Below are 922746 nucleotides of genomic sequence, written 5' to 3'. Positions count from 1 at the left end.
CAGCGGCCGCGAACGTCCATTCGTCGCCGCGGCGAGATCGGTGGCCGTCAGCGTTTCGGGCGCGACGCCGCGCGTGACCCATGCGTCGAGCGCGCCGAGCAGATCGACCGAGGGGATGAACACGCCGCTGCCATGCTGAAACCCCGGCACCATGTAGAGCCGCATGAATCGATCGACCTCTTCCTTGCCGAAACGCGCGATCAGCGCATCGTGATACGCGATCGTCTGGTTCGGGCTGATCACTTCGTCGGCGAGGCCTTGCAGCGTGATCAGCTTGCCGCCGTGCGCGATATAGCGCGACAGGTCCGGGTTCATCGAGCCGATCGTGGCCGACAGCGCGATCAGTTGCGAGCGATATTTACCGGGCCGTTGCGGATCGAACGTCAACGAATCGAACTGCGCGTCGCGCGCGACGAAGTAGCGCAGATAGCCGTCGCCTTGCGCGAACAGATAACCATTCGCACCGAACGTCGGCAGCGACTGACGCCGCGGTTGATGCGCGAGCCCGAGCGCGCCGGTCATTTGCGTGCCCTGGAACACGTTGTAGCCGCGATAGCCGCTCACGCCCCACGCGAGCCGATACGGCAGCGACAGCCCATCGCGCATCACCAGCAAGGTGGCCAATTGCGCGTCGGTCAGACACGCATCGTGCGATGAAGGCCGCAGCGCGCAGCGCAGCGAATCGATAATTTGCGACTGGTGCGCGCGGCAGGCTTCGACGTCACTGACGATGCCATCCGCGGTGCCGTCGAGCCGGTCGCATACCTCGAGCGTGCGTTGATGGACGACTTCGAGCAGCGCCGGCGGCACGAAGCCACCCGGCGTGCCGTATTCGGCCTGGCCGAGTTTCACGCCGATCAGCCGCACGCCAGAAAAATTCAGCGCGGGCGAATTGGCGATCACGCCGTCGTAGTCGTCGGGAAAGCGCTGCATCACCGTGTAGCCTTCGCGGCCACCCGTCGAACCGCCGGCAAAATACATGCGCTGCGGCGGCCTGCCGTACGCGTTCGCGATCAGCGCGAGCGCGACGTCGTGGGTCTTCTTCAGATGCGCGTAGCCGAAGTTCGTCACCGCTTCATCGACGAGACCAAACTGCGCGAGCGACGAATCGCCGACATGCCCCGAGTCGTCGCCGAACGTCGCATAGCCTTGCGCGAGCGGCGCGCGATCCGGCGAGAACGGCATCACGCCAATGCCGCTGACGACCACGCCGTTGTATCCGCCTCCGCCGATCTGCAACGCGCGGCCATTCCAGCGGCGCGGCAGATTCAGATCGAAGCGGATGTCGGGTGTCGTCGGATTCAGTGCCTTGATGCGGCCCGTGATGCGGCAATACTCGCCGCCTTGCTGATTGCCCTGCGCGGTCGCGCCGATCATCGCCGCGCTTTCGATCAGCGCGCCCGCCGTCGGCATCTCGATCAGTTCGGGCGACAGCACCGCGCCCGCGAACTCCGCGCAGTGCATCGCGAACGGTGTTTCTTTGGCCTGCGCGGCCGTGCGAAGTATCGCAAGCCAGGCGAGCACGACGACGCTCATCATGGTTGCGAGTCCAATGAGCTTGCGCGTGGTGCGCATCGTAGTCGTGACGCGCCCACGGCGCTCGCGTCGAGTCATCCGCAACCCGCGCCTTTCGCCTGCGCGCCCGGCTGCTGCGCCTTCCAGCCGCTCCAGCCGCGCGCGATCATCAGCAGCGCGCCGATCGCCGCGAGGTCGCCGCCGAGCCCGACCAGCACCGCGCGAAAACCATGAAAGGTGTGCGGTGTCGCCGTGTCGATGATCAACGACACCAGCGTGCCGGTGACGAAGCACACCAGTCCGGCGCGCCCGACCGTCACCACGGCGGGCAGCCGCCTCGCGAGCCACGCGATGCTGCCCATCCGCACGAACCGGGCGGCGAGCCACGCGATGACGATGAAATTGATCACACGTTCCATTGAAAGATTCTGTTTGTGCGTGCCGGGCAAAGGCTGCGTCAGGACGAAAAGTTTGACGATCGCGAAGGCAAGCACCGCAACGACCGCGACGCGCGTGAACCACTGGGCGGCCGAGCTCGCATGAAAACGTTCGCTGATCGGCTGCACACGACACAGCATGCCGAGTACGAACATCAGCTGCCACGCAAACGGATTAAAAGCCCAGCCGGCGACATCGTCAATGCTGAATAACGCGGCAAGCGGCCGCGCGACGGCCCACACCGCGAGGCTCACCGCAAGCGCGAGGGATACCGAGCGGCGCGCGAGCGGCACCATCACCGGCACACATAGCGCGAACAGCACGTACATCGGCAGCACGCTGGACAGATACGGCTGCCGGCGTAACAGCGCGATATCGAATGCCTCATGCCACGGCTGCAACGCGAACGGCGGCCAGCCGGTCATTTCTACCATCGCCCGATTTAGATCGAGCCGCGCGAGAACCGCGCCGGACACGAGCATCAGCATCGCCGTCAACAGATACGCGCGATAGATTTCCCCGCAGCGTTTGACGAAACGCATCTGCGCCGCGTGTTCGCCGCGATGCGCAAGCACCGCCGTATACGCCGCCGCCGATGCATAGCCGCCCAGAAACACGAACACCTCGGCTGAATCACACAATGCGTACGCGTGCAGCATCAGATGCGATAGCGTGCTGCCGGGAATGTGATCGAGCACGATGACGATCAGCACGATACCGCGAAAGAAATCGACTTCGACCGATCGTCCACGGCCACGGCCAGATGTTTCCATTCGTCTTCTCGAAGAATGCGCGCGCCGAGCGCACGCAAGAACGTGAATGGCCACGCGTCAGCGGCCAATGCCGTGCGAACTGCAAAAGGCTAATTCGTTCCCCCGCATCGCCCTGATTGAAATCGAGTCGTTGGCGACTGGTAATACTCGGTGCGTCTTTAACGAACGCGCGGAAAGTTTTGCGGCTTTCATGCACGAAACAGGGACGCCCTCAATTGATGGGCGAACACAAGCCTCGAAAAAAAACCATCGAACGCGCGCGGCGATTTTTTTCGCATTTTTTCCCCGTACGATGTTTTCGTGCTTTTCAGCCGCTTTGCGAATAGAGGTTTATGAAAAACAGAATTGCCGGATTCGATGGGTTGCGCGCGATCGCCGTGCTGATGGTGTTTTTGCAGCATCGACTATTCGGCGACATCGGCGAGGTCGGGCATCTCGGCGTGTGGATCTTCTTTGCGCTGAGCGGTTTTCTGATCATCGGCATCCTGCCGTCACAACGCGCGCGCATCGAATCGGGCGACAGCCGTTTCGGCGCCGAACTCGCACGCTTTCTGTTTCGTCGTACGGTGCGCATCTTTCCGATCTATTACCTGATGCTCGTCGTGATGTGCGCGCTGATGGCCTTCGGCCTCGCGAATCCGGAACTCGCGAGCGGCATGCCGTTTCACTTCGCGTATCTGTCCAACTTCTGGATCGGCTCGGTGCTGCGCTACTGGCCGGGCCGCTATTCGCACTTGTGGAGCCTCGCGATCGAGGAGCAGTTTTATCTCGTGGTTGCGCCGCTTTTGCTGCTGCTCTCCGCGCGGCGACATCGAACGGCATGTTGCGCGATCGTGGCCCTCGGTCTTGCCGGGTTGTTCGCGATGCGCGCCGCGCATTGGGATGAGATCACCATCTATACGCACCCGTTGAGCAATGTCTGGCTTCTCGCGTTAGGCGGTATCGGTGGCCTGGTGATCGCGGACGATCGCGGCCGCGTGCGTGCCTGGCTCGGTCATGGCCTGACGCTGTTCGCGCTGAGTCTCGTCGTGATCGGTTTGTGCGCGGCCGAGCCGAGATGGAACACGCTCGACGATCCGTTGCTGTTTACCGCGATCAGCGCAATGTACGGAATCGGTATCGCGGCGCTAGTGGCTTCGATTGCGTGTTGCCGCAATGCTGCCGTGATGGGTCTGCTGCAGACGCGTTGGCTGGCCGGTCTTGGGCGCATCAGTTACGGCTTTTATCTGTATCACAACCTGATCCCCGATCTGACGCGCAACCGTCATGCCGAAGCGTTGTTCGGCGGCACCGTGCCGATCTGGGCACATATGCTCGGCGTCGTCGCATCGTTTGCGATTTCGCTAGGCATTGCGTTGCTGTCGTGGCGGCTGATCGAGGCGCCGATTCTGCAGCTACGCGGATCACGCCATCATTCGGCCTCACCCAGCGGCCTCCCCTCACCTGATGCACTCCACGTGACCGAACCGGCCAAACGATAGAAGAACGCCTGTATCAAACATCCGCCACGGGACCGTGGCACGCGCATTGCGACCCGAGGGCTTATCTTCAGCAACTGGAGAGCATTGTGTCGAACACCGCCAATTCCCTGAACGAGCCTGATCGCCCGGCGGACGAGGATCCCGGCAGTCCACCCGCCGAGGTCTCGAAGCCCATCGGCGATGCAATCCCCACTCCGGTCGAACCGGGCCTCGACCAGCCTCTGCCGAAGAAAGGCGAAACCCCCGAACCCGACCCGAGCAAATCCGGCCAAGGGGGCGGCGACCCGTTGGGTGATACCGATGCGCCGCCGGGCGTGCCCGACCCGGGATCGTCCGACTTCGCGTAGCGCTGCGAAGCGACCGTCAGGCCGCCGCGGGCTCATGCACGATCTTCAACGTGCTCTTGTGCTCGGCAATCAGCCGATAGACAGTGTCGCCGGGCACGGTCTCGTGCTCGAGCAACTGCTCTGAAATGTCGCGCAGTACCGGCTCGTACGCGTGCAACAGCCCGTAGCAAAGTTCGTTGAGTTCCTTGAGCAGCACGTTCGCATGCTCGATTGCGCTCTTCATTTGCAGGCCCGCGTACTGCGACGGCAGCGCCGCGAGACTGAACAGATCGCCGTCGCTGTTGAAGCCGAACTTCGACACCATGTCGAGGCTGATGCGCGAGGCCTCCTGCAAGTCCGATGCGGCGCCGCTCGATGCTTCGGAGAACATCAGAATCTCCGCGTTGCGTCCGCCAAGCAGCACCTGGATTTCGTTGCGGATCTCCGTTTCGCGGTACAGGTGCTTGTCCTGCGCCTTCGTGATCAGCGCGACGCCGAGCGCGCCGCCGCGCGGCAGGATCGTCACTTCCTCGAGCACGCCGGTGCCGAGCAGCGCGGCGACCAGACCATGACCCGCCTCATGCACCGCGATGCGCTTGCGCTCGTCCTCGGTGAGCGCGCGCTCGGCGCCGCTCACGTCGCCGATGCGCGCGATCTTGATCGCTTCCATGAAGTGCTTCGCAGCGATTTCATTGTCGCCCGCCTTGCGCGCGATCAGCCCGGCCTGATTCACGACCATCGCGACGGTGGCCGGCGACAGTCCAGTGGTCAAACGCGCGAGCTGGTCGTAGTCGATATCCGCCGCTTTCGACTTCAGCCGCTGCGCGTAGAAACGGAAAATCTTCGCGCGGTCTTCGCGGTCCGGCAGACGCACCTGCACCGTGCGATCGAAACGGCCGGGGCGGCGCAATGCTTCGTCGAGATTGTCGGGATGGTTGGTCGCCGCCACCACGATCACGCCCTCGTTCGATTCGAAGCCGTCCATCTCCGCGAGCAGCTGGTTGATGATCCGGTTGCTTTCGGCTTCGACCGGGCCACCGCCGGTATCGGTGCGTTTCGCGAGACCGTCCGCTTCGTCGATGAAGATGACCGTCGGTGCGTTCTTGCGCGCGAGTTCGAACAGGTGCCGCACCTTCTGGATGCCGACGCCGTAGTACTTCGCGCTGAAATAGCTGCCGGTGATCGAAATGAAGTTCGCACCGCATTCGCCGGCCAGCGCCTGAGCGAGCCGCGTCTTGCCGACGCCGGGCGCGCCCACCATCAGGATCCCGCACGGCGCGCGCACGCCCAGCGACGAGAACTGCTTCGGATCGGACAGGTAACCGCGAATGTCGGCGAGCGCGGCCTTCGCTTCGTTCGCGCCGATCACATCGTCGAAACGCAGCGTCGGCGTTTCGCTGAGCAGCGTCGCGCCGCCCTTCATTTCGCGCCGCATGAACCACGCCATGCCGCCGATCAGCGCGAGCGGCAGCAGCACGCTCAGCACGTCGCGGAACTGCTCGAACAGTTCCGTCCAGCGCGCGCCATCGCTGTGGATATCGACGTCGGGCAGCCACACGAGCTGATACGCGGCGGCGTCGGAGCGCTCGCCCAGCAGCAGCGCGTGCGAGAAGGTGGCGTTGTGATCGGTGACGAAGTACTTCGAGCCGTCGCGCAGCGACACCAGAATTGCGTTGGGACTCACGCCGATCGCCGCGACGTTGGCATCGTGAATGTCGCGCAGCATCGTCGACGCGTCCTTCTCCTGATGCGTCCACGCGGATGCATCGTCACGCATCTGGCTCGCAATGCCGCTCAACGCGGGCGCCTGCGGCTCGGCGCGATGCTGGAAATACCAGACGCCCCAACCGACCAGCACGGCGATCAGCACCGCCACAGCCGCCACCGCAATTTTGCGTGCGCGCTTCTTCCCAAGCGAATTATTTCCCGGCTTCATGAGTCATTTCCAAAATGAGGACTGAACAAGCCCTTACTTAATCAAGCGGTCTGTCAAAATTACCTGTCGAAAGCGGAAGGTGGAGTCTGCGGAAAATCGGCTGAGGCGAAGCGCCACACGGAGGTGGCTTAAAGGACAATCCAGAAGGACGACGAGAAGTGCGTCCCGGTGAGCCGCGGTTGCCGAAGGCAGTATGCCCGGGTTACGCGTCTGTCAAATTCGCGGAAAAGGCCTCTTTGTACCGTCTATCCGGCCGTCGACACGCCGGAAGGGTGACGCGGCGAGCGCGCGAAAGGCGTCGCCGCATTGGCTCCGCCGCACAGTTTATCAGTGTAAAAAGCGGCGCGTGTTTTGAATGTCTATATCTAACCGCACCCCAATTAAAATCAGTCAGAATTACTGAGAAAAGGCGATTTAGAAAGAGTTAATTGATCTGAAAAATAGCGCGCGATTAAGTCAGGATTTTGAATCCGGCGGCCATCTCGGGCGGATGCGCGACGGGCCTCTGCGGGCCCGTTCGCGTCATCGCCGCTTTTCTCTCAGGTTCTGCTTTTTTGACGTCGGCGCCGGGCGGCGTCGACGGTGCTCTCCTCCACTGCACTTCTTTCGGTCCTCGCGGACCACCCCGACATCTCAGACCGCCGTGCGCCGCACGACGCTGGCCTGCGTCTGCGCCCGCAGGCGCAACAAGTCGCGCAGCTTCGCAATGCGCGAGCGCTGGCTATCGACAAGATGATGCGTATCCTCGAGCGCGCGAATGCGCCGCTCCCAATAGACGTGGTCGAGTTCACCGGATTGCGTCGCGCGTTTGCGCGTCGCGTAGCCGAGCACACTCTCGAGATGCTGCAAATGGCTATCCGCGAACTTCGCCGGAAGCCGCCCGCCGCGTTGCGCGGCTGTTTGCCTGCTCGTAAGGCTCATCTTCGCTCCCCCGCGTCCTGCTGTTGGCCCGATGACCTCGCCGCCTCGATCGCTCAAACCGAAAGCAATCCGCAATCTGCGCGTGTGACGTTAGCGCAGTTTTTGGCGCACGGCTTGACCGTGCGTCTCAAATTTGGACGCTTGCGTCAGAAATGCCGACGGGTATGGCCGTCTTTGCATGCTGAAACGGCTCGGCGCGCGGGATTGCCCGGCTGCGCGAAGCAGCGGACGAGCTGGTGCGCTGCCCGCTGCTCAGATCGTGAGACTCGCGGATGGATGGGGATGGGCAGCGCTCAAGCCGCGCGCGGCCGCCCCTTGCGCTTCGGCTCGACCGGCCGCACGACCGCCACTGCCGGCGCGACGCGCGGCGTGCGCTTGAAATACGGCGAGCTGAGGGTGGCCGCGCTCATGTCCGACGCGGCTTCGAGCAGCGCCGGCGCGAGCTCTTTGAGCCGCGCGTCCGGCAGGCGGCTCGTCGGCCCCGCGAGGCTGACGGTGCCGACCACCAGCCCCGTCACCGGATGGCGGATCGCGGCCGCCATCGACGTCATGCCCGCCTCGTAGGTTTCGCTCGCGATGCCGTAGCCGCGCTTGCGCGCGCCGGCCAGGTCCTGCAAAAACTGCTGAATCGTCTTCGGCGCCTTCGGCCCGCGCGGGCCCGCTTTGCCGATGCCGCCCTGGCGCGACACGAGTTCGAGCGCTTCCTCGTCGCTCATGCTCGCGAGCCACGCCTGGCCGCTCGCAGTGCAATGCAGCGGCGGACTGCTGCCCATGTCCGGGTCGTAGCGCAGCCCGGAGCGCGCCCCCTGGGCCTTGCCGACGAACGTGATGTGATCGTCCTCAATCACGCCCAGGCGCGCGAGTTCGCCCGACGCGCTCGCGAGCCGATCCAGCACCGGCTGCGAAATATCGAGCACGCCGGCCGTGGACAGCCACATCAGCCCGAGCGACACCAGCTTCAGCGCAAGCACGTACTCGCCGTGCTCATCCTGACGCACGTAGCCTTCGTCGCTCAGTTCCGCGAGCAGCCGATGCGTGCCGCTGCGCGGGATGTTCAGCGTGTCGGCGATCGCGGCCAGCTGCATGCTGCCGCCCTGCTTCGCCAGCAATTCGATGATGGCCAGCGCCCGCTCGAGATTCCCCGCCATGATCCACTCTCATTCGATTCGAATCCAACATGAGAACATGATTCCACATCGGAATTCAAGGGCACGGCGGGTGCGGGTTCCGGCGCGCTCAATGCCCGATGCCCGCGCTCACGCGCAGCAACGGCCCGCGATGCCGGGCGCCCTTGAGCAGCACCGCCGCCGCGCCGACCGCCGCGGGCAAGGCGAGCGAAGTGAACACTTGGCTGAAGCCCCAGTTCGCGTGCAGCATGCCGGCGCCGAGCATGGCGCCCGCGATCCCGCCGAAGCGGCCGATGCCGAGCATCCAGCTGGTGCCGGTCGCGCGCATTCGCGTCGGATACGAGCTTGCCGCCAGTGCGCAGAACCCGGTGTTGGAGCCGTTCATGCAATAGCCCATCCAGAACGCGAGCACCGCCATCATCGTGATGCCGTGACCCGGCAGCCCCATCGTCGACGCGAGCGCGCCGCCCGCGAACACGGTTGCGCCGAGCGCGCGGTGCGCGTTGAAGCGGTCCATCAGCCAGCCGATCGCGAGGGAGCCGAGCGTGCCGCCCGCCTGAAACAGCGCGCCGACCAGTGCTGCCTCGCCGAGTGTGAAGCCCGCACCGCGAATCAGAGTCGGCAGCCAGCTACCGAGCAGGTACACCGTCAGCAGTCCCGCGAAATAGCAGATCCACAGCATCACGGTGCCGAACGCGTAATCGCGCGACAGGATCAGCCGCACCGGACTGCGCTCGCTGTTCGATGCCTGCTGCGCGACGGCGGGCACCACGAAGCGCGTCGCGTGGTCGGCGATCCCGCGCTCGATGCGGTTCAGCACCGCGACGAGGCGCGCGCGCCGCGCGTCCTTCAGCGCGAGAAAGCGCGCCGATTCCGGCAGCCAGCGAATCATCAACGGCACGTACAACACCGGCAGCACGCCGCCGAGAATCAGCACCGAGCGCCAGCCGTGTGTGGCGATCAGCCATGCGCTGATAAAGCCGCCGCCGGCCGCGCCGAGCGTGAAGCCGCAGAACACGGTCGTCACCATCAACGCGCGGCAGCGCTGCGGCGCGTATTCGGCCATCAGCGTCGCCGCGTTCGGCATCGACGCACCGAGCCCGAGGCCGGTCAGAAAGCGCAGCACGGTCAGCTCGCCGATGTTCGTCGCAAACGCGGAGCCGAAACTCCACACGCCGAAGAACAGCACCGCGCAGGTCATCACGGTCTTGCGGCCGAAGCGGTCCGCGAGCGGCCCCGCGCACAGCGCGCCGAACGCGAGGCCGAGCAGGCCGCCGCTCATCACCGGGCCGAGCGCATCGCGCTGAATCGCCCACGCGCTCGACAACGCCGGCGCGATAAAGCCGACCATCACGGTGTCGAGCCCATCGAGCGTGACGATGAACATGCACATCAGCAATACGAGAATCTGAAAGCGCCCGATACGGCGTTCGTCGAGCCATTGCTGTACGTCGAGTGCGCGCGACGCGGACGTGCCGTGCCGCGGCGCCTTGCTTGAAGGTTCCATGCCTGCTGTCTCCTGACCTTTCATCGTGATCGATTGGGCAAGCCGGTCCCTCGCGCCTCTTTGCCGTGCGCTTTCGTGAAGACCAGCCGGGGGTGAACTGCGGTTTGCGGTTACATCATGACGTGATGGATGACGGCGTCGCCGCGTAAGTCCGTTCGAGCAGAGCGAGCGTCGCCTCGCGCAGCCTGCGTGCGCGTTCGAGCGCGGACGCGGTTTTCGCCCATTGCTGCGTCGGCACTTCGAGGCTGATCGGCAGGTCGTCGGGCAGCGCGCGCAGAATGCCGGCGAGATCGAGGCCGCCCTCGCCCGGAATCATGCGCTCGCAACGCGCTTGGTACAGCAGCGTGTCGAGATCGGCTGGCCGCTCGGCCGGCGCGTCGCAGAACTGCACGTAGCCGAAGTACTCGCGCGGCAACGCGCGCAACCTATCCGTCGACGTCCCGGCGCGATCGAAGTGGATCGGATCGACGATCAGGCCGATGTTGCGCCGCGCGGCCGCCTTCACGATGCGCGCGCCTTGTGTGACGTCCTTCACGTCGGTCCACGGCATTGGTTCGAGCGATGGCGCGAGGCCGCGCGATTCGGCCAGCTCGCACAATTGTGCGAGCCGCTCGGCGGTGCGCGCTTCGTCGGGATCGTTGCCAGCGACCAGCACGTAGCGCGCACCGAGCTCGGCGGCGGTGTCGAGCATCGGCAGAAATGCGTTCACGTCGGTGTCGGGCCTCAGGCGCAGAATTTCGACGTCGAGCACCTTGACGCCGGTATCACGCACACGCGCGAGCGTTTCGTGTTTCAATGCGCCCGGGCTAATGATGTCGTGGCGCACCTCGTGATCGGTGGCGGGCACGAGGCGCAGGCCGACGTAGTCGTAGCCGGCTTGCGCGGCGCACTCGACCATCTGCGGCGGGCTCAGTTCGAGCACGGTCAACGCCGACAGCGACAGCGCGCGCGAGTTGGGCTGAGTCATGTCGTCTCCTCGAGTTCAGCGCAGCGGCGAGAACGGCGCCGGCACACAGATCGTCGACTCCATCGTCGTCAGATGGGCCGGCCCGCCCTTCGGCGGCCAGATGCCGTCCTTCACCGCTTCGGCGCGAATTCGCCAACGCTCGTCGACGCTCGCATACGGCCAGATGTTCAGGAAGCGCGGCACGGCGCCGTCGAGCGCATACATCGCGCCGACGAGCGGCGAGCGCCGCGTGCGCTCGGGCACCGCCTTTTCCCAGGCGTCGATCGTGTGCTGCAGGCTCGCGAGCTTGGTGCCGTACACGCGCATCTCGTAGATGCCGCCATGCACGGCCGGCTCGATCGGCGGCAAAAAGGGGAACAGCGCATAGCTGTCGATCTTCACGTCGGTGACGAATTCGCCGCAGCCGAACGGATTTCCTTCGAGCAGCATACGCTTGCGCTCCGCGATCAGCGACGCTTCGGAATCGAAGCCGCGTAGCACCAGCACCTGCCCGAGCGCGCCGATATCGGAGTACCAGCAGCCGAGCAGCTTCGAGCCCGGTGCGTCGCCATGGGCCTGGATGTTTTCGAACACCTGTGCGTTGGCGCCGATCTTGACGCTGAGCGTAACGAGGTCGTAGAGAGTCATCAGATGCGTCCTTGTAACGGGATGGAGGAATTCGGAGTGGATTCGGTGCGCGCGGCACGGGCCAGACCATCGGCCTGCGCCGCGCCGGCGAGCGACAGCCCAGCCAGGTAGCCGAAAGTCATCGCGGGTCCGAGCGTGATGCCGCCGCTTGGATAGCAGCCGCCCATCATGCTCGCGCTATCGTTGCCGACCGCGTACAGACCCGGCACCGGCCGGCCCGCGTCGTCGAGCACGCGCGCGGCGGCATCGGTGGCGAGGCCAGCGAACGTGCCGAGGCTGCCCGGCAGCAGCTTCACCGCATAGAACGGACCGTGTTCCAGCGGCGCGTTGCAGGGGTTCGGCTTGTGGCGTGCATCGCCCTGCACGCGGTTGTATGGCGTCGAGCCTTTGTGAAACTGCGGATCGAAGCCGTCTTTCGCGTAACTGTTGTAGGCCGCGACCGTCGTTTGAAGTCCTTGGGGATCGATGCCGCACTGGCTTGCGAGTTCGGCGAGGCTGTGCGCGCGCCGCAGGTAACCGGAGCGGCGATATGGCGCGGTGGGAAATGGAAACGGCTTCGAAAAGCCGAGCCCATAACGGCGCTGGAAACGGTGATCGCAGATCAGCCATGCGCAGACTTCGTCGCCCGCCGGCGTCGTGCCGATCAGCGCATTGATGAAGTCGTGATACGACGACGCTTCGTTGACAAAGCGCCGACCCGCGCGCGTGACCGCGATTACGCCCGGCTTCGCGCGCTCGATCAGATGCGGAAAGGCGACCGCGGCCTCGCCGCTCTTGCGCGGCACCAGCGACACCGGCGCCCACGCCGCTGGCGTTTCCAGCGACGCGTCGAAATGCGCGCCGACCGCTTCGCCGAGACGAATGCCGTCGCCGGTATTGGTCAGTGGTGCGGCGGACCAGTGCTCGCGACCCGACGGCGTATAAGCGAAGGTTTGCGCGCGCCGCGCAACGTCATGCGGATAACCGCCGCACGCGAGCACGACGCCGCGCGCTGCGCGCACCTCGTGAGCGACACCGTCGATCTCGACGCGCGCACCCGTGACGCGCGCACTCGCGGCGCCGCCTTCGCGCAGCAAGGCCACCGCTTTCGCGTTGGTACGCAAATCGACCGCGCGGTCATGCGCCGACTTCAGCAGACGCGCGACCAGCGCATTGCCGTTGACCAGATGCATCGAGCGGCCATAGCGGAACTTGTCTGTCGCGAACGCGGCGAGCCAGCGCAGCACATGCACGGCCGAACGCGGCGAGCGCGTCGCGTTGAAGAAATGCGCGAGGTCCTGGCCCGACGCGATCGCCATGCCCTTCAGCGTCACGACGTCGAGCGCGGGACGCAAGCGCTCGATCAGCGCACCGAGCTCGCGGCCATCGAACGGCATCGCGCAGACAGAGCGGCCGCCCGTCATCGCGCCCGGCGTCGTATGAAAGTCGGGAATACGATTGCCGTCAATGAAACGCACCGCCGTCTCGCGCTCGAAAAACTCGATCATCTCCGGACCGTGTTCGAGCAGCGCGTCGACCTTCTCGGGGTCGTAGTGCGCGCCGAGTTCGTTGCGCAGATAGGTGCGCGATGCGTCGGATTCTTCGACGATGCCCGCGCGCGTCGCGAGCGGATTGCGCGGAATCCACATCCAGCCGCCCGACCATGCGCTCGTGCCGCCGAACACGTCGGCCTTCTCGGTCACCATCACGCGCAGCCCTTGCGTGGCTGCCGTCACCGCGGCAGCCAGTCCCGCCGCGCCAGAACCCAGCACCAGTACATCGCATTCGAGAATCGGTTCGCGCTTCATCGCCATTCGCTTCGTCGGTTGGGACAATCCATGTTGCTGCATTTGTTGAATACCTATTCCGCTTTCTAACTTCGTTCGAACCAGGCGTGCCCCTGGTTCGTCAGACGATCTTTTCGTTGGCGGCGGCCTCAGCGGTGCCGCGCGCAACGAACGACGCCGGATCGCTCCGCGCGGCTTTGGCGCGCGCCGCCGCGTCGCGCGCCGCCAGATACGCGAACGCGAGCCCCGGTCCAAGTGTGATGCCGGGCGCCGGGTAGACACCGCCCATCACCGATTGCATGTCGTTGCCGCACGCATACAGGCCGCCGATCGGCTGGTCGTCGCGATTCAGCACGCGGGCCTTGTCGTCGCTGACGAGGCCGGTCGCAGCGCCGATATCGCCGGGGTACAGGCGCACCGCGTAAAACGGCGCACGCACGATCGGGCCGAGGCACGGATTCGGGCCGGGCCAGTTGGCGTCGCCGTTGGCGCGCTGATAGTCGGTCGTGCCGCGCTGGAATTCCGGGTCGACGCCGGTTTTCGCGTAGTCGTTGATCCGCGCCACGCTGTCGGCGAGACCCGCCGCGTCGATGCCGAGCTTGGCGGCGAGTTCGTCGAGCGTCGCGGCTCGCGTCAGATACCCGTCCGCGAGAAACGGCGCGAGACCCTTGCCGCCCGGCCGCACCATGCCGAGCCCGTATTTGCGCAGGCCTTCCGCATCGGTGACGAGATAGGCGGGCACCGATGGGGTGTTGCGATGCGCTTCCTGCATCGCGATGCCGAACAGGTGATACGACGTGTTTTCGTTCAGAAAGCGCCGTCCCTGCTGATTGACGACGATCATGCCGGGCTTGCCGCGATCCATGATGAAGTGCGGGAACACCGCGGTCGTGCCGTCCGCGCGCTGGCGTATCGACACCGGCGCCCAGAACGCGTTGCTGAGCGCGCCCTCGCCGTAACGCGCGCCCGCCGCGAGCGCGAGATCCTGCGCGCTGCCGGTATGGCCCGGCGCGCCCGGACACCACGTCAACTCCGCACCCGGCAGCATCGCGCGGCGCCTTTGCGGATGCCGGTTGAAACCGCCACTCGCGAGAATCACGCCACCCGTGACCGAGATTTGCCGACGCTGCCCGTTCTGGCTCAGCGTGATGCCGTCGATCGCGCCACGCGCGTTCGTGCGCAACGCTTCGAGCGTCGTGCTCACGAGCACCGTGACGTCGCGCGCGAGCAGCGATGAAAGCAGCCGGCCGATCAGTGCATTGCCCATCACCAGACGCGTGCCGCGCGGCCAGCTGATGCGGTCGCGCGCATGCCGTGCAAGCAGTCTCACAGCGTGGCGCAGCGACCGGAACGACTTCGTCATGTTCAGCAGATGCCCGACGTCGTCGCGATCGACCATCATGCCGCCGAGCACCGTGAACTCGGGGATCGGCGGACGGATCAGCGCGAAGTGACGGCCGAGCTTGCGGCCGTCGAACGCGAGCGGTTCGAGCGCGCGGCCGCGCAGCGTCGAGCCTTCGAGCTCCGACAGATAGTCCGGGTGAAATGGCCGCGCCCGATACTTGACGTCCGAATTCGCCTCGATATGCGCGACCGCACGCGGTCCCGCCTGTAGGAACGCCCGACGCAACGCTTCGCTGCTGCGCTCGCCGACCGCGCGGCGTAAAAAGCCCTCGGCGTTGGCGCTGCTGTCGTCGGGATTGATCGACGGGCCGTGCGGCGAGTTCGGTATCCATGTGGTGCCGGCCGAGTACGCGGTCGTGCCGCCCACGTATTCGGTGCTTTCGACCAGCAGCACGCGCGCGCCGTCGATCGCCGCGAACAGCGCCGCCGACATGCCCGCCCCGCCCGCGCCGATTACCACCACGTCGAAGGCTTCGTTCTGCTGCAAATCGCTCAATGTCTCCACCATCTGCTGCTCCTTGTGTGCTCGTGCGTTGCATCCGGCCGCAGCAGCGGTTCCGGATTTTTCGCAATAGCTAGAATTTGCTTTGTTATTGGAATACTATTCCAGTATTGAGAAAAAGCAAAGTTTTCTGAACACACTCGACAACAGGCAACACATGACGTCCGGCATCGGGCACGATGCGAACGGGGCACCCATTTCAGGAGATTCGACTATGCAGCAGGCTGGAAACTCTTCGTTCGCGGCGTCGCTCGACGCGGGTCTGAGCGGCGCGACGCGTGTGTATTTCATCGTCGGCGATCCGATTGCGCAGGTGCGCTCGCCGTCGGGCGTGACCGCCGCGTTGCGTTCGGCCGGCCGCGATGCGCTGGTGGTGCCCGCGCACGTCGCGCCTGCCGATCTGCCCGCGTTTTTCGCGGGCATCGCGCCGATGCGCAACGTCGACGGCGTGATCGTCACGGTGCCGCACAAGTTCAGCGCAGCCAGCTATTGCGCGACGCTCGCCGAAGAAGCCGCGTTCCTCGGCGCGGTCAACACACTGCGCCGCAACGCCGATGGCGGCTGGCATGGCGGCATGTTCGACGGCACCGGCTTCGTCGCGGCGCTCGTCGCCGCGGGCTGCGAGTTGCAGGGCAAACGCGCGCTGCTGGTCGGCGCAGGCGGCGCGGGCTCGGCGATCGGTCATGCGTTGATTCAGAGCGGCGTCGGCTCGCTCGACGTGCGCGACAACGACGCCGAACGCACCAGTTCGCTGACCGCGCGGCTCAATGCGCTCGGCGGCGGCACGGCACGCGGCTCGGCGCCCGAACTGGACTTGACCGGGTACGACGTAGTCGTCAACGCGTCGCCGCTCGGCATGCGGGCGGGCGATCCGTTGCCGATCGACGTCGCGCGCTTGCCGGCCACGACTTTCGTCGGCGACGTCGTAACGAAGCCGCCGCTCACGCCGCTGATCGAAGCGGCTCGCGCGCGCGGCTGCCCGACCGTGACGGGCACGCAGATGTTCGAACGCGTGTGCGATCGGATGGTGGAGTTTCTGCTGGAGACGTCGCCGTCAGCGTGACGGCGCAAAAGAAGCAGGCTTGCGCTGCTACACTGGCGCGAAATTACCCGCACGAAATGCGGCGCAATCCTGCGCCGCGTTCACATCGCCCTTGCGCGCCAACCCATGCTTCGATTCGACAACCTCAGCAAGCGCTATAGCGACCGAATCCTGTTCGAAGGACTGCACTTCGACGCGACGTCCGGCTGCGTCGCGCTAAACGATGAATCCGGCAGCGGCAAATCGACGTTGCTCGCCATCCTCGCTGGCGCGCTCGAAGCCGATAGCGGCGACGTATGGCTCGGCGGCCATTCGCTGCGTACCGCGCCGCATGCCGCGCAAGCGTTGCTCACGTACGTGCCGGAAGACAATATGAGCTGGCCCGATCAGACCCGCCGCGATTATCTGCGGCAGATCGCGTCGGCGCGACGCACCGCGCTGACCGACGACGTGCTCGCGCTCGCCGAACGCTTCGGCCTCGCGCCGCATCTGGACAAACGCTTCGAGCAGATGTCGTATGGCAGCCGCAAAAAGGTGTTTCTGACGGCGGCCGCGCTCGGCGACACCCGCGTGCTGATCGCCGACGAACCTGCCGGCGGACTCGACGCGTCCGCGCGCACGGTGCTCGCGGAGCTGTTCAGAACGCTCGGCACGACGCGCACGGTGTTTTTCACGAGTTACGACGAAGGGTTCACGCAGGCCTGCGAGGCGACGCGTGTCTGTTTCGCGGACCTCGCGAGGCACCCATGAACTGGAACGGTCGCGCGCGCCATGCCTTGGCCGAGCGCGAACATTCAATCCTCAGATCGCCACGCAAATCTTGCCGAAGTGCGCACCCGATGCCTCGTGCCGGAACGCGTCGGCGAGCTTGTCCAGCTCGAACGTGCTGTCGATCACCGGCTTGATGCCGGTTGTCTCCAGCGCGCGCACCATGTCGATCTGATCCTGCCGGCTGCCGACGATCAAACCTTGCAGACGCTGTTGCCGCGCCATCAGATGCGCGGTCGGCACCGGACCCGAGCGGCCGGTCAGCACGCCGATCAATGCGATATGCCCGCCGATGCGGCATGCGGTGATCGACTGCGGCAGCGTGCCGGGACCGCCCACTTCGATCACGTGATCGACGCCGCGCCCGTTGGTGATGTGACGCACTTCTTTGCCCCACTCGGGATTGTCGCGATAGTTGATCGTATGGTCGGCACCGAGTTCGCGCAGCTTCGCGAGCTTCGCATTCGACGACGACGTCGCGATCACCGACGCCCCCATCGCCTTCGCCATCTGCAAGCCGAAGATCGACACGCCGCCGGTGCCGAGCACCAGCACGCTGCTGCCCGCCTTCAACTGACCATCGACGACCAGCGCGCGCCACGCGGTCAGCCCCGCCGTGGTCAGCGTCGCCGCTTCGGCGTGGCTATAGCCGGCCGGCGCGTGCGTGAAGTAGTGGCTCGGCAGCACGACGACTTCGCGCGCGTAGCCGTCGACGCCGTCGCCGGGGGTGGTCGAAAAATCGCCGATTGCGGGCGAGCCGTTTTCCCAGTGCGGGAAGAAGCACGATACGACGTGATCGCCGGGCTTGAACTCGCGCACGCCCGCGCCGACCGCTTCGACGACGCCCGCGCCATCGGCCATCGGAATGCGGCCCGCTTCGGCCGGCAGATTGCCGCTGACGACGCCGTAGTCGTGGTAGTTCAACGAGCTTGCGCGAATGCGCACGCGAATCTGGCCGGCCCCGGGCTGACCGGGATCGGGCAGATCGACGACCTGCAGGCTATCGACGGTGGCGGGTGAACCGATTCTGACGGCTTTCATGTTTTTCATTCCTTGATGAGTAGTGTGTGATAGGTGTCGGGCGCGCATGCGCGATGCCCGCGCGAGCGCTGCGCTATCTGACGGTCTGGATGACCTCGAAGCCTTCGAATTCCGGGTGGCCGAGATACAGCACGCGGCTTTCGTTACCGGCACTGCGATGCGCGGCGCGAAACGCGTCGGACTTGGTCCATGCCTCGAACGATGCCTGGTCGCGCCAGATCGTATGGCTCGAATAGAGCATGTGATCTTCCTTGCGCGGTCCCTTCAGCAAATGAAATTCCACGAAGCCCGGCACCTCTTTCAGATGGGTGTCGCGCGTGGTCCACAGATGTTCGAAGGCGTCTTCCGAGCCGGGCGCCACTTTGAAGCGGTTCATCGCGATGTACATACTGTCAGCCTCGTTGAGTGAGTGATGCTGCCAATGATGCTGGATTGGTCATCCGGTGGCGTTTCATTATAGGCGTGCATTGCTTTGGCTTCGCTTGACCTTGCCACGGTGGGAAGCTCCACGATGTCCGACGTGACCGTTAGAATCGCGCGGATCACTCGCCACTTTCTTCAACAACGGAAATCGAATATGAAAAACCTTCGCGCGGTGCGCGCTCTCTGTCTGTTCGGCGGTTTGGCATTCGCGGCGGCGGCTCTGCCCGCTCACGCGCAACATCAGGGCATGCCCGGCATGAATATGCAGGATTCGGCGCATGCTGACGCGGGCGCTTCGACGCAAGCCTTCAAGGCCGCCGACGAACGCATGATGCATGACATGAGCGCCCCCGAATACACCGGCGACGCCGACCGGGATTTCGTCGCGCACATGATTCCGCATCACCAGGGCGCGATCGACATGGCGCAGGCGGAGTTGAAATATGGCAAGGACCCCGAGATCAAGAAACTCGCGCGCGACATCATCAAGGCGCAGCATGACGAGATCGAGTTCATGCGGCGCTGGCAGGAAAAGCACGGCGGCAAGTAACGCGCCGCGAGCATCACCAGCGTGGGTGCTTGCACAGCAGCGGCGACATCGCGATCAGACCGATGATCGGCCCCGGCAGCAGCAGCCACGCGACGCGCACGTCGAGCGCGTGAAACACGCTGGTCGACCACAGGATCGAGCAGGCGGACAGGAAAAAGCCGAAGCTGTTTTGCAGCGTCAGCGCGCCGCCGATCTTGTCGGCGGGACAGGCCTTCACGGACAGCGCCGAAAACTGAGGCGAATCGGCGATCACGCTGATGCCCCACACGAGTAGCAGCGCAAGCTGCGCGGCAGTGCCGAGCCCGGTGGTCAGCGGATAGATCGCGCACAGCGTGCCCGATATCGACAGCGCAAGCGCGGCGGTGCGCGCGCTGCCGACCGCCTGGCTGAGTCTGCCGCCGAACAGACAGCCGAGCGCGCCGATCGCGATGATCAGGAACGACCACAACGCGACGGTACCCGGCGTCGCCGGCGCACCGCTCGCGAACGCGCGCTGCACGAGCAGCGGCGTCAGCGTCCAGAACGCGTACAACTCCCACATGTGACCGAAATAGCCGAGCGCGGCCGAGCGAAACTCGCTGATGCGCACGACCTGTCCGACGCCCGCCGACAAACCGAAGCGCCGGTTGCCCGAGCGCCGCGCGTGCGGCCCCTCGCCGAGCATGAACACCAGCAGCGCGCCGATCACCGCGAGCCCCGACGAAGTGAGCACCACAGTTTGCCACGGCACACCCGACAGCAACGCACGGATCGCATGCACCGACGCCGTGCCGAGCGTCAGCATGGCCACGAGCAACGCGAGAGTCTGCGCGGCGCGGCGCGGGTCCCATGTCACGAGCAGTTTCATGCCGAGCGGATAGATGCCCGCGAGTGCGACGCCCACGCCGAAGCGAAACACGAGCGCCGACGCGAGCCCGCTGCTGCACAGCGCAAATAGCGCATTCAAGGTCGCGCCGAGCAGGCCGCAGACGGCGAACACCCTGCTCGCCGACAGGCGATCAGCGAGTCCGGTGGTCGCCGACAGCAAGGTCCCGACGATAAAGCCGGCCTGCACCGCATTCGTCAGCCAGCCGATATCGGACTCGCTCAATTGCCATGCGATCTGCAGATCGCGCATCGCACCGTTCGCGCTGAACCACAACGAGGTGCCGAGCAATTGGGCAATCGCGATCACGAGCACGGCGCGTTTGGCACGCGCGTTGTCGCGCGCCGCATCGGCGGAATTCGTTGCGTCGGCGTCCAGCCTGTTCTGCATCGTGCCTCCTATGCGTCGGGCCTGAGTCGGCCGCTGGGAGTAGTTATGGGCGGCGGTCTTGAGCGGCCATTGTAGAGGACGCGTCGGTTCGCAGCGGCCGATGCGGCGGCTGCGGCGCCCCCGGATCGGGGAGTTAGCGGAACACGAGCCGTGTCCACATCACGCCGCTGTCGCGGTTGGCCTGTTGAACGGATGACGTGCGCAACTCGCGCACGAGTGTCAGGCCTCGCTCACTCGCCAACTGGATCGTTTCATCGGCGGTGACGTCGAACATACGGCGGCCGGCGGGAACCGGCCCGTGCCGCAGCGAGATGATCAATACGCCGCCTTCGCGCAGCAACGACGCAACGCGGGGCATCGCGCGTTCGCGCTGCCGCGCATCGAGATGCATCCAGACGGCGGTGAGCATGACCACGTCGAAAACGATGCGCCTGCCTATCAGTAGCGCAAGATCGGGAAGGCTGTCGTCGAGCCATTCGATGCGCTCGCTCGGATGCATCTCGCGCGCCGCGTTGCGCAATGCGTCGACCGGTTCGACCGCGAGCACCGTATGTCCCATCGCCGCGAGCGCAGCCGCATCCGTGCCGATGCCCGCGCCGATATCGACGATCCGCGACGGCGCCTGAGGTATCCAGTCGAGCATCGGCCGATGCCGATCGGCGAACGACAGCGTGCGCCATCGTTCGATCAGCGCTTCGGCCTCCTCCGCGTAGCCTTCCGCGCCACTGACATCAGCCGACATCGCGCCGCCTCAGCCCTGCTGCGGCACCCGAACCCAACCCTCCATCAACACGCGCGCGCTGCGGCTCATCATCGCCTTCGTGACGACCCACTCGCCGTCTTTCAGACTCGCCTGCGCGCCGACGCGCAACGTGCCCGACGGATGCCCGAAGCGCACCGACTCGCGCTCGCCGCCGCCCGCCGCCTGGTTGACGAGCGTGCCCGCGATCGCCGCCGCGGTGCCGATCGCGACCGCCGCCGTGCCCATCATCGCGTGATGCAGCTTGCCCATCGACATCGCGCGCACCAGCAGATCGACGTCGCCCGCGCGCACCGGCTTGCCGCTCGACGCCACGTAATCGACCGGCTTCGCGACGAACGCGATCTTCGGCGTGTGCTGCCGCGTTGCGATCTCGTCGAGATTCTTGATGAGGCCCATGCGCAGCGCGCCATGCGCGCGAATCGTCTCGAACATCGCGAGCGCTTTCGCGTCGCTATTGATCGCGTCCTGCAACTCGGTGCCCTTGTAGCCGATCGCTTCGGCGTCGACGAAAATCGTCGGGATGCCCGCGTTGATCATCGTCGCCTTCAGCGTGCCGACGCCGGGCACTTCGAGGTCGTCGACGAGGTTGCCGGTCGGGAACATCGAGCCGCCCGCGCCTTCTTCGTCGGCGGCCGGGTCCATGAATTCGAGCGGCACTTCGGCAGCCGGGAAGGTCACGCCGTCGAGTTCGAAGTCGCCGGTTTCCTGCACCGCGCCATCGGTCATCGGCACGTGCGCGATGATCGTCTTGCCGATGTTGGCCTGCCAGATGCGCACGATCGCGACGCCGTCACGCGGCACGCGGCTCGCATCGACGAGGCCCGCGCTGATCGCGAACGGTCCCACCGCAGCCGAAAGGTTGCCGCAATTGCCGCTCCAGTCGACGAACGCCTTGTCGATCGACACCTGACCGAACAGATAGTCGACGTCGTGATCGGGCCGGCTGCTGCGCGAAATGATCACGGTCTTGCTGGTGCTCGAGGTCGCGCCGCCCATGCCGTCGATCTGCTTGCCGTACGGATCGGGACTGCCGATCACGCGCATCAGCAGCGCGTCGCGCGCGGCGCCCGGCCGTTGCGCGGCCTCGGGCAGATCCTGCAGACGGAAAAACACGCCCTTGCTGGTGCCGCCGCGCATGTAGGTGGCCGGAATCCTGATCTGGGGTGAGTGCATGAAAGTGTCCTCAGATGACATGTTCTTTGATGAGGAAGGGCGATGCGGCATATCAAGCCGCATCGCCCTCTTCTGCTATGACGTTCAGTGCAAAACGCGCTTCAAGCCATCAAGCCGCCGCTCGGGTCGACTCGAGAAAGTCCTGCGCGAAACGCTGCAGCACGCCGCCCGCTTCGTAGATCGATACTTCTTCGGCCGTGTCGAGCCGGCACGTCACCGGCACCTCGACGCGCTCGCCATTGCGGCGATGAATCACCAGCGTCAGATCGGCGCGCGGCTTGCGCTCGCCGATCACGTCGAAGGTCTCGGTGCCGTCGATGCCGAGCGTCAGGCGATCCACGCCCGGCTTGAATTCGAGCGGCAACACGCCCATGCCGACGAGGTTCGTGCGGTGAATCCGCTCGAAGCCTTCCGCGACGATCGCTTCGGTGCCCGCGAGCCGCACGCCCTTCGCGGCCCAGTCGCGCGACGAACCCTGGCCGTAGTCGGCGCCCGCGATCACGATCAGCGGCTGCTTGCGCTCCATATACGTTTCGATCGCTTCCCACATGCGCGTGACCTTGCCCTCGGGCTCGATGCGCGCGAGCGAACCGGCCTTCACGTGGCCGTTCTCGATCACCATCTCGTTCTTCAGCGTCGGGTTCGCGAAGGTCGCGCGCTGCGCGGTCAGGTGATCGCCGCGGTGCGTCGCGTACGAGTTGAAGTCCTCTTCGGGCAGGCCCATCTTCGTCAGGTACTCGCCGGCCGCGCTGTCGGGCAGAATCGCGTTCGACGGCGACAGGTGGTCCGTCGTGATGTTGTCGCCGAGCACCGCTAACGCGCGCATGCCCTTGAGCGTGCGCTCGCCGGCGAGCGCGCCTTCCCAGTACGGCGGACGGCGAATATAAGTGCTTTGCGCGCGCCAGTCGTACAGCGGGTCGGCCTTCGCGCCGGTGTCGGCGGACAGCGCGAACATCGGTTCATACACCTTGCGGAATTGCTCCGGCTTCACGCTCGCCGCGACGATCGCATCGATCTCCGCGTCCGACGGCCACAGATCTTTCAGCGTGACCGCATGACCGTCGGCATCGACGCCGAGCACGTCCTTTTCGATGTCGAAGCGGATCGTGCCCGCGATCGCATAAGCGACGACCAGCGGCGGCGACGCGAGAAACGCCTGCTTCGCATACGGATGGATGCGGCCGTCGAAGTTGCGGTTGCCCGACAGCACGGCGGTCGCATACAGATCGCGCTCGATCACTTCCTTCTGGATCACCGGATCCAACGCGCCGGACATGCCGTTGCACGACGTGCACGCATACGCGACCACGCCGAAGCCGAGCTGTTCGAGTTCCGGCAGCAGCCCTGCCTCTTCCAGATACAGCGTGACCGCCTTCGAGCCCGGCGCGAGCGAGCTCTTGACCCACGGCTTGCGCACGAGACCGCGCCGGTTCGCATTGCGTGCGACGAGGCCCGCCGCGATCATGTTGCGCGGATTGTTCGTGTTGGTGCAGCTGGTGATCGCGGCGATGATCACCGCGCCGTCCGGCATCAGACCCGGCTCGTTCTCGACCTTGCCGCTGACGCCGCGCGCGGCCAGCTCCGACACCGGCAAGCGGCGATGCGGATTCGACGGCCCCGCGAGCGTGCGCACCACGGTCGACAGATCGAACTTCAGCACGCGCTCGTACTCGGCGTGCTTCAGCGTATCGGCCCACAAGCCAGTGTGTTTCGCATACGTTTCGACGAGCTTGACGAGTTCGTCGTCGCGGCCGGTCAGCTTCAGATAGCGAATGGTCTGCTCGTCGATGTAGAACATCGCGGCGGTCGCGCCGAACTCCGGCGCCATGTTCGCGATCGTCGCGCGATCGCCCAGCGTCAGGTTCGCCGCGCCTTCGCCATAAAACTCCAGGTAGGCGCCGACCACCTTCTGCTTGCGCAAGAACTCGGTCAATGAAAGCACCACGTCGGTCGCGGTGATGCCCTCCCCCGGCTTGCCGCTCAGCTCCACGCCGACGATATCGGGCAGCCGCATGTACGACGCGCGGCCGAGCATCACGCTTTCCGCTTCGAGACCGCCGACGCCGATTGCGATCACGCCGAGCGCATCGACCATCGGCGTGTGCGAGTCGGTGCCGACCAGCGTGTCGGGAAACGCGACGCCGTCCTTCACCTGCACGACCGGGCTCATCCGTTCGAGGTTGATCTGATGCAGGATGCCGTTGCCCGGCGGAATCACATCGACGTTGCGGAACGCGCGCTTGGTCCAGTTGATGAAGTCGAAGCGGTCTTCGTTGCGGCGGTCTTCGATCGCGCGATTCTTCGCGAACGCGTCTGGATCGAAACCGCCGCATTCAACGGCCAGCGAGTGATCGACGACCAGCTGCGTAGGCACCACCGGATTCACCAGCGACGGATCACCGCCTTGCGCGGCGATCGCATCGCGCAAGCCCGCCAGATCGACGAGCGCGGTCTGGCCCAGAATGTCGTGGCACACGACGCGCGCCGGAAACCACGGGAAATCGAGCTCGCGCTTGCGCTCGATGATCTGTTTCAGCGAAGCGGTCAGCGTCACCGGATCGCAGCGGCGCACCAGGTTTTCGGCGAGCACACGCGACGTGTACGGCAGCTTGTCGTAGGCGCCGGGCTCGATCGCGTCGACCGCGGCACGCGTATCGAAGAAGTCGAGTTCGGTGCCCGGAAGGCGTTTGCGGTTGGCAGTATTCATGGCGTAGGGACAGGACGGTTATCAGCCGCCGGACGGTATGCCGGCGGCCTCCGGGAGCGCGCCGCTCGCGCGGCCGGACGGGCAGTGCAGGTAGTTTAGCTCGCTGCTGACGGGTTGCTGATTTGCGATTGTTCGATGCTTCCAGCGGAGCGGCCGCGCGATGCGTGCCGCTCCAGGCTCACGTCAAACGCGCTTCGCCAGCGGCACGAACGGCAGGTCGTCCGGACCGGTGTAGTTCGCGCTCGGACGGATGATCTTGTTGTCGATGCGCTGCTCGATGATGTGCGCGCTCCAGCCGGCCGTGCGCGAGATCACGAACAGCGGCGTGAACATCGCGGTCGGCACGCCCATCATGTGATACGACACCGCGCTGAACCAGTCGAGGTTCGCGAACATCTTCTTGGCGTCCCACATCACCGATTCGAGCCGCTCGGCGATCGAGAACAGCTTCATGTTGCCCGCTTCCTTCGACAGCTTCTTCGCGACGTCCTTGATGATGTTGTTACGCGGGTCCGAGATCGTGTACACCGGATGGCCGAAGCCGATCACCACTTCCTTGTTCTCGACGCGGCGGCGGATGTCGGCTTCGGCTTCGTCGGGCGTCTGGTAGCGCGACTGGATGTCGAACGCGGCTTCGTTGGCGCCGCCGTGCTTGGGGCCGCGCAGCGCGCCGATCGCGCCGGTGATCGCCGAATAGATGTCCGAGCCCGTGCCCGCGATCACGCGGCCCGTGAAGGTCGACGCGTTGAACTCGTGCTCCGCGTACAGGTTCAGCGACACGTGCATCGCATCGACCCACGCCTTCGACGGCTCGACACCATGCAGCAGATGCAGGAAATGGCCGCCGATCGAATCGTCGTCGGTTTCGACCTCGATACGCTTGCCGTTGTGCGCGTAGTGATACCAGTACAGCAGCATCGAGCCGAGCGAGGCCATCAGCTTGTCGGCGATGTCGCGCGCGCCGGACAGGTTGTGATCGTCCTTCTCGGGCAGCACCGTGCCGAGCACCGACACGCCGGTGCGCATCACGTCCATCGGATGCGCGGCGGCCGGAATCCATTCGAGCGCGGCCTTCACGTTGGCGGGCAGGCCGCGCATCGACTTCAGCTTCGTCTTGTAGGCGGTCAGCTCGGACTGGGTCGGCAGCTTGCCGTGAACCAGCAGGTAAGCGATCTCTTCGAATTCGCACGCCTCGGCGATGTCGAGAATGTCGTAGCCGCGATAGTGCAGATCGTTGCCGGTCTTGCCGACCGTGCACAGCGCGGTGTTGCCCGCGGTCACGCCCGACAGCGCGACGGATTTTTTCGGCTTGAAAGCGCCTGTGTTCGGCGTGCTGTTGTCTGCTTCGCTCATTTGGATTGTCTCCGGGAAAGGATTGGAATTTGGGTCATTGCTTCGACTGGGCTGCCTAGAACGCAAGGAACGGGCCAGGCCGCATGCCGCCGCCTAAGTGCCTGATTTCGCACCGCTCCGGTGAACCGATCACACCGGCCCGCCGCACGCTCGATTTCATTAATGAAACTCCGAATTTCAAATTGGGAACGACTGCTCGCATAATGGAGCCTCCGAACCAACCCGCCGTCGCGAGCCGCCCGCCTTGAGCACCTCTCTTTACGAACCGCCGCAGCGTCCGCGCATCTGGGCGCTGAGCATCAGCCGCCTGCGTGATCTGTTCTTCGACATCGCCGGCGAATACGTGGATCGCGCGGATGTCCGCATCGTGTCGCACGCGTTCGAAGACGCGGTGCGCGAAATCGAGGGCGCGGGCGCCGCGCGTCCCGATGTCGTGCTAGCGGGCGGCTCGAATGGCGCGTATCTGAAGACGCGCGTGTCGGTGCCGGTCGTGCGCATCAGCCCTACCGGCTACGACGTGATGCATGCGCTCGCGCGCGCGCGTCGCGAAGGGGCGCGCGTCGCGCTCGTCACGCACGGCGCCACGCCCGACGAAGTGCGCCGTTTCACCGCCGCGTACGCGCTCGACGTCACGTTCGCGTCGTATCAGTCCGCGCAGGACGCCGAGAGCGCCGTGCTCGATCTCAGCGATCGCGGCATCGACGTCGTGGTCGGCCCGGGCCTGGTCACCGATCTCGCCGCCAACGCGGGCATGGACGCGGTGTTTCTGTACTCGCGCGCGTCGGTGCGGGCCGGCTTCGACACCGCGCTCGAAGTCGCGCAGGCGACGCGCCGCGAAACCGTGCGGCGTCAGCGGCTCGACACGTTGCTGCAGCATCTGCGCGACGGCGTGGTCGCACTCGATGCGCAAGGCCGCGTCGAACTGATGAACCAGCGGCTCGCGAGCGTGCTCGGCATCGATGCCGCGAAGGCCGTCGGCCGCGCGCTGCTCGAACTCGCGCCCGACCTCGCGGGCAGTCTGCCCGACGCGGAGGGCGACAGCTTCTGCACGGTGCGCGGCGCGAGCTATGTCGTGCATCGCGGGCCGCTCGCGAGCAGCGGCGCGGCGCCGGGCACCGTGCTGACGTTTCAGGAATCGCGCGCGGTCGAGCGGCTCGATCGCACGTTGCGCGCGCGGCAACGGGTGCAGCAGTTCACCGCGCGCTACCGGCTCGACGATATCGTCGGCGCGTCGGAATCGATCGAACGGGTGCGCGCGCTGGTCGCGCGTTATGCGAGGTCGGACGCGACCGTGCTGATTCTCGGCGAGAGCGGCACCGGCAAGGAGATGGTCGCGCAGAGCATGCATCAGTTGAGCGCGCGGCGCGACTTCGCGTTCGTCGCGATTAATTGCGGCGCATTTCCGGAGGCGCTGCTCGAAAGCGAGCTGTTCGGCTACGAGGAAGGCGCGTTCACCGGTGCCCGCAAGGGCGGCAAAGCGGGGCTGATCGAGGTCGCGCATCGCGGCACGCTGTTTCTCGACGAGATCGGTGAGATGCCGTTGCCGTTGCAGAGCCGCCTGTTGCGCGTGTTGCAGGAGCGCGAGGTGGTGCGACTCGGGTCGACGGAGCCGATGCGCGTCGATATCCGGGTGGTGGCGGCGACGCATCGCGCGCTGACCGACGCCGTCGCGGCCGGCAGTTTCCGCGCCGATCTGTACTACCGGCTCAACATCCTGAGCATCGCGCTACCGCCGCTGCGCGAGCGGCCGAACGACCTGCTGCCGCTCGCCGCCGAACTGTTGCGCCAGGCGGCCGCGCGGGAGCCGAGGCTGGCGGCGCGCGTGCCCGACGCGCAGATTGCCGCGCGCATGCTCGAGGGTTTGGGCGCGGCGTTGCGGCGCTATGCGTGGCCGGGTAATGTGCGCGAGTTGCAGAACGTGATCGAGCGGATCGTGGTTGAACTCGCCGATAGCGACGCGGACACGGATGCCAGCGCGGCGCTCGTCACGCGCGACATGCTGCGCGTGATCGCGCCGGAAGTCGTCGAGCCCATCGCGCGGGCGAAGCCGGCGGCGTTGACGCTGCGCGAGCGCAGCCGTCATGTCGAGGCCGATGAAATCCGCGCGGTGCTCGCGGCTCACGAAGGCGATCGCGATGCGGCTTGCGCCGCGTTGGGCATCAGCAAGACGACGTTGTGGCGCAAGTTGAATGGGGGGCGGTAGGTGTGCAGGGTCCAAAGTGCGCCAGTGTTCCCACGCCCCATGTGCAGTTTCCGTTGATGCGCGCATCGTTGTAATAGCGCATGACCACGCCCTCGTTGGCTCTCGTTGCGACCATAAGCCATCACAATGATTCAATGGTCATGGAGTCAAACTCCACTGCGATTTCAGCCCCTACGCTGGAATGCACGTAGGCCACGTGCCCGGCACGCGTCGGGCCGTGAGCAGATCGCCTCAGCAAAACTTCAGCCCGCTCGTACTGGTCGCTGTCAGGTTTCAATGTCTCGATTGCATTGACAATATTCAGCAAACCGCCGTTCTCAATGCCAATACGCGTTACGCCGCGAAAGGTGATCGTCACCCGGCGCTCACGATCGAAGAGACCGAGAACGAATGTGTCCGGCACCTCGGGATTGACCTCACCATGGATTGCAATTGTGTCGAGATACCAGTCATGGAAGTGGTCAAAACCCTTCAGCGCATCAGAAATAGTGCTCACAAATATCTCACGGAAGAATGGAAACGGGCCAGCCCTGGTCGCGCAAAAGGCCATCCCAGTTATGTGCGTGTGGATTGGGTTGGCCGTGGTGACTATCGAAGTCGATATCTATGACTGGTGTACCGCCTGAGCCATACATTCGCCACTGCTTTTTCATATTCGGCCCGCTTTCGACCCATGAATTCGCGGGGCCGTCGAAAGGTAATCCGGCAACGTCAAATGTTGCGCCGTCGTCCGTTGTGTTCTCGACGTACTCGAACGCCTGAGCATTGCCGAGGTTCTGGGGCACGCGCGGGCTGTTGCCATAGAGTGACCTGAGCATGCCCGCGTCATTCGATTGCTGCTCGCGCACGGAGCCCAATCCGGACGCCATTTCCCGCTGCTCCCGTATCGCCTGCACGCACTTTCGCATCTCGTCCCGCTCAGGGACAAAGATCAGGCTACCGCCCCTCACCTCGTTGTACAGGACTTTGGCAACCTCATCGTCTTTCATCCTGTACATATGAAAGCGGTTGTGACTCCGGCCGAGCATATCGCGCAACTCGTACGACTGGTGCGACAGCAGCACGGACGGGCTATATCGCAGCCACGCTGCGCGCGCTTCCTCCATGCCCTGCACGATGTCATCGTGCGACTCGCGGGGTACGCTCGCCGGCAATGCAAAATGGAACCACCGGTCAACGTCAAACAACCAGTTAGACTCGATGTGAAGGTTGAACGATCTGTAAAGACTGACAGAGAAGAAATGTCCGTGCCGCCTTTCACGGACCTCCCGGTAAGAACCGAGGGAGAGTGAAGTCATCGTGCCTCACAGCCAATGAAGGAGGCCCGATTGTGCAACAAGACACCATCCCAAAAAACCCCTCGTTCAGCCTCGCATGAGATGCGTGCCGCGCCTTCCTCGTCGCGCAGATTCTCAAGTCATCGGATCAATATGCACATCCATCCCCGCTTCCGCCGGAACGACAAACCGCACGAGCGAACGCACCACGAATAAAATAACCGTCACCGAATCCCCAACCCATTCCCCAAGGAGGAGCCCAGCATGTCGAACAAATACCGGATTGCCGTCATCCCCGGCGACGGCATCGGCGTCGAGGTGATGCCCGAAGCGCTGCGCGTACTCGAGGTCGCGACGCAACGCTTCGGCATCGAACTCGAATATCAGCACATCGAGTGGGCGAGCTGCGACTACTACGCGAAGCACGGCAAGATGATGCCGGACGACTGGAAAGCCCAACTGCAATCGGCCGATGCGATCCTGTTCGGCGCGGTCGGTTGGCCCGACACCGTGCCCGATCACATCTCGCTGTGGGGGTCGCTGCTTAAGTTTCGCCGAGAGTTCGACCAGTACGTGAATCTGCGTCCGGCGCGCCTATTTGCAGGCGTGCCGTCACCGCTCGCGGGACGCAAGGCCGGCGACATCGACTTCTGGATCGTGCGCGAGAACACCGAGGGCGAGTATTCGTCGGTGGGCGGCGTGATGTTCGAAGGCACCGAACGCGAGTTCGTGCTGCAGGAGTCGGTGTTCACACGGCACGGCAGCGAGCGCGTGCTGAAGTTCGCGTTCGATCTCGCGCAGCGCCGCGCGCGCAAGAAAATCACCGTCGCGACGAAGAGCAACGGCATCGCGATCAGCATGCCGTGGTGGGACAAATGCGCGGCCGGCATCGCCGCGCAGTATCCGGACGTCACGTGGGACAAGCAGCACATCGACATCCTGTGCGCTCGCTTCGTGCTGAACCCGGACCGTTTCGACGTGGTCGTCGCGACCAATCTGTTCGGCGACATCCTGTCCGATCTCGGCCCAGCGTGCACGGGTACGATCGGCCTCGCGCCGTCAGGCAACCTGAATCCGGACCGCAAGTTTCCGTCGTTGTTCGAACCGGTGCACGGATCGGCGCCCGACATCGCCGGCAAGCACATCGCGAATCCGATCGCGATGATCTGGTCGGCCGCGATGATGCTCGACTTCCTCGGTCATTCGAGCGGCAAGGAACGCGAGGCGCACGACGCGATCCTTAAGGCGATCGAGGCGACGCTGATCGAGGGCCCGCACACCGGCGACCTCGGCGGCAACGCAAGCACGAGCGAAGTCGGCAAGGCGATTGCGGCGAAACTCGCGTGATATGAAGCAAAAACGGCGCAACGCGCAGATGCGCCGTTATCGACAGTTGCGTCGCTCATAGAGCGACCATTCGCCCTCGTGCGTCATCAGGGCGACATCGCATTCGTTATTGGCGAAGAAATCTTTCGGCAAGGGCCCGTCCTTGCGAATGAAGAAGTAGCGGGCTCATCAGGCGAAAATCCGCGTGGCCCGGCAGGATATCGACACCGAACGTCCGGAGCAGCTTGTAGTAGTTGCGCGCGGTGAAGCGCTTGAAGAATGTGTCCGTCGTACGTTTGTGACGCACACCGAAGACGATTTCCGCACCCGACTTGTATTCCTTGAGCATGCATGGGATGGCTTCGATATCGTCCTGAAGATCCGCGTCGAGGCTGACGAGTACATCGCCTTGAGCCGGCATCCGGCCGGCAAGCAGCGCATCCTGATGGCCGCGATTGCGCGAGAGTTTGATGCCGCCGCAGCGGGGATTCTGCGCGTGCAGCACTTCGATGATCGACCAGGTACGGTCGCGGGAACCATCGTCAATGAAAGTGATGCGGCTTTCGTTGCTCACCTTGCCGCTTCGATCAGTCACTCCAGAAGTGCGAGAAGCCGCTTGCTTGTCTCGGTGATAACCTCTTCTTCGTTGTAGCAGGGTACGACGAGATTCATCATCGTGGGTGAAGCGCTATTTGCCGAACGCACAGCTCACGTGTGCGGATGTATCGGAGCGCTCACTGCGAGCAATCGTCGTCGGGCATCGCATACGTCAACACACGTTCGATTCGGGCGTGCCCGGCCCACACGTGATGATCAACGCGCTCACGCATGGCAACGAAGTGTGTGGCGCGATCGTCGTCGATGAGTTGCTGCGTCGCGCGCTGCGGCCGCGACGCGGGCAGCTCACGCTGTCGTTCGCGAACGTCGCCGCGTACCGGCGTTTCGATCCCGCGAATCCGGACGCCGCGCGCTTCGTCGATCAGGACTTCAACCGCGTATGGACGGCGGCGGTGCCCGACGACACCTCTCGCACGTCGAGCGAACTGAAGCGCGCGCGTGCGATGCGCCCGGTGATCGACACGGTCGACGCGCTGCTCGACCTGCATTCGATGCACGAGCGATGCAAGCCGCTGATCGTCGCTGGACCGCTGCAAAAAGGCATCGATCTCGCGGTGCGGCTCGGTACGCCCGCCACGGTGATCTGCGACGAAGGGCATCCCGAAGGCCGCCGCATGCGCGATTACCAAGGGTTCGGCGATGCCGCGAGCCCGAAGAACGCGTTGCTGATCGAATGCGCCCAGCATTGGGAGCGCAGTGCGGTGGCGGTCGCACGCGATACGACCGCGCGTTTCCTGTTGCTGGCCGGCGTGGTCGACGAGACGGATCTGCCGCCGGGGTGGCTCGCACCGTTGCCGCCCGAGCAGAGCATCGTGCGCGTGACACAGCCGGTCGTCGCGACCAGCATGGACTTCAGCTTCGCCGCGGCGTACACCGGCCTCGAGGTTTTCGCCAAGGCAGGCGCCGTGGTCGGCTGGTCCAACGGCGAAGAGGTGCGTACCCCCTGCGACAACTGCATGCTCGTGATGCCGTCGCTGCGGCAGTTGCGCCCCGGGGTGACCGTCGTGCGGCTGGGACGGATCGAGCGGACGGTGGCTCATCCCGGGTGACGAGCTAGCTGACCGGCAGGTGTCTCGAAACCGTTTGCCGCTCGTTTCGGCGCGGTGACCTTCGCGCGCCTATTCCTTTCTCCTGCCCAGTTACAGCGCGCCGCCCTCCCACGCATCGACTGCGTGAAACTCGGGGTATTCCCCCGTTGACCGGATTGATTTCATTCCTTACAGTGGCGCGCGTTCGCGTAAAGAATCACCGTTCCGTATGCGAACAAAATCCCTCGCCCGGCGCGATTCCGTCAAGCCGATCCGTCCGGGTATGATTCATTGCCGATGCATGGCCGGTTTGGGCCGCTGCAGGCTGCGTGCGTCGTTGCCAGACGGCGTACAGTTTGAGAAGAATCGCTCGTCGTGTCGGGCCTTTCGCTGTCAGGAGACCATCATGAACCGCAGCCCCGCTGTGAACGTTCAAACCTTCATTAACGAGCATCCGTTTTCGCCGTTCCAGTGGCTGATCTTTTTCATGTGCTTCATCATCGTCCTGCTGGACGGTTTTGACACTGCTGCGATCGGCTTCATCGCGCCTTCGCTGGTCACCGAATGGGGCATCGCGAAGCCCGCGCTCGCGCCGGTGCTGAGCGCCGCGCTGTTCGGCCTCGCGTGCGGCGCGCTCGGCTCGGGCCCGCTGTCCGACCGCCTCGGGCGTCGCTCGATGCTGGTCGGCTCGGTGCTGCTGTTCGGCCTTGCCTGTCTCGCGTCGGCGTTCTCGACCAGCATCGATCAATTGACCGTGCTGCGCTTCATCACCGGCGTCGGTCTCGGCGCCGCCATGCCGAACGCGGTCACGATGATGGGCGAATACTGCCCGGACAATCGCCGCGCCACCGTGATCAACCTGATGTTCTGCGGCTTCCCGCTCGGCGCCGCGTTTGGCGGTTTCCTCGCCGCGTGGATGATTCCGCATCTGGGATGGCGCAGCGTGCTGATTCTCGGCGGCGTCACGCCGCTGCTGCTGTTGGTGCTGCTGCTCGCCAAGATGCCGGAGTCGGTCCGCTACATGGTCGCGAACAATAAGCCGGCCGACCGGATTCGCGCGGCGCTCGCTCGCATTTCCGGCGACGCTGTGCAGGCCGTCGGCTTCACGATGACCGAAACCGCGCCGCAAACCGGCGGCAAGGGCCTCGGTGTGGTGCTGTCGCGCTCGTACATCGTCGGCTCGGTGATGCTGTGGCTCGCTTACTTCATGGGCCTCGTGATCTTCTACGCGTCGATCAACTGGATGCCGATCCTGCTGAAGGACGCCGGCCTCACACCGCAACGCGCGACGCTGATCTCCGCGCTGTTCCCGCTCGGCGGCGTCGGCGCGGTGCTGGCCGGCGTGCTGATGGACCGCTTCAACGCGAACCGCGTCATCGCGGTCTGCTACGCGCTGACCGCCATTAGCGTGTACTTCATCGGTCAGGCGGCCGGCAACGTCGGCGCGCTCGTGCTGATCGTGTTCATCGCCGGTGTGCTGATGAACACCGCGCAATCGTCGATGCCGGCGCTCGCCGCCGCGTTCTATCCGACCGCGGGCCGTGGCACAGGCGTCGCGTGGATGCTCGGCGTCGGCCGCTTCGGCGGCATCGCGGGCTCGTTCCTCGTGGCCGAGCTGACGCGCCGCCACTTCTCGTTCGGCGGCATCTTCACGACGATCGCGGCCGCAGGTTTGCTGTCGTGCGTCGCGCTGCTGATCAAGCAGGCGGCACGCCCGCAAGCGTCGGAAGCGGGTGCGTCGAAGACGCAATCGTTCGGCCATTGAGCGTGCAATGAAACGTATCCGCTAGCGGACCGGTAACGGTTCGATCGAGTGGTGACCCAGAAGCCGCCCTGCGATTCGCAGGGCGGCTTTTTCTTTGGCTGAACGCGTGGGAATCTCGCGCTTACTTGAACGCGAGGAGTTGCTCGACACACAGCAGCACGGCAATCAGCACCATCGCCGCGCCCGAAACCTGGCTCACCCTGCGCGCGACGCTCGGACGCGTGCGCAAAACCACCTTCGAGCCGAGTCCGACGACCGAATAAACCACCGCGCAATTGACCATGTGCAGCAGGCCCAACGCGCCGATCTGCACCGGGATCGACCACGCGTCGGTGGCACGCGTGAATTGCGGCAGCAACGCGAGAAACAGCAGCAGCGCTTTCGGATTGAGGCCGCTCACCGCGAAGCCGCGGATGGACCAGTTCAACGCCGCGTCGGATGCGCGCTCGGCCGCTACGGTCGGCACCGCCGGGCGAGCAAGAATATTGCCGCCGACCCACAGCAGATAGCCCGCCCCGACGAACGTCAACACGGCCAGTACCGCTGGCGCCTTGGCGACTAGCGCGCCGACACACGCCGCCACCACCACGGTGATCGCCAGATAGCCGGACAACATGCCCGCGATGGCCGGTGCAATCGCCCGCTCGCGCAATCCGGCCGAGATCGCGTACGCCCAGTCGGCGCCGGGTACCAGCACCAACGAAAAGGACACGAGCCAAAAGGCCGTCAACAAGCTCACTTCCACAGCCTTCTTCTCCCCGACCAGCATGATTTGGACGGAGGGAATGTTACGGCTTTGGCTGTCGAAGGTGCTCCCTCTTTCTTGCTGCTGCTACGCGGTCTGCGCTAGAATTTTCCACATGGATGAAATCGACCGCAAGATTCTTGCTGAATTGCAGCAAGATGGACGACTGACCGTCACTGAACTCAGTGAGCGGATCGGTCTTAGCCTTTCGCCTTGCCAGCGGCGTCTGCGGGCTTTAGAGAAAGCAAAGGTCATCAGCGGCTATCGCGCGGTTATCGATCCGGCAACGATCGGTCTGAACTTCTCGGCAATCGTGTTCGCGACGTTACGGGAAGGCAGTAGCCAAAACATCGAATCTTTCGAACGCGCGCTGTCGGACATCCCGGAGATCACGCGGGCGGAGCGCCTGTTTGGCGATCCCGATTACATGCTGCACGTCGTCACTCGCGATCTGAAGGCGTTCCAGGTGCTTTACGACCGCTATCTGTTGACGCTGCCCTGCGTGCTGCGGCTGTCGTCGACGCTGGTCATGAAGAGCATTTTCGAGGATCGGCCGCTGCCGTTGTAGCGCAGCGACGTCACGCCCGTTTGCCTGCGGCATTGTGATCCACCGCGGCAAAAAGCGCCCCGGCCCACTTCCCGATACACTACGCAACAATTTTTCCGCGCGCGACCCGGCGCGGCGACCACCGCCGCTTCCGCGCCGCCGCCGTCTCATCTCAGGATTCCGGTAATGAAACGCGTAGTCGTATCCGCGCTCGTCGCGCTGTGCGTCGCGCAGCCGGCCACTCAGGCCGTCGCGCAGACCGTCAGCAATCAATGTTTCGCGCTCGGCGATATCGCCGGCCAGGTCGCGTCGTGGCGCGCCCACAAGAAGACCAAAGCTCAGGCGCTCGACCAGGCCGCCCGCTACTACAAGGACCCATCCGACCGCGCGGCCGTCAATGCGATCATCGAAAAGATCTACCGCCCCGACGCGCCTCACATGACGCCCGATCAGGCGAGCATGGCGATCACGTCGGAGTGCGTGAACCAGCACAAGGGGCAGGCAGCGCCGGCACAGTAATGCCGGCGTGCCGCCCGCGACGCGTCAGCGCCGCCGGAATGCATCCAGCGACGACAACGCATTGCCGTGGAAATCGAACAGCGTGTTGTTGTCCCACTGATCGCCGGCGCCGACTTTCCAGCCGACGTTCGGCGTCGGAATCCACTCCGGCTCCCACCAGAACACGCCCTTGCCGTGGCCGTCGGGGATCGCCTTCACGATGTCGGTCACCGCGCCGAGGAACTGCGCCTGGCCAGCGGGCGTCTGCGGATACGGCGAGGTGCCGACGTTGGTCATCGAGTCCGGTTCCGAATCGCCGTCGCTGGTCGTCCACGGATACGCGGTCTCGACGACGATCACGTCCTTGTCGTAGCGCGTCGCGAGGTCGTTCACATTGCCCTGCAGGTCGCTGAATGAGCCCTGCCACTGCGGGTAGTACGACAGGCCGATCACGTCGAAGGTGACGCCGCGCTGCGTCATGCTGTCGAACCACCAGCGGCTCGTCGCGTTGTTGCCGCCGCTGTCGATGTGCAGCATCACCTTGATGCGCCCGTCCACCGATTTGACCGCGTCGTGCCCGGCCTTCAGCAGCGCCGCGAGGTTATCGAGCTGATCGTACTTGCCGAGCGGCCACAGCATGCCGCCGGTGATCTCGTTGCCGATCTGCACCCACTCGGGATGCACGCCGTCGCGCTCGAGCATCCGCAATACGTTCGACGTATACGCGGACAGCAGCGCGCAGGTCTCGGTGATGTCCTTGCCGGCCCAATCGTGCGGTGGATACTGCTTGCCCGGATCGGCCCACCAGTCGCTGTAGTGGAAATCGATCAGAATGCGCAGGCCCAGCGCGGCGGCGCGACGCGCGAGGATGCGCACGTGCCCGGCATTATTCCAGCCGGCTGCAGGGCTCTGATTCGCCGGAAAGAAGTCGGGATTGCCAGGATCGTTCCACACCTTGATACGGATCGAATCGACGCCGTGACGCTTCAGAATCTGCAGGCAGTCGTGTGCCTCGCCATGCTCGTAGTACTTCGCGCCGTTAGCTTCGAGTTCGAGCAACGTCGACACGTCCGCGCCTAACGCGAGGCGGTTCGGAAGCGCGGGCGCGCCCGGCGAGGCGGCGCTCTGCTCTCCAGCCGGCCCTGTCTGCCGGCCGAGTTCGGCCGCCATAGCGGGCGCGCCGACACCGGCGCCGACACCCGCCGCCGCAGCGGCGCCCGCGAGCCATCCCAGCATCTCTCTTCGGTTCATCCGTCATCCTCCATCGATTAGTCGCGGCTCCTGGCGGGCCGCCCGGTCCTGGTTTGATGCGTCCGTATTGCAACCTTCGAGTGTTGAACTGCGAGTTTCAAACTGCTGTTACCGCTTCCTCCCCGGTTTAGTTCGTGACTACTGTGACAACCGCACCACGTCACGCGTCTTTCCACACGCAAACGTCGCCGGTATTCAGGCGCGGCTCGCCGAGCACGAACGTCGCATGGCGCGGCGCCGGCACCTGCACCGGTTGCGCGCCGAAATTGAATGCGAAGGTCAGGCCGCCCCGGCGGCGCAGCCGCAGTCCGTCGGCGAGCACCTGCGTATCGAGGCCGGCGTCGTGCGCCGCCTGCCGCAACACCGTGCGATGCAGTTCATGCGACAGCCAGCCGGCCACATAGCGCACGTTGCCGTACGTCAGCAGCGCGGGCCACGCGTCGTCGAAGCGCGCGGCAATGCGTGTCTCGCCATTGGCGCGCACATGCTCGCGCCAGTGCAGCGCGTGACCCGCGGTGCCGTCGAGCGACAGCGCGGGCGCGAGCGTCGAGCGCAGCGTTTCCACTTCGAGCACCTGGATCGGCAGCACACGCTGCAGTGCGCCGGGCGGCAGATTGCCCGGAATCGCGAACGCGTCGGTTTTCGAGCCGCTGCGCGGGCCGAACACCCATTGCGCGTTCGAACGCGTGATCTGCTCGACGAGCGCGGCGTCGATCACCGCGAGACTCGGCACCACGACTAGCTGATAGCCTGAAAGATCTGCCCGGCTCGACACGATATCGACATCGAGCCCGAGCTCGCGCAGCGACTCGTAGTAGTCGAACGCGAGCGTCTGGTAGTCGAAGCCCTTGCCGTGACGCTGGATGTCGAACATCCACTGCGTCTCATAGTCGAATACCAGAGCGGTGGCCGCTTGCGCGGGCGCGGCGAGCGTCGACAGCGCCGTACTGCCCGCGATCTCACGCGCGGCCCGTTGCACTTCCAGCCCCCCCGGCGACAGTTCGTTGTTCGGCAGATTGAGCCCGGAATGCATCTGCTCCTGCGCATACGGGCACTGGCGCCAACGGAAATACGACACCAGCTCCGCACCATGCGCGAACGCCTCGTATGCCCACAGCCGCACCATGCCCGACGCCGGCACCGGATTCCACGGCGCCCAGTTCACCGGACCAGCCTGCTGCTCCATCACCCAGAAGCGCCCGCCGCCAATGCCGCGGTAGCGGTCGTGATCGAACGCGGACACATCGGGATGCCCTGTGCGCGCGAAGCGCGCCTTCTGCTCCTCCGGCAAAGCGATCGATTCGGTGCGCGCGATCGGATAGCTGTCCCATGCGGCGATGTCGATCGCGTTATCGGCGGCGAAGCGATAGTGATCGAAGGTCGTGAAAAAGCCCATGAAGTTGTGCAGCAGATCCGCGTTCGGCGCATGCTCGCGCAACACGTCGATCTGCTCGCGATGGAAGCTCGCGACCTCGTCGGACATGAAGCGGCGGAAGTCGAGCAGATGGATCGGATTGGCGTCGGTAGGCGTCAGCGTCGGCAAGCCGATCGCGTCGAACGACGGGTACTCCATGCTCCAGAACACGTTGCCCCACGCGTCGTTCAACGCGCCGATCGTTGCATAGCGCCGTTGCAGCCAAGCGTGAAAGCGCTGCAAAGTCGCGGCCGAATAGCTCGGCACCGTATCGTGGCAGCCGAGTTCGTTATCGGTCTGCCACGCGACGATCGACGGATGCCGCCCGTAGCGCTGCGCCATCGCGGTGACGATGCGCACGCATTCGCCCCGGTACGTGTCGCTCGAAATATCGTAGTGACGCCGCGAGCCGAAATTCCAGCGCGTGCCGTCCGCGCGCACCGGCAGCACGTCCGGATGCGCGTCGACGAGCCACTTCGGCGGCGAAGCGGTCGGCGTGCCGAGCACGAGTTTCAGGCCCGCTTTGGCCAGCGTGTCGACGGCTTCGTCGAGCCATTGCCAATCGTATTCGCCGGCGCGCGGCTCCATCCGGCTCCACGCGAATTCGGCGATCCGCACATGCGTGATGCCGAGTTCGACCATACGTTGCGCGTCGTCGGCCCATATCGCGCGCGGCCATTGTTCCGGGTAGTAGCAGACACCAAGTTGCATGTGAAAGTCTCGTGGTGAGTTGACGTCGAGCCGTCGTTTCAATCGTGTTTCAAGCGCCCGTTAGCCCTTGCTCGCGCCGAACGTGAGTCCAGCGACGAAGTGCCTTTGCATTCCGAAGAACATCAGCACCGAAGGCAATGCGGCCAGCACCGAGCCAGCCGCGACCAGGTTCCACGCGGTCGTCCATTGCCCTTTCAGCGCGGCGACGCCCACCGTGATCGGCGCGGCGTCGTCGCCTTGCGTGAGACACAGCGCCCAGAAGTAGTCGTTCCATACGAACGTGAACACGAGGATCGCGAGCGCGGCGAGCGCGGGGCGGATCAATGGCAGCACGATGCGCAGATAGATCGTCCATTCGCTCGCCCCTTCGACGCGCGCTGCCTCGATCATCTCGAACGGCAGCTGCTTGATGAAGTTGCGCAGAAACAAGGTGCAAAAGCCGGTCTGGAACGACACATGAAAGATCACCAGCGCCCACACGGTGTTGAACAGACCGAACTTCAGCGCCATGTCGCGCACTGGAATCATCAGAATCTGGATCGGCACGAAATTGCCGGCGACGAACGCTAACAGCACGGCCGTGTTGCCCGGAAAGCGATACGTCGCCAACGCGAAGCCCGCCATCGACGCGAGCACGATCGCGCCGATCACCGACGGCACCGTGATCAGCACGCTATTGGCGAAGTAATGCAGCATCGGCGTTTGCGTCAGCGCGGTGCCGTAGTTCTCCAGCAGCGCGAAATGTTTCGGCCACGTCCAGTAGTCGCCCTGCGACAACTCGTCCGTCGAGCGGATCGAGGTCAGCAGCACGGCGAGCATCGGCAGCAGCCAGATAAACAGCGCAAGCGGCAGCGAGGCCTTGTAAAGCCTGCGATTCAGCGGTTTCCAGCGTTCGACGGGAAGCGGATACATGAGCTGGTACTCCTGACGTTCACAGAATCAGCGTTCCTCGCGCAGCATGCGGCGCAGATGGAACACGATATAGACGAGCATGATTGCGAATAGCACGACCGCGATCGCGGCCGAATAGCCCTCGCGGTAGTACTTGATCGCCTGGTCGTACATGAAATAGGCGAGCACGGTGGAACTGTCGAATGGGCCGCCGCCGCTCATCACCGCGATCAGATCGAAGCTGCGCAGTGCGCCGATCACGGTCAGCACCACCGCCATGAAGGTGGCGGGCCGCAGTTGCGGCAGGATCACGTGCCACAGCAGTCGCAGCCCTTTCGCGCCTTCCATGCGCGCCGCGTCGACCACCTCGGGATTGATGCCGGTGAGTCCGGTCAGATACAGGATCATGCAGAACGGTGCCTGCGGCCACAGCGCGGCGAAGATGATGCCGAACGTGACCGCGTGCGGATCGCCGAGCACCGGAATGCCGCGACCGACGATCAACCGCAGCAGCCCAAACGTCGGATCGTAGAACCAGCTGAACACAAGGCCAACTACGACGCCCGACAGCACGAACGGCGCGAAAAACAGCGACTTCACGACCCGCATCCCGCGCACGTGCTGGTTCAGATACAGCGCGAACAGCAGACCGAGAGGCGGCGCGAGCAGAAACAGCGCAAGCCAGATCAGATTGTTCTTCAGCGCCGTGTAGAACGTATCGGACTGGAACAGCTCGACGTAGTTCGCAAGACCCGCGAAGGTCTTCGGTGTCATGCCATCCCAGTTGTAGAAGCTCAGCGAAATGCTGCTGATGATCGGATAGATCACGCACAGCGTGAACAACGCACAGCCGGGCAGCAGAAAGAAAAACGCGGCGCGATGCTGATGACGACGCGTCGTCGACACGCGACGGTGCCGCGCCGCGGGCAGGCGGCGCGCTGCGGTATGAGACATGGAACGGCCTCGTCGGAAATCGAAGGCGGAATTGACCCGGAAGTGGGACCCAGAAGCGGGACTCGCAATCCGGCCGCGCTCACGCGGCCGGCGCCGTGGGACTTACTTCTGGTAGATGCGCTTGCGGGTCGCTTCGAGATGAGCGAGCACGCTGTCGAGTTGCGACGGATCGCTGTAGAACTGCTGCATGGCCTTCATGCCTTCGTCGGCCATTTCCTTCTGCATGTCGCGATCGTAGAACTGCGCGATGCCGCCCTTCGTGTTCGCGAGCGTCTGGAAGCCGACCTTCGAGATCGCATCTTCAGGCGGAGCGGCCTGGCTGTTCGACGGCAACTGTCCCCAGCCCTTCGCGAGTTCCGCGTTGATCTTCGGCGTCTCCATGAACGCGAGCAGCTTGCGCGCGTCGGCCTTGTTCTTCGCTTTCGCCGGAATCAGCAGCACGTTGACGGGACCGTCCTCGGCCATCGGCACGTTGGCGTCGATCACCGGGAAGCGGAAGAAGCCGATCTGATCCTTGATCGACGGCGGGAAGCTCGCCGAGAAGAACGTGCCCATCAGCATCATCGCGGCCTTGCCGTTGTTCAGGATCGGGCCGATCGAATCGACGTCGTACGACAGCGCGTTGTCGATGAAGTCTTTATTGTCGAGCAGCGTCTTCCACGTCGTGTAGACCTTCTTCACGCGCGGATCGGTGTACGGGATTTCGCCGGCCATCAACTGCTGATGAAACTCGTTGCCGTTGATGCGCAGATCCAGATAGTCGAACCACGCGGCCAGCGTCCAGCTATCGCGCGCGGCCACCGCGATCGGCGCGACGCCGATCGCCTTCAGCTTCCTGTTGGCTTCGAGCAGTTCGTCCCACGTTTTCGGCTCGCTCCTGATGCCGGCCTTCTCGAACAGATCCTTGCGATAGAAGAAGCCGTACGCGTCATAGCCGAGCGGTGCCGCATACTGCTTGCCCTTGTACGTCGATGCGTCCTTGACCGACGCATACTGCTGCGACCAGCCGTTCTTCGCCCAGTCCGAGCTCAGATCTTCGAGCAGACCGCGTTGCGCGTAGTAGGCCATCCGCTCGCCGTCGTGCCACGACACGACATCGGGCGGATCGGTGGCGAGCCAGCCGCCCATCTGCACCTTGTACGCTTCCTCGGTCACGTAGGTGATTTTCAGGTCGATGTCGGGATTGGCTTTCTTGAACTGATCGAATGCGTCCTGCCAGGTCGAGCGCTGATTACCGCGCGCCGATACGTTGACGTTCAGCGTGGCCGCGTCGACCACGGCACTGCCGAGCGCGCCGGCTACCACGGCGGCGGCGATCGACACCTGTGCAAGACGGCGAAGGCGAAGAGCGATCATCTGTGTCTCCTTGTCTACCTTGTTGACCGGCTACGCAGCGTGGCCGGCGATGTAACCCGCTCTATGGCGGAATTCGATCAGGCGGCCGCGCGTTCCGGTTCGAACGTGCTACGCCGCAACGCGAGTCCCTGTTCGTCGAACAGATGGCAAGCAGCGGGCGGCACGTGAACCCGGATGCGTTCGCCCGCGCCGAGCGGCGTATCGCCGGGCGCCTTCGCGATCAGCGTGCCGCCCGCATGGTCCGCGTGGATATAGCTGTGCTCACCGAGCCGTTCCGACAACACGGTCGCGCAGTGAATGAACTGTTCGTCGCCGTCGAGCCGCAGATGCTCCGGGCGCACGCCGAGCGTGACGCGCTGGCCGCGTTGCAGCCGTTCTCCATCGACGTCCGCGACGAGCCTTTGCGCGCCCGCCGCCAGCGCCACTGTCACGCGGCCCGGCTCGATCAATTCGACGATCGCATCGATGAAGTTCATGCGCGGCGAGCCGATGAAGCCCGCGACGAAGCGCGACTTCGGATGGTGATACAGCTCTAGCGGCGCACCGCTCTGCGCGATGCTGCCGAAGCGCTCGGCGTCCGCGCCCGCATGCAGCAGCACGATGCGATCGGCGAGCGTCATCGCTTCGACCTGATCGTGCGTGACGTACACGACGCTCGCGTTCGCGAACCTCTGATGCAGACGCGCGATCTCGACGCGCGTCTGACCGCGCAGCGCGGCATCGAGATTCGACAGCGGCTCGTCGAACAGAAACACGCCCGGCTCGCGCACGATCGCGCGGCCAATCGCGACGCGCTGCCGCTGACCGCCCGACAACGCTTTAGGATGCCGGTCGAGCAGGCTTTCAAGTTGCAGAATCCGCGCGGCTTCGCGCACCTTGCGCTCGATCACGTCCTTCGGCTGCTTCGCGAGCTTCAATCCGAACGCCATGTTGTCGAACACGGTCATGTGCGGAAACAGCGCGTAGCTTTGGAACACCATCGCGACGCCGCGCTCGGCGGCCGGCACGTCGTTGACGAGTCGTCCGCCGATATGCAGCTCGCCTTCGCTGAGGTCTTCGAGACCGGCGATCATCCGTAGCAAGGTCGACTTGCCACAGCCAGACGGACCCAGGAACACGCAGAACTCATGCTGCGCGATCTCCAGATTCACGCGCCGGACCACCGGCGGATGGTCGCCGTAGGCCTTTTGCACATCGCTCAAAAGAATCGTCGCCATGCTGTCTCCGCCTCGATTTAACCGCTTAAATTTTTGCCGAAATAAAACGCCCGGACCTTGTGCGGGCGGCATTTAATCGCTTAAATGCGAGTTCGACGGAAAAAGTCATCGCAGGTGTCTCCGTTACGTTTTTGAGGAAGTTAGCAATGTCGCCGGTCGTTTGCAACATTTGAATTGACCTCCCTACATCTGGGATAACCCAACATGGTCACGTTGTCCGAAGTCGCGAAACGCGCGCAGGTTACCGCCGCCACCGTCTCGAACGTGCTGCGCAATCGCGAGAAAGTCCGACCTGAAACGGCTGAGCGCGTGCTGCAGGCGATAGCCGAGCTCGGCTATCGGCCGAACCTTAATGCGCGCGCGCTCGCCGAAGGCCGCTCGTCGACGCTCGCGCTGATGTTGTCGAACATTTCGAACCCGTTCTATCCGGAGTTCGTGCTCGCCGCCGAGCGCGCGGCGCGCAAGACCGGCCATTTCCTGATGGTTTGCAATACCGACGACGACGCCGAAATCGGCCGCGCGTATCTGAACCAGATCGCCGGCACGCTCGCCGACGGCGTGCTCGTGATGAACACCGACATCACGATCAACGACCTGTGGGCATCGGCGACGCATAGCGCGCCGATTCTGCTCGCGATGTGGGAGCACCCGGAGTCGCCGCCCGCGTTACCGTGCATCGCGGTCGACTTCGCGCGCGCGGGCGAATTGGCCGCGCGGCATCTGCTCGGACTCGGCCATCGCGAGATCGGCTTGCTGATCGGCGACGGTTGCGGCGGTTTGCAGGACGCGCGCTCGAACGGTTTTCGGGCGGCGATGCGCGCGGCCGGCATCGAAGCCGACGCCGCCGCGGTGCTGCAGATCCGCGACTCGATCGACTCCGGCTTCGCCGCCTGCATGGAGCTGATGGCGAACCGCCCACAACTGAGCGCGATCTTCGCGACCAACGACCTGCTCGCGATCGGCGCGATCCAGGCGTTGATCACGCTCGGCCGCTCGGTGCCCGACGACGTGTCGGTGATCGGCATCACCGACATTCAACTCGCGCATCAGGTGCATCCCGCGCTGACCACGGTCGCGATTCAAACCGCGGCAGTCGCGGAGTTGTCGATCCAGAGTCTGATCCGTCTGATCCAGACGCCGGAGCGGCAGCCGTCGATGGTGCTCGGGCCGCCGCCCGAGCTGGTGGTGCGCGCTTCGACCGGGCCGCGCAGGAAACGCTGACGCGCGTTAGCTAACTCGCTCCATCGCCATCAGCGTGACGATACTTTCCTCGCGTCTGTCCATTCATTCGACGATGTTGAAATCGGCAACATACTTGTCGCTCAACTCGATGCCAAGGCCCGGCACGTCGTCCGACAGTTGCAGATAGCCATTTTCCGGTTGCGGCTCGCCTTCGAAGATGTAGTAGAACAATTCGTTGCCCACTTCGACGTCGAACACAGGGAAGAACTCGGACATTGGACTCGCGGTGCTCGACATCGTCAGATGATAGTTGTGCATCTGCCCCGCGTGAGGGATGACGGGCACCGACCACGCTTCGGCCATCGCATTGATCTTGCGCGCCGCCGTGATGCCGCCCACGCGATTCGTGTCGTACTGGATCACGTCGATCGCGCGGCGTTCGAGCAGATCCTTGAAGCCGTAGCTCGTGAACTCGTGCTCGCCGCCCGACACCGGCATCAGGTTCATCTTCTTCAACTCCCGATAGCCTTCCACATCGTCGCCGATCACCGGCTCCTCGATCCAGCGCGGATTGAATTCGGCGAGGCGCGGCAGCATTCTGCGCGCGTATTCGAGCGTCCAGCCCATATAGCATTCGAGCATGATGTCGACTTCGTCGCCGACCAGTTCGCGCAGCAGACGCACCTGTTCGATGTTTTTCGCCATGCCTTTCGGGCCGTCTTTCGGGCCGTAGCCGAAGCGCATCTTCATCGCGGTGAAGCCGCTGTCCAGGTAGCCTTGTGCTTCGCCGAGGAACGCATCGCGGTCGTCGTTGTTATAGAGCTTCGACGCGTAACACCAGATCTTTTCTTTCGTGCGGCCGCCGAGCAGCTTGAACACCGGCTTGTTCACGGCCTTGCCCATGATGTCCCACAGCGCGATATCGATCGCCGAGATCGCCGCCATGCCGATGCCTTTGCGGCCCCAGGCAAGCGTGCGGCGATACATCTTCTGCCAGATGTACTCGTTGTCGAACGGATCTTCGCCGATCGCGATCGGCGCAAGGTATTCGTCGACGATCTGCTTCGCGATGCGCGGCGCGAGCGCGCAATTGCCGATGCCCACCGTGCCGTCGTCGCATTCGATTTCGACGACGAGCCAGCCGTGAAAGCGAAATGAACCCATCGCGTCGCCGCGCTCGTACAGAATATCGACCGCGTTCGTGCAGAAATGCGCTTGCGGCGGGACGACTTTGCCCTTCCACTCGAAAACACGTGTACGGATATGCGTGATCTTCATGTTCGACGATTTCCTTCTGAGAGTCGGTGAGTCAGTGGCCCGTGCGCTCGCCGAGCGGGCCGTTGCGATGAGAGATGGAACTGGAAGCGGCAGCGGACGTGAAGCGAAACGTCAGCAACAGCAATGCGCCGATCAGGCCGACCACCGCGAGCGAGAACATCCCCGCCTGCGACGAGCCGATCGCGCGCTCGGCGAGCCCCTTCAGGTTCGGTGCGACGAAGCCGCCGAGATTGCCGATCGAATTGATCAACGCGATGCCGCCCGCGGCCGCGGCGCCGCCCAGATAACCGGTGGGTAGCGTCCAGAACAGCGGTTGCACGCAGACGAAACCGATCGCGGCGAAACAGAACGCGGCAATCGCCAGCGTCACCGAAGACGTCATCGCCGAAGCGGCAATGCCGAACGCCGCGAGCGCGAGCATCGCCGCGGCCCAGATACGGTGATGACCGTGACGGTCGGCGTAGCGCGTCACGCAGAACGTGCCGATGATCGCGGCGATCCACGGAATCGCGGTCAGCAGACCGACCTCGACGCCGACGTGGCCACCGCTCGCAAGCCCGGCGATGCGCGTCGGCAGATAGAACACGACACCGTACACGCTCATCTGCACCGCGAAGTAGATCAGGCCGCAGAACAGCACGCGCGAATCGCGCAGCGCCGCCAGCACCGAAGCCGGACCGTGCGCGAGCTTCTGGCGGTCTTCCTGGCGCAATGCGTGATCGAGCGCATCACGCTCATCGGCATCGAGCCAGCGCGCCTCGACGGGCCGGTCGGTCAGATAGAAGTAAGCCACGACACCCACCACCGACGCCGCCAGCCCTTCGACGACGAAGAGCCACTGCCACGGATGCATGCCAAACGGATTGCCCGCATCGAGCAGCAGACCCGATATCGGGCTGCCGAGCAACAGCGCGAGCGGGAAGCCGAAATAGAACATCCCCATCGTCTGCGAGCGCGTTTTCGCGGGAAACCAGTTCGACAGGAACAGGATAATGCCGGGGAAGAAACCGGCTTCGGCGATGCCGAGCAGCGTGCGCAGCACATAGAAGCTCGTGGCGCTGTCGACGAAGGCGGTGCACGCGGACACGATGCCCCACGTGACCATGATGCGGCTCATCCAGACGCGCGCGCCGAAGCGGTACATCAGCAGATTGCTCGGCACTTCGAACACCGCATAGCCGACGAAGAAAATGCCGGCGCCGAAGGCGAACGCCGCGTCGCTCAAGCCGGTGTCGGCCTGTAGCACGTTCTTTGCGAAGCCGACGTTCGCGCGGTCGATAAACGCCAGTACGTACATCAGGATCAGAAAAGGCAGCAGCCTCGTGCGCGCTTTGGCAATCGCGCTGTCGAGCGCGGGGCTCGCGGTCATCGTCATGCGTCGTCTCCAGTTTGGTCTTGTTAGCGCGAACGGCGTCGCGATTGCCGTTCTGCGATAACCGCTAGTGTGCGAAACTATCCGATAACTGACCACTGAATAAATCGAATCGGCCGATTCCTTAAAGTTATCGCTCATGATCCCGCCCGCCTCCACCATTCGCAAGCGTCTGCGCCTACGGCATCTGCAACTGATGGTCGCGCTGTCGGAAACCGGATCGCTGCGGCGCGCCGCGGACGATCTCGCGATGACCCAGCCCGCGGCGACCAAGGCCTTGCAGGAACTCGAAGACACGCTCGGCGTATCGCTGTTCGTGCGACATGCGCGCGGCATGGAGCCGACGATCTTCGGCGAGGCCGTGATGCGCTATGCGCGTGTCGTGTTCGAGGATCTCGACGAGTTGCGCGAGGAGTTGGCCGGCATCGAGGCCGGCGACATCGGCAAGGTCCGCATCGGCGCGGTGATGGCGCCGTCGCCCGAACTGCTGACGCACACGATCGTCAAGCTGAAGGAGGCGCATCCGCGCCTGCAGATGGCCGTCACGATCGACACCAGCGACGTGCTGGTGCAGTCGCTGCAACAGGATCAGCTCGACATCGTGATCGGTCGGATTCCAGATGGTTTTCCGGCACTCGATTTGAGCTTCGAGACGTTGGCGGAAGAGGCGCTGTCGATCGTCGTGCGGCCCGATCATCCAGCCGTCAAAACAGGCAAACAAACGGGCACGCGGCCCAAGCTGGCGGACCTTGCACGCTATCCGTGGATCATCCAGCCGCATCCGAGCCCGATGCGCCAGGTGATCGATCAAACGTTTCGCGAGTCGCGGGTCGCGCCGCCGGTTAGCACGGTCGAGACGTCGTCGATCCTGACCACGCTGTCGTTGCTGCGCGATTCGGACATGCTCGCCGTGCTGCCGAGTTCGGTCGCGCAGTACTACGTCGCACTCGATGCAATCGCCGCGATCGCGACGCCGTTGCGCGGCCGGCTCGCACCATATGGGCTGATTCTGCGCAGAAACCGGCGCGTCACGCCGGCGATGCAACTGGTCATCGATTCGATTCGTGCGGGGTGAGGGGTTCTGTGAGGCGCAATTCGCCGCTCGTATTCAGGCTCGCAAGATTCGGGGGAGGGAGCCGGCTTTGATACAGCGAACACTGCGGTTTTCAATTTCATCCTTCGCCCATAGCCAACAGTCAACTGTCACGTTAGCTTCGGGGTTCCCGTTGTGGGGATTCAGGAGCCATATATGCCCAAACACCGTCGGAACAACGCGAACGTAGGCGATGCCTATGTTTCCAACTTCATTCGTGACCACCTTTGCACCGCGCAGAATATACAGCGCATATACGGAATACCAGCAGGTGTGGTCCTTGCACAATCCGCGCTGGAAAGTAACTGGGGGAGGACCGTCAGGGGCAATGCATACTTCGGTATCAAAGGCCGCGCACCAAATGGACAAAGTACAACGTTCGGTACCCATGAAACCGTAAACGGCGTATCCGTCGCAACCACGGGCACCTTCAGGGCCTATAGCAGTTATGACGAGGCCGCGGAGGATTACGCCGCCATGCTCGAACACAACGCCCGCTTCCGCTCCGCTTTCCTCCATGTTGACAGCATTGGATTCGCTACTGAAATAGCCCGCAACCACTACGCGACCGACCCTCAGTACGGCGCTAAATTGATCAGTATCATTCAATCACGCAAACTTGACCAATATGACGTTCGGTGAACCAGCCAAAACCATGCGGGCAAGAATGGTGACCTTCGCCCTGCTGCTCGCCGGCGCGCATGCAGCGGCATCGGCGCAGGCGATCTCCACCGCGGATCAGGCTGCGGAGCGAGCAGCGAAAGTCACCCAATCGCATCACCTCTCCTCCAACCGAACCCAATGCCTGCTATTCGACGTCTCGGATGAGAAGAACTATTTCATCGTCGGGGTTCACGAGAACCATACGCTCGAATGCGGTGGCGATCCGAATACGGCGCCAGTGCTCTTCTTTCTGAAGATACGCAAGCGAGATGGCTATGTCGTCACCAACCGACGTGACGGCGAACATTTCGTACCGCTTCCGCGCAAACCGTAACACCGCTCCCGCCACCACTGCGTTGGTGGGAGCGCACGGTGTCTCCCCTCCCGTGCACAGGTTATGCTCGCCCCTTCCTGATCGCAGCAGTTAGCTGACGAGCATCGAGACCCTGAGAGCGAGCAGGATCAATACCGCATTGACGATCCATACACGCGCCGGCGACAATCCCGCGATTCCTCGCGCGTTCGAATCTTCCGCCCCGGCGTCGTGCTCGTGATCGATGGCACTCGCGACCTCACGCAGCCACTGATGGACGAGATCATGGCGACATACGCGGAAAGCCTCGGCGTACGCGGTCTCGTGACCGACGGTGCGATTCGCGACACAGCGCGACCGGACGATCAACGGCCCATGAACCCCTTGCTACTAGCCACATGGCGCACCACCTGAACACTGCAACCCTTCTCGACCTCGCGCGCGCAGCGCAGCGGCGCCTGGAACAACAACGCGCCGCCGGGCCTTGCGAATGCACGCGCACTGCCCTCGACGGCTGGCAATCGCAACCGCTTTCACTCGACGAGAGCTTGTTGGAGGAGATCGGCACGCTGATGCCGGAAGACGATCCCGAGCCGACCTTCAGCGAATATCTGCCCGATAAAACGAGCTACTGGTCGGCCGATGCGCCGATCGCGCCGCGCTATTTCCCGTACAACCGCTGCGGCGTATGGCAATGCTCGACCTGCGGGCGACTGTATTTGCGCTACGTCGAAGGCGGCGGTTACTTTGTCGATCGCAGGATTCGCGCGGTGAACGCGGATCTGATCGAGGACGTGCCGCTGCCCGCATAACGCGGTTTGTCATCGCCACGGTTCATGCATCGTCCCTGTCCGCGCGCGCGACGCCCAACAGTTCCTTGACGCGCCGCGCGAGATTCGACAGCACGCTGTCGGCGCGCGCCGCAGCCTGCTGTCTGTGCGGCATACGCTGCAGATCGTGCCAGTCGGTATCGAGCGCTCTGGCGTGGCCGTCGGCGCTGAACGGCCATTCGACCACCACCGCGCGCAAACGCGCGGCACGCGAGCTTCTGTCGGCGCGATCGATATACGCATTGATCGCCGACGCCTCGTGCCGCGCCGATTCCTCCGAATCAACGGCAATGAAGTCGTTCAGCCCTTCGATGTGGACGCACCATAACTGTTCGCTCACGTCGCGTCTCCCGCTGCGTTTATTACCCTGCCCGATCAGACCGGCGGCATCCGTCCAACGTCAGGTTCGGCCCTGAGCCGTTCCCAGTTCAGATCCGCGAAGCACGGGCCTTGCGTCGCCTCGCTGAATTTGACGTCGTTGTGCTTGCCGTTCCATTCCATCAACTTGACCTTGTCGTTCGAGTCGACCGTGAGATCCCAACCGATGCAGCGCGCAAACGGAATCTTCCTGTGCAGGCGCAGCACGGTCGCCATGCATTTGTCGAAACACGGAATCTTCACGCCCGCAAAGTGCACGCCCGAGTCCGGATGCGACTCTACCGCGCCCCAGTCGCTCATATACCCCTGGTCGCACAGTTCGCCCGTCTCGAGGTTGACCGATACGCATATTTCGCGATCCGCCAGCACATGCGTATCTTCGGCTCGGCCGAGCCGCAAGTAGCAGGCTCGAACAGAAATGTGGCCGGCGTCGTCCACCACGGTCGTGAAGCGCAGCGTCGCCACCGGTTTCGAAGCAAACGCGGCGAACAGACTGTGCTGGTCGATGAAGGTCTGAATCACGCCATTGCCGAGCGACCTGATGACCGTTGGGTCGAAGCTGGCACGGTCGAAGAAGTAGACACCATTGCCCTGTCCGGAACCGTCGAGCTTGAATGCGACGCGCTCGGTATGCTCGAACACGACGTCCTTCAGGTCGCGCTCGGGTACCACGACGCTTTTGTCCGTAAAGAACAGCCCGTTGGCAAAGTACGCCAGGTCCGGCAATTCGTCGCCGTCGAAGATCAGCCGTGAAATCGGCTTGAGGCTCGAAATCTTGCCGTACCAGCCTTTCAGATGCGGCACGACGACGATGCCGTAGTAGTTGTCCGGAATCCAGCCTTCCTTGAATGTGCCGCAAAACGCGGTATAAACGCGCAGCCAGGGCGCGTAGACCGAGTCGCCGAACACGTCTCGCGCATAGGCGTCCGCGAGCCGCAGGTTGTTCGGGTCGGCCTTGCCATATCTGCTTTCAAGTCGCTCCAATATTCTTCTCGCCTGCAAGCCGTGATCGTGGTGAAAGCGGTAAAGCGAGACCCGCTTTGCTGATCGTCTCACTACGTTTTCAACTCCGGATAGCATCATGCTTAGTACGCGTTTGGATGATGAAGCCCCTTGAAAATCGTGGCCAGAATGATCTTCATGTCGAGCCAGAATGACCAGTTGCGCAGGTAGTACAGATCGTGCGCGACACGGCCTTCCATCTTTTCGAGGCGATCGGTCTCGCCGCGATAACCGTTGATCTGCGCCCAGCCGGTAATGCCGGGTTTGATCCGATAACGATGGATATAGCCCGACACGATGTTCTGATAGAGATCATCGTGTTCGAGCGCATGCGGACGCGGCCCCACCACCGACATATCGCCGCGCAGCACGTTGAAGAACTGCGGCAGTTCGTCGAGACTCGTGCGGCGCAAGAACGCGCCGACGCTGGTGATGCGTGGATCGCCGCGTGTCGCCTGTTCGAGAACGCCCGGCTTCTGCTCGTGCAAGCGCATCGTGCGGAACTTGTAGATCGTGAATACGCGGCCGTCGGCGCCTTTGCGGCGCTGCCTGAAGAACACCGGGCCGCGCGAACTCAGTTTGACGGCTATCGCGCAACCGAGCAGGATCGGCGAGATCGCGATCAATGCGACGAGCGCGAACAGACGGTCGAACAGGTCTTTCTGCACCAACGCCTGCGGCGGCAGCGGCGACGCGGCGAGATTGATCGTCGGCAAGCCGAGCAACTCGGTCATGCTGCCTTCGAATAGCGCCAGCGAGCGCACGTCGGGCATGAATCGCACATTGATCAGGTCGTTGCGAAACTCCGCCACCAGCTTGAGTATTGCGCGCTCCTCGGTGAGCGGCAGCGCCAGCCACACTTCGCCGATCTGTTGCTCGCGCACGTAGCGAGCGAACGCGACCTGTTCTTCGAACACCTGCACCGACGGGTGCGGCAGCACGCAACAGTCGGGGTGCAGGTTATACAACGCGTTCGCGCGAAAGCCGGCAGCGGGCGAGGTTTCGATCTTGCGGATGATCTCGTCGCAATGATCGCCGCACGCCGCCACCGCGACCTGCTGCAAGTTCATCCCCGCATGGCGCATGCGGCCGAGCAGCGCATGCGTGACCAGTCGGCCGGACATCATCGCGGCACCCGAAATGCCGGTCCAGTACACGAACCAGAGCCGCGACACGAAGTCGATCCGGTGCAGCGAGAACATCAGCGCCATCGCGCAAGCCTGCACGACGAGCCAGCCGAGCGCCACCTGACTCGCCAGCACTCTTTTCGAGCGGCCGCGCCAGGACTGGTACACGCCGAGCGCCGGAAAGACCGCGAGAGCAAACGCCGCGGCAAAAGCGACGAACGCGAAATAGAGGCTGCGTTGCGAGCCGCCGTCGAAGCGTACCTGGGAGGCCGCGAAGGCCCCAGCCACGATCATCGCGACGTCGAACGCTCTCGCCAGCAGACCAGTCAGCAATCGCATCACAGCCCCCTCATAGGACGTATCAGGTCGACTTCGTCGCATCAGCCACAACGTCCGTACTTGTCGTCGAAACGCACGATGTCGTCTTCGCCGAGATAAGTGCCGGACTGTACTTCGATGATCTGCAGCGGTACGCGGCCCGGATTTTCGAGCCGATGGCGAACACCGAGCGGGATATACGTCGATTCGTTTTCGCCGAGAAGAAACTGCTCTTCTCCACGCGTGACGAGCGCGGTGCCGCACACCACCACCCAATGCTCGGCGCGATGATGATGCATCTGCAACGACAGACGGCCGCCCGGCATCACGACGATGCGCTTCACCTGAAAGCGCTCGCCATGATCGATCGAGTCATAGAAGCCCCAGGGGCGACGGACTTTTCTGTGCGCATCCGCTTCCGGCGACTTCTCGGCCCTGATCCGCGACACGAGTCCCTTGATGTCCTGCACATGCGAGCGATCCGCGACGAGCACCGCGTCGTCGGTTTCGATCACGATCATGTTGTCGGTGCCGACGCAGGCGAGAAGCCTGCCTCCTTGCGAGCGTGCATAGGTCGCGGTGGCCCCTTCGAACAGCACGCGCCCGCTGGCCGCGTTACCGCACTCGTCCTTCTCCATCGCTTGCCACACGGCATCCCACGAGCCGAGATCGGACCACCCCGCTTCGAGTGGCACCACCACGCCGGAAAACGCCGACTCAGGTTTGCCTAGCTGTTCCATCACCGCATAGTCGATCGAGTCGGACGGCGAACCGAGAAACCCGTCGGCGTCCGGCATGATGCATTCTTCAGTCTTCTTCGCGTCGCGATACGCCTGAACGCAGGCCGTATGCATGTCCGGTTGAAACTGCTGGATGACCGAGAGCCACACCGACGCCCGCACGACGAAGATGCCGCTATTCCACCAGTAATTGCCCGACGCGACGTACTGGGCCGCGAGTTCCGCCGCGGGCTTCTCGACGAAGCGCTCGATGCGACGCGCGCCGTCGGGCAATGCATCTCCGAGCCGGATATAACCGAAGCCCGTATCCGGCCGCTCGGGCGGCACGCCTAGCGTGACGATCGCGCCGTCGCGCGCATGCGTCGCGGCGACGTCGAGCGAGTGATGCAGCGCTTCCAGATTCGCGATCGCATGGTCGGCTGGCATCGCGACGAGGATCGCGTCTTCGTCTTCCGTGCATGCCGTGAGCGCGGCAAGCGTCAGTGCCGGCGCCGTATCGCGACGCGCGGGCTCGACCACGATTCGCGCGTTCACGCCGATCTCGCGCGCCTGTTCGTAAGTGGCGAAATAATGCTCGGTGCCGCAGACGATCACCGGATCGGCCGCGACGTTCCATGCGGCATCGAAGCCCGCCATGCGCCCCATGGTCGCTTGCAGCAAAGTCTGCTTACCGATCACGTCGATCAGCTGCTTTGGAAACTGTTCGCGCGACACCGGCCACAACCGGGTGCCGGAACCACCGGCGAGAATCACCTGTACGAGCGTCGGAAACTCCGACCCGGCGGCATCCTGTCGTATCGTCTCGACATCCGCTGCGGCGGCTGCCGCGGTAACCTTACCCATCGCAAACTCCTTCGCATTGAAACCGGCTCGGGAACGCGTCTTCCGGGACGACACCGCCCAACGCGGTGTGCCGCGATCCACGCAAATACCGTCTGATGTGATTTATCGACAGGGCGTCCGCGTCAAACGGACCAGACCAGTAATTCAGTTCGCAGTGATAGACGCATGCGCCGACGTTGCATCCGGCGCGAGCTGGAAGTACGGAAACTGAATGGTCGAATCGCAGTGGTCTGCTCGACAACGACGACCGGAAAACGATTTGAAAACGAAAGAACGAATGTGGCAACGACGTACATCGGATCTGGTCGACGTCCTGCCCCGATGAATTCATCATAGTGAGAGCGCCTTGCGACACATGGCATCTGGCGCGAAGCGCGGAAGTTTTGGCGGCGCTCGCGGACAGGATTTCGCAAGCTTGCGAACGAGCTTGCACTTCTATTGCAGTGCGCACGATGGAAATAAGCAGCGACACGTGCTACCGTTTAATGAACGTCCCGTGGCATTCCTGTCAAAGATAAACAGCGGTGCGATCCCGCACGGCCACTGTGAGTCTTTCGCTGTTCCCAATCTCGCCATCCATCCAGCGCATGGGCACAACCCCAACCGGCGCGCCATCCGTTTTTCTGGAGCTGCAATGGCCTATATTTCGCTATTCGCACTTTTCATGACGGTCACGAACTTCGTGCCCATCAGTGCGATCGGCTTCGTCCCGCTGCTATTGCTGGCGTGGCGCTTTTACGGCCGCACTTATCCCGCGTTCATCACGCCGCTTACCGCTTTCACGGTGCTCGCGTTCATTTCGACGCTGCTCTACGATCCGCACTCGTTCCTCGAATTCGACTTCTATCGGCGCGACGGCAATTTCTTCATCTCCTATCTGCCCATTTTTGCCGGTTGCGTGTATGCGCACCGCTGGGATCTGAACAAGGTACTGCGTGCGCTGTTCATCTTCGCAGTCGTCGTCAATCTGCCGATGTACGCGTACTACATCGCCCAGAACGGGCTGTTCAGCATCTTTGTTCACCCAAACGACACCTTTGGCAGCTACTTCATTGCCCGTAACGCAGCCGGCGGCTTTCTGGCGATGCTGTTCTGTCTCGGCGTAGCGTGCTACCTGCAAAAACGCAGCAAGCTGGTGATCGGGCTGCTCGTCTGCACCGCGCTAATGCTCTTTTCGACCTATAGCCGTGGCTCGCTGCTCGGCGCGGCGGCCGTTCTGCCCTATCTGTACTTTGGCCGCAAGCGCTGGATTCTCGGTACGCTGATCGCGGTGCTGCTGATCGCCTCGGCCGTCATCGCGATCTACCATACGCAGCCGAACGTCGACTACATGGGCTATACGTTCGCGATTCACGCCAACGACGCCAAGGTCAACAACCTCAACATCCGCTACGAGTGGCTATGGCCACGAGCGCTCGCGTATTTCGTGCAAAGCCCGCTCGTCGGTCTCGGCTTCGGTTCCTTCGACGACCATATCGGCAGCCTTACTTCGTATTTCCATCTGTTCGCGGTACCGTCCGACATCGTGATCGAGCACAGCGACTCGCACGCTCACAACTCGTACCTGAATATCCTCGCCGAGCTCGGCATCGTGGGCTTGACGCTAATCCTCGCGTTCTTCTGGAAGCTGGTTGAATGGAGCAAGCAGGGGGCGGCGTATGCCGCGTTGGTCGAGGGGGGTCGCCACTTCGCGGCGTTCCGCTTCGTCGAGATTTCGTCGGTGTGCCTGCTGGTGATGTCGGCAACCGAGCATCGGCTGGTCACGCCGTCGAATGTGTTGATTCTTTCTCTGGTGATCTCGCTGCTGTTGGCCGCGCGTCCGCTGGCGGCCACTGCATTCAGGCCCGGCCCGCGCGGTGCGCGCAAGGCGGGCGTCGTGGGTGCGCGCGCTCCACAGCCCGTGCCCCGGCGCCCGGCTCAGGGCGCAACGTCGGCAAGATGACGTTCTTCGGCCGGCAGCGACTGACTCGGCGCATACGGAAGAAACTGTTCGACGCACGCATACGGGAGCCGCGCGTCGACGAAGCCCATCAACGCCTTCTTGAAGTTCTCAGACGAAAAACGCTCGGCATTCTTGCGGCACACACGTGGATCGAATAAGGCGGCGTTGCTCTCGAAACGGGTAACGGCTTCGAGCAAGGATGCGGTACTCTGCTCGCCGAAGAAGACCCCGGTCGGCCGATCGAGAGGAAGTCCCACCACCGATTCGAGCGCGCCGCCGCGGCCGAAGGCAATCACTGGCGTGCCGCATGCCTGCGCTTCGACCACGGAAATGCCGAAATCCTCTTCCGCCGCGAACACGAAGGCACGCGCGCGCCGCAAATGATCGACCAGCACGTCGGACGGCTGATGCCCGAGGATCTTGACGTTCTCGCCGGCCACCGCTTTGATCTTCTTCATATCGGGACCGTCGCCGATCACGACAAGCTTGCGCTCAGGCGTTTGCGAAAAAGCCTGAACGATCAGATCAATACGCTTATAAGGCACCATCCGCGACGCCGTCACGTAGAAATCCTCTTTCTCCGTACCAATGGACATATTCGCCAGATCGACAGGCGGATAGATCACGGTCGCTTCGCGCTGATAGGCCTTTCTGATTCGCCGCGCAATGAACTGGGAATTGGCGACCAGATGATCGACGCCGTTCGCAGAGCGCGAATCCCAGCCGCGAATGTAATGAAGCAGCACCCGCGCCAACGCGGAGCGCAGTCCCCTGTCGAGATGGGATTCGCGCAGGTACTGATGTTGCAGATCCCACGCGTAGCGGATCGGCGAATGTATGTAGCTGATATGCACCTGGTTCGGTCCCGTCAACACGCCTTTGGCAACCGCGTGCGAGCTCGAAATGACGAGATCGTAGCCGGACAGATCCACCTGCTCGATAGCAATCGGCATCAACGGCAGATAGGCGCGGTATCGTCTTCGCGCAAATGGCATCTTCTGGATGAAGGACGTGTTGACGGACTTCCCCTTCACGCAATCGCGGTCTTCGAGAAAATCGACAATCGAAAAGACGTCCGCATCCGGGAAGCACTCGATGATGTTCTTCAATACTTTCTCGGCGCCGCCGGACACTACCAGCCAATCGTGAACAATAGCGACTTTCACTTCGACCTCCTGTGACAATCCACCCAAACTCCCGCACACCCACGCGCTACTTCAATCGTCCTTCGCGCCGCCCGCCTGCGTACGAAGCCCACACATCACCCGCACTCGCGCGAGGGCCCGCTCGGCGCCAGGTAATAGCCCGACCAGTTCGAGACGAATCAGCACGCTGAGCAGCGTCACCGACTCCGCCGCTTCGGCGATCACCCGAGCAGAGGCCATGCCAATCGCGCCGAAACGCGGCGCGAGAACGAGCGCCGACGCGAGATTGACCAGCGCCGAGGCGACGCCGGCAATTGCGAGTACCCGGTCTTTCCTGCGCGGTACGAATACATAGAACGCGACGAACTCATTGAATGCCGCGAACGGGAACATCCATGCGAATACCTGCAATACGTGCACACTCGGCTCGAACGCTGCGCCGAGAATCAGCGGCAACACGAAAGGCGAAAGCGTCAACGCGCCGCACAGCACCAGCACGCCATAGCCGAGCAGCAATAGGGCGCCGCGCCGTGTCGTTACATGCGCGCCCACCTTGTCGCCCTGCGCGAGTTGCCGGGTTATCGTCGGAATAAAGACCTGCGCCGCGGGGGCCATCAGGCTCAGACCGATCGTCGCGAAACGCTCGGCCGCGCCGAAATAGCCGACCTCAGCGGGGGTGGAGAACAAGGTCAGCAAATACGTCGACGACGCCGTCAGCACGACGGAGCCAGACGAATAGCAAAACAGCATCGTCGACCTGCGTATGAGCGGCAGGACGCCGGAAAACGCCAGACGCGGCCAACCGAGCTGCCACGTCGTCAAACCGTAGGCAATGGCCAAGGACACGGCGCCCGCAATCAGCAGGCTCGCCACCACCCATACGGCGTCGTTCGGTCCTCTGACGAGCGCCAGCACCAGCACGAGACTCAGCGCAAAGCCGAACACTTCGATCATGATCGGCGTGCGAATCTGCTGCCGCCCCTGAAATAGCCAGCCGAGATTGCACGCCGACACAATGCCTAGCACGGTTGCGAGCATGCCGATCAGAGGCTGCTCCGCCAATAACGGTGAGCAGAACGTCGCAACGATGCCGATGCCCGCGCCAATCACGGCGAGTGCCAGCCGCGCGCTGACATGCAGCGAATAGATCGCATTGCATTCCTGGGTCGACTGCGCTTTCGCCACCTCGCGCATGCCGACGAAGGTGAAGCCGAAGCCGACGAACATCCATATCACGTTCATCAGCGACATCGACGCGAGTACCCGGCCGTATTCGGCCACGCCAAGCACCCTGCCATAGAACGGCACCACGATCATGAGGTACACGTACCTCATGAAATAGCCGGCGTACACAAATACGATTAAGTTGGTGCTCGTTCGTCTATCCATGCCGTCCTCCTTCGCCTAGCGTCCTGCGACGCGACGGCGCGCAAGCGGGTTCGCGATATAACGCACCGCGAAATCCGACAGCGGCGAATAGGGGACGAGACACAGACTCGACAGTACGAGCGTGCCGAGCTTCTTCTTCAGGCTCCAGAACGGATTTGCAATGATCGTGTGCAGATAGCTGCGCGAATCGCGGAGCATCCATTGCCAACGCCGGAAAAACGTCGCGCGATAAACGGAAGAGCAGAATGTCGCTTTCTCGTGCGAGAAGTCGAGAAATGTGGCCGGTAATTCTATGTCGAGCCGGTCTTTTGCAATATTGCGCAGAATGGCCCAACGCATGTTGAATGCGCGCGGCGCTTTCGTCAGTTGTTCCGAGTTTGCGAACGACACCGTTTCACTGCCCGCGTTATGCACCCGGTAGCCGCCTAGCGACTTCGACACGGTCGCGATCGGTCCCGCCAGCGCGACGCCATAGATCGCGTAAAAGTCCGCGCCATAGCGATTCACGCCCTCTTCGGGGACCGGGAAGATCTGCTTGAGCGCACTCACCCGGTAAGCGTTGCCAGACGCGGGCGGCGACGGATAGAGCCAACCGCCGCGCAGCAGACTGCCGCAGTCGGGGGGCGGCTCGCTATTCGGCACGTAGGCACCCGTCAATTTTCCATCGCTGTCCATCACGTCGAGGCGGAATTGCACCTTGACCCACTCGCCGTCCTCGAAAAAGCGCATGACCTCGCTGACTGCCGAGGGGTACAGCACGTCATCCGAATCGAGAAAGATCACGAACTCGGTGGTGAGCGACGCGATTGCATGGTTGTAGGCGGACACCTGTCCGCCATTTTTCTTCCACACCGACACGACGCGATCGCCATAGCTTTCGATGATCGCGCGTGACCCGTCGGTCGATCCATCGTCGACGATCATGACCGTGGTCGCCGGATAGTCCTGCGCGAGCGCCGAGTCGATCGCCGCCGCCAGATAGTGCTCGTAGTTGTAATTGCAAATCGCAATGGTGACCTGTTTCATGATGTGTCAACGCTATCCATCAGGTTCGGTTCGCCGGCTCCCGGCGGCCGTCGAGCTCGCGAAATCTCGCTATGCCACTGGCTGCGCCGCACTACGTACCACGAGATAAGCCAGATGTTTGGGCGGATTATTGCCAGCACCATTCACCTTGTCGGGTACCTTGAATCGCACGTTCATCAGATCGTTGTCCCAACTCAATGCAACATTGCCCGGTGCGCTCGCCTCGCCACTCACCGCGTCGATGAAATCGGCCTTTACCGCACGCGAGCGCAGCGCCTGCAGCCCGCCGATCGAAATGTTCTGCCAGCCCGCGCTGCTGCTCACTTGCATCACGAGGTCGTTGCCGGAAAGCAAAGCATTTGCAGCAACACCGGGACCGCATTGCAGCGGCTTCGAAAAACTCGCCAGATGCCCACCCACTGTTTGTCGCAACACGACCAAGCTTCGACCGGAAACGTTGTAGGTTCGTTCAGGCGGACCGGGGTGCGTGAGACGATAGGGTTCATAGCCCTCCCAGTGATAGATCATCGAGACGTACTTGTTCGGATCGTCCCAATTCCTGCCGAGCGCCCACACCGCGAAGTCGAAAAAATAGCGCGGCAAATAGTGCGGGTCTTTCATGTACTCGTTGCCGATCTCCGTTTGCCAGATGCCGCGCGCCGGACCGTTCTTCACGTACCTCTGGTACAGCGGTTCCATGTCGGCGACCGGCAAATAGTGCGTGTCGATGTAGTCGACCCAATCGAGCATGCGCTCTTTCAATGTCGGACTGCGATATTCGAGCCAGCGGTAGAAGTTGTCGAGCCCGCCCTGGTCGGGCCAGCCGCCATACACCACGTACGCGTGATGACTGCGAATGATGCGGGCCGCCGGAATATGAACCCGCTCGACGTAATCCTGCATCGCGCGCTCATACGGTCTCGAGCGTTTTTCGTCCTTGCTGAACCCCGGGCCGCGCCAGAACACCGACTGCTGCAAGCCGCCGGACAATTTTCCAGCCGCCTCGTTCCAGATCTGGAAATAGCGCAAGTTAAAAGGCGGCGCGGAATACTTGCGGACCACCGCGTCGACGTACTGCTTCCATGCATCCACGTCGACGGGTGCCGAATTGTTTTCGCCCGGCACGCTCGCATTCCATCTCGGCGTAAAGCCGAGCATCAGCAGCGAACCGATTCCATTGTGTTCATTTCGCAAGAGTCTGGACGGCAGGTCGACATCGTACGCCGAGCTGGTTTTGTCGATGCGCATCGGCTCGCCCCGCCGATCAGGTTGGCCCGGGCCGACCGTGTCGCGCCCCCAGCTAATGCCCATCGCTCGCCACACTTCGATGTCGGCAGCCGATCCGGCCCAGCCGTTCACGCCGATCAGATCGCTCATCATGCGGCCGCGCGCGCGCGCGGGCGCAGGGTCCTGTACCAACGCGAGAGCGGGGCTGATATCCGATAACGGCGCTGCCGCGCCCGCCGCCAACGCGGCGAGTGTGCGCAATGCACGTCTTCTGCCAGCACGGGTCTTCATGCGATCCATGTTCGTGGCCATCCATCGCTAGCTCGCTGACGCGCGCGGTGCCAGTTCAGGCAGCCGCTCGCCGGTCTTTACATCGAGGATTTCGAGCACCCGTTGCGCCGCGCGCTCCCAGCGAAACTCGCGTGCATGCAGCACCCCCGCGCTGCGGTATCGCTGGCGAAGATCGGCGTCGCTCATCATCTGCGCGATCTTTGCGGCGATGTCGTCCGCGCAAGCCGCGTCGCAGTACATCGCCGCATCCCCGCACGCTTCCGGTATCGACGTCCGCGTCGACGCGATCACCGGACAGCCGCAATACATCGCTTCCAGAGGCGGCAGGCCGAAGCCTTCGTACAACGACGGAAACACGAGGCATCCAGCGTTCTCGTAGAGCCCCTTCAGCTCCTCGTCGGACACGAATCCGGCCCACACCACTTGTCTGGAATGCAGCGGATTCTCGACGCCCGCACTGCTGAAGATGCGCGGATACTGTTTTCCCACGATGACGAATTTCACGTCGCGCAGATGCCCGAGCCGCGCGATTGCATCGAGCACGCCGCGCAGATTCTTGCGCGGGTCGAGACTGCCGACGATTACGCAATAAGCGTCCTTGTTCAATTCGAGCCGTTGCAGCACCGACGTGTCGGCTACGATCCGATCGAGATGATCCGCGCCGGGCGCCACCACTTTCACACGCGATTCGTCGATCTTCAGGTGATGGCAGATCCGCGTTTTCGAATACGTCGACACCGTCAGAACGATCGGATGCGTGCGCGGCAATAGCGTGAAAACGATTCGATACCAGAGCCGGAATTTCCGCGAAAAGCCTTGCGGCACGTCGAAAACGGCCATGTCGTGAACCATCACGACCTGACTGTGCTTGAACAGCGGATTCGTATTGCACAGACTCAGCAGCGTGATGCCGCGTGCCGCGATCGGCAGCGAGATCTGCTCCCACAACGTGCCGCGCAGCCACGGGATGCGCCGCTGCGGTTTGAGCAGGGCCCCGGGCTCCCGTGCATTTTTTGGCACGAATAATTCCGGCGCGTCACCGGGCGCGGCGCGCATCTGCATGGCCCTCGTCAGCTCATACGCCACGCGTTGAACCCCCGTGATGGATTGCGAAGTAAACTTTCCGTTGATTGCAAAGGCCATCTGCTTCTCCGTTGTACGCCATCGCGAACGCGCTTTACCGCGTTGAGGTCTTCACACGCTCAGGCGCCTCGCGGCGCTTGCTGCCCGGCGTCGTTCTCGCCGAAATCGCTGGCATAGTTCGTTTCGTAGCCGTAATTCTTCGTGCTCCGACGCAGCGGTATGCCGTTGAACACCGCGCCCGCGATGCGCCCTTCCGCGCGCTCCACCTTTCTGATCGTGTCGGCGATCTCCTCCTCGCTCTGCATACCAGAACGCAGCACGAGCAGCGAAGCGCCCGCCTCGTTCGCGATGATCGACGCGTCGGTGACCGCGAGGAAAGGCGGCGTATCGATGATCACCAGGTCGAACTGGCTCGACAGCCGTTCGAGCACATCCTTCAGGCGCGGCTTCATCAGCAGCGCGGCGGGATTCTCCGGGCGCACGCCGCACGACAGGAACGTCAATCCGTCGATGCGGGTCGAGCGCAACGCATTGCGCAGCGGCAAGCGTTCGGACAGCACTTCGGATAGGCCTCCACGATTGCTCTCGTTGAATAGCGAGGCGAGGTGGCCGCGCCGCATATCAGCATCGATCAGCACCACGCGCTGGCCGACCTCCGCGTGCAGGATCGCCAGATTCGCGGCGACGAAGCTCTTGCCAGCGGACGGCGTGGGGCCGATGACCATGACGATGTTGTTGCGTGCATGCGCGAGATCCCGCGTGACGGCGGTCCGTACGCTGCGCAGCGCTTCGACCGATGTGTCGTGCGGAAAGCGCGCGGCGAGAATCCTGTTAGGAATCCCCGTATCGAGCTGAATCTCGTGCAGACTCTTCTGCAGCGGCGGATGGGCACGCCCGGTCGCTGGCGGCAGAGACTTGCGGCCCGCGGTCGCATCGCGATCGAGCAGCAGTTGCTGATGGCTGAACAGAATCTCGCCAAACACCGGCACGCTCATCTGGCGCTCGACGTAGCGCGGGTCGGTCACGCCGACCATCACGTGGCGGCGCATGAAGACCAACACGACGCCAGACACCATACCGAGCACCAATCCGCCGCCGAGCACGAGAATCGGCTGCGGCATGACCGGCATATGCGGTCTCATCGCAGGATCGAGAATGTGCGCGCCGCCCGTCGTGCTGGCGCGGCGCACCTGCAATTGCTCAGCCTTTTGGACCATGCCGAGATACACCGTCTCGGCGACCTTCTGCGCGCGGATCAGATCGACGCTCTCGCGCTCCGACGCCGGCATGCCGTTGAAATGGTCGGAGAATTTCGCTTTCGCTTCTTTCAATTGCGCCAGTTGCTCGTCGATGTTCTGCACCCAGCGGCTCTGCGGCGTATACCGCTCGAGCATTTGCGTGCGCTGCAATTGCAACGTCGCGATCTGCTTGTCGAGATCGAGGCCGCCCTGCAAATAGGCTTGCGCCTCGTTGGTCGGCTGCATCGATTGCGAGTTCGAGCGGAAGTTCTTCAGCGCTTCCTCGGCTTTTCGCAGATCGCCGAGTAGACGCGGGAGTTCGCCGTTAATGAACGCGAGCGTCTGCGTGTCGTTCGACTGCCGGCTCGCCACCGCGGATGCGAGGTATTGCTGTCCCAATGCATTGGCGACGGCAGCGGCTTTGTCCGGACTCTTGTCGCGGTACTGGATTTGCAGCAGCCCCGAGTCTTTCACCTTGTCGCCGATCTTGATCAGGCTCTCGAAGTGCTTGATCGCATCGAGCTCATTCCAGCGGATCACTTCGAATTTCGTGCCGGGCCGCGCAGCGAGCTCCTTCACGAGCATCGACACGCCGTTCTGCTTGACCGGCATGCCGACCGTGCCACTCGCCAGCAATTCGCCGGACGGGCCGTGCAATTCGAAGCCGCCATTGTCCAGTGCGGTCAAGGTCAGCTTCTCTTCCTCGAGTTCGCGCGGCACGTCGAGCGCGGCGATCTGCACGCGCTCACCGCCCCATGCATACGATTTCAGGCCGAGCCACGGCGCCGCAGGCTGTCCCGGTGTAGCAAATTTTTCGGCGATGTCGCCGAGCACCGGAAGCTTGCGCGGCTTTACCGAAATGTCGAAACGGAACTGATCGATCACCGGCTGCAAAACCGATCGGCTTTCCATCACCGCCATTTCCGTTACCGACGACGGCGTCGGCGGCGGCAACAGGTCCTGGTTCTGCAACGCAAGTCCAAGCGCATTTGGCTCGGGCGGGTCCACACGAACGATTACGTCGGCGGAATAGATAGGGGTGGCAATCAGAAGATACGCGACCGCGAGCGTGAGGACGACGACCGTCGTCACCACGATCTCCCAGATGTGGTCACGCATTAGCGTGAGCATCCCGCTGGCACTGAGTTGTCTGCGCTCGGTATCAACAGCGGGATAGAGCGAGTTTTGCGGATAGTAATCCACCGGTCTGATCCTTGCAGGTTGATGAAACAAAACGATCGACGATCGCTTTGCGTCGCCACGTCGCTTTTTATGCCGCCGGCCGGATAGACCCTGGATTGGCTGGCAGCACGGCGAAGCGACGTGCTGTGTCGGGTTAGGTCGGGGAGCCGTGTTCGGGACCTCTCGAACCACGGAAGGCTACACACCTGTTGCTTATCCACCGCGGCATTGCCGATTGTTCTTCTCACGAATCAGCGAATGCGGTGCCCGCCATTCACGTAATTCGCGATTGACAATTTCTCTCTCGATGTTGCGGTGAAGCATAGTCCGCAAAGGATCGAGGCATTCGCCGGCGGCCCAAAGTAGGGTGCTATTGGCCGATAATGCGGAGCCTTTTACAAATGAAACAGAAGCTGGAAAGGCTTGTTGCGATCTGCAATTGCTGTAACAGAGTTATACGATAGGCGCCGTACATCGCGACAGAACGCCAAATCCGCAACGGGAGTGCAAAGAATGCCGTTGATATCCCGCAAATCGTGCCGATTCCAAGCCACTCGGCGCATTCCGCCGATGCCCTGGCTTCTCGCCTGCAAAAATCGCGCTAATTGATCTGGAAAAAAATTCCGTGCAACGTTAATTAGTAGCACGCAATTCGTCGAATGGCGAGGTAAGAATTTCTCGAATCTTGACGATTACGCCAAAACACCCACGCATGCCGGCCAAGCTCGTCTGACCGAAATCGATGCGCTAATCTCAATGCGTAGATTTTCCTGTCTGGAGAAGCTCGCGTGATGAAGCACATTGGTCTATTCGTCTTTCAGGATTGTTCGATGGCAAGTACCGGCGCGATTGGCGACGCGTTTCGGCTTGCCAATGAGTTCAAGAGAACGGCTGGCGAAGAGGCGCCATACCGGTTTACCGTGGTATCCGACGGCGGTGGTCTGGTGACCAGTTCGTCCGGCATATCGATCTGGACGCAAGGCCTCGAACGCTATTGCCTCGCGGATTTCCACGCGTTCTTCGTGGCCTGTCGCGACGTCACAGAAGTGGCCGAATCCAATGACCGGTTTCTGTCGTGGATCTCGCTGCAAGGATCGATCGCATCTTTCGGCATGCAACAGGGTGCGAATCTCGCGGTCGTCTGCAACGATCCGCTGCAATCGATCGTGCCGATTTTTCTGTTCGACGACAGCGGTGACGCCGCGCGCACGCAAAGCAATGTGACGCCGACCGATCTCGCGCTCGCGCAGATCGAACGCGACATCAACACCGACACGGCCCGCAAAATCGGCCGCATCCTGCAAACCGGCTATGCCGAGAAGAGCCGTTCGGAGCTCGACGACGTCAATATCACGACGACGACCGAGAAGATTCGCGAATCGGCGCGCTGGATCAAGGAGAACTACAGCAAGGCTATTTCTGTTGCTCAGGCGGCCGAGTCGGTGGCGATGAGCAAGCGCAATTTTCAGCGCCGTTTCAAATGCGAGTTCGGCATGACGCCACTCGAATATCTGCTGCGCACCCGCTTCGAGATCGTTCGCTCGATGCTGAAAAATACCGATTTGCCGGTCGATAAGATCGCGCGTCGCTGCGGAATGGGCGACGGTAATCGGCTCGGGCGGCTATTCAAGGAGCGCTATGGCATGTCGCCGACGCAATTCCGCGCGCAACAACATGTGGATGCGGAAGAACGCTGGCTGACACCGGAGGAAAGCTGGAGTGCCGCGACCGAGATGTTGCGGCAAGCGCCGCTGACGCTTTGATTTCAATTCCCTGTTACTCCGAGCACGAATAGTCGGCTCGACCGCAAAGGGATAAGAACATGACGATCATCAAAACCGCCGAACTGGCCGCGGAGGACGCGGCCGTCGCGCCGGAAAACATGGCCTCCCTACAATCCGTTGACAGTGCCGTGGCTGCGACCTGCGAGCGGCCGGGCCTGCACGCAGGCGCGCATTTCGCGCAGGAGCAAGCGCCATCTACCGTGAGAAAGATCAAGGAAGCGGCGAAGACCTTATTGCCGGATGCCCTTTTCCTAAGCCTGTTACATCACAAATGCACTGGCCGTTATCCGAATCTGATTCGTCCGGTGACGTTCAATGAGAAGATCCTGCAGCGCAATCTTCACCCGGATCCGCGTTATATCGACCTGACCGACAAGCTGCTGGTGCGGGACTATATTGCGCGGAAAATCGGTGACAAGCATTTGATACCGCTGATCGCAGCGCCCGATGTATTCACACCCGAAGTGTTCGACGCGCTGCCCAATTCTTTCGTGATGAAAGCCAATCACGGCAGCAGTTTCGTGGAAGTGGTGAGAAATAAATCGGAGACCTCGTTCGACAAGCTGAAGGCACTCGCCGATCAGTGGCTGCGCACCGAATTCTATTACGTTGGGCGCGAACGGCACTATCGGTCGATCGAGCCGCGCGTGTTCTTCGAGAAGCTGCTGCTCGATCAGCGCGGTCAGATTCCGGCCGATCTCAAGATGCACTGCTTCGGCGGCCGGCCTGGGGGGCCGATCATCTATATCCTCGTGATCTCCGACCGCTTCGGTACCGCAACGCACGGCGACGTGTACGACGTCGACTGGAATCACCTCGATATCGCCATCGGCGACTACAAGCGCAGCGCGGCGCCTGGTCCGCGCCCGCCGAATCTGGACGCTGTGCTCGATATCGCGGTCCGTCTGTGCGAAGACTTCGACTATGTGCGAGTGGACCTGTACGCGCCGGACGACCGCGTTTACTTCGGCGAACTGACATTTACGCCCGGCGCGGGCGTGCTGCCGTTCACGCCGGACAGTATCGATTACGAGTGGGGCAAGCTGATGGCTTGAATCCGCTTTCTTTCGCTGCGTTTGGATTCCGCCATCGAGCCTGGGCGGCGAACGTCGCCCACCATCAAGCCGGAAACATTCCGTTTTGCAGCTTTGCTCCGTCGGCCTCGCGCGAGGCCAGAAACGCCAGCAACGCTTGCGCCGCTTCACGGTGGCGCGCCGCCGTGCAGATCGCGGCGGTGAAAGTCGTGGTGGACTGGATGGCGGCAGGAAGCTCGCCGAGCACGTCGATACCCGGCACATGAATCAATTCACTCATCTGCTGAAAGCCGAGTGCGGCTTCTCCGCGCGCGACGAGCGTGCCGACCGGCACACCCGGCGGCGCCTTCACGATCCGCGAAGCGATCTGCCCGGCAATGCCCCAGCGTTCGAACAGCTTCAGCAGATGCGTGCCGCTCGGCCCCGTCGAGTAACCGATGCTGCGCGCACTGAGAATCGCGTCGCGCAGCGCCGCTTCGGTCGCGATGTCCGGGTGCGTTGCTCCGGCCGCGACCGCGACCGCGATGCCCGAGCGTGCAAGCCCGACGCGGCTCGCCGCCTCGACGCAACCCATCGCGACGAGCCGCTCGATCGCGTCGGCGGCGAGCACGACGATATCGAAGACTTCGTCAGCCTCGACCCGGCGCGCCGCATCGACGCCACCAACCGATTCGATCGTGACGCCCTGCCCCGTACGCCGCTCGTACGATGCGGCGAGTTCGGCGAGCACCTGGCGTGTCGCCATCGACGAAATGCCGGTGATCGGCGCACGCACGGCGTGACCGTTGATCTCCGCGACCACGCCTGTCAGTCCTTGTAACGCAGTCCGGCCTGCTCGAGCGGCCCGCGCATGTTGTACATGTCGAGACCGAGCACACCGGAGGCGAGTTTCGCGCGCTTCTCGACTTCGTTCGCCTCGCGTGCCGCGGCCTTATCGAGCACCGCTTGCGCGGCGGCCGCCGGCACCACGACCACGCCGTCGTCATCGGCAACGACGACGTCGCCCGGCGTGACCAGTGCGCCCGCGCACACGACCGGTATGTTCACCGAGCCTAGCGTCGCCTTGACCGTGCCCTTCGCGGAAATCGCCTTGCTCCAGACCGGGAAGTTCATTTCGGTCAGCACGCTGACGTCGCGCACACCGGCGTCGATGATCAGCGCATGCGCGCCGCGCGCCTGGAAGCTGGTCGCGAGCAGATCGCCGAAGTAGCCGTCGGTGCTCTCAGCGGTGACAGCCGCGACGACGACGTCGCCCGGGCGGATCTGTTCGGCCGCGACGTGCAGCATCCAGTTGTCGCCCGGTTGCAGCAGCACCGTGACGGCCGTGCCGCTCGCGCGCGCGCCGGTATAGACCGGGCGCATATACGGCTGGAGCAGGCCCGTGCGGCCCATGGCTTCATGCACGGTGGCCGAACCGAGCGCGCCGAGTTGGGCGGCCACGTCCGCATCCGCGCGCTGGATGTTGCGATAGACGACTCCGATTTCATACATGATTACAGCCCCTTCGTTTTCAGCAAGGCATCGAGACGCGGATAGACGCGCCGCGCGTTGCCCTCGTAGATCTTGTAGCGCTGCTGCGGGTTCATATCCGCCGCTTCAACGTAACGCTTCGTGTCATCGAAATAGTGACCGGTTTCCGGATCGATGCCGCGCACCGCGCCGATCATCTCGCTCGCGAACAGGATGTTGTCGACGGGAATCACGTGCGTGAGCAGATCGATACCCGGCTGATGGTAGACACAGGTGTCGAAAAACACGTTGTTCAGCAGATGGTCCTTCAGCAACGGCTTCTTCATTTCCTGCGCGAGGCCGCGGAAACGACCCCAGTGATACGGCACCGCGCCGCCGCCGTGCGGAATCACGAAACGCAGTGTCGGGAAATCGCGGAACAGGTCCGAGGTCAGGCATTGCATGAACGCGGTGGTATCCGCGTTCAGGTAGTGAGAACCGGTGGTGTGGAAGCACGCGTTGCAGCTGGTGCTCACGTGGATCATCGCGGGAATGTCGTACTCGACCATCTTCTCGTAGATCGGGTACCACGAGCGGTCCGACAGCGGCGGGCTGGTCCAGTGGCCGCCGGACGGATCGGGATTCAGATTGATCGCGACATTGCCGTACTGCTCGACGCATTTGACGAGTTCGGGAATACAGGTGGCCGAATCGACACCCGGACTTTGCGGCAGCATCGCGGCCGGCACGAAGTTCTCCGGAAACAGCTGGCTCACGCGATAGCACAGTTCATTGCAGATCGCGGCCCACGTGCTGGAGATTTCGAAGTCACCGATGTGATGCGCCATGAAGCTCGCACGCGGACTGAAGACCGTCAGATCGAGGCCGCGCTCGCGCATCAGTTTCAACTGGTTGTTTTCGATCGACTCGCGCAGCTCCTCGTCGCTGATCTGCAATTCGGACACCGCCGGCATCTCGGACGGACTCTTGATGCCTGCGATCTGGCGGTTACGCCACGTCTCCAGCGCTTTGGGCGCGGTGGTGTAGTGGCCGTGAATGTCGATGATCACCGTGATTCCTCAGTAGATGAATTTGACCAGCGGGCGCGCGCGGACTGCACGCGCGCCACGTTCCTGCGTGCGTCAGTGCGCGTGACGATGGGACCCCTACACGCCCTTCTCAATCAATTGGCGTGACGGTACGTTTCGTCCTTCGCGGGCCAAAGCGCGGGTTAACCATATGGTCGAAGCGAGTATCCGCATTTTCAGCGTTCGGCATAGCGTCGCCGAAGTCCGTCCGACTCGCGCCACGCCGCGCCGGACAGGCGTTCAACCTAGTCCCACCGCCCTTCGAAGCGGCCCTGCCGAAAGCTAGTTTGGACACCAGCTGATAAACAAAACAGATGACGCGGGAACGAACTCGCATAGAACGACAGCGAGACGCCCCGCTTTTGCGATCGACGTGAATGCGCCGCGCTTGCAGCGGATTTGCCCCACGAAAAAAGGGCCCACAAGAGAAAAAGCAGATGACCGGTTCCCCTTCAGATACGTCGGTTAGAAGCTGGCGTCCCGGTAGCCGAAGCCGTCGCGTCACGCTGCATCTGCCAGGGAAAGCACCGAGCCTCAGCTTCACGACTTTGCATACAATGTATCCGTCAATCGGCTGAGTTACCGGCCATCTCGCCGTTAAGGAGAGCAATTTGCATACAATGCAGACCCCGCCGACGCGATCGCCGGACGACGTCTATCTGGCGATCAAGCAGTCGCTTGCCGAGCACCGCTTTGGCGCAGGCCAGTATCTGCGCGAAGAACAGCTCGCCAAAAGCCTCGGTGTGAGCCGCACACCGGTGCGTGAAGCGCTGCGCCGTCTCGGCGCCGAGGGCTGGGTCGAGATCCGCCCGAACTATGGCGTGCGGGTCAAGGCATGGTCGCTGCAGGACGCGCGTGAAATCTTCGAAGCGCGGCTTCTGATCGAACCATTTCTCGCCGGGCGCGCCGCATTGAACATCGGCGCGGCCGAAATCGAACGGCTCCGCACACTCGCGGAACAGATGTCGGCCATCACGCGGCAAGCATCCACGCCTGAAACGACCGAAGCATGGTTCGCCGCCAATGGCGAGTTCCATTCGATCATCACGGCCGCGGCGGGCAATGCGCGTCTCGACCGTTCGTTGACGTCGATGAAGGAAACCCCGCTGATCAAGTGGACCTTCGACTCCTACAACGACGAACACCGCGCCAGCAGCGCACGCCAGCACTTCGAAATCGTGCAGGCGCTCGAGAATCGCAATGCCGCCTGGGCCGAGGCGATCACCCGTTGTCATATCCTCGCCGCCGAGAAAGCGGTGCTCGACCGCTATCAAAGGGAGCACCCTTCGTCGTAGCCGCCGTAGCCCACGCATCGAAGCACCCACGAATACCCGTCCCATAACGACGCAGGAGACGTGAAATGCCGAGCACCGTGAACGCTGGTCCAAGACTGGACAGACTGCCCCTCTCCGGTTTTCACCGGCGCATCCTCTGGCTGATCGGCGGAGGCATGTTTCTCGATTCGTTCGATATCTACCTTGCCGGCGGCGTGCTCGGCGCGCTCGCGAAGAGCGGCTGGTCGACAATGCAATTGAATGCGGCGTTTCTATCGTCGACCTTCGTCGGCATGTTATTGGGCGCATTCACGGCCGGTTTGCTGGGCGATGCAAAAGGCCGCAAGTTCACCTATCAATTCAATCTCGCGATCTTCGGTCTCGCGTCGTTCGCCGGCGCGCTCGCGCCGAACATGACGTGGCTGATCGTCTGCCGTTTCTTCATGGGCCTCGGGCTTGGCGCGGAAATCGTCGTCGGTTATGGATCGGTCGGCGAGTTCATTCCGCCGGCCGTGCGCGGCAAGTGGTCCGCGTACCTGTCGCTGATCACCAACTCCGCGCTGTTCTTCTCGACGTTCATCGGCTATCTGATCATTCCGTCGATCGGCTGGCGCGCGATGTTTGCAATCGTCGGCGTCGGCGCGTTGATCGTCTGGGTGATTCGCAAGAAGATGCCGGAGTCGCCGCGCTGGCTCGAATCGAAGGGCCGCTACGCCGAAGCCGATGCGATTCTTCGCGCGGCGGAAGCCGAATCGGCAAAGGGTGAGCCGCTGCCGCCCTTCAAGCCTTCGTTCGACTCGGCCGCTGCCGCACCGCGCTCCACCACGCTCTTCGAATTATTCAAAGGGCCGCAGATTCGCCGCACGCTGCTGGCGATCTGCGTGCAGATCGCCGTCAACGTCGTGATCTACGGCTTCATTGTCTGGGTGCCGACCTTCCTGATCAAGCAAGGTCTCGGCATGGCGTCGTCGCTCGGTTATACGACGTTGATGTCGCTCGGCGGTCCCGCCGGCGCCTTCCTCGGCGTGCTGATCGCGGACCGGATAGGCCGTAAAAATGGGCTCATTGCGGTCGCGGTGATCGCCGCCGTGGTCGGCTGGCTGTACGGACACTCGACGAACGTCGCGACCGCCACAGTACTCGGCTTCCTGCTATTCACGCTCACCTATCTGATGGTCGCGCTCGGCATCGCCACTTACATCCCCGAGCTGTTCGCCACGGAAATCCGCATGCGCGCGAACGGCATTGCCGGTTGCGCGGGCCGCATCGCCGGGATTCTTGCACCGCAGCTGGTGGTCGTCATGTATGCGACGGGCGGTGTGCGCGACGTGCTGTCGGTGATTGTCGGCGTGCTCGTCGCGATGGCCGCGATTCTCGCGGTGTTCGGCATCGAAACGAATCAGCGCTCGCTCGAAGACATCGCGCCGCCGCCCACAGTCGATATCGACACCGCGCTCGCCGGCGCATCGGTCGCGCGTGAACCGCGTCAATGATCCGCCCTCGAATCGGCGCACATTCATCGTCATCAAACGGAAATAGCATGAACGCACTGCATAAACGTCAGCAATTGAAGGCACGTCTCGCCCAACCGGAAATCGTCACCGCCCCCGGCATCTTCGATCTGATCTCAGCGAAGATGGCCGACTCGATGCAATTCGATTGCCTGTACATGACGGGCTTCGGCACGGTCGCGTCCTACCTCGGCCTGCCCGATGCAGGCCTCGCCACTTATACCGACATGGTCGATCGCGTCACCGCGTTTTGTGGCGCCGCCAACACGCCCTTGATCTGCGACGGCGACACCGGCTACGGCGGTCTCCTGAACGTCGCGCACACGGTACGCGGCTACGAGCGCGCCGGCGCGGCTGGCATCCAGCTCGAAGACCAGGAGTTTCCGAAGAAATGCGGCCACACGCCAGGCCGCAAAGTGATTGCGCTCGACGATATGGTGAAGAAGATCAAGGTCGCGGTCGAGACGCGTGACGACGCAAACTTCCAGATCGTCGCGCGCACCGATGCTCGCACATCGCGCGGACTCGACGAAGCATTGCGGCGGGGCGAAGCGTTCGCCAAGGCGGGCGCCGATGTATTGTTCATCGAATCGCCGGAAACCGTCGAAGAGCTGGAGATGATCGCACGCACGTTCGATACGCCGCTGCTCGTGAACATCGTCGAAGGCGGGCGCACGCCGCAACTGACCCCGGCTGAATTGCAGAAGCTCGGTTTTTCGATTGCGATTTATCCGGCATCGGGCTTTCTCGCGGTCGCGAAAGCACTGCACGATATCTACGGTCAGATCAAGGCGCAGCGTGGCACAACGCACATGGAAAACACCATGTATCCGTTCTCCGAAATGTGCAATCTGATGGGCTTCCCAGCGGTATGGCAGTTCGACCGTGAGCACGCCGAATGACGACGAGCTGACAAAATATTACGTTTTTCAGCGTGCCAGACGCGTAGCATATCGGGGGCATGTCCCGCGAGCGCCCCCACTCGCATTCGTCATTCAACCGCGGAGATTTCGGAAATGAGTATTTTTGGTGACATCGTGCACAAGCTGTTCGGCAAAGCGAAGCCGGACCAACCTCCCCCCGCGACGGAACCCACCCCCGACCCGGCCGCCGCGCAAGCCGCGACGCCCAACGCGCCCGCCGCACCCGCACCGCTGTCCGACGTCGACGTGGCCGCGGTGATGGATCAACTCGTCAGCGAAAGCGGACAGACGTTGAACTGGCGTACGTCGATTGTCGACACGATGAAGGCGCTCGGTGTCGACAGCAGTCTCGAACACCGCAAGCAGCTTGCGCAGGAATTGAAGTACAGCGGGGATATGAACGACTCAGCGAGCATGAACATCTGGCTGCATAAGCAGGTCATGCAGGCACTCGCGGCAAACGGCGGCAAGCTGCCACCCGATCTGGCAAGCTAGGCACGACAAACCAGGCGTTTCGCAGAAAGCGAAACTCAGTGCAGTGAACGTCCCGCAGTAAAAATCAATCGCTCAGACGAAGTTGCCCGGTCGATTCACTGACCGGGCAACTCGAACCTTCTCGGCGCGGCAATCAATGCTCGCGCAATCGGATGGCAAAAACGCGCACTGCACGCGCCCCGGACAGCACGATTGCCGTCAGCCACGTATCGAAACGCGGGTGACCGAACACATTGCGATGGAATACACGCGGCTATTGCGCCGCGGTGAGCTTGAGTCCCGGCCGCAGTGGCTGGGGAGGCTCCAGAGGAGCCTTGCGTTCGTCCGACACCTGTTCGATTCCCTTTCTCGTGACTTCTTCGAGGAAGGTCAGGCGAGCCCGATAGTAATCGGCACGCAGCTGTGCGTCGAGCACCAGCTGTTCGGCCTGAAACAGTTCCATGCGCAAGTTGTTCAGCGCGCGTTCGGCCTGTTTCTCGGGAGTAGGAGCATGTTGTGAAGCCCAGTTAGCAAGCCACCTTATCATGGTGAATCCCTCCTTGAGTTCAATGCTCTGCTGCGACAAAGGCTATCAAATAATGGACGCGGCGTGTGTTAATTCGTTACAGGTGTTGCAAGCTTCACCACTGATACCACAACCCGCGCGACAAGAAAAAAGCCCGCACAGCAAAGGCGGGCAATCCCACTCTCTTTGAAAGCGTGTCACGAGGATGACACGCCACAAGTTTAACCGTCGTGCAACCCGCACCTACGTGTGCTGGCGATCAGTTCCGCGCGAATATATCGATCGCCCTTGAATCTATTGAAGCGCCGCCACGTTTTTCGCAATGGCCCGCGCAAACTGCGCGATCTGCCGCCCCTGCTCGATCAGATCCATCGCGAGCCGGAACGTGACGACGTCCGTCTTGTCGGCCAGCTGAAGCTTCGCGAGCACGACCTGACGCGCGGTCGCGGCGAGTTTCTCGATGCCGGCTTTCGCGTCGATGACTTTCGCCACTTCGTCCGGATCGGGCGCCTCGATCGTGCGAATCGCCTGCTCGAGATTGCGGATCACCGCCTCGGAAAACTGCGTGGTCGCCGCATCGCGCAGGCGCAACAGGTCGATCTGCTGCGTCATTCGCTGCTGCGCGACGCTCAGCAGCGTCGTGCCGACAATGCCGCTGATGCTCTCGAGGTGACTCGTGACCTGCGTATAGCCGACCATCTGCTGACCTTCCTCCTCCGAGTGTTCCCCCTTCGACAGGCGGCCGATATATTGAAGAATCTCGAAGGAAAGCCGGTCGCTTTCCTTGTCCTTATCGAGCATCTGATTGATCTCTTCCATCGTGCCCGTCGACACCATCTGGGAGCCGCGTTGCACGACTTCGAGCACCTGCATGCCGAGCCGGGTCAGCTCGATACGCACGCGCTGCAATCCAAGCGCCGGCACCGTCAACACCGACTCGTCGAGATACTGCGGATCGCCCGCGGGTTTGGCGGGCTTCGCGCGCTGCGGCACGACCAGTTGCGCGAACCGCGCGATCGGACCGGTAAACCAGATCAGCAGCAGCGTGTTCGCTACGCTGAACAGCGTATGCACATTGGCTACCTGGCGCGGCGCCTCGGCCGCGAGGCGCTCGAGGCCCTGCAGGTCTGGATGCGACGGCGATATCCAGCGCACGAATTCCGCCATCTGAGGAATCAGAAAGAGCGCGATCACGACGCCGAGCACATTGAACACCAGATGCACGACGCCCACCTGCACCGCCTCCGGTGGCTTGCCGATCGAGGCGAGCAAGGCCGTGCCGCAGGTGCCGACATTCGCGCCCAGAATCAGCGTAATAGCGGCTTCGAGAGGCATCAGGCCCTGCCCGCTCAGCGCAATGACGACCGCGAGCGTCGCCGCCGAGCTTTGCACGATCGCGGTAAAGACCGCCCCCACGATGACGCCGACGAGCGGATTGCGCATGTCCTGCATCGCGTCGATGAACGGCTGGTACGTGCGCAACGGATGCGTGGACTCGCCCATCAGCTGGATGCCCATGAACAGCAGCCCTAGCCCCAGCACGACGCGGCCGATCTGCCGCAACACCTCGCGCGGGGCAAACGCGTGCAGCACGAAGCCGATCGAGAGCATGTACGGCGTCAGACGCGAAACGTCGAAGGCGATGATCTGCGCGGTGATGGTCGAGCCGATGTTCGCGCCCATGATCATCGGCACCGACTGGGCAAGTGTCATCAGGCCGGCGGACACGAAGCCGACCATCAGCACCGTCGTGATGGTCGACGAGTTCAGCAGCGCGGTCACGATGGCACCCGCCAACACGCCACGAAACCGGTTCGCGGTCAGCACGCCGATCAACGACTGCAGTTTCGATCCCGCGATCGCCTTGAGCCCGCCGGTCAAGAACTCCAGCCCCAGAAGAAACAGTGCGAGGCCGCCGATCAACAGCCCGAAGATCCCAAGGATGTTCAACTTGTCGGGATCGATGTCAGCAAGATAATCAGTCATCCGATGTGCCTCTGATGATCACACGAATAGATGCGAGAGCAAGGGACGGCTTCGCACCCCGGACCGACGACCGTGGCGGCGGTCTGCCGCACTGTGTCCGGGGCAGCTACTTAAGGCTAACGCTAAGGGTATGAGGAAGACGGCGCGCAGGCAAGGACGGGAAAGCGGCCGGCGGCAACGAGACACCGGAGTTCGCAAAGCATTCGACCAGTAGTCAACGCGATTCATTGCCTCGTCAAACAACGATTCCTGCATCCGAATTGACAGTTAACCCGTAGGTGAAAATGCCCATCGTCCGGGCCGATTGCCGCTGCCAATAATAGGTCCATCCTCCAATCAAACTTGCTCAACTCACCCTAAACAAGAAGGAGGACTTATGGCAAATCGTGTTGCATACGTAACCGGCGGCATGGGTGGTATCGGAACCGCCATCTGCCAGCGCTTGCACAAAGAGAACTACACCGTCATTGCGGGCTGCGGACCGAACTCGACCCGCAAAGCCCGATGGCTGGAAGATCAGAAAGCGCTCGGCTTCAACTTCATCGCATCGGAAGGCAACGTCGCGGATTGGGAGTCCACCGCGAAAGCGTTCGAGAAGGTCAGGAAGGAAGTCGGTGAAGTCGACGTGCTCGTCAACAACGCGGGCATTACGCGCGACGGCATGTTCCGCAAGATGACATACGAAGACTGGCAAGCGGTGATCGACACCAATCTCACGAGCCTGTTCAACGTGACCAAACAGGTCATCGAGAGCATGGTCGACCGGGGCTTTGGGCGCATCATCAACATCTCGTCGGTCAACGGCCAGAAAGGCCAGTTCGGGCAGACCAACTACTCCACGGCCAAGGCCGGCATTCACGGCTTCACGATGGCGCTCGCGCAGGAAGTGGCGACCAAGAACGTGACGGTCAACACCGTGTCGCCGGGCTATATCGGCACCGACATGGTCAAGGCCATCCGTCCGGAGGTGCTGGAGAAAATCGTCGCGACGATTCCGGTACGGCGTCTCGGCACGCCGGAAGAGATTGCGTCGATCGTCGCGTGGATCGCGTCGGATCAGGCGGGCTTTGCGACCGGAGCGGATTTTTCGCTGAACGGCGGTCTGCATATGGGCTAACGGGAACGGCGCCGCGTGGGATGCGGCGCAGCCGTCTTCCGTTATCGACGTTGTCAGGTTCCGCGATGGTTTAGCGGCCCGGCGCAAGCCGGCCGCCTCAGTGAGCATATGACCAGAAAAGCGAGCCGTACTCGCGCCGCACCCGCGAAGTCGCCGCGCACCCGCCCGAAGGCGATGCTGCGCCCGATCGTGCCTGCCAAAGCGGGCGAAATCTCGCTCGACTATCACATGACGCTCGAAGCATTACGCAGCGGCGTCGCGAATCAATATCACGTCGGCAGCATGGCGCAGGCCATTTACATGGCGATGCTGCTGAATCAGCGCGGCTATGGTTCGGCCGTACCCGAGTTGTTTCGCGACGCGGAGGGCGTGATTCTGCGCTGCCGCCAGGCGGGACTCGAAACCGGCATCTGCGTGGTCGATCACGACGCCTTCGCGCTGCTCGGCCAGGTCCTCACGCTCTTCGATGAGCAACTCGCGGTGGCGCCAGTGGGAGAGTTGATCGCGGTCAACGCGAAGCTGAAGACCCTGTTCAGCGCCGCCAATGGCCACGGCGACGTCGACGGCGACGAGAACACCGCATAACGACGCGTTGGCATTTACTTGTGCAATGCGCCGCGCACATTCGACACATCGTTTCGCGTGACCGGTCCGGCCGCGTTTCCCCATGTGGTCCGCACGAACGTGAGCACACGGGCCATTTCGGTGTCCGTCAGCTTGCCGGCGAAAGACGGCATCTTGTGCGGCTCCGGTCCCGACTCGGTATGCGGACTGCCGCCGCCCTCGACCAGCAACCGCACCAGTGACGCGCTCGATGCCGATAGCACCGCGGGGTTGCCCGCGAGGCGCGGATACTTATGCGGCACCCCTGCCCCGTCCATCTGATGACAGCGCGCGCAATACGACGCATAGATGCCCGCGCCGGGTCTTTCCACGTCGCCGGTTTTCAGAGCCTGCACGGTTTGCTGCGCGGCGTTGGAGCGTGCGTTGAAATTACCGCTCGGCGCGCGCGGCGGCAGGCTCTTCAGATACGCGGCGATCGCCGCGAGATCGTCGTCGTTCAGGTATTGCGTGCTGTCTTCGACGACCTGCACCATGCTGCCGAACGTGATGAGTCCGCCGCCGTGGCCGTGTCGAAGGAAGTCGACGATGTCGGCCGCGGAACTGCGGCCGAGCCCCGAGCCCGGGTCGGCGCTCAGGTTCGGCGCGAACCAGTGGTCGTTGGTACCTCCCGTCAGATAAGCCGATGCAGACTCGTCATAGCCGCGCTCTTCGTAGGCGGGTCCGCGCGGCGTGTGGCAGGCGCCGCAATGGCCAAGCGATTGCACCAGATACGCTCCACGATTCCACTGCGCGTCATGTTTCGCATCGGCCTTGAACTGGCCTTTCGGTGCGAACGCCCAGTCCCAGAACATCAACGCCCAGCGCTGATTGAATGGAAACGGCAAGCGCGTTTGCGGGGCGGGCACCGCGACCGGTTGCACGCCGTGCATGAAGTAGGCGTAGAGCGCGTGCATGTCGTCATCGGTGATCTTCGCGAACGACGGGTACGGCATCGCCGGATAAAGCCGCTTGCCCCCGGGCGCGATGCCCTCGCGCAACGCGCGGGCGAAGTCGTCATAGCTATAACGGCCGATGCCGTATTGCGGGTCCGGCGTGATGTTCGACGTATAGATCGTGCCGAACGGCGATCCCATGCCGAGCCCGCCGGCAAACGGCGGCGTAGCTTCAGGCGCCGCGCCCGGATGCGGGACGCGCGGCGCGGCGGTGTGGCAACCGGCGCAATCGGCGGCTTTGGCGAGATATGCGCCGCGTGCGATCTGCGCGGCGTCGGTGGATGCGTCCGGTGGGTTCGCGGCGGCATCGGCCGCGCCGGCCGCGTTTGCCGCCGTTGCTATCGTCAGCGCGCATGCGGCCACGATGCCGTATCCAACCGTGTCGAGAACGCCGCGCTTCATCACCACCACCTGCACGGCGACACGATCGCGACCGCGACATCCGTAGCGATCAATGCGAATAGAAATAGCATGCTCGTCATCACCGCGACGTGCGTCAGAAACCAGTCGAGTTCGGCGCGCGTGCGGCGCTCGCCGTTCAGCGCGCCGAGTTTCAGCGGCGCGACGCGGCGCAGATTGCGCCATGCGACCCAGGCGCCGAACGCGCCCGCGACCAGGCACACCGTGCCGAGCGCGACGATCGCCGGACGCATCCACGACACGAGCGGCGCGCCGAGCGGATGATTGTGCGGATAGCAGGCCTGCGCGGCGAGCGTCTCCGCCAGCATCATCTGCAACAGCCACGCGAACGGCGCCGCGAGCAGACCGATCAGCACATAGCGCATCGAGATGTGCGAGTCTCGGGGCAGCGTCGTCATGACCACTCCCGGAACAGATACGGCGTCAGATACAGCGTGCTGAAAATGAACAGCCACACGACATCGACGAAGTGCCAATACAGCCCGCCGATCGACAGCGCCGCGCAGCGCTTGTCGTCGAAATAGCCGAGCGCGGTCCAGATCGCGAGCAAGGTCAGCACGACGATTCCGACCAGCACGTGCGCCATGTGAAAGCCGGTAATCGTGAAGTACAGTGAGCCATACTGATGCGAGGTCAGGCCATAAGGGTGGTTGTGCCACTCGCGCAACTGAATGCCCATGAAGATGCAGCCCAGCACGATGCCCGCCGCCATCGACGCGACACCGAGTCGCAACCGCCGCCGGCGCACACAGCGCTCGCAGAACCAGACGAACACGCTGCTCGACAGCAGAATGACCGTATTCGCGCTGCCGAGCCCGAGCTTCGGCAATCCCTCGGGGGGCCAATGCTGCTGGCTTTGCGACGCCAGATACAGATACGAGAAGATCAGATAGCCGAACAGCGCGCCTTCGGTCGCGATCAACGTGACGCAGCCCCACCAGCCGCTCGATCGCTCGCCCGCGCTGCCAACCGGCAATGCTCGCGCGGTCCGGTCCGGTTCGCTCGACGCGCGATTGAAGTTGAGTGCATCGCTCACGTCAGCCTCCCGCATCTTCGACCGCGACCGGCTCGCGCTGGATCAGCGCGCGCTCGGGCCACAGCCACGTGATGATCGACATCGCGCAACCGGCCAGCATCGCGCCCACGAAAACCCAGGCGGTCAACGCGAGCCCCGCGAACAGCAGCGCGGCAAAGACCGCGAGCCAGAACGGCGCGTACGAGTCTTCGGGCATCTTCAGGATCACGTCGGGACTCGCTTCCAGTGCGGTCGTGCCCAACGCTTCGCGACCCTGCGCGAGCAGATAGCCTTCGTCGAGTTGCGAGCGCGCTTGATCCGCCTCGCCCGGCTCTTCGACGCGCCCTTCCCACAATGGATGCCGGCTCGCGAGCGTCGGCACCACCGCGAAGTTGTACGGCGGCGGCGGCGAGCTGACCGACCATTCGAGCGTCGGCGCATCCCACGGATTGTTGCCGGCGGGCTTGCCGCGCTTCAGGCTCACCGCGATATCGATCAGAATCAGCAGCACGCCGGCCGCAAACAGGAACGAACCGAGCGACGTGACGAGGTTCACGGTGTTCCAGCCCATGTCGGCGGGATACGTGTACATGCGGCGCGGCATGCCGAGCAGTCCCGCGATATGCATCGGAAAGAACGCGACGTTGAAGCCGATGAACAGCACCCAGAACGCGAGCTTGCCGAGACGCTCGTTCGTCATCCTGCCGGTGAACTTCGGAAACCAGAAGTAGATGCCGCCAATCACCGGAAACACATTGATGCCGAGCAGCACGTAGTGCAGATGCGCGACGACGAAGTAGGTGTCGGTGAGTTGCCAGTCGAACGGCACCGCCGCGGTCATCACGCCGGAGACACCGCCGATCACGAACAGCAGCACGAAGCCCGCGAAAAACAGGAACGGCACGCGATACACGGGGCGGCCGGTCCAGATCGTCGCGACCCACGCGAACGTCGCGACCGCGCTCGGCACCGCGATCACCATGCTGGCCGAGCCGAAGAACGACAGCGCGAGCGCGGGGATGCCGGTCGCGAACATATGGTGAATCCACACGGCAAAGCCGAGCACCATCGTTGCGACCGTCGCCAACGCGACCGGCCCATAGCCGACCAGCGGCCGGCGGCAAAAGACCGGCAGCGCATCCGACACGATGCCCATCGCCGGCAGCACGACCACATAGACCCATGGGTGCGCGAAAATCCAGAACAGGTGCTGCCATAACAACGGACGCCCGCCATTGAGCACGTCGAAGAAATGCGTGCCGATGCGGCGGTCCATCCACAGCATCAGAAACGCGAGGCTCACCGAAGGCACCGCCAACAGATTGCCGCCCGACGCGGTCAGCGTGCCCCACACGAGCACCGGCACGCGATCGAGCGACATGCCCGGCGCGCGCATCCTCAGCAGCGTGACGACGAAGTTCATCGAGCCGACCGTCGTCGAAATCCCGAGCAGCACCATGCCGAGCGCATACACGTCGATGTTCGGGCCGTTGCTGTATTCCAGCCCGGACAGTGGCACGTAGTTGAACCAGCCTGCGTCGGGGGCCTGACCGGTCGGAAAACTCGCATACAGGAAGATGCCGGCGAACAGGAACACCCAGTACGACAGCGCGTTCAGGCGCGGAAAAGCCATGTCGCGCGCGCCGAGCACGAGCGGCCAGAGGTAGTTCGAGAAGCCGGACAGGACGGGCAGCGCGTACAGAAAGATCATCGTCAGTCCGTGCATCGTGAACAGCTGGTTGTACTGTTCGGGCGTGAGCACCGTTGCATTGGGGCGCGCCAGTTGAACGCGCATGATCAGCGCTTCGACGCCGCCCATCAGCAGGAAGACGAATGCGGTCACCAGGTAGCGCAGACCGATGGTCTTGTGATCGACCGTCGAGAACCAGCCGCGCCAGCCGGGCCGCGACTCCCAGATTTCGCGCAGCCGCTTTTCCTGCTCGCTGCCGGGCTCGACGCGGCCGCGCCGCGGCGTGCGTGTCAGTGCGGGCACTGAAGCGGAAGCGGGATGTTCGGACATTGAGCGGGCTCCTCGAGTGCGATGCGCTTCAATGCAGCGTCGCCAGATACGCCGACAACGCGGCGGCCTCGCTGGTGGTCAGCGCGATACTGGGCATCAATCCATCGGGTTTGATTCGCTGCGCGTGCTCGATCCAGTCGAGCAGATGGTCGGGCGTGTTGCTAAGCGCGCCTGCCGCGATCATCCGGCGCGAACCGAGATGCGTCAGATCGGGCGCCTGCACGCCGGTGGCCTTGGTGCCGCGAATCGTGTGGCAGCCGGCGCAGCGCTCTTCGAATAGATGCCGGCCGGCCGCGACAGCTGCGTCGCCGGTGGGCACGCTGGCCGCGCGTCCCTGCGCGTCGCGCCACGCGTTGAAGGCGGCGGTGTCCTGCGCGATCACTTCGAACGCCATATGCGCGTGCTGCGCGCCGCAGAACTGCGAGCACTGCCCTCGATAAATGCCGGGACGGTCCGCCTGAATCCACTGCTCGTTGGTTTGCCCCGGAATCGTCTGCGTCTTGCCCGCGAGTTGCGGTACCCAGAACGCGTGCACGACGTCCGCGCTTTTGAGCTGGATCTTCACGGGTTCACCGACCGGAATGTGAATCTCGTTCGCGGTACTGAAGTTGCGGGCCGGGTTCGGATCGTCGCTGTAATCGGCTTTCCACCACCAGTCGTAAGCGGTCACGGTGATCGTCAATTGCGGATACGACGCGGGCGACGCCACCGATTCGAGCGTGACCAGTGCATAGGCCAGCATCCCCAACAGCACGACCGACGACACCGCGGTACCGATGAACACCCAGCGGATGCCGCCGGGCTCGGCGCTCAGCGCATCCTCTTGCGTCGCGGGACGCTTGCGGACCATCGCGCCGATCAGCAGACCGGCGACGATCAGCGTGACCAGCGTCACGATCGCGGTGAAAACCCAGCCGAGGTAAAGCGTCGGACGGGCCGCCGGGCCCGCCGCGTGCAGGAAGTAATTCAGCGGTGCCACCGGGTTTGCGTGCGCGGAGCTTGCGGACGCGAGAGCCAGTGCCGCTAACGACGTGACGCTGCCGCGCCTGATGCGCCGTCCTGGCGTTCCGGATGCTTGCGCTGCTGCCACTGGGGACCCCGCTGGTGATGAGCTTTCAACACGCGTCGTCCCCCTGCGAACGAGACGACGCTTAAGCAGGCCAGCAAAAATCAGGCCGCGCGTGCGGCTGACGGGAGCGGGTCAGTAGAAGGGTGGATTCGCTCGGTCAGGCGAGCTGTCGTGTAAGCGGGAGTTGCTGCCGCGAAGAATTTATTTTAATAGTGGCCTTCTCAAAAAAAATCGCCTCTAGAATTCCGCTCTGCATAACTTAGTTATTTATAAGTTCACTGTTATCGGACAATCTGGAGGACAAGTGATTCAATGCACGTTCGAATTGAATGGTAAGCCAATGAGCGAATTTGGGATTGGCGCTCTATCGTTTCCTGCATACTCCGGGCAGGGGAGTTATATCAACAAAGCGGCTGGAATGTGCACGCGGAAGATCGGCGCCATTCCGGTCGGCCGATATTTTATTTTTGACCGAAGATCCGGCGGCATTCTTGGGCCATGGAAAGATCGGCTTAACCTGAATGGCAATAACAAGAGCGAATGGTTCGCGCTCCACGCGATCGACGCTAATATTGACGACGATAAAGTCTTATGCGACGGCATTATTCGTGGCCAGTTCCGATTGCATCCGAAGGGTCGATTGGGGAGGAGCGAGGGCTGCATAACTATCGACCGACTTGCAGACTGGCGTCATATCCGTTCGATATTTACCAACACGCCGAAAGTATCAGTTCCTGGATCGGAACTTAAAGCGTACGGTGAAGTGACGGTGAAATGAAAAAAATCCTGATCTGCCTCGCAGTCGGTTTCGGCTTACTGCTCGCAATCTTTGCCAATGCGCTGTGGTGGATGATGAATCCAGAAGCGCCCCTGAACTTTTCGAATCCGATATGGAAATTGGCGGTTCGTATGTACGGGGTCAAGACGGCATATCAAGAATCCGACCTGGCGTTTCTCATGTCGTCGGCCGGAATCGTGCTAGGTTTTGCCGCAGCAATTCTGCTTGTCTGGCGAAGCAAGAAACGTGGTCAGCGAAAGCTTGACGACTAGCCATCTTACGGTGGAAATAATCGCTGCCTCCGCATCAAAAATTGCGTCCTAAGCCCGCCGACCAGCGGGCTTTGTCGTTCTCCGAAAAAGCGATTGCACACCACCCGGCGTTGAGTGTGCGCACGGTTAGTTCGTCGGACTCCGAGGGGAAAGGGCAATAAGCGGTATGACGGGCGACCCGCCCCGTCGTCCGCAAAAGATCACAGGTCGAGCACCAGCAGCGGCGATTTCGCGCGCGAGCAGCACGGCAGGAACTGATCGTTCGCCGCGCGTTCCTCGTCGGTCAGATAGGAATCCTGGTGATCCGGCTCCCCAGACAGCACCCGCGTCAAACAGGTACCGCACACCCCCATCTCGCACGACGTGATCACTTCGACGCCATGCGCGGCCAGCGCCTGCACGACCGTGCATTCGGGCGGGACGTCGATCGTCGCGCCGCTGCTCGCGATGCGCACCTGGAAGCTGCCGCCCGTCGCCGGCTGATTCGCGGCCGCGCCGAAAAACTCGTAGTGCAACCTGTTTTCCGGCCAGCCCTTGGCGCGCGCGGTCTCGAGCACGAAATCCATGAAGCCGCGCGGGCCGCAGACATACAGATGCGTGCCGGGCGGCGCATCGCTTAGCGTCTGCTCGATATCGAACGTCGAGCCGCCCGGATGATCATCGTGATGAAGCTGGACTGACTTCGCGAAGCCAGCTTGTGCAAGACGCTCGACGAACGCCGTGCGTTCCTTCGAGCGCGTGCAATAGTGCATGTCGAACGAAGCGCCCGTGGCGGCGAGCCGCTCGGCCATGCAAAGAATCGGCGTGACACCGATGCCGCCCGCGAGCAGCAGATGATGTGCCGCATCGTCAGCGAGCGCGAAATGATTGCGCGGCGCGCTGATCTGCAGGCTATCGCCTTCGCGAAGCAAATCGTGCACCGCTTTCGATCCGCCGCGTCCCGCTTCGTCGCGCAGCACCGCGATCAGATAGCGATGCGTTTCGCGCGGATCGTTGCACAACGAGTACTGACGCACGAGCCCGTTGGGCAAATGCACGTCGACGTGCGAGCCGGCGTCGAAAGCGGGCAACGCCTGACCGTTTTCGCTCGCGAGTTCGAAGCTCGCGATACCGGGCGCTTCGTCGCGCCGGCGCACAACCACCACATTCAGCACGGGATGATTCATGTCGCCGTCCGCACCGGAATCACGCGCGTCACTTCGGCCCGGGGCGCGTCAGCCCGAGCCGCGCCAGCCTGCGGCGCGCCCGTCTCCGCGCGCTCCTGCGCGACGAGCCGATCGATCACGCGACGCGACATCACACCGCCCGCATCGATATTGAGTTTCAGCAGATTGCGCTCGGGCCAGCGCAGCAGGTTCTGCTGCTGACGTTCGAGCATCTCCAGATCTTCACCGAAGATCTTGCCCTGTCCTTCGCGGATGCTTGCGGTCAGCGCGGCATCGTCGGGACGGAAATTGCGCGCCATACCCCAGAAATACCAGATCGATGTTTCGGTTTCCGGCGTGATGAAATCCACCACGATCGACGACGCCTTCTTGTCGGCCGGCGCGTGGTAGCCGCCATGTCCGGCATGCGCGACGCCTACCTCGATCAGCACGTGACTCGGCGGCGTGAAGTGGCAGATCTGCCAACGGTCGACGGGCACGTCGTCGGCGAGACCGTTGCCGCGCAACGCCATCTTCCAGAACGGCGGCGCGGCGACGTTTTCCATGAAACGGCTCGTGCGCACGGTATCGCCTTCGGCCACCGTCTTCGGCGCGGCTTCGTCGATTTCCTTTTGCCCGATGCTGTTCGCGTGCACATAGGTCTCGTGCGTCAAATCCATCAGGTTGTCGATCATCAGCCGGTAATCGCAGCGGATGTGATAGAGCCCACCGCCATACGCCCATTCGGAACTCTCGGCCCATTCCAGATGATGCAGCTTGGCGGCATCGGCCTGCGCCGCATCGCCGGGCCACACCCAGACGAAGCCGTAGCGCTCGATCACCGGATAGCTGCGAATCGATGGAAAGCCATTGACGCGTTGGCCCGGCATGCCGGTCGCCTTGCCCTGACAGCCCATTTCGAGGCCGTGATAGCCACACACGAGCGTGCCGTCGCGCACGAAACCGAGCGACAGCGGCGCGCCGCGATGCGGACAGAAGTCTTCGAGCGCCACCACGGCGCCTTCCGCGTTGCGATAGAAAACCATCGGCTCGCCGCAGATCGGCCGGCCGAGCGGCTTATCCGCGACTTCATCGGGCATGCATGCGACGTACCACGCGTTCTTGGGAAACATGTCAGTGTCACTCCTTGTTGTTAGTTCGCGCACTTCATTCAGTTCACTCATTGAGATTCAGTGTACTCAATGAGCCTTTAATGATTAAATGAAGGTTTTCCCCTAGACCAACTTTCAATCAGGTAACACGAAGACCAGTTTGCCATTCGCTCCGGAAAGGCACGAGGCCTTCAGAACTAATATGGTCACTTCAACCGATACCAGCACTTCCGCGATCAGCATCGATCTGTACGACCAGCCCGGCCATCTGATCCGACGCGCGCATCAGATTTCCGTATCCATGTTTCATGATCTGATCGGGCGCGAGGTGACGCCCGTGCAGTATGCGGTGCTCAGAATGCTGCAGGAATTGCCCGGACTCGATCAGGTCACGCTTGCGCAGCGGGTCGGTCTCGACACGTCGACCACCGCAGACATCGCGGTGCGGCTCGAAGCGAAAGGCTGGATCGTGCGCGAAGTTCTGCCGCGCCGCCAGCGTCGTCTGTTGCTGACGCCGGCTGGAGAGCAGTTGCTCGATGAATTGATCCCCGGCGTCAACGCGCTCAATCACGGCCTGCTCGACGGCATGGGCGACGAGGATGCGCGAGAGCTATTGAGGCTATTGAGAAAGTTCGTGCATCTGAACAACGATCAGAGCCGCGCGCCGCTGCGCAGTGCGAGCGACGACGCGACTCCGAACTAGCCCGCTGGCATCCTCCGCGCTCTCCGTGCTACGGCGCGACCTCCACCACGATCTTGCCGCGCACGTGGCCTTTCGCGAGCCGTTCGAGCGCGTTGGCCGTGGCATCGAACGAAAACCGTTCGGCGACCACGACACGCACGCTGCCGTTATTGATCAACGACGCGATCTCGGTCAATTGCCGCCCATCGGGCCGCGCGGTATAACGCGCGGCCCGCGCGCCATGGCTCGACGCCTCGGTCTGCGACGGCTCGTTGAGCGTCGAGATCAGCGCGCCGCCCGTCGCGACGGCTGACCACGAGCGGCGCTGCGTATCGCCGCCGACCAGATCGAACACGAGGTCCATGTCGCGCGCGACGTCTTCGAAACGCTGCGCGTGATAGTCGATCACGCGATCCGCGCCGAGCGAGCGCACGAACTCGATGCCGTCGCCGGACGCCGTCGCGTACACCTCCGCGCCCTTCTGCTTGGCGAACTGCACGGCGAAATGTCCAACGCCGCCCGCGCCCGCGTGAATCAGCACGCGGCAGCCCGCTTCGAGGCAGCCGTGCTCGAACAGGCCCTGCCACGCGGTCAGCGCGGCGAGCGGCACGGCGCCCGCGGTCCCCGCGTCCAGTTTTTCCGGCGCATGCGCTAGCGCACTCGCGGGCACGACGACGAATTCCGCGTACGCGCCCTGCCCCTGGCCAACGAAGCCATACACCTGCTCGCCCGCGCGCCACTGCGCGGCGCCCTCGCCGACCCGTTCGACCACACCGGAAAAATCGCGCCCCAGCGTATAGGGCAGCTGTTCTTCGCGGATCAACGGGTACTGGCCCGAGCGTGTTTTCAGGTCGACCGGATTGACGCCGGCCGCGCGCACGCGCACCAGCACCTGGCCGGCGCCTGGCTCGGGGATCTCGATCGTCTCGGCCTTGAACACCTCTGGACCGCCGAAGCTGTGAATGCGATAAGCGAGCATCGTGCTCATGATGAGCCTTCTCCTTGAAAGGTCGTGTGTCAGCGGCGCTGCGTTTCCGGCTGACCGCAAGCCGCATTCCTCAACGAGCCCGCGAGCCGCGGCACGACATATGCGACAAGTAACGATAGGCGCACAGTCGTGATGTACTCACTCAAGGAGGAACCATGTCACAGCACCCCGCTCATTCGCAGGATCATCGTCACCCCGGCCAGCCGAATCCCGCTGACATCGAAAAAGCACTCAGTGGCGTGAATTACCCGACCACGCGCGAAAAGCTGGTCGCGCAGGCGCGCAAGAATCACGCGAATACCGACATCGTCGATCTGGTCGACCGGCTGCCCGATCACAATTTCGACAGCCCGGCCTCGGTCGCGAAGGAAATCGCGCGTATTCAATGACGCACGCCACACTCGACGCGCGAATGAAGAAGTCCGGCGTTGCGCGTATCGGCATTTCCGGCTGGCGCTATCAAGGTTGGCGCGGCAGCTTTTACCCCGAGGATCTGAAACATGCAGCGGAATTGCAGTACGCGTCGGCGCTGTTCGGTACGATAGAAATCAACGGCACGCACTACAGCCTTCAATCGCTCGATAGCTGGCGGCGCTGGTATGCGCAAACGCCTGACGGCTTCGTGTTCGGCATCAAAGGCGCGCGTTATCTGACTCATATGCTGCGGTTTCGCGATGCGAGCGCGCGCGTCGGCATCGCGAACTTCTTCGCGCAGGGCCTGCTCGCGTTGAACGAAAAGCTCGGTCCGATCCTGTGGCAATTTCCGCCGTCCTTCCGATTCGAGCCCGGCGCAATGGAGCGCTTTCTGCGCGAGTTGCCGCCCGACACCGCGAGCGCATCGGCGCTCGCCAGTCAACACGATAAGCGCGTCAAGACACCCTACGTCGACATCGATCGCAAGCGGGTGTTGCGTCACGCGGTCGAAGTGCGCCACGCGAGCTTCGTCGATCCGGCGTTCGTGACCTTGCTGCGGCAATACGGCGTCGCGCTCGTCGTTTCCGATTCCACCGAACCGTGGCCCGTCGCCGAAGATCTGACGGCGGACTTCGTCTACATCCGCCTGCACGGCAGCGAAGCCAAATACTCGGGTTCATATGGGGACGAAGCTTTGCAACGATGGGCCGAGCGAATCGATGCATGGCGCGGCGGCTCACAACCGGCCGACGCGCGATTGATCGCGCCGCAACTCGCGCCGCGCCGCCGGGCCGCGCGAGACGTCTACTGCTACTTCGACAATGACGTCAAAGCGCGGGCGCCGTTCGACGCGCAACGATTGATGAAAGACCTCGGAATCCAGGCGACGCAAGCGCCAGCATTACCCTGATCGCTTGCCGCCGTGCGCCAGCTTCTGCGCGGTGCGCAGCGCCGCGACGATGCGCTCGTACACCTCGCGGCGGGTTTCAGGGTCCGGCGCGCGCAGCGCATACGACGGATGGTACGTCGCGACCACACGCTGCTCGCCGCGTTCGAGCGTGTTGTCGAACGCATCCTGCAAACGCGCGTGCGGATCGTCGACAACCGCTTTCAGCGCGGTCGCCCCAAGTGCGACGACCACGCGCACATCCGGCATGTCGAGTTCCTGTTCGAGCCAGTAGCTGCACGCTTCGACTTCGCGCTGAGCGGGCGTTTTGTGCAAGCGGCGCTTGCCGCGCGCAATCCACTTGAAATGCTTGACCGCGTTCGTCACGTATACGTCGTTACGCTTGACGCCGGCTTCTTCGAGCGCTCTATCGAGCAACGCGCCGGCCGGCCCGACGAAGGGCTTGCCCTGCAGATCTTCCATGTCACCGGGCTGCTCGCCGACCAGCACGATCGACGCATGCCGCTGCCCTTCGCCGGGCACGGAATGAGTCGCATTGCGCCAGAGCGCGCAACGGCGGCAATCGCCGAGCTTCGCCGGATGCTGATCGGGTTCGACATCCGCTGGCTCCGATTGCGCGTCGCCATGCGCGCGCTTTTTCTGCGGTTTGTCGGTCATGGGTACGACCGCGCGTGCCGAAGCAGCTTATTTCTCGCTCTTCTTCGGAATCTTCGCGCCCGACTTGCGCGCCTGATTCAATGCGATCGCGACAGCCTGCTTGTGCGGCTTGCCATGCTTCGTCTCGGTCTTGATGTTGTGCGACACGGTCTCTTTCGATGTACCTTTCTTCAGCGGCATGATCTTCTCCGGGTGTAGATGACGAAAGGAAAAATCAGGACCCGCACGCAATGGCGTTCCTGCACCGAAACTGCGCAGCATACGCTGTGCCCGCGTTCGTCGAAATCACCCGGAAACCCCCGATGCCGACGCATTCAACGCCAGCGACACACCCCCTACCAGAATCAGACTCGACGCCCACACCGCATCGAGATTGAACCAGCTGCGCGACACGAACCTGAGCCCGAGGTAGCGATAAACGAGCCACGCGAGCACACCGCCGGCCATCGTCATGGTCGCTGCATGCACCGCGGAGACCGACAGCGCCATGCGCAAACTCGTTTCGATCAGCGCCTGGGCGGCTTTGTGCGCGCTGTCCATGGCGTCGGCGCGGCACAGACCGAGATAGATCGGCACCAGCATCAAGCCGGCCCCGTGCGCGATCGCCACCGCGAACGACCATAGCGCGAGCCGCGACGGCGGAATTCTCGCCAGCACGCGCGGATGGCGGCGGCGCATCAGCAACACCAGACCGAAGCCGATCACCAGCACGCTCGCGCCGATCTGCATCTGACGCTGCCACGCAAGCAAGCTCGCAAGCATCGCGAATGGCAGCATCATCAGCAGTATCGCGAGCGCGTGCCCGGCCGCGAGATAGAGAAGCGCGACGACCAGCGCTTGCGAGCGCCGCTGCATCAGCGCGTTCGACACCGCGAGCGGCCACCCCATTGCCGGATTGACCCCGTGATACACGCCGCTCGCGACGACGGCGAGCCACAGTGCCGCTTGCGGCGACACCGCGCCGCTCAAACGCCCACCGACGGATAGCAGAAAGAATCGGTCGAGCAGTCGCCGCCTTCGAGTCGGATCTGGTGCGCCCGATAGCCGGCGGGAAATTCGACGAAGTAATCTTCGGCGAGTTTGAGACCGCCATTCGGATCGGCATGCGCCATCACTTGCACGCCGGGCACACCATCCGGATAGAACTGGTCGTCCCACGTCGAATAGAGCGAGTTGGTCCAGTAGACGCGCTTGCCATCGCGACTGATCTCGACCATCTGCGGGCCACCGGCGAATGTCTTGCCGTTCGGATGCGGCGTGCAACGTTCGATTCCGCCGATGCGCACGGAGCCCGTCAATTTCGGCTTGCGCGGTTCGGTCACGTCGTACTGGCGCATCTCGCCGGTGCCCCAGCACGAGACGTAGAGGAATTTATCGTCGATCGAAAGATCGATGTCGGTGACGAGCGGCGGCACCGCGCCGAAACCTTGCAGCAACGGCGGCAATTCGTCGGCGTGCGCGGGCTCCGGCGGAATGGTCGCGGTCTTTTCGATGTGGAAGTGGCCGCCTTCGCGCCACCAGGTCCAGATCGACCCCTCCAGATTCGTGGTATCGACCACGACGCCGATAAATCCGTACTCGCGGCTCGGATCGTGCGCGGGCCGCACTTCCAGCGCCATCTGATGGTTCGCGCCGAGATCGAGCGTCTGCACGTTGCGCCTTGCACGCAGATCCCAGAAGTGCACGCGGTGGCCGTATTTGTTCGAAAGCAGGTCTTCAGGCACGATGCCGTTTTCGAATTGCGGCGGCAACGCCCATTCGGTCGACACCATGTAATCGCGCGGCAGATTCCACCAGAAGTCGTAATGCTTCTCTTGTGCGCCGCGCTCGATTTCCCAGCGTCCCAGCACCTCGAACGTTTGGCAATCCATGATGAAGATTCCGGGCGGCCCGTCGGTGCCGTCCTTGCCGCCACCGCCGAGCGTGCTCACATAGATGCCCTCCGGTCCGCAATGCACGGTGTGCGGACGCGAATAACCGGTCTTGCGGAAGATTTCCTCCGGCTCGATGATCTTGTGAATCTTCGCCTGGGTCGGATGCGGTTTCGTATCGACGATATAGATGCGCGACGAGCGCATGCCCGGAATGATCAGATAGCGTCGCTCGAGAAACGCGTGGCCCGTCAATGGCGACAGCGCGGACGAACACGCGTTCCAGCCGAAGTGATGGAATTCGTCGCCCTTGTTCGGCACCGGCACCGTGTGGACCACCTGGCTATAGGTCGGCGAACCGGGCTTCACGTCGATCACGGCGAGCGCGTCGGGCTGCGAGGAATCCGGACTTAGCAGCACCGTGTACGCGTATTCTTCCGCCGGCGCATCCATCGCGAGTTTCGGCGATGCATGAAAAGTAGGATCGGGGCGCATTCCCATGACGGCACTCTCCCTGTCGTTCTGAACGGTTCTGAACGGAAGCCCGGCCCGCCAAAAATCGAGCCAGCGCGTAGCCTTACATTTGTAGTTCACGACAGCGACGGACGCAACCGGATATTTGCACCCGAACGCAGGATGCGATCCGACGGCCAAGCGCACCGCATGGCAAGGGCTCGCGCCGACGCCGCGAAGCGCGAATTGGGGCCGATGCAACCCGTTACTGCTGCACGCCCCAGCGCCGCACGGTCACGCGTTCGAGCGTATCGAACACGAGATGCTCGACCAGCAGGCCGATCACGATCACGGCCGCGAGCCCCGCGAACACGCGATCCGTATACAGCTCATTGCGATTCTGGAAGATGTACCAGCCCAGCCCGCCGCTGCCCGAACTCGCGCCGAACACGAGCTCCGCGGCGATCAGCGTGCGCCATGCAAACGCCCAGCCCACGCGCAGGCCGGCCAGGATCGACGGCAGCGCCGCCGGCACGAGGATCAACAGCACGTGACGCAGGCCCGTCAGACCGTAATTGCGCCCGGTCATCTTCAGCGTCGCGGGCACCGACTGAAAGCCCGAATAGGTATTGAGCGCGAGCGGCCACAGCACCGCATGCACGAGCACGAACAACAGGCTGCCGGTGCCGAGCCCGAACCACAGCAACGCGAGCGGCAGCAACGCGATGGACGGCAGCGGGTTGAACATCGCGGTCAGCATCGACAGCAGATCGCGGCCCACGCGCGTCGATACCGCGAGCGATGTCAGCACGAACGCAAACGCGGCGCCGAGCAGATAGCCGCGCAGCAGCACGGACATTGATACCGCCGTCTTCGTGAGCAGTTCGCCGGACCACACGCCTTGCACGAATGCGGTCAAGGTAGCGCCGAAGGTCGGCAGCAGCAGATCGTTGTTGATCACGCGCGCGGCGATTTCCCACGCGGCGATCAGTACGAGCGCGATCAGCGTCTTACGCAGCCAGCCGTGCGCGAAGATCCGCCTGGCCGCGGGCAACGGCGCTTCGATCGCGAGGTCGCCGGGCGCTTCGAGCGGACGTTCGTATTCGTCGCGCACGGGCGGCAGCAACGTGACAGGTGTACTCATTGCACGGTCTCCGTCTGTTCGAACAGCAGGTGATGAATCCGCGCGACGCTGCGCTGAAAATCGGCGCGGCCGAAGCTGTCCTGCGAATATTGATGGCTGTTCAGTTCCGCGCGCACGCGGCCCGGATGCGGCGACAGCAGCAGAATCCGGTTGCCGACCACTAGCGCCTCTTCGATCGAATGCGTGACGAACAGCAGCGTGAAGTTCACCTCTTCCCATAGCCGCAGCAGTTCTTCCTGCATCTTGCGGCGCGTCAGCGCGTCGAGCGCGGCGAACGGTTCGTCCATCAGCAGCACCCGCGGCTGCATCGCGAGCGCACGCGCGATCGCGACGCGCTGTTTCATGCCGCCCGACAACGTGTGCGGATATGCGTGCGCGAACGCGGCGAGCCCGACCTTATCGAGGTAATGCAGCGCGCGTTCATGAGCTTCGGCCTTCGACAGCTTCTTCGCGACGCGCAGCGGAAACGCGACGTTCTGCACGACCGTCTTCCACGGCGGCAACTGGTCGAACTCCTGAAACACGACGATGCGATCGGCGCCCGGTCCGCGCACGCGCTGACCGTCGAGCGAAATGCTGCCCGCGCTCGGCTCGATGAAACCGGCGACCGCCTTCAGCAGTGTCGACTTGCCGCAACCGGACGGCCCGAGCAGCACGAAGCGGTCGCCGCCGTAGACGTCGAAGCTGACGTCGTGCGTCGCGCGCACGATCCGCTCGCGCGTGCGGTACTCGAGGTTCACGTTCTCGACCGCGAGCAGTTTGCCGCTGGTTGCCGCGGCGTTCCGTGCGGCGTCATCGGGAAAGAGAAGCGTGGGATTGGCCACCATCAAAGCGCTCCCTGCGAGTAAACCGGATCAACCGGCGAATATTGCCGCGTACCGCGCAGCGCCACGACAACGCGCGACGTCATGCTCAGCTCCCCGCCGCCGTCGCCGGATCGTCGAAGAAATAGTCCTTCCACGACGACGGCTCGTTCCTGATCGCGCCGATGCGATACATGAACTGCGCGAGCCCCAAGGTGTTCTGCGGCACGATCTTGAACTGCACCTGCGGGTTCGTGATGACTTTCACGAGCAGGTCGCGATCGATCTTCGACTGATTGGTGCGGATATAGATATCGGCCGCGCCCTGCGGATTCGCATTGATGTACTTCGCCGCATCGGCGAGCGCATCGACGAACGCGCGATAGGTCTTCGGGTTGTCGTGGCGGAATTTTTCGGTGGCATAGAGGACCGTCGCCGAGCTCGGGCCGCCGAGTACATCGTACGAATTGAGCACGATATGCGCCTTCGGATTGCCGGCCAGTTCCTGCTCCTGGAACGGCGGATTGCCGAAATGCCCGGTGATTTCAGTGCCGCCCGCGATGATCGCCGCGGCCGCGTCCGGATGCGGCAACGCCTGCGTGTACTTGTCGAGCCGGTTGTATTCCTTGTCGCCCCAGCGCTTCGCCGCAGCGTATTGCAGCACGCGGGATTGCACCGACACGGTGACCGCCGGCAGCGCGATGCGGTCCTTCTGCGTGAAGTCCGCGATCGTCTTCACGTCGGGATTATTGCTGACCAGGTAGTACGGCAGATTGCCGAGCGACGCGACGCCCTTCACGTTCTGCTTGCCGTGCGTGCGATCCCAGATCGTCAGCAGCGGGCCGACGCCCGCGCCGGCGATATCGACCGCGCCCGACAGCAACGCGTCGTTGACCGCGGCGCCGCCCGACAGCTTGACCCAATCGACCTTGATGTCGAGACCCTGCTTGCGCCCTTCGCTCTCGATGAAATGCTGATCGCGCGCCACGTTCAGCAGCAGATACACGATGCCGAACTGCTCGGCCACGCGAATCTCGCCCTCGGCATGCGCGGGAGCGCTGACGACGGCGCCCATCGACAGACTCAGCAGTACAGCCGTCAAACGGCGGACAAACGACGGCCGTGCGGCGGTCGGGTGAAATCGGCTCAGCATTGAAACTCCAGTCGGCGTGCGGTGTGATGGGTGTCGTTGTGATGGAAAGCGTCGCTCAGCGGGGCACGTCGCCCTCGATCGTCGTGCGATACAGCTTGCGGCGCAGATGGTCGGGCGTGCCGGCGGCGAGATGCATCAACGAGCGGTTGTCCCAGAACACCATGTCGTGCTCGGCCCATCGATGCCGGTACAGATGCTCGGGCCGCACGCTGTGCGCGAACAGCTCGTCGAGCAACGCGCGGCTCTCGTCTTCCGGCACACCGATCACGCGCGTCGTGAAGTGCTCGCTGACGAACAGCGCCTTGCGCCCCGTCTCAGGATGCGTGCGCACGATCGGATGCACGACCGGCTTCACCTGCGCGATCTGCTCGGCCGACAGATTCGGCCGCCACGGGCTGCGCTTCTGCAGCTCCGCGTATTTGGCCAGGTAGGTGTGCTCCGCGCTGCGCCCTTGCACTGCGCTGCGCAGATGCGCGGGCAAGGTATCCCACGCCAGATGCATGTTCGCGAACAGCGTATCGCCGCCTTCGGCCGGCAACTCCTGCGCGTGCAGCAACGAGCCGAGGCTCGGCTTTTCCTTGTACGACAGGTCGGAGTGCCAGTAGTGGCCGGCGTCGCCGAGACCGATCGGCTTGCCGTTCTCGATCACGTTCGATACGACCAGCACCTCGGGATAGCCTGCCAGGCCAAACTGATGCAGCACGTGAATCTGCAGCGGGCCAAAGCGGCGGCTGAACGCGATCTGCTGCTCCGGCGTGATGCGCTGGTCGCGAAACACGAGAACGTGGTGGGCCAGATGCGCACGGTGGATGCGCGCGAAATCGTCGTCGGCGAGCGGCTGGCCGAGGTCGAGGCCGAGCACTTCGGCGCCGAGCGGCGCATCGAACGGGCGAATCTCGAAGGATTGCGCCGGGGCAGCGGGAGCGGTAAAAGCAGCGGCGGTGGTCGTCACAGGCGTCTCTTCGTCGAAACTATTCAGCGGGCGCCTAACGGCGCGGTCAGTGCGACGAATGTACCGGCCCGCGCGCGCGATGCCAACGAAGCAAATCCGATACGGTTATCTGCTGGAGTGATAAACCCGATGCTGCAATGACTTTCGACGCCTCAGAACTTCGGCAGACCCGGTGGATTGCTTTCGGAGCGCGCCAACGCTTCCGACTCGATGCCCCAGTGCGCGAGCGAGCGCTGATAGGCGCCATTCGCGATCAGTCCGTTCGTCGCGACCGTCAGCGCATCCATCAAGCCGCTGCCCTTGCGCGTGGCGATCGCCACGTCCGCGCGCGCCGGCCAGCCGGCGTTCAGGGTACCCACCTCGCGGATCGCGCCGGTCGTGGCCGCATCGTAGGCAAGCGGCGCGTTCGGGTTGAATACGACGTCGGCGCGGCCCGATAGCAACGCGATGCGGCTCGCGGCGTCATCGTCGAAGTACTGGAACTCGACCGGCTTCAAGCCCTTCGCGACGTTCTGCCGGTTCCATTCGAGGATGATCTTTTCCTGGTTCGTGCCCGAGGTCGTAATCAGCCGGAGACCCGCAATATCCTGCGGCTGCGCGATCTTCCTGATCGGACTCGCGGTTTTCACGTAGAAGCCGTGCAGTCCTTGCCGATAGGTCGTGAAATCGAACTTCTCCTTGCGCTGCTCGGTCACGCCGACGTTCGAGATCACCGCGTCGTACTTGCCCGAGGTGAGGCCGAGCGGCCAGTCGGCCCATGCGATCGGCACGAGGTTCAGCTTCAATCCGAGCGAATCGGCGATCAGTTGCGCGTAGTCGGCATCGGAACCGACGACGGTACGCGCATCGGTCGCATAGGTCGCGGTCGGCGGCAGGTGCGGCGAAATCGCGACCGTGAAGTTGCCGTCGTTCGCAAAGCGGTAGTGATTGCCGATAGCCGCGATCGCTGCGGGATTCTTCGGCACGCGAATGCGTCCCGGCTGCTCAGGGCTCAGGTCCACGGTGCCGTGCGGCGCCTGCGCCGCGAGTGCTACGTCGAGCGCATTGCGCACCAGCAGCGCGCCGAGCGCCGTACCGGTGAGAATGAATTGACGTCGATTGGTCATTGATAGGGATCAGTCTGCATTCACAGGACGCGCGACAGAAACTCGCGCGTGCGCGCATGGCGCGGTTCGTTCAATACTTGCGCGGGCGGGCCCGACTCGATCACGCGTCCGCGATCCATGAACACGATCGTGTCCGCCACTTCGCGCGCAAAGCCGATCTCGTGCGTGACGATCACCATCGTCGTGCCGGAACGCGCGAGCGCCTTGATCACGTCGAGCACTTCGTTGACGAGTTCGGGATCGAGCGCCGAGGTCGGCTCGTCGAACAGCAGCACCTTCGGTTTCAGCGCCAGCGCGCGCGCAATCGCCACGCGCTGCTGCTGCCCGCCCGACAACTGACGCGGCCACGCATGCGCCTTCGCTTCGAGACCGACACGCGCGAGCAGACTGAGCGCAAGACTCTCTGCTTCCGCGCGCGACAGACGTCCCAACGCGACCGGCGCCTCGATGATGTTCTCCAGCACGGTCAGATGCGGGAACAGATTGAAGCTCTGAAACACCATGCCGACCTCGACGCGGCGTCGCAGGATCTCTGTCTCTTTCAGCTCGTACAGCGTATCGCCGTCGCGTCGATAGCCGATCAGCTCGCCGTCGATATCGATCAGGCCTCGGTCCACGCGCTCCAGATGATTGATCGTGCGCAGCAGCGTCGATTTGCCGGAGCCCGATTGACCGAGAATCACGGTGACGCTGCCGGGACGCAGCGTCAGCGACACGTTGTCGAGCACCTTCAGCGTGCCAAAGCTCTTCGATACCTGCTGGATCGTGATGCGCGCGCCGTCGCGTTGATCGGCCCAGCGTTGATCCAGGGAAGCGCCTACACGTGCATTGTCTTTTGCTTCCCCAGGCGGCTCGACGTGCGCATCGTCGCCGCCACGCAGAATGCCCGCGCTTTTCAGCAACGCGCCGAAGGGGAAAGCGGACCGCACCGCGCTACGTTTTACGCCGCGTGAGAAATGCCGCTCCACATAAACCTGTATCGCCGACAACACGGTCAGAATGATCAGATACCAGACCGTCGCGACCATCAGCAGCGGAATCACTTCCAGATTGCGTCGATAGATGATCTGCACCGTGTAGAACAACTCCGGCATCGCGAGCACATAGACCATCGACGAGCCCTTAGCGAGCGCGATCAGATCGTTGAACGCGGTGGGCACGATCGCGCGCATCGCCTGCGGCAGCACGATGCGCCGGGCCTGGCGCTCGCGCGGCAAGCCGAGCGCGGCGGCCGCTTCGAGCTGACCGTGGTCGACCGACTGAATGCCGCCGCGAATCACTTCCGCCGAAAACGCCGCGTGATTGAGCGTCAGGCCGAGCACCGCGGCGAGAAACGGGCTGATCAGCTCGGTGGTCGGCACATCGAAAACGACGAGGCTCGTGAACGGCACGCCGAGGTGAACGGTCTCGTACAGATAGCCGAGATTGTTCAGGATCAACAGCAGCACGATCAGCGGGATCGAGCGGAACAGCCACACGAACGCCCACGCGCAGCCCGCGAGCAGCGGCGAACGCGACACGCGCGCGAGCGCGATCGGAATGCCGAGCGCGAAGCCGAACGCCGCGCCGAGCGCGGTCAACAGTAGCGTGCGGCCGAGGCCGGACAATACCGGCTCGGACAGAAACCATTCAGCGAAAACATTCCAGCCCCAGCGCGGATTGCCCAAGACCGATTCGAGCACGATGCCGATCAGCGCCACGGCCGCCACGGTGCCGGCGAGCCGCGCGCGGTTCTTCGCGGGCACGATGCGATAGTCGGCGCGCTCACGCAACGTCTCGGCGTGCGAGGCGGCGAGTTGCGGATTCGCGAGTTCAGCGGTGTCGTTCATCGTCGTCTGCTCCGCGGTCTCAGGCCAGGGCAGCCGCGTTGGCCGTGTCGGCCGGGTCTGCCAACCTTGCTAACGCCTCGTAGCGGCTCGCCTTGCGCGGCAAGCCGAGATGATCGCGCAGCGTCGAGCCCGTCAACGTGCGCTCATAGCGCCCGCGTCGTTCGAGTTCGGGGACCACGTAGCGCACGAAATCGTCGAGACCCTGCGCCTGCACCGCGAAACCGAGGATGAAACCGTCGGCCGCGCCGGCGTCGAGCCAGCGGATCAGCTCGTCCGCGATCTGCGCGGGTGTGCCGAGAAAATGCGTGCGCGGCGTCGCGACTTCGAGCGCGACCTCGCGCAACGTGGAGCCCTTCCTGCGCGCTTCCGCCTTGATGCGGTCGGTGGTCGAACGGAAACTGTTGCGGCCGATCTCCCCTAGCTCGGGGAACGGTTCGTCGAGCGGATACTGCGTGAAGTCGTGGTGATCGAAATAGCGGCCGAGGTACGCGAGCGCTTCGTCGATCGTCAATAGCTCGCGAATCGCGCGGTATTTCGCTTCCGCTTCCTCGGGTGTCGCGCCGACGATCGGGCTGATGCCGGGGAAAATCTTCACGTCCTCGCGGCTTCTGCCATGTTCGACCGCGCTGTCTTTCACACGCTGCGCGAACGCGCGCGTTTCCTCGATCGACACCGAATGCGTGAACACCGCGTCCGCGTATTTGCCGGCGAGCGCGATGCCCGCATCCGATGAACCCGCCTGGAAAATCACCGGCTGACCCTGCGCCGAGCGCTGAATATTGAGCGGCCCGGCCACCTGGAAGAACTTGCCCTCGTGATCGAGCGTGTGCAGTTTGTCGCGCTCGAAAAATACCCCGCGCTCGCGGTCGCGCACGAACGCGTCGTCGTCCCAGCTATCCCACAGGCCTTGTGCGACGCTCAGGTATTCGTCGGCGATCTCGTAGCGCAGCGCATGCTCGGGATGCGAGCCGCCGTAGTTCTTCGCCGTGCCTTCGAGCGGCGTCGTGACGACGTTCCAGCCCGCGCGCCCGGCGCTGATCAGATCGAGCGAGGCGAACTGGCGCGCGACCGTGAACGGATCGCTGTACGACGTCGATACGGTGCCCGCGAGCCCGATCTTCGATGTGACCGTCGCGAGCGCCGACAGGATCGAGATCGGTTCGAAGCGGTTCAGAAAGTGCGGAATCGATTTCTCGTTGATGTACAGACCATCGGCGACGAACGCGAACGCGATGCCGTGTGCCTCGGCCTTGCGCACCGTATCGACGAAGAACTTCAGGTTCACGCTCGCATCGGCGGGCCCGGCCGGATGCTTCCACGAATTCATATGGCTGCCGGCGCCCTGCAGCATGATGCCGAAATTGAGTTTGCGATGGCTCATCGGATAGTCCGCCAATCGTTGAGTGTTCGTTGGAGAGATCACGCGTAGGCCGGCTCGATCGTGCTGCCGAGCAGTTCAACCGAGCGCAGGCGCGCAGGGTAATGTTGCAACGGCGAATCGATGACGAATTCGTCGATGCCGTAGCGGCGGCTCAATGCGTCGAGCTGGTCCCGTACATCGTCGGCCGTGCCCTTGACGACGTGCGGATGGCGCTCTTCGATCGTGTAGCCGCTCGCGCCCGCCTGGCGTGCGTATTCTTCGGCGGCATCAGCCGTCGCCAGATTCAGGCTTTGGCCGCTGGCCAGTTGCAGCCTGTAGATGCGCACCGGCCCGGTGAGCCGCTCGGCTTCGTCGCGCGTCGCCGCGGCGACCGCGTACAGCGCGAGCAGCGGCGCGCGGCCGCTCGCATCGCGGTACGTCTGCACGGTGCGCTCGATGTTCGCCTCATCGCCATTGAAGTGTCCGGCGTAGCAGAACTGCCAGCCCTGCCGGGCCGCGAGCGCCGCGCTATCCGGGCTGCCACCGAGCAGAATGCGCTCAGGCAGCGTCGGCGGAGCCGGAAACGCGAGCGCGCCCGCGAGCGGATGGTCCGGTTCGACGCCCGCGCCGAGAAACGCATCGAGTTGCGCGAGCTGCGTGTTGAAGCCGGGCTTGTTCTTCCTGTCGTGCAGCCATTGCAGCGCGCGGGTGGTCTGCGGCAGTCCGCCGGGCGCCTTACCGATGCCGAGATCGACGCGCCCGGGCGCGAGCGCCGCAAGCAGCCTGAAGGTCTCCGCGACCTTGAACGGGCTGTAGTGCTGCAACATCACACCGCCCGAGCCGACGCGAATCCGCGACGTATGCGCGAGCACATGCGCGACGACGATCTCCGGCGCCGAACTCGCGAGGTTGGGCGCGCCGTGATGCTCGGCGATCCAGAAGCGCTTGAAGCCGAGCGCTTCGGCGCGCTTCGCGAGCGACACCGTGAAGCGCAACGCTTCGGCCGCGCTCGCACCCGCGGCAATCGGACTCTTATCCAGCAGCGATAGCGAAAAGGTCATGGGATGGCAGATCGACGAAGAAAGATAAAAAGCGCTGACGCACTCAGGATTTCGGCAATCCCGGCGGATTGGTCGCGGCCTTGTCGATCGCTTCGGAGCCGAGGTTCCAGCGCTCGAGCACCGCGCGATACTGGCCTTTGCCGATCAGATCGTTCAGCGCGATCGTTACCGGCGCGGCGAGACCGCTGCCGCGGCGCGTCGTCACCGCGACTTCGGCGGTACGCGGCCAACCACCGCTGACGGTGCCCACCTGGCGCGTCTTGCCATGGGTGGCCGAGTCGTACAGCAGCGCCGCGTTGACGCTGAAGATCGCGTCCGCACGCCCCGATTGCAGCGCCACCGATTTGACCGCATCGTCGTCGTAGTACTGCACCTGGATCGGCTTCAATCCATGCGCGACGTTCTGCTTGTCCCATTCGAGCAGGATCTTTTCCTGGTTCGTGCCGGCATCGGTAATCACGCGCAGTCCCGCGACATCCTTGGGTTCGCGAATCGATTTGATCGGGCTGTCGGTCTTCACGAAGAAGCCGACCTCGTCGCGCCGGTAGGTCGAGAAGTCGAACTTCGCCTTGCGCTCCTCGGTCACCGTCACGTTCGAGATCACCGCGTCGACCTTGCCGGAAGCGAGCGCGAGCGGCCAGTCCGGCCACGCGAGGATCACGACATTGAGCTTGCGGCCGAGGCTGTCCGCGACGAGTTGCGCGAGATCGGGATCGAAGCCGACCACGGTCTTCGCATCGGTGGCATAGGTGCTGATCGGCGGATGCGCGACGACGATGCCGACGGTCAGTTCGTCTTTCGCGACGAACGGGAAGTTCGCCGGCACCGCCTTCGTCGCGGCTGCATCCTGTTCGGCGCGAACGCGGCCGTGCTGGTCGGGACTGAGATCGAAACCGGTCGCGGCAAACGCGTTGCCGCTGACATAGAACATGGCCGCCAATACGAGCGACGACAACTGTAGACCTGTCTTCATGTGATATCCGTCGAAGTGTGAGGAGATAGGAGTGCAGCGTTTAGCGGACTGCCAGATCGGCGTCTTTCGCGCGCAGGTCGTCGAGCGTGTCGATGCGTTGCGGCGCGAGCAGGTTCTTGCCGAAGCGAAGATGCACGTGCACTTCGTGAGGTAACGCGGTATCGAACAACTTCGTATAGCCGGTGCGTTCGTAAAGCGCCCATGCTTCCGGCTGCTTGAAACCGGTAGTCAGATAGATGCGCGAGTAGCCCTGCGCGAGCGCGCGCGCTTCCAGTTCCTGCACGACCTGTCGCGCGAGTCCCTGGCGGCGCAGATCGTCGCGCGTCCAGATGCGTTTGAGTTCCGCGGTACGCGCGTCGTAGCGCTTGAACGCGCCGCCGCCGATCGTCTCGCCGTCGCGAATCAGCAGAATGAATGCGCCGTGCGGCGGTGCGAACAGGTCGGCCGGATAGCGCGCCATCTCCTGCGCGGCGGCCGCGCCGCCGTCCTTTCGATAATCTTCGTAGCGGGTCGCGTATTCGTGCAGCAGCGCGTCGAGCAGCGGTTGCGCACGGGGATCGAGTGGCGTGGTATCAACGACGAGAGTGCTCATGAACGATCGACGCGAGGTCGTCGGATAGTCAGGAGCTCATACGATAGCGTGCAGCCGCGTGGCCGCTAACCAAGCAATTTCTCTATCTTTATCTGGTCTCGCGATTGGCTGCGATCGCGACAAACGCGCTGCAATTGCGTAGCGCAACGCCCATGTCACGTCGAGATGCGTGCAAACGTACGCGCCAGCAATTCCGGCGACCTACGTCGGCACGCGGCGCGATCTCCGGTCGACACACCGTGACAGCACTTTGCCGAAAACATTACACGCGGCTGTCAAATACGTTTCATATTCATTCCATAAAGTAACGCGTCAATCCGGCGCGCCATGGTTATCCCGATCCTGAGTCCCCGGTACACCCCACAACAAGGAACCAGGAGAACATGGTGCAATCATTCGACTACTCACGCCGCAGGGCTCTCAGGATCATCGCAGGCGCGCCGATGCTGCCCCTCGGCGCGTGTGCCGCGACGACCCTTCTCACGGGCTGCGGCGGGAGTAACGACCTCGCGGGGAGCAACACGCCCGCCGCCAGGGAAGCGACCTTCACGGCAGCGTCGTTCGCCGGGATGGCAGCGCCTACGCTCGCGAATCCTGCTGCGATGGCGGCGACCACGGTCGGATCGACGCTGACCACGCAGTACAGCGACGGCAGCAGCCGTACCTACAAACTCGCGTATCAGCCGTTCTTCGTGACGGGCGACACGGTAGCGAACACGACGGGCGGCGTGATCGTGGCGGGCGGTTATTTCGACATCAACAACCAGCCGATCATGGACACGTCGGTACCGGCCAAGGAGCGCCAGTTTTTCTCCGACTGCCCGGACGGCACCTCGCTGATCCGGCTCGACAAGCCGGTGGTGAAGGGCATCAAGGGGAACGCGGTGTTCGCTGTGGTGCAGTTCGAATACGCGACGCGCGACCAGACGGAAACAGCCGCGGGCGACATGTACGGCAAGCTGCCGTCGCCGATTGCCGTGCTGACGCTCGATCAGGACCCGACGACCGGCAAGCTCACGCTGGTCAGCTATTCGAACATCGATACGTCGAGCGCGCATGGATTGTGGATCATGTGCGGCGCGAGCCTGTCGCCGTGGAATACGCATTTGTCGAGCGAAGAGTACGAACCGGATGCCGCGACCATCGCGACGAACACGCAGTTCCAGGCGTACAGCCTTAACCTGTACGGCAGCAAATCGGCGGCGCGGCCGTATCACTATGGCCATCTGCCGGAAGTGACCGTGCATCCTGACGGCACGGGTACGGTCAAGAAGCATTACTGCCTCGGCCGCATTTCGCATGAACTGATTCAGGTGATGCCCGACAAGCGCACCGTGCTGATGGGCGATGACGCGACCAACGGCGGCCTGTTCATGTTCATCGCGGACAAAGAAGCCGACCTGTCGGCGGGCACGCTGTATGTCGCGAAGTGGGCGCAACGCTCGTCGGCGGGTGCCGGCGCCGCTACGCTGACGTGGCTCAAAATCGGTCACGCGACCAGCGATGAAATCGAGGCGCTCGCCGATACGCTGACGATCACGGACATCATGGACATCGTCACCGACGAGAAGAACCCGCCTGCCGATCCGACGTTCACCCGGATTCACTTCGGCGGCAAATTCAACTGGGTCCGCCTGAAGCCTGGCATGGAGAAAGCCGCCGCATTTCTGGAGACGCACCGCTACGCCGCACTGCGCGGCGCGAGCATGGGCTTTACGAAACTCGAAGGGACGACGGTCAACGCGAAAGACAAGATCCTGTATTCGGCCATGTCGCAGATCACGGCGTCGATGGTGCGGGGCAATGACCATTCGACCGATATCGCGCTCGACAAGGGCATTTCATCGGGCGCCGTCTACGCGCTGAATATGAAGGGCGGGCAGCGCGATCTCGATGGCGCCGCGATCGACAGCGAATGGGTTCCCATCGATATGAGCGCGCCGGGTGAACTGGTTGGCGAAGATCTGGCGAGTGCGGACAGCCTCGGTAATACCGCGAATCCGGAGAAGATCGCGAATCCGGACAACCTGAAGTTCTCGGAAAAGCTGCGTACTCTGTTCATCGGTGAGGACAGCGGCATGCATGTCAACAATTTCCTGTGGGCATATAACGTCGACACGAAGGCGCTGTCGCGCGTGCTGTCGTGTCCGGCCGGGGCGGAGTCGACAGGATTGCATGCCGTCGATGAAATCAATGGCTGGACCTACATCATGAGCAATTTCCAACATGCGGGCGACTGGACTTCCCTGCATTCGAAAGTCCAGGCCACGCTCGATCCGCTCGTACGCGCGAACTACCGGAACCGCTTCGGCTCGGCGGTCGGTTATCTGACCGCGGACCCGACATCGATCAAACTGGTGTGACGGCAAGGATCACGGGGATACCATCCAGTTTTGTTATGAGGACCATTGATGTCGCTTTGAGCCAGTAGAAAGGCACGCATTGCAAGCGGTTCCGAGGGCTGTTCAAGATCGGGCTGTTCATTTCGTTGTTTCTGCTGTCGGTTCGCTGTGTCCCGCCAAACAATGTGTGGGCAGAAAGCGAGTCGAACGCATATTGGGCGGCTTCCGGTTGTCTCGGCGTGCGGGACCTCACGGACTTCTATTTCGTGGTCTGGGTGACGATCGAACTGATCGTGGCGGCGCTGGCGTATGCGGCGATCATGAAGCTATGGCGGTGGTATCGCACGAGGCAGTAAATGCAAGACCCGTTGCAGCCGTCTCTTTAACGTGCGTGAGCGCCAATGAACGCGGGATACAGACGTTAAACCCGACCTCGACGACGCCCCCTGGTCGTCGTCGATGCCGCGACGACGCAGAGCGCGGAGGGGCCCTGCGAAATCCGAAACCGTGCACACGCGCTCGAGCGCTCAGCACCGTCAAGTTACGGATGGTTGTACATCGCGTCCCAGTCAGCCTTCGACACTGCCGGCCGACCTTGGTCCAACGAACCGCTTGCGGCACCGCCGTAACCACCGTTTGTTGCAACTTGCTGCGCGGCGACCTTCGCTTCCGCGGCCTGGATCGCGTCGGGATAGTGCGCTTGATCCCCATCACCACCGCGATAACCCGCCTTCTGAAGCTGAACAAGTTCCGCGCGCACCTGGGCGCGGGTAATCGGGCCATTCGACTGGGCGAACGAGGCAACCGGCACTACGACTGCAACGGCAACTGCAACGGCTTGGATGAGGGACTTCATGATTCTCCATCGACTTTCGTTAGCGGTGCGACAACGTGTCTGCACCAACACCGAAAGTCTAGGAGCCTTCCGCCCGAGGGTTAACCCCTAGTATTCGAAGGCATTGTTCCAATTAGCAGCAGAATGCTGGCATCTTCGCGCGAATGCCCGCCCGGCGACGCGAAGCGGACTTTACGCGTGCAACTCGCTATCGCACGACCGCCAGGTGCGTGCCGCGCTCGAGACAGCGTCAAGCGATCCGAATGCGCCCCGCCCGCTTCAGCGGACCCATTCCTCCGCGAGATGAAATAGGCAATCCCCTCGCCTGACAAGCGCGGGCACCCGCTTGCATACGACTTCGCCATCGCTCGCGAAATGACAGGTCACCGGCGCTTTCAGCGGTGTGTCCGGGAAATGAATGCGCGCCGCGGGCTGCCCTGCGACCACCCGCTCGCCGAGTTCAACCAGCGGCTCAAAAAGACCGTTGTCGTACGCGTACACGTAGTGACGCGCGCCCGCGACGCGCAGGAAACGCGTGTCGGCAGGCGGCGCCTCCGGCACGAGTGGACCGCTCAATGCGCCGATCGCGCCGAGAAAGTGCAGCAGGCCGTGGCGGGCTTCGCGGAGCAACGCCGCATCGACGGTTCCGCCGCCGCCGAGCTCAGCGGTGATCGACAGCGCCCCTTGCCGGCGCGCAGCCGTCGCCGCATGCACCGGGTTTTCCGCATGCAAAAAGGCGTTCGGCAACCCGAAAGCGCGTAATGCGTGTTGCAGCCGCTCATTCTCCGCGTCGTCGCGCGGATCGATCGCGAGCATGTTGTTGCCACGATAAAGCAGCGAGCTGCCGCCGGAATGAAGATCGATCAGATAGTCCGCGCGCGCGAGCAACACATGCTCGATGTAATGCGCGATCACCTGCGTCGGAGAACCTTGCGGATCGCCCGGAAACGTGCGGTTGAGATTGCCGTCGTCGAGCGGCGACGTGCGAAGGCCCGCCTCGGCCGCCGGCGCATTCGCTTGCGGCAACAGGATCAGTTGACCGGCAACCTCAGCCGCGTCGATTTCGCGGATCAGCGTCGACACAAGGATCTGTCCTTCGTACTCGTCGCCGTGATTGCCCGCCATGATCAGCACGACGGGGCCCGCGCCGTTGCGTATCGAAGCGATCGGAATCGGCAGCCAGCCATACGCGGACCGATGCACGGAATGCGGCAGTCGCAGATAGCCCGCATGCTTGCCCTGAGCGTCCAGATCGATTTCACTGCGAATCGGGTTGCTCGGCGTAAGGGTTGAACTCATTGCTTCGCTCGCGCAAGTAACGGCCTTCTAGCCGTTGCGGCTAGACGCCAAACGGAAACTGCCATTTGATCTTCGTTTCGCCGTTCGCCGCATGACCCGAACGAAAGCGGCGCTTCAGCAACCACGTTGCACCGTACTGCAGCGTCGAACACAGCAGCAGATAAACGATGCCGACGAACACAAAGATCTGCACCGGATACACCATCAGCCGATTATTGACCTGATTGGCGAGAAACGTAAATTCGGGCACGCCGACGATATAAGCGAGCGATGTGTCCTTGATCAGCGTGACCCACTGATTGACGAACGACGGCATCATGATCCGTATCGCCTGCGGCAATTGCACGTATCGCAGCGCTTGCCAGCGCGTCATGCCGAGCGACGCCGCCGCTTGCGCCTGTCCCGCGCCGACCGCCGCGATGCCTGCCTGCACCGAATGCGACAGATACGCGCCACCGATCAGCGCGAGTGCGCAAACCACGGTGGCGAGGCCGGGCACGTCGATGTGCAGCAGTATCGGCATCAGGAAGAAGGTCCAGAAGATCAGCATCAGCACCGGGATCGCGCGAAAGAAGCCGACAAGGGCCGTGAGCGCCAGATGCGCGGCGCCGCGCGTCATCGACAATGCAATGCCGCCGGCGAGACCGACCAGAGCGGACAGCAACGCCGAGACGATCGACATCACGACCGTCAGCGCCGCGCCGCCGAGCGGCCCATCGGGGAACGTGCCGAGCAGCAGATAGCGCAGTGTCGGCAGCCATTCGAGCTCGCTCATCAATGCCCTCCCTGCAAAAGCCGCGCGTTGCCGCGCCGCGCACCGCCGCGTTTCCACACCAGCAACACCACTTCGATAACCGCGATGATCGCGATATAGAGCACCGTCGCCGCGCCGAATGCCTGAAACGTCTTGAAGGTTTCCGTATCGACCTGCCGCGATACATACGACAGTTCCGCGAGCCCGATCGTCATCGCCAGCGACGAGTTCTTCACGAGGTTCATGTATTGCCCGGCAAGAGGCGGTGTCGCGATGCGGATCGCCTGCGGGAGAATCACGTAACGGAACGCCGCGAGCGGCGTGAGCCCCAGCGCCGCGGCGGCCTGATGCTGCGCATCCTTGACGCCGCGCATACCCGCGCGAAATTCCTCGCCGACGAACGCGGTCGTATAGCAGGTAAGCCCGACCCAGCCCGCGACGAATTCGAACGACGGCCACGCAATCGTCCAGCCAAATAGCGACACCGTGTGCGACGCATTGAACCATTCCATCCACGGCTGCGGCAAAAGCGTCGCTGCACCGAAATACCAGAACAGCAATTGCACGAGCAACGGCGAATTGCGAAACGCCAGTATGTATAGCGCGGCCGCACGCGCGAGCATACCGTTGCGCGCATTACGCGCGAGCGCGAGCCCGAAACCGGCGAACGTCGCCGCCGCGCCCGCGCAGGCCGACAACATGAGCGTCATCAGAAAGCCATGCGCGATCCACCCAAGGTACTTCGGTTCCAGCCAACCGTTCATTCTGCCCTTCTACTCGAGCGCTTTCGTTGCGCAATGAAAAGCGGCCCGCCGTTTTCACACGGCAGGCCGGCTCTAAAGTTTCCGTCGGATCAGCTCTTCTGCGGATCGCCGATCTTGAACAGACGCGGCAACGGCGCGCGGCTCTCCGGTCCGAACCAGCGGTCGTAGATCTTCGCGGCGCTGCCGTTCGCTTCGAGGCCCTTCAGCGTATCGTCGACGACGTTCAACAGACGCGTCTCGCCCTTCGGCACGCCGACGCCTTCATAGTCGTTCGAAATCGTGAACGGCGGGATCTCGTAATTCGCCTTGTCGGGCACGTTCGCGAGCAGCGCGACGAGCTTCGGGCCGTCCTGCGTGATCGCCTGCACGTTGCCGGCGCGCAGCGCGGCGAACGCGAACGGCGTGTCGTCGTAGGCGACGATCGTCGCGTTGGGGAATTGCGCGCGCACCTGCTGTTCGTTCGTCGTGCCCTTGTCCGCACCCACGCGCAGGCTGTTCACCTGCTGCGGCGACGTCAGTACGCCCTTCTTTGCGATGAACTGCGTACCTGACGCGAAGTACGGCGTGCTGAAATCGACTTCCTTCTTACGCTCGTCGGTAATCGTGAAGTTCGCGAACACGAGGTCGACCTTGCCCGACTTCAGGAACGCGATGCGGTTCGCCGGATTGGTCGGCTGGATTTCGAGCTTCACGCCGAGCTTGTTTGCGACCGCCCGCGCATAGTCGACGTCGAGTCCGACGATCTGATTGGTCTTCGGATCGACGAAACCGAACGGGGCGTTGCTGTCGAAGGTGGCGACGCGCAGCACGCCCGCCTTCTTGATGTCGTCGAGACGATCGGCATGCGCTGTGCCGGAAATCGCGAGCAGCAACCCCATCACTGCTGCGCCAACGAATCTGATTTTCATGGTTAGGCCTTTGTTTTGGATGTTTTATGTACGACGTGATTCACGACTGCCTCACGACAACGACGCACTGACTGTAACAACGCGCATCGCAATGGCGAACCAACTAATCGTCACGAGCTAAGCGGCGATTCAGATATGCGGCAGGTGCTTACTGCTTGCCTTTCCACGGCACCAGCCTGCGTTCGAGCGCGCGCATGCCGAGATCGAACAGCCACGCGATCAGACCGATCAGCACGATCCCCATCACGACCACATCGGTGCGCAGGAAGCTCGACGCGTTGAGCACCATCTGACCGAGTCCGGCAGTGGCGGCGACCATTTCGGCCGCAACCAGCGTGGTCCAGCCGAAGCCGATCGCGATGCGCAGCCCGGTCAGGATTTCGGGCAACGCGGCGGGCAGCACCACGTGCAATACCACCTGGCGGAAATTCGCGCCGAGCGACCACGCCGCGTTGATTTGCTCGACGCTCGCGCTGCGCACGCCGGCACGCGCGGCCATCGCGATCGGCGCGAAACATGCGAGCCAGATCACGACGATCTTTGCGGTCTCGTCGATGCCGAACCAGATCACGACGAGCGGCAGATACGCGAGCGGCGGCAGCGGCCGGTAGAACTCCAGGGGCGGATCGAGCAGTCCGCGCGCGACGCGGCTCACGCCCATCAGAATGCCGACCGGTATCGCGGTGATGCTCGCGAGCGCGAACGCGCCGAACACGCGGATCGCGCTCCACAGCAGATGCTCCGACAACGGCAAGCCGCCCTGGATGCGACCGTGCCACGCATCGACGAACGCATGCCAGACCGCGTCCGGTGCGGGCAGGAACAGCGGTGGTAGCCAGTGCAGATGAGTCGCGGTCCACCACAGCAGCGCAAACACCGCGACGCAGGTCACACTGAGCCACGCGCTCGGGCCTTCACCCGGCATGCCGCGATAAGGTCTGCGGCCGTGCGCCGCGCCGCGTAGCCGGGTCGAGCGACGCGCTGTGTCAGGACGTGCCGGCGCGTGTTGTTGCGACGATTCGATCATGCTCATCAGGCGGCCTCACGCAATGTATCGTGCAGCCGCCGCGTCAGACGCTCGCGCCACTCGATGAAAGCCGGCGACGACTTGACCGCGCGTGCATCGCGAGTCGCCAGATATTCGCGTGCGAACGGCAGTTCATGGACTTCGGCGATGCGTCCGGGCCCCGGTGTCATCAGTACCAGACGCGTCGCGAGAAACAGCGCTTCCTCGACGCTGTGCGTGATGAAGAACACCGTCTTGTGGGTGCGCGCCCACACGTCGAGCACGAGTTCCTGCACCGTCTCGCGCGTCAGCGCATCGAGCGCGCCCATCGGCTCGTCCATCAGCAATATCTCAGGATCGCTCGCCAACGCGCGCGCAATACCCACGCGCTGCTGCATGCCGCCCGACAGCGCATGGATCTTCGCGTTCGCGTGCCGTTCGAGCCCGACGAGCGCCAGCGTGCGCCGCGCGATCTCGTGTCGCTGCGCACGCGCGATGCCGCGAAACCGCAAGCCGAGCGCGACGTTGTCGAGCACGTCGAGCCACGGCATCAGCGCATGCTTCTGAAACACGACGCCGCGCTCGGCACCGGGTCCGTCGATCGGCGTGCCGTTGAGCCGCACCTCGCCCTCGCTCGGATCGACGAACCCGGCGATGCAGTTGAGCAACGTGGTCTTGCCGCAACCCGACGCCCCGAGCGCGACCACGAACTCGCCGCGCTCGATGCGCAGATCGACACCCGCGAGTGCGGGCTCGCTCGCACCGGCGTAGCTCACGCGCAGTCCGCGGATGTCGAGCATGCTCATCGCGCGGCCTGCTGCGCGAAGCGCGGATTCACGGCCGCCGAGTAATCGGGCAACACGTTCTGGATCGTGCCCTGCGTCTTCAGGAACGCCGCCGTGGCCGCGAGCGATTGCGCCGCACCGGACTGTTTGCCGCCGCCGAGCCAGGTCGGCGACGCCTGCTCCGCGGCGCTCGGGAACGCGTACAGCGCGAGGCTCGCGGGCACGTCGGCCGGTGCCGCGCCCGACTCCTGCGCGACCGCCTGCACCTGCTGCGAAGCCGCGGTCCAGTCGGCCTTGTGATCGCGATACAGCGCGTCCGTATCGGCGAGCACCTTGACGAGACCCGCCATGAACGCCGCGTTGTCGCGCTCGAACTGCCGCGACGCGACAAAGCCGTCGAAGGTTGCCTTGCCGCTTCCCTTCGCGACTTCGCCCGACGTAATCAGCACCTTGCCATTCTGCTTGACCTTCGCGAGCACCGGGTCCCAGATGTAGGTCGCATCGATATTGCCGCGCTGCCAGGCGGCGGCGACTTCAGGCGGACGCAGGTTCAGGATCTTCACCGACGACGGATCGACCCCCGCCTGCTGCAACGCGACCAGCGCATGAAAATGCGACGTCGACACATACGGCACGCCGATCGTCTTGCCCTTCAGGTCGGTGATCTTCGTGACGCCCGAACCGTCGCGCGCGACCAGCGCTTCCGCGTCGTTGATGTTGTCGAGAATCCAGAACAGCGACAGGTCGACGCCTTGCGACAGACCCGCCGCGATCGGGCTCGATCCCGCCTCGCCCAACTGGATCGAGCCTGACGCCAGTGCGCGCACCACATCCGCGCCGCTGCCGAGCTTGCGATACGTGACCTTGTAGCCCGTCGCTTTTTCGACGGCGCCGGTGGCTTGCGCGTAACGCCACGGCACGACCATGTCCTGATAGCCGATCACGACTTCGCGGCTTTGCGCGTGCGCGGATGAAGCGAACGGCGAAAACGCGGCAATGCCGGCCGACGCCGCGACGAAGGCAGCGGCGCGCAGCGCACGCCGCAACTGACGGAGAGAGTGATTCATCGGAAGCCTTCGGGTTGATTTGAGATACGAAGAAGGCTCCGACTATAGGCATTTTCGACCGGCGCGGTTCCAACGAATCATGCATAGCTAATCACTGGAACGCAGCATTGCTTTTGCGTCGTGACTCTCCGCCATAGCGCCAAAACTGCTTTGATTCTGAGCATTTGTTGGTTCGCTCGCGCGACCGTCCTGGTTACATTGAACGACCACCACACGCGACCATAAGGACAATCGATGACACCGACCCGGGGCTTTTCATTCTTCACGACAGCGCGCAATGCAATCGAGCCCGGCGGCGAACGCAACCGCAGCAGACGCGGTTGGCTGAAAACGGCCGCGGCCGCGCTTGCACTCGGCATCTTCGGCGCAGCCCACACCGCCCACGCCGCGCCGCTCGACGAGCTGAAGCTCGACTATGCGTACTATTCGCCGGAAAGCCTCGTGATCAAGCGCAACGGCTGGCTCGAACAAGAGTTCGCCGCCGACCACACGCAAGTGAAGTGGGTGCTCAGCCTCGGCAGCAACCGCGCGCTCGAATACCTGAACAGCGGCGCGGTCGACATCGGCTCGACCGCGGGCCTCGCCGCCGTGCTCGGCAAGGCGAACGGCAATCCGATTCGCGCGGTGTACATCTATTCGCGGCCCGAGTGGACCGCCCTCGTCGTGCGCAAGGACTCGCCGATCAAAACCCTCGCCGATCTGAAGGGCAAGAAGATCGCGGCCACCAAGGGCACCGATCCGTTCCTGTTCACGTTGCGCGCGCTGCATACGGCGGGGCTGTCGCGCGACGATGTCGAGATCGTCAACCTGCAGCATCCCGATGGCCGCACCGCGCTCGCCAACGGCCAGGTGGACGCGTGGGCCGGGCTCGATCCGCACATGGCGGCCGCGCAGGTCGACGATGGCGCGCGGCTGTTGTATCGCAACGTCGACTTCAACACCTGGGGCTTCCTGAATGCGCGCGAGGACTTCATCCGCGACCATCAGGACGCGCTCGCGCGCGTGCTGAAGGTCTATGAAAAGGCCCGCGTCTGGATCGCCGCTCACCCTGACGACACCGCCAGGATCGTCGCGGAGGAATCCAAGGTTTCGCTGCCGGTCGCGAAACTGCAGTTGAGCCGCAACGACTTCAGCCAGCCTCAGCCTGGCGCCCGGCAGATTGCCGCGCTCAAAGCCGCTGCGCCGATCCTGGTCGACGAGCAACTCGTGAAGAGCGGCACCGATCTGAACGCGATCATCGATGCACTGGTCGACGCTAAAGTCGCGCAGCCGGTGATTGCGACGGCGAGCAACGGCACGAAATGAACCGCACGCACCAGACCCGAGCCTGCCGATGAGCACCGCGAAGAACTTCACGCTCGCACGGAGGGATTCGTCCTGCCCGTCGTGTAGCGAACTCGCCCAACCGCCGCGCGCGATCGACCCGTTACGACTGTGGCGCTATGCCGGTCTCGCGCTGCCGGTCGTGTTCCTGGCTGTCATCGAGCTGCTGGTGCGCGCGTCGATCCTGCCGATGCATCTGGTCCCCGCGCCGAGCGCGATCGCGCAGACGCTATGGGATCTCGGCGCGGCGCGGCTCGCGCGCCATATCGGCGCGAGCGTGATCCGCGTGTACGGCGGCTTTGCGATCGGCGCCGTGCTCGCGCTGCTGATCGGCGCGGCAATGGGCCTGAGCCGGCGCGTCGATGCGTTGCTCGACCCCATGTTTCAGGCCTTACGCGCAATTCCGTCGCTTGCGTGGGTGCCGATCCTGCTGCTATGGATGGGCATCGACGAAGCGCCGAAGATCACGCTGATCGCGATCGGCGCGTTTTTCCCCGTGCAGTTGAGCGTGGTGGCCGGCATTCACGGCGTCGACCGCAAGCTGATCGATTTCGGCGAGTTGAACCGGCTGAGCCGGCGCGCGCTGTTCACGCGCATATTGCTGCCCGCGTCGATGCCGCAGATTTTCACCGGGCTGCGCACGGGGCTCAGCCTCGCGTGGATGTTCATGGTGGCCGCTGAACTGATCGCGGCGACGCGCGGGCTCGGTTATCTGCTCAGCGATGGACGTGAAACCGGCCGGCCGGATCTGGTGTTCGGCGCGATCCTGCTGCTCGCGTTGCTCGGCAAACTGAGCGACGGCATGCTGAAAGCGATCGAGCTACGCGCGCTGTCGTGGCGCGATGCGCACCAGACGTCGGAGGCCGCGCGATGAATCGGGCACTTGCTCCGTTACTCGAAGTACGTGGACTGACGCGGCGCTTTGGCGAGCGCAACGTGTTCGACAAGGTATCGTTCGCGCTGTCGCGCGGCGAGATCGTCAGTCTGGTCGGTCCTAGCGGCTGCGGTAAAAGCACACTGCTGCGCGCGGTGGCGGGACTCGATCACGCAACCATGGGTACCGTGCTGATCGACGGCGTGCCTTTGCTCGCGCCGTCGCCGCGGGTCCGCATGATCTTTCAGGAACCGCGCCTGCTGCCATGGCTCAGCGTGGCCGACAACATCGGGCGGATTCAACCGGTCGATGCAATAGTTTGGTTAAACCGCTCGGCTGGCGTTTCGTAATTCAGTGTCTTCCTCGGACGTTCATTGAGCCGTCTCGCCACAGCATTGAGCCTAGTCTGTGAATACACCGACAGGTCGGTACCTTTCGGGAAGTATTGCCTCAACAGTCCATTCGTGTTCTCGTTCGACCCACGCTGCCAGGGATGTTGTGGGTCGCAGAAGTAGACGGCAATGTCCGTGGCAACAGTAAAGCGTTTGTGGCTGGCCATCTCAGTGCCGCGATCCCAGGTTAGCGATTTGTAGAGTTCCTGGGGCAATTTGCAGGCATGTTTGATGAGCGCATCGGCAACCACCTCGCTGTCCTTGCTGGCAATCTTCACCAGCATCACATAGCGTGTCTGGCGCTCGACGAGCGTCGCAATCTGGCTGCTCCCGCTGCCGCAAAGCAGATCACCCTCCCAATGTCCCGGCACTGCGCGGTCCTCGATCGTGGCTGGACGTTCGCTGATCGACACCGTGTCGCGGATCCTGCCGTGGTCGCCCGTCTTCTGCGTGTAATGGCGGGAACGCCGCATGACCCGGGTACGCCGCAAATGTTCGAGCAATTCCTTCTTCAAGACACCACGGGCCTGGATGAAGAGACTGCGGTAGATGGTCTCGTGTGACACGTGGTAATCCTCGTTGTCCGGGTACGCGCGCCTGAGCCATCCCGCGATCTGCTCGGGCGACCACTCCAGTTGAAGTTTGTCTGCCACGATGCGTGCCAACATCCGGTGTTCGACCAGCTTACAGACTTTGGGCCGCTGCGCCCGATCCCAGGCAAGCTGATCGGCGTGACTTGCCCGATAGCCATCCTGCCCACTGTTGCGTTTGATCTCGCGGCAGATGGTAGAGGGAGCCCGCGCAAGCCGACTGGCGATTGACTGGATCGAATCGCCAGCAACAAGCGCGCTCGATATCTCTTCCCGCTCGGCTAATGTTAGCGCCAGCCGCGAACGATGTCGCTTTGCCGGCGGGATTCCACCGGCTTCGCCGATGATCCGCTGCACGGACGAGTGGTGGCGATCGAAGAGCTGGGCGATATGCTCGAGAGACTCACCCTTTCGCCAGCGCTCCCACATCAGCGCTTTCTGCTTCTCGCTGTAGTAAATCCGGTGTCGCTGTTTCATTTGCAACACTCCCGCCGCTCATGCAGCGTTCATTGTGTTGCATCGACCGGTTGAATCCGCCTCGCCTTTGCTGCGGGGCCACACGCGGGAGACGATCCGCAAGTCGATGCGCTGCTTGCCGAGGTGGGCCTCGCTGGCGTGCGCGACGCGCTGCCGAAGCAACTGTCCGGCGGCATGGCGCAGCGCGTCGCGCTCGCGCGCGGTCTGTTCAACGAACCTGAACTGCTGCTGCTCGACGAACCGTTCAGCGCCGTCGATGCGATCACGCGCGCGCGGCTGCAGCAGTTGCTGCTCGCGTTGAAGCATGCGCGCGGCACGACGGTGCTGCTCGTCACGCACGATCTCGACGAAGCGCTGAGTCTGTCCGATCGCGTGCTGCTGTTGTCCCCGGCGGGCGTTGGCAGCCCGAGCCGCATCGCGCGCGAACTGCCGATTGCGTTACAACGGCCGAGGAATCCGCGCGATGCGTCGTTGGATGCGCTGCGCGATGTTTTGCTGGAGATGTAGCGGCCTGCGGAAAGTCGCGCTATCGCGCACGCCGCGCTTCAACGAAAGCCTCGACATAACGCAGCGCCTGTTCGCACTGCTCGGGCGTGAACGCGTGAATGCTCGCCGGAACCGGATCGAAGCCGAGTTCGGTCGCGACCCACCGGATCGCTTTCGCGCGGGCTTCGAATGCGTTCACTCCATCGCGGCGCACCTTCGCGGCGACGAGCGGTTCGAGCGCGTCGTGCAGCTTGCTCTTCGACTCGCGCAACGCCGCGTCGGCGAGGCGGCCGAGCGGCAGGTTGTGCTTGCTGCGCGAATACACGCCGATCCACGCCTGACAGAGGGTGCAGATCCACAGCGGGCCTTGATCGCTGCGATACGGGTAGGACTCGTCGCCGTAACGCGCGAGCAAAGCACGATTGCCGCAGTAGTCGCATGACGGCTGCGGCAGTGCCTTGACGGGCTTGCCTACGCGCATGGGGAGAGCCCCTGGGACAATTTGCAGTACTTCATCGCATCAATCCGACTGGCGGAAACGGGTGGACCCTCACAGTTTAATGGAATGCCCGCACGCGCAAGCAAGGTTTAGCTTCTCTCTGCGATCTCCATCACGACGCGACGCCGCGCCGCCAGACTTTCCGCCGACCTCTGCCGAACCAGCTCCACCACCGCTTGCGGCGCCGACGCCGGATCGCCCGAGTCGAACGGCGGCGCGGGCGCATATTCGAGTTCGAGCTGGATCGCCTGCGCCTCTTCGACGCCCGCCAATTCGGCAGCCACAGTCAACCCGAAATCGATGCCAGCCGTCACGCCGCCGCCGGTAATCAGATTGCCGTCGCGGACTACACGCGCATGCGTCGGAATCGCGCCGAGCGGCTCCAGCAACGAGTGAAACGCCCAGTGAGTCGTCGCGCGCCGCCCGCGCAGCAATCCGGCCGCGCCCAGTAGCAATGCGCCGGTGCAGACCGACGTCACGTAGCGCGCGCTCGCGGCCTGCCGGCGAACGAAGTCGATCGTCTGCTCGTCTTGCAACAGCGCGGTCACGCCGCTCCCGCCTGGCACACAGATCACGTCGAGCGCCGGGCAGCTTTCGTACGTCGCGCTCGGCGTCAGCACGAGGCCGTTGCTCGACACCACCGGCTCCCGCGTCTTCCAGACCAGATGCATCGTGGCTTCCGGCAACGATGCGAGCACGTCATGCGGGCCGGTCAGATCGAGTTGCTGTACTTTCGGAAACACCAGAAAACCGATTTGGAGGCTCATAGGGATACCTTATCGAAGGAGGAATCGAAACACGCCATCTGTCATTTCTTCCAGCTGGACGGATCGATTCTATGCGCGTAGTGTTTGGCAAGACTGCCATCGGTCCCTTGATTTCTGCCACGCGTTGTCGTATGTCCAGCGCTTCCCGCTCAGTCGTGCTGTCCGCCTGACAAAGAACAACTGCGCACGATCTGCTGCACCGACGCGCCGAAGGTAAAAGCCCCGCCGAAGCGGGGCGAATTTCTATTTGACGGCCTTGCTCGTCGGCGTTATGCGGGGATCGTCGCATAGTCGTTCGCAGCCGCCCTTGCAAAGCGGCATGAGACCAACGCTTAGCTGTAGGTATCCCTTGAATCCGCTGTTGTCTTGCGGATAGGGCGACTCTTCCAGATGGGTGTCGACATATATATATTGCGACTTCACTCCAAGTTGAATTAGGAATTCTTTCAACTGTTGACCCCTCGACTTTGCTAATTCTTCTGCATTCTTTTCGCCGACGTAAGCGTTTGTGACGATTTGAGCCTGAATTTCAACGTCGGGCCATCGGCGCGCATTTGATACTAAGTCCACCATTTTAAGACGATAGGAATTAGGAATTCCCTGATAGTTAAGCGGAACACTTTCCGTAAAATCTTCCGAAATAGTACATGCAGCCGCCTGCTGAGAAGCGGCGAACCAAAAAGCCGAAAGGACGGCGAACGCGAATTTCTTCATGGGATCACCAGATCTTCTTTTGGTTGAATTCCGTTTGGGTATCGAAGTGCGCGATGTAGCATGCGATGCTATCTGCGTTCCTGCAAGCCCCCTCAGGATCGTTCTGAGCCCAGTAACCGACGCCCCGACCAAAACCATACATCACATCGTCTGAATTGAATGTATCGACATAGTGCGTGCACTCATGGATGATTACCTTCAATTGGCAATTTGCTGAGACTGCAACGGGTGGCAGCGTGCAAAAATGGGGATAAATTGCAATATATCGCCTTTGCGAATCTGGCTTGCACACAGCAGCATCGTTCGTGCCCCTATCGGGAACTATTGCACAGGAAAGCTGTACAACCTTCTGTTCGTCCCAACGAATTATTTTCTCAGGTTGCAGTTCTCGCATCGCGGCTGCAAGCCTTGGCAGACCGATATTCAATTTATCGCGGATATATTGATCGCTCCTGCCAAACCAGATTCCTGCGCGATCCTGTGCTGACATATCCCAACGTGCAATATCTGCAATGCGCTCCTTTATGAGAGTTAACGCTGCATCTCGTAAACGCATTATTAACCCTCTAAATTCTTTATTGCTCATATTTGGACAGATAGGCGTCGTATTGATTACGACATTGGATATTGACCCGGGAATGGCATTGGTAATGGCTGTGCCGACCTTTGTCCATTCTTCATTCTCGTCGGTCTTAAAGTATTGGCTATTCTTGGTCAGAAAGTCATTTGTCATGTGTTCACCAGAGATAGAAGACTTACCTGGGTCCACTGCTATTGCCCGGCAACTTCGATGGAAACCTCACTTGCTTTATCTGTCGAAACACGCTGGGTCCGCCCTTGGGAATCGGTGACACCTTTCGCGATGACCCTCGAACCGACGCGGATCCTGTAACGCACCCCCGCCTGCCGCTTGCCGGTGGAGTCTCTTAGCTCGAACTGCTCGTTGAACCGTTTAGGGTCGCGTCCGCGACAGTTGCACGCCCATGCATAACCCAACGCTTCGGCCATGGCGTAGCCGGATTTCATCTTGCGAACCCTGTCAAACGGAAAGAACTCGCCGGTTTCGGCGTTCAGGGCCTGTGCGGACGGCATCGGCGGGAAGTTTGAGTAGATCGAATAGGTGATACGGCAAAGGTCGCATTCTTCCTCGACCGTCCAATCCGTCCCACTGCTTTGCTGTTTCAGTTGCTCCATTACTCTCCTCAACAGTTTTCAGGCGATTCCTGGCGAATTAATCATCGAAACGGATCACGGTCAACCGCATTAATTCGGGATAAGCCCGTTTTGACAACTATTTACGATGGTGTCAGTTATCTCGATTTCTATTGCATATTCCTGCTGGCGCGGGACAAAAAAAGGCGGCACTGAGCCGCCTTTATCGTCAGGGATCGAAACTGGTTAGTGTTGCGTCCATGAAGCATCCATAGCCGCCAGTTTCGCGTTTATGCCTTCCGTAGAGTCAGCGAGAAATCGCTGCCGCATCTTCCGGTGACAGTTGGCGCTATGTCGGCGGTAGCCATGTTCGCGAATTGGAACGAATCGAACTGCACGGCGCAGTCCGCCACGTCCTCGCACTTGCCGCGCCCCGATATGGACAGCGTGTGTGTCGTCGCACTCAACGACCCCGCAACGCGGTCAACGTAGCCGGTGACAACGGGGTCCGCGCCGATCTTCACGACGCAGGGGTCGCATTGAAGGAGAAGCCGAACTACGCCATCTGCCATTTCGTCCAGCTGGACGGATCGATTCTATGCGCGTAGTGTTTGGCAAAACTTCGATTGTCCCCTTGATTTCTGCCACCCATTCGCTCACATGTCCAGCGCTCTCCGCTCTATCGTGCTGCTCGCCTTCCCGAACATGCAACTGCTCGACGTGAGCGGTCCGCTGCAGGTATTTGCGTCCGCCAATGAGCTCGTCGCGCAGCGCGGGCTCGGCAAGCTCTACGCACCCCGCGTCGTGGCTGCCTCAGCCGGGCCCGTCATATCGTCGTCGGGACTCATGGTGCTTGCCGCATCACTGCGCTCGGTGAAGACGCCGCCCGATACGCTGATCGTTGCGGGCGGCCGGGGCGTTCGCCAGGCATCGGCCGATCAACGCCTGATCCGCTGGACGCAGCGCCACGCGCCGCATTGCAGACGCGTCGCGTCGGTCTGCTCGGGCGCGTTCCTGCTCGCCGAGGCGGGCTTGCTCGACGGCCGGCGCGTCGCCACGCATTGGGCGCGTTGCGACGAACTCGCGCAGGCCTATCCGCAACTGCAAGTCGAAGCCGATCCGATTTTCATTCGCGATGGCGATATCTGGACATCGGCGGGCGTCACCGCCGGCATCGACCTCGCGCTAGCGATGCTCGAAGAAGATCACGGCCGCGCGTTGGCGCTCGAGGTCGCACGCGAGCTCGTCGTGTTTCTGAAGCGGCCGGGTGGGCAGTCGCAATTCAGCGCGGCGCTGTCGCTGCAACATGCCGACGACCGTTTCGGCGAATTGCATGCATGGATGACGTCGCATCTCGCAGCCGACCTGTCAGTGCCCGCGCTCGCGCAACGGCTGCATATGAGCGAGCGCAGCTTCATGCGCCACTACAAGGCGCAGACGGGCCGCACGCCCGCGCGCGCGGTCGAGCAGCTACGCATCGAAGCGGCACAACGCTTGCTCAGCGAGACATCCTGGTCGATCAAACGGATCGCGGCGCGATGTGGATTCGGCAGCGAGGAAACGATGCGCTGCAGCTTCGTGCGTCAGCTGCGCGTGGCGCCGCAGGTGTATCGCGAGCGCTTTTCGTCGACGTGACGTGCGCGGCCCGGGAACCCGCGCGACATCACTCAGTAACGGCGTTTGACGATCAGCGTCGCGCCCGTATCGTGAGAATGCAGTATCGCGACGCGCGCGGTGCCGGAGAACACCCAGTTGTCGACCGTCAAGGACAAGCGTCGCTGCGGTGACTGGCCAATCGACAACACTGAACCGTTCATCTGAACGATGGATATTTGCGGCGCGGTAGATGGACCCATACGCAGAGAATTCGAAGCACTCTGCGCGGCAGCATTTGCGCCCGGTTCGGACAACGGTGCGAACGCCGGTCCGGACGACACCGGGGCTTTCGCGGTGCCGAGCTGGACATCGCGCGCAAGGTCCACGCTATAGTAATTCTCCATTTGCGCGTAGAACGGCTTGCCCCGATCCCCTTGATACTCCATCGCATAACGCTGCTGCCGCTGCTGCTCGAAGTAGCGCCGTGGCTCGGGAATGGGCGGCACGACTTCGACGGGCGACGCGACGATATTGGCGACAATCATCGCTTGCGGCACATCGCCGAAGGGGCCTCCCGCAAACGCGTAGCCGCTCATCAAGACGAGTACCACTCCGACAATCCTCTCGTTTTGGCACGTCATCGGCATGCCTCCATGAAGGAATTGAAACCTCACATGACACGGCGCGTCACTCGAACCGCGCGCCTGGCAGCGTCGCTTGCATTCAGACATTGTAGTCAGTGATTTGCGTACCGGTAGGTCAATGTGTGAGCTATCTCGCGCGTGTGGCGAAGACCGGCAAAAGCTTCTGGCGCAAGCGTCCCGAGTCGAACAATCCCGGCAACTCTTGCGAGGTTTGGCGAGCAACTAGGTGGTCAGATCGGATACCCGCATCTTCAACCGTTGCAGCGTCAACGGTCGCGCTCGCGGTAGTCAGTCGGCGCGTGTCGGCCGGCCATTGAATGCCGGCGCGATATGCAAAACGATTGTTTGAATGCGCTTTCGCCACGCGCGCGGCCATGCGAGAACGGCGTCGGGCATGAAGCGCGCGACGAGCAGCAGCAACGCGAGCAGCGCGGGACACCAGCGCAGATCGGTCGGCACGGGTTCGCGGCGGGCGAAGCGCGCTTCGACCAGCGCATCGCCGAACGACGTCGCGTTCAGCAGACGCCGGTAGTCGAGGCCCGTCTGCCGAGCCAGCGAAGCGAGGTACTCACCGCGCAATTCGGACAACTCCTCGTGCGATTGCGCCGCCACCCCGGAGCCGGGCGTAGGCGACGCCTGGATCACGTCGTCGGGCTGCCAGACGCCGATCCGGTTGCCGTTGGCATCGGTCTTCGGAATGGCCGCGGGCTGGTCGCCGCCGACGCCGATCAGCCAACCGCTGATCCGCGCCGCATTGATGCCTTCCATCAGCGGGCGCGACGCCAACAGCGGCGGCGCCTCCTGCCCATCGGTGACGAACGCGATGGCCGCGCCGCCGCCGACGTCCTTCGCGACGCGCACGGCCGAATATACACCGCCTTCGGCAATGCGGCTCCAGTTGGTCCAGCGCATGCGCCCGTCGATACCGTCGAGCGACACCAGCAGCGCGTCGTAGTTGCCGCAGACTTCGACCGGCGCCATCAGCAGCAACACCCGCTGCCCGGTGAACACGCTCCAGCCGACCTTCGAGCCGCACGGCAAACGCTCGAGCGCATCGCGCATCGCGGCCTGCGCAAACTTGAGCCGGCTGACCGGGGCGCCGTCGAGCACCACGTCCTCGACATCCATGCTTTGCGTGATGTCGAACGTGACGATGTAGTTAAACGTGTGGCGCGGCAACGTGACGTCCGGCATCGCGACCGCCGCGATCAAAGCGACGAGCGCGAGCGGCGTCAACGCGTGACGCCATTTTGCGAAGCCACGCTCGCGCTGAACGCCGCTCATGGCAGGTCCTGGCTGCGCGCGTCGCGCACTGTGACGTTGTGCTGCTCTTTCACGTCGGGTCCGGCGAGCGCGGACGGCGTTTCCGGCGCGAGCCACAGCGCGCGCTCGAGGTTGTAGCGCGCGTCCCAATCGTCGGGCGCCGCGCGCAGCGCGAGCCGGTAGCGCGCCTTGGCCTCGCCGATCATCGCCAGAGACCTGACCGTCTGCGCGTCGTCACCGCTGCCTTCGCGCAGGTACAGGTTGCCGAGATCGAACAGCGCCGCGCGGCCGACTTCGTCAGGCGGGCTGCCCTCGGGGAGCAGACCGTTATAGAGCCGCGCCGCCGCGTCGTAGGAGCCCGCTTTCGACAGCGCTATCGCACGGGCCAGTTGAACCTCGCGCGCGTCGCCGCCGGCTTGCTGGTCACGCGCGGCGGCGTTCGTCGCGACAATGGCCTGATTGACGCGCTCCGCGTGCTGCAGACGAACGAAGCCATACGCGGCCCACGCGGCGCAACAGATCGCCACGGTGCCGAACAGCGTGTGGATCAGCGTGCGCTTCATGCCCAGCTCCTCACCTGCAACCGGTGCAACAGCACCAGCAGCGCCGCACAGAACAGCGCGAGCGCGAAACAGTACGGACTCAGATCCTGGCGAGGCAGACGCTCGACGAACGTCGTCGTTGCGTTCTGCTGCCGGTTGATCTCCGCGATCGCCGCCATCATCGCCTTCGGGTCTTCGGCCTGAAACAGCCTGTAAGGCGTCTTCAAAGTCAGAAAGAAGCGATGCAGCTGCGCTTCGGCCGAGCTTCCGCTGGCCGGCTGCGCCGCGTTCAGATCGGGACTGAAGACGCTGCTGCGCAGGTAGATGAAGTACAGCGCGATCCGGTTGCGTCGCAGTCCCTCTTCGATGCGCCGTTGCATCGTTTCGTCGAGCAACGCGCCGCCGTCGGAGACGAGCACGATCGCGCGGCGGCCCGACGACAAGCGCCCATCGAACTGCGCGATCGCCGCGAGCATGCCGCGATCGAGCTCGGTGTCCGGCATGCCGCGGCCGATCGCCGTGGCCGCGACCGCGGCCTCGATCACGCGATGGTTGTAGGTGAACGGCATCGCCAGCACGGGGTTGGTGCCGAACATCATGAACGCGAGGCGGTCGTTCGGCCGCTGCTCGACGAAGCGCGTCAGCGCCTCGCGCGCCACGTGGTTCTTGGAGTCGCCGCGCGGCGCCTCGACGCCCTTGCTGCCCATCGGCTCGTCCATGCTCTGGCTGCGGTCCATCAGGATCAGGATCTGTGCGCCGCTGCCGGTGCGCAGCACCTGCAACTGCGAGCGCCCCGGCCCAGCCAGCCCGACGACGATCGCCGCGATCGCCAGCGCCGCGCCACCGCGGACGAGCCAGCCCGCCATGCGCCCGAGGTCGTCAGCGGGCAGCCATGCGACGTTCGAAAACACCAGCGTGTCGCTGCGCCGCCGCAGCAGCGGCAGAGCGGCGAGCGGCAGCAGCACCAGCATCCACGGAAGGGCGAAATCGAGGCTCATGGTCATCGCTGATGGCGCCTCTCCGCTCGATACAGCGCACGGCACAGCGCGTGCAGCGAAAGCTCGCCGGCATTCTCGACGGCATGCGGCGCCGGCGTGAAAAAGCGCTCGGCCGAGGTCCGATAGAAACGTTCGAGCTGCGCGCGCAGCGGTTGCAGATACGGCGCACGCGCGAGCAACGCGGATAGCGAAGCCGCATGCACGACCTGGCCGGCGGTTTCGTTCAGCGCGCGATGCAGGCAGACCCACGCATCGTTCGATGAAGCAGCGGGCGTCTCCGGCAGCCGTTGCATCTGCCGCCACGCCCGCGCGAACGGCAGCCGCGCCGCCTCGCGCCGGTTGCGCGCCCACCACCAGCTCGCCCACACGAGCAGCGTCGCGAGCAGCAGGCCGAGCGCCCACGCGATCTGCCGGCGCCAGCCGGACGTGGCCAGCATCGGCGCCTGCCGGTCGGGCCGCAGCGGCTGCAAGTCCCCCGCGGCGAACACGGTTTGCGGCGTCAGCGGGCCGATGCTCGCCGGCCATTCGGCGACCTGCAGCTGCGTGCCCGCCGCGGACGTCAGCGTCAACGCGGGCAACGTGATCTGCGTGAGCGTCTGCGGCGCATTGACGACCTGATAGCCGATCACCATCCACTTGCGGCCGTTCGCATCGGTTTCGAGCGTCACGGGCCGGCGTTCGAGCCACACGCCCGTGCGTCCGACCGAAGGCGGCGTGACCGCGCCGATGTCGCGACCGTCGGCCTCCAGCAGCACGCGCTGCGTCAGCACATCGCCAAGCACATAGCCGAACGCGCGCGGCTCCTGAACGTGCGCGGCCACCTCGGCGGCGCTGGCCGTCGCGCAAGCGGCGCCGCCGCATAGCGACGCGATCAGCACGCGCAGCGCGGCCCGACGCGCACAGCCACCGCGCAGCCCGCGCGCGCTCATACCGTCAGCTCCAGAAAGTAGCGCGACATCGCTTCCGGATCGAACGCGCCTTCGACAAAGAACGGCCGGATGCCGCGCGCGCCGAACACCGCGGCGAGTTCGTCGCGACGGCGCGCGACGCCTTCGCGCCAGCGCTCGCGCACGCCGCGCGATAGCCACACGCGACGCTCCTCGCCGGACTCCGCATCGTTGACGGCCAGCAGCGACGCGTGCTGCGGCGGCGTGGTCTCGGCCGCGTCCCATACGACCATCGGCACCACGCACGCATGCACCAGCATGTCGAGCACCGGCGACAGTCGCGCGAGCGGCCAGTGGAAATCGGACACCACGAACACGAGCGCCTGGCGTCCGGCGATACGGATCGCGCAACGCCGCAATCCTTCGACGGCTCCGCGTTCAGCGTGACGATCGGCTTGACGTTCAGCCTGATCATTCGCCTGACGAGAAGCCGTATCACTCAGGCCTTCGCGCAGCATGCTCGCGAGCAGCGAACCGGTGCCCCGTCCCGTGCGCGCCGGCATGAACAGATCGTCGCGTTCGCCGCTATCGAAGGCCAGCATGCCGAGCCGGTCGCCGACCCGGAACGCGCTATGGCCGAGCGCTTCGACGAAATCAGCGACGACCTGCAGCTTGGTCTTATGGGTGCCGAATTGCATCGACGCCGACACGTCGACGATCACGAACACCGACACCGCGACGCGCTGCAAATGCACGCGCACGAGCCACTCGTCGCGCGCCGCGCGCAAGCTCGCGCGCAGATCGAGCCGGCGCGGGTCCGGATAGTCGAACAGCCGGCCGTGCATCGCGAACTGCTGGCCCGAGCCGAAGCTCGAGCCCGGATGCGAGCCGGGCCGCGCACCGGCCGCGCGCATCGGCAGACGATAGTGGAATTCAGCGGTGCCGTTCATCGTGTAGGCGCGCCGGCGTTCAGCGAGGCACGGCGACGTTCGCGACGATCCGCGCGATCAGCGCCTCGGCCAGCTCCTGGCGGCGCAGCTCGTAAATCGGCGTGAAGAACACGCGATGACCCAGCGCCGGCAGCAGCACTTCGTGGATGTCCTCCGGAAGCAGATGCGTGCGTCCGGCGAGCCACGCGACCACGCGCGCCGCGCGCAACAGCGCGCTCATGCCGCGCGGACTCGCGCCGGCGAGAATCAGCTGCTCCATGTCGACGCCATCGAGCGCGATGCCGAAGCGCGCCGGCGTTTCCGTCGCCTGCCAGATGTCGTGCACATAGCGCTCGATCGTCTCGCTCGCCTGCACGCCCTGCTGGATCGCCGCGCCGATCCGGTTCAACTGTTCCCACGGCACGATCGACGGTGTCAGTTGCGCGAGCAGGCTGTCGACGTCATGGAACCTCGTGTCGAACACGAGGCTGCGCCGCGCCTCCTCGTCGGTCGGCGTCGGCATGTTCAGCTCGAACAGGAAGCGGTCGCGCGCCGCCGACGCGAGCTCGAAGGTCTCTTCCTTCTCGACCTTGTTGCGGTCGGCGTACACGGTCATGTGCGGAAAGCGATGCTCGCGGCCGAACGCCCACACGGAACGCTCGGCCATCGCGCGCAGCAGCAGCGATTGCACCTGCGGGCGCGCGCGATTGATCTCGTTGAAAAAGAAGGTGGTCAGCTGCTCGCCGTGGCGCAGCAGCGGGCCCGGCTCGATGCGCGGCTTGCCGTCGGCGTCGACATAGGTGTGATAGACGAGGTCGCCCGGCATCAGATCGATCGTGCCTTCGACGCGCTCGAAATCGCCGCCCACCACGCGCGCGAACGCCCGCAACACGGTCGTCTTGCCCACCCCGACGCCGCCTTCGAGCAGCACGTGGCCGCGTGCGAACAGCGCGACGTTGATGAGCCTCAGCGTTTGCTGCTGACCGACGACGACTCGCGCCACTTCGTTTTCGATCTGCTGGGCGTGAGAACGCCAGTCCTGAAGCTGCTCGCCAGAAACCATCGCTGCGATCCCCTTCCGTGGTGGCTGGCGTTTATTTGCGCGACGCCCGAACGTCGACGCGCTTCAAGACTCGCCAGCCTTCAGTTCAAGCACGGTTTATGCCGATCGCGCGCGTGGGACGCAAAAGTTAAATCGAATGCGAAAAGTTGGCAGCCTGTCACGACAGCCGGGTACAGACTGTGCCATCGATGCCGCCTATCACGCACCGTTCATCAGCAAGCCGACGAGCGCGCTCGCGCCGCGCCGCCACGAAAGATCCGTGTTGCCGCGTATGTCGACCGAGCGCTGGAACAGCGTCCTGCCGCTCGCGACGTCTTCGATCCGCAGGTTCAGATTGAGAATCAGGTTGCTGACTTTCTGCACCCAGCAGACGCCCACCTGCTCGACGCCCAGCGCACGTCCGAGCTGGCGGGCGCAACCGTCGCAGCTGGTCAGGTCTTGCGCGGCGCCGAGCCGCGTGATCAGCTCCGACGCGCGGCCGTTGTCGGCGACGCGATAACGCTGGCTCGCATCGAGCTGCGCGCGCACCGCATTGCTGACCATCTCGATGCGCGCCGCTTGCGCGCGGTTGGTATCGGCATCGTTGTAGGCGGCGTTATCGTCGATCAGGCCGCAGTTCAGCACCGCGATCGTCACCGGCTCGGCGCGCGCCGGCACGACGCCGACCACGAAGAAGCCGGCAAAGCCCACGCACAGCACAGCCGCGCAACGCACGAACGCGGCCTGGTGAAACGAACGCCATGCACGCAACTCACGCATCGCGCTAACGCTCCGCCCCGACCGGCCGTTTCGCGAACACCCCTGCAAACTGCGCATATTCCTGCTCCAGATGCACCGCCGCATGTTCGAGCAGGAACTGCCGGAACATCACGCTGGTCGGCGAAAGCTGCTTGGTGCGCAGATGCACGATCTGCCACGTTCGTACGATCGGCGTGCCGTGCACGTCGAGCAGCGCGATCTCGCCGGTGCGCAACTCCAGCTGCAGCGTATGCAGTGAGATCAGGCTCACGCCCATGCCGGCCATCACCGCCTGCTTGATCGTCTCGTTGCTGCCGAGCGTGACGGTTTTCGCGGGAGTGAACAGATGCTGCCGAAACATCGCCTCGGCGGCCATGCGCGTGCCCGAGCCCGGCTCGCGCAGCAGGAAGGTGTCGTTGCGCAACTCCTGCAGATCGAAGCGGCGCGCGCCGCACAGCGGATGATGCACCGGCGCGATCACCACCTGGGGATGGCTCGCGAGCGGCTCGGCCGTCGTATCGAGCTCGGGCGGCGGGCGGCCCATGATCGCGAGATCGATCGCGTTGTCCTGCAACATGCGCAGCAGCGCGTCGCGATTGCCGACCGAGAAATGCACGTCGACTTTCGGGTACAGATGCGAGTACATCGCCAGCAGTTTCGGCGCGAAGTAGGTCGCCGAGCTGACGATGCCGACGTTGATCGAGCCGCTGTCGGCCTGCTTCAGCGACATCATCGCGTCTTCGGTGTCCTTGATTTCGCCGAGAATGCGGCTCGCGTGGTGAGTCAGCACCTCGCCCGCTTCGGTCAGCGTGAGCTTGCGCGCGACGCGCTCGAACAGCCGCAGGCCGACCGCCTCTTCGAGCTGATGAATCTGCATCGACACTGCCGGCTGCGTCAGATGCAGCTCCTCGGCCGCGCGCGCGAAACTCGTATAGCGGCTCGCGACGACGAAGATCTGCAACTGCCGCAGGGTCAGCGTGCGAACGAAATTCAGCTTGACCCGGTTCGTCGCGAAGCTCGCGTTCTGCATCGAAAACTCAACGGCTCGCCCGCGGCGCATTCGACGGCTTCGCCGGCACCTTGCCCGATGGCAACTTGTTCAGTGCGGATTGAAAACTCAACGACTCCGAATGCGCCGGATGCGCGAAGTCGTTGTTGGGGCCCGGCACGTCGGTGCGAATCTGCAGGACCTGGCCCGGCACGCCGTCGGCGAGCAGGAAGGTGTAGCGCTTGCCCGTGTATTGCGCGAAGCGCGCCGCGTTCGGATCGTTCAGATAAGGCTGCACGACGATGCGCCGCGCGCTGACCGGCTTGCCGCCGAGCTCGCCCGGCACGCTCTCGATCTGCGGCCCCGCGGCGAGCGCGAGACGCAGACGCTGCTGGAAATAGCGGCGCTGCCCGCCGGTGAGACCCTGCATCTCCGCGATGTCGCGCTCGAGGAAATAAATGATCGCCGGATTGCATTGCAGTCCGCCGATCGGCAGGTTCACGCTGCCGGTGTGGTCGGTCACCTGTGCGTCGCCCTTCGCGTTGTTCTCGCTGACCACCAGCACCTTGACGACGTCGGTGCTGCGCGAGGGCTGCTCCGAATCGATCAGCGCGTAGTCGAGCTCGGTCTGCGCGGCGACGCCGTGCAGATGATCGGTCAGAAAAATCAGCCGCTCCGCCGGCGTGATGTCGTCGCCGCCCGCCGCCGACGCGGCGCTCGCCGGGCTTGCCGCACGGCTTGCGGCCGGCGCGAGGCACAGCACGCACAGCGTCCCCATCAGCGCGGCGCGTGCCGCGCGCAGCCAGGCGCCGCGCGCGCGCGTCATTGGGATGCGTCGCCGGGTTTGCCCGCCGGCGCGTCGACCGGTTTGAGCATCGGCACCTGGTAGGTCGCGAGGATGCTGTCGATCTTGTCGTGATTCGCGCCGATCCATTGATCCACCTTGTCCTTCCAGTCCTTCTCGCCGTAGCGCACGCCCATCGAGATCGTGTAGTCGAAGCGGATGCCGGGTCCCGGCGGGAACGGCACGAGCCTGACCGAATCACCGGCGCGCTTCGCGAAGTAGCCGGCGATCGGCCCCCACAGGAACACCACGTCGACGTTGCCCTCGTGCAGATCGTGTTCGATCATCTGGCCAGGGTACACGCCCGGATCGCCGCTTTGCACCTGGTACGACACCGCCTGGTCGATCAGGTTGTGGCCGAGCAGCCAGTCCACCGCCGGGGTTTGCGAAAAGATTCCGAAACGCAGCTTGTGCAGCTGATCGGGTGGCAGTTTCAGCAGGTCGTCGGGCGTCTTGATGCTCGCGAATTCGGGGCGGTTCGGCAGCACCATCGCGTAGGTCGAGCGCAGATACGGCTGCGTCGTCGACGTCATGTCATAGCCCTTCGGCACGCCGATGATCAGGTCGCAGCGATAGCGCTCGCTGCCCTCCGCCTTCTCGCGCAACGTGTGGCGCACGAAGCCCATGCGCTGCGGAAAGTACGTGTATTCGAGCTTGTAGCCGAAGTCGCTCGCCATCTGGGCGGCGATGCGGTTCTCATAGCCCTCGCCCTTGTCGTTCGACAACGGCATGTTGTTCGGGTCCGCGCATACCCTGAGCACGCCGTCCGCGCCGTCGTTGTTCGGCAGCGCGGGGCCATCCGCCCGGACCGCGGCGCTCGCGAGCGCCGCCCCACACAACGCGGCCGCGATCACGCTGACATGCACGGACATGCTTCTCTTATCACGCATCGTGAGCCTCCGGAAGAATGACGGCGCGGCCGTTAATTCGAGTCGATGGCATGCAGATCGCCCGGCTTGATCTGCCCATCGGAGCGTCCTTTCAGATACGCATAGAGATTTTCCCAGTTCTTCTGCATCATCTGGCTCGTGCTGAAATCGGGCATACCCTTATCCACCCGGCCGCCGAACACGGTGCGATGAAATTCGTTCTTGTCCAGCGTCTTGAACGCGTCGATCAGCGACGGCCCGACCATGCCCTGCTGCTGCGCGCCGTGACAGCGTTCGCAAGCGAGCGCGCGCCACGTCTTCCAGCCCTGCAGCGTATTACTGTCGACCTTGTTTCCGTCGACTACCTTGTACGCGACCTGCGCAATCGAAGGATTGTTCTGCGCGTATCCGACGGGCAGCATGACGAGCGCTACGGGCAACGCGGTGAGCAACAGGATAGATCTGCCTTTCATGCACATGTCTCCATCTGGGAAAAAGCCGCGCCCCGATGCGTTTCAGCGACGCATCCACCAACGGGCGCGATTTGGGGGTAATTCAATGCTTTGGGCGAGGCTGACGGGGCGGCCGTGCCTGTTCAAGCCGCCCCACTGGTTCAGCCTTTCATTTCAGCCGTTCGTTCAGCTCTTTTCGTTAGGAATAGCGAACACGAACAGCGTGCCGCCGAGCGCGGTGTACTTCGCGAGATCCTTGTAGCCGCCGACTGCGCCCAGGCCTTCGGTCGGCTTCTCGAGACCCGCCGCCATGCCGATGCCGGCCCAGCCGCCGATGCCCGAGTACACGCCGACGTACTGCTTGCCCTGATACTCATACGTGAAGACGTTGCCGATGATTCCCGACGGCGTCTTGAAGCGCCACAGTTCCTTGCCGTCCGAGATGCGAACCGCCTTCAGGTAGCCCTCCAGCGTGCCGTAGAACGCGATGCCGCCGCCCGTCGCCAGCACACCCGACCACACCGAGAACTTCTCAGGCTTCGAGTAGATGATCTTGCCCTTGCTCGCATCCCACGCGATGAAGTTGCCCATCGCGTTGCCCTCGTTCGGGCCCGGATACATCGACAGCGTGGCGCCGACATACGGCTGTCCCGACACGTAGTCGACATCGAACGGCTCGTAGTCCATACAGACGTGGTTGGTCGGCACGAGGAACAAGCTCGTCTTCGGATCGAACGCCGCCGGTTGCTGGTCCTTCGAACCGAGTGCCGCCGGGCAGATGCCCTTCACGTTGTGGTCGGACCCGGCCGCCTGCGTCGAGTACGCGGCGTTGCGAATCGGCAGGCCGCTTTGCAGATCGACGCGATCGGCCCAGTTCACCGCCGGGTCGTACTTCTGCGCGACCAGCAGCTGTCCGGTTTCGCGGTTCAGCGTGTAGCCGAAGCCGTTACGGTCGAAGTGCACGATCGCGGGCACCTTCTTGCCGTTGATCGTCAGGTCGGACAGGATCATTTCGTTGACGCCGTCATAGTCCCATTCGTCGTGGGGCGTCATCTGGTAGACCCATTTGGCCGTGCCGGTATTCAGGTCGCGCGCGAAGATCGACATCGACCATTTGTTGTCACCCGGACGTTGCGTCGGGTTCCATGTGCCCGGATTGCCAGTACCGTAGTAAACAAGGTTGAGTTTCGGGTCCCACGCATACCAGCCCCACGTGGTGCCGCCGCCGAGCTTCCACTGATCGCCCTTCCAGGACTTCACCGACGAATCCGCGCCCACCGGCACCATCTGGCCGTTCGAGTACGTCATCGTCTTTTGCGGGTCGAGCAGCATTTCGTTGTCGGGACCCGTGCTGTACGCAGTCCAGACCGGTTTGCCGGTCTTGATGTCGTACGCGATCAGACGCCCGCGCACGCCGAACTCGCCGCCCGAAATGCCGGTCAGCACCTTGTCGCCGAATACGTGCGGCGCGTTGGTGTTGGTTTCACCGGCTTTCGGATTGCCGTTCTGCGCGGTCCACACGACCTCGCCCGTCTTCGCGTTCAGCGCGACGAGCTTGGTGTCGGCCTGCTGCAGGAAGATCTTGCCGTCGCCGTATGCGAGACCGCGGTTGACGGTGTCGCAGCACATCACGGAGACGACCTGTTCATCCTGCTTCGGCTGATACTGCCAGAGGAACGTCTGATCCTTCAGGTTGACTGCAATGACTTTGTTCGGAAACGGGGAGTGGATATACATCGTGTCGCCGATCACGAGCGGCGCGCCTTCATGGCCGCGTAGCACGCCGGTCGACATGGTCCATGCGACCTGCAATTTGCCGACGTTGTTCTCGTTGATCTGTTTGAGCGGGCTGTAGCGGTGATTTGCATAATCGCCCGCCTGGGCCGCCCAGTTGGCCGGGTTTTTCATCAATCCGTCGAGCTGCGAATCGGCCTGCGCAGCCAGAGAGCTAAAGGCTGCGGATGCGAGGATCGCGAGCCCAAGAACTACAGTGCGTAAGTTCATGTCTCCTCCAGAATTGTCCTGCTGTTCAACTCACGAATGACCCACGCTACCTCATCGCATCGTGCGCGCCTTCTCGATTGCAGGTAACGATTAACGCGCTATCCCGATTCGATGTCAGGCTTCGCGACGCATGAACGGCCAACGCATATTCCATGCCGGAATAGCGGCAATATTGCGGCTCTTGCGTGCGCCGGCCCGCCGACCCGGCACGCGCGACCTGTCGCGGCACTCGGGCGTTGCACGCCGATGCTTGCACGGCGGTAAGCTGAAGGGGTTGCGTCACGCGATGCGGCACATACTGTGTCACTTGCGTGATACGAATCGTGTCCTTTGCGAATCACGCGCCGCAGCGCGGGCCTGTCACCTGCATCGAAGCTTCGTTCGGCGAACGATTCGCGCATTCGAGGAGCTAACCGCCATGGCAAACACCGAGCACGTCTATACCGACGAAGAGATCCAGCAACGCCTCGTCGGTCCGTTGCAGCACTGGTATCTGGAAGATGGCTGGCTGCGGCGCAAATACCGCACCGAGGGCTGGAAGGGAACGCTGATGGTGGTCAACGCCGTCGGGCACCTCGCGGAAGCCGCGTGGCATCACCCCGATCTGACGGTCTCGTATGCGTTCGTGATCGTGAAGCTGAAAACGCACACCGCCAAGGGCATCACCGACAAGGACTTCGCGCTCGCAACCAAGATCGAATCGGTGGTCCACTGGCAGCCCGGCCTCGAGGAAGGCCCGCTGGAAGGCACGCCGGCCGACGATCAGCGCTTCCGCTACATCAAGTACGACGCGCCGAAACCCGCGCAAGGCAGTTGACCCGCGCGCCTGCCGCCGCATGAAACAGCGCGTGACACAGTGCGCCTTCGGCGTCACACAGCGTCCATGCAGCGGCGAAACCGGGCGGCGCGCGGCGCGCCGGTTTAGAGATTCCGGTGGGCCGAATCCGCTGCGGCGGCCGTTGCGCGCGCCTGGTACGGCTTTCGCTTGACGTCGCCGGGCGCACTGTCGCTGGAACCCGCGACGCGACACGACGCGTCGCGCACACCCCGCGGCCGAACCCGGTTTCGCGCACCCGCAAGGACACCTGAGGACACACGAGATGCCGCTTCAGCTCCGCCGCCTGCCGCCACGCGCCCCCATCACGATCGATGCGCCCGCGCGGCTGCATCTGGGCTTTCTCGATCCGAACGCGTCGCTCGGGCGCGCGTTCGGCAGCCTGGGGCTCGTCATCGATACGCACGGCACGCGGATTCAGGCGCGGCTCGCCGAACGCGAGCAGATCGGCGGTGTGGCGAGCGAGGCCGAGCGCGCGCGAATTGCGCTGAGTCTCGCGCGGCTGCAGGCTGCCTACGGACCGGCGAGCCTCGCGATCGACGTGCTTGAGGCGCCGCGCGCCCATACCGGCCTCGGCTCAGGCACACAACTGGCGCTCGCGGTCGGTGCCGCGTTCACGCGCCTCATCGGCCAGCCGGCGACGAGCGCCGAGATCGCCAGCCTGCTCGGGCGCGGCGCGCGCTCCGGCATCGGCATACTCGGCTTCGAGTGCGGCGGCCTGCTGCTCGATGGCGGCCCGCCCGGCGATCTGCGCCAGAGCATGCCGCCGCTACTGTCGCGCCAGCCGTTTCCGCAGCCGTGGCGCGTGCTGCTCGTCAGGGACAACAGCCGCGAGGGCTTGCACGGCGCCGAGGAACGCAGCGCGCTCGCATCGCTCGCGCCGTTTCCGCAGCGGCTCGCCGCGCATCTGTGCCATCTGGTGCTGATGCAGATCCTGCCCGGCGCCGCCGAACATAACTTCGCGCCGTTCGCGCACGGCCTCACCGAACTACAGCAGACCATCGGCGAATACTTTGCGAGCGCGCAAGGCGGCGTGTTCGCGAGTCCCGACGTCGAGCGCGTGCTGCGCGCGGTCGCCGCCGAGCGCACCGCCGGCATCGGCCAGACCTCATGGGGCCCGACGGGCTTCGCGGTGCTCGCGAGTGCGCGCGAGGCCGAGCGCGCACTCGCGACCGCGCGCGCCGTCGCGAGCGCGCTGCCGCATATCGAATGCAGCGTCGTCGCGGGCCGCAATAGCGGCGCGGCGATCAGCGACGCCGAGGCGCGCGCGCCGCACATCGACGCCGCATGATGCGCGGCCGCGCTCAGGTCGCCGCTCCGGCCGCCGCTCATCCAATCCGCTGCCACGCGCGGCGCGGCCTTGCCCTGCGCCTTCCCGAGACTGCCACTAAAACGAGCCCCTGCCATGTCAGAAACCATTGAAAGGCCCCACATCCTGCACATGTTCACGGCCACGCCGCAGATGAGTCCGTTCGACGTCAACATGGCCGCCGACGCCGGCTACCAGGTCATCGTGCCGTATTGCAACGTCGAAGCCGGCATGGTCGCGAACCTCACGCAGGACGCGATCTTCTCGCGCGGCCCAAAAGGGGTGTCGCGCACCGGCATCTTCATCGGCGGACGCGACGTGATGCAGGCCGTCGACATGCTCGACACCGCACGCAAGGCGATGGTCCCGCCGTTCGAAGTCTCCGTGTTCGCCGATCCGAGCGGTTCGTACACGACCGCGGCTGCGCTCGTCGCGCTGGTCGAGCGGCATCTGGGCAAGCAGCACGGCGTGGAACTGGGCGGCAAGCGCGTGCTGATTCTCGGCGGTGCCGGCGCGGTCGGACGCATCGCGGCGGCGATCGCCGCGTCGCGCGGCGCCGACGTGACGATCGCGAGCCACACCGACCGCAGTCGCGCGCTCGGCGCGTCGGCCGAACTGAACGAGCGCTTCGGCATCGTCACCAGCGGCATCGGCACCACGACGCCCGCTGAGCTGCGCGGCGCGCTCGCCGACGCGGAAATCGTGCTCGCCACCGCGGTCGCGGGCGTGCAGGTGGTCGGCCGCGACGACCTCGAGCATGCAAAGCGCCTGCTCGTCGCCGCCGACGTCAACGCGGTGCCGCCCGAAGGTATCGCCGGCGTGAACGTGATGAACGACGGCAAGCCGATCGACGGTGTGCCGAACGCGGGCGCGGTCGGCATCGGCGCGCTCGCGATCGGCAACGTCAAGTATCAGGTCGAGCATCGACTGTTCATGCGCATGCGCACCGGCGGCAAGCCGGTCTATCTGGGCTTCCCGGAAGCCTACGACGAGGCCCGCGCGGTCGCGGCCGGTCTCGGCTGAGAGCGGCCGTCATGAAGCCGCACCGGCCGCTCATGCACGCGCCCATCGTCGCGGTCGTCGGACAGTCCGCGCGCCTGCTCGCGCAGTCCGCGGCGCGCGCCGGCCTGCATGTCGCCGCGCTCGATATCTTCGGCGACTGCGACACGCGCGAGGCCGCCGAACTGTGGTTCGACATCGGCCGCAGTGATGGCGCGCTCGGGATCGACCGGGCGCGGCTCGTCGACGCGCTGGCGCGGGTCGCGCGGTTGCCGGGTCTGCTTGGATGGATCTGCGGCAGCGGGCTCGAAGCTTTGATGCCTGAGCTGTGCCGGGAACCCGGCTTGCCGCGCTTTCTCGGCAACGATACCGACGCGGTCGCGGCCGTCCGCGAGCCCCGGCGTTTCTTCGCGCTACTAGACGCGTTGCGCATCGGGCATCCGGCTGTGTCGTTCGAGCGGCCCGCGACGGCCGAGGGCTGGCTGTTCAAGCAGGCGGATGGCTGTGGCGGTACGCACATCCAGCCCGCCGACTCTCTCGACTTGACGAGCGCTTCCGCGCACGGCTACTTCCAGCGCATTGGCCAAGGCCGCTCGCTGTCGGCGCTGTTCATCGGCTCGCACGGCCGCGCGCATCTGATCGGTTTCGCTGAGCAACTCACCTGCGCAATCGGCGATCTGCGCTTCGTGCATGCGGGCTCGATCGGACCGATCGACTTGCCGCCAGCGTTCGTCGCGCGCGTGCAGCAAGCGCTCGACGCGCTCTGCGCAAGCACCGGCCTCGTCGGCATCAATAGCTGCGATTTTTTGTCGGACGGCGCCTCGTTCGACGTGCTCGAAATCAACCCGCGACCTTCGTCGACGATGGCGCTCTACGAAACCGCGTCGCCCGATGCGTGGCCAGCCGGCCTGCTCGCCTGCCACCTCGACGCCTGCCGCCACGGCCGCGCGCCATCGGCCGCGAGCCTCGCGCTCGCCCGCGCGCCGCGCTGGCGCGCCGGCCAGCGGGTGCTGTTCGCGCAGCGGCCGTTCAACGTCTCCGCGGCGTTCTCCGACGCCTGCCTGCGCGATCCGCAATGCCGCGACGTGCCGATGCCGGGCACCCGCATCGACGTCGGGCAGCCGGTCTGCACGCTGCTCGTGCGAGCGGCGTCGGTGGACGCGGTGCGCACCGCGCTCGATGCGCAGCACGAACGCGTCGTCCAACGAATCGAAACCTGCGATGAACCCGACCATGCCTGCCTCCACGCCCACTGAGACTTCCCCGCCCGCCGCGCCGCCGAGCGTGAATGCGCTTTCAGAGCGCCTCGTCGCGCGGCTCCTCGATCAGGCGGCACATCTCGGCGTTGCGCTCACGCGCACACCCGCCGGCACTGTGATCGCCGACGCCGGCGTCGACGCACGCGGCAGCCTCGACGCCGGCGTGCTGATCGCGCGCATCTGCATGGGCGGACTCGGCCGCGTCGCGGTACGCGCGAACTTCGACGCCGCGCCGCTGTGGCCGACGATGCTCGAGGTCAGCACCTCGGCGCCGGTGCTCGCCTGCCTCGGCAGCCAGTACGCGGGCTGGAGCCTGTCGGCGACCAAGGAGCAGACCGGCGGCAAGAAGTTCTTTTCGCTAGGCTCGGGGCCCGCGCGCGCGCTCGCGGTCAAGGAGCCGCTATTCGATGAGCTCGGCTATCGCGACCGCCACGAACGCGGCGCGCTGGTGCTCGAAGTGGACCGGTTGCCGCCGCAGGTGGTGATCGACAAGGTGCTGCACGACTGCGGCCTCACGCCCGAACATCTGACGCTGATCGTCACGCCGACACACTCTGTCGCGGGAACGGTACAGGTCGTGGCCCGCGTCGTCGAAGTGGCGCTGCACAAGGTGCACGTGCTCGGCGTGCCGCTCGATGAAATCGTCGCCGGCACGGGCTCGGCGCCGCTGCCGCCGCCCGCGCCCGACGGCATTCAGGCGATGGGCCGCACCAACGACGCGATCCTGTACGGCGGCCGCGTGCATCTGACCGTCCTGCACGACGAAATCGCGCGACGCCTCGCCGACACGCTGCCCTCCGCCAATTCGCGCGACTACGGCCGGCCGTTCGCGGACGTCTTCACGGCAGTCAACTTCGACTTCTATCAGATCGACCCGGCGCTGTTCGCGCCCGCCGAGGTGTGGGTCAGCAGCCTCGAAAGCGGCGCGACCTATCATGGCGGCCGGCTCGACGGCGGCCTGCTGCGCAAACAGTGGGGCGGCGAGCCCGTCGCGCGATGATGATCGCAACGGGCCTGCGCATCGCGATCATGAGCGACGAAACCGGCTGGCACACCGGCCGGCTGAAAAAAGCGTTCCGCGCGCGCGGCGCCGAAGCGCGTTGCGTCGATCTCGCGGATTGCCGCATCGACACCACATGGCTGCCGCACGGCCTCGTGATCCCGGGCTTCGGCCGCACGCTGCCGGATGCGGTGTTCGTGCGCGGCATCGCCGGCGGCACCTTCGAGCAGGTGACGCTGCGGCTCGGCATCCTGCACGCGCTGCGCGAGTCGGGCGTGCCGGTCTACAACGACGCCCGCGCGATCGAGCGCAGCGTCGACAAGTCGATGACGAGCTTCCTGCTGCATCGCGCGGGCGTGCCGACACCAGCCACCTGGGCCGGCGAGTCCGCCGCGTTCGCGCAACGCGTACTGATGCGCGAAGCGGCCGCCGGCCGCCAGGTCGTGCTCAAGCCGCTGTTCGGCTCGCAAGGCAACGGGCTCAAACGGCTCGGCGCGCGCGGCGGGCTGCTCGCGCCGTTGCCGTCGCTCGCGCGTTATCGGCAGGTCGCTTATCTGCAGCGCTTCGTTGCCGGAGCCCGGCCCGGTTTCGACTGGCGCGTGCTCGTGATCGGCGGCAAGGCGGTCGCGGCGATGCGGCGCAGCGGCGGCAAGGGCTGGATTCACAACGTCGCGCAAGGCGCGCGCTGCGAGGCCGCCGAGCTGACGGTCCCGCTCGCGCAGACCGCCGTGCGCGCCACCGCCGCGCTCGGGCTCGACTACGCGGGCGTGGACCTGATCCCGAATCCCGACGACGCCGCGCTGCCGCTCGTGCTCGAAGTGAACGGCGTGGCCGCGTGGCGGGGTTTGCAGTCGGTCGTGCCGCTCGATGTCGCCGCGGCGCTGGTCGACGATCTGCTCGATCGCAAGCTCGCAGCGCAGCGGCGCGCGGACGAGCTAGCCGAGCAAGCCGCTAGCGCCGGGTTGCCTGAGCCGTCTCCGCAGCGCCGGGCTTGAGCGTCATGACCGTCCCCTTCGAGCATGCGCGCGCAGCCTTCCTCGCAGCCTGCGCGCTCGACGTCACCACGCCGAAACCCGGCAACGTCAGCACCCAAAGCCCCGGCCACGGCATGAACGCGGCGCAGTTCCTCGCCAGCGCGGACGCATCGCTCGACGCGCTATTCGCGCCCGGCGCCCGTGTCGGACAGCGCATTCTCGACGCGGTCACACGCACGCGCGCGGCCGTCGGCTGCAATACGAATCTCGGCATCGTGCTGCTCGTCGCGCCGCTCGCCGCGGCTCTCGACGAGACCGGCGAACGGCCGCTGACGGCGCCAGCGTGGCGCGCCGCCGTCGGCGACGTGCTGAGCCGGCTCGACGTCGAAGACGCGCGGCTCGCCTATCGCGCGATCGCGCTCGCCAACCCCGGCGGCCTCGGCGACGCGCCCGAGCAATCGGTCCACGCAGCGCCGACGATCGGCCTGCGCGACGCGATGCGGCTCGCCAGCGAGCGCGACAGCATCGCGCGGCAGTACGCGAACGGTTTCGCGGACCTGTTCGAGACCGGCCTCACCGCCTGCTTCGAAGCCTCGACGCCAGCGCCCGAACCCGCGCCCGTCGATCCCGGTGAAATCGCGATGCTCAATGTGTTCCTGGCGTTCCTGGCCGGCTGGCCCGACTCTCACATTGTGCGCAAGCACGGCCTCGCGCTGGCGCAGAGTGTCACGCTCGTGGCACGCGAACAGCACGCGCGCTGGCGTCAAACGCGACCCGCCGCGCGCCGCACGGCAAGCGATCCGCAGCTCGATGCTTGGGATGCCGAATTGAAGGCCCGCGCGATCAATCCCGGCACCAGCGCGGACCTCGCGGTGGCCACGCTGTTCGTTGCGCGCTGCGTCGAATGGCGCGGTTAACCCTGAATCGTCTGCACTGAACACGCCCCAAACGGGCGCGTCAGCATGCCGGGTGCCAGAACTGGCACGGAACCTGTTAGTTAGTACCGCCGTGCAATCCCGCACCGCTCTCGCGATGCTGATCTGGACACGATCGCGGGCGGCGCCTCGTCAGCAGGTCCATACCTACTCATTGGAGGAACAGAATGGCCAAGATCAACCGCGTCATGATCGGTGAGTCGCTAGTCGGCGACGGCAACGAGGTCGCGCATATCGACTTGCTGATCGGACCGCGAGGTTCGGCTGCGGAAACCGCGTTCTGCAACGCGCTCACCAACAACAAGGACGGCTTCACGTCGCTGCTCGCCGTCGTCGCACCGAATCTCATCACGAAGCCCAATACGATCCTGTTCAACAAGGTGACGATCAAAGGCGCCAAGCAGGCCGTGCAGATGTTCGGCCCGGCGCAGCACGCGGTCGCGCTAGCAGTGGCCGACAGCGTCGAGGACGGCACGATCCCGCAGGAAGAAGCCGACGATCTGTTCCTCTGCGTCGGCGTCTTCATCCACTGGCAGGCGGAGGACGACAAGAAGATCCAGCAGTTCAACTATCAGGCGACGCGCGAGGCCATCAAGCGCGCGGTCAGCGGCGAGCCGAGCGCGGCTGAAGTAGTATCGAAGAAGGGCACCGTCGCGCATCCGTTCGCGCCGAACTGACGGTGCATGGCAGCGCAGGAGACGCGGCGCCGTTCGCGGCCCCGCCTCCTCGCGCATCCCGTCGCCTCGCGGCCGCAAGGCAGGGCCCTCGCGCAGCGGTTCGCGAAGCGGGTTCAATGCTCTCGCAGAGGCATTCAATGACTAATAGATGTCGCGCACTTCTCGCCTTTACCTCGCTCATGCTCGCCGCGCCGCTCGCGTGGGCGAGCGGCTATAACTATCCGACCGAGGGCCGCGTCGAATACGTGCTCAGCTGCATGGACGACAACGGCCACGATTTCGCAAACGTCTACAAGTGCTCGTGCGTGATCGACAAAATGGCCGCATCGTTGCCGTACGACGAATTCGTCGACCAGTCGACCTTCTCGAAGTACGCGACGCTCGGCGGCGAAGGCGGCGCGGAATTCCGCGTCGATCACGCCAAGGCTCAAACCAGGAAATTCCGCGCGCTGCAAACGAGCGCGTACCAGGCGTGCGGACTCGGTCCGCAGAAAACGTCGACCGTGGCGAAATGACGACGGTTCGAGACGCGCCGGGCGTCCGGCGTGCCCGCTCTCTCCGTCAATTCGGCACCAGTCCCTTGCCGAGCGACGCGTAACACGGGAGCCCCACGGCGGGCGCCGGGCCATCGCCGCGACGCCGCTCGATCTGCACGCCGACGGCCGCGAGGTCGGCGAACTTGGCCGGCTTCGCGAGCGACACGCGCACCCAGTGCGCGCCGAAGTCAGCGATCAGCAGTTGCGCGATCGTCTCCGCAAGCGCCTCCAGCAGACGCACGCGATGCGACGCGAATAGCTCGAGCAGCGCCTCGCGCACGGCCGCATAGTTGACCGTATCTTCGATCCGGTCCGTCGCGCACGCGCGGATCGCGGGCACGCCGATCGCCAGATTCACGCGCACCGGTTGCGCAACATGCAACTCGCTGCTGTCGATACCGATGACCGTCTGGCCGATGAAGTTCTCGATGAACACGATGTCGAGGCGCTCGGGCAACGCGCCGGCTTGCGAGCCGGGATTGGCGTCGAGGCTGGAAAATGCGGCAAGGCGAACAGTATCGATACGATCCATGATGGTCTCCGCCGCGGCGCGGCCCAAGATTAAACAGCCTGTGATGAACAGCGAACGATGCAACAGTAGAACAGTGGAACTGCGCGACGCGCGGCACACTCTGTGTCGAAGCTGCGACAGGCATGCAACCTGCAAAACGGTATAACGCATCGCGCATCGAGAAAAGCAAATTCCGGGCACGGTGAGGTAAACCCACAGTCACTTTCTGTTGAACCGATCTTGCATCGAGCGTACAGTTTTAAATATCCGCCTCGTAGCAGGGCCGGTCGCGAGGGAGCAGACGGACCGAGAATCCGCCGCACCAAGGGCAGACAGGCTTGATAAAGCGGCATTCGCAGCGTGCAAAGCCGTCACGCTTCCGAAATGTCGCAACGGAGACAAATCCCATGTCGTTGCTCGCTGACAGCAGTACGCACGTCCGGGAAGTTCTGAACGTGGTCAACCACCAGTTGACCACGCGCCCGACAAGCGAACCCGTAGCTCAGTCGTGGACGCGCTGCATCAACGAATTCCAGCTGGACCCCGCGCGTTTCGTGCCGCCGCCGGTGCTCACCGAATACGAACTCAGCGCGCGCCGTGAGGCGCTCGGCGATCTGATCGCGTGTTCGAAGCTCGAGATGACGACGCTCTATCAGCAGCTCGCCGATCCCGAGCTCGCGGTTGTGCTGGTCGATTCGGGCGGCGTGATCGTGCATCAGGTGTCGTCCGTGCCGTTCGCCGAGGCGGTCGCCGCCGACGGCTTTCGCGTCGGCGCGCTGTGGAGCGAACGCGAAGCCGGCACCAACGGCATGGGCACCTGCCTCGCGGAGCGCGACTGCATCGCCGTCTGTCAGCACGAGCATTTCTATCCGCGCTACACGTCGCTCACGTGCTCGGCCGCGCCGATCTTCGACGACGGCGGCGAAATCGCCGGCGTGCTCGACGTCACGAGCCGCTCGAAGCTGCTGCAGCAGCACTCGCTGGTGCTGGTCGGCATGTCGCGGCAGATGATCGAAAACCGTCTGCTCGATGCGCGCTACCGGCACGCCAACATGATCCATTTCCACAGCCGCCCGGAATTCGTCGGCACGCTGCACGGCGGCAAGCTCGCGGTCGGCGACGACAGCACCGTGCGCGCCGCGAATCGCAGCGCGCTGTTCCAGCTTGGCTTCCGCTCGCTGAGCGAGCTACGCGGCCGGCGTATCGAGGAAGCGTTCAACGCGTCGCTCGAAGACATGATCGCGCGCAGCATTCGCGGCTCGTTCCATCCGGTCACCGTCTACAGCGCGAATGCGACGAACCGCTTTTTCCTCGTTGCGCAGACGCCGCAGAACGGCACCGGGCGCGTGACGCGCGTGATCGTCACCGACTCCGCGATCCGCAGCAGCGCCCCCGAAAAGCACGAGAAACACGACAAGCACGCGCCGGTACCGAAGCTCGACGAAATCGCGCACCTCGAATTCGGCGACCCGCGCATGGCCTCGCAGATCCAACTCGCCGCGCGCGTGATCCAGCGCAAGATTCCGATCGTGCTGCGCGGCCAGACCGGCACCGGCAAGGAAGTCTTCGCGCAGGCGCTGCATAGCATCAGCCCGCACGCCGACGGTCCGTTCGTGCCGGTGAACTGCGCGTCGCTGCCGGAGAACCTGATCGAGAGTGAGCTGTTCGGCTATCGCGCCGGTGCGTTTACCGGCGCGCAGCGCGAAGGACGGCGCGGCAAGATCGTGCAGGCCAACGGCGGCACGCTGTTCCTCGACGAGATCGGCGACATGCCGCTCGTGCTGCAGGCGCGCCTGCTGCGCGTGATCGAGGAACACGAGGTCACGCCGCTCGGCGCCGAGACCACCGTCAAGGTCAATTTCCAGCTGATCAGCGCGAGCCACCGCAATCTGCTCGAACTCGTGCAAAGCGGCCAGTTCCGCGAGGACCTGTATTACCGGCTCAAGGGCGTCGAGCTGAATCTGCCGGCGCTGCGCGAGCGCGTCGACAAGCTGCCGCTGATCCATCATCTGCTCGCCAACGAAACCGACGATCCGCCCGAGCTGACGCCGGAAGCCGAACACGCGCTGCTCACTTATGCGTGGCCCGGCAACATCCGTCAGCTGCGTCACGTGTTGCAGATGGCGATTGCGCTGTCAGACGGCGAGCCGATCCGTTGCGAGCATCTGCCGCCCGAGGTCACGCAACGCACCTCGGCGGTCGACCTGCCGACCGCGCTGCGCCTCGCGAACGCGGACATGGACGGGCATCTCGCCGACGAAGCGGACATTTCTTCGCTGAACGCGATCCAGCTGAACGAGCGCGAGACGGTGCTGTCGCTGCTCGACGAGCATCGCTGGAACGTCAGCAACGTCGCGAAGGCGCTCGGCATCAGCCGCAACACGCTGTACCGCAAGATGCGCCGGCTGCACATCCGGCTGTCGCACGAAGGCTCGCCGCCGGACGGTATGCCGCTCGATCTCGACGCATGACCCAGCCGTCCCCTAACGAGTCAGCGCCGAAGGCCGCCCGCGATCTCGCCGACTTCAAGCCGGATGCACGCTTCGCGTGGTGCGTGACCGGCTCCGGTCACATGCTCGAAGAATCGATCGCGCTCGCGCGGCGCTTGCCGCGCGTCGATCTGTTTTTGTCCGCGGCGGCCGAGGAAGTGCTGCCGCTCTATGGCTGGCCGCTCGACAAGCTGCGCGAACAGTTCCGGGTGCTGCGCGACAACAGCGCGAGCGGCGTACCGGTCGGCATGCTGTATCACGGCGTCTATCACACGGTCGTGATCGCGCCAGCCACCAGCAACACGGTCGCCAAATGCGCTTACGGCATCTCCGATACTCTGCCGACCAACATGTACGCGCAGGCCGGCAAACAATGCATCCCCGGCATCGTCTTTGCATGCGACACCGAACCGAGCGTGATCACGCATAGCCCGGACGAATGGGTCGAACTGCGGCCACGGGCGATCGAACTCGACAACGTCGAGCGTCTGGCACGCTTCGAATACACGACGCTCGCGCGCTCGCTCGACGAACTCGAAGCGGCGCTCGCCCAACGCCTCGCGACCCTCGATCTCGCATGGACCACATCCTCTTCCTGACCGGCCGGCTTGCCGAACCGAGCCTGCGGCGCGTGCTCGACGGCATGGCGCCGGCGCCGTTCAGTTGGGAGGTGCGCGAAATCGGCCTGCAGGTCGCCGCGTTGATGACCGCCGACATGATCCAGCGCCGCTTGCCCACCCCGCTCGCCGCGCAGCGCGTGATCGTGCCGGGCCGCTGCCGCGGCGATCTCCACGCGCTGAGCGCGCACTTCGGCGTGCCGTTCGAGCGCGGTCCCGAGGAGGTCAAGGACCTGCCGCAGTTTTTCGGCCACAAGGCGAAGCCGTTCGACCTGAGCCGCTACGACACGGAGATTTTCGCGGAGATCGTCGATGCGCCGCGGCTCGACCTCGACGGCATCGCCGCAAGGGCGCGCGAGTATGCGGCCCAGGGCGCGGACGTGATCGACATCGGCTGTCTGCCGGACACGCCGTTTCCGCATCTCGAAGACGCAGTACGGCGCCTGAAGGCCGAAGGCTATCGCGTCAGCGTCGATTCGATGCGCAACGACGAACTGCTGCGCGGCGGCCGCGCGGGCGCCGACTATCTGATGAGCCTGAACGTCGACACGCTTTGGATCGCCGACGAAGTGCCGTCGACGCCGATCCTAGTCGCGCGCGAACCCGCTGACGCCGCCTCGCTCGACGCCGCGATCGACGCGCTAACCGCGCGCGGCCGCGCGTTTCTCGCCGATCCGATTCTCGATCCGATTCCGTTCGGGCTGGCCACGTCGATTGCGCGCTATGTGCGCTTGCGCGAGCGCTATCCCGACATCGCGATCATGATGGGCATCGGCAATGTGACCGAGTTGACCGAGGCGGACACGAGCGGCATCAACGCGGTGCTGCTCGGCATGGCGGCCGAATTGCGCGTTGGCGCGGTGCTGACGACTTCGGTGAGTCTGCATGCGCGGCGCGCGCTGCGCGAAGCCGATATCGCGCGCCGCGTGATGCATGCCGCACGCGATGCGCAAGTGCTGCCGAAGGGCATCAGCACCGAGCTTGCAACGGTCCACGCGAAACGGCCTTTTCTGTACAGCGCCGAAGAAATCGACGAATTCGCGCGCGCCGTGCGTGATCCGAATTTCCGCGTGCAGATCAGCGCCGACGGCATTCACGTGTACAACCGCGACGGCCATCGACGCGGCGACGATCCGTTCGCGCTGTACCCGCAGCTGAACCTCGAAACCGACGGCGGCCACGCGTTCTACATGGGCGTGCAGCTTGCGCGCGCGGAAATCGCGTGGCGGCTCGGCAAGCGCTTCGATCAGGACCAGCCGCTCGACTGGGGCTGCGCGGTCGACCGGCCTGAGGAAGATCTCAGCGTCTGGTGCGGGCCGGGCGAGACGATGAAGAAGCGCTGAACCTGCCGCGCCGTCACTGCATGGCCGCTACGGCCGCGGGTTCGTCGACGGTAGCCAGTTCGCCGCGCATGCCGCGAATCGCCTGCGCGCGATCGCTCGCGCCGAACACGGCCGATCCCGCAACGAACACATCGGCACCCGCCGTGGCGACACGCGCGATGTTCGACGCCTTCACGCCGCCGTCCACTTCGATCAGCAACGGCCGCCCGGTGCGCTGCATCGTCGTGTCGACGCGCTCGCGCAGCCGCCGCAGCTTATCGAGCGTCTCGGCAATGAACGCCTGGCCGCCGAAGCCCGGATTCACCGACATCACCAGCACGACGTCGAGCATCTCCAGCACATGATCGAGCACCGTGAGCGGCGTCGCCGGATTCAGCGCGAGCCCCGCGCGTGCGCCGTGCGAGCGGATCAGCTCGATGGTCCGATGCACGTGCAGCGTCGCCTCCGGATGAAAACTGATCAGGTTCGCGCCCGCCTCGGCAAACGCCGACACCAGCGGATCGACCGGCGTGGTCATCAGGTGCACGTCGAACGGCAGCGACGTGTACGGCCGGATCGCCGAGCACACGAGTGGCCCTACGGTCAGGTTCGGCACATAGTGGTTGTCCATCACGTCCAGATGAATCCAGTCCGCGCCGGCCGCCGTTACGTCGCGAATCTCGTCGGCGAGGCGGGCAAAATCCGCCGACAGCAGCGACGGAGCAATCAGGAATTCGCGCATTGCGTTCTCCGTACCAGTGGCGTCAGTGATAGCGGCTCGCCATCGTGTCGAGCGGCAGCGGCTTGATGCGCGCCGCCTGCCCCGCGCAACCGAACGCTTCGAAACGCTCGATGCAGATCGCGCTAGCCGCGGCGGTGGCCGCCTTCAGGGCCGCGCGCGGATCGAACTCGGAGCGCGCATTGGCGAGCGATTTGCGCATCGCGCCGCTCATCGCGAGACGGATGTCGGTGTCGATATTGACCTTGCGCACGCCGTGCGCGATGCCGCGGCGGATTTCGTCGACGGGCACGCCGTAGGTGGTCGGAATCTCGCCGCCGTATTCGCGGATCACCGCGAGCCATTCCTGCGGCACCGACGACGAACCGTGCATCACCAGATGCGTGTCGGGAATGCGCGCATGGATATCGGCGATCCGGTCGATCGCGAGGATGTCGCCAGTCGGCTCGCGGCTGAACTTGTACGCGCCGTGCGAAGTGCCGATCGCGATCGCGAGCGCATCGACGCCGGTCGCGTCGACGAAGCGCCGCGCTTCGTCGGGGTCGGTCAGCAGGTGCTCGCGCGTCAGCTTGCCTGCTGCGCCGACGCCATCCTCCTCGCCTGCCGTGCCGGTTTCGAGCGAGCCGAGACAGCCCAGCTCGCCCTCCACCGACACGCCGACCGCATGCGCGGCGTCCACCACGCGCCGGCTCACGTCGACGTTGTAGTCGTACGCGGCGGGCGTTTTCTGGTCGGGCAACAGCGAGCCGTCCATCATCACCGACGTGAAGCCCGAGCGGATCGCCTGCTGGCACACCGCGGGGCTCGCGCCGTGATCCTGATGCAGCACGAGCGGAATGTCCGGGTGCGCTTCGAGCGCGGCGAGCACCAGATGGCGCAGGTACGGCTCGCCCGCATACTTGCGCGCCCCGGCCGACGCCTGCAGGATCACCGGGCTATCGGTGGCCTCGGCCGCGCGCATGATCGCGTGAATCTGCTCCATGTTGTTGACGTTGAACGCGGGCACGCCGTAGTCGTGTTCGGCCGCGTGATCCAGCAGTTGCCGCAGGGTGATGAAGGCCATTGCGTGCTCCTCGATATGAAATGAAATCTTGTCGAGCGGCGTGCTCAACGCGCGCGGTCCGCGACGCGCCGCGCTGCGTCGATCACCGCCTGCGCGTTCAGCCCGAAATGCTCGAACAACGCGGCGGCCGGGGCCGATTCGCCGAACGTATCGATGCCGACCACGCCGCCGTCGAGCCCGACGTATTGCCGCCAGAACGCGCGCACGCCCGCCTCGATTGCGACACGCGGCACGCCCGGCGGCAGCACGGCGTCGCGCCAGGCGCGCGGTTGCCGGTCGAACGCGGTGGTCGATGGCATCGATACGACGCGCGCGGCGATGCCGGCGGTCGCGAGCGGCGCGATCGCGTCGAGCGCGAGCGACACTTCCGAGCCGGTGGCGATCAGCACGACACGCGCCGGTTGCTCTTGCCCTCCGTCATCGAGCCAGTCGCGCAACACATAGCCGCCCCGCGCAATCGCGGCGATCTGCACGGCGGAGCGCGTGACGAAACGCAGGTTTTGCCGGCTCAGCAACAGACACGACGGTCCTTCCCGCTCCACCGCGCTGGCCCACGCCTGCGCGGTCTCGACGGTATCGCACGGACGCCAGACGTCGAGCCCCGGAATCAGCCGGAGGCTCGCCGCGTGTTCGACCGCCTGATGCGTGGGCCCGTCTTCACCGAGGCCGATCGAGTCGTGCGTGAACACGAAGATCGAGCGCGTCTTCATCAGCGCGGCCATGCGCAACGCGTTGCGCGCGTAGTCGGAGAAGGTCAGGAAGGTGCCGCCGAACGGCAGATAGCCGCGATGCAGCGCGATGCCGTTCATCACCGCGCTCATGCCGAACTCGCGCACGCCGTAGTGCACGTAGTTGCCGCCGCGTAAGCCGTTTTCATCGCTGCGCACGTCGATCGCGCCCGGCCAGTCCGTCAGGTTGGAACCGGTCAGGTCGGCGGAGCCGCCCAGCAGCTCCGGCAGGCTGCGCGCGAGTGCGCCGATCGCCTTTTGCGAAGCCTTGCGCGTCGCGATCGATTCCGCCGCGCAATCCGCATCGCGCAGCAGCGCGCGAACCGTGTCGTACCAATGCGCGGGCAAGCGGCCCTGCACACGCCGCTCGAATTCGGCGGCCTCCACCGGATAGTGCTGGCGATACGCATCGAAACGCGCGCGCCACTCGGCTTCCGCGGCGGCACCGCGCGCGCTCGCGTCGAAGTTCGCGCGAATCTCGTCCGGAATCTCGAACGGCGGATGCGGCCAGCCGAGCGCGCGGCGTGTGCGTTCCACCTCGTCGGCGCCGAGCGGCGCGCCGTGCACGTCGTGCGTGCCGGCCTTCGACGGCGCGCCCTGGCCGATCACCGTGCGGCAGCAGATCAGCGTCGGCCGGCCGGTCGCGCGCGCCGCGAGCAACGCGCGATCGACCGCATCGACGTCGTGGCCGTCCACCTCGCGCACCACATGCCAGCCGTAGGACGCGAAACGCGCGGGCGTGTCGTCGGCGAACCATTGCGCGACGTTGCCGTCGATCGAGATGCCGTTGTCGTCGTACAGCACCGTCAGCTTATCGAGCTTCAGCGTGCCCGCGAGCGACGCCGCTTCGTGGGAGATACCCTCCATCAGGCAGCCGTCGCCGGCGAACACATAGGTGCGGTGATCGACGATTCCGTGCCCGGGCCGGTTGAACTCGCGTGCGAGCAACGCCTCGGCGAGCGCCATGCCGACGCCGTTCGCGAGCCCCTGGCCGAGCGGTCCGGTGGTCGTCTCGACGCCGGGTGTGACGCCCACCTCGGGATGCCCCGGGGTTTTGCCGTGCAACTGGCGAAAGCGCTTCAATTCGTCGATCGGCAGGTCATAGCCCGTCAGATGCAGCAGTCCATACAGCAGCATCGAACCATGTCCGTTCGACAACACGAACCGATCGCGGTCTGGCCACGCGGGATTGCGCGGGTTGTGCTTCAGATGCCGGTCCCACAACGCGACCGCGATCTCGGCCATGCCGAGCGGCATGCCGGGGTGTCCCGACTTCGCGGCTTCCACCGCGTCGATTGCGAGCATGCGCAGCGCGTCGGCCATCGGGCGCGCGGCGGGTGCGTCAAGCGGTTGCGCGACTGCGCTCATCGAAATTCTCCTTGCGAAACGAACGTCGGCAGGGCAGCGTTGTGCTCAAGCGCGCGAGCGCCGGTCGATCAGTTGCAGGATCATCGGCGTGAAGATCAGTTGCATCGCGAGCCCCATCTTGCCGCCCGGCACGACGATCACGTTCGGGCGCGACATGAACGAGTCGGGCAGCATCGTCAGCAGATACTGGAAGTCGATGCCCTTCGGCCGCGCGAAGCGGATCACCACGAAACTCTCGTCCGGCTGAGGAATCTCGCGGGCGGTAAACGGATTCGACGTGTCCACGGTCGGCACGCGCTGGAAGTTCACATGCGTGCGCGAGAACTGCGGGCAGATGTAGTTCACGTAGTCGGGCATACGGCGCAGGATCGTGTCGACCACCGCTTCGTGCGTGTAGCCGCGCATCGTCTGGTCGCGGTGCAGCTTCTGGATCCATTCGAGATTGATGATCGGCACGACACCGATCAGCAGATCCGCATGCCGCGCGATGTTGACCTTGTCGGTCACCGCGGCGCCATGCAGCCCTTCGTAGAACATCAGGTCGCTATTGGCCGCGACGTCTTCCCACGGCGTGAAGGTGCCGCTGTCCTGCTTGTACAACTGCGCTTCGGCCGCGTCGTGCACGTAGCGACGAAACTGCCCGCCGCCGTTTTCGCCGTAGCGCGTGAACAGGGTTTCGAGTTCTTCGAGCAGGTTTGCTTCCGGCCCGAAGTGACTGAAATTCGGCACGCCGTCGCGTTCGCGCTCCTGCATCGCCGCGCGCATGCCGTTGCGGTCGTAGCGATGGAACGCGTCGCCTTCGACGATCTGCGCATTGATGTGCTCGCGTCTGAAGATATGCATGAAACTCTTCATGACGGTGGTGGTGCCCGCGCCGCTCGAGCCGGTCACCGCGATGATCGGATGTTTGACTGACATACGTTTGTCTCCGGATGACTGGTTCTTCGTCTCGTGAGCCGCTGATCACGCCGTGAAATCCGGCAGGAACAGCGAGCGCGTGCCGAACAGCGGCGACGAGAACGGCTTGTCCTCGCCGCGGTCGTATTCGCCGTGATAGCGCGCAATGCGCTCGACCTCGTTCTTCGAGCCGAGGATCACCGGCACGCGGCCATGCAGCGCGCGCGGCGCGAGCTCGAGAATGCGCTCGCGGCCGGTAATCGCGAGACCGCCCGCCTGCTCGACCAGAAAGCTCATCGGGTTCGCCTCGTAGAGCAGGCGCAGGCGCCCTTCCATGGCCGGCGTTTTCGAGTCGCGCGGATACATGAACACGCCGCCGCGCATCAGGATGCGATGCACTTCCGCGACCATCGACGCGATCCAGCGCATGTTGAAGTCGCGCGCGCGGCAGCCGCTGCGGCCGTCCTTGCACTCCTGCACGTAGCGGCGCACGGGCGGCTCCCAGAAGCGCTCGTTCGATGCGTTGATCGCGAACTCGCCGGTTTCTTCCGGAATCCGGATGTTCGAATGCGTAAGCACGAAGTTGCCGATGTCGCGCTCCAGCGTGAAGCCGTGCGTGCCGTTGCCGACCGACAGCACCAGCATCGTCGAGGGTCCATACACGGCGTAGCCGGCCGCCACCTGTTCGCAGCCCGGCCGCAGGAACGCGGCTTCGCTGCTGGCATCCTCCGCCGGATCGCGGGTGCGCAGTACCGAAAAGATCGAGCCGACCACGCCGTTGATGTCGATATTCGACGAGCCGTCGAGCGGATCGAACGCCAGCAGATACTCGCCACGCGGATACTCGGGCGGAATCGGGTACACGTGCTCCATTTCCTCCGACACCATCGCGGCCAGCAAGCCGTCCCACTCGCATTGCTGAACGAAAATCTCGTTGGTGGAGACGTCGAGCTTCTTCTGCTCCTCGCCGTGCGTGTTGAGCGTTTGCGCGGAACCGTAGTTGCCGCCTAACGCGCCCTTGGTCAGCATCGCCGAGATCGATTTGATGGCGGCCGCGACGTCGATGAGCAGCGCGGAGAGTCCCGCCGTGTCCCGCGTGCTTTCCGTACATGGCGGGCGATCGAGCGTGTCGATCAGGAACTTCGAAAGTGTCGTGCGTCCGTCCTGCATGGCGTTCTCCTTCGATGGTGTCGAGATTCAGCCCGGCGGCACCGTGACGGCGCGCGCGGTGGAAGGCGGTGGCAAGGACGGCTGCATGGGCTCGTCGAATACGCGGCTCGCGCGCACGTCGGCGGCGTCGATCAGCGTCAGCGTGGCGGCGTCGATCGGCTCGCCACCCTGCAACGCGCTCGCGAACAGGCGGTTCGCCTGGCGCAGCCGCGCGCGGTCGAGCGCGTTGCGCACCGAGCGCGCGTTGGCGAAATTCGGTTGACGGATGCGGCGCGCCAGATAGTCGGCGAACGCGCAACGCGACGCGGCATCGAAGCGGTAGTGCATGGTGTCGAGCATCCGCTCGGCGATTTCGAGCAGTTCGGTTTCCTCGTAATCGGGAAACGTGATGTGATGCGCGATGCGCGAGCGGAAACCCGGATTGCTCTCGAAGAACACTTCCATCCGCGACGCGTAGCCGGCCAGAATCACGACCAGGTCGCTGCGCTGGTTTTCCATCGTCTGCAGCAGGATTTCGATCGCTTCCTGCCCGTAATCGCGCTCGTTCTCCGGGCGATACAGGTAATACGCTTCGTCGATGAACAGCACGCCGCCCATCGCGCGCTTCAGCACATCGCGCGTTTTCGGCGCGGTATGGCCGATGTACTGGCCGACCAGATCGTCGCGCGTCACCGACACCAGATGATTGCGGCGAATGTAGCCGAGCCGGTGCAGCACCTCGGACATGCGCAGCGCGACCGTCGTCTTGCCGGTGCCGGGGTTGCCGGAGAAGCACATGTGCAAGGTCGGCGCGCCGCCCGCGAGACCGAGCGAAGCCCGTGCGCGTTCGACCAGCAGATGCGCGGCGACTTCGCGAATGCGCGTCTTCACGGGTGCGAGCCCGACCAGATCGCGATCGAGTTCGCCGAGCACGTCGCCGATGCCCGAGTCGCGGTACAGCGCCGCGAGGTCGATGTGGGGGGTGGCGTCGTCGCGGTGCGCGGTGGACGCGGGCACTGCGTCCACGATGGCGGCGTCAGTCATTGCTCCTCCTTGCTGCGGGTTGTCGTGTGCCTGGCTTGCACCCTCGTGCCCGGTCAGCGGCTCAGCCCGTCGCTCCGTAGCGCTCGCCCGCCGGCCGGTCGATCGCATAGCCCGTCGTGCTGTAGCGCTGCATGCGCCCCTGCGCATCCTGACGCGACAGACGGAAGCCCGGCTCCGCATCCGGCCGGTTGACGATGAACGACAGGCGCATCGTCTCGAAGGTGCGCTCCGAATCGAAGGCGTTGACCTTGATGTAGTGCTGCGGCCGCGCCTCGCGACAGGCCCGGACCTCCTGCAAGACGCCTGCCGCGTCGTGCAGGTCGAACATCGGCAGACCCCACATTTCCCAGTACGTGTTGCGCGGATGCGGGTCGTCGGTGAATTCGACCGAACAGGCCCAGCCCTGGCGCAGCGCATAGTCGATCTGCAGGCCGATTTCCTCGTCGGTCAGCTCGGGCAGAAAAGAAAACGTTCCTTGGGTAATACGCATGACGAACCTCGTTGATGGATGTCGCGTTCAGAACGGTGTCAACGGCGCCCCGCGCGGTGCCGTGGCACCGCGTTGCGGATGCGCTCGTGAAGCGCTGGCGAGTAACGCTCGGCTCTCTTAGGCCGCGGTCGGTGTGGCGGCGAAATCGGGCGTGTCGGTCGACGCGTAGTTGAAAGTCACGTCGCGCCACGTATCGAGCGCCTGCTTGAGCGGCGTGCACCAGCGCGCGGCGGCTTCGAGCACGTCGGGCCCTTCGCGCAGAATGTCGCGGCCCTCGTTGCGCGCCTTGACCATCGCTTCGAGCGCGACGCGGTTCGCAGTCGCGCCGGCCTGGATGCCGGCCGGATGGCCGATCGTGCCGCCGCCGAACTGCAGGATCGCGTCGTCGCCGAACAGGTCGAGCAGTTGATGCATCTGCCCCGCGTGAATCCCCCCCGAGGCGACCGGCATCACCTTGCGCAAGCCGGCCCACGGTTGATCGAAGAATAGGCCGCGCGACAGGTCGACCGCGTTGTGCGCGTCGCGGCACACGTTGTAGTAGCCCTGCACCGACAGCGGATCGCCTTCGAGCTTGCCGACCGCGGTGCCCGCGTGCGCATGATCGACGCCCGCCATGCGCAGCCATTTGGCGATCACGCGAAACGAGATGCCGTGATTGCGTTGCCGTGTGTACGTGCTATGCCCCGCGCGATGCAGATGCAGGATCATGTCGTGCTTGCGGGCCCAGCGCGACATCGACTGGATCGCGGTCCAGCCGATCACCAGATCGATCATCACGATGCACGAGCCGAGCTCCTTCGCGAATTCGGCGCGCTCGTACATGTCCTCCATCGTGCCGGCCGTCACGTTCAGGTAGTGCCCTTTGACCTCGCCGGTTTCGGCCTGCGCGCGGTTCACCGCTTCCATCGCGAACAGGAAGCGGTCGCGCCAATGCATGAAGGCCTGCGAGTTGATGTTCTCGTCGTCCTTCAGGAAATCGAGGCCGCCGCGCAGGCCCTCGTAGACCACCCGTCCATAGTTCTTGCCCGACAGCCCGAGCTTCGGCTTGACCGTCGCGCCGAGCAGCGGCCGTCCATACTTGTCGAGCCTTTCGCGCTCGACGACGATGCCGGTCGGCGGCCCCTGGAAGGTCTTCAGATACGCGACGGGGATGCGCATGTCTTCGAGCCGCAACGCCTTCAGCGGCTTGAAGCCGAACACGTTGCCGATGATCGACGCGGTCAGGTTCGCGACGGAGCCCTCTTCGAACAGATCGAGTTCATACGCGATGTACGCGAAGTACTGCGGCTCGTCGGCGCGCGACACCGGCACCGGTTCGACGCGGTACGCCTTCGCGCGATACATGTCGCAGGCGGTCAGGCGGTCGGTCCACACCACCGTCCACGTCGCGGTCGACGATTCGCCGGCCACCGCGGCCGCCGCTTCCTCTGGTTCGACACCGGGTTGCGGCGTGATGCGAAAGAGCGCGATCACGTCGGTCTCTTTCGGTTCGTAGTCCGGTTGCCAGTAACCCATCTCGCGGTATTTCATCACGCCCGCCGCGTACCGCTCGCGCGGATTGTGCGGATCGCGCGCTTGATGTCCGGGCTGGATCGGCGGTTGACTGAAATCGTTCATGACGTGTCCTCGAAGGTGGCAAGCGCACTGCCGGAAGAACGAAGCGCTTGAGTTGCACTGTAGGCATGGACACGCCCAAGGGGAATTCACGATTTTATTTGGCAGACTTAATGGATCGATTATCGCTATCACATCGTTAGTTTCTTTTTCACGCCATGAAACGGCAATGGGAGCAGAATCGCTTAGTGTGGGGGAGGGGCACGGCGTGACAGCGCAATCGGAATAGCGAATCGCGTGGAACACTTTGCTTCGTTTCCGCCACAACGCGCGGACGGTTGCGTCTGGCAACCCGCGCAAGCGCCAGGGCGTGGCGCAATTCGCCGAGCGCTGTATTAGCGCTCGAATCCGCGCCCGCCTGGCCGGCCGGCACACGCACGGGCATGGAGATTGCGTGATGCCGGCTGCTGTCGACATCTGGCATGAAATTTCGCCGGGCCGGCGGCTCAGAGCAGTTCGAACCGCAGTTCCAACCGCAGTTTCAACCGAAGGAGGAAGCACGTATGCAATGGACGACTCCGAGCTACACCGACGTACGCCTCGGTTTTGAAATCGTGATGTATGTCGCTACGCGTTAAGCCCGCAACCGGGCCGCACGCCGCGGCCCCTTTGCGGTTCCCGTTTGTGTTTGACCTCTGCTGACGGCCGGCCTTCCGGCGCTGTCGGGACAAACGTTCCCAACCATGATCCACGAAACGATCGTCACCACGGCAGCGTGCGATGGCCGTCCTCATATCGCGCCGATGGGCGCGCGCTACGAGGGTGAGCGCATCATCCTTTCGCCTTTCCGACCGTCGGTTACGCTCGACAACATCGTCGCGACGCGCTCGGCCGTGCTCAATTTCACCACCGACGTGCGCATCTTCGCGGGCTGCGTCACGCACTACGCGACCGATTGGCCGACCGTGGCCGCAAGTCGCGTCGCGAGCGTGCGGCTGGCCGAATCGCTGGCCCACGCCGAACTCGAACTCGACGAACTGCAAGACGACAAAGAGCGCCCGGTACTGGCGATGAAATGCGTGCACCGCGAAAACCACGCGCCGTTCGCGGGCTTCAATCGCGCGCAGTCGGCGGTCGTGGAAGGCGCGATTCTGGTAAGCCGGCTTTTCATGCTGCCGGCCGATAAGGTCGATCGAGAAATGGCGTATCTGCAGATCGCGATCGACAAAACCGCCGGCGACAACGAGCGCACCGCATGGGGCTGGCTCGTCGCCGCGGTCGCGCGCTACCGCGCGAATCTGGAAGGGGCGGCCAATCACGCCGCCACGTCCGCCCATCACTGAACCCGTTTGCCGGGAGAACCCTGATGACCGCATTGCTTGCGAGCGTCCGCTCGGATGAGGAAGCATTCGACGCCGCACGCGCCGGCGCCGAGCTGATCGACCTGAAAGAACCGAACGACGGCGCGCTCGGCGGCCTGTCGATCGGCGCCATTACGAACATCGCGCGACAGCTGCGGGCGCGCTATCCGGTCAAGCCGATCAGCGCGGCGATCGGCGACGTGCCGGCCGATGCGTTCGACGAGATCGCCACGCGCGTGATCGACGTCAGCGACGCCGGCGTCGACTATGTGAAGGTCGGGGTCGCGCGCGGTCCGGCCGCGCGGCACTGCATCGAGCAACTCGCGAATCTGCCGGCCACCGTCGTGCCGGTGCTGCTATGCGACGGCGGCATGGACGACGACCTCGTCAGCCACACCGCGGCGCTCGGCTTTGCCGGCCTGATGTTCGATACCGCGAGCAAGGACGGCGGCACGCTGTTCGATCACGTCGATGTCGACTCGCTCGCGCGCTGGTTGCGGCTCGCGCGTCAGCGCGGCGCAATGGTGGGCATCGCCGGTGCGCTCGGCTGGGCGCAGTTGCCGCAGATCCGCGCGCTGGCGCCCGACGTGGCCGGTTTTCGCACCGCGCTGTGCGCCGACGGGCGCCGCTCGCGGCTCGATCCCGAGCGCGTCGCGCAATGGGCAAGCGCGTTGCATCGGCCGGCTGGCGAAATCCGCGTCGATGGCGGCGCACCGCTGCCGGGCTCGACGAGCGCGACGCGGCTCTAAGGTTCAGCCATCCCTCACATCACCGGAATATTCAGCAAACGGTCGCGCATCAGCGCGACGTTGCTCTTGTCGAGCAGTTCGACCACATAGTTCGCATCCGTCACGTAGTCGACGAACTTGCGGTCGACCACCCCCGACGCGGCCAGCATTTCGAGCGGATCGTCGGCGGCGATCGGACAGGATTTGACGACGATCAGCCGCTCCGCGTTGAGCATCGTCGATAGCCAGGCGGCAAGGCTGTCGGAGGTCGTATCCCAGTTGCTCATCGCGTCGGGCGTGTCGCGCATCAGCGCGGTCGGCACCCACACGGCGACGTGGCCGTCGCGCAACGTGCGGCGAATCTTCGCCTCGCTCGACGCGATCACCAGTTCGGGCGACACACCTTGCATCAGCAGCGCATATTGCGTCATCGCGAGCAGACACATGTTGTGCGCGGCCAGATCGTCGAAGTTCCACTCGCCCTGATACTGCCGCACCTTGTCCGCGAAATCGCCGCCGCCGGGCACGATCACCACGCGTCCGCCGCCGACTTCGCATAGCTCGCTGAGCCAGTGGCGCAGTGCCGGGTCGTGACTGAGGCTGCCTCCGATCTTGACCACCCACATGACTGTTGTCCTCGCGTCCAGTTGAGTGCCCGGCCGGGTCGCGTCGATTCGCAACCTCGTTCATCACCGAACTTGTCCCGCTCGCCCAATCGTCCCCACTGTCCCTCTTTGCGCTACTCGTGCGTTGGCGCCGTGTATTCGGGCGGCGCCGCACCGGTCAACTCATGCCGCGCGCGCGGCGACGCCACGCGCGCTTCGCCGCTGCGCTCCCGGTTCGCGCGCCGCGAGCAGCGCGACCGCCACGCTCGGCGCGCAGGTCGCCGCCCACGCCGCGCTGGCATCGGGCACGCCCGCCAACGCGCCGAAGTCGATATAGCCGCGCGCTTCGTCGCGCGCCAAGGCGGCGACGAGGAAGCGGCCGCAGCCCGCGCCCACCAGCGGCGCGGCCGCGAGCGCCGGCTGCGCGGCGACCACGCGCATCAGGTTCGCGCCGATTTCGCGCACCTGCAGCGCGCGCCAGCGCCGCGCAAAGTGCAGCCATTCGAGGTCCGACGCGTCGTGCGCGTCGTGCCCGATCATGCGCGCGAGCCGCGCGCGGCTCGCCGCCGGCGTCTTCGGCCCCTGGTCGGCGCTCGGCTGCACGTCGTGCAGCGGGTCCAGTTCGCCCGTCAGCCGGTAGACGTCGGCGGTGGTCGCAAACCATTCGTTCATCACGTTCAGCGTGGCACCGCCGAATTCGATCCGATGCGCGACGCCGCACAACGGCGTGCGTACGACGCCGTGATACACGAGTTCGCCGCTCGCGAGCCGGCCCGCATCGGTCGCGCCACGCGCGACGACCCGGCCGTCGACGATCGGAATGATGTCGGTGGTGGTGCTGCCGATGTCGATCAGCAGCGCGTTCGGCATGCGGGTAGCGACCCAGCTCGCGGTCGCGAGCCAGTTCGCCGACGCGACCTGGCGCCAGCCGGCCGCGCAGTCGTCGGCGGCGAGCCAGCCGGCGTCGCCGGCGTAGAAACGCAGTGATGAACCGAGCCGCTGCGCGAGCGCGGCCACGATCGCGCGCACGCCTTCGGCGCGATCCGCGAACAGGTCGACCATCTCGCCGGTCATCGTCACCGCATGCTGCGCGGCGCCCGTGCGCGCCTGCGGCCAGCGCTCGAAGACGAGGTCGATCGTGCGGTGCAGATGGTCGAGACCCTGCCACAGCGGACACGGCCATTGCACGACGTCGTGCACGGCATCGCTGCCGTCGATGAGTGACACCTTCACGTGCGCACCGCCGACGTCCCAGCCGAACCGCACCGCCGGGTTCGAACGGGCGGGGCTCAAGGACGCACCTCGAATGTGAGCGGATTGGCGCGCGGCGCACCGCAGCGCTCGAGTCGCACGCCATGCGCGGCCAGCAGCGCGCGCGTCAGGCCGCTGCCGCGCACCGCCGACAGCCCGGCATAAGCGACCGTCAAACGCGGATTCACCTCGATCACGACCGGCCCTCGCTGCGGATGCCAAACGACATCGATGCCGACGAAGCCGCGCAAACCCGGGATCGCCCGCGCGACGCGATGCGCGAGCGTGTCGAGCGCGCGGCCCATGTCGCTGTGCTGGTCGATCTGATCGACCAGCACGCCGTCGAACTCGACGATCCGCGCCACCTCGCCCGGCGCGTCGCCGCCGCTCAGCCCGATCTGCTGACGGTTGATGCTGAGCAGCTTGGTCGCGTCGCCGCGGCAGATCAGCGACAGGCTCAACGGCTCGCCATCGACCCACGCTTGCAGCACCGGATTGCGCCCGGCCGCCGCGCGCGCTTCGTACTCGGCGCAGGCATCGGCGAGGCGTTCGTAGACGATCGTGTCGAGGCCGCCCGCGCCGTCGTCCGGTTTCACGACCCAGCGGCCGCCGTGCTGCGTGGCCGGGTCGCCGGGTTCGAGCGCCGGCGTCGTCGCAATGCCATGCGCGGCAAGACACGCCGCGGTCGCGCTCTTGCTCGACGCGACGCGGATCGCTTCCTTCGCGCAGCCGAGCCAACGGGCGGTGCCGACCGCATCGTGAAAGCGCAGCAGCAGGTCGTCGCATTCCGGCGCGACCACCCACGCGTAGTCGTGCTCGCGCGCCACGCGCGCGACGAACGCCGTCATCGATTCGCCGGGCGCGGCCATACAATGAGCGTCGCCCGCCGCTGGTGTTTCGAAGCGCGAGGTCGCGAAGGTGACGTGCACGCCGTCCAGTTCACGCAAGGCGGCGACCAGTGCGTCGCGCATCACGCGTCCTTCGACGATCAGCGCGCTCAAATCGGCGAGACTGCCTGCGCCGGCGAGTTCGGGGTCGATGCCGCCGCCGGTGAGATACTCATAAACAAAGATCTTGGTCAAAGGAAAGCGCCCCTCTATGCAGGTGATACCTGTTCTCGATCTGCTCGACGGTCAGGTCGTCCGCGCGGTACGCGGCGAGCGGAGCGCCTATCGGCCCATCCGGTCCCGCCTCGTCGCGACGAGCGACCCACTTGCTACCGCCCGCGCGCTACTCGAAGCCAGCGGCGCGCGCACGCTCTATATCGCCGATCTCGGCGCCATCCTGCAGCGCGGCGCGCATGCTTCGACGCTTGCCGCGTTGCGTGCCGCGCTGCCCGGCATCGAACTGTGGCTCGACGCGGGTTTCGCGGACTACGCATCGATGCGCGCGCTGTTCGAGCGCATCGACGCTGCTGTTGATCAACTCGACAGCCCTACTGCCAATTCAATCCCTGCGACCCTCGTGCCGGTCTTCGGCTCGGAGACGCTTCGCGAAATCCGTGCCGTGCATGCGGCGCAGCGCGCCGGCCTCGCGCCGATCCTGTCGCTCGATCATCGCGCCGGCGAACTGCTCGCCGCGACCGCGCTCGATCGCTCGTCGGCATGGTGGCCGTCGCGCGTGATCGCGATGACGCTCGACCAGGTCGGCAGCTACGCCGGCCCCGATCTCGCGACATTCGAGCGCCTGCGCGCGCAAGCCGCCGCTCACACCACGCTGATCGGCGCGGGCGGTATCCGCAATCGCGACGATCTGGCCGCCGCGGCCGCCACCGGCGCAAGCGCCTGGCTGGTGGCGTCCGCGCTGCACGATCGGCAGATCGACTGCGCGCCTTCCGATTCGGCGTAGGCCTTCCATACAATTTCCATGCCACGCGTTCTGACAGCGCTGTCTGTAAACGCAACACAAGCCGGACAGTTTGCGTGTGACACTCTGCTCCAGAACGGCACACATTTTGTATGGCGCAGCGGGCCTGTGAACCCGCGCGCCGACGCGCGATCGGGCACGCTCGTCGCCGGTACGTCGCGCAGGTTGATCGCTGAATGCAAAGCAGCATGACCGTAAGCGCGGCCCGCTTCAGCGCGGTGCTCGCCCGCTGACGATTCGTAGAAAGATCGGCATGGAGCTTGCTAAACCTGGCCCATGCATAGTCCCGCAACCGATCCATCGACCCCTGGCCCGAGCGCAACCCGCGCCGCGACGCTCACACGCGACTGGATCTGTCCGTTCTGCCCTTTGCTGTGCGACGACCTGGTCGCCGCTTCCCACGACGACGGCACGCTCGAAGTGCCCGACACCGAATGCTCGCGGCTCGCTCACGCGCTAGCGCAGTACGGCGCGACGGATGCGCAATGCAGATGCGTGGTCGACGGCAGCGAAGTGGACATGGATACCGCGCTGGCGAGCGCCGCGCAGTTGCTCGCGAACGCGCGCCGCCCGCTGTTCGGCGGCCTCGCGACCGATGTCGACGGCACCCGCGCGTTGTATCCGCTCGCCGCCGCCTGCGGTGCGATACTCGATCATCTGCACGGCGATGCGCTGACGCCCGCGACGCTCGCGTTGCAGGATCGCGGCGCGTTCTTCACGACGCTCTCCGAAGTGCGCGCGCGCGCCGACCTCCTGGTGTTCTTCGGCTGTCAGCCGTCGCTGCGCTACCCGCGCTTCTTCACGCGCGCGCTGGTGGGCACCGAACTCGCGCGCAAACTGGTCTTCGTCGGCTGCGAGGCGGACCCGGGGGCGGCCGGCTTGCCGCAAACGCGTATCGACTCGCTGCTGCACGACACTGATCCGTATGACACGCTCGCGCTGTGGTCGGCGCTCGCCGAAGGACGCGACGCGGCCGCGCTAAGCCACGGCGATGGCAGCCGGAGCCACGTGGCGACTGCGCTCGCGTCATTGCACGCGCGCATCGCCAGCGCACGTTACACGGTAGTCGTCTATGAACCGGCCGCGCTGCCCGCGCCGCACGCGGCGCTGCTGATAGAAGCGCTGAACCGTATCGTCAAGGCCGTGAATCGCACGACGCGCGCGGCATGTGTCGCGCTCGGCGGTGACGATGGCGCGCTGACGGTCAACCAGACCATCACGTGGCTGTCAGGCTTGCCGCTGCGCACGCGCGTGTCGATGCCGGCGCGCGTCACGGGCGCCGCGCCGCTCGATCACGATCCGTACCGCTATCGGACCGCGCGGCTGCTCGCCGAACGCGAAGTCGATGCGCTGCTGTGGATCGCAGGCTTCGAGCCGCATGCATGGCCCGCGTCGCTCGATCCCACGCTGCCACTGATCGTGCTAGGTCATCCTGCGCTCGCGAATGCCGCCAGGGCACGCGGAGCGAACACCGTGTTCGTGCCGGTCGCGACTCCGGGCATCGATAGCGGCGGCCATCTGTTCCGCGTCGACGGTACGGTCGTTATGCCGCTCACTGCCGCGCGTGGTGCTGCGCTGGAATCTGTGGCGTCGATTGCCGCGCAGTTGCACGAACGACTGAGCGAACGATCGAATCCGCGCGAGGATCGGCCATGACTCTCGTTCGGCTCAAGGGCGGCACGCTGTTCGACCCGATCAACAACGTCAACGGCGAGCGCCGCGATCTCACGTTCCGCGACGGCCGCATCGTCGATGTTCCCTCCACCACCCCCGTCGATCGCGAATACGACGCGACCGGCATGATCGTGATGGCGGGCGGCATCGATCTGCATTCGCATATTGGCGGCGGCAAAACCAATCTGTCGCGTCTGTTGCTGCCCGAGGACCATCGCGCCGACGCGCGCCGCGAGGCCGCCTACGAAGCGGCGCGCGACGACAACGGCCGCTATCTGCGTCTGCCTTCGTGCGGCGTCTGCACGCCGGGCACGCTAGCGACCGGCTACCGCTACGCCGAAATGGGGTACACGGCTGCGTTCGAACCAGCGATGATGCCGTCGAACGCGCGCCACACGCACCTCGAAATGGGCGACACGCCGATCATCGATCACGGCGCGTACGTGATGCTCGGCAACGACGAACTGTTCCTGCAAATGCTCGCCGCACGCGACGACTTCGAACGTCTGCGCGACTACGTCGGCTGGACGATCAACGCGAGCAAGGCGCTCGGCGTCAAGGTGGTGAACCCCGGCGGCATCTCCGCGTTCAAGTTCAACCAGCGCTCGCTCGACGTCGACGAACCGCACGCGCACTACGGCATCACGCCGCGCGACGTGCTGCGCACGCTGACGCGCGCGCTGACCGAGCTGCGCGTGCCGCATGCGCTGCACGTGCACACGAGCAACCTCGGCGTGCCCGGCAACCTCGCATCGACGATCGCGACGATGGACGCCGCCGACGGCCTGCCGATCCATCTGACGCATATCCAGTTTCACAGCTACGGCACCGAGGGCTCGCGCAAGTTTTCGTCGGGCGCGCGGCAGATTGCCGAGGCCGTGAACGCGCGGCCGAACGTGTCGATCGACGTCGGCCAGATCATCTTCGGACAGACCGTCACGGCCTCCGGTGACACGATGATGCAGTTCCGCAACGCGCCGCTCGCGCGGCCGCACAAGTGGGTAGTCGGCGATATCGAATGCGACGCGGGCTGCGGCGTGCTGCCGTTCCGCTATCGCGAACAGAGCTATGTGAACGCGCTGCAATGGATCATCGGGCTCGAAATCTTTCTGCTCGTCAACGACCCGTGGCGCGTCGCGATGACCACCGATCATCCGAACGGCGGCCCGTTCACCAGCTATCCGCATTTGATCCGCCTGCTGATGGATAAAGCGTTTCGCGATGAGCAGCTTGCGAAGCTGCATCCCGAAGCGCAGGTTGCCAGCGCGCTGCCGGAACTCAAGCGCGAATTCTCGCTGTACGAGATCGCGATCATCACGCGCGCCGGTCCCGCGCGGCTGCTCGGTCTGCGCGATCGCGGCCATCTCGGCGCGGGCGCGGCGGCGGACATCGCGGTTTATCGCGACGAGCCGGACCGCGAGCGGATGTTCACGTCGCCCGCGTATGTGTTCAAGGACGGCGAACTGGTCGCGCGCGACGGCACGCTGGTCGCGACGCCGACGGGCGGCATCCATTTCGTCGCGCCGGAGTTCGATCGCGGTATCGAGAAAACGCTGCGCGCGTATAGCGACGCTAATCTCGCGAGCAACTTCGCGCACGCCGCGATCAGCGACGACGAAGCCTGCCGCTGCTGCCGCGGCGGGCGGCTGTTGCCCGTCGAATGTCTAACCTGACGCGGCCACGATGAACGCTCCCGCCCCGCTCGAAATCAACGGCACCGCGATCGACGCGACCTTCGCCGAAGCCTTCCCGATGAAAGCGACCCGGCTCGTGATCACCGCGCACACGCCGACGTGGGCGATGCACGCGGCGAACTCGCTGTCGGGCTTCGCGACCTCGGTGATCGGCTGCGGCTGCGAGGCGGGCATCGAGCGCACGCTCGCGCCCGACGCGACGCCCGACGGCCGGCCCGGTGTCGCGGTGCTGCTGTTCGCGGTGTCGACGAAGGAACTGGCGAAGCAGATCGGGCGGCGTGTCGGCCAATGCGTGCTCACCTGCCCGAGCACGGCCGTCTACAGCGGCATCGATCCGGCCACGAGCCGCGCGCCGCTGTCGGACCCAGCGCCGCTCGGCAGCGGGCTGCGCTTTTTCGGCGACGGCTGGCAGATCGCCAAGATGATCGACACAGGGAACGGCCCCACGCGTTACTGGCGCGTGCCGGTGATGGACGGCGAGTTCGTCTGCGAAGACACGGCGGCGACGGTCAAGGCCGTCGGCGGCGGCAACCTGCTGCTGCTCGCGCGCGACCAAGGCGCGGCGCTCGCCGCCGCCGAAGCCGCGGTCGAAGCGATGCGCCGGCTGCCGAACGTGATCATGCCGTTTCCCGGCGGCATCGTGCGGTCGGGCTCGAAGATCGGCTCGAAGTACGCGGGGGCGACTGCGTCGACCAACGACGCGTTCTGTCCGAGCCTGATCGGCCTCACATCGCGCAGCGAGTTGAGCGCGGACGTGGGCTGCGTGCTGGAGATCGTGATCGACGGTCTGACCGACGCCGACGTGGGCGCGGCGATGACGGCCGGTATCGGCGCGGCGACCGGACTCGGACGCGCGGCCGGCGTGCTGCGCATTTCGGCGGGCAACTACGGCGGGAAGCTCGGGCCGTACCACTTTCATCTGCACGAGCTGGCGGCGGGACTCGACGGGGGACGCGCATGAGCACGACCACGTTGCGCGTGAAGACACCGCCCGGCTTTCGCGTCGATGCGGCCGCGCTGTCACCGGCGGCACTGGTCAGCATGAGCGAGGCCGAGATCGAGCGCATCGTGCTGCCGGCCGGCAACGAGCGCTGCGTGGTCGGCGACGTATTCGAGGTTGTGCGCGATGACGCGCCCGCATCCGGCGACGACATGGCCACGCTGCTGATCGACGGCGCCGCTCGGTGGCTCGACCGGCTCGGTGCGCAGATGGACGGGGGGCGGCTCGTCGCGCGCGGCCCGGTCGGCGACTACAGCGGCTTCAGGATGAGCGGTGGCTTGCTTGAAATCGACGGCGACGCGGGGCACTTCACCGGTTGCGAAATGCGCGGCGGACGCGTGACGGTGCGCGGCGACAGCGGCGACTTCGCCGCCGGCGCGGTGACGGGCGACATGGAAGGCATGAGCGGCGGCACGCTGACGATTCACGGCAACGCGGGCGCGCGGCTCGCCGACCGGATGCGCCGCGGCCTCGTGCTCGTCGGCGGCAACGCGGGCGACTTCGCGGCGTCGCGGCTGGTGGCGGGGACCGTCGGCGTGGCGGGGCAACTGGGCGCACACTATGCGTATGCGATGAGGCGCGGCACGCTGCTGCTCGCACAACGACCCGAGGGTTTGCCGCCCCCGACGTTCACCGGCGGCGGGCACGGTTTCGACGTATTCTGGTCATTGCTCATACGCAGCCTCGCGGCCGAAATCGCGCCGTTTTCGCAGTGGCGCGCGGACCGTCTGCCGGTTCGTTTTACGGGCGACCTCGCGGTCGACGGCCGCGGCGAAATCCTGATCGCCGGCTGAGGCAGCTATGTCAGCCAGGACCGAAACGATAGTCGGCAAAAAAGAAAGGTCCCGCCACGATGTTGCATGGAGACAGCGCATGACGACAGCGGATTCACGAAACGCGAAGCCTGATATCAACGTCAACGCAACTGCCCGCGCCGGCGGCCCGCGCTATGCCGCGCTGCTGATCGCGCTGCACTGGCTGATCGCGCTCGGCATCATCGGCCTGCTCGCGCTCGGCCTCTATATGGTCGGATTGCCGAAGGGGTTGCCTGTCAAAGCGACGCTGATCAATCTGCACAAGTCGCTCGGACTGACGGTTTTCCTGCTGGTGCTTTTGCGCATCGTCGCGCGGGCAGTCCTTCACCGGCCTGCCCTGCCGCCGATGCCACCGTGGCAACGCGCCGCCGCGCGCACTACGCAGGGTCTTTTATACGTCTGTATGGTGGCGATGCCGCTCGCCGGGTATCTCGGCTCGTCGTTCAATCGCTACGGCACGCGCTTCTGGGGCATCCTGCTGCCGAAGTGGGGCTGGGACGACGCGCATCTGCGCGACCTGTTCTTCGGCCTTCATCATGCGATCGGCTATGCGCTGATCGCGCTGATCGTGCTGCACGTGGCGGGCGCGTTCAAGCATCAGTGGATCGATCGCGACAACCTGCTCGCGAGGATGCTGCCATGACGATGCGAAGCTCGTCGCGCCCGACGCAGGCAGCCGCAACGCTCGAAGTCCATACGCTGCGCACGCGCGATGGTCATCGGGTGTGGTATGCGCTCGCCGGCGCGCGCGACGGCGTGCCGATCGCGGTGCTGCACGGCGGCCCCGGCAGCGGCAGTCAGCCCGGTGTACTGCGGCTCTTCGATTTGCGGCGTTTTCGCGTCGTGCTGATCGACCAGCGCGGCACCGGTGCGTCGACGCCGCACGGCAGCGTGCGCCACAACCGCACCGACTATCTGATCGCCGATCTGGAAGCGATTCGCGTGCGGCTCGGTTTCGCGCGCTGGGGCGTGCTCGGCGGATCGTGGGGCGCGGCGCTCGCGCTCGCGTATGCGGGACAGTGTCCGCAGTCGGTCACGGGCGTCGTGCTGCGCGGCCTGTTCCTGACTTCCGCGCGCGAAGTTCGCGGTTTGTTCGTCGCGTCGCGCAAGCGCGCGCCGCGTGCGTGGTCGAGACTGCGTGACGCTGCTCGCTGCGACGAGCCCGCAACGCTGGCCGCGCGATGCGGCTCCGGCTTGCAATACGGCGCGAACGAAGCGCGTCAACGTTCGCTCGCGCTGGCCTGGCGCGGTTATGAAAACGCGGTGCTGGCGAGCGCATCGCCGCGAGGCGCCGCGGCGCAACGACGTGGGGTCCTGCGAAACGCACACGATTCCCAACCCCACACCCGCAAGCTGATCGGCAAATACCGGATTCAGGCGCACTACCTCGCGCATCGCTGCTGGCTCGGCGAAACGCGTTTGCTGTCGCTCGCGCGCCGCGCGGCGGCGGCCGGCGTGCCGATCGCCGCCGTGCATGGCACGCGCGATCCGGTGTGTCCGCACGGCAATCTGCGGCGTCTGTCGCGCGCGGTTCCGTCGGCGCGCGTCGAGTCCGTGAGCGCGGCGGGCCATCTGGCGAGCGACCCCGCACTGCATGCACGAGTCGCGCAGGTGCTTGCCGCGATGTTCATTCCCACCATCGACGAGGAGCGCAGCAGCATGCGTCACGCGGCATGAAGATCAAGGTACTCGGCTCGTCGGCGGGCGGCGGTTTTCCGCAGTGGAACTGCAATTGCCGCAATTGCGACGGCGTGCGTCGCGGCACCGTGAAGGCGACGCGCCGCACGCAGTCGTCGATCGCGGTCAGCGCGAACGGCGAGGACTGGCTGCTCGTCAATGCGTCGCCCGATCTGCTCGCGCAGATCGCCGCGCATCCCGAGCTTCAGCCAGCGCGGCGCGCGCGCGACAGCGGCATTGCCGCGGTGCTCGTGATCGACGCGCAGATCGACCACGTGACCGGCCTGCTGATGCTGCGCGAACGCGACACGCCGCTGCCGCTGTACGCGACCGATGCGGTCTGGCAGGACCTGCGCACCGGCTTTCCGGTCGCGCCGATCCTGTCGCACTACTGCGGTGTCGAGCATCGCCGGATCGCGCTAGACGGCGCGCCGCTCGCCGTCGACGCGCTGCCCGGCATCCGCATCGACGCGCTGCCGCTATCGAGCAAGGCGCCGCCGTACTCGCCGCATCGCGAAGCGCCCGAGCGCGGCGACAACATCGGGCTCGTGCTGACGAACCTGCAATCGGGCCAGCGCGTGTTCTACGCGCCGGGGCTCGGCGCGATCGAGCCGCACGTGCTCGCGGCGATGCGCGAGGCCGATCTGCTGCTCGTCGACGGCACGCTGTGGACCGGCGACGAAATGATCCGCCTCGGCCTGTCGAAGAAGACCTCGGCGGATATGGGCCATCTGCCGCAGAGCGGCGCGGGCGGCATGATCGAAACGCTCGATTCGCTCGACGCGAAGCGCAAAGTGCTGATCCATATCAACAACACGAATCCGATCCTGATCGAAGACGGCCCCGAGCGGCGCATGCTAGGCGAGCATGGAATCGAGGTCGCGTACGACGGAATGAGCTTCGAGCTTTGAAGTGCGCAGTAAAGAGTGCGGAGAGATGAGGTAGCCAGGCGCGGCTGTGAACGACGATAAAACGGAGACGGACGGCATGAACGCGAAAGACATTCAGGACACGACACCGACACGCGACGCAAGCGCAGCGGGAACCCAGGTCGTCGACCGACCTGCCTGGAGCCGTGAGGAATTCGAAGCGCAATTGCGCGCGAAGGGCACCGCCTATCACATCCACCATCCGTTCAACGTGAAGATGAATAGCGGCGGCTGCTCGCGCGAGCAGATTCGCGGCTGGGTCGCGAACCGCTTCTACTATCAGATCAACATTCCGCTCAAGGATGCGGCCGTGCTGTCGAACTGTCCGGACCGCGCGACGCGCCGCCGCTGGGTGCTGCGTATTCTCGATCACGACGGCTACGAAGGCGCGGAAGGCGGCATCGAAACCTGGGCGCGTCTCGCCGATGCGGTCGGTCTCACTCGCGACGAATTGTGGTCGCTCGAACACGTGACGCCGGGCGTGCGCTTCGCCGTCGATGCCTATGTGAATTTCGCGCGCCGTGCGCCGTGGCAGGAAGCGGTGTGCTCGTCGCTGACCGAGATGTTCGCGCCGCAGGTGCATCGCGACCGGCTCGCAAGCTGGCCCGAGCACTATCCGTGGATCGAGCCCGAGGGCCTCGCGTACTTCCGCTCGCGCATTTCGCTCGCGCAGCGCGACGTGCAGCACGGACTCGAAGTCACGCTCGCCCATTTCACGCGACGCGATCAGCAGGAACGCGCGCTCGAAATCCTGCAGTTCAAGCTCGACATTCTGTGGACCATGCTCGACGCGATCGAGAAGGCGTTTCCGCAATGAACGACACCACACGCGCCGACCCCGCCACGCCGCTCGCGATCGCGAAGCCGTTCCGCCTGCAATGGGAGCCCGCGCAGAACGCGCACGTGCTGCTGTATCCGGAGGGCATGGTGAAACTCAACCAAAGCGCCGGAGAAATCCTCAAGCGCTGCGACGGCACACGCGACATCGATACGCTGATCGCCGAGCTCGAACAGGCGTTCAACGCGACCGGCATCGGCAACGAGGTGCGGGCTTTCATCGCCGACGCGCATGGGCGCGGCTGGCTGGAGTAGCGCGATGACCGATCTTTCTCAACCCGGTTCTCAACCCGGTTCTCAACCCGGCGCGCAACCGCAAAGCAGCGCGGCCGCCGCGGTACCGCCGCCGCTGTGGCTGCTCGCGGAGCTGACCTATCGCTGTCCGCTGCATTGCGCGTTCTGCTACAACCCGCTCGACTACACCGATCACAACCGCGAACTGACCACCGGCCAATGGCTCGACGTGCTGCGCGAGGCGCGCGCGCTCGGCGCGGTGCAGCTCGGCTTTTCCGGTGGCGAGCCGCTGGTGCGCGACGACGTCGAAGTGCTGGTCAAAGAAGCGCACAGGCTCGGCTTCTACACGAACCTGATCACGTCGGGCGTCGGTCTCACCGATCAGCGCCTCGGCGATCTGAAGGCGGCCGGGCTCGATCACATCCAGTTGTCGTTCCAGGACTCGACGCAGCAACTGAATGACTTCCTCAGCAGCACGCGCACGTTCGAGCTGAAGCAGCGCGTCGCCGCCGCGCTCAAACGGCACGGCTTTCCGATGGTGATGAACTGCGTGCTGCATCGCTACAACCTGCCGCACGTCGACAAGATCATCGAGATGGCGTTGGCTCTCGGCGCCGAATATCTGGAGCTGGCGAACACGCAGTACTACGGCTGGGCGCGCGAGAACCAGGCGCAACTGATGCCGACGCGCGAGCAGCTCGAAGAAGCCGAAGCGGTGGTCGCGCGCTATCGCCAGACTCATGGCGAGCGCTGCAAGATCTTCTTCGTCGTGCCCGACTACTTCGAGCGGCGCCCGAAGCGCTGCATGAACGGCTGGGGCGCGGTGTTCCTCGGCGTCGCGCCCGACGGCGCCGCGCTGCCGTGTCACGCGGCGCGCGGCCTGCCCGGCCTGACGCTGCCGAACGTGAAGGACATGCCGTTGCGCGAGATCTGGTACGAGAGCGACGCGTTCAATCGCTTTCGCGGTTTGCAGTGGATGAAGGAGCCGTGCCGCAGCTGCGACGAAAAGGAACACGACCTCGGCGGCTGCCGCTGCCAGGCATTCCTGCTGACCGGCGACGCGGCCAACGCCGACCCTGTCTGCGACAAATCGCCGTTTCACGAGAACGTGGTCAAGATCGTGCGGCAGGCGGCGTCGGAATCCGCGGCGACAGCAGCCGCCCGCGAACAGCCGATCCTGTTTCGCAACGACGCCAACTCGCGCAAGCTCGCTGCGGCTTCCCGCGAGCCCGACGCCGCCGGCGACAACCGAGCATCACCCGGAGCCCAATCATGAGTGCCGACACCATCTCCGTTCTGCTCGTCGACGATCATGCGGTCGTGCGCGAAGGCTACCGGCGTCTGCTCGAACTGAACGACGACGTCGAGGTGTGCGGCGAAGCGGCCGACGCCGCGCAGGCCTACCAGCGTTTTTGCGCGCTGCGGCCCGATGTGGTCGTGATGGACGTGTCGCTGCCGGGCGCGAGCGGCATCGAAGCGATGCGGCGCATGCTCGCGCGCGAGCCGGATGCGCGCGTGCTGATCTTCAGCGTGCACGAGGAATCGATTTTCGTGCGGCGCGCGCTCGACGCAGGCGCGCTCGGCTACGTGACCAAGGCGAGCGCGCCCGACGTGCTGGTCGAAGCGGTGCGCTCGATCGCCCGGCGCGCCGGCTATCTGAGCCCGGACATCTCGCAGGCGCTCGCGCTGCGCACCGCGTTCAACGAAGGGCCGCCGGGGCGTCAGTTGTCCGCGCGCGAGTTCGAGGTGCTGCGGCTGCTCGTGCAGGGCTATACGCTGCCGAGCATCGCCGAAAAGCTCGGCTTGAGTCAGAAGACGGTGGCCAACCATCAATCGGTGATCCGGCAGAAGTTCGGCGCCGACAACGGCGTGCAGCTCGCGCAGATGGCAAGCCGCCTCGGGCTTCAGTTCACGGGCTCGGCCAGCCCCGCTTGAGCGGATACGCGCGCGCAGAACAGAAAACCGCGCTGCGGCTCGCTGGCGACGTGAAACTCGCCGCCGAGCGCCTCGACGCGCTCGCGCATACCGATCAACCCGAGCCCGCTGCGCGGCTCCGTCAGATCGGTGCCGGGGCCGTCGTCGGCCATCGTGACGACGATCTCGTCGATCTGCGTGCCGTTGTCTTCGCGCGGCGCACGCACCATGAACAGTTCGACGCGCGAGCGGCGCGCGAACTTCGACACGTTCGTGAGTCCTTCCTGCACGAGCCGGTACAGCGTGATCGTCAACGCATCGCTGAGGCCGCTGAAGTCCCCTTCGATCGTCACCGAGAACGACGCCTCGGGCAAACGCTCGCGCCAGCCGTCGACGCAATGTTCGAGCGCGGTCGGCAAGCCGAATTCATCGAGACCGATCGGCCGCAGGCGGCGGATCATGCCGCCGATCTGTCGATACACATGCGTCGCGCTCTGTATCAGCCCGAGCGCGATGCGATGAATCTCCGGCTCGCGCTCGCCCGATAGCTCGCGGATGCGCGCCGCGTCGAGCGACATCGCGTTCAGGTATTGACCCAGCTCGTCGTGCAGCTCGCGCGCCATATGGCGGCGCTCGCGTTCCTGCGCCTGCAGCGCCTGACTGGCGAGGCGCCGGTTGTCGGCGAGCAGTTGTTCGGCCTGTTCCTCGAGCATGCGGCGATGGCGCGCTTCGCGGCGCGCATCGCTATAGCGGCGCCACGCGAACCACGCGAGCGCGATCGACAGCACGAACAGCGTGCCCGGCAACTCGTCGAGCTGGAAGCGCTCCATGCCGCGCGTGAAGCGGTAGATCTTCTCGCTCAGATCGAAGGCGGCGCCGAGCGCCGCAGCCAGCGCGGTCACGGCGACGACCCAGCCGAGGTCGCGCCATATCGGTGACGATGGCGGCGGGCGGCCAGCAGAGGAGGAATGGATCGGTTCGCTTGACATGACGCTTGCATTCTACTCAGCGACGGCACGCGCAGCGGGTTTCGCGCGAGTTTGGGAACGCTTCCCCGGCAGATCGGGAAAAGCTCCCGCGCGGCTTACAGACGCGTATGCGAAGCTTTACACCAACGTCGAACAACGCGCGACACGCGCACATAACAAGCCGGCAGGAGACAACAACGATGAGCATGCGATCTCAAGCACGCCGCAAACGCCGGCTTCAGCGGCGCGCCGGCATCACGTTCTGCGTCGGCGGAGCGCTCGCCGGTTTGTCCACGAGTGTATGGGCGCAAGCGCAAGCCGAGCCGCCGGTCGCGGCGTCGGCGCCGGCTTCGGCGTCTTCCGCTGCCCCTTCCAAGGTGCCCGACGACAACGCCAACAACAACACGACGCCCGCCACGACCCTCGCGCCGATCGTCGTCGTGGGCACCACGCCATTGCTCGGCATCGGCACGCCGCTTACGCAGGTGCCGGCCAACGTGCAGACCGTACACGCGGCCGATATTCAACGGCAGGGACGCCAGACGCTCACCGATTTCCTCGCGGCGAATCTGCCTAGCGTCACGATCTCCGACGCGCAGGGCAATCCGTATCAGATGAACCTGTTCTATCGCGGCTTCACCGCATCGCCGCTGCTGGGCACGCCGCAGGGCTTGTCGGTATTCGTCGACGGCGTGCGCGTGAACGAGCCGTTCGGCGACGTCGTGAACTGGGACCTGATACCGCAACAGGCGATCGACACGATGCAGCTGATCCCCGGCTCCAATCCGACCTTCGGCTTCAACACGCTCGGCGGCGCGCTAGCGATCACGACGAAAAACGGCAAGGACAATCCGGTCGGCGAAGCCGAAATACAGGGCGGCTCGTGGGGACGTAAGGCCGCGCAGATCGAACAGGGCGGCACGATCGGTCAAAACCTCGACTACTACTTCACCGCCAACGCCGCGAACGATAACGGCTGGGCCGAGCAGAACGAAAGCCGCATCCGTCAGGCGTTCGGCAAGCTGCGCTATACCGACGCTGACACCACGCTGTCGTTGTCGGCCGGTGGCGCGGACAACGATCTGCACGGCGTGCAAACCCTTCCGCGCTCGTTCCTCAACAACCCGAAGCAACCGTATACGTATCCCGACCGGAATCAGAATAGCGTCGGCTACCTGACGCTGTCGGGCGATCATTACTTCAACGACAACGTCGAGCTGAGCGGCAACGCGTACTACCGGCACTTTCGCAATGCCAACACCAGCAGTAACGTCAACGAGAACTTCGGCGAGATCGGGGACGACGGCGCTGTCGATACGTTGCAGGCGACCAACCTGCAATCGACCGTGACGACCGACAGCTACGGTGCGAGCTTGCAACTGACGCTGCTCGGCAAACTCGGCGGCATGAAGAACCAGTTCATCGCGGGCATGGCCGTCGATGCCGCCAATTCGCACTTCACGCAGGCGTCGCAGGACGCGATGTTCACCGATTCGCGCGCGACGGTCGGCATCGGCAATTTCGAACCGCAGACCAACGCGAACACGCACAACACGAACTACGGCATCTACCTGACGGACACGCTGTCGCTGACGCCGCAGTGGTCGCTGACGCTGTCGGGCCGCTACAACTGGGCCGATGCGACGATCGGCGACGAATCCGGCACGCAGCCGCAGCTCAACGGCCACCATACGTTCTCGCGCTTCAATCCGGCGGTCGGCATCAATTGGAATCCGACGCCGGCCTTCACCGCCTATGCGACCTACAACGAGGGCATGCGCTCGCCGACCGCGATCGAGCTGGCCTGCGCCGATCCGAACGCGCCATGTTCTCTGCCGAACGACTTCGTCTCCGATCCGCCGTTGCAGCCGGTCATTTCGAAGACCTATGAAGTCGGGGCGCGCGGCAGGATCGGCGGCAACACGACATGGAGCGCCGCCGCTTACAGCACGACGCTCGACAACGACATCCAGTTCATCAGCAGCAACGGCGCGGGCAGTTCGCAGGGCTTCTTTCAGAACGTCGGGCGCACGCGCCGGCAAGGGGTCGAACTGGCCGGGCAGACGAAATACGGACCGCTCACCGTGACCGGCAGCTATAGCTACGTCAACGCGACCTATCAGTCGACATGGGTCGAAAGCAGCCGCAGCAATTCGAGCGCCGACGCGAACGGCAACATCACCGTGCATCCGGGCGACCACATCCCGAGCATTCCGGCGACGACCGTCAAACTGCGGCTCGATTACGCGGCCACCTCGAAATGGCGAATCGGCACGAACCTCACGTGGCGCGGCAGCATCTACGCGCATGGCGACGAAAACAACCAGGATGTGAACGGCAAGATCTCGGGCTATCTGCTGATCGATATGGACACCTCGTATCAGGTGACGAAACAGTTGCAGGTGTTCGCATCGGTGTCGAACCTGCTCGATAAGCGCTATGCGAGCTTCGGCGCGCTGGGGGCGAACTTCTTTACTGGGCCGGGGAATACGTTTAACGGCGCTAATCCGGTCAACGAGCAGTTCGTCGGGCCGGGGGCGCCGAGGGGGTTTTGGGTGGGGATGAGATATGGGTGGAAGTAGTGGTGACTGGCGTGGTGCGAAGGGGTGGCTTCGGTCTTGCGGTCGCTTGACGGTTCTGCACGAGCGCAATGCCGGCAAAGCGGCGCGGACCAGTCGTCTTCGCTATAAAGCAACCAGGTCGCCTGCGACATAATGAAAAGCAGAAAAAACATACTAGTGTCGCGCATCATCGATTCCCATTTCAAATAGCTTCGCCGAAACGGAACTGCTTTTTTAGTGAACACTCCAATCCTTCAGCAATTTAGCTAACTCGTTTGCGCGCGTTTGCGTAATGTCAGTCATACATCCCCAAAAATATATATCGCGCTCTGCCGCCTCGCCCATCATATATGTTTCTGCATAACATTGACTGTCACGAAACTTCGCCCACGAAACTTGCGCCGAAATGAAATATGGCATCGCCAATGGTTTCTCATCATAGGTTTTTAAAAAAATATCGCCCTGCTCAAATCGCGCCGTAACGACTTTAAGCTTCTCATCCAGCCGCACCTTTGCACGCTCAAATTCCCGGTGTTGGCATTGAGCTAAATCATCATTCGTCGCGTGCTCTCCGCTCTTGCACAAACGATCAATTTCCTTTTCCGAGTGGCCGGAGAAATAGGTCGCCGATGATTGGATCTGCCTGTAGTCGAACTCCCCCGAATAAACGGTGGCCGCTATCGAGAAGATCGGCCAGAATGCAATCGCCGCGATAAGTTTAGTGTGATGAGTCATAGATCCCTGCCTCGAACATTTCTGCCTCACGGTGACGACGCCTGAGCAAGCCCTTAACTAAGCGACCCTGATGGTCATGGCTGTAAGTTCTCATCTTGTCGCCAACCTTGTCATAATCACCAGTGTTCACGAAATCGAGGAGGTTGGCGCCATGACCTTGTAGATTGTATATAAAACACACTAGGGCGTCGTACTCGTACTGGTGCAAAGGGACCTTGATCGCGCTATTGACAATGCGTTCGGCCTTTTCGACATCAGCGCGGAGCATTTTATCGGCATCGGCCTCCGCAATTCCATGCAAAAATGGCTTCTCAGATATTGCTCCTGATATCGGCCCCATATGAACAAGGTGTCCATAACCGATAGTCGCATTGCCTTTTCCGCTTCCATCCTTGTCATATATGACCGCACTGAATTTCTCCCAGCCCTTCAGAAATTCAATACCCCCGGCCGATAACTTCCATGGCTTGCAGTAGCGTGTCACATAGACATTCACGTTTGAATTAGCGTTTGTATTGGTCACGCATTCGTGCAGCGGATAAGTCATTTTTACCCCGTTTTATGAGTTACCTTGATAGACAAATTGTTACGCTGACTGGCGATGTCCAAGATAGATTCGCACCGCTTGCGCGCCGTCTGTCTTGTGCCGCTGTGTACGTCCCGCGTGATCGGTAACCCCATGCTTCAACTCGCCCGAGGGAAATCGGACCGTATAGAGAGTATCGGAAAGCGCGCGCCCGTTCGGGTCCCGAAGCGTGAACTGTTCATCGAAACGCTTCTTTGATCGTTCGCGACAATTGCACGCCCATGCAACGCCCAGTGCTTCGGCCATGGCATAACCGGTTTTCAGCTTACGAACTCTCTCAAACGGAAAGAACTCCCCGGTTTCCATGTTCAAGGCCTGGGCGGACGGCATCGGCGGGAACTTGGAATAAATAGAAAAAGATAATGCTGCAAACTCCGCATTCTTCCTCGGCATTCGTCCCACTGCTTTGCTGCATCTGTTGATCCACTGTACTCCTCATGAGTTCTCTAGCGTTGCTACGAGAATTAACCATCGAAACGGACCGCGGTCAACGGTTTTAATTCGGGATAAGCCCGCTTTTACAAGAATTGACGCTATTGGTTTCGGATAACTCATTTCTGTTGCATATTTCTGCTGGTGCGAAATCGGGATTAGGCTAGGCGGAGACTTGCATCCCCGAGCTATTGAGCATGCTCGAACACACATAAAAAAGGCCGCCCTTGTCAGGCGGCCTTTTTGTGCTTCTTCTCGTACAGCGGTACAAGACGGGGAAAAGCTAACACCAACTCAGCAAAGCCAGCATGTCACTCAATGCGATTCGATCGACCCATCGCTATGCGGATACGTGACGATGCCCCACGCGAGCGGCAGTTCACCGATCTGCTTGAGCGGCTGATAGCTCTTCGCGTCGAGCACGTACACCGCGTCGGAGCGCCCACACGCGACCATCAGCTTCGAGCCGTCCGGCGTGAAGCTGAAATGCCAGCAGCGCTGGCCGACCGGCACATCGGCGACATGTTCGAAGGTGTGGCCGTCGAACACCTGCACGACCTTGTCGCGCGCGGCGGCCACGAAAAGCCGCTCACCGTTCGGTCCGAACGCGACGCCATAGGGACCAAGCTTCGTATCGACCGTCTTGACTACCTCGAATGTGTGCGCGTCGATCACGACGAGCTTGCTGAGCGACTCCAGCGTGACCACATAGTGCTTGCCATCGGGCGACAACCGGATGCCGCGCGGCCGGCCGCCCGCCGCGAGCTTCACGGTTCTGATCGGCGCGCCGGTTCGTGCGTGATAGATCGACACGGTATCGTCGCCTTCGTTGGTGACCAGCATCATCTGACCGTCGCGCGAGAATTCGATGCCTTCGGTTTCGTGGCCGCTCGTGACCGAGCGGATCACCTGCCAGTTCTTCATATCGATGATCGCGATTTCAGCGGGCGGCTTGTTCGCGTCGTCGTCGTCCGCGCCGGGTTTGCCGCCCGCGTTCGCTTCGGGCTTGTTGTCCCCTTTCGCATCGGGTTTGCCTTCCGGTTTGGCTCCCGGCGGCCCGCCGTCCTCGCCGGGCTCGTAGGTCACGTACGCGTAGCCGTTGCGCACCCGCACATATTCAGGGTTTTTGCCGATCTTCACGCGCTTGACGACCTTGCCGGTAGCGGTGTCGATCACCGCGAGATCGTTGGTGTTCTTGTTGGCGACCAACAGACGCGTGCCGTCGGCGTTCAGGCTCAGCCCGCGCGGGCCGTCCGCGCCGACCGGAAAGGTCTGCGCAAGCGTCATCTGGTCGAGATCGATCACGCCGACGCCGGCCTTCTCGCTCGTCACGTAGGCGAGCGGCGCGGCCGCGGCATGCGCGGCGCTCGCGGCCAGCACGAGCGCGCAAGCCAGCGCGAGGAAACGGCGTGGCGGTCGGGGGGAAATCCGTGTCTCCAGCATCGTTGTACTCCGGGTTGATATGGCAGCGCCGCGATGGTTCGCGTCATCGTTTCAAGGTAGCCCACCGGGTGATTGTTTGACAACGCGGACCGGCGGGAGATTTTCCCGAATTGCTTCGCGCCTGCCGTCGCGGGTTTGAAAAGCGGGGTCCGCGGAGGACAATGACCGCGGAGGTGACGATGATGCTGCAAGTTGCCGTGGTGCACCCAGCAAGCTCTGCGAATCTCGCGGCCGGCTACCGTCGCGCGGCAATCGTGCTGGGCGCCGTGATCGTCGCGCATCTGCTGCTGCTCGTCATCGCGTTGAGCGCACGCAAGCCGATCGTCGAGCGTCCGGTCGAGCCACGCACGATCACCGCGTTGCTGCTGAGCCCCGAGCCTCCCGCTCCGGTTGTTTCATCACCCGCGCCGCCCCCGCCCGCCGCTGTCGTCCCCCCGGCGCCCACGCCGCCCGTCATGCATCCCGCCGTGCACGCCAAACCAGCGCCGCAGCCGCGCGCGCAGGTGCCGCGCAGTGTGGAAAAGCCTGTGCCGGCACCGTCTCCGACACGCGAAAGCACCACGCAGCCCGTCACGCAAACCGCCGCGCCATCGGCGGCACCGCAGGCCGCCGTGCCCACCACGCCAACGGCCGCCGCGCCGTCGACCGCATCCGCTCCCGCCGCTCATCCGGCGGCGCCCGCGTCGACCGAGCCGCGCAACGTGTCGCATGTCGACTGCTCGATTCCGAAGCCCGACTATCCCGATGTCGCGAAGCGACGCGGCGAGCATGGCACGGCGATCGTGCGCTTCGTCGTCGGGCTGACTGGGCATATCGAAACGGCGCAGCTGCAAACCAGCAGCGGCTCCACCCGGCTCGACGACGCGGCGCTCGCGGCCGTGCATGCGGGCGCCTGCCAGCCGTACACCGAAAACGGCACGCCGGTGCGCGCCGCGTACTCGCAGTCGTTCGTATTCGGACTGACCGAGTGACCGACCCGGCGTAACCGAACCGCCAGACAGACCACCGACACCAACCGAAGGAACTCGCCATGCAACATTACGGACTCGCAAACGTATGGGATTCGGGTGATTTCGTCACGCGCGGCATTCTGTGCGTGCTCGTGATCATGTCGGTGCTGTCGTGGACGGTGATCATCGTGAAGCTGTGGCAGGTGGTCCGCCTCAGGCGCGTGACCAGCCAGAGCGACGCGCGCTTCTGGAGCGCGGACCGCTTCGACGACGGGCTGCACGCGCTCGGCTATCCGGATTCGCACGCGCACGACAACCCGCTGCTCGCGCTCGCGCTGGCGGGCCATGAAGCGGCGACGCATCATCGGCAGACGCAGCAGCAGTTGCACGACCGCATCGACGTGTCGGACTGGATCACCCGGCGTCTGCAGGACACGATGGACGAAACGATCGCACGTCTGCAAAGCGGCCTCGCGATCCTTGCTTCGATCGGCAGCACCGCGCCTTTCGTCGGGCTGTTCGGCACCGTATGGGGCATCTACCATGCGCTGATCGTGATCGGCGAGACCGGTCAGACGTCGATCGATCATGTTGCCGGCCCGGTCGGCGAGTCGCTGATCATGACCGCGTTCGGGCTCTTCGTCGCGATACCGGCCGTGCTCGGCTACAACGGCCTGACGCGCGCGAACCGCTCGATCGTCGCGCGCCTGAAGCGTTTCGCGCACGGCTTGCATGCGTACTTCGTGACCGGTGCGCAATTGCCGTCGAGCGCCGGGCCGCAGATGCGCGTGGTGCCGCGCGGCACCAACGCGACGAACGCAACCCGCGACGGAGACCTCGAATGGCAATGAGCCCTTTCTCCGACGACGACGATCAAGGTCTGATGAACGAGATCAACATGACGCCGCTCGTCGATGTAATGCTGGTCCTGCTGATCATTTTTCTCGTCACCATTCCGGCGCTGCAGCACGCGGTCAGGATCGATCTGCCGCATGCGAGCAGCCAGCCGGAAGCGGTCAAGCCCGCGCATGTGGACGTCGCGGTGCAAGCGGACGGCACGGTTCTGTGGGACGGTCAGCCCGTGACCGACGACGGCCTGCGCGCGCGCATCGCCCAGGCCGCCGTCGCGACGCCGCAGCCGGAGCTGCATTTGCGCGCGGATCGCAAGGTGCCGTACGAGCGGGTAGCGGTCGTGATGTCGGCGGCGCAAAGCGGCGGGTTGACGAAGCTCGGCTTCGTGACCGATCCGCAGTTGGGCAAATGACCTGTTGCTGCGCGCATGTTGCGGCGTGCTTGCCGGCACATAATGCAACGCTTATCGACGGCGAAAGAATCTCTGAATTTGAATCGGCGGATGGCTCGGCTATCGTGGTGCGTGTCTGAACGGCACCCCACCCTCGCGAGGACCGCACGATGCAAGCCCTTATCTTCGACGTCGACGGCACGCTCGCCGACACCGAGACCGCTCATCTGCACGCGTTCAACGCCGCGTTTGCGGAAGCCGGCCTCGACTGGTTCTGGGACGAAGCGCTCTATTCTGGCCTGCTGAAAGTGGCGGGCGGCAAGGAGCGTCTGCTGCATTACTGGCGCACGGTCGAGTGCGAGGAAGCCGCTGGCCCGCTAGCGAGAGAGGCCGTCGACGCGCTGCACGCACTGAAGACGCGCCACTACACCGAGCGCATGCGCGAGCGCGGCCTGCCGCTGCGCCCCGGCATCGCGCGTCTGATCGACGAGGCGAACGAGGCCGGCCTGCGCGTGGCGATCGCGACGACCACGACGCCCGCCAACCTCGACGCGCTATTGCACGCGCATTTCGGCGCCACCTGGCGCCATCGCTTCGCGGCCATTGGCGACGCCGGCACCACGCCGGCGAAAAAGCCCGCCCCCGACGTCTATCGACACGTGCTCGACCAGCTCGGCTTGCAGCCCGCGGCCTGCCTCGCCTTCGAGGACTCGCGCAATGGTCTGCTGGCGGCGCGCGCCGCGCGCGTGCCGGTCGTCGTCACGCCGAGCACTTTTACCGCGCACGAGGACTTCGATGGCGCGCTGGCCGTGCTGCCTCATCTCGGCGATCCGCATGCGCCGATCGTTCCGATGGTGCGCGGCGAATGGCATCGCTGGGTGGATCTGGCGACACTGCGCCGCTGGCATGAAGACGCCACGCGGCGTCCCGATTCGGCCGCGCGCGGCGCACTGAACGCGGACCAGGCGAACGCGAGCGCGAGCGCGTCATGGCGATGAACCGCGGCTACCACGCCGTCCTGATCGATCTGGACGGCACGATGGTCGACACCGCGCCGGACATCGTCGCGGCCGCCGGACGAATGCTGAAGGACTTCGGCGCCACGCCGCTGCCGTACGACATGGTGACCGGCTTCATCGGCAACGGCGTGCGCAAGCTCGTGCAACGCTCGCTGAACGCGGCGGGCCTCGGTCAGCAAGTCGAACTGGAGCATGCGCAGCACATATTCGAGCGGCACTACGCGGTGACCAGCGCGGAGCTGGGCCGGGTTTATCCCGGCGTGATGGCCGGGCTGCACGCGTTGCGGCAGCACGGGTACCGCTGCGCGTGCGTGACCAACAAGCCGCAGGCGCTGGCGGCGGCGCTGCTCGACAAAACGGGGCTCGCCGCTCATCTGGACGGGCTGGTCGCGGGCGACACCGTCGCGAGCATGAAGCCGTCGCCCGAACCGCTTTGGCACGCGTGCCGGCTGCTCGACGTCGAGCCCGAACGTTGCGTGCTGGTCGGCGATTCATCGGTCGATGTCGCGGCGGCGCGCGCGGCCGGTCTGCCGGTCTTTATCGTCAGCTACGGCTATGGCAGCGCGAGCGGCGCCGACATGCCGCGCTGCGACGCGCTGATCGATTCGTTCGAGGCATTGCCGGCGATCCTGGCGCAAGCGCGGCCGGCATTGCGCGCGTGATTCCAGCCGCTAACTCGCCGACAACAACCCCGCGACCCGCGCCGACTTCGTCTGCACCGCGATATCTTTCGCCGTCATCCCCCGGTTGTCCTTCAACGACTGGTTCGCGCCACGCGCGAGCAACAGCTGGGCGGTCTCCGCGCGATCGTAGCCGGCCGCCCACATCAGCGCGGTCAGATCGTTCTTGTAGGTCCGGTTCACGTCGACGCCGGCATCGAGCAATTGACCCACGACCTTCGTTTGCCCCTCGCCCGCCGCGTATTCCATCGCGGTCTTGCCGACGCGATCGGTCGCGAGCGGATCGGCGCCATGCGCGAGCAGCAGCGCGACGATCTCGTCGAAGCCGCCGTAGGCGGCGGCCATCAGCGGCGTATCGCCGGGCGCGTTCGCGTGCTGCACGTTCGCGCCGCGTTCGATCAGCGTGCGCGCCATCGCCGTATCGCCCTTCTTGCACGCGGTGACGAGCGCGGTATCGCCGATCCGGTTCATCGCATCGACCGACGCGCCGCGCTGCAGCGCCGCGACGACCGACTGCTGATCGTCGTCCTTCGCGGCCGCGAGCAGTTGGCGGTTGATTTCCCCCTGGTCCTGCGCGAGCGCCGGCATGCAAGCGCCGGACGCGGCGGCGAATGCGGCGGCGAGCAGAACGGCGACCACAAGTGGCCGATTGAACATATCAGTCATGGTGTCTCCCCCGTGCTACTGCAGATTGTTGATATAGGCGGCCAGATGATGGATGTCGTCGTCGGTCAGATTACGCGTCACGCTCGTCATGTTGCCCGCATCGTTGGTGCGCGTGTGCGAGCGGAAGTCCTGCAACTGCTTGACGATGTACTGATAATGCTGGCCCGCGACGCGCGGAATCTCGTTCTGCCCGGAGAAGCCGCCCAGGTGGCACATCGTGCACAACACCTCGGCGGCCTTCTTGCTGCCCGCTTCGATGCTCGCGCCATCCGATTTGAACGGCACCGATATGGGCTTCTGCGCGGCAAAGTAGTCGGCGAGGTCCTGCATGTCCTCTGCCGACAGGTTCGCCGCCATCGGCGACATGCGCGGATCGCTGCGCCGTCCCTGCTTGAAGTCCTTCAGTTCCAGATATATATAGCGCGCGGTTTGGCCGGCCAGAATCGGATAGTCCGGATTGGTCGAATTGCCCATCGGCCCATGACAGGCCACGCACACCTGCGCTTTCGCCTTGCCCGCCTCGGCGTCGGCGCGCGCGCGCGACGGCAGCCACGCGGCGATCAATCCGCCGCACAGCAGCGCGATCCATGCAGCGCGCGCCCCACCCGGCGCTCCCCGCGGCGCCGGCCCCCTCATGGCACCGCGAACACGATGACGCTATTGCCGCGCTTGTAGTCGAGCTGCGTATTGCCGCCCGCCGCGACCGCCACGTATTGCTTGCCGTCGAGCGTGTACGACACGGCCGGTGCGTTGACGCCCGCGCCGCACTGGAACTCCCATAGCTTCTTGCCGTTCGCGGCATCGAACGCGCGGAACAGGCCGTTGCCCTCGCCGTTGAACACGAGACCGCCCGCCGTCGCGAGCACGCCGCCGATCAGCGGCTGGTCGGTCTTGTAGTCCCACGCGATCTTGCCGGTGTCGACGTTGACGGCCGACAGCTTGCCCCATTGCGCCTCGGACGGGATCACCTTGAACGCGCCGCCGAGCCACAGCTTGCTGCCGCCCGGATAGGCGGCGTCCTCGACCTGGTACGTCATCGGCTGATGCAGGTTGGCCGCGTAGACGAGACGCGTCTGCGGATCGAAGGCGATCGGCGACCATTCGACGCCGCCGTTCGCGCCCGGCAACATGCGCGCGCCGGACGCGGTCGGCAGGGTCCACATGTTTTCCTGCGGAATCATCGCCTGCGAGAAGCGGATCAGACGGCCGGTCGCACGATCATGCACGTACACGTGACCGGTCTTGCCCGCATGCACGATGCCGGGGACCATCTTGCCGTCGTTGTCGCGCACGTCGATCAGCACCGGCGGGCTCACCGCGTCGAGGTCCCAGACGTCGTGCGGCACGTACTGGTAGTGCCATTTGTACTTGCCGGTGTCGAGATCGATCGCGACGAGCGAGTCCGTATAGAGGTTGTCTCCCGGCCGGATCGCGCCGTACAGGTCCGGCGACGGATTGCCGACCATGAAGTACACCGTGTTCGTTTTCCGGTCGATCGCCGGCGTCATCCACACGCCGCCGCCGAGCGTCTTGTAGAAGTCGCCGCCCTTGTCGGCCAGCTGCTTCTTCTCTGCGTCGATGTCGCGCTTCTCGTCGCGGCCGGTCGCGTCTTTGGTCGCCCACACGCCTTCCTGGCCGGTTTCGGGAATCGTGTAGAAAGTCCACAGCAACTGGCCGGAATTCGCGTCGTACGCCTTCACGAAGCCGCGAATGCCGTACTCGCCGCCGTTCGTGCCAATCAGCACCTTGCCGTCGACGACCGCCGGCGCCATCGTTTCCGAGTAGCCCTGGTCGGGATCGGCGATCTGGGTTTGCCACAGCACGTTGCCGGTTTTGGCGTCGAGCGCGACGAGCTTGGAGTCGAGCGTGCCCATATAGAGCCGGTCACCCGAAATCGCGACGCCACGGTTGTTGGGCCCGCAACAGAACGTCGTGACCGGACCCATCTTGTGCTTGTAATGCCAATACTCCTTGCCCGTCTTCGCATCGATCGCGTACACGTGATTGAACGACGTGGTCAGGAACATTACGCCGTCCTTCACGATCGGCGCCGTTTCCATCGATTCGTTGACGGCCGTCTGGAAGATGAACACCGGTTTGAGCTTCGCGACGTTCGTCCTGTTGATCTGCGAGCCCGGGTAATAGCGGGTCTGCGCATACGAGCCGTTCGAATGCAGCCAGACCGCCGTCATGCTGCCGGCGCGATCGAGCTGATCCTGGGTGACGGGCTGAAGCGTCGAGGGCACCGGCGCGGCGGTGGTGGTCGTGCTGTTCTGTACTTCGTCGGCGGCATGAGCCGCGGGCAAGCCGAACGCGATGGCGAGCAGTGGCAGGCCGACAATTCCCTGAATACGGTTGAATGGCATGAGCGTCTCCTAGCTTTTTATATCCCTATGAATTGCAGCGCAGGAGCGCGACATGGATCCACGCGGACGACAGCGTGAAAGAACACGATGGCGCAACCCTCGCAGACAACGAAAGCGTACGGCTTCGAATCGTTGTTTAGCTTTGTCAGGACGGGTCGGCTTCGCAGAGGGGAGAAGTGATGCACGGGTCCGCGGCAAACCGGCTCGATTAAGGGTAGGCGATGTGTTGTGGATTTTCTAGAGTAAAGCGTTAAGGAGTAGCAAGCGATTGACGCGCACCGTTGTCGCCAGTCACTGTCGCGCTGGTCATCGTTTTCACCTACGTTGCGGCGAGTGGACTACGCGTCGAAACCGAACAGCCGGCGTGGCGTTTCCCACTGGATCTGCCGCCGCAGTTTCGCGTCGGGCACGAGCGTCTCGAACATCGTCAGCAGCGGACCGTAGTCGAGCCGTTCCGGCGCGCGTAGAAACGGCCAGTCCGAACCCCACACGCAGTGCTCCGGCCCGAACGCGCGCAACAGCGCCTGAGCGTACGGCCAGATGTCCTCGTAGGGATGCGGGGCGCGCGAATACTTCTGCCAGCCCGACAGCTTCACGCTGGCCCGGCCGCTGTCCGCGAGCCGCAGCAGCGCGTCGAAGCCGGCCTGCGCAATGCCCTCCGCGACGTTCGGGCGCCCGCAGTGATCGACGACGATCGCGGCCGGCTGCCGCGCGAGCCAGGGGCCGAGCGCCGTCATCTGGTCGCCCGCGACCTGGATCTGCGCGACCATGCCGAGGTCGGCCAGCATGCCGAATAGCGCGCCCGCTTCGAGCACCAGGTCGATGCCCTCCATCGCCGGATTGAACGCGACGCCGACCACCCCTGCCCGCCGTAACGCGGCGAGCTCTCCGCGGCCTATGCCGTTATCGACCACCGCAATACCGCGCAAACGTGCGTCGTATGTTTCGAGCGCATCGAGCAGGCAGCGGTTGTCGGTGCGATAGCCGCTCGTCGGGCCGACCAGCAGCGCGTGGCGCACGCCATACGCATCCATTACGCGCACGAACTGCGCGGCGGTGCCGACCTCCTGCTGCGCTGGCCGGTAAGCGGTGTCGTCGCGATACGGAAAGCGCATCGGATCGAACACGTGGCAATGGCAGTCGATCTTCTCTTCGTCGAACACGCTCATGAGTTTTTCCACTGAATAGACCGCTCATGGAGCTGATCAGAACCGCCCGTCGCGCCAATCGGCCCCTTGCAGATAGTTCCGGTTGGTCTGTTCCGGATTGCGGTTTACCAGAGGTCGCGCGTAAAGCGGGTGATGCAGGCTGCGCACTTCGTGCTCGAGCCTGAAGCAACGCTCTCCGGACGCCAGATCGACGAGGTCGGCAAACCGGTATTGATGCGGCTCCTCTCCATATACGAGGCCTTTTTCGGCGAGCCTTCTGAACGGCTCCGAAAAAGCCGCCGTGTAAATGGCGATGTGGTGTCCGTCGTATTCAGGAACGGGCCCGGTCGTTTCCGCATACAGCAGTTGCTGATGCGTGCCGATGTCGATGATCGCGCGGTGCAAGCCATGCTTCTCTTCGATGTCGACGGGCGCATCGAACATATCGCGGTAAAAGCGCGCGATAGGCAACGCGCTGCCGACCGGCACATCCATCTTCACGAACGCGATGCCCAGATCGATTTGCGACCACGGAGCCGACGCGGATCGATTGACGGGATCGAGGCACTCGTAGCGGTTGCCCCATGGACACGTCACTTCGACACTGCCCGCGCGCTCCGTCCAGCCGAACCCGGTGCCGGCGAGCAGCGGCTCGACCGAACGCAAACGCTTCACCAGCGCGTCGAGTTCGCCCACCACGAGTCCGACACTGCCGCGCAAACGTTGCGCCGCCCCGTGCGGCAAGTGAATCTGCGAGCGGCCGATGTTGATCCACATATTCTCGACCCCGGTCATCACGAACGGATCGCGCGTGAGCCCGAGGCCGGTGACGTAGAAGGCGGTCGCGAGAATCTGGTTGGGGATTTTCAGGTTGACGTGTTCGAGCAGGATCAGATCGCCGGTATCGTCGTTAGCGTAAGAGTGTTCCATGTGTCTGCCTTGTGCATGAGCCGCGAAACGCTGGGCAAATTATGCATCAACAGCGCAAATGGTTCGTATCGAGCGACGCGCAGATGCTTATCTCTTCAGTACCTTCCATGGCCCATCGCCGGTCTTGCAGACGATCGGCGTCCAGGTTTGCGTCTGTCCTTTCGCAATCGCGGTCAGCGTCGCGGTCCGGCAGGTTCGATCGCCGTCCTTCGTCGTATCCTGCGGCGTCACCGTGCCCTTGATCGAAACGGAATTGCCGGTGCCCGCATTGCTCCACTCGTACGATTCGCCATCCTTTTTCGTATCGAGCGCCTTTTGCGCCGCATCGTTGAGCGCTTTACGGTCGGCTTCGTGCATGTAGGTGACGGGCGTGTCCTTCAGAAAGTTCAGGTTCGCTGCATGGCACAAGACGGGGCTGGCGAGCAGCGCCGCCGCCGTCAGCCACTGCGTGATCGTGAGGCTGTGGACGGCGTCGTGTGCGAGCGCGCACGCGCCGGGAAGCAATTGACGTGACATTTGGTTTTCTCCTCGAAATCATCCGCGACCCGCTTCGTCCGCGAAATCGCCGTTTTGCTGGAATGCGTCGACGAGGTCGGCCACCGAGCCGCGCCGGCTGATGTGGCCGACACGAACCTCGAGCCCCTCCGCGCGCAACAAGTCGCGCACGTCCGCGTGAGCGCCGACGATCTTCATCTCCGTGCCCGCCGCCTGCAGCGCGACGTGCATCGCCTTGAGCATGCGCGCGCCCGCCAGATCGACGACCGGTGACGCCGACAGATCGCAGATCACGAGCCGCACCGGCTCGGGCGCGGCGCGGATCATGCGCCAGATCGTCTCGCGCACGTGCTCGACGTTGAAGTAGAGCAGCGACGCCTCGACCCGCACCGCCAGCACATGCGCAATCGTCTCGTTTTCGGCATGACGTTCGAGATCGGAGAAATAGCGCGTGCCGGGAATACGCCCGAGCATCGCGACATGCGGATGCGCGGCGCGGCGGATGATCAGCAGCATCGACACCAGCACCGCGACGATCACGCCCTTCAGGATGCCCAACAGCAGCACCGCCGCGAACGCCACCATCGAAATCGCGAATTCGAAGCGGCTCACGCGCCACATATGACGCAATTCGCGGACATCGACGAGGCCTTTCACGGCCACGAGCACGATCGCCGCCAGCACGACGTTGGGCAGATTCGCGAGCAGTCCGGTGAGGAACATCAGACAGAAGCCGATCGCCAGCGACGCGAAGACCAGCGCCAGCGGGCTTTTCGCGCCGGCCTTGTCGTTCACCGACGATTGCGACAGCCCGCCCGCGACCGGAAACGCCTGGAACAATCCCGCCGCCAGATTGGCCGCGCCGAGACCGAGCAATTCCTGGCGGGCGTCGATCTCGTCGCCATGTGCCTGCGCGAGCGCGCGCGCGGCCGAAACGCTCTCGACGTAGGCGAGCAACAGGCACGCAAACGAGAGCGGGATGATGCCGTCGACATCGCTGATCCGCAGCCCCGGCAGACGGAATTCAGGCAAGCCCTGAGGGAGCGCGCCAACCAGCGTAAAGCCGCGGCTGCCCAGCGACGTGACGGACAACGCGACGATCGACGCAGCGACCACGGCGAGCGCCACCGGACGCCCCGGCAGAAACTTCTCGCCGAGCAGCAGCAACGCGATGCAAACGAGGCCGAAGGCGAACACGCTGACGTTGGTCAGCGGAAGCTGCCCCCACAGCACGGCGATCCGTTCGAAGAAAAATTCGCCGCCGCCTTTTACGCCGAACAGCTTCGGCAACTGGGTCATCGCGATCGTCAGCGCGGCGCCCGCCTTGAAGCCGAGCAGGATCGTCTCGCTGATGAAGCTGACGAGCGAACTCAGGCGCAGGAGCCAGCCGATCACGCACATGCACGCGATCAGCACCGACGTGAGCGCCGCGATCGACGCCCAGCGCGCCGGATCGCCGTCGGCCATCGTCGCGACCGTCACGCCGACCAGCATCGAGATCGCCGAGGTCGGGCCGACCGCGAGCTGGCGCGACGAACCGAACAGCGCGTAACAAAGGCCGCCGACCAGATAGCCGTAGATGCCGTATTGCGGCGGCAAGCCGGCGAGCGACGCATACGCGAGCGATACCGGAATGCCATAAGCCGCGAGCGTCACGCCGGCGACCGCGTCTTTCGCGAGCCAGCGCGGCTGATAGCTTCGCAGCCATTGCGCGGGAGGAAACGCGGAGCGCCACCCGCGCGCGGGTGGCGTGGCTGACGCGAGGCCGGTGACGCTGGGTGGGTGGTTCAACGTAGCGCCTCGAGTACGGAAGCGGAGCCGACGGAAGCACGGGTGCGCGGCGCCGGCATGGCCACCGCCGACCCTGAGCGGATCAGAGCGAACCCTTGACGCGCTGCCACGTGTGATCCGGGTTGAATTCGGTCACCGGCGGCGCATGCGGGCCACGGTCCTTCTGGTAGATCACGCCATTGTTGCTGACCACGAAGGTCATCACGCCGCTCTTGCCGTACTGCGCCGGATAAGCGACCATCGCGAACCCCGCGATCATGTGGCCGTTGATCACGTAGCTGAACGCGCCGCCCGGCGCGTTCTTGCCCTGCCGCGTCAGGATGTGGAACTGGTAGCCCCGGTAAGGATCGCCCGCCGCGTGGCCTTTCAGGTATTCGGAGCTGGCCGCGACGAGCGGGCCGAACGGACTCTCCTCTTCGTCGCTGTTTTCGTCGGTATGCCAGTAGAGACCGTCCTGCTTGCCCGGCGTGCTGGCCAGCTTCTGCGCGTATTCGTGCAGGCCGTCGTGGTTCCGGTCGCGCGACGCATATTGGCGCTGCGCGTCGAGATAAGCCTCCAGCACCCTGATCGCTTCGAGTTCGTTGGAGCCGATCCGTCGATTGATCAGTTCTTCTTCGCCCTCTTCGGTCGCGAAGCGCCAGCTGCCGCCCTCCTTGACGATCGGTATCGGCATCGGCCACGCCTCGTCGCCGACCAGCAGAATCCGCCGGTTCGGTCCCCTGTCGTCGAGCACGTGATAGGCGTCGAGCTCCTTGCTCGCCTTGGCCCAGTTCGCCTCGTTCTCTGCCTGATCCGGCGAGACCACGAGGCTCTTGTGCGTTTCGCCGAAGATCGCGACGAGCGACGCTTCGTCGTCGGTCTTCAGTGCGCTGGACAGCGCGGCGACTGCGTCTTCCGGGGTGGCGAAAGTGCGCTGCCCTGCGGCGAACGCCGCGAACGGAACCGACAGCGCGAGCACCATCGCGCACAGCCGCCGCGATGAGGCCACGCGTCGCCGCGAAACGTCGCGTGCGCGCTTTCCGGTGATGCTCTGCCCGCTCATGGCTGCTCCTTATCGCCGTCCGCCGCCGCGGCCGCCACCACCGGCCCGCGGCGAGAATCCGCCACCACCACGCCCGCCGCCCGAAAATCCGCCGCCGCCACCGCCGCCGAATCCACCGCCACCGGCGTATCCGCCTCCGCCGCCACGCGCCGCCGACTGGCGGCTCGCCGCGCCGCGCGCGCTATTGGCTTGCGCGTCGCGCGCCGAGCCGTAGCCGCTGAACGCATCGCCGCCGCGTGCGCCCGTCGACGCGGTCGGACGCTGGGACGGCTGCGGCCGCCCTTGCGCGCCAGCGCCGCCACCGGAGAAGTTGGCTCCGGCACCGCCGCCAGCACCGGCACCGCCGCCGGCAAAGTTCGCACCGGCAACGCCGCCCGCTCCACCGCGGTTGCCGCCTGCCAATCCACCGCCCGCGCCAGCACCCGCGCCGCCGCCGCGCGACGGCGGATCGCCGACCCGCTGCGTGCGCGCCGAGCGATCCGAGATACCGCTGACCTGGCCCGGCTTCTTGTCCGGGGTCCACGCGGAGGTACCGCCTCCCTGCCCGCGACCACCGCCGCGGTTGATGTCGCCGGTGTTGACATTGCCGCTGTTGATATTGCCGCGCTCGACGTTCCTGTCGCCCCGGTTAACAGTTCTATCGCCGCGCTCGACGTTTCTTTCGCGGTTGATGTTGATGTTGTTGTTGCCGCCGCCCCCGTAATGCGTTTCATAGTGCCCGCCGTTCCAGGCGGCGGTAATCGCCGCGCCCCAGATCAGCCCCGTCGCGAGCGCGGCGCCGGGCGCGTACGGATAGTAGTAGGCCGGATATGGCGTGGGCGCATACGCGTAGGTCACGGGTGCACTGGCCACCACGACGGTCTGCGGGTTGTACTGCGGCACGTAGATCACCTGCGGATCGGCCGGCTGGATCTTGATCACTTCCTTCTCGACGACCACGACCTGCTTGTCGTCGGATTTCAGATGCCCCGCCGATTGCGTTTGCCGCCGGAAGCGCTGAATCGCTTCGAGCACCGAGCCCTGATCGGCGACGACGGCTTCGCCGAGATCGATCGTCCAGTCGAGATCGGTGCTCATGTTCTTGACGATGTCGGGGTAATTCAACAGCGCCTTCACCGGATCGTGCCACGCGTCGTTGAGTTTCAGCGACTTGTTGTTCTTGTACTGATCGAGAAACCGGTCGGCCTGCACGATTTCCACCGGATAGGTGGACGCAGGCAGGATGATCGCGATCAGGTCGTCCGGATACAGCGCGATCGGCCCGACGAGCTTGTCGAGCGTCGCCGCGGGAATGGGCGCGTTGACCGCGTTCGCCGGGGCGTTCGCGGCCGGCGCCTGCGCCAGCGATACCGTAGCGGAGAACGCGCCGCAGCACGCCAGAAGCGCGGCGCCCAGCACATGGCTGACGCGTCGCGCGCGCCTCGGCTCTTCGTCGAGCGCCGTTGCAAACGGGATGGTGCGTGCATGCGCACGCGAATCGCGGTCCATCGATGCTTCCCCTTGCGCTTCGTCAGCGGCCTCGGGCTGCATCGCTACGCGGCAGTCCACGGCCATAATCTTTGACAGACAGTTCTCCGAAGCAATGGAAACGACCTGCACCTGTTGCATGAATACAGTTTGGAAATCACAAGCGATCTTGCAAATACGACCTTGGTCCGATTGCGCGCGACAGGCCCGCGACAGCATGATGAAAGCGAACCTGCCATTGCTGCGCATCCATCGCGCGGCAACCGGTCCCATCAGAATTCCCATTCACGGGTGCCGGTTGCGCCCTCACGCCTGAACCAACAGGCAGCCGGCGACTCGCACCCGCGTGTGCCCACGCAAGGAGCTGTCGTGAACAAATCGACGAAATATGCCTTGATTGCCACATTGACGGCGTCGCTATCGCTGGAAGGCATCGCGCAATCGAGGCCGATAGCGTATCCGGCCAGAGGGCAAAGCCCGCAGCAACAACAGCAGGACGAAGGGGCCTGCTATGGGTGGGCAAAGAACAACACCGGCATCGATCCGACCCAGGTCGCCAACGCCCCGCCTCCGCCTTCCGGCCCCGCGGTGGGAGGCGGCGAGCGCGTGCAGGGCGCCGCGCGCGGCGCGGCCGGCGGCGCCATCATCGGCGCGATCGCGGGCGATGCCGGCAAGGGCGCGGCGATCGGCGCCGCGACCGGCACGATGGTCGGCGGATCGCGCGCGCGGCAGAACCGGCGCGCGGCCGCGGCAAATTCGCAGGCGCAAACGCAGGGCGCGATGGACACGTTCAATCGCGCTTTCGCCGCATGCATGTCGGGCCGGGGTTACACCGTCAATTGATCACGCTAGGGGAACAGAATGATTAACCGCAAACTGATGATCGCGGCGGCGCTCGTGTGCGTCGCGAATACGGGGTTCGCTCAGACGGAGACACCGGTCACGGTCAAGAGCGAGCCCGGCAGAGTCACCGTGTCGGGCACGGTCAAAACCACTTCGACGGTCGTCGGCATCGAGCCGGAAACGCGCACCGTCCTGCTCAAGGACCCGAAGGGCAAGGTCGTGCAGGTCGTGGTCGGCGAGGAAGCGCGCAATTTCGATCAGATCAAGGTCGGCGACGTGGTCAAGGCCGAGTATTCGCAGGCACTGACCCTCATGCTGAAAAAAGGCAACGCCCCGCTGACGGCGAACGAAACCCAGACGCTCGATCGCGCACCGGCGGGCGCGAAACCCGGCGGCTCGGCCTCGCGCCAGGTCACGATCATGGCTAACGTGATCGCGGTCGATCGCCAGAGCGGCGTGGTCACGCTGAAAGGCCCGCAAGGAAACATGGTGGATCTGGTCGTGCAGGACCCTGAACAGCTGAAGCGGATCAAGAAAGGCGACCAGATGCAGGCGGTCTATACCGAGGCCGTGGCCATCGCCGTGGAACCGGTCGCCGGCAAATAGCGAGCATCGCTCGCGTCAGATCAGGCGGTGCGCTTGCGCGAGGTCGCTGAGGGGCGGCGAAAAATCAGCGCGTCGGAAACGCACCGTCGAGAACACCCGCATCGCATTGGGACTTGCCGGCAGATGCGCAAGGCGAAACTCGATTTCGTGCGCGGGCCGCGTATCGCCGTCTTCCACGACGACGTTCATCCGGTCGAGCCGGTATTTGCTCTTGCGCACGTAGAAATGCGCATCCGGCGCCTGCAGTACGCCGCACATCACGTCGAGATGCCGCTCCAGCGCCTCGGTCTTCAGGCCCAACTCAGCCAGCGCCTGATCGTTCTCTTCGATCTGTGCCTGTAGCTTCGCCACCTCCGCGTAGTTCGACGACGCGTCGCTGCCCAGCAACGAGCGCACGCCCGCCCCTTGCCGTTCGAGAATCGTCAGACGCGTTTTCAGCAGCGCCTTTTCGCGTTGCAATTCGTCCTGCCGCGAGGTCTCGGCCTCGATCTTGGCGAGGCCCTCGAGCACGAGCTGATCGACGATCCGCAACACGATTTCACGCCGCAACGCGGCTTCGGACTCGCCGCATACGCGCACCTGGTGATCGCTGAAGTTGAGGGTCGTCTGCGCGAGGTCGGTCTGAGTCGTCTCGCCTTGCTGGCCGACGCCGAAAACGCGCCGCTCATCGAAGGCCATGCCGAGCACCGCGAATACCGGGTCGGCAACGGGATGGTCGTTGAAGAACTGATTCAGCTCGTGGGAGCGGTTGAAGACCGGGCAGACGTCGTCGGGTGTGGCGAAAAAGGCGTGGATGTACGGGTCGGTCGCCCACGCCGCCGCGCTCGCTTCGCGCGCGGGCGGCACTTCATCGGCGAGCCGGTCCAGATAGGCGAGCGTGTGTTGCGCGGCGGGCCGCAGGCGCGACGCATAGTTGCGCGCGAGCCGCAACGACGGAGAGAGCCCGACGATCCGCTCGATGATTTCGTTCGCCTGCTGATCGTCGCTCTCCTGGGCAGCGCTGCGCTTCGTCAGCCACGACAACAGACCCATCTCCGGCTCCCGTCGCCCGTTACGACTCGTCGCGCTCCGGCAGCAACTGCGCGACGATCGTGTGGTTCTTCCAGAACAGGTTATGCACGCGGCTTTGCAATATGCGCAGCCCGTCCGTGGGCACGTCGTCGAAGACGACCACCGCACCCGGACGCGAACCCGTGCCGGGCACCCGCTGGATCGAGCTGAAGCGCGGGAATCCGTAGCGAATCAGGAACTCGCCGATCTCTTCGTCGGAGACGCTTTCCTCGACGTTTCCAAGAAACAGTTCAGCCATGATGCTTACTCCTCCAGACCCTAAGCAACGATGTTCAATCCGCCGTCGATATACAAGGTGGAACCGGACACGCGCCGCGCATACGGTGTGGCCAGAAACGCACAGGTATAGCCGACGTCCATGATGTCGACCAGTTCGCCGAGCGGCGCGCGCTGCACCGCTTCGTTGAGCAGCAGCTCGAAATCCTTCAGGCCCGAAGCGGCGCGAGTCTGCAGCGGTCCGGGAGAAATCGCGTGCACGCGGATACCTCTCGGTCCGAGCTCGAACGCCAGATAGCGCGCGCAGGCTTCGAGCGCCGCTTTGACCGGGCCCATCAGGTTGTAGTTCGGCACCACCTTGTTCGCGCCGTAGTAGCTCATCGTCAGCATGGTGCCGCCGTCTTTCATCAGCGGCGCGGCGAGGCGCGCCATCCGCACGAACGAATGGCAGGAGATGTCGATCGCGCTCAGGAAGCCCTCGCGCGACGATTGCAGCAAGCCGCCCTGCAGATCCGCTTTGGGCGCCCATGCAACGGCGTGAACGAGAATGTCGAGCTCCCCCCATGTTTTCTCGATCCGCTCGAATACGGCCTCCATTTCGTTCTCGCCCGTTACGTCGAGCGGCATGAAGATCTCGGCATCGAGCGCTTTGGCGATCGGTTCCACATAAGGGCGCGCCTTGTCGTTCGCATAGGTGAGCGCGACGCTCGCGCCGAGGTCGCGAAACGCCTTCGCGCATCCATAGGCAATCGAATGCTCGTTGGCGACGCCGGTCACGAGGGCCTTCGCTCCTTCGAGAATCAAACGCGGTTGCTCGACAGACATGATGAAACTCCTCTATGGGGCGATAGCGCGCGTATGACGGGCAATCATCAGTTCCTCGTTGGTGGGCACGACCCACACCGCCAGCTTGCTCGAAGGTGTAGTGATCAGCGACCCGTTCGCCCGATTCGCCGCGTCGTCGAGTTCGGCGCCGAGCCACGCGGCGTCGCGCACGATGCGCTCGCGAATCTCGACCGCGTGCTCGCCGATGCCGGCCGTCAGCACCAGCGCGTCGATACCTTGCATCGCCGCGGCTAGACTGCCGAGTTCGCGCCCGATGCGGTAGGTGTAGACGTCGATTGCAAAGCGCGCGCGCGGGTCGTCGCTGTCGAGCAGCACGCGCATGTCGCCCCCGATGCCCGACAGGCCGAGCAGCCCCGAGCCCTTGTAAAGCAGGTCCGCGATCGCCTGCGAATCCATCTTCAGCTCGTCGAGCAGATAGAGAATCACGCCGGGGTCGAGGCTGCCGCACCGCGTGCCCATCGGCAGGCCTTCCACCGCCGTGAAGCCCATCGTGCTGGCCACGCTCTTGCCCGCGACCATCCCGCACATGCTCGCGCCGTTGCCCAGATGCGCGACCACGGTACGCCCCGCCGCCGCGTCCGGTGCGATCTCCGGCAGCACGCTCGCGATGTATTCGTACGAAAGCCCGTGAAAGCCGTAGCGCCGCACGCCGTGGTCGGTAATCGACGGGGGCAGCGCATAGGCCTGCGCGGTCTCGGTCTGCGTGCGATGAAACGTGGTGTCGAAGCACGCGACCTGTGGAAGGTCGGGACGCAGTTGCGCAAGGATGCGGATCGGCGCGAGGTTATGCGGCTGATGCAGCGGCGCGAGCGGGCTCAGGCTGTCCAGCTGGTCGATGACCTCGGGGGTCACGAGGACGGGGCCGGTAAAGCGCTGTCCGCCATGCACGACACGATGCCCGACCGCCTTCAGTTGATTGCCGCTGCCGTGCTCGCGCAAGAAGCCGCCCAGATATTCGATCGCGCCCTGATGGCCGAGGCGATGGCCGTCGCCCCATTCGTGCGAGCTGACGTTGCCGTCGCGATCGGTCGCGCGAAAACGCGGGTTCGTGTAAAGCGCTTCGATCTGGCCGCGCAGAATCAGCTCGAGTTGCGCGTGTTGCGCGTCGAAGGCCCGGAACTTGAGGCTCGACGAGCCTGCGTTCAATACGAGGATCACATCCGACATGGCATCACCCGACCACCTTGGCGGCCTCGCGCCTTGCCTTCGCCACCAGTGCGGCGACCGCGCACGACGCGAGACGCGTCGACAGCGAATCCGCGCGGCTCGTCAGAATGATCGGCACGCGCGCGCCTAGCACGATGCCCGCCGCGTCAGCGCCGGCCAAAAACGACAGGCTTTTCGCCAGCATGTTGCCCGCTTCGAGGTCCGGCACCACCAGTACATTGGCGCGTCCCGCCACCCGCGATTCAATGTTCTTGATGCGCATGGCTTCGAGGCTGATCGCGTTGTCGAGTGCAAGCGGACCGTCGACGAGACCGCCGGTGATCTGCCCGCGGTCCACCATCTTGCACAGCGCCGCCGCTTCCACTGTCGATGGAATCTTCGGATTGACGCTCTCGGTCGCGGACAGGATCGCCACGCGGACTTCTTCAAATTTCAGCGCGTGGCCGAGATCGATCGCGTTCTGCAGGATGTCGACCTTCTCTTCGAGCGTCGGCGCGATGTTGATCGCGGCGTCGGTGATGATCAGCGCGTTCTCGTACGCGGGCACGTCCATCACGAAGCAATGGCTGATGCGCCGCTCGGTGCGCAGGCCGGTGTCACGGCGAATCACCTCGGCCATCAGCTCGTCCGTGTGCAGGCTGCCCTTCATCATGGCCTCGGCCTTGCCTTCGCGCACCAGTTGCACGGCTGCGGCGGCAGCGGCATGGCTATGCGGTGCATCGACGATCGTGAAGTCCGAGATGTCGATGCCGTGCTCGGCGGCGATCGCTTCGATACGGACGCGCGGCCCGACCAGAACCGGCTCGATCAGGCCCATGCTCGCCGCTTCGACCGCGCCCTGCAGCGAACTCTGGTCGCACGGGTGCGCGACCGCTGTCGGCATCGCCGGCAGCGTCTGGCAGAACTCGATCAGGCGCTGATACTTCGCGTGCTTTTCCATCGGCTTATTCCTCGTGTGTACAACGCGTTAGATTCGCGACGCGCGATGCGCCCGGCTTACGGGCACCGTGCTTACCGTTGCGTCACGCTTGCGTCCGGCTGCGCATCGCGCCGCTCGCTCACATGCGCGTGGGGTCAGGCAAACGCGCGTCGCGCTTGCGGTTCACCCGCGAACCCAGCACCGCGCGGATGCGTTCGAACGCGTCCTTTTGCGCGGCGTCGGGCGAGGCGTTCAGCACGCGCTCGTCACTCGCCAGCTTGTCGAGCAGTTGCAGAAAGCGCTCCCGGTCCTCGCTATGGGAAAGCAGCTTCGGCAGCGTCGCAATCGCCTTGTCCGGTTCGAGGCTGACGATGATTTCCTGCTCGCCCCGGATGCGCCGCCAGTGATCGCTGCTGATGTCCGGCAGATACTCCGCGTAGCTTTCGGCGATCTCCTTGCGCAGCTCGTAGCGCGCGAGCGGCAACGACTCGCCCCTTCGCGACAACAGGAAGGCCGCGCGCGCGAGCGCCTCCGTGTAGCCGCCGTCGCCGATCGCCTCCAACGCGGTGCGTACGAACGGCAGCTCGCGCGGATCGATTGCGCCGGCCTGCGCGGGCGCGCCATCGGCGGCCGGCTTGCTCAGGTACGTCGCATACAGATTCGCGTACACGCTGAAGAAGCCGGCCTCGGTCGCCGCGTCGCGCATCGCGCGGTAATAGTCGAGCGACGCGCTGATCATTTGCGAGCCGTTGCGTTCGAGCTTGCTCCATGGGTTATCCGCGCCGGTCCGCTGACGATTCTCACGCACCGACTGCGCCGCCGCCGGCAGCCAGCCGAGCCACGGGTTCATCGCGGAAACGGCCCAGCGCTGCCAGCGCAGCGGATGGAACTGGCGCAGCATGCGGGCGCTCGTTTCGTTCGACATCGCCTGCACGAACGGCTGCGCGAACAGTTCGTACATGCGCTGATTCACATCGGACACCGCGGCGACCGCTTCGAACGGCTTTTCGTCGATGCGGCCGAAGCGGTTGTAGCGCGCGGCAATCTCTTCGAGCCGCCGCTCAAGAAATTCCACTTCGTACTCGATCTCTCCGGCCGCATTGCGGGTCTCGTTGATGGTCATGCCGTAGAGTCCCGGCGGAAACGTTTCGATGGTCTCTAGCACGGAGACGATCTGCTTGTGCTCTTTCTTCGCGACTTTGCCGGACACGAAAATGCCCAGATGCCCGATGTTCTGGTGCGTCAGACCGACGATCACCTGGCCGCGCGCCTTGATCTCCTCGGTGCTGCCGTACAGGTCCGCGACCCAGTTGAACGCCTGTTGAGGTGGCGTGATGTTGTCGCCCATCGACGCGAACAGGACGATCGGCGAGCGGATTTCACGTAGATCAAATGCCTGGCCGCTGCTGTTCGTCACATCGCCCGACCACAGCTTGTTGCCGACGAACAGGTTGCGCGTGATCCATTCGATCTCCTCGCGATTCATCAGGTAGTAGCTGCCCCACCAGCGCTCGAATTCCAGAAAGCGCGGCGGTTCGGTATCGACGTTCGAATACAGGTGGTAGTACTTGTCCCAGAACGTGTTGGCCGGGTTCAGGTTCTCGAAGTTCTGCACCAGATACGCGCCGTCGAACTTGCCGTTGCCGAGATCCGCCGCGTACGACGCGAGCCAGGCGCCGCCCAGCATGCCGCCCGAGTAGCGCATCGGGTTGTCGCCCTCGCCTTCGCTCCAGGCCGCGCTCCAGTACGACATCGGCGCACCGTTGATGACGATCGGGCCGGTCTCCTCGGGGTCGGAGCTGGCGAGCATCATCGCCGCCCAGCCGCCCTGGCAATTGCCGATGATCGCGGGCTTCGGACTGTCCGGATGCAGCGCGCGCACCTTGCGCACGAAGCGCTGCTCGGCGTTGCACACGTCGAGCAGAGTTTGACCGGGTTCGGGGTCGCGAAAGAACACCACGAAGTAGACGGGATAGCCCGCGCGCAGCGCGATGCCCGCCTGCGAATCGTCCTTGAAGCCGCCGATGCCGGGGCCGTGCCCCGCGCGCGGATCGATGATCAGATACGGGCGCTTGCGCACGTCGACGCCCACGCCTTCGAGCGGACGAAGTTGCAGCAGCGCATAGTTGACCGGCCGCTCGAACGTGCGCCCGTCGAGCAGCATGTCGTACTCGAAATGCAGCACCGGCGTCGGACCGCTGACGCTGCGTTCGACGAATTCGTTGCCGCGCCGGTACAGCGTGTCCCAGAACAGCAGCGAACGCTGCGCGGCATCCACCGTGTATTGCCACGCGCTGAGCGGATCGAATGGCGCGGGCATCGCGCTTGCAGTCGGCGCGCCATCGTGATCGAGGCCCAGCGTTTCGGTGACCCGTTGGTTCAGATGCTGCTGGGCGATTTGCGTGCGCTTTTGCAGCACGCGGGTGATTTTCGAGGCAATGTCCTGGCTTTGTGACAACAGCGTTTCAGCGTCCATCGGAAGACTCCTGAAAGGTGCGCGTCACGATCGCTGCGGACGCACGCGCCGTGCATCGATTGAATCGTGGAGTTGGCCCTGACCGGTGGCAATCGGACCAAGGTCTTATTATGCGCGCGACCCGACGCGGCACCCGGGGTCGGGCGCCGTACGCGTCGATGTGACGCGGCGCGACGCGTCATTGAACGGGGTTCGCCTGCACTGCGGCGGCGATATCGCGGCTCACCGAGGCGAGCGCGCGATCATGAGCGGCGATGATCGGCTCGAAGCCGGGACCGGACACGCTCTCGCGAGCGACCGAGCGGCCGGTGACCGCGCGGATCTTGCCGGGCGGGCGCACGGCCCACAGCACGTCGACGGTGACGTCGCGCCCCGGCACGGACTCGAAGCGCATCACGTCGATCCGCACGCGCCAGACGACGGACGGATCGCGTACCGCATCGAACACCGAAATCTGCTGCGAGTTCAGCAGTGCGCCGAGGTCGGCCGCGATCACCCGGCCGATGTCGCCACCGAGCGGCTGCGCCCAGCGGTCGAACTCGTTGACCTCGACCTCGTTGTTGCCGATGCGCGTGACGATCTGCGGCCGGTCCACGATCTCGGGAATCGTGACCGGTCCGACCACGGCCGCGATCGGCCGGCTCGCGCCGGTGCTGCTCAGCGATTCGTCGGGGCTCAGCGTGTAGAAGTTCGTCGCCGGCGACTTGCAGGCGCCGAGCAGAGCAGCGGCGAGCGCGAGCATCACGCAGGTCGTGAGGCGGGCCGAAAAGCGGGGCAATGAGCGGACGGTCGCATCTGTCATGGCTTCTTGTCCTCCGACTTGCCGCGCACGAGCGATTCCGGATGCTGCGCCAGATAGTCGGCCAAGGTGCGTAGCGACGCCGCGGTGCGGGTCAGTTCACGCATTGCGTCCTCCGTCGACTGCTGCAGCGACGAGTCCGGCTGCAGCGCGGCATTCGCCGAATCGAGCGTGGATTGCGCCGACAGCAGCGTGTCGAACGCTTTCGGCACGACCTGGGTGTGGAGCTGCCCGAGCATCGCGTTGGTGGTGCGCAGCGTCGAGCGCGCGTCTTTGCCGATATCCTCGAACGGTATGTTGTTGATCTTGGTCAGCAGTCGCGAGACCGAGTCCTGCAGCGATTGCAGCGTGCGCGGAGTCGCGGGCATTTCGGGCGGCGTCTTGCTCCAGTCGATCGACGCCTTCGGCGCGTCGGGGAAAAAATCCACCGCGAGATAGAGCTGGCCCGTCAGCGGATTGCCGCTTCTCAACTGGAAGCGCAAGCCGCGCTCGACGAGGAAGTTCGCAAGCGCGCGCGGGTTCTCGACTAGCCGTCCGCCGTCGCCGTCGCCGTCGTTCTGATAGCGCGACGTGAACCGCTCCGGATAGAGATTGATCTCGACCGGAATGCTGAACTGGCGCGTCTTAGGATCAAAGCGCGTGTAGATCGCCGTCACTTCGCCGATCACGACGCCACGGAAATCGACTGGCGCGCCGACCGTCAGACCGCGTACCGAATCTGTGAAATTCACCACGTACTTGTCGACGATGCGATCGTGCTTCTCCATCGCGTCGGCGCGCCTGGGGTACAGCTCGAACCGCGTGCCGCTATCGGCGCTCGTCTCTACCTGCGATCCTGGCGGCGATTCGAACGCGATCCCGCCGATGATGATCGAGACGATCGACTGCGTTTCGAGGCGCAAGCCATTGCTGTCGAACGACATGTCGACACCGCTCGCGTGCCAGAAACGCGTGTCGGTTCTCACGAACCGGTCGTAGGGCGCGTTGACGAACACCTTCACCGTGACGCCACGGCCGTCCGGGTCCAGGTGGAACGACGAGACCTGGCCCACCTGGATTCTGCGGAAAAACACCGGCGTGCCCACGTCGAGCGAGCCGAGCCCGACTCCGTGCAACGTGTACTCGCGCCCCGGCACATCGCTCGCGATCGCGGGCGGTTCCTCCAGGCCGACGAAACTGCGGCGCGCTTTCGGCGAATTGCCGACGTCGACGTCGATATACGAGCCCGACAGCAGCGTGCCGAGCCCCGACACCGTGCCGCCCGAAATGCGCGGACGCACGACCCAGAAGCGCGTGTTGTCGACGAGCAGGTCCGACACGTCACGCGTCACCTCGGCCTTGGCCACCACGCGCTTGTGGTCCGGCGTCAGCGATACCGCTTCGACCACGCCGATGTCGACGTCCTTGAACTTGAGTTTCGTCTTGCCTGCTTCGAGACCGTCGCCGGTCTTGAAGCTGATGCTGATCTGCTCGCCGCGCTCCATCACCGCCTTCACCGCGAGCCAACCGCCGATCAGGATCGCGACGATCGGCACGAGCCAGACCAGCTGCATCCGCCAGCGCGAGCGCGGCACCGGCTCAGCGTCGGGCAGCTCGGGCTCTTCAGTCGGAGTGGACACGTTCGGTCTCCATGGCGTCCCACATCAGGCGCGGATCGAACGCCATCGCGGCGAGCAGGGTAAGCACGACGACCGCGCCGAACGCGATCGCCGCGGGCCCGGCCTTGATCGTCGCCAGCGCCTGGAACTGCACCAGCGCGACCAGCATCGTGATCACGTAGATGTCGAGCATCGACCAGCGCCCGATCAGCTCGATCAGCCGATAGATCCGCGTGCGCTGCCCGGGCAGCCATTGCCAACGAAGCTGCGTCGACAACGCGAGATAGCCGATGCCGAGAATCTTCAGCATCGGCACGGCGATGCTCGCGATGAATACGAGCACCGCGAGCGGCCACGAGCCCGATACCCACAGGTAGACCACGCCGCTCAGGATCGTGTCTTTCTGCGAGCCGAACAGCGAACTCGTGTCCATCACGGGCAGCACGTTGGCCGGAATGTAGAGCACCATCGCGGCCAGCAGATACGCCCACGTGCGTGACAGGCTCGCGGGCTTGCGCAGGTGCAACGGCGCCTTGCAGCGCGGACAGACATGCTTGCCGGCACCGCCGGGCTGCTTGAGCAGCAGGCCGCATTCTTCGCACAGCACGAGCCCGTAGGCAGCCGCCGTGATGGCGTTGCGGCGCACGCGGATCGGCGGCAATTGCCATGCTTGCGCGCCGCGCGCCGCCGTGATGCGCGCCCACACCTCGCGAGGATCGAACGTCGCGGCCGCGGCCGCGAGCAGCAGCATCAGCGCGATGAACGACCACAGCGCGGTGCCCGGCACCACCTTGGCGATATGCGCGAGCTTGACCAGCGCGACCAGCAGACCGAGGATCAGCACCTCGGTCATGCCCCACGGCCGCGCGAGCTGAAACAGGCGAAAGAACTCGACCGGGCGCCACGGCGCGCGCCCGAAGTGCAGCGGCACCAGCAGCCACAGCATCGCCGCGGTTTGCAGCACCGGCGTGACGATCGTCGTGAGGCCGACCAGCAACGCGAGCGGCCACGCGCCATGGGTGTACAGCATGCGCACCGACCCCGCGAGCGTCGTCTGTACGATATTGCCGTTCAGCGACAGACCGACGATCGGAAACGCGTTCGAGATCACCAGCAGCACCGCCGACGCGCACGAGAATGCGAGCGCATACTCGGGCCCGTTCGAGCGTCCGCGCCTGAGCTCCGCGCGGCAACGCTGGCAGCGCAACGCATTGCCGGCGGCGGGCGGCGCGCCGAGCTGAAGCAGGTCGCACTCTTCGCACGCGATCAGCTCGTTGCCCGTCATCTCGCCTCCACTGCACCCGACGTTCCACCCGGCGCGGGCAAGTTCTGCGAGACCGGCGCCATCGCCGGCGACGCTTGCGGTGCCACCGGCGGTGCAGTCAGTTTTTCCGCCTCGGCCACCCAGCCGCCGCCCGTCGCCTTGTAGAGCGTGACGTACGAGGTCAGCACCGCGCCTTGAGTCTGCGCATAGCTCAGTTGCGCGTTGAACAGGCTGCGCTCCGCATCGAGCACTTCGATATAGCTCGTATAGCCGCCTTCGTAACGCTGCCGCGCGAGGCGCGCATACGTGACCAGCGCTTCGACCTGGAGGTTTTGCGCATCGAGTGCCTGATGAGTCTTCTGCACGGAGATCAGCGAGTCCTCGACCTCCTGGAACGCCACCTGAATCGCCTTTTCATACGAGTACAGCGCTTCCTGCTGGCGCGCTTCGGCCTGATGCACCTGGCCGGTGATATTGCCCGCCGTGAAGATCGGCTGCGTGACGCTGCCCGCAAACGACCACACGCGCGCCGGTCCGGTGAACAGATTCGAGAACTGCGCGCTGACCGAACCGAACAGCCCGGTCAGCGAAATCGACGGGAAGTACAGCGCGCGCGCCGCGCCGATCAGCGCGTTTTGCGCGACCAGCGTCTGCTCGGCCTCCAGCAGATCCGGACGGCGTTCGAGCAGTTCGGACGGCAGCCCCTCGGGAATCGGCGGCGTGCCCATCTGCGACAGCTCACGGCCGCGCAGAATCGCGCCGGGATTCCTGCCGATCAGCACCGACAACGCGTCTTCCTGCTGGCCGATCTGCGCTTCGAGCTGCGGCACCGTGACCTGCGCGGCTTGATACTCCGACTGGCTTTGCGCGAGTTCCATCTGCGAGACCTCGCCGTAGCGGAAACGCGCCTCGAACACGCGCACCGATTCCGCGCGGCTTTGCACGGTCTCCTTCGCGATCTCGAGCTGCCGGTCCAGACTGCGCAGATTGATATAGGCCGACGCGACCGAGCTGACCAGCGTCAGAATCGTCGCGCGGCGGCCCTCTTCGCTGGCGAGCAGATTCGCGCGCGCTGCCTCCGTTTCGCGGCGCACCTTGCCGAACAGATCGAGCTCCCACGACACCGCCAGGGTCGCGTCGAACTGGTTGTAGACGGGGCTCACGCCCTTCGGCACCGTTACGGCTTCAACCTGCGAGACGCGTTGGCGCGACGCGTCGGCGCCTGCCGAGACTTGCGGGAACAGCCCGGAACGCGTGGTCACGAACATCCCGCGAAACTCGTCGACCCGAGCGGCCGCGACCTTCACGTCGCGGTTGTCCTGCAGCGCGGTGGCGATCAGCTGATTGAGCACCGGGTCCTGAAACTGCTCCCACCATACGGCGTTGGCGATGCCCGCGGCCTCGCCCTGGGTGAACCGATAGGTGGCCGGCACGTCGACCGCCGGGCGTTGGTAATTGGGGCCTAGCAGGCATCCGCTCAGCGCGAGCAGCATGACGGATGCGAGCAGACGCGTCGGTGCCGTGCCGCGCATGTCATTCACCTTCCCGCGGCGCGGACGGCGCCTCGCTCGACGCACCGGGCCCGGCCACCGCCGAGGGCTCCCGTCCCGCGCCGCCACTGTGTTGCGCGTCCGGCTTCGATTTTTTGCCTCCCTTCGAGCGCGACGACATCGATTCGAGCAGGTAATAGAACATCGGAATGAAGAACACCGCGATCGCCGTCGCGCCCAGCATCCCGCCGATCACACCCGTGCCGATCGAATGGCGGCTGTTGGCCGACGCGCCGGTCGCGATCGCGAGCGGCACGCAGCCGAGAATGAACGCGAGCGAGGTCATCACGATCGGGCGGAGCCGTTCTTCCGCCGCGGTCATCGTCGCGTCGAGGACCGATGCGCCGCCCTCGCGGTTGAGCACCGCGAATTCGAAGATCAGGATCGCGTTTTTCGCGGCGAGCGCGACCAGCATCGTCAGGCCGATCTGGAAGTAGACGTCGTTGGACAGCCCGCGCAGCATGATCGCGAGCAGCGCGCCAAACAGCGCGAACGGCACCGCCATCAGCACGCCGAACGGCAGCGTCCATTTCTCGTACTGCGCGGCGAGGATCAGGAACACCATCACGAGACCGAACACGAACACGAGCCCGGAGGTGCCGCCCGACTGCCGCTCTTCGAACGCTTCGCCGCTCCACGCGACGTCGTAACCGTCGGGCATCTGCGCGGCGAGCTCTTCGAGCGTGGAGATCACCTGCCCGGAGCTATAGCCCGGCGCGGCATTCGCCGTGACCTTGACGGCCGGGAAGTTATTGAAGCGGGTGACGAGGTCGGGGCCCGTCACATAGCGGTAGGTCGCCAACGCCTTGATCGGCACCATCGTACCGTTGGTGCTGCGCACGAAGATCTGATCGAGATCGGTCGGCTTCAGGCGATACGACGGCTCAGCCTGCAGGATCACCTGCCACAGCCGGGCCGAACGGTTGAACTGCGACACGTACAGCGAGCCGAACATCGTCTGCATCGCGCTATAGACGTCTTCCACCGGCACGCCGAGCGTCTCCGACTTGTCGCGATCGACGTTGACCATCAGTTGTTGCGACGACGCATTGAACGTCGAGGTCACGCGAGTCAGTTCCTTGCGCGCCCGCGCTCTCTGCAAAAACTGGTCGACCACGCCCGCGAGCTGTGAGATGTTCCCGTCACCCTTGCTCTGGATCCACACCTCCGTGCCGCCCGTCGTGCCGAGCCCAGGAATCGACGGCGGATTGACCGGCAGCACGATCCCCTCCTGCACGTTCGAGAAGTACTTATACGCGTCGAGCAGAAGCGCGCGCGCATTCTGCGTCCTGATGTTGTCCCGCGTGTAGCGTTCGTCGAAGCTCTTCAGACCGACGAAGAATGTGCCGGCATTGTTCTTGTTCTGACTGTCGAGCAGGCTGAACCCATCGATTGTGGTGATGCTGCCGACCCCCTCCCGCTCCTTGAAGTAGTCGGTGATGCGTTGCGATACCTGGCCGGTGCGGTCGAGGCTCGCGGCATCCGGCATGATGACCGCGCCGAGCAGATAGCCCTGGTCCTCGGGCGGCAGGAACGCGGACGGAATCGAGCGCACCATCAGCACCGAGAGCGCGATCAACGCCACGAAGAACACGAGCCCCATGATGCAGCGCTTGATGATAACTTTGACCGCGCGCGTATAGCCCGCCGTCATGCGGGCGAACTGATTGTCGAACCAGCGGAAAAAGCCCTTCTTCTCGTGGTGCGCGCTCTTCAGCAGCAATGCGGCGAGCGCCGGCGACAAGGTCAGCGCGACGATGCCGGACAGCACCACCGAAATCGCGATCGTGATCGCGAACTGCTTGTACAACTGCCCGGTGATGCCACCGAGAAACGCAACGGGCACGAACACCGCGCACAGCACCAGCACGATCGCCACCACCGGCCCGGCGACTTCGTCCATGGCCATTTTCGAGGCTTCTTTCGGCGACAGCTTGTGCACCGTCATGTTGCGCTCGACGTTCTCGATCACCACGATCGCATCGTCGACGACGATACCGATCGCGAGCACCATGCCGAACAGGGTCAGCATGTTGATCGAAAAGCCGACCAGCAGCATGAACATGCAGGTGCCGACGATCGACACCGGCACCGCGACGATCGGAATCAGCGTGGCACGCAGGCTTTGCAGGAACACGAACACGACGATCACGACGAGCACCAGCGCTTCGAAGAACGTGTGGATCACGTCCGAGATCGACGCCCGCGTGAACTCGGTCGTGTCCATCGCGATCTCGTAGGTCATGCCTTCCGGAAACGACTTTTTCAGCTCCGCGAGCGTCTTGCGCACCTGCTTCGACACTTCGAGCGCATTGGCGCCCGGCTGCTGATACACGGCCAGCACCGTGGCCGGCTTGCCCTGGAAGCGGCTGCGAATCGAGTAGTCCTTCTGGCCCAGCTCGGCGCGGCCGATGTCCTTCAGGCGCACGATCGCCGCGCCGCCGCTCGCCGCGCGCACGATGATGTTGTCGAACTGCGACGGCTCCGCGAGGCGCCCCGTGGTCGTGACCGCGAACGACTGCTGCACCGCGGAGCCCGTTGGCGACTGTCCGATGCTGCCGACCGCGAACTGCTGGTTCTGGTTCGAGACGACCTTCTGCACGTCGGCGGCCGTCACGCCCAGTTGCGCCATTCGGTCAGGCTTCAACCATATTCGCATCGCGTAGTCTGGATTACCGAATATGGACGACTGGTTCGCGCCGGGAATCCGCTTGATCGCGTCGAGTACGTAGATGTTCGTGAAGTTCGCGATATAGGTCGCGTCGTAGCGGTCGGTGGGCGAATAGACCGCGATCACCATCATGAACGCCGACGACTTCTTCTGGACCTGAACGCCCTGCGACTGCACCGAGCTCGGCAGTTGAGGCAGCGCGAGATTCACGCGGTTCTGCACGTCGACCTGGGCCAGTTCGGGATTCGTGCCGATGTTGAAGAACACGTTGAGCGTAAAACTGCCGGTCGACGAACTGGACGAGTTCATGTAGATCATGTTGTCCGCGCCGTTGACCTGCTGCTCGATCGGCGCGGCGACGTTGTTCGCGACGACCTCGGCGCTCGCGCCCGGGTAAGTCGCGGACACGGTGATCTGCGGCGGCGTGACATCCGGGTATTGCGCGACCGGCAGCGCGAACATCGCAATCGCGCCGCCGAGCGTGATGACGATCGAGATGACCGACGCGAAAATCGGCCGGTCGATGCAGTAGCGCGAGATATTCATGTGGGCGCCCCGTCACTCGGCGGCGGGCGCCGCTGCCGCGCCGCTCTGCGATGCAGCCGTCGCCACCGCCGCCGAGTCCTTGGCCGCTGGCAGCTCCTTGACGATCTTCAGCTGCGAATCCGCGGTGACGCGCAGCGCGCCATCCACGACGATGCGCTCGCCCGCCTTCAGTCCATCGGACACGAACCAGTTGTCGCCCTGCCACTCGCCGACTTCGATGACCCGCTGATGCGCCTTCGCATCGTTACCCACGACCCACACGAAGTGACTCTTCGCGCCCTGCAACACCGCGCGCTGCGGCACCAGCGTCGCGTTGGGCCGGATCGCACCGCCGACGCGGGCCTTCACGAACTGCCCCGGACGCAAGGTGTATTTCGGGTTGGCGAAGGTCGCGCGCACGAGGAAGGTTCCCGTTTCGGTGTTGAACGCCGGGTTCGCGAAGTCGATCTGGCCTTGCTCGGCATAGAGCGTGCCATCGGCAAGAATCAGATGCACGGAGAAATCGTTGTTCGGCGGAAAGCGCAGCCGTCCGGCCGCGATTTCGTCGCGGTACTTCAGCATCTCGTTCTCGGAGATGCTGAAGTTCACCCACATCGGGTCGAGCTGGTACACATAGGTCAGCAAGCTGCTGTTGCCGGTTGCCGTCACGTAGCTGCCATCCTGCTGACGTGCGAAGCTCGACAGCCCGTTCAGCGGAGACTTGATCGTCGTGTAGCCGAGATTCAGCTGCGCGGTATCGACTTCGCCCTGCGCGGCGAACACCGCCGCGGCGCTTTGCTTCTCGTTGCCGACAGCGTCGTCGAGATCCTTCTTGCTCAACGCGTTCTGCGCCGCCAATGGCTGCACGCGCGCGAGATTGGCCTTGGCGACTTCGAGACGCGCCTGCTGCTGGGCGAGCTGCCCTTTCGCGGTCTGCAGCGCGGCCTCGAACGGCTTGCGGTCCATCTGGAACAGCGTCTGTCCCGTCTTGACCAACGTGCCTTCGGTGTACATGCGCTTGTCGAGGAAGCCGTCCACTCGCGAGCGGATCTCGACTTCGCGCGAACTCTGGGTCTGCGCGGTGAATTCGAAGTCGACCGGCGTGTCCTGCTGGACGACCGTCATCACCGTCACTTCCGGCAAGGCTGCGACCGGCGGTGGCGCTTCCTTCTTGCACGACGCGAGCAGCGTGAGCAGCATCAGTGCCGCGACGACGGCGAGCAACGGGAGAGGGCCGCGAGAATCCGGCCGCGGCGAGGCCAAACACACGGGTACGGTTTTCATCGCGCACTCCGCCTGATTACAAAGGCGTGCAGTTGCCGAACAGCACGAAGGCATCGTTTCTGTTCGCGATCATCAGCGTCATCTCGCCGTCCGTCGAATCGACGGCCAGCGTCCAGCCGAAGCCCATCTCATTGCCAAGCATCACGATCTGATCCGCCTCTTTGGTAACCGAGAGCATCGGCGTCGTGTGCGCGGGGCCGACGACCGCGCGTTTGTCGAAGTCGAGCGTCAGGAATTTCGGCAGACCGAGATCCGCGGGTAGCGCGCGCGTGCAGGCGATCCCCGGATCGCAGGCGTGCGCGTCGATCGTCGCGCACATCAGCCGCTTGCTGCCGTCGAAGTCCGCCGCGCCCACCTGCATCGCAGCGGTACCGAGAAGAATCGCGAGACAAACCGAAATTGATTTCATCACTTGCGCTCCCGCTTTTATCGTTGAACGCTGCCGCGTTACGCGCGGCGCAGCCGGCGTTCGGTTCGACGCTTGGACTGAGTTCAGTTTGGTGGTCCGAAGAAACGGCGGCAATCGGACCTTGGTCTCATATCTTCCGGTGCGAAGGCGCGCGTTCAGGGTGTCGGCGGCGGACCGCCGATGGCCACCTCGACGGCCTTGAACAGAATCGCGCTGGTGAAAGGCTTGCGCAGATATGCGGCCGCGCCGGCCGCGAGCGCGGCCTGGCGGACGGAGAGATCTTCATAGGCGGTAATCATGATCACCGGCACGCCCATTTGCGCGAGCTGACGCTGGACTTCCAGACCGTTGGTTCCCGGCATCTGGACGTCCAGAATCACGCAGGCAGGCCGATACGACGGAATTGCCGCAAGCGCATTCAAGAACTCGTCACCGCTGCAAAACGTCTCCGCCCTGATACCTTCGGAATGCAGCAAACGCTTGATAGCTCGGCACACCGACTCGTCATCGTCGACCACCGCAACGAATTGGTTAGGGTTGACCATATGACAGCGCGAACGCGCGGCCGCTCCGGAAAGGGGACCTCTGATGCCTTAGCGTACTGGTTGAAACCCCGATGAGATATAAGACTTTGGTCCACTAGCGGTGTCGGCCAGCGCCGCTGAAAGTGGCGGCGCAACGCGCGAGCTGGGCGATTATTCTTCGTCGGCCGTACAAAGGCCGCCCTTTCGCACCAGATGAACGAGTTCGACGATCGATCGGGCCTTCATCTTCTCCATCACGCGGGCCCGATGAATCTTGATCGTTTTTTCGGCCGCGCCCAGATCGCTCGCAACCTGCTTGTTCAGACGGCCGGTCACGACGAGCTCCATCACTTCGCGCTCGCGCCGGGTCAGATGCCGCATTCGCTCTTCTATTTCCTCGCGTTCGTGACGCCGCCTGCTTTCCACACATGCGCGCGCGAGCGCGCGATCCACCGCGGCGAGCAACAGCGAGTCGCGCACCGGTTTGGGCAGAAAGTCGACGGCTCCGCCTTTCATCGCGTCGACGCTCGAGCCGATGTCGCCGTGGCCGGTCAGAAAGACGATCGGCAGCAGCTGATCGAGCTTGCGCTGCACTTCGAGTCCCGTCATGCCCGGCATCTGCAGATCGAGAACGAGGCAGGCCGGCATGCTCGTCAAATCGGCCCGTTCGAGAAAGGCCTCGGGACTGTCGAAGCATTCGACCTGGTAGCCGGAGGCGCGCAGCAAGCGGGCGAGCGCGCTGCGCACGCTGCCGTCGTCGTCGACGATGAAGACGCGAGTGTTGGTCTGGTTCATGATGATCAGGGCACGAGTCTCTGTCGGATATCGGTCGCGACGGGAAGCGTGACGTGAAACGATGCCCCTTTGCCCTCGTTGTTTTCCGCCCACAGCCGGCCGCGGTGCGCCGTGACGATCGTGCGGCTGATCGACAGACCGAGCCCGAGCCCCTGCGGTTTGGTGGTGAAAAATGGCCGGAAAATCCTTTCCATGCTGTCGACGTCGAGGCCCTGGCCCCGATCTTTTACCGTTATCCGTATCATCCCGCCCGCTTCCTCGCGCACCGTCGTTTCGACGAGGCGGTCCGCGGCAGGGCAAGCCTTGACCGCGTCGAACGCATTCAGCAGCAGGTTCAGGATCACCTGCTGAAGCTGAACCTTGTCGCCGCAAATCAGCGCCAGATTCTCCGGGATGTCAAAGCTCGTCTGCACGCCGCGTGTCAACGCATCGCTATGCACGAGAATCGCGGTGTCGCGCACGACATTGCCGGCGTCCAGCAACTGCAACTCGACATCGCCTTTGCGCACCAACGCGCGGATCTTCTGCAGCACGTCGTTCGCGCGGCAATTGTCGGCCACGATGTCTTCGAGCGCTTCGCGCAGCTCCACGACGTTGGTCGTCTCCGAATCCAGGAATTTGCGTGCGGCCTGCGCGTTGAAGAGGATCGCGGTAAGCGGCTGCTTCAACTCGTGCGCGAGCGATCCGGCGAGTTCGCCCAATGAAGAAACGCGCGCGAGGTGCGCGAGATCTCTCGTATTTCCATCGACTTCGCCGCACGCACTGCAATCCGATATCGCGGTGATCCGCAATTCCTGATCGTGCACGCGGCATCGGGTGGTTTCCGCTTCCGCATGAAAGCCGCCGCCATCACGCCGCCGTGCGATCAGACTCTGCGTGGTCGTGGCGCCGAGTTGCATCTTCGCGCCACGATTGCCCGGACCCGACCGATCGTCGTTGAACCCGTCGATCGGAAACAGCCTGGCGCTCGGCGCGCCGATCAGCTCTTCCGTCGTGTAGCCGAACAGTTGCGCCGCCCGCGCATTCGCGAAGATGATCTGGTCCCACTGATCGATCGTGACGATCGGGATCGGCAACATTTCGAGCGTCTCGCACAGCGGCACTCTCGCGTTGAGCATGCGCCGCGTGTCGCTATCGCCTGCGCCTCGCAACCACGAAGAGCAAGCGGCGACATAGCGCCGCCATGCCGGCAACCCGTACGGCGGCGCGTGGGTATCGCGGGTACTCTGCCGGCTCGACACGCCGGTGATACCGCGAGCGCGCTGAAACCGGTGATGCCTGGGTGAAGACTGTCTGGAACGGTCTTGCCCGAATAGTGGGGGACCGTCGTTGCGCGCATTGTCGATCTGCGACGGGCTGCTTTGGCCCATGTGGCGCGGTTGCGCGTACAGCGCCGTGAGGATTCCCGCTACCCCGATCGCCAGGTGTCTGCCATGCACGATCAGATTAATCATTGGCACCTCCGGGTCCAGTGCGAACGGATTCCGTACAACTGCGACGTCTTTATCGTTGGGCTTCGAACCAAATAATTGACTTCACAATCGGTACTTCGCACGTCGGGTGGCTGGAAGTCAGTATAGGCCATCCAGAATCAGTTACCGATAGGTGACCGTAATTTATGCCGCTTACTCGGGAAACTACTCAATCCTTTTCTGCGTTGTCCGCCAGCAACCGGCAAATGGCGACTGAGTTTGTTAGGCAGTTAATTATTGCTCGGCGAGGCACTGCCAGTGTCGCGTGTTCGCACGCGCGCAAAAGTTAGCAATCTAGGAACATCGCCTGGTTGGAGCCGCAATGCTCGCTCTGCACGATAGCGCTTTCAAATGGAAACTTCGACGGTTAAGTTTTCATGCATTGCGAATCACAGAGCCAGCGAGTTTGCCCATCTTCAATTTAATTAATTTCCCGGAGAAATGTTTTTGACGCAGGTCAACCTTTTATCGCCGCTATTCCTGCTGCGAATCATTCGCTTTTACCAACCGCGAAATATAAATCTATGCCAGGCAGATGACTAAACGCAGCGCGGCGAGAAGCCGGATTTCGATTTCGTCTCTTCTACCGGTATTGAATAAACAGGATCGTCAGTGCCGATCAGACGCAGCGTCGCCGCGAGGCGAGAGCGCTTCTGGCCCGCAGCGTTTGGTGAGAACAACGGGAGGGATGATAGCGAGACCAGCGAGGTGGCTCCGCCAAAAGCCATGCTCGGCGCGTCGCCATGCCAAAGCATGCGACGCGCCGCCGGGTGACAGCGTCATGACGATCGATCGAATGCCGCTGCTTGCCGCGTCCGGTTACAAATTCAGGCGCGTAACCTTGGTGCCAGCCACCGACACGTCGGCCATCAAACCTGTATTGGTCAAGACCATCGCCACGACCTCGGCGGTCGCCGACGAGGTATCGATCGCGCCGTTCGCCCCGACTTTCAGCAGTGAGACCGACGCATCGGCGCCCGCAGACCAGCCCTTCGAGTTGCGGAATTTGTCGAGCGAAGCCTGCGTCATGAACAGGAAGAACACGGCGGTCGACTGCGCGCCGGCCTGCAATCCGAACGAAGCCGCGGCGGTACTGAAATAGCCGACCGTCGCTCCGCCGACGCGCAATGCGCCTTCACCGTACTCGCCACCGACGATGAACGCCGCCTTCTTCACCGAAGGAAACACCAGCACGCCCTGCGCCTTCGATACGAGCTCGTGCGAGCCTTGCACCGTATCGAACAACTTCGACAGCGCACCGTTCACGGCCGCGTCGATCTCCTGCCGTTTGGCGGCGTCGGTAGTGGCACTTTCGCCACTGCCTCCGGTCGTCGTGCAACCCGCCAAAGCCAGACTCGCGGCCATGGATGTCAGCGCGAGCGTGTGCACAAAGTTCCGTCTGTTCACTTTCGACTCCGTTCTGGTTACGATCCGAGTCGCCAGTCGTGATGTCTGGAAGCCTCGATCTTTTTTCTCTGCCGTGATGCGGCATAGCCGCCCAAGGAACCATCAATGCAACCGCCGCGCGTCGATCTTCCGGCCGCACGTAGCGAGCATTGGAAGCGTCGCTCTCAAGTAACCGGAGCGACGACTACAACGCTTGCAGATACATGATGTCACGCTGGAACCGCTGCGGAATCGGACCTTGGTCTTACAGGTAGCGCAATGTGGATGCTGAGCGAAACGCGAAGCCAGAGCTCACCGATCATCCGCCGAGCGCGATGATCGCCATCGTCAGCAGCACGCCGACCGCCGCCATCGCAAGGCCGGCGTGCCAGCCGCGAAATCCGGCGTAATGGCCGAGCGCCACGCCGCTGCCGAATAACATCACGATGGTCAATACGCGGGAGACGATCAGCGCCGTCGGCACGTGCGTGAACAGCACGAAGGGCAACGCGACCGGGAACGTCGCGGCAACCACGAGAACGAAGATAGCCGCGGCGCCGATGAAATCGTCGCGCACGAATACTGCGCGCTGCGGCAAATCCGGACGCGCGGCAACACGCCTGCGGATCGACTCCAGCTCCGTGTCGCCGATCAACGGCTTGAGCCATGACGACATCGCGTCGCGAAGCGCCCGAACTCCCGCGGCCGCATCCGGCTCGCTTCGCACGGAATGCGCAACCGTCATACGTCTGCCGCGAGACACCAGCGTACGCACGAGGTACATCACAGCGTCCGCGAGACCCCACGCAAGATTGCAGCCGAGCGCGGTGTAGAACATCTTGTGCCCCGCGTCCGCACTCGCGCCGACGGCCGAGACGGTGCCGACGAACGTCAGCGCCATGAAGAGGCCGAAACATAGCTCGCACACTCGATCGACGACATCGAGGACCGGCTCTCTATCGCCGACGTTTTCCCGTTCCGTGTGACCGGCGGCATCCATGAGGCCTCCCGTGGCGATGGCGTCGAACTATCCCGCGCGCTTTGCCGGCATATCGACGAGGTACCGCGAGGACAGTCGGATCGGGCACGCGCGAACAAACGCCCAGAGCATACAGCGCACTCTGTACCGACGATATTGGACCAAGGTCGTATGGCCCTGCTGCGCGCCGCGCTCTACCTTGGGAATGGATCATTGCGCAGTACCCTGGAACAGTCCGCGCTGGGGAGAAAAGAATGGCCAAAACGAAATCGGAAAACGGGCAGCCTGTGCAAGACAGGTCGCTGTCGTACAAGGAGTATCGCAAGGCGTTGTTCGACCTGCATGTCGAGCTCGTCAAGCTACAGGAATGGGTCGTGCAAACGGGAGCGAAGATCTGCATCGTCTTCGAGGGTCGTGACGGCGCGGGTAAAGGCGGCACGATCAAAGCGATGACCGAGCGCGTCAGTCCGCGCGTGTTCCGCGTGGTCGCGCTTCCGGCGCCGAGTGAACGCGAAAAAAGCCAGATGTATATGCAGCGCTACGTGCCGCACTTGCCGGCCGCGGGCGAGGTCGTCATCTTCGACCGTAGCTGGTACAACCGCGCGGGCGTGGAGCGCGTGATGGGCTTTTGCTCCGAGGATGACGTGCAGGGCTTCTTCAAGGCGGTGCCGCTCGTCGAGCGGGCGATCGTTCATTCCGGGATCATCCTGCTCAAATACTGGCTGGAGGTCAGCCCCGAGGAACAGACCCGCCGGCTCGAAGCACGCATCAACGACGGCCGCAAGCTCTGGAAACTGACCGACATGGACCTGAAATCCTATAGCCGCTGGTATGACTACTCGCGCGCCCGCGATGAGATGCTCGCGGCGTCGGACACCGACTTCGCCTCGTGGTACCTGGCGAACTCGAACGACAAGCGGCGCGCGCGGCTGAACATCATCAGCGACATGCTGCAGAGGATTCCGTATAAGCAGCCTGCCCGCAAGAAGGTCACGCTGCCGAAACGGCAAAAGCCGGACGGCTATAAGGAACCAGACTATCCGTTTAAATACGTGGCCGAGCGGTATTGATCAGGCGGATGTTGCTCGCCTCACCTCGCTAGAACGACTCGTTGAACGGGCGCAGGTCGATTTCCTGCGACCACGCGCTGCGTCCCTGCCGATGCAGGTGCCAGTATGCTTCGGCGATGTCGTCGGGGTTCAGCAGGCCGTCCGGGCCGCGTTCGGCCACGTATTGCGGCGCGGACGTGCGCAGACGTTCGCCGTCGATGCCGCCATCCACCACCACGTGCGCCACGTGAATATTGCGCGGCCCGAACTCGCGCGCGAGGCTCTGCGTGAGCGAGCGCAAGCCGGCTTTGGCCGAGGCGAATGCGGCGAACGGCGGCCGCCCGCGCAGCGACGCGGTCGCGCCCGTGAACAGCAGCGAGCCTCGCCCGGCTGCCAGTAACGCCGGCAACGACGCTCGCGCGAACAGAAAACCACCAAGGGTGATCACACGCCATGCCGCCTCGAACTGCTCGGCGCTCAGTTCGAGCGTCGGTCCACGCGTTGCGCCGGCAGCGTTGAAAATCGCGACTTCCAGCGTGCCGTGGCCGGCGAGCTGACGCGCTATGGCGGCGAGTTCGCTTTCGCTCGTCACGTCGCCGGGCAACGCATCGGCTTGCCCTCCGGCACGCCGGATTTCGTCGACGATCGTATCGAGCCGATCGCGCGAGCGGCCCGTCACCGCGACGCGCAGACCCTCGCGAGCAAAACGACGCGCGAGCGCGGCCCCTAGCCCGGCGCTCGCGCCCATTCCGGCAATCCACGCGACACGCGCGTTCGCCGTGTTTCCGACAGCCTCAGTCATCGCACTCTCCTTTTTCGTGGCAGCCGCGGCACGACATGTGTGACGGCGCCAGGTACATGATTGAATGGACGTCATTAGCTTAGGCGAACTTTGCGAGGTCGGCCGGCGAATCGAATCGTCAGAGCTGTCGAGCTGCCGCTGACTCTCAAACGTAGGGCAGCGTTGCCTCGCAACCGGCTTCAACGAGGCTGCGGCGATAATCGAAGGACGCGAGCGGGTAGTCGAAGAAGAAGCGGCCCGTGTCGCGCTTCTCCACGTAGAACGCTTCGGCCTCGCATTGCGGCGTCGCAATTCGCAGCGTGCGCGCCCACGCGAACGCCAGCAGCATCCAGCCAAGCATCGCGAGATAGTCGTCCGCGACACGGTAGGCCGTCTCCGGGTCTTGCGCATGGCGTGCCTTGATCGCCTGCGTCGTGTTCCCGACTATCTCCGCGAGCTCTTCGAGCTTCGCGCCCGCGGAACGAACCAGCGGATCGGACTCCTGGCACAACCGCGCTTCGGCGCGCACGTGACGAAGCAGCACATCGAGGGCCCCCGCCCCGTCCGGCAGCACCTTCCGAACCAGCAGATCGATCGCCTGAATCTCGTTGGTGCCTTCGTACAACATCGACACGCGGCTATCGCGCAACGTCTGTTCGATGCCGTACTCGTGGATGTATCCGTAGCCGCCGAACACCTGCAAGGCCTTCGATGCGGCGTCGAAACCATTGGCCGTAAAGAACGCCTTCGCAACCGGCGTGAGCAGCGATGCGAGCTGTGCCGCCCGTTCCCGCTCGGTCGCATCGGCATGATGCGCGGCGATGTCGAGCCAATGCGCGGTCCAGTAGCCGATCGCGCGCTCGCCTTCGACGATCGCTCGCAGCTCCAGCAGAATCCGCCGCATGGCCGGATGAAACGCAATCGGCGCAGCCTGCCCCGCCGCGACGCTCGCGCCGGGCGGCACGCTGACCGTGCGCATCTGCGCGCGTTCCTGCGCGTAAGCATGCGCGCGTTGCCATGCGGTATGCGCATGCCCGAGGCCTTGCATCGCAACCTGCAGGCGTGCCGCATTCATCATCACGAACAGGCAGGCGAGGCCGCGATGCGGCTCACCGACGAGCCAGCCGAATGCGCGCTCGAAGCGCATCGTGCAAGTCGGGCTGCCCTTCAGGCCCATTTTCTTTTCGATGCCTTCGCAATGGACACCATTGCGCGAGCGCCCACCATCGGCGTCGTCAAGCCATTCCGGCACGACGAACAGCGACAACCCTTTGGTACCGGATGGCGCATCGGGCAAACGGGCGAGCACCAGATGAACGATGTTCTCCGTCAGATCGTGCGCGCCGCCGCTGATGAAGATCTTGCTGCCGTCGATGAAATATCCGTCGGTGCCCGGCGCTTCTGCCGCGCGCGAACGGATCAGGCCGACATCGCAGCCGGCCTGGGGCTCGGTCAGACACATCGTCGATAGCCACTCGCCACTCGCGACTTTCGGCAGCAATTCCGCTTTCACGCGTTCGCTGCCATGCGTCTGCAAGCATGCCGTCGCGCCGTGCGTGAGCCCAGGCGACATCAGCCACGCATGATTGGCGCCCGCGAGCATCTCCTGAAGTGCGACGTCGAGAAGCTGCGGCAGGCCCTGTCCGCCGTGCCCGGTGTCGAGCGACAGCGTCGGCCAACCCGCTTCGACGAACTCCGCGTAGGACTCGCGAAAGCCCGCGGGCATCGTGACCGTGCCTGCGTCGAAACGACATCCTTCAAGATCCGCGCTGGCGTTCAGCGGTGCGATGCGCTCCTCGACGAAGCGCGCCGCTTCTTCCAGCACCTGCTGCGCCGTCTGCGAGTCGAGATCCTGCCAGTCCGGCACATCTCGCCACCAGGACGCGGCATCGAGCCACTCGTCCATTACGAAGCGCATGTCGCGCAGCGGCGCCTGATAAGTCAACGTCATCTCTTCCCGTCCCCGGACTAGCTGCCTTTGCGCGCATGGATCACCGTCGCGTCGGCTGCGTCGGCTTCGTGCATGGCTTCGACGAGCGCCGCGCGGTGCTGGAGCACGGCGCGCTGATTGATCGAGCCTTTGTCGGTGATCTCGCCGAGGTCGAGCGACGGCGGCACGCTCAGCAGGTGCATGCGGGCAATGAACGACGCACTGCCCGTCGCACTACGATTCAGCCGCGCAATGAGTTCGCTGAAGAATTCGCGCACGGCGGCCGTGTTGAGCACCTCCTCCGCGCTCGCATCCGCGGGCGAACCCGCCAATGCGCGACACGCGTCGAGGCGCGGAAAAATCATCACGCCGACTTCGTCACGATTCATCCCCGTGATGACGGCATCCTGAACGTAGGGCGCTCCTTCGCTGATGATGCGCGCGCGCATCGGCCCAACGCTGACGAAGGTTCCCGAGGCCAGCTTGAAGTCTTCCGCGATGCGGCCATCGAACATCAGGCCCAGTTCGGGACGTTGCGGGTCGACGAAACGCACGGCGTCGCCGGTACGGTAGTAGCCTTCGTCATCGAACACGCTGCTTTGCAACGCCGGCGATGCGCGCCAGTAACCGCTCATCACGTGAGGGCCGCGAAAGCGCGCTTCGAACTTGCCATCGACGGGCGCGATCTTGGCCTGGCACCCCGGCGGCGGCAAGCCGATATAGCCGGCGCACGATATCGGTCCCGTCGTGAACAGACACGACGGCGCGGTCTCGGTCATGCCGAGCCCGGCCATGATGCGGATGCGTTCTCCGCAATGTTCGAGCGTCACGCGCTCGAGACGCTCCCACGCCGCCTGCGACAGACCGGCGCCCGCGAAGAAATACATCTTCACGCGCGAGAAAAACCGCTCGCGCAGCACCGCATCCTTTTCCAGCGCGATGGTCAGTTCTTCCCAACCCTTCGGCACGTTGAAGTAGATGGTCGGCGCGATCTCACGCAGATTGCGCAGCGTCTCGTCAAACTTGCCGGCCACGGGTTTGCCGTCGTCGATATAGAGGGTGCCCCCGTTGTACAGAACGATGCCGACGTTGTGGCTGCCGCCGAACGTGTGATTCCACGGCAGCCAGTCGACGAGGACCGGCGGCTCGATGCCGAACTGCGGAAAGGTTTCGAGCAACATCTGCTGGTTTGCGCCCAGCATACGATGCGTGGTCGGCACGGCTTTCGGCAGGTTCGTCGAGCCGGACGTGAACAGGAACTTCGCAATCGTGTCGCCATTCACGCGCGCATTGGCCGCGTCGACGTCGCGCGGGACCGTGTCGAGCAATGCGTCGAAGCGCGTCGCGTTTGGCGCAGGCGCCGCGCTGACACGTTCGACTTCGCTACCCAGCGCGGCATCGAGCGCCGTCGTATATGCGCCGATATCGTCCGCGTACACCAGACCCGGTTTGAGCAGTTCGAGGACATGACGCAGCTTTCCGTAATCGCCCGACATCAGCGAATAGGCCGGCGACACCGGTGCATAAGCGATGCCCGCCCACATCGCGCCGAGTGCGAGCTGCATATGTTCGACGCTGTTGCCCGACAGAATCACCAACGGGCGGTCCGCGCTGAGATCGCGGTCGAGCAGCGCCTGCCCGATCGCACGCGCGCGCTCGAGCATTTGCGCATAGGTGATGCCTTGCCACGCGCCATTGGCATCGCGTCGTGCGACGAGCAGCCGGTCGGGATGCGCGCGTGCGCCGCTCAGCAAGCGGTCGGTAAAACGCTCCGGAAACGGGCCCAGAGGTTCAAGTGACTCGAGGTACCAGCAGTCGCCGCGTTTCTCGATCCGCGAGGAAGGCGCTCCGATGGCGACGCTCCGGTAGCCGGTCGCCAGAGAGCTTGCGTGGCTGTGCTCCGATTCCAAAACCTGTCTCCTATGTCGACCAGAGTTAGCGCTTTAGCGCTTACTCTGGTCCCATGCGATCTATCGCGGTCGACCAGAGTTAGCGCTTTAGCGCTTACTCTGGTCCCATGCGATCTATCGCGGTCGACCAGAGTTAGCGCTTTAACGCTTACTCTGGTCCCATGTTGGTTGTATCGCTTTTCCTATCCGCAGGGCATTGCGGCCGTGATCCGACGCCTAGATCGGATAGTGACGCGGGCTCGTCTGCACCGTGATCCAGCGCAACTCGGTGAACTCCGGGATCGACGCCTTGCTGCCGAAGCGCCCATAACCGCTTGCCTTCACGCCGCCGAACGGCATCTGCGCCTCGTCGTGCACGGTCGGGCCGTTGATGTGGCAGATGCCCGATTCGATGCGTTTCGCGACGTTCATCGCGCGTCCGATATCGCGGCTGAACACGGCCGCCGACAAGCCGTACTCGCTGTCGTTGGCGACCGTCAGCGCCTCTTCGTCGCCGTCCACGCGCTGCACCGTCACCACCGGGCCGAACGATTCGTCGGCATAGAGCTTCATCTCGCGAGTAACGTTCTCGACGATCACCGGCTGCATGATCGCGCCGTTCACCTCGCAACCGAGCGGCAGCTTCGCGCCCTTTTCGCGGGCATCTTCGACGAGCGCGCGAATGCGCCGCGCGGCCGCTTCGCTCTCCAGCGTGCCGAGAATCGAGCCCGGTTGGGTCGGATCGCCTGCCTTCAGCGTGCGCGCTTTCGCGACGAGCTTCTCGACGAACGCATCGGCAACCTTGCGATCGACGATCACGCGTTCCGTCGACATGCAGATCTGCCCTTGATTGAAGAACGCGCCGAACGCGATACCCTCGACGGCAGCGTCGAGGTCCGCGTCGTCTAGCACGAGCACCGGCGCCTTGCCGCCCAGTTCGAGCAGCGCGGGTTTCAGATGGCGCGCCGACAGCTCCGCGACGATGCGCCCGACTCGCGTCGACCCGGTGAAATTCACGCGCTTCACGGCGGGATTCGCGACCAGTCGCTCGACGATCACGGGTGCATCTTCCGGCGCATGCGTGAGCACGTTGACGACGCCTTCGCCGAGACCCGCGTCGTTCAGCACTTCGCCGATCAGCGCATGCACGCCGGGACAGCCTTCCGACGCCTTCAGCACGACCGTATTGCCACACGCGAGCGGCATCGCGAGTGCACGCGTCGCGAGAATCACGGGCGCGTTCCACGGCGCCATGCCGAGCACGACGCCGCACGGCTGACGCACGGCCATCGCGAGGCTGCCCGGCACGTCCGAAGGAATCACCGCGCCGTCGATCTGCGTCGTCATCGCCGCGGCTTCGCGCAGCATGTTGGCCGCGAGCATCACGTTAAAGCCGTACCAGTTCGCCATCGCACCCGTTTCGGCCGCGCCGATCGCGATGAACTCGGGTGTGCGCGCGTCCATGCGGTCGGCGGCGGCGAGCAGGCGTTTGCGCCGCTCCGTAGGCGTGAGCGCCGCCCATGCCGGGAACGCGCGCGCCGCGGCGGCGACGGCCGCATCGGCGTCCTCGACGGTGGCCGCCGCGGCGCGGGTGGCCACTGCGCCCGTCGCGGGATTGATACGCTCGAAAGTCTTGCCGTTCGACGCGGCACGTTTCGCGCCGCCAATCAACAGGTTCGTTTGATGCATATGTTCGTCTCCTCAGTCGTAGCGCTGAAGTGCGCCGCTTAGCGCTTGTAGCTCTGCAAGCCCGGCTTGATGCTCTTGTCGTCGAGGAACTGCTTCAGGCCCTGTTCGCGGCCGCCTTCCGGATCGCGATAATTCGCCTGGTCGAGCTTCGCGTACAGGTAGTCTTCGTTCTGCTCCCACGTGAGTTCGCGCGAGCGCTTGAAGCCATGCTTGGCGTTGCGCAGCACGACCGGGTTCTTGTTCAGCAGTTTCGCCGCGAGCGCGATCGTTTCGTCACGCAGTTGCGCGAGCGGCACGCTCTTGTTGACGAGACCCATCTTCGCGGCTTGCGGACCCGTGAAGGTGTCACCCGTCATGATGTAGTACAGCGCTTCACGATGCCCGACAGTATCGGCCATCGCCTTGCTCACGAGGTTGCCCGGCGGAATGCCCCAGTTGATTTCGGACAGGCCGAACACGGCTTCGTCCGCGGCGATCGCCAGATCGCAGGCGACCAGCGGCGAGAAACCGCCGCCGAAGCACCAGCCGTTGACCATCGCGATGGTCGGCTTCGAGTACATGCGCAGCAATTGCCATTGCCAGCGGCTCGCGTCGCGGCGAATCCGCTCCTGCAGCACGTCCGGACCCGCGTCCACTTCGCGGAAATATTCCTTCAGGTCCATGCCGGCCGTCCACGCGCTGCCTTCGCCCGTCAGCACGAGAACCTGGGCTTCGGCGTCGAGTTCGAGCGTTTCGAGAACGTCGATCATTTCCTTGTTCAGCGTCGGGCTCATCGCGTTGCGCTTTTCCGGACGATTGAACGTGACCCAGGCGATTCCGCCTTCCACCGCGACCTTGACCGTTTTCCAGCGTCCTTCGTAACTCATCTGCATCTCCGTATCAATGCCGCCCTCGCGGCCTGAGTGCAATTTAATATCAGGCGACCTGATAAGTAAAGTACAATGTAGAGGTCTTGGTAAAAACCCCTAACCGCCTATGCCGACGATCAAGAGAAAGCCGTCAGCGTCCGAAATCACGCGAGGCGCCACGGCGCGGCGCAGCGTGCGCGATCGAATACATGCTGCCGCTCCGGTGCGTCTGACCTACCTGGCCGGGCAGCTCGACAAGATCCTCACGCGGCAGCTTTCCGAAGCGCTTGCGTCGCATGGTCTGACGTTGCCGCAATACACGGCGCTGTCGGTGCTGCGGGCGCGCGCGCGTTCATCGAACGCGCAGCTCGCGCAGCGCTCGTTGATCACGCCGCAAGCGGCCAGCGCGGTCGTCAAATCGATGGAAGCGAACGGATTGGTCACGCGTGTCGCCGATCCGTTCAACCGTCGCGTCGGGCTGCTGTCGCTGACGCGGGCCGGCGAAATATTGCTGGCTCAGTGCGACGGTGCCGCCGACAGGATCGAGCAATCGATGCTAGGCGAAATCGATGAACACGGTTCACAGATGCTGAAACACCTGCTGTTGACGTGCGTGCGCAATCTTCGCGCAGCCTGACGCATCAGCCTTGATTACACATAGGAGACGCCATTGAACATCGATCAACTGAAGGCCATCGACACTCACGTGCATGCCGAGGTGTCGTGCTGCCAACCGCCAGACCTGTTTGCAAAAGAATTCGACGAAGCCGCCGACAAGTACTTCGGCACCGTGCTCAAACAAGGGCGCCGCCCGACCATTCCCGAAACGATCGAGCACTATCGGGAGCGCAAGATCGGCTTCGTGATGTTTACCGTCGACTGCGAATCGAACATCGGGCGCCGTCGCATTTCGAACGAAGAGGTCGCGGAGTTCGCGCAGAACAACACCGACATCATGATCGCGTTCGCCAGCATCGATCCGCATAAAGGCAAGTTCGGCGCGCGAGAAGCACGGCGGCTCATCGACGAGCACGGCGTGCGCGGTTTCAAGTTTCACCCTACGATGCAGGGCTTTTTCGCCAACGACCGCATGGCGTACCCGCTATACGAAGTGATCGCCGAGTACGGGCTGCCGGCGGTTTTTCACAGCGGACATTCGGGCATGGGCTCTGGCATGCGCGGCGGTGGCGGCTTGCGTCTCAAGTATTCGGAGCCGATCTACCTCGACGATGTCGCCGCCGACTTTCCCGACATGAAGATCGTGATCGCGCATCCGTCCTGGCCGTGGCAGGAGCAGGCGCTGTCGATCGCGCTGCATAAGCCGAACGTGTATATCGATCTGTCGGGCTGGTCGCCGAAGTACTTTTCGCCCGAGCTGGTCAAGTATGCGAATACGCTGTTGCGCAACAAGGTGCTGTTCGCGTCCGACTTCCCGCTGATCCGCCCCGACCGCTGGCTGGCGGACTTCGACACGCTTGACATCAAGCCCGAAGTGAAGCCGCTCGTTCTGAAAGAGAATGCGGTCAGCTTGCTCGGCTTGCGGGCCGACGCATGACGAATCGCGAATGACGCATGAAAAATGGCCCGGCGCGAAAGCGCCGGGCCATCTCGGTCCATCAACGAATACTTAGCGTTTCGCGGTGTTGGAGCGAATGACGAGCAATGCCGTAATCGCCGCGATGATGGTCACCGGCACGCTCGCGCCGATAACGAGGGCCGAGCTCTTTCCCATCGACAGCAATTGCCCTGCGGCAGCGGGGCCGACGATCGAACCGACGCGTCCCACCGCCACCGCGGCGCCGACGCCCGTACCCCGCACACTCGTCGGATAGCTCGCGGCGGACAGCGCATACAGCATCGACTGCGCGCCGACGACGCCCATGCCGGCAAACAGCACGGCAACGGATAACGTCTCGATGCTGGCGACCTGCGAAAGCGCGATCAATGCACCGACGATGCACGCATAGACTGCCGTGACTGACAGGCCTTGTCTGAACCGGTCCATCAGCACACCGATGCCGAGCACGCCGATCACGCTGCCGACGTTGAAAAAGATCTGCGCGATCCCAGCCTGCGAACGACTCATGCCGCGCCCGACGGTCAACGAAGGCAACCAGTTCAGCAGGAAGTAAAGAACGATCAGCGTGCAGAAGAAGCTGATCCAGATACCGATCGTCGCCGCGGCGCGCCCCTCGCCGAACAGGACTGCGCGCGTCGAGAGCAGCGGTTTGTCCGCTTTGGTCGATTCCCGCGACTCGGCGGCGAATTCGCGCGACTCAGGCAGCAACGCGATCAGCAGCGGAATGATGATCAGCGGTCCGACTCCGCCCACGTAGAAGATATGGCGCCACGCAGTAGCACCCGCGCTCAGCACGGCGATCAATGCCGCAAGCGCGCCGCCGACCGGCATGCCGCAATACATGACGCTGACCGCCGTGTTGCGGTGACGCGGATCGACCGCCTCGGAAGACAACGCGATCAGGTTCGGCATCGCGCCGCCGAGCCCGATACCCGTCAGCAGGCGAGCAATCAGCAGACTTTCGAAGCTCCAGACCTGCGCGGTCGCGATCGAGAAGATGCCGAATACCGCCATCGAGATCATTAGAACGCGCTTGCGGCCGATTCTGTCGGCGAGTCTGCCGCCGATCATCGCGCCCGGCAAAAGCCCCAACATCCCGGCGCTGAAAGCGAGCCCCAACTGGCCGACCGACAAGCCGAACTCGTGCGCCATCCGAGGCGCCGCAACGCCGGTGGACTGTAGGTCGATACCCTCCAGCACCGCGACGAGAAAGCACAATGCCAACGTTAGTGCAGTACTGGAGCCCACGGCACTGGACCGATTAGCAACACTTGACATGAAGTCTCCTTGACCTTTGATTGAATTACCGGTGGCAAGCTACGCTTCGCCGTTCGACGAAGCGGCCATGGGAAGGAGAAGATTTCCGACAATGATCTTTGCGTCACTTATCAGAACCCCTTCCATAGCACCCCCGGAATTGACGATGAGTCTAGTCTCAGGATGCCTGATATTGAAAGTAGAATATGATATGCCTGGTAGAAACACCTAAGGCAACGTGATAATGATCAAGACAATGGAGAAGCGGCGAACGCCCCTTGCCAAACAGGCCGGTTCAACGAAAACCGGTGCCCCACCAGCCCGCGTTTCCTACGTGGTCGGCCAACTGGACCGCCTGCTCAAACGCAGTTTGATCGATGTGCTGGGTGAATTCGGGCTGACCTTGCCTCAATTCACCGCGCTCTCCGTGATCAGCGCCAGCGGCGCGATGACCAACGCAAAACTCGCCGAACGCTCGTTCATCACGCCGCAGTCGGCCAACGAAGTTGTCAAGACCATGGAGGCCAACGGTTGGGTCGGACGCGCTGGACATCCTACGCACGGCCGGCTGATTCATCTGTTTCTGACCGACGAAGGTCGCCGGGTACTGAAGGAATGCGATGCGGCGATCGACACGCTCGAAGCGTCCATGCTGGACGGAGTCACGGAAATCCCGGTCGAAACGCTGCGCAAGGTGCTGCAGCGATGTGTGTCGAATCTGCGTGGTTGAGCAGACCTTTCCAATGACGAAAGAGTCGCGCTCGAATCGAGCGCGACTCTTTTTCTTTCGCCTGAGGGCTGAAGTGCGTTCAGCTCGGTGAAATCCCTGGTCGGCATTTAGCCGCTTATTACCCCGCCCACTGCGTCGATCGCTATATTGCTTGTCAACGGCCGCTTTGCGCATACCGCGATAGCGCGTCCGCCTCGCCTTTCCCAACCCGATTCGAGAGGACACGAAGCATGTCGAAGCGCATTCTTATCATCGCCGGTGATTTCGTCGAAGACTATGAGCTGATGGTGCCGTTTCAGGCACTGGGGGCAGTCGGTCATAAGGTGGACGTCGTTGCGCCCGACAAGCGCGCAGGCGACGCGATTCGCACCGCGATCCACGACTTCGAAGGCGATCAGACGTACACCGAAAAGCGCGGACATAACTTCACGCTGAACACCGATTTCTCATCGGTCGACCCCGCGCAATATGACGCGCTGCTCGTGCCCGGCGGCCGCGCCCCCGAGTATCTGCGGCTCAACGACAAGGTGATCGGCTGGGTGCGCCAATTCGCCGAAGCGAAGAAACCGATCGCCGCGGTCTGCCACGGCGCGCAACTGCTGGCTGCGGCGGGCGTGATCGAAGGCCGGCGCATCTCCGCGTATCCGGCCTGCGCGCCCGAGGTGAAGCTGGCGGGCGCGGAGTACGTGGCGCTCGACTGGCCCGACGCGATCACCGACGAGAACTTCGTCACCGCGCCCGCATGGACTTCGCACGTGAACTGGATCGCGCAATTCCTTGCGCTGCTCGGCACGCGCATCGCGCATTGAAGGAGCGCAGGACCGAAGCGCGGCATCGCGGGCGAGCAGCCGTGTTACGCTCGATCACGACGGCATGAGCGACCGCGCCGCGCGCTTCGCGTCCTGCGACGTCATCACTTGCGAGAAAGGCTGACCGTATGTGCAACGTCTATGTCAACGCTGATCCGATCCACTACGAGTCGCGTACGCGCGCGCTACGCATTCACGGCGTCGTGACCACCGTGAGGCTCGAAAATCTCTTCTGGGACGTGCTCCAGGAAATCGCCAGCCGCGAGGACGTGACGACGACCCAGTTCGTCGTGAAGCTTCACGACGAACTGATCGCATTGCGCGGCGAAGAGCCGTTGAATTTCGCGTCGTTTCTGCGCGTGTGCTGTTTGCGCTATCTGTCGACGAGCGCTGCCCGCAACGAGGCCGCTGGCGACGTGCAGCTCAACGCGCCGTTTCAACCCAGAATCGTGAAGACGGCTGGGTGACGGAGTCGTCGCTCGCCTGGCGAGCCTCGCGCCGTATCTGTTCCGTTGCGTCAGTCAACCGACGCATCGCACGCGCACTCAAGAGAAGACGCAGCGGCCGGTCGCTCCAGCACGGCAAGCCGTTGCAGTGTGACGAGACCGAGTAGCGCGAGTCCAAGTCCCAACGTGAAGTCGGCGTGAATTCCCGCCCGGTCGACAATAGTGCCTCCCACTGCCGAGCCCGCCGCAATCGCCACCTGGATGATGCTCACGAACATAGCCGACCCCGCTTCGGGCAGGTCCGTCGTGCTGCGCTGAATCCATACGCTAAAGCAAAGCGGCAGCGCTCCGAACGCGATTCCCCACAGCAGCATCCCCGCAGTCTCGCCGATCGACGAATGCTCGAGCAGCAACATCGACGACATCGCGCCCAATAGCAGCAGAACCATTGCGGCGACGGATTTCTTCAGATGGTCCGAAATCACCATCGACGCCAACGCATTCGAGAAGAAACCGATCAGACCGAATCCGAACAGCAACAGCGTGATGGCGCTCAACGAGAAGTCGTGTTCGAGCAGCGGAGCGATGTACGTGTAGGTCGAGAAATGCGCGCCGAAGACGAGCGCGACCATCACCATGCTCAACCTCGTATGCGGCCGGCGAAGCAGCGTTTTGAAATCGGCGATCCGCAACGCCGATGCCGACGGCAACGAAGGCACGAGGAACGCCTGCGCCAGCAACGCGAGCGACACGAGCCCCGCGGTCGCGGCGAACGCCATCCGCCACGATGCAAACGACGCGATGAACGTCCCGAGCGGCACGCCGATCACGGTTGCGCAGGTCACGCCGGTCAGAATGGTCGCGGTTGCTTTGGCGGCATCCTTTGCTTGCACGAGTCGAGGAGCCGCCGCCGTCGCCAGAGTCCAGAAGCCACCCAGCGCGCCGCCGAGCAGAGCTCGTCCTACCAGCATGATCGCGAGGTTCGGTGCGATCGCGCACACGACGTTCGCGATCAACAGTACCGCGGTGAGGAGCAGGAAAACGTACCGGCGGTCCATGCGGCCCGCGCTGACGATCAGCGTCGGCGCCAGTATTGCGGCCATTACGCCGGGCGTGGTGACCATCAGACCAGCGACACCAGTCGACACGCCGAGGTCGTGTGCGATCTGTGGCAACAGACCGACGGGCAAAAACTCGGCCGTGACGAACGCGAACGCGCTTACCGCAACGGCGATGACGGATAGCCATTGACCTGCGGACGTTGAATTCCCTTGCAGGGACGCAGAAGTCGTAGGTGTATCGATTTGCATGATGACCCTGATGCCAGATTGAAGCCTGACACTTTAGGCGGGGTCTCACGTTGGAAAAAGAGTCGTCCGATGAAAAGACTAGAAGGTGTGGCTGAACAATGCGCGGGCGGCGATATCCGCTAACGGTCGAAACGACCGCGTAGCCTCTTTCATATGCGCCAGCAGGAAAGCGTTCGTCATCAGCGGCGTGACGCGTTTCGTTGACAGTCTTCCACGAAGTTACAAGATCTCGTAAGTCGCGCCGCAGCGCTTGCATCGGGCTGCCAACGCGGTATCGGTATTTGATGGGCATCTCAACGGACCGTGAGGCAGGCATCGTTGAGCTTGCCCTGATGTTCGACAACAGGAAAGACCGCGTTCGCGTTCGATTCAACGGCGCAACGCGCTGCCTTGCAAACGATTTCCTCATTCAGAACATCATTTATGAAGTAAAGACACTGACGGATTTCCAGTCCCCGGATTATCAACACGCGCTCGATGCGCTCGAAAAATCGTATTTCGGGAAAGAAAACCGCCCCGATATGCCGATTGCATCCGTCAGCGCCTCATTGGGCGCGGAATTGCTTATCGAGTTCGACACGGTGAATGCGGTTGCAGACGAAGCAGACGCCCTGCTTCGCTAAGCGTATAAAACACCGAAGTAAAACTGCGCCACACCCAATCAATAAATTGCAGCGCCCGTGTCCCGCCGCAAATTCGGAAAACACAGGAGATCCATTTCGGAAATCGTCTCGTCTTGCAATCTGCGCTCAGTAACATATGCTCTCTTTCAGAGCGCTTTCCGGGTCCTTTTTCCGGAACCACGGTGCGTGCGGTCGCCCACTGGCGCGAGGCGGCCGACATACGCAAACAGCGCGGCAACCCTCCTGAAAGCCGACAGGTCACACACAAACGAAATCAGACTGCCGAGGCTTTCCGGTGAGAACAATCGCATCGAGGGGTAAGCAGCAGTTTGCGCATACGGGCGACGTGCGCGACCTTGTTGGATTTTTCGAGCTTCTGTCACCGAGCTTTTGCAACGTGCGCCGCTCAAGTGGGTAAGCGGCGTAACCGGCAATGGTGCCGACCGCACGTATCAATGTCGCGCTCACGCGGCTCGAGTCGAACCACCGCAGGCGAGCGTCAATGTACAAGGAGTCTTGGCGATGAAAGCTCCTCAGCGTCCCCAGCGCATCGAGTTGATGGCGCCACTGTCGGGCGTACTGGTTCCTCTCGACAGCGTGCCCGATCCGGTCTTCGCGCAGAAGATGGTCGGCGATGGCATATCGATCGATCCGACCTCGGATGAACTGCTATCGCCGCTTGCCGGCAAGGTCACACAACTCCATAGCTCTTGCCACGCGACAACGATCACCGGCGACAACGGTCTGCAAGTGCTGCTGCATATCGGGCTCGACACCGTGTTGCTGCGCGGCGAGGGCTTCATGCCGTTGGTCCAGGAAGGCGACATCGTCGCGGCGGGCACGCCGCTGATCCGCTTCGACCCGATCGTGGTCGGCGCAAGAGCAACCAGTCTGCTCACGCAAATGGTCATCGCCAACGGCGATCTCGTCACGCGCTACGTTCCCGCGAAAGGGCTCGTCGTCGCCGGGGCCGACGTCGCGCTGTACGTCGAACTGGTCGGCAGCATCGAGAACAAGGATACGGCCAGCGCCACCGGCGCGACCCTCTCCGGCGAGATCACGCTGCCGAATCCGGCGGGCCTGCATGCGCGGCCCGCGGCAGTCGTCGCGGTCGAGGCGAAGAAATTCAAGTCCGAGATCCGACTGCTGCGCGGCGACGCCAGCGTAAATGCCAAGTCCGTCGTCGCGCTCATGGGGCTCGCAACGAAGTTCGGCGACAAGCTGCGCGTCGAGGCCCGCGGTCCCGACGCGGCGGAGGCGGCCAGCGCCGTCGCGCGACTGCTTGCCGAGGGATCGGGCGAAAAGCCCGGCGACGCGCCCGCACCCGCGGCGGCCGCGCCGACCGCACCGGCTGCGCCAGTGCCGGCACCGACCGAGGCGGCCCCCGCCGACGCCAACGAATTCATCGGCGTCTCCGCTTCGCCTGGGCTTTCGGTCGGCAAAATCGTGCAGTTCCGCCAGCAAGTGATCGAGGTGAACGAAGCGGGCGAATCGCCGCAACGCGAACGGGCGCAACTCGAAGCGGCGCAGCATCAGGCACGTCAGCAGATCGAGGGGCTCAAGGCGACGCTCACCGATCCGTCGAAAGCGCAGATTCTCGACGCGCATCTCGAACTGCTGGACGATCCCGACCTGAACGATGCCGCCATCAGCAGCATCAGCACGGGAAAAGGCGCGGGGTTCGCATGGCGCGAAGCGTTCCAGAACCAGGCAAGCATGCTGGAAAAGCTCGACAATCCGCTGCTGCGCGAACGCGCCGGCGATATCCGCGACGTCGGCCGCCGTGTGCTCGCGCTGCTCGCCGGCGTGAAGCAGGCGCAGATCGACGTGCCGGAAGAGTCGATCCTGATCGCCGAGGAACTCTCGCCGTCCGACACCACGTCGCTCGATCGCAGCAAGGTGCTCGGCTTTTGCACGACGACCGGCGGCGCGACGAGTCACGTCGCGATCCTCGCGCGCTCGCTCGGCATCCCGGCGATTTGCGGTATCGACGCGCGCGCACTGCAACTCGCCGACGGCACGCCCGTCGTGCTCGACGGTTCGCGCGGCAGCTTGCGGCGCAATCCGAGCGCCGAGGAACTGGAGAAGGCGCGCGAACGCATCAGGCGTCAGGCCGCCAAGCGCGAAGACGAAAAGCTCGCGGCAACCAAACTCGCAATGACGGCGGATGGCCACCGCGTCGAAGTCGTCGCGAACATCCGCAATGCGCAGGAAGCGCGCGACGCGGTAGCTGGCGGTGCGGAAGGCGTGGGACTGTTGCGCTCCGAGTTCCTGTTCGACGCGCGCGACACCGCGCCAACCGAAGACGAACAGGCCACCGAATATTGCGCGGTCGCGGAAGCGCTCGGCCGCGAGCGCACGCTCGTGGTCCGCACGCTCGACGTCGGCGGCGACAAACCGCTGTCGTATATGCCGCTGCCGAAGGAAGACAATCCGTTTCTCGGCCTGCGCGGTGTGCGCGTGAGCCTCGAGCGTCCCGACATCTTCCGCACCCAACTGCGCGCGATTCTGCGCGCGGCGCCGCTCGGCAATCTGCACGTGATGTTCCCGATGATCACGACGGTTGAGGAAGTGCGTGCGGCGCGCAAGATCCTGCTCGAAGAAGCCGGCGATCGCGCGGCGAGCGTGAAAGTGGGCGTCATGATCGAAGTCCCGGCGGCCGCGCTGATCGCCGAGCCGCTCGCACGCGAAGTCGACTTCTTCTCGATCGGCACGAACGACCTCACGCAATACACGCTCGCGATGGACCGGGGCCATCCGCAACTCGCGAAGCAGGCCGACGCACTGCACCCGGCGGTGTTGCGTCTGATCGGCATGACGGTCGACGGTGCGCATCAGCACGGCAAATGGGTCGGCATTTGCGGCGGCATCGCGTCGGATGCGATGGCGGTGCCGGTGCTCGTCGGACTTGGCATCGACGAGCTATCGGTGAGCATTCCGGCAGTGGGTTCGATCAAGGCCCAGCTTGCACGCATCACGACCGACGAAGCAAAGAAACTCGCCGCCGAGGTGCTGCGTCTGGGCACCGCCGCGGAAGTCCGCGCGCATCTGTCGCGCTTTGCCGACTGAGCCGATCAACAGGAGATCAGCCATGTTCTCGCATGCGTTTGGAGTCTTGCAGAAGATCGGCAAATCGCTGATGCTGCCCGTCGCCGTGCTGCCGGTGGCCGGCCTGCTGCTCGGTCTCGGCGCCACCGACTTCCACGGCTACGTGCCGACCGTCGTGCTCGCGCTGATGAAGAACGCGGGCGACGTGATCTTCGCGAACCTGCCGCTAATCTTCGCGATCGGCGTCGCGCTCGGCTTCACCGAGAACGATGGCGTGTCGGGCATCGCCGCAACGATCGGGTATCTGGTGATGACGGCCACGTTGGGTGTGATCGCGAAGATAGAGGGCATCGAAACCGACACGATCATGGGCATACCGTCGATCCAGACCGGCGTGTTCGGCGGCATCCTCGCCGGTGGTCTTGCGGCCTGGATGTTCAACCGCTACTACCGGATCACGTTGCCGCCGTATCTCGGCTTCTTCGCCGGCAAGCGCTTCGTGCCCATCGTGACCGCGATCGGCTCGATCGTGCTCGGCGCGATCCTGTCCTTCGTGTGGCCGCCAATAGGCAGCGCAATCAAAGCCTTTTCACACTGGGCAGCGGTTTCTGACCCGCGCACCGCCGCGACGGTCTACGGTTTCGTCGAACGTCTGCTGATTCCATTCGGTCTGCATCACATCTGGAACGTGCCATTCTTCTTCGAAATGGGCAGCTTCGTCGACCCGACCACCGGCAAGGAGGTTCACGGCGACATCACCCGCTATTTCGCGGGCGATCCCACCGCCGGGATTCTTGCGGGCGCGTTCCTGTTCAAGATGTTCGGCCTGCCGGCCGCCGCGATCGCGATCTGGCATTGCGCGAAGCCGGAGAAGAAGGTCGCTGTTGGCGGCATGATGGTTTCGGCCGCGCTGACTTCTTTCCTCACCGGCATCACCGAGCCGATCGAATTCGCGTTCCTGTTCGTCGCGCCGGTGCTGTACCTGATTCACGCATGCCTCGCGGCGTCGGCACAGTTCGTGGCGAACACCCTGGGCATGCGCATGGGCTTCACGTTCTCGCAAGGCGGCATCGATTTTCTGATGTTCAACCTGATCGGCGGGAAGGCCACGCACGCCTGGTACGTTTTCATTCTCGGTCCAATTTACGCGGTGATCTATTACGGCGTGTTCCGCTTCGTCATCACGCGCTTCAACCTCAAGACACCTGGCCGCGAGGACGATACGGCAGATACCGTGGCTGTCGCCGCGAGCGGCACGGGCGGACGCTCGCGCGAACTCGTGCTCGCCTTTGGCGGCCGCTCCAATATCACCAGTCTCGACGCTTGCATCACGCGGCTGCGCATCTCCGTGAAGGACCCGGCGCGCGTCGACGAACACAAGCTCAAAGCGCTCGGTGCGGCGGGTGTGGTGCGCGTGGGCAACGGCGTGCAGGCGATCTTCGGGCCGTTGTCGGAGAACATGAAAACCGACATGCAGGACTATCTGAAGACAGCGGGCGCCGAAGCGGATCTGCCAGCGGAAGGCGCGGCCGATGCGCAAGGCGCGGCAGCGGCGACTGCCGCGGCTCCAGCGGCCGTGGCCGCCTCGGCGCAACACTCGCCGCAGGAAACGGAGCGCGCGGAAAAGATTCGTGCGGCGCTGGGCGGCGCGGCCAACATTGTGAAGCTCGATGCGCTGGCGGCCACGCGGTTGCGTGTCGAGCTATCGGATGCGTCGCGCATCGACGCGGCCGGCTTGAAAGCGGCGGGCGTGCTCGCCACGCAAGCGTTGAAGAACGGTGCAGTCGATCTGATCGTAGGTCTCGGCTCGGGCAACCTCGCAGGCGCAATGCGATAGGAGCGACGCGTACATGGGGGACGGCATGGAAGCAGTCAGAACTTTCCTCGAAACTCAGCCGCTGCTCGCGCTTTTTCTGACCATTGCGCTCGGCTACCTGGTCGGAGAAATCACTATCAAGGGCGTGGCTCTGGGCTCGGGGGCCGTGCTGTTCGTCGGATTGGGGCTCGGCGCATTCGCGCCGAAATCCGCGCCGCCAGCGTTGCTGGGCACGCTCGGTCTGCTGCTGTTTCTGTATGGCATCGGCATTCAGTACGGCGCGCAATTCTTTCGCGGACTCACCAGCCGGGACGGCATGAAGGCCAACGCGGCCGCATGTGTGGGCGTGATCGCTTCGGGTCTGGTGGCGTGCGCCCTGATCCACTTCGGCATCACGCTCGCCGATGCGCTCGGCATGTTCGCGGGCAGCGGCACCAGCACGGCGAGCCTGCAGGTTGCCATCGCATCGATGAAAAGCAGCAACGCCGCCGTGGCTTATAGCGTCACCTATCCGTTCGGCGTGGCCGGGCCGATCCTGTTCCTCTATGTGCTGAACGCAGCCCTCAAAGCCAAAATACCGAAGCCGACCGCGAAGGTGCTGGAGACCGCTGAAATCGCGCTGCGCAATGCCAGTCTCTTCGGTCTCACGCTGGCGGAGCTTTCGAGCCGCTTGCCTGCCGGCGTGGTGATCGCGGCCGTGCGGCGAGCGCATCACAATCAGCTGCCCAGCGACGACTTCACGCTGCGCGCCGACGACGTGCTCCTCGCGACCGCCACCGAGCGCCGCCCACTCGACGAAGCCACCGCGCTATGCGGCGAGCTGCAGCCCGGGCGTATCTCGAGTCATCGGGAAGACCTGGACTATCTGCGCGTGTTCGCATCGAGTCCGTCGGTGGTCGGCACGGCGCTCGGCAATTTGCGCTTTCCGGATGGCGTGACCTGCGCGGTCGCGCACGTGCGGCGCGGCGACGCCGATCTGCTGTCGACGCCGGACCTCATCCTCGAAGCGGGCGACCGCGTCGGCCTGCTCGTCAGTAACGCGCATCGCGCGAGGGTCCGCGCGTTCTTCGGCGATTCGATCAAGGGCACGGCCGAGCTGAGTTTCATCTGTCTGGGCATCGGCGCGGCAGCGGGGCTGCTGGTCGGCGCGATCCCGTTGCGCGCGCCCGGTCTCGGCGCGTTCAGCCTGGGTCTCGCGGCGTTGCTACTGGTCGCGCTGTGCCTCGGCAAGGTGCGCCGCAGCGGACCTTTCGTGTGGGTGATGCCGCTCTCCGCCAATCTCGTGCTGCGCAATATCGGGCTGACGATTTTTCTCGCCCAGGTAGGCCTGTCTTGCGGACCGAAGTTCGTTGCGACCGTTGGCACCGCCGGACCGCTGCTGCTGCTTTATGGCGTGATCACGCTGCTGGTGCTCGTCGGCGTCACGGCTGTGTGCTGCCTGTGGATCTTCAGACTGTCTTTCGATACGTCGGTCGGCGTGATCTGCGGCGCGACCGGCAATCCCGCGATTCTCGCCTTCGCCAACCGCATCGCGCCGACGGATCAGCCCGACGTCATGTACGCGATGATTTTTCCGTCGATGACCATCGTCAAGGTGCTGTTCGTGCAGATCGCTATCGCGGTCGCTGCTGGCTAGACGAAGCCGCTATCGCGACCCGCCGCTGTCGGGAACGCCGCTTGCGTGACTCGCAGACGCGCGATGCATTCCGCAACGACGATGCGCGGACGGTTCGGCGATGGAGGCCAGATGAAAGGACGGGTGGCAAGTGCGGGCGTGGCCGTTGTTCTGGTCGCCCTCATGGCCGCGTACGGCCCCACTGCGCATGCGCGGGAGCCCGCGCCCGGCGACGTCACCACGCCCATCGCGGCCGACAGCGATACGGCGGCCGCGGCGCGCGGCGCGAAGCTCGCGGCCATTGGCAATTGCGTCACGTGCCACACCGCGACGGACGGCCAGCCCCTCGCGGGCGGACTGCCGCTGAAAACTCCTTTTGGCATCGTTTACTCGACCAACATCACCCCGGACAACGAAACCGGCATCGGAGGCTGGACGCTCGACGCGTTCGAACGTGCGATGCGGCGCGGCGTGTCCAGCGACGGACATCTGCTCTACCCCGCGTTCCCGTATCCGCACTTCACGCACCTGAGCGATGCCGATATCGGCTCGCTGTATGCATGGCTGATGAGCCGTGCTCCCGTCAAAGCGCCTGCGCCGCATAACGAGCTGATCTTCCCGCTCGGCTTCAGGCCCCTCATAGCCGTGTGGAATCTTTTTTACCTGCATACCGGTAGCGAAGCCGCACCGTCGCCGAGCGAAGCGCCGGACCTCGCACGCGGGCGTTACCTGGTCGAAAGCCTCGGTCATTGCGGTGCATGCCACACGCCGCTCGACCACCTCGGCGCAGAGCGTCGCGACCATGCGCTGCAAGGCGGCACGATCGACGGATGGGACGCGCCCGCGCTGACGGACCTCGCTTCACGCCCGACGCCCTGGACGCAGGCACAACTCGTCGGGTATCTGCGCACGGGCCTCGCCAGCGCCCATGGCGCGGCAGCCGGTCCGATGCGCCCCGTCACGCGCACGCTCGCCGACGCATCCGCCTCCGACGTAGAGGCGATAGCCGCGTATCTGCTGGCGTTGCCATCCGATGGGCGAGGCGTGCCGGAGCATCCGGTCGCCTCCCCCTCCGCTACCTCCATGCCCGTGTCCCCCGCGCCCGGCGGCGGCGCGAATCTGTTCGCCGCGGCCTGCGCATCGTGCCATGCCGAAGGCGCGCCGATGTCGAACGGGGGCGCTCTACCGTCCCTGTCTCTTTCCACGGCCGTCAACGCCGACAGCCCTCGCAACATGGTCCGTTTCATCCTCGATGGCATCGACTGGCACGAAAGCGATAGCGCGCCCTTCATGCCATCATTTGCCAACACCTTCACGGATGAGCAGATAGCGGAGCTCGCCAACTACACGCGCGAACGCTTCACCGCACGCGACGCGTGGCCCACGCTCGACGCCCGCGCAGTCGCGCAATTTCGCAAGGACGGCTTGCCACGATGATCACACTCAACGTCAACGGCGTCAGTCATGCGGTCGATGTCGATCCGTCCACGCCGCTGCTCTACGTGCTGCGCAACGAATTGCAACTCGACGGCGCGAAGTTCGGCTGCGGTCTCGGTCAATGCGGCTCATGCACGGTCAGCGTCGGCGGCGAACCGGTGTTCTCGTGCCTGATGCCGGTCGTGGCCGTGGGTGAGCGGCCAGTGCGAACCGTCGAAGGCCTCGGCAGCGCGCAACATCCGGGACCACTTCAGCAAGCCTTCATCGACGAGCAGGCCGCGCAATGCGGCTATTGCATCGCCGGCATGATCATGCGAGCGCAAACGCTGCTGGACCGGGTCCCGCACCCAACCGATGAACAGATCCGCCGCTACATGCAGCCGAACCTGTGCCGCTGCGGCACGCACATGCGCATTCTCGCGGCGATCCGGCAAGTCGCGAGCGGTTCGCCGCGTACGGGCCAGGGAGCGCAATCGTGAGCGACGGCCGCCCATTCTCCGCCGCCCACGGCAGCGGCCCGGATGACGCTGCGCGGCGCCGCTTCCTCGTTGGCGGCTCGCTGATGGTGAGCTTCGCGATCGCGCCGGCCATGGCCGCGCTCGCGCAAACCACCACCGAAGCGGGCACCTTCAACGCGAGCGACCCGAAGCTGCCGGGCAGTCTCAAGACCACGCCGTTGCTCGATGCGTGGATCAAGGTCGCCCCCGACGGCCACGTGAGCGTATTCACGGGCAAAGCGGAGCTTGGCACGGGCATTCGCACCGCATTGCTGCAGGTCGCCGCGGAAGAGCTGGACCTCGCGCCTCATGCGATCGAACTGATCACCGCCGACACCACCAGAACGCCGAACGAAGGCTACACCGCCGGCAGTCACACGATGGCCGACAGCGGCACCGCGATCCTCAACGCCGCGGCTCAGGTGCGCGCGCTGCTGGTCGCGAGCGCGGCCTCACAGTTGGGCCTTGACGCGGCGACCCTGACAACACGCGACGGCGCCATCATTGCCGCCGACGGAAGACGCGTGAGCTATGGCGAAGCCGTGAAACACGCGGACCTCCATCAGAACGCCCAGGCCGACGCGCCGAGAAAGCCGCCAACGGCCTACGCGCTGATTGGCCATATGCTGCCGCGCGTCGATATCCCGGGCAAGGTGACGGGCGGCGCGAGCTATGTCCAGGACCTGCGGCTGCCCGGCATGCTGCATGCCCGCGTCGTGCGGCCGCCGTCTTATGGCGCGAGCCTCGTTGCATTCGATAGCGGGCGCGTCGAGGCGCTGCCAGGGGTCGTCAAGGTCGTGCGCAACGGCAACTACCTCGCAGTGGCCGCCGACGACGAATGGCGCGCGATCCTCGCGATGCGTGAGCTTGCGCTCGCCGCGCAGTGGCGCTCGGGGCCGCCGCTGCCGGATCCGGCGAACGTCCACGCGTTGCTGATGAGTCTGCCCGCACAGGAAATCGCGGTGGCCGATCACGGCGCGGCGACCGGCGCGGCCGCACCGATGGCGACGCTGCGGGCGCGCTATTCGAGGCCGTATCTGACGCATGGCTCGATTGGGCCATCGTGCGCGGTCGCGCAACTCGACAACGGTGTGATGACCGTTTGGACGCACACGCAAGGCGTCTATCCGCTGCATGCCGGTATCGCCGAAATGCTCGCGATGCCGCCCGGCAAGGTGCGCTGCGTGCATGTGGAAGGTTCGGGCTGCTACGGACACAACGGCGCGGACGATGTCGCGGCCGACGCCGCCCTCATCGCACGCGAGTTGCCTGGCCGCCCGGTGCGCGTGCAATTGATGCGCGAACAGGAACACATGTGGGAACCGTTCGGCCCGGCCATGACAGTCGACGCGAAGGCAACGCTCGATGCGGCAGGCATGATTGCCGACTGGCGTTACGAGCTATGGAGCAATACGCATAACAACCGCATCGAGAATGCCGGCCGCCTGCTGCCCGCGCAGCTCCTTGCGCAGCCGTTCACCCCCGCGCCGCCGAAGCCGATTCCGATGCCGGAAGGCGGAGGCGACCGCAACAGCATTCCGCTTTACCGCGTGCCCAACCTGCACGTGCAGCATCATTTCGTGCCCACGATGCCGATCCGCGTCTCCGCGATGCGTTCGCTCGGCGCGCATATGAACGTGTTCGCGATCGAGAGCTTCATCGACGAGCTCGCCCGAGCCGCGCACGCCGACCCGGTTGCGTTTCGCCTCAAACATCTCGATGATCCGCGCGCCCATGCCGTGATTCGCGCGGTAGCCGATCAATTCGGCTGGCATGCCCGCAGCGCGCTAACGGGCGACGCTAGCCCGCGCTCACACGGCACCGGCTTTGCGTTTGCCCAATACAAGAACCTGATGGCCTACCTTGCCGTCGCGATGGATGTGACGGTGCTGCGCGATACCGGCGAGCTCAGCATCGAGCGCGTCGTCGCGGCCGTCGATTGCGGACAGATCGTGAATCCGGACGGCGTGCGCAATCAGATCGAAGGCGGCATTTTGCAAACCATGAGCTGGACGCTCTATGAAGAAACTCGATTCGATCCGCAACGCATCACGAGCTATGACTGGAGCACTTATCCGATCATGCGCTTCTCGTCCGTACCCAAACGCGTGGACGTGCTGTTGATCGACCGGCCGGGCTTGCCATTCCTGGGTGTCGGAGAAGCGGCGCAAGGCCCGGCCGCCGCGGCGCTCGCGAACGCGATCGACGACGCGACTGGTGTGCGGATTCGCGACTTGCCGTTGCTCGGGGCGAACGGCAAGAAGATGCTCAAGGCATGAGGCTTTCGCGTTAGCAAACGAACGCGCCGCGCGCGAGCTTCGGCGCGGCGCCGGGACCGCGCTTAGTGGCCGCCGGATGGGAACGAGAAAGTGGCGCGCGCGCTGCCATTGCCGCGGACGTTCACCGTCTGCTTCCTGGTCACGCCGCTGTATGTGGCGCTGATCGTATAGCGCCCTTGAGGCAGCCGCACGAGCATGTACGGCCCCTTCGACGTGGCCTCGAACACGGAAGCGCCGCCTTTGGCGATCTGCACCTGGACGTCGGCCACATAGCTCGCACCGGGTCCCGTGAACTGCAGAGACAGCGGCCACTGCCTGCGTGCCTGCCGCAGCGCGGTCGACTCGTCGCGACCAACTCCGCCGGTCACGAACGATATGTCGCCCTGCTGCTGCGTCGGTGGCATGCCGGTCCTGTGGATCTCGCTGGCGCTCTGCGGAGCAGCCGTCTGCGCCACTGCTACGCCTGCCTGCACCAGGGTGAACGCCGCGGCGAGCAGGGTCGACGCGATCCGGGGAGCGTTTCGTTGCATTTTCATCGTGACTGCTCCTTACAGTGTTGCCGACTGCCGGTTAGAGTGCGTGCCCGGTTCGTCGGGTGGAAGAACGCTTGCACCAGGTTGGAAACGCATCGCGCGCCGGGGGCCGGCCACGAGCGAGGGCACCTCACGACCACGGTCAGCAGCGGACTTATCACGAATAATACGACATAGGGCGCGTAGCAGAGTGTCGGCACGCCGATGAGTCACCGCCATGCACACCGCGCAACTGCTCCATGGCGTCGGTCAGCAATGTTTGAGCCAGTCCCCCGGACCAGAACTTATAAGACATTCTTCAGAACGTCGGGGCTAGGTGTCGCCTCGATCTTGAGAAGCCCATTCGATCGTCTATGTTCGAAGAGACGTTATTGGGCCGACGCGCCGTTGCGGACAGGAGGATGTCGCCATGTCATTACTCGCGCAATCCGGTGCTGGACTGCGGCATCTATGTCTAGTCACATCGATAACCGTGGCGGCGGCCTTTTCTACTTCGATCGCTGCGCAGGTAGTGCGGACCGAGGTTCTACCGCTGCAGTCGGTCACGCTCACCGACGAGCAGTTCCTCGGCGGACACGAAGCGGGCAAGCCGGTCACCGTTGCCGGGGTGCTGAGCCTACCCAAGGCGGGTTCGGATCGTCTTCCTGCGATCGTCATGCTTCATCCGTCGGGAGGCATCAACAGCGGTATCACCGACTGGCAGCAGGAGTTCCTGGCGATGGGCGTCGCCACGTTCGTGGTCGACAGTTTCGCGGGGCGCGGTATCGTCAGCACGCTCAACGACCAGGGGCAAGTGGGCCGGCTCGTGCAGCTCGAGGACGCGTATCGCGCACTCGACCTGCTCCAGAAGCATCCAAGAATCGATCCGGAGCGGGTGATACTGATGGGCGAATCACGCGGCGGACAACCAGCGTTATACGCCGACCTCAAACGGTTTCAACAATTGCATGGCCCCACTTCCGGCAAGGGCTTCGCCGGGTACATCGCGTTTTATCCGAACTGCAATACGACCTTCAGAGCCGATGACGATTTCGACGACAAGCCCGTGCTCGTTTTTCATGGCAGTGCAGATGAATTTGCTCCTGTCGCATCATGCCGCGCATACGTCGAAAGACTGCGAGCCAAGGGAAAAGACATCAAGTTCATCGAGTACTCGGGGGCCCAGCATATGTTCGACTGGAAAGCCGCGGCGAAGCCCATCGTTCTCGCCAAGGCGCAGACCATAAGAAGCTGTCAACTGAGCGAAGCACAGAACGGCCAGATCATGGACGCAGCGACGGGCCAGCTTTTTACTTACAGCGATCCCTGCGTCGGGTATGGAGCGACCCTCGCGTACGACGAAAAGGCCGCAGTCGATGCCAGGAAGACCGTGCGCGAATTCGTGACGGGCACGCTCAAACTTGGCGCACCCGCTCCGTGACCCGGAAGGCCGGTTCGTTTGCGAACCTGCTGTCAAAGTCGTGCAGACATCCCCCGAACGCCTGGAGGCCTGACTGCCGGCGCTCTAGCCATTCCATTCGCATCGCTCGTTCTTAGCGGATGCCGCGCTTGATCAGCGGAATCAGCGAGTCGATCGTCGCCGGTGTCTGCACACCTGCGCCGGTGTTGATGGTCAGTCCCGCGAAATGATAAGCAGCCGAGAGCACGCACTGCGTGACTGGCAGGAAGCCCTGCAGATAAAGCTGCTGGTCGAGCGTCGCAGTGAGGTACTTGTTCTGCAACCCGGAAATCGTGGCGGGCGCCAGATCGATGCCGCCCACGATGATTTGCCCCGGCTTCTTGCCAGCCTGCTGGAGCGCCTGCGGAATGAACCCGGTCACACCGCCGTGCTGCGTGCCGATCGCCTTCAGATCAGGGTGCGCCTGGATAAAGGCGACCAGGATCGGCACGGCGAGCGATGAATCGGCATCCACCTGCGGTGAGATGTTGAGCCTCGTCACCTTCACACCGGCCTTTTCCAGCGTCTCGGAAAGGCCACGGTCGGACTGGCTGCGCACACTCTCGTTGAAGACACCGTATTCGAGCGCCTCGTCGCCCTTCTTGAGTCCGGCGTTGAGCATCGCCTGAGCAGTGATCTGCCCGCCGATATAGAGTTCGACGCCGGCGTAGCCAAAGCCCTTCGCGTCGTAGAGCTTCTGGTTTTCGGGCAGCGGCGTATTGCCGACGGTAACGATGATGCCCTGGTCTACCGCTTGTTTGATCAGTGGTGCGAAGGCTGGATCGCCCGGATGGCCCATGATGCCGATACACGTCGGATGCGCCGCCATCGCCTGGCGAAACTGCGCAAGCATCGTCTCCGGACTCCAGGCCGAGAACTGCTCGATCACCTTGATGCCTAGCGCATGTCCCGCGTCCGCAGCGCCGGTCTGACGTGGCAGCGTCGCGCCGTCGCCGGGGTTTCCGCCCATCTGCATATACATCGTCATACCGGCGCCGAGCGGCCCCGTCGTGGTCGGCTCGGTGGCACCGGCGGTTGGCGCGAGGCCGAACGCAACAACGCTCGCGCCCAGTAGCAATCCCGTCATGATCTTGATCATTTCCGCTCCTATCTCCTGATTTAACGGCTTTATCTCCCGCCAAACCTGAGTTTTTCGCGCAACACACGCAGCCTGGCAGGGTTCTCGACCAACAGATGCAGGATCACGGCGACGATGAACACCACTCCTTCGATCGCCTGTACCCAGAAGCCGGCGATACCTGTCGCAACGATTCCCGCCTCCAGCATGCCAATCACGAAAGTGCCGAAGAACGTACCCACGATCGTCGCCGTGCCGCCGAACACCGAGGTTCCGCCGATGAACACGCCGGCCAGCGCCGGCAGCAGGTAGCCTTGCCCCTGGGTCGAGAAGTAGTTCAAGTTCTCGAGCGTGAGCAGCACCGTTGCGAAACCGGCCAGCACACCCATTAGCGTGAACAGTTTCACCGTCTCACGCGGCACATTGATGCCCACGACCTTCGCCACGTTGCGGTTGTCTCCGATGAACAGCACGTGCTCGCCGAAACGGTGGCGATTGAGGATGAACCACATGAATATGGCGAGCCCGAGCGCCCAGAGCGCTTGCATCGGGACCAGATCGAACAGCGTGCCCGCGAATACTGCATAGGCCGAACCGCTGGCGAGTTGCTGTAGCGCATTCGAAAGGCCGCCGGAAAGTATCGAAGCGACCCCGGCCCAGAGGAACTGTGTGCCGATTGTCACGATGATCGACGGCACGCCGACCACCGCGACCAACACCCCGTTCACCACGCCGACCAGCGCGCCGCCAGCCAACGCCGCAATAACGGCAAGCCAGGCCGAACCGGTGGTGTTCACGCACCAGGCGAACAGGAAGCCCGCGAATGCCATCACCGACGGGAACGAAAGATCGATCTCCCCAGCCGCAATCACCAGAGTCAGCCCGATCGCCAACACCACCAGCGGCGGAACGGTGGTCAGGAAGGAGAAGTAGATTGGCCAGCCCAGAAAGACCCGCGGTGCGGTCGCCATGAAAAGGCCGACCACCAACGCAAACACGACCACGCTCGGCAAACCTTCCAGGCGAGCAAAACCGGGCAGGCGAAAAAGCACTAACCGCGCCGGCCGTTTTTCTTTAATCGGATCGCTCACGTCCGTGTCCCCGCAACCGGCCCCGGCCCGTGCCCGCTCTGCTGCAGCGAAATCAGGAACCGGGTGAGTTCCTCGAGGCTCATCTCACCGGACTTGAATTCCGCGACGATCCGGCCACGATCGAGCACGACCAGTCGATCGGCGAGCTCGTGCACATGGGCAAGGTTATGTTCGATGTAGATGCAAGCGCGGCCGGAATCCTTGATCGAGCGCACGAAGTCGAGAACCTTGCGCACCTCGCTGATGGCGAGCGCCACCGTTGGTTCATCGAGAATGATCAGATCGCTTTCGAAATACATTGCGCGTCCGATCGCGATGCCCTGGCGCTCGCCACCGGAGAGTTTCGCAATCAACGAATCCGCGTCGATTCCCACGCCGCGGAAACCGAGCTGGTGCTTCAAGATTTCGTTGGCGATGCGCCGTTGTTCGGCAACGTTGATGAAACCGAACCGGTTGGTGATTTGCCGGCCGACAAAAAAGTTACGCCATAGCGGCTGCTTCTCGCCCAGCGATTTTTCCTGATAGACCGTTTCGAAGCGCAAACGGTGCGCCTCGCGCACGGAAAAGCGGCTCCAGTCGACCTCCTCGTCCCGGATGAAAAGCTTGCCCGTGCTCGGCCGCACGACACCGGTCAGCACCTTGATGAGCGTCGATTTACCCGCGCCGTTGTCACCGATCAGGCCGACGATCTCGTTGCGCCCAATGGCGAGGTCGATGCCGGACAGCGCGCGTATCTTCCCGTAGGACAGGCTGATGCCCTGCGCGCGCACGATATGTCGCCAGGCGCTCGTAGCGCGCGCGGCATCGCTCGCCGTCACGCTACGCCCCAGCTCGAAGAAACCACAGTGATGTTGTGTACGACGATAGCCATAAAACCTTCCTTTTGCTTATCGATCGCCGCATCAACTTACATTGAGACTGTCTATGCAATTCAGCAAGATTTAAAGTCTAGTTCAAGAATCGCCCGACGGTGGCTAGAAAATGCCGGCGGGCGTGACAGCGCGGGCGTCACAGCGTCTATCACTCAAACCGGCCAGGGGACTATCATGAGAGAAGCTGCATTCATCAGCGCAGGAGCACATCATGACCTCCAGTCCATCCGCTGAGCCGACCGGCACCTCTCGCGACCCCGCGCAAACTTCCGCCGGCACGACTGGCCATCCCGATCCGAAGGGCTCGCAAAAACCGGCCCCAGACGACCTTCCTAACGCGGACGCGGCAGAGCCCGAGCCTCACGAGCATCTCCCGTCCAGAAGCGACGACAACTGATTCAACACCACAGGTGCCGACGCCGTCCGCGTGACGATCCGCGCGGCAGGTTCGCGAGTGGATCGCACGTGCTTTCGCGCCGACGCCGCGAAGTCGGGGAGAGCTCGCGGTTCACGCAAACGGCCCGATGGATTTCGTCATACGAAGTCGCGACCCGGTGTGAACCGCACAGGAGCAGATCATGCAGAACGTGCTGGTAGGTTATGACGGGTCGGCATCCGCGCAATATGCCGTGACTTTCGCGGCCGATCTGGCCAAGCGTTTCGACGCGCGCTTGCATGTGCTCGTCGTCGCGCGCACGCCGGACTGGGGTGCGATCGAAGTCGAGCGAAAAAATCTGATCGAGCTGGAAGTGCGCCATGCCAACGAGATCCTCGACGACGTCAAGGCGAAGCTCGCCGCTTCGAACGGAGCCGTGGAGTTCGATCTCGTGGTCGGGCCGCCGGCGAAAGAGATCGTGCTGTACGCGGAGCGGCATGCTATCGACCATCTCGTGGTGGGACATCGCGGACATACGCCGTTCGATCGCTGGCTGATCGGTTCGGTCGCCCGCCAGGTGCTCGCCTACGCGCCGTGCGCGGTCACCATCGTGCGCGATCCGGCGACCATGAAAAAAACGCGGCATGAGAACTGATCGTCCCTGAAATTTGGCCGTCCAGCAGGCCAAATCGGCGGCTACCTCGCAATATGCAAATAAGCGATTGCCATAACTTTCACGACTTCCGTGAACTGGCACGGCTCAGACTGCCGGGCCCGATCTTTAACTACATCGATGGCGCCGCCGACGACGAAGTGACCTATCGCCGGAACACCGCGAGCTTCCAGCAATGTGACCTGGTACCCAATGTGTTGCGGGGAGTCGGTGACGTGGATCTCTCGGTGCACGTGCTCGGCCAGCGGCTGGCGATGCCTGTGTATTGTTCCCCGACCGCACTGCAACGCCTTTTCCACCATGAAGGCGAACGCGCAGTGGCCGCTGCGGCGTCGAAGTACGGAACGATGTTCGGCGTTTCTTCGCTCGGCACGGTCAGCATGGAAGAGTTACGCAAAGCGTTCCCGACACCGCAGGTGTACCAGTTCTACTTCCATAAGGACCGCGGTTTAAACCGTGCAATGATGCAACGCGCCAAAGAGACTGGCATCGATGTGATGATGCTGACGGTCGACAGCATCACTGGCGGAAACCGCGAGCGCGATCTGCGTACAGGCTTCACCATCCCTTTCAGACTCACCTTGGGCGGTATGCTCCAATTCGCTCTGAAGCCGAAATGGGTTCTGAACTACGTCACGCATGAGCGCTTTTCCATGCCGCAATTGGAGACCCACGTCGACTTTGGCGGCGGTGCGATGTCGATTGGCCGCTACTTCACGGAAATGTTGGACCCTTCGATGAATTGGGACGACGTTGCCGAGATGGTCCGTGACTGGGACGGCCAGTTTTGCCTGAAGGGCGTGATGTCTGTCGAGGACGCGAAGCGTGCGGCCGCAATTGGCTGTACCGGCATCGTGCTGTCCAATCATGGCGGCAGGCAGCTAGATGGATCGAGAGCCGCGTTCGATCAGCTTGCGGAGGTTGTGGATGCCGTGGGTGACAAGCTGGACGTCATCATGGATGGAGGAGTGCAACGCGGAACACATGTTCTGAAGGCTCTGGCTCTAGGGGCCAAAGCCGTTGGCGTCGGACGTTACTATTTGTTCCCGCTGGCAGCGGCTGGGCAGGCTGGCGTCGAGCGGGCACTGGCCTTGATGAAAACAGAATTAGAGCGGGGCATGAAATTGATGGGATGTAGCTCGGTCAGCGAGCTCTCTCGCGAAAGTCTTCGCTTTCGATAATTGCGACGGATTAGTCATCTTTCAGAGGACGCTGCCGATACGAGAAGATTGAGTCGAACACGGCATCAACATTGATGAGTTCGCCGATCATGTCACCGGCACGCAATTATTCTTGAAGAAATGGCGCTGCGAGATCCGAAGCCAGGGTTTTCGCCTACACTGCTGTGCCGACGAAAGAGAACGGGGCGCACAATAATTGAAATGGCGCCCGTGAATCGCCCAATCGAGTCACCACCTCCGTTCTGCCGCTTAGAAACCCTGAGCGGTTATCGCAGGGTGTGTGACAAGCAATACGACACCCAGAATGCAGCCGCCGATGAGGGCAGCCAGCCCAATTGCCACGAACGGCAGCCAGCTAAAGTTGACATGGGCGAAGTCGGCTTCGTGGGCGGTTCGATTGCGCACTCCGAAGAAACTCCACAGAACGATGCGCGCCATCCGGATGAGTTCCATCACTTCCTCCTGTTCGTTTGATCGCGTTGACTAATGTTCATGCTTCTCACGGATTCAGAACAGCAGCAGTTGTGATCAATTTGAGGAATGCAGCCGGGGCTGGCCGACTCTGACACTTCAGCACAGGTATTCACGCGCCGGCATCGCCGCAGTTTTACTTCTGGCGATGCGGTGAGCAAATCGCAGCGATATACCTGCTGCGGCCGCGCTCAGGCTTTTTCTTCGTGCGATACCGGCAAAATGGACGCAGCCGACGCGACACCTGTACCTGTCGCGCCATACGGTGCCTCGCGCACAACATCGCCCTGATAAAACCCGGTGAAGCGTTCGAGTTGACGCTGCGCGTCTTGCACGGCGACGGTTTCGTCCAGTACCGCGCTTGAAAAGCCCATGCGCTCCATCTGCATCAGTTGATCGACCAGTACCTCGCCCGTCGCCCGCAAGTCTCCATTGAAGCCGAGCCGGCGGCGCACGAGGTACGCCTGCGAGTACGCGCGTCCATCGGTGAAGGTGGGGAAATGCAACTCGACGCGCGCGGCGGCTGAAATATCGGCCGCATGCGCGAGCGGATCGGCATCGTTAGGCAAAGCGAGTACGGGCGCCGCTGCATCGGCGGCATGGTCGTGCGCGGCGAGCAGGCGAATGCGTGCCGGGGTCTTCATACGCGCTCCTGTGCCGTGGCGCGAACCGCGTCCGCGGCAGCCTTGAATGGATCGAGTCCGACCCGGCGCACGGTTTCGATGAAAGTCTCGCGACGTTCGCCGCGCCGCTCGCGCAACGCCACATAGCGGCCGAGCACCGCGTCGACGACATCGGTCACTTCATGTGACGCGAACGACGGGCCGATGACCTTGCCGGAGCGGGCGTCGCCGCTGCGCGCGGAGCCATCCGCGCCGCCGAGCGTGACCTGATACCACTCCGCGCCATCCTTGTCGACGCCAAGAATGCCGATATGTCCGCTGTGATGATGGCCGCACGAATTGATACAGCCGCTGATATGCAGATCGACCTCGCCAATGTCGTTCAATTCGTCGAGGTCCTGATAGCGCTCCATGATGCTCTGTGCGATCGGCAACGAGCGGGCGTTGGCGAGCGCGCAGAAGTCGCCGCCAGGGCAGGAAATCATATCGGTGAGCAGATGCACGTTGGCGCTTGCGAGCTGCACCGCGACCGCCGCGTGCCAGAGCGCGAGCAGGTCGTCGACGTGGACCCACGGCAGCACGATGTTCTGCGTGTGCGTGACGCGCGCTTCTCCCGACGAAAAGCGGTCCACGAGATCCGCCACGCGTTCGAGCTGCTCGGCCGATGCATCGCCGGGCGCCTGCAATGGTCGCTTGAACGACAGCGTGACGATGCGCATGGACGGGTCCTTGTGCGGCGCGACGTTGCGCTCCAGCCAGCGCTGCAATTGCGGCGTCTGCCGCGCAGCGGCTTGCAGCGCGGCAGCAGCGGCCGGGTCGGCGGCTCGGCGCTCGGCCGCTGCCGGCGGCACGACGAAATACGTGCTGATGCGGTCGAACTCGGCTTGAGGAATCGTGTGCGGACCGCCGTGGTGATCCACGATCTGCCGGAACTCTTCCTCTACTTCGTCGATGAAGCGCTGGCCTTCGGCCTTCACGAGGATCTTGATACGCGCCTTGTATTTGTTGTCGCGCCGTCCGAACTGGTTGTACACGCGGACCACGGCCTCGATGTAATTCATGATGTGCCGCCACGGCAGAAACTCGCGCAACACAGTGCCGATGACCGGTGTGCGGCCCATGCCCCCGCCCACCGATACGCGAAAGCCCAGCTCGCCATTTTGGTCGCGCACGAGGCGCAGTCCCACGTCGTGCCATCCGGTCGCCGCGCGGTCCTCCTTAGCGCCGGTGATCGCGATCTTGAACTTGCGCGGCAGAAACGCGAACTCGGGATGCAGCGTGGTCCACTGGCGCATGATTTCGGCGAAGGGCCGCGGGTCGGCGATCTCGTCCGGTGCCACACCTGCCCGCTCATCGCATGAAATGTTGCGGATGCAGTTGCCGCTGGTCTGAATGCCGTGCATGTTGACCGTGGCGAGGAGGTCCATCACGTCGGCGGCTTTCGACAGCGGTATCCAGTTGAATTGAACATTGGTGCGTGTCGTGAAGTGCGCTTGATTGGTAGGCAAGCGCACGGTGCCGAGCTTGCGCTGAGCCTCCATTGCCTGCCGGTACACCTCTGCTTCGGGCTCGTCGTATTCGCGTGCAATACGCGCGAGCACGCGAAGCTGGGCGCTGGAGAGCTCGCCATACGGAACCGCGACACGCAGCATCGGCGCGTGCCGCTGGACGTACCAGCCGTTTTGCAGGCGCAGCGGGCGAAACGCATCCTCGCTCAGCCTGCCGTCTTGCCAGCGTTCGATCTGATCGCGAAACTGGGCCGCGCGGCTTTGCACGAAGGCTTTGTCGAATTCGTTGTAGCGGTACATAGTGCGGAAATGGCGGACGTGTGGTCCACACGGAACAAGGAAAATATCGCGCCGCAGTAGCCGCCTCAAGCAGCAGATGGCGCTTAATGGAGCGCAGCAGCTCTCGCCCCGCACTGATTCAGCGAGGGTCGGCTGGAGGGCGCTTGCGGGTCGATCGTGCGTCCCGATGGCCTGGGCAAGACGTCGCATTCCTTCTCCGATCTGATCGGCCGTCGCACTCGCGAACGATAGGCGAAGATGCACGCTGCCATATAGCCGCCCCGAGGCTCTCAGGTGATCATCGTGAATACAGCCAAAGCCCGACCTTCCCCGAATCGTCTGCGACTGTCCGCTGCGGTGAGGGGGAGAGTCCAGACTGTGACAACGGCGACGGGCATCAGCATCTGGCAGGCGGCCGCGCCGGTTTCGAGCCATACTGTGCGCCGACAAGCTCGCCGAACGTTCACATCTCCAGACATCACATGACGTCCAACGCCGAGCAACATGCGACAAACATTCCAACAAAGTCCAACATGACCCGCTACGAGGCACTCGCCACCACGATCGCTGAAGAGATCCGAGCCGGCCATATTCCGATCGGCTCTCGCCTTCCATCCCTGCGCTATATCATCGCGCAGCATGGCGTCAGTCAGTCGACCGTTCTGCGTGCGTACTATCTGCTCGAGGAGTGGGGGCTCATTCGTGCCGAGGAGCGTTCCGGTTTTTACGTCACACCGGGTGCGGGAGTCCAGCAAGCGGTTTCCATGCAGGCGGCAACACTCGCGGAGTCCGCGAAGGTAGACATTTCGGATCTCGTCTTTTCAGTGCTCGATGCGGCAAAGCATCCTGGCATCGTGCCGCTTGGCTCCGCTTTTCCTTCCCCTCTGCTGTTTCCGTCCGCCAGGCTCCTCAAGTCGCTGGCACAGGGCACGCGCTCGCTGAGCCCGTGGAGTACCGTCGCGGACCTGCCACCGGGCAATGACCACCTGCGTCGCCAGATCGTGCTGCGCTACGTCGGCACGGGCCTCTCCGTGGCAACCGAGGAAATCGTCGTGACAAACGGCGCTCTGGAAGCGCTCAATCTCTGTCTGATGGCGGTGACGCGCCCGGGCGACGTCATCGCGGTCGAGTCGCCTGGCTTTTACGCCGCATTGCAGGCCATCGAGCGGCTCGACCTGCGCGCGGTCGAGATTCCCGTCGATCCGGTCACCGGACTGGACCTCGACGCACTCGCGGTCGCGCTCGATAAGCATCCGATCCGCGCCTGCTGGTTCATGACGAACTTCCAGAATCCGACCGGCGTTACGCTCTCGGTGGAGAAAAAGAAAGCGCTCGTCGATCTACTGGCCAAGCGCGAAATACCGCTGATCGAAGATGACGTCTATCAGGAGCTTCACTTCAGTCGTGATCGGCCGCTGCCGGCGAAGGCCTTCGACACCAAGGGCCTCGTCATGCACTGCAGTTCTTTCTCGAAGACGCTCGCGCCCGGCTACCGGATCGGCTGGGTAGCGGCTGGCCGATTCGCCGACCGGGTGCAACGGCTCAAGCTGATGACGACGCTGTCGGCCAGCATTCCGGTACAGGCCGGAATTGCCGACTATCTGCAATATGGCGGCTATGACAAGCATTTGCGCAAGCTGCGCAATGCGTTCAAGTCACAGCTAGCGTCAATGGATGCCGCGCTTCGGCGTTCGTTGCCGCGCGACGTGCGATGGACCCTTCCGAACGGGGGCTACTTTCTCTGGCTTCAGTTGCCCAATGCGGTCGATGCGATGGCGCTTCATCGACGCGCCATCGCCCACGGCATCAGTATCGCGCCCGGGCCGATCTTCTCCGCTACCCACTCGTTCGAAAACTGCATCCGTCTGAACTTCGGCCACCCATGGGATACCTCGATCGATGAGGCTGTGCGAGTACTTGCGGACATCCTCAAAAGCTGACCGGCTGTGTGATTCGCGCGCCCCGCTTCAATCCTGGCCCGGCATGCCGCCGACAAACTTCCGCGCCGCGCGCGCGGCGCAGTCCAGTGTAAACCCGAGCGCGCCAATGATCAGAACGACGGCGGTCAAATCGCCGTAGGCGAGGCGGTCCCGTGCATCGAGGACGAGATAACCCAGCCCCGAGCTGACCCCGAGCATTTCGGCCGGCACCAGCACTATCCACAGGATGCCGATTGCGAGCCGCACGCCAGTCAGCACGTGCGAGGCGACACCCGGCACATACACGTGCCACAACATCTCGAGCCTCGTCGCAGCGAGCGACTCGCCTAGCTGCACCCACCGGCGATCGATGTGCGCCACCCCTGCCGCGGTGCTCATCGACAGTGGCCACACGGCCGCGAAGGTCAGCAGGAAATACACAGCGCGATCGCCGATGCCGAGCGACATCACCGCGATGGGCATCCACGACAGCGGCGAGATCATGCGCAGAAACTGCAGCGTCGGTGAGAACGTCGTTTCGAAGCGCTTCGAGCGGCCGAGTGCAAAGCCCAGCGGAACGCCGACGACGAGCGCCCAGCCAAGGCTAACCGCGACGCGGCGCAGACTCGCTGCCACATGCGACAACAGATGCTCGTCGGCGACGAGCCCCGGCAATGCCGCCAGCGCATGCAGCGGTGAAAACTGCGCAACGAAGCCGTCGGCACCGCCAGGCAGTGTCACCGCCGCCCACCAGGCGACGATCGCGATCGCGCCGCCCAGCAGTCCGAGCAGCGCGTTCGGCAGGCGCCGCGAGCGCCGCACTGCCCTGTCCCCGTCGGCGTGACTCGCAGTGCGCGATGAACTCACCGTCCGTGATGAAAGACTACTAGACAATCACAGTCTCCATTCTCTCGAATCCGTCCGGCAAACCGAATGCCTGCATGCCGCCAACCGATGTAATGCTTCGTCTCACGAATCGCTCGTCGACGAGATCCCCCGCGACGAACTTTGGGTCCAGTTGTGCAACGAACGCCTGGTTACCGTCGATCTTTGTCGCCTTGAGCCGCCGCACGAGTTCCTCGGTGTACGACGGATACGGATAGGGCTGAAAATCGATCCGCTTCTGGTGCCAATCGGCGTGAACGATTGCCCGGTCTCCGAGGTAGCGGCCCTCGCCTGCCGCGGACGGCGCCAGCACATCGGTAAGCACCTCCGCCGTATGCGGTGTGTAGTGGTCCGCCCCCGAACGCGAAAGCAGTTGCGCCGCTTCCTGCGGATGCGCGCGCGTCCACAGTTGAGCCTGCACGATCGCATCCACCACCTTCTGCGTCCACTGCGGACGGCCGGTGATATCCCGTTCGTGCATGAACACCACGCAGCAGGCGTGGTTGCGCCACACGTCGCCGGTGAAGCGCAGGACCTTGCCCACCTGCATCTTTTCGGCCGCGGCGTTGAACGGCTCCGCGACGATGAAGCCGCCAATCTGTTTTGCAGCAAGCGCGGGCGGCATATCGGAAGGCGCCATCACGACGAGACGAACTTCATTGCGCTCGAGCGGACCGCTCTTCGTCAGCACGGGCGTCAGGCCATGCGCGCGCAACAGGTCCTGCAACACGATGTTATGAATCGAGTACCAGAACGGCACCGCTACGGTCTTGCCACCAAGATCGTTCACCGTCGAAATGTCCGGCGCGACGGTGAGAGCCGACCCGTTGACGTGATTCCACGCGACGATCTTTGCCGGTGCCTTGGCTCCGTAGCGTGCCCATACCGTCATCGGAGAAAGCAGATGCACCACGTTCACCTGACCTGACAGGAACGCTTCGACGAGCTGAGCCCAACTGCGCAGCAGTACGGGCTTGTCCGCCTGCAAACCGGCAGCGGCGAAATAGCCCTTGTTATGTGCGACGAGCAGCGGCGCGGCATCGGTGATAGGCAGGTTACCGATGCGTACGGGTGCATCGGGTTCGGCGTTCGCACGGGCGTCGAAAGCACTCAGCAACGGTGCCGCGCCAGTCACGGTCAGCATCGCGGCGAGCTTGAGCCAGTCGCGACGGGAAATAGGGTGTTCGCACATTAAACGCATTCCTCAGTCGTTGTGGGAGGAAACGGATGAAGGCACCGAATCGCGTAACGCTTCCAGGATTCGCAGCCGCAACGCGCCGAGCCTCTGCAGATGTTCGACGCGTGGGTAACGGATGTCGATGTCCAGTTCCAGCGCCAGCGTGCCGCGCCGGCCAAGCACCGCCACGCGGTCGGAGACGAGCAGTGCTTCATCGATGTCGTGCGTGACGAGCAGCGTTGCTGCCTGCGTGTCGGCGACAACCTGTTTCAGCAGTTTCTGCATCCCCTCGCGGGTGATTTCATCCAGCGCCCCGAACGGTTCGTCGAGGACCAATACTTTTGGCCGCCGGGCCACGCAGCGCGCCAGAGCCACGCGCTGCGCCATGCCGCCAGACAGCTGTGAAGGCACCAGGTCTCGCGCGTGTGCGAGCCCGACTTCTTCGAGCGCCGCGGCCACACGCGCCCGGCGTTCAGCAGCGGACAACTTCGTCTGTCTCGCGAAGCCCAGTCCGAATGCGACGTTGCGCTCCACCGACAACCAGGGCAGCAGGCAGGGGTCCTGAAAGGCAATGGCCACGTCCGGGCGCGGACCACTGACGGGCTCGCCATCGATCAGGACGGTGCCGCGCGTTGCCGCGGACAGTCCCGCCACGACCCGCAGCAACGACGATTTGCCCGCCCCGCTCGGACCCAGGATCGACACGATCTCGCCGCGTCGCACGCTATACGTCACGCCATCGATAACCCGACGCTGTCCGTAGCTGAGCGCGATGTCGTGGAGTTCCACGTGAGGTGCGACGAACTCGGCCATCATTCGGTCCTGGCATGCAGCGCAAGCTGGTGCTTGAGTTGCACGATGCTCGGCGTGACGATCGGCACGAACGACGCCTCGCGCACGCGACGCGCAACGGCCGACTGCTCGCGCAGATAGCCCTGTCCGCCGCTCGCCTGGACCTCGAGGTTGACGGCCGATGCCACCAGCGACGCCAGCGCAATGCGCAGGCGGAAAAGGTTCGGCGCATCCTCGATATAGGTCTGAGCCGCAATGCCCGTGCATAGCTGGTCCGTCAACCGTGCAAGCTCGTCGGCGAGCTGTTCGGCGTCTGCGGCCAGCGCCAGCCTCGATGCCGGACGGGCCAGCGCCACGGCCGCGAGCGCGCGACGCGCAAGACCAAGCGAAAGACCGCACTGCAATCCAAGGAAGCCGGGACGCACTCGAGTCAGGAACGTACTCGCGTCGGCGGCGATCATCCAGCGTTCGTCGAGCTGTGCGCCCTCGATCTTCAACGCGGCGGTATTGCTCGCGCGCAATGCGATCAGGTCGAGATCGCCGCTTCGCCCAACGCCGGGAAGATCGTGCGGAACCGCGAAAATCGACGGCTTGCCGCTGTCCGCGTGATCGAACGCTGCTGCCACCAGAAATCCCTCGGGACGCAGATTCGTGATCCACGGCAGACTCCCCGACAGCGCCCAGCGACGCGCGCCGGACCCATTGGCTGCAACCGGTTCGGCCCTCATCTGCAACGGCTCCAGCGCGGACAGGTACTTCATTGCGTTCGACAGGCCGGTCGCGCCCGCGACCTCGCCACTCAGCAGTGGCGCGAGCCACGTGTCGCGCAGCCCGGCATTCGGACTGTGCAACAGGTATTCGATAAAGGTCCGATGGCCCCAGAACACGAACGCGGCGCTCAGAGAGTGGGAAGCAACCTGCGCGATCGCTTCGACTGCATCGGTCGCGGCACCACCACGACCGCCGGCATAGGTCGCGGGAACGCCAACGCCGAAAAGTCCGGCAGCGGCAAGCCGCGGCACGATTTCACGTGCGTGCCCCGCGCTCGAGTCGAGCGACTCCGCGTGCGTGTCGAGCCATACGGCAAGATCGGCGGGGACGAAAGAAGCGGTACTCATACTGTTTGCGTCCCGGGTTCCCAACGATAGTCGGCCAACTGCGGATTGAGATCATTGCGAGCGAGGTTGTTCGCGAAGTTGCAGAGCGTCGCAAGACTCACGCCGAGGACCACTTCGAGCGCGTTCGCATTGGTAAAGCCAGCCGCCAGGAACGCCGAGAGTTCCGAGTCGGCGACAGCGCCGCGCGTGGCGATCACCGCGCGCGTGAATACAGCGACCGCGTCGAGCCGCGCGTCGGGCAGCGGCTGCTGCGCACGCAGCGCATCCACCAGCGCCGGGGCAAGTTGTGCTTTCTTCAACGCAACCGCGGTGTGACCCGCCACACAGAAACCGCAACCGTGAATCGCCGCAGCCGTGATCTGAACCGTTTCACGCTCGGCCAACGTCAGTCCGCCGCGCGAGTTGATTTCTCCGACGCTCAGGTACGTTTCCAGCGCCACAGGCGCATTCGCCAGCGCGGCAACGAGGTTTGGCAGGAAACCATTTGCAGCCAGTGAGCGCTGAAGAAACGGGCGGCTCGCCTCGGGCGCGCTCTCGACAGTCTGCAGGGGCAGGCGGCTCATATTGCACTCCTTTCAGTTGGAGACGTATTCTGTGCGCCGTGCCCGATTGCCAACAAGTCGAAACCATCTCTAATTTCTGCCCGATTGTCTTTGACCGCTGCTGCTCAATGAATCGCGCCGCTTTGTATGGAGCTTGTCTGTTGGTCGCGCACTACGGGATGACCGCGCCGCCATGATCCGGGCTGTACTCCGATCACGCGCTGGAACGCACGCGCGAATGCCGACTCGGAATGGTAGCCAACCTGCTCGATCACTTTCGCGGTCGATGCGCCATGCGCAAGCATGGTGGCGGCCAGTTTCATCCTGACGAGGGCGACGAACTGTGCAGGCGGCTGACCGGCAAGCTCGCCGAACAGCCGGCAAAAACGCGAACGGGACATATGGACGAAGGCGGCCATCGTCTGCGTCGTCCAGCACTTCTCGGGAGTCTCGACGATGGCGCCGGCCAGTTGCGCGAACGCGGGGTGCCGCAACAGTCGCCAGAAACTTGGCACCGCATCCTCGTCGCGATCATGTGCGCGCAACGCGTACACAAAAAGCAGACCGGTGAGCCGGGCGAGAACCGGCGACACTGCATCGGCGCCGCCCAACGCTTCGTCCCGGATCAGGCGGAAGATCGTGCGTGCCTTTTCCATCGACGGGTGGTCGTGGCGCGCAATGATCCTTTCCGGCAACAACCCGACCACCAGCCCGTCGAGCGCCGACGCGAATTCGAAGAAACCGCAAGCAATGCCAACGCCCGCCGCGGTGCGCTCGTGAGTCTGCCCGGGTTCGAGTGGCGTCATCACGCCCATGCGCGCGGTCTCGCTGCCGGCCGCCGGCGGCTCGGCTGACGGCGACAGACAATGCGGAACATCTCGCACCAGAAACGCTGCATCACCGGCTTGCAAGCGGATGCTGTGTGCCGCCCGTTCCGGTCCGGCTGCGACATGCAGCCAGCACTCGCCATACAGCACGACATGAAAGCTGGCGAGGTGACGGCCTGCCGTCGATGCTTGCCACGTGCCGCAGTACTGCCCAACGTGAAACACCGTGCTCTTTAGTTCGAGACTGGAAAGCAGCCAGTCGGTCATTTCGTCCGTGGAATCACTCAGCATGCTCAGACACCCGAGAAACAAAATACCTTCCAGAGTGGCGTCTGCGATAAGCGTCGACAACGATTTTTTCGTCAGAACGATATGCGCGTCTGCGGATTCGCGGAACCACAACGGTGCGTACTCGGCAGTTAGCGCCGGCGCGATGGCGAGAACGCTCAGCACACACAGGGAGGCAAGCGTGCCGCGCGCCGCCGCGCTTCCTTTGAGGCTACCGAAACGACGGCCTCTTCTTGTCCCATGTTCACGTCTCCGTAGTGTTGCCTGCACGCGACCCGAGGAGAGCCAACTCGATTCTCGGCAGAGCTTGCCGCATTCGCTTACAAGCGTTTCTCCAATTCCTCTCTAAGGGTCATGGCGTCTGCGTTCACAACGTTGCTATTCGGGCTCTTAGCGTTGCTCATGCTGTCCTCCCATTTCGTCGCGAAGGTGAACAGCAGCATGGGACGCACGATTAACATGCACTAGCCCGACGGGTGTTAGAGTCATTAATCAACAAAAATTTGCTAATGGGGGCGACGATGAACGAGGTCCGCGCTATTTCGGTTTTCGTCCGCACGGCGACACTCGGCAGTTTCCGCCGCGCCGCCGTAGATCTCGGTATCTCGCCTCAGGCGGCGAGCCACGCTGTGATGCAGCTTGAAAAATCCCTTGGCGTCCAGGTTTTCCATCGGACCACACGCAAGCTGAGCCTGACCGACGAGGGACAACGACTGTTGCGCAGCGTCGAGCCGGCGCTCGCCATGCTGTCTTCGGCGATCGACGATGCTCGCCGTTCAAAAGAGGAAGTCGCGGGACCACTGTGTGTGAGCGCCCCGACCGCACTCGGACGGACGGTACTGTTGCCGTTGATCCTGGAGTTCGCGGCGCTATACCCCGATGTGCAGATCGACGTGCGTTTCGACGATCGCTTCACGGATCTCGTCAGCGATCGCGCGGACGTCGGCTTTCGCGGCGGGTCGCCGCCATCTGGGGGCGCCATTGCCCGACGACTTCTGCCAATTCAGTTGATCGTGTGCGCGTCACCGGCCTACCTCGAACGGTACGGCGTGCCGAAGACCGTCAATGACCTCGATGCGCATCGTTGCTCAGCGTATCGGCGGGCGAACACCGGCAAGCACGCGCCATGGGAATTCATGATCGGCGGAGAGATCGTGTACAAGGAGATGGCTGCGTCGGTGTGCTCGAACGATGTCGACGCGGAAGCCGAAGCGGTACTAGCCGGACTGGTGATCGGGCAGCTCGGAAGCTTCTCAGCGGTGTCACACATCCGCGCCGGACGACTGGTGCCTTTGCTCACTCAGCATGTGACCCAGCGCGAGTCGATCTACGTCTACTACCGCCGCCGAACCGAGCAACCGTTGCGCGTGAGAACCTTCATCGATTTTGCGGTTTCGCGGCTGGCGGACAACAGTCAATTTTTCCTGACGGCAGAAGAGCTGAGCGGTTCCGCGCGCAGAGGCGGGCGCGCCGCCCGCAGGCATAGCGCCGCGTAAGTGCCTGCGCCGCGGAGCAGTCGAGTGCGCGTCACCTGCTTAGCCGGCGATACGCACTCAGGTGCCTGACAAGTCCCTGCTTGTCGCCTCGAATCTCGCTCAAGCGTGCAATATTGAAGTGAGCGTCGGCATGCGTGGGATTGAGCTCGATGCATCGTTCATAGGCTTGCATCGCTGCGTCGTAGCGCTCCAGTTCTTCCAGAGCGACTGCGCGATTGAAGTGCAACAGAGCGTCCTGCGGAAAATGCTCGAGCGCCCGGTCAAAGACGGACAATGCCTCGTCGTACTTCATGCCGACTTCGCAAAGCAGGACGCCCAGGTTGTTATAAGCGTCGTAGTGCGGAGTCGGCGACAATTCGAGCACCTTTTTATACGCCTGCTCAGCACCGATGACGTCGGTATCGGCAAGTTCCTCTGCAAGAGCGAACCACTCCTCGGTTTGCTTTTCCCGGCCAACGATGTTGCGGGGGGCAGCGTCGAGGAACGCGACTTCGCCCTTGACAGGCGCCACTTCCAGATCGAGCAGAAGCTGACCCGAGGTCGCATCCCATTGTGATTCACCGGTCTTGACGACCACCGAGTCACCAACTGCCGTAATGCGGATGCCGGTCAGCGGAAGTTCTTCAGGCAATTCCGCTTTGAGCCGCGCAAGCGCTCGCAGAATCTTTCGCGACGCGATTTTGGCCGACTGAAGCTGGAAAGCTGTGCGCAATAACACGACGTCGCGGAACGTGAACCGGAGCTCGTTACGGCGACCGCGCGACGGTTGCACGAATCCAGCGTCTATCAGGCCGGACAGCACTCGTCGTGAGACACCCAGCAGCGACTGGAGACTGCGCAACGAGTAGTCGTGCGAGGCATTGCGCCTTTTCACTTGCGCGCCCGAACCTTGGCAGGAGCCGCTTCTTCGACCTTGGCCGGCGCCCGCTTCGCCGGTCGCCTCGGTTTGGATGCGAGCTCATCGGCTGCCGCTGCGGGCGCCTTTTTTACGGGCGCGGCTTTGGCGGGCGCGGCCTGCTTGGTCTTGTTGCGGCCAAGGCTCGCACGAAGGGCTTCCATCAGGTCAATCACTTCGGCGCCCGACTCCATGCCTGGTTCGGCGGGAGACACGATCTGCTTGCCGGCGATCTTCTGGTCAATCGCTGCCAGAATCCGCTTCTTTTCCTCATCCTCGTACGCCGTTGGGTCATACGAATCTTCCGACACCTGGTCGATTATTTGCAGCGCGAGCTGAAGCTCGGTGCCCGTCACTGCTACATGCTCGATATGCAATTCAGTCTGCGAGCGAACCTCGTCCGCGAACAACAGTTGCTGAAACACCATGCCGTCCTCGGCCGGGCGAATCTGGACGATGCGTGTCTTCCCTTTATATGACCATTTTGCGAGCGCGCACCGTTCGCTTTCGCGCATCGCCTGCTGAAGCAGACTGTACGGTTTGCCGCCGCGCTTGTCTGGCGCGATGAAATAAGCCTTGTCGTAATACAGAGGGTCGACTGATTTCTCCGGCACGAAGGAAACAATCTCAACGACATGCGTTGCGCCTTCCTCGAGCGCTTTCAGTTCGTCTGGCGTGAAAACGACGAACTGGCCTTTTTCAAACTCATAGCCTTTCTTCATGTCGGCTCGCGCCACGACCTCGCCTGTCGCCTCGGAGATGTACTGCTGTTTGACCCGTCCGCCGTCAGGCGTCAGGAGATGGAATCCCACACCTGAAGCGCTGTCGGTCACCGAGTAAAGCTTGACCGGAATCGATACCAGACCGAAGGAAAGCGTCAGAGACGCAATTGAACGCGCAGCCATGACTGTCTCCCGATAAGCGGCGACCGCTGGTCGCACAAACTCGGTTGCATCGCACGAGGGCGAACTGTGCTTGGGGAATTCTACGGCGTTTTCGGGCGCTGGCACTCGATGTGTACAGGAAGCCGATCAGGTTCTCCGGATTCAACCAGACAACTTCTATAGATCGGCGTCAGCGCTCCTCTTTGGAATCGGTTCCAATTGCGGGCACGAGCTGACTAAAACACATGGCCCCGGCGCTGACACTGAGCAATTGACGCAAGGATAGAATTGACTTGCCCGCCAAGGATGCCGTGGTACAGAATGGCGCGCCGCCCTCGGCAAAACGACTAACGCCATTAGAGCGCAGCCAACGGTCTTTAATTGATTTTCTTTTTATCAGCCTGACTCGATTTCGCCGCACCGTGCAAGGAGCGATCAGAACAGATAATCGGGTCTTGCAAAAGGTGATGGAACAGGATCGCCTCGACGGAATCACCACTTTTGTTGCCGTCGCTGAGCAGAAAAGCTTTACCGCCGCAGCGGCAAGATTGGGTGTCACGCCGTCCACTGGCGGCTTTGTAGAGGAACTCGATTGCCTTCCTGAAAGTTGACCAAATAGCTTCCGCTTCCGGCCTCGTTCCGGCCACAAACGTTGAGTCATTTCACCCGTCAGTTGCTGCTCAAACAATTTTCGGCGCGATTCCGATAACTAACGATAATCTCTCGATGCGGACGCGGCACCAGATAAAGAAACAATCACGGAAGCAAGGAATTGGCGCATTGCGCATCAATCTCCGCCGTTTTACATATATCGGCATCGCGACTCGATTGAATTGAACGCCATTTCGTTTATCCTGTTTCCATAGTCGTGCGATGGTCCAAACCAGCAGTGCTCTCGTCGGAGGTCACGGCCAATGAGTCCCGTCATCATCACCCTGCTCGTGCTCCTGGGCATCGGGCTGTTGCTCGCGCTCTGGCTAATGGGCATCTACAACGGGCTGGTGGTTGCCCGGAAGCGCTTCGAGAACGCCTTTGCGCAGATCGATGTGCAGCTCAAGCGGCGCTACGACCTGATTCCGAACCTGGTCGAAGCGGTCAAGGGCTATATGGGCCACGAGCGGGAGACGCTCGACGCCGTCATCAAGGCCCGCAACAGCGCGATGGCTGCCGAGCAGAAAGTCGCGGCCAATCCCAGCGACCCGGCGGCCATCAAAGGGTTTAACCAGGCCGAGGCTCTGCTGGGCGGCACCTTGGGCAGGCTCTTTGCCCTCTCCGAGGCCTACCCGGACCTCAAGGCCAACCAGAACATGCTCGCCTTGCAGGAAGAGCTGACCTCGACCGAGAACAAGGTCGGCTTCGCCCGGCAAGCGTTCAACGACGCCGCCACCGAGTACAACATCCGGCGCGAGGTCTTCCCGGCGGTTACGGTGGCCGGCATGTTCGGCTTCAAGGAGGCGACGCTATTGGAAACCGCAGAGACCGAGCGCGCAGCGCCCAAGGTGTCGTTCCGGTAGGCCGGGACCGCGATCGCTCTGTGCGTCTCATGCTCCCCAAGCCGCTCTGACCGTGACCACCAATTTCTTTCAGCAGCAGGATTCGGCCCGACACAAGACCTTTCAGCTGGTGGTCTATTTCGTCCTGGCGATCCTGATACTGATCGCCTTGGTCTACGGGCTGCTGGTGGCGCTCAGCACCTATGGCGCCCACGCGCCGGTCTCCTGGTGGCACCCGGAGATGCTCCTGCTCGCGGCGCTGGGGGTGGGCCTTGTGGTCGGTGGCGCCAGCGCATTCAAGGTAAGCCAGCTCGCTTCCGGCGGCCAGGCTGTCGCCTTGATGTTGGGCGGTGTGGAGGTACCCCGCACGACCACCGACGCGCGGCAGAAACGGCTGCTCAACGTCGTCGAGGAGATTGCCCTCGCTGCGGGAGTGCCGGTACCCCCCGTTTATATTCTGGATGAGCCCGGAATCAATGCCTTCGCGGCCGGCTACGCTCCGGGCGATGCCGTGGTCGCCGTCTCGCAGGGCTGCCTGAACTACCTGACCCGCGACGAGCTTCAGGGCGTGGTGGCTCACGAGTTCAGCCACATCCTCAACGGCGACATGCGACTCAACATCCGGCTAATCGGCCTGATCTTCGGGATCATGGTGTTGTCCATCATCGGCCGCAGCCTCATGTTCGCTTCCAGAGGACGCTCGTCGGGAAGGCAGAATTCCCAGGGCGGCATGGTGCTGCTGGGCCTGGGCGTGTTCGTGCTCGGTCTCGTGGGAGCGTTCTTCGGTCGGCTGATCATGGCGGCGGTGTCGCGGCAGCGCGAGTACCTGGCCGACGCCAGTGCCGTCCAGTTCACGCGCAACCCCGACGGAATCGGCGGGGCGCTAATGAAGATCGGCGGGCTGGCCGAGGGGTCACGCATCGGCAACCCCCAAGCCGCAGAGGCTGGTCACATGTTTTTCGCCAACGCCTTCGCTGGCGAGGGACTCGCCGGACTGCTGGCTACCCACCCGCCCCTCGTCGAGCGCATTCGCCGGCTCAATCCCCAGTTCGACGGCCGGTTCCCGGAGGTGCGGCCGGTAGGTGTCGATCGGGACGAACCTGAAGGCCCCCGGCGCAGCCATGCCCCGCCGTTCGGCGGGGCTCCCACGCTACCGGGACTTCCGCAGGTGCCGGTGCCGGTCCTGGGGCTCGCCGACGAAACAGCATCCCGGGTCGGCCGCATCGATCCGGAACTGATCAGCTATGCGCAGGGGCTTCACGATGGCATGCCAGACCTGCTCCGGGTCGCCGCCCAGGAACCGTTCAGTGCTCGCGCCCTGGTCTATGCCCTTCTCATGGACCCGGGGTCGGACCTGCGGGAACTCCAGCTGACCCGGCTAAAAGTCGGCGCTGAGCCTCAGGACTTCGCCGAAACCCTGCGGCTGATCGCCCCTGTCCAGGCTCTGCCGGACACGCATCGGCTGCCCCTTCTGGACCTGAGCCTGCCAGCACTGCGGCAGATGTCGCCGCGGCAGCATCATGCATTCCGCGCTCAGGTCGAGATGCTGATGGTCGCCGACCAGCGGCTGAGCTTGTTCGAGTACACGCTTCGCTGTGTGCTGCATCGGCATCTCGACGCCCAATTCCTCCCTCAGCGCCCGGCGCGTGCAGTGCGCGGCTCCCTGCAGAGCCTCGCACACCCGGTGGCAACGGTGTTGGCGCTATTGGCCTGGGAAGGCCAGCCGGAAACCGACCAGGCCGCCCGGGCTTTCGATACGGGCATGCGCGGCTACATCGGCGGCGAGCACGCCCACCGCTTGCCGCCTCGCGAAGAATGCTCGCTCGCCGGATTCGACGCGGCCCTGCAAACGCTCAATCAATCGGTCCCGGCCATCAAGCGCCGGATCGTCGCCGCCTGCGCGGCCTGCATCCTGGCAAATCGGCAGGTCACCGTCCGCGAAGCCGAACTGCTTCGCGCCATCTGCGATACGCTCGACTGCCCGCTACCGCCGCTCGTCGTGCCGGAAGCGGAGGAAGGGTAGCCCTGGCAAGGCACGTGCGAGGCGCTCTTGCCATGACCGCTGGACGCGTGTCGTGCCGCTCACAGTTGCATCGTCACGACACGGGCCGGCGGCAGGTTAGCCCAGATGATCCGGCTCGACAGCATCACAAAGTCGCCCATCCCACCGGCATTCACGATGTTCCGGTCCGGCCGGATATCGTAAGTAAACTGAATCACGACACCGCCAGGACGCAGGACCTGCCGCCACTGGTCAACGATCTCATCCACCTCGCGATGAGGCAACGAGCGCAACGGCAGACACGACACGATCGCGTCGACGCGCAGGTCCAGTGGCAGACACCAGGCCAGGCGGGCAGCGTCGGCGTGCATGACCGACACATTCGGGAATCGCCCGCGCAGATGCCGCACAAAGGTCGGGGAGCGCTCGACGACGATCAGCCGGTCGGTTGGCACGCCGTTTTCGAGCAACGCGTGCGTGACCGCGCCGGTACCGCCACCGAGTTCGATGACCACACCGTTGCCTGCCGGCACCTCCCGCGCAAGACGCGCGGCGAGTCGCCGTGAGCTCGGGCAGATGGCGCCGACCGACCAGGGCGCCGTCGCCCATTCCCGTGCAAACAGCCGGGACGTGTGCAGGGGGCCGGCGACCATTACTGCACCACCTTGATGTCATAGACCTTGACCTGTCCGGCCGGCCAGCGTTCGTGCTCGATCTTGACCGGGATCTCTGCGGTGCCGCCGGCGAACTGGTACTTTCGGTCGCCGATAGATTTCACGATATGGCCGCGCGGCGAGGTGCGCTGGTCTTCCCTGCCTGCGTCGCGGAGCTGTTGGACCGTGGTGGCCGTCGCTTCGGCACCCGGTCCTGTGTATGCCGCGTGGGCCGCTGCGGCGGACATGGCGATCAGGCAGGCAACAATGAGCTTCTTCATTGGTTCTCCTTGAACGGGCGACATCGTGGTCGCGACAGAAAGCAGTCTACGGACCCGAGGCTGAAGCCAGAGTGAAGGCGACGCTGCGCGGTGTCCGCCTCTTAATGCAGTGTTAACCTTCCGGCCGGTAAGCTTGCGACGCCGCGTCAGGGAACCGGCGGGACCAGGATGACGGCGGATGCGAATACTGCTGGCTGAGGACGATCCGCTGATCGGCAATGGACTCAGACCCGGCCTGCGACGCGAAGGTTTCGCCGCAACACCCAAGGGCGCGCTCGCTGCGGTGCTGGTTGCCATGTGTAGCCAGGCGCCGCGGCCGCAGACACACGGCGGCTGGCGCATTCTTCATCTTCAGCACAAAACGACGCAATGAATACCATCGAAGCATTCAACCACGCGCTCTTCCTGATGATCAACGGCACGCCGGCAACGCCAGGATGGCTGGTCAGCGCGGCGCTCGCCTGTGCAAACTATCTGGTCTGGTTAGTCCCGCTCATCCTGGTGATGATGTGGCTTTCCGGGGACCACCAGCGGCGCGAGCTGGCCCTGCGTGCCTGCTGCGTCGCGCTGCTGGCGCTCGGCGTCAACCAGTTGATCGGTCTGGTCTGGCAGCACCCCCGGCCGTTCATGATCGGGCTTGGCCACACGTTCCTCGCGCATGCGCCCGATTCGTCGTTTCCAAGCGATCACGCCACCCTCTTTGCCAGCATCGCGCTGCCGCTGCTTTTCGGGCGGATGTGCTGGCTCGGTGGCGTGACACTCGTCGTGGGTATCATCGTCGCGTGGGCACGGGTGTTTCTCGGCGTGCATTTTCCGCTTGATATGCTCGGGGCAGTGGCCGTCGCGTGCATCGCTTATGCGGCAATCGCGAGGCTGTGGCAAACGGGCGGCACGGCGATGACAGGTCTGGTGGTCACGCTCTATCGTATGCTGCTTGCATGGCCGATAAGTCGTGGCTGGCTGAGGCCATGATTGCCCGTCCCCGAAAACGACCTTAGGGAAGACGCGAAGCCGCCAGGGACATGCAATTCACGTCTCCTTGATATGCGGACGCCTAAAAAGTCGGCGGACCGTCCCCTTTTATTCAACAGCCGAGTCCGCGAAGACCGCCATCAAGCTTCAACTGTGCAGTCGCGATAGGCAGCGAATTTCGAAGTCTTTCCGATGCCTGGATTCAAACAATTGCACGGGTCGAGCTTCTTGTAGAACTCTGCGAGTTGCGGCTTGGCCTCGTACAGATGCCCCACGTTGTGCTCGGCGGGATACTCGGCACCGCGAATGTCGAGCAACTCGAGCATCCCGTGTTCGAGTGCGACACAGTCGTTGCCTTTAGCGACAATGTAGTCCTGGTGGAAGACGTGACACAGGAAGTGCCCGTAATACAGCTTCAGCACGATCGCACGTTCGATTTTATTCGGCAGCCGCTCGAACCAGTCCCGCTCGTTGCGTCGTAGCGCGATATCGAGCGCGACGATATCCTCGACCTCGCGATGATGAACCGCACGGTATCGAACGGCCGCGCTCGCCGCCGCGAAGCGATGCAGAAATGCCTTGCGGCCTTCTTCTTCGGTACATTCGAAATACCCGCCGCCGGATTGCGCGAAGCGTTCCGACAGGAAGGCGCGCGCTTCCTCGATGCCCGCCGCCGGCACCTTCAGCATCAGATGATGCTCGTACTGCTCGCGATAAGCGTTGAGGCGCGCAGGCAGATGATCCGGCAGACGTTTGCTGATCCATTGCAGCACACGATCGGTCAGATGCTTCGGCATGAAGCCGAGGCGCTCGAACAACGCATCGCAGCGTGTTTTCAGATTGAAGAACATCGGCAACCGGTCCGTGCCGAACCTGTCGATGATGACGAACAGATCCTTCCCGTATTTTCGCGCAACATCGAACGCGTCACGATGCAGATATTCGCCGGCAATCGGCAGGTGCGCGAAGTTCGCGAGCGCATGGCGTCGGATCTCGGTCAGCACGCTCGTGTCGTTCGTGCCGATGTACAACACCTTCGCGCCCTGCTCCGCCGCAAATGTGTCGAGACGCACCGCGAATACCATCAGCTTGCCGGCGCAACCGGAAGCTTCGAACAGGCGTCGCGGATCGGCGTTGAAGCGCGCAGGCGTGGGCGCATCGACATTGCGGACATGGGTGGCATATTCATGGTCCGAAGCCGCCGCGTCGTTGCGAATGTCCGCGTCGGTGAACGTGCCGTTCTCGACCCGCGACAGAATCTCTTCGGGCGTGTTGCCGAGTTCGATACCCAGATGGTTGACGAGCCGCAGCGTGCCCGACGCATCGACGGCGGCAAACACTGCCATTTCTGTATAGGCCGGTCCGCGATGCACCAGCGAGCCGCCCGAATTGTTGCTGATGCCGCCGAGCACCGACGCGCCGATGCACGACGAGCCGATCACCGAATGCGGCTCGCGTCCGAGCGGTTTCAGTGTGCGTTCAAGTTGATCGAGCGTCGTGCCGCCGATGCAGACGACCTGACGCCCGCCGGCGATCAGATGCACGCGGCGGATGCGCGTCGTGCTGACGATGACAACGTCGCGGTCGTAGTCGTCGCCGTCAGGCGTCGAACCGCCGGTCAGTCCGGTATTCGACGCCTGCGTGATGACGATCGCCCGCGCCGCGACGCATGCGGCTAGCACCTGCCATTGTTCGACCAGCGTGCCGGGGCGCGCCACCGCCAGCACGCGGCCGTTCCCAAAGCGGTAGCCGGTGCGGTAGCGGCGCGTTTGCGCATCACTGGTGAGCACGTTGCGCGCGCCGACGATATCGCCGAGCGACGCGAGCAATGTTCTACGCGTATCCCCGGGGGAAATCGCGGAATAGGCTGTATCGGACATAACGGCCTTCGATCACATATCAACGCAAGAGTGGCATCAGACCCGGCTCGGCTGCGCCGCCGATGTCGATACGGACGGCGTGCGCTGAGTCAGCGCCAGCACCGCGCCGACGAACAGCGCCGCCGCGACGACCAGCAGACCGGCGTTGGTGCTGTGCGTCACGTCCTTCATCCATCCGATGATCGACGGGCTGACGAATCCGGCGAGATTGCCGACCGAATTGATCATCGCGATTCCCGCGGCGGCGGCCGTGCCGGTCAACACGCTGCTCGGATACGTCCAGAAGACCGGCATCATCGACAACACACCGGCGGTGCCGAGCGACAGCGTGAACAATACGAGCGCGAGATTGCCCGCATGGAGCGTACTTGCGTAAAAGCCCGCTGCGGCGGCAACGGCCGCCATCGCGAGATGCCAGCGGCGTTCGTTGCGACGGTCGGAGCTGCGCGCGACCAGAATCATCGACACGATGGCGACCGCATAGGGCACCGCAGTCAGCATGCCGACATCCAGCGCTTCCTTGACGCCCGCCGCCTTGATCAGCGTGGGCAAATAAAAGCTCACGCCGTAGAGGCCCATCATGCAACAGAAGTAGATTGCCGCGAGCCGCCAGACGCGGCCATTGGACACGACGCTGCTCAGCGACGCCTCAGCGCCTGCATCTGCGTCGCGTGCAATGTTGTCCTCGAGAAGCTGCTTTTGCCGTTCGTCGAGCCAGGACGCGGCGCGGATGCCGTTTGGCAGCACGAACAGCGTGACAATGCCGAGCACCAGGGACGGAAGCGCTTCGATCAGGAATAGCCATTGCCAGTTCGACAAACCCTGCACGCCGTTGAACGCCTGCATGATCCAACCCGACAGCGGGCCGCCGAGCACCCCAGCCACCGGAATGCCGATCATGAAAAGCGCGTTCATGCGGCCACGACGCACCGACGGATACCAGTACGTCAGATAAAGCACGATACCCGGAAAGAACCCTGCCTCGGCGACGCCGAGGAGAAAGCGCATCGTATAGAACATGGCGGGCGTCTTCACGAACAGCGACGCCGCCGACACCAACGCCCATGTCACCATGATCCGGCTGATCCACAAGCGTGCGCCCACGCGATGCAGCAGAATGTTGCTCGGCACTTCGAACACGAAATAGCCGATGAAGAAAATCCCCGCGCCAAGCCCGTACACCGACTCACTGAACTTCAGGTCGCTGAGCATTTGCAGCTTGGCGAATCCCACGTTGACGCGATCCAGATAGGCCGCGACATAGCAGATGAAGAGAAATGGCAGCAGACGCCAGGTCACTTTCGCGTAAGTCGCGTTTTCGAACCCGGTCGTTGCAGTTGAAGCGAGGGTGCGGGATCTATCCGTAGCGGGCCGGGCGGACACGCCTGGCGGGTTGTGCGAGGTCATCGCGAGTCTCCTGATTCCTGTGCGGCTTGCCGCCGCAGCTGAGTTTGCTAGCGCGCATTGTTTCGCGCCAGTACGAGACTGTCGAGACGTTTCAGCAGTGGTCCTACCAGTTATTTTTTGGTGCCAGGACGTGGTTTCGCGCGCGAATCAACGCCGACGCGGGTGCCCCGGCGGACGGCACACTCATGCTCGCTCGCGGCTCGCGTCACGCCCAGCCCTCGAGCCGCAGCGTGGCCCGCACCAGACGCTGCTCCTCCGCTTCGACTTCTCTCAGACAGGTGATCGTGGTGGCGATATGCGTAGCGGCAGCCTTGCGAGCCGGCTCCGGCTGTTTGCCGATGACGGCCTTGTAGAGCCGGGCATGCTGCCTGTCGATCACACGCTTTTCCGCCTCGCGATGGTAGAGGTTGTTGACGGAGGCGAAGACGGAGCTCAGCAACAGATCGGTGAGCGAACTCAGCGTGTGCACGAGCACCGGGTTGTGCGAGGCCTCGCAGATCGCGAGATGAAACGCATAGTCGAGCCGCGCACGTGTCGATTCGTCCACATCGCTCCGGTTCGCGGCGAGCATTTCCTCGTAGCGGCGGGTGATCAGCGCGAAATCCGCCTGCGTTCCCCGAAGCGCGGCAAGCCGCGCCGATTCAGCCTCGAGCATCTCGCGTACGTCGAAAATGTCGTAGAGGGTTCTCGGCTGCGAGCCGAGAAGATGCATCATCGGCGTGAGGGCGGGTTGCGAGGTGAGCGCTGCGACGAACGACCCGCGGCCGTGCGCAGTGTCGATGATTCGGCGCGCCCGCAACACCTTCAACCCTTCTCGCAACGCGGAGCGCGACACACCCAGTTTGACCATCAGACGCCGCTCGGACGGTAAGGCTTGACCTGGTTTCAGGACGCCGTCGACGATCAGGCTTTCTATCCGTTCGGCGACCACATCCGCGATTTGTGACGGGTATTCTGATTTGACATCCTGCATGGCGTATCTCACTGGTCCGACCACTTCGAAGAGACTTTAGCTGATGGCAATCCTAGCACTGTTGCCACAAGACTCTGCGCCAATAGCATCGCTGGATAACCTCCTGGTATTTTGAGAGTATCGGCCTATGCGGACTGCAAGGGCTTACCAACATTCTTCTGAGTTACCGTGGAGTCTGATCTTCTCGGCGGATTCAACCGATGGACGCAACACACTGAAAGCTGCTCAGGCAGTGGGAGTGTTCCAGATGAACAGCGACGCCGGATGGAGGATTTTGTGGAAGAACTCGATTGGCTTCCGAAAATTCAACCAAATAACTTCCGCTTTGGGCGGAGCCTGATGTAGAAACGGGGCCTCGGCCACGGTCTTTTTACTCAAATAACTTCCAGGACCAACAACTTTCAACCATAAATCTTCCATCGCGGCAAAAGCTCGTCAACCATCCTTGCGACTGGCCCCGTAAGCGTCTGTGACCGCTACCAGGCAAAAACGTCCACGCCGAGCTTCTCAGGATTGTAAGCAGCTGGAATGGGTACCTCAGTTGAGGATGCTCGGGGTTCCGGGTGAACGACAGCTTTCGCTGTCATCGAGCGACCATGCACGACCCATTCCCCCGGTCGGGCCGTCGCAGATTAAAGGGCAGGTATCAGAGCGGGAACGGACATTCTGTGCCGTCACTCAAGGGCACCGGCCAAAGCCGACAGTTAGGCAACGGCGTCGATGAGGCCGGTATGAACACCAGGTGTATCCCGATTGAAAGATCCAATGGTTTCTCCGCCAGTGAACGCGAGCAGCCAGTCATCAAGGGCCTCATAGGCTTCCGACGAGTTCGGGCACGACGGTGAACAGGTCACCGACGAGGCTGTAATCCGCGACGCTGAAAATCGGCGCTTCTTTATCCTTGTTGATCGCGACGATCACCTTCGAGTCCTTCATGCCCGCAAGGTGCTGGATCGCACCCGAAATGCCGACCGCGATATACAGTTGCGGCGCGACGATCTTGCCCGTCTGACCGACCTGATAGTCGTTCGGCACGTAGCCCGCATCGACGGCTGCACGCGATGCCCCCATCGCTGCGCCGAGCTTGTCTGCCAAAGGCTCCAGCACCCTCGTGTAGTTCTCGCCGCTGCCGAGACCGCGGCCGCCCGACACGATGATGTTTGCCGACGTCAGTTCCGGACGATCGAGCTTCGTCACTTCGCGGCTCACGAACTGCGAGATGCCTGCGTCGGCTGCGGCTTCGATCTTCTCGACCGAGGCTCTGCCGCCTTCCGCTGCGACGGCATCGAAGCCAGTCGTGCGTACCGTGATGACCTTGATCGGATCTTGAGATTGCACAGTCGCAATTGCGTTGCCCGCGTAGATCGGGCGCTCGAACGTATCGGGTGAATCGACTGCCGTGATGTCGCTGATCTGAGCGACGTCGAGCTTCGCGGCGATACGCGGCACGACGTTCTTGCCGTAGGCGGTGGCCGGCGCGAGGATGTGCGAATAGTTCTTCGCAGCATCTTGCACAAGCGTCAGCACCGTCGCTTCGATGTTTTCCGCGAGGCCCGCTTCGAGTTGCGGCGCATCGGCCAGCAATACTTTGCTAACGCCCACGATGTTCGCTGCCGCGTCGGCTACGGGCTGCGCATTGTGACCCGCGACCAGCACGTGAACTTCACCGCCGATCTTCTTCGCCGCTGCAATGGTAGTCAGTGTCGCTGCCTTGATCGACGCATTATCGTGTTCTGCTATTACGAGGCTAACCAGATTCGTCATTTGCTTTGTCTCCGTGTCGACTGGAGTTAGCGCTTTAGCGCTTACTCCAGTCCCATGCAACATAGTTGCCGTTCTATCTAAAGCACCTTCGCTTCGGTCTTCAGCTTCTCGACCAGCGTCTTTACGTCCGGCACTGTCACCCCGGCGGAACGCGTGGGCGGCTCGGCGACTTTCAGTGTTTTAAGACGCGGCGTGACATCGACGCCGAGGTCTTCGGGCCTGATCGTTTGCAGCGGCTTTTTCTTCGCCTTCATGATGTTCGGCAATGTCACGTAGCGCGGCTCGTTCAGGCGTAGATCAGTTGTGACCACGGCGGGAAGCGTCAGCGACAGCGTTTCAGCTCCGCCGTCCAGTTCGCGCGACACGGTCGCCTTCCCGTCAGCCACAACGACCTTCGAAGCGAACGTCGCTTGCGGAAGGTCAGCCAAAGCGGCGAGCATCTGCCCGGTCTGGTTCGAGTCGTCGTCGATGGCCTGCTTGCCCAGCAATACCAACGAAGGCTGTTCCTTGTCGACCAGCGCCTTGAGCAGTTTGGCAACGGCGAGAGGCTGCAGGTCTTCGGATGACTCGATCAACACAGCACGATCCGCGCCTATCGCCAACGCCGTACGCAGCGTCTCCTGCGCCTGAGCAACACCGCAAGAAACCGCCACCACCTCGCTAACCACGCCGGCTTCCTTTAACCGCACCGCTTCCTCAACCGCGATTTCGTCGAACGGATTCATCGACATCTTCACGTTTGCAATGTCGACACCCGTGCCGTCCGACTTGATCCGGACCTTCACGTTGTAGTCGACCACTCGCTTTACACCTACCAGCACTTTCATACCGTCTCCTTCGAATATGCCGAAGCCGTGCGCGCAGTCATCGGCGAACGGATCATGTCAGCTGCGCGCTCGGCCAGCATGAGCACCGTCGCATTGGTGTTGGTCGAGGTTATCGACGGCATCACCGAGCCGTCGACGATGCGCAGGCCGGTCGTTCCGCGCACCCGCATTTCGGAATCGACGACGCTCATTTCGTCCTCTCCCATCCGGCACGTGCCAACCGCGTGATACACAGTCGAGCCATTGTCACGCACGTATTGCAGTAACGCCTCATCAGTGTCCGCCTGACGGCCTGGTACGGTTTCGTCGACGATATAGCGGGCGACCTCGGGCTGCGCGAAGATCCGGCGGCCGATCTTGAGTCCTTCCACCATCGTGTTGCGGTCCAGTTCGCTGCTCAAGTATGACGGTGCGATCGTCGGCGCTGCCGTGATCTCGCTGCTGGTGATGTGCACGTGCCCACGGCTTTCCGGGCGCATCTGCCAGACCCCGCAGGAGACGCCGGGCTCCGACTCCAGCACTCCGATCCGTCCCTCGACGAAGCTGCCTGGTGCGATCACGAACTGCACGTCGGGCCGCGTTGCGAGCCGCGTCTGCGCAAAGCCGCCGACGATCGCCGCGCTATAGGTCAGTACGCCGGTCCCCGACACGACGTAGCGCATCATCTCGCGCGCGAGCGCGAGTCCGTGCGAGCGCTCGTTCGCGGTACCTGCACCCCGTACCCGATAGCCGAGCCGGACTACATAGTGATCCTGCAAATTGTTGCCGACGCCCGGTAACGCGATGCGTGTTCGAATGCCCGCGTTGTCGAGCACGTCCTTATCGCCGATGCCACTCATTTCGAGCAGCCTGGGCGTGCCGATCACGCCGGCGCTAAGAATGACCTCGCGGGTCGCGCGAAACTGCATCGAAACGCCTGCGGTCGTCGTCGCATTGATGCCGCTCACGTGCTTGCCGTTCATTTCGAGCCCAGACACCTGGACGCCGGTCACCACCGTGAGATTCGGCCGCGCCATTGCGGGCCGCAGATAACCGCGCGCTGCGCTGGAGCGGCGACGTCCGTCGCGCGTTTGCTGGTAGTACCAGATCGACGGACCGCGCGTATCGCTGTTTGGATCATCTACAAACTCGAGACCGGCTTTTTGGGCCGCTTGCACGACCGCACCACAGATCTCCGGCGGATCCTCCACCCGGCTGACCTGGATCGGACCATCCTTGCCGCGTTGAGGACTGTTGCCCTCGGTCCACGTTTCGGAGCGGCGGTAGAACGGCAGACAGTTGCCGAAGGTCCAGCCCTTGGCGCCCGACTGCTCCCAGCTATCGATATCCTCCGCAAACGGGCGCACATAAAGCAGGCCGTTGATCGCGCTGGACCCGCCGAGTCCGCGTCCACGCGGAAACAGGATTGCACGGCCGCTGGTCTCGGCGTCGGCCCGCGTGCGATAGCGCCATGTCACGGTTGGATGATCGAGCAATCGCACGAAGCCGGCCGGTACGTGGATGAACGGGTGACGATCGCGCTCGCCGGCTTCGACAAGAATCACTTTGACGTTCGGGTCTTCGGTTAGACGGTTTGCGAGCACGCAACCCGCCGTCCCCGCGCCGACGATCACGTAGTCCGTTGTGTACGATTTCATGACTTCTCTCCGACAGCGGCCGGTTCACGACCTTCGAGTGCTGCGATCTCCTCCTCGGCGAAACCGAACTCGGCAAGTACTTCAGCCGTATGTTGTCCGAGCGTAGGCGGCGCACGGCGGTAAGCCACCGGGCTGCCGTGAAAATTCACCGGACTCGCGATGTTCGTTACCCTGCCCGCAAGCGGATGTTCGATCTCGACGACCGAGTGGTTATGCGCGATCTGCGGGTCCTGCGTCAACGCGGTGTGATAGTCCTGCACGATCGCGCATGGCACGTCCGCGGCACTCAGATGCGCCACCCAGTATTCGGCGGTGTGCAGCAGAAACTGCTGTTCGAGGATCACGTCGAGCGCATGCCGATTCGCAGTCCGCGCGGTGTTGCCGACAAAGCGTTCATCGCTCAGCAAATCTTCGCGGCCCAACGCCCGGCAAAGGTTCTGCCAGAATTTTTCGGTGAAGCAGGCCGCGAAGAAATAGCGGCCATTGGACCCCTGATAGTTGCGATACGGCACCATCGTCGGATGGCCGCTGCCGAGGCGCTCCGGCGCTTTGCCGCTTCTCAGCGTCTCGCCGTCGCGCGGGATGGTGCTGAAAAGCGCAGCCGACAGCAGCGACGTATCGATGCGCTGACCCTCGCCATGCCGTTCGCGATGCAACAGCGCCGCAGAGATGCCGAACGCGAGCAGCGCAGCCGCGCCAAAGTCCGGCAACGGCGCCCCGAGCCGAACCGGATTGCCGCCGGCTTCGCCCGTCATGTCCATGAGACCCGCCACGGCCTGCACGATCGGATCGTTCGCGGGCCAAGCGGCGTAAGGACCGCTTTGTCCGAACGCCGACACGCTTGCATAGACGATCATCGGATTGCGCGCTTTCACGGCCTCGTAGCCGATGCCGAGCCGATCCACCGTGCCCGGCCGGAAGTTTTCGACGACGACATCCGCCTGCTTCGCCATGCGTAGAAATGCATCGCGTCCTTTCGGCGACTTCAGGTCGAGGCGGATGCTGCGCTTGTTACGGTTCTGCGACAGGAACTGCACGCTTTCGCCTTCGACGAATTGATTACCGAGATTGCGCGAGAGGTCACCGGCCTTCGGTTCCTCAACCTTGATCACGTCCGCGCCGAGGTCGGCAAGCAGCACTGTACCGACCGGACCCGCGGTCATGACGGTGAGATCGAGAATGCGGTAGCCCGACAACGGGCCGACTTGCTTCTTATCCATGATTTGCCACCTGGGAATGCGATGCGTCCGTGAGTTCGGCACGGGGGTAGTCGAGCACGTCGAAGGCGAGGTGGAACGGGTCGGCCTCACCGCGCGTGATGGTCAATGCATGACCGAAACGGGCGTCGTCGCGCTCGGGATAGTCGGTGCGATAGTGGCTGCTGCGCGACTCGCGCCGCTCGATGCACGCCTGCACGATCACGTCGGCAGTCGTCGCCATGTTGTCGATCGTCAACGCATCGATCACCTGCGGCGGCCTGGCCCCGCCCCCTGCGGCAAACTCCGCGCGCGCCTCGCGAGCGGCCGCTAACGCGATGTTCAGACCGCTTTCCGTCTTCTCGACGAGGCAATGCGCCTGCATCGCTGCACGCAGATCGGAGGCGATACGTCGAGCGTCGAACGACGCATTCGGCTTCAGCGCCGTTTCGAGACGCCGTGCAAGCGGCGCCACATCGGACGTGCCGGGCGCCGCGCTGCCGCGTGCGAATGCGGCCGCACCCACGCCTGCGCGATGACCGAAAACCTGACCTTCTGCAAGCGAGTTGCCGCCCGGACGATCCGGACCGCGCACGCCGCCCGCGAGTTCGCCGATAACGAAGAGCCCCTCGATGGTCGACATCGCGTCGGTGTTGGTCATCCGGACACCGCCATTCAGGCATTGAAAAGCAATCCCGACGTCGAGCAGATCACGCTTCGGATCGAGTCCCTTGGCGCGCATCCAGCGCAGGGTGTTCGGAATGGTGGCCGCCAACCGTTCCTCGGCGATGTCGGCGAAAGAGAAATGCACCGCGCCGCGTTCCGTGCCCCTGCCCTGCGCGATTTCCGTTGCGATCGCGATATCGATATAGCGCGACTCGTTCGAGATCGTGAACGGGAACACTTTCTCGTCCATCGCAGCCTCGGGCGTCACGCCCGTCGGCAGATAGTCCGGGAGGAATTCGTGACCGTCGCGATTGAGCATCTTTGGACGCAGGATGAAGCACGACTTGCTGAAGAGTTGCACGTAAGGGTGCACCATCGCCGGCCCGAACTGATGGAACTCCATGTTCACGAGTTCCGCGCCGTGGCGGAAGCAAATCGCCTGGCCGTCGCCAGTCATCTCCGCTGTCGACACCTGCTGCGAGAACAGACCGTGCGCGCCGCCCGTGCCAAGCACGACGGCCCCCGCCGAGACCACCAGCAGCCGCCGCGAATCGAGGTCCATCGCAACCACGCCGCTCACGCGCCCTGTCGAATCGCGCACAAGGTCGATCAACGCCGCCGGCTGACGGGTCTCGACACCGAGCTTTCTGCCTTGCTCGGCAAGCGCGCCCACGAAGGCCTTGCCGGTTTTGCCCTTCACGCCTAGCGCGCGCGCATAGCTGCCGAAGTCGCTGCGGATGAGCTTATAGCCATCAGCGACGCGGTCGAACGGCACGCCGAGTTCGATCAGGTCTGCGATGCGCTTCGGTGCGTCCTCCGCCAGAACGCGCACCAGGTCGCGGTCGATGAAGGCGGCTGCCGGACGCATCGTGTCTTCGTAGTGCACGGTTGCGCTATCGTCGGGACTGCCGTAGCCGGATGCCCCCATGCTCATGATTTCGCTAGCGCCGTGCACCGTGCTGCCACCCTGTCCGACCGGCGCCTTGGCCAGCATGAGGACCTTCGCACCCGCCTGTGCCGCCGACACGGCAGCACGCGACGCCGCGCCGCCACCGCCGACCACCACTACGTCGGCTTGCGCGTAGTCGACGCTAAAGCCGAATTTCTCCAATGTCCGAACTGCCGTCACGTCTGTCTCCGCTTACGATTTGAGCGCGCGCGCCACGATGTTGCGCTGAATTTGATTGGTGCCGCCGAAGATCTGGAACATCTTGGCTTCGCGGTAATGACGCTGCATCGCGTATTCGGCGGAGTAGCCATTGGCACCCATGATCTGGATGCCGTCGGTCGCGACCTGCACGTACGTGTCCGACGCGAAGTACTTCGCCTGCGACGACTCCACGTCGCAGCTGTCGCCTTCGTCGAGCAGCTTCGCCGCCCGAAACGCCATCAGGCGAGCGGCATCCACGCGCGTCTGCATATCGGCGAGCAGATGCGACACGGCCTGGAAATCGATGATCGACTGTCCGAACTGTTTGCGGTCGTTCGCATACCAGCGCGCAAGATCGATCGCCGCCTGTGCGCCGCCCACGCACATCGCCGACAACGCGATGCGCTCCTTCGACAGCACCGTGGTGAGCTTCTTCCAACCCACGTGCAGGCCGCCCACGATCATTTCATTCGGGACACGCACCCCGTCGTACACCACTTCGCAGGTCCGGATAGCGTGGCCGCCGAGCAAATCGATCGGATTTATGGTCAGTCCCCTGGATTCCTTCGGTACGAGGAAGAGGCTGATCCCGTCGTGCTTCTTCGCTTCCGGATTGGTGCGCACCGCGGTCAGAATGTAGTCGGCCTGCAGCGCGCCGGAAATCCACATCTTGGTGCCGTCGAGAATGAAGTCGTTTCCGTCGGCCACGCCGCGCGTCGTCAGTGAGGCGGCATCCGAGCCGGAGCCGTTTTCGCTCAATGCGAAGGCAAGAAAGGCACGCCCTTCGGCTAGCTTCGGCAACACCACGGCCTTGATGTCGTCCGGAGCGAAGCGCGCCAGCGCGCCGCCCACCATGTTCACGTTGGCATTCCAGAAGCGCGCGAGCGCGATGGTGTGATACGCGACGACCTCCAGATAAGCGGCCATGTCGAGATAGCCGCCGACGCCGCCGTACGCTTCGGGCAGCGTGATGCCGAACCAGCCCTGTTCGGCGGCCATCTTCACGAGTTCCTGTGGGAAGCGCTTCTCTTCGTCGCACTGACGAACGTATTCCGGCGATGCATGGCGCGTCAGCACCCGATTCACCGAATCTCGAAATTCGAATTGATCGGCATTCAGATACGGTTTCAGGTCGCGCCGGTTGACCAGATTGCTTGCGTATTCGGGATTCACTCTGTCTCCTCCTCGTCCGATCAGGACGCCTTGCGTTGAGCCATGTCTTGTTCGGCGTGGCCGAGCGGGATTGCACGCAACATCTCCGAACGCGACTTCGCCCCCGTCATCAGGAACGCAAGATCCGAGCCGCTGAGAATGAAACGCGCGCCTTTTTGCACGTAGGCGGTCATCAGTGCCTCGTCGTACACCCCGCCGACGCCCGGCACCTTGCCGTGCCGGTGACATGCGGCGCACACCGCGTCGACGGCGGCCGCTACACGCATATGGCCGAGTTGTCCAGTGATGCCGAGATCCGCCGCAAGATCGGTCGCGCCGACCAGCAGCACGTCGATGCCGGGCACCGCCGCGATCGCGTCGACGTTCTCGAGCCCTTCGCGGGTCTCGATCATCGCCACGACCAGCACCTCTTCGTTGATCGCGCGAACCACATCGGCGATCGGCAGAGCCTGGAAGCCGACCTGCGGCAACATGCCGGGGATCGACCGCCCGCCGGCAGGCGGGAAGCGGCACATATCGGCGATCCGCGCGGCCTGTTCGGGCGTACTCACGTGCGGCACCACGATGCCCATCGCGCCGGTATCGAGCAGTCGAGTGGCGTGGAACGGCTCGTGCCCCGGCACGCGGATGATCGGCGTCACACCGCCCACCAGAGCGGCGGCGCAAATCTGTGCGGCCGTGTCGACGTCCATCGAATTGTGTTCCATATCGATGAACAGCCAGTCGAAGCCCGCCGTCTGCGCGATCTGCGCGATGTCGACGGTGCGGGCCTGGCGCAGCCCCATGCCGAGTGCCAGTTCACCCGCGGCGAGTTGCGCTTTCGCGTGATTCTTGATGGTTCTCATGAGGGATTCCATTCAGGCGGTGCCGTCGAGCGGCTCGTCGTTCGCCAGTTCGAGGTTGATGAATTTGGTGTCCATGTAGTCGCGGATCGCGTTCGGTCCGCCTTCGCGTCCGAACCCGCTGTCCTTGCTGCCGCCGAATGGCGTCTCCGCCGTCGACGCCACGAACGTGTTCACGCCGACCACGCCGGCCTGCAAGCGCTCCGTGGTTTCCAGCGTGTTGCGCATCGAGCGCGTGAAGACATACGCCGCGAGCGCGAACGGCAGCCGGTTCGCCTCGGTGATGACCTCGTCCATCGTCGCGAACGGGGTGAGGGTCCCGACCGGGCCGAACGGCTCGTCGTTCATCAGGCCGATGTGCGAAGCGGGGTTGGCGACGAGCGTCGGCTCGTAGAACCAGCCGCGACCGAATTGCGAGGGGCGCCGGCCACCGCATAGCACGCTGGCGCCTTCACTCACGGCTTCATCGACCAGACGTTCGATCGCGTCGCGACGCTTCGACGTGGTTAGCGGACCGAGATCGGTGTCCTGCTGCAACGGATCGCCGACGCGAAGCGCTTTGGAGCGCTCGACCAGCGCCTTCACGGTCTTGTCGAAGATCGATTCGTGGATGTAAAAACGTGTCGGCGACGCACAGACCTGGCCCGCATTGCGGAACTTGCCGAGTGACGCGAGGTGCGCAAAGGCGCCGATGTCGGCGTCGCGATGCACGATCACGGGCGCATGGCCGCCAAGTTCCATCGTGACCTTTTTGAGGGTCTTCGCGGACATTTCGACGATCTGACGGCCGACAGGCACCGAGCCGGTGAAGCTGATCTTCGCCACGCGCGGGTCGGCCATGATCGTCGGCGTAATTGAGTCGGCTTTGCCGATCACCAGATTGACCGCGCCCTCGGGAAACCCGGCATCGACGAAACAGCGCACCAGTGCCATCGTCGCCCCGGCCGCTTCGTTCGACGGCCGGATCACGACCGCGTTGCCGGCAGCCAGCGCCGGGCCGATCTTGCGGGCCAGCAGTAGCAGCGGAAAATTCCACGGCGTAAAAGCGGCGACCACCCCGAGCGGCTCGTAATGCACCAGATACCGTCCGCCCTTGACGCGACTTTCGTAAGACATACCGAACACCCGGCGCGCTTCATCGGCGAACCAGTCGATCGACTCAGCGGAAGCATTCGCTTCCCCGCTGGCCTGTGCGATCGGCTTGCCTGTTTCGAGCGCGACGATTCGCGCGAGCTGCGGCACGCGTTCGCGGACGATCGCCGCAGCCCGGCGCAGCAGCGCTGAGCGCTCCCACGGCGTGAGCTTGCGCATTGCGGCTGAGGCGTCGGACGCGGCGTCGATGGCCTCGGTGACCTGTGCCTGCGTGGCCAGCGGCAGATAGCCCAGCCGCTGTTCCGTCGCCGGATTGATCGAAAGCTGGCAGTTGTCAGCCGTCGCGGCTTGCCAGCGGCCTCCGAGCAGCAAGCCGTGCTCGCGGTAGTGCGCCTCTAATTCCATTTGCTTCCTCCTGACAGGTATCGCGGATGTTCGCGGCTTTGTAGGTGCTTTCCCGGGGACTCCTTTGCATGCACTCTTTTTCTTATATCAACATCTTGACATCTAAGTGTCAACACTTTTAGAGTTTGTGTCAGCGAAATATGATTCATCGCATGCACTTTCAGTAACCGAGGTTCACAAGAAGAACGCCACCGGCGCCGCCGAATGCGTCATCCACCATTTGCTTTCCATGGAGCGAGACGAAAATGAGTTCGTATTCCCGTCGTACCTTTCTTCAAACGCTCGGGGCCGCCACGGTGGCGGCGATGGGGACTGGCGCCTTGCCGTCGCTCACTCGGGCGCAGAGCGCGCAGTTCAAGCTGAAGTACGCGAACAACCTCGCGCTGTCCCATCCGCTCAACGTTCGCGCGAAAGAAGCCGCGGACGCCATCCAGAAGGAATCTGGCGGCCGTGTCGAGTTGCAGATTTTCCCGAACGGTCAGATGGGCACGGATACCGACATGCTGTCGCAGGTTCGATCGGGCGCCATCGACTTCCTGACCCAAGGTGGCGTGGTGCTGTCGACGCTCGTGCCAGTCTCGGCGATCAACGGCATCGGCTTCGCGTTCAAGGATTACAACCAGGTATGGGCAGCAATGGACGGCGAGCTCGGGAGCCACATCCGCACGGCGATCTCGAAGGTCGGGCTCGTCGCGATGGAGAAACCGTGGGACAACGGCTTTCGCCATCTCACGAGCTCGGTCAAGCCGGTGCAAAGCCCGGCCGACCTTAAAGGCTTAAAGATTCGCGTGCCGGTCAGTCCCCTTTGGACCTCGATGTTCAAGGCGCTCGACGCCTCGCCCACCAGCATCAACTTCAGCGAGGCGTATTCGGCGCTGCAAACCAAGGTCGTTGATGCAGAAGAAAACCCCCTCGCGCTGATCGAAACCGGACGCTTCTATGAAGTCCAGAAGTTCTGCTCGTTGACCGGCCATATCTGGGACGGCTTCTGGTTTCTCGGCAACGCGCGGTCGTGGGGCAAGCTGCCGCCTGACTTGCAGACGATCGTGGCGAAACACCTGAATGCGGCCGCAGTGGCTGAACGCGCGGACGTCGCCGCACTGAGCACATCGCTGATCGGGAAGTTGCAGTCACACGGCATGGCGTTCAACAAGCCCGACATCCAGCCATTCCGCGCCTCGCTGCAAAAGGCCGGTTTCTACGACCAGTGGCGCAAGAAGTACGGCGATGAAGCTTGGGCGTTGCTCGAGAAGTACACGCAGAAGCTCGCATGAGCACGGACCACCGAAGAGTTTCTGGAGAACGAGTCATGACTTCCCGAGTTCATCCCGAGCAGGTGTTCGCCCACGACATGGGCGCGCCGAAGCAACGACATGCGGCATCGAAGGTCGTGCGCGTCGGCAGCGCACTGGAACTGGCCATCAAGTGGATCACCGAAGTGCCCGCTGCGCTGCTGCTAGTGGCCGAAGTGGTGCTGCTGCTCACCAACGTTTTCTGCCGCTACGTGCTGCAGGATCCATTGATCTGGGGAGACGAACTCGCGTCGATCCTGTTCATCTGGCTGTCGATGCTGGGCGCAGTGGTGGCGTTGCGGCGCGGCGAACATCTGCGGCTGACGATGTTGGTTGCCAGAATGTCCCCGCAAAACCGCGCGTTTGCGGAAACGCTTGGAAATTTCATCGTGATGACCTTCGTGCTGCTGCTGGTGCGGCCGGCAACCGACTGGGCGATGAACGAATGGATCATCAGCACGCCGGCGCTCGATCTGCCGAATGCCATCCCCGCAGCCGCGATTCCCGTGGCGGCTGTGCTGATGCTCGTGCTCGCCGTTACGCGGTTGCTCGAGCGCTCGTCACTGCGCGATTGCGTGAAGGCGTTCGCGCTGGTGGCCGGGGTCGCAATTGCGCTCTATTTCGCACGGCAAGCGCTCGCGCCACTGACCGCGGTCAGCCTGATCCTTTTTTTCGCCGTCGGCGTAGTCACGATCATCTGTCTCGGTGTGCCGATCATGGTCGCCTTCGGGGTGTGCACGTTTGCTTATCTCGCAACCGTCACCGGCGCACCGTTGACGATCGTCGTGAGCACCATGAATCAGGGGATGTCCAGCCTGATCCTGCTCGCCGTCCCGCTGTTCATCCTGCTCGGCGCGCTCATGGAAGCGATGGGGCTTGCCGAAGCGATGATCCGTTTCCTCGCTTCGCTGATCGGGCACAAGCGTGGCGGCCTCGCCTATGTGCTGATCGGCGCCATGTACCTCGTCTCCGGCATCTCCGGCTCGAAGGTGGCGGACATGGCTGCGCTCGCGCCGGGCCTGTTCCCGGAAATGAAAAAGCGCGGCGCGAATGAAGGCGACCTCGTCGCAATGCTCAGTTCGGCGGCGGCCATGTCGGAAACCATTCCGCCCAGCCTCGTGCTGATCACGATTGGGTCGGTAACCGGCGTTTCGATTGCCGCGCTGTTCACAGGCGGCTTCATGCCGGCCGTGGTCGGCGCGGTAGCACTCGCGGCAGTCGTCTGGTTCAGAAGCCGCGGGGAAATCCTGCAAGGCGTGCAACGGGCCTCCCGGGCCCAGGTCGGCCGCGCATTCCTGATTTCGCTGCCTGCGCTCGCGCTGCCCTTCGTGATCCGCGCGGCCGTGGTGGAAGGCATCGCGACCGCGACGGAGGTGGCGACAATCGGCGTGGCTTACACCTGTGTGGTGGGTTTGCTACTGTATCGCCGTTTCGACTGGAGCCGGCTCTATCCTATTCTGGTGGAAGCGGCGTCGCTGTCTGGCGCGATTCTGATCATCATCGGGTGTGCAACCGCGATGGGATGGGCGCTCACGCAGTCAGGCTTCTCCGCGCAACTCGCCAAGTTGATGATGGCTGCGCCTGGGGGCAAGCTCGGCTTCCTGGCGATCTCCGCGATTACGTTCGTGATGCTCGGCAGCTTTCTGGAAGGAATTCCGGCAATCGTACTGTTCGGGCCGCTCCTGTTCCCGATCGCGCGTGCGATGGGCATCGCGGACGTGCACTACGCAATGGTCGTGGTGTTCGCGATGGGACTGGGCCTGTTCGCCCCCCCGCTTGGCCTTGGCTTTTATGCGGCGTGCGCGGTCAGCAAGGTCGACCCGTCCACCGCGATGCGCCGCGTTTGGCCGTATCTGGGGGCTTTGGCGGTGGCCCTCATCGTGATAGTGCTGGTTCCGTGGGTATCGACGGGTTTTCTGCAAGCAAAATAATGGTATCGAATGACACAGAAAGGGCAATCAACATGAAAAACGCGTTTAACAGTGAACCGAACGGCAAGGGGAACGCGCGCGCGCCCGAGGTAATCGCGTCGAAGCTCGACGACATTCGCGAACAGGTGCGCGCCATGATCCAGCGGGGGGACTTGCGCCCCGGCGAACGTGTGAATGAGCAGGCGCTCGCAAACCAGATCGGCGTCGGCCGCAATTCGGCGCGCGAGGCCCTGCGCTCGCTCGAACAGGCGGGGCTCGTGCGAATCGTCCCCAATCGGGGCGCCGAAGTACGGCGGCTGTCGCTCGAAGAGGCGATGGATCTCTATGAGATTCGAGCAGGGCTCGCACGCACGGCGGGACGTCTCGCCGCTCTGCGTCTGACCACCGACGAGGAGCAGTCGCTGAGCCTTCTCGTTGACAAGATGGACTCCGCCGTAGCCGAGCGCAACAGCCCTCTGTATCAGACTCTGAACACCGAGTTCCACCGTCAACTCATGGCAGCGACCAAGAATCCGCGGCTGATCACGATCAACCAGGCTGTCGCAGATGAACTGACGCTCTATATTCACAAAGGCGTGTATTCGTTCACGCAGATGCAGCGTTCCGCGAAAGAACACCGCGAGCTTTTCGAGGCGCTGCGCGCGGGCCAAGCCGACGCGGCTGCGGAGGCTTTCGAGAATCACGTGCAGACGGGCAAGAAACGCATGCTCGACACCGTGTCCACGAGCACGTCCGAACGTTAATGAAGTGGAGCAGCCTGTTGAAAACCATCGTCTTTCTGGACCGCGCGACGCTGTCGGCCGATCTACCCGATTTTCCGTTTTCGCATCGCTGGGTCGAATATCCATCTACGGCGCCGGAACATGTGCTGGAGCGTTGCCGCGATGCGCAGATCGTCGTGACCAACAAGGTTCCACTGTCGGGCGAAGTGCTCGAGCAGTTGCCGAAACTGGAACTGATCGGCGTGCCGGCCGCGGGCGTTAATCATCTGGATATGGAAGCATGCCGCCAACGGAGCATCGAAGTAGTCGCATGTCCGGGCTATTCGACGATCTCCGTGCCGGAGCACGCGTTCGCACTAATGCTCGCGCTGCGCCGCAACCTGATTCCTTACTGGAAGGACGTCTATGCTGGAGGCTGGAGCGGGTCACCCACTTTTTACGCTGAACTGCATCCGATCGCGGATCTGCACGGGTCGACGCTCGGCATCGTCGGTGCCGGTCACGGTGGAAAGCGACTCGCCGAACTGGCCGGCGCGTTCGGCATGCGTGTGCTCTTCGCCGAACGCAAGCACGCCAGGGCGGTGCGCGAAGGCTACGCTGCATTCGCCGAGGTGCTGCGCGAGGCGGATGTAATCAGCCTGCACTGCCCGCTTACCGATGAAACGCGACATCTCTTCGGTCTCGCCGAATTCGAGCGAATGAAGCGCAGCGCGTCGCTCGTGAACGCCGCGCGCGGCGGCATCGTCGACGAGGGGGCGCTGATCGAGGCGCTCGACCGCAAGCTGATCGCGAACGCCGCGCTCGACGTCCTCGAGCAGGAGCCGCCAGCGATCGGTCATCCGCTGTTGACCAGCGCGCGCACGGATCTGATTGTGACTCCACATGTCGCATGGCGGACTCAGGTGGCGATGCAGCGACTCGTTACACAGCTCGCGCACGGCATCGAACAGCATTACGCGCGGCGCTGAGAGCGAAATTCGACGAGATAGTGTTGCGCCGTTTCAAGCTCCCTGACAGCAACATTGCAATAAGCAGCTGCGGCAGAACCCGGCGATGAGCCTCTATGGATTTGAGTGCTGCGAATCAGCGGGAACCGGTCGAGTGTTGTGAATCGGCTGCGCGTTAGCCGCATGGTGAGTTCGGAGATGGAGCCGCCAGCCTCCGCCACCGAATTCGTCGCCTTTGGTGTGAATACCATGTCTCTTGCAGGATTGGCGAGCCCTTGAGTAGGGCGCATGCTTTCTCCGCTGAAGCCTGCATGGTCCGAAGGTCAATGCAAGAATCGAAAAACTCATCGGCAGAGAAACTTTATATGTTTTTAACCTAGTGCTTATGTGAAAAACTTGGTTTGAGGCGCGAGATCGAATCAATACACTCCGTCTCCCTGACTATTCCAAATATTATTCGGGGAAACAATGAAGCTACAAGCCACTCGCGCGCTCATTGCTGTCGTCGCGGCAGCACCAACCTTTGCATGGGCCACCAACGGCTATTTTTCCAACGGCTACGGCGTCGCATCACAGGGCATGGCCGGCGTCGGCATCGGCTTTCCGCAGGACGCCCTTGCCGCTGCGGCCAATCCCGCCGGTATTGCCTTCGTTGGTAACCGCATCGATGGCGGCATCAGTCTCTTCCTGCCAGATCGTGGCGCCAACGTGTCCGGCAACCGTTACGGTGCTAACGGCGACTACGACGGCAACAATCGCTCGATCTTCGTGCTGCCCGAATTCGGCGTTACATATCAGTTTCTGCCGAACGTGTATGCGGGCCTTGCACTGTACGCGAACGGGGGGCTCGACACCGGCTACGCCCATAATCCCTATCAAGCGTTCGGTGCCACGGGGTCAGCAGGCGTGGATCTCGAACAGATGTTCCTCTCGCCGACAATTGCTTACAAACTGCTCGACCGGCACGCGTTCGGCATCGGCCTGAACGTCGCGTTTCAACGCTTTACGGCAAGCGGGCTGCAGCCGTTCACTGGCATGTCGGTCGCGCCCGGCAACGTAACCGATCAGGGTGCCGACACTTCGGTCGGGGTTGGCGTGCATCTTGGCTATACCGGGGAGATTACGCCGACACTGACCGTCGGCGTGACGTGGGCATCGAAGATTCATGGCCGTTTCGACAAATACAAAGGTCTCTTCGCGGACGGCGGCTCATTCGACATCCCGGAGAACTACGGTGTCGGGTTTTCCTGGAAGGTTACGCCGGCATGGACGGTGGCGGCCGACTTTCAGCGCATTATGTATGGCAACGTGAATTCGATCGCGAATCCGCTCGCCAACCTGTTTGCAGGCAATGCGTTGGGATCGTCCGACGGCCCAGGCTTTGGCTGGCGCAATACGAACGTGATCAAGATCGGCACGAGCTATGATGTATCGAGCCATCTCACGCTCCGCGCAGGCTACAGTCATTCGAGCCAGCCGGTGGCTAGCACGGAAACATTCCTGAATATCCTCGCACCGGGTGTTGTGCAGGATCAGGCGACCTTGGGCGCCACGTGGAAGCCCGATGCGAAAACATCATTCGGCCTCTTCTATGGACATGCGTTCAAGAACACGGTGAACGGCGACAACTCGATTCCCGCAGCCTTCGGTGGAGGCAATGCGAATGTTCACCTGTCCGAAGACGTGGTGGGCGTCTCGCTCGGCAAGCAATTCTGAGCCTCGCCATTGCGGGCGCCGGCGCGCCCGCGAGCCGGTGCTGGTTTGCGCGGCCGGTTGCAGCCCGCGACTTGCTTCGGCGCGGCTCTCGCTAACGGCGCATGAGCGGCGCCTTGCTGGGGAAATCATGATATCCGCGCCGACAATGAGTTTGCATTCGACGGCAGTCTGTTTCGGCGGCTCAATGACCGAAGTTCATCCAGATCGAGCCGTTTCGACATGAAAGGGCGAATCTCCAAGACGGGTCCGACACCGGCAGTTCGCACCGTGTGACAAACGGAGTTTGACGCGGCCGCTTCTCAGCTCCATCCAGTTGGCACAGGTCGGTCGTCCGCCGCGTTGTGACAAATTTAATGTCGCGACGGTAACGGTGCTCTTGTGCTCGGCGATGAGCCGATAGACTGTATCCCCAAGTACGGTCTCGTGCTCTAGCACCGGGTCTGAAATGTCGCGCAGTACCGGCTCGTACGCTTGCAGCAAGCCGTAGCCAAGCTCGTTGAGTTCCCTGGGCAGCACGTTCGCATGCTCGTTTGCGCTCTTCATTTGCAGGCCCGCGTACTGCGACGGCAGCGCCGCGAGACTGAACAGATCCCCATCGGTGTTGAAGCCGAACTTCGACACCATATCGAGGCCGATACGCGAGGCCTCCTGCAAATCCGACGCAGCGCGGCGGCCAGACCGTGACCCGCCTCATGCACCGCGATGCGCTTGCGCTCGTCTTCGGTAAGCGCGTTCGGCGACCGTCCGGTTTGACGCATTTAACGCGTCAAAAAAGCTTGCATTTCGCGTGTGAAAAACTATCTTTGGTTAACAAAATGATTCTTCGCCTGGCACCGGAGGAGACCCATGCCGGCAACACGTATGATGATTGCGCGTCGTGCTGGCGTGAGCGTCGCCACGGTCGATCGTGTGCTGCGCGACGATCAAGGGGTTCGCCCCGAAACAGCCGAGCGCGTGCATCTCGCACTGGCCACTTTGCGTGACGATCGCGCGAGTCGCGGCCGGCCTGCGAAAGCCACGTCATTCCGGGTCGCCTTCGTCTTGCCGCAAATCAACTCCCGCTTTCTCGATCAGGTCGAGCGCGATATCGCACTGTCGGCCAGCTTTTTTCGCGAGCATCGCCTTGTCCCCTCGTTTTACCGTTGCGACCTGTCCAGCCAGCGCGACGCAATCTCACTCGGGCAGCAACTGATCGACTACGACGCGCTCGTGCTCGTGCCGCTCGATTACCCCTGGGTCGAGCGGATGATTCAGGACTTGACGGATGCCAACGTGCCCGTCGTCACGGTCTTCTCGGATTTGCCGTCGAGTGCGCGCGCGGCGTACGTGGGTGTCGATAACCGCATTGCCGGACGAACGGCGGGGCTGCTGATGGGCCGCTTCGTCGGTTCGCGCATCGGCACGGTCGCCGTGTTGTCGGCGTCGTCGCGTCTGCACGATCAGCTCGAGCGTCGCACGGGTTTTTCCCAGGTGCTTGAAGAGGACTTTCGCAACCTGCGCTGGCTCACGGAGCCCGATTTCGCCGAGGACGACGACAGCGCCGGTCTTGCTGTGCAAGGACTGATGGCGGGACATCCGGATCTGGTCGGCGTGTATGTGACGGGCGGCGGCATTTCCGGCATCGCGTCGACGCTGCAGGAATCGGGTGACAAGACGCGCGTCGTGCTGATCGGCCACGAGTGCACGGCCGACACTCGGGCGCAACTGTCGGAGCGGGCGATCGACGTCATCCTCGATCAGGATGTGCGCGGCATCGTCCATTGCGCGGGGCTCGCCGCCATCAATTTACTGAACGACGTGCGCGGCGTGCTCGCCATTCCGACGCCCGAAACCCGTATTTATCTTCGTGAGAATGCGCATGCCTGAAGCTCGCGACACGCGGACGGCTCGCTGAGTCTGCCAGTGCTCTAAATACAGCGTCCGGCGCATGGGCGCTGTCTGTCATCAGGTTGGAGACCCGACGGAGACAAGGAGAAGAGACATGTTACGTCTTACGACAGCAAGGGTAATCGCGGCGCTGCTGGCGTCACTGGGGCTGAGCTTCGGATCGGCGGCGCACGCGCAGGGCAAGCAGTTGACGTTATGTTGGGCCGCATGGGACCCCGCCAATGCACTCGTCGAATTGTCGAAAGACTTTACGGCGAAAACCGGCATTGCGATGAAATTCGAGTTCGTGCCGTGGACGAGCTACGCGGACCGCTTTATCAATGAACTCAATTCGCACGGAAAACTTTGCGACCTCATCATCGGAGATAGTCAGTGGATTGGCGGTGCCGCGGTCAATGGGCACTACGTGAAGCTTAATGACTTCTTCGACAAGAACAAGATTTCGATGAACGATTTCGTGCCGGCGACCGTCGTCGGCTACTCGGAATGGCCAAAGAACACGCCGAATTATTGGGCGCTGCCCGCAATGGCGGACGCCGTCGGCTGGACGTATCGCAAGGACTGGTTTGCAAGGCCCGAACTGCGCGCGGAGTTCAAACAGAAGTACAAGCGCGAACTCGAACCGCCCACTACGATGGATGAGCTCAAGCAGACAGCCGAGTTCTTTCAGGGCCGAAAGATCGACGGCAAAACCGTGTATGGCGTGTATATCTTCACAGAGCGCGGTTCGGAAGGGATCACGATGGGCGCGACCAACATGCTCTATAACTTTGGCTTTGAATACGAGGACCCGAAGAAGCCTTATCGCCTGGACGGCTTCGTGAATTCACCAGGCGCCATCAAGGGGCTCGAATTCTACAAGGCGCTTTACAAATGTTGCACGGCCCCGGGCATGACGAACGCCTATATGCAGGAAGGGCTCGACGCGTTCAAGTCTGGCCAGGTCGCGATGCAGATGAACTGGTTTGCCTTCTTCCCCGGACTGTACAAGGACCCGAATGTCGGCGGCGACAAGATCGGCTTCTTCGTCAATCCCAAAGAAACGAAACAGTTCACACAGCTCGGCGGGCAAGGCATTTCCGTCGTGTCGTACTCAGACCACAAGGCTGACGCGCTCGAATACATCAAGTGGTTTGCGCAGCCCGATGTGCAGAAGAAGTGGTGGCAACTCGGCGGCTACTCGGCTGCGAAGTCAGTGGTAGATGCGCCGGACTTTCCGAAGAGCGCGCCATTTGCGCCTGCATTCCTGAAGTCGATGGCGATCGTCAAAGACTTCTGGGCCGAGCCCGCGTATGCCGAGCTGCTGCTCGACATGCAAAAGCGCGTGCACGACTATGTGGTTGCCGATAAAGGCACCTCGAAGGAAGCGCTCGATCTGCTCGTCAAGGACTGGAACAAGGTCTTCAAGGCTGAAGGGAAGAACTAGCGTTATTGCACATGAACACGCGGACCGGCAAGCCGATCAATCTTGTCGGTCAGCGACAACAAGGAGTCAGGCATGTTGGCAAACAAGCCTTTTCCTCCGGAAGGGTTGCAGACGAAAGCGCAGACGCGCGCTGCCGCGCGCCTGCGCGGGCTGTCGGACCGGACTATCGCGTGGCTGTTCATTCTTCCGACTATCGTGCTGCTGCTCGCCATCAACATCTTTCCGTTGATCTGGGCATTGCGGTTGTCGTTCACGAACTTCAAGTCGAACATGCCGAGCGTGCCTGCGCGCAATGTCGGCATCGACAATTACACGGACATACTCACCGACGAAGACATCTGGTACGCCATGCAGGTGACGGCGCGCTTCGTGTTCTGGTCGGTCGGGCTCGAAGTGCTCCTCGGTTTCGGGCTCGCGCTGCTGATCAACCGGCAGTTCCGCGGCCATAGCTTCTGGACCACGCTGATTCTGCTGCCGATGATGCTTTCGCCCGCTGTGGTCGGCAACTTCTGGACCTTCCTGCTGCAACCGCAAACGGGACTTTTCAACGACATCGTCAGCTTTTTCACGGGCATTGCGCCAAACTCGTTTCAGATGATCGGCGACGTGCCGCTCGCGCCGTGGACCATCGTGATGGTCGATACGTGGATGTGGACGCCGTACGTGATGCTGATCTGTCTCGCGGGATTGCGTTCGATTCCGGACTACATCTACGAAGCGGCCGAAGTGGACCGTGCTTCGCCGTGGCGGCAATTCTGGTCGATCACCTTGCCGACGACCCTGCCGTTCCTGATGCTTGCGATCCTCTTTCGCGGTATCGAGAACTTCAAGATGTTCGACATGGTGAACCTGCTGACATCAGGCGGCCCGGGCTCCGTAACGGAAACTGTGTCGATCACGCTCAAGCGCGCTGCGTTCGAGAAGTGGCAGACGGGGTACTCGTCCGCACTGGCGATCATCCTGTTCGTGGTGGTCTTCGGCGCGGCGAATATCTATGTGAAGGCACTCAACCGGGTGAAACAGCGATGACAGACCTTGCGCTTCAACAGTCGGTGGTGGCGGCATCGCCGCGCAGCAAGACGTTCGCCGCCTTCATCGTTATCGCCTACGCACTGATTGCGGCCCTGCCGATCGTATGGATCATCCTGACGAGCTTCAAGACGCAGGAAGACGCGGTTGCCTATCCGCCCGTCGTGGTTTTCCACCCGTCGATGGAGGGCTATGTGAATCTGTTCACCATCCGCTCGCGGCAGACGCCCGAGTTCATCGCGAGCTTGCCAGCCGCTCAAACCTGGTATGACCGCGATGTGCGCAAGCGCAATATGGTGATTGCGGGGCCGTCGAAGGTCTTGCCGCGCTTCGTCAATTCGCTCGTGATTGGCTTCGGCTCGACCTTCCTTGCGGTTTTTCTCGGCACGCTCGCAGCCTATGCGTTCTCGCGTTTCAGGATCCCGCTTGCCGACGACTTGCTGTTCTTCATTCTGTCGACGCGGATGATGCCGCCCATCGCCGTCGCGATTCCCATCTTTCTGATGTATCGCGCTCTCGGCCTCTCCGATAGCTACCTCGGCATGATCGTGCTCTATACGGCTGTGAACGTGTCGCTCGCGGTGTGGCTGCTCAAAGGATTCATGGACGAAATCCCGCGCGAATATGAGGAAGCAGCCCTCGTCGACGGATATACGCGGTTGCAGGCTTTCGTCAAGGTCGTGCTGCCCCAGGCGATCACGGGCATTGCCGCGACGGCCATTTTCTGTCTGATCTTTGCATGGAACGAGTACGCGTTCGCATTGCTGCTGACGAGCGGCGATGCACAGACGATGCCGCCGTTCATTCCGTTCATCATCGGCGAAGGCGGACAGGACTGGCCGGCCGTCGCGGCCGCCACGACGCTGTTCGTTCTGCCCATCCTGATCTTTACTGTCGTACTGCGCAAGCATCTGTTGCGCGGGATCACCTTTGGAGCAGTGCGCAAATGAAAGCCCAACCTGCCATGCCGCGCCGCCGCCTGTTCCGACGGCGTTACTGTGAGGGCGCATCGACCGTGCTTATCGGCCTCGGCATTGCGATGCTCGTCCAGCCATTCACGGTCGATCTCTACACCTGGTCGTTTCCCGTGATTCTGGTGGGCGCGCTGGCTTTCGTCGTCACCAGTCACTTCCCGGAGTGAGCCATGTCGACGATCGTTCTCTCCAACCTTCATAAACGCTTCGGCGCCTTCACTGCGGTGCACGATACGAATCTCACCGTGAGCAATGGCCGCTTCGTCGTGCTGCTGGGACCGTCCGGCTGTGGCAAAACGACGACGTTGCGCATGATTGCCGGGCTCGAACTGCCGACCTCAGGCCAGATTTTGATCGACGGCGAAGATGTGACGGGATTGCGGGCGCGTCAACGCGACATTGCGTTTGTGTTCCAGATGTTCGCGCTCTATCCCCATATGACTGTGCGGAACAACATCGCCTTTCCGCTGAAGAACGAAGGCATTTCGCGCCGCGAGATTGCGGCTCGTGTCGATGCGGCCGCGCATATGCTGCGCATCGAAAGTCTGCTGGACCGAAAGACGGGTGGGCTGTCGGGCGGCGATCGTCAACGCGTCGCGTTGGGCCGCGCGATTGTCCGGCACCCGAAGGCTTTTCTGATGGACGAGCCGCTGGGCACGCTCGACGCGGATTTCCGCGAACTGATGTGCCTTGAGTTGCGCAAGCTGCACAATGCGCTCCACGCGACGACGGTCTACGTGACGCACGACCAACGGGAAGCGATGGCGATGGCCGACGACATCGTTGTGATGAGCGGCGGCGAGGTGCTGCAATCCGCGTCGCCGCATGAGGTCTATCACTTCCCAGCGACCGTGTTCGTGGGGAGCTTTATCGGCAGCCCCCCGATGAATTTTCTGGCCGTGGACGGCGGCGTCGAAGCGGGCGTGGAATCGGTCTCGCTCCGCGGTGTGGCCGTGTCGGTGCCGCGCACTGTTGCATCCGCCGCGAAAGCGCTGCTTGGCGTGCGGCCCGAGCACGTCGTGATCGACGAGCACAGTGCGTTGCGTGGACGCGTGATTGCCGACGAGTATCTCGGCTCGCATCAGATTCTGGTCGTCGAAACGGCGCTCGGCGTGGTGCGCGTGCGGGTCGGCAAGAACGAAGGAAGAGCGGCGGGAGCGCAGGTCGGGTTGTCGTTTCACAAGGAGCGCACGCTGATGTACGACGCATCCAGCGGCGTGCTGCTGCCCGGCGCTGTGCGGCAGATGGCCGTCAACGGACGCAGCAACGGAGGCGCTTATGTCTGAGATTCGCCTGCATGGGGTGACGAAGCGATTTGGCGATATCGTCGCGGTGGATGATGTGTCGTTCGACGTGAAAGAGGGCGAGTTCGTCGTGTTGCTCGGGCCGAGCGGCGCGGGCAAGACCACCACGTTGCGGCTCATCGCTGGTCTCGAACGCCCCGACGAAGGCGAGATATTCATCGACGGTGCCGCCGCGAAGGACATGCATCCGGCGGACCGAGACGTCGCCTTCGTCTTTCAGCAGTATTCGCTGTACCCGCATCTGACGGTGTTTGGCAACCTGGCGTTTCCACTGCGCTCCCCGCGGCGGCGCGTGAGCGAGGCGGAAGTCACCGCGCGCGTGCAGATGGTCGCGCAGATGCTGCACATCGAGTCGAAACTTGGCAATCTGGCGACGCATCTATCGGGCGGCGAGATGCAGCGGGTCGCCATCGGACGCGCGCTAGTGCGTCAGCCCAAGGTGTTTCTGATGGATGAGCCGCTGTCGTCGCTCGATGCGAAGTTGCGCGAGGAGATGCGAATCGAACTGAAGCGTCTGCATCGCACGATCGGCGCGACGATCATCTACGTGACGCACGATCAGGTCGAAGCGACCACGCTTGCGGATCGCATCGGCATACTCGAGCACGGACGCATCGTGCAGATTGGTGCGCCGCGCGATGTGTATGGCAATCCCGCTTCACTTGGCGCTGCGCAACGTCTCGGCTCGCCGCCCATCAATCTGCTGCCACCCATGTTGTTCGATCTTTCCACGATGCCGGCCGGCACGTCGACGGTCGCGATCCGGCCTGAAGACATCGTGCTGCACGCGCCTGATACGCGCGACGTGATCAATCTTCGCGTGCTTGAATATTCCCCGCTGCGACATCTGCTGATCATGGAGCGCGACGGCACCGCCATCGTCGCGACGACCATGACCGAGCGCAATTTCACGCCTGGGCAAACAGTCGGCGTGTCGCTGCCTCCGCGCAGCCTTCTCTATTTCCGCTCCGACGGCAGGAGGATTCCGGCATGAACGGGAAAACGGTCATGGCGTGCATCGAGGCCGCGCACGCGACGCTAAAGAAACACACGGATGAGATCGCCGCGCTCGATCAGCAGATTGGCGATGGCGATCATATCTTCAACCTGTTGCGGGGCGTCGATGCGCTGTTTGCGATGCGCGCCGATATCGAGGCCGAGGCGTTTGCGCCCGCGCTGGAACAGGCCGCTTCCAAATTGCTGTCGACCGTGGGCGGTTCGTCGGGACCGCTGTTTTTTTCGTTGCTGCATGGCATGGCAAAGGCCGCGCAGAACGTGGACACAATCAGCGTGGAGGACGCGGCGCGGATCTTCGCCGCCGGTGTCAACGCCGTAGCCCAACGCGGCAAAGCCGGCATCGGCAGCAAGACGATGATGGACGTGCTCATCCCCGTCTCGTCACGCTTCGTGGAACTAGCCGAAGATAGTGCGGCGCCCGAAGCCGTGCTCGACGCGCTGCCGCTGACGGCCGAAGAGGGCATGCGCGCGACGCGCGACATGCTCGCGACCAAGGGGCGCGCGTCGTTTCTCGGCGAGCGTGCGCGCGGGCACATCGATCCCGGCGCACGGTCGAGCCAGTTGATGATCAGTGCGATATGCGCGCGGCTCGCGCAAGACAGAGAGTGAAAGGAGCGCAGACCATGAAAAAATTTATCAACCATGTCGACGACTTTCTAACTGAGAGTCTTACTGGATTCGCCGCCGCGCATGGTGATCTCGTCGTGCTCGACAACGATCCTGTGTTCGTGCGGCGCAATACGCTGAAGCCAGGCAAGGTTGCGCTCGTCTCGGGCGGCGGCTCGGGACACGAGCCTTTGCATATCGGCTTCGTCGGGTACGGGATGCTGGATGCCGCGTGCCCCGGCCAGGTATTCACTTCGCCGACGCCCGATCAGATGATGGCAGCCGCCAAGGCCGTCGATACGGGCGCGGGAACGCTCTTCATCGTGAAGAACTATTCCGGCGATCTGATGAACTTCGAAATGGCGTCCGAGATGTCGGAGTTGCCGAATGCGATGGTGTTGATCAACGACGATGTCGCCGTCGAAAACTCCAGTTATACAACGGGGCGGCGCGGCGTCGCGGGTGCCGTGATCGTCGAGAAACTGGTGGGCAGTCTCGCCGAGAGCGGCGCCAATCTCGAACAATGCAAGGCGTTCGGCGACCGGATCAACAAGCGTACGGCGTCGATGGGCGTCGCGTTTTCCAGTTGCACGGTGCCCGCGGCGGGCACGCTGACGTTCAAGATCGGCGACGATGAAATCGAGGTCGGCGTTGGCATTCATGGCGAGCCAGGGCGGCGCCGCGCGCGCTTTGCCACAGCCGATGCGATCGCGGCAGAGCTGCTGACGGCGATCATCGCCGATTTGAAGCCGGGGAACGGCTCCGAGTTGCTGGTCTTGATCAATGGACTGGGCGGAACGCCGCTCGGGGAACTGTATCTGTTGTTCAATTCAACACGCTCGTGGCTGCACCAGCGCGGTCTCGCGGTCGCGCGCGTGCAGGTCGGATCGCTTACGACGTCGCTGGAAATGGCCGGCGCGTCGATCACCTTGTGCGTGCTGGACGACGAAATGAAGCGGCATTGGGATAGCCCGGTGCATACGCCATCGCTCAGATGGGGAATGTAGCCTGTCGCCACTTGGCCGTCAGATTTGCGCAGGCGGCGGCAGCGGAACCGCGCGCGGGCCGCGAGCAGGGACATCGGTTTGAAATTTCTGTCACGCTAGCGCAACAAGGCGGACCGAGCCGGCTGCAGGTTGCGTTGAAAATCGATGAGCCAGGCAAACTGCTGCGGGCTTTGGAAGAAATGCAGAGCCAGTGCCCGCAATTCCCGGTTTGAGAAAAGCTCGATGAGTTCGGGGACCCTCAAGCCCCCGTGAAAGCCGCCGTCGTACTAGAGCCGCACCCAAAGGCCGATGAGCGTCCCGAATCGGTCTACCAATCGCAGCAGTTCGAGCGGCCGGTTTTCGAATCTCACCGGCCGTGCGGCCAGTTCAGGACTGCAGGCGCGACGAACACCGTGCCGTCCCGCGACGCGGCGTTGATGGTTGGTGGCACGCTCCGCGACGAACAGCTAGCTGCAACGGCGGTTCGGTGATCGTGTGCGGCCGAGGGGCGAGAGCGATCCCGTCGTGCATCAGTGTCCTGAGCAGCGACTTCGCGCCGGGCCTCGAGCTGCGGCGACTAGTGAAGACGAGTCAGATGTGAATGCCACCCGCCACTTCTATGCGCTGCGCGTTTACCCAACCAAAGTCATCCGATAAAAGACCGGCAATCACTGGCCCTACATCCGACGGCAGTCCCGCTCGGCCCAGAGCGGTATGGTCGGCGACGGCCTTGTTGACCTGCGGATTGTCCCGTACGACGCCACCACTGAAGTCCGTCGCGATCGCGCCTGGCGCTACGACGTTGACCGCGATCCGGCGCGGCGCGAGTTCAAGGGCCATATAGCGCGTCAGCGCTTCAACGGCTGCCTTCATCGGCCCGTAGATCGCCCGCCCAGGGAACGCGAAACGTGCCAGCCCCGAGGAAATGTTCACAATCCGTCCGCCGTCGTTAATAAGCGGCAACAGCTTTTGGGTCAACAGGAATGGTCCTTTGAAATGCACCGCGAACTGAGCGTCAAGCTCCGCTTCGGTGCCCGCTGCGAACGTAGCCGCTGAAGACGTCCCTGCATTGTTCACCAGATAATCGAAGCGTTGCGCGCCCAACTTCCCGAGTGCTTCTCGCAGATGTGTGACGAAATCATCAAATGCGCTTCCATCGCCCACGTTCAACTGGAGGGCAAACGCCTGTCCGCCCGCTTCGGCAACCGTCGCACAGACCCTCTCTGCCTCGACGCGATTTGAGTGATAAGTGAACACCGAGCGGACGCCACGACTCGCGAGGCGCAGAACTGTGTCGCGGCCGATCCCGCGACTGCCTCCTGTGACGACCGCGATTTTTGAAGTCGGGTGACGATCCCTGTCTGTTTCCATTTGGCACCTGGCGGTAAGTTGGAAAACCTCAATTCTCCGGGCGGAGCCGCGAGCAGTTAATACCCGAACCTACCAAAATCTTGCCTGATCCTGCTCCGCTCACTAAGCTTGATCGACGCGCATTCTCCATACAGGGCAGCTATGTCGAACGAACTGGCCGTTGCACTGCTTCGTTATATCGAAACGCAAACAGGAACAAGCCCATACCGCACGGCCGTGGACGGGCTTCTGATTCTGCGCTCCGATCACCCCAAACCGCCGACATTTCTCCTGGCGCGCCCAGCACTGTGCATCGTTGCACAGGGTGCCAAATGGGCCAGCTTCGGTGGCGCGAAACTGGAGTACCGGGCCGGACAGGCGCTGGTGGTCGGCGTTGAGACTCCGTCGCAGGGCCGAGTGTTCGAAGCAAGTCCGGACAATCCTTGCCTGGTTCTGGTTCTGGAACTCGACCTGATGATCATGCGCGCCGTTGCAAGGGAGATGTCGTCGCCCCCTGTGGCGGCAGGAGACGCAAGCCGCGGCGTGTTCGTTGCGGACTTCGATGGCCCGCTGGCCGATTGCGCGGTGCGGGTCGTCCGCTTGCTGGATACCCCGGACGCAGTCAGAATTCTGTACCCGCTGCTCATGCGGGAGATTTGTTATTGGTTGCTAAGAGGTCCGAAAGGCGCCGAAATAGCAAAGCTGGCGTCGACCGGGAATGCCTCGCACGGCGTTCTGCGCGCGATGGAAAATATAAGAGCTCAATTTTCGCAGCCAGTGCGAGTGGAAGATCTGGCTGAAATTGCCCAACTAAGTCCGTCGGCATTCCACCGGCAATTCAAGGCGTTGACCGGACTTCCCCCTCTCCAATATCAGAAGCAATTGCGCCTACTGGAGGCTCGCAGGCTGCTGCTCTCACAGTCGATGAGCGTCCAGGCCGCCTCATTTGAGGTGGGATATGAGAGCCCCTCGCAATTCAGTCGGGAATACGCGCGGATGTTTGGCGCACCACCCAAACGAGACAAAGAGGACTCGACCAATGTGAAGACAATGCGCGATGCTGCTTGAGCTACCCCGGGAGTTCGAGGTTCGCACTTTATGGGCCCGCGCATCGCAACGTAGCCGTGGTCACATCGGCTCTACGACATGAACGGCAGTTACAGTCCCGGCAGGATCTCCAGCAATACCGCGTGGACCGCCGCGCCCTACAGAGGTTTGCGGACGCAGGTCACCGCCTACAAGCAGTGCCCGAAACACGCCATCAATTCACCCCATGTGGATTCGAGATTCTGAGCCGCCAGCCACCATCGGGGCCCTTCTCCATGACTTGGGTCGCAGTCCCGTGTTCTACGTGCTTCTGGCCGTCGGGTCGCGGGATGCTGAGGGTCCAGTCCAGCAGAACGAGCGCAATCTCGCCGCTCGACAGTACGAGGCGCACGGTATTTCGAACATGCGGTCGCATCGCTAGCAACTCCGCAAGCGACCGACGTAGGTCGCCTGGGTTTTCCACGAGGTCACCGTTCGTCATTCGCATTGTGGCGTTATTGCTGAATAGGCGGAGCACTGCATCGAGATCGTTGGCGTTCATCGCCGTATCGAAGGCGGCCGGGACGTCCGCAGGCGCGTTGCACACTACAGACTTGTCTTCAATCGCAGCGACAAAATTTGCGATGTGTTGCGCAACCTCCGCTGGTGATTCGAGTGGCGACAGGTGCCCGATGCCGGGAAGGATGTGCATCGCCGCATGCGGAACGCGAGGCAACAGTTCAGCCTGTAACGTGGCGACCCGATCCACCTGATCCCGCTCTCCCGAGATGACGATGGTCGGCACGACGATGGACGTCACCGCTGCGGAGATATCTTCGCGCATCGCGATCTCGGGCCACGCAGCCTTCGCTTGCGGTGCGGCCTTCAGGCTGTCTTCGATGACCTGTTCGCGGCACGCGGCATCGAGCGGTCTCGCGGTGAGGACGTTGTCGATCACGAACTCGACCGATTCGCGTGACTGGTAAGCGCCCGACAATGTCACGCGTTCCTCCTCGGAGAGAAGCATGGGCGAGGGCGGCGACGGCGCGACCAGCACCAGACCTTCGAGTCCCTCAGGCCGACGCGAAGCAATGAGTTGCGCGACCTTGCCGCCCATCGAATGACCGACAAGCACGAAGCGCTTCAAACCCAGCGCCTCGATCACGCCCTCGGCGTCGTTCGCCAGATCCTCGATACGGTAGCCATGCGCGGGTGCATCGGAGTCGCCCCAGCCGCGATGGTCCGTGGCCACGATGCGGTATCGGTCCGGCAGCGCCTGCGCTACCTTGTCCCATGTGCGCGACGATCCGCCATAGTAGTGCAGGAAGACCAGCGCAAGCTCTCCGCTGCCTCGCTGCGTGACGTGAATCCGTGTACCGTTCGTTTCGATGTCCATTTCCTACTCCTCGCTGGTTGGAAGGAGCATCGTAGAGTCGTGCATGTGATTTGATAATTGCTCGAATTTTGGCGACAGTCGATAATCCTGATATCGAATCAGGTGACGATATGGATCGACTGACCAGTCTTGGCGTGTTCGTTGTGGCCGTGGAAGAAGGCAGCTTCGCGGCTGCCGCGCGGCGTTTCGGGCTTTCGCCCGCGATGGCGGGCAAGCATGTAAGTGAGATCGAGGCACGGCTGAATGTGCGACTGCTTCAACGCACGACGCGGCGGCTGAGCCTGACGGACCCGGGCCAGGCTTACTACGAGCGTTGCAAGCAAATTCTCGAGACGTACGCCGAAGCCAATCGGGAGGCTAGCGATTCACACGGCACGGCCAGGGGCGTTCTGCGCGTCGCCGCGCCCGTCACGTTCGGTGCGATGCATCTCGGACAAGTCGTTGCGCGCTACGTCGAGGACCATCCGCAGGCGAATGTCGAGGTCGTGCTCGGGGATCGTTATGTCGATCTGCTCGATGCGGGCATCGACGTCGCTATCCGGATCGGGCGACTGGAGAATCCGGCGCTGGTAACACGCCGGGTCGCCCCTTGCCGGATGGTTATATGCGCATCGCGCGCGTACGTCGATCGGCATGGAACACCGCGCAAGCCGCGGGATCTGCTTCAGGCGCCCAGACTCGCGTTCAGCGAAGCGGTATCCGCCGGGGACTGGACGTTGTTCGATGCGAAGGGGCGTGCACATATTATCGAAGGACCCGTGCGGGTGTCGGCCAACAACATGCAGATGCTGCTGTCGGCCGCGCTCGCGGGCGCCGGTATTGTGTACGGCCCGACATTCGTCTTTGGGGAGCATCTGCGCAATGGGGAACTCGTCGCGCTGCTGCCGGCATACCGCGCCACCGAGCTGGTAGTGCAGACGGTCTATCCGAGCGCTCACCGGATACCGTTCAAAGTGCGGCGGTTCGTCGATTATCTTGCCGAAGCGTTCGGCAATGATCCGCCCTGGGATGATTGGAGCCAGGGAAAGACCGCCAGAAACTGAATTTGAGGTTTGGCGTTTCTCGAACCAGATTTGACCTTTTGAGTCCGGCCAAGAGCTGCTGTCCGCGCTTTCCGGAAAGTCGACACCCCCGCGGCCGCTTCGGTCCTGCCATCTGCCCGTGGACCAGCGAGCGTCGACCGGCTGTAACCGTTAAGCGTTGTTCGACGCCTGCCCATGTCTGCTGCCGCGTGAGTAAGCGACGGCGTATGCGGGCAGGCGTTGGACAACGCTCGAGGGAGGAAACCGCGGGGTGTACCGAGGCGGTTATGGGGATTGAAGTGATCGCGTGGCCCGGCTGATCACGCGTTGATCGGACGAAGCCGAGGCTGGCCTGATGCCGATGAAGTTGCGATGCCGTCGCACAGCGCATTGGTCGCGACTGCCGACAGGCGGCAACTTCTGCCTGGCGAGATGCACACAAACGTCTCCTGCTGGCGCTCGTTGCCGAGGAGCCGACAGTCGGACTGAAGATACCTGGTCATTCTGGTTCACGCATCACCTCTGCAACCAGGTGGCGCGCGAATCGGACCGTTAAGCGTTGTTCGACGCCTGCCCATGTCTGCTGCCGCGTGAGTAAGCGACGGCGTATGCGGGCAGGCGTTGGACAACGCTCGAGGGAGGAAACCGCGGGGTGTACCGAGGCGGTTATGGGGATTGAAGTGATCGCGTGGCCCGGCTGATCACGCGTTGATCGGACGAAGCCGAGGCTGGCCTGATGCCGATGAAGTTGCGATGCCGTCGCACAGCGCATTGGTCGCGACTGCCGACAGGCGGCAACTTCTGCCTGGCGAGATGCACACAAACGTCTCCTGCTGGCGCTCGTTGCCGAGGAGCCGACAGTCGGACTGAAGATACCTGGTCATTCTGGTTCACGCATCACCTCTGCAACCAGGTGGCGCGCGAATCGGGTGGCTACGCGGCAGGATATCGACGATGACCATCGGTGCGCCGCAATGCCGGCAGACAAATGTCGGTGCCGTTGTCTGGGCTGACGCGTCTTTACTGGCGGCAATGGTTGCCGGAGCGTGCAACAGCGCGCGTATCGTCGCCAGGTTCTGCCGGCGCACCGGGTTGGCGAGCAGACCGTAATGGCGGATGCGGTGGAAGCCCCCGGGCAGCACATGCAGCAGGAAGCGTCGCATGAATTCCTGGGGCGCAAGCGTCATCGTCTTGTGGCGTGTGCGGCCGCTGGCCCGATAGTCCTTCCAGCGGAAGGTCACGCCGCGCTCGTCGAACGTGACGAGGCGCTGGTTGGAGATGGCCACGCGATGCGTATAGCGCGACAGATACGCGAGTACTGCCTCAGGACCAGCGAACGGGCGCTTCGCATACACCACCCATTCGCAGGCGCGCAGTGGCGCAAGCCACCGGGTAAAGACCGCGGGATCGGCAAGTGCAGCGTACTCGCCAAAGAAGCGTAGCTGGCCCCGGCGACAGGCATGGGTGAGTTCTTCCAGGAAGCGCCGCCGGAACAGCCTCGAGAGCACACGTACTGGCAGGAAGAAGCCGGGCCGGCATGCGACCCACCGTTCACCGTCAGGCGCGAGGCCTCCTCCGGGAACGATGCCATGTACGTGAGGATGGTGCGTCAGCGCCGAACCCCACGTATGCAGCACCAGCGTGGCGCCAATCCGCGCGCCCAGATGCTTCGGATCGGCGGCGATGGTACGCAGGGTTTCGGCGGCAACGTCGAACAGCAGCCCGTAGATGATCGACTTGTTGTACCAGGCGATCGCGCTGATCGCCGCAGGCAGCGTGAAGACCACGTGGTAATACCCGACCGGTAGCAGATCGGCCTGACGTGCCTCGAGCCACCGGTGCGCGGCGCTCCCTTGGCACTTCGGACAATGGCGGTTACGGCAGGAGTTGTAGGCCACCTCGATCTGTTCGCAGCCACAACAGCGCAACACGTGCCCACCCAGCGCCGCGCTGCGGCACTGTTCGATCGCCGACATGACCTTCAGCTGTCCCAGGCTCAGCTGTACGGTCTGTCGCCACGCGGGCCCATGCGCGCGGAAGACGTCCGCGACTTCGGGCACGGCAGTGCGCCGTGTTTCAGCTGTTGTTGTGCAGCTTCTCCAGCGGACTGATCACTTCGCGCAGCAGGTCCGTCGCGACCTGGGCATAGAGCGCGGTCGTCTCCAGCTTCTTGTGGCCCAGCAGGACCTGGATGACACGGATATCAACCTTCTGCTCCAGCAGGTGGGTCGCAAAGCTGTGTCGCAATGTGTGCATCGAGACACGTTTGTTGATGTCTGCAGCGACGGCGGCGGCGTGGATGGCGCGGTTGAGCTGCCGTGTGCTGAGCGGATCGACCGGGTCGAGGCCTGGAAACAGCCAGCCGCCCTCCAGCATCCGGCCCTGCGCGTGCGCCACGCGCCACCAGACACGCAGGCGTTCAAGCAGTACCGGCGAGAGCATGGCGTAACGGTCCTTGCGGCCCTTGCCCTGCTCGATGCGCAGCGTCATGCGCTGGCCGTCCACGTCGCCGACCTTCAGCGCCACCACTTCACTGGCACGCAGGCCGGCGCCGTAGGCGACTGACAGTGCGGTCTGGTGCTTCAGGTTGCCGGTCGCAGCGATCAGGCGTCCCACTTCGTCCGGACTGAGCACGACCGGGAGCGTGCGGGGCACGCGCACCGGCTGCATCCGGGCCATCCGTTCGGGTTCGTGAAGCGTGATCTCGAAGAAGAACTTCAGTCCGGTGATCGCCGCATTGAGCGACACGGGCGACGTGCCGTGGTCGACCAGATGCAGCTGGTAACGCCGTAGATCCTCGACGGTGGCGGTGTCGGGCGGGCGCCCCAGAAACCGGGTGAACTCGCGTACGATGCGCAGATAACCGGCCTGCGTCTTCGGCGCCAGATGGCGCATACGCATGTCGTCGATCATGCGCTGGCGCAGTGGGCTGACAGTCTGGAGGGTATCAGTCATGACTCTGCTCCCGTTGAACGGCGAGGCGAATTACCTCGCCCATCAACATGAGAACAGAGTCGGTTTCCTCTCCATTGCTACTACCGCCGGCCGCAGCCCCTTACCGCGCGAGCGGTTTAGGCAGTATGACTTTCCGTGATGTGGTGGCTGGCCCGCCGTGAGAAACCAGACGCGGGTTAGCATTGCTGCCAGAGCCGCATGGTGTGCACGAGGGCGACACCCGGCGATTTCCAGCACGGAGGCCAGCATGGGACACGATAGCACTGTGTACGTCGGTCTGGATGTCCACAAGGAATCCATCACGGCAGCCTACGCCGTCGGGATAGGCGAGGTGGAATTGCTGGGCAAGATCGGCACTTCGAAGACAGACATCGATCGCCTGTGCCAGCGCATGCAGTCCAAGGCGACGCACGTTCGCATCGTCTACGAAGCAGGGCCATGCGGCTATGGCCTCTACCGGCAACTGGTGCAGAAGGGATTCGACTGCGTGGTATGTGCCCCGTCGCTGATTCCGAAGAAACCAGGCGAGCGGGTCAAGACTGACCGCCGCGACGCACTCAAACTCGTGCGCTCGTTGCGTGCAGGTGATCTCTCGTCAGTCTACGTGCCAGGCGTCGAAGATGAGGCATTCCGGGACCTGGCCCGCGCGTGGGCCGCCGCCAAAGCGGATCTCAAGCACGCGCGTCAGCGCCTCAAGTCGTTTCTGCTCTCTCATGGTATTCGTTACACCGGCAGCGCGAACTGGGGGCCGGCACATCGACGGTGGATCAGCACCTTCGTATTCCCCAACCACTGGCAACAACTGGCCTTTGACGAGTGCCGCCGCACCATTGAAGACAGACTCGCCCAATGCGACCGCCTCGAGGCGGCACTACGCGAGGCTGTCGTCAACTGGCGCTTCTATCCGGCCGTACTGGGACTGCAGACCATGCGCGGTATCCAGTTCACCACGGCCGTTGGCATGCTCGCCGAACTGGGTGACCTGTCGCGATTCGAGCATCCGCGACAGCTGATGGCCTGGCTCGGGGTGACGCCCTCCGAACACTCGTCAGGCGAGCGGCGCCGTCAAGGCAGCATTACAAAAAACGGGAACAGTTATGCAAGAAAGCTGCTCGTGGAGGCTGCGTGGAGTTACAGATACCCCGCTCGGGTGAGCCCCGACATCCAACGCCGCCATGAAGGAATTCCGAAACCGATCATTGACCGCGCATGGGATGCCCAGCTGCGGCTATGCCGGCGATATCGCAAGCTCGCAGCGCGCGGCAAGAATGTGAACACCGGCGTGGTTGCCGTTGCGCGAGAGCTCTCAGGGTTTATCTGGGACATCGGCAGACTGGCGATGTCTCTCGCCATACCGAAAGATGCCAGGCCGGTCTGACACTATCTCATCTTAACGAGGACACGGAGAGTTTCCTGAAGGCGGCGTAGCCCGGCACCCGAGCAACCCGCGATTGGACTATGCAACACATCTTATGCGACTTGCGACTTTAGGTAGCGGCAGGCTCATAGGGCGGACCACAGTAATGCGGTAACCAACCCGCGGATATCAGTGTGACCCACCGTCGAGACGTACTGCTACGTCGCCCTCAGGAAATTCAGATGTACCCAGACCGAGAACCGATCGCGATTGACACGGAAAGTCATATCAGTCCCTCGGTCGTGAAGACCCATTCGCATTTCGCCGATGTGGACAAGCACCTGCACCTGATCGTCAATGACAGCAAAGGGTCGGCGGATTCAACCGGTCGATGCAATAGTTTGGTTAAACCGCTCGGCTGGCGTTTCGTAATTCAGTGTCTTCCTCGGACGTTCATTGAGCCGTCTCGCCACAGCATTGAGCCTAGTCTGTGAATACACCGACAGGTCGGTACCTTTCGGGAAGTATTGCCTCAACAGTCCATTCGTGTTCTCGTTCGACCCACGCTGCCAGGGATGTTGTGGGTCGCAGAAGTAGACGGCAATGTCCGTGGCAACAGTAAAGCGTTTGTGGCTGGCCATCTCAGTGCCGCGATCCCAGGTTAGCGATTTGTAGAGTTCCTGGGGCAATTTGCAGGCATGTTTGATGAGCGCATCGGCAACCACCTCGCTGTCCTTGCTGGCAATCTTCACCAGCATCACATAGCGTGTCTGGCGCTCGACGAGCGTCGCAATCTGGCTGCTCCCGCTGCCGCAAAGCAGATCACCCTCCCAATGTCCCGGCACTGCGCGGTCCTCGATCGTGGCTGGACGTTCGCTGATCGACACCGTGTCGCGGATCCTGCCGTGGTCGCCCGTCTTCTGCGTGTAATGGCGGGAACGCCGCATGACCCGGGTACGCCGCAAATGTTCGAGCAATTCCTTCTTCAAGACACCACGGGCCTGGATGAAGAGACTGCGGTAGATGGTCTCGTGTGACACGTGGTAATCCTCGTTGTCCGGGTACGCGCGCCTGAGCCATCCCGCGATCTGCTCGGGCGACCACTCCAGTTGAAGTTTGTCTGCCACGATGCGTGCCAACATCCGGTGTTCGACCAGCTTACAGACTTTGGGCCGCTGCGCCCGATCCCAGGCAAGCTGATCGGCGTGACTTGCCCGATAGCCATCCTGCCCACTGTTGCGTTTGATCTCGCGGCAGATGGTAGAGGGAGCCCGCGCAAGCCGACTGGCGATTGACTGGATCGAATCGCCAGCAACAAGCGCGCTCGATATCTCTTCCCGCTCGGCTAATGTTAGCGCCAGCCGCGAACGATGTCGCTTTGCCGGCGGGATTCCACCGGCTTCGCCGATGATCCGCTGCACGGACGAGTGGTGGCGATCGAAGAGCTGGGCGATATGCTCGAGAGACTCACCCTTTCGCCAGCGCTCCCACATCAGCGCTTTCTGCTTCTCGCTGTAGTAAATCCGGTGTCGCTGTTTCATTTGCAACACTCCCGCCGCTCATGCAGCGTTCATTGTGTTGCATCGACCGGTTGAATCCGCCGTCATGCAGCAGCCACAAAGCGTGTGACTGGCGAGCGTCCGCTTTGGCCGAATTGCGTGCAAAGAACGACCGTCAGGTTTCGGATCTGTACGCGACGCGAGCCAGCAGGCACACGTCAAAGCACTCCTCCGGAGCACGACTCTTGGAACCTGTGCCGCATTCACAACCGGAACCCGATCTTCAGCGGCCGGCCAGAATAGCCGGCTCCAACCGAAGAACCGCTGGCCAAATCCGGAAGCTCGCGGTCAGCGGCAACTGACCCGGAACTGCATCCCTACTGCACGCTAATCCAGATGTCCCGGCATCGGTGTGATGTTGCCAGATTAACCGCCCTCCGGCCCAGCGCCAGAATCCGGTGGGTGACCACCATGGCGCGATAGCCGGGCGGACCACCGCGCGCGCCCTTCTCCTTGGGTAGTGCACGATGAGCGGGACACGTGCACCAACCCTAACCAATCGCGACCCACGCTGGATCACAGGTAGGCAAGTACCAGCGTTCAGGCCAATGTGAAAATCGTTGCCCGGCAAGGACTTTCTGGCAAGTTACCCTCCTTGGCACATTTGCTGCAAGCATGAGCCCAAACTTGTATTCAAGATTGAACGCATGCTTCCCGACGCCTTCTTCAAGGTTCGAGCACTGCTCGAATCCTACGCCACCAAAAGCACGACGCCTCGCGACATCGTCGACACGCTGATCGCCCGGATCGAAGCCTCCTGTCGCCCTGAAGTCTGGATATCGCGCGTGAGTGCCGCCGATCTCGCCAGCCGGGCTGCCGCGCTCGAAGATGCGCGCGGGCGCCTGGGCGCCGCGATCTTTGAGCGGATGCCGCTGTTCGGCGTACCGTTCGCGGTGAAGGACAACATCGACGTCGCCGGCATGCCAACCACCGCGGCCTGCGACGCCTTTGCTTACACGCCCGCAGCCTCGGCATTCGCCGTCGATCGTCTGCTCGACGCCGGCGCCATCCTCATCGGCAAGACGAATCTCGACCAGTTCGCCACAGGCCTTGTCGGCACACGCTCGCCCTATGGCGCCGTGCGACAGTTCGAATCCGATGCGCACATCTCCGGCGGATCGAGCTCTGGCTCGGCGATCGTTGTTGCGGCTGGACTCGCTGCGTTCTCGCTCGGCACGGATACCGCTGGCTCGGGGCGTGTTCCGGCGGGCTTCAACGAGCTCGTGGGCCTCAAGCCGACGCCTGGTCTCGTAAGCAAGCGGGGCGTGGTACCGGCGTGCCGGAGCCTGGACTGCGTGTCGATCTTCGCGCATGACGTGGGCGACGCCTGGGAGGTCCTACTGCAGATGGCGAAGTACGATGGAGACGATGGCTATGCGCGCCGAGTGCCGCCACTCGGACTGCCCCATGCACCGCTGCGCCTCGCCGTACCGGAGCAGTTGACCTTCCACGGCGACGGGCAGGCTCGTCAGGCCTTTGCCGCCACGCTCGACACGATTGCTTCGCGGCTTGCGCTTTCGCCAACAAGCGTGCCGTTCGAACCGATGCAGCGAACTGCCGCGCTGCTTTACGACGGCCCATGGGTAGCGGAGCGTCGTGCCGCGCTCGGTTCCTTCTTCGAGACGAATCGCGCCGACATCGATCCGGTTGTCGCCGAGGTGATTGCGAAAGCGGACGGCTACAGCGCCGTCGACGCGTTCAACGGGCAGTACGCACTCGCCGCCCTGCGGCGCGAAGTGGAAACGCTGTTCGAGGCGATCGACGTCCTCATCGTGCCGACCACGCCCACGCATCCAACCTTCGACGAAGTGCGTGCGGACCCGATCGGGTCGAACAGCCAGCTTGGCATCTATACCAATTTCGTGAATCTGCTCGATCTGTGCGCTCTGGCGGTGCCGGGCATTCGCCGGGCGGACGGCCTGCCAGCGGGCGTGACGCTGATCGCCCCAGCGGGCGCCGACCACCGCCTGGCAGTGCTGGGCGCACGCATCCAGGCGCTCTTCATGGCGCATGCCACACCCGACGACGCTGGCAGCATCGCCGCGCGACCGCTGCCCTTCGAAGAGCCGACGGTGAAGCTCGCCGTGGTCGGCGCTCATCTGCGCGGGCAGCCGCTCTGCTGGCAACTGCTCGAGGCTGGCGCGCGTTTCGTCGAGACCACCACCACGTCTTCGCACTACCGCCTTTACGCGCTCGCCGGCACGAAACCGGCCAAGCCCGCTCTGGTGCATACGCCGCACGAGGCCGGCCAGCCCATCGAAATCGAGCTCTGGGAAGTGCCGCTGCGCAGCTTCGGCGCATTCGTTGCCCACGTGCCAGCGCCGCTCGGCATCGGCAGCGTACAGACAGCCGATGGACTCATCGTTAAGGGCTTTATCAGCGAGCCCTCAGCGGTCGCACCAGGCAGCGGCGCACACGACATCACTGCGTTCGGCGGCTGGCGTGCATGGCTCGCAACGGCGGCTGAAACGCAAGCCCAATCCGATCTGCAAACCTGACTTTATGCATTGAACTCACGAGGAGTCCAACCATGACAGACCGTCGCGATTTTCTCAAGGGCGCTGGCGCCCTCGTCCTAAGCAGCACATTCCCGTTCGACCTCGCTTTCGGTGCCGAGCCGCTTACGCTCGGCGTCCTCTACGTCGGTTCACGCGGCGACTACGGTTACAACCAGGCACAAGCGCAGGCTGCGGCTGTCATCAAGAAGCTGCCGAACGTAAAGGTCGTCGAGGAGGAGAACGTGCCCGAGACCGTCGCTGCCCAAAAGACCATGGAGGCGATGATCGAGCAGGACGGTGCGACGCTCATTTTCGCGACCTCGTTCGGCTACTTCGCTCCCCATGTGCTGAAGATGGCCGCCAAATATCCGAAGGTTCGCTTCGCCCACTGCGGCGGTCTCTGGAAGAGCGGCAATCCGGCCAACATCTCCAGCTACTTCGGCTATATCGACGAATGCCAGTATCTGAACGGCGTCGCGGCAGGCCATGCGAGCAAGACGAAGAAGCTGGGCTTCGTCGCGGCCAAGCCTATTCCGCAGGTGCTGCGCAACATCAATTCGTTCACGCTGGGCGCGCAGTCGGTGGATCCGTCGATCACCACGCACGTGATCTTCACGGGCGACTGGTCGATGCCGGTGAAGGAGGCGGAGGCCGCGAACAGCCTCGTCGATCAAGGCTGCGACGTGCTCACGTGTCACGTGGACGGACCCAAGGTCGTGATCGAGACAGCCGAGAAACGCGGCGCGATGAGCTGCGGTTACCACGCAAGCCAGGCGGCGCTGGCTCCGAAGGGCTATCTGACGGGCGCCGAATGGGACTGGGCGACGCCCTACAAACTGCTCGTCACAAACGCGCAGACGGGCAAGCCGCAGCCGAACATTCTTCGCGGCGGCCTGCGCGAAGGCTTCGTGAAGATGTCGCCGTACGGCGCGAAGGTGACTCCCGATGCGCGCACGCAAGCCGACGCCGCGAAGGCGAAGATGGTCGCGGGCGACTACGTCATCTTCAAGGGGCCGATGAAGGACAACAAGGGCGGCAGCGCCATTGCGGCCGGCACGAGCTACGCACAGACCGATATCGCGCTTGAAAGCATGAATTATCTGGTTGCCGGTGTGGTTGGCCAGATCTGAGGACCGCAAGCGCCTTCGTCAGGAGTCGTGATGTCCGCTTCCCTTTCTCCCGCTCACGGGCCGTCGCGAAGACTGCCTGCAAGTCTCGCGCGCCTGCTGCTTGCCCTGTTGCCCGCGTTGCCGACCGTATGTGCAATCGTGGCAACTCTGGCGATCTTCGGCATCTTCCTGCTCGTGCAGGGGCAGCCGGCCATCGAGGCGCTTGGTCTCATTGGCAAAGGCGCGTTCGGCTCGTCGTTCGCATGGCAGAACACCTTGCTGCGTGCCGCACCGCTCATGCTCACGGCTCTGTGCGTCGCGCTGCCTGCCCAGGTTGGCCTGATCGTGATTGGCGGCGAAGGCGCGCTCGCGCTGGGCGGGCTCGCGGCCGCCGTCGTGCCGCAGTGCCTGCCGCATGCTACGCCGTGGATCGTCGCGACGCCGCTGATGGCGATTGCAGGCATGCTGGCGGGCGGCCTGTGGATCAGCGCGGTGGGCGCGATGCGTCAATGGCGTGGTGTCAACGAGACCATCAGCAGCCTGCTGATGTCGTATATCGCCATCGCCGTTTTCAAGTTTTTCGTCGAAGGACCGCTGCGCGATCCCGCGAGTCTCAACAAACCTTCGACGCTGCCCCTCCCCGACGCCATGAGCATCGGCCCGCTGCCGGGACTCGACGTGCACTGGGGCCTCTTCTGGGGCGTGCTCGCGTGTCTCGCTGCCTGGGTGCTCGTGCGTCACAGCACGCTCGGCTTCGCCATGCGCGTAACGGGTGGCAATGTGCGCACGGCGCGCCTTGTCGGCTTGCCTGTGGGCGGGCTCGCGCTCACCGCCTGCGCGCTAGGCGGTGCATCAGCCGGCCTTGCCGGAATGTTCGAAGTCGCGGCCGTGCAAGGCAGCGCGAACGCGTCGCTGCTCTCGGGCTACGGCTATGCGGGCATCCTTGTCGCGTTCGCGGCACGCCAGAATCCGTTCGCCGTGATCGTGTGCGCGCTGATGGTCGGCGGCATCGAGGCGAGCGGCAGTCTGCTGCAACGCCGCCTCGGCCTGCCCGACGCCGCCACGCTCGTGCTGCAAGGCCTGCTTTTCGCAAACCTGCTGGCCTGGGAGGCACTGGCTCCCGGTCTTGCCGGCTTGCGCATGAAACTTCAGGTCGCCGCGCTCGACGCCCCGTCTGCTTCACAGGAGCGTACCCGCCATGTCTGACCTTCATTCGCCCGCTGCGGTGCTGCTGATTTCGCTCTTCGCGGGGGCCATTCGCGTGAGTACGCCGTATCTGTTCGTGAGCCTCGGCGAGTGCCTGACCGAGAAAGGAGGCCGCGTGAATCTCGGTCTCGAAGGCATTCTCGTCTCCGGCGCCATGTGCGGCTATGCGGGCTCGTATCTCTCGGGTTCGCCGTGGATCGGCGTGCTCGCGGCGGCCGCGGCCGGTCTGGTGCTCGGCTGCCTGCATGGGTTGGTGTGCTCGCTGCCGCGTGTTTCCGATATCGCGTTCGGTATCGCGCTCATGCTGTTCGGCACCGGCCTGGCGTTCTATCTCGGCAAGCCGTTCATCGAGCCGCAGGCAGCGATGCTCCCGTCGATCGATCTCGGCGCGTGGGCCGCCTCGCAGCAAGTGCACAACGCGCTGCATATCAATCTGCTCTTCGTGATTGGGGTCGTGCTTGCCGTCGCCTTGCAGTGGGGACTGCGCTCGATGCGCTGGGGCATGACGCTGCGGCTCGTCGGCGAGAACGCCGAGAGCGCGCGTGCAATGGGCTATCCCGTCACGCGGGTACGTGTCATCGCGACGGCGGTTGGCGGGCTCTTCGCGGGCGTGGGTGGTGCCTATCTCTCGCTCGTCTATCCCGGTAGCTGGAACGAGGGGCTTTCGAGCGGCCAAGGCCTGATGGCCGTCGCCCTCGTGATCTTCGCGCGCTGGCAGCCGCTGCGCTGTCTTTGGGCTGCGCTGCTGTTTGGCGCTGCCGGAGCGCTTGGCCCCGCCCTGCAGGCAATCGGCGTGACCAGCGGCTATTACCTGTTCAACGCCGCCCCTTACGTGCTGACGCTCGCGCTCATGATCATCAACTGCCGGCCGGACCGCACGCTGGCGGGCGCCCCCGGCGAGCTGAGCCTGACGCGCTGAGCGCGAACCGCTTCCGACCGACTGAATCCAGAATCGCGTGATCGCGAAGGCGCCCGCCCGGAGAATCGACATGACCCGAACCATCGAAGCCCGCCCCTATTCCTGGCCCTACGACGGGAACCTGCGCCCCGACAACACGGCGCTCGTCATCATCGACATGCAGACCGACTTCTGCGGATACGGCGGCTACGTCGAAAAGATGGGCTACGACCTCTCGCTCACGCGCGCACCGATCGAGCCGATCAAGCGCGTTTTGGGGCTGATGCGCGAACTCGGCTTCACGATCATCCACACCCGTGAAGGGCATCGGCCGGATCTGTCCGATCTGCCCGCAAACAAGCGCTGGCGCAGCCGCCAGGCGGGCACGAACGGTATCGGCATCGGTGACATGGGACCGTGCGGCCGCATACTCGTGCGCGGCGAGCCGGGCTGGGAAATCATCGACGAACTCACGCCACTGCCGGGCGAAATCATCATCGACAAGCCTGGCAAAGGCTCATTCTGCGCGACGGACCTCGAACTGATCCTGCGCACGCGCGGCATTGCGAATCTCGTGCTCACTGGCATCACGACGGATGTGTGCGTCCACACGACGATGCGCGAAGCAAACGACCGCGGCTTCGAATGCACGTTGCTCGCGGACTGCTGCGGCGCGACCGACAAGGGCAACCACGACGCCGCGCTGAACATGGTCCTGATGCAGGGCGGCGTGTTCGGCACGGTGTCCAGTTCGGCGGCGCTTGTCGCTGCCCTGGAGCAGTGACCATGAGCACCGCGACACGCGCGCTCGGCGTCGAGGTGATAGGCGCGAGCAAGTCGTTCGGATCGTTCCGCGCACTCGATGACGTTTCGATCAGGGTCGCTCCCGGAACGGTTCACGCGCTGCTCGGCGAGAACGGAGCAGGCAAGAGCACGCTCGTAAAGGGGCTCGTAGGCTACGGCCTGCTCGATCACGGCACGATCGTGGCCGATGGACGCGAGGTGCACATCGCTTCCCCGCGCGATGCACAAGCGCTCGGCATCGGCATGGTCTATCAGCATTTCACGCTCGCGGCCGGGCTCAGCGTCGCGGAGAACCTGCTCCTCGCGCGCGGCAACCTGTCATGGAAGATCGACTGGGCGGCAGAGCGCAGAGCGCTCGACGCCTTCATGCGCCGGATGCCGTTTCACCTCGAACTCGATGCGCCGGTTTCGTCACTCGCGGCGGGAGAAAAGCAGAAGCTGGAAATTCTCAAGCAGCTGTATCTGGAGCAGCGCTTCCTGATTCTCGACGAGCCCACCTCCGTGCTCACCCCGCAGGAAGCCGACGAAGTGCTGGGCCTCATGCGCACGCTTGCCTCGCGCGGCGACCTCACGGTGCTGATGATCACCCACAAGTTCCGCGAGGTAATGGCCTATTCGGACAACGTCACGGTATTGCGCAAGGGCCGCTTCGTCGGCACCTGCGCGGTGGCCGACACCGACCGCGACCGGTTGGCCGCCTGGATGATGGGCAGCGACGCAAGCGCGCAAACGCGTGAGGGCGCCGCTGAAGTCACCGACGAGTTCAGGCTTGCGCGCCGGCCGCACTCACCCGACGCTCTGGTTCGGCTCTCGCTATCGAGCCTTTCGGTCGTCGACGAGCGTGGGCACGCCGCCGTGCGCGAGGCGTCGCTGAGCGTGCGCGCGGGCGAGATCCTCGGGCTTGCGGGCGTGTCCGGCAACGGTCAGAAGGAACTGATCGAAGCGCTCGTTGGGCAGCGCAAGGTCAAGTCGGGCGCGATGGCCGTAGAAGGTTCGCCCTATGCCGCGACGCGCGTGGAGATGACACGCATGCGCGTGTTCGCCCTTCCCGAGGAACCGCTGCGCAATGCTTGCGTGGCAGGCATGAGCGTGGCCGAGAACATGGCGTTGCGGGATTTCGACCGCGCGCCGCTGCGACGCGGCGGATGGTGGCTCGATCGTCGCGCCATGCGCTCGCGCGCCGAGCGGCTGATTGCAGAATTCAACGTGCGGCCTCCGCTGCCCGAGCGCGCCATCGGCACGCTGTCGGGCGGCAACATACAGCGAGCCGTGCTGGCGCGCGAACTTGGGCACGCAGTGAACGTGCTGATCGTCGCGAATTCTGTGTTCGGACTCGACTTTGCCTCCGTGGCGGACATCCACGCCCGCATTCTCGCGGCGCGCGATGCCGGTGCGGCTGTACTGCTCGTGAGCGAAGATCTCGACGAGCTGCTGGAGCTTGCCGACCGGATCGTGGTGATGGCCGAGGGACGTCTCATCTACGAGACTGCAGCAAGCGAGGCGGATCGAGTGGTGCTTGGGCGTCATATGGCGGGCCACGGCGACGAAGGCAGGCCGCAGACGGCTGAGCCGGCCGAGCTGCACGCAAGCGCCTGAGCGCCACGCGAACGAAGCACAACGCAAACGGAGAAATGTCGCGATGACAACCATCGCCAGCGCAAAGCCCATGCCGTTCACTTTCGACGCGGGTCATACGGCGCTCGTCGTGATCGACATGCAGCGCGACTTCATCGAGCCGGGTGGCTTTGGCGAGGCACTCGGCAACGACGTATCGCTGCTTTCAGGCATCGTGCCGACCGTCGCGCGGCTGCTCGCGCATGCGCGCTCGGCGGGATGGCAGGTCGTGCACACCCGCGAATCGCACGCACCCGACCTGTCCGACTGCCCGCCGGCCAAACGCATGCGCGGCATGCCGAATGCGCGCATTGGCGACGAAGGACCGATGGGCCGCATCCTCGTGCGCGGCGAGCCCGGCAACGCGATCATCGACCCGCTCGCGCCGATCGAAGGCGAACTCGTCATCGACAAGCCCGGCAAAGGCGCTTTCTACGCCACGCGGCTCGGCGAGGAACTGTCGATTCGAGGCATCACGCATCTCGTGTTCGCGGGCGTGACGACCGAGGTCTGCGTGCAGACTTCGATGCGCGAGGCCAACGATCGGGGCTACGAGTGTCTGCTGGTCGAGGACGCGACGGCGAGCTACCTACCGGCGTTTCGCGAAGCGACGATTGCAATGATTCATTCGCAGGGCGGCATCGTCGGCTGGACCGCTCCGCTCGATGCACTGCTGGGGGCAAACTGATGATGGAAGTGAACCGGCCCGAGATCGTCGCGCAGGTCGCGGCAGCTTTCGAGGCTTACGAGCGCGCGCTCGTCGACAACGATGTCGAGACGATGAACGCCTTATTCTGGGACGCACCCGTGACGGTGCGCTATGGCATCGCCGAAATCCAGCATGGTGGCGACGCGATCCGTCGCTGGCGGCAAACCTGCGTGCCGGTGCCCCGCTCGCGCCGGTTGCACCGCACCGTGGTGACGACGTTTGGCGGCGACTACGCGACGGTGAGCACTGAGTTCACGAGCGACACGACGCCTTTGACGGGCCGCCAGATGCAGACCTGGGCACGGCTGAATGAGGCAAACGATAGGTTCGGCGGCTGGATGATTGTGGCGGCGCACGTCAGCCTCATCGAGACCGTTTAAGGGCGGATAATAGGGAGGCGGTCCTGTCGCCCACCACCTCACCGACGCGCCGCACCACTCTCGACGTAATCGATACCTGACTCATGCACGACTTGACCGAAGCCGCCGCCGAATCCTCCGCAGCATCCGGCACGAAGGTGGTCTATAGCGCGAACCCTCTTGCCGAGCAGGTGTACCAGCTGATCAAGCAGGACATCTTCAGCTTTCGGCTGTTTCCCGGCGACCGCTTTTCCGAAAACGATATTGCCCAGCACTACGGCGTGTCGCGCACGCCGATGCGCGATGCGCTCTTCCGTCTCGCACGCGAAGGCTATCTCGTGGTGGGCTTCAGGCGCGGCTGGAAAGTCTGCGATATCGACTTCAATCAACTCGACCAGCTGTATGACCTGCGCATCGTTCTTGAACTGGCGGCGCTCGAGCGGCTCTCGGGTGCCCCACACGATGCCATGGATGCGTTGCGAGCAATATGGTGCGTTGACGAACGGGAACGCGAAAGCCGTCCGGCGACGATGTTCGTGCTCGATGAGGGCTTTCACCGCGGCCTCGTGAGTGCTGCCGGCAACAATGAGATGCTGCGCGTGCACAACGAAGTGACCGAGCGCATCCGCATCGTGCGGCGGCTCGATTTTCTCAAGGCGCATCGCACGAGCGCGACGTATGACGAGCATTCGGCGATGCTCCATCTCATCGATCGTGGCAAGTTTGGCGAGGCTGCCATCCTGCTGCGCGCTCACATTACGCAAAGCAAGCTCGAGGTGAGAAAGATCACGCTGTCGATGCTCGCGACTGCGCGCAACGAGAAGCTGCCCTTCGTCAGCTAGCTGAGTGCACCATTTTCGGTGCTTTGCACACCGAACCCAAATCTTCGGAGCGGGTCGGGCGTGGCTTTTTATCGATTCAGCACGCGGACATTGTCTGCAGGCGCCGAGCGCGCATTGCGACGTACTACGCATGGCGTTCCATATGGCAGAGACGATGTCAGCGGCCGCTGGAACATAGATGACCATTTTGCCTGCGAAACTGCCGTTGGCATGATTAGCCGTCTAACGGCAGAAGTGGGTCGGTTCCGGGCGATCGCGTCGGACAGAGGGCGGCCACTTTCCTCTGCTCGCCTGTGCGCAGCGGTTAGTCGAACGGCTGATCCACTCCGAAACCCGTCCGATGCTCAACGGGCGATTGTCGGCCATTGCCGACGCTCGCCATTCGGCCGCCATGCGTCTGCAGCTCGCCGCTTTGCTGTCGCGATGCGGTGCATTCGAATGTCGGCTTCCCGGAACTGCGAACGAGTCTTGACGACCCTAAACAGCCTGTTGCACCCAGCTTGCCAGTGTCCTTTGACGACCACATATCAGGCACTGGAACATCCCGGTTGACTCGACACTCTGTAACTGGATCGGCTACAAAACGGAAAGCGATACGTGAGGGAGATTTTTCGGCGCCTGTCGACAGCCTTCCTTCTCCCGAAAGTGCGTTGTGAACCCTCGATGCTATGGCACAGACCGTCCTGCGGCATTGGTTTGTGCGGTGAGTATGCGCGCCGAAGTTTTTGGATGGCCTTCGCAAGGTCACTTGAGGATGGCAGACCGAACAGGCGAGCCTAATCTATGCGCTGAAGACAATCGACGTCGCACCGTCGTGACTACGAACCAGCAGCGATCGCGTGCAACAATCGGATTCGCTTCTTATATTGCAACGGGCTCGACGCCTCAAAACGGCGATGGAAACCGACAGCCTTACGACTCGCCCTCGCAGCTTCACTATCGGCAAGCGGAGCGCGCAGGCCCGCGAGGGCCAAAGGCGTCACGGGTCAAGACCGGATGGCAGCGGCTTCCGCGGCGCGGAGCGCACGCCCCAACGCAGCAGCGGTACACCAGGACGCACAGGGTGCCCGGGCGATGAGTGCCGCAGGATCGTATCGGTGTCCCGATGGATCAGTCTTACGCGGTGGGAATCGTTCCGCCGTCGATCACGTACTCTGCCCCGCTGATCGCCGCCGCACGCGGCGAGATCAAAAACGCGATCAGGTTCGCGACTTCCGCCGGCTTACACGGCCGTCCGAGCGGGATGCCACCCAGCGCGTCCATAATGATCTGCTTGCCGCCTTCGTAATCCGTACCGGCCTGGCTGGCAAGCCGCTCTGCCAGCGCAACTGCCGCTTCGGTTTCCACCCATCCCGGCGACACGCGCACGACGCGCACGCCCTTAGGCGTGATTTCCTTCGACAGACTCTTGCTGTACGTGGACAGTGCAGCCTTGGCGGCAGCATAAGCCGTGGTTGATTCCGGCAAGGGCAAACGATTCTGGATGGACGTGACGTGGATGATGACGCCTGCACGTTGCTCAATCATCTTCGGCAACAACGCCCGATCCAGTCGTACGGCTGGAAACAGATTGAGATTCAGTTCTTTCTGCCATTCGGTTTCATCCAGCGCGGCAAAACCGCCTGCCGGGGCTGACGATCCGCCCAGGACATGGATGATGGCGTCCACGCCACCCAGCCGGCTTTCGACGGCCTGTGCTACGGTGGCGCAACCCTCCGGCGTAGTGAGGTCGGCTTCGACGAACATGGCGTCGGGAATGAAGTCCGGCTTGGCACGAGCCGTCGTCAGAATGCGCGCGCCGAGTTCGCCGAGCAGTTCGACGACGGCGCGGCCAACGCCCTTCGTGCCAGCCGTGACCAGCACACGCTTGCCCGTTAGTTCGCGGGTCGTGGTCATCAGTGGATCTCCAGAAATTCAATCTTGTGGTCCGTGAGCCGGAATACATGTTTCAGGTCGGCGAGACCTCCGGGGAAGTTGCCAGCATATTGAGCCACGACAGTGACGCCGGCGTCGTCTTGCACGAACGTCAACGGCTCTACGCTATAGCCATACTTGCGCTGCGCTTCCGCCAGCCAGGTTTCGATTGCTTCGTGTCCCTGATACGTCTGGCCTTCATCGTGGACAACGGCCTTTTCGGAAAAAGCACGTCGCAGCGATGAAGGCGCGGCACCATTGCTCACCTGAAAAAAAGTGGAGACCGCATCGGGTAGTGAAATGTCCATGCCAGTAGCCGCTGAGGGCAAAGTGTCGATACAGGAATTTTCGCTATAAACTTACTATTGAACAAGAACGCACGGAAAAGTAAGTTACCTACCTATGGGAAAGGAATACACCCCCGACACGGCCGCAGTCGGTGTCGAAGCAGTGCTGAAATTGCTGGAAGGGCGCTGGAAGCTGGTCATCCTGTTCCACCTTTTCGATGGCAAGGTGCAGCGCTTCTCTGATCTGGAGAAGCTCGTCCCTGGCATTTCGCAAAAGATGCTCGCGCAGCAGCTACGCCAGTTGGAGGCGGACGGGATCGTGGCAAGAAAGCTCTATGCCCAGGTGCCGCCCAAGGTGGAATACCGGTTGACTGATTGGGGACAAGCACTCTGTCCCGCTCTGGACGCCCTTCTCAAATGGGCGGAGCAGCGCAACGGTTGCCCTAGGTAATCTCCGTTGATTGGCCGAGCAAGCCAAGCCGGATCAGACTCTCCGCGGTCGCAACAATGGCTTCAGCGGCCCAACGGCGCTTCGACCGCTTTGAGCGTCTGTTGATGGAGTCAAAAGAGTCCTGGAACACGACACGATCAATGACCGCAATTGGGCCGGGTTAACGCAGTGTCCTCCGCAATTTGCTCGCCGGATGCCGCCGCAACCGCTCCCCGGTGCCTCATTGATGCAGAATCGGCGCTAAGGCCACAACGACACGACCTGAATACGATGGACGACCCAGAATCGCTTTCCATAGCACTGCCCGACGGCACTAAGGTCTCTGCGCTCCTCCGAGTGCCGGAGGACGCGCGAGCCCTGTATGTCTTCGCGCACGGTGCCGGGGCGGGCATGCAGCACGCCGGCATGTCGACTTTGGCCGACGCGCTTGCGGCGTCCAATGTCGCCACATTGCGCTACCAGTTTCCGTACATGGAGCGGGGCTCCAGGCGGGTGGACTCGCCGGCCGTGGCACATGCTGCCGTGCGGGCAGCCGTCGCAGAGGCCCGCCGGCGGCTGCCAGCCCTGCCGCTCTTCGCCGGCGGCAGGTCGTACGGCGGCCGCATGACGTCCCAGGCCCAGGCCATCTCCCCGCTCGACGGTGTGCGTGGCCTCGCTTTCGTCGCATTCCCGCTGCACCCGGCGGGCGCGCCCGGCGTGGAGCGGGCACGGCACCTGGCGGACGTCACGGTGCCCATGCTTTTCCTGCAGGGTACGCGCGACAAGCTGGCCGAGTTTCACCTCCTGAAGTCGGTCGTCGAGACCCTCGGGTCACGCGCCACCCTGCATGTGGTGGACGACGCAGATCATTCGTTACACGTGCGCGCGTCCTCCGGCCGGACCGACGCGGAGGTCATGCTCGAACTGGCACGGACGATGTCGGCGTGGTTCTTCGCCGAAGGAGAGTTCGTGCCCGTTACCTGAGCGAGCGCAGGAATGCAGGAATGCGTGTAGCAGAGTCGGGACGGCGAGCCGGCGAATTCGCCGTGCTGCACTCGCGCGCTCAATCCCTTCGCTATCCGCAGATGCGCAGGCAGCTGGCCGCCAGTCGGTCCGAGGTCCTGGATGATCATGCCTGTCGCGAACGACTGCGTGATCTTGCCTGTGCCCAGGTTCCAGCCCACCAATGCGCCCGCTCCCGCATCACAGACGTTGCCGCCGAAGTGCCCGCAATAGTTCGGGTTGTAGGTCACAGGGCCCGTCGCATACGACTGTGTGATGGTGCCCGAGTTGACGTTCACGAGGCCGCCCACGTATGAGACGTGAGCAAAACCTTCGACGGCGCCCGTCGCGAACGACTGCCGGATCACTCCCGTTTCGCCATTTCCATTGACAAGGCCTCCGCCCGAGTGCCCGACGCCCGCGCTGCTCGACGACCGGGTGATGAGACCGTCGTTGTACCCCACGAGGCCACCAGCGCCGGGGCCATCGAATGTGCCGGCACTGCCGCTAGAATGTGCATTAGCGATCGTGCCGTGATTGATGGCGGCCAGGATGCCCATGCTGGCATTGAGCAGGGCCTCATCGCCGCCCGCACGGCCGTTCACGGTGACGTTGCGCACGACCGCCGTCGGACCGATCACACCGAAGAGCCCGACGGCGTGAGGCGAAAAATCGAAGATCTCCGACGTAGCACTTACGGTCAGATTCGAGATCGCCCGGCCCATGCCATCGAACTGGCCGGTGAACGGCGTCGGCAGATCGCCGACGAGCACGTTCGGCGGGGCACCGGGGTTCGTTGCATCGACATCTTTGCCGAGCGCGTAGTTGCCTGCCAGATCTCCCGCGATGTTCAGGATGTCGCTGCGTGTATTCACCAGCCAGTAGGCCGTGATCTGGTCAACGAGCCCGCTATCGAAGGGCGCCGTCCACGCCGTGTTTCCGCGCATCGTACCGAGCGTCGCGCTGCCATTCATGTCGTACAGCACGCTGACGATGCCTGTGCTGTTCGACCAGTCGACGGTTCCGCCGCTGCGCACGCTGCCGCCGTTGTCGATACCCGAGGCGTCGGCGCGTAAGATCAGATTTCCCGCACCGTTGTTGGCGATGGTCGTACCCGTCGTCACCGAGACGTCGTGGTTTGCGGCGAGCGTGAGCGAAGCCGGACCAGACCAGCGCAGGCTCGACGCGACGCCCAGGTCGCCCGTCGCGCCGTTGGCGCCCGTCGTGGTGACATCGACCGAGGTGCCGGCGGGAAGGACGCCCGCTGCGAGCGTCGCATGGGCAAAGAACAGCCCGGTGACAGAAATACCGATGGCGAGCCACAGGCGCCCGTCTGACTGCCCACGATGAACTGCGCGTCGCGCGCTCCGAGTTAGCTTTGGACGCGACATACAACCCCCTTTCCGCGTCGGGCGCGGGATGGCCGACGACGATCTGCAGAGCCGACCTTGACTGCGTTAGTCGTAGCGTCTGAAGAATAGCTGCTCGACTTGTGGGCGCATGCCGATACCTCTGCTTTTTGCGCCTACTTTGACTCGGCGGTAGTGGCCGCTTCTCATATGGGCTCCCTGACGCGCCTGAAATCGACGCGAAACTGCTCGACGGGCAGTGTGTTCTCGGCGGCGGTCGATGACCGTTCGCAGTGCGGATGCGACGTCTGAATGTCCGCCCGACGGAGGAGGCGAGTGACGCTTCATGGCGGAGAACCCCTGTTCACCGAAGTTCCGGATGGCTGCTGTGGCGAAGTGGGAGCGGGGCAAGCGGCCGCCGAAGTCGCGGCTGCCGCCGCGTGTCGCATCACCGGGCGAACGGGCCGGTTTGGCTTGCTGAGGCCTCGAAAGCAACGGGTACAGAAGAGAGGCCTGGCTTCCGGCCAACTGCTGACGCCTGTTGTTGTGTCATCCAGTACCGCTGACGCGCCGCATCGTACTGTAGATGACCAAGCGTGACCTGCACCCCCAACCACCCGTGCACTGCCGCCCGATCAGTCCCCGTCCTCTTCGCGAGCTGCCGTGCGGACAGCGGGTTGTTAGCCAGTGCTCCGTACAGCAGGAGCATGTCAAATCCGGCTTGCGTTGCTCCCGACTTCAACCCCCCCGCCCATGCACCAGCAGGCCGAGGTATGCCGACAGCTTGCCTTGGTAGTTAGCCATTTTCGCCTCCAGTGATTCCCGGTAGCAGCGCATTCCGCTCTGATAGTAATCTGCGTGAGAGCGACGATCCGATGATTGCCGTTTCACGAAATCAGCGTGCGCCTCGAAAGTTGTATTGAGCGTTGGAGCCAGCGTGGGAAAACTCGACATTGCTGACGCTTCGTGCGGACCACTGAGCATTCGCCTCTTTGGCGAACTCGAACTGACGCGTGACGGCGCGCGGGTTCCGTTGCCCGCTTCGCGCCGCACTCGCGCGCTGTTGGGCTATCTCGTTCTGGCTGGCGTCGCGGTCTCGAGACCCGCTCTGTGCGACATGCTGTGGGATGGCCCCGACGATCCGCGCGCTGCGCTTCGCTGGAGCCTGTCCAAGCTGCGCCCTTTGCTCGACGACCCGGCGCACGAGCGCATTGTGGCGAGCCGCACGGATGTCGCTTTCGACGCCGCCGGCGCATTTGTCGATGCAACGAGGCTTCAGGCGCTACTCGCGCAAGGAGCCGGGTCCACGTCGATTGCAGCGCTCGAAGAAGCAGCGCGATTGCTGCGTGGTGACTTTCTCGCCGGGCTCGAACTGCCCGGCTGCTACCGCTTCTACAACTGGTGTGTTGGCGAGCGCGAACGTTTTGGCCGGATTCGCGCGACGGTCCTGCGCACTCTTGTCGCGAGGCTTGCGCCAGATATGCCTCGTGCGTTGCAGTACGGCCGCGAGCTGGTCGACGCCGATCCGCTCGATGAATCTGCCCACGCAGCGCTGATTGGACTGCTCGAAACCGCTGACTGTCGTACGGATGCGCAGCAGCATCACCGCTACGCCCGCGATCTGCTGCAACGTGAGGTGGGCGCACGCGCATGTGCGAGCCTCGACGATGCGGTTCGGCGCATGCGCGACGATACTCGCCGCTTGCGCCTGGATCATGCTGCAGATCATCTCCCGGCCGATAGGCATCGCGCGCGTCAATATGGTTCAAAGGAAGCCTTGCCAAGCGCGAGTGGCGACACCAGTAATGAGAGAGACGGTCGCGCCTGTACCGCTCATCGGGCGCGAAGTGGAACGCGCGCGGCTCGACGGCCTTTTAACTTCGTCATCGGTAGCCGGAAAACTGACGCTGTTGACGGGCGAGCCGCGCATTGGCAAGACCCGCCTGCTCGAGTATTTCAGCCAATGCGCGTCGAATGCGTCGTATCGTGTGCTGCACGCTCGCTGCTACGAAGCGGAAAGTATCCGCCCTTACGGCATCTGGATAGACGCTTTGCGCAACGTGCCGAGCGGCGCAGCGCAGACTGTTGACGAAGCGCTCGCGCCGCTCTTGCGTCCGCCTGTCGACGGCGGGTCGAGGCTCCTGGGCGACGAGCGCAGCCGCGAGCGGCTTTTTGAAGCGGTGGTCGCGCTGCTCGACCGCCTCTCGGTCGAACGGAGGCTCGCTTTCGTCTTCGACGATCTGCAGTGGCTAGACGGAGCATCCGCAGCGTTGCTGCACTTCGTGCTGCGACGCTGCAACGTGGGGTCGCCTGTTGTTTTCGTCGGCGCCGCACGTCCTGCCGATATCGACGACAATCGCTTTGCAGCGGCCTTGCTGCAATCGCTTGGGCGTGAAGGCAACGTGACGCGACTCGGGCTTGCGCCACTTTCCGCCAACCAGGTGGCGGCACTTATCGATGCATCGCGAAGCGCCCTCCGGCCCGAACAGACAATGAAAGACAGCGGCGGCAATCCGCTCTACGTGCTCGAACTGGCGCGCGCCAAACAGGCGCCTCCCGAAGCCTCGGCGCTCAGTATCGATGTCCTGATTGCGGATCGGCTCGCACCGCTCGATGCGGGTACACGCGATCTGTTGTCGTTTGCAGCGTCCATCGGGCGAGAGTTCGCTCCCGAGCAGCTCGCGCAACTACTCGACCGGCCGCTCGCCGACGTGCTGTCGAGCCTGACCGGACTGCAGCGTCGGGGCGTCCTTACCGCGGCTTCGCAAACCGGGTTCGATTTCGCGCATGATCTGGTACGGCAGACCGTCTACCGGATGCTCTCGCAGCCGCACCGGCGCGCGATCCACCGACAGATCGCGCGGCAATTTCTGGCCGCGAGCGCGCACGACGCCCGACTGCACGGCGAAGTCGTCTATCACGCGACCTTGGCGGGAGACGCCGAAATCGGCTACATGATGACGCCGATGGCGCGCGGCATTCGTCTCACGACGGGCGCGGAACTGGCTTATCGCGATGCACTTCCCACGCCCGTGCAACTCGACGCGATCGAACCGATCGCGCGGGAAACGTTTCCGCTCGGCAAGCGGCTCGATGAACAACCGTGGCTCGGCCGTCGCCCCTGCACGCCGGACATGATGCCGATCATCGGGGCCCGCGACTCGACACAAAGATCTGTGGTTCGCCTTCGGACACGCGCATCACGGGCTGACGCTCGGTCCTGTCACCGGGCGGTTGCTCGCTGAGATGATGACCGGCTCCAAACCGGTCGCGGACCCTCTTCCGTTCCGCCCTGACCGCTTCAGTCGCTCAGGGGATCGAGCGTTGAAGAACGGCAAACGATGTCACGGACTTGAGACCGTGACCCGATGCCCCTCAACGACCCACAAGAGACACTCGCATCCTTCAGGAGCGGACGTTCAACACGACGAGTCAGCCGTTGAGCTCTTGGTACGAAAAGAGATTTCGGCCGATGAAGTCAAAGGCTTCTGGCCATTCGGGATCGTGGTCCGCCTCTATACGAAACGCCGCGCCGCTAGAAAAGCGAAGGCAAAGTACGTAAGCATCTGTCCGCGTGACGGCAACTACGCGCTGGCCGATCAGTTCGACAAGCTTGTCGCAGAAACCCGTCGTTCCTTGAGGGATTTGATTATCTCCGTCCGAGACCACAGACCGGTTGTAGACGGTGAACCTCTCGTCCTGGAAAACAAGCTGAAAATAGTCGTGAATGAATGCCACCTGCGATAGCGGCTCCAGCGGTATTAGCCTGCTGTCCATGCATCCTGCTCTTTTTGACGGGATAATTGCTGACAATTTACCTCAACCGCCGACTGTCAGCTCCTGGCCGTAGCCCGACCGATTGTGCCGTCCTGACGTTCCGCGACGCTAGGACGGCCCATCACAGCTCCTAGCCTTGAGATTCTTGAATGATTTGGTCGCGATACTTGCGCCATTTCTCTAGGCCGGCGGTAGGGTGCTCGTACTGATCGAGCAAGCTGCTGTCCGAAAGGTCTATAGCCTGACAGCCGAGGCGTTCGCAGAGATGGAGGATTCCGCCCACGATGGCCGCGGTCGCCCGTACGTGAAGTGCCAGACTTCGCACTGAGTCGTCTCTTCCGAGGTTAAATTCGATCGACCCGAACTCGCCATCATAGATGCCCCAGGCAGGATCGTTCCAGTTCGTCCCCGGAAAAGCATCCGACACCGCCGCTTGAACTTCTGTACGAGTTCCTAGTGGATGTGGCTGCTCGTCACCGGGAATGTCTTGGATACGGCGATAGCGTTTAGTGAATTTGTACAGCGAGACGTCCCAGCTCATATTGGGCACTCCGATGAGGCTACCGGTCGATAGGGGAAGGTGGGGCAATTGTCGGCGATCCATGCTCGTCTGTCGAACGGCCGTTCCTGGCCGAGCACAGTCCCGTTGCCGTAAAACAGCCCCTAGCTTGACTATGAAGCGGTATCCCGTTGCACGTAGAAACCCCACACGCCGTTGGAAAGCTCAGTGGCTGCGAAGCAAACTGCCTTTCCAGGAATTGTGATTTCATAGACCCATGCACGATGACGTTCGCTAGGATAAGCAGGGTGCGGAACGACAATGTGTTCCTGAGACACCCGGCGCCAGTTACCGGCATGTAACCACGGATTGATGCCATTGATCGAGAGAGGTGCGCCCTCAAATCCAACATGAATTGGCTTCCAGCCGTCGGTAAATTCTTCAGTTAGCATCTTGGTCTTTTGGATTCTCGATTATCTTGCCGACTATCTCGAACCACCGGTTGCGGCCGACAGTGAGCCGAACAGGGGATCGGTGGTCACTACTTCGCCGGGTCAATCCATCCCGGGCGAAGTCCGCGAACGTGTTCTTCTCGGACCTGCTCGATCGATTCCGCATTGCCTAGGTCGGCCTCAATCTCGCCGACGCAACCCCAGCAGTCACCGCCACAGTTCATCGACAAGGGTGCGTCGGGCTGATCGAGTGCTCGCCCACATATCCGGCATTTCATCGCTCGGCTTCCAAGGTGTGAATCCGCGCCAAATTGTCGGGGATTTACGCCGGTATGTCGAACGGCCGGTTGTGGCCGACTGTACTCATTCACAGGTGCCGGCCGAAAGCGGCCGTCGACGATTTCGACGACCGCTATATGGGACCTTCAGCGAACTGGTGCTCTCGGCCATAAAGCGACCTTTGCGCCTGCGCCGCGGGGACATTCGGCTGCCTGCTTCGCGCGGACAACGGACATTCGCACAAGGATACCTTGAGCCGGGACGTATGTTAAGCCGTGGCGACTTCCGATGTTTGTGTCAGTGCGCATCGTGCAAAGCATACCGGTATTGCGCCAGTGATCGTCTCGCGGCGTATGACTTTGAACCTTGGGTTTCAGCTCGTCGGATCCGCATCCTTTCTGGCGCCGTCGTCTCCGATTGCGCTCCGTTGCACAAGTCGACGCGTCAAATCTATCGCAGTCTGAACGGGCTGCGCCGATCGAAATCCAGCCTGAGACCACAAGAGTCTCCATACCTCTGCTTCCGGTAAGCGGCTGGCCCTTGCGTATAGCTCCACTTCTTTTTGCAACTGCGTTACGGCATCGACGATACTCCTGGTAGTACGCTCGACAGGCGGCGGATCGGGACGGGTCTGCACGTCACTCAACTGAGATGTCAGATACCAAAATGAGTCGTTCATGCGAGCAAAAAACGGGTTACAGCGTTTCCACGCGTTCTGAAGCTTAGTTCCTGGACTCCATGAGACCGTACTTAAGGCGACGTTCGCTTCGTGCGACACTTCCGCTTCGCCTGGGGTTGCCGCCTCGTGCGCACTGACAGTCACCGGCAAGACACAATTGCCTTGCCAGCTGATCGTCTTCAAATACAACGCACTGCCGTTCCAAAAGTCTTGTATTCCGTATTGCAAAACCATGGTATCGCCGACTGACGTTATCGTATTATCTGGATTCTCTTTAGTTACCGGGCGATCAATCTCAACCGTTGTCCATGCTTGTCGGATGGGTACTTCAACGTCAGCAACCACCCATCGAAAAACGGCATTCGCCAATCCGTGAGACCGCGCGTACACTGGCTGTTCAATCAACTGTTGTGTTTCGAAAAAGTCGAATGGCTGCGCAGCACACAATGGGCCAGGCTTGACGGTAAATGATGCTGGTTTTGCGTCGGTCTGTTGAAGTTTGACTATTGGGGCCGCCTCGGTAATCGTAATGCCGCGATAGGGCAAATCAAACAGTGGGAATATGTTGTCCCTCTGTACCGTCGTTGCCGCGTTGACGTGCGCACGCAACAAGTCCCAAAATGCGGAAAATGCTGTTCCCGCTGGTTTTCCAGTCAGACGCGCGTATGTCTCCGACAAGGATGAGCCTCCGGTACGGATTACGTCTTTAAGCGGGTACCCGAGCTGATAAACCAACCAATTGATAAATAGGATGGCGCAACCATATGAAGCCTGGTTCTTGTCCGTGTTGTCCGGGCCTGTCACATAGTCGGTAAACGGAGCGATCTTCGGGGGCCCATCAGTTCCGTTCATCCATGCATTAACTCGCGGACCACCCAGATTTGAATTCGGCAAGTCGTAGTAACCCGAGGGATGCAGCAATGCTCCTAGAACGTTCGACAGCCCTTCGCCCGAACTGTTACCGGGATACCATCCATACCCGGAGTACTCCATCATGATTTCGGCTAGCTCCGCAACAAAAAGGAAGCGCGGGACTTCGGTAACCGCGTAATCTAGATCGACGCCGGTCAGTGGTGGTGGGTCTGGCGGGATTAGCGAAGGTGGACTTGGCGGCGGAGGATAGTATCCGCGCTGGATATATATTGTGCTGCTCTGTTCTGTCTCATATCCTTGGTTCCAGGCGCTGATATTTGACGTCGGATCGTCTTCTAATACGACCACCCAAATCGCGTATGGTGATGTAGTGCCAGCTTCGAAGCGAGTATTGAATAGATCGTTAAGCTGGCTTAAATCGTACTCACAGGTGGCGGCGACGTTGTTCGCACGTTGACGAGCACCTTCGTCATTCACACATGTCACGAGAAAGTTTCGTGTTCTCGCAACGACTTCGTAACCTGCAAAGTATTCTGTCATGAAGTCGCTCCACGAGTGGACGTCAATTCATAGTAGTTGATGTTTGACTATATTCAACTTGTCCCGTTTAATCTTTCGACGTGAATGAAATTTCAAACGTGATGCGGGAGTGTGCACATGTGTCTGTCGGCTACCGCCCCCGCAGATTGGACATTCAACGGTTGCGCATTCTGCGAATGCCTGGATTCTCATTGGTCGCAATCTTGTCGGGGCTGGCGTTCCCAGTAGACGCAGCCGGCATGGAAAACTTGAATTGGAGGCGGAGTGATTGGGGACGTGGGTGGGCCACTGCCGTGAGGCGATAAGCGGCCGTACCACTCCGTTACCTGCCGTCGAACCGCAAGCAACCAGACCGACCGCAATGGGTCGAGGCTGTGTGAAAACATGGGCCATCTCCTCTGGCCGATGCGTTGCGCAAGGGGACGCATAAAGCGCTAGCGGCTCCGCGCGAACTTGAGTTCGATAGTGGGTTCGGCGGAGGCCAAAAGGGTGTCGACCTGTTCGGCAGCGCTCGGATCGAGCCCAGGATGCTCGCCGTCGAGGTACTCGATCATCTCTTCAACCGGCCAAGGTCCCAGCGAGGCCATGTAATCAGCGATCTCGTCTTGAATCTGTCGCCACGATTCATACCGTCGTCGTGACACGAGAATTCGATCACTTCGCGTGTAGATCACATGGAGGTCCACGAGCATTCCTGGCAATGAATTTGAGCCTTCATTCTCTCATGTGATCGCCTAGACTTCGTTGAGCACTTAGAGGTCGGAGGAACAATTGAAGCGATTCATTGAGGGCGACGACCGCAACCAGGTTACGTTGTTGCCGGAATGCCTGGATGACTTTGTTGCCGACGATAACCCGGTACGGATCATTGATGCATTCGTAGAGGGACTTGAGTTAGGGACGCTCGGCTTTGATGGAGCGAGGCCATCTGCAACAGGCCGCCCCTCATACCATCCGGCGGTGCTGTTGAAGATCTACATCTACGGCTATCTCAACAGAGTTCAGTCCAGCCGTCGGCTCGAACGTGAATGTCAGCGCAATGTGGAATTGATGTGGTTGACGCAACGCCTGGCACCGGACTTCAAAACGATTGCGGATTTCCGCCGGGACAACGGCGTCGGCATCCGCAACGTCTGTCGCCGATTTATCGTTCTGTGCCGGGATATCAAGCTGTTCTCTCAGGCGCTGGTTGCCATCGATGGGAGCAAGTTCAAGGCGTCCAACACCCGTGACCGAAACTTCACGTCCGGCAAGATCGACAAACGGCAGCAGCAGATCGAAGAGAGCGTTCAGCGCTATCTGTCGGCACTGGAAACCGCCGACCGTACCCAGCCCGTGGAACTGGAAGCAAAGACAGAGCGGCTGCAGGAGAAAATAGCGCAGTTGCGCGAGCAGATGCACAGGCTCGATCGGATCAAGGAACAGCTCAAGACCCAGCCCGATGGTCAGCTATCTCTTACAGATCCGGACGCGCGCTCCATGGCGACGAGCGGAAAAGGCTCGGGCATGGTGGGGTACAACGTACAGGTGGCAGTGGACGCTAAGCATCATCTCGTTGTGGCCCATGACGTAACGAACGCCGGCCACGATCGTGCTCAGCTCAGTCCGATGACGCAAGCTGCCCGCGATGCAATGGGTAGGCCCCGGCTCAAGGCAATAGCGGACCGAGGCTATTACAGTGCACCGCAGATCAAGGAATGCGCAGACGCAGGTATCGCAGTCATCCTTCCTAAGCCAACAACCTCGGGCGCAAAGGCCAATGGTCGCTTTGACCGGGCGGACTTCATCTACATTGCCCGCGACGATGAATATCAGTGTCCGGCCGGGGAGCGTGCCATTTACCGCTTTACGCGAGAGGAGCATGGCTTGCAGTTGCACCGCTATTGGAGCAGCGCTTGCCCTCGTTGCGATATGAAGTCCCGATGTACGCCGAGCGACTACCGGCGTATTAGCCGATGGGAGCACGAGGCGGTGCTGGAATCAGTGCAGAGACGTCTCGACAGGAAGCCGGACGCGATGACTGTCCGAAGGCGCACCGTCGAGCACGTGTTCGGAACATTCAAGCACTGGATGGGATACACGCACTTCTTAACCCGAACCCTGAAAAACGTAGGTACCGAAATGAGTCTACATGTTCTGGCGTACAACCTGAGACGTGTCCTCGCAATACTGGGATTCGCGAAAATGATGAAGGCTATACGCCTGGCGGACGCTTGAGGTCAACCGCGAACACGGTAGCAATGTAAGACGCAAACAATGCCGTAGCGCTTTGCCCCAGGTCGAGCTTGAAATGGCCGACTAAGGCGTTTACCTGACGCGCCACACTGGCGTGAAGTGAATTCCGTCGAAGTCGTTGCGCTGACGGTGTTTCCACACAGCCTCGGTCGGGAGTGCGCGTTGACGACTGGCCGTATTCTGGCAGCGAAATACCAATGGCTGCTTTCCCGCGATGGGTTCGAAGCGCGCACGGACTCGGCCAACCCGTTGCCGCCATCCGCCGTCCGCAAGATTGTGTGCGCTCTTACTGGGAAACCTGCCAGCCGTTCGATATGGGAAAGCCGTGTCGACGATGACTACGGCGCGTCTGCTATAGGCTGTCTCGGGTGGGTATTCGTTCGTGATGCGCTCACCGCCGCGGCCTCCGAATTGATTTTGTCGATCGCGCGAAGCAGTGCCTTGAGCACGAGTGGCTTGGTAACCACCTCGTCAACTTTGCCGTTGAAATTCGTGCGTCCTGCGGCCATACGAGCGCAATCATGTGTGTTGCCTTTCGATGGTCGTATCAAAGCTCTACACGAACCACGCGGAGGCGCTTTGGTGCACGCTCAGGGGAGAAATGCAGACGTTCTTTCCGTGCAGCAATCCGGCGTGCGACCAGGGATTGGAAACGCGCAAACATGAGTTTGGCACTGCCTGCCAGCAGTGCGCGTGCTGTCGCGGGACGGGTGGCGACTGGCGCGAGAGCGCCGAGGACGACGCCGCCTGTCTTTGGCGGGGGGATCAGCCGTTCAGTTGCGACTCGACGTTGAGCACGATCCGGGCGACCGGGTTATTGTCGGCGGAATCCGGCGCGAACTTGATCTGGGCGAACGTGACAGCAGCGAAAGCGACGACGACGAGGGCAGCAGATGCGGCGATGCGGGGAATGTATTTCACTGGGCCTTCCTTTCGAGGTGTGGGCAGAAACTGACAAGCTGACAGGGGGCCGAATCACTTCCGCGCCGTGACTGTCGACAACCGCAGGCCGCACACGGAGTCCGATGGCGCTTGGCGATCTTGACCGCACTGCAAAAAGAGAGCGACCCAAACCCAGCACTATAAACGTTCGACCCGTGTGTGCAGTGCGACACCGGGTCGCCAGTGGGTGCTTAATTCTTGAGCAGTGTTCAGTCATTGAAAGGTCTATGTCGGCCGTCACGAGCAGTGCGGCACTGTGCTTTGGACCACCATCGGCAATGTGTTAAAAATAGGCTTAACATGGGATACGCACGCCACCAATGGCGCGTAGGAGATTCCATGGACCATTACATTGTGCTAGCCGTAATCCTGCTAGTTCCTTCGATCGCGCTTGCGTCCGTGCTTTATACCGGCACGCACAAACGTCATTGAAGGCCAGTGGTGAGACTTTGCCGCTGATTCAGGCGGCATGGGAAATCCGACGACCACCAGCCCTGCACGGTGGCGTTGTGATCGGAGCCGCGCGTCTAGACACGTTTAATGTGAAAGGTGGATGACTTGCTGCATCGCGAGTCGGACATCGCGGTGCGCATTCTCAGGCCCACGCAGAACGCATTGGTGGCCAGGCGCGTGGGCGGCATTGAACCCGGTGTACATGCTCACGAACGCTATCTGGCCGCGCATGGCACGCCGAAATCGATGGATGAGTTGTCCCGCTATGCGCTCATCGGCTTCGACCAGGAGAACCCGTACATTCGCCGACTGCAGAATCAATTTCCCATGTTCTCGCGCGCTGCCCTTGCGTTTAGTGCCGACAGGGACCTCGCCCAGTTAGGGGCCATCCGAGCGGGCCTCGGCATTGGCGTGTGTCAATCGGCGTTGGCTGCAAGGTACAAGGTGCTTGTACGCATGCTACAGGGCAAGTTCTCGCTGAGGATGGACACCTGGATCGCCATGCACGAGGATTTGCGCGAAAGCGCACGCTGCGCAGCGGTTTTCGCGGCGCTCGCCGCTGGTTTGGGGGCATACATACAGCGAGTAGATCGCCTGCCTGCTCCCACTGGTGGCTTGTAGTGAGGCGCACGTTCAACCGAAGGGTGGACGCGTGGGACGCAGCACGGCCAACTGCGGCCGATCGTCGATTCCGCAGACTGGCGATTTGAAAGACTGCTTTGCAGCTCAGACCTGACACCGGACACAGATCATACGTTCACCCAAGAAGGGCAAACGAAAAGTCGCGAATAATTCAACGACATTTAAGTCGCTACATCCCGACGGCGCGCCGGCGCACGCCCACAATCCGTCATTCGTCGCCACTGGATTGGTGGGCGCTAATGGCTCATCGCGGCTGTAACGATCCGGGCTTCAAAGTCCCAACTCGCTCAGTCCCGGATGATCGTCCGGCCGACGGCCCAAGGGCCAGTGATACTTGCGCTCCGATTCCTTGATCGGCATGTCGTTGATGCACGCATAGCGACGTTGCATGAGACCATCCTCGCCGAACTCCCAGTTCTCGTTGCCGTAGGAGCGGAACCAGTTGCCCGAGTCGTCGTGCCATTCGTAGGCGTAGCGCACGGCAATGCGATTGCCGCCGAACGCCCACAGTTCCTTGATCAGACGATACTCATGTTCCTTCTTCCATTTGCGCTCGAGGAACGCCTGCGCTTCCGCGCGATTGTTCGCGAACTCTGCGCGATTGCGCCATTTCGTGTCGAGCGAATAGGCGAGCGCGACCTTGGCGGCGTCGCGCGAATTCCAACCGTCTTCCGCGAGACGGACTTTCTCGATGGCCGTCTCCAGCGTGAACGGGGGAAGCGGCGGGCGAATTGCTGCGGGTGAAGTCATTTCGGATCTCCTTGTGGGGTACAGCGCGTTGCTGGTGCTCGACGTGGAGCGCGGCCTCGTCATCGTGCAACCCGAGAGGGCAAGGCCGCCCGAAGCAAGCGCGGCACCGGTGCTCAGTAAGAATTTTCGTCTTTGCATCATTGGGTTCAGAACGGCTTGGTCGGCAGATACTTGCCGTTGAGCGTGATGACGGCACGCTCGCCGCCTTCCGGGTCCGGCACCTTCTGGATATCGAGTTTGAAGTTGATCGCGCTGATGATGCCGTCGCCGAATTTCTCGTGAACCAGCGCCTTCAACGTCGAGCCGTACACCTGCACCATTTCGTAGAAGCGGTAGACGGTGGGATCGGTCGGCACGCCACCCGGAATGCTGCCGCGCACGGGAATGGTTTGCAGCAGGCGAACGGCGTCGTCGTCGAGCCCGAGGCGTTCGGCGACGAGCTTCGCCGCATTCTCCGGCAGCGCATGCTGACCGAGTAGCGCGGCTGTCGTGTATGCGAGGCTCAAGCCCGTGCCTTCGTTGATGGCTTCGAAGGTGAGGTTCTTGCGCACCTTCGCGTCGACGATCGTTTCCGTCAATGCTTCGCGTGCGTTCGGTGTGACTTGCGATTGGGTCATGATGTTGCTCCTTGTGTAAAAATCAACCTGGTGAGATCGACAGTCGGTGTGACAAGCCGGGAATCAGAGCGCAGCCACGCACTCGGCGGGCGTCGCGGTGACATCGGGATGCGCAGCGAGCGGCACGAACTGGCGGGTCGCGGCGTCGAGCGCGTCGATCGAGCCGGATTCGATGTCGTAGACCCATCCGTGCAAATTCAGGCGGCCTTGCGCGAGTCCCAGTGCAACTGAGGGGTGGGTCTTGAGGTTGTCGAGCTGGGCGATGACGTTCTCGCGCACCATCGAGTCGACGCGCTCGCGCTCGCCCGCATGTTCACGCGCCTCGTTGACGAGCCTCGCCGAGTCGGCGTAGCGCAGCCAGTTCGCGACAGCGGGCATATGGTCGAGGCACTTGCACGTCGCGACGGCCGTCATCGCGCCGCAGTCCGAGTGGCCGCATATCACCACATCCGTCACGCCGAGCGCGGCCACCGCATATTCGACCGTTGCCGACACACCGCCGGGCTCAGGACCGAACGAAGGCACGATGTTGCCGGCATTGCGGATCACGAACAGATCGCCCGGTTCGCGCTGCGTGACCAGTTCGGGAACCATGCGACTATCGGAACAGGAAATGAACAGTGTGCGCGGCGTCTGACTGGTGGCCAGCTTGCGGAACAACTCCCTGCGCGCGGGCATGATGTCCCGCTGAAACTTCAGAAAACCGTCGATGATCTCTTGCATGGTCTGCTCCATTCAATCTGGCGTTCGTTGCCGTGTCGCTCAGTGCGATGCGTTGAACAGAGAATGAACCTGTTCCGTCATAGTGTCCAAGACGGGTTTATGATGCTCACCATAGGCAACACCAATAGTTATTCGAGGACGAGGAATTCGCCATGCTGTTGCGTCATATCCGTTATTTCCTGGCTGTCGCGGAACACCGCAATTTCACGCGCGCCGCCGAGGCGCTGCACGTTTCGCAGCCCACGCTGTCGCAGCAGATACGGCAACTGGAAGAGACGCTGCGCACGCAGCTGCTAGACCGTTCGGGGCGGACCCTGCAACTTACGGATGCGGGCGCGGCGTGGATGCGCTATGCGAAGCTCGCGCTACAGGATCTGGATGCGGGCGTGCGGGCGATACATGACGTCGGCGAACTGAGCCGCGGCAATCTGCGCCTTGCCGTGACGCCGACCTTCACGGCGTATCTCGTGGGGCCCGTGATCGATCGTTTTTATGGCCTGCATCCCGGCATCGCGATCGACATTCAGGAAATCACGCAGGATCAGATCGAAGCGCAGCTCGCCGATGACAGGCTCGACGCCGGCATCGCGTTCGAGCCCGTCCACACTGCGGAAATCGAAAGCGAGCCGTTGTTTCGCGAGACGCTGAGCCTCGTCGTCGGCGGCGGCCATGCGCGCGCGACGCGCCGCAAGCCGCTGTCCGCGCAGGACTTCGCCAACGAACGGCTGGTGCTGCTTAACAAGGCGTTCGCGACGCGGCGTTACATCGACGAATACTGCACGCAGAACCGGATTCTCCCGGAGGTTGCCATCGAGGTCAGTTCGATCAGTGCGATCGTCGAGATCGTGCGGCGTGGGCGGCTCGCAACCGTACTGCCCGACGGCATCGCGCGCGAGCATACCGAGCTGCACCCCGTGCTGCTCGACCCGCCGCTGCCGACGCGCACAGCCGTGCTGCTGCAACGCAAGGACGCGTATCGGACGGCAGCGAGCAAGGCCTTCGTCCAGGTGTTGATGGAATTGACGGAGAACCTCCGACGCTAATGGAGATCGCGGCGCGCGACGCGCGAAACGAAGAGATCGACACGTAACGCGCGCTCCGTTAGCTCCGACACCTACGCCGCTTCGCACAACTCGCGCCGGTGGTGTCGGCATCGCAAAGCTTCAGCTGAAGAGCATGACCGTACGGTGAGACGGTGAGGAGTGGGCGCTCGACTTCGGCCAGGAACTGGATTGTGATTTACGCGGCGTTGAAGACAGCCGGGGTTGGCACTAAGCAACTCGAGCACCGGGCCTAGATTCGGCAATCGCGGGACGGAAGCTAGCAACGGCGCATTCCGAGAAGTCTGCAGTCTGGTCAGAAAACGGGCTTCTCAATCCATCACCAGAACTATTAGCTTATCCTATAGAGAACATAGGATATCGGTCTTAGACCCTATAGCCGGATTGATGCATTCTTCCTCCATCGTCACTGTTTCTTTGGAGAGAATCATGAAATCTCGCTTCCTTGCGGTACTCGTTATCGCTGCATCTGTCACCAGCCCCGTTTTCGCAGGCACTGACACATCCGGATTGACTCGCGCCCAGGTTCACGCGGAACTCGCGCAACTGCGTGCTGTGGGCTATGACCAGTCTCGTGGAGAAGACCCCAACTACCCCGCCGAGATTCAGGCGGCCGAAGCACGCCTGGCAGCGCAACGCGGGGATGCGAGCTATGGCGGTGTCGCCGAGGCAGGCTCGTCGTCAGCGGGTGTTCCCAAGACTTCCCGTCACGTCGACAACGACGGCATGCAGCCAATCTATTTCGGCCAATAGCCGTCCGACGGCAGCGCGGATACTAGACGCCACGCGATCTGAAGTATCGCGCAAGTCCCTGGCACGTCCGCGTGCTTCATTCGCGCCACATTCAGTCGTAACGATTCGCTCGCCAGTTTGCCTGGCGAACGAACCGAACCCGGACAATCGCGTCGCCCATCGGATACAGACCGGTCTACATCATATGAAGGTCGGTACTTCACGGAGACTGTCATGAGCCACTCACATTACGAAGTCGCTGTCCTTCATCAAGCTCTGCAGTCGGACGAGTCAAACTTAGCCACATGGCGCTGGTACAGCGATCTGGTCGACCACCAACGACTCGCGCTACGCCTCAAAGAAGACCAGTGGGTCGTCGCGATCGACGGCAGCGACTTTGCGTGCGCCGAGAGCCTGTACGCGGCCGTGCGTTGGGCGCACATCATGACACACTCTGGCGGTTACATCACCTTTGCGGCGTAAGCGGGCGAAGTCCGCCATGTACACGGGCTAATCGCCAGACCGAGCGATCAAGGACTCGCGGCACTGCTCCTATCCAACCTTCGGCCCGGTCTCGGGTCTTCATCCACCAATCACTGAGGTAATACCATGTCGACTAATACTGAAATCCGTCCGCCGCTCCCTCCTTTCACACGCGAATCCGCCGTCGAGAAAGTGCGCCTGGCCGAGGATGGCTGGAACACCCGCGACGCTGCCAAAGTGTCCCTCGCATATAGCCTGGATACTCGCTGGCGCAACCGTGCTGAATTCGCAAACGGCCGCAATGAAGCCCGAGAGTTCCTTGAGCGCAAATGGTCGAAGGAGCACGAGTATCGTCTCATCAAGGAGCTGTGGGCGTTCGGCGGCAATCGCATTGCCGTGCGCTACGCGTACGAATGGCACGACGACTCGGGCAACTGGTTCCGCTCCTACGGCAACGAGAACTGGGAGTTCCGCGAGGACGGTCTGATGGTGAATCGCTACGCTTGCATCAACGATTTGCCAATCAAGGAAGAAGAGCGGAAGTTCCATTGGCCGCTCGGCCGCCGTCCGGACGATCATCCCGGCTTGTCAGATCTCGGCCTCTAATAGCCAGGCTGATCGTATCGCTTCGATTGGATGCACTCGGGGAAGCAAAGGCAAAGGTGAGACAGCTTCTGCGACGGCCTCCCGAAGCTCGCAATGAGGGAGCAACCCCGCCCCCGCTTGGGGGTTCCTGGTCGTCTCGCTGTCCTTCTCACCTAGTCCGCCCTCAAACGATTGCTGCCCACTCGATATAGGCAGCAAGTCTTGCAGCCCTTGCTCCTGATCCTCTGGGCGTCCTCGTGTGGATACCGGCACGGGCTGAACGGCGTCCTGTTTGCATTGGAAACAGAGATTCCTGATGCGATGAGCTTCCGCAAGAACTAGTCTTCGGCAGCGGGATGGCTTGTTGGCGCACGCCGTGCGAGTGGTTATCAGGCCGGATGACCGCTCATAGACCCAATTCGCTCTCTCAACTCGAATCCAGGGGATGACCGAGAAGGGTCGAGGCTGTGTGAAAACACGTTACTCTTGTCCATCGAGTAACTCGCTAGTCATCGGTGCCGCTGGGCTTGAAACGAAGGGTGATGGTTGTTTCACTCATTGAAAGGAACGCGCAAACCTGCTCGGCCGCGTCCGGTGACAGCCCCGGATGCTCTTCCTGCAAGTATTCAATGGTTTGTTCGGGTAGCCAAGGCCCCAGTGAAGCCATGTAGTCTTCGATGTCCTCCTGAATTTCTTGCCACGATACGTATTGCTTTCGTGACAGCAGGATCCGGTTGTCTCGTGTATAGATCACATGCAGGTTCACTACCTTCTCGCCGTAAGTTCTCGATTCAACATTCTCGCATCAGATGGCCTAGACTGAATTGACTCATTCAGCGTGGGTGACCGGATGAAGCGATTCATAGAAGGCGAAGACCGCAAGCAGGTAACGCTGTTGCCCGAATGCCTGGATGACTTCGTTGCCGAGGATAACCCAGTGAGGATCATCGAGGCCTTTGTCGAAGAGCTCGAACTGGAATCGATGGGCTTCGATGGCGTGACACCATCAACGACAGGTCGCCCCTCCTACCATCCGGCAGTGCTGTTGAAGATATACATCTACGGCTACCTCAACCGGATTCAATCGAGTCGTCGGCTGGAGTGGGAATGCCAACGCAATGTCGAGTTGATGTGGCTCACGGGTCGCCTGGCACCGGACTTCAAGACGATAGCCGACTTTCGGCGGGACAATGGAACAGGCATTCGCAACGTCTGTCGCCGGTTTGTTGTTCTGTGCCGTGATCTGAAGCTGTTCTCACAAGCACTGGTTGCTATTGACGGGAGCAAGTTCAAGGCATCCAACACCCGCGACCGTAACTTCACGAATGGCAAGATCGACAAACGGCAGCAACAGATTGAGGAAAGCATCCAGCGCTATCTGAGTGCGTTGGAAACTGCTGACCGCACACGACCGGCAGAGCTGGAAGCCAAGACAACCCGGCTGCAAGAGAAGATCGTGCAATTGCGAGGGCAAATGCGTCGCCTTGAGCAGATCAAGGAAGAACTCAAGACGCAGCCTGATGGTCAGCTCTCGCTGACCGACCCTGACGCGCGCTCCATGGCGACGAGCGGCAGAGGCTCGGGCATGGTGGGCTACAACGTGCAGGTGGCTGTAGACGCCCGGCACCACCTCATCGTTGCGCACGAGGTAACGAACTCCGGTCATGACCGGGCACAGCTCAGTCCAATGGCCCAAGCTGCCCGCGATGCCATGGGCAAGAAGAGACTGAAGGCTATCGCTGACCGCGGGTATTACAGCGGTCCGCAGATAAAAGCATGCACGGATGCGGGCATTGCAGCCATTCTGCCGAAGAACCTGACGTCAGGCGCAAGAGCCCATGGCCGCTTCGACAGAGCAAACTTCATCTACATTGCCCGGGATGACGAATACCTGTGTCCGGCTGGACAACGCGCGATTCATCGCTTCACCCGTGAGGAGCATGGCATGCAACTGCATCGATACTGGAGCAGTGCCTGTCCTCGTTGCGCGATCAAATCACAATGCACCCCAAGCGATTATCGACGAATCACACGATGGGAACATGAGTCTGTACTGGAAGCCGCCCAGCGGAGACTGGACCGGATGCCGGAGGCGATGATGGTGCGAAGACGCACCGTTGAACACGTCTTCGGAACGTTCAAGCACTGGATGGGCTACACACACTTCCTGACTCGCAGACTGCACAATGTAAGCACGGAGATGAGCCTGCATGTACTGGCCTACAACCTCAAGCGCGTGATAGCCATATTGGGATTCTCGCGAACGATGAGAGCAATGCGGCTGGTGGGTGCGTGATGCACCGAGGTTCCCAACACAGACCGAGAAGCCGCTAGTAGTGAGGCAACGGTGCCACCCAGCGCTCTCCACTCGACTGATTGATTGCGAGAGCGCAATGCGGCTCTATACTCTCTGCTGCAGATTCGTCGCACGTCGAACCTGCATTTCGCGTTTCCACACAGCCTCGGTCGTGTGTTGACGTTCGCGAAACGATTTCGTTGATTACACACCGATTGGCAATTAACGGCCAGGAAGCGTCCGTCGCGAACTTTGGGGGCTCGGCATTCGGGCGTCGCATTCATCCAGCTATCGGGCGTTTCCACTGTAATGGCGATCGCTCCCTTTTCGGTCTCGTCACGTATTAGCGCTTAAAAGTGCCGCGCAGCGACTTGACTGCCTGTACAGTTGCCGCACATCCTTCACATGTTCGCTCCACTATCAGTGTGCCTCAAACATGATTTGCTATAAATTTCGAGCCTTCGACCAGCGTGCGCTGGAAATCTTGATCAACCGAGAGTTGTACTTTGCTGCACCGCACACGCTCAACGATCCGCTTGACAATCAGCTCGACATTGAAAAAGAGTATGAGCTGGCCCAAGTTCCCTTGATTTATATAGAAGACGCTGAAGAAAGATTGCGTCAATTTTTTCTGCTGAGTCAACTAAACTCCAAGCGCTTCATCGACAAGGAAGGTGGAACAATAACCTTGAATCAAATGATTCAGCGGTTCATATCCAGCATGGGAATTTTATCGCTGTCCAAGACTGTCACCGACGCGCTGCTGTGGTCACATTATGCGGCAGGTCACACTGGCATTGCTGTTGGCATAGAAACGGCCCTGCTCCCCGCAAGTGAAGTACACGACGAAGGAGACATCACATACACGGACAAGCCGCCATACGCAGCCGTTTTCCGCGAGTTGCTTGAGGACATCAAAAAATTCGTCAAACCTTGGGATGACGCGTGCGAGGCATATCCAGATGATGTAGCCGACAGATTTTATACAAAGCAAATCGGCCAAATGGTACGTGCGAACAGATATACCAAGTCTGAAAGATGGTCATATGAAGAAGAGTACCGGATAGTTCGCACTAAACCCGGTTTCGTGGAATTTCCATCATTCGCATTAAAAGAAATAGTTTTCGGTCAGCGTACGGAAGAAAAGAATATCCGTACTATAATGAACCTGCTACGCGGCGATGAATGGAAACATATCCAGTTCTTTCAGGCTCGTTCGCTTCCCGGCAGCTTCCGACTTTCTCTTATTCCAGTACGGGTTAGCACAAACCCAACAACGACCGAGCTCCCGCTCAATGGCCACGCAACAGCCATTGCCTCCGCCTCTAGTCATGACGCATAAAAGTAAGCTCCTGCTTGCCAGGAATGTGGCGCGAATGGCCGCTGTACCTTAAAAGCGACCGTCAAGGTCGCGCAGAATTGAAGGACCGAACTGGTTGGCATGAGCCTGAACGCATCGGGCTGCACACTCTCTATCTGTCTTGTGGTGCGTTGGAAGCCCGTGGCGCAGAAAACACAACTTCCAAGATCACTCGTCGGCCTTCGGGCGTTCGCCGGGATCCGGCTCGGAACGCCCCGACAGCAATCCGTCACCAGATGGCCCGAATTTGAACAGGTCGGCTAGTGTAGTCGGCTGTTTCTGAGCCTCGATATGCTTTTCGTATAACGCAGCGTTAGTTCTCGTTTTCTCGTGCTCGTATACGGCGATTTTTCGTTTAAGGAACATCAAACACAATAACGATGTCCCAACGAACCAAATCATATCTTTTGGTCGCCGTGACATAAGTTCCTTCGTCTGCCTCCAGTCACTCGTTTCCTGCTTGGGGGTCGATTGCGCAGTGAATTCGCCTGCAAATTTGTTCAGTTGATCCGTGTTTAATCCTTTAATATACGCGTCAAACGAAAATCCCACATTGCGCACCTTATGAACTAAATCATTACGCAACGTGGATAGTGCAGCTAAAAATCTAGCCTCGCCCGCGTCCAGGAGACCCAGTGCACGTGCGAAGGCGACTTTTCCGCTTCTTACATTGCTCATATCCAGATAGCCGAACGCGTCAGCTAAACAGTCTTGTCCAAGGTGACCTGTCAAGGCCTGAACTATCACTGCTTCAAAAACCGCGTGAAGTTTGATAACGAACGACCAATCGCTTTCAACGCGCAACCTTTCAAAGAAGGCTTCGGGCAGTTGCAATTCCTTCTCGAGCCGTTCTATCTGCGGCCGCATTTCATCCACACGCCGGTCAAGCCAATCCGCCATATCACGCCCCAAGAATGTTTAAGGCAATTGGAAGCGTAGCAGACGAACCCTTGGGTAGCCAAAGCGCATCCTAGACGCCGATCCTGCAACGCTTACCAAGCTTCTCACGAACGTCTGTTGTACTTCGACTTGGGCCGTTGACACGCCGCTATATGGAAGGGCCGTTCAGGGTCGTAAGTACGCGTTCGCCGATGTGAGAGTCGCGGCTCCGGAGCCGGCTCGGGCGAACGACCGGTTAGCACCGTGCAGCCGCCCGATGAGGGTCCGTAGCTGAGCGTCCGCATTGGCCGAACCGCTGCCTCTGGGGCGCCGTCACGAACGACCGGTTCATCTTGTTACCTGCGCTTAAACCCCAAACGTCGCACCGGCGGCGATGCGGTCGACGAGACTCGTTGAGCGATACGGCTAACTTGTCCAACCGAAGGTAACCAGCCGCCTAGGTGTCTCGACGATGAGTTCGAGACGCCCCGTGAGAAAAGCAATCCACGATCGGCAGTCTGAGCGGCGCGCGGAGCCGCATCGGGCGGTAAGACCTCTATTCGCGCTCGTCGAAATCCCAGGGATTCATCTGGTCGACAGATACCGGTGCATCGGGTCGGGGCACGACGCCTTTCAGGGCCTGAATTGAGCCATCCGGTGCGGATGGCGGATCGACACGCAGCCACGGCCCCAGCGTATCGCGTACGCACTGCTGGCAAAGATCAAGGCTTACATAGGCGCCGTCGCCGAAAACCGAGCCAAAGCCACCACGCCAGTCGAGCGACACCTTTTCGTACCACTCCCACTGGTCATCAACAGGTGTCATGCGCCGGCCGCAGCGGTCGCATGTGCAGGCCGCGACCTCCCGCACCGTCCTGTCCTGGTATTCACGCATGACCTATCCCTTTCCCCAGTCCGACTTTTCCCAGTCCGGCGGCACGAGACCAAGCTGCTTCGCAGTGTCGACCGGCAGGCGCAACAGCACAGTGCCCGGCCCGCGCTCCATGTTCCCGAGCATCGTGACTTCAGCGGCAACACCGTCGAGCTCGAGATACACAACGTCCTCCGCCTCAAGAATCTCGGTGTAGAGATCCCAGCCGGGCTGATCTCCCTCTCTCGACTGATACCTGATGTGGTTCCTGGTACTCGTGAATCCCCCACTCCTTTTGGGAGCGTTGAGCCGATGCCCTAATTGTCGGCGACCAATCACTGCAGAAAACTGGATGCGGTCAGCAGCGTCACTGACTGCCCCGCGTCATTTTCGCATGGGGCTCTGGCATCAGCGCTGACCGTTGAGAAAGTCGAACCAGTCATGCGCGTAGGCGCAGCCGTGATCGGGAATGCCCGAACCGGCGAGCTTCCGGTCAAAGAATGTTCGGATCGGCTCGGGGATTTCATCCAGACGCACGTACCGGAAGCCTGCTTCGTTGGTGTGAACTGGCACCTCCGGTTTCGCCGGTCGGGCGGGCAACGCTTCAGTGTCCTGATTCAGTGCAGCAGCAATTCCGCGGGCCACGAGGTCCCACACGCTCCCCGCAAATCGTGGATAGCTGCGCACAACGGCGCGCTCGCCAACCTCACCGAGCATCGCATCCGCCAGGGTGACCCGGTAGTCCGCGAGTGCCCCAAACGGCCCGTCGCTCACCCGCGCGATATCCGCCGTCGCGATGACGCGTTTTCCCTTTTCCTGCCCGCCGGGCAGCAATTCAACAGTGATTCGAAGCATCCGCCTCTCCTTTTGGTAACCGTCTCATCCGGCGCCGCTGTCCCGCCGACTGACATCGAGAGACCTGATACATGCGTCGCGATCGGCGCCTTACCAGGCGGCCACTCCACCCCGTGCATCCGGAAAGACAGCGGAAGGCTCCCTCAGAACTTCCGGTACATTTCAAGTGGAAGCCCGTGCTGTTCCACGTAAGCGTTGGAGCTTTCGATCGCTTCCGCGTTCTCCTTCAGCCATTCCGCCGCGCGCTTTTCGGCCGCGACCCTGCCAACTGCAGCTTCCGCCACGTGCGATATGTCGAGGCCACGTTCCTGCACTTCAGGCAGGACACCCTGGACCAGCGGAGCCTTCGCCGATTGCGTCGTGATGCTGGCGCAGCTCACCGACGTAACGAGATCAGCGCCGGTGCTCTGCCGGGACAGCCGGTGGTCTGCCGGGACAATATCTCGTCGGCGAAAGCCGCAGCGCGCGCCATCGACAGCGACGGTCCCGCCAGGTCACGCACGCGGTCATCGACGGCTGCACTCGCTGACGAAAAGCCCCCCGCCCCAATGATGGAGTCCAGCACCGGGATCTCGAACGCGAACTGCGCCGAGCGAGCGATCAGGCGTGCAACGGCCTTGTGTACGTCCGCGCGCGCCATTCCGTACGAGAGGGCGACGTCGACCACGGGCCAGTTGCGGTGCGCGCCAATGCCATAGCGGTGACCAAGCAGGTCGGCATTCCGGCTGGCTGCCTTGTCCAGCGGCTGCTCCGGCCGCACCAGGTTGCGGCCGCGCGTCGCCAGACAGGCCGCAACGCCATGGATGGCGGCTTCGAGCGTTTGGGCCTCGATGAGCACGCGCCACCGGCCATCGCACACCCGGGGATGCGACGCCGGAGGCGCGAGCAACTCCCCTGGCGCAAGCAGGAGTGCACGCTCCCAGGCGCGAAGGCGCTGCGCGGTGAGCACCTTCGGAAACGTCGCCTGCTCCCACTGCGACAGCGTGGGATGGCTCACTGCACAAGCTCGCGCCACCTCCGCAACGGTCAAGCCCAGTTCCTCGCGCAGCCGCCGTGCGTGCGGGCCGAGCTCCTGGCACCGGGCCCGGGGAATCCGCGCCTGCAGGAGATCACGCCCACTTTCGTGGGGCGCCGCATCTGTCGCGTCGAACCCCAGCTCCGGCAACGGCAGCATCCCATGGCGGAGCAACCACCCTTGCGGCACCTGCAGGGCGGCTTCCAGGGCGTTCACCGTCGCTGTCGCAAGGGTGCCGGGCAGCCTTCCCCTCTCCCAGTGCACGTAGGTCAATCTGGCCACGCCCACCTTGCGTGCGAGTTCGGGCTGCGTCATCCCCGACGCTTCCCGGCGTTCACGCAGGCGCTGCGCAATCTGAGCCGCGTCGGTTCGCGGAACCCACTCGCGCTCCCCGGTCATCCTGATCTCCTGCCTAAGTCCCTGCAATGTTCGTGGATACGAGGCATGTGTCCGGCTGCATGCACATGGCCCACCCGCGGCCACATCACATCCGCCGCTTTCCGCCGGCAAAGGCGTACGCATTGGCCCGCGCGTCATGCAGCGCGTGATGTTCGCCGCCCTGCTGGACGAAATAGGCGGCGCGCCGCTCCCGGTCGCGACGGTCCGCGATATTCTCGATCCGCCAGCCGCGCGGCAGCGGGCCACCCAGCAGAAACCGGAACAGGTACAGGTCCGTCTCGTAGTCGTAACAGAGCACCGGCGCCCCATCGCCCGGGACGTCCGCGAGCCAGGCGCGCAATGCCTCGCGCAGTGCTGCGAACTGCATTGCGCGCCCCTCGAACTGGCCGAGTTGCGGCAGCACCACGGTGCGGACAAAGTCGCTGCACAGTGTCCGGTCGAAATCTGTACGCTCGCCATAGAACTCGTTCCCTTTCTCGCCGACGACCGCGAGACTGATCAGCTGGCAACGCTGGAAATCGGTGAACTCGGTGTCAATGAAGTAGCGGTTGTCCCGGCTGGGGGCATCCCCAGTCGGCATGGGATACACCAGCGCGCCGTGATAACGGGTACGGTCATGGCCGCGCGCGCCTCCTCGCGTGACCGGGACGCGGCGGCCCATCGTCGTGGCCGGTCCATTCGACATTCAGCATCTGTTTGCTCCTGCTTGGATTGGACCGGCCCGGACGGCCCGCACGGTGTGATCCGCGCCACTGACCATCGCCCCCGCGTTCGGGGTGCTTCATTGACTGTCCCCGTCATCCTGCCCTGGCTCTCCGGCGTTGCTGTGAGCCCGCGCCGGCTCCATATCCGGCGGACGCACGCGGCGCAGCGGACCGGCGAGCACGCTGACGTGCTCCGGAAACGGGATCGTCGCGGTTCTGGAGGCGCGGGTGGCGTCGTCGCAGGTCGCGAGCGCGAAGCGCCGCAGCCGCGCGCGCAACTGCCCGGCCGTTTCGTCGGGCGGCAGCGCCGGCCGTTTGCTGCGTCGACTCATGTCATTTTCCTGGGATGCCCCTTTGGAGGCGGCGAGTCACGCTGGCCGCGATAAGGCATAAATGTTGCCGTCGGCCGCTTCGAGATTGATCTGCGCGGCCAGCGTCGCACCCCGATCGATCACGGTGCCCTTGTTGCCCGTCTGCACGAATAGCTGCCTGCCGCTCGACGAATCGGACAGCATCACCTGCTGTCCAACCACGTATTCGACGGTGCCATTCGGTGCGCTGACCGAGCCCGCGTTGACCACGACATCGCGTGCGATCAGGAAAACGTCGCCACCGGTGGAACTGATCTTGCCGAGGTTCACCACCTTGCCATTGGACGTGCCCGAGAGCGTAAGCGTCCCGCCGTTCATGAAAGCGGTGTCCGGCAGATCGAGCGTTGAAGCGACGAATCGTCCGCCGGTATTGATAGTCCCGTCACGGCCTACCACGATGCCTTGCGGATTGATCAGATACACGCTGCCCGTTGCATTCAGACTGCCCAGAAGCACAGACGGCGCACTGGCCGTCACGCGATTGAGCGTTGCGCCCGAACCGTTGTTGAACGTGACGATGTTCCCCTTACCGATCGAGAAACTGGTCCAGTCGATCACGCCACGGGTCGAACCAGGTTGCGTGATGGTGAGCGCGCCGCACTGCCTACCGATGGTTCCCGCACCGGCAACATAATGGCCGCCTTGCGGAAGCACACCACCGGCAAAGGCCGCGTGCGCCAACGACAAGGCGACGAGAGAGGCAGCAATGACAGGCGTGATGTGCTGAGACGGTTGCCGACGATTCAGGGAAGGACGTAGCGGCTCGCAAGATGACAAAGGTGCCATATGGCCTCCTTCGACAGAAGTGGGGCGCCATCGGCCCGCAGTCCCACCGGGGTCGTGTAAGCCGTGACTACTCCACACGCAGAATACTAGTCAGCTTGTCTGGGGCACGCCAATACATCTGGCCTATGGAATACCCAAAATGATCCGCACCAGGTCTCGCATCGATGGCGAGTATTACTGTCCCGTCATCTACATTGCCTGCATTCGCTGTCCCACACCCAAAAATGGCAATCTACGACGACACCTTCAAAGGTGGACCACAGAATCTGACAGACCGCAACTTCTGCGAAGCACATGCGCATCGTTAACCTGGTCTTAAGTTACCCAGGAGTACGCTGACCACATGAAGATCCCGCGGCTCTCGTCCAAAGCATGACTCTGCTAGGCACGAGATCATTTCGCGTTGCAGATTTCTCTCAGGTTCTTCTCAATGACCAACCGAACTGGAGGCATCCATGAAATCGACTTTCTCCGCAATCGGCGCCGTCGGCATCCTGCTCGCACCACTTCTGTGCTGGGCTCAGCCAGCGCAATCTCCGACGCGCGCTGAAGTTCACGCCCAGCTGATCCAGCTTGAAAACGCAGGCTATAACCCGGCAAAACGCGACGAAGCCACCTACCCAGCCAATATCCAGAAAGCTGAAGCACGAGTTGCTGCACGTGGGACGGCCAACGACTATTCGACATCGGGCATGGGCACGACTACTGGCAGCACTGCGGAATCCGGCGGACATCGAGCGATGCGAGGCACCACGTCGACGCTGTACGAACATCATTGAGCGGGTCTCAAGGGGCGAGCCGACACCGACTGACAAAACGTCCCGGCGCACGCGTTGCTCTGCGGCTCAAACGCGAGACTTCCGTTGCGTTCAGCCATCCGCTCAGGCAAAACACGGCTTCGACACAGCAGTAAAATGAGGTAAGCGTTATGAACACGATCCCCAAGGCAATCGCCCTTCTCGTTTGCGTTTCTGTACCGGCTGTATCGTTCGCTCAAACGTCGAACGATCCGACGACGCGCGCGCAGGTCAGGGCCCAACTCGTCCAGCTCGAACACGCCGGCTACAAGCCCAGCAAGCTGCACTACCCCGCGGACATCCAAGCGGCCGAAGCCCGAGTCGGAGCCCGGACTCACCCAGCCGCAAACGATAATGCAGGCTACGGCACCCCGGCCGCGGATTCGTCGCAGTACGGAAATCATGCATCGAATGCCAGAATGCAATGAGTCTTACAACCACCCCTGATTGCCCTCCTCGCGGCACAATTGGATGCGCATATTGCTGGCAGAAGACGATCCGCTGATCGGTAACGGCTTACAGCAAGGCCTGCAGAGGGCAGGCTTTGCCGTCGACTGGACCACCGACGGCGACGCGGCCGCGCTCGCGCTGAACACCACCTCATACGGGCTCGTCCTGCTCGACCTAGGCCTGCCAAAGCAGGACGGCCTGACGTTGCTCGCGAGGCTACGTGCTCGCAACGTCGATACGCCCGTCATCATCATTACCGCGCGCGATGCCGTTCCGGAGCGCGTCGCGGGACTCGACGGCGGCGCCGACGACTACATCGTCAAGCCGTTCGCGCTGGACGAGTTGCTCGCCCGCATGCGCGTCGTGCATCGCCGCCAGGCTGGCCGGGCAAAATCTACGTTACAGGTTGGTGCGCTGCGGCTCGAACCCGCGCAGCACCGGCTATGGCTGCACGACGATGAAATATCGGTGACGAGCCGCGAATTCGCGCTATTGGTCGAACTGATGCATGACCCGGCCGTCATCGTGTCGCGTGAAAAGCTGGAGGAACGGCTATACGGCTGGAACGAAGAGATCGAGAGCAACGCGATCCAGGTGCATGTTCATAACCTGCGCCGCAAGCTGGGCGCAGGCGCTATTCGCACGGTACGCGGCGTCGGATACCAGATTGGAGAGATCGCATGAGATCGCTGCGCCGACGTCTGCTGATGTGGCTGCTGCCGGCCACCCTGCTGATGGGTCTGCTCGCCAGCGCGGCAACATATTGGGGCGCGCTAGCGGAGCTCGACGAACTGCTCGATGATCAGCTAAAAGCTGTCGCGCAACACGTCGTCGTCGAGCCCGATGGGCGTCTTTCGCTGCGTGGCATGCAGGGCACCAACGAAGACCGACTGTCGGGCGAGCAGTCGCATGCGGTGTTGCTGCAGGTCTGGCAAGGTACGACACGCGTGTTCAGCAGCGACCTCGATTCGCCGTTGCCGCCGCCCACGGGCGCGGGCCTCGCCGACCTGACCGTCAACGGCCAGTTGTGGCATACGTATGTTTCGCGTAACGGCGATATGCTCGTGCGTGTCGCGCAGGTCAAGCGGGCACGCTGGGAAGCGTTGGCCGAGATCGCGATGCATCTGTTCTGGCCGGTACTGTCGCTGCTGCCAGTACTCGCGCTCTTTCTGTGGTTCGGTATCGGCAATGGCTTGAGGCCCCTGCGCGATATCGCGGCGAATCTGAAACGGCGCGATGCGCACAACATGCAGGAAATCGACACCGCTTCGATGCCCGGCGAGGTCAAGCCGCTCGTTGACGCGCTCAACGATCTGCTGGTTCGGCTCGATTGTGCGTTTACCGCGCAGCGCAACTTCATCGCTGACGCTGCGCACGAGCTTCGCACACCGATCATGGGGCTGGGCCTGCAGGTCGACTTATTGCCAAAAGCGACAGATCGCGACGAACGCGAAGCCATCATCCGGCAGATCGGCGTGGGCACGGCACGCCTCGCTCATCTCGCCGAACAGTTACTGACACTGGCGAGACTCGCACCCGAGTCGAACCCGCCAGCCTTTGACGTGATAGATCTAACTTCGCTGGCGCGCGCGGTCGTTGGCGAGCGCGCGCGTCTCGCCGAGGCAGCCCGGCTCGACCTTGGTCTCGTTGCTCCAACCGCCGTCAAGATTCGCGGCAACGCAGACGGCCTTCGCACCCTGCTCAATAACCTCGTCGATAACGCGATCCGTTATGCCGGCGAGCATGCGCGCGTCGATGTCCATGTCGACATGGAAGGCGGCTGTGGGACCTTGGAAGTTTGCGACACGGGCCCCGGGATTCCCGAGAATGACCGCGAGCGTGTCTGGGAACGCTTCTATCGCGGCAATGGACATGCCGCGCCCGGCAGTGGTCTGGGCCTGTCGATCGTCAGGCGCATCGCGGAGCAGCATGGCGCCGTCCTCTCACTCGGCAGCGGAGCGAACGGCCGTGGGCTGAAGGTGCGTCTGCGTTTCCCGCCAGCCGGTCCTGAAGACCGGACACCCGACATGCGACGAACCACAGGCATTGATACGTCTGTCGCGTCGACGGAAGACAGCGTCCGGCCGTAGTGCGAATCGACACTTTGCGTCGCACTTTGACGTTCCTGGCCGCGATCCCTTATCGGCCAGTTGCCACTCGAGCAATGGAAATGCAAAGTATCAATCGTCCGATCCGCTTATGTTTCACTCCCTCATCGGCAAGGACTCCGCCCCAAGGCATCGTCTCTTTTGGGCGCATCGGCTGCGAGCCGGGGCGATCCTCGGCACATGCGACAGCGGGAAACACCGTTGAACCGTGATAGCCGTACTGAGTCCGATAGCTTCCGGCTCAGACCTTCGGCGCAGCGCCCGGCTTACAGATGTCGGAACACTGCGCTCGCCAGACTGCGCAGTTCGTCGAACTGCGTGACGAGTTGAATGCAGAGAATAAAGCCCAGCATCGCCGAAGGCGATGGGTAGCGTTCGATCCATCGCAGCAGCGGAGTCGCATAGCGCTACCTCGAGCGCACTCAAGCGTGGCTGCACGGCTTGCGCCGTCTGCGTCCCAAGAAGACCCTGCATTAAGAAACGCCAGCCGAACGATTCCACAGACTATTGCATCTACCGGTTGAATCCGGCAACCGATTTCCGTCATCGGCTCTCGTGCAACCTACTGTGGCGAGGCGGGATGACCCATCCTGTATTCCTGTTGCCACATCATGTTGTTCATCATTTCCTGTTGCATTTGGAGGTACTGATCGGTCATATACTGCCTCTGCCGCAATTGCTCGGGAGTGAGATGTGAGTAGTACCCGCCCATATGCCCCCAACCGCCTCCCATCATCCCCGGAGCCATCATGCCGGAACCCATTCCACCCTCTCCCCTCGTTCCTGGCCCCCACATCCTTCGCATCGTGGCCATTGCAGTCTGCATGGTGGCCCAGTGTTTCTGCAGAAGCTTCTGGCGTACCTGTGGATCCGTCGTCTGACGGATTTGATTCATCTGGGACTCCATCGTCTTCATCAGTTCATCGAACTGGGCCAGGCTCTTGTCGAACGCAGCCGTATCGGGATTCGGAGGCTTTGATGCGCTTTGCGGCGCAGCTGTGTCCTTGGACGCGGCCAGCAGCGCTGGTGAAGTCAGCGCGCCGAAGAGGACTAGCGCAAGTAGGAAGGCTCTCATAGCAAATCTCCGGGTAAGACGATGGCAGCTGCTGCAGAGCTGTCCTCAGCTTCAACACTACACACCGTTCAGCACCGTTCATTGATGCGCGTCAAAGCACGCGCGCGTCGCAGTCAGCGTATCTACGGTTCCGATATTCGGCGATAAGGATGGAGCAAACTCGCCATCGCAGCCAACGAGGCACGGGGAGTAGCGAGGATGCAGCGCTTAAGAATCCGGTAAGGAAGGCCCCACAAGATGATCGATATCTACCGGAGAAACCCGTGAGCACATCGCTTTTTTCGGCGCGGGGATTGCGCGTAGCGCTCCTGCTGATTCCGACTGCTACTGCAGCGGCTACATCCAACGCTGCCACGCCGTCGGAGCTTCTGGGCGCTTACCAGGCGCAATCGGGCGGCGCAACGCCACTCGCTTCGCGCGGACAGCAGTTCTTTAACGCATCGCATGGTCGCGAGTGGACTTGCGCTGCCTGCCACGGCGCAGTGCCCACACAAACGGGAAAACATGCCGCCACGGGCAAGGCAATCGCGCCTCTGGCTCCCGCGTTCAACCCGGAGCGATTTACGGATGCAACGAAGACCGAGAAATGGTTTCGACGCAATTGCAACGACGTCGTCGGACGGGAGTGCACGGCAGCCGAGAAAGCAGACCTGCTAGCCTGGCTCTTGACGCTCAAGCCATAGGCCAACTCTCGCTTCTGCAACGAAAGCCTTTCCGCCACAGGACCGCTTCCCATGCCGTTTGATCTCGTGCCCCGTTTTGCGGCAGTGTCCGTTGTCGCTTTGCTGGTTTCATTGGCGGTTTCCGACGTAGTGGCCGAAGCTGACGACACGCGTGCCCAAATCAACCTGCTGCCGAAGTATCGGCAGGAATGCGCGACCTGTCATATCGCCTACCCGCCTGGCATGCTGCCGCCGGCATCGTGGCAGCGCATTCTGGGCAATCTGTCCCACCATTTCGGCTCCGATGCCTCGCTCGATGCCGACTCCGTCCACCAGATCTCGACGTGGCTTACGGCACATTCGTCAGGCAATGCGGACGCGCGCGCCGCGCCGCCTGAGGACCGCATTACCCGCTCGACGTGGTTCCAACATGAGCATGCGGAGGTGCCCGCCTCCGCATGGAAACGGCCGGCGGTCAAAAGCGCATCGAATTGTTCCGCCTGCCATACCCGTGCCGACCAAGGAAACTTCGATGAACACTTCATCCACCTGCCGCAATGACAGCGACGCAGAGCGAGCCGCAGACCGCGGCATCCTGGTTTGGGATGCACCCGTACGTGTATTCCATTGGCTATTCACAGTCTGCTTTGCCGGAGCATGGCTGACCGCGGAAAACGAGCATTGGCGGCTGGTTCATGTCACGTTAGGCTACACCGCAGGTGGTCTCGTGATTTTTCGACTCGCGTGGGGAGTGATTGGCACGAGGTACGCGCGTTTCTCCAGCTTCGTTCGCGGACCGGCTCGCGTATCGCGTTACATGCTTGGCCTGTTGCACGGCCACCCGCAACGTTATATTGGCCACAATCCGGCGGGCGCCGTCGCCATCGTCGCCATGCTTGCATCGGCATGTGCGTTGACCATCACCGGTTGGGCGTCCTATAACGATACGGGCGGAACGTGGCTCGGTGAGCTCCACGAGGGCGTGGCGAACGTGATGCTGATCCTGGTCGGGGTGCATATAACGGGCGTTGTCGTGAGTAGCTGGCTGCATCGGGAGAACCTGATTGGCGCGATGTTCAGCGGACGCAAGACCGGGCAACCTGACGAAGCGGTCCGGTATGCCCGGCGAGGCGTTGCCGCGCTGATGCTGGCCGCTGTGCTCGCATTCTGGTGGTGGCAATGGCACGAAGCGCCGGTATCGCTTCTGTCCGGACGCGATGCAACTTCCGCGCAGCAAACCCGTTACAGTGACAGCGATGACTGACATCACCCGTGAGTGACCCGGAAAATGCGCATACTGCTCATTGAAGACGATCCATTGCTTGGCGATGGCGTTCGTGCCGGCCTGCGGCAGGCCGGGTTCCAGGTCGACTGGGTGCGCGACGGCAACGCTGCCGAAACTGAATTGCGTACCCGGTCATACGCGGCAGCAGTCCTCGATCTTGGGCTGCCTCGTAAGGATGGCATCGAAGTGCTATCGTCGGTGCGTCGCGCGGGCGTGACCTTGCCCGTACTTGTGCTGACCGCGCGCGACACCGTTTCCGACCGTGTCCGTGGACTCGACATCGGCGCCGACGATTATGTGGTCAAGCCCGTCGACCTGCAGGAGCTCGCAGCCCGGCTGCGGGCATTGGTGCGTCGTGCACACGGCCAGGCGCGGGAAACTTTGAAGGTGCAAAACGTCACGCTCGAACCCGCCACGCGATGCGTCTATCGGAATCAGGAGCCGGTAACCCTCTCCGCACGCGAATTCGACCTGTTGCAGATCCTGATGCTGAACGCGGACCGTGTGCTGTCTCGTGAGCAACTTGAACAGGCCATCTACGGTTGGGGGCAGGAAGTGGAAAGCAACGCGGTGGAAGTGCACATCCATCGCCTGCGGGCCAAGCTCGGCAGCGACCTGATCAAAACAGTTCGTGGCGTCGGCTACGTACTGATGCGGGAGGCTGCCACCACGTGATGATCCGGCCGCGCTCACTGCAGGGCCGTCTGCTCGTACTCGTGATCGGGGTCGTGGTCGGCGTCTGGCTGATTACCGCGCTGTTCATCTGGCGCGACGCACGCGGCGAACTCGACGAACTGCTCGACAGTCATCTCGCCCAGGCTGCGGCGCTACTGGTCATCCAGCAAACTCAATCGATCGACGACGATGACACGATCGATTCGCGTGTGCCCCACCCGTACGCGCCCAAGGTTGCGTTTCAGATCTTTCATGAGGGGCAGGCGGTCCTGCGTTCCGCCAACGCTCCAACAGCCCCCATGATTCCCGTGGATCGACAGATCGACCAGGGTTTCGCGACCGTGCAAATCAACGGTGAAGCGTGGCGGGTGTTTTCCACCAGCGGGCCGCATGAAGACACACGCGTGTATGTTGGTGAGCGTGTCGATTCGCGTACTTCGATACTGCTTGCAGTATTGCGCGGCACGTTGTGGCCTATGGCAGTTGCGTTACCGCTTTTCGGCTTGGTCACCTGGTGGGCCGTGCGGCGAGGCGTAGCGCCCCTCAAACGGCTGGGTCGTACGATCGCCCTGCGTGGTCCCGATGACCTTGCGCCTGTGGTGATGACGCAAACGCCCGCCGAAATGTCCCCAGTGCTCGACGCCCTGAACCATCTCTTCATCCGCATTCAGACAGTCTGGGAAGCAGAGCGCCGGTTCACTGCGGATGCGGCTCATGAGTTGCGCACGCCGATCGCGGCGATTCGAACCCAAGCCCAGGTTGCGCTCGCCGAAACAGATGATGCGCTTCGCCAGCATGCATTGCGCGCTACGCTGGAAGGGTGTGACCGTGCAACGCGGCTGGTGGACCAGTTGCTGGTTCTATCACGGCTTGAGTCTGGGGCGACTCTCGAACTGACCGTAGTTGATCTAAGCGCACTGGTGCAACGCGTGGTCGCGGCACTGGCACCGACGGCGATCACGAAGCGTCAGTCGCTGGAATTCGACGGTGCGAAACTGTGCCGCATCACGGGCGACGAAATGCTGCTCGCGGTTCTGGTGCGCAATCTCGTGGACAATGCCATCCGCTATTGCCCACCCGGCGCATCGGTCCTGATCAAAACCGAAAACGGCAAGGACGGAGCAATCCTGTCAGTCGAGGACAGCGGTCCCGGGCTCGCGGACTCGGACCGCCCGCGACTGGGGGAACGTTTCTTCCGCGTGCCAGGCACGGCGGAAAGCGGCAGTGGACTCGGCTGGTCGATCGTGCAACGGATCGTCGACCTTCACGCGGCGTCGGTCGACGTGCGGCGCTCCAGTGCCCTCGGGGGGCTCCAGGTCCAGGTCAGGTGGCACCCGGCCGGGAACTGATCGACATCCTCGCGATGCCAGCATTGGCTCGAACCTGTCCCGGGCGATCCGGACCCGATCAATGACCCGGGCCGAACAGTTGACCTTGGTCAACCGCCATTGCATGTTCGACGGTAGGATGCCCATGAATGCACACTAAATTCGTGTGTACGGAGCAAATCATGAATTCCCCTCGTTCAGGCGACGCCATGTCGACGCTGCCGTGCAGGGTCCTGATCGCAGTCGATTCGTCGATGGCCTCGCGACAGGCACTCACCTACGCCCGAAACATCCTTCCCTTCGGTGCCGAGGTACGGCTCGTGAGCGTAGCCGAGAATCCACATACGCTCTTTCCAACGGGCCGGCATGTTGCCCGCGCACTTGACGTGGCTCGCGAAGAATTGCTGCACGATGCGGCCGAAGCGCTCGACCGCGCGAGGGAATTGATGTCCGAGTGCGATGTGCGTATCGAAGCCGAAGTGATCGATCTCTCGAAGCGCGGCGGCGACGTCGCGGATGCCCTGCTCGAGGCAGCCGACTCGTGGCGAGCCGACCTGATGGTTGTCGGTGCCCGTCAACACCAGGGTTTGCAGCGTTGGGTCGAGGGTACCGTGTCGGAACCGCTCACGAGACGTCTGCGATGCCCGATACTCGTTGTTCCTGAAAACCACAGCATGACGGGTGGCCACTTGCCGCAGCGCATCCTGTTTGCGGTCGACGGAAGCCCTCAGTCGATGTCGGCATTGCGGCATGGCGTACGGTTCGCCACGCCCGACACGCACCTGCGAGCGGTCTACGTGATCGATCGCGCCGTGCGGTTCTCCGATTTCTTTCCCATCGATGCGCTCCAGGACGCGTTCGTCGAAGAAGGCAATCAGGCGCTAGCCGCCGCCGAACCGGTTCTTGCCGACGTGTCGGCGCAGACCACTACCGCGCTCGTCAGGACAGGGCCGGCCAGCGACGACGTTGCGCACGCTATCGTGCGCGAAGCGAGCGGCTGGGACGCGCAGCTGATCGTGATGGGCACTCATGGCAGGAGGGGCATGGCACGCTGGATACTGGGCAGCGTTGCTGGGCGCGTCGCTCAGATCACGCAAACGCCGCTCCTGCTCGTTCAAGCGACCGGGGCTTGACGGATTCAGGCTGCAGCTTCGGCCTTATGCCCCGTCTCCAAGGGCGTGGAACAGTTCGTCTTCCTGCGCGCAATGCAGACGTACGATCGCATCGAGCCCGTACAGCAGGCGCTGGAATTCGCACAGGCTGGCAGCATCGGGCCCCTCGGGTCGTATGTCCTCCGTCATTTGTCCGAGCAACCGGGCAATCCGGAATATTTCACGGTGCGTAGCGCTCATCGCCGCCATCGGGTCTTCCCCGCCAACCAGACGTGCGAGACCCGGATACACCTCCAGATCGTCGCGCTGTTCATGCGGCACGAGATGACGCTTCAGCAGATCGTTCATGCCGGCGAGCGCGCCCACCACTGACGTTCGCGGCAAACGGGGCAGCTTGTCTGCCAGTTCCCGGATTTGCTCCATAACCGGACCGAGCTCGACATGCTCACTTTTGAGGCGCTCCGCATCGCTACGGGACAGGGAGCCGGCAGTCGCCGTCGAACGTATCCGCAACGCGCGCAGCGCGTTCGCGATGACAGCCACATCGATGACCTCCTGGATCAGCGCGCCCAGCAACGGAGGCAGAAACCCGAAGGCGGCGGCGACCATTGCGGCAAACGAGAGCGCCATCCCGGCAATCACGCTCTCCAAGGCGATTCGCCTTGTCTGGCGTGCTACCCGTAATCCCTCGACAAGCCGATCCAGCCGGTCAACCAGAAGCACCACGTCGGCAGCCTCCGACGACGCCGCTGCTCCGCGCGCCCCCATTGCTACGCCGACGTCGGCGGCCGCAAGCGCGGGCGCGTCGTTGACGCCGTCGCCGATCATGATGACCGTGCCTTCCCGGCGCGCTGCGCGAATGGCTTCGAGCTTGTCCGATGGCGTCTGTTCTGGCCGTACTTCAGTCAGGCCGAGCGTCGCGCCGATCGTCTCTGCCACGTCGCGCCTGTCGCCCGTGAGCATGATCAAGCGCCGGATGCCTTCCTGCCGCAACAGCCGCAGAGCCCGGGGCGTCTCGAGACGGATCTGATCGGCCATCTGGAGGGCGCCTATCATCACGCCGTCCACGCTAACGAACACGGCGGAAGCTCCCCCATAGCCCACGCGCTGAAGGAATGCCGCGCTCCACAGCGCTGGCGTCGCTAGCGACGACACGTAGGCAAACGAACCGATTGCGACGGCACGGTCTTCCACTTCGCCCTGCACCCCGGCGCCAGCCTGCTCCACGACCCTTCGGGGCGCTGGCAGCACGAGATTGCGCTCGCGTGCGGCCGTCGTCACTGCTTCGGATATCACGTGCGCAGACGCCTGGCCGAGAGAGGCCGCAAAGCGCAATACGGTCTCGGGTGAAATAGCAGGACCGGTTTCGATCGAGACGAGGCGCGCGCGTCCGCTCGTCAGGGTTCCCGTCTTGTCGAAGAACAGCACACTGGCTCGCGCGAGCGTTTCGAGCGCGCCGCCGCCCTTGACTAACACGCCACGTCGGGCGCACCGCGACATGCCGGAGACGACGGCCACCGGAACAGCAAGAATCAGCGGGCAAGGCGTTGCCACGACGAGCACCGCGAGCGCCCGAACTACCTCGCCGGTGACAAGCCAGCTGCCACCGGCCAGCATCAGCGCGACAGCGACGAACAGCAGCGCGTAGCGGTCGGCAAGACGCGTTGCGGGGCTGCGCTCCTGCTGCGCGGACTCCACCATGCGGACGATTCCGGCAAACGTGCTATCTGCGGCGCTCGCCGCGGCGACCATCTCGAACGCCGCCCCCACGTTGACTACGCCGCTGCACACCGATTCGCCGGACGATCGCTGCTGAATCGCGGATTCCCCGCTCAGTGTGGACTCGTCGAGCTGCGCGTGGCCCGTGAGCGAGCCATCGACCGGTACGAACTCGCCATTGCGAACGAGCAGACGATCGCCGGGACGCACCGTGTCCAGCCCGATCTGGCGCCACTCGCCAGCCTCGAAGCGGTTGGCGTGACGCGGAGTACGGTTTAGTAACGCGGTCATCTCGCGACGCGCCCGCTGCTGGGCGTACTGTTCGAGCGCCCTCCCACTCGCGAGCATCAAGGAGATCACCGCCGCTGTCAGATATTCGCTGAGGCTCAGTGCGAAACCAATGGCAAGCAGCGCGAGCACATCGACGCCCGCTTCGTGGCGCCGCAGCGCCGTGACGATGGATATCGATAGCGCCACCAGGATCGGTAATGCACCGGCTATCCACAGCGCATGTGCGACCGCGCCCCTGCCGATCACGGCGAAAGCAGCCCCGGCTAGCAGGCTCCCTCCCGAGACGAGCAGGAGAGCCAGATCGACTGCGGGTAACGGACGTGACATGGCGGGCAGGTGAAGAGGAGTCCAGTCGACCAGGAAGCGCTACGCGCGCGCATCACGCGAGATCCGAATCATAATTAGTGTAGGGATCCATCTTTTACATTTGCTTGACTTGCGTCAAACCGGACGTTTCCCCGCCAATCCGATACTTGCCGTTCGCCGGTCGAACCGTGTCGATTCGCGGCTCCCGTCGCACGGCAAGTTCGAAAAGGTGGTCAATCGGTCAGGAGGCCCTGACATGTCGACGTTGGCAACGCTGTTCGTTGTCGTGCTGCTGCTCAATCTCGCGCCTGCGTTTGCGCCGCCTACGTGGATGGCCATGTCCTGGGTCGGCTTCAATATCTCCGAGGGCAATCCGTTCGTATTTGCCGTCGTAGCCGCCAGCGCCGCAACCATTGGCCGGCTGGTGCTGGCCAGGTTTTCAAGGTCCTTGATGCGCGGGCGGCTGATGCGCGAGTCCGACCGGGAAAACATTGCTGTTGTTGAAGAATGGCTCAGGAAGCGCAGGAAGCTCACCGTGGGCGCGTTCTTTTTATATGCGCTGGGACCGTTGCCTTCCAACTTCCTGTTCATCGCATATGGACTGTCGGGATTGCCCCTGCGCGTCATCGGTGCCGCATTCTTCGCGGGTCGTACGATCAGTTATTCCGTCTGGGCTCACCTTGGGCGGTTCGCTTCCGCATTTATCGATTCGGAGTCCGATTTCGAAGGCGGATATCTCAGCGGCTACTTTGTCATCTCCCAGCTGGCCTTGCTAGGTTTTGTGTACATCCTGATGAAACTTGACTGGAAGATGCTAATGGAGCAACGCAAGCTGAGGTGGCGGCGCTCAGTCAGCCTTCCCCCCGTCGCTGAGCGCGGCCCACCCCCGAAGGATTGAACACGGCTATTCGACCAGCCAGGCGCGTTTTTGCACGCCTTTACAGGCGTGCAAAAGTTTCACGCGGTTGCGATGGCGCGCTGATCTGATCCCGCACGGTGTCTCCCTTTCCGCCATCTTTTGACGTGCGTCAAGCCTCCGCACGTATGAGGCCATAGTCTGTCCGAAACAACCCATACGACCGTCCGAACGGTTCCTCGATACCGTCCAGCGAATCAAGGAGATGTGTGATGACACGTTGCCTCGTCCTTTATTCGAGTATGGCAGTCGCGCTGGCCATTTCGCTACCCGCTCCGGCTCCCGGCGAGCAATTGGCGAGAATCGCGACGCATTCCCACCGCTATGGTGCGCAAATAGAAATCTCCGCGTATGAAGATCCGTTCTTGAGGGGCATCACCTGTTATGTCTCCAAATCACACGACGAAAATGCTCTGGGTGGCACATCTCAGCCGACGCGGGCACCTGATGCGGAAGTTTCCTGTCATCAAGTGGGCAAGCTGACGGCCTCGAACCGTGTCCCCAAACAGGCGCAGGTATTCGACGAATCCGTGGACCCGATCTTCAGGGTCCTTCACGTATTCCGGATACTCGATGCGAGCCGGCAATCGGTCCTGTATTTCAGTTACACAGAAAGTGAACTGGCAGGAGACTTACCCGGCCATGTTGACGTGATTCAGTTACCGGTACGGGGAAGGTGAACCGCAGAATAGGTGAAGCCCCCGTTCCAGTTTGCAATACCCAACCCCCGATACCCAATCGGCTTATCGGATCGTGCGGATGTTCGAACCTCTAACTGCGCTTTACGCTGAACGCCTTGCTACCATTGCGTTCGGAGATTCGGCAGGCAGCGTGTCCGCGATCTCCCGGACTGCCTGCGCCAACTGTCAACCGCCGCAATAGTGCGTGTTCAAGACCAAGGTGCCATTCTCTGCACGACGCGATCCCGAAAAACGAAAAGATGCGTCAACGCGCCGGCCACATGCAGGCAGATCAACGCGAACAGGACCCACGCCAGCACGCTGTGCACATCGCCCATCGTGTGTCCAAATGAAGAGCCGCTGGCGGCGAGCGCGGGCAAAGGGATCGCGTAAGCGAGGGTAACGGGCCAGCCGCGTGACGAGGCATTGATCCAGCCTAGCAGCGGTACGATAAGCAACAGGCCATAGAGCGTAAGCTGTGTGAGCGCCGAGAGGACGCGCAGCGGCCGCGCTATCTCGATCGTGGGCGCGGGATGTGTGAGGCGCCAGAGAATCCGGCACAGCATCACTGCCAGTAAAGACGTGCCGACCACAATGTGCCAGGCAATCAGGCCGACGGGCTTAGTGTCTCGATGCACGTCCGGCATCGTCCAGCCCAATACGAACTGCGCCGCGACCAGCGCGACGATCAGCCAGTGGAGAAAGCGTGAAACACCGTCATAACGTGCTGTAGTCGCCATGTAGACCTCCGTTGCATTGCACTAGACAAAGCCGATGACTCTACGCAGAAGCCGTTAATGAAATCTTAAGACGGGTGCGCGGGCTGTCGCGCCACGTCGCCAGACCCGGCGGTTCTCCTGCAGGCTTACGACCTCGTGGTCCGGTTGCGCCGGAAAATCGATGATGACGCCAGATACACGCCCGTCCAACCCTCGTGCCGAATTGCACGCGCGCGTCGAACATCAGTCGTGCCGTCTCGCGCCATTAACGGCCGATTATAGGCCGACACCAACGTCACATTTCGCGTCCCGGCTTCGTTGGGTGGAGTGGAAGCTGGATTATGCACATCTGGCCCGTCCTCATGGGAGCCCATTCTAGTGGCAGCTACTCGGATCGAGCGGTGCAAGGTGGAAAAGCTGACGAACGTCCTCGTGAGCTACGTCCTCCATCCGCAAGTAACGGAGTAAGACTTCAGGGGCTGGCTTGCACAACGGGTGCCCCAAATCGAACGGTGTGCGCTGGTCCACATGGGTCATGCCATTGAGCACACGATGGCGCGCTAGTATGCGCTGGCCCACCGCGACAGCGATGTCGTGCCCCGCTTCGACAGAGGTTCTGCCGTCGGCCTCGATGTGAACATCCGCCACGATAAGGTCGCCCATCTTGCGGGTGCGGAGGCGACGGCAGCTATCGAAGTGATCCGGTCATCCGCGGCGGCGCCTCATGGGTAGCGCACGGTTTATTGCAGAAATCCTGCGTTACGCGGTGCTTCCTCGGCAGCCTCATGGTCTTGAACCGATGTTCCGCCGGAAACCCCGATACCACCTACCAGACGCCCTTCGTGGAAGATCGGTACGCCGCCGACCGGCGTCAGCCGCGGATGGTGTGCCAGCGGGGCAACGGCGGGCTCGGCCATGTACATGGCCGCTTCCAGAGCGCACCGGACCGGCCAATCATTGGCATCCTGATCGTGTGCGATATCTATTCCGCTGTCGAGCCGTCTGCCGGATGATGGTCCGTCATGCCTGGATCGTGGCCTGCCATGGCGTCGTGGCCATGGTCGGACAACTGAGCGTCGAACCATTCGTGCAGCGCGACGACGAGGCGAGGCTCGTCCGCGTGATATACGATTTCGCCTCCATCAGGCAAGTCGCGATAGTGGATCGTTAGTTCACCCGGCTTCGCGGTACGTAGCACGGCCAGGCCCGGCATGTCGATGCCGTGGATCTGCTCCGGCGCATTGAAGTCTCCCTCCGAAAACTGCCGGGCGATCATGGCCAGATGTCCGCGGATCATGGCGGCCTGCTTCAGATCATGATGCTTCGTGACGACCTGCTGGATTCCGCCGTCGGCCGTCTTCGTAAAGATGTGTGTGGTGGCCGCAAGAGAGAACGGCATTACCTCCGCGCCGTGTTGCTCCACTTCCCTCTGGCGTGCCGTAGCGTCGGCGATGGCGGGCGACGAAAGAACAGCTATCCCGAGAAAGATAGCGGTTGAGACCGCGACAACAGCCGCCGACGGGCGTGACATGGTTTGCTCCAATCGAGAGAAAGAAGCCTTAGTCTAGCGTTCAATGTCCGTTTCCGGTATTGGCGAACGTTCCCTTCAGGGTCGAAAGTGTATGCATACGCCAAGGTCCGAAGCGTCACATCGCGCGCGTTGCTGCGTCGACATGCAATCCCGCGGGCAATAGTTCGTCACGAGCGAAACGTACGAGTATGAATGCGCGCATGCGGGGTGGATCGCCCGGAATGCGCGCAAGCCGAAACTCGATTTCGCGGCTGGCGTCGGTATCGTCGTTGCGGATTACATTCATCAAATCCAGACGCAGACGGCGCTTCTCGACGTAGATATGCTCGGCAGGAGTGGAAAATACCTCGCAGACCCGGTCCAGTTGAAGGTCAATAAGTTCGGTCGGGACGCGGAGGGCTGCCAGGTTGCGGGTGTTGTCAGCTATCTGATTGTCCAGCCGCGCCAGTTCATCCGAATCAGCGTCCTGACTGTCCCCGACCACCGAGCGCATGCCCGCGCCGCGGCGTTCCAGTAGCGCCACGCGCGCCTCGATAAGCTCTCTACCTTTCGCTACAAGCGCGTGACGATCAGCGGCCAGCCTGGCGAGCCCCTCCAGCGCCAGTTGATCCACCAGGCGGCGCGCAATCTCCTCGCGGAGGTCGGCGTCTGATTTGCCACAGACGCGGACACGATGGTCACTGAAGCAAAGCGTGGTTTGGGGGACGTCATGCCGCACCTCGCCGCCCTCGGACGCAACGCCCAGCACGTGGCGTTCGAACATCGCCATCCCAAGCGTTGCGTAGGCTTCCGTCAGCAAAGAATTGTGGTTGAAATATGCGCGCAGTTCTTCGGAGCGACTGAACGCCTTCACGAGATCATCGGGCGTTGCGAAGAAAACGCGAATCAATGGATCAGTTGACCAGGCGGCGGCATTGGCCTCGTGGGGCGCGGGCAGCGAGCCAATCAGATCGTCGATATAGGTCAGCGAGACGGAAACGGCTTTCCCTAGACGTTCCCTGTAATGTCGCGCCAGCCGCAGGCGCGGGTTCATCGCAACGACGCGATGGATCATCTCGTCCACGCGCGCGCTTTCGACATGCGCAGGTCGTGCTCGCATGGGATCGAACAGGCTGGCAAGCAATCCCATAATTCACCTCTTACGAGAGTCTCATATTGCGTGCGTGGTCACGTGGACCGTGGCGAATCCACAATCGCAATAGTAGTTGCGCCGACTGCTCCGTGCCAGCAAATGTCATGGCGACCACGCGTGTCCTCTTCTACCGCACGGAGTGTCCCCTGTTACAGGCGACGGCCGCGATGTACCTCCTAGACCTATGCGTCAGTCACGCTAAAGGGCCACGCGTCTATCAGACTGCCGGGCGGGGACATGTCAATTGATCCATGTCAAGCCTAGGTGAGTGACCCGCTTCCGAGGACGTCTCGGTCGGCCAATTATCGTCGCGCGCGTGATCGTTGAGGGCTTCGTTCGCAACCGGAATCGCCCTCCGCAATCGAGATGCGCTCGAATTGATGCAGCACAATCGACGCCGTTTCAACGGGCCTCACGCCTTGGTCGCACGTCCGATGCTCCATCATTGATACACGTCAACGCCTGCGCCTCGCAGGCGCTCATCCTTTTATTCGAGCGTCACGCTTTTTCATCCCAGCGGGTCATCTGCAACTGGGCGCGATTCCAGCTTGTCCGGCACTGCCGGATGCCGGCAGCCTGGTGGCGCTCCCGCGATTGCGACTACGGGAGGCATTCATGTTGACCCCATCCGAAGCTGCCGCCCCGCACGCGACGCATACGCCGATTCTTCGAGCGGAGAACGAAGTGCCCTATTCCAGCAATGCCGATCTGCCCGAATCGGTTCGGGATCATCTGCCGCAGCACGCGCAGGAGCTCTATCGGGCTGCATTCAACGCCGCATACGAGGAATACGCAGCCGATGCGCGTCACGAAGAAATCGCGCATCGCGTGGCATGGGCGGCAGTCAAGCGGCGTTACGTCAAGGACGGCACGGAGAGTGGATAGCGCGCCGCTGATCCGCCCGATAGCGGCGCTCCTGCAGCTCGTCAAATCCCGTTGCGCTGCAGAGCCCGTCAAGCCCCGAATCCGGTTGACTTGCGTCAACGCTGCGCTGTCCCGACCACCTGGACTGGATTCAGTCATGCGCGAGACATCTTTTGCATCCCCGATGGAGTCAATGCGATGAACTACCGCAACTTACTGGTCCATCTGGACGATAGTCAGGCCGCGCGGCAGCGCCTCGAGATCGCGTTGCGCGTCGCCCGGCAGTTTGATGCGCAGTTGGTGGGGCTGTACATCACCCCCATTCCAGATGCTCACATATTGTCCGCGATACCGGGCGCGGCCAGCATGTACGCGGAAGTGATGCGGCAGAGCGATCAGCAGCGAGCGGCTTTGCGTGATCTTTTGGACGCCGAGTGCCGACACGCAGATGTCGCCGGCCAATTCCGATGCGCGACGCGAGCGACATGCGTCGCATCGTGCGGTACGCGCGTCCGGCTGACCTTATCATCGCCGGCCAGTCGAATCCGAACGTCCCCGAAACATACATCCACGATCACGTTGGCGAACAGCTGATGATGACAGCAGGGCGACCCGTGCTCTTCGTGCCCTACACGGGCGTATTCCCGAGCGTCGGCAACCGCATCCTGATCGCCTGGGACGGAAGCCGCGAGGCGACCCGCGCCATTCACGACGCCCTGCCGTTCATTTCCCGCGCGCGACAGAACATCCTCGTGACGGTGCACGGACCGGCGGACGCGCCGCTTGGCGCGCGCATTCCGGGCGCGGAGATGGCGCGTACGCTCGCCCGTCACGACGCGGTCATCGACGTGCTCGAACTCGAAGGCGCCACCGGAGAGCGCGTGGGAAGCAAGTTGCTGTCGTGCGCGCAGGCTCAGGGCAGTGACCTGATCGTGATGGGTGGATACGGTCACGCGCGCTGGCACGAAGCCGTGTGGGGCGGTGTTACGCGGGTCCTGCTGCAATTGATGACTGTCCCGGTTCTGATGTCGAACTGAATCCGCGCAGTTTGCGTGAGGTCCGTCATATTCGCGAATACCGTCGTTGCGGGGCCTCCCGCAGCATGCGTTCGCACCGGACCCGTATTGCCGTTGACATGCATCAACCGCACTGGCGCGCGAGGCCCTACGATGAAACCGTGCGCGAAGCGCAGATGGGGCTCAGCATGCTCAAACGGATCTTGCTAATAGGATTTCTCGCACTGCCCGGGTCGTTCGTCGTCGTGTCGCTCGCGTGCGTTCATCCTCGCATGCGCGCGAGGTTGGCCGAACTCGCATACGCGCCGCAGTTGCTCGCTCTTGTGAACAGACGTATTGCGCCGTCCACGTTCTTCGAACGTGGCGGCGTGAACAAACGCATCTGAGTTGCACGGCGCGGAGGTTACACGATGAAACACAGATGGCAAGGCGGACTGCTGGCGGCCACGGCGGGACTTATATTCGCCGCGGCGCTTCCGCGCGCGGCAACCGCGGAAGAAGCCGCAACCCCGGCGACCCCCGGCAAGCCCTTCTCGGGCACCAGCGTCACGCATGCGAACGCAGTCGTGTTCGCGATAGATGCCGCACGAAACAGCATGACACTCCTCGAAGACAACGGTGAACCCGTCGACGTGGTGGTCGACCCGAGTATCGGAGATGTACAAAAACTGCGGCTGGGCGACACCGTCGCCGTCACGTTCAACCGCGCACTATTGCTGCGGGCCGACAAGTCCAACTCGAGCGGCATCCGCGAGCGCGTCGATAAAGGGCTCACGACCGGCGCATCGCTCGGCGCGTCCCTTGCCCTACACCGGGTCGAAGCCGTGGTCACCGTCGTACAGATCGATCGCGGCAAGCGTCAGCTGACGTTGCGCGGACCGACGCGCACCGTGGTGCTGCAGGCGTCGTCAGACGGGTTGCTCGATGGGCTCGAAGCAGGCGACAGCGTACACGTCGACTACGTCGAGGCGACTGCGGTTCAGATCACGCGAGACGGCGCTCCGGTACGCTGAACGGGTCCCGCAATCGCGGTAACAGGAGCGACGATGGCACACAGATTCATCGGCAGCGACCGGCCAGCAGCGGAGCTTCGGCACTTTGATTGGTTTCGCGTAGTCGCCTTGACGAGAAAAGCGCGCCTCCGCCGTCCATCCATCTACACGTTCGGGAAAAATCTCAACGAAGAAAGGTTTGATCGAGTACATCATGCGCTCCGGCGGTCTTTCGCCTACCGTACGCCACGCATCCCGTCGTCATTTGATCCGGGTCATACAAGCTGTCGCGAACTCTCTCTCGGACGGGAATGAATTTAAGTGCGCCCAGCTAGCACCGGTCCGCGAACATGCAAGCATGACCTCGATCAATATGCGCGGGCCGTGCGGTTCTACGATGAATCCCAAGTCGAGAGAGAGTACGCGACAACGTGGATGAGGCGCCAAATCATGAATCGCTACCTGCATCTTGGGCCTGAAAGAACGGAACGTAATGCGCCGACCGCCGAGGAAATCCTGCAGGACACGCAGAGTTTCTCACTGGTTCTGGGCGGCCCGCTCTATCAGCTTTTGCGCCGCACGCACATGGCCGACGATGCGCTGGCGTTGGTGCGCCAGCGGGTTCTCGTCATCTCGCTGTTGGCCTGGCTGCCGCTACTGGTGCTCGCTGCTGTGGGCGGGCATTTGCTAGGCAACCGTGTGGCGCTACCGTTCCTGCTGGACCTGGAAGTTCACATCCGCTTCCTCGTGGCGGTGCCCCTTTTGATCATCGCCGAGCTGGTTGTGCATCGGCGGCTGCGCCCGATCGCGCAGGCCTTCCTCGAACGCAAGATCGTTTCGGAAGCGTCCGTTGCGCGGTTCGATGAAGCTGTCAGGTCGGCATTCCGTCTGCGCAATTCCGTGGCCGCCGAGCTGATGCTGATCGCTCTTGTGTACGGTGTGGGTGTCCTTGTGGTGTGGCGCCAATACATCGCATTGCAAACGACGTCGACGTGGTACGCAGTACCCACTGCCAATGGCTTGACGCTTTCGCTCGCTGGATTCTGGTATGCCTTTGTGAGCGTCCCACTGTTTCAGTTCCTGTTGATCCGCTGGTATTTCCGGATCTTTATCTGGGCACGGTTTCTCTGGCAGGTGTCGCGCATCGAACTGAGCCTTGTTCCCACTCATCCTGATCGCGTCGGCGGTCTGGGATTTCTCGCCAACACCGTCTATGCGTTCATGGCCCTCCTGGCCGCGCACGGCGCGATGCTTGCGGCCCAGTTCGCGAACCGCATTTTCTTCGCCGGGGCCGCCCTCACGGAATTCAAGGTCGAGACTGCATCGATGGTTCTCTTCCTGTTGTGTCTGGTCTTTGGTCCTTTACTGGTGTTCGCGCCTCAACTGGCCCAGGCGAAGCGAACAGGCCTGAGTGAATACGGCGCTCTGGCCGAACAGTACGTGCGTGAATTCGACGCCAAGTGGCTGCGGGGCGGCTCGTCCGGCGGTGAGGCGTTGGTGGGCAGCGGTGACATTCAATCGCTTGCGGATCTCGCCAACAGTTTCGACGTGGTCCGAACCATGCGTATCGCTCCCATTACCAAGGAAGCCATCCTTCGCCTCGCAGCCGCGGTACTTGTGCCGATCGTGCCGTTGGCCCTGACGATGATGTCGTTGGAAGATCTGGTGAAAAGACTGTTCGGCCTGGTGTTCTAGAAGTTGCCCTGCTTTGCGCAATGACCGCCAAAGATCCTGCAGAGCCAACTGGAAACCCGGGAGTCGCCACGCAGTCTGATCGATTCGCGTCAAACGAATCGCGGTCCAAGCGTCCGTCGTTCGTCCGCGGGAATCGGGCGTCAAGCCAAGGAGACGATATCTGCACCCGCGAGCTCGAGCTCGCGGTAAATCCGCTCTATCTGCTCCCGCTCGCACAGGCGGGTTCCCTCAGTGAGCAACGACGCCGAAGCGGCCGCCACCGCATAGCGCAAGGTTTCGTCAAACGTCATGCCGCGATTGAGTGACCAAACCATTGCGGCGAGGAAGCTATCTCCCGCGCCGATCGAACTCGAAACCGGTACCGCAACTCCAGGCACGCGCAGCGCACGATCCGCAGTGACGACGAGTGCCCCGTGTTCGCCGAGCGTGAGCGCGACGATCGCCGCGCCGCCGTCACGCACGACCTTGCGTGCGGCGGCGAGCCGCTGCCCATCGTCTTCGAGCTCGCGGCCTGCCAACGTGCAAAGTTCCGACAGGCTCGGTTTGACCAGAAAAACCCCAGCCGCCAGCGCCGCGGCAAGCGGCGCCCCGGAGGTGTCGAGCACGACGCGGGTGTCGTGTTCCCGTGCAATCCTTGCGACGCGAGCGTAGATGTCGTCGGGGACGCCCGGCGGCACGCTGCCGCTGAGTACGAGGTAGCGTGGCACGACGGCGAGCTCACCGATGTGCCGCAGGCAGGCCTGCCATTCCGCCTCGGCGAGCACGGGCCCGGGTAACACGAAGCGGAACTCGCGCCCGGACGAGGTCTCCCGGACGCAGAAGCTTTCACGGGTCTCGCCGGCGATGCCGATACAAGTGGCGTGCACCCCTTCCGCTTCGATCATCGCGCTCAGCGTCAGGCCAGGCGGACCGCCCGCCATATAGAGCGCCTCGCAGTCGCCACCTAGCCGATGTATCACGCGCGCGACGTTGATCCCACCGCCGCCAGGATCTCGCCGCGCCGCGCTGCAACGAAGCTTGCGCGTGTCGACGATTCTATCGACCGAGGTCGCGACGTCGACCGCTGGGTTCAGTGTCAGAGTGAGGATCTCGGGCATCGGGCATCTCCGGTCGCGCCGGGGCGTCTTCAACCCGTTCAGGCCGTCGCCGCCGGCGAAGCCACGCGAGCTTCCGCACTTGCCACTGCGCGCTTGACCGCAATGAAGCTGTCCGGGCTCACCGACATCGAATCGATCGCACAGTCGACGAGAAACACCGCGAATTCCGGGTGATCGCTCGGCGCCTGACCGCACAGACCAACCTTCGCGCCTGCCCGATGCGCGTCGTCGATCACCCGACGGATCATCCATTCGACGGCTTCGTCCTGCTCGTCGAACAGTGGCGCCAGCTCCGCCGAGTCACGATCGACACCGAGCGTCAATTGCGTGAGATCGTTGCTGCCGATCGAAAAGCCGTCGAAACGCTGCGCGAATTGGCGCGCAAGAATCACGTTCGACGGAACCTCGCACATCACGTATACCTGCAGTCCGTCCTGCCCGCGCCGCAAGCCATTCTGCGCCATGACTTCGAGCACCTGATCGGCTTCGCAAACCGTGCGACAGAACGGAATCATCACCACGACGTTACGCAGCCCCATTTCTTCACGCAGCCGCCGGATCGCCCTGCACTCCAATGCAAAACCTTCGCGATAGCGCGGCGAGTAATAGCGCGAAGCGCCACGGAACCCCAGCATCGGATTTTCCTCGTGCGGCTCGAACGCCTGGCCGCCGATCAGATGCGCGTATTCGTTGGTCTTGAAGTCGCTCATGCGTATGATCGCCGGCCGCGGGTACTGGACCGCGGCAATGCGGCCGAGTCCACGCGCAAGCCGATCCACGAAATACTCCGCCTTGTCCGGGTACCCTGCCGTCAGTTCCTCGATGCGCTGCTTCGCGGTCGCGTCCGCGAGCTCATCAAATCGCACGAGCGCCATCGGATGAATCTTGATGTCGTTGCTTACGACGAACTCCATGCGCACGAGACCGACGCCGTCAGCCGGCAAGCGCCACCAACGGAAGGCGGCCGCGGGATTGGCCAGATTGAGCATCACGTGGGTGCGCGTTTGCGGGATCGATCGGAAATCGATCTCCTCCACGTCGAACGCGGCCGTGCCCTCGTATACGAAACCTTCGTCGCCTTCCGCGCACGACACCGTCACTTCCTGTTCGTCGTGCAGCAGATGCGTGGCGTTGCCGGTACCGACGATCGCGGGCAGCCCCAGTTCCCGGCTCACGATGGCCGCGTGCGAAGTGCGCCCGCCGTGGTCCGTGATGATCGCGGCGGCGCGACGCATCACCGGCACCCAGTCGGGGTCGGTGGTGGGCGTCACGAGAACCGCGCCGTCGACGAAACGGTGCATGTCGCTCGGATGCTCGATCACGCAAACCGCGCCGGCCGCGATCGCTTCACCCACGCTGACGCCGCGCAAAAGACGGCGCCCCGCCTCGCGCAGCCGGTAGTTCCTGACCGAACTCGCTTCCCGGCGCGACTGCACCGTTTCGGGACGCGCCTGCACGATGAACATCTCACCGGTCGCGCCGTCTTTCGCCCATTCGATGTCCATCGGCCGCCCGTAGTGAGCCTCGATCGCGCAGGCCGAGCGCGACAGGGACAGGATCTCGGCATCGTCAAGCACGAATGCGGCGCGCTCGGCTTTGGAGGTCGGCACGTTCTTCGTCGGATGAGGTCCGTTTTTCGCGTAGATCATCTTGCGGGCCTTCTCCCCGCGCTTTTTGCCGACGATCGGTGAATACCCGCGTTCAGCCAGCAGCGGCTTGAACACCTCGTACTCGTCCGGATCGACCGCGCCCTGCACGACGTTCTCGCCAAGGCCCCAGGCCGCATTGATCAGCACAATCTTGTCGAACCCGGTCTCTGTGTCGATCGTAAACATCACGCCCGCGCCGCCGAGATCCGAGCGCACCATCCGTTGCACGCCGATCGACAGTGCAACCTGCAAATGGTCGAAGCCCTTCGCCGTTCGATACGCGATGGCCCGGTCGGTAAACAGCGACGCGTAGCAGCGCCGGCAGGCATCGAGCAGCGCCCGCTCGCCGCGCACGTTGAGAAAAGTTTCCTGCTGGCCGGCAAAGCTCGCGTCGGGAAGATCCTCGGCTGTGGCGCTCGAACGTACCGCGACGTCAGCGTCGGCGCCGCCGCTGCGCTCGCCGAGCGTTCGATATGCGGCACAGACGGCCTGCGCGAGTTCGGTCGGCCAGTCGCCATGCACGATGGCCGCGCGGATCGCCTCCCCGGCTTCGGCGAGCGTGAGGCGCCCTTGCGCAAGGTCCTCGAGACGCGCCGAAATTTGCTCACGCAGACGATTGGCGTCGATAAAGCGCCAATAGGCCTGCGCCGTGGTCGCGAATCCCGGCGGAACCCGAACGCCATGCCCGTCCAGCTGGGACAATAGTTCCCCAAGCGACGCGTTCTTGCCTCCAACGCTTGCGACGTCCTCGCGTCGCAAGTCCTCGAACCAGATCACCTGCGCGACAGCTTGATCCATGTTGTGCTCCTTGCCCCGACCATTTGCCGCGCCGTGGGCGCGCGCCTGCGCGGCGCGACGTCCCGGCTGCAGCAGGGCTCTTACTAGATGCTGATATAGCCCTGGAAAGTCCACGGCAGCTGCATTTGCGCCTGCCTCGCCGATTCGCCGCCGCATTCGAAGCACGTGCCCGAGAACCCTGGGGCGCCATCCGACGAGAAGACCGGCACGAAAGCGAACTCATCGTTCACCGTGATCAGAAAATCGCGGTTGTAGCGAGATGGCGCGAAGATCGTCACGGAGCGAAAGAACTGCGACGTCTGGAACGGGCGGTCGAGGTCGATCCCACGCGCTCCGGAGGCGCGGCCCAAATCGAACCGCGCGGGAATCTCGTACTCGAGACCGCTCCGTTCGACCCGCTCACCAGGCGTGAACACGAGCGTCGCGCCGGGATACGGAAGAGTGTGTATCTGCTGAGGGGCCGGCCCTTCCGGTCCGAGAATCAGTGGCGGGTAGGCCCACATCGACAGAGCCAACGATGCTGTTTTCTGCGAAAAAAACTCTGCAAGCCAGTTCATGCGATTCTCCAACGCGACCTTGTATCGATCTCCGACAATCGGAAGCTATGTCATGCAGCTCTCGGTCGCATCGCTGCATCCATTCAGGCTCACTGTAGGCGGCCCCGCGCATGGCTCATTGATGTGGGTCAATCGCGCAAGGCGGAACGACGCGCAACGAGCCATCGTGATGACCCACGCTACACAACTCGACGCGGTGTGCCCGCACATCAGAGATTCGAGCAGGACTGTTCCGATACCGCTGACCGCTGCCTGATTTCGAACCGCACGCGAGATCAAGACCGCAGAAGTCCATTCCGGCAAACCGCAACGTGTCAGTGTGTAACGACTTCATAGCCGTCGGCCGCGACCTTCCACGTCGTCACGCGTTGCAGTTTTTCGAAACGATGAATGGCGCTGGAAATCGCAGCCTCCTGCGCGGCGCCGTCATAGCAGACGCGCATGACCTCGCAGTGATGTGGAAAGCCGCGGTGGTCGAGGATCTCCTTGTAGAACACGACTTCGACGCGGGGCACATCCGTGAGCGCGGCGCCGCTCCGCGCGAGCGACGCGTTGCGCGAGCGGGCGTTGATACGATGACAGCGCCTGTTCCTGCCGCTATACGCCGACTCGGCCTCGCAGTTCGAATCACAACCGGCAAGCCGGCGCTTGTCACGTCGTTCAAGTTTCTTCGCCATGGCAGTGCTCCCCCATCTTTTTGCGGCTCGTCGCAACAAACCCCCTTCCGCGCAAAGAGCGCTGGGCGCACATAAAGTGTGTCGCGATATGAAGCAATTTAGACGTCTCGCTCCGGGCCCCGTTGACGCACGTCAACCGGATCACGTCAACGAGCCGGTGCTTTCGTGCAAGCTGATCGGCGATTTACCAGTACTACCTGAACGGTTAATTCAATGTTGCGATTCGGGCGCAAGAATTGCATTCCCTGCCCGTCCAGGCGGGTAATAGATGCTATAAAGTGAATGAGCTTTGTTGCTCGTCGGCGGTACTCTTCGCACAGCCGGAGATCGAATGGAATCGTCCAAGCAATTGAACAGCCCCACGCACGAGCTATTCCGCCAGGTCGTCGAAGCGGCCCCCAACGCGATGGTGATGGCGGACCGGGACGGCCGGATTGTGCTCGTCAACGCGCAGGCGGAGAAGATGTTTGGTTATCTGCGAGACGAGCTGGTCGGCCATAGCGTCGATATGCTCGTGCCCGAGCGTTTTCGTTCGGCGCATCCTCAGTATCGCCGCATGTTCTACGGCAACCTCAGCAGCAGGCCGATGGGCACCGGACGCGATCTTTTCGCGCTCAGAAAGGACGGCTCCGAAGTCCTTGTGGAGATCGGACTCAATCCGGTCACGACCCCGGAGGAAGTCTTTGTGCTGGCCGCGATCGTCGATATTACGGAACGCAAGCGCGCCGAGCAGGAACTTATCAGGCGTACCGAAGAACTCGCGCGTTCCAACCATGATCTCGAGCAATTCGCCTACGTCGCGTCGCACGACCTTCAGGAGCCGTTGCGCGCCGTCGCCGGGCCTCTTCAGCTGCTACAGCGCCGCTATCACGGGCAACTGGATGCCCGCGCGGACGAATTCATCGCACATGCGGTAGATGGTGCGACGCGCATGCAGAAGCTCATCGAGGATCTGCTTGCGTACTCGCGCGTCGGAAGGTCAGGCGCCACCCAGGAACTGGTCAACTGCACGACGGCTCTCGACCAGGCGCTCAAAAGTCTGAGCGTCGTGCTGCAGGAATCTCACGCGCAGATCAATCGCGATGCGCTCCCCGTGGTCATGGGCATTCCGACGCAACTCGCTCTGCTGTTCCAGAACCTCATCGGCAACGCGATCAAATTCCGGCGACTCGATCAACCGGTACGGATCGACATCGGCGCCCGCCGTGAAGGAGACGAATGGATCGTCTCGGTCAAGGACAACGGAATCGGTATCGAGTCGCAATACTTCGAACGCATTTTCATGATTTTCCAGCGCCTGCATTCGCGTGCCGAATACCCCGGCACGGGAATCGGCCTCGCGCTATGCAAGCGTATCGTCGAACAGCATGGCGGCCGCATCTGGGTGGAATCCGGGCCAGACGGCGGATCGACCTTCTTTTTCACGCTGAATGCGAAGTTGGATGGCGGCGCTCGAACGTAATGTCCGCCCGAGGAGACGCCAATGCAGTCACAGGTTACGAGCAATCCCGTACACATCCTTCTGGTCGAAGACAGTCCTACCGACGTGTTGATGACGCGCGAAGCGCTCGAGGACCAGGAGGTGCTCAATCCGTTGCACGTCGTGCAGGACGGCGCCGAAGCCATGGATTTCCTGCACCGCAGCGGTCGGCATCACGACGCGCCCCGTCCCGGCCTGATCATTCTCGATCTCAATCTGCCGAAAAAGAGCGGCCGGGAAGTCCTTGAGGAACTGAAAGCCGATCCCGATCTGATGAGTATTCCCGTCATCGTGCTCACCACGTCGAGATCGGAGGAAGACGTTGCAAAAACGTACGGATTACATGCCAATTGCTACGTCACCAAGCCAGTCGACTTTACGATGTTCGTCGATGTCCTGCGCCGAATCAACGACTTCTGGTTCAGCGTCGTGACATTGCCGCCGGCCAAGCCATGAACACGCCCCAGCATCTGCGAATTCTCCTTGTCGAAGATAGTCCGACCGATGCCCTTTTGATCGGGGAGGCGCTTGCCGATGTGGACGATTTCCAGCACGACCTCGTGCATGTGGAACGTCTTGCGGACGCCATTTCTCGCTGTGTGGCCATTCGCTTCGACATCGTACTTCTCGATCTGGGTTTGCCCGACGCGCACGGAATCTCCACGTTCAGGACCTTTCGCGATCGGGTGCCGGAGTTGCCCGTGCTGGTATTCACCGGCCTCGCCGACAAGTCGGTTGGCCTTCTGGCAATCCAGTACGGCGCGCAGGACTATCTGGCCAAGCGTGACATCGACCCGTCGGCACTGAGCCGCGCGATCCGCTACGCGATCGAGCGCCATCGCATCGCGCATGCGCTGGAGGAAAGCGAAGAGCGCTTTCAGTTGGCCGTCAGCGGTGCAAGCGCGGGGTTGTGGGACTGGGACCCGCAATCCGGTGCAACCTGGCTTTCCCCCTATTTCAAGAGAATCCTCGGCTATGAGCCAGATGAGTTTCCCGACGATTCCGGGACGGTTCTCGACGCCATTCATCCTGCCGACCGCGGACGCGTCAACACCTGCCTCGCCGCGCATCTCGAACAGATGCGCCCCTACGACGTCGAATATCGCATGCGGACAAAGTCCGGTGAATACTGCTGGGTCCATGCGCGCGGGCAGGCGTTGTGGAATCAGTTCGGGCAACCCTATCGCATGCTGGGCTGGATCATCGATGTCACGGAACGCAGGCTCGCCGAGGAGGCCCTGCGTGCCTCCCGCGAAGAGCTCCAGCGACTGTCGGCAGGCATCCAGCAGGCGCGCGAGGACGAAAAAGCCCGGATCGCGCGCGAATTGCATGACGATTTCGGCCAGCAGCTCGTCGCGCTGAAGATTGCGTGCGCGAGGCTCGATGCGTCGATCACGCGTAGCGATAGCCCGGCAGGCGCGGCCGACCTCGCCAACGTCTATAGACTCATCGATCAGCTGGTCGTGTCAGTAAGGCGCATCGCCACCGATCTGCGGCCGGCGATGCTCGACGATCTGGGCCTGATCCCAGCCCTCGAATGGCTCGTCAACCGGTTTTCGGAGCGGCATGGCGTGCGCGTCTCGCGTCGCATTGCCGACAACATCGCTTTCAACGACGACAGCGCCACAGCCGTGTTCCGGATCGTTCAGGAAGCACTGACGAACGTCGCCCGGCATGCGCGAGCGACCGAAGTGGTGCTTGAAATCCTGCGCAAGGAACCGCATTGCGTCGTTCACATTGCAGACAACGGCTGCGGCAGCGCGCCGGACCAACGGCCCGCAGCGGACTCGTTCGGCCTGCTGGGAATCCGCGAGCGCGCGTGGGCCCTTCGCGGTGACCTGCAGATCCGCACGGCGCCGGATCAGGGCTTTGCGATCACGGTCTCGTTGCCGCTCGAGATCGTCGAGGCGCGCATCGAGCGAGCGGCCTCCGGTCACTCGGACTCGACGCGCTAGCTCGTCGACCCTGCCTATTGCGGCCCCTCATGTTGCATTGTCTGCTCCGGCAAAGAGGGTTCGTCGTTGCGTGGTGACGTGAATGAATACCGTTGCTTGCTGTCCTTCCATCGATTGCGAATTGACGGACGTCAAACATTCCCGGCGCAACATGCGTTCGAATCGGAATCACCGGCACATGGTTTCCGCTGCGCCGCGCCCTTCCAACACACCGGAGTAACCGTCGTGCGCAACGACGCCACGAGAATTTGCTTTCGGTACCGCGGCGGCCGACGGCATGCGCGTTTCTACGACGTGCTGATGACGCTCGACGATCCGGGCGGAGCCTGTCGTATAGAAATGCGCGAGGCACTGCCCTGCGGCGCGGACACTCCGCCGCTCACGTCGGGACGCCTCAATGCTGCGCGCCTGATGCGCGCGCTCGACCTGATCGGACTTGTAGAGCGGATCACCGCTCGCGACGACGCCCGGTCGGAACCGGGTCGCCTGCTTTGCGACGCTCATCTGCAGCTACCGTGGCGTCCTGCTGCCGCGACGCTGCGCGTCAACGCGCCGGCGCTGCCGGTGCGTGGCCCGCGACGTACCGCGGCGCTCGCCCCCGTACGCAGCAGGTCCGATCGGATGATCGCCCAAGCGCTCATGAACGCTCAGTGCGGTGTGCTTCAGAGGCAGGCGCGGGCCCACTATTCCTTACGCGGCATGAGCCGCAGGGTCCGCCTGAAGCATCGCGTCTGGATCAGTTGAGCGGGCCGGCACGGCGTCACCACAGCAGCAGTGCATACGTCGGTTGTGCGGGTGTGACCTCGGATCTTCTACCTTAGCCGCCCCCGCCCATTTGGCAATCGCCGCCCCCTAATGCAACGGTTTGCGCGCCACGCCTGTCACATTGGCGCGAAGCCGACCGGATCCTCCAGATGATCCATCACCGCTTTCACGCCTGGCACGCGGGCAGCCGCCGCGAGGATCGCATGACGCTCTTCCTCGGAGCGCACCACTCCCCAGCAATGAGCGACACCTTCAGTGACGATCAGACCGTCGGCGGCCATCGCCCAGCGGTGCCCGTCGAGTTCCTTCGTGATCTCGCCGCGAAGCAAGTCGTCCGACGGTTGTGCATCGAGCTGCGCGGGCGCACAGCTCGCTAGCGCGCGCACCAAACTGGCCCTGCTGACGATGCCGACCAGCTTGCCTTTGCGTAACACCGGTAGCCGCTTGATGTGCTTGCGTCCGAGCAATGCGGCGACCTCGGTAAGCGGCGCGGATTCTTCGACTGTGACAGCGGGCGCGCTCATCACGTCGCTCACCTGAATCGAACGCTCTTTCAGATACTCGACCGCAAGCTGACGCGTGGGGGCGAGGAACTCCGCGAGCCATGAGCGACGCGGGGTTTCGGTGCCGGTTTCGACACGCCGGAGCAGGTCGCCCTCGCTGACGATGCCAATCACGCTGCCTGCGTCGTCGACGACCGGCAGGCCGCTAATCCTGTTGTCGGCAAGCAGCTTTGCCGCGTCATAGACCGAGCTGTCCGATGCGATTGAAACGACCTGGGTCGTCATGATGTCTGAGGCTTGCATGGTGATCTCCATATCGAGTGGCGGATTGGGGCAAGACAAGACAATATTTCGCTTGATTCTGCTTGCCGGAGTTGACCGAAATCAAGCGACCGTGCGTCAGAGCAGCGCTCCGGACGGTCTCGCGTTAGCGTGCCGACGCGGCCCCTTGTTGGCCGTCAGGCGGAGAAGCGCCGCGTCAGTGTCCTTGCGTTGCGCCAACGGAGCGTTCAGCAGGCGTCGTGCGAGCGTGGCTTCTTCGTTGAGCAAACCGAACAGCGCGGCCAGATGGTTCTCCCTCGATCGCTGCTGTTCGCCAACAAGACAGAGCGCGGAAAATGCGTGACCCGCACGGCACCTGAACCGCATCACCAGTCGATCGCACAATTCGGAGAGCGGGGCTCGGTAGCGTGGTGCGCGGCTGGATCAATCACTGCCTGCTCGCCGACGCGCGCAGGTTGAACGAAGAGGAATTGCCAATTCTCGCGCAGACCGTTGAAGCACTCGGCACGAAGCTCAGCTCTCTCGCGGATTGAGGCGAGGGGTCGCGAAAACAAAAGGCGCGCCCATGACGGCGCGCGACAGTTGATCGTCGATACTCGATTGCTGGCTTCTAGTTGACCGTAAGGCGCTTGTGCTCGCTCGAGGCTTTTTTCGGCAGGCTCAACGACAGCACACCGTCCTTGTATTCGGCCTTCGCATTGGCTTCGTCGACCTCACCGCCGAGCGAGAACGAGCGGCTGAACGTGCCGGAGTAACGCTCACGACGGATCACGCGTTCACCTTCCTTTTCCTCCTTGTTGCGCTCGACCTTCGCGTTGATCGAAACGACGCGCCCGTCGATCTGAACGTCGATATCCTTCTTGTCGACGCCCGGCAGTTCGGCTTTCACCGAATATGCTCCGTCGTTTTCCGTCACGTCGAGCTTCATCGATGCGAGTTCGGTGTCCTGTGTCGTCAGCATCGAGCGCATTGGCCGGAAAAATCCTTGGAACAGTTCCGAAACAGGATCCGCCGAAAACGGATCAAAACGCGTCAGATTGCTCATTACCAATCTCCTTCAGATAAGCAGGCCATGAAACGGCCCGATTGACCGACTACAATTCGGTCTGCAATGTCGCCGGATTGCGCAAGGCACGGGGTGAATCAGATGCCGCCGCCGTCTCGCGCATTCACGCTGGTCCGTACCGTGAAACAGCACCTTCAGCGTAGTCGCGCGCGGCTTTGAGTCGTTGATCCACGTCAAGCGCGGTCCCGGGCACCGGCTGCCGTTCGATCGCCTTTTGCAGCAGCTCTTGATCCAGCACCGTCCGCAGTCAAGGGCGTGTCCCGCGAAACATCGAGTGTCCGGCCACCGTCGGTCAGTGGTTGGGCGCTCGCCCTACGATCGCTTCGAGTTCTTGTTCCGCGAGATCGAACGCGCCGCGAATCGCCGCCTCGGCGTTGTCGCCGGCGCAATGAGCGATCGGCCTGAATTCGTCAGCGGGAGTGATCAGATCGAGCCGCACGTCGTAATGCGGGCTGACGCGATCTGGGTGCAACGCCTCGATCGCAAGATGGCAGTTCGGCACGAGCGCCTCGAACCGCGCGAGACGAACCAGCTGCGCACCAGCCTCCCCTTCGAGCTGCACCGCGCCCGGGAAGCCGAGATAGACAATCTGCATGCCGATGCCCATCCTTCCCCCGCTCCGAATATTGACCGGACTCCGTGCGCCCCTTTCTGCGGTCAGCGCCGTCTGCCACGGGCTTATCGTGTTCCTCCGTGAAGCGGAGTCATTGACCTGAGTCAACGCGATGAAAGGCGGAGGATAGTGGCCATTCAGATGCGCAATGTGCGCAAGCATCTCGCGAAGCGACGCCGTTCTCTTAGCCAACGGCGCCGGTACGATAAAGATCAGCGCTTAAGCAAGCCGCGCGCTCATCGCCGGCACGCGTTCAACGGGCGGAAACACGTTCCACGAACCCTTGCCGTGCCGGAAAAACACTATCGTCAGGGGCCGCGAAGAAATCGCGCCTTCAAGCCTGACGTAACGCGCGCGAGTGATCGCCATGCGGCCGGTGCGCACCACATGCGCGGGGGTCGCGCCGGTGGGCGCAAGCCATTTTTCGACCAGTGCCCGCAGGGGAATGATGGTGTCTTTCATGACCGCCTCCTCGTTTTCGCCGACTCTGACGCCGTGGAAACGGCGCGCCGTCGAATCTATTATTGGCAACCGTGCTCGTTATCTAAATCAGCGGCGGCGGAAACGCGGGTAGTCCGTGGAGACCGCTCGTAGGAATCGGCTGACCCTCGTCGGACCATCGGACGACACGATTCGTGCTCCTTCGCAGACGCACAAATTCGCGTCACGCACCCGCGATTGATCTGAGTCAATCGTGCCCCTTGCTTTGCGCAACACACTGGTTGCGACATCCGAAGCACTGTTCGAGTCATGCACGCCGCCGCGCCGCCGATCGTCGGATATCGGCAGTCGCGGTGTACCTGTCCGAGTTCACTCATTCACGTCAGCGAGAAGACTATGTCCACTGTCGCCATCAACGATCAAACGCCGGAAACGGCCGCCCCGCCGCTTCTTAAAGACACCGCCATCGACGGCATGGCCGCCTACGAAGCGCTCGTCAACGAAGCCCGCACCGACCGGAGCGGCTTCTGGGCACGGCTCGCGCGCGAGCATCTGAGCTGGCACCGGCCCTTCACGAAGGTGCTCGACGAATCGAACGCACCGTTCTTCAAGTGGTTCGACGACGGTCTGCTGAACGCGTCGTACAACTGCCTGGACCGCCATCTGCACGACGGCAACGCCAACAAGACCGCGATCATTTTCGAGGCCGACGACGGCACCGTGACGACCATCACGTACCGGCAACTGCATGCGCGCGTGTGCCGCCTGGCGAATGGGCTGCGCGCGCGCGGCATCGCGTGTGGAGACCGCGTGATGATCTATCTGCCGATGTCGATCGAAGGTGTCGTCGCGATGCAGGCCTGCGCGCGCATTGGTGCGCTTCATTCGGTCGTGTTCGGCGGCTTCTCGGCGAAGTCGCTGCACGAACGCATGGTCGACGTCGGCGCCGTCGCCGTCATTACCGCCGACGAGCAGATGCGCGGCGGCAAGAATCTGCCCTTGAAATCCGTCGTCGACGAAGCGCTGAACATGGCAGGCACCGACGCGATCCATACCGTGATCGTCTATCGGCGCACGGGCGGCTCGATCCTGTGGGACGAACCGCGCGATTGCTGGCTGCACGAACTCGAAGCGACCCAGCCCGACACCTGCGAACCCGAATGGGTCGGTGCCGAACATCCGCTGTTCGTTCTGTACACGTCCGGTTCGACCGGCACGCCCAAGGGCGTGCAGCACAGCACGGCGGGCTATCTGCTGTGGGCCGCCGTCACGATGAAGTGGACGTTCGACCTGCGCGCCGACGACGTGTACTGGTGCACGGCCGACATCGGCTGGATCACCGGTCACAGCTACATCTGCTATGGCCCGACCGCGGTCGGCGCGACCCAGGTGATTTTCGAGGGCGTGCCGACGTGGCCCGACGCGGGACGGTTCTGGGAGATGATCGCGCGGCACAAGGTCAGCATCTTCTATACGGCGCCCACTGCGATCCGCTCGCTGATCAAGGCCGCCGAGACGAACAGCAGCGTGCATCCGCGTCGCTTCGACCTCGGCTCGTTACGTTTGCTCGGCACCGTCGGCGAGCCGATCAATCCGAGCGCGTGGGAGTGGTTTGCGCGCGAAGTCGGCGGCGGACGCTGTCCGGTGCTCGACACCTTCTGGCAAACCGAAACGGGCGGCCACATGATCACGCCGCTGCCGGGCGCGACACCGCTCGTCGCCGGATCGTGCACGTTGCCGCTGCCCGGCATCGAGGCCGCGATCGTCGACGAAACCGGCTGCGACCTGCCGAACGGTCAGGGCGGCCTGCTGGTCATCAAGGAGCCATGGCCGTCGATGCTGCGCACCATCTGGGGCAATCCGCAGCGCTTCCGCAGTGGCTACTACCCCGCGGACCTGGGCGGCAAACTTTATCTGGCGGGCGACGGGGCGATTCGCGATCCGCAGACCGGCTATTTCACGATCACCGGCCGCATCGACGATGTGCTGAACGTTTCGGGCCACCGCATGGGCACGATGGAAATCGAATCGGCGCTCGCCGCGCATTCGCTGGTGGCGGAGGCCGCGGTCGTCGGCCGGCCCGACGAGACGATCGGCGAAGCGATCGTCGCATTCGTCGTGCTCAAGGGGCCGCGCCCGGAAGGCGCCGAAGCGAAAAAGGTCGCGGAGCAGTTGCGTGCGTGGGTGGGCAAGGAAATCGGGCCGATCGCCAAGCCGAAGGAAATCCGCTTCGGCGACAGCATGCCGAAGACGCGCTCCGGCAAGGTCGTGCGGCGTCTGCTGCGCTCGGTCGCGAAGGGGGAAACGGTCGAGCAGGACATGTCCACCGTGGAAAACCCCGCCGTGCTGCTGCAGTTCGGACATCACGAGTAAGCCCCCCAGTTCCATTCAGGAGACTTCACCATGAAACCCACCGCTCCCAACCCCGCATCGCTCGGCCTTGCCGCCTTCGCGCTGACCACGTGGCTCCTGAGCATGATCAACGCCGGCTGGTTCAGCGGCGGCTCGCTCGGTCTCGTGCTCGCCGTTGCGTTTGCGTTCGGCGGCAGCATGCAGATCGTCGCCGGACTCATGGAGATTCCGCGCTGCAACACATTTGGCGCCACCGCGTTCCTGAGCTATGGCGCGTTCTGGTGGTCGTTCGCGCTGTTTGCGCTGTTCCTGCACGAACAGGTGCCGGCCGCGTTCGTCGGCTGGTATTTGCTGTTGTGGGGCGTCTTCACGTTCTACATGTGGATCGCGACGTTCCGCTCGTCGCGCGCGCTGCAGTGCGTGTTCGTCGCGCTGTGGGCGACCTTCTTTCTGCTTGCGGCCGGCGAATGGCTCGGCTCGGCGGCACTTCGGCACGCGGGTGGCTATGGCGGCCTGCTGACGGCGCTGCTCGCGTTCTATCTGTCCGCGGCCGAGATCATCAACGAGTCGCTGGGGCGCACGGTCCTGCCGATCGGCGCGAAACCCCCGGTCGTCGAAATGGAATCGCTCAGCGCCGCGGTGGTGACGCGTTTTGCGGATTGATTACGCTCATCCGCCGCTGCACTCGGGCCGCCGCGCATATCAGATGCGCGGCGGCCCTCGTCATTTGGATACGCTCCCGCACGCGCGAAACTTGCCGCTGACTGGCGGGCGAAAGCTTTACCCAATGCCACGGCGCACGGGCGAACTGGGAACCCGCCGGCGTGCACCGCAGATCATTTGACCGAGGTCAATAAGGGCAGTTTCGCCGCCCATACACTGGTCTTATTCCTTATGCGGGAGCACTGCCGTGATTGCGCGAATTCGAAACTGTCTGCTGGTGTGCGCGGCGTCCGCGCTGACGGCCGGCACCGCCTATGGCGAATCCGAACCGAGCGCGCTCGTCGATCAGCAGCACTGCATGTTCTGCCATACGCGCGATGCGCCATTTCTAGCACCGTCGTTCCAGCAGATCGCCGACCACTATCGCAACATGCCCGATGCGCAGTCGATGCTTGAGCACAAGCTGCGGCTCGGCGGCAAGGCGCACTGGGGCGATACGCCGATGCCGCCCGCGGCCGAACGCGGTGGCCCGCTGTCGGCACAGGACGCGCACACCTTAGTGCAGTGGGTGCTTAGCCAATGAGAACTCATCGAACCCGCCATCGACGTGCGATCGCGGCGACCAACCGGTCAGTCGCTTAGCTTGCGCAGAGTTGTCGTACTTTTGATCGTTCGTCTCGACGCGTTCGCTCTATGGCTCGGCAAAGACGCGCGGCAAGGGTCGCATAAAGGTTCCTTCGGTCCCGTGGTTCGATCGATATCAGGCCAGCCGGCGATATGCGCTGTTTATCCCTTTGCCGACATCCGGATCGGTCCACGTCCCGTCGATCACCCTGCTTCGAGACAACGTCATTCGCTGGATCGTCGGGCTGTTCGTCTTTTCGTTGCTCTGGACGCATCGAACGATGACCGAAATCGGGCAGACACACCTCGTGCTGCAATTGTAGGTATTGGTTGCCACGATCGTCAGGCTCGGCTCACTGATGGCCTTCATCGTGCTAATCGATTATTCCGCGCGTTCGCTGCGCCCCGTCGCTGTTGTCGGGCGCATCGCGGAACATGGTTTTGCCGTCATAGAGAGCATTTACCCCGCTGCGACCTCAAGCTCAAGATGCACATACGACCGGCCACCTATTTGATTCAGGTCAACGTTGTGTGGTCATGCGCTTTGTGGACTGATTCGGCGGAGTGATCCCGTGCAGCTGATACGCATTCGATCTCGTTGAATTTCGTCATTTCGCTTCGCTCATAAACGCGCGAAACTGGTCCTCGACCGCGACGATCGCGTTCGCACAGGTCCAATACATCACGCTCGCGTTGCCGTCGGTGCGGTACATGCCGCGGCACATCGCTTTCAGCTGAATCAGCGCGTGATCTTCGTCGAGCCGTCCCTTCAGCGCCGCGAGATACACGAAGCCGAACGAATGAGGCAACGCGGTTTCGATCAGCGTATCGTCAGCGCGGACGATGCGGCTCGCGGAATGCGTGGCGACACGAACGCGCGCGTGCGTACCCATGCCGACTCGCAATCGACCGTCGGTTCGCAACGCACAGAGGCCTGTTGACGCGCCTCGAACAGCGCGACTTCCTCGCGGCGGAAGGCCGCCTCGCGCGCGGTGCTCGCGCATCCGGCAACGAGCACCAGACATAGGATCGACACCAAGATCCAGCACGCGGCGCGCTTCATGACCGCGCCGGTGTCGGTGTGGCCGCCGAACCAATGCATTTATCGATCTCTCTGAGTTTGCTGCTCATCGGGTTTCCAGTCTTTGTCGCGTCTGAACCCGGCCAACCGCAACTCGTGTGCAGCGAACTCGACATCGACGACCGCGTCGCGTCCCGTGACGATCGCTTCCCGGGTGTCTCCAAACATAGCGGGTCGTCGCGCATGAAGACTGATCCTGATCAAACATGCCATTGACGGCGATCAAGCGATGCCACTACCACGCGTCTACGCTTGCGATGAATACGGCCCCGGCCACATCCACACTACCCGGCGAGGACGACCTTGAGACCCGCCCTGATCGTTTCGATTCTGTTCGCGCTGCTCTGCATGTCAGGATGCGGGGGCGACATGGTGCCGGCTGCCGATCGCGAAGTCGCTGTGGCCTTTGCCGACGTGCTGGATCTCTACAACGAACGACTCGAACTGACGGAGCAAGCCGTCTTGCTCGCGCGCAAGCATCTGTCGCCGGATGCGCCGGCACTCGCGCAGATAGGTAGGTCGCGCACGGCGGTCGCGGATCTGCATGCGTCGCCAGCCCTGCTCGACTCGCCCGCTTCGTTCGAACGCTTCGATGTCGCGCAACGCGATCTGACCGACGCGATCTCGCAACTGCTGATCGCATGCGAGGGCATCCGCCGTCTGAAAGCGAGCCCGGGGTTCCGCGCGCTGCAGTCGCGGCTCGCCTCGTCCGCGGGACGGATCGCCTTCGCCCGCGAGCGCTACGATGAAGCGGCCCGGCGCTACAACGCAGCGCGTCACCGTTTTCCGTTCGCCCTCGCGGACATGCTTCATCCCACCCAGGATAGGCCCGCTTTCACGGCTCCGGACGGAACGCCTGTGCATCGTCATCCGCGCACCGACTTCGACGCGTTGCGCGGCTCGCTGCGCGTCGAGTCGCAACGTTTTCGACCGCGAGCCTGAACACCCCGCTACACCAGCCACTCCATCTCGCGGCGTGCCGCCATTCTCGACCTGATCTTCTGCGCGAACGTGTCGCGCTTGACGCCGTCTTTGCGTCGATACAGGTCACTGCCGGTAAACACGCAGGTCGCAAGCGGCACCTTGCCCGCCGCCTCAGACATCTGCTTCAGCGCCTCTTTGCCGCCGAACGCGCCCTCGCAGCAAAACAGCGCGAGCCGGCGAACCTGCGGGCCGTGCAATTCCAACCACGCCCGAGCTGGCGCGCACGCGCCGCGTGCCCAGACGGGCGCGCCAACGACGACGAGATCATACGCTGCGACGTCGAGCAACGCCGGCATGACCTCGGCGTGTCGATGACACAGCGCATCCATCAACGATCTGACGAAACCGCGTGCACCGTTACGCGGCTCCGGACCGCCGCGTTCGCGGATCGGTTCGATGTCGGCGTCCAGCCCGGACGCGAGCAGCTCGGCATCACGCCGCGTTGTGCCGGTTCGCGAGTAATAGACGATGAGAATCCTGCAACGCTCGGACATATGCTTTCTCCGACAGCGGACATTGGGCACCTCATCCGCCAATTGAGCGTCATGCGCTGCGAACGTGCCGGCTCGCGATGCGATGACGCTTCGATCAAGATCCGACTTGCGGGCGGTGGTGTCAGAGTAATTGAGCTCGGCCGGCAGCGATTGACCCACGTCAACTGGCATGCGGCATCCGCGTGCTTGATCTGCGTCAACAGTCGCGCCGGGCTGGACCATAGACTAAATGTCACCACGGGTTGCGCCCGTTTCCACGCGGTCTGTCAGGAGCCTTGACGATGAGCTACAAAAGCATTCTCGTTCACCTCGATACGAGCGTTCGCGCGCATCCGCGTCTCGAGATCGCATTGCAGCTTGCACACCGGTTTCACGCGCGGCTGACCGGTCTGTTTTCGACCTATGTGCCACCACGCCACGCGTTCTTCGTCATGGCCGGCACTGCCGAGTACTACGCGGAGCACGAGCGCCAGCGCCACGAAAGGGCTGGCTCGCTCGAGCGGCTCTTTCATGCCGAACTCGCGCGTGCAAAGGTCGAAGGTCAGTGGATCACCGCAGACGGCTATGCGAACGACGTTGTGCCGTCGTACGCCCGTCTCGCCGATCTGATCGTGCTCGGACAGACTGATCCGGTCGACCCCGAGGCGTTCGTCGCCGAACAGTTCGTCGAGCACGTCGTGCTGTCGACGGGACGGCCGGTATTGCTGGTGCCGTCGAGCGGGCGCGTCACGCCGCCGGGCCGGCACGTGCTGATCGCGTGGGACGGCAGCCGTGAAGCCACCCGCGCGATCCACGACGCGCTGCCGTTCCTCGCGCATGCCGCGAAGGTGTCGCTGCTGACGGTCCATTCGCCCAGCGATCAACCGCCGCGCGATCGGATTCCCGGCGCGGACATCGCGCTGACCATCGCGCGTCACGGCGTGAAGATCGACGTGCGAGAGCTGACCATCGAAAACGACACGCCGGTCGGCGATGCTTTGCTGTCGCAGGCGTCGGAGCTCGGCTGCGACCTGATCGTGATGGGCGCGTACGCACACTCCCGCCTGCATGAAGTCGTACTGGGAGGCGCAACGCGCACGATGCTCGAGTCGATGACCGTGCCAGTGCTGTTGTCGCACTGAAGATCGCGCTTAAGGAGACCATTATGTTTCACCGCCTATTGGTCGCGCTCGACGGCAGCGATACCGCCTCTCGAGCCTTCGATGCCGCATTGACCCTCGCCGCCGAGTCCGGTGCCGAATTGATGCCGCTGTATGTGATCGATCTGCCCATCATGGCGTACGACACGCCAGGTTTCGATCCGTCCGTGATCGAGGACGCCTTCATCGAAGAAGGCCAGCGGATCGCGACCGACGCGAAGAGCCGGCTGGCATCGCACGGCGTCAAGGGCACGCCACGCACCGTGGAAGCTTCGATCCCCGGCGAAGACGTCGCGAAGCGCATCATCGCGGCGGCGCTCGAATGGAACGCCGATGCCATCGTGATGGGTACGCACGGCCGCCGCGGCTTTCGGCGCGTCATGCTCGGCAGCGTCGCCGAGCGCGTGCTGCGCAGCGCCCGCTGCCCGGTCCTGTTGATTCCGGCCCGTGCGGTCGTTGAACCCGACGATCAGTCCGTCACCGCGTCCGCCGAAAAGGAGCTGACATGAGCTACAAGACCCTGCTCGTTCATATCGACGACAGCCGTCGCTGCGACGCGCGCGTCGCGCTCGCGCTCGATCTTGCGCAGCGTTGGGACGCACACCTGATCGGTTTGTATGTCGTGTGCGAGGACTTCGCGAAACCGCTGTTCGGCACCGACGACGGTTTCGTCGCCCAGCTCGCCGCACTGTCGGCCGATCGCCGTGAGACGGCTCAGCAGGCATTTCTAGCCGCGGCCGAGCGCGCCGGCCGCACCGCAGAATGGCGCACGCCGGAGGGCTCGCCGGTCGATGTGACCACACTTCACGCGCGGCACGCCGATCTGATCGTGCTCGGCCAACCCGACCCGCACGATCCCGCGACTTACGTCGATCGGCATTTCGCCGGCGAGGTCGTGCTGGGCGCGGGGCGACCCGCGCTCGTGATCCCGCACGCGGGTGCGGTCCCGACGCTTGGCGAGAACGTGTTGATCGCGTGGGACGGCAGCCGCGAAGCCTCACGAGCGATCGCCGACGCGATGCCGCTGCTTCAACGCGCGCGCTTTGTCGCCGTCGACGTCGTCGGGCCCACGCATGACCGTGAAACGGGACCCGGCGCGATCGACGTCGCAGCATGGCTCGAAGCGCACGGCGTGCGCGCGTCGTTCTCGACGACGCCGCGCCTTCGCGTCGCGGGCACTGGCGCGACGCTGCTTAACCGGGTCTCGGACCTGCACGCCGATCTGCTGGTGATGGGCGCGTATGGCCATTCGCGTGCGCGTGAACGTGTGTGGGGCGGCGTCACGCGGACGATGCTCGAATCGATGACCGTGCCGGTGTTGATGGCGCATTGAGTGGCGCCCGAGCTAAATGAGCGCTGCGAGACGGCGCAGGTGTGGAGGATGAAGGGCAATCGGGCCAATGCGCGCGCCGTCCCCGCGAACCGCTTACTACGGACTATTCACGGCATGGGGCGATGGTGCGAGGCCACGTCATTCAGGAGACGCTGAATAACACTGGCCGCCCTGCGATGGCGAGCACGCTTGGACCGACGCTGTGCACAAATGGCGCGTACTGCTTGCTGTGGAAGGCGGATAATTGTCGTGTCCCCAATCGGTAGACAGTCAAAGGCAACGGTGAATACGTTTCCCTTGCAATCGATGCAACAGAAAGAGATCACCTCATGATCAAAGTGTTGCTAGCCGACGACCACACGCTAGTGCGCGAGGGGCTGCGCCATATCCTCCAGCAGGCAAGCGACTTTGACGTAGCCGGCGAAGCGTGTGACAGCGCCACGACGATCGCGCTGATCCGCGCGACGCATGCGCACGTGCTCGTGCTCGATCTGTCGATGCCCGGGCGCAATGGCATCGAACTGATCAAGCAGATCAAGGAAGAAAAACCCGACCTGCGGATTCTGGTACTGACGATGCACGCTGAGCAGCAATACGCGGTGCGCGCGTTCAAGGCGGGCGCGTCGGGCTATCTGACCAAGGAAAGCGCGAGCGCGGAGCTGGTCGGCGCGGTGACGAAAGCTGCGTCAGGGGGCGTCTATGTGAGCCTCGCAATGGCCGAACGCTTCGCGCAGAATCTGAACGAGCCTGTCGACACGCTGCCGCACCAGCGGTTGTCCGATCGCGAATTTGACGTGTTCCGGCGCCTCGTCGAAGGCCAGAGCATCAGCGAGATCGCCAACGAACTATGCGTCAGCGTCAAGACGATCAGCACACACAAGACGCACATCCTCGAAAAAATGCAGATGCCGAACGAGAACGGGCTGGTTCGCTATGCTGCGGTGGACTAGATTAAATCTGACAGTGGTTTGGTTTTTCCTGGTGGCTCGCGTTGCCGCGGAGGGCGTAGCCCGTAGCGGCAATGCGAGCCGCGAACAGCAAGGAGTCCGCCATGACTCAGGATCGGAAGGTAATTCGTGCCAAGGTCGGCATACTTGAGTTGGCCCGGCAACTCGGCAACGTCAGTCAGGCCTGCCGCGTGATGGGTTACTCGCGCGACAGCTTCTACCGATTTAAGGAACTGTACGATCGAGGCGGCGAAGCTGCGCTGCAGGAGATTTCCCACCACCGGCCGCTGCTCAAGAACCGCGTGGACCCGCAAGTCGAGGCCGCCGTTGTCGAACTGGCCCTCGAATTGCCCGCGTACGGTCAGGTGCGTATCGCCAACGAAGTGCTCAAACGGCATGCCCTATCCGTCTCGCCCCAAGGCGTCCGTAGTATCTGGTTGCGCCACGATCTCGAGACCATGCCGAAGCGCCTGAAGGCCTTGGAAGCCAAATCCGCCCAGGAGGGGTTAGTGCTGACTGAGGCGCAGCTCGTCGCGCTCGAACGCGCCAAGCACGAGAAGGAAGTGCACGGAGAATTCGAATCCGAATGTCCGGGCTACTGCGGCGCACAGGATACGTTCTATGTCGGCAGCCTCAAGGGCGTCGGTCGTGTCTACCAGCAGACTTTCGTCGATACCTACTCGAAGGTTGCGTTCGCCAAGCTCTACGATCGCAAGACGCCCTTGCCGGCGGCTGACCTGCTCAACGATCGCGTTGTTCCGTTCTTCGATGGTTTTGGCATTCCACTGCTACGCGTGCTGACAGATCGCGGGACCGAATACTGCGGCAACCCCGAGCATCACGAATACGAACTGTATCTGGCCTTGGAAGACATCGACCATACCCGAACCAAGGCCAAGTCGCCGCAAACCAACGGGATCGTCGAACGGCTGCACAAGACCATGCTCAACGAGTTCTATCGCATCACCTTCCGCAAGAAGATCTACGACTCGATTGCCACCTTGCAGACGGACCTTGATGCGTGGCTCGATCAGTACAACAATGAACGTGAGCATCAGGGACGCTGGTGTTATGGCAAGACGCCGATGCGCACTTTCCTCGATTCGCTCGAACTCGCCAAGGAGAAACTCATCCCCCATTGATGACTCGTTCTTTTTCGGCTCGACTACCTGTCAGATCAAGTCCCGGCTAATACAGCTATGCGATCCGTCACAAGCTGTTCGAGGACGAAACCGACCTGTAGCAACCTTCGTCCTCCGTGCTCAGAGAGCGACCTCCTGTCGTCAGGAATATGCCAACGCCGGCTACCTCGATTCCTGGTCTCGGTTAAAGCGCCGCTGATACATATTTGCGATGACGTCGCCAATACTGGTTGATGTGGACACCGTCACGTTAGCCGCCTCCTCGAACTATTTCTCAGACATCCGAGTGAACCGCCCCGGGAATGGTGGAGGCTGGTTGGTTTAAGTTAATGCGGGTTCAGCGGCAGCTGTTTCAAGTTGCCGATAGTAGTTCGCATCGAATTTCAGTTGCGGGTAGTTTTCGGACACCACCAGCAGCCTGGACAATGACGAGGTTAGCTGTCCCTGCGCCGCCTCGAATTTGGCGAAGGCCTTGGGGGTTCGAAAAAAGTTCCGGCGTCGCCTGAATCGAACCTACCTGCGCGCGAGCTTCGGTCACGCGTGTGAGCAGCTCTTTTTCCTGGGTCGCATACCCCTTAACCGTATTGACGAGGTTCGGCACGAGGTCGGCACGGCGTTGATACTGATTCAGCACTTCCGAGCAGCTTGCCTTGACCTGCTCGTCCTGGGTCTGAATGGAGTTGTAACCACATCCAGACAACCCGAGAACGATAGCCAGCAGAAACGAACCCCAAAAGCGTGCGTGTCACCATTTTTAATCCGCTAAAGGCGTAGTCCGGAAACCGGGGAGCGCGAGGCAAGAGATAGGCAACGTCTTGCTGCTGTCTACTGTTCCTCCTGCTCTCAGAGTTACGCGCTACGCCACCGCCACCCGCCCCCTTTGATGCAGGTCAATCAGTTTCTCTGTGCGACGCGACAATTGGCCTTCAGGGCCAGGCGGTTAACTGTTGCCCGTAACCGGACGGCTGGCAGCAGAGTGATGAGCATGCGCGTAGCGCCACGCTCTGGCCAAAACGATTCGGTACTCAACCAAAGCTCGTCGGGTCGCCGTGTACCACCGGACAGTCCCCTTTCGATTCGAAGCAATTGACGTGCGTCAATGTCGACTGCCTCAAGGGAGGTACTTTCAACATTATGGGTTCCCAGTTCTGCCGCACGGCACACAAGGAGGTAAATAATGAAGACTTACTCGTCGGCGTTGGTTGTCGTGATGGCACTCTGCTTTCCGGTAGCACACGCCGCCACCAAGGATGCAGGTGCGACACAACGTAACCGCGCGGCAATTTCTCGGTCCATCGGCTCATTCTAGTTGAAACGATGTCTATGAATCGCACAGATGACGAAGCTGTCACGATAGGCGGCTACGGTATGCGCACTGAGCGCTCGCCGCTGGGTGAGCGTCCGCTATCGCCGAATTGTGTGCCTCGCGCCTCCGTCAAGTTCTGGAGTAATGCAGTCAATCTGACGGTAGGTTTTCTTGCGCAGTTCAGGACAGCTCCTGGCGAGCTGTACGCGTTCAACCTCGTTCAGCGTCAGCCGTCGTTCGCAAATCTTGGTCTGGCGCCAGCAGCTTTGTGATGCGGAAGGTGTGCGCATGCCGCCGCACTGATTGAGTCTGCTTCGCGCCGGCCGCGTACGACTGCTCATAAAGCAGTCGCCTTTCAAGCTCTGAGGCTCGCCGATCAGCCAAAGCCCTTCTCCGCCTTGTCAGGCCGGCGGGTGCTATGTCGACGCAATCCGGCAGGCAGACGTGTCCGCTGGCCGTGATAAGGGCGTTTATCACGGCAATCGTCTTTTTTGCCGCGCCAAATCGGGTTCTCTTGCGTTAGATTCGTGCGTAATCCACACTGGAACTCCCGCCCTGCGCTTTGCGCGGCCGGCTATTCCCGACCTCCCCGCCTCGCGCTGGACTCCGCTGCCGGAGGTCCCATGTCGCGCCCCGCCGCCGTCACTGCCGATGCGATCCGCACGACTGTCCTCGCGATGCTCGCCGAAGCCGGCGAGACCACGCCTGCGTCCGACGCCCGTTTCCGCCGGATCGTATCGGTCCGCAAGCTGCGCGCACGGCTGGGCGCGGGCGATCCCGCCACCCTGTCGCGCCATCTGAACGCCATCGAAGCCGAACTCGTCCACGCAGGTCTCGCCGGTTTTGCCATCCCGGACGTGCCACCCCCGATCGCCGCACAGATGCGCGCACTGTGGGAAGCTGCGGTCGCGACCCAACTCGGAGACGTCGTGCGGCTGCGGCACGACGCGGAACAGGCCAGGGAGACCGCAGACGCCGCACGGCACGAAGCTGAACTGCGCACGGAGCTGCTTCGCACCGAACTCGCCGACCTGCACACCCAGCTGGCCGCGCGCAATGAAGAACTACTGGGGCTACGACTCGAAAGCCGCGCGCTCCAGGAGCGAACGCGCCTGCTCGAATCCGCGACTGCCGAGCTCCAGTCTCAACTTGCCAATGCCGAGGAGGCTGCTGCGCAAGCGGCCAAGACGCATGCAGGCGAATTGGCAGCCGAACGGGTGCGCTATGACGGCCTCTCGAAGCAGTTGTTGCGCGAAACGGCACACCAGCGCGAGACCTTCCAGACCGAACGGGTACGCCTCGAAGCGGAACTCGCGCGCGCGGCCGAGCGCCTCGCGGCCTTTGAATCGCTGCGGGACCGGCTGCTCACCGAACTGGCAGAAGAGCGCAATGGCCGGCAGCGCGCCGCGGCGGAGGCGGCCGCACTCCGCACCGTGGTGGAGCAGCAGCGGCAGACGCTGGCGCTCGTCGGCACCGCGACGGCAAAGCAGCAAGCGGCCGGTGGCCGGCGGCCGGCGGCCGGCGCGCAGCGCGACCCGAACGACAACGGCAGCCGCCAGCACGTCGCCGAGGAGAGCGCGATGAATCCGTCCGACTGGGTCGATACCGGCTGCCGTCCGCCACAGCGTCTGCCGGGGTCCGTCGAGGCCGCGCTCGCGTACCTCGCGCACGCATTCGGCCACCCGCTCTATCTCCGCTGGACCCTCTCTGCACTCAAGCGGGGCTGCCCGTCGCTGGCCGACGCGAAGCGGGAGCACCCCGCCGTGTTCGCGCTGCTGCTCGAGCACGATACCGCGATCGAGTACTGGGAGCGCGGGCGCCTCAAGGTCGTGCCCGAAGCTTCGGCGCCCTCCGCTACGGTGGTGCTCGAACGCGTCCTGCGGCAGCACCGCCGGCGCTTTCGCGTGGCAGCGGTCGAAATGGCGCCGGACAGCGCTCGTTTTGCAGCCGTCATCACGCCGGACGCGGTGTGGATGCCTGCCAGCGTCGACCCGGCCTGGCTTGCCCGTGCGGGGCGCTTCGCGAACCCTGTCGCGCTGACCAATACGCTCGGGGTCGGCGATGACACGCAGGCCGTCCGCCTCTTCCTGCGCGAGCGGGCCTCCCACTCGCCCCACACACTGCGTGCCTATGTAACGGAACTGCGGCGCCTGGCTACCTGGTGTCGGGGCGAGCGTCTTGGCCCCTTCTCGGATCTCACCCGCCAGGACCTGATGGCATACCGCGATGCCGTGCAGGCGCCGCAGGCCGACGCAGCGGGAAATGTGCGGCGCGCCGCCCCGGCCAGCGTCTCCCGTGCTCTCGCCGCGGTCTCGAGCCTGTTCGCCTGGTGGCACCGCACCGGGTATCTTTCGGTCAATCCGGCCGACGGACTGGCCGCCGGGCGACGCGCCCGCATGACGTGGACGCCGGTGCGGTTTTTGCCCGCCGCCGCGCTCGCCCACTGCGACGCGGTCGCGGCCGGCGACGCGCCGGCGGACGTACCGTCCACGGTCTGGGCCCGACGCCGGGCCATCTGGACGCTGTACCGCTTCGCCGGCGTGCGGCTCGCGGAACTGGCGTGGCATGAGGATCGGGCGCTGCCGCACATTGAAGTCGACGAGGCCGGCCAGTGGACCCTGCACGTGCTGGGCAAGGGCCACCGGCCCCGCGCCATCCCGCTGCCGGCCGCCTGTCTGCCCGCGCTGCGTGCCTACCGGGGCGCCGTGGGACTACCGGCCGACCCTACCACGAACGAACGCCTGCCGCTGATCCACAGCGAGCGCGGTCGCGCACTCGGCGTGAGTGGGCTTTATGACGAGGTGCGCGCCGTGTTTGCACTGGCCGCGCCGCGTGTGCCGATGGAGGACAGCGCAATGCGCGCGGCCCTGGAGCGGGCCTCCACGCACTGGCTGCGCCATGGCTATGCCCGCACGCTTGTGGTGGATCACCGCGTGCCGCTACCGGTTGCGCAGGCGCTGCTGGGCCACGCGTCGGTGCAGACGACGGCGGCCTACGCGCGCACTGATATTTCCCAGCTCAGGGAGTTTGTGGAGGGAAGTTTTCCAACCAATGCTCGCTAAATTGCGCGATAGAACTCGCGCACGCATTCTTTGGCAGTTGCCGGAGGGATCTCTTGCAAAGACCAGCCGAAAAGAGTCTCCACTAGTCGCGCGACTCCATTCAAACCACTGGTTAGCGTAGCTGACCGTCGCAAGCGTCAAAATGCGCTTGCAGAGCACCGTAGCGACCAAGATCGGCCCACTGGCGACACAGAGCAAGCGCGGCGTTACCTGTGGCGTGCGCGGTCTTACCGCGTTGCCAGTTAGCAAACAGGTCCGACAAGACACCCATGGGAAGATATCCACCTTGCGGCAAACGAAAATGATCCACAAGGACATGTTTCCGGCTCCGCTCGGGGGCGATCCAGAATTTTTTCAGATACGCCTGAAAATCGGTTTCCGGTTCGACATAATGGCCCAAATGCTCCACACGAACGGAATTGCGATCGTGATCCATCTTATCTGGTGTGTCCGCCGCTCCCAGCTGATGCGGCGCGCCAACCTCTTCGCCGCTGCAGTCTACACATGCGTGTCGGCGCGACCCTGACTTGCCGATCCCTGATCTACCAACGACACGGAAAACCGGCAACCTACTGTCTGCTTTTAAGCTGCCAAGAACTCGATCCGTTGAGGTATCAGATTGCGCACGTGGAACGTAGAGCTTCTCCAAACTCCCTTCATATGCCGAGATACCGGTAATTAAAGGATTTGTCACGTTTCCTCTGTCCGAAAGCTCCTGCATTTTGCACCTCCCCAACATCGAAGCATTGCTGCGAAACCGAAGCAACGCAGTACCGGATAGCTCTAACTGTACTCGGTCGTCGATGATTTGCAATGCAGGTGCCGACGACTGCGGACCTGTAAAATCATTCGAAACTGTCAGATAGATCTTCATTTTCGGTTTGCGAACGAATACGTGCCAATGCTCAATCACGCGGCCCGATCTACTTCACGTCTAGCTTGAGCGAGTAGCGGATAGTCGGCCCATCGATACACGACTCCCAGCTTGGTCAACTCAGCCTCCACACGCCGCCGCGATGGATTGATGCCAGAAGCTATCAATCTTCCAATAACCTTCTTCAAATGCCCAAGCAACATAGTACGTCGCGCCTCACTTCGATCGGCGCGGTCACGTGCCCTACGGTCGCGCGCCTTCCCTGAAATCTTGCACGCGAGTTCCGGAAACTTCGCATGCAGTTGTGACGGATCAATATCGAGCTTCCTTGCTGTCTGCTCCCAACTCAGGCGGAATCCATCTGAATTCACCATCGTTCGAAGCTTTTGCTCAATTGACAGCCAGTTTCGCTCCAAACAGGCGGTTCGACGCGGAGTATATTCAACGGCATACTTTCGACGCTCCAGGCTATCCGGCCAGGCATCGGAATGCGCACAAAGCCAGTCAGCCAAATGAATCTGAAACCTTTCACACATATCGAAGACCGTTTGAATTGAGGGAGTCACAAGACCGCCGCGCCATTCCGATAAGCTAGAAGCGGATTTTTCACATATGCTTGCGAATCGCTTCGCATTGCCTCCGGCAACCCGATCAATACCTGCTTCAATCACCAACGCCAAGCTCTCCCGTGAGATCTTGTGAAGCGATGTCTCTGGGACGTCCAGCAACGAGGCAAATTCGCTAGCAATCCATCTTTCCCGAGCGCATTTTCGACTGCTGCGGCCTAAAAATCTCCGATATCGAGGCATCTCCATTCCAAGCCACTGATGGCAGTGAGCACAGCATCCCGAGATAGAGCGGCGGCAAGCTTCGGCGCAGTGTCTGTATTGACATTCAGGACAAACGTTGGTTAGCGGGACGTCATGGACAGGGCACCATTCCACAAGCCTTATCGACCAGATCAAGCGCTCGTAAATATTTCCATGGGCGAGCAAATCATCCTGAAGGCAGACAGGACACCACCGTCGGGCACGCCCAACCAGTCCAAATGGATCGCGCAAAACGCTGGCAAAAGGCAAAAGCGTGAGCGCCCCAAGGTCCGTTCGCCCAGTAAGATCATTGAGACGTTCGACCCAGTACCTTGCTGTCTCTCCGTGCGCATTAGCCAGCGCCAGATGCTGGCCTGACGCGAAGGGTCGACGAGTAGCGTCCGAGCTCACATTGCCGGCAGGCCACCGCACTAACTCTTTCACGATGACGTCCACCGGCAGCAGCGAATTGCTTGCGATTTGGACCACGTAATCGGTCAATTTCTGACGAGCTGAACCGACACAGCTGACCGGCCTGAGATGAAAGACCGTTCTATCAGGACAATGATGACCGTTCACCAGACAGTCCTCCAACATCAATATCCGCTGTTGATTTTCCCTGCCTCCGATCTGACGCTCAGGGTTTCTGCACTGAATGCCGCATCATCCAAGCGGCCGAGCGACGATCATCCGTGGAAACGCCTGATCTCCTCCCAGTAGATCTTCTCTCCTTTTGGAAACAATCCTCTCCCAAGTCGAGTCGCTACTCTCGTTCGCGTTGCCGGCAGACCTTCCTCGATCAGTTGCTCTATGCATACACGAATTCTTTCCCTGAGCTTGGATCTGTTTATTGCACCAGACGCCTTGCGCCTCTCCGCAGCCGCGTCGCGTACGCGACGATACACGTCGGGAAGTCGCTTCTTGAAGGTTTCAGCTGTCATGTACTCCAGCCGCGCGGCGTCGGTCACACCACGCGGTGGCCGGTCGCTTTCCAGCCTTGCAAGAATCCGAGCCCCTACGGCATCCCAATCGCACCAATAGGACCTCGTCCGGAAATCTGAATCCCGATGAATGTCGAGGGGCAGTTCTCGAACACAACAACGATCCCATGCGTCGACCTCCCCGAGAAGCCACGCACGCATGGGTACACCATATATCCAGGACAGTGAACTGATGACGGTGAGTGACATCCTCCTCCATCCGCCCACCCAGTTTTTGACAGTTTCGCAACCAAATCGCAGATTCTCGGAGAACACTTGCGGTCTCCCACGACACGCTTTGGCTATCGCCAATCGCATCATGAGACGCACATTTTCATGTGAAGCTCCTTCTATCTGATCGGGATTCATATCCAGAAGATTGCCAAAATCTCTTGCTACCCAGAGTTGATATTCCGATGCGACACCTTCGGATTCCACGACATCGTCGGTCCTCTCGTCACCCAAAAAGTGTTGGCAAAATCCACAGTGCCCCGGCAGACAATCCCTAGCCAGCTCATTCGTCTGGGAACGGCCACAGTGAGGGCAGATGCAATCGAGAAAGCTCCCGTGTAACGGGCAGACCACGACTTGCCTGAGCGACCACAGCAGGCGTTCGTATGGTAGCTGCCCCAAAACCAGGTCCTCTTGAAGACAACGCCTACACCACATGCGGCGTGCATGCAGATGCGCTCCTCCGCCGAACCGGACGAAATCCGCAAAGGGAAGGAGCGTCAAGCCTTCGATATCCGTTCGTCCGACAAGCTCACTCACTACCGAGACCCAGTTTCGTGCGCAATCCGCAGCTCCGTTAATATTGGGAGCCTTGCTGGGATCGACCGCCCCTTCCCTGCAACGAGCGCCAAACGGAAATGGCCCAAAGTGGTCGCGGAGTGCGTGCGGCTTTATCAATGACGTGATCGCAAGCTCTTGCACGTAGCTGGTCAGCCGCTGGCGCGCCCATGTCCCGTTCGCACGGGGCTCAAGAAGAAAAAGCGCGCGCGGGCGCACCCGGTAATGCGGATCGAAATCAATCACGACTGCTCCTCGGCGCACCTCGCGAAGGCGTCACTCTGCCGGGACGACGGCCGCGCTTCTTTGCGGCCTTTGCTGGAGCGCCGTCGGAGCCGTCAGCACCGTTCTCCCTCGTCTTAGGTGCCCCCAACTTGCGCTTATCGTTTGGATGCTGAACTCCTTCAACCTTCAGGTACCCATCAAACATCTCTAGCTCAAGCTTCTCGAGCTGCGCGGGCTTGTAGTAACTTTCGCTAAGGATTTCCTTATCGATCGGCCGCTTTTCCTTATCTGAAATTGCGATCGCGTTAATGAGGATTTTCTTCAAAAGCCCTGTCGTGCGTAGGGATTGTTTTGAAAGATCCTCAGCGAATGGTTCAAGGTTACATCCTCCCTTCACAGGCATAATATCCTGAAACGCATATAGGACTTCAGCGAACTCCTTCACCTGCTTCGGTAGATAAGGTGCCATATGAATTACATCACCGCGACGGGCTAGTTGACCGGTTTGCAGTACCAGATCATATAAATCGTAGGCTCCCGATAGGATCATTGTCGTGCTGGATTTGTTCACCATGGACCGAAGCGTGTTCGATTTCTGGCGAACTCGTTCCGGTTTCGACGAAGCTATAATCGCAGACCCTTCATCAAAAAAGAGAACGAATGGTTTCCGCTCTTGAATAGAGCGGCGCAAACGCGCTCTATATACTGACACAGTCGGCGCTCGTCGCTGAGTGATATCCGGTAGAAAAAACTCCCGACCACAGATTACTTTTTTCACCTCAGGCAATGTATTCGAGATGAGGGGAGCCTGGAGCGCTTCGAGGATCTGTTCATAGAAGTCCTTAAAGTCAAACCGTCCATCTTCTCCAGACCATGCCTCTATCAATGCAGACGGAATGGTATGCATATCTTCCGGATGAGATTTGAAGAATTCTTCGCTTACCTTACGATGCAGTACATCTCCAACGGACGATTTTCCGACGCCCGCCGGACCCACGAGCACCAACATCGTTCCAGGCAGACCACACTCGATCGCCGCCTCGATTTTTTCCATGACATCATCGAAAATATTGTGACTCACGATCGCATTCTTGAAATATTCCAAGCGAACCTTGAGAGGGGCTCTCAGGACGTCTTCCGGGCATCTTTCCACGGTCTTGTTATTTGTACCTTTTGGCATGGTAACCTCCAGATTTGAGCAATCGCATCTGTTCGGCAAGCGACGCCTCCTCTTCCGCCCCACCGGAAGACTTTGTTTGCGCAACATCATCGTCAAGTTGCTTGTCTCCAGCTTCTTCATCCGGATCCGAATTTTCTTGCTCCCACTGATTTGCAGCAACGCGCTGAGTCCACTTCCGATCCATACTCTCGACTATTCCCGATACTGCCATATTCGCTTCGTACTGAGATTCAAGGACCCTGCTATGGAGAATGAAATTTTCCTCAGCTTCGGCTAACGAAATCGGCTCAGTCGATGAACTGTCGGCATCGGTCTTAACGCGTAACATTGGATACCATTCACCTTTCACATCTGCGTAAATTATGTTGGGATCGATTGGGTGATTCTTAACTTGCACAGACAACCCGTGGTATAGAGGACTCTCCAAGCGAGGATTTCTGAATTGAGAATGATCCGTCCGTATTCCGCGCTGGCAATCAAGCTTTCGCGTATTTCCTCGCACTGTGGGGAACGCAAAAGGAATGCAATCTTTAAGATATCGCTTTCGCCCAGGACGTCTACCAGCTCCATCGAGGCCTTTCTCAAATTTCTGTCGTGGCGACATGCATAACGTCCCATGACGTCTCTTGTCATAGATATCAAAGAAAAACTCTTCGAGCCCATCGTAGAGTTCCTCGAGGGTATGTCGCGCCAAAACGGTCGGGTCGGATTTTCTCGTCAAACTTCTTGGGTTTCTTCGAAGCTTGGTGTTGCCGTAAAGATTGTGGATGAACGCCGCCTGCGACATACCGAAGAGCCTCTCAATTACATCACCTTCCCGACATGCGGAGGTCTTTCTCGGCTTTTCTCCTGAGCGGAGAAAGCGAAGCATCCACTTGAAGTCAGCAGCCCCAAACTCCGATCCTCCATCAAACACCACAAATTCTGGTGCGCGCTCGACTCGTCGTATCATATCCATCAACGCAGCCATACATGACAGATATCTTGGCTTGCGAAGTGAAAGATAGAATCCCAATATCCTTCGGCTAAATGCGCATATAATCAGGGTCAAAATTGGTCGCTTGAGAGATTCCCCAGTTTTCTTTGACACCACTTCTATCTCCAACTCAGTATGGTCGATATGAACGTACTGCATGGGATAGTCACCATGCACCGGGGTGTCGTGACGCAGGACCCAGACGAAGCGGGATGCTTGGTAAGCAGCTTTCTCGCCTGCCCGCTTCCTTATTGTTTCAACGTCTGTCTCTTTGGCTACGCGACGAAGAAATGTGACCTTGGTGATTTTTTCACCGATCGCCTCCAATCGCTTTCCGAGTTTTCCGTAAACAAACCACTTCTTTGGCCCGCGAAGCGATTCATAATCTTCCTTAAATACTTTTTCTATTTCCGTCTCTACCTCGTCACTCAATCTCTTTTTCCGATTTCCCCTGTCTGGCCACTTCGGCAAGAGAGCCGCGAGGACATCCTCCCCTGCTTGTAGAGCGCTGGCTCTTGCTTTTCGGAAGCTTCTGTACGACCTATCCGAATAAGCCTCGGTGACTCGAAGCGATCGATCACCGCGCTCCCACATCTCTAGCAGTTCAAGCTTATTGATAGCATTCCGTACCGCGCCCAATGATGCATAACGCCACTGAGACTCCAAGCACAACGCGTCATCATTTGGTTTTGGCAGGCTGACAATAGTTATTTCGTTGTTGCGCCAGTAGCGCACAAGATCCGCCACCGGAACAACGATCGGCTTTCCATCGTCGTCCGGAGCAAGGAACGCGTCAATGTTGCCACGCACCGCGACCGTAAAGGCATGTGAACACAGGACAAGTCTAGTTCCAACAGAAAAATCTGGAGGCGAATGGGTCGATTCAAGCGCTGCAAGCCTACGCTCCCACTGATACGCCTCTCGATACACATCTCGGCTTTCGAGATCGCGAAACACCATAAAGCGATGGTTTTCACACACGAAAGCGCTCGAAAAATCGGCAACTATGTTTCCAGTTGCTATTGCGGCATAGAAAACATTGATCTTGTGCAAAGGAATCGCCGTTCGAAGTTCCTCCAGTGTGGCAAATGAGACGCGGCCGAAAAACTCCTTCACTTCGCGGACAAAGTGCGAAGGAACGTCCTCTCCATCAACCAAGTACGATCGCAGAAAATTTCTGTTCCGACCTGCGGTCGCATCGATCTCCTCTGCAATGCGGAGCCTGTAAGTTAGCTTTAGTTTACTGGCCGCCTCCTCGAGAGGAGGGCATCTGATGACCGTACCTTCTCTTTTGTAGCGAGCCGGATTGCGCTTGCATTTTGCATTCACGGAATCCAGCGTGATCCAGTCATCCAGGTAGATGCATGAAGAAGTGAAGACTAGAAACCCTTGCGACCAGTTGAAACAAATCTCCTTCCCTCCACGCCCTCTATACTTGACATGCAGTTCAAATGGACTGTCGAGATAACCTAGAACTTCATCGTCGAACAAGTAAGCATTTGCTGCCGCCCTCTCGACCGCGTTTGCGACATGGATAACCAACTCCATTTTCGGACAGGGCATTTCCATGGGTGCATGGAAGCGGTTAGGCTGCAAGTCTCGCGCAGGTCGCCGAAAGCTATCGAGTATGCGCCTCCTTGTCGCAGGAGGTATATCCAGTTCGTCAAGCAACGAGTACAAACGATCCTGAGAGAACACATTCATTCGTACACCTAATTCTAAATTCAGAACAGATATCGCCAGCGGCGTCATCAACCCCGAATATAGGCGCGACCTAGAGAGCCGTGCCAAGCTCAAGGCAACTGACGGAATCACTTGACGACGAGCTATGCTAACGCTAGAAACTTGCACTGTGCTGGTCAAGCACGGGAGGCTCGACAACTACGCACGCGAGCAGTTGGTGTCCTTCGCGTTGCGGCAAACGTCGCCGGTCGAGCTTTGTCGCACAACGCTTTGCACCTGATTGACGCGGCTTCGGCACGTGTCGGCAATGAGGATGTAACTAAATGTAAATTTCTCGCCTTATTATTAAACCAATTAACTTCCAGGCGGAAGTTTTATGGTTACCTCTACAGGATTTAGCAAGCGGCGACTCGATGTTCTTATGGCGGAAGGCAGCCGGAGTCGAACCGACCTGAGAGCGTCTGACGCCCTCAACTGGGTTTGAAGCCCAGCCGCACCACCGGATACGAATGCCTTCCTACGGTGATTGAATGACGCGTGCCCGATAGAAACAGGCCGCAAAAGCCGGATCAACGCAGATCGAGCCAGCGGCTATCCGTGCGCACGAGGTGCAGGCCACGGTGGAAGCGAGTATACCCAACCCGGTCGAAGAACTCCAAAAGCTGGATCGCGCGTTTTCGGCCGAGTCCGGTCGCGTCGCGAAACGGCGCGGCCGCCACGGTGCCGGCGTTCTTCTGCGCCTCCGTCGCCGCGATCGACGCAAGTTCGCGAATCACCTGCTGGTGATAGAACAGGTCATGCACGACCTGGAACAGCTCGCCCTGACGCGCGAGCTTGCGCAGCAACTGTCGCATGCGCTCCTCCGGCACACCGTGCGCGTTTGCGAGCTCGCGCACCCACGGCGGATCGAAACGTCCCGCCTCGATCTCGGGCAGCAGCGTCGCGGCAAGCGCCTGATCGGCTGCGTCGAGTGTCACGGTGTGGTCGGGCAAGTGCAGCCACGGTCCGCGTCTGACGAGCTCGCCACGCGCCGCCGCATCGTCGACCAACGCGCGCCACAGCGCGTCGTCGACCAGTGGCGCCGCGATGCGCCGCAAGCGCGACACGTCCGGGCCCAATTCATCCGGCGAGCGCTCGTGATATTGCGCGAGCGCGCTCGTCACGCGCCCGGCAAGGGCATGCCATGTCGCGTCCGCGAGCAGCAGTGCGTCATGGCCCGGTAGTTCGATCGTGCGCGTCCCGGCGGGCAACGCGAACGTGGCTGCCGGCATGCCCGTCAGGCGCTCCAGCAACGCCCGCGACAAACCGTGCGGCGCGCGCGCGAACAGCGCATCGAGCGAGCCGGTGTCGAGCAGCGTCTGTATCGCGTCGAGCCGGTCGAAGCGTTCCGCCGAGCGCCGCTTGCGCGCCGGAGCGAACGGATCGAGCACGTGCCCGCCGCCCACCGTGCGATTGGCCTGAGCGTTACGCACGACGAAGCGATCGCCCGGCACCGCGCACAGCGGCCGTTCGAACACCAGTTGCACGCGCGCGCGCTGACCGGGCGCGAGCGTATCGCCTTCGAGCAGCGCGACATGCGCAACCTGATGCTGCGTGCCGAGATGCACATGCAGCGGCGTCCAGTGTTCGAGCGGGTGCGGCGCGTCGGCGAGCAGCGTCAACGTGACGTCGATACGCTCACTGCCTTGCGACAGTCGCGGATCGACGATCCAGTCGCCCCGCTCGATCGCACTCCTGTCGATGCCCGCCAGATTCAGTGCGCAGCGCTGACCGGCGCGGCCGGTTTCGGCGGGGCGATTCTGCGCATGGATACCGCGCACACGCACCGGCTGATCTTTCGGCGCGAGCAGCATTGTGTCGCCGACGTTCACGCTGCCTGCTACGACGGTCCCCGTCACGATCGTGCCCTGCCCCGCGAGCGTGAACACACGATCGACGGCGAGGCGGAACAGGCCGTCATCGCGCTTCGTGCGCCATGCAGCGGCCTGTTCGCGCAGATGCGCATTCAACGCCGCGACGCCCGCATCGCCCGCGCGCGTCGCGCAGGTATCGAATACCGGCGCGTCGCGCAGCACGCTATCGCCGACGAACGCAGTCACTTCGTCGTGCACTTCGCGCAGTCGCTGGTCGTCGACGCGATCCACTTTCGTCAACGCGATCGCCCCGTGCCGGATGCCGAGCAGTTCGACGATCGCCAGATGTTCGCGGGTTTGCGGCATCACGCCGTCGTCGGCGGCGATCACGAGCAGCGCGAAGTCGATGCCGCTCGCGCCCGCGGTCATCGTATGCACGAGCCTTTCGTGGCCCGGCACGTCGATCAGACCGAGCACGTCGCCGTTCTCGAGCGGCACGTACGCGTAGCCGAGCTCGATCGAAATGCCGCGCGCTTTTTCTTCCTTGAGCCGGTCCGTATCGACGCCGGTCAGTGCCTTCACGAGGCTGGTTTTGCCGTGGTCGATATGCCCCGCTGTACCGACGATCATGCGTGCCTGTCCTTCAGTTGCTTTCCGGTTGCGCGATTAGCTGTGCGATCAATTGCGCTTCGTCGGCGGCTTCGAGGCAGCGCAGATCGAGCCGCAACGCGTCGTCCGCGATCCGGCCGATCACCGGCCGCGCCATCTCGCGCAACTGCTTTTCGAGCGCGAGCAGATGACGGCCGCCGCGCTTGCCGTCGCTCATCCTGATGACGAGGCCATGGCTCGGCAGCACGTCGACCGGCAATGCGCCGCTGCCGATCTGGCTGAACATCGGTTCCGCCGCCACGGTGTAGCGCGCGCCGATCGCCTGCTGCAGCGCCGGTAGCACGCGCAGCGCGGCAGCGTGAATGTCTTCGGCGGCACGCGTGAGGAGCCGTAGCGTGGTCAGCCGCTCCGTCAACTTCTCGGGCGCGCGATACAGCCGCAGCACCGGCTCCAACGCCGCGAGCGTCAGCTTGCCGACGCGCAGTGCGCGCTTCAACGGATGCTTCTTGATCTTCGCGATCAGATCGCGCCGCCCGACGATCAACCCGGCCTGCGGCCCACCGAGCAGTTTGTCGCCGCTGAACGTGACCACATCGGCGCCCGCCGCGACGGTCTCGCGCACCGTCGGCTCGCGCGGCAAGCCCCATTCGGCGAGATCGACCAGCGTGCCGCTGCCGAGATCGACAGCGACCGCGAGCCCGCGCGCGTGCGCGAGCGGCGCGATCTCGTCGATGCCGACTTCCTTCGTGAAGCCGCTGATCGCATAGTTGCTTGCGTGGACTTTCATCAGCAGCGCGGTGCGCGCGTTGATCGCCTGTTCATAGTCCTTCAGATGAGTGCGGTTCGTCGTGCCGACTTCGCGCAGCTTCGCGCCCGCGCGGCTCATGATGTCGGGAATGCGAAACGCGCCGCCGATTTCGACGAGCTCGCCGCGCGACACCACCACTTCCTTCTTCGCCGCGAGCGCGGACAGCGTGAGCAGCACCGCGGCCGCGTTGTTGTTGACGATGGTTGCCGCTTCGGCGCCGGTCAGCTCGCAGATCAGACCGTCGATCAGGTCGTCGCGGTCGCCGCGCATGCCGGTGGCGAGATCGAACTCGAGGTTGGCCGGTTGCGTGAGCGCGGTCATCACGGCGCGCACCGACTCGTCGGGCAGCAGCGCGCGGCCGAGGTTCGTGTGCAATACGGTGCCGGTCAGATTGAATACGCTGCGCAGCCGCGACGCGTTGCGTGCGAGCAGCGCCGCGGCGACCGCCGCATGCAGCTGCGGGGTATCGAGCGCGCTCACCGCCGGGTTGGCCGCCGCATCGCCCGATTGCGCGCTGATACGCCACGCATCGAGCGCATCGCGCAGCGCATTGAGCACCTGGGTGCGCCCGTATTCGCCGATCAGCGGCGCGAATTCCGCCGACGCCATCACCTTGTCCACCGACGGCACGCGCGCCATCAGCGCACGCAATTCCGAGCTGCTCACATCGCTCACGAGCAATCCTTATGTCGTGTTGAACTTGCGTCCGGCCAGGTCGCCGTCAGGCGGACTCGTCGCCCTCCGCTTCCGTCGCGCCGGCCGTCTGCTCCGGCCACAGCCATGGATGCGGCGACGCGCGCCGGTAACCTTCCGCGCCCATCAGCAGATCGAGCGTGAGGCTCGCGAGGTCGTCCGCGAATGGATCGAACTCGTAGTCCTTCGCCTGGATGCCGATCTTGCGGTAAGTATGGCATTCGTCGCACGACTCCGCCTTCAGCACGGCGTTTTTCGTTTCGGCTTCGCGCGTGGCCGCATCGGCGTCGGGCGAGCCGGCCACGTGGTACGCGATGCCTTTCGTCGAATCGCAGTTCGAGCATTTGCTACGGACCATATGCCATTCGGTCGCGCACAGCCCGCATTGCAGATAGCGATAGTTGTCGTACGCGCCGCCGATGCGCAGCGTGCTCGCCACCGGATGCGAGCCGCACACCGGGCACAGCCCCGGCGTGTCGAGATACGGCACGGCGCGCTTGTCGATGTCGGCGGCGAGGTCGGTCCATACGACTTGCAGCGCGGCCATGATGAACGGCGCGCTCGCCGGCTCGACGTCGGCGAAGCGCTGCGCGAAGATCGCGTCGGCCTGCGCTTCGAGCGTGGCGACGTCGAGCGAGCGCAGGCGCGCGAACACCGCGACGAGCGGCGGCGTCAACGGACCCGCGGCTTCGATCTTGTCGAGCAGTTGCAGCAGCACGTCGCGCCACGCCGGATCGCGCGCGCCGGACAGCGCCGGAATTAGCGGCATCGAATACTGCTGCGCGCTCGCGATCAGCTCGGGGCTCGGCGGCTGTGCCTTGAAGTGCGTGAGCACCGCCTGCTGCGCATCGGCCAGCGCCGCCATCAGCCGCAGATAGCCGGCAATCGGATTGCCGCGCGAGGCGAGCTGGCGCAGGCGCGCGGCGCGCGGCGCGAACACCGCGAGCCGCTCCGGCATGCGGATGCGGGGTATTGCCGAGGGATCGAGCGACTCGATGTCGGCGGCTTCGAGAATGCGTTGAGCCAAGTTATCGACCTCTGAAAACTGAAGAGCCGCCGCCCGTCATCGACGTGGCGCGGCGGCCCGGTGCGCGGGGTGCTGCGTGCGGCGCATTGAGACACGCGCTGAGGCAGCGCCGATTGAACATACTTTACTTGCCGATGATTTCTCTGAACCAGTTCGGATGGTGCTTGCGCGCCCAGCCATAAGTAACGGTGCCGCGCGTCATCGCACCTATGGAGCCCTTGACCCACAGCGCCGCATAGATATGCACGATGATGCCGACGATCAGCAAGAACGCCGTCACCGCGTGCACGACCGCGGAGAGCCGGATCAGGCCAATCGGGAAGTAGAGCGAAAAATAGCGCCGCCAGATCACGATGCCGCTCAGCAACAGCAGCAGCATACAGATCACCATCACGAAGAACAGCAGCTTCTGCCCGGCGTTGTACCTGCCGATTGCGGGCAGGCGCTCCTCGCGGTTGTTCAGCACGTCGCGGTACTGCTTCATCCACTGGATATCCGCCTGGTCCAGATAGTTGTGATGCCAGAAGCGCAACGCAAGGATCAGGAACGAGATGAACATCACGCAGCCGATGAACGGGTGCAGGATTCGCGTCCACTGTCCGCCGCCAAGCACGAAGTACAGAAACGCCATCGACGGATGGAACAACGCGAGACCGGACAGCGCAAGCAGGATGAAACAGATCGCGGTGATCCAATGGTTCGTGCGCTCGTTCGGCGTATAGCGCACGATCAGGCGGTTGCCCTTCACGTCCGTGAAGTCGGTGTGCTCAGAGTGGTTCATTGCTTACCCTCCCGCGAACGGCGTGCCTCTTCGGCTTCCTCGACGGCGGCGGCTTCGTCGGCCTCGGTCACCTCGTTCGGACCGACGCGCGTGTAGTGGAAGAAGCCCGCGAGCGCGGCGATCCCCATGATGGCGAGCCCGATCGGCTTGGCTATGCCCTTCCACAACGTCACCATCGGACTGATGCGCGGATCGTCCGGCAGGCCGTGATACAGCGACGGCCGGTCGGCGTGATGCAGCACGTACATCACATGCGTGCCGCCGACCTTTTCCGGGTTGTACAGGCCAGCGTTCTGGAAACCGCGCTCCTTCAGATCGACGATGCGGTCCTCGGCCTGCAGCTTCATGTCCTCCTTGGTGCCGAACATGATCGCGCCGGTCGGGCAGGTCTTCACGCAGGCCGGCTCCTGGCCGACCGCCACGCGGTCCGAACACAGCGTGCACTTGTACACGCGGCGATCCTTCTTTGACATGCGCGGTATGTTGAACGGACAGCCCGCGATGCAAAAGCCGCAGCCGATGCAGTTCTCCTCGTGAAAATCCACGATGCCGTTCGTGTACTGCACGATCGCGCCCGGCGACGGACAGGCCTTCAGACAGCCCGGGTCTTCGCAGTGCATGCAGCCGTCCTTGCGGATCAGCCATTCGAGATCGCCGGCGGAGTTCTCGTACTCCGCGAAACGCATCACGGTCCACGAATCCGGAGTCAAGTCGGGCGGATTGTCGTAGACGCCGACGTTCACGCCGATTTCGTCGCGCAAATCGTTCCACTCCATGCAGGCGGTTTGACACGCCTTGCAGCCGATGCACTTCGACACGTCGATGAGCTTCGCGACCTGCCCGGAGGCCGGCGCGCGGGCCACCGGCGGCTGCGTGGTCGTGGCCGAGACGCGTCTGATGTCCAGTGATTGCAGTGCCATCTCTTTACCTTATGCCTTTTCGACCTTGACGAGGAACGACTTGGTTTCCGGTGTCTGCGAGTTCCCGTCGCCCACCGGGGGCGTCAGCGCATTGACGAGATAGCCCGGCCTTGCGAGCCCCATGAAGCCCCAATGAATCGGCAGCCCAACGGTCTGCACCTTCTTGCCTTCGACAGTCAGCGGTTTGATGCGCTTGGTCACGACCGCGACGGCTATCAGATGCCCGCGGTTCGAGCTCACCTTGACCCGGTCGCCCGCCACCACGCCGATCTCCTTCGCGAGATCTTCGCCGATCTCGACGAACTGCTCGGGCTGGATGATCGCATTCAGCTTCGCGTGCTTCGTCCAGTAGTGGAAATGCTCGGTCAGCCGATAGCTGGTCGCCGTATGCGGGAAGTTCTCGTGCGTGCCGAACGTGGCTTTGTCGGCCGGGAACACGCGCGCCGCCGGGTTGCTGACGACCAGCTTGTTGTGCGGATGCAGCGGGTTGTAGCCGAGCGGCGTCTCGAACGGTTCATAGTGCTCGGCGAACGGCCCCTCGACCATCGCGTCGCGCGCGAAGAACCGCGCGACGCCTTCCGGATTCATGATGAACGGATTCATGCCGCCGTCAGGCGGCTCGTCGACCTTGAAGTCCGGAATGTCGGCGCCCGACCACGTGCTGCCGTTCCACGCGATCAGCTTACGCGTCGGATCGAACGGCTTGCCGTTGAGATCGCACGACGCGCGGTTGTACAGAACCCGCCGGTTCACCGGCCATGCCCACGCCCAGTTCAGCGTGTTGCCGATGCCGGTCGGGTCCGAGTTGTCGCGGCGGCCCATCTGGTTGCCCGCCTGGGTCCACGCACCGCAGAAGATCCAGCAGCCGCTCGAAGTCGAGCCGTCGTCGCGCAGCAGCGCGAAACTCGCGAGCTGCTCGCCTTTCTTCGCGAGCACCTTGGTCGGGTCCTTCGGATCGGTGACGTCCGCGAGCGCCTTGCCGTTGAACTCCATCGCGATTTCTTCGGGCGTCGGGCTGTCCGGCCTCGCATACGGCCAGCTCATGTTCAGGATCGGATCGGGATACGTGCCGCCGTCCTTGCGATAAGCGTCGCGAATCCGCAGCCACAGCCCAGCCATGATCTCGAGGTCGCTCTTCGCTTCGCCGGGGCCGTCCGCGCCCTGCCAGTGCCATTGCAGCACCCGGCTCGAACTGACGAGCGAGCCGCGTTCCTCGGCGAAGCAGGTGGTCGGCAGACGGAACACCTCGGTCTGGATCGATGCGCTGTCGACGTCGTTGAACGGGCCGTGGTTCTTCCAGAACTCCGACGTTTCGGTCGCGAGCGGATCCATGATCACGAGCCACTTCAGCTTGGCCAGAGCCGCGCCGTTCTTTGACTTGTACGGCGCGGCGGCAAGCGGGTTGAAGCCCTGCGCGATGTAGCCGGTCATCTTGCCCTGACTCATCAGCTCGAAGACCTGCAGCAGGTCGTAGGACTTGTCGAGCTTCGGCAGATAGTCGAAAGCGAAGTTGTTCTCGGCGGTCGCCTTGTCGCCCCACCACGACTTCATGAAGCTCACGTGGAACGCGCGATAGTTGCGCCAGTAGCTCAGCTGGTTCGGCCGCAGCGGCTGCGCGGCGCGTTTCGCGATGTAGGCGTCGAAGTCCTGCTCCGCCTCCATTGGCAGCGTCATGTAGCCCGGCAGCAGGTTCGACATCAGGCCGAGGTCCGTCAGGCCCTGGATGTTCGAGTGGCCGCGCAGCGCATTCATGCCGCCGCCCGCGATGCCGATGTTGCCGAGCAGCAGCTGGACCATCGCGCCGGTGCGGATGATCTGCGAGCCGATCGAGTGCTGCGTCCAGCCGAGCGCGTACATGATCGTGGTCGCGCGTCCCGGCACCGACGTCGCCGCGAGCATCTCGCATACGTGCAGGAACTTGTCCTTCGGCGTGCCGCAGATTTTTTCGACCTGCTCGGGCGTGTAGCGCGAGTAATGCTTCTTCATCAGCTGATAGACGCAGCGCGGGTCCTGCAGCGTGGGGTCGACCTTGGCGAAGCCGTCGTCGCCGCGCTCGTAGTCCCACGAGGTCTTGTCGTAGCTGCGCTTGTCGGCGTTGTAGCCGGAGAACATGCCGTCGTTGAACGCAAAATCCTCACGGACGATAAACGACACGTCCGTGTAGTTCTTCACGTACTCGTGCTGGATCTTGTCGTTCGTCAGCAGATAGTTGATCACCCCGCCGAGGAATGCGATGTCCGTCCCGGTGCGAATCGGCGCGTAGTAGTCCGCGACCGACGCCGTGCGATTAAAGCGCGGGTCGACCACGATCAGGCGCGCCTTGCGGTGCGCCTTCGCCTCGGTGACCCATTTGAAACCGCACGGGTGGGCCTCGGCCGCATTGCCGCCCATCACGAGAATCAAGTCCGCGTTTCTGATGTCGACCCAATGGTTCGTCATCGCTCCACGGCCAAACGTCGGGGCAAGACCTGCCACCGTCGGGCCATGTCAGACACGCGCCTGATTGTCGAATCCAAGCATGCCAAGACTGCGAGCAGTCTTGTGCGTCAGATAACCCACCTCGTTACTGCTGGCCGACGCCGCGAGCATCCCGGTTGTCAGCCAGCGGTTGACCTTCTTGCCGTCTGCGGTCGTCTCGACGAAATTCGCGTCGCGGTCTTCCTTCATCAGTTTGGCGATGCGGTCGAGCGCGTCTTCCCACGAGATGCGCTTCCACTCGTTCGCCCCGGCCGCGCGGTACTCGGGATAGCGCAGACGGCTCGGGCTATGGATGAAGTCGATCAGGCTCGCGCCCTTCGGGCACAGCGTGCCGCGATTGACCGGATGGTCGGGGTCGCCCTCGATGTGGAAGATGCTCGTCTTCACGTTCTTGGCCTGGTCGCCAAGCCCGTACATGAGGACGCCGCAGCCCACCGAGCAGTACGGGCAGGTGTTGCGGGTTTCGGTAGCACGCGACAATTTGTACTGACGGACTTCGGCCAGCGCGGGTGTCGGCGAGAAGCCCATCAGGGCTAGGCTCGATCCGGCGAGCGAGGTGGCAGAAACCTTCAGGAATTGTCGCCGAGTCATTTGCGTCATTGCATGGCCTCGGCTCTTTTGGGAACAAAATTGATTATAGATGCCGTTTCACGACATGTACCTCGATCGTAGTGCATTGGCCACCCGGGTAAATCGGACATGCGAAAATCGGTTGAGTGAACGGCGCACCCTGCCTGCACGATTTATTCCAGGTGCCGGGCACCGTTCATGCTCAATCCGCGAATGGTGAAATTCAATTGACCTTCTCGACGGATTATTCGCTCCTATGAACTACTCTACTTACTCCTGCCGCGCGGTAGCCGGCGCAGCCTCGCTTGCGCTTCTCGGCGCCGCACTGTTGGCCACCAACTCTCCCAGCCTTGCGCAGATTCCCCAGTCGGGCGGCTCTTCGCACATGGAAAGCCGTTCGTCCGGAATGGGTTCGAAGCCTGAACCGGCCGCATCGGCGGTTCACGAATCGCAAACGCCTCAGTCGAAAGACAGCGGACAAGGTAATGCGCGCGGCAAAACCGCCGGCCAGGGACAAAAAGCCCAAGGCGCCGGCGGATTCAACAATGGCTTGTATGGGACCGGCGCGGGCAGCAATAAATAAGGCATTGCAACCGCGCGGTAATTGGTTTGCTAATTGGCGACGGCGATCAATTCGCGCGGCGATGCGCAATTGCGTTAGCGCGTGAACAATTCGTTTCATCGCCTCACCTGCCGTTGGCATTTGCTTCGGGGTTAGTACTTTTTACGCGGGCGTTTATCGTTCGGATATACCGCTTTGGCATAAAGCCGGTTTGCGGCCCGCGCCGACGCTGCACAGTGTGAAAACTACCCTCATAATGCGGTCATTCGACGAACCCGAACTCCCGCTCTCATGACCCAAGTCCAAGCAAGCCAGTCGCCCCGCCTTACGAGCCTGTCGCACGGTGGCGGCTGCGGCTGCAAGATCGCGCCCGGCCTGCTCGCCGATCTGCTCAAGCGAAGCGCGCCGCTGCCGTTTTTTCCCGACCTGCTGGTCGGCAACGACACCGCCGACGACGCCGCCGTCTACAAGCTCAACGAAGACCAGGCGATCGTCGCGACCACGGATTTCTTCATGCCGATCGTCGACGATCCGTTCGACTTCGGCCGCATCGCCGCGACCAATGCGATTTCCGACGTCTACGCGATGGGCGGCAAGCCGATCATGGCGCTCGCGATCGTCGGCATGCCGATCAACGTGCTGCCGCACGACGTGATCGCGGCCGTGCTGAAAGGCGGCGAATCGGTCTGCGCGGACGCGGGCATCCCGCTCGCGGGCGGCCATTCGATCGATTCGGTCGAGCCGATATACGGCCTGGTTGCGCTGGGCATCGTCGATCCGAAGCGCGTCAAGCGCAACGCGGGCGGCCAGGCCGGCGACGTGCTGATCCTCGGCAAGCCGCTCGGCGTCGGCATTCTGTCCGCGGCACTGAAAAAAGACCGGCTCGATGACGCCGGCTACGCGGCCATGATCGGCGCGACCACCAAGCTGAACCGGCCGGGCGCCGAGCTGGCGCGGCTCGACGGCGTGCATGCGCTGACCGACATCACCGGCTTCGGCCTGCTCGGTCACACGCTGGAACTCGCGCGCGGCTCGAAGCTGACCGCGCGCGTGCGCTATGCGGACCTGCCGTGGCTGCCGAACGTCGCGAGCCTGGCGGAAGCCGGCATCTTCACCGGCGCATCGGGCCGCAATTGGGACGCCTACGGCCACGACGTGGTGCTGCCCGCCACGTTGCCGTCCGCCGGCCGCGCGTTGTTGACCGATCCGCAGACGTCGGGCGGGCTGCTGGTGTCGTGCGCGCCCGATGCGGTCGACGAGGTGCTCGCGCTGTTCCGCGCCGATGGCTTCGCCGACGCGCGGGTGATCGGCGAGCTGGTGAGCGGGGAAGCGCGAGTCGAGGTCATCTGAGGCAGGCGGCTGAGGGGACGCGTCACCGGAGAACGCCGGCAAGGACGCATAACCGGCCCGAACGAGCCGCGCATGCGATAATTTCGGTCTTCCCGCGGTCCGTTTTGTCCCTACTCCCTTGAAAAGTCTTCTAGTCAGCCTCGATAAAGCCGACGATTTCGATGAAATCGTCGACGTTCGCACGCCGCTCGAGTTCGAGGAAGACCATATTCCGGGCGCGACCAACGCGCCAGTGCTCAGCAACGAAGAACGCGTGCTGGTCGGCACGACCTACAAGCAGGTGTCGCCGTTCGAGGGCACGCGGCTCGGCGCGGCGCTCGTCGCGCGCAACATCGCGCATCATCTCGAAACCACGTTCGCCGACCGGCCGCGCAACTGGCGCCCGCTCATCTACTGCTGGCGCGGCGGCAAGCGCTCGGGCTCGGTCACGACGCTGTTCAACATGATCGGCTGGTCAGCGCGGCAACTCGAGGGCGGCTACAAGAGCTATCGGCGCGCCACGCTGGAGAGGCTCGAAACCCTGCCGCGCCGCTTCAGCTACATCGCGCTCGTCGGCCCGACCGGCAGCGGCAAGACACGGCTGCTGTCGGCGCTGCATCAGGCCGGCGCGCAAACGCTCGACCTCGAGGCGCTCGCCTCGCATCGCGGCTCGCTGCTCGGCGCGTACACGGGCGTGCAGCAGCCGTCGCAGAAGCGTTTCGACACGCTGCTCGTCACCGCTCTGCAAGATTTCGACGTGAACCGGCCGGTGTTCGTCGAGGCGGAAAGCCGGCGCATCGGCACCGTCACGCTGCCGCTCGCGCTGCTCGAAACGTTTCATCGAGGCGCGTGCGTCGAGGTGCGTTCGAGCCGGGAGGATCGCGCGGCATTTCTGCTGCAGGATTACGCGCATCTGTTCGAGCATCCCGACTACTTCAAGGGACAGCTGGAACGGCTGATCGGTCTGCACAGCCGCGAGCGGGTCACGGGCTGGCAGCGGCTCGTCGACGACAACCGGCGCGCCGAGCTCGCGCACGAACTGATCGAACTTCACTACGATCCCGCGTATGCGCGCAGCAGCGGCCAGCATTTCGATCAGCTGCCGAATGCGCTGCAACTCGATTTCCGCCCGAACGATGCCGACGTCGTCGAGCAGGCGAAAACGCTGCTCGCGCAGCTCGACACCCGTACGCTAGTCCTCGGTTGACTCACAACGACATTTAAGAACCATCATGCAATCAACCCTTCGGCAACCCCGCGTCACGCTTGGCTGGGTCGTATTCCTGCTGATCGCCGTCGTCGGCCTCTTCTATGTGAAGTGGTTTCCGTACTACAACCGCGCGTTCGTCGCCGCGAGCCAGCATTCGATCGGCAAGTCGATCTTGATGGGCACGTCCGCGAGCGCCCCGGCGGCCTCGTGGCAGGCCGCGATCGACTTCGCGCTCACGTACGGCAAGGCGATCTGGCAGGCGATGGTGCTCGGCCTGCTGCTCGGCTCCGCGGTGCAGGCGCTGATTCCGCCGCAGTGGGTCGCGCGCGCGCTCGGTCGTGCCGACTTCAACAGCGTCGTCAAAGGCGGCCTGATGTCGTTGCCGGGCATGATGTGCACCTGCTGCGCGGCGCCGGTCGTCGCCGGCCTGCGCGCACGCGAAGCGGCGCCGGGTGCGGCGATTGCTTTTTGGCTCGGTAATACCGCGCTGAATCCCGCGACACTGATCTTCATGGGCTTCGTGCTCGGCTGGCAGTGGATGGGCCTGCGTCTCGCGCTCGGCATCGTGATGGTGTTCGGCCTCGGCTACCTCGTGAACCGCATGGTCACGCCGCAGGAAGCGCAAGCGTCGCGAGAGGCCGTCGCGCAACTGGTCAGCGCCGACGATCCGGGCACCGCGTTCTCGCGCTGGATCTCGATTCTCGGGCGCATGACGCTGCGGCTCGTGCCGGAATACATCGTGCTCGTGCTGATTCTCGGCGCGGCGCGCGCGTGGCTGTTTCCGCATATAGGCCCGGACGTCGACAACAGCCTGCTGTGGATCATTGCGCTGTCGATCGCCGGCACGCTGTTCGTGATTCCGACCGCAGGTGAAGTGCCGATCATTCAGGCGATGCTGTCGTTCGGTATGGCCGCCGGCCCCGCCGGCGCGCTGCTGATGACGCTGCCGCTCGTCAGCGTGCCGTCGCTCGCGATGCTCGCGCGGTCGTTTCCGCGGCGCGTGCTGACGATGGTGGCCTGCGCGGTGGTGGTGTGCGGTGTCGTCAGTGGCTTGCTGGCCGTTACGCTAGGCTTCTGAGCCGGTTTTTGAGTTCGAGTCGTAGAAGAAGGAAGCATGAAACGTATCGCCGCTTTCGCCGTCACGTGTTGGTCCGCCGCCGGGCTGCTGTACGTTGGACAGCATTCGGTGGCGCTGATCGCGCTGAGCGGCGTCGTTGCTTTCGCGGGGTTCGATCTGCTGCGGCCTTGAAGGCATCGTTGTTTTTCTCGTCCGTGCAAGCTCGTTTGCCCGTTGCGTTCGCAGTAGCGTTCGCGTTCGCCCGCGCCTGACCGGAAAGGGCCTCGCGAATCGCTGCGAGCCATAACGCCACCGCGTGCGCGCCCGGGTCCACATGACCGATCGCTCGCTCGCCGACATAACTCGAACGCCCGCGGCGCGGATGCATCGAGGCGGTACGCGAGGTCGTTGCCAGCAGCTTGCCGACCATCGCATCGGCCGGCTCCAGCGCACCGCGCGCCACGCCGGGTTCGCCATGAATGCCGAGGCCCCATTCGATTTCGCGATCGCCCAGTTCGAAGCCCGGCTTGCCCGCGGCCGGCACCGTGCAGGGCGTCAGCGCGACGCCCATCGTGCCGAGAGACGCGGCCGCTTCTTTGGCGATCCGCGCGACCTCGGCCAACGGCAAACCGCGCGCCGCTGCCGCGCCCGCGATCTTGTGAACCAGCACCGTGCCCGCTAGTCCGCGACGGCCCGCGTGATCGCGCTCGCGCTCAACGCGACGTCGTCGGCGACGATCATCATCTCGACGGGAATGCCCTCGGCGCGCGCCATTTCGGCCGCGAGGCCAAAGTTGAAGCGGTCCCCCGTGTAGTTCTTGGCGATCAGCAACGCGCCCGCGGGACCGGCCACCGCACGGATTGCGTCGAGCACGGCGTCGGTGGATGGCGATGTAAAGACTTCGCCGGCCACCGCCGCGCTCAGCATGCCGTGGCCGACGTAGCCGCCGTGCGCGGGCTCGTGGCCCGAGCCGCCGCCGGAGATCAGCGCGACCTCGCCGCGCGTTGTCGAACGACGACGCGGCAGCGGCAGAGAGCGCGTGAATGTGCGCGAGCTGTGAGCCACGAGCGGACAACGAAAACGAAGGGAACGTGATGCCGAACGGCGAAACTGCGGGAACGACGGGATGGATTTGACAGGACCGTAGACGAAAGCGGAACCGCTTTCGTCTACGTCACAGATGCGTTGGTAGGCTCGATTGGATTCGAACCAACGACCCCCACCATGTCAAGGTGGTGCTCTAACCAACTGAGCTACGAGCCTTTAGAGGCGCGAATTATAGAGACTCATTGCGGACTTCACAAGCCCTTGCGGCGATTTATCGAAACGCATGTGTGTTGATCAGTTCGTCGCGGTCCATTCGGTGTCAGGGTCCAATGGATAAACCGGCCGTTTCACGTGCTCGAATCTGAACAGACCGTAGTCCGAACTCGTGACGCCGCGGCTATCGCATTCGACGAGCGCCGCCGCGATCGGCAAGAATACGGGCCGGCAATACATGCGTGATTTGAGCAGCAGAAAACGCGCGCGGCGCGGATCGATGCCGACGCTCTCGAACACGCCGAGATCCCATGGCTCATGCGTGTGTTCGGTCACGACGAGTTTCACCGTGCCAGTGTCGAGCACCGCCGCGCGACCCATGTACGCGCGTTGGCCCGTGTAGGTCGGACCGCTGATCACGTATTCGCCGTCCGTCAGCGCGCGCACGACGCCGGTCAGGGCGAGCGGCGAACGCGATGGCAAAGCATCGTTTGTCAGCTTGTTGCCGATCGCGAGCGTGACTGTACTTCCGACTCCTGAGGCCGCGAGGGCCGCGACCGCCTGCGGGTCGCACAACGGCCCGCTGACGATGCCTTCGAGGCCCTGCTTCAATGCTTCCTCGAGCAGATCCATCGTGTCGCACGTGCCGCCTGACATGCAGTTGTCGCCATGATCGAGCAGCAGCACCGGTTTGTCGGCGCCGCGCGCGAGCGACGCCGCCCGCGCGACCGATTCGGCAAGCGGCGCGCTGCGATAGACGAAATCGTCGCGCTCGTCCCAGATCTGCCGCGCGACTCGCTCGGCGACCGCCTCCGCATCCGCGCGCTCGCCATTGCCGACTACAACGACGCTAATGCATGGCGCGTCGATATCGGCGAGCGAGAAGCCCGCCAGCACCGACACCGCGAGCATGCCCTCGGCCTCGGCGGCGTGCGCGGCATCGAGCGCGCGTTTCATCGCGCCGTCGGCGCTCGCGCTGCGCAGCGTGTGCGTGAGCAGCGACGGTTGACGCCACGCGATGACCGGCTTTGCGTGGCCGTCGATCATGTCGAACAATAGGCGCGCCGCGTGCGCGCCAGTCTCGTACATGTCGACGTGCGGATAGGTCTTGAAACTGACGATGATGTCGGCGTTGTCGATCATCTTCTGCGTGACGTTGCCGTGCAGATCGAGTGCGACCGCGATCGGCGCTTGCGGCAATGAGGCACGGACACGCGCGAGCAGATCGCCTTCGCCGTCGACCGAGTTTTCGGCGACCATCGCGCCGTGCAGATCGAGCATTACCGCGTCGCAGCCCGTCGCGGCTGCCACGATCGCGTCGCTGATCGTATCGTAGGCGGCGGCGTCCACTGGCCCGCTCGGATTCGCCATGGCGGAGATCGGTGTCACGATTTCGGCGTGGACGCGCTCGGCCGCGTCGATGAACGCGGCCATCGCGGTTTGCATACCCTTGTTTTCGTCGAACGCGGCGCGGCCGTAGCTGGGACCGTTGCGGCCGAATGCGGCCAGCGGGGTTTCTACCGGCGAGAACGTGTTGGTCTCGTGGTTCATTCGTGCGATCAGGATCTTCATGCGCGTATGCTCCCTGTCCTCGACGTCGCGCTCAGCTGCAGCAGCATATTGAAGCCGGCTTCCAGCTGATCGGCGCGCGTCCTCGGTTTCGTTGTGGCTGACGCCGTCCTTTCATGGAACGAAGATCGTCTTGCCGGGTGTGACGCGCGCGAGATAGACCGCGTCGTGGCCCGCGCCGCTGATCACATCCATCGGGAACAGGCACGTCGAGACAGCCGACCGTGCCGCGGCGACGCGGCGCATGATCGAGCGCGCGAGGCAGTTCACCGCATGGAGCCCGCATCGATGCTTCCTTGGGTCGAACGCAGCTGGATGGCGCTTGCGGGCCGGACTTGCTCCCTTCCGGCTTGCTGGTCGGTGTTGTTCCAATTGTCATGATAGAGAGGTTTGGCCAAGGCTGACGACCGGACGTCCGCGAGGTCGGAATGTGGCGACGCTTTTCCGTGGGCGAAGGATGGGAGGGAAAACCGCTGGATTCGAGGGTAGCAAACGGCGCACCGCGGGCGATGTAGGTGTCAATCCGCTCGACTACAGACGCCGCGACATGCCGGCAATTTGCGCGCAAGTGGTTGCCAGCAAACGTTTTCGTCGAAGGAAGCGGGTAAAACGCAATGAAGGCTCAACCTTTTGCGAAGCGCGCCGTTATTGCATGTGCTCAGGCAAACCCCTTGGATCTCCATGGCACAACCGATTCCTTTCCGCAACACCAGCGCCGCCCGCGCGCGGCATGCCAAAGCCATGCTGTTGCCCATCGCGCGCCAGATCGCCGACGATCTCGCGTTACGAGTTCATCTGTCGCTCGACGCATTGCGTCGCGGCGTCGGCACGAAGAGCGATGCACAGACGCTCACGCAGATCATGCTGTTGACCAGCTACCTCGCCGATGCCGGCTTCGGCTCGATGAGCCATGAAGAACTCCACGCCGCGGATCGCGCCTCGGCGATGGTGTTCGACGCAGGTCGGGAACGCGACGAATGGAAGCTGGACGAAGCGCGATTCGAGCTCTTTGCATCGATCGCGACGAGGTACGATCGGCAGTTGCATCGCGCTCCGCTTTGGGCGATTACCGAGGCCAGTGAGAGACTCGACCGGTTTATTGCAGGGGGATCCGATCGAGCGCCGGCGCGAAAGCGGGCATAGCGGTTTTAGAGGAAGTGCCGACCGCCTGAGCCGGAAGGACACGGATTTTAAGCGAGCGTGTCGGAAGTCGCCGGGTTACGCGGATGCGCTTCGGATCGGAAAGTAGTTGAAGCGCGCGGAATTGGCCGCGTAAACGCAAAAACCCCACCGCTGGGGGTGGGGTTTCTGGCTTGTGGGGGAGCCTGACGATTACCTACTTTCACACGGGCAATCCGCACTATCATCGGCGTGGAGTCGTTTCACGGTCCTGTTCGGGATGGGAAGGGGTGGGACCGACTCGCTATGGTCATCAGGCATGACGGGTTGCTGCGTCGCTGTCAGGTTGAGGTCAACCTGGCGCCACAGCCAATCGGGAAGAAGCGTAAAGGATTCGTGTGTGGGTTGTGTTGTTTCTGGCGCAACACTGATCTCTCAACCGTGTGGGCTGGTGACTCCTGCGGGAGTTCCAGCGCATCCCTTTCGGGGATCGGACAGTCGCAAGCGCTAAAGCGCTAACTCATGTCGAAACACACCTGTTATAGGATCAAGCCTTACGGGCAATTAGTATCAGTTAGCTCAGTACATTACTGTACGTGCACACCTGACCTATCAACGTCCTGGTCTTGAACGACCCTTCAAGGGGCTCGAAGCCCCGGGGATATCTCATCTTAAGGCGAGTTTCCCGCTTAGATGCTTTCAGCGGTTATCTCTTCCGAACATAGCTACCCGGCGATGCCACTGGCGTGACAACCGGTACACCAGAGGTTCGTCCACTCCGGTCCTCTCGTACTAGGAGCAGCCCCCTTCAAATATCCAGCGCCCACGGCAGATAGGGACCAAACTGTCTCACGACGTTTTAAACCCAGCTCACGTACCTCTTTAAATGGCGAACAGCCATACCCTTGGGACCGGCTACAGCCCCAGGATGAGATGAGCCGACATCGAGGTGCCAAACACCGCCGTCGATATGAACTCTTGGGCGGTATCAGCCTGTTATCCCCAGAGTACCTTTTATCCGTTGAGCGATGGCCCTTCCATACAGAACCACCGGATCACTATGACCTGCTTTCGCACCTGTTCGACTTGTCAGTCTCACAGTCAAGCACGCTTATGCCATTGCACTATCAGCACGATTTCCGACCGTACCTAGCGTACCTTCGTACTCCTCCGTTACACTTTGGGAGGAGACCGCCCCAGTCAAACTGCCTACCATGCACTGTCCCCGATCCGGATCACGGACCAAGGTTAGAACCTCAAACAGATCAGGGTGGTATTTCAAGGACGGCTCCACGCAGACTGGCGTCCACGCTTCATAGCCTCCCACCTATCCTACACAGACCGGTTCAAAGTCCAATGCAAAGCTACAGTAAAGGTTCATGGGGTCTTTCCGTCTAGCCGCGGGGAGATTGCATCATCACAAACACTTCAACTTCGCTGAGTCTCGGGAGGAGACAGTGTGGCCATCGTTACGCCATTCGTGCAGGTCGGAACTTACCCGACAAGGAATTTCGCTACCTTAGGACCGTTATAGTTACGGCCGCCGTTTACCGGGACTTCAATCAGGAGCTTGCACCCCATCATTTAATCTTCCGGCACCGGGCAGGCGTCACACCCTATACGTCCACTTTCGTGTTTGCAGAGTGCTGTGTTTTTATTAAACAGTCGCAGCCACCAGTTTATTGCAACCCCTTCACCCTTCTGGCGCAGGCCAGTCAAGCTACCGGGGCGTACCTTATCCCGAAGTTACGGTACCAATTTGCCGAGTTCCTTCTCCCGAGTTCTCTCAAGCGCCTTAGAATACTCATCTCGCCCACCTGTGTCGGTTTGCGGTACGGTCACTGTGAAACTGAAGCTTAGAGGCTTTTCCTGGAACCCCTTCCAGTTGCTTCGCTTCCGAAGAAGCTCGCGCCACACCCTTGAGTCCTGTGCCCGGATTTGCCAGGGCACCCTCTCCAATGCAGCGACCGGGACTTCCAACACCCGGACAACCTTCCGCGATCCGTCCCCCCATCGCATTTCACAATGGTGCAGAAATATTAATCTGCTTCCCATCAGCTACGCATTTCTGCCTCGCCTTAGGGGCCGACTCACCCTACGCCGATGAACGTTGCGTAGGAAACCTTGGGCTTACGGCGAGGGGGCCTTTCACCCCCTTTATCGCTACTCATGTCAGCATTCGCACTTCCGATACCTCCAGCACACTTTCCAGTGCACCTTCGCAGGCTTACGGAACGCTCTCCTACCATGCACATAAATGTGCATCCGCAGCTTCGGTATATGGCTTAGCCCCGTTACATCTTCCGCGCAGGACGACTCGATCAGTGAGCTATTACGCTTTCTTTAAAGGGTGGCTGCTTCTAAGCCAACCTCCTGACTGTTTTAGCCTTCCCACTTCGTTTCCCACTTAGCCATATTTGGGGACCTTAGCTGGCGGTCTGGGTTGTTTCCCTCTTGACACCGGACGTTAGCACCCGATGTCTGTCTCCCGTGATTGCACTCTTCGGTATTCGGAGTTTGCTATGGCGAAGTAATCCGCAATGGACCCCACAACCATGACAGTGCTCTACCCCCGAAGGTGATACACGAGGCACTACCTAAATAGTTTTCGGAGAGAACCAGCTATTTCCAGGTTTGTTTAGCCTTTCACCCCTATCCACAGCTCATCCCCTAACTTTTCAACGTTAGTGGGTTCGGTCCTCCAGCACGTGTTACCGTGCCTTCAACCTGGCCATGGATAGATCACCTGGTTTCGGGTCTACACCCAGCGACTGGACGCCCTGTTCGGACTCGCTTTCGCTACGCCTGCCCTAATCGGTTAAGCTCGCCACTGAATGTAAGTCGCTGACCCATTATACAAAAGGTACGCCGTCACCCCTTGCGAGGCTCCGACTGTTTGTATGCATGCGGTTTCAGGATCTGTTTCACTCCCCTCCCGGGGTTCTTTTCGCCTTTCCCTCACGGTACTGGTTCACTATCGGTCGATCACGAGTATTTAGCCTTGGAGGATGGTCCCCCCATCTTCAGACAGGATTTCACGTGTCCCGCCCTACTTGTCGTACACCCAGTTCTTTCACAATGTTTTCGCCTACGGGGCTATCACCCGCTATGGCCGCACTTTCCAGAGCGTTCGGCTAACACTGCAAATAAAGAGTACAGGCTGATCCCATTTCGCTCGCCACTACTTTGGGAATCTCGGTTGATTTCTTTTCCTGCGGTTACTTAGATGTTTCAGTTCACCGCGTTCGCTTCACGCAGCCTATGGATTCAGCTACGGATACTCCATTAGGAGTGGGTTTCCCCATTCGGACATCTCCGGATCAAAGCTTGTTTGCCAGCTCCCCGGAGCTTTTCGCAGGCTACCGCGTCCTTCATCGCCTGTGATCGCCAAGGCATTCACCACATGCACTTGTTCGCTTGACCCTATAACGGGTGTGTCTCAGTTCAGACGCACGCGCTACAGGTTGAGTATTCGTGTTGCGCCGTATTCCAAAGCGATCTCTCGATCACTTATAAAATACATCGATACAATCACAACCCTGATTCACCTACTCACGCACCCATCTCCAGGTCCGCTTTCGTGAATCTCTTTACTACTTCTTCCTGATTGTTAAAGAACGACAGCCGATCATGAGTTGCCTCACATCGCGCTGACTGGCTCAATCGCCAATGCGCAACGCTCTGCATGTGTGCAGAACCCTGCGCATTGAGGATTGGTGGAGGATGACGGGATCGAACCGACGACCCCCTGCTTGCAAAGCAGGTGCTCTCCCAGCTGAGCTAATCCCCCAGTCATACAGCACACACTCCAGAGGGGCTCACCCGACCAGCTCACCAGACAAGACAGTGGTGGGTCTGGATGGATTCGAACCATCGACCCCCGCCTTATCAAGACGGTGCTCTAACCGACTGAGCTACAGACCCCTGAGTCTGTCTGCGTTGCTTCTCTAAACCACAGCCGATAAGCGTGAGCACTTGAATGCACTGAATGCATAGCTCTGGAAAGGAGGTGATCCAGCCGCACCTTCCGATACGGCTACCTTGTTACGACTTCACCCCAGTCATGAATCCTACCGTGGTGACCGTCCTCCTTGCGGTTAGACTAGCCACTTCTGGTAAAACCCACTCCCATGGTGTGACGGGCGGTGTGTACAAGACCCGGGAACGTATTCACCGCGGCATGCTGATCCGCGATTACTAGCGATTCCAGCTTCACGCACTCGAGTTGCAGAGTGCGATCCGGACTACGATCGGTTTTCTGGGATTGGCTCCACCTCGCGGCTTGGCAACCCTCTGTTCCGACCATTGTATGACGTGTGAAGCCCTACCCATAAGGGCCATGAGGACTTGACGTCATCCCCACCTTCCTCCGGTTTGTCACCGGCAGTCTCCCTGGAGTGCTCTTGCGTAGCAACTAGGGACAAGGGTTGCGCTCGTTGCGGGACTTAACCCAACATCTCACGACACGAGCTGACGACAGCCATGCAGCACCTGTGTGATGGCTCCCTTTCGGGCACTCCCGCCTCTCAGCAGGATTCCATCCATGTCAAGGGTAGGTAAGGTTTTTCGCGTTGCATCGAATTAATCCACATCATCCACCGCTTGTGCGGGTCCCCGTCAATTCCTTTGAGTTTTAATCTTGCGACCGTACTCCCCAGGCGGTCAACTTCACGCGTTAGCTACGTTACCAAGCCAATGAAGGCCCGACAACCAGTTGACATCGTTTAGGGCGTGGACTACCAGGGTATCTAATCCTGTTTGCTCCCCACGCTTTCGTGCATGAGCGTCAGTATTGGCCCAGGGGGCTGCCTTCGCCATCGGTGTTCCTCCACATCTCTACGCATTTCACTGCTACACGTGGAATTCCACCCCCCTCTGCCATACTCCAGCGCTGCAGTCACCAATGCAGTTCCCAGGTTAAGCCCGGGGATTTCACATCGGTCTTACAGCACCGCCTGCGCACGCTTTACGCCCAGTAATTCCGATTAACGCTCGCACCCTACGTATTACCGCGGCTGCTGGCACGTAGTTAGCCGGTGCTTATTCTTCCGGTACCGTCATCCCTCATGGATATTAGCCACGAGGTTTTCTTTCCGGACAAAAGTGCTTTACAACCCGAAGGCCTTCTTCACACACGCGGCATTGCTGGATCAGGCTTGCGCCCATTGTCCAAAATTCCCCACTGCTGCCTCCCGTAGGAGTCTGGGCCGTGTCTCAGTCCCAGTGTGGCTGGTCGTCCTCTCAGACCAGCTACAGATCGTCGGCTTGGTAGGCCTTTACCCCACCAACTACCTAATCTGCCATCGGCCGCCCCTTGAGCGCGAGGTCCCGAAAGATCCCCCGCTTTCCTCCACAGAGCGTATGCGGTATTAATCCGGCTTTCGCCGGGCTATCCCCCACTCCAGGACACGTTCCGATGTATTACTCACCCGTTCGCCACTCGCCACCAGACCGAAGTCCGTGCTGCCGTTCGACTTGCATGTGTAAGGCATGCCGCCAGCGTTCAATCTGAGCCAGGATCAAACTCTTCAGTTCAAACCTGTTACTGTTTTCGGTTTCGTCAGAAACCGGTCGCTCACTCAACGTACTGACGATGATCAATCCGTCTTTCGACAGATAAACCTTCCTCTAATACTGTGTGAGGCTTTCTGATACTTTTTGCCTTGCAGCAGATCCACAAGAATCCGCCGCCGCATTCCGCATCAAGCGCCCACACTTATCGGCTGTTAGTTTTTAAAGATCGATCCGCCCAACCCGCCGCGCCTGAACCACCACTACCCGGCACCGCTTCGTTTGCGTCGCTGCGTCTGCAGCAGAGAAACGAGATTATGGAGAGCGGTCGACAACACGTCAAGCCCCTTCTGCGAATTTCTTTTGGGGACAGCACACGAGGATGCGGCCCCCATAGATAAGAAAACGACAAGCCCCCTTGTGCAAGGATCAACGCGCCCCTATCTACGTCGTGTCCCGCGCATGCACACGGACTCCGCACCCGCGCAGTCTCACGCATGCATGCGACAACAACGACGATGATTTGATGTGCACCCATGAGCGCGAACCCCCAAGCTCGTATATAATGCGAGCCGCGCAAAATTTCGCATGTCCATCGGCCCGCTTCGAGCGGGCTCATCTTTTTTGCTCCCCAGAGCACAGCCCAACAACCGCGTTGAGTCACATCAGGTGATGCTGAGCCCTGCTCGAAACGCCTGACGGTAGCGTCTTGCGTCTCATAGCGAAGCCTCTAGAGGAAATTACGTGAACCCTTTTGATCGCGAAGATTCGCAACACGAAACCGCCGCCTTCACTGCCAAAGTTCCGTCCGGCCGTGCGGCCAAAGGCAAGGGCGCCAGCAAAGCGATCCCTGTGGCAGCCGAGCTGCCGCCGCAACAAGCCGAAGAACGCCAGCGCCTGATGCGCGCACTGATTCAGCTGGGTAAAGAGCAAGGCTATCTGACCCACGCGCAGATCAACGACCACCTGCCCGACAACTTCACCGCAACCGCCGCGATCGACAGCATCGTCAGCGCGTTCAGCGACATGGGCGTGCAAGTGTACGAGCAGGCGCCGGACGCAGAAACGCTGCTACTCAACTCGAACTCCCCCGCGGTGGTGTCGGACGACCAGGCGGACGAGGAAACCGAAGTCGCGCTGTCGACCGTCGACTCCGAATTCGGCCGCACCACCGACCCCGTGCGTATGTACATGCGCGAAATGGGCGCGACAGAGCTACTCACCCGCGCAGGCGAAATCGCGATCGCGAAGCGCATCGAAGACGGCCTGCACGAAATGGTCCAGGCGATCGCCGCATGCCCGCTCGCGATCTCCGCAATCCTCGCGAGCGCGCAGCAGGTTGCCGACGGCGAGCTGCGCATCGACGAACTCGTCGACGGTCTGAATGAAGAGACCGGCGCCGCGGAAGAAGTCGAGAGCGCCGATGCGGATGCCGACGAAGACAGCGTTGCCGACGAAGACAGCGACGACGAAGAAGAAGACGACGACGGCCCGGCCGATTCGTCGGCGGCGGACGAAGCTCGCCTGAAGCAGCTCACGAGCGACTGCCTCGAAATCTTCGCCCAGGTTGGCATACTGTTCGACCAGATGAACGCGTCGCACACGCGCGGCGACGTCACCTCGAAGGCCTATCTGCGCGCGCGCGAAGACATTCAGCAGCACCTCGCGAAGATCCGCTTCACCGCACGCACGATCGACCGTCTGTGCGGCGACGTGCAGCACCAGGTCGCGCAAGTGCGCGCGATCGAGCGCAACATTTTGCAGATCGTCGTCTCGAAGGCCGGCATGCCGCGCGAGAAGTTCATCGAGACGTTCGCGGGTAACGAGGCCGACCTCGGCTGGACCGAGCGTGCCGCGCGCACCGGCGCTTCGACGTACGGCGCGGCGCTCGAGCGTCATCTGCCGGCCATCCAGTCCGAACAGCAGAAGCTGATCGACATCGAAGCGACAGTGTCGCTGCCGCTCAAGCATCTGAAAGAGATCAACCGCAAGATGGTCGCGGCCGAGTCGAAGATGCGCAAGGCCAAGAGCGAGATGATCGAGGCGAACCTGCGTCTCGTGATCTCGATCGCGAAGAAGTACGTGAACCGCGGCATGCTGTTCCTCGATCTGATCCAGGAAGGCAACATCGGTCTGATGAAGGCCGTGGACAAGTTCGAATACCGTCGTGGCTGGAAGTTTTCGACGTATGCGACGTGGTGGGTCCGTCAGGCCGTCACGCGTTCGCTCGCCGATCAGGCCCGCACGATCCGCGTGCCGGTGCACATGATCGAAACGATCAACAAGCTGAACCGCATTTCGCGCGAGATCCTGCAGCAGACCGGCCAGGAAGCGCATCCGGCGGTGCTCGCGGAACGCATGGAGTTGTCGGAAGAGAAGGTGCGCGGGATTCTGAAGATCGCGAAGCAACCGGTATCGCTCGAAACGCCGGTCGGCGACGACGGCGATGCGACGCTCGGCGACATGATCGAAGACGCAGCCGTGTCGTCGCCGGCGGATGCCGCGATGCAGGCCGACCTGCGTGCTGCAATCGACGACGCGCTCGACTCGCTGTCGCCGCGCGAAGCGAAGGTGCTGCGCATGCGCTACGGCATCAACACGAAGTCGGATCACACGCTCGAAGAAGTGGGCAAGCAGTTCGACGTGACGCGCGAGCGGATCCGTCAGATCGAGAGCAAGGCGATGCGCAAGCTCATGCATCCGAGCCGCGCGGACCGTCTGAAGTCGTTCCTCGACCGATAAGCGTTTGCCACGCTTGCCGTGCGCGCCGCACGGCAAGCCACGCACATCGTCACACACAAGCAGCGGGATGAACCGGTTGACGGTGAGTCCCGCTGTTTGTTTTTGTGCTGTACCTTCCCGGTAGCCTTACGCGCGCGAGTTCTCCGCTTCACGTCTCCCCTGTTGTCCACAGATTTTGGGAACAAGCTTGTGGACAAGCTGAGCATGACTACGCTAAGTCATTGAGCGTACTGCGTTTCGCTCTCACGCCTTCGATGAGTCGCGTGTCCTATCGGTGAGCGCACACCGTGCGAACCGCCGTCCAGGTTTGCGCACTCAACGCGAATCCGAACTCAAAAGGCGCCACCATGATCCAGCAGGTTCAGCATGCCCTCGCCGGTCAGCGGCGCAGCCACGGTGCTTTGCCCCAGCATGTGCGGATCGAGATAGCCGGAAACCTGCAGCGTGTCGGCGGCAAAGCGCATCAGCCGATGCAGTACGATCGGCGCACCGCAGCCCAGCGTGAACACGATGATCGCGAGGTTGCCGCACTGCAAGCCGAGCAGACGCGCGACGCTGACGTTGCTGCCGAAATGCAATTGCGAGCCGAGCGACGTATTGCCCATCACATGACGCGTCAGCGCGGCGACATAGAAGCCGCGGATCAGCATCGTGCCGATCGAGAACAGTGCATAAAACAAAAACAGCGATCCGAGCGCGGCCCGCCAGGGCGCCACACCCGCCCCCGACACGTGGCCGACATGCATCGATGCGAGCGCGCCCTTCAGAAACACCATGAACAGCACCGCAAAAAGAACGACCACGCCGACGAACGTAACGAGGAACAGACCGTAGACGACCCCCGCGCGCCCCTTGAAGCGAAACGCCAGGCTACCGAAGCTGCTCGCGTTGATGCGGCGCTCCGTCAGACGCATCGACGTCCACGGCATCGTCTGGCCAAGCGTGACAACGCACAACAGCGCATACAGCAGCGCGTGCACTCCGTAGCCAAGCGCCGAGCCGGTCATACCGCCGCGAACACCGCACCACTGCGTGCGGCTCAGCCGGTAGCGCTGCGCGCTGAAAAACGCGGCCGCCGCGAACACGACGATCAGCAGATAAAACGCGATGACAGGCAGCGAACCGAGCGCCCCGCTTTTCGTCAGCATGCGCAAGACCACACTCAGCGCCCCAGCCGCGAACGTCGCGCCCAATACGACCACGATCGCGACCAGAAAGCCCTTGAATAGCTCGCCCCCGGTGCCGGTGTACTCGAAGCGCTCGTCCTGAAACCGCATGTGCGACCAGACATAGCGGCGGTTGTTCGTGGTCGCCCAGAAGCGGTAAATGCCGAGCGTCACGATTTGCAGCAAAAGGCTTCTGAAAAAGATGCCGTAGAGGTCGCCGAGCGTGCCGTCGTAGATCAACAGCGGCCGCTTCTCGTCGAGTGAATTCATTGCGTTGCCCTCTTTTCTTCTTCATTTAACGTTTTTTGTGGCCCGCTCACGCATGCTCGTGCGGCACTCATATGCGGCATGCATGGGCGAACGCGACGGGCGACGGTGCTTTCCCGTGCGAAGGTCGGCTCGCGTGGCGCGAGCCCATGCAAAACCTGTCTCTTAGACACGCAGGGAATCACGCAAAACGGAAACCGACCGGCAAACACATAATTACACGGTTTCTTATCTTTATAAATGGCATTTCGCATATAAATCGGCCATTTTCATTACGAAATTTGGCAACGCGCGAATATATTCAATTCGCATAATTTCGAATTACCGCACGCAATAAAGATTTCATTGCGGCGATCATTTGACGGTCCGCTCGCGAGTGCGCACCACCCGCCGTGGTAATCCTCCGGACGTGGCCGAAGCTTGGCACGGCCGACCTGAGGAAGCGGCTTACGCGGACGAAAACGATTGCGTATTGGCACTCAACGCAATTCCACAATTAATAAGGAATGCGGTGAATTCTGCTAAATCGCCACAATTTTTGGCATTGGAATAAAAAACCCGGCTGCACATTAGATGCTAACCGGGTAATTTCCGCATTGCGCGGATTGTATTGATGCATTGCGGGTTTTATTGCCCCTCGAAGTACAGCTCGAGCGCGCGCTTCATTCGATGCACGCCGGTTTCAATCTCATCCACACCCGGCGCGGCAAACGACAGACGCAGCGCCGCCCTATCGACCGAGTCCTTGTAGAACGCGACGCCCGGCACGAACATCACGTTCTGTTCAATGCACATGCGCAGATAGTCGGATGCATCGCGCGCCGCATTAAGACGCGCCCACACGAACATGCCGCCGGCCGGACGATGAAACGCGATGTGCTGTGCGAGATGCGTATCGAGCGCATCGCATAGCGCGCGGCATTTCACCGCATACGCATCGATGATGCGCGGCAGATGACGCTCCAACGCGCCGCTCGCGAGGTACTCGGCCGCAATCACGTGGGTCCACGGCGCGCTGCACAGATCGACCGTCTGCTTGGCGACCACGCAGCGCCGCACGATCTCCCCGTGCGCGACCATCCAGCCGACCCGCAAACCCGGCGCGACGATTTTCGACAGACTCGAAAAATGCACGACCCAGTCGCGCGAACCGGGCACCTGCTCGCTCAACGCGAAAAGCGAAGGCACGGCCGTGCCGCCGAAACGCAGATCACCGTACGGATCGTCTTCGACGATCACGAACCGATAACGCACCGCCAGTTTCAACAATGCGAGTCGACGTTCGAGCGACAACGTCGCGCCAGTCGGATTCGCGAAGGTCGGCACCGTGTACAGCAGCTTGGGAGCGCGACGCAGCGTGCCCGATTCGAGCACTGCGGCGAGCTTCGCGACGTCGAGTCCGTGCTGATCGACGGATACCGTGACGACGTCGGCCTGTTGCAGTTTCAGCGCCTGCAACGTGGCCGGATACGCGGGCTGTTCGACGAGCACGACGTCGCCGGGCGCCACCATCACGCGCAGCAGCAGATCGAAGCCTTGTTGCGAACCGGTCGTCACCAGCAGCTCTGTTGGCGTGCAGGGCGCGCCGCGCCGTGCCATCAGTTGCGCGAGCTGTTCCTTGAGGATAGCGATGCCATCGGTCGGGCCGTATTGCAGACACAGCGTCGGCTGATGCGAGGCGCGCGCGGCCGCGGCATCGAGTCCTTCACGGTCGAACAGATCGCTCGCCGGATAGCCGCCGGCAAACGAGATCATGCCGGGCTGCGCGAGGTATTTGAACAGCTCGCGGATCGGCGAGCCGCTCGGTGCTTCGAATGCGGGATTGAACGAGAACATCATGACGGCCGCCTGCCTTTCGTGTGGTATCGATTCGGATGTCGAAGACGATCGGCGTCGATTGTGGCCATCGGCGGGATCTGCGGCAAACGATATCTATGCACTAGTTATTGCGTTTTCCGCATGCCCCCCCATCGGGCCATACAAGGCGCTGGCTACACCACGTTCTTCTCGATGATCGGCCGGTTTTCAAGCACGCGCACGAAGCTCAGTGAATCGAGGTCGAGCGTCGTATAGCGGCCATGCAGAATCAATTCGCTGATGCCGCGTCCGGTTGCCGGGCCTTGCTGCAAACCGTGGCCGCTGAAGCCATTCGCGAAGATGCAGTTATCGACATCCGGATGATGGCCAATGATCGCGTTCTGATCGAGCACGTTGTATTCGTAATAGCCGGACCAGCAGTTCTGCACGCGCAGCGCCTCGAATTGCGGCACGCGATTCGCGAGCGTCGGCCAGATCACGTCGTCGAATAGCGCGTGATCGACTTCGTCGAGCGGTAGATCGTCCGGGTCGTTATCGGCCGATGGCGACGTGCCGCAGATATACGAATTGCCTTCCGGCCGGAAGTACACGCCGCTCGGATCGATCAGCAGCGGACAGCGTTCGAGCCTCGCCGGCGACGTGACATTGAAGATACTGCGCCGCCGCGCAAAGACGGGCAGGTCGATGCCGATCATTTGCGCGACTTTGCGCGACCACGCGCCGGCCGCGTTGACGACGACGTCGCAAGCATAGGTCTCGCCGTCCGCGGTTCGTACCTGCGTGACGCGGCTGCCGTCGCGATGCAGCGCGGTGACGTCGGCCGCGACATAGCGCGCGCCGAGCGCCTGCGCTTTCTTGCGCAGCGCCTGCACGAGACCGTAGCCGTCGAACCAGCCCTCGCCGCTTTCGCCAAAAGCGCCGGCAACGAGATCGTCGGTATTGAGCCACGGGAAGCGCGTTTGCAAGCCGTGCGTGTCGAGCAGGCTGATGTCCGCGCCGAGGCTTTTTTGCAGCGCGTGATTCTCGCGCAGTGTCGCTTCACCGGCCGATGTCGCGAGGAACAGGTAGCCGCCTTCGTGCAGATCGATCGACGGCCGCGTACCGTCGACTTCGAGCCGCTCGCCGATCGAACGCAGAAACTCGATGCCGAACAGCGACATCTGAATGGAAAGCGGCGTAGAAAATTGCTGCCGGATCGACGCCGCCGACAAGGCCGACGACGAACGCGCATAGCTCGGATCGCGTTCGATCACCGTGACGCCGACCGTCGGATCGGACAGCCGCAAGAAATACGCAATCGAACTGCCGATTACCCCACCGCCGACGATCACGACTTTCGAACTCACGTCTTACCCCACGAGTAACGTGGCCGCTCCGGAACGCCGGGCGGCGCAAACGGATTGCTATCTGCAACGCGCGGCTGTGGCGCGCCTGACGGCGACGTCACGCATGCGCGCGTCAGTCGAGATTGAAGTCGATACCCTGCGCCAGCGGCAGCGCCGACGAGTAGTTCACGGTATTGGTCGCGCGACGCATATACGCCTTCCACGCATCCGAACCGGACTCGCGCCCGCCGCCCGTTTCCTTCTCGCCGCCAAACGCGCCGCCGATCTCCGCGCCGCTCGGTCCGATGTTGACGTTGGCGATGCCGCAGTCGCTGCCCGACGCGGACAGGAAGCGCTCCGCTTCGCGCAGGTCGCTCGTGAACACGCACGACGACAGACCATGATGCGCGGCATTGTTCGCCTCGACCGCATCGGCGAAATCGGCATAGCGCAGCACGTACAGAATCGGCGCGAACGTTTCCTTCAGCACGACCGGCGTCTGCGACGGCATCTCGACGATGGCCGGACGCACGTAGTAGCCGTCCTCATAACCCTTCACTTCGACGCGCTCGCCGCCGAACACCTTGCCGCCCTCGGCCTTCGCCTGCTGCAGCGCTTCCTGCATGCGATCGAACGATTGACGGTCGATCAGCGGCCCCATCAGCGTGCCCTTTTCGAGCGGATTGCCGATCGGCACGCGGCTATACAACTGCTTCAGACGCTCGACGGTCTTTTCGTACACGCTGTCGTGCACGAACAGACGCCGCAGCGTCGTGCAGCGCTGACCGGCCGTGCCGACCGCCGAGAACAGGATGCCGCGCATCGCGAGTTCATGGTCCGCCGTCTGCGCGACGATGCCCGCATTGTTGCCGCCGAGTTCGAGCAGCGAGCGGCCGAAGCGCTTCGCCACCTCGACGCCGACCTTGCGCCCCATTTCCGTGCTGCCCGTCGCGCTGACGATCGACGCGCGCGGATCGGCCACGAGCTTTTCGCCGACGTCGCGGCCGCCGATGATCAGCGCCGCGAGGCCAGCCGGCGCATCGCCGAATTCCTTCAGCGCGTCTTCGAGAATCTTGTTCACCGCGAGCGCCGACAGCGGCGTCTTTTCCGACGGCTTCCAGATCACCGCGTTGCCGCACACCAGCGCGAGCGCCGCATTCCACGACCACACCGCCACCGGGAAGTTGAACGCGGAGATCACGACGCAGGTGCCGAGCGGATGCCACGACTCCGCCATCCGGTGACCCGGGCGCTCGGACGCGATCGTCAAACCGTACAACTGGCGCGACAGACCGACCGCGAAATCGCAGATGTCGATCATTTCCTGCACTTCGCCCATGCCTTCCTGCAGGATCTTGCCTGTCTCCAGCGAAACGAGGCTGCCGAGCGCGTGCTTCTGTTCGCGTAGCCGATTGCCGAGCAGCCGCACCAGCTCGCCGCGGCGCGGGGCCGGCACGTTGCGCCATACGGCGAACGCGTCTTTGGCCCGGGCGAGCGCCGCGTCGACCTCAGCCGCCGTCTGGCTGGCCACACGGCCGATGAGCTCGCCGGTGATTGGCGAATGAACCGCGATATCGCCGGCTTGCGCGGCGTGGGCAATGCCGAGATCGGCGAGGATGGTGGACGCGTCCATGTGAACCCCTTTAATTTCCGATGCGAAACAAGAGTAAGTTCGGAAACTATACACGCGGCTTTGTGTGGCGGCAAGGAGATGCCCGGAGAGTGAAACACCGGTTGACAAAAGGCGGCATTGTTTCCTGAAGGAAACTTCAGTCGGGACTCAGGCGGATGTGCCAAGCCCGCGCGTCGAGCGTCAAGCATCGGTCGCGCCGTCCCCTTCCGCCGCCGCCATCAACCGATCGACCAGCACACGCGCGAACGGCGGCAAGTCCTGCAGACTGCGCACGCAGATCTTCAGCTTACGCTCGGCCCACGGATCGTTCAGGCCGACGATCGCGATCTGCATCGTCTTCCTGTGCCGCAGCGCGACCGATTCCGGCACGATGCCGATTCCGACGCCCGCCTCGATCATCCGGCACGCGGCCTCGAAGTTGCCGACCTGGATGCGAAGCTTGAGACGCGCGCCGAGCGCATCGGCGGCGCTCGTGATGAACGCGTGGATTGCGCTCGACGTCGGCAGGCTGACGAAGTTCGCGTTCAGCACCTGCGAGAAATCGACCGACGCCTGCCTCGCGAACGGATGCTCGCACGACGTCACGAGCACGAGCCGATCGTCGCGATACGGCAGCATCTGCAGATGCTCGGCATGCACATTGCCCGCGACGATGCCGATATCGGTCGCGCTGTCGGCGACGCCCTTGACGATCTCGCCGCTCAGCACCTCGCGCAGATCGATGTTCACGTCCGGGTGATCGCGCAGAAAACGGCTCAGCACGGCCGGCAGGAACTCGCTGATCGCGGTCGTGTTGGCCCAGATGCGCACGTGGCCCTTGATGCCATCGCCGTACTCCTGCATATCGCCGGCCAGATGCGCGACGCGTTCGAGCACGAGCCGCGCGTGATGCACGAAGGACTCGCCCGCGGGTGTCGGCGTCACGCCTTGGCTGGTTCGATAGAGCAGCTTGATGCCGAGCTGCTCCTCGAGATTCTTGACCCGGTTGCTGGCGGCCGGCGCCGACAGGTGCGAGCGCTCCGCCGCACGCGCGAGGTTGCGCGTGTCGGCGATGTGCATGAGCAGGCGTAAATCGACGAAATCGAAGTGCATGATGAAAGCTGCTAGCGAAGCATGAGCAGGACAGACTTTCATCTTAACCAGGTGTGGTGAAAATTTAGCCGGGGAAAGATCCGAATCGACGGCCCCCCTTCATGCGCGTACGGCCTAAGCCGACTCTTGCATCATTTCCGCTTGCGGCATCAGCTCGGCATCGGGCGAGATCTCTTCGAGCGTCTGCTGGCTCGTTTCGATGCGCAGCGCGAGAATCGCGATGCTCAGCAGCAACAGCACGCCACCGACCATCGTCAGCACACCCGTCACGCCGAACTGCGTGTAGAGCAGCAGTGCGACATACGGTGTCGACATCGACGCCGCGCGGCCGCACGTGCCGGCCACGCCGGTGCCGCGCAAGCGATGCGCGGTCGGAAACAGCTCGGGAATATAGCCGAACAGGCCGAGCGTGCAGACCGTGTAGATCGTCGTGACAAGCGCAAAGCCGACGACCGCGATCGGCACCGGCGCACGCATTTGCACGTAGACGAAGCCGAGCACGATCGTTGCCAGCGAGAACAGCACGATGCCGTTGCGCCGCCCGAGGCGGTCCGTCACGAGATAACCGACCACCGCGCCGGCCGGCGCGCCGAACGACATCAGCAGCACGAAGCCGAGCGACTGCACGATGGTCAGGCCTTCCTTGACGAAGAACGTAGGCAGCCACGCGACGAAACCGTACAGCGACATGTTGATCGCCATGCAGGTCAGCGCGGCGACCAGCGTGCGGCCGATCATGCCGCGCGCGAACAGCGCCGAGAACGGCGCGGCCGGCACCTCGTGACTGACCACGCGCGCGACCGGCGGCAGCTTGCCGACGCGCGCCTCGACCTGGCGCTCGATCGCCGCGACGGTGGCCTCCGCCTCTTCGAGCCGGCCAACCGTTTCGAGCCAGCGCGGCGACTCCGGCATCCGATGCCGCAGGAACCACACGATCATCGCGCCGACACCCGCGATCGCGAACATGTAGCGCCAGCCGAGATGCGGAATCACCCAATAGCCGACTGCGGTCGCGCCGAGCAGACCGGAGTTGATGATCAGCGCGAGCAACGCGGTCCAGCGGCCGCGCGTGGCGGGTGGCACGAATTCGCACAGCGTGCCGGCGGCGACCACGAGTTCGGCGCCTAGGCCGATGCCCATAATGAAGCGCAGCAGGATCAGCCAGTAGATGTCCGGCGCGAAGCAGGCGGCGAGCGATGCGAGGCCGAAGATCGCGAGATTGGCCTGATACGAATAGCGCCGGCCGAAGCGGTCGCCGAGATAGCCCGACAGGCCCGCGCCGATCATCATGCCCATGAAGGTCGCGGAGATGAAGAAGGAGCCGAGGCGCAGATCGGTGAAGCCGGTTTTGACCATCGCCGCGAGCGCGCCGTTGGCGAGATAGATGTCGAAGGCGTCGAGGAAAGCGCCTGCGCCGATCAGGCCGAGGATGTTCCAGTGAAAGCGGCTGATCGGCAGGCGGTCGAGGCGTGCGCCGGAGTTGATGGGGGCTGGCAAATTGTGTCTCCTGTCTTTTTAGGCGGTGCACGGGCGAGAGGCTCGCGTGCGCGGAACAGTTCTGCGAGGCTGCCTTCGTTGGATGCGGCGGCTCGGGGCAGAGCGCTGAACGGCCGTAGTTGGATCGCGCGGGCCGTTGGCTTCAAGAGTGCGACAGGCGACGTGGAGTGGGAATTGGGTTTTTTGGAGGTGAGTGTTCCGGTTTGATTAAGGGATGAAGAAGAAGCGATTTGCATACCTGAAAGGCTTCAGTGCATCAGAGTCTGGTACTTCATTTCCAGGAATAAATTCTTCCCAAAAATCGGACTACGGCCTACTCTGTCGATGTACTGCCCCCGGATGTTGGCCGGCCGCACCCATTTGCAAAGCGGCTCGATATCGAGCTTCGGAGCCGGTCGCACCGAATGATTTGCATGTAGACGTGCATGCGGTTCAGGAGAACATGCGGGGCATTCAGGTAAATTCTCGGAGGCAGAATGGTTGATGACTGGTCCTGCACGATGCGGACGATCGTCGACGAAATCGCCGCAAGCGTCGCGATCATCGGACGCGACGAGAGGGGGCAGCTGTTTGTTTCCGCCTGCAACGACCAATTCATGCAAATGACGGGCGGCAAGCGCAACAGCATCAAATCGTTCCCCGCGTCATTCGACACGCTGATTCCCAATTACGCACGAACCGAATTCCGTCAGAAGCTCAGCGAATGCTTTGAATCCGGCGTCGCCCGCGAACTCGAGCAGGCTTATGACCTGAGAGACGGAACCCACTGGTGGCGCCTGTCGTTGAAACCGCTGCGGCACAACAGAGGCGCGAACTCGGTGATCGAAATCATGGTGACGGGTCTCGAGATCACCGCAAAGATGGAGTTGACACACGAGCTCGAAGTCAGCACGTCGCGTTTCCGCTCGGTGGTGGATGCCGCCTATGACGCGATCATTACGATCGACCAGCAGCACTGCATCACTCTGTTCAATCGCGCTGCGGAAAACCTTTTCGGCTATTCGGCCGACGAGATGGTGGGGCACCCCATCACGGAACTGCTGCCCGAGCGCTATCGCGCCAATCACTCCCAGTACGTCCATCAGTTCGCCCGCTCGCCGGTGCGCTCGCGGCAAATGGACGAGCGCAATCGCGTCTATGGCCTGCATCGAGACGGCTCGCTGCTGCCCGTCGAAATCGCGATTTCGAAGATCAACGTGGGCGGCCTGATCGAATTCACCGCCGTGATTCGCGACATCGCCGATCGTGTTCAATTGATGGACCTGCTGCAGAAGCAGGCCGTGACCGACGAGCTGACCGGCCTGCCCAACCGCAGGGAATTCGCCGACACGGTCGAGAACCTGCTGGGGTCGGACAGCAAGCTTTCGATCTTTCTCCTCGATATCGATTACTTCAAGAAGATCAACGACAGTTACGGACACGACATTGGCGACGAAGTGCTGCGCGTGATGGCCAAGGTCGTCATGAACGCGCGATTGGCGCATCGGCGTGTTTGCCCGCTGGGGCGGCGAGGAGTTCGTCGCCGCGCTGCCGGGCCTCGATATCGAACAGGCGACGGGCGTGGCAGAAGACTTGCGCCAGACGATCGAGCAGCAGAACTTCGAGCATCCGTGGCGGCTCGGCAAGCCGATTCCATTTACGGTCAGCATCGGCGTGACCGAGCGCCTGCCTGGTGAGGATGACGTCGGCGCCATCGTCAAGCGCGCGGACCTGGCGCTGTATCGCGCCAAGGACAGAGGGCGGAACCGCGTAGAGGTCGGTTAACGCAGGCCGTTTGAATAGCGGCCGCTCGCTAGTGAGCGTTTGCCAACTCGACGACGAAATCCAGAAAGGCACGCGTCTTCGCCGGAATGTGATGGCGTGACGGGTAGCAGGCGTACAGGGGATAGCGCTCGTCAGGCCAATCGGGAAAGAGATTGATCAGCCGCCCTTCGGCAATCAGTTGCTCGGCACCAAAAAGAAGCATCTGCGCAATACCGGAGCCAGCAAGGCACGCATTCAGTAGCGCGCCAGGATCGTTCACCGTCAATCGCCCGCGCGGTGCAATTACAGTGTGCTTGCGTTTGCGATGGAATTCCCAGGGGAACGGCTTGCCCGTCTCCGGATTACGAAATTCCAGGCATCGGTGACCTGGGCCTTCGAGATCTTCCGGCTTTGCCGGACGCCCACGTCGCGCGATGTACGACGGAGCGGCGACCGTGACCACGGCCGTCTCGAGCAGCTTGCGTGCGACGAGGGAAGATATCCGCGGCTCACCGAACCGCAACGCGAGATCAAAGCCCTCGAGAACCAGATCGCCGAGATGGTCGCGCGCAATGAACTCGATTTCGAGTTCAGGATGCGCGTCCATGAACTGGTCGAGGCGTTGCCCGAGTATCGCCCGGTAACACACCGGATCGAGGTTGACCCGCAACTTTCCTCGCACCGCCGATGCTCCGCCAGCCGCGGCCACGGCGGCTTCCTCCAGCCCTGCGAGGTGCGGCATGACCTGCTCGTAAAAGCGGCGGCCCTCGTCCGTCAGGGATACGGAACGTGTGGTCCGGTTGAAGAGCCGGATCTTCAATCTTTTTTCCAGCCTTGCAATCGCCCGGCTCACACCGGGCGGCGACATTCCAATCACTTCCGACGCAGCGGCGAACGTACCGGCGTCCACTACCGCCGCAAATACGCTAATGCCGCTCGAAAAATTTTCGATCCTCGATTTCATGGTCGCGCGAATCAAAACAGGTGATGAGCCGGCATTATCGCCGGCCCAAGCCCCGTCGCGCCATTTAGCCGGCTGTCTGGTTCTGCGCAGCCACTTTTCTACCGTCGGACCGAATGACGGTGTCGCTGCGATCGGTCCTCGTATTGATGAACCATGCGGAGACCGAAGCCAGCAAGAAGCAGCCGACGAAAAGATGGAACACGACATTGAAGTCGTTATTCGTCGTGGTAAGGATGTAACCGACGATCAGCGGGGAAAGAAATCCTGCCAACTGACCCGCTGCATTGACAAAGCCGATTGCCGATCCGACGACCTTGTTCGGTAGCGCGACGTTCGGGATCGTGTACAACGAACAGCCGGCCATGGTCGAGAAGAAATAGCCGATCGTCTGATAGAACACCGCGGTTTCAGTGGTCTCCGCATGGGCAGTCAGATAGGCAAAGATGGCGGCCACGACGCAGCCGAGGACGACAAGCAGTTCGCGACGATTGCGGAAGAACTTGTCGGAGAGAAAGCCCGTGATGCAATAGGCAATCGTACCGACCAGAAATGGCACCGACGCCATGATGCCCATTTTGGCCGTCGAAAGGCCGCGCGCTTTCAGCAGATACGTCGGGAACCAGCTCATGATGCCCCACGAGGCGATGCTGAATACGAACAAGGTGACAAAGCACCACCAGACCAGCGGCGTTTTCACCAGTCCAGCGAAATCCGCTTTGCCGGCGGAGCCAGACTGAGCCTTTTCGCTGATGCCGATTTCCTCTAATTCGATATTAGAAACGTGCTTGCTATCCTTCGGGCCGTTTCTGATATAGAGCCAGCCGAATATCGCCATCGCGATACCGGGGATGAACAGACTCGTGAAAATCGCGCGCCATCCCCATGCGGCCATCACGGCCGCCACGAACAGCGGAGCCAGAGCGGGTCCCAGCGCATTCGTGGTCATCATCAGCCCGGTCGCCCTGCCCAATTCGCGCTTCGGGAACCATGCCGACAGTGCCTTGAACGCGGCCGGAGGAAACAGCGCCTCGCCGACGCCGAATGCGACCCGCACCACCAGCATCAATCCGAGCGAATTACACAGTCCGGTAAGCGCGGTGAAAATCGTCCACCACGTGATGCCGATCGTGGTCATCAACCGCGGGCCGAATCTGTCTGCAAGCAGGCCGGCCGGAATCTGACATAGCGCGTAGCTGAAGAAGAACGCACTCAGGATTCCTCCCATTTCCATCGCCGACAGATGAAACTCGGACGCAATAAATGGAATAGCTGCTGCCATGATCATTCTGTCCATGTAACAGAGCAGATAGATCGCGAACAGAATCAGCAGCACGAGATAGCGATGTCTCCAACGAAAGCGCATGAGGTCTTCCTTATTATTAAGCGACAGCGGTGAAAGGAAATCCGGGCTCTAGCCGGTCAGTTGGCGATATGAGAACGACCTGAAGTCGGCAGGTTCGCGAAAGCCCAGCATGTCGTTGGCGGTGATACCTGCGAAAGCCCCCGTGAAGCCGATTGGGGTGGCATATTCATCGCTGAGTTTCGTGAAATCCTTTTCCAGTCCGAGGTCCTTCCAGTCACCGTGTGCGACGCGATAAAAGAAGCGCAGTTTCGCATCCACGACGCGAATCCGCAGATCGATCCCGGTGGACTCGGGCAGCGTCGCCAGTCGATTGCTATAGGCAAAGCTGCCGGCATCCATTTCCATGTACGACAGGATTTTCGTGCCGTCGTCGTCGCGCGTGACGAACAGGTAGTAGAAGGTGTTCTCGTCGTAACGCGCCATGAGCCCAGCCATGTGCAGATATGACTTCGGCGAAAATTCCAGCGCCGTTTCGACTTCGAACTGCCAGTCACGGATGCGACAGGCCAGCATGCTTTGATGGAAGCGCGAAGTCGGTGACTCTTGCCCCCTGATTCGCAGATAGCCCGGACGATCGTGAAGATTGCACCAGTCGTCACTGATGGGAATGCGCAGACTCTGCAATTCCAGCGGCAGAGCGGCGCATTGTCCGAAATCGATCGCCCAACTGCTGTCGAGCCTTTGCTCGATCTCCGCGTCGATCGCAAAAGATTCGGCGGGGACCACTCCGCCAGTGGCGAGGCAGGGCCAGCCGTCACGCCATTCGATCGGGGCGATGCAGGTCTCACGTCCTAGCGGCGAGCGCTTCGTTTGTGCATCGATTGGTCTCGATCCGAGGTACGTCATGTACCACTGGCCGTTCGGACCCTCGACCAGATTGCCGTGGCCGGTCCGCTGGATCCGTCCGTTCGCGTCGCGCGACGTGAGCATGGGCGTGTCAGGATGAAGCTCGTATGGACCGAAGATATCGCGGGACCTGGATACGCACGTTGCGTGCGTATAGCCTGTGCCGCCCTCCGCCGTGATCAGGTAGTACCAGTCCCCCTTCTTCAGCAAATGAGGGGCCTCGTATATCTGACATTTCATGAAGTAATCGGTCTTCAGGTTGGCGCCTTTATAGATGACGCGCTCTTCACCGATCAGCTTTTCCTCCTGCACCGAGTATTCCCGCAGAACGATTCCGACGAAAAGATCTTCGTGGATTCCTCTGAAGTCGCGCCGGATATAAGCGAGCCACTTTTTGCCGGATTCGTCGTGGAACAGGGATGGATCGTATCCACCGGACACGAGATGCACGGGCTCCGACCAGGGTCCAGTAATGTCGGGGGCGGTCACGACGTAGTTGTGCATGTCGCGCAGCGGGGAGATCTTCTGCTCGCCTTTCCATGCCTTGGTGTCGGTATAGACGAGCCAATAAAGACCGTCGTGATAGGACAGGGCTGGCGCCCATATGCCTCCGGACGGCTGCTCTCCGATCAGGTTCAATTGCGATAACCTGTCCAGAGGCGTGGCCTTGAGTTCCCAGTTGACGAAGTCTTTCGATTCGTAAATGAGAACGCCCGGATACCATTCAAACGTTGAAACCGCGATATACCACGCATCCTTGCCACGGCATACGCAAGGGTCCGGGTTGAAGCCGCGCAGAACTGGATTTTGAATAGTACTCATCGGGAGGGTATGTCTCTGACGTGCTGAAAGGAATAGATCTTGTTGCTTTTTCGGCGAGCTTTGTTACCGCTAACAATTCAATCTAGCATGCGACCTGCAAACTATTCAAGTGCGATGATGGGAGGGTATTCCCTTGGGTGAGTTCCTTACTGGTACGTCGTCCGAATGACCGGCAGGCAATGTATAGGAATCCTGCTATGAAGGCACGACGAAAGCCGCATTGTCAGAATCTTTCGGAGTGGCCCAAAACTCTCCGCGCCTGCAGGATCACCGGCATGTCGACCATCCTTCCATCCACGGCAACCGCTCCGCCATGGCTCGCCTCGACGGCCGCGAGCACGCGTCGCGCCCACTCCACCTCGGCGTCACTCCATGCATATGCGCGGTGCACCGGCTCGATCTGCTTCGGATGAATGCAAAGCTTGCCGCCGAAACCAAACCGCCGCCCGCGCCGTGCATCGGCTTGCACCGCATCAGCATCGGTAATGGCCGTCGATACGCCATCCACCGGTGCACCGATGCCGGCCAGCCTCGACGCAAGCACGATCTGCGAGCGAAACAGATGCAACTCCTCGCCATCCCCATCGATGCCGAGATCGACCTGAAAATCCAGCGTCCCGAACACGATACGCGGCACGCGCGGCGTGCCACATAGCTCCGCAAGATTCGCGAACCCGCGCGCAGTCTCGACAATCGGCAGTACGCTCAACGCCGGATGCGCGTTCGCCAGCACCGCGCAGATCTGTTCGCGCGTCTCAGCCTTCGGCAGCACAATTCCGGCGACACCGCTCTGACCAACGAGCGCCGCAACGTCATCTGGAAACCAGGGCGTATCCGAGCCATTGATACGCACCCACACGGCCCCCGATGCGTTAGCCGATACCGCGGCCACCACCGCCGCACGCGCCGGCACTTTCTGATCCGGCTGCACCGCGTCTTCCAGATCGAGAATCACCGCATCCGCGCCGGCCGCATAGGCCTTGTGAAACCGCTCAGGCCGATTCCCAGGCACGAAAAGATATGACCGGGGCAGCGCGCTCATGCCGCCACCATCGTGCGCGGGGCTGAATCGAATACCGGGCCCATCTGCGCCACTTCGGCAACACGCCACGCGCGGCGAAGCAGTTGCGCCGCCTCCTCCTCACTAGCCGCACCCGAGAATGCCGCCAGCCGATGCAGCTTCGTCGCAATCTCCTCGCGCGACAACGTGTTCCCTGGATCGCCCTTCGGCTCATCGACACGCCCGTCGAAAACACGGCCGTCGGCAGTGGTCACCGTGACCTTGCCTATCCAGCGCGCGGGATACGAGGCGTCGACTTCAGCGTCGAGCGTCATCGTGACCTTGTCGCGAAACGCAACGATCTCGCTCGCGTCGAAATCCTGCTCGAATTCGGTCACGCCCGCATAGCCGTGATGCGCGACGAGTCCGAGCACCGTACCCATGTTGAACTTGGCCTGATGCACGGTACGCGGCGCGATCACGGGACCGAGCACATCGATCGCGCCTTGATGCACGTGCGCGACGACCGTCGCGATGTCGCGCGGCGCGAGACGATGCGCCCGCACCACGGCGAGCAGCGCATCGGCGGCCGGATGCGTATGGCGGCACGCCGCGTGATATTTGAACGACGTCTCCGCGGTCGCCCAGCGGCTGCCGAGCCGATCGACGAGCCGAGCCGGATCGGCATCGCTCGACATGCCCGCGGCCATGCCTTGCGCGCCTTCGAGGATATGCGTCGCTCCTTTGAAGCCGTCGGCGGCGAGTTGCGCGGCCATCAGGCCGTTCGCGGCAGCCATCGCGGTATGCAGTTGTTTCGAGTCGGCGGCGTCGCGCAGAAATTCCCACAAGCCGCTCGCCTGTGTGCCTGCCGAGCCGAACGCATCGAGCATCTGCGATGGCGACAAACCGAGCAAACGTCCTGCAGTTGCGGCCGCCGCGACCGTGCCGACCGTGCCCGTGGTGTGAAACACCTTGTAGTGCGAGCGCCCGAGAAATTCGCCGATGCGAATACCAATCTCGTATCCCGCCACGGCCGCCGCGATGAAGTCGCGCCCCGGCGCTTGCCTTGCCTGTGCCAACGCGAGCGCAACCGGAAACACCACGGTCGCGGGATGAAACACCGAGCCATTGTGCACGTCGTCCTGTTCGGCGAAATGCGATGCGGCGCCGTTGATCATCGCGGCGAAATACGGCGTGGTGCGGCTGCGATCGATCAGCACCTCGCAGAGGCCCTCGTTAGTCGCACCAGCTGCCGCACGCGCAAACCGAGCGATCGTCTCGACGGGGCGAGCGCCTTTGCCGGCCAGCGCCGAGCCGAGCCAATCGACGTACAGGTTGACGGTCCGCTCGACGACCTCATGCGGGATGCTGTCAAAGTCGAGTTGCGCGGCGAAAGTGGCGAGCGTGAGACTGGGATGGTCGGTCATGAGTGTCGTGCGCCGTGTGATGCCAGGTTGTATCGGGTTCGTTCGGAATACCGGCTTGTCATCCCGCATCACATGCGTGCGGGCGCGAAGCGAAATAGGCTTACGGAATCAAATCGTGCCGGCCGCGCGCAGCGCGTCGATACGAGCTTTGCCGTAGCCAAGCTCACGCAGAATCGATTCGGTATGTTGACCAATTGTGGGAACGGGGTCCATCCGAGGCTCGATGTCGGAAGGCAAACCCGGAGGCCGCAATGCCGGTATCGTGCCGGCTGCCGTGCCGACTTCCTGCCAGCGCTCGCGTGCCTTCAATTGCGGATGCGCCCACACGTCCGCGAGCGTATTCATCTGCGCGTTCGCTATACCTGCCTGATCGAGTCGCTCGATCACCTGCGCGGCGCTCAGCTTCGCGAACGCCGCCACTATCAACTCGCGCAACGCCTCGCGCGCCGCAGTGCGCTTCGAGTTCGATGCGAAGCGTTCGTCGGTTGTTAGCTCAGGCAGTTCGAGCACGCGATCGCAGAACAGCTTCCATTCGCGTTCGTTCTGCAGGCCGAGCATGACCGTCTTGCCGTCGCCAGCGGGAAACGGTCCGTACGGATAGATCGTTGCATGCGCGGCGCCCGCGAGCGCGGGCTGCGGCTGACCGTCGATCGCGTAGTACAGCGGATAACCCATCCACTCGACCATGCTTTCGAGCATCGACACGTCGATTCGGCAACCGCGCCCCATGCGTCCCCGCTGCAACAGCGCGCTCAGGATGTTCGAATATGCGTACATGCCCGCCGCGATATCAGCGATCGAGCAGCCCGCCTTCGCTGGCGCGCCAGGAGAGCCGGTGATCGATAAAAAGCCAGACTCGCTTTGAATCAGCAGGTCGTACGCCTTCTTGTCGCGATACGGACCGTCCGCGCCATAGCCGGAAATATCGCAGACGATCAGCTTCGGATACTTCTGGCTCAGCGTGTCGTAGCCGAGGCCGAGCCGTTCCGCCGCACCCGGTGCGAGGTTCTGCACGAGCACGTCTGCATCGGCAACCAAGGCATCGAGAATCTCCGCCGCCGCGGGCTGCTTCAGGTCGAGCGAAAGGCTTTCTTTCGAGCGATTGGTCCACACGAAGTGCGACGACAGTCCATGCACGCGTTCGTCATAGCCGCGCGCGAAGTCGCCGACGCCGGGCCGTTCGATCTTGATCACGCGCGCGCCGAGATCGGCCAGTTGACGCGTGCAGAACGGCGCGGCGATCGCGTGTTCGAGCGTGATGACCTTGATACCGTCGAGTGGTCTCATGATGTCCGCCAGCGGGTCAGAACGAACGCGGCAGCCCGAGAATATGCTCGGCCACGTACGAGAGAATCAGATTGGTTGAAATCGGCGCGACCTGATACAGACGCGTTTCGCGAAACTTGCGCTCGACGTCGTATTCGCACGCGAAGCCGAAACCGCCGTGAAATTGCAGGCAGGCATTGGCCGCTTCCCACGACGCGTCCGCAGCGAGCAGCTTCGCCATGTTCGCTTGCGCGCCGCACGGTTGCTGCGCGTCGAAACGACGTGCCGCTTCGAAGCGCATCAGGCTCGCTGCCTCGACGTTGATGAACGAACGCGCGATCGGAAACTGCACGCCCTGGTTCTGTCCGATCGGCCTGCCAAACACGACGCGCTCCTTCGCGTACTCGGTGACTTTATCGACGAACCAGTAACCGTCGCCGATGCACTCCGCGGCGATCAGCGTGCGCTCCGCGTTGAGGCCGTCGAGAATGTATTTGAAGCCTTGCCCGTCCTCGCCGATCAGATTCTCGGCCGGGATTTCGAGGTTGTCGAAAAAGAGTTCGTTGGTCTCGTGATTGACCATGTTCAAAATCGGCTGCACGGTCAGGCCATGCCCGATCGCTTCGCGCAGATCGACGATGAAGATCGACATGCCCTCCGATTTCTTCTTCACGTCCGCGAGCGGCGTAGTGCGCGCGAGCAGGATCATCAGATCCGAGTGCTGCACGCGCGAAATCCACACCTTCTGGCCGTTGATCACGTAACGGTCACCGCGCCGCTCAGCGATAGTCTTGATCTTCGTCGTATCGGTGCCGGTGCTCGGCTCGGTCACGCCCATCGATTGCAAACGCAGGTCGCCGTTCGCGATCTTCGGCAGATACTTGCGCTTCTGTTCTTCCGAACCGTGCCGCAGCAACGTGCCCATGTTGTACATCTGTCCGTGGCATGCGCCCGAGTTGCCGCCCGCGCGATTGATCTCTTCCATGATCACCGACGCTTCCGTGAGCCCGAGCCCCGAGCCGCCGAAGTCCTGCGGAATCAGCGCGGCGAGCCAGCCGGCCTTCGTCAGCGCGTCGACGAACTCTTCCGGATAGCCGCGCGACTCGTCGATCTTGCGAAAGTACTCGCCGGAAAACTGCTGACACAGATCGCGCACGGCCTCTCGAATGTCCTGGAACGAATCGTGTTGCGTGGTTTGCATAGTCGAGTCTCGTGGAATTCAGGCGAGCGCGGCGGTCGCGCGCATGGTCAGATAACCTTCCTGGTCCTTCGCCCACAAGTCGATGGTCTTGCCGTCGGCGGCGGGCTTGCCGCATACCGTGAACGGCTGATCCGCGAAGGTCGGGCGAAGCGCGCGAAACGCGAAGCTTTGCAGCGTCGCTTGCGGCAGTTCGCGGCGCACGAGATCGACGAGCAGCGTCGCGATCAGCGGGCCATGCACGACGAGGCCCGGATAGCCTTCGACTTGCGTCACATAGGGATGGTCGTAGTGAATGCGATGGCCGTTGAAAGTCAGCGCCGAGTAGCGGAACAGCATCACGGCATCGGCGTCGATCGTGCGGCTCCACGTTTCTCCTTCGGGCGCGGGCGCCGGCTGTTGCGGCCGCGCCCCTTCGTGCGGCGCGTCGCGATAGACAATGTCGTGCTCCTCTTCGAGCTTCAACTCGCCATCGACTTCGATCGTATGTTGCACGGTGACGAATACGAGGCGGCCCGAGCGGCCGGTCTTGTCCTCGATATTGGCGATCGTCGAAGTTCGCCGCGCATGCTCACCGATCTTCAGCGGCGCATGAAACGTGAGCCGGCCACCAGCCCACATGCGGCGCGGCAATGGCACGGGTGGAAGAAAACCACCACGCTTCGGATGTCCATCGGGACCGACTTCGGATAGCGGCGCGACCGGAAGAAAGTACAGCCAGTGCCACAACGGCGGCACGGTGTCGCCGCTTTCCTCGCGATCGAGCGTGGCGGCGAGTGCGGCTAACGGAAACGCGGTGATGTCGTCTTCGGCCACCGCCTCCTTGTTGAGCCAATCGTCGAGCTTCTGTGGGGCAGCGGACATGGCGGAGTCTCCTGGTTTAGTGTGTTGGTCCTCGTTAGGGCCCACTATGACCGACGCGCTGTGTGCCGCGAAGTTCGATTTTCCGAAGCGGGCCTTTGGCTTTGGTTAAGACGTTAGGCGCGGCGCGCGGCACTGACAATCTGTTTTCAGCGCGATCAGAGATTCGACGCGGCCCGACCTTATTGCTTTACCGAACTGCAACGGTGCTCCTTCACCTGCTCGCTTATTTGAGCCCGAGCCGTTTGGCCAGCCGATTCAGATTCGCGCGGTCCAGCCCCAGCTCGCGCGCGACCGCCGCCCAGTTTTGCCTGTTGCGGATCAGCGCTTCGAGAACGAGATTGCGTTCGAACTCGGTGACCGCACTGCGAAAGTCTTTCGTCTCGCTTTGCTCGCTCTGCGTGGCCGTTTGATTGGCTTCCTGATTCTGTGCGTCGGACAACGCGAAGTCCGCGGCCGTCAACGTCAGAATACGGCGACGCTCACGACTGGCCGCCAACGCCTTCAGCGCACTGCGTCCGATCAGATGCTCCAGTTCGCGCACATTGCCCGGCCATGAGTAGTGCAGCAACGCGGCCTGTGCGTCAGCCGCAAGACGCAGACTCAGCAAACCGAGCCGCGAGCGATTGTCTTCGAGGAAGAAGCCCGCCAGCAGTAGCACGTCGCGGCCACGTTCACGCAACGGCGGCACGCGCAGCGGATACACGCTGAGGCGATGATAGAGATCGGCGCGGAAGCGGCCCGCGCGCACTTCTTCAGCGAGATCGCGATTGGTTGCGGCGATCAGCCGCACGTCGACTCTGTGCTCGTGGTCCGAGCCGATGCGCTGCAACTGTCCGTTCTGCAGGACGCGCAACAGCTTCGCCTGCACCGCGAGCGGCAACTCACCGACCTCGTCGAGGAAAATGGTGCCGCCGTCGGCGAGTTCGAACTTGCCGCGCCGATCCGCCGACGCTCCCGAAAACGCGCCGCGCACGTGGCCGAATAGTTCGCTCTCGACGAGCGTATCGGGCAATGCCGCACAGTTCAGGCTGATCAGCGGCTTGTTCGCGCGCGGCGACAGCGCGTGGATCGCGTTCGCGACCAGCTCCTTGCCGACACCGGTCTCCCCGGTGACGAGCACGGTCAGATCGCTGGCGGCGACCACCTCGATCTCCTCCACCATCCGGCGATGCGCCTCGCTGCTGCCGATCAGCTCGCGCCGGCTCTCGCTGCTCGCCAGCCGATAAGCTTCCGCGCGACGCTGCGCCTCTTCGCCATTGCGCGCCAACGCGTCGATGCGTTCGACGACGCTGACGGTCGCAGCCGCGAGGCCGAGAAATGCTTGCAGCGAAGCCATGTCGAGCGTGTTGAAGCGCGCCGGGTCGAGTGCGTCGAGCGTGAGCAACCCCCAAGGCTCGCCGCGGATGAACAGCGGACAACCCAGACAGTCGTGCACTTCGAGATGCCCGGCTGCCATGCCTTGCACGAGGCCATCGTAGGGATCGGGTAGTTCGGAGTCAGCCGCGAAGCGCGTCGGCCCTGGCTGGGCCAGCAACTCCTGAAAGCGCGGGTGCTCGGCGACGCGAAAACGCCGCCCGAGCGTATCGCTGCTCAAGCCGTCGATCGCCAGCGGCACCAGCGTATCGCCTTCCAGGCGTAGCAATGCGGCCGCGTCGCCAGGAAACAGCGAGCGCAGCGCGCTGAGCAGCCGCCGATAACGCTCGCGCTCGGACAACTCGCGCGACAGGTCGAGAATCAGTGGGGTAAGAACGTCGAGGACTGCCTCGGTAGTCAGTTCGACTGCGGGTTGAGTCTTTTCGACTAGGGTCGAATGAACCATCCTATTTGCTAGACCGTTGATCTACATACATTTTATACCTGGCACGGTTCGTGGATAGTAGAGGCAGTCTGCCGAAACCGGCTGTGACACTCGCTGATAGACAGACGCTCACACAGACTCTCATCAGGACTTGAAAATATGCTATCCGTCGAACACCGCGCCATTATCACAGCAACCGTGCCGCTCCTGGAAAGCGGCGGCGAGGCGCTCACCACGCACTTCTACCGCGTGATGCTTAGCGAGCACCCGGAAGTGCGCCCGATCTTCAATCAATCCCACCAGGCGAGCGGCTCGCAGGCGCGCGCTCTGGCCAACGGCGTCGTGATGTACGCACGCCATATCGATCAGCTCGAACAACTGGGCGGGCTCGTCGCGCAGGTCATCAACAAGCACGTGTCGCTGAACGTGCAGCCTGAGCACTATCCGATCGTCGGCAAGTGCCTGCTGCGCGCGATTCGTGAAGTACTCGGCGCGGACGTCGCAACCGACGCCGTGATCGAAGCGTGGGCCGCCGCGTATCAGCAACTCGCGGATCTGTTGATCGGACTCGAAGAGAAGATCTACGCCGAAAGCGCGGCAGCGCCCGGCGGCTGGCGCGGCACGCGGCTGTTCCGCCTCGCGCGCAAAGTGCGTGAAAGCGACGAGATCACGTCGTTCTATCTGCGTCCCGATGACGGCGGCGAATTGCTCGCATTCAAGCCGGGGCAGTACATTGGCGTGCGGCTGGTGATCGACGGCGAAGAAGTGCGTCGCAATTATTCGCTGTCAGCAATGAGCGATGGTCGCGAATATCGCATCAGCGTGAAACGCGAACCGAATGGAACCGTGTCGACGTATCTGCACGAGCAGATGAAGGTAAACGACCCGCTCGAACTGTTCGCGCCGGCCGGCGAATTTACGCTGCAACCTGGCGACAAACCGTTGGTGCTGATCAGTGGCGGCGTCGGGATCACGCCGACGATGGCGATGCTGCAAGCCGCGCTGAAGACCAATCGTCCGGTGCATTTCATTCACGCGGCCCGTCATGGTGGCGTGCATGCTTTCCGCGGCGCGATCGATGCATTGGCCGCGCGCCATCCGCAACTGAAGCGCTTCTATTGCTACGAGCAGCGCCGTGACGGCGATGCCGACGCGCACGCGGTCGGTTACGTCGACGAAGCGAATCTGAAGAAGTGGCTGCCGGAAACGCGCGACGTCGACGTGTATTTCCTCGGGCCCATCGCGTTCATGAAGGCGATCAAGAAATGCCTGAAGGCGATCGGCGTGCCGGAATCGCAGAGCCGTTATGAGTTTTTTGGGCCGGCTGCCGCGCTCGAATAACGCACTCGGCTAATCGACGAGTACTTGCCCGCTTCGAATCGTTGCAAAGCGTATTCGAAGACGGGCATCTTCTGGTTTCAATTACGCCGGTGGGTTTGGCCTTGTAAGAAGCGGGCCAAGTCTGCTGCGCGTTCAGCGCTCCCTTCTGCGGCGAAATGCCCACCAGCCAGTCAGCCCGGTAAAACCGGCGACCAGCAGCACCATCACCCAAAATCCATGCTTGTTCTCGGCGAGCGGAATGCCACCGACGTTCATGCCGAAGAAACCGGCAATGATATTGATTGGCATCGCCAGCACCGTGACGAGCGTCAGCGTGAATAGCGTGCGGTTGTTCTGCTCCTCGAGTCGCGAGGTGATTTCTTCCTGCAGCAATCTAACCCGCTCGATCAATCCGGCCACGTCCGAAAGCACGACCGAGAACTCCTCCGTCGATTCACGCAGGTCCTGCACGTCTTCCACGTGAAGCCAGCGAGGCGGCCTCGCCAGCAAGCGGAAAATCGCGCCCGGTTCGGGTGCCAGCATCCGCTGCAGACGTGTCAGCGTGCGACGCATCGCGCCGAGGTCGAGGCGGTTTTGCGTCGGCCGTTGCGACACGAAGCGGTCCTCAATTCGATCGACGTCGGCGCTGGTTCGGCGGACGATCTGCACGAGCAGGTCGGCCTGGTCGCGCATCAGATGAACGAGCAGCTCGGCAGGTGACCTGAATACTTCCCCTTGCCGTACCGACGCGCGCAAACGGTCCACCGAGCGCAGCGGCTTCAGCCGCGCGGTTACGATGAGCCGCTTGGTTGCGTAGATCCACAGCGTCGCGATTTCGGACGGGATGAACTCGAGGTTGAACATGACGTCGTTCACGACTGCGCGCAGTGCGCCGTCCGCATGTTCGATCCGCGTCGAATGCGAGCCTTCGCGCAAGGCGTCGAAAAACGCTTCGGGCAGATCGAGTTGCGTGCGCATCCAGCGCTCGCTCGCGCTATGCGCGAGATTGAAGTGAAGCCACAGAAACTCGCCAGCGTCCCTTACGGTAGTGTCGGCATCGTCCTCACGCTCGCGGAACCAGTCGATGACTTCGTCCGCGTCGATCGGCCGTCCGGCAAGCGTCGGCAAAAACCGGAAACCGCAGACCATACCCGACGAATCCGCGCCGTAGGTTTGCAATGCCAGATCTGATTTCATAGGGCGTTCAATGCCAGCGCTTCCGAAAGGAATACATGAGCATAGCGCGAACGATTGAAAGAGAGTTGACGCGCGCAGTTTCCGGCGTCGTATTGTCGAATTGAGGCGGCTGGCGTGTCACGGAAACGTCATCTCTGACGATTTCGGCCGCGTAAACGCAAAAACCCCACCGCTGGGGGTGGGGTTTCTGGCTTGTGGGGGAGCCTGACGATTACCTACTTTCACACGGGCAATCCGCACTATCATCGGCGTGGAGTCGTTTCACGGTCCTGTTCGGGATGGGAAGGGGTGGGACCGACTCGCTATGGTCATCAGGCATGACGGGTTGCTGCGTCGCTGTCAGGTTGGGGTCAACCTGGCGCCACAGCCAATCGGGAAGAAGCGTAAAGGATTCGTGTGTGGGTTGTGTTGTTTCTGGCGCAACACTGATCTCTCAACCGTGTGGGCTGGTGACTCCTGCGGGAGTTCCAGCGCATCCCTTTCGGGGATCGGACAGTCGCAAGCGCTAAAGCGCTAACTCATGTCGAAACACACCTGTTATAGGATCAAGCCTTACGGGCAATTAGTATCAGTTAGCTCAGTACATTACTGTACGTGCACACCTGACCTATCAACGTCCTGGTCTTGAACGACCCTTCAAGGGGCTCAAAGCCCCGGGGATATCTCATCTTAAGGCGAGTTTCCCGCTTAGATGCTTTCAGCGGTTATCTCTTCCGAACATAGCTACCCGGCGATGCCACTGGCGTGACAACCGGTACACCAGAGGTTCGTCCACTCCGGTCCTCTCGTACTAGGAGCAGCCCCCTTCAAATATCCAGCGCCCACGGCAGATAGGGACCAAACTGTCTCACGACGTTTTAAACCCAGCTCACGTACCTCTTTAAATGGCGAACAGCCATACCCTTGGGACCGGCTACAGCCCCAGGATGAGATGAGCCGACATCGAGGTGCCAAACACCGCCGTCGATATGAACTCTTGGGCGGTATCAGCCTGTTATCCCCAGAGTACCTTTTATCCGTTGAGCGATGGCCCTTCCATACAGAACCACCGGATCACTATGACCTGCTTTCGCACCTGTTCGACTTGTCAGTCTCACAGTCAAGCACGCTTATGCCATTGCACTATCAGCACGATTTCCGACCGTACCTAGCGTACCTTCGTACTCCTCCGTTACACTTTGGGAGGAGACCGCCCCAGTCAAACTGCCTACCATGCACTGTCCCCGATCCGGATCACGGACCAAGGTTAGAACCTCAAACAGATCAGGGTGGTATTTCAAGGACGGCTCCACGCAGACTGGCGTCCACGCTTCATAGCCTCCCACCTATCCTACACAGACCGGTTCAAAGTCCAATGCAAAGCTACAGTAAAGGTTCATGGGGTCTTTCCGTCTAGCCGCGGGGAGATTGCATCATCACAAACACTTCAACTTCGCTGAGTCTCGGGAGGAGACAGTGTGGCCATCGTTACGCCATTCGTGCAGGTCGGAACTTACCCGACAAGGAATTTCGCTACCTTAGGACCGTTATAGTTACGGCCGCCGTTTACCGGGACTTCAATCAGGAGCTTGCACCCCATCATTTAATCTTCCGGCACCGGGCAGGCGTCACACCCTATACGTCCACTTTCGTGTTTGCAGAGTGCTGTGTTTTTATTAAACAGTCGCAGCCACCAGTTTATTGCAACCCCTTCACCCTTCTGGCGCAGGCCAGTCAAGCTACCGGGGCGTACCTTATCCCGAAGTTACGGTACCAATTTGCCGAGTTCCTTCTCCCGAGTTCTCTCAAGCGCCTTAGAATACTCATCTCGCCCACCTGTGTCGGTTTGCGGTACGGTCACTGTGAAACTGAAGCTTAGAGGCTTTTCCTGGAACCCCTTCCAGTTGCTTCGCTTCCGAAGAAGCTCGCGCCACACCCTTGAGTCCTGTGCCCGGATTTGCCAGGGCACCCTCTCCAATGCAGCGACCGGGACTTCCAACACCCGGACAACCTTCCGCGATCCGTCCCCCCATCGCATTTCACAATGGTGCAGAAATATTAATCTGCTTCCCATCAGCTACGCATTTCTGCCTCGCCTTAGGGGCCGACTCACCCTACGCCGATGAACGTTGCGTAGGAAACCTTGGGCTTACGGCGAGGGGGCCTTTCACCCCCTTTATCGCTACTCATGTCAGCATTCGCACTTCCGATACCTCCAGCACACTTTCCAGTGCACCTTCGCAGGCTTACGGAACGCTCTCCTACCATGCACATAAATGTGCATCCGCAGCTTCGGTATATGGCTTAGCCCCGTTACATCTTCCGCGCAGGACGACTCGATCAGTGAGCTATTACGCTTTCTTTAAAGGGTGGCTGCTTCTAAGCCAACCTCCTGACTGTTTTAGCCTTCCCACTTCGTTTCCCACTTAGCCATATTTGGGGACCTTAGCTGGCGGTCTGGGTTGTTTCCCTCTTGACACCGGACGTTAGCACCCGATGTCTGTCTCCCGTGATTGCACTCTTCGGTATTCGGAGTTTGCTATGGCGAAGTAATCCGCAATGGACCCCACAACCATGACAGTGCTCTACCCCCGAAGGTGATACACGAGGCACTACCTAAATAGTTTTCGGAGAGAACCAGCTATTTCCAGGTTTGTTTAGCCTTTCACCCCTATCCACAGCTCATCCCCTAACTTTTCAACGTTAGTGGGTTCGGTCCTCCAGCACGTGTTACCGTGCCTTCAACCTGGCCATGGATAGATCACCTGGTTTCGGGTCTACACCCAGCGACTGGACGCCCTGTTCGGACTCGCTTTCGCTACGCCTGCCCTAATCGGTTAAGCTCGCCACTGAATGTAAGTCGCTGACCCATTATACAAAAGGTACGCCGTCACCCCTTGCGAGGCTCCGACTGTTTGTATGCATGCGGTTTCAGGATCTGTTTCACTCCCCTCCCGGGGTTCTTTTCGCCTTTCCCTCACGGTACTGGTTCACTATCGGTCGATCACGAGTATTTAGCCTTGGAGGATGGTCCCCCCATCTTCAGACAGGATTTCACGTGTCCCGCCCTACTTGTCGTACACCCAGTTCTTTCACAATGTTTTCGCCTACGGGGCTATCACCCGCTATGGCCGCACTTTCCAGAGCGTTCGGCTAACACTGCAAATAAAGAGTACAGGCTGATCCCATTTCGCTCGCCACTACTTTGGGAATCTCGGTTGATTTCTTTTCCTGCGGTTACTTAGATGTTTCAGTTCACCGCGTTCGCTTCACGCAGCCTATGGATTCAGCTACGGATACTCCATTAGGAGTGGGTTTCCCCATTCGGACATCTCCGGATCAAAGCTTGTTTGCCAGCTCCCCGGAGCTTTTCGCAGGCTACCGCGTCCTTCATCGCCTGTGATCGCCAAGGCATTCACCACATGCACTTGTTCGCTTGACCCTATAACGGGTGTGTCTCAGTTCAGACGCACGCGCTACAGGTTGAGTATTCGTGTTGCGCCGTATTCCAAAGCGATCTCTCGATCACTTATAAAATACATCGATACAATCACAACCCTGATTCACCTACTCACGCACCCATCTCCAGGTCCGCTTTCGTGAATCTCTTTACTACTTCTTCCTGATTGTTAAAGAACGACAGCCGATCATGAGTTGCCTCACATCGCGCTGACTGGCTCAATCGCCAATGCGCAACGCTCTGCATGTGTGCAGAACCCTGCGCATTGAGGATTGGTGGAGGATGACGGGATCGAACCGACGACCCCCTGCTTGCAAAGCAGGTGCTCTCCCAGCTGAGCTAATCCCCCAGTCATACAGCACACACTCCAGAGGGGCTCACCCGACCAGCTCACCAGACAAGACAGTGGTGGGTCTGGATGGATTCGAACCATCGACCCCCGCCTTATCAAGACGGTGCTCTAACCGACTGAGCTACAGACCCCTGAGTCTGTCTGCGTTGCTTCTCTAAACCACAGCCGATAAGCGTGAGCACTTGAATGCACTGAATGCATAGCTCTGGAAAGGAGGTGATCCAGCCGCACCTTCCGATACGGCTACCTTGTTACGACTTCACCCCAGTCATGAATCCTACCGTGGTGACCGTCCTCCTTGCGGTTAGACTAGCCACTTCTGGTAAAACCCACTCCCATGGTGTGACGGGCGGTGTGTACAAGACCCGGGAACGTATTCACCGCGGCATGCTGATCCGCGATTACTAGCGATTCCAGCTTCACGCACTCGAGTTGCAGAGTGCGATCCGGACTACGATCGGTTTTCTGGGATTGGCTCCACCTCGCGGCTTGGCAACCCTCTGTTCCGACCATTGTATGACGTGTGAAGCCCTACCCATAAGGGCCATGAGGACTTGACGTCATCCCCACCTTCCTCCGGTTTGTCACCGGCAGTCTCCCTGGAGTGCTCTTGCGTAGCAACTAGGGACAAGGGTTGCGCTCGTTGCGGGACTTAACCCAACATCTCACGACACGAGCTGACGACAGCCATGCAGCACCTGTGTGATGGCTCCCTTTCGGGCACTCCCGCCTCTCAGCAGGATTCCATCCATGTCAAGGGTAGGTAAGGTTTTTCGCGTTGCATCGAATTAATCCACATCATCCACCGCTTGTGCGGGTCCCCGTCAATTCCTTTGAGTTTTAATCTTGCGACCGTACTCCCCAGGCGGTCAACTTCACGCGTTAGCTACGTTACCAAGCCAATGAAGGCCCGACAACCAGTTGACATCGTTTAGGGCGTGGACTACCAGGGTATCTAATCCTGTTTGCTCCCCACGCTTTCGTGCATGAGCGTCAGTATTGGCCCAGGGGGCTGCCTTCGCCATCGGTGTTCCTCCACATCTCTACGCATTTCACTGCTACACGTGGAATTCCACCCCCCTCTGCCATACTCCAGCGCTGCAGTCACCAATGCAGTTCCCAGGTTAAGCCCGGGGATTTCACATCGGTCTTACAGCACCGCCTGCGCACGCTTTACGCCCAGTAATTCCGATTAACGCTCGCACCCTACGTATTACCGCGGCTGCTGGCACGTAGTTAGCCGGTGCTTATTCTTCCGGTACCGTCATCCCTCATGGATATTAGCCACGAGGTTTTCTTTCCGGACAAAAGTGCTTTACAACCCGAAGGCCTTCTTCACACACGCGGCATTGCTGGATCAGGCTTGCGCCCATTGTCCAAAATTCCCCACTGCTGCCTCCCGTAGGAGTCTGGGCCGTGTCTCAGTCCCAGTGTGGCTGGTCGTCCTCTCAGACCAGCTACAGATCGTCGGCTTGGTAGGCCTTTACCCCACCAACTACCTAATCTGCCATCGGCCGCCCCTTGAGCGCGAGGTCCCGAAAGATCCCCCGCTTTCCTCCACAGAGCGTATGCGGTATTAATCCGGCTTTCGCCGGGCTATCCCCCACTCCAGGACACGTTCCGATGTATTACTCACCCGTTCGCCACTCGCCACCAGACCGAAGTCCGTGCTGCCGTTCGACTTGCATGTGTAAGGCATGCCGCCAGCGTTCAATCTGAGCCAGGATCAAACTCTTCAGTTCAAACCTGTTACTGTTTTCGGTTTCGTCAGAAACCGGTCGCTCACTCAACGTACTGACGATGATCAATCCGTCTTTCGACAGATAAACCTTCCTCTAATACTGTGTGAGGCTTTCTGATACTTTTTGCCTTGCAGCAGATCCACAAGAATCCGCCGCCGCATTCCGCATCAAGCGCCCACACTTATCGGCTGTTAGTTTTTAAAGATCGATCCGCCCAACCCGCCGCGCCTGAACCACCACTACCCGGCACCGCTTCGTTTGCGTCGCTGCGTCTGCAGCAGAGAAACGAGATTATGGAGAGCGGTCGACAACACGTCAATACCCTTCTCACAAATTATTTTAAAAAGTTGAAGAGCTCAAAAATTAAGCAGCCCCACGCACAAGATGGAATTAGTTAGGCGTCCAATTGGATTCACTGGGAGCCGCGTCGAGTAGAGTTGCGAAAAGCCGTTAAGCAGCTTTTCCACAGAAAATGTTCGCAAGGCTGTGGATAACCGCTCCACAACCACGCCAAGTACTTGATCCAAAACCATTCTCGCGCATTGCGCGCGAAGCGTGGCCGCTTGCGCGGCCACGCGTCACGGTCCCATTCAGGCCGACTTCATCGTCACCCGCGCATTCGTTCGCATAAAAGGACTGCGCTCGACCATCGCGCCGAACAACAACCCGATCGTCGTCCACATGACCACCTGCATGCCGATCGCCGCGACGCGGAACTTCCACAGCAGCACGGCCGGGAACGTGGCCGGTACTTCATTGATGACCGGCATCGACAGTTGTACGGCCGCGATGATCACGACGAATACGAGTCCCGCGACGATCGAGCCGTTCCATGCACCCAGCTTCGCCGCCGCGCGGCGCCGCACCTTCAGCGAAAACACCATCGTCGTGAGCGAAATCGCGATCATCAGAAGGAACAGGCCCGTGCGCGTGCCGATCGTGTCCGGATCACCGACCGACGGCGGATTGGCCGGATACTTGATATTCGGCACGACCACGAGGGCAATGAACGCGCCAAGCGCGAGCCACGCGGACAGCGCGCGCACGCTCGAGGTACCCGTGCGTCCATATGAATAAGCAAACACCAGCGAGAACAGACCGCCGAATGCCGCACCATACGTGACCACGCCAGTCAGCAGGCCGAGGCCAGCCTGCGTCTCACGGCTCACGATTTCGGGCTCGGGCGCCTCGCCGCGCGCGGTGGCCGCTTTTTCTTCGAGCGAAATGGCCTGCTCGACCTGTGGTTCGCCGACGATTCGCGCGAACGCGAATGTGAGCAAGCCCGCGACGATGCCCGCGAGCATCCCGCGCACCAACAATTTTCCTACCATGTCGAACTCCGTTAGTGGCAGGGAAAGCCAAGCAGATGGCGGCCGTCGTGCACGAACTCATGCACGTACATGCCAGGCACGAGCGATGTCGCGCCCTGTTCCGCACCAACGAAGTAAAGCGCGAGCAACAGCAGCAAGCCGCCGAACACGACCCACGGCAGCAGTTCGCGCAAAGGAATGGGAGTGGGCTGGGCCGCCGGTTGCGCGGCGCGATCGAAAACAGCTTCGGTCATGATGGACATCTCCTGGGGTAACGCGCCCCGATAGTCGATTGCGGAAGAATGATGCGAAGCTCAGGTCTGGCTTTCGGCTCTTGTGGATTGCAAGGCCGATTACAGTGGCGCGACCGCGCCGGGCTCTCACCGGCTTCCGTGCTTCGCAGTGTCGGTATTCTACGCGCTAAACTGCGGCTTCCGCGACGACGAAGGCTACCTCGCAACGCGCAACGCCCGCCGCGAGCCGATGAAGCCATGCAGGCAAGTGCGAATGAGGCGCCAACGCAAAGAATGGATACGCGACTGTTACTGGTGAGCCATGCGGCAACGGCCGCACAGCGCGCGGGCCGCTTCCCCGCCGACGATCCGCTCGACGCGCGCGGCCGCGCCGAAGCCGAAGCGGCGCGCGCCCGTCTCGCGCTTCCCGCCGACGCCGCCGTGTTCACCAGTCCCGCCGCAAGCGCGCGCCAAACGTCCGCCGCGCTCGGTCTGAGCGCCACGCCTGCCGACGCATTGGCGGATATCGACTACGGCAAATGGCGCGGCCAGCGCCTCGCGGATATTGCCGACGAAGCCCCCCGCGAACTCGCGGCCTGGACACGCGAGCCCGACGCTGCGCCGCCCGGCGGTGAATCGTTCGATCGACTGGTGCGGCGGGTCGGAGAGTGGCTCGACGCGCAACAGGCAGACGCACACTCATGCAACGCGGTCAACGAAGCAGGCTTCGCGGCCTCTGCGCACGGTCGGACCATCATCGCGATCACTCACGCAACGCTTCTGCGAGCGGCAATCGTGCATGCCCTCGGCGCGTCGCCAACCGTGTTCTGTCACATCGAGATCGCGCCGCTGTCGGTCGTCGAATTACGCCACTCGCGACGCGGCTGGTCATGGTGGCCGGCCGCCACCGCCTGAACGGAACCGCCGCTTACCTGCCCGACACCACGAGCCGCAACCGGTTCGACCCCTCGGGCGTCAGCGTGATTTCGGTGCGTCGATTCTTCGCGCCGAGATAAAAGTGCTGACGTCCCGGCGAATTCTGATCGTGGGTTGCATCGGGCAGGCACGACGCGATGTCGGCCGCGACCGCTTCCAATGCATCCGCGTTCGAGCCCGTCGCCTGATGCGGCGTCCACGTGCACTGGAAACTACGATGCGCGGCCGAACATTGCGCGTCGTCGCCATAGGGTTGCGCGACGCCTTTGCCGTCGTCGGGCGTCAGCGAGGTGAAGCCGTCGGGCGCCGCGGCGACGATCCGTTTGAGCGCGCCGCAAGGTCTGGGACTATCGTCGGCGGATGCGCCGGCCGGCAGCAGCGCAACGAGCGATGCCGCGGTAAGCGCGATAGCGGAGTGTCGATAGGCTTTCATGTTGTGCGTGAAGCTTCCAGAGCGCTGCTGAAAAAAGCTCGCAGCGAGCCACCTTCAACAGCACGCTTCATGCCCATTCGCGCCAGCACCCAGCACGCGGGCCGCGCAGGACGGCACACAAATTGCGTGGCGCCATACCGGCCGCAACATCACGCCGCTTCCGATCAAAGCCACTGCCGACGTCATTGCAACCATCATGTCGACCACCACCGCCGCCCCCACCCCCGCCCGCTTATGGTCGGGCATCGCAGGAATCGACGACATCCTCGGCGGTGGTCTCACGCCGAACCGCATGTACCTCGTAGAGGGTGAGCCAGGCACGGGTAAAACCACCCTGGCGTTGCAATTCTTACTCAAGGGCCTCGACGAAGGGCAGACCGGTCTTTACGTCACGCTGTCCGAAACCCGTGCCGAACTGCTCGCGATCGGCGCGAGCCACGGCTGGGATCTGAGCCGCTTCAAGATACTCGAACAGCTGCCCGAAGAAGGGCTCGAACCACAATACGAACAGAGCGTGCTGCACCCGGCCGAAGTCGAACTCGGCGAAAGCGTGCGCAACGTGATCGAACACGTCGACGAACTGAAACCCGCGCGCGTCGTGCTCGACAGCCTGTCCGAACTGCGGCTGCTGGCGGAGAACCCGTTGCGCTACCGCCGGCAGATTCTCGCGCTCAAGCACCATTTCTCGACACGCGCATGCACGGTGCTGCTGCTCGACGACACGTCGGCCAGCGCCTCCGGCATTCAGCTTCACAGCATCGTGCACGGCGTGATCAGCCTTGACAACATTTCCCACGATTACGGCGGCAACCGCCGCCGTCTGCGCATCGCGAAGATGCGCGGCATCAAGTTCCGCGAGGGCTATCACGACTTCACGCTGAACACCGGCGGTCTGCGCGTCTATCCGCGCCTGGTCGCCGCCGAGCATCACCGCGAATTCGGCACGAGCCCGATGAGCACCGGCACGCCCGGCCTCGACGCGCTGCTCGGCGGCGGCCTCGTTCCCGGCACCAATTCGCTGATCATCGGCCCGTCGGGGGTCGGCAAAACCACCACCGTCGTGTCGTGCCTGCTTGCCGCGCTCGAACGCGGCGAGCGCTGCGCGTACTACGTGTTCGACGAAACGCTCAGCACCCTGGTCACGCGCTGCGCGTCGCTCGGCATGGACCTCGCACCGCATGTCGACAGCGGTCTGCTGACTTTGCGCCAGATCGATCCCGCGGAAATCTCGCCGGGCGAGCTGTCGAGCGACGTGCGCAACGCGGTCGAAAACGAAGGTGTGTGCTATGTCGCGGTCGACAGCCTGAACGCCTATCTGCAGGCGATACCCGGCGAGCGCTTCCTGCTGCTGCACATGCATGAGCTACTCGGCTATCTGAATCAGCAGGGCGTGGTCACGATGCTCGTGCTCGGGCAGCACGGCATCATCGGCGAGGTGCAGACCGAGGTCGACATCAGTTATCTGAGCGACGTGGTCGTGCTGTTCCGCTACTTCGAGCATCACGGCGAAGTGCTGACCGCGGTAACCGCCGTCAAGAGCCGCGCGAACGATCATGAACGCACGATCCGCCAGTTCCGCCTCGGCACCGCAGGCGTCGAGATCGGCGAAGCGCTGCGTGATTTCGAGGGCGTGTTGTCGGGCCTGCCCTCGTATCGCGGCGGCACCGCGATGCTCGGCGCGGCGAACAATCTGATCGACACATCGGGACAGTAAGCGATGGAGCAGCGTGTCCTCATCCTCGCACCGTTCGGCCGCGACGCCGAAGTGATCGCCGCTGTGTTGCACAACGACGCACGCGCGTGCGTGACCTGCGACGACGCCGACGCGCTCACCAGCGAGCTCGACGCCGGAGCCGGCACCGCGCTGCTCACCGAGGAAGCGCTCGCGAACGGCCACGGCTCGGGCCTCTTTGCTTGGCTCGAACGGCAGCCCGCATGGTCCGACTTCCCGTTCATCCTGCTCGCCGCGCGCAGCATCGGCCATCGCTCCACGCGCGGGCTCGAAGTGCTCGAACGGCTCGGCAACGTCGTCGTGCTCGAGCGTCCGCTCAATTCGGAAACCTTGCGGCGCGCGGTCGCGTCGTCGTTGCGGGCCCGCGGGCGGCAATATGAATCGCGACGGCTGCTTGCCGAGCGCATCGAGGCACAGGACGCGCTGGAGCAGCTGAACGATTCGCTGGAAAGCCGCATCGCCGCGCGCACGCACGAACTCGCGTCGGCCAACGACCGGCTGATGGCCGAGATCCACGAACGCGCGAAGGTGCAGGCCGTGCTCGTGCAATCGCAGAAGATGGAGGCGCTCGGCCAGCTGACCGGCGGCATCGCGCACGACTTCAACAATCTGCTGAACGTGATCATGGTGAACGCGGAACTGATCGCGCGCGTGAGCGGCGACGAACGCCTGCGCGGCATGGCCGCCACCGTCAAGCGCGCGACCGAGCGCGGCGCGAAACTGACCGGCCAGCTGCTGACCTTCTCCCGCAACAGCAACCCGAATCTGAAAGCGATCGACGTGGTCGCGCTGCTGCAAGGCATGCGCGACATCATCGCGGTGTCGCTCGGATCGAGCATCCGCTACGGCAACGACTTCGAGCGCAATGAAATGTGGACCCGCGCCGACGCGAATCAGCTCGAGCTCGCGGTGCTCAATCTCGCGATCAACGCGCGCGACGCGATGCCCGATGGCGGCCGCCTCGACATTCGCGTGACCCTGCGCGATGCGCCCGACCAGACGCTGAAGCAAGGCCGCTACGTCGTGATCGAAGTCACCGATACCGGAGAAGGCATTCCGCCCGACGTCGTGTCGCGCGTGTTCGATCCGTTCTTCACGACCAAGCCTGTCGGCAAGGGCACGGGGCTCGGCCTGAGCCAGGTGTATGGCATCGCGAGGCAGGCGGGCGGCACCGCGCGCATCTTCAGCGAAGAAGGCATTGGCACCACGGTGCAGATCTGGCTGCCGATGCGCGAGCGGGTGGTCGCGCACAACGAAGCGGAGTCCGACGCGGAAGCGAACGCGGCCGGCGACAAGCACGTCCTCGTGGTCGAGGACGACAACGAGGTGCGCGCGATGCTCGTCGAATCATTGCGCATGCTCGGCTATACGGTGACCGAGGCCGCCGACGGCCAGGCCGGCCTTGACCGCCTCGTCGACGATCATCCCGATCTGCTGATGGTCGACTTCGCGATGCCGGGCATGAACGGCATCGACGTGATCGCCGCGGCGCGCAAGCTTCGTGCCGATCTGCCGGTGATCCTCGCGACCGGTTATGCGGACGTCAACATCTCCGATCTCGCAGTCAAGCATTGCACGATCCTGCGCAAGCCGTTCCAGCTCGACGACCTGGCGCGCACGGTGCGGATCGGGCTGGTTGCGTGATTCGCGCCGCAGACTCCTCCGGTTCGGCCACGATTTCCAAAATCAATAGTTTGCTAACGAATATTTTGGAAATACAATACCCGCCATGTCGAATCTCGATGCCTTGCGCCGCACCGTCAGCAGCACGCTGGTCGTCGCCGCCAGAAAGTGGCGGCGCACGAGTCACGGTGTGCTCGCGGCCTTCAACGTCTCCGAAGCGTGCGCGACACCGCTTCTGACCGCAAGCCGGCTCGGCTCGGCGGTGCGTCAGGTCACGCTCGCCGATCACATCGGCATCGAGGGGCCATCGCTCGTGCGGCTGCTCGACCAGCTGTGCGCGGCCGGCCTGATGCGCCGTGACGAAGACCCCGAAGACCGCCGCGCGAAGACCGTCGTCCTGACCGACGAAGGCCGCGCCGTCACCGCGAAGATGGAAGAGGAGCTGGTCACGCTGCGCGCGCAGGCGCTCAAAGGTGTATCGCGCGACGATCTCGAAGCCGCGCTGCGCGTGCTCGACGCATTCACGACCGATGCCGCCGCACGCTCCGAACCGGGCGGCGGCGAGCCCGAGCCGGCCAAAGGCGAGCCGCTTGCCGGCAAGGTCAAACGGACGAGCGGCAAAAGCGCGGCCAAAACGGCCGGCAAATCCCGCGGCACCGTCAAGGCGCGCAAGTCCACCAGGCGCGGGGCGCGAGCCAGCGCGCCGCACAACGCCGATTCCGCGTAACGGCTCATGGTCTATCCCACTCTCCGCGACTGGCTGTTCTCAATCAAGACGTTCGCCGCGGCCATGCTCGCGCTCTACATCGGCCTCGCGTTCGAACTGCCGCGTCCGTACTGGGCGATGGCCACCGTCTATATCGTGTCGAACCCGTTCGTCGGCGCGACCCGCTCGAAGGCGATCTATCGTGCGCTGGGCACCGCGCTCGGCGCGTCTGGCGCGGTGCTGCTGGTGCCGCCGTTCGTCGAATCGCCGTACCTGTTCAGCGTGATCGTCGCAGCGTGGACCTGCACGATGCTGTACCTCGCGGTAGCGGACCGCACCGCGCGCAGCTACGTGTTCATGCTGGCCGCCTATACGATGCCGATCATCGCGCTGCCATCGGTGACGAATCCGACCGGCGTGTTCGATCTCGCCGTGAGCCGGACCGAGGAGATCATTCTCGGCATCGTGTGCGCGAGCATCGTCGGCAGCGCGGTGTTTCCGAGCCGACTGGCGCCAACGATCATCGAGCGCACCGACGCATGGTTTCGCGACGCCGCGTTCTACGCGACCGAAACGCTATCGGGCCGCATCGCAAGCTCGGCGATTTCCGGCGCGCGGCAACGGCTCGCGAGCACGATCAACGGTCTCGAACTGCTGCTGAGCCAGCTCGCCTACGACCACACGCGGCCCGACGTGCTCGCGCGCGCGCATGAACTGCGCGGCCGCATGCAGTTGCTGCTGCCTATCATGTCGTCGCTCGCCGATCCGCTGCTCGCGCTCTACAACAACGGCCCGCAACACTGGCCCGAAGGGCTGCAGACGCTGATCGACGACGTCATCAAGTGGTTCAACCAACCGCTGCCCGAGCCGAGCGAGGGCTATCACGCGGACGAAACCGCCAACGCGCTGCGCGCGCGCATCGCCGCGATGCGCCCGCCCGCCGCCGCGCTCGCGCATTGGGACGGCGCGCTGCTGTCGAATGCGCTGTGGCGGCTGGGGCAAGTGATCGACGTGTGGCAGGACTGCCGCTCGCTGCGCATCATCATCACCCGCGAGGAAGGTTCGTGGCGGCCGCATTTCCGTCACTGGCGGCTCGGCGGCACCGAGCGCTTCTACGATCGCGGCATGATGCTGTTCGCGACCCTGTCGGCGGGCGCGGCCGTGGTGCTCGCGTGCGCGCTGTGGATCGGCTCGGGCTGGAACGACGGCGCGAGCGCGGTCACGCTGGCGGCGGTCGCCTGCTGCTTCTTCGCCGCGCTCGACGAACCCGCGCCGTTCATGTTCCGCTTCTTCGTCGCGACTGGCGTCGCCGTCGTGGCCGCGGGCCTCTATCTGTTCGTCGTGCTGCCGCAGGTACACGACTTCGCGATGCTGGTGATCCTGTTCGCCGCGCCGTTCATTCTGGTCGGCACGCTGATTCCGCGCCCGCAGTTCAACATGGTGACGGTGCTGGTCGCGGTGAACACGGCCACCTTCATCAGCATTCAGGACGCTTACGACGCGAACTTCCTGACGTTCCTGAACGCCAACCTCGCGGGCCTCTCAGGCCTGCTCTATGCGTACCTGTGGACCCGCGTGACGCGCCCGTTCGGCGCCGAGCTCGCCGCGGCGCGCCTGTTGCGCTCGAGCTGGGCCGACGTCGCGCTGACCGCATCGACGCGGCCGATCGAAGATCCGCGCAACCTCGCGGCGCGCATGCTCGACCGGCTGATGCAATTGATCCCGCGCCTTGCTGCCACCGACGACCAACGCCATCCGTCGATCGAGAGCTTCCGCGATCTGCGCATCGCATTCAACGCGCTCGATTTGCGCCGCCTCACCCGCAAGCTCGGCGGCGAAGCGGCCGGCGCGATCGAGCATGTGCTGGATGGAGTGCGTGCATACTACGAAAGCTGCGTCGCGCGACGCCACCGCGAGCCGGTACCGGACAGCCTGATGTCGTTGATCGACGTGGCCGTCGCGCGTATCACCGCGCAGGGGCTGGCCAACGCCGCGGCGCCGACCGAGACCTCGCCAACCTCCGCGCGCCAGTTGCGCGATGCGCTGCACGCGCTGGTCGGCTTGCGTCTTTCGCTGTTTCCGGCGACCCTCACGAAACCAACGCCGACCGAACCGGAGGCCGCCGCGTGATGTACCCATTCTTGCGCCACCGCTCGTACCCGCTGGCGCGCCCCGTCCCCCCTTTTCCCAGTTCCCGCGATGATCGGTGAAATCGATATCTTCGGCGTATTCGTACCGTCCGTGCTGGTTCTGATGTTGATCGCGTATCTGATCAACCTCGGCATCCGCACCGTGCTCGATTACGCCGGCTTTTACCGCTTCGTCTGGCATCGCTCCGTCTTCGATCTCGGCATCTATGTGCTGGTGCTGGGCCTTGTCGTCGTCGTTTCGCACAGACTAATAACGTGAAAAAAACCTGGTTCTCCGTCGGTCAGATCCTGCTGACCCTGATCGTCGTGGTGGTCGCGGCATTCGTGCTGTGGAAACTCGTCAACTACTACCTGTTCGCGCCGTGGACCCGCGACGGCCACGTACGCGCCGACGTGATCCAGGTCGCCCCCGACGTGTCGGGACTGATTTCGTCGGTCGAGGTCATGGACAACCAGCAGGTCAAGCAGGGCCAGGTGCTGTTCAGGATCGACCAGGCGCGCTACACGCTCGCCTTGCGTCAGGCCGAGGCAACCGCGCAGCAGCGCCGCGCGACGCTCGATCAGGCGCGCCGCGAATACGCGCGCAACCGCCAGCTCGGCAATCTCGTCGCCGCCGAAGTGCTCGAAGAAAGCCGCTCGCGCGTCGACGCGGGCGAAGCCGCGCTTGCCGATGCGAACGTCGCGATCGACACCGCGAAGCTGAACCTCGAACGTTCGACGATCAAAAGCCCGGTCGACGGCTATCTGAACGACCGCGCGCCGCGCGCCGGCGAATTCGTTGCGGCGGGCCGCGCGGTGGTCGCGGTGGTCGACATGCATTCGTTCCGCGTCGACGGCTACTTCGAGGAGACCAAGCTGCGCGGCATCGACATCGGCCAGCCGGTCGACATCATCGTGATGGGTGAGCCGAAGCCGCTGCGCGGGCACGTGCAGAGCATCGTCGCCGGTATCGAAGACCGCGACCGCACGCAAAGCGCCAATCTGCTGCCGAACGTGAACCCGGCGTTCAGCTGGGTGCGGCTCGCGCAGCGCATTCCGGTGCGCGTCGCGCTCGATGAAGTGCCCGCTGATTTTCGCCTGATCGCGGGGCGTACCGCGACGGTGTCGGTGCGTGATCTGTCGCCGGTCAGAACCCGAGCCGTGTCGGGCACGGGCGGCGCATCTGGCACGCTCGCCGCTTCGGCCGCGCCGGTGGCGCCGGGTTCGTCGGTGGGCTCCGGGTCGGCCGGGGCAACGGCCACCGCACCGTCGGGCGCGTCGCAATGAAGTTCGTGCGTACCTTGTCCTCGCTGGCGCCGCGCTTGCCGCTGCTGCCATTGCTGCCGTTATTGCCGCTCACCGTCGCGCTGAACGCCTGCATCAACGTCGGGCCGAACTACACGCTGCCGAAACAGGCGCTCGTCAATGCGCCGCTCGCAACTGGAGCGATCGAGGGCGCCGATCCCGCGCTGACGTCGAACCTCAACACGCCGACCGTCTGGTGGAAGCTGTACGACGATCCGGTGCTGAACGGTCTGGTCGAACAGGCGTTGAAATCGAATACCGACCTGCGCGTCGCGGCCGCGAATCTCGCGCGCTCGCGCGAGGCGCTGGGCGTGGCGCAGGCGCAGGGTGGCTTTTCCGGCAACGCGTCGGTGGCGATCCAGCGCGCGCAGGAATCGGCCGAGCAATTCCTGCTGTTCGAGAAACTGCCGGTCGCCAATCTGGGTGACATGGGCATCAACGTCTCGTACGAAATCGATCTGTTCGGCAAGCTGCGCCGCGGTGTCGAAGCGGCGGCGGCGGACACCGAGGCCGTGGAAGCCGCGGCCGACCTCGCTCGCATCACCGTCGTCGCGGACGTGGTGCGCTCGTACGTCGAACAATGCTCGGCGGCGGAGGAACTGCACATCGCGCAGCAATCGCTCGCGTTGCAGAAGCAGCGGGTGGATCTGTCGCGCCGTCTGCGCGACGCGGGCCGCGGCAACCAGACCGCGGTCACGAGCGGCCAGACCCAGGTCGAGACCCTGACGGCCGACATTCCACGCTACACCGCGCGCCGCAAGATCGCGCAATACCGGCTCGCAATGCTGCTGGCGCAGTCACCGTCGCAATTGCCGCCGGCCGTGCTCGCGTGCGACCGGCTGCCGCAAATCCACCAGCCGATTCCGATCGGCGACGGCGCCGGGCTGCTGCGGCGGCGCCCGGATGTGCACGAAGCCGAGCGTCAGCTCGCGGCATCGACGGCGCGCATCGGTGTCGCGACCGGCGCGCTTTATCCGAGCATCAGCATTGGCGCGTCGGCGGGCTTCACCGGCATTCTGGAAGACATTCCCACCCAGCCGACGGCGCGTTGGGGCTTCGGTCCGCTGATCAGCTGGAACTTCCCGGCCAATGGCGCGCGGCAGCGGGTCCGCGAAGCGGAAGCGTCGAGCCAGGTCGCGCTCGCCAAGTTCGACGGCGTGGTGCTGGGCGCGCTGCGCGAAACCGAGACTAACCTCGCAACCTATTCGTCCGATTACGCACGCGCCGAAGCGCTGCGCGCGGCGCTGAAGTCGGCTGCGCAATCGGCGGATGAAACGCATCGGCTGTATCGCGCCGGCCGCGAGTCGTTCCTCGCCGATCTCGACGCGACGCGCACACTGACGGCCGCAAAGTCGCAGCTCGCGGCGGCGGAAGGCCAGGTGGCGGTCGATCAGGTCAATCTGTTCCTGTCGCTGGGCGGCGGATGGGAGGTCGGCGGGCAAAGCACGCCGGGAGAAACGCGCCCGCAGTTGAAGGCAACACCCGTAGCGGGCAAGCCGAGCGCGAAGTCGGGAGCGTCGAGCGCCGCGACTGTGAAAGCGCCTTGATCGGCCGTCTTACGATTTATTTTTGACAAGCTTTCTTTTTGCTTTCTCTTTCGGTTAAATACGTGACACCACTTCAACTACGGGGTCTCGTATGTCGCCATTCATGCAGGGTGTAGTCACGTTGGGCGGATGCATCGGTGTCTTCACCGCGGTGGTTACGGTGGTCGAAATGTTCGCGCGTTGAGTTGGCCGGGCGGCGGTCCGGAAGAGCGGCTCAGCTCTTGCGCGCCTTCGCCGCCGCCTGATGTATCGCCGCCCGCACCCGCGGATACGTTCCGCAACGGCACACCACCGGCGTCATCGCCTCGTCGATGTCGGCATCGGTCGGATCGGGTTTGTGCTTCAGCAACGCGCAAGCCGCCATCAATTGCGCGCTTTGGCAATAACCGCACTGCACCACATCGAGTTCGAGCCACGCGGCCTTCAGCGCCTGCGCCTCGGGCCCCTGCAAACCCTCGATCGTCGTGATCTTCTGCGTATGCAGGCTCGACATCGGCGTCTGGCAAGCGAGGCACGCGGCATCATCGAGATTGACCGTGCACGCGCCGCAGATGCCGACGCCGCAGCCGAACTTGGTGCCGGTCATGCCGAGATCGCAACGCAGTACCCATAGCAGCGGCATGTCCGGGTCGGCATTGACCAGCACCCTGCGTCCGTTGATGTTCAGTACCGCCATGCCTGCCTCCTGAGTCGCCACGCTGCATCGCAAGCTGTTGCCTGTCCGCCGTCCGTCATGCAAGCCGCAACGGCAGCGTCCGCAAACGCTGCCCCGTCAGCGCGAACACCGCATTGCCCACCGCCGGCGCGATCGGCGGCACGCCCGGTTCGCCGGCACCTTGCGGATGCAGCTGACTCGCCATGATGTCGACTTCGATCGCCGGGCACACATTCATTCGCACGACCGGAAACTCCACGAAGTTCTTCTGCTGCACCTGGCCGTTGACGATCGTGATCTCGTTCTGCAACGCGCTCGACAGCCCAAACACGATGCCGCCTTCCATCTGCTGACGGATCAGGTTCGGGTTCACCGGTAAACCGCAATCGATCACGCACACCACGCGATGCACGCGAATCTGCCGGTTCGCCCCGACCGACACCTCCGCGACCTGCGCGACGACGCTGCCGAATGCCTCGTGCAACGCGACGCCACGCGCGCAGCGCGCGCCATCGGCGGCAGGTTTGAGCGGACCTCCCCAGTCGGACAACTTCTCGACACGCTTCAGAACCGCCAGATGACGCGGATGCTCGGCGAGCAGCATCGCGCGAAACGCGATCGGGTCCTGGCCGGCCGCGACGGCGGCTTCGTCGGTGAAGCTTTCGGTGAAGAAGGCCTGATGCGAGTGGCCGACCGAGCGCCAGAAGCCGATCGGCACCGGCAATTCGACGATCTTGTGCGACACGCGCGCGGCCGGCCACTCGTACGGTTGATCGAACGCGCCTTCGCAGGTGGTCTTGTCGATCGGAATGTGCGGCACGCCGTAGTAGCGCGCGAGCGCATCCGGCACGATCGCCTGGCCCGCCGACTTCGCGTGCCACGCGACCAGCTTGCCGTGCTCGTCGAAGCCGGCCTGCAGCCGTGCCGCGCACGCGGGCCGGTAGAAGTCGTGCGTGAAATCCTGCTGGCGCGACCAGATGGTTTGCACCGGACGGCCATCGGCCTCGCGCGCGATCGCGGCGGCCTGCGCGACGAAATCGAGTTCGAGGCGCCGGCCGAACGCGCCGCCCAACAACTGCGTCTGCACATCGACGAGATCGACGTCGAGGTCGAGCACTTTCGCCGCATGGTGCCGCGCGAGCCGCGGCATTTGTGTCGACACCCAGACGGTCGCCGCGCCGTCGGCGACCTGCACGGTGCAGTTCAGCGGCTCGACCGCGCCATGCGCGAGGTAGGGCGCGTGATAGACCGCTTCGATCTTGCGCGCCGCGCGACTCATCGCGTTGTCGACGTTGCCGATGTCGTAATACACGTGGCCGTCCGTATGGTCGAGCGCGTCGACGAGGTGGCGATCCACCTCCGTGCTCGACAGCTTCGCGGCCTCGCCGTGATGCCAGGTCACGTTGATCGCCTCGACCGCGTTCATAGCGTGAAACGCGTTGTCCGCGATCACGGCGACGCCGCCGGTGCCGCCCGCATACGGCCGCACGGCGAGCGCCTTGATGAAGCCCGGCATCTTTTGCGCGGGCGTCGCATCGAAATGCGCGACCGTACCGCCGAGCGTCGGGCACATCACGACGCTCGCATAAACCAACCCGTTCGGCAGCACGTCGATGCCGAAGCGCGCCGCGCCGTCGATTTTCGACGCGGCTTCGATGCGCCGCACGGGCTGGCCGATCAGCTTGAAGTCGGCGGGCTGCTTCAGGACGACGCTGCGCGGCAGCGGCTGGCCCGCGGCCACCGACGACAATTCGCCGAACGTCGCCTTATGCCCCCACGAATGAAGCACGTAGCCCTTTTCCGCGCGACATTCGTGGACCGGCACGTTCCAGCGGTCGGCCGCCGCCCCGATCAGCATCGCGCGCGCCGACGCGCCGGCCTCGCGCATCGGCGTCCAGAGATCGTTCATGCTCGACGAGCCGCCCGTCATCATCGTGCCGATCTCGCGCACCGCCTTGCTCGTAATCCATACGGTGCCGCGCCGGACATAGCTGTCGTCGTCCGGGCGAAACGGCAGATCGTCGACGATGCTCTGCACCGCGTTGTAGATCCGGTCGATCGGCGCCTCTTCGACGTGCACCTGCGACCAGTCGGCGTCGAGTTCCTCGGCGAGCAGCATCGCGAGCCCCGTATGGATGCCCTGCCCCATCTCGGCCTTCGGCACGATGATCGTCACGCGGTTGTCGGTGTCGATCTTGACCCAGCCGTTCAGCGCGACCTGAGTGCCTTGCGTCGGCAGCGGCGTCGACGTCATCAGGCGCTGGCGCGGCGGCAGCACGCCCCAGCCGACCAGCAGCCCGCCCAACGCACTGGCGCCGCCAAGCAGAAAGGTTCTGCGCGTCAACATGGCATGGCTGGCTCGATGGTAGGAAAACGGCGACAGCGCCGATGCACCCGTCTTTGACTGCGAATAGTAATAAGACGAATCGGCGTGCGTGATACTTAAATCCTCGCGTGAACCTGGAGCGGCCGTGCGGCGTGGAAAGGCGGGGACGGAAAGCGGCGGGGGAAAGTCGTGGGGTGTTTCATTAACTGCTATCGCGCGGGCCGCGGTGTGCGAGCGAGATTAAAACCGCTGGCACACCGCGAACCTTGCGCCTGATTCGATCAGGCGATCTTAAGACCGGATCAACGGCGGTTCGAACCCGACACCACGTCGATCCACACGGCCAGCACGAGGATGCCGCCCTTCACGATCATTTGCCAGTACGCGTCGACGTCGAGCATCGACATGCCGTTGTCGAGGCTCGCCATCACGAGCGCGCCGATCAGCGCGCCGTACACGGTGCCGGAACCGCCGCGCATCGACGTGCCGCCGATGAAGCACGCGGCGATCGCATCGAGCTCGCCCATCGAGCCGGCCGACGGCGAACCGGCGGCGAGCCGCGCCGTGTTGACGATGCCGGCGAACGCGCACATCAGCCCCATCAGCGCGAAAATCGCAAGCTTCACGCGGTCGGTGTTGACACCCGACAGGCGCGTCGCTTCGAGGTTCGAGCCGACCGCGTAAATGCGGCGTCCGAACACGGTCTGCGTCGCGATCCACGTGAAGATGCCGAGCAGCGCGAGCAGCAGCAACACCGGCACCGGAATGCCGCCGTAGTTGTCGAGCATCGCGACGAAGCCGGCGAGAATCGCGCCCGCGCCGACCACCTTCGCGACGTCTTGCCAGAACGGCACGACGCGCAGTTGATAACGCTGCCGGTTGGCGCGCTGGCGGATCGTCAGGAAGGCCAGCAGCACGAACAGCACGACGGCGAGCGTGTCCCCGGCAATGCGCGGCAGATAGCCCTGGCCGACGAACACGAAGCTGTCCGACACCGGCGCGATCGTCGAGCCGCCGGTAATGCCGAGCAGAATGCCGCGATACGCGAGCATGCCGCCGAGCCCGACGATAAACGACGGCACGCGCCGATACGTCGACCACCAGCCGTTGAACAAGCCGACCACGATGCCGAGCAGCAGCACGACCGGAATCGTCACGCCGATCGGCCAGTGCCGGTTCACGTCGAGAATCGCAGCGACGCCGCCGAGCAAACCGAGCAGCGAACCGACCGACAGATCGATCTCACCGGCGATGATCACGAACACCATGCCGCACGCCAGCATGCCGGTAATCGACATCTGCCGCAGCAGATTCGACAGATTGCGCGGCGTGACGAACGCGCCGTGGGTGAGCGCCGAAAAGAAAATCCAAATCACGGCGACGGCGATCAGCAGCGCGAGAATCTTGTAGCGCGCGAACAGTTGCTGCAGCCGTTGCGTGCCGCCGAATGCGCCTCGCGGCGCGGCGTTGTCGGTGCGTTGGGAAGTTACGTCGGGAGTCATGCGGCACTCGCTGCGGTTGGGTTCGTAGATAGATGCACGGGGCGGATCGCGGCGCCGAGAATGTCTTCCTGCGTGAGACCGTCGTTGACGAAGTCGCCGCGCAACTCGCCCTCGCCGATCACCAGCACACGGTCGCTGATGCCGAGCACTTCCGGCAATTCGGACGACACCATCACGATCGACATGCCGCGCTGCGCCAGCTGGAAGATCAGCTTGTAGATCTCGTACTTGGCGCCGACGTCGACGCCGCGTGTCGGTTCGTCGAGGATCAGCACGGTCGGGTTGGTCAGCAGCATGCGCGTGAGCACGGCCTTCTGCTGATTGCCGCCCGACAGACTTGCAATCGATAGCATCGGATTCGCGGCGCGCACGGAAAGCCGCTTCATTTCCGTATGAATCGTGTCGAGTTCGGCCGCGGAATCGATGCGTCCGCCCGACGCGAAGCGCTGCAATACCGCAAGCGTGATGTTATGGCCGACGCTCATGCCCGGCACGATGCCGTGGCGTTTGCGGTCCTCCGGCACCATCGCGATGCCGGCGCGAATCGCGTCGATCGGCGCGCGGATTTTCAGCGGCTTGCCGTCGAGCACGACGTGCGCCTCGCTGATCCCCGCATACGCGCCGAAGATTGCCTGCATCAGCTCGGTGCGGCCCGCGCCGACGAGCCCGGCGACGCCGAGAATCTCACCGCGTCGCAACGAGAACGACACGTCGTCCACGCGCTTGCGGCGCGGATTCGTCACGTCGAAACACGTAACGTTGCGGGCTTCGAAGATCACGTCGCCAATCGGATGCGGCTCGCGCGGAAACAGGTTCTTGATCTCGCGGCCGACCATCAGCGAGATGATCCGCTCGGTCGTCAGCGAACGCATCGGCTCGGTGGCGACATGGCGGCCGTCGCGAATCACGCTGATCGTGTCGCAGACTGCCGCGACTTCGTCGAGCTTGTGCGAGATGTACACGCAGGCAATGCCGCGCCGCTTCAGATCGCGCACGATGTCGAGCAGAATCGCGATTTCCGAGGCGGTCAGCGACGACGACGGTTCGTCGAGAATCAGCAGCTTCGCGCGCTTGTTCAGCGCCTTCGCGATTTCGATCAGCTGCTGATGGCCGCCGCCGTAGTTCATCACGGGCTGCGCGGCGTTGATGCCGCTGATGCCAAGTTCGCGCAGCAGTTCGTCCGCGCGCTGATACATCGCCGCGTAATTCATGCGGCCGCCCGGCAGCGTGATTTCGTTGCCGAGAAAGATGTTTTCCGCGACCGACAGCTCCGGCACGAGCATCAGTTCCTGGTGGATGATGATGATGCCCGCGCGTTCGGTGTCGCGTACGCTCGCGGCCTTCAGCGTTTCGCCTTCCCAGGTGATTTCGCCATCCCAGGTTCCGTGCGGATACACGCCGGATAGCACCTTCATCAGCGTCGATTTGCCCGCGCCGTTTTCACCGCACAGGCCCACGCATTCGCCCGGCGATACGGTCAGATCGATGCCGTCGAGCGCCTTTACGCCGGAAAAAGCTTTGACGATGCCGCGCATCGTCAGAAGAGGTTGCGTCATTCGCTATGCCTCGCTGCAAGTTGGGCCGATGTTCGAGCACGCTCCCGGGCGCGACGGCCCGGGAGCGTGGCGTTCACATCAAACCCGTCTCAGTGTTATTTGCTCGCGAGTTGCTGTTGCGTGTAGAAGCCGTCCTTTACGACGGTGTCGAGGTTCGCCTTCGTCAGCTTGGTCGGCTGCAGCAGCACCGTATCGACCTTCTTCTTGCCGTTGTCGTACTGCGCGTTGAACCCCGGCTTGTCACCCTTCGCCAGCGCGACCGACAGCTTGGCCGCTTCGCCCGCGATCAGCTTCAGCGGCTTGTAGACCGTCATCGTCTGCGTGCCGGCCGCCACGCGTTTCACCGCTGCGAGGTCGGCATCCTGGCCCGAGATGGGTACCTTGCCCGCGAGGCCTTGCGCCGCGAGTGCCTGGATCGCGCCGCCGGCGGTGCCGTCGTTCGAAGCGACGACTGCGTCGATCTTGTTGTTGTTCGCGGTCAGCGCGTCTTCCATGATGCGCAGCGCGGTCGATGCGCTCCACTCCGGCACCCACTGCTGGCCGACGACCTTGATGTCGCCCTTGTCGATTGCCGGTTGCAGCACCTTCAGCTGGCCCTGGCGCAGCATCTTCGCGTTGTTGTCGGTCGGTGCGCCGCCGAGCAGGAAGTAGTTGCCCTTCGGCCGCACGTCGTAGACGCCCTGCGCCTGCATTTCGCCGACTTTCTCGTTGTCGAACGAGATGTATGCGTCGATATCGGCGTCGAGGATCAGGCGGTCATACGACACGACCTTGATGCCCGCTTTGCGTGCTTCGGCCACCACGTTGCCGAGCGTCTTCGAATTGAACGGCACGATCACGATTACGTCGACGCCGCGCGAGATCAGGTTTTCGATCTGCGAGATCTGACGCTCTTCGCTCGCATCGGCCGACTGCACCGACACCTTCGCGCCGAGCTTTTCCGCTGCGGCGACGAAATAGTCGCGATCGCGCGACCAGCGCTCGACACGCAGATCGTCGATGCAGAAGCCGATTTCCGGATGATCCTTGCTGGCATGCGCGAGCGGCGCGGCGAGCGAAAGGCTGGCGAGTACCGCGCCGCACAGCAGCGAGCTCAGTACGTTACGACGCATTGCGAACTTCATTTTTGTCTCCTTCGTTAGTGATCGCCGGAATACCGGACGTATCGGTCTGCGCTGCGAGCCGCAGACTCGGACAAGCGACAACCCACAGCTTGCTGGTGCGCGCGGTCCGCGTGGCCGCGCGATCTTTATTCAACGTCCGCTATAAATCGCCTGATTTACGATGTTTTCCATCTGTTCCTGCTGCCCGCTCACATGCCGCGGATTCAGATCGCACGCCAGCGTGTCGGCCGCGAGCGTTGCCAGCGAATACTCGCCGGACAGGATCTTGCGGCCGAACTCGCCATCCCAGCCCGCGTAGCGTTGCCGCTTGAACTGCTCGAGTCGCTCGTTTTCGACCAGCACCGCCGCGCGTTCGAGACCGAGCGCGAGGTTATCGATCGCGCCGATGTGGCCATAAAACAGGTCTTCAGGATCGACACTCTGGCGCCGCACTTTCGCATCGAAGTTCATGCCGCCGGTCGTGAAGCCGCCGTGGCGCAGAATCTCGTAGAAGGCAGGTCAATTCCTCGACGCTGTTCGGGAATTGATCTGTATCCCAGCCATTTTGCGGATCGCCGCGATTCGCATCGACGCTGCCGAAGATGCCGAGCGCAAACGCGGTCGCAATCTCGTGATGGAACGAGTGGCCCGCGAGCGTCGCGTGATTGGCCTCGATGTTGACGCGGATCTCCTTGTCGAGACCGTGCTGCAACAGGAAGCCGTGCACGGTCGCGACGTCGTAGTCGTATTGGTGCTTGGTCGGCTCCTGCGGCTTCGGCTCGATCAGCAGCGTGCCCTTGAAACCGATCTGGTGCTTATGCTCGACCACCATGTGCAGGAAGCGCGCGAACTGCTCACGCTCGCGCACGAGGTCGGTGTTCAGCAGCGTGTCGTAGCCTTCCCGTCCGCCCCACAGCACGTAGTTCTCGCCGCCGAGGCGCAGCGTCGCGTCGAGCGCATGACGCACCTGGGTCGCCGCGAAGGCGAACACCTCCGGATTCGGGTTGGTCGCGGCGCCGGCCGCGTAACGCGGATGCGAAAACAGATTCGCGGTGCCCCACAGCAATTTGATACCGGTATCCTGCTGCTTGCGCGCGATGTAGTCGGATACGCGCAGGAAGTTTTCGCTGTATTCCTTGACGCTCGCGCCTTCGGGCGCGACGTCGGTATCGTGGAACGTGTAGTACGGCGTGCCGAGCTTCGAGAAGAATTCGAACGCGGCGTCGGCTTTCTGAAGCGCCCGCTCCATTGCGTCGCCGGGTTGCTGCCACGGCCGCCGGAACGTGCCCTGACCGAAGATATCGACGCCGGGCCATACGAACGTATGCCAATAGCACACGGCGATACGCAGATGCTCCTCGAGCGTTTTGCCGAGTACCTTCCTGGTTTTGTCGTAGTGACGGTACGCGAGCGGGTTGTCCGATTGCGGGCCTTCGTATCGAATCTCGGGAATGTGTTCGAAGTAGGACATCGGCGTCTCCGGTCGGCCCGAGTTGCCGCAAGGCGACTACTCGGGTCCCATGAAAGGTTTTCTTTGCATTCTTCACTGCGACCCGCGCGACTTGGCCGTGCAGGCCGACGAGGTGACGCAATGCTGCCGCTTGGACGATGTGCCGGCAATTGCGAAATTTCGCAGCGCGCTTGATGTTTCTTACCGCCCGCGCGTTTGTTTACTGCCGGCGCGCGATTCGACGCCTAGAATAGCCAGACGCTTAAAAACGGGATTGCCCCCAGGCACCCGACACAATGGAGACAAAGGCGCGTGGTCCATCGTCCGCACGCCGCACACCGCCATGACCCGTCCACAAGCACCTCAGACAACCCATCGGATCGCGCTGCTGTTCAACGCGAACAAGGTCTACGATCGCGAGATCATCACCGGCATCGGCAACTACCTGCTGTCGACGCGCGTCGCGTGGGATCTCTTCCTGGAAGAGGACTTCCGCTGCCGGCTCGCCGGTATCCAGCGCTTCGACGGCGACGGCATCATCGCGGACTTCGACGATCCCGCCGTTGGCGAAGCCCTGCGCGACTGTCCGCTGCCGGTGGTCGCGGTCGGTTCGTCATATGAAGATCCGACGCAGTACCCCTCGGATTTACCCTATATCGCGACCGACAACAGCAAGCTCGTGTCGCTCGCGTACACGCATCTGATCGGCGCGGGCCTCGAAAACTTCGCGCTGTACAGCCTGCCGCAGGCGCAGGAAAACCGTTGGGCGCAACAGCGCGAACTCGCCTTCGCGCATCTGCGCAGCGCGGACGGACGCAGCGCGGCGCAGATCGATAGCGAGATCTATCGCGGTCTGTCGACGAGCGCGCCCTCCTGGAATCAGGCCATCGAACAACTGACCACATGGCTGCGGCAACTGCCGAAGCCGGTCGGCATCATCGCGGTGACCGACGCGCGTGCACGGCATTTGCTCCAGGCATGTCTGATCGCGGGCATTCCGGTGCCCGAGGAAGTCGCGATCATCGGCATCGACAACGATCCGCTCACGCGCACGCTGACGCGCATTCCGCTGTCGTCGGTGATACAGGGGACCGAGGAAATGGGCCGTACCGCCGCGCACATCCTGCATCAGATGCTGCACGGGGCGCGCTTTCCGGGGCGCCGCATTCTGGTGCCGCCGGTCGGCATCAACGTGCTCGAATCGACGCGGCATCAGCCGCTCGCGAGTCCGTACGTGATGCGCGCGCGCCATTTCATTCGCCAGTACGCGTGCCAAGGCATCCGCACCGAGCAGGTGGCCGACTATGTGGGCGTGTCGCGTTCGTCGCTCGAAGAGTATTTCCGGCGCGAGCGGCAATGCACCGTGCATCAGGAGATCCTGCGCCACAAGCTCGACGTCGCGAAGTCGCTGCTCGCGAAACGCGATGCGTCGAGCGCGGAGGTCGCGATTCGTTGCGGCTTCACGTCGCTGCAATACATGTACGCGGTTTTTCGCCGCGAACTCGGCTGCACGCCGCGCGAATACCAGGAGCGCGTAGGCCCGAAGACGAAAACCACTGGCTGAGCATGCTTTTCTATTTTTTCTTCGCACCGACCACATGATCAGCATCGCACAACTCTCTTCCGAACCATGGGGCACGCTGCAGGGCGGCGATCGAGTCCGGCTCTATACGCTGCGTAATGCACATGGCATGAAAGTCGCCATCAGCGACCTCGGCGCGACGCTGGTTTCGTGGCACGCGCCGGATCGCGCCGGACGTCTCGGCGATATTCTGCTCGGCCACGACACGCCCGCCGAGTACGTGGCGGCCTCGACTTACATGGGCGGACTGATCGGCCGCTGGGCGAACCGGATTGCGGGCGCGCGCTTTGCGCTCGACGGCATCGAGTACACGCTGGATCGCAACGAAGGCCCGAACCTGCTGCATGGCGGCACGGTCGGTTTTCATCGCGCGTTGTGGGACGTGGCCGAGGACGACGGCGCGCTGCTGATGCGCCTGGAGTCACCCGAAGGCGACGCCGGTTTTCCGGGCAACGTGACGGTGCAGGTGCGCTATTCGCTCGACGACGACGGCACACTGACGATCGGCTACGAAGCGATCACCGACGCGCCGACGCCACTCAATCTGACCAGCCATCCGTACTTCAACCTGACCGGGCGCGCGGGCACCGACATTCGCGGCCACGTGCTGTCGATCGACGCCGAGCGCTTTTTCGAAGTCGACGCGACGATGATTCCGTGCAAGCTCGCCGACGTCGCGGGCAACGCATTCGACTTCCGGCAGAGCGCGCCGATTGGCGGCCGGCTCGACTGGCCGCACTCGCAACTCGCGCGCGCTGGCGGCTTCGATCATTGCTACGTGCTGCGCGAGGCGCCGACAGACGCGATAAACGGCGACCACGGCCACGCGCCGCCGCTGCGCGAAGTAGCCTGCGCATACGATCCCGGCAGCGGACGCGAACTGACCGTCGCGACCGATCAGCGGGGCTTGCAGTTTTACACGGGCAACGCGTTGAACGGCAACCCGGGACGCGGCGGCGTTCGCTATCAACGGCACGCCGGCTTGTGCCTCGAGGCGGGCGGTTTTCCGAACGAGGTCAATATGAGCGGCCTGGACGAAGTGATCGTGCGACCCGGCGATACTTACCGGCAAATCACGACTTATCGCGTCGATGTGCGCGAAGGTGTGTGACCAGATTCACGGGCGCTTTTCCAGTGTTTTACGAACACCGCGACGGCGAGATTACAGCTCGCCGACTAGCCGTTCTCTGCAATACTGAATTAGTCGACTAGTGGTTTTCCCGAAGTACGCACCCTTCTAGACTGTTTTTATGGCGCCGGCATCCTGCGGCGCCCGATAGACAACTACGGAGGGAAACATCATGAAATCGCTTATCCAGGCAGTTGTACTTACGGCCTTGATCGCTGCTGCGCCGGTCGCGTCGTTGGCACAATCGGAACAGCCGATCACGCGAGCCGAAGTCAAAGCGGAACTGCAGCAACTCGAACAGAATGGCTATAACCCGGCCATCTCGCTCGATGCGCAGTATCCCGCGGACATTCAGGCGGCCGAGGCACGCGTCGCCGCGATGAACGGGAAGGGACAAGCCGATACCTCGGGTTACGGGTCGCCGATGGGCGGATCGTCGCAATCAGGCCATCATCCGATGGTAGTTAATCCGGACGGTCAATAACGAGTCGCGAACGTGTTGCGAATATCCGCAGCGAGGAAAGACTCGTGAGTTAGCGGCTTTCCAGTCTTTGCGGTTTTCGCCGTTTCTGACCGATATGAAGCGAGCGCATGTTTTCAACGCATGCGCTCGCTTTTCTACTTATGTGCGGCGCTAACAACGTACCGCTAGTTCCGACGCCGCCGCGGATTCAGCCTGACCGTGCTTGCGGGCATTTCGTCTGATACCAGATGTTCACCTGACGCTGCGCGCGTTCGAGACTCGCCGGATAGTCGGGATCAAAGCGTCGTTCAGGGTGGTAGCCTGCCTGCTGCAGAGCTGTCAGTTCGCTCATGCTCCGCTGATGCGTGGCCGGCGCCTTGTTCCTGAGGTCGGTCAGGTCCTGGCATTGCGTCGCACTCAGATGGGTTTGCGCGCCGCCGTTCCCGCCGCCCGCGGCGCAGCCAACGAGTGTGAGGAACAACAGGGCAGGGATCGACCGCATCTGCGTGGCGATGTTCATGTCGCGCCTCCTTGATGAAAGTGTCCTTCGCATTTCTGAGCCGGCTTGTTCGCCTGTCAGCATTTTGAATTATTCGCACCACCTGTGAAAGTCGCCGCCAATTTCATCAGCCGCGCTTTCGATACGGACATAGACTTTCCCCTGGTGAATGCCGATTTGCCCACGCATCAGTTGAACCGACGTTTTCCCCTCAACGAGGGAGCCGCGCTCCCTCACCCCAAGGAGACCCGCGATGCCCCGCACCGCCGCTGAAAAACGCGCCGCTTTCCGCGCGCTGCACTCGTCTGGCTGTTTCGTGCTGCCCAATCCGTGGGACGCGGGCAGCGCCCGTTATCTGCATACGCTCGGCTTCAAGGCGCTCGCCACTACCAGTTCTGGTTTTGCGTGGTCGACCGGACACGCGGACAACACCTTGCCGCGCGAAACGATCCTCGCCCACCTGCGGGCGATCGTCGATGCGACCGATCTGCCGGTCAACGCCGACTTCGAAAACGGCTTCGGCCGCGATCCGGACGAAGTCGCCGAGAGCGTGGCGCTCGCGGTGGCAACGGGCGTCGCGGGTCTGTCGATCGAGGACTCGACCGGCAACCCCGCCGCGCCGCTGTTTCCGGTCGACGTCGCGGTGCAACGGCTCAGCGCGGCGCGCCGTGCGATCGATCAGAACGGCGGCGATACGCTGCTGGTGGGCCGCGCGGAAAACTTCGTCGCCGGCAAGCCCGATCTCGACGATGCGATCGCGCGGCTGAAGGCCTATGCGGCGGCGGGCGCCGACTGCCTGTATGCGCCCGGCATCCAGACGCCCGAGCAGATCGAAGCAGTGGTCGCGGCCGTCGCGCCGAAGCCGGTCAATCTGCTGATCGGCTCGACATCGACGCTGACGTTGCAGGACGTGGCCGCCCTCGGCGTGCGGCGGATCAGCGTCGGCGGCGGCCTCGCTCGCGCGGCGTGGGGTGGCTTCATGCAGGCCGCTCAGGCGCTGGCCGATGGCCGCTTCGACTTCACCGGCGCGGTGGCGGGCAAGCAGCTCAACGAGCTTTTCAATCGCAATGCGTGAAAGACGGCGTGCGCACAGGTGTTCGCGCGCCGCGTCGACGTGATTGGGAAAGCGGCGGCGTTTCCGATGAGAAAAGCGCGCGAGCGCCTGAATCGGCGTCCAAAGGCACTGTTCACGCCAAATGTTATGATCGGAAACATTGCTCGCTCCGATCTAGCGCATACCCGACCCGCAGCAAACCTCATGGACACCCATCTCACCAAATCCGCCGACACCGCGTCCACCGATCTCGGCCGGCGCGTGCGCGCCGCCCGTCAGGCGCAGGATCTGACGCTCGAAACCGCGAGCCGTCTGTGCGGCGTCTCCCGCTCGACACTGTCGAAAATCGAAAACGGCCTGATGTCCCCCACTTTCGACGTGCTGCAGAAAATCGTGCTGGGCCTGAAGATCGAAATCGGCGAACTGTTCGGCTCGACGCCGAAAGTCAGCGCGAGCGGCCGGCGCGCGCTGACGCGCAAAAACGAAGGCCAGCGCCACGCGTATCGCGGCTATCAGATGGAGTTGCTCGCTACCGATCTCGCGCACAAGGCGATGCTGCCGTTTCGCATCCGCATCTCGGCGCACACGCTCGACGCTTTCGACGACTGGGGCCGCCACGAAGGCGAGGAGTTTCTCTACGTGATCAGCGGCAGCGTGTGCCTCTATTCGGAGCTGTACGCGCCGACGCATCTGAACGCGGGCGACAGCCTCTACTTCGACAGCCGCACGGGTCACGCGGCGGTGTCGACCGGCGAGGAAGACGCCGAAGTGTTGTGGATGGCGACCAATGCGGACCTTCCGCATACACCGCCTGCCGCGAACGATTCAGCGAAGAAATAGCGCGCCCTGCACGGCGCGCGTGTACTCAGCGCGCCGCCAGCGCGCGTTGCGCGAGTTGCGCGATATGCAATGCGTGTCGCCCCGTACCGTGCTCGATCTGCTCGCGACAACTGAAGCCGTTGGTCAGCACGATCGTTTCCGCGTTGGCCGCCATCGCGTCGCGCACCGCCGGAAATAGCTTGTCCTCGCCGATCTTTTCCGACAACGCGTGATGCTCGACATTGAAGCCGAACGATCCCGCCATCCCGCAGCAACCGGTATCGAGCAGCTTCCATCTGACGCCGAGCTTGTTCAGCAGCGCCGCATCGCCCTGCATGCCGAATAGCGCCTTCTGATGACAATGGCCATGCACGATCACGTTGGCCGCGAGCGTCGGCCACTCGAACGGCTGACGCGCGACGAAATCGGCGAACAGATACGTTTGGGCGGACAGCTTCTTCGCCAACGCATGATCGGGGAGTTGTTTCAGCAACTCGTCCTTGAACACCGATAGACAGCCAGGCTCCAGACCGACCAGCGGCACGCCGGCGGCGATGTCGTCCGCGAGATCGTCGACGATATGCGTAAGCAGTTCGCGCGCGCGTTCGAGCAGACCGAAGTCGTATAGCGGACGCCCGCAGCACAGACGCTTCTTCGGCAGCACCACGTGCCAGCCGAGTTGCGCGAGCACATCAGCTGCGGCCCGCGCGATCTCGGGCGTGAAATGGTCGTTGAACGTGTCGACCCACAGGATCACTTTCTTTGCGTCGCCGCCGCGCGCATCAATCGCGGATGCTTGCGACGATGCGCTCCGTCTATAAGTCGCGGCGGCAAAGCGCGGCAACGCACGGGTCTGCGCCACACCCGCCATCCATTTGCCGAGCGCGGACAAACCGGGCGCCGTCGTCAGAAAATTGGTCACGCGGGAAAAACGCGCGGCCCACGGCGCCCATTCGCCGATCCGCCCCATGAACAGCGCCTGACGCGGCCGCCGATTGTTCTCATAGTAGTGAGAAAGGAACTCCGCCTTGTACGACGCCATGTCCGTATGCGTCGGGCAATCGGATTTGCAGCCCTTGCATGCGAGGCAGGTATCGAGCGCATCTTTCACTTCGCGGCTGTTCCAGCCATCGGCGATCACGTCGCCTTGCAGCATTTCCCAGAACAGATGCGCGCGCCCGCGCGTCGAGTACTTTTCCTCGCGCGTGCCGCGATAGCTCGGACACATCGTGCCGCCTTCGAGCGAGCGGCATTTGCCCATGCCGATGCAGCGTTCGATCGCACGCTGAAAGCCGTCGCCTTCCTGGCTCGCGAACGCGAGCTTCGTATGCAGCGTTACCGGCTTGTACGCGGGACCCGTGCGCAGGTTTTCGTCGGCGCGGTATGCATGCACGACCTTGCCCGGATTCAAACGATTCGCCGGGTCCCAGATCGCCTTGAATTGCTCCATTGCCTGCATCAGTTCAGGGCCGTACATGATCGGCAGAAACTCGGCCTTCGCCTGGCCATCGCCGTGTTCGCCCGACAGCGAGCCGCCGAATTCGACCACCAGTTCCGCCGCTTCGCGCAAGAACCCGCGCCACGTCGCGATACCTTCCGCGCTGCGCAGATCGAACGTGATGCGCGCGTGCACGCAGCCGTCGCCGAAATGGCCGTACAGGCTCGTCTCGTAGCCATAGCGATCGACGAGCGCCTGAAACGCGCGCAGATAATCGCCGAGCCGCAGCGGATCGACCGCGGCGTCTTCCCACCCGACCACCGGATCGGGCTTGTCGCGATCCACCGATAATGCAACCGCCGACGCGCCGGTCTCACGAATCGACCACACCTTCGCCTGCAATGCGCGATCTTCGACGAGCACCGTCGAGATATCCGGACCCGCCGCGCCCGACTGAAAATACGCGGCGGCGTCGCGCGCCTGCTGCAGTACTTCATGCTGCGTATCCGCGCCGAATTCGAGCACGACCCACGCATCGCCTTCGGGCAGCAGTGCGATCTCATCCTTCTTCAGACCGCGCGCCTGCAAGCCGCGAATGATCGCGCGGTCGAGTCCCTCGACTGCGATCGGCCCGCAGCGCATGAAATGCGGCACGGCGTCCGCCGCCGTATAAATGTCGGTAAAGCCGACCACGACGATCACGCGCCTCGCCGGACTCTTCACGAGCCTCACTTTGGCCTGCAACGTGACCGCGCAGGTGCCTTCGCTGCCAACCAGCGCACGCGCGACGTTGAAGCCGTTTTCCGGCAGCAGTTGATCGAGATTGAAGCCCGACACGCGCCGCTTGATCCGCGGGAACTTCGCGCGAATCCGTTCCGCGTAGGTGTCGCGCAGTTGCTTGAGCTCCGCGTAGATTTCGCCTTGACGACCACCCGCCGCGATGATTCGTTCGAGTTCTTCTTCGGAGGTCGGGCCGACCCAGAAACGCGCGCCGTCGAAGGTGGCGATTTCGAGCGCCTCGATGTTCTCGACGGTCTTGCCGGCCATCACCGAATGCGCGCCGCACGAGTTGTTCGCAATCATGCCGCCTAGCGTGCAGCGGCTATGCGTGGCGGGATCGGGCGCGAACGTGAGACCGTGCTGTTCGGCGGCATCGCGCAACGAGTCGCACACGACGCCCGGCTCGACGATCGCGACGCCCGCCAGCGGATCGATCGAGACGACGCGGTTCAGATACTTGCTCGCATCGGCGACGACCGCGACGTTCACGCACTGGCCGTTCTGCGACGTGCCGCCGCCGCGCGCGAGGAACGGCACGTCGTTGCGACGGCATGCGGCGAGTGTCGCGAGCAGATCGTCGAGATCGGCCGGCACCACCACACCGAGCGGGATTTGCCGATAGTTCGACGCATCCGACGCATACAGTGCTTTGGAACCCTGATCGAAGCGCACTTCGCCGCGCACATGCTGGCGCAGGTCGCTTTCGAGCGCGTGCAATACCGCGGCGCTGCCCGCGAAAGGCCTGGCGACATGCGGTTCATTCGAAGCGCCGCGCTCGCCGACCCCGCGCTCTTCATCCAATGACAATGACGTCCCCACTGCGCACCTCGTCTGCGATGCCGGCGCTCGCGCCGTCGTATGCGCTCAGGCCGCCTGGCTTGCGGTCATCCGGAAGATGCCCTGTGCGTTGCCCGCGTCGAAACGCAGGTCCGTTTCCCAGCGGCGCGTGTCCTGATCGAAACTGCGCTTGCGGGTGATGAATTCGTAGAATGAGCCCGGCACGTCGCGCATGACGACACTGCCGTCGGCCGCGCGAAATTCGCGCTGCACGAGATCCGCGCGATACGCGGTCTGGAACACGCGCCCGGAACGCGAATGCTCGACTTCCGGCTTCATCGGCCGGCCCTTCGCCTTCTCTTCGTCCGACAGCTTGAATACATCCGCGACGCGGTCGGTCGCGTGATTGAACGCGTTACCTTCGGTCGCGATCCACGCCATCTCCGCCGATTCCTTCAACAATACTTCGTAGTCGGCTTCGCGTGGCATCTCGTGCTGACGCGCGAACGCACCGACTATTACCGGTAGCAACTCTTGCGCCGCATCGATCGGCAGCACGCCGTCGCGTTCGAGTTCCCACAACAGGCCATTAGCGCGCGGCGTCAACGGATCGCGCGATGCACCGATCACGTTCGTCACCGCCTGCTGGAACGCCGCGGAAAAACGTTCCGGGTGCAGTTCACTGACGAAGAACTGCGCGATCTCGTCGGGCGCGTCGTCATGCGCCCACGCGCGGCCGGTCATGCCGAGCCGATCGAGCGCATAACGGCCGTTGATCCGAAAGCCGAGCGGCCGCAGGATGCGCGCGAACGCGGCCTCGCCGGGTGGCAGTGCGCCGCTGTGCGGCCAGCGCACGGTGCGCAGGGCGCCATGATCGAAGTACACGCTGCCGCCGCCGGCGACGGTTTCCTCCGTATAGCGGCGGCCGTTTTCCGAGCGCGCGAGCAGATCGTCGAACAGCGCCATGTTCATCGCCTGCGCGAGTTCCGCACGCGTGACGCTGCCGCTTTCCCACTCGTTCAACACATGCGGATGATTCAGCGTCGCAAACAGGCGCGCGGTTTTCTCCGCGCCCAGCAGTTTCACTAGCAGTTGTTCGACCTTCGCATTCTTCGAGTTTCGCATCCGGCTTCTCCACGCTATACGCTGAGCGCCCCCAGAAGCGCTCATGACGGGCGAGATTATTCAAAATCCGCTCCGCCCCCGTAAAGCGAGATAAAATCGCCACTTGATGCGTTTTTGGAATTAACGTGCGAAAGTTCAAGATTCCCAACATGGGCGCGCTGCTCGCGTTCGAAGCCGCGGCGCGGCACGAGAGCTTCACGCATGCGGCGCGCGAGCTGTTCCTGACCGAAAGCGCGGTGTCACGACAGATCAATACGCTCGAAAGCAATCTCGGCGTGCGGCTGTTCGTGCGCGTCAAGCAACGCGTGGTGCTGACACGCGCGGGCAAGGTCTACAGCGCGCAGGTGCGACGCTCGCTCGAACACCTCGATCGCGACACGTTGTCGATCATCGCGCACGGCAGCGGCGGCGGTTATCTGGAACTCGCGGTATTGCCGACGTTCGCATCGCAATGGCTGATTCCGCGCATGGCCACATTCAATGAACGATACCCGGACGTGCGCGTGAACATGGGCGTGCGTACCGCGACGTTCCCTTTCGCCGACACGCATTTCGAAGCGGCGATTCACTACGGCAAGCCGACGTGGCCGGGTACATCGGCCGATTTTCTGTTCAGCGAGGAAGTCGTGCCGGTCTGCGCGGCGAGTCTGCTGAAGCGGCCGATCCGCAATGTCGCCGAACTGCTCAACTATCCGCTGCTGCATTCGACGACGCGACCCGATGGCTGGGCAACCTGGTTCGCGAATTTCGGCGTCGACGACAACCGCACGATGCAGGGCGTGCGCTACGAACTGCACACGATGCTGATCAGCGCGGCCGCGGCCGGACTCGGCATTGCGCTGGTGCCGCGCTTTTTCGTCGACACGCAGTTGCAGCAGTTCGGTCTCGTGATTCCGTTCGACGGACCCGCCGTCGCCGACGCCGCGTATTACCTCGTGTACCCAACCGAGTTGAGCCACGGCAAACCGCTCGCGAATTTCCGCGAGTGGCTGCTGCGCGAAGCGGCCGCGTACGGTGCGATTTATCCGGAGTTGGCGGAGCGGCCCGAGGGGGCGTGAGGAAAACAGCAGTCACATGCGTGATTGGATCAATCACACATGCGACCGTGTGAAACTCAGTTGCCGGCGCGCGCCTGCGCCAATGCGGCCAGGTTGCCTTCGCCGAAGCCATGATGTCCCTGGCGTTGCACGATCTCGAAGAAGATCTCGCCAGCGCGACGGCGCACGAAGGTCTGGAAAAACAGCAGCGGCACGCCGTCCGCGCCGATCTCGCCATCCACGAGCACGTGCGTGCGCCGCAGCCGCTCGACATCGAGCCCGTGGCCCGGCAAGCGCGCATCGAGCTGCTCGTAGTAGCGCGGCGGCGGCTCGACGAATTCGACGCCGTTCGCGAGCAGACGCTCCACGCACGCGAAGATGTCGTCGGTAGCGAGCGCGATGTGCTGCACGCCTTCGCCCGGATGATCGGGCAGATACTCGTGCATCAGGTTGGTCCGGCGCGTGCCTTCCTCGTACAGCGGTATGCGGATCGCGCCGCACGGCGACACCATCACGCGCGATTCCGCCGACACGTGCCAATTCGCGTGCAACTCGTGAATCTCGCGGAAATTCAGCAGGTCGCGATAGAAGTCGATCCACTCCTGCATGCGGCCTTCGCCCACGGTTTGCGTCAAATGGTCGACCGCGATCAGGCCGCTGCCCGCGTGACTCAGATCGGCCTCGGCCGTGTCGATTTCGATGGGGCGGAAGTCGATGTCGAAGATCGAGATGTCGCCGAGGCCGCCGCGCTGGCCGCCGCGCCCGCGCCAGCGATCGACGAAATAGATGTGCGAATCGCCGATGCCTTGAATCGCCGGAATCAGCAGTTCGCCGGCACCGAGACGTTCGCCCTCGAACTCCCACGCGCCGAGTTCCACCGCGCGTTCGAACGCGCGCTGCGCGTTGGCGACCCGAATCCCGATCGCGCAGATGCCGACCCCGTATTCCTCCGCGTAGCGCGCCGCGAACGAATCGGGCTCCGCGTTGATCAGGAAATTCATCTCGCCCTGACGGTACAGCGTCACGTCCTTGCTGATATGACGCGCAATCGCCTTGAAGCCGAGCCGCTTGAAGGTCTCGCCGAGCGCTTGCGGATCGCGGGCGGCGAATTCGACGAATTCGAGGCCGGCCGTGCCGAGCGGATTGTGCTCCGGCGCCATTACGGCGTGCTGCGCGGCCTCGGGAGTGGGCAAGTCGCTGGGCATGGCAATCTCCTTGTACGGTCTTTCGATGCGGCGGCCGGTCGTTCCGGGATTCAGCGCGAACCGTTCCGGCCGTTCGCGTGGTCTGCGTGACGCTCGCCCGCTCGTGGCTTGCACGCGGTGTGCCGCGAAAAAAACGGGCTGCGGCGGCTTTCGCACCGTGTTTTTACACCGGGTCGCGGGGCATTCGCAACCGTCATTTTGTACTGGATGGTTCATCCATCGACCGGCATGCCGATGGGCGCGCGGGGACATACGTGCGGCAGGCCGCCGAATCACTCGAGCGGCGCGTCGCCCGGACCGCTTTTGCGCACCGTTTTGCCGCCGGTTTTAGCGGTGTTTTTGCCCGCATCCTTGCCCGACACTGCCGCCATTCTGCCCCGCGCGACCTCGCGCACCGCCTCGATGAACGCGCGCCCCACCGCCGACGGCTGCGTATCCGAGCGACGGATCAGCCCCACCGGCTCGCCGGTGCCCGCAAACGGCAACGGCAAGCGCACCAGCATGCCGTGCGCGAGTTCGTATTCGACCGCGCTTTGCGGCACGAACCACACCGCGCCGTTTTCGAGCGTCAGCGCACGCCCCGTCGATACCGACAACACCTCGACGAACCCCGACAACGGCGCCACGCCCCACGCGCTCAGCAGGCTTTCGGTCGACTGGCGGATCAGCGTGCCGAACGGCGGCAGCACGATCGGAAAATCGTCCAGCGACGTGGCCGGCAAGGCCGTTCCCTGCGCGAGCGGATGCCCGGCGCGCACGACCGCGATCAGCGGCTCGGTAAACAGTTGCTCGAAGCTCAGGCCGACCATCCGCTCGGGGTCCGCGAGGCGGCCGATCGCGAATTCGATCGAGCCCGCTTTCAGGCGTTCGAGCAATTCCGGATTTGCGCCGGTCGCGAGGCGCACGATCACGCGCGGCCACTGCGTCGAGAACTGTTTCAGCACGGGCGGTATCAGCGCCGCGGCGACGGTGGGCAGCACGCCGACTTCGAGCGTCGCGGCGGCCGCGCCCTCGTCGCGCGCGAGCAGATCGACGCCCTGGCGCAGCGCGCTCACGCAGGCGCTTGCGTGCGGCATGAAAAGCTGCCCCTCGCGCGTCGGCACCGCGCCGTGACGGCCGCGCTCGAACAGCTTCACGCCGAGAATGGTTTCCAGCTCGGCGACGGTCTTCGATACCGCCGGCTGCGTGATCGACAGACTGTCCGCCGCCCGCTGGACGCTGCCGAACTGCGCGACGGCCAGAAAGCACTGGAGATGACGAAATTTGACGCGGCTATCCGCGAGACTGCGTTGCATAACGAAAGGTTATACGAAACGGGCAAAAACGTCATTTTTCATAACCGCCTGCTTTGTATAAAGTGCGAGTCATAACGCCGCATCCCCCGATTCCTCCAACGGAGACACTTCATGGAAGATTCAATTCTTTCCCCGCGAGATTTCGCGTCCCATCCCGAGTACATCTATCCGCTGTACGGTTCGTCGGTCAAGCGCGGCCCGACCCGTCCGCTGATTCCGCTGAAAGAACGTCTGCGCGACCAGCGCGTGCCGGTCTACGGCACCGACGACCTCGACGCGCTCGACAACGACCTGACCCGCAACGCGGTGCGCAATGGCGAACCGCTCGGCGAGCGCATCATCGTGACGGGCCGCGTGCTCGACGAAGGCGGCCGTCCGGTGCGCAACACGCTCGTGGAAATCTGGCAGGCGAACGCCGCCGGCCGCTATGTGCACAAAGCCGACCAGCACGACGCGCCGCTCGATCCGAACTTCCTCGGCGCGGGCCGCTGCATCACTGACAACGAAGGCCGTTATCGCTTCCTGACCATCAAGCCGGGCGCGTATCCGTGGGGCAACCATCCGAACGCATGGCGTCCGCAGCACATCCACTTCTCGCTGTTCGGCGACCACTTCGGCTCGCGTCTCGTCACGCAGATGTACTTCCCCGGCGATCCGCTGCTCGCGTTCGACCCGATCTACCAAGGCACGCCGGAGAGCGCCCGTGAGCGCATGATCTCGAAGTTCTCGCTCGACACTACGCAAGAGGCCTATGCGCTCGGCTACGATTTCGACATCGTGCTGCGCGGCCCGAACGAAACCCCGATGGAGCGCTAAGCCATGACGACTCTTAAGCAAACGCCTTCGCAAACCGTTGGTCCGTACTTCGCCTACGGTCTTGTCCCGCAGCAATACGACTTCGACTACAAGAGCCTGTTCACCAACGTTCTGGCCGAGATGGAAGCGGCCGGCGAGCACATCACGATCGTCGGTCAGGTGTTCGACGGCGACGGCAAGGTAGTCGGCGACGCGATGATCGAAATGTCGCAAGTCGACTCGAACGGCCACTATCCGGAATCGCGCGACGAGATCCTGAAGACCGGTTTTCACGGCTTTGCGCGCGTCGGCACCGGTACGGACCCGCATAAGCGCTTTATCGTCGAGACGGTGAAGCCGGGCCGCGCGAACCCCGACGAAGCGCCGTACATCGACGTGATCCTGACGATGCGCGGCATGCTGCTGCACACGTTCACGCGCATCTATTTCGAGGACGAAGCGCAGGCGAACGAGCAGGACGCCGTGCTGGCGTCGGTGCCGGCCGAGCGCCGTGGCACGCTGATCGCGCGCCGCGTTGCCGGGACGGCCAACGTGTATCGCTTCGACATCCACATGCAGGGCGACAAGGAAACCGTGTTTTTCGACCTGTGATGCGCGGTCTGTCGCGAAACTCCGAGCAGTAACGATTAAGCCCGCCTCGCGCGGGCTTTTTTTCGCGCGGGCGTTTCGCGGTGCGGCTGCGCGCGCTCAGCAGCGGAAGTGATCGATGCTCTGTCCGGCGTGAATCGCGCGCGCGAGCCACGCCGGTTTATCGCCGTGACCGTCCCACGTGTTGCCGAACGCGTCGCGATACTGCACCGCGGCCACGGCGTTCGCATCGGCTTCGAGCGATTCGGCCAGTGCTTCGAGGGTGATGTTGTGGTCGTCCATGCGTCGGCGGATCCACGCGATCATGCGCTCGCGCAGGTTCTCGTCGCGTTCGAACAGTCGTTGTTGTCCTTCTCGTTGTTTCATAACGTATTGGTGTCGCAGCTCTTGCTGGCATTAGACAAACTGGCAACTCGCATAGCAACGCGAGGCTCGTGCTTAATTCAATTTGAACGAATGCAATTCGACGAATTCACGCGATCCCTGCAAATGCGTAAAAACCCGCATTTGCAACTGATGCCTGTCAGAGTCTGGATTAAAGCGCTGGGATCAAGCGAATCGGCTACTCGAAGAATCGAAGGGGGCTCGAATTGCGCCCGTGTTTCGCTTCGTGCGTCGCCTCGTCGTGGCGAGGGAACATTATCGAAAGCGATTCTAGCATTCGATGTATTTTGGCCGCAGCAAAGAAGTTTTTCTAATTGTACTGATTGCGGTACTTCCGAGTTTTCGGTAATCGTGGCTTCCACCATCCGATTGGCGGACAATGCGAAACTCGGGATTCGCCAGAACATCTGGCATCGGCCCGACATCAGGAGACACGACCATGCCCGCCTCGACCGCCATCCTCACGATCCTCGCCGCGCTGCTATTGGGCGCGATGAGTCCGGGGCCCAGCTTCGTCATCGTCGCGCGCAACGCGATCGGTCTGTCGCGCGGCGACGGTCTCGCCACGGCGCTCGGCATGGGCATCGGTGGTGTGTTTTTTAGCGGCATCGCGCTGCTTGGGCTCTATACGCTGCTCGCGACGGTCGAATGGCTCTACGTCGGGCTGAAAGTAGCCGGCGGCGTCTACCTCGTTTATCTGGCGTCGAAAATCTGGCGCGGCGCCGCGAAGCCGCTCGCGTTCAGCGAAACGCAAACCAGCAATGGCGTCAATCCGCGCAAGTCGTTCTGGATCGGCTTGAGCACGCAGCTCAGCAATCCGAAAACGGCCGTCTATTACGGCAGTATCTTCGCCGCGCTGCTGCCGCAGCACCCGCCGGTGTGGTGCTATTTCGCGCTGCCGCCGGCGATCTTCGCGATCGAAGCGGGCTGGTACACGATCGTCGCTCTGTGCTTTTCGAGCCAACGTCCGCGCGAAATCTATCTGCGCTGGAAGGCGTGGATCGACCGCATCGCCGCGAGCGCGGTCACCGCGCTGGGCCTGCGGCTGATTCTGAACGCGCACAAGGTGGGGATTTGACCTCAGCATGAAACGGCGCGCGCCGACGTGACTCGGTGCGCGCCGCCGTGAGACAGCGGTAGTCGCGACGCGTTACGCCTTCCCCTCCGCCTTGATCCGCGCGCGCAACTCGAACTTCTGGATCTTCCCCGTCGAGGTTTTCGGCAACTCGCCAAAGCGCACCGCCTTCGGCAACTTGTAGCCGGCCAGGAACAGCCGGCAGTGCGCGATGATTTCCTCCTCGGTCGCCTGCGCGCCTTCCTTCAACTCGACGAACGCGCACGGCACCTCGCCCCACTTCGGATCGGCCATCGCGACCACCGCCGCCACCGACACCGCCGGATGCCGGTACAGCGTGTCCTCGACCTCGATGCTCGAAATGTTCTCGCCACCCGAAATGATGATGTCCTTGCTGCGGTCGCGGATGCGGATATAGCCGTCGGCCGTGCGCACGCCAAGATCGCCGGTGTGGAACCAGCCGCCTTTAAAAGCGGCTTCGGTCGCGCGCTCGTTCTTCAGATAGCCCTTCATGCAGATGTTGCCGCGAAACATGATCTCGCCGATCGTTTCGCCGTCGTCCGGCACCGGCGCGAGCGTGTCCGCATCGAGCACCGCGACCGCCGCCTGCAGGTGATACCGCACGCCCTGGCGTGCGGTCAGGTCGGCGCTGATTTGCTCGTCGAGCGCGTCCCACTCCTGTTGCTTCGCGCAGACGGCCGCCGGCCCGTAGGTTTCGGTGAGCCCGTACACGTGCGTCAGATCGAAGCCGATCTGCTTCATCTTCGCGATCACTGCGGGCGGCGGCGCGGCACCCGCGACCATCGTCGACACGCGATGCGTAATGCCCTCGCGCCATTCGGCCGGCGCGTTCGCGAGCGAACTCTGTACGATCGGCGCTCCGCAGTAGTGCGTGATGCGCTCGCGGCGAATCAGCTCGAACACCGTCTTCGCGTCGAACTTGCGCAGACAGACGTTGACGCCCGCGCGCGCGGCCACGGTCCACGGAAAGCACCAGCCGTTGCAGTGAAACATCGGCAGCGTCCACAGATAGACCGCATGCTTCGGCATATCCCATTCGAGAATATTGCTCAGCGCGTTCAGATACGCGCCACGGTGATGGTAGACGACGCCCTTCGGGTCACCGGTCGTGCCCGACGTGTAGTTCAGCGCGATCGCGTCCCATTCGTCGGTGGGCGGAGTCCACTCGTAGGACGGGTCGCCGGTTTGCAGGAACTGCTCGTAGTCGGTCGCGCGGATGAACTGCGCGGCGTCGGCGGGCTGCGCATCGGCCACGCTGATCACGCGCAGCTCCGGGAATTCGAGCGCAGCGCGATGCGCGAACTCGCCATATTCCGTATCGACGATCAGCGCCTTCGCCTCCCCGTGGCGCAGCATGAACAGCAGCGTCGCGACGTCGAGCCGCGTGTTCAGCGTATTCAGCACGGCGCCGGCCATCGGCACGCCGAAGTGCGCCTCCACCATCGCCGGGATGTTCGGCAGCAGCGCGGCGACCGTATCGCCGCGGCCGATGCCGGCCCCGTGCAGCGCGCTCGCGAGCCGCCGCGCGCGCTCATAGGTCTCGCGCCAGTTCCGGCGGGTCTCCCCGTGGATGATCGCGAGCCGCTCGCCATACACTTGCGCTGCGCGCACGAGGAAATCGATCGGCGTCAACGGGACATAATTGGCCTCGCGCCGCCCGAGGCCTTCGTCGAACATGTGCTGTGTCATTGCTTCGTCTCCTGAGGCGCGAGCCGCGCCGCCGATGGTTGTGATCGTTTTCTATGAATAACCAGCGCCTAGCCTAGCAATTGTCGTCATGAACTGTCTGTCATTCAAATGACAGAGTGGCGCCACTGACGTCCCGCCTTGACCTGGCTCAGCCGGAACCGCTCCCAAGCCGCTTATCGCCGATGACCGACGCTCCTCTCACCGACCGCGCCGACTCCCGCCCGCCGCAACGCGTCGCGCTCGCCGACCTTGCGCGGCTGTTCTCCACCTGCGCATGGTTTCGCGCGCTCGCCGCCGAGCATCAGGCGATGGTGCTCGCCAGCGCGCACGCCGAGCACTTTGAAGGCGGCGCGTGGATCGCGCGTCGCCAGCAACCGTCCGACTATTGGATCGGCGTGCACTCGGGGCTAATCAAGCTCGCTATCTACAATGCGTCGGGCCGCAGCTGCACGCTGTCGGGCGTGCCGCCGGGCGGCTGGTTCGGCGAAGGCAGCGTGATCAAGCGCGAGTTGCGCAAGTACGACGTGGCCGCGATCCAGCCGTCGCTGGTGATGTTCGTGCCGTCCGCGACCTTCCATGCGCTGCTCGAAGCGAGCCTGCCGTTCACGGGTTTCGTGATCCGCCAATTGAACAACCGGATGGGGGAATTCATCGCGTCGATCCAGAACAGCCGGCTGCTCGACGTGGACGCTCGCGTCGCGCAATCGCTCGCGCAGCTGTTCAACCCGGATCTGTATCCGGACACGGGCCGCACATTGGCGATTTCGCAGGAAGAGGTCGGTCTGCTCGCGGGGGTGTCGCGGCAGCGCATCAATCAGGCGCTGCAGAACCTCGAGAAGCTGCGGATTTTGCGTCTGTCGTATAACCAGATCGAAGTGCTCGATCTCGAGCGGTTAGGTGCGTACGGACGAGAGCAGATCTAGCGGCGCGGCTGGCGCGGGCTACCCGGCGCGCACGCCGCCCTTGCGTGTCGCGCGCGTTTGGATTGCGGCGTCGGTCTTGAACAGCGCGAGCATGATCGCGCTCAACACGCCCGATCTTTTCCAGCGCAGATAGTAGCGATGCGCGGTCTGGTACGGCACGTAGTGCCCGGGCATCGCGCTCCACGGCGCACGGGTGTGCAGCACCCACATCACGCTATTGAGCACGTGGCGAATATCGATCGGCGGACGACCACGCCGCGGGACGCCGTCATGCAGGGTTTCGGGCAATAGCGGCGCGACCTGTTGCCATTGCTCGTCGGTCAATTCCTGAACGACCGGCGTGGTCCCGATGGATTCGGAAGATGGACGATTCATGCGTGAAAGCGCACGCGTCAGGCGCGTGCTGGCGTCGCTCCAAAAGTAGTGTCGATACATCAACTCGTTCGAGACTACTCGAAGCTTGCCTGGGAGAAAGTCAACTTTTGTGATCCGAGCCGACGCAATCGTCAAAAATGGCAATAGGTTATTGCGTCAAAGCCCTGATGGCCCAACGCGGATCGTGGTCTATGATCGGCGCGCCCGGCGCCGCCGCCCCTCGGCGCGCGCCGCGGCCGAACTAGAAAATCTCTCTCCACACGCAGGAAATCCCTTGAGACACATCCGCTTTATCAAGGCTGCCGCGCTCGTCGGCGGCGCCGCGCTTGCCGTGACGTCCGAACAGGCTTCGGCACAAAGCTCGATCACGCTGTACGGCGTCGCCGACGTCAGCGTGCGCTATCTGACGAACTCCAACGCCAAAAACGACGACCGTCTGTACATGACCAACGGCGCGATCACCAACAGCCGCTGGGGTCTGCGCGGCTCGGAAGATCTCGGCGGCGGCCTGAAGGCGATCTTCGATCTGGAAAGCGGTATCAACCTGCAGAACGGCTCGGCCTCGGATAGCCAGCGCATTTTCAATCGCAACGCATACGTCGGCGTCAGCAGTCAGTACGGCACGCTGACGCTCGGTCGCCAGAAGACGCCGCTGTTCGACCTGCTCGGCGACACCTACGACCCGCTCACGGTAGGCAACTACAACGAGAACTCGTGGCTGCCTGGCGCGCTCGGCGCGGGGCTGTACGCGGATAACGCGGTCAAATACACGGGCACGTTCAAAGGTCTGACGGTGGCCGCGATGTACTCGTTCGGTACGAACTCGCAATCGACCGGCGAGGGCGGCTTCTCGGGCCAGGTGCCGGGCCATCTCGGCGCGGGCAACATGTACGGCTTCACGCTGTCGTACGTGGCGGGTCCGTTGTCGGTCGCGGCCGGCGTGCAGCAGAACATCGACAACAGCAATCACAAGCAGACCATCTTCAACGCGAACGCGGTGTATGCGTTCAGTTCGACGAAGCTGTACGTCGGCTACCTGCATTCGAAGGACGACACCGGCTTCGTCGACAGCGCGCTCGCACAGCAGACGCTCGTGCCGGGCGTCGATATCGTCAAGGGCTCGGGCCGCATCGACAATGGACCGTTCGCCGGCGTCACGTGGCAGGCCACGCGCGCGCTGACGCTGACGGGCGCCGCGTACTACGACCACATGTCGAACGCGGCGATCGGCAATGGTCAGGTCGGCAGCGGCTATCGCTACACGTTCGTCGGATTGGCCGAGTACGCGCTGTCGAAGCGTACCGAGGTGTACGGCACCGTCGATTTCGACAAGGTGTCTGGCGCGGCCTCGGTCGAACTGCCGGGCCGCAACAACCAGACCGGCGTTGCGCTCGGTCTGCGGACGATTTTCTAAGTCTCCGGGTCGTAATGCCAAAACGGGCGCCCCCAGGGACGCCCGTTTTTTTGGCTCGCATACGGAAACCGGCTTACCGGTTTGCCGCGCGCATAAAAAAAGGTGCCGCGAACGGCACCTTTCTGTACTACAGGCAGCTTCTGCTGAAGCTTAGAAGCGGTGACGCAGACCGACCGTAGCAGCCGTCTGGTTCTTCGACGACGAGGTCGGAACCGTGTTGTCGCCGCTGTAGATCGAAGCCACGCCGCCGTCGCCCATTGCGTGCTGATACACAGCCTGAGCGTAGACGTCGGTGCGACGCGACAGCGAGTAGTCAGCCTGCAGGCCGATCTGGTGGTAACGGGTCTTCATGTCGTTACCGTCGGCGTTGATGCCGTAGCCGCGTGCGTCGGTGAACGTGTACGCAACGCCGAGAGCCATCGCCGGGGTCACGTTGTACTTGCCGTTGATTTCGTAGTTGTTGGTGTGGCCTTGACGCTGACCAGCTGCTGCACCAACCAGGTTGTCGATGCGCGATTGCGTCCAGGCCACGCCGACCAGCGCCGGGCCGAAGCCGTACGAAGCGCCTGCGCCGAACTGACGCTGACGGAAGTTGCCCGTCAGGACGCCCGCGGTGTTCGCCACGACGCCGTCCGATGCGCCGCTCGTGTTAGCAGCCGGGTTGTTTTGCTGTACGTACGCAGCACCGAGGTGCAGGCCTTGCCACTGGTATGCAGCGCCCAAGCTGTACTGGCGGTTGTTTGCGAAGTTACCAGCCTGGTTCGAGAAGCCGTACGTGCCGCCGAACGTGAAGCCAGCGTAGTTAGCGCTCGAGTACTTGACCGAGTTGTTGACCGACAGACCACCGTTGGTGCTCAGGTTGTCGTTGTTGAACGGGTGCGCGAAGTTCGTGCCGCCCCAGCTGCCCGTTGCGGTCAGCGGTGCAAGGTAGTCCTGCGCTGCGTCGTACTGGCGACCCAGCGTGACCGTACCGAATTGCGCGCTCGACAGACCGACGAAGGCCTGACGGTTGAACATGCCCTTGTTGTTAGCGAACTGGCCGTTGTTGATGTTGAAGCCGCTTTCCAACGTGAAGATTGCCTTCAGACCGCCGCCCAGATCTTCCGAGCCACGCAGGCCGAAGCGGCTCTGGTCGATGCCGCCGCTATTTGCTGCCCACTTGGAGCTGCCAGCAACGTTGCTGGTGTAGGTCAGACCTGCGTCGATCAGACCGTACAGGGTCACGCTGCTTTGTGCGTGAGCGACCGAAGCGAACGATGCGGCAGCCGCAACGACGATGAGACTCTTTTTCATGGGAACTCCAATTCGAAAAATTTATACGGGGAGCAGGACCTGCCTCAGCAGCCGATGCATCGCATCTGCCGCCGCCCGCTTGGCCGACCCGTTCGGATCGACCGGGCACCCTTGAAGCGAAGCGTGAGTGTAGGGGGACACCCTGGTATCGACGCCGACAATTCACGCAACAGGGTTTTTCGAATTTCGCAACAATGCTGGAGCCGATGGGGATAACTTCTTGTTTTTCCGACGTTTATCGCAAGATCTAAGTGCCGGATCGCCAGCCCCAATCAAAACGAATTTGCAACGCGCCAATATTCGAAGTTGTGCGTTTGCAACAGTGTTTTAATACGCGCGACGTAATCGGGTCGGAGCAAATCGACGAAAAGACCGTCGATATTTCTGGTAATCGAATGGCTCGAATGACGGTTTTCCGCGTTGTTTTAAATTTACTTTGAGCTCAAGGGAACTTAATGGGGTTAATGCAGTCTTCTTGGCTCATGTGGCAATTAATCGTTTCGAGCGAGAACGATTAACTCGTCGAATCGACAAGACCGCCTATTCACCTGGTCTTTATTGGCCAAGGTAAACAGTTGCTGCCACTCCCTGGCAGCACAACGGTCTTAGCCTGTCGCGTCGAATCAGCATTCACTATTGAGACACCGCCATTGCGGCGGTCTTCTGATTTCACGCTTTAGCAAGCACCCTCAGTCACGTCTCTAAAGATGCACTCGCGACCACTCGAAAAAGCCTTCAGCACGGGCATTGCCCGGAGGTGAATTGCGGCGCCGGCCGCCGCGTGACAAGACCCGCGCTGAAAGCGGACGGCGTGCATCAACAGGCCTTCCACATTCAATTAACGGCCGGGCGGCACCCGCATTTACACGGAGTTTCCCTGATTACGCGCGATCAGCGCTTATGGCTTGCGGGGAGCGCGCTCGAGCGCCTCCTCGTCCTCGGGCGAGGAACCCGGAGCGAGCGGGTCGGTATCGGGCGGCGTGTCGGGCAATGGACGCGGCTCGCAGTCGGATTCCTCGAGCGGCTGATTCGGAGGCGCGACGGGATCGATGGTTGGGTCGGTTTGCATGACGGCCTCCACGTGGACGGGAACTTCTCCCTACGCTGGATGCGCAACGGCTATTCCTGCGATCGCTGGCAAGCTCGCCGGCGGCGGCGCCTGTAGAAGTTGCGTTGGCTCGAAACCGAAATTGCAACGCCCGACGCCTCAGTGACGTTCGAAGCGCGAATCCCCACCTCATCCGACGAAGCCGTGAGGAACGGCTCCAGCCCGAATAGCCACGCGAAGCAGAATGCGACCCGCGTCAGTGCTCGCACTGATGGCTGCGGCGGGTCTTCGTTGGCGTCATCGAGCGACGCGGGCGACGCGGCTGGCAGGGGTTGGGGCGGGATTAACTCGGCTGCGCTGTGGTCGGTTCGCATGATCGTTCTCGTTATTGGATAGGGCGTGGAAGCCGAGTCGGAGCAAGCGACATGCCAATGAGTGTCGCGAAACACAGGCAGCCGAAGGCCGCCCAAAAACAAAAAAGGGTTCCGGAATTCGGAACCCTTTCTTCAATACTTTGGTGGGCCGGGTGGGGTTCGAACCCACGATGTCCTTTCGGAGGTGGATTATGAGTCCACTGCCTGCAACCAACACGGCGTCCAGCCCAAGAAAAAGACCCGGTCGTGAAGGCCGGGCCCGTTTCGTCGATTGGCCGACATACTACACGAAAAGGGGCCTCCGCAACCGCTTCGCTTCCGCGAAACGACCGGGAGGCCCCTTAATCGCATCATTTGCGGCGAGCCGCGGCCGTCGACGTCAATTGCCTTCGAGGAACGACTTCAGCTTGTCCGAACGGCTCGGATGACGCAGCTTGCGCAGCGCCTTCGCCTCGATCTGACGAATCCGCTCACGCGTCACGTCGAACTGCTTACCGACTTCTTCGAGCGTGTGATCGGTGCTCATCTCGATACCGAAACGCATGCGCAGCACCTTCGCTTCGCGCGGCGTGAGCGAGTCGAGCACATCCTTCACGACGTCGCGCATGCTCGCGTGCAACGCCGCATCCGCCGGGGCGACCGTGTTCGTATCTTCGATGAAGTCGCCCAGATGCGAATCGTCGTCGTCGCCGATCGGCGTTTCCATCGAGATCGGCTCCTTCGCGATCTTCATGATCTTGCGGATCTTGTCTTCCGGCATTTCCATCTTCTCGGCCAGCGTTGCCGGGTCCGGCTCGAGACCGGTTTCCTGCAGAATCTGGCGCGAGATGCGGTTCATCTTGTTGATCGTTTCGATCATGTGAACCGGAATCCGGATCGTGCGCGCCTGGTCGGCGATCGAACGCGTAATGGCCTGGCGAATCCACCACGTCGCATACGTGGAGAACTTGTAGCCACGACGGTATTCGAATTTGTCCACCGCCTTCATCAGGCCAATGTTGCCTTCCTGAATCAGGTCGAGGAACTGCAGACCGCGGTTCGTGTACTTCTTCGCGATCGAGATCACGAGACGCAGGTTGGCCTCGGTCATCTCGCGCTTCGCCTGACGCGCCTTCAGTTCGCCGGCCGCCATCTGACGGTTGGTTTCCTTCAGGTCCTTCAGCGGCAGCACCACGCGCGCCTGCAGATCGAGCAGACGCTGCTGCTGTTCGCGAATCGCCGGAATGTTGCGCGTGAGGATCGCGCTATATACATGCCCCTCGGCTACGATCTTGTCGGCCCATTCGAGGTCCGTCTCGCTGCCCGGGAAACGCGCGATGAATTCCGCGCGCGGCATGCCGCACTTGTCGACTACGGTATGCAGGATCTGACGCTCGACCTGGCGCACTTCATCGACCTGCGCGCGCAACGTGTCACACAGATGCTCGACGGTACGCGCGGTGAAGCGGATCGTCATCAGCTCGTTCTGGATGGTTTCCTGCGCCTTCAGGTACGACTTGGACTTGTAGCCTTCCTTCTCGAACGCGCGACGCATCTTGTCGAACCATTCGCTGATCAACGCGAATTTTTCGAGCGACGCGCGCCGCAGCGCTTCGAGTTGCGCGGCGTTGGCGGTGGCTTGCGCCGAGCCGTCGTCCTCTTCCTCGTCCTCTTCGTCCTCTTCCTCGGCTTCCTCGTCTTCGTTCTCGATCGCTTCCGCTTCCTGGGCGGAGAAGCCGTCGGCGTCTTCCGCGTCGGCGTCGATCAGACCGTCGACGAGTTCGTCGATGCGCACTTCGTCATTGGCGACGCGCTCGGCCATCGCGAGGATGTCGGCGATCGTGGTCGGGCACGCGGAGATGGCCATCACCATGTGCTTCAGGCCGTCTTCGATGCGCTTGGCGATCTCGATTTCGCCTTCGCGCGTAAGCAGCTCGACCGTGCCCATTTCGCGCATGTACATGCGCACGGGATCGGTGGTGCGGCCAAATTCGGAGTCGACGGTGGACAGCGCGACTTCGGCTTCCTCTTCGACTTCATCGTCCGACGAAGCCGCGGGCGCGTTGTCGTTGAGCAGCAGCGTTTCAGCGTCAGGGGCCTGTTCGTAGACCGCGACGCCCATGTCGTTGAACGTGCTGATGATGCCTTCGATCGCCTCGGTCTCGGTGAAGTTGTCCGGCAGGTGATCGTTGATTTCAGCGTACGTGAGGAAGCCGCGCTCCTTGCCGAGTTTGATCAGCGCGCGCAGCTTGGAGCGACGCTCCTCGAGCTCCTCCACCGTGCCAGGCTGCGACGACGCGAACGCATCCTTCAGCAGCGCTTTTTCCTTTGCACGACGGTCGCGAGCCTTGACCTTTTCCACCTTGCCCGGTGCGGCGGCAGCGGTTTCTTCGGCCTGGGTTGCATCGTCATCGACGGGTACTTCATTCAGCTTTTTCGTCATGGAGTTCGCCGTACCGGCTGTAGTCTCGACCCCCGGCTGTTGGACAACAGCCGGATGAACCGTGGATACTGAAGTCACGCGCGCTGCCGCATCGTCCTTAACGGCAGCCGCTTCCCTTGCGCTTCTGACACCCGCCCGCTTGGCAGCCGGCGGTGCTACAGCTTTCGCCGCCCGAACCGGTGCGGCCTGCGCGGCCGCAGTGGTCGACGACTTCTTCCCGGCAGCTGGTGCAACGCTGACAGCAGACGTCCTTTTGGCGGATGCAGTCAGCCTGGCTTCGGTAACTTTTCCGGTGCGCTCTTTAGCGCGTGAGCCAGTTGTCTGATTTCCGCCTGTCGTCTTTGCCATCGCATCGCCTTTCGCCTTTGCTAGGAAAACCCTTGAAAAAACAAACCGCTAGAAACTTTTGATTATAGCACCCGAGGTTTTGCCCTCTCCGCTACAGACCGAGTTGACGCTTCATGTCGGCCCGCTTCCGGTTGAGCTCCGAAAACTCGGCAAACTCTTCCGGCGTATGTCGTGACTGTCGCGAAAGCTGTTCGAGACGATCGCAATAAGCGTCGTATCGCATCTTCAAAATTGCGGCCTTCAACTCCTCGCCGACGATTCGTTCCTGCTCGCGCCGCTCCTCGATGACGGCCGCGTCCTGCGGGTCTTTCAGCAGCAAATCCCGGACGTTTTCATCATAGTCTAGAATTTTGCGAAAGATTTCCTCGAAAGTTGGGGCGTTCGCGCCATTTCGCAAGAGATCTGACAACAACTGGAACGCCGCCGAATCGCCGAGGGCGCGCGCGTGCGTCGTCACTTCCGCGAACAGTTCGCCGTGCCGGGTCACGGTGAGCAGGGCCTCTTCGGCCTCTTCGTCGAGCATCGCGACCGTGCGCGGATACATCACCAGGTTGCGCAGCGTCTTTTCCTCGATTCCGGTCACGCTGCGGCGGTCCTTGCGGGCCGGCGCCTCGCGCGCCGCGGCCGCAATCCGGGCATCGACTTCGCAAAGCGCCGCCACTTCGCTGAACGGCACATCGAGCCGGTCGGCGAACATATGCATGATCTGCGCTCGCAGCGCGTTGGCCGGCAACGCCTGCAGCAGCGGCTTCGCGTCGAACAGCGCGCGGGCTTTGCCCTCGGGCTGATCGAGCTCCTTGCCGGTCAGTACCTCGTTGAGCATGAACTGCGACAGCGGCATCGCCCGTTCGACCTGCTCGGCGAAAGCCTCGGTTCCGAACTCGCGCACGTAGCTGTCGGGATCGTGCTCGCTCGGTAGGAACAGGAAACGGATCGTGCGGTTGTCGGCGGCATGCGGCAGGCACGCATCGAGCGCACGGCGCGCTGCACGCCGGCCGGCCGCGTCGCCGTCGAAACTGAAAATGACCGTGTCGGTCTGGCGCATCAGTTTCTGCACATGAATCGGTGTGCAAGCGGTGCCGAGGGTCGCGACCGCGTTCTGGAACCCCAACTGAGCCAGCGCAACCACGTCCATATAACCTTCGACGACCAGCACGTAGTGCTGCTCTCGAATCGCCAGACGCGCCTCGAACAGCCCGTACAGCTCGCTGCCCTTGTTAAATAGCGGCGTTTCGGGCGAATTCAAATATTTCGGCTCGCCGCCGTCGAGCACGCGGCCGCCGAAGCCGACCACCTGCCCTTTGACATTGCGGATCGGGAACATGATCCGCTCGCGGAAGCGGTCGTAGCGGCGGTTCTGACCCTGCGCGTCCGACTTTTCGCTGACGATCACGAGGCCCGCTTCGACCAGCGCGTCGTCGCGATAGTTCGGGAACGCCGCCTCGAGGTTTTGCCAGCCTTCGGGCGCATAGCCGAGACCGAAGCGCGCGGCGATTTCGCCGGTCAGACCGCGCTTTTTCAGATACTGGATCGCGCCCGGCGCACCGCGCAGTTGCTTGCGGTAGTAGTCACAGGCGATCTGCATGAGATCGGACAGCGCTGTGGTGACAGCCTTCGACGCCGCCGGCACGTAGCCGCCGCCAGCTCCGCCACCACCGCCATATCCGGGCGAAGGCTCGTTCGGCACGGTGAGACCGACCGATTGCGCGAGCTCGTTGACCGCTTCGGGAAACGACGCCCCCACGTGTTCCATCAGGAAACCGATGGCCGTGCCATGCGCACCGCAGCCGAAGCAGTGATAAAACTGCTTAGTCGGACTAACCGTAAACGAGGGACTCTTCTCGTTGTGAAACGGGCACAGCCCCATGAAGTTCGCGCCGCCCTTTTTCAGCTGCACATACCGGCCGACCACGTCGACGATATCGACGCGGTTGAGCAGGTCCTGCAGGAATGACGGTGGGATCACAGTAAATAACGCTGCCTGGAAAGCTTCAAAATCCAAGCCCGGAGTCCGGGCTCGACACCGCGGCCAAGCCCCGCGCCTCGCCTTCCGGAGGGGCGCGCGACCCGGACAAATCGACAGGGTTACTTCGCGAGCGCGGCCTTGACCTGCGCGGAGACGGCGGTCATGTCGGCGCGGCCGGCCAGCTTCGGCTTCAGCACGCCCATCACCTTGCCCATGTCCTGCGGGCCGGCAGCGCCAGTCTGCGCGACCGCCGCCTGCACTTCGGCAACGATTTCCGCTTCGGACATCTGCTCGGGCATATAGGCGGAAAGAATGGCCAGCTCAGCCTTTTCCTTGTCCGCGAGATCCGTGCGTCCGGCGGCCTCGAACTGGCTGATCGAATCTTTGCGCTGCTTGATCATCTTGTCGACCACGGCGGTTATGCCGGCATCGTCGAGCGTGACCCGCTCATCGACTTCACGCTGCTTGATCGCGGCGAGCAGCAGGCGGATCGTACCGAGACGCTCGGTCTCGCGCGCCCGCATGGCAGCTTTCATATCGTCGTTGATCCGGTCCTTGAGACTCATCACTCACCTGAATTGCGTTGAAAAGTTGAAAAACCGGCCGGTCGATGGCGGCGATACCGCCGCATCAGCACGAAAACCCGCTTGGGACTTCTTCCTCAAGCGGGTTGGCGCAATATGCGTAGTGGATGCGACCCTGCCGGCTGGCCCGATGGGCCGGGTTTGCCGTGATGGCACTGTGGTGCCGCCATCGGCTGGGATGCTGCCGCGCCGCGTACAGCGGGGCAACGCCAGAATCAGTAGAGCTTTTTTGGCAGCATCTGGCCACGCAGACGCTTGAAATGACGCTTCACCGCCGCCGCTTTCTTGCGCTTGCGTTCGGCTGTGGGTTTCTCGTAAAACTCGCGAGCGCGAAGTTCCGTCAGTAAGCCGTTTTTCTCCATGGTGCGCTTGAAACGGCGCATGGCGACTTCGAACGGCTCATTGTCTTTTACGCGGATAGTCGTCATTTTTCAATAACGGAACTTTGTAAAGGTTCAGGAGTATAGCAGAGCTTTCTCACAAAGCCATTGCGCCGTCAAGCCCCCCGGGCATATTCGGCGGCCGCCTCTCCGGCCGCGACACCCGACGCCCACGCCCACTGGAAGTTGTAGCCGCCGAGCCAGCCGGTCACGTCGACCGCCTCGCCGATGAAGTAGAGGCCCGGCACCCGCGCGCTCATCATCGTCGTCGATGACAAACCGCGCGTATCGACGCCGCCGCGCGTCACTTCGGCCTTGCGATAACCCTCGGTGCCGTTCGGCGTGAGCGTCCAGCGCGACAGCGCCTCACCGATGCGGCGCAGCGACTTGTCCGGCAAATCGGCGACGCGGGCCTCGGCGGCCACCTGGTGCGTGTCGAGCCACACGTGCGCGAGCCGCTGCGGCACCCACTCCGACAGCAGATTGCCAATCTGCCGCTTAGTGCCGTTTTTCGCGTCGATCAGCGCGACCGCGGCGTCGCGCTCCGGCAGCAGATTGATGTGAATCGGCTCGCCGGGCTGCCAGTAGCTCGATATCTGCAGCACCCCCGGACCCGACAGGCCGCGGTGCGTGAGCAGCAGATCTTCGGTGAACTCCGCGCCGGTCTTCTTATTGCCGGTCGACAGCTGGACTTCGAGCGACACGCCCGACAGCGCCGCAAACGGCTCCCAGTCGGCGGGCGCGAAGGTCAGCGGTACCAGCGCGGGGCGCGTGTCGATCAGCTTGTGGCCGAACTGCTTGGCGATTCGGTATGCGAAATCGGTCGCGCCGATCTTCGGGATCGACAGACCGCCCGTAGCGATCACGAGCGCACGGGCGGCGATCGTGCCCGCCGTCGTGCCAAGCAGGAACCGCCCTTCTGCGTCCTGGCGCACTTCTTCGACGGACAGCGGCGTGCGCCATGCAACGCCACCGGCGTCGCACTCGTTTTTGAGCACGTCGATGACCGCGTCGCTCGACTGATCGCAAAACAGTTGGCCCTTGTGCTTCTCGTGCCATGTCACGCGATGCTGCTTCAGCAGCGCCATGAAGTCGCGCGGCGTATAGCGTGCAAGCGCCGAGCGGCAAAAATGCGGATTCGCCGACAGATAATTGGCCGGCCCCGCATACAGATTCGTGAAGTTGCAGCGGCCGCCGCCGGAAATGCGGATTTTTTCCGCGAGACGCTGCGAGTGGTCGATCAGCGTCACACGCCGACCAAGTTGACCGGCAACTGCAGCGCACATCATGCCGGCCGCGCCCGCGCCGATCACCGCGATATCGTAGGATTCCATGGGGCCGCATTGTACCTGCCGGACCCTCGCGCCCATGCCCGTGCGCAGCCGGCCGCCAGCGGCCGCTTGTGCGCGCTGGTATACTTTCAAGCTTACCTTTTACTTTCGGACGCGCGTCGCGCGCGCCCGTCCCAAGCGATTCATCATGCTCGTTCTCGGCATCGAAAGCTCCTGCGACGAAACCGGTCTCGCGCTCTACGACACGGAGCGCGGCCTGCTCGCGCACGCGCTGCATTCGCAGATTGCGATGCATCGGGAGTACGGCGGCGTCGTGCCGGAGCTTGCATCGCGCGACCATATCCGCCGCGCGCTGCCGCTGCTCGAAGAGGTGATGGAGCGCGCTGGCGTCGCGCGCGGCGACATCGACGCGATCGCCTACACACAAGGGCCCGGGCTCGCGGGCGCGCTGCTGGTCGGCGCGAGCGTCGCCAATTCGCTGGCGATGGCGTGGAACAAGCCGACCGTCGGTATTCACCATCTCGAAGGGCATTTGCTGTCGCCGCTGCTCGTCGACGAGCCGCCGCCGTTTCCATTCGTCGCGCTGCTGGTGTCGGGCGGCCATACGCAGCTAATGCGCGTGACGGACGTCGGCGTCTACGAGACGCTCGGCGAAACGCTCGACGACGCCGCCGGCGAAGCCTTCGACAAAACCGCCAAGCTGCTGGGCCTCGGCTATCCGGGCGGCCCAGAAGTCTCGCGCATGGCCGAGTTCGGCACACCCGGCGCGGTCGTGCTGCCCCGCCCGATGCTGCATTCCGGCGACCTCGATTTCAGCTTCAGCGGCCTGAAGACCGCCGTGCTCACGCACGCCAACCGGCTGGGCGGCGCAAACATCTGCGAGCAGGCCAAGGCCGACCTCGCGCGCGGTTTCGTCGATGCCGCCGTCGAAGTGCTGGCCGCGAAATCGCTCGCCGCGCTCAAGCGCACGAAGCTGAACCGGCTGGTGGTGGCGGGCGGCGTCGGCGCGAACCGGCAGTTGCGCGAAGCGCTGTCGGCCGCCGCGCAGAAGCGCAATTTTTACGTGCACTATCCCGACCTGTCGCTGTGCACGGACAATGGGGCGATGATCGCGCTGGCCGGCGCGCTGCGTCTGCAACGCTGGCCCGAACAGGCCGTCAACGACTACGCGTTCACCGTGAAGCCGCGCTGGGATCTGACGTCGCTCGCGCACTAACCCGGCGCCGCAAGACGATAAAAAAGCGGCTTTTTCATGGGTTCAATGCTTTTGCAACGAACGGCGTAGACCGACACAGAACGTATCAGGCCAGGCGCTTGTCCTGCTCGATCATCGCATAAGCGCTGTGATTGTGAATCGACTCGAAGTTCTCGGCTTCGAGCACATACGCGACGATGCGCTCGTCGGCGTTCAGACGCTGGGCAACGTCGCGCACGAGGTCTTCGACGAACTTCGGATTTTCATACGCGCGCTCGGTAACAAACTTCTCGTCCGGACGCTTGAGCAGACCCCACAGCTCGCACGACGCTTCTTCCTCGGCGATGCGGATCAACTCTTCGACAGCGACGTCGCCGATGAGCTCGGCATCGATCGTCACGTGCGAGCGCTGGTTGTGCGCGCCGTACTGCGAGATTTTCTTCGAGCACGGGCACAGGCTCGTGACCGGCACCAGCACCTTCAGAAACAGCCGCGTCGCGCCATGGCGGGTCTCGCCGGTCAGCGTGACTTCGTAGTCGAGCAGGCTCTGCACGCCCGACACCGGCGCGGTCTTGTTCACGAAGTAAGGGAATGACACTTCGATGCGGCCCGCCTCGGCCTCGAGCTTATCGAGCATGGCAGCGAGCATCGTGCGGAACGTGGCCGGTTCGAGCGGCGCCTTGTTCTCTTCGAGCAACGCGACGAAGCGCGACATGTGCGTGCCCTTCTGCTCGGCCGGCAGATGCACGTCGAGATTCCACGTGCCGACCGTTGGCTGCACTTCACCGGCTTGCGTGCGGACCGTCAACGGATGACGCACGCCCTTCACGCCGACCCGCTGGATCGGAATCTGGCGCGTGTCGGGGGTGCTTTGCACGTCGGGCATCACGAAGGCGGGATTCATCTGATTCATTCTTTTGTCCTTTCTGGAAAGCGCCTGGCTGCGTCAAGGTCTCGCTGCATCGGCGACCATCGCGCAGCGAGCTCGAAGCGCCCAGCGGCCGTGCAGATCAGCGCGCGCAACGGCGAACGCCGGCTGCCGCCGGCGTTGGGTGACGGGCCGCAGGACCCGTCGATTCAAACTGGAGATTGCCGAAGCCGCCGTCGCATGACGGCGGCATGAGTCGTACCGCGGCGGCACGACAGGCGACAGCGCCTTAAGCGACGCGCTTCACCGACGACTGACCGCCGACCGCGCCGCTTGCGAGGAAGCGTTCGCGAATCGACCGGGCGATACCCGCGGCGTCGAGACCGCACGCGGCGAGCAGCTTGGCCGGGTCCCCGTGATCGATGAACCGATCGGGGAGGCCCAATTGTAGTACGGGGCGCATAACCCCACTTGCGAGCAGGGCTTCGACGCAGGCCGAACCCGCGCCACCCATGATGCAGCCTTCCTCGACGGTGACGATCGCGTCGTGCGTCTCGGCCAGCTTGCGCACGAGTTCGGTGTCGAGCGGCTTCACGAAGCGCATGTTCGCGACGGTGGCGTCGAATTGCTCGGCGGCCGCGAGCGACGGCGCGACCATCGTGCCGAACGCGAGAATCGCGATGCGCTTGCCAGCCGGCGCCGACGTCTCGCGACGCACTTCACCCTTGCCGAGCGGCAACGCGGCCATCTGCTTGACGGTTGCGACACCGGTACCCGCGCCGCGCGGGTAGCGCACAGCGGTCGGATGCGACTGCTGCAACGCGGTGTACAGCATCTGACGGCACTCGTTTTCGTCCGACGGCGCCATCACGGTCATGTTCGGGATACAACGCATGAACGCGAGGTCGTACGCGCCCGCATGCGTCGCGCCGTCCGCACCGACGAGACCCGCGCGATCGATGGCGAACACCACCGGCAGGTTTTGCAGCGCGATGTCGTGAATCAACTGGTCATACGCGCGTTGCAGGAAGGTCGAATAGATCGCGACGACCGGCTTCATGCCGTCCGCGGCGAGGCCGCCCGCGAACGTCACCGCGTGCTGCTCGGCGATGCCGACGTCGAAGTAACGATCCGGGAAGCGCTTTTCGAACTCGACCATGCCCGAGCCTTCACGCATCGCCGGTGTAATGCCGACCACGCGCGAGTCGAGCTCGGCCGCATCGCACAGCCATTCGCCGAACACCTGCGTGTAGGTCTTCTTCGACGGCGTCGCGGCCGGCTTGATGCCCTCGGCCGGGTTGAACTTGCCCGGGCCGTGGTACAGCACCGGATCGGCCTCGGCCAGCTTGTAGCCCTGGCCTTTCTTCGTGACCACGTGAAGGAATTGCGGCCCGCGCAGTTCCTTGATGTTTTGCAGCGTCGGGATCAGCGAATCGAGATCGTGACCGTCGATCGGCCCGATGTAGTTGAAGCCGAACTCTTCGAACAGCGTGGCCGGCACAATCATGCCCTTCGCGTGCTCCTCGAGCTTGCGCGCGAGATCGAGCACCGGCGGCGCAACCCGCAGCACGCGCTCGACGCCCGCACGCGCGGCCGCGTAGAAGCGCCCCGACATCAGACGCGCGAGATGGCGATTCAGCGCGCCGACCGGCGGCGAGATCGACATGTCGTTGTCGTTGAGGATCACGAGCAGCGGGACGTCGTCTTCGACGCCCGCGTTGTTCATGGCCTCGAAGGCCATGCCGGCCGTCATCGCGCCGTCGCCGATAACCGCGATACCCATGCGGTTGTCGCCCTGCAGCTTGCTCGCGATCGCCATGCCGAGCGCGGCCGAGATCGACGTGCTCGAGTGCGCGGTGCCGAAGGTGTCGTATTCCGATTCGTCGCGTTTCGGGAAGCCCGAGATGCCGCCCAACTGACGCAGCGTGTGCATCTGGTCGCGACGACCGGTCAGGATCTTGTGCGGATAGGTCTGATGGCCTACGTCCCAGACGATCCGATCGTGCGGCGTGTCGAACACGTAATGCAGCGCGATGGTCAACTCGACCGTGCCGAGGTTGGACGAGAGATGGCCGCCCGTCTGCGATACGCTGTCGAGCACAAAGGCGCGCAACTCGTCGGCAAGCGGTTGCAATTGACGGCGATCGAGGCGGCGCAGGGCTGCCGGGTCGTCGATGGTTTTCAGCAAGTCGTACATCGTCGTTCCATTGTAGGAAAACTTACGCGCCCGCACTTCATTCATGCACCCCGGGGATGGAGGGTGCGCGGCGGCGGGCTTTCGCGTTCAGCTGACCCGGTTCACCACCAGGTCGGCCAGTTCGGCAAGACGCTGTGCGCGAGCGCCGAACGGTGCAAGCGCGGCGTGAGCGTCGCTGCGCAGTTGCGCCGCGAGCGCGCGCGACGCGTCGAGCCCGATAATCGACACGTAGGTCGGCTTGCCGTCCTTCGCGTCCTTGCCGGCGGTCTTGCCAAGCGTTGCGGAGTCGGTCGTGACGTCGAGAATGTCGTCGACGACCTGAAACGCGAGACCGACCGCGGCGGCGTAGGCGTCGAGCGAAGCCAGAGCCTGCGCGTCCGGCGTCTCGCCAGCCAGTGCGCCCATGCGCACGGCCGCGCGCAGCAGCGCGCCGGTCTTCATGCGATGCATGGTCTCGAGTTGCGGGCGGGTCAGCGTGTGGCCGACGCTCGCCAGATCGATGGCCTGCCCGCCGCACATGCCGATCGAGCCGCTGGCGAGCGCGAGTTCGCGCACGAGCGAGGCCTGCTGCGGCTGGCCCAATACGTCGGACGTGAGCACGACGAATGCCTGCGATTGCAGCGCGTCGCCGACCAGCAGCGCGGTCGCTTCGTCATACTTGACGTGGACCGTCGGCTTGCCGCGGCGCAGTTCGTCGTCGTCCATGCAGGGCATGTCGTCGTGCACGAGCGAGTACACGTGGATCATTTCCAGCGCCGCCGCCGCCGCATCGAGGCGTTCGGCGCGCGCGCCGGTCAGCTCGCCGGCCGCGTGGCACAGGAGTGGCCGCACCCGCTTGCCGCCACCCAGCACCGCATAGCGCATCGCCTCGTGTAGCTTGGCGGGTTCGGTCGTCTCGGCCGGCAGATAGTGTTCCAGAGCCGTTTCGACGCGTTCGAGCACCGAGCGCGTCCATTGTTCGAATGTCATAGGTCGTCCCCGCTCTCAGTCGCGGCTGTGCCTGCGGTATTCATGGGCAGCGGCTTGAGGGTCTCGCCATCGAGGACCCGCACCTGCTGCTCGACCTTTTCGAGCTGCTGTTGACAGAATGCGACAAGTGCCGCCCCGCGACGGTACGCGGCCAGCGATTCCTCGAGGCTCAGGCTGCCGCCTTCCATGCGCGCAACGAGCTCTTCCAGCTCCGTCTGCGCTGCCTCGTAATTCTCCGGCAGCGGCGCGCTGTCGCCGCTTTCGGCTGGCGCGGCGGCGGAATCGTTCGATGCGGTCTTCGCCATGAATAGTCGCAAAATTAAAACAAGTCGGACATTCTACGGCAAAAGCGACATTTTCGATCCGCTCGAAGGCCTGCGCTCCGCCGTGCCACCTTGCTTCGAGCCTGTCCGATGTCCACCTTTGCCCCGCTTCGACCCTGAAGTCTCGCAGAAAAAAAGCTCGAGGTCTGCGGCGAAAATGCCGAACTTTCTTGACATTTTTAACCCAAATCAGGGACTTAAGTGTCCCTGTCACAGGGAAACGGGTATAATCGCGGGCTCCCTAAATCGAATCTTCGATGGTTGGGTTGTTCACTGCTTTCACGTCTTCATCGGGAGTGGGAATGTCCAATCTGAGCAATGCATTGCAGTTGCGGTCTGTTCACAGCCAGCTGCCAGTCACGGCTTACTTTGACGAAGCGCTTCTTACGCGCGAAATCGACACCCTTTTCAAGAAAGGTCCTCGCTACATCGGCCACGATCTCATGGTGCCCGAAGCGGGGGATTATTTTGCCTTGCCCAGCGAACGCGAGGGGCGGGTACTCGTCCGTAACCAGCAGTCGCAAGTTGAGTTGCTGTCGAATGTGTGCCGCCACCGGCAAGCCATCATGCTCAACGGCCGCGGGCAGACGCAGAACATCGTCTGTCCGCTGCATCGCTGGACGTACGACCTGAAGGGCGAGCTGCTCGGCGCGCCCCATTTCGCCGACAACCCGTGCCTGAATCTCGGCTCCACGCCGCTGCAGAACTGGCAGGGTCTGCTGTTCGAGGCGCAAGGTCGCAACGTCGCAAAAGATCTCGCACGCCTCGGCACCAAGCGCCACTTCGACTTCTCGGGCTTCATGTTCGATCACGTCGAAGTCCACGAGTGCAACTACAACTGGAAGACCTTCATCGAGGTCTATCTGGAGGACTATCACGTCGCGCCGTTCCATCCGGGCCTCGGCAGCTTCGTCAATTGCGATGATCTAACCTGGGAGTTCGGCGACTGGTACAGCGTGCAGACAGTCGGTGTGCACAAGGCGCTCGAGCAACCGGGAAGCCCGACGTATCGCAAGTGGCATGATGAAGTGCTGCGCTTTCGCGACGGCAATCCGCCCGAGTTCGGCGCGATCTGGATGGTGTACTACCCGGGCATCATGATCGAGTGGTATCCGCACGTGCTGGTGGTGTCATGGCTGATTCCGCGCGGTCCGCAGAAGACCACCAACGTGGTGGAGTTCTATTACCCCGAGGAAATCGCGCTGTTCGAGCGCGATTTCGTCGAAGCCGAGCGCGCCGCCTATATGGAGACGGCCCGCGAAGACGACGAGATCGCCGAGCGCATGGACGCCGGCCGTCTCGCGTTGATGGAGCGCGGCGAGTCGCAGGTCGGTCCGTATCAGAGCCCGATGGAAGACGGCATGCAGCACTTCCATGAGTTTCTGCGGCGCGAACTCGGCACGATCTGATCCCGCCGCTTGGCGCATCGATCGACTCAACGAAAGACGGGCTTCGACCCGTCTTTTTTTGTTTAGACTAACGACATAGACCGGCGATTGCGCCAACCGCGTGAACGACGCGGCCCGCAGCCGCCATCGCCCGTATCGAGGAGACGCTCATGCCCCACACTCATTACACCACCCTGATCTCCGCGACCAATCTTGCCGAGCGGCTCACTGCCGCGCCGGGCAGCGTGTTCGTGATCGACTGCCGGTTCGACCTCGCCGATACCGACGCGGGGGAGAAAGCCTGGCTGGCTGGCCATCTGCCGGGCGCGCACTATCTGCATCTCGATCGCGATCTGTCCGGGCCGAAGAACGGCTCGAACGGCCGGCATCCGCTGCCCGATCGCGCGCGGCTCGTCGAAACGCTCGAGTCGCGGGGGCTGAAGCAAGGTCAACAGGTCGTCGCATACGACGCGCAAGGCGGCATGTACGCGGCGCGCGTCTGGTGGCTGTTGCGCTGGCTCGGCCACGACGCGGTCGCGCTGCTCGACGGCGGGCTGCAGGCATGGGAAGCGGCTGGCCAACCGCTGACGCAGGCCGTACCCGCGCAGAATACCGGCGACTTCAAGGCGGCCGCGCCGCTCGCGGTGACCATCGATAGCCAGGCGATCGAGCGCAACCTCGACTCGAAGGAGCGAATCGTCGTGGATGCGCGCGCGCCCGATCGCTATCGCGGCGAAAACGAGACGCTCGACCGCGTCGGCGGCCATATCCCGGGCGCGCTGAACCGCTTCTTCAAGGACAACCTGACCGCCGACGGCCGCTTCAAGCCGGCGCACACTCTGCGCGAGGAATTCCATGCGCTGCTCGGCGACACGTCGCCGGAGCACGTGGTGCTGCAATGCGGCTCGGGCGTGACCGCCTGCGTGAATTCGCTCGCGATGGAGGTTGCCGGCCTGCATGGCTCAGCGCTGTACCCGGGCTCGTGGAGCGAGTGGAGTTCCGATCCGAAACGGCCGGTGGCGACCGGAGCGAACCCCTGAGCACTTGCCGCGGCGAGTCGTCATCAGACAAAAAGGCCGTTGTCGATTCGAAGCGGCAACGGCCTTTTTTTATCGGATTTATCGCTAGAGAAACAAACACATGAGGGTTTCAAGCAACCCCATGTTGCTTGAACCACACGAGCGTGCGACGCCAGCCATCCTCGGCATCGGCCTTCTTGTAGCTCGGACGGTAGTCGGCGAAAAACGCGTGACCTGCGTCGTCATAAACGACGAACTGCGAGCCGCGTCCCGCTTGCGGCCCTTGCGCGATCGCCTGCTTCATCTGCTCGAGCGTGTCCTGCGGAATGCTTTGATCCTGGCGTCCATACAGGCCGAGGACGGGCGCATGCAGGTCGGCGACGAGATCGAGCGGATTGGCCGGCGTCATCGCATTCTTCGCGCCGGTCACGCGACCATACCAGGCGACGCCCGCCTTCACGCGCGGATTGTGCTCCGCATACAGCCACGAGATGCGCCCGCCCCAGCAAAAGCCGTTCACGCCGAGCCGGTTCAGGTCGCCGCCGTTCTCGCCGGCCCACGCAGCGGCCGCGTCGAGGTCAGCCAGCACCTGCTCGTCGGGCACTTTGCTGACCAACTGCTCGTTGAGTTGCTGCATGCTCGTGTAGGCGGTCGGGTCGCCCTCGCGCTCGTACAGGTTCGGCGCGATCGCCAGATAGCCCTGCTTCGCGAAGCGCCGGCACACGTCGGCGATATGCTCGTGGACGCCGAAGATTTCATGCACGACGAGGATCACCGGCAGATGCGTCTTGCCCTTCGGCTGCGCGCGATAGGCCGGTATCAGCGTACCGCCCGAATGGAACGCCACTTCCCCTGCTTCGAGGCCGTCGCTGTCGGTATGAATGGCCTGCGCCGAGACTGGCAGCACCGCTGCCGCGAAACCAGTGCCGAGCGCCGCCTTCATGAAGGTGCGCCGATCGAAGGAAACGTGCGGAATCAGACAATCAACTTCAGGCTTCAGCATGGGGCGCTCCTCGAAGAATTGTTAGAGGCAACAGGATACGCCTTGCGCGCATCCCGTTGCAGATTCAACTGAGCAGAACGTCCGCCCGCGCCGATGCAGTCAGTGCAGCTTGACGCGCGGCAGCGTGGTACGGCGCAACCAATGCGCGAAGGTGTCGAGCATCATGCGCGGATAGCCGTGCAGCGCCGCGATATGCAGCCGGTACAGCGACATGTACATGAAGCGCGCGAACAGCCCTTCGATCAGCATATTGCCGCCGATCACCCCGCCCATCAGATTGCCGACCGCGCTGAAGTGTCCGAGCGAGACCAGCGAGCCGAAGTCGCGATAAGTGAACTCCGGTAGCGGCCTGTTCTCGAGGCGCGCCGCCAGTCCCTTCAGCAGAAAGCTCGCCTGCTGATGCGCGGCCTGCGCGCGCGGCGGCACGTTGCGCTCGTTGCCCGGCCACTCGCAGGCCGCGCAGTCGCCGAGCGCGAAGATGTTGTCGTCGACCTCGGTTTGCAGCGTGCGGCGCACCACCAGCTGGCCGAGCCGGTTGACCGGCAAGCCGTCGAGCTGGCCGAGCACCGCCGGCGCCTTGATGCCCGCCGCCCACACGGTCAGGTCGGCCCGCACTGTGTGACCGCTCGCGGTGCGGATGTAGCCCGGCGCAACCTCGGCCACGGTCTCGCCGATCATCAGCTTCACGCCGAGCTTGGTCAGCAGTTCGGCGGTGGCCGTGGAAACGCGTTCCTGCAACGCGGGCAAAATGCGCGGCCCCGCCTCGATCAGCACGATGCCGACGTCATGCCGCGGATCGAGCTTGTGCAAGCCATATGCGGACAGCACTTGGGCGGTATTACGCAACTCCGCCGATAACTCGACCCCCGTCGCGCCGCCGCCGACAATCGCCACCTGAATGCGCGGCTCGCTGGACGTCCACGTGCCGGGTCCCGGTCGCGACTCGACGGGCTGGTGCGCCTGATGTTCGGCGCGCATGCACGCCGCGATGAGCCGCTTGCGGAAACGCTCTGCCTCGCTAACCGTATCCAGCGCAATCGAGAATTCGGCCGCTCCCTTGACGCCGAAGAAGGCCGTGGTACTGCCGATAGCGATGACCAGCGTGTCGTACTCGAGCACACGTTCGGGCAGCAGTTCCGCGCCGTCGTCGTCGAGCACGGTGCCGAGCGTGATGCGCCGGTTCGCGCGGTCGAGTGCGGTCAGATCGCCTTGCTGGAACTCGAAGCCATGCCAGCGCGCCTGCGCCGCGTAAGGGAGCTCCTGCGTGAACGGGTCCATGCTGCCCGCCGCCACTTCGTGCAGCAACGGCTTCCAGATATGCGTCGGAAAGCGATCGACCAGCGTGACCTGGGCCTGCGCGCTGCGCCCCTTCTTGCCGGCCCCGTAGCGATCGCCAAGACGCGTCGCCAGTTCCAGTCCTCCCGCACCTCCGCCAACGACGATAAATCGATGCATTGCACTTCTCCGTGTAGCCGATGAATTATCTGTCGCGACGCGGCGCATGAATGCGCCGTCCTGAACCGATTGTCCTCGACCCGCCAGGGAAGTCACAAGTGACCAATACCCATGTGTGACATGCGCACGACGTTATCGTGCGCGTGTCACGGGCATGTCAATGCGCCTCCTCCCAGTTCAGCCCCGCGCCGACTTCGGCGACCAGCGGCACCTTCAGCGCGGCGACACCGCACATCAGTTCTGGCAGGCGCTTGCGGACTTCGGACAGCTCAGCGTCGGGCACTTCGAGAATCAGTTCGTCGTGCACCTGCATGATCATGCGCGTGCCGATCTTCGAGTCTTCGATCCAGTTCTGCACGGCGATCATCGACATCTTGATGAGATCGGCCGCGGTGCCCTGCATCGGTGCGTTGATCGCGGCCCGCTCCGCGGCCTGGCGGCGCGGACCGTTGCCGCCGTTGATCTCGGGCAGCCACAGCCGGCGGCCGAACACCGTTTCGACGTAGCCCTTCGCCTTCGCGCTCAAACGCGTCTCGTCCATATAGCGAGCGACACCGGGATAGCGCGCGAAATAGCGGTCGATATACATCTTCGCCGCATCGCGCGTGATGCCGAGATTCGACGCGAGGCCGAACGCGCTCATGCCGTAGATGAGACCAAAATTGATGACCTTCGCGACCCGCCGCTGATCGCTCGACACTTCGAGCGGCGTCACGTTGAAGATTTCCGATGCGGTGGCGCGGTGAATGTCTTCGCCCTGCGAGAACGCGCGCATCAGCGATTCGTCGCCGGAGATGTGCGCCATGATGCGCAATTCGATCTGCGAGTAATCGGCGGATACGAGCTTGTGCCCCGGCGGCGCGATGAACGCTTCGCGGATGCGCCGGCCTTCGCCGGTACGCACCGGAATGTTCTGCAGGTTCGGATCGTTCGACGCGAGCCGCCCCGTCACCGCGACGGCTTGCGCGTAGTTCGTATGCACGCGGCCGGTTTGCGGATTGACCATGCGCGGCAGCTTGTCGGTATAGGTCGACTTCAGCTTCGACAGGCCGCGATGTTCGAGCAGGATCTTCGGCAGCGGGTAGTCTTCGGCGAGCTTCTGCAGCACTTCTTCGTCGGTAGAAGGTGCGCCGCTCGGCGTTTTCTTGATGACCGGCAGTTCGAGCTTCTCGAAGAAAATCTGGCCGATCTGCTTCGGCGAGCCCAGGTTGAATTCACCGCCAGCCAGTTCGTACGCCTTGCCTTCGAGCTCGATCAGACGCGTGGCGATCTCGCTGCTCTGCTGACGCAGCTTCTCCGCGTCGATCAGCACGCCGGTGCGCTCCATCTTGCGCAGCACGCGCGAAGTCGGAACTTCGATCTCGCGATACACGTGGTCGAGCGACTTCTCCACGGCGATTTGCGGATACAAGGCCTGATGCAACCGCAGCGTGATGTCTGCGTCTTCGGCCGCATATTCGGCGGCTTTGTCCAGCGCGACTTCGTCGAAGCCGATCTGCTGCGCGCCCTTGCCCGCGACCTCTTCATACTTGATCGTCTTCACGCCGAGATGACGCAGCGCGAGGCTGTCCATGTCGTGCGTGCGATGCGATTCGAGCACATACGATTCGAGCAGCGTGTCATGCTCGACGCCGCGCATTTCGATGCCGTAATTGGCGAGCACCTGTTCGTCGTACTTCAGATGCTGACCGACCTTCTTATGGTCCGCGCTTTCGAGCCACGGCTTGAGCTTCGCGAGCACTTCGTCGAGCGGCAGCTGCACCGGCGCGTCGGGGCCGCGATGCGCGAGCGGCACATACGCGGCGCGGCCCGCTTCGACCGACAGCGATAAGCCGACGATCTGCGCGACCATCGGATCGAGCGACGTGGTTTCGGAATCGAACGAAGTTATCTCGGCCGCATTGATCTTGTCCAGCCACGCGTCGAGCTGCTCCCATGTTTGCACGGTCTCGTAGTGGCGCTCGTGATCGACGGACAACGCGGGCGGCACGTCGGTTTCCGGACCTTCGACCGCGTCGGCAATCTCGACTTCGCGCAGCCACGTCTTGAAGCCGTGGCGCGTGAACACCTCGCGCAACTCTTCGCGCGACTCGGGAAGGCTCGGCAAGCTTTCTTCGATCGATACGATGTGGCCGGTCAGATCGCAATGACGCTCGACTGTGACGAGCTTACGCGCCATCGGCAAGAAGTCCAGCGCACGGCGCAGATTATCGCCGACCGCGCCCTTGATCTCGTTCGCATGCTCGACGATGCCATCTAGCGACTCATATTGCGTCAGCCATTTGACCGCGGTTTTCGGACCGCATTTCTCGACGCCCGGCACGTTGTCGACGGTATCGCCGATCAGCGACAGATAATCGATGATCCGCTCCGGCGGCACACCGAACTTCGCGACCACGCCGTCGCGATCGAGCGTTTCGTTGGTCATCGTATTGACGAGCGTCACGCGGTTCGACACCAGCTGCGCGAGGTCTTTGTCACCGGTCGACACGACCACGTTCATGCCGAGCTTTTCCGCCTCGGTGCACAGCGTGCCGATCACGTCGTCCGCTTCGACACGATCGATCATCAGCAGCGGCCAGCCGAGCGCACGCACCGCGACGTGAATCGGCTCGATCTGACGGGCAAGATCTTCCGGCATCGATGGACGGTTCGCCTTGTACTCCGGATACCAGTCGTCGCGAAACGTTTTGCCCTTGGCGTCGAACACGCACGCGCTATACTCTGCTGTGACTTCCTTGCGCATGCGCCGCAGCATGTTGATCATCCCGTAGAGCGCACCCGTCGGGCCACCCTCGGGGCCGCGTAGATCAGGCATCGCATGGTAGGCCCGGTACAGATAACTCGAACCGTCGACCAACAGCAGGGTCTTACCTTCAAGGCTTCGTTCTTCAGGCATTATGACTAAGAGAAAAGTGATTCCGAGTCTGCGATCGCTCGCAGATCAAGAGCGCGCAACGGCCAAAAAAGCCCGCGCATCGTGGCAGATGTTCACGATTATGGCAGAGTTTATCGAGGCGACCGAGTACCTGTCGGAGATTCGACCGGCGGTCAGCATCTACGGTTCGGCGCGCCTGAAACCGAACTCGCCGTACTACAAACTCGCCACGCAGATCGCGCGCAAATTGTCGGATGCTGGCTTCGCGGTGATCTCCGGCGGCGGCCCCGGCATCATGGAAGCGGCCAACAAGGGCGCGCATGCGGGTAAGGCGCCGTCGGTCGGTCTGAACATCGAGTTGCCGCACGAGCAGTCGGGCAACCAGTGGCAGGACATCTCGTTGCGCTTCCGCCATTTCTTCACGCGCAAGGTTACGTTCGTGAAGAACTCGGACGCGGTGATCGTGATGCCCGGCGGCTTCGGCACGCTCGACGAACTGGCCGAAGTACTCACGCTGATCCAGACCAAGAAGTCGCGCCACGTGCCGATCATTCTGGTCGGCGGCGAGTTCTGGGAGGGTCTGCTCGCGTGGTTCAAGAGCTCGCTGATTCCGATGGGTTTGATCAATCCGACCGATATCGATCTGATGCAGGTGATCGACAATCCGGACCAGGTGCTCGAAGCGGTGCTCAAGTTCTACGAAGACCGTGAAGAAGGCGAAGCGCATCCGGTCAAGTCGGACGAAGACCGGATGTTCTACCTGTGATCGCATGACGCTGCGCGCCTCGCAATACGCGTAGCACGATGCATTGCGCACCCATCAGGTCGCGCACATGGCGGGCAGCCTGCGGGCTGCCCGCTTTCGTTTTGCAGGCTTGCCGTTCGGCGCTAACCTCCCCAGCTTGTACCCGAAGCTCGCGATATGAACAACGACCTCACCTCGCCCGAGGCCGCGCTCGCACCCACGCCAACGTTGCGTGAGATCTTCGGCGGCTTTCTCGGGCTCGGCCTCATTTCATTCGGTGGCGCGTTGCCGCTCGCGCGCCGCGCACTCGTCGAGCAACGCCGTTGGCTGACCAGCGACGAATTCACCGACCTGCTCGGCCTCTGTCAATTCCTGCCCGGCGGCAACGTCATCAACCTATCGGTCGCGATCGGCATGCGCTTTCGCGGCGTGCCCGGTGCGCTGGCCGGTTTGCTCGGCTTGATTGCCGGGCCTTCGCTGGTGGTGATCGGGCTCGGCGTGCTGTACGAACACACGCAGAACGATCCGCACGTGCGTCATCTGTTCGCGGGGCTCGCCGCGGCGGCTTCGGGCCTGCTGATTTCGATGGCATTCAAGATCGTGCTGCCGTTGCGCAACAAGCCGCTCGCCGCGTTGATCGCCGTGCTCGGCTTCGTTGCGATTGCCGTGCTGCGCTTGCCGCTGCTGCCAACGATGCTCGTGCTCACGCCGCTCAGTATTTATCTTGCAGCAAGGAGCGCGCGATGAACGACACGCTCGGATCCCTTGCGGCGATTTTTAGTCAGCTGTCGCTGCTCGCGTTCGGCGGCGGCAATACGATCCTTCCGGAGATGCAGCGGCAAGTGGTCGACGTGCATCACTGGATGCCGGCCAGCGAATTCAGCGCGCTGTTCGCGCTCGCTCAAGCCGCGCCCGGCCCGAACCTGATGATCGTCACGCTGATCGGCTGGCATGTGGCCGGCTGGGCCGGCATGCTCGTCACGTCGATTGCGAAGTTCGGGCCTTCGTCGCTCGTGACGATCCTCGCGCTGCATGCGTGGGACCGCTTCAAGGACCGCCCGTGGCGCCGCTATGCGCAACTCGGACTCGTGCCGGTGACGGCCGGCCTCGTGGCGGCGAGCGCGGCGCTGATCGCGCGCGCGTCGAATCCGACCGCGATAGGGTGGGCGATTACCGCGTTCACGTCCGTGATGGCGACGAAGACGCGGATTCATCCGTTGTGGCTGTTAGCCGCTGGAAGCCTGATCGGGTTGACCGGGTTCGGGCAGGGTTGAACACGCGAGCGTCACCCTGCCTCGGCCCGAGTTACTGAAACGCGACTTCCGCGAAACTCCGCAGCTTGCGGCTATGCAACCGATGCAACCCGTTCATGCGCAGCAATTCCATCGCCTTCACGCCGATCTGCAGATGCTGGTCGACCTGCGCGCGATAGAACTGATCGGCCATGCCCGGCAGCTTCAACTCACCGTGCAGCGGCTTGTCCGACACGCATAGCAGCGTGCCGTAAGGCACCCGGAAGCGAAAGCCGTTCGCGGCGATCGTCGCGCTTTCCATATCGAGCGCGATCGCGCGGCTCTGCGATAGCCGCTGCACCGGCTCGCGATGATCGCGCAGCTCCCAGTTTCGATTGTCGACGCTCGCCACGGTGCCCGTGCGCATCACGCGCTTCAGTTCGACGCCATCGAGTTGCGTGACCTGCGCGACCGCGCGCTCGAGCGCGACCTGCACTTCGGCGAGCGCCGGAATCGGCACCCACAGCGGCAGATCGGCATCGAGCACATGATCTTCGCGCACATAGCCGTGCGCGAGCACGTAGTCGCCGAGACGCTGCGTGTTGCGCAGCCCCGCGCAGTGGCCGAGCATGATCCACGCATGCGGGCGCAGCACCGCGATGTGATCGGTGATGGTCTTCGCATTCGACGGCCCGACCCCGATGTTGACCATCGTGATGCCACTGCCGTCCGCGCGTTTCAGGTGATACGCGGGCATCTGCGGCAGACGCGGCGGCGGCGTGCCCTCCTGCGCCTGCTCGCCGAGATTCTCGTTGTAGGTGACGACGTCGCCGGGTTCGACGAACGACGTGTATTCGCTGCGATACGCGCGCAATTCCGCGTCGTCGGTGCGGGCCATCATGGCGCGGCCGAGCTTGACGAATTCGTCGATATAGAACTGGTAGTTCGTGTACAGCACGTAGTTCTGCACATGCGTCGGCGAAGTCGCCGTGTAGTGCTTCAGCCGATGCAGCGAAAAATCGACGCGCGCCGCCGTGAACAATGCGAGCGGATGCGGCTCGCCCGGCAGCGGCTCGTACGTGCCGTTGACGATGCGGTCGTCGAGCAGCGCGAGGTCAGGTGTATCGAAGATGTCGCGCATCAGGAACAGGCGCTCGCGGTCCAGATCGCCTTCGAGGTGGATGCCCTCGGCGAATGCGAAATGAATCGGAATCGGCTGGTCCGACACGCCGACCTCGATCTGCACGTGATGGTTTTTCGCCAGCAGCCGCAATTGCTCGCGATAGTAGTTACCGAACAGGTCTGGTCGCGTGACGGTCGTCTCGAACACGCCCGGCCCCGCGACGAACCCGTACGAGCGGCGCGAATCGATGTGCGTGTTGACGTCGGTACGCACGCGCACGAACGGATAGCAGGCGCGCACACGATGGTCGAACTGCTCGTTGCGGCGGTAGCGCGCGAACGCATCGCGCAGGAACGACGTGTTCGCCTCGTAGATCGCGGCGAGGCGGGTGACGGCTTCGGCCGCGTCGTCGAAGCCTTCGGTAGGGAAGCTGTTGGCGGGAGTCTGCACCGTGCGCTGATTGATATCGTTGTTCATCATCGTTCACCCTTTTTGATGAGACGACATTACCACGGAACCCGCTATTGCCAAATGTCGGCGGCGACGCTTGCAACAGCGCTCGCGAGAACGCGCGCGTGATGTGCGAAAGCGGCGCAAAATAAGGCTTCGCGCCCGAACGCCAGGCCGGATTTGCTAGAATCCGGGCACCCCATTGGAGAATCACCATGAAGCCGCTCCTTCCCATCGCTGTTGCGCTGGCTCTCGCCTTCGGCAACGCCGCGATGGCTGCCCAGCCCGTCGACGAACCGCCGCCCGCCGGCGTGCCCCAGTCCGCCAATGAACGGGCCGGTCTGCCGGACCTCGCCAAGATCAATCGTCCAGCCGCAGAGGTCAGCTCGAAGGTCGACATCAACAACGTTCCGCGCACGCCGAGCTTTCACGAGGTCAGCCCGAACGGCACCGAAATCACTGAATTCCGCGACAAGGGCAAGCCGGTCGAAATCAACGTGCAATCGAATTTCGGCACGCGCTACCAGATGAGCGCGTCGCCCGACACGTCGCCGACCGTTCACGACAGCGGCAAGCCCAGCACCCGCCTGCCGTCGGTGAATCTCCGCTATTGATCGTTACGAAAGCGGCCCGCCGGCAACGGCGGCCGCGGCGTGGTCGTGACCCGGTTACACCCGATCGCGGCCGCGGCGCGATGAACTTGCGCTGAATGCGGCGACGCGTACATTTCGCCGTTCCGCACTCGTCGCGCGCTGCACCCCATTCGCTTGTCTCACCTCGCACTGGCCGCACAGCGCCAGCCCGAACAACCTGATCCGACGTTTCCGCATGGCCGTCTTCACCGCTGTCAACGAATCCCAACTCGCAGAATGGATGAGTCACTACGATCTCGGCGATGTCGTCGAGTTTCGCGGCATTTCGTCCGGCATTGAAAACAGCAACTTCTTTCTGACGACGACGCGCGGCGAATACGTGCTGACCATTTTCGAGAAGCTGACAGCTGAACAACTGCCGTTCTATCTGGACCTGATGCGGCATCTTGCCGCGCATCGCGTGCCGGTGCCGGATCCGATGCCGCGCCTCGACGGCGCGCTGTTCGGCATGCTGCTCGGCAAACCCGCGACGATCGTGACGAAGCTCGAAGGCGCGCCGGAACTCGCGCCCGGCGTCGAGCACTGCGCCGAGGTCGGCCACATGCTCGCGCGCATGCACCTGGCGGGCCGCGACTATCCGCGTTATCAGCCGAACCTGCGCAGCCTGCCGTGGTGGCGCGAGACCGTGCCGACGATCCTGCCGTATCTCGAAGGCGAGCAGCGCGATCTGCTGGCGTCCGAGCTTGCGCATCAGGAGGCGTTCTTCGCCTCCGCAGATTACGCGGCCATGCCCTCGGGTCCGTGCCACGCCGATCTGTTCCGCGACAACGCGATGTTCGCGCACGCGGCGCCCGAGACCGGCCACGAAGTGCGGCTCGGCGGTTTCTTCGATTTCTATTTCGCCGGCTGCGACAAGTGGCTATTCGACGTCGCGGTCACGGTCAACGACTGGTGCGTCGACCTCGCGACCGGCAAGCTCGACTCCGAACGCACCGAGGCGCTGTTGCGCGCGTATCAGACGGTGCGGCCGTTCACCGTCGAGGAAAACCATCACTGGGGCGACATGCTGCGTGCGGGTGCATACCGTTTCTGGGTCTCGCGCCTGTATGATTTTCATTTGCCGCGCGCGGCCGAACTGCTGAAGCCGCACGACCCCGGTCATTTCGAACGCATTCTGCGCGAGCGCCTGCTGGGCGTCGCGAATCCAGGCATCCATACCCCATGCAACTGATCGAAGTCCCCGCGAAAACCGGCTACGTGTGGTTCCGCCAGGGCATCTGGCTGTTCCGCAAGAATCCGCTCGCTTTCCTGACGCTGTTCTTCACCTATTTGCTGGTGATGACGCTCGTGTCGCAGATTCCGGTGGTCGGCGGCGTGTTGCCGCTGTTGTTCATTCCGGGTGTCGCGGTCGGCTTCATGGCCGCGTGCCGCAACACGATCGCGGGCAAACCGGTGTTTCCGACCATTCTCGTCGACGGCTTTCATTCGTATGGCCCGGTGGTCGCGCGGCGGCTGCTCGTGCTCGGCGCGCTGTATGTGATCGCGATGGCGCTCGTGCTGGCCGGCTCGGCGCTCGCCGACGGCGGCATGCTGCTGAAGGTGATGCTCGGCAACGCGTCGATGGATGAAAACGCAATCGCCAACAGCAATATCCCGCTCGCGGTGATCACCGCGCTCGCGTTCTACGTGCCGGTCGCGATGCTGTTCTGGTTCTCGCCGATCCTCGCCGCCTGGCATGACGTGCCGCCCGTCAAAGCGATGTTCTTCAGCGTCGTCAGTTGCTGGCGCAATCGCGGCGCTTTCATCGTGTTTGCGGCGCTGTGGTTCGCAGTCGCAACGGTCGTGTCGATCGGGCTGTCCGCGCTGATGCAGGCGCTCGGCGCGGCGGACTTCGCGTTTGCGATCCTGATGCCCGCGACGATGATCGTGACGACCATGCTGTACTGCTCGTTCTACGCGACCTATCGCGGCTGCTTCGGCGTGCAGACGCCGCAAACGCCGGATCTGCCGACCACGCCGGCGGCCTGATCCGTCGTTCCCGCGCGGGTGCCGTTCTGGCGCCCGCGCATTGCGTGTTACGCATCTCCCCGACGTCTCTGTCGGAACACCTGCTCCCAACGCCCGGCATTCTGAATCGATTTGCGGCACAATGGTTTGTGTGCAATCCATTTGTACGCTTTTTTTTGCCGAGGTGGATCATGACCCAGCGCCCCGCTCTCCCCTTCACGCTCGACGAGCAACTGTGCTTCGCGCTCTACTCGACCTCCCTCGCGATGACGAAAGCGTACAAGCCGCTGCTCGAAAAGCTCGGACTCACGTATCCACAATATCTGGCGATGCTCGTGCTGTGGGAAACCGACGACGTCACCGTCAAGGACATGGCCACGCGTCTGAATCTCGACCCGGCGACGGTCACGCCGCTGCTCAAGCGCCTCGAAGCGCAGGGACTCGTCGAGCGCGCGCGCGGCACCGACGATGAGCGCCTCGTCTACATTCGCTTGACCGGCGCGGGCAAAGCGCTCAAGCGTCAGGCGCGCGACGTGCCCGGCGAGATCCTCTGCGCGACGCAGCAGTCGCCGGACTTCCTGCTGCGTCTGCGCGACGACCTCACCCGCCTGCGCACGACGCTCAACGACTTTATGGACCAGTAGTGCGATAACTGAAACGGACTAGTTCCGGTTTAACCGCAAAATTAATTTGCACACAAATGATTTGTGTACTATCTTACTCACATGCCGCTTCGCTAGCACTTCGCCAGACCGGCGAACCGGCAGCCAGCGGCAAACATGCCAACTTCGACACCCAAAACAAGGAGCTGCACCATGAACATCCTCTACAAGGCAAGCGCAACGAGCACCGGTGGCCGCGACGGCCGCGCCGTATCGTCGGACAATGCATTGGAAGTGAAGCTGGCCGCGCCGCGTGAGCTCGGCGGGAATGGCGCGGCAGGCACGAACCCTGAACAGCTGTTCGCGGCCGGCTACTCGGCCTGTTTCCTGAGCGCCATGAAGTTCGTCGCCGGCCAGCGCAAGCAGGCCCTGCCGGCCGACACGCAGGTTTCCGCCGACGTCGGCATCGGCCCGAACGACAAGGGCGGCTTCGCGCTCGACATCGATCTGCGTATCTCGCTGCCGGGCTTCGCTGCGGACGCAGCGAAGGAACTGGTCGATGCGGCACACCAGGTCTGCCCGTACTCGAACGCTACGCGTAACAACGTCGCGGTTCGTCTGCACGTCGCTTGAGGTGAGGTCGGCCGTCGCGCCGATCAGCACCGCCAGGGAAGAACCGCTGACGGCGCATTACCCGGCGCCGTCGCGAGCAGCGCCCGCACCCTGCACAATTGGGACGGGCGCTGATCATTCTGGCGCGTGCGGCACGCTATGTGCGATGCCGGTCGTCAACTACCTTCATTCCGACCGCTCTTCCCGATGACACGCGCCCGCCGCCTGCACGACAGTTTCGACGCCGGCCTCGTCTGGTTTCGCCGCGATCTGCGCAGCACCGACCATGCCGCGCTGTACTACGCGCTCAAGCATTGCGAGCGCGTCTGGTGCGTGTTCGTGTTCGACACGACGATCCTGCAGCCAATCGTCGATGCCTGGCAGACGCGCCACCCAGGTGAGCCGGTGCGGGATCGCCGCATTGACTTCATTCTCGCGTCACTGGCTGAACTCGACGACGCGTTGCGCGCGCTCGGCGGCGGCCTCGTCGTGCTATACGGCGATCCGGCCGAGCTGGTGCCGAAGCTCGCGGCGGAGTTGCGCGTCGATGCGGTGTTCGCGAATCACGACTATGAGCCAGTGGCGATCGAACGCGACGCGACAGTCGGCGAGCGTCTCGAGGATGCGGGCCGGCAGTGGCTAACGTTCAAGGACCAGACGATTTTCGAGCGCGACGAGCTGCTGAACGGCCAGGGCAAGCCGTTCGCGGTCTTCACGCCGTACAGGAACGCGTGGCTCAAGCAATTGAACGGGTTCGATCTCAAGCCCTACCCGGTGGAGACCTACACGAAGCATCTGGCGGCGCTGCCGCGCGAGCTCGATCGTCGCTTGCCCACGCTCGATCAGCTCGGCTTCACGCCGAGCAACCTGACGGACTTGCAACTGCCCGCCGGCATGAGCGGCGCGCAACAGTTGCTCGACGATTTTCTGACGCGCATCGATAGCTACGCGGACAGGCGTGATTTCCCCGCCGCCAAGGGGCCGAGCTATCTGTCGGTGCACCTGCGCTTCGGCACGATATCGATCCGCACACTCGCACGGCTCGCGTACGAGATGTCGCTGCAACCCGACGGCAAAGGCGCGGCAACGTGGTTGTCGGAACTGATCTGGCGGGACTTCTACTTCATGGTCCTGGCGCACCATCCGCGCATCGCGAAAGGCGCGCCGTTCAAACCGGGATACGAGCATTTGCGCTGGGAAAAAGGTCCCTCGGCCGACGCAGCGTTCGCCGCCTGGTGCGACGGCCGCACCGGCTATCCGCTCGTGGATGCCGCGATGCTGCAGTTGAACCGGACCGGCTATATGCACAACCGCCTGCGGATGGTCACGGCGAGCTTCCTCGCGAAAGATCTCGGCATCGACTGGCGGCTCGGCGAGCGCTACTTCGCCGATCTGCTGAACGACTTCGATTTCTCGGCGAACAACGGCGGCTGGCAGTGGGCCGCCTCGACCGGCTGCGACGCGCAACCTTACTTCCGTATTTTCAATCCGGTCACGCAATCCGAAAAATTCGACCCCGACGGACGCTTTATCAAACGATATCTACCCCAGCTCGCCAAGTTGCCGGCAAAATGGATTCACGCGCCGTGGCTGGCAGGTGCGGAGCGGCTCGCGGAGTTCGGCGTGGTGTTAGGCGGAAATTATCCCGAGCCGATCGTCGATCACGCACAAGCCCGCGAGCGCACACTGGCCCGATACGGAAAGTGAGTGCCTGCTCACATCGTTGAATAAGAACGTCTGGAGGGGTGAAGATGCGCCGTCTGCCGTCGCTGCTCGTGTTTCTGATTCTGACGCTGGCGGCCGGCTGGGCCGCGAGTCTGTCGCTGCCGGATGCGTGGTACACGGGCCTGCAAAAGCCCGTGTTCAATCCGCCGAACTGGGTTTTCCCGCCCGTGTGGACCGTGCTTTACGTGCTGATGGCGTTTTCCGCCTGGCGCGTGTGGAAGCGCGACGGCCCGAGCGCGGCGATCGTACTGTGGGTCGTGCAGTTGCTGTTCAACGCAGCATGGATGTGGCTGTTTTTCGGCCTGCATCGGCCGCAGATAGCACTGATCGACATCCTGATCTTGCTGCTGCTGATCGTGATGCTGACGTATGTGTTCTGGCGACGCGATCGCCTCGCGGGCATTGTGCTCGTGCCGTACGTCGTGTGGGTCGCGTATGCGGCCCTTCTGAACTACGCGTTGTGGCAGCTGAATCCGGCTGCTTAGCCGTAGTGCTGGCTCATCCACGACGGCGCACGCAGGTTCGATTCCTGATCGAGCTTGCGCATACGGAATTCGAGGTCGTAGAGATCGGTCGCTTCGGCCAGATAAGCGTCAGCACGCTCTTTTGCGAGCTGGTCCGGCGACTTGGTCAAAAAGAGGAACAGGCGGCTGAGCAGATACATGGTTCACCTCGGCAATGATAGCTAGGCGTTTGCGCCTAAGGGATAACCCGTATTATAGGGAAAACCCTGAGTTCGCGCTACTGTTCATTTTCGAGGTGTTGCTCGGACGTCACCGCCCAGCCGAAGACGCCGCGAATCCTTCCGCGATGCGGCCTGCGTCCGTGCGACGCTGGTGCCGGAAAAACTCCCACAACATAGCGCTCGCGTCCGGGCCCTTGGACGAATGGAACGGCAGCGCATCGTCGCCGCCGGCCCATGCGTGACCGAGCCCTTGCACGCGACATACGCGCACCACGCGCCGCCCGCCGCGCAGATAATCGCGCACCACGACGCCATTTTTGCGGTCTTCGCGCGTCTCGCCGGCTTTGCGCGCGCCGTTTGCGTCGATGAGGCGGTTCAGGCGCACGAACTGTGTCGCCAACTGGTCGGCGTTGACCGGCGTGACCACATGGTCGGCGTCGCCATGGATGATCAATGCCGGCATCCCCGGGTACTGCGCGACGTTCGTCGTTTCGTCGACGAGTTCAACCGGCTCGCGACGCGCGCCACGCCGCATGACGTCCATCGCGGTAATGCCGGAGCGGGCTTCGCCGAACGCGGGGCCGGAATGCAGCGCGACAGCGGCGAAATGCTGCGGATACCTGACGGCCAACAGCGCCGTCAGCCCCGCGCCCGCCGAAATCCCCGCCACGTACACACGCTCGCGGTCAAAGCCGTGCTGCTCGACCAGCGCATCCACCAGCGAGACGACCGCGCGCGCTTCCGCGCCGCCCGCGTTGTCGCCGGCGTCGTACCAATGCCAGCAGCGGTGCGAGTGCGCGTGCTTCGATTGTTCGGGGTACACGACCGCGAAGCCGTAGCGATCGGCGAGCAGGTTCATCCGCGTGCCTTCGGCGAACTCGTCGATCGACTGCGTGCAGCCGTGCAGCATCACGACGAGCGGCATCGCCTCGTGCGCGTGCCCGGACGGTATATAGAGCCCGTACTGCAAATGATTGACCAGCCGGCCCGGCGCGGCCGGCGCGGAATGGAACGAGCGCGTCCACGCGCCGCTCGCCCATGCGGCCGCCCGGGGACGCACGCGCGACTCGCGCGGCGCTTCGCGTTTCGCGGGCTTGCGCAGCGCGGCAGTCGGCTTCAGTGGATGAGCCTTGCTCGACGGTTTGGTGGTAGCGGCGCGAGCCGGTCGCGCCTGTACTCGCTTGGCGGTTTTTTGCGCGTGTTCGGTTTGGATCGCGAGCAGGCGCTTGAAACCGCGCAGCCAGATTTTCGACAGGCTTTTTGCCATCGGCGATAGCCTCGCAAAAGGGACAAAAACGGACCCCAGATACTGCGGATCAGATGAAGTTGTGCAATGCACAATAACATCATTTTTCCTGCGTTGCTGAACGTCGGCGCCGGTCTTCGTGCCCATTTCAGTCACCCCGAACCTTGCCTGCGGCCTGTCGTCAAACTGCGTCGATAGCTGTTCGGCAGCCCACACTTCGGCGCGCAAATGCGCCGTGCGCCGCGAGACCGTTCGCGCGACACCCGACTATACTGGCGGTTGATTTCCCGACGTGTCGATCCTGGCCGCAGCGGCGTTCCGCGCCGGCAGCGCGCCGATTTCCACCAACCCGATTTCACGCGACCCCGTCGCGCTTCGCCCATGCCCGATTTACCGATCCACCTGTGGTATTCGATCACTAGCCTCGGCGGCGCCGGCTTGACGCTGCCGCTCGCGTTCGCCATAGCGCTGTGGTTGGCGGTCGGCTACTCGTGGCGCCTCGCGGCCTGCTGGCTCGCACTGCTGGGTACGGCGATCGGCGTCGTGACCGTGACCAAGCTCGCCTTCCTCGGGTGGGGCGTCGGCGTGCGCGAACTCGATTTCACCGGCGTCAGCGGTCACTCCATGCTGTCCACCGCCGTCTATCCGGTCGCGTTATTTTTGATGCTATTGCCTGCGCGCCGCGCCATCCGGGTGCTGGGTGTGCTTGCAGGGCTTGCCGCCGGCCTGGCGGTGGGCTTGTCGCGCGTCGTGCTGAGCGCGCATTCGCCGTCCGAAGCGGTGACTGGCTGCCTCGTCGGCGCGCTTGCCGCGCTCGCGTTCGTGCGAATCGCGTGGAATGCGGAAGCGGACCGGCTGTCGGCGCTGCCGGTCGCCGTCAGCATGATGGTGCTCGCACTGCTGATGCATGGCGTGCACGTGCCCACGCAGCGCTGGGTCACGCATATCGCGCTGAAGGTGTCCGGCCACGACCGGCCGTTCATTCGCGCGACATGGCGGTCCACCCGCATCATTCGGCCATCGGCCGCGCCGCTGTCGCAAACTCGCAATAGGCTCGAGCCGATGCGCGCGTCGGACATCTGAACGCTGCACCGGCCCTTCCGGCGCGTTTTCGAGCTTCCTTTTACAGTTTCGTAACGCTTCGCTTGCGCTCGCGCTATGCGCGAAGCGCAACACCGAATCGATCGTTTCGCCCACCGCTATAACCGCGCATATATTACGATAGGGTTTTAAGCCGCTGCTTCCCGTTCACGTCAGACTCCAGAGCCTACATGACCCTCTCTCGCCATCTGAAGCAGTACGCGCTGTGCGTCGCAGCCGCTGCCTCCGTCGTGGTCAGCGTGAATGCGCACGCCGATGAACTGGTGGTCTCGGCCGCCGCCAGTCTGACCAATGCGTTCAAGGCGGTCGGCGACGCGTTCGAGCAGCAGCATCCGGGCACCAAGGTTCTGCTGAACTTCGGCGCGTCCGACGTGCTGATGCAACAGATCGTCAAAGGCGCGCCCGCCGACGTTTTCGCGTCCGCCGATCAGAAGGCAATGGACAAGGCCGCCGCAGAAAAGGTGATCGTGCCGGCGACGCGGCGCGACTTCGCCGCCAACTCGCTGGTGCTGATCGTACCGGCCGACAGTCATCTCGCTCCCGCCAACCTGAAGGCGCTGACGACCGCGAACGTCAAGCGCGTCGCATTCGGCGATCCGGCCTCGGTGCCGGTCGGCCGCTACACGCAGGGCGCGCTGCAGGCCGCGGGCGTGTGGGACGCGGTCAACGCGAAGGCGGTGCTTGCGTCGAACGTGCGTCAGAGCCTCGATTACGTCGCGCGCGGCGAAGTCGACGCCGGCTTCGTGTTCGGCACCGACGCCGCGATCATGCCCGACAAGGTCAAGGTCGCGATGAGCCTGCCGACGCAAACGCCGATCACCTATCCGATCGCGCAGGTCGAAGGCAGCCATCACGCAGCCGACGCTCAGGCATTTATCGACTTCGTGCTGTCGCCGGCCGGCCAGGCGGTGCTCGCGAAGTACGGCTTCAAGCCGGCGCATTGATTCACACGGAGAGCACACGCTCATGGAACAGGCCTGGGTTCCGCTGCTGCTGTCGCTGAAGGTCGCGGGCTGGGCCACCGCGCTCAATCTCGTGCTCGGCGTCGCGGTGGCGCTCGGTCTGTCGCGCTGGCGCTCCGGCGCGCGCGACGTGATTGATTCGCTGCTGATGCTGCCGCTCGTGCTGCCGCCCACCGTGCTCGGCTACTACCTGCTCGTACTGCTCGGCCGACGCGGCGTGATCGGCGCGTGGCTCGACCGCTTCGACATCCAGCTCGTCTTCACGTGGCAGGGCGCGGTGATCGCGTCGACGGTGGTCGCGTTTCCGCTGGTGCTGAAGTCGGCGCGCGCCGCCTTTGAAGGCGTCGATCCGCAGCTGGAGCACGCGGCGCGCACGCTCGGGATCAGCGAGCCCGCGGTGTTTTTCCGCGTGACGCTGCCGCTCGCCGCGCGCGGCATCCTCGCCGGCGGCCTGCTCGCGTTCGCGCGCGCGCTCGGCGAATTCGGCGCGACGCTGATGGTCGCGGGCAACCTGCCGGGCCGCACGCAGACACTGTCGGTCGCGGTCTATTCGGCGGTGCAGGCCGGCGACGACCGCACCGCCAACTTCCTCGTGCTCGTGACCTCGGTCGCGTGCGTGACGATCCTGCTGCTCGCGGGACGCCTCGTGCCGCAGCACACGCTTCTGAGAGCCCGCTGACATGCCGCTCAACGTCGCCATCCGCAAGACCTTCGAGACCGCCGAGCGGCGCTTCACGCTCGACATCGCGTTCAGCGCGAACACGCAACGGCTCGTGCTGTTCGGACCGTCGGGCGCGGGTAAAAGCCTGACGTTGCAGGCGATCGCCGGCTTGCTGCGTCCCGATGAAGGGATCATCACCCTGCACGGCACCACCTTGTTCGATAGCGCGGTCGGTATCGATCAGAAGCCGCAGGCGCGCAAGATCGCGTATCTGTTTCAGGACTACGCGCTGTTTCCGCATCTGAACGTGCGGCAAAACATCGGCTTCGGGCTACACCAGGGCTGGCTCAATCCGCGCGCGCGCGGCGCGCACACGGAGGTCGATTACTGGCTCGACGCGCTCGAATTGAGGGGCGTGGCGGGCAATCATCCGGCGCAACTGTCGGGCGGGCAGAAGCAGCGGGTCGCGCTCGCGCGCGCGCTCATTTCGCAGCCGCGCCTGCTGCTGCTCGACGAGCCGTTTTCCGCGCTGGATAGCCAGTTGCGCCAGCGCATGCGGCGCGAGCTATCGGACCTGCAAACGCGGCTCGACATTCCGATGGTGCTGATCACGCACGATCCCAACGACGTCGCCGCATTCGGCGATCAGGTCGTGCAGATCAGCGACGGCCGCGTGCTCGAGGATCATCCTTTTCCCGGGTATGCGCGCAGCGAGGCGTCACCTCGTTGAGCGGGCGGCTTGGCGCCCTCGCTTCGAGGCTTGGCTTGCGCCTCCACTACGCCCCGGCAAGCCTCAATCCTTCACGCCGAGTATCACGCTCGACGCCTTGAACACGGCGACCGCACTCGCGCCTTCCTGCAAACCGAGCGTGTCGACGCTGCCATTGGTGACGATCGCGGTGACAACCGCGCCGCCTTCGAGCCCGAGCGACACTTCCGCGTTCACCGCGCCGCGCTTCACGCTCTGCACGGTGCCGCGCAACTGATTGCGCGCCGACAGCTTCAACGGCGCATCGCCATCGCCGTCACCCGCAACGAGCAGCACGACCCACGACGCCTTGATCAGCGCAAACGCCGCCACGCCGACCGCGAGCCCGAGCGCTTCGGTGCTCTCGTGCGTGAGCACCGCGACGATCGTGTGGCCGCCGGGCAGCGCGAGCGACACCTCGTCGTTGACGGTGCCGCGCTCGATCGTCGACACCGTGCCGTAGAACTGATTGCGCGCGCTCGTCTTCACGCCGATGCGGCCGATCAGGTCCCAGTCCGTCGCGAAGCCTTCGCCGATCGCCGCGCCGGCGCGTTCGAGAAAGCGCCGATGCTCGCGCTCGACCGCGCGAAACGTGTCGATCAGCTTCACCGCGCGCGGCGTCAGCGTCGTGCCGCCGCCGCCCTTGCCGCCGGTCAGACGCACGACGAGCGGCTCGCCGGCGAGGTTGTTCATCGTGTCGATGGCATCCCACGCGCCTTTGTAGCTGATGCCGACCGCCTTCGCCGCGCTCGTGATCGAGCCGGTCTCGCCAATCGCTGCGAGCAGCGCGATACGGGCCGCGCCGCCGAGCGTCTGCGTGCCGGCTTGAAACCAGACGGAGCCGCCGAGTTCGAGAGCGTCGCGCGGAGGATCGGGGCGGTCGGTGGTCATGACGGACAGTAGTCGAGCGTACGTGGTCGGGCGGAAAATCATTATAGCGACGCGCTCTTGCGCCGCTGGCCGCTGCGCTCGCGGCTCACCACGGCACGACTCTGCCGAGGTAGTCGAGGTAATGCAAACCGGTGCGGCCTTCGTAAGCGTCGATCGTGCTGACCAGGTTCGGGATGCTTTCGTCGATGCTCAGACGCGCGTCCGGGCCGCCCAGGTCGGTTCGCACCCAGCCGGGCGCCATCAGCAGCAGGGTTTTGGTGTCGCTTCGATGACGCGCGGCAAAGCTGCGCATGAACATGTTGAGCGCGGCCTTGCTGCCGCGATAGACCTCGTAGTTGCCGTTCTCGTTGTTGGCGACGCTGCCCTGCCCCGACGACATCACGCCGATCGTGCCGCTCGGCCGAACGAGATCCTGCAGCGCCTCGACGACCCGCATCGGACTCAACGCGTTGGTCACCATCACGCGCACGAATTCGTCGGTCGATACATCCGCGATCGTTTCGCGATCGTCGTTCTTGACGCCGGCATTGACGAAGAGCATGTCGATCGGGCGTCCTTCGAGGCGGCCGCGCAGCGCGGCGACCTGTTCGGGAATCGTGATGTCGACCGTTTCGACTTCGAGCGCCGCAGGTGACGCCTTCGCAAGCTGAAGGAGCCGGCTCGTGGAATTTTGCCTGCCGGTGGCGATGACTCGCCAGCCGCGTTTCAGGTACTCCTCGACCATTGCGAAGCCGAGGCCGCGCGAGGCGCCGATCAGAAGCACGGTTTTTTGTTCGGTTGCGGGTTGCATGGAGCGTTTCCTGTCGATGGACTCGGGTTGAAACTGGTCAACGAAACATAGTCACGCGTGACACGGCGCGGAAGATGCAATGCTTGCACTTATCGACCGTGAATCGTCGACAATGAGCAAAAGCCCGAATCAGGAGACCGCCCGATGCCACTCTCTGATCACTACTGGTTCCCGGCTAAACGCTATGGCTGGGGCTGGGGCTTTCCCGTGCGCTGGCAAGGATGGGTGACGCTGCTCGCGTATCTCGTGTTGCTCGGGGTGGTCGCTTTCCGCTTTCATCCCGCGGGTCATCCGCTCATGTTCGCGTTGCTGGTCGCACTATTAACCGCGGCTCTCGCGCTCGTGTGCTGGCTGAAGGGCGAGCCGCCACGCTGGCGGTGGGGTAAGCACTAGCCAGCCCGCTCGGCCACGCCAGCACCCGCGTCTTCAGCCGGGCATGCAGGTGCTCGGGTTAAGGGTTCATTCGGTTTCGCTGTCGTCGGTGTCGGCATTGGAGCTGATTTCGTGCCGCATCGCCGCGCCTGCAAGCAGGCTCCCCTGCATCGGCGCAGCCTCCTCGCGCTCGCTGTACCGATCGGTCAGATAGTCGGAACGGTCCCGCACCAGCAGCGTGAACTTGAACAGCTCTTCCATCACATCGACCACGCGGTCATAGTAGGACGAGGGCTTCATCCGGCCATCGGAATCGAACTCCTGGTATGCCTTCGCGACCGACGACTGATTGGGGATGGTCACCATCCGCATCCAGCGGCCAAGCACGCGCAGCGCGTTGACCGCATTGAACGATTGCGAACCTCCGCACACCTGCATCACAGCCAGCGTGCGGCCTTGGGTCGGCCGTATTCCCGCGCTTTCGAGCGGCAGCCAGTCGATCTGATTCTTGAATACGGCCGTGAGATTGCCGTGGCGCTCCGGGCTGCACCAAACCTGCCCCTCCGACCATTCGGACAGCTTGCGCAGTTCGACGACTTTCGGATGGTCTGCCGGGACACTATCGGCGAGCGGCAAGCCGTGCGGGTCGAATACCCGAGTTTCAGCGCCGAAATGCCGGAGGATGCGCTCGGCTTCGAGCGTCAGCAACCGGCTATACGACGTTGCTCGCAGCGAACCATACAGCAGCAGGATGCGTGGCGGATGCGCCGAAATCGTCACGGGTGCCAGCTTGTCCGCGTCCGGTATGTCGAGGTGCAAAGGGCTGACGTTCGGCAGGTCACTCATCACGGTCCGTTTCTCCCCAAGGCGGGCGCGATTTTTCGCTGCCCTGATTCGTACCATCCTTGCGAACGCTTCACGACGCCCACGACGAGCAGCATCACCGGGACCTCGATCAGGACGCCGACCACGGTCGCGAGCGCGGCACCCGAATGAAAACCGAACAGGCTGATCGCCGTGGCCACGGCGAGTTCGAAAAAGTTGCTCGCGCCAATCAGACTCGACGGGCCAGCGACGCAATGCGCGACGCCCAACTGGCGGTTGAGCAGGTAGGCCAGTCCCGAGTTCAGAAACACCTGGATCAGGATTGGCACGGCGAGCATCGCGATTACCAGCGGCTGCTCGAGGATCTGTTGACCCTGAAACGCAAACAGCAGGACCAGCGTCAAGAGCAAAGCGCAGATGGACCAGGGACCGAGACGGGCAACGACACTAAGGAAATGCTCTTCGCCCTTTCGAAGCAAGCGGTGGCGCAGCAGTTGCGCGAAGATGACCGGGAACACGATATACAGGCCAACCGAAGCAATCAGTGTGTCCCACGGCACCGTAATCGCGGACAGCCCCAGCAGCAATGCGACGAGTGGCGCGAACGCTACGACCATGATCGAATCGTTCAGCGCGACCTGCGACAGAGTGAAATACGGATCGCCCTTGCACAACTGCGACCACACGAAAACCATCGCCGTGCACGGCGCGGCCGCGAGCAGAATGAGACCCGCGACGTAGCTGTCGAGTTGCCCGTCGGGCAGCCACGGCCTGAACACATGACGAATGAACACCCAGCCCAGCACGGCCATAGAGAACGGTTTGACGAGCCAGTTGACCGCGAGCGTCACGCCGATACCGCGCCATTGGCTGCCGACCTGCTTCATCGCCGAGAAGTCGATCTTGATGAGCATCGGGATGATCATCACCCAGATCAGCGCGCCGACCGGGAGGTTCACGTGCGCGACTTCCATGCGCCCGAGCACCTGAAACACGTTGGGCGAGATCTGGCCGAGGATCACGCCTGCCACGATGCACAACGCGACCCACACTGTCAGATAGCGCTCGAAGAAGCCGATAGCTGGGCGCGCGGCTGCACGAGCGTCAGCGCGACTCATTGGTTTCCTCTGCCGGACGCTCGCCGATCGCACGCATTTCGCGCTCGATCGTGTCGTGGCTGAGCGCATGCAGCGGCAGGTTCACGAACTGGTTCACGCGGTTCATGATCTGTCGATAGACCTTGTCGAAAACCTGGCGCTTCTCGTCGTCGGTTCCGTGGCAGGCTGCGGGATCTTCAAAGCCCCAGTGTGCGCTGACCGGCTCGCCGGGCCAGATCGGGCAGACCTCGCCCGCAGCCTGATCGCATACGGTAATGACGAAGTCCATCCGCGGCGCGCCGGGCGTGGCGAACTCGTCCCAGCTCTTGCTGCGCATCTTCGCGGTGTCGTAGCCAAGCGCCGCGCATTTCTCGATCGCGAACGGATTCACTGCGCCGGACGGATGGCTGCCCGCGCTGTACGCGCGAAACTGGCCTTTGCCGAGCACGTTGAACAGCGCCTCAGCCATGATGCTGCGGGCGCTGTTGCCAGTGCAGAGAATCAGCACGGAATACGGTTTGCCGCTCACGTGCGGCTCCGAAATGAAATGCTTGTCTGCGACGGAACGCAGCAGGCTGCCGCGGGTTCGTTCGCTGCCAATGCCTGGGTATGAGATTGCCCATAGATCGGAGCCGATTCGAGCGTCCGGAAGGTTTCCCAAGCCACGCCTTGCGGATCGACTGTCCATGCCTTGTCCGACTTCGCGTAACAGCATGTCGTGCCGCTCTGATGTTGCACGGGAACTTCAGCGGCGGCGAAACGCGCGTTCATCTCTGCCAGTTCCTCGTCGGTTTCGACCTGGATGCCGATGTGATCGACGCCAGGCTTCGCCCCGCGTTGCGAGATCGCGAAGTTCACGACCGGGTCGCTCAACTCCCACTTGCAGTAATCGCTCTTGATGACCGTCGGCTCGACATTGCCGAACATCGCGCTGTAGAAGCGGATGCTGTCGGCAAGATTGTCGACAGCCACGTGAATGTGCATGCGTTTCATGTTTCGTCCGGGCAGCAGTTGGGAAGGTCGCTGGCGGCACACGAGGTACCGGAGCAGCAGTTCTCTGTGAGGAAGCCGATCAGCGACGTCATCGCGTCGAAGTTCGCGGTGTAGATGACGAAGCGCCCTTCCTGCCGCGGATTCACCAGTGCGGCGTGGGTCAGGTCTTTCAGGTGGAATGAAAGGCCGGAAGGCGAAATGCCCAATTGCTGCGCTATTTCGCCAGCCGCCATGCCTTTGGGACCGGCAACGACGAGCTGGCGAAAGATCGCGAGACGGGATTCGTGAGCGAGCGCGCCGAGCGCGCGTACGGCATTGATCGTGTCCATGAAGACACTATATCCACTCCATCTCTACATTTCAACATTTGTTGAAATGTAGAGATCAGGGCGCTAGTCGGGACGGCTCGCGTACTGCGCAATCCCATTCCCAAACGACCAGTTCTCCTTCTCGACCTCGACGAGATTGATGAACACATCCTCGGGCCGCACGCCGGGCGACTTCCCGAGTTCATCGACGATGCGCCGGTACAGCGCCTTCTTCTGCTCGACCGAGCGCGTGTTGCTGACGGTCAGCTGGATCACGACGAGATCGTCGCCGCGCTCGATATTCTGGTATTGCCGGTCGTAGATCATGTTGTCGGCCGTGTGCTCCGTGATCAGCATGAACATGTCGTCCTTCGGCACGTTGAACGTGTCCACCAGCGAGCGTTGAATACCGGCGGTCAGCGCATGGCGATAGTCGGCCGGCTTGCCGGCGCGCAGTGAGATTCGGGTGAGCGGCATGATGGGTTCCTTGTTGCGGTGTTGGAATGAACACAGCTTAGGCGCGCTCGATCATAATAAACAGATATCCATGCTTATTTCATCCATTTCCATTCGAAATGAAAGTCCTCGATCTCGATGCCGTGCGGGCCTTCGTGCTGGTCGCCGATCTGCGCAGCTTCACGCGCGCCGCGGACGCGCTCGACACCACGCAATCGGCCGTCAGCCTGAAATTGAAGCGACTGGAGGCGCACCTTGACAAGCAGTTGCTGGAGCGCACGCCGCGCGTCGTGCGTCTGTCCGCCGACGGCCAGGCGTTTCTCGGCGCCGCGCGCGAGTTGCTGAACGCGCACGAGCGCGCGCTCGGCGCGCTGTCGGTGGAGCGGCGGCGGCTCGTGCTCGGGCTGAGCGAGCACGTCGCTGGGCCCGATCTGCCGCACCTGCTAGGCCGGCTCAACGCGCACGATCCGGGTCTGGTGGTCGAGCTGCATATGGGCACGTCGGCGGCGCTGCTCGCGCAGTTCGACGAACGCCGGCTCGATGCGGCGATCGTCCGCTACGGCGCCGACGAACCGCCGCGCGACGACGCGCAGACGCTGTTCAGCGAACCGCTCGGCTGGCTGGCGACGCCGACATGGCTACCGCGACTCGATGAGCCGCTGGCGCTCGCGCTATTGAGCCCGCCGTGCAACGTGCGCGACGTCGCGTTGCGCACGCTCACAGCGGCGGGGGTCGCATGGCAGGAGGTGTTTGTGGGGGGTGGTGTCGCGGCGGTGGGCGCGGCCGTGGCCGCCGGGCTCGCCGTGTCGCCGCTCGCGCGCCGGGTTGCGCCGCGCGGATTGATCGACGTCGGCGTGCGGCTCGGCCTGCCTGCGCTACCGGAATCGCGTGTAACGCTGCATTCGCGCGTACGCGAGGCTCGCTCGGCGGAAACGCTGCGGCTGCTCGCAAACGGCCTCGCCGCGGCGTGACACGTCGACCGATGCCACGCCACGCGGCACCGCTCGAAGGAGTCTCAGTGGATGATCGGCGGCAGGGAACCGCTGCTGGCGGTCGCCGGATTGGGCACGGAGCCCATCGGCGCGACGCCGCTAACGTTTGCGGACGTGTCCGGCGAAGTCTGCGTAGCGGGCCTGATCGGATTCGCACGGGAAACCGCCGGCTGGGCCGCAACCTTGTCCACATGCGGACGCGCGGTGTGAACTGCCGCGAAATCGGCGCGCACGACCTTGCCCTGAGCCGGCTTTGCGTGCGCCAGTTGCACATGCGGCTGCGCGTGCTGCGCGGCCCGCGCGGTCACGGTGGCGTGCGACCGGTTCCGGCTCGACGCCGCGACTTCCACGCCGCCGCCATGCGCCGCGACGTTGCCGCCGTGGCTCGCGCCGGCCGATGCGACGCGAGGCGCCGCGTGCCGGACACTGGCCGCCTGCTGCGCATGCGCACCGGCCTTGGACTTGACGCCACTCTGCGTGCCCGCCTTCACCTTCACCTTCGTCGCCTCAGGCTTTTTCCGCGCGTGCGCCTGCCTGACAACGTGTCCGCTCGCCTCCGGCGGATTCCATACTTCCGCATAACCGGCGGCCAACGCCACCTGCGACACACACCACACGGCCAGCGCCGCTGCCACTGCTCGAACCCGCATCTGCTGCTCTCCTGATCGACGACTGCCCAAACGAGCCGGGATTATATTCTCTTGCAAAAATCCATTTATGGACTAATATCACTAAAAAGTACACATAGGGACTTACCCGAAATGGCTCACGCTGCCCGAATTTCCTCGCCCGAGGCGTCGCCGCGACGATCGCTTTCGGAACCCACGCTAACGCAAATGTCCGCGGCGGGTCTGCGTGCGTTCTTCAACATCGCGCGCGACTGGGACCTGAGCGCCGACGAGCAGATCGTGCTGCTCGGCAAGCCGGGCCGCTCGACGTTCTTCAAGTGGAGAGCGACGCCTGAGACCGCACGCCTCAGCCACGACACGCTGGAGCGACTGTCGCTGCTGCTTGGCATCTACAAGGCGCTGCAGATTCTGCTGCCGCAGCCCAACGCCGCAGACACTTGGGTCAAACGCCCCAATAGCGCACCGCCGTTCGGCGGCAAACGCGCGCTGGACCGCATGCTGGCGGGCAACATCAGCGATCTCGTGGCCGTGCGCCAGTATCTCGACGCAATGCGAGGCGGCTGGGCGTGACAAATCCGCAATGGCAGGACCGCTGGACCAGCGCCGCGCTCGACTGGACGCCCGCGTATCGCGTGATTCCGACGCGCTTCCCGGCCATCAATCTGTTCGATCGGGTCGCGTCGCCGGAAGATTTCGAAGCGCTGTACGCGCTCGAAGCAATGACCAACGACCGTCTGCGCACCGAAATCGGCGAACTCGATCTGGTGCCGCGCGAGGAGCGCCGCTTCGGGCCGGGCTACGGGCCGATCATGGCCGCGCTCACGCATCTGAATCCGCTTGGCAGCCGCTTTTCCGACGGCACCTACGGCGTGTTCTATTGCGCGCGTTCACGCGAGACGGCGATCGCCGAAACGCGCTATCACACCGGTCAGTTTCTCAAAGCGACCGCCGAGCCGCCGATGCGTCAGCAGATGCGTCTTTACACGGTAGCCGCGCAAGGCAGCGTGGTCGACTTGCGTCGCGACCCCGAGCTCGACGCAGCCGTGCTATCGCCCGACGACTACGTTGCCGGGCAGGCGCTCGGGCGCGCGGTGCGCGAGGCGGGTGCGCCGGGCATCGTCTATCCGTCGGTGCGCGACAGCGCTGGCGAATGCCTCGCGGCGTTCCGCACGGCGCTGCTGCGCGACTGCCATCACGCGGCATACCTCGAATACAACTGGAACGGCACGAGCGTGGATATGGTGTTCGAGTTGAACCAGGTCGGCTGACAGGAGAGCAGCGCAGCCGCGTGGCAACTTCAGCCGCTCAAGGCAAGGCCAGTTCCGCCGCGCCTTCCGCGCGAGCGGCTTCGACCGAGATCGACCAGCGGCGCAGCGCCTGCGGCTGCACGATCGTCAGCGTGCCGTCCGGCCCGAACGCGCCGGTATCGATGAACACCTGCGAGCCGATCTGCGTGATGTCGCGCACCGGCGTATGGCCGCAATAGGTCAGCGACAGTCCGCGTTGCCGCAGCGGATCGCCATGACCGAGCGCGAGCTCGCGGCCCCACAGTAATTGCTGGCGCGTTGCGGCCGAATAATTGCCCGCGTCGAGATCGGCGTCCGAGCCGAAGAATTCGGCGTGCAGAACGTTGAAGCGCGTCTTGCCGCTGCCGACCACGCGCACGAGCGGCAGCGTGCGCAGATGCTCGGCGTAGTAACGCAGACGTTCGTCGGGCACGTTGGCCGCCCACGCGCCGCCGATGCCGTACCACCACTGCCGCCGCAAGCGGCCGTCGGCGACCGCGCACAGCGCGTCTTCGTGATTGCCGAGCACCGCATAGAACCACGGCTTCGCGAGCAGCGCGAGCGCCTGCTCCGAGTGCTCGCCCCGATCCACCAGATCGCCGACCGAAAACAGCCGGTCGCACGTCGGATCGAACGCGATCTGACGCAGCAGGTAACGCAACGCATCGACGCAGCCGTGCAGATCGCCGACCACGAAATCGCGGCCGGCCTCGTTGGCGTCGTGATGCTGAACGAAGTTGGCGGGGGTGGCGTTCATCTCATCATGATAATGCCGCCGACGCGCCCGCGTATGCGGGGTGCCTATCGTATCGGCGCGCTTCATTGAGCAAGAAAGAGATCGAACGACGCAAAAACGACGCTAAAACGACACGTTCGCGGTATGCGTTACCGGAAATGCACGCTTTCGTGAGTCACTCCTGCCGCGCGCGCGAGTCGCCTCGCGTGCTATTGCAGCGTGCGCAGCTTCGCCACCTGGCCGGTCGTGATCGTCGCCTGCGGATTGCCGAACTGTTTCGTCACGTAGTTGGTGATCGCCGCGATCTGCTCGTCGTCGAGATGGCCGCCGAACGCGGGCATCAGCACGTCCGCGTGCGCGGTCGCGCGGTTCACGCCGTGCAGAATCACCAACGCGAGATTGTTTGCGTCGTTCGCGCCGACCGTCGAGTTGTGGAGCAGCGACGGATACGCGCCCGGCGCGCTCGCACCCACGCCCTGCCCGGTCCAGTTATGACAGGTCGCGCAATTGGCGACGAACAGCTGCGCGCCGTTCACGCCGGTGATCGCGGTGCCGCGCAGCGCGGTGACATCGTTGGCGGGATTGCCCCATTGATGACGGGGACGCGCGTCACCGCCGCTCACGGCCGGCACCGAGCGCAAGAACTCGACGACCGAGCGCAGATCCACCGGCGTCAGATACTGCGTGCTATTCGCGACAACCTCGCCCATCGGTCCGGCAGCGTTCGCGCGGCCCGGCGCCGCGCCGGTCGACAGATATGACCTGAGTTCGTCGTCGCGCCAGTCGCCGACGCCGCTCAGTTTGTCCGGCGTGATATTGAACGCATGCCAGCCGGCCTGCACCGCACCGGAGAAACGCGCGCTCGACTGCAGACCCTGCATGAAATTGCGCGGCGTGTGGCATTCCTCGCAATGCGCAAGCCCTTCGACCAGATACGCGCCTCGGTTCCATTCGGCGCTCTTTTTCGGGTCCGGCACGAAGCGCCCCTCGGTGAAGTTGAACATGTTCCAGAACACCATCAGCCAGCGCTGATTGAACGGGAACTTGAGACTGTTCGCGGGCGGCGTGTAGTGAATCGGCGTCAGCGTGTTCAGATAAGCGCGAATCGCGAGCACGTCCTCATTGGTCGCGCGCGTGTAGGCCGTGTACGGAAACGCCGGATAGAGCCGCTCGCCGCCCTTGCCGATGCCTTCGTGCATCGCGCGCATGAAGTCGGCGTCGCTCCATCGGCCGATGCCGGTGTCGGGATCGGGCGTGATGTTCGGTGTCACGATCGTGCCGAACGGTGTGCTGATCGGCAGGCCGCCCGCGAATGGGCGCGACTTGTCCGCCGTATGGCAGGCCGCGCAATCGGCGGCACGGGTCAGGTATTGGCCGCGCTTCACGAGTTCGCCATTCCTGGCGCTGCCGTCGAGCGTCGCCTGGCCGCCGTCCGACGCCTGCGCCGCGTCGTCGGCGCGCGCCTGGGTGATCGGCATTTCGTCGGTCGAAACTGCGTCGGGGCCGTGCGACTCGTGCCACGCAATCGACAGCGCGAACAGCGAAAACGCGGCCGCGAGCGCCGCGCCGCCGAAGCGGCGGCGCTGGGCCACGTGCATCCGCGCAGAATCCGGCTGCACGCGAGAGATGTTCTTCAGCATTTGTGGCTCTCCGGTCAGCGCTCAGATTTCGCGCTTCAGCCTGTCGGCCAGCTTCAGCGACAAGGCCGCGATCGTCAGCGTGCAGTTCACCGACGCGGCGGTAGGCATCACGCCGCTGCTGGCGATGAACAGGTTCGCATGATCGTGCGTGCGGCAGTCGGCGTCGACGACCGAACTCGCCGCATCGCTGCCCATGATCGTCGTGCCCATGATGTGATTGTTCGGCGCGAAGCTGTCGTCGAACGAGACCTCGCTGCCGCCGAATAGCGCTGCGATCTTCGCGTACTGTTCGTGCGTATCGGCGGCGCTCTTCTTCACGTAGTCGTTGATCGAGTAGTAGATCTCGGGCTGCGGAATGCCGAGCGCGTCCTTGTGATCGGCCGACGGCACGATGCGGTTCTGCGGCTCCGGCAGATGTTCGTGAAAGCTGTTGATACTCAGCGTGCGCGCCGCGCGGTCGCGAATCTGCCGGTCGAGCTCGGCGCCGGTCAGGCCGCTTTTCAGCAGGTCGGCGGTAACGCCCATGGTCGGCACGCCGTTCGACAGATGCAGCTTCTTCGACGCGTAGTCGGAGCGGAACGCGCCGTCGCGGAAGTTGACGATCGAGGTCATCTCCATCGGACCGCGGCCGGGCCACAGCGGTTCGTTGGCGAGAAACGTGACGCCGGTACCCGGATGGTCCATCAGGTTGCGGCCGACCTGATCGGAGCTGTTGCCGACGCCGTGCGGGAACTTGTCCGAGGTCGACATCAGCATCAGCTTCGGCGTTTCGATGCCGTTCGCCGCGAGCACGAAGAGCTTGCCGGTGACGCGTGTGCTATTGCCGTTCGGGTCCTTGTAGTGGACCGCGGTGATGAGCCCTTTGTCGTCCGCTTCGATGCGATACACGACCGCTTCGGGAATCAGCTTGGCGCCGGCCTGCTCGGCCTTCTCCGCATGGATCACGCCGTTGTACATCGCGGCGATCGGGCAGATCGGCATGCAGTTGTTGTTGCCGCAGCAGGTCGGTCGCGCATCGTAGGGCCGGCTGTTGCGCGCGACCGGCTCGGGCACGACCTTGAAGCCCTGGGCATTGAGCACGTCGCTGAAACGCTGATCCATGTACGACAGCGGCAACTGCTGCATCGGATAGGGCTTCGAGCGCGGCGAACCGAGATCGATCGAACTATCCGGACCGGACACGCCGAGCTGCACTTCGGCGGCGACGTACCACGGCTCAAGCGTTTCGTACGGATATGGCCAATCGCGCCCGACGCCATACAGCTTGTGCAACTGGAAGTCCGACGGCAGCAGCCGCCACGCGGCGGCCGCCCAGTGCCACGTCGTGCCGCCGACGAGCCGCACGTATTGTGAGTTGTACGGATAATCGCCCTTCTGGATCAGGTAGTTGTTCGCGGGCGCGTACTCGGGATGCGGCGCGTAAGGCGTCGACGGATACGGCGTCGCGAAGTCGGACTTGGCCGGCGAGTTGCGGAAGTTCTCGACGATCTGCCAGCGTGGAATGCGCGGCCCGGCTTCGAGCAGCATCACCGACGCGCCCGCCAGCGCCAGTTGATGCGCAACCAGACTGCCGGCGACGCCCGAGCCGACCACGACGATATCGGCGGATTGTGTGTTTGCCATCGTTTCTCTCTTCGGTGCCCTGCCTGTTGCGGGCTTTGTTCGTGCGCTGCTGGCGTGGCCCGCTAGCGGGCCCGCGCGGCTCACGCGTGCAGCGGCTTCTGCGTCCAGTAGAACGGCACGTCGCGGCAATAAGAGGGAATCGTGAGCACGTCTTGCACGGGCTCGAACATCAGCGCCTTTTCATACGCGACCACCTGGACGTGCGGCATGTCGCCGACGAGTCCGAGATACCACGCGCGCATGATCGCGCCGACCGCTTTCGCAAGCGCCGGATGGTCGGTCTGCAGCGCCTGCGTGACGGTATCGGACGGCACGCCGCCGTGGCCTTGCAGCCACGTATTCAGCGCCGCGACGTTCTGCGCGAACTGGTTATCGGCCCGCGACAGCGCATCGTAGACACGCTGGCCGAGCACGGTGTCGAAACTGCTACGACCGGTGAGGTGTTGCGACAGCGCGAGGAAGGCATCGAGTCCGCCGCCGGCTGGCGGCGTCGCGGCGAAGACGGGCGCGAGCCACGACAGCGAACGGCTCGCGCCGGCGAACGCGAGCGCCGCGGCCGCCGCGCACGAACCGAGCACCCAGGCCCTGCGCGAAGCGGAAAACGACTGGGATAAACCGGTGAAACGCGTGGCATTGCGATAGGACTTCGCTCCTTGCCGATGCGTCATGTAGGGATGCGCATCGTTATCCTCAGGAACATCTGTCATGGGGGCTCCAGATGATGAGTCGTTCTCGACGAGCCGCACTCGGAAGGCATGATGCCGTTCGCGTGCCGCTTCGTTTGCTCTTCCCCAAACCTGGTCTGACGCCGCTTCAGCGGTCTCGAATCGTGCGCGCGATTCACGCGCGCCGCATGTGTGGTGTTGCATGCATGAGCGAAATGGCAACGATTACTGCCGTTTTCTGCCAATCGCCTTTCAACTGAAAGCGGCGCGCAAGGCCGCTGCGAAAGACTATAGCCTGTGACCCACCATTCGACAATCGGTCCTCGTTGCACGCGTAGAATCCGCGACACCGACTGCCCTATACTTCGCCGTACATCTCGACTCATGGCCATCAACTACTATCCGCAGGTTCTTCGCAATCGGCCCCGCACGGTGATCGGCCTCGTGATCGGGATCGTCGTCGCGTTCCTCGTGCCCGTTCATACGAGTCCGATGGCGCGCACACTGATCGGCTGGGACGCGGCCATCTGGAGCTACCTGCTGATGATCTGGGTGCACATGGCTCTCGCCGACGAGCACCGCGTGCGCGAATACGCGATACGCGACGACGAAAACGCGGGCGTCGTACTGATCGTGATCTGCGTCGCGACGATCGCAAGCATCGCCGCGATCGTGCTCGAACTCGCGTCGGCCAAGGGCTCGGGCGGCGCAACGACCTTCTGGCACTACCTGCTGACCGGTCTGACGCTGATCGGCGCATGGTTTCTGATTCCGACGATCTTCACGCTGCACTACGCGCGCCTCTACTACGACGCCGACGCGAAAGAGACCGCGCTGAAATTTCCCGATCATCATTTACTGCCGAATTACTGGGACTTCCTGTACTACTCGTTCACGATCGCGGTCGCGTCGCAGACCTCCGACGTGGTGCTGCGCTCGCGCGAAATTCGTCGCGCGACACTCGCGCAATCGGTCCTGTCGTTCTACTTCAACGTCGCGGTGCTCGGCTTGTGCGTGAACATCGCGGCGGGGCTGCTGGGTTCGTGACTCGGCCATTGCGCGGCGCTCGCATGAATTTCATGCAAATGCCACGCGCGTGCCACATGGTTGCCACGTGAGCGTCACCCTGGCATCGCGCGTCCGTCCGTGTAAATCCGACCCGCGTGGTCCCGTTTTACATGCCGCGCCAGCCGCGGCGTGCGTAACAATGCCCGCTTAATCGCACGCGCTCCGTGCGGACGCGCACCTTCGGCACCCGCCATCTCAACGTAACCTCCCCCTTTTCCCGCTAGCGGGTCGCCGCGTTGGCACACGGTTTGCTCCCTTTCCGCCACGAGTGACGACCAGTCCCACCGGACCGGCGTCTGGCGCGAAAGCACCCGCGACTGGCCAGCGGGGTGACGATCTTTGCACTACATTGACCAGTACGTGCCCCCGCTGACGCATCGCGCGGTATCCGGCTCGGGAAGCCCAATGAGCGCTGTGATCGCATGCCAACTGCATCCACACCGCAGCAGGACAACTCTGGAAACGACCGATGGAACCTCCAAACGGGTACGCGCCGCGGATTTACTTTTTTCACTCTCTTCTCGTCGGGCCTCTCGATGCCTGGCCTGCGCAGTTCGCTCACGCGGCCGGGCTCGGCTTCGATCACGCGTTGATCGCCGGGCTGTTCGAGCCGGGCCAGGCGGGCCACGCTCAGGTGGTCGGCAATCACGCGCGGCTGCATCCGGTGTTCGAGGCGCAGCATTCGGTGCCCGACGCCGTACGCATGCTCGCCGATGCCGCGCGCCGCAATAATCTGACGCTGCTGATCGATCTGGTGATCGACCGCGTGGCCGCCGACGGCGTGCTGTACAGCGAACATTCGGACTGGTTTCACGCGCGCGAGTCCGAGCTCGCGCGGCTCGATCCGCGTCACGTGCATCGTGAAGACAACGTCGCCTATGCGAATTTCGACGACCCCGCGACGAGTGCCTCGCTGTGCGTCTGGTGGACCCAGCAACTGCTCGCGCTCGCCGAGGCGGGCGTCGGCGGCTTCCGTTTCGATTCGCCGCACCGCGTGCCGGCTGCCGTATGGCGGCATCTCGGCGATGAAGTGCGCGCGAAGCATCCGCATATGCGCTTTCTCGCGGCAACGCCGGGCCTGTCGCGCGGCGATCTGCCCGGGCTCGAAGCAGCCGGCTTCGACAGCGCGTTTTCGTCCGTGCGCTGGTGGGACTTCCGTTCGAGCTGGATGGCCGAGGAGCATGCGGCGCTCGCGCGCGTCGGTGCGCCGATCGCCTTTCCCGAAGCGCCGTACGGCACGCGCCTCGCCGCCGAGTTGAGCGACGTGCACGATGCGGCGATCGTCGAGCGGGCGTATCGACGCGCGCTGTTCACGTCGGTTGCATTGGGCAGCGGCTGGATGATGCCGATGGGCTTCGAATACGGCATCGCCGAACCGATGTCGCAAACGCGCGGCGACGCCGCGCAGTTCGCGCGCGCCGTGCAGTCACGGCGCTTCGATCTGAGCGCCGCCGTCACCCAGGCGAACGACTTCGCGCGCAATACGCCGACGCTGCATGCGAACGGTGAATTGCGCCAATTGAGCGGACCCGGCGCATCGGCCGCGGTTCTGCTGCGCGCCGACGCGGCCGATCTGCGCGACGCCAGCGAAGCACTCCTGATCGTCGTGAATCCCGAACTCGGCGCGCCAGTGCGGGTCGATCCCGCGCGCTTCCTCGCGGGCGTGCCGGGCAGCTTCACGCGCTTCGTGCCGCTCGATGCGCGCGGCCGGAACGAACCCGCGGCCCTCGCGCCGTTCGCGCTCGCGCCGGGCGCGGTGCGGCTGCTGCGCGCGTTCGCGGAACAGCCAATCTACCTCGCGCCGCCCATCGACAAGTCGAACAGCAAGCGCAGCGGCCACAAGACCGTGCTCGACGCGATCGAAGCGCCGCGCGTCGCAATCGAGAGCGTGTCGCCGTCGGTGGAAAACGGCCGCTTCGCGGCCAAGCGCAGCGTCGGCGAGCGCGCGGAGATTCGCGCGGCGATCTTTGCCGAAGGTCACGACAAGATCGCGGCCGCCGTGCTGTGGCGCGCGGCCGACGAAACCGCGTGGCACGAAGAGCTGATGTCGCCCGCGCCGCCGGCCGGTCTCGACTTGTGGAGCGCGCGGATTCCGCTCGAGCGGATCGGCCGCTATGAATTCACCGTGATCGCGTGGCGCGACGACTTTGCCTCGCTCGTCGAGCACATCCAGAAGAAGCTGAAGGCGAACCAGACCGTCGAGATCGAACTCGACGAAGCCGCGCATCTGTTCGCGCTCGTGCTCGCCGAAGTCGAGACTAGCGAAGGCGCGGACAAGGAGCAGCTCGAACACATCGTGCGCGACTTCCAGAAGGCCGACGCCGAACAGAAGCTCGCGCTGATTCTCGCGCCCGCCACCGCGGCAGCGATGACCGCCGCGCGCCACCGGCCGTTTCTGAGCCGCGATCAGGTGATCTACAAGATCGACGCGGAACGCACCGCGGCCTATTTCGCGAGCTGGTACGAGATCTTCCCGCGTTCGATGAGCGACGACGAATCGCGCCACGGCACGTTCGCGGACGTGACCGCGAAACTGCCGCGCATCCGCGACATGGGCTTCGACGTGCTGTACTTTCCGCCGATTCATCCGATCGGCCTCGCGAACCGCAAGGGCCGCAACAACACGCTGACCGCGCAGCCGGGCGATGTCGGCAGTCCCTATGCGATCGGCGCGGCCGAAGGCGGCCACACCGCCGTGCATCCGCAGCTCGGCACGCTCGACGATTTCAAGGCGATGCTGGCCGCCGCGCATGCGCACGGCCTCGAAATCGCGCTCGACTTCGCGATCCAGTGCTCGCCCGATCACCCGTGGCTGAAAGAACATCCGACGTGGTTCGCGTGGCGCCCCGACGGCACGCTGCGCTATGCAGAGAATCCACCGAAGAAGTACCAGGACATCGTCAACCCGGACTTCTACGCGCACGATGCGAAGCCCGACCTGTGGCTCGCGTTGCGCGACGTGATCCTGTTCTGGGTCGACGCGGGTGTGCGCATCTTCCGCGTCGACAACCCGCACACCAAGCCGCTGCCGTTCTGGGAATGGATGATCGCCGACGTGCGTGCGCGCCACCCCGATGTCATCTTCCTCGCCGAAGCGTTCACGCGGCCGCGCATGATGAACCGGCTCGGCAAGATCGGCTTCTCGCAGTCGTACACGTACTTCACGTGGCGCGAGTCGAAGCGCGATTTCATCGAGTACATGAGTGAGCTCACGCAGACCGGCGCGCGCGATTTCTACCGGCCGAACTTCTTCGTCAATACCCCGGACATCAACCCGCGCCATCTGCAATCGCAGGGACGCACGGGCTTTCTGATCCGCGCGGCGCTGGCCGCGACACTGGCCGGGCTGTGGGGCGTGTATAGCGGCTTCGAACTGTGCGAGGCCACCGCGCTGCCGAACAGCGAAGAGTACCTGGACTCCGAAAAGTATCAGTTGCGCGCGTGGGACTGGCACCGGCCCGGCAATATCGTCGGCGAGATCACCGCACTGAATCGCATCCGGCGCGCGAATCCCGCGCTGCAAACGCATCTCGGTCTCACGTTCCTCACCGCGCACAACGATCACATCCTGTTCTTCGAGAAAGCGACCGAGTCGCGCGACAACGTGATCGTCGTCGCGATCAATCTCGATCCGTTCAACGAACAGGGCGCGGACATCGAGTTGTCGTGGGACACGTTCCAGCGCTGGCATCTGCACGACCATGCCGCGCTCGAAGTGATCGACCAGATGACCGGCGCACGCTTCGAATGGCACGGACGCTGGCAGCACGTGCGGCTCGGCTCGGGCCAGCCGTTCTCGATCTGGCGCATCGCGCCGCTAGGCGGCCTGCCCGCCGATCGCCCGGAGGACAGCGACCACGAACACGACAGCACTCTTCACGCAGACGCTGTCACCCCAACCTGGATGGAAGGTGGAACATGAAGCGCGACGATCCAGCCCAATCCACGCACGAGGCGCAAACGGCCGCGGCCGTCGGCACCGCGGCGAAGGTACGCACGCGCCGGCGCGGCAAACCCGCGGCGCTCAGCGACGATCCGCTGTGGTACAAGGACGCGATCATCTACCAGGTGCACATCAAGTCGTTTTTCGATGCGAACAACGACGGCGTCGGCGATTTCCCCGGCCTGATCGCCAAGCTCGACTACATCGCCGAGCTGGGCGTCAACGCGATCTGGCTGCTGCCGTTCTACCCGTCGCCACGCCGTGACGACGGCTACGACATCGCCGACTACCGCAACGTGCATCCCGACTACGGTCAGCTCGCGGACGTGCGGCGCTTCATTCAGGAAGCGCACGCGCGCGGCATCCGCGTGATTACGGAGCTCGTCATCAACCACACGTCGGATCAGCACCCGTGGTTCCAGCGCGCGCGGCGCGCGAAGGCCGGCTCGAACTATCGCAACTACTACGTGTGGTCCGATACCGATCAGAAGTACGCGGAGACGCGCATCATCTTCATCGACTCGGAGCCGTCGAACTGGACGCACGATCCGGTTGCGGGCGCGTACTACTGGCACCGCTTCTACTCGCACCAGCCCGATCTGAATTTCGACAATCCGGCGGTGATGCGAGAGGTGCTGCAGGTGATGCGCTTCTGGCTCGACATGGGCATCGACGGGCTGCGGCTCGATGCGGTGCCGTACCTGGTCGAGCGTGAAGGCACCAACAACGAGAACCTGCCGGAAACGCACGAGATCCTGAAGCGGATTCGCGCGACCATCGACGCCGAGTATCCGAACCGGATGCTGCTCGCCGAGGCGAACCAGTGGCCCGAGGACGTGAAGGAGTACTTCGGCAACGAAGACGAATGCCATATGGCGTTCCACTTCCCGCTGATGCCGCGCATCTACATGTCGATCGCGAGCGAGGACCGCTTCCCGATCACCGACATCATGAAGCAGACGCCGGACCTCCCCGATTCGAACCAGTGGGCGATCTTCCTGCGCAATCACGACGAGCTGACGCTCGAAATGGTCACCGATTCCGAGCGCGACTATCTTTGGAACACCTATGCGAGCGATCGCCGCGCACGTCTGAATCTCGGCATTCGCCGCCGTCTCGCGCCGCTGATGGAGCGCGACCGCCGCCGCATCGAGCTGATCAACTCGCTGCTGCTGTCGATGCCCGGTACGCCCGTCATCTACTACGGCGACGAACTCGGCATGGGCGACAACATCCACCTCGGCGACCGCGACGGCGTGCGCACGCCGATGCAGTGGTCGTCGGATCGCAACGGCGGCTTCTCGCGCGCCGACCCCGAGCAACTGGTGCTGCCGCCCGTGATGGGTACGCTGTACGGCTTCGACGCGGTCAACGTCGAAGCGCAGAGCCGCGACCCGCACTCGCTATTGAACTGGACGCGCCGCATGCTGTCGACGCGGCGCTCGAAGCAGACCTTCGGACGCGGCACGATCCGCTTTCTGAAGCCGGAAAACCGCAAGATTCTCGCGTATCTGCGCGAGATGCCCGGCGAGGCGCCGATCCTGTGCGTCGCGAATCTGTCGCGCGCGCCGCAGGCGGTCGAGCTGGACCTGTCCGAATTCAACGGCTTCGTGCCGGTCGAGATGACCGCCGATTCGGTGTTCCCCGCGATCGGCCAACTGACCTATCTGCTGACGTTCCCGCCATACGGCTTCCTGTGGTTCATGCTGTGCGAAGGCGGCGGACGGCCGACGTGGGCGCAGGCGCATTCCGAGCCGCTGCCCGAGTTCGTCACGATCGTGATCCGCGAGGGGCAGACCGGGCCGACACCCGAAAACGTGCGGCTGCTCGAATCCGAAGTGCTGCCGTCGTGGCTGAGCCGGCGCCGCTGGTTCGCGTCGAAGGATCAGAAGATGCATGCGGTGCGGCTCGCCGCGCTGACCACGATTCCGAACGGCGGCTTCGCATTCACTGAAATCGAAGTGGACGTCGGCGATCACACCGAGCGCTACGTGGTGCCGATCGCGCTCACATGGGGCGGTGAAACCACCACGCCGCTGTTCCTGCAGTTGGCATTGGCGCGCGTGCGACGGGGCCGCACCGTCGGCCATCTGACCGACGCGTTCTCGCTGCCGATCTTCGCCCACAACGTGCTGCGCAAGATGCGCGAACACGCAGTCGTGCCGACCGTGCAGAAGAGCGAGATCAAGTTCCTGCCGACCGAGCGCTTCGCCGAACTCGACAATCTCGGCGAGCGGCCCGAGATTCGCTGGCTTGCCGCCGAGCAGAGCAACAGCTCGCTGATCATCGCCGATGCCGCGGTGCTGAAGCTGGTGCGGCGGCTCGTCAGCGGCATCCATCCGGAAGCGGAAATCAGCCGCTATCTGACACAGCTCGGCTATGCGAACACCGCGCCGCTGTATGGCGAAGTGGTGCGCGTCGATCCCGAGGGCGTGCCGCATACGCTCGCGATCCTGCAGGGCTTTATCGACAATCAGGGCGACGCGTGGAACTGGTCGCTCGATTATCTGCGCCGCTCGGTCGACGAGCTGGCAATCGCGGTCGACACCGAAACGCAGACCGCACCCGACCGCACGAACGAGTCGATTCTGCTGGACGGCTACGGTGAACTCGCGGGCATCATCGGCCGACGGCTCGGCGAGCTGCACGTCGCGCTCGCCACGCCGAGCGACGACCCCGCATTCGCGCCGGAACATGCCAACGCCGAGCAGGTGAAAGCATGGGTCGACGCAACGCAGACGATGCTCGCGAGCGCGCTCGATCTGCTCGCGCCGCGCATCGCGGAGATGAGCGACGCGGACACGAAGGGGCTCGCGCAAAGTCTGATCGATCGGCGCGCCGCGCTGGTCAAGGCGGTCGACAATCTCGTGCCGGGCGACGCGGGGGCGTTGCGCATCCGCATCCACGGCGACTTCCATCTCGGTCAGGTATTGGTCGCGCACGGCGACGCGTATCTGATCGACTTCGAGGGCGAGCCCGCGCGTTCGCTCGAGGAGCGTCGCCAGAAATCGAGCCCGTTGCGTGACGTGGCCGGTCTGATGCGCTCGCTGTCGTATGCGAGCGCGGCCGCGCAATCGACCACCGAAAGCGCGCCGCAACAGACCGCGGATCGCAAGCGTGCTCTGTTCGAGCGCTTCCGCTCCCACGCGACCACGGCGTTCCTCGCCGAATACCGCGCGGCGGCCGCTCAGTCGTCGGAGCCGCTCGTCGCGCCCGAATCCGAAGAGGCGCTGCTCGATCTGTTCCTGATCGAGAAGGCCGCTTACGAGATTCGCTACGAGGCGGCCAACCGGCCGACATGGCTCGGCTTACCGGTACGCGGCCTCGCCGCGCTCACGAGCCGACTGCTGGGCGATACCGGCGCACCGCCGCATTACGATCCATCAACCCGGGTGTCCGGCTCCGCTACGCCGCCCAACCCGGCCGAGGGCGACTATGAGTGAGCATGATCCGGCCGCAGGCCTTCAACCCGTCGATATCGACGCGCTCGTCGAAGCGCGCCACCCCGATCCGTTTTCGCAGCTGGGGCTGCATCAGACCGCCGCGGGTCCGATCGTGCGCGCGCTGCTGCCGAATGCCGCGCACGTCACCGTGATTTCGCGCGCCGATGGCGCGACGCTCGGCGAGCTCGAGCAACTCCGGCCTGGCCTGTTCGCGGGCCGCATCACGTCGGCGATGCCGTATCGGTTGCGCATCGACTGGCATGGCGTCGTGCAGGAAGTGGAAGATACCTATTCGTTCGGTCCGGTGCTCGGCGACGAGCCGCTCCAACGTCTTGCGCACGGCGATCCGTACGCGGTGCTCGAATGTCTGGGCGCGCGGCCGGTCGACATCGACGGTGTGCCGGGCGTGCGCTTTGCCGTGTGGGCACCGAATGCGCGGCGCGTGTCGGTGGTCGGCGACTTCAACGCGTGGGACGGCCGCCGTCATCCGATGCGGCTGCGTCACCAGGCGGGCGTGTGGGAGCTGTTCGTGCCGCGCGTCGGCGCCGGCACGCGCTACAAGTACGAGCTGCTGTCGCGCGACGGCCATCCGCTGCCTTTGAAGGCCGATCCGTGCGCGATGCAGACTGAAAAGCCGCCGGGCACCGCGTCGATCGTCGCGCACGTGGACGAGATCGAGCAGTTTCCGTGGACCGATCACGAGTGGATCCAGTCGCGCGCCGGCAAGCAGACCGCGCGCACGCCGATTGCGATCTACGAAGTGCATGCAGAGTCATGGCTGCGCATCGCCGAAGAAGGCCAGCGCGGTCTCGTCTGGGAAGAGCTCGCCGAGCGGCTGATTCCCTACGCGAAGAGCATGGGCTTCACGCACATCGAATTTCTGCCGATCGCCGAGCATCCGTTCGGCGGCTCGTGGGGCTATCAGCCGCTTGGGCAGTTCGCGCCGTCCGCGCGCTTCGGCAAGCCCGAGCAGTTCGCGCGTTTCGTCGATCGCGCGCACGAAGCGGGGCTCGGCGTGATTCTCGACTGGGTGCCCGCGCATTTTCCGAACGACGCGCATGGCCTGATCGATTTCGACGGCACGCCGCTCTACGAACATGCCGATCCGCGCGAGGGCTATCACCAGGACTGGAACACGATGATCTACAACCTCGGCCGCAACGAGGTGAGCGCGTTCCTGATCGCGTCGGGGCTCGCGTGGCTGCAGCGCTATCACGTCGACGGCCTGCGCGTGGATGCGGTCGCGTCGATGCTGTATCGCGACTACTCGCGCGCGGCCGGCGAGTGGGTGCCGAACATCTATGGCGGGCGCGAGAATCTCGAATCGATCGCGTTCCTGAAGCGCTTGAATCATGAAGTCCGCTATGTGCCGGGCGCACCCGGCGCGATCACGGTCGCGGAGGAATCCACCGCATGGCCCGGCGTGACCGCAAGCGTCGCGGACGGCGGTCTCGGCTTCGACTTCAAGTGGAACATGGGCTGGATGCACGACACGCTGCACTACATGCACGAAGACCCGATGTATCGCCAGTACCACCACCACAACATGACGTTCGGCATGGTCTACGCGTATTCCGAGCGCTTCGTGCTGCCGCTTTCGCACGACGAGGTGGTGCACGGCAAGGGTTCGCTGCTCGGCAAGATGCCCGGCGACCGCTGGCAGCGTTTCGCGAATCTGCGCGCGTACTTCGGTTTCATGTGGACGCACCCGGGCAAGAAGCTGATGTTCATGGGCGGCGAATTCGGCCAGATGGCGGAGTTCGATCATGACGGCTCGCCGCATTGGAATCTTCTCGACGATCCGGCTCACCACGGCGTGCAATTGCTGGTGCGCGACCTGAACCATCTGTATCGCAACGAGCCGGCGCTGCATCTGCTCGACAGCGAACCGGGCGGCTTCGAATGGTTGATCGGCGACGACAGCGCCAACAGCGTGTTCGCCTATCGGCGCACCGACGGCGCGGGCCAGGAGTTCGTCGTGGTGTGCAACATGACGCCGGTGCCGCGGCTCGGCTATCGGCTCGGCATGCCGCGCGGCGGGCGCTGGGTGGAAGTGCTCAACACCGATGCGGCCGTATACGGCGGCTCGAACATGGGCAACGGCGGGCTGATCCATTCCGACCAGGTAACGAGCCACGGCAGGCCGCATTCCGCCGCGCTGACTTTGCCGCCACTCGCAACTATCGTCTTGCGCGCGGACTAAGGAAACGTGCCGCAGCACAGGTGCGCGGCGCAAAGGCAAGCGCCGCGCACCCGTTGCATGAAGACTCGGACGGACCCGGGCTCTAGCTCGACAATCAGAACAGGAAAGGGAAAACATGTCGCATGCGTTGCCCGACCGGTTGCTGCCCGGCTCACCGTATCCGCTCGGCGCGAGCTGGGACGGGCTGGGCGTCAACTTCGCGGTGTTCTCGGCCAATGCGCAAAAAATCGAGCTGTGCCTGTTCGATTCCACCGGACGCAAGGAGATCCGCCGCTTCGCCATGCCCGAATGCACCGACGAGATCTGGCACGGCTATCTGCCGAACGCGCATCCGGGCACCGCGTACGGCTTTCGCGCGCACGGGCCGTATCAGCCGCATTTCGGGCATCGCTTCAATCCGCACAAGCTGCTGCTCGACCCGTATGCGCGCAAGCTCGTCGGGCAGTTTCGCTGGTCCGACGCGCTGTTCGGCTATCGCGTGCATTCGAATCGCGCGGACCTTTCGATCGACCGGCGCGATTCCGCGCCCGCGATGCCCAAGTGCGTCGTCGTCGACGAGGCGTTCGACTCGTCGCACGACCGGCGTCCGGACGTGCCGTGGGGCGAAACCGTGATCTACGAAACGCACCTGCGCGGCGCGTCGATGCTGCGCTCCGATCTGCGCCAGCATGAACGCGGCACGTTCGCGGCACTCGCGGCGCCGGAGTTCATCGAGCATCTGCTGAAGCTCGGCGTGACCGCGGTCGAGCTGCTGCCCGTGCACGCGTTTCTGAACGACCGCTTCCTCGTGGAGCGCGGCCTGCGCAACTACTGGGGCTACAACACGGCCGCGTTCTTCGCTCCGGAGCCGACCTACCTGAGCACGCACCGGCTCGACGAAATGCGCATCGCCGTGCGGCAACTTCACGCGGCCGGCATCGAGGTGATTCTCGACGTGGTCTACAACCACACCTGCGAAAGCAACGAGATGGGCCCGACCATCTCATGGCGCGGCCTCGACAACGCCAGCTACTACCGGCTGATCCCCGGCGACGAGCGTCACCATATCAACGACACCGGCTGCGGCAACACGGTCAATCTGCCGCATCCGCGCGTGATGCAGATGGTGATGGATTCGCTGCGCTACTGGTCGACCGCGTTCAACATCGACGGCTTCCGTTTCGATCTCGGTGTGACGCTCGGGCGCGAAAGCCACGGCTTCGACCCGGGTTCGGGCCTGTTCGACGCGTTGCGCCAGGACCCGGTGCTGTCGCAACGCAAGCTGATTTCCGAGCCATGGGATATCGGCCCTGGCGGCTATCAGCTAGGCAATCATCCGCCGGGCTTCAGCGAATGGAACGACCGTTTCCGTGACACGGTGCGACGGTTCTGGCGCGGCGACGCCGGCCTGCGGCCCGACCTCGCGGCGCGCCTGACCGGTTCGGCCGATCTGTTCAACCGGCGGCATCGCAAGCCGTGGGCGTCGCTCAACTTCGTCACGTCGCATGACGGCTTCACATTGGCCGATGTCACCGCGTACGAGCAGAAGCACAACGAAGCGAATCAGGAAGACAACAACGACGGCCACAACGAGAATTGCAGCCGCAACTGGGGTGTCGAAGGCGCGACCGACGACCCCGCGATTCTCGCCACGCGCCGCCGCGTGTCGCGCTCGCTGATCGCGACACTGATGATCGCGCTCGGCACGCCGATGCTGCTCGCCGGCGACGAAGCGCTGCGCACCCAACGCGGCAACAACAATGCTTACTGTCAGGATAACGACCTATCCTGGATCGACTGGGACCTTGCCGATTCAGCGGAAGGCCGGCGCATGACCGAGTTCGTCGCGCGCGTGATCGGCTTGCGAAAGCGCCACCCGCTGTTGCGTGAAACGCGCTTTCTGTTCGGCGACCGCGAGGTGCTGCCCGGCCTGTTCGACGTCGGCTGGTTCGACGAACACGGCGATCCGCTGACGATCGAAGCGTGGCAGGACCCGGAGGGACGCGCGTTCACGTTGCGTCGCGCGGGACCGGGCCTGAATGGCGAAACCGAAGTATTGTTATTGATGCTCAACGCTCACGACGAACCGCTGCAGTTCTCGCCTCCCGCGCCGCATCTGGAATGGCATGTGCTGCTGGACACCGCCGATCCGGACCGCGCGCCGCAGAGACTCGCCACGGCCGAACTCGAGGTCGGCGCACACGGCCTCGTGATACTAGCCGCGCAGCCGACCGGCGAAGCGGATTGGCAAGCCGGCTGGGTGGCTGGCGCGCAGCACGGGCCGCGGTTGTTGACCGCGCTGCCGCCCGACCCCGGCGCGCAGACACCAGACGACGATGGCTCGCAATGAACGATGCACTGCGGCGACATAGTTCGAGCGTGGACAAATCGCAACGCGGCCGGGGTGGCAAGAATGTTGCGACGCAATGCTTGCGTTGCGTCACCCTGCTAGCCAGGCGCGTTTGCAGATTCGAATGGTGAAGACATGTCCGATAGTCCGATTGATCCACACACGCATCATCACGCGCACTGTCTGCCGTTCAGCGCGCAGTTGATCGGCGCGAGCGGCGCGCGACCGCGCACGCGGTTCCGTTTCTGGGCACCGTCGTGCAACAGCGTGCAGGTGGTCATCGAAAGCGGCCACGCGCAAGGCACGCACGACATGGCGCCGACCGGCAACGGCTGGTTCGAGACCACCGTGGAGAGCGGTGCGGGCACGCTGTATCGGTTCCAGCTCGACGGCAAGCAGACAGTGCCCGATCCCGCCTCGCGATTCCAGCCGCGGGACGTGCATGGCCCGAGCGAGGTCATCGATCCGCGCGCCTACCATTGGGAACACACCGAATGGCACGGCCGGCCCTGGGAAGAAACGGTACTGTACGAATTGCACGTCGGTGCAATGGGCGGCTATGCGGGCGTGCAAAAACGTCTGCCCGAGTTCGCCGCGCTCGGCGTCACCGCTATCGAACTGATGCCGTTGAACGACTTTCCCGGCCGTCACAACTGGGGTTACGACGGCGTGCTGCCGTACGCGCCCGACTCCGCGTACGGCCGCCCTGAAGAACTGAAGGCGCTGATCGACGCCGCACATGGTATCGGCCTGATGGTGTTTCTCGACGTCGTCTACAACCACTTCGGACCCGACGGCAACTATCTGCATACTTACGCGGAGCCGTTTTTCCGCGCGGGCGTAAAGACGCCATGGGGCCCCGCGATCGACTTCGAGCGCAGCGAAGTCAGCGACTTCTTCACCGACAACGCGGTCTACTGGATCAACGAGTACCGCTTCGACGGCCTGCGCTTCGACGCGGTGCATGCGATCGACAACCCCGCGTGGCTGCGCGAGCTGTCGGACCATATCCGCGCGCGCGTGCAGCATGGCCGCCATGTGCATCTGGTGCTCGAAAACGAGCACAACAGCGCGAGCCTGCTCGACGCGCATTTCGACGCGCAATGGAACGACGACGCGCACAACACGCTGCACGTGCTGCTGACCGGCGAAACCGAAGGCTATTACCACGCGTATGCGAACGAACCGATTCGCCGGCTCGCGCGCGTGTTGTCCGAAGGCTTCGCGTATCAGGGCGAGCCGTCGCCGCTGCACGATGGTGCACCGCGTGGCGAAGCGAGTGCGCATCTGCCGCCGACGTCGTTCGTGATGTTTTTGCAGAACCACGATCAGATCGGCAACCGTGCGTTCGGCGAACGTCTACGCAAGCTGACTTCGGACGACGCGCTGCGCGCCGCGACCGCGTTGCTGTTGCTGTCGCCGCAAATTCCGCTGCTGTTCATGGACGAAGAATACGGCTCGACGCAACCGTTCCTGTTTTTCACCGATTACACCGGCGATCTCGCCGACGCGGTGCGCGAAGGGCGACGCCGTGAATTCGCGCGCTTCGCCGCGTTCAGCGACGAGAAAAGCCGCGCGCAGATTCCCGATCCGAACGATGCCCAGACCTTCGCCGCGTCGTCGCCACCCGCGCCCGATGCGAAGCCGACACCGGATCGGCTCGACTGGATGCATTACTACAAGTCCGCGCTCGCGGTGCGCGCGAAGCTGATCACGCCACGCCTGAAACATACGAAGGCGTGCGGCGCGACCGTGCTGCGCGACGCAGGTGGCGGCGACGCGAACGCACTAGTCGCGCGCTGGAAACTCGGCGATGGCGAGACGCTGTCGATCGCGCTGAATCTGTCGAAACAGAGCGTAGCGTTCGACGACATCCCCGCCGGCAAGATCATTTTCGAAACGCCGCCACGCGCGCGCGAGCAGGCCGACGCGCGGCTATTGCCCGCTGATGCGTGCATCGCATGGCTGACCGGCGACATCAACGAATTCGCTAGCCGCCACGATGCGCGCATCGCATCGCACGAGGAGCAGCGCGCGTGACGACCCGACGCCCCAACGACCGGCTCGTCGCGCTCGCCACCCGTGCAGGCTTCGAGGTGGAGTGGCAGGACGCGCACCACAACGCGCAGCACGTGCCCGAGAAGACGCTTGGCACGCTGCTCGAACGCATGGGTCTGCCGTGCGGCAATGCCACCGATATCCGCCACAGCGCCGCTGCTCTGGAGGCCGAACTATCGGGCCGCCGGCTACCGCCGCTGATGACCGCGGTGATCGGGCGTGGCATCGCGCTGCCGGCGGCCGCGGTCAAGTCGGGCAGCCATTACCGGATCGAGTTGGAGAGCGGCGCGATCATCGACGGCCGCTTCACCGCGCCGAAAGGCGAGGGAGCGCTGCTCGCGCCGATCGACGAAGCCGGCTATCACACGCTCGTGATCAACGACCAGCGCATGACGCTCGCGGTCGCGCCGCCGCGCTGCTACACCGTCGCCGACGCATGGCGCACGCTGCACGGCGGCGAAGGCGATGGCGAACGCGAAGGCGTGCCGCCGATGCCGCCCCTGTGGGGCATCGCCGCGCAGCTGTATGGCTTGCGTCGCGTCGGCGATGGCGGCATCGGCGATTACACGGCGCTCGCGCAGCTTGCGCGGCACGGCGCGCAGCGCGGCGCACACGCACTCGCCGTCAGTCCGACCCACGCGATGTTCAGCGCGCAGCCCGAGCGCTTCAGCCCATACGCACCGTCGTCGCGTTTGTGGCTCAACGTCACGCATATCGATCCGGCCGCGGTGTTCGGCGCCCACGCGTGCGCATCGGCATCGGCGCGGGCCGGCAACGCATCGTCGAAATACGAAGAGCTGCCGCTGATCGACTGGCCGCACGCGACAGCGTTGAAACTCTCGGTATTGCGCGCGCTGTACGAGCAGTTCAACGCGCACGAGCGCCCGCAGCAATCGCCCCGCGCACTCGAATTTCACGGCTTCTGCGAACGCGCGGGGCGCGCGCTCGAAGATCACGCGCGCTTCGAAGCGCTGCAAGCCGCGCAACTCGCGCAAGGCGGCGACGGCCATTGGCGCAACTGGCCCGACGCGTTGCGCGACCCGCGCAGCCCCGAAGTCGACGCGTTCGCCGCCGCGCAGCGCAACGAGGTCGACTTTCATCTGTTCCTGCAATGGCTGGCCTCGCGCGGCCTGTTGCACGCGCAGCACACCGCGCGCGAAGCCGGCATGGCGGTCGGCCTGATCGCCGATCTCGCGGTGGGTTGCGACAGCGCCGGCAGCCATGCATGGTCCTACCCCGACGACATGCTTCAGGGCGTGTCGGTCGGCGCGCCGCCCGATCTGTTCAACCAGGCCGGCCAGTCGTGGGGACTCACCACCTTTTCGCCGCGCGCGATGCGCACGCAAGGCTTCGCCGCGTTCATCGACATGCTGCGCGCGGCGTTCGCGCATGCCGGCGGCATCCGCATCGATCACATTCTCGGCTTGCGGCGCCTGTGGCTCGTGCCCGAAGGCGAAAGCGCGCGCAACGGCGCGTATCTGCGCTATCCGCTCGAAGACCTGCTGCGGCTGATCGCGCTCGAATCGTGGCGGCATCGCGCGATCGTGATCGGCGAGGATCTCGGCACCGTGCCGTCCGGTTTTCGCGAGCGGCTCGACGAGCACGGCATCGAAGGGATTCGCGTGCTGTGGTTCGAAGGCGCGCCCGACGGCCACGGTTTCAAGGCGCCCGCCGATTGGGACCGCTACGCGGTCGGCACGACGACCACGCACGATTTGCCGACCGTTGCCGGCTGGTGGCGCGGCAGCGACATCATGTGGCGCAATCGCATCGGCCAAACGATGGCGCGCGCCGACGGCCGCGACCCCGAAGAAGCGGCGCTCGAAGAGCGCGCGCAGCAGCGCGCCGACTTGTGGCGCGCGTTTCAGCGAGCGGGCGTGGCCGCGCCCGACGTCGCGCCGCCGGACGCCGACAACCCGCCAGTCGACGAAGCGCTCGCATTCGTCGCCGCGACGCCCGGGCCGCTCGTCACGTTCCCGCTCGAAGACCTGCTCGCGCTTGCCGAGCAGCCGAACCTGCCGGGCTCGATCGACGAACATCCGAACTGGCGCCGCCGCATGACGCTGCCCGTCGACGCGATGTTCGACGACCCTGTATTCACCGACCGACTGCTGGCCGTCGACGGCGCCCGCCGCGCCGCCGCGCCTTCACCGAACACTTCCGCGGAGCCCGACACGCCATGACCGTCCCACGCTCCACACTGCGCCTCCAGTTCCATCGGGGCTTCACGTTCGACGACGCCGCGCGCCACGTCGAATATTTCGCCGCGCTCGGCATCAGCCATCTGTACGCGTCGCCGATCACGACGGCCGAGCCCGGCTCGATGCACGGCTACGACACCGTCGACTACACCCAGGTCAGCGCCGAATACGGCGGCGAGGCGGGCTTGAGGCGCCTCGTCGACAAGCTGCGCGCGCACGACATGGGGCTCATCGCCGACATCGTGCCGAATCATATGGGCGTCGGCGGTTCGAGCAACGCGTGGTGGCTCGACATCCTCGAATGGGGACGCCACAGCGCGTTTGCGCGTCATTTCGACGTCGACTGGCATTCGCCCGATCCCGCGCTGCGCGGCAAGGTGCTGCTGCCGACGCTCGGCGCGTCGTACGGCGATGAACTGGTGGCGGGCCGCATCGCGCTGCATTTCGCCGCTGACAGCGGACGCTTTTATATCGGCTACGGTCCGCACGTGTTCCCGGTCTGCCCGGTCGATTACGCGGCGATCCTGCAAGGCGCCGACCGCGCCGATCTGAGCGCGCTCGCCAATCGCTTTCACGGACTCACGACGCAGCCCGCCGATCAGCCGCGCGCCGCCGAGGCGCGCGACGCGCTGCGCGAGTTCGTCGCGCGCGAAGGCGCGTCGGCGATCGAGTTCGTGCTGGAGACTTACGCGCCGCAAGATCCGGTCACGCGCGACCGGCTGCATCGGCTGATCGAGCGGCAGCATTTCCGGCTCGCGTGGTGGCGCACCGCCTCCGACGAAGTGAACTGGCGGCGCTTCTTCGACATCTCCACGCTCGCCGCCGTGCGCGTCGAGCGGCCCGAGGTGTTCGAGGCGGTGCATGCGCTGATCTTTCGCCTCTACCGCGAAGGGCTCATCGACGGCTTGCGGATCGATCATATCGACGGGCTCGCCGAGCCGCGCGAATACTGCCAGCGTTTGCGCCAGCGGCTCAGCGAGTTGCGCGACACCGCGCCGTACGTGGTGGTCGAGAAAATTCTCGGCCGCGGCGAGCCGTTGCGCGACGACTGGCCCGTCGACGGCACGACCGGCTACGACTTCATGAGCGACGTCGGCGCGCTGCTGCACGATCCGGCCGGCGCCGAACCGCTCGCCAACACCTGGGCCGAGCTGACCGGCCGCAGCGCGCGCTTCGCCGATGAAGCGCACGCGGCACGGCGCAAGATTCTCGCGGAAAACTTCTCGGCGGAACTGGACCGCGCGGCGCGCGCACTGCATCGGATCGCACGCGATTCGCTGAGCACGCGCGACTTCACGTACCCGGCGCTGCGCCGCGTGCTGACCGAACTGGTCGTGCATTTCCCCGTGTACCGCATGTATCCGCTGGGCGGACTGCGCAGCGCCGCCGACAACGTCTATTTCGAGCAGGCGCTCGCCGGCGCGCGCGCTTCGCTGCCGCGCTCGGACGACGCGACGCTCGAGCGCGTGAATGCGTGGCTCGGCGGCAGCGCCGAAGAGGGGCCGCCCGCGCGGCCCGGCGCGCAGTCGCAGCAGCAGGCGCAAGGCGGCGGGCCGCCGCCGCACGCGGGATCGTCCCGGCGCAGCGCGCAAACGCTGTTTTCGCAGCTGACCGCGCCGCTCGCCGCCAAAGCGATCGAGGACACCGCCTGCTATCGCTACGGGCGTCTGCTGTCGCGCAACGAAGTGGGCTCGGATCCCGGCGAGTTCGCGCTGTCGGTCGAGCAGTTTCATGCGGGCAATCTCGAGCGCGCGCAACGTTTTCCGCATGCGATGCTGGCGACCGCCACGCACGATCACAAGCGCGGTGAAGACGTGCGCGCGCGGCTCGCGGTGTTGAGCGAGATCGCCGACGAATGGGGCGCGACGCTGCGTGCATGGTCGACGTTGAACGCGCCGCAGCGACGCGCGCTCGACGGCACGCCGATCAGCAGCGTGAGCCAGGACAAGAGCGACGCATGGGCTCCCGGCCCCGCCGCCGAGGATATGCTGTACCAGACGCTGGTGGGCTGTTGGCCGCCCGATCTGCGGGCCGACGACGAAGCCGGCGTCAAGGAGCTGGCCGAGCGCGTCGCGCAATGGCAGTTGAAGGAGCTGCGCGAGGCGAAGCTGCAAACCAGCTGGCTCGCCCCCGATGAAGCCTACGAAGCCGGCTGCCGCGAGTTTCTGTTCGGCATCCTCGCGCCGCAGCGGCGCGACGCGTTCCTGAAGGAACTGTCTGCGTTCGTCGAGCGAATCGGTCGCGCGGGCGCGCTCAACAGTCTGCAGCAGACGGTGCTGCGTCTCGCGTCACCAGGAATCCCCGATCTTTACCAAGGCACCGAGCTGTGGGACTTCAGCCTTGTCGATCCGGACAATCGGCGGCCCGTCGATTTCGCGAAACGCGAGGCATGGCTGCCTCAGCCGCAAACGCCGCCGTCGGAATTCCTCGCGGACTGGCGCGACGGGCGCGTGAAGCTCGCGATGATCCAGCGCGTGCTGGCGCTGCGCGCGCATCTGCCGGAGCTGCTGAGTCAGGGCACGTATTTGCAGCTCACGGTGCGCGGCGTGCATGCGTCGAATGTGATCGCGTTCGCGCGGCGCCATGGCAATGCGTGGGCCGTAGTGATCGCCAGCCGGTTGGCCGCGGGCCTGCTTGGCGACGAAGGCGATCTGCCGCTCGTCGAACCGGCGCAATGGGCGGATACGGCCATCGAGATGCCGCCCGATCTGTCGGCGCGCGCGCTGTTCGACTGGCTGAGCCCCGCGGCGCCGAAAGTCGACGATCACGGGCTGCTGTATCTGCGCGACGCGCTCGCCGCGATGCCGGTCGCGGTGCTGGTGGAGGATGGGGTGCCTCGAAGCTGAGGCGGATGAACCGGGTTGAGGCTGGGGGTCGGCTCGGGCCTCAACCGCCCTCGTCGTCGAACACCTTCGGATACACGCGCACCAGCACGATGCGCGGTCCCTTCATCTTCTTGACCACCACGTCGAAGTCTTCGAACTCGACGCGCTGCCCTTCGCCGGGCAAATCGTTGAGCGCCTGGATCACGAGGCCGCCCACGGACTCGGCCTTGCCCTCATCGATGTCGATACCCAGCGCCCGTTCGAGCGACACCACCGGCAAGCTGCCCTTGCCCATCAGCGTGCCGTCGTCCATGCGGGTCCAGTCGGCGTCGCCCTGACGGAACTCGTCGTGGATCTGTCCGACCAGCGCGCCGAGCAGGTTGTCGAGCGTCAGGAAGCCGATCGGCTTCTCGTTCTTGTGGCCGACCAGCGCGAAGTGCGGCGCACCTTTGCGAAAGCGCCGGAACAGTTCCAGCGCCGGCATGTCCGGCTTCACGTACTGCACGGGGCGCACGTAGCGCGACAGGTCTTCGAGCGTGCTGCCCGCCTGGCGCGCGAGCAGCAGATCCTTCAGATGGATCATGCCGGCCACGCGCTCGCCCGCGGCATCCTCGAACAGCGGATAGCGGCTGAAGCGGTGCCGCGCGACCACCTGCATGTTGTCGCGCAGCGGTAGATCGCGCCGCAGACAAACCATTTCATGCGACGGCCGCATCAGGTCCGATACGGTCATACGCGAGAAGTCGAGCGAGTGCGCGATCGTGTTCCATTCGTCCTGGCTGTACGCGCCGCTCGACGAACCGAGTTCGCTCGCGACGTTCGCGCGGCGGCCGCGCAGGATCAGCTTGAGTTCTTCGGTCGAGTAACGCGAGTCGTGGCCGTGGTCGGTATCGAGGCCCGCGGCCTTCAGCACCGCGTTCGCGCTCGTGTTGAGCAGCCAGATGGCCGGGTACATCGCCCAGTAGAACGCGTACAGCGGTGTGGCGGCCCATAGGGAAATTTTCTCCGCCTCGCGGATCGCCAGAGATTTCGGCGCGAGCTCGCCGACCACGATATGCAGGAACGAAATGCACGAAAACGCGAAGAACAGCGAAATGCCGTGGATCAGCTTCTCGGACTCGACGCCGATCAACGAGAAAAGCGGCATCAGCAGTTGCGCGAAAGCCGGTTCGCCGATCCAGCCGAGCCCGAGCGACGCGAGCGTGATGCCGAGCTGACAGGCCGACAGATAGGCGTCGAGCTGTCCGTGCACCTTCGCGAGCAGACGGCCGCGCATGCCATGCTGGGCGGCGAGGCTTTGCACGCGGGTCTGCCGCAGTTTGACCAGACCGAATTCGGCTGCGACGAAAAAGCCGTTGAGTGCAACCAGAAACATTGCACCGATGAGGGCGACAACCTGTATCAAAGCGACGGGCTCCGGCAACAAAAGTTGTCAGTATAGGGGCTGAAAGCTCAATGAAATCTTTATTGTGCGCAAACGCATTCGCGTGCGACGCTCATTTCGGCACCGCCGCGCTGAACGGCACGCGCAGCACGAGCGTAGCGGGCGTCGCGGTAACGCTGCCCGCTTCCGTCGAATCGCTTTGCTCGAAGCTGCCGCCGTGCGCCTCCGCGACGCGCTTGCACAACGCGAACACCCACGCGATGCGCTTCGCCTCGCGCGGCTCGCCCGCCTGCTTGCGCGCGAACGCTTCGAGCACGTGCGGCAGCGCGGCGTCGTTCAACGCGGCCTCGTTCGGCTCGTACGTGACGCTCGCATGCCATGTGCCGTTGTCCGCGCGCGCGGCCAGTGCGACCTCGGCGCCCCGCGCGCTCGCTTCGACGGCGAACGTCAGCATCAGCCACAGCGCGGCGGCAAGACGAACGCGGTCGCCGTTCAGTTGCTCGGTGGCGATCTGCGAGTCGAGCCGCACGTCGACGCCGCGCGCGCGGGCGAGGCCGGCGCGGACTTCCTCGACGGTTTCGGCAAGCAGCGGATGCAGCGGAAAAGGCTCATACGTGAGCGCGAGCGATTTGGTTTCGGCGCGCGTCGTATCGACGATCGTCTCGAGCAGCTTCACCTGCTGATCGACGCCGCTGCGAATGCCGGTGATCGCGCGCTGCGAGTTGGGATCGTTCGCGTCGAGCTTGCGCTCGAGCACGTAAGCCCAGCTATGAATCGCATTCAACGGACCGCGCAGGTCGTGCGACACCAGCGACAGCACATGATCGCGCATGAACAATGCGGTTTCCGCGCGCAGCAGCGCGCTGCGTTCGGAGATGACGAAGCCGGCCGACGCCGGCTGGGCGCCAGCAGTCCCGGTGGGTGACGTAGTCACGATCGAGTCCTCTCAGGCAGTGCTGGATGATGGGGGGAAGCCTCATTATAGGCATCCCGTTCGGACCGACCAGTGGAGGCCGAACCGCGAGACGCGACGCAATCCGCATGCCATGCGCGAAACCGGACAAGATTCGGCGATCGGCGTCAACGCGCCTACAATGTCGGTTTTACGTTTTTGATCTGAGGAGCAACGCATGTCGACTATGACGACCGAATCCGGCCTGAAGTACGAAGACCTCGTGGAAGGCACCGGCGCCGAAGCCGTCGCCGGCAAGAGCGTGACCGTGCACTACACGGGCTGGCTGACCGACGGCCAGAAGTTCGATTCGAGCAAGGACCGCAATGACCCGTTCGCGTTCGTGCTGGGCGGCGGCATGGTCATCAAGGGCTGGGACGAAGGCGTGCAAGGCATGAAGGTCGGCGGCAAGCGCAAGCTGACCATTCCGCCGCAACTCGGCTACGGCGTGCGCGGCGCGGGGGGCGTGATTCCGCCGAACGCGACGCTCGTGTTCGAAGTCGAACTGCTCGCGGTCTGAGCTAGACCCAAGTATTGCCATGAGCCACGCCGCCGTCACCGCCCCTAACGTTTCGCTGCGCTGCTACGGCGCGATCGAAGCGTCGGACGTGCACGACTTCCATCAAGTCGTGCTGGGACTCGACGGTGCGATGGTGATGGCGGTGGACGGCGTCGCGGAGCAGATCGACGCCGGCTCCGCATGGCTGATCCCGGCCGGCGCGCGGCACGATTACTCGGGCGTCGGCACGAACCGTCAGCTCGTACTCGATTTGCCCGCGACGTCGCTGGCGGTGCCCGAGCGGCTGTTCGAGCGCGCGCGAGCCGTGGCCGTCGATCCATCGCTCGCACAGCTCGTGCACACGATTGCCGCGCATGCGGCGGGCGGCGCGGGTGAAGCGCAAGATAATGCCGTCGGTCACTGTCGCTTCCATTGGGATGCCGCGGCACGTCTGGGCGCCGCGCTCGTCGTCGATTCCGGGGCACTCGCCGGTGCGCAGAGCGAAGGCGTTCGGCTCGATTTCGCGCGCATCGACCGCTGGCTGCGCGCGCATCTGTCCGAGCCGCTGAAGATCGCGGACCTCGCCGCGCACTGCGGCTTCGGCATGCGGCGTTTTCATCAACTGTTTATCGATGCGTTCGGCGAGACGCCGCATCGCTATTTGCAGCGGCTGCGGCTCGACACGTCGATCACGCTGCTCGCGGACCCGCGTCTTTCGTTGACCGATATTGCGCTCGACATCGGCTTTGCCGATCAGAGCGCTTACACGCACGCATTTACGCGGCGTTTTGGGCTCGCGCCCGGACAGTGGCGCGCGTTGCGGCACTGAGGGCGGCGGCGAAGGTCCTGTCAGCCTTCTAAGCCACGCCGCAGATCCGCACGGATATCGCCCGCGTTTTCAAGCCCCACCGCAAGCCGGATCAGACCTTCGCTGATGCCCGCCGCCGCGCGCGCTTCGGGCGTGATGCGGCCGTGCGTGGTCGTCGCCGGATGCGTGATCGTCGTACGCGTGTCGCCCAGGTTGCCGGTGATCGAACAGACCTTCGTGCCGTCGATCACGCGCCATGCGTTCGCGCGCATCTGCTCGGGCGTGTCGCCCTTCAATTCGAACGACACGATCGCGCCGCCCGACTTCTGCTGACGCATCGCGAGCGCATGCTGTGGATGCGATTCGAGCCCCGGATAGAACACGCGATTGATGGCCGGATGCGACTCGAGCCAGCGCGCGATTTCGAGCGCGTTCGCTGACTGCTTTTCGACGCGCAACGACAGCGTTTCCATGCCTTTCAACAGCAGCCACGCGTTGAACGCGGACAGCGTCGGCCCGGCGCTGCGCACGAACGGAAACACCTTTTCCATGATGAATTGCTTCGAACCGACCAGCGCGCCGCCGATCACGCGGCCCTGGCCGTCGAGGAACTTGGTCGCCGAATGCATGACGACATCCGCGCCCAGTTTCAGCGGCTGCTGCAACGCCGGGCTGCAGAAGCAGTTATCGACGACGAACAACGCATTCGCGGCTTTCGCGATCCTGCCGATCGCTTCGATATCCGAAACCTCGGTCAGCGGGTTGGAAGGCGTCTCGAGGAAAAACATCTTCGTTTCGGGACGCACCGCTTCGTTCCACGCGTTCAAATCGGTCGGATCGACGAACGTAGTCGTGATGCCGAACTTGCTGAAGATCTGCGAGAACATGCCGAGTGTCGAGCCGAACAGCGCCCGCGAGCTGACGAGGTGATCACCCGCTTGCAACATCGACATCACGACCGACATGATCGCGGCCATGCCCGACGCGGTCGCAATACAGGCCTCGCCGCCCTCGAGCGCGGCCAGCCGGTCCTGGAACATCGAGACGGTCGGATTCGAGAAGCGCGAGTACGTGAAATAGTCTTCGGAGTTCTTGAAGCGCTCGGCGGCTTCCGCGGCGCTCGCGAATACGAAGCTCGAGGTCAGGAAGATCGCTTCCGAGTGCTCGTTGAAGTTGCTTCGCGCGGTGCCCGAGCGGACGGCCAGCGTGTCGAAGTCGAGGTTCAGGGAGTCGTCCATGTTGGGTCTGGTCTCCAGGAGTCCGTCGCGGCTTTGGTGGCTAAATGAGGCAGCAACAAAAAAGCCCGCTTTTGCGTCGGCATAAGCGGGCTTCGTGTGGGGAGGGGCGCGGTGTGTACGCTCAACCCACCGACAGTTGCAGATGCAGCTGCGAACGCGCCGGGCCACCACCGTCGATCGCTTCGCTCGCGGCATCGCGATCCGATTGCGACGACGGCGCGAGACGCGCGCTTTCGATGCGGTCGAGGTACTCGGTCGTGATGTCGCCGGTCACGTAGTTGCCGTCGAAGCACGAAGCCTCGAACGCCCTCAGCGCCGGATTGATATCGCGCACCGCCTGCTTCAGCGCGTCGACGTCCTGATACACGAGGTGATCCGCGCCGATCATGCGCGCGACTTCCTCGTCCGAGCGGCCGTGCGCGACCAGTTCGCCGCGCGTCGGCATATCGATGCCGTAGACGTTCGGGAATTTCACCGGCGGCGCCGCCGACGCGAAAATCACCTTGTTCGCGCCCGCATCGCGCGCCATCTGCACGATTTCATGCGACGTCGTGCCGCGCACGATCGAGTCGTCGACGATCAGCACGTTCTTGCCCTTGAACTCGATGTTCATCGCGTTCAGCTTCTGGCGCACCGACTTCTTGCGCACCGCCTGGCCCGGCATGATGAAGGTACGGCCTACATAGCGGTTCTTGAAGAAGCCCTCGCGATACTCGACGCCGAGCTTCTTCGCGACTTGCATCGCGGCCGGGCGCGACGAGTCGGGAATCGGCATCACGACGTCGATTGCGACGTCGGGCAGTTCGCGCTTGATCTTCTCGGCGAGGTAGTCACCCATGCGCAGGCGCACGTTGTACACCGGCACGCCGTCGAGCACCGAATCCGGACGCGCCAGATACACGAGTTCGAAGATGCAGGGGTTCAGGCTCGGAGCCGTCGCGCACTGTTGCGAATGCAGCTGGCCTTCTGCGTCGATGAAAACCGCTTCGCCCGGCTGCACGTCGCGCACGAATTCGAAACCAATGCCTTCGATCGCCACCGATTCCGACGCCAGCATCCACTCGACGCCTTCAGGCGTCTCCAGCTTGCCGAGGCACAGCGGACGGATACCGAACGGATCGCGGACGCCGAGCAGACCGTAACCGGCGATCAGCGCGACGATCGCATACGAACCGCGCACCCGCCGATGCACGCCCGCTACCGCCTTGAACAGCGCGGCCGGATCGAGTTGCAGACCCGAACTCGACAGTTGCAGCTCGTGCGCGAACACGTTGAGCAGCACTTCGGTATCGGAATTGGTGTTCACGTGGCGGCGATCGATGCGGAACATCTCATCTTTCAGCTGCTGCCAGTTGGTCAGGTTGCCGTTGTGCGCGAGGATGATGCCGAACGGCGCGTTCACGTAGAACGGCTGCGCCTCTTCTTCGCTCGACGCCGAACCGGCGGTCGGGTAACGGACCTGGCCGATGCCGGTCGTGCCCGGCAGGCTACGCATGTTGCGCGTGCGGAACACGTCGCGCACCATGCCGTTGGCCTTGTGCATGTGGAAATTGCTGCCGTTCGCCGTCGCGATGCCGGCGGCGTCCTGACCGCGATGCTGCAGCAGCAGCAGGCTGTCATAGATCAGTTGGTTGACCGGGGAGTGGGAAACTACGCCTACGATGCCGCACATGGCATGTCCTTCAAAGGTACAAAATTCGTGATGGCGACCGGTGCCTATGCTCGCGCCCGCGCTTCGATGCGACGGGACGCGCTACGCCGTCAAGGCAGCCGGTATGCGCCGGAGTCCTGTTGCGCGTTGCTCGGGGCGCCCAGATCGTCCACATGGACGTAAGCGGCGAGCGCCTCGGGGAGCAGCGGTTTCATTGCGCGGACGCCCGCAACAGCATACGGACGAAGCAGCGCATTGCGCCAGAATTCCTCTTTGGGCAGTTCGGTCAAGCCTGCGAGGGCGACCAGAATCAGCACCAGAACGACCCCGCGGACGAGGCCGAACATCAAACCGAGCGAGCGGTCCGCACCGCCCAGTCCCGTGACCTGCACGAGGCGGCTGAGCAGCGCGCTCACCACGCTCGTGACCAGCACTACGCCGATCACCACGAGCGAAAAAGCCAGCAGCCACTGCGTCAACGCGCCGCCCGGCCAGGTGGACGGGATATACGGGACCACATAGCCGACGAACTCGCAGGCGACGAAAAACGCCGCGACCCAGCCGATCAAACCAAACACTTCCGACAGCAAACCGCGCCAGGCGCCTCGCAGCGCCGACAAACCGATCACCGCCATTACAGCGTAGTCGAAGGCAGTGAACATCGCTCGCTTACTGTGCGCCGCCGCCGTTCGAGCCCGACACGAGGCCCGCCTCGCGGACCTTCGCGACAGCGGCGGTGGCCGCGGCACGGTCGGCGAACGGGCCCGCACGCAGCAAGGTCAGCGTCGAACCGTCGGCTTGCTTCCTATGCTCGGTATATGTGGGCACGCCCGCCGCTTTCAACTTCGCGGCCCAATTGCGCGCATTCGCTTCGTTCGAGAACGCGCCGAGCTGCACCGCGAAACGGTTGCCCGGCGGCGAGGCCGGCGTGCCGGAATTCGCGTCGGCGCTGGCGGTGGCTGGGTTCGCGTCGTCGTCGGTCGATGCCGACGGTGCGGCGGCGGGTGCTTTCGTCTGTTTGGCGGGCTTCGGTGTCGCGGCGGTAACGCTGCCGGTTGCGACGGACGAGGTCGTGCCCTGTTTCGCTGCGGTCGATTGAGTCGATTGAGTCGATTGAGTCGATTGAGTCGGTTGCGCTGGTTTCGCGGCGGAGGCCGGGGCCGCCGCCGTAGTCGCGGCGGATGCCGCGGTCGCTGCCGGCGCAAGGCTGGACGCGGCGATGCCGCTGTCGGCGGCCGGCGGATTGTCCGGCGCGACGCCGGCTTGCACGTCTTCGTTGGCGGTGGACCTGGAGAGCCTCGGCGAGGGCCGGCTAGGAATGTCGATTGAGATGTCGTCGGTGACGGGCTTCGGGTGCGAATCCAGCACCATCGGCAGAATGATTACCGCCGCGACGACCAGTGCGATTGCGCCGACGAGCCGGCGGCGCGCGCGCTGCTTTTCCGGCAGCGTGGGGTCGAGCAGCATTGCGTCTGCATCGACGGTGCGCTCGGTGCGGCGGGTACGCCGCTCGACGCGCTCACCCCGGGCGGCCCGATTGGAACTGGTGTTTGCGCCGCGCCTGCTGGGCGCGTCGTCTTTCTTGCCGAACGAGAAAATTCCCATGAATCGCTTGGTTCGAGCCTGGCGCCCGCTCAGTGTTGCTGCGATTTCCGGTAGGCCATCACACCCGCTACCGTATAGAAACTGCCGAAAACCACGATTCTATCATTCTCTGACGCACGTTTTAGCGCGTCCTGGAAAGCCTCTGCCGGCGTCGCGTAACGCGTGACGCTGCTGTCGGCGCTGTCTTCCACGCCCAGCTCGCGCAATGCGGTTTCCAGTTCTAGCGCGGAGGCGGCGCGCGGGGTCGGCAGATCGGTCACGCACCAGTGATCGATCTCCCCTTTCAGATGACTGAGCACGCCGGCGATGTCCTTGTCGCGCATCGCACCGAACACCGCGTACGTGTACGGGAAAAAGCCCATGTTGCCGAGATTCTGCCCGAGCACCGCGGCGGCATGCGGGTTGTGGCCGACGTCGAGCACAATGGACGGCTTGCCCGGCAGCACCTGGAAGCGGCCCGGCAGATCGACGTTGGCGATGCCGAGCCGAATGTCCTGCGCCGACACCGGCAGACGGTCGCGCAACGCTTCGAGCCCGGCCAGCGCCGCCGACGTGTTGATAAGCTGATTCGCACCGCGCAGCGACGGATAGGCGAGCGCCGAGCGGCGCAGCGTCGGACCGACGTAGCTCCACTGCTGGCGCTCACTGCCGGCCTGGCCTTCGTAACGGAAGTCGCGGCCGAACAGCCACAATTGCGCGCCGATCTTTTCCGCGTGATCGATCAGCGATTGCGGCGGCACCGGGTCCGCGCAGATCGCCGGCTTGCCGGGACGGAAGATACCGGCCTTTTCGAAGGCGATTTTCTCGCGTGTATCACCGAGATAGTCGGTGTGATCGATGTCGATGCTCGTGATGATCGCGCAGTCGGTATCGAGGATATTGACCGCGTCGAGACGGCCGCCGAGGCCGACCTCGAAAATCACCGCGTCGAGGCCGCGCGACGCGAACAGGCTCATGATCGCCAGCGTCGTGAATTCGAAGTAGGTCAGCGAGACCGGTTTAGCCAAGCTCTGGCGCGCGGCTTCGACCGCTTCGAAGTGCGGCAGCAGATCTGCGTCGCTCGCCATTGCTCCGTTGATGCGCGCGCGCTCGTTGAACGAAAGCAGATGCGGCGACGTGTGGCAACCGACCGTATAGCCCGCGCGCAGCAGAATCGCTTCGAGAATCGCGCAGGTCGACCCTTTGCCGTTCGTGCCGCCGACTGTAATGATCGGGCACGCGAACGACAGCTGCATCGCATCGCGTACCTGGGAGATGCGGCTCAAACCCATGTCGATGCCGACCGGATGCGCGGATTCAAGGTGCGTGAGCCACGCGTCGAGGGTAGGGAATGTCGTCATCGGGTGAATCTTGAGTGAGTCGCGGTAGTTCGGTTCTGCAGTGCTGCGAAGGTGCGGTCAGGCGGTTGCCGTCCGGATCGCGGGTCGCCGGTCATCGGTGGAGATCGGGTTTGTGCGCATAAACCGCGCCACGGGATCGCAGGCGACCGTAATTATCCCGGAAATGACAGCGCGCCGCTTGATTGCTCGCACGGCGCGCTATTTTTGCTTCGGTACCCGGTTCTTACGCGACCGCGTCCGCCGGCTGATGGCTCAACAGCGCCAGCAGTTGCGCGATCTCTTCGCGCAGCTTGCGACGATCGACGATCATGTCGATCGCGCCCTTTTGCAGCAGGAACTCGGCGCGTTGGAACCCTTCCGGCAGTTTCTCGCGCACCGTCTGCTCAATCACGCGCGGGCCGGCAAAGCCGATCAGCGCCTTGGGCTCGGCGATCACGACGTCCCCGAGGAACGCAAAACTCGCGGACACGCCGCCCATCGTCGGGTCGGTCAGCACCGAGATGAACGGCAGCTTGGCTTCGGCCAGCTTCGTGAGCATCGCGGTGGTCTTCGCCATTTGCATCAGCGACAGCAGGCTTTCCTGCATCCGCGCACCGCCCGAAGCGGTGACGCAGATGAACGGCACTTTCTGTTCGAGCGCGTTCTGCGCGCCGCGCGCGAAACGCTCGCCGACCACCGAGCCCATCGAGCCGCCCATGAACGAGAACTCGAAGTTCGCCACGACGACCGGCAGCGTGTGAATCGCGCCGCCCATCACGACCATTGCATCGGTCTCGTCCGTTTCGTCCATCGCCTCTTTGATGCGCTCGGGGTACTTGCGGCTGTCCTTGAACTTCAGCGCGTCGACCGGAACGATTTCCTGGCCGATTTCGTAGCGGCCTTCCGGATCGAGCAGGCTGTCGAGCCGCTCACGCGCGCCGATGCGCATGTGATGGTCGCACTTCGGGCAAACATGCAGATTGGCCTCGACGTCGTTGCGATACAGCACGGCTTCGCACGACGGGCACTTGATCCACAGGCCTTCCGGAATTCCCTTGCGGTTCTTCGGGTCGGTTTGTTTGATTTTTGGCGGCAGCAGCTTATCGAGCCAGCTCATAGGGAATCCTTCTGGGTCAGCAGTCGCGCAAACGGCGGGACGAGCCCGCCGCTCACGTTACCGCGACAAAAATAACTGTTATCGGGCAGTCGCGACGCTATCGAGCGCCTCGCGCACTTCTGCAACGAAACGCTTGAGCGTCTCGGCAGCTGCGTCAGGGGCTGCCTGTTCGAGCAATTGAACGATACGGCTGCCGATTACGACGGCATCGGCCACCTCGCCCACCGCACGCGCCGTTTGCGCGTCGCGAATGCCGAAACCGACGCCCACTGGCAGGGGGACGCGCGACTTGATGGCCGGGATTTTACTCGCGATGCTGGAAACGTCCAGATTTGCGGCGCCGGTGACCCCTTTCAGCGACACATAGTAGACGTAGCCGCTGGCGATGCGGCCGACTTCGGCGATACGTTCGTCGGTTGAGGTCGGCGCGAGCAAAAAGATCGGATCGATACCGGCGGATTGCATCTGTTCGGCGAAGTTAGCGCATTCTTCAGGCGGATAATCGACCACCAGCACGCCATCGACACCGGCTTCTTTCGCGGCTTTCGCGAAGGCCTCGGCGCCCATCCGCTCGATCGGGTTCGCGTAGCCCATCAGCACAACAGGGGTTTTGTCGTCACTTTCGCGGAAGCGTTTGACGTCGGCCAGCACGTGGCGCAGGGATACACCCTTCGCGAGCGCGCGTTCGGACGACTGCTGGATCACCGGGCCGTCGGCCATCGGGTCGGAAAACGGCACGCCGAGTTCGATCACATCGGCACCGCCGGCGGCGAGCGCGTGCATGAATTCGACCGTGCGAGCCGGGTCCGGATCGCCAGCGGTCATGAACGGGATCAAGCCTTTCTTCCCTTGGGCGGACAGCGCGGCAAACGTGTTCTTGATACGGGACATGGAAGTATTCTCGAATTAGGGCTACCGCGCGCTCATCGCCGCGCGCCTTTAGGCGAAACTAGCGGCGTATCGCGCGCTTTTCACTGCAGTTCGGTCGACGACTGCACTTTCGGCTTCGCTCGAGTCCGACGCGGCGCTGCAGGCGTAGCAGCGGCGCTGACGCGCTCGCGCGCTATCGCGCAATAGCTCTCGTTGATCTCATAGCCGACGAATTCGCGCTGCTGACGGACGCAAGCGACTGCGGTGGTGCCGCTGCCCATGAACGGGTCGAGCACGCGGCCGCCCTTCGGACAACTGGACAACACCATTCGCTCGACGATTTCCAGAGGTTTCTGGGTCGGATGCGCGACGCGCTCCGCATGCTGCCGATGCAGACGCGAGACCGACCAGACATCCTTCGGATTATAGCCAAGCTCCAACCACTTGCTTCCTTCGAACAACTTTCGCGAACGCGCCTTCTTCGTGACTGCATCGTACGGGATGCGGACGGGGTCGAGATCGAAGAAATAGTCCTTCGACACCGCGAAAAAACCGATGTTGTCGTGCACCGACGTAAAGCGGCGCGTGGTGCCGCCCATACTCGGCACACGCCGGTCCCAGATGATTTCGTTGACCATCACGAGTTTCGTCTTCAGGAAACTGAAGATTTCCGGTGCGTATTGCCAAGTGCAGAAAATGTAGAGCGAACCCGACGACTTGAGCTTCGGGACAGCCAGCTCGAGCCAGCCACGCGTCCAGACGAGAAATTCCTCGCCCGTGCGCATGTCCGAGTCGTTGCCATAATCCTTCCCAAGCCCATAAGGCGGATCGCAGACGATCAGGTCGATCGACCCGTCGGGAATGTTCGCTACATCGGTCAGAAAATCGCGGTTCAACAGCTGAATGCCAGCCGGCACTTGCGCAAGCAGCGGTGCAGATGCCGCGGCCGCCGGTACTTCGGCGGCCGGATTCGTGGTTTCAATCGCCGGCTGCGGCTCGTCGAACTCGTCACGCATCGTCGCGGCTCAGAACTGGATACCCGATCGCTCGGCGACCGTGTGCATGTCCTTGTCGCCGCGGCCCGACAGGTTGACCAGCAGAATCTTGTCTTTCGACAAGGTCGGCGCGAGCTTCGTGGCATACGCGAGCGCGTGGCTCGACTCCAGCGCGGGAATAATACCCTCGATGCGGCAGCAGTCGTGGAACGCCTTCAGTGCTTCTTCGTCGGTGATGCCAACATATTGCGCGCGGTTGCTCTCTTTTAGCCACGCGTGCTCGGGGCCGACGCCCGGATAGTCGAGGCCTGCCGATACCGAATGGGTCTCGATGATCTGGCCGTCTTCATCTTGCAGCAGATAGGTACGGTTGCCGTGCAACACTCCGGGGCTGCCGCCGATCAGCGAAGCCGCGTGGCGACCCGTTTCGATGCCGTCGCCGGCCGCTTCGACACCGATCAACTGCACTGATTTGTCGTCGATATATGGGTAAAAGATACCCATTGCATTCGAACCGCCGCCGACACACGCAATGACCGCATCCGGCTGGCGACCGGCGAGTTCGGGCATTTGCACGCGGCATTCGTCGCCGATCACACGCTGGAAATCGCGCACCATCATCGGATACGGATGCGGACCCGCGACCGTGCCGATGATGTAGAACGTGTTTTCGACGTTGGTGACCCAGTCGCGCATCGCTTCGTTCAGCGCGTCCTTCAGCGTGCGCGAACCCGATTCGACCGGCACGACGGTCGCGCCGAGCAGCTTCATGCGGTACACGTTGGCGGCCTGGCGGCGTACGTCCTCGGCGCCCATGTAGACCACGCACTCCATACCGAAGCGCGCGCAGATCGTCGCGGTGGCCACGCCGTGCTGACCGGCACCGGTTTCCGCGATGACGCGCGGTTTGCCCATGCGTTTGGCGAGCAGCGCCTGGCCGATTACGTTGTTGATTTTGTGTGCGCCGGTGTGATTCAGGTCTTCACGCTTCAGATAAACCTGCGCGCCGCCGAGCAATTCGCTCCAGCGCTGTGCGTGATAAATCGGCGACGGGCGACCCACGAAGTACTTCAGTTCGCGCTCGTATTCGGCGACGAATTCCGGGTCTTTCTGATATTTCTCGTACGCTTCGCGCAGCTCGTCGAGTGCGGAAAACAGCGTTTCGGCTACGAACACGCCGCCAAACTGGCCGAAGTGGCCTCTTTCGTCAGGCAAGTTGTACATGGTGATCACTCTTCTCAGAACGGCTCGCGGCTTTCATCGGAAAGCGCCCGCGAGCCTGAATCATTCAGCGTCCGCGGCGCGCACCGCGCGCACGAACGCCGCCATCCGGGCGTGATCTTTCACGCCCCGGGCGCCCGGCACTTCGATGCCGCTCGAGACATCGACCGCGTACGGGCGCACGCGATGGATCGCATCACTGACGTTTTGCGTGTTCAACCCACCACTCAAAACGGCCCGATGCGCGAGCTCTGCTGGAATAAGTGACCAATCGAAAACCTTCCCGCCGCCGCCGTAGCCTTCGACATGAGTGTCGAACAGAAGACCACTGGCTGCTGAATAGTTGAACGCCGATTTTACCAAATCGGCCGATCGAGTATCCGCCGCGACCCGCAGCGCACGCAACCAAGGCAAACCCGCAACGCCGGCGAGCGTCTCGCACTGGTCCGGCGTCTCGTCACCGTGGAACTGCAACATTGTCAGGTTCACATTGCTCGCGACCTCTTGGACCCAGTCCGGCGTTGCGTTGACGAACAGGCCGACGACCGACACGAACGGCGGCACATCGTGCACGAGTTCGACCGCTTGGGCGACGCTCACCGAGCGCGCGCTCGGCGGATAGAACACGAGGCCGATCGCGTCGGCACCGAGGTCGATCGCGTGTGCGATGTCGGCGGGCTTGGACAGTCCGCACAGCTTGATGCGCGTGCGATGCGGCACGCTTTGCAAGGCGGTGGCGTCGGCCTTGTTGGCGTGGGTCTCGGCTGCTTTCATGTTTCGGGTTGCTCGGTCCATACGCTGCTCCACGGCACGCTGCCCGTCGCCGGGTCGGGCACGCCGAATTGCTCAGGATAGCCCACTTGCGCGAGATACAGGCCGTCGGGCATGAAGGTCGGCGCCGCGCAGTCGCGGCTACGGCTCGCAAGCACGTCGGCCATCCACGCGGCCGGGCGGCGGCCGCTGCCGATTTCGATCAGACAGCCCATGACGTTGCGCACCATGTGATGCAGGAACGCGTTCGCGCGAAAGCGGAAATGCACGAAGTTACCCTGTCGTTTGACGTCGATCTGGTACAGATGCTTGAACGGCGTCTTCGACTGACATTGCGACGAACGAAACGCCGAAAAGTCGTGCTCGCCGATCAGGTGCTCGGCGGCCGAGCGCATCGCGTCGACGTCGAGTGGCGTGTGCACCCAGCCGGCGCGCGTCGTGAGCATTGGCGAGCGAACCGGACTGACGTACAGCACGTAGTAATAGGTCCGCTCGAATGCCGAAAATCGCGCATGAAAATCGTCGGGCATCGGCTTGGCCCATTGCACGCCGATCGTCTTCGGCAGAAATGCGTTCGGGCCGCGCACCCAGGAGATGTCGACGCGATCGAGTTCGGTGTCGAAATGTACGACCTGGCCCAAGCCATGCACGCCGCGGTCGGTGCGGCCGGCGACCACCGTGTGCACGGGCGTGCGCGTGAATTCGCGCAGCGCCCGTTCGAGCTCGTCCTGAACCGTGTTGCCATGCGGCTGCGATTGCCATCCAGCGAACGCCGCGCCGTCGTACTGCACGCCTAATGCGATGCGCTTCACGACAGCGGTGCGAGTGTCGAAAGCAACGCGCGAGCTTCGGTGCGCGTGGCCGGATCGTTCGCTTCGATCACTTCGTTGATCAGCGCGCGGGCGCCCCCCAGATCGCCGAGCTCGATGTACTCGGAGGCCAACTCCAGCTTGTTGCGCGCGATGCGGGCGAGATCGGCCGGCGTGAAGGCCGGCAGCGGCTGGGCCGGGCTCGGCGGCAACTCGAGGTCGAAGTCGAGCTTCAGCGCGCCGAAGCCGGCTGCGCCGAGACCCGCAACGGCGCCGTGACCCGCCGTGCCGGCGGCGATCTGGTCGGCGACGTGCGGCGTGTCGTCGTCAGCGCCGTGGACGCCGAAGGCCTGCTGCGCGGTCGTGTCGGGCGATGCGACCGGTTGCGTCGACAGCGACGTGGACGGCGCTGCTTCGCCGACGGTGGGCACTTCGATGCGGGGCGGCAGCGGCATGTTCAGGCTGCCGAATGCGTCGACGGCGTCGCGCGGGAAGTCGGTCGGCGCGGACGCCGCGGGTTGCACCGGCACGGGGATGTCGCTGAACGGCTGACCGAGCGACGTGGTGGCGCGCGGTTCAGTCTGGTGTTGCGTGAAATCGATCACTGGGGGCGGAACGTTCAAAGGGGACTGCGGTTCGGCCGTCACGGTGTGCGGTGCGGTCGGGCTTTCTGTGGATTCCTCGTCCCATTGCACGTGATGCGCGTTCTCGTCCTGCGTCGCGCCGATGGTCGGTTCGAGCGGTCCTAGCGGCAACGCGTCGGCGCCGAGTTCTGCCGCGGCGGCCAGATTGGCGGCTGTGCCCGCGGAGCGCAGCGTCTCGTCGGGGGCGGGTGCGTCCGATGGTGGTTCGGTTGACGGCTCGCTTCCGCTGGATAGCGTGCCTGCTTGCTGTGCCGCCTGTTCCTCTGCGGCGCGCTCGGATGCGATGCGTTCTGCCGCTGTGCGTTCCGCTTCTGCATGTTCGGCGGCGACGCGTGCTGCTGCTTGTTCGGCTGCTGCTTGTTCGGCTGCTGCTTGTTCCGCTGCTGCTTGTTCCGCTGCTGCTTGTTCCGCTGCTGCCTGTTCGGCTGCTGCGCGTTCCGCTGCCACCCGTTCCGCCTCGGCATGTTCCTCGGCTGCTGCTCGCTCTGCTGCTGCTCGCTCCTGTTCGACCTGTTCGGCTGCGGCTCTTTCGGCGGCGGCTTGCTCGGCTGCTGCACGTTCTGCCGCCGCACTTTCTTCCGCTTCCCGTTCGGCTGCCTCACGCTCCGCAGCTGCATGCTCCGCCGCTGCCGCCGCAGCAGCTTGCCGTGCAAGCTCCTGATCTTGCGCGTCCGATGCTTCCGCGACCGCTGTCTGCCCTGCCACCGCGCTGCCATCGCGCGAATCGCCGTCACGCGCCGATCCCGCCACCGTGGCATCAGTCGCCTCGGGAGCCCGCGCCGCAGCCTCCTTTTCGCGCTTGCGGCGCCCCATGCGCAGAGCAGCGAGCAGAACGACCAATGCCGCGCCCACCGCCGCCGCGATGCTCAAATTGCGCTGAGACAGGCCGCCCTCATTCGACGGCGACGTCGCCGCATTCGCGTGCTGCGGCGCCACGGGTACTGTCGCCGCCGAACCTGCCCCTGCCGGCTGCGCAGCGCTCGTCGGCTTCGGGCTCGAAGCGACGGGCGCCCCGCCGATACCGTGCTTCTGCAATTCCATTAGCACACGGTTTTTCAGCGCCAGCAGTTGCTGCAGACTCGACACTTTCTGACGGGGCTGCGAAGCCGCCTGCGCGGCTGCGGCCGCAGGTGCCGCCGCGGGTGCCGCCGCGGTTGCCGCCGACGGCGCTTGTCCAGCAGGCGCGCTCGCCGCCGGTTGAATCGATCCGGTCCATTCCTGCGTGCCACTCGCCGCCGCAGGCGCCGAACCGGCCACTGGCGCGGACGAAGCCAAGCCGCCCGCCGCCGCGCCAGTCGATACCGCCGCGCTGGCCGCGCCAGAGACCTCGGATGCGGCTGGCGTCGTCGCTTGAACTGCGGCGCGGGTTGCACTCGCCATGCTGGCCGCAGCCTCGGCCGGCGCCGCCGTCGACGCGGAAGCGGGCGCAGCCGCTGTCGACTCCGACGCCCCCGCTGCAGCCCCAGTCGACGAAGCCGCCAAGGCCCCCGACGCATCGAGCGCCGGCACGATCAACACCGCGCCCACACGCATGCGGCTCGGATCGTGATTCATGAACGCAGCCGGATTCGTGTCGAAAAGTGCGCGCGTCGCGCGCGCGAGAACCGCGCGGTCATGCGACTGCGTAATAGCGATCGCGACATCGTTGAGCGACTGCCCCGCATGTACCGTGTACTGCGCGCCCGCGGCGACGGCAACGACAGCGGTAGTGGAACTGCCTGCGGAAGCGGTGTCCGGCGCGCTCGTGGCACGAGCCGGCGCGGCAAGCGCATTGCCCCCGGCACCGCCGAGCAACGCAATGGCGAAAGCGGCAGCAGCGGCCATCGCCGCCGGACGGCCGCTGAATCGCACCTTCTTGTGACGAATAAACATGGCCCGAAGAGCGGAGCGTCGAAAGTTCATCGGGACTCCTGGCGCGTCAGCGCGCAGCCTTTTTTGCGAGTGGAAAGACAAGATGATCGGAGCACAGAATGAAAAAAGCGCCGCGCAAGCGCGACGCTTCTTGAGTTGTCTACGCGTCGTGAGCGCGTAGTTTACTTTACTTGTCGAGCACAATGCGAAGCATACGACGCAACGGTTCAGCCGCGCCCCACAGCAGCTGATCGCCGACGGTGAAGGCCGACAGATATTCGCCACCCATCGCGAGCTTGCGCACGCGGCCGACCGGCACCGTTAGCGTACCGGTGACGACCGCCGGGGACAGATCGCGCATCGACGCTTCGCGCTCGTTCGGCACGACCTTGACCCAGTCGTTGGCCGACGCGAGGATGCCGTTCACTTCGTCGAGCGGCACGTCCTTGTTCAGCTTGATCGTCAGCGCTTGCGAGTGGCAACGCATTGCGCCGATCCGCACGCACAGACCGTCGACCGGAATCGAGCCCGGCGTGCCCATGGCCGGCTTGCCGAGAATCTTGTTGGTTTCCGCGCCGCCCTTCCACTCTTCCTTCGACATGCCGTTACCGAGATCCTTGTCGATCCACGGAATCAGCGAGCCCGCGAGCGGCACGCCGAAATGGTCGGTCGGCATGCTGTCGCTGTTCATCGCTTCGAGCACGCGGCGGTCGATGTCGAGAATCGCCGAAGCCGGGTCAGCCAGTTCGTTCTTCACCGCGCCGTTCAGCGTGCCCATTTGCGACAGCAGTTCGCGCATGTTCTGCGCGCCCGCGCCCGAGGCGGCCTGGTAAGTCATGGCCGTCATCCAGTCGACGAGGTTTTCGCGGAACAAGCCGCCCAGCGCCATCAGCATCAGGCTGACCGTGCAGTTGCCGCCGATGAAGTTCTTCTGACCTTTGACGAGCGCGTTCTTGATCACGTCGAGATTGACCGGATCGAGAATGATGACCGCATCGTCCTTCATGCGCAGCGACGAAGCCGCGTCGATCCAGTAGCCGTTCCAGCCCGCCGCGCGCAGCTTCGGGAACACTTCGTTCGTGTAATCACCACCCTGGCAGGAGATGATCGCGTCGCACTTCTTCAGGTCTTCGATGCTTGTCGCATCTTTGAGCTTGGTCTCGTTTTTGGCGAACGACGGCGCGTTGCCGCCCGCGTTGCTGGTGCTGAAAAACACCGGTTCGATCAAGTCGAAATCGCCTTCCTGCTGCATGCGTTGCATCAGGACGCTGCCGACCATGCCGCGCCAACCTACGAGACCTACGTTCATGACTTCATACCCTTCGAATGGAAACTTCCCCGCATCTTTGCCCGCAGTGACCGCGCGGGGAAGATGGGCGGGCACGACGGACGATCAGCGCTTCGTGATCGTTTTCGGGGTAATGGTTTTGATGGTAATGGCGAACTCGATTGCACGGGCCGTTGCGCCGTGCAATTTTGAAATCGAGGAGATTTGGGAGATCTGAGCCATCGCAACAATATACACGAAAACAGAAAACTGGCGGCGTTCTTCGCCGTATGACGCGCGAATCGGCCTGTTTCATGGCCGATTCGCGCTTTAATGGTCAGTATTGGTGACCTGACTATTGCGCGCGTTTTACAGCGCGGCCACGACGGCATCGCCCATCGCGGCGGTGCCGACCTGCTTGCAACCCGGCGTGAGAATGTCGCCAGTGCGATAGCCTTGTTCGAGCACTTTCTTCACCGCGGTTTCGATGCGATCGGCCTGCTCGGCCTTGTTCAGCGAATAGCGCAACATCATCGCGGCGGACAGGATCGTAGCGAGCGGATTCGCAATGCCCTTGCCGGCGATGTCCGGTGCGGAACCGTGCGACGGCTCGTACAAGCCCTTGTTGTTCTTGTCGAGGGACGCCGACGGCAGCATGCCGATCGAGCCGGTGAGCATCGCCGCCTCATCGGACAGGATGTCGCCGAACATGTTGCCGGTCACGATCACGTCGAACGACTTCGGCGCCTTCACGAGCTGCATCGCGGCATTGTCGACGTACATGTGCGACAGCTCGACGTCCGCGTATTCCTTCGACACGTCGATCATCACGTCCTTCCAGAACTGCGACGTTTCGAGCACGTTGGCTTTGTCGACCGAGGTCAGCTTCTTGCCGCGCTTTTGCGCCGCCTGGAACGCGACGTGCGCGATGCGGCGCACTTCCGGTTCCGAATAGCGCATCGTGTCGAAGCCTTCCTTCGCGCCGGCGAACAGGCCGTCCGGCGACGTACGCACGCCGCGCGGCGCGCCGAAGTAGATGTCGCCGTTCAGTTCGCGCACGATCAGGATGTCGAGACCAGAAACGATCTCTTCCTTCAGCGACGAAGCACCCGTCAGTTGCGGGTAGCAGATCGCCGGACGGAAGTTCGCGAACAGTTCCAGGTGCTTGCGCAGACCGAGGATCGCCTGCTCGGGGCGCAGCGCGCGTTCGAGCTTGTCGTATTTCCAGTCGCCGACCGCGCCGAACAGGATCGCGTCGGCTTCCTTCGCCAGTGCGAGCGTCGAATCGGGCAGCGGATGGCCCTTCGCTTCGTAGCCCGCGCCGCCGACCGGCGCTTCTTCGAGTTCGAACGTCTCGCCGAGCACGTTCAGGACCTTGACGGCCTCCTTGACGATTTCGGGACCGATGCCGTCGCCCGGCAATACTGCGATCTTCATGCGAATTCCTTGATGATTTTTTCGGGTGTTTCTCGCGCAAACCGACGCGGGCGCGGACTAGCCGCGCCTACGCTCTCACGGGTTCGCTTAACGGACGAGGCGATTGTTCAGCCACGGTTGCTTCGCGAGACGCTCCGCTTCGAACTGGCGGATCTTGTCCGCGTGACGCAGCGTGAGGCCGATGTCGTCAAAACCGTTCAGCAGGCAGTACTTGCGGAACGCCGCGACTTCGAACGGATATTCGGTGCCGCCGTCGGCCGTACGCACGACTTGCGCTTCGAGGTCGATCGTCAGCTCGAAGCCGTTGAACGCATACGTCTCGTTGAACAGATGATCAACCTGCTGTTCGGTCAGCACGATCGGCAGCACGCCGTTCTTGAAACAATTGTTGTAGAAGATGTCAGCGAAGCTCGGCGCGATCAGCGCGCGAAAGCCGTACTGCTGCAACGCCCAGGGCGCGTGTTCGCGCGAGCTTCCGCAGCCGAAATTCTTGCGCGTGAGCAGCACCGAGGCGCCCTGGTAACGCGGCTGGTTCAGCACGAAGTCCGGGTTCAGCGGACGCTTCGAGTTGTCCTGACCCGGTTCGCCGTGGTCGAGGTAGCGCCATTCGTCGAACGCGTTCGGACCGAAGCCCGTGCGCTTGATCGACTTCAGGAACTGCTTCGGAATGATCGCGTCCGTGTCGACGTTCTCGCGATCGAGCGGCGCCACGACGCCGGTGTGTACGATGAATTTATCCATGACGCTTGCGCCTGTTCAGGAACGGGCGATGCGACCAACGGTTGGAACCCGCCGCGCCGCATCGCCGGCAAAAATCAAAAACCGCTTATTTCTCAGCGTGATTGCTGATCGAATTGCCGAGGTGCGACATGTCCTGGCCGAATCCGTGCACCGTGTTGCATCCGGCCAGGCCGAGCAGAAGCCCGGCGAGCGTGCCGAGTGCGAAGCGGCGCAATAGAGTGATGCGATTCATGTTCTTCATCATGCGATTCATCCAAGCTTGCGAATGTCGACGAAATGCCCTTCGATGGCTGCAGCCGCGGCCATTGCGGGGCTCACCAGGTGCGTGCGGCCACCAGCGCCCTGACGACCTTCGAAGTTCCGGTTCGACGTGGACGCGCAACGCTCGCCCGGCTCGAGCCGGTCGGCGTTCATTGCCAGACACATCGAGCAGCCCGGCTCACGCCATTCGAACCCGGCGTCGGTAAAGACCTTGTCGAGGCCTTCACGCTCCGCCTGCGCCTTCACCAGACCCGAACCCGGCACGACCATCGCCAGACGGATGTTCGGCGCGACGCGGCGGCCGAGCTTCTTCACGACGTAAGCCGCGGCGCGAATGTCTTCGATGCGCGCGTTGGTGCACGACCCGATGAAGATTTTATCCGGCTTGATGGACTCGATCGGCGCGTTCGGCTCGAGCGCCATGTACTTGAGCGCGCGCTCCATCGCGTCGCGCTTGACCGGGTCTTTCTCGCGCTCAGGATCCGGCACGCGGCCGTCGACCGGCGTGACCATTTCCGGCGACGTGCCCCAGGTGACCTGCGGCACGATCTCCGCGGCGTTCAACTCGACCACGTGATCGAAATGCGCGCCCTCGTCCGACTTGAACTGCTTCCAGTACTCGACCGCGTGATCCCACTCGGCGCCCTGCGGCGAGAACGGACGGCCTTTCAGGTATTCGACCGTGGTGTCGTCGACGGCGACCATGCCGGCGCGCGCGCCCGCTTCGATCGCCATGTTGCAGACCGTCATGCGGCCTTCCATGGTCAGCGAACGGATCGTCGAGCCGCCGAATTCCATCGCGTAACCGGTGCCGCCCGCGGTGCCGATCTTGCCGATGATCGCGAGCACGATGTCCTTCGCGGTACAGCCGCGCGGCAGTTGGCCCTCGACCTTCACGAGCATGTTCTTGCTCTTCTTCTGCAGCAGCGTTTGGGTGGCCAGCACGTGCTCGACTTCCGAGGTGCCGATGCCGTGCGCGAGCGCGCCGAACGCGCCGTGCGTGGACGTGTGCGAGTCGCCGCAGACGATCGTCATACCCGGCAGCGTAGCGCCCTGTTCCGGCCCGATGATGTGGACGATGCCCTGACGCTGATCGTTCATCTTGAACTGCGTGATGCCGAAGGCGTCGCAGTTCGTGTCGAGCGTGTCGACCTGCAGCTTCGAGACCGGATCGGCGATGCCGTGGCTGCGGTCCGTAGTCGGCACGTTGTGGTCGGACACGGCCAGGTTCGCGCTGATGCGCCACACCGGACGATGAGCCATTTTCAGGCCTTCGAACGCCTGCGGGCTGGTCACTTCATGCAGCAGGTGACGGTCGATGTAGAGAATCGCGGTGCCGTCGTCTTCCGTGTGGACCACGTGCGTGTTCCACAACTTGTCGTAGAGAGTCTGTGCCATGGTATGCGGGGTAGTAATGACTGCGGGCTGACTGTGTCGGTCGATTATGCCACGCGACGCCCCGCGATGGGCTGCTTAAACAGCGAAAAAACCGATAAAAAACATGGAGTTGGCTGGTAGTGCCAATACCTGTATCGGTGTTACCCGGCAAGCATCGGCGAGCGGCGGCGCCAATGCGCCGCATGCACGGCCCGCGGCGCCGCAATCGGCATAGGGGGCAGCCATCGGGCTGCGCCCCTGCCACACCACCCGGCATGCGGGTCCGCACCGGGCGGTTCGGGAAGTTGAGGTCATGAGAGACGGGGCAAACCCAGCCGGTCGAACCACGCCACCGTGAACAGTCTGCTTAGCAGCCTGCCGCTGTTGCGCCACCAGCGACGGCCGTTGGCCGCCACCCGTCGCGCCACATCAACGGCGGCGCCCATCGCGCGCAGTTCGCGGTACATCGTCGTACCGCGCTTCCACTGCTTGAGCTGGATTGCGCGCAGTCGGTGACGCAACCACTTGTCCAGCTCACGCCAGACCTTCGGTGTCTGCGCCAGACGGAAGTACGCCTTCCAGCCCAGCAGGTACGCGCGTACCTGTCGCACCACTTCCCGCAGGCTGCGCCCGCATGAACGAGCGGTCAGTTCCCGGATGCGTTGCCGAAACGTCGCCAGCGGTTTGTCCGCCACGCGGCGCTTGACCTCGCGTCCGGGTGCCACCCAGAAGCTGTAGCCCAGGAACTTGCGTCCAAACACGCTGGCCACTGCGCTTTTGGTCTCGTTGACCTTCAAACGCAGTCGCCCGTACAGCCGCCGCAGCAACGCCATCACCCGTTCGCCCGCGCGCCGACTGCGAACGTACACGTTCGCGTCGTCGGCATAGCGCGCGAAGCAGTGACCGCGCCGCTCCAGTTCCTTGTCCACCTCGTCGAGCAACACGTTGGCCAGCAACGGCGATAGCGGCCCGCCCTGCGGCGTGCCCTGTTCGCGCTGCTGAACCACACCGCCATCCATGATGCCGCTCGTCAGATACGCCCGGATCAGCCGGATCACCCCGGCGTCCCCAATACGTTTCTGTAGACGGTCGATCAGGATGTCGTGGTTGACCCGGTCGAAGAACTTCTCCAGATCAACGTCCACCACGATTCGCCGGCCCGACTGCACGTACGACTGCGCGGCAAGCACCGCATCGTGCGCACGCCGTCCGGGCCGGAAACCATAGCTGTGCGCGCTGAAGGTGGGGTCCAGAACCGGTTGCAGCACCTGCAGCAGCGCCTGCTGGATCAGCCGGTCCGTCACCGTCGGGATGCCAAGCTCGCGCTCGCTTCCGTCCGGTTTCGGGATCGTCACCCGCCGTACCGGGCTGGGCCGGTACGTCCCCTTCAGCAACTGTTCACGGATCGCCGGCCACGCCGTCACCAGATGGCGCGACGTCTGGTCAATGTCCAGACCGTCCACGCCAGCGGCTCCCTTGTTGGCCCGTACCCGTTTGAATGCCTGCTTCAGGTTCTCTCTCGTCAGCGCCGCCATCAGCAGCGCTGACCCTGTGTCCCCGGATTCATGGCGCGGGCAACAGGCTTCGTCGCTCACGGGCATAGACGCAGCTTCACCGCGTGTGCCTCCCGCTCGCCCCGCTTGCACGGGCTTCTGACGCAGTACCTGTCGCATCGACATGACGCTGGACACTCCTTCCCGTTTGGCCCTTCGTCACCAGCTTCGGACTCATCGACCTGTCCTGTGACTACTACGGCCTCTGCTGACTCCTCGCTCCGGCTCGACGCCGTCACCCTTTCAGGCATGAGGCGAGGCCTCCCCAGGTAAGAACGCACTCCTTCATCGCACAACCGCCGCATCTACGCCACTTCACCTTGGTCACGAGAGCTTCGCGGTTTTTCGCCCGCTCGCCCTGCTCGGCAGCGCCTTCTATACGGTTCTTGTTCATCGGCTCGCGATTTACGCTCCACGCTTCCTCCCCACATCCGGTCGCCCTCGTGCAGTTGCGCTTCACTTCATTCGCTGTGACCAGCTTATGGCGGGACTTACACCCGCAGGAATGCGCCCATGCTGGGCGCACGAAACAGAAACGCCCCAACGGCAGACCCGTTGAGGCGTTTTATTTACTCCCATTTCGCGCCTGTGCGCGACACGAATGCCGTGGCCAGGCGCGCGTATCGCGGTTGATCAGCGCTTAGCGCTGTGCGATCGGCTTCGCTTGACGCAGCGTCTCGCCGACGAACAGCTGACGCGGACGACCAATCTTCTGCTCAGGATCAGCGATCATTTCGTTCCACTGCGCGATCCAGCCGACCGTGCGTGCCATCGCGAAGATACACGTGAACATCGACGTCGGAATGCCCAGCGCGCGCTGCACGATACCCGAGTAGAAGTCGACGTTCGGGTACAGCTTGCGCGACACGAAGTATTCGTCTTCGAGCGCGATCTTTTCGAGTTCCATCGCGAGCTTGAACAGCGGGTCGTCGTGCAGGCCCAGCTCTTCGAGCACTTCGTGGCAGGTTTCGCGCATCAGCTTCGCGCGCGGATCATAGTTCTTGTACACACGGTGGCCGAAGCCCATCAGCTTCACGCCCGAGTTCTTGTCCTTCACCTGCTTGATGAACTCGGGAATGTTGTCGACCGAGCCGATTTCTTCCAGCATGTTCAGCGCGGCTTCGTTCGCGCCGCCGTGCGCCGGGCCCCACAGACACGCGATACCGGCCGCGATACATGCGAACGGATTCGCACCCGACGAACCGGCGAGACGCACGGTCGACGTCGACGCGTTCTGCTCATGGTCCGCGTGCAGGATCAGGATACGGTCGAGCGCGCGCACCAGCACGTCGTTGACCACGTACTCTTCGCACGGGTTCGAGAACATCATGCGCATGAAGTTTGCGCTGTACGACAGGTCGTTCTTCGGATACACGAACGGCTGGCCGATGCTGTACTTGTACGCCATCGCGACCAGCGTGGGGAGCTTCGCGATCATGCGGATTGCCGACACTTCGCGGTGACGCGGGTTATTGATGTCGAGCGAGTCGTGATAGAACGCCGACAGCGCGCCGACCGCGGCAACCAGAATCGCCATCGGGTGCGCGTCGCGACGGAAGCCGCGGAAGAAGAACTGCATCTGCTCGTGCACCATCGTGTGCTTGGTGACGGTGCCGACGAATTCGGCCTTCTGCTTTTCGTTCGGCAGCTCGCCGTTCAGCAGCAGGTAGCAGGTTTCCAGGAAGTCGGCGTTCTGCGCGAGGTTGTCGATCGCGTAGCCGCGGTAGAGCAGTTCGCCCTTGTCGCCGTCGATGTAGGTGATCGCCGAATTGCACGCCGCCGTCGACATGAAGCCCGGGTCGTACGTGAATTTGCCGGTCTGGCCGTACAGTTTGCGAATGTCGATTACATCGGGGCCAATCGTGCCCTTGTAAATCGGCATTTCAACGCTCGGCGAATTGTCGCTGAACGATAGCGTGGCTTTAACATCTGACGGGGTCATAGCACATCCTCAATCGAAGTATGGATACAGGGTTTCGATAATTGCACGCCTGGAACAACGGACTGGCGGCGCTCAAGCATTGCGCAGCAACTCCAGAACCCGGACCACGTCCGGGTCGGCTAGATCGCCTTCTGGTTCCTTGCGTGCGAGCAGCAAGTCCATCAGGTCGTTATCGCTCAGCTCGAGCAGGCGCGTGAGTGCGCCAACGTCGGCATCGCTGAGGTCATGCTCATATCGGCTGAAAAAACGCTCGAAAATCAGGTCGTTTTCCAGCAGGCCCCGCCGTGCGCGCCAGCGAAGACGCGCGCGGCGGAGAGGGTCGGACTGATGCGATGTATCGGTCATGTCGGTACACCCCGCGCCGCGCCCAAGCGCACTGACTGCCCTCTCGGGGCAGCACGCGCCAGGGAGCGCGGGGCTCATTGATACTAGACAGCGCGGCGAACCATCAATTCCTTGATCTTGCCGATTGCCTTCGTCGGGTTCAGGCCCTTCGGGCAAACGTCGACGCAGTTCATGATCGTGTGGCAACGGAACAGACGATACGGGTCTTCCAGGTTGTCGAGGCGCTCGCCGGTTGCCTGGTCGCGGCTATCCGCGATGAAGCGGTAGGCTTGCAGCAGACCGGCCGGGCCGACGAACTTGTCCGGATTCCACCAGAAGCTCGGGCACGACGTCGAACAGCTCGCGCACAGGATACATTCGTACAGGCCGTCGAGCTCGTCGCGTTCTTCCGGCGACTGCAGACGTTCCTTTTCCGGCGGCGGCGTATCGTTGATCAGGTACGGCTTGATCGAGTGATACTGGTTGAAGAACTGCGTGAAGTCGCAGATCAGGTCACGCACGACGGGCAGGCCCGGCAGCGGACGCAGCACGATCTTCTGCGGCAGGTCGTTCAGGTTCGTCAGGCACGCGAGGCCGTTCTTGCCGTTGATGTTCATTGCGTCCGAACCGCACACGCCTTCGCGGCACGAGCGACGGAACGACAGGGTTTCGTCGAGCGCCTTCAGCTTGACGAGCGCGTCGAGCAGCATGCGTTCGTGCGAGTCGATTTCGATCTCGTACGTTTGCATGCGCGGAGCGGCGTCCTTGTCCGGATCGTAGCGGTAAATTTCAAATGTACGCTTGGCCATTTCTCTGAATTCCTTTGACTTGTGCCTTAGAAGGTACGCGCTTTCGGCGGAACCGATTCGACGGTCAGCGGTTGCATGTGAACCGGCTTGTAGTCGAGGCGATCGCCTTCGCTGAACCACAACGTATGGCGCAGCCAGTTTTCGTCGTCGCGATGTTCGAAGTCGTTTTGCGCGTGCGCGCCACGGCTTTCCTTGCGCGCTTCGGCGGAGACCATCGTGGCGCGTGCCACTTCGATCAGGTTCGCCACTTCCAGCGCTTCGACGCGGGCCGTGTTGAAGACCTTCGACTTGTCCTTCAGATGGATGTTGTCGACGCGCGCCGCCACTTCGCGGATGGCTTCGACCCCTTCGGCCAGCAGCGCCGAGGTACGAAACACGCCAGCGTGCTTCTGCATCGTGCCGCGGATGTCGTTCGCGACCGACTGTGCGTACTCGCCCGACGACGAGCTATCGAGCTTCGCCAGACGCGACAGCGCGAAGTCGGCTGCGTCTGCCGGCAGCGGCTTGTGTTCCTTCAGTTCCTTCACGTGCTTGACGATGTGGTTGCCGGCAGCACGGCCGAACACCACGAGGTCGAGCAGCGAGTTCGTGCCGAGACGGTTCGCACCGTGCACCGACACGCACGAGCATTCGCCCACTGCGTAGAAACCGTTGACGACTTCTTCGTGGCCGTTCGGCGTACCGACGACCTGACCGTTGATGTTCGTCGGGATACCGCCCATCTGGTAGTGGATGGTCGGCACGACCGGGATCGGCTCCTTGATGCAGTCGACGTTCGCGAACTTCAGCGCGATTTCGCGGATCGACGGCAGACGCTTCATGATGGTCTCGGCGCCGATGTGCGACAGGTCGAGCAGCACGTGATCCTTGTTCGGACCCACGCCGCGGCCTTCCTTGATTTCCTGGTCCATCGAACGCGAAACGAAGTCGCGCGGCGCCAGATCCTTCAGCGTCGGTGCGTAGCGTTCCATGAAACGCTCGCCGTTCGAGTTACGCAGAATACCGCCTTCGCCGCGCACACCTTCGGTAATCAGCACGCCCGCGCCGGCCACGCCGGTCGGGTGGAATTGCCAGAATTCCATGTCCTGCAGCGCGATGCCCGAACGGGCCGCCATGCCGAGGCCGTCACCGGTGTTGATGAACGCGTTGGTCGATGCCGCGAAGATCCGGCCTGCGCCGCCCGTGGCGAACAGCGTGGTCTTGCCTTCGAGGATGTAGACGTCGCCGGTTTCCATTTCCAGCGCGGTCACGCCGAGCACGTCGCCGTCGGCGTCGCGGATCAGGTCCAGCGCCATCCACTCGACGAAGAATTGCGTCTTGGCAGCAACGTTCTGCTGATACAGCGTGTGCAGCAGCGCGTGACCGGTACGGTCAGCCGCCGCGCAGGCGCGTTGCACCGGCTTTTCGCCGTAGTTCGCGGTGTGGCCGCCGAACGGGCGCTGATAGATCGTGCCGTCGGCGTTACGGTCGAACGGCATGCCGAAGTGTTCGAGTTCGTAGACGGCGTTCGGTGCTTCACGGCACATGAACTCGATCGCGTCCTGGTCGCCGAGCCAGTCGGAGCCCTTGATCGTGTCGTAGAAGTGGTAGTGCCAGTTGTCTTCGCTCATGTTGCCGAGCGAAGCGCCGATGCCGCCCTGGGCAGCGACCGTGTGCGAACGCGTCGGAAACACTTTGGACAGCACGCAGACCGATAGACCGGCGCGTGCCAGTTGCAGCGACGCGCGCATCCCCGAGCCGCCCGCGCCGACGATAACCACGTCAAACTTGCGACGCGGCAGAGAATTCTTGATTGCAACCATGCTTTTATACTCTCCAGAGAATCTGCGCAGCGTAGCCCGCACATGCGAGCAGCCAGAGGATCGTCAGCGCCTGCAGGACGAGACGCGTGCCAACGGGCTTCACGTAATCCATCCAGATGTCGCGCACACCCACCCACGCGTGGTAGAACAGCGAGAGAAGCGTGACGAACGTGGCGAGCTTCATCCACTGCGTCGCGAAGATCGACGCCCAGCCGTCGTACGAAAAGTCGCGCGCGAGGAAGAACCACGCGAGCAGAATCACCGTGTACACCGCCATCACGACGGCGGTGACACGTTGCGCGAGCCAGTCGCGCAGGCCGTAATGCGCGCCGACGACGAGACGCTTCGAACCGATTCGGTTATTGGCTGCCATTTTTTAGAATGCTCCGAACAGTTTTGCCGCGAATGCGATGGTGAGCAGCGACGACACGACAAACACGACGATAGAAGTCGACTTGCCCTTTTCCTTCGACACGGCATCGTGATTCGTATCCATCAGGAGGTGACGGATGCCGGCGCAGAAATGGAACAGGAAAGCCCACGCGAGAACCAGCGTGATCAGCTTGACGAGGATGTTGGAGAGGAAGCCCTTGAAGACTTCGAAGCTCAGTTCGGAAGTCAGGCTCTGATCGAAGAGGAACAGCAGGAACGGAAGGAAAAGAAACAACAAGGCACCGCTCACGCGATGCAGAATCGACACGCGCCCCGCCAGCGGGAGACGGTATGCCGTCAATATTTGCCCAATACCGATGTTCCGGAATTCCGGCCTCGGTTTCTTTACCGCTTCTGCCATGCTAGACCCCTACTATGTAGTCACACTAATCCGCAATTTTAGCGCCTTTTTATAACGCGCTGCAGCGAAAACCACCCTAGGTCCTTTGCTGCGCGCGCAATGAAAGCGCCTTCCGATCGGCACGCGTGTGGGACGCCGCGCCTCGTTTCAGCCCGATTCAGCTCAGATCGTTCTGATAGTAATACCCGGTTGTGACATACCAACCTCGCCGGACTTCAACCGGCCGATCCCCATAGGTATAGGACACGCGCTCGACCGAGAGCAACGGAAAACCCGCCGGCACATGCAGCAGGTCCGCCACGGAAGGCTCCGCCGCGACCGCGCGGATTTTTTCCGTGGCGCGAATCATGCGTGTGCCGAATTCGGTCTCGAACATCGCGTAGAGGGGACCTTTGTATTCCGAAAGCCGCTCGAGCGTGAGCCCGCGGAACACGGCGCCTGGTAGCCAGATCTCGTCGAGCACGGTGACTTCGCCGTCGAACTGCAGCAAACGCTTGATCAACACGACCGGATCGGCCGGCTTCAGATCGAGTTGTCGGGCGATTTCCGCCGATGCGCGCAGCCGCCGGCATTCGAGCAGACGACTGACGTGCGGATGCTCGGCGCCGTCGTCGGCGAGCAATCTCAGGAAACGGAACTGCGCGCGTTCTTCGTTGTGCGTCGCAACGAAGGTGCCCTTGCCCTGACGGCGCACCAGCAGGTTGTCGGCGGCGAGTTCGTCGATCGCCTTGCGCACCGTACCCTGACTCACCTTGAAACGCGCGGCCAGTTCGACTTCACTAGGAATGATCTCGCCCGGCTTCCATTCGCCGCTTTCGAGGCTCTGCGTAATCAAACCCTTGATCTGCTGATACAAAGGGCTGAATGTAGGCGACGCAGCAGCGGAAACAGCGGATACACCTTCGCCCGCGGCCCCCTGGCCATTCGGGTTCACAGGATTCGCCGGGTTCGAATTCATGCGCGCATTTCATCATAAAGCGCCGGGGCACGTCTAGGGTTTTCCCTTCGATAGATGTGTCTTATATAAGACATAAGATACTGTTGACTTTGTCGGTTTCGACTCCTACACTCCTTGTCGAGCAAGGGTTTGCGGGATTTTGCGGCAGCTGTTTGATGCAGTGCCGCGACGCTCCGGCCGCCACTCTGCACCATGCCGTCCCCTACGCAGTCCAGGTTTCGATTCGCCGCCATCCGTTGCATTCGCGTGCTGTATCCGTGTTGCAGCCGCTGGCCCGACACTCGCCGAAACGCGCTGTTTGCAGGAGCCCGCACCGTGCAATCGCGGCCCGGCCCGGCGTCAGCCCTGGACCATCCCGTCCCGCTCGGTAGTACGGATTTCCGGCACGGCGGTCTTGCCGCAACGCGCCGCCCGGTCTCGGCACATTCCGAGCCCGCACGCGAACAGTGAATTCCGCCGTGTTTCATAACGCTTCGCTGAACGCGCATATAGAATGGCGTTTTCCCTAGCGTCTAACGCATCGTCCTGGAGATTTCTCAATGGCTAAGCCCGCAAAGCGCGTTGCCGTCACCGGCGCCGCAGGTCAAATCGCTTACTCCCTGCTGTTCCGCATCGCCAATGGCGACCTGCTCGGCAAGGACCAGCCGGTGATCCTGCAACTGCTCGATCTGCCGCAAGCGCAAGCCGCCGTCAAAGGCGTCGTGATGGAACTGGATGATTGCGCATTCCCGCTGCTGTCGGGCGTCGTGATCACGGACGACCCGAAGGTCGCGTTCAAGGACGCCGACATTGCACTGCTCGTCGGCGCGCGTCCGCGTTCGAAGGGCATGGAGCGTAAGGATCTGCTGTCGGCCAACGCCGAAATCTTCACGGTTCAGGGCAAGGCGCTGAACGAAGTTGCCAGCCGCGACGTGAAGGTTCTGGTGGTCGGCAACCCGGCCAACACGAACGCGTACATCGCAATGAAGTCGGCGCCGGATCTGCCGAAGAAGAACTTCACCGCGATGCTGCGTCTGGACCACAACCGCGCGCTGTCGCAACTGGCGGCCAAGTCGGGCAAGCCGGTCGCGTCGATCGAAAAGCTCGCAGTGTGGGGCAACCACTCGCCGACCATGTACCCGGACTTCCGCGTCGCAACGGCTGAAGGTCAAGACCTGACCAAGCTGATCAACGACGAAGAATGGAACCGCAACACGTTCATCCCGACTGTCGGCAAGCGCGGCGCGGCGATCATCGAAGCGCGCGGCCTGTCGTCGGCGGCATCGGCGGCCAACGCTGCGATCGACCACGTGCGTGACTGGGTGCTCGGCACCAACGGCAAGTGGGTCACGATGGGCATCCCGTCGGACGGCTCGTACGGCATCCCCGAAGACATCATCTACGGCGTGCCCGTGACCTGCGAAAACGGCGAGTACAAGCGCGTCGAAGGTCTGGCAATCGACGCGTTCTCGCGCGAAAAGATGGACGCCACGCTGCAGGAACTGCTGGAAGAGCGCGACGGCGTTCAGCACCTGCTCGGCTAAGCATCTGATCTGATGCCGATGAACCGGAACTCCGAAGCGTCAGCGCGGCGGGTTCCGGTTTTTTTCGTGCGAATGGCGCTGCGATCGTCGCCATTCGTCTCTGATTCGAACGTGCTTTGCCGTCGCCCGACTATGCTCGCGCAGAGCGCGCCCGAATCCGACATTCCCAATCCTCACCACGCCCCACACGCCGAAGATGCGCGTTCTCACACCCGCCGAAGTGCTGTTTGAGGGCGAAGCGCCGCCCGCTGTGCTGCCTGCCTGCGACCACTACGCGGGAAGCGAAAAGCTGATGCTGAAGTCGCTCGCGTTACAGCAGCAACTCGGCCCGGTGTTCGATATCACGCTCGATTGCGAAGACGGCGCACAGGTCGGCCGCGAGGCCGAGCACGCGGAACTGGTCGCATCGCTGCTGGGCAGCGAGCACGACCGCTTCGGCCGCGTCGGCGTGCGCATCCACGACTTCGCTCACGCGCACTGGCGCGACGACGTGCGCCTGATTCTGCGCGCCGCAAAGCGTGCACCCGCTTACATCACGCTACCGAAAATCCGCAACGTCCACGATGCCGCCGAAATGCTCGCGTTCATCGAGGCGACGCGGCGCGAGCTCGGCATCGCGCAGCCGGTGCCGGTGCAGTTGCTGGTCGAAACCCACGGCGCGCTCACGCGCGTGTTCGAACTGGCCGCGCTGCCGGGCGTCGAGGCGCTGAGCTTCGGCCTGATGGACTTCGTCTCCGCGCACGACGGCGCGATCCCCGATACCGCGATGCGCTCGCCGGGCCAATTCGATCATCCGCTCGTGCGGCGCGCGAAGCTCGAGATTTCGGCGGCCTGCCATGCGTATGGCAAGGTGCCGTCGCACAACGTCAGCACCGAAGTGCGCGACATGAGCGTGGTCGCGAACGACGCGCAGCGCGCCCGCAATGAATTCGGCTACACGCGCATGTGGAGCATTCATCCGGCGCAGATCGAGTCGATCGTCGCCGCGTTCGCGCCGCGCGACGAAGAGATCACGACCGCCACCGAAATCCTGCTGGCTGCGCAGTCCGCGCATTGGGGCCCGACACGTCACGGTGATACGCTGCACGACCGCGCGAGCTACCGCTATTACTGGTCGGTGCTGCGCCGCGCGCAGAGCACCGGCCGCGCTGTTCCGCAAGAAGCGGCGCCGCTCTTTGCGCGAGTGGGCGCTAACGGACAGTCAGTGGTATAAGCGACGCGTTTTTCAAACGGCAGCAGCGATGAGCCGGCACACAGGAGAAGGCGGAACATGAGCGAGACGACGCAAGCCGCTGACGCAACAGGCGGCAACGAAACGCAAAGCGGCTTCAAACCGAAAAAATCCGTCGCGCTGTCGGGCGTGACCGCGGGCAACACCGCGCTGTGCACGGTCGGCAAGACCGGCAACGATCTGCACTATCGCGGCTACGACATTCTCGACATCGCCGAGGCGTGCGAATTCGAAGAGATCGCTTACCTGCTGGTTCACGGCAAGCTGCCGACCCAGTCCGAACTGACCGCCTACAAGACCAGGCTGAAGTCGATGCGCGGCCTGCCCGCCAACGTGAAGGCCGCGCTCGAATGGATTCCGGCCGCCGCGCATCCGATGGACGTGATGCGCACCGGCGTGTCGGTGCTCGGCACGGTGCTGCCCGAGAAGGACGATCACAACCTGTCCGGCGCGCGCGACATCGCCGACAAGCTGATGGCCTCGCTCGGCTCGATGCTGCTGTACTGGTATCACTACTCGCACAACGGCAAGCGCATCGAGGTCGAAACCGACGACGATTCGATCGGCGGCCACTTCCTGCATCTGCTGCATGGCGTCGAGCCGTCGAAGGCGTGGGTCGATGCGATGCACGTATCGCTGAACCTGTACGCGGAGCACGAGTTCAACGCATCGACCTTCACGGGCCGCGTGATCGCGGGCACGGGCTCGGACATCTATTCGGCGATCACCGGCGCGATCGGCGCGCTGCGCGGCCCGAAGCACGGCGGCGCCAACGAAGCCGCGTTCGACATCCAGTCGCGCTACCAGACGCCCGACGAAGCCGAAGCCGACATCCGCCGCCGCGTCGAGAACAAGGAAGTGGTGATCGGCTTCGGCCATCCGGTCTACACGATCTCGGACCCGCGCAACAAGGTCATCAAGGAAGTCGCGAAGAAGCTCTCGAAGGAAGCGGGCAACATGAAGCTGTTCTCGATCGCCGAGCGCCTCGAATCGGTGATGTGGGAAGCGAAGAAGATGTTCCCGAACCTCGACTGGTTCAGCGCGGTGTCGTATCACATGATGGGTGTGCCGACCGCGATGTTCACGCCGCTGTTCGTGATCTCGCGTACGGCCGGCTGGAGCGCGCACATCATCGAACAGCGCGTCGACAACAAGATCATCCGGCCGAGCGCAAATTACACCGGACCCGAGAATTTAAAGTACGTGCCGCTAAATAGGAGAAAATAGCGGTCGCTGTGCGCTCCACAGCGCGTGCAGTTCAGCCCGCGCGGCCGCCGGACCGGTCGTCCGCGCACTGTTTAACTGATTTTGATAGAAAGGTTTTCTCCATGAAAAAGCTGATGATCGCCGCCATGATTGGCGCCCTGTCTACGACGATGCTGACCGTCGCGACTGACGCCGCTGCTGCGGACACGGCCACCACCACCACGAAGAAGGCCGTCGCCAAGCGCCCGGAGCCGCGCCGCCTGGTCAAACGCAAGGCAAATCCGGTGAAGGAAGCGAAGGTCGATCCGATCCCGGAAGGGTCGGAAAAGTGGTCGTGCAAGGACGGTCTGGCTTTCGAAATGAAAGGCGACATGAAGCGTGACCAGATCGTCACGGTTCACTGGGCGAACAAAAACTACAACCTGCCGCGCGAAGCGACCACGACGGGCGCCGATCGCTTCCACGACGCAGCAACCGGTATGGACCTCGTCGTGATCCCGACGAAGGCCATGCTGTTCCAGGACAAGGACAGCTCGCGTCTCGCCGACGAGTGCAAGACAGTCGCGATGGAACAGGGCGCGCCGGCTGCAACGCAATCGAACGCGATCAACAAGACCGGCAACTGATTTTCGCCGCCAGGGAAGCCCCCGATGTCCGCCCCGATCTCCAACGTACGACCCGCCCCGGACGCTGTCCTGGTCGATATCGTCGACTACGTGCTGGATTACCGGATCGACAGCGCGCTCGCGCTGGAAACTGCGCGTCATTGCCTGATCGACACGCTCGGTTGCGGACTCGAGGCGCTTACCTACCCGGCCTGCACCAAGCTGATGGGACCGATCGTGGCAGGCACGATCGTCCCCAACGGCGCGAAGGTGCCGGGCACGTCGTTCCAGCTGGACCCGGTTCAGGCCGCCTTCAACATCGGCGCGATGATCCGCTGGCTCGATTTCAACGACACCTGGCTCGCGGCCGAATGGGGCCATCCGTCCGATAACCTCGGCGGTATTCTCGCGACGGCCGACTGGCTCTCGCGTACCGCCATCGCAGCCGGCAAAGCGCCGCTGACGATGAAAGACGTCCTGATCGCAATGATCAAGGCGCACGAAATTCAAGGCTGCATCGCGCTCGAGAACTCGTTCAACAAGGTCGGGCTCGATCATGTGCTGCTCGTCAAGCTCGCGTCGACCGCGGTGGTCGGCCAGCTGATCGGCCTCACGCGCGACGAGCTGATCAACGCGGTATCGCAGGCGCTCGTCGATGGGCACGCGCTGCGCACCTACCGCCATGCGCCGAACACCGGTTCGCGCAAATCGTGGGCCGCTGGCGACGCCACCTCGCGCGCCGTGCGCCTCGCGCTGATCTCGAAGACCGGCGAGATGGGCTATCCGTCGGTGCTCAGCGCAAAAACGTGGGGCTTCTACGACGTGCTGTTCAACGGCAACGCGTTCCGGTTCCAGCGTCCGTACGGCTCGTACGTGATGGAAAACGTGCTGTTCAAGATCTCGTTTCCGGCCGAGTTCCACGCGCAAACCGCCGCGGAAGCCGCGCTCGCGCTGCATGCGCAGCTCGCCGCACAGGGCCGGCGCATCGAAGACATTCGCCGCGTGACGATCCGCACGCACGAAGCCGCGATTCGCATCATCGATAAAAAAGGCCCGCTGAACAATCCGGCCGACCGTGATCATTGCATCCAGTACATGATCGCGGTGCCGCTGATTTTCGGCCGTCTGACTGCCGCCGATTACGAAGATTCAGTGGCGCAGGACTCGCGTATCGATGCGTTGCGCGCGAAAATGGAATGCGTGGAAGATCCACAGTTCACGAAGGATTATCACGACCCGGAGAAGCGTTCGATCGCCAATGCACTGACGATCGAATTCAACGACGGGTCGAAGTTCGGGGAAGTCGTAGTCGAATACCCGATCGGTCATAAGCGCCGCCGCGAGGACGGTATTCCGTTGCTGGTCGAGAAGTTCAAGACCAACCTCGCGCGGCGCTTTCCGGTCAAGCAACAACTCGCGATTCTCGACGCATCGCTCGACCAGGCCAGGCTCGAAGCGACGCCGGTCAATGAATACGTCGATCTTTACGTCATCTAGGCTGAGTACTGTAGTTCCGCGATCCAAACCAAGGAAAACACCATGGCCCACAACCTCCACAAAACGCTCAAGGAATTCGACAGCGGTTCCGGCAAAGGCAAGTTCTACTCCCTGCCGCAACTCGGCAAGGCTCTGAACCTCAAAATCGACCGTCTGCCGGTCTCGATCCGTATCGTGCTGGAATCGGTGCTGCGCAACTACGACGGCAAGAAAATCGCCGAAGAACATGTCACGCAACTCGCGAACTGGAAGCCGAACGCGGCGCGCGTCGATGAAATTCCGTTCGTCGTGTCGCGCGTCGTGCTGCAGGACTTCACCGGCGTGCCGCTGCTCGCCGACATCGCCGCGATGCGCGGCGTCGCGAAGGCTGTCGGCAAGAATCCGAAGTCGATCGAGCCGCTGGTGCCGGTGGACCTCGTCGTCGACCACTCGGTGCAGATCGACCACTTCCGCGAGAAGAACGCGCTCGACCTGAACATGAAGCTGGAATTCCAGCGCAACAACGAGCGCTACCAGTTCATGAAGTGGGGCATGCAGGCGTTCGACACGTTCAAGGTCGTGCCCCCGGGCGTCGGCATCGTTCACCAGGTGAACCTCGAATACCTCGCACGCGGCGTGCACAAGAAGGCCGACGGCGCGGACACCGTGTACTACCCGGATTCGCTGGTCGGCACGGATAGCCACACCACGATGATCAACGGCATCGGCGTGGTCGGCTGGGGCGTGGGCGGTATCGAAGCCGAAGCAGGCATGCTCGGCCAGCCGGTGTACTTCCTGACGCCGGACGTCGTCGGTGTGCACCTGAAGGGCAAGCTGATCGAAGGCGTGACCGCAACCGACCTCGTGCTGACGATCACCGAACTGCTGCGTAAGGAGAAGGTCGTCGGCAAGTTCGTCGAGTTCTTCGGCGAAGGCACGCGCTCGCTGTCGGTGCCGGACCGCGCGACGATCGGCAACATGGCGCCGGAATACGGCGCGACGATGGGCTTCTTCCCGGTCGACGAAAAGACCATCGAGTTCTTCCACGGCACGGGCCGCACGGACGCGGAAATCTCGGCGTTCGAAAACTACTTCAAGGCGCAGGAGCTGTTCGGCATTCCGGCCGATGGCGACATCGACTACACGAAGGTCGTCACGCTGGATCTCGCCACGGTCGCGCCGTCGCTGGCAGGCCCGAAGCGTCCGCAGGACCGCATCGAGATCGGCCACGTGAAGTCGACCTTCACCGACCTGTTCTCGAAGCCGGTCTCTGAAAACGGCTTCGCTAAAAAGGCCGCCGATCTCGACGCGCAATACACGACGAGCAACGGCGTCGACGTGAAGAACGGCGACGTGCTGATCGCCGCGATCACGTCGTGCACGAACACGTCGAACCCGAGCGTGCTGCTCGCCGCCGGTCTGCTCGCGAAGAAGGCTGTCGAGGCTGGCCTGACGGTTGCGCCGCACATCAAGACGTCGCTGGCGCCGGGATCGCGCATCGTCACCGAGTATCTGACGAAGACCGACCTGCTGAAGTACCTCGACAAGCTCGGCTTCACGCTGGCCGCATACGGCTGCACGACGTGCATCGGCAACGCGGGCGACCTGACGCCGGAACTGAACGAGGCAATCACGAAGAACGACATCGTCGCGGCAGCGGTGCTGTCTGGCAACCGTAACTTCGAAGCGCGTATCCACCCGAATATCCGCGCGAACTTCCTCGCGTCGCCGCCGCTCGTCGTCGCATACGCGATCGCCGGCAACATCACGCGCGACCTGATGACCGAGCCGGTCGGCAAGGGCAAGGGCGGCAAGGACATCTACCTCGGCGACATCTGGCCGACCAGCGACGAAGTCAACGCGCTGCTGAAGTACGCGATGGATGCCGACGCGTTCCGCAAGAACTACTCGCAGCTCACGAAGAAGGGCGACCTGTGGAGCAAGATCGAGGGCGAAGAAGGTCAGGTCTACGACTGGCCGAAGTCGACCTACATCGCCGAGCCGCCGTTCTTCGGCAAGGACTTCTCGATGACGCCGGCTTCCAGCATCGCGCCGGTCAAGGGCGCACGCGCGCTGGGCATCTTCGGTGACTCGGTCACGACCGACCACATCAGCCCGGCAGGCTCGATCAAGGAAGACTCGCCGGCAGGCCGCTGGCTGAAGGAAAACGGCGTGCAGAAGGCCGACTTCAACAGCTACGGCTCGCGTCGCGGCAACCACGACGTGATGATGCGCGGCACGTTCGCGAACGTCCGTATCAAGAACCTGATGATCCCGGCGAAGGCGGACGGCACGCGCGTCGAAGGCGGCCTGACGATTCATCAGCCGAGCGGCGAACAGCTGTCGATCTACGACGCGGCGATGAAGTACATCGACGCCGGCACGCCGACCATCGTCTTCGCGGGCGAAGAATACGGCACGGGTTCGTCGCGCGACTGGGCGGCCAAGGGCACGCAGCTGCTGGGCGTGAAGGCCGTGGTCGCACGCAGCTTCGAGCGGATCCACCGTTCGAACCTCGTCGGCATGGGCGTTCTGCCGCTGCAGTTCAAGGGCTCGGATAGCGTACAGTCGCTCGGCATCACCGGCGAAGAAACGTACGACATCGAAGGCCTCGGTGACGACTTCAAGCCGCAACAGGAAGTCACGCTCGTGATCCACGGCAAGGACGGCGACAAGCGCGTTCCGGTGCTGCTGCGTATCGACACGCCGATCGAAGTGGACTACTACAAGCACGGCGGGATTCTGCCGTTCGTGCTGCGCTCGCTGCTGGCTGCTTAAACCCCGCGGCAACGAATATAGCCTCGCTGTTTTGCAGGGGCTGCGTCCTGTGGAGGGCGCAGCCGACTTTGGAGCCCGACCTCAGGTCGGGCTTTTTTTTGGTTCTTCGCAGCGTGCCAAGCAGGATGCGGAAGGGACTCGAACCTGACGCGAAGTTCGGCATCACGACAACATGCCGCGCGACAACCTGCCCAATTTCTTCTTCGCGGGAAATACCTTACATTTTCCTTGAGGCGGCAAACAGTTGAGGTAGTTGGAGTAGCCGCCGAGGGCGTCTTCGATCATGAGAAGACGTGTGTGGGATGCGTCTCACCCCGGGCGTCAGCGCCGCGCTCGTGCACAGCGCACATATGACGGCCGCACGCCGTCCCCTGGCTGCGGCGCCCCGTGAGACGTGTCCTCCTGATACAACGCAAGCTGAATGCTATGCTCAACTTCACCTTGGAGGGAATGCCTTTGAATACTGACTCTGACCACTGCTATGTAAGCCGCTCGCGTGGCTTCGGTAAGAGCCAGCGAGCATCCCGCAGGACTGAACGGTCCTGATAGATACGTCTGAAGACGTGTCCTGTATGAAACGCGCCGGTACGCAATGTCCGGCGCGTTTGTTTTTCTGGTGCCCAACTCGACGGGACCGCACCTAGTCCGCGAAGGGCGTGCAGGGTTCGGTGCCCGCCACCATCACTTCAAGCCGAAATCGACCCGCGTCGTCGCACCCTTGTCCTTGATATCGTCGGCATTCATCTTCGGAGCGACGATAAACACGCGGCTGCTGTCGATCTTGCCCTCCAGGTACTGTTGCACGCTCTGCGCGCGCTGCTGCGCAAGCTGCCGCAGGCTCGCGTCGTCGATCGGCGCGTTGGCCGCGAGCGCGCTCTTCATGTCGTCGTCGGGCAGCGTCTTCGTCATGCCGATGAAGTTGCGCGGTTTCTTGAAGTCGGAGGACTTGTAGGCCTTGGTCAGATACTTGTCATAGTCTTTCTGATCGACCGTGACCGTCGACGGATCGACGCTCTCGCCGTTACCCACCGTATCCTTGATCTTCTGCCGCTTGACCATCTGATCGACGTATCGCGTGCGCAGCGCCGGCTCGTCGACCTTCGGATCGACGCGGCCAATCAGGTCCATGCGGATCGACGGCTTGTCGGTGAGTGCCTTCACGATCGTGTCGAGTTTCTGCTTGTCGGCGTCGGTGAGCGTGGCCGAGCCGGCCTCGAATTCGACATAGCCGAGGTCCTCGCCACTGCCGCCGAACGCATGCGCAATCAACGAGAATGGCGCGGTCACCGCCTTCTCGAGCAGATTCAGCACCGCATGCCAGATCAGCCCGCCGATGCTGAACTCGGGGTTCGACAGCGAGCCCGACACCGGCAGGTTCACGTCGATCTCGCCACGCGAGTTCTTCAGCAGCGAGATCGCGAAACGCACCGGCAGTTTGGTCGCGGTGTCGTTGTCGATGTGATCGCCGAAGGTCAGCTGATCGATGAACAGGTGGTTGTTCGCGTTCAACTGGTCGTTCGCAAGCTGATAGTGCAGATCGACGTTGAGCTTGCCCTTCGTGATCGGATAGCCTGCGTATTTCGCCGAATACGGCGTCAGGTTGGTCAGCTCGATGTCGTGTGCGGTCGCGGTCAGATCGAGCGCCGGTTTCGCGATCAGCGGATTGACGGTGCCGCGAATCGTGAGCGGACCGTTGGCCGCGAGTTTCGCGGCGACGTCGACCGGTGCGGGCGTGGTCGATTCCGTACCGAACGCGCCGATGGTGCCCTGAATGTCGACGAGGTTCGCCGTGTAGTTCGGCTTGATGAAGTTGTCGGTGTAAGTCACGCGGCCCTGTTGCAACACCAGTTGCCCGAAGTGCATCTTGAGCGGATTTTGTGGCGGCGTCGCGGCCGTGGCGGTGACCACAGGCGTGGTGGTTGCCTTGCCCGCCGCTGCAGCCGATGCTGCCCCGACCGGCGTCGGCGCCGACGCCGCGACGGCTTCGGACACCGCCTCGGGCGTCAGCGGAATCGGGTGGGAGCCGCTCTTGCTGCGCGTCAGCGACTGCGTCGTACCGCCCTCGTGCGCGACCACATCCTTCAGGTTCAGCTTGCCTTGGGCGTCGAGCAGCACGCGGCCATAGAACTTCGAGAACGTCACCCGCCCCGCGTCGACCACGGTCCCTCCGTGCTCGTCGTAATCGGCCTTCAGGTTCGTCAGCGCAAGCGAGCCCCAGCCCGCGAACAGGTCGGATGTCGCCTTGTCGATCAGCCGCACGGCGACGAGCGCCATGTCGCCGCGATAGTTCGCCTTCAGCGACTTCGCCTGGCTGACCGAGAGATCGCCATTCGCATTCAGCAGCGCGCTCGCGAGCGACGCGTTCAGCTTGCTGCCGAAGTACGGCTCGAACGCGGCCGCGTCGAGCTGGTTCGCGTTGAGCTTGACGGCCAGCTTCAGCGGCGTCGCGGTGACGTCGCCCTTTACGCCGAGCGTGCCCTTTTTGTTCAACGTCGCCTGCAGGTCGACGGGCAGCGGTCGGCTCAGGTCGTCGCTGATCTGCTGCACCTTCAGCTGCACCGGCGTAAAGCTCAGTTTGACTGGCTGCGGCGTCGTGTTGTCGGTGAACTCGGCGGTCGCGTCTTTGAGCGTCAATTCGCCGATCTTGTAGCGCCATGCCGGGCCCTCGGCCTGCGCTTTTTTCGCCGCGTGAATCGCCGTGCGCTCCGTCGCCTGTTCATGCGCCCCGGCGAGCGAGTTCAGATTAATGGTGCCGTCCTTCAGGCGTTGCGCGTCGACCGCGAGGCCGGTTGCGTCGACGCTCGTCACGTCGGCCGTGCGCGCCGCGACGTCGACCTGCTTGACCACCACGTTGCCCTGCGCGAGCGAGATCACCGGCGTTTTGTCGCCGCGCGCCGCGAGCTTCACCTTCTGCATGTCCAGCTTCGTGTCCGCGACCGTCAGCGCCATGGGCGACTTCGACCAGTTCGCGTCGATATTCGTCGTCGCGGACAACGCACCGTCGAGCACCTGCGCGGACGTCGCGGTGTCGAGATATGGCTGCAGCGGCGGCAGCTTCAGCGACTTCAGATCGAGCTTCGCGCTCGCCGTCTTCGCCGCGAGGCCGACCGTGCCGTCGGCGGCGAGCGAACCGCCGCCGTCCTTCAGGTTCGTGTTCAGCGTGTAATGCGCGGGCGCCGACGCGAGCGTCGAGAAATCGGTCAGCGTGACCGCGAGATTTTGCAGACCGGCTTCGACCGGACGGGACGCGGCCTCGTCGTGTACGTTCACAGTGCCGTCGTTGAGTGTGAAACGTTTGATCGCGACGTCGAACGGCGGGGCCGCTTTTTCGGCGGCGGCGGCTTTGGGCTTGGCATTGGTGTCCGCGGTTTCCTTTGCCGCCGGTTTGCCCGGCGCGGGCGCAAACATATGCTCGACGCTCAACACACCGTTCTTGTCGCGCGCGAGACTCGCGCTCGGCGCGTCGATGCGGATATCGTCGAAGTGATAGACGCTCTTCAACGGCTCGAGCGATGCCGCCGCCACATGCACGGCGCGCGCCGCGAAGAACGGGGCCTTGCCCTGATCCTGCACGTCGACGCCGTTCAGGTCGACGGTGCCGGCCACCCGCAGCGACGGCGTGTCGTTCGCCATCACGAAGTTCAGCTTCAGGTCGGTGGACAGCTTGCCCGACTGCACGATCACCGGCAGCTTCGACGGCGCGTAGGACACCAGCTTCGGCACGTCGAGATCGTCGAAGCGCAGCGACACTTCCGACTCGCGCGACGCAGCGAACGGCTTGGTCCTGCCGTCGATCGCGAGCTGACTGTCCCCGTCGATGCGCGCGCGCAGTAGCGGTTCGACGAAGATATCGGTCTTCGACGGCAGCGTCGCGATGAACGGAATGCCGAGCTTCCATTCATCGATCACGTGACTCGTGCCGAGCACGCGGTCGTCGAACTTGACCTGGCCGTTTTCGACGCGAATGTTGGACACCGAGAACTGCGTCGGCTTGCTGTTCGGTTTTGCCGGCTGATTCGCGAACTTCTCGATCAGGTCGCTGAAATTGAAATGCTGTGCATCGAGGCGAACGAGATGAAAGCGCGGTGAATCGACCTGCACTTCGTCGACGATCGGCGCGCCGCGAAACAGCGAACTCCACGACGGCTTCACGATGAGCCGCGAAATATCGACGAAGTCACCCGCGCCGCCGCGCTCGCCGATATGCACGTTGTCGGCCTCGAAACGCAGGGTGTACGGATTGAGCGCGATGCGGCCGATCGACGCCGGCCGGTCGAGCTGCTTGCTCAGTTGCTGGCTCGCGATATGGCGAATCAGCGGCGGCGCCGCGAAAAAGCCGAGCAGGCCGAACACGACGACGAAGATCAACAAACCGACGAGAATTCGCCGCGTACGGTGCGACTGCGCGACTGCGCGCACAGTCTGAATGGAGGAGGCTAACGATGCTTTATTGAGGCTTGCCATGCTCGATGTGGAGGAAGGCGGCGGCAAGCCCGCCGCGAAAAACAGAGATCCCGCAAGCGGCAGTATAAGTCTTGAATCAATGGTTAGACAGGAATGTCAGGCCCACCTTGACGAATCGTGCTGCTGACCGACCGGTTTTCCCGCGCAGAAATTATCGCGAGCGTTAGATAACGACACCGGACGGCGGCGCGCGGTTTGCCCGCGCGCCGTTCACATCATTGCCGCACGACCGGCGGCGGCTGCCAGCTGCCGTCGGTGGCTTGCGGCTTCGGCGCATAGAGGCGCAGCACCAGTTGCATCTCCGCGCGCGGTGCGGGCAGCCAGTTGCCGGTGCGGCTGCGCGTCGACGACACGACCACATCGAGCGAACCATCGCGATTGCGGCGCGCGCCATTGCGATCGCCAACCGCGAGCCGCGCCGGCGCGTTCTCGCTCAGCGCGCCATCCTTCGTGTACGCGGTGATCGTCCAGAATCCGCGCACCGGCGGCAACTGGTTCGCCGCGAAGTGGATCACGTAGCGATTCGCGCCGTTCAGCGTGTTGCCGTCGCTGTCCTGCGTGACGACCGCGCGTACTTCGTCATCCTTCGTGCCGATCCCCAACTGCGCGCTCGCCGCATACGCGCGCAATGCGTAGTCGGGACCATAGTTGCCGACGCCGTCGCCGAGCCAGCTCCAGCCATTCGCGCTCAGCAGATTCGACGGCGGTGTCGCGACGCGCTCGCGACCCTCGGCGAGACCGGCCGCGAGCACAGCCGATGACTTCGGCAGCTTCACGGGATCGCCCGGCGTCACGCCGAGGTCGGAGAGGAACTTGAGCGCGTGCGGATCGGCCGGTGTCGGCGGATTGTCAGGCAACGCATCGGCAAGACGGCCGAAGAAGCCGCCTGCGTCGAGCGCGGCGACCTGCTGCGCCGGCGTGCCGCTCGGGCCCGCCACGCTGCTTGCGTAACTGCGCGGCGGCACCGCCGGCTCCGCGTCGCCGACAAACACGCTCAACGGCTCCAGACGGATCGCGCGCTGCAGCTTGCGCACCGCGTTCAGATCGCGCGCACCGCTCGACTGGATGCGCACGCTGATCCAGGCGTTGCGGGTCGGCACCTCGACGCGCGTCGCGCCCTTCGGCAGCTCGCCCTTCCAGCCCGGCGCGACGAACGCGATCGTCTGCGCGCGCAGGCCCTTCGCAGTGCCCGTGCCCGTGGCGAACTGCGGCCCGGTCGACCACGCGACGTTGGTCCACATGTCGAGCACGCGCGCATCGACGTAACGGCCATGCGAATCAGGTAGCGCCAGGATCACCGGCTCGGCTGCAAGGTCGAGCCAGCCGGTCGAGTCGAGCGTGTCGAGGCTCGGCTGCGGCGGGTTGGTCGCGCCGATCGGCGGCAGCGCCTGCGCGTGACGCAGCGTGTTGAACGGCGCCTGGCCCGGCTCTGTGCCGACCGCCGCATCGCGCGCGGCGCTCATCAGCACGAGCGGATAGCCGAATACGTACGAGTCGGCGACTTCGTCCTTGACCCAGCCGTTGCTTTGTTGCGTCGCGATGGGGGTCGACGCGCAGCTGGCCAGCAGTGCGAGACCCGCGAGCGAAACACAGGTTCGTTGCAGCAAAAACAGTTCTCGGAGATTTTTTATCATTCGTTCAGAGTGCGGAGCGTGCAGTCCTATAGGAGATGCCGGTGTGCAGCGCCACGTGCATGCGCGGTTCTCCCGAAACACTGCGCAGCGAGTCCGCGGATTGCGATTCCGACAACCTCGCGTTGTATCGTATCCTTGCTAGCCAGGCAAGCACAAAGCAGGGAATTGCAGCTAGCGGCGCACAGGCGGCTACCCGAGGGAGCATCCAGCGTCGCTGCCACATTATGTTCCCGCGCCAACGGCTCGCGCGAACGCGCGACGCTTTTTTGATTCGCGAATCCGTCGATCCGCCTTTTTGCCGATTGCCCCTACTCTTTCGTCGTCCTGCATTCGGAGCGTTTCAATGTACATGCCCGCCCATTTCGAAGAGAACCGTCCAGAGGTTCTTCACCGCCTGATCGCCGAGCACTCTTTCGGCGCGCTGATTACGCACGGCCCCAATGGGCTCGACGCGAATCATTTGCCGTTCGAGGCGCAGGCGGACGCGGCGGATTCGTCACGGCTGGTACTGCGCGCGCACGTCGCGCGGGCGAACCCGGTCTGGCAGGAAGCCGCGACTCATCCCGAAGCGCTCGTAATCTTCCAGGGGCCCACCGCCTATATTTCGCCTAGCTGGTACCCGAGCAAACACGAAACGCACAAGCAGGTGCCGACCTACAACTATATGGTCGTACATGCACATGGCAGGATCGTGGTGCATGACGATGAATCGTTCCTGCGGGGCCTCGTCGCGCGACTCACGCGCAAGATGGAAGCCGGCGAGCCGGTGCCGTGGAAGATGGGCGACGCGCCGGCCGACTACATCGCGCAGATGCTCGGCGCGATCGTCGGTATCGAAATCGAGGTGACGCGGCTCGTCGGCAAATGGAAGCTCGGCCAGAACAAGGCAGCCGAAGACCGGCGCGGCGCGGCGCAAACGCTGCTCGCGCGCGACGGCGATCAACAGAAAGCGGTCGGACAGGCGATGCTCGACGCGCCGCCGGCGTTTTGACGGCGAGCGCATAATCCGGCCTTGACCTTCCCATCATGGGAAGGTCGATACTGGCTTCACCATGCGGCCCGATGCCGCCACGAGCCTTGCCTGCCATGACCGGACTTGCCAACCCGCAGCGCCCCGCCGACGCTGCCGCTTCCCCTTCACTTACGCGCGTCGTCGAACTCGACATCGGCGGGATGACTTGCGCGTCGTGCGCGAGCCGCGTCGAAAAAGCGCTGACCAAGCTGCCGGGGGTGGCGCGCGCATCGGTGAATCTCGCGACCGAGCGCGCCCGCGTGGAAAGCGACGCGACGCTCGCGCCTCAGCAACTGGCCGATGCCGTGCGCAAGGCCGGATATGAAGCAACGCCGGTCGCTAACTCCGATGTCGCCGAACAGACAATCGCGCCGCTTGCCGCGGCACCCGCCGACACGCCGCTGACCACTGAACTGGAGATCGGCGGCATGACCTGCGCCGCCTGCGCGTTGCGCGTCGAAAAGGCGCTCGCGAAGGTGCCTGGCGTCGTGCGCGCGTCGGTCAATCTGGCGACCGAAACCGCCACCGTTCATCCGCAAGGCACCGCATCCGCCGATGCCGCCGCGCTGATCGCCGCCGTCAGGAAAGCCGGCTACGAAGCGACGCTCAGCGCACCGCCCGCTGCTGTCGCTCCCGCCGAGCCGACGGCAGCGACGGCCGCCTCGACTGGCGACGTCAGCGAGATCCTCGACACGACGCACGCCCCGGCCGTCGACCGCAAGCAGATTCAAATCCGCCGCGACCTCGCGAGCGTGGTCGCGTCCGCGTTGCTGACGCTGCCGCTCGTCGCGCCGATGTTCGGCGAATGGTTCGGCCTGCACGCAATGCTGCCGGCGTGGCCGCAGTTCGTGCTCGCGTCGATCGTGCAGTTCGTGTTCGGCGCGCGCTTCTATCGCGCCGCCTGGCGCGCGGTGCGCGCCGGCGCGGGCAACATGGACCTGCTGGTCGCGCTCGGCACGTCGGCGGCGTACGGCATCAGCGTCTACGAACTCGCTCTGCATCGGGGCGACACGATGCATCTGTACTTCGAGGCATCGGCGGTCGTGATCACGCTGGTGCGCTTCGGCAAATGGCTCGAGGCGCGCGCGAAGCGCCAGACCACCGACGCGATCCGGGCGCTCAACGCGCTGCGCCCCGAGCGCGCGCGCATCCGCGACGGCGCCGGCGAACGCGAGGTACCGCTCGCGCAGGTGCGGGTCGGCACCATCGTGATCGTCCGGCCGGGCGAGCGCGTGCCGGTCGACGGCGCAGTGCTCGAAGGCCGCACGCATATCGACGAAGCGCTGATCACCGGCGAAAGCCTGCCGGTGCCGAAGCAGACCGGCGACGCCGTCACGGCCGGCTCGATCAACGGCGAAGGCGCGCTCGTAGTGACGACCACCGCGATCGGGGCGGAGACGACGCTCGCGCGCATCATCCGGCTCGTCGAAAGCGCGCAGGCCGAGAAGGCGCCAATCCAGCGCCTAGTCGACCGCGTCAGCGAAATCTTCGTGCCGGCCATTCTCGCGCTCGCCGCGCTGACCCTCATCGGCTGGCTGATCGCCGGCGCGGGCGCGGAAACCGCGATCCTGAACGCGGTCGCGGTGCTGGTGATCGCCTGCCCGTGCGCGCTTGGACTCGCGACACCCGCCGCGATCATGGCCGGCACCGGCGTCGCCGCGCGCCACGGCGTGCTGATCAAGGACGCGGAAGCGCTGGAAGTCGCGCATCGCGTGTCGATCGTCGCGTTCGATAAAACCGGCACGCTGACGCTCGGCCAGCCATCAGTGACGGCGTTCGAGCCGGTCGGCAGCACGAGCCGCGACGAAGCGCTCGCGCTCGCGGCGGCGGTGCAGCGGCATAGCGATCATCCGCTGGCGCGGGCGGTGGTGCGCGCGTACGAGGCTCAACTCGGGCGAATCGCTGGCGAACCCGGCGGGCCAACCGCCAGCGCCGCTCGCGCCGTCGCCGGCCGGGGCGTCGAAGCCGACGTCGACGGCCGCACCCTCGCGCTCGGCAGCACGCGCTGGCTGCGCGAGCTCGACATCGCATTGCCGGCCGCGCTCACCGCGCGCGCGCAGGAACTCGAAGCGGCGGGCAACACGGTGTCGTGGCTGATGACGCGTGCGCCGGACTCCCCCGAAGCGCTCGCGCTGATCGCGTTCGGCGACACGGTGAAGCCGACCGCGCGCGCGGCCGTCGCGCGGCTCGCGCAAATGGGCATCCGCAGCGTACTCGTGACCGGCGATAACCACGGCAGTGCGGCGAGCGTCGCGCGGGCGCTCGGCATCGACGAATTTCACGCCGAGGTGCTGCCCGACGACAAGGCCCGGGTGATCCGCGACCTGAAGATGCGCCACGCCGGCATCGTAGCGATGGCGGGCGACGGCATCAACGACGCGCCCGCACTGGCCGCCGCTGACATCGGCATTGCGATGGCGACCGGCACCGACGTCGCCATGCACGCGGCCGGCATCACGCTGATGCGCGGTGACCCGGCGCTGGTCGCCGATGCGATCGACATCTCGCGCCGAACCTGGCGCAAGATCCAGCAGAACCTGTTCTGGGCATTCGTGTACAACCTGATCGGCATTCCGCTGGCCGCGTTCGGCTTACTCAATCCGATGCTGGCGGGCGCGGCGATGGCGTTTTCGAGCGTCAGCGTCGTCACCAATGCGCTGCTGCTGCGGACGTGGCGCACAGCGCGCGGTCGCACCGTCGATCAGGCGCGTTGAGTAGCGAAGAACACCCTTCCCGCCTTCCGTCTCGTCCTTTTTGGGGCCCGCTGCGGCCCCTTTCGACCTGTTACGGCCGGCTTACATTCACCCTCAAGCCCGCCCTCTCCGAGCCGTAAACAAGTCAATCGATGCCCGATCGCGGCCACGCCCGACGAGCATCGCCTAATCCCCATTTCACGCCTGCCCATGAACTCACTCTTCTCGCGCCGCGCCAGCGTCGGCGCCCGGCTTGCCGTGCTCTCGTGCGTGCTGGTCGCGGTAATTTTCAGCACCTTCGCGTGGGCGCTCGCACGCGCCGCCGGCGACCAGGTGCGCGACCAGGTGCTCGCGCGCATCGCCGAAAAAGACCGCTCGATCGCCGCGATGATCGCGCTGTTCGACCAGGCGCTGTCGGCCGAGGTCGATCGGTCGATGGCGCTATTCGCGAGCTTCCTGCCCGCCGACTTCTCGCTCGACGACACGCAGAAAGTCGACATCGGCGGCACCGCGACGCCGACTTTCAAAGCCGGCGACAAGGTGCTGAACCTCGACTTCACGATTCCCGACCAGTTCCTCCAACGCAGCGGCGCGATCGCGACCATTTTTGCGCGCAGCGGCGACGATTTCGTGCGCGTGACCACGTCGCTGAAGAAGCAGGACGGCACCCGCGCGATCGGCACGCTGCTCGACCGCAAGGGGCCCGCGTATGCGCCTCTGCTCGCGAACCGCACGTACACCGGCCTCGCCCCGCTGTTCGGCAAGCGCATGATCACGCAGTACAAGCCGATCACCGACGCGAGCGGCCGGGTGATCGGCGCGCTGTTCGTCGGCGTCGACGTGGACAAGGAGATCCAGTCGGTCCAGGACGGCATCCGCGCGCTGAAGATCGGCACGAGCGGCTATTACTTCGTGCTCGATGCGTCGAGCGGCGCGGAGCGCGGCAAGCTGCTCGTGCATCCGGCCGCCGCAGGCCAGAAAGCCGACGACGCGAACGCACCGTATCAGCGCATGCTCGACATGAAGCAGGGCGAGCTCGACTACCGCTCGGCCGACGCGACGCTCGGCGAGAGCGACGCGCGCGACAAGTTCGTGTCGTTCGTCACGGTGCCGGAGTGGCAGTGGCTCGTCGGCGGCGTCGCGCCGCGCGACGAAGTGATGGCCGACGTCGTGCGCACCCGCAACGCGTTCCTGCTGGTCGGCCTCGCGCTGGTAGGCCTGTTCGCGATCGTGTTCCTCATCGCGGTGCGGCGGCTCGTCAGCCGTCCGCTCGACGAAGCTGCGCGGGCGTCCGAGCGTCTTGCCGCGGGCGATCTGAGCGTGCGCCTCGCACACGGCCGCGCGCGCGCCGACGAGATCGGCCGTCTGATGCAGGCGATCGACGGCATCGGCGAAGGCCTCGCGCGCATCGTCGCGCAGGTGCGCAACGCGTCGGCCGACATGTCGGCGGGCACCGAGAAAATCGCCGCCGGCAGCGGCAACATCGCGATGCGCATCGCGACCCAGGCAAGCAGCCTCGAGGAAACTGCCGCGAGCATGGAGCAGATCACATCGACCGTGCAGCAGAACGCTGATAACGCGACCGAAGCGAACACGCTCGTCACGCAAGCCGCCGACGCCGCGCTCGAAGGCGGCCGCGCGGTCGAACGCGTGGTGTCGACGATGGGCGAGATCGGCCGCTCGTCGCAAAAAATCGCCGAGATCACGACGGTGATCGAGGGCATCGCCTTCCAGACCAACATCCTCGCGCTGAACGCGGCCGTCGAGGCGGCACGCGCGGGCGAGCACGGCAAGGGTTTCGCGGTCGTGGCGTCGGAAGTGCGCGCGCTCGCGCAGCGCAGCGCGGCCGCGGTGAAGGAGATCGAGGGGGTGATCGCGGCGTCGGGCGCGAACGTCGACAGCGGTTTTCGCATCGCCGAAGAAGCGAGCGCGACGATGCAGGGAATCGTCACTCAGGTCGGTCAGGTCCGCGCGATCATGAGCGAGATCAACGTCGCGTCGCGCGAGCAGTCGGGCGGCATCGAGCAGGTCAACCGGGCGGTCACGCAGATCGGCGAGGCGACGCAGCAGAATGCGACGATCGTCGTCGATGCGGAAACGGCGGCGGCCGAGTTGCGCGAGCAGGCTGCGCGGCTCGCTCAACTGGTCAGCGTGTTCAAGCTAGAAGGCGAGCGCGGCTAACGGATCTGCTTGCTGCGGGCGCCGGCGCACGACGCCCGCAGCGCTCAGAACTCCACGTCCAGTTCGTCGATCTCCTCGACCTCCTGCCGCGCGAGCGCGATCCACTCGCGCATTTCGGGCAGCGCCATGATGTGCTGCCCGTATTCGACGATATCCGGATCGAGTTGCACGTCATAGGTCACGAAACGTGTGACCACCGGCGCGTACATCGCGTCCGCCGCGGTCCGCTCGCCGAACAGGAACGGGCCGCCGTACTCCTTCAGGCATTCACGCCAGATCGTCACGATCCGCTCGATATCCGACTGCGCGCGCGCCCAGACCTTGAAGCCCGGGAAATGCGCCTTCAGGTTCATCGGCAGCGCCGAGCGCAACGACGCAAACCCGGAATGCATCTCGCCGCAGATCGAGCGGCAATGCGCGCGGGCGCGGACCTCGTGCGGCAACAGCGCGGCTTGCGGCTTCAGCTCGTTCAGATATTCGGCGATCGCCAGCGTGTCCCAGACCTTGACGCCGTCGTGCACGAGGCATGGCACCAGAATCGACGGCGATAGCAGCAGTAGTTCGGCGCGCGTCGCGGGGTCGTCGATCGGCACGACGAGCTCTTCGAACGGCAAGCCGCTGAACTTCGTCAGCAGCCAGCCGCGCAGCGACCAGGACGAATAGTTCCTGCTGCTAATCGTGAGCGTAGTATTTCCCATGCGTGTGTCCTCCAGATCCGGTATCGCGCCGCGCGTGCCTGCACTCATGCACGCCACGGTGCGCGCGCGCACCAAAGCGCGGCAAGGCCGGCCCGTTTCGCCTACGCATGCAAGTGATATGCCGACGCACGCAGACATGCCGCGACATAGCTCGGCACACCGGGCGACGCGCGCCAGCGCCTGGCGCACCGCTTGCTTTTATTCGGGTTCCTGTTTTTCTGGCGCATTCGAGTGAAAGTATGAATCTGTTCGCCTATCCCGCCTATCAGGCCTGCGCCGACATGCTGCTGCCGCTGCGACACGGCGCGGCGCTGGCGAACCACTCGCTCGGTGCGTGGCCCGCATTCGCGGCTACGCCCCACGGACGCTCGCTGCGCGCGACCTGCGAACTGCTGATACTCGGCGGACTCACGCCGACGCGGCCGCCGTTCGGCATCGACAGCGTCGTCACCGAAGGCGAGCCGGTCGCGGTGATCGAGGAAGTCGTCGCGCGCACGCCGTTCTGCTCGCTGCTGCACTTTCGCAAGGACGCCGTGCTTTCAACGCCGCAGCCGCGCGTGCTGATGATTGCGCCGATGTCGGGACACTTCGCGACGCTGCTGCGCGCAACCGTGCGCACGATGCTGCCCGAGCACGACGTCTATATCACCGACTGGCACAATCCGCGCGACGTGCCGCTCGGCGAGGGCCGCTTCGGCTTCGACGAATTCGTGCGCCACGTGATCGACTTCACCGCGACGATCGGGTCCGGCACGCATCTGCTCGCTGTCTGCCAGCCGACCGTCGCGGCGCTAGCCGCCGTCGCGCTGATGGCCGCCGACGACCATCCCGCGCAGCCGGCCAGCATGACGCTGATGGCCGGCCCGATCGACACGCGCATCAACCCGACGCGCGTCAACGAACTGGCGAGGAGCCGGCCGATCGAGTGGTTCGAGCGCAACCTGATCAGCGCGGTGCCGTTCGGTTTTGCCGGCGCGCAGCGTCGCGTGTATCCGGGTTTCGTGCAATTGGCCGCGTTCATGGCGATGAATCCGGGCCGCCACGCCGAGTCGTTCGAAACGATGTACTACGAGCGCGGCAAGGGCGATCCACAAAAGGCCGACACGATTCGCACGTTCTACGAAGAGTACTTCGCGACGATGGATCTGACCGCCGACTTCTATCTGGAAACCGTCGACACGGTTTTTCAGCAGCATGCGCTGCCGTTGCGCGCGCTCGAAGTCGAGGGGCGTCTGGTCGAGCCATCGAAGATTCGCCGCACCGCATTGCTGACCGTGGAAGGGGAAAAGGACGATATCTGCGCAGTCGGTCAGACGCTCGCCGCGCAGGACATGTGCGATCGTCTGCGGCCGTATCTGAAGACGCATTACGTGCAAACGGGCGTCGGCCACTACGGTGTGTTCAGCGGACGTCGCTGGGAGCGGCACATTTATCCGCGCGTGCGGGCCGTGATTTACGACAACGAACCGCGCGCGGTGCTCGTCAGTTCGCGCGCGCGTCCGATCCAGCCGGTGCCCGCGGCGACCGCGGCGGAAGTCGCGGCGGCCGCGCCGGTCGCGGCCTCCGTTGTCGGGGTGGAGGTGGATGCGCCCGTAGGCGGAAGCGGGAGCGGCAACTGCGATTCGTCGGCCCAACCGTCCGGGCAGTCGTCGCGCAAACCGCCGTCCGCGACGTCCTGAGCGTTCAGGCCGTTGGCCGGATCATCTGGAACATCTCGCCGATCTGCGCATAGTCGGCGCGATAACCCGCGCGCATGATCGGCTGTGCGGCATGCGTGTCGAACAGGCCGTCCTTCAGATACGCCTCGTCGATGTGCACGCCGACCACCTGGCCGAGCGACAGATAGTTGTCCATCGGCTTGCCGTCGACATCATGCAGACGCACGATCTCCAGCAGCTTGCATTCGAGCGCAGCGGGCGATTCGGCCACGTGCGGCACCGCCACGTTGCGGCCCGGCGCCGGCGTGAGCCCGGCCAGTGCGAACTCGTCGACGTGGGGCGCGACCGGCGCCGACGAGCGGTTCATCTGCTCGGCGAGCGGCCGGGTGGCGAGATTCCACACGAATTCGCCGGTCGCCTCGATGTTGGCGAGACTGTCCTTGCGGCCCTCGCTGCTAAAACCGATGATCGGCGGAAAGGTCGCGAACGCGCCGAAAAAGCTGTACGGCGCGAGGTTGAGCGAGCCTTGCGCATCGCGTGACGAAATCCAGCCGATCAGCCGCGGCGCGACGATCGCCTTGAAAGGATCGTGCGGCAGGCCGTGACCGGCGGCGGGGTCGTAAAAGTAGTGAGGCATGAATTGAGACTCGAGTGATAGTCAGCGCAAAAAAGGGGAGCAGAAGCAGGTCCGGAACGGCTATTTATAACAGCACTAGCCGCGCCCGATCACGCGCTTGCGCCCCTCGTTGACCCGCGCGATGCGCTCCTCGTCCCAATCATGAAAACCCGCGCCGCTGCGCACGCCGAGCCGCCCGGCGTCGACCTGCGCGCGCAGCAGATCGATCACGTCCTCATCCTTTGCGAGTTGCGGCATCAGATGCGACGCGATGTCGACGAAGGTGTCGAGCCCGCCCATATCCGCGCTTTCGAACGGTCCGACGATGCCCCAGCGGCGTCCGAGTGAAGCCTTCATCACGCGATCGACAACTTCGGGCGTTGCTGCCCCCGAACGCACGATATGCAAGGCCTCGCGCAGCACCGCGAACTGCAGCCGATTGCCGACGAAACCAGGAATCGCCTTCGCGAGCACGACCGGTTCCATGCCGATCGCGCTCATCAGCGCAGCGGTTTGTTGCACGACTTCGGGGGCGGTCTCGGTGCCCGGCACGACCTCGACGAGCGGGATCATGTGCGGCGGGTTCCAGAAATGCGCGATCACGAAACGTTCTTTCGCGCGCAGCGGGGTGGCGAGCTGGTCGGGCGGGAAGCCGCTGGTGTTGCTCGCGAGGATCGCATCGTCGGCGAGCAGGCCGGTCAGTGTCGTGTAAAGGCGATGCTTGAGTTCGAGCACCTCGGGAATCGCCTCGATCACGAAGCGCGCTTGCGCGACCGCATCGAGCTGCGCATGCGTTTCGATGCGCGCGAGCGCTGCCTGTTTGGCGGCATCATCGATCCGGCCCGCGTCGATCAGCTCGTCGAGCACCGCTTGCGCTTTCGGCGCGACGCTCGCGAGCCTGGCCGGATCGACGTCGTGAACGATCGTCCGGTATCCATGCAGCGCGGCCTGCGTCGCAATGCCGACACCCATCAGTCCCGTGCCCACCACCCCTATCGCTACATCCTGCGTCGTCTTGTCCACACGCACTCCCACCACCGTCGATCAAAGTCCCGAAGCATAGCGCAGCACGCAGCAATACCCCGGTCGGACCTGCAAGCCCAAATGCGACGAAGCCGGCCTTCCCGCGGAGAGAAGGCCGGCTTCGTGGACGCGCGCCGCCTGTTGCGGCGCGGTCAGGTCCGCATTAGTAGCGCGGGGGCGGCGGGCGGTGATCGTCGCGATAGTCGCCGCGATGGTGCGGATCGTAGTCGTGCGGATGACGGCGCATCCAGTCGTCGTGCGCCCAGTAGCGGTGGCCGTCCCAGTAACGATCGCCGTGCCAGCCGATGTTGATCGACAAGCCCACCGGCATCGTGTGCGGTTGACCGTACACGACCGGCGCCGGGCCGTGCTCGACGATCACGCGGTCTTGCGCGAATGCGCTACCAGCCGCGACGAGTGCGCCGCCCGCGAGCAGCGTTGCGATCAGTGAGCGCGATGCCTTGCCAAAGGTTTTCATAATGACCTCCCTTCAAAGTTTTATTCCAGGCCAGCGTCCGTGTTTGTCCGGATCGTTCGATTCGCTTCCGAACCAGACGCCGTACGCTTGAGACCCACTTTAGCGGCCTGGATCGCGTCGAGACGTTAGCACTTGTAAGCGTGCATTTCATAGTTGGCGGCGGATGATCGAAGCTCGATTTCGCCTTCTCACTGCATTGAACAAGGCTTACGCGGCGGCACCGTTGTTCGACTCGCTGAACCGGCATGAAAGCCGGTTACATTCATTTCGGCCCCGAAATATTTCGCAAGGAATCGGACGAGTGCAGCAGGCCTGGCGCGGGCAAGGCCAGCCTCGTCGCGCAATGGTGCATCGCGGTAACAGAATCCCCAAAAACAAAGAGCCACGATCCGCATTTCGCGAATAGTGGCTCGATGAATAATGCACCCGAAGTGCGCGCCCCAGCGCGTCGTGTCGCGCTCAGGACGGTTACGGCCGGACTTAGTCCGTCAGCTTGATGCCGAACAGCGTGGACTGCGCGCGGCGCAGACGCTCCGCTTCGCGGGCACGCGCCGCATACGAATAGTCCGAATCCAGCGGCAGATGAGGCGACGCAAAGAGGTCGCTGATCTTTTGGAACAGTGCAAAGATGAAGCTCATGGCGACTCCCGGTTAGTGACTGCATTGCTAGGGTTTTCCCTTAGTCACGATTATAGGGGTTTCCCCTAGGAAAAAGCTAGTGCAATGCAGCAAAATTTCGGTGGGGTGGGTTGTCGCGATGCCATTGGGCCGGGAGGTGTTGCATCGCGACAACATTCCCGATTCATCGCCCGGGCGGGTGGCCGTGCTGAGCGCGAGCGTGTCTCGCGTGCGTCGGCGTAGCGCTGGACTGTAGGGGCGCGTTGGGGGGCGCCGCGGTGGGCGTCGTGACGGCGGCGGGCGCGGACGCCGCGTTCGCCGTCGCGGCCATCGCCGTATGCGCGTCGAGCAGGCTAACCATCGCCGCTTGCTGGTTCTGTATCATCTGTTCGATGCGCTGTTGCTGGGCCGTCGTTTCGTGCGTGAGGCGCATCAGCAGCAGCGTCTGCGCGACGCCGATTGCCACCGTCACCAGCAGCGCACCGACCACGATCGACAGCATCCATTTCACGCGCCGCGAATGATCGGTCGCGGCGCGGCGCTGATCAGCGATTACGCCATAGAGCGCATCGACCGTATCGGCGAACGCGGTGGCGCGCGCGTGGTCGAGTTCCGGTTCCGAGCGTAGCGCGGCGGCGGCCGCGTCGGTGCGGCGCGCGTCACGCCATGACGTGGCGAATCCGCTGTGGTTATCTGCGGATGCGGGCCGGGGTGTCGTCAACGGCGCGGTGGTCGAGGGCTTGTCGTCCTGTTTCGCCGTTACAGGCTCTGGCGAGGCGGACTGCGTGCGCGTCGCGGACTCGATGGTGAACTGGCTGGCGCTACTGTCGTCGGTCGTGGCGGACGTTGCGGACGACGCTGGAATCGCAGCCGCAGTCGCATCGCGCGATGCCGTCGCGGCTCTCGCAAAGGTCGCGGCGAAACGCTGCTGCGGCCTGCCCGCGCCCGCCGTCGCGGCCGACTCCGCTTCAGCCGCTTGACGCAATGCGGTCACGCTGCGCGCGACGGTCGCGGCGGCCATCGCCGAACTCAGCGGCGCGGATGACTCACGCGAAAGCGGGGTGGGTTTGTCGTCGGTGTTTGCTTCGGCGTTCGGCGTTGCTACATCCGGGGCGCCGTTCGCGAGCTTGCTGGCGGGCGCATCCGCAGCCGCCATCGACGGTTCGACGTCAAACCCGCTCAACTGCTCGTTCACCGGCATCGGTACATCCGGCTTCGCCGCACGCGGTGCGCGGCGCGTTGTCTTGTCGAGCGCAATGTGTTCATCGAATGCGCCGACCGCCTGCAGCACCACGTCCGGCAATTCGAAGCCGTGCAGCGTGCCCTGACGGACGTCGATGTTCATCGCCTCGAGCGTCGCGCGGGTTGGATCGTCAGGGAACAGGTCGAGCGTGCTGTCGTCGCGGGCGACGCCGCTAAGTTGCGCGAGGCGTTGCGCCGAGCGCGCCGCGCGCGCCAGTTTGTTTTCGGTCTCAGTGGAGACGGCGCCCTGCCGCTGCTTCTTCGAAGCGACGCGCTGGGGCCTGGACTGCGGGGATGCTGCGGAATCTGCCATAGAGGAAAAAGCGGTCGTCGCCAGGAACGGGCGCCGGATGCCGCTCGTCATTGCCGTTGGAATATTTAGAGCCAGCATTGTCGCATGGCGCTCCGCCCGCGCCGAAGCCATTCCCCGACGATTTGCGCGCTTTCGAGCCCCTCGCGCGTGTCACGACCTCGCGTCGTCGCCGCGGAATTCCCGCACTCCCGGCAATTGCCGAAGGCGCGCGCAGATCGACTCGTATTCCGCGTTCGACACACGGTGCAGCGTGATGATCACTTCGTCGCACTCGTTCGCCTCGTCACTTTGCTGCATCACGAATTGCTTGACGCGCGGACTACGCGGCGCCGAGTTCGTCGTGCAGCGAATGGAACGTCAGCGCGCCGCGACCGACCACACGCTCGCGGCGGTCGTGAGCCCGCGCACGATTTCGCCGCGCAGCAGGATCGAGCCCGCCCCCAGAAAGCCGATGCCCGACACGACCTGGGCGGCCATCCGCGACGGATCGAGGATCACATGCTCGCCAAGCACCGCGGCGAAGCCATACGCGGACACGATCATGACGAGCGCCGAGCCCACGCAGACCAGCATTTGCGTGCGCAAGCCCGCCGCCCACGACAGCCGCTCCCGCTCGTAGCCGATCACGCTATCGAGCACCGCGGCCAGCACCAGACGGAGATCAGTTCGAGATCACTGAGCATCGTTGTTCCTCCTTATATGAAATGAGCTGCAGCGAGGGCACAGCGCACGTCACGCCTCGTAGGCGTCGAGCATTCCGGATGTTTGACTCGAGGTGTCAGCGCGAGGCGTTTGCTTTATGCTAGGCCGCAGACCACAGCGACCTGGCCGAGCGGAACCCTGAGCCGCCACCCTGAGCGCCGCCTCGATACACTGCGCACGTTACGCGCCCGAACCAACCGACCATGCCAAGCACGACCCCTCCCCCTGCTTCGACGACCACCACCGCGAACGCGCTGCGCGAGCACTTCGCGAACGTGGTGCTGCCGATGTGGCGCGGGCCCGGCTTCAACCACGCGCTGCAGTTGCCCTACGAAGCGCTCGACGCCACCGGAGGCGAGCCGCTGCCCGCGCAACGCTATCGGGCGATGGCGTGCGCGCGGCAGTTGTTCACGTTTGCGCAAGCGGGCGACATGGAACACGCGCGCGTGCTGTTCGATTCGCTGACGCGCACCTTTCGGGACGCCGACCACGGCGGATGGTTTTACAGCGTCGACGCGCTCGGCGTACCGCTCGAGACGACCAAGGACCTCTACACGCACGCGTTCGTCGTGTTCGCTTGCGCGGAATACGCGCGGCGCTCCGCCAACCTCGACGCGCTGAAGCTCGTGCACAGCACGACCGCGCTGATCCAGTCGAACTTCGCGGCCGACGGCGATCTATTCAACGCCGCGCTGAACGCCGACTTTTCGAAGGTCACCGCCACGCCGCTGCAGAATCCGCTGATGCACCTGACCGAAGCGTGGCTCGCCGCCTGCCAGGCGACGCGCGACAACGTCTTCGGCGCCGCGGTGCGCCGGCTCGCCGGCGCGGTCGCGCGACACTTCGTGCATGCGCCGAGCGGCTGCATCGCGGAATTGCCGATCGGTGCGAGCGACAACCGTCTTGAGCCGGGACATCAGTTCGAGTGGTATTGGCTGGTCAGGCAGGGGGGCGCGCTGTTCGACGGTACCGGGCTAATCGAAGCGCTGGCGCGCGCCTTCGCCTTCGCGCAGCAGCATGGCGTGGACGCGAACAACGGCGGGGTGTGCGCATCGCTCGACGAGGCTGGCAACGTCAGCGACGCGACGCAGCGGATCTGGGCGCAGACTGAATACCTGCGCGCGCTCGCCTGTCACGACGATCCGGCCGTGCGTGCGGCGCTGCCGCAACAGATCGCACGTTTTCAGCGATGCTTTTTGCATGACCATGGCTGGTTCGAATGCAAGACGTCGAGCGGGGAAGTTGCGCGCGACGACATGCCGTCAACCACGCCCTATCACCTGGCCACCGCCTATGCAGCACTGCCCGCGGGTGACGAATCGGGAGCGGGAACTTAGGCGAATTTGGACATCGATAGATGAAATTGGACGCTTGATCGTCTCAATAAAGAGCGCATGCCCGGACGGAGATCCGCTGCCGCTTCGCAAGGAAAATTTGATGCCGCTGGTAAACCCTGGCGCAAAAAAGTTCTCGCCAGACGTTCTCAAGGCGCGAAAAAACATCAAAACCGGGAATACCCGGATGCATGTTGATTGGCGTCTGTCATAAAGACGTGATACAACTCTCCCCTCGCGCTCGCTTTGCATTCGAGCAATGCGGTCGCGATGCAATACACAACATTTATTTGGATTAAAAATGGCAACAGGTACTGTTAAGTGGTTTAACGATGCAAAGGGCTTTGGCTTCATCACCCCGGACGACGGCGGCGAAGACCTGTTTGCACACTTCTCGGAAATCCAGGCATCGGGCTTCAAGTCCCTGCAGGAAAACCAGAAGGTGTCGTTCGAAGTCAAGCAAGGCCCGAAGGGCAAGCAGGCTGCAAACATCCAGTCGATCTAAGTACCTTCAGGTACTTTGAGGCAGACTTGGACGTCACGATAGGCGCCTCCATAGGCCCTTGCGTCTAATGCAAATGGCTCGCAATATGCGAGCCATTTTCTATTTCTGCGTCGTTTTCAAGCGTCGCCGCTTTAAAGGGCATGCGTCGCGGTTAATGCGTATTCAGCATTGGCGGCGGAGATTGCTCCGCGCTGTTGCGTGCGCAACACACTTTCAGAAATTTCGAATACCGAAACGGCCTGTTTCAACTGCTCGGTTTGCTGATGCAGCGAAGCCGCCGCCGCCGCGGCCTGCTCGACGAGCGCCGCGTTCTGCTGCGTCATCTCGTCCATCTGCACGACCGCCTGGTTCACCTGCTCGATACCTGTGCTCTGCTCGAGCGACGACGCGCTGATTTCGGCCATCATCTGCGTGACGCGCGAGATCGACGCCGACACATGGCTCATCGCTTCGCCGGCGCGCTCGACCAGCGCCGAGCCGCCCTGAATCTCCGCGACCGATTCGCTGATCAGCGTCTTGATTTCCTTCGCCGATTGCGCGCTGCGTTGCGCGAGACCGCGCACTTCGCCGGCCACGACCGCGAAGCCGCGGCCCTGCTCGCCGGCACGCGCCGCCTCGACGGCGGCATTGAGCGCGAGGATGTTGGTCTGGAACGCGATGCCGTCGATCACCGAAATGATCTCGGCGATCTTATCCGAGCTCTGCGCGATGCCGCGCATCTTGTCGACCACCTGGCTGACGACTTCGCTGCCGCGCGACGTTGCATCGAGCGCGGTCTCGGCGAGCGCGTTGGCTTCGCGCGCGTGATCGGCGTTCTGGCGCACGGTCGCCGTCAGTTCCTCCATGCTCGACGCCGTTTCCTCGAGCGATGCCGCCTGGTCTTCGGTGCGCGCGGACAGATCGGCGTTGCCGGTCGCGATTTCGTTGGCGCCGAGATGGATCGAGTCGGCCGATTCGCGCACGCTCCTGACGGTGCGTGCGACGCTCGCCTGCATGGTGGCAAGGCCCGAGAACAGCCGGCCGATTTCGTTGCTGCCGCGCGCGGCAATCGGTTGATCGAGACGGCCTTGCGCGATGCGCTCGAAGTGGCGGCCCGCCTCCTCGAGCGGTGCCACGACGCCGCGGCGCAGCGCCATATAGACGGCGAGCGTGCCGGCGACCAGCACGAGCAGAATCACCACGCTGACGATGCGAAACGCCGCCACGCGCGCATCGATCGAAGCGAGCGACGCGCGGCTCGCGGCGTCGCCGAATTGCTCGAAGTTGTGCACTTCCGCCAGATAGGCGTCCTGAAACGATTGCGTGGGTTGATCGAGGAAGGCCTGGATGTTGTTCGAGTCGAGATACTGCACGAGCTCCGCGAGCGCGCCGTGCAACGCCTTGTAGCGTTCGGCGAGCGCGGTGGCGCGCGCGCTGTCTTCGTCGCTGGTCTTCTGGGCGCTCATGAAGCCCGCGAAAGACTGATCGGCGGCGGCGAGCTGTTCGCGAGCGTGCTGCACGATGTCCGTCGGCTCGGCGCCGCCGCGCACCATGCGCGTGCCGGCGCGCGACAGGTTGATGCGCGCGTCCATCAGGCGCTGCGTCGTCTGGTTGACCGCGTCGACCTGCTTCAGCGCGATGCTCGCCAGATCGCCGACGTCGTCGTGCGTGCGCGTCAGCGACCAGAAGCCCAACCCTACCGTGACGAGTTGGAAGACGCAGAACGCGGCCAGAACACATAGCAGGCCGGATGCGACCTTGATCTTGCTGAACATCGGGGACACCTGGGAACAGAGGATGACGGAGGCTACACCAGGGTTAACGGCAGGCCGATTGGCGGCTTGAGGCCAATTCCCGCAAAAAGCGCTCTACGTGCCGGTTTCATCGTCGATCGTCGCGATTGAGGTTGTTTTGCGCAACAATGCGCTGCTCATCGCGAGGATTCACCTTGCGCAGCGCAGCGGCACTTCCTAGAGTGGGTAGGGACCGCGTGGTGCTCGCCGCGCGGATGCTCCGTTGCACCGATGCACCACCCCGACCCTGCACGAAGGAACCACGATGACCGACCTACTCGACCGGGCGCGCGGCGCGTTGCACGCCCAGCCGTTCAGCATGCTGCTAGGCGCGGAGTTGATGCACGCCAGCAGCGAAGAGCTCACCCTGTGTCTGCCGATTCGCGATGAACTGCGGCAGCAGCATGGTTTCGTGCATGGCGGCGTCATCAGCTATCTCGCCGATAATGCGTTGACGTTCGCGGGCGCGCTGTCGCTGGGTCCGAGAGTCGTGACCGGTGAATACAAGATCAACTACCTGCGCCCGGCCGTGAAGGGCACGCTGATCGCGCGCGCTAGCGTCGTCTATGCGGGCAGGCATCAGGCGACCTGCCAGTGCAGCGTGTTCGTGATGGAAGGGAACCGCGAGAAGCTGGTGGCGGTTGCGCAGGGGACCGTGAATCGGATTGGGGAGAATGGCGAGCAGGAGGCGGGGAGTTAAAGCCGCGCGGCATGAAAAAGGCCGCTCCTGCGCGTAACAGGAACGGCCTTGCATTTCACAGCGACAAGACGGGAAGAGAGAGCGCGTTACTCCGCCGCGTAAGTCTTCTGCGTCTGCTCGCCCAGCCCTTCGATACCCAGACGCACCGTCTGCCCCGGCTTCAGGAATACCGGATTCGGCTTCACGCCCATGCCGACGCCCGGCGGCGTGCCGGTCGAGATCACGTCGCCCGGCTGCAGGCTCATGCACTGCGACACATACGACACCAGCTTCGCGACACTGAAGATCATCGTCTTCGTGCTGCCGTTCTGGTAGCGATGGCCGTCCACTTCGAGCCACATGCTCAGGTTCTGCGGATCGGCGACTTCATCGCGCGTGACGACCCACGGGCCGATCGGGCCGAACGTGTCGAAGCCCTTGCCCTTGTCCCAAGTGCCGCCGCGCTCGATCTGCCATTCGCGCTCCGACACGTCGTTGATCACGCAGTAGCCGGCCACGTGCTCGAGCGCGTTCGCTTCGTCGACGTACTTCGCCGCCTTGCCGATCACGACGCCGAGTTCGACTTCCCAGTCGGTCTTCTTCGAGCCGCGCGGGATTTCGATGTCGTCGTTCGGGCCGCTGATCGCGCTCGTCCACTTGTTGAAGATGACCGGTTCGGCCGGCACCGGCAGATTCGATTCCGCCGCGTGATCCGCGTAGTTCAGGCCGATGCAGATGAACTTGCCGATCTTGCCGACGCACGGGCCCACGCGCGGATTGCCTTCGACGACCGGTAGCGTTGCCGGGTCGAGTGCGCGCAGTTTCGCGAGGCTTTCGTCGCCGAGCACAGCGCCGTCGATATCGCCCACCACCTTCGACAGATCGCGAATCTTGCCTTGCGCGTCCAGCAGGCCCGGCTTTTCCTGGCCCTTCGGCCCATAACGAAGCAGTTTCATCGTTGCACTTTCCTTTACGTTCAGTAGTGTTCGGTTCGTCAATCAATCAGAATCAGTTCGACCATCCGCCGTCGATCACATGGAGCTGGCCCGTCGTGAACGACGACTCGTCGGAGGCGAGATACAGCGCGAGCGCGGCGATCTCCTCCGGCTTGCCGATGCGGCCCATCGGCTGACGCGCGATGAACGCGGCCTGCACCGCGTCGACGGACGCGCCCTGCGCCTGCGCCTGCGCGGCGATCCGCTGTTCGAGCGACGGCGAAGACACCGTGCCGGGGCAAATCGCGTTACAGCGTACACCACGCGTGACGAAATCCGCGGCGACGGACTTCGTCAGCCCGACCACCGCGGCTTTCGACGCACCGTACGCGAAGCGGTTCGGCACGCCCTTCACGCTCGACGCCGCCGATGACATGTTGATGATCGAGCCGCCGCCCTTCTCCAGCATGGCCGGCAAAAACGCGCGAATCATACGGTACATCGCCTTCGCGTTGAGGTCGAACGCGAAATCCCAGTCCTCCTCGCTGCACTCGAGGATATTGCCTGCATGCACGTAGCCCGCGCAGTTGAACAGCACGTCGATCGTGCCGACTTCCGCGGCAAGCGCCTTGATGGCCGCGCCGTCGAGCACGTCGAGCTTGCGCGCCTCGACCGGCTTGCCGGCGAGTCCGTCGATGTGGATATCGGTGGCGATCACGCGGGCGCCTTCGCGCGCGAAAAGTTCGGCGGTGGCGAGACCGATACCTTGTCCTGCCGCGGTGATCAGGGCCGTTTTGCCGGCCAGTCTTTGTGTCATCTACGACTCCAGTTGAATGGGCTGCTAACGAAATCAAAGCCGGTAAAACGCGGCGGCATTCTCGCCGAACACGGCGTCGCGCTCGGCGTCGCTCAACGACGCGAGCAGTGTGGTCGCCACCGAATGCCACAGCAGATAGTCGCCGTTCAGTTCGAGCACGGGCCAGTCGCTGCCCCACATCAGCCGCGCGGGGCCGAACGTGTTCAGCAGATGCTCGACGTAGGGCCGCAGCGTGTCCTCGGTCCAGCCGGGCGACGCCTCGGTCGCGAGACCCGACAGCTTGCAGTGCACTTGCGGGAATGCGGCGAGCCGCGCAATCGCATCGCGCCACACCTCGTAGCCCGCCTGGCCGAAGCGGATCGGCGGCTTCGCGCCATGATCGACCACCATGCGCAACGCCGGAAAACGCTGCGCGAATATCTCGAAGTACTGCACGTGGCGCGCGTAGATCAGCGCATCGAACGCGAGGTCGTGCGCAATCAGCGCGTCGATCGCCGGCATGAGGTCGGGGTTCGCGATCCAGCCGTCGTCGGGCAGGTCCTGCAGCATCGGCCGCACACCCTTGAACTTCGGCTCGCGCGCGAGCGCCTCGATCAGATCGGGCGCGTTCGGCAACAGCAGCGGCACCCAGCCGACCACGCCCGCGATCGACGGCTCGTGCCGCGCGATGTCGAGCAGGTAGCGGGTTTCGTCGAGCGTCGGTGCGGCCTGCACGACCACGGTCCGCTCGATGCCGGCCTGTTCGCGCAACGGCTTCAGATCATCAGGCCCGAAAGGCCGGTAGAGGATTTTCAGCTCCGGCGTCAGCCACTCGTAGTCGCCCCGCGCGGGGTCCCAGTAGTGCTGGTGAGCGTCGATCGGCATGGTCGATTCAGTCCTCGGGCGCGGGCGCGCGCGGGTCGAGCAGGCCCGCGTCGCGCAATGCGGACCACAAGGCCGCGGGGATCGGCTGCTCGAACGACGCGACGTTCTCGCGCAGTTCGTCGGCACTGCGCGCGCCGGTCAGCACCGTGGCGACCGCCGGATGCGCATACGGAAACTGCAACGCGGCGGCGGCGAGCGGCACATTGTGCGCGCGGCACACCGCCTCCAGACGCGCGACGCGCTCGATCACCTCGGGCGGCGCCGCGCCGTAATTGAACTTCAGATCGCCTTCGACGCCGCGCGCCAGAATGCCCGAATTGAACGCGCCGCCGAGCAGGATGCTGACGCCGCGCGCCTCGCAGGCGGGCAGCAGGTCGTCGAGGGTGGTCTGCTCGAGCAGCGTATAACGCCCCGCGAGCAACGCGCAATCGATATCGCATTCGGCCATCGCGTCGAGAATCACCGCGCCTTCGTTGACGCCGAGGCCGATCGCCTTGATCGCGCCGGTCGAGCGCAGGCGCTCCAGCGCGCGGAAGCCGCCGCCTTCGGTCAGTTGCCGCCAGTGGTGCGGATGCTGGTCGCCATGCGTGACGCGGCCGATGTCATGCACGAGCAGGATGTCGATATCGACGATGCCGAGCCGCTGCTGGCTGTCCTCGAACGAACGCAGAATGCCGTCGTGCGTGTAGTCGTAGATCGCTTCGAACGGCAGCGGATTCTGCCAGCCTTCGCGGTCGTCGAATGGCGACGTGCGCGGTACGAAGCGGCGGCCGACCTTGGTCGACAGCACATATTCGCCGCGCGGATAGTGGCGCAACGCCGCGCCGAGCCGATGCTCGGCCTTGGTGTTGCCGTAGTGCGGCGCGGTGTCGAAGTAGCGCACGCCCGCGTCCCAGGCGGCGGCGATGGTCGCATGGGCCTCCTCGTCGGACAGGTCGCGATACAGGCCGCCGAGCGGCGCCGTGCCGAGCCCTAGTCCGCTCACCTGCAACGAGCCGCGGCCGATCCGGCGCCGTTGCCCGATCTTCGATACGATCGATGCCGACATGAGCGTGTCTCCCTATTTGTGGTGTTTTTACCATGCGACGGGCCCAATGCGCAGCCAGAAAAGGCGCGCCCCGCTCACGGGTGCATTTGTTCACCAATGAACGTATTATTCATATCCGAATTTTTCCAAGTCAAGAAAACTGCGCGACGCTATGCCCGGGGTTTTCCCTGGACAGCAGACATTCAGTTCGCGAAACGCTGCGTGCGCGCCAGATAATAAGAACTCCGGACGAGATCCCCGACCCTCACGATGGACGCCGAAGACAAAGACGACGACCGCTACCGCGCCCCCGCGCTGGACAAAGGCCTCGACATCCTCGAGTTGCTGTCCGAGCAGAAGGAAGGACTCACGCGCGCCGAAATCACGCGGCAGCTGGGCCGCAATGCGAGCGAGATGTACCGGATGCTCGAACGCCTCGTCGCGCGCCAATACGTGGTGCGCTCGGCGGCCGGCGACCGCTACTCGCTGAGCCTGAAGCTGTTCGCGCTCGCGCACCGTCATCCGCCGATGAACCGGCTGATCGCCGAAGCGCTGCCGCTAATGCAGCGCTTCGCCGACGCGGCCGAGCAGTCGTGCCACCTGGTGGTCTACGACCGCGGCAACCTGCTGGTGATCGCCCAGGTCGACGGGCCGGGCACGTGGGGCATGTCGGTGCGGCTCGGCTCGCGGGTCGGATTGATCGACACCGGCTCGGGGCGCGTGATGCTTGCATTCCAGAGCGTCGAGCAGCGTCAGCAGATGCTTGCCGAGCACACCAAGGTGAAGGGTGAAGTGACGCTCGATCGCGACGCGCTGGAGGAGGCCTGCGAGCGCATCCGCGCGGCGGGCTTCTGGCAGAAGGACAGCCAGCAGACTTTCGGCGTCACCGACGTGACGTTCCCGATCCTCGCGCCGTCGGGACAGGCGATCGCGGTGCTCACCTGTCCGTATCTGCGGCGGATCGACGAATACGTCGCGCCGACGCTCGAAGCGGCCACCACCCTGCTGCGCGACACGGTGCAGGCGCTGTCGATGTTCCGCGAGCAGGCCGCGTGACTGGCAAGGTGCGCGGTAAGTTGCGCCGCGACGGTTCGCACGGCGGCACGCACGCGCACTTGGTTTAGAATGGCGGCCCTTCCAAAATAACGCCGCATGACCGGCTCATGCGCGCGCATCGATTGAGCAATGGCCAAACTTCTGACCGATTCCGAATTCCAGCGTTTTTCCGAACTCCAGCAGAAGCAGTCGAGCTTCACGATCACCGCGGCAGAAGCCGACGAACTGCGCGACATCGTCGCTCACGCGCAGAAGCGCCGCGACGACCGCGCCGCCGCGATGCAAAGCATCGAGACCTTCATCCAGCAATTCGACATCACGCCCGACGAGTTGTTTTCGCCCGAACAGATCGGCGAAGCGGCGCGCACCTACGGCCTGATTCCGGCCGCGCGCAAGGAGCGCGTGCTGCCGCCGTCGCTGACGTTCAACGGCAAGCCGTACCAATGGACCACCCGCCCGCTGCCCGATGAAATTCGCGTGCCGCTGTTCGACGCGTTCAAGGGCGGCGAGTCGGTGAAATCGTTCATTTCGACGCTGAAGGACGCGAACCGCTGCGCGGCGACGATCGCGCGGCTCGAGCGCGAAACCGGCGCGGTGTATGCGCAGGCGTGGCTCGACGAGCTGTCGGTGACGCGCGCGCAGGTCGATGAGGCGGCGCAGAAGCTGGCGGCTTAAGGCGATGAAACCGTGCGTTGAGCGGGTCGCAACGTAAGCCGCTCAACGCCCCGGCTGGTTCTGCGCGGCGGACTTCGGGTCCGCCCCCGCGGTTTCGTCGAGCGCCATCCGGAAGCCGACCACGCCGGGGTCCTCGGTTCGCGTGATCGTGAAGCCGCTGGCCTTCGCCAGCGCGATCATCGCGGTGTTCTCGCGCAGCGCTTCACCGATCAGCCAGTGCGTATCGCGCGCCCGCGCGTACGCGATGATCCGCTGCATCAGCAACTGGCCGAGGCGCCGCCCCTTCTGGTCCGAGCGCACGGTCACCGCGAATTCGGCCGTCTCGTTGTCGGGATCGGCCACCGCGCGCACCACGCCGAGCGTCTGCGCGACGCCGTCTTCGTTGTCGACCGTCGCGATCAGCGCCATTTCCCGGTCGTAATCGATCTGCGTCATGCGCGCGAGTTGCGAGTGCTCGAAACTGCCGACCGCGCCAAAAAAACGCAGCCGCAGGTCTTCCGGCGTCATCGCGTTCACGAACTCGCGATGCGCGTTTTCGTCTTCCGGGCGAATCGGCCGCACCGTTATACGCATCCCCTGCCAGTCGATCGTTTCCTCGAAGCGGCGCGGATACGGCACGATCGCGAGGCGGCTGCGCTTTCCGCCGACCCGCAACACGGGATCGACCACCGTCACGCGGTCCCGGTAGACCCTCAGCTTCAACGACAGGCCGACGATCTCGCGCACGTCGCAAACCGCTTGCGACAATGCCGTCAACGCGGCGAGCGTCGGCTCCGGCGCGACCAGCCTCGCGTAGTGCGAACGCGTGACGATATCGCGCGCGAGCATCGGATTGAGCGGCGGCAGGCCGTACACGTGCAGTCCACTGGAGACGCCGTCGATCGGCGGCGCGGCGAAGCGGAATACGGGGCCGAAGTTGTCGTCGTCGTGCAGTTCGACGGCGACGTCGACGATGGGTTTTGTCGCGCTGTCGGCATCGGCGCACGGCGCAGCGGCGTTCCCTTCTTCCACGCCCTCGACCTGCAACCCGAATCGCGTCAGAAACGGCGCCGCCGCGTCCCCGGCGAGTTCGCTTTTGCCCGCCGCCAACGCTTCTCGAGCCTGCGCCTGAGCGGCGTCGATCGACTCGGGAATCTGCGCGGGCAGGCCTTCCGGCGTTTGCATCAGCAATTCGCGACCCAGCCGGTAATCGACCAGCCGGGCGAACGCGCGCGCGAGCCGCTGCGGCGTCGTGTGCACCGGGATGCCCTGCGCATGCAGCGCGTCGCGCCTCGCCGCATCGACACCGCCGAAGAAGCACGCGAGCAGCCCGCGATACGCAAAGCGCTGATGCTCGATCAGCGCCTGCGCGACATCGTCGACGGGTGCGCCATGCGTCGATGCGTGCACCACGACGGCGGTGCCGGTCTCGCGATGCTCGCCCAGCAGCTTCAGCGCGGTGCCGAAGTGCTCAGGACGCGCGCCGTCGCCGAGCAGCAGCGGATTGCCGCCGACCGCGAGCGGCAGCGCCTCGCGCAGCGCGTCCGACGCCGCGGCCGGCCACGGCGCGAGCAGGCCGCCGGCGGCGCTGAACGCGTCGCGCGCGAGCGTCGCGAGACCGCGGTCACTGGTGATCAGCGTTGCGGTGGCGCCCGCCGCCACGCGGCCAACGCCGAGCGTTTCGATTTCGTCGAGTAGATCGTCGAGCGCGTCGACGCGCACGAGGCCCGCGCGCCGGAACGCCGCTGTATAGAGACCGTCGGCGGGATCGTCGCGCCCCGAGCGCAGCGCGAGCACCGGCTTGTTGCGCGCCGCCGCGCGCGCGGCCGACATGAACTTACGCGCCGCCCGCACGCTGTCTAGTTCGATCAGGATCGCGCGGGTGCCGGGGTCGCTCGCAAGGTAATCCAGCACGTCGCCGGCATCGACGTCGGCCTCCGCCCCGAGCGCCACCGCATGCGAAAAACCGAGCCCGCGCGCGCGCGCCCAGCCGAGCACCGCGTTGGTCAGCGCATTCGACTGCGACACCCATGCGACGCCGCCCGCCTTGACCGTGCAGGACGGCGCGCCCAGATGCGCGCCCAGCGCCGGCGACACCACACCGAGACTACCCGGCCCGACGATGCGCAACAGATGCGGCCGCGCCGCCGACAGCGCGTGCCGCAGCGCGAGCCGGTCTTCATCGCTGCGCACCTCGCCGACGATGATCACGGCGCGCGTGCCCATGCCGCCGAGCTTGTGAATCAACGAGGGCCACGTCGCGGGCGGCGTGCAGATCACCGCGACGGTGGGCGCCTGCGGCAGATCGCTGACGTCGTGGATCACCGGGTGGACGCCGAGCGTCGCGTGCTTCGGATTGACGGGCCATAGCGGACCGTCGAAGCCGCCTTCGAGCACGCGCGCCCAGACCATCGCGCCGATGCTGCCCGGTCGCTCGGACGCGCCGATCACGGCGACGGATTTCGGGCGAAACAATGCGTCGAGGTTGCGAACGGTCACGGGCGCTCCATACGGTTGGACAGGAATTGGAGCCGGCTTCGCGGCGGGCGGGTGGTTCCGTCAGCATAGGCGAAGTCGCGCGCCGGCGCGGGGCGTTGTTGCGGCGATCGGCATAGGGGGCAGCCATCGGGCTGCGCCCCTGCCACACCACCCGGCATGCGGGTCCGCACCGGGCGGTTCGGGAAGTTGAGGTCATGAGAGACGGGGCAAACCCAGCCGGTCGAACCACGCCACCGTGAACAGTCTGCTTAGCAGCCTGCCGCTGTTGCGCCACCAGCGACGGCCGTTGGCCGCCACCCGTCGCGCCACATCAACGGCGGCGCCCATCGCGCGCAGTTCGCGGTACATCGTCGTACCGCGCTTCCACTGCTTGAGCTGGATTGCGCGCAGTCGGTGACGCAACCACTTGTCCAGCTCACGCCAGACCTTCGGTGTCTGCGCCAGACGGAAGTACGCCTTCCAGCCCAGCAGGTACGCGCGTACCTGTCGCACCACTTCCCGCAGGCTGCGCCCGCATGAACGAGCGGTCAGTTCCCGGATGCGTTGCCGAAACGTCGCCAGCGGTTTGTCCGCCACGCGGCGCTTGACCTCGCGTCCGGGTGCCACCCAGAAGCTGTAGCCCAGGAACTTGCGTCCAAACACGCTGGCCACTGCGCTTTTGGTCTCGTTGACCTTCAAACGCAGTCGCCCGTACAGCCGCCGCAGCAACGCCATCACCCGTTCGCCCGCGCGCCGACTGCGAACGTACACGTTCGCGTCGTCGGCATAGCGCGCGAAGCAGTGACCGCGCCGCTCCAGTTCCTTGTCCACCTCGTCGAGCAACACGTTGGCCAGCAACGGCGATAGCGGCCCGCCCTGCGGCGTGCCCTGTTCGCGCTGCTGAACCACACCGCCATCCATGATGCCGCTCGTCAGATACGCCCGGATCAGCCGGATCACCCCGGCGTCCCCAATACGTTTCTGTAGACGGTCGATCAGGATGTCGTGGTTGACCCGGTCGAAGAACTTCTCCAGATCAACGTCCACCACGATTCGCCGGCCCGACTGCACGTACGACTGCGCGGCAAGCACCGCATCGTGCGCACGCCGTCCGGGCCGGAAACCATAGCTGTGCGCGCTGAAGGTGGGGTCCAGAACCGGTTGCAGCACCTGCAGCAGCGCCTGCTGGATCAGCCGGTCCGTCACCGTCGGGATGCCAAGCTCGCGCTCGCTTCCGTCCGGTTTCGGGATCGTCACCCGCCGTACCGGGCTGGGCCGGTACGTCCCCTTCAGCAACTGTTCACGGATCGCCGGCCACGCCGTCACCAGATGGCGCGACGTCTGGTCAATGTCCAGACCGTCCACGCCAGCGGCTCCCTTGTTGGCCCGTACCCGTTTGAATGCCTGCTTCAGGTTCTCTCTCGTCAGCGCCGCCATCAGCAGCGCTGACCCTGTGTCCCCGGATTCATGGCGCGGGCAACAGGCTTCGTCGCTCACGGGCATAGACGCAGCTTCACCGCGTGTGCCTCCCGCTCGCCCCGCTTGCACGGGCTTCTGACACAGTACCTGTCGCATCGACATGACGCTGGACACTCCTTCCCGTTTGGCCCTTCGTCACCAGCTTCGGACTCATCGACCTGTCCTGTGACTACTACGGCCTCTGCTGACTCCTCGCTCCGGCTCGACGCCGTCACCCTTTCAGGCATGAGGCGAGGCCTCCCCAGGTAAGAACGCACTCCTTCATCGCACAACCGCCGCATCTACGCCACTTCACCTTGGTCACGAGAGCTTCGCGGTTTTTCGCCCGCTCGCCCTGCTCGGCAGCGCCTTCTATACGGTTCTTGTTCATCGGCTCGCGATTTACGCTCCACGCTTCCTCCCCACATCCGGTCGCCCTCGTGCAGTTGCGCTTCACTTCATTCGCTGTGACCAGCTTATGGCGGGACTTACACCCGCAGGAATGCGCCCATGCTGGGCGCACGAAAAGAAAAAGCCGCGTCGAACGACGCGGCTTTTCAGTTTCGAAACCAGCGGACTCGCGGCTTTACATCGCCTTCCGGAACGGCGCGCCCGAGTGCTCGCGCAACTCGTTGAACACGATCTTGGGCCACGCCTTCTGCGCGACTTCGATCTCCGATACGTGCGAGGCCAGATAGGTCGGCGCATCGGACGCATCGAGCGCGATGCGCGCCGAGTACGCATCGGTGAAGCGGCGCAGCTCGGCCGGATCGTCGCAGGTCACCCAGCGCGACAGCCGGTAGCGCGCCGGCGCCATCCGCACGTCGACCTTGTATTCAGTCGACAGACGGTGCGACACCACTTCGAACTGCAGCTGCCCGACCGCGCCGAGAATCATCAGACCGCCCGCTTCGGGACGGAACACCTGGATCGCGCCTTCCTCGCCGAGCTGCTTCAGCGCCTCGCCGAGCTGCTTCGCGCGCATCGGATCGACCACTTCGACGGTCTGGAAAATTTCCGGTGCGAAGAACGGCAGGCCGACGAACTGCAGTTGCTCGCCTTCGGTCAGCGTATCGCCGAGACTCAGCGTACCGTGATTCGGAATACCGATGATGTCGCCCGGATACGCCTCGCTCACCGTCTCGCGACGCTGCGACAGGAACGTGACCACGTTGTTCGCGCGGAACGTCTTGTTCGAGCGCGTGACCTTCACCGCCATGCCGCGCTCGAAACGCCCCGAGCACACGCGGATGAACGCGACGCGGTCGCGGTGCGCGAGGTCCATGTTCGCCTGCACCTTGAACACGACGCCGGTGAACTTCGACTCTTCCGGCTGCACCGGGCGCTGCACGGTCATGCGCATCGACGGCGGCGGCGCGAGGTCGACCAGCGCGTCGAGAATCTCCTTCACGCCGAAGTTGTTGATCGCCGAGCCGAACAGCACCGGCGACTGCTGGCCGGCGAGGAACTGCTCACGGTCGAATTCGGGCGTCGCGCCGCTGATCAGATCGATCTCTTCCTTCGCACGCACCCACGCGTGGCCGAAACGGCGCTCGCCTTCCTCGTCGCTCAGTGCCTGCAGCGTTTCGACCGCGCCGCCGGCCGTATCCTGGCCGGCGCGGAACACCCGCACCTGATCGCGCTGGACGTCGTAGACGCCTTGAAAATCCTTGCCCATGCCGATCGGCCATGTGAACGGCACCGCCGCCACGCCGAGGTGCTGCTCGATTTCGTCGAGTAGTTCGAGCGGCTCGCGCACTTCGCGGTCGAGCTTGTTGATGAACGTGACGATCGGCGTCTTGCGGCTGCGGCAGACTTCGAGCAGCTTCAGCGTCTGCGCTTCGACGCCGTTCGCGCCATCGATCACCATCACGGCGGCGTCGACCGCGGTCAGCACGCGGTAGGTGTCCTCGGAAAAGTCCTCGTGGCCCGGGGTGTCGAGCAGGTTGATCACGCAATCGCCGTACTCGAACTGCATCACCGAGCTCGCGACCGAAATGCCGCGTTGCTTTTCGATTTCCATCCAGTCGGACGTCGCATAGCGGTTGCTCTTGCGGCCCTTCACCGTACCGGCGATCTGGATCGCGCCCGAGAACAGCAGCAGCTTTTCGGTGAGCGTGGTTTTACCCGCGTCCGGGTGGGAAATGACCGCGAACGTGCGGCGGCGTTTGAGTTCGGAGACTGACATCGGGTCTGGCGGTCACGGAAAGGGGTTCGGGCGGTTCCCGGCGGCTTTGGGCGGCCGGTATGCCGCGCGTGGCGCGGCGGCGTCGAGCTGCGGGAGTCGGGCGCGGGCCGGAATCGGCCGGCGCTGGTTCGACAATGCGGGAATCGCTGGCGCAAAAACGGCGCAAGGTGCGAATGATACACGTCTGGCGCGACGGCCGGGGGGAAGGGCTGCGGCGCCGGACGGGCGACGGCGCGAGCGTCCGCGCGCCGCGCATGCTCGCGGCCAAAGGTGAGCGTTTTCGGGACTTGCGGCGGCGAATATCGATTCGCGGTCAAAGGTGAGGATCGCGAAGCGCATGCGCGCACCTGCCACGGCGCACGCACCACGACCGCGATGTGCGGGAAAACCGCGGTAAAGCGTCGCAACGCTACGAACAGGCTCCGGCTCGACGCCTGGAAACGCCCGCCAGCAAAGGCTGGCGCGGGTTTGCGACAAGCGATGCGCGGCGGCGCGACACCACGGCGATTCGCACCCGCGGCGGTGCGTTGCGCGTCAAAGCCTGGCTCACCGAAGCATCCCGCTAGCTCCGGACGCATCGGTGAATTTCGCTGTACACGTTCAGGCGTCACGCAAAGGTGAGCGTTTTCGGGACCTCCGCAGCGGTGCGGAAACAATCAAGCGACGCATCACTTCAGAGAACACGGACGCATCGGCATCCAAGGCGGAGTTCAACCTTCGATCAGAAACCGCTCGCGATTCTTGCCGACGAGCCAGCCCGGCGAGCGTCCACGGCCGCTCCAGGTTTCGCCGGTCTTCGGATTGCGGTACTTGGCGATCGCCGTCGCCGACGACTTGCGGCGCGGCTTCGCTGCGGCGCTCGTGAAGCCGAGTTCTTCGGCAGTCAGGTCGTATTCGGCAATCTTCTGCTTGATATCGGCGATAGCTTGCGCGACTTCTTTGTCGCGCGCGGCTGCGACTTCCTTGTGGAGTTTTTCGAGTTGCGCAGTCAACTGTTTGTAAGAGGCCATGCCGGTGTTCCCCCCTCGGTTAGACGCACTGCGATGAATTGCGATGAATGGTTGGCGGACACTATCAGACGAATAAATCACAGGATAGTGAATCACGCGGCCGAGCGCAGGCGCGGCGGCCGCGCTCAATCGTCGATCGCATCGTAGACGCGGCGTTCGAAGTCGATGGCCATCGGGAACGGGTCGATCGAGCGGCGCTGGATCAGCATCAGGCCGATCATGTTTTCGACCGGATCGGCGAACCAGCTCGTGCCGTACGCGCCGGGCCAACCGAACGAGCCGAGCGAGCGATAGCCGAGCGGCAATTGCTGCGCCGGATCATCGACGATCGACAGGCCGAGGCCGAAACCCTGCCCCGCCCAGATCACGTGACCGAAGGCAGGCAGGCGGCGCTGATCGCGGCTCAGGAAATTGCTGCGCATCAGATCGACCGAGCGATGCGACAGCAGCCGCGTATCGCCGACGCGGCCGCGCCCGAGCAGCAGTTGCGCGAATTGCAGGTAGTCCAGGGCGGTCGAGACCAACCCGCCGCCGCCGCTCTGAAAGCGCCGCGGATTGGCCCAGCGGCTCGCGGCCGCATGATCCTCGACCACGCAACGCCGCGTGCCGGGATCGATGTTGTACGCGGTGGCGAGGCGCGCAAGCTGCGTGTCGGGCACCCAGAACGCGGTGTCGCGCATGCCGAGCGGCTCGAAAATGCGCGTGCGGAAAAACTCGCCGAGCGGCATGCCGCTCACGCGTTCGATCAGCACGCCGAGCACGTCGGTCGCCACGCCGTAGTGCCAGCGCGAGCCGGGCTGGAACATCAGCGGCAGTGCGGCGATGCGCGCGAGCCACGCGCTGTTGCCGCCGCTCGCCTCGAAGCCGTTGAACGCGGCAGCATAGGCTTCGGCGAGGTGCCCCGTCGCCGTGAAGTGATACGCGAAGCCCGCGCGATGCGTGAGCAGGTCGAGCACCGTAATCGGCGCGCGAATCGGATCGGTCTGGTCGAGCGGTCCGGTCGGATCACGCAGCACGCGCGGCGCCGCAAGCTCGGGCAGCCACTGCGAAACGGGCGCATCGAGCGCGAGGCGGTCTTCCTCGATCAGCATCATGATCGCGGCACTCGTCACCGGCTTGGTCATCGACGCGATGCGAAACAGCGTGTCCCGCTCCATCGGCAATTGCGCGGCTTCGTCGCGTAGGCCTATCGGTTCGAAGTAGCCAATTTCGCCGCGCCGCCATACGAGCGACACCACCCCCGCCACTTCGCCGCGCTCCACGTAGCCCTGCAGCGTGGTGGTCAACTTCGCGAGCCGGGTCGCGGCAAGCCCTGCTATCTGCATGTTCGTCCTGTGTCGGTAATAAGAAAGCGTGCATGCGCCCATATCACTTTGGCGATCAACCGAAAGATATAGCTGGTCCGGTGAAAGCGCACACGACGGCTTTCCTGATTGCCGATTCCGATTGGCGGACTCAGTGACGACACTCAGGCTTTCTGCCGTTTTTCCAATGCGCAAAGCGCGGCATCGAGGCGTTTGACGCGGGTTGCCTGCGCCGGCACGATAACCGCGCCGGAAACGTGCTGGAGGCGGTTTCGCCAATAAGACAACGGAATGCGGTCTTCTGCGGAAATATGGGAAATGATCTGTTCGAGATGCTCGATATCTTTTTCGAGTTGCTGATGATTCATTGCTTTCCCCGGATTCTATTGAATTAGTGTTGAAGCAAAAAAATCGAAAGCATAAGTCGCGTTGGCCCGCGCGACCCGAACTAATGCCCGCCAGTAGCGGGAAAATCTTCCTTTTCGTTTTCTGCGCCGGAAAAAACCGGCAGTTTCTTCTCGCCGGGGTTAAATTCCCAACGGTTTAAAAAGAATACTGCTGTCAAATTTCACGTTCCGTTGCCTGCCGCACTGAACTTCGTTGGACACCCCGACGCTAAAGATAAATGGTGATCGGGCCGCAAAGGATAATCGGTGTGCGGCGACTCGACGTTGTAAAAATGCCGCGCGCGGCTTACTTAACCCAATTCGCATGCCAATCGTGGATCGGACGCACATTAGGCGCATCAATTTATGACAACCATGTGGTAACCGCGAGCGTATCGGGACTTGGCAGGAAATTACCGGGAACGGGTGAAAAAACCGATGCCGCCTCCGAATCGAACTGCCGCGCTCGCCGGTGTTGTACCGGCACGGCTTCCGGTGCTTACTTCGCGGCCGCGCGGCACGCGTAGATCAGGCTCAACGTGCCGCTCTGGCTCGACTGCCGCACGACGTCGAACGCGCCATTGCAACTGGCGGCCGCCTGTTGCGAGCACGAGTCGGAACCCACCGGGCATTGCACCAGCGTGGTTGAGCGGCCGTCCGGGAGGAACAGCGGCGCGCTGCTGCTACACCCGCCAAGCGCGACGATCGCGCCCACGGCCAGCATGACGCTCGAGCGGCGCGCGAAGAAGAAAAGGCGTTTCATGGAGACCCCGGTCACGTCTTGTTTTTCGATCTCGCGATTGTGCCACGCTGCCTTCGTGCTGCGTCAGTTCGTGCCGCGCGGCCGGGCAGGTGCGGCGCGTCAAACGTCGATGCCGTGCGCGGCGATCTTCTTGTACAGCGTCGCGCGGCCCATGCCGATCTGTTTCGCAGTGTCGATGACGCGGCCGCCGTTCGCGCGCAACGCGTCGCACAGAAAGCGCTTTTCGAACGCGGCCATCGCGTCGCTCCACGAAGTGGGTTCGGCGGTGGCCGCAGCTTCCACGCCGGCGGCCGCGACAGACGGGGTCCGCGCCGGCGCCGCTGCGCCGCCCTGCCCCGAGCCGATGAACGGCGCAAGCACGCGCGCATCGATGCGTTCGCTGTCGGACAGCATCACCGCGCGCTCCAACGTGTTGCGCAGCTCGCGCACGTTGCCGGGCCAGTCGTACGCGCACAGCAGACGCAACGCGTCGTCGTGCAATTCGAAGTGGCTGCCGCCGCCTGCCTGCGCGGCCAGATCCTCGAGCATCGCGTAGGCGAGCGCCTCAATGTCGGACGGACGCTCGCGCAGCGCGGGCGCAAGAATCGTCAGCACGTTGAGCCGGTAGTAAAGGTCCGCGCGAAAACGTCCGGCCGCGACGAGCGCGGGCAGATCGGCCGAGGTCGCCGCGATGATCCGCACATCCGCGCTCACGACGCGGTTCGAGCCGAGCGGCTCGAACTCCTTGTCCTGCAGCACGCGCAGCAGCTTGCCCTGCAATGGCAGCGGCATGTCGCCGATCTCGTCGAGAAACAGCGTGCCGCCGTTGGCGAGCTCGAACTTGCCGACCCGCCCCTTGCGATCCGCACCGGTATATGCGCCGGGCGCGGCGCCGAAGAATTCGACTTCGAGCAGCGTGTCGGGAATCGCGGCGACGTTGACGCTGACGAGCGGCTTATGCGCGCGCGCCGAGCCGCCGTGAATCGCATGCGCGAGCAGTTCCTTGCCGGTGCCGGTTTCGCCGAGCAGCAGCACCGGCGCTTCGAGTTGCGCCGCGCGCCGCGCCTGGCGCTTCACTTCGAGCGACGCCGGGCTCGTGCCGACGAAGCTGCCGAACGTATAGCGCGCGCGGCGCGCCTGCGCGAGCGACTGGCGGGTCGCGATCAGCTCCTGCTGCAGCCGCGAGTACTGTGAAAACAGCGGCGACAGCGCTTTCAGCTCGTCGAACAGCGCGAAGCCGACCGCGCCGATCGTCGCGCCGGCATCGTCCTTCAGCGGCAGACGCGTGACGACGAGCGGCTCGCGATCCGTCTCCATGATGTCGAGCAGGATCGGCTTGCCGGTGTTGACGACCTCGCGCATCAGACTGTTCGGGATCACCGCTTCGCAATCGCGGCCGATCGCCTGTTGCGGGTCCGAAAAGCCGAAGCGCGCCGCATACCGTTTATTGATCCAGACAACGCGCGCTTGCCCGTCTACGATGAACGTGCCTTCACTGAAGTTTTCGAACGTGCGAAACAGCGATTCCATCGCCCGACGAAGCACGTCGTCGTAGGTGGCGGGCAGGCCCGTCCAGTCGGTCATCATGCTGTCGTTGTCTCCGCTTATCGTTTTGCTTGCAATCGATCTCAATTGCTAGACAAATTTATCTCCAAATAGAGACAGGCGACAGGCCTTATGCATCGTGACTTACCCTGGTTTCCGGTGATCTTGATCGGATTGGAGTCCCGTTTCGGAGACACCCGGGTACAATCCGCCCACGATGCCTTGGGCCACCGCTGCACGCCCGCGCCAGGCGCCACAGCGCTTCAGCGGACAAACGCCGGGCATGGCATGGAATCTGCATTTCGACCGCGCCGCGCCGTCGCTCGATCAGGACGGCAAAAAAGGTAGAACAACCAGGCTATGGAGACTCAATGACCTTTCTCATCGTTATCGCCGCGCTGGCGTTTCTGATGTTGGCCGCGTATCGCGGCTACAGCGTAATCCTGTTCGCGCCGATCGCGGCGCTCGCCGCCGTCCTGCTCACCGAGCCCGCCGCCGTCGCGCCGGTCTTCACGAGCATCTTCATGGACAAGATGGTCGGCTTCGTGAAGCTGTATTTTCCGGTGTTTCTGCTCGGCGCCGTGTTCGGCAAGGTGATCGAGCTGTCGGGCTTCTCCGAGTCGATCGTCGCGGCCGCAATCCGCTATATCGGCCGCTCGCGCGCGAACGCGGTGATCGTCGCGGTGTGCGCGCTGCTCACCTACGGCGGCGTATCGCTGTTCGTCGTCGTGTTCGCGGTCTATCCGTTCGCGGCCGAGCTGTATCGCCAGAGCAATATTCCGAAGCGGCTGATGCCCGGTGCGATCGCGCTCGGCGCGTTCTCATTCACGATGGACTCGCTTCCGGGTACGCCGCAGATCCAGAACATCATCCCGACGACGTTCTTCAAGACCACCTCGTGGGCCGCGCCGACGCTCGGCGTGATCGGCTCGCTGTTCATCATCGTGGTCGGTCTGACGTATCTGGAATGGCGCCGCCGCAGCGCGATGGCGACCGGCGAGGGTTACGGCACCGAACTCGTCAACGAGCCGGAGCGCGTCGAATCGAAAGAGCTGCCGCATCCGCTGCTGGCGATCGCGCCGCTCATCGTGGTCGGCGTCGCGAACTTCTTCCTGACGCGCTGGATTCCGACCTGGTACGGCCCGTCCTTCACGGTCACGCCGGAGATCCTGCCGGGCCTGCATGCACCGGTCGAAACGAGCGTAAAGGCTCTGGTGGGGATTTGGGCCGTGCTGGGCGCGCTGCTGCTCGGCATCATCATGGTCATCGTGACGGCGTTCGGCCGGGTGAGCCACCGCTTTGCGGTCGGCACCAAGGCAGCGGTGGCGGGCGCGCTGCTGGCGTCGCTCAATACCGCGTCGGAATACGGCTTCGGCGGTGTGATCGCGGCGCTGCCGGGCTTTCTCGTCGTCAGCAATGCGCTGAAAAGCATTCCGAATCCGCTCGTCAACGCGGCGGTGTCGGTCAGCACGCTGGCGGGTATCACGGGTTCGGCATCGGGCGGTATGAGCATTGCGCTCGCCGCGATGTCCGATACGTTCATCAAGGGCGCGCAGGCCGCGAATATTCCGCTCGAAGTGCTGCATCGGGTGGTCGCGATGGCGAGCGGCGGCATGGATACGCTGCCGCACAACGGCGCGGTGATTACGCTGCTCGCGGTGACGGGTCTCACGCACCGGCAGTCGTATCGCGACATCTTCGCGGTCACGGTGATCAAGACTCTCGCGGTGTTCTTCGTAATCCTGGTGTATTACACGACCGGCCTCGTGTGAACGTCGAATCGGAAACCAGCACTTTGATCTGATAGATCCGCATTAGTCCCACCTCGACAGCCCGCCGACGAAGCACGAGGATGGAGTCGTCAGCGCCCAATGTTGCAAGGGCAGGCTGACCCGAGTAACAACGGCGTTTAACGGCCCGTCCCTATCCGGACGGGCTATTTTTTTCAGCGCGCGATTCGTGCGCGAAAGGTGAGGAAATCCGGGAGCGACGCCAACCACAGCGAGAGTGTCGCCGGACGCCGCCTAGCCCGCGCCCGCGTCACCCGCATGACAAGAGCCGAACCCAAGCCGCGCCGCCGAGGGGCATGAAAAATGCAGCCGTCGCAACGAGGAGTCGCGTTAAACTGGTTGCTCGCTCCGCAATCGCGAATGCGCTAAAACCGGGGCGAGATAGAGACAAAGGCAGACGCAACACGGCACGACGAGGCGGCAGACGGCACGCCATCCGCCCCGTACAATGGTTCCATCACCAACGCAACAAGGACAACTTCGATGCGCATTACCGGGTCCTCCGGGTCAATGGCCCTGCTCACCGAATACGACGACGCAACGGCGCGCGAACTCCGCTCGCTGCGCCTCGAATCGACCGAAGACGGCAAAGGCATCCTGCTGATCGAGGTCGATGAGCGCAAGCCGGGCATACATCGTGAAGTGCGCTACGAAATCACGCCCGCGGAGCTGATCGCCGCGATCCGCGCGCATGGCGCCGAGTTGCCGGGCGAACAGCACAACCATCGTCAGTGAAGCAGGCGCGCGGCGAATTACCGTCGCGTGACTCGTCAGTCTCCCTGCGCCGATGGCGTCGCGCTTCGACGCGTCAGCGCAGAATTGTTCGCATTGGGCGCGCCCGCGCGCGCCGCCTTGCTTCCGTTTGTTCCGCTCGAACCGCCAATCCCCGCTTTCCTACGGGTTTTTGCAAGCGCTTTCGCGCGTCTCGTTGAGCATGCTTACCCGGCCTTCAATCACTTGTCACAAGCGGTCGCCATGCTTGTGTAGCGGGACATGCGACCATATATGCAGGCCTGATCGCAGCCAGAACACGGGCCGATTTCCAGGTCGGTTGCACGTCTTGAAAATACGTCCATAATCCTTGCATTCCCCTTTGCGTTCCTTACCGCGCTGCGCCCGCAAGGGCCGCGGATGTTAAACCGATGCTACATGACCTCGTCGCGCAATATGGACCTGCGCTCGTTTTCGCAAATGTGCTGGCCGCCGCGCTCGGGCTGCCGGTGCCCGCCATGCCGTCGCTTGTGCTGTTCGGCGCGATGGCCGCGATGCACCCCGGCTCCGTCGGCTCGCAGTTGCTGCCGGTCCTCGTGCTGTCGATCTTCGCGACGCTGATCGGCGACAGCGTGTGGTACGTCGCGGGCCGCATCTACGGCGGTAATACGCTGAAGACGATCTGCCGGCTGTCGCTGTCGCGCGACACCTGCGTGAAAAAGACCGAGCGCTTCTTCGGCCGCTGGGGCGTGCGCGTGCTCGCGGTCGCGAAATTTGTGCCGGGGCTGTCGATCGTATCGATCCCGATGGCCGGCGCGATGGGCACGCGCTACCGCACCTTCCTCACCTACGACGGCGTCGGCGCCGCGCTGTGGTCCGGCACCGGGCTGATCCTCGGTGCGTTGTTCGCGCGGCAGATCGATATGCTGTTCGCGATCGCCGGGCGGCTTGGGCGCACGGCGGCGGTAGTCGTCGTCGCGTTGCTGGCGCTGTACGCGGCGTACCGGTGGATCCGCCGCCGTCAGTTGATCGCGAAGCTCGCGTCCGCGCGCATCGAGGTCGACGAACTCGCGAAGCTGTACAAGGCTAATCAGGCGCCGGTCGTGTTCGACATCCGTTCGCAGGAGAAGCGCAAGCTCGATCCGTTCGTGATTCCAGGCGCGCAATTCGCCGACGAACGGCAACTCGACGGCATCGTCGCCAGCTATCCACGCGATCAGAAGCTCGTGATCTACTGCTCCTGCCCGAACGAGATTTCCGCGGCATGGATGGCCAAGCAGCTCACCGAAGCCGGTTTCTCCGACGTGCTGCCGCTGCGCGGCGGCATGGAAGCCTGGCGCGACTCGGGCAAGCCGGTGGACTCGCTGCCCGAAATGCCGCCGCCCGAAGTCACGGTCGACGATATCGCGCCCAAAGCCGTCTAGCTGGAATTCGCGACGGCATCGTCCGTCTGCGCGCGCGGCACGGCTCGTCCGGCCATGCGAGCGCGCATTGCGTTGCCTTGCGTTCAATCGTGCGATGAACATCGAAGGAGCGGTTCAATGCTTTCGACTCAGGACGTTTCGACTCAAGAGGTGGAAGGACAGCAGGGAGTCGTCGCCGACGCGCCGTTTTCGTCGCTGTCGACGCGTTTGCATCAGATGTTTCCGGAGCTCACTTGCGCCGAGATCGACAGGCTGCGCCGCTTCGGCGAGATCGGTCGCTGGAAGTCCGGCGAGTTGCTGTTCGAGACCGGCCGCACCGGCCCCGGCATGTTCGTGGTGCTCGAAGGACGCGTGAAGGTCTATCAGCGTGACGGCATCGGCCGCGAGCACGTGATCAGCGAGCGCGGCGCCGGGCATTTCCTGGCCGAGGTCGGGCAGCTGTCGGGCAAGCCCTCGCTGGTGAACGGCCTCGCGACCAGCGCCGTCGAAGCGCTGCTGATCCCGCCCGACCGGCTGCGCGCGCTGATCGTCGCCGAAGCGGAACTCGGCGAGCGCATCATGCGCGCGCTGATTCTGCGGCGCGTGTCGCTGATCGAAAAGGGCGCGGGCGGGCCGATCCTCGTCGGCAACAGCAATGACCCGCGGCTCGTGATGTTGCAAGGCTTTCTGTCGCGCAACGGCCATCCGCATTCGGTGATCGACGAACGCGACGAAGACGCGCTGCGGCTGATCGAGCAGTTCGCCGCGCAGCGCGAGGACCTGCCGCTCGTGATCTGCCCGGACGGCACGGTGCTGCGTCATCCGAGCATGCCGGAGCTTGCCACGCGCTTAGGTCTGCTGCCCGATCTCGACGACACCTACGTGTACGACGTCGCGATCGTCGGCGCGGGACCGGCCGGACTTGCCGCAGCGGTGTACGCAGCCTCCGAAGGGCTGTCGGTGATCGTGCTCGACAGCCGCGCGCCGGGCGGCCAGGCGGGCGCGAGCTCGCGCATCGAAAACTACCTCGGCTTTCCGACCGGCATCTCGGGCCAGGCGCTTGCCGGCCGCGCGTTCGTGCAGGCGCAGAAGTTCGGCGCGCACGTTGCAATTCCGGTCAGCGTGCAGGCGCTGCATTGCGGGCAGTCGCCTTATCGGCTCGAAACGAAATGCGGCGGCCACATCAGCGCGCGGACGATCGTGATCGCGAGCGGCGCCGTGTACCGGCGCCCGGCGCTCGACGGGCTCGAGCGCTTCGACGGACGCGGCGTCTACTACTGGGCGTCGCCGGTCGAGGCGAAGCTGTGCAAGCGCCAGGAGGTCGTACTGGTGGGCGGCGGCAATTCGGCCGGCCAGGCGATCGTCTATCTGGCGACGCACGCGGCCAAGGTTCACGTGCTGATCCGCCGCAGCGGTTTCGAGGCGACGATGTCGCGCTATCTGATCGACCGCATCCGCTCGCTGCCGAACGTGTTCGTGCATCCGGGTTCGGAAGTCGGCCGGCTCGAAGGCGATGAGGACGGGCTCGTGTCGGTCACGCTGAAGCGGCCGCTGCCCGACGGCGTCGATCACTTCGACACGCGGCATCTGTTCCTCTTCACCGGCGCGGACCCGAACACCGAATGGCTGCGCACCTGCGGCGTGCAGCTCGACGCGAAAGGCTTCGTGCTGACGGGCATCAGCGCGGACGGCTCGGCCACCGCGTGCGATCTCGGGACTACGGTCGAAGGGGTCTATGCGATCGGCGATGCGCGCGCCGGGTCGACGAAACGCGTGGCCGCGGCGGTCGGCGAAGGCGCGGCCGTTGTCGCGCAGATTCACCAGCTGCTGGCGCAGATGAGCGGGGAAGAGATGGCGCTCGGTGCGTGAGTCTCGATGCGGTCTTTAGCGCATCGTCTTTGCCGCATCCGTCTTCAGTGCAACGCGGCCCACGCGAGCGACACTGAAAACACGCCGAGCACGATCGACGCGCCGCGCTGCACCTTCGCCGGTTCGAGCCAGCGGAGCCGGCCGCTACCGAGTGCGGCGCCGAACGCGATCCACGCGAGCGCGATCGGCGCGGCAACGCACGCGAACATCCCCATCGCGAGCAGATAAGCGGGCAGATGCATGAACGCGGCGGCCGGAAAGATCGTGCCGCCGAACAGCAGCCCTTTCGGATTGAGCAAGGTCGCGACGAACAGCGCGCGCACGTTGCCAGCGCGTTGCGTCGAGCCCGGCAGTGCCACCGCCGCGCGCCACATATGGAGCGCAAGCCACGCGATATACACGCTCGCGGCCACGCGCAGCAGCGACGGCAGCCACGGCCACGCTTGCGCCGCGTGCGCGAAGAAGCGCCCCCACGCGGAGATCGACACCAGATAGCCCGCCAGTTCGGCGGCGATCAGCGGCAGCGCGCGGCGCAAACCGGCGCGCAAACCGGCCGCCGCCAGTAGCGTGTTGGTGGGGCCGGGCGTCACCAGTACCACGATGATGCCGGTGGCCAGCAACGCGATCTCGGTTGCAGAGAGCATAAAAAAGCGCACGGCGAGTTACACATTGCGCTTTTGTAGCACAGACAGCACGATGGCTGCGCCGAAGCGAACCCGCCGGTTCAGCGGTCCACTCGGCTCATCGCTCAGCGCTCCAGCTTCGCGCGCAACTCGCGCGCGGCCTCCAGCAGCCCTTCATACCCCGAACGCGCGTGCTCCGGCAAATCGGGATCGCCGACCAGCGCGCCGAGCGTTTCGATCAGACTGTAGACAATGCCTTTCGCCGCGCCCGACGCAATGCCACCTGACGACATCTGCTGATCGACGTGACTGAGCGCCGCGTCGAGCTGCTCGATCTCCGGACGATCGTCGGAGGGCGGCTTGGGAGGAACGTCTTGCGTCATGATCGAACACCACTCCTTTGAGTGCATCGGTAAAGTTGTTATATACCGATCATGCGCCGCCGTCTATTCGTGTTCGGCGCGACGGCGACCCACGTCAAGGCGTCCAGCGATACATCAGCAGCTTCGCGCGCGCGTCGTCTTCGACCAGCACCACGTACTCGCCGTTATCGCGCTGCACCGCGCTGATGCCGAGATACACGTCGACCCAGCCGCTCTTACCGCCGACGTTCGCGCCCGGCGTCATATAACCGACGGCCGTGCCGTTGCGCGCGTCGTAGACGTCGATGCGATCGGTGTACAACTCCGCGACGAAGACATAGTTGCCCGCCACCGCAACGCCGACCGTGGTGGTCTGCGGATCGCTTTGCGTGTTCCACGGCAGCGAGACCGTGTAAGTCAGGGCCGGCGTGCCGCTGCTCCAGTTGTCGTAGCGCGCAAGCACCGGGCCCGCTTCCTTCCAGTGCGTCGGGTCCCACGGAATCGCGCTCGTGAAGCCGGACAGATACATCGTGTCGGTCGCTGCGACATAGACGAGCCGTGCGAGCCGCGTGAACGGCGCGGGCATCGCGAACATCTTCGCACTTGCGTACGTGTAGATCGGATTGCCTGTGGAGTCGAGACCTTGCAGCGGCATCTCGCGCACGCCGCTCAATGGCGTGGCGAGCCACACGTTGCCGGAATCGTCGACCCACCAGAAGCCGTTGCCGACCGTGCTGCCGGTCGACGGATTGCCGCTGATCTCGCTCGCGTCGACGGTGCCATTGCCATTGCTATCGCGCCACAACCATTCGCCGTAAGTTGGTTGCGCGGCGGGCCAGCTGCCCGGCAGCGGATTCTGCGCGAGCATCCCTGACGGAATCGCAATCTCGCCATGCGCGGCATCGAAGCGATAGACGTTCAGATAGTGCGCGCCGGGATCGAGCGTATAGAGAAAACGCTGGCCATTGAATCTGCGCACCATCGGTTCGCCGCGCACGCCGCGCGGCTGGTGAAACGCGGGGTCGTCGGGGTAATCGAAGCGATCGAGCGTGAACGCCGCGTATGACCATTCGTGGCCGGCCGGCTGCCGGTAATCGAGCGTGAAGCGCTTCGAGCCCGTGTAGATCGAAGCGGGCGTGGCCGGATCGAACGCGCCGCTATCGACGAAAGTCAGGCCGTAGAGCCGCCAGTTGAGCACGCGCGTGCCGTACACGTAGCTCTCCAGCACCGCGCCTTGCCCTACCGATGCCGAGCCCAGCGCGCGCGGTCCTTCGCCGTTTTGCGCGACGTACAGATTGCCCGCCGCGTCGACGCCGATGCCGGTGATGCCGTTGAAGCGCGTATCACCCGGCACGCCGCGCGCCGGATGGAAGATGCCGTTGCGCGTGCCAATCGACGCGCCGGCCTGCATCTGGCCGCCCGCGCCTTTGTTGAATACGAGAATCTGCTGCGAAACGCCGTTGTCGGCGACCAGCAGCTGGCCGGATGGCGTGACCGTGAGGTCGGTTGGCACGCTGCCAGCGGGCAGCGCCAATGGACCGGCGAGCGCGGTGCCGTCGGCGCGGTAGTGCAGGACGCTCAGGCTGCCGGTGCCGAAGGCGCTGATGATCCACAGCGTCGAGTCGGTGTCGATCGCGATGCGCGCGGGCGATGCGACGCTCCACGAACGCAGCGGCTGCATCGATTGCGCGTCGTACACGACGATCCGGTTGCCGTACGTGTCGGCCGCATAGAGTTCGCTGTCGTTCGCGGCGAGGCCGCGAATGCCCGCGTCGATGCCGGTCTGCACCGTTTGTACCGCGACGAAACTGTTCTTCGTCGCGTTCGCGCTATTGCCGATGCCGCCGGAAAACGGCGCGCCGGCCGCGAGATTCGCGAGCGTGCGCCGCGTGATGCCGTACCAGGTCTGATTGGCCGGCGGATAGTCGGCGCCGACCAGCGCATTGTTCTCGTTGCCGATCGACATCGCCGCGTACAGGTACGTGTGATTCACCGCCACCGCGTCGCCGCCGGCCGCGCCCCAGCCGTGCGTCGAACCGGCGACCGCGAGCTTGTCCCCCGCGCGATAGGCGGCAATTTCGCTGCCGCTTTCGTCCCACGGCGCATTCGTATAAACGGTGCCATTGGCATCGACGCTAATGGCCTGAATATCCTGCTGTATCCATTTGCCGTCGCCAAATCCGAAACTATTACCGACCCATGATGTCGTGTAATTCAATTTGGATTGCGCGGAGACATTCGGCGAGATCAGGCTATGGATTAGAACCACGGCCAGGCCAAGGCGGGGGAAAATCTTCACGGCGGTCGATCCTTGCTAGGCGCGAAGCACGCACGGCAGGCAGGCTGACCGGCGTGCTTCGCCTGTACGCGCATCATTGCTGGTAGCGTTACGATGTGCGCACATCAGAGTTGGCGTTTTATCCTCTCATATAAAAATAGCAAACTTATTAATAAAAAAAGATAATTGAATGTCACCCAATCCAATTCATTCCATTTGCATCGATTTACGATTCAAACCAAATCTTTCGTTCACGAAGCCGGTAAAAACCGGTTCCCGTAAATCCTCACCGGTCAGAGATTCAAGCGCTTGTTCTGCTCCTGTAAATCCTCACCTTGAGCGCGATGCACATCATCATGTTCGCGCCGCCCGGCGACGCACGAAGATCCGCCGCGTCAGATCGAACGCGACCAGATTGCCGGCTACGACGAGCAGCAGACCGACCACCGCGAGCACTGACCAGCGGTAACCCTCGAACAGCGTCGACGCCGCAAGCGCGACGATCGGAAACAGCACCGTGCAGTAGGCGGCGCGCTCCGGGCCCATGCGGCCCACCAGCATCAGGTACGCCGTAAAGCCGATCACCGAGCCGAACACCGCGAGATATGCGAGCGCGCCGAGATAGCGCGCCGACGGTTCCACCGTGAACGAATAGCCGGCGAACAGACTACCGAGCGTCAGGACGGCCGCGCCGATCAGCATCGCCCAGCTATTGGTCGCGAACGGATGCAGGCCCATCGACTGCATGCGGCTCGACAGCAGGTTGCCGGCCGAGAAGCACAGCGTGCCGAGAAACGCGACGCCGAGCCCGAGCCACGCGGTGTGATCGCCGAGATGCCCCGCCATCTGCTGCACGAACAAACAGACGATGCCGACGAGTCCGAGCAATGCGCCCGCAATCGCGCTCGGCTGCAGCGGCCGGCCCATGAACAGCCGCCCGTTGATCGAGTTCAGCAGCGGCGCGGTCGAGAACACCACCGCGACGAGCCCGCTCGGCACGATCTGTTCGGCGTAGTAGAAGCACAGGAAATTGAGGCAGAACAACGCGAGGCCCTGCGCGGCGAGGTAGCGCCAGGCGTCGCGCGGCGGCCAGATCGGCCGGCGCATGATGCGCAGCAGCGCGAACAGCAGCAGCGCGGCGATCCAGAAACGCCAGGCAATCGATACCGGCGGCGGCACCGCGCCGAGTTGCCATTTGATCGCGATCCAGGTGGTGCCCCAGATCAGCACGGTGACGGCATAAAGCAAAAGATTCATGGTCGGGCCTCGGACTGCAATGACAAGCTGCCATAACGCGCAGCATTGACGATAGCCCCGACTATGCAGCCGCGCCGCCGCCTGCAATTGTCCAAAATTGCGCACTTTTTCGTGGCAATGAGCGGCCAGACTGGCCGCGCCGTATACTGGCCGCTCAACCCGACGCATCACCGGAAATCCTCCGCTCGCCGCCGTGACCGCCAGCCCGTCCGCTCCCGTGATATCCACCGCCGGCATGCCTTTTGGCCTGCAGTCGGTCTGTCACACTCTCGCCAGTGCGAACGCGCATCTGGACCGCTTCGCGTGGCTCGGCGACGGACTCGCGATCGCACTCTGGACCCGCGACACGAAGGAAGCCGAGACCATCTATGAGCGGCCCGGCCATCACACGCTGTCGTGCTATCTGGACGGCGGCTATCGCACCGAGCGCCAGAAAATGCCGGGCCACTACGGCGCGCCGTCGCGGCTGTGCGCACTGCCCGGCGATCACGAATCGCGCTGGTGGGTGCGCGGCCATATGCACTTCATGCACCTGTACTTCCTGCCCGAGCACTTCACGCGACGCGCGGTACAGGAGCTCGACCGCGAGCCGCGCGAATTGACGCTCGCCGATCGGACCTATTTCGAGGACCCGCGCATTGCGAGTCTGTGCCAGTCGCTCGTCAACGAGGAGTGGGAAAGTCCCGACGGTCTGCTGCGCACCAACGAAACCGCGCACGAAGTGCTGAGCCTGCTGTTGCGCGGACAAGGCGTGCGGCGCGCGAACGTGGCGCTGAAGGGCGGGCTGTCGGCCGCGACGCGGCGCCGCCTGCGCGACTATATCGACAGTCGTCTCGCGCAGCCGTTGACGCTCGGTGAGCTGTCGGGTGTCGCGGCGCTATCGGAGTTTCATCTTGCGCGGATGTTTCGGGAGTCGTTTGGGTTGCCGCCGGCCGCGTGGATCGCGCGGCAACGGCTCGATCGCGCGCGCACGCTGCTGCGCACGACGACGTTGCCGCTCGCGCAAATCGCCGAGCAATGCGGCTATGCGAACGCGAGTCACTTTAGCCACCGGTTTCGCGAGGCTGTCGGTGTGACGCCGAGCGGGTTTCGGCAGGCTATCGGCGTTTGAGTCGCGTTCGGGTTTCGCTTTCCAGTTAGCTCCGCGTCATTGCAGCGCCATCGCCAGCATGCGCGCGACGTGAATCGCGTCCACGCCCGCTCCATCGTGAATCTGATGCCGGCAGCTGGTGCCATCGGCGACCATCACCGTGGCGGCGTCGAGCTTGCGGACCGCGGGCAGCAGCGACAGCTCCGCCATCGCCTGCGAAGTCGCGTAGTGCTCGGCTTCGTAGCCGAAGCTGCCGGCCATACCGCAGCACGACGATTCGACCGTCGATACCTTCAATTCGGGAATCCACTTCAGCACGGTCTGCACCGGCGTGAATGCGTCGAACGCCTTCTGATGGCAGTGGCCGTGCACGAGCGCCTGCTGCATCGGCAGCGGTTTCAATTTGAGCTGCAAACGCCCAGCGTTTTCTTCGCGCACGAGGAATTCCTCGAATAGAAACGCGTGCTGCGCGAGGCGCCGCGCTTCGTCGCCGAAACCGTACTGCAGAAATTCATCGCGCAACGACAGCAGACACGATGGCTCAAGACCCACCACCGGCACGCCGCGTTCGACGAACGGCCGGAACAGATCGAGCATGCGCCGCGCTTCCTGTTTCGCTTCATCGACAAGACCCGCCGCGAGAAACGTGCGGCCGCAACACACAGGACGCTCGCCCGGGCGTGCATTGAAGTGAACCGTGTAGCCCGCCGCTTGGAGCACCTGTTGCGCGGCACGTGCGTTGTCGGGCTCGATGTGGTTGTTGAAGGTATCGACGAACAGCAGCACTTCTTTCAGCGTGGACGGCTGCGCGGCCTCGCGTGCAGGCCTCGCGGACACCGCATCGGCCAGAAACGCCTTCTTGAACCGCGGCAAACTCCGCTCGGCAGCGAACCCGGCCGCGCGCTTGAACCACGCCGACAGCACCGGCACGTTGTCCGCGAGCGCCACCAGTCCCGGCATGCGGCTCGCAGCGCCCGCATAGCGAGGCATGAACGCGACGAGCCTATCGCGCAGCCGCACGCCATGCGTCCTCGCCCGCGCCGCCCGCGCCTCGAGCTTGAACTTCGCCATATCGACGCCGGTCGGGCAATCGCGCTTGCAGCCCTTGCACGATACGCACAGGTCGAGCGTTTCCTTGACGTCATCGCCCGCGAGTCCGCTTTCGCCGAGCTGGCCCGAAATCGCGAGCCGCAACGTGTTGGCTCGCCCGCGCGTCAGATGCTGCTCGTCCTTCGTCACGCGATAACTCGGGCACATCGTGCCCGCGTCGAACTTGCGACAGTGGCCATTGTTGTTGCACATCTCGACCGCTTTCGCGAGACCGCCGCTCAGGTCGTCACCGCTGCCCGGCGCGCTTTCTTCTCCCGTCAGCGGATCGCGCTTCACGTTCCACATCGACCAGTCGAGCACTGTTTCGATACGCTGTTCGCGATAGCCCGGCGCAAAGCGGAAATTGCGCGCGTCGTCCATCTTCGGCGGACGCACGATCTTGTCTGGATTGAAGCGATTGTCCGGATCGAACAGCGCCTTGATCTCGCTGAACGCCTCGTTAAGCCGCGGCCCGTATTGCCACGCGACCCATTCGCCGCGGCACAGACCGTCGCCATGCTCGCCGGAATACGCGCCCTTGTACTCGCGCACCAGCGCGGCCGCTTCCTCGGCGATCGCCCGCATCTTCGTTGCGCCGTCGCGGCGCATGTCGAGAATCGGCCGCACGTGCAGCGTGCCGACGCTCGCATGCGCGTACCAGGTGCCCTCGGTGCCGTGGCGATGAAACACATCGGTGAGGCGGCTCGTATAGTCGGCCAGATGTTCGAGCGGCACCGCGCAGTCTTCGATGAAGGACACCGGCTTGCCATCGCCCTTCATACTCATCATGATGTTGAGACCGGCCTTGCGCACTTCCCACAGCGCTTTTTGCGCATTCGCGTCCGGCATCTCGACGACCGCATCGGGCAAGCCCAGCTCGCCCATCAACTCGGTCAACTGCTTCAGCGACGCGAGCTGCGCGTCCCGATCCTCGCCCGCGAACTCGACGAGCAAAATCGCCTGCGGCTCACCGACCAGCGCCTTCTCGATCACCGGACGAAACGCGGGATTGCTCAACGCGAGATCGATCATCGTGCGATCGACCAGTTCGACCGCGACCGGCTTAAGTTTGACGATGTGCTGCGTGAGCGCCATCGACTGCCGGAAGGTCGGAAAGTTGACCACGCCGAGCGCCTTGTGCGCGGGCAGCGGCGCGAGCTTCAGCGTGATCTGCCGGCTGAATGCGAGCGTGCCCTCGGAGCCGACCAGCAGATGTGCGAGGTTCGCGCTGCCGTCATCGGTATAGGCGCGCGGACTCTGGCAGTCGAACAGATCGATGTTGTAGCCCGCCACTCGGCGCAGCACCTTCGGCACGCGCGCGACGATTTCATCACGCTCGCGCTGCGCGATCCGCGCGACGCCCGCGACGATCTGCTGCAAGCGCTCGCCTTGCGGCGCCTCGCGCAGCGACGCGAAGCGCGCTTCGCTGCCGTCGGCGAGAATCGCGTCGATCGCGTCGACGTTGTGCACCATATTGCCGTACTCGATCGAGCGCGAGCCGCACGAGTTGTTGCCGGCCATGCCGCCGATCGTGCATTGCGCAGAAGTCGATACATCGACCGGGAACCACAGTCCATGCGGCTTTAGCCACGCGTTCAGATGATCGAGCACGACGCCGGGCTCGACCGTCACGGTGCGCGCGTCGGCATCGAACGCGACGATGTTGTTGAGCCACTTGCTCGTATCGACCACCAGCGCTTCGCCGACCGTCTGCCCGCACTGGCTCGTGCCCGCGCCGCGCGCGAGCAGCGGTACTTTCTCGCTGCGCGCAATCTCGAGCGCGATGCGCAGATCGTCCTGATCGCGCGGCACCACGACGCCGACCGGGGTGATCTGATAGATCGACGCATCGGTCGCGTAGCGGCCGCGGCTCGCGAGGTCGAACAGCACATCGCCGCGCAGCGCTTTGCGCAGATGCTGCGCGAGCGGACTCGTGGCACGCGCGGCGGAGGGGACCAGATGGATCGGCTTGACGAGCAAGCCCGCAGTGGGATTCGTCATTTCGTCGGCCTGTGAGGAGCGCGCGTGAGCCGCGCGGCTCGAATTACCTAGTACAGCGTCAGATGCACCGGCGCGAGCCCTTCGATATGCCCGCTCACGTTGCCCGCCTCGCGCGGAAAGAACATGCCGGTGTACGAACCGGCGGTGATCACCATCTCCGGAGTCACCGCGATACCGCGCGCACTCGCGTGATTGACGAGCCACGTCAACAGCCGCCGCGGATCGCCGGCTGGATTCGCGGGCGTCGTTGCGACGACATTGCGTCCGTTGAACTCAAATTGCAGCGACGGCGCCAAGTACGGGAAATCCTCGCGATACCGCGTGAATTCGCCGACGATCAGCGCACCGTGATTCTGCAGGTCCGCGAGCTGCGCTAGTTTGTCGATGGCGGGCCACGCGGCATAGCGGCTCGCGACGATCTCGATGGTCGCGCCGATCGAGCCGATACCCGCGAGCACTTCGTCTTCGCCGTACGGCGTCGCGGAAGGCTCGAAACGCCGGCCGAAACGGAACGCGACTTCGAGTTCGAGCCCGAGCGGGGCGAAACCTTCGCGCGACAGACGCACACCGTCGGCATGCAGATCGATGTCGGGCAATGGCGCTCCTTGAATCGGCCCGCTCGCCGACTTCGCGCCGATCTTCCAGCCGCCGATTCGCGCGCCGCACGCGCTCAGGATTTCGTGCTGGATTGCGTAGGCCGCGTCGGCATCGGACGGCAACTGTTCCGGCGGCAACGTGTCGAGCACCGTACGACTGCGACGCGCATCGGCAAGAAGCTGGCTGAGTGATGAAGTCATGTTTTACGCGCCCATCCGGCTGGAAACCTGCGCCTTCTCCGACGCGCTGAGTTCGAAGCGGCTCTCCGGCTGCATGCGGAACGCGAGCACGACGCCGATGCCCATCAGCAACATGCTGCCGACGAACGGCAGATCCCAGTTGCCGAAGTGGTCGATCAGAAAGCCGCCCATCACCGGCGAGATGATCGCGGCCAGCGCCGAGCCCGTGTTCATCATGCCGCTGGCGGTGCCGGAGAATTCCGGCGCGATATCCATCGGAATCGCCCACATCGGGCCGATCGTCATCTCGGCGAAGAAGAAGCCCGACGCGAGACAGGCGATCGACAGCGTCAGGTCATGCGTGAACATCAACGGAATCAGCGACAGCAGACAGAACAGCATGCACCCCGACACCATCCAGCTGCGCGCGCGCTTGAGGCTGCCGGTGCGCTTGAAGATCGCATCGGTGACGAGGCCGCCGAGCGTATCGCCGATCACGCCGGCAAAGAACACGACCGACGCGAAGATCGCCGACTTCTGCAATTGCAGATGATGGTTGTGCAGGAAGTACAGCGGAATCCAGCTCAGGAACAGCCACAGCGTCCAGCCGTAGCAGAAGTAGACGATCGTGACCGGCGCCATGCGGCGAAACAGCTTGCCCCACGGCAGGCCTGCGACTTTCGGCTTCACCGCGGGCAGCACCGCGAGTTCCTCCGGCGTGATGCGCGGATGATCTTTCGGATGCTCGGTGAACGTGATCGCCCACAGGGCGACCCACACCAGGCTCAGCGCGCCGCAGATATAGAACGATTCGCGCCAGCCCCAGGTGGTCATTACCAGCACGATGAGGGCCGGCGCGACCGCATTGCCGACTCGCGACGCCGCGTGCGTGATGCCCTGCGCGAAGCCGCGTTTTTCTTTCGCGACCCAGCGCGACATCGCCGATGTTGCCGCCGGGAACGTCGCGCCTTCACCGAAACCGAGCACGAGCCGCGCGGCGAGCAACGAAGCGAGCCCGCCCGCGAGGCCCGTGAACACCGTCGCGAGACCCCAGATTGCACCGCAAAACAGCAGCGTGCGCCGCGCGCCGAAGCGATCGCTGACCCAGCCGCCGATCACCTGAAACAGCAGATACGGATACGCGAAAGCCGAGAACACGAGGCCGACCTGCGTATGCGTGAGATTGAATTCCTTGCCGAAACCCGCGGCCGCGGTGCTGACGTTCACGCGATCGAGGTACGTGATGAAGTACATGATGCACAGCATCACTAGAACGATACTGGTCGCACTGGTCAAACGAAACCGTTTCATCCTCTCTCTCCGTGGCATGTGTCGACGGCGCGCTTGAAGTGGCGCGCTGCGTCGTCGCCCGTCGGCCGCGACAGCCGTTATGGACGCATTGCATGTTGTGATGGCAGCGTTCTGCGCGCGGCCCGATGAGAAATGCGCTCCCTGGTGTTGCGGGTTGTTTCCTGCTGGTGGCGCTTATGCCGCGGCCTTCAACCCCGGCGTCTTCGGTGCGTGGCTCAACCACTCCATAGCGGCAGGCATGCCGCTTTCCTTAAGGGGTATGCCAGCAAGCCGCAGACCCATTTCGCAGCCGGCCAGGGTCGCGAGCAGCGTCAGATCGTTGCAATCGCCAAGATGGCCGATACGGAACATGCGACCCTTCATCTTGCCGAGGCCCGTGCCGAGCGACATATCGAAGCGCTCGTAGATCAGCTTGCGCACAGCGTCGGCATCGACGCCGTCGGGCATCATCACGCCCGTGAGCACCGGGCTATACACGGCGGGATCGGCGCACTGGATTTCGAGCCCCCACGCACGCACCGCGCGGCGCGTCGCTTCGGCGAGCCGCTCGTGACGCGCGAACACGTTGTCGAGCCCTTCGCCGAGAATCATCTCGATCGCTTCGTGCAGGCCATACAGCAGGTTCGTGTTCGGTGTGTAGGGCCAGTAGCCGGTCTTGTTCATTTCGACGATTTCCGACCAGTCCCAGAAGCTGCGCGGCAGCTTCGCGTGCTGGTTGGCGGCCATCGCCTTCGGCGAGATCGCGTTGAAGCTGATGCCCGGCGGCAGCATCAAGCCCTTTTGCGAGCCCGACACGGTCACGTCGACACCCCATTCGTCGTGGCGGTAGTCAGCGCACGCGAGACCGGAGATCGTATCGACGAGCAGCAGCGCCGGATGGCCCGCGGCGTCGATCGCTCGGCGCACGGCGGCGATGTCGGACGTGACGCCGGTCGAAGTTTCGTTGTGCACGACGCAGACCGCCTTGATCGCATGCTGCGGGTCGGCGCGCAGACGCTCTTCGATCATTTGCGGCTGCACGCCGCGCCGCCAGCCTTCGATGCCTGGCAGACCCAGGAACTCGGGCTTCAGGCCGAGCTTCTCGGCCATCTTTTTCCATAGCGTCGCGAAGTGGCCGGTCTCGAACATCAGCACGTGATCGCCGGGGCTCAGCGTATTCGACAGCGCCGCTTCCCATGCGCCCGTGCCGGACGCCGGATAGATGACGACCGGCTGCTGCGTCTTGAAGATCTTCTTGATGCCGTCGAGCACCTTCAGACCCAGTTCGCCGAACTCGTGGCCGCGGTGGTCGATGGTCGGATAGCTCATCGCGCGGAGGATGCGATCGGGCACCGGACTCGGCCCCGGAATCTGCAGGAAGTGACGGCCAGCGGGATGAAAATCTAGCTTCAGCATCGGGTTCCTCCAATTTGAATTTTGCATTCAAAAAACTGTATCAGAAGAATCGTGACGCTCCCAAGGCGAAATATGCTCGTTGAGGCCCGTGTTTACCCGCGTTTGCGCTCGATTAACTAATCGATATGGTTCCGATAAAATCCCACATCATGTGAGCTGAGGGTTTTTGTATGCAAAATTCGGATGTCGACGCGGGAGTGACCGCAGCCCCGCTGATGCCGAAGGTCGAGCGTCAGCGCCTGCATGACACGGTGGTAGAGCACATCCGCCGCTTTATCGTCGAGGGCGTGCTGGCGCCCGGCAAGAAACTGAACGAGCGCGAGTTGTGCGAAACGCTCGGCATTTCCCGCACGCCGCTGCGCGAAGCGCTGAAGGTGCTGGCCGCCGAGGGCTTGATCGAAATTTCGCCGAACCGGGGCGCGTCGGTGTCGAAAATGTCGGAGGCGGAAGTGCGCGAAACCTTCGAATTGATGAGCGGCCTCGAAGCGTTCTCGGGCGAACTCGCAGCGGAGCGCATCACGGCGGCCGAACTCGCCGAGATCAAGGCACTGCATTACGCGATGCTCGCGTGCCGCGCGCAGAACGATCTGCCGGGCTACTACAGCCGCAACCAGGCGATTCACGACAAGATCAACGAAGCGGCGAGAAATTCAGCGCTGCGGCAGACGTATGTGTCGATCAACCGGCGGCTGCAGGCGCTGCGCTTTCGCTCGAACTATCAGACGCCGAAGTGGGACCGCGCGATTCACGACCACGATGAAATGCTGAAGGCGCTCGAGGCTCGCGACGGCAAGAAGCTCAGCGCGATTTTGCGGCAGCATCTGCTCGATAAACGGGATGCGGTTTTGCAGGTGCCGGTGCAGGACGAAGTGGTCGCTTCGGCCTCCGTGTTGAAGGCGTGATGCGGACGACTGATGCAGAGTCACGCTTCACGGCACCCTGTCGGCAAACAAAACTTGTCCACCTAAATTGTTGGCAAGCCTGTGGACAACCTTCGCACAGCGAGCCTAAGTACTTGAAGCGTGAGAACTATCCGCATGCGGTGCACGCGTAGGCAGCGAGCGTCGCTACGGAGTCCGTGATAGCGGCGAGCGCGCTTGGCAAGGATGCCGTATCAGTCGGACCAACCTCGAAGACCAGTTGTCCACATAATTTGGGAACAAGCTTGTGGACAACCTGCGCACAGGCCTGCCAAGTGATTGATGCGGCAGGCCTATCGTTCGCGGATGCGGGAGCGGGCAGCGGCGCGGCAGGTCGCCTGATGCAAGCGAACGACCGCGCCCTGCACATCGATTTCACTGCGTCGTTTCACGGCTGCGCAGCGACTCGGGCAGCCCATACAGCACGATCAGCGCGCACACCACGCTCATCGCACCGATCACATACAGCGCCGGCGTCGTGCTGCCGGTCAGATCCTTCACACGGCCCACCATCACCGGGCTCACGATCCCGCCGAGTTGTCCGAGCGTGTTGATCAACGCGATACCGCCCGCGGCGCCCGCGCCCGTCAGCAGCTTGGGCGGCAGCGCCCAGAATGCCGGAATCGATGCGACCACGCCCGCGCCCATCACCGCAAGCGCGACCACCAGCAAGGCGGTCTGTTTGTCGAAGTAGCCCGCGGCGAAGAAGCCGAGCGCCGACATCAACAGCAGCCCGAACACGAACTTGCGCCGCTCGCCGGTCGCGTCCGACAGGCGCCCGACCACCACCATGCAGATCGCGCCGCACACATAAGGCACCGCCGTCAGCAGGCCGACCACGGTGGGATTCTTCGTACCCGCCACGTGAATCAGATGCGGAGCCCAGAAATTCAGACCGTACGACGCGATCTGAATCAGGAAGTACACGAGCCCGAGGGTCAGGAAGCCCGGCGTTTTCAGCGCGCCCAGCAGCGAATGGCCGGTCGGCGCCGGGCGGCTTTGCTGCGCGATCTGCCCGGCGAGCAAGCTCTTCTCCGCCGACGACAGCCAGCCCGCATCGTCGATGCGATCCTTCAGCAGCTTCAGCACCAGCAGGCCGAGCGCCACACACGGCAAGCCGCCGAGCAGGAACAGCCAGTGCCAGCCTGGCATGCCGAGCACGCCGTCCATATGGCCGATCACGAGCCCCGCGAGCGGCGCACCGACCAGCCCCGAGAACGCCGACGCGAGAAACAGCATCGACGTGATGCGGCCGCGATATTCGGTCGGAAACCACAGCGTCAGGTAGTACAGCACGCCGGGCGCGAAGCCCGCCTCCATCGCGCCGATCACGAAGCGCAGCCCGTAGAACTGCCATTCGTTGTTGACGAACACCATCGCCGCGGTCGCGAGTCCCCACGAGATCATGATCCGCGCGATCCAGCGTCGCGCGCCGACCTTGTACAGGAACAGATTGCTGGGCACCTCGAACAGCACGTAGCCGATCACGAACAGACTCGCGCCGAGACCGTACGCGGTATCGGACAAGCCCAGATCGCTTTGCAACTGGAACTTCGCGAAGCTGATATTGATGCGGTCGAAGAACGCGAACAGATAGCAGATCATGATGAGCGGCATCAGCCGCCACGCGACTTTGCGGACGATCGCCGCGAGATCGTCCGCGCCATGTTCGCGGGTACTGCCCGCCACTGCGCCCAGGTCACTCATGCTTGTCTCCAATGCCGGATTCGGCGGTGCCGTCCGGTCGTTTGATCGGTTGAGGGGTTGTTTGTCGGGGTTCGGTTCAGATCTGCCGAACGTAGTCGGGCGCCGGATGCAAATCGCAATTGCGGCCTGCCTTGGCGACTTGCCCCGGCACGTCGTGGCCGAGCAACGCAGGCAAGCCGCGCGACAGCGCGAGCAGCTTCGGCAGATCGATCCCGGTCGGAATGCCCATTTCGTCGCACAGGTTCACGAGGTCTTCGGTGCAGATGTTGCCTGAGGCGCCCGGCGCGAACGGGCAGCCGCCGAGGCCGCCGAGCGCCGCATCGAAGCGGCGCGCGCCGGTTTGATACGCGGCGAGCACGTTGGCGAGACCGAGACCGCGCGTGTTATGGAAGTGCAGCGTGAGCGCCGTGGCCGGCAGGGTTTCGAGCACGCGCGCGACGAGCCGCGCGACCTGACGCGGATTCGCCATGCCGGTCGTATCGGCGAGCGTGATGCCTTCGATGCCCATCTCGCGATATGCGTCGACGATGCCGATCACGCGGTCTTCGTCGATTCGGCCTTCGAACGGACAGCCGAACGCGGTCGCCACCGTCGCATTGAGCCGCACGCCCGCGGCCAACGCGCGACGCACAATATCGTCGAACGCCGCGAGCGACGACTCGCAGCTCATGCGCATGTTCGCGCGGTTATGCGTCTGGCTCGCGGACATCACGAGGTTCAGTTCGTCGGCGCGCGCGGACAACGCGCGCTCGGCGCCCTTCAGGTTCGGCACCAGCGCGACGTAGATCACGCCGGGTTGCCGCTCGATCTGCTGGAACACCGCCTCGCCGTCGCGCAACGCCGGAATCGCCTTCGGCGACACGAACGAGCCCGCTTCGATACGCGTGAATCCGCATGTGGATAGCCCGTTGATCAGCGCGATCTTGTCGGCGGTTTCGACCCAGGTGGGTTCGATCTGCAGGCCATCGCGCGGGGCGACTTCCTGCACGATCAGTCGGTCGAATGACGCGCCCTCGCGCGTGGAAAAGATCATGGAATTCATTGCACCGCTCCCTCGCGACGAAGCCGCTCGATGTCTTCGCTCGCGAATCCAAGCTCGCTGAGCACGCTGCTGGTGTGTTCACCGAGCGTCGGTCCTTGCCAGCGCACTTCGCCCGGCGTGTCCGACAGCTTCGGCACGATGCCCGGCATCTTCACCGACGCGCCGCCCGGCAATTGCGCCTGCAGCAACATGTCGCGCGCCTGGTAATGCGGATCGGCGACGATGTCGGCCACCGAATAGATGCGGCCCGCCGGCACTGCGGCGCGTTCGAGCGCGGCCAGCACGTCTTCGGTCGCGTGATGCGAGGTCCACTCGGTGATCGCCTGATCGAGCATCGCGACCTGCTTCACGCGGCCGTCGTTGTGCGCGAGCGCGGGATCGTCCGCGAGATCGGCGCGGCCGATCAGATGCATCAGCCGCTTGAAGATCGGATCGCTGTTGCCCGCGATCACGACATAGCCGTCGTCCTCGGTGCGATAGGTGTTCGAAGGGGCGATGCCCGGCAGCGCGCCGCCGCTGCGCTCGCGCACATGGCCGAGCAGGTCGTATTCGGGCACGAGGCTTTCCATCAGATTGAACACGCTCTCGACCAGCGACACGTCGACCACCTGGCCTTCGCCCTGCCCCGTCTTCACGCGCAGCAGCGACATCAGCGCGCCGATCACGCCGTGCAGCGACGCGAGTGAATCGCCGAGACTCACGCCGACGCGCGCCGGTGCGCCGTCCACTTCACCGGTCGTGTAACGGATGCCGCCCATCGCTTCGCCGATCGCACCGAAGCCTGGCCGGTCACGATACGGGCCGGACTGGCCGTAGCCGGAAATGCGCACCATCGTCAGTTTCGGGTTCAGCGCGTGCAGCACGTCCCAGCCGAGGCCGAGCTTTTCGAGCGCACCGGGACGCAGATTTTCGATGACGACGTCGGCATCGGCGGCAAGGCGCTTGACGATTTCGACGCCATCGGCCGATTTCAGATTCACGCAGACGGACTTCTTGTTGCGCGACTGCAGATACCACCACAGCGACGTGCCTTCATGCAGCTTGCGCCATTTCCGAAGGGGGTCGCCGGTTTCGGGCGCTTCGATCTTGATCACATCGGCGCCGAACTCGGCCATCAGTCGCGCGGCGAACGGCGCCGCAATGAGCGTGCCGATCTCGACGACGCGAATACCCTGCAGTGGTCCACCCATGTTGCCGTCTCCGAACTCGTTTCGTATTGGGAGACAGCTTAGAAGCGGCGTGGTGGCGACGTCCAACCGCAATTCGCCAACGACCGTTCGCGAACGGCGAACGCTCAGCGGCGGCTGCGGGAGCGGCGCGGTGGTTCGGTGGTGATCGGAGCGGGTTCGGGTTGAGCGTCCGCTGCCGTTTCGCGCGCTTCGACCGTGCGCAGATGATCGAACAGCAGCCGGCTCACAGGCGACAACGCATCGACGTCACGCACGACGAGCACGAGGCTGCGCTCGGCCCAATCGTCGTCGAGCGCCGTGCCGACGAGGCCGAGCGGGCGGCCCATCAGCTGATACACCTTCTGCGGCAGCACACCGACGCCCATGCCGGCTTGCACCATCCGACAGACCGCATCGAAACCCGGCACGTGGATGCGCAGCCGTAGCGGCTTGCCGGCCTGACGCGCGGCGAGGTGCGTACGCGCGTTGATCGAGCTCGCCGAATGCAGGCCGACGTGATCACCATCGAGCGTTTCGGCGAACGCGATGCTCGCGCGTGCCGCGAGCGGATGATCGTCGCGCATCACGATCACGAGCGAATCGCGCCGGTAGTGTTCGACGTGCAGCTCGCGCGTATCGGCGTCGCCGGAACAGATGCCGAGATCGGCGAGGCTTTCGTCGACGGCCTTGACGACGCCGCCGCTCGGCCGCTCCTCGAGATCGACCTTCACGCGCTCGTGCAGCGACTGGAACGCGCGCAGATCTTCGGGCAGAAATTCGACGATCGCCGACAGGTTCGCCATCATCCGCACATAGCCGAGCACGCCGCTAGCATGGCCGGCCAGTTCGATGCCGATGCTCTCGATGTCGCGCAGCACCCGGCGCGCGTGATGCAGCAGCGTTTCGCCGGCCGGCGTCAGCGTCATGCCGCGCGCGTTGCGCTGGAACAGCGACGCGCCGACCGCCTGTTCGAGTTCGACCAGCCGCTTGCTGGCGGCGGACACTGCGATCGCCTCGCGCTCAGCGGCACGCGTTAGCGTGCCCTCCTCGAACACGGCGAGAAAGAGCTGCAGCGTGGTGAGGTCGAGTTTACGGAGAAGGTTTTTGATGACCATGGGGCGGCGACGGAAGTTCGGTCAGTGATAATGATCCTCTAGCTGATGGCGCACCGCCAGCACGGTCACGGTTTGGCTGTCGTCGCCTTCGCGCGGGACCTGGGCTTTTGCTTCGCCGAGCCGCCTTTCGAGGCCGGCGAGCACGTCGTCGGCCGACACGTAGTCTCCGGTTTGCTTCGCTTCAGCAGGCGAACTGGCCAGGCTTTCGCCTTCCTGCAGCACGTCCTCGGCCGCGGCCCGCAGTTCGGGCTCGACCCGCACCGACGGGAAAGTAGCGCTTTTCATCGTTCACTCCATGCATCGCATCTGCGATGCATCATTGCGCTACCTCATTTCTGCCGCAAGCAGGCGTTCACGACTTCCACGCCGAACCCAGAATCATCGTGCAGAAATTCTCGCGACGATAATGCGGGTCTTTCAGCGAGAGCACGTCGGCCTTCACGTTGCCGAACGTCGTGTGCGGCTTGTGGATCGTGCCGTGCGTGAACGCATCGATGATGCCTTCCTTGAAGTGCGGGCCGCGAGGATGCGCGTGCGTGACTTCCTCGCGCTGCTGCTCGCTGAATTCGTCGTAGGCGAGGCCAAGCACATCCATTTCGACGCCCGCGGTGACGAGCGCGATCACCGGCTTCATATGCTGCGGGATGCCTGGCGTCGTGTGTAGCGCAATCGCGGTCCATACCTGCTCGATATCGTCTTCGCCGATCCGATGCCGCCGCAGGAAATCGCGCGCGGCGTTCGCGCCGTCGACTTCGAAGCGCTCGTGCTCGCTGCTATGCGGCGCGACGAGCCCCATGTCGTGAAACATCGCGCCGATGTACAGCAGCTCGGGGTCGTACTTCAACTGCTTGCGCTGCCCGGCCAGCGCGCCGAACAGAAACACGCGCCGCGAATGGTGATAGAGAAGCTCCGTTTCCGTGTCGCGCACGAGTTCGGTGGCTTCGCGCGCCATCATGCTGTCGGGAATCCGGATACCTGCGATCGTCGTAGCCATGCGACGTACTCCTTCGAATGCGAAAGTGAAAGTGATCAACGGGACGCGCGGCGCGGCTTCAAAGCGCGTTTTGGTATGCTGGTCCGCGCCGTGATGTGGATGCCTGTCGCCTGGGTGTGAGACCGCGCGTCCGACCAACCCAGTATTGGCTAGCGCGACGCCGCGAACAATCGCCGCGAGCCGTTGAACACTGCCAAACGCACAGCGTTGACTGCCGCGGCATGTCCTTCACATTCCCCGTCAAAGGAAGTCATTCGATGCCCACCGTCGCGATCGCGATCTTTCCAGGTGTGCAGGCACTCGACGTCGCCGGTCCCGTCGACGTGTTCTCCGAAGCGAACGGCTTCGTCGCGCCCGCGCAGCACTACGAGGTCAAGCTGCTGGCCGCGGCCGCGGCGCCGTTGCGCGCGTCGAACGGCATGACGCTGGTGGCGGACGCGACCTTCGAGCAGGCGCGCGAACCGTTCGATCTCGCGCTCGTCGCTGGCGGCCCCGCTCTGCCGCACAACGAAGTGCCCGACGCGCGCCTGCTCGACTGGCTCGCTGACGTCGCGACGCGTTGCGACCGCTACGGCTCGATCTGCACCGGCGCATTCGCGCTCGGTCACGCGGGCCTGCTCGATGGACGGCATGTGACCACGCACTGGCAGCACGCGGCGCAACTCGCCGCGCAGTTTCCGCGCGCGCGGGTCGAGTTCGATCGCATTTATCTGCGCGACGGGCCGCTGGTCACGTCGGCGGGCGTGACAGCCGGCATCGATCTGTCGCTCGCGCTAGTGGCCGAGCATCACGGTCCGCATACCGCGCTCGCGGTCGCCAAACGGCTCGTCGTGTTCGCGCAGCGGCAAGGCGGCCAGTCGCAATTCAGCCCCTATCTGACCGCGCCCGCCGACGACACCTCGCCCGCCGCGAAAGTCCAGGCGCACGTGATGGCGCGAATCCATGACAGCTTCACCGTCAAGCAACTCGCCAGCGTCGCGGGCATGAGCGCGCGTAACTTCGCGCGCGTGTTCGTGCAGGAAACCGGCGTAACGCCGCATGAATTCGTCGAACGCGCGCGCGTCGATGCGGCGCGCAAGCTGCTCGAAAGCAGCGCCGCGGCGCTGAAGACGATCGCCTACGATTGCGGCTTCGGCACCGCCGACCGCATGCGCATCGTGTTTACGAAGCGGCTTGGCGTGACGCCGATGCAGTATCGCGAGCGCTTTCGGTCGGCCTGAATACGGCGTGAGAAAATCGTCGATTCTGCAAGACAACGCTCACAAGGAACGACATGACCTCCTCTTCTCCAATTCGCGCGATCGTCACTGGCCATACGCGCGGCCTGGGCGCGGCGCTCGCTGAACAACTGCTCGCCCGCAACGTCACGGTGCTGGGTCTGTCGCGCTCGCGCAATGCGGCGCTAAAGGCGCGCTTTGCCGCGCAGCTCGAAGAGATCGAGCTGCCGCTCGCCGAACCTGCGCGAGTCGCGCAATGGATCGCCACCGACGCGCTGAGCAACTTCGTGCGCGGCGCGCAGACGGTGCTGCTGATCAACAATGCGGGCACGGTGGAACCGATTGGGCCCATCGAAGGGCAGAACGCGGCGGACGTCGCGGACGCGGTGAGCCTGAACGTCGCGACGCCGCTGATGCTCGCGAGCGCGCTCGCCGCCGCGGCCGCCGACGCAACAGATCGGCGCATCGTGCACATTTCGAGCGGCGCGGCGCGCAACGCGTATCCGGGCTGGAGCATCTACTGCGCGACCAAGGCCGCGCTCGATCATCACGCGCGCGCCGTCGCGCTCGACGCGACTCGCGCGCTGCGCATCTGCAGCCTCGCGCCGGGCGTGATCGATACGGACATGCAGGCGCAAATTCGCGGGAGCGGCGAAGAGCAATTCCCGATGCGCCAGCGCTTCGAAGACCTGAAGCGCAACGGCCAACTGTCGACGCCCGAGCAATCCGCGGCGCGGTTGATCGACTACGCGCTTAGCGATGCTTTCGGGCAGACGCCGGTCGCGGACATCCGCGATATCGCGAAATCGGCCTGAACGGGTGATCGCTGGCGAGTGCTGCCGCTCCCGAAAAGCCTCACCTTTGGCACGAAGTGGCGGTGAATCGGCGTCAGGTAGCGTCGCCAGTGCTCCCGAAAAGCCTCACCTTCGCGGTGAAAAGAGGGCTCGAGGGGGCATTTCAGCGCGCGCGGAGCGGCTCTTGCACGCCGCTCCCGAAAATCCTCACCTTTAATCGAACGCAGCCGGTTCGCGTCGCCGATGCGGGCCGCGTAAGCGGCAGATCGCCTGGACATTCAACGACTTACGTTACACAGCCGGCGAGCGGTCGACGCGATGGATGCAATGATTGGCGACTGCATGAAGCGGGTTTTGTACGCCGATAAGGCATGGGGCCGACAGATACGGCATCGACGGGTCCCGAATATGCTCACCTATCGCTGACAGGCAAAACGCGCGCATTGCCGCACGCCGCTTGCCGCGCGGTTTATTTCGCTTCTGGCGCGGCCGGTTAGTTGCAAAAGACCCGCCCGCGGGCCACTCCCGAAAGTTCTCACCTTTCGCGTGCCGCACGCGCCGCCATCATTCGATCAGGCGCAACCAGTAACCGACGGGCGCCCTCGCCGGCTTCCTGCGATACGGCCTCACCGCATTGCGCGTCTGACGGGAACCATGTTTCCAAAGAAACCACTCGCAACTTGCCGCACCGTCGAGGCGACTCCCGAATACCCTCACCTTTAGTTTTGAAGTGCGCGTACAGGTGCGCATACTCTCACCTCGGCCGCTCCCGAATCTTCTCACCTATCGATATCGACGCGGCGCCGCAGAATATAATCGGAGCCGACGGTCGATTACTCGTCGCGAGGCGCCAGTGCGTTGCGTCGCCTCTTCCACGCTGGCAACACGCGGCTCGAACGGCAGTTCCTGACAAACCGGCAAAGGAGGAAGAATGAAAACAAACGGCGCGAGAAAAATCCTCGGCGCAATGTTCGCGGTGGCCATCGCGACTTGCGCGACCTATGCGAACGCTCAGACGCGCGAGATGCCGAACAATGCGTCGATGCAAAGCCAGCCGGCCCCAGCGGCTTCGAACCGGAACGCTAACCGGTCCGACAGCGCGATCGTCCGCGACGTCCGCCGCGCGTTCACGCGCACCACGAATCTCAATTCGGCGAACATCCGTGTCGAATCGCGCCACGGCATCGTCACGCTGAGCGGCACCGTGCCGCGGCAATCGCAAATCGGGCAAGCCGGCAACGCGGCGCGATCGGTTCGCGGCGTCAGAAGCGTGCATAACCGGCTGACCGTGCGACGGCGCGCCAATCAGTAAGCATGTGTAGCGGCATCGGCCGGATGGATCGATGCCGCCTGTTCGACCTTCCCTCTATCGGCCTCGACTCGCACGTCGTTCACGGCGCGCGGCGTTGCGCGCCGCACATTTTCTCCGCTCTGCTTAAGAAACAGGTTGACCTCGGCGGAAAGCGAACCCTAGAATTCAAGAATCATCATCAATGGGGCTCACGCCTTGGACACCTGCAGTAGCCGACTTTCGAACAGTTTCGCTGCCTGACCGGCAGGACGTCCGCGCTCTCTTCATCAGCCGCCGTCTTGCCAGCAGGCAGACGGTGCGCGCCGCAGTCTCTTCCCGTGCACCTAACGTAACGTCGTATCCGCATGACAGGAACGCCGCGTTCAAACGCGTCCCTGCGTTGGTACGGCGCCGCATCGCGAGCCTCGTGCTTGCGGTCGCGTTTGCGCGCGCGTCAACGCAGTGCGCGTGAACGCGTGGATAAACACGTGTGTAGCAACGTGCGTAGCGAACGTATCAATCGCTCATACACGCCTCACACCAACAAGGAGTCGCCATGCCCGGCAGTGACAGTTATCCCTTATGCCGCTTCCCTGTTCTATTAACTGAGGAAAGCAAGTAGACCTCCACCGCCGCGCCCGGACATACGCGGCCTCCGTGTCTGCTGGCTTTCCACCAGCGCGTCGAAACCGGCGCACGGAGATACCCAATGCAATTCGGCCTGCTTCTTTCGAAGTTCCCGCGCGTACAGGAATCGCGCGCGTTTTACGACGCTCTGCTCGTGTTGAACCCGCGCGAATCGCGTCCGTTTATCGCCTTCTGCCGTCGCTTGATGTCGCGCGTGGCATAGCGTTTCGCGATCCGGCCTCCGACAAATACAACCAGGAGAGAACGACATGTCTACTCCGACGAACTTTTCCTCCGCGCGCAGCGCCGTGCTCGATTCGGCACACGTAGGCGATATCAAGGGCGCGCTCGGCACGATCGCTCACCATGACATCGCGCCGCGCACCAGTTGGTGGGCGCGCCTGCGCACCCTGCTCGCGATCCTCGGCCCCGGTCTGATCGTGATGGTCGGCGACAACGACGCGGGCGCATTCGGCATCTACACGCAGGCAGGCCAGAACTACGGCACCACATTGCTGTGGACCATGCTGTTGCTGGTTCCAGTGCTGTTCGTCAATCAGGAGATGGTGCTACGGCTCGGCGCGGTCACGGGCGTGGGCCACGCGCGGCTTATTTTCGAGCGCTTCGGCAAGTTCTGGGGCGCGTTCAGCGTCGTCGATCTGTTCCTGCTGAACGCGCTCACCATCGTGACGGAATTCATCGGCATCACGTTCGTGCTCGACTTCTTCGGCGTCTCGAAGATCGCGGGCGTGTGCATCGCCGCGGCGCTGACGATGGCCGCCGTCAGCACCGGCGACTTCCGCCGCTTCGAACGTTTCGCGGTCGCGCTGTGCGTGTTGAGCCTGCTGCTGGTGCCGGTGCTCGTGTCGATTCATCCGCCGGTCGGCCAGATCGCGCGCGACTTCTTCATTCCGAACTGGCCCGCGCATTCGAAGCTGTCCGACGTGATGCTGCTCGTGATCGGCATCGTCGGAACGACGGTCGCTCCGTGGCAGCTGTTCTTTCAGCAGAGCTACGTGGTCGACAAGCGCATCACCCCGCGCTTCATGAACTATGAGAAAGCCGACCTGTGGATCGGCATCGTGTTCGTGCTGATCGGCGCGGTCGCGATGATCTCGTTCTGCGCGGCGCTGTTCGAAGGCCGCCCCGGGTTCGGCAACTTCACGGACGCGGGCGGTGTGATCGCCGGTCTCGAGAGATACGCGGGACGGACCTCGGCGGTGCTGTTCGCGATCGCGCTGTTCGACGCGTGCGTGATCGGCGCGGCGGCCGTGTCGCTATCGACCGCCTATGCGATCGGCGACGTGTTCAAGATCCGCCATTCGCTGCACCGTAGCGTGTCGGACGCGAAGGGCTTCTACGTCGTGTATTTCTCGATCGTCGCAGCCGCCGCGGCATTGGTGCTGATTCCGGGCAGTCCGCTCGGTCTCCTGACCGAAGCGGTGCAAACGCTCGCCGGCGTGCTGCTGCCGAGCGCGACCGTGTTCCTGCTGCTGCTGTGCAACGACCGCGCGGTGCTCGGTCCGTGGGCCAACTCGAAGAAGCTCAACCTGTTTACCGGCTCGGTGATCTGGGTGCTCGTGATGCTGTCGATCATCCTGACCGCGTCGGTAATATATCCGGACATCGCGGCGGAAACGATCATCGAAGTACTGGCGGGCGGCACGTTGCTCGCTGTCGTCGGGTATGCGGCGAGCATCGGGCTTCGCAAACTGCGCGGCGAATCCGCCGCAGCCGAGCCGACTCCTGGCTATACAAAAGAAGCACGCAACACATGGCGTATGCCGCCGCTCGACGAACTGCCGCCGCCGCGTCTGACGCTCGCCAAACGCGTATGGATGGGCGTGCTGCGCGGCTATCTGCTGCTCGCGATCGCGCTCGTGATCGTCAAGGTCGTGCAGATGGCGTTGCTGAAGTAGTGCGAATGGTGAGTAGTTCCAGGAGGTCCGGGCAATGGTGAGGTTTTACGGGAGCCACGTCCGGAGCGACAACGCAAGAGCTGCCGGAGCCTGAGCGGTCCGGCAGCTCTTCGGAAAAATCATTGCCCCTTCCAGGCCCTCGGCACCCGGTGAAAATTCCGGTCGAAGTAAATCAGACTGTCGCCATCGGCACGCACGCGGATCTGCGTGGTCTCCACGAACATCACGGAGTGCGAGCCGACTTCCTTCGCTTCGACGATCCTCCCCTGCAAGCTCGCGAGCGCGCCGCGCAGCACCGGCACGTCGTTTTCGCCCTGATCCCACACGGGAAGCTTGAAGCGATCCTCCATCGAAAGACTGGTCATGCCCGCAAAGTGACGCGCGATACTTTCGAGGCTCGCGGGCAGCACGTTGATACACACATCACGGTTTCCGACGAACACCGCGTGCATCGCGCTCGAGCGGTTCAGGCAGATCAGCAGCGTCGGCGGCGTATCGGTGACCGAGCACACCGCGCTCGCCGGGATGCCGCAGCAGCCGTGAGCACCCGCCGTGGTAATCACGTTGACCGCCGCGCCGAGGTGCGCCATCGCCTGTCTGAACTGCTGGCGGTTTTGATCGATCCCGGCATCAGCCTGTATTGCTTGGCTCGACATGTTGAAGTCACCTGTGTTCGTTTGCCAGTCATCGCAGGATGAATCGGTAGTGTTGGCGAGGTTTTGCGGCCGCTTGTCGGCCCGCTATCATGAAAGCCCTCTGACGATCATTCCCGCGTGCGATTTCCACGCACACGCCTGCCCATTCCAATGCCGCGAAGCGACCGCCCTCCCGTCACCGATGCCGCCCCCATCGTCTATATCGTCGACGACGACAACGGCATGCGCACCTCGCTCGCGTGGCTGCTCGAATCGGTCGGCATCCAGTCGCAGGGCTTCGTCAGCGCGGCGGATTTCCTGCGCGCCTTCGACATCAACGTGCCCGGCTGTCTCGTGCTCGACGTCCGCATGCCGGAGGTGAGCGGCTTCGATGTGCAGGAAAAACTGCCGCCGCCCACGCCGAGTTGGCTCCACGCCGCGAAATAGCCGCGTTTTTCGGGCGGAGCGTTCTCGCTGATCATCAGCACGCCACCGCCCCATTCGCCACCCGATGCAATGCCTTGCAGCAAGCGCAATCCCGCGAGCGCCGCGGGAGCGGCCAGACCGATGTGCTCATAGGTCGGCAACAGCCCGATGCCGAAGGTCGCAAAGCCCATGATCAGCAGCGTCCAGACGAGCGACGCACGGCGTCCATAGCGATCGCCGATGTGCCCGAACACGATGCCGCCCAGCGGACGCGCGACGAAACCGATCGCAAATGCGGCAAACGCCCCGATTGTGCCGATCAGCGGGTCCGCGTGGGCGGGAAAGAACAGTTGCCCGAGTACGAGCGCGGCCGCGGTGCCGTACACAAAAAGTCGTACCACTCCATCGCGTTGCCGGCCACCGACGCAATGATGATTTTCCTGAGTGCGCGATCCGACTCTGCCGTGGCGGGCCCGGCCGCGATCGGGGAGGAAGACATGTCTGCTCGCATCTGAATTGGGGGATTGCGGCCTTTCAGAAAAGGCTTCGCACGCTATGCAGTGTCAAGGCGCCAGATGGTCGCGTCAAATTAGCCGAAAAGCAGGGCAGGTATCAGTGCAGCTAATTTGCCCGGCGTGTCCCGGCATCACGTCGGGACGACATGGCTGCACGATTTGAGCGGCGATAAACGCGGTCGCGCGACCGGTGAGGAGTTCCAGGAGGTCGCACTACGGTGAGGATTTACGGGAACGATGGGCGGGATGTGCGACAGCTCACGCGGTGTGCGTCGGAACGGCGATGGGGAAGAGGCGCGTCGAAGCGCGCACAACGTGCTTCGCTGGCTTCAGCGTTGTGGCGAATAACGGCGTTTCGGAGCAGCCAGCGCGGAGCGCGTCAGTGTCCAGTGCGAGAAAAGTAGTCTGGAATGCGGGGCAAAAAGTCGAAGCGAGCCTGCCAAGGTGAGATCTTCCAGGATGGTGAGGATTTCCAGGAGTCAGGAGAACGACGCGGGTTCGCAAAGGTGAGGAATTCCAGGAGATCGTCGCTGCATTCCAGGCCTCGCGCCCGCCGCAATGGCTCAATCCGGATGAAGCGGGAGCGTTTGGCTCCCGAAAAACCTCACCTTAGGGCCATCGCCCTCATTGCTTAGCCCTCCGTCAGAACTTCACCTTCACCTGAAAACCAATCGTAAAGGGCAGATTATCAGAGGGGATTGGCGGAACGACGATGAAGTTTGCACCGACGCGCTTGTATTCGAGCATCACGATCGGCGCGACCACCGGGCCGATCGTGTGATTGCTGCCGAGACCCCAGTTGCCGTAGTTATAGCCGGAGATGATCCCGCCGATCGCCGCGATCCGCACAATGCCCCAATGCGCGAACTCCGGCGCCCACACGGCGCCGCCATAGTAGGACGGCCGACGCAGCGAGTTGCGAAAGCCCCCGGCCGTGAGCGCCCACTGGTTGTTCAGCCAGCATTCGACGCCAAGCCCGGGGTTGAACTGCTCGAAGTGCGTATCGGGATCGGGATTGATGTGATACGAGCCGAGCATCGCGTCGACCCATACACCGCCGTCACACCAGCTCGCGTGTGCCGTGGAGACCGCCGCGAAGCTTGCGAAAAGCGCCACCGCGGCGCGCCGGATATTCTTGTTCATCTGCCTGAAGTGCATTTCTTCTCCGTCACCGGTCGAGCGCCGGTGTCATCGTGTTCTGGCGATCCGCGTGCCGCCCGACGCGCACTGTACCTGAAGGCGCGCCCAATGTTTAGGACTCGCTCGGCCCGGCCGGGCACGCGACGTGCCCCGCAGCCGGAACCGCCACGATAACGGAGAACCGATGGCGTCCTGATGAACAAGCGGTGAAGAAGTTCACGGCGCGCAGCGCGCGCGCCGTCGGCGATGAACGTGCCGGGAACCTCTACAGACCGAGATCGGACAGGCTGGGGTGATCGTCGGGCCGGCGGCCGAGCGGCCAGCGATACAACCGGTCGGCTTCGCGGATCGGCAGGTCATTGATGCTTGCGTGACGACGCGCCATCAGACCATGCTCGTTGAACTCCCAGTTCTCGTTGCCGTACGAGCGGAACCAGTTGTTCGAATCGTCATGCCATTCGTACGCGAAGCGCACCGCGATGCGGTTGTCGGTGAACGACCACAGTTCCTTGATCAGCCGATAGTCGAGCTCCTTCGCCCACTTGCGGCGCAGAAAGCCGACGATCTCCACGCGGCCATGCACGAATTCGGCGCGGTTACGCCACACGCTATCCGTCGTGTATGCGAGCGAGACGCGCTCGGGTTCGCGCGTGTTCCACGCGTCTTCCGCGGCGCGCACTTTCTGGATCGCGGTGTCGCGCGTGAACGGCGGCAGCGGCGGGCGGGTCTCGATCGTATCGGCCATGATGGTTCCTCAGTCAGGTTGTGCGGTGCGCCGGGATGGCGGCCGTTTGAATGCGGCGGGTTTCGCTGCCGCGTCGAGCAAGATCTTGCCGATCGACTGCGCGTCGAGCGCCGCAGCGGCTTCGCCGCTGACGAGCGCCACCGCGATCGCGCCGTCGAGCAGCACGAGCCATTGCCGCGCGAGGGGTGCTGCGCGACGCGCGTCGATTTGCGCTTGCGCCGCGAACGCGTCGCATTCGGCGCGCACGAAATCGAGCAGACGTGCTTTGTGTTTGCGCGCGACGACGCGGATCGGATCGTCAGCCGATTCGATTTCGCCGGCCGCGTTCAGAAACGCGCAGCCATGAAAATCAGCCGATGCGAACCACTCGCGCAGCACGTCGAACATGCCGAGCAGGCGTTTGCGCGCACCCTTGCCGCGCTGTTGCGTGCCGGCGATGAACCAGTTCATCCAGCGTTCGTCGCGCCGTTCGAGCGCGGCCGTGATCAGCGCGTCTTTCGATTCGAAATGCGTGTAGAAGCTTTTGCGCGCGGTGCCGGACTGCCGCACGATAGCATCGACGCCTGTCGCATGGATGCCGCCGGCGTAAATGAGCGCCTCGGCCGCATCGAGCAGGCGTTCGCGCGCCGTGCCGGGCTGGGCCGCGTCGTTTTGGGCAGTCGGATTCGTATCGTGTGTCATCGGCAAAAGGTAGAACGATCATTCTCCGTCGTCAAGTTTTTCTTCGCGCTTCCGCGCGAAGGGTACGCTTGCTGCTATCTTGATGGAGATCGCTTGACCACTGCTCAACCGGAAGCGCTTCGATGAAACCATCCTCCGTTCGCACCGCATGGCTACGCGCGCTTCTCGGCGCAACGCTGCTGGGCGCGATGGCCTGCACGCCGATCCAGGTCCTCACGCATTCGGTCAGTCAGAACGAGGCGCGCGTGCCGCCAGGGCGCTACGACGTCGATCAGGACCATACGAGCATCACGTTCGATATCGACCACTTCAAATACACGCGCTTTACGATGCGTTTTAATCGCAAGCAGGGGGAACTCGACTGGAACGACGGCGGACTGGACCGCAGTTCGGCGTCGGTCGCGATCGACGCCGCGAGCATCGACACGAACGTGCCGCTGCTCGACAAGATGGTGAAAAGCGACAGCATGCTCGACGTCGCGCGCTATCCGCAGATCCGCTTTGCGAGCACCCGTTTCGAGCGCACCGGCGAAGCTCGCGGCACGCTGAGCGGCGACCTGACGATCCGCGGCGTCACGCAGCCGGTCACGCTCGACGTCACGTTCAACGGCTTCGCGCCCGATCCGCTGACCAAGAAAGACACGCTCGGTTTTTCCGCCGACGGTCATTTCAGCCGCGCGAAGTTCGGTCTGACGACCTGGTATCCGGCCGTCGGCGACGATGTTCACGTGCGCATCCAGGCCGAGTTCGTGAAAACGCCCGCAGGCGCGTAAGCGCGCTGCGGGCGTTGTCGTTCAGACGGTGAGGCGCCGGCTCAGGCAGCGGTCCAGTCAAGAATCACCTTGCCGCTCTCGCCGGAGAGCATCGTCGCGAAGGCTTCCTGATAGTCGTCGACCTTGAAATGGTGCGTGAGGATCGGCGAAAGATCGAGGCCGCTTTGCAGCATTGCGACCATCTTGTACCAGGTCTCGAACATCTCTCGCCCATAGATGCCCTTGATTTCGAGGCCCTTGAAGATCACCTGGGTCCAGTCGATCGCGGTTTGCGCGGGCGGAATGCCGAGCAGCGCGATCTTGCCGCCGTGGTTCATCGCTTCGAGCATGTCGGTAAACGCGCTCGGCACGCCCGACATTTCGAGGCCGACGTCGAAGCCCTCGGCCATGTGCAGACCGTGCATCACGTCGCGCAACGATTCGCGCGACACGTTCACCGCGCGCGTCGCGCCCATCTTGCGCGCGAGGTCGAGGCGATAGTCGTTGACGTCGGTGATCACGACGTTGCGCGCGCCGACGTGCTTCGCGATCGCGACCGCCATGATGCCGATCGGCCCCGCGCCGGTAATCAGCACGTCCTCGCCGACGAGGTTGAACGACAGCGCCGTATGCGTCGCGTTGCCGAACGGATCGAAGATCGCCGCCAGATCGTCGGAGATTTCGGGCGGAATCTTGAACGCGTTGAATGCCGGAATCACCAGGTATTCGGCGAACGCGCCCTCGCGATTCACACCGACGCCGATGGTGTTGCGGCACAAATGCCGGCGCCCCGCGCGACAGTTGCGGCAGAATCCGCAGGTGATGTGTCCTTCGCCCGACACGCGATCGCCGATCGCAAAGCCGCGCACTTCCTGCCCCATCTCGACGATTTCGCCGACGTATTCATGGCCGACGTGCATCGGCACCGGAATCGTCTTTTGCGCCCAGTCGTCCCACTTCCAGATATGAATGTCGGTGCCGCAAATCGCGGTGCGCGTGATCCGGATCATCACGTCGTTATGGCCGACTTCGGGCTTCTTCACGTCGGTCAGCGTGAGGCCCGGCCCCCGTTCGAGTTTTGCCAATGCTTTCATCTGCTTCTCCGTTCCAATCACGCGGCGACTATGCCTGGATCACGCCGAGTTCGCGGCCGACTCGCGCGAATGCGTCGACGGCGCGATCGATCTGCTCCGGCGTATGCGCGGCGCTCATCTGCGTGCGGATGCGCGCGCGGCCTCGCGGCACCACCGGAAACGAAAAACCGATCACGTAGACGCCTTGCTTGAGCAGCGCATCGGCCATTTTTCCGGCGAGTTGCGCGTCGCCGAGCATCACCGGAATGATCGGATGTTCGCCCGGTACGAGCGTGAAGCCGAGCGCGCTCATCGCGCGGCGGAAATGCGCGCCGTTTTCGCGCACGCGTGCGCGCAGTTGCGCGCCTTCATCACTTGCGAGCAATTCGAGTACCTTGAGCGACGCCGCGGCGATGCTCGGCGTTAGCGTGTTCGAAAACAGGTATGGGCGCGAGCGCTGCCGCAGCAGTTCGACGATCTCCTTGCGCGCCGCGACATAGCCGCCCGATGCGCCGCCGAGCGCCTTGCCGAGCGTGCCGGTAATGATGTCGACGCGCGCCAGCACCCCGCAATGCTCGGGCGTGCCGCGGCCGTGTTCGCCAATGAAGCCGACCGCGTGCGAATCGTCGACCATCACCAGCGCGCCGAAGCGGTCGGCCAGGTCGCAGATGCCGGCGAGGTTCGCGATGATGCCGTCCATCGAGAACACGCCGTCGGTCGCGATCAGCTTGAAGCGCGCGCCCGCCGCATCGGCTTCCTGCAGACGCGCTTCGAGATCGGCGAGGTCGTTGTTCCGGTAGCGAAAGCGCTTCGCCTTCGACAGCCGCACGCCGTCGATGATGCTCGCGTGATTCAGCTCGTCGCTGATGATCGCGTCGTTTTCGTCGAGCAGCGTTTCGAAGAGGCCGCCGTTTGCGTCGAAGCAGCTCGAATAGAGAATGCAGTCGTCGGTTTGCAGGAACGCGGCGAGCGCCGCTTCGAGTTGCTTGTGCACGGTTTGCGTGCCGCAGATGAAGCGCACCGACGCCATGCCGAAGCCGTCGTTATCGAGGCCCTGCTTGGCGGCTTCGATCAGCCGCGCGTCGTCGGCGAGCCCTAGATAGTTGTTCGCGCAGAAGTTCAGCACATCGCTGCCATCGGCGAGACGCACGTCGGCCGACTGCGGGCTCGCGATCACGCGCTCGCTCTTGTAGAAGCCGTCGGCGCGGATCTGGTCGAGGGTGCCGCGCAGATGGGCAAGGTATTGGTCACGCATGAACGGGACTCCTGAGGGTGACGGCGCCCGCGTTCGCATGGGAGCGCGAAGGGTGGCCTGTTATAGTCGGTTGTCAGCTTTATCGGATTTTTTCGTTTTTCCGAACTAAAATCCGGTATATCGAACAACTCTAAACGATGGGTCAGGAAATGGCAAGTTCGGGTACACGCCGCGCCGCGGCCACTGCGGCGCCCACCTCCGCTAGCGCGGCAATAACGCCGAACGCGGCGATTGCGGCGCCGCCGCGCGTCGGCGAGCAGATTCAGCGGCTGCGCGCCGAGCGGCGCATGACGCTCGACGATCTGTCGCGCGCGGCCGGCGTGTCGAAATCGATGCTGTCGGAAATCGAGCGCGACAAGGCCAATCCGACGATCGCGGTTGCCTGGCGGCTGACCAACGCGCTCGGCGTGAGCCTGGATTCGCTGTTTGCGCCGCCGAAGTCGCCAGAGGCGATCGCCGTTTCGGGACCGCACGATATTCCCACGCTAAGCGGTCATGAAGCGAAATACCAGTTGCGTGTGTGGGGCCCCATCGAGCTGGCCGGCAAATTCGAGTGGTACGAGCTGACGCTGCAGCCTGGCGGGGCGCTGGTGTCGAACGCGCACGAGCCTGGCACGCGCGAGCATTTGACCGTGCTGCACGGCTCGATCGAAATCGACGCGGCCGGCGCGACGAAGCGGCTCAAGGTCGCGGACACCGCGCGCTATGTCGCGGATGAACCGCACGCGATCCGCAACGTCGGCAAGAGCGAGGCGAAAGCGCTGCTGGTGGTGATTCACGGCTAGGCCGTTCGGCCAGGTTGCGCCTGATACTGTATGTTTGTACAGTATCACGTGTCGATTGGAGCCGAGAATGAACAACCTGAAAACCGACCCTACCGATCAAACGCTCGCCGCGCTGCGCTACCAGACCGCCGCGCGCGATCTCGAACATATCGTGCGCAGCATCGCCGGGCGCTACATCGTCAAACAGGTGCCGCTCACGTGGCGTCTGCTCCATGCCATCGAAGCCGAGGCGCTGGCCGATCTCGGTTTTGCCAGCCGGCACGACGCGCTGATGCTCGGGCTGTTCCAGCGCCCGTCCGATCTGCCTTATCCCGAAACGGATGACGGCGTGGATTTCGGTACGTCCAATGCATTGCCCGCCGTTTTTGCGTTTGCCGTCAATGCGTACGAGGAAGCCGCGCGCCGGGCGGCGCTGCCATGGCCGGTCGATGCGCCTTTGAAGCGCGCCAGGGCGTGGGGCGGCTGATGGTGGCGCCAGGTCGGGATGGCTCGGATTGTGATCCGTTCCTCGAAGTGGGCCGTGCTGCGGTTGGCGCCTACAATACGCGGACCGAACGGTGCAACTAACCGAAGGAATGCCCATGTCACCTCCCCATCTGTCCGACCCCGTTCCCCGTCCCGCGCCGTCTACCGATCTGTTCGATCAGCAACGCGAAGACTGGCGTCGCGACCCGCAGGTCGCGTTCGATGCGTGGCTCGCGAAGCAGCATTTCCGTCGCTCTTCGGCGTTGGTCTATCAGGCGCAGTGGGGGCAGTTTCTCGATTGGCTCGACGCGCGGCAACAAAACCTCGCGACGGTCGACACGCCCGCGATCGCCGAATTCGTCGCCAGCCTCGAGATTCGCAAAACGCAACGGGTCCGCTATTTACGGCTTATTGAGCGGGTGCTCGACCACGTGCGCGAGATCGAATCGGCGTCGATCAACCCGGCGCGTTTCATTGCTCAGGATGGGCAAGCCGCGTGGCGCAATGCTCGCGACAACGAGCCGACCGGGTTTCTCACGCATGCGGAACGCACTGCGTTGATCGCGCGATTGTTCGCGCCGTTGCCGGCCTTGTCGACCGCGCAGCGCTGGAGAGAGCGACGCGACCGCGCACTGATCGCCGTGTTTCTGGGCGGAGGACTGAAGACGGGCGAAGCGGGAGCACTTACGGTTAGTTGCGTGAGAGAGGGCTCGCCGTGGGTCACGATCGAGTCGCCGAATCCGATGCTGACGCGGCGCACACGTCTCGCGCCGTTCGCAACGGCGATTCTCGACGCCTGGCTCGCCGAACGTCGGGTAACGGAGTTGGCCGGCAACCTCGTGTTTCCCGCGTCGCCTTCCGGCAGGCCGATGCACAAGGCCACGATGCTGCGCGCGGTGGATGCGCTCGTGGACGCAGCGGGAATTGCCGCCTCGCGCCAATCGCGCGCGAGTCCGCAAACCTTGCGCAACACGTTTGCGGCAGACCTTTTCGAAAGCGGAGTGGAGGCCGAACAGGTCGGTCAATGGCTCGGCTTCGTGCAGGCGGTGTCCGCGAACCGGCTGTATCGCGCGTGGCAAACTTGGATTGATCAGCAGGATTCGCCCGCGGCACAGGAGCCCGATCCGGCGGCGGCGCCGTTGGCCGAGCCCCGGCGTGACGGGCGTTTTACGGGGAAAACGGGAGCCGGCGAGCCCTGAAAGACCTCACCGTGACGCTCCCGAATTTCCTCACCTTTGACGTTTCTTCCGTTGGATTGGCCGTTTCTGGTTAGCGGATCGTCTGCAAGGAGCGGGACGACGGCGCGGTGGACGCATCGTTCGACAGAAACTGGTTTACCGCCGCGAGCCGCGATTCGCCGAGGCCGGAAGAGTGCTCGCATTCCGGGCACAACAATTCGAAACGGTGATCGACCTGCGACAGCTCCGGCTCACCTTCCTCGCATTTCGGGCATCGCGCGGGCAGCGTCACGTGGCCGTCGGCCGCGGTGCCGATCATGCTCAGCTCTTTGCTCGTGAGCCGCCCCTCGGTGACCAGTGAGCAAAGCAGCACGGCGATGGCCGGATCGATGCCCTGCTGGCCACGCAAGGCGGCGACTTCTTTGGTCAGCGCATCGACTTCGTCCGATTGCTCGCGCAGCTGCGCGTCGAGCCGGTCGCCGCGCGCCTTGGCGGCGGCAATCTGCTGAATGAACTCGAATTCCTTGCGGCTCGCGTCGCGCACGCCGGACTGATACGTCGCGGCCATGCTGCGAAGCGAATCGAGTTCGACCAGCATCGGCTTGACGCGCCGCTCCGCTTCGGCGACCGCATCCTTGATCTGCTGCGCATAGTGCTCGGTGCTTTGCCGCAATTCGACGTGCAACGCGTCGATCCGGTCGCGCAACGCCGCATTGGTGGCCTGCTCGTTTTCGAGCCGTTGCCGCAGCGCCTCGTTTTCCTGGTCGAGCCGGCGCGTGGTTGCCTGCATACCTTCGAGATGAACGCTGCCGTGCGTCGTCGCGCTCAATAACTGGCCTTCGAGCGCGCGAACCCGCTCCCATGCGGCTTCGGCGCGCGCTTCGCTGCGCCTGATGGATTCGTCGGCCGCATCCCGACGAATCTCGGCGTCGCGTACGCGAAGTTCGGCCGCGCTGATCTGCGCGCGGATCTCTTCGCGTGCGGCATCGAGCGACGCTTTGGCCTGCACGACCGCTTCTTCGAATAGCGCGCCCAGCAGTTCGCCGGCGCGATCTTCGAGTGCCTTCGGTATCGCGCCTGCGCCAACTTTGACCCGCGAAACGTGGCGGATGCGCTCCCAGAAATGATCGATGTCTTTCGGGATGTCGCTCGCGCTACCCGTTTGCGTGAGATCGCGCACGGCCGCCATCGATGGCCGGATGCCGAGATCGAAAAAGAGCCGTTTGCAGGCGTGCAGTGACAGATCCTGGCGGCGCACGCCCTGCGCACGCATTGATTCAAGCTCATTGCGAATGGCTTGCCGCTCCTGATCCAGATTCATGTTTACCTCGATGTGGCTCGAATTGGATGGATCATAACAATTTACGTAGTGTTTGCTACCGATTCATCAGTGGCGAACGGATTGGCGTTTACAGACGGAGTTTTTTAGGCAAATCGCGATAGTAAACACGTCGATGCCACTTTTTCCGTGAAACAAAACGAAGAATAGCCAATAAGCCATTGTATTAGAAGCGCTTTGTTTGATTCTACGGGGATCACGCGGTGTTTCACGATAGATCTCCAATCGCTGTGGGTTGTAGGCCCCGTGTTTCACGGGACTCGCGGGGTGCATGGCTTGAGAGTAATAAAAGTAAACACCTTTGAACCCTTGTTAAAAACGTTAACGCCGCGGCAAACCCTTGTCTGGCGGGGCTTTCAGCCCGGCAAGGTGAAGCTTTGCGGGAGACTTGGTGAGACTCTGCGGGAAACTCGAGTGATGAGGTTCGGGGAGCTCGGTGAGCGGGTCCGGGACGGAACGTGAGCGGGTTCAGGAAACACCGTATACGTGGGGTTCGGGGCAAAGGTGAGGTTTTGCGGGACTTCATGGCCGCGAAGCACCCGACAGCCCTCATAAGTACTCGTTCGGTTGGAGCGGCACCGAGGTGAGGTTTTTCGGGAAACTCGCGAGCGGGGTTTTTCGGGACTTTTCTAACGTGGTTAACCGCTTTGGTGAGCCGTGGCGGGAGAAAACGCGAAACGGAGGTGAGATTTTTCGGGGCTCGCTGGCCAATTTTGCTTTGTTTTTGAGCATCCAGACGGCTGAGGTGAGGATTTACGGGAGCGAAGATGGATTGTCATGCGTCGACTACCCGAGAGACTGCCTGGCTGGAATCGCTCGCGATTCGAAAGGTGAGGGGATTCAGGGCGCCGGCTGATAAGCCAGCTCTGCGATCTGGTTTCGGCGGCGATTTCCCCAAAGGTGAGACTTTTCGGGACGCTCTGGCCAGGGTTCTGGGCGTTAAGGTGAGGAAATTCGGGACCAAAATGAAGGCTGTGGGCCGGAGATGCCCGCCGCATGGCGATTCGCGGGAGTGGGTGAACCAGGTCTCCGACCACAAAGGTGAGGTTTTTCGGGAAGCTCGTGGAAGGCGGTGAAAAGTGCTGCGGTGCGAAAAAGCCGGCTTAAGGTGAGATTTTACGGGGTACCCATCCCTCGAACGTTCGGAGGCGTTGGCGCAAGTCATTGAAATTATGGGAATTTTTCCTTTTCGGCAGCAAAGGTGAGGGTTTTCAGGAGGTCTCAGTACACGGGCGTTTGGGCCTCCAGAAACCTCAAAGGTGAGGCTTTTCAGGAGGATCACATTGGGGAAATGCGGTACTGGCGCGGCCCAAACGCGTATCGTGTTGTCCCGTGCCGCGGTGCTACGGTGAGAGTTTTCGGGAGCACCACAGTGGTGAGGATTTGCGTGCGGCTCGACCTCCCCTTTTACGGCAAGTCGGACGAAGCTCAAAGTCGCAAACGGCGGTTAGCGGCGGCAGCGTTCTCGGCGGTGATGGGTGAGTCGTCAGTAGAGGCGCCACGCAGTCGTACGTCGCGCCCGGCGATAGCAAGCCTGATGCACTGTCAGTAAGGCTCACGAAGCGCTTGGCGCTGGCCTGCACCGCGCTTCGAGTCCGATACAAGGCACGGATTACATCAATTGATCCGGATTTTGCGTCGCCCGGCAGCCCGCGAGAATCGACGAAACCGTCGCAAGGCCGCACGACGAAGTCCTCGGCTGCCCAGACATCGTCCGTTTACATGACGTCCCGAAAAAACCAGCGAAAATTTTTGAGGTGAGAAGATTCGGGATCAAGTGCTCCCCGTTCCGGTATGCAGCGAAACGGGCCCGATACGCAAACGCCGCGACCGGCAAGGATAGCCCGATCCTGGTGACACGCAGCCGAGGTGAGGGTTTTCGGGACTTGCTCGAGGTGAGGTGCGCTTCGTAAACTCGCTTCACCGGCAATGGTGAGATGCACGCTATAGACGCGTATCACCACAGCCGGTATGCTCTCGCGAAATCCCCTCCCTCACCCCGACGCATGGCCACGAAGCGCGCGAAAAAGACCGATGTTGTCAGCCCGAGCTCGGCTGAGCTGCGCAAAGCCGTCGAGGCAATCGCGATCCAGCCCAAGAGCGGCAAGATCACGTTGCTCACGCGCAAGCTCTTTAACGTGTTGCTCGCGGTGGCCCAGCAAGCGGATGAATCGGGCGACACCTATCGGGCGCTGCTGTCCGACATCGTCGCCAATTCCGCGTTCGATTCCAATGACACCGCGCTCGTCAAGGAACACCTGCGCCGGATGGTGTCGGTGCAGGTCGAGTGGAGCACCGGCACCTCGAGTCAGAAGCCCGGCCGCAAATGGGGTATTTCGACGCTGATCGCGGACGCGGAAATTCTCGAAGATCCGACCACGCGTCGCGTCTGGGTCGAGTTTTCGTTCGCGCCGAAGATCAAGAAGAAACTGCTCGATCCCGTTCAGTATGCGCGGCTGAGTCTGCAGTTCCAGAGCCAGTTGCGCAGCAGCGCGGGCCTCGCGCTCTACGAGATCTGCGTGCGCTACCTGACCAACCCGAGCCATCTGACGATGCGCGAGACCTGGGAATGGTGGCGGCCGATTCTGTCGGGCACGCCGGATACCGAAGCCGGCGACGAGGCGAAGCGCGAGTACAAGTATTTCAAGCGCGACTATCTGCGCCCGGCCATCGCCGAGGTCAACGCGGTCACGAACATTTTTGTCGAGCTGATCGAGCATCGCGAGGGTCGGCGCGTCGCCGAAATCCAGTTCCGCGTGACCGAGCGCAAGCAGCCGATGCTCGCGCTCGACGAACATCCGAACGTGTTCGACAGCACGTTGGTCGACCGGATGGTGAAGATCGGCATTCCGCTGAAGGAAGCGCAGACGCTTTACGCGGACAGCGAAGAGAACCGGATCCGCGCCGCGTTGCAGATGACCGAGCAGCGGATGCGCAGTACGTCGCTGCCGCCGGTGCGTAGCGCGCCGGCGCTGTTCAAGGATGCGTTGAAGAAGGGCTATGCGCCGCCGGTCGAGGCGCTGCCGGCAAGTGGCGGCACCAGCAAGTCGGTGGCGTCGCCGGCCGACGATCTGAAGGCGCGTCTGCTCGGCGAATACTCGGCTTACCGTCGCAAGCAGGCCTACGAGTTGTACAACGAACAGGGCGAGTCGGAGCGCGATATCGCGCGGCAGTCGTTCGAGGAAGAAGAATTGCCGGGGCTCGGCACGCACATGCGCGACGACTGGCGGCGTCGCGGGCTCGATTCGAAGATCGTGGAAACGGCGTTCTTTGACTGGCTCGCGCGCAGGACCTGGGGCGAACCTACCGATGGCGATCTGCTCGCCTTCACCCTTAACCAGTCGCGCGCGGCCTGATGGGTCGAAACGGCCTTTGAAAGGAAAGGGGCGGTGCGGGCGCACCGCCTCTCACGTCTTACTTCAGCATCTTCTCAATCTGCCGCAGGATGTCGTCACGCTTTTCACGCGTGAGGCCTTTCAGGCGCAACTCGAGTCGGTCGTCCCCATATGACTTCAGATCGCCGACCGACACACCACCAAGCTTGATTTCCAGACGTTGCGCATAGCGCTGCCGGCCAGCCGGTTTTGCGCTTTCCTGCGCGGTCGCGCGCCCTTTGACGATGTCGGCGACCTGTCGTGTGCTCAGATCGTCGGAAAGGATCCGATTGATCAGTCGCAGCGTCGCGTCCGCGCCGCGAGCGGTGTGATAGCGGCCGACCTGATACGCCATGTTCGAGCCGAAGCGGTCAGGGCGCGCGACCATCTCCTGCATCACGGTTTCCGGCAGCTTGGCGATGGACAGCGCGACTGCGACCGTCGATTCGTCGAGCCCGAGATGTTCGGCCAGTTCCTTCTGGCTCTGGAAATGGCGCTCGTCGAGAAAGCGTCGCCACACGATCGCGTTGTCGAACACGGTCTGCGAGTCGCGCTGCACGTTGAGGTCGTAGCCGAGTTTGTAGCTCTGGATGCCGATCGGCAGATCGATGACGATCGCCTTCACCGACTCCTTGTTCGCTTCTTTCAGCGCGCGCACGCGTCGGCCGCCGTCACTGACGAAGTAGGTGCCAGGGTTGTCGTAGTCGGGAATGACGTGAATCGCCTGCTGCTGTCCCTGCTTCGCCAGATTGACGGCAAGCTCCGCAATCGACGACTTCACATAGAAATACCGTGGATTGAACGGGCTCGGCTTGATGGTCTTGAGCGCCAGTTCGATGACCTGGCCGGGACGATAACCGTGCTCGAGCCGCCATGCGCGGTAGGCCGCCGATTCGTTATCCGGATCAGGGATCTCGGCATCCTGCAGACGCGACGGTACGACGGCCGGAATCGGACGCCCGGCGATCGTGGAGTTTTTCGCGTCATTTTTAACCAAGCCGTCGATCGCATTCAGACGGTCGAGCGCTGTGCGCTTTTCGCTGCTGGTCGTGTCAGGACGTGCTTGAAAGCCTTTGGCGAATTGGGACGGTTTCATTCAGGGTCCTTTATGCGCATAAATTCACGGGAGCAAGGCGGCGATCTCGTTGGCGCACGCCCGTACTTCGAGCGCGGCGAGCTTGGCGCCGCGATCGTTCATCTGAAGCACCGTTTGCCCCAACGCCATTGCCTGCTTGTAGGCTTCGCGCGTGGGAATCTGGGTCTTGAGGAGAGGGAAGCCGAGTTCTTCGAGCGCGCGCTTCAGTTCGCGCGTCAGCATCCGTTTCTCTTCTGTCTTGTTGAGCAGGAACACGGCACGCAGGTCTTCGTTCATGACCTGCGCCTGCTGAACCAGTTTGACGAGGCCGATGCTCGACCAGTAATCGGCGGGGGACGACGAAGTTGGGATCACCGCGACGCTCGCTGCAAGCAGGACGACGCCGGAGACTTTTTCGGTAATGGAGGGCGGGCAGTCGACGACGATGATGTCGTAGTCAGCCACGAACTTCTTGATCTCGCGATGGATCTGGCTGCCGGCTTCGGACAGGTTGACGACGGCGAATGGAATACCGATGTCGCCGTCGGACGCAGCGCTCGCCCAGTGGATCAGAGTGTTTTGGCCATCCGCGTCGACGACGAGAACGCGTTTGCCTTTCTCGTGAAATGCAGCGCCGAGATGCATCGCGATGGTGCTCTTCCCGACCCCGCCCTTCTGCTGTGTTACCGCGATGATTTCTGCCGCCAAATTTCACCTCCTCTTTTTAGACGCAAATGGATTTTACCTGGTTGAATTGCTATTTCAAATGATTTGAGTAAGCAAAATTCGGAAATACGCCATTCGGCAGAGGGTTTATGCGCATAAAGAGGCATCAAGGGTGTGCTCGAGGGCTTGCGGCCTATAAGAGCGCGGACTGAGGCTAAGCGTTGCTGATCGCTATCCCTCGGAGGGGACGGGAGGAAAGGAATGAGCGCTCAAGTACTGCGTGCTCAGTCGCGGGCGACTGGTCGCGTGATTCTCGAGTTGATCTCGCTGAGAAGGAACGCGCACATCGGAGCGACCAAGGGGCCGCAGACTTTATGCGCATAAAAGTTCGCGTGGAAATTGGCCTGCAGGAGAGCATTCGCCATGGATTCGTCCGACGCCGCTCCTCCCCGAACTTGGCAGGAGCGGCCAACGTGCCGCAGGCGGTTCATCAGCAATGGCATATAGGTCGTCGTTTGTATCGCGCCCGCGTAAGCGGGTCAGAGGAGTGACGAGAGCTCACGCTGCAAGCATTAAACGATACCGACTCACCCCGGAAGAGCGCATCGGTTTATGCGCATAAACCGACCCACCCCATCGTTCGTTCGAACAACGCGCATGCCGCGCAATCATCCCCCGCCACGCCACCAAGTCACCCGCTAAAATTCCCGAACCCGTCTAACCGTCACAGCAACCTTCAACGGCGCAAGCCCTGAACCAAGCCATGATCACCATCTACCACAACCCACGCTGCTCCAAATCGCGCGCCACCTGCGAACTCGTCGCGAACACCTACAACCCCGCAAATGAAGCGACGGAAATCGTCGAATATCTGAAGAGGCCGCTGACCGTCGCAGAGCTCAAGAATCTCAATGCTCAACTTGGCTGTCCGGTCCGCGAAATGATCCGCGACACCGAGGCCGAATATAAAGAACTCAATCTCGCCGACCCGTCGCTGACTGACGCCCAGCTCTATGAAGCATTGGCGAAGCATCCGATTCTGTTGCAACGACCGATCGTCGTGAGAAACGGGCGTGCCGTGATCGGCCGCCCGCCCGAAAATGTCGCCGCGCTTTTCCCCTGATCGCGCGAGCTTCAAAGTCAACCGACGTGCGCAATGCGACCTCGAACTGCTGAGCTAGGCTTTGCCCGACAGCGCGGCATCCTTGGTCACGATTTTCGTCGGGATCAGGCGCAGTTCGGTGAACGTGTCCGCAATGCGTTGTTGTTCCGCAAGCACGTTCGCGTCGACGGGCTTATAGATGTGCGCGTAATGGCGCAAGCCTGATTCAATCACGCTCGCGTCGAGCCCTTGAATCGGCGCGAGTTGTGCGGCGGCCTCGCTGTAATGGCCGCGCACCCACGCCCCTTCCTTGCCGACTTCATCGATCACGATCGCAAGAACGTCGCCGTTCTGTTGCGCGAAGGGTCGCGCGCTCAGAAAGAACTGGTGGTGACTAACGATACCTTCGGCATCGGCAAGCAGCCGCGCGTTCGTCTGCCTTTTGGCGGCTTCGAGAAACGGATCCCAGATAGCCCACGCATCGACCGCACCGCGCTCGAAGGCCGCGCGTGCATCGGCGGGCGGCAAATACACCGGTTGGATCTCGCTGAACTTCACGCCGTTTTTCTGCAACGCGGCGACGAGAAACCAGTGCACATCGGAGCCCTTGTTCAGTGCAACCTTCTTTCCCTTCAGATCGGCCAAGGTTCTGATCGGCGCGTCCGGATGCACGAGAATGCCTTCGGCGTGCGGCGTCGGAAGTTCATACGCGGTATAGACGAAATTGGCGCCGGCCGCTTGCGCGAACACGGGCGGCGCTTCGCCCACATAGCCGAAGTCGATCGCGCCGACGTTTAGCCCCTCCAGCAGTTGCGGCCCCGCCGGAAACTCCGTCCATTTGACCGTGATGCCGAGTGGCGCGAGCCGCTTTTCGAGTGTGCCGTGCGCCTTCAGCAATACCAGGGTGCTCGCGGCTTTCTGATATCCGATGCGAAGTTCTTTCGCATGTTCATCGGCGGCAAATGCGGTGGTGGAGAAGACCGGCAACGCGGCGGCGGCCAGCGTTGCACCTACGCCGGCGAGAAACGTACGGCGCGTCAGCAGCGGATCACGGGACATGAGAATACTCGTCGAAAGAGAATTTGACGGACACCAAGGCTGGTCCGATTGGCTCCGACGATAATTCGTCCGCCCGCCTGGACGAACCGATAAATTCGCATAAGCAAATCATTCGGGAGTAGCGAAGCATTGTCTAACGCCGAGTGCGCGCCCCATCCCCTCCCGCTACAATCGACCGGCATTACAGCGGCAGCGGCCAGCAACGCGTGGCTGCATCGATCCTCTCGCGACGCCAGGCAGGAAAACCGCGCCCCGCGTTGCCAACGACAGGAGCACCCCGTCATGCTTGAATTGCGACCGACCTGCGAAGGCTGCGGCAAGTCACTTCCGCCGAACGCGCCCGACGCGATGATTTGCACCTACGAGTGCACGTTCTGCGAGGTCTGCGCGCTGACCGAGCTGCGCAACGTGTGTCCGAATTGCGGCGGCAATTTCGCGCCTCGGCCAATCCGCACCCGTGCGCAACTCGCGAAACATCCCGCGCGTGCCGATGCGCATCCCGTCGGCGTCGACGAAGCGTCGCACGCCCGCTTTTTCGAACGTTATCGCGACGTACCGCCCGGCGAGCGCTGAACCGCGAAGGCAAAGCGGCAAATCACTCGTCGCCGCTCACCGCTCCATCGGCGCTCGCGATTCCGCTCGCCACATGCGCGGCGACCCGCAGCAGGCGGATCTGTTTGCGATAGTTCCGGCACCCGCTGCAGGTCGGCAGATGCAGGCGGATCGCGAGCCATTCGCCAGTCGACAGCGAGCGGTCGAGCGCGTCGGATAGCAGCCGCGTGATGTCTTTACACTTCCCCATTCGCGTCCTCGCTGGATAGGCCCTTTTCGCTCAGGCACGTGCGCAGCCGCAGCCGCGCGCGATAGATCAGCACGCTGCAATGATTCGCGTTGATTTGCAGCTCGGCACAGATCGCCGCGATGTCGAGGTCGAGAAACTCCCGCATCATGAACACGCGTCCGATGTGCTCGGGCAAATGCTCGAGGCACATTTCGAACAGCGTCCAGAACTGCTGCTGGCGCAGTGCGGTTTCGGGTGTCGGCCATGGACGCGGTTTCGTCTCGCGCGACCAGTGGCCGTTGTCCTTGAAAAGCTCGCGATCGAGTAACGCTTCGCCATCGATCTCCGCTTCGAGCGACGACAGATTGACCGTCCTCTGGCGCGCCCGCAGCGTGTCGACGAGCTTGTGGCGCAGGATGCCGAACACCCAGGTCTTGTGCTCCGACTGCGCGGCGAAACGCGCGGCCTGCATCCACGCGGCGGTCAGCGCTTCCTGCACGGCGTCCTCGGCGGCTGCGGCATCGCGCAATTGCAGACGGGCGAAGCGCACGAGGTCGCGCCGCAATTGCGCGAGATAGATGGGATCGTCGAGCGATGGGCCGCCTGGCTGCGTCACGGCGTGCCCCGTCGCTGCGGTGCCGGCTGTGGGTGTTGCCTTGAAACGTCGTGATTCATGAGCGGATGGTCGTCCTCGCGCGATTTGCGGATGCGTGCGCCATTCTCTCTCACGTTCGTGCCCTAACGAAGCGGTATTGAACATATACCCCTTGGCAATCGATGTCCCGAAGGAACTTGGTCGCGCGGCGCGGCGGCTTATGACAGCGGCAATTAATTGTTGCAAGAAATGATAAGTCGAGCCTCCGCGCCAGCAAGCTTGGACTCGGACTATCGCTCAATCAACGCGTCGCGGTCGATCACCAGTTCCGCGCGCTCAGGCAGTAGCGATTATTTCAGTTTATAAAAAAATATCTTCTCATCTTCGCTGTTTGTGGACGCGGACCCGCTCGCTATTCTTCACGCCATCGATCGCATCAGATCGCGCAACGATACGCAAACGAGGTCCCGACCATGAAACGCATTTTCTCCGCCCTGATCGCTTCGGCCGCACTCTTCGCAGCCGCTTCGAGCGTCGCTCATGCCGACGCTCCGGCTTCGACCTGCAACGGCCCGAAGTCGTACTGCAACGTATTTTTCGGCAACTGATCGCACGCCGCACACGCAACAAGCAAGCAAAAGAAAAGGGCGCCGGCAACGGCGCCCTTTTTGCATTCAGCGATCAACCCCTAGCGGCTCGGCGCCTTGCCTCCGCCATCGAGCCCGGCGCCCGTACGCCACACCTGTTTGCCTTGTTCCGACAGCTCGCCGCAGCTATGCGTGGCATCGGCTTCGACGCCGTCGACGGCCATCTTGCCGCCCGCCGGCTCCTGCGCGCGCTGCCGCGCTTTCTTGCGCGCGGCGACCGCTTCGTCGTGGGATTTTCCTGCGTAGTCGAGACTCATGATCCGGTCCTCCAGAAGGTCGGTGGTGTCCATTTGCCTCAGATCGCCCTGGCCCGAAGGCATGCTTGATTGACAAGGCAAAAGTTCTACTTATCCACAAGGTTATTCAGCGATTCTGTGGATAACTTTTCGAGCTGCGAGGTTATCCACCGAAAGGTGCCGCAAGAACCCTTCCCGATCCGCTATCGCCTCGCCAAATCCGCCAGTGGCCAGGCGTTTCACGCGGCTTTTGCCTATCATGAACAGTCCTACTCTCTGCGCGTCGAGCGCACTAACCGAGGAAGCGAACATGGCCTATCACATTGCAGTGGTCGTCGGCAGCCTGCGGCGGGATTCGTTCAATCGCCAACTGGCTCAGGCGGTGATTTCTCTCGCTCCAGCCGATTTCACCTTCGAATACATCGATATCGGCTCCCTGCCGCTGTACTCACAGGACTACGACTCCGACTATCCGGAAGCCGGCAAGAAGCTCAAGGAGCGCGTGCAAGCCGCGGACGGTCTGCTGTTCGTGACGCCCGAATACAACCGCTCGATGCCGGGCGTGCTGAAAAACGCGCTCGACTGGGGCTCGCGGCCGTGGGGCACGAACTCGTGGGGCAACAAGCCGGGCGCGGTGATCGGCACCTCGGTCGGCGCCACCGGTACGGCGCTCGCGCAACAGCATCTGCGCAACGTGCTTGCCTATCTCGACGTCGCGACGATGGGGCAGCCAGAGGTGTTCATCAAGCACGATCCGTCGGTGATCAACGAAAAAGGCGAGATCGTCAACGAAGGCACGCGCAAGTTCCTGCAATCGTTCATGGACCGCTACGTCACGTGGATCAAGCGGCATGGCGCGGTGGCGTAATCGAGACTTAGCGGCGCTGACCGCGCCCTGACCATCCGCCGAAGCAACGAGGACACGGCGCGCGCCGCGCGAGGCGGCCGCGCCCGTTTCGCCCGCTGCATCACCTATACGTGGTGATGCCCGGTCACCCGCTCCCACCCATGCCGCACCGCGAGCTTGAAGCGCTCCCACGTGCTCTCCGGAGACGTGGTTTCCCAATGGCGGCGAGCTTCGGGCTCGATCTCTTCCCACGGACGATCGCGGAAGCGCGCGTCGCGACCGATCTCCGCGCCGTAGCGATAGGCCGGCACATAGTCTTCGTAGCGCGCGTTCGCGGCTGCGTACTGCTCGTCGTAGTGCGTGCGGAAGTCTTCTTCATACTCCAGATATTCGTTCGGCATCTGCGCGCCGGGACCGGTGCCCGGCTGTCCGCCTTCCGGGACGATGTCGGACGGCTGGGGCTGCATCACCGCGCCCGAACCCGGCACGGAGCCGGCGGCGATCGCGCTGCGTCCCACATCGCCGGTGAGAGGATCGGCGACGGGTTCGTTGACCGGATCGCTCGTCGGCCGATCGCTGATCGGCGGCGGCGCGAACGGCTCGGCGGCCGCGCCGATGTCCGCCGGCGGCATGGCGGTCAGCGGATCGGGGCGCGGAGGAGCAGGAGGAGGCACGGTGTCGGGCGCGCTCGTACCGGTTGCCGAAGTGGCGCTCGTGGCGCCGGCGATTCCGGTCGATTCGCTGATGCCCGCCGCACCCGTTGCGCCGCTACTCGAACTCACACTTGCCCCCGGTGTTGCCCTGGTGTCCCGCATGCCCGGCGTCGCACTCGCCTCGGTGGTCACGCTCGAGGTACGCGGCGTACCCGGCATCACCGCGCCGATGCCCAGCTCATCGAGCACCGAGTGGTCGCGGCTGGAGGCGACTGGGGTGTCCGCCTCGGGCAGGCGGTCGCCGATATCGGTCGCGCCGAGCCGCACGAGCGTGTTGCGCGCCAATTCCGCATGCGACTGGCTCGCGGCATGAACGCACACGAGCACCGCTCCACGCCGCATCGCCTCGGCATAACGGGCGGTGTCCGACGGACGCGGCCCAGTCGAGAACAGGCTGGCGAGAAAGCGCTCGATATTCGCGAGTACGCCCGCGTTGGCGACTTCGCTGGTGGCCGAGCCAACCGATGGTTCGGCGTTCGCCTGCAACTCGATCTTCTCGCGCGCAAAACCGGTTTGCACGAGCGTGTCGCGGGCGGTTTCAGCCTGCACGTAAGTGTCGAATAAACCAATCACGAGATGTTGCATGGTTGTCTCCCGACATGTTGTGCTGGAACGGGCGGCACCCGAGGCGCCGTCCCCTTGCCGTCTTCGGGCACGCAACGATCATGCCCCCGCACCGACGCGCGACGGCGCTGCGTCCCGTGCACGGCCGCGATGCCCGCCGCGCTACGCATCGCGCGGACTCGCGACGAACGAGGCGCTGCGTGTGAGCGCCGCGCTTTTTACAAGTTCTGGTAAATGACGCCGGGACGTCGCGGACGTCAGGTATCGGCCGGATCCGTGGCGGTATCGGCGCTCGTCTGCACGGCGTTGCGCTGGATCGTTTCGAGCAGCTGTTCGAGCAGTCCGATATCGAACGGTTTGGACAGCACATGCACGTTCACGTGCCGCGCGCGGTCGAGCTCTTCCGCGTAGCCGGTGACGAGAATCACCGGCAGCGGCGGGTCGAATCCGAGCACCGCTTCGGCCAGGTCGATGCCGTTCATCTTGCCCGGCATGTGAATGTCCGACAGCAGCAGATCGAACGGCAGCGGCTCGCCGGTGTCCGCACGCTTCGCGCGGGCATCGTCGAGCACGCGCAGCGCCGTGTCGGCGTTGAACACGCAGCTCACCTGGTGGCCCATCATCTGCAGCAGCGCCTCGGTGCCGGCGGCGACTTCTTCGTTGTCCTCGACCAGCAGCACGCGCAGACCGTGCGGCGCGTCGCTCGCGGGCGCGAGCGCTTCGGCGGGTCCAGCCGTCTGCGGCTCGCTCGACGCGCGCGGCAGATAGAGCCGCACCGCGGTCCCCGCGCCGATCGCGCTGTCGATTGCCGCGAGCCCGCCTGAGCCCTCGCAGAACGCAAACACCTGCGGCAACCCGAGCCCCGTGCCCATGCCTTTGGACTTGGTCGTGTAAAGCGGCTCGAACGCGTGCGCGAGCACCTCGGGCGCCATGCCGGCGCCGGTGTCCTCGAGCGACAGCTGCACGAACTCGCCGGTCAGCGGAAAGCCGTCCTCGCGGCGGAACACGACGTTGCTCGCGCGCGCGGTGAAGCGCCCGCCGTTGGGCATCGCATCGCGCGCATTGACGGCGACGTTGATCAGCGCGAGTTCGAGCTCGGCGACGTCCACACGCACCGGCCAGGTATCGACGCCGCTATCGATCACGAGCGACACCTTCGCGCCGAGCGACGCGCGCAGCAGCTCGCGGCAAGACGGCAGCCAGCGTTCGAGCGACAGCGTCTCGGTGCGCAGCGGCTGCTTGCGCGCGACGCCGAGCAGCTGCCGCGTCAGCGACTGGCCGCTCTTCAACGCGCGCTCCATCGCCGACAGTTCGCGCTCCAGTCCGCCGACGCCGCGCCGTCGCACGATCTGCACGTTGGCCGACAGGATCATCAGCAGGTTGTTGAAGTCGTGCGCGACGCTGCCGACCAGCGTGCCAAGCGCTTCCATCTTGCGCGACTGGCGGTACGCGGATTCGATCGAGCGGCGCATCGATGCCTCGGCCTGCCAGCGCTGCCACGCTTCCTCTTCGGCGCCGAGGCGGCGCAGCGACAGCCAGATCACGCACCACAGCACTATCGACGGTGTGAACATCGACAGGATCAGCACGCTCAGGTGCCTGTACCAGGCGGCCCAGATCGCCGACGTGCGATAGCCGCACAGCACGTAGACCGGATACGAGCCGACGTGCCGGAACGCGACGATCAGGTTGCCGTCGGCGAAGCTCGAGTGCATCCGCACGACGCCGGAGCGCTGCCCGCGCGAGACCGCTTCGGCGAACGGCGAATCCGATGCGAGCGCGGTCGGCTCGCGCGGGCCGCGTGGGTAATGCGCGAGGACCGCGCCGTCGGTGCGCACGAGACTCATGATGATCGGCGTGTCGTCGCTGTTGCCGAGCAGCTCGCGATAGAACGCATCGAAATAGCTGGGCCGCAGCGCGATCGACACGACGCCCGCGAACGAGCCGTTGGGTGCCTGACGCTCGACGCCCATGTTGAACACCTGCTCGCCGCTCACGTGTCCCGTCGTCACTTTCGACACATGTTCGAGCGCATTGCCGCCGCGGATGCCGACGAAATCGGCGCGCTGTTCGATCGAGCTCGTAGGCGACGGATAGACGCGGCTGCTCGCCAGCAGCGCGCCCTGTTCGCCGTAGATCGACACTGAGGCCACCTGCGGATAGCCGCCGCCCATCGTGCGCAACTTGTCGTGAATCGTGTGTTCGCGCGCGCGGATGCCGTCGTCGTCGAGGCCCTCGGTCAGATCGACGATGCGCGAGTTCAGCGTCTCGTTCATGTCGAACACCTTCAACGCGTGTTCTTCGGCGACCCGCACCGTGCGCAGCGCCAGCTCGGTCGCGTCGGCCTCGCGCGAGCGCAGATCGCTGAAAGCCATCGCGGCGACGTAGACGAACGGCAGCACGATCGCCACGACCAGCAGCGCGATCAGGGTGATGCGACGTACCTGGAAGTTCTGTTCCGGCACGGCGGGAAACGACGCGTCGTCCTGCTCGCGGGCAGGACGACCCGAAAGGCGGCCCGCTCGCACGGAGTCGACCTGGTCTGATGTCATTGTCGTTGACGCGAAAAGTCGTTCGAATGTGGCAGCCCCGTATCGGGCCATTGCCGGCACCATGCCGCCTTCAGAACAAGCATAGACGCAGCGCGGAAAAACTCGCCGCAAAGCGTCGGGGACGAGCGTCCACCGGACCGGCCGTTCTTTAAGAGCGGCTTTAAAACAGCGACGAATCGGGAAGCGCAAACGTACACAAAAGGATAAAGCTAAAAGAATGCTGGCTCAGACGATAAAACTATTTCTCAAATTAGCCTAGCGTGGAAACAGAACGTTACGGTCAGCGATTTCGGCGAGTTGCTTTTGCGCGGCTTTGCTTCGACAATCCTCGCCACGATAAAAGGCCGTTGCCACCTCTGTGCGCCGGATCGTCGAGGTCCGCCAAAACGCGTCCTGCCGCATTCGCACCCCTCTCGCCATAGGCAATTGCAATTCGACAGGCGCCACTGTACCTGGTCGCGCATCGGTCGGCATCACGCGAAGGCGTGCCGTCCTCCGCTGTCGGGACGAACAAAACGCAAACGACCAGGCGCGGAAAGCGCGCATACGAACGAGCCGATTCCTTTATTCGACCCGCCTAAAAAACCGCCCGACCCGCCGTTGCCATGCTGCCCATTGTGATCGCCGACGATTCGCTGCTCGCCCGCAAGTTGCTCACGAAGGCTCTGCCGCCCGACTGGGCCGTCGACGTGTCCTACGCGACGAACGGGCACGAGGCGCTCGCGCTGTATCGCGACGGCAAGGCCTCGGTGATGTTCCTCGATTTGACGATGCCGGACATGACTGGCTACCAGGTTCTCGAAGCGTTGCAGCACGAGGACCTCAACACCTTCGTGATCGTCGTATCCGCCGACGTGCAGCCGCTCGCCCAGGAGCGCGTGCGCGAGCTCGGCGCGATCGCGTTCATCGCCAAGCCGGTGACGCCGGAGGCGGTCCTGCCCATCCTCAAGGAGTACGGCTTGTATGTCTGAGCCCGCCTTCACCGAAGACCAGCGCGACGCGCTCCAGGAAATCGCCAACCTTGCGATGGGCCGGGCCGCGACGCGGCTCGCGGGACTGCTCGATTCGTTTATCGAGCTGTCGGTGCCGCGCGTCAAGATGGTCGCGGTGAGCGATGCTGCGCGCACGCTGCGCGAGATGACCCACATCGACGACACGGTCAGCGCGGTGCGTCAGGGCTTTCGCTCGGACATCAAGGGCGAGGTGCTGGTGATCTGTCGCAGCGACAGCATCGCGCAGCTGTGTTCGCTGGTCAGCGACCCGTACGCGCGTTCCAGCTACGAGACGATCGGCGAGCGCGAACTGATGCTCGACGTCGCGAACCTGCTGTCGGGTGCTTGCGTGTCGTCGATACTCGACCAGCTTGGCCGCACGCCGGTGTTTTCCGCGCCGGGCGTGCTCGGCGACACGCTGACGCTCGACGAAGTGTTCCAGCCCGGCGTGCTGCAATGGCAGGTGGCGCTGCTCGTCGAAGTGAACTTCGCGCTCGAACATCATAGTTTTCGCGCGCATCTGGTGATGCTGATGGCCGAAGACTCAATCCGTCACATGAACGAAGCGCTCGATGCGCTGCTGTCCAGTCTATGAATGTCCCAGTGGAATCGTTGAGCGACCTCGTAGTCGAGCGGGTCGGTTTTGGCATCTTCGTGCTCGATCGCGAACTGAACGTGCTGATGTGGAATCGCTTCATGCAGGACCATAGCGGCCTGTCGGCGGAGCAGGTGGTCGGCCGCTCGATCTACCAGAACTTTCCGGAGCTGCCGCGCGTGTGGCTGTCGCGCAAGATCGAAAGCGTGTTTCAGCTCGGCAGCTTCGCGTTCAGCTCGTGGGAGCAGCGCCCGTACCTGTTCAAGTTCGATCACGACCGGCCGATCACCGGCGGGGTCGACTTCATGCAGCAGGACTGCACGTTCATGCCGCTGATGCGCGATCGCGAAGTGGTGGCCGTGTGCGTGACGATCTCCGACGTGACGCATGTGAGCATCGTGCAGCGCGAACGCGAGGAGGCGGTTGCGAAGCTACAGGAGTATGCGAATCGCGACGGGCTGACCGGCATCGCGAACCGGCGCTTTTTCGAAGCGAGGCTGCGCGACGAGTTCACGCGCTGGCAGCGCTATGGCGGCGACATGTCGATGCTGCTGTTCGATCTCGATCATTTCAAGCAGATCAACGACCAGTTCGGTCACGGCGTCGGCGATACGGTGCTGCGCGTGATGGCGCAGCGTGTCGCGGGTGTGGTGCGCGCGCAGGACACATTTGGGCGCTTCGGCGGCGAGGAGTTCGCGCTGCTGCTGCCGTGCACGCCGCTCGACGACGCGATGCTGGTGGCGGAGAAGATCCGTCGCGTGATCGAGGAAACGCCGGTCGAGCTGATCGGCACCAGCGTGCCGGTCACCGCGAGCCTCGGCGGCGCGTCGGCGCGCGAGGGCGTACCCGCGTACGACGTGCTGATCAACGAGGCCGACGCGGCGCTCTACAGAGCAAAGCGCCAGGGCCGCAACTGCGCGGTCGCGTTCCGGCTCGCGGGGGCGTGATTCGCTAGCGGGGGCGGCGTGGTTCCAGCCGGCCGCGCCCGGCGGCCTTTCTTTCGTCCCTCATGGGCCGCCAAATCTGCGGTCACCGGCAAAGATTGCTATACTTTTCGCCGTTTCCGGCCGCCCAGCCGGATGTTTCGCGCGTGTCCGCGCGCGCGGGCACACTGCCTTGCGGGTCGGCATAAAAACCTCTTTGAACGCCTTTCAGCGGGCGCCTCCAGCGGAGATCGTCTTGGCTGTTTCCAATCTCGTCGTGGACGATACTGAAATCGACGCGGCTGCCGCCACGTCCGGCAGCTCGTTTTATCTCGCGATGCGCATCTTGCCGGCGGCGCAGCGCGATGCGATGTATCAGGTCTACGCGTTCTGCCGCGCCGTCGACGACATCGCCGACAGCAACCTGCCGCCCGCCGAGCGCGCGGCCGGGCTCGAGCAATGGCGCGCCGACATCGACGCCTGCTACGCCGGCCAGCCGCGCGCGTCGCTGCGCGCGCTGACGCGGCACATTCACATGTTTCATCTGCAACGCGAGGATTTTCACGCGATGATCGACGGCATGGCGATGGACGCCGCCGCCGACATCTGCGCGCCCGACGACGCCACGCTCGACCTGTATTGCGACCGCGTCGCGAGCGCGGCCGGCCGTCTGTCGGTGAGGATATTCGGGATGCGGGAGGAGTCGGGCCGGCAGCTCGCGCACCATCTCGGCCGCGCGCTGCAGCTCACCAATATCCTGCGCGATATCGACGAAGACGCCGACATCAACCGCTGCTATCTGCCGCGCGAACTGCTCGCGCGCGAAGGCATCGCTGCCACGAACCCGCGGCAGATCGCCGACGATCCGTCGCTGCCGCGCGTCTGCGCGACGCTCGCCGAGCGCGCGAAGCAGCACTTCGCCGAATCCGATGCGATCATGGATCGCGAGCCGCGCGCTCAGGTGCGTGCGCCGCGCATCATGTCGGGCGTCTATCGCGTGCTGCTCGAGCGTACGCTGGAGCGCGGCTTCGACGTTCCGCGCACGAAGGTCAGCAAGCCGAAGCTGCGCCTGCTGTGGATCGTCGCGCGTTACGCGCTTTTCTGAGCTGATGCCGAAGCTCGTCCACGTGGTCGGCGCGGGCGTGGCCGGGCTCGCCGCCGCGGTGCAGTTGCAGCGGCGCGGCGCGCGGGTCGTGCTGCATGAAGCGCAGGATCACGCGGGCGGCCGCTGCCGTTCGTACTACGACACGCAGCTCGGTGCGACGCTCGACAGCGGCAATCACATCGTGCTGTCGGCCAATGCCGCGACGCTGAACTACGTGCGCGCGATCGGCGCCGCCGACGAACTGGTCGGCCCCGCGCAGCCCGAGTATCCGTTCGTCGATCTGGCCACGCGGTCGCGCTGGAGCGTGCGTCTGTCGCCGGGGCGTCTGCCGTGGTGGATTTTCGACGCGCATGCGCGCGTGCCGAACACGGTGCCGACCGACTACCTGTCGCTCGTGCCGCTGCTGTTCGCGAAGCCGGGCCGCAGCGTCGCGCAGACGATGCGCTGTGACGGTCCGCTGTGGGACCGGCTGCTGCGGCCGCTGCTGCATGTGCTGCTGAATCTGGAGCCGCGCGACGCCTCGGCCGAACTGACCGGCGCGCTCGTGCGCGACACGCTGCTCGCGGGCGGGCTCGCGTGCCGGCCGCTCGTCGCGCGTAACGGTCTTGGCAGTGCGTTCGTCGATCCGGCGCTGCGGCTCCTGCAACATGGCGGCGCGACGATCCGGCTCGGTTCGCGTCTGCGCGACATCGTGTTCGCGGCCGACCCGGCGCGTGTACAGGCGCTGCATTTCGCCGATGAGAGCATCACGCTCGGCGCGAACGAGGCGGTGATTCTGGCGCTGCCGCCCGAAGCCGCGGCTGCGCTGGTGCCGGGGCTACGTGCGCCGACGCGTTTCGCGGCCGCACTGAACGTGCATTTCGCGCTTGAGCCGCCGTTCAATCTGCCGCAGATCACGGCGTTGCTGAACGGAACGGCCGAATGGCTGTTTGCGTTCGACGACCGCCTGTCGGTGACGCTCAACGGTGACGAGCGGCTCATCGACATGCCGCACGACGCGCTCGCGGCGACCGTTTGGGCGGAGGTTGCAGCGGCGGTGAACCTGCCGCTCGCGCCGCTACCGCGCTGGCAGGTCGTGATCGAACCGCGCGCGATGTTCGCCGCGCTGCCCGCGCAGGAGACGCTGCGACCGGGCACGCGCACTCGCTGGAACAATTTGCTGCTCGCAGGCGACTGGACGTCCACCGGCCTGCCCGCGATGCTGGAAGGTGCGATCCGCTCCGGCCAGAAGGCCGCGGATACGCTGCTGAATCAACCGATGGAACGCAGATGAACGACTTATCTCAAACGCAGCCGCTCGACGCGGTGCTGCCCGAAGCCGCCGACGCGGCGCCGAACCTGGCCGAAGCTGCCGTGGTTGCCAACGCGCCCGCCGTGGCGGACGCATTGGCAACCGCAACGCCGTCGCCGATGCAAACTGGCGGCGCGAGCCCGCTCGACGTGTCGATCACGCGCGCGACCGATGCGATCCTGGCCGCGCAGCAGCCGGACGGCCATTGGGTCTACGAACTCGAAGCCGACGCGACGATTCCGGCCGAATACGTGCTGCTGGTTCACTACCTCGGCGAGACGCCGAACCTCGAACTCGAACAGAAGATCGCGCGCTATCTGCGCCGCATCCAGTTGCCGAATGGCGGCTGGCCGCTCTTCACCGATGGCGCGCTCGACATCAGCGCGAGCGTGAAGGCGTACTTTGCGCTGAAGATGATCGGCGACCCGGTCGACGCCGAGCACATGGTGCGCGCGCGCGACGCGATCCTTGCGCACGGCGGCGCGGAACACGCGAACGTGTTCACGCGAATTCTGCTTGCCCTCTTTGGCGTGGTGTCGTGGCGCGCGGTGCCGATGATGCCGGTCGAGATCATGCTGCTGCCGATGTGGTTCCCGTTCCATCTGTCGAAGGTGTCGTACTGGGCGCGCACGGTGATCGTGCCGCTGCTCGTGCTCAATGCGAAGCGGCCGCTCGCTCGCAACCCGCGCAAGGTGCGCATCGACGAGCTGTTCCGCGGCGCGCCGGTGAACACCGGTATGAACGAGCGCGCGCCGCATCAGCATGCGGGCTGGTTCGGCTTTTTCCGCTGTGTCGATACGGTGCTGCGCGCGGTCGACGGCCTGCTGCCGAAGGCGAGCCGCGAACGCGCGATCCGCGCGGCGGTCGCGTTCGTCGACGAACGGCTGAACGGCGAGGACGGCCTCGGCGCCATTTTCCCGGCGATGGCCAACTCGGTGATGATGTACGACGTGCTCGGCTATCCAGCCGATCATCCGAACCGCGCGATCGCTCGCAAGTCGCTGGACAAGCTGCTCGTCATCAAGGACGACGAAGCGTATTGCCAGCCGTGTCTGTCGCCGGTGTGGGATACGTCGCTCGCTGCACACGCTTTGCTCGAAACCGGCGAGGCACGTGCCGAACAGGCGGCCGAACGCGGGCTTGCGTGGCTGCGTCCGCTGCAGATTCTCGACGTGCGCGGCGACTGGATTTCGCGCCGCCCGAACGTGCGGCCGGGCGGCTGGGCGTTCCAGTACAACAACGCGCATTACCCGGACGTCGACGATACCGCGGTGGTCGCGATGGCGATGCATCGTTCGGCTGCGCTCACGAAGTCCGATGTCGATCGCGAAGCGATTGCGCGCGCGCGCGAATGGATAGTCGGCATGCAAAGCAGCGAAGGCGGTTGGGGCGCATTCGAGCCGGAAAACACGCAGTACTACCTGAACAACATCCCGTTCTCGGACCACGGCGCGCTGCTCGATCCGCCGACCGCGGACGTGTCGGGCCGCTGTCTGTCGATGTTCGCGCAGATCGGTGAGTTGCCGCAAAACAGCCAGCCGGCGCAGCGCGCGTTCGACTACATGCTGCAGGAGCAGGAGTCGGACGGCAGCTGGTACGGCCGCTGGGGCCTGAACTACATCTACGGCACATGGACCGCGCTGTGCTCGCTGAACGCGGCCGGCATGGCGCACGACGACCCGCGTATGCGGCGCGCGGTGCAATGGCTCGTGTCGATCCAGAACGAGGACGGCGGTTGGGGCGAGGGCGGCGAGAGCTACAAGCTCGACTATCGCGGCTACGAGCGCGCGCCGAGCACCGCGTCGCAGACCGCCTGGGCGCTGCTCGGGCTGATGGCCGCGGGCGAGGTCGATCACGATGCGGTGGCGCGCGGGATCGACTATCTGCAGCGTGAGCAGCGCGAGCATGGGCTGTGGGACGAAACGCGCTTTACCGCGACGGGCTTTCCGCGCGTGTTTTATCTGCGCTACCACGGCTATCGCAAGTTCTTCCCGCTGTGGGCGCTCGCGCGCTTCCGTCATCTGAAGCGCAATGGGCTCACGCGCGTCACGGTCGGGATGTGACGGATGTCCGTATCGATGACGCCGTCCGTCGGGACGGGCGATAGCAGTTTGCCAGTGATCGTCGTGACCGGCATGGCGTTCGAGGCGCGCATCGCACGCGGCGACGGCAGCGAGCGCGTCGAGGTCGTGTACGCGGCGCGGGCCGATCTGCTCGAGCGCGCGCTAAGCGCGGCGGTCGCTCGCGGCGCGGCGGGGATCATCAGTTTCGGCACGGCGGGTGGACTCGCGCCGGATCTGGAGCCAGGGGCGCTGATCGTCGCGGATGCGGTGCATGGACCGTTTGGACGCATCGACACGGATCGGCGGTGGTCGGAGCGGATTGCCGCCGCGGTAACCGACGTCAGGACGGCCGAACGGCTCGCGGGACGTGTGCGTCGTGGCGCGACGGCGGCGGTCGCCGCGCCGCTGATCGCCGCGGAAGACAAACGCGCGCTGCACGAATCGACCGGCGCGCTAGCGGTGGACATGGAATCGCACATCGCGGGGGCGACCGCTGCCGCGCACGGTCTGCCGTTCGCCGTGTGTCGAGCGGTCGTCGATCCGGCCTGGCGCACGCTGCCGCCGGCCGCGACGGCGGGTTTGCGCGACGACGGCACCACCGCGCTCGGGCCGATTCTGCTCGAATTGCTGCGGCAGCCATCGCAACTGGGTGCGCTGCTGCGGCTCGCCGGCGATGCGCGCGCCGCGCGGACTACGCTGGTCGAGACGCGGGAGGCGTTGGGCGAGGGCGGCGCGCTGCGGTTCACGGGTGTCGCCGGTTGAACGACGGCGATGGCAGCAAGTCGCTAGCGTGTGCGGGAGCCGCACTTGGAGCGGCGACTCGGGTCTTCGCCTAAGTCCCTTAGGCGGTTGCGTAGCCGCTGGTTGTCCGCGAAAAGCCCGGCAAATGCCACTGTGAACAGCAGCAGCGCAAACCACTGGCCGCTGTAGCGAATCAGCGTCCATGCGATCGCCGCACCGGCGATAGCGGCGAGCAGAAGCGCCGCTTTATCGACGATCCAGTTCATACCAGTTCGGTTCGGTGGAGCGCCAGACAGGCGTAGTGTCGGCGCGCCGGCCTCTTGCGCCTGTATGGAAAACCGTCCGCCTGCACGTTGAACGTGAGAGCTCACCTGTCGATAAACTCGACACCATCAAGTCCGGTTACCCCCAGGTCCTGTTCAAGCCTGGTAGAGGGCGTCAACTTCAGTGGGCCACCAAAGATTGGCCGTCCTAGTTCTTCGCGAGTGAAAGCCTCAAGGCGTTCCCAGATATCCGTGTCATTCACAGCAGCCTGTCCTCGGGCAGCGCCAGACGGTTATAGGTCGTCACGGTGCGACGCATGATCTGTATCGCATCCGCAGCGAGAAAAATCTCCCCAATGACTAGGACCCGGCCGGCGAATGCACCAAGATTCCGCGTGAAAGCAATCCGAACTGCTACTTGCCCGACACCGGTATATCCGCCTGTCCTAAAAGGACCACTGCGGCAGCTGTCAGGTCGCTTATCCCGAATTGTTTAGCCGTTTCATCAAGCGCTACGGACGTCAACAAATCCACGGCCCGAATATTTTTGTGTATGCCAAACGAATACCGGTTATCGCTCACTGCTTTCTCCCGTCTGTAAAACGAGGAAATTCTAGCTGACGAATGCTCTTTTTATTTGAGATAACGTTTTGACTATAGAAATGGTGGATTTAATCGCAAATTATGGTGAAATTAATTTTCACTAATCGACATGATCAGCGCGTCCCGCTAAATTTCAGGCGATGTTGGACGAAAATACACTGCTTATCAGGGGGCCGGCCCTATCGAACCATCAAACCCGCATACAAAATATTCCGGCGCGAATGACTATGATCAATTTATTTTGTGCGTTTTTGCCTCACTGGCGCTTTCGTTGACACTCAAGCCGGGCGTAGCTAGCCCAGCGACTCCGGATACACCAGAAACTGTTGTAAAGGCGTTTTACACACGGTATTTTCAACAGGAGGGCGGCGTTTATCAATTGACGGATAACCACATTTACAACTATGTGGCAAAACCAACGGTCGATAATCTGCGGGATTGACTATCGTCACAAACGCTTGCGAGGCGGCGCGGACTACTTCACGCGGGCGCAAGACCTTGATCCACAGATATGGCTCAAAACGATGACCTTGCACCCGGCAATCGCGCTCGGCGGGACCGGGGTAATTCCAGTGACGTTCGGCTTAGCCGAAAAGCAGAATCTCCTCGTGTTCGTCGCAATGGAAAACGGACACTGGCGGATAACCAAGGTAGAGGACACAACCGGCTACCAAGGATTCCACCGGTATGACCCGATGGACTAGGCAGTACATCCCTGACCTGCCCGCTCGCTCTCGAGCGGGCTTTTTCCGTCGGTCGCAACCATCGCCAGTCCTTTAAGAGAACCGCCGACTATCGGCACGATTAATTATGCAATCGTTGATATACCAGGGAAAACCCTCGTCTTTGGTACAATGCTAGCGTTAACCCTAGGTTCTGGCGCACGACGCGCCTACCCGGGAGCCTCAGACACGGAGTGCCAAATGAATTTCCACACAAGAAAATGGGTCAAGCCCGAAGACCTGAATCCCAACGGGACGTTGTTCGGCGGCAGCCTGCTGCGCTGGATCGACGAAGAAGCCGCGATCTACGCGATCTCTCAGCTGGACAACCAGCGTGTGGTGACGAAGTTCATGTCAGAGATCAACTTCGTCAGCTCGGCGCGCCAGGGCGACATCATCGAACTGGGCATGACCGCGACGCATTTCGGCCGCACGTCGATCACGCTGCGCTGCGAAGTGCGCAACAAGATCACTCGCAAGAGCATTCTGACGGTCGAGAAAATGGTGTTCGTCAATCTCGACGAAAACGGCGACCCGGCGCCGCACGGCCGCACGCGTATCCGTTACGCGGACGAGCAGTTCGCTCACTATCGCGCGAACTCCAAGCCGGTGCCGCAACCGGCATCAGTCGCGACGGTGGAGGAAGATCGGGTCGCGGCGCGCAGCGAGGTCGAGAGCCTGCACTGAGCGGGCTGTAGTAAGGCCCGCGGGTTGGTCGGGCGGCGGTTGACTTCCACGCGGGGCGCCCATCGAGGGCGCCCCGCTGTGCTTTGGAGCGCGTATTACTGCGGAGACGACGCCGGCGCCGCAGGCGCAGCCGGCATTGCACCCGCGCCACTGTCCCCCGGATCGGCGTAGTTCGGCAGATCCGCGCCAGGCGCTTTGGTCGCGCCGCCGGAAGCCCCATTGGGCGCCGGCGCGGACTCACCCGGATCGTTGTAGTTCGGCAGCGCGCCCGGCGCGCCCTTGGCCGCGCCACCCTCTCCTGAGGCCCCATTCGGCGTCTCGCCCACATCGCCCGGATCGGAGTAATTCGGCACGCCGCCCGCCGGCGCGCCTGCTGCGGGGGCAGCAGCCGGACCGGTATCGCCGTGATCGTCGTACTCCGGCAGCGGCGCCGGGTTATTGCCCGTGCCGCGCAGACGCGCGAGGCGCTGCTGCACATAGGCATCACGCACGAACGAGTATTTGTCGAGCGCAGCCTGCTCCAGAAGGCTGGTCGCGCCGAGCAGATCCGACCGCGTGCTGACGAACTGCAGCACGTACAGCGGATTGCGGGTCGCCGGTTCGACATAGTTCAGCGGATTGAACTTCACATCGACGACGAGCCCCATGCTGTCGCGCACCGTGCTCGGCCCGAACAGCGGCAGCACCAGATACGGACCCGACGGAATGCCCCAATGCCCGAGCGTCAGACCGAAGTCCTGATGATGCTTGGGCAGGCCGGCCGGCGTCGCCCAGTCGAGCAGGCCGCCGATACCAAACACCGAGTTGAACGCGAACCGCATGATGTCTTCGGTCGCGTCGGTGATCTTCAGTTGCAGCAGCGCGTTCGCGGCGTTGGTGAGATCGCCGAGGTTCGAGAAGAAATTGCTGACGGCGGTGCGCAGCGGCTGCGGCGTCACCTTCTGATAGCCCTTCGCGACCGGCACCGCGATATAGCGATCGACTCCGTCGTTGAAAGTGAAGATCGCCCGGTTCACTGGCTCGAACGGATCGCCCGGCTTGCGATCCGGGGCGGTCGCGCAGCCCGAAATGAGACCCGCGGCGGTGAGCGCCAGCGCGGTGTTACGCAGCTTCATGCTTATATTCCTTTTTGCTTCCCGCGACGTTGACGCGGCTTGCCCATCAGCACCGGCTGGAAAACCACCGCGCCGATCAGCGTGCAGAACAACGAAAGCGCGAGCAGCCTCCCCATGCTGGACGTGCCCGGATGGTGCGACAGCCACAGGCTACCAAACGCGGTGGCCGTTGTGGCGGCGCTGAACAGCACCGCATGCGTGAGGCTCGACTGCAACAGGCCGGTCTGGCCGTGGCGCCACGCCATCACGAAGTAGATCTTGAACGCGACACCGACGCCGAGCATCAGCGGCAGCGCGATGATGTTCGCGAAGTTCAGCGGCATCCCGAACACCACACACAGCTCGAGCGTGACCAACGCGGAGACCAGCAGCGGCACCAGCGTGCGCAGCACGTCGCCGATCCGGCGCAGCGCGATCCACAGCAGCACGGCGATGGACAGCAGCGCATAGACGGCCGCCTGCAGGAACGCCTTGATGATCGTGTTGGCCGAATGGATGATCGAGATCGGTCCGCCGATCGCGCCCGGCTCGGCCTGCTTCACCGCGCGCGCGAAGCGGGCGAGCATCTGGTCGTCGTTCGGGTCGACGCCGGGCGGCACCTTCGGCGCGATATCGACGAGCGAGTGGCCGCCCTTGCCGATCCACATCGCGGTGATGCCTGGCGGCAGCGTCTCCTGAGTAATTTCGGTCGGCTGCAGAAGGTTCTCCAGCTGCTTCAACGCGATGCGCAGCGTGTCGGACATCGCGACTTCGGCGCGGTCGCGCGTGGCGGCGTCGGCGGCCGCGAGCTTTTGCAAGGTCGTCGACAGATGCTGTGCCTCCGCCGCGCCCGGGCCCGGGTGGTCCTCGGCGGCGAGCGACAACTGATTGGCCGCGCGCTTCAAGGCGGCGACGCGCACCGCGTCGGTGGCTTGCGGCGCAGGCTGCTGTTGCAGCGCCGGCAGCAGTTGCTGCGCGGCGCTTGCGATCAACATCATCTTCTGCTGCTGCTCGGCCGGCACGAAGGTGCTCAGCGTGTTGACGCGGCCCACTTCCGGCAGCTTGCGCAGCCGCTCGGCCATCGCGTCGGCGTCGGCAAGCGACGGCGCCAGCGCCTGCACGTTGTTGACCGCGGCTTCAGGTGAATCCTTCAAAGACAGCAATGTCGCCATCGACTCCGTATGCGGGTCCTTCAGATGCAGCGGATTGAAGTCGAAACGCAGGTGCGCGAGCAGCGGCGTCGCGCCGATCACGACGATCAGCGTGCCGATCAGCACCGGCTTGCGATTGCGATCGAGGAAGTCGTCGACGGGTTCGAGCTGCTTGAAACCCGGCGATGCGACTTCCCCCGGCGGATTGAAGATCTTCAGCAGCGCCGGCAGCAGCGTCATGTTGGTGAAGTACGCGACGAACATGCCGACGCCCGCGATCTGACCAAGCTCCGACACGCCGCGATACGCGGTCGGCAGGAACGAGAAGAAGCTCAGCGCCACTGCCACGGCCGCGAGCGTGAGCGGCACGCCGATGCTGTGCGCGGTGTGCATCAGCGCGGCCGATAGCCGGTCGTCGCGGTTGCGCTCCTCGCGATACTTGACGCCGAACTGCACGCCGAAATCGACGCCGAGCCCGACGAACAGCACCATGAACGCGACCGAAATCATGTTCAGCGCGCCGACCATCAACAGGCCGAGCGCGGCCGTGATCGCGAGGCCGACGAACAGCGTGATGAACACGGCCGCGATCATGCGGCCCGAGCGCAGCGCGAGCCACAGAATGATCAGCACGACGATGAAAGTGCCGATGCCGTTCAGCACGGCGCCGTCCTGCACCGACGCGAACTCCTCGTCTGCGAGCGGCTGTTCGCCGGTCAGGCGGATCGTCGCGCCGTAGCGCTCCTGAAGATGCAGCGACACCGCGGTCGCGCGAATTGCCCTCGATGCGCTTGCGCCCGGCTCCAGCGCGTCGTAGTTGACGACCGGCTGCACGACCACGAACGAACGCGCCGGATCGGCGGCGGCGCTCTTATCGACGAGCGCGCGCCATGAAAACGCGGCGGGCTGGCCGGCCAGCACGCGATCGAGCGTGTTCGCGCTTTGCGCAAGCAGCCGGCTCATGTCGGAGAGTTTGACCTGGCCCAGTTGCAGCGGCAGCAGCAAGCTCGTGGTCAGCGTGCCGGCGAGACCGGTCAGGCTCGGATCATGCGCAAGCTGATTGACGAGCGGGCGCGACTGTACGAGTTGCGAGGTGGTGGACATCACCTCGTCGGTGGACGGAAACAGCAGGCCGTTGTGTTCGAAGAACGGGCCCCCGGAGGGTTGCGAGACCGACGTGAACTCTTTGGGATCGGCTCTGAGCGCGGCGGTCAGAGCGTTGGCCGCGGCGTCGGCGAATTCGGGCGCGCGCGCCTCGACCACCACCAGCATGGTGCCGCCGCGGTCGGGGAAGGCTGCGTCGATCGCATTCTGGGCTGCCGCCCATTGCTTGTCGGTCTCGACGAGACGGCTGATGTCCGTGTTGATCCTGAAGTTATGCGCGACGTATATGCCGCTCAGGACAGCGAGCACGATCGACAGCGCGATGATCCTGAGCGGATGACGCACCGAGTACGCGACGAGACGGACGATGTATGGCTTCAGCATCTAGGCGGACGTGGCCTTATCACGGGTGTTGTTTTTGACGAAGGTGCATAAGTATACAGAGCCCGGGCAAGCAAGCCCGACTTCGGTAGCAAGTACGACTCCTGACAGCTTCGCCAGGATGGGAACGTAATCCCCGCTATACTGGTCTACCCTCTTTAGCCGCGGGGCTGCTGCCCGCCGGCGCTACTTCTTTCGAGTCATGACAAGCGTATGAAACGATATCTGACTGCTTTTGTGGCTGCGGCCGTGGTATCCACGGCGGCGTTTGCGCAGAGCGCACCCGACGCGGTGGTAAAAAGTGCAGTCCAGGGCACGGTGACTGCAATGAAGGCTGACCCGCAGGCGCGCGGCGGCGACATGGCGAAGATCACCCAGGTCGTCCAGACGCACTTCCTGCCCGCCACCGACTTCCAGCGCACCACGCGTATCGCGGTCGGCAAGCCGTGGGCGACCGCGACGCCGGAACAGCAGAAGCAACTGTACGAGCAGTTTACGCTGCTGCTCACGCGTACCTACGCCGCATCGCTATCGCAATTGCGCGACCAGGAAGTGAAGTTCCAGTTTGCACCGGTCAGCGCGCCCGCCGGCGCGACCGACATCGTCGTGCAATCGCACGTAATCAGCACCGGCGGCGACGATGCGATCGACTACCGGCTCACCAAGGGGCCGTCGGGCTGGAAGATCTACGACATCAACATGATGGGCGCGTGGCTCATCCAGGTGTATCAGACGCAGTTCGCCGATCAGATCGCCAAAGGCGGCATCGACGGGCTGATCAAATTCCTGACCGAGCATAATGCGCGCGGCGCGTAAGCGGGTCGGTCGACAGAAGCGTTAGTCGGTAAAAGAAAAGCGCGGTGGCCTTGATTGGCCACTGCGCTTTTTTCATCCTTCATAGGCGGCGCCCGGCCGCCTCCTGTGGAACGCGTTAGTGCGTCGCCGTCGCGGTCTCCACCTTCTTGCCCTTGCCGGCGCGCGTGATTTCTTCGAGCTTGATCTCGACGTGACGCGAGAACACGTACTCGGCGGGACGCTGCTTGTCGAGCGGGATGTCCTGCGCGAACGCGCCCGTGGTCTTAGGACCGCGCATGCTGACCTTCAGCGCCTTCAGCGGATGCGCAACCGTGTCCATCACGGCCGTCGCTTCGAAACCACAGTGGACCATACAGTCGGCGCACTTCTCGTAGTTGCCGGTGCCGTACTTGTCCCAGTCCGTGGTTTCCATCAGTTCCTTGAAGGTCTTCACGTAGCCTTCGCCGACCAGGTAGCAAGGCTTTTGCCAGCCGAACACGGTACGCGCCGGGTTGCCCCACGGCGTGCATTCGTAGGTCTGGTTGCCCGCGAGGAAGTCGAGGAACATCGCCGACTGGCTGAACGACCAGTTCTTGCCGTTGTTGCCGCGCTTGAAGATTTCGCGGAACAGCTGCTTGGTCTTGTCGCGGTTCAGGAAGTGCTGCTGATCCGGCGCGCGCTCATACGCATAACCCGGCGACACCGTGATGCCGTCGACGCCCATCGGGCCAAGCGTGTCGAAGAACTTCGCCACACGTTCCGGCTGCGCGTCGTTGAACAGCGTGCAGTTGATGTTCACGCGGAAGCCGCGGCGCTTCGCTTCGCGAATTGCGGCGACGGCCTTCTCGTACACGCCTTCCTGCGACACCGAGTGGTCGTGCGCTTCCTTGTCGCCGTCGAGGTGAACCGACCACACGAAGTACGGATTCGGCTCGTAGTCGTCCATCTTCTTTTCCATCAGCAGCGCGTTCGTGCACAGGTATACGAACTTCTTGCGCGCCATGATGCCCTTGACGATCTGCGGCATTTCCTTGTGCAGCAGCGGCTCGCCACCGGCGATCGACACGACCGGCGCGCCGCATTCGTCGACTGCCTGAAGGCATTCTTCGAGCGACAGACGCTGGTTCAGGATCGGATCCGGATAGTCGATCTTGCCGCAGCCATTGCAGGCGAGATTGCAGCGGAACAGCGGCTCCAGCATCAGGGCGAGCGGATAGCGTTTGTTGCCGGAGAGATGCTGGCGCATGATGTATGCGCCGACGCGGACTTTCTGTAGCAGCGGAATAGACAAGGCGTCCTCCTTAAACTTCGCGTGCAGCGAGTGGTTGCATCAGTTTCGATGGCAACTTGAATTCGACTTTTTCTTCACGGCCCGCCATCGTCGTGACATCGACGGGCCCCAATGCGCGCAGCGCATCGATTACGTTTTCGACCATTTCTTCGGGTGCCGACGCGCCGGCCGTGATGCCGACCGTGTGCACGTTAGCGAACCATTCCGGCTTCACTTCGGAGCCGTCGGCGACGAGGTAGCTCGCCACGCCACTCTCACTGCCGATTTCGCGCAACCGGTTCGAGTTCGAGCTGTTGGTTGCGCCGACCACCAGCAGCACGTCGACCTGTTTGCTCAGCTCGCGCACTGCAGCCTGGCGGTTCTGCGTTGCATAGCAGATGTCGCGCGTGTCGGGACCGACGATGTCGCTAAAGCGGCGCAGCAGCGCGTCGATGATGCCGCGCGTGTCGTCGACCGACAGCGTGGTTTGCGTCACGTAGGCGAGCGGCGCATCGACCGGCAACTGGAGCTTCGCGACTTCTGCCTCGCTCTGCACCAGCAGCACCGTGCCGGGAATCTGGCCGATCGTGCCTTCCACTTCGGGATGGCCGGCGTGGCCGATCAGGATCAGCGTGCGGCCGGCGGCCACGTACTGGCGACCCTGCACATGCACCTTGGTCACGAGCGGGCAGGTGGCATCGAGCACGTCGAGGCCGCGCGCTTCGGCATCGCGTTCGACAGTTTGCGCAACCCCATGCGCGCTGAATATCGCGACGGCACCTTGCGGCACTTCATCGAGCTCCTCGACGAAACGCGCGCCCTTCTGGCGCAGATTGTCGACCACATGACGGTTATGGACAATCTCGTGACGGACATACACGGGAGCGCCGTGTTGCTGTAACGCACGATCGACGATTTCGATCGCGCGGACAACGCCCGCACAAAAGCCGCGCGGCTGGGCAAGGATGACTCGCATAAGTTGGCGAACTCCGACTAACGCGGGTTTCGAAGAAGTCGTGAAACTGACTTTATCGCCGCGCTCATCTTGATTAGTTGACGTCTTGAGCCCCGGCGACCGGCCGGTACAGCAAAACCAAACGCGCATTCTAACGCTATCGGGGCCGCTTTGCTTTCTGGTGCGGCCCGTGTGTTGGGCGCTTGCCGCATCTGCCGGGCCTTGCGGAGGACCGGGGCTACGAGCGTTACCACGATGTAAGGAGCCAGCGCCAGATCGCCTCGTAACGCGCCCGGCCATGACCGCACACTGCACCGTCACGGCGGAACCCTTAAACTACCGATCCTTGCTGCGCGGACATCGCGCTGTATTACAGAATGGTTTCGAGGCTCGCTGGATGGACGTCGATCAACACGAAAACTTTCCGATCGCGAGCGTGTTGCTGCCGAAGGCGCTACGCGCGCCTGTCGGTATTATCTATCAGGTCGTGCGCACCGCGGCCGATATCTCCGCCGAAGGTCAGTGGAACGCCGCCGAGCGGCACGCCCGTCTGGCCGATTTCCGCGCCGGGCTCGACGCGATCGCGCAACGGCGCGCAGCGCCCGTGCATGCGCTGCTGTTCGGCAAGCTGGCTGGCGTGATCGCGCAATACGAGCTGCCGCTCGAACCGTTCTACGATCTGCTCGACGGCTGCGCACAGGACATCGATACGAATCGCTATGCGGATCGCGCCGCGCTCGTCGACTATTGCCGCCGTTCGGCGCATCCGGTCGGGCATCTGCTGCTGCATCTGGTCGGCGCGGCGACGCCGGACAACCTCGCCGACGCCGACGCGATCTGCACGGCCTCGCAGCTGATCAGCTTCTGGCTCGACGTCGCTGCGGATTGGCAACGACAGCACGTATACCTGCCGCAAGCCGATCTGCTGCGCTTCGGCGTGACCGAGGCGCAGATTGCCGAGGGGGTCGTCGATGACGCGTGGCGCGCGCTGATGGCGCACGAAATCGCGTTCGTGCGTGCCACGCTGATCAGCGGCGCGCCGCTCGCGCTGCGCACGCCGGGGCGGCTCGGCATCGAGCTGAGCGGCGCGGTGCATGCCGGACTGCGGTATCTCGAGCGCATCGAACGCGCGGACTACGATGTGTTCCGCAAGCGCCTGGTGCTCAATCTGTTCGACTGGTGCGTGGTGGCGGCACGCACCCTGACAATGCAACTATCCAGACGCGTCGGCATGGCGGCGCGCTCAATCGAGGGAAATGCTTAATGGCGGCGGTCCTGTTCATTCTTTCGTGTGTTTCCCTGCTGATCTGGTGCGTGCTGCTGTTCGCGCGCGGCGGCTTCTGGCGCGCGCGTCCCGCCGCGCCGCTGACCATCGCGGCGCGCGAAGCATGGCCGGCCGTCGCGGCCGTCGTACCGGCGCGCAATGAAGTCGACGTGATCGCCGAGGCGGTGACGTCGCTGCTCAAGCAGGACTATCCGGGCGCGTTCCACGTGATCGTCGTCGACGATCACAGCACCGACGGCACCGCCGACGCCGCGCGGGCCGCCGCGCTGCAGCTGCAATGTCCGGAGCGCCTCACCGTGCTGGGCGCGAAGCCGTTGCCGCCGGGCTGGTCCGGCAAGGTGTGGGCGCAGTCGCAGGGCATCGAGGCGGTGCGCACGCTCGATTTGCCAGCCGAGTTCCTGCTGCTGACCGATGCCGACATCGGCCATCCCGCCGACGCGTTGACGCAGCTCGTCGCGCGCGCGGATGCCGAAAAGCGCGACCTCGTCTCGCTGATGGTCAGGCTACGCTGCGATTCGTTCTGGGAAAAGGCGCTGATTCCGGCCTTCGTATTCTTCTTCGCGAAGCTGTATCCGTTCGCGTGGGTCAACAATCCGCGCAACCGTACCGCGGCCGCGGCGGGCGGCTGCATGCTGGTGCGCCGCGCGGCGCTCGAGGAGGCGGGCGGCATCGAGTCGATCCGCGCCGAGCTGATCGACGATTGCAGTCTCGCGGCGCGCATCAAGCATCGCGGCAGCGGGCGTCATCCGATCCGCCTCGACGTGGCGGCGAAGAGCGTGTCGCTGCGTCCGTACGATAGCTGGCGCGACATCTGGAACATGATCGCCCGTACCGCGTTCACGCAGTTGCGCTACTCGCCGCTGCTGCTCGCGGGCACGCTCGTCGGTATGGCGATCATCTATCTGTTGCCGCCGGTCGCGGCGTTGATTCTCGGGCCGCTCGGCTGGCCGGCCTGGATCGCGTGGGCCGCGATGTGCTGCGCGTATGCGCCGATGCTCGTCTATTACCGGCGCGCGCCACTGTGGGCGCCGTTTCTGCCGCTCGTGGCACTGTTCTATGTCGGCGCAACGTTCGCATCTGCGGTGCGTTACTGGCGTGGCAAGGGTGGACAGTGGAAGGCGCGCGTGCAGGCGCCGGTGCAGGAGAGGTGAATTCGTTTGGCGATGGCCAATGATGCTGCCGGCAGAATGCAGACGAAAAAAAGCGGCTCCTGGCCGCTTTTTTTTCGTCACGCGCTGCTCATCACGCGTTCGTCAGCATCATGTACATCTGGATCACGACGTCCGGCGAGAACGTGAACGGCACCCAGCCGTGGCCGGTGTGGCGCATCACGAGCAAACGGTCGCCGCTCGACTGCTTCTGCACGGCCATCATCGGATTCTTCGTCGACACGAATTGCCAGCCCGGCGGGATGCCCTGCGGCTGCTCCGGCGTCATCGACGCGCGCGCGTTCGACAGTTCCTCGATCAGCCGGCTGATCTGCTCCGGGCGCAGCGCGACGGTCTGGTTGCCGATCGTCATCGTGATTTCGTCACGGGCGGGGCGGTTGATCTCGAGCGTCGGCTGCAATTGCGGGGCGGCCGGCTTATCGATCGCTGCGGCGGTTGCTGCGGGGCTCGCGGGCTGTTCCGCTGCCGCTTCCGCCGCTATGTCGTGCGCGGCGTGCTCCGCCGCCGCGGGCGATGCCGCCGCGTCAGCGTTTGTCTGGGGAGTGTTCTCGGCCTGCGTGGCCACGACAGCCTGAATGAGCTGATCGACGCCCGTTTCCAGCGCGCCGAGCTGTTCGTGAAGATTCATGCGAGGTTTCTCAGGTAGGACCCGCGATTTTACCTGCTGCGCGCGGGCTTGGACCCGTCGCCGGCGCGGGACTTGTAACAAATTGCTTACGGCTGTCGCTTACCGCTTCAGATACCCCGCCTGCCGGAACCATTCGAGCGCATCGGCGAGACCCTCGCGATATGGCCGCGCGCGATACCCCAGTTCACGTTCCGCCTTCGCCGACGTGAAATACATCTTGTTCTTCGACATCTTCAGTCCGTCGACGGTGACGAACGGTTCGCGCTTCGTGAACTTGGCGACCGCTTCCGCGCCCATCGCGAGCGGATACAAAGGCCAGCGCGGCAGGCTCAGTGTCGGTGCCTTGCGACCGGTCAACGCCGCGATGTCGGCCAGCATCTGCTGCAGCGGCAGATTTTCGCCGCCGAGAATATAGCGCTCGCCGATCTTCCCGCGTTCGAGCGCAAGGAAGTGGCCGGCGGCGACATCGTCGACGTGCACGAGGTTCAGGCCCGTATCGACGAATGCGGGAATCTTGCCGAGCGCCGCCTCCAGAATGATGCGGCCGGTCGGCGTCGGCTTTACGTCGCGCGGGCCGATCGGCGTGGACGGATTGACGATCACCGCGGGCAGACCGTCCTCGGCGATCATGCGCTCGACAGCGCGCTCGGCGAGCACCTTGCTGCGCTTGTAGACGCCGATCGCCTGATCGGCGCGCAGCGGCGAGGTTTCGTCGGCGGACTGGCCGGAGCTCGTCACCTTCAGCGTCGCAACGCTGCTCGTGTATACGATGCGCTCGACGCCTTCCTTCAACGCCGCGCGCATCGTCGCCTCGGTGCCTTCGAGGTTCGCGCGTTCGATCTCGCCGGGGTCCGGTGCCCACAGCCGATAATCGGCGGCCACGTGCAGCAGATAGCGCACGCCGCGCAGCGCGTTGCGCATCGATGCTTCGTCGCGCATGTCGCCGACGACGATTTCCGCATCGAGCGATTCGACGTTCTTGCGCGGACTCGTCGCGCGCACCAACACGCGTACACGAAAGCCCTTGCTTTGCGCGATGCGCGCCACCGACGAGCCGACGAAGCCGGATGCGCCGGTCACGAGCACGAGATCGCGATTCTGTTCGGTCATTCTGTTTCCATTTCCTGCGTGACGGTCGACGGATTGTACGTGGCGCGCGCGATGGATGGGTGTTGTCGAGCACGCTCGCCGGGACGCGACTAGAATGCCGGCTTGAAAGACTGTCAGGCATTAAAAGGAGGTAGCGGCATGGCCCCGGATCTGGATGAGCGGATCGAAACGTATTACGCGCGGGTGCGCGGCACCGTGCAGGGCGTTGGCTTTCGCCTGGCGACGGTGCGCCAGGCGCACGCCCTTGGCATCAAGGGATGGGTCGCGAATCTCGACGACGGTTCGGTCGAAGCGATGTTGCAGGGACCGGCCAATCAGATCGACCGGATGCTGTCGTGGCTGCGTCACGGACCGCCGGCGGCGCGTGTGACCGAGGTGAGCGGCGAGGAGCGCGCGACCGACAAGCGGTACGAGCGCTTCGAGCAGCATTGAGTTCGAGCTACGCGGGTTAAAAAAAAGCGGCGCGCCGTCCAGAGGAGGGCGCGCCGCTTTTTCGTTGATGGCCTTTATCGGCGGTGATTCGCCGCGAGGTCAGCGCTTAGCGCGCCACCAGCAAACTCTCCGCGAATCCCCACTCATCCTCGATCCATTGATGGCTGCACACGAATCCGGCGTCATCGGCAATCGCGGGCAATTCTTCCGCGCGATACTTGTGGCTGCTTTCGGTCCAGATCGTCTCACCTTCCTTCAGCGACACCGTCAGCTTTGCGGCGCGCACGTGAGCGGTGATATCGCGCTTTGCGCGCAGATGCATCTCGATGCTGCGCGCGTCCGGATTGAAGCGCGCCACGTGCTCGAACTCATCGAGCGGAAAGTCGCCGTCGAGTTCGCGGTTGATGCGCGCGAGCAGGTTCAGATTGAACGACGCGGTCACGCCGACCGCGTCGTCGTACGCGGCGATCAGCACGGGGGTCGGTTTGATCAGATCGGTGCCGAGCAGCAGCGCGTCGCCGGGCGCGAGCATGTTGCGGATGTCTCGCAGAAAACGCGTTGCCGCGAGCCGGCCGAAGTTGCCGATCGTGCTGCCGAGAAACAGCACGAGCAAGCGGTCGCCGGGTGCGCGCTGCCGGCTCACCTCGGCGAGACCGGCCAGATAGTCACGCTCATAACCGACGATCGAAATCCGCTCGATGTCGCCGAGTTCGCGCCGGCACAACTGCAAAGCACTGCGCGATATTTCAATCGGGCAGTAAGAAGTGGGGCGCTTTTTACACAGCGCCTCGAGAATGCGCCGCGTTTTGCGGCCGCTGCCGCTGCCGAGTTCGGCGACCGTCACGTCATGCGGCAAATGCTCGACGATATCGGCCGCGTGCTTCGTCAGCAGCCGCTCTTCGGCGCGCGTGACGCCGTATTCGGGCAATACGGTAATCACTTCAAAAAGTGCGGAGCCGACTTCGTCGTACAGATACTTCGACGGCAGCTCTTTTTGCGGCGTGTGGGTGAGGCCGGCGTATACGTCGGCGGCGAAGGCGCGGCGCAGTTCGGAAGGCGAGTTGCTAAGCGATAGGGCTGGCTGGGTCATGCTGGCTCCAGTAGTCACATTCGATGAGCGGGATTGCTGCCGGGTGGTGGCATGCGCGATGAAAAGCGGTTGACGCGTGCCGTGGGCGAGATGCGCGGACGTCGGTTGATGACGGGCTCCGAGACTACGCTCGGAGTTGCATTCGCCGACCCGGCTCGTGGGTGCTGCTCGTTTCGTGCCACTGTGGCTGTCGTTGTCGCGGGCGACGGGGCCACAGCGTGCAAAACCTGGTAGCAAGATTCGCGCACGACGATGACGAACCGGAAATGAGTTCGCCGGCCGCGCACATGAAGTTATGTTCTAGTGCATTGACGGGCAATGCGCACGACTAATTGCAGCCGATTGACGAAAAAGCGCAGGCCCGTCGGCGACCAACCCGTCTAGAATGCCCGTTTTCTGAGTTTTTTGCAGCGCCGCTTCAGAACAACAATGCAGGGCCGGCCGCTTTGCACCCATGCCCGCCTGCTCACGAGACATCATATTCATGACGACAACGAACGCCGCGAGCCTGCGTCGCGCGCCACAACGCCAAGCGTCACACCGATTCCGGACCGCGCAATGAACCACAACGACTTCAGGCGCGGGATCGCATTGTCGGTCGGGGCGTCGGCGATGTTCGCGCTGCTGTCCGCTTACGCGACGCTGCTGAAACCGCTTTCGGGCCTCGACATCTTCGCATGGCGCATCGTATGGACCGTGCCCGGCGCGGTCCTGCTCGTCGCGGTGCGCAAGCGTCTGCCGATTCTGCGCGCGCTCGTTGTCCGAATGATGAAGCAGCCGAAGCTCGGGATCGCGATGAGCGTGGCCGCGGGCTTGCTCGGCGTGCAGCTATGGCTGTTTCTGTGGGCGCCGCTGCATGGGCGCATGCTCGAAGTGTCGCTCGGTTATTTCCTGCTGCCGCTCGTGATGGTGCTGGTCGGGCGCTTCCACTATCACGAGCGGCTCGACGCGTTGCAGTGGCTCGCGGTCGCCTGCGCTGCGGTTGGCGTCGCGCACGAGCTGTGGGTGACCGGCGCGTTTTCGTGGCCGACGCTCGTCGTCGCGCTCGGCTATCCGCCTTATTTCATGCTGCGCCGCCAGATCAATCAGGATTCGCTCGCGATGTTCACCGTCGAAATGACCTTGCTGCTGCCGGTGGCGATCGTGTCCATTCTTGTCGGCGGTTCGCTGCAAGCGATCGCCGGACGCGCGGAAATGTGGTTTCTGCTGTTACCGGGCCTCGGCGCGTTGAGCACGCTCGCGCTCGCTTCGTATCTGAAGGCGAGCCGCCTGTTGCCGGTCGCGTTGTTCGGCATCCTCGGCTACGTCGAGCCGGTGCTGCTCGTGTTCGTATCGATCACGCTGCTGCGCGAAACGCTGAGCGTCGCGCAACTCGCGACCTATGTGCCGATCTGGATCGCCGTTGCGCTGACCGCACTGCACAGCGTGCGCTTCGTTCGGTTTGCGTCGAGCTGAACGGCGACGCGCGCTCAGCGATGCGCTTCGGTCCGCTGTGGATTGATGCGAGTCGGGCCTACCTGCGCCTCGATCGCGTCGCGCATTTCGGGGCGCCAGCCGACCCCGAACAGCGCTTCGGCGAGCACGAATAGCGGGCCGATCAACAGGCCGATCACGTCGTCGACGAAGGCCGGCTTGCGATGTTCGTACGCGACGTGACCGACGAATTGGAACACCCAGCCGATCACGAAGAGTCCAATGCCGGTCGCGAGCCACACGAGCGTCGTTTGGGCGGCCAACCACTCGCCGAACCTCAGGCAGAGCGCCGAGATGCACGCCATCAGCACGCCGAGCGGCACGTCGAGCGCGAGGTAATAGACGGTCGCCGCGACGAACAACAGCCGCGCTGGCGACATCGTGACCGGGAACATCCCGGCACCGAACGACGGGCGGCTCAGCAACACCGCGAGCGCGAGCACGATCATCGGAAATCGAATGCCGACGAAGTGCGTGGCGATATTGCGCCGGTCGCGATGGTAGGCCGCGTATTGCGTCAGTTGCTGCGTCAGCGTTCTCATGAGTGCCGCTCCTGTGTCAACGTCAGCATAATCGCGCGGAGCGGATTTTCAAACCATAGGGTAGCCGACGATCAGCGACGATCGCCCTCTGATGCTGTGCATGGTTCGTACTGTGCTCGTCGAGCGCGTTTAACGCGCGCTCGGGTGACCGGCGCGACGTTTCAATGGGCCGATCGTCGCGGCGGGCAACGAGGTGAGCAGCATGTGCAGCGTGAAGTCGAGATCTTCGCGCGCGATGCCGAGTTGCACGCGGACTTCTCCGCGCACCGGCTCCGTGTTGATGACATAGACGCCGAGCGGCGAATGAAGCAGTGCGCGCAAGTGAGGCTGCGGCAGCGTCACGAGCAGAAGCGAACGCGCCGACGGAAAAGGAATGACGTTGCTGGGTTGAACCTGCTTGCTGGCAGGTTGCGCAGAGAGCGTGTCGAGCGATTGCGTGAGAGCCATGTGATGCGGCGTTCGTGTAACGCGAGGGTGAATTGGAACAATTCGAGAGTAATCGCCCGCGAGTAAAGACGGTGCAAAAATTCGCGCGTCTGTCGACAAAAAGATACGACACGGCATCGCGCGCGGAATAAAAAAAGGCGAGTCACAAGACTCGCCCTCCCTGAACGGCACGGTCCGGCTTCGATCAGCTTCTATTTGAACAGCACCTGCATGGCCGGTCAGCGCCGAAACCGATCACGTGTTATTGCGTTTTGGTCGTGTCGGCTTGTGCGCCGTCGGCTTTCGCCGGGGCAGTGCTGGCCTCTTTCGCACTCTCCGTTTTAGTCTTCGCGGCGCTCGTTTCGACGGCATGCTTGCTCGTGGACTTGTGGACCTTCTTCGTATGGGCGGAAGTCTTTTTCACGTGCTTTTGCGCGGCGGCTTCGGCGGGCGCTTTCGCTGCGGTCGCGCTGTCGTCCGTCGCGCCGGCTTGTACCGCGGTGCTTGCTTTCAGATTCGCGTGGCCGGCAGTCGGCAGCTGCGTGGCTTGCGCGGGTTGTGCGGGTTGTGCGGCGGACGGTGCGGCCGTTTGAGCAAATGCGGTCGACACGAGCAGTGCGGAAGCAACAGCGGCGAAAAGCGTCTTCATGATGTGACTCCTGGTTGAATCGGTGGATTCGTTTGTCGCGGCTGAATCATTTCAGCGCTGCCGGTTTAACGTAGGGCGGAATACAGGAGTTGACGCTGCGCTGGTGACAAAACGTAAGTAGTGCGTCAGCGCGGATACATGTTGCGGCTCAGAAAGTGAATCCACGGAAAGTCGCCACGCTCAATGAAGACGCGACCGGGGATTTGCCGAGCAATTGCGCTAAAGCTTCCGGCGAGACCGCTCGGCTAAACAGGAAACCCTGGGCCACCGTGCATCCGTGGCGGACCAGAAACTCGCGCTGGACCTCGAGCTCGACCCCTTCAGCGATCACATCGAAGCTCAGCGTTTCAGCAATCGCGATGATCGCAAGCGATAGCGCTTCGAGCTCCTTGTCTCTGCCGATCTCGCAAACGAAGGCGCGATCGATCTTGATGCGATCGACGCTAAAGCGTTTCAGATAGCTGAGGCTCGAATAGCCGGTGCCGAAGTCGTCGATGGCGATGGACACACCGAGTTCGCGCAGCTCGCGAAAAGCCCGCTGCGCTTCTTCGGCGTTGCGCATCAGCGTGCCCTCGGTGACTTCGAGTTCCAGCAGTTCGGCGGGCCAGTTGGCCTCCTCGAGTGCCGAGCGCACTACGCCGGGAAGGTCCGCCCGTTCGAGTTGAAGTGGCGAAACATTGACCGAGATGCGCACGGGCGGAAGCCCCGAGCGTACCCACGCGCTCGCCTGCAGGCACGCCTGCCGCAATACCCATCTGCCGATGCTCTGAATCAGACCGGTTTCTTCGGCAAGCGGAATGAAGACGGCCGGCGACACCTCACCGAGTTCGTCATCGTGCCAGCGCAACAGCGCCTCGGCACCGACGATGCATCCGGTTTTCATATCGATCTGCGGCTGATACGCGAGATACAACTCATTGGCTTTCGCCGCGCGCCGCAGTCGCGTCGTGAGCCGCAACTTCTCGGCGGCCGCCCGGCTCAGCTCCGGTTCGTAGAATTGATAGCCGTTTCGCCCGCGCGATTTCGCCACGTACAACGCGGCATCGGCATTGCGCGTGAGCAGTTCAGGCTGCGCGCCGTCTTGTGGAAACGTACTGACGCCGATGCTTGCTTCGAGATAAAGCTCCTGCTCGCCGATGCTATACGGCTCGCTCATCTCGTGAATCAGCGTCTCCAGCATTTCGGTGAGTTGCGTCGCGTCGGCCCGTTCCGCGACGATGACGAATTCATCGCCCCCGTAGCGCGCGACGAAATCCGTCGCGCGCAGCAGGCGCTGAAGCCTTCGCGCCACGGCTTGCAGCAGCAAATCGCCAACGCGGTGTCCGAGCGAATCGTTGACGTCCTTGAAACGGTCGAGATCGAGAAAAAGGACGGAAACGTTCTGGCCAGTCGCTTGCGCGCGCACCAGCGACTCCGAAAGGTGTTCGCCGAGCAGCACCCGGTTCGGCAGCTCGGTCAGGGCATCGTATCTGGCTTGATGTTCGAGGCTTTTGAGCGAGCGGCGCAGATGCGCTCCGATGCGGCCGTTCCAGTGAATCAGCGAAAGCAGCAGCAAGGCCGAAGCGACGCCGCAGCCCAACAGCACGCGCGTAAACCACTTCCCGTCGAGCGAGGATTTGCTGACGACTGAAGCGACCTTGGCATCGGCCGCGAGTCGTACGTCGACTACCCGTTCGAGGACGCTATAGAAATACGCGTCGATTTCCTCGAGTCTGGGGTCGCCCACTGCCACGCTGCCGGGATGCTCCGCGATCGTGCGCGCGAGACCGAAGCTCAGCTCGCTGAGTCTGCCGATCATGTCGTCCAGGTCCGATAGCCGCGATACGCATTCCTGATTCTCGCTGCAGCTCTCGCGCGCGTCGCGCGTCAACGCGAGCAGTTCCAGCATCGGAAAGGTATAGGCCGCGCGGTTGTAGAGCGGCACCGTGGCTATCGAGGTGTAGAGCGTCGCATGCTCATCGAGCATGGCATGCTGAACCTGGTCGAGGTCGTGGCGCAGCCGCCCGGAAGCCTGGATCGTCCGAAGCGAACTGTCCTGCTCGCTGCTCTGGCGGATTGCGAGGAAGGTACTCGTCGCAATGACAGCGAGGATGGCAAGCACGGCGATGACAGTACCGGCTTTGCGCGTTGCTTCCTGTCCCAAGGCGCTTCCTTTGCGTCAACCCAGCGCGGGCGAAAACCGGCCCGCCCGGATAGTGAATGTTCAGGTGGCTGCATGACTTGCCTTAGGGCGCTGGGGATCTACCCCGGTAATGGCGCGCTATGGCTCTGCTTATCCGCCTATTGATCAGCAAATTCCACGCGGTTGCGTCCGCTTCGCTTGGCGCGGTACAGAGCCGCATCCGCGAGACCGTATGCGGTGTCGAAACAGGTTCCGACTGCGTTGATGCTGACGCCAAAGCTGGCCGTGATGCGGCGCTCGACCGGTGGAACGACCAGCGAGTCACCGATGGCTTCCCGCATGCGCTCGGCAAGAATGGCGCCACTGGCCGGTTCATGACCGGGCAGCAGCACGGTGAACTCCTCACCGCCCACTCGCCCGATGAAGCCTTGTTCCCCGACGATTCCGCGCAGACAGTCTACGACCCCCGAAATGACCGCGTCTCCAGTGGGGTGGCCGTAGTCGTCGTTGATCCGCTTGAATTCGTCGATGTCGAGGATGATCATCACCGCGCTGCTGGTGCGCAAAACCTTGGTGGTCCGCTCGATTACGGCGCTGCGGTTCAGTACGCCCGTCAACGCGTCGTGCGAGGCGCGATACGCCAACTGCTGGGCCAGCACCTGCATCTCGCGTTCGGCCCGGTCGCTGCGGCCGATCAGGCGCCGTGTTTCGCGCATCAGGCGCTGGAAGTGCTCGATCAGTTCGCCCAGCGACTGGCGATATTCCGCGGCATCCGCATCGATGATCGAATGCATTGCGCGGGCCTTTGCCAGCGCCGTGCTCTCGTTCTGGAACAGATCGGGTGCGCCGCCCGAGGACACGTCACGGGAAGAGGTCGAACGCACCTTATTTTCCCTGCTGCGCGATGGGACGATCGGTGAACTCGATCGAGCGGAAATCGGCCTTCAGTTCTTCGCCGAATTCGGCGATGGTCTCGTCTTCCTCGTCGCGATACCAGTTCATCGACACGCGGCTTCCCGATTCCGCCGCCTGATCGAGCGCGTCGAAGATGCTGAACAGCATCTTGGTGCTCGAGCTGTTGAAGTACGTTAGCGCGACGTCGATGGTGATTTCGGCCCCGGTGTTCGCGGCGAGGTACTTACGCATCTGCTCGATGATCGGCGCGTAAAAAGCGGCTGCGTTTTCCGGGTAGGACTCACCCTTGATCGACAACGCGTGTTGGTCGAAGCGAAAGTCGACTTCGGGCGACGTCGTCGTCGCGGGGATGTGTAGGTTTTCCATTGTTCTTGTGCCTTCCTGCTCAGATGATGGCCATGAGGCAAAACAGCGTGGTGCCGGGTTCGTCGGCACGCGGATGAAAAGCGAATTCGAGGGGCGCGCTCGCGTCGCGCGCCATCGTCAGGAAGCCGAGGCCGGCGCCCTTGCTGTCCTTCGGAGCGTCGGCACGCAATGTCACCCTGTACGCCTGCTTGATTTCTTCGAGCGACATGTTGCGCAGAGGCTCCAACCGGTTGCGCAGGCCCTCGACCTCGGCGGTCGCGATGGGATTGACGCACAGCATCACATGATGCTCGCCGTGCCTGGAGATGCACACCGCGCCCTCGCGTATCGCGCCTGCCCGTTCGCCGCCGGGCTCCAGCGCGTTCGACGAGTAATGAACGATGTTCTGTGCCAGCTCGATAAAAGACGAGAAAAGTTTGCGGCGGGTAGGACCGCTGACGCCGGCGACTTCGAGTTGCAGTTTCACGACTTCGCCCATCGACGCGACGATGTTATGGGAGAAGTAGCCCTTGTGATAGAAGAGCACGTTGCGCCGCTGCGCGAGTTCGAAAAAAGCGCTGTCTTGTTCTAGTAGTTGAGACATTCTGGGAATTCACTAAATGCGGGCACAGAAAAGCGTGACGTCGTCACGGCGCGGTTGATTGCCTTGCCACTCCGCGAGCGCGAGCCGGACGCGCTCGCAAATCGTCGCTGGGGTTTCGGCGCGGTTCTCGAGGATCAGGTCGAGCGCACGGCGCCGGCCGAAAGAAATGTTGCGCGGGCCGCCGATCTGATCGGCGAGGCCGTCGGTATAGACGAACAGCAGGCTACCCGCCGTCACCGGAACCGAGCGCAAGCTCCACGCATAGTCGGCGCGACTGTCCACGTAGCCGACACCCATGCGGTCGGCGCTGATCGTTTCGAACGCCCCGGCATCGGGTGACAGGATGTGCAGCGCGATCCTCGCGCCAGCAAAATGCAGCACGCTCTCGGTGGCATCGAACCAGAAGAGTGCCGTGTCCAGGCCGTCGTTGGATTGGGTTCCTTCGTCGGCACCGTTCACTTGCCCCAGCAAGGCCTTGACGTTGCGATTGACGGCAGCCAGCAGCGCGGCGGGGTCGCGCGGACCGATCTGTTCGAGCGCCTTCGACAATGACGCCGAAGCAAGCAAGGTCATGAAGGCGCCGGGCACGCCATGTCCGGTGCAATCGGCAACGGCGCCGAACCAGCCGTTCGGAAAGGCCGCGAAATGATAGAAGTCGCCGCCGACCACGTCGCGAGGTTCCCAGACCATCGCCGCGTCGCGCAGCTTCATCGACAGCGTCTCGCTGGAAGCGCGCAACATGGCGCGCTGGATCACGCTGGCGTACTCGATACTCTGCATGATCTGGCGGTTCTTCTCCGCCTGCATTTCAGCGACCGCGCTGATCAGCTGCAAACCGCTGCCGAGACCTGAGAAGAGTCCGTCGCGCGTCACGATGAAACCATCGACCAGTGCTTTTTCTCCGGCCTCGACGGTCCTGAACGTCAGTGCCTCGATGCTCACGCCGGCATCGACGATGAGCGGGTCCTTGTCCATGAACGCGATGCAACTCTTCTTGTCGTAAAGCTCGCGATGGAACGGCTTGCTCATCTGCGACATGAAGATATCGCGATTGATCAGGCCGATGGGACGCTGGTGATTGATGACAGCGAGACTCTGCATGTCGCGGCGCGCCGAGAAGATCTCCATGACCACGGAGTTGGGATCTTCAACGTCTACGGATGGAACTTCCTGGCACAAGTCTCCGGCTGTGCGCGGATTCCCCTGTGCGGAAGAACGGCGAAACCTCGAGAACGCTGGATGCATGGCGACGCCAGTCGATGTATGAAGAAACCTCGCACGCTAAGGTTTCTCTATGTACTTTATGTGACAGAGCGGAGGTGCTCCGCCCGATTGGCGCGAGATTGGAAAACGCGTGGTCACGCAAAGGTTTGCGTGACCGACATCAGTAAAACTTGCGAGTTGCGAGGTTGCGCAAATGCAACGTCGACGGTCCAGTTATTCAAACGGATTCTGCACGACACCCGGCTTGGCATCCGGCTCGTCCTGCACCTTCGCCGGCAGATCTTTCTGCGCCTGCAGACTCGCGACGATCGCATCGAGCGCTTCCTTCAGCGCGAGCGCCGCCTTCAATCCGCGTTGATCGCGCGTCAATTCGAGCGTGCCGTTCAGCACGACACGCGTCGTGCCGTTGCTGAGCGTGAGCGCATCGCCCTGAATGTTGAGCACATCGTCATCGTTCGAGTAGGGCTTAAACACCTTTTAGTCCTCCTGGCCGCTGGTCCTTCAGGTTATCCGGAATGCCCGGAAAGCGGATGCCCGACATCGCTTCGAGTTCGTGAATCGTGCGCATGTCGTAGCGGTTGGTCGCTACATTATCAACCACGACTGCGAATGCCAGTTGACGCGACGGCACATAGACGACCTTGTACAACTGGGTCGGCACGAACACGCGGGTCGGTCCGATCGTCTGCAATTGCTGACCGGTGAATAGCGGTCCGGTGACGACGTACGTGTCGTCGTAGGCGAGTGCGATCTTACGCACCGCGGTTTCGATGCGCGCCCACAATCGTTGGTTGTTCTGACGGTCTTGCGGCACGATGTTCGCGAGCGAGAACGATTGCGCCATCGCCTCATTGTTCCAGCGATTGCCCGCCGGACTCATATGACCGCGATCGAAGCCGCTGCGTTTGTAGTCGGCGAGAGTCGCGCCTTCGCCTTCGGGCAGACGCGCGTCTTCGAAGAATTTGTTGGTACGCACCATGTCCTTCGCTTCTTCGATGTGCTCGCGTGTCAGATGTTCGGCCGACCACAGCGGACCGTGCGTGATACCCGAATGCAGTACCGCGAAATCGCTATAACAAAGCATGCGCGTTTTGGGCGCCATCTTCTGGTTGGTGAGGACGGGCCATTGCGCATTCGGCGTGAAACTGGTGCAGGGGGGCGCCGCGCCCGCATGAGCGGCGACGGCGAGGAACAGACAGGCAAGCCACTTCTTCATGTGTCGGTGGTTCGATGAAAGGGGACGCAAGTATAGCGTCGCGGCCCGCATCGAGCGACCGCACCATGCGAATCAAAGAAAGGGGATGGGAAACAGAAGAGGCGGCGTGCGCCGCACAAAAAAGTGGGCCGCTTTGCAGCGACCCGAATGCGTGGACTTCCGACTCTACTCACGCAAGCTTAAGAAGGTCTTAAGGCTCGCGATATGGCGGTACGTTATGTTCGTTTGCGCACGAACAGATTTACGAGTTCGAGCAGTGCTCGCGCAACGAGCCGGAAGTTTCGACCGGAAAAGAGAAGCGCGGCGAAGCGCGCCAGAGATTAATTACCGAACACGCTGTTTTCAGCGCGAGTTTTTTGACGATCCACCGCCTGCAAACGCCAGAAGCCGCTAGTCGCCTTGCGGGTTCGCAGCGCGGTCCATGCTGCAGCGCCCTGTGCGGCGCTCACTCGTTCCTTGCGATCGACGTGCAGACCGCGCAACGTACAGAGCGGCGCGTCGGCGCTCGGTGCGCACAGCGTGGTCACGCCGTTCTCGTCGCGCAGCTCACCCCAAGGGGGCAAGTCGATCCCTTGATGCGCTTCTCTCGACCACCGATGTTCATCGGTATCGAGCCAGAGCACAGCGTAATCATGGCTTACGGTGGGATCGGAACCGTTGATCAGGATGGTCAGTCGCATAGCAGTTCCGTTCATAAATTGCGAAGGGCTTTACCAGTCTAGGCGGCGCGGCGCTTTATGCAAGACAAAGGCATGATTTGCGAATGGAAAAATAATTCTTCAAACCGTGGGGGAGGAACGATGCATGCTCACCGCGGCGCGGCGGACGCGATATGCATGCTGTAACGACCACATGCACATCGCGAGCCGCGGCAAATCAACGCAGCCGACAGGCGTTCAAGCGAGATCGAGCGAAGCGGTCAGATCGCCGAGCGGCGCGAGTCCGTTGCTGGCGAATGCCTTGTCGCGCGCGACCACGCCATCGAGCGGAGCGAGTCCATGCACACGACTAATGAAACGCAGGATTGAGTTCGTGTCGTACACCGTGTGATCGACGTAACCCTTCTTCGCGAGCGGCGAGATCACCAGCGCGGGGACGCGCGAACCCGGCCCCCAGCGATCGCCGACCGGTGGCGCGACGTGGTCCCACCAACCGCCGTTCTCGTCGACGGTGACGATCACGACCGTGTTCTGCCATTGCGGGCCGCGCTGAATATGCTCGATCAGCGTCGCGATGTGACGGTCGCCCGAGGCGACGTCGGCATAGCCCGCGTGCATGTTCAGGTCGCCCTGCGGTTTGTAGAACGTGACGGTCGGCAAACGTCCCGCGTCGATTTCGGCGATCAGGCGATTGGTCGACGCGTCGTTGCCCATCCCGCCGTCGCGCAGATAGCGGCGGCGCGCGGCCGTGCCCGGCGCGTAATTGGCGAAGTAGTTAAACGGCTGATGGTGATACTGAAAGTCGGGCATCGATCCCGTATCGCGATGATCGAGCGCGAATTGCCATGCGCCGCTGTACCATGCCCAGTCGATGCCCTTGGCGGTCAGCCGGTCGCCGATCGTTGCGTAGTTCTGCGGCGGCATAACGCGCGGGTCGGACGGATCAGCCAAGGCCGGGTCGCCGCCTTCGGCCGGACGCACGCTGCTCGGCTGATACGGCGGCGCCATCGTGTTGACTGCATAGCCGTCGGCGGTGAAAGCGCCGTCGTTGACGAACTTCGGCGGACCGTCGAGCGCCGACGCGGGTGAATTGGGCGCGAGCTTCAAACGGGTGCCGGTCGGATCGTCGCCTTCCACGACCGACACCATCTTCCTGGCCGGGCTGTTGTGGATGTCCGGGTAGTACGGCGCTTGCGCCGAGATCAGGAAGATGTGGTTCAGCCACGAGCCGCCGAAAGCGGCCATGAAGAAGTTGTCGCACAGCGTGTACTGCTGCGCCAGATTCCAGAGACGCAGTGAGTCGGCGGAATTGCGGTAGTGCCCCATCACGAGGCCGCCCGAATCGCCCCACGCGGCGAACTGGTTGTTGCGCCCCGCGTTGATCTGCATCTGATTCTGATAGAAGCGATGGATCAGATCGCGGGTGATCACGCCGGTCGGCAACGGTGCGCCGTGAGCATCGACGATCTGGAACGGCCGGTTGCGCAGATGATCGAGATCTTTTTCGCCGATCATGTAGCGCTTGCCGTCCACTTCCTGCGCCTGCGGCACGAGCCCGCCCCAAATCGCAGGCAGCCGCGGCAGCGGCGTCTTGCCATCGCGGTCGAGCTGGACGTACTGCTCGGCGGTGACCGCGTCGAGCGGATGCTGGACACCCGGGTAGTTGCCGTACAGGTTCGCGAAGCTGCGGTTCTCCGCGTAAATCACCACGATGTTCTTCACCTGATCGTGCAGCGCAGCGTCGAGCCGCAAGTCGGCGGCGCTGCGCGGCGGGCCGTTGCCCGCGAGTTCCTCGCCCGTTTTGCAGCCGGGCAGCGCGAGGCCGAGCCCGACTGCCGCGAGACCGGTCAGGACGCGCCGGCGTTCGGGATCGTCGGGGGCGTCGTTGGTGTTGTCGATTGAATCGGGGTTGTCCAGTTTCGGCGGCAGGTGAGGATCGTGGTCGGTCATCGGTGAGTTCCGAAGGAGACGTGACGGTCGCTTCGGCGCCGCTGCAGGCGGCGCGCGCGACACCGGTTATGGAACCGCCGAGGCCGGCAGGCCTCGCGGCTTTACGGCAGCCGACGCTTCACGCGCCAGCTGTGATGCGTGGCATCGACAGCCAATAGTAGCCAGTGCCGTGCGTCGATCGGATGACGCTTTTGCGTCGCGTAACGGTCGACGGTCAATTCGAGTTCGTCATGCGCGCGCCGATGACAAATGGCGTGCGCCCCGGAGCCATCCGCGAACTCGACGCGCGCCTCGGCGAGGTTCGGCGCGCCGGCCGGTTCGGGAAGATCGGCGATGCGCACCGCGCAGCCCGGATAAAGATGCGAGTCGGCAACCTGAATCTGGATCGCGTTGGGCATGGCGTGGCCTCCTACGCTTGGGCGGCGCGAGCGCGCGGCTGGGACACACCGCGCCGCTAGGACCGGATCAAAGCATAGCACCGCGTGGCCGAATTGCCGCATGCTTCGCGCTATAGGCGGGACGCAAGCCGATGGGCCTGGATGAAGCGCTGTGCGTTAGAGCGTCTTGCGATAAACCACGAAGCCGGATTTGTCCGCGACCTTGTCATAGAGCTGCATCGCGGTGTGATTCGTCTCGTGCGTCTGCCAGTAGACGCGTTGCGCGCCGTCGGCTTTTGCCCGCTCATAGACGGCCTCGATCAGCGCACGGCCGACACCCTTGCCGCGCTCGCTATCGAGCGTGTATAGGTCCTGCAGATAGCAGATCGGTCCCGCCATCGTCGTATGACGGTGATACAGAAAATGCACGATGCCCTGCAATTGGCCGGCGCGTTCGGCGACGAACGCATGCATCGGCTCGTAGCCATCGAAAAAGCGATTCCACGTGATCTGCGTGATCTCGCGCGGCAACGCGGTCTCGCCCGAGCGGCCATAAAACGCGTTGTAGGCGTTCCACAGCGGCAGCCATGCATCGAAATCGTCACGGGTGACGGCGCGAATCTGCAGCGGGGCGGACATGTGGGCGGCTCCTTTGGAAAGCTATGGAACCGCCAGCATAGAAAATTTGCGACGTGATTGTTAGCTCCACCATGATCGCCAAATCTGGAGCCACGACGCGTGCGGCAGTGCGGTGAACCGATGCATCACCGCCTACAGCGTGTCAGTGCTTGCGAGAATGCTTCTGGCGAAGCTCGTTGCGGACCTTCTTCGCGGCGAACAGCGGAACGTAGTCGAACACGCGCGCCTCGCTCCGGAATTCGGCGAGCGTATCGGCGTACATGCGGGACACCGTTTCGGTCGGCGTGTCGGTTTCTTCGGCGATGCTGCGGACTACTTCGTCGACATTCGGCTCAGGCTGCGACATGGGCGCTCTCCGGGTAGTGCGCGGCAGACTGGATGGACGGTACGCGCACGGCAGGAGTCCATTACAGGATGCGATTCGCGAGCACGCCAATTAAATCGGCCTATCGTTCGACCGGTTTCACAGAGATTTTCTTCTTGCGCTGCGGCAAGCGACCCTGCGGTGAGGGCGCGCGAAAAATCAACCGGTTCGGCGGTGGTGAATACCCGGGAAACGCGCAGGGATAAGCGAACAGCGTTTTTACTTCTCCATCTTCTGCGCCACATGCGCGATCCGGTCGCGCACGACGCCGATCGCCTGCTTCAGCGCGTAAACGTCCTGAAAGTAGCGGTACGGAATCCGGATCTGGCTAGCGTTCGCGTCGATGTTTTCAATCTCGTCCCTCCATTGCGCGATCTGGGCGCGAGTCGGCTCGGCGTTCTTCCACACTTCGTCCTCCAGCGCCTTGATCGCGCGGTACCACACGAACAGGCGTTTCTTCATACGCGCTTCGAGCATGCGCGGCAGCGCCTGCGCGAGGCCGATCAGCAGCGCGAGGAACGGCACCAGAATCAGCAGCCGCCGTTCGATCAGACTCGCGAGCCAGAACGGCAGGTAGCGATACAGAAACGGCCGGCCCGATTTGAAGTAGCGCACGCTTTCGTCGGAGATCGGGAATTCTTCGGTGTTCAGATTCGGGAACGTGCCGAGGGGCGTGAAGTAGTCCTCGCCGCCGTGCACCGTGCGCGCCGCGTCGAGCAGCAGATAGACGAGCGCCGGATGCAGCGCGTCCTTCGACACCAGCAGCGCCGTCGCCGCGAGCAGCGTGACGTCGCTGCGCGGCAGATCGTCGGCGACGCTCGTCGAGGCGCGCGGTAATACGATCTTCGAAAGCGACGGGAATTTTTGCGCCAGTGCATCGGCCTGCGCGAAGCTCATCAGCTTCAGGTTGCTGGTCAGCAGCGTGTGCTGCATGTCGGCGTCGGGCCGGCCGATGAAGAACGCCGCGTCGATCTGACCGCTTTCCAGCCCTTCGTATGCGGCGTTCGCGTCCATCTGCAGCAGCGTCGAGTTCTGACTCGTGACGCCGCTGTAGCCGAGCAGCACCTGCGAGACGTTGAGCAGCCCGCTGCCCGGCACGCCGATCGAAATGCGCTTGCCGCGCAGTTGCGACAGCCGGTCGATCGTCGCGTCGCCGCGATAGAACACCCAGATCGGCTCGTACGACACGGCGGCGATGGTTTGCAGATTGTCCGTGTCTTTCGGACTGGTCGTGCCCGACTGGATGAAGCCGACCTGATAGGCGCTGTCCGGGTCCGCGAGGCGCTGGTAGTTTTCGACCGAACCCGACGAACTGCGGATGTCGAGCTTGATGCCTTCACGCTTGAGCAGCGGCGCGTAGCGATCGGCAAAGCCGCGGTAAATGCCGCCGTCCGCGCCGGAGGTGATGACGATCGTGCGCTGGAACGCGGGCTCGAGAATCAACGCGAGCATCCAGCCGAGCGCGGCGACGAGCACGATCGAGCCGATGATCAGAAGACGCCGGCGCCGCCGTGTCGTCGGGGTTCTCGGGCTGCGGTACGGCGCAGGGTCTGGTCTCGGCATCGTTACCCGGCTTGGTCAGGTCCGGCCTTGGTGAGTCAAGGAGTGGGATCGGGGTTTGGTTCCTGAACTTTACGATATCGGGGAGTTTTATTCGATAGCCAGTGATGTGCAGTGAAAACAGGCGGGGTCTGTTTACAGACTGTGGCGACCGCGATATTCGCGCTACAGATTCCAGTCGTACAGGCCATTCCGGCGTACGAACACGCGCGTCGTTTGTTCAGTCAGAGGGAGTTGCGGTGTCGGAGGCTCAAGGTCGTCAGTATCAAGTGTTGAGTTAATGTGATGCAAACTTTGCCGTGTGCCAACGGCATCTAGGCAGCAACCGCAGCGACTGTGAGCCGGGTCGCCATTTTGCGGTTGCCCAGTCCATTTAACGAGAGGTGCAGTGAACCGCAAAGGGTTTGCTGGTGGCTTCACAGGTCCGAGCACCAACAGCATGAATCACAAGAGTGCTGTTAGTGCCGTGGTAGCGGCATACCAGATAGGGGTCGACGCCCGTTAAATCCCACTGGTCAGATGCTTTTCCCGGCTCAGGAATAAGGTCCGCCGCCTATTCTGGAGGACCATCGAACAGGGATGCGTTATCCAGAACATGATGTTGCCCTCCCGCAGAAAGAACGCTTGGGCATTCGAACCGGACCCGTGTTGGCGACGCACCCGCGGCGCTCGTTGCCACGAGGCAAACTGCCAGGAAGAGCGCCTTATTCGACAACATAATATCGGATTAACAGGCGTTCCATGGCCGCGACGGAAATGGATAGTACGCCGATGCGGAGGTTGTTTGGTATGTCCATTCCACTGGTCAATTACAGTGATTCCATCCAGTGTTTGCCCGAGATAAATTGCCGCGTGGCTGGTTCCGTTCGTGTAATTTCCATAGCGTCCATTGCTGTCGAATTTAGCTATTACGGTTCCTTTGGCGATGAGGACATTGCCTTGGACCCGGTCTCCCCTTTTCCATAAGGAAGACCGCGAAATACTCACAACAGCATGAACGCGTGTAACGCACTCGCCATTCCCGATCAGATGCGCTTGGTTGCTAGCGAGCAAGAAACAGCCTCCCGATCAATGTGTCGCGATGTGTCGAGTAGCTCGACCTCGAGTCACCCGCTCCGCAGCACTACACAACCATCCCCACCTCACCCCCCAACTCCCGCGCAATAAACTCGACAAACGCGCGAATCCGATTCGACATCTGATGCCGTGGTGAATACACCGCGAAGATATCCGCATTCGGCGTGTCGTGATCAGGCAGCAACTGAACCAGCGACCCCTCCGCCAGATACTGCCGGATGTCCCATTCCGCGCGCAGCAGAATGCCGTGTCCTTCGAGCGCCCATTTGACGGCGATCTCGCCGTCGTTGGTGGTCAGCGTTCCCTTGATGCGCACCGCCTCGGTCTTGCGCGCGGCGCCGCGCCCAGAAGTCAGCCGCCACACGCCATACGCTTCGTCGCCTTGCCGAATGCCGATGCAGTTGTGGCGCGTCAGATCGTGCGCCGTGAGCGGCGTACCGTGCGCCGCGAGATACGACGGCGCCGCGCACAGCAGACGCCGGTTCGGCGCAAGCCGGCGTGCGACCACGCGCGTATCGGGCGGCTCGCCGAAGCGGATGCAGACGTCGAAGCTGTCGTCGGTGAGCGGCGGGGGCGTGACCGACAACTGCAGTTGAACCGACACCTGCGGATACCGCGCGACGAAGCGCGAAATCGCCGGCCCGATATGGCTGCGCCCGAAGCCGAGCGTCGCGTTCACGCGCAGCAAACCCTTAGGTGTCTTCTTCGCCGAGCCGAGCAATTCGGCCAGCTCGTCGATCTCGTCGAGAATCCGCCGCGCGCGTTCAAGGTATAGCTCGCCTTCGGGCGTCAGCATCATGCGGCGCGTCGTGCGGTTCACGAGCGCAACGCCCGCGCGCTGCTCCATCTGCGTGAGGCGCTTGCTGACCGCGGCCGCGGTCAGCCCCAGCTCGCGCGCGGCCGCGCTGAGACTGCCGCTCGCGGCGAGCGTCGAGAAAAAGCTCAGATCCGCTGGCTGCACGGTGTCGCGCATCGTCTTTTCCACGCCTTCGCATTTGTGAATGCAAGTTAAAGATGCTTTGAGTTTAGCACCGGTTTTTACCCGTGCGAGCGCGCTAGAGTCCACTCACGCCATTCGCCAAGCACAGGACGCAGACATGAAGACCTATCGCATCGCAACCATTCCCGGCGACGGCATCGGCAAGGAGGTCGTGCCGGCCGGCGCACAGGTGCTCGAAGCGCTCGCGAAAACCACCCGCGCCTTCACGTTCGAGTTCGAGAACTTCGACTGGGGCGGCGACTACTATCGCCAGCACGGTGTGATGATGCCGGGCAACGGGCTCGACGCGATCCGTAACAAGGATGCGATCCTGTTCGGCTCGGCGGGCGACAAGGACATTCCCGACCACATCACGCTATGGGGTCTGCGTCTGAAGATCTGCCAGGGCTTCGATCAATACGCGAACGTGCGCCCGACGCGCATCCTGCCCGGCATCGACGCGCCGCTGAAGTACTGCAAGCCCGAGGACCTGAACTGGGTCATCGTTCGCGAAAACTCGGAGGGGGAATATTCGGGCGTCGGCGGCCGCGTGCATCAGGGCCATCCGATCGAAGCCGCGACCGACGTGTCGATCATGACGCGCGCCGGCGTCGAGCGCATCATGCGCTTCGCGTTTCGGCTCGCGCAGTCGCGTCCGCGCAAGCTGTTGACCGTGATCACGAAGAGCAACGCGCAGCGTCATGCGATGGTGATGTGGGACGAGATCGCGCTCGAAATCTCGAAGGAGTTTCCGGACGTCACGTGGGATAAGGAACTCGTCGATGCGGCGACCGCGCGCATGGTCAATCGCCCCGCCACGCTCGACACGATCGTCGCCACCAATCTGCACGCCGATATTCTCAGCGACCTCGCAGCCGCGCTCGCGGGCAGCCTCGGCATCGCGCCGACCGGCAACATCGATCCGGAGCGCCGCTATCCGTCGATGTTCGAGCCGATCCACGGCTCCGCGTTCGACATCATGGGCAAGGGGCTCGCGAATCCGGTCGGCACGTTCTGGTCGGTCGTGATGCTGCTCGAACACCTCGGCGAATTCGACGCGGCCACGCGCGTAATGCAGGCCGTCGAAGCGGTCACCGCGAACAAGTCGCTTCATACCCGCGACCTCGGCGGCACGGCTACGACCGCGCAGGTCACGGCGGCCGTATGCGCGTTCATCGAGCAGGCGGCGACGCCCGCGGCGAACGCGGCTTGAGCGGTGAATTCGCTTGAATTGACCAGTACCGAGCGGGAACCGCGCGCAACCCAGGCGCGCGGTCTACGCCCCGGCCACCACGTGGCCGGCACCCAACCTTGACTCGACTAGCTCGGCCCAACGTCGGCCGGCGCGAGGCTCGCGCGCGGTCCACTGCCGCGCGCAGAAGGAGGAGACAATGACTTCGGAACTCGAAAGCCGGGTGTCCCGCAAGCTGATGCTGCGGATCATCCCGTTCGTCATGCTGTTGTACTTCGTGAGCTTTCTCGATCGCGTGAATGTGGGCTTCGCCGCGTTGTCGATGAACAAGGCGATCGGTCTTTCGCCGACCGCGTTCGGACTCGGCGGCGGCCTCTTCTTTATCGGCTATTTTCTGTTCGAAGTGCCGTCGAACCTGATCCTGCACAAGGTCGGCGCGCGCCGCTGGATTGCTCGTGTGATGGTGTCGTGGGGGCTCGTGTCGCTCGCGTCGGCGTTCGTCGTCGGGCCGAACAGCTTCTACGCGCTGCGCTTCATTCTCGGCGTCGCCGAAGCGGGCTTCTTTCCCGGCATCATCCTGTATCTGAGCCTGTGGTTTCCGACCCGGCAGCGTGCGGTCGCGGCGGCGTGGTTCATGGCCGCCGCGCCGATTTCGACCGCGATCGGCTCGCCGATTTCCGGCGCGATCATGAAACTGCCGCCGATCGCCGGACTCGCCGACTGGCAGATGCTCTACATACTCGAAGCCTTGCCGGCGATCATCCTCGGCTTCTGCGTGCTCAAGTATCTGACCGACAAGCCCGCGCAAGCCGAATGGCTGCAGCCCGAAGAGCGCGACTGGCTGATCGCGAAACTGAAGCTCGAAGCCGACGCGCGACACGCGCAGGCAGGCCACACGGCCGGCGCGCTCAGCGCGTTGCGCGATCCGCGCGTGCTCGCGCTCGCGCTGATCTACTTCGGCACCTCGGCGGGACTGTATACGCTCGGCTTGTGGGCGCCGCTGATCATCCGCCAATATGGTTTCGGCACGTTCGAAACCGGGCTGCTTGCCGGTGTGCCGAGCGTGCTCGCGGTGATCGCGATGGTGCTATGGGCGAAGCACTCGGATCGTACCGACGAACGTACATGGCACGTCGTGATTCCGTGCGCGCTTGCGTGCGTAGGCTTCGTGTTCGCCGGCAATGCGAGCACGGCGTTGATGATCGTGCTTGCGCTCGTCGTCGTGAACGTCGGCATCAGCGCCGCGAAGGCGCCACTGTGGGCGATGCCGAGTATGTTCCTGTCGGGCGCCGGGGCGGCGGCGGGGATTGCGATGATCAACTCGATCGGCAACCTCGGCGGCTTCGTCGGGCCGTTTGCGATCGGTTGGCTCAAGAACGTGACGGGTGGCTATACGGCGGGGCTCTATGTGGTCGGCGCGACGTTGGCGGTGTCGGCGGTCGTGACGCTGATGCTGAGCCGCCAGACCAGGCATGCGCCGGTCGCGGTGGGCGAGCGGCAAGGGCACTGAGCGAAGCATCGACGAAGCGCGCGTGCCGCCGGTTGAAAAGCCGGCGGCACGCTTGAATCCATCCGGTCCATCGGTACCCGGTTACCGGAAGCCGTAGACCAGAACCTTCTTCCCTTCAAACGCCTCCTGCACCCCTTGCACGCAATCCATCGAACAGCTGAAGCCGTCTGGGGCCGACGCGGCTGACGGGATGCTCGCCCGATAGACGACGGATTCGACCTGGGTCCCGTCCGAAGTGACCACGATATTCAGATCGGTCTCGACGCCGGCAGGCACGGCTCCTCCCGCGATATAGACGATCGACATCGTGCCGGTGCAATCGGCATTCACCTTATAAGTGCCTTTCTGAAACGGATTGAAGGTGGTCTGCCCGCCTTTCGGCACGCCGTTGATGCTGCCGAAATCGGTGCGGGTGAATTTGCCGTTGCCGTCGAATGTCACGAGCGCGACGTCATCGAGGATCGACTGGGTCGCGAACGGATGCAGTACGTTGTTCGAATCCAGCAAGCCGAGGATGACTCCGTGACCGATGAACCCATAGGGTCCTCTTAGCGTTGCGTTCGAGCAAAGCCCACCACCGCCACGATTGTCACCACCGGCCTGCGCGGTGCCGCTCAGCGAGAGAAGTACAACGGCCATAGCTGACCAAATGCTCAAATGCCGGGTGTTCATCGTCATCTCCTTGTCAACGACGAATCGGACGCGCGAAATCCTGGCGTGCAAGGGCCTACGAGCGGCCTGGATCACAGGCGCCTGATTGAACAAAACGAAAATAGTCGATTAACAAATGGCCGCAGCAATGCGTGGTCGCTGTCGTTTGAAGGACCAGGTGTGGGCCAAAGTAGTGAGCTGCGAACGGCTTTCACCAAGCAGTCGTGATTCGCTCGGCGTCGGCGGATACGTGCGGAAGGGATGCACGAAAGTCCGCGCAATGGTGACTTCGTGGGTCGGCCACGCTCTAAAGTCGCATAGCGAAAACCAGTGTAATCCACGCTATTTGCGGCGACCTGATGAATATCGGACAAAAGGAAGGCACAATCAGATCGCTCGCTGCGAAACGCGGTGACGCCACGTGCCGTCTATGCTGAAGAACGTGATGACTTGCACCGTGATTCACGATATGCGGAGGTGAGATGGCAACGCACGATTCGTCGCAGGCGCTCGATCCCGCGGACTATATCGCTCACCATCTGCAGAACTTTTCGACGACGTCGTCGGCTTCGGGTGCGGCCTCGATGGAACACGGTGTGGGTGCTTTCATTTTGAGCCCTCATGCGCTGGTTTTCGCTGCGGTGCTGTTCGTCGTGCTGGTGTGCGTTGCGGCGCTGAGGGATAGAGGCGCAATGTTCAGCGTCGGGCGCGCGATCGGTTTCGGGCGTCGTCTGTATGTGTGGTGGTCGTGCGCCTGGCGTCAGGGGCTCGCGAGTACGCTGCTTTTCATCGTCGCGGTGGTGGCGTTTCACTTTCTGGTGCCGCGCACGGCGGTGCCGCTGATGCAATTTTCCGAGCACGTGATTCCGTCTGAAGTCGCGAAGAGTTCACCGGCATGGTCGACGGTGATTGCGGCGATGCCGGCGATCGTCGCGCTTGCGATCTACCTGCTGGTGAGTCTGCCGATCGCCGGATACATGGTGCGCAGCGGCCTGGCCGCGCATGCTTTCGCCGGCTCGGAGCGTTTCGGCTTCTGGCGCGCGGTGTCGCTCGGGCTCACCACGTATCTCTGGTCGGTGCCTGGAAGCGTCGCGATTGCCGATGTCGGAATTTCATTGCCCAGTCATGCCGCGGATGCGCTGCGCGCGATTCTTGTCGTGGCGTGGGGGATGTATATCGTTTTGCCGAGGCAGGTGAAAAGGGTAGAAAGGTTTGCGGCGGGGTGAATATCCTCGAAGCGATTCGATGGTGCATGCGCGACGGCCCGCTCGAAGCGGGCCGTCTTCCATTGCCGCCGCCCACATGGGCAGCGCTCGCCCCACCTCAATGATGCGCGTAGACCGTGGCGAGGCCGGCAACGTCCTGTTGCTGTGACAGAGCCGGGACCTTGACCGCGCCGGCTCCGGCCGCCGACGACCCGTTCGCCGCCCCGCCATATGCCGACGCCGCCGCGCCGTTCAGCGCGCTCACGCGCGCCTCGGCGGCCTGGATATCCTGCGGATAGGTGTTGTAATCCGCGGCCGGGTTGTAACCTGCCTTTTCGAGTTGGACCAGTTCCGCGCGAACCTGGGCACGCGTAAGCGGCGCGTTGGACTGCGCGAACGAAACGACGGGGACAGCGACAACAGCGGCAACGACCAGCGACTTGATGAGTTTCATGGTATCCACCTGAGAGCAATTGAGTTGGTTCAGACCACGGTTGCGTGGCACGAGCGTCCAGTCACGTCGACGTCCGCTTTGCTTTGCGGCACCGCCGACTGGCATGGACGTATTTGAACCCCCTCATGTATCCCGCCTGTTTCCGCGAACCCCGACTTTTGCAACCGTGTATGTCGGGTTGCCCGGTGGATACACAACGATACGAAACTCGTCGAAATCACCGTGCACCATTACTGGCCGCGCGCTCGGCACTACCGCGCAGCTCCCCCAACGACGCGCCGTTCGGCCGCAGCCGCAGGCGCGGATCAAGCCGCTGCCACGGCAGATCGGCGGGGTCGGCGGCCATCGGGCCGGGCGCTTTCGCCACCAGATGGGCGGCGGCAATCGCGTCGAAGTCGGCGCGATAGTGAACCGAACTCTTGTTGACGAGAATCTTCATCCGTTCGGGTTCGATGCCGGCCGCGCGATAGAGATTGCGGTCGAAGATCTGCATCTTGACCGAGCTGACCGCAATCCTGACGCCGTCGATGCGCAGGCACGCCACCGGCCCGATATCGGTCCACATGCCGTTCATCATCGGCCCATCGAAGCGCACCCGCCCGTGGGAGAGGTGCTCGACCACGAAGCGCCCGGCGAGCGGCGCGTCCCCAGGCACGCCGGAGCCGCCCCCGAGTTCTAGCTTGATCGTCGCGCCGAGCCCCGCTTCGTGCGCCTTCGCCGCCGCTCGCGGATCCCAGATCAGGCCGACGGCGGCATCGCTCGCACCGTGACGCAGCAGCGCGCGCACGAGACCCATCGTGTTCGAATCGCCGCCCACGCCCGGGTTGTCCTGCGTATCGGCGATCACGACCGGTCCAGTCGCATGTTCGGCAAGCCGCATCGCTTCGCGCACGGCGGCGTCCGGGTCGAGGAAGCGCACTTCCCAGTCGCGCTCCTGCGCGACGATGGTCGAGGCCAGCGCATCGACGGCGGCGGTCACGGCGGCCTCGTCGAAGCCGTAGCCCCAGACCGCCGCGCCACATTCGGGGAAATCGGACGCCGGAAATCCTGGCGCGAACGACAGCGAGACGACGCCGTCGCGTTCCAGTGCCGCGAGACGATCGTACGTGCCGCGTGCCGGTTCGGCGAGCGTGCACATACCGTTGACTGGGATCAGGAACGGAATGCGGCGCACCGCGCGCTTGAGGCCACGCTCCGGCTCCGTTGCGAGGCGCATCAGGATTTGCGCGGCGCGAGCGCCGGTCTCGGCCATGTCGACATGGGGATAGGTGCGATACGCGACCATCGCATCCGCGTGCGTGAACATCTGCTCGGTCACGTTGGCGTGCAGATCGAGCGAGACCACCAGCGGGATTTCGCGGCCGACGATCGCCCGCACGCGCGCAAGCAGTTCGCCTTCGCCGTCGTCGAGATGCTCGGTGACCATCGCGCCGTGCAGGTCGAGATAGATGGCGTCGAAGCCGCCGCGCTGCACGGCCTCGAGGATTTCACGTGCGATGCGCTCATAGGCGTCTTCTGTCACGTGCGCGGAGGCGCTCGCGCCTGCCCAGATCACCGGCACGAGCGTATGGCCCGCCGCTTCCACCGCCTGAATGAAGCCGCCAGCGGGGACGTTCACGTCACGCAGCGCGAGCACGCCGGAGCCGCGCGCGAGCGGCGGAAAGCCCTCGCCCTGAACGAAGCTCTGCCAGCTTGCCTTGGTCGGGGCGAACGTGTTGGTTTCGTGCTGGAAGCCTGCGATGAGAATCTTCATTTCCCGTTACCTCGTTGATAAAGGATGGCTAATCGAATGGTTCCGTGGCGCGCCTTGAAAGCGCGGCACAAGGTCAGGGCTTCGTGGCAGCGAGCCGGAGCGGGAGGATCAGCAGCGCGGCAAGCAGCGACACGCCAGCCATTGCCAGCAGCGCAGGTTGCAGGCTGCCGGCCGCCGTCTTGATCCAGCCGATGGCCGCGGGCCCCCAGAAGCCGCCAGAAAGTCCGATGGTGTTGATGAGTGCGATGCCGCCCGCGGCGGCAGGCCCCTTGACGTACTCGGGCGGAATCGCCCAGAAGACCGTGTAGGCCATCCACAGCGCCATCGTCACGAGCGTGAGCAGCGTCAGCGTGAGCGCGAGATGATTGCCCGCGGCCGCGCAGGCGGCCAGCAGCAACGCGGCGGCGGCCGCAGGCGCCGCGCAATGCAGGCGCCGCTCGCCGAGCCGGTCCGAACGCGAGCCCATATAGAGCATGCCCACCGCCGCGGCAACGTACGGAATCGACGTGTACCAGCCGAGCGTGATCAGGTCGCTCACGCCCTGAGCCTTCAGGATGGCGGGCAGCCAGAAGCTGATCGCATAGATCGAGGCAATGATGCAGAAGTAGGCGAACGCCAGCACATAGACCTTGCGATCGCGCAGCACGTGTCGAAATGAAGTGCCATGAGCCTGCGCCACGCCGACTTCGGCTTCCAGCTGACGCTTGTCGGCGTCGCTGAGCCACGAGGCGTCGGCCGGGCGGTCAGGCAGATAGAGGAAGGTCGCGATGCCGAGCACGATGCACGGCAAGCCTTCGACGAGAAGCATCCATTGCCAGCCGGCGAGCCCGGCCTTACCTGCGAGCGTGCTCATGATCGCCGCCGAAACCGGGCCGCCGACAATCCCGCCGATCGGCCCGGCCAGAAACACCATCGCAATCGCGCGCGCCATGCGCGACGGCCCGTACCAGCGTGACAGATAGAAGATCATGCCCGGCGCGAAGCCGGCCTCGAACACGCCGAGCAGGAAGCGCATCGCGTAGAACGCCGGCACGCTGCGCACGAACAGCATGCAGGCCGATGTGATGCCCCAAAGAACGAGAATGCGGCCGAAGGTCTTGCGCGCGCCAATGCGCGGCAGCAGCAGATTGCTCGGCAGCTCGAACAGCACATAGCCGACGAAGAAGATGCCAGCGCCCACACCGTAAGCGGCATCGGAGAAGCCGAGATCGGTCTGCATCTGCAGCTTCGCGAAGCCGACGTTCACGCGATCGAGGTAAGCAAACAGATAGCAGATCAGAAGAAACGGCAGCAAACGCGCGTTGATCTTGCTGTAGAGCGCCGAAGCGTCGCCGCTTCGCGCGGTGGGAAGAATGGCCGCCATGTCTGTCTCCGAATGTGTGTCGACCGGGGGCAGCGTTTTGGCGCCTGCTCTGGTCGCATGCAATAGATGTGATGCGCATCGTGCGCAACACCATCCTGACCAGGGCAATCCTTGCTAGCAATAGCAACAAAGTTCACATATCGTTCCTCCGAGGGCAACGAAGCTATAGGCAAACGGGGGTGCGATGCGCGAAATCAATCAGCAGCGGCTGCGCTATTTCCACGAGGTGCTCGGGCACGGCACGATTCGCGGCGCCGCAGACAGCCTCAACACGTCGCCCTCGGTGATCACGCGGCAGATCAAGCTGCTCGAAGACGAACTGGGCGTGCAGCTGTTCGAGCGGCAGGCGCGCGGCGTCCGGCCCACCGAGGCGGCGGCGCATCTGCTGGAGTTTTGGCGCGGCTATCGCGCGCAGCAGGAGAAGTTCGAGGATCAGCTGCACGCGTTGCGCGGCTTGCAGCAAGGCCGCGTCGATCTGGCCGTCAGCGAGGGTTACGTGGATGCGCTGATTGCCGAGGTCATCACGCCGTTCTGTGTGCAATACCCGAAGGTCGATATCGGCCTGACCGTGCTGCCGGTCGACGACGTGCTCGATGCAGTTGCGGAAAGCCGCGCGCATATCGGACTCGCGTTCAATCCGCCGCCGCATCCGCGCGTCGAATATCGCGCGAGTTCCGCGCAGCCCGTGGTGTTGCTGGTGCGCCGCGACCATCCGCTCGCGCGGCGCGGCAAGCCCGCCACGATCGACGATCTGCTCGCGTGGCCGCTGGCGTTGATGCCGAGCACGTTCGGCATCGGGCACCTCGCAACGATGCTCGCGTTCGTCGAACACGTTGAGATCCGCGCGACGCTCACCACCAATTCCCTGACGGCACTCAAGCGGTTTGTCGCCGATGAAAACTTCGCGACGCTGATCGGAGAATTCGCGGCCTCGCGCGAGATTCAGGCTGGCGAACTGGTGACCGTGCCGATCGACCACGCGCTATTTCTAGGCACGAAGGCGCGCGTGCTGGTGAAATCCGGGCGGCCGCTCGTCGCGGCCGCGCACGAACTGCTCGCGTGGATCTTGCAGCGCATGACGATGTTCGCGGCGACGCGCACAGGCGAATCGGGGTGATTCACTGCGACCGCGCGGAATAGGCCCCTACCTGCCGCCTGCGCACCACCATCAACGAACAGATCCCGATGGACGCCACGATATTCACGGCCGGATAAAACGCCACGGCCACACTCCATTTCGGCACCGCAAGAATCGCGAGCCCGTATTTAAGAACACATAGCGCAAAGTACAAAAGACTCTCACTCCACGGATCAAGAATGGTCTTGCGCACCGTCGGCCCGAGGCCGACGAGTTCGATCAGCGTGACAAGACAGATCGACAACGTCGGATCATTGGTGAGTATCCAGAGCGGAATAGCCGACAACGCCGCGACGAGGCAAAGCCAATCAAAAGCGGTCCGCTGCCGCTCGCCCCGAAAGACGCTCGCCACGAGAACGAAGAAGCAGGTGGCCGCGATCGCCGCCGTGGACCACGCCGAAGGGCCTGCACCGGCGACGAATTGCCCGACAGCCGCAATTGCCGTGACGACCGACCAGACCAGCCACGTGAACAGATGAGGACGTACGCTGCCGCGCCAGATCGCAAGTCCATAAGGCAGAAACGCGACCAGCGAAACGATCGCGCCCACGACGCCGAACAGTCGGGTCATGTCTGCTCGCGAATCATGTTCGGCATCTCAGTCGCCGGGCAGCCGATAAGCGAACTCGTACGAATGCGCGCCATCGACGATGTCGATCTTGAACTCGCCTTCAATGCCGCTCAGCTCGCCCGTGCCCGAATCGGGCACGACCGTCACCGCGAGCGACGCAACACCGCGATTCATCACGCCGATATGCTGCAGCACGAACGTGCCCTGCTTGCCCGCCAGCGTGCCCGTGACCTGTTCGAGCGCGACATAGCCGGCCGAGCCTTTGACGTTCGTCATCGCGCTCAGCATTTGCCCTTGGGTGGTCGCGGCGAGATCGCCGGAGATCTGCTTGTCGATCGACATGCGGCCTAGTTTCGATTCGGTCTCCGCGTTTTCGAACGGCATCGGTTGAAGGGAGACGATGAAAGTGCCTTTTGCGATGTGCTGAGTCATCGGGATTTCCTCCTGACTTGAACGGGCGATGGCGAAGCGGCGGAACGAAACGCAACGCAATGTGACGCTTATGAAACGTAGCACACGTCGCTGTCAGTTAGCCGCACGCGCAGCGCTGTCAGCCGTGCCGAACGCGTCAGCGAACTCCCGCTTCAACCATGCGAGCGCCGGGTCGTGATCGTGCGCCGCGGCCCACATCAACGAAACTTCGTAGCCCGGCACCTCGAATGGCAACGGACTGAGCGCGAGACCGAGCGTATCGCGCCACACGCGGCCGATGAACTCCGGAACGGTCGCGATCGCCGCCGTGCGTTGCACGATGAACGGACTGGTCGCGAAGTTCGAACTCGAAAATACGACCTCGCGCTTCAGTCCCTGCAACTCCAGTCGTTCGTCGATGAAGCCGCGAAGCTCGGCGCTGAACGAAGTCAGCACATGGCGGTGGCGCAGAAATTCGTCCATCGACAAATGCTTGCGACGCGTCCTGACGAGCTTCGGGTTGTACACGCTCACGAAGCGCCATGAAAACAGCGGCATGAGTCGCTGCCACGGCACGCACTCGCGAAACACGCCGACTGCGAGTTCGATCGCGCCGTCGTCGAGCATCGCGGCGGCGCGCGTCGAATCGGTGGAGCGCGCGATGAGCTTCACGCCGGGCGCCGCCACGGCGAGGCGCGCCATGATCTCCGGCATCAGCAGCAGTTCGAGTGAATCGCTGAGGCCGATGCGGAACACCCGCTGCGCGCGGGCCGGATCGAACACGGACGGCTGCGTGAGCGCCTGATGCAGCGATTGCAGGAATGGCTCGATCTGCCGCGCGAGTTCGAGCGCGCGCGGCGTCGGCGTCATGCCTTGGGGTGTGCGCACGAACAGCTCGTCGCCGAAGGTCTCGCGCAAGCGTTTCAGCGCGCCGCTGACCGCCGGTTGCCCAAGAAACAGCCGCTGCGCGGCACGCGTGACGCTGCGCTCTTCCAGCAACGCGCGGAAGGTCAGCAGCAGGTTCAGGTCGAAGCGCCGAAAATCATTTTCAATGATGTTGGCCATGACGTTAAACGATTTGAATGATGGGCCCGCACCGCGCATTCTACTGCCACGGGGTCTTCCGTTCACTCTCAGGAGCAATGAAATGAACTGGCAAAATCAGAAGGTCGTGGTGCTGGGCGGTTCGTCGGGTGTTGGGCTCGCGACGGTGAAGCGGCTCGCGGCGGCTGGCGCGAGCGTCGTCGCGGTGGGGCGCGACCGCGCCAAGCTGGACGATGCGCTGAGCGGCATCGATGGACAGGTGACGGGCGACGCGCTCGATTGCACCGATCGCGCGGCGCTCGAACGCTTCTTCGGCGGGCTCGGCCGGATCGATCATCTGGTGATGACGCTGTCGGGCGGCGAAGGCGCGGGGCCTTTTGCCGAGCTGGATCTGGCCGCGCTGCGGCGCGGCTTCGAGGCCAAGTTCTGGCCGCAGCTCGAAGCGGCGCAGCGCGCGCTGCCCACCCTGCGTCGCGACGGCAGCATCACGTTTCTGACCGCGATTTCGGCGCGCATCGCGAATCCGGGCACGGCCGGTCTGGGCGCGATCAACGGCGCGCTCGAAAGCATGATCGGCACGCTCGCGCGCGAGCTGGCGCCGCTGCGCGTGAACGCGGTGTCGCCGGGGGTGATCGATACGCCGTGGTGGGACAGATTCCCCGCGAACGTGAAAAGCGAGGTATTCCGGCAGCAAAGCGAAACGCTACCGGTGCGGCGCGTCGGCCAGGCCGACGATGTCGCTCACGCGCTGCAGTTTCTGCTGGAGAACACGTTTATGACGGGGGCGGTGATCGAGTGTGACGGGGGCTTGCGACTACTCTGACGCACGGGCGCGGGAATGTGCGCTCGGGCGTCCTACGCCCTGCGAACCCGAACCGGCAGACACATCGTCGCCGCAAAGCACAGCAAATGCAGCGCGGCTAGCAGCACGAACATCGGCAGAAATCGGCTGGGCTGTACATCCGAAGCACCATGCAGCGTCAACGCGATCGCCATCGAAAGCAGCGTCGTGGCGAACGGGCCGCCCACTCTCTGCGCGATGTTCAACGCCGTATTCGCGACCGCGAGCCGTTCTCTCGCGATCGACGAATACGCGGCCGAGATCGACGGCACGCTGATCGTTCCCTGACCGACGCCCGCAAGGAACAGACTGACAGCGGCCCATCCGGTGGAGAACGAAGCGATGCTCATCCACAGAAACACGAGCGTGCTCAGAAACGCCAGCAATGCGCCGCCCGCCGCGAGCGCGCGGCAACCGAGCCGCTCGGTCAACCAGCCGATCGGCGGGAACGAGCACATCATGCCGACGCCGGTCGCCGCGAGCAGGCCGCCCGCGTGCGCGGCCGACAGACCGCAGCCCGCGATCAGAAAAAGCGGCACTGCAAGCTGTCGTCCATACATGATCCCGTTCGCGGAGAACTGCGCGAGTGCCGCGACCGAGAACGTACGCCTTGCAAACATGCGCGCGTCGATCAGCGCGGCATCGCCTTTGCGCAACGCGTACAGCACGAAGCCGGCGAGAAACACGGCGCCCGCAAGCAGCCACGCGAGGCCCACCGCGCGCAACGCGTTCTGAAGTCCATAGACGAGTGCGACCAGCCCGGGGGAGATCAGCGCGAAGCCGGTGAAATCGAACGGCCGCTTCTGCGACGCAGGGGCATCGTGCGGCAGCAGCAACACCGCAATCGCAATGCCGACAGCGCCCACCGGCGCATTGATGAAGAACAGCCACGGCCAACTCGCGTGCGCGAGGACGAGCCCGGCCAGCACCGGGCCGAGAATCGGACCGAGCAGAATGGGCAGCGCGGTGAAGCCCATCACGCGCTCGAGGTTCCTGCCGGCCACTCGTCCGATCATCATCTGCGCCATCGGTACGAGCACACCGGCGACGAGGCCCTGGAAGATGCGCGCGCCGATCAGCTCGCCGATCGTCTGCGCCGCGCCGCACAGCATCGACGCTATCGTGAACGTCGAAAAGCAGAACAGGTACAGCCGCCTCGCGCCGATGCGGTCGACCAGCCAGCCGTTGAGCGGCAACATCAACGCCATCGCGAGCAGGTAGCCGCTGACGATCCACTGCGCGGTGGCGATCGACGCATCGAGCGTATGGCCGATCGTCGACAGCGACACGTTGACGAGCGTCGAGTCCATCTGCGACATGAACGAACCGATCGACACGACCGCCGCGACCTTCCACACGGTCGGATCGATCCGCTCGGAAGCGGACGCGCAGACGCGCTCGCGCATGCCGCTCATCGGTGCTCGCGTGTACAGATAAAGGTCTGGCGTTCGCTCAGGCTCATGTGCCGGCTCACGCTGCGTTACCGCTCGCGGTCGCCGCGGCCGCGGGCTGTACCTGCTCGAGATGGCGCAGCAGCTTCGTCACCATTACCACGACGACGAACGCGAGGACCACGAAGAACAGCGCGAGCGGCGTGAGCACCTGCACCGACACGAAGCCGGCCAGCCCCATCATCGCCGAGGACACCAGCAACAGCGCGCAGCCGAGAATCGCGCTCGTCAGCCCAGCGATGTGCGGAAACAGCGAGTTGCCCTTCGCCATCAGCGTCGGATACATCGCGCCGGCGCAGAAGCCCATCACGAGCACGGGTGTCGCGAGCGTCCACACGCGCAGACCGACCGTCAGCGCGAGCAGCAGCATCACAACCGAAGCGGCCGCCATCAGCCGCGCGCCGATGCGCAATCGCTGCTCGGCGCTCGGCAGACGCGGACCGTGCAGCCGATTCGACAGACCGCCAAGGAAGTACATCATGCCGATGCCGAGCGCGAGATAGCCGAAGAAGGTCGGCGGTTTGTGCAGCGTGGTCTGCACCATGAACGGCCCGACGATGTTGAACACGAGCAGGATGCTGTAGCACAGGCCCTGCGCGAGGAAACAGCTTTGGAACACGGGGCTCGCGAGCACCTTGCGCGCGTTTGCGGTCAGCGTGCGCGGTTCGAGATGCACGGGCTTGGGCAAAGTCTCGCGATAGCGCCACAACAGCGCCCACATCACCAGCGAATAGATCAGCAGGAACACGAGGCACGCGCGCCAGCCGAACGCCGTCTGCAGATGCGCGCCAATCACCGGCGCGACGATCGGCGCGAGCCCCCACGCGATCGACATGTAGGTGAACGCATGCAGCAACGCCTGACCCGCGAACGAATCGGTGATGATCGCCTTCGCGAGCAGGTTCGTGCTCGCGATGCCGAAGCCCTGCAACGCACGGGCGAGGATGAACGTCTCGAGATTCGGCGCCGCGAGCGACAGCAGGCAGCCGACCGTGTAGACCGTCAGGCCGAACGCGAGCACGCGCTTGCGGCCATACGCGTCGGCGATCGGACCGAAGATCAGCTGGCCGAACGCGTAGGCGGCCATGTAGCCGGTGACGCTGGTCTGGATCGCTTGCGGGGAGGTGCCGAAGTAGTGCGCCATCGCGGGCAGCGCGGGCACGTAGATGTCGATGGCGAGCTGTCCGGCGGATGCGAACAGGCAGATCAGGAACAACAGGAAGCGCGGCGAGTTCGGGGCGGAGTCGGCGGAGGCGGGTTGGTCGGCAGTAGCGTGGCTCATGGGTGCATCGAAAGGGAACACTGGCGGCGCGGGCATCGGCGCGTTCGGATATCGAACGGAAAAGACGCGGTGTCCGGCATTATCGCCGGGTATTGTGCCCGTGGTATCGCAGGAAGTGGGATATTCCCTGGCGGGGGTGTGGGATGGCGCGGCCGACCGGCGCGCTATCCCGCCGCAACGACGCTCATCTCGCGCAATCTTCGATCGACCGCAGCAACGCTCCCTGGTCCGTCGGGTCCTGGAAGAATGCGACGAAGCTCGCGTGTTCGTCGTTTGCGATGCGGCCGGAGCAGTCCTTGCCTTTGAGCGGAGGGCGAGGCGCCGTCCAGATCATCGCCATCACGGCGAAGGCCAGCACGACGCCTGCAAAGACGAACCCGAGCAGCACCGACCTGGCGTCGTCCGACATTGCGCCCAGTCGAAGGGAAGCGTCTTGGGGCTCGCAACTTCTAGTTGAAGATGAGTTCATGCCGATGGCCCGATAGTCAGCGTTGAAAAACCAGCGCCACCATCTTCCATCTGCACGTAAGATTGGAAAAGTTGAGTTTACTGATCGCGCGATTCAGCTTTTCTGACCATGCCATTCCGACTCCGATGAGAGAAATCAGTCTCGACCGCCTGCGCACCCTCGTTGTCGTCGCCGACCTCGGCTCTTTTGCCGAGGCCGCCCGCGTTCTGCATCTCGCGCCACCCACGGTCAGTCTGCATATCGCGGATCTCGAAAGCCGCGTCGGCGCGCCGCTGCTGTCGCGCAAACGCGGCCAGGTGCGGGCATCGGCGATCGGGGAGACGCTGGTGGCGTATGCGCGTCAATTGCTGGCTGATGCCGAGCAGGCGTTGGAAGACGTGCGGCGACAGGTGGAAGGGCTCGGCGGACGGGTTCGGCTCGGCGCTTCCACCGCGGCCATCGCGAATCTGCTGCCGCAGGCGTTGGAACGGCTGGCCGACGAACATCCCGGCATCGACGTGCAAATTGCCGTATTGACTTCGCAGGAAACGCTGACGCGACTCGCGGACGAGTCGCTCGACGTCGGCATCGTGGCGCTGCCGCAAGCGCCGATACGCGGGCTATCGATCGAAAAATGGCGCCGCGATCCGGTGGTCGCATTCATGCCGGCCGGGTGGACGTGCCCGGCTCGCATCACGCCGCAATGGATCGCCGCGAAGCCGCTGATCCTGAACGACGCCACCACGCGGCTTTCCCGTTTGACGACGGAATGGTTCAGCGCGGCGGGGCAGCATCCCACGCCGCGCATTCAGCTCAACTACTCGGATGCGATCAAGAGCCTCGTGGCAGCGGGATACGGCGCCGCGCTGCTGCCGCAGGAAGCTGGTCGCTCAACGGCCGACGCACGCATCGTCACCCGTCCGCTACGCCCGGCGTTATGGCGGCAGTTGGGCCTGGCCTTCCGCGCAGGTACGGTGGAGCGTCCGACTCAGTATGTGCTCGACGTATTGCGGAGTTTGCGCTTGAGCTAGCGAACAAGACTACGCGGCCGCGGCCTTGCGTCTGTCCTGTTCCTCGCGATAAAGCGCGTACTCTTCCGCCATCGCTTTGGCAACGGTTGGCCTACGCGCGGTGCGTTCATAGTACTGCTGCACGGATGGCCATTGCGCGAGCTCGACGCCACCATAGCGCGCCCAGTTCAACACGGTGACCAGATAAGCATCCGCGACGGAAAACCGCTCCAGCAAAAACTCGCGTCCATGCAGATGCTGCTCCAGCACGTTCAATCGCAACGCCACTTTCTTGTGGGTATAGCTAAGAACGTCGGCGGCCGCGTCCGGATCGAGCAGCGGCACGAATACTCCCTTATGCAGTTCCGTGCTGATGAAGCCAAGCCACTCCTGCAATTTCGCGCGTTCCGCCGTGCCGGGCAGCGGCGCGAGCGCGGCTGCCGGAAAGGCGTCGGCCACATAAGGCAGGATCGCGCTGTTTTCGCGCAGCAGCCAACCGTCGCTGGTGCGAAGCACGGGGACCTGGCCTAACGGATTGATCGGATAGAAATCGGAGCCGTCGCGCAGCCGCTTGGATTTCGTGTCGACTTCGATAAAGCGCGCAGCGGCGCCCGCCTCGTAAAGCGAAATGCGCGTGGCGAGCGAACACGCGAGCGGCGAAAAATAAAGCTCCATGCTGATGTCTCCGGTTGTCGGTGAAGATGTTTTTTGTACTATAGTGAACAAAAATAGATCACGCCAGAGAATTTTATGCATACCGGTACAAAAACTGAGAAACGCTCGCGCGGACGACCGCGTAGCTACGATTCGCAACAGGCCCTGAACGATGCGCGCGACGCGTTCTGGTATGGCGGCTACTCGGGCACGTCGCTCGACGCGTTGAGCGAGGCGACCGGCATGAACCGGCCGAGCCTGTACGGCGCTTTCGGCGACAAGCACGCGCTGTATCTCGACACGCTCGATCGCTACATCGCGTTTGGCCGCGATGCGATGCAAGCCGCGCTGCATGGTGACCTGCCGCTCTCCGAGGCGTTGCTGGCCGTGTACGAAGGCGCGCTCGCGCTCTACTTTCCGCAAGGCGAGGTGGCGCGCGGATGCTTTCTGATCGGCACGGCGGCGGTGGAGTCGAGAGCGGATGCGCAAGTACGTGACAAGCTCGCGCACGGTCTCGCCACGTTCGATGCCGAGTTCGAGCGACGGTTCGAACGCGCGCATGCGCAAGGCGAACTCGATGCGGCCGCGAGTCCCGCGCTGCTCGCCAAAGTCGCATCGGCGATTCTGCATACTCTCGCGCTGCGCTCGCGCGCGGGCGACTCGCGCGAATCGCTGCGCGCGACGGCGCAGGCTGGCGTCGCGCTGATCTGCGGGGCGCCGGGCAAGAAGCCAGGCAAACCATCGAGCAAAATGCCGGGCATAAAGCCAGGCAAACCGCCGGGCAAACCGCGGCACAGGCCTAAAAACTGAAGCGCCGCGACCGCGCACCGCCTAGCGGTTGATGAACCGCTGAAACTGCGCCGGATAGCGCTCGCCCGCCACCTTGATCTGCTCGAGCGCCGCTTCGATGTCGGCGAGATCCGCCGGCGTCAGCACGACACTGGCGGCGCCGAGGTTCTCCGCGAGGCGCGGCAGCTTCGTCGTGCCCGGAATCGGCACGATCCATGGCTTTTGCGCGAGCAGCCACGCTAGCGCGATTTGCGCGCGCGTCATGCCTTTGCCGTCCGCGATCCGGCCGAGCACGTCGACGAGCGCTGCATTCGCCTTGCGGTTCTCTTCCGAGAAGCGCGGCGCGATATTGCGGAAATCGCTCTTGTCGAAGGTCGTGCGTTCGTCGATCGCACCGGTCAGAAAGCCCTTGCCGAGCGGGCTGAACGGCACGAAGCCGATACCGAGTTCTTCTAGCGTCGGCAGCACGCTGGCTTCGGGCTCGCGCCACCACAGCGAATACTCGCTTTGCAACGCCGCGACCGGCTGCACCGCGTGCGCGCGGCGGATCGACTCCACGCCCGCTTCGGACAGGCCGAAGTGCCCGACCTTGCCCGCGGCGATCAGATCTTTCACCGCACCGGCGACGTCCTCGATCGGCACGTTCGGATCGACGCGATGCTGATAGAACAGATCGATGCGGTCGGTTTTCAGACGCTTCAACGCAGCCTCGGCGACAGCGCGAATGGTTTCGGGCCGGCTGTTGAGCGGCTTTTTCGTGTCGCCGTCCTGAAAGCCGAATTTGGTCGCGATCACCACCTGATCGCGAAACGGCGCGACCGCTTCGCCGACCAGCTCTTCGTTCACAAACGGACCATAGACCTCGGCGGTATCGAAGAACGTGACGCCTTGCTCGAAGGCCGCGCGGATCAGTTCGATGCCCGCCGCTTTTTCGGTGGCCGGGCCGTAGCCGAAGCTCAGGCCCATGCAGCCGAGGCCGAGCGCGGATACTTCGAGGCCGCTTTTACCGAGTTGACGTGTTTGCATACGACGCTCCAGTTGATGCGCCCGGCCCCGGCTGCTGCCGGGGTCACGACGCTTTGAATACGACACGAGCCACGCGAGCCGTGGCATTGGAAGCGAGTTTAGGTTGCTGTGTGCGGCTCAACAATCTCTCTATACTTGCATGAGGTATTAAATCGAATTCACAAATGACGAATTCCCGACTACCGCGCGCGGGCCTTGCCGAACTGACCGCCTTCATCACGATCGCCGAGCAGCGCAGCTTCAGCGCGGCCGCGCGCGTGCTCGGACTTTCGCCGTCGGCGTTGAGTCACGCGATGCGCAACATGGAGTCGCGCCTCGACGTGCGGCTCTTCAATCGCACCACGCGTTCGGTCGCGTTGACGGAAGCTGGCGAGCAATTGCTACGGCGCGTGCGTCCGGCGCTAGCGGATCTCGACGACGCGGTCGGGGAAGTCACGGCCGCGCGCAACCGGCCGTCGGGCACGATCCGCATCAGCGCTTCGGAGGCGTCCGCGAAACAGCTCGTGCAACACGTGCTGCCGGATTTCTTTGCGCGCTATCCGGAGATTCACGTCGAGTTCGTGGTCGATTCGAGGCTCGTCGATATCGTCGCCGAAGGATTCGATGCGGGCATCCGCGTGCTCGAGGACGTGCCGCGCGACATGATCGCGGTTCGCTTCGGGCGCGACATGCGTCTGGTGGCGGTCGCGTCGCCCGAGTATCTCGCGCGTCATCCCGCGCCCAAGGCGCCGCACGATCTGATGCGCCACCGTTGCATTCGCTTTCGCTTTGAAAGCGGCACGCTGTATCGCTGGGACCTCACGCATCGCGGCAAGAGCGCGAGCATCGACGTGGACGGGCCGATGACGCTCGGCAATGTGAACCTGATGGTCGAAGCGGCGCTGGCCGGCATCGGCATCGCCTGGGTGCCGCTCGACCATGTGGCGGAACATGTCGCGAGCGGGCGGCTCGTGCAGTTGCTGGCGGAGTGGAGCCCGACCTTCGCGGGCTTGTGCCTGTACTACCCGGCCAACCGTCATCCGCCGGCCGCGCTGCGTTTGTTCGCCGACGCCGTGCGCGCTTGGGGCGAGCGGCAGTTGAGCGATGAGCGGGACAAGGACCCGCGACCTCCCGTGAAGCGAGCCGATGCCCGAAATCAGAAGCCCGAAACAAACTGAAACATGCACGTTAAGCGCTTTAGGGAATAAGACGGCAAACTTGGGCGTTTGCCTGATACCGGTAGCGTCGATTTCAAACCTCTTTCGCGGCATTCATCGCCTTCGTGAACGGAACTCCCTATGAACACCCGAGCGAACTCCCTGGCCGGTTCGACCGATGCGACTTGCCCGCCGCGTTACACGCGTACCGCGATGACATTGCACTGGCTGATCGCGTTGCTGATGATCGTCAACGTCGTGCTGGCTCTGTCCGCTGATTCGCTGCCCGACGACTGGGTGCGTCCGGTGATCGACACGCACAAATCGATCGGCATCACGGTGCTCGGGCTCGCGGTGCTGCGCATCCTGTGGCGCGTGTCGCACAAGCCGCCGCCGTTGCCGCGCGAGTTTCCGTCGTGGGAAAAGATGGCCGCCCATCTCGCGCACTTCGCGCTGTATTTGCTGATGATTGCGTTGCCGCTGTCCGGCTGGCTGCACGATTCGGCGTGGAAGGACGCGGCCACGCATCCGATGCAGTGGTTCGGCCTGTTCCAATGGCCGCGCATCGGCTACGTGATGCACCTCGACCCGGCATTGAAAGAGACATTGCACGATCGCTTCGGCGCGCTGCATACGTGGCTCGGCTATACGCTTTATGCGTTGCTGGCGATGCATATCGGCGGCGCGCTCAAGCATGAATGGCTCGATCGTAAATCGGTGTTGAAGCGCATGAAGCCGTGAAGCCGCGGCACGAACACGGTTTCAACAACCAACGGCCAACAGCCCCAACCTGACATATTCGCTTTGAAGAAGACCCTCGAACAGGCACTCGCAGCCGCGTCGCCACGCATCCTGCCGCGTCGCGCGACGCTATGGAGCACGCTGATCCATTCCAGCGTCGTCGTGCTGTGGGCGCTGCTGTTCGCGCGGGCGTTCTTTCTGCGCGGTGCGCTTGCGTGGTCGACCGGTATTGCATATGTCATCTATGACACGTTGCTGCTCGCGTTCGTCACGTGGAAATCGTTGCCGCTCACGCGCCGCACGGCGCCGCTCGAAGCCGACTACGAACGGCGCGAACTGCCGGGCATGGGTGTGATCGTCGCGTCGCATAACGAGGCGGCCGTGTTGCCGGTCACGCTCGCCGCTCTGCTGCGGCAAACGCACGGCCCAGCGCAGATCGTGATCGCCGACGACGGCTCCACCGACGCCACCGCCGACCTGCTCACGCAACGCTTCGGCCTCACGCCCGCCGCCGAAGGCGTGCTGAGCGCGCCAAGTTCGCTGCATCCGAATCTGTTCTGGCTGCGCGTGCCGCACGGCGGCAAGGCGCGCGCGCTGAACGCCGCGATCACCGTGATGACGACCGATACCGTGATGACCGTCGACGCCGACACGCTGCTCGACGACGACGCAACCTATGCGATGCGCGCCGCGTTCGCGAGCGAACCATCGCTCGTCGCGGCGGCGGGCATTCTCGTGCCGGTCTGCGGCAAGTCGCTGTCGGGCCGCGTGTTCCAGTGGTTCCAGACCTACGAGTACATGCGCAACTTCATCGCGCGATTCGCGTGGATGCGTGCGGACAGCCTGCTGCTGATCTCGGGCGCATTCGCGTCGTTCCGCCGCGATGCGCTTGTCGCGGTCGGCGGCTTCGATCCGCAGTGCCTGGTCGAGGACTACGAGCTGATTCACCGGCTGCGCCGCTATTCGATCGATCACGAGCTCGGCTGGGACGTGCGCGTGGTCGGCGAAGCGCACGCGCGCACCGATGCGCCCGACACCCTCGCAAGCTTTCTGCGTCAGCGCCGCCGCTGGTTCGCGGGCTTCCTGCAGACTCAGTACTGGAACCGCGACATGACCGGCAATCCGCGCTACGGCACGCTGGGCATGCTGATGCTGCCGATCAAGGCGATCGATACGATGCAGCCGATCTACGGCCTCACGGCATTCGCATTGCTACTCGGTTTTCTATTCGGCGGACACGGCGCGATCGTCGTGTCGATCTTTAGCGTGATCGGTCTGAAAACGGCGATCGACCTGGCGTTTTATCTGTGGAGCATCCATCTGTACCGGCGCTGGACCGGCGAGCGCAGCGGCAACAGCCTCGGCATGGCGATGCTCGCGGCCGTCGCCGAGCCGTTCACGTTTCAGCTCGCGCGTCATCTGGGCGCCGCGCTCGGCTGGCTGCAGTTTTTGCGCGGCGGCCGCGCATGGGGCGTGCAACGGCGCACCGGACTGGTCGCAGGCGACGAGGATTGAGCAAGTCGATGGACAGCTCATAACCCAGGTCAATGTTTCTGTAGGGAGGGTGTGGTAAAGGTAGATTCTTCACGCCGATGCCGCTGATGCGCAACGTGTGCTGCGACGCATCGCGCATGCCCGCGACAGTGCCATGCGGCGGCCGCATCAAGTAGACTGGTGAAGATGCCGCACTGCCATGCAGCGCGGCAACCTTCTATCCGCTCGTGCACGGAGGCTTGACCTATGCATGCAGTTCCCCCGCTAGAACAGGAACAGGAAATCGCCGGCGCCGCGCTTGCCGCCGCGCCTGCTCAAGCCACTCACGACGCGCCGGTGCGTGATCTGCGCCGCGTCGCCATTCATCCCGATTACTGGTACCCGCTCGCGTGGTCGCATGAAGTGAAGCGCGGCAAGACGCTCGGCGTGACCTTCGCCGGCGATCCGATCGTGCTCGCGCGCACCGAGAGCGGCAAGGTGTTCGCGCTCGAAGACCGTTGTGCGCATCGGCAAGTGCCGCTGCATCAGGGCGTGGTCGACGGTGAATCGATTCGCTGCGGCTATCACGGCTGGACCTACGACTGCTCGGGCACCTGCATCGACGTGCCGTACCTCGGCCGCGAGCGTTTGCCGAACGGCGTGCGCTCTTATCCGTGTCAGGAAGTGGAGGGACTGATCTTCGTGTTTCCCGGCGATGCCGCGCTCGCCGACGAACGGCCGCTGCCGGACTTTCGTTCGGTGTCGGACCCGAAGTACAAGACGCGCCGCTTCGGCCGTCCGGTCAAGTGTCATTATTCGTTCATGCACGAGAACTTGATGGACATGAATCACCAGTTCCTGCATCGACGCCAGATGGGGCAGATGCGCGCGCGTTCGCTCGGGCGGCGGCGCGGTGAGGGCTGGGTCGAGATCGACTATACGTTCGCGCGGATGGCGGGCCAGCAGCCGATTGGCGAGGCGATGGTGTTCGGCGAGCGGCGCAAGACCGGTGGCTTCAACCACAAAGACGTGATGACGATCCGCACCGAATACCCGTACCAGACCCTGCAGATCCGCAACAACGACAAGACGCTGGTGATGGACCTGTGGATCGTCTATGTGCCGCTCGATCGCGAGCAGCGCACCAACCGGACCTTCGGGCTGCTGTCGATCCGCAAACCCGGCATTCCGGGCGTGATGAATCTTGCATGGCCGCTGCTGGTGTGGTTCACCGAGCGCATTTTCAAGGAGGATCGCGAGATCGTCGAGGCGGAGCAGCGCGCCCACGATTCGCAGGGAGCCGACTGGAATCACGAGGTATTCCCGGTCATCAACGACCTGCGCGCGCTGTTGCGCGAGTGCGGCGCGCCGGACAAGGTGGTCGGCGCGGGCACTGGCGATACCTCGGTGATCCGCTTCTGGGATTCGCGTCACGGCAATCCGCTCGCGAAGACCTGAGCGCAGCGCGGCGCGCTGCGGGTGTGTTCACCGGCGCCGCGCAAGCGGTCCCGCCACGGCTTTCTCCCTCGCTGGGAATTAATCCATCTCCGCACGGTAGACAATGCGCGGCGCGCAAGCGGCGATAATGTCGCACGGTACCGTTATTGCTCGCGAGTTTGCGCCAATCGACATTCGTCGCGTCTGCACCCGTGTACCATTGCGCTTTTTTCGAACTTCAAGACTCGCTCGTGACCACGCAACAATCCCCCACCGCCTCGCGTAAATCCCTCACTCTGCTGCAACTGCTTGGCCTGATCGGCGCCGCGGGCCTGATCGCGTCGTACGCGCTGAACCTGCTGTTACAGGCGCACTGAAGCAGCGCCCGCGTCGCGCGGGCAGCCTTTCGCCGGCGCGCGTCGCCGGCTTTCTCGAGATTCCGATTGCCATGTACAAGAAGGGCGTAGCCGTAGAAATCCAGTTTTCCCCCGAGCGGCTCAACGACGGCGCCGGCGATCCGTACTGGATCGATCTGACGCACGACGAAGCGCAGCGCCTGCTCGACAGTCTGCAGGCGCGGCTCGCGGGAACCGGTAGCGGCACGGTCGCGCCGCTCGTCGTGAGCCTCGATGCGACGGCGCGCACGACCGCGGCGGATGCCGCCGCGCTCGACACGCCCGATGCGCCGTCGGCCGCGAACGCCGCCGCGGCCGTCGAGTTCAAGCAATGGGTCTGCGTGATCTGCGGCTGGGTCTACGACGAAGCCGCCGGCGTGCCGGAAGAGGGCATCGCGCCGGGCACGCGCTGGGCCGATGTGCCGGCCGACTGGCGCTGCCCGCTGTGCGATGTGGGCAAGGACGATTTTGCGCTGGTGGAGTTTTAAGGGTTCCCTTCCGGATAATCCGCGCCCTCGGTCGTCGCTCGCCAGGTGTCGAAATCGCCGCGCATGAAATCGAGCTTCTTGTACGCGAGATCGAGCGCGGCCTTGCCGAGCAGCAAACGCAGCGGCGGCGCGTCCGACAACGCCGCATCGATGATCGCCTGCGCGGCGCGTACCGGGTCGCCGGCCTGCTTGCCGCTGCGCGCTTCGGTCTGCTTGCGGCGCTCGCCGGCGGTCGACGCGTAGTCGTCGATCAGCGTCGCCGACTGCTTGATCGACGGCCCCGCCCAGTTGGTGCGGAACGGCCCCGGCTCGACGATCAGCACGCCGATGCCGAGCGGCTTCACTTCCAGCGCCAGCGACTCCGACAGCCCTTCGACCGCGTACTTGGTCGCATGATAAAAGCCGGTCGCCGCGAAACTCGTAATGCCGCCGATCGACGACACGTTGACGATCAAACCGCTGCGCTGCTCGCGCATGATCGGCAGCACGGCCTTCGTGATGTCGATGAGACCGAACACGTTGGTCTCGAACATCGCGCGCACTTCGCTGTCGTCGCCTTCCTCGATTGCGGCCAGATAACCGTAGCCCGCGTTGTTGACGAGCGCGTCGATGCGGCCGAAATGGCGTTTCGCCTGCGCGACCACGGTTTCGATCTGCGCGCGATTGGTCACATCGAGCGGCAGCACCAGCGCGCGCTCGCCGTGCCCCTCTGCGATGTCCTTCACTTTCGCTGCATCGCGCGCGGTGACGACCGCGCGCCAGCCACGTTCGAGCACGAGCTTCGCGAGCTCGCGGCCGAAACCGGTGGAACAGCCTGTGATCAGCCAGACGGGATTGTCTCGATTCATCATGTGGAACACTCCTGTTGAGGGTCTATGACGTGAAGACTCGAAAACGGCGCGCCGATGCGGCGCGAACGCGCGGCGCGTCGGTAATCGGTATGCGGGTGATGTCAGCTTGCAGCGTGCCCGGTTCGCGCGGCGGATGATTCGGGCGGTAGCCCCGCGCGAGCGCGCGTGCTGCTGCGCGGATTCGCCGGGCGATGAGGCGGGGCGCCGCCGTGACTGCTATGACTGCGAGGACCGCGTGGGGCTAGTGTGACGTTTCAATTGTAGTCGCAGCGCAGCGGCTTCGCTTTGCAGCGCGCCGACGAACGCGTCCGCGAGCGGATGCGCGGGCCGGTGCTCGGGACGGATGACGCTGACGCGAAACGGCAGCGATAACGCGAGCGGCCGGATATGCAGATTGCGGCCCGCGAAATCGAGAGCGGTCAGCGGATTGACGATCGCGATGCCGAGCCCCTGCCGCACGAAGCTGCACACGGACACCGCGGTCGGTGTTTCGAACAACAGGCGGCGCGCGATGCCAGCCCGCGCGAACGCTTCGTCGATCTGCAGCCGGTAGGGATCGTTGGCGGACAGGCTGATGAACGCCTGATCCGCGCAGTCTTTCAACGCGATCACGCGTTTAGCGAGCAGCGGGTGAGCGTCGGGCAGCACGCATACTTCATCGACGGCGATCAGCGGCGTGAGCCGCGTGCCGGGCGGCGGCGCGTCGTGCTCGGTGAGGCCGAGGTCGTAGCGCTGCGCGGTCAGCCATTCTTCGAGAAACGGCGACTCCTGCGTCGCGATCGAAACGCTGACACCCGGCTGGGCATCGTGAAAGCGTTTGACGGCGCCCGGCAGAATCGAATGCGAAAACACCGGCAGCGCGATCACGGACAGCTGGCCGCCCTTGAATTCGCGCAGCGCGGCCGCCGTCGACGCGACGCGCTCCAGCCCGACATACGCGCGCTGAATCTCGTCGAACAGCGTCAGCGCGGATTGCGTTGGGCGCAACCGGCCCTGCACGCGTTCGAACAACGCGAAGCCGATGCTCTGTTCCATGCGGGCGAGTTCGCGGCTCACGGTGGGCTGCGACGTGAACAGCATCTCGGCTGCCTTGGTGACGCTGCCGGCCGTCATCAGCGCGCGGAAGATTTCGATGTGCCGGTGCGTGAGCGCCATGTGGGTTTGGGATATATCAGAAGTGAATAGATCAGCGATAGATTGGTATTTTACTGAATGATCGCCGCGGCTCATCATCTCGGCTACCGCTTTCACAAAGCTTCGACATGCAACCGACCATGACGCCATTCAACCCCCATCAACTCGCCGGGCTCGCGCGCCAGCACGGCACGCCGCTATGGGTGTACGACGCCGACACGATCCGCCAGCGCATCGCGCAGTTGCGCAGCTTCGACACGATCCGCTACGCGCAGAAGGCCTGTTCGAACGTGCACATCCTGAAGCTGATGCGCGACGAAGGCGTGATGGTCGATGCAGTCTCTGTAGGCGAACTGGCGCGCAGTTTTGCGGCGGGGTTTGCGGCTCAACCTGCGTCGCACGACGCACCCGAAGGCGTGGTATTCACCGCCGACGTGCTCGACCATGCGACGCTGGCCACCGTGCTCGACGAGCGGATCACGGTCAACGCCGGCTCGCTCGACATGCTCGACCGGCTCGGACGGCATGCGAGCGAAGGCCATCGCGTGTGGCTGCGGATCAACCCAGGCTTCGGTCACGGCCATAGCAGCAAGACCAACACTGGCGGCGAGCACAGCAAGCACGGCATCTGGCGCGACGACCTGCCACGCGCGCTCGAACTGGTGCGGCGCTATCGGCTGAAGCTCGTCGGGCTGCACATGCATATCGGCTCCGGTGTCGACTACGCGCATCTCGCGAAAGTCTGCGACGCGATGGTCGATGCAGTGTCTGAACTCGATGAGGATATCGAGGCGATTTCCGCGGGCGGTGGTTTGTCGGTGCCGTATCGCGACGGCGAGCCGAGCGTCGATACCGCGCATTACTTCCGGCTGTGGGACGATGCGCGGCGGCGCATCGAAGCGCGCGTCGGGCATCGTGTGCGGCTCGAAATCGAACCTGGGCGCTTTCTGGTCGCGCGGGCAGGGGTGCTGGTCGCCGAAGTGCACGCGCTGAACCGGCGGCCGTCGCGGCAATTCGCGCTGCTCGACGCGGGCTTCAACGACCTCGTACGGCCATCGTTCTACGGCAGCCATCACGAGATCAGCGTGCTTAGGCGCGACGGCACGCCGAGCGATGCGCCGGTCGACTGGTTGAGCGTGGCGGGGCCGTTGTGCGAGGCCGGCGACGTGTTTACGCAGGCGGAAGGCGGAGTCGTGACGAGCCGCTCGATGCCCGCGCCTCAAGTAGGCGACCTGCTCGTGTTTCACGATGCGGGCGCGTACGGCGCGTCGATGTCATCGAACTACAACAGCCGGCCGCTTGCTCCCGAGGTGCTGATCGAGCGCGGCAATGCGCGGCTGATCCGGCGCAGGCAGCGCATCGAAGAATTGATCGCGCTCGAAGAAACGGCGGGTTGAACTTCAAAGCTCAACGCGCCCGCACCGTGCGCGTGTACGACGCGATCATCGTCGCGAACTCCTGCGCGGCTGGCGTCAGCGGAATCGCCGCGCGTTGCAGCAGACACACGTTCTGCTGCAACGCGCGCTCGCGCACCGGGATCGTCGTCAGCATGTCCGCGAACGGCCCGCGCTTCGTGATGACCGACGATTCGAGCGACAGGCAATCCGTCGCGCCTACCAGATGCAACGTCTCGTATAAGCCCTCGACGGTCGCGACGATCTTCGGCGGTGGCAAACCGTGGCTGTCGAACAGATGGCTCAAGCGGTTGACGTGCGGCTCCTCGGTCAGATTCGGCGAGCGCGTCGTCACCCACGTGCAATCGACGAGCTCGGCGAGCGACTTCGCGCCCGCCTTCGGATGACCACGCTGGCACACGATCACCGGGTCGGACGGATAGAGCGGCGTGACCGACAGATCGGCGGTATCGGTCTGCTTCGAAACGAGCGCGACCGCGAAATCCAACGTGCCTTCGCGGATCCACGAAATCATCATGCGCGACGTGCCCGTGCGCAGATGCACGGCGACGCGCTCGAAGCGCGCACGAAATTCCATCAGCACCGGCGCGAACGCGTCGACGAGCGGCTCGGTCGTCATGCCGAACGTCACCTCGCCCACGTAGTCGCCGCGCAACTGACGCACGTCCTCCTCGGCCCGCTCGCATTCACCGAGGATCGCGCCGGCCCGCTGCAGCAGCCGCTGGCCTAGCGTGGTCAGCGCAATGCCGCGATTGGTGCGCGTGAACAGCGTTGCGCCGAGCATCGATTCGAGATTCTGCAACTGCTGCGTGATGCCGCTTTGGGCGATGCCGAGCGCGCGCGACGCCGCGCGGATGCTGCCATGCTCGGCGACCGCCGTGAACGCGCGCAACTGCGAAATCGTCAATGCCATGGCGTCAGGGTCGGGTGATCGGTAAAAGTGATCATGATAGTCCGAACGAGACTTCTTTGAGGCGCGGCGGCAGCTTACGATCGCGCTGTCCTGATCCGCTCCCCGTCGCCTTCCATGAAAACTCTGCTGATGACTCTTTGCGCCGCGCTGGCTTTCAGCAGCGGCGCGTTCGCCGCTGACGCCAACACATTGCGCCTCGGCATCGACCCGACCTATCCGCCGATGGACTCGAAGGCACCCGACGGCAGCCTGAAGGGCTTCGACGTCGATCTCGGCAACGAGATTTGCCGGCGCATCCACGCGCATTGCCAGTGGGTCGAACTCGAGTTTTCGGGCATGATCCCGGCGCTGCAGGCACGCAAGATCGACGCGGTGCTGTCGTCGATGGCGATCACCGAGAAGCGCGAGCAGCAGATTTTGTTTTCGTCGAAGCTGTTCCAGTTCAAGTCGCGGCTGATCGCGCGGCAAGGCTCAGCGCTCGCGCCTACGGCGAGCGGACTTGCCGGCAAGCAGATCGGCGTGCAGTCGGGCACGCAGTTCGAGGGCTACGCGCTGAAGAACTGGACGCCGCTCGGCGCGAACGTGGTCGCCTACAAGAGCCAGGACGAGGTGTTCGCCGATCTGCGCAACGGGCGGCTCGACGGTGCGTTGCTCGGCACCGTCGAGGCCGATTACGGCTTCCTGCGCACGCCCGCGGGCAAGGGCTTCGCGTTTGTCGGCGAGCCGCTTTCGATGGGCGATCGCGGCGTCGGCATCGGCTTGCGCAAAGACGAAACCGGGGTGCAGGCATCGATCAACGCGGCGATCGCGTCGATGCGCGAGGACGGCACCTATGCGCGGATTGCGAAGAAGTACTTCGACTTCGATCCGTACGGCAACTGATCCGGATTTCCAACTCATCTTCACAGCTTTCCATTCATGAACAGGCAATCGATTCCGCTTCTGTCGCCGGCTATCGGCACGCACCGCGAGCTGGTGTCGTTTCATTTCGGCCCGGCCAATAGCGCGCAGAAGATCTACATCCAGGCGTCGCTGCATGCCGACGAAACACCGTCGATGCTGACCACGGTGCTGCTGAAACGGCGTTTGCTGGAGCTCGAACAGGCCGGCGCGCTGAATGCGGAAATCGTGCTCGTGCCGGTGTCGAATCCGGTCGGGCTCAGTCAATACGTGCTCGGTCAGTTCGTCGGCCGCTTCGATCTCGGCAGCGGCAAGAACTTCAACCGGCATTTCGTGCAGTTCACGAAGCTCGTCGAGAATGCAAAGGAGGTGCTGGGTACCGACGCGAACGAGAACCGCCGCATCGTGCGCGCACTGCTCGCGGCCGAACTTGCGCGACAGAAGCCGCTGACCGAATTCGACTCGCTGCAACTGGCGCTGCTGAAGCTGTCGTGCGACGCGGACGTCGTGATCGATCTGCATTGCTCGCTCGAAGCGGCGATGCATGTGTACACGAGCGAGGCAGCGTGGGCCGAGTTCGAGCCGCTGTCGCGCTACCTCGGCGCCGAGGCTTCGTTGCTCGCGACGGATTCGGGCGGCGGCGCGTTCGACGAAACGCATAGCCTACTGTGGTGGACGTTGCAGCAGCAGATGCCGGCGAGTAAGCCGGTGCCGACCGGGTCGATCGCGGTGACGGTCGAATGCCGCGGCCAGCGCGACGTGTCGTACGAAATCGCGCAGCAGGATGCCGACGCGCTCGTCGACTATCTGGTGTGGCGCGGTGCGATTCGCGGTGAGGCCAAGCCGTTGCCGCCGCTGTTGTCGCCGGCGACGCCGCTCGCGGGCAGCGAGCAGTTCTATGCGCCGGTAAGCGGGATTCTCGTGCACCGCGCGAAGATCGGCGACACGATCCGCGTCGGCCAGCCGCTGTTCGATATCGTCGATCCGCTGACCGACGAGACGACCACGATCGCGAGCCATACCGAAGGGGTGCTGTATATGCGGCGCGCGATCCGTTTCGTGACGGCCGGTGCGCCGCTCGGTCGCGTGACCGGCACGCGGCCGATCAGAACGGGTGTGTTGCTGGGCGCCTGATCGTTTGACGGAGGCGCGCGCCTCGTCGCACCGCCTACGCGCGGGCGGCAAGAGCTACGACGCATCGCGTGCCGCTATGCCGGCCTCGGCATCCGGGACCGCGTCGACGCATCGCGCGACGGCGCTCACATGCGCCGCTGCAGCGTTGCCGTGAAGTTGAATGGCGCGACCCGACGCGGCTATTCCGCGTCTCGCCGATTGTGCGGATTTAATCTCTTTCAGCCGCGAAAAAGCCCAAGCCCGCTTGCGGACAAAGGCCGATACTCGTCGTCATATTCAACGTGTGTCGGCGCGGCCGGCTTTTTGAAGGAGACGGACAAAGTGAGCAAGGCTATCCAGTGGAGCGGGGTGTTTCCCGCCGTCAGCACCCAGTTCAAGCCGGATTTCTCGCTCGACATCGACGCGACGCACCGCGTGGTCAGCAATCTCGTCAAGGATGGCGTGTCGGGTCTGGTGGTCTGCGGCACGGTCGGTGAAAACACTTCGCTGAGCACGTCGGAAAAGTTGCAGGTGATCGAGGCCGCGCGCGACGCGTGCGGCGGCAAGGTGCCGGTCGTCGCGGGCGTCGCCGAGTTCACGACCGAGTTCGCGCGGCAGACGGTGCGTGAAGCGGCGCGTGTCGGCGTCGACGGCGTGATGGTGATGCCGGCGCTCGTCTATTCCGCGAAGCCGCACGAAACCGCCGCGCATTTCCGCTCGGTCGCGACCAGCACCGACCTGCCGGTGATGATCTACAACAACCCGCCGATCTACAAGAACGACGTGACGCCGGACGTGCTGATCGCGCTGCAGGACTGCGAGAACATCGTCTGCTTCAAGGATTCCTCGGGCGATACGCGGCGCTTCATCGATCTGCGCAACGCGGTGGGCGACCGCTTCGTGCTGTTCGCCGGCCTCGACGACGTGGTGGTCGAAAGCATCGCGGTGGGTGCGGAAGGGTGGGTGTCGGGGATGTCGAACGCGTTCCCGAAGGAAGGCGAGACGCTGTTTCGTCTCGCCACGCAGAAGCGTTTCGATGAAGCGTTGGCGCTGTACAGCTGGTTCATGCCGCTGTTGCACCTCGACGCGCGCCCTGACCTCGTGCAATGCATCAAGCTGTGCGAGGAACTGCTCGGCCGAGGCAGCGCCGTTACGCGTCCGCCGCGCCTCGCGCTGCAAGGCGACACGCTCGCCGAAGTCAAAGACATCGTCGCGAAGGCGCTCGCTACGCGTCCGACGCTGCCGGACGTTGGTCTTTAGGAACGCCTGAAAGACATCGGCATCCTGTCCGCCTGGTAGGGGAAACAGGATGCCGAACCCCAACCGCGAGCGCTGATCTCAACTCGCCGTCAGCACCGGAGCGACCGCAGCCGGATCGCTGATACTCGGCCGGCCGTTCTCGACGTGACCGGCAAAGCGGCGCGAGAAGCTTGCGTCGTCGCTGCTCGTCACCGTCAGGTCGTACCAGTGATGGCTCGACGCAAGCACCCAGCCTTCTTCGATATGGGCATTGGCCGGCACGACCATGGTGCGCGGCCGCGCGCCGTACGCGTTGTCGATCACAGTCAGATGCGCGATGCCACGACTGCCGTTGCTGAACCTCAGGAACACGTTGCCATTCGCGACGTCGTATCGCGCGGTCACTTCAGGCTGAGCCGTCTTGTAGTTGTTATGCACATTCTGCGTGCTCGCCTGCGTGTTCCCCGCGAACTTGCGCACGAAGCCGTTCGGACCGAACACGTCGAACGCATACACGCCGTTCGTCGTGCTCAGGTTGAACGTATCGCTGAGCGACTTGCCCGCTTCGACCGTGTAGCGCCACGGACCATCGGTGCGATTCGTCGCGTACACATAGAAGTGCGCGCCCTGCTCGCCGGTGTTGCCGATCGTGATTTCAAACGTGTTCCTGTCCGCATTCGCCGCGCCGTTCACGTGCAGTTCGTACGGCAACGCGCGCGCAAAGCGGATGCCCGCTTCTTGCGCTTCGACCGGAGCCGGCGTCGTCGGCACGGTCGGCTTCGGTTGCGTCTTGCACTGGTTGTCGGCCATGTCCAGGTAGCTTTTGGTATCCGGCAGCGTCGGCATCCTTGAATCCGGCGTGCGGAAGTCGAACGCGGTGCTCAGATCGCCGCACACCGCGCGACGCCATGCCGTGATGTTCGGCTCATGCACGCCGAAGCGCGTTTCGATGAAGCGGATCACCGACGTGTGATCGAACACCTGCGAGCACACGAAGCCGCCCTTGGTCCACGGCGACACGATCGTCATCGGCACGCGCGGGCCGAGGCCGTACGGATAGCCGTCGGCCGTGTATTTGCCGCCGCGCAGCGGATTGACGACGTCGTGGATCTCGCCGTCGGTCGTCACTGTCGACTTGCCTTGTGCGGACGTCGTCGGCGGTTGCGGCGGCACGAGGTGATCGAAGAAGCCGTCGTTCTCGTCGTACATGACGAAGAGCACGGTCTTGCTCCACACCTCGGGGTTCGACGTCAGCGCGTCGAGAATCTGCGTCGTGTATTCGGCGCCGTACGCGGGCGTGAAGTTCGGATGCTCCGAATACGCAGCCGGCGCGCACAGCCACGACACCTGCGGCAGCCGGTTCGCGAGCACGTCGGCTTTCAGGTCGTCGACCGTGCGCACGGTTTGCGCGCGCTCGTGGAGCGGCGAACCCGGCTGAGCGTTGATGAAATTCGTGAAGTTCTGAAGGATGTTGGTGCCGTAGTTGCCGTTAAGCGGATCGAAGGCCGTCGTGCCCTGCTGATAGATCTGCCATGAAATGCCCGCGGCCTGCAGACGCTCCGGATACGTGGTCCACGACAGCAACTGATAATTCGGCGGACGATCGCCGTCCGCCCAATCGTTGTTGTCGAGCAGCGGGCCGCCCAGCGTGCCGGTCGGGTCGATCGTGCCGGTCATCAGATACGCGCGGTTCGGGTGCGTCGGTCCCGGCAGCGAGCAGTAGTACGCATCGCAAATCGTGAATGCGTCGGCGAGCGCGTAGTGGAATGGGATGTCGCTACGCAGGTGGTAGCCCATCGTCATGCCGGTCTTGTTGGCGGGCCATTGGTCGCAGCGGCCGCGGTCGATCGCGGATTGGGTCTTGTGCCACGTGTGATCGAGTTCGCCGACGCATTGCGCGCTCGTCGTCGCGGTGTTCAGATGGAACGGCAGCATGGGCCTGGCCGGGTCTTCCTTCGACGGCTGATTCCACACCGGCAGACCGCTCGGCAGCGGAATCGGGAAGCGGTCGTTGTAGCCGCGCACGCCGCGCAAATGACCGAAGTAGTGGTCGAACGAGCGGTTCTCCTGCATGAACACCACGATGTGCTCGACGTCGCGAATCGTGCCCGTGCGCGAAAACGCGGGCACTGCCAGCGCGTTGCGGATCGACTCGGGCAATGCGCTCATCGCGGCGGCGGCGCCCGCGGATGAAGCCACGGTTTGCAGGAAACGGCGACGACTAGTTGATGTCATCGAATATCACCTTCTGCGTAAAGGAAGAATAGCGCGGGTGGACGCGAAGTTGGGGTGTTTCGTTGTCGGTGACACGTTGCTCTTGCCGATCAGTTGCGAGCTAGTCGTCGGTTGATCGAAAGACAATGGAAAGTATTGGGAAGATCGATGTTCATGGCGCTGCCATCTGCGCTATGTTTGCTGCATTCCGGTTCGCGTATGAGCACGATTCAATGACTCGCATCGATTCATCCATCGACATCTCGCAACTCGAAGACGAATGGCTCGAAGCCGACGGCTTCGGCGGCTTTGCGTCGGGCACGGTCGGTATGTTGCGCACGCGCCGCTACCATGCGCTGCTGCTAGCCGCGACGCGCGCGCCGGGCGGGCGCATGGTGCTCGTCAACGGCATCGAGGCGTGGGTAGAGGCGGGCGGCGAGCGCTTCCCGGTGACCATGCAACGCTATGGGCCTGACGTGATCTATCCGGATCTGCGCGGCAAGCTGCTCGGTTTCGATACCGCGCCGTGGCCGAGCTGGCGCATTCGACTCGATACGCATACTGCGATCATCGCCGAGGTGTTCGTCAGCAAAGCGACGTGCGAAACGGTATTGCGCTGGCGGCTCGAAGGCGGCGGACTCGATGCGCCGATGATGAAGGTCAGACCGCTGTTGTCGGGCCGCGATTATCACGCGTTGCATCACGAGAATCCGGCCTTCGACTTCGGTGCGCTACTCAGCGCCGATCAATCGTGCGCGAGCTGGCAGCCGTATGGCGGACTGCCGGTCGTGCGGGCGGCGACGAACGGCACCTATACGCATGCGCCCGAGTGGTATCGCAACTTCTGCTACGTGCGCGAGCAGGAGCGCGGTCTCGACTGCAGCGAAGACCTCGCGGCGCCCGGCGTGTTCAGCTTCGATCTCGCACAGGGTGAAGCGGTGATGATTCTGAGTGCAGCGAGCACGGCCGCCACCCAAAGCTCCAACGACAAACCGCAAGCCGCCGCCCACGCCGCCGAGCTCGCCGACACCGAACAACAACGCCGCACCGCACTCGGCTCGCGCCTGCAGCGGTCGGCCGACGCCTACGTCGTCACGCGCAACGAAGGCCGCACGATCCTCGCAGGCTTTCCGTGGTTCACCGACTGGGGCCGCGACACCTTCATCGCGATGCGCGGCCTGCTGATCGCATCGAACCGTCTCGACGAGGCCGAAGCGATCCTGCTCGAATGGTCGGGCACGCTGTCCGACGGCATGCTGCCGAACCGCTTCCCCGACTATGGCGACGCGCCCGAATACAACTCGGTCGATGCGTCGCTATGGTTCATCGTCGCGGTTCACGACTATCTGGCTATGCCCCATGCAAGCGCGCAGACGCGCGCGCATCTGCAGCAAGCCGCCGAAGCGATCCTGACCGGCTACACGAACGGCACGCGCTTTCACATCGCCTGCTGTCCCGACGACGGTCTGCTGCGCGCCGGCATCCCCGGCGTGCAACTGACGTGGATGGATGCGAAAGTCGGCGATTGGGTCGTCACGCCGCGCATCGGCAAGCCGGTCGAAGTGCAGGCGCTATGGATCAATGCGCTGCGAATCGCGTCGGCATGGAACCCGCAGTGGCGGCAGGCTGCGGAGCAAGCGACGCTCGCATTTCACCGGCGCTTCGTCGATCCGGCCACGCAGACGCTGTTCGATAGCGTCGACGTCGATCATGTGCCGGGTACGGTCGATCGCTCGGTCCGGCCGAACCAGATCTTCGCGATCGGTGGCCTGCCGTTTCCGCTGCTCGAAGGCGCGGCGGCGCGCGCGGTCGTGGCGCAGGTCGAAGCGCAATTGCTGACGCCGCTCGGCCTGCGCTCGCTTGCGCCGTCCGATCCGGCCTATCGCGGCCACTACCGCGGCGCGCAGCTCGAACGCGACGGCGCCTATCATCAGGGCACCGTGTGGGTATGGCTGATCGGCCCGTTCGTCGAAGCGTGGCTGCGAGTGAATGGCACAAGCGCCACGAATCTCGCGCAGGCGAGGACGCGTTTTCTCGCGCCGCTGTACCAGCATCTCGATCACGCAGGGCTCGACCACCTGTCCGAGATCGCCGACGGCGATGCGCCGCACGCGCCCGCCGGCACGCCGTTCCAGGCCTGGTCGCTCGGAGAAATGCTGCGCGTCGAAAGTCTGCTTGCCCGATTCGAGCGCGACGGGGCGTAAACCGCGCTACGATGTTGGGTCCTACCGCCAGGCTTGTTGCAAGGACGTTCTCATGCCACCGCTGCGCGCTGCCAATCTGCTTGCCACGCTCGAAGGTTCCCGGCTGCATTCGCCCGAATGCGGCCACTGGCAGCGCTGGGGGCCGTATCTGAGCGAGCGCCAGTGGGGCACGGTGCGCGAGGACTACAGCGCGGACGGCACCGCCTGGGACTCGTTTCCGCACGACCATGCGCGCAGCCGCGCCTACCGCTGGGGCGAAGACGGCATCGCCGGATTCGGCGACGACCGGCTCAGCTGGTGTGTATCGCTCGCGCTGTGGAACCGCAAGGACCCGATCATCAAGGAGCGCCTGTTCGGCCTGACCAACGCGCAGGGCAATCACGGCGAGGACGTGAAGGAGCTGTACTTCTATCTGGACGGCACGCCCACGCACTCTTACATGCGCATGCTGTACAAGTACCCACATGCGGCCTATCCGTATCAGGATCTGATCGACGAAAACGCGCGCCGCGGCGGGGACATGCCGGAGTACGAAGTGCTCGATACCGGCGTGTTCGACGATCTGCGCTATTTCGACGTGCAGGTCGAATACGCGAAGCACACGCCCGATGACATCGTGATGCGCGTGACGATCGAAAATCGCGCGGACGAGGCGGCCTCGCTCGACGTGCTGCCGCAGATCTGGGCGCGCAACTCGTGGTCGTGGAAGGAGAACAAGGACAAGCCGAAGCTCGTCGCCGGCACCGACCACGACGGCGCGGTGCGTCTGCTTGGCCATCACCATGTGCATGAGCCGATCGTGGTGACCGCGTGGTCGAAGGACGCGCCGCAACTCGCGTGGCTGTTCTGCGAGAACGACACCAACGTCAAGCGGCTGTTCGGCATGGACGGTGCGGGCCCGTTCAAGGACGGCTTCAACGACTACCTCGTGCACGGCGACGCGAACGCGATCCGTCGTGACGCAGGCACCAAGGCCGCCGCGCATGCGCAGCTGGAACTCGGGCCGCATGCACGCGCGGTGGTGTATCTGCGCTGGCACCCGCAATCGGCGACCGATGAAGCGCCATTCGATGCCGACGCGTTGATCGCGCGCCGCCTCGCCGAGGCGGACGAATTCTATGGCGCGTTGCAGCACGAGATCACCGACCGCGATGCGCGCCTCGTGCAACGCCAGGCGCTCGCCGGCATGCTGTGGTCGAAGCAGTACTACCAGTACGACGTGCAGCGCTGGCTCGACGGCGACCCACTGCAGCCGAGCCCGCCCGCCGCGCGCAAGCAGGGCCGCAACAGGGACTGGCGACATCTGTGCAACGCGGACATCGTGTCGATGCCGGACAAGTGGGAATACCCGTGGTACGCGTCGTGGGACCTCGCGTTTCATGCCGCCGCGTTCGCGCTGATCGATCCGGCGTTCGCGAAGAAGCAATTGCTGCTGCTCGTGAAGGACCGCTATCAACACCCGAACGGCCAGTTGCCCGCTTACGAATGGGCGCTCAGCGACGCGAACCCGCCCGTGCATGCTTGGGCCGCATGGCGCGTGTACGAGATCGATCGCGCGCTGACCGGCAAGGCGGACCGCGATTTTCTGGAGCTCGTGTTTCACAAGCTGCTGTTGAATTTCTCGTGGTGGGTGAATCGCAAGGACGCCGACGGCCACAATATTTTCCAGGGCGGCTTTCTCGGGCTCGACAACGTCGGCATCTTCGACCGCTCGTCGCCGCTGCCGACCGGCGGCCACATCGACCAGGCCGACGGCACCGCGTGGATGGCCGCGTATGCGCTCGACCTGATGCGGATCGCGCTCGAACTCGCTTACGCGAATCACGTGTTCGTCGACATCGGCGTGAAGTTCTTCGAGCACTTCCTGTACATCGCGGAAGCGGTCAGTTGCGACGACGGCTGCGACACGGGTCTGTGGGACAGCGCGGACGAATTCTTCTACGACAAGCTGCGCTTGCCCGACGGCAGCAACATGCCGATGCGCGTTCGCTCGATCGTCGGACTGATACCTCTGTTCGCCGTGCATGTGCTCGAAGAGCGTTTGCATGGCGGCTTGCCGGGCTTGCGCGAGCGCCTCGTATGGTTTCTCGAGCATCGGCCCGATCTCGCGAAGCTGGTGTCGCGCTGGAACGAACCCGGCAAGGGCAACGCGCTGCTGTTGTCGTTGTTGCGCGGGCATCGGATGAAGGCGTTGTTACGGCGAGCGCTCGACGAAAGCGAATTTCTTTCCGATCACGGCGTGCGGGCGTTGTCGCGTTGCCATCGCGAGCATCCGTTCGTGTTCCAGCACAACGGCAACAGCTTCTGCGTGAAGTATCTGCCGGCCGAATCCGATACCCGTGTGTTCGGCGGCAATTCGAACTGGCGCGGGCCGGTGTGGATGCCGGTCAACTATCTGCTGATCGAATCGCTGTACGAGTTTCATCGCTATTACGGCGATGATTTCCGCGTCGAGTATCCGACCGGGTCGGGCCAGAAGTTCTCGTTGAGCGAAATCGGCGACGAACTCGCGCGCCGCGCGACCACGCTGTTCCTGAAGGACAAGAACGGCGAGCGGCCGGTGATGGGCGCGTATCCGCTGTTGCAGGCGGACCCGCGTTCACAGGATCTGATCCTGTTCCACGAGTATTTTCATGGCGACAACGGTCGTGGCGTCGGCGCTTCGCATCAGACCGGCTGGACCGGGCTCGTCGCGTTGCTGTTGCAGCCGCGCGCGATGGCGGCGTCGGGCAACGTGCCGCTTGCCGGGGAACCGGCGCCGGCGCCCGCGCCGATTCCGGTGAAAGAACCGGTGCCGTCGCTCGCGGCCGCGACGTCGAAGTAAGCACGCCGCGCGCTCGCGCGCGAAGGCGATTGAACTGTGCGGCAGCGCCCGTGGTCTTTCATGTATCGCCACGCTCGTTCCATCGGCCTACCAGGTTCCAGGTGAATCCCATGTCGACTACACCGAACTCTTCCGCCTCTTCCGATCAGACCAACGCAACGCCCGCCTTGAGCTGCAAGCTCAGCTCGAACCGATACGACACGCTGTCGTCGCCCGCCGGCAAGAAGCCCGCACCGCCGTGCACGCTCGTGATCTTCGGCGCGGGCGGCGATCTGACCAAACGTCTGTTGATGCCGGCGCTCTACAACCTCTCGGTCGATGGACTGCTCGACGACAGCATGAAGATCATCGGCGTCAATCACGGTGAGCGCGAAACGCGCGAATGGTGCGACGAACTGCATACGTCGCTGCAGAAATTCGCCGCCGACAAGGCCAGCACCTTCCACGCCGGCAAGCTCGACGACAACGCGTGGAACTGGGTCGCGCAGCGCCTCGAATACATGGCGGGCGAGTTCGAATCCGACGATACGTTCGCCAAGATGAAACAGAAGCTCGATCAGTCGAAAGTCGGCAACGTGATTTTTTACCTCGCGGTCGGCGCGCGTTTTTTCAAACCGATCGCCGAGCGGCTCGGCAAGGCCGGTCTGCTGAAGGAAGGCGACGGTGCGAACGGCGGCTTTCGGCGTCTCGTGATCGAGAAGCCGTTCGGCACTGATCTCGCATCGGCGCGCGATCTGAACGCGCACATCCTGTCGTATGCGAAGGAATCGCAGGTGTACCGCATCGACCATTTTCTCGGCAAGGACACCGTGCAGAGCATTCTCGCGGTGCGCTTCGCGAATGCGATGTTCGAGCCGGTCTGGCGGCGCGAGTACATCGACTGCGTGCAGATCACGGCGGCGGAAACGATCGGCGTCGAGGGGCGCGGTCGGTTCTACGAGCAGACCGGCGCGTTTCGCGACATGGTGCCGAACCATCTGTTCCAACTGCTCGGCATCGTTGCGATGGAGCCGCCGAATTCGTTCGACGCCGAAGCCGTGCGCGACAAGAAGGTCGAGCTGTTCGACGCGATCCAGCCGCTGAAGCCCGACGGCGTCGTATTCGGCCAGTACGAAACAGGGCCCGCCGGTGTGGGCTATCGCGAGGAGCCCGACGTCGCGCCCGGCAGCACGACCGAAACCTACGCGGCGGCGCGCGTGTTCGTCGAGAACTGGCGTTGGGCCGGCGTGCCGTTCTATCTGCGTACCGGCAAGCGGCTCTCAGTGCGCCGCACCGAAATTTCGGTGCAGTTGAAGCCGGTGCCGTTCCGCCTGTTCCGCGACACGCCGGTCAACGCATTGACGCCGAACGTGCTGACGTTGCGCATCGATCCCGAGCACGGCTCGAGTTTCGATTTCAATGTGAAGGCGCCGGGCCCGGTGATGCAGATCGGTGCGGTGCAATCGTCGTTCAACTATGGCGACTTCTTCGATGAGCGCGCGAACGTCGGATACGAGACGCTGCTATACGACTGCATGCTCGGCGACGCAACGTTGTTCCAGCGCGCCGATGGCATCGAGACGGCCTGGTGTGCGGTCGACGACGTGCTGCATCCGAAGAGCGGCGGTGCTCTGCCGGTGCACGGTTACGCCGCAGGCAGCGACGGGCCGGCCGAAGCCGACGCGCTACTCGCGCGCGATGGCCACGCGTGGCGGCCGTTGCAGCAGAAAGCGCCTAGTGGCAAGTCGTAGCGGCAGCTTTGAACGAACCCGCAGAAACGCATCACAACCGCCTCACCACAACCTGGAGACATCGTGGCGACACGCAACAGGAACGCAGTGAAACGAAACGCGCCGAAGAGCGGCAGCGAGCACATCCTCGCGATCGACGTCGGCGGCACCGGCCTTAAGGCCGCGATCATCGACGCCAACGGGCAGATGAAAACCGAGCGTGTGCGCGTTGCGACGCCGCATCCGTGCACGCCGGATCAACTGGTTGACGCGCTCGTGCAGCTCGTGGCTCCGCTCATCGAGCAGGTGCAGCCTGTTTGTATCTCGATCGGCTTTCCGGGTGTCGTGCGCGATAACCGCATTCTGACCGCGCCGCACTTCGGCATCGAAGGATGGCACGACATCGCGCTCGCGGATTCGCTCGCGCGGCGCCTGGGCGGTCTGCCGGTGCGGATGATCAACGACGCCGAGATGCAGGGCTTCGCGGCGATCGAAGGCCACGGCCTCGAATTCGTGCTGACGCTCGGCACCGGCGCCGGCACCGCGATGTTTCGCGATGGCGAGCTGATGCCGCATCTGGAGCTCGCGCATCATCCGGTCAGCAAGAAGGGTGTCGCGTACGACGAATACATCGGCGAGGCCGCGCGCGAGCAGGTCGGCAACAAGCGTTGGAACCGGCGTGTCGAGAAGGTGGTCGGCATTCTCGAGTCACTGGTCAATTACGACAAGCTGTGGATCGGCGGCGGTAACGCAGCGCGCATCAAGTTCAAGCTGCCGGCGAACGTGGCGACCGTATCGAACGACGCGGGGATAGAGGGCGGTGCGAAGTTGTGGCATCCGCTGTCGGTGCGCGAGACGCGGCAGTTTCCGGAGGCCACGGAGAAGACGGGGCGGTTCAAGCCGAAGTGAGGGGGTGGGCGGTTGCTGCTTGATGGGCTTCTCAGCGCTGCCACGCTCCTTCCAAGGCCCTCAGTAACCTTCCCAAACCCAGAGACTCTCCATGACTCGCATTCAACGGGACATCGCGCGGCGCCTCCTCTCCGCTGTCGCGTGCGCGCTGCTCGCTTGCACGAGCGCGCATGCCTACGCGGCACCGGCCTTCGCAGTGTCGTCACCAGGACTGGCGGACGGCGGCACGCTCAACGTGAGTCACGCGGCGAGCGCGAACAACTGCGGCGGCGGCAACGTGTCGCCCGCATTGCAATGGCATAACGCGCCGGCCGGCGCAAAGAGCTTCGCGGTGACGATCTTCGATCCCGACGGCGCGAAAGGCCTCGGCATCGTGCACTGGATCGTGTATGGCATCGCACCGGGTACGACCGGACTCGCCGAGGGCGAAGCCGCGCCGGCGGGCAGCGTCGCCGGCACGAATCGCACCGGCGGCCCCGGCTATTACGGGCCGTGTCCGCCAGTCGGCGATGTGCCGCACCACTACGTCGCGCAGGTCTATGCGCTCGATCTGCCGCCCGACGCATTGCCGGCCGGCTTGACGCGCGACGCGTTCCTCGCCGCGATCAAGGATCACGTGCTCGCCGCGACGAGCACCGTGCTGCGCTATGGACGATGAAGTCGCGCGGGCAAACACCTACCGCGCGTGATCTGCCGAAGGGCGCTTAGCGCGCCGCATCTCCCCAGCGATACTGCACGCTCGCTTCATCGAGCTGAGTCTTGATGGCGTCGTCGAGCGTCAACTCGGCCGCCGCGAGCGTATCGCTCAACTGCTCCGCGCGACTCGCACCAATGATCGCCGACGTAATCAGCGGATTCGCGAGTACCCACGCAAGCGATATCTTCGCCAACGACTCGCCGGTCGGCGCAGCGATCGCCTTCAGTCTTTCGATCGTGTCGAACTCGCGCTCGTGCCAATAGCGCTCTTGATACATCGCGCCAGCCTTGCCGACGCTTTCGGTGAAGCGCCCTTCGGCGGGCGTCGCATCGAGCCGATGCTTGCCCGTCAGCAGTCCGCCCGCAAGCGGGTTATAGGGCATCACGGCTAGCTGCTCCTCGGCGGCCAGCGGCAGCAGCTCACGCTCGATCTGACGAAACAGCAGGTTGTAGCGCGGCTGGACCGACACGAAGCGCGCGACGCGCAGCACGTCCGCGCGTCCCAAAGCTCGCGCGAGCCGATACGCAAGAAAATTCGACACGCCGATATAGCGCGCCTTGCCCGAGCGCACGATCGTATCGAGTGCTTCGAGCGTCTCGTCGAGCGGGGTTTTCGCGTCGTCGGAATGGAGCTGGTACAGGTCGACGTAGTCAGTGCCGAGGCGCTGCAAGGACGCATCGATCGCATCGAGCAGGTGTTTGCGCGACGCGCCCTGATCCCACGCGGCGGGCCCCATCTTGCCGACCGCCTTGGTCGCGACGATGAAGCGCTCGCGCTTGCCCTTCAGCCAGCGTCCGACGATTTCTTCGGTGCGTCCGGCCAGGTCTTCGCCCGCGCCGAGCGGGTAGACGTTCGCGGTATCGATGAAATTGACGCCCGCATCCGCGGCCGTATCGAGGATGCGGTGCGATGCGGCTTCTTCGGTTTGCAGACCGAAAGTCATGGTGCCGAGACACAGGCGCGAAACGGTCAGGCCGGTGCGGCCGAATTGGCGATATTGCATGAAGTCGACTCCAGAGGGGACGAAAGCGTTTGCCGGAAGGGTGGGGCCTTAATGTTATATGCGGTGTTGTAAAAAGGATAAACGGACTCGCGATTCGATGCGCGCGACCGCCGCGATGCGACATTATTTAAATGAAAGAAATCGCGTAATGATAAATGGACTCTTGAGTGCGCCACTGATAAGCCTTTTGCAAGCAAAAAATTACAAGTAGTAATAAAGCCGGTCGACCACCCTTCATGTTTTTACAGATAGCTTTCGATAGAAAAAAATAGAAACAAATCCTTTCCGCGAAGTAATGCACGCCGCGTTTGATGCCTTCCTCTGTGTATGAAATGATAGCGATTCTCATTTAAACCTAGCCAGCGATCCCCGTCATCTCCCCTCACACAACGGAGAGCGGCAGCCAGCCATTTGCGTTTTTGTCATGAATTCGACGTCATGGATGCGAATTCGACAAAGCGCATTTCTGACGGGATTTCCATGCTCAATCACACGCCGCTGGCGACAGCGCTAGCGCTCGCTTTTGCCGTTCCTTATGCGACGCCTGCGCTCGCGCAAAGCGCACCGCAAAGCGCGTCGCAACCGGCCGCCTCCAGCGCGCCGCAGAACGTACAAAGCAACGCACAGAACAACGCACCCGCTACGGACGCGCCGACGTTGCCGACCATCGGCGTGCAGGCTCAGGCCGTCCAGCAGGACTTTCAGGCCGAGCGCGCGACCGTCGGCGCGAAGACCCCGACCGCGCTGCGCGACATTCCGCAGACCGTCACCGTGATCAATCGCAGCCTGCTCGCTTCGCAGGGCGCGACGTCGTTTACGGACGCGCTGCGCAACGCACCCGGCGTGACGATCGGCGCGGCCGAGGGCGGCCAGATCGGCAACAACATCAACCTGCGCGGCTTCACCGCGCAGAACGACATCTATCTGGACGGCTTCCGCGACCGCAACCAGTACTACCGCGACACGTTCGACCTCGAAGCGCTCGAAGTGCTATATGGTCCGTCGTCGATGCTGTTCGGCCGCGGCTCGACAGGCGGCGTGATCAACCAGGTCAGCAAGAAGGCGAACCTGACGGACTCGGCGGAAGTCTCCGGCATGATCGGCACCAACGACCGCTACCGCTCCACCGTCGACGTGAACCACAAGCTCACCGACACCTCGGCGATCCGCCTGAACGCGTTCGGCCAGAGCTTCGGCTCGACGCGCGACGTGATGAAGAACAAGGACTTCGGCGTCGCGCCGGAGCTGCGCTTCGGTATCGGCACACCGACCGAGATCACGCTGTCGGCGCTGATCCAGCGCAACAACGACATGCCCGACTACGGCATCCAGGCGCTGAACGGCCGCCCGTCGCCGGTGCCGAAAAACACGTTCTACGGTTTGACCAGCGACCGCACGATCCAGAACGTGCAGATCTTCACCGGGGCCATCAAGCACAAGTTCTCCGACGACCTGACGCTGACGAACCAGACACAGATATCGCATTCGATGACCGACGCGCGCGAAACCGCGCCGCAAGCGGTGCTGACCGGGCCGCTGTCGTCGAGCACTGCGCTGAACAACGGCAACTTCACGACGCTGCCGCCGTCGGCCCTGTTCATCAAGCTGCAGAGTCATGACCGCGTGATCCAGAATCACGCGATCTACAACGACACGATGGTCGAATACAAATTCGACACCGGGCCGATCAAGCACGACGTGATCGCCGGTGTCGAAGTGGGCCACGACAGCTATACGAACCAGGCGTACACGCGCAACAACCTGCCGATCGTGCCGATGCTCAATCCGCCGATCATCGGCACGCCGTCGAACGTGACGACGACGGTCGGCAACTACGCCGATTCGAGCGCGAACGAAATCGCCGCCTACCTGAACGACACGATCACGCTGACGCCGCACTGGAAGCTGATCGGCGGTGTGCGCTGGGATCGCTTCTCGGCCGAGATTCACAACACCGTCAACGCGCCAGCTTTCGCGAGCCAGACCAACTACTTCACGAGCGTGCGCACGGGCGTCATCTATCAGCCGACCGACTGGCAGTCGTACTACGTGTCGTACGGGACGTCGTTCAACCCGTCGCTCGAAAACCTGACGGTCACGAATCTCACGCAGAACCTCTCGCCTGAATCGACGAAGTCGTATGAAGTCGGCGGCAAGTGGGATCTGTTCGGCGGCAACATCTCGCTGACCTCGGCATTGTTCCGCGAAGAGAAGGACAACGCGCGCACCCAGGTCTCGCCGACCGAATACGAGTTGGCCGGCGACATTCGCGTCGATGGCTTCCAGGCCAGCGTGACCGGACACATCACCGACAAATGGCAGATTTTCGGCGGCTACACGTACATGGACGCGAAGATCCTGAAAGCGGCCGACGGCACGCAGGGTCACACGCCGGCCAACACGCCGCGCAACACGCTGACGTTCTGGACCACGTACGCGATCACGCCGCACTGGGAAATCGGCGGCGGCCCGATCTATATGTCGTCGCGTTATGCATCGAATACGAACTTCGTGAAGGTGCCGGGCTACACGCGTTGGGACGCGACCGCGGCCTATCACGCGAAGAAGTACGACGTGCGCCTGAACCTGCTGAACCTGACCAACAAGTACTACTACGACGCGTTGATTCCGTCGGACGGCGGACGTTCCGTGCCGGGCATCGGCCGCACGCTGCTCGCGACGTTCGATTACCGCTTCTGAAGGGAGCGTTGGCGACACGCTGAGCTCATCCGTTGGGCTTGCCGCTTTGCAAACGGCAAGCCGACTCGAAGGACACACTATGCTGCTGCACATTCCGAAGGTACTGGACGCCGAACAATTGCGCTTCGTGCGCGAGCGGCTCGATCGAGCCGGCGACGCGTGGGTGGATGGCCGCGCGACCGCGGGCTATCAGGGCGCGCCGGTCAAGCGCAATCAGCAGATCGCCGAGCACTCAGCGATCGCGCGCGAACTCGGCGACGTGATTGTCGCGGCGATCGAGCGCAATCCGCTGTTCATCAGCGCGGTGCTGCCGAACCAGGTGTATCCGCCTCTGTTCAACCGCTACGAGGGCGGCATGCAGTTCGGCAGCCACGTCGACGGCGCGGTGCGCGTGCTGCCGAACGGCGTGAAGCTGCGCACCGACGTGTCGGTGACGCTGTTTCTTAGCGCACCCGACGAATACGACGGCGGCGAACTCGTGATCGAAGACACCTACGGCGTGCAGCAGGTAAAGCTGCCGGCCGGCGACATGATCGTTTATCCGGCGACGAGTCTGCATCAGGTGACGCCCGTCACGCGCGGCGCACGCGTGGCGAGCTTCTTCTGGGTGCAAAGCCTCGTGCGCAGCGACACGCATCGCGCGCTGCTGTTCGACATGGACACCGCGATTCAACGGCTCAACGCCACCCATGCCGACGACGCTGCGCGACGCAGCCTCGTCGGTTGTTATCACAATCTGCTGCGTACCTGGAGCGAAACGTGAGCGAATCCGACACCCTCGACGTTGAACCGCCGGCGGCCGGCCAACATGGCGCGCACGAACTGCGCCGGCTCGACGGCGATGAACTGAGAGCGCGCCAGCGGCGCTCGCGCCGCGCGACTTTCATCAAGTGGCTGCGCCAGGTGCATGGCTGGGTCGGACTGTGGGGCGCGGCGCTCGGTCTGCTGTTCGGCACGACGGGCTTTTTCCTGAACCATCGCGGCGGTCCGCTGCGCGTGTCGACCGGCGAGCCGCAGGTGTCGGTGATGCAGGTGCCGCTGCCGCAACCGGCACCGGAAACGCCGCGCGAACTCGCGAAGTGGCTCAAGCAGGAGCTGAAGATCGCCGGCAATCCGGGGCGTGTGCAGAAAGAACCCGAGCATCCGGTGGCGTGGGGCGATCGCAGCGTCGTGCAGCCCGAGCACTGGCAGCTGAATTTCGCGTCGCCGAAAGAAAATACCTCGGCCGAATACTGGGTCGGCAATAACACCGTGACGGTCAAGCGCAGCGCGAATACCTTTCTCGCGATGCTGACGAACATGCACAAAGGCGTGGGCTTGAGCGTCGGCTGGGTGCTGCTGATCGATACGCTCGCGGGCAGTCTGATCCTGCTGTCGCTGACGGGCGTGCTGTTGTGGACCGAGTTGAACAGGCGCAAGACGGTGGGGCTCGTGCTCGTGGCGGGTTCGATTGCGGCGGCGGTGGCGTTGGGGACGATGTAAGGCGCAGCGCAACGTCCGGACGAAGCCCGCGCGCTGGCGGGCAGGCTCGGAGCGGTACGCGCTAGAATCGTCGCAGACCTACTTCGCTGGCTTTGCCGCCGTCCGCCGATGACCTCTCCCGCGAACCCCGTCGACACCGCGCTGACCACGCGACGCGCGGTGCGCGCCTTTCTGCCGACACCGGTGCAGCGCGCCGACATCGAAGCCATTCTCGAAGCCGCCAGCTACGCGCCGTCGGGCACCAACACGCAGCCCTGGAAGGTGTACGTGCTGACGGGCGAATCGCTCGCGCGTCTGTCGCGCGATCTGCTCGCGGCCTACGACCATCCGCAGCGCGACGAGCTGTACCAGGAGGAGTACGCGTACTACCCGCGCCAATGGCAGTCGCCGTACGTCGACCGGCGCCGCAAGATCGGCTGGGATATGTACGGCCTGCTCGGCATCGAGAAGGGCGACAAGGCGCGCATGCACGAACAGCACTCGCGCAACTTCCGTTTCTTCGACGCACCCGTCGGCCTGCTGTTCACGATCGATCGCAGCCTCGAGCGCGGCAGCTGGCTCGACTACGGCATGTTCCTGCAGGCGATCATGACCGCCGCGCGCGGACGCGGCCTCGACACCTGTCCGCAGGCCGCGTTCATGCGGTTTCATCGGCTGATTGCCGAACATCTCGGCCTGCCCGAGAACGAGCAGTTCGTGTGCGGCATGTCGCTCGGACTCGCCGACCCCAATGCGCTAGTCAATACGCTGCGCCCCGAGCGCGAGCCGGTCGAGCGCTTCACGCGTTTTCTCGATTGATCGCAGACCTCAGTCCCCACCCAGAGGCAAACGAAAATGAAAACATCGCGCCGCCATTTCCTGTTGGTCAGCGCGGGCGTCGGCTCGTCGCTCGCGCTGTCTCGCGTCGCGTTCGCCGCGACCGTTCCCAATGCGCTGAGCGAGAGCGATCCGCAGGCGCAGAAGGTCGGCTATACCGAAGATGCGTCGAAGGTCGACAAGGCCAGGTTCCCGAACTTCGCGGCCGGGCAATCGTGCGCGAACTGCTCGCTGTTCCAGGGCAAGGCGTCGGATGAGTACGGCGGCTGCACGCTGTTCGGCGCCAAACAGGTCGCGTCGCGCGGCTGGTGCAGCGCGTACACGAATATGTGAGCACGCACGCCGGCGCATCGTCCGCGGCTGCTACAGCAGCGCCTTTAGCACGAGTTCGTGCGAGTGCCCGATCCACACGGCGGCGTCGCGATGATCGCGCAACGCGTCGCCGGTATTCGGATGCAGAAAGACATCGAGCGAGCCGTGATTGAGCGTGAGCCAGCTGACCACGTCGGCGAACTGCTGGTGCGCGAACGCGAGCTGATACGACCACATCGGATGCGGGCCGACCGGCCGTTCGTGGAAGCGCCCGATCTGCAGTTTGTCGCCCCAATGCGCATCGATCTGCTCGCGAAACGCCCAGGCGGCGTCGCGGCTCGCCGCGTCGAAATAGATGTGCGCGTGCCAGCTTTGTATGGCTGAAGCATCGCGAAAGGTCATATCAGAGTTCATTGCCAGGCTCGTTCCGTATCAGTCTTTATCCGACATTCATTCTGCTTCGTTTTCCGCCGGCGCGCGCGCTGCAACGCGCATGTGAAACTGTATCTGATCCTCGCCGACGATCTCGAAGCCAAGACGATCGTACAGCCGTTTGGCGGGATTGCCCTTGAGCACCTGCAAGCTGACCGGCAGCGCTTCGGCCGCGGCGGCGCGCAGGATCGTGCGCAGCACCTGCTCGCCGATACCGCGGCCTTGTAGCGCCGGCGCGATCTGCAACTGCGCGACGAACCATTCGTCGTCGTTGCGATGCGCCTTCAACAGGCCCGCGGGCGCGCCGTCGATGCAGATCACCTGCGCGGCGTCGTAGCGATGCCGCAGGCGCGCGCGATGGGCGTCTTCGTCGGTCGGCTCGCCGGCGCGCGCCAGGTGTTCGGTCATCGTCGCCTTGCGCAGTTCGAGCAGGAAGGGTTCGTCGTCGGGTTGCGCGGGGCGCAAGGTCAACCCGGATCGTTGGTCGGGCAGTGGGGCGGACATGTCGGCAAGGTAGTGGCTCGCAATCGCGCACGCGATGATCGTGCGAGGCGCGAGTAAGAATTGTCGTCGATTGTCGCGTCCGCTGCGCTTTTTTACCACGGCCAGGTTGCGGTCTTCCCACTTTGCGATGCGGGTCATCGTTGCCGGTGACGCGAGGGCCTGTGTCGCTATCGGCGTTGGATGGCATGAGCTTTGCTTTGCTGTCTGCCTTCATCGCGGACGCGCTATCTGCACCAACGTACGAACAGACAAAACGGGGCCTCCCGATGCGGTGAGCGTCAGATGATTTTCCCGGGGACGTTCGCGTCATACGGCGAACGTCGTAATCAACGTTGCGAGGTGGGCTATGACGATGATCGAGGCGGTACCCAGCGTCTCGGCAGATGGACGAGCGGTGATTTTCCAGCTTTCGTCACGGGGACGAGACCTTGAATGCGCGGTCACATGCGAGGCGCTCGAACAGCACTTCTGGCTGCAACGCGGCGCCGGTGAGGCGCGCATTCTGAAGACGTTCGCGGACGGGCGCCAACGCATTACCGCGATCGCTGAACGAAAAATGCTCGCGCGTCCCGGTGAGAAGGTCTTGCTGACGATCGACGATTTCTCTACACGCGGTTGACGTGCATGGCGCGGCGGGCCGGAAACTCCGCTGTTACATCGATTCGCCAAATTAAGCCGCCAAAGCCCCTCGCTTCGCGCAATTGCATTCGCGGGTGCGCGCCTACACTCTTTTCCATGGAGCGACAAATCACCGAACTCCATCGATGCGATTTCCCCTCGTGTCGGATTTGAACCGTACCGTTGATGAAGTAGTCTGCAGTTCGCAGTTCGCAGTTCGCAGTTGACGCAATACAAAGCGCGCAATGCATCGAGAACGCGCGCGAAGGGGTAGCGGCCAGTGGTAGGAAATAACGAGGACCGGCCCGCATGCAGTGGTATTTGGAAGTGGATTGAATCGACAGTTTGAAACTTGCTGTCGAGCGGTAGAAATTGCCGTTGCAGTACACGTAGGCAATAGCTTTGCAGGTTAGGTGGTTATAGGTTTGCAGGCACTCCACGCGCCTGCTGGACTGTTCCATCCTGTCGGCCCTGTTTCTTCGCGGAACAGGGCTTTTTTTCGTCGCAACATCGCTTCTTGTTTCCGGCCGCTTCGAACCGATATGGGGACAGTGCGTTCTTCGAAACGTTCGAAGAACCGGCGCGTCGCAGAGCGTGAACTGTCGGGCGCGAAATGCGTCGGACGTTTGAGCGCGGCGTTTGCCGCCGTCGCGTGCCGAAGTCCGGGCGCGCTGCCGAAAGAAGGAGGTTGAATCGATGTCCAGCAAATCGCGAGTTCGCAAGCCCGGCCGCACGGCCATGTCCCCGTTGTTGCGTTCCCTGACGCAGAGCCGCACCGCACACGCGCCGGTCACGCAGACCATGCTGTTGCAGTCCTACGCCGCGCTCGATGCATTCCGCCGCGGCCACGGCGCACGCACGCTGCACACAACGCTGAGCCGGCATCTGCTGGTGTCGCAGGAACTGACGCGCGCCGGACTGGGCGCCGACGCGCGCGCGGACATCGAAAGCGCGCATGCGGCGATGGTGCGGCTCGATGTGCGCGAGCGCGAGACCGGCCGCTGGTCGCTCGAAGACGACGACTATGCAAGTCTGTGCGCGGCGCTCGCGATTTTCGACGGACAGTTGTCGGCCGCGTCACTGACCGAGCTGGCGAGCGCGGAAGCGAAAATGATCGAAGGTCTGATGCGCTCCGCGCGGCTGAGAGCGCTGGCGGAAGCGCCAGTTTGAACGGCCCGCAACAAGCACAACGCCCCCACATCGGGGCGTTTTTCACATTCAGCGCGGACGTAAATCGATTCCGCAGAATCCTTGAAAGCGGCATCGACGTTTCGCGCACGGCCGGCTGCCGCGCGCCGCGTGGCTCGTTACGAGTGTCCGTAGAAATCCCGTCGGGCGCGTTTGCCGCTGAGATTCCCGCTTGCTAGACTGGCTGCGCCTGATTGCCACCTATCTACCTGCCGGCCTACCCGCTATGCCGCCGAGGCCAGGCGTCGCTGACGTCGTCGCGATGCCGAACCGCGCATGCAACCGAGCCCTGTCGGAGACACCATGTCCTACATGCTGCTGATCGTCGAACCCACGGACCAACGCGAGGAGCGCGGCGAAGCCGCCGGTCGCGACCTCTATGACCAGATGGTGCGGTTCTCCCAGAACCTGAAAGCGCGCGGCAAGCTGCTCGCGGTCGAATCGCTGACTTCGCAAAAGGACGCCGTGCGCGTGCAGGTCCGCAATGGCCAGTCGAAGCTCGTCGACGGGCCGTTCGCCGAGGCGAAGGAGATGATCGGCGGCTTCTTTCTGCTGAACTGCGGCAGCCGTGAAGAGGCCGTGGCGATCGCGCAAACCTGTCCGGCGGCGGCGTGGTGCACGGTCGAAGTGCGCAAGCTCGGGCCGTGCTTCATCTAGCCACGCGTGGCTCTCACGTCGTCCGCTTTTGGTGTTTTCCCTGGCATGCCGGGACCGCCGCAGGTGTCGATCGGACCGTACGTTGCGCGTCGTGTGAGTAAGGGGCTAGCCAGCGTGGCCCCTTCAAGCGATTCACGCGAATCCACTCACGACGAACCACAAAAAACAAGGAGCAACGACATGCGATTCATGATCATCGTAAAAGCCACGGCCGCGAGTGAAGCCGGCGAGATGCCCGAACCGTCGCTGATCGCCGCGATGGGCGCCTACCACGAAGAACTCGCGAAGGCCGGCGTGCTGCTCGACGCAACCGGCCTGCAGCCGAGCTCGAAAGGCTGGCGCGTGCGCTATAGCGGCGGCAAACGGAGCGTCGTAGATGGGCCGTTCGCGGAGACCAAGGAGCTGATTGCTGGCTACACGTTGATCCAGGTGCGCTCGCGCGACGAGGCGATGGAATGGGCGCGGCGTTTCCCCGCGCCGTTCGGTGAACACGCCGATGGCGAAATCGAAGTGCGGCAGCTTTTCGAACTCGACGACTTCGAGCCGGGGCCGGAAGTCGAGCGCTTTCGCAAGCTCGAAGAAGATCACCGCTGAGGTGAAGGCTGAAGCCGTGACGATACAGGCCACCCATCGTGCGATCGACGCTGTCTGGCGGATCGAATCCGCGAAGGTCATCGCTCACGTCGCGCGGATCGTGCGCGACGTGGGGCTCGCCGAGGAACTCGCGCAGGACGCGCTGGTGGCCGCGCTCGAGCATTGGCCGGACGCGGGCGTGCCCGACAACCCCGGAGCCTGGCTGATGACGGCCGCGAAAAACCGCGCGCTCGATCGCCTGCGCCAGGAAGCGCTGCATGCGCGCAAGCGCGAGGAGCTCGGCCACGATCTCGACGCGATCGAAGCGCACGTGGTGCCCGATTTCGTCGATGCGCTCGATGCCGCGCGCGCCGACGACATCGGCGACGATCTGCTGCGGCTCATCTTCACCGCGTGCCATCCGGTGCTGTCGACCGATGCGCGCGTCGCGCTGACGCTGCGCCTGCTCGGCGGCCTCACCACCGACGAAATCGCGCGCGCGTATCTCGTGCCGGAGCCGACCATTGCGCAGCGGATCGTGCGCGCGAAGCGCACGCTGTCGGCGGCGCGCGTGCCGTTCGAGGTGCCTCAGGCGGACGCGCGCGCGGCGCGGCTCGCGTCGGTGCTGCAGGTGATCTACCTCATTTTCAACGAAGGGTATTCGGCCACCGCCGGCGACGACTGGATGCGCCCGGCGCTATGCGAGGAGGCGCTGCGGCTCGGGCGCGTGTTGAGCGGACTCGTGCCCGACGAAAGCGAGGTCTACGGTCTGGTTGCGCTGATGGAGATCCAGGCGTCGCGCACCCATGCGCGCACCGATGCGCACGGGCGGCCGGTGCTGCTGCTCGATCAGGATCGCAGCCGCTGGGACCCGCTGCTGATTCGCCGCGGCCTCGCGGCGTTGGACAGCGCACACGCGCTTGGCGGCGCAAGCGGGCCCTATGCGTTGCAGGCGGCGCTCGCCGCCTGTCATGCGCGGGCGCGCCGCGCCGAGGACACCGACTGGGCGCAGATCGTCGCGCTCTACGATGCGTTGGCGCAGGTCGCGCCGTCGCCGGTCGTGGAGTTGAATCGCGCGGTCGCGGTGGGGATGGCGTTCGGGCCGGCGGCCGGACTCGAAATCGTCGATGCGCTCGCCGCTGGTCCAGCGCTCGCGAATTATCACTGGTTGCCGAGTGTGCGCGGCGATCTGCTGGTCAAGCTCGGACGCATCGACGAAGCGCGCGCGGAGTTCGAGCGCGCCGCGGCGATGACGCGCAACACGCGCGAGCGCGAGCTGTTGCTGGAGCGTGCGCGCGGGCTTGCGCATTGAGTTTCGGCACCTCTGAGTGCCGCCTCAACGAATCAGCTGCCGTACCCCCAACGCAACGATCAACCCGCCGCACACGCGATCGACCCATCTCTTGCCGCGCCGATACGCCGACGCGATCCGCGCGTGCGACAACGCCAGCGCGACGAACCCATACCAACTGCTCGCGACGACGAACACCATGCCGAGCATCGCGGCAAACGTGCCGGTGCTCACATGCGCGGGCGCGGCCGACGAAAACACCGCGGCAAAGAACGCCATCGACTTCGGATTCGCGATGTTGGTCGCGAAACCCTGCGCGAACGCCTGCCTGAAGCCGCCCGCCGGTGCCTTGACGAGCACCGCCTGCCTTGCCGCTGACGCGTTGAAGATCAGCCGCCCGCCGAACCACAGCAGATAACAGGCGCCCAAGATCCTGACCACGAGGGCGAGCCACGGGAACGCGGCGAACACGATGCCGACGCCGAGAATCGCGCAGCTTGCCCAGAACAGATTGACGAGCACGATGCCGGCGACCATCGCGAGCGCTTCGATGCGCGTCGCCGAAGCGGCCTTGTGCGCGACCGCGACGAAGTTCGGGCCCGGACTCACCACGCCCGCGATATACACGGAAAACACGCCGACCACGGCGGCCCCATCGATCACGACACACTCCCTGTTGAAAAGCACTGGCTCGAAGAAGGCAACCGATGCATCTCGCTCACAGCCCGAAAAACGCCGCGCCCGCGGTCAGGACGCCCGCTCCCGCGACGAGGTACGACACATTACGAAGCCAGTTCTTGCGCGTGAGCAGCGTGATCGCGCACAGCGCAATCGCGACCTGAATCAGCAGCGTCGCCTGAGCCCAGCGATGATGGCCATGCAGCAGCGTTTCGCTGCGCGTGTCGGCGGCGACGACCTGTTTTTCGATCGCTTCGGCGTTCGCGCGGATCGGCTCCTTCTGCTTCTTGTATTTCTCGACGTCGGCGACGAATTTCGCGTGCGCGTCGCTATTGGGCGCCGACAGCGCCGCGCCGAGTTCGGCGAGGTTTTCCTTCTCGCCCTTCGCCTGGTAATAGCTCCACTGGTTCGACGCTTCGGTCTTCTTGATCGCGGCTTCGTTCTTGAAGAACAGCGCGAGGTTTTCGGCGTTGCCGCTCTGGTACGCGCACAGCGCGCCGATCGTCGCGAGGATCGCGGTCATCACGGCCATCCGGCTCGCGAACGGATCGGCGTCGTGATGCCCGGCGTGGCCGGCGTGTTCGACGGCGTGGTCGTGCGGACCGTGCACTTCATATTCATCAGACATCAGATTCTCCGAGGCAATGCTTTTATCGTTCTCGCCGGGCGGCGCGGGCGCCCGGCGGCCTCAATCTTAGCGTGTTGCGGGCGGCCTGAGGCCGCGGCTTCAATGCAGCGTCGCCGCCAGCCGGTTGCGGAGACCCGTGTCGGAGGCCAGTTATTGCATGCGGATCACGACGCGACCGCGCGTACCGGCGGCGACCGCGTCGTAGGCTTCGCGCGCACGGGCGAGCGGAAATTCCTGTGCTATCGCCGGGCCGCTCAGCTTGCCGCTGTCGAAGCCCTCGACCAGCGCCGTCATCAGCGGCGCCGATTGCGCGACGCCGAGCTTGGCGCTGTCGACGCCGAGCAATTGCGTCTCGTTGTGATAGAAATCGATCAGATCGAACTCGACCCGACGCTTGCCAGTCGCGCTGATTTCGAGCACGCGGCCGCGCCGTTTCGCGAGACTCAGCGCGGTCTCGAACGCGACACCGCCGACCGTGTCGTAGACGACCTCCGCGCCCGCGCCGCCGGTCAACTCGCGCACACGTTCGGCTGCGTGTTCGTCGAACGGCACGTAGGCGTCGATCAGGCGACCCGCAGGCGTGGCCGGATCGAGCGGCCGGCGATCGACGGCGATCACGCGCGCGCCGCGTGCCTTCGCGATCTGCGCGACCGCGCCGCCGACACCGCCGCCCGCGCCAAGCACCGCGACGGTCTCGCCGGCCTGCAAGCTTGCGTATTCGACGGTGCCGAGCCATGCGACCACGAAGTTCACGCCGATCGCCGCCGCCTCGACGTGGCTCAACGCGACGGGCTTGCGCGACAGCGCGGCGACCGGAATGCTGAGGTACTCGGCGTGCGTGCCGTCGCGCGTGAAGCCGATGTCGCCGCCGGTGCCCCACACCTCGGCATCGCGCCACGCGGCCGGGCCATCCACGACCACGCCGCTGAAGTCGCGCCCCGGTATGCGCGGCAGCACCGTATGGTCGAAACGGCCGGCCACGTTCTTCACGTCGCTCGGATTGACCGAGGCCGCCATCACCCGCACGACCGCATGCTCCGCGTCGGCTTGCGGCGTCGGCAGATCGACGTATTCGAGCACTTCGGGGCTGCCAAAAGATTTGAACTGAATCGCTTTCATCGTGCGTGGCTCCGATTGGTTGGTCTTGCGCCGCGTTGCGCAGCGAATGCACCGTAGTCTAGGTGATGAACGCGCACCGGGTACGCGAACCACCAGTCGCTAACCCCCTTGACCCGCCTGACCCGCCTCGCCGGCCTTCGCCTGAGCATGCCGCTGATGATCGGCGGCCAGAAACATATACATCGCCGGCACCACGAACAGCGTGAACAGCGTGCCGATCGACATGCCCGTGAAAATCACGAGCCCCATCGCGTTGCGGCCCGCCGCGCCCGCGCCCGACGCGATCACGAGCGGCACCACGCCGAGCACCATCGCGGCGGTCGTCATCAGGATCGGACGCAGCCGCACGCCGGCGGCTTCCTCGACCGCTTCGCGCTTGCCGCGGCCCGCGCGCTGCAATTCGTTGGCGAACTGCACGATCAGAATGCCGTGCTTGCTGACGAGCCCCATCAGCGTGACGAGGCCGACCTGCGTGTAGATGTTCAGCGTCGTCAGGCCGATGTTGATGAAGATCAGCGCGCCGAACAGCGCCATCGGTACCGAGATCAGGATCACGATCGGATCGCGGAAGCTCTCGAATTGCGCAGCGAGCGCGAGGAACACGATGATCGTTGCAAGCAGCAGCGTAATGACGAAGCCGCCCGACTCCTGCACGAACTGGCGCGACGCTCCCGAGTAATCGGCCGAATAGCCGGCCGGCGCGACCTGCGCGGTCGCCTGGCGCAGAAAATCGAGCACCTGGCCTTGCGACACGCCCGGCACGGTCACGCCGGAGATCGTCGCCGAGTTCAGCTGCTGGAAGTGATTGATCGATTCGGGCACGACGCTGTGCTTGATATGCGCGACCGTCGACGCCGGAATCACGCTGCCGTCCGGCGTGCGCAGATAGTAGTCGAGCACCTGCGACGGATTGAGCCGATCGATCTGCAGCACCTGCGGAATCACCTTGTACGAACGCCCCGCGATCGAGAAGTAGTTCACGTAGCCGCCACCCAGCGCCGAACCGAGCGCCTGTCCGACGTCGCTTTGCGACAGCCCGAGCGAGGCCACCTTATCGCGATCGACGACGAGCACCGCTTCCGGCTTGTCGATTTTCAGATCGGTATCGACGAAGAAGAACATCCCGCTCTCGCGCGCTTTTTCGAGCACCGCTTGCGACACCTCGTTGAGGTTTTGGAACGGCTCGGTCGTGCTGATCACGAACTGCACCGGCAAGCCCTGCGAGCCCGGCAACGGCGGAAACTGGAACGCCGCGACGCGTGCGCCCGCGATCTGATTCCACTTCTGCTGCAACTCCTGTTGCAGCTCGGTCGCATTCTTGCCGCGCTGATCCCAGGTCTTGAACAGCACCCCGCCGATGCCCTGGTTGATGGTCGGTGAACCCGTCAGCTGGAACATCTGCGAGTACTCGGGCAGCGACTTCGAGGCGTCGAACACCTGGTCCGCGTAGGTCTGCATCTGCTGGATCGTCGCGTTCGGCGGCCCGATGATCTGCGACAGAACCACGCCCTGATCTTCCTGCGGCGCGAGTTCCGACTTCGAGGTCATGAACAGATACACGGTGCCGCACAGCAGCAGCGCGCCCATGATCACGAATACGGGCCAGGTATCGAGCGTCGCGTGCAACAGGCGGCCGTAGCCGCGATGCACGCGCTCGAACTGACGGTCGACGAAACGCGCGAAACGCCCGGACTCCTGCTCCGCGCGAAAGAAGCGCGAACACATCATCGGTGACAACGTGAGGGCGATCACGCCCGATACCGTCACCGCACCCGCGAGCGTGAACGCGAACTCAGTGAAGAGCGCCCCCGTCAGCCCGCCCTGGAAGCCTATCGGCGCATATACGGCGATCAGCACGACGGTCATCGCGACGATCGGGCCGCCGAGTTCGCGCGCGGCGATCAGCGCGGCGTCGAACGGCGTCTTGCCTTCGTGCTTCATATGCCGGTCGACGTTCTCGACGACGATGATCGCGTCGTCGACGACGAGCCCGATCGCGAGCACCAGCGCGAGCAGCGTCAGCAGATTGATCGAATAGCCGAGCGCCTGCATCACGAAGAACGTGCCGATCAGCGACAGCGGCATCGCGATCAACGGCACGATCACCGCGCGGAAGCTGCCGAGAAACAGGAAGATCACGATCGTGACGATCACGAGCGCTTCGACGAGCGTCTTGATCACTTCCCTGATCGCGGTGTTCACGAAGTCGGTCGCGTCATACACGATGTCGCCCGTCATGCCGGTCGGGAACTGCCTCTGCAGATCGGGGAACACGGTCTTCACGCGCTTGGCCACATCGAGAATGTTCGCGTCCGGCGCGACCTTGATACCGATGAACACCGAGCGCTTGCCGCTGAACGCGACGTTGAAGTCGTAGCTGTCGGCGCCGAGCACGACGTTCGCGACATCCTCGAGACGCACGATCGAGCCGTTCTTCTGCTTGACGACGAGTTGCTTGAAATCGTCGACGGTATGCAGGTCCGTGCCCGCTTCGAGGTCGACGCTGACCATCTGCCCCTTCGTCGTGCCGAGCGTCGCGAGATAGTTGTTGTTGCCGAGCGCGGTGAACACGTCGCTCGCGCTCACGCCGTGCGCTGCGAGCCGCGCCGAATCGAGCCACGCGCGCATCGCGAACTGCCGCCCGCCGAGCACTTCGGCGGTCTGCACGCCCTGGATCGAATCGAGCTTCGGCTTGACCACGCGCAACAGGTAGTCGGTGACGTTGTTGCTCGGCAGCACGCTGCTGTAGAAGCCCATGTACATCGCGTCGGTGGTCTGCCCGGTCTGCACCGTCAGTACGGGCTGCTGCGCCTGCGGCGGCAACTGGTTGCGCACCGAGCCGATCTGCGTGTTGATCTCGGTCAGCGCGCGGTTCGCGTCGTAGTTCAAACGCAGCGTCGCGACGATCGTCGACACGCCCGTGATGCTCGTCGACGACATGTAGTCGATACCCTGCGCCTGCGCGATCGCCGCTTCGAGCGGCTGCGTGATGAAGCCGGCGATGGTGTCCGGGTTCGCGCCATAGTAGGCCGTCGTGATCGTGACGACCGCGTTCTCGGTCTGCGGATACTGGCTGACCTTCAGCACCGCGAGCGCGCGCAGCCCGAGCACGAGGATCAGCAGGCTCACGACCGAAGCGAGTACCGGCCGGCGGATGAAGATGTCCGTGAACATGATCGGGCGGCCTCGCTTATTGTTCCTGCGGCGTCGGATTCGGACTGTCCGACGGCTGGACGCGGTTATCGATGATCAGCGGCGTGCCGTTCTTCAGCTTGAGCTGGCCGCTAGTCACGACCTGCGTGCCATCGTCGACGCCCTTCAGAATCGCCACCTGGTCGCCGCGCGTCGGCCCCGGCGTCACGAACACCTGCTGCGCGACGGGCAGCGTCTTGCCCTGCGCGTTGGGCTGCGTGCCGGGCTTCACGATGAACACGGTCGCGCCATACGGGTTGTAGGTAATCGCCGTTTGCGGCAGCGTCAGGTGGCGCTCCTCGGCGCCCGAGTCGATCTTCACGTTCGCGTACATGCCGGGCAGCAGCTTGCGCTCGCGATTGTCGACGCTTGCCTCGATCTGCACGTTGCGTGTCGCGCTGTCGACTTTCGGGCTCATCGACTGGATCTTGCCGGTGAAGCTTTGTCCGCTGTACGCGTTGGTATCGACGCTGACGGTCGCGCCGATCGCGAGCTGGCCGAGCTGCTGTTGCGGCACCGAGAAGTCGGCGTAGATCGGATCGATGGCTTGCAGCGTGACGATCGTATCGCCCGGATTCAGGTATTGGCCCGGATTGATCGTCGTGATGCCGAGGCGCCCCGCGAACGGCGCGCGAATCGTCTTCTTGTCGACGAGCGCCTGCTGTTGCGCGACCTGCGCCTTCTTGCGCTTGAGGTCCGCCGCATCGGCGTCGAGCTGCGCTTTCGCGATCGCCTTGATGTCGTACTGCGCGCGGTCGCGCTCGTAGACCGTCTGCGCGAGGTCGGCCGCGGCCTGCAGCGATTGCAGCAGCGCGACGTCGCTGTCGTCATTGAGTCGCACGAGGATCTGTCCGGCTTTCGCTTCCTGCCCCGACACGAACGCGACCTGGCGCACGAGGCCGGCGACTTCGGTCGTCACGTCGACGCCGCGCACCGCGCGCAGGCTGCCGACCGCCGCGAGCTGCGGCTGCCACGACTGATAGTGGACCACCACCGCCGACACCGTCGCGGGCGGCGTGGTGTTGGCCGCCATGAACTTCGCGAACATGTGCGCGCGGAACAGGTTGAAGCCGACCAGCGCGGCGAGCAGCAGGCCGACGCAGATCAACATGATCACCATCCGCTTCGTCATCGGTTTTCTTTCGGCCATCGTGATGTCCTTGCTCGGCTTGGGGCGAGGGCTGAGGGTTGTGTCAGGGCACGGTCAATGTGGCGTTGCGGCGGCGGCCGCGGCGGCCGACTCGGGCGCGGCGCCATTCCACCAGCCGCCGCCGAGCGCCTGGAACAGCGCGGCCGTGTCTGCGTAACGCGCGGCCTGCGCCTGCGCGAGGCTGACCACGGTCTGCTGATACTGGCGTTGCGCGTCGAGCAGCGCGAGGTAGCTCACGCCGCCGACGCGATACTGCCCGCGCGTCAGTTCGAGCGAATCGCTCGCGGCGCGCGACGCGTCGGTCTGCGCCTTCAGGCCGGTCGCATCGTGTTCGAGCGCGCGCAGCGTGTCCGCGACGTTCTGGAACGCAAGCAGCACCGTCTCGCGGTATTGCGCGCCGGCCTGCTCGTAGGCGGCCTCGGCCGCGCGCTTCTGTGCGCTCAACTGGCCACCGTGAAAGACCGGTTGCAGCAAGCCCGCGCCGATGCTCCAGATGGTGCTGCCGGCCCTGAGCACTTGCGCGGGCGTCAGCGCCTCGGCGCCGTAGCTCGCGGACAGCGTGATCTGCGGATACATCGCCGCGGTCGCGACGCCGACCTGTGCACTCGCCTGATGCAGCGTGGCGTCGGCGGCGAGGATGTCGGGGCGCTGGCGCACCAGCGACGACGGCAGACTGACGGGCAGCGTGTCGGGCAGCGAGAACATGTCGAGGGTGAATTCGGGCACGCCCGTGTCGCTCGGCAGCTTGCCGGCGAGCACCGCAAGCTGATGGCGCGCCTGATCGAGTTGCTGGTAGAGCGGCGGCAGCGTCGCGCGGGTCTGCGCGAGCAGCGTTTCCTGCGCGAGCACGGCCGCGCGGCTCACGCCGCCGAGCGAGAGTTGCTGGTCGAGCACGTTCAGCTGCTGCTCTTCCTCGGTGGCGATCCGCTCGGTCGCGTCGATCTGCGCGCGCACGGACGCTTCCTTGACCGCCGCGGTCACGATGTTGGCCGATATCGTAAGATAGGCGGCCTGTAGCTGGAAGCGCTGATAGTCGATCTGCGCATGCAGCGCTTCGAGTTCGCGCCGCGCGCCGCCGAACACGTCGAGCTTGTACGAGACGTTGACCGACGCGTTGTAAAGATTGAATTCTTCGACGAGGCCCGGCTCGCCGAACGCGATGCCGTTGATCTTTTCGCGCGTGGCGTTAAGTTGCGCGTCGACGCTCGGCAGCAAGGTGCCGCCTGCCTGCGCGGTGTAATTTTCGCGCGCCTGGCGCAACGCGGCCTGGGCCGCGGTCATGTTCGGGCTATTGGCGATGGCCTCGCGGATCAGCGCGTCGAGCGGCTCGCAGTGAAACAGCGTCCACCACGCGGCGGGGATGTCCTGGGCCGGCGCGAAACGCTGCGGCAGGCCGGCGGGGCCGGGCGCGGAGGCGGTCTGGTCGGGCAGCGGCCGGGCGGTGAAGGTGTCGGTAGCCGGCGCGGGCGGCTCGTGGTAGTCGGGGCCGACCATGCAGCCGGCCAACGCGACGCAACTGCACAGCGCAACGTAGAGGCGCCGCCAGACAATACGCTGACTCACGTCGATCATCGATCTACCTTGTACGCCAGGGGCGGGTGGACCGGACGAAGATGTTCAGGGCACCCGAACGTTCTTGGAGTTGTCTTGCCGACGCTGGAATTTACCACGCACGACGCGAGCCGCGCTTGGCCTCGCGTTCGCTAACCGCCGAAGGCGGATACGAGATCACGTAGGAGGGCGGTGAAAACGCGCGGCGCTCCCCGCAGTCTGCCGCGGCCGTCGCGGCATTCATGCAAGTTTCATAGATTGGGACACCGGCGTACTGTCGACCCCTCAGCTTTAATGCCCCATCACCATCAGCAGCACCGACAGCGTCACAAGCTCGAAATCGGCTTCACGATGTGCTCCGCTTACAGCGTCGTCCCCGGCTATGCGCGAGCGTTCGGCGCCGCGTATCCGCAGGTCGAGCTGAAATTGCGCGAGGTCGTGTCGAACGATCTGGCCGCGCAGTTGCTCACCGGGCACATCGACGCGGCGATCATGTTCCCGACCGTGCCCGACAAGTCACTCACGACGCGCACGGTGCTCAGCGAGCCGCTGTGCGTCGCGCTATCGCGCAGCCATCCGCGCGCGCGGCGCGGCGGTTGAAGATTGCGCAGCTGGCGGGCGTGGTGTTCCGCCCGCTTGCCGACGCGCCGCTGATCGAGCAGGTGCTCGCCCGGTCGCCGGCGAACCGGAATCCTTGTTTGGGGAGATTTTTGGAGTTGGCATGAACGGACCGCCGGCGCGGTCATTCACACATTTGCCGCCGAACTCTCCGCCGCCTGCTCATCCGCCGGATAGCGCTGCGCGTCCCGCTTGATACGCCGGCGAATCAGGATCGTCCACACCGTCAGCGCCATGTACACGCCATAACGCAGCGCAGTGGATGCGAGCGCCGAGCGCGGGTCGTTCGGCCAATGCAGCACGATCGCACTGCGCACGATGTTCTCGCCGATCATGCCGATCCCCCACACGAGTGTCATCAGGCGAATATAGCTGGCGAGCATCGGACGATCACGCCAATGTCGCTCGAACAATTCCACGCTGCGATGATCTTCGCGCGACATCGTCGAGCGCGCCAGGTAGAACACCATCGGCTTGCGCAGCGTGAGCGACGCGAGAAACGCGATGCCGATAAAGCCCGACACCATCGGGTCTTCGATCAACAGCAGACGCGCGTCGCTGAATACGAGGCTCGTGGCAAGCGCTGGCAGCACGCCCGCGAGCACGAGTGCGCTCAGCGCGTCGAAATGCCGGTAACGCAGCAGATCCACCGTCATCCATGCGATCAGCGGCAACGCCGACGCGGCGAGCGCGCCCGTTTGCCCCCAGTGCGGAAACGCGAGCCGGTAGACAAGCAAGGGCAGTGCGAGATTGACGAGCAATGCGCTCAGGTAGCGCAGACGGGATTTCATCGGCTGGGCTGTAACGGCATGGAACGAGGCACGCGTGGCACATGCTGGCGCGCTGTGACAATCGCGCTTCGGCAGCGGCGCGCGAACGTATGGAGGCAGTTTAGGGCGAAGTTGCGCCGGCTGCCGGGGTTGGCGGCGCGCAGCGAAGGGCTGGCGCAAGCGCGCCGCGTGCGATGGCATCGGCGGCGCGCTGATGCGAGCGTCTGGCTTTACCGGGCGTCGTCCGCCGCTCGCTGCTGCGCGATCAGATCGGCGAGCCGCTCGATCTGCTGCCCTTGCGCATCGAAATTGCCCGCGTCGAGCCACCGCTGATAACACGAGCGCAACGCCGGCCATTCGCTGTCGATGATCGAAAACCACGCCGTGTCGCGATTGCGCTCACGGTAGACGATCGCCTGCCGGAAGATCCCCTCGAACGTGAACCCGTAGCGCAGCGCGGCCTTGCGCGACGGCTCGTTCAGCGAATCGCATTTCCATTCGAAACGGCGGTAACCGAGCTTGTCGAACACTTCGCTAAGCAGCAGGTACATCGCATCCGTCGCGATGCGCGTGCGCTTGAGCCGCGGCGAATACGTGACATGGCCGACTTCGATCACGCCGTTGGCCGGATCGATCCGCATCAGCGACAGCGTGCCGACCGCCTTGCCCGTCGCGAGGTCGATCACCGCGTAGTGCAGCGGATCTTTCGATGCCGCCATCCGCGTCAGGTGCTCGCGATAGGCTGCGAGGCTGTCGAACGGGCCGATCGCCAGATAAGTCCAGTCGCGGCCGTCGGTGGCCGAGCGATACGCGTCGAACAGGTCGGCCGCGTGGCGCTCGACGTCGACCGCTTCGAGCCGGCAATAGCAGCCGCTCAGCGGCTCGCGGCCCGGCGGCTGCGCGCCGCGCCAGCCGGGCACGGGTTTGCCGATCGGCTGGCCGTAGACGTTGCGTATGGGTTCCATGTCCTTTCTCCTGTCTTCGATGCAGGAACGATACGGCAAACGTGGTATGTTCAAAAGATCCACGACACGCTTATTCGATAGGTCCAACCACCATGATCGAAATCATCGGACCGCTCGTCCATGCCGACGACGTTTTCGCCGCGAGCGGCGCTAGCGGGGCCAAGCGGCCCGCGCCGCTGCAAAAGCAGCTGATCGAACTTCTACAACAGGCCATTCTCGCGGGCCGTCTGCCGGCTGGGTCGTTGCTGCCGTCGTCGCGGCTGCTCGCCGCCGAAATGGGCGTGTCGCGCAACACCGTCGTGATCGCTTACGAACATCTCGCCGCGGTCGGTTATGTCATCGCCGATCGCCAGGGCACGCGCGTGAGTCCGCTGTCGAGTCCCGCCGCGCGCGGCGAGCGGGCGACGGCTACGGCGGCGCCAGAAGTCGTGTACGCGAGGCGCGTCCAGCAGTTCGCGGCGCCGCACAAGCACGTCGACAACACCTATGCGCTGACCCCGGGCACACCCGCGCTAGACCGCTTCCCGCTAGCCGCCTGGCGGCGCGCGCTCGAACGTGCGATGGAGCGCGCCTTACCGCGCGCGCTCGGCTACGGCACGCCGGCCGGCGAACCGGCGTTGCGCGACGCGATCGCCGCGCATCTGCGGATGGCGCGCGGCGTGCGCTGCGACGGCTCGCAGGTCGTGATCACCGAGGGCGCGCAGGAGGCGCTGAACCTGTGCGTGCGGCTGCTGACCAATCCCGGCGATATCGCATGGACCGAGGACCCCGGCTACCGCGGCGCGAAGGCCGCTTTCAACGCGGGCGATTTGCGCTTGCTGCCGATTCCCGTCGACGCCGAAGGCATGGCCGTGCCGGCCGACGCGTGGCGCACGCATCCGCCGAAGCTGATCTACACGTCGCCCGCGCATCAGTATCCGACCGGCGCGGTGTTGTCGGTGGCGCGGCGGCTCGAGCTGATTGCAGAGGCGCGGCGCTGCGGCGCTTGGCTGATCGAGGACGATTACGACGGCGAAGTGCGCCACACCGGCGAGCCGATCGCGAGCATGCAGGGCCTCGTCGACGAGGCGCCCGTGCTGTACGTCGGTTCGTTCAGCAAGACGATGTTTCCGGCGCTGCGCATCGGCTTCGTCGTGCTGCCTCGGACGATCGCCGCGCATGCCGCTGTTGCGCTGCAAGAGTTGCTGCGCGGCGGGCATCGGCTGGAGCAACTGGCGCTCGCGCATTTCCTCGAAAGCGGCGAGTTCGGGCGACATCTCGGGCGGATGCGGCGGCTGTACCGCGAGCGCCAGCAGGCGCTGCGCGACGCGCTGGCCGAATATTTTCCGGCGGCGACGATTCTTGGCGGCGATTGCGGCATGCATCTGACGCTGCGGCTGCCCGCGTCGCTCGACGATCGCGCACTGACGGCGCGGGCGCAGGCGTTGGGGCTCGGTCCGCGCGCGCTGTCGGGGTTCGCGATCGGGGCGTCGGAGCAGACCAACGGGCTCGTGATCGGCTATGGGAATACGGAGGCGGAGCGCTTGGGGCCGGCGGTGAAAGCGCTGGCGGAGCTGGTGCGGGAGATGGAGAGCGAGGCGCGACCGGCTGCGAAGGGCGCGGCAAAACCGGCCGGAACGCCTGCCGGAAAACCCGCCGCCCGGTCCCGCAAAAAGCCCATCCCGCAACGCCGTACGCCTGCCACCCAGGACATGTAAGTTTTACGTTTGTCCGCCCGGCCCATGTCGCGCTATCGTGTCGTATGCGCGGCGACTTCGCTCCGAAGTGCCGGGTCTGCCCGCATGTGCCACGGTTGCCCGGCCCGCCGCGCCGCGGGTTTGGCGCCGCCGATGGGCACGAACAATGCGTTAAGTGTGGTTTTCGATGACGATTTATCCGACCGGAGACGCTATGAAGGAAATCGAACCGACCCCGTGGTTTGAGCTGGCCATCCATACGCCCGTACGCGAAGGCTGGTACGAGGTGCAGTTGGCGAGCGGGGACACGGCGTTTGCGAAATTTGGCGACGGCGTGTGGACCGAAAAGCCGTTGCTCGTATTCACGCATTGGCGCGGCCTGTCCGCCGATCCGTCGAAAGCCGCGGATGGCGCGGCCGAATCGGTCAGCGCCGAAGCGACCGCGGCGCAGGGTGTGCGCGCCGCCTGGAACGCGTTCTTCCCGGGACTCGGCGAAGAGCAGCACAAGCCGCACAATGTGGTGCCGAATGGCAAGGCGCCGCATCATTGAGCGGCCATTGAAGTTTTTCGTTTGAAGTCTGTCAGGCGGCGGCTTGTGGGCTGCCGTCTGGCAGTTCGATTCGCCCGCTCTATCGCTCCGCACGGCGGCTTCCGCACATCGCGCGCCTCATTTCTCCCGCCCCGCTACAATCAGCGTCACCCTTTCGACGCCATCACGATGCTATGACCGCCACCCGAGAACCCGTGGAATTGTCGCGCGCGACTCAACTGCTCAATCACGGACCCGTTACGCTGATCACGAGCGCGCACGCTGGTCGTTCGAACGTGATGGCCGCCTCGTGGGCGATGCCGCTCGACTTCGATCCGCCGAAGGTGGTGGTGGTCGTCGATAGCCGCACGCTGACGCGTAGCCTGATCGAAGCGAGCGGCGTGTTCGGGCTGCAATTGCCGAGCCGCGGTTTCGCCGCACAAACACTTGCGGTCGGCACGCACGCGGGCGTCGAACTCGACAAGTTCTCCGCGTTCGATCTCGAGACTTTCCGCGCGCAAAAAATCGACGTGCCGATGCTGGCCGGCTGCATCACGTGGATGGAATGCAAGGTGATTCCGGATGACAGCCAGCGGCACGATCTGATCATCGGCGAGGTGGTCGCCGCGTATGCGGATAGCCGCGTGTATTCGCACAACCGCTGGCATTTCGGCGACGATCCCGACCTGCGCACGTGCCATTACGTCGCAGGCGGCACTTTCTTCGCAACGGGCGATGCGTTCGAGGTGGCGCCCGTCGCGGCCTCCGCGCAGTGACCGCGCTTAGGTGTTCGGTTCGGTTTCGCCTTCGGCGAATGCCTTGAGCGCGTCGCCCGCGAGACGGTAGCGCACCCATTCGCTTTGCGGATTCGCGCCGATCGATTTGTAGAAGCCGATGGCCGGCTCGTTCCAGTCGAGCACGCTCCATTCGAAGCGGCCGCAGCCCGTTTCGCAGGCGATTTGCGCGAGATGGCGCAGCATCTGTTTGCCCGCGCCGCTGCCACGCGATGCGGGCGACACGTACAGGTCTTCCAGATAAAGCCCCTGCTTGCCGAGCCACGTCGAATACGAAAAGAAGTACACGCAAAAACCGACGGGCTCGCCGTTCATTTCGCAGATCAGCGCTTTCGCGGGCACGCCCTCGGAAAACAGGCTTTTCTCGATGTCTTTGACACCGGCGACGACTTCGTGCTCGGCTTTCTCGTAGATCGCAAGTTCGGTGATGAAGCGCAGGATCAGGGGGGCGTCGGAGGCGGTGGCGGGGCGGATGTGGATCGTCAAGGTCTGGTGCTCGGTGAGTTCGGTGGCAATTCCGGTCCGGCTGGCGATACGCGCCAAAGCGCCGGCTTCGGAACAGACTCACATCGTAGCAAAGAGCCAAAGGCCCCGCCCTGAGAGGACGAGGCCTTTGGCGTTTCCTACAGGCCGAAGGCGAATAATTTTTGCGGCCCCGGTCCGTTCGTTGAACCGGAGCCCCAGAACACCACGCCGTCCGCAACGGCCGGTCCGGCATTGCATGCGCCGCCGCTGTCGAATGACCACAGTACTTTTCCGTTGGAAGAATCGAGCGCGTACATCGTGCCTTTCGTGTAGTCGAGATTGCATCCGAACACCACGCCATTCGCGACACTGACCGCTGCCTCCGCGCGGCTTCCCAGTGGGTCCGGAGTGGTCCACTTCACCGCGCCGGAATTCGCGTTGAGCGATGCCCAGCCGCCCGACGTGGTAGTGCCGCCGCCGTTCGCCAACTGCCATACGCCTGGCGTCGTGCCCGAGCCGGTCACCCCGCTGTTGGCTACCGCAACGTAAATAAACTGGCCGTCGTTGGCCGATCCCCACTGCAGACCGCCTGTGAGTCCGCCGGGGGCGACCTGGGTGGACCAACGCAGTTCGCCTGTTTCTTCATCGAAGGCCCAGAACATCCCGCTCTTCTGTCCCGCGCCGACCAGTCGGCCGGCATTGCCATTGCCGCCGAAGAGCATCGGTCCTTGCGCGAAGTCCCAGTCCGGACCCTGCGGATTGGGACAGTTGGCGTTCGACGGAAGAGTGAAGACGCCCGGCACGTTGAGGCCGCAGCCGACATTCCACGTATCGTACGGCAGTCCGCGCGCGGACCATTTGACTGCGCCCGTGGTCATGTCCAGCGCAAGGATCGAGTCGAAGTGGTCGTTCGGGTCGATGCACGATGTCGGCGTGCCGCCGCTGTTCATGCAGTCGAGTACGGCCTGAGGTACTGCCCAGTTGTTGCCGGAACCCATGAATACCGTATTGCGATCGACGTCGACGGCGCCGGTGCTTCCCCAGACGGAGCCGCCGTAATAGCCCGTCGGTATTGTGTACGTCTGCCATTTGATTGCGCCGGTCGCGACATCGAGCGCGACGACGCTGCCGCGGAAACTCCACTGCCATGCAGGCGGGGAAATATAGGCGGCCATCAATTCTTCGTTCGATGTCGTTCCTACGAAAGCCGTACCGTTCGCGATGACCGCAGACTGCGTGACCATTGAATACGTGGTTGGATCGACTTGCGTGTGCCAAAGCCGCTGGCCGGTGTTCTTGTCGACGGCAAAGACCTGGGCCGGTTGCGGACTCGACAGTTTGCCGCTTTGATTGCCGAGTATCAGTACGTTTCCGGAGATAGCGGGCGTTGCACGCGCGTAGTCGTTAGGGATGTCCGTGTAGGACGACACGAGGTTCTTCCAGATAACGTGACCGGTCTTCCTGTCGACTTTGTAAAGATAGCCCGCGGAATCCGGGAAATAGGCATAGCTGTCATCGAGGGCAGGGGTCGCCGTGACGTTTCCGCTCGTGTCAGTTGACCAGAGCTTGTGAAGGGCACCCGCTGTCTTCGGACTGATCGCCGATTCACTAGCCTGGTTTCGGGAGTTCATCGAGTCGTTTCCCGAGGTCTTCCAATCGGTCGAATAGGCAATGCTGCTCGTTGTCAAACCGAATAGCAACGCACACGTTAAATACAACGTGTTAGTTCTCATGTCGTCTCCTCAGTGATTATTTGGAAAGCTGCGTTTGCGCTTTTGCGAAGCGGGGATAAAGATTATTAAGAGGACTGGGCAAACAGTTTTATTGCGGTGAGGTGGGGCAATCGAAATATAGTGAACGTCTAATCAGCGCGCATTGGCGCAATGTGCGGAATCGCACCAAGTGCTTCATGTCAGGCACACCGAATCAAATTCTGATTTATACATTGCGAAGTTATTTCGAGTATCTATGCTATTTGAATCAAATGAGTTCGCTCATTGCGGCATTCGATGATTTATGAAAGGCAGGTACGCCAATCGCGACGCACTCCCAGCGATTGACGCTTCCGATCGAAATGGTTTACTGTCGCTGCATGCACTTCGACTCTCTTTCACTCTTTGCCGCCACCACCGCGACGACCACCTTCATAGGCGGGTCGTCTGGAGATTGCGCGCGCTAGCCGGAAGTACGGAAAGTACGAGCAGCAGTGGCAAATCCCCAAAGGCCCCGCCGGAAACGGATGGGGCCTTTGGCGTTTCTGGTCTCTCCGTTTGCGGCATCCATCGTGGTATCGCGAATTTCGAACCGACGGAGCATGACCGTGAACGACATCGACCATCGTGTACTAGGCAATAAGCTCGATCTTTTCCACCAGCAGGAAGAAGGTGCCGGCATGGTTTTCTGGCACCCGCGCGGCTGGACGCTTTATCGCGTGCTCGAAGATTACGTGCGGTCGCGCATGCGTCGCGCGGGCTTTCGCGAGATTCGCACGCCGCAATTGCTGGCGCGCTCGCTGTGGGAAAAGAGCGGGCTCTGGGAAAAGTTCGGCGCCGCGATGTATTCGCTCGCCGATGCGGAAGAAAGACGCGCGCTTTGTCTGAAGCCGATGAGCTGTCCTTGCCACGTGCAGGTGTTCAATCAGCGTGTGCGTTCGTATCGCGAGCTGCCGTTGCGCTATAGCGAGTTTGGGGCATGTCATCGAGATGAGCCGTCGGGATCTCTCGAAGGATTGAAGCGTACGCGCGCGTTCGTTCAGGACGACGCGCATGTGTTCTGCGCGGCGGCGGATATAGAGTCGGAGGTGGGGCGCTTCTGTGCGCTGCTGCGCGACGTGTACGCGGACCTAGGATTTCCGGAGTTCAGCGTTGCTTTGGCGTCGCGGCCCGCATTGCGTGCTGGCAGCGAGGGGACGTGGGATCGGGCCGAGGAGGCGTTGGCCCATGCCGCCGACGCAGCGGGGCTCGAATTCGCTGTACTCGCTGGAGAGGGCGCTTTTTACGGGCCCAAACTCGAATTTCAATTGACGGATAGTCGCGCACGGAGTTGGCAGTGCGGCACGATCCAGCTCGACTTTGTGTTGCCAGAGCGGCTCGATGCCGAGTTCGTCAATCAGCGTGATGAACGCGAGCGTCCGGTAATGATTCATCACGCGGTGCTCGGCAGCATGGAGCGGTTCATCGCGATGCTGCTTGAACATGACGAAGGATGGATGCCGGCCTGGCTCGCGCCCGAGCAGGCCGTCGTTGCTTCGATCAGCGATGCGAGTCTGGGTTACGCGCAAGAAGTCTTGCAGGCGCTCGAAGATGCCGGGGTTCGGGCGGTGGTCGATGGACGGCCCGAGAGACTGGAGAAGAAGATTGTCGATGCGAGGGAGAAGCGGGTGCCGTTTCTCGTTGTCGTAGGGAAGAGGGAGGCGGCAGACAGGAGGATTAGTGTGCGTTGGTCGAGGGATGGGGCACAGCGGGAGTTTGGTCTCGCGGAGGGAGTGGGATATCTGAAGGGCAAAGGAGGCTTGCCGGGCTCGCCGGCAAGAGTCTGACCGCTTCAAGCGTCCGGCAATACCGACTTACCGCGGCGCTTTTTCGGCTTCGGTTCCACCCCCACTCGCGGGTCCCGCTCCAGAACGAGCGCCGTCAACTGCTCGACAGTGTCTTCGAACGCAGGGTCCTCCTGCGGCACATAAAGCCACTTTCCGAGTACCGGGTGAGGCCGCAATGCAGGCAGATCGGTAATCAGAGCAGCATGGCGTTCCTGCGATGTACAGACGAGCAGCCCATTCCACGGCTTATCGCGATCGGCGGCAACCAGACACAACAGGCCGTCGATATACGCGGCATCGCTGCCAAACATCCGCCGGCGCACATAAGTCGGATCGCGTTCGAACGCGTCGAAGATCCAGAGGAGCGAATTGCTGATCGAAGAGGGCATCGGCGGAAAATCTCAGGAGGCGAGGGCAAGTGAATAAGTTTACGCAAATTCTCAAGGCTCGGCAGCGAGCCGATCGAAGATCGAGCAAGTCCGGCTAGGTAAGATGTGTCCAACCTCGGCGACCATATCGGAACTCGCACGATCCAGACCATGCTAACTCACACAGACGCCACCGCCGCTTACGCTAAACGCTTCGAAGCCGTTCTCGCCTATATCGACGCAAACCTCGAGGGCGATCTGTCGGTCGACGCGCTAAGCCGTATCGCAAACTTCTCGATGTTCCATTTCCATCGACAGTTTGTCGCGTATGTCGGCGTGCCGGTCGCACGCTACGTGCAGTTGATGCGCTTGCGTCGCGCGGCTCACCGCCTCGCGTCGCAGGCGTCGTGCTCGGTTCTCGATGCGGCGCTCGACGCCGGCTTCGACAGTCCCGAAGCCTTCAGCCGCGCGTTCAAGCGTGCATTCGGCATGGCGCCGAGCGCGTTTCGACGGCATCCAGCATGGCAATTCTGGAGTGCGAGTTTTATTGTTCCCTATCTTTCGAGGAAATTGACCATGCAAGTGAAAATCGTCGACTTTGCGGAAACCCGGGTTGCCGCGCTCGAGCATTGTGGTTCGCCTGGACTCGTCAACGAGAGTGCGCGCAAGTTCATCGATTGGCGTATTCAAAGCGGACAATCGCCGGTGGCGTCGAGCAGGACCTTCGGCATTCCGCACGGCAATCCGGACACGGTGCCAGCGGAGGAATTCCGCTTCGATATCTGCGGAGAGATCGACGAGCCGGTCGCACCGAATCACTATGGCGTGCGCGAACTCGTCATGCCGGGTGCACGGTGCGCGGTGGTGCGGCACACGGGATCGACCGATCACATCGGCGAGACGATCTATCCGATCTATCGCGACTGGCTGCCTTCGAGTGGAGAAGAGTTGCGAGATCTTCCGCTGTTTTTCCAGTACCTGAGCGTCTATCCTGAGACGCCGCTGGATCAGTGGCAGACGGATATCTACATTCCGTTGGTGTGATTAGGGAACGGGGGAGATGAGCATATAAAATGCCTGATCCATTCTGCGCGAATATCGGAGGATGCGCTTCATTCGGGCTCCGATCCAATTTTCGCGTCGGTATCAATTGCACTGAATCGATGATTGCCGATTGTAGATGCGGCAAAAAATGCAATTGCGGAATGTGTCCTTAAACAAAGCCCCTATCTCTGCGAATAGTGGTTCAGATAGGGGTTTTTATCGATTCCAGGCTCTCGCCCATGACAGAAGCCGAAAAGGCCGTTTCACTTTCGGCTACTCGCGTAATCACCGGAACCGCCCAATACCCTAAGTGTCAACTAAGGATGTCACCCGTCCATTTTGGGGAGATATCAAATGGCTGCCACGCAATCTGGGGCTATGCCCCTCTCCGATGAGGAGGCACGGCGCCAGTTGCGCCGCGCTGTCATCGCCAGCACGATCGGTACCACGATCGAATGGTATGACTTCTTCCTGTACAGCACGGTCACTGGTCTGGTATTCGCGAAGCTGTTTTTTCCTGAATCGGACCCGCTCGTTGGCACACTCCAGGCTTTTCTGATTTACGCCGTCGGCTTTATCGCGCGGCCGGTGGGCGCGGCGATTTTCGGCCACTATGGCGATCGCATCGGACGTAAAGCGACGTTGATCGTGACGCTATTGCTGATGGGACTCGCGACATTCGCCGTCGGCTTCGTTCCGACCTACGCGTCGATCGGCATCTGGGGGGCCATTGCGCTCACGGCGCTGCGCTTTATTCAGGGGGTGGGCGTGGGAGGCGAGTGGGGCGGTTCGGTGCTGATGTCGATGGAATGGGCACGCACCAACAAGCATCGTGGTTTCATCGCGTCGTGGCCGCAGTTCGGCGTACCGGCGGGATTGTTCGTCGCGAATCTGGTGGTGCTTGCCACCAGTCAGATCTCCGGCAGCGCATTTCTCACGTGGGGCTGGCGGGTGCCGTTTTTCCTCAGTATTGCGCTGGTCGCGATCGGCCTTTATATCCGCTTGAGTATCCTCGAGACGCCGATCTTCGCGAAGCTTCTCGCTGAGCGCAGGATCGAAAAGGCGCCAATGCGTGAAGTATTGCGCCGGCAGCCGAAAGACATTGTTCTATCGGCTCTTGCGCGTATGGCCGAACAGGCGCCTTTCTATATTTTCACGGCTTTTATCTTCACCTATGGCGTGATGAGTCTGGGCGTTACGCGCGATCTGTTGCTCACCGCGGTGCTGGCCGCTTCGGTGCTGGAATTCTTCACGATTCCTTTCTTCGGTCACGTGTCCGATCTGATCGGACGTCGACGCATGTACGTGATCGGCGCCGCTGCAGTCGGGCTATTCGGCTTCCTGTACTTCTTCATGGTCGGAACTCATAACCCCGGATGGATCTTCGCGGCAATCGTGCTTTCGCTGGTGCCGCACGCGATGATGTATGGTCCCCAAGCCGCATTGATCGCCGAATCGTTCACGGGGCGCTTGCGCTACAGCGGCGCGTCGATGGGCTACCAGTTGGCTTCCGTCATCGCTGGCGGTCCTGCACCGTTGATTGCGACCGCGCTTTATGCCTATTTCCATTCGGGATTCGCGGTGGCGTGGTATGTGTTCGCGTGCGCGGTGATTAGCGTGGCCGCCGCTATGCGACTCGGCGATTACACGAATAAGGACATTTCGCGGGAATACGACGACGTGCATGCATTGCATGACCAGGGACACGCCACTCCGTGATCGATCAGGCGGATGGCCGGTCGCAGCGGCCATCCGCGGCCGGCCGCCGAATCAGGCCTCAGCTTTTCAGCGGCAACCAGACTTCGACTCCACCCATTCCCGTCGCCGGATCGAACTGCTCGCCATACCGTTCGAAATGCGGTGCATCGGCAGGCACGTGCCCTGATGCGGGCAACCACTGATTCCAGATCGTATTCATCGTGCGACGAATGCCCGAGATGTGCTCGCGATGACTGAACACCGCATAGCGTTGCGCGGCGATGCGTACGCGACTCAACTCCGGCGGCAGTGCGGAAAAATCGCTGACTTCGACGCCGCACATATAGTCGAAGTTGCCCAGTTCATCGGCGTTATAGCCAACGCCATAAGCCACCTTGCCGATCTGTCCTGGCACCCTGCCGTACCAGGCGCCAAAGCGCTGCCATTGAGAGGGAATCGCCTTGCTGGTCTCGCACGTATAGCGCTCGCTCAGTCCAGCGATGAGAAGCGGTTTGCCGTCTTCGAAGCGCGGCGGTTCCAGATGAGTCAGAAGGGTTTCGTCCATTTTGATCGGCTCCACGATGCTCAGGTTGTCGAGATGACCTCGTGCGCGCAACGCATCGGGCGTAAGCCCGAACTGGTCGCGAAACGCGCGCGTGAATGCTTCGTGAGAGCCGTAACCGGCGTCGAGGGCGACCGCGAGAATGTCAGGGGCACCATCGGCGAGACGTCGTGCGGCCTCGCTTAAACGCCGTGCGCGAACGTAGCGCATCACCGGCATCCCGGTGGCCGCTTCGAACGCGCGGGCGAGATGAAAGCGCGATACGCAGCCACCGCGGGCGATGTCGTCGAGCGTCAATTCGCCCGCGAAGTGGCTTTCGATATACCAGAGCGCTTTTCCAACCGGGTTCATCTCAGCTCTCATGTCAGCATGAAGCCAGCATAGTCAGCGGCGAACTCAGGCGTTTGATCGCGCTTGCGGTTTTGCAGTCGCGACGGAAGGCGGGGCCGACTCCGCCACGTCACTATGCGCGCCCGCAGCGCCACCCGCTTGCCCCGGCCTCAGCAACAGCCCACCGAGCACGCCGGCCGCCGCCGCAAAAACCGCCCCAAACAGAAACGCGACGTGATACCCGCTGTTCAGCGCGGCCGCCGCGCTCGACGACGCCTGCATTGCCTCGCTACGCGCCGCGGCAAGACTCGCGAGCACCGCGAGCCCGAGCGCCCCGCCCATCATGAACGACGTATTGACGATGCCCGACGCGAGGCCCGAATCGGCGGGATCGACGTCGCTCATCGCGGCGAGCAGCAACGGGTTGAATGCGATGCCGGCGCCGAAGCCGAGCAGCAACATGCCGGGCAACACGTCGGGCACGAAGCTGCCGTCGACGGGCGCACGCGCGAACAACGCGAGCCCGCATGCGGCGATCAGCAGGCCCGCCGCGAGCGGCCGGCGCAGCCCGAAGCGCATCACCACACGCGCCGACAATCCCAGCGAAAAGAGTCCCATGATCAGGTTCGCGGGCAGAAACGCGAGCCCCACCTGCAACGGCCGATACCCGAGCACGCGCTGCAAATAAAGCGCCGAAATAAAGAACCACGCGAACATCGCGGCTGCCCACAACACGCCGACCACGTTCGCGGTCGCGACATTGCGCAAACGCAGTAGACCGAGCGGCATCAACGGATGTTCGACTCTCGCCTCGATTGCGAGGAACACGGCAAGCAGCGCGAGCGCGACGCACAGCAGGCCGAGCGTCTGCGCCGAAGTCCAGCCTGCTTCGTTGCCGTTGACGATTGCATAGACCGCCAGCATCAGCGATGCGGTCACGCTGAGCGCACCGGCCACGTCGAGCCGCTCGCCGTGCGCGTGTCCGCGCGCGGCCGGCAGTAGCGCGAGGCACAGCGCGTACACCGCAATGCCGATCGGCAGGTTGACCAGAAAGATCCAATGCCAGCTCAGCAGATTGGTGAGCAGTCCGCCGAGCAGCACGCCGATGCTGCCGCCGCCCGCACAGACGAAGCCATACACGCCCATCGCTTTCGCGCGCTCGCCGGGTTCGGTGAACAGATTCATGATCAGCGACAACGAGACCGCCGAGACGATTGCACCACCCAGCCCCTGCACGGCGCGCGCGGCGACCAGCAGCACTTGCGAATTCGCGAGGCCGCAGGCGAGCGAAGCGAGCGTGAAGAGCGTAATGCCGCACAGGAACAGCTTGCGGTGTCCGTACAGATCGCCAAGCCGTCCCCCGAGCAGCAGACAGCCGCCGAACGTCAGCATGTAGGCGTTGACGACCCACACGAGCGAGGTTTCGCTAAAGCCGAGATCGGCGGCGATGGACGGCAGCGCGACGTTCACGATGGTGGTGTCGAGCACGATCATCAGCACGCCGAGGCAGAGCACGATCAGTGCGAGCCAACGTTGCTTGCCGTGGAGGGAATGGGTCATGCGGGTGCCCCTTTACGCGGATTCGGTCGATCGCCGACGATGGGTTTTCGAGTCTAACACCCGTGCATTTCGGGTCCAACTACGAAATCCAGGGCGGCGCCGGCGCGCTAAGCGTCGCGCGGTTGCGCATCAATCGCCGGTGAGGATTTCGTATTTGCCGCCGCGTTCGAGCGCGCGCTGATATGCGGGCCGGGCGCGAATGCGCTGCAAAAACGCGCCTATCGCGGGCAATCGCGCAGTGATGCCGCGCGCGGTGGCGGCTTCGAGCGGGAAGCGCATTTGCACGTTGGCGGCGGTGAAGTCGTTGCCGGCGAACCAGCCAGTCGCGCCGAGTTCGTTGTCGATATAGCCGAAATGCAGCTTCAATTGCGGATCGACGAAGTTCGCCTGCATCGGATGATACACAGCGATGGCAGCACCACATTCTCAAACCTTCGACTTTCCCCCCATCAACCCATTCGACGGCAACGTCTCATCCAGCAACTTCCTCGCACTCTCAATCCCCGTCACCGGCAAGCCATTCGGATCGAGCAGTCCCACCTGCACGAGCACCGAAGCCTGATCCCAATAGATGTGCTCGTTATAAAGCTTGTCACCGCGGAAGCACACCACGGCGAGCATCGGCACCTCGAAGTACTTGCCGGTCGGCGCCACGCCCGGCAGCAGCCAGTCGATCTCGCAACTATGCGTGCAGCTGAAAATGAATTCATCGACGACGCGATCCGAGCCGATCGTGCGCGAAATCGGAATCAGCTTCGTATCGGGTGGATTCGAGTTGACGAAATGATGCGTGTAAAAGCGCTTCAGATTGTCATGCCCGACACCGCCTGTCATCGTCGGCACGTGATTGACGTAGGGCTCGGCGACCATCGTCGGCATCACCGCATCGACGTCGCGTGTCGCGAACTCGTGATAGCAATGCGCTTCCCACAGCGCGTTCAGATCGTAGACCGGACCGAGCACCTTGCGCAGCAGCGCCAGCGTGCGCGAGTACGCCATCATCGCGGCCGGCTTGTCGTACTGCTTGCGCTGCGGCGCGGCGAACGCGTGATCGCAGCCGGGATACACGTATTGCTCGATCTGCGGCCGCGTACGCAGTGCGGCGCTGATGCGCTCGCGCGTTTCGGGCGGGCAGTGCGCGTCGTTTTCACGGAAGTGGAACACCATCGGGCAGTTGATTGCCGATACTTCGTCGAGATGCGCGTCAAGCCCCACGCCGTAATAGCTGACCGCGCAATCGACGTCGGTGCGCGCCGCGCTCAGAAACGCGAGCTTGCCGCCGAGGCAGTAGCCGACCACGCCCACCTTGCCGGCCTGCTCGGGCAGTTCGCGCAACGTGGCGATCGTGGCGGCGATGTCCTTCACGGCGACATCCGCATCGAACTGGCCCAGATAGCCGAGCGCCTGTTTCATATCGGCGTCGCCGTAGCCAAGCGAAATGCCCGGCTTGATGCGCCAGAACAGATCGGGCACGAGCACGACGTAGCCTTCTTCGGCGTAGCGATCGGCGGTCGCCTTCATCGTGTCATTGACGCCGAAGATTTCCGGCAGGAGCACGAGCCCCGGGCCCGAGCCCTGCGCGGGGCGCGCGACGTAAGCGTTGAAACGGCCGCCATCGTGGGCGACGACTTCGATGAAAGAGCCGGCCATGCGGTCTGTCTCCAGTCTTATGATAGATACGGGTTACGTCATCATGCGCAACTCGAAACGTTTGAGCTTGCCGGTTTCGGTGCGCGGCAGCGCGCCGATGAACGTGATGACGCGCGGATATTTATACGGCGCCACGTTATTCTTAACGAAATTCTGCAGTTGCGCGACCAGTTTGTCGTCGGCCGTATAGCCGGGGTTCACCACGACGAAGGCCCGCACGATCTGCCCGCGCGTTTCGTCGGGCACGCCGATCACGCCGCATTCGGCCACCGCCTCGTGCTGCATCAGCACGCTTTCCACCTCAGGACCGGAGATGTTGTAGCCGGCCGACACGATCATGTCGTCGGCGCGCGCCTGGTAGAACACGTAGCCGTCCGCGTCGAGATAGACCGAATCGCCCGGCAGGTTCCAGCCGTCGCGCACGAAGCGCAGCTGCCGTTCGTCCGCCAGATAACGGCAGCCGGTCGGGCCGCGCACCGCCAGTTTGCCGATCGTGCCGGGCGGCACGGGTTGCATGTCGTCGTCGACGGCTTGCACGACGTAGCCCGGCACCGCGCGGCCGATCGCGTGCGGCCGGATCTCCGCGCCTTGCGACGAAACGAAGATGTGGATCAGCTCGGTGCCGCCGATGCCGTCGATCATGTCGATGCCAGTCGCGTCGCGCCACAAACTCCGCGTCGAATCGGGCAACGCCTCGCCCGCCGACACGGTCTTCTTCAGCGATGACACGTCATGTTGCGCGACGAGCGGCGCCATCTGCCGATAGAACGTCGGTGCGGTGAACATCACGGTTGCATGAAAACGTTCGACCACGTCGAGCAAGGTCTGCGGTGTGAGCTTTTCGACGAGCACCGTCGACGCCCCGACGCGCAGCGGAAAGCACAGCAGCCCGCCGAGGCCGAACGTGAACGCGAGCGGCGGCGTGCCGCAGAAGATGTCGCTCGCGGAAGGCTTCAACACATGACGCGGGAACAGATCGCACATCGCGATCATGTCGCGATGGAAATGCATGCAGCCTTTCGGCGCGCCGGTCGTGCCGCTCGTGAACGCGATCAGGCAGACGTCGTCGGCGGCGGTGTCGCAGGCGGTGAAGTGCTCGGGCTTGTTGGCGGCGAGAGTCTCGAGCGAATCGGCGGAATCGTCGTGAAAGCGGCGCGTCTGCTTCAGCACCGCGCAGTAGAACTCGTCGCGCGGATTCGTGCAGCGCTCGAGTTCGGCGGTCAGGCGCGCATCGCAAAGCGCGGCGCTGACTTGCGCTTTGTCGATGATCTGCTTGAGCTCCTTCGCGCGCAGCAGCGGCATGGTCGGCACGACGACGAGCCCGGCCTTCAGCGCCGCGAGCGTGGCGACGGCCATCTGCAAGGTGTTCGGTCCACGCAGCAGCACGCGGTTGCCGGGCCGCAAGCCCATTTCATCGACGAGCACATGCGCGCTGCGGTTGACCAGCGCGAGCAGTTCGCCGTACGTGGTCGCTTGTGGCTTGCCGGCCACGTCGGACCAGATCGCCGGCCGGTCGCGATGCCCCGCCTCGATGGTCCGCTCCAGCAGTTCGGTCGCGCAGTTCAACCGCGACGGATAGGCGACGTCCGGATTGTCGAGCAGAAAGACGGGCCATTGATCCTGCGGCGGAAGATTGTCGCGCGCGAAAGTATCGACGTGTGCTGACGGTTCCATCATGGTCTCCCGGGGCGTTGAGCCGGAAAATGCGCTTCGTTCGGTGTGAGGGGCTTGCCTGTGCGTTCGGTACCTGTGGGACGTTCAGTGCGGAATCACCGCGGTGGCCTCGATCTCGACCTTCGCGCGGTCTTCCATCAGCGCGACGACCTGTACCGCGCTCATCGCGATGTCGTAGTCGCCGATCAGCTCGCGAAACACGCGGCCGATGTCCTTCAGCGATGCGAGGTACTCGCGCTTGTCGGTCACGTACCACGTGAGGCGCACCAGATGTTCGGGCTTGCCGCCCGCTTCGCGCAGCACGGCGAGCAGATTCTTCAGCGCCTGCTCGGACTGCTGCGCGAAGTCATCCGAATGGAACTGCGCCTGTTCGTCCCAGCCGATCTGGCCGGCGATGAACACCTGTGTGCCGCTCGCCGCGACGCCGTTCGCATAGCCGCGCGGTTTGACCCAGCCGGCCGGAAGGAGAGCTTTTTTCATCAGCGCTGAGCCTCGATGGAGGAGGGCGATGGAGCGTACGCCGCGAGCGCGCTCGCGATGTCTCCGGGAATGTTGATCGATTTGCCGCTTTCGAACGACATGAACACGAGCACCTGTTTCGAACGAAAGCGCGTTTCGCCGTTGCAATGCCCGTGAATCTCGATGCGGAGAGAACTGCGGCCGATGGTGTGGACTTCGAGCGCGAGCAGGATGGTTTCGCCCATCTGGCTCGGCCGCGAGAACTCGCAGTCGAGCTTGACGATCGGCAGGCCGATGCGGCGCCGCGCGATCATGTGCGCATAGTCGATGCGCAGGCCCTCGTTGAACCAGTCTTCGACGAGCGCGTTGGTCATCACGAGGTACTGCGGAAAATACACGATGCCCGCGGGATCGCAGTGCGAGAAGCGGATGCGCACGGGCCGCTCGAACGATGTGCTCATTGCGCGCTCCCGTTCGCCGCGGCATACGCCTTCAACAGATCGCGGCCGACGATCAACTGCTGCACCTCGGTCGCGCCTTCGTAGATGCGCAGCGCGCGGATCTCGCGGTACAGCATCTCGACTGCGCTGCCGCTTTGCACGCCCATGCCGCCGTATAGCTGTACGGCTGCGTCGATCACCCGCTGCGCGCCTTCGCTCGCGTGCCACTTCGCCATCGCGGCTTCGCGCGTGACGCTTTCGCCCTGGTCGCGCAGCCACGCGGCGCGATAGACGAGCAGCGCGCTGCTGTCGATCGTCAGCGCCATCTGCGCGAGCTTCGCCTGCGTCAACTGGAAGTCGCCGAGCGTCTGGCCGAACATCTTGCGCGACGCCGCGCGCGCGAGACCTTTGGCCATCGCATGACGCGCAAAGCCGAGCGATGCGGCCGCCACCGAGGTGCGGAAAATATCGAGCGTGCGCATCGCGATCTTGAAGCCTTCGCCGGGTGCGCCGAGCATCTGGCTCTTCGGCACGCGCGCGTTCGCAAAGCGCAGACGCGCGAGCGGATGCGGCGCGATCACGTCGATGCGCTCGGCGATGTCGAGGCCCGGCGTTTCTGCATCCACGATGAACGCGCTGATGCCGCGCGCCCCTGGTGCCTCGCCGGTGCGCGCGAACACCACGTAGAAGTCCGCGATGCCGCCGTTCGAAATCCACGTCTTCTCGCCGTCGAGCACGTAGTGGTCGCCCTGTTCGCGCGCGGCCAGCGCCATCGCCGCGACGTCCGAGCCCGCTTGCGGCTCCGACAGCGCGAACGCGGCGATCGCCGTGCCGCTCGCGACACGCGGCAGATAGCGCGATTTCTGTTCATGCGTGCCGGCGAGCGAGATCGCGCCCGAGCCGAGGCCTTGCATTGCCAGTGCGAAGTCGGCGAGGCCCGAGTAGCGCGCGAGCGTTTCGCGTAGCAGACACACGGCGCGCGTATCGATCGTGTCGCCGTGGCCGCCATAAGCGACGCCACCGACGCCGTATTTCAGCCAGCCGGCCTCACCGAGTTCACGCACCAGCAGGCGGCAGGTCGCGTCGGTGTCGCGATGGTCTTGATGCTTGAGATTCGCGCGGCACCACGCGTCGATGCCGGCCGCGAGTTCGCGATGACGCGGCTCGAAAAACGGCCACGCGAGCGGGCTATGCAAATCGACCGGCGTGTTCTGATGATCGGCGCTCAACTCAGTCTCCTTCGAACACCGGACGCGACTTCGCTGCGAATGCATCGTACGCGCGCTCGAAATCGCGCGTGCTCATGCAGATCGCCTGCGCCTGCGCTTCGGATTCGATCGCTTCGTCGATGCTCATGCTCCATTCCTGGTGCAGCATCTTCTTCGTCATTCCGTGCGCGAAGGTCGGGCCGGACGCGAGATCGGCGGCGAGCTTCTGTGCTTCTTCGATGAGCGCGGCCGGGTCGCACAAGCGGTTGTAAAAGCCCCATGCGTGAGCTTCGTCGCCGCTTGCCGAGCGGCCGGTGAACAGCAGCTCGGCCGCGCGTCCCTGGCCGATGATGCGCGGCAGCATCGCGCATGCGCCCATGTCGCAACCGGCGAGGCCGACGCGCGTGAACAGGAACGCGAGCTTGCTGCGCGCGGTGCCGAGGCGCAGATCGGAAGCCATCGCGAGGATTGCGCCGGCGCCCGCGCAGACACCGTCGACGGCCGCGATGATCGGCTGCGGGCAATGGCGCATGGCCTTGACGAGGTCGCCGGTCATGCGCGTGAACAGCAACAGCTCGGGCATCGGCAGATCGATCAGCGGCGCGATGATGTCGTGCACGTCGCCGCCCGAGCAGAAGTTTTCGCCCGCGCCGTGCAACACGACGGCCTTCACGTCTGTCGCATACGCGAGGTCGCGGAACAGGTCGCGCAACTCCGCATACGATTCGAAGGTCAGCGGGTTCTTGCGCTCGGGGCGGTTCAGCGTGATCGTCGCGACCTTGCTGGTCACCGACCAGCCGAAGTGCTTCGCCTCGTAGCCTGCCAGGCTCAGGCGGTTGCCGGCCAACAGTGCGTCGGCGGTGGATCGTGTCATGTATGCCTCCAGTGCGAAGTCAGCCTTTCAGGCTGTCGAGCAGATGCCGCTTGAGTTTGCCGAGGTCCTGATGGGTCTTCATCTTTTCGTCGAGGCTCAGGCCGCCGAACATTTCGACGACCCATTGCTCGTGCGCGACGGCCATTTTGTCGAACGCCTTGCGGCCAGCGGGCGTCAGGCACACGCTGATCGAGCGGCGGTCGTTCGGATCGGTGTCGCGCGTGACGAGCCCCTCTTTTTCGAGCTGATCGGTGATGCCGGTGACGTTGCCCCCCGTCACCATCAAACGGCGCGACAACTCGGTCATCTTCAGGCCTTCGGGATGTCGTTCGAGTTGCGCCATCAGATCGAAACGCGGCAACGTGGTGTCGAATTCGGTGCGCAGACGTTTGCGCAATTCGGCTTGCACGAGATTGGTGGTGGTCAGCATGCGCAACCACAGACGCAGACCCATGTGGCTGTCCGCACCGGTGCTCATTTCGAGGTCCACGACGTTCTCCGCGGGTTGGGCGACGCCTTTGCGCGACGGTTTCGCATCCGATACAGACTTTTTTGCTTGCGTTGATTTGCTCACGTTACTTCCCCACCCGAAATGGAAATGGATTGCCCCGTGATCGCATCCGAGCCGGGGCGGCACAGCCACAACACTGCGTTCGCGACCTGCTCCGGGCTCACGAAGCGGCGCTGCGGATTCGAACGCAGCAGCGTTTCGCGCGCCTGTGCTTCAGTGCGCGAGGTCTTGCTCGTGATCTGTTCGAGCGATGCATGCAGCAGCTCGGTTTCGGTGTAGCCGGGGCACACTGCGTTGACGGTGATGCCGCGCGTCGCGGTTTCGAGCGCGAGCGAGCGCGTGAGACCGATCACGCCGTGCTTGGCGGCGCAATACGCGGCGACGTACGCATAGCCGATCTGCCCCGCGGTGCTCGCGACGTTGACGATACGGCCATAGCCACGCTCGAGCATGCCCGGCAGTACAGCGCGGGTGCCGAGAAACACGCCGGTCAGATTCACGTCGAGCATGCGCTGCCACAGCGCGATATCGGTGTGCGTGAACGGCGCGGCCTGCGCCTGGCCTGCGTTGTTGACGAGGATATCGACGGCGCCCGCCTCGCCGAATGCGCGCGCCACCGACTCTTCCTGCGTGACGTCCACGCTGATGCACGCGACGTCGCCGAGCGCCGCGCATTGTTCGCGCTGCGCTTCGAGGCGTTGTGCATTGCGGCCCATCAGCGTGACGCGCGCGCCGGCGCGCAGCAGCGCCTGCGCGATGGCCGCGCCGATGCCGCTGCCGCCGCCGGTGACGACCGCGTGTTGTCCGGCGAGAGAGGTGTCAAACGTGTTCACACGGTTCCTTCGGCGCGTTGCGCGCGTTGTTGTGCCGTCAGGCCGGCGTTGGCGATGGCCTGCGCGCGCTCGCGTTCGAGGTTGCGCTCTAGCTGCATTTTCGCGGCGGTGTAGGGCTTCGGCCACGCGATGTCGAGATAGCCGATCTTCGCCGCTTCATTCAACGTCCACGACGGATTCGCGAGATGCGGACGTGCGATCGCGCACAGGTCCGCGCGGCCAGCGGCGATGATGCTGTTGACGTGATCCGCTTCGGAAATCGCGCCGACCGCGATCGTTGCGATGCCGGCTTCGTTGCGCACGCGATCGGCGAACGGCGTCTGGAACATGCGGCCGAACACGGGCTTTTCTTCCTTGCTGACCTGGCCCGACGACACGTCGATCATGTCCGCGCCGGCCGCCTTGAAAGCTTGCGCGATCTTCACGGCGTCGTCGGGCGTGTTGCCGCCTTCGACCCAGTCGTGCGCGGAAATCCGTACCGAGATCGGCTTGTCCTGTGGCCACACCGCGCGGATCGCGCTGAACACCTGCAGCGGATAGCGCAGACGGTTTTCGAGCGAGCCGCCGTATTCGTCGGTACGGTGATTCGTCAGCGGCGACAGGAAGCTCGACAGGAAATAGCCGTGCGCGCAGTGCAATTCGAGCCAGTCGAAACCCGCTTCGATCGACATGCGGGTCGCCTTCACGAACTGCTGCTCGATTTCGTGCAATTCGTCATGCGTGGCTTCGCGCGAATGCTGGCTGATACCGCGCAGATACTGCTGCGGCGACGCCGAGACTAGGGGCCAGTTGCCTTCGTCGAGTGGCTGGTCGATGCCCTCCCACGCGACGCGCGTCGAACCTTTCGCGCCCGAATGGCCGAGCTGGATGCCGATCTTCGCATCCGACTGCAGATGCACCAGATCGACGATGCGCTTCCACGCGGACTGATGCTCGGGCGCATACATGCCGGGGCATCCCGGCGTGATGCGGGCTTCGGGCGACACGCAGGTCATCTCGGTCATCACGAGCGCGGCGCCGCCCATTGCGCGCGCACCGAGATGCATCAGGTGATAGTCGCCGGCCACGCCGTCTACCGCCGAGTACTGCGCCATCGGCGACACCATCACGCGATTTTTCAGCGTGACGCCGCGCACCTTGAAGGGCGTGAACATCGGCGGAATCGAAGGTTTGTCCGCCGCGCGCTCGACGCCCGCGCGCTTCGCGAGCCAGTCTTCGAAGCCGGACAGATATTGCGAATCGCGCTCGCGCAGGTTTTCGTGCGAGATGCGCTGCGAGCGCGTGAGCAGCGAATAGGCGAACTGTTCCGGCTCGAACGACGTATAGCGATCGACGTGCTCGAACCATTCGGTCGAATTGCGCGCGGCGTTCTGGATGCGCAGCACGTCGACGCTGCGTACTTCGGTGTAGTGCTTCAACGCTGCGGCCAGATCGTCGGGATGCGAACCCGGATGCGCGCTGATGCTGTTCGCGAGTTCGATCGCGTCTTCGAGCGCGAGCTTGGTGCCCGAGCCGATCGAGAAGTGCGCGGTATGCGCGGCGTCTCCCATCAGCACGATCGGCGTTCGTGTGCCGTTCGCGTTGCGGCGCCAATGCACCCACTCCTTGTTGACGACGCGCGGAAAACGGATCCATTGCGACGAGCCGCGCAGATGCGCGGCGTTCGACATCAGCGCATTGCCGTCGAGGTATTTCGCGAAGAGCTTCTCGCAGAACGCGATGCTGTCTTCCTTGCTCATTTCGTCGAGACCGGCGGCGCGCCACACGCGTTCCGGTGTTTCGACGATGAACGTCGAGGTTTGATCGTCGAAGCGGTAGGCATGCGCCTGAAACCAGCCGAATTCGGTTTGCTCGAACGCGAACGTGAACGCGTCGAACAGCTTCTTCGTGCCGAGCCACACGAAGCGGCAGTCGCGCAGGTCGATGTCCGGCTGGTAGGTGTGCGCGTATTTCTGGCGCACGGCGCTGTTCAGCCCGTCGCTCGCGATGATCAGGTCCGCGTCGTATGCGCTGTCGTCCACGACCTGGGTTTCGAACACGAGCTTCACGCCGAGTTCTTCGCAACGCGCCTGCAGGATATTCAGCAGGCGTTTGCGACCGATGCCGCAAAAGCCGTGGCCCGACGAACGTACGCTGCGGCCGCGGAAGTGGATCTCGATGTCGTCCCAGTGATTGAACGCGTCGAGAATCGCCTCGGCGCTCGGGGCGTCGGCGGCGCGCAGATTGCCGAGCGTCTGATCGGAGAACACGACGCCCCAGCCGAAGGTGTCGTAGGGGCGGTTGCGCTCGATCACCGTGACTTCATAGCCGGGGTTGCGTTTTTTCATCAACAGACCGAAGTACAAACCGGCCGGACCGCCCCCGATACAGACTATGCGCATGCTGGTTCCCCAAAATGAACGCCGCGTTGCGATTAATTTAGGTTTTGATAGTTTAGATGTCAAGTAAATTTGGGGAGTGCCGTCTAGAGGAATTCGGAAGTCAGTCGCTGTCCGGCGCGTGGCGGCGTCAGGCGAGCTAGGGTCTTCGCCGGGGGGCGAAGGTCGTCGCCTATTGGCGCTACGCCATTGAGATCATTCTGAATGCGTATGCGAACGCAGTCGGCACGCGCGGCGTCGACACATGACGCCGTGCGTGGCGCTCGCCGAGCCGAAGCTCAGCGGTCACATCGGCGGAACTACGCCGTCCTTTTCGACCACGACGCGTTGCGCAACATAACTTCCCTGCGACGCAGGCGTTGCGACGATGAACACCTTCTTGCCGGCGGTAAGATCGCTGTGCTCCGCGGGCGTGAACGTGACGACGGGCACGTTTGGCGGCACCGTCACCACATTGCTGCCGCCCTTGTATGACAGCTTCAGGTCGCGGCCGTTGGTGCTCTGCACGACGGAGTCGACGTTCGCGTTGGTCATCGAGCTCTTCGGGCCCAGGTCCCACGCGTAATGCCCTTCGCCCGTGCCGCGCGCGGACTCGGGGAACACCACGACTTCCGTTGCCGTCAGCTTGCCGTCGGCGCCGGTGGTTGCAGCCGTGCCAATGAACGTACCCGGCTTGATATCCGATAGCTGCATCGTTTTCACAGCCGAAACACGCACATCCGGCTTCACATCGACCGACACGGTATCGCCGCTGCGACGATGGACCTTGAGCGTGTCACCGTTTTGCGACACGATTTCGCCACGGATGCGCGTGGGCGTCGTGGCGGGCGCCTGCGCGAAAGCAGCGCTCGCGAACGCGGCAGCCATAAAGGCTGCGCCAAGTTTGATGCGGAGTGTCATAGAACCTCCCAACTGGATGGTTGAAGGACGGGGGAAAGACCTCATTGCTTCACGAGCCGCTGAACCAGTTGTAGCCCTGGTTCTCCCAATAGCCTCCCGGATACTGGTTCGTGATTTCGATTGCGACGACATGCTTGGGATTCTTGAAGCCGAGCTTGGTCGGCACGCGCAGCTTCATCGGAAAGCCATACTTCGGCGGCAGCACGTCACCGTCGTAAGTCAGCGTGAGCAGCGTCTGCGGGTGGAGCGCCGTCGGCATGTCGATGCTGGTCCAGTAGTTGTAGTCCGCGCAATGCAGCGACACGTACTTTGCGGTCGTGTCCGCACCCACGCGACGCAGGAATTCGGAAAAGCGCACGCCGCCCCAGCGGCCGATCGCGCTCCATCCCTCGACGCAGACAAGACGCGTGATCTGGCTTTCCTGCGGCAGCGCGTGCAATTCGTCGAGCGACCAGGTGCGCTTGCCGTGCGCGAGACCGTTGACCTGGAGACGGTAGGTCGCGGCATCGATCTCGGGTACATCGTCGATCTCATAGAACGCGTTGAACGGAAACGGCCGCGTGATCATCGATTCCGGATACGTGGGCGCCAGCTTGTTCGGATCGAACAGCAGCGCCTGCACGCGGTCGTTGAAGAACGAGATGCGGCGCAGCGCGGTGTTCACCGATTTGTCGTTGGTCAGATCGCAACCGGACAGCATCGCGATGCCGCCTAGGGTCAGCAGCCGCCGGCCGAACAGGCGGCGCGCTGGCGATTTGAGTTCGCGCTGTGCGTCGCGGACGATCGATTCGCCATGCGTCGCGAGAAAAGTGCCTGGTTGTGCGGTGCGTTTGCGGATCGTCACGATTTACCGTCCCCGTATCATCAGCAGTAACGAGCGCGGCACGAGCGCGGCCATCGCGACGTGAACGATGAAAAACGCCACCAGTACGCTCATGCATACGAAGTGCACGACGCGCGCATTGTCATATCCGCCCATCAGCGTGCGCAGCAGCGGGAACTGCACCGACTTCCATATGACGAGCCCCGACAACACGATCAGCACGATGTCGGCGATCACGACGAGATAAGCGAACTTCTGCACCGAGTTGTAGTGCGCGAGGTCGTCGTGTTTCAGGCGTCCGCGCAGCGCGGCGAGCAGATCGGCGGCCAGCTGTTTCGGCCTGACGGGCAGCAGTTTGCGTCGAAAGCGTCCGGACGCCAGATTCAGCGCGAGATAGACCAGGAAATTGGCGACCAGCAGCCACATCACGGCGAAATGCCATAGCAGCGCGCCGGCGAGCCAACCGCCAAGTGTGATCGAAGGTGGAAACTGAATGGCTGGAAAGATTGGCGACGCATCGTAAATCTGCCAGCCGCTCATGACCATCAGCACGACCGCGACAGCATTGATCCAGTGCGTAATCCGTACCCACCCGGGCTGAACCATGTTGTGACTCAAAAATCACTCCAGATTCGGTGGCATTCATGCCAGTAGCGCGGGAGCAAGACGGGTCGGACAGCGAACCGCGCTCCGCTCGTCAGGCTGCCACCTGTAACACAAGGGCTAACGCGATTGATCGACCATTATTCCGTCGCGCGTGAAGATTTTCCCTTGCAATCGACTTTCATTAGCGCCACGCACCGCGCGCGAAAGCCGTCCCGCCCCAGAGCATCGCAGCATCCCGCATGCCCTATTGCGTCGGACAAATGCACTTCTGCGCAAAGACACGCGTCCGCTCCCAGCGCCTTCCGTCCGACATCTCCCATCGGGGTATACCCGCTTTGCAAGCAGATTTGCGTGCCTAGCTATTGCGCAAATAAATTTGCGGTAAGATACTCGGCGCAAATCGGTTTGCTGTCGTTCCTCAACCCCACCTCGCAGAGGTCGTCATGAAACTCGTAGCAAAGCTCGTCGCGGCTGCACTCGTCGCCGTTTCCGTCCTCGGTCATGCCGCGCGGGCCGAGACCTTGCTGGTCGCCTGCGATACGGCGTTCGTGCCGTTCGAATTCAAGCAGGGCGACAAATACGTCGGCTTCGATATCGATCTCTGGGAAGCCATCGCGAAGGACCTGAAGCTCGACTACAAGCTGCAGCCGATGGATTTCAGCGGCATCCTGCCGGCGCTGCAAACCCATAACGTCGACGTCGCGCTCGCGGGCATCACGATCAAGGACGAGCGCAAGAAAGTGATCGACTTCTCGGATGGCTACTACGACAGCGGCTTCACGCTGATGGTGCCGGCCACCAGCGCGATCAAGGGCCCGGACGACCTGAAGGGCAAGTCGCTCGCGATCAAGACGGGGACGTCGGCGGCGGATTACGCGAAGGCACACTTCGCGGGCACCGATCTGCGCCAGTTCCCGAACATCGACAACGCGTATCTAGAGTTGCAGACAGGACGCGTCGATGCGGCGATGCACGACACGCCGAACGTTCTCTACTACATCAATACGGCGGGCAAGGGCAACGTGAAGGCGGTCGGTCCGCAGATGATGGCGCAGCAATACGGCATCGGCTTCCCGAAGGGCAGCCCGCTCGTGCCGAAGGTCAATGCGGCGCTCGCGAAGATCAAGGCTGACGGCCGCTATGCGGCGATCTACAAGAAGTGGTTCGGCGTCGAGCCGACGAAGTCCTGATAACGCAACGGCTGCGGGAGGCAAGTCATGCAGTTCGATCTGTCAGTCGTCGTCGATGCGTTACCGGCACTATTGCAGGGCGCGAAGCTGACGGTGCTCATCACCATCGCGGGCCTTGCGGGAGGCCTCGCGGTCGGCTTTCTGTTCGGCTTGATGCGCGCGTACGGCAACGCATTGATGCAGAAAATCGCGTTCGCGGACGTCGAGTTCGTGCGCGGCACGCCGATCGTCGTGCAGGTGATGTTCATCTACTTCGCTCTGCCCGTGCTGCTTAACGTGCGCGTCGATGCGTTGACGGCCGCGATCGTGTCGATCATCGTCAATTCGGGCGCGTATATCGCCGAGATCGTGCGCGGCTCGTTTTTGTCGGTGCCGCGCGGATTGAAGGAAGCCGGACTCGCGCTGGGCATGCCGATGTGGCGCGTGCTCGGATTCGTCGTCGGGCCCGTTGCGATTCGCCGCATGACGCCTGCGCTTGGCAACCAGTTCATCGTGAGCCTGAAAGATACGTCGCTGTTCATCGTGATCGGCGTCGGTGAACTCACGCGTCAGGGTCAGGAAATCATGGCGGCGAATTTTAGGGCCGTTGAAATCTGGACGGCGGTGGCCGCAATCTATCTGTGCATGATCGGTGTGCTGACGTTCTGTCTGCGCACGATGGAAAAGAGGATGCGGATACTATGAGCGCGCTCGATATGGTGCAGTTCAAGCAGGTCACGAAGCGCTTCGGGCAGACCACCGTGCTGGACGGCGTCGACCTGAACATTCGCGCGGGCGAAGTCGTGGTGCTGATCGGTCCGTCGGGTTCGGGCAAGTCGACGCTGCTGCGTTGTATCAACGCGCTGGAGCAAATCGACGGCGGCGATCTGATCGTCGATGGCATCAGCGTGCACGGCGGCTCGAAGAAAGTGCGCGAGATTCGCCGCGAAGCGGGCATGGTGTTTCAGCAGTTCAACCTGTTCCCGCAACTGACGGCGCTCGAAAACGTCGCGTTCGGTCCGCGTCAGGTGCGTGGCATGAGCAAGTCCGACGCGGAAACGCTCGCGCACGAGTTGCTGACGAAAGTCGGCCTCGCGGGCCGCGTCGGGCATTATGCAAGCGAGTTGTCGGGCGGTCAGCAGCAACGCGTCGCGATTGCGCGTGCGCTGGCCGTCAAGCCGAAGCTGATGCTGTTCGACGAGCCGACTTCGGCGCTCGATCCCGAACTGCGGCAGGAAGTGCTGCGGGTGATGCAGTCGCTGGCGGAAGAGGGCATGACGATGGTCGTCGTGACGCACGAAATGACGTTCGCGCGCAAGGTCGGCACGCGTCTGATCTTCATGGAGCACGGCCACATCACGGTCGATGGGCCGCCCGCGCAGTTGCTCGACAATCCGCCGAATCAGCGTCTGCGCGATTTCCTTCAACACGTCGAATGATCATCTCGAACTCATGTCTGCAATTGGATTCATCGAAATCTCCGGCTCGCCGTTCGACGCGGGCGAGGCGTTAGGGCGCTTCGGCGCGTTGGCCGTGCATCGCCACCTGGTGCAATCGGCCGCCTGGCGCGACGTCATGCAATGGCGTGGCACGCCGCTCGCCGCCGCGCTTTGCGCACATACGCAGCAGCGCTTTCCGCGTATCTGGGCGGAATTGCAGGGGCTTGCCAATGGCCTCGAACTGCCCTTCGACGATGTGTTCCTGTGGAACTGTCGCGGCGACCTGTGGGCTGCGTCGACCGACGGATGCACGACGGTGCAATTGCCATCGGCTGATGGCAAGCGCATCACTCACAATGAAGACGGTGACCCCGGCTTCGCCGGGCATTGCGCGATTGCCGCGTGTCGGATCGACGGCAGTCCGGGCTTTGCGGCGTTCGTGTATCCGGGCTCGCTGCCGGGCCATACGTTCGCCGTGACGGACGCGGGTCTTGCCGTCACCGTGAATAATCTGCGGGTGCGCCAGACCGAGGCGGGCGTGCCGCGCATGGTGCTCACGCGCGCGTTACTGGATGCGCGCGATCTCGATGCGGCGGTTGCCGTGGTACGCGACAATCCCCGCGCGGGCGGCTTCCATCTGACGCTTGCGCATCAGGCGAGCGCGCCGTTGCTGAGCGTCGAGTACAGCGCGCACGGTTGTTCCGTGCAGGAGATCACGCAGCCGTCGTTGCATGCGAATCACGCGATTCATCCGCCGATGCGCGGCTTCGCCCAGCGCGTGACCGATTCATCGCGTAGTCGGCAGACGCGCGGCGATCGGCTGTTGCGGGACGCACGCGAAGCGGGGCATGCGCCTGAGCCGCTCGCGATCCTCGCCGACACGCACGACGCATCGCTGCCGATCTACCGCGCCGACCCTGCCGATCCCGACGACGAAAACACGCTCGCAACCGCTGATATCGTGATCAGGGCGTCTCACATAGAATGGGACGTTTATGAGCAACCCGGGGCGCCGCCGCGATATCGATTGATCAATGGACACAAACCTACGCACGAAGCGCCGCAAGCCGGCGAACAAGGACGAGGCGAGCGCGCCTGAAGCCGTCGCCGACGCGCCGCGCAGCGTCGATGCGCTGCGCGAACTGGTGGTGCGCATCGGTCGCGACGAGGCCGGTCTGTCGCTCGGCGGCAAGGCGCACGCAGTGCTCGCGTGGCTGCTCGAACGGCCGGAGGAAGTGGCCGTGCGGACCATCACCGATCTGGCGACGGCACTCGACGTCAATGCGTCGACGCTGACACGGCTCAGCACGAAGCTCGGCTATGCAGGGTTCGCGGATTTTCAGAGCGTGTTTCGCGATTCGCTGGCGGAGCGTCACCGGCATTTCTATACGAATCAGGCGGAGCGGCTCGTTGCAGGGAAAAAGCAGCGTGCGCACACGCCCGTCAATAGCGGAACCTCGCCCGAGGTCGAGGTCGTCGTGCAACTCGCGCACGAATCGATCGTCAATGTGGAGACGTTCCTCGCGCGGCTATCGGCTGACGATCTGCGCGGTGCGGCCGCGCTATTGGCGGGGGCGCCGCGCGTGCGCGTGCACGGCTTGCGGCAGTTCAGCGCGCTCGCCAGCTTTCTTTGCTATGGGCTCGGGATGATCCGCACCGACGTCGCGCTGCTCGATGCACAAGGGCTCGGCGTGGCTGAAGGACTCGCGCAGTTGCAACCGGGCGATGTGGTGGTCGTCACGAGCGTCTCGCCTTATACGCGCAGCGTCGCTGAAGCTGCAAAGGCCGCCGCCGAGGCGGGTATGACAGTCATCGCGATCACGGATACGCTCGCGTCTCCACTGGTGCCGCCCGCGCGGCACGCGTTCCTGATTCCACACGACAGCAGTTTCTTCAGCAACAGCATGGGCGCTTATCTGATCTTTTGCGAAGGCCTGCTCAATCTGGTGGCGACGCATCTGGGGAAGCGATCTTTGCAGGCGCTGTCGCGGCGCGAACGGTTGATTACCGCGTTGGGGATCGAGACGGACTGATATCCGGTCAATGGTGATTGTCGAGATCGGCGAGTGGCCGCTGACGTGACTGCCGCGTCGAGTTTTACTCGCAACTAAGGACACTAGTATGGGCGCCGGGACGAGACGCCCTTGTATGCTTACAAAGCGCTTGCGTCCGCAGGTGCAGTCGATTTCATCGCAGGAACGATGGATAAAAACGAGAATAGTTTGTGGGACGACGGCGGGGACTGGGTCAGGAAGCTGCAGGGCTCGATGCGTCGTCGCGCCATAGGGCGACGCGCACAGGGTACAAAGAAGAACGCCACGAAAAGCGATTTTCGTGGCGTTTTGTCATTGGTGCGCCGCTGGTGCGGTCTCGGCGAAACGCGCCCGGATCTAGCGCTCGCCGAGAGCGTGCGGCCGTCCAACCAGCAGAAAGTGGACGAACGCAAGCAGCGGGAATGCAAGGGCAACGCCAGCGACCAACGGCCACCCACCGCGCTCGAAGAGCGGGCTCGCAAGCGCGGACCCGATCGCGCCGCCAACGAAGATGCTCGTCATGTACAGCGCGTTGAGGCGGTTACGGCTTGCCGCGTGCAGCGCGTAGATCTCCCGCTGGCCGAGCACCATGTTCATCTGCACGGCGAAGTCGAGCGCAATCCCGGTAACCACGAGGCCGAACACTCCGGACGCCGGATGGACGAGTGCCGGCAGATAAGACAACGCGGCCACGATCAGCGCCACAAACGTGGCGCGAATGGAATGTCCCGCGTCCGCGAGGCGGCCTGCGACGGGAGCCGACGTCGCACCGATTGCGCCGACCAGTGAGAACAGCGCGATCGCCGACTGTGACAGGCCGTACTGGCGCGTGAGTTCAACCGGAACCGCAGTCCAGAAAAGGCTGAACGACGCGAACATCAAACCTTGATAGAGCGCACGATGGCGCAGTACCGGCATGGTTCGCACGAGCACCAGCAGCGAGCCGATGAGCTCGGAATACGTGGCGCTATGGTCCGGTTGCCGGCGCGGAATCGTCAGCGCGAGCACGGTCGTCACGAGCGCCATCACGACTGCGGCCGCGGCAAACACGACGCGCCAGCCGAAGTGGTCCGCGACGATGCTCGACAGCGGTCGGGACAGCAGGATGCCGAGAAGCAGACCGCCCATGATCGTACCGACGATACGGCCTCGGGAATGATCAGGAGCAAGGTGCGCCGCGAGCGGGATCAGGATCTGCACGGCCACGGAACTGAAGCCGATCAGCAGCGACATCAGCAGAAACCAGCTGGGCGTGTGCATCAGCGATGCGGCGGCGAGACTCGCGATCGACACGACCGCGGTCGTAATCGTCAGCTTGCGGTTCTCGAGCAGGTCGCCCAAGGGCACGATGAAAAACAGACCGAGCGCGTAGCCGATCTGCGTGAGCGAAACGATCAGGCTCGCCGTGCCACCCGACATATGCAGCGCCGGACCGATCAGCTCGGTAATCGGCTGCGCGTAGTACAGGTTTGCAACGATCGCGCCGCAACTGAATGCGAATAGTGCAATGAGTCCCTGGGTGAGCTTGACGGGCCGCTCGTTGCCGCCGAGCGTGCGCGAGGGAGTGGACATGATGGCTCCTTGAGCGAAGAAATTATTTGACGACTGGGCCTTTCGACTTGCTATGCAGTCCGCGGCTTGGCGTCGGGTTGTGCGACAGCCAAACTGGTGTTCGCGACTGCACCAAGGTTAGGCGCGAGCCGGTGCATCCGGAATACGATCGGCGCGCAATCCCCCATTGCGCGCTACGCAACGCGAGGAGCGGCGCTCGACAGCCAAGGTCATGATGACGGTAGGCTGCCATCACGCACCTGAAAAGTCCTGAGCCCGCCATTAATCCTTGCGCTTGATGAAGGCACGCAGAGTGCGAACCGCCCGATTTCCGCTGGCATAATCCCCCGCATGGACAAATTGCTCGCGCTCAACACCCTGCTCGAAGTGGCTGATGCCGGCGGCTTCGCGAAAGCCGCCCAGCGTCTGGGCGTGGCAACATCGTCGGTCACGCGTTTGATGGACGCACTCGAAGACTCGCTCGGCACCGCGCTGCTGACGCGAACACCGCGGCGTGTCAGCCTGACCGATGCTGGCGCGACGTATGTCGAGCAGATTTCCAGGCTGCTCGACGAGCTTGCCGGGGCCGACGAAAGCGTGCTGGACAGCGGCGCGGCGCCCGTTGGCGCATTGCGCGTGACGGTGCCGTCCACGTACAACCGCATCGTCCTCGCGCCGCACCTCGCCGCTTTCCTGCGTGAATATCCTCGCGTTGCGCTGGACGTCGTCGTTGCGGATCATTTCGTGGATCTCGCGCTCGATCGCATCGACGTGGCTGTGCGGATCGGGCTGCCCAGCGGCGATCCGAATCTCATCGTCAGGAAGATGGCCGACAATCCGCGCTTCGTGGTTGCGGCCCACGAGTACCTGAAAAAGGCAGGAATGCCCGAGGAGCCAGCCGAGCTCGCCGAACGCGAATGTCTGCGCATCGCCTATGGCGGAAGCTATCGGGCACGCCAGATCTGGACCTTCGGGCGCGGGGAGGAAATTGAAAAGGTCAACGTGCGCGGGCGACTGATATCGAACAGCCTCGATATGCTCCTTCAAGCAGTCCTCGCGGAGCAGGGGTTCGCACTATTGCCCGACTGGCTGGTGAACGAACACATCGATTCCGGCCGCCTGATGCGATGCTTCGCTGACTGGAAGGTGACGCCGCAGAGTGGCGATGTCGTGGTCCATGCGGCATACCTGCCCAATCGCAGGCATTCGACGAAAGTGCGGGCCTTGTTGCAGTTTCTTGAAGCGCGCATCGGGCAGCACCCGATCTAGCCGCAGCGGTGGTGAGTTCACGGCCGCCAGTCGGCTCTCACCCGCAAAAATATTTCCATGCGATGACAAAAGTTAGAGTCGTCGCACCTTCGATGCCGCATTCACCGCGCGTTTTCGCATTTTCAGAACTCTTCAGATCGCCACAAGGACTTTGAAGAGTCGCGTTCTTAAGCTTCGTCCTGCATGCGGCGCTCCTCGATCCAGTCGAGGTCCGCGCCGCGTCGCTTTCCACGCAAATGCGAACCTCATCGCTAACCACACGCACAGCGATGCAACGACGGAGAAGCACCATGAATACGCAGAACATCGATAAGTCCATTCCTTCGACCACACGCCGTCGCCTGCTTTCCGCCGGCGCCGGCATGGCGGGTGCCGCGGCGGCCATGGCCAGCTTTTCCGCCAACGCGGCCGGCGCGGCAAGCAACGCGGGAGCGGCAGGCGCATCGCACGCGCATGGCACGGGCCATCATCATGGCGGCGGCTATGTGAACGCCAAGGACGGCACGCCGATCTACTTCAAGGACTGGGGCACCGGCACGCCGGTGGTGTTTTCGCACGGCTGGCCGCTGAGCGCCGACGCGTGGGACGCACAGATGCTGTTCCTCGTGAATCAGGGCTACCGCGTGATCGCGCACGACCGTCGCGGCCATGGCCGCTCGGGCCAGCCCTCCGAGGGCAACGACATGGATACCTACGCCGATGATCTGGCCGCCGTGCTCGACGCGCTCGATGTGAAGGGCGCGATGCTGGTCGGTCACTCCACGGGCGGCGGCGAAGTCGCGCACTACATCGGTCGCCATGGCGAGAAGCGTGTTGCCAAAGCCGTGCTGATCGGTGCGGTGCCGCCGCAGATGGTGAAGTCCGCGAACAACCCGAACGGTCTGCCGATGTCGGTATTCGACGGCATCCGCGCGGGTGTGGCCGCGAACCGCTCGCAGTTCTATCTGGATCTCGCGACGCCGTTCTACGGCTTCAACCGTCCCAACGCAAAGGTCTCGCAAGGTCTGGTGCAGGACTTCTGGCGCCAGGGCATGGCCGGTTCGATCAAAGGCCAGTACGAGTGCATCAAGCAGTTCTCGGAAGTCGACTACACGGAAGACCTGAAGAAGATCAGCGTGCCCACGCTGATTCTGCACGGCGATGACGACCAGATCGTGCCGATCGACGATTCCGCGAAGCTCTCCGCGAAGATCGTCAAGAACGCCACGCTGAAGGTCTATGCGGGCGCTCCGCACGGCATGTGCAGCACGCACGTCGACCAGGTCAACGCGGACCTGCTCGCCTTCCTGAAGGGCTGAAGCCCGCTCTCGCGCGCTCGCCTCGGCTGACCTGAAGCGTTCATAACGCTTCAGGTTTTCCCAAGGACTTTAAGGCGCGCGATCCGTAATCTCCACCCGTTCGATGACCGCTGCGCGCGTCATCGCTTATCCGCACTCGTACCTCACTGGAGCAACCATGGCTTTTGAACTGCTGACCCCCGAGAACTGCGCACTCGCGCTGATCGACCACCAGCCGCAGATGTTCTTCGGCACGCACTCGCACGAGCGCACCACCGTCCTGCACAACGTGCAGATCCTCGCGAAGGCCGCCAGGCTGTTCAAGGTGCCGACGGTCCTCACGACGATCGCCGCGGACTCGTTCAGCGGCCACCTGCTGCCCGAAGTGCAGCAGGTGTTCCCGCAGATCAAGCCGGTCGACCGCACCTCGATGAACTCGTGGGAAGACGGGGGCTTTCGCGCGGCGATCAAGGCCACGGGCCGCAAGAAGATCGTGATCGCCGGTCTGTGGACGGAAGTGTGCGTGGCGTTCCCGACCGTTCAGATGCTCGCGGAAGGCTTCGAGATCTACGTGCCGACCGACGCATGCGGCGACATCACGGAAGAAGCGCACGAGCGCGCGATCCAGCGCGTGATCCAGGCCGGCGCGGTGCCGATGACCTCGCTGCAGTTCATGTGCGAACTGCAACGCGACTGGGCCCGTGGCGAGACCTACGAAGGCTGCATGGACATCTTCAAGGCGCACAGCGCGTACGGCATCGGCGTGCGCTACGCGAAGCAGATCCTCGGCGAACACGCAAGCGAAGCGGCTTGAGCCGCTTCGCGTTCCGGGCCGCGCAGACCTGCGATGAAAACTACGATGAAACGTCCTGATACTTCCAACGCCGCCGATGTCGCGCTGCTGTTTTTGCGCGTCAGCGCGAGCGTGCTTCTGCTGATCGTGCATGGTTTGCCAAAGGTGCTGCACATCGGGGCGCAGCTCGGCGCGATCGAGGATCCGCTGCACCTGGGCAGCGCTTTCACGCTGGCTTTCGCGATTTTCGCGGAGGTCGTGTGTCCGGTGCTGATGATCGTCGGCGTTTTCACGCGGCTCGCCGCGCTGCCGATTCTCGTCGTCACCGTGGTTGCCCTCACGCTCGTGCACCCTGACTGGAGTCTCGAGCAGGCTCAGTTCGCGTGGATGCTGCTGATCCTGTTCGGCACGGTCGCGATCGGCGGAGCGGGGCGCTACCGGATCACGTTGGGCCGGGACGTTCCCGCGGACGCGCGCACGTCAAACTTTTAACGGCGACCAATGGTTCGCCCAACAACAAGGAGATCGACTCGATGAAACTGCATTCGAAACTCAAGCCGGCCGCGGCACTCGCCGCCATCGTTCTGTTCACGGGCTACGCGGGCAGCGTGTTCGCCGACGACGCGGCAGTCGCTTACGCACCGTCCGTTCAGGTGCATCCCGCCGCGCCGAAAGATCCGGCCAACGCACAGCGCAAGGCCGAAAGGAAGGCCGAGCGTGCCGTCGACCGCCATCTCGCCACCAACGTGCGCAAGGCGATCGTCAAGGCAGGCGGCGTGGACGCTTCGCACATGACGGTTGTCGCGAAGTCCGGCGCCATCACGCTGGAAGGTTCCGTGCCCGAAGCGGCGCAGATCGACCTCGCGCAGCAGCATGCGCAGCAGGTCGCGGGCGTCACCGGCGTGACCAACCGTCTGAGCATCGCGACCGCGGGTCATTAAGCCAACGGCTGTATAGCGCGCGTCCGCCTCGCGCGGACGCGAAGCACGAGGATCGCAACATGACATATCTGATCTCGCTGGGAGCGGGGCCTCGTGGTCGGTCTGCTCTATTACATCGCGCGCGTGCAGTCGCCCGCACCGCCGCTGATCGCGCTGGCCGGCCTGCTCGGCATCGTGATCGGTGAACACGCGATTCCATTCGTACAGGCGCAATGGCGCGCACCGCAGGCGCAAACTTCGAGCGCGCCGCACGAGGCCGCCGCCGCTTGCGCCAACAAGGTCGACTCGTCATGCAGCAAGCAGCCATAGAGTTGGGCTCGCCGCAGGCGAAGGCGGCGCTCGAGCCGCTGCGCGGCGAAAACGCCGTGCTCGCTTTCGTAGCCGGTTATGTCGACACGCTCGGATTCGTCGCGCTGTTCGGGCTGTTCACGGCGCACGTCACCGGCAATTTCATTCTGATCGGTTCGGGGCTCGCGGGCGCGGGCAGCGGACTGCTGATCAAGTGGCTCGCGTTTCCCGCCTTCGTGGCGGGTATCGTCGGCGCGCGCCTGTTCGATGACAGGCTGCGTCAGCGCACGCATGGCGTGCGCGTGGGCGCGCTTTATTTTCTGCAAATCGTCTTGCTCGCGGCGTTCATGGGCGCGGGTCTCTTTGCGGTACCGATCGTCAACGCGGACGCGCCGCTGACGATTGCCTGCGGCCTGCTCGGCGCGGCCTCGATGGGCGTGCAGAACGCGCACGGCCGGCTGACCGCGCGCAGCGTGGTCGCCAATACCGTGATGACCGGCAATGTCACACAGGCCGTGATCGACGTGTTCGATCTGTTCGCGCCGGGCACCAGCCAGGCGGAACGCGCGATCGCGCGGGGCCGCCTCGCGACCACGCTGCCGCCGGTGCTCGCATTCGCGGCCGGCGCGGGAGCAGGGGCGGCGGGATGGCTCGCCGCGTCGTTCTGGGCGCTGTTGCTGCCGCTCGCGATGCTCGCGCTGGTGGCGACGCTCGCATGCCGCAAGGCCGATTCGAAAGGCACGCTCTGAGCGCCCGGCCGACCGCACATTTTCTTCAACAGGAACCTCACGTGAAACTCATTCGTCTCGATCGTCCCTTGAGAGCGCTAACCATTGCGCTCGCGATGCTCGGCGCGGCGCTGCCCGGTGCTCCGGCTTTCGCCGATGACGGCCAGTATCCGCTCGCTTCGCCCACGTCGGCGGTTGCGCCGGTCGTCTCGGTGGGTCCGCAATACGACACCACGCACGTCTATGTGTCGAACGAAGACATCGACGCATTCGTCAGCAGCTTCGTCGCGACCTTCGGCGGCAAGGCCTCGCCGCGCGCGGTGTTCACGGTCACGCCCACGGCGAGCAAAACCGCTTCGCAATACGTGCAGACGCCGGTCGGCATGCTGTCGGTATTCGCGTTCCAGACGGCGGTCCCTTACCCGTTCGGCAACGAACGCACGGGCTACCTGGTGACCGATATCGACAAGGCCGTGCGTGCCGCGCACGCAGCGGGCGCGGACGTAGTCGTCGAACCGTTCGACGATCCGATCGGCAAGGACGCGATCATTCAGTGGCCGGGCGGTCTGACGATGCAGCTGTACTGGCACACCAGGGCGCCGTCGTATGCGGCGCTCGAATACGTGCCGGACAACCGCGTCTATGTGTCGAAGTACCAGGCGCAGGACTTCATCAAGCGCTTCGTGCGCTTCTCGCACGGCAAGATCGTTTCCGATAACCGCCATGCGGATGGCGCGGAGATCGGCAAGCCGGGCGAGACGATCCGCCGGGCGCGAATCCGGTCGGGCTTCGGCAACATGCTGGTGTTCGTGACCGACGGCAAATTGCCGTACCCGTATGGCCGCGAAACCACCGGTTACGAGGTGGGCGATCTCGACGCCACGCTCGCAAAGGCGCAGGCCGCCAACGTGAAGGTGCTGGCGGCGCCGGCACCAAACGTCGAAGGCCGCACGGCGATGGTCGAGTTTCCGGGCGGCTACGTCGCGGAGCTGCATCAGCGCGTGAAGTGACTGGCATGAGAACTCGCGAGTTATCACGCGCCAAACGCAGGACGGCGCTCGCGCGTGCGGTGCGCACGAACGTCATGTTCGCCGCGCTCGCCGCTTGCGCAGGGTTGCAGGCGGGCGCGGCGCATGCGCAAACCGCGCAGGCGGTGGCCGCACCGTCCGTCGCCTGCGATGCGCAACGGCCGGTTCCATCGTTCAATCGCTGGCAGGAGGACTGGGGTGCGCTCGCGAATCCGTGCGTGCCGCGCAAGCCGCTCGATGCGTTGAAGTACATCCCGCTGTCGGGCGACCCAAGCTGGTATCTGTCGCTGGGCGCGAATCTGCGCGAGCGCTTCGAACTGAACAACACCCCGTTGTTCGGCCTCGGGAGCCAGACGCCGGACAGCTGGGTGATCCAGCGTGCCGAGGTGCATGCGGACGCGCGCTTCGGCTCGCACGTGCAGGCCTTCTTCCAGTTCGTCGACGCGCGGCCGTTCGGCAAGGATTCAGTCACGCCCGTCGACCGCAATCCGCTCGACACCGAGCAGGCGTTCATCGCGTTCGTCGGTGGCGTGGGGGGCGGTACCTTCAAGGCGCGCGTCGGCCGGCAGGAAATGGCGTTCGACTTGCAGCGTTTCGTTTCGGTGCGCGACGGTCCGAACGTGCGCCAGGCGTTCGATGCGCTGTGGGCCGACTACGAGCTAGGCAAGTGGCGCTTCATCGGTTATCTGACGCAGCCTGTCCAATATCGCGACGAGCGGGTTTTCGACGACGTGTCGAACGGTCACCTGACGTTCAGTGGCGTGCGGGTGGAGCGCGCGAGCGTGGGGCCGGGCGATCTGTCCGCTTACTGGTCGCGTTATACGCGCGACAACGCACGGTTTCTCGACGCGGCCGGCACCGAGCGGCGCGATGTGTTCGATGCGCGTTACACGGGCAAAAACGCGTCGCTCGACTGGGACGTGGAAGCGATGCTGCAAACCGGCCACGTGGGCACCGACACGATCGGCGCGTGGGCATTCGGCGCGCTGGGCGGCTACACGTTCGCCGCGCTGCCGGGCAAGCCGCGCATCGGCGTGCAGGTGGACGGCGCGTCGGGCGACCGGCATCCCGGCGACGGCCGCGTCGGGACGTTCAATCCGCTCTTTCCCAACGGCTACTACTTCACGCTCGCGGGCTACACCGGCTACAGCAACCTGATTCATGTGAAGCCGTCGGTCACTTTCAGGCTCGCGCCGAAGGTGACGCTGCTCACCGCGCTCGGCTTCCAGTGGCGCGACACCACGGCCGATGCGATCTACGGCCAGGGCATGGCGACGGTGCCGGGCACGGCAGGCAAGGGCAATCTCTGGACCGGCATGTACGGGCAGGTTCGAGCGGACTGGAGCGTCAACGACAACGTCGCGCTCGCGCTCGAAGCGGTGCACTTCGAAGTCGGCGATTCGATCCGCGCGCTCGGCGCGCGCAACGCGGACTACGTCGGCGTGGAAGCAAAGTTTAGCTGGTAAGCACGCGGCTCGCGCACAGCTTGCCGCGAGCACGTTCAAACGAATGAGGGAACGCAGATGAAATTTATCGACACGGCCGACGGCACGTCGCTCTACTGCAAGGATTGGGGCGCGGGACGTCCCGTGGTGTTCATTCACGGCTGGCCGCTCAATGCCGACATGTGGGACCCGCAGATGCTGCATCTCGCCGCGCACGGGTTTCGTGCCGTGGCTTACGATCGCCGCGGCTTCGGCCGCTCGGATCAGCCGTGGACAGGGTACGACTACGACACGCTCGCCGACGATCTTCACGCGGTGCTGGAGACGCTCGCGCTCGAGGATGCGGTGCTCGTCGGATTTTCGATGGGCGGCGGCGAAGTGGCGCGTTACATCGCAAGACATGGGGCCCGCCGCGTCTCGAGGGCGGTGTTCATCGGATCGGTGACGCCGGGCCTGCAGCGTAGCGAGAACAACCCGGAGGGCGTCGACCCGGCGGTGTTCGAAGGCATGCGCGACGCGCTGCGCCGCGACCGCGCGAGTTTCGTCGATGCCTTCAACCCGCTCGTGACGGGCGGCAACCGGCCCGATTCGATGGTGACGAAGCCGGTGCACGACTGGTTCTCGAACATGGCGATGCAGGCTTCACTGAAGGCGACGATCGACTGCGTGACGGCATTTTCGGCCACGGATTTCCACGCCGATCTCGCGCGGATCGATATCCCCACGTGGTTCGTTCACGGCGGCGACGATCAGACCGCGCCGCTCGATCTGACTTCGCGCGCGGCGGCGCGGCTCGTCAAAGGCGCCACGCTCGACATCTATGACGGCGCTCCCCATGCGTTGATGCTGACCCACGCGGAACGCCTGAACCGCGATCTGCTCGCGTTTGCGGCGACCGCCTGAGCTGGCGGTCCGGTTTCAGCCGCGCATTTGATCCCCCGGTAGACGTTCGGAGACGGAGTGACGACGATGTTCGTAGAAATGAAAGTACAGGACACGTGGGCTCGAATCGTAGGATCGCTCGCGAGAGCCGAGCGGACTGACGATGAACAGCAGATGTCTCTCTCGAGGAAGCTTCGCGATGCCGATCGCTCGGCCACGCGAGCCGGGGGCGGTCACGCGACCATCATCGTGGTCGAACGGCCCACCATGACGAGCGCCACGATCGAGTGGCGCGATTCGACGAATTGCTATTACGGCGCACAGCTGTGGCGTCTGGTGCGCGCCCGCAAGTCGGGCGTTTGCGCGCTGAGCGGTGAGCCGATCAGCCGTGGGGACGAAATCTTCAAACCATGTGGTCGCACCGACGCGGTCAATGCGGACGCGATGATCCGCACGTCCGCGATGCGGGCTTACCCGGCGCGCAATAGCTGAGCGCCGTGCGCCGGGCGCTGATGCCAGCGTCCCGGGCGCTTTCTCTGACGCGCGCTCGCGCGTCGACTTCAGGGCGCCGCCTTGACGGCGGTCGCGGCGTGGCTCGCCGGGTCCGCATCGTAATTCAGCGGAATCCACACGTAGCTGCCGCCCTCCTTGCGCACGTGCCCGAGACCCGGAAACGAAATATGTGCGGCCGCGATCACGTCATGTTCGCGCGCCGCACGGTCGAGCAACGCGAGGCGGGACTGCCTGGCCGCGGCGGCGTCCGAGTCGTACTCGACGGAAGTCTTTGGGTCGCGCAACTGGATGGCCGCGACATGGATGATGTCGCCCCACACGATCAGCGTCTGCTGCCCGCTTTTCACGACATAGCCCGTATGTGCCGGCGTGTGACCCGGCGTGGCGAGTGCGCTGATACCGGGCGCGATCGCGGCGTTGCCGTCGAACGGCCGGAAACGTCCCGCCGCGATATAGGGGGCCACCGATTGCGCCGCCGAATCAAAGAACGAACTCAGAAACGACGGCGCGGTTTTCTTGTTGCCGGCGTCGAGCCAGTAATCGGCCTCCCGTTGCGACACGCGCAGAACCGCGTTGGGAAATGCCATCTGGCCGTCGCGAATCACGCCGCCAACGTGGTCCTTGTGCATATGCGTGAGCAGCACCTGGTCCACCTGTTCCGGCTGGTAGCCGGCGGCGCGCAGGTTCGCGAGCAGATGGCCGCAGCAATCGCCGTAAAGCACGCCCGCGCCGGTATCGACCAGGATCAGCTGGCTGCCGGTGTTGATCAGAAACGCGTTGATCGAACCTTGTAGCGGCAACGCGAGATCGTCTTCCGCGAGATCATGGTCGATCACGCGGCGCGGCACGTCCGTCATCACGGTATCGACGGGAAACGGATGTGTGCCGTCGAGCAGCGCCGTGATTTCGTAGGAGCCCAGCATCATGCGATAGAAGCCGGGGCCTTGCGTGCCGACCTGCGGCGCGGCCGCATGCGCGAGCGCGGCATGCAGGGCAACCAGCAGTGCGGCGAGCCATGCGAAGACGGTCGGCGCCGCGCGGCAGCGCTCGCGGTGTCGAGCGGCAGGGAAGACTGAAGATTGGGTATCCATAGTGGTTGCTTCGGGGTGGTTGAAGGTTGCGCAACGTGCGCCTTACTCATTCTCGAATTCGAACTGGCTCGATGCCTAATGAAGCGTTCTTAAAGTTTCGTCGCGGGCAGGACGTTTAAGCTGCCGTTCAGAACTCTTCAGGTTCTGGACTGGACTGCGCTTGGGAATTGAAGCCGGCTGGCATAATGCCGCCGACATTCCCGAAGACCATTTCGGCACGCCACTTCCCGATCGCACCCGATCGAGTGCGTGAGCTTCCTCGGTAAGGTGCGAGAGTCCGTTGATGAGCCCGTCCTTCTTTTTCAATTCCGGCGACAAGGTGTATTTGCAGTTCGTGCTCGAAGAGGGCGATCGCGCGCTTGGCCGCGGCTGGCATCTCGCGCCCGACGGTCGCCGCGAAGAGGTGCTGGCCGTGTGGATTTCCGCATCGCGCGCCGATCCTTCCAGCGCCGCGCGCCTGACGCACGAGTACAAACTGAGGGACGATCTGGCCGGCGCCTGGGCCGCCACGCCACTGAAGCTGCTGCGAGAACATGGCCACACCGTGCTGCTGCTGAGGGATCCGGGCGGTGAGCCGCTCACGGCGCTGCTGGGCACCGCCATGGAGACGGACCGGTTTCTGGACCGTGCGATCGGCATCGCTTCGGCGCTGAGCCAGGTTCATCAGCGCGGCCTGATCCACCGGGATCTGAAACCCGCACATATCTTCACGGACGAGGCGGCCGGAACGACAGCCATCACTGGCTTTGGCGTCGCGTCGCGGCTTTCCCGCGGTGCCGAAGCGCATTCACAAATCAGTGCGGTCACGGGCAACCTCGCTTACATGGCGCCGGAGCAAACCGGACGTATGAACCGGCCGGTGGACGCTCGCAGTGATCTATACGCTCTCGGCGTGATGTTCTACGAGATGCTGACGGGAATATTGCCCTTCAGCGCCGGCGATACGGCGGATTGGGTGCACAGCCATCTCGCCCGGCAGCCAGCCTCGCCAGTCGTACGTGTGCCGACGATTCCCGTCGCTCTGTCGGACATCGTGTTGAAGCTTCTCGCCAAAACGCCCGATGAACGCTATCAAAGCGCGGCGGGTCTTGAAGCGGATCTGCGCCGCTGCCGCGCGAGCCAGACCGCCGATGGAGGCATCGAAACCTTTGCGCTCGGACAACAGGATTTCGCGCATCGCCTGATGGCTCCTGCGCGCCTTTATGGACGCGAGCCGGAAATCGCAACGCTGCTCGCGGCTTTCGATCGCGTCGAGCGGGAAGGCTGGCCGGAACTCGTTCCGATTTCGGGCTATGCGGGAGTCGGTAAGACCGCCGTGGTCACCGAATTTCAGCGGCAGATCGCCACGCAGCGCGTGCGGTTTGCCAGCGGGAAAGTGGACCAGTACCGCAGTGAAATACCCTATTCGACGCTCGCGCTAGCGCTGCAGACGCTGATCCGCCCGCTGCTCGCATGCAGCGAAACCGAACTGGCTTCGTGGCGCGCCGTGCTCGACGACGCGCTGGGTCCCAACGCGAGTCTGCTGGCCACGCTGATTCCCGAAATCGGACTGATCCTTGGGCAACAGCCGATCGTCAACGATCTGCCTTTGCAGGACGCCCGCCATCGTTTTCAGCTTGCGTTCCGCAGCCTGATCGGCGCGTTCGCGCGTGCCGAGTCTCCGCTGGTTCTCTTTCTCGACGATGTGCAGTGGCTCGACGCGGCGACCCTCGATCTTATCGAGCACCTTGCGACGCATCCGCAACTCAGACACGTGCTGTTCGTCTGCGCGTACCGCGACCACGAAATTGCAGCGGATCATCCATTGCCACGATGCCTGGCCTCGATTCGCCGGGCTGGAACCCGAGTCAGCGCGATCGCGCTCGAAGGCCTTCGCAGCGATCAGATGAGCCAGATCGTCGCGGATGTTCTCCGTTGCGACGTGCAAAGCAGCGCGGCGCTGACGGAATTGATGCAGCAGAAGACGGCCGGTAATCCGTTCTTTGCGATTCATTTTCTGAACACGCTGCTGGACGAGGACATGCTCGTGTTCGACCACCGGACGGCCCGCTGGTCCTGGGATCTCGATCAGATTCGCGCGAAGGGATTCACCGACAACGTCGTGGACCTGATGCTGACCCGGCTGGGACGTCTTCCCGAGCAAACCCAGGACGTGTTGAAGCTGATGGCGTGCGTTGGCAACGAAGTGCCGGTCGACGTTCTCGTTATCGCGCGTCACGGGACGCTCGCGGATCTCGATGAGGCGCTGCGACCAGCGGTTACCGCGGGGCTCGTGTTGCGCAAAGACGCGTCCTATCGATTCCTGCACGACCGCGTGCACGAGGCGGCCTACGCCTTGATTGCGCCATGGGCGCGCGCCGAAGCGCATCTCGCGATTGGCCGGCGCCTCGTGGCGGAGTTGTCGCCCGACCATGCGCGGGAGCTGGTGTTCGATATCGTCGGCCAGTTGAACCGGGGCGCGGCATTGATTACCGAGGCCGGCGAGCGGGAGCGGCTCGCCGAACTGAATCTTCTCGCTGGCAGCCGCGCAATGGCATCCGCGGCTTACCTCGCGGCGTTGACGCATTTCACCACCGGCAGCGCGCTGTTGGGGGAAAACGCGTGGGAAACCCGCCCTGAACTCGTCTTCATGCTCGAGTTGCGGCGCGCGGAGAGCGAGTTCCTGACGGGTGCTTCCGACGCGGCGGAAGGGCGGCTTCACGCGCTTTCCCAGAGGGCAATCGGGCTACCCGATCTCGCCGCGGTCACGCAGTTGCGACTCGAACTGTTGATGGCGTTGGGGCGGCGCGAGCGCGCGGTCGAGGTGGGCCTGGAATATCTGCGGTGTGCCGGCGTTGCATGGGATTCGCAGCCGTCCGCGGGCGAAGTGCAACGAGAATACGACAGTATCTGGAGCCGGCTCGGCGAGCGGCCGATCGAGTCTCTGCTCGATTTGCCGAAGATGACCGATCCCGTTGCCGCCGGCACCATGGCGGTCCTGACCGCGCTGATGCCGCCCGCCTGGTACACGGACGCTTCACTGCGCGCGCTGGTCATTGGGCGGATGGTCAACCTCAGTCTGGAATACGGCAATGGCGAGGCGTCATGCCTCGGGTACGCCTGGCTGAGCATGATTCTGATCCCGCAACGCGAGCATAGCCAGGCGGATTTCCGGTTTGGCCGGCTCGGTTTCCAGCTCGCTGAGCGGGACGGCGAGGATCGTATCCGGGCGCGCGTCTATCAGGTGTTCGGCGGGCACGTGATGCAATGGACGGAGCCGATCCGAAACGCCCGGGACATCCTGCAGCGTGCGATCGATGTGACCGAGAAGCTCGCGGACCGAACCTTTGCGTGCTTCATTCGCAACAACCTGCTGACTCATTCGCTGGCAAGCGGCGAGCCGCTCGGAGAGGTGCAACGCGAAGCCGAGGCGAGCGTCGAATTCGCGCGTCAGACGGCTTTCGGTCTCGGCGTCGATCGGATGATTCCGCAACTGCAACTGGTGCGGACGCTGGCGGGCCTCACGCCGGCATTCGGTGTGTTCGACGACGCGAGTTTCAGCGAGGCGGAGTTCGAGAGCCGGGTCGGCAGCAATCCGAGTCTGTCTTTTGCGTTCTGCTGGTACTGGATTCGCAAGCTGCAGGCGCGCTACTTCGCGGGCGATGCGATTTCGGCTCGCGCCGCGGCCGAACGCGCCGAGGCTCTGCTTTGGACGTCACCGTCGTTTTACGAGCAGGCCGAGTATCAGTTTTATGCGGCACTCGCGCGTGCAGCCTTTTGCCACGCCGAACTTCAGCAGCCCGGGTCCGATAACCTGCGGATTCTGGCGGCCCATCATCAGCAATTGTCTTTGTGGGCGGAACATTGCAAGCCGAACTTCGGCAGCCAGGCCGCGCTGGTCGGCGCGGAGATCGCTCGCCTCGAACAGCGGTCTTCCGACGCGATGCAGCTCTACGAAGAGGCAATCGGTCTCGCGCGCGACCATGACCTGATCCATCATCAGGCGCTTGCCAACGAACTGGCGGCACTGTTCTATGCGGAGCGCGGCTTCGAAAAGATCGCCCGCGTCTATATGCAGGATGCCCGGCAGGGCTATCTGTGCTGGGGAGCGCTGGGGAAAGTCCAGCAGCTGGAAGCCCGCTACCCCTATCTGCGGGAAACCGGGCGGATCAGCACCGCGGGCGGCGCGATCGGCGCGCCGGTCGAACATCTCGATCTGGCGACGGTCATTGCCGTCTCGCAGGCGGTGTCGAAAGAGGTGATCCTCGAAAACCTGCTCAATACGCTGATGCGTACCGCGATCGAGCAGGCCGGCGCACAGCGCGGCCTGCTGCTCCTGATCCGCGACGGCGAGCCGCGCGTCGCGGCCGAGGCGACCACGGCCGGCGATGCCGTGATCGTATCCTTGCGCGACGGCCCGATCGAACCCGATACGATACCCGTGGCGATTCTCAACTACGTGCTGCGGACCAATGAGAACATCATTCTCGACGACGCGTCGGTCGAAGGCCTGTTCGTCGGCGATCCGTACGTCCGCCGGCATGGCGCCCGATCCGTGCTGTGCCTGCCGCTTCTGACGCAAGCCAAGCTGATCGGCGTGCTCTACCTCGAGAACAATCTCGCGGCGCGGCTTTTCGTACCAGCGCGGACGGCCGTGCTGAAGCTGCTTGCTTCACAGGCCGCGATCGCAGTCGAAAATACCCGGCTATACCGGGACCTGGGGCAACGCGAAGCGCGGATTCATCGCCTTGTCGAGGCGAACATCATCGGCATCTGGATCTGGCATCTGGACGGCCGGATTCTCGAAGCCAACGACCTGTTTCTGCGCATGGTGGGCTACGAGCGCGACGATCTGCTATCGCAGCGCCTGCGCTGGACCGACCTGACCGCGCCGGGCTGGCTGAACGGCGACACGCGCATCGCGGAGGCGTTCAAGCTGAACGGTACCGTGCCGCCATTCGAGACTGAGTTCCTTCATCGCGATGGCAGCCATGTACCGGTTCTTCTGGGCTCGGCCAATTTCGACGAGAGCGGCGAGCAAGGTGTGTCCTTCGTGCTGGATCTGACGGAGCGCAAGCGCGCTCAGGAAGACTTGCAGCAGGTGCAGGCGGATCTGGCGCACGTCACGCGCGTGACCACGCTGAATGCGCTGACCGCCTCCATCGCGCACGACGTCAATCAGCCGCTTGCGTCGATCATCACGGACGCGAAGGCGGCGCTGCGCTGGCTGGCCCGCACGCCGCCCGATCTCGGCGAACTGAAGGAGACGGTGGAGCGGATCGTCGAAGGCGGTCACCGCGCCAGTGCGGTGATCGCGGGCGTGCGCGCGCTGCTGAAGAAGAGCTCGCCGGACGCCACGCTGGTGGATCTGAATGATCTGATCGAGCAATCGCTGGTACTGCTTCAAGGCGAAATAGTCCGCCACCACGTTCAGCTTCGTATCGAACTCGAACCGTCGATGCCGTTGGTGACCGGAGATCGCGTGCAACTGCAGCAGGTGCTGATCAATCTGCTGATGAACGGAATGGAGGCGATGAAGGACATGATGTATACGCCGCGCCAACTGTGGATTCGATCCCGAACCGACAGTGCCGGTTCTGTGCTGATCGAGGTGCGGGATTCGGGACCGGGTCTGTCGCCGGAGATTTGCGAGCGGGTATTCGAGCCTTTTTACACCAGCAAGGCCGAGGGTCTCGGCATGGGGCTCGCGATTTGCCGGTTGATCATCGGCGCGCATCGCGGACGGTTGTGGGCGAGTACCGATCAGCGAGGCGGTGCATTGTTCCGGTTCTCTCTGCCTGCGGAGATATGCCATCCGGTCACGGCCGGGGCGTGATCCGGCCGGTGGGCGCTGAACGCTCACCCGGCCGTCAGAAGGTCAGAAGGTCTTTTCCGCGGGCTCGATGCCAAGCGCTTCGGCCATACGAACGAGATCGGGCAATGTTCTCGCCTTCATCTTCTTCATGACCTGGCTGCGATGAACCTTCACCGTGATCTCCTGAAGGTTCAGGGTTGCCGCGATCTGCTTGTTCATCAGGCCGGAAATCACGAGAGTCATCACTTCGCGCTCTCTTGGCGTAAGCGACTGATGAGCACGCGATACGTCGGCGAGCGAACGCTCGCGCTCGAGGCGTTGTTTGTCGATCGCGAACGCGCGCTGGATCGCATCGAGCAGTTCGTGGTCCTCGAACGGCTTGGTCAGAAAGTCCAACGCTCCGCCTTTCATCGCGGTCACCGAGCTTGCGACGTCGCCGTAGCCGGTCATGAAGATCACGGGAATGCCGAGCCCCGCGTTGCCGATCTTCTGCTGCACGGTCAGTCCGTCCTCGTCTTCGAGCCGCATGTCCAGGATCAGGCAGCTCTGCACAGCGGGGCGGGGAAATGCGAGGAACTCGCTGGACGTCGCGAAAGTCTCGACGCGAAGGTCGTACGAGCGCAATAGCGAACTCAGCGAGCGTCGTAGGATTGCGTCGTCGTCGATCACATAAACGATGGATTCGGCGCTTTGCTTCACATGGTCAGTTCGCGCGGCAGATTCGGAAACGCGCATAGTCGTGTTGCCCGAGAGGATGGACCCGTTATCACAGGGCGCCAGAGATCCGCTCACGATGGACTCGCAGCGGAACGTTGGCGCGTTCCGGTTTCATCAATCAACGCCAATATCCTGTCGACCGAAAACGGCTTATGGAAGAAGGCGATTGCCCCTTGCCGGAGCGCTTTGTCGACCACTTCCTCTTCGCCGTGCGACGATATAAAAATGACAGGGATCGACGTTCCACGCTCGATCAGCGCCCGTTGCACGTCGAGGCCGTTCATGCCGCCGAGCTTGAGATCGAGAAGAATGCAGCAGGCTTGCGCCACGGTCTCCGACGCGAGGAAGGCTTCTCCCGACTCGAAACACGTTGCCGTATGACCGGCGGATTTCAGCAAGCCCGCCAGACTTCTACGGATCAACGCATCGTCGTCGACGATGTACACAATGGCCATGAATTATAGAGGTTTGAGCCCATTCAATAGGCGGAAAAAACAACAGCGGGTTTCACTTCGGCGCCATTATCCTATGGACAGTGGTGTTCTTGCGCTCCGGCGGGCTCAGGAAGCGAAATTGGCGGGTGCGTTGTCTTTCGAGGACACGTAGCGGAAACGGAAGGACGGCCATTCGCCGGATTCCATTAGCCGCTCGATCGCGTAGGCTTTCACGACCGGCAACAGCGAATAACTCTTGACCGGACCCTCGGTATGCAAAGTAAGCAATGATTTTTTCGCGAGGCTAAGGACGCTGGTAAGTGCGGCGTCCCGTCCAATGTCCGCGCAGGAAATGACGTCGCAGGCACCCGCGAGATTGAACCTGCGAGGGAATACGGCGAGCCGGCGCAATACCGCGCACTCAGCCTCGCTGAGCAGCGCGTAGCTCCACTCGACCGTTGCGCGTAGCGTCTTTTGACGCGGATGGGCGGTTCTGAGTCCGCCCGAAAGCCACAGTATCGATTTCTCGAGTTCGCGAAGTAGTCCTTGCACGCCGAGTAGCGCGGCCCGCGCGACGGCAAGTTCGATCGCGAGCGGCAAGCCGCCGAGACGCCGGCAAATATCGGCGATCACATTGAGCGTTCCCGGGTCGGCGGGAAAGCGGATTCCGGACGCCTGCGCATGTTCGAAGAACATCCTGATAGCGCCGCTCGCGAGCATCTCCGCTCCGCCGGCGTTTTCGTCGGGCAGTGTCAATGGCGAGATCGAGTAGACCCGTTCGCCCATTGCGCGCAACGGTTCGCGGCTCGTCGTCAGAATGACGGCATGGCCGTTCGATGCCGCGATGCATTCGCATAGCGAGGCTATGGCCTGGAGGACTCTTTCGCAGTGATCGAATACGAAGACGATTTGCCGGTTGCCCACCGTCTGCACGACATCGGCGATCGTCGGCGCATGACTGCCCGGAGCGCCGCCAAGCTTCTCGAGTACTGCGAGTAGACACGAGTGCTGGGTGTCGTGCCCGGCGAAGTCGACGTGGCATAGCTCGAAATGGTTGCTGTCGACCCATGCTCTCGCGACACTCAACGCGAGCCGTGTTTTTCCAACGCCGCCCGGGCCGCTTACCGTCACGAACGATCCGCGCTGTAGCATCTCGTACAGCATGTTGGCGTCGTCATCGCGGCCAACGAGCCGCCACGACCGCTGCCTGATGACACTCTCGACCGCCTTTTCGGCGGCAAGCTCCTGACTCGGTGCATGAGGCGCAGCCATATGGGACGGCGTGCGAAGCTGGTAGCCCCGGCCTGGTACAGTGCGAATCCAACCGTCGCCAAAGAGCTTGCGTAGTGCCGAAATATGAACCTGGATGTTGTTCTCGACCACGAACGTGGTGGGCCAGACGAGACGCATGATCTCGTCTTTCGTGACCAGTTTTCCGGCGGACCGGATCAGCAGTTCGAGAATATCGAATGCTCGCGCGCCGATCGGCTGAGCCTGACCGTCGCGAAACACCTGACGTCCGTCGAGGGAGACCGCAACTCGATCAAAAACGTACATGATGCGTCCTCCCTCCAGCAGGCCCGGATGGCGCATCTCGCCAAACCGCGGTGAACTTCAGATTTGCGCGTGATCGTGGAAATCACGCTGCTCTCGAACGTCGCACCGAATCGTAGGGTGGCACCGGGAAAGACGCCATTATCTATAGGTATAGAAGACGGCCGGCAATAAGCCGCCTCGGCCGCTCGCCGTTGTTCTGAAGCCCCGTTGAATTCTTCCTGATCGCGCGTCCGGCTCTCCGGTCAGCGGCGCCGATGGCTTCCTAGATCGCGCGATTACGCCACGCTCCGGGCGTTGTGCCGATTAGCCTGACGAACACGCGGCTCAGATGGCTTTGATCTGCAAACCCGCAAATCGCGGCGATTTCCGATAGCGTCATATCGGTCTCTTCCAGGAGTTGGCGCGCCTGTTTCGCGCGTTGTTCCAGCAACCACTGATGTGGCGTGCGGCCGGTGGACTTGGAAAACGCCCGGATGAAATAGCCGCGCGACAGGTTGCATTCGCGCGCAATGTCGGCAATGGAGATATCGCTGCGGTTGCTGTCGAGCAAAAGCTCCTTGGCACGAGCCTCGATGGCGCTGGATAATCCGCGGCTGACGCGCACGTCAGCCGAAGCAAAGTTTCCGTACCGCCTCGCGATATGCGTGCCGAGGCCAAGCCCCACCTGCTCGACGAAAAGTCGGCTGAGCGGGCCTGTCGCTTCGAGACTTGCCGTGAGTGCGCGCGAAAGATGCCCTAATACGGGATCTTTCTGCCCGTTGGCGCAGATTAGGCCCGAGATGCCCGGTGCGTGGTGTTCATTCTCGAGTCGTGTAAAAAACGAGCGGGATAATTCGACGAGGACAAAATCGAAATTGCCGTACATATCCGCTTGATAGTCTTCGGAGAAATCCCGGATGTAGATGGAGTCAAGGTCGAACCGGCTGACGAATGAGCGTGCGCCTCGAAGAATCCTTCTCTGATGACCGTTGCCGAGCGACACCCCTACCAGAAAGCCTCGCTCGTTTGCCGGCATGGCAATGCGACTCAAGTCAGGCTCGGCCATGCACTTGCGGTAGAAGGAGATATCGTTGCCGACCGCTTCGAAGTCTTTGCTGAGCTTACCCGCGACGCAACCCAGATTGTCCTTTGGCAGTTGCGGAACGCTGGCGGGAGATTCGCGCGAAATCATGGGAGGCGAGTAGATAGCAATAAAACCTGGGCAAGATCGTCCGGGAAAACGCGAATCGGGCTCCGTCGAATCCATCAAAAGGGTGACATTTATACCATGACAAAAGCGCCGGCGATCGACGGCCGTGGGGGATTCGGCGTGTCAACGGGTGTTTTGGAGGCGGCCGGTGTACCCGTTCCGAAATGGCGCGCAGATGAGTCGTCGAGATGTGAGCGCTCAAAGACAGGGTTTAGAGTGGATTTTTGTTCAATACGTACGCTTCGACGATTGATTACAATTTGTTGGCGAAAATGCAGAGAGCACGGGTACGGACTGGTTTCGAAGCCTATGTGTTTGTTGTTCCCCGGAATGGAAATGCAACCTGATGCAAGTCATCCAGTGCTCAGCCACGACCCCACTGCCTGGAGATGACCATGATTGAGATCGGCACTTTGAGTGTCGATTTCGACCAGCGCGAAATCAGACAGAACGGGCAGCCTGTACGGCTGGGCGCACGCGCGTTTGCGATTCTCGAAGAGTTGTACCGGGCGCGCGGCGCGGTACTCTCCAAGGATGAAATCATGGACGCCGTCTGGCCAGGCGTCATCGTCGAGGAGAATCGCCTTCAGGTTCATATGGCTGCGCTGCGCAAGCTGCTGGGTGCCGATCGCGATCTGATCAAAACGGTACCCGGCCGCGGCTATGTGCTTGTTCGGCCGACCGAGGGCGTTCCGGCCCGCGGCACGGACAGCCTTGCAGTCGCTGGGAAGGCAGCGCAAATGCGCGGTGAATTTCCCATCGGACGTGAAGACGAGGTTGCACGAATAATCGAACAGATCGGCTCGACGGCCGTCATCACCTTGGTGGGGGCGGGCGGTATCGGCAAGACCTGCCTCGCTCGCTACGTGGCGAGTGAAATGGAAAGCCGATACGGACGGCACGTATGTTTCGTCGAGCTGTGGAAGGCATCATCGCGCGATACGGTGCTCGCCACGCTGGCCGAAGCGCTTGGCGTGATCATGGGCCCGGACGATACATACGAGGCTGCGATCGCGGCCGCGATCGCAGCGTCCAATTGCCTTGTGATCCTGGACAACGCGGAGCACGTGATCGATGTGGTCGCGAGCCTCGTCGATGCGCTGGTAGCGCGCAACCCTCTGGCGCGTTTCGTGGTGACCAGTCGCGAGCCTCTGCATATCTGGGGTGAAACCGTGCTGCGCCTCGAGCCGCTTGCGGTCCCAGCGAGCGGAGAAATGACCGATGCGATACTCGGTTGCTCGGCCGTCGTACTGTTTCTGCGCCGCGCTTTTATCCTCGCACCCGAGTGTGCGCACGACGAGGCGAGCATTACGCTCGTCGCCGAGATTTGCCGCCGTCTCGGCGGGCTGCCGCTCGCAATCGAACTCGCCGCAGCGCGGGTGGCAACGCTCGGCCTCAAAGGTGTTGCCTCACGGCTCGACGACCGATTGAACCTGCTCACCGGCGGTTTGCGATCCGGTTTGCCGCGCCATCAGACCTTGCGGGCAACCTTCGATTGGAGCTACATGATGCTCGACAGCGCGTCGCAGGCGCTGTTTCGCAGAACCGGCTGCTTTTTCAGCACATTCAGTTTCGAGGCGGTGTGTGCAGTCGCGGCTGAACCTGATATGTCGGTTGCGGTGATCATCTCGAGCCTGTCGGAGCTGGCTACCAAGTCTTTGCTGAACGTCGAGTTTCGCGGGGCCATCGCGTTTTATCGGCTCACCGAAAGTACCCGCGCCTATGCGCTCGAGAAGCTGCGCGACGAAGGCGAGTCCCAGATCATTGCAGCGCGTCACGTGCGCTATATGCGCAGCTATATCGAAGGGAATGGGCCCTTCGTTGCGGGCGGCGACGACGAAGAGCCTGGCGCGAGCCCACGGTTTTCACTGGATGACGCACGCAGCGCATACGACTGGGCTTTTTCCGCGGAAGGCGACCCGGCTCTCGGCGTAGCTCTTGCCAGCGCACTTGTCGGCCGGTTGCTCGGGGCTTCGCATGTCAGAGAGTGCTGCGAGCGGGCGCGACGCGCATTGACTGTGCTGGATGGCCTGCCTGCCGGCGCCGTCGATGCCGAGTGCGAGATGAAATTATGCGCTGCGTACGCGGCGTCCCTGATCCACACCGGCGAGGACGTCGCTCGGGCGCCTTTGTTGTGGGAGCGCGTGCTACGGCTCGCACGCGCGACCGGCAACGACGAATTTGCCATCGATGCGCTTTGGGGGCTGTGGAATACCATGCTCACAACAGGCGACATCCATACCTCGATGCGCTACGCAATGCGGTATCAGCATGCGGTCTCAGGCGGTGATTCACCGTGGCGACAGTCCCTCGCGGAGCAGATGATTGCGATTTCGTTGCACTACCTGGGCGAACAGGAGCAGGCCGGTGAGCGATTGGAGCAGGCAATCGAATCTATCGCCGGACAGAGCCTGCCGATCTCGGCGGGAACATGGCTGACCATCGACCCGCTGATCTGGGCGACCGGTACCTTGGCACGGATCGCGCTGCTGCAGGGCAAGCCCGAGCGCGCAATGCGGCTCGTTGAACGTTCGTTGGACCGGATTCGCGGCGATATGCTCGAACCGTCGCTCAATCACGTACTCGCACTCATTGCCGTACCCGTCGCGCTCGAATCGGGAGAGCACCAGGCGGCGTCGAATTATCTGGCGTTATTGCGCTCGCAAGCTGCAAGTCACCGACTCGATAACTGGCGGGACTATGCGGAGTATCTTGCCGTCAAGGCAGACGTGATGGCCGGGCGAGACGACAACGTGCTGGAACGGTTGGAGCCCGTACTGCAGCGGCTCGTTGCTCGCGGATTCCAGCGGGTGGTCATGCCAATCTATGTGCTATATGCGGAAGCGCTGGGCCGGGGTGGCCGCATAGAAGAGGCCCGGGTACGGCTGGATGAGGCGCTCGCGTTTGCCAAGGTGAATGGCAATCGCTTTAACGTGCCTGAATTGTCGCGTGTTCGGGGCTGGCTCGAATTGCAGTGTGCCGCACTCGGTGAAGCACCCGCAGCCGAAATCGCACAACGTCGACAGAAAGGGGAACGCCTGCTCAGAGCGGCGATCGAGCAGGCGAATTCCGACGGCGCCCCGCTTTGGGCAATGCGCGCCGAATATCAGCTTGCGGAACACCTGCTCGATCGCGGAGAAGTTGCCGCTGCCAGAGATCTGCTCAGTGAACGGATCAGCCAGATCGACGTCGCATCGAAGGCGCCGGATTTTCAGCGTCTCGTGAGTCTGGCCGAACGTCTTCAGGGGTAGCCGCCCTACTCCCCTTCCTCCCGGACTGACGTCCACTCTTGCGCGCTCGCTTCAGGCGAGCCGAACCTTTCATAACGCTTCAGGTTTTCCCAAGGACTTTAAGGCGCGCGATCCGTAATCTGCACGCGTTCGATGACCGCTGCGCGCGGCATCGCTTGTCCGTACCTGTCCTTCACTGGAGCAACCATGGCTTTTGAACTGCTGACCCCCGAGAACTGCGCACTCGCGCTGATCGACCACCAGCCGCAGATGTTCTTCGGCACGCACTCGCACGAGCGCACCACTGTCCTGCACAACGTGCAGATCCTCGCGAAGGCCGCCAGGCTGTTCAAGGTGCCGACGGTCCTCACCACGATCGCCGCGGACTCGTTCAGCGGCCACCTGCTGCCCGAAGTGCAGCAGGTGTTCCCGCAGATCAAGCCGGTCGATCGCACCTCGATGAACTCGTGGGAAGACGCGGGCTTTCGCGCGGCGATCAAGGCCACGGGCCGCAAGAAGATCGTGATCGCCGGTCTGTGGACGGAAGTGTGCGTGGCGTTCCCGACCGTCCAGATGCTCGCGGAAGGCTTCGAGATCTACGTGCCGACCGACGCATGCGGCGACATCACGGAAGAAGCGCACGAGCGCGCGATCCAGCGCGTGATCCAGGCCGGCGCGGTGCCGATGACCTCGCTGCAGTTCATGTGCGAACTGCAACGCGACTGGGCCCGTGGCGAGACCTACGAAGGCTGCATGGACATCTTCAAGGCGCACAGCGCGTACGGCATCGGCGTGCGCTACGCGAAGCAGATCCTCGGCGAACACGCGAGCGAAGCAGCCTGACCTTGAAGCTGGGCCGCAGTCGAGCGAAGCGATGCGAGGCGAGCGTCGTTCCGCACGCTCGCCCGCATCTCACACCCTTTGCGCCGTCATGAGGCGCAAAGGGCAAATCGAATAGAGCACATAGGAGGGCGTCGATGAGCGCACCCAATCAACCTGTCCGCATCGCCGACCTGGTGATCTACAACGGCAAGATTGCGACCCAGGACGAGCGTCGTTCGTTCGTCACGGCGCTGGCCGTCGCTGACGGCAAGATCGTGGCGACCGGCAGTGAGCGCGATGTCATGCAATGGGCGCGTGACGATGCGCGCCGTATCGATCTGAACGGCCGCACCGTGATTCCGGGTCTGAACGACTCGCATCTGCACGTGATTCGCGGCGGCCTGAACTTCAACATGGAATTGCGCTGGGACGGAGTCCCGTCGCTTGCCGACGCGCTCGAGATGTTGCGCGCGCAGGTCGCGCGCACGCCGGCGCCGCAATGGGTGCGCGTGGTCGGCGGCTGGAACGAATTTCAGTTTGCGGAAAAGCGCGGTCCCACGCTCGATGAAATCAACGCGATCGCACCTGACACGCCGGTTTTCATTCTGCATCTGTATGACAGCGCGCTGCTCAACGCGGCGGCGCTGCGTGCGGTCGGCTACACGCGCGACACGCCGAATCCTCCCGGCGGCGAGATCCAGCGCGACCGGCGCGGCAATCCCACCGGCATGCTGATCGCGCGTCCGAATGCGGGCCTGCTCTACGCGACGCTCGCGAAGGGGCCGAAGCTGCCCTTCGACGACCAGATGAATTCATCACGCCAGTTCATGCGCGAACTCAACCGCCTCGGCGTGACGAGCGCGATCGACGCGGGCGGCGGCTATCAGGCCTACCCCGACGACTACGCGGTCATCATGGAACTCGCGAAGCGCGATCAGCTCACCGTGCGTATCGCCTACAACCTGTTCACGCAGAACGCGAAGCGCGAGATCGAGGACTTCGCGAAGTGGGTGAAAGCCACCCGTCCCGGCGACGGCGACGACTTCCTGAAGGTCAACGGCGCGGGCGAAATGCTGGTGTTCTCGGCGGCGGACTTCGAAGACTTTCTCGAGCCGCGTCCCGACCTGCCGGAAGGCATGGAGAAGGAACTCGAAGAGGTCGTGCGCCTGCTGGTGCGCAACCGCTGGCCGTGGCGTCTGCACGCGACCTACGACGAGTCGATCGAGCGCTTCCTGAACGTGTTCGAGCGCGTGAACGCCGACACGCCGTTCGACGGCCTGCGCTGGTTCTTCGACCACTGCGAGACGATTTCGGAGCGCAACATCGAGCGCATCGCGGCGCTCGGAGGCGGCATCGCCATCCAGCATCGGATGGCGTATCAGGGCGAGTACTTCATCGCGCGTTACGGCGCCGGGGCCGCGGCGCACACACCGCCCGTGCGCAAGATGCTCGAAGCCGGGTTGCCTGTCGGCGCGGGCACCGACGCCACCCGCGTGGCGAGCTTCAACCCGTTCGTGTCGCTGTACTGGCTCGTGTCCGGGCGCACCGTGGGCGGCACGCCGATGTACGCGCAGCGCGACCGTCTCGAACGCATGGAAGCGTTGCGCCGCTACACGGTGGGCAGCGCGTGGTTCTCCAACGACGAAACGAAGAAGGGCGCGCTGGTACCCGGCCAGTACGCCGACTTCGCGGTCCTGAGCGACGACTTCTTCACGATCGACGAAGAGTCGATCAAACATCTCGAGTCGGTGCTGACGGTCGTGAACGGCCGCGTCGTGTATGCCGACGCGGAGTTCGACTCGCTGAATCCACCTGCGCTGCCGGTGAGTCCCGTGTGGTCGCCGGTCGCGGAGTTCGGTGGCTATGCGCGCTACAAGCCCGTCGTGACGAACGCCGTGCTCGCGCAGTCGTGCACCGACGCGTGCGTGAACCTTTGCGGCGTGCACAGCCATGCGCACGGTTGGGCATGGCGCAGCAATGTGCCGGCCGGCGACGCCAACTCATTCTGGGGCGCGCTCGGCTGTAGCTGCTTCGCGTTCTGAGTGGACCGCGCGCGACACCTCATATCGACGCAAAGGAAATGGACATGCGACCACGCTCATCCGGAGCGGACGCAAATATCGTGGGTATCCGCATTCCGCGCACATCGGTGGCGCTCGCCGCTGCCGAGAGCGCTCATGCAGCGCTGCCGGCCGTGTTGCTCGGCCATGCGCACCGGGTGTTCGTCTTCGCGGCGCTGAACGCCCGCCGAGTCGGCATCGTATGCGATATGGATGCGCTCTACGTGAGTTCGATGTACGCGAACATGGGACTGAGCGCGGCGTATGCCCATTCGACCGCGCGCTATGAATTGGACGGCGCCGATGCGGCGCGTCGGCTTCTGCGTCATCACGGCGCGAGTATTCACGCACAGGACGATGCGTGGAACGCCATCGCGCTGCACACATCGCCGGGCATCCCGGAGCGCGTGTCGCCACTCGCGAAGGTGCTGGCAGCCGCGGTATGTACGGATCTCGTCGCAGCGCATTTCGAAACCCACACGGATGGGGAGCGCGCGGGAGTGCTGGCCGCTTATCCGCGCGGCAAGCACTTCAGGCAGGAGATCATCGGTGCGATCGGGCGTGGCGTTGCTCACCGTCCGCAGACGACCTTCGGTACGCGGAGCGCTGACATTCTCGATCGCCTCGATCCGGAATATTGCAGGAGCAATTTCTGCGGGCAGATTCTCGGCTCACGGTGGCAGGACTAGCAGGCGCTGCGCGGCCGTCAAAACCAATCAACCAAAGCAGGAAGATTCATGCCGAACAAAGGCAAGTGTCCGTTCAATCACGCCGCTGGCGGTGGTACGACCAACCGCGACTGGTGGCCCAAGCAGCTTCGGCTCGATCTATTGAGCCAGCATTCGCACAAATCCAATCCTCTCGACCCCGGCTTCAACTACGCCGAGGCCTTCAAGACGCTCGACCTCGCGGCGCTAAAGAAGGACCTCGCCGCGCTGATGACCGACTCGCAGGACTGGTGGCCGGCCGACTTCGGCCACTACGGACCGCTGTTCGTCCGCATGGCGTGGCATAGCGCAGGCACGTATCGCACGAGCGACGGTCGCGGCGGTAGCGGCCGCGGACAGCAACGCTTCGCGCCGCTGAACAGCTGGCCCGACAACGTAAACCTCGACAAGGCCCGGCGCCTCCTTTGGCCCGTCAAGCAGAAGTACGGCCAGAAGATTTCGTGGGCCGATCTGCTGATCCTTACCGGGAACGTCGCGCTGGAGACCATGGGTTTCAAGACCTTCGGTTTCGCCGGCGGCCGCGAGGACACATGGGAACCCGATCAGGACGTGTACTGGGGCAACGAAAAGACATGGCTGAACGGCGACGTGCGCTATGGCAAGGGCGCGCCTGCCAATGACGATGGACGCGTGGTCGTGGCCGCCACGGCGTTGCGCGGCCAGGAAACGAGCCATACCGACAGCGACCGCGATCTCGAGAATCCGCTCGCGGCGGTGCAGATGGGGCTCATCTACGTGAACCCGGAAGGTCCGGATGGCAACCCCGATCCTGTCGCAGCCGCGCGCGACATTCGGGAAACCTTCGCTCGGATGGCCATGAACGACGAGGAAACCGTCGCGTTGATCGCGGGTGGCCATACGTTCGGCAAGACGCACGGCGCGGGCCCTGCCGGCAACGTCGGGCCCGAGCCCGAAGCCGCCGGTCTGGAGAACATGGGGCTCGGCTGGAACAGCAGCTTCGGAACCGGCGCGGGTGCCGGCGCGATCTCGAGCGGACTCGAAGTCACCTGGACCAGCACGCCGACCCAATGGGGCACAGGCTTCTTCCACAACCTTTTCGCTTACGAATGGGAACTGACGAAGAGTCCGGCCGGCGCGCACCAATGGGTTGCAAAAGACGCGGAGGAAACGATTCCTCACGCGCACGACGCCTCGAAGAAGCTCAAGCCGACGATGCTGACGACCGATCTGTCGCTTCGCTTCGACCCGGCCTACGAGAAGATCTCGCGGCGCTTCATGGCGCATCCCGATGAGTTTGCCGATGCATTCGCGCGTGCCTGGTTCAAGCTGACGCACCGCGATATGGGGCCGCGCGCCCGCTACCTCGGTCCGGAAGTGCCTGCCGAGGAATTGATCTGGCAAGACCCGATTCCGGCCGTCGATCACCCGCTCGTTGCAGAACAGGACGTCGTCTCGCTGAAGCGAAGGATTCTCGACTCGGGGCTGTCGATTGCTGAACTCGTACAGACCGCGTGGGCTTCGGCGTCGACGTTCCGTGGATCGGACAAGCGCGGCGGCGCCAACGGTGCGCGCATCCGCCTCGCTCCGCAAAAGGATTGGGCTGTGAACGAGCCCGCGAAACTCGCGAAGGTGCTCGGGACGCTCGAAGGCATTCAGGCCGGGTTCAACCGTTCACAGTCGAACGGAAAGAAGATTTCGCTCGCTGATCTGATCGTGCTCGCGGGCGGTGTCGGCATCGAGGCGGCCGCGAAAAAGGCGGGTCACGAAATCACGGTGCCATTCGCGGTGGGTCGCATGGACGCGTCGCAGGAGCAGACCGACGTCGAATCTGTCGGCATGCTCGAACCGCTCGCCGATGGGTTCCGCAACTTCGTGAAAGGCAGCTACCGTGTGCCGGCTGAGGTACTGCTCGTCGACAAGGCGCAACAGCTCACGCTCACGGCGCCCGAAATGACGGTACTGGTGGGCGGCCTGCGCGTGCTGGGCGTCCAGGCTGGCGGCGAAGCGCGCGGCGTCTTCACGGATCGCCCGGGCGCACTGACGAACGATTTTTTCCGCAACCTGCTCGACATGGACACGCAGTGGAAGCCGCTGACGGTTGCCAGCGACGTGTTCCAGGGGAGTGAGCGCAAGACCGGCAAGCCGAAATGGATCGGCACGCGCGTGGACCTCGTGTTCGGCGCGAACTCCGTTCTGCGCGCGCTCAGTGAGGTCTATGCGAGCGAGGATGGACAGCAGAAGTTCGTGCGCGACTTCGTCGCTGCGTGGGTCAAGGTGATGAATCTGGACCGCTTCGAGGCCGTTTGACGATGGAGCGCTGTCGGACCCTGTGGGTTCGGCAGCGCGGCGCGTAGATCACGGTTGGCGTGCGTCGTGATCAAGCTTAGCGGGGGACTTCAGGTTGGCGTGCGGAGGTAGGTGCAGCGCATATGCGGCTCGCTAGCCGCGGCCGTTGTGATCCGCCGCTTTCTGCTGGCTTTCAATATTTGCCTCTCGATCGGCGCTACTCGAGGAGCGCAAGCGCCGCTGGCGGAGCCGGCCATTCTTCGACGTATCCGAAAACAGGACGTCCGCGACGGCTCTGAGAGCAAGGTAGACCACGAATAGAAACGCGATCGTACCGATTATTCGTATAAGAGTCGTCATCTTGAACCTCACTTAAGTAACGCGACCTCAGTTGGCTCGATTGAAAAACCGATCCATCAGTCGGGATTCCCAACTCCCGGCCGCGCACCTCCGTTCAATGCAGCACAGTTGCGCTTGTTACTGAACGACTTTGCATCCTCTCACGCAGGTGTTTTGCCGATACTGTGCGGCGCCGCCGCTCGCCTTTTGCCATATGATACTTGGCCGTATTGCGAACGAATAGTACGCCTTTTTGCTAACTCCCATTACGGTGTTGTAACGCACGATGTTGGTCGAGTAGTCTGCGTCGCCGGCCGTGCCACCCGTCAGCAGCACCGAGGCGCCCATATCGGGCGCTCCATAGCCGTGAATTGCCCTCACGTCGTTGTATTCGATCACGTTATCGCCGCCCAGTTGCTGCGCATTGTCGTTCTCGACACCTACCGCGCAATCTATCAGAACATTATGTCCAATGTATCCGTGCCGATGCGCGACGAATACGGCGCCATAGTATCCGCAGCTCTCGAAACGGTTATATGCAATGATGTCGCCGCTGCCGCCGTCCACTTCCCCGTAGGTCTGAAACATCGCCTGGCCAAAAAATCGCTTGAAGGTGTTGCCGACAAGCGTGAAGTCGCTGACCCTGTCCCGCGTCTCGACGGGAATGTTGTAGTGCAGCGCATCGTCGTCGAGAATAAAACGTGGAGCAGCGGAATTGGTTCCTTCGAATACGCAATTGGCGATGCTGTCGCCAGTCAGCGTTTTCCCGTCCGGTGCGACGACGGAAAACATGCTGAATACCGGCCTGGTCTGCCTGAGCGTCGTGCCTTTCGCACATTCCATGTGCCGATGGCTGACCGTAATTTTGACCGTGTGGTCGATCACGCAGGTCCCAGCCGGCACCCGTACGTCGCCGGCATCCAGCGCGGCCTGAAACGCTGACGAATCGTCCGACACGCCATCGCACTTCGCACCAAAGTCAAACGGATTCACTGGGTCAACGAGGGCTGGTGTGACGATAGTGCGCGCAGCCGGGGGCGCACCCAGCAGATCGCTGGCTGGCGGCTCGCTGACTGCCGCATCGCCGCGATCCGCGAGTAGCCGCAATGACTGCGCTGCAATGAGCCCGGTGACCAACAGGCCGCAGACCCAGTAAGCGAACCTCATGAAAGTTGACTCCAGCGTTCGTTTAATAGCCGCAACCAGGTTACAGCCGGACGGACATTCGGCCTCCGCCAACTAGAACTGCGGAAAGCGTCCATCCCACGAGCCACCTCGCAAGTAGCGCAGAAAAACCGGGATGCCTGTCAATTGGGCGGCGAACCAGGTGGGTGACGCGTCGTCGGTAATGATGATCGTGCGCAAACGGTAAGGGTCGGTTTGGCTATCGTTCCAGCCAACGTCGCAGGTGCGCGCGGTCTTGAATCCCGCCGCCTTCACGTATTCGATCTCCCGCGCGCCGTAGTTGCCGTTCGGATACGCGAAGTGAGTGCACTCGCTATTCAGTAAAGCTCCAACCTCGTGCCGCGAACCCGCGATTTCTTCCTCACATTCGGATGCCTCACAGCGCGTCAATATCGGATGAAACCGCGTGTGCGCCTGAAAGTCCACGTAAGGTTTCATCGTTTGGATCTGCTCATGGGTCAGTCCCGACGGCATGTCTTCACCGTCCTGCGCGAATCCTCTCACCTCGAGTTCGGCCAGCCGGCGCGAATTCCCTAGTCGCTTCAGCCGCTCGATACCGGCCTGTTCCGCTGACGGATGCAACCACCAATGCCTGCGCCGGCGCGCGACGATTCGACTGCATAGGAAAATGGTCGGGCGAACCTTATGTTTTATGAAAACCGGCAGAAGATCAGCATTACCTGCGTGGCCATCGTCAAAAGTAACGACTGCACGAGGTCGGCCTTTGCTGGGCTCATTGAGAGCCGCGAGCGGAATCACATCGCAGATCTTCCGCAAATGGGTCAAATGGACATCGAGCGTTGCAGGGTCCGGATCGTGATACAGCAGGATCGCGACTCTGTCACGCCATAGCAAAGTTCGCGTTAGCCACGTCATACCGGAAAAGGACAAGCAGCGAGCCATGATTTCTTTCACGGCGCTGTTTCGCTGGGGCATCATCATTGGGCACACTCACTGAGTAGACAGTTGGCGTATCGATGAACCTGAGCTCGACACGATCCGCATGGATGGCGTTTAATGGTCTGCCTGATTCGGAATTGCTTCCGTGGCTGCTGCGGCGGGCGTCGTTCGCGGCGCAGGGCTATCGTGCCGATAACGCTTCAGGATATGCCGTGCAACCTGCGGCGCAGCGTATTTCGCTCCGTAGATGAATCGCATCACAGGACCAAAGCTGTATGCGGATGCGGGTCCAATCACATAGAGACCGCGAACACCGGTCTCGAAATGGCGCGTAAGCTCCGGCACACCGTCTTGAAGGGACATCGACTGGACGATTTCCGTTGAAAGAAATGCATGTCGACTGAGGTCGGTCTTGAACCCGGTCGCCGCGATCACGTGGTCGGCCTCTAATTGCGATTGCTGGTCTTTCATGGAGACCTGCAGGACGATGCGATTTCCATCAATGACCGCGTGACGTATCTGGCTGCCGACCGTCACGTCCACCTGGTCGACGACGCGATCGCGCAGCCACCATGCGCCAGACGGGCCCCACGTGGAATTTACGACCTGCTTCCGGCGCTGTGCGCCAAATGCGCGAAACACGAACGGCCATTCCGCGATGATATGGGCGCGCCAACCCGGGCCGATTCGCCCATCCGGCCTGATCAGCCTCGATATAAGGCTCCGGTTGTTCTGTGGTTTGTTGTTCCACGTCACGACAGGTTCACGCGCGAGCACGCGGATACGACCACCGTTTTCGTTCATGAGCGCGGCGAGGCCGAGTGCCGACTGTCCGCCACCCACGATAACGATATCCTTTCCTCGCACCCAATCGAGGTTTCCGTACTCGCAGGAATGGGAGACGAATTCTCGTGGCAGCCCTTGCAGAACCGGGGGCGTCTTTTCGAAACCCTTGAGCCCCAGCGCAAGCACCACGCGGCGCGCGACGATGGAAGTGCCGTCACTCAGCGCCAGACGGAACATCCCGTCCACGCGGCGCATATCGACGACATCGACCTGCTTTAAATCGTCGACGAGCTGTTGTTGAAACCACAGTCCGTAATCAATAAATGTTTCGCGTGTCAGATGCATGCCGATCGGCTGGTAGCGGATGCCCCTCAGCGCGCAATAGTCCTGAAGCGCATAACCGCGCTGCGGTGCATAGAGACTCGTGGACCAGCCGTCGGAGCGCATCAGCATGCCCGGTGGCGCGAAGTTTCTCCAGCCTTCCATAGGCGTGCCTAATACCTGGTGAGGCACGCCCGCCGCATCCAGGTGAGCCGCGAGAGACAAGCCATAAGGTCCTGCACCAATGATTGCGGTATCGGTCGTTGCCATTAGTTCCTCCCACTTAACAGATTTTCGGGTCGATTTGTGATCACATCTCTCTGCATCATCTGCCGCAGTCGGCGCAACGGATTTCCCATGCAGTACTGTCTCAAAGCGGGAAACGGGTCCTCGGTGCGAAAATAGCCGTCCACGATCTCCGTGATGCCCGTCAGCAGTTGAGGTGGCGGCTTGTCGGCGATTGACGCCCGCCACGCGACGCTCACACGGTTTGCAGTGGCCGTTGTCACAGGTAGTCCTAGCTCGTGCTGGTAGGCCGCGACTGGGATATTCGTCCCGCACAAGGTAGCGATTTCTTCCTGCCAGTCCGTTCTTCCAACGGTGGGTTCGATCATCACGAACTTCCGGCGATGATCGTCCCACTTGTATTCCATGCTGCCCATGCCGGCCATGCTCGCGCATTCCGCGAAAGCCAACGTGATGGGCTCGAGTACTTTGTGCGCGTCGGGCGCGGCAACACATACCGCTGTGCTACCTACGTTGCGGGGATAGCAGGAGAGCTTGCGGCCGGTGAAGGTTGCGATTGGCCGTCCATCCGCACCACGATAAAAGAGCGTGAAATAGATGTTGCTATCCGCCCCTTCGATCCATTCCTGCACCACGATTCCTCCCGGAGTCTCGAGCATGACGGCTGCTTGCTCGCGGGCCTCTTTTAGCGTTTCGATGCGAAGCGCGCGTTCCTTTTTTCCGCTTAATGCGCTTCGCTTGTCATCGGGTTTCATCACACATGGGAATTGCAGCACAGCCAGCAGTGCCATATCGGAGACACTTTCAAGAACGACAGTACGCGGAACCTCAAAATCGTTGACTTGTGCGAACACGTGGAAACTCGCCTTACTGCTCAGAAGCTTTACCTTCTCGTCGGTCGGAATCCGAACACGAAACCACTTCGATATTTCGTCGATGTTTTCTGAAACAGCATGAACCGCTGGTTCGGCCGTCAACATCAGAACCGGCGGCTCGCTCATTCTTCTGCCTATTTCAATCATGTCGTCGATGAATTCTCTTCCTTCGAGATTTCTGATTAGCCGGCCCTGCGTGTGGCGAGACCAGAAGGCAGCTCTACTTTCCATGTCGACAGTCAAGGTCCGAATACCGTGCCGGGCGAGCGACCTTACGACGCCAAGGCCGTTCAATTCGCCGCCAACGACAACTGCGCTGACGTTTGCACTGCGTGAATCCATACGCGCCATAATCGCTCCGGGTACGATTGCCTACAGAAAAAAATGACTAGGTCATTCGCACATTCGGCTTTGCACGATGAGGAGTGCACAGCCGACTGCAATGAGAATTTTTTGATGGAAGACTGGTCCGCTCTGTCCAGTTGATATGCGAATTTATTCTGCCTGGGATGGCTGCTCAGCGGGGTGATTAGCCGGTGTTTCGCTTGGAGCGGGCAACGAATCGCGCGGCATGTAAATCACGAGCCAGCGCGGTGCCCTGAATTTGACGATCGATACATACAGCCAGACGTAGACCGCCATGAAGGTTATCGCGGTCGCAAAGAGCGCTACTTCGTTATTCCAAAGGAACGTCGCCGGCACGATGCTGATGAGGCTAATCGTCCAAAGATATGGCGACGTTCTCGCGTTGCGCCTCGTGCGCTGGCGTGTCGTTTCGGGATGAGCTGCGCGGCGCACCATCCGCCTGAAGATCAACGTGTGCAAATGGATGCCGTCAGGCTCGCCTGCCGCGCAGCCGCGCACAATGCGCCGCCGGTAGATCGTGAAGACGGTTTCGAAGATCGGATAAATCGTCACGACGACAGCGTACCAGGCGGAGACATTCGGATGACGCGCTATAAGGAGAACGACGAGTTCGGCAATCGTAAAGCCGATGAAGTAGGCACCCCCGTCGCCGAGGAAGATCGCCGCGGATGGGTAGTTCCACACGAGGAAGCCCAGGATGGCGCCGATCATCGTCAGGGACACGCTGAGAATCAGCCAGTCGTCGACCTGATGTGCGACGAAACCAATCGAGGCCAGCATCAGAACTGCCACTCCACCGGCCAATCCGTTGAAGCCGTCGATTAGATTAAACGCGTTGGTCAAGCCGGACACCATGAGCAAAGTGAGGCCCAGCGCGATCGGCGAATAGACAAGAAGGGAATCTATCAGTGGAAGATCCACACGATCGACGACGGCCCCTAGCGCAAAATCGCCAATTGCCGCAGAAACGATTGCACATAGCAATCGCGCCGCTGGACTTACCTGCTTGGTGAAGTCCTCGATGATACCGCCGAGAAAAACTGGCAATGCGCATAGAAGCAATTTAAAAACCTCCATGCGCGGATTACTGCCGAGCAATGCGCCGAGCGCTAGTGTTAGCGCGACCGCGACCGCGAGCGCGACCGCGATCCCACCCACGCGGGGCACCGCCGTAGCGTGCATCTTTTGCACGCCATCGAGTTGGTTGTCGAGACCAATGCCGCCACCTAGCCGAGCGCTTTTGACGACGATAAAAGTAATCAGAAAGCACACTAATAGGCCAAATATTAAGTTCGGCATCTCTCTCGCCTCGATGGTGTTGACCTGATGACTGTCTCTCACACACAAAACGCGAATTCCTCGACGATTAAAGCCATTTTGTGGCGAGCAGTCTTTTTATTAGTCCGGCATTTGCTACCGACGGGTACAAAAGGTACGGGAAAAAGGTACCCATCAATGTTCGTTTCCATACACAAACGGGACCGGCCCACTGGTACGTTCTACCGAAACGATTTTGGCTACCGTAGGCCTGCTGCGCGGCTGATCTGATGCTTCACAACGGACGGAGTGTTTCTGCGCGAAGCAGTGACTTATGGTGTCTGTCTGTCCTGGGGATCTCCATGAACGAAAAGCAGATATCGATGCCGTCGTCGGCGCTATCCAGCCACGGCAATCTTTCGCAAATACTCGATGTGATTTCGCGACGCCGGCTGACGATTGCAGTTACAACGGTTGTCTGCCTCTTTGTCGGTGGCGTCGTAGCGCTCACGTCGCCGGTTTATCAGTCGAACATTCTCGTCAAGATCGATCAGTTGCCTGAAGCGCAGCCCTCCTCGCGTCCGGAACTGATGTCGATGGTTTCGCCTGCGTTCGATGCAAGGTCGAAGACGACGGGAGAGATGCAGGTGATCCAGTCGCGCCAGACCGTCGCACATGTGGTCGACGAGCTCGAGCTCGACGTTGTTTCAGGACCGCGTCGCTTTCCTGTGATCGGCGCGTGGCTCGCGAGCCATGCAAGTGATCTCTCGAAATCGGTCTTTGGCTCCATTGGCGGCTACGCGTGGGGTAGAGAACAGGTCAAGATTGGCGCATTCAAAGTTCCTCGCGAGCTGGAAGACCGCAAGCTAACGCTGACCGCGCTGTCCGCGGGCCGATACGAGCTGAGCGGTAGTGAGCTCGACAGGCCCTTCGTCGGCACCGTGGGTCAGACCGAAACCGTCGCGACGACCAAAGGCGATGTGACGTTGCGCATCGACACGATCACGGCGGCGCCCGGTATCCGGTTCGATCTGAAGCGCTTGTCGCGCCAGGACGTGATTGACGATATGCAGAAGAATCTGCAGATCACGGAGCAAGGCGAAAAGTCGAACGTCGTGAGCGTCTCCATGCGCGGCAGTGATCCGGAGCTGCTTAGCCAGACGTTGAACGCGCTCGGCGCGCAATACGTGCGTGAAAATAACGACCGGAATGCGACCATCGCGGCAAATTCGCTGAGGTTCCTGGAGAGCCAGTTGCCCGCTATGCAAGCGCAAATGGTTGCGGCCGAGCACCGCTACACTGCGTATCGCAATTCGCTCGGTCTCGTCGATGCGACTGAAGAAGGCCGGCTAAATCTGCAGAGAGTCTCCGATGCCGAGGCGCAGTTGCTCACGCTGCAGCGCACCCGTGCCGATCTGGCAGCGCGATACGCGCCGTCCTATCCAGCCGTAGCGTCGCTCGATGCGCAGATCGCGATGACGAAGCAGTACCTTGAAGCGGGGAGAGCGCGCGTCAATGCCATGCCGACGGAGCAACAGGACGCGCTTGCCCTGATGCGCGACGTGAGAATGACGACCGACCTTTACACGGCGGCGCGGAACAATGTCGAGCAACTTCGGCTCATTCAGGCCAGCAAGGCGGGCTTCGCGCAGATCATCGATCCCGCGATCATCCCCGAACATCCGGTGCGGCCCGTGCGTTCACTAGTACTCGCTGCGTCGTTGTTGCTCGGCGTGCTTGCGGGCGTCGCGATCTCGTTTGTCCGCGAGTTGCTTTTCGCTGGGGTGACCGAGCCTGAACAAGTCGAAGCTCGCACCGGTCTGATGGTGTACGGAATGGTGCCGCATAGCGCAAAGCAGGACGAGCTTCAGGCCAAAGCGAATGCTACCGACGCGCGCGACCTGATTCTCGCCTGCCGGCACCGGTCCGATCCGGCGGCGGAAAGCCTGCGTTCGTTCCGCTCCGCCCTGCAATATATGTTGGCGAGTGCGCGCAACAACATCGTCCTGGTGGCGGGTCCGATGCCACAGGTCGGAAAGTCGTTCGTCGCCGCGAACCTTGCGGTGATCCTGGCGATGACCGGAAAACGCGTGCTGCTCGTCGACTGTGACTTGCGCAGGGGCGCGCTGCATCGCAGTTTTGGACTTCCGTCCGGCCACGGACTCGCGGAAGTTCTCGCCGACCCGTCACTGACTGTCGAGCGTGCCACTCGAGAGGTTTTACCGAATCTCGACATTTTGCCGTGTGGCGACTATCCCGCCAATCCGGCCGAATTGCTCAATAGCGTCGCTTTCGACAGCCTGATGCGGGATGCGTCGGCGCGTTACGACATCGTACTGCTCGATTCGGCGCCGGCGCTTGCCGTCTCGGACGCCGGCATTATCGCGCCGCACGCAGGATCGATCTTTCTGGTGGCACGGTTCTCGGAAACCCGTCTTGCGGAAATCGAGGAAACGGCAAGGCGCTTTGCCCAGGTCGGCACCCGGATACATGGCGTGATGCTTAACGGCTTCGCCGTACGCAGCGTGAAGTACCTGCATCCGGGGCGCTACGGCAGCCACATATATGCGACGAGCCAGCACACGGACCGCGTGAACTGACATCGTCGACACCTATCAGTTCGACTTCACGACGGTGAACCGGCTACTCGCGACGTTGCTCTCTTTAGCCGGTCTCGTGCTCGTGCGACAAACATCTCGTTACTCGCGTTCGCCGTAAAGGTGGCGGGCGACTTCGTGCTGGGCCGCCAATTCGGGCCAGTGGGTTTGCAGTTTTCAACCGCGCAACACGCTAAGCGTTTGACCGTTCCGGGGAGACAACGAAACGTGAAGATTGTTCTTGTCGTCAATTCAATGGGAGGACCGGGCGGCGCCGAACGGGTTGCCGCGGTGCTGTCGGCCGCGTGGGCCCAGCGCAATCACACCGTCACGCTCGTGCCGACCTACAGCAAACACGGTGGATGTTTTTTTCCGATCGACGAGAAGGTGCGGATGGTCTATCTGGCTGACCGCGTCAAGCATAGCCCGCTGCGACGGGTCAACTACATCGCGAGACTGGCGGAGTTGCGCAAGCTATTCGTGCAAGAGCAGCCCGACGTCATCGTGTCGTTTTTGACCAACGTGAACATCAACGTGATCCTGGCTTCACGGGGCCTGCGCATTCCGGTGATCGCCTGCGAGCACAACGATCCGGTGGCCGATGGCCGCCCGTTGCTGTGGAAGCTGCTTTGCCGGCTCACCTACCCGCGGGCCACCGCGCTCACGTTCCTTTCCCAGTCGATGGCAACGCCGTTCGAGAAGATGCGCTCGGGAGACACGCCTCGCATTGCCGTGATGCCGAATCCGATTCCGGACGAGCTTTTCAGCATGACCAGGCCGCAGCGCGTCGAAGGCAGAAAGCGCCTTATTTCGGTTGGTCGCCTGCAACCCCAGAAGCACTACGAGCTGCTGATCGAAACCTTCGCGAAGGTCGCGCACGACTTCGAGGATTGGGATCTGTGGATCTGGGGCGAAGGCCCCGAGCGGCCGATGCTCACCCGGAAGATAGCCGAGCTCAATCTGTCCAGGCGGATATTTCTGCCCGGCAGCACCCAGGCTGCATGGGATGAGATGGCCGCCGCGGATGCTTTCGTCCTGTCGTCCCGCTTCGAAGGGATGCCGGTGGCGTTGATGGAGAGCATGGCGCTCGGTGTCCCGGCGGTCTCGTTCGACTGCCCGAGCGGGCCGCGCGAGTTGATGCGCGACGGGCAGGACGGTCTGCTGATTCCACCGGGCGATGCAACCGCGCTTGCCGCCGGGCTGCGGCGCATGCTGTCGGACCAGGCGCTGCGCGAAGAGCTCGGCGTCAGGGGCGCGCGCTCGATCCGGGATCGCTATTCCGTTGCCCATATTCTGACGATCTGGGACCGCCTGTTCGCCCAGTTGCGGCTGGGTTAATCATTTTTCCGGAGGACGATAGTGCCGACGAATAAAGTCATTCTTCTCGCGAACACGGACTGGTATCTGTTCAACTTCCGCTTGTCACTCGCACAAACTCTGCGAGAGCGCGGCTTCGAGGTGATTCTGCTATCGCCCGACGGCAGCTATGGCCCGAAGCTTCGCGCTCTCGGCTTTACCTGGGAGGCGATTCCGATGGAACGGCGCAGCCTCAATCCATGGCGCGAGATCGGCCTCATTCTGTGGCTCGCACGGGTTTTCAGACGCGAGCGTCCGCTGCTCGTCCACGGCTTTACGATCAAGGGCGCAGTCTATAGCTCGCTTGCGGCGCGGCTGGCTGGCGTGACGATTCGCGTCAACGGCATCGATGGCCTCGGTTACGTGTTCACGAGCGATGAGCTGCGCGCTCGCATGCTGCGTCCCGTGGTGAGCAATCTCATGCGCTTCGCCTTCAATGGGAAACACTCCGCCGTCGTTCTGCAGAATTCGTCGGACGTCGCGCTCTTTAAGCAGTCGCGCATCGCTGCGGACCGGGCGGTGCGGCTCGTGAGGGGCGCGGGCGTGAATCTGACACGCTACCGGCCGCGCGAGCCGGCCGAGACGAAAAAAGGTGCGCCGTTGCGCATCGTGCTGGCGGCGAGGCTGATCTGGGAAAAAGGCATTGGCGAATTCGTCGAAGCGTCTCGGATACTGAAGAGCGAAGGCCGTTCGGTGATTTTCCTGCTGGCGGGCTCTCCCGACGAGGGCAATCCAGCCGCGATTCAGCGCAACCAGATCGAGGAATGGCACCGCGACAACCTGCTTACCTGGCTGGGGCACGTCAGCGATATGCCCGCCTTGCTTTCGGAGGTCGATGTGGTCGTGTTACCGAGCTACTATCGGGAAGGTTTGCCGACGACGCTAATCGAAGGCGCAGCGTGCGCACTACCGCTCATCACGACCGATGCGCCCGGCTGCCGCGAAGTGGTGAGCCGCAACGGCGACGATGGCATTCTCATTCCGGCGCGAGACCCCAAAGCGCTTGCCGACGCGATCCGCATGCTCGACGACGATCGCGCGCTCGGCGTCAAGCTGGGCCTTGCCGCGAGAGCGAAGGTGCAAACCGAGTTCGACGAGAACATCGTGCTCGGCAAGTTGCTGTCGATCTATCAGGAGTTGGGCGCCGCCTCGCCGGTCCCGGCGCCGGTGCCGGTGCCGGTTGCAGGCTTGGTGGCAACACCGCCGGAGGGGACATCGCCATGAGAATCGTCCATGTCATCTCCGGGCTGCGGGTAGGCGGAGCCGAAATGATGCTCTATCGGCTGATCCAGGCGTCGCAGCGAGACGGTGTCCAGCACACGGTGATCTCCATGTCGTCACTCGACACGATGAGCGAGCGCATACGATCGCTCGGTGTCGAAGTGCGGATACTCGGCATGTCGCGAAGTTTGCCCAATCCGCTCATGCTGTTTCGCCTCGTGCGCTGGCTGGTCGAACTGCGTCCTGACGTTGTGCAAACCTGGATGTATCACGCGGACCTGTTTGGCGGAATCGCTGCGCGGGTCGCCCGGATCGTCGCGGGGCGGGGCGAACCACGAGGCGGTACCTTCAGGCTCGCCTGGGGGGTGCATCAGACCGAGTTCCCATCGCTGCGTTCGGGCACGAAGCTGGCAATCGTCGCGAAGTTCTGTGCGTGGCTGTCCACGCACCTGCCCGACGTGATCATCTGCTGCGCTGAAGCGGCGCGCATCTCGCACGTCCGAGGCGGCTATTGCAGTACGCGGATGCAGGTGATTTTCAACGGGTTCGATCTCGAACTGTTCAAGCCGCGCCGGCGCGACAGCGATCCGTTGCGCAAGGCGCTCGGACTGGATCCCGCGACGAAGATTGTCGGCATAGTCGGCCGCTACGATCCTGCCAAGGACTATGGCACTTTCATCAATGCCGTAGCGAGGGTGTCTGCAATGGAGCCGGATTGCCGCTTCGTCATGATTGGCCGGGGCCTTGACGAGAGCAATCGGGAACTCACGGCGATGATCGACCGCGCGGGCATCAGGGACGTTTGTCGACTTACGGGCGCAAGCAACGACGTGCACCTGCTGATGTCCGCTTTGGACGTCTTCTGTCTATCGTCACGAAGCGAGGGACTGCCGACGGTGGTCGGCGAAGCGATGGCATGCGGTGTCCCCTGCGTGGCGACCGATGTGGGCGATACCGCGGCATTGATGGGAGAAACCGGCCGTCTGGTGCCGAGCGGCGATCCGGAGGCGCTTGCCGCTGGTATCGTTAGCCTGCTTTCACTCGACCGCGAGGGACGCGAACAGCTCGGCAGGCAGGCGCGTACGCGAATGGCCTCACGCTTTTCAATCGAGCGCTGCTGGGCAAGCTACCGGCACGTCTACTCGACGCGCGGCCAGGCGTTCGGGTTCGGGTTTGATCGCACGTGAGGGCAACACAAACCTCGCAGGCCGGGACGCGAGAAGATCGAGTACCGGCCGCAGATCGAAACTTATGGCGAGCGCGGCGCAAGTAGCAAATCCGGTTCTCCACCCTCAACATCGACATCCCGATGGCCGGCAGCCGAATGGGTATTGTCCTGCGATGCCCCCAGTCGCAATACAAGGGGCAGGAGCCCGAAGTAGAGAAGCGGCGAGGTGTACGACAGCTTTGATGACATCAGCAGACCGAAAAAGCACAGATTGGCAATGTCCTTTTTCATGACCAGGAATATGCCGATAGGAATTGCGAGTCCTACGATGCCAAGCTGCACGACGAAGAAATTGAGCAATCCTGCGTCGTTAAGCGATGCAACAAAAGTCGATGTGTGTTCCGAGACATCGAACAGGTCGTATTCGACGGAGAAGGGGCCGTAGCCCAGCAGAAAATCCCATCCATGGCGCACTTCGTAGACGTACGACAGCAGCCGCAATCGCAGTCCTGAATCCGCGTCGATTTTGAGCATGAAGCTATTGACGTAAGCCGCAATCAATCCCGGCGAGGCCACGGCGATCAATGCGAGTATTGCCGTCGCCCACGCTCTCGTGCGGCGCGAGTGCGTGACCATCAAGGCTGCAATCAACACCACCGCCTGTACAACCGCCGCAGCTGACTGCGTGATGAGCATGGATAGCACGGTCAGCGCGATGGGCAGCGTAGACGGCGTCTTTCCTCTCGCCCTGGAAAGCAGGATATAGCCGATAGCCATGGTTCCCACGGCCGCGGCGAACGTCGAAGGTTCTATATACAGACCCGTCGGCCGGAATGCGAAAACGGGATGCACGGACTCCCAATTCTGGTACCGCGACGCGTCACCCGTAATCGGCTTGGTAAAGTCGATGTACTGGCCGCTGATGAGCAGCGTTGCTGTCTGCAGGAACAGCACGGAGCAATTGAGCACTAGCAACCTCGAGACAGCTGTCGTGACTTCGCCGATGCGTGTTGAAATCAACGCAGCGAATGACGCAAGAAACCCGATGTCAAGCAAGAAGAAAATGTAGTTGTTCGTCGCGGATTTCTCGAGATTGTACGAAGCGTTCCCGTGTGGTACTGCGAGAAACCACAGATAGCACGCGGTAATGACAGTTGCGGAAAGCGACACAAGAGCCACGCATCGAATACTGAACAATGCCTCGCGGGCCTTCGCGTCGCTCATGCACATTGCCATAAGCAGCAGAATGCCTGTCATCACGACATATGGTCCATGGCTCGTCAGTGAGCACAGCAGCAGCGCGACGAACAACGCGCTGCGATGAATTGCGTTCGACCGCATCGTTATTTGCGTACTCATGCTATGGCTATTCGCTATTCCGGTACTTTCTGCGCACCCGGGTGAATGTAGAGGAAATAGGTACCTGTCAATGTGCGTTGTCAAACATTAATAGGGACGCAGTGACTGCTATGTTTCACCGACGTTTTGCGTGGCCGGACGCGTGCCGCGGCGGTCTAAATCCTGCGATTCGGAAGACCCCTAGGTGCGAAGCATGTGGGCTTCGGTCTTCGCGCCCTGAGGAACTCCATGAGCGAAAGGAAGGTGTCCACGGCGTCGTCGGCGCCGCGCAACCAAGCGCCAGCGGAAATACTGGCCACTGCGAAGTTTTCCGCACACGCAATTGGACGGCCCAGACGATGGTGAGCGCACTGATGTTCCAACTGACTCGCTGGCGCGAGCGCGTACTCAATACGCATCCTGACCATGCACGCATCGCACGAAGCCTGGCGCGCGTCTCCGCGTTCGTGCTCATCGGGAAATGTGCCGGCGCGCTGAAGGAAGTGGCGATTGCGTACAAGTATGGAGTCAGCAGCATTGTCGATGCGTATCAGTTCACGTTTTCGATGGTGAACTGGCTGCCAACCACATTGCTGTCCGTGGCAGGTGTGGTGCTCGTTCCGATGTTCGTCAACCTGCGCGCGCAAAAGAAGGAAGACGTGGCGCAGTTCGTCGGCGAGCTGGAAGGGGCGGCGCTAGTGAGCGGTCTTCTGGTTGCTATCGTCCTATACCTCTGCTGGCCGTTCGTGATGCAGCACCTTGGGTCGGATGCGCCGTCGACGACGCGCGACTTGTCCCGGGAAATGATGTACTGGCTTGCGCCCACAGGTTTACTGACGCTCGGCGCAGGCATTTATGCCGCGCGGCTTCAGGCGAACGAAAAGCATGTGAATACATTGCTCGAGGGGCTGCCTGCCGCCGTGATTCTGGTGAGCGTGCTCGTGGCTTCGCCCGGCGCGGGCCTCGTGTCGATCGTCTTCGGAACTGTCGTCGGCCTGGCGCTACAGATGCTTTGTCTCAGGTGGCTTGCGGGACGCACCGACGGCGTGTCGAGCCGGGTCAGACTCTCCATGCGCTCTCCGCATCTGGGCGAAGCGTGGCTGTCCATGCGCACCCTCATGGTCGGCCAGGTCGCCGTCTGTTTCGCCGGACCGCTCGACCAATACCTGGTGGCGAATCTCGAAGCGGGGTCGAATAGCACGCTTGGCTATGCGAACCGCGTACTCGCGTTGTTGCTCAGTGTCGGGGCGATGGCTGCCGCGCGCGCCACCCTGCCCATCTTCTCCGACATCCGCAGGCAGGGAGATGTGCGGCGTGCGCGCCGAACGGCCCTTTTCTGGGCGCTCGCTACGCTCGCTGCGGGTCTCGTTTGTGCGGTGGTGTCGTGGTTCCTCGCTCCGACTGCGATCGCCGTTCTGTTTCAGCGAGGTGCCTTCACGCCAGAAGACACGGTGAGGGTGGCAAGCGCATTTCGTTGGGGGCTTTTGCAAGTGCCGTTCTATTTTGCGTTGATGGTGGTGTGGCAACTCTTTGCCAGCGAAGGACGCTTCAGGCTGGTGACAAATATCTCGTTGCTGGCGTTCGCGGTGAAGGCAGGGGCCAGCTTCATGCTAGTTCACCTATTCGGGGTCGTAGGTGTGCAGATTTCACTTGCTTTGATGTACGTGACCGCATTCGTGTTGGCGATCTGCATGCTGCGGGGCAGTTCAACTTCGCGGCACGACAGCGAAATGCGCTAGGCCATCGACCGTTCAAGAGACTACGAAACGTGAAAATTGTTCTTGTTGTCAACTCAATGGGTGAGCCGGGCGGCGCCGAACGGGTTGCCGCGGTGCTGTCGGCCGCGTGGGCCCAGCGCAATCACACCGTTACGCTCGTGCCGACCTACAGCAAACACGGTGGATGTTTTTTTCCGATCGACGAGAAGGTGCGGATGGTCTATCTGGCTGACCGCGTCAAGCATAGCCCGCTGCGACGGGTCAACTACATCGCGAGACTGGCGGAGTTGCGCAAGCTATTCGTGCAAGAGCAGCCCGACGTCATCGTGTCGTTTTTGACCAACGTGAACATCAACGTGATCCTGGCTTCACGGGGCCTGCGCATTCCGGTGATCGCCTGCGAGCACAATGATCCGGTGGCCGATGGCCGCCCGTTGCTGTGGAAGCTGCTTTGCCGGCTCACCTACCCGCGGGCCACCGCGCTCACGTTCCTTTCCCAGTCGATGGCAACGCCGTTCGAGAAGATGCGCTCGGGAGACACGCCTCGCATTGCCGTGATGCCGAATCCGATTCCGGACGAGCTTTTCAGCATGACCAGGCCGCAGCGCGTCGAAGGCAGAAAGCGCCTTATTTCGGTTGGTCGCCTGCAACCCCAGAAGCACTACGAGCTGCTGATCGAAACCTTCGCGAAGGTCGCGCACGACTTCGAGGATTGGGATCTGTGGATCTGGGGCGAAGGCCCCGAGCGGCCGATGCTCACCCGGAAGATAGCCGAGCTCAATCTGTCCAGGCGGATATTTCTGCCCGGCAGCACCCAGGCTGCATGGGATGAGATGGCCGCCGCGGATGCTTTCGTCCTGTCGTCCCGCTTCGAAGGGATGCCGGTGGCGTTGATGGAGAGCATGGCGCTCGGTGTCCCGGCGGTCTCGTTCGACTGCCCGAGCGGGCCGCGCGAGTTGATGCGCGACGGGCAGGACGGTCTGCTGATTCCACCGGGCGATGCAACCGCGCTTGCCGCCGGGCTGCGGCGCATGCTGTCGGACCAGGCGCTGCGCGAAGAGCTCGGCGTCAGGGGCGCGCGCTCGATCCGGGATCGCTATTCCGTTGCCCATGTTCTGGCGATCTGGGACCGCCTGTTCGGTCAGCTGCGCCTCGGTTGAAGAGTTTTCTGGAGCACCAGGATGCCGATGAACGAAATCGGTCTCCACGGCTGTATCAGGCACTGCTTGACTCGGAGGACGGATGAGCAAGGTCTATAGGTACGTCGCCAGGGCGACCGGTTCGGACGCCGTTGCCAGGAGCCTCGATGTGGTCTCCCGATTCCCTCTTTCCTGTGTCGCCATGGCCCTCAAGCTGACAGCCGACGGCAGAAAAAAGCCAATGGACAAAGTGTCTTTGGAGGCACGCATACAGAAACTGAGACCGTATCGACCGTCAGTTCCTCAGCAGTTGGCCTGCACGAACGAGGACGAGGGCCTATGGCTTTCCATCATCGTGCCCGTGTACAACGCGCAAGCCTATCTGCTGAAGTGCATTGACTCGATTCTGACCCAGAACACCTCACTCGCCTACGAACTGATTGCCGTCGATGATGGATCAACGGACGATTCTTCGGCCATTCTCGATCGCTACGCGAATCGCCCCCGCGTGACCGTGGTGCACATCGCGAACAGCGGCGTGGCCCTTGCCCGCAACGAAGGTCTCAGGCACGCAAAAGGCAAATACGTGATGTTCGTCGACGCGGACGACTACCTGCCGCCGGACTGCGTCGAGACCCTACTCGTTCCCGCACTTCGACACGACGTCGATATCGTGCAAGGCAGTTACTGGGTCGTCGACGTGACGGACAGAATACATAGGACGCAGGTCTTCGGCGATTCGGTCGCGACTCGCGCTGATCCGGATGTCTTCGATCTGTCGGGTTATCCGTGGGGAAAAGTCATCAAGCGCGAGCTTTTCAAAAGCGTGCAGTTTCCGGTGGGCATGGCGTATGAAGATTCGCTCGTCGCGCTGGTCCTGCTTCCGCTGGCCAATGGCTATGTGAGCCTCAGTCATCCGGTGTACTTTTATCGCGAGAACCCGCGCGGCCTGACGGCTGTCTTGACCAGGGATCCAAAGACACTGGATGCCTATTGGATCGTGTTGAAGCTTCTGTCGGACAGACGTTCATTGGGCCTGCCGACTGACAACCGCGTCCTCGGGCAAGTCAAGAGTCATTTCGGCGCACTGCTCTACGGGAGGCTCGCCAATTTCGACAATGAGGTAAAGCGAGCCGTCTTCTATCTATGCTGCCTTCAACTGGAAGCGTTGCGAAGGGAATGCAGCGTTGGCACAAGCAGCGGCAAGGGCGATGAGCTCGATTGCGCTTTCCGCACACGAAATTTCCTGCTTTGGAAGTTGCTTTGTTTTTTCGAGTTGTAAATTGGCGATCATGTCTCGCGTTGCGCGGTCTGTACCTCACGGTTGACGCGCATCGCGATCCAACCCGGCATCCGGCCGGCTTATGAATCGATGTGCACCGACACTCCGATAGCCGAATAGACGGGTGTCGCCTTCCGGCCGTCGATCGTGATCGTAGTGCACCGCTTGGTCGCCCTGTTGCCATCGATCAGATCGATGGTGTCGCCGAGCTTGGGCGAACCCCTAAAGCCAACCCTTTACCGTCGCCACTCGCCAGACGACAAACATGACGAGGCCCACCGATGCGGCGGTCAACAGAATGAAGTCAATCGAGCGCGCTAGCTTTTTCATATCAAAGTCGGATCGGACGTGCGACGTCCGCATGTGAACAGGGATTCGGGCATTCCGCGTGGATACGAAGTTACGCCCTGCAAGCTTAAAAGCCGCTTATCCCGAGCCTGTCCCCTTGACGACCCCGGGTTCTCCCGAGTCGCCCGCCGCTGTGCACTGACGCGCCACAACGGCGAACATCCACACCCGTGGCAAACCGTGCCATCATGGCGAGCATTCAGCAGATGTTTGCGAGCGGACGGAAGCCACGTTTGTTGCAAGCGCTTCATCAGTACCGCACGCTCCGACGCGCAGCACTGGCCAGCCAAAGCGGGATGCCCAGCCGGCGGCATCCTGCCATGCTCTACAGCCGCGCTGCTCCGTCTATCAGCCGGACGAGGAGGTCATCATGCTCGCAGTTCACAAGGCGGTGTTTCCGGTCGCGGGAATCGACACGCGCTTTCTGCCGGCCACGAAGGCGAGTCCGAAGGAGATGCTGCCGGTCATCGACAAACCGCTGATTCAATACGCGGTCGAAGAAGCGGTTGCCGCGGGCATCACCGAGCTGATCTTCGTCACCGGTCGCGGTAAGCGCGTGATCGAAGATCATTTCGACAAATCCTACGAAGTCGAACACGTGCTGCGGGCGCGCGGGCTGCAAAGCCTCGCCGAACTCGTGCAAAGCATCAAACCACCGAACGTCAACTGCATCTATGTCCGGCAAGCCGAGCCGCTCGGACTCGGGCATGCGGTGTTGTGCGCGCAAAAGCTGATCGGCGACGACCCGTTCGCGGTCGTTCTCGCCGACGATCTGCTCGAGGGTCAACCGCCCGTTCTCGAGCAGATGGTGCACATCTTCAGCCATTACGATTCGTCGGTGATCGGGGTCGAGGAATTCGAAGCGGACGGCGCTTGTTCCCACGGCGTGGTCGGCGGACGACATTGGGACGAGCGCGTGATCAATGTGTCGAGCATCGTCGAGAAGCCCGCGCCGGAAAAAGCGCCTTCGTGCTTCGGCGTCGCGGGGCGCTATGTGTTGATGCCAGCGGTGTTCGACCATTTGCGCGCGCAGCGGCCCGGCCTTCACGGCGAGATTCAACTGACGCCCGCCATTCATTCGATGCTCGAGGAAGAGCAGGTGCTTGCCTATGAATTTGTCGGCAAACGCTACGACTGCGGGACCAAACTCGGTTACCTGCAGGCGACCGTCGACTTCGCGCTGCGGCATAACGAAGTACACGATGCATTCGGTGCCTGGTTGCGCAAGCGGCTCGACGGCGAGACGGCCGCGCCGGGCACTGAGCATTAGCGCCGCGCATTCGACGACCGAACGGTCTGATCAAAGTAGCGCCCGGTAAATCTGTGCACTATCGCACCCACGCCGGCGCATCGCATGTCCATGATTTACCGATGAACGTCATTCCTGTCAGCCGTTCCGGAGCTGCCAGCCGGACTGATTTCGATGGGTGTCAGCATGGGCTTGCGCGTAACGCGCTATATTTGAATTCTCACTGCGCGATGCGGCGGTGCGCTACTTGCCGCGCGAGTATGCGCCGCGAAAGCTTCATCTATCGTTGTGAGCCTTGGTGATTTCCAATCCCCGAGATTAACCGGGCTCGTGTTGGACCGTTGCAGACTGGCCTCGCTCGGGTCTTCCGCTTAACCACGACTTCACAGGACGGCAATATGTCACTTCGTATCAATGACACCGCGCCCAACTTCACCGCGCGGACCACGCAGGGCACTATCGATTTCCATGACTGGATCGGCGACCAATGGGCGGTCCTGTTCTCTCATCCGAAAGACTTCACGCCGGTTTGCACGACTGAACTGGGCTACATGGCGAAAATCGAGCCGGAGTTCACCAAGCGCAACGCGAAGCTGATCGGGCTGTCGGTCGATCCGGTCGAAGACCACGAAAAATGGGCCAAGGACATCGAGGAAACGCAAGGCGCCGCCGTCAAGTACCCAATGATCGGCGACACCGACCTCTCGATCGCCAAGCTGTACAACATGCTGCCGGCCGACGCGGGCGATACCAGCGAGGGCCGCACCGCCGCGACCAACGCGACCGTGCGCTCGGTTTTCATCATCGGTCCCGACAAGAAGATCAAGCTGACGCTGACCTACCCGATGAGCACCGGCCGCAACTTCGACGAAATCCTGCGTGTGCTGGATTCGATCCAACTGACCGCCAAACATAGGGTCGCGACGCCGGCCAACTGGAAGCAGGGCGAAGATGTGATCATCACGTCCGCGGTCAGCAACGAAGAGGCGCAGCAGGTGTTCCCTGGTTTCAAGACCATCAAACCGTATCTGCGCACCACCAAGCAACCGCGCTGATAGGTCCGGTGCGGCGGCCGTTCGCGGCCGCCTCGCCGATCTTCTTAAGAGATACAGATGATTTTCCGTCAGCTGTTCGATCCTGTTTCGTCGACCTATACGTACCTGCTCGGCGACAGCGGCGAGGCAGTGCTGATCGATCCCGTCTACGAGCAGGTGCCGCGCGACCAGGCGCTGCTGCGCGAGTTGGGCCTCTGGCTGCTCACTACGCTCGATACCCACGTGCACGCCGATCACGTAACCGGCGCATGGCGCATGCGTTTGCGTTGCGGCAGCGAGATCGGGCTTGCCGCGGTCGTCGAGGCGGAAGGCGTGACGCGGCCGCTCGCGCATGGCGATCGGATCGACTTCGGCACGCGTCATCTGACCGTGCGCGCGACGCCTGGCCATACGAATGGCTGCCTGACCTACGTGCTCGACGATCAGAGCATGGCCTTTACCGGCGACAGCCTGCTGATTCGCGGCTGTGGCCGCACCGATTTCCAGCAGGGCAGTCCGCAGCAGTTGTTCGCGTCCGTGCGCGAGCAGATCCTGTCGCTGCCGGACGGCTGCCTCCTTTATCCGGCGCACGATTATCGCGGCATCACAGTGACGAGCGTGACCGAGGAGCGGCGCTTCAATCCGCGTCTGGGCGGCGACGTCGACGTTGGCGATTTTGCCGGGTACATGAACAACCTGAATTTGCCGCATCCGAAGCAGATGGCGGTCGCGGTGCCCGCGAACACGCGTTGCGGGCAGCCGGAAGGCGGCGCCGAAGTTGCGACCGAAACACCGGATTGGGCGCCGTTGACGCTGCGCTTTAGCGGCGTGTGGGAAATCGAGCCGATGGCGCTGCTCGAGCATGGCGCGAAGTTTCAGATCGTCGATGTACGCGAGGCGCCCGAGTTCATCGATCGTTTGGGGCATCTGCCGGACGCGAAGCTGGTGCCGCTGTCGCAATTGACAGGGCGGCTCGAAGAACTGGATCGCGAGCGGCCGGTGGTCGCGGTGTGCCGGTCCGGCGTGCGCTCGGCGCAGGCGAGCGTGTTGCTGACGAAAGCCGGGTTCGGCAAGGTGGCGAATCTTGCCGGTGGGATGCTGCGGTGGCGGACGGAGGGGTTGCCGGTTGCGTCGGACAGCGTTTGACGCGAAGCCGACGCTACCGAGCCCCGCAAACTCAGCCTCGACCCTGAGAGCCCACTGCGACACCGCCCTTCGAATAGCCAGCGCCCCGTTGCGCCGAGCGCGTAACCAGCCAGATCCCCGCATACCAGCACCAGCGCGACGAGATTCTTCAATTCCATGATGTTCTCGTTCAGACAAATCGCGGACAGCACGGTACCGAACACCGGCACCAGGAAATTGAAAACGGTGACTTTGCCGACCTGGTTATATTTGAGCAGAAGACTCCACAACGTGAAGGCCGCTGCGGACAGCAACGCGAGGTAGGCCAGCAAGGCCATCGATCCTAGCGTGAACGCGTGCAACGAACCACCGGTCGCGTACCCCGCCGCAAGCAGAACGACGCCGCCAAACCCGAGCTGATAACCCGTCATGACCATGACGTCCATGCTCTGCGAAATGCGCTTTCCGTAAATCGATGCAGCGGATAGCACGAATGCGGCAATCACGATAAAGCCTTCGCCAAGCAAGGTGAACGCAAATTCAAACAGCCCGTCGCCGAAATTGACGACCATTACGCCGACGAATCCGAGCAGGCATCCAAGCGCTTTGCGTGGCGAGACCTTATCGTTCTTATAGATGAAATGGGCAAGCAGCACGCTGAAGAAGGTCGTCGTCGAGTTCAGGATCGAACCGCGAACGCCGGTAGTGTAGGCGAGACCGATATAGAAGAAAACATATTGAATGGCCGTTTGCGTGAAGCCCAATAGCATCAGCTGTCCGCTATTGCGCCGATTCAATTCGAAAACAGGCTTCTTCGAAAAGGCAGCAAGAATCAACAACAACAGCCCTGCGAGCACGAACCGGTAGCCCGCGAAAATCAGCTTCGAAGGAATATCGTTTTGTGTGATTCTCAGTAACGCGTAGCCGATTTTAATTGCCGGGTATGAACTGCCCCAAAGCAGGCAGCATAGCGTCGCCACGATGACGAGCACTTTCGGTTGAGTGAAAAACCGCGCGGAATCGCGCGATCCTGTTGTGGCTGAAGGCACGGACATTTTTCGAGTGATGTTGTCTTTGTGCACTGTGTGGGCAGGCAACAGCAGTGCTTTTTTATTGCGGTATCGCTTATTTGCTTTTCAGTGATACCGGATGAAGGCTTTGTGAAATTATACGCAAATGCAATTGTAATGTCAGGGAGGAGCGGCTGCGTCGCGTCTCGCCATGCGTCGCACGTCGACACTAAATACGGTGCTAATACTCATCGTCCATTGCACGAAAGGCCACGGGCGACCGGACGTTACGCCGGCTGCTATGTTCGCATCACTGTGTCGGGCGATCTTCCGACCATACGCTGGCGAGTGGTGCGCACCTTCACACCTGCGGCGCAGGCGCCCGTGGGTCTGTTCATTCTGCGCTGATCGCGCGATGCCCGCTTGCGCGGTTCCACGCAGTCCGCACGCCGACTATCGATACGCGTGCGTGTCGCTCGACATAGAGATAAACCGATCAGGTTCATCGACGTTCGAGTATGCGCGAAGCTTCCGATCAACGCGTCCGAACGAAGCCTACTTCTTCTTCACGTCCCGCGCTCGCCTGCCACTCGTCGCCGTATCCGCGAACAGGTCGATCACGACTTCGCGCAGCCAGCGATTGCCTTCGTCCTGATGGACCCGTTCGTGCCACAGCAAATGGATCGGCGCGGCGGGCAGCGTCATCGGCAGCGCGCGCAGGCTGAGCGAGAACGGCGTGGCCAGCTCGAGTGCGAGGCGCTCGGGCACCGTGGCGATCAGGTCGGTACGTTGCAGGATGTAGCCCACGCTCATGAAGTGCGGCACCGTCAGGCGCACCTGACGCCGCACGCCGCGCCGTTTCAGCCACTCGTCCACCTGACCGTGGCCGGTGCCGGCCGACACCACCACCAGATGCTCGGCTTCGCGCCACGCGGAAAGCGTGAGCGGCGCGTCCTCGAGTGGGTGGCCGCGTCTGAACAGACAGACATAGCGCTGATCGAACAGACGCCGCTGATAGAAACCACCCTTCAACTGCGGCAACAGTCCGATCGCCAGATCGACGCGGCCGTCGGCCATTTCGTTGCTCAGATTGACGCTCGTATTGCGGACCGTATTCATCGCGACGCCCGGCGCGACGCGCGACAGTCGTTCCAGCAATGCGGGCAAAAACACGACTTCGCCGATGTCGGTCATCCCGATCGTCATCGTTCGCATTGCGCGCAGCGGATCGAAGCCCGTCACCGGATTGAGCGCGGCGTGCAAGGTGGCAAGCGCCTGCGAGACCGGTTCCGCGAGACGCAGCGCGAACGGGGTAGGCACCACACCGCCCGGCGCGCGCACGAACAGCGGATCACCCAGCAGGCGGCGCAACTTCGCGAGCGCATTGCTCACGCCCGGCTGGCTCATGTTCATTTGTTCCGCGACGCTCGCCACGCGGCGCTCCTGCATCAGCCGCTGGAATAGCAGCAGCAGGTTGAGGTCGAGATCGCTCAGTTCCATGGCTTCGGCATGACTTAAGGTCATTCATTGGGGTGATGAAGGAGATTCATTTCATCTTATTGAGCAATGAAGGTCTAGTGCTGAAAATACCGACACGGTATCCGCATTGCGACGCGCCGAGCGCGCGCCGGAGCGAGCCGAATCGATAACCCGCATATCGGAGACACAATCATGACCCGGATGGACCTGAGCATCGCGATCGTCGGCGCCGGCATCGGCGGCCTTACGCTGGCGCTCGCACTACGCGAGCATCGCATCGATGCGCAACTCTATGAGCAGACCGACGAGTTGCGCGAAGTGGGCGCGGCCGTCGCGCTGTCGGCCAACGCGACGCGCTTTTACGAGCGCATGGGACTACGCGCCGCGTTCGACGACGTGTGCTCCGAAGTACCCGGGCTCATCTATCGTGACGGCCGCAGCGGCAGCGTGATTGGCCATCATCGCGGCATGCCCAGCTATCGCGAGCAGTTCGGCGGCTCGTACTGGGGCGTTCATCGCGCCGATCTGCAGGCGGTGCTGTCGAAGGCGGTCGGTCTCGAGCACATCGAGCTCAGCCATCGGCTGGTCGATCTCGTGCAGCATCCCGATCGCGTGAGCCTCGCGTTCGACAACGGGCGGCGCATCGATGCCGATCTCGTGATCGGCGCCGACGGCGCCCGCTCGATCACGCGACGCTGGATGCTCGGCTACGACGACGCGCTGTATTCCGGTTGCTCGGGCTTTCGTGGCATCGTGCCGGCCGGGCGCATGGACCTGTTGCCCGATCCGGAAACGATCCAGTTCTGGGTTGGGCCCGGCGGCCATCTGCTGCACTATCCGATCGGCGACAAGGGTGATCAGAATTTCCTGCTAGTCGAGCGTCATCCGTCGCCGTGGCCGTCGCGCGACTGGGTCATGCCGTCGACCGAAGGCGAACAACTGCGCCTCTTCAAGGACTGGCATCCGGCTGTCGTGCAGATGATCACGGCGGTGCCGATCAGTCAGCGCTGGGGCCTGTTTCACCGTCCGCCGCTCGGCCGCTGGAGCAAGGGTCGAGTGACGCTGATCGGCGACGCCGCGCATGCGCTCGTGCCGCATCACGGCCAGGGCGCCAATCAGTCGATCGAAGATGCGGTGGTGCTGGCCGCGCAACTGGCCAAGGCAGGCCCAGGCAACTGGCGGGAAGCGCAGGAGGGCTACGAGCGTCTGCGCCGAGGCCGCACGCGCAAGGTGCAGTACGCGTCGATCAGTACCGCGGACGTGCTGCATCTGCCGGACGGCCCCGCCGCGCAGGAGCGCAACGCGCGGCTTGGGGCGCGCGATAGCATGCTGCATCACCTCGACTGGATTCACGACTTCGATGCGCTCGCGCAGGAGCCGAGCGAGCGGCAAGGGGGCACGTGGCTTTGAGGCTGTCTTTTAGGCTTCGATAGTGACGCGGTGGCCGCGTGCGACGGACATACGCTCATCCACCGCAACGAGTCTCAGGCAACGCGCAACTTCGCCGATCTGCGGCTTCCAGATGCGAGCCGTAAATCCCGGCGTACACGCGTTGCCTTAAAACCCGCACAGCATTGGACCGCGTAGATCTGTCGTATCAGCTAGCCTCACGGTCATTTTTGCCAGCTGTTAATGGCCGGTAGCGGCCGGCGATACCACGCTCGGGGTCGCCAGCGTGTTGTTGCTCTTGGGCGCGGGGGTGGCCGACGTCGAGCCGGTGTCGTTGCTCGGCAGGCCCGAATTCGGCGCCTTGGCGCCCATGCCGCTGTCCGAGTTCGTGTTGCCTGGCATGCCGTAGCCGCCCGACGATGTGCCGTTCATCTGATTCGACGGACTCGCGGTGCTGCCTGCGTTTCCGGTCGAACCGCTGCCGCTCTGACCTCCGGCCATCTGCGCGAGAGCGCCGCCCGACAGCGAGAGTGCGGCGACGGCCGCGACGAGTGTGATGGTTGCCTTGCTCATGATCCGCCCCTCCTTGATTGGACTGGAAGATAGACGCAGACGGTTGTCGCCTGCGCTACAGGAATGTCGCAATCAGCGTGCCGCGTGCTTTCGTACGCGCCGAATCGACGCTTGAATTTCACGCAATGACGGCTCGATCCAAGTTTTTGGCCGCACGCATGGAATAGTCACGCCCCGTATTCGTTGCGTACTAATCGCTTTTGTCTCGACGAATTCGACCATTGCGATCGCACCAGATCTGCCGCGAAATCAGCCGCTCCGCCGGAATAAACCCCATGCCGTGCCCGTTCATTGAGCGTTAGGTCCTTTGGGGCACAACAAGGAGTGCGGTCATGAAGTCTCTACTCGCTATATTCGGCGTCGTTGCATGCGGCGCGGCCGTCGCGACTCTGGTGTCATGCGGCGGCGGGGGCGGCGGTAGCTCGAATTCGAGCAGCACGAGCCCGCCCGTCCAGTCGTCGTTCACAGCGACGGCGCTCGTATCCGATGGCGCGGTGCCGGCCGCACACACCGACGCAAATCTGAAAAACCCTTGGGGCGTCGCGTTCAATCCCAAAGGTTTCGCCTGGGTCGCGGACAATGGCACCAATGTCGCGACGCTCTATGACGGTAATGGCGTGCCGCAATCGCTGGTCGTCACGATACCCGACGGCAAGAACGGCTCGGCATCGCCGACGGGCATCGTTTTCAACGGAACACAAAGCTTCCTCGTCACGGAAAACGGTAAGTCCGGAGTCGCTGCGTTCATCTTCACGGGCGAAGGCGGCACCATCACCGCTTGGGCGCCCGCCGTCGGGCCGACCAATGCGTTCGTCATGTACGACGATGGCGCCGGTGGTGCCGTCTATAAGGGCCTCGCGCTCGCCGCAATGAACAACGGCAACTTTCTCTACGCGACGGACTTCCATAACAACAAGATCGACGTCTTCGATAGCTCGTTCACGAAGGTCTCGATGCCCGGCGCCTTCACGGACCCGGCGATGCCAGCGGGCTTCGCGCCGTTCGGCATTCAGGCGATCGGTTCGAATCTGTTCGTCACCTACGCGATGCAAGACGCAGCCAAACACGATGATGTCGCGGGCGCGGGGCTCGGCATGGTCGATGTGTACGACACGGCGGGCAATCTGAAGCAACGCTTCGCGACAGGCGGTCCGTTGAATGCGCCGTGGGGCATTGCGCAGGCGCCCGCGAGTTTCGGCTCGATGAGCGGCGCGATCATAATCGGCAATTTTGGCGACGGCATGATCAATGCGTTCAACGCATCGACCGGCCAGTCGATGGGACCGATGAGTGGACCGAACAACAGCCCGATCGTCGAACACGGCGTGTGGGGCATCGGGTTCGGCAACGACCTCAGCAATCAGCCTTCCAGCACCCTCTTCTTCGCGGCGGGTCCGAATGACGAAGCCGATGGCGTCTACGGAAGAATCGATCTGAATGCAACAACGTCGGGCTCGGGCACGACCGGGGGCACGGGGACGGGCACAAGCGCGGGCGGAGGGATGAGCGTTGGAATGTAGTGCCACGCGCGCAATACACAGGCGCCGCTCTTGATGCGGGAGCGGCGGGATTCTTTATCCTCGACCCGCGAGAGCGGGCTCGATCTCGTTGTGTGTCAGGCCGAATGCGGCCATGCGGTCCCGATGGTCCGGTGAGCCAAGATATGAACGAAGTGCCTGGTTTACCGCCCGGATCAGATCGACGTTACTTCTTTTGAACGAGAATGCCCCGAGCGGCGGCTTCTGCTGCTGGCCCTTGGTTGCCGGTTCGTGCTCGACGGCCTCCAGCATCGAGCCTCCGATCCGGTTCGCCACTATCCGATTCCCCAAGGCCGTGCTCGCATATGCATCGATGGCGCCGGAGAGCACCGCTTCGATAGCACCGGCTTGATGCTCGAAGACGGTAATCTTATCCTCGCTGACGCCAGATGCTCTCGCCGAGTCGTGCTGAACCTGTCCGGCTATGATGCCAAGGCGCGCGTCAGCGCGTTTGGCGAGTGACGCGTAGCTGTCGAGCGCTTTCGGGTTTCCAGTCCGAACCAGAAAACCGTCTGCGATTCCCCATACGGGGACGCTGAACGCGACCCTATCGGCGCGTTCACGCGTGGTCGCAAACCTGTTACGCATTGCATCGCGTGAATCGGCAGTTTCTCAGGGAAAAACTTTTCGCGCTCGCCACAATATTCGCGCTGCTGAAACGTCTTCAAGCGCATGGAACCGCCACCCACCTCGCACCCGATGACCGACCGAGACAGCGACATCACCGCGACCGTGGTGCGTGAGCGCACGAGGCTCGTCAATTTTATCCGGCGTAGGATCCGCGACCCGGACGATGCCGAGGACATCCTGCAGGATGTGTTCCACGAATTCGTGCAGGCTTACCGGCTTCCCGCTCCAATCGAACAGGCGAGCGCGTGGCTTTTCCGCGCGGCGCGCAATCGCATCATCGATCGTTTTCGCAAGAAGAAAGAGCAACCGCTGGCGGAGTTGTCGGAGGCGGAGGACGACGCCAGCGGTGAATATCGCCTCGACCTCGCGCTACCGGCGCACGATGCAGGTCCCGAAGCCCTCTACGCTCGCGCTGTATTGCTAAAGGCTCTGCAGGATGCGCTCGAGGAATTGCCGCCGAATCAACGTGAGGTATTTATCGCGCACGAACTGGAGGGGCGGTCCTTCAAAGACATGGTGGCGGAAAGCGGCGTCGCGCTCAACACGCTGCTCGCGCGCAAGCGCTACGCGGTCTTGCATCTGCGCGCCCGACTACAGGCCATTTACGACGAACTGGATATTTAGAGGAGTCGACGGATGAAGTTTCGAATCAGATGCGTGGGTAAAGCGCTGCTCGTGGTGGTCGCCATAGCCGTGCTCGGGTTGGTGGTCATGACGCTATGGAACTGGGTGATGCCGGCGCTATTCGTGGGCGCCCGCGCGATCGATTTCGCGCATGCGTTGGGCTTGCTGGTTTTGAGCCGCATCCTGTTTGGCGGATTCCGCGGACATGGCGGCTGGCGCGGACGGCGTCACTGGCGAAAATGGGAAGCGATGACGCCAGAAGAGCGCGAGCATTTCCAGGCGGCCTGGCGATCGGGCCGCGACCGGCGCGACGGAGACTGAACATGCGCGAGGAATCGACGGTCGACTGCAAACAGCAGCCGGGCGTGATTGCGCCGGTCGTCGACCTGAAGCGTTGCGAAGGCAAGGGCGATTGCCTGGAGGTTTGCCCCGAGAATGTATTCGAGGTCCGGCGCATCGATGACATCGACTATCTCGGCCTCGACTGGATGCATCGCCTCAAGCTACGCGTGCATGGAATGAAAGTCGCCTATACACCGAACGCACAGGCCTGCCGGTCGTGCGGTCTATGTGTGGCGGCGTGCCCTGAAGGTGCAATCAAGCTCGCCAGAACGGCATAGCGGTACACGTCAAGGAGCGCATATGGTTTCATCAACCACAGATCTTCTGCGACGGCTTCACGAACAGAGTCAGACAGAGGTGATGGCGCACGCACGCGCGCAATTCCGGGGATCGAGTGAGGAGTTTCTGACTCTGTCGGAGGATTATGAAACCCTCGCGCCGCGACTCCGTGGACGATTTCTCGAAACGCTCGGACTATCCAGCGAAGATTTCGAATCGTCGCAAGGCACGCCTTTATCGTTAGCAGTGTCGGCGGAAACGGGAAGGTTTTTACGCAACATGGTGCTTTCGCACAAACCAGTTCGGATCCTCGAACTGGGCAGTTCCTGCGGGGTGTCCACGCTGTATTTCGCCGAGGCTCTTCGCATGTTAGGCCGTGGCATGGTTGTCGCGACTGAACTCGATGCTGGCAAGTGCGCACAACTTCGGGCCCATGTCGGAATGGCGGGCGTAGACGCTTATGTCGACGTGCGGGAGGGCGATGTATTCGAGACCGTTGCCGGACTGGATGGTACTTTCGACATGGTGTTCATCGACGTATGGGCCGACAGCTATCTGAATCTGTTCAAGCGGATCGAGCGCCTACTGAGGCCGGGGTCGATCGTTCTCGCCGACAATATGTACACAGCCGAGGACGCCGTTCGGCCATACAAGCGCTACCTCGACGACGATTCGCGCTTTTCGACCACGACGTTGAACTTTGAATCGGGGGTCGAATTTACCGTTGTCGTGTCTTAGGCGGACTTCGGTTCATGTGCTTGAACGAAAAGGCATGCAGGCGAAAACGCTCTTTCCCGGCGCGGAAAGGGCTTTGCCGGGTATTCCGCGGACGCCTTACTCAAACACACGCCAGCGGGCTTACGGAATAAGCCTCCCACCGCACACGTTTACTGCACGTATCGCGCAATGCACAAAGCGCTCATGCCATCGCACAGGCAGGGGTATCTGCTTGTCCGATGAATTGGCCGCGGCAATCGTTCGACGTCGGGCACGCGCGATATATCGCTGAAAAGGAGGGCGCCATGTATGCCACTTACAGAATCACCATCCTCGCAGGTGTGTTCGTGCTCGGGATGACATCGCATGCAAGCTGGGCGGAGCAAACCGTTGACGCAACATTGCTATCGGACTCGATCCAGCTCGGGACGCACACCGTCAAGGCGGGTCGCATCACGCTTGAAGTCAAGAATGCTGCGGGCAACAACATGGAACACGAACTCGTCGTGCTCAAGACAGATCTCTCGGACGATGCACTCCCCGTCAGCAAAGGACAGGTGCTGGAGCGCAGGCTGAATAAGATCGGGGAAGTCGAAGACATCGCGCCGGGCAAGAGCAAGCGCGTGTCCTTCAAGCTTGCGCCTGGCCACTACGCGTTAATCTGCAATAAGGCGGGACACTATGCGGCGGGAATGCACACGGCGCTCGTCGTCACGCCGTAGAGCATGCTTACTCACGAGCGAGCCACCGCAAACGTGTTCGCCTTCATTAGGTGACAGCCGCTGCGGACCCGTGGTTCTGTGCATATATGGCTGGGCGCAGAATAAAGAGCCAGCGTTTGATCAAATCGCAAAAAGGACTGCGGCTACGCAAAGTATCATGATGACCAGGCTAGCACGGTTCCTGAACGCATACACGATCGGGTCGTCATGCATCTGTCCTCGGAACGCTACCATCCAGACGCGGCTGATCCAGTACAGCACGAGAACAAAGAAGATCCAAAGCCTGTGGGGATGACGATACAACCCCGTGACGGCGTCAGAACTCATGTAGAGCGCAAGAACGAGCACCGCCACATAGCCCGCTGCGGGTCCAAACGAGCGCACGATGCTCATGTCCGCCGTGAGATAGCCTCGGCCAGACGTGGAGTCCGTGCCCTCCCGCTGCATTTTGTCGAGTTCGGTATAGCGCTTCACCAACGCGAGACTGAGGAATATCATCACCGAGAACATGATTAGCCAGTCTGACGGCACGACATCGACCGCCGCGCCCCCAGCCACGATGCGGGTGGTATAGAGCGCAGCCAGCGTGAAGACATCCACGAGCATCACCCGCTTCAGGTGGAACGAATAAGCGAGCGTCATCGCGACGTAACACGCCAGCACGAGCTGAAACGACGGCGGCAGGAAAACCGCCGCGAGGCTCGCCGACGCCAGCAACAGGACGAACAACATGCCAATGCCGCAAACCAGCGGCAACTCGCCTGAGGCAAACGGACGTTTGCACTTGCGACTATGGCGCCTGTCCGCGTCGAGATCGAGCATGTCATTCAATATATATACCGAAGACGCGCATAAACAGAACGAAAGAAATGCGATGCCGGAAACCTTCAGTGCGTCGAAGTTCGTGAAGCGATGCGACGCAAGAAGCGGCACGAAGATCAGCAGATTTTTCACCCACTGATAGACGCGCATTTCCCGTACGGTCAGTCTGAAGAGAGACCGTTTGTTATCGAAGATGACCGTGGTTTGATTCACCTTCCGCGCGGCCGACTGAATGCTCTTTCCTCCAACGACGATCGCCGTGCGCGCCTGCTTCCACACCGGCAGATCGGCTCGCGCGTTTCCGCAATAGTCGAACCCTTGTACGCCAAACTCGGCCGTCAAAGCCGACGCCTTGTTCGTGCCTGTCAGATTGATCGACTCGTTACACGCCATCACCCCTTTGAAGAATCCGAGGTGACACGCGATCTGTTCGGCAAACCGTCGATTCCCTGCAGTGCAGAGATAGAGGTCGCGGCCGGACGCGCTCTCTTTCTTCAGGAAGTCGATCAGGCGTCGGTTGTATGGCAGGAGTGACACGTCGATTGCGGCCCGCTCGGCTATCTGCGCTTTCAGATAACCCTTTCCATGCAGCATCCATTCCAAACAATAAAGCAGATAGAGCGGATTTCGTTTGACGAGGGCGAGAAACGACTCGATCAGAAGATCGCTGTACGTCAGTGACCCGTCCAGGTCAACACAAAGTGGAATGGCAGCCATGGTGACCTCGATGGACCTGAATCTGCATCAACCTTCCTAAGTTTGAGCAATGCAAAGCCGCGCGACCCATTTCTGCGTCGTCGTCCGCTCGGTCGGGTTCTCAACTTTCATGGCGTTGTAGAGGAGTCGCGGGCCAAATCGTCGGCTCTGCCAGCCACGAAGATCTACTGATTCCAGTGAATTTTTCGATTTGAGAAGCGCAACTCCGCCTGGAACCCGGCATGCTGCAGTGAAGGGCGGGCGAATGCTCCCTGCATGAAGATCGTGATCGTCATGCACTCGACCGTTGTCTGATCGCATCGACCTGTCGATAGCGTTAGCACGACAGATTCGTGCGCGGACAATGAAGCCAATCACAGGCTATCGCCTGCTCGCTGCGCCGCAGCGAAACGTTAGAACCTGCAGCGAGCATAGACCCGCCGGCTCTAAGCGTTGTGACAGGGGCCTGGAATGTGGTGATATTGGCCGATAACGTGGAACACACTCCACGTGCGGGTGCACGCCTCGACTTCGAGCGACCACCATCGATTTTCGTTACTTGTGCGGCGCTCAGACAGCAGGAAAGTGCCTTGGCTGTTCGCGCAATGCGAGCTTGTGCAGCGCCATACAAGTGCCCATAATCGGCATTGTTCGACATCGCTATCGTTTCTCTTCTACTTCGTTCATCCCAACCCCGGCATTTTGTGTTGTCGTGGGCATGCTTCGACGCTCAGAGTGGTGACCTTGGTAGAGGGCGAGCATGCGTCGACGAACGAGGGTCTCCATCAACCAGAGAAGGCCCGTATTTCCACGATGACGAAAGACGCCATTCAGCGTGTGAACTCCACGCGGAGATCGATGAGGATGCAAGCCGCCCTCGAACGTGTGAACTGGACGCAGCTGTGCGACCAGATTCTCATCTTCGTATTCGGCTCGTCACTATACGCAGCTATCCTCTACAACTTCGACATCAATAGCGGCGTGCTGGCAGGAATCTGGGCCTTTGCCATCGTTGTAGCCGTAGTCATATACGGCTATGTTTCCCGTTTCGAATGGCGCACCACGATCGTTACGATACTATTCATCGCGGTGGTGTTGTTTGCGTTCGGATTCCTGCGAGAATTCAGTTTCGACGGCTTGAACTACCACGTCGCGACACCACTATCGATAGACCACACCCTCAACGGCATTGCCGATACCGACGCACTGGGCGGAAGCTTCTGGGCCGAACACTACCCCAAAGCATTTGAGTATTTTGCGTACACGGCCAAGGTTCTGGCTTCGCGATTCAATAGTGGAAAGTCATTTACGCTATTGCTCAGTGTTCCTGCCTGCGTTGCTCTAATGCGTTTGCTCCAGTCGGCGGGAATATCTGCGAGAGCTTCGCTGATTGCCTCGGCTTGCTGCGTTTATAACCCGGTAGTGCTCGGCCAGGTGACGAGTTTCTATGTCGACGCTGCACATTACTTCTGCTGGGTCATCTTTTCTGTCCATTTGCTTTTCGCGCTCAAGCAAAGGCCTTATTCCAGAGTTCAACTAGGTATCGCACTCGTGCTTCTAATCGGCTCCAAGCTGACAGGGCCCGCCTTCGCCGCCATCTCGATTGCTGTTCTCTTCACTGCGGCGTTTATTGGCGGCGAAAAGAGACGCTTTCTGACTCAGAACCGCGGAGTTATCGGACAGCTGGCCATCTGGTCTCTTGTCGCTGTTGCAGTGATCGGCTATTCGCCGTACGTGGAGAACATAGTCGCTGGAAAACACATTTTCTACCCCGTGCTGGGCAGCGACAAGGTCGATATCATCGGTGGAAAAGTGTCAGCAGACTTTCTTGCGATGGATCCTTTGCAGAGGATTTTCCTGTCGTATTTCTCGCTGCCGCTGGATTGCAGGCCGTGTGAGAACGCGGAGCCTACCTTTGTCCCGTCATACACCCACTTACGCGACGCGTTTATCGCACTGCATACGACTGCTTCACGTTTCGGAGCATTTGGGCCCTTCTTCGGAGTTATGTTTATTGCATGCATCGCTTCTTTGTTCTGGAGGAAGAGAGGCGGCGGTGAAATTGTGAAGATATTTCTTCTCGCAACGTTGGCGAGCGTCCTGCTACATCCGCAAGCGTGGTGGGCCCGCTACGTCCCGATGTTTTATTTGGTCCCATTTCTGGTCATTGCGGGATTTTCATCCGCTCGAAAGCCATTTCATATAGTAGTCGCCTTCGGCATAGCGAACTCGCTCCTCGCTGCGGCAAGCGTTACGGGCTACCTCCTGCTGAAGGAGTCGCACTACAAAAACCAGGTGGCTGCGGTGCGCACGATGTGCGGTGAAGAACCAGTATTGCTGGCATCTTCGGAGATGAATTGGGAAGCGGATTTGCGTGACGACCGTCTAGTTGTTATCGCGGCGGGAAGGCATCCGGCCGATTCGGGTTGTCCCGTTAACTTCGACGAGATGATGGTAATGAAGAAGTAGGCTATTTGAGCCCCAAACGCTGCCTTACTAACTTATGCAACTCAGGAAGAGCTTTCCGGCGCACGAAGGATTCCGGGTCCTCGATGTCGATTTCGTGAAGAGTCTGATCGGGCCCGGCTACGGGGACTGAAATCGGCACCCCGGACCTTGCGTTGTGCGGCGGTATCCAGGTTCCTACTAATCTGCCTTTTTGGCTGATGACCGAGATTTTCGACATTTCAGCTCCAGTCCTGGATATTCAGATTGTGCGGAACCGGACGCGGACCGGGATTTGTGATCGTAATCGTATAATTCAGACCGCTATTAGTCGCGATCACGCCCTGATTGACGGTCACAAGCACGTCGCTGCCAATCACATCGTCGATGATATTTGGCGCTTGCACAACGACACCTCCGTCGAGGCCGCCGCCGATTGCCGTGGTCCAGGTGATCGTTTGCTCTGGCTCCAAAGTAAAAAGCCCGCCTACTGAACGATATTGAGCCATGGTGTTAGGGCCTCCAATGCTCGTTTTGCGGATATGCAAAGATCATAGTTCATTCCAGCGACAATAGATGTCGAACGCTCGCGCCTGGCCGGGCTGAGTCCGATGCCGTCCGATTCAGCCTGCCCGCGGGGCTTCTTTGTCAATCGGATTTAGGGCTCTACAATCCAATCGCATTTCAACAAAGCAAGAGAAATTCACTCCTACCGCATTCTTCAAGCGAACAAACGCGTATGAAGCTCTATTTCAGCCGCAACTACAATCCACGTCTGGCCGTTGCCGTGGCGCGCTATTTGAACTCGCCGGTCGAGTATGAATTCGCTTCTCCGTTCTCGCCCGGCGAGCGCGAAAAGTTCATCAAGCTCAATCCAAACCTGAGCGTTCCCATTCTTGTCGAAGGGGAGGCGACGCTGTGGGAAGCGGACGCGATTGCCTGCCGGCTTTCGCGCTTCGCCGGGTCAGACTTCTGGCCGACCGGCGACACCATGCCGGACGTGATCCGCTGGATCAGTTGGGGCTACTGGAATTTCGTGCGTGCCTGCGATCAGGTTCATTTCGAACGGGTGACGAAGCAGCGTTACGGCCTCGGTCCGGTTCGGCGCGACGTGGTGGAGGCGGGGCTGAGCGAATTCGCGTCGTCGGCTGCGATTCTGGAGCGGCATCTGGCGGCCCGGGATTGGCTCGTCGGCGATGAAGTCACCTATGCCGATTTCCGCCTCGCATGCGTACTCCCGTTCGCCGATCTCGCCGGCCTGCCGCTTGCCGATTTTTCACGCGTGGAAGCGTGGCACGCGCGGCTCATGGAGATTCCCGCCTGGAAGGATCCATTCGCCGGGCTCGACGCGCCTGAACTGCCCCCGGTCGAGTCGTCTTGACAGGACGCTGTCGTCCGCGGCATCGAACGCAATGTTCGTATTGTCATCAGCTGGGGCTGTTGCCTTTTAGTCTCGCGTGTCGGTGGATTGCGTTTGGCTCTTCGCGGGTAGTGTCTATCTGGATCGAAAGGAAGTCCGTGGAAGCGCTTTGGGCGACACAGCGACACGCAGACCAGCACATTAACGTTTCTTAGTTGAGTTTAGCTAAATTAGCTTTTCTCATTCCGCCGTTGCCCGCACACTTGCGACATCCGACTTTTCATGTCCCCGATCCGACGCCGCAATTGATCTGATCCAGTGGACGATCCCGTCGACCCGTCTTTGCACCTATGCAAGGTGAGGAGGCCGTCATGGCTATCTATACCGGGAAGTTTGCCAGGTTCTATAGCGCAATTCATCATCGCCGTGAACCGGTCATCTACGCATCCACGATAGATGCCAGCAATAGACTGGCACTCTTTGCAGCGCTTGCTGAAAATCCGTCGTCGGCAGAAGAGCTTGCAGACATAACCAAAACAGAAGTCTGTTGCGTGCGCGGGTGGTTGGCCGACTTCGCCGCTTCTGACTATCTCCAGTACGATGCCGCTAGCGAGCGGTACTGGATGACCGAACAGCAGGCATATGCGCTCGCCGACAAACCCGGCAATGCCTACATCAAAGACGCGTTTGCAGCGTGGCGCAAATCGCAGCTATTCGGGAGATGACGCAAAGCGATCGTCAACGAACTGATTAGGCCCGTCTCAGCTAGAGATAGCTCGTACCTGTCGCGATGCCGCCTGCATCCGTTGTAACTTCTGTTTTTCCAACCATTGCAGCGATTCCTGCACGACCTCGGGCGGAACTTCATTAAAGGACGCGTTGCGAATCAGCGCTTCGCTTGCGGCAATGTCGTTGAACTGCCCCAGCTGGTTCTGCACGGACGTCAGTTCCTTGATGGTGCGACCGTGTCCGCCTTTGATAACCGGTTGAAAAAACTCCAGCAGGTACCTCAGTTTTTTGCCTGCTTTTCTGACATCGTGGAGATCCTCCTCGTGGGTTTCCACGCTAAGTGCAGCGCGTTTGCTGCGCTTTTGAAGTGCGCGCTGCGCTAAACGGACCCGCTTTTCGGCGAACGCCCGAATGGGTAGACCGTCGCAGCGCGACAGCAGTGTGGTTTGCGCGCGAAGCAGGGCATCGTTCAGGAACGCTTCGACATCGTCGCTTTTGATCATTGTTTGACTATGCACTACCGCCTGCGCTCGCCTCTCGCGCGCCGCGGCCACCAGCGGTTCGATCGAGGCGCCGGACTGCTGGGCGGCTTTCAACAGATCGCCTGCTATGTCCCAGTCACGCGTTCCGCCTGCGACGGCCGCAAGACGCTTGAATTCTTCTGTGGCTCGAGCGGTCGATTCGTCTCCGAGGTACGGGGAGTACGCCCAGTACAAAGCCCGAAGCTTTCTGAAAGCAACGCGAAGCTGATGAAACCCTTCTGCGTCGCTCTGCGTGGATAGCTCTTTTGCCCTTTGCACGGCTTCAGCCACCACCGGCGTCGCGAGCGAGGAGAAGGTACTGGCGATGGAACTGGTTTTAGACAGTGATGAACCGGCCGTCCGGCGGTTGACCTTGAAGAGCGCATTCGGCCGTGGCAAGGACCAGTCACCATCCATATCCATTGCAGCCTCGAGTCGGAAAAAAATATACTGCCGAGACCTTACCACAGGGAGCTTCGACCGCCGCGATTGTGACGCGCTGATGACAGGCTTTGACGTGCCGCGCGTTCACAGTCCTCGCTTCGAAAACATCACCGCATTCTGCGGTTCTGTATTAGCATGCTCAACTATGTCTGATAACGCCCGATACGCCGCCGCGTCGTGAGCGTCTTGAGAGCATCCAGGGCATAAGTGGGAGTTCGGTTTGAAGAAGCGCGCCACCGTGATCTGTCGCAGAGGTAAGCGAATCCTTCTGGTCGCACGTAGTGCATCAAAGTGGGCTTTGCCGGGCGGGATTCTTAAGCGCGGCGAGCACCGCACCGACGCCGCACTTCGGGAACTCAAGGAAGAAACACAACTCTCCGGGAAGTCGGCGAAGCACCTATTCGACTTCCGCGGCAAGCAGAAGCACCATCACGTGTTTTTCTGCGAAATTCCAAATCGCGCCAAAGCTCGCCCGAGTAACGAAATATCCAGGTGTCGCTGGTTTCACCTGGATGATATTCCTCGCCTCGTGACTAGCGGGCCGACAACCGATATCGTGAAGCTGATGAATCAGCGGCGCAGGAAGTAGCCCTGCCGGCAGTCAGGCGAGCGAGACCGGCGCACCAGCCTCGCTCCAATTTCAAAGTCCCGCCAACTACGCCGCCAACTTCAGCGCCTGCGCAAAATCGGCAATCAGGTCGTCGATATCCTCGATGCCTGCCGAGAGCCGTAGCATGCCGTCGGAAATGCCCATCGCCTTGCGCGTTTCCGGCCCGGCTTCGAAAAAGATCGTCGGCGCAACGGGAATGATCAGCGTGCGCGTGTCGCCGAGACCGGTCGCCTTGACCGGCAGCTTGAGCGCGTTGACGACTTCGATCATGCGATCCGCGTTGAGCAACTCGAACGACAACAGCCACGACGCGCCTTTGAACAGCGTCTGAGCGATCTCGTATTGCGGATGGCTCTTCAGGCCAGGATAGAACACTTTGCCGATCGCTTCGTGCCCCTCGAGAAACTGCGCGAGCGCGAGCGCATTGTCGCTGCTCTGTTTCACGCGCAAGGCGAGCGTTTCCGCGCCCATCGCGATCGAGTGCGCCTGCTCGGACGACAATGACGCCCCCATGTCCCGCAGGCCCTTCTTGCGGATCTGCAGAAGCCCCTGATCCTTCGCCGCCGAGCGCCGATAGTCGTCGGCGATATTCGGATACGCACTCCAATCGAACAGGCCCGTATCCGTCACCGCGCCACCGAGCGCGGCGCCATGACCCGCGATGGTCTTTGTCAGCGAGTTGATGACGAGGCTCGCGCCGACCGCCTTTGGCTTGAACAATGCGGGCGAGGTAATCGTGTTGTCGACCACGTATGCGATGCCGCGCTCGCGGCACGCGTCACCGATGCCTTGCAGATCCGGAATCTGGGTGCCCGGATTCGCGATGGTCTCGACGAACACCATGCGCGTATTCGGCCGGATTGCGTTCTTCACGTCGTCGAGGTTGCACGCGTCGACGGTCGTGACTTCGACGCCGAGCGCCCGCAATGTGCCGAACAAACTGTTGGTGTTGCCGAACACGTAGCGGCTCGACACCAGATGATCGCCCGCGCGCAGCAGCGTGAGGAACGTCGCGGTGATGCCGGCCATGCCGGTGCTGAAGCACACCGTGCCGACGCCTTCTTCGAGGCTGGTGATTTTGCGCTCGAGCGCGGCGGTGGTGGGGGTGCCCTGCCGTGCGTAATTGAAGCCGCCTTTCTTCGTGCCCTGGAACACGCCGATCAGGTCCTCGACGCGCTCGAAACCATATTGCACGGACGTATGAACTGGCTGGCGCAAGGCGCCGTGCTCAGTGCCCGCGATTCTGTCGCCGTGAACGATGCCAGTGGTGAAACCTTGCTTGTCCATTCCTTCTCCGCCTTTTTCAGATCGATTGCTTCCGACCGATTATCGCCTGTAACCGTGCGCCGGCGAAGTCTTTAGCGTCCCGCCGGGCGGCGCCGGGCGCTCCGAATGGGCAAAACGCGCTCGGCGATGTTGCGCTGCGGGGTTGACTAGCCCCGGTGGCACGCACAGGCTTTAAGTCTCCATGGATCAGCACTGGAGGGAACGTGGCCATGCCGGATCATCCAGGCAGCAAGCCGAATACGGCGCGCATCATTGCCGCACAGGCGAGTCCGTGCGACGAGCTCGTCATCCGCACACAGCCCCTCACGATTGACCGGCCGTGCCGGCGCAAGCGGCTCGCGCTCGCCGCGACCATCGCTGGTTCGAGCATGGCGTTCATCGATGGCTCCGTCGTCAACGTCGCGTTGCCGTCCATTCAAAGCGAACTCGGCGCGAGCGTCGCGGCGATGCAGTGGGTCGTCAACGCGTATCTGCTGTTTCTCGGCTCCCTCGTGCTGGTCGGCGGATCGATGGGCGACAAACTCGGCCGGCGCACGGTGTTCATTGCGGGCGTCGGGCTTTTCACGCTGGCGTCGGCCGCTTGCGGGTTTGCACCGAATGCGTCTGCGCTGGTCGCCGCGCGCGCGGTTCAGGGCATCGGCGCGTCACTGCTCGTGCCCAGCAGTCTCGCGATTATCGGCGCGGTGTTCGACGACGCCGCGCGCGGACGGGCGATCGGCACCTGGGCCGGCGTCGGCGCGAGCACGTCGGCCGTGGGGCCGGTGGCGGGCGGCTGGCTCGTCGACGCGTGGTCGTGGCGCGCGATCTTCTTCCTGAACGTCCCGCTTGCGGCGCTGACCATCGCGCTCGCGATATTGGCGGTGCCCAACAGCCACCGGGCCGATGCGCCTCGACAGCTCGACTGGCCCGGCGCACTGAGCGCGGCCACGGGACTCGCCGCGCTGACCTTCGGCCTGACCGAGGCGTCGGCGCGTGGCTTCGCGCATCCGCTCGTATTCGGTGCGATTGGCGCCGGCGTGCTGATACTCGCCGCATTCGTGATCATCGAAGCGCGCAGCCCCAACCCGATGGTTCCGCTCGACCTGTTTCGCTCGCGCGACTTCACCGGTGCCAACCTCGTCACCCTGCTGCTTTACTTCGGCCTTGGCGGTGCGTTCTTCTTCCTGCCGTTCACGCTGATCCGCGCGCATGGCTTCACCGCGACCCAAGCGGGCGCGGCGCTGTTGCCGGTGCCTTTCATCATCGGATTGCTATCGCGCTTCACCGGCGGTCTGACGAGCCGCTTCGGTGCGCGTGCGCTGCTGACCGTTGGCCCGGCCGTAGCCGGAATGGGCTTCACGCTGCTGGCGCTGCCGTTCGTGCGCGGCAGCTACTTGACTGGATTTTTCCCCGCGCTCGTCGTGCTCGGGCTCGGCATGACGATCACCGTCGCGCCGCTCACCACGACCGTGATGGGCGCGGTGCCGAGCGACCGCACAGGCGTGGCGTCCGGCATCAACAACGCGGTTGCGCGCGTGGCGGGCTTGCTGGCGATTGCGGTGCTCGGCATCGTCTTCGTGTGGTCGCATCACGCGGCGCTATCGGCGCGCCTCGACGAACTGCACGTACCGCAAGATGCGCGCCAGAGCGGTCAACTGCTGGCGCCGGTCGACCAAGCGGGAGCGCCAGCGGGCGCCTCGCCTGCGCCGCGCGACGCAGCCGTGGCGCGTGCGCAAGCCGATTCGATGACCGACGCGCTGCGCGCCGTCGCGCTCGTCTGCGCCGCGTGTGCGTTCGCCGGAGCGGGGCTGGCGATGGCCACCCTCCAGCCGATGAATCGGGCGGCGGTAGCACGCCCGCAGTGAAAGTCGAAACTCAGTGGTGAACGGGCCGTGCCGGCGACCCCGTCGGCCGGATCACCGCGGCCGCTCGCGCCTCGATTCTTTCCGCTGACGAAGTAGGCTGATGCGGAATGGTTGCGCTGTCGTACCCGTTCATTTGTTCATCGATGACGAAGTCCGCGACTCTCATCGCGTCCATCTCGTTGCCATCCACGTCGTTCCACTCGCGAATCGCGCGATTGACCTTGGTTAGCGCGGTGACGGCGAGCAGGATCGCGTCGGTCTCGGTGATCTTGCCTTCGAGATCATCGACGAGGTAATCCGCAACCCGTAGCGCCGCGCCGATCAGATTGCTGTCGTCGCTCAAGTCCGTCAATACCGCATGAACCACTGCGAGGCAAGCATCTTTGCGTGCAAGTGCGATGTCTGTCATGAGGTTCTCCAGAGTCGAGGTGCCAGCACAATTTACTCCGAGTGCTCGCGGCATGTCGAATGCGCCCGCGGCGAAGCCGCCACCGCGTTGCCTTTACCAGCGCTGGTGGACGTGGGGCGCGATATGGTGCTGATAGATTTCCCGGACCCGCTGCATGAGCTCGTCGGACAGCGGCGCGAGGTTCGCGGCCGAGACGTTCGACGCCGCCTGTGCCGCGTTTTTACTGCCAGGGATGATGACGGAGACGGCATCCTCCATCAGGATCCAGCGCAGGGCCAGCTGCGCCATGGAGGCGTCCACGGGTACGAGGCCGCGCAGTTCGTCGACCGCCTTCAACGCGACGTCGTAGGGCACGCCGGAGAACGTTTCGCCGACATCGAACGCCTCGCCATGCCGATTGAATGCCCGATGATCGTCCGACGCGAAAACCGATTCCGCAGACAGCTTGCCCGTGAGCATGCCGCTCGCCAGAGGCACTCGCGCGATCACCGCAACGTCTTTCTTTTGCGCCTGCCTGAAGAACAGATCGGCGGGACGCTGACGGAACATGTTGTAGATGATCTGCACCGAAACCACATTCGGATATTCGATCGCCTTCAGCGCTTCTTCGACCTTTTCGACCGACACGCCGTAATAGCGGATCTTGCCGGCGGCGACGAAGTCGTCCATCGCGTCGAACACTTCGGGACGGTAGTAGACCTCGGTCGGCGGGCAATGCAGTTGCACCAGGTCGAGCGTGTCGACGCCGAGGTTCGCGCGGCTCCGGTCGATGAACGCTTCGAGTTCGCGCTTGTTCAGATAGCCGCTGGTCACATGCGGGTCGAGTCGGCGCCCGAGCTTCGTGGCGACGATGGGACGTTCGCCGCCTCGTTGCCGCAGCACGTCCCGGATGATCCGTTCCGAGCGACCGTCGCCGTAGACATCGGCGGTGTCGATGAACGTGACACCGTTATCGAGCGCGGCGTTCAGCGCGGCCTTGGCGTCATCTTCCGCAACGCTGCCCCACGAGCCGCCGATCGCCCATGCCCCAAAACCGATTTCAGACACATTCCAGCCGGTACGACCAAATTTTCTCGTCGAAAGCGTCATTTGGATGCTCATCCTCTGTATTTGCGAAGTTACGTCGCAGGTGCTTCATTACCCTTGCGGGAGTGCCGGCGACCTTGGTACGTAGTGTAGCAAGCGGACGGGGGGCGTATGATTGCCACGGCATCGAAACGGCCGCTCTGACAACAGGACGTGGAACCGGAATAAAGGTGGCGCAATGACAACCAACGCAGGTTCTGACCACATCGCGAACGAGGCCATCACGCCATCGGGAACCGCGCTCATCGTGATGCACTACCAGACCGACATTCTCGGACTGTTTCCATCGGTCGCGCCGGCGTTGCTCGCCAATACGCGCAGGTTATGCGACGCGGCCCGCGCCAAAGGCGTCAGCGTCTATTTCGCCAATCTCCGGTTCAGTCCGGGCTATCCGGAAGTCAGCCCGTTGAACAGGAATGGGCAGGGAATCAAAAGACTTGGCCTGTTCCTCGAAGACCGGACCGCGCCGGAGTTGGGCCAGCAGGCCAACGAACCGCTCGTCATCGCGCATCGTGCGAGCGTGTTCTTCGGCACTGATCTGGAGGCGAGACTTTCCGCGCAAGGTATCGATTCGCTGATCATGGTCGGCATCGCGTCGACCGGAGTCGTGCTTTCCTCGGTCGCGTACGCGAGCGACGCCGACTTCCGCCTGTACACGGTCAAGGATTGCTGCTACGACCCGGACCAGGTGGTCCATGAACATCTGTTTGCAACCGCATTCGATTCACGCACCACGGTGCTGTCACTGGCGGACGCTTTACTGCTGCTCGCGTAGACCGATACCGACGACTCGGCCCGTCGCCTCGGCATGTGATTTGCTGATCGAAACCGCAAGACCAACCACCAGGCGACAAACCGTGGCGCCGAAAGCATCGGACATCAGCTCGTTTCAGATTTTCGAGGGCGTCGTCATCCGCCTCTACGACGGCGGGGTGCTATCGCCGGCCGTGCTCGAACGTGTCGTCGGCGCTTTCGCACAAGCGAATGTCGACTGGCGTGGCACCGTGCAGGGCCGTTCCGTAGATGGCCGTTCACTGCACGAAATCGTCGCGCTGACGATGCTGCCCGGACAGCCGCTTCGATCGGCATCGGCATCCTTCATGTCCGTGATCGAACACATCGCGGGCGTCGCCTCGCAAGCCGAACCGAAGCCCGCGAGACGCGGTAGAAAAGCCGTACCGCCGGCGGATGAAACGGAAGCGGAAACGCAGGCGGAAACGCGGACGGAAACGGCAGCGGAATCGCAAGAACTGCTTGCGCAATTGTCCGGCAACGAACCATCCGGCAAGCGCCGCCGCGCGAACCAACAACCGGATCGGCCCGCGAGCCCGCACGGCTACAACCCGTTCGTCAACGCCCGGCCGCCGCGCAC

Annotated in this window: 815 protein-coding genes, 7 tRNA genes, 6 rRNA genes and 32 pseudogenes (2 of these 860 running past the window's edge); 365 read left to right on the top strand and 495 right to left on the bottom strand. The window is 63.3% G+C overall.

All coding sequences use genetic code 11. From position 1 onward, the window contains the following. Together QFZ94_RS12175 and QFZ94_RS12170 are read right to left on the bottom strand one after the other, a co-directional pair. Nucleotides 1–1614, bottom strand: partial view of a tannase/feruloyl esterase family alpha/beta hydrolase gene (locus tag QFZ94_RS12175; protein ID WP_429457127.1) — the 5' portion only. Its footprint begins 81 nt before the window's first position; only the first 1614 of its 1695 coding nucleotides appear in the window; its start codon is at nucleotides 1612–1614; its stop codon lies beyond the left edge, outside the window. Further along, nucleotides 1611–2726 (bottom strand): OpgC domain-containing protein, encoded by a 1116-nt coding sequence (locus QFZ94_RS12170; RefSeq protein ID WP_429457125.1) that lies wholly within the window; start codon nucleotides 2724–2726, stop codon nucleotides 1611–1613. Before QFZ94_RS12170 ends, QFZ94_RS12175 begins: the two co-directional genes overlap by 4 nt. 332 nt (nucleotides 2727–3058) lie before the next feature. On the opposite strand from QFZ94_RS12170, the gene QFZ94_RS12165 reads away from it, so the two are divergent. Next, on the top strand, nucleotides 3059–4207 hold the full coding sequence (locus tag QFZ94_RS12165; RefSeq protein WP_429457123.1) for an acyltransferase family protein: 1149 nt from the start codon (nucleotides 3059–3061) through the stop codon (nucleotides 4205–4207). A gap of 86 nt (nucleotides 4208–4293) precedes the next feature. Next, nucleotides 4294–4554 (top strand): hypothetical protein, encoded by a 261-nt coding sequence (locus tag QFZ94_RS12160; protein WP_429457121.1) that lies wholly within the window; start codon nucleotides 4294–4296, stop codon nucleotides 4552–4554. Nucleotides 4555–4570: 16 nt separating this feature from the next. Here QFZ94_RS12160 and QFZ94_RS12155 read toward each other — a convergent pair whose 3' ends face one another. The 8 genes from QFZ94_RS12155 to QFZ94_RS12120 form a co-directional block, all read right to left on the bottom strand. Continuing rightward, nucleotides 4571–6469 carry an ATP-dependent metallopeptidase FtsH/Yme1/Tma family protein gene (locus tag QFZ94_RS12155; protein WP_429457119.1) on the bottom strand — a complete coding sequence of 633 codons (1899 nt, stop codon included), beginning with the start codon at nucleotides 6467–6469 and terminating at the stop codon, nucleotides 4571–4573. A gap of 633 nt (nucleotides 6470–7102) precedes the next feature. Continuing rightward, the gene (locus QFZ94_RS12150) at nucleotides 7103–7390 is read right to left on the bottom strand and encodes a hypothetical protein (protein ID WP_429457117.1); all 288 of its coding nucleotides are present in this window, start codon (nucleotides 7388–7390) and stop codon (nucleotides 7103–7105) included. A gap of 293 nt (nucleotides 7391–7683) precedes the next feature. Further along, nucleotides 7684–8538 (bottom strand): IclR family transcriptional regulator, encoded by an 855-nt coding sequence (locus QFZ94_RS12145; protein WP_368584635.1) that lies wholly within the window; start codon nucleotides 8536–8538, stop codon nucleotides 7684–7686. Between the two features lie 88 nt (nucleotides 8539–8626). Further along, complete coding sequence (locus QFZ94_RS12140) at nucleotides 8627–10024, bottom strand: MFS transporter (RefSeq protein WP_429457115.1); 1398 nt, start codon at nucleotides 10022–10024, stop codon at nucleotides 8627–8629. Nucleotides 10025–10139: 115 nt separating this feature from the next. Beyond that, nucleotides 10140–10991, bottom strand: coding sequence for a sugar phosphate isomerase/epimerase family protein (locus tag QFZ94_RS12135; RefSeq protein WP_429457113.1), 852 nt, complete (start codon nucleotides 10989–10991; stop codon nucleotides 10140–10142). Nucleotides 10992–11006: 15 nt separating this feature from the next. After that, nucleotides 11007–11618: an NIPSNAP family protein gene (locus QFZ94_RS12130; protein ID WP_429457111.1), complete on the bottom strand. Its 612-nt coding sequence runs from the start codon at nucleotides 11616–11618 to the stop codon at nucleotides 11007–11009. After that, nucleotides 11618–13405: an FAD-dependent oxidoreductase gene (locus tag QFZ94_RS12125; RefSeq protein WP_429457109.1), complete on the bottom strand. Its 1788-nt coding sequence runs from the start codon at nucleotides 13403–13405 to the stop codon at nucleotides 11618–11620. Before QFZ94_RS12125 ends, QFZ94_RS12130 begins: the two co-directional genes overlap by 1 nt. A gap of 100 nt (nucleotides 13406–13505) precedes the next feature. Then, the gene (locus QFZ94_RS12120) at nucleotides 13506–15296 is read right to left on the bottom strand and encodes an FAD-dependent oxidoreductase (RefSeq protein WP_429457107.1); all 1791 of its coding nucleotides are present in this window, start codon (nucleotides 15294–15296) and stop codon (nucleotides 13506–13508) included. A gap of 208 nt (nucleotides 15297–15504) precedes the next feature. Here QFZ94_RS12120 and QFZ94_RS12115 point away from each other — a divergent pair, with 208 nt between their 5' ends. Together QFZ94_RS12115 and QFZ94_RS12110 are read left to right on the top strand one after the other, a co-directional pair. Further along, on the top strand, nucleotides 15505–16353 hold the full coding sequence (locus tag QFZ94_RS12115; protein WP_429457105.1) for a shikimate dehydrogenase family protein: 849 nt from the start codon (nucleotides 15505–15507) through the stop codon (nucleotides 16351–16353). 105 nt (nucleotides 16354–16458) lie between these two features. Next, entirely contained in the window at nucleotides 16459–17082 is a 624-nt protein-coding gene (locus QFZ94_RS12110; protein ID WP_429457103.1) for an ABC transporter ATP-binding protein, read from the top strand. 51 nt (nucleotides 17083–17133) lie between these two features. On the opposite strand, the gene QFZ94_RS12105 is transcribed toward QFZ94_RS12110, so the two are convergent. Further along, entirely contained in the window at nucleotides 17134–18141 is a 1008-nt protein-coding gene (locus QFZ94_RS12105) for a zinc-dependent alcohol dehydrogenase family protein (RefSeq protein ID WP_429457101.1), read from the bottom strand. A gap of 73 nt (nucleotides 18142–18214) precedes the next feature. Continuing rightward, a complete protein-coding gene (locus QFZ94_RS12100; RefSeq protein ID WP_429457099.1) occupies nucleotides 18215–18529 on the bottom strand; it encodes an antibiotic biosynthesis monooxygenase family protein in 315 nt (104 codons plus the stop codon). Between the two features lie 189 nt (nucleotides 18530–18718). Here QFZ94_RS12100 and copM point away from each other — a divergent pair, with 189 nt between their 5' ends. Then, complete coding sequence (copM, locus tag QFZ94_RS12095) at nucleotides 18719–19114, top strand: CopM family metallochaperone (protein WP_429457097.1); 396 nt, start codon at nucleotides 18719–18721, stop codon at nucleotides 19112–19114. A 13-nt stretch (nucleotides 19115–19127) separates the two neighbouring features. On the opposite strand, the gene QFZ94_RS12090 is transcribed toward copM, so the two are convergent. The 5 genes from QFZ94_RS12090 to prpC (QFZ94_RS12070) form a co-directional block, all read right to left on the bottom strand. Then, nucleotides 19128–20369 (bottom strand): MFS transporter, encoded by a 1242-nt coding sequence (locus tag QFZ94_RS12090; protein ID WP_429457095.1) that lies wholly within the window; start codon nucleotides 20367–20369, stop codon nucleotides 19128–19130. A gap of 133 nt (nucleotides 20370–20502) precedes the next feature. Further along, nucleotides 20503–21111 (bottom strand): class I SAM-dependent methyltransferase, encoded by a 609-nt coding sequence (locus QFZ94_RS12085; protein WP_429457093.1) that lies wholly within the window; start codon nucleotides 21109–21111, stop codon nucleotides 20503–20505. Nucleotides 21112–21120: 9 nt separating this feature from the next. Continuing rightward, the gene (prpF, locus tag QFZ94_RS12080) at nucleotides 21121–22305 is read right to left on the bottom strand and encodes a 2-methylaconitate cis-trans isomerase PrpF (protein ID WP_429457091.1); all 1185 of its coding nucleotides are present in this window, start codon (nucleotides 22303–22305) and stop codon (nucleotides 21121–21123) included. Nucleotides 22306–22414: 109 nt separating this feature from the next. Further along, a complete protein-coding gene (gene acnD / locus QFZ94_RS12075; RefSeq protein WP_429457089.1) occupies nucleotides 22415–25012 on the bottom strand; it encodes a Fe/S-dependent 2-methylisocitrate dehydratase AcnD in 2598 nt (865 codons plus the stop codon). A 183-nt stretch (nucleotides 25013–25195) separates the two neighbouring features. Further along, nucleotides 25196–26365 carry a bifunctional 2-methylcitrate synthase/citrate synthase gene (gene prpC, locus QFZ94_RS12070; RefSeq protein ID WP_429457087.1) on the bottom strand — a complete coding sequence of 390 codons (1170 nt, stop codon included), beginning with the start codon at nucleotides 26363–26365 and terminating at the stop codon, nucleotides 25196–25198. A 244-nt stretch (nucleotides 26366–26609) separates the two neighbouring features. Between prpC (QFZ94_RS12070) and prpR the strand changes: the two genes are divergently transcribed. Next, complete coding sequence (gene prpR / locus QFZ94_RS12065; protein WP_429457085.1) at nucleotides 26610–28568, top strand: propionate catabolism operon regulatory protein PrpR; 1959 nt, start codon at nucleotides 26610–26612, stop codon at nucleotides 28566–28568. On the opposite strand, the pseudogene QFZ94_RS12060 reads toward prpR, so the two are convergent. From QFZ94_RS12060 to QFZ94_RS12050, 3 genes and pseudogenes are all read right to left on the bottom strand, one after another. Continuing rightward, nucleotides 28567–28683: pseudogene (locus QFZ94_RS12060) on the bottom strand (lysozyme); the annotation flags it as partial. The gene prpR and the pseudogene QFZ94_RS12060 sit on opposite strands and share 2 nt — an antisense overlap. 6 nt (nucleotides 28684–28689) lie before the next feature. Then, nucleotides 28690–29064, bottom strand: a complete 375-nt coding sequence (locus QFZ94_RS12055; protein WP_429457084.1) for a hypothetical protein — start codon at nucleotides 29062–29064, stop codon at nucleotides 28690–28692. Between the two features lie 7 nt (nucleotides 29065–29071). Continuing rightward, nucleotides 29072–29866: a hypothetical protein gene (locus QFZ94_RS12050; protein WP_429457082.1), complete on the bottom strand. Its 795-nt coding sequence runs from the start codon at nucleotides 29864–29866 to the stop codon at nucleotides 29072–29074. Nucleotides 29867–30109: 243 nt separating this feature from the next. Here QFZ94_RS12050 and QFZ94_RS12045 point away from each other — a divergent pair, with 243 nt between their 5' ends. Continuing rightward, nucleotides 30110–31192, top strand: coding sequence for a tartrate dehydrogenase (locus QFZ94_RS12045; RefSeq protein WP_368584616.1), 1083 nt, complete (start codon nucleotides 30110–30112; stop codon nucleotides 31190–31192). 106 nt (nucleotides 31193–31298) lie between these two features. Here QFZ94_RS12045 and QFZ94_RS12040 read toward each other — a convergent pair whose 3' ends face one another. Continuing rightward, nucleotides 31299–31676: a glycosyltransferase gene (locus QFZ94_RS12040; protein ID WP_429457080.1), complete on the bottom strand. Its 378-nt coding sequence runs from the start codon at nucleotides 31674–31676 to the stop codon at nucleotides 31299–31301. A 215-nt stretch (nucleotides 31677–31891) separates the two neighbouring features. On the opposite strand from QFZ94_RS12040, the pseudogene QFZ94_RS12035 reads away from it, so the two are divergent. Together QFZ94_RS12035 and QFZ94_RS12030 are read left to right on the top strand one after the other, a co-directional pair. Beyond that, nucleotides 31892–32838 (top strand): annotated as a pseudogene (locus QFZ94_RS12035) (succinylglutamate desuccinylase). Nucleotides 32839–33223: 385 nt separating this feature from the next. After that, a complete protein-coding gene (locus QFZ94_RS12030; protein ID WP_368584614.1) occupies nucleotides 33224–34582 on the top strand; it encodes an MFS transporter in 1359 nt (452 codons plus the stop codon). Nucleotides 34583–34703: 121 nt separating this feature from the next. Here the strand turns inward: QFZ94_RS12030 and QFZ94_RS12025 are convergent, their stop codons facing one another. Beyond that, nucleotides 34704–35351, bottom strand: a complete 648-nt coding sequence (locus tag QFZ94_RS12025; RefSeq protein WP_429457076.1) for a LysE family translocator — start codon at nucleotides 35349–35351, stop codon at nucleotides 34704–34706. A 91-nt stretch (nucleotides 35352–35442) separates the two neighbouring features. Here QFZ94_RS12025 and QFZ94_RS12020 point away from each other — a divergent pair, with 91 nt between their 5' ends. Both QFZ94_RS12020 and QFZ94_RS12015 read left to right on the top strand, forming a co-directional pair. Beyond that, complete coding sequence (locus QFZ94_RS12020) at nucleotides 35443–35895, top strand: Lrp/AsnC family transcriptional regulator (protein WP_429457073.1); 453 nt, start codon at nucleotides 35443–35445, stop codon at nucleotides 35893–35895. Nucleotides 35896–36060: 165 nt separating this feature from the next. Continuing rightward, complete coding sequence (locus QFZ94_RS12015; RefSeq protein WP_176120664.1) at nucleotides 36061–36393, top strand: hypothetical protein; 333 nt, start codon at nucleotides 36061–36063, stop codon at nucleotides 36391–36393. 24 nt (nucleotides 36394–36417) lie between these two features. Here the strand turns inward: QFZ94_RS12015 and QFZ94_RS12010 are convergent, their stop codons facing one another. The 7 genes from QFZ94_RS12010 to QFZ94_RS11980 form a co-directional block, all read right to left on the bottom strand. After that, the gene (locus QFZ94_RS12010) at nucleotides 36418–37623 is read right to left on the bottom strand and encodes a glycoside hydrolase family 53 protein (RefSeq protein ID WP_429457071.1); all 1206 of its coding nucleotides are present in this window, start codon (nucleotides 37621–37623) and stop codon (nucleotides 36418–36420) included. Nucleotides 37624–37783: 160 nt separating this feature from the next. Continuing rightward, nucleotides 37784–39748 (bottom strand): beta-galactosidase, encoded by a 1965-nt coding sequence (locus QFZ94_RS12005; protein WP_429457069.1) that lies wholly within the window; start codon nucleotides 39746–39748, stop codon nucleotides 37784–37786. Between the two features lie 60 nt (nucleotides 39749–39808). After that, nucleotides 39809–40660, bottom strand: coding sequence for a carbohydrate ABC transporter permease (locus QFZ94_RS12000; protein WP_410849857.1), 852 nt, complete (start codon nucleotides 40658–40660; stop codon nucleotides 39809–39811). 27 nt (nucleotides 40661–40687) lie between these two features. Continuing rightward, nucleotides 40688–41593: a carbohydrate ABC transporter permease gene (locus QFZ94_RS11995; RefSeq protein ID WP_429457067.1), complete on the bottom strand. Its 906-nt coding sequence runs from the start codon at nucleotides 41591–41593 to the stop codon at nucleotides 40688–40690. Between the two features lie 102 nt (nucleotides 41594–41695). Next, on the bottom strand, nucleotides 41696–42949 hold the full coding sequence (locus QFZ94_RS11990; RefSeq protein ID WP_368586629.1) for an ABC transporter substrate-binding protein: 1254 nt from the start codon (nucleotides 42947–42949) through the stop codon (nucleotides 41696–41698). A gap of 77 nt (nucleotides 42950–43026) precedes the next feature. Further along, entirely contained in the window at nucleotides 43027–44166 is a 1140-nt protein-coding gene (locus QFZ94_RS11985; protein WP_429457064.1) for an ABC transporter ATP-binding protein, read from the bottom strand. Nucleotides 44167–44191: 25 nt separating this feature from the next. Then, a complete protein-coding gene (locus QFZ94_RS11980) occupies nucleotides 44192–44335 on the bottom strand; it encodes a hypothetical protein (RefSeq protein ID WP_429457062.1) in 144 nt (47 codons plus the stop codon). Between the two features lie 35 nt (nucleotides 44336–44370). Between QFZ94_RS11980 and QFZ94_RS11975 the strand changes: the two genes are divergently transcribed. Further along, a complete protein-coding gene (locus tag QFZ94_RS11975) occupies nucleotides 44371–45387 on the top strand; it encodes a LacI family DNA-binding transcriptional regulator (RefSeq protein WP_429457060.1) in 1017 nt (338 codons plus the stop codon). 63 nt (nucleotides 45388–45450) lie between these two features. Here the strand turns inward: QFZ94_RS11975 and QFZ94_RS11970 are convergent, their stop codons facing one another. Both QFZ94_RS11970 and QFZ94_RS11965 read right to left on the bottom strand, forming a co-directional pair. Next, nucleotides 45451–46626: an L-rhamnonate dehydratase gene (locus QFZ94_RS11970; RefSeq protein WP_429457058.1), complete on the bottom strand. Its 1176-nt coding sequence runs from the start codon at nucleotides 46624–46626 to the stop codon at nucleotides 45451–45453. 31 nt (nucleotides 46627–46657) lie between these two features. After that, entirely contained in the window at nucleotides 46658–48001 is a 1344-nt protein-coding gene (locus tag QFZ94_RS11965) for an MFS transporter (RefSeq protein WP_429457056.1), read from the bottom strand. 136 nt (nucleotides 48002–48137) lie between these two features. Between QFZ94_RS11965 and QFZ94_RS11960 the strand changes: the two genes are divergently transcribed. From QFZ94_RS11960 to QFZ94_RS11940, 5 genes and pseudogenes are all read left to right on the top strand, one after another. Beyond that, a complete protein-coding gene (locus QFZ94_RS11960) occupies nucleotides 48138–49073 on the top strand; it encodes a LysR family transcriptional regulator (RefSeq protein ID WP_410849852.1) in 936 nt (311 codons plus the stop codon). A 174-nt stretch (nucleotides 49074–49247) separates the two neighbouring features. After that, a complete protein-coding gene (locus QFZ94_RS11955) occupies nucleotides 49248–49733 on the top strand; it encodes a glycoside hydrolase family 73 protein (protein ID WP_429457054.1) in 486 nt (161 codons plus the stop codon). Further along, complete coding sequence (locus QFZ94_RS11950) at nucleotides 49711–50088, top strand: hypothetical protein (protein WP_429457052.1); 378 nt, start codon at nucleotides 49711–49713, stop codon at nucleotides 50086–50088. The genes QFZ94_RS11955 and QFZ94_RS11950 overlap by 23 nt, the downstream gene beginning before the upstream one ends. Before the next feature lie 133 nt (nucleotides 50089–50221). Next, nucleotides 50222–50415, top strand: a pseudogene (locus tag QFZ94_RS11945) (RraA family protein); the annotation flags it as partial. Nucleotides 50416–50465: 50 nt separating this feature from the next. Continuing rightward, on the top strand, nucleotides 50466–50879 hold the full coding sequence (locus QFZ94_RS11940; RefSeq protein WP_429457050.1) for a hypothetical protein: 414 nt from the start codon (nucleotides 50466–50468) through the stop codon (nucleotides 50877–50879). A 22-nt stretch (nucleotides 50880–50901) separates the two neighbouring features. On the opposite strand, the gene QFZ94_RS11935 is transcribed toward QFZ94_RS11940, so the two are convergent. The 4 genes from QFZ94_RS11935 to QFZ94_RS11920 are packed head-to-tail and all read right to left on the bottom strand — an operon-like array spanning nucleotide 50902 to nucleotide 55305. Next, entirely contained in the window at nucleotides 50902–51237 is a 336-nt protein-coding gene (locus tag QFZ94_RS11935; protein ID WP_368586620.1) for a hypothetical protein, read from the bottom strand. 35 nt (nucleotides 51238–51272) lie between these two features. After that, nucleotides 51273–52358, bottom strand: coding sequence for a sugar-transfer associated ATP-grasp domain-containing protein (locus QFZ94_RS11930; RefSeq protein ID WP_368586619.1), 1086 nt, complete (start codon nucleotides 52356–52358; stop codon nucleotides 51273–51275). Nucleotides 52359–52360: 2 nt separating this feature from the next. Then, on the bottom strand, nucleotides 52361–53743 hold the full coding sequence (locus QFZ94_RS11925) for an undecaprenyl-phosphate glucose phosphotransferase (RefSeq protein ID WP_429457047.1): 1383 nt from the start codon (nucleotides 53741–53743) through the stop codon (nucleotides 52361–52363). Between the two features lie 41 nt (nucleotides 53744–53784). Continuing rightward, complete coding sequence (locus QFZ94_RS11920) at nucleotides 53785–55305, bottom strand: mannose-1-phosphate guanylyltransferase/mannose-6-phosphate isomerase (RefSeq protein WP_429457045.1); 1521 nt, start codon at nucleotides 55303–55305, stop codon at nucleotides 53785–53787. Between the two features lie 634 nt (nucleotides 55306–55939). Between QFZ94_RS11920 and QFZ94_RS11915 the strand changes: the two genes are divergently transcribed. Next, on the top strand, nucleotides 55940–57247 hold the full coding sequence (locus QFZ94_RS11915; protein ID WP_429457043.1) for an O-antigen ligase family protein: 1308 nt from the start codon (nucleotides 55940–55942) through the stop codon (nucleotides 57245–57247). Here the strand turns inward: QFZ94_RS11915 and QFZ94_RS11910 are convergent. The 6 genes from QFZ94_RS11910 to QFZ94_RS11885 all read right to left on the bottom strand — a co-directional run bounded on the left by QFZ94_RS11910 (nucleotide 57223) and on the right by QFZ94_RS11885 (nucleotide 65849). Beyond that, the gene (locus QFZ94_RS11910; protein ID WP_368586615.1) at nucleotides 57223–58413 is read right to left on the bottom strand and encodes a glycosyltransferase family 4 protein; all 1191 of its coding nucleotides are present in this window, start codon (nucleotides 58411–58413) and stop codon (nucleotides 57223–57225) included. The two genes, QFZ94_RS11915 and QFZ94_RS11910, sit on opposite strands and share 25 nt — an antisense overlap. A 51-nt stretch (nucleotides 58414–58464) precedes the next feature. After that, a complete protein-coding gene (locus QFZ94_RS11905) occupies nucleotides 58465–59781 on the bottom strand; it encodes a lipopolysaccharide biosynthesis protein (RefSeq protein WP_410849848.1) in 1317 nt (438 codons plus the stop codon). A 15-nt stretch (nucleotides 59782–59796) separates the two neighbouring features. Continuing rightward, entirely contained in the window at nucleotides 59797–60807 is a 1011-nt protein-coding gene (locus QFZ94_RS11900) for a glycosyltransferase family 2 protein (protein WP_368586613.1), read from the bottom strand. A gap of 69 nt (nucleotides 60808–60876) precedes the next feature. Then, the gene (locus tag QFZ94_RS11895) at nucleotides 60877–62346 is read right to left on the bottom strand and encodes a hypothetical protein (protein WP_429457040.1); all 1470 of its coding nucleotides are present in this window, start codon (nucleotides 62344–62346) and stop codon (nucleotides 60877–60879) included. A gap of 6 nt (nucleotides 62347–62352) precedes the next feature. Continuing rightward, nucleotides 62353–63468, bottom strand: a complete 1116-nt coding sequence (locus QFZ94_RS11890) for a glycosyltransferase family 4 protein (protein WP_429457038.1) — start codon at nucleotides 63466–63468, stop codon at nucleotides 62353–62355. A gap of 59 nt (nucleotides 63469–63527) precedes the next feature. Next, nucleotides 63528–65849, bottom strand: a complete 2322-nt coding sequence (locus QFZ94_RS11885) for a polysaccharide biosynthesis tyrosine autokinase (RefSeq protein WP_368586610.1) — start codon at nucleotides 65847–65849, stop codon at nucleotides 63528–63530. Between the two features lie 809 nt (nucleotides 65850–66658). Here QFZ94_RS11885 and QFZ94_RS11880 point away from each other — a divergent pair. Both QFZ94_RS11880 and QFZ94_RS11875 read left to right on the top strand, forming a co-directional pair. Next, nucleotides 66659–67591, top strand: a complete 933-nt coding sequence (locus tag QFZ94_RS11880; RefSeq protein WP_176107584.1) for a helix-turn-helix domain-containing protein — start codon at nucleotides 66659–66661, stop codon at nucleotides 67589–67591. 59 nt (nucleotides 67592–67650) lie between these two features. After that, nucleotides 67651–68667, top strand: coding sequence for an ATP-grasp fold amidoligase family protein (locus QFZ94_RS11875; protein ID WP_410849843.1), 1017 nt, complete (start codon nucleotides 67651–67653; stop codon nucleotides 68665–68667). 64 nt (nucleotides 68668–68731) lie between these two features. On the opposite strand, the gene QFZ94_RS11870 is transcribed toward QFZ94_RS11875, so the two are convergent. The 3 genes from QFZ94_RS11870 to QFZ94_RS11860 are packed head-to-tail and all read right to left on the bottom strand — an operon-like array spanning nucleotide 68732 to nucleotide 71165. After that, on the bottom strand, nucleotides 68732–69448 hold the full coding sequence (locus tag QFZ94_RS11870) for a substrate-binding domain-containing protein (protein WP_429457034.1): 717 nt from the start codon (nucleotides 69446–69448) through the stop codon (nucleotides 68732–68734). 5 nt (nucleotides 69449–69453) lie between these two features. Further along, complete coding sequence (gene ligK / locus QFZ94_RS11865) at nucleotides 69454–70137, bottom strand: 4-carboxy-4-hydroxy-2-oxoadipate aldolase/oxaloacetate decarboxylase (protein WP_429457032.1); 684 nt, start codon at nucleotides 70135–70137, stop codon at nucleotides 69454–69456. Between the two features lie 2 nt (nucleotides 70138–70139). Further along, nucleotides 70140–71165, bottom strand: coding sequence for an amidohydrolase family protein (locus QFZ94_RS11860; protein ID WP_429457030.1), 1026 nt, complete (start codon nucleotides 71163–71165; stop codon nucleotides 70140–70142). A gap of 638 nt (nucleotides 71166–71803) precedes the next feature. On the opposite strand from QFZ94_RS11860, the gene QFZ94_RS11855 reads away from it, so the two are divergent. The 4 genes from QFZ94_RS11855 (at nucleotide 71804) to QFZ94_RS11840 (ending at nucleotide 75386) form a co-directional block, all read left to right on the top strand. After that, nucleotides 71804–72478, top strand: a complete 675-nt coding sequence (locus tag QFZ94_RS11855; RefSeq protein ID WP_368586605.1) for a GntR family transcriptional regulator — start codon at nucleotides 71804–71806, stop codon at nucleotides 72476–72478. 65 nt (nucleotides 72479–72543) lie between these two features. Continuing rightward, complete coding sequence (locus QFZ94_RS11850; protein ID WP_429457027.1) at nucleotides 72544–73950, top strand: MFS transporter; 1407 nt, start codon at nucleotides 72544–72546, stop codon at nucleotides 73948–73950. A gap of 47 nt (nucleotides 73951–73997) precedes the next feature. After that, complete coding sequence (locus QFZ94_RS11845; protein ID WP_429457025.1) at nucleotides 73998–74870, top strand: isocitrate lyase/PEP mutase family protein; 873 nt, start codon at nucleotides 73998–74000, stop codon at nucleotides 74868–74870. A 114-nt stretch (nucleotides 74871–74984) separates the two neighbouring features. Further along, nucleotides 74985–75386, top strand: a complete 402-nt coding sequence (locus QFZ94_RS11840; protein WP_368586602.1) for a DUF3597 domain-containing protein — start codon at nucleotides 74985–74987, stop codon at nucleotides 75384–75386. A gap of 253 nt (nucleotides 75387–75639) precedes the next feature. Here QFZ94_RS11840 and QFZ94_RS11835 read toward each other — a convergent pair whose 3' ends face one another. Together QFZ94_RS11835 and QFZ94_RS11830 are read right to left on the bottom strand one after the other, a co-directional pair. Continuing rightward, complete coding sequence (locus QFZ94_RS11835) at nucleotides 75640–75912, bottom strand: hypothetical protein (RefSeq protein ID WP_013091148.1); 273 nt, start codon at nucleotides 75910–75912, stop codon at nucleotides 75640–75642. 273 nt (nucleotides 75913–76185) lie between these two features. Next, nucleotides 76186–77877: a Na/Pi cotransporter family protein gene (locus QFZ94_RS11830; protein WP_368586601.1), complete on the bottom strand. Its 1692-nt coding sequence runs from the start codon at nucleotides 77875–77877 to the stop codon at nucleotides 76186–76188. Nucleotides 77878–78253: 376 nt separating this feature from the next. Between QFZ94_RS11830 and QFZ94_RS11825 the strand changes: the two genes are divergently transcribed. After that, nucleotides 78254–78994 (top strand): 3-ketoacyl-ACP reductase, encoded by a 741-nt coding sequence (locus QFZ94_RS11825; RefSeq protein WP_368586600.1) that lies wholly within the window; start codon nucleotides 78254–78256, stop codon nucleotides 78992–78994. Between the two features lie 108 nt (nucleotides 78995–79102). Continuing rightward, nucleotides 79103–79579, top strand: a complete 477-nt coding sequence (locus tag QFZ94_RS11820) for a Fis family transcriptional regulator (protein ID WP_429457021.1) — start codon at nucleotides 79103–79105, stop codon at nucleotides 79577–79579. Between the two features lie 14 nt (nucleotides 79580–79593). Here QFZ94_RS11820 and QFZ94_RS11815 read toward each other — a convergent pair whose 3' ends face one another. From QFZ94_RS11815 to coxB, 5 genes are read right to left on the bottom strand one after another with little or no spacing between them, the layout of a single operon-like run. Continuing rightward, nucleotides 79594–80952 carry a c-type cytochrome gene (locus QFZ94_RS11815; protein ID WP_429457019.1) on the bottom strand — a complete coding sequence of 453 codons (1359 nt, stop codon included), beginning with the start codon at nucleotides 80950–80952 and terminating at the stop codon, nucleotides 79594–79596. Beyond that, the gene (locus tag QFZ94_RS11810) at nucleotides 80952–81368 is read right to left on the bottom strand and encodes a hypothetical protein (protein WP_410849835.1); all 417 of its coding nucleotides are present in this window, start codon (nucleotides 81366–81368) and stop codon (nucleotides 80952–80954) included. Before QFZ94_RS11810 ends, QFZ94_RS11815 begins: the two co-directional genes overlap by 1 nt. Then, entirely contained in the window at nucleotides 81365–82006 is a 642-nt protein-coding gene (locus tag QFZ94_RS11805; protein WP_429457017.1) for a cytochrome c oxidase subunit 3, read from the bottom strand. Before QFZ94_RS11805 ends, QFZ94_RS11810 begins: the two co-directional genes overlap by 4 nt. A gap of 1 nt (nucleotide 82007) precedes the next feature. Next, nucleotides 82008–84005 (bottom strand): cytochrome c oxidase subunit I, encoded by a 1998-nt coding sequence (gene ctaD / locus QFZ94_RS11800; protein ID WP_429457015.1) that lies wholly within the window; start codon nucleotides 84003–84005, stop codon nucleotides 82008–82010. A gap of 28 nt (nucleotides 84006–84033) precedes the next feature. Then, complete coding sequence (gene coxB, locus QFZ94_RS11795; protein WP_429457771.1) at nucleotides 84034–85056, bottom strand: cytochrome c oxidase subunit II; 1023 nt, start codon at nucleotides 85054–85056, stop codon at nucleotides 84034–84036. 322 nt (nucleotides 85057–85378) lie between these two features. On the opposite strand from coxB, the gene QFZ94_RS11790 reads away from it, so the two are divergent. Together QFZ94_RS11790 and QFZ94_RS11785 are read left to right on the top strand one after the other, a co-directional pair. Beyond that, entirely contained in the window at nucleotides 85379–85852 is a 474-nt protein-coding gene (locus QFZ94_RS11790) for a DUF2778 domain-containing protein (RefSeq protein WP_429457013.1), read from the top strand. After that, nucleotides 85849–86124 carry a hypothetical protein gene (locus QFZ94_RS11785; protein ID WP_429457011.1) on the top strand — a complete coding sequence of 92 codons (276 nt, stop codon included), beginning with the start codon at nucleotides 85849–85851 and terminating at the stop codon, nucleotides 86122–86124. The genes QFZ94_RS11790 and QFZ94_RS11785 overlap by 4 nt, the downstream gene beginning before the upstream one ends. 200 nt (nucleotides 86125–86324) lie before the next feature. On the opposite strand, the gene QFZ94_RS11780 is transcribed toward QFZ94_RS11785, so the two are convergent. Beyond that, nucleotides 86325–87290, bottom strand: coding sequence for a PDR/VanB family oxidoreductase (locus tag QFZ94_RS11780; RefSeq protein WP_368586592.1), 966 nt, complete (start codon nucleotides 87288–87290; stop codon nucleotides 86325–86327). Then, entirely contained in the window at nucleotides 87287–88402 is a 1116-nt protein-coding gene (locus QFZ94_RS11775) for a Rieske 2Fe-2S domain-containing protein (RefSeq protein ID WP_429457008.1), read from the bottom strand. The genes QFZ94_RS11780 and QFZ94_RS11775 overlap by 4 nt, the downstream gene beginning before the upstream one ends. A 181-nt stretch (nucleotides 88403–88583) precedes the next feature. Between QFZ94_RS11775 and QFZ94_RS11770 the strand changes: the two genes are divergently transcribed. Next, the gene (locus tag QFZ94_RS11770) at nucleotides 88584–89084 is read left to right on the top strand and encodes a MarR family winged helix-turn-helix transcriptional regulator (RefSeq protein WP_368586590.1); all 501 of its coding nucleotides are present in this window, start codon (nucleotides 88584–88586) and stop codon (nucleotides 89082–89084) included. 28 nt (nucleotides 89085–89112) lie between these two features. On the opposite strand, the gene QFZ94_RS11765 is transcribed toward QFZ94_RS11770, so the two are convergent. Next, complete coding sequence (locus tag QFZ94_RS11765) at nucleotides 89113–90051, bottom strand: NADP-dependent oxidoreductase (RefSeq protein WP_429457006.1); 939 nt, start codon at nucleotides 90049–90051, stop codon at nucleotides 89113–89115. Nucleotides 90052–90206: 155 nt separating this feature from the next. On the opposite strand from QFZ94_RS11765, the gene QFZ94_RS11760 reads away from it, so the two are divergent. Together QFZ94_RS11760 and QFZ94_RS11755 are read left to right on the top strand one after the other, a co-directional pair. Beyond that, nucleotides 90207–90440, top strand: a complete 234-nt coding sequence (locus QFZ94_RS11760; protein WP_176107563.1) for a DUF2795 domain-containing protein — start codon at nucleotides 90207–90209, stop codon at nucleotides 90438–90440. A 23-nt stretch (nucleotides 90441–90463) separates the two neighbouring features. Continuing rightward, nucleotides 90464–91375, top strand: a complete 912-nt coding sequence (locus QFZ94_RS11755; protein WP_368586175.1) for a DUF72 domain-containing protein — start codon at nucleotides 90464–90466, stop codon at nucleotides 91373–91375. Here QFZ94_RS11755 and QFZ94_RS11750 read toward each other — a convergent pair. From QFZ94_RS11750 to QFZ94_RS11685, 14 genes are all read right to left on the bottom strand, one after another. Further along, nucleotides 91367–92029 carry a UdgX family uracil-DNA binding protein gene (locus QFZ94_RS11750; protein ID WP_429457004.1) on the bottom strand — a complete coding sequence of 221 codons (663 nt, stop codon included), beginning with the start codon at nucleotides 92027–92029 and terminating at the stop codon, nucleotides 91367–91369. The two genes, QFZ94_RS11755 and QFZ94_RS11750, sit on opposite strands and share 9 nt — an antisense overlap. A gap of 27 nt (nucleotides 92030–92056) precedes the next feature. Next, nucleotides 92057–92209 carry a DUF6496 domain-containing protein gene (locus tag QFZ94_RS11745; protein ID WP_176107560.1) on the bottom strand — a complete coding sequence of 51 codons (153 nt, stop codon included), beginning with the start codon at nucleotides 92207–92209 and terminating at the stop codon, nucleotides 92057–92059. A gap of 105 nt (nucleotides 92210–92314) precedes the next feature. Next, on the bottom strand, nucleotides 92315–92986 hold the full coding sequence (locus QFZ94_RS11740; protein ID WP_429457002.1) for a hypothetical protein: 672 nt from the start codon (nucleotides 92984–92986) through the stop codon (nucleotides 92315–92317). A gap of 8 nt (nucleotides 92987–92994) precedes the next feature. Continuing rightward, nucleotides 92995–94401: a selenium-binding protein SBP56-related protein gene (locus tag QFZ94_RS11735; RefSeq protein WP_368586168.1), complete on the bottom strand. Its 1407-nt coding sequence runs from the start codon at nucleotides 94399–94401 to the stop codon at nucleotides 92995–92997. A gap of 217 nt (nucleotides 94402–94618) precedes the next feature. Continuing rightward, entirely contained in the window at nucleotides 94619–95497 is an 879-nt protein-coding gene (locus QFZ94_RS11730) for an ABC transporter permease (RefSeq protein WP_368586167.1), read from the bottom strand. After that, nucleotides 95494–96324, bottom strand: coding sequence for an ABC transporter ATP-binding protein (locus QFZ94_RS11725; RefSeq protein ID WP_368586166.1), 831 nt, complete (start codon nucleotides 96322–96324; stop codon nucleotides 95494–95496). The genes QFZ94_RS11730 and QFZ94_RS11725 overlap by 4 nt, the downstream gene beginning before the upstream one ends. An 85-nt stretch (nucleotides 96325–96409) precedes the next feature. Beyond that, nucleotides 96410–97453: an ABC transporter substrate-binding protein gene (locus QFZ94_RS11720; protein ID WP_429456999.1), complete on the bottom strand. Its 1044-nt coding sequence runs from the start codon at nucleotides 97451–97453 to the stop codon at nucleotides 96410–96412. A 55-nt stretch (nucleotides 97454–97508) separates the two neighbouring features. Beyond that, nucleotides 97509–98405 (bottom strand): TauD/TfdA dioxygenase family protein, encoded by an 897-nt coding sequence (locus QFZ94_RS11715; protein ID WP_368586164.1) that lies wholly within the window; start codon nucleotides 98403–98405, stop codon nucleotides 97509–97511. Nucleotides 98406–98557: 152 nt separating this feature from the next. Continuing rightward, the gene (locus QFZ94_RS11710; RefSeq protein ID WP_429456996.1) at nucleotides 98558–99511 is read right to left on the bottom strand and encodes an ABC transporter substrate-binding protein; all 954 of its coding nucleotides are present in this window, start codon (nucleotides 99509–99511) and stop codon (nucleotides 98558–98560) included. Nucleotides 99512–99531: 20 nt separating this feature from the next. Next, entirely contained in the window at nucleotides 99532–101340 is a 1809-nt protein-coding gene (locus tag QFZ94_RS11705) for an amino acid ABC transporter permease/ATP-binding protein (RefSeq protein WP_429456994.1), read from the bottom strand. Between the two features lie 19 nt (nucleotides 101341–101359). After that, the gene (locus QFZ94_RS11700; protein ID WP_429456992.1) at nucleotides 101360–102721 is read right to left on the bottom strand and encodes an LLM class flavin-dependent oxidoreductase; all 1362 of its coding nucleotides are present in this window, start codon (nucleotides 102719–102721) and stop codon (nucleotides 101360–101362) included. A 38-nt stretch (nucleotides 102722–102759) separates the two neighbouring features. Beyond that, nucleotides 102760–103761 carry an LLM class flavin-dependent oxidoreductase gene (locus QFZ94_RS11695; protein ID WP_429456990.1) on the bottom strand — a complete coding sequence of 334 codons (1002 nt, stop codon included), beginning with the start codon at nucleotides 103759–103761 and terminating at the stop codon, nucleotides 102760–102762. A 43-nt stretch (nucleotides 103762–103804) separates the two neighbouring features. Further along, nucleotides 103805–104734, bottom strand: coding sequence for an ABC transporter substrate-binding protein (locus tag QFZ94_RS11690; protein ID WP_410849819.1), 930 nt, complete (start codon nucleotides 104732–104734; stop codon nucleotides 103805–103807). 40 nt (nucleotides 104735–104774) lie between these two features. Continuing rightward, nucleotides 104775–105326 (bottom strand): GNAT family N-acetyltransferase, encoded by a 552-nt coding sequence (locus tag QFZ94_RS11685; RefSeq protein WP_429456987.1) that lies wholly within the window; start codon nucleotides 105324–105326, stop codon nucleotides 104775–104777. Nucleotides 105327–105709: 383 nt separating this feature from the next. Here QFZ94_RS11685 and QFZ94_RS11680 point away from each other — a divergent pair, with 383 nt between their 5' ends. Further along, nucleotides 105710–107689: a PhoX family protein gene (locus QFZ94_RS11680; RefSeq protein ID WP_429456985.1), complete on the top strand. Its 1980-nt coding sequence runs from the start codon at nucleotides 105710–105712 to the stop codon at nucleotides 107687–107689. A 520-nt stretch (nucleotides 107690–108209) separates the two neighbouring features. Here the strand turns inward: QFZ94_RS11680 and QFZ94_RS11675 are convergent. From QFZ94_RS11675 to tauA, 8 genes are all read right to left on the bottom strand, one after another. Continuing rightward, a complete protein-coding gene (locus QFZ94_RS11675; protein ID WP_429456983.1) occupies nucleotides 108210–108524 on the bottom strand; it encodes a DUF4148 domain-containing protein in 315 nt (104 codons plus the stop codon). Between the two features lie 258 nt (nucleotides 108525–108782). Continuing rightward, entirely contained in the window at nucleotides 108783–109802 is a 1020-nt protein-coding gene (locus QFZ94_RS11670; RefSeq protein ID WP_368586156.1) for a succinylglutamate desuccinylase/aspartoacylase family protein, read from the bottom strand. Between the two features lie 40 nt (nucleotides 109803–109842). Continuing rightward, complete coding sequence (locus QFZ94_RS11665) at nucleotides 109843–110577, bottom strand: amino acid ABC transporter permease (RefSeq protein WP_429456981.1); 735 nt, start codon at nucleotides 110575–110577, stop codon at nucleotides 109843–109845. Continuing rightward, nucleotides 110577–111320, bottom strand: coding sequence for an amino acid ABC transporter permease (locus tag QFZ94_RS11660; RefSeq protein ID WP_410849815.1), 744 nt, complete (start codon nucleotides 111318–111320; stop codon nucleotides 110577–110579). The genes QFZ94_RS11665 and QFZ94_RS11660 overlap by 1 nt, the downstream gene beginning before the upstream one ends. 89 nt (nucleotides 111321–111409) lie before the next feature. Beyond that, nucleotides 111410–112228 (bottom strand): ABC transporter substrate-binding protein, encoded by an 819-nt coding sequence (locus QFZ94_RS11655; RefSeq protein ID WP_410849814.1) that lies wholly within the window; start codon nucleotides 112226–112228, stop codon nucleotides 111410–111412. A gap of 148 nt (nucleotides 112229–112376) precedes the next feature. Then, nucleotides 112377–113261 (bottom strand): ABC transporter permease subunit, encoded by an 885-nt coding sequence (locus tag QFZ94_RS11650; protein WP_429456978.1) that lies wholly within the window; start codon nucleotides 113259–113261, stop codon nucleotides 112377–112379. Then, entirely contained in the window at nucleotides 113261–114040 is a 780-nt protein-coding gene (locus tag QFZ94_RS11645; RefSeq protein WP_410849812.1) for a taurine ABC transporter ATP-binding protein, read from the bottom strand. The genes QFZ94_RS11650 and QFZ94_RS11645 overlap by 1 nt, the downstream gene beginning before the upstream one ends. Further along, nucleotides 114037–115086 (bottom strand): taurine ABC transporter substrate-binding protein, encoded by a 1050-nt coding sequence (tauA, locus tag QFZ94_RS11640; RefSeq protein ID WP_368586150.1) that lies wholly within the window; start codon nucleotides 115084–115086, stop codon nucleotides 114037–114039. Before tauA ends, QFZ94_RS11645 begins: the two co-directional genes overlap by 4 nt. A gap of 234 nt (nucleotides 115087–115320) precedes the next feature. Between tauA and QFZ94_RS11635 the strand changes: the two genes are divergently transcribed. The 3 genes and pseudogenes from QFZ94_RS11635 to QFZ94_RS11625 all read left to right on the top strand — a co-directional run. Further along, on the top strand, nucleotides 115321–116391 hold the full coding sequence (locus QFZ94_RS11635; RefSeq protein WP_368586149.1) for an aliphatic sulfonate ABC transporter substrate-binding protein: 1071 nt from the start codon (nucleotides 115321–115323) through the stop codon (nucleotides 116389–116391). 28 nt (nucleotides 116392–116419) lie between these two features. Then, nucleotides 116420–117283: an ABC transporter permease gene (locus QFZ94_RS11630; RefSeq protein ID WP_429456975.1), complete on the top strand. Its 864-nt coding sequence runs from the start codon at nucleotides 116420–116422 to the stop codon at nucleotides 117281–117283. After that, nucleotides 117280–117573, top strand: a pseudogene (locus QFZ94_RS11625) (ATP-binding cassette domain-containing protein); the annotation flags it as partial. The gene QFZ94_RS11630 and the pseudogene QFZ94_RS11625, both read left to right, overlap by 4 nt. An 8-nt stretch (nucleotides 117574–117581) precedes the next feature. On the opposite strand, the gene QFZ94_RS11620 reads toward QFZ94_RS11625, so the two are convergent. Further along, nucleotides 117582–118742: an IS30 family transposase gene (locus tag QFZ94_RS11620; RefSeq protein ID WP_429455971.1), complete on the bottom strand. Its 1161-nt coding sequence runs from the start codon at nucleotides 118740–118742 to the stop codon at nucleotides 117582–117584. A 60-nt stretch (nucleotides 118743–118802) separates the two neighbouring features. Here QFZ94_RS11620 and QFZ94_RS11615 point away from each other — a divergent pair. After that, a pseudogene (locus QFZ94_RS11615) lies at nucleotides 118803–119249 on the top strand (ATP-binding cassette domain-containing protein); the annotation flags it as partial. Nucleotides 119250–119268: 19 nt separating this feature from the next. On the opposite strand, the gene QFZ94_RS11610 reads toward QFZ94_RS11615, so the two are convergent. The 6 genes from QFZ94_RS11610 to QFZ94_RS11585 all read right to left on the bottom strand — a co-directional run bounded on the left by QFZ94_RS11610 (nucleotide 119269) and on the right by QFZ94_RS11585 (nucleotide 122941). Further along, complete coding sequence (locus QFZ94_RS11610; protein WP_429456973.1) at nucleotides 119269–119709, bottom strand: zinc-finger-containing protein; 441 nt, start codon at nucleotides 119707–119709, stop codon at nucleotides 119269–119271. 107 nt (nucleotides 119710–119816) lie between these two features. Then, a complete protein-coding gene (locus QFZ94_RS11605; RefSeq protein ID WP_429456971.1) occupies nucleotides 119817–120494 on the bottom strand; it encodes a DJ-1/PfpI family protein in 678 nt (225 codons plus the stop codon). 243 nt (nucleotides 120495–120737) lie between these two features. Next, nucleotides 120738–121208: a hypothetical protein gene (locus tag QFZ94_RS11600; protein WP_410849808.1), complete on the bottom strand. Its 471-nt coding sequence runs from the start codon at nucleotides 121206–121208 to the stop codon at nucleotides 120738–120740. A 4-nt stretch (nucleotides 121209–121212) separates the two neighbouring features. Beyond that, on the bottom strand, nucleotides 121213–121941 hold the full coding sequence (locus QFZ94_RS11595) for a M35 family metallo-endopeptidase (RefSeq protein WP_429456969.1): 729 nt from the start codon (nucleotides 121939–121941) through the stop codon (nucleotides 121213–121215). 38 nt (nucleotides 121942–121979) lie between these two features. After that, the gene (locus QFZ94_RS11590) at nucleotides 121980–122402 is read right to left on the bottom strand and encodes a hypothetical protein (RefSeq protein WP_429456967.1); all 423 of its coding nucleotides are present in this window, start codon (nucleotides 122400–122402) and stop codon (nucleotides 121980–121982) included. A gap of 248 nt (nucleotides 122403–122650) precedes the next feature. Continuing rightward, the gene (locus tag QFZ94_RS11585) at nucleotides 122651–122941 is read right to left on the bottom strand and encodes a phage baseplate assembly protein (protein ID WP_429457769.1); all 291 of its coding nucleotides are present in this window, start codon (nucleotides 122939–122941) and stop codon (nucleotides 122651–122653) included. 79 nt (nucleotides 122942–123020) lie between these two features. Here QFZ94_RS11585 and QFZ94_RS11580 point away from each other — a divergent pair, with 79 nt between their 5' ends. Next, a complete protein-coding gene (locus QFZ94_RS11580) occupies nucleotides 123021–123995 on the top strand; it encodes a GlxA family transcriptional regulator (protein ID WP_368586140.1) in 975 nt (324 codons plus the stop codon). 32 nt (nucleotides 123996–124027) lie between these two features. Here QFZ94_RS11580 and QFZ94_RS11575 read toward each other — a convergent pair whose 3' ends face one another. The 13 genes from QFZ94_RS11575 to QFZ94_RS11515 all read right to left on the bottom strand — a co-directional run bounded on the left by QFZ94_RS11575 (nucleotide 124028) and on the right by QFZ94_RS11515 (nucleotide 136177). Continuing rightward, entirely contained in the window at nucleotides 124028–124567 is a 540-nt protein-coding gene (locus QFZ94_RS11575) for a hypothetical protein (RefSeq protein WP_368586139.1), read from the bottom strand. Between the two features lie 321 nt (nucleotides 124568–124888). Beyond that, the gene (locus tag QFZ94_RS11570) at nucleotides 124889–125884 is read right to left on the bottom strand and encodes an MxaL protein (protein WP_429456964.1); all 996 of its coding nucleotides are present in this window, start codon (nucleotides 125882–125884) and stop codon (nucleotides 124889–124891) included. After that, nucleotides 125881–126426 carry a tetratricopeptide repeat protein gene (locus QFZ94_RS11565; protein ID WP_368586137.1) on the bottom strand — a complete coding sequence of 182 codons (546 nt, stop codon included), beginning with the start codon at nucleotides 126424–126426 and terminating at the stop codon, nucleotides 125881–125883. Before QFZ94_RS11565 ends, QFZ94_RS11570 begins: the two co-directional genes overlap by 4 nt. After that, entirely contained in the window at nucleotides 126423–127409 is a 987-nt protein-coding gene (locus QFZ94_RS11560) for a vWA domain-containing protein (RefSeq protein ID WP_368586136.1), read from the bottom strand. Before QFZ94_RS11560 ends, QFZ94_RS11565 begins: the two co-directional genes overlap by 4 nt. Beyond that, the gene (locus tag QFZ94_RS11555; RefSeq protein WP_429456962.1) at nucleotides 127406–128332 is read right to left on the bottom strand and encodes a calcium incorporation protein MxaA; all 927 of its coding nucleotides are present in this window, start codon (nucleotides 128330–128332) and stop codon (nucleotides 127406–127408) included. Before QFZ94_RS11555 ends, QFZ94_RS11560 begins: the two co-directional genes overlap by 4 nt. Beyond that, nucleotides 128329–129240, bottom strand: coding sequence for a DUF58 domain-containing protein (locus QFZ94_RS11550; protein ID WP_410849803.1), 912 nt, complete (start codon nucleotides 129238–129240; stop codon nucleotides 128329–128331). Before QFZ94_RS11550 ends, QFZ94_RS11555 begins: the two co-directional genes overlap by 4 nt. A 19-nt stretch (nucleotides 129241–129259) precedes the next feature. Next, nucleotides 129260–130282: an AAA family ATPase gene (locus QFZ94_RS11545; protein WP_368586133.1), complete on the bottom strand. Its 1023-nt coding sequence runs from the start codon at nucleotides 130280–130282 to the stop codon at nucleotides 129260–129262. A 198-nt stretch (nucleotides 130283–130480) separates the two neighbouring features. Beyond that, nucleotides 130481–131041 carry a DUF3280 domain-containing protein gene (locus QFZ94_RS11540; protein WP_429456959.1) on the bottom strand — a complete coding sequence of 187 codons (561 nt, stop codon included), beginning with the start codon at nucleotides 131039–131041 and terminating at the stop codon, nucleotides 130481–130483. A gap of 4 nt (nucleotides 131042–131045) precedes the next feature. Beyond that, the gene (locus QFZ94_RS11535) at nucleotides 131046–132050 is read right to left on the bottom strand and encodes a LysR family transcriptional regulator (RefSeq protein ID WP_368586131.1); all 1005 of its coding nucleotides are present in this window, start codon (nucleotides 132048–132050) and stop codon (nucleotides 131046–131048) included. A gap of 7 nt (nucleotides 132051–132057) precedes the next feature. After that, entirely contained in the window at nucleotides 132058–132834 is a 777-nt protein-coding gene (locus tag QFZ94_RS11530) for a hypothetical protein (protein WP_429456956.1), read from the bottom strand. Beyond that, on the bottom strand, nucleotides 132831–133742 hold the full coding sequence (locus QFZ94_RS11525) for a substrate-binding domain-containing protein (RefSeq protein WP_368586129.1): 912 nt from the start codon (nucleotides 133740–133742) through the stop codon (nucleotides 132831–132833). Before QFZ94_RS11525 ends, QFZ94_RS11530 begins: the two co-directional genes overlap by 4 nt. Before the next feature lie 32 nt (nucleotides 133743–133774). Then, a complete protein-coding gene (locus tag QFZ94_RS11520) occupies nucleotides 133775–134194 on the bottom strand; it encodes a c-type cytochrome (RefSeq protein ID WP_176120582.1) in 420 nt (139 codons plus the stop codon). A gap of 165 nt (nucleotides 134195–134359) precedes the next feature. Further along, nucleotides 134360–136177, bottom strand: coding sequence for a methanol/ethanol family PQQ-dependent dehydrogenase (locus tag QFZ94_RS11515; protein ID WP_368586128.1), 1818 nt, complete (start codon nucleotides 136175–136177; stop codon nucleotides 134360–134362). Nucleotides 136178–136595: 418 nt separating this feature from the next. Here QFZ94_RS11515 and QFZ94_RS11510 point away from each other — a divergent pair, with 418 nt between their 5' ends. The 9 genes from QFZ94_RS11510 (at nucleotide 136596) to QFZ94_RS11470 (ending at nucleotide 144680) form a co-directional block, all read left to right on the top strand. After that, nucleotides 136596–136994: a 4a-hydroxytetrahydrobiopterin dehydratase gene (locus QFZ94_RS11510; RefSeq protein WP_018437330.1), complete on the top strand. Its 399-nt coding sequence runs from the start codon at nucleotides 136596–136598 to the stop codon at nucleotides 136992–136994. A 283-nt stretch (nucleotides 136995–137277) separates the two neighbouring features. Continuing rightward, nucleotides 137278–138303 carry a beta-ribofuranosylaminobenzene 5'-phosphate synthase family protein gene (locus QFZ94_RS11505; RefSeq protein WP_429456952.1) on the top strand — a complete coding sequence of 342 codons (1026 nt, stop codon included), beginning with the start codon at nucleotides 137278–137280 and terminating at the stop codon, nucleotides 138301–138303. 114 nt (nucleotides 138304–138417) lie between these two features. Continuing rightward, a complete protein-coding gene (locus QFZ94_RS11500; RefSeq protein WP_429456950.1) occupies nucleotides 138418–139344 on the top strand; it encodes an NAD(P)-dependent methylenetetrahydromethanopterin dehydrogenase in 927 nt (308 codons plus the stop codon). An 11-nt stretch (nucleotides 139345–139355) separates the two neighbouring features. Beyond that, complete coding sequence (locus QFZ94_RS11495; protein WP_429456948.1) at nucleotides 139356–140576, top strand: ATP-grasp domain-containing protein; 1221 nt, start codon at nucleotides 139356–139358, stop codon at nucleotides 140574–140576. Then, nucleotides 140554–141579: a methenyltetrahydromethanopterin cyclohydrolase gene (gene mch / locus QFZ94_RS11490; protein WP_429456946.1), complete on the top strand. Its 1026-nt coding sequence runs from the start codon at nucleotides 140554–140556 to the stop codon at nucleotides 141577–141579. Before QFZ94_RS11495 ends, mch begins: the two co-directional genes overlap by 23 nt. Next, on the top strand, nucleotides 141576–142574 hold the full coding sequence (locus QFZ94_RS11485; RefSeq protein WP_429456944.1) for an ATP-grasp domain-containing protein: 999 nt from the start codon (nucleotides 141576–141578) through the stop codon (nucleotides 142572–142574). Before mch ends, QFZ94_RS11485 begins: the two co-directional genes overlap by 4 nt. A gap of 5 nt (nucleotides 142575–142579) precedes the next feature. Beyond that, nucleotides 142580–143470, top strand: coding sequence for a triphosphoribosyl-dephospho-CoA synthase (locus QFZ94_RS11480; protein WP_410849797.1), 891 nt, complete (start codon nucleotides 142580–142582; stop codon nucleotides 143468–143470). 185 nt (nucleotides 143471–143655) lie between these two features. Further along, entirely contained in the window at nucleotides 143656–144165 is a 510-nt protein-coding gene (gene fae / locus QFZ94_RS11475) for a formaldehyde-activating enzyme (protein WP_176107508.1), read from the top strand. Between the two features lie 137 nt (nucleotides 144166–144302). Next, a complete protein-coding gene (locus QFZ94_RS11470; protein ID WP_368586122.1) occupies nucleotides 144303–144680 on the top strand; it encodes a hypothetical protein in 378 nt (125 codons plus the stop codon). A 46-nt stretch (nucleotides 144681–144726) separates the two neighbouring features. On the opposite strand, the gene QFZ94_RS11465 is transcribed toward QFZ94_RS11470, so the two are convergent. Next, nucleotides 144727–145233: a dihydroneopterin aldolase gene (locus tag QFZ94_RS11465; protein WP_429456941.1), complete on the bottom strand. Its 507-nt coding sequence runs from the start codon at nucleotides 145231–145233 to the stop codon at nucleotides 144727–144729. A gap of 386 nt (nucleotides 145234–145619) precedes the next feature. Between QFZ94_RS11465 and QFZ94_RS11460 the strand changes: the two genes are divergently transcribed. From QFZ94_RS11460 to QFZ94_RS11450, 3 genes are read left to right on the top strand one after another with little or no spacing between them, the layout of a single operon-like run. Next, nucleotides 145620–147683 carry a sigma-54-dependent Fis family transcriptional regulator gene (locus QFZ94_RS11460; RefSeq protein WP_429456939.1) on the top strand — a complete coding sequence of 688 codons (2064 nt, stop codon included), beginning with the start codon at nucleotides 145620–145622 and terminating at the stop codon, nucleotides 147681–147683. Continuing rightward, complete coding sequence (locus QFZ94_RS11455; RefSeq protein WP_429456937.1) at nucleotides 147680–148300, top strand: flavoprotein; 621 nt, start codon at nucleotides 147680–147682, stop codon at nucleotides 148298–148300. The genes QFZ94_RS11460 and QFZ94_RS11455 overlap by 4 nt, the downstream gene beginning before the upstream one ends. Then, nucleotides 148279–149661, top strand: coding sequence for a DUF6513 domain-containing protein (locus QFZ94_RS11450; RefSeq protein WP_429456935.1), 1383 nt, complete (start codon nucleotides 148279–148281; stop codon nucleotides 149659–149661). Before QFZ94_RS11455 ends, QFZ94_RS11450 begins: the two co-directional genes overlap by 22 nt. Before the next feature lie 13 nt (nucleotides 149662–149674). On the opposite strand, the gene rpe is transcribed toward QFZ94_RS11450, so the two are convergent. From rpe to QFZ94_RS11410, 8 genes are all read right to left on the bottom strand, one after another. After that, the gene (rpe, locus tag QFZ94_RS11445) at nucleotides 149675–150382 is read right to left on the bottom strand and encodes a ribulose-phosphate 3-epimerase (RefSeq protein ID WP_410849793.1); all 708 of its coding nucleotides are present in this window, start codon (nucleotides 150380–150382) and stop codon (nucleotides 149675–149677) included. 22 nt (nucleotides 150383–150404) lie between these two features. After that, nucleotides 150405–151442 carry a class II fructose-bisphosphate aldolase gene (gene fba / locus QFZ94_RS11440; protein WP_410849792.1) on the bottom strand — a complete coding sequence of 346 codons (1038 nt, stop codon included), beginning with the start codon at nucleotides 151440–151442 and terminating at the stop codon, nucleotides 150405–150407. 44 nt (nucleotides 151443–151486) lie between these two features. Further along, on the bottom strand, nucleotides 151487–153538 hold the full coding sequence (tkt, locus tag QFZ94_RS11435) for a transketolase (protein WP_429456931.1): 2052 nt from the start codon (nucleotides 153536–153538) through the stop codon (nucleotides 151487–151489). A gap of 45 nt (nucleotides 153539–153583) precedes the next feature. Then, nucleotides 153584–154456, bottom strand: coding sequence for a phosphoribulokinase (locus QFZ94_RS11430; RefSeq protein ID WP_429456929.1), 873 nt, complete (start codon nucleotides 154454–154456; stop codon nucleotides 153584–153586). 45 nt (nucleotides 154457–154501) lie between these two features. After that, nucleotides 154502–155605 carry a class 1 fructose-bisphosphatase gene (locus tag QFZ94_RS11425; protein WP_368586113.1) on the bottom strand — a complete coding sequence of 368 codons (1104 nt, stop codon included), beginning with the start codon at nucleotides 155603–155605 and terminating at the stop codon, nucleotides 154502–154504. Between the two features lie 27 nt (nucleotides 155606–155632). Next, the gene (gene cbbX / locus QFZ94_RS11420; protein ID WP_429456926.1) at nucleotides 155633–156628 is read right to left on the bottom strand and encodes a CbbX protein; all 996 of its coding nucleotides are present in this window, start codon (nucleotides 156626–156628) and stop codon (nucleotides 155633–155635) included. Between the two features lie 61 nt (nucleotides 156629–156689). Further along, nucleotides 156690–157118, bottom strand: a complete 429-nt coding sequence (locus QFZ94_RS11415) for a ribulose bisphosphate carboxylase small subunit (protein ID WP_429456924.1) — start codon at nucleotides 157116–157118, stop codon at nucleotides 156690–156692. Nucleotides 157119–157235: 117 nt separating this feature from the next. Beyond that, entirely contained in the window at nucleotides 157236–158735 is a 1500-nt protein-coding gene (locus tag QFZ94_RS11410) for a form I ribulose bisphosphate carboxylase large subunit (RefSeq protein ID WP_429456922.1), read from the bottom strand. Nucleotides 158736–159154: 419 nt separating this feature from the next. Here QFZ94_RS11410 and pqqA point away from each other — a divergent pair, with 419 nt between their 5' ends. The 3 genes from pqqA to QFZ94_RS11395 all read left to right on the top strand — a co-directional run bounded on the left by pqqA (nucleotide 159155) and on the right by QFZ94_RS11395 (nucleotide 160782). Then, entirely contained in the window at nucleotides 159155–159310 is a 156-nt protein-coding gene (gene pqqA, locus QFZ94_RS11405) for a pyrroloquinoline quinone precursor peptide PqqA (RefSeq protein ID WP_368586109.1), read from the top strand. 105 nt (nucleotides 159311–159415) lie between these two features. After that, the gene (locus tag QFZ94_RS11400; protein WP_429456919.1) at nucleotides 159416–160015 is read left to right on the top strand and encodes a DUF447 domain-containing protein; all 600 of its coding nucleotides are present in this window, start codon (nucleotides 159416–159418) and stop codon (nucleotides 160013–160015) included. A 23-nt stretch (nucleotides 160016–160038) separates the two neighbouring features. Continuing rightward, on the top strand, nucleotides 160039–160782 hold the full coding sequence (locus QFZ94_RS11395; protein ID WP_429456917.1) for a (5-formylfuran-3-yl)methyl phosphate synthase: 744 nt from the start codon (nucleotides 160039–160041) through the stop codon (nucleotides 160780–160782). A 14-nt stretch (nucleotides 160783–160796) separates the two neighbouring features. Here the strand turns inward: QFZ94_RS11395 and QFZ94_RS11390 are convergent, their stop codons facing one another. The 3 genes from QFZ94_RS11390 to QFZ94_RS11380 form a co-directional block, all read right to left on the bottom strand. Further along, complete coding sequence (locus QFZ94_RS11390) at nucleotides 160797–161387, bottom strand: aspartate kinase (protein ID WP_176107471.1); 591 nt, start codon at nucleotides 161385–161387, stop codon at nucleotides 160797–160799. A 162-nt stretch (nucleotides 161388–161549) separates the two neighbouring features. Continuing rightward, the gene (locus tag QFZ94_RS11385) at nucleotides 161550–162659 is read right to left on the bottom strand and encodes a hydantoinase/oxoprolinase family protein (RefSeq protein ID WP_429456915.1); all 1110 of its coding nucleotides are present in this window, start codon (nucleotides 162657–162659) and stop codon (nucleotides 161550–161552) included. Then, complete coding sequence (locus QFZ94_RS11380; RefSeq protein ID WP_368624041.1) at nucleotides 162656–163699, bottom strand: ATP-grasp domain-containing protein; 1044 nt, start codon at nucleotides 163697–163699, stop codon at nucleotides 162656–162658. Before QFZ94_RS11380 ends, QFZ94_RS11385 begins: the two co-directional genes overlap by 4 nt. Nucleotides 163700–163715: 16 nt before the next feature. Between QFZ94_RS11380 and QFZ94_RS11375 the strand changes: the two genes are divergently transcribed. The 12 genes from QFZ94_RS11375 (at nucleotide 163716) to QFZ94_RS11320 (ending at nucleotide 175278) form a co-directional block, all read left to right on the top strand. Then, entirely contained in the window at nucleotides 163716–164465 is a 750-nt protein-coding gene (locus QFZ94_RS11375; RefSeq protein WP_429456913.1) for a HisA/HisF-related TIM barrel protein, read from the top strand. A gap of 294 nt (nucleotides 164466–164759) precedes the next feature. After that, nucleotides 164760–166139, top strand: coding sequence for a formylmethanofuran dehydrogenase (locus QFZ94_RS11370; protein ID WP_429456911.1), 1380 nt, complete (start codon nucleotides 164760–164762; stop codon nucleotides 166137–166139). After that, a complete protein-coding gene (locus QFZ94_RS11365; RefSeq protein ID WP_429456909.1) occupies nucleotides 166136–167830 on the top strand; it encodes a formylmethanofuran dehydrogenase subunit A in 1695 nt (564 codons plus the stop codon). The genes QFZ94_RS11370 and QFZ94_RS11365 overlap by 4 nt, the downstream gene beginning before the upstream one ends. Before the next feature lie 10 nt (nucleotides 167831–167840). Continuing rightward, complete coding sequence (fhcD, locus tag QFZ94_RS11360; RefSeq protein ID WP_429456907.1) at nucleotides 167841–168812, top strand: formylmethanofuran--tetrahydromethanopterin N-formyltransferase; 972 nt, start codon at nucleotides 167841–167843, stop codon at nucleotides 168810–168812. Continuing rightward, nucleotides 168809–169645, top strand: a complete 837-nt coding sequence (locus QFZ94_RS11355; RefSeq protein ID WP_410849780.1) for a formylmethanofuran dehydrogenase subunit C — start codon at nucleotides 168809–168811, stop codon at nucleotides 169643–169645. The genes fhcD and QFZ94_RS11355 overlap by 4 nt, the downstream gene beginning before the upstream one ends. A 79-nt stretch (nucleotides 169646–169724) precedes the next feature. After that, nucleotides 169725–170309: a cytochrome b gene (locus QFZ94_RS11350; RefSeq protein ID WP_368586099.1), complete on the top strand. Its 585-nt coding sequence runs from the start codon at nucleotides 169725–169727 to the stop codon at nucleotides 170307–170309. Next, nucleotides 170306–171343, top strand: coding sequence for an alpha/beta fold hydrolase (locus QFZ94_RS11345; protein WP_429456904.1), 1038 nt, complete (start codon nucleotides 170306–170308; stop codon nucleotides 171341–171343). Before QFZ94_RS11350 ends, QFZ94_RS11345 begins: the two co-directional genes overlap by 4 nt. Further along, nucleotides 171340–172254, top strand: coding sequence for a pyrroloquinoline quinone biosynthesis protein PqqB (gene pqqB / locus QFZ94_RS11340; RefSeq protein WP_429456902.1), 915 nt, complete (start codon nucleotides 171340–171342; stop codon nucleotides 172252–172254). Before QFZ94_RS11345 ends, pqqB begins: the two co-directional genes overlap by 4 nt. A gap of 76 nt (nucleotides 172255–172330) precedes the next feature. Beyond that, nucleotides 172331–173089, top strand: coding sequence for a pyrroloquinoline-quinone synthase PqqC (gene pqqC / locus QFZ94_RS11335; RefSeq protein ID WP_429457767.1), 759 nt, complete (start codon nucleotides 172331–172333; stop codon nucleotides 173087–173089). Then, the gene (pqqD, locus tag QFZ94_RS11330) at nucleotides 173086–173364 is read left to right on the top strand and encodes a pyrroloquinoline quinone biosynthesis peptide chaperone PqqD (RefSeq protein WP_368581967.1); all 279 of its coding nucleotides are present in this window, start codon (nucleotides 173086–173088) and stop codon (nucleotides 173362–173364) included. The genes pqqC and pqqD overlap by 4 nt, the downstream gene beginning before the upstream one ends. A gap of 4 nt (nucleotides 173365–173368) precedes the next feature. After that, nucleotides 173369–174619 carry a pyrroloquinoline quinone biosynthesis protein PqqE gene (gene pqqE / locus QFZ94_RS11325; RefSeq protein WP_429456900.1) on the top strand — a complete coding sequence of 417 codons (1251 nt, stop codon included), beginning with the start codon at nucleotides 173369–173371 and terminating at the stop codon, nucleotides 174617–174619. Further along, nucleotides 174616–175278, top strand: coding sequence for a response regulator (locus QFZ94_RS11320; protein ID WP_013091038.1), 663 nt, complete (start codon nucleotides 174616–174618; stop codon nucleotides 175276–175278). The genes pqqE and QFZ94_RS11320 overlap by 4 nt, the downstream gene beginning before the upstream one ends. Here QFZ94_RS11320 and QFZ94_RS11315 read toward each other — a convergent pair. Beyond that, nucleotides 175248–176246: a histidine kinase gene (locus QFZ94_RS11315; RefSeq protein ID WP_429456897.1), complete on the bottom strand. Its 999-nt coding sequence runs from the start codon at nucleotides 176244–176246 to the stop codon at nucleotides 175248–175250. The two genes, QFZ94_RS11320 and QFZ94_RS11315, sit on opposite strands and share 31 nt — an antisense overlap. Before the next feature lie 179 nt (nucleotides 176247–176425). Between QFZ94_RS11315 and QFZ94_RS11310 the strand changes: the two genes are divergently transcribed. Continuing rightward, the gene (locus QFZ94_RS11310; RefSeq protein WP_429456895.1) at nucleotides 176426–178807 is read left to right on the top strand and encodes a TonB-dependent receptor; all 2382 of its coding nucleotides are present in this window, start codon (nucleotides 176426–176428) and stop codon (nucleotides 178805–178807) included. A 213-nt stretch (nucleotides 178808–179020) separates the two neighbouring features. Here the strand turns inward: QFZ94_RS11310 and QFZ94_RS11305 are convergent, their stop codons facing one another. The 4 genes and pseudogenes from QFZ94_RS11305 to QFZ94_RS11290 all read right to left on the bottom strand — a co-directional run bounded on the left by QFZ94_RS11305 (nucleotide 179021) and on the right by QFZ94_RS11290 (nucleotide 181982). Beyond that, complete coding sequence (locus QFZ94_RS11305) at nucleotides 179021–179521, bottom strand: lysozyme inhibitor LprI family protein (RefSeq protein WP_429456893.1); 501 nt, start codon at nucleotides 179519–179521, stop codon at nucleotides 179021–179023. Continuing rightward, the gene (locus QFZ94_RS11300; protein WP_368581972.1) at nucleotides 179505–180068 is read right to left on the bottom strand and encodes a lysozyme; all 564 of its coding nucleotides are present in this window, start codon (nucleotides 180066–180068) and stop codon (nucleotides 179505–179507) included. Before QFZ94_RS11300 ends, QFZ94_RS11305 begins: the two co-directional genes overlap by 17 nt. A 39-nt stretch (nucleotides 180069–180107) precedes the next feature. Next, a pseudogene (locus QFZ94_RS11295) lies at nucleotides 180108–180534 on the bottom strand (hypothetical protein). Nucleotides 180535–180854: 320 nt separating this feature from the next. Next, nucleotides 180855–181982, bottom strand: coding sequence for a beta-propeller fold lactonase family protein (locus QFZ94_RS11290; protein ID WP_429456891.1), 1128 nt, complete (start codon nucleotides 181980–181982; stop codon nucleotides 180855–180857). Nucleotides 181983–182164: 182 nt separating this feature from the next. Here QFZ94_RS11290 and QFZ94_RS11285 point away from each other — a divergent pair, with 182 nt between their 5' ends. From QFZ94_RS11285 to gph, 5 genes are all read left to right on the top strand, one after another. Then, a complete protein-coding gene (locus tag QFZ94_RS11285) occupies nucleotides 182165–182953 on the top strand; it encodes an energy transducer TonB (RefSeq protein WP_429456889.1) in 789 nt (262 codons plus the stop codon). 59 nt (nucleotides 182954–183012) lie between these two features. Next, nucleotides 183013–183783 carry a MotA/TolQ/ExbB proton channel family protein gene (locus QFZ94_RS11280; RefSeq protein ID WP_368581976.1) on the top strand — a complete coding sequence of 257 codons (771 nt, stop codon included), beginning with the start codon at nucleotides 183013–183015 and terminating at the stop codon, nucleotides 183781–183783. Continuing rightward, complete coding sequence (locus tag QFZ94_RS11275; RefSeq protein WP_429456887.1) at nucleotides 183774–184196, top strand: ExbD/TolR family protein; 423 nt, start codon at nucleotides 183774–183776, stop codon at nucleotides 184194–184196. Before QFZ94_RS11280 ends, QFZ94_RS11275 begins: the two co-directional genes overlap by 10 nt. A gap of 149 nt (nucleotides 184197–184345) precedes the next feature. Beyond that, nucleotides 184346–185173 carry an HAD family hydrolase gene (locus QFZ94_RS11270; protein ID WP_429456885.1) on the top strand — a complete coding sequence of 276 codons (828 nt, stop codon included), beginning with the start codon at nucleotides 184346–184348 and terminating at the stop codon, nucleotides 185171–185173. After that, on the top strand, nucleotides 185164–185856 hold the full coding sequence (gph, locus tag QFZ94_RS11265) for a phosphoglycolate phosphatase (protein ID WP_429456883.1): 693 nt from the start codon (nucleotides 185164–185166) through the stop codon (nucleotides 185854–185856). Before QFZ94_RS11270 ends, gph begins: the two co-directional genes overlap by 10 nt. Nucleotides 185857–185865: 9 nt before the next feature. On the opposite strand, the gene QFZ94_RS11260 is transcribed toward gph, so the two are convergent. The 9 genes from QFZ94_RS11260 to QFZ94_RS11220 form a co-directional block, all read right to left on the bottom strand. Continuing rightward, the gene (locus QFZ94_RS11260; RefSeq protein ID WP_410842445.1) at nucleotides 185866–186540 is read right to left on the bottom strand and encodes an ankyrin repeat domain-containing protein; all 675 of its coding nucleotides are present in this window, start codon (nucleotides 186538–186540) and stop codon (nucleotides 185866–185868) included. A 15-nt stretch (nucleotides 186541–186555) separates the two neighbouring features. Then, nucleotides 186556–187176: a c-type cytochrome gene (locus QFZ94_RS11255; protein WP_429456881.1), complete on the bottom strand. Its 621-nt coding sequence runs from the start codon at nucleotides 187174–187176 to the stop codon at nucleotides 186556–186558. Then, on the bottom strand, nucleotides 187173–188906 hold the full coding sequence (locus tag QFZ94_RS11250; protein WP_429456879.1) for a pyrroloquinoline quinone-dependent dehydrogenase: 1734 nt from the start codon (nucleotides 188904–188906) through the stop codon (nucleotides 187173–187175). The genes QFZ94_RS11255 and QFZ94_RS11250 overlap by 4 nt, the downstream gene beginning before the upstream one ends. A gap of 338 nt (nucleotides 188907–189244) precedes the next feature. After that, nucleotides 189245–190075, bottom strand: a complete 831-nt coding sequence (locus tag QFZ94_RS11245; protein WP_429456877.1) for an amidohydrolase family protein — start codon at nucleotides 190073–190075, stop codon at nucleotides 189245–189247. A gap of 36 nt (nucleotides 190076–190111) precedes the next feature. After that, nucleotides 190112–190984 (bottom strand): VOC family protein, encoded by an 873-nt coding sequence (locus tag QFZ94_RS11240; RefSeq protein ID WP_429456875.1) that lies wholly within the window; start codon nucleotides 190982–190984, stop codon nucleotides 190112–190114. Between the two features lie 87 nt (nucleotides 190985–191071). Beyond that, nucleotides 191072–191500: an RT0821/Lpp0805 family surface protein gene (locus QFZ94_RS11235; RefSeq protein ID WP_368581984.1), complete on the bottom strand. Its 429-nt coding sequence runs from the start codon at nucleotides 191498–191500 to the stop codon at nucleotides 191072–191074. Nucleotides 191501–191518: 18 nt separating this feature from the next. Continuing rightward, on the bottom strand, nucleotides 191519–193270 hold the full coding sequence (locus QFZ94_RS11230) for a SulP family inorganic anion transporter (protein WP_368581985.1): 1752 nt from the start codon (nucleotides 193268–193270) through the stop codon (nucleotides 191519–191521). An 82-nt stretch (nucleotides 193271–193352) separates the two neighbouring features. Further along, nucleotides 193353–194312, bottom strand: coding sequence for a DUF2950 domain-containing protein (locus QFZ94_RS11225; protein ID WP_368581986.1), 960 nt, complete (start codon nucleotides 194310–194312; stop codon nucleotides 193353–193355). 9 nt (nucleotides 194313–194321) lie between these two features. Further along, nucleotides 194322–195800 carry a DUF3300 domain-containing protein gene (locus tag QFZ94_RS11220; RefSeq protein WP_429456873.1) on the bottom strand — a complete coding sequence of 493 codons (1479 nt, stop codon included), beginning with the start codon at nucleotides 195798–195800 and terminating at the stop codon, nucleotides 194322–194324. 348 nt (nucleotides 195801–196148) lie between these two features. On the opposite strand from QFZ94_RS11220, the gene QFZ94_RS11215 reads away from it, so the two are divergent. Both QFZ94_RS11215 and QFZ94_RS11210 read left to right on the top strand, forming a co-directional pair. Then, the gene (locus tag QFZ94_RS11215) at nucleotides 196149–196622 is read left to right on the top strand and encodes a glycine zipper family protein (protein ID WP_429456871.1); all 474 of its coding nucleotides are present in this window, start codon (nucleotides 196149–196151) and stop codon (nucleotides 196620–196622) included. Nucleotides 196623–196640: 18 nt separating this feature from the next. Next, nucleotides 196641–197228 (top strand): hypothetical protein, encoded by a 588-nt coding sequence (locus QFZ94_RS11210; protein ID WP_429456869.1) that lies wholly within the window; start codon nucleotides 196641–196643, stop codon nucleotides 197226–197228. 15 nt (nucleotides 197229–197243) lie between these two features. Here the strand turns inward: QFZ94_RS11210 and QFZ94_RS11205 are convergent, their stop codons facing one another. The 18 genes from QFZ94_RS11205 to QFZ94_RS11120 all read right to left on the bottom strand — a co-directional run bounded on the left by QFZ94_RS11205 (nucleotide 197244) and on the right by QFZ94_RS11120 (nucleotide 219200). Then, complete coding sequence (locus tag QFZ94_RS11205) at nucleotides 197244–198260, bottom strand: hypothetical protein (RefSeq protein ID WP_429456867.1); 1017 nt, start codon at nucleotides 198258–198260, stop codon at nucleotides 197244–197246. Nucleotides 198261–198279: 19 nt separating this feature from the next. After that, on the bottom strand, nucleotides 198280–198537 hold the full coding sequence (locus QFZ94_RS11200; RefSeq protein WP_176107432.1) for an RNA-binding protein: 258 nt from the start codon (nucleotides 198535–198537) through the stop codon (nucleotides 198280–198282). Nucleotides 198538–198557: 20 nt separating this feature from the next. Next, on the bottom strand, nucleotides 198558–199340 hold the full coding sequence (gene fabI, locus QFZ94_RS11195) for an enoyl-ACP reductase FabI (protein WP_368581991.1): 783 nt from the start codon (nucleotides 199338–199340) through the stop codon (nucleotides 198558–198560). A gap of 12 nt (nucleotides 199341–199352) precedes the next feature. Next, the gene (locus tag QFZ94_RS11190; RefSeq protein ID WP_429456865.1) at nucleotides 199353–200528 is read right to left on the bottom strand and encodes an acetate/propionate family kinase; all 1176 of its coding nucleotides are present in this window, start codon (nucleotides 200526–200528) and stop codon (nucleotides 199353–199355) included. A gap of 4 nt (nucleotides 200529–200532) precedes the next feature. After that, nucleotides 200533–201468: a phosphate acetyltransferase gene (locus QFZ94_RS11185; protein WP_368581993.1), complete on the bottom strand. Its 936-nt coding sequence runs from the start codon at nucleotides 201466–201468 to the stop codon at nucleotides 200533–200535. A gap of 118 nt (nucleotides 201469–201586) precedes the next feature. Next, nucleotides 201587–203923 (bottom strand): DUF3141 domain-containing protein, encoded by a 2337-nt coding sequence (locus tag QFZ94_RS11180; protein WP_429456862.1) that lies wholly within the window; start codon nucleotides 203921–203923, stop codon nucleotides 201587–201589. 178 nt (nucleotides 203924–204101) lie between these two features. Further along, nucleotides 204102–204725: a PqiC family protein gene (locus QFZ94_RS11175; protein ID WP_429456860.1), complete on the bottom strand. Its 624-nt coding sequence runs from the start codon at nucleotides 204723–204725 to the stop codon at nucleotides 204102–204104. Continuing rightward, nucleotides 204722–206341, bottom strand: a complete 1620-nt coding sequence (locus QFZ94_RS11170; RefSeq protein ID WP_368581996.1) for an intermembrane transport protein PqiB — start codon at nucleotides 206339–206341, stop codon at nucleotides 204722–204724. Before QFZ94_RS11170 ends, QFZ94_RS11175 begins: the two co-directional genes overlap by 4 nt. Further along, the gene (locus QFZ94_RS11165; protein ID WP_368581997.1) at nucleotides 206325–207605 is read right to left on the bottom strand and encodes a paraquat-inducible protein A; all 1281 of its coding nucleotides are present in this window, start codon (nucleotides 207603–207605) and stop codon (nucleotides 206325–206327) included. Before QFZ94_RS11165 ends, QFZ94_RS11170 begins: the two co-directional genes overlap by 17 nt. Then, entirely contained in the window at nucleotides 207602–209116 is a 1515-nt protein-coding gene (locus QFZ94_RS11160) for an efflux transporter outer membrane subunit (RefSeq protein WP_429456858.1), read from the bottom strand. Before QFZ94_RS11160 ends, QFZ94_RS11165 begins: the two co-directional genes overlap by 4 nt. Before the next feature lies 1 nt (nucleotide 209117). Further along, nucleotides 209118–212351 carry an efflux RND transporter permease subunit gene (locus QFZ94_RS11155; RefSeq protein ID WP_429456856.1) on the bottom strand — a complete coding sequence of 1078 codons (3234 nt, stop codon included), beginning with the start codon at nucleotides 212349–212351 and terminating at the stop codon, nucleotides 209118–209120. A 12-nt stretch (nucleotides 212352–212363) separates the two neighbouring features. Continuing rightward, nucleotides 212364–213614 (bottom strand): efflux RND transporter periplasmic adaptor subunit, encoded by a 1251-nt coding sequence (locus QFZ94_RS11150; RefSeq protein ID WP_429456855.1) that lies wholly within the window; start codon nucleotides 213612–213614, stop codon nucleotides 212364–212366. Between the two features lie 16 nt (nucleotides 213615–213630). Then, on the bottom strand, nucleotides 213631–214023 hold the full coding sequence (locus tag QFZ94_RS11145) for a hypothetical protein (RefSeq protein ID WP_410849755.1): 393 nt from the start codon (nucleotides 214021–214023) through the stop codon (nucleotides 213631–213633). Between the two features lie 155 nt (nucleotides 214024–214178). After that, on the bottom strand, nucleotides 214179–214568 hold the full coding sequence (locus tag QFZ94_RS11140) for a response regulator transcription factor (RefSeq protein ID WP_018437393.1): 390 nt from the start codon (nucleotides 214566–214568) through the stop codon (nucleotides 214179–214181). A 150-nt stretch (nucleotides 214569–214718) separates the two neighbouring features. Then, nucleotides 214719–215342, bottom strand: coding sequence for a response regulator transcription factor (locus tag QFZ94_RS11135; protein WP_176120520.1), 624 nt, complete (start codon nucleotides 215340–215342; stop codon nucleotides 214719–214721). Between the two features lie 5 nt (nucleotides 215343–215347). Continuing rightward, entirely contained in the window at nucleotides 215348–216796 is a 1449-nt protein-coding gene (locus QFZ94_RS11130) for a PAS domain-containing sensor histidine kinase (RefSeq protein WP_429456853.1), read from the bottom strand. An 837-nt stretch (nucleotides 216797–217633) separates the two neighbouring features. Beyond that, nucleotides 217634–218221 (bottom strand): BPSL1445 family SYLF domain-containing lipoprotein, encoded by a 588-nt coding sequence (locus tag QFZ94_RS11125; RefSeq protein ID WP_410842446.1) that lies wholly within the window; start codon nucleotides 218219–218221, stop codon nucleotides 217634–217636. 298 nt (nucleotides 218222–218519) lie between these two features. Then, nucleotides 218520–219200 (bottom strand): hypothetical protein, encoded by a 681-nt coding sequence (locus tag QFZ94_RS11120; protein WP_368582004.1) that lies wholly within the window; start codon nucleotides 219198–219200, stop codon nucleotides 218520–218522. Between the two features lie 233 nt (nucleotides 219201–219433). On the opposite strand from QFZ94_RS11120, the gene ppk2 reads away from it, so the two are divergent. Continuing rightward, on the top strand, nucleotides 219434–220249 hold the full coding sequence (ppk2, locus tag QFZ94_RS11115; protein WP_368582005.1) for a polyphosphate kinase 2: 816 nt from the start codon (nucleotides 219434–219436) through the stop codon (nucleotides 220247–220249). A 28-nt stretch (nucleotides 220250–220277) separates the two neighbouring features. Here ppk2 and QFZ94_RS11110 read toward each other — a convergent pair whose 3' ends face one another. From QFZ94_RS11110 to QFZ94_RS11090, 5 genes are all read right to left on the bottom strand, one after another. Next, nucleotides 220278–221030 carry an SDR family NAD(P)-dependent oxidoreductase gene (locus QFZ94_RS11110; protein ID WP_429456850.1) on the bottom strand — a complete coding sequence of 251 codons (753 nt, stop codon included), beginning with the start codon at nucleotides 221028–221030 and terminating at the stop codon, nucleotides 220278–220280. A 145-nt stretch (nucleotides 221031–221175) separates the two neighbouring features. Continuing rightward, a complete protein-coding gene (locus QFZ94_RS11105) occupies nucleotides 221176–222960 on the bottom strand; it encodes an acyl-CoA dehydrogenase family protein (protein ID WP_429456848.1) in 1785 nt (594 codons plus the stop codon). 17 nt (nucleotides 222961–222977) lie between these two features. Continuing rightward, nucleotides 222978–224849: a feruloyl-CoA synthase gene (locus QFZ94_RS11100; protein WP_429456846.1), complete on the bottom strand. Its 1872-nt coding sequence runs from the start codon at nucleotides 224847–224849 to the stop codon at nucleotides 222978–222980. A gap of 216 nt (nucleotides 224850–225065) precedes the next feature. Continuing rightward, nucleotides 225066–226517, bottom strand: a complete 1452-nt coding sequence (locus QFZ94_RS11095) for an aldehyde dehydrogenase (RefSeq protein ID WP_429456844.1) — start codon at nucleotides 226515–226517, stop codon at nucleotides 225066–225068. A 38-nt stretch (nucleotides 226518–226555) separates the two neighbouring features. Beyond that, a complete protein-coding gene (locus QFZ94_RS11090) occupies nucleotides 226556–227383 on the bottom strand; it encodes a p-hydroxycinnamoyl CoA hydratase/lyase (protein WP_368582010.1) in 828 nt (275 codons plus the stop codon). A 175-nt stretch (nucleotides 227384–227558) separates the two neighbouring features. On the opposite strand from QFZ94_RS11090, the gene QFZ94_RS11085 reads away from it, so the two are divergent. Beyond that, nucleotides 227559–228002: a MarR family winged helix-turn-helix transcriptional regulator gene (locus tag QFZ94_RS11085; protein ID WP_429456842.1), complete on the top strand. Its 444-nt coding sequence runs from the start codon at nucleotides 227559–227561 to the stop codon at nucleotides 228000–228002. A 33-nt stretch (nucleotides 228003–228035) separates the two neighbouring features. Further along, nucleotides 228036–228920, top strand: a complete 885-nt coding sequence (locus QFZ94_RS11080) for an amidohydrolase family protein (RefSeq protein ID WP_429456840.1) — start codon at nucleotides 228036–228038, stop codon at nucleotides 228918–228920. Nucleotides 228921–228992: 72 nt separating this feature from the next. Here the strand turns inward: QFZ94_RS11080 and mhpT are convergent, their stop codons facing one another. Continuing rightward, nucleotides 228993–230222: a 3-(3-hydroxy-phenyl)propionate transporter MhpT gene (gene mhpT, locus QFZ94_RS11075; RefSeq protein ID WP_368582013.1), complete on the bottom strand. Its 1230-nt coding sequence runs from the start codon at nucleotides 230220–230222 to the stop codon at nucleotides 228993–228995. Nucleotides 230223–230457: 235 nt separating this feature from the next. On the opposite strand from mhpT, the gene QFZ94_RS11070 reads away from it, so the two are divergent. From QFZ94_RS11070 to QFZ94_RS11060, 3 genes are all read left to right on the top strand, one after another. After that, on the top strand, nucleotides 230458–230931 hold the full coding sequence (locus QFZ94_RS11070) for a MarR family winged helix-turn-helix transcriptional regulator (RefSeq protein WP_429456837.1): 474 nt from the start codon (nucleotides 230458–230460) through the stop codon (nucleotides 230929–230931). 230 nt (nucleotides 230932–231161) lie between these two features. Continuing rightward, nucleotides 231162–231740: a DJ-1/PfpI family protein gene (locus tag QFZ94_RS11065; protein ID WP_429456835.1), complete on the top strand. Its 579-nt coding sequence runs from the start codon at nucleotides 231162–231164 to the stop codon at nucleotides 231738–231740. Nucleotides 231741–231868: 128 nt separating this feature from the next. Then, nucleotides 231869–232207 carry a ribbon-helix-helix domain-containing protein gene (locus QFZ94_RS11060; RefSeq protein WP_368582015.1) on the top strand — a complete coding sequence of 113 codons (339 nt, stop codon included), beginning with the start codon at nucleotides 231869–231871 and terminating at the stop codon, nucleotides 232205–232207. Between the two features lie 50 nt (nucleotides 232208–232257). Here the strand turns inward: QFZ94_RS11060 and QFZ94_RS11055 are convergent, their stop codons facing one another. Then, complete coding sequence (locus QFZ94_RS11055) at nucleotides 232258–233496, bottom strand: MFS transporter (protein WP_429456833.1); 1239 nt, start codon at nucleotides 233494–233496, stop codon at nucleotides 232258–232260. 284 nt (nucleotides 233497–233780) lie between these two features. Here QFZ94_RS11055 and QFZ94_RS11050 point away from each other — a divergent pair, with 284 nt between their 5' ends. The 7 genes from QFZ94_RS11050 to QFZ94_RS11020 all read left to right on the top strand — a co-directional run bounded on the left by QFZ94_RS11050 (nucleotide 233781) and on the right by QFZ94_RS11020 (nucleotide 244811). Next, nucleotides 233781–234119, top strand: coding sequence for a hypothetical protein (locus QFZ94_RS11050; protein ID WP_429456831.1), 339 nt, complete (start codon nucleotides 233781–233783; stop codon nucleotides 234117–234119). Between the two features lie 522 nt (nucleotides 234120–234641). Further along, entirely contained in the window at nucleotides 234642–237188 is a 2547-nt protein-coding gene (ptsP, locus tag QFZ94_RS11045) for a phosphoenolpyruvate--protein phosphotransferase (RefSeq protein WP_429456829.1), read from the top strand. Nucleotides 237189–237210: 22 nt separating this feature from the next. Next, on the top strand, nucleotides 237211–239004 hold the full coding sequence (ptsG, locus tag QFZ94_RS11040) for a PTS glucose transporter subunit IIBC (RefSeq protein WP_368582020.1): 1794 nt from the start codon (nucleotides 237211–237213) through the stop codon (nucleotides 239002–239004). A 25-nt stretch (nucleotides 239005–239029) separates the two neighbouring features. Continuing rightward, entirely contained in the window at nucleotides 239030–240619 is a 1590-nt protein-coding gene (locus QFZ94_RS11035; RefSeq protein WP_410850396.1) for an aspartate:alanine exchanger family transporter, read from the top strand. A 111-nt stretch (nucleotides 240620–240730) separates the two neighbouring features. Further along, nucleotides 240731–242035: a c-type cytochrome gene (locus QFZ94_RS11030; protein ID WP_429456826.1), complete on the top strand. Its 1305-nt coding sequence runs from the start codon at nucleotides 240731–240733 to the stop codon at nucleotides 242033–242035. Beyond that, nucleotides 242032–242514 carry a (2Fe-2S)-binding protein gene (locus tag QFZ94_RS11025; RefSeq protein ID WP_368582023.1) on the top strand — a complete coding sequence of 161 codons (483 nt, stop codon included), beginning with the start codon at nucleotides 242032–242034 and terminating at the stop codon, nucleotides 242512–242514. The genes QFZ94_RS11030 and QFZ94_RS11025 overlap by 4 nt, the downstream gene beginning before the upstream one ends. Beyond that, nucleotides 242511–244811, top strand: coding sequence for a molybdopterin cofactor-binding domain-containing protein (locus tag QFZ94_RS11020; protein WP_429456824.1), 2301 nt, complete (start codon nucleotides 242511–242513; stop codon nucleotides 244809–244811). Before QFZ94_RS11025 ends, QFZ94_RS11020 begins: the two co-directional genes overlap by 4 nt. A 62-nt stretch (nucleotides 244812–244873) precedes the next feature. On the opposite strand, the gene QFZ94_RS11015 is transcribed toward QFZ94_RS11020, so the two are convergent. Continuing rightward, entirely contained in the window at nucleotides 244874–245347 is a 474-nt protein-coding gene (locus QFZ94_RS11015; RefSeq protein ID WP_176120497.1) for a carboxypeptidase regulatory-like domain-containing protein, read from the bottom strand. A 406-nt stretch (nucleotides 245348–245753) separates the two neighbouring features. Here QFZ94_RS11015 and QFZ94_RS11010 point away from each other — a divergent pair, with 406 nt between their 5' ends. Further along, nucleotides 245754–246764 carry a dienelactone hydrolase family protein gene (locus tag QFZ94_RS11010; protein ID WP_429456822.1) on the top strand — a complete coding sequence of 337 codons (1011 nt, stop codon included), beginning with the start codon at nucleotides 245754–245756 and terminating at the stop codon, nucleotides 246762–246764. A 112-nt stretch (nucleotides 246765–246876) separates the two neighbouring features. Here the strand turns inward: QFZ94_RS11010 and QFZ94_RS11005 are convergent, their stop codons facing one another. The 3 genes from QFZ94_RS11005 to QFZ94_RS10995 are packed head-to-tail and all read right to left on the bottom strand — an operon-like array spanning nucleotide 246877 to nucleotide 249769. Then, on the bottom strand, nucleotides 246877–247881 hold the full coding sequence (locus tag QFZ94_RS11005) for a substrate-binding domain-containing protein (protein ID WP_410850400.1): 1005 nt from the start codon (nucleotides 247879–247881) through the stop codon (nucleotides 246877–246879). A 29-nt stretch (nucleotides 247882–247910) separates the two neighbouring features. Next, nucleotides 247911–248951, bottom strand: coding sequence for an ABC transporter permease (locus tag QFZ94_RS11000; protein WP_368582027.1), 1041 nt, complete (start codon nucleotides 248949–248951; stop codon nucleotides 247911–247913). Next, entirely contained in the window at nucleotides 248948–249769 is an 822-nt protein-coding gene (locus QFZ94_RS10995; protein ID WP_429456819.1) for an ATP-binding cassette domain-containing protein, read from the bottom strand. Before QFZ94_RS10995 ends, QFZ94_RS11000 begins: the two co-directional genes overlap by 4 nt. A gap of 265 nt (nucleotides 249770–250034) precedes the next feature. Between QFZ94_RS10995 and QFZ94_RS10990 the strand changes: the two genes are divergently transcribed. The 3 genes from QFZ94_RS10990 (at nucleotide 250035) to QFZ94_RS10980 (ending at nucleotide 252053) form a co-directional block, all read left to right on the top strand. Further along, nucleotides 250035–250220, top strand: a complete 186-nt coding sequence (locus QFZ94_RS10990) for a hypothetical protein (RefSeq protein WP_368582029.1) — start codon at nucleotides 250035–250037, stop codon at nucleotides 250218–250220. 181 nt (nucleotides 250221–250401) lie between these two features. Continuing rightward, complete coding sequence (locus QFZ94_RS10985; RefSeq protein ID WP_368582030.1) at nucleotides 250402–250854, top strand: universal stress protein; 453 nt, start codon at nucleotides 250402–250404, stop codon at nucleotides 250852–250854. A gap of 53 nt (nucleotides 250855–250907) precedes the next feature. After that, complete coding sequence (locus QFZ94_RS10980; protein ID WP_429456817.1) at nucleotides 250908–252053, top strand: alpha-hydroxy acid oxidase; 1146 nt, start codon at nucleotides 250908–250910, stop codon at nucleotides 252051–252053. A gap of 249 nt (nucleotides 252054–252302) precedes the next feature. On the opposite strand, the gene QFZ94_RS10975 is transcribed toward QFZ94_RS10980, so the two are convergent. The 3 genes from QFZ94_RS10975 to QFZ94_RS10965 form a co-directional block, all read right to left on the bottom strand. Continuing rightward, a complete protein-coding gene (locus tag QFZ94_RS10975; RefSeq protein ID WP_429456815.1) occupies nucleotides 252303–252506 on the bottom strand; it encodes a DUF2970 domain-containing protein in 204 nt (67 codons plus the stop codon). Nucleotides 252507–252715: 209 nt separating this feature from the next. After that, nucleotides 252716–253168 (bottom strand): DUF934 domain-containing protein, encoded by a 453-nt coding sequence (locus tag QFZ94_RS10970; RefSeq protein ID WP_429456813.1) that lies wholly within the window; start codon nucleotides 253166–253168, stop codon nucleotides 252716–252718. After that, nucleotides 253165–254955: a nitrite/sulfite reductase gene (locus QFZ94_RS10965; RefSeq protein WP_429456811.1), complete on the bottom strand. Its 1791-nt coding sequence runs from the start codon at nucleotides 254953–254955 to the stop codon at nucleotides 253165–253167. Before QFZ94_RS10965 ends, QFZ94_RS10970 begins: the two co-directional genes overlap by 4 nt. A 512-nt stretch (nucleotides 254956–255467) precedes the next feature. Between QFZ94_RS10965 and QFZ94_RS10960 the strand changes: the two genes are divergently transcribed. Beyond that, nucleotides 255468–256874: a PLP-dependent aminotransferase family protein gene (locus QFZ94_RS10960; protein ID WP_429457765.1), complete on the top strand. Its 1407-nt coding sequence runs from the start codon at nucleotides 255468–255470 to the stop codon at nucleotides 256872–256874. 27 nt (nucleotides 256875–256901) lie between these two features. On the opposite strand, the gene QFZ94_RS10955 is transcribed toward QFZ94_RS10960, so the two are convergent. From QFZ94_RS10955 to QFZ94_RS10930, 6 genes are all read right to left on the bottom strand, one after another. Beyond that, nucleotides 256902–257675: an ABC transporter permease gene (locus QFZ94_RS10955; protein ID WP_429456809.1), complete on the bottom strand. Its 774-nt coding sequence runs from the start codon at nucleotides 257673–257675 to the stop codon at nucleotides 256902–256904. Nucleotides 257676–257739: 64 nt separating this feature from the next. Then, nucleotides 257740–258930 (bottom strand): ABC transporter substrate-binding protein, encoded by a 1191-nt coding sequence (locus QFZ94_RS10950; protein WP_429456807.1) that lies wholly within the window; start codon nucleotides 258928–258930, stop codon nucleotides 257740–257742. 12 nt (nucleotides 258931–258942) lie between these two features. After that, complete coding sequence (locus QFZ94_RS10945) at nucleotides 258943–259728, bottom strand: ABC transporter ATP-binding protein (protein WP_429456805.1); 786 nt, start codon at nucleotides 259726–259728, stop codon at nucleotides 258943–258945. Next, nucleotides 259728–260825, bottom strand: coding sequence for an acyl-CoA dehydrogenase family protein (locus QFZ94_RS10940; protein ID WP_429456803.1), 1098 nt, complete (start codon nucleotides 260823–260825; stop codon nucleotides 259728–259730). The genes QFZ94_RS10945 and QFZ94_RS10940 overlap by 1 nt, the downstream gene beginning before the upstream one ends. After that, nucleotides 260822–261388, bottom strand: coding sequence for a carboxymuconolactone decarboxylase family protein (locus QFZ94_RS10935; protein ID WP_429456801.1), 567 nt, complete (start codon nucleotides 261386–261388; stop codon nucleotides 260822–260824). The genes QFZ94_RS10940 and QFZ94_RS10935 overlap by 4 nt, the downstream gene beginning before the upstream one ends. A gap of 104 nt (nucleotides 261389–261492) precedes the next feature. After that, a complete protein-coding gene (locus QFZ94_RS10930; RefSeq protein ID WP_429456799.1) occupies nucleotides 261493–262485 on the bottom strand; it encodes an AraC family transcriptional regulator in 993 nt (330 codons plus the stop codon). A gap of 518 nt (nucleotides 262486–263003) precedes the next feature. Here QFZ94_RS10930 and QFZ94_RS10925 point away from each other — a divergent pair. Beyond that, a complete protein-coding gene (locus tag QFZ94_RS10925; RefSeq protein WP_368582043.1) occupies nucleotides 263004–263978 on the top strand; it encodes a LysR family transcriptional regulator in 975 nt (324 codons plus the stop codon). Nucleotides 263979–264009: 31 nt separating this feature from the next. On the opposite strand, the gene QFZ94_RS10920 is transcribed toward QFZ94_RS10925, so the two are convergent. Both QFZ94_RS10920 and QFZ94_RS10915 read right to left on the bottom strand, forming a co-directional pair. Beyond that, a complete protein-coding gene (locus tag QFZ94_RS10920; RefSeq protein ID WP_368582044.1) occupies nucleotides 264010–264852 on the bottom strand; it encodes a tetratricopeptide repeat protein in 843 nt (280 codons plus the stop codon). Next, entirely contained in the window at nucleotides 264849–265778 is a 930-nt protein-coding gene (locus QFZ94_RS10915; protein WP_429456797.1) for a Ku protein, read from the bottom strand. Before QFZ94_RS10915 ends, QFZ94_RS10920 begins: the two co-directional genes overlap by 4 nt. A 272-nt stretch (nucleotides 265779–266050) precedes the next feature. Between QFZ94_RS10915 and QFZ94_RS10910 the strand changes: the two genes are divergently transcribed. From QFZ94_RS10910 to QFZ94_RS10900, 3 genes are all read left to right on the top strand, one after another. Beyond that, complete coding sequence (locus QFZ94_RS10910; RefSeq protein ID WP_429456795.1) at nucleotides 266051–266368, top strand: LysR family transcriptional regulator; 318 nt, start codon at nucleotides 266051–266053, stop codon at nucleotides 266366–266368. A gap of 303 nt (nucleotides 266369–266671) precedes the next feature. Beyond that, nucleotides 266672–267271 (top strand): LemA family protein, encoded by a 600-nt coding sequence (locus QFZ94_RS10905; protein ID WP_368582047.1) that lies wholly within the window; start codon nucleotides 266672–266674, stop codon nucleotides 267269–267271. Nucleotides 267272–267323: 52 nt separating this feature from the next. Beyond that, nucleotides 267324–269273: a M48 family metallopeptidase gene (locus QFZ94_RS10900; protein WP_429456792.1), complete on the top strand. Its 1950-nt coding sequence runs from the start codon at nucleotides 267324–267326 to the stop codon at nucleotides 269271–269273. Between the two features lie 59 nt (nucleotides 269274–269332). Here the strand turns inward: QFZ94_RS10900 and QFZ94_RS10895 are convergent, their stop codons facing one another. After that, entirely contained in the window at nucleotides 269333–269905 is a 573-nt protein-coding gene (locus QFZ94_RS10895) for a class I SAM-dependent methyltransferase (RefSeq protein ID WP_368582049.1), read from the bottom strand. After that, nucleotides 269905–270186, bottom strand: coding sequence for a NirD/YgiW/YdeI family stress tolerance protein (locus tag QFZ94_RS10890; RefSeq protein WP_368582050.1), 282 nt, complete (start codon nucleotides 270184–270186; stop codon nucleotides 269905–269907). Before QFZ94_RS10890 ends, QFZ94_RS10895 begins: the two co-directional genes overlap by 1 nt. A 178-nt stretch (nucleotides 270187–270364) precedes the next feature. Here QFZ94_RS10890 and QFZ94_RS10885 point away from each other — a divergent pair, with 178 nt between their 5' ends. Beyond that, on the top strand, nucleotides 270365–270559 hold the full coding sequence (locus tag QFZ94_RS10885) for a hypothetical protein (RefSeq protein WP_368582052.1): 195 nt from the start codon (nucleotides 270365–270367) through the stop codon (nucleotides 270557–270559). Further along, nucleotides 270556–271158 (top strand): phosphatase PAP2 family protein, encoded by a 603-nt coding sequence (locus QFZ94_RS10880; protein ID WP_368582053.1) that lies wholly within the window; start codon nucleotides 270556–270558, stop codon nucleotides 271156–271158. The genes QFZ94_RS10885 and QFZ94_RS10880 overlap by 4 nt, the downstream gene beginning before the upstream one ends. A gap of 140 nt (nucleotides 271159–271298) precedes the next feature. Here the strand turns inward: QFZ94_RS10880 and dld are convergent, their stop codons facing one another. From dld to QFZ94_RS10825, 11 genes are all read right to left on the bottom strand, one after another. Further along, nucleotides 271299–273038, bottom strand: a complete 1740-nt coding sequence (dld, locus tag QFZ94_RS10875; RefSeq protein ID WP_429456789.1) for a D-lactate dehydrogenase — start codon at nucleotides 273036–273038, stop codon at nucleotides 271299–271301. 36 nt (nucleotides 273039–273074) lie between these two features. Then, nucleotides 273075–274445: an MFS transporter gene (locus tag QFZ94_RS10870; protein WP_368582055.1), complete on the bottom strand. Its 1371-nt coding sequence runs from the start codon at nucleotides 274443–274445 to the stop codon at nucleotides 273075–273077. 205 nt (nucleotides 274446–274650) lie between these two features. Beyond that, nucleotides 274651–275418 carry a transcriptional regulator GlcC gene (glcC, locus tag QFZ94_RS10865; RefSeq protein WP_429456787.1) on the bottom strand — a complete coding sequence of 256 codons (768 nt, stop codon included), beginning with the start codon at nucleotides 275416–275418 and terminating at the stop codon, nucleotides 274651–274653. Between the two features lie 810 nt (nucleotides 275419–276228). Then, a complete protein-coding gene (locus tag QFZ94_RS10860; RefSeq protein ID WP_410850498.1) occupies nucleotides 276229–277173 on the bottom strand; it encodes an electron transfer flavoprotein subunit alpha/FixB family protein in 945 nt (314 codons plus the stop codon). 86 nt (nucleotides 277174–277259) lie between these two features. Next, nucleotides 277260–278009, bottom strand: a complete 750-nt coding sequence (locus QFZ94_RS10855; protein ID WP_429456785.1) for an electron transfer flavoprotein subunit beta/FixA family protein — start codon at nucleotides 278007–278009, stop codon at nucleotides 277260–277262. Then, complete coding sequence (locus QFZ94_RS10850; RefSeq protein WP_410850420.1) at nucleotides 278006–279646, bottom strand: GMC family oxidoreductase; 1641 nt, start codon at nucleotides 279644–279646, stop codon at nucleotides 278006–278008. The genes QFZ94_RS10855 and QFZ94_RS10850 overlap by 4 nt, the downstream gene beginning before the upstream one ends. Continuing rightward, complete coding sequence (locus QFZ94_RS10845; protein ID WP_429456783.1) at nucleotides 279643–280866, bottom strand: CaiB/BaiF CoA transferase family protein; 1224 nt, start codon at nucleotides 280864–280866, stop codon at nucleotides 279643–279645. The genes QFZ94_RS10850 and QFZ94_RS10845 overlap by 4 nt, the downstream gene beginning before the upstream one ends. Continuing rightward, nucleotides 280859–282637, bottom strand: a complete 1779-nt coding sequence (locus tag QFZ94_RS10840; RefSeq protein ID WP_429456781.1) for an FAD-binding protein — start codon at nucleotides 282635–282637, stop codon at nucleotides 280859–280861. The genes QFZ94_RS10845 and QFZ94_RS10840 overlap by 8 nt, the downstream gene beginning before the upstream one ends. A 12-nt stretch (nucleotides 282638–282649) precedes the next feature. Continuing rightward, on the bottom strand, nucleotides 282650–283831 hold the full coding sequence (locus tag QFZ94_RS10835) for an acyl-CoA dehydrogenase family protein (RefSeq protein ID WP_429456778.1): 1182 nt from the start codon (nucleotides 283829–283831) through the stop codon (nucleotides 282650–282652). Between the two features lie 20 nt (nucleotides 283832–283851). After that, the gene (locus QFZ94_RS10830) at nucleotides 283852–284676 is read right to left on the bottom strand and encodes an HpcH/HpaI aldolase family protein (protein WP_429456776.1); all 825 of its coding nucleotides are present in this window, start codon (nucleotides 284674–284676) and stop codon (nucleotides 283852–283854) included. Nucleotides 284677–284688: 12 nt separating this feature from the next. Further along, nucleotides 284689–286170 (bottom strand): NAD-dependent succinate-semialdehyde dehydrogenase, encoded by a 1482-nt coding sequence (locus QFZ94_RS10825; protein ID WP_429456774.1) that lies wholly within the window; start codon nucleotides 286168–286170, stop codon nucleotides 284689–284691. Between the two features lie 245 nt (nucleotides 286171–286415). Here QFZ94_RS10825 and QFZ94_RS10820 point away from each other — a divergent pair, with 245 nt between their 5' ends. The 5 genes from QFZ94_RS10820 to QFZ94_RS10800 all read left to right on the top strand — a co-directional run bounded on the left by QFZ94_RS10820 (nucleotide 286416) and on the right by QFZ94_RS10800 (nucleotide 292778). Next, entirely contained in the window at nucleotides 286416–287444 is a 1029-nt protein-coding gene (locus QFZ94_RS10820; protein WP_368582065.1) for a TRAP transporter substrate-binding protein, read from the top strand. Nucleotides 287445–287521: 77 nt separating this feature from the next. Then, nucleotides 287522–289393 carry a TRAP transporter large permease subunit gene (locus QFZ94_RS10815; protein WP_429457763.1) on the top strand — a complete coding sequence of 624 codons (1872 nt, stop codon included), beginning with the start codon at nucleotides 287522–287524 and terminating at the stop codon, nucleotides 289391–289393. Between the two features lie 32 nt (nucleotides 289394–289425). Beyond that, complete coding sequence (locus QFZ94_RS10810; protein WP_368582067.1) at nucleotides 289426–290136, top strand: GntR family transcriptional regulator; 711 nt, start codon at nucleotides 289426–289428, stop codon at nucleotides 290134–290136. Between the two features lie 17 nt (nucleotides 290137–290153). Then, nucleotides 290154–291083, top strand: a complete 930-nt coding sequence (locus tag QFZ94_RS10805) for a D-2-hydroxyacid dehydrogenase (RefSeq protein WP_429456771.1) — start codon at nucleotides 290154–290156, stop codon at nucleotides 291081–291083. A 447-nt stretch (nucleotides 291084–291530) separates the two neighbouring features. After that, entirely contained in the window at nucleotides 291531–292778 is a 1248-nt protein-coding gene (locus QFZ94_RS10800) for an OmpP1/FadL family transporter (RefSeq protein WP_368582069.1), read from the top strand. 360 nt (nucleotides 292779–293138) lie between these two features. Here QFZ94_RS10800 and QFZ94_RS10795 read toward each other — a convergent pair. After that, a pseudogene (locus QFZ94_RS10795) lies at nucleotides 293139–293447 on the bottom strand (cell division protein); the annotation flags it as partial. 177 nt (nucleotides 293448–293624) lie between these two features. Here QFZ94_RS10795 and QFZ94_RS10790 point away from each other — a divergent pair. The 9 genes from QFZ94_RS10790 (at nucleotide 293625) to dhaK (ending at nucleotide 302028) form a co-directional block, all read left to right on the top strand. Next, nucleotides 293625–294644, top strand: a complete 1020-nt coding sequence (locus QFZ94_RS10790) for a LacI family DNA-binding transcriptional regulator (protein WP_368582070.1) — start codon at nucleotides 293625–293627, stop codon at nucleotides 294642–294644. A 115-nt stretch (nucleotides 294645–294759) separates the two neighbouring features. Next, nucleotides 294760–296091, top strand: a complete 1332-nt coding sequence (locus QFZ94_RS10785; protein WP_152767291.1) for an ABC transporter substrate-binding protein — start codon at nucleotides 294760–294762, stop codon at nucleotides 296089–296091. Nucleotides 296092–296163: 72 nt separating this feature from the next. Then, complete coding sequence (locus tag QFZ94_RS10780; RefSeq protein WP_429456768.1) at nucleotides 296164–297120, top strand: carbohydrate ABC transporter permease; 957 nt, start codon at nucleotides 296164–296166, stop codon at nucleotides 297118–297120. Then, complete coding sequence (locus QFZ94_RS10775; RefSeq protein ID WP_429456766.1) at nucleotides 297117–298070, top strand: carbohydrate ABC transporter permease; 954 nt, start codon at nucleotides 297117–297119, stop codon at nucleotides 298068–298070. Before QFZ94_RS10780 ends, QFZ94_RS10775 begins: the two co-directional genes overlap by 4 nt. Next, complete coding sequence (locus QFZ94_RS10770; protein WP_013094038.1) at nucleotides 298067–298261, top strand: hypothetical protein; 195 nt, start codon at nucleotides 298067–298069, stop codon at nucleotides 298259–298261. The genes QFZ94_RS10775 and QFZ94_RS10770 overlap by 4 nt, the downstream gene beginning before the upstream one ends. 3 nt (nucleotides 298262–298264) lie before the next feature. Continuing rightward, a complete protein-coding gene (locus QFZ94_RS10765; protein ID WP_429456764.1) occupies nucleotides 298265–299380 on the top strand; it encodes an ABC transporter ATP-binding protein in 1116 nt (371 codons plus the stop codon). Next, nucleotides 299373–300392 (top strand): ABC transporter ATP-binding protein, encoded by a 1020-nt coding sequence (locus QFZ94_RS10760; RefSeq protein ID WP_410850432.1) that lies wholly within the window; start codon nucleotides 299373–299375, stop codon nucleotides 300390–300392. The genes QFZ94_RS10765 and QFZ94_RS10760 overlap by 8 nt, the downstream gene beginning before the upstream one ends. After that, a complete protein-coding gene (gene dhaL, locus QFZ94_RS10755) occupies nucleotides 300389–301024 on the top strand; it encodes a dihydroxyacetone kinase subunit DhaL (protein WP_429456762.1) in 636 nt (211 codons plus the stop codon). Before QFZ94_RS10760 ends, dhaL begins: the two co-directional genes overlap by 4 nt. 14 nt (nucleotides 301025–301038) lie before the next feature. Next, on the top strand, nucleotides 301039–302028 hold the full coding sequence (gene dhaK / locus QFZ94_RS10750; protein WP_152767297.1) for a dihydroxyacetone kinase subunit DhaK: 990 nt from the start codon (nucleotides 301039–301041) through the stop codon (nucleotides 302026–302028). Between the two features lie 570 nt (nucleotides 302029–302598). Here the strand turns inward: dhaK and QFZ94_RS10745 are convergent. After that, the gene (locus QFZ94_RS10745; RefSeq protein ID WP_368582077.1) at nucleotides 302599–303378 is read right to left on the bottom strand and encodes an SDR family NAD(P)-dependent oxidoreductase; all 780 of its coding nucleotides are present in this window, start codon (nucleotides 303376–303378) and stop codon (nucleotides 302599–302601) included. Between the two features lie 141 nt (nucleotides 303379–303519). Here QFZ94_RS10745 and QFZ94_RS10740 point away from each other — a divergent pair, with 141 nt between their 5' ends. Next, on the top strand, nucleotides 303520–304425 hold the full coding sequence (locus QFZ94_RS10740; RefSeq protein WP_429456759.1) for an AraC family transcriptional regulator: 906 nt from the start codon (nucleotides 303520–303522) through the stop codon (nucleotides 304423–304425). 193 nt (nucleotides 304426–304618) lie between these two features. On the opposite strand, the gene QFZ94_RS10735 is transcribed toward QFZ94_RS10740, so the two are convergent. Then, complete coding sequence (locus tag QFZ94_RS10735) at nucleotides 304619–305779, bottom strand: alpha/beta fold hydrolase (RefSeq protein WP_429456757.1); 1161 nt, start codon at nucleotides 305777–305779, stop codon at nucleotides 304619–304621. 110 nt (nucleotides 305780–305889) lie between these two features. On the opposite strand from QFZ94_RS10735, the gene QFZ94_RS10730 reads away from it, so the two are divergent. Further along, the gene (locus QFZ94_RS10730) at nucleotides 305890–306822 is read left to right on the top strand and encodes a LysR family transcriptional regulator (RefSeq protein ID WP_429456755.1); all 933 of its coding nucleotides are present in this window, start codon (nucleotides 305890–305892) and stop codon (nucleotides 306820–306822) included. An 869-nt stretch (nucleotides 306823–307691) separates the two neighbouring features. On the opposite strand, the gene QFZ94_RS10725 is transcribed toward QFZ94_RS10730, so the two are convergent. Together QFZ94_RS10725 and QFZ94_RS10720 are read right to left on the bottom strand one after the other, a co-directional pair. Further along, complete coding sequence (locus tag QFZ94_RS10725) at nucleotides 307692–308861, bottom strand: IS91 family transposase (protein ID WP_429455915.1); 1170 nt, start codon at nucleotides 308859–308861, stop codon at nucleotides 307692–307694. A 16-nt stretch (nucleotides 308862–308877) separates the two neighbouring features. Beyond that, nucleotides 308878–309756: a tyrosine-type recombinase/integrase gene (locus tag QFZ94_RS10720; protein WP_429455595.1), complete on the bottom strand. Its 879-nt coding sequence runs from the start codon at nucleotides 309754–309756 to the stop codon at nucleotides 308878–308880. A 247-nt stretch (nucleotides 309757–310003) separates the two neighbouring features. Between QFZ94_RS10720 and QFZ94_RS10715 the strand changes: the two genes are divergently transcribed. Next, complete coding sequence (locus tag QFZ94_RS10715; RefSeq protein ID WP_184229108.1) at nucleotides 310004–311134, top strand: IS110 family transposase; 1131 nt, start codon at nucleotides 310004–310006, stop codon at nucleotides 311132–311134. Nucleotides 311135–311493: 359 nt separating this feature from the next. On the opposite strand, the gene QFZ94_RS10710 is transcribed toward QFZ94_RS10715, so the two are convergent. Then, nucleotides 311494–312654, bottom strand: coding sequence for an IS30 family transposase (locus tag QFZ94_RS10710; protein ID WP_429455971.1), 1161 nt, complete (start codon nucleotides 312652–312654; stop codon nucleotides 311494–311496). A gap of 665 nt (nucleotides 312655–313319) precedes the next feature. Between QFZ94_RS10710 and atzF the strand changes: the two genes are divergently transcribed. From atzF to QFZ94_RS10665, 9 genes are all read left to right on the top strand, one after another. Continuing rightward, entirely contained in the window at nucleotides 313320–315170 is a 1851-nt protein-coding gene (atzF, locus tag QFZ94_RS10705) for an allophanate hydrolase (protein WP_429457761.1), read from the top strand. 32 nt (nucleotides 315171–315202) lie between these two features. Then, nucleotides 315203–316300: a BMP family ABC transporter substrate-binding protein gene (locus tag QFZ94_RS10700; RefSeq protein ID WP_429456753.1), complete on the top strand. Its 1098-nt coding sequence runs from the start codon at nucleotides 315203–315205 to the stop codon at nucleotides 316298–316300. Between the two features lie 30 nt (nucleotides 316301–316330). After that, a complete protein-coding gene (locus QFZ94_RS10695) occupies nucleotides 316331–317485 on the top strand; it encodes an ABC transporter permease (protein ID WP_429456751.1) in 1155 nt (384 codons plus the stop codon). Continuing rightward, a complete protein-coding gene (locus QFZ94_RS10690) occupies nucleotides 317478–318404 on the top strand; it encodes an ABC transporter permease (protein WP_368582084.1) in 927 nt (308 codons plus the stop codon). The genes QFZ94_RS10695 and QFZ94_RS10690 overlap by 8 nt, the downstream gene beginning before the upstream one ends. A gap of 70 nt (nucleotides 318405–318474) precedes the next feature. After that, nucleotides 318475–319167 carry a biuret amidohydrolase gene (gene biuH / locus QFZ94_RS10685; protein ID WP_368582085.1) on the top strand — a complete coding sequence of 231 codons (693 nt, stop codon included), beginning with the start codon at nucleotides 318475–318477 and terminating at the stop codon, nucleotides 319165–319167. Between the two features lie 2 nt (nucleotides 319168–319169). Further along, nucleotides 319170–320783 carry an ABC transporter ATP-binding protein gene (locus QFZ94_RS10680; RefSeq protein WP_429456748.1) on the top strand — a complete coding sequence of 538 codons (1614 nt, stop codon included), beginning with the start codon at nucleotides 319170–319172 and terminating at the stop codon, nucleotides 320781–320783. 43 nt (nucleotides 320784–320826) lie between these two features. Continuing rightward, entirely contained in the window at nucleotides 320827–321489 is a 663-nt protein-coding gene (locus tag QFZ94_RS10675; RefSeq protein ID WP_429456746.1) for a cysteine hydrolase family protein, read from the top strand. Next, nucleotides 321489–321890 carry an oxalurate catabolism protein HpxZ gene (gene hpxZ / locus QFZ94_RS10670; protein ID WP_429456744.1) on the top strand — a complete coding sequence of 134 codons (402 nt, stop codon included), beginning with the start codon at nucleotides 321489–321491 and terminating at the stop codon, nucleotides 321888–321890. Before QFZ94_RS10675 ends, hpxZ begins: the two co-directional genes overlap by 1 nt. Before the next feature lie 83 nt (nucleotides 321891–321973). Continuing rightward, nucleotides 321974–322711, top strand: coding sequence for a GntR family transcriptional regulator (locus QFZ94_RS10665; RefSeq protein ID WP_008919499.1), 738 nt, complete (start codon nucleotides 321974–321976; stop codon nucleotides 322709–322711). A 1116-nt stretch (nucleotides 322712–323827) separates the two neighbouring features. Here the strand turns inward: QFZ94_RS10665 and QFZ94_RS10660 are convergent. Together QFZ94_RS10660 and QFZ94_RS10655 are read right to left on the bottom strand one after the other, a co-directional pair. Continuing rightward, nucleotides 323828–324607, bottom strand: coding sequence for an SDR family oxidoreductase (locus QFZ94_RS10660; protein ID WP_429456741.1), 780 nt, complete (start codon nucleotides 324605–324607; stop codon nucleotides 323828–323830). Beyond that, nucleotides 324607–324933 carry a nuclear transport factor 2 family protein gene (locus QFZ94_RS10655; RefSeq protein WP_429456739.1) on the bottom strand — a complete coding sequence of 109 codons (327 nt, stop codon included), beginning with the start codon at nucleotides 324931–324933 and terminating at the stop codon, nucleotides 324607–324609. The genes QFZ94_RS10660 and QFZ94_RS10655 overlap by 1 nt, the downstream gene beginning before the upstream one ends. Before the next feature lie 94 nt (nucleotides 324934–325027). On the opposite strand from QFZ94_RS10655, the gene QFZ94_RS10650 reads away from it, so the two are divergent. Together QFZ94_RS10650 and QFZ94_RS10645 are read left to right on the top strand one after the other, a co-directional pair. Further along, nucleotides 325028–325363 (top strand): winged helix-turn-helix transcriptional regulator, encoded by a 336-nt coding sequence (locus QFZ94_RS10650; RefSeq protein WP_429456737.1) that lies wholly within the window; start codon nucleotides 325028–325030, stop codon nucleotides 325361–325363. A gap of 270 nt (nucleotides 325364–325633) precedes the next feature. After that, the gene (locus QFZ94_RS10645) at nucleotides 325634–326326 is read left to right on the top strand and encodes an alpha/beta hydrolase family protein (protein WP_429456735.1); all 693 of its coding nucleotides are present in this window, start codon (nucleotides 325634–325636) and stop codon (nucleotides 326324–326326) included. Here QFZ94_RS10645 and QFZ94_RS10640 read toward each other — a convergent pair. The 3 genes from QFZ94_RS10640 to QFZ94_RS10630 all read right to left on the bottom strand — a co-directional run bounded on the left by QFZ94_RS10640 (nucleotide 326209) and on the right by QFZ94_RS10630 (nucleotide 328647). Then, on the bottom strand, nucleotides 326209–327735 hold the full coding sequence (locus QFZ94_RS10640; protein ID WP_429456733.1) for a hypothetical protein: 1527 nt from the start codon (nucleotides 327733–327735) through the stop codon (nucleotides 326209–326211). The genes QFZ94_RS10645 and QFZ94_RS10640 overlap by 118 nt on opposite strands. Nucleotides 327736–328141: 406 nt before the next feature. Next, nucleotides 328142–328402, bottom strand: a complete 261-nt coding sequence (locus QFZ94_RS10635; RefSeq protein ID WP_429456731.1) for a hypothetical protein — start codon at nucleotides 328400–328402, stop codon at nucleotides 328142–328144. Nucleotides 328403–328431: 29 nt separating this feature from the next. Beyond that, nucleotides 328432–328647 (bottom strand): hypothetical protein, encoded by a 216-nt coding sequence (locus QFZ94_RS10630; protein ID WP_429457799.1) that lies wholly within the window; start codon nucleotides 328645–328647, stop codon nucleotides 328432–328434. Between the two features lie 163 nt (nucleotides 328648–328810). On the opposite strand from QFZ94_RS10630, the pseudogene QFZ94_RS10625 reads away from it, so the two are divergent. The 3 pseudogenes from QFZ94_RS10625 to QFZ94_RS10615 all read left to right on the top strand — a co-directional run. Then, a pseudogene (locus tag QFZ94_RS10625) lies at nucleotides 328811–329299 on the top strand (AfsR/SARP family transcriptional regulator); the annotation flags it as partial. Then, nucleotides 329283–330011 (top strand): annotated as a pseudogene (locus tag QFZ94_RS10620) (AAA family ATPase); the annotation flags it as partial. The pseudogenes QFZ94_RS10625 and QFZ94_RS10620, both read left to right, overlap by 17 nt. 618 nt (nucleotides 330012–330629) lie before the next feature. Then, a pseudogene (locus QFZ94_RS10615) lies at nucleotides 330630–330996 on the top strand (NAD(P)/FAD-dependent oxidoreductase); the annotation flags it as partial. A gap of 129 nt (nucleotides 330997–331125) precedes the next feature. On the opposite strand, the gene QFZ94_RS10610 reads toward QFZ94_RS10615, so the two are convergent. From QFZ94_RS10610 to QFZ94_RS10590, 5 genes are all read right to left on the bottom strand, one after another. Continuing rightward, nucleotides 331126–331470: a hypothetical protein gene (locus QFZ94_RS10610; protein WP_429457797.1), complete on the bottom strand. Its 345-nt coding sequence runs from the start codon at nucleotides 331468–331470 to the stop codon at nucleotides 331126–331128. A gap of 130 nt (nucleotides 331471–331600) precedes the next feature. Continuing rightward, nucleotides 331601–332011, bottom strand: a complete 411-nt coding sequence (locus tag QFZ94_RS10605) for a hypothetical protein (RefSeq protein ID WP_429456729.1) — start codon at nucleotides 332009–332011, stop codon at nucleotides 331601–331603. 131 nt (nucleotides 332012–332142) lie between these two features. Next, entirely contained in the window at nucleotides 332143–332421 is a 279-nt protein-coding gene (locus tag QFZ94_RS10600; protein WP_411191962.1) for a hypothetical protein, read from the bottom strand. Between the two features lie 652 nt (nucleotides 332422–333073). Next, nucleotides 333074–334792, bottom strand: a complete 1719-nt coding sequence (locus QFZ94_RS10595; RefSeq protein WP_429456727.1) for a hypothetical protein — start codon at nucleotides 334790–334792, stop codon at nucleotides 333074–333076. Between the two features lie 434 nt (nucleotides 334793–335226). Beyond that, the gene (locus tag QFZ94_RS10590) at nucleotides 335227–335478 is read right to left on the bottom strand and encodes a hypothetical protein (protein ID WP_429456725.1); all 252 of its coding nucleotides are present in this window, start codon (nucleotides 335476–335478) and stop codon (nucleotides 335227–335229) included. An 85-nt stretch (nucleotides 335479–335563) separates the two neighbouring features. Between QFZ94_RS10590 and QFZ94_RS10585 the strand changes: the two genes are divergently transcribed. Beyond that, nucleotides 335564–337009, top strand: coding sequence for an IS1182 family transposase (locus QFZ94_RS10585; protein WP_429456723.1), 1446 nt, complete (start codon nucleotides 335564–335566; stop codon nucleotides 337007–337009). 117 nt (nucleotides 337010–337126) lie between these two features. After that, on the top strand, nucleotides 337127–337693 hold the full coding sequence (locus tag QFZ94_RS10580) for a hypothetical protein (RefSeq protein WP_429456720.1): 567 nt from the start codon (nucleotides 337127–337129) through the stop codon (nucleotides 337691–337693). Nucleotides 337694–337792: 99 nt separating this feature from the next. Here the strand turns inward: QFZ94_RS10580 and QFZ94_RS10575 are convergent, their stop codons facing one another. Continuing rightward, nucleotides 337793–337948 (bottom strand): hypothetical protein, encoded by a 156-nt coding sequence (locus tag QFZ94_RS10575; RefSeq protein ID WP_156992751.1) that lies wholly within the window; start codon nucleotides 337946–337948, stop codon nucleotides 337793–337795. A 567-nt stretch (nucleotides 337949–338515) separates the two neighbouring features. Here QFZ94_RS10575 and QFZ94_RS10570 point away from each other — a divergent pair. Beyond that, nucleotides 338516–339043 (top strand): annotated as a pseudogene (locus tag QFZ94_RS10570) (LysR substrate-binding domain-containing protein); the annotation flags it as partial. 291 nt (nucleotides 339044–339334) lie between these two features. On the opposite strand, the gene QFZ94_RS10565 reads toward QFZ94_RS10570, so the two are convergent. The 3 genes from QFZ94_RS10565 to QFZ94_RS10555 form a co-directional block, all read right to left on the bottom strand. Then, the gene (locus tag QFZ94_RS10565; RefSeq protein WP_010808884.1) at nucleotides 339335–339814 is read right to left on the bottom strand and encodes a DUF1348 family protein; all 480 of its coding nucleotides are present in this window, start codon (nucleotides 339812–339814) and stop codon (nucleotides 339335–339337) included. 146 nt (nucleotides 339815–339960) lie between these two features. Then, nucleotides 339961–340431: a cyanase gene (gene cynS / locus QFZ94_RS10560; protein ID WP_124657387.1), complete on the bottom strand. Its 471-nt coding sequence runs from the start codon at nucleotides 340429–340431 to the stop codon at nucleotides 339961–339963. A 63-nt stretch (nucleotides 340432–340494) separates the two neighbouring features. Then, complete coding sequence (locus tag QFZ94_RS10555) at nucleotides 340495–341154, bottom strand: carbonic anhydrase (RefSeq protein ID WP_036661880.1); 660 nt, start codon at nucleotides 341152–341154, stop codon at nucleotides 340495–340497. A 152-nt stretch (nucleotides 341155–341306) separates the two neighbouring features. Between QFZ94_RS10555 and cynR the strand changes: the two genes are divergently transcribed. The 5 genes and pseudogenes from cynR to QFZ94_RS10530 form a co-directional block, all read left to right on the top strand. Further along, nucleotides 341307–342197: a transcriptional regulator CynR gene (gene cynR / locus QFZ94_RS10550; RefSeq protein WP_429456717.1), complete on the top strand. Its 891-nt coding sequence runs from the start codon at nucleotides 341307–341309 to the stop codon at nucleotides 342195–342197. Nucleotides 342198–342644: 447 nt separating this feature from the next. Further along, the gene (locus QFZ94_RS10545) at nucleotides 342645–342968 is read left to right on the top strand and encodes a DUF4148 domain-containing protein (protein WP_429456715.1); all 324 of its coding nucleotides are present in this window, start codon (nucleotides 342645–342647) and stop codon (nucleotides 342966–342968) included. Between the two features lie 213 nt (nucleotides 342969–343181). After that, nucleotides 343182–343430: a hypothetical protein gene (locus QFZ94_RS10540; RefSeq protein ID WP_429456713.1), complete on the top strand. Its 249-nt coding sequence runs from the start codon at nucleotides 343182–343184 to the stop codon at nucleotides 343428–343430. A 126-nt stretch (nucleotides 343431–343556) separates the two neighbouring features. Continuing rightward, nucleotides 343557–344036, top strand: a complete 480-nt coding sequence (locus tag QFZ94_RS10535) for a DUF1348 family protein (RefSeq protein ID WP_429456711.1) — start codon at nucleotides 343557–343559, stop codon at nucleotides 344034–344036. A 255-nt stretch (nucleotides 344037–344291) separates the two neighbouring features. Continuing rightward, nucleotides 344292–344401, top strand: a pseudogene (locus tag QFZ94_RS10530) (IS5/IS1182 family transposase); the annotation flags it as partial. 119 nt (nucleotides 344402–344520) lie between these two features. Here the strand turns inward: QFZ94_RS10530 and QFZ94_RS10525 are convergent. Then, on the bottom strand, nucleotides 344521–344781 hold the full coding sequence (locus QFZ94_RS10525; RefSeq protein ID WP_111933854.1) for a hypothetical protein: 261 nt from the start codon (nucleotides 344779–344781) through the stop codon (nucleotides 344521–344523). Between the two features lie 84 nt (nucleotides 344782–344865). Here QFZ94_RS10525 and QFZ94_RS10520 point away from each other — a divergent pair, with 84 nt between their 5' ends. Continuing rightward, nucleotides 344866–346311: an IS1182 family transposase gene (locus QFZ94_RS10520; protein ID WP_429456709.1), complete on the top strand. Its 1446-nt coding sequence runs from the start codon at nucleotides 344866–344868 to the stop codon at nucleotides 346309–346311. A 436-nt stretch (nucleotides 346312–346747) separates the two neighbouring features. Then, nucleotides 346748–347653: a DUF2971 domain-containing protein gene (locus QFZ94_RS10515; RefSeq protein ID WP_429456707.1), complete on the top strand. Its 906-nt coding sequence runs from the start codon at nucleotides 346748–346750 to the stop codon at nucleotides 347651–347653. A gap of 186 nt (nucleotides 347654–347839) precedes the next feature. Here the strand turns inward: QFZ94_RS10515 and QFZ94_RS10510 are convergent, their stop codons facing one another. From QFZ94_RS10510 to QFZ94_RS10470, 9 genes and pseudogenes are all read right to left on the bottom strand, one after another. Further along, complete coding sequence (locus QFZ94_RS10510) at nucleotides 347840–348571, bottom strand: hypothetical protein (RefSeq protein WP_429456705.1); 732 nt, start codon at nucleotides 348569–348571, stop codon at nucleotides 347840–347842. A gap of 535 nt (nucleotides 348572–349106) precedes the next feature. Continuing rightward, nucleotides 349107–349445: a hypothetical protein gene (locus QFZ94_RS10505; protein WP_429456703.1), complete on the bottom strand. Its 339-nt coding sequence runs from the start codon at nucleotides 349443–349445 to the stop codon at nucleotides 349107–349109. Between the two features lie 3 nt (nucleotides 349446–349448). Then, nucleotides 349449–349607, bottom strand: a complete 159-nt coding sequence (locus tag QFZ94_RS10500) for a hypothetical protein (RefSeq protein ID WP_429456701.1) — start codon at nucleotides 349605–349607, stop codon at nucleotides 349449–349451. A 222-nt stretch (nucleotides 349608–349829) separates the two neighbouring features. Beyond that, the gene (locus tag QFZ94_RS10495) at nucleotides 349830–350276 is read right to left on the bottom strand and encodes a hypothetical protein (protein WP_429456699.1); all 447 of its coding nucleotides are present in this window, start codon (nucleotides 350274–350276) and stop codon (nucleotides 349830–349832) included. A gap of 143 nt (nucleotides 350277–350419) precedes the next feature. After that, on the bottom strand, nucleotides 350420–350656 hold the full coding sequence (locus QFZ94_RS10490) for a type II toxin-antitoxin system CcdA family antitoxin (RefSeq protein ID WP_429456697.1): 237 nt from the start codon (nucleotides 350654–350656) through the stop codon (nucleotides 350420–350422). Continuing rightward, nucleotides 350653–351690 carry a helix-turn-helix domain-containing protein gene (locus tag QFZ94_RS10485; protein ID WP_429456695.1) on the bottom strand — a complete coding sequence of 346 codons (1038 nt, stop codon included), beginning with the start codon at nucleotides 351688–351690 and terminating at the stop codon, nucleotides 350653–350655. The genes QFZ94_RS10490 and QFZ94_RS10485 overlap by 4 nt, the downstream gene beginning before the upstream one ends. Nucleotides 351691–351775: 85 nt before the next feature. Further along, nucleotides 351776–352351: a hypothetical protein gene (locus QFZ94_RS10480; RefSeq protein ID WP_429456693.1), complete on the bottom strand. Its 576-nt coding sequence runs from the start codon at nucleotides 352349–352351 to the stop codon at nucleotides 351776–351778. 120 nt (nucleotides 352352–352471) lie between these two features. Then, nucleotides 352472–352726, bottom strand: coding sequence for a hypothetical protein (locus QFZ94_RS10475; protein WP_429456691.1), 255 nt, complete (start codon nucleotides 352724–352726; stop codon nucleotides 352472–352474). 48 nt (nucleotides 352727–352774) lie between these two features. Then, nucleotides 352775–353551, bottom strand: a pseudogene (locus QFZ94_RS10470) (filamentous hemagglutinin N-terminal domain-containing protein); the annotation flags it as partial. A 455-nt stretch (nucleotides 353552–354006) separates the two neighbouring features. On the opposite strand from QFZ94_RS10470, the gene QFZ94_RS10465 reads away from it, so the two are divergent. The 4 genes from QFZ94_RS10465 (at nucleotide 354007) to QFZ94_RS10450 (ending at nucleotide 356888) form a co-directional block, all read left to right on the top strand. Further along, the gene (locus QFZ94_RS10465) at nucleotides 354007–354330 is read left to right on the top strand and encodes a DUF4148 domain-containing protein (RefSeq protein WP_429456689.1); all 324 of its coding nucleotides are present in this window, start codon (nucleotides 354007–354009) and stop codon (nucleotides 354328–354330) included. Nucleotides 354331–354479: 149 nt separating this feature from the next. Then, complete coding sequence (locus QFZ94_RS10460) at nucleotides 354480–354776, top strand: DUF4148 domain-containing protein (RefSeq protein WP_429456687.1); 297 nt, start codon at nucleotides 354480–354482, stop codon at nucleotides 354774–354776. Nucleotides 354777–354819: 43 nt separating this feature from the next. Beyond that, entirely contained in the window at nucleotides 354820–355482 is a 663-nt protein-coding gene (locus QFZ94_RS10455) for a response regulator (protein ID WP_429456686.1), read from the top strand. Continuing rightward, nucleotides 355479–356888, top strand: coding sequence for an ATP-binding protein (locus QFZ94_RS10450; RefSeq protein ID WP_429456684.1), 1410 nt, complete (start codon nucleotides 355479–355481; stop codon nucleotides 356886–356888). Before QFZ94_RS10455 ends, QFZ94_RS10450 begins: the two co-directional genes overlap by 4 nt. Nucleotides 356889–357172: 284 nt before the next feature. Here the strand turns inward: QFZ94_RS10450 and QFZ94_RS10445 are convergent. Further along, nucleotides 357173–357310: pseudogene (locus QFZ94_RS10445) on the bottom strand (phosphatase PAP2 family protein); the annotation flags it as partial. A 158-nt stretch (nucleotides 357311–357468) separates the two neighbouring features. Further along, nucleotides 357469–357981, bottom strand: a complete 513-nt coding sequence (locus tag QFZ94_RS10440) for a hypothetical protein (protein ID WP_429456682.1) — start codon at nucleotides 357979–357981, stop codon at nucleotides 357469–357471. Between the two features lie 308 nt (nucleotides 357982–358289). On the opposite strand from QFZ94_RS10440, the gene QFZ94_RS10435 reads away from it, so the two are divergent. The 6 genes from QFZ94_RS10435 (at nucleotide 358290) to QFZ94_RS10410 (ending at nucleotide 363064) form a co-directional block, all read left to right on the top strand. After that, on the top strand, nucleotides 358290–358664 hold the full coding sequence (locus QFZ94_RS10435; RefSeq protein ID WP_429457759.1) for a DUF1924 domain-containing protein: 375 nt from the start codon (nucleotides 358290–358292) through the stop codon (nucleotides 358662–358664). Between the two features lie 51 nt (nucleotides 358665–358715). Further along, nucleotides 358716–359204: a diheme cytochrome c gene (locus QFZ94_RS10430; RefSeq protein WP_429456680.1), complete on the top strand. Its 489-nt coding sequence runs from the start codon at nucleotides 358716–358718 to the stop codon at nucleotides 359202–359204. Next, nucleotides 359176–359907, top strand: coding sequence for a cytochrome b/b6 domain-containing protein (locus tag QFZ94_RS10425; protein WP_429457757.1), 732 nt, complete (start codon nucleotides 359176–359178; stop codon nucleotides 359905–359907). Before QFZ94_RS10430 ends, QFZ94_RS10425 begins: the two co-directional genes overlap by 29 nt. A 24-nt stretch (nucleotides 359908–359931) precedes the next feature. Next, the gene (locus QFZ94_RS10420) at nucleotides 359932–360603 is read left to right on the top strand and encodes a response regulator (protein ID WP_429456678.1); all 672 of its coding nucleotides are present in this window, start codon (nucleotides 359932–359934) and stop codon (nucleotides 360601–360603) included. Then, on the top strand, nucleotides 360603–361952 hold the full coding sequence (locus QFZ94_RS10415) for an ATP-binding protein (RefSeq protein WP_429457755.1): 1350 nt from the start codon (nucleotides 360603–360605) through the stop codon (nucleotides 361950–361952). Before QFZ94_RS10420 ends, QFZ94_RS10415 begins: the two co-directional genes overlap by 1 nt. A 161-nt stretch (nucleotides 361953–362113) precedes the next feature. Beyond that, nucleotides 362114–363064 (top strand): universal stress protein, encoded by a 951-nt coding sequence (locus QFZ94_RS10410; RefSeq protein WP_429456676.1) that lies wholly within the window; start codon nucleotides 362114–362116, stop codon nucleotides 363062–363064. Between the two features lie 24 nt (nucleotides 363065–363088). On the opposite strand, the gene QFZ94_RS10405 is transcribed toward QFZ94_RS10410, so the two are convergent. Next, nucleotides 363089–365380 (bottom strand): heavy metal translocating P-type ATPase, encoded by a 2292-nt coding sequence (locus QFZ94_RS10405; RefSeq protein ID WP_429456674.1) that lies wholly within the window; start codon nucleotides 365378–365380, stop codon nucleotides 363089–363091. 235 nt (nucleotides 365381–365615) lie between these two features. On the opposite strand from QFZ94_RS10405, the gene QFZ94_RS10400 reads away from it, so the two are divergent. Together QFZ94_RS10400 and QFZ94_RS10395 are read left to right on the top strand one after the other, a co-directional pair. Continuing rightward, nucleotides 365616–366257 carry a hypothetical protein gene (locus QFZ94_RS10400; protein ID WP_410853058.1) on the top strand — a complete coding sequence of 214 codons (642 nt, stop codon included), beginning with the start codon at nucleotides 365616–365618 and terminating at the stop codon, nucleotides 366255–366257. Between the two features lie 230 nt (nucleotides 366258–366487). Beyond that, a complete protein-coding gene (locus tag QFZ94_RS10395; protein WP_429456672.1) occupies nucleotides 366488–366955 on the top strand; it encodes a CreA family protein in 468 nt (155 codons plus the stop codon). Between the two features lie 209 nt (nucleotides 366956–367164). Here QFZ94_RS10395 and QFZ94_RS10390 read toward each other — a convergent pair whose 3' ends face one another. The 5 genes and pseudogenes from QFZ94_RS10390 to QFZ94_RS10370 form a co-directional block, all read right to left on the bottom strand. After that, nucleotides 367165–367695: a cytochrome b gene (locus QFZ94_RS10390; protein WP_429456670.1), complete on the bottom strand. Its 531-nt coding sequence runs from the start codon at nucleotides 367693–367695 to the stop codon at nucleotides 367165–367167. Nucleotides 367696–368049: 354 nt separating this feature from the next. After that, a pseudogene (locus QFZ94_RS10385) lies at nucleotides 368050–368355 on the bottom strand (cation transporter dimerization domain-containing protein); the annotation flags it as partial. A 59-nt stretch (nucleotides 368356–368414) separates the two neighbouring features. Continuing rightward, a complete protein-coding gene (locus tag QFZ94_RS10380) occupies nucleotides 368415–368597 on the bottom strand; it encodes a heme-binding protein (RefSeq protein WP_429456668.1) in 183 nt (60 codons plus the stop codon). Nucleotides 368598–368656: 59 nt separating this feature from the next. Beyond that, entirely contained in the window at nucleotides 368657–369205 is a 549-nt protein-coding gene (locus QFZ94_RS10375) for an aspartate carbamoyltransferase (RefSeq protein ID WP_429456666.1), read from the bottom strand. Nucleotides 369206–369320: 115 nt separating this feature from the next. After that, entirely contained in the window at nucleotides 369321–370334 is a 1014-nt protein-coding gene (locus tag QFZ94_RS10370; protein ID WP_429456664.1) for a hypothetical protein, read from the bottom strand. Nucleotides 370335–370952: 618 nt separating this feature from the next. On the opposite strand from QFZ94_RS10370, the gene QFZ94_RS10365 reads away from it, so the two are divergent. The 6 genes from QFZ94_RS10365 to QFZ94_RS10340 all read left to right on the top strand — a co-directional run bounded on the left by QFZ94_RS10365 (nucleotide 370953) and on the right by QFZ94_RS10340 (nucleotide 374904). Further along, entirely contained in the window at nucleotides 370953–371222 is a 270-nt protein-coding gene (locus QFZ94_RS10365; protein WP_429456662.1) for a ChaB family protein, read from the top strand. A gap of 177 nt (nucleotides 371223–371399) precedes the next feature. Continuing rightward, nucleotides 371400–371795: a universal stress protein gene (locus QFZ94_RS10360; RefSeq protein ID WP_429456660.1), complete on the top strand. Its 396-nt coding sequence runs from the start codon at nucleotides 371400–371402 to the stop codon at nucleotides 371793–371795. After that, nucleotides 371687–372238, top strand: coding sequence for a universal stress protein (locus QFZ94_RS10355; RefSeq protein ID WP_429456658.1), 552 nt, complete (start codon nucleotides 371687–371689; stop codon nucleotides 372236–372238). The genes QFZ94_RS10360 and QFZ94_RS10355 overlap by 109 nt, the downstream gene beginning before the upstream one ends. Nucleotides 372239–372336: 98 nt before the next feature. Beyond that, complete coding sequence (locus QFZ94_RS10350) at nucleotides 372337–372603, top strand: hypothetical protein (RefSeq protein ID WP_429456656.1); 267 nt, start codon at nucleotides 372337–372339, stop codon at nucleotides 372601–372603. 24 nt (nucleotides 372604–372627) lie between these two features. Beyond that, nucleotides 372628–373230 carry a hypothetical protein gene (locus tag QFZ94_RS10345; RefSeq protein ID WP_429456654.1) on the top strand — a complete coding sequence of 201 codons (603 nt, stop codon included), beginning with the start codon at nucleotides 372628–372630 and terminating at the stop codon, nucleotides 373228–373230. Nucleotides 373231–373659: 429 nt separating this feature from the next. After that, nucleotides 373660–374904: a hypothetical protein gene (locus QFZ94_RS10340; RefSeq protein WP_429456652.1), complete on the top strand. Its 1245-nt coding sequence runs from the start codon at nucleotides 373660–373662 to the stop codon at nucleotides 374902–374904. Nucleotides 374905–375044: 140 nt separating this feature from the next. Here QFZ94_RS10340 and QFZ94_RS10335 read toward each other — a convergent pair whose 3' ends face one another. From QFZ94_RS10335 to QFZ94_RS10320, 4 genes are all read right to left on the bottom strand, one after another. Next, a complete protein-coding gene (locus QFZ94_RS10335; protein WP_429456650.1) occupies nucleotides 375045–376001 on the bottom strand; it encodes a 1-phosphofructokinase family hexose kinase in 957 nt (318 codons plus the stop codon). Between the two features lie 38 nt (nucleotides 376002–376039). Continuing rightward, the gene (ppsA, locus tag QFZ94_RS10330) at nucleotides 376040–378448 is read right to left on the bottom strand and encodes a phosphoenolpyruvate synthase (protein ID WP_429456648.1); all 2409 of its coding nucleotides are present in this window, start codon (nucleotides 378446–378448) and stop codon (nucleotides 376040–376042) included. A gap of 83 nt (nucleotides 378449–378531) precedes the next feature. Further along, on the bottom strand, nucleotides 378532–379005 hold the full coding sequence (locus QFZ94_RS10325) for a hypothetical protein (RefSeq protein WP_368581654.1): 474 nt from the start codon (nucleotides 379003–379005) through the stop codon (nucleotides 378532–378534). Nucleotides 379006–379319: 314 nt separating this feature from the next. After that, nucleotides 379320–379682 carry a hypothetical protein gene (locus tag QFZ94_RS10320; RefSeq protein WP_429456646.1) on the bottom strand — a complete coding sequence of 121 codons (363 nt, stop codon included), beginning with the start codon at nucleotides 379680–379682 and terminating at the stop codon, nucleotides 379320–379322. Nucleotides 379683–380049: 367 nt separating this feature from the next. On the opposite strand from QFZ94_RS10320, the pseudogene QFZ94_RS10315 reads away from it, so the two are divergent. The 4 genes and pseudogenes from QFZ94_RS10315 to QFZ94_RS10300 all read left to right on the top strand — a co-directional run. Further along, nucleotides 380050–381144 (top strand): annotated as a pseudogene (locus QFZ94_RS10315) (sensor histidine kinase); the annotation flags it as partial. Between the two features lie 21 nt (nucleotides 381145–381165). Next, a complete protein-coding gene (locus QFZ94_RS10310; protein ID WP_410852296.1) occupies nucleotides 381166–381618 on the top strand; it encodes a response regulator in 453 nt (150 codons plus the stop codon). After that, a complete protein-coding gene (locus QFZ94_RS10305; protein WP_429456643.1) occupies nucleotides 381615–383117 on the top strand; it encodes a PAS domain-containing protein in 1503 nt (500 codons plus the stop codon). Before QFZ94_RS10310 ends, QFZ94_RS10305 begins: the two co-directional genes overlap by 4 nt. Before the next feature lie 225 nt (nucleotides 383118–383342). Next, nucleotides 383343–383861, top strand: coding sequence for a hypothetical protein (locus QFZ94_RS10300; RefSeq protein ID WP_429456641.1), 519 nt, complete (start codon nucleotides 383343–383345; stop codon nucleotides 383859–383861). Between the two features lie 137 nt (nucleotides 383862–383998). On the opposite strand, the gene QFZ94_RS10295 is transcribed toward QFZ94_RS10300, so the two are convergent. After that, the gene (locus QFZ94_RS10295; RefSeq protein WP_429456639.1) at nucleotides 383999–384688 is read right to left on the bottom strand and encodes a CBS domain-containing protein; all 690 of its coding nucleotides are present in this window, start codon (nucleotides 384686–384688) and stop codon (nucleotides 383999–384001) included. Nucleotides 384689–385059: 371 nt separating this feature from the next. On the opposite strand from QFZ94_RS10295, the pseudogene QFZ94_RS10290 reads away from it, so the two are divergent. Continuing rightward, nucleotides 385060–385200: pseudogene (locus tag QFZ94_RS10290) on the top strand (SagB/ThcOx family dehydrogenase); the annotation flags it as partial. Between the two features lie 77 nt (nucleotides 385201–385277). On the opposite strand, the gene QFZ94_RS10285 reads toward QFZ94_RS10290, so the two are convergent. The 3 genes from QFZ94_RS10285 to QFZ94_RS10275 all read right to left on the bottom strand — a co-directional run bounded on the left by QFZ94_RS10285 (nucleotide 385278) and on the right by QFZ94_RS10275 (nucleotide 386808). Continuing rightward, entirely contained in the window at nucleotides 385278–385712 is a 435-nt protein-coding gene (locus QFZ94_RS10285) for an Hsp20/alpha crystallin family protein (protein ID WP_429456637.1), read from the bottom strand. Nucleotides 385713–386025: 313 nt separating this feature from the next. After that, on the bottom strand, nucleotides 386026–386340 hold the full coding sequence (locus QFZ94_RS10280; protein WP_429456635.1) for a hypothetical protein: 315 nt from the start codon (nucleotides 386338–386340) through the stop codon (nucleotides 386026–386028). A 225-nt stretch (nucleotides 386341–386565) separates the two neighbouring features. After that, nucleotides 386566–386808: a hypothetical protein gene (locus QFZ94_RS10275; protein ID WP_429456633.1), complete on the bottom strand. Its 243-nt coding sequence runs from the start codon at nucleotides 386806–386808 to the stop codon at nucleotides 386566–386568. A gap of 375 nt (nucleotides 386809–387183) precedes the next feature. Here QFZ94_RS10275 and acs point away from each other — a divergent pair, with 375 nt between their 5' ends. The 3 genes from acs (at nucleotide 387184) to QFZ94_RS10260 (ending at nucleotide 390385) form a co-directional block, all read left to right on the top strand. Then, the gene (gene acs / locus QFZ94_RS10270) at nucleotides 387184–389160 is read left to right on the top strand and encodes an acetate--CoA ligase (protein ID WP_429456631.1); all 1977 of its coding nucleotides are present in this window, start codon (nucleotides 387184–387186) and stop codon (nucleotides 389158–389160) included. Nucleotides 389161–389190: 30 nt separating this feature from the next. Beyond that, entirely contained in the window at nucleotides 389191–389802 is a 612-nt protein-coding gene (locus tag QFZ94_RS10265) for an acetate uptake transporter (protein ID WP_429456629.1), read from the top strand. 247 nt (nucleotides 389803–390049) lie between these two features. Continuing rightward, nucleotides 390050–390385: a c-type cytochrome gene (locus QFZ94_RS10260; protein ID WP_429456627.1), complete on the top strand. Its 336-nt coding sequence runs from the start codon at nucleotides 390050–390052 to the stop codon at nucleotides 390383–390385. 177 nt (nucleotides 390386–390562) lie between these two features. Here the strand turns inward: QFZ94_RS10260 and QFZ94_RS10255 are convergent, their stop codons facing one another. The 3 genes from QFZ94_RS10255 to QFZ94_RS10245 all read right to left on the bottom strand — a co-directional run bounded on the left by QFZ94_RS10255 (nucleotide 390563) and on the right by QFZ94_RS10245 (nucleotide 391528). Next, nucleotides 390563–390796: a hypothetical protein gene (locus tag QFZ94_RS10255; RefSeq protein WP_429456625.1), complete on the bottom strand. Its 234-nt coding sequence runs from the start codon at nucleotides 390794–390796 to the stop codon at nucleotides 390563–390565. A 238-nt stretch (nucleotides 390797–391034) separates the two neighbouring features. Then, nucleotides 391035–391235 (bottom strand): hypothetical protein, encoded by a 201-nt coding sequence (locus tag QFZ94_RS10250; protein ID WP_429456623.1) that lies wholly within the window; start codon nucleotides 391233–391235, stop codon nucleotides 391035–391037. Nucleotides 391236–391246: 11 nt separating this feature from the next. Beyond that, on the bottom strand, nucleotides 391247–391528 hold the full coding sequence (locus QFZ94_RS10245) for a hypothetical protein (RefSeq protein ID WP_429456621.1): 282 nt from the start codon (nucleotides 391526–391528) through the stop codon (nucleotides 391247–391249). A gap of 282 nt (nucleotides 391529–391810) precedes the next feature. Between QFZ94_RS10245 and QFZ94_RS10240 the strand changes: the two genes are divergently transcribed. Next, nucleotides 391811–392449 carry a LemA family protein gene (locus QFZ94_RS10240; RefSeq protein ID WP_429456619.1) on the top strand — a complete coding sequence of 213 codons (639 nt, stop codon included), beginning with the start codon at nucleotides 391811–391813 and terminating at the stop codon, nucleotides 392447–392449. An 8-nt stretch (nucleotides 392450–392457) separates the two neighbouring features. Here the strand turns inward: QFZ94_RS10240 and QFZ94_RS10235 are convergent, their stop codons facing one another. Next, a complete protein-coding gene (locus tag QFZ94_RS10235; protein ID WP_429456617.1) occupies nucleotides 392458–392985 on the bottom strand; it encodes a flavodoxin family protein in 528 nt (175 codons plus the stop codon). Between the two features lie 281 nt (nucleotides 392986–393266). Here QFZ94_RS10235 and QFZ94_RS10230 point away from each other — a divergent pair, with 281 nt between their 5' ends. From QFZ94_RS10230 to QFZ94_RS10210, 5 genes are all read left to right on the top strand, one after another. Continuing rightward, entirely contained in the window at nucleotides 393267–394106 is an 840-nt protein-coding gene (locus tag QFZ94_RS10230; RefSeq protein WP_429456615.1) for a universal stress protein, read from the top strand. Between the two features lie 23 nt (nucleotides 394107–394129). Further along, nucleotides 394130–394633, top strand: coding sequence for a universal stress protein (locus QFZ94_RS10225; RefSeq protein ID WP_429456613.1), 504 nt, complete (start codon nucleotides 394130–394132; stop codon nucleotides 394631–394633). Next, a complete protein-coding gene (locus QFZ94_RS10220; protein WP_429456612.1) occupies nucleotides 394630–395457 on the top strand; it encodes a universal stress protein in 828 nt (275 codons plus the stop codon). Before QFZ94_RS10225 ends, QFZ94_RS10220 begins: the two co-directional genes overlap by 4 nt. A 329-nt stretch (nucleotides 395458–395786) precedes the next feature. Next, nucleotides 395787–396407, top strand: coding sequence for a response regulator (locus QFZ94_RS10215; protein WP_429456610.1), 621 nt, complete (start codon nucleotides 395787–395789; stop codon nucleotides 396405–396407). Nucleotides 396408–396508: 101 nt separating this feature from the next. Then, nucleotides 396509–397546 carry an IS481 family transposase gene (locus QFZ94_RS10210; protein WP_429455627.1) on the top strand — a complete coding sequence of 346 codons (1038 nt, stop codon included), beginning with the start codon at nucleotides 396509–396511 and terminating at the stop codon, nucleotides 397544–397546. A 366-nt stretch (nucleotides 397547–397912) separates the two neighbouring features. Here the strand turns inward: QFZ94_RS10210 and QFZ94_RS10205 are convergent. After that, nucleotides 397913–398267: pseudogene (locus QFZ94_RS10205) on the bottom strand (LemA family protein); the annotation flags it as partial. A gap of 456 nt (nucleotides 398268–398723) precedes the next feature. Here QFZ94_RS10205 and QFZ94_RS10200 point away from each other — a divergent pair. Both QFZ94_RS10200 and QFZ94_RS10195 read left to right on the top strand, forming a co-directional pair. Beyond that, nucleotides 398724–398855 (top strand): hypothetical protein, encoded by a 132-nt coding sequence (locus tag QFZ94_RS10200; RefSeq protein ID WP_429456608.1) that lies wholly within the window; start codon nucleotides 398724–398726, stop codon nucleotides 398853–398855. 620 nt (nucleotides 398856–399475) lie between these two features. After that, on the top strand, nucleotides 399476–401914 hold the full coding sequence (locus QFZ94_RS10195) for a DNA-binding protein (RefSeq protein ID WP_429456606.1): 2439 nt from the start codon (nucleotides 399476–399478) through the stop codon (nucleotides 401912–401914). A gap of 112 nt (nucleotides 401915–402026) precedes the next feature. Here QFZ94_RS10195 and QFZ94_RS10190 read toward each other — a convergent pair whose 3' ends face one another. Both QFZ94_RS10190 and QFZ94_RS10185 read right to left on the bottom strand, forming a co-directional pair. Further along, nucleotides 402027–402788 (bottom strand): hypothetical protein, encoded by a 762-nt coding sequence (locus tag QFZ94_RS10190; RefSeq protein ID WP_429456604.1) that lies wholly within the window; start codon nucleotides 402786–402788, stop codon nucleotides 402027–402029. A 35-nt stretch (nucleotides 402789–402823) separates the two neighbouring features. After that, nucleotides 402824–403867 (bottom strand): TniQ family protein, encoded by a 1044-nt coding sequence (locus QFZ94_RS10185; protein ID WP_429457753.1) that lies wholly within the window; start codon nucleotides 403865–403867, stop codon nucleotides 402824–402826. Here QFZ94_RS10185 and QFZ94_RS10180 point away from each other — a divergent pair. Beyond that, nucleotides 403772–403975: a hypothetical protein gene (locus tag QFZ94_RS10180; protein WP_429457795.1), complete on the top strand. Its 204-nt coding sequence runs from the start codon at nucleotides 403772–403774 to the stop codon at nucleotides 403973–403975. The two genes, QFZ94_RS10185 and QFZ94_RS10180, sit on opposite strands and share 96 nt — an antisense overlap. A gap of 308 nt (nucleotides 403976–404283) precedes the next feature. On the opposite strand, the gene QFZ94_RS10175 is transcribed toward QFZ94_RS10180, so the two are convergent. The 10 genes from QFZ94_RS10175 to fdnG form a co-directional block, all read right to left on the bottom strand. Continuing rightward, nucleotides 404284–405612 (bottom strand): hypothetical protein, encoded by a 1329-nt coding sequence (locus tag QFZ94_RS10175; protein WP_429456602.1) that lies wholly within the window; start codon nucleotides 405610–405612, stop codon nucleotides 404284–404286. After that, nucleotides 405605–406771 carry an AAA family ATPase gene (locus tag QFZ94_RS10170; RefSeq protein WP_429456600.1) on the bottom strand — a complete coding sequence of 389 codons (1167 nt, stop codon included), beginning with the start codon at nucleotides 406769–406771 and terminating at the stop codon, nucleotides 405605–405607. The genes QFZ94_RS10175 and QFZ94_RS10170 overlap by 8 nt, the downstream gene beginning before the upstream one ends. Further along, nucleotides 406752–409316, bottom strand: a complete 2565-nt coding sequence (locus QFZ94_RS10165; RefSeq protein ID WP_429456598.1) for a hypothetical protein — start codon at nucleotides 409314–409316, stop codon at nucleotides 406752–406754. Before QFZ94_RS10165 ends, QFZ94_RS10170 begins: the two co-directional genes overlap by 20 nt. A 536-nt stretch (nucleotides 409317–409852) precedes the next feature. Beyond that, nucleotides 409853–409948, bottom strand: a tRNA-Sec gene (locus QFZ94_RS10160). Between the two features lie 51 nt (nucleotides 409949–409999). Continuing rightward, complete coding sequence (selB, locus tag QFZ94_RS10155) at nucleotides 410000–411913, bottom strand: selenocysteine-specific translation elongation factor (protein WP_429456596.1); 1914 nt, start codon at nucleotides 411911–411913, stop codon at nucleotides 410000–410002. 13 nt (nucleotides 411914–411926) lie between these two features. After that, complete coding sequence (gene selA, locus QFZ94_RS10150) at nucleotides 411927–413375, bottom strand: L-seryl-tRNA(Sec) selenium transferase (RefSeq protein WP_410852742.1); 1449 nt, start codon at nucleotides 413373–413375, stop codon at nucleotides 411927–411929. A gap of 46 nt (nucleotides 413376–413421) precedes the next feature. Continuing rightward, entirely contained in the window at nucleotides 413422–414420 is a 999-nt protein-coding gene (gene fdhE / locus QFZ94_RS10145; protein ID WP_368587307.1) for a formate dehydrogenase accessory protein FdhE, read from the bottom strand. A gap of 124 nt (nucleotides 414421–414544) precedes the next feature. Further along, the gene (locus tag QFZ94_RS10140; protein WP_368587308.1) at nucleotides 414545–415201 is read right to left on the bottom strand and encodes a formate dehydrogenase subunit gamma; all 657 of its coding nucleotides are present in this window, start codon (nucleotides 415199–415201) and stop codon (nucleotides 414545–414547) included. After that, a complete protein-coding gene (fdxH, locus tag QFZ94_RS10135) occupies nucleotides 415198–416121 on the bottom strand; it encodes a formate dehydrogenase subunit beta (protein ID WP_410852743.1) in 924 nt (307 codons plus the stop codon). The genes QFZ94_RS10140 and fdxH overlap by 4 nt, the downstream gene beginning before the upstream one ends. A gap of 9 nt (nucleotides 416122–416130) precedes the next feature. Next, a complete protein-coding gene (gene fdnG / locus QFZ94_RS10130; protein WP_429456592.1) occupies nucleotides 416131–419199 on the bottom strand; it encodes a formate dehydrogenase-N subunit alpha in 3069 nt (1022 codons plus the stop codon). Nucleotides 419200–419425: 226 nt separating this feature from the next. On the opposite strand from fdnG, the gene QFZ94_RS10125 reads away from it, so the two are divergent. The 4 genes from QFZ94_RS10125 (at nucleotide 419426) to QFZ94_RS10110 (ending at nucleotide 423348) form a co-directional block, all read left to right on the top strand. After that, nucleotides 419426–419752: a beta-xylosidase gene (locus QFZ94_RS10125; RefSeq protein WP_429456590.1), complete on the top strand. Its 327-nt coding sequence runs from the start codon at nucleotides 419426–419428 to the stop codon at nucleotides 419750–419752. A gap of 270 nt (nucleotides 419753–420022) precedes the next feature. Continuing rightward, a complete protein-coding gene (selD, locus tag QFZ94_RS10120; RefSeq protein WP_429456588.1) occupies nucleotides 420023–421081 on the top strand; it encodes a selenide, water dikinase SelD in 1059 nt (352 codons plus the stop codon). Nucleotides 421082–421199: 118 nt separating this feature from the next. Beyond that, the gene (mnmH, locus tag QFZ94_RS10115; protein ID WP_429456586.1) at nucleotides 421200–422267 is read left to right on the top strand and encodes a tRNA 2-selenouridine(34) synthase MnmH; all 1068 of its coding nucleotides are present in this window, start codon (nucleotides 421200–421202) and stop codon (nucleotides 422265–422267) included. Nucleotides 422268–422292: 25 nt separating this feature from the next. Next, a complete protein-coding gene (locus tag QFZ94_RS10110) occupies nucleotides 422293–423348 on the top strand; it encodes a permease (RefSeq protein WP_429456584.1) in 1056 nt (351 codons plus the stop codon). Between the two features lie 325 nt (nucleotides 423349–423673). Here QFZ94_RS10110 and QFZ94_RS10105 read toward each other — a convergent pair. From QFZ94_RS10105 to QFZ94_RS10090, 4 genes and pseudogenes are all read right to left on the bottom strand, one after another. Then, nucleotides 423674–424392, bottom strand: a pseudogene (locus QFZ94_RS10105) (dihydroxyacetone kinase subunit DhaK); the annotation flags it as partial. Nucleotides 424393–424513: 121 nt separating this feature from the next. Further along, nucleotides 424514–424590, bottom strand: a tRNA-Val gene (locus tag QFZ94_RS10100). Between the two features lie 78 nt (nucleotides 424591–424668). Next, on the bottom strand, nucleotides 424669–426159 hold the full coding sequence (locus QFZ94_RS10095) for a M81 family metallopeptidase (protein WP_429456582.1): 1491 nt from the start codon (nucleotides 426157–426159) through the stop codon (nucleotides 424669–424671). Further along, nucleotides 426156–426360 (bottom strand): annotated as a pseudogene (locus QFZ94_RS10090) (Zn-dependent hydrolase); the annotation flags it as partial. The pseudogene QFZ94_RS10090 and the gene QFZ94_RS10095, both read right to left, overlap by 4 nt. 477 nt (nucleotides 426361–426837) lie before the next feature. Between QFZ94_RS10090 and QFZ94_RS10085 the strand changes: the two are divergent. Beyond that, complete coding sequence (locus QFZ94_RS10085) at nucleotides 426838–427299, top strand: hypothetical protein (protein WP_429456580.1); 462 nt, start codon at nucleotides 426838–426840, stop codon at nucleotides 427297–427299. A 180-nt stretch (nucleotides 427300–427479) separates the two neighbouring features. Here QFZ94_RS10085 and rrf (QFZ94_RS10080) read toward each other — a convergent pair. From rrf (QFZ94_RS10080) to QFZ94_RS10060, 5 genes are all read right to left on the bottom strand, one after another. Further along, nucleotides 427480–427593, bottom strand: a 5S ribosomal RNA gene (gene rrf, locus QFZ94_RS10080). Between the two features lie 225 nt (nucleotides 427594–427818). Continuing rightward, a 23S ribosomal RNA gene (locus tag QFZ94_RS10075) occupies nucleotides 427819–430698 on the bottom strand. Nucleotides 430699–430989: 291 nt separating this feature from the next. Beyond that, a tRNA-Ala gene (locus tag QFZ94_RS10070) sits at nucleotides 430990–431065 on the bottom strand. A 57-nt stretch (nucleotides 431066–431122) separates the two neighbouring features. Continuing rightward, nucleotides 431123–431199 (bottom strand) — tRNA-Ile (locus QFZ94_RS10065). 78 nt (nucleotides 431200–431277) lie between these two features. Then, a 16S ribosomal RNA gene (locus QFZ94_RS10060) occupies nucleotides 431278–432810 on the bottom strand. Together the 16S, 23S and 5S rRNA genes with 2 tRNA genes alongside form the textbook arrangement of a ribosomal RNA operon. A 720-nt stretch (nucleotides 432811–433530) precedes the next feature. On the opposite strand from QFZ94_RS10060, the gene rpoD (QFZ94_RS10055) reads away from it, so the two are divergent. Next, nucleotides 433531–435528 (top strand): RNA polymerase sigma factor RpoD, encoded by a 1998-nt coding sequence (rpoD, locus tag QFZ94_RS10055; RefSeq protein ID WP_368587436.1) that lies wholly within the window; start codon nucleotides 433531–433533, stop codon nucleotides 435526–435528. 332 nt (nucleotides 435529–435860) lie between these two features. Here rpoD (QFZ94_RS10055) and QFZ94_RS10050 read toward each other — a convergent pair whose 3' ends face one another. The 6 genes from QFZ94_RS10050 to QFZ94_RS10025 form a co-directional block, all read right to left on the bottom strand. Beyond that, complete coding sequence (locus tag QFZ94_RS10050; RefSeq protein WP_429456578.1) at nucleotides 435861–436964, bottom strand: YjgN family protein; 1104 nt, start codon at nucleotides 436962–436964, stop codon at nucleotides 435861–435863. Between the two features lie 624 nt (nucleotides 436965–437588). Beyond that, nucleotides 437589–438797 (bottom strand): PLP-dependent aminotransferase family protein, encoded by a 1209-nt coding sequence (locus tag QFZ94_RS10045; protein WP_429457751.1) that lies wholly within the window; start codon nucleotides 438795–438797, stop codon nucleotides 437589–437591. Nucleotides 438798–438952: 155 nt separating this feature from the next. Next, nucleotides 438953–440125: an NAD(P)/FAD-dependent oxidoreductase gene (locus tag QFZ94_RS10040; protein WP_429456576.1), complete on the bottom strand. Its 1173-nt coding sequence runs from the start codon at nucleotides 440123–440125 to the stop codon at nucleotides 438953–438955. 112 nt (nucleotides 440126–440237) lie between these two features. Next, the gene (amaB, locus tag QFZ94_RS10035) at nucleotides 440238–441737 is read right to left on the bottom strand and encodes an L-piperidine-6-carboxylate dehydrogenase (protein ID WP_429456574.1); all 1500 of its coding nucleotides are present in this window, start codon (nucleotides 441735–441737) and stop codon (nucleotides 440238–440240) included. A 180-nt stretch (nucleotides 441738–441917) separates the two neighbouring features. Further along, nucleotides 441918–442829, bottom strand: coding sequence for a LysR family transcriptional regulator (locus tag QFZ94_RS10030; protein WP_429456572.1), 912 nt, complete (start codon nucleotides 442827–442829; stop codon nucleotides 441918–441920). Between the two features lie 114 nt (nucleotides 442830–442943). Continuing rightward, the gene (locus QFZ94_RS10025; RefSeq protein WP_429456570.1) at nucleotides 442944–444326 is read right to left on the bottom strand and encodes an MFS transporter; all 1383 of its coding nucleotides are present in this window, start codon (nucleotides 444324–444326) and stop codon (nucleotides 442944–442946) included. A 476-nt stretch (nucleotides 444327–444802) separates the two neighbouring features. Here QFZ94_RS10025 and QFZ94_RS10020 point away from each other — a divergent pair. After that, nucleotides 444803–446090: pseudogene (locus tag QFZ94_RS10020) on the top strand (sensor domain-containing diguanylate cyclase). 28 nt (nucleotides 446091–446118) lie between these two features. Here the strand turns inward: QFZ94_RS10020 and QFZ94_RS10015 are convergent. The 9 genes from QFZ94_RS10015 to norR all read right to left on the bottom strand — a co-directional run bounded on the left by QFZ94_RS10015 (nucleotide 446119) and on the right by norR (nucleotide 457638). Continuing rightward, a complete protein-coding gene (locus QFZ94_RS10015) occupies nucleotides 446119–447033 on the bottom strand; it encodes a LysR family transcriptional regulator (protein ID WP_429457749.1) in 915 nt (304 codons plus the stop codon). A 64-nt stretch (nucleotides 447034–447097) separates the two neighbouring features. Further along, a complete protein-coding gene (locus QFZ94_RS10010) occupies nucleotides 447098–448396 on the bottom strand; it encodes an MFS transporter (protein WP_429456568.1) in 1299 nt (432 codons plus the stop codon). Nucleotides 448397–448444: 48 nt separating this feature from the next. Continuing rightward, nucleotides 448445–450064, bottom strand: coding sequence for a glycoside hydrolase family 43 protein (locus QFZ94_RS10005; RefSeq protein ID WP_429456566.1), 1620 nt, complete (start codon nucleotides 450062–450064; stop codon nucleotides 448445–448447). 223 nt (nucleotides 450065–450287) lie between these two features. Further along, nucleotides 450288–451106 carry an HpcH/HpaI aldolase/citrate lyase family protein gene (locus QFZ94_RS10000; protein ID WP_429456564.1) on the bottom strand — a complete coding sequence of 273 codons (819 nt, stop codon included), beginning with the start codon at nucleotides 451104–451106 and terminating at the stop codon, nucleotides 450288–450290. After that, complete coding sequence (locus tag QFZ94_RS09995; protein WP_429456562.1) at nucleotides 451103–452491, bottom strand: MmgE/PrpD family protein; 1389 nt, start codon at nucleotides 452489–452491, stop codon at nucleotides 451103–451105. The genes QFZ94_RS10000 and QFZ94_RS09995 overlap by 4 nt, the downstream gene beginning before the upstream one ends. A 108-nt stretch (nucleotides 452492–452599) precedes the next feature. Beyond that, complete coding sequence (locus QFZ94_RS09990) at nucleotides 452600–453778, bottom strand: CaiB/BaiF CoA transferase family protein (RefSeq protein WP_429456560.1); 1179 nt, start codon at nucleotides 453776–453778, stop codon at nucleotides 452600–452602. A 16-nt stretch (nucleotides 453779–453794) separates the two neighbouring features. Beyond that, nucleotides 453795–454958, bottom strand: coding sequence for an acyl-CoA dehydrogenase family protein (locus QFZ94_RS09985; protein ID WP_429456558.1), 1164 nt, complete (start codon nucleotides 454956–454958; stop codon nucleotides 453795–453797). Between the two features lie 18 nt (nucleotides 454959–454976). Further along, nucleotides 454977–455819: an FAS1-like dehydratase domain-containing protein gene (locus QFZ94_RS09980; RefSeq protein WP_410852589.1), complete on the bottom strand. Its 843-nt coding sequence runs from the start codon at nucleotides 455817–455819 to the stop codon at nucleotides 454977–454979. Nucleotides 455820–456042: 223 nt separating this feature from the next. Next, nucleotides 456043–457638: a nitric oxide reductase transcriptional regulator NorR gene (norR, locus tag QFZ94_RS09975; protein ID WP_429456556.1), complete on the bottom strand. Its 1596-nt coding sequence runs from the start codon at nucleotides 457636–457638 to the stop codon at nucleotides 456043–456045. Between the two features lie 138 nt (nucleotides 457639–457776). Here norR and hmpA point away from each other — a divergent pair, with 138 nt between their 5' ends. Further along, nucleotides 457777–458958, top strand: a complete 1182-nt coding sequence (gene hmpA / locus QFZ94_RS09970; protein ID WP_429456554.1) for an NO-inducible flavohemoprotein — start codon at nucleotides 457777–457779, stop codon at nucleotides 458956–458958. 132 nt (nucleotides 458959–459090) lie between these two features. Here hmpA and QFZ94_RS09965 read toward each other — a convergent pair whose 3' ends face one another. The 8 genes from QFZ94_RS09965 to QFZ94_RS09930 form a co-directional block, all read right to left on the bottom strand. Next, nucleotides 459091–460134: a transporter gene (locus QFZ94_RS09965; RefSeq protein ID WP_429456552.1), complete on the bottom strand. Its 1044-nt coding sequence runs from the start codon at nucleotides 460132–460134 to the stop codon at nucleotides 459091–459093. 202 nt (nucleotides 460135–460336) lie between these two features. Then, nucleotides 460337–460450 (bottom strand): 5S ribosomal RNA (rrf, locus tag QFZ94_RS09960). Between the two features lie 225 nt (nucleotides 460451–460675). After that, nucleotides 460676–463555: ribosomal RNA gene (locus QFZ94_RS09955) — 23S ribosomal RNA — on the bottom strand. Nucleotides 463556–463846: 291 nt separating this feature from the next. After that, nucleotides 463847–463922 (bottom strand) — tRNA-Ala (locus QFZ94_RS09950). A 57-nt stretch (nucleotides 463923–463979) separates the two neighbouring features. After that, a tRNA-Ile gene (locus tag QFZ94_RS09945) sits at nucleotides 463980–464056 on the bottom strand. Between the two features lie 78 nt (nucleotides 464057–464134). Next, a 16S ribosomal RNA gene (locus tag QFZ94_RS09940) occupies nucleotides 464135–465667 on the bottom strand. 590 nt (nucleotides 465668–466257) lie between these two features. Further along, entirely contained in the window at nucleotides 466258–466998 is a 741-nt protein-coding gene (locus tag QFZ94_RS09935; RefSeq protein ID WP_429456550.1) for a CbtA family protein, read from the bottom strand. A gap of 11 nt (nucleotides 466999–467009) precedes the next feature. Continuing rightward, nucleotides 467010–467231 carry a CbtB domain-containing protein gene (locus QFZ94_RS09930; protein ID WP_013093044.1) on the bottom strand — a complete coding sequence of 74 codons (222 nt, stop codon included), beginning with the start codon at nucleotides 467229–467231 and terminating at the stop codon, nucleotides 467010–467012. 273 nt (nucleotides 467232–467504) lie between these two features. Between QFZ94_RS09930 and QFZ94_RS09925 the strand changes: the two genes are divergently transcribed. After that, the gene (locus QFZ94_RS09925) at nucleotides 467505–468125 is read left to right on the top strand and encodes a histidine phosphatase family protein (RefSeq protein ID WP_368584075.1); all 621 of its coding nucleotides are present in this window, start codon (nucleotides 467505–467507) and stop codon (nucleotides 468123–468125) included. 13 nt (nucleotides 468126–468138) lie between these two features. Here QFZ94_RS09925 and QFZ94_RS09920 read toward each other — a convergent pair whose 3' ends face one another. Beyond that, complete coding sequence (locus tag QFZ94_RS09920) at nucleotides 468139–468579, bottom strand: hypothetical protein (RefSeq protein WP_429456547.1); 441 nt, start codon at nucleotides 468577–468579, stop codon at nucleotides 468139–468141. 196 nt (nucleotides 468580–468775) lie between these two features. Between QFZ94_RS09920 and QFZ94_RS09915 the strand changes: the two genes are divergently transcribed. From QFZ94_RS09915 to QFZ94_RS09885, 7 genes are all read left to right on the top strand, one after another. Continuing rightward, a complete protein-coding gene (locus tag QFZ94_RS09915) occupies nucleotides 468776–470293 on the top strand; it encodes an ATPase domain-containing protein (RefSeq protein ID WP_429456545.1) in 1518 nt (505 codons plus the stop codon). A gap of 3 nt (nucleotides 470294–470296) precedes the next feature. Then, nucleotides 470297–471955 (top strand): ATP-binding protein, encoded by a 1659-nt coding sequence (locus QFZ94_RS09910; RefSeq protein WP_429456543.1) that lies wholly within the window; start codon nucleotides 470297–470299, stop codon nucleotides 471953–471955. An 85-nt stretch (nucleotides 471956–472040) separates the two neighbouring features. Further along, nucleotides 472041–472661, top strand: coding sequence for a MarR family winged helix-turn-helix transcriptional regulator (locus QFZ94_RS09905; protein ID WP_368584079.1), 621 nt, complete (start codon nucleotides 472041–472043; stop codon nucleotides 472659–472661). A 6-nt stretch (nucleotides 472662–472667) separates the two neighbouring features. After that, entirely contained in the window at nucleotides 472668–474770 is a 2103-nt protein-coding gene (locus tag QFZ94_RS09900; RefSeq protein WP_429456541.1) for an FUSC family protein, read from the top strand. A gap of 69 nt (nucleotides 474771–474839) precedes the next feature. Further along, nucleotides 474840–475049 carry a DUF1656 domain-containing protein gene (locus tag QFZ94_RS09895; RefSeq protein ID WP_176123222.1) on the top strand — a complete coding sequence of 70 codons (210 nt, stop codon included), beginning with the start codon at nucleotides 474840–474842 and terminating at the stop codon, nucleotides 475047–475049. Continuing rightward, nucleotides 475046–476056 (top strand): efflux RND transporter periplasmic adaptor subunit, encoded by a 1011-nt coding sequence (locus QFZ94_RS09890; protein WP_368584081.1) that lies wholly within the window; start codon nucleotides 475046–475048, stop codon nucleotides 476054–476056. The genes QFZ94_RS09895 and QFZ94_RS09890 overlap by 4 nt, the downstream gene beginning before the upstream one ends. After that, nucleotides 476053–477621, top strand: coding sequence for an efflux transporter outer membrane subunit (locus QFZ94_RS09885; RefSeq protein ID WP_429456539.1), 1569 nt, complete (start codon nucleotides 476053–476055; stop codon nucleotides 477619–477621). Before QFZ94_RS09890 ends, QFZ94_RS09885 begins: the two co-directional genes overlap by 4 nt. Nucleotides 477622–477835: 214 nt before the next feature. Here QFZ94_RS09885 and QFZ94_RS09880 read toward each other — a convergent pair whose 3' ends face one another. From QFZ94_RS09880 to xylA, 6 genes and pseudogenes are all read right to left on the bottom strand, one after another. Continuing rightward, a complete protein-coding gene (locus QFZ94_RS09880; protein ID WP_410848838.1) occupies nucleotides 477836–478297 on the bottom strand; it encodes a (2Fe-2S)-binding protein in 462 nt (153 codons plus the stop codon). Nucleotides 478298–478352: 55 nt separating this feature from the next. After that, nucleotides 478353–480623 carry a molybdopterin cofactor-binding domain-containing protein gene (locus tag QFZ94_RS09875; protein ID WP_429456537.1) on the bottom strand — a complete coding sequence of 757 codons (2271 nt, stop codon included), beginning with the start codon at nucleotides 480621–480623 and terminating at the stop codon, nucleotides 478353–478355. Between the two features lie 281 nt (nucleotides 480624–480904). After that, nucleotides 480905–482104, bottom strand: coding sequence for a sugar ABC transporter permease (locus tag QFZ94_RS09870; protein WP_368584085.1), 1200 nt, complete (start codon nucleotides 482102–482104; stop codon nucleotides 480905–480907). Next, entirely contained in the window at nucleotides 482101–483660 is a 1560-nt protein-coding gene (gene xylG, locus QFZ94_RS09865; RefSeq protein ID WP_368584086.1) for a D-xylose ABC transporter ATP-binding protein, read from the bottom strand. Before xylG ends, QFZ94_RS09870 begins: the two co-directional genes overlap by 4 nt. A 95-nt stretch (nucleotides 483661–483755) precedes the next feature. Next, nucleotides 483756–484784: a D-xylose ABC transporter substrate-binding protein gene (gene xylF, locus QFZ94_RS09860; RefSeq protein ID WP_013093030.1), complete on the bottom strand. Its 1029-nt coding sequence runs from the start codon at nucleotides 484782–484784 to the stop codon at nucleotides 483756–483758. Nucleotides 484785–484913: 129 nt separating this feature from the next. Beyond that, a pseudogene (gene xylA, locus QFZ94_RS09855) lies at nucleotides 484914–486234 on the bottom strand (xylose isomerase). Between the two features lie 322 nt (nucleotides 486235–486556). Here xylA and QFZ94_RS09850 point away from each other — a divergent pair. From QFZ94_RS09850 to QFZ94_RS09840, 3 genes are all read left to right on the top strand, one after another. After that, entirely contained in the window at nucleotides 486557–487777 is a 1221-nt protein-coding gene (locus tag QFZ94_RS09850) for a XylR family transcriptional regulator (RefSeq protein ID WP_018433875.1), read from the top strand. A 34-nt stretch (nucleotides 487778–487811) separates the two neighbouring features. Then, entirely contained in the window at nucleotides 487812–488906 is a 1095-nt protein-coding gene (locus QFZ94_RS09845) for an aldose epimerase family protein (RefSeq protein WP_410848834.1), read from the top strand. Between the two features lie 190 nt (nucleotides 488907–489096). Then, nucleotides 489097–489408: a DUF4148 domain-containing protein gene (locus QFZ94_RS09840; protein ID WP_429456533.1), complete on the top strand. Its 312-nt coding sequence runs from the start codon at nucleotides 489097–489099 to the stop codon at nucleotides 489406–489408. 187 nt (nucleotides 489409–489595) lie between these two features. On the opposite strand, the gene QFZ94_RS09835 is transcribed toward QFZ94_RS09840, so the two are convergent. Beyond that, complete coding sequence (locus QFZ94_RS09835) at nucleotides 489596–489907, bottom strand: hypothetical protein (RefSeq protein ID WP_429456531.1); 312 nt, start codon at nucleotides 489905–489907, stop codon at nucleotides 489596–489598. Between the two features lie 232 nt (nucleotides 489908–490139). Here QFZ94_RS09835 and QFZ94_RS09830 point away from each other — a divergent pair, with 232 nt between their 5' ends. Together QFZ94_RS09830 and QFZ94_RS09825 are read left to right on the top strand one after the other, a co-directional pair. Continuing rightward, nucleotides 490140–490961: an isocitrate lyase/PEP mutase family protein gene (locus QFZ94_RS09830; RefSeq protein ID WP_429456529.1), complete on the top strand. Its 822-nt coding sequence runs from the start codon at nucleotides 490140–490142 to the stop codon at nucleotides 490959–490961. A gap of 183 nt (nucleotides 490962–491144) precedes the next feature. Then, complete coding sequence (locus QFZ94_RS09825; RefSeq protein ID WP_429456527.1) at nucleotides 491145–491780, top strand: helix-turn-helix domain-containing protein; 636 nt, start codon at nucleotides 491145–491147, stop codon at nucleotides 491778–491780. A gap of 25 nt (nucleotides 491781–491805) precedes the next feature. Here the strand turns inward: QFZ94_RS09825 and QFZ94_RS09820 are convergent, their stop codons facing one another. Then, on the bottom strand, nucleotides 491806–494796 hold the full coding sequence (locus tag QFZ94_RS09820; RefSeq protein ID WP_429456525.1) for an FAD-binding and (Fe-S)-binding domain-containing protein: 2991 nt from the start codon (nucleotides 494794–494796) through the stop codon (nucleotides 491806–491808). Nucleotides 494797–494841: 45 nt separating this feature from the next. Next, nucleotides 494842–495879, bottom strand: a complete 1038-nt coding sequence (locus tag QFZ94_RS09815; protein ID WP_429456523.1) for a DUF1338 domain-containing protein — start codon at nucleotides 495877–495879, stop codon at nucleotides 494842–494844. Between the two features lie 125 nt (nucleotides 495880–496004). Here QFZ94_RS09815 and QFZ94_RS09810 point away from each other — a divergent pair, with 125 nt between their 5' ends. Beyond that, entirely contained in the window at nucleotides 496005–496937 is a 933-nt protein-coding gene (locus QFZ94_RS09810; RefSeq protein ID WP_429456521.1) for a LysR substrate-binding domain-containing protein, read from the top strand. A gap of 56 nt (nucleotides 496938–496993) precedes the next feature. On the opposite strand, the gene QFZ94_RS09805 is transcribed toward QFZ94_RS09810, so the two are convergent. Then, nucleotides 496994–498121 carry a 4-hydroxyphenylpyruvate dioxygenase family protein gene (locus tag QFZ94_RS09805; RefSeq protein ID WP_410848827.1) on the bottom strand — a complete coding sequence of 376 codons (1128 nt, stop codon included), beginning with the start codon at nucleotides 498119–498121 and terminating at the stop codon, nucleotides 496994–496996. A 272-nt stretch (nucleotides 498122–498393) separates the two neighbouring features. After that, nucleotides 498394–499416 (bottom strand): pca operon transcription factor PcaQ, encoded by a 1023-nt coding sequence (gene pcaQ, locus QFZ94_RS09800; RefSeq protein WP_368584096.1) that lies wholly within the window; start codon nucleotides 499414–499416, stop codon nucleotides 498394–498396. 111 nt (nucleotides 499417–499527) lie between these two features. Here pcaQ and pcaH point away from each other — a divergent pair, with 111 nt between their 5' ends. Together pcaH and pcaG are read left to right on the top strand one after the other, a co-directional pair. Beyond that, nucleotides 499528–500232 carry a protocatechuate 3,4-dioxygenase subunit beta gene (gene pcaH, locus QFZ94_RS09795; protein WP_429456519.1) on the top strand — a complete coding sequence of 235 codons (705 nt, stop codon included), beginning with the start codon at nucleotides 499528–499530 and terminating at the stop codon, nucleotides 500230–500232. 3 nt (nucleotides 500233–500235) lie between these two features. Continuing rightward, nucleotides 500236–500823: a protocatechuate 3,4-dioxygenase subunit alpha gene (pcaG, locus tag QFZ94_RS09790; RefSeq protein WP_368584098.1), complete on the top strand. Its 588-nt coding sequence runs from the start codon at nucleotides 500236–500238 to the stop codon at nucleotides 500821–500823. Nucleotides 500824–500919: 96 nt separating this feature from the next. On the opposite strand, the gene QFZ94_RS09785 is transcribed toward pcaG, so the two are convergent. Beyond that, a complete protein-coding gene (locus tag QFZ94_RS09785; protein ID WP_368584099.1) occupies nucleotides 500920–501186 on the bottom strand; it encodes an H-NS family nucleoid-associated regulatory protein in 267 nt (88 codons plus the stop codon). Between the two features lie 457 nt (nucleotides 501187–501643). Between QFZ94_RS09785 and QFZ94_RS09780 the strand changes: the two genes are divergently transcribed. Continuing rightward, nucleotides 501644–502282: a LysE family translocator gene (locus QFZ94_RS09780; protein ID WP_429456516.1), complete on the top strand. Its 639-nt coding sequence runs from the start codon at nucleotides 501644–501646 to the stop codon at nucleotides 502280–502282. 72 nt (nucleotides 502283–502354) lie between these two features. On the opposite strand, the gene QFZ94_RS09775 is transcribed toward QFZ94_RS09780, so the two are convergent. Then, nucleotides 502355–503989 carry an acyl-CoA synthetase gene (locus tag QFZ94_RS09775; protein WP_429456514.1) on the bottom strand — a complete coding sequence of 545 codons (1635 nt, stop codon included), beginning with the start codon at nucleotides 503987–503989 and terminating at the stop codon, nucleotides 502355–502357. Nucleotides 503990–504171: 182 nt separating this feature from the next. On the opposite strand from QFZ94_RS09775, the gene QFZ94_RS09770 reads away from it, so the two are divergent. Beyond that, nucleotides 504172–504912 carry a Crp/Fnr family transcriptional regulator gene (locus QFZ94_RS09770; protein WP_368584102.1) on the top strand — a complete coding sequence of 247 codons (741 nt, stop codon included), beginning with the start codon at nucleotides 504172–504174 and terminating at the stop codon, nucleotides 504910–504912. 18 nt (nucleotides 504913–504930) lie between these two features. Here QFZ94_RS09770 and QFZ94_RS09765 read toward each other — a convergent pair whose 3' ends face one another. Beyond that, nucleotides 504931–505287, bottom strand: coding sequence for a transposase (locus QFZ94_RS09765; RefSeq protein ID WP_410848822.1), 357 nt, complete (start codon nucleotides 505285–505287; stop codon nucleotides 504931–504933). A 283-nt stretch (nucleotides 505288–505570) separates the two neighbouring features. Between QFZ94_RS09765 and QFZ94_RS09760 the strand changes: the two genes are divergently transcribed. Beyond that, a complete protein-coding gene (locus QFZ94_RS09760) occupies nucleotides 505571–506701 on the top strand; it encodes a porin (RefSeq protein ID WP_429457747.1) in 1131 nt (376 codons plus the stop codon). 150 nt (nucleotides 506702–506851) lie between these two features. Here the strand turns inward: QFZ94_RS09760 and QFZ94_RS09755 are convergent, their stop codons facing one another. The 8 genes from QFZ94_RS09755 to QFZ94_RS09720 all read right to left on the bottom strand — a co-directional run bounded on the left by QFZ94_RS09755 (nucleotide 506852) and on the right by QFZ94_RS09720 (nucleotide 516450). Continuing rightward, nucleotides 506852–507994, bottom strand: coding sequence for a porin (locus tag QFZ94_RS09755; protein WP_368584105.1), 1143 nt, complete (start codon nucleotides 507992–507994; stop codon nucleotides 506852–506854). 898 nt (nucleotides 507995–508892) lie between these two features. Next, nucleotides 508893–509063: a hypothetical protein gene (locus tag QFZ94_RS09750; protein ID WP_429456511.1), complete on the bottom strand. Its 171-nt coding sequence runs from the start codon at nucleotides 509061–509063 to the stop codon at nucleotides 508893–508895. Between the two features lie 494 nt (nucleotides 509064–509557). Continuing rightward, nucleotides 509558–509645: transfer RNA gene (locus QFZ94_RS09745), tRNA-Ile, on the bottom strand. A gap of 150 nt (nucleotides 509646–509795) precedes the next feature. Next, the gene (gene rpoD / locus QFZ94_RS09740) at nucleotides 509796–512186 is read right to left on the bottom strand and encodes an RNA polymerase sigma factor RpoD (protein ID WP_429456509.1); all 2391 of its coding nucleotides are present in this window, start codon (nucleotides 512184–512186) and stop codon (nucleotides 509796–509798) included. Nucleotides 512187–512277: 91 nt separating this feature from the next. Then, nucleotides 512278–514152, bottom strand: a complete 1875-nt coding sequence (gene dnaG / locus QFZ94_RS09735; RefSeq protein ID WP_429456507.1) for a DNA primase — start codon at nucleotides 514150–514152, stop codon at nucleotides 512278–512280. Nucleotides 514153–514271: 119 nt separating this feature from the next. Next, nucleotides 514272–514718, bottom strand: a complete 447-nt coding sequence (locus QFZ94_RS09730) for a GatB/YqeY domain-containing protein (protein WP_176378918.1) — start codon at nucleotides 514716–514718, stop codon at nucleotides 514272–514274. A 233-nt stretch (nucleotides 514719–514951) separates the two neighbouring features. Next, on the bottom strand, nucleotides 514952–515164 hold the full coding sequence (gene rpsU, locus QFZ94_RS09725; protein ID WP_008919901.1) for a 30S ribosomal protein S21: 213 nt from the start codon (nucleotides 515162–515164) through the stop codon (nucleotides 514952–514954). A gap of 68 nt (nucleotides 515165–515232) precedes the next feature. Further along, a complete protein-coding gene (locus QFZ94_RS09720; RefSeq protein ID WP_429456505.1) occupies nucleotides 515233–516450 on the bottom strand; it encodes an NAD(P)/FAD-dependent oxidoreductase in 1218 nt (405 codons plus the stop codon). Between the two features lie 145 nt (nucleotides 516451–516595). Here QFZ94_RS09720 and tsaD point away from each other — a divergent pair, with 145 nt between their 5' ends. Beyond that, nucleotides 516596–517624: a tRNA (adenosine(37)-N6)-threonylcarbamoyltransferase complex transferase subunit TsaD gene (gene tsaD, locus QFZ94_RS09715; protein WP_013093004.1), complete on the top strand. Its 1029-nt coding sequence runs from the start codon at nucleotides 516596–516598 to the stop codon at nucleotides 517622–517624. 85 nt (nucleotides 517625–517709) lie between these two features. Here the strand turns inward: tsaD and folE2 are convergent, their stop codons facing one another. The 4 genes from folE2 to QFZ94_RS09695 form a co-directional block, all read right to left on the bottom strand. Continuing rightward, nucleotides 517710–518516: a GTP cyclohydrolase FolE2 gene (gene folE2, locus QFZ94_RS09710; protein ID WP_429456503.1), complete on the bottom strand. Its 807-nt coding sequence runs from the start codon at nucleotides 518514–518516 to the stop codon at nucleotides 517710–517712. Nucleotides 518517–518760: 244 nt separating this feature from the next. Beyond that, nucleotides 518761–520668, bottom strand: coding sequence for a 1-deoxy-D-xylulose-5-phosphate synthase (dxs, locus tag QFZ94_RS09705; protein ID WP_176123306.1), 1908 nt, complete (start codon nucleotides 520666–520668; stop codon nucleotides 518761–518763). A gap of 87 nt (nucleotides 520669–520755) precedes the next feature. Then, nucleotides 520756–521637 (bottom strand): polyprenyl synthetase family protein, encoded by an 882-nt coding sequence (locus QFZ94_RS09700; RefSeq protein ID WP_368584113.1) that lies wholly within the window; start codon nucleotides 521635–521637, stop codon nucleotides 520756–520758. Next, a complete protein-coding gene (locus QFZ94_RS09695) occupies nucleotides 521634–521942 on the bottom strand; it encodes an exodeoxyribonuclease VII small subunit (protein WP_090808406.1) in 309 nt (102 codons plus the stop codon). The genes QFZ94_RS09700 and QFZ94_RS09695 overlap by 4 nt, the downstream gene beginning before the upstream one ends. 320 nt (nucleotides 521943–522262) lie before the next feature. Between QFZ94_RS09695 and QFZ94_RS09690 the strand changes: the two genes are divergently transcribed. Together QFZ94_RS09690 and QFZ94_RS09685 are read left to right on the top strand one after the other, a co-directional pair. Next, nucleotides 522263–523369, top strand: a complete 1107-nt coding sequence (locus tag QFZ94_RS09690; protein WP_368584114.1) for an aromatic ring-hydroxylating oxygenase subunit alpha — start codon at nucleotides 522263–522265, stop codon at nucleotides 523367–523369. Between the two features lie 149 nt (nucleotides 523370–523518). Beyond that, complete coding sequence (locus tag QFZ94_RS09685) at nucleotides 523519–524388, top strand: sulfurtransferase (RefSeq protein WP_410848815.1); 870 nt, start codon at nucleotides 523519–523521, stop codon at nucleotides 524386–524388. Nucleotides 524389–524497: 109 nt separating this feature from the next. Here the strand turns inward: QFZ94_RS09685 and QFZ94_RS09680 are convergent, their stop codons facing one another. The 3 genes from QFZ94_RS09680 to polA form a co-directional block, all read right to left on the bottom strand. After that, nucleotides 524498–525370 carry a dienelactone hydrolase family protein gene (locus QFZ94_RS09680; protein ID WP_429456500.1) on the bottom strand — a complete coding sequence of 291 codons (873 nt, stop codon included), beginning with the start codon at nucleotides 525368–525370 and terminating at the stop codon, nucleotides 524498–524500. Nucleotides 525371–525469: 99 nt separating this feature from the next. After that, complete coding sequence (locus QFZ94_RS09675) at nucleotides 525470–526825, bottom strand: NAD(P)/FAD-dependent oxidoreductase (RefSeq protein ID WP_410848814.1); 1356 nt, start codon at nucleotides 526823–526825, stop codon at nucleotides 525470–525472. A gap of 157 nt (nucleotides 526826–526982) precedes the next feature. Next, on the bottom strand, nucleotides 526983–529724 hold the full coding sequence (gene polA, locus QFZ94_RS09670; RefSeq protein WP_410848813.1) for a DNA polymerase I: 2742 nt from the start codon (nucleotides 529722–529724) through the stop codon (nucleotides 526983–526985). A 1-nt stretch (nucleotide 529725) separates the two neighbouring features. Here polA and QFZ94_RS09665 point away from each other — a divergent pair, with 1 nt between their 5' ends. From QFZ94_RS09665 to QFZ94_RS09655, 3 genes are all read left to right on the top strand, one after another. Continuing rightward, nucleotides 529726–530469: a TIGR00730 family Rossman fold protein gene (locus QFZ94_RS09665; protein ID WP_368584119.1), complete on the top strand. Its 744-nt coding sequence runs from the start codon at nucleotides 529726–529728 to the stop codon at nucleotides 530467–530469. 156 nt (nucleotides 530470–530625) lie between these two features. Continuing rightward, nucleotides 530626–531195 (top strand): chromate transporter, encoded by a 570-nt coding sequence (locus QFZ94_RS09660; RefSeq protein ID WP_429456497.1) that lies wholly within the window; start codon nucleotides 530626–530628, stop codon nucleotides 531193–531195. After that, entirely contained in the window at nucleotides 531192–531722 is a 531-nt protein-coding gene (locus QFZ94_RS09655; protein WP_429456495.1) for a chromate transporter, read from the top strand. The genes QFZ94_RS09660 and QFZ94_RS09655 overlap by 4 nt, the downstream gene beginning before the upstream one ends. A gap of 31 nt (nucleotides 531723–531753) precedes the next feature. Here QFZ94_RS09655 and QFZ94_RS09650 read toward each other — a convergent pair whose 3' ends face one another. Next, nucleotides 531754–533280, bottom strand: coding sequence for an AMP nucleosidase (locus tag QFZ94_RS09650; protein WP_368584187.1), 1527 nt, complete (start codon nucleotides 533278–533280; stop codon nucleotides 531754–531756). A 188-nt stretch (nucleotides 533281–533468) separates the two neighbouring features. Between QFZ94_RS09650 and QFZ94_RS09645 the strand changes: the two genes are divergently transcribed. From QFZ94_RS09645 to QFZ94_RS09615, 7 genes are all read left to right on the top strand, one after another. Then, entirely contained in the window at nucleotides 533469–533867 is a 399-nt protein-coding gene (locus QFZ94_RS09645; RefSeq protein ID WP_013092991.1) for a hypothetical protein, read from the top strand. 214 nt (nucleotides 533868–534081) lie between these two features. Further along, nucleotides 534082–535077, top strand: a complete 996-nt coding sequence (locus QFZ94_RS09640; RefSeq protein ID WP_176107219.1) for a homoserine kinase — start codon at nucleotides 534082–534084, stop codon at nucleotides 535075–535077. Further along, on the top strand, nucleotides 535068–535874 hold the full coding sequence (locus tag QFZ94_RS09635; protein WP_368584122.1) for a BPSS1780 family membrane protein: 807 nt from the start codon (nucleotides 535068–535070) through the stop codon (nucleotides 535872–535874). Before QFZ94_RS09640 ends, QFZ94_RS09635 begins: the two co-directional genes overlap by 10 nt. Nucleotides 535875–536044: 170 nt before the next feature. Then, nucleotides 536045–536497, top strand: coding sequence for a MarR family winged helix-turn-helix transcriptional regulator (locus QFZ94_RS09630; protein WP_429456492.1), 453 nt, complete (start codon nucleotides 536045–536047; stop codon nucleotides 536495–536497). 171 nt (nucleotides 536498–536668) lie between these two features. Beyond that, nucleotides 536669–537088, top strand: a complete 420-nt coding sequence (locus QFZ94_RS09625; protein WP_429456490.1) for an organic hydroperoxide resistance protein — start codon at nucleotides 536669–536671, stop codon at nucleotides 537086–537088. A 186-nt stretch (nucleotides 537089–537274) separates the two neighbouring features. Next, the gene (locus QFZ94_RS09620; RefSeq protein WP_429456488.1) at nucleotides 537275–538774 is read left to right on the top strand and encodes a cryptochrome/photolyase family protein; all 1500 of its coding nucleotides are present in this window, start codon (nucleotides 537275–537277) and stop codon (nucleotides 538772–538774) included. 44 nt (nucleotides 538775–538818) lie between these two features. After that, complete coding sequence (locus QFZ94_RS09615) at nucleotides 538819–539277, top strand: TspO/MBR family protein (protein ID WP_368584126.1); 459 nt, start codon at nucleotides 538819–538821, stop codon at nucleotides 539275–539277. Here the strand turns inward: QFZ94_RS09615 and QFZ94_RS09610 are convergent. Next, the gene (locus tag QFZ94_RS09610) at nucleotides 539274–539456 is read right to left on the bottom strand and encodes a DUF3563 family protein (protein ID WP_176378905.1); all 183 of its coding nucleotides are present in this window, start codon (nucleotides 539454–539456) and stop codon (nucleotides 539274–539276) included. The two genes, QFZ94_RS09615 and QFZ94_RS09610, sit on opposite strands and share 4 nt — an antisense overlap. A gap of 109 nt (nucleotides 539457–539565) precedes the next feature. After that, entirely contained in the window at nucleotides 539566–540744 is a 1179-nt protein-coding gene (locus QFZ94_RS09605) for an extracellular catalytic domain type 1 short-chain-length polyhydroxyalkanoate depolymerase (protein ID WP_429456485.1), read from the bottom strand. Nucleotides 540745–541104: 360 nt separating this feature from the next. Between QFZ94_RS09605 and QFZ94_RS09600 the strand changes: the two genes are divergently transcribed. The 4 genes from QFZ94_RS09600 to QFZ94_RS09585 all read left to right on the top strand — a co-directional run bounded on the left by QFZ94_RS09600 (nucleotide 541105) and on the right by QFZ94_RS09585 (nucleotide 544177). Then, the gene (locus tag QFZ94_RS09600; protein ID WP_429456483.1) at nucleotides 541105–541806 is read left to right on the top strand and encodes a phosphatase PAP2 family protein; all 702 of its coding nucleotides are present in this window, start codon (nucleotides 541105–541107) and stop codon (nucleotides 541804–541806) included. A 188-nt stretch (nucleotides 541807–541994) separates the two neighbouring features. Further along, nucleotides 541995–542768 carry a molybdate ABC transporter substrate-binding protein gene (gene modA / locus QFZ94_RS09595; protein WP_429456481.1) on the top strand — a complete coding sequence of 258 codons (774 nt, stop codon included), beginning with the start codon at nucleotides 541995–541997 and terminating at the stop codon, nucleotides 542766–542768. A gap of 22 nt (nucleotides 542769–542790) precedes the next feature. Further along, nucleotides 542791–543465 carry a molybdate ABC transporter permease subunit gene (gene modB, locus QFZ94_RS09590; protein ID WP_429456479.1) on the top strand — a complete coding sequence of 225 codons (675 nt, stop codon included), beginning with the start codon at nucleotides 542791–542793 and terminating at the stop codon, nucleotides 543463–543465. 1 nt (nucleotide 543466) lies between these two features. Further along, entirely contained in the window at nucleotides 543467–544177 is a 711-nt protein-coding gene (locus QFZ94_RS09585; RefSeq protein WP_429456477.1) for a sulfate/molybdate ABC transporter ATP-binding protein, read from the top strand. Nucleotides 544178–544240: 63 nt separating this feature from the next. Here QFZ94_RS09585 and QFZ94_RS09580 read toward each other — a convergent pair whose 3' ends face one another. Together QFZ94_RS09580 and QFZ94_RS09575 are read right to left on the bottom strand one after the other, a co-directional pair. Then, nucleotides 544241–545086, bottom strand: a complete 846-nt coding sequence (locus tag QFZ94_RS09580; RefSeq protein ID WP_368584132.1) for a TOBE domain-containing protein — start codon at nucleotides 545084–545086, stop codon at nucleotides 544241–544243. An 85-nt stretch (nucleotides 545087–545171) separates the two neighbouring features. Beyond that, the gene (locus QFZ94_RS09575) at nucleotides 545172–545876 is read right to left on the bottom strand and encodes an SDR family NAD(P)-dependent oxidoreductase (RefSeq protein ID WP_368584133.1); all 705 of its coding nucleotides are present in this window, start codon (nucleotides 545874–545876) and stop codon (nucleotides 545172–545174) included. A 144-nt stretch (nucleotides 545877–546020) separates the two neighbouring features. On the opposite strand from QFZ94_RS09575, the gene QFZ94_RS09570 reads away from it, so the two are divergent. Further along, on the top strand, nucleotides 546021–546269 hold the full coding sequence (locus QFZ94_RS09570) for a hypothetical protein (RefSeq protein ID WP_368584134.1): 249 nt from the start codon (nucleotides 546021–546023) through the stop codon (nucleotides 546267–546269). Between the two features lie 66 nt (nucleotides 546270–546335). Here the strand turns inward: QFZ94_RS09570 and arsH are convergent, their stop codons facing one another. From arsH to QFZ94_RS09540, 6 genes are all read right to left on the bottom strand, one after another. Beyond that, the gene (gene arsH / locus QFZ94_RS09565) at nucleotides 546336–547097 is read right to left on the bottom strand and encodes an arsenical resistance protein ArsH (RefSeq protein WP_429456474.1); all 762 of its coding nucleotides are present in this window, start codon (nucleotides 547095–547097) and stop codon (nucleotides 546336–546338) included. Beyond that, nucleotides 547094–548191 carry an ACR3 family arsenite efflux transporter gene (gene arsB, locus QFZ94_RS09560; protein WP_429456472.1) on the bottom strand — a complete coding sequence of 366 codons (1098 nt, stop codon included), beginning with the start codon at nucleotides 548189–548191 and terminating at the stop codon, nucleotides 547094–547096. The genes arsH and arsB overlap by 4 nt, the downstream gene beginning before the upstream one ends. After that, a complete protein-coding gene (locus tag QFZ94_RS09555) occupies nucleotides 548178–548699 on the bottom strand; it encodes an arsenate reductase ArsC (protein ID WP_429456470.1) in 522 nt (173 codons plus the stop codon). Before QFZ94_RS09555 ends, arsB begins: the two co-directional genes overlap by 14 nt. Further along, entirely contained in the window at nucleotides 548696–549163 is a 468-nt protein-coding gene (locus QFZ94_RS09550) for an ArsI/CadI family heavy metal resistance metalloenzyme (RefSeq protein WP_429456468.1), read from the bottom strand. The genes QFZ94_RS09555 and QFZ94_RS09550 overlap by 4 nt, the downstream gene beginning before the upstream one ends. Further along, on the bottom strand, nucleotides 549160–549492 hold the full coding sequence (locus QFZ94_RS09545; protein WP_368584139.1) for an ArsR/SmtB family transcription factor: 333 nt from the start codon (nucleotides 549490–549492) through the stop codon (nucleotides 549160–549162). The genes QFZ94_RS09550 and QFZ94_RS09545 overlap by 4 nt, the downstream gene beginning before the upstream one ends. A gap of 63 nt (nucleotides 549493–549555) precedes the next feature. After that, the gene (locus QFZ94_RS09540; protein WP_429456465.1) at nucleotides 549556–549948 is read right to left on the bottom strand and encodes a tautomerase family protein; all 393 of its coding nucleotides are present in this window, start codon (nucleotides 549946–549948) and stop codon (nucleotides 549556–549558) included. A gap of 98 nt (nucleotides 549949–550046) precedes the next feature. On the opposite strand from QFZ94_RS09540, the gene QFZ94_RS09535 reads away from it, so the two are divergent. Then, nucleotides 550047–550898 carry a LysR family transcriptional regulator gene (locus QFZ94_RS09535; protein ID WP_429456463.1) on the top strand — a complete coding sequence of 284 codons (852 nt, stop codon included), beginning with the start codon at nucleotides 550047–550049 and terminating at the stop codon, nucleotides 550896–550898. Between the two features lie 44 nt (nucleotides 550899–550942). Here the strand turns inward: QFZ94_RS09535 and QFZ94_RS09530 are convergent, their stop codons facing one another. Continuing rightward, entirely contained in the window at nucleotides 550943–551569 is a 627-nt protein-coding gene (locus QFZ94_RS09530) for a hypothetical protein (protein ID WP_429456461.1), read from the bottom strand. Between the two features lie 186 nt (nucleotides 551570–551755). Between QFZ94_RS09530 and QFZ94_RS09525 the strand changes: the two genes are divergently transcribed. Together QFZ94_RS09525 and QFZ94_RS09520 are read left to right on the top strand one after the other, a co-directional pair. Further along, nucleotides 551756–552118: an MbcA/ParS/Xre antitoxin family protein gene (locus tag QFZ94_RS09525; RefSeq protein ID WP_368584143.1), complete on the top strand. Its 363-nt coding sequence runs from the start codon at nucleotides 551756–551758 to the stop codon at nucleotides 552116–552118. Then, nucleotides 552115–552816 (top strand): RES family NAD+ phosphorylase, encoded by a 702-nt coding sequence (locus QFZ94_RS09520; protein WP_429456459.1) that lies wholly within the window; start codon nucleotides 552115–552117, stop codon nucleotides 552814–552816. Before QFZ94_RS09525 ends, QFZ94_RS09520 begins: the two co-directional genes overlap by 4 nt. A 37-nt stretch (nucleotides 552817–552853) precedes the next feature. On the opposite strand, the gene QFZ94_RS09515 is transcribed toward QFZ94_RS09520, so the two are convergent. From QFZ94_RS09515 to QFZ94_RS09500, 4 genes are all read right to left on the bottom strand, one after another. Continuing rightward, nucleotides 552854–553591, bottom strand: coding sequence for a metallophosphoesterase (locus QFZ94_RS09515; RefSeq protein WP_410848793.1), 738 nt, complete (start codon nucleotides 553589–553591; stop codon nucleotides 552854–552856). A 188-nt stretch (nucleotides 553592–553779) separates the two neighbouring features. Next, entirely contained in the window at nucleotides 553780–555210 is a 1431-nt protein-coding gene (locus QFZ94_RS09510) for a cytochrome c (RefSeq protein WP_429456457.1), read from the bottom strand. A gap of 21 nt (nucleotides 555211–555231) precedes the next feature. Beyond that, the gene (locus tag QFZ94_RS09505) at nucleotides 555232–556833 is read right to left on the bottom strand and encodes a GMC family oxidoreductase (RefSeq protein WP_429456455.1); all 1602 of its coding nucleotides are present in this window, start codon (nucleotides 556831–556833) and stop codon (nucleotides 555232–555234) included. Nucleotides 556834–556913: 80 nt separating this feature from the next. After that, nucleotides 556914–557540 (bottom strand): sugar dehydrogenase complex small subunit, encoded by a 627-nt coding sequence (locus QFZ94_RS09500; RefSeq protein ID WP_429456453.1) that lies wholly within the window; start codon nucleotides 557538–557540, stop codon nucleotides 556914–556916. A gap of 342 nt (nucleotides 557541–557882) precedes the next feature. Here QFZ94_RS09500 and QFZ94_RS09495 point away from each other — a divergent pair, with 342 nt between their 5' ends. From QFZ94_RS09495 to treY, 8 genes are all read left to right on the top strand, one after another. Further along, a complete protein-coding gene (locus QFZ94_RS09495) occupies nucleotides 557883–558545 on the top strand; it encodes a DUF1345 domain-containing protein (RefSeq protein WP_429456451.1) in 663 nt (220 codons plus the stop codon). A gap of 490 nt (nucleotides 558546–559035) precedes the next feature. After that, a complete protein-coding gene (locus QFZ94_RS09490) occupies nucleotides 559036–562488 on the top strand; it encodes a maltotransferase domain-containing protein (protein WP_410848789.1) in 3453 nt (1150 codons plus the stop codon). Next, nucleotides 562485–565952, top strand: coding sequence for a maltose alpha-D-glucosyltransferase (treS, locus tag QFZ94_RS09485; protein WP_368584151.1), 3468 nt, complete (start codon nucleotides 562485–562487; stop codon nucleotides 565950–565952). The genes QFZ94_RS09490 and treS overlap by 4 nt, the downstream gene beginning before the upstream one ends. Next, nucleotides 565945–568155, top strand: a complete 2211-nt coding sequence (gene glgB / locus QFZ94_RS09480) for a 1,4-alpha-glucan branching protein GlgB (RefSeq protein ID WP_429456449.1) — start codon at nucleotides 565945–565947, stop codon at nucleotides 568153–568155. The genes treS and glgB overlap by 8 nt, the downstream gene beginning before the upstream one ends. A gap of 115 nt (nucleotides 568156–568270) precedes the next feature. Beyond that, nucleotides 568271–570484 carry a glycogen debranching protein GlgX gene (gene glgX / locus QFZ94_RS09475; RefSeq protein ID WP_429456447.1) on the top strand — a complete coding sequence of 738 codons (2214 nt, stop codon included), beginning with the start codon at nucleotides 568271–568273 and terminating at the stop codon, nucleotides 570482–570484. A gap of 135 nt (nucleotides 570485–570619) precedes the next feature. After that, a complete protein-coding gene (gene treZ, locus QFZ94_RS09470) occupies nucleotides 570620–572524 on the top strand; it encodes a malto-oligosyltrehalose trehalohydrolase (RefSeq protein WP_429456445.1) in 1905 nt (634 codons plus the stop codon). Next, nucleotides 572521–574725, top strand: coding sequence for a 4-alpha-glucanotransferase (gene malQ / locus QFZ94_RS09465; RefSeq protein WP_429456443.1), 2205 nt, complete (start codon nucleotides 572521–572523; stop codon nucleotides 574723–574725). Before treZ ends, malQ begins: the two co-directional genes overlap by 4 nt. After that, complete coding sequence (treY, locus tag QFZ94_RS09460; protein ID WP_429456441.1) at nucleotides 574722–577589, top strand: malto-oligosyltrehalose synthase; 2868 nt, start codon at nucleotides 574722–574724, stop codon at nucleotides 577587–577589. The genes malQ and treY overlap by 4 nt, the downstream gene beginning before the upstream one ends. Nucleotides 577590–577629: 40 nt before the next feature. On the opposite strand, the gene QFZ94_RS09455 is transcribed toward treY, so the two are convergent. After that, entirely contained in the window at nucleotides 577630–578973 is a 1344-nt protein-coding gene (locus tag QFZ94_RS09455; RefSeq protein WP_429456439.1) for a hemolysin family protein, read from the bottom strand. Nucleotides 578974–579064: 91 nt separating this feature from the next. Further along, a complete protein-coding gene (locus QFZ94_RS09450) occupies nucleotides 579065–579886 on the bottom strand; it encodes a sensor histidine kinase (RefSeq protein WP_410848781.1) in 822 nt (273 codons plus the stop codon). 196 nt (nucleotides 579887–580082) lie between these two features. Between QFZ94_RS09450 and QFZ94_RS09445 the strand changes: the two genes are divergently transcribed. Both QFZ94_RS09445 and QFZ94_RS09440 read left to right on the top strand, forming a co-directional pair. Next, nucleotides 580083–580424 carry an FKBP-type peptidyl-prolyl cis-trans isomerase gene (locus tag QFZ94_RS09445; RefSeq protein ID WP_368584159.1) on the top strand — a complete coding sequence of 114 codons (342 nt, stop codon included), beginning with the start codon at nucleotides 580083–580085 and terminating at the stop codon, nucleotides 580422–580424. A 19-nt stretch (nucleotides 580425–580443) separates the two neighbouring features. Continuing rightward, nucleotides 580444–581232 carry a helix-turn-helix domain-containing protein gene (locus QFZ94_RS09440; protein WP_429456436.1) on the top strand — a complete coding sequence of 263 codons (789 nt, stop codon included), beginning with the start codon at nucleotides 580444–580446 and terminating at the stop codon, nucleotides 581230–581232. A 20-nt stretch (nucleotides 581233–581252) separates the two neighbouring features. Here the strand turns inward: QFZ94_RS09440 and QFZ94_RS09435 are convergent, their stop codons facing one another. The 13 genes from QFZ94_RS09435 to asd all read right to left on the bottom strand — a co-directional run bounded on the left by QFZ94_RS09435 (nucleotide 581253) and on the right by asd (nucleotide 596611). After that, a complete protein-coding gene (locus QFZ94_RS09435) occupies nucleotides 581253–582449 on the bottom strand; it encodes an O-succinylhomoserine sulfhydrylase (protein WP_429456434.1) in 1197 nt (398 codons plus the stop codon). A gap of 121 nt (nucleotides 582450–582570) precedes the next feature. Then, complete coding sequence (purF, locus tag QFZ94_RS09430) at nucleotides 582571–584121, bottom strand: amidophosphoribosyltransferase (RefSeq protein WP_368584162.1); 1551 nt, start codon at nucleotides 584119–584121, stop codon at nucleotides 582571–582573. An 89-nt stretch (nucleotides 584122–584210) separates the two neighbouring features. Continuing rightward, the gene (locus QFZ94_RS09425; protein WP_368584163.1) at nucleotides 584211–584762 is read right to left on the bottom strand and encodes a CvpA family protein; all 552 of its coding nucleotides are present in this window, start codon (nucleotides 584760–584762) and stop codon (nucleotides 584211–584213) included. A 7-nt stretch (nucleotides 584763–584769) separates the two neighbouring features. Further along, on the bottom strand, nucleotides 584770–585705 hold the full coding sequence (locus QFZ94_RS09420; protein ID WP_429456431.1) for an SPOR domain-containing protein: 936 nt from the start codon (nucleotides 585703–585705) through the stop codon (nucleotides 584770–584772). 29 nt (nucleotides 585706–585734) lie between these two features. Next, complete coding sequence (gene folC / locus QFZ94_RS09415) at nucleotides 585735–587045, bottom strand: bifunctional tetrahydrofolate synthase/dihydrofolate synthase (protein ID WP_368584165.1); 1311 nt, start codon at nucleotides 587043–587045, stop codon at nucleotides 585735–585737. 223 nt (nucleotides 587046–587268) lie between these two features. Then, complete coding sequence (accD, locus tag QFZ94_RS09410) at nucleotides 587269–588141, bottom strand: acetyl-CoA carboxylase, carboxyltransferase subunit beta (protein WP_176378872.1); 873 nt, start codon at nucleotides 588139–588141, stop codon at nucleotides 587269–587271. 78 nt (nucleotides 588142–588219) lie between these two features. Further along, nucleotides 588220–589032 carry a tryptophan synthase subunit alpha gene (gene trpA, locus QFZ94_RS09405; protein WP_429456428.1) on the bottom strand — a complete coding sequence of 271 codons (813 nt, stop codon included), beginning with the start codon at nucleotides 589030–589032 and terminating at the stop codon, nucleotides 588220–588222. Between the two features lie 80 nt (nucleotides 589033–589112). Continuing rightward, nucleotides 589113–590027 (bottom strand): DNA-methyltransferase, encoded by a 915-nt coding sequence (locus QFZ94_RS09400; RefSeq protein WP_429456426.1) that lies wholly within the window; start codon nucleotides 590025–590027, stop codon nucleotides 589113–589115. Between the two features lie 9 nt (nucleotides 590028–590036). After that, nucleotides 590037–591230, bottom strand: a complete 1194-nt coding sequence (gene trpB, locus QFZ94_RS09395; protein ID WP_013092943.1) for a tryptophan synthase subunit beta — start codon at nucleotides 591228–591230, stop codon at nucleotides 590037–590039. Between the two features lie 60 nt (nucleotides 591231–591290). After that, a complete protein-coding gene (locus QFZ94_RS09390; RefSeq protein ID WP_368584168.1) occupies nucleotides 591291–592001 on the bottom strand; it encodes a phosphoribosylanthranilate isomerase in 711 nt (236 codons plus the stop codon). Continuing rightward, complete coding sequence (gene truA, locus QFZ94_RS09385; RefSeq protein WP_176123359.1) at nucleotides 591998–592810, bottom strand: tRNA pseudouridine(38-40) synthase TruA; 813 nt, start codon at nucleotides 592808–592810, stop codon at nucleotides 591998–592000. Before truA ends, QFZ94_RS09390 begins: the two co-directional genes overlap by 4 nt. After that, a complete protein-coding gene (locus tag QFZ94_RS09380) occupies nucleotides 592807–595353 on the bottom strand; it encodes a FimV/HubP family polar landmark protein (protein WP_429456423.1) in 2547 nt (848 codons plus the stop codon). Before QFZ94_RS09380 ends, truA begins: the two co-directional genes overlap by 4 nt. 136 nt (nucleotides 595354–595489) lie before the next feature. Then, a complete protein-coding gene (gene asd / locus QFZ94_RS09375; RefSeq protein WP_368584170.1) occupies nucleotides 595490–596611 on the bottom strand; it encodes an aspartate-semialdehyde dehydrogenase in 1122 nt (373 codons plus the stop codon). On the opposite strand from asd, the gene QFZ94_RS09370 reads away from it, so the two are divergent. Then, the gene (locus QFZ94_RS09370) at nucleotides 596610–596807 is read left to right on the top strand and encodes a hypothetical protein (protein WP_368584171.1); all 198 of its coding nucleotides are present in this window, start codon (nucleotides 596610–596612) and stop codon (nucleotides 596805–596807) included. The genes asd and QFZ94_RS09370 overlap by 2 nt on opposite strands. 131 nt (nucleotides 596808–596938) lie before the next feature. On the opposite strand, the gene leuB is transcribed toward QFZ94_RS09370, so the two are convergent. The 13 genes from leuB to QFZ94_RS09305 form a co-directional block, all read right to left on the bottom strand. Continuing rightward, nucleotides 596939–598006, bottom strand: coding sequence for a 3-isopropylmalate dehydrogenase (gene leuB / locus QFZ94_RS09365; protein WP_429456421.1), 1068 nt, complete (start codon nucleotides 598004–598006; stop codon nucleotides 596939–596941). An 87-nt stretch (nucleotides 598007–598093) separates the two neighbouring features. Beyond that, a complete protein-coding gene (gene leuD / locus QFZ94_RS09360) occupies nucleotides 598094–598747 on the bottom strand; it encodes a 3-isopropylmalate dehydratase small subunit (RefSeq protein WP_410848772.1) in 654 nt (217 codons plus the stop codon). An 85-nt stretch (nucleotides 598748–598832) separates the two neighbouring features. Further along, on the bottom strand, nucleotides 598833–598991 hold the full coding sequence (locus QFZ94_RS09355) for an entericidin A/B family lipoprotein (RefSeq protein WP_013092936.1): 159 nt from the start codon (nucleotides 598989–598991) through the stop codon (nucleotides 598833–598835). A gap of 5 nt (nucleotides 598992–598996) precedes the next feature. Further along, nucleotides 598997–600406 (bottom strand): 3-isopropylmalate dehydratase large subunit, encoded by a 1410-nt coding sequence (gene leuC / locus QFZ94_RS09350; RefSeq protein WP_368584174.1) that lies wholly within the window; start codon nucleotides 600404–600406, stop codon nucleotides 598997–598999. A 290-nt stretch (nucleotides 600407–600696) separates the two neighbouring features. Beyond that, complete coding sequence (gene ltrA, locus QFZ94_RS09345; RefSeq protein WP_429456418.1) at nucleotides 600697–602064, bottom strand: group II intron reverse transcriptase/maturase; 1368 nt, start codon at nucleotides 602062–602064, stop codon at nucleotides 600697–600699. A gap of 109 nt (nucleotides 602065–602173) precedes the next feature. Further along, the gene (locus QFZ94_RS09340; protein WP_429456375.1) at nucleotides 602174–602332 is read right to left on the bottom strand and encodes a hypothetical protein; all 159 of its coding nucleotides are present in this window, start codon (nucleotides 602330–602332) and stop codon (nucleotides 602174–602176) included. A gap of 246 nt (nucleotides 602333–602578) precedes the next feature. Continuing rightward, nucleotides 602579–603880 carry a citrate synthase gene (gene gltA / locus QFZ94_RS09335; protein WP_368584175.1) on the bottom strand — a complete coding sequence of 434 codons (1302 nt, stop codon included), beginning with the start codon at nucleotides 603878–603880 and terminating at the stop codon, nucleotides 602579–602581. 72 nt (nucleotides 603881–603952) lie between these two features. Next, nucleotides 603953–604225, bottom strand: coding sequence for a succinate dehydrogenase assembly factor 2 (locus QFZ94_RS09330; protein ID WP_008924386.1), 273 nt, complete (start codon nucleotides 604223–604225; stop codon nucleotides 603953–603955). Between the two features lie 83 nt (nucleotides 604226–604308). Continuing rightward, nucleotides 604309–605013, bottom strand: a complete 705-nt coding sequence (locus QFZ94_RS09325) for a succinate dehydrogenase iron-sulfur subunit (protein WP_008924387.1) — start codon at nucleotides 605011–605013, stop codon at nucleotides 604309–604311. A 26-nt stretch (nucleotides 605014–605039) separates the two neighbouring features. Beyond that, entirely contained in the window at nucleotides 605040–606815 is a 1776-nt protein-coding gene (gene sdhA, locus QFZ94_RS09320) for a succinate dehydrogenase flavoprotein subunit (RefSeq protein ID WP_429456416.1), read from the bottom strand. A gap of 4 nt (nucleotides 606816–606819) precedes the next feature. Then, nucleotides 606820–607188 (bottom strand): succinate dehydrogenase, hydrophobic membrane anchor protein, encoded by a 369-nt coding sequence (sdhD, locus tag QFZ94_RS09315; protein WP_013092932.1) that lies wholly within the window; start codon nucleotides 607186–607188, stop codon nucleotides 606820–606822. Nucleotides 607189–607191: 3 nt separating this feature from the next. After that, nucleotides 607192–607608 (bottom strand): succinate dehydrogenase, cytochrome b556 subunit, encoded by a 417-nt coding sequence (gene sdhC, locus QFZ94_RS09310; protein ID WP_368584177.1) that lies wholly within the window; start codon nucleotides 607606–607608, stop codon nucleotides 607192–607194. Nucleotides 607609–607765: 157 nt separating this feature from the next. Continuing rightward, entirely contained in the window at nucleotides 607766–608566 is an 801-nt protein-coding gene (locus QFZ94_RS09305) for a GntR family transcriptional regulator (protein ID WP_013092930.1), read from the bottom strand. Between the two features lie 539 nt (nucleotides 608567–609105). Between QFZ94_RS09305 and QFZ94_RS09300 the strand changes: the two genes are divergently transcribed. The 6 genes from QFZ94_RS09300 (at nucleotide 609106) to acnA (ending at nucleotide 617385) form a co-directional block, all read left to right on the top strand. Then, entirely contained in the window at nucleotides 609106–610089 is a 984-nt protein-coding gene (locus QFZ94_RS09300) for a malate dehydrogenase (protein WP_013092929.1), read from the top strand. A gap of 196 nt (nucleotides 610090–610285) precedes the next feature. Further along, on the top strand, nucleotides 610286–611302 hold the full coding sequence (locus QFZ94_RS09295; RefSeq protein ID WP_368584179.1) for an HpcH/HpaI aldolase/citrate lyase family protein: 1017 nt from the start codon (nucleotides 610286–610288) through the stop codon (nucleotides 611300–611302). 57 nt (nucleotides 611303–611359) lie between these two features. After that, nucleotides 611360–612547: a bifunctional 2-methylcitrate synthase/citrate synthase gene (prpC, locus tag QFZ94_RS09290; protein ID WP_429456412.1), complete on the top strand. Its 1188-nt coding sequence runs from the start codon at nucleotides 611360–611362 to the stop codon at nucleotides 612545–612547. A 101-nt stretch (nucleotides 612548–612648) separates the two neighbouring features. Then, entirely contained in the window at nucleotides 612649–613152 is a 504-nt protein-coding gene (locus QFZ94_RS09285; protein WP_013092926.1) for a hypothetical protein, read from the top strand. Nucleotides 613153–613176: 24 nt separating this feature from the next. Continuing rightward, complete coding sequence (locus tag QFZ94_RS09280) at nucleotides 613177–614628, top strand: bifunctional 2-methylcitrate dehydratase/aconitate hydratase (RefSeq protein WP_429456408.1); 1452 nt, start codon at nucleotides 613177–613179, stop codon at nucleotides 614626–614628. A gap of 42 nt (nucleotides 614629–614670) precedes the next feature. Further along, on the top strand, nucleotides 614671–617385 hold the full coding sequence (gene acnA / locus QFZ94_RS09275) for an aconitate hydratase AcnA (RefSeq protein ID WP_368584182.1): 2715 nt from the start codon (nucleotides 614671–614673) through the stop codon (nucleotides 617383–617385). Between the two features lie 162 nt (nucleotides 617386–617547). Here the strand turns inward: acnA and QFZ94_RS09270 are convergent, their stop codons facing one another. From QFZ94_RS09270 to QFZ94_RS09260, 3 genes are all read right to left on the bottom strand, one after another. Beyond that, nucleotides 617548–617670, bottom strand: coding sequence for a hypothetical protein (locus tag QFZ94_RS09270; RefSeq protein WP_429456405.1), 123 nt, complete (start codon nucleotides 617668–617670; stop codon nucleotides 617548–617550). Between the two features lie 396 nt (nucleotides 617671–618066). After that, nucleotides 618067–621849, bottom strand: coding sequence for a DUF748 domain-containing protein (locus QFZ94_RS09265; RefSeq protein WP_429456403.1), 3783 nt, complete (start codon nucleotides 621847–621849; stop codon nucleotides 618067–618069). Nucleotides 621850–622064: 215 nt separating this feature from the next. After that, entirely contained in the window at nucleotides 622065–623483 is a 1419-nt protein-coding gene (locus QFZ94_RS09260) for a DUF1254 domain-containing protein (protein ID WP_429456401.1), read from the bottom strand. 343 nt (nucleotides 623484–623826) lie between these two features. Between QFZ94_RS09260 and QFZ94_RS09255 the strand changes: the two genes are divergently transcribed. The 3 genes from QFZ94_RS09255 to QFZ94_RS09245 all read left to right on the top strand — a co-directional run bounded on the left by QFZ94_RS09255 (nucleotide 623827) and on the right by QFZ94_RS09245 (nucleotide 629369). Then, nucleotides 623827–624474, top strand: a complete 648-nt coding sequence (locus tag QFZ94_RS09255; protein ID WP_410848766.1) for an FMN-binding negative transcriptional regulator — start codon at nucleotides 623827–623829, stop codon at nucleotides 624472–624474. Between the two features lie 95 nt (nucleotides 624475–624569). Further along, nucleotides 624570–627209: a heavy metal translocating P-type ATPase gene (locus tag QFZ94_RS09250; protein ID WP_429456399.1), complete on the top strand. Its 2640-nt coding sequence runs from the start codon at nucleotides 624570–624572 to the stop codon at nucleotides 627207–627209. A 189-nt stretch (nucleotides 627210–627398) separates the two neighbouring features. Beyond that, on the top strand, nucleotides 627399–629369 hold the full coding sequence (locus tag QFZ94_RS09245; protein ID WP_410848764.1) for a methyl-accepting chemotaxis protein: 1971 nt from the start codon (nucleotides 627399–627401) through the stop codon (nucleotides 629367–629369). A 44-nt stretch (nucleotides 629370–629413) separates the two neighbouring features. Here QFZ94_RS09245 and QFZ94_RS09240 read toward each other — a convergent pair whose 3' ends face one another. Next, nucleotides 629414–630067: a glutathione S-transferase family protein gene (locus QFZ94_RS09240; RefSeq protein ID WP_368583511.1), complete on the bottom strand. Its 654-nt coding sequence runs from the start codon at nucleotides 630065–630067 to the stop codon at nucleotides 629414–629416. Nucleotides 630068–630306: 239 nt separating this feature from the next. On the opposite strand from QFZ94_RS09240, the gene QFZ94_RS09235 reads away from it, so the two are divergent. Continuing rightward, nucleotides 630307–631746, top strand: coding sequence for a polyhydroxyalkanoate depolymerase (locus tag QFZ94_RS09235; RefSeq protein WP_368583510.1), 1440 nt, complete (start codon nucleotides 630307–630309; stop codon nucleotides 631744–631746). Between the two features lie 4 nt (nucleotides 631747–631750). Here the strand turns inward: QFZ94_RS09235 and QFZ94_RS09230 are convergent, their stop codons facing one another. The 6 genes and pseudogenes from QFZ94_RS09230 to QFZ94_RS09205 form a co-directional block, all read right to left on the bottom strand. After that, nucleotides 631751–632362: a flavin reductase family protein gene (locus QFZ94_RS09230; RefSeq protein WP_429456395.1), complete on the bottom strand. Its 612-nt coding sequence runs from the start codon at nucleotides 632360–632362 to the stop codon at nucleotides 631751–631753. A 75-nt stretch (nucleotides 632363–632437) separates the two neighbouring features. Beyond that, nucleotides 632438–633313 (bottom strand): 3-hydroxyacyl-CoA dehydrogenase family protein, encoded by an 876-nt coding sequence (locus QFZ94_RS09225; protein WP_429457744.1) that lies wholly within the window; start codon nucleotides 633311–633313, stop codon nucleotides 632438–632440. A gap of 214 nt (nucleotides 633314–633527) precedes the next feature. Beyond that, on the bottom strand, nucleotides 633528–633842 hold the full coding sequence (locus QFZ94_RS09220) for a hypothetical protein (protein ID WP_429456393.1): 315 nt from the start codon (nucleotides 633840–633842) through the stop codon (nucleotides 633528–633530). Between the two features lie 480 nt (nucleotides 633843–634322). Next, on the bottom strand, nucleotides 634323–634481 hold the full coding sequence (locus QFZ94_RS09215; RefSeq protein ID WP_176107149.1) for a hypothetical protein: 159 nt from the start codon (nucleotides 634479–634481) through the stop codon (nucleotides 634323–634325). 163 nt (nucleotides 634482–634644) lie between these two features. Further along, complete coding sequence (locus tag QFZ94_RS09210; protein ID WP_429456391.1) at nucleotides 634645–636015, bottom strand: hypothetical protein; 1371 nt, start codon at nucleotides 636013–636015, stop codon at nucleotides 634645–634647. A gap of 150 nt (nucleotides 636016–636165) precedes the next feature. Then, nucleotides 636166–636698 (bottom strand): annotated as a pseudogene (locus QFZ94_RS09205) (MgtC/SapB family protein). Between the two features lie 222 nt (nucleotides 636699–636920). Between QFZ94_RS09205 and QFZ94_RS09200 the strand changes: the two are divergent. Both QFZ94_RS09200 and QFZ94_RS09195 read left to right on the top strand, forming a co-directional pair. Continuing rightward, nucleotides 636921–638054, top strand: coding sequence for an AGE family epimerase/isomerase (locus QFZ94_RS09200; RefSeq protein WP_429456389.1), 1134 nt, complete (start codon nucleotides 636921–636923; stop codon nucleotides 638052–638054). Between the two features lie 298 nt (nucleotides 638055–638352). Beyond that, nucleotides 638353–638556, top strand: coding sequence for a cold-shock protein (locus QFZ94_RS09195; protein WP_013092907.1), 204 nt, complete (start codon nucleotides 638353–638355; stop codon nucleotides 638554–638556). A gap of 131 nt (nucleotides 638557–638687) precedes the next feature. Here the strand turns inward: QFZ94_RS09195 and QFZ94_RS09190 are convergent, their stop codons facing one another. Further along, nucleotides 638688–640310, bottom strand: coding sequence for a methyl-accepting chemotaxis protein (locus QFZ94_RS09190; protein ID WP_410848760.1), 1623 nt, complete (start codon nucleotides 640308–640310; stop codon nucleotides 638688–638690). Nucleotides 640311–640593: 283 nt separating this feature from the next. Here QFZ94_RS09190 and QFZ94_RS09185 point away from each other — a divergent pair, with 283 nt between their 5' ends. Continuing rightward, on the top strand, nucleotides 640594–641028 hold the full coding sequence (locus QFZ94_RS09185; protein WP_176120798.1) for a PaaI family thioesterase: 435 nt from the start codon (nucleotides 640594–640596) through the stop codon (nucleotides 641026–641028). Nucleotides 641029–641114: 86 nt separating this feature from the next. On the opposite strand, the gene QFZ94_RS09180 is transcribed toward QFZ94_RS09185, so the two are convergent. The 4 genes from QFZ94_RS09180 to QFZ94_RS09165 are packed head-to-tail and all read right to left on the bottom strand — an operon-like array spanning nucleotide 641115 to nucleotide 644671. Then, nucleotides 641115–641963, bottom strand: a complete 849-nt coding sequence (locus tag QFZ94_RS09180) for an ureidoglycolate lyase (protein ID WP_368583504.1) — start codon at nucleotides 641961–641963, stop codon at nucleotides 641115–641117. Between the two features lie 52 nt (nucleotides 641964–642015). After that, on the bottom strand, nucleotides 642016–642759 hold the full coding sequence (locus tag QFZ94_RS09175) for an SDR family oxidoreductase (RefSeq protein ID WP_429456386.1): 744 nt from the start codon (nucleotides 642757–642759) through the stop codon (nucleotides 642016–642018). A gap of 33 nt (nucleotides 642760–642792) precedes the next feature. Further along, complete coding sequence (locus QFZ94_RS09170) at nucleotides 642793–643623, bottom strand: amidohydrolase family protein (RefSeq protein WP_429456384.1); 831 nt, start codon at nucleotides 643621–643623, stop codon at nucleotides 642793–642795. Nucleotides 643624–643630: 7 nt separating this feature from the next. Beyond that, nucleotides 643631–644671 (bottom strand): aldo/keto reductase, encoded by a 1041-nt coding sequence (locus QFZ94_RS09165; RefSeq protein ID WP_429456382.1) that lies wholly within the window; start codon nucleotides 644669–644671, stop codon nucleotides 643631–643633. 249 nt (nucleotides 644672–644920) lie between these two features. Here QFZ94_RS09165 and QFZ94_RS09160 point away from each other — a divergent pair, with 249 nt between their 5' ends. After that, complete coding sequence (locus QFZ94_RS09160) at nucleotides 644921–645706, top strand: IclR family transcriptional regulator (RefSeq protein ID WP_176366385.1); 786 nt, start codon at nucleotides 644921–644923, stop codon at nucleotides 645704–645706. Nucleotides 645707–645835: 129 nt separating this feature from the next. Continuing rightward, nucleotides 645836–646381, top strand: coding sequence for a hypothetical protein (locus tag QFZ94_RS09155; RefSeq protein WP_013092899.1), 546 nt, complete (start codon nucleotides 645836–645838; stop codon nucleotides 646379–646381). A 42-nt stretch (nucleotides 646382–646423) separates the two neighbouring features. On the opposite strand, the gene QFZ94_RS09150 is transcribed toward QFZ94_RS09155, so the two are convergent. From QFZ94_RS09150 to QFZ94_RS09110, 9 genes are all read right to left on the bottom strand, one after another. Next, nucleotides 646424–648859, bottom strand: a complete 2436-nt coding sequence (locus tag QFZ94_RS09150; protein ID WP_429456379.1) for a GNAT family N-acetyltransferase — start codon at nucleotides 648857–648859, stop codon at nucleotides 646424–646426. Nucleotides 648860–649051: 192 nt separating this feature from the next. After that, the gene (gene ltrA, locus QFZ94_RS09145; RefSeq protein WP_429456377.1) at nucleotides 649052–650419 is read right to left on the bottom strand and encodes a group II intron reverse transcriptase/maturase; all 1368 of its coding nucleotides are present in this window, start codon (nucleotides 650417–650419) and stop codon (nucleotides 649052–649054) included. 109 nt (nucleotides 650420–650528) lie between these two features. Continuing rightward, complete coding sequence (locus tag QFZ94_RS09140) at nucleotides 650529–650687, bottom strand: hypothetical protein (protein ID WP_429456375.1); 159 nt, start codon at nucleotides 650685–650687, stop codon at nucleotides 650529–650531. 195 nt (nucleotides 650688–650882) lie between these two features. Beyond that, on the bottom strand, nucleotides 650883–652484 hold the full coding sequence (locus tag QFZ94_RS09135; RefSeq protein ID WP_429456373.1) for a peptide chain release factor 3: 1602 nt from the start codon (nucleotides 652482–652484) through the stop codon (nucleotides 650883–650885). Between the two features lie 710 nt (nucleotides 652485–653194). Then, nucleotides 653195–653494: an H-NS family nucleoid-associated regulatory protein gene (locus QFZ94_RS09130; protein WP_429456371.1), complete on the bottom strand. Its 300-nt coding sequence runs from the start codon at nucleotides 653492–653494 to the stop codon at nucleotides 653195–653197. 125 nt (nucleotides 653495–653619) lie between these two features. Then, nucleotides 653620–654819: a serine hydrolase domain-containing protein gene (locus QFZ94_RS09125; protein WP_429456369.1), complete on the bottom strand. Its 1200-nt coding sequence runs from the start codon at nucleotides 654817–654819 to the stop codon at nucleotides 653620–653622. 143 nt (nucleotides 654820–654962) lie between these two features. Beyond that, nucleotides 654963–655166 carry a hypothetical protein gene (locus QFZ94_RS09120; RefSeq protein ID WP_018438439.1) on the bottom strand — a complete coding sequence of 68 codons (204 nt, stop codon included), beginning with the start codon at nucleotides 655164–655166 and terminating at the stop codon, nucleotides 654963–654965. Between the two features lie 517 nt (nucleotides 655167–655683). Continuing rightward, entirely contained in the window at nucleotides 655684–655947 is a 264-nt protein-coding gene (locus QFZ94_RS09115; RefSeq protein ID WP_429456367.1) for a hypothetical protein, read from the bottom strand. 99 nt (nucleotides 655948–656046) lie between these two features. Continuing rightward, nucleotides 656047–657513 carry a sigma-54 interaction domain-containing protein gene (locus tag QFZ94_RS09110; protein WP_429456365.1) on the bottom strand — a complete coding sequence of 489 codons (1467 nt, stop codon included), beginning with the start codon at nucleotides 657511–657513 and terminating at the stop codon, nucleotides 656047–656049. Between the two features lie 329 nt (nucleotides 657514–657842). On the opposite strand from QFZ94_RS09110, the gene QFZ94_RS09105 reads away from it, so the two are divergent. The 4 genes from QFZ94_RS09105 to QFZ94_RS09090 all read left to right on the top strand — a co-directional run bounded on the left by QFZ94_RS09105 (nucleotide 657843) and on the right by QFZ94_RS09090 (nucleotide 663244). Then, complete coding sequence (locus QFZ94_RS09105; protein ID WP_368583493.1) at nucleotides 657843–659243, top strand: GntP family permease; 1401 nt, start codon at nucleotides 657843–657845, stop codon at nucleotides 659241–659243. Nucleotides 659244–659744: 501 nt separating this feature from the next. Continuing rightward, entirely contained in the window at nucleotides 659745–659996 is a 252-nt protein-coding gene (locus QFZ94_RS09100) for a hypothetical protein (RefSeq protein WP_008921056.1), read from the top strand. 407 nt (nucleotides 659997–660403) lie between these two features. Continuing rightward, nucleotides 660404–661396, top strand: coding sequence for a DedA family protein/thiosulfate sulfurtransferase GlpE (locus tag QFZ94_RS09095; protein WP_368583492.1), 993 nt, complete (start codon nucleotides 660404–660406; stop codon nucleotides 661394–661396). A gap of 117 nt (nucleotides 661397–661513) precedes the next feature. After that, on the top strand, nucleotides 661514–663244 hold the full coding sequence (locus QFZ94_RS09090) for an FAD-dependent oxidoreductase (RefSeq protein WP_410848753.1): 1731 nt from the start codon (nucleotides 661514–661516) through the stop codon (nucleotides 663242–663244). A gap of 44 nt (nucleotides 663245–663288) precedes the next feature. Here QFZ94_RS09090 and QFZ94_RS09085 read toward each other — a convergent pair whose 3' ends face one another. From QFZ94_RS09085 to QFZ94_RS09070, 4 genes are all read right to left on the bottom strand, one after another. Continuing rightward, the gene (locus tag QFZ94_RS09085; protein ID WP_429456362.1) at nucleotides 663289–663888 is read right to left on the bottom strand and encodes a LysE family translocator; all 600 of its coding nucleotides are present in this window, start codon (nucleotides 663886–663888) and stop codon (nucleotides 663289–663291) included. A 104-nt stretch (nucleotides 663889–663992) separates the two neighbouring features. Next, nucleotides 663993–664250, bottom strand: a complete 258-nt coding sequence (locus QFZ94_RS09080; protein WP_176107130.1) for a hypothetical protein — start codon at nucleotides 664248–664250, stop codon at nucleotides 663993–663995. A 94-nt stretch (nucleotides 664251–664344) separates the two neighbouring features. Further along, on the bottom strand, nucleotides 664345–666528 hold the full coding sequence (locus QFZ94_RS09075) for a hypothetical protein (protein ID WP_429456360.1): 2184 nt from the start codon (nucleotides 666526–666528) through the stop codon (nucleotides 664345–664347). Between the two features lie 333 nt (nucleotides 666529–666861). After that, nucleotides 666862–667764: a DMT family transporter gene (locus QFZ94_RS09070; RefSeq protein WP_429456358.1), complete on the bottom strand. Its 903-nt coding sequence runs from the start codon at nucleotides 667762–667764 to the stop codon at nucleotides 666862–666864. Between the two features lie 235 nt (nucleotides 667765–667999). Between QFZ94_RS09070 and QFZ94_RS09065 the strand changes: the two genes are divergently transcribed. Beyond that, on the top strand, nucleotides 668000–668875 hold the full coding sequence (locus QFZ94_RS09065) for a helix-turn-helix domain-containing protein (protein ID WP_410848749.1): 876 nt from the start codon (nucleotides 668000–668002) through the stop codon (nucleotides 668873–668875). Between the two features lie 36 nt (nucleotides 668876–668911). Here the strand turns inward: QFZ94_RS09065 and QFZ94_RS09060 are convergent, their stop codons facing one another. The 4 genes from QFZ94_RS09060 to QFZ94_RS09045 all read right to left on the bottom strand — a co-directional run bounded on the left by QFZ94_RS09060 (nucleotide 668912) and on the right by QFZ94_RS09045 (nucleotide 675426). Then, entirely contained in the window at nucleotides 668912–671944 is a 3033-nt protein-coding gene (locus QFZ94_RS09060; protein WP_429456356.1) for an FAD-binding and (Fe-S)-binding domain-containing protein, read from the bottom strand. A 47-nt stretch (nucleotides 671945–671991) separates the two neighbouring features. Next, entirely contained in the window at nucleotides 671992–672741 is a 750-nt protein-coding gene (locus tag QFZ94_RS09055; RefSeq protein WP_429456354.1) for a 2-keto-4-pentenoate hydratase, read from the bottom strand. A gap of 3 nt (nucleotides 672742–672744) precedes the next feature. Beyond that, complete coding sequence (locus QFZ94_RS09050) at nucleotides 672745–674031, bottom strand: MFS transporter (RefSeq protein WP_410848746.1); 1287 nt, start codon at nucleotides 674029–674031, stop codon at nucleotides 672745–672747. Between the two features lie 174 nt (nucleotides 674032–674205). Beyond that, nucleotides 674206–675426, bottom strand: a complete 1221-nt coding sequence (locus QFZ94_RS09045; protein WP_429456352.1) for a pyridoxal-phosphate-dependent aminotransferase family protein — start codon at nucleotides 675424–675426, stop codon at nucleotides 674206–674208. Between the two features lie 170 nt (nucleotides 675427–675596). On the opposite strand from QFZ94_RS09045, the gene QFZ94_RS09040 reads away from it, so the two are divergent. Next, a complete protein-coding gene (locus QFZ94_RS09040; RefSeq protein WP_368583483.1) occupies nucleotides 675597–676328 on the top strand; it encodes a GntR family transcriptional regulator in 732 nt (243 codons plus the stop codon). Nucleotides 676329–676721: 393 nt separating this feature from the next. Here the strand turns inward: QFZ94_RS09040 and QFZ94_RS09035 are convergent, their stop codons facing one another. The 6 genes from QFZ94_RS09035 to QFZ94_RS09010 form a co-directional block, all read right to left on the bottom strand. Continuing rightward, nucleotides 676722–678053 carry an MFS transporter gene (locus QFZ94_RS09035; protein ID WP_410848744.1) on the bottom strand — a complete coding sequence of 444 codons (1332 nt, stop codon included), beginning with the start codon at nucleotides 678051–678053 and terminating at the stop codon, nucleotides 676722–676724. A gap of 76 nt (nucleotides 678054–678129) precedes the next feature. Beyond that, complete coding sequence (locus tag QFZ94_RS09030; protein ID WP_429456349.1) at nucleotides 678130–679095, bottom strand: hydroxymethylglutaryl-CoA lyase; 966 nt, start codon at nucleotides 679093–679095, stop codon at nucleotides 678130–678132. Further along, nucleotides 679092–680285 carry a CaiB/BaiF CoA transferase family protein gene (locus tag QFZ94_RS09025; protein ID WP_368583480.1) on the bottom strand — a complete coding sequence of 398 codons (1194 nt, stop codon included), beginning with the start codon at nucleotides 680283–680285 and terminating at the stop codon, nucleotides 679092–679094. Before QFZ94_RS09025 ends, QFZ94_RS09030 begins: the two co-directional genes overlap by 4 nt. Before the next feature lie 104 nt (nucleotides 680286–680389). Continuing rightward, a complete protein-coding gene (locus QFZ94_RS09020; RefSeq protein WP_368583479.1) occupies nucleotides 680390–681379 on the bottom strand; it encodes a LysR family transcriptional regulator in 990 nt (329 codons plus the stop codon). A 21-nt stretch (nucleotides 681380–681400) separates the two neighbouring features. Continuing rightward, nucleotides 681401–681664, bottom strand: a complete 264-nt coding sequence (locus QFZ94_RS09015; RefSeq protein WP_368583478.1) for a YlcI/YnfO family protein — start codon at nucleotides 681662–681664, stop codon at nucleotides 681401–681403. A 67-nt stretch (nucleotides 681665–681731) separates the two neighbouring features. Beyond that, nucleotides 681732–682373 (bottom strand): HD domain-containing protein, encoded by a 642-nt coding sequence (locus QFZ94_RS09010; protein ID WP_429456346.1) that lies wholly within the window; start codon nucleotides 682371–682373, stop codon nucleotides 681732–681734. Nucleotides 682374–682630: 257 nt separating this feature from the next. On the opposite strand from QFZ94_RS09010, the gene QFZ94_RS09005 reads away from it, so the two are divergent. The 4 genes from QFZ94_RS09005 (at nucleotide 682631) to QFZ94_RS08990 (ending at nucleotide 688221) form a co-directional block, all read left to right on the top strand. After that, on the top strand, nucleotides 682631–683593 hold the full coding sequence (locus QFZ94_RS09005) for a GlxA family transcriptional regulator (RefSeq protein ID WP_429456344.1): 963 nt from the start codon (nucleotides 682631–682633) through the stop codon (nucleotides 683591–683593). A 53-nt stretch (nucleotides 683594–683646) separates the two neighbouring features. After that, nucleotides 683647–684405, top strand: a complete 759-nt coding sequence (locus QFZ94_RS09000) for an SDR family oxidoreductase (protein ID WP_429456342.1) — start codon at nucleotides 683647–683649, stop codon at nucleotides 684403–684405. Between the two features lie 910 nt (nucleotides 684406–685315). Continuing rightward, nucleotides 685316–685696, top strand: a complete 381-nt coding sequence (locus QFZ94_RS08995; RefSeq protein WP_410848739.1) for a BON domain-containing protein — start codon at nucleotides 685316–685318, stop codon at nucleotides 685694–685696. A gap of 875 nt (nucleotides 685697–686571) precedes the next feature. After that, nucleotides 686572–688221: an NRAMP family divalent metal transporter gene (locus QFZ94_RS08990; RefSeq protein ID WP_429456340.1), complete on the top strand. Its 1650-nt coding sequence runs from the start codon at nucleotides 686572–686574 to the stop codon at nucleotides 688219–688221. A gap of 119 nt (nucleotides 688222–688340) precedes the next feature. Here QFZ94_RS08990 and hpaC read toward each other — a convergent pair whose 3' ends face one another. Continuing rightward, the gene (gene hpaC, locus QFZ94_RS08985) at nucleotides 688341–688877 is read right to left on the bottom strand and encodes a 4-hydroxyphenylacetate 3-monooxygenase, reductase component (protein WP_429456338.1); all 537 of its coding nucleotides are present in this window, start codon (nucleotides 688875–688877) and stop codon (nucleotides 688341–688343) included. Nucleotides 688878–689027: 150 nt separating this feature from the next. On the opposite strand from hpaC, the pseudogene QFZ94_RS08980 reads away from it, so the two are divergent. Next, nucleotides 689028–689264: pseudogene (locus QFZ94_RS08980) on the top strand (response regulator transcription factor); the annotation flags it as partial. Here QFZ94_RS08980 and QFZ94_RS08975 read toward each other — a convergent pair. The 4 genes and pseudogenes from QFZ94_RS08975 to QFZ94_RS08960 all read right to left on the bottom strand — a co-directional run. Next, a pseudogene (locus QFZ94_RS08975) lies at nucleotides 689264–689793 on the bottom strand (MFS transporter); the annotation flags it as partial. The pseudogenes QFZ94_RS08980 and QFZ94_RS08975 overlap by 1 nt on opposite strands. Nucleotides 689794–690439: 646 nt before the next feature. Next, nucleotides 690440–690955: a hypothetical protein gene (locus QFZ94_RS08970; RefSeq protein ID WP_152852699.1), complete on the bottom strand. Its 516-nt coding sequence runs from the start codon at nucleotides 690953–690955 to the stop codon at nucleotides 690440–690442. Nucleotides 690956–691202: 247 nt separating this feature from the next. Then, nucleotides 691203–691682 (bottom strand): DUF1348 family protein, encoded by a 480-nt coding sequence (locus QFZ94_RS08965; protein WP_410848736.1) that lies wholly within the window; start codon nucleotides 691680–691682, stop codon nucleotides 691203–691205. Between the two features lie 9 nt (nucleotides 691683–691691). After that, nucleotides 691692–692363 (bottom strand): TetR/AcrR family transcriptional regulator, encoded by a 672-nt coding sequence (locus QFZ94_RS08960; protein WP_429456335.1) that lies wholly within the window; start codon nucleotides 692361–692363, stop codon nucleotides 691692–691694. Between the two features lie 122 nt (nucleotides 692364–692485). Here QFZ94_RS08960 and QFZ94_RS08955 point away from each other — a divergent pair, with 122 nt between their 5' ends. After that, on the top strand, nucleotides 692486–693136 hold the full coding sequence (locus QFZ94_RS08955; protein WP_368583469.1) for a YceI family protein: 651 nt from the start codon (nucleotides 692486–692488) through the stop codon (nucleotides 693134–693136). 41 nt (nucleotides 693137–693177) lie between these two features. On the opposite strand, the gene tdh is transcribed toward QFZ94_RS08955, so the two are convergent. Continuing rightward, nucleotides 693178–694209, bottom strand: coding sequence for an L-threonine 3-dehydrogenase (gene tdh / locus QFZ94_RS08950; protein WP_429456332.1), 1032 nt, complete (start codon nucleotides 694207–694209; stop codon nucleotides 693178–693180). Between the two features lie 28 nt (nucleotides 694210–694237). Then, complete coding sequence (locus QFZ94_RS08945; protein ID WP_429456330.1) at nucleotides 694238–695443, bottom strand: glycine C-acetyltransferase; 1206 nt, start codon at nucleotides 695441–695443, stop codon at nucleotides 694238–694240. A 137-nt stretch (nucleotides 695444–695580) separates the two neighbouring features. Between QFZ94_RS08945 and QFZ94_RS08940 the strand changes: the two genes are divergently transcribed. From QFZ94_RS08940 to QFZ94_RS08930, 3 genes are all read left to right on the top strand, one after another. Then, nucleotides 695581–696228 (top strand): helix-turn-helix domain-containing protein, encoded by a 648-nt coding sequence (locus tag QFZ94_RS08940; RefSeq protein ID WP_429456328.1) that lies wholly within the window; start codon nucleotides 695581–695583, stop codon nucleotides 696226–696228. 67 nt (nucleotides 696229–696295) lie between these two features. Further along, complete coding sequence (locus tag QFZ94_RS08935) at nucleotides 696296–696694, top strand: DUF2471 family protein (protein ID WP_429456326.1); 399 nt, start codon at nucleotides 696296–696298, stop codon at nucleotides 696692–696694. A gap of 115 nt (nucleotides 696695–696809) precedes the next feature. After that, a complete protein-coding gene (locus QFZ94_RS08930) occupies nucleotides 696810–697892 on the top strand; it encodes a tyrosine-type recombinase/integrase (protein WP_429456324.1) in 1083 nt (360 codons plus the stop codon). 70 nt (nucleotides 697893–697962) lie between these two features. Here QFZ94_RS08930 and QFZ94_RS08925 read toward each other — a convergent pair whose 3' ends face one another. Then, complete coding sequence (locus QFZ94_RS08925; RefSeq protein ID WP_429456322.1) at nucleotides 697963–699192, bottom strand: DNA-binding protein; 1230 nt, start codon at nucleotides 699190–699192, stop codon at nucleotides 697963–697965. 2024 nt (nucleotides 699193–701216) lie between these two features. Between QFZ94_RS08925 and QFZ94_RS08920 the strand changes: the two genes are divergently transcribed. After that, nucleotides 701217–702566, top strand: coding sequence for a replication initiation protein (locus tag QFZ94_RS08920; protein WP_368583463.1), 1350 nt, complete (start codon nucleotides 701217–701219; stop codon nucleotides 702564–702566). A 58-nt stretch (nucleotides 702567–702624) separates the two neighbouring features. Here QFZ94_RS08920 and QFZ94_RS08915 read toward each other — a convergent pair whose 3' ends face one another. Together QFZ94_RS08915 and parA are read right to left on the bottom strand one after the other, a co-directional pair. After that, nucleotides 702625–703680 (bottom strand): ParB/RepB/Spo0J family partition protein, encoded by a 1056-nt coding sequence (locus QFZ94_RS08915; RefSeq protein WP_368583462.1) that lies wholly within the window; start codon nucleotides 703678–703680, stop codon nucleotides 702625–702627. Nucleotides 703681–703704: 24 nt separating this feature from the next. Then, nucleotides 703705–704367 carry a ParA family partition ATPase gene (parA, locus tag QFZ94_RS08910; RefSeq protein ID WP_013092840.1) on the bottom strand — a complete coding sequence of 221 codons (663 nt, stop codon included), beginning with the start codon at nucleotides 704365–704367 and terminating at the stop codon, nucleotides 703705–703707. A gap of 721 nt (nucleotides 704368–705088) precedes the next feature. On the opposite strand from parA, the gene arsC reads away from it, so the two are divergent. Continuing rightward, nucleotides 705089–705448, top strand: a complete 360-nt coding sequence (gene arsC / locus QFZ94_RS08905) for an arsenate reductase (glutaredoxin) (protein WP_429456319.1) — start codon at nucleotides 705089–705091, stop codon at nucleotides 705446–705448. 54 nt (nucleotides 705449–705502) lie between these two features. Here the strand turns inward: arsC and QFZ94_RS08900 are convergent, their stop codons facing one another. Continuing rightward, the gene (locus tag QFZ94_RS08900; protein WP_429456317.1) at nucleotides 705503–706486 is read right to left on the bottom strand and encodes a sulfonate ABC transporter substrate-binding protein; all 984 of its coding nucleotides are present in this window, start codon (nucleotides 706484–706486) and stop codon (nucleotides 705503–705505) included. A 282-nt stretch (nucleotides 706487–706768) separates the two neighbouring features. Here QFZ94_RS08900 and QFZ94_RS08895 point away from each other — a divergent pair, with 282 nt between their 5' ends. Continuing rightward, complete coding sequence (locus tag QFZ94_RS08895) at nucleotides 706769–707059, top strand: DUF1272 domain-containing protein (protein WP_429456315.1); 291 nt, start codon at nucleotides 706769–706771, stop codon at nucleotides 707057–707059. 22 nt (nucleotides 707060–707081) lie between these two features. Here QFZ94_RS08895 and QFZ94_RS08890 read toward each other — a convergent pair whose 3' ends face one another. Next, nucleotides 707082–707288, bottom strand: a complete 207-nt coding sequence (locus QFZ94_RS08890) for a zf-HC2 domain-containing protein (protein WP_429456313.1) — start codon at nucleotides 707286–707288, stop codon at nucleotides 707082–707084. Next, nucleotides 707275–707883, bottom strand: coding sequence for an RNA polymerase factor sigma-70 (locus tag QFZ94_RS08885; RefSeq protein WP_368583457.1), 609 nt, complete (start codon nucleotides 707881–707883; stop codon nucleotides 707275–707277). Before QFZ94_RS08885 ends, QFZ94_RS08890 begins: the two co-directional genes overlap by 14 nt. Nucleotides 707884–708335: 452 nt before the next feature. On the opposite strand from QFZ94_RS08885, the gene QFZ94_RS08880 reads away from it, so the two are divergent. After that, complete coding sequence (locus QFZ94_RS08880; RefSeq protein ID WP_368583456.1) at nucleotides 708336–708470, top strand: hypothetical protein; 135 nt, start codon at nucleotides 708336–708338, stop codon at nucleotides 708468–708470. 80 nt (nucleotides 708471–708550) lie between these two features. On the opposite strand, the gene QFZ94_RS08875 is transcribed toward QFZ94_RS08880, so the two are convergent. Beyond that, nucleotides 708551–708766, bottom strand: coding sequence for a hypothetical protein (locus QFZ94_RS08875; RefSeq protein ID WP_176107084.1), 216 nt, complete (start codon nucleotides 708764–708766; stop codon nucleotides 708551–708553). A gap of 289 nt (nucleotides 708767–709055) precedes the next feature. Here QFZ94_RS08875 and QFZ94_RS08870 point away from each other — a divergent pair, with 289 nt between their 5' ends. Continuing rightward, the gene (locus QFZ94_RS08870; protein WP_429456311.1) at nucleotides 709056–709613 is read left to right on the top strand and encodes an NADPH-dependent FMN reductase; all 558 of its coding nucleotides are present in this window, start codon (nucleotides 709056–709058) and stop codon (nucleotides 709611–709613) included. 104 nt (nucleotides 709614–709717) lie between these two features. Here the strand turns inward: QFZ94_RS08870 and QFZ94_RS08865 are convergent, their stop codons facing one another. Both QFZ94_RS08865 and QFZ94_RS08860 read right to left on the bottom strand, forming a co-directional pair. Then, nucleotides 709718–710890: a hypothetical protein gene (locus QFZ94_RS08865; protein ID WP_429456309.1), complete on the bottom strand. Its 1173-nt coding sequence runs from the start codon at nucleotides 710888–710890 to the stop codon at nucleotides 709718–709720. Nucleotides 710891–711126: 236 nt separating this feature from the next. Further along, complete coding sequence (locus tag QFZ94_RS08860; RefSeq protein ID WP_429456307.1) at nucleotides 711127–713421, bottom strand: ATP-binding protein; 2295 nt, start codon at nucleotides 713419–713421, stop codon at nucleotides 711127–711129. 605 nt (nucleotides 713422–714026) lie between these two features. Between QFZ94_RS08860 and QFZ94_RS08855 the strand changes: the two genes are divergently transcribed. The 7 genes from QFZ94_RS08855 (at nucleotide 714027) to QFZ94_RS08825 (ending at nucleotide 721152) form a co-directional block, all read left to right on the top strand. Then, nucleotides 714027–714392 (top strand): response regulator, encoded by a 366-nt coding sequence (locus QFZ94_RS08855; protein WP_368583452.1) that lies wholly within the window; start codon nucleotides 714027–714029, stop codon nucleotides 714390–714392. After that, entirely contained in the window at nucleotides 714385–715008 is a 624-nt protein-coding gene (locus QFZ94_RS08850) for a chemotaxis protein CheC (protein WP_368583451.1), read from the top strand. Before QFZ94_RS08855 ends, QFZ94_RS08850 begins: the two co-directional genes overlap by 8 nt. Further along, nucleotides 715005–715955 carry a sensor domain-containing diguanylate cyclase gene (locus tag QFZ94_RS08845; RefSeq protein WP_429456304.1) on the top strand — a complete coding sequence of 317 codons (951 nt, stop codon included), beginning with the start codon at nucleotides 715005–715007 and terminating at the stop codon, nucleotides 715953–715955. Before QFZ94_RS08850 ends, QFZ94_RS08845 begins: the two co-directional genes overlap by 4 nt. 232 nt (nucleotides 715956–716187) lie before the next feature. Further along, nucleotides 716188–717036 (top strand): presqualene diphosphate synthase HpnD, encoded by an 849-nt coding sequence (gene hpnD / locus QFZ94_RS08840; protein WP_429456302.1) that lies wholly within the window; start codon nucleotides 716188–716190, stop codon nucleotides 717034–717036. A 4-nt stretch (nucleotides 717037–717040) separates the two neighbouring features. Next, a complete protein-coding gene (gene hpnE, locus QFZ94_RS08835; RefSeq protein ID WP_429456300.1) occupies nucleotides 717041–718309 on the top strand; it encodes a hydroxysqualene dehydroxylase HpnE in 1269 nt (422 codons plus the stop codon). Next, the gene (gene shc / locus QFZ94_RS08830; protein ID WP_429456298.1) at nucleotides 718306–720390 is read left to right on the top strand and encodes a squalene--hopene cyclase; all 2085 of its coding nucleotides are present in this window, start codon (nucleotides 718306–718308) and stop codon (nucleotides 720388–720390) included. Before hpnE ends, shc begins: the two co-directional genes overlap by 4 nt. A gap of 3 nt (nucleotides 720391–720393) precedes the next feature. Continuing rightward, nucleotides 720394–721152: a phosphorylase gene (locus QFZ94_RS08825; protein ID WP_429456296.1), complete on the top strand. Its 759-nt coding sequence runs from the start codon at nucleotides 720394–720396 to the stop codon at nucleotides 721150–721152. Between the two features lie 23 nt (nucleotides 721153–721175). On the opposite strand, the gene QFZ94_RS08820 is transcribed toward QFZ94_RS08825, so the two are convergent. The 3 genes and pseudogenes from QFZ94_RS08820 to QFZ94_RS08810 all read right to left on the bottom strand — a co-directional run bounded on the left by QFZ94_RS08820 (nucleotide 721176) and on the right by QFZ94_RS08810 (nucleotide 721976). Continuing rightward, entirely contained in the window at nucleotides 721176–721397 is a 222-nt protein-coding gene (locus tag QFZ94_RS08820; RefSeq protein ID WP_368583445.1) for a hypothetical protein, read from the bottom strand. A 104-nt stretch (nucleotides 721398–721501) separates the two neighbouring features. Beyond that, nucleotides 721502–721657, bottom strand: a pseudogene (locus QFZ94_RS08815) (DUF1493 family protein); the annotation flags it as partial. Next, nucleotides 721654–721976: pseudogene (locus QFZ94_RS08810) on the bottom strand (STM2901 family protein). The pseudogenes QFZ94_RS08810 and QFZ94_RS08815, both read right to left, overlap by 4 nt. A 425-nt stretch (nucleotides 721977–722401) precedes the next feature. Between QFZ94_RS08810 and QFZ94_RS08805 the strand changes: the two are divergent. Together QFZ94_RS08805 and QFZ94_RS08800 are read left to right on the top strand one after the other, a co-directional pair. Continuing rightward, on the top strand, nucleotides 722402–722701 hold the full coding sequence (locus QFZ94_RS08805) for a DUF3828 domain-containing protein (RefSeq protein ID WP_429456294.1): 300 nt from the start codon (nucleotides 722402–722404) through the stop codon (nucleotides 722699–722701). Nucleotides 722702–722920: 219 nt separating this feature from the next. Then, nucleotides 722921–723406: an acyl-CoA thioesterase gene (locus tag QFZ94_RS08800; RefSeq protein WP_368583443.1), complete on the top strand. Its 486-nt coding sequence runs from the start codon at nucleotides 722921–722923 to the stop codon at nucleotides 723404–723406. Between the two features lie 95 nt (nucleotides 723407–723501). Here the strand turns inward: QFZ94_RS08800 and QFZ94_RS08795 are convergent, their stop codons facing one another. Continuing rightward, a complete protein-coding gene (locus tag QFZ94_RS08795) occupies nucleotides 723502–724521 on the bottom strand; it encodes an MlaA family lipoprotein (protein ID WP_368583442.1) in 1020 nt (339 codons plus the stop codon). 2 nt (nucleotides 724522–724523) lie between these two features. Then, nucleotides 724524–727139, bottom strand: a complete 2616-nt coding sequence (locus QFZ94_RS08790; RefSeq protein ID WP_429456291.1) for an MMPL family transporter — start codon at nucleotides 727137–727139, stop codon at nucleotides 724524–724526. A gap of 210 nt (nucleotides 727140–727349) precedes the next feature. Between QFZ94_RS08790 and QFZ94_RS08785 the strand changes: the two genes are divergently transcribed. After that, a complete protein-coding gene (locus QFZ94_RS08785; protein ID WP_176120875.1) occupies nucleotides 727350–727952 on the top strand; it encodes an MlaC/ttg2D family ABC transporter substrate-binding protein in 603 nt (200 codons plus the stop codon). A 115-nt stretch (nucleotides 727953–728067) separates the two neighbouring features. Here QFZ94_RS08785 and hpnH read toward each other — a convergent pair whose 3' ends face one another. Both hpnH and ispH read right to left on the bottom strand, forming a co-directional pair. Next, nucleotides 728068–729222 carry an adenosyl-hopene transferase HpnH gene (gene hpnH / locus QFZ94_RS08780; protein ID WP_013092815.1) on the bottom strand — a complete coding sequence of 385 codons (1155 nt, stop codon included), beginning with the start codon at nucleotides 729220–729222 and terminating at the stop codon, nucleotides 728068–728070. Nucleotides 729223–729232: 10 nt separating this feature from the next. Beyond that, complete coding sequence (gene ispH, locus QFZ94_RS08775) at nucleotides 729233–730177, bottom strand: 4-hydroxy-3-methylbut-2-enyl diphosphate reductase (protein WP_368583440.1); 945 nt, start codon at nucleotides 730175–730177, stop codon at nucleotides 729233–729235. A 376-nt stretch (nucleotides 730178–730553) separates the two neighbouring features. Here ispH and hpnC point away from each other — a divergent pair, with 376 nt between their 5' ends. Together hpnC and QFZ94_RS08765 are read left to right on the top strand one after the other, a co-directional pair. Continuing rightward, nucleotides 730554–731420: a squalene synthase HpnC gene (gene hpnC / locus QFZ94_RS08770; RefSeq protein ID WP_429456288.1), complete on the top strand. Its 867-nt coding sequence runs from the start codon at nucleotides 730554–730556 to the stop codon at nucleotides 731418–731420. Further along, complete coding sequence (locus QFZ94_RS08765) at nucleotides 731420–732592, top strand: glycosyltransferase (RefSeq protein WP_368583438.1); 1173 nt, start codon at nucleotides 731420–731422, stop codon at nucleotides 732590–732592. The genes hpnC and QFZ94_RS08765 overlap by 1 nt, the downstream gene beginning before the upstream one ends. 91 nt (nucleotides 732593–732683) lie before the next feature. Here the strand turns inward: QFZ94_RS08765 and QFZ94_RS08760 are convergent, their stop codons facing one another. Then, nucleotides 732684–733238, bottom strand: coding sequence for a hypothetical protein (locus QFZ94_RS08760; protein ID WP_429456286.1), 555 nt, complete (start codon nucleotides 733236–733238; stop codon nucleotides 732684–732686). Between the two features lie 99 nt (nucleotides 733239–733337). Next, nucleotides 733338–734348, bottom strand: coding sequence for a hopanoid-associated sugar epimerase (gene hpnA, locus QFZ94_RS08755; RefSeq protein ID WP_184057734.1), 1011 nt, complete (start codon nucleotides 734346–734348; stop codon nucleotides 733338–733340). Nucleotides 734349–734486: 138 nt separating this feature from the next. On the opposite strand from hpnA, the gene QFZ94_RS08750 reads away from it, so the two are divergent. Further along, complete coding sequence (locus QFZ94_RS08750; protein ID WP_013092809.1) at nucleotides 734487–734780, top strand: acylphosphatase; 294 nt, start codon at nucleotides 734487–734489, stop codon at nucleotides 734778–734780. Between the two features lie 106 nt (nucleotides 734781–734886). On the opposite strand, the gene egtD is transcribed toward QFZ94_RS08750, so the two are convergent. Beyond that, nucleotides 734887–735870, bottom strand: coding sequence for an L-histidine N(alpha)-methyltransferase (gene egtD / locus QFZ94_RS08745; RefSeq protein WP_410848714.1), 984 nt, complete (start codon nucleotides 735868–735870; stop codon nucleotides 734887–734889). A 558-nt stretch (nucleotides 735871–736428) separates the two neighbouring features. Here egtD and rarD point away from each other — a divergent pair. After that, nucleotides 736429–737325 (top strand): EamA family transporter RarD, encoded by an 897-nt coding sequence (rarD, locus tag QFZ94_RS08740; protein WP_429456283.1) that lies wholly within the window; start codon nucleotides 736429–736431, stop codon nucleotides 737323–737325. Nucleotides 737326–737339: 14 nt separating this feature from the next. Here rarD and QFZ94_RS08735 read toward each other — a convergent pair whose 3' ends face one another. From QFZ94_RS08735 to QFZ94_RS08645, 19 genes are all read right to left on the bottom strand, one after another. Beyond that, nucleotides 737340–737885, bottom strand: a complete 546-nt coding sequence (locus tag QFZ94_RS08735; protein ID WP_429456281.1) for a DUF962 domain-containing protein — start codon at nucleotides 737883–737885, stop codon at nucleotides 737340–737342. Between the two features lie 129 nt (nucleotides 737886–738014). Further along, nucleotides 738015–738332, bottom strand: coding sequence for a hypothetical protein (locus tag QFZ94_RS08730; protein WP_429456279.1), 318 nt, complete (start codon nucleotides 738330–738332; stop codon nucleotides 738015–738017). Nucleotides 738333–738573: 241 nt separating this feature from the next. Further along, entirely contained in the window at nucleotides 738574–738960 is a 387-nt protein-coding gene (locus QFZ94_RS08725) for a hypothetical protein (protein WP_368583431.1), read from the bottom strand. 148 nt (nucleotides 738961–739108) lie between these two features. Further along, nucleotides 739109–741103 carry a putative bifunctional diguanylate cyclase/phosphodiesterase gene (locus QFZ94_RS08720; protein ID WP_429456277.1) on the bottom strand — a complete coding sequence of 665 codons (1995 nt, stop codon included), beginning with the start codon at nucleotides 741101–741103 and terminating at the stop codon, nucleotides 739109–739111. A 137-nt stretch (nucleotides 741104–741240) separates the two neighbouring features. Then, a complete protein-coding gene (locus QFZ94_RS08715; protein WP_368583429.1) occupies nucleotides 741241–741966 on the bottom strand; it encodes a GGDEF domain-containing protein in 726 nt (241 codons plus the stop codon). A gap of 1 nt (nucleotide 741967) precedes the next feature. Continuing rightward, nucleotides 741968–742363 (bottom strand): DUF1987 domain-containing protein, encoded by a 396-nt coding sequence (locus tag QFZ94_RS08710; protein ID WP_410848710.1) that lies wholly within the window; start codon nucleotides 742361–742363, stop codon nucleotides 741968–741970. Nucleotides 742364–742382: 19 nt separating this feature from the next. Further along, nucleotides 742383–742946 carry a SiaB family protein kinase gene (locus tag QFZ94_RS08705; protein WP_368583427.1) on the bottom strand — a complete coding sequence of 188 codons (564 nt, stop codon included), beginning with the start codon at nucleotides 742944–742946 and terminating at the stop codon, nucleotides 742383–742385. A 12-nt stretch (nucleotides 742947–742958) separates the two neighbouring features. After that, nucleotides 742959–744074, bottom strand: a complete 1116-nt coding sequence (locus QFZ94_RS08700) for a SpoIIE family protein phosphatase (protein WP_410848708.1) — start codon at nucleotides 744072–744074, stop codon at nucleotides 742959–742961. A 309-nt stretch (nucleotides 744075–744383) separates the two neighbouring features. Further along, nucleotides 744384–744644 (bottom strand): hypothetical protein, encoded by a 261-nt coding sequence (locus tag QFZ94_RS08695; RefSeq protein ID WP_176107048.1) that lies wholly within the window; start codon nucleotides 744642–744644, stop codon nucleotides 744384–744386. After that, nucleotides 744637–745386, bottom strand: a complete 750-nt coding sequence (locus QFZ94_RS08690; RefSeq protein ID WP_368583424.1) for a DNA/RNA non-specific endonuclease — start codon at nucleotides 745384–745386, stop codon at nucleotides 744637–744639. The genes QFZ94_RS08695 and QFZ94_RS08690 overlap by 8 nt, the downstream gene beginning before the upstream one ends. A gap of 320 nt (nucleotides 745387–745706) precedes the next feature. Beyond that, the gene (locus tag QFZ94_RS08685) at nucleotides 745707–746066 is read right to left on the bottom strand and encodes a DUF3564 domain-containing protein (protein ID WP_013092796.1); all 360 of its coding nucleotides are present in this window, start codon (nucleotides 746064–746066) and stop codon (nucleotides 745707–745709) included. 216 nt (nucleotides 746067–746282) lie between these two features. Beyond that, nucleotides 746283–747995, bottom strand: a complete 1713-nt coding sequence (locus tag QFZ94_RS08680; RefSeq protein WP_429456273.1) for an acid phosphatase — start codon at nucleotides 747993–747995, stop codon at nucleotides 746283–746285. Between the two features lie 101 nt (nucleotides 747996–748096). Continuing rightward, nucleotides 748097–748393, bottom strand: a complete 297-nt coding sequence (locus QFZ94_RS08675) for a hypothetical protein (protein WP_368583422.1) — start codon at nucleotides 748391–748393, stop codon at nucleotides 748097–748099. Between the two features lie 156 nt (nucleotides 748394–748549). After that, nucleotides 748550–749011: a GNAT family N-acetyltransferase gene (locus QFZ94_RS08670; RefSeq protein ID WP_368583421.1), complete on the bottom strand. Its 462-nt coding sequence runs from the start codon at nucleotides 749009–749011 to the stop codon at nucleotides 748550–748552. Between the two features lie 142 nt (nucleotides 749012–749153). Beyond that, a complete protein-coding gene (locus QFZ94_RS08665) occupies nucleotides 749154–749357 on the bottom strand; it encodes a DUF3562 domain-containing protein (protein WP_368583420.1) in 204 nt (67 codons plus the stop codon). Nucleotides 749358–749594: 237 nt separating this feature from the next. Beyond that, the gene (locus QFZ94_RS08660; protein ID WP_429456269.1) at nucleotides 749595–750938 is read right to left on the bottom strand and encodes a TAXI family TRAP transporter solute-binding subunit; all 1344 of its coding nucleotides are present in this window, start codon (nucleotides 750936–750938) and stop codon (nucleotides 749595–749597) included. A 370-nt stretch (nucleotides 750939–751308) separates the two neighbouring features. Beyond that, nucleotides 751309–751476, bottom strand: coding sequence for an STY0301 family protein (locus QFZ94_RS08655; RefSeq protein WP_429457742.1), 168 nt, complete (start codon nucleotides 751474–751476; stop codon nucleotides 751309–751311). Continuing rightward, entirely contained in the window at nucleotides 751437–751988 is a 552-nt protein-coding gene (locus QFZ94_RS08650; protein WP_429456267.1) for a BPSL0067 family protein, read from the bottom strand. Before QFZ94_RS08650 ends, QFZ94_RS08655 begins: the two co-directional genes overlap by 40 nt. Before the next feature lie 70 nt (nucleotides 751989–752058). Continuing rightward, nucleotides 752059–752985: a LysR substrate-binding domain-containing protein gene (locus QFZ94_RS08645; RefSeq protein ID WP_429456265.1), complete on the bottom strand. Its 927-nt coding sequence runs from the start codon at nucleotides 752983–752985 to the stop codon at nucleotides 752059–752061. A gap of 124 nt (nucleotides 752986–753109) precedes the next feature. Between QFZ94_RS08645 and QFZ94_RS08640 the strand changes: the two genes are divergently transcribed. Together QFZ94_RS08640 and QFZ94_RS08635 are read left to right on the top strand one after the other, a co-directional pair. Then, a complete protein-coding gene (locus QFZ94_RS08640; RefSeq protein WP_368583417.1) occupies nucleotides 753110–754204 on the top strand; it encodes a tartrate dehydrogenase in 1095 nt (364 codons plus the stop codon). 178 nt (nucleotides 754205–754382) lie between these two features. Next, complete coding sequence (locus tag QFZ94_RS08635; protein WP_429456262.1) at nucleotides 754383–755693, top strand: MFS transporter; 1311 nt, start codon at nucleotides 754383–754385, stop codon at nucleotides 755691–755693. Between the two features lie 81 nt (nucleotides 755694–755774). On the opposite strand, the gene QFZ94_RS08630 is transcribed toward QFZ94_RS08635, so the two are convergent. Next, nucleotides 755775–756365, bottom strand: a complete 591-nt coding sequence (locus QFZ94_RS08630) for a hypothetical protein (RefSeq protein WP_368583516.1) — start codon at nucleotides 756363–756365, stop codon at nucleotides 755775–755777. A 461-nt stretch (nucleotides 756366–756826) separates the two neighbouring features. Between QFZ94_RS08630 and QFZ94_RS08625 the strand changes: the two genes are divergently transcribed. Further along, entirely contained in the window at nucleotides 756827–757570 is a 744-nt protein-coding gene (locus QFZ94_RS08625) for a hypothetical protein (protein ID WP_429456260.1), read from the top strand. 97 nt (nucleotides 757571–757667) lie between these two features. Here QFZ94_RS08625 and QFZ94_RS08620 read toward each other — a convergent pair whose 3' ends face one another. The 3 genes from QFZ94_RS08620 to QFZ94_RS08610 all read right to left on the bottom strand — a co-directional run bounded on the left by QFZ94_RS08620 (nucleotide 757668) and on the right by QFZ94_RS08610 (nucleotide 761119). Next, the gene (locus QFZ94_RS08620) at nucleotides 757668–758003 is read right to left on the bottom strand and encodes a DUF4148 domain-containing protein (protein WP_368583414.1); all 336 of its coding nucleotides are present in this window, start codon (nucleotides 758001–758003) and stop codon (nucleotides 757668–757670) included. Nucleotides 758004–758220: 217 nt separating this feature from the next. Continuing rightward, nucleotides 758221–759756, bottom strand: coding sequence for a M81 family metallopeptidase (locus QFZ94_RS08615; protein WP_429456258.1), 1536 nt, complete (start codon nucleotides 759754–759756; stop codon nucleotides 758221–758223). 73 nt (nucleotides 759757–759829) lie between these two features. Then, entirely contained in the window at nucleotides 759830–761119 is a 1290-nt protein-coding gene (locus QFZ94_RS08610; RefSeq protein ID WP_429456256.1) for an MFS transporter, read from the bottom strand. A gap of 184 nt (nucleotides 761120–761303) precedes the next feature. Here QFZ94_RS08610 and QFZ94_RS08605 point away from each other — a divergent pair, with 184 nt between their 5' ends. Further along, a complete protein-coding gene (locus QFZ94_RS08605; protein ID WP_429456254.1) occupies nucleotides 761304–762236 on the top strand; it encodes a LysR family transcriptional regulator in 933 nt (310 codons plus the stop codon). A gap of 1 nt (nucleotide 762237) precedes the next feature. Here QFZ94_RS08605 and QFZ94_RS08600 read toward each other — a convergent pair whose 3' ends face one another. The 3 genes from QFZ94_RS08600 to QFZ94_RS08590 all read right to left on the bottom strand — a co-directional run bounded on the left by QFZ94_RS08600 (nucleotide 762238) and on the right by QFZ94_RS08590 (nucleotide 764304). Further along, nucleotides 762238–762828 (bottom strand): hypothetical protein, encoded by a 591-nt coding sequence (locus QFZ94_RS08600; protein WP_429456252.1) that lies wholly within the window; start codon nucleotides 762826–762828, stop codon nucleotides 762238–762240. A 27-nt stretch (nucleotides 762829–762855) separates the two neighbouring features. Beyond that, nucleotides 762856–763260 (bottom strand): DUF3224 domain-containing protein, encoded by a 405-nt coding sequence (locus QFZ94_RS08595; RefSeq protein ID WP_429456250.1) that lies wholly within the window; start codon nucleotides 763258–763260, stop codon nucleotides 762856–762858. A gap of 93 nt (nucleotides 763261–763353) precedes the next feature. Beyond that, on the bottom strand, nucleotides 763354–764304 hold the full coding sequence (locus QFZ94_RS08590; protein WP_410848698.1) for a LysR family transcriptional regulator: 951 nt from the start codon (nucleotides 764302–764304) through the stop codon (nucleotides 763354–763356). Between the two features lie 82 nt (nucleotides 764305–764386). On the opposite strand from QFZ94_RS08590, the gene QFZ94_RS08585 reads away from it, so the two are divergent. Then, nucleotides 764387–765106: an SDR family oxidoreductase gene (locus tag QFZ94_RS08585; protein WP_429456248.1), complete on the top strand. Its 720-nt coding sequence runs from the start codon at nucleotides 764387–764389 to the stop codon at nucleotides 765104–765106. Nucleotides 765107–765138: 32 nt separating this feature from the next. Here QFZ94_RS08585 and QFZ94_RS08580 read toward each other — a convergent pair whose 3' ends face one another. The 3 genes from QFZ94_RS08580 to QFZ94_RS08570 form a co-directional block, all read right to left on the bottom strand. Further along, the gene (locus QFZ94_RS08580; protein ID WP_429456246.1) at nucleotides 765139–766539 is read right to left on the bottom strand and encodes a DHA2 family efflux MFS transporter permease subunit; all 1401 of its coding nucleotides are present in this window, start codon (nucleotides 766537–766539) and stop codon (nucleotides 765139–765141) included. Between the two features lie 55 nt (nucleotides 766540–766594). Then, complete coding sequence (locus QFZ94_RS08575) at nucleotides 766595–767857, bottom strand: multidrug effflux MFS transporter (RefSeq protein WP_410848695.1); 1263 nt, start codon at nucleotides 767855–767857, stop codon at nucleotides 766595–766597. A gap of 184 nt (nucleotides 767858–768041) precedes the next feature. Further along, complete coding sequence (locus QFZ94_RS08570) at nucleotides 768042–768266, bottom strand: hypothetical protein (RefSeq protein WP_429456243.1); 225 nt, start codon at nucleotides 768264–768266, stop codon at nucleotides 768042–768044. Between the two features lie 185 nt (nucleotides 768267–768451). Here QFZ94_RS08570 and QFZ94_RS08565 point away from each other — a divergent pair, with 185 nt between their 5' ends. Next, nucleotides 768452–769336, top strand: a complete 885-nt coding sequence (locus QFZ94_RS08565) for a LysR family transcriptional regulator (RefSeq protein WP_429456241.1) — start codon at nucleotides 768452–768454, stop codon at nucleotides 769334–769336. A 9-nt stretch (nucleotides 769337–769345) separates the two neighbouring features. On the opposite strand, the gene QFZ94_RS08560 is transcribed toward QFZ94_RS08565, so the two are convergent. After that, nucleotides 769346–769990, bottom strand: a complete 645-nt coding sequence (locus QFZ94_RS08560; protein WP_429456239.1) for a glutathione binding-like protein — start codon at nucleotides 769988–769990, stop codon at nucleotides 769346–769348. 75 nt (nucleotides 769991–770065) lie between these two features. Between QFZ94_RS08560 and QFZ94_RS08555 the strand changes: the two genes are divergently transcribed. Next, nucleotides 770066–770779, top strand: a complete 714-nt coding sequence (locus tag QFZ94_RS08555; RefSeq protein ID WP_429456237.1) for a TetR/AcrR family transcriptional regulator — start codon at nucleotides 770066–770068, stop codon at nucleotides 770777–770779. A gap of 21 nt (nucleotides 770780–770800) precedes the next feature. Here QFZ94_RS08555 and QFZ94_RS08550 read toward each other — a convergent pair whose 3' ends face one another. Then, entirely contained in the window at nucleotides 770801–771784 is a 984-nt protein-coding gene (locus QFZ94_RS08550; RefSeq protein ID WP_429456235.1) for an aldo/keto reductase, read from the bottom strand. A 164-nt stretch (nucleotides 771785–771948) separates the two neighbouring features. Here QFZ94_RS08550 and QFZ94_RS08545 point away from each other — a divergent pair, with 164 nt between their 5' ends. The 6 genes from QFZ94_RS08545 (at nucleotide 771949) to QFZ94_RS08520 (ending at nucleotide 777454) form a co-directional block, all read left to right on the top strand. After that, a complete protein-coding gene (locus tag QFZ94_RS08545) occupies nucleotides 771949–772941 on the top strand; it encodes a LysR substrate-binding domain-containing protein (protein ID WP_429456233.1) in 993 nt (330 codons plus the stop codon). A gap of 120 nt (nucleotides 772942–773061) precedes the next feature. Next, nucleotides 773062–773661, top strand: coding sequence for a cytochrome b (locus QFZ94_RS08540; protein WP_429456231.1), 600 nt, complete (start codon nucleotides 773062–773064; stop codon nucleotides 773659–773661). 63 nt (nucleotides 773662–773724) lie between these two features. Next, nucleotides 773725–775176, top strand: coding sequence for a glycosyltransferase family 2 protein (locus QFZ94_RS08535; protein ID WP_429456229.1), 1452 nt, complete (start codon nucleotides 773725–773727; stop codon nucleotides 775174–775176). A 225-nt stretch (nucleotides 775177–775401) separates the two neighbouring features. Further along, a complete protein-coding gene (locus QFZ94_RS08530; protein ID WP_368583396.1) occupies nucleotides 775402–776592 on the top strand; it encodes a Rieske 2Fe-2S domain-containing protein in 1191 nt (396 codons plus the stop codon). Nucleotides 776593–776822: 230 nt separating this feature from the next. Continuing rightward, a complete protein-coding gene (locus QFZ94_RS08525) occupies nucleotides 776823–776948 on the top strand; it encodes a hypothetical protein (protein WP_368583395.1) in 126 nt (41 codons plus the stop codon). 71 nt (nucleotides 776949–777019) lie between these two features. Further along, nucleotides 777020–777454, top strand: coding sequence for a rubredoxin (locus tag QFZ94_RS08520; protein ID WP_429456226.1), 435 nt, complete (start codon nucleotides 777020–777022; stop codon nucleotides 777452–777454). On the opposite strand, the gene QFZ94_RS08515 is transcribed toward QFZ94_RS08520, so the two are convergent. Continuing rightward, nucleotides 777451–778305 carry an oxidoreductase gene (locus QFZ94_RS08515; protein ID WP_410848686.1) on the bottom strand — a complete coding sequence of 285 codons (855 nt, stop codon included), beginning with the start codon at nucleotides 778303–778305 and terminating at the stop codon, nucleotides 777451–777453. The genes QFZ94_RS08520 and QFZ94_RS08515 overlap by 4 nt on opposite strands. Before the next feature lie 216 nt (nucleotides 778306–778521). Next, a complete protein-coding gene (locus QFZ94_RS08510; protein ID WP_429456223.1) occupies nucleotides 778522–779460 on the bottom strand; it encodes a LysR family transcriptional regulator in 939 nt (312 codons plus the stop codon). 107 nt (nucleotides 779461–779567) lie between these two features. Between QFZ94_RS08510 and lysA the strand changes: the two genes are divergently transcribed. After that, nucleotides 779568–780836, top strand: a complete 1269-nt coding sequence (gene lysA, locus QFZ94_RS08505; RefSeq protein ID WP_429456221.1) for a diaminopimelate decarboxylase — start codon at nucleotides 779568–779570, stop codon at nucleotides 780834–780836. A gap of 10 nt (nucleotides 780837–780846) precedes the next feature. On the opposite strand, the gene QFZ94_RS08500 is transcribed toward lysA, so the two are convergent. After that, nucleotides 780847–781767 (bottom strand): LysR substrate-binding domain-containing protein, encoded by a 921-nt coding sequence (locus tag QFZ94_RS08500; RefSeq protein WP_429456219.1) that lies wholly within the window; start codon nucleotides 781765–781767, stop codon nucleotides 780847–780849. 114 nt (nucleotides 781768–781881) lie between these two features. On the opposite strand from QFZ94_RS08500, the gene QFZ94_RS08495 reads away from it, so the two are divergent. The 3 genes from QFZ94_RS08495 to QFZ94_RS08485 all read left to right on the top strand — a co-directional run bounded on the left by QFZ94_RS08495 (nucleotide 781882) and on the right by QFZ94_RS08485 (nucleotide 785040). Further along, nucleotides 781882–782649: a transporter substrate-binding domain-containing protein gene (locus QFZ94_RS08495; protein WP_429456217.1), complete on the top strand. Its 768-nt coding sequence runs from the start codon at nucleotides 781882–781884 to the stop codon at nucleotides 782647–782649. Nucleotides 782650–782685: 36 nt separating this feature from the next. Next, nucleotides 782686–783801 (top strand): succinylglutamate desuccinylase/aspartoacylase family protein, encoded by a 1116-nt coding sequence (locus tag QFZ94_RS08490; RefSeq protein ID WP_368583388.1) that lies wholly within the window; start codon nucleotides 782686–782688, stop codon nucleotides 783799–783801. 321 nt (nucleotides 783802–784122) lie between these two features. Then, nucleotides 784123–785040 (top strand): dihydrodipicolinate synthase family protein, encoded by a 918-nt coding sequence (locus tag QFZ94_RS08485; RefSeq protein ID WP_429456214.1) that lies wholly within the window; start codon nucleotides 784123–784125, stop codon nucleotides 785038–785040. Between the two features lie 78 nt (nucleotides 785041–785118). Here the strand turns inward: QFZ94_RS08485 and QFZ94_RS08480 are convergent, their stop codons facing one another. Continuing rightward, nucleotides 785119–787254, bottom strand: a complete 2136-nt coding sequence (locus QFZ94_RS08480; RefSeq protein ID WP_429456212.1) for a phosphocholine-specific phospholipase C — start codon at nucleotides 787252–787254, stop codon at nucleotides 785119–785121. A 212-nt stretch (nucleotides 787255–787466) separates the two neighbouring features. Between QFZ94_RS08480 and QFZ94_RS08475 the strand changes: the two genes are divergently transcribed. From QFZ94_RS08475 to QFZ94_RS08455, 5 genes are all read left to right on the top strand, one after another. Then, on the top strand, nucleotides 787467–789437 hold the full coding sequence (locus QFZ94_RS08475; protein WP_429456210.1) for an amylo-alpha-1,6-glucosidase: 1971 nt from the start codon (nucleotides 787467–787469) through the stop codon (nucleotides 789435–789437). A 52-nt stretch (nucleotides 789438–789489) separates the two neighbouring features. Continuing rightward, the gene (locus QFZ94_RS08470; RefSeq protein ID WP_429456208.1) at nucleotides 789490–792261 is read left to right on the top strand and encodes an MGH1-like glycoside hydrolase domain-containing protein; all 2772 of its coding nucleotides are present in this window, start codon (nucleotides 789490–789492) and stop codon (nucleotides 792259–792261) included. Between the two features lie 110 nt (nucleotides 792262–792371). Further along, entirely contained in the window at nucleotides 792372–793991 is a 1620-nt protein-coding gene (zwf, locus tag QFZ94_RS08465; RefSeq protein ID WP_429456206.1) for a glucose-6-phosphate dehydrogenase, read from the top strand. A gap of 63 nt (nucleotides 793992–794054) precedes the next feature. Further along, nucleotides 794055–794879: an ROK family protein gene (locus QFZ94_RS08460; protein WP_429456204.1), complete on the top strand. Its 825-nt coding sequence runs from the start codon at nucleotides 794055–794057 to the stop codon at nucleotides 794877–794879. Between the two features lie 91 nt (nucleotides 794880–794970). Next, nucleotides 794971–795537, top strand: a complete 567-nt coding sequence (locus QFZ94_RS08455) for a YbhB/YbcL family Raf kinase inhibitor-like protein (protein WP_429456202.1) — start codon at nucleotides 794971–794973, stop codon at nucleotides 795535–795537. A 46-nt stretch (nucleotides 795538–795583) separates the two neighbouring features. On the opposite strand, the gene QFZ94_RS08450 is transcribed toward QFZ94_RS08455, so the two are convergent. After that, nucleotides 795584–796579 carry an aldo/keto reductase gene (locus QFZ94_RS08450; RefSeq protein WP_429456200.1) on the bottom strand — a complete coding sequence of 332 codons (996 nt, stop codon included), beginning with the start codon at nucleotides 796577–796579 and terminating at the stop codon, nucleotides 795584–795586. A 480-nt stretch (nucleotides 796580–797059) separates the two neighbouring features. Here QFZ94_RS08450 and QFZ94_RS08445 point away from each other — a divergent pair, with 480 nt between their 5' ends. From QFZ94_RS08445 to QFZ94_RS08425, 5 genes are all read left to right on the top strand, one after another. Beyond that, the gene (locus tag QFZ94_RS08445) at nucleotides 797060–799279 is read left to right on the top strand and encodes a TonB-dependent receptor (protein WP_429456198.1); all 2220 of its coding nucleotides are present in this window, start codon (nucleotides 797060–797062) and stop codon (nucleotides 799277–799279) included. Between the two features lie 79 nt (nucleotides 799280–799358). Further along, nucleotides 799359–800042 (top strand): Fe2+-dependent dioxygenase, encoded by a 684-nt coding sequence (locus QFZ94_RS08440; protein ID WP_410848672.1) that lies wholly within the window; start codon nucleotides 799359–799361, stop codon nucleotides 800040–800042. Continuing rightward, nucleotides 800039–800761: a PepSY-associated TM helix domain-containing protein gene (locus QFZ94_RS08435; protein WP_429456196.1), complete on the top strand. Its 723-nt coding sequence runs from the start codon at nucleotides 800039–800041 to the stop codon at nucleotides 800759–800761. The genes QFZ94_RS08440 and QFZ94_RS08435 overlap by 4 nt, the downstream gene beginning before the upstream one ends. 108 nt (nucleotides 800762–800869) lie before the next feature. Continuing rightward, nucleotides 800870–801559 (top strand): nitroreductase, encoded by a 690-nt coding sequence (locus QFZ94_RS08430; RefSeq protein WP_429456194.1) that lies wholly within the window; start codon nucleotides 800870–800872, stop codon nucleotides 801557–801559. 36 nt (nucleotides 801560–801595) lie between these two features. Next, a complete protein-coding gene (locus QFZ94_RS08425; protein WP_410848669.1) occupies nucleotides 801596–801910 on the top strand; it encodes a high-potential iron-sulfur protein in 315 nt (104 codons plus the stop codon). 30 nt (nucleotides 801911–801940) lie between these two features. Here the strand turns inward: QFZ94_RS08425 and QFZ94_RS08420 are convergent, their stop codons facing one another. Further along, complete coding sequence (locus tag QFZ94_RS08420) at nucleotides 801941–802291, bottom strand: DOPA 4,5-dioxygenase family protein (RefSeq protein WP_368583515.1); 351 nt, start codon at nucleotides 802289–802291, stop codon at nucleotides 801941–801943. A 48-nt stretch (nucleotides 802292–802339) separates the two neighbouring features. Then, nucleotides 802340–802825, bottom strand: a complete 486-nt coding sequence (locus QFZ94_RS08415) for an N-acetyltransferase family protein (RefSeq protein WP_429457740.1) — start codon at nucleotides 802823–802825, stop codon at nucleotides 802340–802342. A 346-nt stretch (nucleotides 802826–803171) separates the two neighbouring features. Between QFZ94_RS08415 and QFZ94_RS08410 the strand changes: the two genes are divergently transcribed. Beyond that, nucleotides 803172–803444, top strand: coding sequence for a DUF1488 domain-containing protein (locus tag QFZ94_RS08410; protein ID WP_368583374.1), 273 nt, complete (start codon nucleotides 803172–803174; stop codon nucleotides 803442–803444). Here QFZ94_RS08410 and QFZ94_RS08405 read toward each other — a convergent pair. Beyond that, complete coding sequence (locus QFZ94_RS08405; RefSeq protein ID WP_429456191.1) at nucleotides 803431–803904, bottom strand: hypothetical protein; 474 nt, start codon at nucleotides 803902–803904, stop codon at nucleotides 803431–803433. The genes QFZ94_RS08410 and QFZ94_RS08405 overlap by 14 nt on opposite strands. 235 nt (nucleotides 803905–804139) lie before the next feature. Between QFZ94_RS08405 and QFZ94_RS08400 the strand changes: the two genes are divergently transcribed. From QFZ94_RS08400 to QFZ94_RS08385, 4 genes are all read left to right on the top strand, one after another. Then, the gene (locus QFZ94_RS08400) at nucleotides 804140–804613 is read left to right on the top strand and encodes a hypothetical protein (RefSeq protein WP_429456189.1); all 474 of its coding nucleotides are present in this window, start codon (nucleotides 804140–804142) and stop codon (nucleotides 804611–804613) included. A 321-nt stretch (nucleotides 804614–804934) separates the two neighbouring features. Next, nucleotides 804935–805288 carry a YciI family protein gene (locus tag QFZ94_RS08395; protein ID WP_410850099.1) on the top strand — a complete coding sequence of 118 codons (354 nt, stop codon included), beginning with the start codon at nucleotides 804935–804937 and terminating at the stop codon, nucleotides 805286–805288. 180 nt (nucleotides 805289–805468) lie between these two features. After that, a complete protein-coding gene (locus QFZ94_RS08390; protein ID WP_018438308.1) occupies nucleotides 805469–805882 on the top strand; it encodes a YciI family protein in 414 nt (137 codons plus the stop codon). 16 nt (nucleotides 805883–805898) lie between these two features. Next, a complete protein-coding gene (locus tag QFZ94_RS08385) occupies nucleotides 805899–807173 on the top strand; it encodes an RNA polymerase sigma factor (RefSeq protein ID WP_368583513.1) in 1275 nt (424 codons plus the stop codon). Nucleotides 807174–807197: 24 nt separating this feature from the next. Here QFZ94_RS08385 and QFZ94_RS08380 read toward each other — a convergent pair whose 3' ends face one another. The 6 genes from QFZ94_RS08380 to QFZ94_RS08355 form a co-directional block, all read right to left on the bottom strand. After that, nucleotides 807198–807815, bottom strand: coding sequence for a LysE family translocator (locus QFZ94_RS08380; protein WP_429456187.1), 618 nt, complete (start codon nucleotides 807813–807815; stop codon nucleotides 807198–807200). A gap of 55 nt (nucleotides 807816–807870) precedes the next feature. Beyond that, the gene (locus tag QFZ94_RS08375; protein WP_410850103.1) at nucleotides 807871–808458 is read right to left on the bottom strand and encodes a DUF4337 domain-containing protein; all 588 of its coding nucleotides are present in this window, start codon (nucleotides 808456–808458) and stop codon (nucleotides 807871–807873) included. A gap of 150 nt (nucleotides 808459–808608) precedes the next feature. After that, nucleotides 808609–809577, bottom strand: coding sequence for a quinone oxidoreductase family protein (locus tag QFZ94_RS08370; protein ID WP_429456184.1), 969 nt, complete (start codon nucleotides 809575–809577; stop codon nucleotides 808609–808611). A gap of 99 nt (nucleotides 809578–809676) precedes the next feature. Beyond that, nucleotides 809677–812751 (bottom strand): efflux RND transporter permease subunit, encoded by a 3075-nt coding sequence (locus QFZ94_RS08365; protein WP_429456182.1) that lies wholly within the window; start codon nucleotides 812749–812751, stop codon nucleotides 809677–809679. Nucleotides 812752–812767: 16 nt separating this feature from the next. Continuing rightward, nucleotides 812768–813919 carry an efflux RND transporter periplasmic adaptor subunit gene (locus tag QFZ94_RS08360; protein WP_429456181.1) on the bottom strand — a complete coding sequence of 384 codons (1152 nt, stop codon included), beginning with the start codon at nucleotides 813917–813919 and terminating at the stop codon, nucleotides 812768–812770. A 54-nt stretch (nucleotides 813920–813973) separates the two neighbouring features. Beyond that, a complete protein-coding gene (locus QFZ94_RS08355; RefSeq protein ID WP_429456179.1) occupies nucleotides 813974–815491 on the bottom strand; it encodes an efflux transporter outer membrane subunit in 1518 nt (505 codons plus the stop codon). A gap of 309 nt (nucleotides 815492–815800) precedes the next feature. Here QFZ94_RS08355 and QFZ94_RS08350 point away from each other — a divergent pair. Next, a pseudogene (locus QFZ94_RS08350) lies at nucleotides 815801–816195 on the top strand (LysR family substrate-binding domain-containing protein); the annotation flags it as partial. Nucleotides 816196–816216: 21 nt separating this feature from the next. On the opposite strand, the gene QFZ94_RS08345 reads toward QFZ94_RS08350, so the two are convergent. Both QFZ94_RS08345 and QFZ94_RS08340 read right to left on the bottom strand, forming a co-directional pair. Then, nucleotides 816217–816879, bottom strand: coding sequence for a VC0807 family protein (locus QFZ94_RS08345; protein WP_429456177.1), 663 nt, complete (start codon nucleotides 816877–816879; stop codon nucleotides 816217–816219). Between the two features lie 209 nt (nucleotides 816880–817088). Beyond that, complete coding sequence (locus QFZ94_RS08340) at nucleotides 817089–817823, bottom strand: GNAT family N-acetyltransferase (protein WP_429456175.1); 735 nt, start codon at nucleotides 817821–817823, stop codon at nucleotides 817089–817091. A 92-nt stretch (nucleotides 817824–817915) separates the two neighbouring features. Here QFZ94_RS08340 and QFZ94_RS08335 point away from each other — a divergent pair, with 92 nt between their 5' ends. The 3 genes from QFZ94_RS08335 to QFZ94_RS08325 all read left to right on the top strand — a co-directional run bounded on the left by QFZ94_RS08335 (nucleotide 817916) and on the right by QFZ94_RS08325 (nucleotide 820804). Further along, entirely contained in the window at nucleotides 817916–819520 is a 1605-nt protein-coding gene (locus QFZ94_RS08335) for a PLP-dependent aminotransferase family protein (protein WP_429456173.1), read from the top strand. Between the two features lie 193 nt (nucleotides 819521–819713). Then, nucleotides 819714–820049 (top strand): hypothetical protein, encoded by a 336-nt coding sequence (locus QFZ94_RS08330; protein ID WP_176106988.1) that lies wholly within the window; start codon nucleotides 819714–819716, stop codon nucleotides 820047–820049. Between the two features lie 173 nt (nucleotides 820050–820222). Next, nucleotides 820223–820804, top strand: a complete 582-nt coding sequence (locus tag QFZ94_RS08325; protein ID WP_368583361.1) for a flavin reductase family protein — start codon at nucleotides 820223–820225, stop codon at nucleotides 820802–820804. Between the two features lie 6 nt (nucleotides 820805–820810). On the opposite strand, the gene QFZ94_RS08320 is transcribed toward QFZ94_RS08325, so the two are convergent. Both QFZ94_RS08320 and QFZ94_RS08315 read right to left on the bottom strand, forming a co-directional pair. After that, complete coding sequence (locus QFZ94_RS08320; protein WP_013092731.1) at nucleotides 820811–821308, bottom strand: GNAT family N-acetyltransferase; 498 nt, start codon at nucleotides 821306–821308, stop codon at nucleotides 820811–820813. Nucleotides 821309–821445: 137 nt separating this feature from the next. Continuing rightward, nucleotides 821446–822918, bottom strand: coding sequence for a PQQ-binding-like beta-propeller repeat protein (locus tag QFZ94_RS08315; protein ID WP_429456170.1), 1473 nt, complete (start codon nucleotides 822916–822918; stop codon nucleotides 821446–821448). Nucleotides 822919–823607: 689 nt separating this feature from the next. Here QFZ94_RS08315 and thrS point away from each other — a divergent pair. Continuing rightward, nucleotides 823608–824825, top strand: a complete 1218-nt coding sequence (gene thrS / locus QFZ94_RS08310) for a threonine--tRNA ligase (protein WP_429456168.1) — start codon at nucleotides 823608–823610, stop codon at nucleotides 824823–824825. A 5-nt stretch (nucleotides 824826–824830) separates the two neighbouring features. Here thrS and QFZ94_RS08305 read toward each other — a convergent pair whose 3' ends face one another. Beyond that, nucleotides 824831–825214 (bottom strand): hypothetical protein, encoded by a 384-nt coding sequence (locus QFZ94_RS08305; protein ID WP_368583205.1) that lies wholly within the window; start codon nucleotides 825212–825214, stop codon nucleotides 824831–824833. Nucleotides 825215–825364: 150 nt separating this feature from the next. Here QFZ94_RS08305 and QFZ94_RS08300 point away from each other — a divergent pair, with 150 nt between their 5' ends. Beyond that, entirely contained in the window at nucleotides 825365–826237 is an 873-nt protein-coding gene (locus QFZ94_RS08300) for an AraC family transcriptional regulator (protein ID WP_368583204.1), read from the top strand. A gap of 354 nt (nucleotides 826238–826591) precedes the next feature. After that, complete coding sequence (locus QFZ94_RS08295; RefSeq protein WP_429456165.1) at nucleotides 826592–827956, top strand: MFS transporter; 1365 nt, start codon at nucleotides 826592–826594, stop codon at nucleotides 827954–827956. Between the two features lie 58 nt (nucleotides 827957–828014). Here the strand turns inward: QFZ94_RS08295 and QFZ94_RS08290 are convergent, their stop codons facing one another. The 15 genes and pseudogenes from QFZ94_RS08290 to QFZ94_RS08220 form a co-directional block, all read right to left on the bottom strand. Then, complete coding sequence (locus tag QFZ94_RS08290; RefSeq protein WP_410850114.1) at nucleotides 828015–828848, bottom strand: AraC family transcriptional regulator; 834 nt, start codon at nucleotides 828846–828848, stop codon at nucleotides 828015–828017. A gap of 45 nt (nucleotides 828849–828893) precedes the next feature. Further along, nucleotides 828894–830387, bottom strand: a complete 1494-nt coding sequence (locus tag QFZ94_RS08285; protein ID WP_429456162.1) for a DHA2 family efflux MFS transporter permease subunit — start codon at nucleotides 830385–830387, stop codon at nucleotides 828894–828896. Nucleotides 830388–830516: 129 nt separating this feature from the next. Continuing rightward, nucleotides 830517–830780: pseudogene (locus QFZ94_RS08280) on the bottom strand (glutathione binding-like protein); the annotation flags it as partial. A gap of 33 nt (nucleotides 830781–830813) precedes the next feature. Next, nucleotides 830814–832037, bottom strand: coding sequence for a dienelactone hydrolase family protein (locus tag QFZ94_RS08275; protein ID WP_429456160.1), 1224 nt, complete (start codon nucleotides 832035–832037; stop codon nucleotides 830814–830816). A 33-nt stretch (nucleotides 832038–832070) separates the two neighbouring features. Continuing rightward, nucleotides 832071–833711 (bottom strand): AMP-binding protein, encoded by a 1641-nt coding sequence (locus tag QFZ94_RS08270; protein ID WP_429456158.1) that lies wholly within the window; start codon nucleotides 833709–833711, stop codon nucleotides 832071–832073. A gap of 84 nt (nucleotides 833712–833795) precedes the next feature. After that, nucleotides 833796–834191: a RidA family protein gene (locus QFZ94_RS08265; protein WP_013092722.1), complete on the bottom strand. Its 396-nt coding sequence runs from the start codon at nucleotides 834189–834191 to the stop codon at nucleotides 833796–833798. Continuing rightward, nucleotides 834191–834631, bottom strand: a complete 441-nt coding sequence (locus QFZ94_RS08260) for an acyl-CoA thioesterase (RefSeq protein WP_429456156.1) — start codon at nucleotides 834629–834631, stop codon at nucleotides 834191–834193. The genes QFZ94_RS08265 and QFZ94_RS08260 overlap by 1 nt, the downstream gene beginning before the upstream one ends. Next, nucleotides 834628–835839, bottom strand: coding sequence for an acyl-CoA dehydrogenase family protein (locus QFZ94_RS08255; protein ID WP_429456154.1), 1212 nt, complete (start codon nucleotides 835837–835839; stop codon nucleotides 834628–834630). Before QFZ94_RS08255 ends, QFZ94_RS08260 begins: the two co-directional genes overlap by 4 nt. Nucleotide 835840: 1 nt before the next feature. Next, nucleotides 835841–836692 (bottom strand): enoyl-CoA hydratase family protein, encoded by an 852-nt coding sequence (locus QFZ94_RS08250; RefSeq protein ID WP_429456152.1) that lies wholly within the window; start codon nucleotides 836690–836692, stop codon nucleotides 835841–835843. A 19-nt stretch (nucleotides 836693–836711) separates the two neighbouring features. Beyond that, nucleotides 836712–837266, bottom strand: coding sequence for a MarR family winged helix-turn-helix transcriptional regulator (locus QFZ94_RS08245; protein ID WP_368583194.1), 555 nt, complete (start codon nucleotides 837264–837266; stop codon nucleotides 836712–836714). Then, a complete protein-coding gene (locus QFZ94_RS08240; RefSeq protein ID WP_368583193.1) occupies nucleotides 837263–838036 on the bottom strand; it encodes an SDR family NAD(P)-dependent oxidoreductase in 774 nt (257 codons plus the stop codon). The genes QFZ94_RS08245 and QFZ94_RS08240 overlap by 4 nt, the downstream gene beginning before the upstream one ends. After that, complete coding sequence (locus tag QFZ94_RS08235; RefSeq protein WP_429456149.1) at nucleotides 838033–840417, bottom strand: bifunctional salicylyl-CoA 5-hydroxylase/oxidoreductase; 2385 nt, start codon at nucleotides 840415–840417, stop codon at nucleotides 838033–838035. The genes QFZ94_RS08240 and QFZ94_RS08235 overlap by 4 nt, the downstream gene beginning before the upstream one ends. A 282-nt stretch (nucleotides 840418–840699) precedes the next feature. Further along, entirely contained in the window at nucleotides 840700–841314 is a 615-nt protein-coding gene (locus QFZ94_RS08230) for a hypothetical protein (RefSeq protein ID WP_429456147.1), read from the bottom strand. Between the two features lie 49 nt (nucleotides 841315–841363). Next, on the bottom strand, nucleotides 841364–842158 hold the full coding sequence (locus QFZ94_RS08225; RefSeq protein WP_429456145.1) for a molybdopterin-dependent oxidoreductase: 795 nt from the start codon (nucleotides 842156–842158) through the stop codon (nucleotides 841364–841366). A 3-nt stretch (nucleotides 842159–842161) separates the two neighbouring features. Further along, nucleotides 842162–842743, bottom strand: a complete 582-nt coding sequence (locus QFZ94_RS08220) for a cytochrome b/b6 domain-containing protein (RefSeq protein ID WP_429457738.1) — start codon at nucleotides 842741–842743, stop codon at nucleotides 842162–842164. A 443-nt stretch (nucleotides 842744–843186) separates the two neighbouring features. On the opposite strand from QFZ94_RS08220, the gene glnH reads away from it, so the two are divergent. Genes glnH through QFZ94_RS08195 form a run of 5 tightly spaced genes read left to right on the top strand, consistent with a single transcriptional unit; the run spans nucleotide 843187 to nucleotide 847384 of the window. Then, a complete protein-coding gene (glnH, locus tag QFZ94_RS08215; protein ID WP_368583188.1) occupies nucleotides 843187–843933 on the top strand; it encodes a glutamine ABC transporter substrate-binding protein GlnH in 747 nt (248 codons plus the stop codon). A gap of 27 nt (nucleotides 843934–843960) precedes the next feature. Further along, complete coding sequence (gene glnP, locus QFZ94_RS08210) at nucleotides 843961–844617, top strand: glutamine ABC transporter permease GlnP (RefSeq protein ID WP_429456144.1); 657 nt, start codon at nucleotides 843961–843963, stop codon at nucleotides 844615–844617. Next, the gene (glnQ, locus tag QFZ94_RS08205; protein ID WP_368583186.1) at nucleotides 844614–845351 is read left to right on the top strand and encodes a glutamine ABC transporter ATP-binding protein GlnQ; all 738 of its coding nucleotides are present in this window, start codon (nucleotides 844614–844616) and stop codon (nucleotides 845349–845351) included. The genes glnP and glnQ overlap by 4 nt, the downstream gene beginning before the upstream one ends. Nucleotides 845352–845364: 13 nt before the next feature. Beyond that, on the top strand, nucleotides 845365–846450 hold the full coding sequence (locus QFZ94_RS08200) for a C45 family autoproteolytic acyltransferase/hydolase (protein WP_429456143.1): 1086 nt from the start codon (nucleotides 845365–845367) through the stop codon (nucleotides 846448–846450). After that, entirely contained in the window at nucleotides 846386–847384 is a 999-nt protein-coding gene (locus tag QFZ94_RS08195) for a MurR/RpiR family transcriptional regulator (RefSeq protein ID WP_429456142.1), read from the top strand. The genes QFZ94_RS08200 and QFZ94_RS08195 overlap by 65 nt, the downstream gene beginning before the upstream one ends. Before the next feature lie 357 nt (nucleotides 847385–847741). On the opposite strand, the gene QFZ94_RS08190 is transcribed toward QFZ94_RS08195, so the two are convergent. Then, entirely contained in the window at nucleotides 847742–848956 is a 1215-nt protein-coding gene (locus tag QFZ94_RS08190) for an MFS transporter (RefSeq protein WP_429456141.1), read from the bottom strand. A gap of 330 nt (nucleotides 848957–849286) precedes the next feature. Here QFZ94_RS08190 and QFZ94_RS08185 point away from each other — a divergent pair, with 330 nt between their 5' ends. From QFZ94_RS08185 to QFZ94_RS08135, 11 genes and pseudogenes are all read left to right on the top strand, one after another. Beyond that, the gene (locus tag QFZ94_RS08185; protein WP_429456140.1) at nucleotides 849287–850204 is read left to right on the top strand and encodes a LysR family transcriptional regulator; all 918 of its coding nucleotides are present in this window, start codon (nucleotides 849287–849289) and stop codon (nucleotides 850202–850204) included. 290 nt (nucleotides 850205–850494) lie between these two features. Continuing rightward, a complete protein-coding gene (locus tag QFZ94_RS08180; RefSeq protein WP_368583181.1) occupies nucleotides 850495–851502 on the top strand; it encodes an alpha/beta fold hydrolase in 1008 nt (335 codons plus the stop codon). 157 nt (nucleotides 851503–851659) lie between these two features. Further along, nucleotides 851660–852295, top strand: a complete 636-nt coding sequence (locus QFZ94_RS08175; protein WP_429456139.1) for a hydrolase — start codon at nucleotides 851660–851662, stop codon at nucleotides 852293–852295. A 45-nt stretch (nucleotides 852296–852340) separates the two neighbouring features. Next, entirely contained in the window at nucleotides 852341–852766 is a 426-nt protein-coding gene (locus tag QFZ94_RS08170) for a DoxX family protein (protein WP_429456138.1), read from the top strand. A 41-nt stretch (nucleotides 852767–852807) separates the two neighbouring features. Next, complete coding sequence (locus QFZ94_RS08165; protein ID WP_429456137.1) at nucleotides 852808–853215, top strand: BON domain-containing protein; 408 nt, start codon at nucleotides 852808–852810, stop codon at nucleotides 853213–853215. Between the two features lie 59 nt (nucleotides 853216–853274). Beyond that, a pseudogene (locus QFZ94_RS08160) lies at nucleotides 853275–853524 on the top strand (DUF1427 family protein). Further along, nucleotides 853506–854252, top strand: a complete 747-nt coding sequence (locus tag QFZ94_RS08155) for a YoaK family protein (RefSeq protein ID WP_368583177.1) — start codon at nucleotides 853506–853508, stop codon at nucleotides 854250–854252. Before QFZ94_RS08160 ends, QFZ94_RS08155 begins: the two are co-directional and overlap by 19 nt. 95 nt (nucleotides 854253–854347) lie before the next feature. Beyond that, nucleotides 854348–855241, top strand: a complete 894-nt coding sequence (locus tag QFZ94_RS08150) for a VOC family protein (protein WP_410842412.1) — start codon at nucleotides 854348–854350, stop codon at nucleotides 855239–855241. A gap of 5 nt (nucleotides 855242–855246) precedes the next feature. Beyond that, on the top strand, nucleotides 855247–856725 hold the full coding sequence (locus QFZ94_RS08145) for an alginate export family protein (protein ID WP_429456136.1): 1479 nt from the start codon (nucleotides 855247–855249) through the stop codon (nucleotides 856723–856725). A gap of 57 nt (nucleotides 856726–856782) precedes the next feature. Next, nucleotides 856783–857607: an alpha/beta fold hydrolase gene (locus tag QFZ94_RS08140; protein ID WP_429456135.1), complete on the top strand. Its 825-nt coding sequence runs from the start codon at nucleotides 856783–856785 to the stop codon at nucleotides 857605–857607. Between the two features lie 153 nt (nucleotides 857608–857760). Next, nucleotides 857761–858078 carry a DUF3331 domain-containing protein gene (locus tag QFZ94_RS08135; protein ID WP_368583173.1) on the top strand — a complete coding sequence of 106 codons (318 nt, stop codon included), beginning with the start codon at nucleotides 857761–857763 and terminating at the stop codon, nucleotides 858076–858078. Nucleotides 858079–858146: 68 nt separating this feature from the next. Here QFZ94_RS08135 and QFZ94_RS08130 read toward each other — a convergent pair whose 3' ends face one another. Beyond that, nucleotides 858147–859190 (bottom strand): MBL fold metallo-hydrolase, encoded by a 1044-nt coding sequence (locus tag QFZ94_RS08130; protein WP_429456134.1) that lies wholly within the window; start codon nucleotides 859188–859190, stop codon nucleotides 858147–858149. A 283-nt stretch (nucleotides 859191–859473) separates the two neighbouring features. Between QFZ94_RS08130 and QFZ94_RS08125 the strand changes: the two genes are divergently transcribed. Beyond that, the gene (locus QFZ94_RS08125) at nucleotides 859474–865005 is read left to right on the top strand and encodes a trifunctional serine/threonine-protein kinase/ATP-binding protein/sensor histidine kinase (RefSeq protein WP_429456133.1); all 5532 of its coding nucleotides are present in this window, start codon (nucleotides 859474–859476) and stop codon (nucleotides 865003–865005) included. Nucleotides 865006–865047: 42 nt separating this feature from the next. Here QFZ94_RS08125 and QFZ94_RS08120 read toward each other — a convergent pair whose 3' ends face one another. The 4 genes from QFZ94_RS08120 to QFZ94_RS08105 all read right to left on the bottom strand — a co-directional run bounded on the left by QFZ94_RS08120 (nucleotide 865048) and on the right by QFZ94_RS08105 (nucleotide 868863). Further along, a complete protein-coding gene (locus QFZ94_RS08120; protein WP_368583170.1) occupies nucleotides 865048–865719 on the bottom strand; it encodes a response regulator transcription factor in 672 nt (223 codons plus the stop codon). A gap of 53 nt (nucleotides 865720–865772) precedes the next feature. Continuing rightward, on the bottom strand, nucleotides 865773–866156 hold the full coding sequence (locus tag QFZ94_RS08115; protein ID WP_368583169.1) for a response regulator transcription factor: 384 nt from the start codon (nucleotides 866154–866156) through the stop codon (nucleotides 865773–865775). A 105-nt stretch (nucleotides 866157–866261) separates the two neighbouring features. After that, on the bottom strand, nucleotides 866262–867692 hold the full coding sequence (locus tag QFZ94_RS08110; protein WP_429456132.1) for an ATP-binding protein: 1431 nt from the start codon (nucleotides 867690–867692) through the stop codon (nucleotides 866262–866264). 262 nt (nucleotides 867693–867954) lie between these two features. After that, on the bottom strand, nucleotides 867955–868863 hold the full coding sequence (locus QFZ94_RS08105) for an AraC family transcriptional regulator (RefSeq protein WP_368583167.1): 909 nt from the start codon (nucleotides 868861–868863) through the stop codon (nucleotides 867955–867957). A gap of 413 nt (nucleotides 868864–869276) precedes the next feature. Here QFZ94_RS08105 and QFZ94_RS08100 point away from each other — a divergent pair, with 413 nt between their 5' ends. The 5 genes from QFZ94_RS08100 (at nucleotide 869277) to katG (ending at nucleotide 877989) form a co-directional block, all read left to right on the top strand. Next, a complete protein-coding gene (locus QFZ94_RS08100) occupies nucleotides 869277–872132 on the top strand; it encodes an ATP-binding protein (protein ID WP_429456131.1) in 2856 nt (951 codons plus the stop codon). 186 nt (nucleotides 872133–872318) lie between these two features. Further along, nucleotides 872319–872954: a hydrolase gene (locus QFZ94_RS08095; RefSeq protein ID WP_013092691.1), complete on the top strand. Its 636-nt coding sequence runs from the start codon at nucleotides 872319–872321 to the stop codon at nucleotides 872952–872954. Between the two features lie 134 nt (nucleotides 872955–873088). Further along, nucleotides 873089–874975 carry an amidohydrolase gene (locus QFZ94_RS08090; protein ID WP_368624116.1) on the top strand — a complete coding sequence of 629 codons (1887 nt, stop codon included), beginning with the start codon at nucleotides 873089–873091 and terminating at the stop codon, nucleotides 874973–874975. A 44-nt stretch (nucleotides 874976–875019) separates the two neighbouring features. Next, nucleotides 875020–875682 (top strand): phosphohydrolase, encoded by a 663-nt coding sequence (locus QFZ94_RS08085; protein WP_410842407.1) that lies wholly within the window; start codon nucleotides 875020–875022, stop codon nucleotides 875680–875682. A 48-nt stretch (nucleotides 875683–875730) separates the two neighbouring features. Then, a complete protein-coding gene (gene katG, locus QFZ94_RS08080; protein WP_429456130.1) occupies nucleotides 875731–877989 on the top strand; it encodes a catalase/peroxidase HPI in 2259 nt (752 codons plus the stop codon). A 456-nt stretch (nucleotides 877990–878445) separates the two neighbouring features. Here the strand turns inward: katG and QFZ94_RS08075 are convergent, their stop codons facing one another. The 5 genes from QFZ94_RS08075 to QFZ94_RS08055 all read right to left on the bottom strand — a co-directional run bounded on the left by QFZ94_RS08075 (nucleotide 878446) and on the right by QFZ94_RS08055 (nucleotide 884285). Continuing rightward, entirely contained in the window at nucleotides 878446–879474 is a 1029-nt protein-coding gene (locus tag QFZ94_RS08075) for a glycosyl hydrolase family 28-related protein (RefSeq protein WP_429456129.1), read from the bottom strand. A 72-nt stretch (nucleotides 879475–879546) separates the two neighbouring features. Continuing rightward, a complete protein-coding gene (locus QFZ94_RS08070) occupies nucleotides 879547–880428 on the bottom strand; it encodes a polysaccharide deacetylase family protein (RefSeq protein ID WP_429457736.1) in 882 nt (293 codons plus the stop codon). A 78-nt stretch (nucleotides 880429–880506) separates the two neighbouring features. After that, nucleotides 880507–881769 (bottom strand): SidA/IucD/PvdA family monooxygenase, encoded by a 1263-nt coding sequence (locus QFZ94_RS08065; RefSeq protein WP_429456128.1) that lies wholly within the window; start codon nucleotides 881767–881769, stop codon nucleotides 880507–880509. Beyond that, nucleotides 881769–882971, bottom strand: a complete 1203-nt coding sequence (locus QFZ94_RS08060) for a carboxylate--amine ligase (RefSeq protein WP_429456127.1) — start codon at nucleotides 882969–882971, stop codon at nucleotides 881769–881771. Before QFZ94_RS08060 ends, QFZ94_RS08065 begins: the two co-directional genes overlap by 1 nt. A 144-nt stretch (nucleotides 882972–883115) precedes the next feature. Next, a complete protein-coding gene (locus QFZ94_RS08055) occupies nucleotides 883116–884285 on the bottom strand; it encodes an MraY family glycosyltransferase (RefSeq protein WP_429456126.1) in 1170 nt (389 codons plus the stop codon). A 320-nt stretch (nucleotides 884286–884605) separates the two neighbouring features. On the opposite strand from QFZ94_RS08055, the gene QFZ94_RS08050 reads away from it, so the two are divergent. The 4 genes from QFZ94_RS08050 to QFZ94_RS08035 all read left to right on the top strand — a co-directional run bounded on the left by QFZ94_RS08050 (nucleotide 884606) and on the right by QFZ94_RS08035 (nucleotide 890604). Further along, nucleotides 884606–886843: a polysaccharide biosynthesis tyrosine autokinase gene (locus QFZ94_RS08050; protein ID WP_429456125.1), complete on the top strand. Its 2238-nt coding sequence runs from the start codon at nucleotides 884606–884608 to the stop codon at nucleotides 886841–886843. A 225-nt stretch (nucleotides 886844–887068) separates the two neighbouring features. Continuing rightward, nucleotides 887069–888178, top strand: a complete 1110-nt coding sequence (locus QFZ94_RS08045; protein ID WP_429456124.1) for a glycosyltransferase family 4 protein — start codon at nucleotides 887069–887071, stop codon at nucleotides 888176–888178. Between the two features lie 21 nt (nucleotides 888179–888199). Continuing rightward, nucleotides 888200–889420, top strand: a complete 1221-nt coding sequence (locus QFZ94_RS08040; RefSeq protein WP_429456123.1) for a glycosyltransferase family 4 protein — start codon at nucleotides 888200–888202, stop codon at nucleotides 889418–889420. Further along, nucleotides 889417–890604: a glycosyltransferase family 4 protein gene (locus QFZ94_RS08035; RefSeq protein ID WP_429456122.1), complete on the top strand. Its 1188-nt coding sequence runs from the start codon at nucleotides 889417–889419 to the stop codon at nucleotides 890602–890604. Before QFZ94_RS08040 ends, QFZ94_RS08035 begins: the two co-directional genes overlap by 4 nt. 62 nt (nucleotides 890605–890666) lie before the next feature. Here QFZ94_RS08035 and QFZ94_RS08030 read toward each other — a convergent pair whose 3' ends face one another. Then, nucleotides 890667–891944: a hypothetical protein gene (locus QFZ94_RS08030; RefSeq protein WP_368583154.1), complete on the bottom strand. Its 1278-nt coding sequence runs from the start codon at nucleotides 891942–891944 to the stop codon at nucleotides 890667–890669. A gap of 353 nt (nucleotides 891945–892297) precedes the next feature. Here QFZ94_RS08030 and murJ point away from each other — a divergent pair, with 353 nt between their 5' ends. The 6 genes from murJ (at nucleotide 892298) to QFZ94_RS08000 (ending at nucleotide 899839) form a co-directional block, all read left to right on the top strand. Further along, nucleotides 892298–893662, top strand: a complete 1365-nt coding sequence (gene murJ, locus QFZ94_RS08025; protein WP_410850145.1) for a murein biosynthesis integral membrane protein MurJ — start codon at nucleotides 892298–892300, stop codon at nucleotides 893660–893662. A 29-nt stretch (nucleotides 893663–893691) separates the two neighbouring features. Then, nucleotides 893692–894801: a glycosyltransferase family 4 protein gene (locus QFZ94_RS08020; RefSeq protein WP_429456121.1), complete on the top strand. Its 1110-nt coding sequence runs from the start codon at nucleotides 893692–893694 to the stop codon at nucleotides 894799–894801. A gap of 82 nt (nucleotides 894802–894883) precedes the next feature. After that, a complete protein-coding gene (locus QFZ94_RS08015; protein WP_429456120.1) occupies nucleotides 894884–896062 on the top strand; it encodes a glycosyltransferase family 2 protein in 1179 nt (392 codons plus the stop codon). A 718-nt stretch (nucleotides 896063–896780) separates the two neighbouring features. Next, nucleotides 896781–897680, top strand: a complete 900-nt coding sequence (gene galU, locus QFZ94_RS08010) for a UTP--glucose-1-phosphate uridylyltransferase GalU (protein ID WP_368583150.1) — start codon at nucleotides 896781–896783, stop codon at nucleotides 897678–897680. A 377-nt stretch (nucleotides 897681–898057) separates the two neighbouring features. After that, nucleotides 898058–898714: a peroxiredoxin gene (locus QFZ94_RS08005; protein WP_429456119.1), complete on the top strand. Its 657-nt coding sequence runs from the start codon at nucleotides 898058–898060 to the stop codon at nucleotides 898712–898714. Between the two features lie 57 nt (nucleotides 898715–898771). Beyond that, nucleotides 898772–899839 carry a rhodanese-like domain-containing protein gene (locus QFZ94_RS08000; RefSeq protein WP_429456118.1) on the top strand — a complete coding sequence of 356 codons (1068 nt, stop codon included), beginning with the start codon at nucleotides 898772–898774 and terminating at the stop codon, nucleotides 899837–899839. 31 nt (nucleotides 899840–899870) lie between these two features. Here the strand turns inward: QFZ94_RS08000 and QFZ94_RS07995 are convergent. Both QFZ94_RS07995 and QFZ94_RS07990 read right to left on the bottom strand, forming a co-directional pair. Next, nucleotides 899871–900873: pseudogene (locus QFZ94_RS07995) on the bottom strand (DMT family transporter). Between the two features lie 510 nt (nucleotides 900874–901383). After that, the gene (locus QFZ94_RS07990; protein WP_152853990.1) at nucleotides 901384–902328 is read right to left on the bottom strand and encodes a LysR family transcriptional regulator; all 945 of its coding nucleotides are present in this window, start codon (nucleotides 902326–902328) and stop codon (nucleotides 901384–901386) included. A 171-nt stretch (nucleotides 902329–902499) separates the two neighbouring features. Between QFZ94_RS07990 and QFZ94_RS07985 the strand changes: the two genes are divergently transcribed. Further along, nucleotides 902500–903717: an FAD-dependent monooxygenase gene (locus QFZ94_RS07985; protein ID WP_429456117.1), complete on the top strand. Its 1218-nt coding sequence runs from the start codon at nucleotides 902500–902502 to the stop codon at nucleotides 903715–903717. Nucleotides 903718–903936: 219 nt separating this feature from the next. Here the strand turns inward: QFZ94_RS07985 and QFZ94_RS07980 are convergent, their stop codons facing one another. Continuing rightward, nucleotides 903937–904269, bottom strand: a complete 333-nt coding sequence (locus QFZ94_RS07980; RefSeq protein ID WP_429456116.1) for a hypothetical protein — start codon at nucleotides 904267–904269, stop codon at nucleotides 903937–903939. Between the two features lie 332 nt (nucleotides 904270–904601). Between QFZ94_RS07980 and QFZ94_RS07975 the strand changes: the two genes are divergently transcribed. Beyond that, on the top strand, nucleotides 904602–905789 hold the full coding sequence (locus QFZ94_RS07975; protein ID WP_429456115.1) for a TIGR03118 family protein: 1188 nt from the start codon (nucleotides 904602–904604) through the stop codon (nucleotides 905787–905789). Nucleotides 905790–905843: 54 nt separating this feature from the next. Here the strand turns inward: QFZ94_RS07975 and QFZ94_RS07970 are convergent. Further along, nucleotides 905844–906374: pseudogene (locus QFZ94_RS07970) on the bottom strand (transporter substrate-binding domain-containing protein); the annotation flags it as partial. 105 nt (nucleotides 906375–906479) lie between these two features. On the opposite strand from QFZ94_RS07970, the gene QFZ94_RS07965 reads away from it, so the two are divergent. The 5 genes from QFZ94_RS07965 to QFZ94_RS07945 all read left to right on the top strand — a co-directional run bounded on the left by QFZ94_RS07965 (nucleotide 906480) and on the right by QFZ94_RS07945 (nucleotide 909121). After that, nucleotides 906480–907061 (top strand): RNA polymerase sigma factor, encoded by a 582-nt coding sequence (locus QFZ94_RS07965; RefSeq protein WP_429456114.1) that lies wholly within the window; start codon nucleotides 906480–906482, stop codon nucleotides 907059–907061. Nucleotides 907062–907073: 12 nt separating this feature from the next. Then, nucleotides 907074–907382, top strand: coding sequence for a hypothetical protein (locus QFZ94_RS07960; RefSeq protein WP_176120997.1), 309 nt, complete (start codon nucleotides 907074–907076; stop codon nucleotides 907380–907382). 2 nt (nucleotides 907383–907384) lie between these two features. Beyond that, complete coding sequence (locus QFZ94_RS07955) at nucleotides 907385–907681, top strand: 4Fe-4S dicluster domain-containing protein (RefSeq protein ID WP_368583140.1); 297 nt, start codon at nucleotides 907385–907387, stop codon at nucleotides 907679–907681. Between the two features lie 22 nt (nucleotides 907682–907703). Further along, nucleotides 907704–908420 carry an O-methyltransferase gene (locus QFZ94_RS07950; RefSeq protein ID WP_429456113.1) on the top strand — a complete coding sequence of 239 codons (717 nt, stop codon included), beginning with the start codon at nucleotides 907704–907706 and terminating at the stop codon, nucleotides 908418–908420. A 284-nt stretch (nucleotides 908421–908704) separates the two neighbouring features. After that, nucleotides 908705–909121 (top strand): plastocyanin/azurin family copper-binding protein, encoded by a 417-nt coding sequence (locus QFZ94_RS07945; RefSeq protein WP_368583138.1) that lies wholly within the window; start codon nucleotides 908705–908707, stop codon nucleotides 909119–909121. Between the two features lie 120 nt (nucleotides 909122–909241). Here the strand turns inward: QFZ94_RS07945 and QFZ94_RS07940 are convergent, their stop codons facing one another. Beyond that, entirely contained in the window at nucleotides 909242–910660 is a 1419-nt protein-coding gene (locus QFZ94_RS07940) for a UbiA family prenyltransferase (RefSeq protein ID WP_429456112.1), read from the bottom strand. 792 nt (nucleotides 910661–911452) lie between these two features. Here QFZ94_RS07940 and QFZ94_RS07935 point away from each other — a divergent pair. Next, nucleotides 911453–913108, top strand: a complete 1656-nt coding sequence (locus QFZ94_RS07935) for a hypothetical protein (protein WP_429456111.1) — start codon at nucleotides 911453–911455, stop codon at nucleotides 913106–913108. Between the two features lie 218 nt (nucleotides 913109–913326). Here QFZ94_RS07935 and QFZ94_RS07930 read toward each other — a convergent pair whose 3' ends face one another. Next, entirely contained in the window at nucleotides 913327–913593 is a 267-nt protein-coding gene (locus QFZ94_RS07930) for a hypothetical protein (protein WP_429456110.1), read from the bottom strand. A gap of 230 nt (nucleotides 913594–913823) precedes the next feature. Between QFZ94_RS07930 and QFZ94_RS07925 the strand changes: the two genes are divergently transcribed. Together QFZ94_RS07925 and QFZ94_RS07920 are read left to right on the top strand one after the other, a co-directional pair. Next, nucleotides 913824–914465, top strand: a complete 642-nt coding sequence (locus QFZ94_RS07925) for a glutathione S-transferase family protein (protein WP_429456109.1) — start codon at nucleotides 913824–913826, stop codon at nucleotides 914463–914465. A 350-nt stretch (nucleotides 914466–914815) separates the two neighbouring features. Beyond that, on the top strand, nucleotides 914816–915169 hold the full coding sequence (locus QFZ94_RS07920) for a hypothetical protein (protein WP_429456108.1): 354 nt from the start codon (nucleotides 914816–914818) through the stop codon (nucleotides 915167–915169). 36 nt (nucleotides 915170–915205) lie between these two features. Here the strand turns inward: QFZ94_RS07920 and QFZ94_RS07915 are convergent, their stop codons facing one another. Beyond that, entirely contained in the window at nucleotides 915206–916117 is a 912-nt protein-coding gene (locus tag QFZ94_RS07915; protein ID WP_429456107.1) for a CHAD domain-containing protein, read from the bottom strand. 241 nt (nucleotides 916118–916358) lie between these two features. On the opposite strand from QFZ94_RS07915, the gene QFZ94_RS07910 reads away from it, so the two are divergent. Further along, nucleotides 916359–916727 (top strand): NUDIX hydrolase, encoded by a 369-nt coding sequence (locus tag QFZ94_RS07910; protein ID WP_368583131.1) that lies wholly within the window; start codon nucleotides 916359–916361, stop codon nucleotides 916725–916727. Between the two features lie 66 nt (nucleotides 916728–916793). Here QFZ94_RS07910 and QFZ94_RS07905 read toward each other — a convergent pair whose 3' ends face one another. Beyond that, nucleotides 916794–918035, bottom strand: a complete 1242-nt coding sequence (locus QFZ94_RS07905) for a cystathionine gamma-synthase family protein (RefSeq protein ID WP_429456106.1) — start codon at nucleotides 918033–918035, stop codon at nucleotides 916794–916796. Nucleotides 918036–918238: 203 nt separating this feature from the next. Here QFZ94_RS07905 and QFZ94_RS07900 point away from each other — a divergent pair, with 203 nt between their 5' ends. Continuing rightward, nucleotides 918239–919879, top strand: a complete 1641-nt coding sequence (locus tag QFZ94_RS07900; protein WP_429456105.1) for a DHA2 family efflux MFS transporter permease subunit — start codon at nucleotides 918239–918241, stop codon at nucleotides 919877–919879. A gap of 10 nt (nucleotides 919880–919889) precedes the next feature. Here the strand turns inward: QFZ94_RS07900 and QFZ94_RS07895 are convergent, their stop codons facing one another. Continuing rightward, nucleotides 919890–920288: a hypothetical protein gene (locus QFZ94_RS07895; protein ID WP_429456104.1), complete on the bottom strand. Its 399-nt coding sequence runs from the start codon at nucleotides 920286–920288 to the stop codon at nucleotides 919890–919892. A gap of 93 nt (nucleotides 920289–920381) precedes the next feature. Continuing rightward, nucleotides 920382–921377 carry an aldo/keto reductase gene (locus QFZ94_RS07890; RefSeq protein WP_368583127.1) on the bottom strand — a complete coding sequence of 332 codons (996 nt, stop codon included), beginning with the start codon at nucleotides 921375–921377 and terminating at the stop codon, nucleotides 920382–920384. Nucleotides 921378–921552: 175 nt separating this feature from the next. On the opposite strand from QFZ94_RS07890, the gene QFZ94_RS07885 reads away from it, so the two are divergent. After that, a complete protein-coding gene (locus QFZ94_RS07885) occupies nucleotides 921553–922149 on the top strand; it encodes an isochorismatase family cysteine hydrolase (protein ID WP_368583126.1) in 597 nt (198 codons plus the stop codon). An 82-nt stretch (nucleotides 922150–922231) separates the two neighbouring features. Continuing rightward, on the top strand, nucleotides 922232–922746 hold the 5' portion of the coding sequence (locus QFZ94_RS07880; protein ID WP_429456103.1) for a hypothetical protein. Its footprint extends 13 nt past the window's final position; 515 of the gene's 528 nt are visible here — the first part of the coding sequence; its start codon is at nucleotides 922232–922234; its stop codon lies off the right edge, out of view.

The organism is Paraburkholderia sp. JPY465, from assembly GCF_050436725.1.
Lineage (GTDB): Bacteria > Pseudomonadota > Gammaproteobacteria > Burkholderiales > Burkholderiaceae > Paraburkholderia > Paraburkholderia youngii.
Note: the sequence above shows the minus strand (reverse complement) of the source record. Positions and strands in the feature narration are given on the sequence as shown.

Coding starts and splice junctions, on each gene's coding strand:
- QFZ94_RS12090 (WP_429457095.1), bottom strand. CDS start 20,369: ATGCAGAACAGGCTGGACGCCGACGCAACGAATTCCGCCGATGCGGCG.
- QFZ94_RS10635 (WP_429456731.1), bottom strand. CDS start 328,402: ATGCTCCTGCTGTACGGAGCACTGGCTAACAACCCGCTGTCCGCACGG.
- QFZ94_RS09070 (WP_429456358.1), bottom strand. CDS start 667,764: ATGAATCTTTTGCTTTATGCCGTCACCGTGCTGATCTGGGGCACCACC.
- cbbX (WP_429456926.1), bottom strand. CDS start 156,628: ATGACTGACGCCGCCATCGTGGACGCAGTGCCCGCGTCCACCGCGCAC.
- QFZ94_RS10405 (WP_429456674.1), bottom strand. CDS start 365,380: ATGTCACGTCCGTTACCCGCAGTCGATCTGGCTCTCCTGCTCGTCTCG.
- QFZ94_RS11015 (WP_176120497.1), bottom strand. CDS start 245,347: ATGAAAATGCAACGAAACGCTCCCCGGATCGCGTCGACCCTGCTCGCC.
- ptsG (WP_368582020.1), top strand. CDS start 237,211: ATGTTCTCGCATGCGTTTGGAGTCTTGCAGAAGATCGGCAAATCGCTG.
- QFZ94_RS11825 (WP_368586600.1), top strand. CDS start 78,254: ATGGCAAATCGTGTTGCATACGTAACCGGCGGCATGGGTGGTATCGGA.
- QFZ94_RS10190 (WP_429456604.1), bottom strand. CDS start 402,788: ATGAAGATCTATCTGACAGTTTCGAATGATTTTACAGGTCCGCAGTCG.
- QFZ94_RS11410 (WP_429456922.1), bottom strand. CDS start 158,735: ATGAACGATTTCAGTCAACCGCCGATCCAGCCCGGACATCAAGCGCGC.
- selD (WP_429456588.1), top strand. CDS start 420,023: ATGACCCAAGTCCAAGCAAGCCAGTCGCCCCGCCTTACGAGCCTGTCG.
- QFZ94_RS12170 (WP_429457125.1), bottom strand. CDS start 2,726: ATGGAAACATCTGGCCGTGGCCGTGGACGATCGGTCGAAGTCGATTTC.
- QFZ94_RS08545 (WP_429456233.1), top strand. CDS start 771,949: ATGACGAATTCCCGACTACCGCGCGCGGGCCTTGCCGAACTGACCGCC.
- QFZ94_RS12165 (WP_429457123.1), top strand. CDS start 3,059: ATGAAAAACAGAATTGCCGGATTCGATGGGTTGCGCGCGATCGCCGTG.
- QFZ94_RS11305 (WP_429456893.1), bottom strand. CDS start 179,521: ATGACTCATCACACTAAACTTATCGCGGCGATTGCATTCTGGCCGATC.
- QFZ94_RS09665 (WP_368584119.1), top strand. CDS start 529,726: ATGACTAAGAGAAAAGTGATTCCGAGTCTGCGATCGCTCGCAGATCAA.
- QFZ94_RS11820 (WP_429457021.1), top strand. CDS start 79,103: ATGACCAGAAAAGCGAGCCGTACTCGCGCCGCACCCGCGAAGTCGCCG.
- QFZ94_RS09930 (WP_013093044.1), bottom strand. CDS start 467,231: ATGACCGAAGCTGTTTTCGATCGCGCCGCGCAACCGGCGGCCCAGCCC.
- QFZ94_RS11390 (WP_176107471.1), bottom strand. CDS start 161,387: ATGTGGGTGGTCAAGATCGGAGGCAGCCTCAGTCACGACCCGGCACTG.
- QFZ94_RS10005 (WP_429456566.1), bottom strand. CDS start 450,064: ATGAGTACTATTCAAAATCCAGTTCTGCGCGGCTTCAACCCGGACCCT.
- QFZ94_RS08600 (WP_429456252.1), bottom strand. CDS start 762,828: ATGACCCGACTGTTCGGCGTCGTGGGCGCGATCGTTTCGCTGGTCGCG.
- QFZ94_RS11005 (WP_410850400.1), bottom strand. CDS start 247,881: ATGATCAAGATCATGACGGGATTGCTACTGGGCGCGAGCGTTGTTGCG.
- QFZ94_RS08550 (WP_429456235.1), bottom strand. CDS start 771,784: ATGCAAACACGTCAACTCGGTAAAAGCGGCCTCGAAGTATCCGCGCTC.
- QFZ94_RS10775 (WP_429456766.1), top strand. CDS start 297,117: ATGACAGACCTTGCGCTTCAACAGTCGGTGGTGGCGGCATCGCCGCGC.
- glnP (WP_429456144.1), top strand. CDS start 843,961: ATGCAGTTCGATCTGTCAGTCGTCGTCGATGCGTTACCGGCACTATTG.
- QFZ94_RS10455 (WP_429456686.1), top strand. CDS start 354,820: ATGCGCATATTGCTGGCAGAAGACGATCCGCTGATCGGTAACGGCTTA.
- QFZ94_RS08570 (WP_429456243.1), bottom strand. CDS start 768,266: ATGTCGGACGACGCCAGGTCGGTGCTGCTCGGGTTCGTCTTTGCAGGC.
- ltrA (WP_429456418.1), bottom strand. CDS start 602,064: ATGTCGATGCGACAGGTACTGCGTCAGAAGCCCGTGCAAGCGGGGCGA.
- QFZ94_RS10475 (WP_429456691.1), bottom strand. CDS start 352,726: ATGAGTCGACGCAGCAAACGGCCGGCGCTGCCGCCCGACGAAACGGCC.
- QFZ94_RS09035 (WP_410848744.1), bottom strand. CDS start 678,053: ATGAGTGACCTGGGCGCAGTGGCGGGCAGTACCCGCGAACATGGCGCG.
- QFZ94_RS11515 (WP_368586128.1), bottom strand. CDS start 136,177: ATGAACTTACGCACTGTAGTTCTTGGGCTCGCGATCCTCGCATCCGCA.
- QFZ94_RS09825 (WP_429456527.1), top strand. CDS start 491,145: ATGGACACCCATCTCACCAAATCCGCCGACACCGCGTCCACCGATCTC.
- QFZ94_RS10440 (WP_429456682.1), bottom strand. CDS start 357,981: ATGAGAGCCTTCCTACTTGCGCTAGTCCTCTTCGGCGCGCTGACTTCA.
- tauA (WP_368586150.1), bottom strand. CDS start 115,086: ATGAATCACTCTCTCCGTCAGTTGCGGCGTGCGCTGCGCGCCGCTGCC.
- QFZ94_RS08305 (WP_368583205.1), bottom strand. CDS start 825,214: ATGCCCTCTTCGATCAGCAATTCGCTCCTCTGGATCTTCGACGCGTTC.
- trpB (WP_013092943.1), bottom strand. CDS start 591,230: ATGTACAACTTGCCTGACGAAAGAGGCCACTTCGGCCAGTTTGGCGGC.
- QFZ94_RS08560 (WP_429456239.1), bottom strand. CDS start 769,990: ATGGAGCTTTATTTTTCGCCGCTCGCGTGTTCGCTCGCCACGCGCATT.
- QFZ94_RS10460 (WP_429456687.1), top strand. CDS start 354,480: ATGAACACGATCCCCAAGGCAATCGCCCTTCTCGTTTGCGTTTCTGTA.
- QFZ94_RS11890 (WP_429457038.1), bottom strand. CDS start 63,468: ATGGCCTTTGCAATCAACGGAAAGTTTACTTCGCAATCCATCACGGGG.
- QFZ94_RS09210 (WP_429456391.1), bottom strand. CDS start 636,015: ATGGCAGATTCCGCAGCATCCCCGCAGTCCAGGCCCCAGCGCGTCGCT.
- purF (WP_368584162.1), bottom strand. CDS start 584,121: ATGTGCGGCATCGTAGGCGTAGTTTCCCACTCCCCGGTCAACCAACTG.
- QFZ94_RS10320 (WP_429456646.1), bottom strand. CDS start 379,682: ATGGCGAAGAAACTTGAACGACGTGACAAGCGCCGGCTTGCCGGTTGT.
- QFZ94_RS09870 (WP_368584085.1), bottom strand. CDS start 482,104: ATGACTCCCGACGTAACTTCCCAACGCACCGACAACGCCGCGCCGCGA.
- QFZ94_RS12155 (WP_429457119.1), bottom strand. CDS start 6,469: ATGAAGCCGGGAAATAATTCGCTTGGGAAGAAGCGCGCACGCAAAATT.
- QFZ94_RS08420 (WP_368583515.1), bottom strand. CDS start 802,291: ATGACCTTTCGCGATGCTTCAGCCATACAAAGCTGGCACGCGCACATC.
- polA (WP_410848813.1), bottom strand. CDS start 529,724: ATGCCTGAAGAACGAAGCCTTGAAGGTAAGACCCTGCTGTTGGTCGAC.
- QFZ94_RS08335 (WP_429456173.1), top strand. CDS start 817,916: ATGATCGAAATCATCGGACCGCTCGTCCATGCCGACGACGTTTTCGCC.
- QFZ94_RS11455 (WP_429456937.1), top strand. CDS start 147,680: ATGACCCAGCCGTCCCCTAACGAGTCAGCGCCGAAGGCCGCCCGCGAT.
- QFZ94_RS11630 (WP_429456975.1), top strand. CDS start 116,420: ATGAGCACCGCGAAGAACTTCACGCTCGCACGGAGGGATTCGTCCTGC.
- ppk2 (WP_368582005.1), top strand. CDS start 219,434: ATGGCCAAAACGAAATCGGAAAACGGGCAGCCTGTGCAAGACAGGTCG.
- QFZ94_RS08450 (WP_429456200.1), bottom strand. CDS start 796,579: ATGCAATATCGCCAATTCGGCCGCACCGGCCTGACCGTTTCGCGCCTG.
- QFZ94_RS10295 (WP_429456639.1), bottom strand. CDS start 384,688: ATGCAAGCCTCAGACATCATGACGACCCAGGTCGTTTCAATCGCATCG.
- QFZ94_RS08135 (WP_368583173.1), top strand. CDS start 857,761: ATGTCTCTCTCGAGGAAGCTTCGCGATGCCGATCGCTCGGCCACGCGA.
- QFZ94_RS09965 (WP_429456552.1), bottom strand. CDS start 460,134: ATGAAATCAGATCTGGCATTGCAAACCTACGGCGCGGATTCGTCGGGT.
- QFZ94_RS09230 (WP_429456395.1), bottom strand. CDS start 632,362: ATGCCTCACTACTTTTACGACCCCGCCGCCGGTCACGGCCTGCCGCAC.
- arsB (WP_429456472.1), bottom strand. CDS start 548,191: ATGAGTCGCGCTGACGCTCGTGCAGCCGCGCGCCCAGCTATCGGCTTC.
- QFZ94_RS09750 (WP_429456511.1), bottom strand. CDS start 509,063: ATGCAAACCGACCCAACCATCGATCCCGTCGCGCCTCCGAATCAGCCG.
- pcaG (WP_368584098.1), top strand. CDS start 500,236: ATGACGACTCTTAAGCAAACGCCTTCGCAAACCGTTGGTCCGTACTTC.
- QFZ94_RS11695 (WP_429456990.1), bottom strand. CDS start 103,761: ATGACCTTTTCGCTATCGCTGCTGGATAAGAGTCCGATTGCCGCGGGT.
- QFZ94_RS10765 (WP_429456764.1), top strand. CDS start 298,265: ATGTCGACGATCGTTCTCTCCAACCTTCATAAACGCTTCGGCGCCTTC.
- glcC (WP_429456787.1), bottom strand. CDS start 275,418: ATGCAGGATGTCAAATCAGAATACCCGTCACAAATCGCGGATGTGGTC.
- QFZ94_RS08390 (WP_018438308.1), top strand. CDS start 805,469: ATGCGATTCATGATCATCGTAAAAGCCACGGCCGCGAGTGAAGCCGGC.
- QFZ94_RS11940 (WP_429457050.1), top strand. CDS start 50,466: ATGGCGCACCACCTGAACACTGCAACCCTTCTCGACCTCGCGCGCGCA.
- QFZ94_RS11810 (WP_410849835.1), bottom strand. CDS start 81,368: ATGACGACGCTGCCCCGAGACTCGCACATCTCGATGCGCTATGTGCTG.
- QFZ94_RS11680 (WP_429456985.1), top strand. CDS start 105,710: ATGGTGCAATCATTCGACTACTCACGCCGCAGGGCTCTCAGGATCATC.
- QFZ94_RS11320 (WP_013091038.1), top strand. CDS start 174,616: ATGAGTGCCGACACCATCTCCGTTCTGCTCGTCGACGATCATGCGGTC.
- QFZ94_RS08150 (WP_410842412.1), top strand. CDS start 854,348: ATGCTCGGCGCGGCGCTGCCCGGTGCTCCGGCTTTCGCCGATGACGGC.
- QFZ94_RS08515 (WP_410848686.1), bottom strand. CDS start 778,305: ATGATGAATCGAGACAATCCCGTCTGGCTGATCACAGGCTGTTCCACC.
- QFZ94_RS11720 (WP_429456999.1), bottom strand. CDS start 97,453: ATGCTGAGCCGATTTCACCCGACCGCCGCACGGCCGTCGTTTGTCCGC.
- QFZ94_RS11310 (WP_429456895.1), top strand. CDS start 176,426: ATGAGCATGCGATCTCAAGCACGCCGCAAACGCCGGCTTCAGCGGCGC.
- QFZ94_RS07990 (WP_152853990.1), bottom strand. CDS start 902,328: ATGGAACTGAGCGATCTCGACCTCAACCTGCTGCTGCTATTCCAGCGG.
- QFZ94_RS10420 (WP_429456678.1), top strand. CDS start 359,932: ATGCGCATACTGCTCATTGAAGACGATCCATTGCTTGGCGATGGCGTT.
- QFZ94_RS12015 (WP_176120664.1), top strand. CDS start 36,061: ATGAAACGCGTAGTCGTATCCGCGCTCGTCGCGCTGTGCGTCGCGCAG.
- QFZ94_RS08015 (WP_429456120.1), top strand. CDS start 894,884: ATGAGCAAGGTCTATAGGTACGTCGCCAGGGCGACCGGTTCGGACGCC.
- QFZ94_RS10365 (WP_429456662.1), top strand. CDS start 370,953: ATGTTGACCCCATCCGAAGCTGCCGCCCCGCACGCGACGCATACGCCG.
- QFZ94_RS11135 (WP_176120520.1), bottom strand. CDS start 215,342: ATGAACCAGACCAACACTCGCGTCTTCATCGTCGACGACGACGGCAGC.
- QFZ94_RS10630 (WP_429457799.1), bottom strand. CDS start 328,647: ATGTCGAGTTTTCCCACGCTGGCTCCAACGCTCAATACAACTTTCGAG.
- QFZ94_RS12135 (WP_429457113.1), bottom strand. CDS start 10,991: ATGACTCAGCCCAACTCGCGCGCGCTGTCGCTGTCGGCGTTGACCGTG.
- QFZ94_RS09695 (WP_090808406.1), bottom strand. CDS start 521,942: ATGGCGAAGACCGCATCGAACGATTCCGCCGCCGCGCCAGCCGAAAGC.
- QFZ94_RS12100 (WP_429457099.1), bottom strand. CDS start 18,529: ATGTACATCGCGATGAACCGCTTCAAAGTGGCGCCCGGCTCGGAAGAC.
- QFZ94_RS08430 (WP_429456194.1), top strand. CDS start 800,870: ATGACCTCTCCCGCGAACCCCGTCGACACCGCGCTGACCACGCGACGC.
- QFZ94_RS08115 (WP_368583169.1), bottom strand. CDS start 866,156: ATGGCCATTGTGTACATCGTCGACGACGATGCGTTGATCCGTAGAAGT.
- QFZ94_RS10380 (WP_429456668.1), bottom strand. CDS start 368,597: ATGTACATGGCCGAGCCCGCCGTTGCCCCGCTGGCACACCATCCGCGG.
- hpnE (WP_429456300.1), top strand. CDS start 717,041: ATGCCGAAGCTCGTCCACGTGGTCGGCGCGGGCGTGGCCGGGCTCGCC.
- QFZ94_RS10855 (WP_429456785.1), bottom strand. CDS start 278,009: ATGAAAGTGCTGGTAGGTGTAAAGCGAGTGGTCGACTACAACGTGAAG.
- QFZ94_RS10030 (WP_429456572.1), bottom strand. CDS start 442,829: ATGCACTTCGATTTCGTCGATTTACGCCTGCTCATGCACATCGCCGAC.
- QFZ94_RS09525 (WP_368584143.1), top strand. CDS start 551,756: ATGTCCGCGGCGGGTCTGCGTGCGTTCTTCAACATCGCGCGCGACTGG.
- QFZ94_RS10595 (WP_429456727.1), bottom strand. CDS start 334,792: ATGACAGAATACTTTGCAGGTTACGAAGTCGTTGCGAGAACACGAAAC.
- QFZ94_RS07945 (WP_368583138.1), top strand. CDS start 908,705: ATGTATGCCACTTACAGAATCACCATCCTCGCAGGTGTGTTCGTGCTC.
- QFZ94_RS10990 (WP_368582029.1), top strand. CDS start 250,035: ATGACCTCCAGTCCATCCGCTGAGCCGACCGGCACCTCTCGCGACCCC.
- QFZ94_RS07950 (WP_429456113.1), top strand. CDS start 907,704: ATGGTTTCATCAACCACAGATCTTCTGCGACGGCTTCACGAACAGAGT.
- QFZ94_RS09510 (WP_429456457.1), bottom strand. CDS start 555,210: ATGCTGAAGAACATCTCTCGCGTGCAGCCGGATTCTGCGCGGATGCAC.
- QFZ94_RS09755 (WP_368584105.1), bottom strand. CDS start 507,994: ATGAAAAAGAGTCTCATCGTCGTTGCGGCTGCCGCATCGTTCGCTTCG.
- treS (WP_368584151.1), top strand. CDS start 562,485: ATGAAGCGCGACGATCCAGCCCAATCCACGCACGAGGCGCAAACGGCC.
- QFZ94_RS08990 (WP_429456340.1), top strand. CDS start 686,572: ATGTCTACTCCGACGAACTTTTCCTCCGCGCGCAGCGCCGTGCTCGAT.
- QFZ94_RS11365 (WP_429456909.1), top strand. CDS start 166,136: ATGACTCTCGTTCGGCTCAAGGGCGGCACGCTGTTCGACCCGATCAAC.
- QFZ94_RS09270 (WP_429456405.1), bottom strand. CDS start 617,670: ATGATCGAAGACGCCCTCGGCGGCTACTCCAACTACCTCAACTGTTTG.
- QFZ94_RS10010 (WP_429456568.1), bottom strand. CDS start 448,396: ATGCGCTTTCGTTGGAGACATCGCTATCTCGTGCTGCTGATTCTGTTC.
- QFZ94_RS10965 (WP_429456811.1), bottom strand. CDS start 254,955: ATGTACCGCTACAACGAATTCGACAAAGCCTTCGTGCAAAGCCGCGCG.
- QFZ94_RS11895 (WP_429457040.1), bottom strand. CDS start 62,346: ATGGCCACGAACATGGATCGCATGAAGACCCGTGCTGGCAGAAGACGT.
- QFZ94_RS10285 (WP_429456637.1), bottom strand. CDS start 385,712: ATGAGCAATCTGACGCGTTTTGATCCGTTTTCGGCGGATCCTGTTTCG.
- QFZ94_RS10650 (WP_429456737.1), top strand. CDS start 325,028: ATGGGAAAGGAATACACCCCCGACACGGCCGCAGTCGGTGTCGAAGCA.
- QFZ94_RS09165 (WP_429456382.1), bottom strand. CDS start 644,671: ATGTCGGCATCGATCGTATCGAAGATCGGGCAACGGCGCCGGATCGGC.
- ptsP (WP_429456829.1), top strand. CDS start 234,642: ATGAAAGCTCCTCAGCGTCCCCAGCGCATCGAGTTGATGGCGCCACTG.
- QFZ94_RS11165 (WP_368581997.1), bottom strand. CDS start 207,605: ATGACGGGCAACGAGCTGATCGCGTGCGAAGAGTGCGACCTGCTTCAG.
- QFZ94_RS10465 (WP_429456689.1), top strand. CDS start 354,007: ATGAAATCGACTTTCTCCGCAATCGGCGCCGTCGGCATCCTGCTCGCA.
- QFZ94_RS10930 (WP_429456799.1), bottom strand. CDS start 262,485: ATGCTGAGTGATTCCACGGACGAAATGACCGACTGGCTGCTTTCCAGT.
- QFZ94_RS09425 (WP_368584163.1), bottom strand. CDS start 584,762: ATGTTCACTGCCTTCGACTACGCTGTAATGGCGGTGATCGGTTTGTCG.
- QFZ94_RS08540 (WP_429456231.1), top strand. CDS start 773,062: ATGAACACCCGAGCGAACTCCCTGGCCGGTTCGACCGATGCGACTTGC.
- QFZ94_RS08620 (WP_368583414.1), bottom strand. CDS start 758,003: ATGAAACTCATCAAGTCGCTGGTCGTTGCCGCTGTTGTCGCTGTCCCC.
- QFZ94_RS09920 (WP_429456547.1), bottom strand. CDS start 468,579: ATGAAAGCCTATCGACACTCCGCTATCGCGCTTACCGCGGCATCGCTC.
- QFZ94_RS08355 (WP_429456179.1), bottom strand. CDS start 815,491: ATGATCGACGTGAGTCAGCGTATTGTCTGGCGGCGCCTCTACGTTGCG.
- QFZ94_RS08760 (WP_429456286.1), bottom strand. CDS start 733,238: ATGAATCTTCACGAACAGCTCGGCGCGCTGGAAACGGGCGTCGATCAG.
- QFZ94_RS09605 (WP_429456485.1), bottom strand. CDS start 540,744: ATGGCAAAAAGCCTGTCGAAAATCTGGCTGCGCGGTTTCAAGCGCCTG.
- QFZ94_RS12050 (WP_429457082.1), bottom strand. CDS start 29,866: ATGACTTCACTCTCCCTCGGTTCTTACCGGGAGGTCCGTGAAAGGCGG.
- QFZ94_RS12120 (WP_429457107.1), bottom strand. CDS start 15,296: ATGGTGGAGACATTGAGCGATTTGCAGCAGAACGAAGCCTTCGACGTG.
- QFZ94_RS10410 (WP_429456676.1), top strand. CDS start 362,114: ATGAATTCCCCTCGTTCAGGCGACGCCATGTCGACGCTGCCGTGCAGG.
- mhpT (WP_368582013.1), bottom strand. CDS start 230,222: ATGTCAAGTGTTGCTAATCGGTCCAGTGCCGTGGGCTCCAGTACTGCA.
- trpA (WP_429456428.1), bottom strand. CDS start 589,032: ATGTCCCGTATCAAGAACACGTTTGCCGCGCTGTCCGCCCAAGGGAAG.
- QFZ94_RS08165 (WP_429456137.1), top strand. CDS start 852,808: ATGAAACTGCATTCGAAACTCAAGCCGGCCGCGGCACTCGCCGCCATC.
- QFZ94_RS07960 (WP_176120997.1), top strand. CDS start 907,074: ATGAAGTTTCGAATCAGATGCGTGGGTAAAGCGCTGCTCGTGGTGGTC.
- QFZ94_RS09835 (WP_429456531.1), bottom strand. CDS start 489,907: ATGAACATCGCCACGCAGATGCGGTCGATCCCTGCCCTGTTGTTCCTC.
- QFZ94_RS11760 (WP_176107563.1), top strand. CDS start 90,207: ATGTCACAGCACCCCGCTCATTCGCAGGATCATCGTCACCCCGGCCAG.
- QFZ94_RS11655 (WP_410849814.1), bottom strand. CDS start 112,228: ATGAAAATCAGATTCGTTGGCGCAGCAGTGATGGGGTTGCTGCTCGCG.
- hmpA (WP_429456554.1), top strand. CDS start 457,777: ATGCTATCCGTCGAACACCGCGCCATTATCACAGCAACCGTGCCGCTC.
- QFZ94_RS11180 (WP_429456862.1), bottom strand. CDS start 203,923: ATGGACGCTGAAACGCTGTTGTCACAAAGCCAGGACATTGCCTCGAAA.
- QFZ94_RS07965 (WP_429456114.1), top strand. CDS start 906,480: ATGGAACCGCCACCCACCTCGCACCCGATGACCGACCGAGACAGCGAC.
- QFZ94_RS09060 (WP_429456356.1), bottom strand. CDS start 671,944: ATGACGAATCCCACTGCGGGCTTGCTCGTCAAGCCGATCCATCTGGTC.
- QFZ94_RS08690 (WP_368583424.1), bottom strand. CDS start 745,386: ATGAAGAAGTGGCTTGCCTGTCTGTTCCTCGCCGTCGCCGCTCATGCG.
- QFZ94_RS11735 (WP_368586168.1), bottom strand. CDS start 94,401: ATGGGAATGCGCCCCGATCCTACTTTTCATGCATCGCCGAAACTCGCG.
- QFZ94_RS11025 (WP_368582023.1), top strand. CDS start 242,032: ATGATCACACTCAACGTCAACGGCGTCAGTCATGCGGTCGATGTCGAT.
- QFZ94_RS11220 (WP_429456873.1), bottom strand. CDS start 195,800: ATGGACCGCGATTCGCGTGCGCATGCACGCACCATCCCGTTTGCAACG.
- QFZ94_RS09180 (WP_368583504.1), bottom strand. CDS start 641,963: ATGAAACTGCTTCGTTATGGGCCGAAGGGCCAGGAAAAGCCGGGCCTG.
- QFZ94_RS09885 (WP_429456539.1), top strand. CDS start 476,053: ATGAAGTTCGTGCGTACCTTGTCCTCGCTGGCGCCGCGCTTGCCGCTG.
- QFZ94_RS08585 (WP_429456248.1), top strand. CDS start 764,387: ATGAACTGGCAAAATCAGAAGGTCGTGGTGCTGGGCGGTTCGTCGGGT.
- atzF (WP_429457761.1), top strand. CDS start 313,320: ATGCTTCCCGACGCCTTCTTCAAGGTTCGAGCACTGCTCGAATCCTAC.
- QFZ94_RS11055 (WP_429456833.1), bottom strand. CDS start 233,496: ATGCAAATCGATACACCTACGACTTCTGCGTCCCTGCAAGGGAATTCA.
- QFZ94_RS12125 (WP_429457109.1), bottom strand. CDS start 13,405: ATGAAGCGCGAACCGATTCTCGAATGCGATGTACTGGTGCTGGGTTCT.
- QFZ94_RS08375 (WP_410850103.1), bottom strand. CDS start 808,458: ATGTCTGATGAATATGAAGTGCACGGTCCGCACGACCACGCCGTCGAA.
- QFZ94_RS09730 (WP_176378918.1), bottom strand. CDS start 514,718: ATGAGTCTCAAGGACCGGATCAACGACGATATGAAAGCTGCCATGCGG.
- QFZ94_RS09120 (WP_018438439.1), bottom strand. CDS start 655,166: ATGAATCATCAGCAACTCGAAAAAGATATCGAGCATCTCGAACAGATC.
- QFZ94_RS09635 (WP_368584122.1), top strand. CDS start 535,068: ATGCAACTGATCGAAGTCCCCGCGAAAACCGGCTACGTGTGGTTCCGC.
- QFZ94_RS08510 (WP_429456223.1), bottom strand. CDS start 779,460: ATGGCGCTCACGCACCGGCACATCGAAATCTTCCGCGCGCTGATGACG.
- QFZ94_RS11780 (WP_368586592.1), bottom strand. CDS start 87,290: ATGAATCATCCCGTGCTGAATGTGGTGGTTGTGCGCCGGCGCGACGAA.
- QFZ94_RS08530 (WP_368583396.1), top strand. CDS start 775,402: ATGCATGCAGTTCCCCCGCTAGAACAGGAACAGGAAATCGCCGGCGCC.
- pqqD (WP_368581967.1), top strand. CDS start 173,086: ATGAACGACACCACACGCGCCGACCCCGCCACGCCGCTCGCGATCGCG.
- QFZ94_RS10335 (WP_429456650.1), bottom strand. CDS start 376,001: ATGCCCGAGATCCTCACTCTGACACTGAACCCAGCGGTCGACGTCGCG.
- QFZ94_RS11450 (WP_429456935.1), top strand. CDS start 148,279: ATGGACCACATCCTCTTCCTGACCGGCCGGCTTGCCGAACCGAGCCTG.
- QFZ94_RS10680 (WP_429456748.1), top strand. CDS start 319,170: ATGAGCACCGCGACACGCGCGCTCGGCGTCGAGGTGATAGGCGCGAGC.
- QFZ94_RS09325 (WP_008924387.1), bottom strand. CDS start 605,013: ATGGCCAAGCGTACATTTGAAATTTACCGCTACGATCCGGACAAGGAC.
- QFZ94_RS11700 (WP_429456992.1), bottom strand. CDS start 102,721: ATGAGCCATCGCAAACTCAATTTCGGCATCATGCTGCAGGGCGCCGGC.
- QFZ94_RS09925 (WP_368584075.1), top strand. CDS start 467,505: ATGGATACGCGACTGTTACTGGTGAGCCATGCGGCAACGGCCGCACAG.
- QFZ94_RS08345 (WP_429456177.1), bottom strand. CDS start 816,879: ATGAAATCCCGTCTGCGCTACCTGAGCGCATTGCTCGTCAATCTCGCA.
- QFZ94_RS11925 (WP_429457047.1), bottom strand. CDS start 53,743: ATGCGATTGCTGACTGGTCTGCTGGCGAGAGCGTTCGACGTCGCGATG.
- QFZ94_RS09225 (WP_429457744.1), bottom strand. CDS start 633,313: ATGGGTGTCGGCATTGCGACGCAGGCCGCGCTGCATGGATACCGGACG.
- QFZ94_RS11960 (WP_410849852.1), top strand. CDS start 48,138: ATGATCCCGCCCGCCTCCACCATTCGCAAGCGTCTGCGCCTACGGCAT.
- QFZ94_RS12000 (WP_410849857.1), bottom strand. CDS start 40,660: ATGTATCCGCTTCCCGTCGAACGCTGGAAACCGCTGAATCGCAGGCTT.
- dld (WP_429456789.1), bottom strand. CDS start 273,038: ATGTCCGATACAGCCTATTCCGCGATTTCCCCCGGGGATACGCGTAGA.
- QFZ94_RS09030 (WP_429456349.1), bottom strand. CDS start 679,095: ATGAATTCCATGATCTTTTCCACGCGCGAGGGCGCGTCATTCGACCGA.
- QFZ94_RS08730 (WP_429456279.1), bottom strand. CDS start 738,332: ATGGCTCTCACGCAATCGCTCGACACGCTCTCTGCGCAACCTGCCAGC.
- QFZ94_RS11685 (WP_429456987.1), bottom strand. CDS start 105,326: ATGAGCACTCTCGTCGTTGATACCACGCCACTCGATCCCCGTGCGCAA.
- QFZ94_RS09610 (WP_176378905.1), bottom strand. CDS start 539,456: ATGTATCTGCTCAGCCGCCTGTTCCTCTTTTTGACCAAGTCGCCGGAC.
- QFZ94_RS09355 (WP_013092936.1), bottom strand. CDS start 598,991: ATGATGAAGAACATGAATCGCATCACTCTATTGCGCCGCTTCGCACTC.
- QFZ94_RS12150 (WP_429457117.1), bottom strand. CDS start 7,390: ATGAGCCTTACGAGCAGGCAAACAGCCGCGCAACGCGGCGGGCGGCTT.
- QFZ94_RS09025 (WP_368583480.1), bottom strand. CDS start 680,285: ATGGGTGGACCACTGCAGGGTATTCGCGTCGTCGAGATCGGCACGCTC.
- QFZ94_RS08120 (WP_368583170.1), bottom strand. CDS start 865,719: ATGCGCGTTTCCGAATCTGCCGCGCGAACTGACCATGTGAAGCAAAGC.
- tsaD (WP_013093004.1), top strand. CDS start 516,596: ATGCTCGTTCTCGGCATCGAAAGCTCCTGCGACGAAACCGGTCTCGCG.
- QFZ94_RS11570 (WP_429456964.1), bottom strand. CDS start 125,884: ATGAGCGGCGTTCAGCGCGAGCGTGGCTTCGCAAAATGGCGTCACGCG.
- QFZ94_RS09125 (WP_429456369.1), bottom strand. CDS start 654,819: ATGCAGATAGCAGGGCTTGCCGCGACCCGGCTCGCGAAGTTGACCACC.
- QFZ94_RS09685 (WP_410848815.1), top strand. CDS start 523,519: ATGCCCCACACTCATTACACCACCCTGATCTCCGCGACCAATCTTGCC.
- prpC (WP_429457087.1), bottom strand. CDS start 26,365: ATGAGCGAAGCAGACAACAGCACGCCGAACACAGGCGCTTTCAAGCCG.
- QFZ94_RS08870 (WP_429456311.1), top strand. CDS start 709,056: ATGGCCTATCACATTGCAGTGGTCGTCGGCAGCCTGCGGCGGGATTCG.
- QFZ94_RS08315 (WP_429456170.1), bottom strand. CDS start 822,918: ATGAACTCCCGAAACCAGGCTAGTGAATCGGCGATCAGTCCGAAGACA.
- QFZ94_RS08640 (WP_368583417.1), top strand. CDS start 753,110: ATGAAGACCTATCGCATCGCAACCATTCCCGGCGACGGCATCGGCAAG.
- QFZ94_RS07890 (WP_368583127.1), bottom strand. CDS start 921,377: ATGACGCTTTCGACGAGAAAATTTGGTCGTACCGGCTGGAATGTGTCT.
- QFZ94_RS10815 (WP_429457763.1), top strand. CDS start 287,522: ATGGGCGCGCCGAAGCAACGACATGCGGCATCGAAGGTCGTGCGCGTC.
- QFZ94_RS10870 (WP_368582055.1), bottom strand. CDS start 274,445: ATGACCTCGCACAACCCGCCAGGCGTGTCCGCCCGGCCCGCTACGGAT.
- QFZ94_RS10325 (WP_368581654.1), bottom strand. CDS start 379,005: ATGAACTGGCTTGCAGAGTTTTTTTCGCAGAAAACAGCATCGTTGGCT.
- QFZ94_RS08900 (WP_429456317.1), bottom strand. CDS start 706,486: ATGTCCCGTGATCCGCTGCTGACGCGCCGTACGTTTCTCGCCGGCGTA.
- QFZ94_RS09005 (WP_429456344.1), top strand. CDS start 682,631: ATGCCCACCGTCGCGATCGCGATCTTTCCAGGTGTGCAGGCACTCGAC.
- QFZ94_RS08290 (WP_410850114.1), bottom strand. CDS start 828,848: ATGAACCCGGTTGGAAAAGCGCTCTGGTATATCGAAAGCCACTTCGCG.
- QFZ94_RS08645 (WP_429456265.1), bottom strand. CDS start 752,985: ATGCGCGACACCGTGCAGCCAGCGGATCTGAGCTTTTTCTCGACGCTC.
- QFZ94_RS10610 (WP_429457797.1), bottom strand. CDS start 331,470: ATGGACAGCAGGCTAATACCGCTGGAGCCGCTATCGCAGGTGGCATTC.
- QFZ94_RS11300 (WP_368581972.1), bottom strand. CDS start 180,068: ATGACTTATCCGCTGCACGAATGCGTGACCAATACAAACGCTAATTCA.
- QFZ94_RS09780 (WP_429456516.1), top strand. CDS start 501,644: ATGCCCGCCTCGACCGCCATCCTCACGATCCTCGCCGCGCTGCTATTG.
- QFZ94_RS10140 (WP_368587308.1), bottom strand. CDS start 415,201: ATGAACCACTCTGAGCACACCGACTTCACGGACGTGAAGGGCAACCGC.
- QFZ94_RS10310 (WP_410852296.1), top strand. CDS start 381,166: ATGCAGTCACAGGTTACGAGCAATCCCGTACACATCCTTCTGGTCGAA.
- QFZ94_RS08625 (WP_429456260.1), top strand. CDS start 756,827: ATGGCAACGCACGATTCGTCGCAGGCGCTCGATCCCGCGGACTATATC.
- QFZ94_RS11065 (WP_429456835.1), top strand. CDS start 231,162: ATGTCGAAGCGCATTCTTATCATCGCCGGTGATTTCGTCGAAGACTAT.
- QFZ94_RS09220 (WP_429456393.1), bottom strand. CDS start 633,842: ATGAAAACCTTTGGCAAGGCATCGCGCTCACTGATCGCAACGCTGCTC.
- QFZ94_RS09850 (WP_018433875.1), top strand. CDS start 486,557: ATGACCCGTCCACAAGCACCTCAGACAACCCATCGGATCGCGCTGCTG.
- QFZ94_RS11150 (WP_429456855.1), bottom strand. CDS start 213,614: ATGAAAACCGTACCCGTGTGTTTGGCCTCGCCGCGGCCGGATTCTCGC.
- QFZ94_RS11245 (WP_429456877.1), bottom strand. CDS start 190,075: ATGAGCGTGTTCGACGAAGAGAAGATCGACTGCCATTGCCACGTGTTC.
- QFZ94_RS08230 (WP_429456147.1), bottom strand. CDS start 841,314: ATGACACTCCGCATCAAACTTGGCGCAGCCTTTATGGCTGCCGCGTTC.
- QFZ94_RS10230 (WP_429456615.1), top strand. CDS start 393,267: ATGAGCTACAAAAGCATTCTCGTTCACCTCGATACGAGCGTTCGCGCG.
- QFZ94_RS11600 (WP_410849808.1), bottom strand. CDS start 121,208: ATGAAGAAATTCGCGTTCGCCGTCCTTTCGGCTTTTTGGTTCGCCGCT.
- QFZ94_RS11955 (WP_429457054.1), top strand. CDS start 49,248: ATGCCCAAACACCGTCGGAACAACGCGAACGTAGGCGATGCCTATGTT.
- QFZ94_RS08175 (WP_429456139.1), top strand. CDS start 851,660: ATGGCTTTTGAACTGCTGACCCCCGAGAACTGCGCACTCGCGCTGATC.
- QFZ94_RS08005 (WP_429456119.1), top strand. CDS start 898,058: ATGTCACTTCGTATCAATGACACCGCGCCCAACTTCACCGCGCGGACC.
- QFZ94_RS08705 (WP_368583427.1), bottom strand. CDS start 742,946: ATGTCTCAACTACTAGAACAAGACAGCGCTTTTTTCGAACTCGCGCAG.
- QFZ94_RS09815 (WP_429456523.1), bottom strand. CDS start 495,879: ATGCGAAACTCGAAGAATGCGAAGGTCGAACAACTGCTAGTGAAACTG.
- QFZ94_RS09575 (WP_368584133.1), bottom strand. CDS start 545,876: ATGCAACCCGCAACCGAACAAAAAACCGTGCTTCTGATCGGCGCCTCG.
- QFZ94_RS10505 (WP_429456703.1), bottom strand. CDS start 349,445: ATGCGTGAATACCAGGACAGGACGGTGCGGGAGGTCGCGGCCTGCACA.
- QFZ94_RS08925 (WP_429456322.1), bottom strand. CDS start 699,192: ATGAATCTGGATCAGGAGCGGCAAGCCATTCGCAATGAGCTTGAATCA.
- QFZ94_RS10600 (WP_411191962.1), bottom strand. CDS start 332,421: ATGCTAACTGAAGAATTTACCGACGGCTGGAAGCCAATTCATGTTGGA.
- rpoD (WP_429456509.1), bottom strand. CDS start 512,186: ATGGCAAAGACGACAGGCGGAAATCAGACAACTGGCTCACGCGCTAAA.
- QFZ94_RS08500 (WP_429456219.1), bottom strand. CDS start 781,767: ATGGCATTGACGATTTCGCAGTTGCGCGCGTTCACGGCGGTCGCCGAG.
- QFZ94_RS09085 (WP_429456362.1), bottom strand. CDS start 663,888: ATGCTCTCTGCAACCGAGATCGCGTTGCTGGCCACCGGCATCATCGTG.
- QFZ94_RS08940 (WP_429456328.1), top strand. CDS start 695,581: ATGGGTCAGGAAATGGCAAGTTCGGGTACACGCCGCGCCGCGGCCACT.
- QFZ94_RS09175 (WP_429456386.1), bottom strand. CDS start 642,759: ATGACACAAAGACTGGCCGGCAAAACGGCCCTGATCACCGCGGCAGGA.
- QFZ94_RS11095 (WP_429456844.1), bottom strand. CDS start 226,517: ATGCATCAAACGAACCTGTTGATTGGCGGCGCGAAACGTGCCGCGTCG.
- QFZ94_RS11930 (WP_368586619.1), bottom strand. CDS start 52,358: ATGATGCTATCCGGAGTTGAAAACGTAGTGAGACGATCAGCAAAGCGG.
- QFZ94_RS09255 (WP_410848766.1), top strand. CDS start 623,827: ATGTACATGCCCGCCCATTTCGAAGAGAACCGTCCAGAGGTTCTTCAC.
- QFZ94_RS08935 (WP_429456326.1), top strand. CDS start 696,296: ATGAACAACCTGAAAACCGACCCTACCGATCAAACGCTCGCCGCGCTG.
- QFZ94_RS11705 (WP_429456994.1), bottom strand. CDS start 101,340: ATGAACGACACCGCTGAACTCGCGAATCCGCAACTCGCCGCCTCGCAC.
- QFZ94_RS09000 (WP_429456342.1), top strand. CDS start 683,647: ATGACCTCCTCTTCTCCAATTCGCGCGATCGTCACTGGCCATACGCGC.
- QFZ94_RS11035 (WP_410850396.1), top strand. CDS start 239,030: ATGGAAGCAGTCAGAACTTTCCTCGAAACTCAGCCGCTGCTCGCGCTT.
- QFZ94_RS09680 (WP_429456500.1), bottom strand. CDS start 525,370: ATGCTGAAGCCTGAAGTTGATTGTCTGATTCCGCACGTTTCCTTCGAT.
- QFZ94_RS10425 (WP_429457757.1), top strand. CDS start 359,176: ATGAACACTTCATCCACCTGCCGCAATGACAGCGACGCAGAGCGAGCC.
- QFZ94_RS08805 (WP_429456294.1), top strand. CDS start 722,402: ATGTGGCAAAACCAACGGTCGATAATCTGCGGGATTGACTATCGTCAC.
- QFZ94_RS11140 (WP_018437393.1), bottom strand. CDS start 214,568: ATGGTCAACCCTAACCAATTCGTTGCGGTGGTCGACGATGACGAGTCG.
- QFZ94_RS09160 (WP_176366385.1), top strand. CDS start 644,921: ATGGACGCCGAAGACAAAGACGACGACCGCTACCGCGCCCCCGCGCTG.
- QFZ94_RS10945 (WP_429456805.1), bottom strand. CDS start 259,728: ATGGCCGAGTTCGTCGCACCTCACGTGGAACTCCACGACATCGCGCTC.
- QFZ94_RS09245 (WP_410848764.1), top strand. CDS start 627,399: ATGAACTCACTCTTCTCGCGCCGCGCCAGCGTCGGCGCCCGGCTTGCC.
- xylF (WP_013093030.1), bottom strand. CDS start 484,784: ATGAAGTTCGCAATGCGTCGTAACGTACTGAGCTCGCTGCTGTGCGGC.
- QFZ94_RS09625 (WP_429456490.1), top strand. CDS start 536,669: ATGAACATCCTCTACAAGGCAAGCGCAACGAGCACCGGTGGCCGCGAC.
- QFZ94_RS11815 (WP_429457019.1), bottom strand. CDS start 80,952: ATGAAGCGCGGCGTTCTCGACACGGTTGGATACGGCATCGTGGCCGCA.
- QFZ94_RS10215 (WP_429456610.1), top strand. CDS start 395,787: ATGATCAAAGTGTTGCTAGCCGACGACCACACGCTAGTGCGCGAGGGG.
- QFZ94_RS08370 (WP_429456184.1), bottom strand. CDS start 809,577: ATGAAAGCGATTCAGTTCAAATCTTTTGGCAGCCCCGAAGTGCTCGAA.
- QFZ94_RS09515 (WP_410848793.1), bottom strand. CDS start 553,591: ATGAACGCCACCCCCGCCAACTTCGTTCAGCATCACGACGCCAACGAG.
- QFZ94_RS08035 (WP_429456122.1), top strand. CDS start 889,417: ATGAGAATCGTCCATGTCATCTCCGGGCTGCGGGTAGGCGGAGCCGAA.
- arsC (WP_429456319.1), top strand. CDS start 705,089: ATGATCACCATCTACCACAACCCACGCTGCTCCAAATCGCGCGCCACC.
- acnA (WP_368584182.1), top strand. CDS start 614,671: ATGGCCCACAACCTCCACAAAACGCTCAAGGAATTCGACAGCGGTTCC.
- QFZ94_RS07915 (WP_429456107.1), bottom strand. CDS start 916,117: ATGGATATGGATGGTGACTGGTCCTTGCCACGGCCGAATGCGCTCTTC.
- QFZ94_RS07975 (WP_429456115.1), top strand. CDS start 904,602: ATGAAGTCTCTACTCGCTATATTCGGCGTCGTTGCATGCGGCGCGGCC.
- QFZ94_RS09090 (WP_410848753.1), top strand. CDS start 661,514: ATGCTTTCGACTCAGGACGTTTCGACTCAAGAGGTGGAAGGACAGCAG.
- QFZ94_RS08455 (WP_429456202.1), top strand. CDS start 794,971: ATGACTCGCATTCAACGGGACATCGCGCGGCGCCTCCTCTCCGCTGTC.
- QFZ94_RS08965 (WP_410848736.1), bottom strand. CDS start 691,682: ATGGCCGATACGATCGAGACCCGCCCGCCGCTGCCGCCGTTCACGCGC.
- QFZ94_RS08180 (WP_368583181.1), top strand. CDS start 850,495: ATGAATACGCAGAACATCGATAAGTCCATTCCTTCGACCACACGCCGT.
- QFZ94_RS09190 (WP_410848760.1), bottom strand. CDS start 640,310: ATGTTCAGCAAGATCAAGGTCGCATCCGGCCTGCTATGTGTTCTGGCC.
- QFZ94_RS11395 (WP_429456917.1), top strand. CDS start 160,039: ATGACCGCATTGCTTGCGAGCGTCCGCTCGGATGAGGAAGCATTCGAC.
- QFZ94_RS10800 (WP_368582069.1), top strand. CDS start 291,531: ATGAAGCTACAAGCCACTCGCGCGCTCATTGCTGTCGTCGCGGCAGCA.
- QFZ94_RS10245 (WP_429456621.1), bottom strand. CDS start 391,528: ATGCATTGGTTCGGCGGCCACACCGACACCGGCGCGGTCATGAAGCGC.
- QFZ94_RS08070 (WP_429457736.1), bottom strand. CDS start 880,428: ATGCCCCAGCGAAACAGCGCCGTGAAAGAAATCATGGCTCGCTGCTTG.
- sdhA (WP_429456416.1), bottom strand. CDS start 606,815: ATGGTTGCAATCAAGAATTCTCTGCCGCGTCGCAAGTTTGACGTGGTT.
- QFZ94_RS10785 (WP_152767291.1), top strand. CDS start 294,760: ATGTTACGTCTTACGACAGCAAGGGTAATCGCGGCGCTGCTGGCGTCA.
- QFZ94_RS10735 (WP_429456757.1), bottom strand. CDS start 305,779: ATGGACATCGAAACGAACGGTACACGGATTCACGTCACGCAGCGAGGC.
- QFZ94_RS08880 (WP_368583456.1), top strand. CDS start 708,336: ATGAAACGCATTTTCTCCGCCCTGATCGCTTCGGCCGCACTCTTCGCA.
- QFZ94_RS11120 (WP_368582004.1), bottom strand. CDS start 219,200: ATGGATGCCGCCGGTCACACGGAACGGGAAAACGTCGGCGATAGAGAG.
- sdhC (WP_368584177.1), bottom strand. CDS start 607,608: ATGGCAGAAGCGGTAAAGAAACCGAGGCCGGAATTCCGGAACATCGGT.
- QFZ94_RS09185 (WP_176120798.1), top strand. CDS start 640,594: ATGACCGACCTACTCGACCGGGCGCGCGGCGCGTTGCACGCCCAGCCG.
- QFZ94_RS11375 (WP_429456913.1), top strand. CDS start 163,716: ATGCAGGTGATACCTGTTCTCGATCTGCTCGACGGTCAGGTCGTCCGC.
- QFZ94_RS12110 (WP_429457103.1), top strand. CDS start 16,459: ATGCTTCGATTCGACAACCTCAGCAAGCGCTATAGCGACCGAATCCTG.
- QFZ94_RS08490 (WP_368583388.1), top strand. CDS start 782,686: ATGAACAGGCAATCGATTCCGCTTCTGTCGCCGGCTATCGGCACGCAC.
- QFZ94_RS11500 (WP_429456950.1), top strand. CDS start 138,418: ATGTCAGAAACCATTGAAAGGCCCCACATCCTGCACATGTTCACGGCC.
- hpnC (WP_429456288.1), top strand. CDS start 730,554: ATGGACGTCGATCAACACGAAAACTTTCCGATCGCGAGCGTGTTGCTG.
- QFZ94_RS08700 (WP_410848708.1), bottom strand. CDS start 744,074: ATGGAGATCTTCTCGGCGCGCCGCGACATGCAGAGTCTCGCTGTCATC.
- QFZ94_RS09140 (WP_429456375.1), bottom strand. CDS start 650,687: ATGAACAAGAACCGTATAGAAGGCGCTGCCGAGCAGGGCGAGCGGGCG.
- QFZ94_RS09340 (WP_429456375.1), bottom strand. CDS start 602,332: ATGAACAAGAACCGTATAGAAGGCGCTGCCGAGCAGGGCGAGCGGGCG.
- QFZ94_RS10770 (WP_013094038.1), top strand. CDS start 298,067: ATGAAAGCCCAACCTGCCATGCCGCGCCGCCGCCTGTTCCGACGGCGT.
- QFZ94_RS07920 (WP_429456108.1), top strand. CDS start 914,816: ATGGCTATCTATACCGGGAAGTTTGCCAGGTTCTATAGCGCAATTCAT.
- QFZ94_RS11190 (WP_429456865.1), bottom strand. CDS start 200,528: ATGTCGGATGTGATCCTCGTATTGAACGCAGGCTCGTCGAGCCTCAAG.
- QFZ94_RS11915 (WP_429457043.1), top strand. CDS start 55,940: ATGGCCTATATTTCGCTATTCGCACTTTTCATGACGGTCACGAACTTC.
- QFZ94_RS09530 (WP_429456461.1), bottom strand. CDS start 551,569: ATGCGGGTTCGAGCAGTGGCAGCGGCGCTGGCCGTGTGGTGTGTGTCG.
- QFZ94_RS09170 (WP_429456384.1), bottom strand. CDS start 643,623: ATGCCGATCGACGCTCACCAGCACTACTGGGACCCCGCGCGGGGCGAC.
- QFZ94_RS09420 (WP_429456431.1), bottom strand. CDS start 585,705: ATGGGAATTTTCTCGTTCGGCAAGAAAGACGACGCGCCCAGCAGGCGC.
- QFZ94_RS08580 (WP_429456246.1), bottom strand. CDS start 766,539: ATGAGCGGCATGCGCGAGCGCGTCTGCGCGTCCGCTTCCGAGCGGATC.
- QFZ94_RS10565 (WP_010808884.1), bottom strand. CDS start 339,814: ATGACTTCACCCGCAGCAATTCGCCCGCCGCTTCCCCCGTTCACGCTG.
- QFZ94_RS09830 (WP_429456529.1), top strand. CDS start 490,140: ATGCCCCGCACCGCCGCTGAAAAACGCGCCGCTTTCCGCGCGCTGCAC.
- QFZ94_RS10050 (WP_429456578.1), bottom strand. CDS start 436,964: ATGAATTCACTCGACGAGAAGCGGCCGCTGTTGATCTACGACGGCACG.
- QFZ94_RS11670 (WP_368586156.1), bottom strand. CDS start 109,802: ATGAGTTCAACCCTTACGCCGAGCAACCCGATTCGCAGTGAAATCGAT.
- QFZ94_RS09045 (WP_429456352.1), bottom strand. CDS start 675,426: ATGCTGAAGCTAGATTTTCATCCCGCTGGCCGTCACTTCCTGCAGATT.
- QFZ94_RS08075 (WP_429456129.1), bottom strand. CDS start 879,474: ATGAGGTTCGCTTACTGGGTCTGCGGCCTGTTGGTCACCGGGCTCATT.
- QFZ94_RS11620 (WP_429455971.1), bottom strand. CDS start 118,742: ATGAAACAGCGACACCGGATTTACTACAGCGAGAAGCAGAAAGCGCTG.
- QFZ94_RS08440 (WP_410848672.1), top strand. CDS start 799,359: ATGCTGCTGCACATTCCGAAGGTACTGGACGCCGAACAATTGCGCTTC.
- QFZ94_RS11205 (WP_429456867.1), bottom strand. CDS start 198,260: ATGGGTCTGTTGTCGTGGCTGACGAAGCGCAGCGCTGCCCAGGAGAGC.
- QFZ94_RS09095 (WP_368583492.1), top strand. CDS start 660,404: ATGCTACATGACCTCGTCGCGCAATATGGACCTGCGCTCGTTTTCGCA.
- QFZ94_RS10645 (WP_429456735.1), top strand. CDS start 325,634: ATGGACGACCCAGAATCGCTTTCCATAGCACTGCCCGACGGCACTAAG.
- QFZ94_RS11645 (WP_410849812.1), bottom strand. CDS start 114,040: ATGAGCATGCTCGACATCCGCGGACTGCGCGTGAGCTACGCCGGTGCG.
- QFZ94_RS10665 (WP_008919499.1), top strand. CDS start 321,974: ATGCACGACTTGACCGAAGCCGCCGCCGAATCCTCCGCAGCATCCGGC.
- QFZ94_RS07885 (WP_368583126.1), top strand. CDS start 921,553: ATGACAACCAACGCAGGTTCTGACCACATCGCGAACGAGGCCATCACG.
- QFZ94_RS11130 (WP_429456853.1), bottom strand. CDS start 216,796: ATGATTAATCTGATCGTGCATGGCAGACACCTGGCGATCGGGGTAGCG.
- ltrA (WP_429456377.1), bottom strand. CDS start 650,419: ATGTCGATGCGACAGGTACTGTGTCAGAAGCCCGTGCAAGCGGGGCGA.
- QFZ94_RS11785 (WP_429457011.1), top strand. CDS start 85,849: ATGAAAAAAATCCTGATCTGCCTCGCAGTCGGTTTCGGCTTACTGCTC.
- QFZ94_RS08800 (WP_368583443.1), top strand. CDS start 722,921: ATGAATTTCCACACAAGAAAATGGGTCAAGCCCGAAGACCTGAATCCC.
- QFZ94_RS11840 (WP_368586602.1), top strand. CDS start 74,985: ATGAGTATTTTTGGTGACATCGTGCACAAGCTGTTCGGCAAAGCGAAG.
- QFZ94_RS08680 (WP_429456273.1), bottom strand. CDS start 747,995: ATGACCGACCACGATCCTCACCTGCCGCCGAAACTGGACAACCCCGAT.
- QFZ94_RS10390 (WP_429456670.1), bottom strand. CDS start 367,695: ATGGCGACTACAGCACGTTATGACGGTGTTTCACGCTTTCTCCACTGG.
- QFZ94_RS11030 (WP_429456826.1), top strand. CDS start 240,731: ATGAAAGGACGGGTGGCAAGTGCGGGCGTGGCCGTTGTTCTGGTCGCC.
- dxs (WP_176123306.1), bottom strand. CDS start 520,668: ATGTACGACTTGCTGAAAACCATCGACGACCCGGCAGCCCTGCGCCGC.
- QFZ94_RS08750 (WP_013092809.1), top strand. CDS start 734,487: ATGGCCCCGGATCTGGATGAGCGGATCGAAACGTATTACGCGCGGGTG.
- QFZ94_RS11485 (WP_429456944.1), top strand. CDS start 141,576: ATGATGATCGCAACGGGCCTGCGCATCGCGATCATGAGCGACGAAACC.
- QFZ94_RS08270 (WP_429456158.1), bottom strand. CDS start 833,711: ATGGAACCGTCAGCACACGTCGATACTTTCGCGCGCGACAATCTTCCG.
- QFZ94_RS11730 (WP_368586167.1), bottom strand. CDS start 95,497: ATGAGTACACCTGTCACGTTGCTGCCGCCCGTGCGCGACGAATACGAA.
- modA (WP_429456481.1), top strand. CDS start 541,995: ATGACCCTCTCTCGCCATCTGAAGCAGTACGCGCTGTGCGTCGCAGCC.
- QFZ94_RS12005 (WP_429457069.1), bottom strand. CDS start 39,748: ATGCAACTTGGTGTCTGCTACTACCCGGAACAATGGCCGCGCGCGATA.
- QFZ94_RS10265 (WP_429456629.1), top strand. CDS start 389,191: ATGAAACCCACCGCTCCCAACCCCGCATCGCTCGGCCTTGCCGCCTTC.
- QFZ94_RS10740 (WP_429456759.1), top strand. CDS start 303,520: ATGTCGAACGAACTGGCCGTTGCACTGCTTCGTTATATCGAAACGCAA.
- QFZ94_RS08185 (WP_429456140.1), top strand. CDS start 849,287: ATGGACAAATTGCTCGCGCTCAACACCCTGCTCGAAGTGGCTGATGCC.
- QFZ94_RS10715 (WP_184229108.1), top strand. CDS start 310,004: ATGGGACACGATAGCACTGTGTACGTCGGTCTGGATGTCCACAAGGAA.
- leuB (WP_429456421.1), bottom strand. CDS start 598,006: ATGAAGATCGCAGTATTGCCGGGCGACGGCATCGGTCCCGAAATCGTC.
- tdh (WP_429456332.1), bottom strand. CDS start 694,209: ATGAAAGCATTGGCAAAACTCGAACGGGGGCCGGGCCTCACGCTGACC.
- QFZ94_RS08915 (WP_368583462.1), bottom strand. CDS start 703,680: ATGAAACCGTCCCAATTCGCCAAAGGCTTTCAAGCACGTCCTGACACG.
- galU (WP_368583150.1), top strand. CDS start 896,781: ATGCTCGCAGTTCACAAGGCGGTGTTTCCGGTCGCGGGAATCGACACG.
- QFZ94_RS08410 (WP_368583374.1), top strand. CDS start 803,172: ATGACGATGATCGAGGCGGTACCCAGCGTCTCGGCAGATGGACGAGCG.
- QFZ94_RS10890 (WP_368582050.1), bottom strand. CDS start 270,186: ATGAAGAAGCTCATTGTTGCCTGCCTGATCGCCATGTCCGCCGCAGCG.
- QFZ94_RS11110 (WP_429456850.1), bottom strand. CDS start 221,030: ATGACTGAGGCTGTCGGAAACACGGCGAACGCGCGTGTCGCGTGGATT.
- QFZ94_RS10850 (WP_410850420.1), bottom strand. CDS start 279,646: ATGAAATCGTACACAACGGACTACGTGATCGTCGGCGCGGGGACGGCG.
- QFZ94_RS10885 (WP_368582052.1), top strand. CDS start 270,365: ATGCGAATACTGCTGGCTGAGGACGATCCGCTGATCGGCAATGGACTC.
- QFZ94_RS11580 (WP_368586140.1), top strand. CDS start 123,021: ATGTCCAGCGCTCTCCGCTCTATCGTGCTGCTCGCCTTCCCGAACATG.
- QFZ94_RS08235 (WP_429456149.1), bottom strand. CDS start 840,417: ATGCGCATAGTCTGTATCGGGGGCGGTCCGGCCGGTTTGTACTTCGGT.
- QFZ94_RS08325 (WP_368583361.1), top strand. CDS start 820,223: ATGACCGCCACCCGAGAACCCGTGGAATTGTCGCGCGCGACTCAACTG.
- QFZ94_RS11610 (WP_429456973.1), bottom strand. CDS start 119,709: ATGCGCGTAGGCAAGCCCGTCAAGGCACTGCCGCAGCCGTCATGCGAC.
- QFZ94_RS10340 (WP_429456652.1), top strand. CDS start 373,660: ATGAATCGCTACCTGCATCTTGGGCCTGAAAGAACGGAACGTAATGCG.
- QFZ94_RS09265 (WP_429456403.1), bottom strand. CDS start 621,849: ATGGCAAGCCTCAATAAAGCATCGTTAGCCTCCTCCATTCAGACTGTG.
- QFZ94_RS12115 (WP_429457105.1), top strand. CDS start 15,505: ATGCAGCAGGCTGGAAACTCTTCGTTCGCGGCGTCGCTCGACGCGGGT.
- QFZ94_RS08710 (WP_410848710.1), bottom strand. CDS start 742,363: ATGGAAAACCTACACATCCCCGCGACGACGACGTCGCCCGAAGTCGAC.
- asd (WP_368584170.1), bottom strand. CDS start 596,611: ATGAACGTAGGTCTCGTAGGTTGGCGCGGCATGGTCGGCAGCGTCCTG.
- QFZ94_RS08090 (WP_368624116.1), top strand. CDS start 873,089: ATGAGCGCACCCAATCAACCTGTCCGCATCGCCGACCTGGTGATCTAC.
- QFZ94_RS10395 (WP_429456672.1), top strand. CDS start 366,488: ATGACACGTTGCCTCGTCCTTTATTCGAGTATGGCAGTCGCGCTGGCC.
- QFZ94_RS07980 (WP_429456116.1), bottom strand. CDS start 904,269: ATGAGCAAGGCAACCATCACACTCGTCGCGGCCGTCGCCGCACTCTCG.
- prpF (WP_429457091.1), bottom strand. CDS start 22,305: ATGCACTCACCCCAGATCAGGATTCCGGCCACCTACATGCGCGGCGGC.
- QFZ94_RS07935 (WP_429456111.1), top strand. CDS start 911,453: ATGACGAAAGACGCCATTCAGCGTGTGAACTCCACGCGGAGATCGATG.
- QFZ94_RS11255 (WP_429456881.1), bottom strand. CDS start 187,176: ATGAGGGGGCCGGCGCCGCGGGGAGCGCCGGGTGGGGCGCGCGCTGCA.
- QFZ94_RS11875 (WP_410849843.1), top strand. CDS start 67,651: ATGACGATCATCAAAACCGCCGAACTGGCCGCGGAGGACGCGGCCGTC.
- QFZ94_RS12045 (WP_368584616.1), top strand. CDS start 30,110: ATGTCGAACAAATACCGGATTGCCGTCATCCCCGGCGACGGCATCGGC.
- QFZ94_RS08470 (WP_429456208.1), top strand. CDS start 789,490: ATGCCACCGCTGCGCGCTGCCAATCTGCTTGCCACGCTCGAAGGTTCC.
- QFZ94_RS09015 (WP_368583478.1), bottom strand. CDS start 681,664: ATGAAAAGCGCTACTTTCCCGTCGGTGCGGGTCGAGCCCGAACTGCGG.
- QFZ94_RS08365 (WP_429456182.1), bottom strand. CDS start 812,751: ATGTTCACGGACATCTTCATCCGCCGGCCGGTACTCGCTTCGGTCGTG.
- pqqC (WP_429457767.1), top strand. CDS start 172,331: ATGAACGCGAAAGACATTCAGGACACGACACCGACACGCGACGCAAGC.
- QFZ94_RS10695 (WP_429456751.1), top strand. CDS start 316,331: ATGTCCGCTTCCCTTTCTCCCGCTCACGGGCCGTCGCGAAGACTGCCT.
- QFZ94_RS11970 (WP_429457058.1), bottom strand. CDS start 46,626: ATGAAGATCACGCATATCCGTACACGTGTTTTCGAGTGGAAGGGCAAA.
- QFZ94_RS11270 (WP_429456885.1), top strand. CDS start 184,346: ATGCAAGCCCTTATCTTCGACGTCGACGGCACGCTCGCCGACACCGAG.
- QFZ94_RS11145 (WP_410849755.1), bottom strand. CDS start 214,023: ATGAAATCAATTTCGGTTTGTCTCGCGATTCTTCTCGGTACCGCTGCG.
- QFZ94_RS08930 (WP_429456324.1), top strand. CDS start 696,810: ATGTCACCTCCCCATCTGTCCGACCCCGTTCCCCGTCCCGCGCCGTCT.
- QFZ94_RS09900 (WP_429456541.1), top strand. CDS start 472,668: ATGGTCTATCCCACTCTCCGCGACTGGCTGTTCTCAATCAAGACGTTC.
- QFZ94_RS11430 (WP_429456929.1), bottom strand. CDS start 154,456: ATGTCAGTCAAACATCCGATCATCGCGGTGACCGGCTCGAGCGGCGCG.
- hpaC (WP_429456338.1), bottom strand. CDS start 688,877: ATGTCGAGCCAAGCAATACAGGCTGATGCCGGGATCGATCAAAACCGC.
- QFZ94_RS08845 (WP_429456304.1), top strand. CDS start 715,005: ATGAATGTCCCAGTGGAATCGTTGAGCGACCTCGTAGTCGAGCGGGTC.
- QFZ94_RS09135 (WP_429456373.1), bottom strand. CDS start 652,484: ATGTCAGTCTCCGAACTCAAACGCCGCCGCACGTTCGCGGTCATTTCC.
- QFZ94_RS11060 (WP_368582015.1), top strand. CDS start 231,869: ATGTGCAACGTCTATGTCAACGCTGATCCGATCCACTACGAGTCGCGT.
- QFZ94_RS09980 (WP_410852589.1), bottom strand. CDS start 455,819: ATGTCCGCTGCCCCACAGAAGCTCGACGATTGGCTCAACAAGGAGGCG.
- QFZ94_RS08825 (WP_429456296.1), top strand. CDS start 720,394: ATGTCCGTATCGATGACGCCGTCCGTCGGGACGGGCGATAGCAGTTTG.
- QFZ94_RS08095 (WP_013092691.1), top strand. CDS start 872,319: ATGGCTTTTGAACTGCTGACCCCCGAGAACTGCGCACTCGCGCTGATC.
- QFZ94_RS11480 (WP_410849797.1), top strand. CDS start 142,580: ATGACCGTCCCCTTCGAGCATGCGCGCGCAGCCTTCCTCGCAGCCTGC.
- QFZ94_RS10000 (WP_429456564.1), bottom strand. CDS start 451,106: ATGAGCGCGCTGCCCCGGTCATATCTTTTCGTGCCTGGGAATCGGCCT.
- QFZ94_RS09065 (WP_410848749.1), top strand. CDS start 668,000: ATGCCTTTTGGCCTGCAGTCGGTCTGTCACACTCTCGCCAGTGCGAAC.
- QFZ94_RS08060 (WP_429456127.1), bottom strand. CDS start 882,971: ATGGCGCGTATGGATTCACGCAGTGCAAACGTCAGCGCAGTTGTCGTT.
- QFZ94_RS09055 (WP_429456354.1), bottom strand. CDS start 672,741: ATGACTTCATCACTCAGCCAGCTTCTTGCCGATGCGCGTCGCAGTCGT.
- QFZ94_RS09380 (WP_429456423.1), bottom strand. CDS start 595,353: ATGAACTTTCGACGCTCCGCTCTTCGGGCCATGTTTATTCGTCACAAG.
- QFZ94_RS11425 (WP_368586113.1), bottom strand. CDS start 155,605: ATGCAGGACGGACGCACGACACTTTCGAAGTTCCTGATCGACACGCTC.
- QFZ94_RS10085 (WP_429456580.1), top strand. CDS start 426,838: ATGGCACAACCGATTCCTTTCCGCAACACCAGCGCCGCCCGCGCGCGG.
- QFZ94_RS08170 (WP_429456138.1), top strand. CDS start 852,341: ATGAAACGTCCTGATACTTCCAACGCCGCCGATGTCGCGCTGCTGTTT.
- QFZ94_RS09775 (WP_429456514.1), bottom strand. CDS start 503,989: ATGACACAGCACATGTTCGACGAAGGCCTCGGGCGGCGCGAGGCCAAT.
- QFZ94_RS08635 (WP_429456262.1), top strand. CDS start 754,383: ATGACTTCGGAACTCGAAAGCCGGGTGTCCCGCAAGCTGATGCTGCGG.
- QFZ94_RS09215 (WP_176107149.1), bottom strand. CDS start 634,481: ATGAGCTTCATCTTTGCACTGTTCCAAAAGATCAGCGACCTCTTTGCG.
- QFZ94_RS09770 (WP_368584102.1), top strand. CDS start 504,172: ATGACCGACGCTCCTCTCACCGACCGCGCCGACTCCCGCCCGCCGCAA.
- QFZ94_RS10350 (WP_429456656.1), top strand. CDS start 372,337: ATGCATCAACCGCACTGGCGCGCGAGGCCCTACGATGAAACCGTGCGC.
- fabI (WP_368581991.1), bottom strand. CDS start 199,340: ATGTCTGTCGAGCAACCGCGTTTGATTCTCGAAGGAGCGAAGGCCCTC.
- katG (WP_429456130.1), top strand. CDS start 875,731: ATGCCGAACAAAGGCAAGTGTCCGTTCAATCACGCCGCTGGCGGTGGT.
- QFZ94_RS12145 (WP_368584635.1), bottom strand. CDS start 8,538: ATGGCGGGGAATCTCGAGCGGGCGCTGGCCATCATCGAATTGCTGGCG.
- norR (WP_429456556.1), bottom strand. CDS start 457,638: ATGGTTCATTCGACCCTAGTCGAAAAGACTCAACCCGCAGTCGAACTG.
- QFZ94_RS11505 (WP_429456952.1), top strand. CDS start 137,278: ATGCCGCTTCAGCTCCGCCGCCTGCCGCCACGCGCCCCCATCACGATC.
- QFZ94_RS08405 (WP_429456191.1), bottom strand. CDS start 803,904: ATGGAACAGTCCAGCAGGCGCGTGGAGTGCCTGCAAACCTATAACCAC.
- QFZ94_RS10790 (WP_368582070.1), top strand. CDS start 293,625: ATGCCGGCAACACGTATGATGATTGCGCGTCGTGCTGGCGTGAGCGTC.
- QFZ94_RS09500 (WP_429456453.1), bottom strand. CDS start 557,540: ATGACAGATGTTCCTGAGGATAACGATGCGCATCCCTACATGACGCAT.
- QFZ94_RS08735 (WP_429456281.1), bottom strand. CDS start 737,885: ATGAGAACGCTGACGCAGCAACTGACGCAATACGCGGCCTACCATCGC.
- QFZ94_RS11765 (WP_429457006.1), bottom strand. CDS start 90,051: ATGAGCACGATGCTCGCTTATCGCATTCACAGCTTCGGCGGTCCAGAG.
- QFZ94_RS09580 (WP_368584132.1), bottom strand. CDS start 545,086: ATGACCACCGACCGCCCCGATCCTCCGCGCGACGCTCTCGAACTCGGC.
- copM (WP_429457097.1), top strand. CDS start 18,719: ATGAAAAACCTTCGCGCGGTGCGCGCTCTCTGTCTGTTCGGCGGTTTG.
- QFZ94_RS09655 (WP_429456495.1), top strand. CDS start 531,192: ATGAACGACACGCTCGGATCCCTTGCGGCGATTTTTAGTCAGCTGTCG.
- QFZ94_RS09535 (WP_429456463.1), top strand. CDS start 550,047: ATGAAAGTCCTCGATCTCGATGCCGTGCGGGCCTTCGTGCTGGTCGCC.
- QFZ94_RS08200 (WP_429456143.1), top strand. CDS start 845,365: ATGTCTGCAATTGGATTCATCGAAATCTCCGGCTCGCCGTTCGACGCG.
- QFZ94_RS10660 (WP_429456741.1), bottom strand. CDS start 324,607: ATGACCACGACCCGCGAACTAACGGGCAAGCGTGTGCTGGTCACGGCT.
- QFZ94_RS10520 (WP_429456709.1), top strand. CDS start 344,866: ATGAAGCGATTCATAGAAGGCGAAGACCGCAAGCAGGTAACGCTGTTG.
- QFZ94_RS09505 (WP_429456455.1), bottom strand. CDS start 556,833: ATGGCAAACACACAATCCGCCGATATCGTCGTGGTCGGCTCGGGCGTC.
- QFZ94_RS08960 (WP_429456335.1), bottom strand. CDS start 692,363: ATGACACACGATACGAATCCGACTGCCCAAAACGACGCGGCCCAGCCC.
- QFZ94_RS11545 (WP_368586133.1), bottom strand. CDS start 130,282: ATGGTTTCTGGCGAGCAGCTTCAGGACTGGCGTTCTCACGCCCAGCAG.
- fba (WP_410849792.1), bottom strand. CDS start 151,442: ATGGCCTTCATCACCCTGCGGCAACTGCTGGATCACGCGGCCGAACAC.
- QFZ94_RS08860 (WP_429456307.1), bottom strand. CDS start 713,421: ATGACATCAGACCAGGTCGACTCCGTGCGAGCGGGCCGCCTTTCGGGT.
- QFZ94_RS08480 (WP_429456212.1), bottom strand. CDS start 787,254: ATGACATCAACTAGTCGTCGCCGTTTCCTGCAAACCGTGGCTTCATCC.
- QFZ94_RS09260 (WP_429456401.1), bottom strand. CDS start 623,483: ATGATAAAAAATCTCCGAGAACTGTTTTTGCTGCAACGAACCTGTGTT.
- QFZ94_RS08445 (WP_429456198.1), top strand. CDS start 797,060: ATGCTCAATCACACGCCGCTGGCGACAGCGCTAGCGCTCGCTTTTGCC.
- glnH (WP_368583188.1), top strand. CDS start 843,187: ATGAAACTCGTAGCAAAGCTCGTCGCGGCTGCACTCGTCGCCGTTTCC.
- QFZ94_RS08920 (WP_368583463.1), top strand. CDS start 701,217: ATGGCCACGAAGCGCGCGAAAAAGACCGATGTTGTCAGCCCGAGCTCG.
- cynS (WP_124657387.1), bottom strand. CDS start 340,431: ATGACCCAATCGCAAGTCACACCGAACGCACGCGAAGCATTGACGGAA.
- QFZ94_RS11845 (WP_429457025.1), top strand. CDS start 73,998: ATGAACGCACTGCATAAACGTCAGCAATTGAAGGCACGTCTCGCCCAA.
- QFZ94_RS08595 (WP_429456250.1), bottom strand. CDS start 763,260: ATGACTCAGCACATCGCAAAAGGCACTTTCATCGTCTCCCTTCAACCG.
- QFZ94_RS08050 (WP_429456125.1), top strand. CDS start 884,606: ATGAACGAAAAGCAGATATCGATGCCGTCGTCGGCGCTATCCAGCCAC.
- QFZ94_RS08100 (WP_429456131.1), top strand. CDS start 869,277: ATGATTGAGATCGGCACTTTGAGTGTCGATTTCGACCAGCGCGAAATC.
- QFZ94_RS10515 (WP_429456707.1), top strand. CDS start 346,748: ATGATTTGCTATAAATTTCGAGCCTTCGACCAGCGTGCGCTGGAAATC.
- QFZ94_RS09445 (WP_368584159.1), top strand. CDS start 580,083: ATGTCGACTATGACGACCGAATCCGGCCTGAAGTACGAAGACCTCGTG.
- QFZ94_RS10940 (WP_429456803.1), bottom strand. CDS start 260,825: ATGAGTACCGCTTCTTTCGTCCCCGCCGATCTTGCCGTATGGCTCGAC.
- QFZ94_RS08565 (WP_429456241.1), top strand. CDS start 768,452: ATGAGAGAAATCAGTCTCGACCGCCTGCGCACCCTCGTTGTCGTCGCC.
- QFZ94_RS11675 (WP_429456983.1), bottom strand. CDS start 108,524: ATGAAGTCCCTCATCCAAGCCGTTGCAGTTGCCGTTGCAGTCGTAGTG.
- shc (WP_429456298.1), top strand. CDS start 718,306: ATGAACGACTTATCTCAAACGCAGCCGCTCGACGCGGTGCTGCCCGAA.
- QFZ94_RS10095 (WP_429456582.1), bottom strand. CDS start 426,159: ATGAAGATCCTGATCGCACGAATGAACCACGAGACCAACACGTTCTCG.
- QFZ94_RS12020 (WP_429457073.1), top strand. CDS start 35,443: ATGGATGAAATCGACCGCAAGATTCTTGCTGAATTGCAGCAAGATGGA.
- QFZ94_RS09235 (WP_368583510.1), top strand. CDS start 630,307: ATGAATCTGTTCGCCTATCCCGCCTATCAGGCCTGCGCCGACATGCTG.
- QFZ94_RS09840 (WP_429456533.1), top strand. CDS start 489,097: ATGAAATCGCTTATCCAGGCAGTTGTACTTACGGCCTTGATCGCTGCT.
- glgB (WP_429456449.1), top strand. CDS start 565,945: ATGAGTGAGCATGATCCGGCCGCAGGCCTTCAACCCGTCGATATCGAC.
- QFZ94_RS11460 (WP_429456939.1), top strand. CDS start 145,620: ATGTCGTTGCTCGCTGACAGCAGTACGCACGTCCGGGAAGTTCTGAAC.
- QFZ94_RS10480 (WP_429456693.1), bottom strand. CDS start 352,351: ATGGGCCGCCGCGTCCCGGTCACGCGAGGAGGCGCGCGCGGCCATGAC.
- QFZ94_RS07940 (WP_429456112.1), bottom strand. CDS start 910,660: ATGGCTGCCATTCCACTTTGTGTTGACCTGGACGGGTCACTGACGTAC.
- prpC (WP_429456412.1), top strand. CDS start 611,360: ATGAGCGAGACGACGCAAGCCGCTGACGCAACAGGCGGCAACGAAACG.
- QFZ94_RS08030 (WP_368583154.1), bottom strand. CDS start 891,944: ATGAGTACGCAAATAACGATGCGGTCGAACGCAATTCATCGCAGCGCG.
- QFZ94_RS09200 (WP_429456389.1), top strand. CDS start 636,921: ATGCCAAGCACGACCCCTCCCCCTGCTTCGACGACCACCACCGCGAAC.
- fdxH (WP_410852743.1), bottom strand. CDS start 416,121: ATGGCACTGCAATCACTGGACATCAGACGCGTCTCGGCCACGACCACG.
- fae (WP_176107508.1), top strand. CDS start 143,656: ATGGCCAAGATCAACCGCGTCATGATCGGTGAGTCGCTAGTCGGCGAC.
- QFZ94_RS09895 (WP_176123222.1), top strand. CDS start 474,840: ATGATCGGTGAAATCGATATCTTCGGCGTATTCGTACCGTCCGTGCTG.
- QFZ94_RS11260 (WP_410842445.1), bottom strand. CDS start 186,540: ATGACTGATATGTTCAATCGGCCACTTGTGGTCGCCGTTCTGCTCGCC.
- QFZ94_RS11590 (WP_429456967.1), bottom strand. CDS start 122,402: ATGGAGCAACTGAAACAGCAAAGCAGTGGGACGGATTGGACGGTCGAG.
- QFZ94_RS08000 (WP_429456118.1), top strand. CDS start 898,772: ATGATTTTCCGTCAGCTGTTCGATCCTGTTTCGTCGACCTATACGTAC.
- QFZ94_RS09550 (WP_429456468.1), bottom strand. CDS start 549,163: ATGAAACGCATGCACATTCACGTGGCTGTCGACAATCTTGCCGACAGC.
- QFZ94_RS10545 (WP_429456715.1), top strand. CDS start 342,645: ATGAAATCTCGCTTCCTTGCGGTACTCGTTATCGCTGCATCTGTCACC.
- QFZ94_RS11280 (WP_368581976.1), top strand. CDS start 183,013: ATGCAACATTACGGACTCGCAAACGTATGGGATTCGGGTGATTTCGTC.
- QFZ94_RS11175 (WP_429456860.1), bottom strand. CDS start 204,725: ATGACAGATGCGACCGTCCGCTCATTGCCCCGCTTTTCGGCCCGCCTC.
- QFZ94_RS11105 (WP_429456848.1), bottom strand. CDS start 222,960: ATGACGTTGACTTATCAGGCGCCGCTGCGCGACATGCGCTTCGTAATG.
- QFZ94_RS10820 (WP_368582065.1), top strand. CDS start 286,416: ATGAGTTCGTATTCCCGTCGTACCTTTCTTCAAACGCTCGGGGCCGCC.
- QFZ94_RS10400 (WP_410853058.1), top strand. CDS start 365,616: ATGTCGACGTTGGCAACGCTGTTCGTTGTCGTGCTGCTGCTCAATCTC.
- QFZ94_RS08220 (WP_429457738.1), bottom strand. CDS start 842,743: ATGGTTCAGCCCGGGTGGGTACGGATTACGCACTGGATCAATGCTGTC.
- QFZ94_RS10125 (WP_429456590.1), top strand. CDS start 419,426: ATGAACTACTCTACTTACTCCTGCCGCGCGGTAGCCGGCGCAGCCTCG.
- QFZ94_RS11090 (WP_368582010.1), bottom strand. CDS start 227,383: ATGAGTTACGAAGGACGCTGGAAAACGGTCAAGGTCGCGGTGGAAGGC.
- QFZ94_RS10540 (WP_429456713.1), top strand. CDS start 343,182: ATGAGCCACTCACATTACGAAGTCGCTGTCCTTCATCAAGCTCTGCAG.
- QFZ94_RS10950 (WP_429456807.1), bottom strand. CDS start 258,930: ATGTGCGAACACCCTATTTCCCGTCGCGACTGGCTCAAGCTCGCCGCG.
- QFZ94_RS09295 (WP_368584179.1), top strand. CDS start 610,286: ATGCGCGTTCTCACACCCGCCGAAGTGCTGTTTGAGGGCGAAGCGCCG.
- QFZ94_RS07925 (WP_429456109.1), top strand. CDS start 913,824: ATGAAGCTCTATTTCAGCCGCAACTACAATCCACGTCTGGCCGTTGCC.
- QFZ94_RS09620 (WP_429456488.1), top strand. CDS start 537,275: ATGACACGCGCCCGCCGCCTGCACGACAGTTTCGACGCCGGCCTCGTC.
- QFZ94_RS08955 (WP_368583469.1), top strand. CDS start 692,486: ATGAAACCATCCTCCGTTCGCACCGCATGGCTACGCGCGCTTCTCGGC.
- QFZ94_RS11560 (WP_368586136.1), bottom strand. CDS start 127,409: ATGACCATGAGCCTCGATTTCGCCCTTCCGTGGATGCTGGTGCTGCTG.
- QFZ94_RS10170 (WP_429456600.1), bottom strand. CDS start 406,771: ATGCCAAAAGGTACAAATAACAAGACCGTGGAAAGATGCCCGGAAGAC.
- QFZ94_RS09650 (WP_368584187.1), bottom strand. CDS start 533,280: ATGAACAACGATATCAATCAGCGCACGGTGCAGACTCCCGCCAACAGC.
- QFZ94_RS11920 (WP_429457045.1), bottom strand. CDS start 55,305: ATGGGTAAGGTTACCGCGGCAGCCGCCGCAGCGGATGTCGAGACGATA.
- QFZ94_RS12025 (WP_429457076.1), bottom strand. CDS start 35,351: ATGCTGGTCGGGGAGAAGAAGGCTGTGGAAGTGAGCTTGTTGACGGCC.
- QFZ94_RS08665 (WP_368583420.1), bottom strand. CDS start 749,357: ATGTCGCAGCCTGAGCCGAATGTCGACGAAGTAGTCCGCAGCATCGCC.
- pcaQ (WP_368584096.1), bottom strand. CDS start 499,416: ATGCAACGCAGTCTCGCGGATAGCCGCGTCAAATTTCGTCATCTCCAG.
- QFZ94_RS09490 (WP_410848789.1), top strand. CDS start 559,036: ATGGAACCTCCAAACGGGTACGCGCCGCGGATTTACTTTTTTCACTCT.
- QFZ94_RS11965 (WP_429457056.1), bottom strand. CDS start 48,001: ATGACGATGACCGCGAGCCCCGCGCTCGACAGCGCGATTGCCAAAGCG.
- QFZ94_RS11160 (WP_429456858.1), bottom strand. CDS start 209,116: ATGCGCGGCACGGCACCGACGCGTCTGCTCGCATCCGTCATGCTGCTC.
- treZ (WP_429456445.1), top strand. CDS start 570,620: ATGTCCGATAGTCCGATTGATCCACACACGCATCATCACGCGCACTGT.
- QFZ94_RS09765 (WP_410848822.1), bottom strand. CDS start 505,287: ATGAATCGTCCATCTTCCGAATCCATCGGGACCACGCCGGTCGTTCAG.
- QFZ94_RS08475 (WP_429456210.1), top strand. CDS start 787,467: ATGACTCGCATCGATTCATCCATCGACATCTCGCAACTCGAAGACGAA.
- QFZ94_RS09675 (WP_410848814.1), bottom strand. CDS start 526,825: ATGCATCGATTTATCGTCGTTGGCGGAGGTGCGGGAGGACTGGAACTG.
- QFZ94_RS11635 (WP_368586149.1), top strand. CDS start 115,321: ATGACACCGACCCGGGGCTTTTCATTCTTCACGACAGCGCGCAATGCA.
- rarD (WP_429456283.1), top strand. CDS start 736,429: ATGAACCACAACGACTTCAGGCGCGGGATCGCATTGTCGGTCGGGGCG.
- glnQ (WP_368583186.1), top strand. CDS start 844,614: ATGAGCGCGCTCGATATGGTGCAGTTCAAGCAGGTCACGAAGCGCTTC.
- QFZ94_RS09545 (WP_368584139.1), bottom strand. CDS start 549,492: ATGGACACGATCAATGCCGTACGCGCGCTCGGCGCGCTCGCTCACGAA.
- QFZ94_RS11855 (WP_368586605.1), top strand. CDS start 71,804: ATGCAGACCCCGCCGACGCGATCGCCGGACGACGTCTATCTGGCGATC.
- QFZ94_RS11010 (WP_429456822.1), top strand. CDS start 245,754: ATGTCATTACTCGCGCAATCCGGTGCTGGACTGCGGCATCTATGTCTA.
- QFZ94_RS11900 (WP_368586613.1), bottom strand. CDS start 60,807: ATGAAACAGGTCACCATTGCGATTTGCAATTACAACTACGAGCACTAT.
- QFZ94_RS08895 (WP_429456315.1), top strand. CDS start 706,769: ATGCTTGAATTGCGACCGACCTGCGAAGGCTGCGGCAAGTCACTTCCG.
- QFZ94_RS10355 (WP_429456658.1), top strand. CDS start 371,687: ATGCGTCGCATCGTGCGGTACGCGCGTCCGGCTGACCTTATCATCGCC.
- QFZ94_RS10305 (WP_429456643.1), top strand. CDS start 381,615: ATGAACACGCCCCAGCATCTGCGAATTCTCCTTGTCGAAGATAGTCCG.
- QFZ94_RS09880 (WP_410848838.1), bottom strand. CDS start 478,297: ATGGCGGTACTGAACATCAACGGACGCAGGGTGCTGGTCAATGCCGAC.
- QFZ94_RS10760 (WP_410850432.1), top strand. CDS start 299,373: ATGTCTGAGATTCGCCTGCATGGGGTGACGAAGCGATTTGGCGATATC.
- QFZ94_RS10510 (WP_429456705.1), bottom strand. CDS start 348,571: ATGGCGGATTGGCTTGACCGGCGTGTGGATGAAATGCGGCCGCAGATA.
- QFZ94_RS08195 (WP_429456142.1), top strand. CDS start 846,386: ATGGACACAAACCTACGCACGAAGCGCCGCAAGCCGGCGAACAAGGAC.
- QFZ94_RS10255 (WP_429456625.1), bottom strand. CDS start 390,796: ATGAAGGCCATCAGTGAGCCGAGCCTGACGATCGTGGCAACCAATACC.
- QFZ94_RS08785 (WP_176120875.1), top strand. CDS start 727,350: ATGAAACGATATCTGACTGCTTTTGTGGCTGCGGCCGTGGTATCCACG.
- QFZ94_RS12105 (WP_429457101.1), bottom strand. CDS start 18,141: ATGAAAGCCGTCAGAATCGGTTCACCCGCCACCGTCGATAGCCTGCAG.
- QFZ94_RS11555 (WP_429456962.1), bottom strand. CDS start 128,332: ATGAGCGCGCGCGGGCTGCGCGGTGGCTGTGCGCGTCGGGCCGCGCTG.
- QFZ94_RS11345 (WP_429456904.1), top strand. CDS start 170,306: ATGACGATGCGAAGCTCGTCGCGCCCGACGCAGGCAGCCGCAACGCTC.
- QFZ94_RS10825 (WP_429456774.1), bottom strand. CDS start 286,170: ATGGAATTAGAGGCGCACTACCGCGAGCACGGCTTGCTGCTCGGAGGC.
- QFZ94_RS10235 (WP_429456617.1), bottom strand. CDS start 392,985: ATGTCCGAGCGTTGCAGGATTCTCATCGTCTATTACTCGCGAACCGGC.
- QFZ94_RS09540 (WP_429456465.1), bottom strand. CDS start 549,948: ATGCCGCTCACCCGAATCTCACTGCGCGCCGGCAAGCCGGCCGACTAT.
- QFZ94_RS11660 (WP_410849815.1), bottom strand. CDS start 111,320: ATGAACGGTTGGCTGGAACCGAAGTACCTTGGGTGGATCGCGCATGGC.
- QFZ94_RS10845 (WP_429456783.1), bottom strand. CDS start 280,866: ATGGATAAGAAGCAAGTCGGCCCGTTGTCGGGCTACCGCATTCTCGAT.
- QFZ94_RS09845 (WP_410848834.1), top strand. CDS start 487,812: ATGATCAGCATCGCACAACTCTCTTCCGAACCATGGGGCACGCTGCAG.
- folC (WP_368584165.1), bottom strand. CDS start 587,045: ATGACGACATTCCCTACCCTCGACGCGTGGCTCACGCACCTTGAATCC.
- QFZ94_RS09910 (WP_429456543.1), top strand. CDS start 470,297: ATGGAGCAGCGTGTCCTCATCCTCGCACCGTTCGGCCGCGACGCCGAA.
- QFZ94_RS10275 (WP_429456633.1), bottom strand. CDS start 386,808: ATGAAAGACACCATCATTCCCCTGCGGGCACTGGTCGAAAAATGGCTT.
- QFZ94_RS10220 (WP_429456612.1), top strand. CDS start 394,630: ATGAGCTACAAGACCCTGCTCGTTCATATCGACGACAGCCGTCGCTGC.
- QFZ94_RS11525 (WP_368586129.1), bottom strand. CDS start 133,742: ATGCGTGATAAGAGAAGCATGTCCGTGCATGTCAGCGTGATCGCGGCC.
- dhaK (WP_152767297.1), top strand. CDS start 301,039: ATGAAAAAATTTATCAACCATGTCGACGACTTTCTAACTGAGAGTCTT.
- QFZ94_RS12085 (WP_429457093.1), bottom strand. CDS start 21,111: ATGTCGGCTGATGTCAGTGGCGCGGAAGGCTACGCGGAGGAGGCCGAA.
- QFZ94_RS11975 (WP_429457060.1), top strand. CDS start 44,371: ATGGTCACGTTGTCCGAAGTCGCGAAACGCGCGCAGGTTACCGCCGCC.
- QFZ94_RS08085 (WP_410842407.1), top strand. CDS start 875,020: ATGCGACCACGCTCATCCGGAGCGGACGCAAATATCGTGGGTATCCGC.
- QFZ94_RS09645 (WP_013092991.1), top strand. CDS start 533,469: ATGAAGCCGCTCCTTCCCATCGCTGTTGCGCTGGCTCTCGCCTTCGGC.
- QFZ94_RS09010 (WP_429456346.1), bottom strand. CDS start 682,373: ATGGCTACGACGATCGCAGGTATCCGGATTCCCGACAGCATGATGGCG.
- QFZ94_RS11185 (WP_368581993.1), bottom strand. CDS start 201,468: ATGGAAAAGCACGCGAAGTATCAGCGCCTGATCGAGTTCTGCCAGACG.
- QFZ94_RS11725 (WP_368586166.1), bottom strand. CDS start 96,324: ATGGTGGCCAATCCCACGCTTCTCTTTCCCGATGACGCCGCACGGAAC.
- QFZ94_RS09630 (WP_429456492.1), top strand. CDS start 536,045: ATGACCCAGCGCCCCGCTCTCCCCTTCACGCTCGACGAGCAACTGTGC.
- QFZ94_RS09720 (WP_429456505.1), bottom strand. CDS start 516,450: ATGGAATCCTACGATATCGCGGTGATCGGCGCGGGCGCGGCCGGCATG.
- QFZ94_RS09020 (WP_368583479.1), bottom strand. CDS start 681,379: ATGGTCATCAAAAACCTTCTCCGTAAACTCGACCTCACCACGCTGCAG.
- QFZ94_RS10915 (WP_429456797.1), bottom strand. CDS start 265,778: ATGGCTGCGCGTTCAATTGCGTCTCTGACGCTTTCCTTCGGTCTGGTA.
- QFZ94_RS08865 (WP_429456309.1), bottom strand. CDS start 710,890: ATGCAACATCTCGTGATTGGTTTATTCGACACTTACGTGCAGGCTGAA.
- QFZ94_RS10810 (WP_368582067.1), top strand. CDS start 289,426: ATGAAAAACGCGTTTAACAGTGAACCGAACGGCAAGGGGAACGCGCGC.
- QFZ94_RS10710 (WP_429455971.1), bottom strand. CDS start 312,654: ATGAAACAGCGACACCGGATTTACTACAGCGAGAAGCAGAAAGCGCTG.
- QFZ94_RS08875 (WP_176107084.1), bottom strand. CDS start 708,766: ATGAGTCTCGACTACGCAGGAAAATCCCACGACGAAGCGGTCGCCGCG.
- QFZ94_RS11540 (WP_429456959.1), bottom strand. CDS start 131,041: ATGCGTGAGTTGCGTGCATGGCGTTCGTTTCACCAGGCCGCGTTCGTG.
- ctaD (WP_429457015.1), bottom strand. CDS start 84,005: ATGTCCGAACATCCCGCTTCCGCTTCAGTGCCCGCACTGACACGCACG.
- hpxZ (WP_429456744.1), top strand. CDS start 321,489: ATGATGGAAGTGAACCGGCCCGAGATCGTCGCGCAGGTCGCGGCAGCT.
- QFZ94_RS11465 (WP_429456941.1), bottom strand. CDS start 145,233: ATGGATCGTATCGATACTGTTCGCCTTGCCGCATTTTCCAGCCTCGAC.
- QFZ94_RS10655 (WP_429456739.1), bottom strand. CDS start 324,933: ATGGACATTTCACTACCCGATGCGGTCTCCACTTTTTTTCAGGTGAGC.
- QFZ94_RS11650 (WP_429456978.1), bottom strand. CDS start 113,261: ATGAGCATGATCGAATCGTCGCAACAACACGCGCCGGCACGTCCTGAC.
- pcaH (WP_429456519.1), top strand. CDS start 499,528: ATGGAAGATTCAATTCTTTCCCCGCGAGATTTCGCGTCCCATCCCGAG.
- mch (WP_429456946.1), top strand. CDS start 140,554: ATGCCTGCCTCCACGCCCACTGAGACTTCCCCGCCCGCCGCGCCGCCG.
- QFZ94_RS08605 (WP_429456254.1), top strand. CDS start 761,304: ATGCGCGAAATCAATCAGCAGCGGCTGCGCTATTTCCACGAGGTGCTC.
- QFZ94_RS08725 (WP_368583431.1), bottom strand. CDS start 738,960: ATGAAGACGCTTTTCGCCGCTGTTGCTTCCGCACTGCTCGTGTCGACC.
- ligK (WP_429457032.1), bottom strand. CDS start 70,137: ATGTATGAAATCGGAGTCGTCTATCGCAACATCCAGCGCGCGGATGCG.
- biuH (WP_368582085.1), top strand. CDS start 318,475: ATGACCCGAACCATCGAAGCCCGCCCCTATTCCTGGCCCTACGACGGG.
- QFZ94_RS08795 (WP_368583442.1), bottom strand. CDS start 724,521: ATGAAGCTGCGTAACACCGCGCTGGCGCTCACCGCCGCGGGTCTCATT.
- QFZ94_RS10925 (WP_368582043.1), top strand. CDS start 263,004: ATGAACGAGGTCCGCGCTATTTCGGTTTTCGTCCGCACGGCGACACTC.
- QFZ94_RS08890 (WP_429456313.1), bottom strand. CDS start 707,288: ATGGGGAAGTGTAAAGACATCACGCGGCTGCTATCCGACGCGCTCGAC.
- hpnA (WP_184057734.1), bottom strand. CDS start 734,348: ATGACCGAACAGAATCGCGATCTCGTGCTCGTGACCGGCGCATCCGGC.
- QFZ94_RS08945 (WP_429456330.1), bottom strand. CDS start 695,443: ATGCGTGACCAATACCTTGCCCATCTGCGCGGCACCCTCGACCAGATC.
- QFZ94_RS09440 (WP_429456436.1), top strand. CDS start 580,444: ATGAGCCACGCCGCCGTCACCGCCCCTAACGTTTCGCTGCGCTGCTAC.
- QFZ94_RS08495 (WP_429456217.1), top strand. CDS start 781,882: ATGAAAACTCTGCTGATGACTCTTTGCGCCGCGCTGGCTTTCAGCAGC.
- modB (WP_429456479.1), top strand. CDS start 542,791: ATGGAACAGGCCTGGGTTCCGCTGCTGCTGTCGCTGAAGGTCGCGGGC.
- zwf (WP_429456206.1), top strand. CDS start 792,372: ATGTCGACTACACCGAACTCTTCCGCCTCTTCCGATCAGACCAACGCA.
- xylG (WP_368584086.1), bottom strand. CDS start 483,660: ATGACGCAACCTCTTCTGACGATGCGCGGCATCGTCAAAGCTTTTTCC.
- QFZ94_RS09280 (WP_429456408.1), top strand. CDS start 613,177: ATGTCCGCCCCGATCTCCAACGTACGACCCGCCCCGGACGCTGTCCTG.
- QFZ94_RS10495 (WP_429456699.1), bottom strand. CDS start 350,276: ATGCTTCGAATCACTGTTGAATTGCTGCCCGGCGGGCAGGAAAAGGGA.
- QFZ94_RS08790 (WP_429456291.1), bottom strand. CDS start 727,139: ATGCTGAAGCCATACATCGTCCGTCTCGTCGCGTACTCGGTGCGTCAT.
- QFZ94_RS11370 (WP_429456911.1), top strand. CDS start 164,760: ATGCATAGTCCCGCAACCGATCCATCGACCCCTGGCCCGAGCGCAACC.
- QFZ94_RS09990 (WP_429456560.1), bottom strand. CDS start 453,778: ATGAGACCACTCGACGGTATCAAGGTCATCACGCTCGAACACGCGATC.
- QFZ94_RS10605 (WP_429456729.1), bottom strand. CDS start 332,011: ATGAGCTGGGACGTCTCGCTGTACAAATTCACTAAACGCTATCGCCGT.
- QFZ94_RS09935 (WP_429456550.1), bottom strand. CDS start 466,998: ATGGTAGGAAAATTGTTGGTGCGCGGGATGCTCGCGGGCATCGTCGCG.
- QFZ94_RS08110 (WP_429456132.1), bottom strand. CDS start 867,692: ATGTACGTTTTTGATCGAGTTGCGGTCTCCCTCGACGGACGTCAGGTG.
- QFZ94_RS10415 (WP_429457755.1), top strand. CDS start 360,603: ATGATCCGGCCGCGCTCACTGCAGGGCCGTCTGCTCGTACTCGTGATC.
- QFZ94_RS09570 (WP_368584134.1), top strand. CDS start 546,021: ATGCCACTCTCTGATCACTACTGGTTCCCGGCTAAACGCTATGGCTGG.
- rpsU (WP_008919901.1), bottom strand. CDS start 515,164: ATGACGACTATCCGCGTAAAAGACAATGAGCCGTTCGAAGTCGCCATG.
- QFZ94_RS11710 (WP_429456996.1), bottom strand. CDS start 99,511: ATGACCAATCGACGTCAATTCATTCTCACCGGTACGGCGCTCGGCGCG.
- QFZ94_RS10015 (WP_429457749.1), bottom strand. CDS start 447,033: ATGAAATCGAGGATCGAAAATTTTTCGAGCGGCATTAGCGTATTTGCG.
- QFZ94_RS11355 (WP_410849780.1), top strand. CDS start 168,809: ATGAGCACGACCACGTTGCGCGTGAAGACACCGCCCGGCTTTCGCGTC.
- QFZ94_RS11400 (WP_429456919.1), top strand. CDS start 159,416: ATGATCCACGAAACGATCGTCACCACGGCAGCGTGCGATGGCCGTCCT.
- QFZ94_RS11415 (WP_429456924.1), bottom strand. CDS start 157,118: ATGCGTATTACCCAAGGAACGTTTTCTTTTCTGCCCGAGCTGACCGAC.
- QFZ94_RS10960 (WP_429457765.1), top strand. CDS start 255,468: ATGACCCGCTACGAGGCACTCGCCACCACGATCGCTGAAGAGATCCGA.
- QFZ94_RS09100 (WP_008921056.1), top strand. CDS start 659,745: ATGCGCATTACCGGGTCCTCCGGGTCAATGGCCCTGCTCACCGAATAC.
- QFZ94_RS11985 (WP_429457064.1), bottom strand. CDS start 44,166: ATGGCGACGATTCTTTTGAGCGATGTGCAAAAGGCCTACGGCGACCAT.
- QFZ94_RS09905 (WP_368584079.1), top strand. CDS start 472,041: ATGTCGAATCTCGATGCCTTGCGCCGCACCGTCAGCAGCACGCTGGTC.
- accD (WP_176378872.1), bottom strand. CDS start 588,141: ATGAGCTGGCTCGATAAGCTGCTGCCGCCAAAAATCAAACAAACCGAC.
- QFZ94_RS12130 (WP_429457111.1), bottom strand. CDS start 11,618: ATGACTCTCTACGACCTCGTTACGCTCAGCGTCAAGATCGGCGCCAAC.
- QFZ94_RS09110 (WP_429456365.1), bottom strand. CDS start 657,513: ATGATGACCGACTGGACGGGCCTGCCCGCCACCTACGACGACGTGCTT.
- fhcD (WP_429456907.1), top strand. CDS start 167,841: ATGAACGCTCCCGCCCCGCTCGAAATCAACGGCACCGCGATCGACGCG.
- gltA (WP_368584175.1), bottom strand. CDS start 603,880: ATGACCCCGTCAGATGTTAAAGCCACGCTATCGTTCAGCGACAATTCG.
- QFZ94_RS12140 (WP_429457115.1), bottom strand. CDS start 10,024: ATGGAACCTTCAAGCAAGGCGCCGCGGCACGGCACGTCCGCGTCGCGC.
- QFZ94_RS09435 (WP_429456434.1), bottom strand. CDS start 582,449: ATGGACGACTCCCTGAACCTCGACTTCGACACGCTGGCCGTCCGCTCG.
- QFZ94_RS11835 (WP_013091148.1), bottom strand. CDS start 75,912: ATGATAAGGTGGCTTGCTAACTGGGCTTCACAACATGCTCCTACTCCC.
- QFZ94_RS08285 (WP_429456162.1), bottom strand. CDS start 830,387: ATGACCCATTCCCTCCACGGCAAGCAACGTTGGCTCGCACTGATCGTG.
- QFZ94_RS10450 (WP_429456684.1), top strand. CDS start 355,479: ATGAGATCGCTGCGCCGACGTCTGCTGATGTGGCTGCTGCCGGCCACC.
- QFZ94_RS11770 (WP_368586590.1), top strand. CDS start 88,584: ATGGTCACTTCAACCGATACCAGCACTTCCGCGATCAGCATCGATCTG.
- QFZ94_RS09305 (WP_013092930.1), bottom strand. CDS start 608,566: ATGAATTCGAACCCGGCGAATCCTGTGAACCCGAATGGCCAGGGGGCC.
- QFZ94_RS11225 (WP_368581986.1), bottom strand. CDS start 194,312: ATGAGCGGGCAGAGCATCACCGGAAAGCGCGCACGCGACGTTTCGCGG.
- QFZ94_RS07955 (WP_368583140.1), top strand. CDS start 907,385: ATGCGCGAGGAATCGACGGTCGACTGCAAACAGCAGCCGGGCGTGATT.
- QFZ94_RS09115 (WP_429456367.1), bottom strand. CDS start 655,947: ATGAAACGCCTTTTCTTCTTCGCGCGCCGCTCGAGCGTCATGCTGGCC.
- QFZ94_RS08555 (WP_429456237.1), top strand. CDS start 770,066: ATGCATACCGGTACAAAAACTGAGAAACGCTCGCGCGGACGACCGCGT.
- pqqB (WP_429456902.1), top strand. CDS start 171,340: ATGAAGATCAAGGTACTCGGCTCGTCGGCGGGCGGCGGTTTTCCGCAG.
- QFZ94_RS09660 (WP_429456497.1), top strand. CDS start 530,626: ATGAACAACGACCTCACCTCGCCCGAGGCCGCGCTCGCACCCACGCCA.
- QFZ94_RS10700 (WP_429456753.1), top strand. CDS start 315,203: ATGACAGACCGTCGCGATTTTCTCAAGGGCGCTGGCGCCCTCGTCCTA.
- QFZ94_RS09050 (WP_410848746.1), bottom strand. CDS start 674,031: ATGAAACGGTTTCGTTTGACCAGTGCGACCAGTATCGTTCTAGTGATG.
- QFZ94_RS08250 (WP_429456152.1), bottom strand. CDS start 836,692: ATGACACGATCCACCGCCGACGCACTGTTGGCCGGCAACCGCCTGAGC.
- QFZ94_RS08295 (WP_429456165.1), top strand. CDS start 826,592: ATGGCTGCCACGCAATCTGGGGCTATGCCCCTCTCCGATGAGGAGGCA.
- QFZ94_RS11495 (WP_429456948.1), top strand. CDS start 139,356: ATGAAGCCGCACCGGCCGCTCATGCACGCGCCCATCGTCGCGGTCGTC.
- QFZ94_RS10045 (WP_429457751.1), bottom strand. CDS start 438,797: ATGTTCTCGTTCAATCCCGCATTCGAAGCACCGAGCGGCTCGCCGATC.
- leuD (WP_410848772.1), bottom strand. CDS start 598,747: ATGGATAAATTCATCGTACACACCGGCGTCGTGGCGCCGCTCGATCGC.
- QFZ94_RS09640 (WP_176107219.1), top strand. CDS start 534,082: ATGGCCGTCTTCACCGCTGTCAACGAATCCCAACTCGCAGAATGGATG.
- QFZ94_RS11750 (WP_429457004.1), bottom strand. CDS start 92,029: ATGACCGACAAACCGCAGAAAAAGCGCGCGCATGGCGACGCGCAATCG.
- treY (WP_429456441.1), top strand. CDS start 574,722: ATGACCGTCCCACGCTCCACACTGCGCCTCCAGTTCCATCGGGGCTTC.
- QFZ94_RS10210 (WP_429455627.1), top strand. CDS start 396,509: ATGACTCAGGATCGGAAGGTAATTCGTGCCAAGGTCGGCATACTTGAG.
- pqqE (WP_429456900.1), top strand. CDS start 173,369: ATGACCGATCTTTCTCAACCCGGTTCTCAACCCGGTTCTCAACCCGGC.
- QFZ94_RS08300 (WP_368583204.1), top strand. CDS start 825,365: ATGCTAACTCACACAGACGCCACCGCCGCTTACGCTAAACGCTTCGAA.
- QFZ94_RS10880 (WP_368582053.1), top strand. CDS start 270,556: ATGAATACCATCGAAGCATTCAACCACGCGCTCTTCCTGATGATCAAC.
- QFZ94_RS10745 (WP_368582077.1), bottom strand. CDS start 303,378: ATGGAAACAGACAGGGATCGTCACCCGACTTCAAAAATCGCGGTCGTC.
- QFZ94_RS08145 (WP_429456136.1), top strand. CDS start 855,247: ATGAGAACTCGCGAGTTATCACGCGCCAAACGCAGGACGGCGCTCGCG.
- QFZ94_RS09195 (WP_013092907.1), top strand. CDS start 638,353: ATGGCAACAGGTACTGTTAAGTGGTTTAACGATGCAAAGGGCTTTGGC.
- QFZ94_RS11605 (WP_429456971.1), bottom strand. CDS start 120,494: ATGAGCCTCCAAATCGGTTTTCTGGTGTTTCCGAAAGTACAGCAACTC.
- QFZ94_RS11210 (WP_429456869.1), top strand. CDS start 196,641: ATGATTAACCGCAAACTGATGATCGCGGCGGCGCTCGTGTGCGTCGCG.
- QFZ94_RS11980 (WP_429457062.1), bottom strand. CDS start 44,335: ATGTTGCAAACGACCGGCGACATTGCTAACTTCCTCAAAAACGTAACG.
- QFZ94_RS10985 (WP_368582030.1), top strand. CDS start 250,402: ATGCAGAACGTGCTGGTAGGTTATGACGGGTCGGCATCCGCGCAATAT.
- sdhD (WP_013092932.1), bottom strand. CDS start 607,188: ATGGCAGCCAATAACCGAATCGGTTCGAAGCGTCTCGTCGTCGGCGCG.
- QFZ94_RS08275 (WP_429456160.1), bottom strand. CDS start 832,037: ATGGCCGGCTCTTTCATCGAAGTCGTCGCCCACGATGGCGGCCGTTTC.
- QFZ94_RS10730 (WP_429456755.1), top strand. CDS start 305,890: ATGGATCGACTGACCAGTCTTGGCGTGTTCGTTGTGGCCGTGGAAGAA.
- QFZ94_RS09700 (WP_368584113.1), bottom strand. CDS start 521,637: ATGACATTCGAACAATGGACGCGCTCGGTGCTCGAACGCGTCGAAACG.
- QFZ94_RS10780 (WP_429456768.1), top strand. CDS start 296,164: ATGTTGGCAAACAAGCCTTTTCCTCCGGAAGGGTTGCAGACGAAAGCG.
- QFZ94_RS09390 (WP_368584168.1), bottom strand. CDS start 592,001: ATGAAAGCAGCCGAGACCCACGCCAACAAGGCCGACGCCACCGCCTTG.
- QFZ94_RS10980 (WP_429456817.1), top strand. CDS start 250,908: ATGCAAATAAGCGATTGCCATAACTTTCACGACTTCCGTGAACTGGCA.
- QFZ94_RS08065 (WP_429456128.1), bottom strand. CDS start 881,769: ATGGCAACGACCGATACCGCAATCATTGGTGCAGGACCTTATGGCTTG.
- QFZ94_RS10935 (WP_429456801.1), bottom strand. CDS start 261,388: ATGAGCCGCCTGCCCCTGCAGACTGTCGAGAGCGCGCCCGAGGCGAGC.
- QFZ94_RS09995 (WP_429456562.1), bottom strand. CDS start 452,491: ATGACCGACCATCCCAGTCTCACGCTCGCCACTTTCGCCGCGCAACTC.
- QFZ94_RS10970 (WP_429456813.1), bottom strand. CDS start 253,168: ATGAAGACCCCGGCACGCATTCGCCTGCTCGCCGCGCACGACCATGCC.
- QFZ94_RS08630 (WP_368583516.1), bottom strand. CDS start 756,365: ATGAACACCCGGCATTTGAGCATTTGGTCAGCTATGGCCGTTGTACTT.
- QFZ94_RS11595 (WP_429456969.1), bottom strand. CDS start 121,941: ATGACAAATGACTTTCTGACCAAGAATAGCCAATACTTTAAGACCGAC.
- QFZ94_RS09400 (WP_429456426.1), bottom strand. CDS start 590,027: ATGCGTGACGAGTTCGACGAGCCGCAGCCGGCGATTGAAACCACGAAT.
- QFZ94_RS08850 (WP_368583451.1), top strand. CDS start 714,385: ATGTCTGAGCCCGCCTTCACCGAAGACCAGCGCGACGCGCTCCAGGAA.
- QFZ94_RS07895 (WP_429456104.1), bottom strand. CDS start 920,288: ATGACAGACATCGCACTTGCACGCAAAGATGCTTGCCTCGCAGTGGTT.
- QFZ94_RS09615 (WP_368584126.1), top strand. CDS start 538,819: ATGCGCCGTCTGCCGTCGCTGCTCGTGTTTCTGATTCTGACGCTGGCG.
- QFZ94_RS11290 (WP_429456891.1), bottom strand. CDS start 181,982: ATGCTGGAGACACGGATTTCCCCCCGACCGCCACGCCGTTTCCTCGCG.
- QFZ94_RS11070 (WP_429456837.1), top strand. CDS start 230,458: ATGGAGAAGCGGCGAACGCCCCTTGCCAAACAGGCCGGTTCAACGAAA.
- QFZ94_RS10370 (WP_429456664.1), bottom strand. CDS start 370,334: ATGGGATTGCTTGCCAGCCTGTTCGATCCCATGCGAGCACGACCTGCG.
- QFZ94_RS11520 (WP_176120582.1), bottom strand. CDS start 134,194: ATGAAAGGCAGATCTATCCTGTTGCTCACCGCGTTGCCCGTAGCGCTC.
- QFZ94_RS08995 (WP_410848739.1), top strand. CDS start 685,316: ATGAAAACAAACGGCGCGAGAAAAATCCTCGGCGCAATGTTCGCGGTG.
- QFZ94_RS08685 (WP_013092796.1), bottom strand. CDS start 746,066: ATGCGACTGACCATCCTGATCAACGGTTCCGATCCCACCGTAAGCCAT.
- QFZ94_RS11850 (WP_429457027.1), top strand. CDS start 72,544: ATGCCGAGCACCGTGAACGCTGGTCCAAGACTGGACAGACTGCCCCTC.
- QFZ94_RS08055 (WP_429456126.1), bottom strand. CDS start 884,285: ATGCCGAACTTAATATTTGGCCTATTAGTGTGCTTTCTGATTACTTTT.
- QFZ94_RS11755 (WP_368586175.1), top strand. CDS start 90,464: ATGAAGAAGTCCGGCGTTGCGCGTATCGGCATTTCCGGCTGGCGCTAT.
- rpe (WP_410849793.1), bottom strand. CDS start 150,382: ATGCGCGAATTCCTGATTGCTCCGTCGCTGCTGTCGGCGGATTTTGCC.
- QFZ94_RS09370 (WP_368584171.1), top strand. CDS start 596,610: ATGACTTCATACCCTTCGAATGGAAACTTCCCCGCATCTTTGCCCGCA.
- QFZ94_RS10345 (WP_429456654.1), top strand. CDS start 372,628: ATGAAACACAGATGGCAAGGCGGACTGCTGGCGGCCACGGCGGGACTT.
- QFZ94_RS08855 (WP_368583452.1), top strand. CDS start 714,027: ATGCTGCCCATTGTGATCGCCGACGATTCGCTGCTCGCCCGCAAGTTG.
- QFZ94_RS10360 (WP_429456660.1), top strand. CDS start 371,400: ATGAACTACCGCAACTTACTGGTCCATCTGGACGATAGTCAGGCCGCG.
- QFZ94_RS09105 (WP_368583493.1), top strand. CDS start 657,843: ATGACCTTTCTCATCGTTATCGCCGCGCTGGCGTTTCTGATGTTGGCC.
- QFZ94_RS08970 (WP_152852699.1), bottom strand. CDS start 690,955: ATGCACTTCAGGCAGATGAACAAGAATATCCGGCGCGCCGCGGTGGCG.
- QFZ94_RS08425 (WP_410848669.1), top strand. CDS start 801,596: ATGAAAACATCGCGCCGCCATTTCCTGTTGGTCAGCGCGGGCGTCGGC.
- QFZ94_RS11275 (WP_429456887.1), top strand. CDS start 183,774: ATGGCAATGAGCCCTTTCTCCGACGACGACGATCAAGGTCTGATGAAC.
- QFZ94_RS09285 (WP_013092926.1), top strand. CDS start 612,649: ATGAAAAAGCTGATGATCGCCGCCATGATTGGCGCCCTGTCTACGACG.
- QFZ94_RS11905 (WP_410849848.1), bottom strand. CDS start 59,781: ATGGATAGACGAACGAGCACCAACTTAATCGTATTTGTGTACGCCGGC.
- QFZ94_RS10905 (WP_368582047.1), top strand. CDS start 266,672: ATGAGTCCCGTCATCATCACCCTGCTCGTGCTCCTGGGCATCGGGCTG.
- QFZ94_RS07930 (WP_429456110.1), bottom strand. CDS start 913,593: ATGGCTCAATATCGTTCAGTAGGCGGGCTTTTTACTTTGGAGCCAGAG.
- dhaL (WP_429456762.1), top strand. CDS start 300,389: ATGAACGGGAAAACGGTCATGGCGTGCATCGAGGCCGCGCACGCGACG.
- acs (WP_429456631.1), top strand. CDS start 387,184: ATGTCCACTGTCGCCATCAACGATCAAACGCCGGAAACGGCCGCCCCG.
- QFZ94_RS11050 (WP_429456831.1), top strand. CDS start 233,781: ATGGGCATCTCAACGGACCGTGAGGCAGGCATCGTTGAGCTTGCCCTG.
- QFZ94_RS10720 (WP_429455595.1), bottom strand. CDS start 309,756: ATGACTGATACCCTCCAGACTGTCAGCCCACTGCGCCAGCGCATGATC.
- gph (WP_429456883.1), top strand. CDS start 185,164: ATGGCGATGAACCGCGGCTACCACGCCGTCCTGATCGATCTGGACGGC.
- QFZ94_RS09330 (WP_008924386.1), bottom strand. CDS start 604,225: ATGACCGATACATCGCATCAGTCCGACCCTCTCCGCCGCGCGCGTCTT.
- QFZ94_RS11665 (WP_429456981.1), bottom strand. CDS start 110,577: ATGAGCGAGCTCGAATGGCTGCCGACACTGCGCTATCTGCTGCTCGGC.
- QFZ94_RS08190 (WP_429456141.1), bottom strand. CDS start 848,956: ATGTCCACTCCCTCGCGCACGCTCGGCGGCAACGAGCGGCCCGTCAAG.
- QFZ94_RS11830 (WP_368586601.1), bottom strand. CDS start 77,877: ATGACTGATTATCTTGCTGACATCGATCCCGACAAGTTGAACATCCTT.
- QFZ94_RS08360 (WP_429456181.1), bottom strand. CDS start 813,919: ATGGCCGAAAGAAAACCGATGACGAAGCGGATGGTGATCATGTTGATC.
- ppsA (WP_429456648.1), bottom strand. CDS start 378,448: ATGGATCAAGCTGTCGCGCAGGTGATCTGGTTCGAGGACTTGCGACGC.
- ispH (WP_368583440.1), bottom strand. CDS start 730,177: ATGCGAGTCATCCTTGCCCAGCCGCGCGGCTTTTGTGCGGGCGTTGTC.
- QFZ94_RS08395 (WP_410850099.1), top strand. CDS start 804,935: ATGTCCTACATGCTGCTGATCGTCGAACCCACGGACCAACGCGAGGAG.
- QFZ94_RS10430 (WP_429456680.1), top strand. CDS start 358,716: ATGCCGTTTGATCTCGTGCCCCGTTTTGCGGCAGTGTCCGTTGTCGCT.
- QFZ94_RS10675 (WP_429456746.1), top strand. CDS start 320,827: ATGACAACCATCGCCAGCGCAAAGCCCATGCCGTTCACTTTCGACGCG.
- QFZ94_RS11250 (WP_429456879.1), bottom strand. CDS start 188,906: ATGCCATTCAACCGTATTCAGGGAATTGTCGGCCTGCCACTGCTCGCC.
- QFZ94_RS10895 (WP_368582049.1), bottom strand. CDS start 269,905: ATGGTCGCCGGCCCCCTGCACACGTCCCGGCTGTTTGCACGGGAATGG.
- QFZ94_RS11285 (WP_429456889.1), top strand. CDS start 182,165: ATGCTGCAAGTTGCCGTGGTGCACCCAGCAAGCTCTGCGAATCTCGCG.
- QFZ94_RS09690 (WP_368584114.1), top strand. CDS start 522,263: ATGTCCAATCTGAGCAATGCATTGCAGTTGCGGTCTGTTCACAGCCAG.
- QFZ94_RS10830 (WP_429456776.1), bottom strand. CDS start 284,676: ATGAGAACCATCAAGAATCACGCGAAAGCGCAACTCGCCGCGGGTGAA.
- QFZ94_RS10555 (WP_036661880.1), bottom strand. CDS start 341,154: ATGCAAGAGATCATCGACGGTTTTCTGAAGTTTCAGCGGGACATCATG.
- QFZ94_RS08105 (WP_368583167.1), bottom strand. CDS start 868,863: ATGATTTCGCGCGAATCTCCCGCCAGCGTTCCGCAACTGCCAAAGGAC.
- QFZ94_RS10200 (WP_429456608.1), top strand. CDS start 398,724: ATGAAGACTTACTCGTCGGCGTTGGTTGTCGTGATGGCACTCTGCTTT.
- QFZ94_RS11690 (WP_410849819.1), bottom strand. CDS start 104,734: ATGAAGACAGGTCTACAGTTGTCGTCGCTCGTATTGGCGGCCATGTTC.
- QFZ94_RS10225 (WP_429456613.1), top strand. CDS start 394,130: ATGTTTCACCGCCTATTGGTCGCGCTCGACGGCAGCGATACCGCCTCT.
- glgX (WP_429456447.1), top strand. CDS start 568,271: ATGTCGCATGCGTTGCCCGACCGGTTGCTGCCCGGCTCACCGTATCCG.
- QFZ94_RS09875 (WP_429456537.1), bottom strand. CDS start 480,623: ATGTTGACGCGCAGAACCTTTCTGCTTGGCGGCGCCAGTGCGTTGGGC.
- QFZ94_RS08520 (WP_429456226.1), top strand. CDS start 777,020: ATGTACAAGAAGGGCGTAGCCGTAGAAATCCAGTTTTCCCCCGAGCGG.
- leuC (WP_368584174.1), bottom strand. CDS start 600,406: ATGGCACAGACTCTCTACGACAAGTTGTGGAACACGCACGTGGTCCAC.
- tkt (WP_429456931.1), bottom strand. CDS start 153,538: ATGAGCGCAGTCGCGCAACCGCTTGACGCACCCGCCGCGCGCCCGATG.
- QFZ94_RS09915 (WP_429456545.1), top strand. CDS start 468,776: ATGTCGACCACCACCGCCGCCCCCACCCCCGCCCGCTTATGGTCGGGC.
- QFZ94_RS10690 (WP_368582084.1), top strand. CDS start 317,478: ATGTCTGACCTTCATTCGCCCGCTGCGGTGCTGCTGATTTCGCTCTTC.
- pqqA (WP_368586109.1), top strand. CDS start 159,155: ATGAAATTTCGCCGGGCCGGCGGCTCAGAGCAGTTCGAACCGCAGTTC.
- QFZ94_RS09040 (WP_368583483.1), top strand. CDS start 675,597: ATGCAAAATTCGGATGTCGACGCGGGAGTGACCGCAGCCCCGCTGATG.
- QFZ94_RS11550 (WP_410849803.1), bottom strand. CDS start 129,240: ATGAACGGCACCGCTGAATTCCACTATCGTCTGCCGATGCGCGCGGCC.
- QFZ94_RS10180 (WP_429457795.1), top strand. CDS start 403,772: ATGGGCGAGCAAATCATCCTGAAGGCAGACAGGACACCACCGTCGGGC.
- QFZ94_RS09985 (WP_429456558.1), bottom strand. CDS start 454,958: ATGCAAACCACGCAACACGATTCGTTCCAGGACATTCGAGAGGCCGTG.
- QFZ94_RS11990 (WP_368586629.1), bottom strand. CDS start 42,949: ATGATCGCTCTTCGCCTTCGCCGTCTTGCACAGGTGTCGATCGCCGCC.
- QFZ94_RS10280 (WP_429456635.1), bottom strand. CDS start 386,340: ATGGGCATCGGCATGCAGATTGTCTATCTCGGCTTCCCGGGCGCGGTG.
- QFZ94_RS08125 (WP_429456133.1), top strand. CDS start 859,474: ATGAGCCCGTCCTTCTTTTTCAATTCCGGCGACAAGGTGTATTTGCAG.
- QFZ94_RS11240 (WP_429456875.1), bottom strand. CDS start 190,984: ATGGAACACTCTTACGCTAACGACGATACCGGCGATCTGATCCTGCTC.
- QFZ94_RS11535 (WP_368586131.1), bottom strand. CDS start 132,050: ATGCAGAACGCGAGCTTCGCGACGAACCGGGTCAAGCTGAATTTCGTT.
- QFZ94_RS10165 (WP_429456598.1), bottom strand. CDS start 409,316: ATGGAAATGCCCTGTCCGAAAATGGAGTTGGTTATCCATGTCGCAAAC.
- QFZ94_RS08590 (WP_410848698.1), bottom strand. CDS start 764,304: ATGGCCAACATCATTGAAAATGATTTTCGGCGCTTCGACCTGAACCTG.
- murJ (WP_410850145.1), top strand. CDS start 892,298: ATGTTCCAACTGACTCGCTGGCGCGAGCGCGTACTCAATACGCATCCT.
- QFZ94_RS10375 (WP_429456666.1), bottom strand. CDS start 369,205: ATGTCACGCCCGTCGGCGGCTGTTGTCGCGGTCTCAACCGCTATCTTT.
- QFZ94_RS08140 (WP_429456135.1), top strand. CDS start 856,783: ATGAAATTTATCGACACGGCCGACGGCACGTCGCTCTACTGCAAGGAT.
- QFZ94_RS08130 (WP_429456134.1), bottom strand. CDS start 859,190: ATGGATACCCAATCTTCAGTCTTCCCTGCCGCTCGACACCGCGAGCGC.
- QFZ94_RS11200 (WP_176107432.1), bottom strand. CDS start 198,537: ATGGCTGAACTGTTTCTTGGAAACGTCGAGGAAAGCGTCTCCGACGAA.
- QFZ94_RS12010 (WP_429457071.1), bottom strand. CDS start 37,623: ATGAACCGAAGAGAGATGCTGGGATGGCTCGCGGGCGCCGCTGCGGCG.
- QFZ94_RS08765 (WP_368583438.1), top strand. CDS start 731,420: ATGGCGGCGGTCCTGTTCATTCTTTCGTGTGTTTCCCTGCTGATCTGG.
- QFZ94_RS09155 (WP_013092899.1), top strand. CDS start 645,836: ATGGCCAAACTTCTGACCGATTCCGAATTCCAGCGTTTTTCCGAACTC.
- QFZ94_RS08670 (WP_368583421.1), bottom strand. CDS start 749,011: ATGTCCGCCCCGCTGCAGATTCGCGCCGTCACCCGTGACGATTTCGAT.
- QFZ94_RS07905 (WP_429456106.1), bottom strand. CDS start 918,035: ATGGACAAGCAAGGTTTCACCACTGGCATCGTTCACGGCGACAGAATC.
- QFZ94_RS07985 (WP_429456117.1), top strand. CDS start 902,500: ATGACCCGGATGGACCTGAGCATCGCGATCGTCGGCGCCGGCATCGGC.
- QFZ94_RS09250 (WP_429456399.1), top strand. CDS start 624,570: ATGACCGGACTTGCCAACCCGCAGCGCCCCGCCGACGCTGCCGCTTCC.
- QFZ94_RS08400 (WP_429456189.1), top strand. CDS start 804,140: ATGTCCAGCAAATCGCGAGTTCGCAAGCCCGGCCGCACGGCCATGTCC.
- QFZ94_RS09495 (WP_429456451.1), top strand. CDS start 557,883: ATGGCCATCAACTACTATCCGCAGGTTCTTCGCAATCGGCCCCGCACG.
- QFZ94_RS08615 (WP_429456258.1), bottom strand. CDS start 759,756: ATGAAGATTCTCATCGCAGGCTTCCAGCACGAAACCAACACGTTCGCC.
- cynR (WP_429456717.1), top strand. CDS start 341,307: ATGCTGTTGCGTCATATCCGTTATTTCCTGGCTGTCGCGGAACACCGC.
- QFZ94_RS11510 (WP_018437330.1), top strand. CDS start 136,596: ATGGCAAACACCGAGCACGTCTATACCGACGAAGAGATCCAGCAACGC.
- QFZ94_RS08610 (WP_429456256.1), bottom strand. CDS start 761,119: ATGGCGGCCATTCTTCCCACCGCGCGAAGCGGCGACGCTTCGGCGCTC.
- QFZ94_RS08330 (WP_176106988.1), top strand. CDS start 819,714: ATGAAGGAAATCGAACCGACCCCGTGGTTTGAGCTGGCCATCCATACG.
- QFZ94_RS11155 (WP_429456856.1), bottom strand. CDS start 212,351: ATGAATATCTCGCGCTACTGCATCGACCGGCCGATTTTCGCGTCGGTC.
- QFZ94_RS09130 (WP_429456371.1), bottom strand. CDS start 653,494: ATGGCCTCTTACAAACAGTTGACTGCGCAACTCGAAAAACTCCACAAG.
- QFZ94_RS08340 (WP_429456175.1), bottom strand. CDS start 817,823: ATGGAACCCATACGCAACGTCTACGGCCAGCCGATCGGCAAACCCGTG.
- QFZ94_RS10640 (WP_429456733.1), bottom strand. CDS start 327,735: ATGTCGCGTCCAAAGCTAACTCGGAGCGCGCGACGCGCAGTTCATCGT.
- QFZ94_RS08575 (WP_410848695.1), bottom strand. CDS start 767,857: ATGAGCCACGCTACTGCCGACCAACCCGCCTCCGCCGACTCCGCCCCG.
- QFZ94_RS11235 (WP_368581984.1), bottom strand. CDS start 191,500: ATGTCACGTCAATTGCTTCCCGGCGCGTGCGCGCTCGCACACGACGCC.
- QFZ94_RS11315 (WP_429456897.1), bottom strand. CDS start 176,246: ATGTCAAGCGAACCGATCCATTCCTCCTCTGCTGGCCGCCCGCCGCCA.
- QFZ94_RS12030 (WP_368584614.1), top strand. CDS start 33,224: ATGAACCGCAGCCCCGCTGTGAACGTTCAAACCTTCATTAACGAGCAT.
- QFZ94_RS09785 (WP_368584099.1), bottom strand. CDS start 501,186: ATGAAACAACGAGAAGGACAACAACGACTGTTCGAACGCGACGAGAAC.
- QFZ94_RS11880 (WP_176107584.1), top strand. CDS start 66,659: ATGGCAAGTACCGGCGCGATTGGCGACGCGTTTCGGCTTGCCAATGAG.
- QFZ94_RS08260 (WP_429456156.1), bottom strand. CDS start 834,631: ATGAGCACATCGTTCGAGCGGCCCGTGCGCATCCGCTTCTCGCACTGC.
- QFZ94_RS09585 (WP_429456477.1), top strand. CDS start 543,467: ATGCCGCTCAACGTCGCCATCCGCAAGACCTTCGAGACCGCCGAGCGG.
- QFZ94_RS08660 (WP_429456269.1), bottom strand. CDS start 750,938: ATGCCGAGACCAGACCCTGCGCCGTACCGCAGCCCGAGAACCCCGACG.
- QFZ94_RS10195 (WP_429456606.1), top strand. CDS start 399,476: ATGTCGCGCCCCGCCGCCGTCACTGCCGATGCGATCCGCACGACTGTC.
- folE2 (WP_429456503.1), bottom strand. CDS start 518,516: ATGAATCAGATGAATCCCGCCTTCGTGATGCCCGACGTGCAAAGCACC.
- QFZ94_RS08155 (WP_368583177.1), top strand. CDS start 853,506: ATGCAGCAAGCAGCCATAGAGTTGGGCTCGCCGCAGGCGAAGGCGGCG.
- QFZ94_RS11470 (WP_368586122.1), top strand. CDS start 144,303: ATGACTAATAGATGTCGCGCACTTCTCGCCTTTACCTCGCTCATGCTC.
- QFZ94_RS10535 (WP_429456711.1), top strand. CDS start 343,557: ATGTCGACTAATACTGAAATCCGTCCGCCGCTCCCTCCTTTCACACGC.
- QFZ94_RS10110 (WP_429456584.1), top strand. CDS start 422,293: ATGCAATCAACCCTTCGGCAACCCCGCGTCACGCTTGGCTGGGTCGTA.
- QFZ94_RS11775 (WP_429457008.1), bottom strand. CDS start 88,402: ATGTTTCCCAAGAACGCGTGGTACGTCGCATGCATGCCCGATGAAGTC.
- QFZ94_RS08820 (WP_368583445.1), bottom strand. CDS start 721,397: ATGAACTGGATCGTCGATAAAGCGGCGCTTCTGCTCGCCGCTATCGCC.
- selB (WP_429456596.1), bottom strand. CDS start 411,913: ATGATCGTCGGTACAGCGGGGCATATCGACCACGGCAAAACCAGCCTC.
- QFZ94_RS08675 (WP_368583422.1), bottom strand. CDS start 748,393: ATGCCCAACGCGATCCAGATTCAGGTTGCCGACTCGCATCTTTATCCG.
- QFZ94_RS11350 (WP_368586099.1), top strand. CDS start 169,725: ATGACGACAGCGGATTCACGAAACGCGAAGCCTGATATCAACGTCAAC.
- amaB (WP_429456574.1), bottom strand. CDS start 441,737: ATGGACGCGTCCACCATCCTCGCCGATCTCGGCATTGCCCACGCCGCG.
- acnD (WP_429457089.1), bottom strand. CDS start 25,012: ATGAATACTGCCAACCGCAAACGCCTTCCGGGCACCGAACTCGACTTC.
- lysA (WP_429456221.1), top strand. CDS start 779,568: ATGCAACCGACCATGACGCCATTCAACCCCCATCAACTCGCCGGGCTC.
- QFZ94_RS10975 (WP_429456815.1), bottom strand. CDS start 252,506: ATGGAACTCATCCGGATGGCGCGCATCGTTCTGTGGAGTTTCTTCGGA.
- QFZ94_RS09600 (WP_429456483.1), top strand. CDS start 541,105: ATGCCCGATTTACCGATCCACCTGTGGTATTCGATCACTAGCCTCGGC.
- QFZ94_RS10485 (WP_429456695.1), bottom strand. CDS start 351,690: ATGACCGGGGAGCGCGAGTGGGTTCCGCGAACCGACGCGGCTCAGATT.
- QFZ94_RS11565 (WP_368586137.1), bottom strand. CDS start 126,426: ATGAAGCGCACGCTGATCCACACGCTGTTCGGCACCGTGGCGATCTGT.
- egtD (WP_410848714.1), bottom strand. CDS start 735,870: ATGACCCAGCCAGCCCTATCGCTTAGCAACTCGCCTTCCGAACTGCGC.
- QFZ94_RS11995 (WP_429457067.1), bottom strand. CDS start 41,593: ATGTCTCATACCGCAGCGCGCCGCCTGCCCGCGGCGCGGCACCGTCGC.
- QFZ94_RS11745 (WP_176107560.1), bottom strand. CDS start 92,209: ATGCCGCTGAAGAAAGGTACATCGAAAGAGACCGTGTCGCACAACATC.
- QFZ94_RS09805 (WP_410848827.1), bottom strand. CDS start 498,121: ATGCCCAGCGACTTGCCCACTCCCGAGGCCGCGCAGCACGCCGTAATG.
- QFZ94_RS08415 (WP_429457740.1), bottom strand. CDS start 802,825: ATGTCCGCCCCACTGCCCGACCAACGATCCGGGTTGACCTTGCGCCCC.
- QFZ94_RS11530 (WP_429456956.1), bottom strand. CDS start 132,834: ATGACGCGCGCGCGCGGCGCCTGGCTGCGCGCGGCACGCGCCGCGCTG.
- QFZ94_RS08265 (WP_013092722.1), bottom strand. CDS start 834,191: ATGAAAAAAGCTCTCCTTCCGGCCGGCTGGGTCAAACCGCGCGGCTAT.
- QFZ94_RS09300 (WP_013092929.1), top strand. CDS start 609,106: ATGGCTAAGCCCGCAAAGCGCGTTGCCGTCACCGGCGCCGCAGGTCAA.
- QFZ94_RS09240 (WP_368583511.1), bottom strand. CDS start 630,067: ATGGGAAATACTACGCTCACGATTAGCAGCAGGAACTATTCGTCCTGG.
- QFZ94_RS09080 (WP_176107130.1), bottom strand. CDS start 664,250: ATGACGCAAGACGTTCCTCCCAAGCCGCCCTCCGACGATCGTCCGGAG.